This is a genomic window from Anaplasma centrale str. Israel (assembly GCF_000024505.1).
Lineage (GTDB): Bacteria > Pseudomonadota > Alphaproteobacteria > Rickettsiales > Anaplasmataceae > Anaplasma > Anaplasma centrale.
This window is the reverse complement of sequence record NC_013532.1, coordinates 57672-980417: the sequence shown is the minus strand read 5'-3', so window position 1 is coordinate 980417 and position 922746 is coordinate 57672. Positions and strand designations below refer to the sequence as shown.

Sequence of the window (922746 nt, the reverse complement as noted above, 5' to 3'; positions counted from 1 at the left end):
ACCTCGCCCTCTTCTGGTATTCGCTCTACTTCATGTAAGATAAGGCCGGCCAGCGTGGACGCCTCTTCCGGTAAACTCCAGCCCAATTCCCTATTGACGTCTCTAATCGGTGCCTCACCGCTGATGTAATACTCGCTATTGCTAATGGCCGTTATGAAACTCTCAGGTACAACATCGTGCTCGTCAGAGATATCTCCCACTATCTCCTCCAAAATATCTTCCAACGTTACCGCGCCTTGCAAGGTGCCATACTCATCGACAACTAGGGCCAAGTGTCTACGCTTTTTGCGAAAGTTATGCAGCTGGACGCTCAAGGGTGTTGTATCGGGTACAAACCAGGGCTTAGTCATTATCCTACAAATATCTTCCTTGGCTACGTTGCTGCTTTTCTCTCGCACCAAATCTGTTACGTCCCTAACGTGCACAACACCAACTATCGACTCTTCGCTCCGCTGCCACATCGGGATTCTGCTATGGCTGCTTTGTAGGATCTGCTTTACCAGAACATCTACGTCCTCGTCTATGTTTAGCGCGAACAAATTCTTCCTGTGCGTCATCACCTGAGATATTTCGGTTTCTGCGAGGTCTAATACACTGCTAAGCATATCTAGATCTCGCTTTAGCATGGTGCCCTTGCTTCCGTGCATTAATATCAGGCTGCGCATGGCTTCTGCCGCCGAAACTATCTCTTTTTGCTCTTGTATGCCAAGTATTCTCAACGTGTAGTTAACAATGTGCGTGATAAGCGAGCACAACGGCGAAAGAACGAACGAACAACACGCCACAAGCCTGGCGGAGCGTAGTGATATCCTTTCAGGATTGTGTATGGCATACGTTTTTGGAAGGACTTCCGCGAACAGTAGAATCAGAAGGGTAACCGTAACTGTGGAGACCACAATTCCCTCTGGGCCCAAAAAGCCCAGAAACATAGCAGTTGCAACTGAGGAGGAAGATATATTAACTATCGTGTTGCCAACAAGCATGGCGCTGATGACCATCTCTTTCCGCCTGCTGAGCGATTCCACAATTTTCGCCCTTCTGTCCCCGCCAAGGACCAATCTGTGTATGGAGGAGGCGCTCACGGAAGTCAGCGCGGTCTCCGCAGCCGAAAAAAAGGCGGAGGCCAACAGCAAAAAAGCGAAAATAAGAAACACTACAGGGAACAAAACCCACTCCGGGGTCGACTATACACAATAACCGTATATCCTTCAAGACGAATTTTTCTCTTTGATTTTCGTATGGCTTACCCAACCTGGGGAATGAGGCTATTTTTACGGTTTTTTATTGCTTATGATTCTTGTATAATGGCCAACTGTTGTTGGATTCATGATATAGTGGAGAGGTTCAGTGATGCACCCAGTGGCCTACCTTGTTGATACATTACTGAGCATATATAACATTGCGCTCATTACCTGGGTGTTGCTGGGGTGGCTGATTGCCATGGGTGTTGTTAACAGGTATAACGAGTTTGTATACCGGGTGTTTTCCGCGCTGTCTAGGGCACTTAACCCTGCTATCTCCGTGCTCCGTAGGTATGTACCTAGCGTTTCAGGTTTTGACTTCTCTCCTCTGATACTCCTGGTGGCCATAAGCTTTTTCAGATATGCCCTGCGCTACTATTTTGGATAGGTGGTACATGCTGAAGGATTGCATCGCGACTTGGTGCAGGTTCACTTTCCGTTTTTTGGTGGCTGTGTTTGTTACCTTGTCTGTGCTCACATACGATCCGTCTGATGCATCGCTGAACACGGCTGGTATGTTGAGTGATGTCACCATTCAGAATTTGATGGGTGTTCCAGGAGCATATGTGGGAGATTTAGCAGTCCAGCTGTTTGGGTTTTCTGGGGTTTTGTGTGGAGCACTTCCTCTTTTTAGGCTAAGGTGCGTACCTACCTTGGTTCGGAGGATGCACATACCGTGTGTCCTAATCGTTACTATTGGAGTTGGTGGCATATTGTCAAAGCTATCGCTCAGCGCGACAAGTAAGTTCTACCATGGCGGTTTTGTAGGTTCCAAACTAGCATCGCTTCCCATTTCCGCGCTGGTAGGTCTTGTTGTTATAGGCCTGATTGGCTCTGTCGGCTGGGGGCTGGTTGCTGCTCTGTGTGATCTCTTTGCAAGGTTTAAAGCGCGGGTGAGCGGACTTAACGTTGGTGGGCATGAGGAAGATTTATTTACAACAGAGGAAATGTCCCATTCGGCTGAATGCCCAACATTGCTGCCCACATTACTGTCGTTTGCGTCTATGGAGCCCACACCCATTCTGCGACAAATTCCGCGGGCTGCGGAGCAGCCACAGTCTTCTCCTCCACCACAACAGCCGCCGCGCAGTGCAAGTACTGCTACGTGGGTTGCCTCTCTCCCGAAACAGCCGAAGAAAAGGGTGGAAAGGAAAGAATCTGTGGAGTTTGTCCTGCCCCAAGTAAAATTGCTTGCGGAGCGTGCACCATCGGCTGAGGCTAATTGCGACAATATGCCCGACCACCGGGACGAAACCGATGCCCTGTATTCAGTGCTGAAGGATTTTGGTGTATATGGCAAGATAATCGACGTGCGCCACGGGCCGGTGGTGACTTTATATGAGTTTGAGCCCTCTGCTGGGACAAAATCATCTAGGGTGATAGGATTGTCAGACGATATTGCTCGGTCCATGAGTGCGCTGTCTACCAGGATTTCGGTGATTCCTGGGAGGAATGTTTTGGGTATAGAAATTCCCAATCAGCGCAGAGAAATCGTAATGCTGCGTGGCCTCATGGAAAGTAAGGAATATGCTGATCCTGACTTAAAACTTCCAATAATTCTTGGTAAGGGCATAGATGGGGAAGCGGTAGTTGCCGACTTGACAAAAATGCCACACCTTTTGATTGCTGGAACCACCGGTTCTGGTAAATCTGTGGGCATCAATACCATGATTTTATCACTATTGTACCGCCTCACTCCCGAGCAGTGCAGGATGATCATGATTGACCCAAAAGTGTTGGAGCTATCTATATATGATAACATTCCTCACCTACTTACTCCGGTGGTTACTGAGCCCAAAAAGGCGGTGGCCGTGTTGAAATGGGTGGTGTCGGAGATGGAAGAGCGCTATAGGCTCATGTCCGCGGTGGGTGTGCGGAATGTTACCGGCTATAACGCGAAGATCAAGGAGGCGATAAGCAGCGGGGCCGTGCTTGAAAGGGTATTGCAGACGGGCTTCGACGCAGATACGGGGGAACCGGTGTTTGAGAGGACGCCCATAGAGAAGGTCCAATTTCCCTACATAGTTGTTGTGGTGGATGAAATGGCCGATCTCATGATCGTGTCCGGTAAGGAGATTGAATCATCCATACAGAGATTATCTCAAATGGCCCGCGCTGCCGGAATACACATAATAATGGCTACGCAGAGACCTTCGGTTGATGTTATCACGGGCGTTATCAAGGCGAATTTCCCCACTAGAGTCAGCTTCTCTGTGACTTCCAAGATAGATAGCAGGACAATTCTTGGAGAGCAGGGTGCAGAGCAGCTACTCGGCATGGGTGACATGCTATATATGGTCTCCGGTGGGAGAATAAGACGGGTTCACGGTGCGTTTGTTAGCGACAATGAAGTGCAGGATGTTGTAAACCACTTGAAGATGCAGGGAAGGCCGGATTACGTAGATGGTATTGCCAGGGTTCTTGAGTGCGAAGAAAAAGATGGGGAGGACCTCCGCTGTTCTTCTGATGACAGCCTATACGAAAAGGCGGTGGCAATAGTTCTGCGGGATCGTAAAACGTCTATAAGCTACGTACAAAGACAGCTAAGAATAGGGTATAACAGGGCGGCAAACCTCGTCGAGCGCATGGAAAGGGAAGGGGTGATAACCTCAGGGCAGCTCGGCAAGCGGGAGATTGTGGAATGATCCGTGTTCGAGCGATGGTATCACAGCCGCTTGTGCCATAGGAGAATTCCAGAAACATTGTATGGTTTACCAAAGGGCAGGGAAGCCCTGTAGCATTTGTGGGGAGCGCATACTCTCAGAGAAGCTAAGCGGGAGGACTGCATTTTTTTGTGCATTGTGCCAGAAATAACCAAACTCTATCTGGGGTGCTAAGCCTCCCGAATGTCATGTAGTATTTATAAGGCTGAGCCGGGCAGTACTCTCCATAAGGTTTGTGCTACTTATCACATTTACCGAAGCCCAGTTATACAGGAGGCGTGCTGACCTCTGTGCCACCACTCAACCCATTACTGATCTGTATCCTCCCGCACACAGCCCTGTCCCCCATGGCTAGAGTGCCGTTGAGGGCGTGTTGAGTCTCCCAGAGTTGTTGTACCTGTGCTGGCGCATTCTCCATCCTGATCACAGTATGTACAGTTATTCAAACCATCGCTGATCTGTATTCTCTCACCACACAGCCCTGCCCTCCATGGCTAGAGTGCTGTTGAGGGTGTGTAGGGGTGCGAACCTCTTAGAGGGAGGTTTGTGCAGTTGAGGGTGTGTTGCACCTCCCCAGATTATCGCAGTATTCTCCATAGGGTTTGTGCTACCTCTCACATTTACTGAAGCTCAGTTATACAGGAGGTGTGCTGACCCCTGTACCACCACTCAAACCATTGCTGATCTGTATCTGCTAAGGCTCCTGTCACTGCTAAATGCTTCTCTTCTGTGATAGATAACTATATCTTCCCATCCCAACCACACAGCCCTGCCCCATGGCTAGAGTGCTGTTGAGGGTGTGTAGGGGTGCGAACCTCTTAGAGGGAGGTTTGTGCAGTTGAGAGTGTGTTGCACCTCCCGAAGGTCATGTAGTATTCATAAGGTTGAGCCAAGCCCGTATATTCTTTCTCCTGTCCCCCATGGCTAGAGTGCTATTGAGGATGTGTGCTGCCATCACATTTACTGAAGCCCAGTTATACAGGAGGTGTGCTGACCCCTGTACCACCACTCAAACCATCGCTTCTATCCTCCTCCCACCCCAACCACACAGCCCTAGCATTCCTCCCGTATGTGCTGATAGCATTCTCCATCCTGATCACAGTATGTACAGTTTTCAAACCATCGCTGATCCATATCCTCCCCACCTCCACACAGCCCTGCCCTCCATGGATGGTTGCAGCTGTTGAGGATGTGTTGAGTCTCCCAATACTATCGCAGTATTCTCCATAAGGTTGTGTGCTACCATCTCACATTTACTGAAGCCCAGTTATACAGGAGTTAGGCTGGCCTCTGCGCTACCACCCAGCACTAGCATTCATTCCTTATGCACTGATGGCATTCTCTACATTGGTCAATATCTGCACAATCATTCAAACCATCGCTGATCTATGTCCCAACCACACAGCCCTAGCATTCCTCCCATATGTGCTGATAGCATTCTTTGCATTAGTCTCAGTATGTACTGCTGTTCAAATTGGTGCTGATCTTTATTATCCCCCCACCTACACACAGCCCTGTCCTCCATGGCTAGAGTGCTGTTGAGGGTGTGTCTGGGGTGCTCATGAATATGGGTATGCTGCTGATGGTATGTAGTGCCATAGCAGCACTGTGTGTTGTGAGTCTTGCTTCAAATCCAGTAGGTATTGCAGCTGTAGCATTGGCTGGTGTGGTAGCTGCAGTATATTCAGTGGTAACAGGATTTTCTATAAGAGATTTAGTTAGATCTTGTAAGCAAGTTAAACAAGTAAAGGAAGAAGGATTAGTTACTGTTCAATCATTACAACCTGTTCTTACTCCTATAACTCCTAATATATCAGAGGTTGGTAAAAGGGTAGGTTATGGTATAACAGCTGCAGGTACTGCAGCTGCTGCTGGTGCAGGTGGTTATTTTGCAACGCAAGCTGCTGTAGGTGGTGGCGTATTGGCTGGAGCCTCAGCTTATGCAAGTACTGTTGCTGCCGCCATAAAGGCTGCTGTTGCCAATGTGGTTGGGACTGGTACTGCAGTGGGAAAGGCAGTTGGGACTGCCTGGGGTGTTGGTGCAGGTGTGGTTACCGCTAGTGCCACTGTAAAAACTGCTGGTACTGCTGTAGGTAATGCTGCGCTGATTGCCGGTAAAACCGCCGCTGAAGCTGCTGTGGATGCTGTTGCTAAGATTGGTGTGGGTGCTAGTGCTGCCACAGCTGGTGAGGCGGCCGCTAAGGCTTTTGGTGCTGCTACAGGTGCCGAGGCTGTTGCCAAGGCTGCTGGTGCCACTAGTTGGGTTGCTGTTGGTGGGAAGGTTGCTGTTGGTGCTGGGAGTGGTGCTGATGTTGCTAAGGCTGTTGCTTATGGTGTGTCTGGGGAGGTTGCTAAGGAGGTTGGTTTAGGTAATGGTGTTCAGGGTTTGGCTGCTTGGACTTCTGCTGGTGTTGCTAAGGTTGGTGCTGAGGCTGGTGGTATCACTGTTGAGGCAAGTGGCGTTTATGCTGGTGTTGGTAGTGTGAGTGCTAAGGGTGTTGTATATGCTGAAGGTACTGTTGCAGTGTCTGGGACTGTAAGCGCTAAAGCCAGTGTATTGGGAGGTTGTGGTATAACTGCTAAGGCTGGCTTTGGTGCTGGGACTGCAAGTGCGGCTGCTGAGGGTGAGGTTACGGGTGGTGGTACTTGGGCTGCAGCCGTTACTATAACTGCAGGTGCAGCAGCACTAGCATTCATTCCTTATGCACTGATGGCATTTTCTATATTGATCAATGTCTGTACAATCATTCAAACCATCGCTGATCTATATTCTGCTAAGGTTCCTGTCACTGATAAATGCTTCTCTTCTGTTATAGATAACTATAAGGATACTAAAGACTATAAAGGTGGTCCTGATCTCTTAAATCATGATGAGATAGAAGACTATAAGCAGGAGAAAAAAGCAGGCATGAGAATGCTAAAATGGCTTACTCCTCCTCTTGCTGCTAGTCCAAAGTATAGATTGCTCATGGCTCTGGCTTGTATTGCCATAACTATCTGTGTTGCACTCTTGCTGCCACTAACTGCATGGACCATTGCTGCCATTGCTCCTCCGCTAGTCTCTTGTTTATTCTATGGGTATGCTGCTTATGCGTGTAAACGTAGGGGACGGAAGTCAGTAATCCCTGATACCTCTCCTTGTATAGAAACTACTGCAGAACCTCTGGAGCAAAGTCCCCCTTCAACCCCTGAGCAGGAGGTATGTGCCGATCCTACAGTTACTGCATTGGTTCATAATACACAAGACTGGGAACCTGTTCCAACCTGCAGCAGTGTAGAGGTTGTTTCTGGTGATCTTCATTCCAAGGGTGTTGGAACTACGGAGGAGCAAGGGTTAAAGCAAAATACCGATCAGGGATGGGAACCTGTTGCCAAGACTGATGGTAGTTGTACTGCTAAGACTGCTCCAGAGAAGGTTGCCAAGGCTGCTAAGACCACAGAGAAGGTTGCTAAAGCTACTTTTGGGGGAACTGGTGTAGGGGCTGCTACCACATATTTACTGAAGCAGCAGTTATTTAGAATGGGCGGTGGCCAGGACTACACAAGTTTTGCATTTGGCTACAGGGCCTGTGCATGCGCTGCGGCCACGCTGGACACTGAACAGCTGCGCGCTAAAGTTGTGGTGCTGCCATCTGGAGTTTCGGAACGACTGCTGGGACCTGTGCTTTCTTCAACTTCCAAGATGTTTGTATTCGCGATCGCAGGTTGCGCCAATTTGGCCTCATTTCTTTCTGTGTATACCTTGGCAATTTCAAGGCAGAGGAAGACGCAAGCCAGGAAAGCCTGTACCCCCAAAAGGACTCTGTCTTGTATGTTAAAGAGCAGGTGCGTATTACCCCGGAGCAAGTATGCCTCATATACGTGGCACAAAAAGTGCGCAAACTCAAACAAGGCAATGGTCAAAAACAAACCGGACTGTATACGGTACCAGTTCTTTCTGTTTTGTGACATAGACAAGGCAGCATCGGAAGCGCAACTCCCGCCACTGCGGGCAGCATCCAACCGTTCCTTTTTATATGCCACGGAGACTTCGTAGACCCTCAAGAATGCTGATATAGCACCAATCGCAGGTGCCGCTATTGCCAGACACAAAGCTGCAAGCTGCATGTGCACATTTGCTGAAAGAGTCATCGCAATGGAGGCCATGGCTATAGTAATCCACATCAACCCGGATGAAATGGTCAAAGCCTCTCCAACGATTTGCACTGTCTGCTGGTGCGCAGTTGTTTCTCCCCTTTTGTGCGCCCGTCTTGCCTGCACGGCAGAGAGCACTGCGTTTATGATGAGGATAAAGGAAAGCACAGCGCACAGTGAATAGTATGCTATAATAACCTTCGCCTTAACCTGGGCGCTTGCGCCATAATCTAGGCAGTACATGGTGAAGGAAGAAGAAAACGCTTCCACCAGGATCATGGCGAAAGAGGCAACCAGAAAAATATCTGCACTGTTCGATGCGCGCTTCTCCTCGATTTTTTGTATGAACTGCAATGTCTTATCTATGCGGCTTTTTCCAGCGTAGGAACCGCCTTCCGGTGTGGGAGAGTCCAAAAGTGGTGTGGAGGATGAGTCTCTGCGTTTACTACGTCTTGAACCTGGAAGCAAGGCACACCTCATTAAAACCCCCACAATATTAAGATTATAACTTAATTTATCAAAAAAAGCAACGAACATGCAGCGTAATTTTTCTGTTCTGAAACTGCGTTGTATGCACAAGGTACATAACAACCCAATTGCTGCGTGCAGACCTAGCAGTGCTTTTGTGATCTAGTGCTCAGCTATCGCTTTCCGCAACCCCGGCTTGTTGCATCTATAGCTCTTCGAGACAGCGCTCAAAAATGTGTAGTGCCTCTTCGATTTCGCCTTTGGAAACTACGAGCGGCGGCAACATCCGAAGCACGTTTCTGCTGTCAGCCGTGGAGAGAAGTAACCCTTGCTCCAAAACCTTACCAGCAAAAGCCCGTACGTTTACCTTGGTGTTCATCTGCAGCCCAACCATGAGGCCGAGCCCCCTCACTTCTTCAATGATGCCACTGAATTTTCCTGACAACTTTGTGAGTTCATCAACCAGATATTTTCCATTGTTGGAGACATTTTCAAGGAACCCCTCGCGGAGAATTTCGCTCACAGCTGCGTACGCTACAGTTGTTGCTAATGGGTTACAACCGAAGGTGGACCCGTGCATGCCCACGGCAGCAAACTGTCCGGCATTTTTTGTGATGAGACAACCACCTATAGGGAACCCCCCACCCATGCCCTTTGCAATTGAACACACGTCCGGATGCACGCCAAAATGCTCATACGCGAAGAACTTGCCGGTCCTTCCCGCTCCGCACTGCACGCAGTCAAAGAATAACAGCATATCATGCTCATCGCATATGTCGCGCAGGCCTTTGAGAAACTCCCCTCCGAGGATATGCACACCGCTCTGGCCCTGTACCGGCTCTACCAAAATCCCACCTATGTTGCCTTTGCTGACTTCACTTCGCACTGAGTCTATGTCAGGATTAACACTAACGAACCAGTCTACATATGGGTGCAGTAGCCGCATAAAATGCTGCGGTTCGTTTGCCGAGCAAGCAGCGTAGGTTCTGCCATGAAAAGAGCGCCTCATGGTTAATATCTTGTATCTTTCCGGCCTTCCCTTGCCGTTTTGGTACGATCTGATGATTTTAAATCCGCACTCTACGGCTTCAGCACCGGAGTTACAAAAAAACGCCAAATCCGCAAAGCTGCAGCCCACCAACTTTTCTGCGAGCCGCTCAGCCTCAGCTATGCGATACATGTTTGATACATGCCAGAGAGTTCTACCTTGGGTCTCTAGTGCGTTAACCAATGCAGGGTGGCAATGTCCGAGAGAAACGGTGGCAATTCCAGACACAAAGTCTATGTATCGCTTGCCTTGCGCGTCGTACAGATGAACTCCCTCGCCGCGCGCAAAACTTACGTCAAAGGGTGCGTAAAACGGAACAATGCAACTATTACCCATAACACCCTCACGCTCCGGAACCCACTTAAGGTAACGCGAAAGCCCTATGTAGGTCAACAAAATTACTTTTTTACCTAAAGTTTATGCAGGCGTACAGTTTAGAAGGGCACACAATTTAAGTGTTGATGCAGGCGTGTTATACCATTAACCTCGGCGGTGGCTAGTGGTTGGGTGCTGATACGTGCTTGTTAGACGCTTGAGAAATCTATCTTCGTTGGTGCTCGTAGCACTGTTTGTGGGTGTAGCTTGGTACGTGCATGTGCGAGTGCTGGAACGTACCCTGGACATGACCTCAGCGGAGGATATTGCAGACATAGGCCAGGTGCTGTCATACACAATACTAGATAAATACACTGACTTGCTTCGGACCGTTCCCGCGCATGTTAGCACTGATCCTTACCATGTGAACTTGATGATAAAATTGCGCGCAGAGTTTGTGCAAGCGTTACAAGGCCTTAAGGGGGTAACGGCGGTGTTGTACGGTTCCAGCGGTTCCGTGATATTCACTGTAGGGGAGGATGTTGTTGCAGACTCTATTGGCAGGGAGTCCTTATCGGGGGCACAGCTTGCAACCCTCACCAGTGGCGGTGTTTTGCGGGGGGCAGTTGCCGATGGTCGGGTTTCTGCCATTTTTCCAGTGGTGTCACAAGATGGTGGCCCAACAGTGTTCCTGCAGGTAGTTAAAGATTGTAAAAAACTCGCTCGCGCCCTTAGTAGGGCACATGGAATGTTCGTCATACCCATTGGGGCGACGATGATAAGTTGTGTGTGTTTAGTTGTGTTGTTTTACAGAAAAAGCGCAAAACTGCTTAGCAGCCAGTATGACGCGAACCTTGAGCTTCAGGAACAGAAGGAGACTGCTGAAAGAGAAAGCGTGAGTAAGTCCCAATTTTTGGCCAACGTCAGCCACGAGTTGCGCACCCCCCTTAACTCTATTATTGGCTTTTCTGAAATTATTCAATCAGAGTCACTTGGGCCGATCGGTAGTGAGGAGTATAAGGAGTATATAAGTGACATTCACCAATCGGGTGTTCACCTGCTAAGCCTCATCAACGACATTCTTGATTTCTCAAAGGCGGAGGCTAATAAGCTCACTGTAGAGTTTGTCAAATTTGACCTGAGTAAGATTGTGGACTCTTCCTTCACGATGGTGCTACCCCGGGCAAAAGATGCTAAGGTGGAGCTCAAAAAGGAAATGCCGGAAGAGCCCGTTGTCATGCTTGCAGATCCAAAACGAATGAAGCAGGTCATAATAAATATCCTGTCGAATTCGGTGAAGTTTACCCCGGAGGGCGGGCTAGTTAAGCTGTGCACTGAGATCAGGGGTGAGCAACTTGTGGTGGAAATTAGCGATACTGGTATTGGTATCGCTCAACAGGATTTGTACAAGGTGATGTCTGTCTTCGGACAAGCTGACAGCAAACACTCCCGCAAGTACGAGGGTACGGGGTTGGGGTTGCCTTTGAGTAAAAAGCTTGTGGAGCTTATGCACGGGACCTTTAGCATAAAGAGCGAGCCGAACCTGGGTACCATAGTGACACTCACGTTCCCGCACAAGCAGGAAGGGAAAGAAGGGGGGGCGTCCTTTTAGGGGCCTCAGAATGTCGACTTGGGGTTGAAAGTCAGAACTATCTCGTGCCACAGGTTATAATCGCTCCTGCTCAGCCCCGTGAGTGGGCTGCACTTGTACACCGCCCTAAGTGCGCTGTCCGCCATTGCACGGAAGAAGGGGTTGCTGTTGTATAGGTGGGTGTCCGCTATGCCTGCCCTCACTACTTTTCCGCTAGGGGCCAGCACAACACCAACCTTCACTACCATGCTCTCCACATCCTTTGCGCCCGCCGGGACAGTCCAGCACTCGACGAATTTACTCCTGATGGAATTCGCGATCCTCACTGCGAGCTCATGCTTTTCGTCGTATCTAGCTTCACCGGAATCCACTTCATTTTCCGCGCCGGGCGGCCCGATATTAGCCTCACGCTGCACCGCTTGCAGTATCCCAGACAACTCCTGCTCCGCGGTTTCTGGGAAATCTTGCGCGTCAGCAGCAACGGGAAGCGGTTCCACCGCCGGAGGAGCAGCCTGCTGCTGTGGCTGTGTAACCAACCTCTCCCTTTCCATGGACTTCCTCCCAGGGGGTGGAGGTATCTTCCTGATCGGCTCCACGACGACCTGTTCGGCTTTCTCTACGGATCTGCGCTCAATCTTTTTTCTCTGAAGAACCACCGGTTGCCTACCAACCTGAACACTGTCCGCGTCCGCCACAGGAACAGGGCCAAATACTATGACCGGGTTTCCTGCATCATGCTGAACCTTGCCCCGCTCCACAGCCCAAGTGCCCGCGAAATAAACACCACCTGCAACCACGTGCAGCAGCACAGACAAAGCCACGTGAATGTTGTTCAAAAGCGCACTACGTGCGGCCTGCACTGCCCCCAACATCAGCAACCACGCTACTATCAGCAACCAGAGCCACCTTCCTGAGGCCGTAACCGGACAACAAGTTAACCAACCTCATGATCGCCCCATAGCTCACACCCTTATCTCCACGCAGAAACACCTGGGCCTCCTTACCCTTAATTGCGGACATGAGGTCAGTTTCCAGATTTGCCTCTCTGGAAAGCTTATCGTTCACATATATAGTACCTTTCTTAGTGATGGTCAAGACAACTGGCTGCTCGGAGTGCACGCTCAGAGCACTATTTGCGTTAGGAAGGCTTACAAGAAGCGATGGCAGAGCCTTCTCCGTGTGCGCAACCATGAATATCACTAGCAGTATAAGCACTACGTCTACAAAGGGTGTCACGTTTATCTCAGAGCGGAACCTGCGAACCTCTCCGCATCGTTCTGACAATCTGCACGATACGGGTCTATTCCTCATTATCTGCAAATGCCTCGAGTTCGTATACTAGATTACTCAGCCGATTGGACATTCTCGTGATAAGTGCTGTGAACCTGTTGTAGAATATGTTAGCCGGTATTGCGACAAGCAACCCCAAAGCAGTGGCAAACAAAGCTTCAGCCACGCCTGGGCCAACAGATGCAATGCCTACGCTGACCCCAGTTGGGATAGAGCGCAGACTACCTACAACACCCCATACGGTTCCTAGCAACCCTATAAAGGGAGAAGAAGAGCCGATGGTTGCAAGAATCTCTACGTTGTCTTCAAGTTTGTCTAGGGTCCTACTCAGCTCCGCGCTCACAAACCTGTGCAACCCCGCCTGCTTGTTCGTAACCAGCTTGGAATTTTGTATCCCGTAGTTCAATATCTGCGATACTATGCCTGTGCTGCTGCCCACAATCTCGGACAGGTTGGTGAAGGTTCTTCTGGAGCTGAAACGCCCTTCAAGCTCCTTGATTTCCCTGGCTTGCTTTCTTAGTGTCAGATGCTTCTTCAAAATTACCGACCAAGAAATTATAGAGAACGCGACCAATATCAGCATGATGGCCTTCACCACAATATCAGCATTAGAAAACGCGCCAAGCATAGACAAGCTGTTTTGGATATCAATGGACGATTCGACTACATCCTTCATAGACAAAAACCACCGAACCACTGCCAATTTCTATACCCTTAATCTGCTGCGGTCAATTATAAAAAAGCAAGCACTGTCGTGCCGTAAACTATTGATGTACGCAAGTGCGTGGCCACAGGTCCCGCTAGCGCGTTATTCCCATTCCCTAGACAGGAATATGTAGTTTTCTCTTTGTGCGCTATAATGGCCCGGTGTTGCACTGGTTGTGTATGGTAACGTTGTGCCTATAGTTGTGTTAGATGCCAAGACTGTCAATAAAATTGCTGCTGGGGAGGTAATAGATTGCCCAGCAAGTGTGGTGAAAGAGCTTGTTGAAAACTCGATAGATGCGGGTGCCACTACCATAAATGTGCTAATAGACAAAGGCGGACGCAACCTCATTTCCGTGATTGATGATGGATGTGGCATACCCAGGGATGAAATGGAGAGAGCGTTTATCTGTCATGCCACGTCTAAGCTTCCGGATAATGACCTCAACAATATTAGGTCGATGGGGTTTCGGGGAGAGGGGCTGACGTCTATTGCAGCTGTTGCCAGAACTAAAATGGTCTCAAAATATAGAGGGTGCACCGAGGCCTGGTCTATAGTGCTCGAAGGAGGGGAGAAAACCAGAGATTTGTCACCTGAGGCATTACCGTGCGGGACTTCTATAGAAGTTAGAGATCTGTTTTTTGCCACTCCCACCAGGCTGAAGTTTTTGCGCACGGAGAAGGCGGAAACCCAAAGCATTGTTGATCTGATGTACAGGTTTGCCACAGCCAGATTCAGTACTGCGTTTTCCCTAACCATAGCTGACAAGCAGATTTTCAAGTACCCTGCCAGGGAAGATTTGATGTCGCGTTTGTGGGAGATGAAACCCTTTGGTGATGCGTTTCGGGAGCAGTCACTCGAGGTACGTTTCCATTCAGATGCCATAAACATCACCGGGTATATCAGCGTCCCCACGTTTAATCGATCAAGGCCCGACATGATATACACATTTGTAAACGGTAGGCCTGTACACAGCACCCTCTTTATGGGTGCAATAAAGTCCGCATATAGCGAGTTCATTCCCAGAGATCGGCATCCAGTGGTTGTGATGTGCATGGAGATCTTGCCAGGTGATGTCGATGTTAACGTGCACCCCAGTAAGCTGGAAGTAAGATTCCGGAATCGCAAGCAGGTGTACAGTGTGGTTGTTGAGGCGCTGGCAACGGCCTTGTCTAGCAATGTGTACAGAGAACTGCCTCCCCGTACCCCAGTTGGGGGAGGATTAGACCACTTCGCTGTGGATAATACGCCAGTTTTGGATACACCACACTACGGTAAAGTACACGATTATGGTGTGGCAGTAGGCCCAAAGCTTTCCGTACAGCAGACGGGGGGGGGGGGAGAATTTTTATCAAAGCCTGAGCATGCCATCGAAAACCCCCCACGCGCGGCGGAGCTGTTTTCTTTTTTGGGAAGCGGTAGCAGTAGGCGCACAACGCGTCCGGTTCTAAGCTATGACTCAGAGGCTCATATCGTGCCACTGATAGAAGAATTACCGCTAGGCAATGCGGTGTGTCAGCTTTTCGACAGGTATATAGTGTCGAGGGCCGGGGACCATGTAATCATAGTAGATCAACACGCTGCGCATGAGAGGCTCACCTATGAGTACATGAAAAAGGTAACAGCCGATGAGGGGATGAAACGCCAGGTGCTACTCATGCCTGAGTTAGTTGAGCTAGACAATGAATACGAATTAGAGTTGCTGGGCGAATATAAGGAAAAACTACTAAAATTTGGGCTAGTAATCGAACCTATGGGAAGCATGGTTGTGGCCGTGAGAGAAGTTCCGGCAATTCTTGGGGTGTTTGACGTCAAGGCAATGATTGCCAAAATAGTGGAGAGCATTGTCGAAGTGGGTGACGCGTTGTTCATGCGCGAAAAGATAAAGCACGTGTGCGGAACCATTGCCTGCTACAGCTCAATAAGAAGTGGCAGAACGCTGAAGTTGGAAGAGATGAACAGCCTGCTGAGGCAGATGGAAGATACTCCACATTCCGGCCAGTGTAACCACGGTAGGCCGACGTATGTCAAACTCAGTCTATCTGAAATAGATAAGCTGTTCGAACGCAGGTGACAGGGCAATATTACTAGTTTTCCAGAGACAGGGCGAATCTGTTACCGGGAAATCTGTGCACCTTTCTCAATAGCTCCAACTCAATGAGTTCAGCGAGTAATGTACTTGTGCCAATTTTTGTGCAAGCTGCCAGATCTTCAATGTCTGTGGGAGAAACGCTCAGTTGTTGGAGAATCGCGCGTCGAATTGCCGCAGAGCCTGCTCCATCTGTGGCAGCGTCTTGCCGCCGGGCGGCATGTCGCAGGCTGTTCGCCGCTATTGTACGTGCGCCGGGGTTCAACGCTTGTATAATATCTTCCGCAGATTCTACCAACGTGGCACCTTGCTTGATGAGATAATTGCTGCCTGAGTATTTGGGGTCCAAAGCCAAGCCCGGCACCGCAAATACTTCCCGGCCCTGCGACAAGGCAAAATTTGCTGTGATGAGGGACCCAGATCTACGTGATGCTTCCACCACAACTGTGCCCCAGGCCATGCCGGATATTATACGATTGCGTTGAGGGAAAAAGCTCGCCTTCGGTAGCGACGAAAATGGCAGCTCAGTCACAACCACGCCGCCGTTGTGCACTATCGCGCGGTACAAGTGTAGGTTATCTTTGGGATATACAACGTCAATCCCGTTCGCAGTAACTGCGACAGTAGGCATTTTTTCAAATATCACGCTATGCACCGTACTATCGATTCCCCTTGCCAAGCCTGATACCGTAACAAACCCGGCTTTAGATAGGTCAAATGCTATTCCATACGCAATACGTTTTCCGTTCGCCGATGCATTGCGACTCCCCACCATTGCAATTTTATTGTTTTTGTTTAACAAAGCTACATCACCAAGCGCGGTTATAACTGGGGGAGGATCGTATATGTGCAGCAGCATTTGGGGGTACTCCCGCTCAAACATACTTATCATCCTTGCGCCCAGTTTTCTGCACAGCTCAACTTCCTTTTCCGCATCGTCTTCTGGACATATACGCCCCACGTTACCGAGCTCTCCATGCGCGAGTGCATCGAGCGCAAGTTCCGGAGTTTTATATAGTTTTATGAGTTTCTGAAAGGCAATCGGGCCGATTTTTGCAGTGCGCATGATGCGGATGCAAGCGACTAAACAGTCGCGGATGACTGCCGCGCTAGTGATGTTGGTACTGGGGTCCAAAAAAGCCCGTAAAAGTTACTTTCTTAACTAATATAATAACTACAAAAAGCAATCGTGCAACGGCTCAAGCGTGACGTGCACACAATTCTGTGATGTGTCTCAATAGTTTATCCGGGGTGCCAATTTGGTCTACTGGGCCATAGATGCGAAAATGCGCGCAACTGCGACGGCGCCATGGGGTAGGGCTCCAGCCAGAAACCTGGTCTATCGCGGCTGCGCCGGAATCAGCACAACATGAGGGCAGGGTGGACTGCTGGGAGGTTTGAATTGCTGGGGGTTATAACCGAATGGGCTTGGTCTGGCTATGTGGAATTTTCTGGTACGCACGACAGATTTAGGTATTGCCCTGGTAAAGGTTTCTGGAATCACGCGCATTGTGTGCATGGGTGGGTGAAACATGCAAAAAGTTCCTCAAGTGCCTGCGTGCAGCAAGTGCACACTGCCCGGCTTTAGCTCGCCCCGGCCATGATGCGGCAGCCTGGGTAACGCATGGTGCAATACTAACCCACAACTGCTGCAAAAGCCCCCGTTTATCTCATGCCCCTTCGTGGCACAACTTGTTGTATATCCATCCGCCTCCTAGCAACCTTTCTTTGTCATACAGCACACACGCCTGCCCTGGTGATACGACGCAGTCCTCTTCGAGTACCACCGTTCCATAGCCGTCCCCGTCACTTGTTATAGTGGCACGGACAGTGGCGCCGGATGATCGCAGCCGAGCATCAACCGCCAGTCCGCGCTTTGGAATGTTGTAATCAGGGAGCCAATTCAGATTCTTCACGAACAATGCCCTCTTCATTAGGGCAGACTGCGGCCCAACTACCACAGTGTTCTGCGCCGCATCTAATCTTACTACATACAGCGGATATGGTGCAGAGATGTTCAGGCCCCTGCGCTGCCCAACGGTGAAATTCGATATGCCATCATGCTCGCCAAGCAAGCGGCCGTCGACGTGCACAATCTTGCCCTTTTTGACCGATGCGGGGTCCAAATTCCGCAGAACCTCCCGGTAGCTATTTTCGGGCACAAAGCATATATCCTGGCTGTCTGGTTTATCTGCCACCTCCAAGTTGAGTTGCTGCGCCAACAGCCTAACGTTGCTCTTCGCCAAATCACCTAGGGGAAATCGCAGGAATTTTAATTGTTCAGAGGTTACGGAGAACAGAAAATAGCTCTGGTCCTTCTGCGGGTCTTTACCCCGCAATATTTGCTGCTCACCGGCAATCTCAACCCTTCGAACATAGTGTCCAGTTGCTACAACATCGCCGCCTATAGCTCTGGCTGCCTTGAGCATATCTCTGAACTTGACTGTTTGGTTGCATTTCACGCACGGTATGGGAGTTTCACCCCGCTTGTACGAATTGATGAAATCGTCTATAACCTCCCTCCTGAACACTTCTTCATAGTCCAGGACGTAATGCGGGAACCCGAGCGTTGATGCAACGCGCTTTGCGTCATATATATCCACACTGCCGCAACAAGACTTTGCTCCAGACGCCGGTGAGCTGCTGTGCAGCTGCATTGTGGCCCCTATGACCTTATACCCACGTTCATGCAGTAGCGCGGCGACCACCGAGCTATCCACACCCCCCGACATTGCAACGACCACGGTTGTCTCTTCGGGTGGCTTGCCAGAAACTAGCGGATCCAAATTTAAGCTGCCATCAAACACCATTGCGGGGGAGGGTATAAACTGCACGGTAGGATTCTATGTGGGATTTTGCTGCGTCTCAAGCTGAAAAGTGCAAGCACACTAAAACCTCGCGTTCACGACCCATGTGAACTGCGGTGCCCGCGGGTGATGGGTGCAGACCTCCCGGTCAGTCGGCTACAGACTCGCTTGCTGCCCTGTGACGACGTGTTGGTCAGCATGGAAGATATACTCGGACTAAAATTCATCCTCCACGTTGCTGACGTGTCGCGAGCTTGCGCCACCAACGAGATGGGCCAGAACGGGTTGTGCATCAGAATGTGTAAGTTTATTCTCTTCAATCAACATGTTGATTTTCGCTATTATATCCGAGTTCTCTATTTGTGCCACGTTCCCACTTCTTATCGTTTCTTTGACCTTGTTGTCGAACATTATAAAGTCATACACGTAAACACACGGCTTTCTCATGAGTAGCACTTGTAGGGTTGCGCCTAATACGTGCGAAGCCAGGAAATTAATTCCTGACTCCATGTCTGGAAATAGGGTGAGAACTCTTTCCAGCATGCACGAAGTTGAAACAGCGTCTACAGCTGCTATGACCAACATTCCTGTAGTAACACATCTGTGCACCACGCTTATCAGATTGCTGTTGAGCTCCGCAAACACTACAATGTCCGCCGCTTGCTTTGTGATGAAGTCAAAATTTGCCTGAGATGCGTCATAAGTGCTTATTATGGAATTGTCTGATCTGGGTTCCGCTTCCATGCCGAAAGTCAAGATATGCTTTTTCTGGGTCGTACCGATTTTGTGCAGCAAGCACTCTATCGTGTAATTTTTGTTGTGGTGCGCCGCTCCTCCCAGCAATATTACTCCCCTAGGTGCATATGTGGCTATGCGAACAAGCTCCTGTGGGATGTCATCCTCCGATGGGAACACCAATTCCCTAATATGAACCGTAACCTTCGCTGCAGATCCGGGTTTGCTGACGTCTCTTGCTGCGTGGATATTCAAAAAATGCGTCTCGTCAAACTCCACATTCACGCCGATCTCCCCATCACTATCGAACTTGGCTTGCGCCTCTGCCGACAGCACTGCGGACAATATGCTTGTAATGTCGTTTTGGTCGATCTTTCTCACTTGCAGGAATTCTATGTGGCCTAACCTCTTGATTGCAGGAGGCTGGCCAACGACACAGTAAAGGTGGGACGCGTTGTGTTGTATAGACGACGCGACCAACTGTTTGAAATACTCCATTGCTACGTTCTTAAAACACCCTGCTAGCGCAATGTTAAGACATTTTTATTTCGCAACTATTAAGTGTGGTTCTTGCTGCGTGTGCGTGCCGTCGTGGCCATTCTAAACTCGCGTCACACCGCTTTATGGCTGTCTGAATCTTATCCTAATAAACCCAGTTGTGTGGGTGCGAACTTTCCAGTACGGCACCTACCGGGTGCCGGACTAATGATGATTATTTAGTGCGCTACGCCGGCATGCAGAAGGACGCGCGAACCCGACTGGTGGGTGTATGTAAAACACAGTTGTGGCAGACGGGTGCAGCGCCCCGTAAGGGCCACTAAACCACCTGACACCGATGTGGCTACACAGCCTTGAATAACAGCGATGCGTTCACTCCCCCAAAGCCGAAGGAGTTAGACATCGCGCTTGACACCTTATGTTCCTGCGCGTTCAAAGGCACCAAGTTCAAATTACTGTCTTCTGAAGAATTGTGCAGATTTAATGTTGGAGGCACGACCCCGTTGCAGATGGATAGTATGGTAAAGATGGCTTCTACACCCCCAGCCGCTCCCAGCAGATGGCCAATGGAAGACTTAGTGGAAGATATTGGCATGCGGTATGCGTGGTCACCAAACACCGCCTTTATTGCAGAAATCTCAACACTGTCTCCTACAGGTGTTGAGGTCCCATGCGCGTTTATGTACCCCACGCTTTCCGGGGAAACACCCGACATTTTCAGCGCCCGCTCCATTGCACCTGCTCCCCCCTTACCTTTGGGGTGTGGGGCTGTCACGTGATAGGCATCAGAAGTTATGCCGTAACCAACGAGCTCCGCATAAATCTTTGCATTTCTCATTTTTGCATGCTCGTAACTCTCCAGCACCAGGATGCCGGCACCCTCTCCGATTACAAAACCATCCCTGTCCCTATCCCAAGGACGGGAAGCGAGCTCTGGTGTATCATTGAATTTTGTTGATAGGGCCTTTATGATGCAGAACCCAGCCACTGCCGCCCTACACAACGCACCTTCTGCGCCACCTGCAAGCATGATGTCTGCTTCTCCCGATGCTATAACCCGTGCTGCATCGGCGATGGCAGCAGCCCCGGTTGCACATGCACTTACTGATGCGTTGCAATACCCGGTTAGCCCGTGTCGTATGGAAATGTGACCGGGAAGTAAGTTGACCAGACTTCCGGGTATGAAAAATGGGCTCACACGCCTAGGCCCACGCTCGTGCACGGCTATGACATTCCTTTCTATGCACGGCAGGCCGCCTACGCCGGACCCTACCAGTACCCCGATCCGGTCAGGGTTAAACTCTGCATCCAGCAGGCCAGCGTCAGACAACGCCAGGTCCGCTGCGGCCACCCCAAAGATGATAAAGCGATCAGCCTTTTTTACGTCTTTTTCTTCGACCCACCGCGCTGGGTCAAACACATGTTCTCCTGACTGGCCTTCAGAGACCACCTGGCCCCCAACTCTGCACTCAAGATCGTGGGTGTCAAACCCGCTGATGGCACTGAGGCCCGACTCTCCACTGACCAGGCGACTCCACACCTGGGGGATCTCAAACCCCAGCGGCGTCACCAGACCCATTCCAGTTACGACAACCCTAGACCTATCATCAGCCATACAAAACCGAAACAACCCCTAAACGTTGGAAGCGAACCCCTAAACCAAAGGGCCACACGGAAAGGGCGCCTGACAGCACCGGAGAACCCAAAAACTGCGTGCCATGGCGCGGTACCGCACACAGGCAGACGCTACTCAGAACCGGACTTACCATGTATGTACTTGCATATATCATCCACAGTTTCCAACCCCTGCGCTTCTTCGTCGGTGATCTCTATAGAAAACTTCTCCTCTAAAGACATAATCAGGTCTACGAAATCCAAGCTATCCAGGTTGAAATCCTTGGCTAAATTGGTGGTCCCAGAAAGAACTTGCTTCTGCTCATCCTTCAATTTTAGACAGCTAACCACGGTCTCCATGACCTTAGATTTGATGTCCTCCAAAACAGCATCGTCAGACTTCAAGTTCCCTACCTCACCACCTTCCATGACACACCCATAAAACTAAAAACAGAAACTACAGACCGGGCCAGAACCGCACGGCACTGGCAATATACCCCTAAAAATCAAAAAATCAAATAGAATTGCCGGATGAAATTGTAAAAACAGGGGGAAACTCCCACTTGATCTTGGCTGTGTACCCTTGAACCGACACATACGCATGTGGGTTTGTTGGTTGCCGCACCATTGCCCACTGGAGACCCGCATAGGTGCACGTGATTGCTCCAGATTGTGGAAAATGCCCAGTAGTTTCCATCGCGGGTATGGACATGCATTCTCATCGCGCACCAGACAAGGTCACTTCACGGCCATTGGCCAAGCCGCCACAATCGCGTAAATACCGGCCGGGAGCGTTTTCATGAAGCCTGGCCAGGGCGGAAACTTCCGGTTGCCGTTATTACCTGGGCGTTAGCCGGCCGTGTCTTTCTTGGTGTGCAACTAATAGGGTACAGAGGCTACCGCGCCCCAGGCCTATCCATAACTTACGGCTGGAGTTGACACACTGGTGCAGGTTTCACGGGACTTACATCTTGCCGGAGCACGTGGTACGAAGAGGATTGGTTTGTTGATGCACACCCGGCACGCCCGGGAGCTACACGTCCTGGTTATCCACGACCAGGACGGTGACTGGACAGCAGAAGCACCGCGGTTAATAATTATTCGAAACACACCACAGCAACTGGCTACGCACCACGCGCAAGCACGAACACGGCACGCGGAACCAACACGCCCTCCACCACAACCCGGCACCAGCACAAACGCCCCCGCGCTAAGCCAGGTGAGCCAAACAAGGGGTAGGGGAACGATGCGTACCCGCCCGGCACGCACCAGTGGAAACCGCACACCCTGGCTGCCAGCCCCAAGTAACAAACGAGGGCCAGCACACCACGCTGCACTACCTTAGCTTTTCCTCTTTGAACAGAACATGCCTTCTAGCAACCGGGTCATACTTACGGAAGGAAAGCTTCTGAACCAGCTTTTTGGGGTCACGCTTCTTAACGTAAAAGTAGCCAGTACCCTCGCTGCTGACCAACTTCACCAACAGACCAGAACCTTTTTTAGCCACAGCAGACCCACAAAACGCAAAACTGCAGAATTCTACATGTCCGGATATCGTCGGTCAAGCTGTTTGGTAAAAACGGTTGACATACCATGTGGAGTAGGTATGTAGGTGGCTAGCCCCGGTGTTGGTGGTCCATACATTCGTGTTTGTGGCTTCGTGATATGCTTAAGTCGTTGTTCAAGGTTATTGTCAGGCTTGCGGGCTTTGTAATTCCCGTCAGGGTGGTGAGCACTTTTTTGGGCATAGGCCACCTGCCCGCCTGGCAAGAGCATTGGGCCGCTCTTTCTGCGCTGCTTATTGCCCATGTATCCTGCTATATAGCATATGGGTTTTTCCCCCCTCTGTCTGATGCCGCGTTTGCTACCGGCCTCAAACTTGCTCCGTTTTTCCTGCAGGCGGCAGCTTTTCTGTTGCTCATCGGCATGTTGTCTATTTTTATCCTTCAAAACGGCGAGAAAGGCGGACCGGATGTAGGGCCAGATGCCATAGTTGTTCAGTCAGCGTTTGGCCAGTTACTTACTGCTGCCTGCGCGATGCCGGCATCGGTTACCCTATACGGTGTGGCAGGTGGTGTGTACAACAAGGTCTGTGCTGATATCTTCACGTGTCCTCTGTGGGCAAACTATTCCATGCACCTCTTCATATTCTTCATGGTGCCGTTCGTGTTTTACAACATCATGATCGTTATAAGGCCTTGGCCTGCTTCCCTTCTCAAGCTACGGTACAGCAACTGGTTTTCGACCATGATGGAGGGGGTGACGCTTTCGCTATACGCCATGCTTGCAATGTATCTGGTGGCGTTCATTTGTGCGGGGTTGCAGGTGTCTTATGCTTTGAGGTACAGTGCCGCGGTCTTGCGTATTGCATTCGTGCAGTGGGTAGGGTGATGAGGGAGTGTGGTATCCTGTTTTTTGTTGGTAGTGTGCTGGCGCTTGCAGCCGCATATGTTGGGGAGCTTGTGTATCACCTGGTTCCGTGTAGGCTATGCCTATATGAGAGGGTCCCATACTTTACCGCGCTCGTTTTCTCCTTGATTACCATGTTGAGAGGGGATAAATACTCGCTATACTTTGCTGCTATGTGTTACGTAGGCAGTGTGGCCCTTTCAGCGTATCATGCGGGTTTGGAGTATGGTTGGTTTACGGATTTCTTACACTGTGCCGGTGATGTAGATCCCCGCGCAAGTGTTGATGACATAAAGCGCAATCTGCTAAGCAATGATGTTGCTCCTTCGTGCGGTGTGCCCGGCTTTGTCTTTCTTGGGCTCTCAATTTCTGGATGGAACGTCGTGTACGCAACCGGGTGTTTGCTGTTAGCTTTTGTGGTAGGGAAGTACGGTTTTAGGGGAATGTACAGAATCGCACTGGGTGTTGTGTCTCCTAAAGGAAAGTAGCCTGTGTGAAGCCGGTTGCTCGGTTCAGCGACCTGGTGAATGTCAAACTCTCTGCGTTTTGCTGGCGGGTAGCCCTAGTCTGTGTGCTGTGGTTCGGCCTGGACCTCAGGTTACGCTGTACAGCCCATGGATGTCGAGTGTGGTGGGTCAACTGGCGGAGATAGGGGGTTGGACGCACCCCATTGGTGCTTTCCTACAGTAACGGTGCGTGCTGATGCGCCAAGAAACGTAGCTACTCTGCAATAGAGCCAGAATATTTTTCGTAGTCCACAGGGCAAACCTATTGTGGGTTTTGCCTGCCCCTGAAACAATCCCATGCGCACGACGCGGCGTAGGACGTTGGGGGGGGGGTGTGTTTGTTGATGAGGCACCCAACGTGGTGTGCATATGCCGCATTTTCAGTCCAGGGCAGCGTACACCACTTGCATTGCACAGATATCGCACGTCATAATCAGAGGCGCACGACGCTGACTGGCCTGCCACATTCGTGGTAGCTCAAACCGCGCAGTTAAGCGCTCTTGCCCTACGGGTGCCTCGACATATCCAGGTTGCTATACTGCAGCGTAAATTCTCCCGCGTAAACGTGAGTGCACGGCTGATGTTCAGCGTGCTACGCTCACACTGCACCAAGTTTGTGGGGTCTGCCCATGACTACCCGTACTTCTGTGACTTTTAGGTAACAGCACCACATGTACTTGTGCAAAGTTGTCATAATCACGTACTGCCGGATTTTGTAGTGAAGGGCACTCCGTTTGTGTTGAGCACAAAAAATTGCGCTGAAAACCATTACATTTTTAATGATGTTTGTAGTGATAGACCTGGAGCCTTGCTGGGTAGGCCATACTGGCACCTGCGTTACTAAGATAGTAGCTAAGCACCAGGTCTATGCCCTATAATGTGTTGCGCTTATGGCGCAGTGGTTTAATCATTAGATGTATTTTTGCCGTTAGACTCTCACGAAAAACGGCTGAATCGCACATTATTCGTTGACCACTCGCCCCGAAGTGTGTATGGTAACCGAGGCTTGTGTGTGTGGTGCCGGGTTTGCCCCCCCTGGGGTGAGCACCACGACTCGCAGTTGGGTTGTGTTTATAGTGGGGTGTGCCTTATGTCTTGGGAGCGGTTTCTAGGTGGCGATGATTCGCCGCGCCGTGTTGGTGCCATCCGAGTGCCGGAGAGTGATACCGGTTTCAACGCGGGGGTCGAGTTAATTGTGCGTTTGCCGCTGTCGCTTGTGTTGCTCGCGACCACGGTGCTTCTGACCACGATCACTTACGTGGCGATGACCGTCGCGATGATTGTTATACTGCCCGTTAGGTTTCTTGCCGGGTTCTTTTCCGAACGGGGCCGCAAGGCGTCCGCTGATGGCCAGGAGGAGGGTAAGGAGCCAGTCAACGGGGTGCGGAATTTCTTTGTAGCCCTTATAAAGGTTTTTCCTACCATCGTATTGTGGCCCGTTCTGGCTGTCTTTACGTCTGTTCCGGCGCTGATTGTCTCCACCTTTATGTACGTGAGTTCGATAGTGAAGAGCGTCGTGGAGTTCATGACGTGTGCGTTCACTTTTGGCGATCCCACGAAGGTGCCATCGGCAGGTCGTGCGTCCTACGACAATTACGTGGCTGTTTCTGGTATCAGGGCCGCTACGGACCTGGCTGTACGCTTCTTCGATGATAGCGGTCCTCACGCTGGTGTGACTACCCATTGGAGTGAGGTTAAGTCTGCCGTCACGGACCACGGGATTGATATCATGAAGAGCATGCTTGGTGGTGGCATTGCCGATTTAGGTACTGCGGCAGCAGCGCACCAGCAGCGGGCGGTGCCTACTGCTAAGGGCCTTGATGAGGACGTGAGGGCGCACTGGTCGATGGTAGGTGGTGCAGGTGGTAGCGGGGGAGCCGCTGCTGTTCCGGGCGTGAATCTCAGTAATGTGGATGTGCAGTTAGTAGGTGATGCTGCTGCGCGGGAGGGAGTGGACGTTGGGTCGCCCTCCACAGTGTACGTCTCTCCCTAGCCGCTGATGCCGTTGTCCTAGGGGGGGGGATCCTTCCTGTGCTGGTGTGTTTCCCTCCTTCCGCGGGGGCAGGCCGGCCCCCAACCCTGAGTGGTGGGGACGGTTGCGTGCCTGCTGCTGGCGTGGGCTGTGCTTTCATCTTCTTGCCTGTTGTTGCAGCGTGCTGTGTTGCTCTAGGCGTTCGTGAAGCTCCGCGAATGATGGCCTGCGTGCCGCGCTGTCGCCCGGTTTGTGTGGGCTGTCGAGCATAGTGCTGGGGGCGGGTTCGGATCTTTGCGCGTGACCCGCTGCTTGCTGTGGCTGGATGTGTTTGCTGTCCTGGAGTTTTGTTCCGGTGTCTGCTGGGTGGATGCTGCGCGCTTGTGGCAGTGACGGGCCCTGGTCGGGGTAGTGTGGACTTTCTCTTCCCTCGTGTGCGTTCCCTGCGGTGTTGTGTGTGTCTGTGGTTGTGGTGGCCTCTTCACTGTCGCTGTAGAGCGTAGTGTAGTTGGGGTTACGTCCGCATCCAAAGACGTTTGCTATGGCGCGTGCTAGTCGGACTATGAACGACCCCACTGCTCTGAGTGCTCTGCACAGGAGGTTCCAGGGTGCCCTGTACCATGGGGTGTGTTCGGTGTTTTGGTCTTCATCAACATATTGGTTGGCAGTGGTCCCTTGGTTGGTGCTCGTCTGTGGTGACGGCCTGGTTTCCTCCATCATGGGGGTTGCCCCGCACTCCCTTAACCTCATGCGCAGCGTTTCTTCCTCCGCCGTGTATTGCTCGGTTGTATTGCTACTGGTGGTGGCTGCTTCACTCCTCGGGAACGCCCTACTAACTTGCCCCTTCTTGTTCTGTTGCAGCATTTCTTTCACGCTTATTTTCATGTCCTCCATTTTGTGGACAATCACCATACCCTCAGCTGGCATAGCATCCGGTATGCTCACAGTTTCTGGCCGCGCGTACGAGCTTGTGAGCATTTTCAGTGGAGGTAGCATTGCTTCTCTGCCAGGCAGGGCTATACGCGTGTACACGTTTTTATAGGATATCGTGTTGTCTTCGGGGGAAAAATGCAGCTCGTAGCTAATGCTTGTTCTTGCCAGCCCCAATACCCATGGTGCCGTCGAGTGCAGTATGAGAATGTTTACTTTATTGCTGTCGGTACAGTTGATGAATACACTGTGTGTTGGTGTTTGTTCGCCGGCAGGGGATGATCTGTTTATAAGCCCTTCTTCCTTCCACAACACGCCAAAATTTTGCAGTTCCCACTGTGTGGTAATGTTCATCATATCAAGTTTGGGCCAAGCAACCGCTCCTGCTTGATTGAGGGAGCTCACCATTTCCTCTATAAGCGCGGGATGTGGAATGGCATAATTAGATTCCGTTGAATTTTGTGTCGCCCTGACGAACATAGCTTTGAGCGCGGAAAATGACTTCAGTCTCTGCCCTTGCGGATCAAATTTAGGCATGTATTCGCTTTTGTACTGCATGCCGTGCAATGCCGCCAACTGTTCCGCATTGGCGGTGTCGCCGTGGTCGGCACCAAGGACGCGGGCTAACTCCGCTGCCGCATCTTCGGTGCGTGTCTGAACCTCATTTACTGTTATATCCTCTCTTGGGAAGTCAACAAAAGATATACGACCGGTTTCAGGCGGCCCATATAGTTCCAATCCTCCCCTTATTGCGTGGTTCACATCACGCCTACGTAATGTGTGTAATAAAATCTCAGCGGCCACTTGACTTACTGCACTACTTTGGTGCTTTGGTGCTTGTGTGGCGCCCTCCGCGTTAGCCAGCTGGCTGACTATTGATTCTATTTCCTCGTTCGATAGTTCCACGTAGGCGTGTGTGCGCACGTTGTGTAGGGAGTATACGTCTACAGGTGGCTGGGCAGCCGCTGCCGCATCTTCACTTGCTGCGATGTCGCTGCTACTTGCTGGTTGGGGTACGGTTATCGGATCAACGGTTGCCTGCGCATGTGGTGTGCTCTCCTCCAGACGGGTCGAGCTGCTGCTGGCGACCACATGCTGCGTGGGAATGTGCCGTGTGTTACCAGTCTCCACAAGCTGTTTGTACTCCTCTTCCGGCGTTATGGCGAACTCCTCACCGCCACTATCAGCGCTTAAGAAGCCGCTACTGCTCCGGTCACTAAAATTTTCTGGCACCAAGGTTCTCTCGGATCCGCTACTACTTTGCGCATCGTCGCTAAGTGATGTTGCATCATTAAGGCTTGAAGAACGACTGAGAGTGGGGCTCTCTGGCACAGTAAAGACGGCCTTGGTGCCGGAGCCCATCAAAGGTGCAATTGCAATAGGCCTTTGAGTTTTTTCAGTGTCTTCGTTCGCCAGCGCATTTTCGTGCTGATTGCTCTCTCTCCGTACTGCCGTGGATTTTCCTTGTGCAAGTAATTCATAAGTTGGTGCTGTCGGTTGCTTGCGGAACCAATCCGTTATAAACGCTTCCTCATGCTTCCAATCAGTTGTGTGTGGGAATGTATGCCCAACTATGCCATGCAATGCGTAATTTCCGCTTTCTTGCGCCAGCGCGCTATCAACTTGGTGCTTGATCTCCATCGTTGAGAAGTTTGTTGGGGAATCAGCGCGGTCTAGAATTGCGGCCCTACATATAGTCCTTTCGTTTTTCAGGCTTTGTTGCTGCTCCGGTTTTGGTGCATTCCTCCCCAGGAAATTGCCTATCCTGGCCAGTGTACCTGCAAGTAGTGTTTGAGAGGTATCATCAGATGCTTGTTCCCCTTTCACGTGCTGCCGCGCATCTCCTGCAACGCCAGATTTGTTGCCCCTCGCTCTGGCCTCGTCCAGTTGCACTACTAGAGAAATCTCCTCATGCATTTGGCTGAACGGTACTTCAAAGTGTGGGTATTGCATTACCACAACAAGATCGCTATCTCTGGGTTGATAGTCGCTACCCGCGCTCCTCTTCCTGATTATGTGGTTTAGTATCTCCTTGGCGATCTTGAAGCGTACGGTGGTTTCATAACGTACTGCGCCTTCTACCGCGGAAACTTCCGTCTCCATTAGTACATCCAATTTTCCTGTGCCTTCTGACTCTGCGGGGCCGGTGTGCATTTGTGCTGGTGGCTGGGGGATTATCTTGAGAGACAAGTCGTATTCCAAGCGCACTCTGTCATATGAAATCCTGTGGACATGGCGACTTTCTTCTACTCCTCCACCTGTCATATCGTGCTTATGCGCAAACTGGAGAGCTGCTTCGGCACAGCTTCCTGATATACATTCGGAATTGAAAGCTTTCACTATTTCAAATATCAGCGCCTGATGCACGTGTGATTCAGGAATTGCACGCACGTTCCCGCGTATTCTTTGTATGGTTTCCTCTGGACCCATGACTGAGTACTGCCTATTAAGCAATAGATGGTGCATGACGTGTACCCCGACGGCTAGGTTCGGCAAGTGTCTGTTGCACCATTTAGCGGGTACGCGAATAAAATCCGGTGTGAGTACGGAAACACCGCCCTCGACCTCTCGCCTTATGCGATCCAGGTCTTCTACCGATATTTTAGGAACCTCTCCTCCGTCTACTGTTGTGAGTAGCCCCCTATGGATGCAGCCACAGAACTCTTCTCCAGACAACGCCCTCAAACACGCATGTTGCGTGATGGCCGCCCTTGCCGCGTGCGGATCTGCTACGCGTCCAAGTTCTGCGATATCTTCGCGCCAAAACTCTACATTATTGGCATCCAATTCGACAGCGGGCATGTTATTACCTCAAGAAATACAATAGAGCGCTTAAGGTAACAACACACTACGGGCGAGATGGTAACACAGTTTCAGTGAAAAGGAAATGTTGACGGTGTTGCAGTACGCGTTACCCCAATATAGCCGCAGAGAATTTGCAAGTACCAGCCGCAATTCTTGCCCCATGTACTGGAAGAAGATTTTCTTTCTCAGATGCATGTGGTCTCATGATACGCAAGTGTTGCGGAGTTAGGTGGGGGTTGCATTTGTAGGAGAATTGACACGGCGTACTGCACGCGCAGGAATAGTTTTTTGCATGAGTGATATGTGTTATCATGCCCTACGTTTGGTGTGGTTCTGCGATGCGAAGTAAATCTGTAGAAAGCATGATACGGGTTGATCATGCTGGTGAGTATGCGGCGGTGTGCATATACCACGGGCAGGGCATTGTGTTTTCGCACACACAGGATGCTGATAAAATTCGAGAAATGCAAGAACACGAGCGGGTGCACTTCAGATACTTTAACAGCTTGGTACTCCAGAGGGGGGTGCGTCCCACGCTATTTCTGCCTGTATGGCACGTTGCAGGAGTTGCACTTGGTTATGTAACTGCCATGATGGGCAAGGAGGCGGCGATGGCATGTACGGCCGCGGTTGAGGAGGTTATTTGTGACCACTATAGCGACCAAGTCGCGCAGCTAGATGACAGTGAGCGTGACCTAAGCGGGAAAATACTACAGTTTTGTGCGGAAGAGCGCGAGCATATGGAGACTGCTATCGACTGCGGTGCGGAGAAAGCTTTTGGATATAAGCTGTTATCTTCTGCGATAAAAATGGCTTGCAGGGCCGGAATTGCGATTTCCAAGGTTCTATAATAGATTATTCATTAACCCATGGTTACTTGGCTTGACTAGAATTACACAGGGGACCAGTGTCTGCAAATTGTAAAATAAGCATAGTCAGAAACGCGTTCATTGCTGTGCTGATGCTGGCATTGGTATTATGCGAGTTTCTGCTTAGCGGAGTGATGCATAAATTCACTCCCAGATTCGATATACTTCTCATGGTATTTGCGCGCAGCAGGAATATCCCTCTGGCAAATCTTCCGCTGTTTATCGTTGGGGTGTTTAGGGACATAATATATTTTTTCCCCGTTGGGGGTTCTTCAATATTTTACGTGGCCGCCAATATCGTTCTTTCCGAGGTACAAAAGAGGCTTTCTGGTAATCTGGGTGTGGTTATTTCTCTGTTTTGCGTTAATGGAATTCAGTGGATTGTTTGGTATATGACGCTCGGCGAAGCATCACAGATATTTTACCTGGGACTACAAATGTTGTGGGGCGGAATTGCGCATATACTAGCATCCAGAAATTGGAGGAGGAGGTACAGTATACTGCAAGTCCGCAGGCCGTGGTAGGGGGTATTACGCTGTGGAACATGGCTTTGTGCGGTTTCTCCACAAATCTCAATACACTATTGCTGGCCGTGCCTTCCCGCACCAGTGTGTGGGAGGTTTTAACCAAAATTGTGCCGCATCACGCTGGGTATAACGCACTGTGTAGTTCAAAAAAGGCATTTTCGATTTTAGGTTCTTGCAATACGGACGAAACTTTAGCTTCGTGATCCGAGGGTGTATCCGCATCGCCTTTTGTGGTGCCAGCGCGCATCGCATCATTTGTCTGTGTGTCGCGCTGCGCGCTTGCATGCTCTGTCGAATGTGGTTGTACTCTTTCCTCATTCGAGACTTTGCTTGGTGCGTTACTGGTTGCGCTTCCATCGGGGCCCTTATTGCTCCTCTTCTGTTTTTCTTGCTCAGGAACGGCTGTATCTGACTTGTTGGTTGTGAATGGGCCCTTGACAAGTTGTGGAAATTTTGAGAATAAGGCTGAGCGTTCTTTTTGCTGTTTTGCAGTTGCCGGTTCTTTGGCTGGGCTTCCACCCACCTCCTTGGGTGCGTCGACCTCAGTTGTTACAGATTGGGTGGCGTATCGATCGAACAATTTGTAAAGGCAGACCAGAGGGGTAACTATTAGGAATTTGAGGATCAGTAGGATGCTTTCCCATACTGCCAGCAGAACCCTTAATAATGGACTCCGCGGCTTCTCCTTTGGGTGCGGAAGCGGTTTTTTTGTTTGCGGCCTACCGCTCTTATGACGCGCTATTTTCTCCTTAGCAGACTGTCCGGATTCTGAATCTGACTGCAACTTTTCTGGCTCTCTACTTATGACATTAGCATCGAAGAATCCTTGCCGAACACCACTATCACCAGATGCATCTTCCGGTCTCCTCCTCACGCGGCCATCAGTGGCTTGCGGTTGCTTGTTGTGCGCTTCCACAAACCCTGTAACGTAAGATTCAAACGAGTGCTCACCTGTGTTTATTGTGTTTATGCTGTGCGCAGAGGCCTGCGCCACCATTTTATCGGCCCATAGATGTTTTTCCTTCCTCTGTGGCGAGTGCTCTGACTCCTTGTCGCGTACCAGTTCTGCGGAATCTGTGGTGTCACGTGCACTCACGCCCTCTCCCGGAGCGTGATCTGCGCCATGCTTCTCAAGATGCTCTTTGGTTTCTGACCGCAAACCTGGCTCCTTTGTTACCCACGGTTTCTGAGCGACACTTTGTTCTGGTTGTGTCATAACTGCTCTGGTGTGGTACTCCGATTGTGCAGCTTTTCCTCGTAGGAGGGCGGCATCGACTCTTTTGGGATGCGGGCTCACAAGTGTGCGATATTCTTTTGCCTGGTGCCAGCAGTTTGGTAGGGTGCTTGCCACGCAAGTGTGCGTCACATTCGGTATTGTGAATATTATGAAATCCGTTGAGCGATAACGCACCCATGCGCAATTGTGCAGCTTGAACCCTACGGGCACATGCCTTACCCCTAGCTTGGCTTCGCTTATAGCTACCTCAGATCTTTGAGCTGTACCCGCTGCTATGAGCTTCTTCGTTACCGTGTAGGAGAGTAATGCATGTATATTGTGCTCAGACAGGGGAATATGTACAGAACCGTGTTCAATCACCTTGTATCTCTCCTCTTGCTCATCGCCAACATCGAGGGGGACCTTAAAGGATATTTTTTGAAAATACTCTGGCTTTGTGTTACGTGTGTCGGCACAACCATCGGCTATGACTGTATGCACAAACTTGCCCAGCATTTCTTCTGCGTCCTGGTGTGGTGATACAAAAATGTGCTTGCAAATGTCCTCATTACTTTTCAGGAACTCCGCATCCTTGAACAGAATTTGTTTCCGGCGACTGCTACTAATGGGCGTAATGGCAATACGCGCATGCATGTCCTGAGCTCGTCTTTGCATATCCTGTGCATCCAAAAATGCCTGGAGACGCTGTTTATAAGTGCGGGTTTGTTCGAAGCCGCCTTCTCCGCCGCTACGTGTTACCGCATTGTCTAACGCGTCTGCAGCTTCTGACCTGCTCTCATGTTCGATAAGTTTGAGCTCCGTAAACAAAAACACGCGTTTACAACCAATACCCGCCTGCCACTCACACGTGCTGCCTTTCGATGCCGAAGTTGCAGTGAACGATAAGTCGCGCAACTCCACGTCATCAGTGCCGCCAGTATTTCGTACCGCAACAAGATCATAGCGCATGGTCACGATCACATTTTCCACAACCGCTTTGTTGTCAACGTCGTCGACTTTAAATGTGATGCGTTCTTCACAGCGCATACCGATGGGGGGGTTATGAGTTTGTTTGGCATGTGTATTTTGCGTTTTTTTGGATGATAGCTTAAAAAGCTTGCCGAATATACCACCAGAATTCTTTTGATGTTGCGGTGCTGTAGTGGGAACAATGGCGCAGATTTTGATTTCACTCTTTAAGACACATACCTCCGGGTTTGGTGGATACTCGATACATGCTCGCAGCACATTGGCAAGAGTGGTTCGCTTGTCTGGAGGGGTATATAATGCAACCCAGGCTGTAATAACATGTTCGGGTACTGCCTTGAGGAGGGTGGTGCCGGCTGACCGTAGAATTATGTCTGTCAGGACGCCAATACCAGCGGTTGCAAGGCGACTATGTGGTGCGGACGGTGCAGCCGCAGATTTTATTATGAGATTTTTATCTTCAATAACACTGGCTGCGCCTTCAACGCCAGTTGGATCCCGCGTTGCAAACAGCCTTTCCCCGGCTCCAGATAAAAAGTGTGCCTCTACAGCCTGCCCTAACGCACTTTTAAGACGTACCTTAGATACTCCACTACCACTATGTGTAGATGCCTGTGGTTGGGCAGGGGGCGCTGGCTGCCCGCTCTTACTCATGTCGCCCGCATTTGCCGACTTGCCCTTAAGCCGCACCTTGGACGCTCCACTACCACCACGTGTGGTGTCTGTTGTGGGGTGGGGGGACACACCGATCTCTCGCCTCCTCTCAGTTGTTGGTCATTTACCTTGTTTACGTGTGGTGACGGGGTGCCTGTAGACTCTACAAGAAGGCATATGGTGTTTTAAGGGAAAAACACCTAGCGCACTTGCCGGACGGCGGGTATGGTAAAACAATGTTAATGTGTAGAGTTTAGCAACCACAAGTTGTGACTGGTTGCGATTTCTTGCACGAATCCCGGTGCGTTGTGTACGCAGAGTTCTCAGCAGGAAGATAGTACCGCGTGGCAGGGTACCTTCCGGTGCGTGCAAGAGGCTATGTCCAGAGTGATGGATAGCAGTTTACTTGCGTCACATCCTTGCACGTCTGCCTATGCTGCCGCTGTGGGATGATAGTTGGTCAGTGGTTGCGCCATCCATCACTGTGGTTGGGTTGCTTGCAGTCCTGCGATGGCCGGACCCCGTGCTTGTAGCGCGAGACGGGCGCTCACCGCCATTGGAGGCTGATGTAACTCTTTTGCCGCCGGAGCGTAATGCGGATGTAGTCCCGAGGAGAGGTGTATCTTCTGCTGGTGAATCGTCGCTAATCCAGCTTACACTGAGGTCATTGTATGAATTTGTTGGAGCTCTAGAATTGCCTCTAGTCCGGGGACCGCTTCCATGCGCGCGCAACTCGTCATATCTGTACAGTCCATCCGTACGGCCGCCGTGTCCGCTGCGGGTTGTGAAGCACTTACACATCCAGGAAAATATGCTTTTTATAAGTGCCCAAATCAAAATGGGGACCCGGAAAATGGCGCGTATAACCCTAACGGGCCACGACGCAGTACGACGTGTTGGTTCGAATACAGCCGGTAGGTCATCATCGTAATCCGATCGCTTCTGTCCGCGACGCACCTCAGGTAGCTCGTCCGCTACATCGCTGCCGTGTCCGCTGCGGGTCTCCAGAGTGTCAGACAGCGATGCAGAAGCACTGCGCGGCCTCTTTCTGGCTTTCGGGGTTGACCGCCCGGAGCGGCGGTCCGAATCGCTGTGATCTGCACCTGGTGTACTCCTCACTTTCCGGCCAGTTGCGTCATGCTCAGCGACAGCGGCGCTTAAGCACGCCGCTATATCTTCCGACAGATCGTGCACAGGTTCTGCGCTACCAGCGCCTTCAGTTTCGGGTATGACGCCGCGTTGTGCTACGGCATCATCTTCCGGTTCCATGTTGTGCTCTGCAGGTTCTTCGTCCCAGCTTTCCGGCGCGGTGGATACCTCTTCCTCTAAATCCTCGTCATCAACTGTGTGCTTTGCAGATTTATAATAGTCGTCAGACTCGGTGTCATCCCGCGCCCTAGATAGCATTGTTACTGTTGTACTTGATGCTGCGGGTTCGGGATGACCTTCATCAGCAACGTGATCTTCGCTTACCTCTCTTTGTTGTGGGGCTGTGTCTTGTAGTTTTCGCACAAACTGCTCTTCTGAGCCGCGCTGCCTACGAGCATGTTGCTTGTCCATCATGCTCGTGACCTCAATGATCGTCTGCAGTGGAACGAGCTCATTGCTTTGTAGGGATGCCTCTCCCAGCTTCCTGCCGTCTCGTGTGAGCATTGTTACCCGTACCAATGGGTTGCTCATGGCGAAAAAACTCCTCCCGCCATCAGTGCCGCGGTGCAATAGGGCATATGATATAGATACTTTGACATTCAATGGTGTGCTAGAAACCACACTTTTTGCGCTGAATGCCAACTCATGCGTCATAGCCACCCCCCCACCTGATTCTGGAGCAAGGCGGTCTTTGAACACCGAGGTACCAACACCTTCCCACTCGGACTTGCTGTCGTCTACCCTAGTTATGCCCAACGCAGTGCAGAAGAACTTGACAAATTTATCATGGTTGGCACGTGACAGGATATTGACAGCCTCGTCGTAGCACGCCGCAGCATCGTCAATTCCGGGCCGTGCCGACATTCTCTTCCGTTCGTAATCTTCTGCTGGTACGTCAGAAGTGCACGCGGGGGTGGAAATATACTCGCTGCTCAGAAGTTTGTCGATGCCGTGAAGCCCGATAAATTCCACAATGCATGTCCGAATTTTTTCAGATATTGCCTGCCCAGAACCCCGCGACGCGCTTGTACCCTGTATAAGGTACTTATATCCAGCAAAGTGATCTTGCGCTGACTGCATCACCGTTAGCGCCTTTGCCGGAGCAGGCACGCGATCATTCGGTATTCTTACTTTTTTGAATTCGTGATCCCGCTCCAACTGAAACGAGGTGTACGGCTTTGCTGCTTGCAGAGTGGTGTCACTACACAATTTTGCCGCAGCGACCGGGTGTGTGACCTGCAATTGTCTAAGCCCGCTGTCCAGTTGTGTTACACAGACATCGTAGCAAACTACCAAATGCACGTTTTCCGTCTGCCACCACGCCATTGGTGCTATAAGAGCATGTTGCACAACGCGAATTTTATCCTGCGGCCTTCCGTCTTCAGAAGTGGACTTCTCAAATTGTAGAAACAGCTCCTTGTCAACGATTGCAGCCTTACTCGGAAACCGTGTACGGTCCTGAAATTGGCCAAGCAAGGACTGCGTGAACCCATCATGCGAGAAATTACCGCACAGGTTAATTGTGGCTTCGAAAAGTGAGGTGTGGGTTTGATGACCAATCTCCTTGATCCATGTCTCTAACAACTCCAGAAATTCAATCCTCTTGCGTGACAATTCAGACAGGTCGTCACTGTGGCAAGGCGCGAACCTTACCAAACTCGCCGCTCCGCCCCGACCGCGTCCCACAACGTGTATGGCACCCATATCATACAAGCGCAAGAGCTTCTTGACGGCATCCGAGGCCAGTGCGCGTGTTTCGGGTACGAGAGGCCCAGTAATACCGTTCGGTGTGTACTCCTCCTTTCTCGCGCGGATCTCAGATGCAGAGGATCCGTAATACAGTGCCATGTGGTCAAGCACTGTTGTTGCCTGGTCTGATACTTTAACCTGCTCCTTGCGCCCCCCGCTTGCGCCATCTTTACGATAACTTGAGGAAAACAGAGCGCCGTCTTTAGCGACGTCAATTTTCAAAATAGCATTTCTGAACTTATTACACTGTATGCGCGTGTCTTCCCGCAGTTCGATGTCAAACACTTGGAAGCTGTCTGAAGCGATGCTACTATCGCCCACCTGCAAGCACTCATCTAGACTGAATTGTGGGTTCACGAACCGCATACCCAACTGCGCTTTCGCTCCTAACGACGCTATCCTTCCTCCCTCGTTTGCAGCCCAGTTATACCCATGTATAAGGTATGACACAAAAGCATGTACTTTCAGACTTGTGTTGTTAGGTTTGCTGCCCTTTGGGCGGAGAATAAAGTGTTCCTCAACTCGGTGCTGGGACCCAGATTCCTCATGCTCTGTATTAATGCTTGATCCGGATACAAGCCCCCTGTGGGAGACAAAATGCTTTTCTATTTCCATAGATATGGGGTCAACGTTTTGACCGGCCTCGTTATATACGGCCTGACTCACGAGAAAATTCAGGGTATCGCGCTGCACACCTTCGCGCGTGATAAGCGGCCTTTCCGGATGTGCCACCCCATAGCGACCATAACTGTCCGCCAACTGGTCTCCCGTGACAAAGCTCCACTGATCCTGGTTACTTGCGCTGTAATGCGCAGGCCGCGGCCCAAGTGCCACGCTAGTATAACTGCAACGCTGGGCTGTTGAGGCATCATCCCACGCAGCGCTTGTGCTGAGCCCTACGGTCTTCTTAATCTGTACGCGCTCGAACGTTGCAGTGTCCACTTCGTCCTTAGTGATAAACAACGCATTTCCGCGCCCGTCCGGGGCTACCTTAATATAGAGCTTGAGGTCGTCTATCATTGTGGAACTGTCATGAGACTCTGGGATCTCATACTTGTGTGCGACGTTGTAGCGGAGCACAGCGTGCACATACCGTCCATTCATTGGTCCGATAACCGCACGCTTCTCCACGCTGGAAAGCTGCTCTCTGTCTCTGGCTAGTAGAGGAAGTGTGCGTTCATGGGTTATCTTGCTCTGCTTCAGGAACGTTGCGTGATTGACTATCTTGATGTCAGACGGATGTACCTGAAGAATGGGGCCAAAAAGACCCTGAAAGATGCGTTGCGTATACTCCACACCGGCAGCACCATCGAAGATCCTGCCCATGTAGTCATCGCTACTAAGAAGCCTTGTTGGAGTCTCAGTAACATCGCATTTTGCGCTCACATCCCCATCAGCTTGTGGTGGCGCAAGATAGATTTTGTACTCTTTTGCTGCGGGTTTGTATTCGCATTTGTGGCCTGCCCGCCTAGTATTGTTACACAGGTCATTAGTGATTGTGATTTCCGGCTTGCTCGCCTTCATCACTACTGATGTCTCGTTCGATAGTTTCTCGTCACGGCACACTGTGCACTTTGTGTGCATCGTAAACGTACCCAAACTCTCTCCGGCTGGATTGACAACCTTGAACTGTACTTTCTCCTCCAGAAGATAAGCAGGCACCTCCCTTTTGTGTAGCGCAAATCCTCGGCTTTGAGGGATTGCTGAAATTGTAAAGTGCGAAAACGGACAAACCTCAAACTTTGCGAATCTGACGTATTGAGGATCGAAGCACTCAGCCAGAAACTTGGGCAGGTGCGGACGTGCATCAGGAGTCGCCTCGACGAGATTGATCATCGCCCGCCACGCCTCCTTAGGAATATTGGAGTACGGTGGCCCTATGACATGTGCGATCTCTACAAATTTGTCAGACAGTAAGTTGTCGCTTGCTGTTTCTAGGCCGCCAAAGTCTATGGGAGTGATGACCTGATTGCTGCGGAGCTTCTGTGCAAGCTCATACATGTATTGCAGCAGCGCAAGAGAGGGTGCATACTTTTTGCTACTGCTGTCTCCCCCTTTATACAGGCATCCCGGGTCTACCATGAGCGACTTTCCCAAGTCGCTGGGTGCTCTCAGTAGTTTTGGACCCATGGGAACCTCGGTTTACGGCAGCCACCGACCTATGATCGTGCACCAAACACGGCGCCAGAAGGTTAGACGTGCACGCACACCGCCCACCGCTGGCAAGCCCTAAAAAACTGGGGGTGCACAACCCCGCGCACCGGTATTATATCACTTATGTGCTAGAAGTGCAACACTGTGCACACTATGATGTATTGTCTACCCCGATAGTCTTTGAGATTATGTTGTAGTGTATTTGTCGCTCGTAAGTTGGAACAACGCTTTGTAGTTTGCGTGACGCGTGTTTAAGGGTAGAAACATGCCGAAAGTATGATTTTGTGGTGCATTCACAATCTATCAAAGGAATGTTCGTGCAATTCACAGTGAACTGTAGCCCCGCCTCTGTTGTGGAAGTTGCCGCAATTAGTGTGGTACAGGACGCCGCTCTGATGGAACAAAGAATTCCTGCTGGCGCTTGCAGCCATTGGTGCGCATGAGTCTGGTAAACGGAAAGGGTGCGCTACGCTTTTGTATCTGCATGTGATAGGGCTTTGCGCTGCGTTTGCCAAGCCCACCAGTGAAGAGGTTTGGCTGTCCTAAAATGACGTCCGGTGCGCACGTACGGGCACTCCAGTACACCCGTGTGCACGATGTGTACAAACGGTTGGCCAAGTAGCCCATGTGTTCGTGCGGATTAACAATTTCCCGGTGCTAAAGGCCGCTGCACTTGTAATGTTATCCGAGACTGCAGCGTGTGCGCCCATAATATTGTGGTATAAATGGAGCACGCAGGGCACGGCATTCCCATTACAACGCAGTTTGTAGGATACTCCCCCATTAGTGCCTAAACATAACTACGTTAACTTGTGAGAAAGCCCCTACCGCATTTTTCCTGGCAAGCACTGTGCACGCGCACATGCGACACAACGGCCCGCCGGGCCCACACTCGACCCTCCGCTGGGTTTGCTGCATTTCCAGCAGTCAACAGGCTCACGCACGACTGGGTATCTCAGACCGCACCGACGCTGAGTGTTCACTAGTGCTAGCAGAACTATAGCCGGATGCCACTGCGGAAGCTACGGCGCTGTCGTGCAACGCGCTCCCGGGTGACCGTGACGACACACGCTGCGACTGTGCCGTCATGGACGAAGCATCCTCCGACGAACCCGCGTTCTCGTACTCAGCTAACCCCCCCGCGCTGCATCCATCAGTGTTGCTGGCATGGGAGTGCGACCGATCACCATCATGTTCATCTGGATGTGTAACAATAGGCTGCGTAACAACATTCTGCCGCGTAGCAAAGCCGCGCAAGCCTACCACACTGGTAAGCGTTTCGCCTTCTTCCACCTTTGGAGAGCGGCGACACAGGCGCAACAAGCTGCAGAGACCACAAAGAAGATACGTGCGACTCCATAACACCATTGCCACAATGTATGTGAGCAGCAGCATTACCACCAGCACGAGCCAATGCCACACCACATCCCACAACTGCGCAAACCACGTTTTGCTGTGCTGTTGTTCCTCCTTAGGTGTGGCAGGCGCTTTCTTCTCCGCGACGAACGCGGCTTCCTTATCCCCTTTTCTATCTTTAGGTTTCCCTTCAGTTCTAACCCTGTCTCTGCGCGTTTTGTGAGCTGACACACCATCTCGATGGCGCCGTTGCCCCGATTTTTTGCACTCAGCCTTCGCGTCATCATACGGGGCGCTTGCCGAGCTGGATTTCGTACTGGGGATTGTAAATGTGGCAGACTTCTCAGCTGCTCCTTTGTCATTTAACTTGCTGACAGTGATCTTAGCGTCGGTAACATCGCAAACAACGGCAGCAGCGTGCTCAGTGCGGTCTGCATCATTATCGCTAGGCACACCACTAGGCACGTCATCCCCCCCTGGCGAGGTGGCGCTGCTATCCTTCCCGGCATCGGTGTGGGGTTGTTCACTCACGTTTTCCTCGTGTATGGATGGGGTAACCTTGCCGCCGCTATCTGCCTTTTTATGCTCGGATGCGGTAGCGGCAGTTTCGTCGCCGCCGTCCTTCTCCTTGTTGCTGGGTGGGACGACCTCACCACTGCCACCCTCCGTCGTGCTGTGGTGGGCTGCGGCTGATGCGTCTCCACCTGTGTGGGAAACCCCACTTGTACTGCTGGCAACCGTTGCGGTCATCCTATGCTCACGACGCTGGTCGGAACGGACGGTCGCGGTCACGTCAGGGAATGCCAGCATTTCGATGTTTTCTTTATCTCCTGAACAGCCTATCTTCATATTACACACTATATGGTCGCTATATACTACGTCTTGTCCCTCTCTGTCGGTATGTGTACTCTCGACTAACAGCAGATCGTGTTCGACGCACACATATAGGCTACGCTGTGGTGTCGACATTTTGTAGAGCCGCTTAACTCGGGTACCCGCAATTACACCGCATCCATTATCTGCTCCCCTTCCGGGAATTCTACTAGTTTCATACGCTTCTTCCACGAGCCCAGTTACATGTCCTATAAGGTGCCCGGATACAGAGCGCAAAACCTCACTAATTTCCACACTGGTGCCGCAGCTACCGGTGCTATGACGCAGCCTACATGGTAGTAGGCCAAGCAGACGCGGAAGAGTATCGCTTAGCTGTTCTTCCAAGAATTGACTGCCGCCTTCACCCTCTTGCGTTTTGTAAAACTCTACGATGCTTGCACTAGCCTTTCCTCTTGTGGGTGCAAAGCTGGTCGCAGCGCCGCTGGGGGTTTCCTTTGTTTGGGGCAGGAACACGCCACGCAGTCCATAACTGCCAACCGCAGCACAGATTGCCAAGGGGGTATTACTCTCCACAAAAAGTTGCGATAAGTCGCTCACTGTTGTATCGAGTTGCGAGGGATATGAAAGAACTGTGGGTGTGGGTACGACAGTGCCTGGTCGCGTAGAGTCAACGTCGGTGGCGGTAGCTAAAATATTGCTGGTTGTCAACTTCATACGCCCGTCTTCAAGCGTCGCCAAAGACAGTTCATAAGAGACATCTACAGACGTTTTGAAGGCATCGTCCTCACTAATTTTGTACTCCAGCTCCAGCTTCCTAATGATCTTTGCTTTCTTCACACTGGCAGCATCATCGAACACCAGTGCCAGACTCTGTTTAACTGTGGGCTGAATTCTGTGCAGTTCTTTGTCTTCTTGCACAACGGTGAATCCGTTGTGGACCGTGTCGCATGTGTTGATTATGGCGCGCAGCAGCAGGTCAGTTGTGCCTGGCTGCAATCCTAGCGCATTTCTGAATTCGTCCAGCGCACTGGACCCCTCTGTGCTGGGCGGCGCTTTGATCACTTGTCCGTCTTTCGATACATTGCCGCTGGACAACAGCTCACGCAAGCCTTCGTCAGCGCACTCAAAGTCCCTCTTCCCACCTGTGGGGATGATTCTTGTCAGGCTTTCAACGAGTGCGCGGTTCATATCTGCACCTACTGCATGGTTGCGTGTTACGTCCAGTAGGTACTTTATAGTAGCATCATCCAACTTGCATTTGCTTGTAGCCTTCAGATCCGACTCAAAACTGTTTACGACGAGGAGTGGCAGACCTCCCACTTGCTGTGCTGCTGCGCCACTTCCTCCAGGGATAGCCGTAGTCCGTACCGTAGTACCCTCACTACTGCAGCTACTACCAGCATCCGTATCTGTAGTTCGCGTGTCCTGCGGACTGTGTACCACGAATTGTTGCTGCTCCGCACTCACGTTTGCGGAGACTGATGCGGCAAGAAAGTGACTCAGTCTGAACGTGTTACTACACACCCGCACTGCAAATGCGGGTGTTGTATATTGGCCTTGTCCGGTACTGCTACCACTGTGTTTTGCCGCATCTAATGCGATGAAGGCATGAACCCTGTGCACTCTACTGCCGCGGTGTGTTTTGAACACGTAATGGCGCTCAAAAGTGGCACCATGACGTGGACCACGTCGACTGCTAAGTGCCACAACTGCGGGGTGCCCGATGCTATACTCTACTGGAGGTGTGAGCTCAATGTTAATCCCGGGGTGATCTGCGTAATACATAGCATCGACTACAGCGTGCCTCACGGCGTCAGGCTCACCACTTGTGACTGTAACCATAGCGTCTCTGTGCAGCATCGTTGTGTCTTGGTACACACACGCATCAGTCAGTAGGCTCCTGTGCACGTGTGGGTTAATGTCTATTGGGGCTGCAAATGTAATGATGTCACTACGCTGGCAATCGAATGGCGAGCCAGGTATTGCGAATATTGCGCTGTGCACAGGTACGGCGCGCATGCTACCCTGCGCACCAGCAGAGCCACTCCCTGTGCCGCTCGCCTTCCATACTTTGTCGAACTCAAGGCTGCCACTTGGTGCTATGATATCCGCGCCGCGGTCCAAGGCCCTACTCCCAAGCCGCACGCAACGCACGACAGGATAAGTAATGCTGCCGGACAGCGAGGCTTGCAGTTCATATTCAAACCGGACGTGAAGATACCTGCTGCATCCTTCGCCGTCTGTTGGTACCACACGCACCACGTAGAACTTGTGTGCTGCTAGGACTGCGCTGTCGGTACCGAGGCCTGGCCCTTGCTTGCGGATGATAGTGCTGGAAACATGCGCCAAAATTTGCGGAGTCTCTCCCTCCTCGCACAGTGCATCCAAAACATTGTGCACATTGCCGCCTCTAAAAGCGGTTTCAACGACACTGAGTTCTTGGGCAGTAGGCGCACGACCTGTGCCACTACCAGGAACGGCAGTACCACCGCCACCGCGCCGTGCCACTGCACCACTGTTGCCCAACGTACCGTCCGAAGCTGCTAAAGCCGCTCCACTGCCCTCTTGGTCCGCACTCATCTTACCACCTCATCGCGATCTTCAGTCCACGATCTATACGAAAGCATGGCGCACCTACGCTGGTGCTCTCCACAGGGCCCGTACAACGCACACCGTTCTTGCGATTGGCATGCCGCCTGCAGTTCCACCCAAACCCGGTACCCCAGCTTTACACTCCATACAAATACGATCTGTCTGATACCCAAAACCGCGTGTCTACGCTTCTCCGCTCCAACCTACTGCGTGCATAAACTGACACTTCCCTTGCCACTTGCATACATTTTCAGCTGCAGGTAGAGCCACCCTCTCACCTAGATGTTGGCAACAAAGCCCGACGAGATCTGACAACACTCAGCGGACAGGAACGCGCCCGTATCCGCTGCTGTTCCGCTTAACATCTACGCTAGGTTGCCAGCACCGCTCGCACACACCGCCGGCGCAAGAGCACCAAAAGCCCTCGCTACCTACCGCAAAATCTACCAACGGTTTAGCATCTGCGACACGTTTCTAGCTCCCCCCCCCCCCACACACGGACTCAGAGACAACCACAGCTGCCAAGCCCCGCGTGGGTACGGCCAACACCGGCTCCGCAAGGCCACGCTACACGCGCAACGGAGCATACACACACCCGGAGATTATGTACGGTATTGGTAGAGCAAGTCAATAATTTTACAACTCGGGCACGAGTAACAGCGCTGTTATTCACCATGCTGTTATACAATTTTTTGTATCATCTGGTAAAGAATTTTACACTATTTTGTTGTGTATGCCGCTATTGGGGTGGATGCAGGAGGCAATTAATTATGTTGCGATTGGTGTATCCACAGTGCGTACATTCCCCACAACTATATGAAAATGCTTAAAGTGCGTGAATATCAAAGGTTGTGGATGTCGAAGTCCATCAAGGCTCGAACGATCCGGCCTGCGGGGTATACGCCGTTTTCACGCGCAGATGTAGGCTTTTGGGATGTTCTATGAGTGCATCTTGGGCCATGCGTTATGCGCAGTTTGGGTTTATTGCTTCATTGGTGGTGCCACTGCGTCACACATCCTGCCAGAGCCACTACCCGCGACCTTTCCTAGTGGTTTCTGCTCGCCTGCTTGATACGCTGTGGATTGTGCTGTCACTCACTACTTCGGAAGGAAAGCGGGTGGTTTCGTCATCATCTGCACCAAGATGTTCATAGTCGCTTTCGTCCAGCTCATTTTGGTGCGGTGCATCAGCATCACCACTTGTGCGTAGCAGGTGTGCTGTGCGTGGGTCACGCCGTCCATCCTCAGTGGGCCTGTAGGTGTCTCTTACGTATTGCGCAGAATCATCGAGTGTGTCGCTCTGCACGCCAAAACACTGCCGTAGGAATTTGAATATCTTTCCAAAGAGTTTACACACACAATCCAGTATTTTTCTAAACCAGCCCTTACTGCTTGTGTGTGGTGCCATGTGCAGCACATTCTCCTCTGCAAATTCGGGCATAGGTTGCTGTTTTGTGCGCTTTTTCTCCCGCCCAACCCTGACTTTTTGATATCCCTGTACATCGTCATCTGTCGCCAATGCGCGGGTGCGAAATCCACCCTGCGGCCTACTACATTCCGCAACAGCGGCGCGCCACGGCGTGTCAACTGCAGAAACTATGTCACTGACAGGGAGGACAGTTGCTCCGGAGTTTTCTGTAAGACCCAGGTTAATGGTGGCGTTTTTGACTGTATAATTGGTCGAGTACACTGAAACTTCTCTTGCGACCTGGTACCGGACGGAAATGTAGAACTTTCCATGGATTCCAGCATCAACTGTGGCACTTTGCGCTACTGTGTACTCCTGCTGGGGTTCTGAGTAGTCTACGTCACTGCATATGCTGCCTACGATCTGTAAATCGTCAACCGCGGTACCAAGAGGAGCAACACTCAACTCTGCGATACGCAGCAGGAGATTTTCCCCAAATTCTGCAGCATCCGCGTTCTGTGGATAGAAAACTTTGCGGCACAGACGCTCGTTCTTGAGCGCTCTTTTGACCTCGTCAACGAAATTAAACTTCCCGTTAGAAGCAAATAGTTGCATTTCTGCGGTGCCACGCTTAGCTGACTGTTTGGTCTGGTGCCGCATCTCAGACTTACCAAGTCCGGATGCTTCAGCGTTTTGTGTTCTGCCGCGCCGGGTGCGATGTGGCCCCCTTCCTGATTTAGCAGTACGCGCTGCTCTCACCGCATCTTCTGCTTCTTCTTCAGAGTCTGTTAGCAAGTTCCGGTCATCGTATCCTGTGCGACTTACACTTTCCTCTTGTTCCTCCTCTTCTTCTGTGTCCGTCTCGTAGGAGTCGCTGTCCTCCTCCTGTGACTCGTACCTGCTTCGTGCTGCTGCATCTGCCTCACGCCGTGTTTTCATCGCTTGCAGTATTCGTGTTGTGCTCCACTGCTGCCCCTGCTGTGCCAAGTTTGGGTCCGTAGCTTCTGGTTCTGTGCCGTCACTAATGCCGGTATGCTCAACCCAAGTGATGCCGTCTTTGGATGTTGCCGCTGCGTGAGGGGCGGTAAAAGCGACATCACCTCCTCCTTCCTGCGATGCTGTAGCATGCCCCATTGCGAGGTGCCCTACGTCGCCATTATCTGCTTTGGGCTGAGCGCTTGATGCAAACAAAGCCGCCACACCACGAGGTTGTTTATAGCTCTCGTAGGGTTCGCTATCGTGCTCGCTTCCCGATTGAGTGCCAACAGTAGCGCGTCCACGCACCGTATTGGCAATGTTTTGCAGCAAGTCGCCAGAAATAGCGAGCGCTTCCTCGTTATCGGGAAAATCGACAACCAGCTCCTCACCTGTGCCTTCAACGACCACTTTCAGCTGTAAGTTTGAGAGTACAACGTGGACGGCATTCCGTGCACGTGTGCCGGGGCGTATAACATATGAAAGGACAGCACGCACCTTGTCCAGATCTCTGGCGGTGCCAGGTACTACATACCTTGCTGTGGTTTCATGCTCCTCTTGGACCTTAATTGCCAGACTACCGTCGCTGTTTGTGGTTACTGTCCTAGTGACCACAGGTGCCGTGCCCTGCTTGACAGCTAATGAAACGTTTGGTGTGCTTATGCCGCCTTGCATTACATCTAGCAAGCCCTTGTGCGTGACACCCGGTGCTTCGTCTAGTACTGCTGATAGGAGTGTCAACTGTGCGCGTGGGTCCGAAAAAATGTCAGGGTCTATATTGGTGCTGCCATCAAATTTGTGTCTCAACACCCAGTCGTTGCCCAGAACCAGTGTGTGCAATACATAACTGAGTTCTTTACCACCAGTGTAACTGGAGTCAAGGATGATGTCAGGTGAGTCGTCTGCGCCAGTCTGAATTGCAACGGATTTTGTATTAGAGCGGCTTCGCGCAACACTTTGTTGTGCCGCCTGAGATAGTGTTGTTGCTGCCTGTGTCCGAAGCCTTGCTTGGTCGGTGTCTTGTCCATCTGTGTCACTAAAGCGCTGTGCTGATGCGGCACTTTGCGCAAATGCGGGCTGTTTTTCTCGCGAAACACGCTTGCTGGCTGATATACTATGCCTTAGCTCGGTAGCGGATGGACTTTGCCCGTCAGCCCCCAATGATTTAACTACAACGTCCATATCGGATAATACATACTCCCCTAACGTCGCAGTGCCGCTTACTTTGTAGCTTACCTTTGCTGCTACAACTTCCAGTATCTTCCCCGCCAAATTCTTGATCTCGATATTGTGTACTTCTTCCACAATTGTGGGGCTGCCCTCCCCCTGATCTAGGGTTGTTATCTTTATTTTGGGGCCGCTTGTAGCGTGTGCAACCAGACCATAATTGCCATTGCGTATACATGCTTTAGCGAATTCCAACATGCCCTTACGCTGCGGTGTAGGCCTGAGCAAGTATTCCTTTATGAATTGCATGACGCTATCACCTGCAGGCGTCTTTCCGCCCGGCTTGTGCGTGTTTTCATCATAAACCAGATTCCAAGGAGTTGCTGCTGCAGCATCCATTTCCTGATCTGGCTTACTCTTTAGCGCGCAAGTTTCGCGATGTGTAGCGGGTGCGTTGCTACCTGCCGCAGACGTTACGGGCTGCGGAGTATGCTCAGTGGCATTACTGGCTTGTCTCACAACTCCGGTGCCGGCATCCAGGTCCTGCGTGTCTGTAGCACTACTTTTTTTCGGAGGAGTCTCTGGTGGTTCACCTGTACCGCTACTGCTGGGTTGTGATATGCCTTCCAGATACTTGGCTATGTTTGCAGATTGCGAAGGATCGGAACTTGTGCGCGTAGCACCAAACTCTGTAGCTACAGCAGCAACCTTCTGCTCTATGGTTGTAGATGCTGTATCTGAAAGCTGTTGTGCTGCAGTGGATGATGTAACAAGCTTTGGCGGCTGTGGCTCTGTCTCTGTGCCGGGCAAGCCAACCTCGTGGGTGCCAGTGCTCTCGTACTTCAGCTCCGAGTTTGAATCTTCGTGTTGTATTGTAACTTTCAAGTCGCTGATTTTATATTTGTTCAGTACAACAGTGGGTTTTACTGCATATTGCACGCTTGCTTTCAAGCTGCCTACTGTATTGCCGCTATTTAATACACTGAATTCGTGGTGCTCGGTGACTATTACTTCTGCAATTATATGCCGCTCGCCTTTGGGGCCTCTGGCGCGTGTGGACCCCTGTGGCCTCTTCGATGGGACAATGCTGATGTTTGCATTCTGGTCGTAGTTAATGGACGATTTTACGAAATCGAGCAAACCTTTGCGCCTGATAGTCTCCTGGTGTAGAAATTTTGAGCAGAATTCCTCAATGTTTCCGGACTTTGCCTTCTTCTTGTTGTCCTGGTGATATGTTCCAGCGTCAATAAGGGTCCAGGGATTTGGGATCGCATCACGCATGATCTGGTCTGGCTCGCTCTTGAGCGCAAAGACGGCTCCGCCACCCGCTCTTGCAGCCGCGTGTGGCTGTGTTTTGGTCGGTGCGCTATCCGGTGTTCCTTGTGCTGGCGTTGCGCTGTTATCCGCCAAACATGTGTAGACCGCTATATTAACTCCATCACGGGGTTGTCCTGCCGCAGCAGGCATGCCGCCCTGCGCCTTATCTTCCGGCTTCCCTTTCGTGGTGGGGCCACTAGTGGGGGCCTGGTAAGCTGCGTGTGGCGCTGCACTGTCCGTGTCTATCTGGGAAAAGTAAATCTGTTCGCCCACAGGACCAGTGCCTCTCAATGTATCGGCGGCTTTCCGCAGTAATGTATTGGGGATCTGAATCTTCTCGGTGCCATTGAAGTCTATGTCCTGCACAGCTTCTGTGCCTGCGACGGCTACTTTCAGTCTCACGTCCGATATGATGGCATGTTGTGCGGTTGTGTCAGCAGAAATTGTGTAAGACAGCGTGGCATTCACATTGCCCAGATTTGCGGGTGTGTCACTTGCGATTGCCTTCCACATCACTGCGGCCGTATGCTCCTCTTGAACTTTAATTGCCGCAGAACCAGCATCTTTCTTGATATCCCGCTTAGTTACGTTGTCTGTTATGGCGGACAATATGATGTTTGGTGTCTTGATGCTCTTTTCCAGTGCCTTCATCAAGAACTCATGGGTATTGTCTGGCGCCGTATCCAACACTGTTGACAAAAGGGTGCGCTGCTCGCTTGCACTCAGGTTCTCAAGATTTGGAGTACTACCTGTATCATCTCGATTGCTAACTGCCCAGTCTTGACCCAACACCAATGAGGACAGCCCCCCATCTGTGACCAGATCATGGCAAGCCTTGTGGTTGGTGCTCAGCGTTATATTGTCAGGCGTTACCATCCCACTAGCATGTCCCACGCGTTGGGCCACACCCTTTGCACTTGCCCCTAGTGCACTAACAATTTCTGCAGCTTCCCTCTTTATTTCACTGAAACCCTCGCTCTCAATGTTGCTGAAGCCTATGAGGCGTTTTGTGCGCCGACCAGATCCAGTATCTCTACTGGGATCCTCTTCCGTCTGAGGTTCTTCGGCGACACTTTGCGATAAGTCGTAGGTAGCCTTGATTTCCCCAATGTTGCCGAGGCTTATGTCTTTCATAACGCGTTGACCCGCAACATCTAGGCTCAGCTTCACGTCCGATACTACCGCATTCCCAGCAGCTTTGCTGTCAGAGATTGTATAAGACAGAGTAGCATCCAGATCACCCAGATCTTTGGTCGTATTGCACACAGGGTCCTGCCATGTCACATTGACCTTATGTTTCTCTTGGAGCCTAATTGCTACGGAACCGTCATCATTTTCGATCTTATGTCGGGTTACCTGTGGGCCAGGTTTGGCAGTTAATGTAACGCCCGGTGTGCGGATGTTGTGCTGTAGTACCCTCACCAAAAACACTTCAGTGTGTCCGGGTGCGAATCCACAACCCCCTCCAAGTTGTTCTGCTAATTGTTCAAGTTCTCTAGATATATTCTTGAATTCCTTGTCAATGCTTCTCAGGTTTTCGATATCATCCCGCACGGGACCGGAGCTTCTAGCACCTACACCCCGCCGCGATTTGCTGGCAACTTGTTGCAGTAGGTAGTTAGGAACCTCAATCTCTTCAGTGCCGCTAAATGTTATATCTTGCATATCACCCGTGTCTGCAATGGCCACTTTCAGTTTCACGTCCGATATGGTGGCATGTTGTGCGGTTTTGTCGGCGGAGATTACGTAAGACAGAGTAGCATCCAGATCGTTGGTTGCACCGCTTATAGCCTTTGCTGTGACCTTATGTTTTTCTTGAACCCTAATTGCTGCGCGACAATCGCTGCCAACGATATTCCGCTTGGTTATCTGCGGGTCCTGTGTGGCAGTTAATTTAACATCCTTGATATTTACGCTTTTTTTCAGCACGTCCATCAAAAGGTCACAACTCCGCTCGGTATCAAGCACTGCTGACAATAGAGCTTGTTGCTGGTCTATGCCTATGAGTTCAATAGGGGTGGCATCGTCATCATCCCGATTGTTAGTGCTCCAGTTTTTGCCCAAAACCAGTGCGGACAACCCATAGTGTTTGACAAACAAATGACAGACTGTGTGGTTAGCGTTCAATTTTATGCATGACGGCGCTGCCTGCGTCTTTGCTGCCCTTTTCAATGATGCTGCAGACCGTTCCCGCAATTCTTGTTGTTCATCATCTTGCCGATCACATTCGGTACCCTCCGAGTGCTTTGTCTTTGTGGTACTCTTCCTGTGTGCAGGTCGCACGGGCCCTGTCCTCGATACACATTCGCTGGCTTTGATGCCATACTTCAGCTCTTGTGCGGATGGGGTGTTTCCATCACTTCCCAGTGACTTAACCACAACGTTCAGATCGGATAACACATACTCCCCGTCCGTTGCGGTTTCGTTGACCTTATAAGTCACTTGTACTTGCAGAACATCCAAAGCATCTGAACCTCCTCTGGCAATTCGGACGTAGTGCTCCTCTTTAACAACACACGGGCTGACGGGTAGACCATTGTCATCTTGCTCAACATCCACTTCTATTTTTGGGGACTTGAGTGCCATATCTAGCTCGTCGCCATCTTGCACGCATGCCCTTATGAACTCCAGTAGGCCTTCACGATGCTTTGTCGGCTTGAGTAGATATTCCTCGGTGAATTTTAGGATGTCGTCATTAGTTGGTGTTGCATTGTCTGCATTGTCGTGCTCGTCCCCGGCATAAATCAGGTCCCAAGGAGTCTTGGCCGCATCACGCATCACACTATCCGGGCTTGCCTTGAGTATTGTGGTAGGTACTCCATCCTCGTCATCCTGTCCGGCATGCCGCCCATGCGGTATGGTGCTAACCGCTGGTTGCCTGCTTGCTGCCCGCTTTAATGATGCTTCAGACCGTTGTAGAAGTGCCTCTATAATAGGATCTCTCTCATCTGTTGCATCGTAGGTATAAGTTGCGTTGATACTACACGCCAGCGGGGGCACTTTCGCCCTATTTCCGTTGTGACCCATAGACCAAACTTCGGTATGCATGTTTCCAAACACGTATTTTTGGCCCTTTGCGCTTATTGTGTAGGTTAGCTTAACTTTCAGCTGGTCTTGTGTGAGTTTGCATCCATCCTGTATTCCGAATAACCTTGCACGCATGGGCGGGGAATCATTTATATCCATCACCTTGACCCAGTGTGTTTCTTCTACCTTCACCATAGGTGGGGTGATGCCCTGCCTCTCTATGTATGTCATGGTGACTTCTGGTGTGGGTCTGCCAAGGTCGCGCGCAGAAACTCTTATGGTCGTTTTGCGGGTGTCAATGCATGCTTGTATGAATCCCAAAAGACCGGGACGCAAACTTGTTGGTTGAATAACGTCGCGTGCAAATTTTACTATCTGCTCATCACGAAAGGTGTCCCCGATGCTCTCATGCAACTGCAGCTTGGCACCAGACGCGCCAGCTGTATCGTAGTATCCTTCTGTTTTTATGAGGTCCCACGGGGTACGTGCTGCGTTACACAGCGTCTTATCCGCCGTGTCCTTGAGTTTTACTCTGCAGACTCCAAATAACCCGGGGGTGCTTTCTTGGGTGACAATGTCGTATGTATCGGGTACGTGAAACTTCTCTGCGCCCAGCCTCCCATGGCGTTTCCGTCCTGTGGGGGAGATGGGCAAAATGTGTGAGTATGTGGAGCTGTATGTGAACTTTTCCCCAACAGAGCGTTGCCCAGATGCGTCTATGGGCCTTACGATTACTTTTAAGTTACAAAGTTCGCACTTCTCTGGGTCGTCTGTAGCCGCAATTGTAAATTCCACTAATGCTTCCAGCCGACCAATGAACTCCGGCACACCACCCTTCTTCTTCACGCGCATAACCTTCACGCAGTGTGCCTCTGTCACCCGAACTGCGGGCACAAGATCCGCCGACGCGGTGTCAATAACTGGGCGTATTATTATACTCGGGTTTTCAATAGTGACCCCGGCCGCGGATACTTTAATGTCATTGCCCTTCACACATGATTCGAGAAAGCCCAATAGGCCACCACGGTCTGCAGTGGGTTTTAACGTGTCTTTCAGGACGTTGACCAATTTCTGGTTACATCGCATCCCGCCCAACACTACCTCGTGCAACTGTATTTCGTCTGGGTGGTAATCCTGCGCGCTTATAATTTGAGCGTCGGTTTCCTCGGCGAAGTCATATGCAATATCTGTGCTAATGAGTTGCCACGGTGTCTTGCCACGACCACGTGTCGTCGTGTCAACTCTTTGTTTGAGCTTGTACTTATTGAAAAAAAAGTTATCGCAAAAAAGGGAATATGCGGAATTTAGGGTACCGGTCCTTCTCTCCAACAGGCTAGCACAGTGTTTCTCTACAGCATGTACACTAGTTCCTGTGGCATGTTCTGCGTCCTGTTGTGGCTGAGGCGTATACAGCACATCCTGCACTGTGCCTAGCCTTTGCGGTTCTCCTGTTGGCTTGCTTCCATCCTGCCCAACGCTTTCTATCTCTACTTTCAGATCGCTTAGCAAATAACTGTCGCTCCGGTTTCTTGGAGAAGAAACTCGATAAGCCATAATAACCCGGATCTTGTCTACAGGTTTCAGGTTTAAAATTCCCGATTTGCCACTATTTTTGGAGACTTGTACAATATGCTCCTCCACAACCCTGATAGCTGCGTGCTCATTGGGGTACGCCTTGTCCGCCTTCGTAGTGACCAGTGGTGTTGGGGTGTCCTCTCCTTGAGAGATAACCAGAGTACGTGGGTCCTGATCAACGGCTGCCAACACGTATTTCAGTAGCTCAGGACGTTGACCCGTGGGTTTTACTATGGTGTGCAGTACGTCTGTTAGGGTTTCGTCACAACGTGGTTCACTATCGAGATCGAGGATTTTTTGAGAGTATACGACCGACGTGCACGATGCTCTGTGACCGCCGCGAGGCGGCTCTCCATGTTCTAGGACAATCTTCCACAGGTTATTGTGGGCACTAATGCCATCTGTTCGCATGCTAAGACACCACTAGGCGAGAAAAAGCAACCCAAGAACGCTTTTCTGGGAACGTCCGCCGGCCATAACAGAAATCCTACACGTATAGCCAGGCATATTCTTCCCATCTGCGTGCACCCACACCAAATGACCTGCTTATCGTTGAATCTGAGTGCCCAGAAACACTGCGCGCCTGACGCGAGCGTGCCAGATTGTACTACTCGCACAGTGAGAAATGTGTAAACAAAGGAGGAAACTCTCCTCAGAGGCGACCTATATCATGGTTGCATTCTAGTGGTGGGCTCTAAACTCTGTGTGCATTCATTCGGCACCCTGATCTGGAAAGTGCCCATGCAGCGCACTGAAAATTCATCTACCTGTAGTTGGTGCACTTTAGCACCTTGCGATTTGTGGGAGGGAGCATGCACACGGCGCCTGAGGCCTGTTATGTCGGGGTAACTAAGCCGCTACAACGTGATGACACGCAAATGGCGGAACGTTGCGCACCCATGCCCCACACGACCTGGGCACTTGAGGCACTCGGGTAGCATTTCCACAATTGTGAGTCAACCAGAGGTTACTGCCGAAGCGTTCACACCATATGGGCGGCACTTCACACCAACTACCGTGTGCCGCCAGAAGGACCGAATCCGCGCACTCACGTTAAGGAAATTGGGTCTGGGTGCCATCTCACGCTGACCTCAAGTTTGCGTGTGAACGAAGGGAGTTGACTTCTACGTCGCTCATTGCCGTTGAGGGGGAGCCGCTATCTGTGCGGCCTTTTCTCTCGAGGTCGCTGTGGCCTGTAGCTGGATTGCGCTTCTCCCGCATACCTTCCGCAACTTCGTGCTGCGATCTGTGTGCATGGCTGCCACGGGAGGAGCTGTGTATCTGTGAACCCGGGCTTTTCTCCGTGACAACTACATCGTCGCTCGTAATGTTGCTGCTATTCCGATTTGGACTAATGCGCGAGACAAGTAAGGTGAACGGATAAACGATAAATTTCCATATTGTGCGCAAAATTGCCCTGAAAGCCGCGTAAACTCTGCAGAAAATTTTTGCCAGCAGGGACCTTGCTTCTTCCTCTTGAGCAGATGCTGGCTTGCTCTTGTTGCACCCGCCTCTCATGCTGTTGTCGTGTAAGTTTTGCGCATCCGCAGGGGGTATGCTGCTATTGGAGGCCATATCCTCGGTGTTGAGGCACTGCACCTGCTCGCGATGGGTTCCCGGCACCGAGGGTTTGTCAGTGGTGGGGTTGAGGCGCACTGTGTAGCGGAGGTGTACGCGCATTTTTTCTGCCTCCTCGCGATCTCGTGTGCGTACCATGGTTGCCTTATGTGTGACGCGATACGAACCTTCCTTCTTTAGCCGACTTCTGCTCAGGACCTCGTCCTCAATTTTGAAGTCAGAATCCGGCAGGGAGCGTTTAGCCAGCTTTTCAAATATGCCTAGAATCAGCTTTTTAGCAAAGCTACTGGCTTCCCCTTGTTGTGCGAAGAAGAGGTTTTGTACAAAATGCTCATCACACAGAATTTCTTCAACGTCTTTTGCGAGCGTAAATTCTGTGCCGGACCATAGCGAAGCTGCTACTGTTGCATTTGCGGTTCCCGATTGATCGCTGCTTTGCAATGTTTCAGGCGCCAAAGTGTGCTGCACACCGTAGTCAGGGAACGATTCGTAGGCCCGCTGCCTAAACGTCTCGGTAACACTTCCATCTGTGGATGACGCACTGCCGCGACGTCCCGCAGTCTGTAAGACTGCCTGAGCTATTGTGTCGGCAAATAGTGGCTGGTCATGCTGATGCTCCTCGTCAGTGGAGGTCAAAGACTCTCTGCGAATCTCGCTACCACGGGCTCTCGGCGTTTCTGCGTGCGCATTCCCAGAGGCTTCAGAAACGCCGCTCTCCCCTTGCTCCTGCCCTGCTTCTGCAGCGTGTGCACTACTTGGTTTCTGTGTCTCTGCTACGACGTCTGGCGTGATTAATTCCCCACCTGCGCCGCAACTGTCGGACGCATCAGAGTGCGTGTCAGACGTCGCATTTTGGGCGCCACGATGTGCGGCCCGCGTGATTGGCAAGGACACTTCCGAAGTGCCATTGCAACTGTACAACAGCCTGGTGTTCACACCGTCGCGTCTTATCTCAATGCTCAGATCACAGATTTTATAGCGGTTTTGCGTTGATGTGGGCCTGACTTTGTACTCAATATCTGCCACTAAGACGTGTATATGCCCGTTGGCACTGCTTTGTACATAGAATGTGTGCTGCTCTGTGACCTTCATTCCCGCTATGCTATCATCGCTGCTGGAATGTATGGTGCGCATGCTTGCCTTTTCGGTACTAGCAACGCTTATGATGGATGTAGTAGAGATATTGGTAATGGAAGCCCTTATAAAATTGATCAGGCCTTGTCTATCTTTGGGTTTCTGGTATAGGTACTTCCTGCAAAACTCCCGTATGTCGTTTTGTGGTATACTGCTTATGCCACAGCTATCATGGGTTGAAGCACAAATCAGACTCCAAGGTTCCGGAGCCGCATCTCTCATTTTCTGATCTACCCTAGTTTTGAGCGTAGGTGCAGTTGCGGCAAGCTCTGCAGAACCCGATGAGGGTAACGTGTCATCCCTGACATCCTCACGTGAATTTGCCACGCTGTCTGAAAAGAACGACCCCACGCTACCTACTGCACCATGTGTTGCGTGTGTGCACCCCTCGTTCTGCTCAGAGGGTGATGCACTGCCGTTCTGTGCTTGTTCATTGTCTGGAAGATTACTGCTTGTTGTGCTGCAATTGCTCCCGCTACCAGCGGCACCTTGCCGGGGTTGCGCCGCGCTTTTCTTCTCCCTACCTGGTAGCAACGCCAAGAGTCGCACTGCGCTTCCCCTCCCCCCAACAACTGACAGCAATGTAATGGAACAGCGCTATTGTAATAGTGCCGGGCATATATGCAACCTACACTTGCAAACTGGGGGCAGCTATGTACATTTCGCGAAAGCATGAGGTAAGTTTTCTGGGGTGCAAGTGCTGAGTATCTTGTCTAGCGCCGCTTCGGTTTGGCATATACTCTGTACAGTGTTAGTGATCTCTGTAGTGACACAAGAGTCCGTTGGATTGGAGCTACCAAATCAAGACGGCACCCCCACGCTTGTGTAACCATGTGGTAACCGCGGTCTACCTGAGCTTTCATCTCGTTTGTGCGTTGTTTGCGGAATGCTTATCGCTGTGCACAGTCTTCATTTGAAGTTGTGTATCTATGGTATAGGTTGCGGTAGTGGCTCACCTGATGGCCTGCTGCGCTTCGCGAAAGTATTAGGTAAGTCCCTGGGAGTGCAAGCACCATGTGGCTGGTCCATGCGGGTTTGGGTTTGTTCTGCCCTTATATTTTCCATCAAAAAGGGCTACCCAGCAAGCGGTTAGAGCTGTGGGGCAGTGGGCTGGATGCTAACAACCATGCTGCATGGAGCCATCTACATTTTTTAGAACTTGCACGTGCTCTGCAGGGAGCTCCTTTATGAATCGCGATATCTTCATGGGCTGCCTCCAGTTGTTTACCTCCCTCACCGCGACGCAGGATATAAACAGCTGCTCTCGTGCTCTGGTCATGCCCACGTACGCAAGGCGACGTTCTTCTTCCAGGGCATTTCCAGTGGAGTCATGTATAGATTTTTCGTGGGGGAACACTCCCTCCTCCCAGCCGGGTAGAAACACCAGTGGGAATTCCAGGCCCTTAGCCGCGTGCAAAGTCATCAGGTACACATGGTTGTTGGCCTGCTCGGGTGAGTCTACCTCCGTTACCAAGCTGATGTGCTCTAAAAACTTGGTTGCATTCTCAAAGTTCCCCACGGCGGCGAACAATTCTCTAATGTTTTCGATTTTCGATGCGCCGGCATCCCCCTCGTCTTTCAGCATGTTCATATAGCCAGAACCCTCAGCTATAGCCTGCATCACGGTTGTTAGAGATGTAGTGTCCAAGGTTTCTCGCCAGCATTTGAATTTGTCGAGCAGATTTTGCAGAGTATTGGAGGTCCTTTCTGGCAGTAGTCCGAAGCGTATCATAGACTCCCCAGACTCGAGCAAAGACAACCTATTGTCCCTGGCGTATGCCCGCATTTTTGCGACCGTAGAGGCTCCAAGCTGCCGCTTCGGTTTATTCACTATCCTCTCAAACGCTATGTCATTTTTAGGGTTCGTTACCACCCTGAGGTATGCTACGAGATCTTTTATTTCCTGTCTGTCGTAGAACTTGGTGCTACCTATGATTTTGTAAGGAATTCCACACCTGACCAAATACTCCTCGAACACTCTGGTTTGAAACCCGGCCCTGACGAGTATTGCAGTTTCGTCAAATCTGTATTCGCTGGAGCCTTTTATGTACTCACTAATAAACTGCGCTTCCATCCTGCCATCCCAGAATTTCATGAGGCCAACTTTTTGCCCCGCATGGTTTGTGGTCCAAAGTTTTTTACCCAGCCTGGACTTGTTGTTGTTTATAATTGCGGAGGCTGCACACAATATGTTAGAGGTTGAGCGGTAGTTACATTCCAACCTGACGATCTTCGCTTCAGGAAAATCGTCGGCAAACCTCAGTATGTTCCCAACTTCAGCTCCGCGCCAACTGTAGATAGACTGGTCATCATCCCCGACACAGCAGATGTTTTTACGTTTTTGGACGATTAGTCTGAGCCACAAGTATTGTACTGTGTTAATGTCCTGATATTCATCTACCATCACATACTTAAACTGTTCCTGATAGTGGGAAAGGACGTCTGCATGGGCACTGAACATCGATACGTTGTACAGAAGAAGATCGCCAAAGTCAGCGCAGTTGAGGGCCTTTAGCCGTTCCTGATACTCATAATACACGTCACGCACTATGTTAGGGCACTTTTGCAATTCCGTATCTGTAACACCTGCGGGTAGTAGCCCCTTTTCTTTCCACCTCTGTATCGCATGCATCATTTTTTTGCATTCCTCTGCGGGGTGCCCGGGTTGTGTATCATTCACAATGGCTTTTATGAGCTGCAGCTGGTCATCTGGGCCTATGACTGTAAAATCTCTCCTTAGGCCGACTCGCTCCGCGTTGCTACGCAGTATTCTGGCCGCAATTGCGTGAAATGTTCCCAGCCATATACCAGTGGTATCGACAATCTCGCTCACTCGAACAAGCATCTCCCGCGCGGCTTTATTTGTGAATGTTACTGCCAGAATCTGGCTGGGAAACGCGAGCCCACGCTTGATGATATAACCCATCCTTGAGGTTATGGTGCGAGTTTTACCTGTTCCAGCTCCCGCTAAGATAAGAACAGGCCCATCAACACAAAAAACGGCCTCCTTCTGCTCCTCGTTTAAGGATAGCAGAAAACTTTCCTCTGGATTGCACCCCGACATATGCTGGGCATCATCTACTGGGAAGTCACAATGTTCCATAATGTCAAGGCTCCGAGAACGTGGGCGCAAGCACCTGTCCCATTATGGACCCTAAGGGAACGCACAATCAATAAAAACTAAACAGACGCCCAATGCAAACTGCCATGCTACGCTGGTTGCACGCATAGCGCCGTGTATTGTTGACAGTATTTACAACGTTGTGGCACACTCGTATGTTATTAATTCCTTAACTTTGTGGAGTGTGTGTTATGGATAATAGCACTGCCATGCAGAGTAGTACTGCTGGGGGGGGGGGATCCTCCAACAACGTGGAACGTTACTTCCGCACCTGCCGGCGTGTAGTGTGGATTATCAAGCCGGCCTATTCTGCTGTTGCTATTGTGGCCACGACCCTTTCGTCGCTATTGTTGGTGACTTTTGCTATTGTGGCCACGACCCTTTCGCCGCTATTGCTGGTAATTTTTGCTATTGTGGCTTACGTAGCAGATTCCCGCACTACCGGAATCGACGCCGAGACGAGTGTGACCACCCGTGCCGCTGAGGTTGCTAGTTGGCAGCTGAAACAAGAATGTCGCAATATCGATGCTAAGTATGGGCTGAGCGCACCCGATGCTGACAGCATCAACCACCAAGCAACTATCCACCGTGCTGCTGAGGTTGCTAGTTGGCAGCTGAAACAAGAATGTCGCAATATCGATGCCAAGTATGGGCTGAGCGCACCCGATGCTGACAGCATCAACCACCAAGCAACTATCCACCGTGCTGCTGAGGTTGCTAGTTGGCAGCTGAAACAAGAATGTCGCAATATCGATGCCAAGTATGGGCTGAGCGCACCCGATGCTGACAGCATCAACCACCAAGCAACTATCCACCGTGCTGCTGAGGTTGCTAGTTGGCAGCTGAAACGCGAGTATGAGAGGCTTTGTTTCAGAAGTGCGGTGCGCCTTGTCTCGATTGTCGGGGATTTACACAGGGTATGCTATCTCGGCGGACAAGAGATTACTGGAGTTCGTGAAGATGTGCGTGCTGCCATACTTATGGGAACTATCAACTACATAGCACGTGCTGCAGGATGCATCGCATGGGACGCATGTCTTAGCTTAAGAGGTGCCGATCCATCGGCAACGCTCAACGGTGTCTTGCTCACTCCACAAGCACGGCAAGGGCGGAGTGCTGGTGGGTCAAGGGCAGGACTCTACTCTCGGATCGTAAATGATTTGAGACGGAGGGGGAGTCGCAGCACTGAAGAGCTTTGTTCAGGAATTGCGCGAGCCCTTGTCTTAACTGCCTGGGATTTATGCAAGGCAAGGCATCCCGAGCAAGATATTGCTGGAGTTCGTGAAGATGTGCGTGCTGTCATACTTATGGGAACCATCAACTACATAGTGAGTAGTGCGACGAATATCGCATGGGACGCATGTCTTAGCTTAAGAGGTGCCGATCCATCGGCAGCACTCGACGATGTCCTGTTATTAGCATGGCAAACACGGGAGATAGCGTGCAGGTATGAGAGGCTTTGTTCAGGAATTGCGCGAGCCCTTGTCTTAACTGCCTGGGATTTATGCAAGGCAAGGCATCCCGAGCAAGATATTACTGGAGTTCGTGAAGATGTGCGTGCTGCCATACTTATGGGAACTATCAACTACATAGCACGTGCTGCAGGATGCATCGCATGGGACGCATGTCTTAGCTTAAGAGATGCCGATCCATCGGCAACGCTCAACGGTGTCTTGCTCACTCCACAAGCACGGCAAGGGCGGAGTGCTGGTGAGTCAAGGGCAGGACTCTACTCTCGGATCGTAAATGATTTGAGACGGAGGGGGAGTCGCAGCACTGAAGAGCTTTGTTCAGGAATTGCGCGAGCCCTTGTCTTAACTGCCTGGGATTTATGCAAGGCAAGGCATCCCGAGCAAGATATTGCTGGAGTTCGTGAAGATGTGCGTGCTGCCATACTTATGGGAACCATCAACCATATAGCGAGTAGTGCAGGATGCATCGCATGGGACGCATGTCTTAGCTTAAGAGGTGCCGGTCCATCGGCAACGCTCGACGATATCTTGTTCGCACCGGCACAGCAAGCGCAAGGGGTCGCTTTTTAGCTAAAAGGTTATATGAGATGGAGGAGGGGGAGGCGAAAAGCCTTTCCCTCACCAAAATTCTAAATCCAACCACAACAATTGCCTCCTCTATAGCGGAGAGTTTGATGTAAAGGAGTGTGCAGTCGTACTCTATTGTTGAGAGTTTTACAACGTTGTGATACACTCATATGTTATTAATTCCTTAACTTTGTGTGGTGTGTGTTATGGATGATAGTACTGCTATGCCGAATGGTACTGCTGGTGATGATGGGGGGGGGGGACAGTCTGCTAGCCGTCAAGTGTCCCGTGAAGTTGAGGTGGCAGTTGACAGCATTAACGCCAAGACACATGCGGCCATCAGTGCTGGGATCGCTGAGTGGAGACAGGAGCAGGAGTGCAGGTATAAAGAGATTTGTTCAAGAATTGCGCGAACCCTTGTCTTGGTTGCTGGGTATCTACATGAGGCAAAGTTTCCCCGAATACAGTATTGTTACTGGGGTTCCCGAAAACGTGCGCGCTGGTATACTTATGGGAACCATCGAAGACATAATGAGCGTTGCGAGAGATATTGCATTGAACGCGTGTAACAGCTTAAAACTTGCTGCTCCATCGGCTACACTAGACGGTATCTTGTGCACACAAACACCGCGTGATGATGCCGCGCATGTGGCTGGGATGCCACGGACAGAGCACTCCCGCGCTGAGGAGCGGAGACAGGAGCTAGAGCGCAGGCATAAAAAGATTTGTGCATCGATTGCGCGAACCCTTGTCTCGATTGCCGGGAATTTGTACGAAATAAGGCATCCCGGACAAGATATTGTCATCGGGGTTCCCGAAGATGTGCGTGCTGCTGTACTTGTGGGAACCCTCTTCTACATAGCGAGTGATGCGATAGGTATTGCATGGGACGCATGTCTTAGCTTAAGAGGTGCCGGTCCATCGGCAACGCTCGACGATATCTTGTTCGCACCGGCACAGCAAGCGCAAGGGGCCGCTCTTTAGCCACAAGGTTGCATAGATAGGGGGAGGCGAAAAATCTTCTCCCCCTTACCAAAACTTCTCCGAATACTATCACAACAATCACCTCCTCTGCAATGGCGAGTTTGGCATAAAGGTGTGTGTGCGTAGTACTGTGTTGTTGACAGTATTTACGATATTGTGGTACACCCGCCACGTAAAATTTTTTGGAGTGTGTTGTGGATAATACTGCTATGCCGAATGATGTTGCTGGGGGGGGGGGACAGTCTTCTCGTTATGAGGTTCCCAGTGACGTCAAGGATGCATTTGCTACCATTGCAAAGTACATTGCTGCGAAGAGTCCAAAGCTTGGTAATCTAGAATCCGCTATTAATGATGTAATACGTCAAGATGGCGACAATCCGGACATTACCGGGCTAGCTGCTCTTGCACTCGCCGCGTTAGGGGCCAGTGTCGCTAATATTGCTGCGAATGAAAAAAGTCGCAACCCGGAGCTAGCTCGCGAAGAGCTGAAACAAGAACTCCGTGCCATAGATGAGAAGTACAAACCTCGCATTGAGCTACAGGCTGAGCTTCGTGAAATCAATGCTAAACACGGGCTGGGTGCACCCGATGCCGGCAGCATCAACGCCAAGGCAAGTGAGGCCCGCCGCGCTCAGATTGCAAGTTGGCAGCTGAAGCAGGAGTGTCGTGATATAGACGCCAAGTACCGAATTAACCAGCTGGCGCAAGAGTTGCGCAAGTACAGTTCTGTTATTGGAAAACTGCGTGATGCTATTGGGCAGATTGATCGTCATTACCCTCCAGGTACAGAGGAGGCTCGGAAACTTTCCAGCGAGATGCTACGCGATGTTTACAATATATACAATGATATCAGCGATTTACGTGAAAAAATAAGAGAGATTGCTGCCGCCCGCGCCACTTACCCTCCTCATGAGGTTCTAGAGAGTGGTGTATGGTGGCACGGCTTTCCCGGCTCAGACGGAACCTCCTTACAAACACTACTTGATGATGCCGTGTATGTGGCTGAGATGCCACATGTGGAACGCCACGCCACAGACACAAGCGATGGGGCAGCTACGGCTCGCGAAGAGCTGTGGGCTGAACTTCGTGCAATTGATCGCGAATATGCGCCCAAAATTTGCTTACAGTACGCAGGCGCAGCTGCTGCTGATGCCGTGGAATTACACAGTGAGCTTTGCCGCCGGCTTGGCGGTGACCACAAAACCGTAAAAGCCGTTGGTGCTTGCTGCAATCTTGCACGGACCCTCGTTGATTTCTGTGATGCTACGCAAGAGTTCGCGACTCTAGAACAACAAGAAATTGATGTTGGCCTTGACACCCACGCAGCAGCACTTGCCGACCAAGCGATGTTGCGCGTGGTTGATACTATTTTCAGTCTAGGTGAATGTTATAGGCACCTACTTATTAATGACCGTCATGCATTAGGAGTACTTGTAGGGATGGCCTGTGCAATGACGGGTGCCGACCCATCAACATTTGTAGCTGATGTCTCGGTTTCAGCGGCACAGCAAGCGCAAGGAGCCGCTCTTTAGCCAACAGGTTATCTGAGATGAAGGAAGGGGAGGTGAGAAGCCTCCCCTTGCCAAAACTTCTAAATCCAACCACAACAATCGCCTCCTCTGTAGCGGGGAGTTTGATGTAAAGGAGTGAATAGTCGTACTGTATTGTTGACAGCATTTACAACATTATGACACACTCATACATTATTAATTCCTTAACTTTGTGGAGTGTGTTATGGATAATGGTACTGCTATGTCGAATGATACCGCTGGGGGGGGGGGACACCACTCTAGTGGTGTAATTGCTACTTCCGCACCTACTGTCGCGGACAATATTGTATCTGGGGTAGAAAATTCCTCGCAAGATCAAGGTACACCTACGGGAGCCACTGCAAGCAGTGCAGTTAGTGGAGGAGAATGCTCTGGCGCGGGGGCTGAAGTTTCCCCGGACGTACTGCTACTTGGTTTGTTGGCTGATCCTGGTGTTGTTGGGTTGATAGTATCAGTTCTTCCGAAATTGCTGGAAGCCGCTGCCGGCGCGACTGACAACACAGCGGATCTCCATGCCACTGAACTCAGCACCAAAGCAAGTGCGGCCCGCCGTGCTCAGATTGCAAGTTGGCAGCTGAAGCAGGAGTGTCGTGATATAGACGCCAAATACGAACGCGAGCGTTTTGCTGTTGCCTCTTGGTGGGTGCGCAAGGAGTTACGGAGTGAACTTCGTGCCATCGATAAGCAATACAAACTACGCAAGGAACTTAGCGCCATCGACATAAATCGCAAAGCATACACAGCCCTCTGTGCCCTGATTGCAAGTTGGCAGCTGAAACAAGAACTCCGTGCCATCGATGAAAAGTACAGGGCTCGTATTGAGCTGCAAGCTGAACTTCGTAAAATCGATGAGAAGTACAAGCGTGAGATAGATCTACAACGTGCACTTCGTGCCGCCGAGATTGCTTGGCAAGCGCGTGAGGAACTGCGGCGTGAACTCCGTACCATAGATGCTCGCATAGAGTTGCACCGGGAACTCCGTACCATCGATGCTCGCATAGAGTTGCACCGGGAACTCCGTACCATCGATGCTCGCACAGAGTTGCACCGGGAACTCCGTACCATAGATGCTCGCACAGAGTTGCACCGGGAACTCCGTACCATCGATGAAAAGTACAAGCCTCGTATTGAGCTACAAGCTGAACTCCGCGCCATAGATGATTGGTGCGCGGTTCACATGCAGCTGCTAGAAGCGGCGGCAGCGATCTCTGCTGCTGTTACTAGCACGTTGAAGGCTGTTGATCTCGTTAGTAGTGGTTACGCTACTATTGGGAGCGGGGAGTGGGCACGCCAATCTTCCCTCAGATTGGTGATGTGCAATGTTGACAGTGTGGGCCGTAGCTGCAGGAAGTTACATAGTGCGGCGGGTGCAATTCGTTATTATACGGCTGCTGCCTGTGGCACCCACCCCAGCACAGGTGTTGCTGGCAATGTATGGCTGCGAGCATTACCCGGTGATGCCGATAGCATCAACGCTGGGGCACATACAGATGCTCAGACTTCTCATTGGAAGCAGAGGCTGCAGCAGGGCTTAAATGGTATTTGTTCAAGAAGTGCCGGGGGGTCATGTACGGCAGCGCATCCCGAGCATGTCAGCGGGGGTTTTGGAAGTGCATTTGCCGGCAAATTTCAGGCAATCACCAGCCACATATCGGGTGCATGTCGCTCATTTGGCACCGCTGCTCCATCGGCAACACTTGACGACGTCTTGGTTGCACCAGCACAGCAAGCGCAAGGGGCCGCTCTTTAGCCACAAGGTTGCATAGATAGGGGGAGGCGAAAAATCTTCTCCCCCTTACCAAAACTTCTTCAAATACCAGCTGTGTAGCAACCACCCCTTCTGTGCCGAGTTTGGTGTGACGGGTGTACGATAGCGACGCGTGTTGTTGACAGTATTTACTACATACATTACGGTACACACCAGTGCGTTGGATTTTTGGAGTGTGTATGAGTAATGGTGCATCGCTAACGGGGGGGGGGGGGACGGAAAACCCGCCACTGCGGCGTCCACACCAGCACAATCTGCTACTTCGGGACAGCCCACTGCGGGTCCACCTAAGGCAGAGGACTCCTCGCAGGCTCAAGGTACACCGAATACACCAGCACAATCTGCTACTTCTCCGGGACAGAGGCCCACTGCTGCTGCGTCCGCACCTACGGCCACCAGAGGAAGCACAACGGGTGAGGGAGATGCCGCATCGGCTGTGAGTGGAGGTACGGGGAGCACCACTACATCAGGACAGCCCACTGTGGATGTCAGTAATCTACCTATCGACGTTAAGGATGCGCTTACCACCGTTGCACGATACGACTCGACACAGCCCAGTAAGCAACTAGCGAAGAATGCGGTACCTGGACAGTTACCAAGTGCAATACTTGGTTTTGTTGGGAGTTACATCGGTACCGTTGATCGTGCTCAAAAACGGCTAGCCTCCTCTTCTGCGGATTCTGAGAGTGAGTCTGAGGAAGATGATCCAGCTATAACTGGGGAAGCTGTTTTTACAAGTAGTGGATCAGCTACTACTACTGGAAGTGCCACACCAGCACAATCTACTGCTTCTGGGCAGTCCACTGTAGATGTCAGTAATCTACCTGAAAACGTTAAGAAAGCGCTTAAGGCCGTTACGGACTACGCCATTAAGATGTACAATGACAAGAATAGCGGTAGTTTCACTATTACTGATAGTGCACTCGAAAAGCTACACGCTAATATACTTGTTTTTGTTCAGGGGAAGCACAAGGCCGCTACTGCTGCGGGTGGAGGTGCACCTACAGGCACCACTGGAGTAACCACAACATGTGGGGGAGGTGCTACTGGAAGTGCCGCCACCCCATCGACAACAATATCCAGCTATGCTTCAGTCACACCGGCACAATCTGCTACTTCCGGACAACGGTTCGCTGCGTAACCTGCTTCCATCCGCGACTTTAAACTGCGTAATTTGGTGATACGCTACGGTGCGTTTCAGATGTTGTGTATATCAGCTATGCCATACTTTGAGGTGTAATAGCCGCACGGCAACCGAGACAAGGCGTTGCTTGCTGGGGATGCGGGGCACATTTCAGACTTGAATTTGGTGTGTGTTCTGCAAACAATTGCCTTGACCTCGGTGATTCGGGGAATTAAGATGGGTGGTCTTGTAGATTGTGGTGTTCCTTGTCCAGATGAGCGGGGGCGTTTTACCGGTTTCCATAGAGCAGGAGTTAGAGAGCTCCTACCTTTCTTACGCCATGAGCGTTATTGTAAGCAGGGCGATACCTGATATCCGCGATGGCTTAAAGCCCGTTCACAGAAGGATTTTGTACTCTATGTACAAGTCTGGGTATGATCACAACAAGCCCTACAAAAAGGCTGCCCGCGTTGTGGGTGACGTAATGGGTAGGTATCACCCTCATGCGGATACCGCCATTTATGACGCGTTGGTGAGGATGGCTCAGGATTTTTCCCTCCTGGTGCCGCTGATTGATAGCCAGGGAAACTTCGGCTCGATAGACGGTGATCCCCCCGCTTCTATGCGATACACAGAAGCCCGGTTGTCTGAGGCCGCGCACTTTCTACTTAATGACATTGACGAAGACACTGTGGATTTTCGTCCCAACTATGACGAGAACGAGGAGGAGCCCGTAATACTGCCTGCCGAGTTTCCAAACTTGTTGGTTAACGGCGCGGGCGGGGTTGCCGTTGGGATGTCCACGAACATTCCGTCGCACAATCTGGGTGAGGTTGTTGACGCGTGTGTAGCGTATATAGAGCGTCCTGAGATCACCCTGGACGAGCTGATGGCCATAATTCCTGGGCCGGACTTCCCAACCGGTGGGGTGATCATGGGAGACGCCGGAATCAGGTCTGCATTTGCCTCTGGTAGGGGCACCATAGTCGTTCGTGGTAGAACCCATACGGAAGAACTGCCTTCGGGTAGGCAGGCGATCATAATTGATGAGATTCCTTATCAGGTCAACAAGGCGAAGCTTGTAGAGAGGATTCACGAGCTTGTTAAGGAGAAAAAGATAGAGGGCGTTGCGGATCTTCGCGATGAGTCTAATAAATCTGGTGTGCGGGTGGCCATAGAGCTCAAGCGGCAGGTGGATTCTCAGGTGGTGCTCAATCAGCTTTTGGGGCTCACGCCTCTGCGCACGAGTTTTAGTATCAATACGCTTGTGTTGGAAAACAATAAGCCTCGGGTTATGTCTTTGCCCGAGATTATTGCCACGTTCGTTGACTTCAGAAAGGAAGTTATAGTCCGCAGGACGAGGTTTAGGCTCAAGAAAATTAGAGAAAAAGCGCACCTGTACATAGGGATGTATATTGCGGTGCTGAATATCGATGAAGTTGTTTCCATTATCAAATCCTCAAAGGATAGTGCGGAAGCTTCTGCCGCGCTGCGGGAGCGTAGATGGGCCCCCTCCGCGGATATTAGAAACATGATAGAGCTAGTGTCTGACAGTACTGGTGTTGTTGAGGGGGGGATGTACCAGTTGACCGTTCCCCAAGTCAAGGCTATTTTGGAAATGAGGCTGCAGCGCCTTACTGGGCTTGAAAAAGAAAAGCTGGAGGCGGAACTGGAATCCATGGTTGCCTTGATCACCGAGTACACCAAAATTCTGAGCACAGATTCTCTGCTTATGGATATAGTCAAGCAAGGGTTGCTTGATGCAAAGGCGAAGCTTGCCAAACCCAGGAACACGGCTATAGAGCAATCTGTTGATGAGATTGACGCAGAAAGCCTGATCCCCAAGGAAGAGATGGTCGTCACGGTTACCATGAACGGGTTCGTGAAGCGCGTAAAACTGTCTAACTACAGGGCGCAAAAGCGCGGTGGTAAGGGGCGTGTGGCCCAGGGCATAAAAGAAGAGGACGTCACCACTAAGCTGTTTGTAGTGGACACCCATACCAGCGTACTGTTCTTCTCCAATGTGGGTAAGGTATATAAGCTCAAGGTGTACAAACTCCCATTGGGTGAGCCGAGCTCCCGCGGTAGATCACTAGTGAATATTTTTCCGCTCTCCGATGGGGAGACCATTACCAGTGTTATGCCACTTCCTAGCTGTGACGACGAGGTAGGCATAGCGAACCTCGATGTAGTATTTGCAACTGCCTCTGGCAACATACGGCGTAATGCACTGTCAGATTTTCAGTACGTTCCATCGAGCGGGAAAATCGCTATGGTTCTGACTCCTGGTGACCAGTTGATATCTGCACACGTATGCGGGTATGCTGATCATGTACTGCTTTCCAGTAGGTTGGGTAAGAGCATCAGGTTTGCCGTGAGTAATGTGAGGCAGTTTCGTGGAAGGACGTCAGACGGGGTTAGGGCTATCAGGCTTTCTGCGGGTGATCAGGTGATTTCTATGTCCGTGCTGCATGGCATAGAGGCGAGCTCTGAACTCAAGGAATCTTATCTGAAAATTCCGGTGGAAGCCAGAGTTGCTGCATCCCACAGTGGTGTGGTCAGCGATGAAGTTGCGCCAATGCTCGAGGAGCATGCAATCGAACGAGAGCAATTTTTGGAAATGGCGTGCAGTGAGCAATTCATACTTACGGTAACCGAGAATGGGTTTGGGAAGAGAACATCTGCGTACGAGTATCGCATCACTTCCAGGGGTGGAGTAGGGGTCGTAAACATTCTAACTACGGTAAGGAATGGCAATGTGGTTGCCAGTTTTCCTGTGTCTCAGACCGATCAGGTTATGTTGATCACCGATAAAGGCAAGCTGATCCGTATAGCGGTGACTGATATCAGAGTTGTCGGGCGTAGCACTCAGGGTGTCACTTTGTTTAAGACCGAAAAAGGTGAAAAAGTTGTGTCTGTGGCCACTGTGGTTGATGGCAGCAAGGAAGAAGATGAAGAGCGGCCTTCAGGTGATGAAGAGTAATGAAGGACGTTGATTTGCTCTTCGGTAGGTTTTCGGAGGATAATCCGCACCCACGCATAGAGCTGCGGTACCGGAATGAGTTTACCTTGCTGGTTGCTATAGTGCTGTCTGCGCGCACCACCGATGTTAGCGTCAATAAAATCACAGATAAGCTGTTTGATGTGGCGGATTCACCCCAGAAGATGCTAGCCTTGGGGGAGGATGGGCTGAAGAGTTATATCAACAGCATAGGGCTATACAACTCCAAGGCAAAGAACATAATCAAGCTGAGTGAGATAATTGTAAAAGATTATGGCGGGGTAGTGCCGCAGGACTTTGATACCTTGACTGACCTCCCAGGGGTCGGCAGAAAAAGTGCCAGTGTGTTTTTGAATTCTGCGTTTGGCATTCCTGCTATCGCGGTTGATACGCATGTTTTTAGGGTGAGTAATAGAATAGGGCTGGTTAAGGAAAGTACTGTCCTGGGGGTGGAGAACTCGCTCAACAAGGTTGTTCCGGAAAAGTGGAAGCTGTATGCCCATCACTGGTTAGTCTTACACGGAAGGTATGTATGCAAGGCGCGCGCTCCCCTGTGCCATAAGTGCATTATTAATGACTTGTGCGATAGCCGCGATCAGTGGTCTCAGAGCTAGTTAACTGCATGCTGGGTCTGCGGCGGTTCCATGCCCGATTTTCAATGTGGTTTGCCGTAGTTCCGGTTGTGGGTCTGGAATTCATGTTTCGGGGCCACCGTAGCGCTTCTACTAGCCTCTGCCCAATATTATGGCACTGCTGTTCCTAATACGCGAGATTTGCTAAGTTGAGTGTATCACGGCGCTGGCATATTTCTTCCATGCGCTGCAGTGGCTGTTTGTGTCCCGGTGGACCCGCGTTGCTGAGTCAATATCCGGTGCATTATCTCTGGATACCACCAAAACCTTGACTACGAGAATAGGTGTCACTACAGTACTATGGCGAGGTATGTGTTTGGTGTAGGTAATGGAAGGAGAGGCCGTCAGGGGGTTTTTCGTAAGATTTAGGGGGTTGGTTGTTGTTTTAGTGCTGCTTGTGCTGGGCGCCTCTGGGGCAGCGTTTATGTTTGAGAACCGTCGTGAGGAGATGTTAGAACGAGGCGGTGATGCAATGTACTTTGCGCTGAAGGGTGCCGGTGAGGAGGGTATAAAAAGTCTGGAAGAGGTGTCACATGGTAAGGGTGCAGGCGCCCATTTGGCGAAGTTTAGGTTAGCGCATTCCTACGTGAAGGATAAGAAGGACGTGGCTGCCGCGCGTGATATGTACGCAAAACTGGCTGCGGTCAAGGGGCTTTCCCGTGAGCTGAGAGAGTTGGCCGAATATTTGAGCGTTGTTTTGTCTGTGAGCTTGGGCGAAACCGGTGATGAGCTTGAAAGCAGGCTCATGCGCCTTGCTTCCAGCAAAGATGGTGTGTACAAGTCTTCGGCAAAGGAGGCTTTGGTGGTGCTACAACTTAGGCGCAATAACGTGAACGCTGCCGTGGGTATTATGCGGGAGGTACTGGGAGATACTGCTTCCAGTCCCGAGGTAAGAAGGACCGCGGAAAATCTACTGAGAGTTTACAGCGACTAGGATTTTTATGCTGGTTGGGCTTGAAAAATTCATGCCCAGTGGTTAGGTAGAGTAGAGCTATTGGATTGGTTGGAGTGGGGCAGTATTATGGGGGACGTCGAGGAGTTAAAATTTAGCGCTGAGGTGGGCAAGGTTCTTAGCCTTGTGGTCCACTCCCTGTATACCAATAAGGACATCTTCCTACGTGAGGTTATTTCTAACGCTTCTGATGCCTGTGATAAGCTGAGGTATTTGTTTTTGTCTAACCAAAACCTCATGGAGGCGGGGGAAGAGCTGAGGGTGGTTATCAGCTTGGATAAAGACAGGCGAGAGCTTGTGGTGCAGGACAATGGAATAGGGATGAGCCGCCAGGAGCTCATAGATAACTTGGGGACCATTGCTAGTTCCGGAACCCAGAGGTTTCTGGAGGAGTTCAAGGACGGTAGGGCGCAGGGGTGCGACCTAATCGGGAAGTTCGGCGTTGGGTTCTACTCGGTGTTCATGGTTGCAACTGATGTTGTTGTAGAGTCACGCAAAGCTGGAGAGAAGATTGGGCACAGGTGGCAGTCCTCGGGTGATGGCGTTTTTTCCGTATCGGAAATTGAGGGAGATGTAAGCAGGGGTACCAAGGTTATCCTGACGCTCAGAGAGGACGAAGTCGATTTTCTTGATAAGTTCCGCGTTGAGCATATAGTGACTACGTACTCTGACCATGTTGGCTACCCGATATACCTTGCAACGAGCGACGGTACCGAGGAGAAGCTAAATAGCGGGGTGGCCATATGGACGAAGCCAAAGGACGAAATTTCCGAAAGTGAGCACATGGAATTTTTCCGCTCCATTTCGCACATAGGAAGCGAACCGTGGATGGTTATACACAATAAGAATGAAGGGGCAATAGAGTACATAAACTTGCTGTACGTTCCCTCCGTAAAGCCATTCGATTTGTTTCATCCAGATAGGCGGTGCTCGGTGAAACTGTATGTGAATAGGGTGTTCATCACCGAGGACAACGTGCAAGTGATCCCGCAGTATCTCCGGTTTCTCAGGGGCATCATTGATTCGTCCGACTTGCCACTTAACATCAGCAGGGAGACGCTGCAGAACAACATGGTGATCGGAAAGATCAAAGCTTCCGTGACCAGGAGGGTGCTTACCGCGCTTCGAGAAAAAGCGGAGAACGAATCTGAAAGCTACAAGACATTCTGGGAGAATTTTGGCCCGGTGCTCAAGGAAGGCCTGTGCGAGGCAATGGATACCGAATCTAGGGAGTCAATCCTCTCCGTGTGTAGGTTTTATAGCAGCAACAGCAAGGAGGGGGAGCTTATAAGTCTGGGAGATTACATATCCAGGATGAAACCCGGGCAGGAGCACATTTTTTATCTATCTGGGAATGACCTTGAATCCGCAATGCGCAGCCCGCAAATAGAGGGAATGGTCAGTAATGGGATTGAAGTGGTGCTGCTTGTGGACCCGGTGGATGACTTTTGGACTAGCGTGGTGCTTGAGTACAAGGGGGTGCACTTTAAGTCTGTAACCAGGGTGGGTGAGAGCGATCTGGAGAAGTTTACCGGAGAGGATGATCAAGGCAAGAAGAAGAAAAAGGAGAAGAAAAGCACCGACGACGCGCATCAGCAGGAGAACGTAGAGGCCTTTATTGCTTACATGAAAAAGGTGCTAGGAGAGTCTGTAAGCGATGTCAAAGTTTCACGGAAGCTTACAACCAGTCTTGTATGTCTTGCTGTTCCAGAGCACGCATTGGATATCAGGATGGAGAGATTTTTGAGGGAGCAAAAACAGCTTAGCTATAAGGGCAGTAGAATACTTGAGCTTAATGTTGAGCATCCCGTGTTAAGTGGACTGCTCCGGGAATACAAGGATAACGGGGAGAGTGAGTTACTGGAAAATATGGTGCACATCCTGTTCGATCAAGCCTGCATTGTAGAGGGGGAAGAGGTTGATAGTGCGGTTGACTTTGCAAATCGCATGAATAAGGTGTTATCAAGACTATTTAAAAAGTAGGCGAGCTGCGCTCTTCAGTTGGGGTACATTTGGTGTGGTGTTGTGCGAGAGTAGGGTGATGCCGGCGCTCAATTGCCAGTTCTCAGGTGTGCTGCTGAGTTAGAATGACGGTGACACAACATCACCATGGGTATATCAGGTATCTCGTGGAGTTTTGATAGATGTGTATTCACCTACTCCATGATGAGTACGATATAAAGCATTGCCAGACATGGCATCTTGATTTTTAGCATCATTAGCGCGAGACTTAACTTTGTGGCTTTGATAAGTTGTGTCTGTGCTGAAAAAGAATCTGGCTGGTAGGCTCCTCATTGCACGTTATGCGGTAAAGAAGGCACTCAACTCTATTCCCTGCAATGTAGCTGGTGTCTACAAGATGTTGGGTGCAAATGGCCTGGTTCTGTATGTAGGGAAGGCCAAAGATTTGAAAAAGCGCCGCGGATGCCTAGGAGCCGCGATATCAATTCGGCATAGGTACGCCATACAGACCCAGGTGGGGTTTTGTGCAACAATACACCAACACACGCGTGACTGAAATGGCACACCACAACAAAAAACACTTGCGATTTTCCGGTGAAGTATGTAGACTTACCACCAAGCGGAGAGCTTAGGTGGCTTTGTTCTACTAAGATAAAGTGTGTGTGTGTTACCTAATGGTTATGCATTGACCGTAGAACAAAGCCCCAGTTACCCAATTAATTTCTTAATCAGGTTACCCGCATTGTAGCCGGAGTGCGTTCCTTAGTCAATAGGGATATTTGATTTTTATGCGGGGGAGCTGGATTTTTTCGTTTTGTGTACGCTTTTCCTCTGCGCAGGGCAGGCGGCGTTCTCGTGACCGTTGCATGTGAGACGGTCTGACCTTCCGCTAGTTGAGTTTCTTCCCTCACCACATGGGGTTGAAATTGTACGTGGTTGCTGGCTACAGGAAGAGTGGCGGTGTTTCCTCTGTGCGATCTTGTCAGAAAATTCCGCGGGTTCTTCACATTATTAAAGTCACCATTATTAAGGGTGTTGTATGGGGTATCACCATTGGACCGTACATTCGCCATACATGCAACTCAAACCAGACCCGCTGTTGTGGGGGAAGAGCATGACGCAGCAGCTCCCCTGTGTGAGTGTGTAATATTCAGCAGGGTAAAGAGAGATACCTCAGTGATATAGGCAGTTGCATATGCCTTCTGGAATTGCCTACAAGGAAACATGGGGGCATACCTTAGGCCGCGGGAGCCGCATTCCATATCTCAACGCAAAGCTTCTAGACAATGACGTACCTCGAGGAAAGAGCCGCACTGGAGTCGTTGTTGCGTGGTGACTAGCCGGATATCTTGTGCCAGTTGTGTAAAGTTTGCACGGGGCCATGCATGTCAAGAACCTGCATATAGCTAGATCAATATAATGCCTCGCTGAACGGGGCCAGACTTTTGGCTTGGTGTGACTTTACGGAAAGGTGGATGGAGGCACCTTAGGCCGTGGGAGCCGTAATCCCATCTCTCAATGCAAACTTGCTAGGCAATTTAGTTGGCCTTCCCCGGTTGCGCTCCCCCATAGCCACATGGGGCCCGGCAATTGTGCGTGGTTGCCAGCTACAGGAAGAGTGGCGGTGTTTCCTCTGCGGTGGGGCGTGTACCATCCACAAAAGTCAAATTGCTAGGTAATGACGTACCTTGAGGAGAGAGCCGCGCGTAGCGTGCCCTCATCTAGGTAGTCTATCTCTCCCCCAAGAGGAATGCCACATGCAAGCCTAGTCACCTTGGCATCAGTGCCCTTCACCATCTGAGCTATGTAATGGCACGTCACTTGTCCGTCCATGTCATTGCTCGTTGCAACGACAACACGCAATTTCGATTCCATCTCCGGTTTGGTGCTGCCTCTGCGATGTGTCTACGCTTTGTGCTCTTTGAACGTTTTACTGAATATGAAGTCAACGTGTTTCGTGTAGTAATCAAGATCGGAAAGCGCGTCTAAAACGTCTGGTGCGATTTTGCCGAGAAGTTTGTGGGCCTTCACATTATTTATAAAGTCACTACCACTGTTCAGGGCGTCCATTGCGCTGTCCTGTACGACTTTATATGCACTTTCCCTGCTCATGCCCGCATCTACCAGCGCCAACAAAACTCGCTGTGACAGCAATACACCCCTAGAAGAGTTCAAATTTGCTTTGACCCTCTCCTCATCAATTTTCATATCACGTAAAACACCAGCTAGGCGCACCAGCGCGAAGTTCAGGGTTATGCAGGCATCTGGTGCTATGAACCGCTCAACCGAAGAGTGGGAAATATCGCGCTCATGCCACAACGCAACGTTTTCCATGGCGGGAATAACATAGCTGCGCACCATCCTGGACAGGCCAGTCAAATTCTCACCCAGAATGGGATTTTTTTTGTGAGGCATGGCAGAACTGCCTTTTTGTCCGGATGTAAACGGCTCAGCGACCTCTAAGACCTCCGTTTGTTGCAAATGACGGAGTTCCGTGGCGACTCTTTCTATCGAAGAAGCTATGACACCGAATATTGCAAACAGTACCGCGTACCGATCCCGCGGTATCACCTGGGATGCTATGGTCTCAGGCACCAGCCCCAATGCCTGTGCAACATGCTCCTCCACATATGGGTCAAGATGTGCGAAATTGCCCATAGCACCGGAGATCTTGCACACGGAGATTTCTTGCTGTGCGCTCACCAAGCGTTGGTAATTACGCGCAAATTCGGCATAGAACCTTGCGAGCTTGAGCCCAAATGTTATTGGCTCTGCGTGCACACCGTGACTCCTGCCGACGCACAATAGGTATTTTGTTTCTTTTGATCTTGCCTCTAGCGCGCGCATGACTTCTTCAATATTTTTCAGAAGAATGTCACAGGACCGTTTTAACCTCAGCGAAAGGCATGTGTCTAGCACATCGGAACTGGTCATACCGTAGTGCAAATACCTTATGTCTGTGTTTGAGGATTCCGCAATGTAAGAGAGAAATGCTATGACGTCGTGCTTCACTTCCGCTTCTATGGCTTGAATCCTGCTTACGTTGAAGTTACCCCCAAAATTGCGCAAGCCGTCCAGTACGTGCTGAGGGACAACTCCCAGCTTAACCTGGGCCTCGCACGCCAAAACCTCTATGGCCATCCAAATTTCGTATTTTGTTTTCTCTTCCCAAATTGTAACCATTTCCGGAAGACTATAACGCTCAATCACGCCAGGGCCCAAAAGATTAACGGATTAATGATGCAACAGATCCGCAGTTTTTGCAATAACATACGGTACGTCATCACATGCCATTTTACACATTTTGCCAGACGTGCAAACAGTGCTATATCGCCCGTCGGGGGTGTTCAAGCACAGCCGACCTGGGTGAGGTGATGATAAGCCCCTCATTTGTGACCAAACTTAATTGATGTGGTGCCCATGGTTGGGCCAAAATGTGGCATTGCGCAAAAAGTGTGCGGCGTATAGGGCCTATTCTGTGCGCTGCCCGGCGCAGGCCCCCATTCGATGCCTCATCTCTGCCCATGATTGGGTGCTGAATTTAGTAATTTATTTTCTTGATTCATAATTTGTGCTCATTTATGATTGAGCGCTGCAGTTGCGGGAGTAGCTCAGTGGTAGAGTATAACCTTGCCAAGGTTAGGGCCGAGGGTTCGATCCCCTTCTCCCGCTCATTGCTCCTGTGGGTCTGTCTGCCTAGTTGCACGGTTGCGGCCGTGTGGTTTTTTGCGGGAGTAGCTCAGTGGTAGAGTACGACCTTCCCAAGGTTGGGGCCGAGGGTTCGATCCCCTTCTCCCGCTCTTCAGTTGGGGTACGTTTGGTGTTGCGCAAAGTAGGGTTATACCGGCACCTAATTACCAAGCCCAAGTATGCTGCTGAGTTGGAATGACGGCGACCACAAGCCATAGGTATATCAGGTATCTCGTGGAGTTTTGATAGATGTGTATTCACCTACTCCATGATGAGTACGATATAAAGCATTGCCAGACATGGCATCTTGATTTTTAGCATCATTAGCGCGAGACTTAACCTCGTGGCTTTGATAAGTTGTGTCTGTGCTGAAAAAGAATCTGGCTGGTAGGCTCCTCATTGCGCGTGATGCGGTAAAGAAGGCACTCAACTCTATTCCCTGCGATGTAGCTGGTGTCTACAAGATGTTGGGTGCAAATGGCCTGGTTTTGTATGTAGGGAAAGCCAAGGATTTGAAAAAGCGCCTGCGTAGCTACTACAATTTTAATCAGATGTCGGACAGAATCCTGGCGATGGTGGGCCATATAACCGAGCTTGATGTTATAGTAACGCAGAGTGAGGCGGAGGCGTTGCTGCTGGAGGCGCAACTCATCAAAACTCTCAAGCCGAAGTATAACATCATAATGAGGGACGATAAGTTCTACCCGTACATTCTGCTTTCGAAGCACGAATACCCGCGTATCGTCAAGTATAGGGGAAGAAAGGAGGCCGGGCTGGGAAAATGCTACGGGCCTTTTATATCGTCACTAGTGGTCAAGCTGGTTATATCTGCGCTTAGGAAGGCGTTTCAACTTCGGTCATGTTCAGACAACTTTTTCGCCTCGCGAGATAGGCCATGCATTGAATACGAAATGCGCAACTGCTCGGCGCCGTGTACCCGCAAGATTTCAGAAGAGGATTATGCGAAATCTGTACATATGGCGCACAAGGTTTTGACGGGCAAGAGTAAGGAGCTGCAGAGAGAGTTATTTGACTCAATGCGCAAGTTTAGTGACAACCTAGACTATGAAAGTGCTATGGTCTACCGTGACAGGCTGCAGGCGCTAAAATCCATTCAAGAGTGTGTGTCATTCCAGACGGAGATGTCATGTGATGCCGATTTTGTCTCAATATATGGGCGCTCTGGCACATATTGCTTGCAAGTTATCTCCTTCCGGGGCGGCATAAGCTACGGTAGCCAGCCATATTTTGTTGATGATGGCAATTATGAAAGTGAATCAGACGTGCTAGGCATGTTTATGCTGCAAGTGTATAGCGATCCGCCCGGTAGAGTGTACGTAGACTGTGAAAGTGACTATTGTGAGGTGATAAATGCCGCGTTGGAGAGGCTGTTAACACGCAAAGTTGATATTCTTACTGCAAAATCGCACGAGGAATTGAAATTTTTGAGGCTGGCGCGCAACAGCGCGATGGAGGCCCTTAATCGCAGATTACGTGACAAGGCGCTTCCCGCAGAATTGGAAGAGCTTGCCGAGCTTTTTGGGCTTCCAAACCCCCCAGAGAGGATAGAGGTGTATGACAACAGCCATATTTCTGGCACGCACCCATTTGGAGTAATGGTAGTATGTGGCAAGGATGGGCTGCTGAGGAAGGAATATCGCAAGTTTAAAATTCAGACAGTGCTCAATGGGGATGACTATTCAATGATGCACGAAGTGCTCTTCAGGAGGTTCAGTGAAGAGAGCCCATCAGTGCCAGATTTTGTACTCATTGACGGGGGTAGGGGGCACATTTCCTCGGCCATTCAGGTGCTGGGTGACCTTGGCATTCCCTTTGCATGCATGGCTAAGGGTAGTAACCGTAATGCAGGGGAAGAGGTGTTTTACCTGCCAGACGGAAGAAAGATATGTCTAGATCCTGATAGTAAACTGATGCTATACATGCGAAAAATACGCGATGAAGCGCACAGATTTGCAATTACCTCCCACAGGAGTAGCAGGGATAGGACGCTATCGTCGGCAGTGCTGTGCGATATACCGGGGGTCGGTAGTGCCAGGCGCAGGGCCTTGATTACATATTTTGGCTCGATAGATGGCGTGAAGCGTGCCAGAACTGATGAAATTAGTAAAGTGCCGGGAATTAGTATAAAGCTTGCGCAGAGGATATACGCCTATCTCAAACAAGGTATGGCGCGACCTTGACCGCCAGTAAGCTGAAGTAAGAATGGCTGGATATTGCAAATGCGAAACACGGGACGAGCGCGCGCAACCGCCCCGATTGGTGTGTTGTGGCGGTCTGCCAGGTTAGGCGGCAGGGGCACAGCCAACTATTTTCTATGATGATTGCGATGTTCTGATTGTATTGCAGAGGAACCCGTCATGATTCCACTTGGCCCTGCTTCAGTACCATCTCGTGGCATGCTGCTGTCCCAATCTTCCCAGAGCTCACCAAGGGTCACCACCTTACCACGACCTGGTTGTTGTCTTTGTATCGCGCCAGTCGGCGGCGACTGCTGTATGAAAGGCGCATATTTTCGAGTGACAGGCGGTGGTTGAACAGGGGCGGTCGTAGCTGCGATGACAGAAGTTTTTGGCAGTGCTTTGAATGTTGTACGAGTGCCTTTTCGTGGTGGCAATGCATGGGAAGCACCTGTACTGCGCTTAAAAACCTCCTGGTCGTATTCTTTCCAGTCCTCTGGGTCATTTATAAGGTTTGGTGAATCGTCACCATCGAAGGAGAAATACTCAACACTTGCCGCAGGAGCAGCGCGCACTCCCCCTGACTTCGATACCTTTGTGCTTTTACTGCGGGTGCTGTCAGACGGGGGTACGTACTTACCGCCGCGCCGTGCCTGTGCAAGGCATTTAGCGTAATCTTCCAGCGAACAGCTACCTTTACTGGCTGCGCTATTGTCAATTTCAATGTCATCATTTCTTGCCGAGGCATCAAAACCCGCACTAGTCATCATTTGCGGTTGCCGTGTTGTTCTGGCAGTAGAAACACCACCTCGCGGCGACCTCTGTTGCTTGGGGGCATGCTGTGTGGTGGTTTCTTTGCCTGCGAGTTCAAACACCTTTCCTGCTGCTGGGATACCAGACGACGTGCCGCCGCGCATCAAGTAATCTCGGATTTGATCCTCGCTCTTCAGCACTTCTATGTCATCAGCACCACGACTTTCTTCGCGTGCCTCCGCTTCATCAATGATTCCTTCCAGATACTCCGTAATTACGTCAAGGCGCTCATCATCTGTCTTTTTGTTGGGCAGGTCAGAGAGCACTTTGAACAACTTTGCCATGTCTTCTTCGCTACCACCTGCGTCCTGCGCCGCGGTTTGGGAGCCAGCAATATTGCCAAGGAACTCTTTCAGATACCTCTCAGCTTTTTTGGCATCTCTATCACTACTGACCTTTTTGGGTATTTTGAAGAAGCTCTTGAACAACTGTTCTACATCCTCACCATCATCGAGGATGTCACCTTGGCTTTGCGCGCTGCTGCGGGCTGCATCCACTTCCGCCGTGTTACCAAAAATTTGCGCAAGGAGTGACTGGCCGGGCTGCTGGCTTTCTTTTGTCTGTGTACTTCCTTCCCCTTGCGCTTGTGGCGGCAATTCTCCCCTCAGCATTGCACCTATCGCCTCTTCTCTCTCTTCGTCGTCGTCGTGCAATATTTTAAGGATTAGGTCGTTCCAGTCTGACGGACGTGGGCCTCCACTGTGTGCTGGTTTTGGTGATTGGGTGGTAGATGTGCTACGCTTGCCGTTGCTGCTTTCTCCAGCTGGGCTCCCTGTGGCCCCATCACGTCCTGCACCAGAACCACTACGTGACTGAGGCTGCCCTCCCACCGTCTGCTGCTTGGTCACATTTCTCTGGGCGCGAGAACCACTTTGCCGCTCTTGGCTTGGCGACCCCGCGTGCCCCGCTGAAGATGAGGTACCGGTAGCAAACTGTGCGTCAAATGCCGATTGGCCGAAAGGATCGCGCACGGCCTTATCTGTGCCAGCAAGAAATTCTAAAAATTCCTCATAAGCACTTTCATAGCTACTACTGTCTTGGGCATCCAACATCTGGCTAAGTTCAGACATGTTTAGGTTGCTGAGGAGGCTGGATGACGCCTCCTTCCATGGGTCTTTCGTGTTATCCCACCCTGCAATGCGCTGCTTAAAATTCTCAACCGACTTTTTCAAGTCCTTTTTCTGTTGAGAGGTAAGTGTATCTGGCAGAGTCTCATCATACCTTTTTAGCAGCTCGTCTACCATCTTAGCCAACGTGCCACGCTGCTCCGGCGTCATGGTAGCTATGAGCCGATCATGATATTCTGCCTCGAAATCATCTATCGCGCCCTGAATTCTTTTACGCGTATCATCGTCGAGCTTGCTGAGTCTATCAGCAGAGGCCTTCATGGCTTCTTTCTGTGCATCGGTGAGTTTTGAGCCTCTGAGCGCTGCCAGGAATGGGTGCTGCTTTTCCAATGCATCCAAGACTGTGTCATGGTCTGTAGTAACCTCAGAAGCTGCGCCTTTACCGCCGGTTTTGGGCTTATTGTAAACGCCCGCCAGCTCCCGCATCAAATTTTCTATTTGTGCTGAATCTGGAGTGCCATCTTCTGTATTGGACACCGCGTTTTCTATAATTGCCCTCCACCTGCGTTCTGCCTCCAAACTCAGGTTCCTGGTTCCATCCTCATCTACTTGGATATCCAGCCCCAGGTCACGATATTGATCCTTGCCAAAGTGTTTTTCCAGTACAGACTGCAGGTGTTCCTGAGCGGTCGCAGGTTCGTCCTGCATTGCCATTGCAGTGCTTAATTCAATTATCGCCTTTTGGCTCAGAGCGGTTCTCATTAGTGATTCTAGGGATACAATCTTACCTGAGGTAACGTTTAGCGCTCCAAGCTTGTTACCAATAATTACGTCTGGAATCACCGAGATAAGAATATCCCCAGCCAACACTGCGGTGTTGAATGTGGGGTACCCGCTTGCAATTTCAAACAGAAGCAAAATTGGGGGGGCAGTCAGTGCTTTAAAACCATCTGTCCAGAAGGCTTGCTCGAACTCCCTAGAGTACTCTGGGGTACCGTGTTTGCGTGCATGCACGACCGGCCCAATCCACGCCGCCACTCTCGCAGACTTTACCAAAAAGTTCAGAGCCAGTGATACTTCTGACGGTAGATGAAAGCCCGCAGCGTGTAACGCAAGCTCAACCACAAGCCCCAACAGACAGCATGCAACGGTAACTTTAGTGTTATACGGAAAGTGCGATTTGTCTCTTCTCGAAGTTGCAGATATGGCAACCTCATAAGCGTTGCGGGTCCTTGATGGTTGCTCAATGAGCGAAAGTGGCAGGTATAACCTGTAAAGGCTCCATCCCAGCGCAGCGGTCAGGGGAGGGTACTCTATGTGGGGGGTTATCCCAAGCATCGTATTCATCAGCAGTTTTATCCCCATGGACGCGATCAGGGGGGACCACATGCTTGGTGGTTTAAACTCGCTTTTACCGCCATCTGATTCAATGTATTTACGTATCCACTCGCCTTCGTATCCAGAAAACATAACTCTGGGAAAGACGACATACATATGGAGCGTTGTGATAAGGGTCGCAGGTAGCGCAACTGGGCTTGTGAATTTGGCTACTTCTGCCACTGTCGATGCAGCCGCACCTGCCGCTCCTGCTGCCACTCCTGCCGCCGCTCCGGTTGTGGAGCTGACTGCTGACGCCGCTGCCGCCCCTGCCGCTGCTCCCTCAGCAGCAGCGGTGATGCCTAGCGCGTTACCCAAGCTTTTCACGCCCTGTGTGGCCAGCAACCCCAGCTGCGGGGCATTAGCCGCAAGTGCGCCCCCGGCCGCGGTATATCCAAGAACGGTACCGGCTATTGCTCCTGGTCCTACCCCCCCGGACGCAAGGGTAGCAACTATTGATGACAGCATGATTGCCGTATATGCAATTAGTACTTTGCCTGAGTGTTTGCCTATCTTCCTACAAAGTTTCAGAATTTTAGACACCTTGGGGTTGGCTTTCTCGTACGTCCGAATTGCCGCCTGCCTGACTTCCTCCACGTACGTGGAAAGTAGCACGCATCCATACAGAAGCGCTGCGCACTTCCTTTCCTGGAGGAACATCTCCCGAAGATCTTCGTCACTGGGGCATCGCTCCTCTACTGGCAGGTTTAGTGCCCTCCTCTTGAGCACATACGCGATGGCCAGTGACCGCATGATCAACCAGTCGGGTGATAAAAGCCTGTAATCCTTTCCAATCAAGATTTCAACTGCCGAATGTGCCGCGTCTTCCCTATCACCAGAGCTACCCATACGAAGGGAGGCTGCCTCCTCGGCGGGCTGCTTTACCTTCTTTTTTTTGTTTTTACCATTACCCAGTGCCCTCTCCATTGGAGTTCCTTGTGGCTCCTCTTTTGGTAGGGACTGCCTTACCGTCTCTAAGCTAACGCCATTCTCGTACGTGATTTCACCATTTGAGCGTCCAACAAAATTATCGACGAAGTCAGTGAATGTGCTAAGATCCGAAAGAGAGCCCGTGATATTGCCCTTCTTGAGTTCATTTCTGAACTCCATAAGCATCAGTGCAAACGTCGGCGAACGGTCAGCTTCTGGCCGTATATAGTGTTCCCTAACTTCCTCGTCCGCCAGGGACAACACGGTCATGAACGCGGAGCCAACGTGCTCGCTCTCGTAGGAGTTTGAAATTTTTGAGAGGAAATCTTCAGTTACGAATACCGAAAGATTATGCGCATCCTGCGGTTTGGGTATAACGGCGTCGCGAAGCAGGCCCACAGCCTTACCCTTGACCCCAGTCCAAGGGTGGTGCTGCTTCATTGCCTCTTGAAGCAGTTTTATGAGGGATTGTTCTGTTGCGTCGACGAATCTTTTCGGCACGGCTCGTGATGGCTAATTTGCTGGCTCGAAGATCGGACCACTTCCCCCCCCCCCGTAGCTTGGAGGGCCGGCTGCTAGGTGAAGCTCCGGGTGCTGTCTAGCACCGAAAACCACACGCTCAGCACCGCAAGTCCAACCCTGGATTGTACCACGCATGCAACGTATTGTCAATGCATAGTACCCCCACACACGCGCCTAGCGCCACATGTAGTACCCAAGTATGCTGAAGATCGAAACCATGGAACCACCGGGGAAAACCAGGGAGGTAAGCCCAGGTAGCCACCACTGCCGAACTAGCCAAAACCACACTTGCCAGCATACAACAATATGGCGAGTTGTGCAACCACAACGTGCCGGTGTGTGCCATAAATCGCCTTTCATGGCCGGTTCTTTTTGCGGGAAAGCCTCCTGCATTTTTTGGAAAGTATAACCAAACTGTTAACTAGACAGTACCACTCACAGAATTTCTCCGTAATTGACCGAAACCAAAGTTCCACTGTCCGACTCCAGCACCATTGCCCCCTGAGTGTTTATGTCTACAAACTTCCCTTCCATCACGGTATTGTTGTTGGTCGTTATGCAGATTCTGTCTCCCGGTCTGTGGCCCCTGTTCATCCACAGGCTTCGCAGCTGTGCGAAGCCCATGTTTTTGAGAACGTCCGAAAGTTTGGCAAAATTTTTTAGCATTAAATCAAGTAGCTCTAAGTTTGATAATTTCAGTTCCGGGATATGGTTATGCAGTGAAGCTGCATATTGGGGAGGGGCGTATATGTTTACTCCTATACCGCACACGGCCCAATCAATTTCGCCGCCGATCATTTTGGTCTTGACCAAAACCCCGGAGATTTTCTTGCCGTCTACCATTACATCATTTGGCCATTTATATCGGATGAGAGCTTTTTTTGTGCTGCAATTGTATGCTTCGAAAACCTGTTCTATAGTGACTCCCACTGCTAGTGACGACAGGAAAGATAGCGCCGCTACCTGCGCATCCATTCTGGTGATGATGCTACAGTACAAGTTACCTTTAGGGGAGTGCCATTCCCTTCCGTACCTGCCGGTGCCTGAAGTTTGTTCATCAGCTATTACCACCGTGCCGTCTGGAGCGCCGCTCTGGGCGAGCTCTATTGCCTCTAAATTGGTGCTACGTGACACCCTGGTGTGATGTATAACGAACCCGTGCACAGCCGGGGCTCAGAAATCTAGCTGTGCGTAATGCACCGGAGGCGCGAAACCTGGTATTCTGTCTCCCAAAATCTGGGAGAACGACGGCTTGGACTTGACCAAAGAGTACCACTCCTTGAGTGTCGGGCTCAAGTCCCAAGGGAAAATACCCATGTAGTCCAGCAACGAGATATGTGCAGATAGCGCAATGTCGGCAAGGGTGAACTCCCGGGACGCAAGCCACCCATTGGTGTCTATAAGATGCTCCATATATCTGACGTGAGACTGGAGGTTTGACATAGACGCCCGAATCAAGCTAGGGTTCGGACTGCCGTGCTTGGTGTACTGCTTAGCGATTTTTTCGTTGATTACGTATCTCGTAACTTCGTGATAGAACTTGCAGTCTATCCAGTATACAAGCCTACGCACCTTAGCGCGCTCGTAAGGAGACCTGCCCATACGGGACTCACCGCCGTACACCTCCTCGATATATTCACATATAGCCTGGCTATCGACCACCACGCTTTTGGTGCTGACCAACACCGGAACCTGGCACACCGGGTTAATCTCCACAAACTCCTTTCTACGCTTCCACGGGTTTTCCTCCACCATGGAGAAGTCCAACCCCTTCTCCCTCATGAGTATCCTCACCTTTCTGGAGAAGGGGCATGGTGGGAAATAGTATAGAGTATCGGCCATCTGGCAACTGCATGAACAAACCGTGCATCAATATCACACTCAAGCCAGAAGCACAACGCCCCAGCTTGAGTGTGTAGCCAACTTACTTACTATTCCACTCGTCAATAAGACGCAAAACAGCGCTATCCTCAAAGCCTTGTTCCGGTACGTCAATGGAGATGATCCTGCTTTGTGGTATACAAGATGGGCCACAAGCTGCAAAACTGACGTTGAGCCTGACATGCTTTACGCCTTCAGCGACCTCAAGCTTTACTGGGAACACCACGGTGCCCGAATATGCATTGCTTTTTAAAGTTTTATCCGCGGCCTTATCGATGATTTCAGAATGTTTTGGCCAATGAATTGCATACTCTTTCACCTCTTCGCTTTCGAATGAGAACACAGTTGGCATGCCGGTGTCCCCTGGCTCCTTGGCGCATATATGCCACCCAGATTCTATGTCAAACGTCACCGCAGCATACACAGTATTGCCGGAAACCGAGCCAACAGCGACCTTAGTGTTCACGTGGTTCAAATACTTGTCATTGTCGACAGCATACGCGGCTGACACGCAACACAACAGAAAAGAGAATTGCAACGCTGCCAAACGCATAAAAGTACCCATAGGAAGCCTCATATCACACATTACTAGGGCGTAGGTTATCCTCTTTTTTTTGTTTTTGCAATGATCTGTACTTACCTAATTTTTTTGTACCACACAGTAGGGGGGTCCGTAGCTTCGCTCAGAACCAAGCGCGTTCACGTTTCTGGAAAATTTGCAATCCTTGCCGTTGCACTATCGCTCCTTGGTAACACGTGTGGATGGGTCTGTACACTAAAAACAAGCAGGTGCTCCACAGCATTTCTGGGTTACTGAACAAATGGTGGGTATACAGAAAGAGTTGACTAGCTCACATATCGCACGCCTGGGTTGTCGGCATTATTTTAAGATCTGGGTGCACTTGTGAATAGGTACAGTGAGTGGTACCATGGCTTGTGGCAGCGTCAGCGGTAATAGCGGTAATACTGTGGTCGAGGGACTGAGACTGGATAATGTGTCGCATAAGTACAGGAAGACAGATTTCCTGCTGAGCGTTGACTGCTTTTCCGGAGATAGGGGAGAGGTCATATGCCTACTCGGCCCGTCCGGATGTGGGAAGTCCACAATTCTAAAATTAATTGCCGGGTTGGAAAGGCTGCGCACCGGTGTGATAATGGTCAATGGAAGGGTGCTAAGCGATGCACAAAACAACACGCACGTTCCCACAGAAAAGAGAAATGTGGGGCTGGTATTCCAACATCCATCGCTGTTCCATCACCAAACCGTGGAGGAAAACGTTGCGTTCGCGGTAAAAGAGCAGGGCAAGGAACGAAAAACCCAGCGCGCGCTACACATGCTGAGCTTGCTAGGTATGGATAGCCACAGGGGTGCGTACCCCCACATGCTTTCTGGGGGGCAGCAGCAGCTTGTGACGATTGCCAGAACTATGGCCCAGAATCCAGAGATCATCCTGTTGGATGAGCCGTTTTCCAATCTGGATACCATTTTGCGATCTAAAATTAGGGCTGATGTATTGTCCATAATAAGGCGTGAACGTATTACCACTCTTTTGGTAACGCATGATCCAGAAGAAGCGCTTGAGGTCGCAGACAAGATCTATGTGATACGTGAGGGCAGAATAGTGCAATGTGGCGCCCCGGGCGAGATATACAATAATCCAAAAGATGCACACTTGGCGCAATTTTTTGGGAAGTCAAATTACTTTGAGTCCGTTGTGTGTGATGGAAAAGTTGCAATATCGGGAGTTGGTGATATTGACGCAAGCTCGTTTGGGGACGGGAGCAAGGTGGCTGTGTGTATGCGGCCCGAGGCGATTTTTTTGCGACAGAGCAGCGGAATTCCTGCTACGGTGAAACTTGTAAGATTTTTTAACAGTATGGTATACATAGAGGTACAAGGTTGCGCGTATTGGATGAAGTTTACGGGTTCTGTTTTGCCCGAAGTTGGTGATGTGATATCTGTATCTTTTGATCTGGGCAAGGTTTTGTTGTTCAGGCTATAGTTGTTTGGGGGGTTGCGTATATGAGTTTAGGTCCGTGGCAGATTTTTCTTATATTTCTGATCATTCTAGTGTTGTTTGGTGCTGGTAAATTACCTCAAGTTATGGGTGATCTCGGAAAGGGCATCCGTAGTCTGAGAAAGGAGCTAAAAGATGGCAAGCTGGCGCATAACAACGATGAGTCTAACAATTGACCTGAACAGTCAGCAGTGTGCAGAAGCGGGCCCCTCTTTGTGTATCGTCTTGGTTGGGTGTTTGCGCTGATATGGACATAACTAAGCTTATAAATCTTTTTGCCAAGCTTCCGAGTTTGGGCCCTGCCTCTTCACGTCGCATAGTGTTGCATCTGTTGCGGCATAGGCAGGACGTAATGGTGCCCCTCGCTGCCGGAATTAGAGAGTTAGAAATGCACACTAAGGAGTGCACAATCTGCCACAATTTAGACACCATTTCTCCCTGCTCCATATGTTCCGATAAGGGTCGGGACCAAAGCATTATCTGTGTTGTTGAGGAGTTGGGTGACTTGTGGGCTTTCGAGCGCGGGAGAATATATTCCGGGGTATACCACGTGCTGGGGGGAGCATTGTCTGCCCTCTCTGGTATTGGCCCGGAAGACCTAAATCTGGGTGGAATTGTAGATAGGATTCGCACGCATGGGGTTAAAGAAGTCATCGTTGCAACGAGCAATGACATGGACGGACAAGTGACGTGCCATTACATAGCTCAGATGGTGAAGGGCACTGATGCCAAGGTGACTAGGCTTGCATGTGGCATTCCTCTTGGGGGAGAGATAGACTACCTAGATGAGGGCACGCTACGCGCGGCTCTCTCCTCAAGGTACGTCATTACCTAGCAATTTGACTTTTGTGGATGGTACACGCCCCACCGCAGAGGAAACACCGCCACTCTTCCTGTAGCTGGCAACCACGCACAATTGCCGGGCCCCATGTGGCTATGGGGGAGCGCAACCGGGGAAGGCCAACTAAATTGCCTAGCAAGTTTGCATTGAGAGATGGGATTACGGCTCCCACGGCCTAAGGTGCCTCCATCCACCTTTCCGTAAAGTCACACCAAGCCAAAAGTCTGGCCCCGTTCAGCGAGGCATTATATTGATCTAGCTATATGCAGGTTCTTGACATGCATGGCCCCGTGCAAACTTTACACAACTGGCACAAGATATCCGGCTAGTCACCACGCAACAACGACTCCAGTGCGGCTCTTTCCTCGAGGTACGTCATTGTCTAGAAGCTTTGCGTTGAGATATGGAATGCGGCTCCCGCGGCCTAAGGTATGCCCCCATGTTTCCTTGTAGGCAATTCCAGAAGGCATATGCAACTGCCTATATCACTGAGGTATCTCTCTTTACCCTGCTGAATATTACACACTCACACAGGGGAGCTGCTGCGTCATGCTCTTCCCCCACAACAGCGGGTCTGGTTTGAGTTGCATGTATGGCGAATGTACGGTCCAATGGTGATACCCCATACAACACCCTTAATAATGGTGACTTTAATAATGTGAAGAACCCGCGGAATTTTCTGACAAGATCGCACAGAGGTACCTCTACCACTCTTCCTGTAGCCAGCAACCACGTACAATTTCAACCCCATGTGGTGAGGGAGCGCAACCGGGGAAGGCCAACTAAATTGCCTAGCAAGTTTGCATTGAGAGACGGTACACGCCCCAACGCAGATGCAACGTCACCACCTAGCAATTTTGCGTTGGACGGGGTTTCGGCTCCCAAGGCTTAAGGTATGCCACCCACTTTTCCTTGCAAAGTCACACTGGACTAAAATGTCTGCCACAACTTACGCAACTGGCACAAGATATCTGGCTAGTCACCATGCCGCTGAAGGCAGCTCCGGAAACTGTTTGCGATTGTCTCCATCAGTTCAAAATACCCGTCCGTGCCCCGGATGTTGCGTCCAAGCGGATCTAGTGCGCATATTTTTATTTTCTTGCTTACAAGCCTGTAACGAGATGCACTATGCAACGGGTCAGTAAAAATACATCGCACTTCATGCTCCTTCGCAGCCTTTTTTGCGAATGACAACCCCTTTGCGGTAACACTGACTGTATGCCCACTGCCAGACAGTGCGGCCACGAAGTTCAGCCCGAAGTACCTGTCAAAATATTGATAGGCATCATGCTCTGCCATGTACGGTGTGTCTCTGATAGGTGCGAGCACTGCGCTGATTCTGCCAGCCATGTCTTTTATCTTTGCAAGCGCAGCTTCCGCGTTTTGCCTGTAGGCATGAGCATTTTCCGGATCCTCTTCAGAGAGAACCGTGCAGATTTTTTGTACCATTTTGCTGGCGTTATCTGGATCTAGCCATATGTGCAGGTCCTTTTCATGCGTGAAGCGCCCACCGACGGCCCTTTCTGTGAGCAACGTTACCTCATCTGAAAGTTTCACGAGCCTCCTGCCTGCTCTGTTGTCCAGCCTTCTAACGAAGGACTCCAGCCTGTCGTCGATATAAAAAACTATGTCTGAGGAGTTTAGCTTTGCCATGTCGGAGGGCTTGAGCACGCAATCGTGTACGCATGATGCGCCAGTTGTGGGCAACGATGGCTCTACCACCCCATGGGCCACTGCGCTTATCAGAAAATATACGGGATTTATGGTTGCAGCTATCCTTGGAACGGTATATCCTCCTACCGGCAGCAGCACCGTGAGCGCTACCATGAATGAGATCACATGTCGTCTAATCACCAGCATTTCAGGCAGCCCGCAATAAAAGGAGGAGAGTCGAGAGTCTCGTCGAGGCGCGCGATACTCACGGCCGATAGTCTAACACTATTTTACGAAGATAAAAAGGTTATAGATAACGTTAGCTTTTCGGTAAAATTTGGGGAGATTGTAACTATTTTGGGCCCAAATGGGGGCGGCAAGACCTCGTTGGTGCGCGTTCTTGTGGGGATAAACAAGGCATACAAGGGTACAGTGCGTTATTTTGGTAAACTGGGAATAGGCTATCTTCCCCAGAATATCAAGATCAATCGTCTTATGCCCATGACGGTCGAATATTTTCTTCTGCATACCTACCTGGGGAGACGTGCAGTCTCAGATTTGGAAGACTCGATGAAATACGTTGATGTTGAGCGGCTGTTGAAGCGGCAAGTGGCCGAGCTATCCGCTGGCGAAACCCAGTTAGTGCTACTTGCTAGATGCCTGATGATGAAGCCTGATCTTATAATTTTGGACGAGCCTGTGAGCTGCATGGATATTGAAGCGAAGCACAATTTCTACAAACTAGTTGCACGGCTGGTTACAGAGTGCGGTGTGAGCGTCCTCATGACATCGCACGATCTGCACTGCGTGATGTCATGCTCTGACAGGGTTATTTGCGTAAACCACTCAATACGCTGCGAAGGCACGCCCGAGGAAATCACAGAAAACGCAAAGTTTCTGAGCGTGTTTCCGAATAATGTTTAGCGTAATAAAAAGCTGCGCCAGAATGTTGCGCATAGTGACGGCTATTTTGTGCCATGGCATCTTGCCGTACACAGGCTTCCTATCGCTCAGATTGCGTTCAAAAACCCGTGCGGAGAGGTTGTGTATTCTTTTACAAAGCTTGGGCCCAACGTTTATTAAGTTTGGCCAATTTCTTGCTGCTAGGGTAGACATAGTGGGGGAAGACGCGGCGAAGAACCTGCTTCGTTTGTGTGATGCGCTACCACCATTTTCATTCGACGACGTCGTAAAAACGATTGAGTGTGATTTGCGCAGACAGATGGGTAGCATCTTTCGAGAATTTGATACGGTGCCGGTTGCCGCGGCGAGCGTTGCCCAGGTTCATAAGGCAAAAACACTAGATGGTGAACTCAGGGCGGTGAAAGTGCTCAGACCCGGGGTGGAGCAAGATTTCCGCAGGGATATAAGACTTATGCGTCTATTGGCGCGTATTTTCGGTGGGTGCCGCGGGTTGCAGAGATTCCAGCTTGGGCAACTGGTTGAAATGTTTGCGAGCATATGCAGACTGGAGCTAGATTTACGCTTCGAAGCGGCGAATGCGGAGGAGTTGAGGGAGAACACAAAGGCGGATCGCGGGATATTTTGTGTGCCAAAGGTAGACTGGAATTGCACCTCCAAACGCGTTCTTACTTTGCAGTGGGTAGATGCTGTGCCGATTTACGAGATTGACAAATTGCAAGATCGTGAGTCTTTGGCCCGCAATCTGATTTTGTGTTTTTGTAACCAGGTGTATAAAGACAGATTTTTCCACGCTGACATGCATCCCGGCAACCTCATGGTAGACAGCAACAATCGGATTGTTGCGGTGGATTTCGGCATCATGGGCAGGATTGACGAGGAAACCTGTGTGTATATCTCCGAAATATTCATAGGCTTTTTGAGTAGGGACTACCGCAGAGTTGCTGAGGCACACCTCGATGCGGGGTATATTCCCGGAAGGTGCGATGAGTTTATCACGGCCTGCCGCGCGATATGGGAGCCTATAGCTGATATGAGCGCGCAAGGGTTTTCCATGGCGGAGTTGCTTACCCAACTCTTTATGGTTACCAGTGAGTTTAACATGAAAGTGCAACCACAGTTGCTTTTGTTGCAGAAAACCATGGTGTTGGTTGAAGGGATATGTAGGCAACTGGCGCCGGATATGAACCTGTGGAAAATTGCAGAACTGTGGGTGCAGGAACATGGTGACAATCACGGATATACCGAGCGATTTAAAAAGTCACAGGTTTATAGGTCCATGAGAGGCATGCGGATGTTGGCGTCCAAGATTGACCGCAGCCTTGATATTATAATTTCCCATGATGGATACAGGCAAGGCCGGGGGCAGACCACGCAACTCGGCGCTGCCCCGTTTTTGATGCTTGTCATAGTTGGGCTGTTGGTCGTACTAGTGATAGTGAAGTGAGCGTGGCAGATATGTTGATTATAGATCAGGTCTGATTATGCTCTCTGAACGCGCAAAAGCCTACTTTGGCTGGTTGACTACAGTTATGATGTTGGTATCTCTGAGCTGCTCAGAGTGCATGTACTCCGCGTTTGGACAAGTGGTGCTGCACAGCGAGCTCAGAGTTGCCACACTCATGTTTGCACGTATGTGTTTTTTTGCCCTATTTCAACTTTTTTCTGGAGCGTTAATAGACCACTATGGCGGTAAATTAATGCTGCCGGCGGCCGCGTTGTGTATCTGCGTAGGCGTACTTTTTCAAATGCTTGCTGGTGAGCAAGGTTTCCTTTTTATGGTAATGCTTTCACAGCCGATTCTAACCTTCGGAGCCTCTTTTTGTTTTATCGGTGCTGGATATGCAAGCATGAACTTTTTTACGCCACCCATGTCTGGTGTCATGTTCGGGCTTGCCCAAATGGCCCACGGCCTTTCGTATGCGCTGTTTGGTGTGCTTTCTTTTTACCAAAATCACTTTCTCATGGAGCACTTCAAGTTTTTGGTATCGTGCATCATCGCGGTACAATTTGCAGTCTTTCTCATGGCGTTGTGTGCGGTGCAGAATCCTCCGGGCTACAGAGGGGCCTCAGGGCACATGCAGTTCCTCCAGGTGGTGAGGAATATGCGCGATATTGTCACAACCAGGGATGCGCTATATGCCTCCATAGTTGGTGGTATGATGTTTGGCATGTTTTTTGCCGTCGCGGGTTTTCTGTTGTATAAACTGGACTCTAGGGTGGTATATCTGGTTTCCGTATATGCATGGGTAGGCTTCTCCCTTGGGGCGCCCTTTGCATGTTGGGTGCTGGCTGTGTTGCAGGATAAAAAACGCGTCCTTTTCGCGTTTTGCGTATTTCAAATGTGTAGTCTACCGATAGTTGCACTGCTTATACAGCGAATGCTGTCTGCCGAAGATCCCGCATTGGTGGCGTATTTGTGCTATTTTGCATCGTTTTGTTTCGGATTTGCTGCCGGTGGGCACATGATAGCATTTACTTTCGGGTGTAACATGACGGCTGCACGGGTTACAACCTTCTGCGCGATCGTCAATGGCGCGATGTGCACCATAGCTGGCGTTGTAATTCTGGTGCTTACTTTGCTGTCAGAATACTACAACCTTACAACGTTGTTAAGATACTCCGCGGCTGTGGCTTGCGTGCTAGGCTGTGTGGCGCACTGTAGCCTTACTAGAGCGCGCGGTAGTTAGTACTGTTGCAGGGGTGTCGCCCGACAAAAATTTGCTCAATGAATTGGTGCTGCCCAGTCTATTGGCTTTGGTACGCACATAAACGGTGCGGCTGGTTTGGCCGATTATTGGCTGATTATTGAACCAGACACAGCTCAAGCCTGTACGGCGGATCGGCAGGGGCTACATGCTGTGGGGGGGGGGGAGATTGTATCGGTGCAAATAATGCCCTTCAAAGAGCTGCGCGCTCCTTCTTCCAGCACTTTTACGCTGAATATCTTGTTACGGTACCCCGCCGGGTCTCCATCCACAGAGATGTACACCGGCTGCATATGTTCGCTCTTGCCGAATACCTCGTTACTGCAACCGCGCGAGCCTTCTGTGCCGCATACTAGCACTGATACAGTCTTGCCTATCATGCTCTTGGTGAAAAGGCGCTGCTGGGTGAGCAGCAGGTGCTGCAGTCTATGCAAACGGCTGCTTTTTTCCTCCTCCGGTACCTGGTTCGTATACTCTGCGCCGGGGGTCCCAGGCCTTGGACTGTACTTAAAGCTGTAGGATGTGGCAAACCCAACGTGCCTGACTAAGTCCATTGTAGCTTCAAAGTCTTCTTCGGTTTCTCCGGGGAAGCCCACGATGAAGTCTGACGAAAGTGCAATATCGCTCCTGGCCTCTTTGAGGGTGTCTATTATATCCATATACTCCTGCACCGAGTGTTTGCGGTTCATTTTACGTAGCACGGAATCTGAGCCAGATTGCACTGGCAGGTGGACACAAGGCAGCAACTTAGGCTCATGCTTATGTGCGTCATATAGTGAGCTATGCATATCCCTCGGGTGGGAGGTTGTGTATCGTATCCTCTCAATGCCGTCAACTTCCGCCACCTTCCGTATTAAACGCCCCAAGTCCCACTCGTTACCCTTGTAGGTTCCATGGTATGCGTTTACATTTTGCCCAAGCAGTACAACCTCTTTTGTGCCTCCGTCGGCGAGTTTTCTCACTTCCGCCAGCACATCTTCAACCGATCTTGAATACTCTGGCCCCCGAGTGTAGGGCACTACACAAAAGGTACAGAACTTATCACACCCTTCTTGGACTGATACAAACGCCGAAACTCCGCGGCTGACCAGCAAATCTGTAGATATTACATCAAACTTAGAGATGGCGGGGAACTCAACATTCATCTGCTTTGCGTCCCGAGTGGCTTTCATGATCAGCTCGGGCAACGTGTGTATGCTCTGCGGCCCTACCACAACATCCACAAACGGGGCCCGCTCAAAGACTGCTTCTCCCTCAGCCTGTGCAACGCACCCTGCCACCACTATCAACGCACCTTCTTTGCGGAGCATGCGCATTCTTCCAAGTGCGGAATATAGCTTTTCTGCTGCCTTTTCTCTTACGTGGCAGGTGTTAACCATTATGATATCTGCGTCTTCCGGGCGCTGGACCGCTGCAAAACCTAACGGCCTGAGGATATCCTCAACCATCAAGGAATCATAAACGTTCATTTGGCACCCGTAGGACTCTATATACAGCCCTTTTGTCATAAACCGCGATGTGAAGGCGATCGTGAATTCTATAATATTTTGTGCATAGACACAACACGAATCTCTGCGCCGTATACTCTGCGCGCGTGGCTAGAAACCTCTTGGTGCTTTGATTACCAACGATATATGTATACTGCTATTTGGGGGTGTATGATATACAAGAAAAGCTTTTGCGTTTAAAACGCGTTGGAGTGTGGATAAACCCCCCAAGGTGCACCTGTAGGCCTGCAATCCTCACGCTAGCAATTTTTAACGTGTGTTGCCTGTGCTCCCATTCCACGCTGATTACATCTCCCACATTTAGTGAAGCATATTTTATGGGCAGAGATATCCTGAAAAAGCAATTCTGGCTTGCGGTGAGGTGTTGTAAATCATCCACTATGGCCTCCGCATGTAGATCATCAAGCACCAGTGATGTTTGTAAAATACCTGAGGCTTTTGGCCCACCAACTTGGCATGCCTGCGGGTTTCTAAGCCTCGGCTGGTAGCCAAATCTTCGGCTTACGTATAGCAGTGCCTGCGCTTCGCAGGGGGCTGTGGGTGCGTAAGTTACCTGGTAGCTTCCCGGCACTACATCCTCGTCTGGTATGTGCAGTACAGATTCCGGGTCAGAGTCCGAGAAGACCAATTCCCCCGCCTTTTCCCTGATGTCCAGGCAGTATATTTTTTGTAGTTCCCTGACCACGGCCTCCGCTGATGTGTAATTGTGGATTGAATATCCCAGCACGAGCTCGTCCGCTTCCTTTGCGGTTGTGGAACGCAGGCCTACCTTGCCGGTCACGCTTTGGAGGATTGAAGACAGTGTGGCCGAGTCTATTTTTCCGTTGATCCAATGGCCAGTCTGCCAGTTTTGGTAGAAATATGGCTCCATTTTGACGTACGGCTCGAGATTCCACGCGTAAAGGAACATCCTCTCCACAATTTCTGAGGGGTGCCACGCGTCAAAAGTGCCTTCTATAGCGGTTTTTTGTGCGACAAAATCTATGCTATCCGGTGTTACGTTTTCTACAGCACTAGCGTGTTGTTCGGGCGATAGCGGCCTGTATGTGCAGTCTGCCACACTTCGGAAACCATATTCTATGAACCACACCTTTTTGCTTTTAGGTTGCCACGCGGTTTTGGTATTGTTATGCCGGTTTACATGGCTGCTGCTCCACCATTGGCCTATGTTTTTGTACGCAGAGCTCAAGTGGGAGCTTTCAGATTGTCCTATAGTCGGGTGCTTGTAGGGGCCATCATACCCTTCACTGCTGTGCCAAGATTGTGCAACGCTTTGTGCGCTGAACCTATGCGTGGGATTTGGGGTGTCTGTAAGGGGGAAATACGCGTTGATGCCGACGACGTCAATATGGTCAGATGCCCACAACGCGTCTAAGTTGTATACCCCGTTGTGCGAGTGATATTCGTCCCAATTTGCCGCGTATGTTACAACTGTGGCGTTTCCAAGCACCTGCTTTGCCAGTTCAGCCAAGCGTATGAGTGCCTCTACTGCCGGGAACGATTCTGCGTCATCTTTGATTCTGGTAAGCGATGTAAGACCGCTGCCTATTACGAACGCATCTATGGTTCCCCTGGTAAGTAGGCAGTAGTGTTCTATGAATGGCCGGTATCGCCGACTGAAAAACTGGTCGATGTCTTGCGGGTTCTCGCACGTCAATTGTGTGCCTTCTTCGAAATTTACGATCAATTTCGGCAGTAATAGTATCTTATAACCCCTGGATTTAAGCTCCCATATGTATCGCACTAAGGACGCATCGTGGGTGGTTCCCTTGGGCGGCTGCCGGCCATCTTTTAGCCTAAGTTTGTATGCATTTGTTGCGGTAAAATTACCAACCTTCCAGGCGTCTGGAGTTATCTTGACGTCATGCTCGTATATGGTCGCGGGGCGGACCCCGCAATGCTTAATGTTTTGTCCGTCAGTAAACCAGTGAACCGTTACTGCCACCCATTGCACGTTAGGTAAAATGCTCTGCATCGCATCCAGGGCTAATAATGCGTTTGACCGCGTATAACCACCCATCCCGTTGATTTTTGCTGCAGTTCCATATGCAACTGTTTGTGTACCTACAACCGCGACTTGTATTGCCCTGTGTATTTCAGTGTCATAAGAAAATTCTCCTCTACCTATGGTGTGTATGCTATTGATTTTCTGCGTAATATGGCCTTCCAAAAAACCTTCTGGATACGCAGTGACCTCAAACACAAAATTCGGCACTGCATTGTTGTAGTCTTGAAGTGGCAGGTCCTCTATCACGATGTACGCGATGCCGCGGTATGCGGGGGTGTGTTCCCCTGCGGGGGACATTAGTGGATCGGGTGCTTGGTCTTCGGTGCCCTTGTATAGCCTGTGTTTTATTGTGGACAAATCTAGCGGTTTTCCATTTGCCCACATGCGAGAGAGTCTGTGTATTGGTCCCGAGCATATGGCAATTGCCAGTGTTGCGTGGCTGCTTGTGGTGCGTTTTGCTGATTGTGAGCCACGTGTTGTGTAGGTTTCTTGGTGCCTTGCATACCTGATTGGTTGTGCCCATATTATGTTGCCTTGTACTTGTGCAGTGCCATACACTTTGCACAATGTCTTGCCGTATGTGGATGTTTGCACCCTGGTTTCCTTTGGGGGTTTTTTGGCTTGCGTGCTGCCTCTGTTCCGCAAGTTGGGCGCTGATAGCCCTTCGGTTGTAACTCGGTTGAGTGCCTCTTCGATAGATTGTGTGACAGACTTCCAGACTGCTTGATTTACTACGCTAGCGATGGTAGACAATATTGGTGTTGTTGACATAATTTAACCCGGGATAGTTGCAGTAGTTTTCATACAAGGTGTGCCGCAGTTGTGGGTGGTATTGCCCGGTGCTCTGGTGGGGACAGAGCGCCCCAGCATCGGAATGTTAGCATATGCCTTTGCCGCGGCAGAGCACGAAATGGCCGTGTGGATTTTGTCACGCCGCTATGCAGGTGATGCGTCTCAGGTTTGCTAGTGTGTTCAGCTACGACGCAGTTTGTCTACATCTGGTGTTGCTAAGGCGCCATGCTGGGGTATTGTGCAGACCATCGGCTCGTGGCACTAGCGGGTTTGCTCACTCCTCAAGAGGTTGGTATACGGAATTTAAATCTGGTACGTGGGGCTCTCCCCGGAAGTTACTCGTATTGTCGAATTTTCTACTGCAAGTGAGAAAGTTTTTGTCACACCCGGCGATTATTGAGTACGCATCTCCCGGTAGTATTGGGTAGGGCGCACTTCTGGCCAGGTGTACCATATAGTGTCTGTGGCCGCGCACTTCCACGGATATTCCCCGATTCTCTCCATCCAGAAATGTGACCACTCCGTGTTTATAGTAGCAGTCTGCGTAGGGAAGCTTGGTATCCTCCAGGGTTAGGTGATCCACCACTTTGTCTACTGTACTTTGAAACGTGAATTTCTTCCTGTCGAGCTTACACTTGCTGTCACAAAATTGTGCCCTGCAATGGGGAGAAAATAATATACCAATTTTGTCGGATAAGGCGCTCTGGATTCCCTCGAGTGAGATTTTTAGCCTGTGATTTTCGACCGTGATAGTGCTTACCATTCCGACGAACAGCGTTATTTTTTCCCGCGATACATCATCATAATCGATTGAAAATATCTCTACCTCAATGCGGCTGCGCTGCCCACTTGCGAGAGCTTGCTCTCTCATAATGCTGCCATATTTTGTTATCTCGATCGAGGCTATGCTACGGTCCTTGCCACGATATATAGGGCCGAAGTTTATGCCATAGCCGGAGCTATAAACAGCATTGTCGATTTCGAGGTTTTCGTCATGTTCTGTGAGCCTTATGTCAGCGTTTTCGGCCGATATCCTGCAACAAAGCGCGGTGGTTATTACTGCGTGAGAGGTGTGAGCTGGCAGTTTTTGTGCTGCATTTTTCATGGGCGTTATCCTCAGATATTAATAAATTGATTTTGTAGAGATCGGTGTACAAGGATCCCGTACTAGAGGGTAAAACCCAGCCTGACAATTAGTAAGCAAAAGTTATCCAGGCTAGGGAACCAACATAGCGCCGGGAGAATGTTAGCTTTAAATGACCGTGAAAGTATGTTAGAGTGGTCGCGATTCTCCACACTGTGCGAGGATTTTTGTTGCTGCGTGAAGGTGTACGTGGTGTCTTACAGGAGCCAGAAGGATTGTTTGTTTGGGGATAATGCACTTCTTGTGGAAGAGGTGTACAGCAGGTATGAGCGGGGAGATGCGGAGCTTCCGAATTGTTGGAAGAGCTTGTTCACTCGCGCATTGGAGGATAAATACCCTGCCGAGTGTGCGCAAGCCACTTCTGGTAATGATATAGCTGTGGACTCTAAGGTTCTGTGCCTACTGCATTTTTTTAGGTCTTACGGGCATCTTGCAGCAGATCTTGATCCCCTAGGCATGGCCGGGAAGGTTGCGCTTGATCATGATAAGTTTATCGCTTCTATAATAGGGGACGGCGAAGCTGCTTGGCGTGGGTCTGGGGCTTCGTTGCCTTCAATTTTGCAAGCTCTCAAAGAAACATACTGCGGCTCAATTGGCTATGAGTTCATGCATATACCCTCCAGTGAGGAGCGCGATTGGCTGAGGGATAAGATTGAAAATACCAGCAGGGTAATCGCGCCTGAGCGCAAGAGAGAGACCTTGCGGTGTTTGCAGGAGACCGAATTGTTTGAGCAGTTTCTGCATGTAAGATATCCAGGATACAAGAGGTTTTCTGTTGAGGGCGGGGATGTGCTTGTTCCCTTGCTTGAGAGAATAATTGCCCTTGCGCCGGGGTTTAACTGCAAAGAAGTTGTGCTAGGTTTATCGCACAGGGGGCGGCTGAGTGTACTTACTAGGGTGATGCGCAAACCATATGCGGCAGTGCTGTATGAATTTTCTGGGGGTATGGCGTACCCAGAAGGGTTGTCGTTATCTGGGGATGTGAAATACCATTTGGGGTACTCGACCGACAAAAAAATTGGGGGTGAGACAGTGCACCTGTCGCTCGCGTATAACTCCTCCAGCCTGGAATCTGTTAACCCTGTCGTCATGGGTAGAGTGAAGGCTAAGAGCGACGAAAAACGCCAGCCTGTGCTTGGAATTTTGGTGCATGGGAACGCTGCCTTCATCGGCCAGGGGGTGGTCTCAGAGGGGTTTACCTTGAGTGGAGTTGCGGGCTACTCTCCGGGCGGAATTGTGCATGTGGTAGTGAACAACCAAGTTGGCTTTACTGCGGACCCCGAAAGTTCTATGACGTCTTTCTACTGCTCGGATGTAGCGAAGATGATAGATGCACCCGTGTTTCATGTTAATGGTGATGATCCGGAGTCAGTACTGTTAGTGGCGGATCTGGCCATGGAATACAGAAGCAAATTTGGGAAGGATGTAGTGGTTGATATAGTCTGCTACAGGCGTTTTGGTCACAATGAGGGTGACGAACCTATGTTTACCCAACCACTGATGTACAAACGCATCGCCGCACACAAGACCGTTGCCAGCTTGTATGCAGAACGGCTCATAAGTGAGGGAGTGGTTACCAAAGAGGATGTTGATAAGTCGCGTGGGGAGTTCCGCGCAGTGTTGGAAGAGGCCTTTGCTGCGTCTGCTAAGTACAAACCAGAAAAGGAGGATTGGTTTCAGGGTTGTTGGCAAGGTCTCAGGCGCCCAGATCCGGGCAACTTTCAGGATTATCTTTCAGAGACTGGGGTTGAGAGGAGCAAATTGCTTGCCTTGGTAGACTCTCTATGCACCATCCCGGAGGGGTTCAACGCGGAAACGAAAATCGCCAGGATGCTGGCTGGTAGGCTCAAAGGTGTACAGGGTGACTCAATAGATTGGGGTACGGGTGAGGCTCTGGCTATTGCCTCGCTGTTAGTTGAAAAATTCAGGGTTCGCCTATCTGGGGAAGATTCTGCCAGGGGCACGTTCTCCCATAGGCATGCTAGGCTTGTGGACCAGGTTACTGGGGAGCACTACGTACCTCTGAACAATCTAGGCGTGGAACAGGCCAGGTTTGACGTCATGGATAGCCCGCTTTCTGAGTATGCGGTTATGGGCTTTGAGTATGGGTATAGCTTGGATTCCCCCAATGTATTAGTCATTTGGGAGGCGCAGTTTGGTGATTTTGCCAACGGTGCGCAGATAATTATTGACCAGTATGTCGCTGCTGCTGAAACCAAGTGGATGCGGTCCAGCGGATTGGTACTATTGCTACCGCATGGGTATGAAGGCCAGGGTCCAGAGCATAGCTCCGCGAGAATTGAAAGGTATTTGCAGCTCTGTGCCGAGGACAACATGCAAGTCGTCAACTGCACGACTCCCGCGAATTTTTTTCACGCGCTGCGTAGGCAGCTGCATAGAGACTTCAGAAAGCCGCTGGTGGTGTTCACTCCGAAATCTCTACTGAGGCATAAAATGGCTGTGTCCAAAATCTCAGACTTTGAAGGTCATTTTATTCCGGTGATTGGTGAGGTTGCGGATATTAATCCCAGCGCGGTACGTCGGGTAGTGGTGTGCAGCGGGAAGGTGTACTACGATCTTCTGGCGGCAAGAGCTGATAAGACAGATGTTGCACTTCTGAGGCTGGAGCAATACTATCCGTTCCCAACTGAGTTATTGGCTAATAAGCTTGCGAAGTACAAAAAAGCTTCGGTAGTATGGTGCCAAGAAGAGCACTTTAACATGGGCGGTTGGAGTTTTGTGCGCGATCGGATTGAAGAATCCATGCGGTGTGCCGGCATTTCCGGGTCCGTATCCTATATCGGTAGGTCTGAATCTGCGTCTACGGCAGCAGGGTACCCAAGCGCACACGCGACGCAGCAGCAGGCCATAATAGATTCCGTATTTGCATAGTGGCCCTGCCAGTGTTTGTGTACAGTAGGTGTAAAAAGCTTTTCCTGACCGATAGGTGAGTTGCTGCAGGTGCACCAAGTGCTTGTGTGCGTCCTTTAAGTGAGCCGGCATTCCTTTGCGGGCATATTTGAGCCACATGAAATTGCAGCGCACACTTTCGCATAGAGCCCCGTACAGGTTTTGTAGCAACGACAGGCGGCTGGCAGGGTGTCATCGCCTATGTATGACCTGCAGCACAGTCCGATCATCCAGTTAGGGTTTATATGAGAGGCATATATGTACAACCGCGCAGACTGATCATCTGTTTTGCGAAGTGCACATTAGGGTGTATTGATGGACATATATGTATGCCGAAGGTGCCTCCTGCCGTGGTTGCGGAGCTATGCAAACTCTGAATGCATGTATTGTTCTTTACGAACCAGCAGCCGTGGTGTGTGCCACAAAGCAGCGCCCAATCCCGCGAATGGTGGCACCTGCACAGGTTTTAACCGCCACGTATGCCTACCCATGCCACCGCTCTATGAATGTACAACGGTAGGTTGTGTATGCGGGCAGCTTAATGCCCTCCTCAAACCGCTTTACCGCGCACTAAATGCACAATGGGGCGTGATGACCGCCCCACCGTACAGGTTGTCGAGTTTTACTCAACCGTGGGCTTGCTGTCTTCGATCTCCAACAGCTTTATTGCACTCCCGTTTATTATACTCCCGCCCACACGCTTTGTTGTGTAAAACGCGACGAAAGCTTTGCTCGTAAACGGGTCACGCAAGATTTTCATATTTCGATTTTCCACAATTTTGTACGCATTTTTAAAATCCCCAAACGCTATTATCGGGAGTTTGGCATTGGCGATAGCCGGCATATCTGAAGTTTGGTATACCGGTGCCCCCAGTAGCATTTCCTCCCCAGATGGGCCAGGTTGCAGTAAATACTGCCCGGAACTGGATTTGAGTGAGCGTATTGCCTGCAGCACGCTTCTGTGCATTATAAACGCTCCCCTGCCGGCAAAATATTCGTCCAGGGAGTAGTACAGTGAAATGATGGCGTCGCTGTTTAGCTGTTTTGCGGATACTCTTTCAATTTGTCCTTCGTCCTTCCCGTCCTCAGATGACAGTATACCGGATGGCTTCTTGTCCCCATCCCCGGAGATGAAAGCCTCATTTTCTTTCCTGCTGAACGCATCTACCAGGTTGTCTATGAGCCAGCCTTCCAGATCTACTAAGGAGTCATCCAAAAGCTTTTTTGCAATCTGCGGTTGCGCGTATAACTCGTGCAAGTATATGGTCGTCTTGCTCATTTTTGGGGCTGCTGTATCGCTTTGCACTTCTCCTCCCCACCCCACGAAGGTATCCTTATTGTTGGTGGTGAAATATTCGAGGCTGTCTCCCGATACCTTCTCCACCGAGCACAGTTTGCGCATTACAGAGCTTTGAGATAAGCGCTTGTCTATATGCATGGAGATTTCTCTCGGCATGAGGTACGCTAGTGCTGAGCTGCTATCAAGGCCTTTTTGCTCAAAACCTGTAACTTGTCCGTTGCGTATGTATTCTGATAGTGACTTGCGCTCTAGCGCTTCGGGGTCCTCGCAGAGGTTGAGGCGCTTTGCGGCGAGCTCCAACCTGTCTAAGCGATCACTTTGCTGGTCAAATTTGCGATTAATCTCCTCTATATGTCTGACTGTCAAGGGGAGTCGGTTTTCCTCATGAGGGCCGTCATCGTGCTCTTGGAGCTCGTTGTATGCGGGTATGAGGCTTGTAACGCTGTCTTTTACTTCAAAATTAGGTACTGTCATGTAATTCCTAGAAATTATGAAAATATGCAGGTAGAGAGATTCTTGGTGAGAATCATAGTAGCGCTCTCCAAGGGCATTATTACCTGATTACCTGCTTGTACGTAAGCAAGAAACTTCGAAAAGCTGATAATGCATGCGAGAATTGAAATGCACGCACGGCAAGACGGCTGAACACTGCACCTTCGCCGCGATTAAGTTTTGCCCCTCCAGAGCGCGCTACAGTTGGCTATGCATTGCCTTCTGTTGCCGTAGCAAGTCTAATGTTTCTAGCACATTCTTGACTGCAGTCTGGCCGCTGCTAGTGAGCTCGACCAGGGGCAGGCGCACTTTCGGCCGCATTTTACCCATCAAGCTGAGTGCATATTTGGTGGGTGATGGACTGGGCTCGATGAATAACACTCTGCTTAACGCTGCCAAATTTCCGCTCACTTGTTTTGCCATGTTTATTTTCCCCAGTGCATGGAGGCGATACAATTCCACGGCCATCTTTGGCGCAACGTTAGATACCACAGAAACGCATCCAGAGCCCCCGTTTGTGTAGGAAGTGAGGACGGTTTCATCTTCGCCAGAAAGGATAGCAACTTTCTCGGGTAGAATTGCCTTCAGCGCTGCCACCCTCTCAGCCCCAGTGCAGTCTTTTATGCCAACAACCCTGGGCAATTCCGCAATTCTTCTAATCGTGTCGTTAGATATGTCAATTGCTGTTCTTTGTGGGACATTATAAAGCACTATCGGTATGTTGGTTGCGTCATGCACGGCTCGGAAGTGTTGATATACTCCCTCGTCACTCGGCCGATTGTAATACGGCACTACTATCAAAGCTGCATCCGCCCCTGCAGATTGCACGAACAGCGCCCTACTTATAGTTTCTGTGGTACAGTTAGACCCCGCACCCGCGATGACCAGGATGCGCCCCCGTGCAGTTTCTATGCACAGCCTCACTACCGTGCAGTACTCTTCAAAATTCAGGGTGGCAGACTCCCCGGTAGTGCCGCACGGTACTATCCCAGAGGTTCCTGAAGAAATCTGCCAATCCACAAACGAGGCCAGCGCTCTTTCATCCAGGGATAAGTCATCTCTAAAGGGGGTTGCCAACGCGGTAAAGACTCCACTAAGCTTCATGGCCGGCCCGTTTTACATAGCGTCGAGTTAGCAATAACACTTTTACGCCGCAAGCGCAAGTTAGCACCGGCACGTACCCACACTTTGTGGATGAAAAAGTGCAGAAGCCCAGTGGGTGCGGCATAAGAGACCGGTAGCCGCGCTACCGACAATAGGCAATGCATCCACGGTGAGCTAAGTTCCCTGAATGGCTACCGTCAGGGTTTTTGTGCCTCAGGTTTCGGATAGCCGAGTATGTGAACGTGAAAATGTGGCACCACTTGCCCGGCCGATTTCCCATGGTTGGTGACCAGCCTGTACCCTCCGTGGTGGAGCCCAAGCTCTCTGGCGATCGCGCCCACTGTCCTGAAGAAGCCTGCGATATCGCAGTCAGAGCTTATGAAGTCATCGTATGATATGTACTTACCCTTGGGTATCACAAGAACATGTACTGGAGCTTCCGGACGAATATCGTGAAAGGCCAAAACCTGCTCGTCCTCGTACACCTTTCTACAAGGTGCCTCGCCCCTCAAGATGCGGGCAAACACATTGCCGCTGTCATACTCCCCTATTGCTGCGCTATTGGTCATGCATCTCTGCCGGTTGAGACAGCGCGTGCGGACGCCGCGGCCTGTCCTGGGGCTGAAGTAGGAGTGAACGACGTAGCCGCCCCTGACTGCTGAAGGCCGTCCTGCGTCACTCCATCAAGCCCCATCGAAGCGCCGCGAAGCAGTGCATCGTCCAGGTGGATTCCCGCGTCGCTAACCTTTGAAGCTCCCGCAGCAACCCCACTACCGCATCTTTCCAAAAATCGAGTTTGAAGCCCTGCCGCAGCCTTCGTGTCAGCTCTACCCCCGATCTGGAGCCGAGCGTAGCTCCCAACTGACTTGGCCAGGTCAAAGCTCTCTGGTACAATATCTCCAGGGCTAACCCCCGGTGTCGTTGCTGCACTTGAACCCAGAACCATATCATCCCCCGCTTCAGACTTACCACTATCTACGCTGTGCTGAGCAGTGCTGTCAACACCTGAGTCCTGAGAGTATCCTTCTTGAGCCACCTGGGAACTTGGTCTGGGTGCTTCACTACCGGGACCACCGCTGCGCGCAGGCTTGGTCTTAACATTGCTGACTTGCTTGCCAGCCTCAGAGGACTCTAGGGTCCTCTTATGCACCATCTCCTTTGCAAAGCTTTTTGCCAGCGTGCTGTTCTTGATTCCGATACACTCAAAGACTGCCTCAATCTCCTTCTGTATCTGCGCCTCGGTTTTGTTTTCAGTATCCAGGGTCACTTTAAGCACTCTGCCGAAGCCATCGTTACTGCGATTAACGGAAATAGTGCCGCCAAGCTCTGCAAGTTTTTCCCGCAAACCCACGAGCTTTTCATAGCCCTTCATGGCTTCTTTGTTATTCAGTAGTGCCTTTACATCAATGAGAGTATCACTAGAAAAATTTATCCGGAGTGCCGCGCTGTTCGGATCAAGCTGCTTCTTATCACTACTATCAACAGCATCCAATATCCTTAGCGCATCGTCATTGAAAACATAGTTCGCAACTGTAAGAGTCAGCTTTCCTGATGCGCCGTAGGAGGCGCTTATATCGTTGCCACGGGCCCGCTCGCTTGGCGTATTCCGAACCCTACCTACCCTCTCTTTGAACGGGCTCCACTCGTCTCCGCTTTTGACCTTGCCAACCAGATCTTTAATGTTCTGCCAGGTGTTTTTGGTGGTTGCGGCGTGCTTGTTTGTTTTAGGCGGGGTAGTGACCGCATCAACGACGGTTGCAGCACCCACTCCGACTTTCTTGAGAGCCTCACTCGTCTTCTCTTGCAACTTTTTGTCGCTGCTCATACTAACCCCCTAATCCCATCTGTGGCACCTGCTGGACCGGAGCCACAGGACGACCATCATCACCACGTGCTACACGACGGCGACAGCAATACCTAGCTCTGAACCTCTCCATACCAGCTTGGCGCGAACTTCCTAAACCCCATGCGGTGTGCCAAACGCACAGAGAAAGCCGCAGGATTATAGATGCTCAACGCACAGTATGCAAAAGTTAAAACATCAGCCCACCAAACGAACGCAAAAATTTTGGTGTACGTATCCGGTATTGTGTATAAAATCGCAACCCAAGCACACGCAATGGTTAGCGCATACTTAAGCACGCAAAGGTTAACACATGGTTAAGGTAGGCGATAGTACAGAGTATACTCCCATTATCAGGCAGTACAAGTCATTAAAGGACCAATATGAGGGGTGTTTGCTGTTTTACAGACTTGGAGACTTTTACGAGCTTTTTTTCGACGATGCAGTTGTGGCATCTAGGGCTTTGGATATAGTGTTAACCAAGAGGGGCGCTGGAACCCCTATGTGCGGTATACCCACGCACAGTGCAGACAGCTATTTGGGAAGGTTAGTAAAACTTGGCCACAAGGTTGCCATATGTGAGCAACTTGAGACGGTGGAGGAAGCGCGTAAGAGGGGACATCGGGCCCTGGTTAAACGAGATGTAGTTAGGATAGTAACGCCCGGCACTTTGCTTGAAGACGGGTTGCTGGAAGCGAGTGAGAACAACTATCTGGCGTGCCTTTCGCGTGTGGGAGATAGCTACGGTGTGGCGTGGATGGACCTATCTGCAGGAATATTCAACGTGCGTTCTAGTAGACTGGAGAACATTGACAGCGAGATACAGCGCATACGTCCCAGGGAATTGCTGATTTCCGATCGACTGAAAGAGCAAAGGGAAATTGAACTGATTTTGCGTAGGCATCGGTGCGCAGTTACCAGCCATAGCGAGAGTTTCTTCGATGTCAAAAAAGCAGAAAAGGTCTTGTGTGGGATATATGGAGTGAATACCCTGCGGGGATTAGGAAATTTTACAGATGTGGAGGTGTCTGCATGTGGCTCTTTGGTTGAGTACGTGCGCACAACGCAGAAGAATAACCTTCCGAAGTTAGGCTATCCGAAAGTGTGCGATAGCAAAAGCTTTGTACTCATAGACGGTGCGGCGCTGCGGAACCTTGAGTTGTTTTGCACCCAGTCTGGGGAGAAAGAGGGGTCTTTGGTATCCGTTATAGATAGAACCGTAACTGCGATAGGAAGCAGGCTCCTAAAGCGACATCTTGCGTTTCCATCCTCCTGCCCACACGTCATAAATAGCAGACAGGATGCTGTGGAGTTTTTCGTAAAAAGCCGAAATATATGTGAGAGCATAAGAGATGTCATGCGTGGGATCCCTGATATGGAACGTATCCTGACTCGGATCAAGCTGCTTAAATGCTCGCCGCGAGATGTTTGTATGCTAGGAAAGGCCCTTGCAAAGATTCTGCGACTGCAGCAGATCATGCTAGAAGTGGACAATCCGATGTTGGTCAGGATTGTTGGTGAGTTTGGTGAGCATGAGAAGTTGCTGAAGTTAATAAGCGGCACCATACTTGAAAATAATGCAGCAAACGCCAGAGATGGTGGGTTTATAAATCCTGCATGCAATGCGCGTCTAGCCACGGTTGTGCGTATTGAAAGTGAAAGTGATAAACTCATGCAGGACCTGCGTGATAAGTACCGTAAGCTTACTGGGATAGGCAGCCTCAAGATTGCGTACAACAGCGTGCTCGGGTATTACATAGAAACCCCTGCTTCGCATAAACTTAAAGATACAATCTTCATACACAGGCAGAGCCTGGCACATACGATGCGCCATACCACCGCGGAGCTTAGGGAACTTGAGGAGACAATCACCGCTGCCAAAAGTGAGATTATGGAGCTTGAGGCTCAGATTTTCCGCGGACTTTGTCTACGAATTTCAGAGGAGGCGCAAAGCGTCGAACTTGCGGCCAATGCGGTTGCGGAGCTGGATGTTTTGATTTCACTTGCCAGGTTGGCGGCGGAGAACAAATATGTCAGGCCTATTGTTGATGATAGCAGAGAGTTCGCAGTAAAAAGAGGGCGCCATCCCGTGGTTGAGACGGGTGTGCGGTTCATTGCCAATGATGTCAACCTCTCGGAAGATGGCAGGATGTGGCTCATTACAGGGCCAAACATGGCCGGGAAGAGCACTTTCCTCAGGCAGAATGCACTCATAGCGATTGTGGCGCACATCGGGTCATTCGTGCCGGCGGAGAGTGCGCATATAGGGGTTATAGATAAAATTTTCAGCAGGGTAGGGGCTTCGGACAGCATATCGTTGGGATATTCCACATTTATGGTAGAAATGGCTGAGACCGCGGCTATCCTAAACCAAGCAACCGATAGGTCTTTGGTAATTCTGGACGAAGTTGGTAGAGGCACGGGGATCCACGACGGATTTTCCATAGCTCTGGCGGTTATAGAGCATATTCACGACGTTACGAAGAGCAGAGCTATATGTGCCACGCATTATCACGAACTGCCGAAATTTAGTTCTTATCTGAAGAACGTGCAGTGTTTTTACATGAAAATAGAAGAGTGGCAGGGCCAAGTTGTATTTCTACATGAGCTAGTAGCGGGGATTTCGGGCAAATCTTACGGGATATACGTTGCGGAACTTGCCGGGTTTCCCAAAAATGTTCTGGAGAGAGCCAGATTTTTTATGGGGGAGCTCGGTGAAAGTGGTAGTCTGAGTTCAAATTGTGAGGGTCTAGTTGGGCAGCACAGCACCTGAAGTGGTGCAGGTGGAGGATTGTGCTGAGGTTATACATGCTGCAAAACAAGGTTTCAAGGAGCTCTTGCTGCGATATGCAGAGCAAATGATGTTCACCCCGGGAAGACTTTTCCACTTTTTCTGCAGATGAACTTCTATCAAGAGTGCGTGGGGGCGTGCTGCATCAAAATGCCGGGGTGTAAGCTGCCCGCTGCAGGATATTGTCATATGCGTGTGGCACGACGCCCTGAAGTGCCGAAATAGCTTCCGCACCGGATCTGTGTCGGAAAGTGGTGATCCGCAGCAGTAGGTTTACTATTAGCGGTAAATGCCGGGGTGTAAGCTGCCTGCTGCAGGATACTGTCATATGCGTGCGGCACTACGCCTGGGGTTGTAGGCGTTACTTTAGGTTATACCCGTATCCGGCTGTAATATCACTTGAGCGCACATACCCCCTGTGCTAGTCTGTAGAGTTGTTGTGTGGTGTGCTGGTTCGTGTACAAACTCTGGAAAAAAATTACCGGCCTGAACAAAGTTGTATTCGCTGTGCTGCTGTGCATGAGCATAGAAAGCTACGACTTCATCGTCTACGGCATGCTTAGTTCCATTATGGCAAAAGTGTTTTTCCTGCAGAGTGCCTTTCTGTCTGATCAAGGAGATCGCGCCACATACTTGTCCTCGCTCATGGGTTTTTTAGTTTTTGCGTCTGCTTTTGTCGCGCGGCCGCTGGGCGCAACGATGTTTGGTTATTTGGGTGACAGGAAAGGCAGAGGACTGGCGCTCAACATCTCTGCTGGTATGCTGGCAGGTTCAGTTTTCCTCATATCTGTGCTTCCGACTCCTAAAACTTGGAGTCTTGCTCCTATTGCGCTGGTTGTGTTGAGAATCATCCAAGGGTTGGCCTACGGCGCCGAAGTTGGTGGTGTTGTACTAATGGCTGAGAGTGTTGAAAAACACCAGGTGAAGATGACGTGGGTCATCGGAACTGTGTTTGGTAACGTTGGGCTATTTCTTGGTGCGTTTGTGTTGCGATTGTGCGAGACTGCCCTTACGGAGGCCCAGATGCACGAGTGGGGGTGGAGAATTCCGTTTTTGGTTGCGGGTGTGATTAGCTGTGCGCTTCCTTACCTGCGATCTAGAATCAAAGAAAGCCCGGATTATATGGAATATAAAGCAACTGGGCGTAAGGAAAACATTCTCAAATCTTTGCTACAGAACGCCGGTGGCGTACTACTTGTTTTTGCCATGGCTGCACTTTCCTCTGGGTTTTTTTATCTATCCATGGTTTACATGGACTTGGGCCACAAGTCAGGTACTTGGGAGTACGCAGTCTTACTATCGCTACTGACGCTAGCTCCTTGCTGCAGTTTGTTTGTGTCTGATGCTGGCAAGAACAGGAGCTACTTTCTGGTCTTGTTGGCCCTCGTAATAGTTGCGATGTACCCGGTTGTGCACTTCATCTACGAAGGCCACATGGTTGCGCGCATAGTGTTTGTGCTAATATTCAGCACATACTGGGGGTGGTGGGGGCCGTTGGTTGTGCTAATTTTCCCAGTGGGTGCGAGGCAAACATGTTTTTCAATGCCGCTCAGCATGGGATGCACGCTAGGTGGATTTTCCCCCGCAATTTGTCTGTGGCTTTCCCATGCAACGGGGCTAGATGGCGTTCCTGCATTTTACCTGATCTCCTTTGCCGTCATAGTTTTCGCAATGGTTGCGCTTTTCCTGCGGGTTGAAGGTGGGTCATACAGGTTTGCATTTTCCAGAAGAAAAGAAGGGGGGGGGGGGACGGAAGTGGCCGAGGCTGAGGTACCTGAGGTTTTTTAGGTGTGGGCCATGCTTCTGACTGTACACCCGTATCCGGTGTGTAATATTCTTGAGCGCACATAGCCCCTGTGCTAGACTGGCGGATTGCCCTGTGGTGTGCTGATTCGTGTACAAACTCTGGAAAAGAATTACCGGCCTAAACGAGGTTGTGCTTGCCGTTTTGCTGTGCACTGCCATAGAAAACTACGACTTTACTGTTTACGGCATGCTTAGTTCCGTTATAGCGCAGGTGTTTTTCTCAGAAAGTGCCTTCCTGCCTGGCCAAGGAGAGGGCTCCACATACTTGTCCACACTTATGGGATTTTTAGTTTTTGCATCTGCTTTTGTTGCCAGGCCGCTGGGCGCAACAATGTTTGGTTATTTGGGCGACAGAAAAGGCAGAAGGCTGGCACTTAACATCTCTGCTGGTATGCTGGTGGGATCAGTCTTTTTCATGTCCGTCCTTCCAACTCCTACTACTTGGAGCCTTTCCCCCATTGTGCTTATTGTGCTGAGGATTATTCAGGGATTGTCATACGGCGCCGAAATCGGTGGCGTTGTGTTGATGGCTGAAAGTGTCAGTAGGGACCAGGTGAAGGTGGTATGGGTCATCCGTATTATACTTTGCAGCGTTGGTATACTTGTGGGCACGTTCGTGTTGCGGGTGTGTGAGGCCACCCTTACAAAGGTTCAGATGCACGAGTGGGGGTGGAGGATTCCATTTTTTATCGCAGCCGCGGTGAGTTGTTTTCTTCCCTACCTCCGTTCCAGAATTCACGAAAGCCCGGATTATTTGGAATATAAATCTACCGGGCGCAAGGAAAACATTCTCAAATCTTTGCTACAGAACGCCGGTGGAGTACTGCTGGTTTTTGCCATGGGTGCACTTTCCTCTGGGTTTTTTTATCTATCCTTGGTCTGCATGGACATGGGCCACAGGTCGGGTATCTTAGAGTATGTCATCTCATTGTTGCTTTTGATGCTTGCATCCTACGCGAGCCTGCTTGTGTCTGATGCTAACAAGAGGAAAAGCTGCTTACTGGCTGTTTTGGCTGTTATAGTAATTGCGATGTATCCGGTTGTGCACTTCATCTACGAAGGGTCAATGATTGCTCGCATGGCGTTTTTCGTGATGTTCGGCTCATATTGGGGATGGTACGGGCCGTTTGTTGTGTTAATGTTTCCGGTGGGTGCGCGGCAGACATGTTTTTCTGCGCCTTACAGCGCTGGGTACCTTCTAGGTGGTTTTTCCCCAGCCATTTGTCTGTGGCTTTCCCATGCCACTGGGCTAAATACTATTCCAGCATTTTACCTGATCTCCTTCGCCGTCATAGTCTTCATAATGGTTGCGCTTTTCTTGCAGGTTGAGGGTGGATCATACAAGTTTGTGCTTTCCAGAGAAGGGGGGAAGTAACAGCCCCGCACCGGAACTTATGGGCTGATGATTGGCCCGCACGGGGCCTGTTGTAGCTTGAAGGATGACTTTTGCACCAGGTTCATGACTGTCTCAACCAACTCTCCACTGAACCCTGACCGCACAATTTCCTCCTGCGTTTGCCCGAGGTCTACAAGTGCGTGTAACACGCGATCTAGGACGGAATATTCCGGCAAGGTGTCTTGATCTTTTTGGTCCGGCCTTAGCTCGGCTGAAGGGGCTTTACGTATTATCTCTTCTGGTATTACATTTGTCTTTTGACAAAGACTACCCCGCGGTATTTTGTTGTTCCGCCACTTCGCAAGTTCGTATACTCTGGTTTTGTACACGTCTTTGATTGGGGCAAAGCCCCCGCACATATCACCGTACAGAGTCGTATATCCCGTCAGTAGCTCGGATTTATTGCCAGTGGCAAGGAGCAACCATCCCATTTTGTTACTAGCCGCCATCAGGGACATTCCCCGTATTCTAGACTGCATGTTTTCCTCGGCCACACCTGAGAGAGAGTTTGCAGGGAGTGTACTCAGCGCCCCAAGCGTGGTGCGGTAAATTTCCTCTATAGACATTACTGTATGGCTGGTACCAAGATTTAGCGCACACTTTGCCGCATCTTCCACGCTCGAAGGAGTAGTGTATCTTGTTGGTAGCATGAACGTGTGTACGTACTGCGGCCCCAGGGCATCAGTAGCTATGGTGGCAACCAGCGCGGAATCTATCCCCCCGGACATGCCTAAGACTACGCTAGCAAACCCATTTTTGTGGGTATAATCCCTAAGCGCGAGCATGAGGTTTTGATAATCTTGCTCCTCACTTGTTGGAGGCTCTCCGACACTGTCTAGCGTAGCGCACGGATTCATAATACTCTGATCTTCGGACCAAAGGGCACACAAGTGTGCTTTGTCGTTGTTACAAAGCAGAGATCCTCCGGGAAACACTCGGTGCTCATATCCGCCGAGTAGGTTAACGTATGCCAATGTGGCGCCGCATTTACCAGATAGCTTGACGCACGAGGATAAGGCATTTGGCCACCCATGCGTAGATTTTCCCATTAGTATCAGTAGATCTAGCCCATTTGATGGTATACTTGCGCCACCGTGCTCCACGTCTGGGCTTTCCTCAAGCAGTAACGCGGCGGTCAAACCACTCACACTAAACATCACAAAAGCATCTCTCAAACGCTTTGGTATGTGCATCAAGGTTCGTATTGTGCCGCCGGATAGCAGGTAAATCACCTCACAAAGCTGTGCATCTCTGCGCTCAACGCCACCCACCACAATACAGGTTTGTTTGTTCAGTGTGTGCGAGGCCAGGTTTTCTAGATATTTGCGGTACAACGCTGTAAACTCCCCGAATGGTAGAGGGGCCTTGTCCAAGTATCCGGATATCGCACATCTGCTTAGCAGCATGATTCTAGCCCCGCTACTTACAGCTTTTTCATACCCTGCCAATATCTTTTCAAAGTTGCCTCGCATATCTCTTGCGTTGTAATTTAGCTGCGCAATGAAGACGTCAGACACCGCTTTCTACCGAGTTTCTAGCATTCTTGCCACTTCTAATGCAGCATAAGTGATAATACACCTGGCTCCTGCGCGTTTCATGCTGATTAGTGCTTCATACATGCATTGGTTGTAATCCAGCCAGCCACTTGCCGATGCGGCCTTGATCATGGCATATTCGCCACTGACCTGATATGCAAAAACCGGCACTTCAACCGCGGCACTTACTGCTGCGATTACATCCAGGTGAAACATCCCCGGTTTGATCATTAGCATATCGGCACCTTCATCGACGTCAAGACGTGCCTCCAGCAGGGCTTCTCTGGAATTAGCGACATCCATTTGGTATGTGCTTTTGTCTATGGACTGGGACATCGTGCGGGAGCCGACCACCCCGCGAAATGGCTTATACAGGCACGAACAAAACTTTGCGGCGTAAGAGAGTATACAAACATTACTGAAGGCGCAATTATCGAGAAACTCCCTAATGGCGCCAATCCTACCATCCATCATATCTGAAGGAGCGACAACGTCACAACCCGCAGCTGCGAGCACTGCAGCCTGTTTGCAGAGTGCAGTTATTGTTGCGTCATTATCCACCTCGCCATCCACTACTATGCCATCGTGCCCGGAGGTTGTGTAAGGATCAAGCGCGACGTCCGCAATAACCCCAATTTCGGGTACGCAGTCTTTTATATGGCGAATTGCGTCGCAAATTAGATTGTTGGGATTATATGCCTCCTCCGCGTCGGTGGACTTCTTACATCCGGACGGGAACACAATTACGGCGTTGATTCCCGCCTCTAGCGCTTCACGCGCCAAATGTGCCGCACCTTTGGCGGATACATTCCGCATACAGTCCAGACCTTCTACCGGAATTATGTCTTCGTCATGCTCATGGACGAATATTGGCAGTATTAGGTTGCCAGCGCAAAGTGCAGTTTCCCTGACGATATTGCGCATCCAAGCGTGGGCGCGCCTGCGCCGCATTCTTGTTTTTGGAAACTGCATTTGAAACTCGGTCCGCTCTTCCACACAGAGTTTATTTTCTTTAACTGTATGCAGCAACTAATTTATATCGCAAAATGCCCAGCGCAGCTTCGGGGTAGTGGCCAATAGAGCAGCGCACAACGGGCATGGCAGCGATGGGTAAAAAGTGAACAACTATAAGGGCTTACGCGTATAGATTATTGTGATTCTAAAATTAGTTGATGCAGCCAAGCGTAGCGTCTAACCTTCGAAGGTTTTAGTTGGGAAGTTCAACATGGACCACGTGGGGCAAATTTTTGACCGCTGTGAATTGCGGAATGAAACCCTTAATAAGAGTAAAAAGCGGCTTCTGTGCGCTACGATTCCTTTCGTGGTCTTTTTTATTATCATAACATTTAGGTTGATAACGCTCACGGCTGTGCCGCACGAGGAGATCAAACCCGCGGTGAGCAAGAATGCGCAGCCTAAAGGTCGGTTCACTATACTAGATCGCAATGGTGAAATACTTGCGACGGATATAGCCACGGTGTCGCTTTCTGCCGATACGACTGTGATGTCCAATCCTGAATTGGTGATAGAAAAAGTATCGGCCATTCTGCACGATGATAGTGAGCGTATACGCAGGCTGCTGTCGCCGAAGAAAAAGTTTATTTGGATTAAACGTGACATAACTTCCACAGAAGCGGCAGAGATCAAAGAGGCGCGGTTGAAGGGGCTACACTTAACGCAGGAAGTCAAGCGCGTATATCCGCACAACAACTTGCTCTCTCACATACTAGGCTATGTTGACCCGGATGGTAGGGGAATTTCAGGTATAGAGAGATATGCAGACATATTCGGTGTGCAGGGCGACGTCAAGCTGTCAGTAGATGTTAGAGTGCAGAATGTTGTAAGAGAAGAAATACTGCGCCAGATGGAGAAGTATAACGCGGCTGCGGGGATTGGGATCGTAATGGACGTGAGGAATGGTGAAATCCTCGCTGCAGTGAGTTTGCCAGATTTTGACCTCAATAACCGCTCAAAAGCCGAAAACTATCAAAAATTTAACCGAGTGACCTTGGGTGTGTATGAAATGGGTTCTGTGTTTAAGCTATTCACGGTAGCAAGCGCCATAGACTCCGGCAAAGTCTCAGTTGAAGATACGTATGATGTCTCACAGCCTTTTATCATTGGCAGGTACAAGGTCAACGATATGTACAAGTCGCGCAGCCCGGTGTTGAGCGTGAGAGAAATTTTTGCGCAGTCTTCAAATGTAGGTATGGCAAAAATCGCCATGGATTTGGGTAAAGACATTCAGCTGGAGTACTTTGAGAGGATGGATTTGCTGTCAGATTTGGGCTTGGAAATTCCGGAGGTGGGGTTCCCAATTTTCCCCAGAGAGTGGGGTAACAGCACCGTTGCTACGGCTTCGTACGGATATGGAGTTGCAGTTACTCCGGTGCACGTTGTGCAGGCTGCGGCTGGGCTCGTAAATGACGGCATCATGCATGATGCCACGCTTATCTTCGGAAAAGGGACGGAGGGTCGGAGAGTAGTGAGCAGCGAGACATCGCGCAAAGTTAAGCAGCTACTGAGATTTGCGGTTGAACGCGGGACTGGCAAGCGGGCAAACGTCAAGGGATATCTGGTTGGAGGGAAGACGGGATCGGCGGAGAAAGTCATGGATGGTAGGTACCGCAAGGACGCAAACTTGGCATCATTTTTGGGTATATTTCCCATTTCTGAGCCGAAATATGCGATCATGGTGATGATTGACGAGCCCAAAGGCTCAAAAGTTACGGGTGGTGCCGTGTCTGCGCCGGTTGTGGGGAGAATAATAAGTAGAATGGCCCCCATACTGAGCATTGCTCCGGTGGCGGGATAGTAACAGGGTTTCCCTCGCTGTCACACGGCTGCGTAAACATTGTGCCCTGGAGCGGTCTCGCGTAACATGTGCGCTAGTGTGTTTGTAACACTCAAGCTTATGAACGCCAGGGTTTTGACTGTACACTGCAGTGAATCGTTTGTAGAAACGGTTGCACGGTATGCGATTGCGCACCGGATAGACGCAGTAGTAGTGCCTAGTTCGACGGATGCACAACTACTCAGCCATGAAGTATCCAAGCTTACGGCACATGGCGCCAACCTCGACATTCTGGCATTTACAAGCGTTGATGGGTGTGCGGCCACCGCTTACGATGCCTCTATGAGTGCGGCAGGGCAACTTTTACTGCTGGCCCAATTTGTGGCACAGTGGAACGCCGCCCACCGCGCAGATTACCCGCTACAGATAGCAAGCGAGCTGTCGCTCCTATTGGATGAATTGCACACAAATTGTGTGGGGCCGGATGCATTGCAAGTTTTCGGTGATGATGAGCTTTCCGGACGCTGTCGCATGGTCGATTTTTTGTGCGATCTGGTGCCGTGGTGGGAGCAGGAGCGTAAAAGCTGCGGCTTGGCCCCATCGGGGTGCGGCATTGGCCCACTTGTAGAGGGTTTTGAGCGGTCCGGCAGGAGGGTTATGGTGGCAGGGATTGTGTTTGGCAAAATATTTACACGCTTTCTCCGGCTGCTCATGCACAGCGTTTCGGATGCCGTAATTGTGCTCCCGTACGTTGATCTCGGGCTTTCTGATCGTGAATGGCAAACTCTGCACAGCGAGCATTACCAATACTACGTCATGCAGCTACTGAAAGATCTTGGCGTTGGTAGAAATGAGGTGGAGAGGCTTGGCCAAGTTAAGGTGAATCACGTAGTTGAGCGGCTGTTTAATTTTGAGCTAACCAGTCACCTGGCAATGGACTATGGCACTGGGAAGGATATTGAGCTCATTGCGTGTTCCTCTGAGGCCGAGGAGGCTGTTAAAGTTGTGGAAATTCTGAAGTCATGCACAACAGAAGCACACTGTGGTGCGAAGGCCGAATTTTCCCGTATCAGTGGATGGGCTGCGAGTGCAAAGCCCACTCAGACGGCGGTCGATGTTGATAAGGACACAATTAGATTTTTGGAAGGGAAGAGCGTCACGTTTGTTGGGAGTGACTCGCTCGCTGCCAGGGTAGATGCGCTGTTGCGTATTGGTGCGAATTATTGCGATTATGACGAGATAATCTCCGCGCTGGTGCTGTGTTCAATTGAGGTAGTGGTTTCGTCCGGGGATGCGGTGCAGCTGCTGTGTATGCTTAAGCATCCACTAGTGAGGCTTGGATACGATGCTGACGAATATTGCAAACTGCTGGCCGAGTTTGAAATTAGAGTAGTGAGAGGACACTCGGCTACAGGCTTTGAAGCAATAGGCAGTGCCATTAGGGAAGAGTTTCAGCAGTTGGAAGAATTTTGGCGCAAAGTTGTTGAAGCAATATCACCGATGATTAATGTGCGCGAAGGCTCCACGATTGGTGAAATAGCTGCCGCGCATGTTCAGTGCCTAGAAAGATTGATGAACAAGCTAGACACCAGTGAATGCACGCACGCGCTGAATAAAATATGCACATTTTTTTCCTTGTTTGATAACTATTGCATGGGCGTGGCGGTATTTTCTCTGACGAGCTACAAAGAAGTGTGCACTCTATTGGTACGGGCCTTCTTTACGGTAGAGCGCAACAAATTGTTTGGGGTCAATCTTGCGACCAGAGACGCTGCGGTACTCGCGGGGTTCAGCGAAGCCGAGTTCAAACCACGCTGCAGCCACCTACTTAACAACTGGGCGCGTGAAAGATTAGGCCTGCCTCTTTTGGAAGAGTACTGTGGGCGCATGATGTATGTGTTGTACAGCTTTTTTTATGCAAAGAAGCTTCGCATTACGAAATCAGCTAAAAGCTTTGGCGTGGCGGTGGCAGAGCCGATTTGGATTAGATATCTCACTTTTCTACTAAAAGATCGTACCGAGCGCTATGCAGCCACCCAGGCTGTTGTCGGTAGCAATGTCGTTACCGATCCGTATCGTGCATCGGCCCCCAATCCTGGGTTGGACGTCAGAAAAAAGGCGATGTCTGTTCTTACTGCAAAGGCTGTAGACACCCTGATCAGCAATCCGTACGTGTTCTATGTACAGTACATTTTGAAGATGTTTCCCACCAAGACTGTAAACACGCAACATTTAGTGCGGGGTTTCAACATTATTGCACACAAGATCCTGCGTGAATATCTAGTGAGCATTGGAACGGAGGCTGGAGATTATAATCTTCTGTTGGAGATAGCAAAGCGTCAGTTTGATGCCATTGCCGTTACCCATCCGTACGCGCATGTGCTATGGTGGCCGAAGTTTAAGGAGATGGCGCGTAACTTTTTTGTGGTAGACAGTGAACGCAGATCCGCAGCCTCCCGTACCGAGTCGGGAAAAAGTTTTGTCTGGCACGTAAGTGAAGAAATACAAGTAATCGCCCGGTGTGATAGGGTAGAGTATATGAAAGATGGCAGCGTTATGGTTGCGTGCAACAAGGTTGGCGCGGCGCCTTCTAAGGCTGACATGCGATGTGGATTTGCGTCAAGAGCCATAGTAGATGCTGTATGTGTTGCGGAGAGTACCGGAGCGAACGTGGCCTCTTTCGCGTATTGGAAAATAGCCCCGTGGACAGTTGAAGTGGTGCAGGTGGAGGATTGTGCCGAGGTTATACATGCTGCAAAACAAGGTTTCAAGGAACTCTTGCTGCGATATGCAGAGCGAATGACGCCATTTTCACCCCGGGAAGACTTTTCTACCTTTTCTGCATATGAGCTTCTGTCAAGAATACGTGGAGGCGTGCTGTGCCCAAATGCTGAAGCGTGAAGGGTTAGACGCATCAGTTGTGTGCCACACTTGGTGGCGATATCACTTGAGCGCACATATCTCTCCTGTGCTCGTTCTGTAGAATGCCGAAAATGGCTTCGTGCCAAATCTGCGTCAGAAAGTGGTGATCCGTAGTAGCGGGTTTACTGTTAGCAGCATAAATGCCGGGGTGTAAGCTGCTTGTTTTTCGCGGTAGATGCGCGTATTGTGTGCGCTGCCAGGTGTGGGGTGTGCCGGATGAAAATTATTTGAATACCCGTACCCCCTATGCTAAACTGGTGAGCTGCCACGTGGTGTGCTGGTTCGTGTACAAACTCTGGAAAAGAATTACTGGCCTGGACGAGGCTGTGCTCGCCGTGCTGCTGTGCGTGGCAATAGAGTATTATGACTTTGCAGCTTACACGGCGCTCAACTCTACAATTAGCAAAGTGTTTTTCTCGCAAGGCGTTTTCCTGTCTGGCCAAGGAGAGGACTCCACGTACCTGTCCACGCTTGTTGGTTTTTTAGCCTTTGCAGCTGCTTTTGTCGCACGGCCGATGGGCGCAACAGTGTTCGGTTATTTGGGCGATAAGATGGGCAGAAGGCTGGCGCTCAACATCTCTGCTGGCATGCTGATAGGGTCGGTCTTCTGCATAGCGATCCTCCCAACTCCCGCTACTTGGAGCCTTTCCCCCATTGTACTTATTGTGTTGAGGATTATTCAGGGATTATCATACGGTGCGGAGATAGGTGGCACTGTATTGATGGCCGAAAGCGTTGATAAGAGCAAGGTGAAGACGGTATGGGTGGTAAGGTTGACATTTTTTAGCGTCGGGATACTTATAGGCACATTTGTGCTGAAGGCATGCGAGGCCACTTTTACGGAGGCCCAGATGCACGAGTGGGGGTGGAGAATTCCGTTTTTAGTTGCGGGTGCAGTTAGCTGTGTGCTTCCTTACCTCCGCTCTAAAATTCACGAAAGCCCAGATTATGTGAAATATAGAGCAACTGGGCGTAAGGAAAACATTCTCAAATCTCTACTGCAAAACGCTGGGGGAGTGCTGCTGGTGCTCATGATGAGCTCGCTTGCCTCTGGGTTTTTTTATCTATCCATGGTCTACATGGACTTGAGTCACAGGTCAAGTATCTGGGAGTATTCGGTTGTGTTATTACTTATGATACTTGCGAACTATAGCAGCCTGCTTGTGTCTGATGCTAACAAGCGAAGGAGTTACTTTTTGGTCCTATTGGCCTTTATAATAGTTACGACGTATCCAATTGTACACTTCATCTATAAGGGTGACGTGACGGCCCTTATTGTGTACCACGTAATGCTTGGCACGTACATAGGATGGTGTATACCATTTGTTGTGCTAATTTTCCCGGTGGGTGCGCGGCAGACGTGTTTTTCGATTCCCTACAGCGCGGGGTACCTTGTGGGCGGGTTTTCCCCGGCGATTTGTCTGTGGTTTTCTCATGCTACCGGGTTCGACAATGCCCCAGCATTTTACCTGATCTCCTTCGCCGTCATAGTCTTCGTGATGGTTGCGCTTTTCCTGCGAGTTGAAGGTGGATCATACAAGTTTGCATTTTCCAGAAGAAGGGGGGGGGGGGAAAGTAACAGCCCCGCACCGGAAGCTTATGGGCTGAAAGCACGCACCTGAGGTTTTATAGATGCGGGTGGTGATGCGTACGCCTAGCGCGTCTTGTGCGCTTTAACCGCGTGGGCACTACACCGAATGTGTCAGAAAATGGCTGTGTTAGGTGCTATTAGCGCCCCTGCTGCTTGTTTCCGGTAGATGTGCTATTGTAGCAATATTGTTTGAGCACATACACCCCCTGTGCTAAACTGCCGGGTTACCCCATGGTGTGCTGGTTCGTGTACAAACTCTGGAAAAGAATTACTGGCCTGAACGAAGTTGTGCTTGCTGTGCTGCTGTGTGTGGCAATAGAGTATTATGACTTTGCCGCTTACACAGCGCTCAACTCTACAATTAGCAAAGTATTTTTCTCGCAAGGTGTCCTATCTGGTAAAGGAAATGGTTCCACGTACCTGTCTAGGCTTGTAGGGTTTTTGACCTTTGCAGCTGCTTTTATCGCACGGCCAATGGGCGCAACAGTGTTCGGTTATTTGGGTGATAAGATGGGGAGGAGGCTGGCACTCAATATCTCCGCTGGCATGCTGATAGGGTCAGTCTTCTCCATGGCGATCCTTCCAACTCCTAAAACTTGGAGCCTTTCCCCCATTGTGCTTGTCGTGCTAAGGATGGTTCAAGGTCTCGCATATGGTGCGGAAATAGGTGGCACTGTGTTGATGGCTGAAAGTGTTGATAAGAGCAAGGTGAAGACGGTATGGGTAGTAAGGTTGATATTTTTCAACGTTGGGATACTTCTGGGCACAGTTGTGCTGAAGATATGCGAGGCCGCTTTTACGGAAGCCCAGATGCACGAGTGGGGGTGGAGAATTCCATTTTTGGTTGCGGGTGCAGTTAGCTGTCTGCTGCCTTACCTTCGCTCTAAAATTCACGAAAGCCCGGATTATGTGGAATATAAAGCAACTGGGCGCAAGGAAAACATCCCCAAATCTCTGCTAAAGAACGCCGGTGGCGTACTACTGGTGTTCACGATGAGCGCGCTCGCCTCTGGGTTTTTTTACTTATCCATGGTTTACATGGACATGAGCCACAGGTCAGGTATCTGGGAGTATTCGGTTTTGTTGTTACTTATGACGCTTGCGAGCTGCAGCAGTCTGTTTGTGTCTGATGCTAACAGGAGAAGGCGCTGCTTTTTGGTCTTGTTGGCCCTTATAGTAGCTGCGATATATCCGGTTGTGCACTTCATCTACAAAGGCCACATGATGGCCCTTATTGTGTACCATATAATGCTTGGCGCGTACGTAGGATGGTATGCACCGTTTGTTGTGCTAATTTTCCCAGTGGGTGCGCGGCAAACTTGTTTTTCAATCCCCTATGGTGCCGGGTACCTTGTAGGTGCGCTCTCCCCCGCTATTTGTCTGTGGCTTTCCCATGCAACTGGGCTAGATGCCGTTCCGGCATTTTACCTGATCTTCTTCGCCGTCATAGTCTTCGCAATGGTTGCGCTTTTCCTGCGGGTTGAAGGTGGATCGTACAAGTTTGTGCTTTCCGGAGAAGGGGGGGGGGGGACGGAAGTGGCTGAGGCTGAGGGTGCCTGAGGTTTCGTAAATGTGGTCCTGCTGCACACTGGACGCGTTATGGAAGTGCATCCGTAGCAGGTTTACTGCCGACCCGCTACTTACAGCTTTTTCGTACCCTGCAAATATCTTTTCGAAGTTGCCTTGCACATCCCTTGCATTGTAATTTAGCTGCGCAATGAAGGCGCCAGCACTGCTCTCCATGAGTTTCCAGCATTCCTGCCGCTCTAATGCGGCAGAAGTGATGCCACGCCCGGGCACCTACACAGCTGATTAGCGCCTAGATTAGCTCCTAATACGCTGGTTGCAGTCCAGCCACTAGCTGATGCGGGCTATCCTCTCAGAAGGGTATTTCGTCCATGTCTTCGTCCGCAAAGCTGGCCTCTTCGACTGCGGCGTCTTCAGGTAGGCCGACATCCGCCGCACACATTCCAGGCTCTTCGTGCGGGTCTACAGCGTTCTGTAATTCATCCGGTGTAGCACCACCTCCCCTAGGATCAAGCAAACAGAGTGCTGAGTTAAACCCCTGCAGCACCACCTCTGTAGTGTACCTATCGTTGCCGTTCTGGTCTGACCACTTCCTAGTGCGCAACGAGCCTTCTATATAGACCTTACTGCCCTTGCGTGCGCAGGTCTTCACAACGCGAACGAGCCCCTCACTGAACACGACTATGCTGTGCCACTCCGTCTTTTCGGTGCGTGCCCCAGACGCCTTGTCTAGCCAGCTCTCAGAAGTTGCCAGGGAAAAACTTGCCATTTCTTTGCCATTTTGCATAACCCTAACGTCTGGGTCTTTCCCCAGATGCCCAATCAGGATTACCTTATTAACACCAAGCGAGGACATATATCCGAACCGAAGTACCAGAAGTGCGCACAATCTTAACCGTGTAAGGTATCCAGTTCAAGCTTTTGTTGTGGGCCTCACCCGTACGTCGGGGTCATAAGCGCGGTTGGCACGGATTATGCACCATAACGGGCGAAGTATAGATGGACGGAGTCTGCTAAATGTTATAAAACTGCAAGGTTTGTATTAGCCTTCTAGCTTGCGTGGAAAGCTCGTTGCTCAAGATAAAGCATAGAACACTTAGCAGTGTGGCAAGGGTCGTCGGTGAGGTGACCGATGTTGTCATGTCCTGGGTTGGCAACATAAGTAGCGATCTTGCCAGAAGCCAGGATATGGACAAGCTTCTTGGGAAAATGCAGGAGTGTGTTAGCCCGAAGGGTGGGGAAGTTAAGGCGAGGCACAATACTATATCCCTTGGAAATCTCTACCTGCACCTGTCTGATGTGGGCAAGGCCAAGTTTCTGCGTATGTTGAATGACCAGTTCAACTCCAGTAAGGAAGATATAAACCGCAAGATCAGTGCATATGTAAACAATAGTAACGCAGAGCTCGAGGAAAAACTTAAGTTCGAGCTCATCTCAGTTTTGCTCTCTCCCAGGTTGGCCATTCTTAGGCAGTTTATGTCTCTGTCGGAGGGAGTGAAATTTCTTGTAGATATGCGGGCCGATGTGGTTACGCTAATCAGAAAGGGAGAAGATTTTTTCGCGCTTGAAAGAGATTTAAAGAGTGTACTGTCTTCGCTGTTTGATGTTGGCTTGTTAGATTTGCATCAAATAACCTGGGATTCTCCGGCATCACTACTGGAAAAGCTAATATTCTACGAGGCGGTGCATGCAATATCCTCCTGGGATGATCTGCACTACAGGTTGGATTCCGACCGTCGGTGTTTCGCATTTTTTCACTACAAAATGCCGGGGGAGCCGCTGATATTTGTGGAAGTTGCCTTGGTTGACACTGTGGCGGACAACGTGCAGGCACTGCTGGATGGCAGCATCCCTAAGAAAGATCCTGCCGATGCCAAGGTTGCGGTTTTCTACTCGATCTCAAATACTCAAGTTGGTCTGAGTGGGATTAATCTGGGAAATTTTTTGATCAAAAGAGTGGTTGAGAGGCTTTCTTGCGAGTTTCGCAATATAAAGACCTACGTGACGCTCTCTCCCGTGCCTGGGTTTGTGCAGTGGCTCAAGAGCCTGACTCGGGATGAGGTGGTTATACTACAAAAATTGGGCATTACGCACACTCTTGGTGAGGTACAATCACTTGTGGGCAAGGTCAGTAAGTATGGGAGCTTTGCTCTACCAATACAGGAAATGTTCCTAAAATTGTGCGCCCATTACCTGGTCAATGAAAAGAAGGGCAACAGAGTATTAGACCAGGTCGCGCACTTTCACCTCAGCAATGGCGCGTCGGTTAAGCGGCTAAACTGGATGGCTGATAAGTCAGAAAAGGGACTAGCGTGTTCCATGGGCATTATGGTAAATTACTACTACGAGATTGCCAAAATTGATGACAATCATGAGTCGTACGTTGTGCACGGGAAGGTGATTGCTTCCAAGGAAGTGTCGGCCTTGTTGAAAAAGGGTTGATGTGGGGCGAGTGTGGCGGCAAATACTGGGATAATTAAGGGAAACACCCACGAGTGGGAGATGGTTATAGGCCTTGAGGTGCATGCTCAGGTTATTTCAAATAGCAAGCTATTCTCCGGAGCCTCTACGGGTTTTTGTTCCGAGCCCAATACGCAGGTAGCGTTGTTTGACGTGGCAATGCCGGGTACTTTGCCGGTGCTGAACGCCCGTTGTGTGGAGCAGGCGGTTAGGACCTCACTGGCGCTCTCTTGCGAAGTTCACAAATACTCGGTTTTTGACCGAAAAAATTATTTTTATCCTGATCTTGCATCTGGCTATCAGATAACGCAATTCTACTTCCCAATCGCAACTGACGGGTATATCACACTTGACGAGTGTTGTAGTAAGGACGTCAGGATATCCAGAATCCACCTGGAGCAAGATGCCGGTAAGAGTATGCACGTTGGGGATAAAACCTACCTAGATTTTAACAGGGCTGGGGTGGCCCTGATGGAAATTGTGTCTGCACCCGATTTTCGATCTCCGGAAGAGGCTGCTGAGTACATCAAAAAACTGCGTATAATATTGCGCGCAATAGGGACTTGCGATGGCGACATGGAAAACGGTTCCTTGCGTTGTGACGCGAACGTTTCTGTCAGAAAAGTTGGTGATAGCAATCTGGGTGCGAGGTCTGAGATCAAAAACCTCAATTCTATCAAGCATCTGGCCCAAGCAATAAGGCATGAGGCGTGCAGACAGGTGGAGGTGCTCGAGAGCGGTGGGGTAGTCAGCCAGAGTACCATGTTGTTCGACGTTGATACGTGCACTACCAGATCTATGCGCGAGAAGGAGGATGCATGCGACTACCGCTATTTTCCAGACCCGGATTTGTTACCGTTGGAGCTCACTACGGCATTCATTGACAATATACGCGCGTCTCTGCCTGAGCTTCCGTCGGAGAAGAAGCGTAGGTATATGCAAGACATCGGCCTATCACGGTACGACGCGGATATTTTGTCTTCGGACAAGGACGTGTCAGCATATTTTGAGTCTGTCGTAGCCAAGCACGCCCCGGATTTGGCCGTGCCGTGGATCACTGGAGAACTTTTTGGTGCGTTGAATAAACGTGGGTCAAGCATTGCGGATTCACCCGTAAGCGCGGGACGTCTGGTGGAGCTGTTAGACTTGGTTGCTGATGGCACAATATCTGGGAAAATGGCCAAGCAAGTTTTTGCGTTGATGTTTGAAACAGAAAAATCTGCCTCCGATATAGTGCGTGAGCAGGGCTTGTGCCAGATCACCAGTGAAGAAACTTTGGCCCCTATAGTGGATAGAATAATAAGTGAGAGCCCCGATGAGGTTGCGGAATATAGGCAGGGCAAAACAAAACTTTTGGGGTACTTTGTTGGGAAAGTTATGAAGGAGACCAACGGTCAGGCAAACCCGGGGCTTGTGAATACATTAATAAAACGCCGACTTGCCGAGGACTGAGTGCGTACTGCCACCTTTCGATTTTTTGGTGCTTCGGTACGCACTTAACCGCGTGCCATTTTGAAGGTTTCGGTGTGCTACTGTGGGGCTATAGCGTCTTGTGCTGCAATACTGGGGTGGTATTTTAACGCTGTACCGTGCACAATTGCTCTTCTGTAGCTTACTGTTGACCTGCCTGTGATTGCATCGTAGCTTCACAGGTGCACTGCCTGCGGTATTTAGGCGGTATGCGCCTCTTGTCTGTATGTTTTGCTCAATGCCTGCTTGCAATGGGCTGCTATGGGCCGCTTTGCGCTGTATCGTACTCGTAGTATTTATCGCAAGAGGTGCGTGTTATACAATGTTCCGCGATCCGTGTGCGCGGCAAAACTGTGATTGACAACGGATTTGTAAGACATTAGCATTCTGCTTGGCTTGTGGGGGTGTAGCTCAGTTGGTTAGAGCGCAAGCCTGTCACGTTTGAGGTCGCGAGTTCAAGTCTCGTCACTCCCGCGTCGATGTGTTTTTGAGAGTTAGTGGGTTGTCTGTGCATACCGGTGGGCTGATGCGTGGCAAAAGAGGTGTGATTATTGGCGTTGCGAATGACCGGTCCCTGGCCTGGGGCATAGCTAAGGTTGTTTGTGAGCATGGCGCCGAAGTTGCATTTACCTATTTTTCTGATGCTTTAAAGAAAAGAGTAGAGCCGCTTGCTGAGTCCGTTGGCTCTAAGTTGGTCATGCCGTGTGATGTTTCTGATCATGAGTCCATTGATAGCATGTTTTCCGTGCTTGAGAGGGAGTGGGGCAGCATAGATTTCATAGTCCACGCAGTAGCTTTTTCTGACCGCAATGAGCTTCAGGGTAGGTACATAGACACCACGCTGGATAACTTTTTGCTGTCTATGCATGTCTCCTGCTATTCCTTAACTGCCGTCGCCCGCAGGGCTGAGTCTATGATGGAAGGTGGGGGAAGTATTCTAACTCTCTCTTACTACGGCGCTGAGAAGGTGGTTCCCAACTATAACGTGATGGGTGTTTGTAAAGCGGCTCTTGAGGCCAGTGTCAGGTACCTTGCGGTTGATTTGGGCAAGAAGCAGATTAGGGTGAATGCGATATCTGCTGGCCCTGTGCGTACTTTGGCTGCTGCGGGCTTGGGCGGGTTCCGTTACATATTGGCTTGGAATAGATATAATGCTCCCCTCAGACGTAATACCAGTATCGAAGAAGTTGGAGGTGCCGCTATGTACCTGTTGAGTGATTTGGGTAGGGGGACTACCGGGGAAGTCTTGCATGTGGATTCTGGATATCATGTTGTGGGAATCAAGGATGCTGATGCTCCAGACATAACTCGCGTTAAGGATGAAGTCTAGGTTTGAGCGTTGCCCTTTGCATGTCAAGGGGTTCTAGTTTTGGGTGTGTGTTGTCCTTCGTGTATGGTGCATGGGTTGCTTACTGTTGGTAAATGTGCAGCAATTGGCGCGCATGGGTGCCGTGCTACGCTCTACTGCCGTCAAACTCTTTGTGGGGGCGTTATGATGCGATAATGCTCTGTGCGTTTATTAAGACTTATGTGACACAAAGTAGGTGGTGTATTATTTGGGTTTGGCTTTATGGTTGATGTATCCGAAACTACTGAACGCTGCGTGGTTCACAAAAGGCAGGGGCAAGATGGAGGCGATGCGGCATGGCGCGGTGTTCAGAAAAAGTTGCGGGATTTTTACGGGAGTGCAATATACGATAGTTGGCTGAGTACGTTAGTGTACTCCGGCAACGAGAACGGCCGGGTCGTGTTGCTTGTACCCACCAGGTTTATCAAGGAGTGGATCCTTGTGCACTATCTGGAGCGCATCCTCAAGTATTGGCAGGATGAGAGCGATGCTGTCTACTCTGTGGATATCTGCGTCAGTGATGGTGCAGGTATGCAGCCGCAGCCAACTGAGCGTTCCGATGGGGTGGTAGATGGCTCACACGTGGTAGTGGTGGGCGGCACCTATGATCACCTAAGTTCCCCCCTGGATCCGAGGTTTACTTTTGACAATTTCGTCGTTGGCAAACCGAATGAATTGGCGTTTGCTGCTGCTAGAAGGGTTGCAGAGTCTTCTGCCCCCATTCCTGGAAGTAATCCGCTGTTCCTATACGGGGGAGTGGGGTTAGGTAAAACGCACCTCATGCATGCCATAGCGTGGTATATACTCAACTCTTCTGTGAAGCGGAAAATCGCGTATCTCTCCGCTGAAAAATTCATGTACCAATATGTTACCGCACTGCGGAGCAAGGATATCATGCTGTTCAAAGAGCAGTTTCGCTCGGTCGATATCCTCATGGTTGATGACGTACAGTTCATCAGCGGGAAGGACAGCACACAGGAGGAGTTCTTTCATACCTTCAATGCCCTAATAGACCAGAATAAGCAATTGGTGATTTCTGCGGATAGGTCCCCTAGCGATTTAGACGGCGTTGAGGACAGAATAAAATCCCGTTTGGGGTGGGGGTTGGTTGCCGATATAAACGAGACCACCTTCGAACTGAGGCTTGGCATCCTGCAGCTTAAAACCGAAAAGATGGGTGTGCACGTGCCCAACGAAGTTCTAGAATTTTTGGCCAAGAACATAAAATCCAACATCAGGGAGCTAGAAGGCGCGCTGAATAAGGTTGTAGCCCATTCTTCTTTGGTTGGTAGCAGCGTTACAATTGAGTCTGCCAGTGGCATACTGTCTGATTTGCTCAGGGCAAATCACAGGTTGGTTACTGTTGGTATGATTCAAAAGAAGGTGGCCGAATTTTTTGGCATTAAGCTCGAGGATATGTATTCCGCGAGAAGATTGCGGGCCCTGGCCAGACCGAGACAAGTTGCTATGTACCTGGCGAAACGGCTCACTCAGAAAAGTCTGCCTGACATCGGTAAAAGCTTTGGGGGGAGGGACCATGCAACGGTTATCCATGCCGTGAAGCAGATAGAAAAGTTCATGGAAGATGACGCCAAGCTTGCTGACGATATAAATCTCCTGATTCGCATGCTCAGATAGCTGAGTGATAATATTGCCACTCCTTGTGATTGTTGTGTGGCCAGTGCCGATTACGACGGGACGGTGGGCCGGTGTCTAGCTTCACCTACTGTATGGTGACAAACAGCAATGTTACTCGCCCTCTACTAGCTGCTACGATTTCTGAGGTCTGTATTGACTTCAACTGCGGATTTCTTACGCTCCTCCCTGAGTGCGAATGTTTCATCCGCCTTACGGTCCTTCAAATCTTGCCTTGGCTCAGCCTCGGAGAACATCCTTGGGGTGGTAAACCCGCCCAACGGGTTGTGTATCCCGGCGGTGTCTTTCTCATCAGCAGTTATTGTCCTCATTGCTCCCACTACGGCAAGGGCGGCCTGTATCGGGAATAAAGCAGCCGCCATTCCCCCGCTGCCGACGACACATAGGGCGCACACGAGCATAGCCGCGCTTGCTCCTTTGCTCAGAAGTTCGGTACACACCACATCGGAGCTTCTTGGAGGCTTCTTAGTCTGTATCATGTTCTGCACGAACTTCAGCGCGCTTTTGGCCATGGCCCCTATGTCGCCCTCGCCTCCGACAGCTTGCTTCATCCTCTCTGCCATAGACTCCGTGAAAGAGGCTTTTTGTCCGCTATATAGCGCCTCGCGTTTGCGTTGTACTTCTTGCAGTTCATCTTCGGACAATGTATTGGCGATGTTAGACGCCACATCAACGAAGGCAACAAGCTTCTGAAAATCCTCATCGTCCAATGAACGTACATAATCTGTGGGAGTTTTTAACTGTGCAAGCTTGTGCATCGCCAGCGCCAGATTAAACCTGGCCTCATTGTCATCTTGAGGTAGCTTTGAGTCAATGTATGTGCGGAGAGCCGCGGCTTTTGTGTTGCCGAATGCGCTTTCGATTGTGGGCTCTATCACATTTTTCAAAAACTTATTCTGCGCAGTTCCTATAGCTGCCTGTCCTGCTTCTGAACGTGCAAGCTCATTTAAGTATTGCATGCTACTGATGCTGTGGTCCCGTTCACGTACAAGCTTTTCAAGCTCATCAGATATGGCCTGTTCAACAGCCTTGTCTACCTTGCTGTTTACAGTTGTACATGCTGCAAAAACCCCTTCCGCATCCATTAAGGCCCGCATTGGTATACCTCCTGCTTAACTATGTGTGACACCTAACCCGCAAACGCGACACGAAGCGGCTACCGGAGAGGCCATACGACTGAAGTTGGAGAGTTATACAAACCCCTGCCTAAGGCTCCCGCGCAACACGCAACACGCGCGGCCAACGAAGTGAGTGTAGGGTTAGCACAAATGTATTGCAACCGAATTAATTATGATCTTGAATACCGACGTGCCGCCATTGCAGAAGGTACTTTGTGGTAGTTGGGATATTTGGGGGGTCGTTCGATCCCCCGCATGAGGGGCACTTGCACGTCGCGAGCGAGCTGGCAAAACTACTGCGGCTTGATGCTGTGTGGTGGATTGTGACGGTCAACCCTCAAAAATCGAAGAGTGCCCACAGTTTGGCAGATAGGATATCCATGGTCGAGCGCATTATTTCGGGCCGGATGGACATGAAGGTGATGTGTGCGGGTAGTCCGTACAGCTATGAGGTGGTCACAAACTTGCAGAAGAGGTATACACAAACCAGGTTTGTGTGGATAGCAGGCTCTGATACCTTGTCAACCATGCATAAGTGGTACAGATGGACGGAGCTTTGCAAGTTGCTACCGATGGTTTTGCTGGAGCGCCGAGGTTATGTGTATAACGTCTTAAGAATGCCATTTGCGGTTTACATGGAAAATGAGCGCGTATCAGATTTAAAATTCCTACTCAAGCGGCGCAGAGGGTGGAGTATTGTCAGGTGGAAGGTTTGCGCTGCATCTTCTACGCAAATCAGGAGGAGTGCGCACCAGTCCGCGTAGTATGTGTGTAAAGCTGCAGTTCGATTTGTGTTAGCCACGCGACAGGTGAACTTGCTATAAACAGCGCGAGACGGCCAAGTGTATATATGTTGCAGCAGGGTAAAATGCTGCAACATGATGCCACTGCGGAGCACGGAGCTCGAGCACCATGTTGATATGCGTGACAACATAATTGTGTAAAATTGCATGGTTTTGCTTTACCATTGTCACCGCATGCGGTGTTGGGGAGAATGTTGTGCAGCTTGGCGTTAATGTCGATCATGTGGCTACCTTGCGCAATCTTAGAGGCACTACCTATCCTGACGTTGTGAAGATTGCCAGTGAGGCTGTGGAATGTGGTGCAGATTTTATCACTGTTCATCTCAGAGAAGATCGCAGGCATATAAAAGATGGTGATGTTTTTGCGCTGAAAAGGCACCTAGCGGTTCCTTTGAATCTTGAAATGGCTGCCACACGTGAGATGCTGGAGATTGCAAAAGAGGTGGCGCCGCAATATGTTTGCTTGGTTCCAGAAAAAAGGGAAGAAATTACCACGGAGTCTGGTATTGACGCGAAGGGTGCCTTCGATGCGCTTGCACCTGTTGTATCAGATTTGCGGCGGAGCGGTATTGGCGTCACTTTGTTTATCGAGCCGGAGGAGGAACAGGTGGATTATGCGAAAAAATTGTGCGCGGATAAGGTGGAACTACATGTGGGGGCTTATTGTTTAAATAAGTCACAGAGCGAACTTGAAAAAATAGCCTGTGCAGCGGCCTATAGCCATGCACAGGGGATGGAGTGCCATGCTGGGCATGGTATAGACTACAGCACTGCTGCTACGATAGCCACAATTAGTCATGTGTCCGCACTTAATGTCGGGCATTTTTTGATATGTGAGTCTTTACTGCACGGAGTCGGGAGCGCGGTTCGGAATATGAAAAAAATCATTTCAAGACACAGCGCCTAATGCACCTCCTGGCGGAACATGTACACGTCTGGTACAGTGAAAAGCTGGAGGGGGAATGAGGTAGCACTTGTACACCTGGAACTGAAGAAGTGTAGGACGCTATTTCATGCCTCGCGAGCCGGGGGCACGCCTGAATTGCGTGGCCGGCTAATGCCGATCTGCGAGTTCGGCACTAAGTTATGTGAAGAACGTACACCTAGACAACGACGGCCACATTCCGATTCAGGATGAAGTACAAGGCATCAACAAAGGCGACAAAGAGCCACAACTGCATACGCCACTGCAGGCGCGCAACAAGCAGCGGTGCGCCATTTACGAGTATGCAGACTACAACGTAAAGTGCGAACAGTGGAGTAATGATGACTTCCTGTTCAGAGCAGAGTGCAGGGCACCTGCAAAAGCAACACACGCCGCAGACGGACTAACCACCCCCGCCACGCAGACGCACGACAAGCAACAACGTGCCACCCACCAAGAACGCAGGTCGCAGCGCGAACGGAGACAACAAGGCAGCACGGAACCCACGTGCGCCACAACAAGGAACGCCCGAGAACTACGTGCAGGCCACGACACAACAAGGGGCGATGCAGGCCCCCACAACGCGAACGCGCCTAACCAGCCAAAACCGCCACGGAGGCCCACGCCCAAAACGAACGACAGCACGCCACACACGCCCACACAGAAGCACCGGGACGGACCCCGAACCAACCACCCGACAAGACGCCACGGGCAACACAAACTAAGAAACAAGCTCAAAGAAACACACACACGGAGGAAACCGCCCCCAGATCGTCACCTACAACAAACAAAAGGCAAGCGCAGCAGTGTCTCTACACATTTACCGTGTCCAACAACTTTCTACTAGACCTGAACCTCACCCTTCTTTTTGGAGGTAGAGTTTCAAGACGTCCAGTCTTGGGATTGTGATACTTCTTCTCGGCGCACTGAATAACGTGCAGCGTGCCAACGTTGTGAAGACGGATGGAATGGTTAGTTTCCAGCGCAGTCTTAACCGCTGACATAACCACATCGTAGGCACTGCTCGAATCTTTCTTTGTGAAGCCCAGATTTGACATCAATGCCCTGACTATGATCTCCTTACTCATAAGTAAAACCCCTAACTTGACATAAGTTAATTGGACCTAGGATATTAGGTTAGTTCGTATAGTCAACTAAATTTGTCGCTATTACCTAACGCATTGTTAAGTGTCGGTGACTTTATGTAATAAACGCAGGGCATATACACCATACTATCGGTGCCGGCACTGTGTGTATACAAGCTCTGGTAGCGCATTTGGGAATATATTAATCCTTTTTATCCTATAGACGCACTATTGGTCGCTATTTCTAAGACTCTGAAGATAGTAACATCCCTTTGGAGGTGCATGGTGCGTGCTGCACGGAATATTTCCTGGGCTTTGTGATATCTACCTAGCATATCTGTCACGGTGCAATCGTCACGCTGCTCATCTTTCGTGCCCGCGTTTACAGCATCGCAGATAATGTCTGATATAGCCCTCAGCACGATATATTCTACCTTGTGTAGCGGTAGATCTGTTTCTAATATGCTTCCAATGACTGAGGGGTTTGTTTTATGTATTACCGAAATAAGGTTTTCGTATAGCAATATTTCCTTTTCTATATCCTCCGTAACCATACCTGGAATTCCCGGATATATGCGTGTTATTTTATCGCTTAGCTGCTGCATATCGGGAAAATTGCTATCAATCACCAATTTCGTCTCCTCATGACTTAGCTCATGCAGCGGTAGTATCACGCATCTGGATTTAACAACTACCGGGACGCGATGTACGTTATGGCTAATAAGCAGTATCAACGAGCCCGCGGGTGGTTCCTCCAGGGTTTTGAGCATTGCGTTGGTGGAACTTACGCTTAAATCATCAATGCTATCCACTATTACCACTTTACGCTTAGACCTTATAGCGGTCATATGCAAAAAGCGCCTCATTTCCCGGACCTTATCCACGCTTATTGGCTCAGTGGCGTTATCAATGAGCATGACGTCTGGGTCTGACTCTAATTCTACGGAACCTGTCACATGCTTGGCAAAGGCGCGAGACAACCTGGACTTTCCTATACCCCGCCTTCCGCATAGCAGCCACGTCACAGCGCTGCTATTCGCGAGCAGAGCGCGTTTTTGTGCGGCGTGTCCTATAACTGAATCCATTACGATGTTCCCCCGCAAGACCTAACAATACCAGCAATTTTGTGCTCAGAAAACATGCCGATTCTCAATACCTTACGCGATTGTACATCGAAGACTGTAGAGCACATGCCACCAACTGCAGAATCATCTTCCATAAGCTCTGACACACAGTCACGTATTTCCTGTGGGATTTCCATAGCGCGTCTTGCACCCGGCATCCCAGACAGATTTGCGCTGGTAGCGGCTACCGGCCCTCCAAACTCTTCCAATATTGTGCGGGCCATTGCGTGGTCTGGTATCCGCACGCCAACGGTACCTCTAAAAAACTCACCTGGCAAACTTTGGGTGTCATGCAACGGCACCACAAACGTGACTGGCCCGGGCGATAGGCGCTCGATTATACCCCAGTCCTCGTCCTTAAGTGAGGCAAATTTTCTGATCGCGGCCAAGCTATTCAGCAGTATGGGTATGGGCTTGTGATATTGGCGCCTCTTGATTTCATATAGCCGCTGCACGGAATTTGCGCTCAATGCGCTGCATGCCAGGGCGTATAGAGTATCGGTCGGGAAGCAGACTATCTGCTCTTTCCTCAGTGCTTCAACAACTCGCTGCATTTTACAACATTACAACACAAACCTGGCATCGGTGAGATGTTACTGCACCGCTTGTCCACGAAAAAACCAGCCACGGGTACAGCACTTTAGTGGAAAAATGCACGCTTTTCAACATGTGACCGGGCCGCACTTGCACGCCGCACACACGACCATTGATGATGTTGCCTATTAGATTATACGAGCAACCAAAAACCGCCTCGGCCGCGAGGGCTCATATCCTTGATGTTACAACAGGTACGCACTAATGCTCAACTGTGTGGATGCAAACCAGTTGCATGGGTCCAGGAATTTGTTGCGTGTTCCCACCAGGGCCACTATGTGCGCCACACTGTCACACCTCACGGTTACAACGATTACAACAGGTGCAGCACGTCCTAGATGCTTACAGATTCGTTCAATAATTCAAAGTAACATGCGTTTTATATCGCGAAAATAGCTTCGTGCATCCCCATGGTGTGGGACCAATCTCTGCGCTTATTTAACTGTGCCCCATCGAAGATTTACATAATGCCTCCCGTCCGCGGTTAGCCAGTTATGCACGTTTGGCTGCTGTAATGTCTGGCAAACTTTTGGCTTAAGGGCGCACTCCTCCTGGGCTATTGCGCCGAAAAGATGTACTTAGATTCAAACGCTGCCACGGTCCAGGACTGCTTAGGGGCTCCATCGGAACGCATGCGGTTATGGCAGTTATGGCATAGTAGCGCGTTATGTCTAGTGTGCTATGCGTCTGCTGTGGTATATCGGTACTGTAATGTATGGTGCTCATATGATAGTTTTTGGGCTTAGTGGAGGCGCGGGTTCAGGTAAGAGCACGGTGGCTGCCATGTTTGCCCAATCTTGCAACGCTGCCGTTTTTGATGCCGACAAAATTGTACATAGCATGTATTCCGGTGATGCTACAATCACTGGCTTGGTAGCCAAGTATTTCCCTGATTGCATATGCAACGGGGTGGTTTCTCGGGAGAGGCTGTCCAAGCATTTTTTTTCTTATGGCCCATTGTGGCTGGAATTTCAGTCCATTGTGCACTCCATTGTGTTGAGGCAACAACGTAAATTCATTCTGGAGCAGAGTAAAATAGGGCGCGATTATGCGGTGTTGGATGTTCCTTTGCTGCTGGAGGCGGGATTCTGGCGATGTTGTGACTTCGTTATAAATGTTGACGTTCATAAATCCCTGCAATGGCATAGACTGAGGCAACGTGGCCTTTCGGAGCGAGAGATAGAGTTTTTACTCTCTTTGCAAATGCCGCGCGGGAGTAGGCGCAACTTTGCCGATTTTTATGTAAATTGTGGTGAGCGCAAAGGAGAGGTACTGAAGAGCGTACTGCAAATTGTAGGGAGCTTAAATGCCGGCAGGCACCGCTTCCAAGTTGCGAGGAAAAAACTCGCGATGCGCAGCACGCTGGACCGGCACGCGTCTACAATGGCTTCAGCCTGACGCCTGCTAGCAATTTTTCGATACAGCGGCTTCCTCGCGACTGCAGCCTATTGGTCTACCAACTCTTTGCTCAGTTTCATTGAGCAAAATTTCGGCCCACACATGGAGCAGAAATTTGCAGTTTTGCCTCCCTTGCCGGGCAGGGATTCATCGTGTAGCGACTTTGCAGTTAATGGGTCTAGCGAGAGATTGAACTGATCGTACCATCGGAAATCAAACCTTGCCTGGCTCAGCGCGTAATCTCTAGCATAAGCGGATGGATTTCCTTTTGCCAGATCGGCGGCGTGTGCTGCAATTTTGTAGGATATCACCCCCGCTTTTACGTCATCAATATTCGGCAGCCCCAAATGCTCTTTTGGAGTTACGTAACACAGCATTGCAGTGCCGTACCACCCGATCATCGCTGCGCCTATAGCACTAGTGATATGGTCATAACCCGGTGCTATGTCAGTCGTGAGCGGGCCGAGGGTGTAAAATGGTGCCTCGCTACAGAGGTGCAGCTGTTTTTCCATGTTCTCTTTTATGAGATGCATGGGCACATGTCCGGGGCCTTCAACCATTACCTGGCAACCATGGTGCCAAGCCACCTTGACCAGCTCCCCGAGGGTTTTCAGTTCCAGAAACTGTGCTTCATCGTTCGCATCGTCTATGGAGCCGGGCCTCAGCCCATCTCCTAGAGAGAAGGCAACATCGTAACTGCCCATGATTTCGCAGATCTCATCAAAATGTGTGTACAAAAAATTCTCCTTGTTGTGCGCTAAGCACCACTGGGCCATAATAGCGCCGCCTCGGGAGACTATTCCTGTAACCCGACCGCGGGCATGCTTGATGTAGTCTTTCAGTACGCCGGCATGGATGGTAAAATAATCCACGCCTTGCTCCGCCTGTTCTATTATCGTCTCTTTGAAAACCTCGAAACTCAGATTCTCAACAACCCCTTTTACCTTGTTGAGTGCTTGATATATAGGCACCGTCCCTATGGGCACTGGGCTGTTTCTTATTATCCATTCTCTGATGTTGTGTATGTCACTCCCTGTGGACAAATCCATAACTGTGTCCGCTCCGTACGCGACGGCAAGCGCCATCTTTTTCACTTCTTCTTCAATGCCGGAAAGCACAGCTGAGTTCCCGATGTTGGCGTTTATTTTGACCAGAAAATTCCTTCCAATTACCATGGGTTCGGATTCTGGGTGATTAATGTTTGCCGGGATTATTGCCCTTCCTGCTGCTATCTCTTGCCTCACAAACTCCGGAGTGATCTCCTGGTGCGCAGCAGCACCAGTTTCCGAGGAACCTACCTGCATGCGAAGCGCATTTTCACGAATAGCTACGTATTCCATTTCTGGTGTTATAATGCCATTTTGGGCATAAAACAGCTGTGTGACCGGGCTACCCCCGGCAGTTTTCCGCAGGACATTCTCTGCTGCTTTTTGATACCTAGTGCATGAACTACCACTGGGAACAAAACTCCTTTGGACGGGGGAGGTATCACGCCTGTTTTCGATCCAAGTGCTTCTTAACTTTCGTATGCCAGACTTGATATCCAGCTTGGCCTCGCGGTCAGTGTAGGGCCCGCCTGTATCGTACACAAGAAACTCAGACATTCCGTTTTTTATGGCAACCTTACGCATTCCAACATTAACGTCAGAATACAAATTCCCACGCACGTACACTTTAGAGGATGACGGATATACTCCGGAATAATCCATAAAAAACCTAGAACCCGGGTGGAGTATATACCCTTTTGCATCGAGGCACAACACCCCTATGGCAGGGTGCCCATCTTTTTTAGGTTGTGAACAGCGATGAGTATCACACAAGTGGGTATGGTGTATATTGCAGGGGTGCACGCCGCCTTTCAGGCATGCCAGCCGGGTTTAGGATAGAACAGGCGTCACGCCTTCTTGTTTGTTCTCAATAGGATATAAAATGCGCCTTTTCCCCCATGTGCGGGAATTGCCTGCCTGTAGTAGAGCACCATATCAACTATGGAGTCCAGCTGTAACCACCTGTGTAAATTGCTTTTGATGCTGTTATTGCCGGAATTTTTGCTTCCCCATCCTGTGATAACGCGTATGCACCTGTGCCCAGATTGAAAACTGCTCTTTACAAACTCCACCAGACTATCACGTGCGGAGGCCTCGCTGTGTCCGTGCAGATCTATGACCTTATCTATCGGATACTTTCCCCTGTCAACTCTAGCCTTGGTTCCGGCATCTATACTGGAAAACAACCCAGACTCTTCTGTGCAGGCATACAGCCCACCCGGCGATACACGCCTCCGGACTTGACCCCCGACTGCCACGCCCTGGGTTGTGACTGCACTCACTTCTTGGATATGCACATGCTCACTGCATCCGCCCACACGGCCCATAGGCCCGCTTCCAGACCTGATCGCGCTCACCAACTTCTTGCCAGCGGCTCCCCCCTTACTTCCGGTGATGGGGCGAGCAAGCTCAGCAACAGATTTCCACCACCGATCATCATCAAGGCCAAAACCATCCAGCTCACGTTTATCCATGATGGGTACCAAACTCGCTAAGCACCATCTCGTGCAACTGGCAAAGAGACAAAAACCCCACACCAGCGATCTGTACGAACCGCTGGGCGTACGTACGTTGCTTGCTAAAAGCCCTCCTCGCCACCTCCTGAGAGGAACTTCTCCTGATCAAGGAATGCGGAACTGGGATCTTTTTCCCTGAAGCTCTTACCTATCTCTTGGCCCGGCGCGCTCTTGGAAGATACTTGACTGCGCGCAGCAGCAAGCTCCCTCGCGTTGGTAAACTCTTCAAGATACTTTTTGCACCTATTTACTGCCAGCCTAAAAACTGCAGCGAGGTCCAGCTGTTTGCCAACTATCTCGCGCAGGGCAACCACCGTGTTTTTGTCTCCCCTGCGTGCAACCGCAGTGCATGCCCCTGAGCTTAGCTCATGAGCCCTCTGGCTGGCTAGGATCACCAGTCTGAATCTATTGCCGTCGTGACAGGTAAAATATTCAGAATCCCCTTCCTGCATTCTATACCACAAATGTAAAACACCTTGGCTGGATTATACCGGTCCATTACCCATGTTGCAACACAATACCTTGCCATAAAGGCCATGCTAGCAGCACTGTGTAAGGATGCGTGCTCTAGCTGCCGCACGGTTGTGTTGGGTGTCGCAGGCTTTAGCACACCATGAGGGCTGGGTGGAATGTATGTGTCATTACTAATGCACACACGGGCTGTTGTTTTATACGACGCACCACCGACTAATCGTGACTCGCGCCTATGTAGGAAAATGATACTATTGATCCCATCAGGAGGTAACGCTACTCACAGACGGGCACTTGATTGCTACGCAAAGGAGAGACTTTCACGCATTAGTAGTCGTCTCTCGACAGTACTATCAAGTTTATTGCATCTAGGTTGTCTGTGACTTGTTCTTCCGTGTTTGAGAGCCCAGTCTTTCTCATTGAGACTGAAAGTTCTATCTTGCAGTGCAACCTGAGTAGGAACACCAGCAGTCTTTCTAGGGAGAAACCTGCTGCCTTGCCGTTAATTATCTGGGAGACTTTTGGTTGATCCACCCCGAGCACCTTAGCCGCAGCTATCTGGTTCCACTGACTTTTGTGTATGATTTCCTTTATTATGCCCAAGATTTGAGGCTTTATCTTTTGTCCATTGGGTGCATGCTTTTCTATCATAGAACTCTCCATCCGGTACTTGGAATTTATATCTTTTTGCGACTATTTTTATACAACGAGGGGCATATCAACAGCCGATCCGATGCTTATCTAACAACGCTGCGACTATAGCTTATGTAGAATGGTATCATATTTATATACAATTGATTAATTTTCTAATAAAGCATAGGTCAAACTTGTTGCGCCAAGCAAATCAGCCTCTGCTTAGGGTTGTGATTCTTATGACAGTTATATACTAACAGTGCACACACTTGTGCATGGCAAAGATGCATTCCGGCGTAGAGTTTGTATGCTATGGTTGCATATTTTTATATGTCAGGTTGTGATGTACTTAGTAGGCATAACGTTTATAATCTGAACGGCATGTTGATTTGTCAGCGGGTTGGAATTTTTTGGTATGGGTTATAACTTCAAGCTTGTCGAGCAAGAAATACAAAAGCGGTGGGATTTTAAAATTGCGGGGAATGATGGAATAAACTGCTATGTTTTGGGGATGTTTCCTTACCCCTCTGGAAATATCCACATGGGGCACATACGCAACTACGCAATTGGCGATGTGATCGCAAGGTACAAACGCGCGCATGGGCTCAAAGTTCTGCATCCCATAGGGTGGGATGCGTTTGGGCTTCCTGCAGAAAATGCTGCGCTGTCATACGGAGTCAACCCCGCGGTGTGGACCGAGCGCAATATAGAGTCTATGCGCAAGCAATTGAAATCTATTGGCATCTCGTACAATTGGGATAGAGAGATTGCCACCTGCAAGGAAGACTATTACAAACACGAGCAGGCTTTTTTTCTAGATTTCTTGCAGCACGGTCTGGCCTACCGTAAAGAATCCTGGGTAAATTGGGATCCGGTAGACAACACAGTACTGGCTAACGAACAGGTTGTAGACGGCAGGGGCTGGCGGTCTGGTGCAAAAATTGAGCGTCGAAAACTGTCCCAATGGTTTCTAAAAATTACCGATTTTGCCGACAGCCTGCTTGACGGGCTAAAAACCCTTGATGGCTGGCCGGAGAAGGTCAAGCTCATGCAAGAGCGGTGGATAGGCAAGACTGAGGGAGTTATTCTCGAGTTTGCAACCAGCTGTGGACAGAAACTGGAAGTATTTTCCACAATGCCGCATATGCTATTTGGGGCATCTTTTTGTGCAGTATCGGCCGAGCATCCTATATTACGGCATGTCACTGATGAGGACTTTTCTACGCGTGTGCGCGGCATTATTGAATGTTCAGGTGATGAGGAAAAGCAGAAAATTGGTGCAGATACCGGGCTTTTTGCTACGCACCCGCTTCTGGACCGTAAACTACCGATCTACGCTGCAAACTATGTGCTGTCAGAATACGGCACGGGTGCGGTTTTTGGGTGTCCTGCACACGATCAACGGGATTTTGAATTCGCGGTCGCGCATGGCCTCGACATATACCAGGTAGTATTTCCCGATGATGGTGTGCAATATGACCTGCAGAAGGAGGCTTATTCTGGGGATGGCACGTATAGGAACTCTGAATTTCTGAACGGCCTCAGAGTTGATGCAGCTCGGAATGCCATGATACAAAAACTAGAGTCTATGGGCGGCTGTAGGCGGGTTACGAACTACCGTTTGCATGATTGGGGCATATCCAGGCAGCGCTATTGGGGGTGCCCAATTCCGGTAGTACACTGCGAGAAGTGTGGTATAGTGCCGGTGGATAGGCAGGATCTGCCCATCTCTTTGCCCGAGGAGGTGGATTTTTCAAGGGGGGGGAATCCTCTAGATCATCATCCTACATGGAAGCATGTTCAATGCCCAAAATGCCAATCAAGCGCCCAGCGCGAGACAGATACTTTTGATACATTTTTTGAGTCATCCTGGTACTTTGCGGCGTTCTGTAGCGAGCAAGGAGGCATCAACGCAGCCGACTGCAACAAATTGCTGCCCGTAGACTATTATATAGGTGGAGTGGAGCATGCCGTATTACATTTACTTTACGCGAGATTTTTCTGCAGAGCACTCAAGAAATGTGGACATTTAGCGGTGGAGGAGCCTTTTCGCAATTTGATCACGCAGGGTATGGTTTGCCACTCCGTATATAGAGATGCAGCGGGGAACTACTTGTTTCCAGAGGACGCGCAACGCATGATCCGTGACGGCGAGGCCGTACAGCGCGGGAAAGTTGAAAAGATGAGCAAGTCGAAGAAAAATGTTGTGGATCCCAGCCACATCATAAAAAAATACGGGGCCGACACCGTGAGGTTATTTATGCTGTCTGACACTCCACCTGAGCGCGACATCGAGTGGTCAGATGTTGGGGTAGAGGGTGCATGGCGATACTTGGAGCGGTTATGGAGGTTGTTTGAGGACAATAGCTCCATAGGCGCAGATTTTGATACTGCTGACGTGAAAGCTGAAGACCGCGTCTATCTGTCAGGCATACACAAGCTTCTCCGGGGTCTAAGTGCGGATATGGAGCACTGCAGGCTCAACTGTGCGGTTGCCAAATTTAGGGAGATGAGCAACACGGTTTTTGAGATGGTAAAGTGTGGCGTGAGCCAGCAAGTAATCAATGAATCGGTATGTATTTTGCTCAGGGTGATGGAGCCATTTATTCCCCACATAGCCGAAAAGTTATGGGAGCGCATAGGAGGCGAAGGTATGTTATGTAACAGACAGTGGCCGTCTGCGCGAGAAGATTTGTTGACTGAAGATCTCGTCACGATTGCGGTGCAAGTGAATGGCAAGCTGTGTAGTACGCTTAAAGTGGGTGCCCAATGCGATGGCGAAGAGGTAAAAGCGGAGGCGCTGAAGGTTGCGCAGCGCAAGCTTGGTGATAAAGAAGTGCGCAACATTTACTTTGTGCCTGGCAGGGTTGTGAATATTGTGACGAAATAAAACCCGCCAAATTTCCGCATGGCCGTGCACGCTGGTTCTCAACCATTTGTGGTATGCGACTCAGGTTCTGAGCGATAATAAACGTGTCTTGCCGTATATGTGGGGGTAGAGTGCGACGCAAATGCGGCCGAAGTGCGTCACGCTACGTTGATGTTAATGCTACCAGCGAGCTTATGTGCACTGGCTTGCCGCACCAACCGGCTTGTTTAGATGGCCAACTGCGCGTTTTGCGAGGCGGAGCGGTGTTGTGTCTCTGTGGATACGTGTTAGAATACGGCAGCTCTTCGGCCGGGTTTGGATGTGATCGTAGATTCGCACTGCCACCTCAATCACTTTGATGATTCTGTGATACAAGATGTGGTGAAGCAGGCCACAGATGCCGGTGTGGCGCTCATGCAGACCGTTTGCACTACGCTGAGCGAATTCCCAACGCTGCTAAAAATTTCCAGTAACCATAAGCAGGTCTATGCGTCGGTGGGGGTGCATCCATGCAACTCCGCGGAAGGAGAGTCAGTTTCCGCTGAAGATTTGATCGAATTAGCTAGGGGGGAGAAAGTCATCGGGTTGGGAGAAACTGGGCTTGACTTTTATAGATGTGAGGATGGCGCGGACTGCCAGGAAAAAAATTTTGTGGCCCACATTTCCGCAGCGAGGGAGTTGGGTTTGCCGGTAATCATTCATTCCAGAAATGCCGATGCGAAAATGGCGGAGATTTGCGCCTCCGAAATGAGGGCAGGGGCGTTTAAGGGCGTGATGCATTGCTTCGCCTCGTCTATGGAGCTTGCGAGGAGCTCGCTGGATACCGGACTATATATATCGTTCTCCGGCATACTGACCTTTAAGAATGCCGCATCCCTCAGGGAGATCGCCAAGTTTGTGCCCAGGGACAGGGTCTTGGTGGAGACAGACTCTCCGTTTTTGTGTCCGGAGCCTCACCGAGGTAAAAAAAATTCCCCGGCAATGACGAAGCTTGTTGTAGAATGCTTGGCACAAATTTGGGGGGAGACTGTAGAGGTTGTGAGCGAGATTACCACCAAAAACTTCTTTGCACTTTTTGACAAGTGTTCACGTCACTACAATGCGCAGTAGTCCGATAATTTGTGCGCTGGATATGATGGATATCACCCGCGCACTTGAGGTGACTAAGGCGATATCCGGCAAGGTTGCCATGGTAAAATTGGGGCTGGAGTTCTTCACTGCATACGGTATTACTGGTGTGCGGCAGGTAATTGAGCTCGGCGTACCCGTGTTTCTTGACCTAAAGCTTCATGATATCCCAAATACGGTGGTTAGGGCCATACATTCGGTCAAAGACTTAAATATTGCCATGCTTACCATTCACGTGAGTGGGGGGAAGGACATGATGCGCGCCGCGGCTGATGCCTTGTCTGATACAAATATACTTCTTGCCGGGGTTACGGTTTTGACGAGCATTGGCGGCGATGACTTCATAGATTTCGGAATACATGAGTCTTTGGAATCTCACGTCATGAGGCTGGTAGGCCTGGCTGTGGATGCCGGGTTGCGAGCTGTGGTATGTTCTGCCCATGAAGTCGGTGTGATACGTGGCAGATATCCGGACATTACGCTTGTTGTTCCCGGAATTCGCTTTAATTCTGGAGTTGATGATCAAAAACGGACAAAAACACCCATGGATGCGCTGTCAGATGGAGCGAACTATTTAGTTGTTGGCCGTCCTGTGACCCAAAGCCCTGATCCATTAGCCGCGATTGACGAAATTCTCCGCTCTATAGGGGTGCACTGATTCTGCTTCGATTGCGACAATGTGTCCACAACGTGCCCGGGATGTTGTGGTCGCGGCCCATTTTGGGGCTTTTTGGCCGTATGGATGAATGTCTATTTCGGTTCAGGCAAGGCCTTTGGGATGGTATATTTTTTTGGCATATACTTTTCGTCATGCTTTGCCAACACCTCATCTGCCACAAACTTTCCATGTAGCAACCTTCCCTTTACCACCGCGCCTACGCCCTCTCCGAACAACGGGGGGAGCATTCCAGAGTAGACCACATTGAGCTCGGTTGTAAAATCCGTCAGATCGAATGATATGCTGTCGGTGCTTCTGGCTATACTGCCCTTGACCACCATGCCGCCCACCCTTACCGGTAGGTTAGACTCCCTCTGCGGGCCCGATAACAACTCGCTGGTGGTGTAGAAGAAGGATACGCTCTCTCGCAGTTCGGAAAGTATGAACAGCAGCGCGCATCCCGCAGCACAGAATGACGCGAGGACGAAAAGTAACCTCTTATGTTTCCTCTTCATTTTCCATTGTCATGACCTTCCTAAGCAGCCTTCTAACCCCGCAGTAGTCACTAACCAAAAACGCCGCGAAGAGAAACAATACGGCGAAGCCAAGCGAATACGCTAAGTACACTGGATACATCTATTGTAACCCACAATACTTATCTAGAATTGCGTGATCAGTCATACTGTGACCGACAGGGGTCACCACTATGTACCCTTGCTCCAAAAGTTGTGTGTCACTCGCATTATCATTACTATTCGGTGATCTCATGTCGTCAAATACGTACGATACACAGCGCCCGTCGCCACTTGTGATCTCGCGCCGTTCCATCGATGGCCCATCCCATTTTATATGACCATCGTCGCAGCTATGTCCGGCAAACTTGACTCCCTGCACATCCGAGTACGGAACATTTATGCTCATGACGCACTTCCCATGCCACATTGTATCGCGCAACAGCCGACTAACCAGAGCCATAACCGATTTTCTAGAATTCTGCCACGACGTTTCGACATTGTTGTCACAGCGCTTGCCATTGTATTGCTGGCTGATCGCAATTGCTGGAACGCCGATATCGAATGCGGCAGCAGCTGCAGCAATAGTGCCGGAGTACGGTACCGTGAACCCGGTATTGGCTCCGTAGTTGATGCCAGAGATCACCAAATCCGGCCGCTTACCCGTACTAGTCATCTCACATATACCAATCACCGCGCTGTCAGCGGGGGTGCCGTGCACCACAAATTCCCGTTCTCCCCTCATATGTGTTTTAATGGGAGTCCGAACGCTTAGTGCCCTGCTTGCAGCACTGCAATCGCGTGCAGGTGCAGACACCCACACCTCAGCGAAATGCCCAGACACGACATCCCTCAAAACCCGCATGCCTACGGAGTCAAAGCCATCGTCGTTTGTGAGTAATACTCTCATTCACAGTATAAATATCAAAAGCCCCCCAGTATAGCACGGATCATGTCCATGCGCTTTTTTTAATTCGGGGCTCCTCGACAATATTAGCATAAATGGTCCCGTGACAGATACGCTCTGTTTTGTTGGCTCGGCAGCATGATTTCCCAGGTGCGCGGCGTTCTTGGCACGGCATTCCGCGCGAGCAAACATCGGCCTATAACCCGCTGCACGGCAGAATGCACCCTACCGCCTACAGAAAGCTGAAGACAGATGCCCGTATGGTCTTTATTGTTCTACAGCACAAACGAGGCTGGGTGTATATGGCCGTAGTATGACGACAACACGGTGCCAGCTCATGGTGCGTGTACTATACACCCGGCCTAAGGCATACTCCCGTTGTACCTAGCGCAATCCCAAGCCTGCGCCGCTACACCCGATCCAAAACCGTACTGCCTCCCTCCATGCACCCTCAAGATGACCACGCGAGGCAGCTGTATGCGAGACAAGCAAGAATTATCTCTCCCCCTTCCACGGGGAAATAGCGTCAAAATTACGAAAGTCCTGCTGCAAATTCACTGGCTGATACACTACTTGCTTTTTTTGCAGGTCGTACCTAACCTCATCGTATCCGGTCAGAGGGAAATCTTTCAACATGGGGTGCCCAGTAAAGCCATAATCAGTCAGGATTCTCCGCAGATCTGGATGTCCGTCGAACACGATGCCGTACATATCGAACACCTCACGCTCGAACCACCCCGCGGCCCCGAACACCGAAGTAACGGATGGAACATTATGCCCCTCAACCAGAGGCACTTTACAGCATATTCTAGCATTAAACGCCACGCTCAGCAGCATATACACCACGTCAAACCTGGCCTCCCGGGCTTGATAATCTACGGCGAATATGTCGGTCAAAATTCTGAACTTGCTCTTCTCGTCATCCCGTAATGTGGTAATACACTTAAGTAAATCTCCGGCTTCCAGCCGGCATTCTAACACCCCGTCGTCCCTGACTGCAACCTCCCGCTTCAGGATCTTACCTACGCGCTCTGTTACATGTTTTACACTTTGCTGCATGGCCCCTACGCCCCCCTCACTCCGGGGTTACCCCTTATTATCTTCTGCTGCAAACACAAAATTCCATAAAGCAGTGCCTCCGCAGTTGGTGGACATCCTGGAACATAGATGTCTACGGGCACTATGCGATCACACCCACGGACGACTGAGTAAGAATAATGGTAATATCCGCCACCGTTGGCGCAACTCCCCATCGAAATGACGTACTTAGGTTCAGCCATCTGGTCATACACCCTGCGCAGTGCGGGTGCCATTTTGTTTGTCAAAGTTCCAGCGACTATCATAACGTCTGCCTGCCTGGGGCTGGCCCTGAACATAACGCCGTATCTGTCAAGATCATACCTGCTGGCCGCTGTGTGCATCATCTCAACCGCGCAGCAGGCGAGGCCGAACGTCATGGGCCATAACGACCCACTGCGGGACCACCGCACCACGCTGTCTACCAAATCAGAAAATTTGGTGACGACAAAGCCCCTATCCTTATAGCCCTGCCACAGCTCCTGCTCCAGAACTTGGTGTTGCTGGTTTTCCATGTCCTTACTCCCACTCAAGGGCACCAACGCCCCATTCGTAAACAAACCCCACAGCGAGCAGTCCTACAAAGCACACCATGGACCAGAACCCAAACGCGCCGATTGTACCCAGGCATACAGCCCACGGGAACAAAAACGCCACCTCAACATCGAACACGACAAACAGAATTGCTATGACGCAAAACTTTACGTCAAAGGAAGGAGACCCAGGCGCCCCATCCCGATCAAACCCGCACTCGTACGGAGATAACTTGCCGACACTCTCTCTTCTTTTGGCCAGAAAGGCAGGGAGCACAGCAAACACCGAAGACACCATCGCGGCGAGCACAATGAACAACAGGACTGAGGAATAACCACCGACGCTTTGCATGGCAACCCAAGCCACCCTAAGGATGATACCGCGGATTCTCGCAAATTTTTCTCTATGTGTCAATTTCCAATGACCATGGGGAATATGACGCGCAGTTCCATTTACTGGGATAGATAAACGCATTATTTGTGTATGCATCTAGTCCGCGTCGCACATTACTCCGGTTCCTGCGTGCACGGCGTCTTCCATTGCACGAGCTTCATGGGAGTAGGGCAGGAAGATTTGTGCAACGGCACCGGTGCAGTTGCACACACTCTGTGACTTTGGTGTTGCGCATTTCCGGGTTTTGTGAATATCTACCGCTGTCCGGTCTGCCATCATGGACCTACGACGGGACATAACTGTCCGTGCCAGTAGGTTGCCAGCTGCGCTACTGGTGCCTTGACTGTCAACCGTGGACAATGAATATACGCAAATATGGGGCTGCCAACGTGTCAACGCGTGGCACACACGCAACGTGTGTGGCGCAGTGTGGGCTAAGTATCCTGCAAGTACGGCACCAAGTACTGTGCTGTTATACTATCTGGGTAGCGCTTAACCAGTTCTGTGGGAGGGCCGAATGCCACAACGCTACCTCCCCTATCACCGCCCTCTGGGCCTACATCTATTATGTAATCTGCAGTTTTCACCACGTGCAGGTTATGCTCAATTACCACAACCGTATTTCCGAGTTTGGCTAGCATGTGTAAAATCTGCAGCAGGTTTTTCACATCAGAAATGTGCAAACCAGTTGTTGGCTCGTCAAGAATGTATAGCGTCCTTCCAGTGGAGCGCTTAGATAGCTCCTTTGAAAGCTTGACTCTTTGTGATTCACCCCCAGACAAGGTGGTGGAGGGTTGCCCTATCCGCACATAACCCATACCAACATCACGCAGGGAATTTAGCTTTTCTTTGATTAACGGAATCGCATTGAAACATTCCAGAGCTTCATCCACAGTCATACAAAGCACGTCTGCGATGGATTTGCCCTTGTAGGTAACATCCAGCGTCTCCCGGTTATACCTCAAGCCATGGCACTCTTCGCACTTTACGTACATGTCTGGTAAGAAATGCATTTCAATTCTTATGTATCCATCCCCCCTACATGTTTCGCACCTTCCGCCTTTGGCGTTGAAAGAGAACCTGCCCATGGTATAACCGCGCGACTTCGCTAGCGGGAGCCCAGCGAACCATGTCCGTATGTGCGCAAATAATCCGACATAAGTTGCCGGATTTGATGCCGGAGTTCGACCTATGGGGGACTGATCAATCTCAATCACCTTATCTATATTCTCCAAGCCGAGTATGGTATCACACTCCGTGTTTGGTCTTATGGTTCCCCCATCAACTCTGTGTAACGCGTACCTGTAAAGGGTGTCCCAAACTAAGCTCGATTTTCCACTTCCAGAGACTCCCGTAACGCAAGTGAAGCTGCCAATAGGGATTTTCACGTCCACATTTTGCAGATTGTTCTTCCTGGCACCCTTGATTTCTATCCAGCTCGTGAAAGATTTTTTGCCTTTCGGAGCGTCTATGCGGACCTCACCACTCAAATACTTCCCGGTCACGCTTTCGCTGCTTGCTGCTATATCTTGGGTTGTACCTTGCGCGACTATCTCTCCACCATTAATTCCTGCTCCAGGGCCGACATCTACTATATGGTCCGCGTTTAGCATCATCTCGTCATCATGCTCAATTACCACTACGGTGTTGCCCATGTCCCGCAAATTTTTCAATGTGTTGATTAGTAGCGCATTGTCACGCTGATGTAGCCCTATTGATGGTTCGTCGAGCACGTACAAAACTCCAGTAAGGCCCGAGCCAATCTGCGATGCCAATTTTATTCTTTGGCTTTCTCCTCCCGAAAGGGTCCTGGATTCACGATCTAAAGTTAGGTGGTTCAGCCCCACATTACTCAGAAATGTTAACCGCTTTACTACCTCTTCTAACAGCTTCGCGCAGACTGCATTCTCATACTCAGAGAGCTTGCTTGGCAGGCCCTCGCACCACGCTATTGCCTCATCTACCGAGAACGCGCACACTTCACCAATGTGCTTACAATCTATTTTTACTGATAGCGATTCTGGTGATAGTCTGAATCCCATGCAGTGTGGGCACGTATTCGAGACGGAATACCTCTCAGCAATCTTTTCAGCTACTATATTACTGCTGTCGTTGAGTAAACCCAATACACCCCTACTACCCGCTGGTTTTAGCGTGTGTGTTGGCAGCGTTCCTTCCTCGTTACCGAACAGGATTATATTTTGGAGTCCCACATCCATCTTGCACCACGGAACTGAGAGATCAATGGCGTGTTTTTTTGCAATTAGTGCTATCTCATGTGCGCATTGGTGTGCAAAGCTAGATCCATGGTAGGTGGTTACGGGTAGTCTTATAGGCCCCATAGGGTCAATTGCTCCTTCGAATATTGATAGCTCGGTATTGGGAACGACAAGATTGATATCTATCGCGTGGTTTCTACCCAGACCCAGACAATGCTTGCATGCCCCGCAAACCGTGTTGAAGGAAAACAACCGGGGCTCAACTTCCCCAACGTGAAACCCGCTTTCTGGGCAAATGAAATGCTCCGAAAACACCAAAATCTGCTCAGGTTGGTATTCTTGTGCGGTGTAACCCTGCGGGAGCGATACTATTTCAACATGCATTATCCCCTTACCGAGCAACAGCGCATTTTCCACACTACTTGGTATTCTGTTCGATTTTTCCTGAGTAATAGCTATCCTGTCTACTACTACGTAAATTTTATGCGTGCTATCCCACTGTAGCGGCGGTATCTCGTTTATGTCGTATATTTTGTCATCAATCTTGACGCGCGCATAACCGAGCTTTCTAATCTCAGCTATTGATTTCAAGTACTCACCGCTGTTTGCCTGGGTGATGGGGGCTAACACGTGTAACTTGGTGCCAACTGGTAATCCGGCAATTTCTTGAGCAATTCTGGATGCGGACAACCTTGATATTGGTTTGCCAGTGGCTGGGGAATGTGGAACGCCAATTCTGGCGTACATTAGTCTGAGGTAGTCATGAATTTCTGTTACTGTGGAGACAGTAGATCTTGGATTTTTGTGGCAGTGTTTTTGGCTTACGGATATTGCGGGTGACAGCCCGTCAATGTGATCGACATCGGGCTTAGCGTGCAAATTCAAAAACTGTCTCGCATAGGGAGATAGGCTTTCCACATATCGCCGCTGCCCCTCTGCGTATAAAGTATCAAACGCTAGACTAGACTTGCCAGAGCCGCTGACTCCTGTAATAACTATCAACTTGTTTTTGGGGAGATCCAAATCTACATTCTTAAGATTATGCTGTCTGGCCCCTCGGATGCTTATCACTCCACCAGACACGACCGGTTACACCTGCTTGCTATAGGGACTAAACTAACAACTTTTTGGTAGCAGCGCAACCCCGTTGGAGACGAGATCTTGCACCTCCGCACCGCGCCCAAGACGCACTACCTTGGCTTTGTTGAGTATTGCGTTGACGAAATCGACCTCTGCATCCTCTAACGCGTAAGATGCGATATCAACATACTCGTTTATTACAACGCTCTCATTGGTGTTGAAACACAGTAGTTCGCATATGCCGGCCCTCATGACGGATAGGCTAATCAGGTTTATCCTGTCCATAGTCCACTTTTTGCTAATGTGTTCAGAGATTATGGCGTCAATTTCCGAATACTTAGAGAGCATAGACCCAAGAATCTTGGTCAACAATCTCTTGTCCACTCTCCCTAAGCCGAGAACGTCGCGCATTTCACACAGATGCTCCAACAGTTCGTCCAAGTCCTCTGTTGAGTAGGAGGAGAACATCATAGAATACGCGCCCTGAACTGCGAGAAACCTAGCAGAGGTCTTGCCGGAATACCAGGGAAGATTATCGGATTCGCTGCCTACCCCCATACACCTACCCGAGAAACCTCTTGTACAACTCTATCATTCTCAGCACGGCCGCGGCCGCGCCACCACCGATGTCTTTACCGTTTGGGTCCGCCCTTTCCATGGCAAGCTCCATGCTGTCAGAGGTTATGATCCCAAAGCCCAGAGGCACCGCATGCTGCACTGCAATGTCTCCCAGGGAAGCCGACACGGAGGATGAGATAACATTATGGTGGTTGGTTGCTCCTTTGACAATACATCCGAGTGCTATATAGCCATCATAGCGCTCCTTATCACCCATAATTGCGAACGAGATTGCTGCGGGAACTTCAAAAGCTCCGGGTACAGCTACTATCTCATGCTTTACACTAGCCGCACCATAGGACCGCAGCTTTGCTGCTGCGCCATCTACCATCAGCCTAGATATTTCGGGGTAAAAATCCCCCACGGCTATCAAAACATTCAGGCTCTTCTGCATGCCACCCCCATATGCATTTTCGACACTACCCTCCCTCTTTACGCGGAATTGTTGACTAGATCTCTTCTATCAAAAATAAAGCGGCGCACAAACAACTGCTGCAGAATGGTGATCACGTTGCTGCAGATCCAGTAAAGTACCAGCCCGGCCGGGAAGGAAGAAAATATGAAGACAAAGACATAGGGCAGAAACTTCATGATACCGTAAGGGTCATGAGCAGCCTGATCTTGTTGATTGAGTTTCTGTTGTAGCACCATGGTTACGCCCAGTATGATGGGCAGCACCCCTATACACACCGGTGGATCAAACTGTAATAGCCCAAACAGGTTCAGGAGATTTGCCGTATCCTGGCTTGACAGATCCTGTATCCAGGCGCAGAGCGGAGCATGCCTCATCTCTATGGTGACGAACAGGACCTTATACAGGGCAAAAAACACCGGTATTTGCACTAGTATTGGAAGAAACCCGGATACCGGGCTGACGCCGTGCTTTCTAAACAACGAAGAGATCTCTTTGCCGATTCTGACATCATCGGTCTTATACAGCTCCTTAATTCTAGAGATTTCGGGTTGCAGCTTCTTCAGCTTGAACATAGAAACGTACGACTTACTGGCGAGAGGGAAGACCACAAGCTTTATGGAGATAGTGAGCATGATAATCGCCAGGCCGAAATTCCCGACAACCTTGTGAAAGTACTGTAATAACCGGAACACCGGCTTTGTAATGAAGTACAATATTCCAAAATCCACAGCCTTATCGAACAGCGGTATGTTGAGCTTGCTACGGTAATCGTCCAGTACTGCCAGCTCCTTAGCACCTATGAAAAGCTGTGTTGTGGCCTCAGCTTTCCCGCCAGCCGGAACAAGGCCGTAAGATCTGCTGAAATCCACTTGAAAATGGTCAACGTCATCTCTGGGAATGTGCTTGGCGCGGAAAGCCAGCTTTCCACCGCCTGATGAAGGCACCAAGGCTGCAAACCAGTATTTGTCCGCCAGGCCAATCCAATGACTTCCCGCGACCTCGTGGGCAGCAACTCTGATGCTATTCTCTTTTTGTAGATCTTTGTAAGTCCATTCCTGGAGGCCACGGCCAAAACTCCCTATGGCACCCTCATGGGATATCCAGTACGACTTTCCATCCGGAGCATGTGCCTTGTTTATTCTCCCGTAATATGCCAGATGCAAATCCTCTCCAGTGGAGTTTTCCACCTCTTGGGAGACGCTGAACATATATGCTCTGTCTAAGGAGAATTTTAGTCTGAAGACCAGCCCTTGTCCGTTATCCCAGCGGAGGGTAGTGTGGCTCTCACCATCACCATCAGCTGCAGAATTCTGCTCAACCTCCCACAACGTGCTCTTGTCGGGCACCTTTACGCTGTGTTTAGGGTCAATCCACCCAAATTCGACTATGGAATCCTCCTGCGTGCCTTCCGGCGACATAAGCACTACATTTTCGGAGTGTTTATCTGTACTAACCTGATATTTTTTGAGTGAAACATCGTCTACCAGGGCGCCTTTGAGAGATATAGAGGCGAGAACATTGGAGTTGCCCAGCCCAACGCGTGGCACCGAATTTACCGCATCAGCTCTTGGCCTGTATTCTGCAACATCCACCACTTCAGGGATCAGCGATTCCGAAGCTACCTCCCTTTGTTGGGGAGATTCTTTGGTTAACACCTTATCATACACAAACCTCCACCCCACCATAACAGCGACAGAGGCCACTACAGCGAGCACCAAATTACGAGCTTCTGACATATACCAAACAATAACAGGCTGCACCGGCGATCTGCCCACATCTTGTTAAGAGCATCACAACCGAAGGATCGAGGCTAACATATAAAGCATCATAAGGCAATACGGATCTGCCGGGGTTTATACAACAGCCCAACCAAAGTTGCTTACAGAATTTGCTGGCGAGAAAACAACTTGCTGTTTACTGTGACAACCCACGCACATGCCGGCCGTTAGCTTGACCATGGTTGCCAAAACGCCAAGACTACAAGTTTACGTGGACTGTGCGGCACAGAACCGCACGGCGCGTAGCTCAGTTGACATGCAGAAATGAGGCCTGCAGTTATGGCTGCTGTTTTTTACCTGTCTCCGCAGTGTTGGCGGCTTTGCGCACCTTAGCCATTTTTGCTGCGGTACTGCGCGTATTTATGTACGCATAATACGCGCTACCTATTGGTATGGAGACAAAGTACAACGCGCCCATTAAGGGAAGCATGACCCACGGGTTTGTAATTGTGAGTACCATCAATACGGCAAGGAGCGTGACCAACATGTAGAACCACCGCCGTGGGATATTATGGTGCTTTGCAGAAATAGTTGGGATGTTGCTCACAGACAAAAACGCGACAAAAGCCAGATATGCGGAGACTGTGTTTTTGTTTAGTATTTTATCTGATACCCATCGCACATCCCCGTCGTAGAATGTCAGCATGACCGGAATCAGTGACAACAACGCGCCTATTGGGGCAGGGACTCCGACAAAGAAGCATTTCTTCCAGTCCTCTCTCTCGTCTTCGTCGTATAGCGAAACATTAAACCGCGCAAGCCTTATAGACATGCACACAACAAATATCATGACAAGGACCCACCCGACCACGCGCATGCTGTATAGTAGCCAAAAGTACAACAAAAACGCCGGGGCAACCCCGAAACTCAAGAAGTCAGCGAAAGAGTCAAGCTGCGCGCCAAAAGTTGTGGCCGAATTCAGCATTCTGGCTACCCTACCGTCGAGGCCGTCTATCAGCGCGGCAACCACGATGAAGATTACGGCCGGCTCCCACTGCCCAGCGAATGTGTACCTTATGGAAGTGAGCCCAGAGCAAAGGCCCAGCATAGTCACCATGCTGGGCAGCAATCTTGTTATTGACGGGGAGCCGTGACCAGCCCTCTTCTCCCTAGCTCCGTCACTACTCATCAGATGGTGACCGCAAACTTGCAGGTAGCGAGACTAGCACAAATGTGTGCTGCGGGCAATCTATACCTTATCGAAAGTCAGGTCCTTATGAACAGTAGCCATATCAGCATCAAGTGAGGCGATTATTGTCTCTCCACCCACTACCGTATGACCCTCCGCCACGGATACTGGCATCCCCGCGGGGATGTAAATGTTCATTCTGCTTCCAAACCTGATAATTCCCATTCTCGAACCAAGTTTTGCAGCTTTTCCGGACTCCAGATCGCACACTATCCTACGTGCCAGCACCCCGGCAATCTGCTCTACCACTATACAATGCCCACCTACGGATGACTCAATCACCGCTCTTACCCGCTCATTCTCATTTACTGCTCCACCCGAACCTGCAGAGGAGAAGCTGCCGGGCCGGTGCTCAACGGACTTGACCATTCCAGAAACAGGTACGCGATTAACGTGCACGTCAAACAGACTGAGAAAGATGCTTATTCTGGTTACTGCCTTGCCATCGTTCAAGGGAGACTCGACCTCCACAATTGAAGTAACAACCCCGTCTGCTGGACTAACTACCAATGCGTCATTTAACGGTATGACGCGTATGGGATCGCGGAAAAAGTAAGCACACAGCGCAGTTATCATTGCGAAAATCACGCCCAAGCTTGAAGAGAGCGCGAAGCCAATACACGAACAAAGAAAGGCCAAGCATATGAATGGATACCCATGCCTGTGAATACTAGGAAAACTCATGTACACTACTACATACCGCAAATAACTCAGATAGATATTAAGGGGTTATTACAAGGATTGCAATTTCTCTGTGCCCAACCATACGTAATTTAAATACCTCACTATTAACACATAGTGGATACAAATTGTGAATCTCTGTTGCATGCAATCACCATTAGATGAAATTACTGCTTTACACAACTATAAATACTGTAAAACGCGCTACGGTGACGGTTTTCAAACTCATGAACCTGGTGGGTGCACCACGTGCCTGCTGCAGGTAAGGTGGGAGCGGCCTAGTTACTGTTTTTCTGTGCGGTTATCAACCCATAAGGATGTACATCTCTCGAGAACGCTGTTCTGCTGTAGCCTGCTGCGTAGAAATTCAAAATCTACCGCGTTGGCGCACTGGTCCTGGTTTACACAGCTGTAAACAAAGCTTTCCTCACCAGTTGATGGACTAATATGGCGCTGGATGCACTGTCCGCATATTCCCCCCATCATGCACTGCATTGGAGAATTTATTGAGGCCACAATCTTTATTTGCTCTTTAAAACAGGATCGCAACTTTCCTCTCACTGCACTGGAAATTGCGGACATCATGCCGCTGGATCCTACCATGATTATTCTGTCGACTGATTGTAATTTTATCGTAGAGTTTTTTGCGGCGCTATAAGCCTGTATCGCGTCTATAATGTTTCCATGGTGCGATATGTCCTCCGGCCGTTCGTGCTTGATGGCGCCGTCCTCACAGCACCACACGGTGGTGTGCGATGCTGCTTCTATAGAGCGCATTCCGAAAACGCTTTCGAGGCTTCTGTAGCCGGCAAAATACAAAACCTTGCATCCATTTGCTATCAATGCTTTGCCGACTGCAAACAGCACCGCGTTTCCCACACCACCACCTACCAACATCACGTTCTCGTCACTTGGTATTTCGGTCGGAGTGCCTACGGGCCCCATCAAGCTTACTAACTGTCCATCACGCAGTTGGCTGCATAACTTCGAAGACCCCCCCACATCAAGCACCACGACGGTTATTGTGCCATTTTCCTTATCCACAGAAGCCCCGGTCACTGCCACTCCTTCCATCAGAAGCTGTGTATGTTTGGCGTACGGATGGGCGCTACCGAAGTTTTGCAACCTATAAAACTGCCCAGGTTTAAATTTGCGCGCCGCAATGGGAGAGTGTATTGTCAGTTCGACTATATTCCGCGCCGGATAGGTAACAGAGGTTACGTGTGATGAGAAGCACCCACGGACCGACTCCAAAAACATCTCGCTGCTACAGTGTTTGGGGCCCCTCTCCAGCGCCTGTGTTACCAGTTGATACCCGTTTTTTGCGCTTGCTAGTGCCTTGACCACGCTACCTTTATAATAGGGATGCAGGTCTCCGAAGGCGCTTATTGTTTTATCGCGGTAGATAAAAAAGCTTTGCTCATCTAATGATGCGGTTTCTAGGTGATGCCCTGCTTTGCAACCCATTGCATCCTTTGTTGGTCTGAAGAGGATGTTACGCTCTTCCAATACGTGGTGCCCCTCGTGCGTACCTACCGCGATTATGGCGCTTCTTGCCGCAATGTGCCTCTCTTTGCCTTCTGCGTCTTTTACCGCAATGTTGGAAACGTGGCCGTACTCGTCTAGCATTATTTCGCTTGGCTGCATACTTTCGGCAAAATACACTCCTTCGGATAGGGCATGTTCGAGCTCTGCACTGTTCAATTTGTATGCGATGGAGGAATTCAGGCTTTTGCGGTAGATAATTGTTACTCCCCCCCAGGCTTGTAGAAGTGGCAGAAAATCTGGCTGCCTTTTTTCTTGTTGCGCCTTTGTTCTCTCTGACCTAATTTCGCGCGCGTGGCTTAGGAATTCGTGGGCAATTGCCCGTTCTTCCTCGCCCCAGCTGCCCTCTACTGCATCTTTGCCCAGCTTTTTTACGAGAGCCTCATACTTTACTAAAAAGTGTTCGACCTGCACTGGGTAGTATGCGAGTAATTCGGTTGCTGCGTCTACTGCGGTCAATCCACCGCCAATTACTACCGCTGGAAGCCTAATTTGCAGGTTAGTCAGAGAGCTAAACTGCGTCGCATTGCCCAGGTGTAATGACATAAGAAAGGCAGATGCCGTCATTACTCCTTTCGCAAGCATATTCCCCATTTGCGGAATTCTGGGTGAGCCGGCGCCCGTAGCAAGAGCGATGTGATGAAAGCCCATGGCGAACGCATCTTCAACTTCTATAGTGCCACCCAGCCGCACTCCGCCGTACATGGCGAAATTTTTTCTCCTTTCAAGAAGCAGCCTTGCAACTTTGAGATAATTCTTGTTCCATCGGGCTGTAATTCCGTATTCAGATACCCCCCCAAAGCCGTATGATGGCCTATCATCCAGGTTTTCAAATAACTCACTCTTGGCATCTTTGACCAAATCGAAGTCGCATTTTTGGTTTGTTGCCGTGATGCCCGAAAGACGCTCCGGCAGCGCCTCAATTTTTAGTCCATCAATTGCCACCACGTTATGCCCTTCATTAAGTAGGTAATGGGATAAACCAATACCGGCGGGACCAAGGCCTACAACCAGGACATTTTTCCCGGTGGAGTGCTTAGGCAGCACATTTGTGAAGGAAAGTGGATTCCACCTGGTAAACAAAGAATATATCTCGAACCCGTAGCTGAGATTTAGCACACTATCTAATATATGAGTTTCTATGTATGGGACGTCCACGGGTTGCTGCTTTTGGTATATGCATGAACGCATGCAGTCGTTACAAATGCGGTGCCCAGTCAGCACGCACATAGGATTATCCACCACAACAACTGCAAGTGGCGCCACGATGAGCCCTTGTGCCCTTAAAAGTATTGCCTCGGAGACTTTCACCCTAACTGGGCATCCGCCCATAGGAATGCCGAGCTCGGAGGCCTTCACATTTCCCAGCTTGTCCACAATACCCTTAGAACAGCTGTCGCGTTTTTGTTTATGGCACGTAATGCAGTAGTGCACCTCGCTCAGCGCACATTCGGGTGATGGCGGCTTCGCTATGTTAAAGCCCTCTCTTGCCGTGGAGGTCTTTGCTGTAATTAAATTTAGCCCGAATTTCTGTACCGTGTTTACGGGAATTAGGTTGTTGAAATCCGTCTTGCTTGGTACATGAAACAGCGTGGACTCGCTACCCAAGTGCACCATGTATGCAGCATATTTTGCCGCTACGTCCAGCTGAGGCTCGTACTTTTCTGGCTCTTCCAACCATAGATTCACTTGCTGTGCAAAGCTATACTCTTCAACCGGAATGCTGAAAAATTCTGACAGCGCGTCTGTTATTGTGGTTAAGTTCAACCCTTCCGGGCTACCGTATTTTTTTAATGCATAACGGTGTACGAATGTCCTTTTGCATTTGTGCAGAGCTAGGGATTTTGTGTGGAGCTCCCAATCCCGCCCCATTTCCGCCTCTATGCCGAACAGCTGCGCTATGAATTGTTCCAGTACATATGCCAGCTCTATTATGATTTCCGAGCTCCCGATGCCTTTACTACGCGCGCCTATCAGCTGCTCAAACAATGTGAAGCTGTGCTTTTTTACTGCATTGAGAAACAATCTATCCAACCTTTCCAGGCCCGCGCGGGAGTATAAGCCTTCTTGGCTCACCACACTCACACACCTGGAATTGTCTATCGTATCTGCGGGAATCTGCCCGTCCACTGCACACATGTGCTCTCTCGGAAAATAATAACCGTGCGTCTACCGCAACAAAATGCGTCCGCGTGCCACAGATGCAGACCACCCAGCCGGCAAACACACCGGGGTGAGTGCACCTTAATAATAGTGCGTTTTGCGGACAAGCTGAGCCAAGTATATGCTATTGTGCCTGGTATTCCAAGTGGTTGCCGTTAGTGCCTGCGGCATCCAGTCCCTATGGCTGGTGTTTTTGTGGTATTCGGATTTATGGTTAGATAGGTAATTAGCCGTGCCTCTTACATTAATTGTTGTGAATGAAATACAGCGCGATCACTCTTTAGAATTTTGCCGTGCTTGATAACAAACTGTGTGCTGCACAACCAGCACCGTTACCGGGTAGCTGTGCAGCACTATGTACCCAAGCCAAGCTTAGTACATCGGAGTAGCTACAGCGACTAACGCGCAGCTCCCCTTACGGGAGGGGTACCAGAAGGGGACTCAAACCCGCGTATCAAAGAAGAAACATGCTTGCCCTTCTTGGTCTGCGCCTCTCCGCCTTCAGACCAAGGGGTTGATGCGGAGGTGCCTTCCTTTTTCGCCGATGCAGGGGATTTGCCTCCCACTGCTTCTCGCTTGCTCATACCATGTGCACTTTGCTCTCCTGCAGACGCCGTATCTGGGAAGGTAGTTGCACTTCCAAGAGCTTTCTGAGCGCCGGAATGGCCGCCGATAACTCGCTCGGCCTGCTGTGTCGATTGCCGCTCTGCCAGCATTCTTTCCAGAGTTGGTATGGCCCCTGCAAATGCAGGGTTTGCACTGATTTTAGAAACTCTTGCCGCATTGGCATCAGCTGCTCCAGACCCGGGGGCGGCACTGCGCTTCTGAACGGAGGCCTGTCTCGCAAGAGTCTTTGAAGCCGCAGTTACTGGCTTCTCTATGTTTGACGCGCCAATCCTGTTTCCAAGCACTTTTTGTAGCTCATCCGCAAATGCTGGATTTCTGCTGTTGATGCCCTTATGAGTGGACTGCTCAGGTGCAGCACTCTGTTTTTGTGTCGCCACACTTGATTGCGTAATGCCGCTGTCCATGCTTGGTGCACTCCGCCCCGTCGCTTTGGTGTTTGCCCTTTCTTGCGGTGCAGTGCTGGACTTGGCCGCATTGCCTCTTAGTGGACTAACGTCCGTTTGCGCGGTAGCAGGGGATTTAGCAGTAGTTACCTTAGATTTTCCTGCCTTTACGGTCTCCCGCGCAGGTGCGCTATTGCTTGCAAGCAAGGTGTCCAGTTGGCTGGCAAATGCGGCTCTTGCTTCACGTGTTTGAGAGATGCTACTGCGTATGTCCTGAATTTCGCGCGCAGTACTTTCTGATTGGGCAGAACGTTGCGTGTTCTGTGAGCTGCTCTCGGGCGTGGAGCTGACTTTGCCTGCCAGCATCGCCTTTCTTTGTTGAACGCCAGGTACCACATTTTTGCTGTACTCAGGCATACTGCTCATGTTCTGCAGCACAGGAGAAGATTTTTGCTCCCCAGCACCAAGAGTTTTGCTTGAAGTTGCTACCGGCGCAGCTACTGGCTTTGATGCGGATGTTACTGAGCGTCTAAAAGGTTGCGCAGTCATGAGTTTAGCAGAAGCCAAAGCGGAGTCTGTAGTTCTTGCAGTAGCACTTTCTGATTGGGCGAAGCGTTGTGCACCTTGTGGGCTGCTCCTCTCAGGTGTGGAGCCGATTTTACCCGCCAGCATCGCTTTTCTTTGTTGGATGCTAGGTACACCATCTTTGCTGTGTTCATGCACACTGCCCATGTTTTGCGGTACAGGGGAAGATGTTTGTGCCTTTGTGCCACCAAGAGCCTCCCTTGGAGCCACTGTCGACGCAGTCACTGGTTTTGGTGGAACCGCTGGCTTCAGTGAAGATGTTGCTGGGCTTCTCAGAGGTTGTGCAGCTGCAGATTTAGCAGGCGCCAAAGAGGAGTCTGCAGTTTTTGCAGCAGAGCTTTCCGCTTTGGTTACTGGTGCAACAGCTTTTTGTGCTGGTTGCTGTGCACTAGGCACACTGCCCACATTGCCAAGAGCAGCTGATTTTTGTTCTCCAACGTTAAAGACCTTTCTTGGAGCTGCTACTGGCGGAGTTACTGACTTCAACGTTGCCGCTTCGCCTCTGAATGGTTGTGCAGTTACAAGTTTGGCAGAGGCCGTGGTGTGGCCTGTGGTTTTTGCAGTGGAACTTTCCGCTTTGGTGACTGGTGCAACAGCTTTTTGAGTTGGTTGCTGTGCACTAGGCACACTGCCCACGTTGCCAAGAGCAGCGGATTTTTGTTCTCCAACGTTAAGAACCTTTCTTGGAGCCGCTGCCGGTGCAGCTGCTGTTCTTGGTGGAACTGGCGGCTTTGGCGCGGATGTTGCCGGTTTTGCACTGGCTGCGAATTGCTGCTGCGCTACAATCTGTGAGTTTCGCGGAGTATCATACGTCGGTTCTCGGCTAGCTGCGGCGTTTTGGGCTACAGGTTGTAAGTTCCGTGGAGTATCATACGCTGCTACTGGGTCGGGGACGTCGTATATTGACCCATTTATGACCACTTGCTGAGATCCTCTGTTCCCGGCTTGCGTGCCTTTGGGTGCGGAGCTTGTGGTTTGCGAAGCAACGGTTGGACCCTTAGCTGTGCCCGCGCGTTCTTGCTGAAATTGGTCTATGTTCTCATATACCGGCTCCGCAATACTGTCTAGTCTTCCTATGGCGCCGTTGAGTTCCCCTCCAGGGCGGAATTCAAAATCACTACTTGCTGATGTTGATGATGCACGTGACCTTACAAAGGCGTCGAATTCATCTCCGCCTAGAAGATCCTCCACTGGGGCCCAATGTTTTATGTAGGCCGGCTCTTCGTCGAGGTCAGAAACACCCAATGGATTAGTATACCACGACGATGATGTCTTCGATGGTGGAGAAAATGGTTCCAAAGAGGGTGCCTGCTCTTTCTTAGCGCGCCTATCAAAGGCAGTAACTGCCTTTTTGACCACGGCTTTTATTCCCTTGCGAACGGAGGTTCTGCTTGAGGAGGTGGAAGCACCGGAGTCAATGCTTGGATCACTGCTCGCAGTGCTACTTCTTGAAGAAGAGTCGAGAGTTTCCTTGGAGGATGTATTATCTTTACTTTTTAACTTTTGTTGCAAAGAACGTATACTAGGAAAAATAGGACTTTTTGTCGATGATTTAGAATCAGAAGCCCTTGATTCTTTTATATCGCCATCATATTCGGAAAGTAACGGAATAGTATCTTCAGATATGCTAGACGTCGGTTGTTTAGTTTTCTTTTTCATAAAGATTACCTTTTGTAAAGGATCCGGAAGTTTATTAAAAAATTAATTAAAGTCAATAAATTAATAATTAATATGAATTTCTTTAATAATTTTACATAGGCTCACATTCCAGGATGGGCGTCACTATCGGCGCATGCGGTTTCATGATGTGTTTGGGCGTAAATCATGTAAAATGATGCGGTTTGCTGATGAGCAAGGGTAGTACTTCAGGTACGTAAGGCGCGCATAAGTGAAAAAAATAGTATTGGTAGCTGGAGGTACAGGCGGGCATATCGTTCCTGCGGCGTTTCTCTGTCGAGTTCTTAGCGGTCGGGGCTACAAGTGCGTTTTGTACACAGACCGGTACTTCTTGCCATACGAAGCGAGATTTCCCGACATAAGAAGATACGTCCTGCCTCTTTGTAAGAGGTCGGGAGGAATTGTGCAGCTTTTAAAATTTTGTGTGCTTCTTGCGTACAGTTGCGTACTGTCTTACACAAAGCTGCGCTCATTAAAGCCGGATTTGGTAATCGGATTTGGCGCGTACCCGTCTTTTCCCGTGCTTCTGGCAGCTTGGGTGATGTCAGCGAATGTAGTGCTGCACGAACAAAACTCCGTCATGGGAAGGGTGAATCGTATGTTTGCCGGGTATGCGAAGATAATTGCGTGTGGAATGCCGCTGCGCCAAATAGGCAACAAACTTGTACATAAGGCGGTTTACGTTGGAGTGCCCACCGACATCAAACAGGCCGTAAAGCAAACCTCGGAAGGTAGCTCTATCAACCTAGTAATACTTGGAGGTAGCCAGGGTCTTTGTACATTTGGGAAGATTTTCGCATTAGCTATTGCGGAACTGCCCGCCCATATTAGAAGTAGGGTGTTTGTAACACAACAGTGTGGCAAAGGACAATTGGAAGCAATAACAGAGTTGTACACTGCGCATAGAATCAAGCACCGGCTGGGCAGATTTTTTACTGATATGGAAGACATAATGGGTGCAGCTGACCTGATTATCAGCAGGGCGGGTGCAACCACGATAGCGGAAATCATGGCTGCAGGTAAGCCAGCTATATACGTTCCATACGAACGGTCTTCGTGTAACCATCAGCTACATAATGCCAGGCTGGTAGAGGATTTAGGTGCGGGGTTGTGTGTTGAGGAGCGGACCCTAGATGTCGCAGCAGTTAGAGACATGCTTGCAGGCTTGCTTAATGACCAGAACGGGTTACAAGAGATGTCTTGCAATGCGGCCAGGCATGCTATACCCGATGCTGGGGCGCAATTTTGTGCGGTGGTGGATGAGTTGCTCAAGGGCTAAGCGGCTCCGTATGCGTGCGCGGATACATTAAGAGTTGTGGAGCGCAGGGAGAAAACGGTGCTATCTGTATGCATAAAGAGGGCACGGCCTCTTTTTGCTTGAGTTACTGTGTTCTTAAGCCTAGAATGAGGCCTATTTTCGGGGGGCAGTATGGCTGAGAGGGGTAGCGATATAAGGCCTGGCCAGGTCCTTGATCATAATGGTTCTCTTTACCTGGTAGTGAAGACCATGCACACCCAACCTGGCAAGGGAGGGGCTTACATACAGGCTGAACTAAAAAACCTAAAAACTGGTGCTAAATATCAGGAGAGGTTCCGTTCTGATGGGTATGTAAAACGTGCTATAGTTGAGGAAGTGGAGTATCAGTACATTTTTGGTGATGGTGCCTCGCTCACGCTTATGAACACTACAACCTACGAGCAGGTTTCTATAAGTGCGGACATGCTGGGGGAGAAGGGTGTTTACTTGAAGGAGGGTATCATCCTCACGCTGTCATTTTACCAGGGGCAGGTTATAGCTGCCAGGGTCCCGGATTATGTGGTTTTGGAGGTTGTGGAAACGGAGTCTGTGATCAAGGGCCAGACTGCATCCTCTTCCTACAAGTCTGCTGTGTTAGAAAATGGCGAGCGGATAAGTGTTCCCCCTTTCATAAAGACTGGTGAGCGGGTGGTGGTATATACCGTAGACGATACGTACTACGAGAGGGCGAAAGACTGAGTATGTCTGCGCTTTTTTCTCCCGTTGTCAGTGTGATGCTTAAAGCTGTGCGCAGGTCTTCAAGGGGGCTGGTGCGGGACTTCAATGAGATAAGGTGTTTGCAGCCCTCACACACCGCTGCGGGGGAATTTGCTAGGGCTGCGCATGTCAGATCTAGCAGGATTATCAGCGAGGAGCTTCAGGCCTATAAGCAGGAATGCGAAATACTTTTTGACGATGTTGGCACCATACAGGATCCAAGCAAGCTATTTTGGTTTGTGAGCCCTATAGATAGCAGAACGAATTTCACGAACGGGCTGCCGTATTTTGCTACTGCGGTTGCTCTTGTGAAAGATGAGGAGGTTGTGGCAGCAGTGATTGACGCTCCCGTATTGAGAGAAACATTTTACGCAGACAAAAATCTGGGCTCTTTTGCGGAGAATAACCAATCCAGATACGTTAGACTGCACGTTGCGAAGAGAGAGAGCGTTAACACCGCGTTGGTTGATTTTTCTGCTGGGTGTTCAGACGTTCTGGTGCTGGTTGAAAACCTGGTTTCACAGCATGCTGTGCTGCGTTCCATGGGGTCTGTCATGCTTGGGTTTGCGTACGCATCTTCCGCCTGTTATGATATGGTCATCTATTCCGGAGTCAATGAGTACAAAGCCCGTATAGGTAAGTTGTTCATTGAGGGGAGCAAAGGCAGCATGATAAGCAAGGGTGGGTTACTGGTTGCGGGTAGCTTTTCCCTGTGTGATTTTGTTAAACAGAATTTCTTGCAGTGAGAAGGGAATATCTTGTAGAGGAAGCGTGCTTTGGGGTGCGTGTGGACAGGTACTTGCGTGGCCTGTTACCGGGCGTCACTCAGTCTTTCATAGAGCGGTTGCTACGCAGGGGGGAAATACTGCTGAACAACACAAAGGTCAGGTCGTCTGCACGGGTCAGTAACGGTGATGTGTTAAGCATAAAACATGCTGACCGTATTGTGATGCGCGAAAAAGAAATACGCAGGCTCCAGCATGTGCCGCTTTTGGATCTGATAAGTAACAATATCTTGTATGAAGACCAGAACGTTATAGCGATAAACAAACCTGCTGGTGTAAGTGTGCAGGGTGGCAGCAAGGTTGGGGTTAGTATTGGTGACTTGCTCGATAAGATAAGGCCCGGTGGGTGTTGCCGGATAGTTCACAGGTTGGATAAAGACACGAGCGGTGTGCTTGTGCTAGCGCGCGACCTGGATGTGGCAAGATGCCTGGCACGCGAATTCCGGGAGAGGAGAGTCCAGAAGGAATATATTGCGATTACCAAGGGCGTGCCCCACTCGGCATCGGGAGAGGTTAACACACCCATATTTTACAAGGTGCAATCCGCTACCGGGGAGAGAATGCTCGAGAAGGATGCCAAGACCTTTTTCTCAGTCACGCGGGTTTTGGGGAATTTTGCAGTAGTGTTACTGCGTCCTGTTACCGGAAGGAAGCACCAATTGCGAATTCACATGTCGCAGATTGGATGCCCGATAGTTGGGGATAGCAAATACTGCAAGTGTGGCCCTGTTGAAAAAGAAACACTACACTTGCATGCCTCTCTGCTAACATTTGAGTTAATGGGCCGCAAGCTCAGCATATCTGCTGGTATGCCTGGCTATATGGAGGAGAAGATTAACACACTCTCGCATCCGTAAAAGGGCTGTGCGAGCGCACTTTTGAGCCAGTTGATAACGCATACCTCGGTGCTTCGCGGTGTACCCATTATAAGGTTATAAGGTGCTGAGCTTTTTCGTGGAGTAATACACGTAATAATCGCCGCTACTACAGGGCACGCTATAACGCAATGTTAGGTTTTTGTGCTTAGGTGTTGTAGCGGTGCAACATGGCAGTGCACAAATGCTGCAAACTTGACGGCACCGATGCGCGAGAGGTGACGACCCGCGTTGCTGACTCACATGCGACAAGTTGCACTTTCTTTATGGGGCTAAGACGGGGTGGCCTTACCCGAAACGGGCACCACATGCCGCGGCTCAGGAGAGCTGAGCAACCAGCCTCAAGACGCCGGTGTCCTACTGTCGCCGGTCATACGATACAGCATTTCTTGTCTCCTTGGCGGAGTATAGGCACTTATCCGCCCTATTTAAGAAGTCCTTAGCCTCCTCAGAAGGGCGAAACTCTGCCACCCCGATACTTACGGTTTTGTCAAGCGCGCCTCCGCTTGTGTTGAATGGCTCCTCAGCAACTTTTTGCCGAAGCCGCTCAGCCGCCGTCACGGCTTGATCTATGCCTGTTTCTGGTAATATAACGACAAATTCCTCGCCTCCAAATCTTGCAAGTAGATCAGAGATTCTAATATTGTCGAAAATTCTTTTTCTAAGCTGTTGCAGAAGCTCATCCCCGACAGTATGCCCAAAAGTGTCATTTACCTTCTTGAAATGATCCACGTCTATTATCATAACGGACAGGTCTTTACCCTTATCACGCGCCTCGTTCACAATATTTTGGAAGTGCATGTCGAAGTATCTTCTGTTGTAACACCCAGTTAAGGGGTCCGTGATCGACATCTCTGCGTTGTCTTCCAGATGCATGCGCAACGCGTCCTGATATCTCTTTCTTTTGACCTGCACGTTTGCTCTTGCAAGAAGCTCATTACTGTCTATGGGAGCCATGATATAGTCACTGATGCCAATTTCAAAAGCCCTGCTTAAAATTTCCGTGTCGTCACTCTCATCTAGCAGCACCAGTATGGGAGTGTAACGCGTATTGTTGTTGCTCCTGAAGTTTGAGCAAAGTCTAAGCCCGTCGCCGCCGAAATTTAGATCCACTATGAAGAGGTCGTAGCTCTCCGCATTCTGGAAATTTACGTCTTGTGACGGGTTATCCAATACCGCAGTTTCTTGGAAATACTCCTGCAGCACACTGTTCATATGCTCTGAGCGCACCTTGTCACTATCTAGGATCATAATTTTGGCGTTGGAAATCTGGTTTGCATAGTGCATGATATTCCCATCCACCGAGCTCATTTCTGTGTTGGTTTTGCCTCTAAGCCGTAGCTCGTCCACGAGAATTTTAAACCTGGTGAGTGACCTTATTCTCGAGAAAAGTGCCACGTCGTTTATTGGTTTGGTTAGAAAATCGTCTGCTCCGGAGCTAATCCCATTTACGCGGTTGTCGGTGGTATTATCCAGTGCCGTTACCATTACGACCGGTATATATGTTGTCGCAGGGTCCGCTCTGAGCCTTCTACACGTCTCATATCCATCCATGCCTGGCATCATCACGTCCAGTAGTATTAAGTCCGGATGCTTTTCTCTCGCCAGCTGTATAGCCTCCTCGCCGCTCATCGCAGTGAGCACGTTGTAATATTCTTTGGTGAGCTTTGCCTGCAGCAGCTTCACGTTAGCTATGAGGTCATCCACTACCAATATTCTCGCTGTCATCGTCTTTCTCTACACTCAATCATTGCACATCTCAGGCTTTGCCGTGCACTGCCTGCATTGCGGTTGCCGAACCATCCTGGTGCTACCCCACACCTACGTGCGTACGCCAACCTCGCGGCACGCCGGTGCGCGCTAACCCGGGTGCCACCCTCATTTCTGTTGCAATCCATAGTTGATGGTGGCCGCATGGCTCCCTGCCTTTGCGGGTTGCATCCCTGTTTGCGCGTGAACACACCGCCGGTGTGGCCGCTAGTTACTGTTCATCATGTTTTGCTTGCGCAGGGGCCTCACCTATGCCATTAGACCCTGCCTCCCGAGCATCAGGCGTCTGTGCACTGCAACCGCTGCGCCCTATCACATCACTAACTTCGTAAGCTTCGTATAGAACCCCATCGTCGCCCATTATGCGCCTCTTCGGAACTGCGTAAGTTCCGCTGGCCTGTGTGCCATCGTTGCACGCCTCACGTATGGAATCCCACACTTCCTCCTTAATTTCCACAAATCTTCTGTAATATGCCCCGGCTATTTTCAGTAGCCCGGGAATCTTTTTTGGATCTGTAACCAGGCACCCGACTACCAGAACTAGCACCATTTCCGACAAGCCAACATTAAACATGGTAATCCTTTTCTACAGTAAAGACACTTAACGCTCTGATTATCAACACTAATTTACTGAGATCCAGCTGCGTTGAGTTTATGTCCTCCAAAAACCTATAATACCCGTCCAGTTGATTCTTGTACTGAGTGCACCAGGAATCCACATTCTCCTGCGCCACCGTGTCCCCGCATTTTTGCGCATCCGCTCCCTCGAGCGTCATGTGCTTCACTATGTTCCCGGTAATTATAGACTGATAGTCACTCAGGTCGTCAAGTAAGTTTCTTATAGCTATGCGCTGCCAGTACGGCGAAACCGCGTCCATCTGCATTGCAAGCTCTCTTATACGGCTGAAACTCAGGACAGACCGCAGCCTGAAGTATACCTTGCCCACCGAAACTATGTCAACCCCCGTACTCTCTGCCAGGTGTATTATATCCATGGTAAAAATGGAAAACCGCAGTCCGCCGATCCTTTGCGCTATTTTGGGATCTAAATTTTGCTGCGGAAGGTTATGCAACGCTGTGTTGTAGGATTCCAAAAACTCGCCGCACAAAATGCTTTCCATTTTTTCTTCAATCAACAGGGTTTGTGACGACAAGCTCTCCAGCCTTTTTTCCACATCTACAAACTTGTGCATGTGCCGGAGCAGCCAAAAAGTTGCCTGCCCAACGAACTTCTGCACCTCTCTGATTATTGTGACATAGTCATTCACGTCTATAGTGCCATCAACCCTGTCAAGCTCGCTCCAAATATCTTGTAGGTTATATATTCTAGAGATGGTCACATACACTCTGACAATTGTGTCTATGGTAATGCCCATGCTTTCTATGTGGCTGACGAACACGCAACCCATCCTGTTTACTATGTCGTTGGATATACATGTGGCCAGTATCTCGTGCTTCAACTTGTGCTGCTTTATATACTTCTCAAACCTGCCCCTGATGGACTCAGGGAAGTAGGACAGCAGATACTGAGATTCATAAACGCTGGCCAGACCGTGCTGTAGCAAATTGGATTTTATAATCTCCCCTTTTATGAACGTCCGAGTATATGCTATAAGCACGGCTATCTGTGGGGCGTCAAGCCCCCTGGACTCGGAAATCATTTTCAGGACTTCCTCATCACTGGGTAAGAACTCTATACCCCGGTCCAACGCCTTTATTTTTTCAAGATGCTGCATGATCCTGTGGTGTTGCTCTATGCGCTTTTGTGCCTGTATACACTCCAGCATCAACGTTCTGGTCTCAAGTTTGTTATGGCGCTCCATGAGGATCCCAGGAATGTCGAGCAGCATTTCGTAGAGGATCTTATTGCGTTCTTCCAGGGAGATGAATTTGTCTCTGACGGCCATTTCCAGGCAAATTTTCAGGTTTACCTCGAAGTCTGAGCATATAACGCCGCCTGCGTTGTCGATAAAGTCAGTATTAATCCTACCGCCCTTGGTTGCATACTCGACCCTACCCAGCTGCGTGCAGCCAAGATTACCCCCCTCTATAACCATTGAAGCGCGCAAATCTCCCCCGTCAATCCTGAGCCGATCGTTGGCTTTGTCACCAACAGTAGCGTGGGTTTCCTTGGATGATTTAACATACGTGCCTATACCACCGTTCCAAAGCATGTCTACCGGGGCTTTTAGTATAGCCCTGATCAGCGCTGTGGGAGAGATGCTCTTGTCATCAGTAACCAGCTGGAAGCATTGCTTCATCTCAGGGGTGAGCTCAATAGACTTCGAACTACGGCAGAAAACACCTCCGCCTTTTGATATGAGGTTTGGATTGTAATCCTGCCAAGATGACCCAGGAGTTTCAAACAGGCGCTTGCGTTCCGCGAAACTTTTTTCAGGATCAGGGGAGGGGTCAACGAATATGTGTATGTGATTAAAGGCCCCAAGCAGACATATTTTGTCAGATAACAACATTCCATTGCCGAACACGTCGCCCGACATGTCTCCTATACCGACAGCGGTGAATGTATTTTTCTGTATATCTTTACCCATAGTCCAGAAGTGCCGCTGGGCAGCGACCCATGCGCCTCTGGCAGTGATGCCTATTTTTTTATGATCAAACCCGACAGATCCCCCAGATGCAAACGCATCCCCAAGCCAGAAGTTATACTCTGCGGAGACTTGATTCGCATGGTCAGAAAAAGATGCAGTGCCCTTGTCAGCTGCAACCACCAAGTATGGATCATCGTCGTCATATCTTACTACGCGGTTGGGGGTGACGCACCTATCGTCTATTACATTGTCAGTGATGTCTAATATGCCACGCAAAAAGCTCTTGTAGCACTCGACTGCGCACTCGACGGACCCTAACTTTCTTGCATTACCCTTCAAAACAAACCCGCCTTTGGAACCGACTGGGACAATCACAGAGTTTTTTGTCATCTGTGCCTTCATCAACCCCAGAACTTCTGTACGGAAGTCTTCGGTTCTGTCAGACCACCTTATACCGCCCCTTGCTACCTTCCCACCGCGCAGGTGTATTCCTTCAAACGTGTTTGAATAGACGTAAATCTCCCTGAAGGGGAGGGGGCGAGGAATATCAGGGACTGCGCCAGAATCTAGCTTGAGTGAGAGATAATTTCTGTCATCCTGGTAATAATTTGTGCGCAGAACTGCCAATATCAGGTTGTACATGCATTTTAGTATGTAGTCGTGGACTATGTCTGAGACTTGCGTGAACAACTCGTCAATTGACTTGCGCACGCCCGCCACTTTGGCAGCTCTGTCACCAGATATATCTGGGTCAAACCTAGCTTCGAATAGCCGCACGAACAAACTGACCATGTCAGAATGCTTCCTGATAACTTTCTGTATGTATGCCTGGCTGTAGTTAAACGAGATCTGCTTTAAGTATCTGCTAAGCGCCCTTACAAGCACAACCTCCTTCCACCTCAAGTTTGCCAAAATCACCAAACTGTTAAAGCAGTCATTCTCAGTCTCTCCGGAGAATACCTTCTTCAGTGCTGTTTCAAATTGGTTCTTTACGTTATGGTGGTCGAAAGACTTGCTTGTATTCGCGAGTACGAAGTGGTGCAAACGTACACACTTCTCCCGCACTGTGATGTCATAGCTATGGTGCTGAGACATCTTCGCACCCATCTTCTTGACAACATCCAGCACTCTGGACAAGCGCAGATCTCCCTCCAGTGGCACGTATACCTTCAGCTGGTAGTAGCTGTGGTTTTCAAGGAGGTATAGATCTACTTCGCACTCACCTGTAGGGCTTTCCAGCACTTTGTGAATCTTAAGGATATCATGGCGTGCATTTTCTGGGGTAAAGTGCTCCTGATAGCTGGTAGGAAAGGCGCTGACGTATTCGGAAAAATCGCCATCAAGCCTTTGGGACACCACTTGTTGCAGCCTGTCCTCCCACCGCTTTGCGGATTCTACTACCATTCCCTCGACTTCCTGCGCTGATATGGCATAGGAAGCTGCATTATCAGTTTTGATTGTGAACTGTAGCCTTACTAGGTCAGACTCGTCGTACATATTGTAATGCTGGCCGACGACCTTGCCATCCAAAACTCTTTCCAATACGGCGGCTATCCGGTCAGCCAGCTCTGTGCTGGCACGGTTTTTCGGTATGAAGATAATGCACCCAATAAAGCCGTTTATTACGTCCTTCAACATAAACAGCCTAACTTTTGGGCTGCTAGATAGGGAGAGTATGCCCATGGAGATCTGGAACAAATCTTCTTCAGAAAAGCGCATAAGCTCCTCCCTGGAGAACTTCTGCATTATGGCCATAAGCGCCTTTCCGTTGTGTCCGCTTCTCAAAAATCCAGATCTCTCTTTGACGAGCTCAACCTTTTTTCTTATCACCGGTATGTGGCAGGCGTTTTGAAATTCTACCGAAGAGGTAAAAAACCCGTAGAAGCATCTTTCTTGTTCTATCTCTCCTGCCTTGTCGAACACGCGCAGGCCTATGCAGACCATGTATCCGTATCTGTGCACGTGGGAGACAAAGTTCGATTGCACGACGTACAGCGGCTCCTTCTCTTGTGCTGGGTGGCTCAAAGACTCCTGAGCTTTTCCCCCTAACCTTTGCAAACCCAAGCTACGTTCAGGCTTCAGAGCCAAACTTCCTGACTCTGATCGTTCATATTCGCTGTATCCCAGAAACACGAAGTTATCTTCGCGCAACCATTCCAAGAAGCGGCAAATTTCTTCACGCGATGTGTCCCCCCTCATACCGGACAACAATTCGTCTACCCGGCTCAGCATTGGGTGCCAGTCACCCACGCAGCAGACAACCGCGCGTAGAGCTTGCTTGACTTCTGCCTTGAGCGCACTCTGCAATTCCGTACTTGTAGGACCAACCACGAAGTATGCAACAGACTCGCAAGCACGGTCATCAGCGCAGGATTTATTAGACAACGAGTCAACGCTCACAATCCTGCCACCTTCCCTCTTCAGGAGCAAAACCGCGTTTGTATAGTGGTAGACTGGCAAATTATGCTTCTTTAGCGCGATTATTACGGAGTCTATTATAAACGGCAGATTGTCGTTCGCGGTTTCCACTATTGTCAGAGATTTTTCCGGAAACCCTGGGTGCTCTACCGTGAATACGCGCACCATGCTCTCTTTCGGCTTCCTATCGCCGACAAAATTATACAGATCTTCCGCAATGTTAAGCAAAAACTGGCTGGTTAATTCCACGTCTGTGCTGTAAGAGAAGTTGTAAAACTGCTCTATAAAGCTCTTGAGCAGGATATACTCGCTGGTTGGGGACGGGAACTTTTCCTGCAGAGCCTTTAGCACGGAGGCGACCACGTGCCCCCCGAAGCTGCAAGCACTATCTTCTGGGATGCGCATTACTTTAACGTATCTTAGGAACAAAAAACAACAAGGGGCATACACAACCCACTGAGGGCTAGGATAGCATATACTATACCGATTAAAACACAATTAATTAACCAAACTGGAGCACATATACTCCCCGGATACATGGTAACCATATAACCGGCTATCGTACATAGTAATGTTGAACTTCAAGCTCGTTATTACCAAGCACTAGTTCTCACGTGATGTGCAAGAATTTATGTCTTGTGCACGTGATGCACATTTTGCACATATTGCAGACTGCCCCTTGTTGCGCACACAAGATAGACGGTCGTGTGTGGCATGCCACAACAATCCAGCGTCGGGTATGCGGTTGCGGCATATTTGGACGAGAAGGCATTGAGAACGGGTAGCCAGGAAATTTGCAACCATGTGTTCCCGTTTTGCTCAAATTTGTGTGGTGCAGCGTTTCTTCCTGTGTGCGCTGAAACTTCCTGCAAAAGCCTATACACCGCGCTTGCCGTATTTGTTGGGCGCACATTTTCCTGTACACGGTTTTGTTATTGTGATATTCCGCACCGCGGGCTTGTGATTTTGTTGTGGATGTGGTTATGGGTGCGCATAGAGATGGAAAAGCCGTTTCTGATTTGTTGGAAGAGGTTAGTGTACAGGGAGATGCCGATAGGATCACTTTGTACGAACTCAAAATGACCTTGCGTGATAGGGGGTTTGGAGTGCTCATACTCCTGTTCGCGCTTCCGCTTTCCATACCGCTCCCTGTGCCCCCTGGCTACACCACCGTGTTGTCTATTCCGTTGTTGCTGTTCTCGGCCCAGATGCTTATGGGTCTCTCTACGCCCTGGCTGCCTGCCTTCCTGGAGAAGAGGTCGTTTAAGCGTGAGTTTTTGGCAACTGTAATCGAGAAAACATCTCCAATCTTAAAGGGGATGGAACGGTGGAGTAGGCCCAGGCTGTCTATAGTGTTTAGTGGTGTGGGGGAAAAGGCCATAGCTTTGATTTGTCTGCTGTGCGCTCTTTCCATCGCAATTCCCTTGCCTCTGACCAACTTCATCCCCGCTGGGGGGATGTCCGCAATGGCACTCGGCATGTTGAACCGTGACGGCGTGCTAGTGATGCTGGGTGTGTTGGTGGGGTTTGTCGGCCTCCTTATTACCGCGGTGGTGCTTACTGCTGGCCCCAAGCTTGTAGTTGAAATGTTCTCCTTTTTATTCAAGCTGTGGTAGTATGAGGCTCCACGACACTCTGCGTGCTTCTAAGAGGGTTTTTTCGCCAAGGGACGGTAAGCGTGTGGGTGTCTATGTTTGTGGCCCCACTGTATACGATTTGGCGCATATAGGGAATGCGCGGTCTGTGGTTGTGTATGACGTCTTATTCAGGCTGCTGAAGGCGCTATACCCTGAGGTTGTGTATGTTAGAAACATCACTGATGTAGATGACAAAATCATAAATGCGGCGAACTCTGAAGGCAAAAGCATTGCGGAGTTGACCGCGCATTACACTAAGCTGTTTCACGAAGATATTAAAGAACTGAACTGCCTGCCCCCAACTTTTGAGCCGAAAGCTACGGAAGAAATCGAAACCATGCTGTTCATAATTGGCAAATTAATCGAGACGGGGCACGCTTACGTGCGCGGTGGTACCGTATATTTCAGCGTAGAGTCTTACGAGCACTACGGGGCACTGTCTGGCAGGAAGTTATGTGACATGATATCCGGCAGCAGGGTGGAGGTTGTTGCAGAAAAGCTTCACCCTGGAGATTTTGTCCTTTGGAAGCCGGCAACTGATCTTGATATGAAGCTTGGGGCGTGTTGGTCTAGCCCCTGGGGGGTTGGGCGGCCAGGATGGCACGTAGAGTGCTCTGCCATGAGCTATCGTTACCTGGGTGAGAGCTTTGATATTCACGGAGGTGGGGCGGATTTGATGTTTCCGCATCACGAAAACGAGCTATCCCAAAGCTGTTGTGCCTTTCACGGCAGTGAGTACGCGAGGTACTGGGTTCACAATGGGTTTCTGACGGTCAATGGTGGTGAGAAGATGAGCAAGTCTCTGGGTAACGTTATCACGGTTAGGGGATTGCTCAACAGTGGGGTGGATGGAGAGGTGGTCAGATATGCGTTCTTGAGTACCCACTACCGCAAGCCGCTTGATTGGGGTGATAAGCTTGTGCTTGACGCTAAAGAGGCGCTCAACAAAATATACCGCTCTTGTGAGGGGTTTCCTGCCAAGCTGCTAAACACGGGTCTGGAGTATGTGGATGTACACGATGGGGTTATGTCATCGTTGCAAGATGACATCAACACCCCCGGGGCAATTGCTGCCCTGCACGAGTTGGTTAAGGAAATTAATAAGGCAAGTGACAGCGACGAAAAACTTCGATTGGCCAAAATGCTAAACAAGAGTGCCATGCTGATGGGTCTGTTTCACAATTTTCCGGAGAGAAAATTTTCTAGCATTCAGAATTTGGTTAACGAAGACGAGATAGAGAGGCTAATCGCAAAGAGGATAGAGGCCAAGAAGTGTGGGGATTTCAAATTGGCGGATGAGATAAGAAAGAATTTGTCTAGCATGGGCATAGGCGTCTCTGACGGGAAAGATGGATCAACGCGCTGGCATAGAAAAACTGACTGAGTATCTTGGCTTCTGTAACGTGCAAGCGGGCTGTGTGCAGTTTGTGCTGTGCTCGGGGCGTGCCCGCGTGTTATTCTTGTGATGCTTTTGCTGATTTGTATAACCTGCTGACTATCGGTATAGGATATCGGGTCGTAGCGCTTCTGCAGGTGGCATCAGCTTTATGCATAGGTATGCGTGACTACGAAAAAAGAGGTGGTTAGTGATTGACAATTTTTGAGTTATTTGTAAGTTTGAGCCGTGGGTATTTTCGGGGGAGAGCATATGTCTTTGTTGGATGCTAGGCCAGTTTATAAACCCTTCTACTACCCATGGGCGTATGACGCTTGGTTATGCCAGCAGAGGATTCATTGGATACCCGAAGAGGTACCCCTTGCGGATGATGTTCAGGATTGGAAAACCAAGCTGTCGGAGCAGGAGAAGAACCTCCTGGTGCAGATTTTTCGCTTCTTTACCCAGGCGGATATAGAAGTGAATAACTGCTACATGAAGCATTATTCGAACATATTCAAACCCACGGAGATTTGCATGATGCTTTCTGCCTTCTCCAATATGGAGACTGTGCATATAGCAGCGTACTCATACTTGCTGGATACCATAGGGATGCCTGAGGTTGAATACCAGGCGTTCTTGAAGTTTGAGGTAATGAAGAAGAAGTACGATTACATGCAGCGGTTCGAGGAATCTAGGAAGGGTGACAAGAGGCATGTAGCAAAAACTTTGGCCGTGTTCGGCGCCTTCACCGAGGGTTTGCAACTATTCGCTTCATTTGCGATTTTACTAAACTTCCAGCGTTTTGGCAAAATGAAGGGAATGGGACAGATTATAGCCTGGTCTGCCAGGGATGAGACTCTGCATACCGAGTCTATTATTAGGTTGTTTAACACATTCATCCACGAAAACCAGGAAATATGGGACGCGAATCTGCGGGCGGAGCTTTATGGCGCCTGTCGAGTTATTGTGTCGCTGGAGGATGAATTTATAGACCTAGCGTTTGCTTTAGGGGATGTCGAGGGGCTTTCTGCGTCTGAGGTTAAGCGGTACATACGCTACATAGCGAACAGGAGGCTGAAACAGCTGGATTTGGAACCCATATACGGCGATAACGTCAACCCTCTGCCGTGGCTGGATGAGATCCTCAATGGGGTTGAGCATACTAACTTTTTTGAGAATCGGGTTACGGAGTATTCGCGTGCTGCAACGGAGGGTACTTGGGATGAGGCGTTTGAAGATGGTTAGGAGTTTGCTGTTGAAGGCTTGCTGGTCTCTTGTCTTTGTGGCCGTTTTGGTGTTTGCCCATGGTGCGTGCCTTGCTGCTTCTTCCGGTGGTGGCGAGGATGAAGACATCAACAAGCTCCCGAAAGCATTCATTGCAGGGGAGCTGAGGGAGGTTGTTAAAATGCCCGACAAACCCTTTTTTGATTTGAATGGCAAAGAGTTCTCTGCGAAGAACTTTGAGGGGAGGGTGTTGGTTGTTGCGTTTTGGGCCCCATGGAGCCTAGAGTCCGTCACACTGCTCAAGGAGCTGCAGGCAATTTGGGACCATTTGAATCATAAAGAGGTTAGAAATAGCATCGTATTTTTGCCGGTTTCGTACGGGGACGCGCATGCTGTGCAGTCCTTTTGCAAAGAATATGGGATCGCGCTTACGGTATACTTGGACAAGGGCAGGGCACTCTTTGATCATTTTGATGTTAGGGCTATACCACTAACCCTGATTGTTGACCGGGGTGGTGTTGTGCTTTACCGCATAGATGGCAACGTCAAGTGGGATAGTGTTGACGTGATAGGAAAGCTGCTGTCCATCGCTTCATAGCGAGGTTGGAGATTAGGTGGCGACGACCCCACTGCATCGTACCTGCTGCTCGCGTATTTTGGGCGCAAACGGGCTATAGAGTGCGTTCCTGCACATACCCGTGTATGTGTAAAATTAGGGCGGCGGCATTCTTAATGTGTATGGAGTTGCGGCCTAATGGTGATTCTGGGTGTAGCGTTGCCTCCTTTGGTGGTCCTAGCCGTGGAGTGGGGTAATGCCCAAGTTGTGGCTGGTATGCGGTGTGGCCTAATAGCAATATCCTGGGTAGCATTGCCCCCTTTAGTGGTCCCGGGCCGTGGAGGGACCAGTCAGTAAAAATTTTGAAGTGCTGAACCGCGTGAGAGGTCACAGCAATGCCTGCGGGTAGAGTACCCAGTAGAGCGGGGTAATGCCCGGGGTGTGGCTGGTATGCGGTGCGGCCTAATAATAAATATCCTGGCGTATAGTTGCCTCCTTTATCGGTCCTAGGCTGCGGAGGGACCGGTCAGTAAAAACTTTGAAGTGTTGAACCGCGTGAGAGGTCACAGCAAAGCCTGCGGGTAGAGTACCCCGTAGAGTGGGGCAAATACCCAGATTGTGGCTGGTATGCAGTTGCGGCCTAATGGCAACCTGGGTTAGCGTTGCCTTCTTTGGTGGTCCCGGGCCGTGGATTACCAGCAGTAAGAATCTGAAGTGCTGAACCGCGTGAGAGGTCACAGCAAGGCCTGCGGGTAGAGTATCCCGTGGGGTGGGGCAATACCCAGGTTGTGGCTGGTATGCGGTTGTGGCCTAATAGCGATATCCTAGGTTGTGTGGTGCTGCCTGCACGTCAAGGTCGCTGCGGGGAAGCCCTGAACGGGCGCTGAACATTGCACAATCGGGATGCAACCCATTGGTGAGAACACGTGCGTTATACCCATCAATACATATATTTTAGGTACAAAAACAGCGCATTCCTGCGCATACCTGTAGGTGTAATAAGACCGCGCGGTGGCGTTCTTAATGTGTCTGAAGTTGTGGTCTGATGGTGATATCCTGGGTTGTGAATGGGTTGTGTCGTTAAAGTTGTGGAGTGTCGGTGTTATTAGGGTTGTAGAGGAGATTACGCACCGGTTTTCTGAAGGGGAACAACAATATGCACGCAAAAGTTGCTGAGGAAGGCCCAAGCCTGTGTGCTGTTGCTATCTTGTGCGCGCCAAAATTGTATTCCTGCGCACGCTCATGAGTGTGGATCGGTCGGTCTGCAAAGCTGTGTTGTGACGTAACGACGATGTGCACGCCAAGGCTGCTTAGGAACCTCGGGCTACGTTGCTGCGCCGCCGCCGCTGTTATCCTTATTACGCGCAGCCACACTCAAGGCATACACGCACAGGTCTGCAAAGCATATGCCATTTTTCTTGGCCAGGTCATGCAACTTTTCCAGGCTGTTCCTCACTTTTTCTGGTACTGACCCGCCACGCTCTTTCGATAGCCAGGTGTTTTGGTGTTGTACAGGGTGTGAGTCCGGCCTCGGCTCGCCAATATATATGGCAAAGGGGGCAAGTTTACCGCCAAACTCGCATTGGATAATAAACTTCTTGATTCCAGTCATGATGCTACTCCAGTAATTGTAAATTGCGCCTCTGAAGACATTTTACACATCTTGAGCTTCTGTGGGTATCACAAATTTGTGGTTGATCACAAGCCAAAGCCAGAACGGCCGGAGTGCGTGGTTGCCCTGGACGGTAAAACCACCTACACTTGGGCTGTACCGCATAGGTCTTCCATAATATCTAACTCAGGTAATATATACGTTAACACATGGGTTTTTGTTTTAAGAAATTCATTTTTACTGACTCTAAATACGTGACCATGGATAGGTTCATGGACCTTGCCCTATATCATGAAAAGCATGGATACTACATGACCAGGGTCCCATTCGGACGGGCAGGAGATTTCATAACGTCTGCGGAAATCAGCCAACTGTTTGGGGAAGTTGTTGCCCTTTGGATTCTATCCTACCTAGAAAGTGCTGGAATTTCGGAAAAGTTTTCTCTGCTGGAACTGGGCCCTGGTAGGGGAACACTTATGTGTGACGTTCTTAGGGTATTTGAACGGTTTCCGAAGTATGATGCGTTGCTTGAGGTTCATTTGCTTGAAATCAGCCCACTATTGCGCAACACTCAGCGCGCGACATTGGAAAGCTTCTCGGCGCGCAAAGAAATCTTTTGGCATGACAAATTGGAAGAGCTGCCGGAGAGGCCTACAGTTGTGGTGGCTAATGAATTTTTTGACGCGCTGCCGGTAAAGCAATTTGTTTATGCTGGCAGTGGGATGTGGAAAGAATGCTGCGTGTACAGCGATATAGGAAATTTGAGTGTTGTGGCCTTGGACACAGAATATAGCCTCAATGAATATAACGATGTGCCTGAAGGGGGAATAATAGAGCGCTGTGAGGCCGCGAAGGATGTTTTGGAGTGTTTGGAAGGGATAATTGTGCGGAACGGGGGAGCAGCCGCCATATTTGATTATGGATATTTACAACCGCCGTACCGCAGCACTATACAGTCAGTAAAGGGCCACCACCGCTGCGATTTTCTCTATAACGTAGGGGAGTGTGACATCACCGCGCACGTTGATTTTGGCTTTTTGCAGGGGCATGTTCGACGTCTGAATAGCAGAGTTGTGACCCAAAGGGAATTTTTGTATCAATTTGGTATCCGAGAGAGGCTTGCGCACCTTGCATGCAACGCTACTGAGAGGCAAAAACGCGAACTCAAGAGTGCGTTTCTGCGCCTTACGGAGAACATGGGTACGCTGTTTAAGGTGTTGCTGTTAAGTGACAAATAGCGGTTTGGCTGGTGCTAGTGCCCTATAAACCCCGGTGATTGATGCCATTGTCCGCATAGCTTTGGGTTGATATATCAATGTGACAACAGATTGTTCTGGCGATATAATCCACTGCAGGTAGATTGGGCGTAGTGCGTCATGAGTGGCAGCTATCAGGAAAGCGATCACGTGACCCTGATCAGGGAAAAAGTGAGGCTTCTTGACGTTGTGTCCAAGAGGATAAAACTTATCAAAAGGGGCAATAATCAATATGTGGGCCTCTGTCCGTTTCATGCGGAGAAGACTCCGTCATTTCACGTAAACTGCAGTAATGACATGTTTTACTGCTTCGGGTGCGGCGTGCATGGAGACGTAGTGCAGTTCGTTTCTGATATTGACGGGCTAAGTTTCATGGAGGCGATTGAATATTTGGCGCAGGTATACGGCGTTAGTCTGCCGGCAAAAAGTGGAAGGGGAGAAGCAGATTCGCTTTATGAGTTGATGGACTATGCGGCCCGCTGGTTTGTTGAACAGCTATCGAAGTCACCCGCAGTGCTCGCGTATCTGAAGGCTCGGAGTATAGACGATAGGACCGTGAGAAAGTTTAGATTGGGGTATGTTCCCGTGTCCGGGATCAGGACGTGCTTTGCGTCGTCTCACATTGGTTTTGAGAAAGTGCGCGATGCAGGCCTGTTGACCAAGAACCTTCAGGATTGTTTATACAATAGGTTGGTGTTCCCTATATGTAGTGCTACGGGTAGGGTAATTGCCTTTGGTGGGAGGTCTGTTAGCGATAGACAGACCCCAAAATATCTGAACTCAGCAGAAAATGTTCTATTTAAAAAGCGGGAAAGTCTGTACGGTTTGCACCTTGCGCTGGCCTCGGCAAAAAAGCTAGGGAGGATCATTGCGGTTGAGGGTTACATGGATGTGCTTATTCTCAGCCAACTTGGGATAAGCAACGTTGTGGGGCTGCTGGGCACCGCTATGACTGAGGCGCATCTCAGATACATGTGGGATGTCGTACCTGAGATAGTGGTCTGGATGGATGGTGATGATGCGGGGGTAAATGCGTCCATAAAAATAGCCCATCTTGCACTGTCTATCATGAAATCTGGTCAGAGCGTGCGATTTGTCATCTCGCCACCGGGGAAGGATCCGTACGATGTTTGTGTCAGTTCGGGGCCCGACTCCGCTCAAGCTCTTGTTGAACATGCTAAGCTGCTCTCGGAATTTGTGTGGGATCATGAGCTCGCCCGTGCAAACATCCCGTCTTCAGGTAAAATAATGCCCGAGCAGTGTATGGTGCTTGAACGCAGGATTCAGGAATATACATCCAAGATTCAAGATGCACACATAGCGAAGTACTACAGGAATTTTTTTTATCAGCAGATAAAGGCACTGCAGCGCGAACAATACCACGGCAAGGGGGGCACGTCACATGGAAGTGCGCGCGCCATAGAGCAGGGGCTGAAGTCCAGCAGATTGGGGGGAGTTTCTCTGCAGGCGTGTGCTGGAGAAAATTACCAAATGCGGGTCATATACGCCATTGTTGAGTGTCCAAAGCTTCTTTATGATGTAACGGTTTTTGAGCAGTTTGCCAGCCTCGACTTCACTGGTGGCATGCAGGCGCTTCAGCAGCATATAGTAGACATCAGAGAAATGCATGGCGAAGAGCTCTCTAAGGCAGATTTGGTCAGGGAGCTATGTTCTAGGAGGGCGGATTTTGAGCAGGTATTGCGTTCCATACGGGAAAAAATGTCGGCGATAGGGTGCACATTCGAGGTAAAGGATGGCTCTGATGGTGATGTGGAAAAGCGTGCGAGAAGGGAGTGGGAGAAGCTAATGCTCTCAAAACAACTTGGCGAAATTCAGGAGCAGATAGTGAAACTAAGGCTGGAGGGCCGATACGACGTTGCACTAAACCTTTCTGAGCACGCGAGAGAAGTAGACGATAAGCTCAGGAGCCTGTGGCGGTGCTAAAACCTTAGCTGTGCGCCGAAGCCTCAACACCCTGTTCCATAGGTGCGCATCTGGGGCGCTGTGGCACGCGCAGAATCCCCTCCTCCTTGGGAGTCAAGGTCGGTAGCACTTTCGTGATTATCTCACGCGAGTCCGCCAACACTGTGGTGTGTTGCCAACGCCAGACACATTAGAAGAAGCCACGAAGCTTCCTAGCGCGGCTGGGGTGCCGAAGCTTTCGCAGCGCTTTCGCCTCAATCTGCCGGATACGCTCCCGGGTGACGTTAAAGAGTTTCCCAACTTCCTCCAGTGTGTGATCTTTCCCGCCTTTACCGATCCCAAACCGCATGCGCAGAATTCTCTCCTCCTTGGGAGTCAAGGTCGATAGCACCTTTGTGGTAATCTCACGCAGGTCAGCCAACACTGCGGCATTTTCCGGTTTTACAGCCCGTTTGTCCTCTATACAATCCCCAAATGTGCTGCTATCGTCATCGCCTATAGGGCTTTCAAGGCTTACCGGATCCTTCACAATCTTCATCACTTTGCGGATTTTTTCCACATTCATGCCCAGCCTAGCAGACAGCTCTTCCAATGTTGGCTCCCGACCTATCTCATGTAACATCTGTCTCAATGTGCGGTTGATCTTGTTTACGGTCTCAATCATGTGTACCGGTATCCTGATGGTACGAGCCTGATCCGCTATCGCTCTTGTTATTGCCTGTCTAACCCACCAGGTAGCGTAGGTAGAAAACTTGTATCCACGCTTATAATCAAATTTATCCACAGCCTTCATCAGCCCTATATTGCCCTCTTGCACAAGGTCCAGGAACTGAAGCCCGCGGTTGGAATATTTCTTGGCAATCGACACGACAAGCCTCAGGTTTGCCTTGATCATCTCCTGTTTTGCCTTATTAGCAGTTCTCTCGTGCTTTTGGATTTTCGCAACGAGGGCCTTAAAACTGCCTGGGCTGTCCTCTCCTGACAACAAGCGCACCTTGTTTTGTATGTCCGTTAAGGTCTTCTTCTCTTTTTCCAGTAGGTTCTTCCACTCGGGCGACGCATCGGCTTGCTCAAAGACCGTGTTGTTATTGTATGCCTCAAGGAAACTTTTGCGATCCACTCCATAGCTCTCCACAAGCGACATGAGTGCTACCTCCTCTGCCGCTATGGCCTTACTGAGATTGTAGATCTGCTGGGTTACGGACAAAACTGCGGGGTCGCTAAGTTTCATCTGGGAAACGAGTTCCCAGATATTCTCGTGTAGTTCGTTGTAGGCCTTCTCATCACACTTTCCGGAATCTCTTTTCCGCTTTTTCATCTCCAGGATTTTCTCTGCGGACTCTATAGTTGCGTCCAAAATGGAAATCACTTTCGGTAAGAGCGCACTTTCCATTTCCAGGATTGAGGCATTGCCCACTGAAGCGTCTTCCCCTTCGTCATCATCATCTGACCCTTCATGCCCTACATCACTGTCTTCGGGGTCTGCCATCTCACGCTCCCCGTACTCTTCCCCTTCCTCAAATTCCTGTTGGGGAGCGCCCCCTCTGTAATTCGCGTCCAGATCTATCAGATCCCTGAGCATCACCTGCTGGTTTACCAGGTCATCCCTCCATGACATGAAAGTGCGCAGCACCATCGGAGCTTCGATCAGAGATCGTAGCATGTTGACTTTCTCTGACTTAATCCTCTTCGCGATCTCTATTTCTCCCTCTCTCGATAGCAACTCTACCGAGCTCATTTCGCACAAATACATACGTATAGGGTCATCCGTTTGGCCAAAATCCAAAGACCGCATCCCCGATTCATCTTCTTCATCCTTTGCTGCATTCTCTTCAGAAACTGCAGCGTCGGCTTCCTCTTCATCACTCTGTTCCAGCACACCTATTCCAGAGTCTTGTAGCAAGGATATCGTTTCGTCGATACTCTCGGAAGAAACGACATCGTCGTCCGACAGCGCATCGCTTATGTCGTCGAAGGTGATCACTCCACCCTGCTTAATGCCTTTAGTTATGAGATTTTTGACAAGTTCTTTATCCATTACGAATCCCACAAAGGAAAACCAAACAATCAGCGGGTAATCCGAACGCAAAGGACACCCTAAAAGGCCGCCAGTAGGCGAAATATGCGCCACACCCCACACGCAGGACGCTCACCAAAGCGCCTTGCCAAGTGCAGTGCCGCCTAACCTACGGCGAGAGCACGAAGCACACAAACTCCCGTAGCAACGACATCAGCGGAGGTCCCTCCTACCATATATTTAGCACAGTGTCCAACAATTTGCGACCTTACATCAAGTGTTCCCGCTGGTTCCGAAGAATTCCAGCAATCTTTCTCTTATCGCCACCGGGTCACTCATTGTGTTAACCTGTGCCCTGAAACATGCGGAACCCGCGTTGGAAGCACTGTACCACCCAAGATGTTTCCTGAGAATCTTCACCCCTATGTCCTTTCCGTAGTAATCTATCGCGCTATCATAGTGCCTAAGCACTATATTGAGTTTCTCATCCGCTGAAGGTTCCGGCAACGCCTCCCTTGTTTTTATAAAGTGCAGCGCCTGCTTTATAAGCCAAGGCTTACCGTACGCCCCCCTCCCAATCATCACCCCATCTGCTCCGGAAAGATTCAACGCGTCGGTGATGTCTTGGAATGTGCGAATATCTCCATTTGCTATCACTGGTATCTTAACACAATCTTTCACGCACTTGATAAACTTCCAATCCGCAGTTCCGCTGAACATTTGAGATCTTGTTCTCCCGTGCACTGTCACCATCCTTATGCCGGCATCCTCGGCTATTTTCGCAAGCCTAGGTGCATTTAAATCTGTCGGGCTCCAGCCCATGCGCATCTTTACGGTTACGGGAATGGTTACCGCATTTACCACGCTCTCCATTATTTTCGCAGCTTTTGCTTCATCCTTCATCAATGCGGATCCAGCATGCCCATCTACTATCTTTTTTACCGGACATCCAAAATTAATGTCTATCGACATTGCACCCATATCTTGGTTAATTTTTGCCGCTTCGGCCATGATTTCAGGCACACATCCAGCTAACTGCACGGAGGTATTTGCCCCAACGTCTGATTTTTGTAGGCTTTGCCGCGTCTTGATTATCATGGCCCGACTGGCGATCATTTCAGAAACCAAAAGCCCTGCACCAAGCTCCCCAACGATAGACCGAAAAGGCATGTCAGTAACACCAGACATTGGTGCTAAGATTACTGGGCATTCGGATATACGCTGTCTCATTGGCAATTTTATGAACTATACGAGCTAGATGGTATCACCATAACCAAGGGTGTAGCAACACCGAATAAAACATCGTACGATAAGCACTTAAGATTTTAATATTGACTTGCAGTTGTGACTATGCTAGAGGTGGGCACCTCTGGGAGTGTAGGGAGTAATGTATAGGTGCCTAATAAACGCTCCAGCGAAGATAAACCTGTTTCTCCACGTAGTGGGTAAGTCTGCTTCTGGGTATCACGTTTTAGAATCCCTTTTCGCCTTTGTCAGGCTTCACGACACGCTCGAGGTTGATATTGGGTCAAAAAAAAGAGGGGTGGAGTTTGCGCGGTTTTTAGGAATAAGCAGACATGATAATACTGTACAAAGGGCCATAGGGCACTTAGTACGAAGATGTGCCCCGGGTGTGGCCAAGAGTGTATATGCGAAGGTCACTAAAAATATTCCTGTTTCTGCCGGGCTGGCTGGTGGCTCAGCTGACGCTGCAGCAATCATACGCCTGCTAGGAACACGTTGGGGCATTAGTGAAGCTGATATGAATGGTGTTGCGGCATCTGTGGGGAGCGATGTTCCCGTGTGCTTGAAATCCAAAACAGCGTTTGTTCGCGGGATAGGAGAGAATGTAGAGCTCCTGCCGCACGCCAGGTTGCCGAACCATGTTGTGTTGGTGAGGCCGTACGGGGTACACCTCAGCACGAGAAGCGTGTTTGGCGCCTATAATTGCAAGGAATTTTCCGAGAGCGTAGGGATCCTGCCGGAAACCTCCGATGGTTTGCTAAACCTTGCCATACGATCCCGCAATGACCTAACTGAAACCGCAGCGTCGCTTGTACCTGACGTGCAAAACATCCTAGTGGTGTTGCAATCCCTGGAAGGGTGTGTCCTATCCAGGATGAGCGGTAGCGGGGCTACATGTTTTGCGCTGTTTGAAGACAGCGAAGCTGCAAACACCGGAACCGCATATCTGAAAAGCCGACACCCAGAGTGGTGGGTCCACAAAACCGAGATCGCCCAGTAGAAATCGAATACCTACCAAGAACCGCTGCCTTGCGCCCCCTACCTCTCTAATGCTTCGGCCACAACACAACGGCCACCGCCCGCGCACCGCGCCACCTAGCTTGTGGAACCGTGCGTACACTCAGCCGTCAAGGTTGCTCTCACGCGTCCTCCACTGAGCGAGAGATGATTCCCAGTCTACGGACTTGTGACTATGGCCCTCTGCATGTGCGGAGGCCTCTGACGACTGCGGCTCGTGTGCCTGGTGCACAAGTGATGACACCCAATCCGCAAATTGCCGACTACGGCTTTCCGCATGTGTGGAAAGCTCAGAAGAAGACAGCTCATGCTCTTGGGTTGTGTCAAGCACCGTCTGTGCGCTGCCCCCTCCAGCCTCCCCCTCAGATGCGGTTCCATAGCCAAAGAATGTGCCAACTATGGCGGCATAGCAGTCCTCAACTACAGAGACAGCATATGCGCCAAACTGATAAATGGCATCTAGGATATCATGACAAGCAGAGTATTGGGGTTGTGACAGGGTCTGGGCGCAAGTAAGCTCGGCGTCTTGCAAGCCACTCTCCACATCGATTAGGTTACCTTCCTCCATACAGACTCCAAACGCGAATAGCATGCCGCATTGTACACCTTATCTACTCTACTTGCAACGCTGGCATATAGGCTTTGGCTGCACTTGCGTTACTATGGTCATGAGGATGAATACGGCGATGCAAATTACATGCATCTTTTCCGTATGATAAAAATATTTTCATCGCGTGCCGCAAAACTTTGCTGTGCCTGATTTAGGCCCCTGTTAAGGGGTATTGTGATGTTGTTGATGCACTGTGTGCGGCCGCCCCGCGGGTTTTGACAATTTTATGATACGTAATGACACACGCACTCCCGATGCGCAGGAAATCCACGTGAATAAGGCTTTCAACAAGCTTAAAAATTTGGAGCAACCTATTTGTGTGGGTCTTCAGTTGGTACAGCCGCACCTGTGCGCAATGCTACCCACTCCAGAAACGCGGGGCTGCAACTTTCTGCGTCCACCGAAAACAGTGCAGGTATCTCGTAAGGGTGCTGCTCCAAGATTCTACTAATCACTTCCTCCCCGAGGCTCTTTACTGTCTTCAGAACTGCCACGCACTCTTCACTTGTGTGCATATCTTCGTCCCACATGTACATCGAGGTAACGTTACAGAATATGTTCACGCACGCCACCACACCTTCCCGCAAGAGCGATGAACCAATCTTATGGGCGGTGGTGTAATCAGGAAATGTGGCATACACAATAGACAATCCATCTTCCATTACAAAGCCAACAGAGCCAACCAGCAGGATTGTGCACCCTAGGTCTATTTATTGCAAGCAAGAGCTTCATCTACTTTTTGTAGTAGCTGTTTTAGTGTGAATGGCTTCGACAAGAAGAACATCTCATCCAGATTTATATTTTTGTGTTGATGGAATATTTCTTCAGCGTACCCCGATACGAACATCACTCTGGCATTTGGTTGTATTTTTAATATCTCAGCGACGGTTTCTGGTCCACTAGCACCAGGCATTACAACATCGCTGATTACGATGTCTATATGTGTGGTTTTGGCTGCCTCTATGGCCTCCTTACCCGAGTTTGTATCTATGACTCGAAAGCCTCTCTTCGATAGCGCCTTGGACGTGAATGCCCGCACCGGGTCTTCATCCTCTATTAAGAGGACAGAAGCTGCATTGCTGTATTCTTTACCATCCCCAAGCATCGAGTGGTCTGCCTCTGGAGATTCACCAGATAGTAAACGCTCTTCAACTCTCTGGCCTTCAGCTAGATACACTCGGGGTAGGAGTATCATGAATTTTGTACCCTCTCCTACCTTGCTGTGCACGTACACGTACCCCCCGGTTTGTTTTACTATTCCGTATACCGTGGAAAGCCCAAGCCCAGTTCCGTAAGATTCGCTCTTTGTTGAAAAGAACGGGTCAAAAATCTTCTTAAGAATCTGCTTATCCATGCCATGGCCTGTGTCAATAACCTCAAGCACCACGTACTCCCCATACTCCACCTGGTCTTTATCCGGAACGAACATGCCCTTGGGTATAGTGGACGCGTCAACTTGTAGATTATAAGTGCGCAGGGTTAATGCTCCTCCAGAGTTCATTGCTGACTTTGCATTTACCACCAGATTCACTATAACCTGCTCTAATTGGCACAGATCTACCTTTATCAGGCCGATGTTTTTGTCGTAGTATACCCTGAGCTCTATGTCCTCGCTTATCAGGCGTTTGATCATTTGCGACAAATCAGCCACTATGTTGTTAATATCTAGTATTTTAGGTTGCAGGGTCTGCTTTCTGGAGAAAGCCATAAGCTGCTTAATCAGATTAGTTGCGCGATTGGCATTCTGCTTAATTTGCATTATATCCCTAAAAGAGGGGTCGGTTACCGGGTGTTGTATGAGCAGTAGGTCGCAAAACCCTATGATGGCTGTTAAAATATTGTTAAAGTCGTGCGCAATGCCCCCTGCAAGTTGACCGATCGCCTGTAATTTCTGTGATTGTTCCAGCTGCGTCTCTAAGCTTTTCCTATCGGCGCTATCGGTGATGTAACACACAACCGATATTTCGTTGTTGTGCACCAGCTTGTTCATATATATCTTCACGTAGGTTTTGTTGCGTAACTGCCCCTCGATGGACATATTGTTAATCGCGCTACCCTGCAGGTATTTTTTTATCTTTTTGCTATACACGGGCATAATATACTCAAATATATGCTCGTGGTCTTGTCCGTCCGTTAATGCCTCAAAAGCCTTGTTATATTTTATGACCCTACCATCCAAGCCACATTGGGCCATCGCAATTGGGGCGTGGACGAAACACGGATTCAACTGATAGTCCTCAAGGCTGAACTTTTTGGGAGTGAGTAGCCCACATGTGTAGCTGTTGTTACTCTTGTCGTAGAACACTTCCTGGGTTACGTGAGCTTTGAACATAGTGCCGGTAGCCGTGGTGAATATCACCTCATCTCCAGCTGCATCAGACTGATTTTTACTGAGAAAATCAGAAAATAGTGTGTGGCGTTTTATAGATTCCAACTCAAAGATCCTTAGAAAGTTCTCATTCGCAGAGATGATCACTCCATCCTGGTTTAGGAGATACGACCCCACTTTATGTCTGTGTAACAACCTCTCATGTACTTCTTCTTTGGTGATCTTCATTGCCTTCAGGACAAAATAGTCTTGCGGTCTTGAGAGAGGATTCAAGAACAACCTAAACGTAACCTCTTGAGTCGCATCCACTTGTGGATTGTCTGCTATTGGATCTAGGATCAGAGAAAAATTAGAAACGGAATTTTTCTTGCTCACAGAAAAATAGGTGCGTACCGGCGATTTGTTCTTTAGAGCGTCAAGGAACCTCGCTATTTCGTCGTCGCTTAGATTGCCGAGCTTCAATATGCTGAAAAGATTAAAAGGGCGGCGTCCCAGATTTTTGAATCTTGCATTAAATCTTGCGTCTGAGTAGACTACGTCCCCATTGCTTTTCAAGATCAGGCAAAACTCAGTGTCATGATTGAGTGCGTTTGCAAAAATCATATTTTGGTATTCTATAGTGGCGATTATCTTCGGATATCGGCTAAGTTTCTGTAAGATTACCAGCACGGTTGTGCTCGTAAACAAGCAGTTAAATACCATGCTCACGTAGCCATTTTCGATGCCAAATAGGTATATGCTAAAGACACATAGCAGAGGCAGAATCAAAACCGCCGCGGCCTTAATCTTTGAAATCCCGTAGTCTCGCGCTACGAAGTCTACCTTATTATTCTGCTCGTTATCGGTGTATCTCTTTTTCACCTAGAACCCCTACTATGCGATACGCCGAGGTGAAGATGGCAACAGTGCGCACATGCCGCAGTTCACAAACCTCCCGGGCTCATACAATAATACGTACCCGCAACAAAGGCAAATTGGATTTCACACCAATTGGAGATTGTTACACACCCTATAATATTGGAGAGCAATCACGCCTGTGCCGGTTCGGAGCAGCACAGGCGTGCGCAACACGGAGGTGCACCTTACCGCAGCTTTAGTGCAACCAATGTTCCTTCCTCAGTCGGAATCACAGAGGCGAGATAGTCCTGCTTATTGGACAGTCTCTCATTGAAGCGCCGCATGCTAGTGTGTGCACTTGCAGGGACTCCATCTGAGGGTGCATCACCAGACACTGTGCGATAGAGGAATACGTTATCGGCGACCAAAAGCCCACCTTTCTTTACATTTACCTCAGCCCAGTCAAGATAATCACAGTAGCCGGACTCGTTCGCATCGATGAACATCATGTCGAATGGGGATTTGTCCTCCAAATCTTTTTTAAGTACGTGCAGCGCGTCTCCGTAAAGCACAGTGATCTTGTCTGCCATTCCGCATTTCGCGATGTTTTGCCTCGCTGCGGCGCAGTGTTGTTCATCCTTCTCTATGGTATATACGCGTCCCTCAGGAGGTAGAGCCCTCGCCATACATATTGCTGAAAAGCCTACGCATGTTCCGACCTCTACTATGGACTTGGTTCCAGTAACTCGGATCAGAAACTGCAGCAACCGACCCTCAACGAATCCCACCTGTCCCTTGACCCACCTTTCGGGTGCCGACGCATGAACTGACAACGCATCACTATCGTCAATCCCGAAACACCCGTCGACATATTGCTCCAGCTGTGCACTGGATAAAACACTACGCATGACAGCACCTCATTGCAAAAAGACGGGCTCAGTGTACTGCTAAAGAAAAAAAAAAAAACAACAGAGATAGGGTGATAAAATTGTCACTACTGTAAAAAAATGTGGTATGTGTTCATATTCATATGTTTGTCTAGGCTCATTTTGTGATACCATGGCAGGCGTGGTTGTATGCTGACGATAGGTTGTGGAATAGAGGTGTTATCGAATGAGTGTTTGTGCGCGTTGTACGACTGTAAGGTGTCTGGGGGTGTGTTATGTCTAGGGCCGATGCCGGAGGCGATGGCGTGTCAGCCTTTGATGACCCCGCGTATAGGGAGAGATACAGGGAGAAGTTCATCGAAGCCCAAAGAAGGGGTATGGATATGGTGGTGTATCCAGACGGGGCGATAGCGCTCATAGAGAACAAAATGGTCATGTACACCTACGGTTGGCATAGGAGACGCAGAGATTTCGAGCGCGTCAAGGCCGGGCCCGTGTCTGCGGTGTCTAGGAAGAGGAGTGGTGTTGCCAGCGGTGTTCCTAGTGAGGCCAATAGCACGGTGCAGTCTAACGAGGACGAATACGCTTAACTCCCCGGGTGCGCGGCGGCCGTCCACCCCGGGCCGATACTTGGTCCACACGGTGTTGGTTGCCGCAGTGTCGCTTTCTGGTGGCCGGGACGTCGGCTTTTTTGGGGTTGTGCGTACGTGCATTCTGCTGTATAGCTCTACTCCTGCCGCTTCATGAGTTGTGTTATGTCTTCGATACTTTCGGTGGCGCAGTTTAGGGCTTGCGAGCGGGGTTCCGATGTGCCTGTTGAGGAACTGATCCTCAGGGCGGGGGCCGCCGTGGCCGAGGAGGTAGTGAGGTATTTTTCCAAAAGGCCGGTTTTGGTTTTGTGTGGACCAGGGAACAATGGCAAAGATGGTGCGGTGGTTGCCGAGCTGCTCGAAAGGAGTGGGTGGCCAGTAAGGGTACTCAACTACCGTGGCGGCGTCAATGGTGGGGGTGTGTCACCCCTTATCCCAGAGGATTTCTCTATCAACGAAGACCTGATTGTGGATGCTATTTTCGGTGTAGGGCTCTCTCGCGCCATGGATGCAGATTTGCAGGAGATTGCATCGAAAATCAATTCAAGTGGTAAACACGTTGTGGCTGTGGACATACCGAGCGGTATCAATAGTGATACGGGGGAGGTTATGGGAGCTGCAATCGAGGCTGACCTAACCATTACGTTTTCGTGTTTGAAATTTGGACATGTCATTTCTCCGGGCCGGTACCACTCAGGGGATGTATGCATTAAAGACATAGGATTAGCGGTTGATGGAACCCAGGCCTTTCGTAATACTCCAGACTTGTGGGGGACGCTAATTCCCAAGCCGAACTATAGGTCACATAAGTACAGTAGGGGATACGCAGCTGTGTGCTCCGTGGGTGTGCGATCTGTTGGGGCGGTAAAACTGGCTGCTCTTGCGGCTTTGAGGATAGGATCCGGTGCAGTTGCTGTTGCCTGTGCGGATGAGGAGATTTGTCTGTATGCGAGCGCTCTTACTGCAGTGATGTATAAGCCATATAAAGAGGTGTTAAGTGATTCTAGGGTCACAGCGGTACTAGTGGGGCCGGGCGGTGACGTGCTCGATGATGCACTCAGGGACAAAGTGCTTGTCGCGTTGAACTCTGGCAAAAAGTGCGTGCTGGATGCTGGGGGTATATCTGTTTTTCAAGATGACACAGAAACGCTATTGTCATGTATCGCTCAGGGAAATGTTGTGCTAACTCCCCATGAAGGGGAGTTTAAGCGAATATTTCCGGATTTACGAGGAAGCGTTGTTGAAAGAGCTAGAAGTGCCGCGAGAATGTCTGGGGCAGTGGTAGTACTGAAGGGGCATGACACGGTTATTGCTCACCCAGACGGAAACGTGGTTGTAAACAACAATGCACCCAGCTCTTTGGCCACTATTGGGAGTGGCGACGTGCTTGCAGGGATTATTACTGGACTTATTGCTGCTGGGATGCCAGAATTTGCTGCCGCGTGTTGCGGCGTGTGGATACATGGTGCGTGCGGAAAGAAGCACAAAATTGGGCTCATCGCTGATGATATGGTACAGCAGATCCCCGGGGAGCTTGCCCTTCTAGCCGAAGGGGGTAGCCTAGGTTTCTTCGACGATTACATCTAAGGTTACTTGCTTCTCAAGCTGCGGGGTTTTTCTGGCTGTGTTGTCGGCGGTTGATACCTCACCTGTAGTCTACGTATCAAAAATCCTTTCCAAGGACTTTGTTTTATAATATTAGGTTGCTAGCTTCTGAGAGGGGCAGTTTTCTCATGTAGGTTTAATGATGGGCGTGGTTATTGTAGAATCTCCTTCTAAGGCGAAGACGATTTCCAAGTATTTAGGGGGAAAGTACAAGGTAGTAGCTTCTTTTGGCCACGTGAGGGATTTCCCGGCGAAAAGTGGTTCTGTGGATCCCGATGATGATTTTCGTATGATTTACGAAATTATCCCTAAGTCGGAGAAGTACATAGATAAGATCGTCAAAGCTGTAAGCTCAGAGAAAAGTGGTATATATCTGGCTACGGACCCCGACCGTGAGGGTGAAGCCATAGCTTGGCACATAATTGAGGTTCTGCGCGAACGTAGCGCTATTGGTGGAGACGTTGCGATCAATCGAATGGTTTTCAATGAAGTGACCAAAAGGGCTGTCACTGCGGCAATAAGTGACTGCCGAAGCATCAACATGGATTTAGTTCATGCGCAGCAAGCCCGTAGAGTTTTGGACTACCTTGTGGGTTTTACCCTCTCTCCTTTGTTGTGGAGAAAGCTTCCTGGTAGTAAGTCTGCGGGAAGAGTTCAGTCTGTGGCACTTAGACTGGTGTGTGAACGAGAGCACGAAATAGAGCGGTTTGACTCCAAAGAATATTGGAATATCGAAGTGCTCCTGAAGAGCAAAAGCGGCGAAGAGTTAACTGCGGCCTTGAAGTGCTATAACGGGGAAAAGCTGGATAAGTTTGCTATCCCCAATGCTGACAGCGCGAGTGCCATAGCTGAACATGTGCGAAATGGAACATATCATGTCGCTTCCGTTGAGGCAAAGCGGACTAAGCGCAATCCGCACCCCCCATTTATCACATCTAGCTTGCAGCAGGAGGCCTCAACTAAGCTTGGCTTTTCTGCAAAAAACACCATGATGGTTGCCCAAAAGCTGTATGAAGGCATAGATATTGGTGGGGAAACTGTCGGGTTGATAACATACATGCGTACCGATGGGTTTTATATCTCTTCTGAGGCAATATCTTATATTCGTGACACAATTAAGATGCAGTTTGGTGAGCAGTATCTTACCAAATCTCCGAGAAAGTATGTGAAGAAAGTAAAAAATGCTCAGGAAGCCCACGAAGCGATACGCCCCACTGACATTACGATGACTCCAGACAGTTTGGCGCAATATCTTAGTGAAGACCAGCTGAAGCTGTATGACTTGATATGGAGGAGGACTATGGCTAGTCAGATGGAGTCTGCAGTGATCGACCAGGTTATTGTAGACATTCAATCAAAGGATGGCTCTGTAGTTTTGCACGCAGTTGGCTCCAGCTTGGGCTTTGATGGGTACCAAAGGGTGTACGGTACCGACGATGACGATAAGCGTAAAATGTTACCGAAACTTGAGGCCGGAGAGGATTGTAGTCTTGTGGAGGTTTCTCCAAGCCAACATTTTACCCAACCCCCTCCCAGGTATAGTGAGGCGAGTTTGGTGAAAAAAATGGAGGAAATTGGGATAGGAAGGCCTTCTACCTACGCAACGATTATTTCTGTCCTGCAGGAGAGGGGCTATACCCAGTTAGAGCAAAAGAAATTTGTTCCGAGCGAAAGGGGGAGGATAGTAAACGCGTTCCTGACCAACTTTTTCGGGCGTTATGTGGAGTATGACTTTACTGCTAATCTAGAGGAGGAACTGGATCTTATCTCAAACGGTAATATGGCCTGGAAGGAGGTGCTGCGACGGTTCTGGGATAAGTTTATCTCTGATGTAAGCACAGTTAAGGGTATTGAAGTCAGTGAAATATTAAAGTCGATCACTAAAGATCTGGAAGAGTACGCATTTTCACCCAATGCTGGTGAGGCAGTGAATAGATCTTGCCCGGGCTGTGGGGAAGGCGAGCTGATGTTAAACATTGGCAAATATAAGGCGTTTTTAGGTTGCAATAGATATCCTGAGTGTAAATACACCAGAGGGGTAGGCGGAGACTCTGGTGTCTGTAGGGACGAGTTTCCTAAAGTTTTGGGTCTGGACGATGCAACCCAAGAAGAAATTATTCTCAAGCATGGCCCGTATGGTGAATATTTGCAGCTTGGGGACAATGCAAAGGGAAAGCGTGTTGCTGTCCCACAGGGTATCCAAGAAATTACTTTAGATGTGGCGAAGAAGCTCCTGTCTCTACCCATAACTTTGGGGCATTATCCCAATACTGCACAGGATGTAAAGCTGGGGACCGGAAGGTTTGGCCCGTACGTCCTATACGGAGGGACGTATTTTTCCGTGAAGGGTAGGGAGGACTTTTGGAATCTGACTTTTGAAGAGGCGGTGAACGTTATAGACAGCCAAGCGCAGAAAAAATCGAAGCTTTTGGGGCTGCACGACAATGGTAAGGAAATATACGTATGCAAGGGAAGGTATGGTTTCTACCTGAAGTGCGACAAGAAAAATGTTGCTATCAAAGGGAAGGGTGGTGACATAACGCTAGAGGATGCTGTATCTCTATTGAATCAGAAACCATAAAACATCGTTTGCGACTGTGGTGCGGACGTTGCGCAATAGTGGCTGGTGAGGCGCGCTTGTGGCCTCCATGCGCGGGCTCCCTTCCGGTGGTTGACCTCCTTTTTACCTGTTCAGGATGGGTGGGATGCAAATCAGCGTAACTCCTGCTGTTGCTAAGTTGCAACTCCGGGAAAGCCCCCACCGATACCTGACCACACGTGCGCACAAGCCGTTTTTTCCGCTTTGGACCAAGTTGCCAGATGCCAGAACGCGGCGGCCTGCCTAATGTTTTAGGAATTTGTCTATAAAAATTATGTTGTCCCGCACCGTGTGCGCTGTATCTGTAGACGGATACCCAGCAACGTCGTCGTTATCGGAATCCGCATCCATTCCGAACTCTATGTCGCCATATTGTTCCAAATCCAGGGAAAAATTAGCTAACATGTCGACGTACTTTACCACGGCCCTGAAAGGCACCGTTATGCACTCTTCCTTGCCCTTGAAGCTCAATATGACCCTAAAAGAACTATCGCTTACGCACAGCTCACGGAACTGGTATTGAAGGACGATCGTCATATTTTCTGGGTACTGCGCCCTGAGGTAGTCAGGCAACACAACCCCGCTGTAATTTGTGAGAAACGAAATGGTAATGTGCACCTCTCCAGTAGGAGAAAGCTTAGACACAAAATCCAGTGCTTCTCTCACCACGCTGCACATCGCGGCGTAGACCAGCCTCCGATAATCTACTAGATCACTCATTGAAACCTCGCACCAGAAAGCACCCGCGCAGCCAGCGGCAAAAAGAGCTGCCTGCCGCGCAGCAGGATACCACAATCGCATCAGAAAACAAAACGGAGATTAGCAAGGGTGTAGCACGCAAGCACACCTCCGTGCCATGGTTGTTGCACACGCGCAATTGCGGGGACTTTTCTGTTGCCCGGTAAGCCCCCAAAACCGCGCTAAAGACAAAAACTAGGCAGCAGCTACGAAAGCTGTTTCCATGTTGTCGTTAGCGGCAACGAAATCATCGTTTGCACTTATAAAAATGACCCACTTGTACGGCTGGAATTCCCACCGAGCAACGGCAATCCCCTTTATTGCGTCTGTCTATCCTGTTTCATCCCCAAACGAAGCGAAAGTGGAGATGCCGAGCACTGCCCTCGGGTCCAAAACGCCTATTCCAAGAAGCCTTTATTGCCATAGTGAAACCACGGGCAGATTGTATTACCAATGGACGTAGAAGTCAAGCACATGCTGCGAAAACGCAGCAGGACGGTACCGTAACTTAGAAACTTCTCATGAATGCCCACACCAGCACCTAGCACGCGCACAAGCTCCCCGGGTTGGATTCGAACCAACGACACACTGGTTAACAGCCAGCTGCTCTGCCACTGAGCTACCAGGGAACAATGTGAAGCGGGACCATAATACATTTTGTCCCCTCTGGTGTGCAACAAAAACTTGCGCCTTCGGCCCGCACATTTTCCATTACTTCAACATGGTAATTACGGGAGTTCGTATACGCGCCGTCCCACAACACCGTAAGGGTGAAAGTGTGTCTGATAGATATGGATGCTCATGCTAAAATTTGCAATCGTGCACCGCTGAACGCGGAGTATGTGGGATGGATACGTTAGCAAGACCCCACGCTGAGAAGCGCGCCAACGGCACGGACATTACGTGTGCATGAGATTTTAGCCTATAGTGGGGCCGCGCGCCCATCTGCATAGCTAAGAGCCGACAAGGTAGCTCCTGTGCACGCGTTCTCGATTGCGAAGCCGCATTCTCCTGTTACCTCCGGATAGGCGTCACCCCTGGCGCGTAGTCAACAATTCCTGGCTTTATACGTGCAAAACAACAAAGGCCACAGCATACTCGCCATCGTCGCTCAACGAAAGCTCTATATTGTGTTCAGCGCTGCCACTTACAGCGATGCGTGGCTTTCCCAGGGCGTCATTGAATACCGATACGCTCCGCATTTCTATTCCACGTCCGAACCCAAGCCCAACTGCTTTTACGTATGCTTCTTTCGCTGCAAATCTTTTAGCGAAGTGCCTGGCCACGGCGTGTGCATTTTTGTACTGCAGGGAATCACGTATTTCGACCTCGGAAAATGCCCTAGCGGTGAATCTGTTGCCAAACCTTTCCAGCAGCAGCTGCATTCTTCTGACAGATACTAAGTCTACTCCGATACCGACTATCACGCGTGCATCCTTGCAATCAAAGAACCAACGGTGCACTTTTCCGTTACTCCGCTAGCGCGATTTTTCAATTCCACCACTTTGTCCTTTACGAAAGAATTGCCAATAATAACCTGCCAAGGCATTCCCAGTAAGTCCATTCTTGCAAGCTTCACTCCGGGGCTGTCGGCGCTATCATCGTACAACGAGCTATCAGCAAGGGCCGTGTATATGGTCTCCGCGGTTGTTTTGCAATCCCCATTTGTAGCCAGCAAGTTTACTATCCCCACTCTGAAAGGTGCTATAGATTCTGGCCATCTTATGCCCACATCATCATGAAAAACTTCAATAATTGCCGCTACAAGCCTGGATATCCCTATTCCATAGCACCCCATTAGAGCATTATTGCTATTCCCGCTTTTGTCGTGAAACTTCACATTCATTGGGGCAGAATACCTGTCTCCCAGGTAGAAAACGTGGGCAACCTCTATGCCTTTAGAGACTTGTAAATCGTCTGGGTGCACCCCACAATTCTGCGGATCGTGCGCGTCTTCTGTTGCGGCATACACACCAGTAACGTCTTCCATGCTGCAATCGCTCTTCCTGGAGATGTCTAAAGCCTTCCTATCGTGGTACACCGTGCTTTCTCCAGTGGGTACAAGCACATGAAATTCATGACTTGTACTACCTCCAATGGCGCCGCTGTCGGCCTTTGCCGCTATAGCTACTAGCCCAAGACGCCTAAAAATCCTCAGATATGCCGAGAACACATTGCTATACGACCTCATTGCGCTCTCAAAATCAACGTCAAAGCTGTAGGCATCTTTCATGAGAAACTCCCTACAGCGCATAATGCCATGTCGGGGGCGCAACTCATCGCGAAATTTCCACTGCATTTGATATAGACTAATTGGCAGGTCGCGGTAACTCTTTAGCGACGAGCGCACCACATCGGAGATGGATTCCTCATGTGTTGGGCCAAACACCATTTCTCTGCCGCTGCGATCTTGCATACGTAGCATCTCCAACCCATAAGAGTCGTAACGCTGCGATTCGCGCCACAGCTCTGCGGGCTGCACAGACGGCATAAGAATCTCCAAGAAGCCACTTGAATCCATCTCTTCCCGTACGATGCGCTCTATTCCTCTCAAAACTTTGAGCCCGAGGGGCAGCCATGTATAAAGACCTGAGGCGTTCTGCCTAACCAAGCCGGCACGCAGCGAGTACCTGTGAGACGCAACTATGACATCTGAAGACACGTCCTTCATGGTCGGCACGTAGCATTCAGATAGGCGCATAATCAATACCAGCTAACCCACCCCCAGTACCATATACAAATCTTACAGTCAAGATAATTAAGGCTAATGGCCAACTTCTAACACCCTTCTATGGGCGCTATCTACAGCAGCGCCACCACTGGGTTAAAACATGTCCACGCAAAGTGGCACAACACTACAGCAATTCGACGGGTCTGGCACGTGCGGTACGGGCACCGGGATTTTGCACCTTTTGTGAAGCTCTTCTACCACCAGCAGAACTACCACCCAACATACACCCGCATTTTCCTGACTGTATACCAAAAGTTGTGCGGTGATGTCAGCGGTGCAAAAAGTCCTCCATTATCAGCATTGCGGATAGGGCGGCCCTGTATCTTTCATCCTCATAAGCATGGACTTCATTGCCTTTTTCACCATGGCCCCCCGTGGGCGGAACCAAGCTACCATTGAGAATGCCTATTGCCAATGCTTCCGGATGATCTTGAAACAATATGTTGCCATGCATATCTTCCAAGGCTTCTATCATGCCATCATTGGAGTATGCCACCACCTTGTACCCCAGGGATTCCAGCTTCTTGATGTTTTCCGGATCGTTGCTTACTACTCCGCCATGCAGGTCGGGAAAGTACAGGGAAAGCCAGCCGTCTCTGTCCTGGAGTGCATGCTTAGAAACTATGCTTGCCAGCCTACTTCCCGGCACTATCCGCAGCTTGTGAAGGGCAGCGCTGCTACTGTGCGGGTCATCCCCAGACACCGTATGGGATGCAGCTGCATCCCTGTGTGTCAGGTGCCACACTCTCACAACTTTGATGCCCATTGCATGCGCTATTCCTTGTAGCCCTCCGCATACGCCCATAAGCCGCATGTTCGGGTCTTCTCGCACTATTTCGGCGATTGCGGAAGTGACTAGCTGCCGATTGGGGGTGGGAGGGTAAGGCTCTGCGTCTAGGTTATAAAAGTTGCCCGGTATGAATATCCGAGAAATCCCTTCTTTCCTGAGAAAATCCAGAACCTCACGCTTTATGTCAGCTGCATCGAGCTTACGGGCTGTTGTCATGTCTCCTGCAGCCTGATGCAGGGATGCTTTCCTTCTGAGGTTTGCAAGATCCACAATCTTGTTGTAGTCCACACGCACAACACGGGCTCCCATGCGTGTGAGCATATCGGCAATGCTATGGGAAAAGGTAAGCTCTTCCGGGTAGGTTTCCTTCTCGGTCTGTAGGAACCCCACTACAACGCCATTTTTGCTTTCAGGTGCACCTCCCTCACCAGCAAGAAGAGGCGCCATAGGTGACAGCGCAAGACTGCACAACAGTGCGCAGAACGCAACCTTCACGAACTTCGTGACAAGACAACCGTAACGGAACATCCCCCCCCCCCATTGTGACTATACAGCCAAAGCACCAAGGCAGATGAAGACCGGAGGACAAAGGACCCGAAAACGAGCGAAACGTGGCCTGGGCTGGAATTGAACCAGCGCGCAAGGATTTTCAGTCCTCCGCTCTACCACTGAGCTACCAAGCCAAACATGCTGCAAGCGACGCATCATGGACAGTACGTAGCCCGCTCCTAGCCATGCTCATTATATGTGTTAATGGTTGACGTTCAAGGAAAATAAACTTCAAAAATGTAGTAGATAACTCCTGCCCGAGTCAGATATAATCCCCAATCGCCTCCTGTTTTATAGAAGTTGTGGCAATACGGCTAGGCATATATCCCGGAACCTTTGATCCTATTACCTTTGGGCACGTGGATATAATCAAGAGGGCTAGCAACCTGGTCGATGAGCTTGTTATTGCTGTTGCAAAAAGTGTGGTCAAGGAGACCGTGTTTTCTGCGGATGTGCGTGCAGCCATGATAGAGCACGAGATGCAGGCTATTGGCATTAATGCGAAAATTGAGGTCTTTGATGGGTTGCTGACTTACTTCGCTCAGAGCAGGGGTGCTCAGGTTATAATTCGTGGATTGAGGGCAGTTTCTGACTTTGATTACGAGTTTCAGATGAGTTGGATAAACTATAAGCTCGTTCCCGGGGTGGAGACCGTGTTTTTGCCGGCTGCGAAGGATACCCAGTTTATTTCCTCAAGCTTCGTCAAAGAAGTTGCCCGCCTTAACGGGGATGTAAGTATGTTTGTGTCGGAAAACGTGAAAAAGTACCTACTAGAGTTTTACTCCAGAGCTTCCTGCACTACCTGAACACATTGTCCCTGCTGGCGGGGCGGTTTCAACGCAAGTATTACCTGCTGCGTTACTCCGGCTAGGAAGCGATTCCGCGCTCCGATAGGAACTTCTCCGCATCCAGCGCTGCCATGCACCCTGTGCCAGCGGCTACTACGGCTTGGCGATATACTTTGTCGCGCACGTCCCCAGCTGCAAATATTCCAGGGCAGCTCGTTGCAGTGCTGTCAGGAGAGGTGATCACATAACCATCTGGATCTAGCGCCACGTGGCGCCCTGGCATATCAGCCAGTACCTGAGTGTTTGGTTTGTGACCTATTGCTATAAACACACCTGCGGTTTCTAGAATTCTAGTACTTCCGTCTAGTGTGGATTCTAATAACAGTGCACCCACCTTTTTGTTTTCTTTGTCACCCAATACCTCCTTTACCACACTATTCCATACGACTTCGATCTTGCTATTCTCAAACAGTCTGCTCTGCATCACGGCCTCCGCACGCAGCTTGTCTCTCCTGTGAACCAGAAACACCTTGCTGGCGCTCCGAGTTAAGTATATTGCCTCCTCGACAGCCGTGTTTCCGCCACCCACTACTGTGACTACCTCTCCCTTGAAAAACGAGCCGTCACAGGTAGCGCAGGCGGACACACCCTTTCCCATAAAAAATTGCTCACTATCTATACCGAGCCACTTAGCCTGTGCCCCGGTTGCGACGACTATGCTATACGCATAATATTCCTCGCCAAACATACTAGTGCATCTGAACGGATACACATTGGCATCTATTTGAGTTATCTCATCCATTACTTCAGTAGCGCCGCAATGCAGTGCTTGCTGCTTCATGTGTTCCATGAGTTCCGGGCCCTGTACCAGCGAGAACCCTGGATAATTTTCAACATCAGTCGTTATTGTCAGCTGGCCTCCAGGCTGCATTCCAGTCACTAAAAGAGGCCCCAAATTTGCTCTCCCAGCATAGATCGCGGCAGTACACCCTGCCGCTCCAGAACCCATTACCAACACCTTGACGGGAGTTTTAGCTTGCTGTTGTTCCGTCATTCCTGAGGGCCCAGACTATCTGCGTGGGACTGCAAATAGTGCTCAACACCATGCTGAGTTGCTTCCATTGCTGCTTTGCCTTGGGCCCATCCGGCCGGACATACTTCCCCGTGCTTCCTGTGGTGGGCTATTGCATCTATGATTCTTAATACCTCATCGATATTTCTTCCTATTGGCAAGTCATTCACCGAATGGTGGCGGACTATAAAATCCTCATCAATTATTACGGTTGCCCTGAGGGCGACTTTACCGCTATGCAGCACTCCATAGCTCTCCGATATAGTATGCGAGTCATCAGCGACCAGTGGGAAGCTTATCATATCTATGCCCCCCCTCTCTACAGAAGTGCTGCGCCAGTGGCTGTGTGCGAACTCGGAATCCGTACTTATGCCTATGACTTCCGCGTTACGCGCAGTAAACTTGGGTACCCTGCTGTGCAGAGACAGTATCTCAGTAGGGCATACGAAGGTAAAATCTCGCGGATAAAAGAAGAGCACCGCACACTTACCAGCAACATGCTTACTTAGATTAAGGTCACACACCTTGCCGTCAGACATGACTGCCCTGGCGGTGAAGTCTATAGCCTCTTTTGTTACTAAATTCATAAAATCCTCTGCAACAACAACCTTGTGGGATCATACTACAAATATCGTGTGCCCAACAATGAGTTTTTAGCAATTGTGTGTGCTCCAGGTAACCATACTGGTAGGTTGTATTTGCCCAGATGGTTGGGCGCAAATTGCCAACATGCAGCCCTCAGCGTACCAGGTATACAGTTCCATAAGCCAAGATTGTGGAGCGAGTCTCGTTGTTGTTAAAATCTTGCAGCGTGTCTGTATTGCTGTAATAATGATCAGCTCTTTTGTGCTGCTGTATGGCTGTTTTGGGTTTGCAGCGTGCGTAGTCCGTCGGCACCAAGGGCGGCCTTGCTGTGTATTGGGGGGTGTATGTTTCTAATTAGTGAGAGGCTTGGCTGTGTGAGGCCTTCTCCCACTCTGGAGGTTAGTAAACTCGCTGCGGAGCTTAGGTCTCAGGGGGTAGATGTAATATCTCTAGGCGCTGGGGAGCCGGATTTTGATACTCCAGATCACGTAAAAGAGGCGGCAATTGCCGCAATACATGCCGGCAAGACCAAATACGCGCCGGTAGATGGTATACCCGAGCTGAAAGAGGCGGTTGTACGGAGTATTCAGTCAGACTATGGCCTCACGTATTCTACAGATCAGGTGTTAATAGGTTCTGGGGCTAAGCAGTGCATCTACAATTTGTTCATGGCCACGTTGGACCCGGGTGACGAGGTTATAATACCCGCGCCGTATTGGGTTTCGTATACTGACATAGTTAGTATATCGGGTGGGAAACCCGTGGTGGTAGACTGCGGGGAAGAGTTCAAGCTTACTGCTGACCTCCTCGAGCGGGCTATAACGCCAAGAACCAAGTGGCTAATAATTAACTCGCCGTCGAATCCTACGGGTATTGTTTACTCCAGGGATGATCTACGCGCCATTGCTGATGTGCTGTTGAAGCATCCCACGGTTCATGTAATGACGGATGATATATACGCCAAACTTGTCTATGACGTTGAGTTTGTAAATATTTTGCAGGTTGAGAGTGCCCTGTATGATCGAGTGGTCATCGTGAACGGAGTTTCAAAATCACACGCGATGACAGGGTGGCGGATAGGATACATAGCAGGTGATGCACGTGTGATTAAGGCAATGTCCACCATACAGTCTCAGAGCACGACTACCGCGAATTCAATAGCCCAAGTTGCTGCGGTTGCCGCTCTGTCGGGTGATAGCAGCTTTTTGGACGAGCGACGTAAAATATTCTCCAGAAGGCGTGACACAGTAATGAAAGCTGTGGAAGGCTCTAAAGTGCTGAAAGCGCAGCTGCCCCACGGGGCATTTTACGTTTTTGTGTCATGTAAGGGTGCGATTGGCAAAAGGGCAGGGGATGGTGTGATCGCGAATGATACGGATTTTGCAAAGCATTTACTGAGACACAAGGTTGCTGTGGTGCCGGGTGTAGCGTTTGGCGCGCCAGGCTTTTTCAGGATCTCATACGCACTTTCGGATGATGAGTTGTCTCAAGCGTGTGACAGAATAATCTCCGCTTGCGCTGAATTGGCATAGCTGTAGGTGTGCGCATAGATGGGCCGGAATTTGGACTTGTGCAGACAGCCCCGTTGCGGGTTCATACGTTGCGTTGGTGGGGTGCATTTCCTGTGCACGCGAAAATTGGAATGCCACCCAGTGTTGTGAAGCTACTTGTCGTATGGCAGATGCCTGACAGACCGGGAGGGGCTTGGCACAGGCCGCGTGTGTGAGGATGACTAATCAGCGCAAACGAGGTCGGGGCAACCTCGCGGTTGTGGCCAGTTGTGGCCCCCAATCTAGGGAAAGTGGAGGCCTCCCAGCAGCCTCCTGCCCGCATCCTGGAACAGCACCCACACTCACCTAGCTATCGAAAACGTTGGCGGCTATACTCCTTCAAGCAGCTTTCTATTGACCTTTACACGATACTTATCTGTGAGGTGGTTGAGCAACTGCCTCCTAATTGACGATATTGCGCTACCCACGAAATGCGCCTGAAACTCCTTCAGTTCCTTTTCGTTGACTTGACTCGGGGTCTTGATCTCCTTAAGCGTTGCTATGAAAATTTTGTTCATGCTGTGATCAGTCACCCCTTCGCCTACATCTCCTACGCGCATGTTAAACACCTGGTTGACAAGATCCTCCGGATAGTTGGTGCCACCCACCTTTGTTTTACTTACCCTGCCTATATCCTCGCCTTTTTTTGTTACGACACCTGCAAGCTTGCCTAGGCTTTCGCCTGCTCTCAATTTCGTCACAAGGTTGCTGGCAATCTTGCGCATCTCACCAGCCACGAAAGCGTTTTTCCACCTGTCTAGCAACAAATGCTTGCTTTCATCGAAGGTTCTGGCCCGCGCGGGTGTCACGTCCGTTACTATAACACTGAAGTACGCGTTGCCAATGCTAACAAAATGTGAAGGCTTGCCTACCTGAGAAGAAAATGCCAGAGCTGGCAAGGCCTCAACTATGCCAGGGAAGGATGACTCTTCCGCATATGTGTGCCCCTTACCCGTAAGGTCCTGCCCGTTGCTGTCAAAGTTCTGTAAAACACCCATAGTGGGCTTTCTAAACACGCTCTCAACTTCGGAGAACGACTCAGCACCATGACTAATCATCTCGTTAGCTTTCCTGATACCGGCAGAAAATAGCTCTCTAGCTTTCTGCCTTTTTATGCTCGCGGCGACCCTCTCTTTGAGCTTTTTGAGATCTTCCTTAGAGATAGGGTGTCTATTCAAGATTTTCATGATGTGCCACCCTACAACGCTCCGAAAGACCCCACTCACTTCTCCATCGTTCAAGCCAAACACCGCACTCCGCACCTCAACCGGCAGGAGCTCCTTGGTGACGTTCTTCAAGGTGATTGCCTCTACCGTTGTGCCCGCATCCTTCACTACCGCTTCGAAAGTTTTCCCTCCCTTGAGAGCCTGAGAAGCAGCATCTGCTTCGCTCTCACTAGAAAACACGAGATTTAGAACATCTCTCTGGTCATGAAGCTCGCTGTTTTTGATTTCACTCTCCACCTCGTCGTCAGAGGCGGTAACTTCCTCCAGTGCGTCATCCTCGCTAACAATCATGTATTTTGCACTTCTGTATTCGGGCATAACGAGCTCGCCATTTCTGGTGCCTTCGCTGTACATCGCCTCCAGGTCGTTATCGGTGGGTGTTGGTGTGTTTTCCACGGCGCTCGGCGAAATCTCTACCACATCCACTATGCGAGACTGCATAATGCCACGCAGAACGTCCTGCGCAAACCCGTCATAATATTGCGAATATACTGCACCGGACCTTGGGAAGATGCACTCAGACAACATGAATGCAGGAAGAGAGCCACGTACCTTTCCGATATATGAGGCCTCGGTCATCCCGGCATCGGATAGTAAGTCTTTAAACCTGCGCTCGTCCAACTTGCCGCTCTTGTCCTGGAACATAGGCATGTCCCCTATCAGGTCCCTGATGCTCTTGCTGCTTACCCTAAGGCCCAGCTCCCTAGCAAACTTTTCCAGCACCATATCGTCGATCATCCTGTTGAGCGTCATCTCCTTCACGCCAAACCGCCGTATATCATCCTCAGACAACTTCTGGTGCACCAAGCTCTCGATATACGCCAACTCCCCCTGGTAAGCCGTGCTGTATTCCCGGAGTGACAGGCAATTCGAACCCACTTTTGCTACGCATCTATCACTAGCAGTGTCACCAAATGGCAGCACGCTACCGAATGTGACAAACACGAAAGCGCACAACACCGCAGCGAGAACCGCGCCCACGAAGACATTTCTGAGCCTCATAGTAAGCCACCGGCAGATTGACTACGTCGAGGAATATAGCAAGCAGCAACAATCTGCAAGTTTTTTCTAGCGGTACAGCCGGTGGGTATAGGGTGCAATGATAGCGCGTCGATCACTACTAGGTCTCCATAGCTACTGTTTGTTGTGCATACAATGCCGGGGATCGGTCCTCCGATGCCGATTGTGCTGAACTTAGAGTTATGTGTAAGAGCGAGAATAAATCGGGGTAAGTGGAGTTTCTGGTAGTTTGTGTGATAGTTTGTATACAAGAAACTCAGCGGCGGTTCTGGCGTTTGTGCTGTCGGAGCTGTTAAGACAACGGCGGGTAACGTAGCCGTCCTCAGATATCGAGTTACGTTCGGCGATAGCAACGCTGGTGACCGGAAACAACTCACCACTAAACACCTGACTGTACGCACGGCTGTCGTTGGGTAGGTCTACGACGGATAATATATTTTTGTCTGTGGGACCGCATTTTGATATCAGATATGCCTGAAGCTCAAGCAGAGTTACCGCATGTATTGGGATGTTGGTAACTAACTTAAACCCCTGTAGAGCAGCAAGTGAGGCCCTTAAGCCGGTAAAGCTACCCGGTCCGACAGTTGCCACCGCATGAGCAAGGTCAAAGTAAGTGAATCCGGAATCCGCTAGTGCAGAATCGATGAGAGAAAACAAAGACTCGGCATGCCTGTTGTGTAAGGGGCTGACCGCCTCAAAGAATTTCTGTCTGTCTACGTCAAACACCGCAACGGCACACTGGGTGCCTGAGGCATCCAACGCCATAACCTTCACCTACACGCCTCCCTGTGTTGATTTTTTCGAGATTAGTAATTTATGGGCCTTTGTAAACAGTATCGCAAATGCCCCGTTCCCAAAAATGTTTACAAGCGTGATTCCCGGGTCACACAGAACATACAACGTAGTTATGAGGGATGACATAGTAGGGGAAAAGTGGAGATACTTCTCTATTATAGGCAGCATCACTATCACCCCACCTCCAGGTACTCCCACTATTGCGAACATGGATACCAGGAAACAGAGCATGAACAAAACGGCATCAGACGCGGTAACGTACTCCATGCTGCCGAACGTACCCGATATTACTAGTGACATTATTATGATGAAAAAGCAATCTCCCAGCATGTGTATGTTGATTACGGCGGGTACTGCTATATCCACGATATCTGGGTTTTCAGAGTCTTTCTTTACCGATTGCGTAATCAAGGGCAGAGAGATGAGGCTAGACATGGTAGTAAAGCCGACTAGTGCAGCGGGCACCATGTTTTTAAGCATCGACATGGCTTTGCGTATAACAAAGCGCTCACTCACGCAGTAAAATAGGACAATATATGTAGACACCGCAAGGAACATGTAGAACCCCACCTCCGCGTTGTCGCGGAGCACTTGTGACAGCTGGTCACTCTGCATTTTAAATACGAGCCCAACGATGAAAAGAGGAATGATGGGCGTGAAAATCTTCTCCAAGACAAATGCACTGATGCGCGACAAAGTAGAGGCGACCCTTTCTGATTTCTGTGGCAAAAATTTTGGTAAAATCATCCCGCACAGAAATCCCGCAATCACGGCCTTGATCGTACTCACCAGAGGAGGGAGGTGAAACACGTATGAGGGCTCTAGCCCCCCACTTGTTGCTGCACTTTGAAGTACTACGGTTTTGCTGGTGGACGCAATATACTTACCAACACAATACGCCGAAGATATTGATGCTGCGTTTGAGAGCACCACCATGATAAGCAGCAATCCTACTATCTTGGCTGCGTTGCCGCTTTGCAGCCGGCTTACTGATCGAAAAACAATGCCAAACACTATGAACGGCAGCAGGAATACTAGCACTTCCTTTATGGATAAACTTACGGCGTACGAAAAGGATCGGATGCTGTACGGTATGAAGTCCGCAAGCGTGAATGCTAGCAACGAGAGTGCTATCAACAACCCAAACCTTAAGGAGTGTTTATTGAACATATATACCAAATTGCTCAAGAGGCCCCGCATCCGCGCGCATACGCCATTGTATGGGACCGAAACCGCCGATGGTATATTCTAAGTTTATACATGTAAATAAATTTTTGGCTGTTAATCCCAATTTAGTAATATAAAAAACATTTGTTAACGTATGCGACCAGACGCACCCGCTTGTTTGGGCTTTTTCTTCTGATGAAAAAGCAAGTCATGCACTCTTGCAAACAGCACGGAGAATGCTCCGTTGCCAAACACATTTACTGCAGTAATCAAGGGATCGAGTAAAATAAAGAGCGTGGCAGCTAGGGAAAGCATGGTAGGAGAGAAATGCAAATACTGCTCGATGACTGGAAACATCAGTACTAATCCAGTCCCGGCGACTGCAGCCTCAGCAAACTTCATCAGCACTACGTATACCAGGAAATGGACGTAATCGTAGGTTGTCACATCCTCTGTCCCGAGCGTCGTGACCAGCAGCGGCAGCAGCATTACAGAGACGAAACAGTCCCCAAGTAGGTGTATGTTTACGGAACCTGGCACGGATATATCCGCAATTTGTGGATTGTCAGTGCTTTTTTTTACTGCGGCAAGCGTCACCGGCATAGTGAGCAGACTGGACATAGTGCCCAACCCGGTAACAACCGCTGGAAGCATGTTCTTCATCGTCTTCAAGGCTTTCCTTAGGGAGAAACCGCTTCCCACAAAGTACAGCAAGACAGTGTACAGAAACGCGGAGGCGAAAATATACCCCATGACTCCCGCATTGTCTCTCAAGCTGGTTAGGGCCCCTTCGCTCTCCATCTTAAAGGCGGACCCCAGTATGAATACCGGAAGCACAGGTGCAAATATTCGATTAAGAATAAAAACACTCAAATCAGACAATTTTTCAGAGAGAGTTATGGACCTTTTGCCCACTATTGCCGGTAGTATTGCACCGCACGCAAAGCCGAGCGCAAGTGCTTTCGCACTACTGATTAGGGACGGCAAATGGAAAGTGGTATATAGTGGCTCTAGCGTGTGCACGCCCTGCATATCTGGGATCACAGGGTGGGTTGTTGAGGTTGATAAATAGCCTCCTAGGAAGTGTGCTACGGCTACCGATGCAGAATTTGACAGCCCGACCATTGCAATCAACAGTAATAACGTCTTCATGGCGCCGCCTCCCCGCAGCTTGCTGGTGGAGTGAAAAACAATGCTAAAAACCACCAGCGGGAGAACGAACACTAAAATCTCTTTGATAGAAAGACTGGCTGCGTAACACAGGGACTTTACCGTGTATGGCACGGCGTCTGCAAAGCAAAACGCGGCCACCAACACCAGTAGGAGTAGCACAAGCTTAAGCGACTGAACAATAGCCATATACAAAAACAGGAACAACAAACTGGGGGGTAAGCCCCGAGACAGGACGCGCCCTGGACGACTCGAACGCCCGACCTTTTGATCCGTAGTCAAATGCTCTATCCATCTGAGCTAAGGGCGCATCTAAGCAACCGGTAGGTTATAGACTAAACGCGCTCGTGTAAACAAAATTCTTCTAGAGTGGTTTGGCAGGAATTTTGGCAAGGCTTCCGAAAGCAGCTTGTGCTGACTAGACCCGTAACTTGTGCGTTCATAAAACGTGAGGATGCGAGTGACTAAAACGCCAACCATGCACTATTAATGTACGAGATTAACATTCGAGGCGCTACGGCCTATAGTGCCGCAATCAGCTGTGTGTGAAACAGGTGTTCTTAAAAATAAATTTCCAAACGGTTTTAAATAGTTTGTGCGATACACAAAATTATTGCTAACATTCGACAGGGAGTTGCTGATTCTGTGTTTTACTATGCAGTATGTCGGAGTAGGGCGTAGTTCCGGATTGTTCAGGAATGTGAAGATTAACGCTACTAAGCTTGCGAAGTTTAATTCTGCATTCTTAATTCTCTGTGGCGTTGTGTTGTACTGCATGTACCCGCTGTATGAGGCTGATATTGTGCGATTTCGCGCCGAGATGGCGGATTTATATGTCTCTGCCGCGAAGAAGGCTCAAGACACATTTAAGTGGCAGCGCAATTCGAATGCCGTCGCGTGCGATGGCGGCATGACCCAGGATGTAGCCAAGGACACGGACGGAGTGTTGGTTAAAGTCCTTTCCGAGGAAAATGCGCATCTGAAGCGGATGCTAAACTTCCTTTCCTACCACGCACATGTTGATTATGTCACAACGCGTGCAGTTGTTGTGTATGACGGCACAAGAGAGAGTGTTTTTTTGCCCGTGGGGCGCAGAGAAGGAATTCGTGACCAACAGGCGGTTGTGACTAGCCAGGGGTTGATTGGCAAAACTACTGATGTAGGTGAGCATAGTACCAGGGTGTTGCTCATTGCTAACAGAGATTTTCGCGTTCCGGTGACGGTTGTAGAGAGTGGCATAAACGCGATACTGGCCGGTTCGGCAGAAGGCCTTGTGCTCACCCATCTATCTTCTAATAGTGCCGAGCTTCATGATGGTGATTTGGTGATTACCACTGGGAACGGCGAGGGGTTTCCGCACGGAATATATGTGGGGCACATACTGGCTCAGACGAAGGTTGTCACACCCGTAAACTTGCGGGAAATAGGTGTTGTGAGCGTGGTGCGCGCAAAGCAGGTGCAAGGCGAAGATGCTGATTAGTGTGTTGCCCCGTTCCAACGCACAACACAATGGCGTGATCGCGTGAGGCCAACCCAAGCTTTCGGATATTTCGACCACACTGCTAGGGTGACGTCGCTTCGTTCTCCGTGCACGTTGGACCCTAAACGACTGGGGAGCGCGAACTAGTCTTGCTTGAACAACACGTGCGATAGAGCATCCATCTCTTCCAGAACCTTGCCTGTGCCCAGCGCTACGCAGCACAGCGGATTAGATGCAACGGCGACTGGAAGCCCAGTTGTTTCCGCAAGTAAGCGATCGAGATTTTTGAGCATTCCTCCCCCTCCGGAAACCATAATGCCCTTATCCATGATGTCAGAAGACAGCTCAGGAGGTGTGCACTCTAGCGCAACCCGCACTGCAGACACTATCTGCCCCACCGGCTCTATTAGACTCTCGGTGACCTGCCTTTCCGACAAGCATACTTCCTTCGGCACCCCATCGGTGAGATCTCTCCCTTTGACAATGACGGTGTCACCATCTCCCGATTCCGGAGGGCAGGCGGACCCGATACTTTTCTTGATCCTCTCTGCTGTCGTCTCTCCCACTAGGAGGTTGTAATGCTTCCTTATGTATGATGCTATGGCCTCGTCCATAAGGTCCCCCCCACTCCGCACTGAGCGGGAGTATACTATCCCCCCCAGAGATATAACCGCCACTTCGGTTGTGCCACCGCCCACGTCAACGATCATTGATGCCTCTGGTTGAGTCACCGGCATGCCAGCACCGATTGCTGCGGCCATAGGCTCTTCTATCAAAAAAACCTCTCCCGCTCCCGCACCTTCGGCCGCATCCTGTATGGCGCGTCTCTCAACAGGAGTGGAACCAGAAGGCACGCATATCACTACTGTGGGGCTGTTGATGGTTCTGCGCTTGCTGGCATTTCTGATGAAGAACTTTATCATTTCCTCGGCGCCTTTAAAATCGGCAATGACTCCATCCTTCAGTGGCCGTATCGCTTCGATGCCACCGGGAGTTTTCCCCAACATCATTTTCGCCTTGGCCCCGAACGCATAAGGGACGTAATTGCCTCTCTCCTTAAGGATGGCCACTACGGACGGCTCATTTAGCACTATGCCCCTGCCTTTAACGTATACTAGAGTGTTTGCCGTGCCCAGGTCAATTGCCATGTCACTAGCGAAAAGCCCGCTGCAAGACAGGGCATGCACGCACCGATCGAAAAAACTTGCCGCCCGCATGTTTAGGGCATCAGGCAATAGATCTAGACTTACCATAACAATGCACCAAAGTAGGAAATCCACCGCCTACTGCCGCGCAGCCACAACCTGGTGACGGCGCACGCCCGGCGGCACATACATGTACACACATCTATATAGCACATATAGAATCAAAAGCACGCCTTGAGTCCAAATTTTTTATGCTAATAAAGTCATCCAACGCCCTGTTTTTGCTGCGATGAGTTACAAAGGCTGCTAACTTATGGGACGTTAGGACTTAGTTTGGTGGAATCATTGCAGAGTGCAGGGGTGAGGTATGGATGGCTGAACATAGATAAGCCTCTGTACATGAGTTCTGGTGGCGTGGTCGGGAGGATTAGGAAGATTTTTAATTGCAAAGTTGGCCATGCGGGCACGTTAGACCCTCTAGCAACTGGAGTGCTGCCTATCGCTGTGGGTGAGGCGACAAAAACCGTACAATATGCGGTTGATGGGCTGAAGTCATACGTGGCTGCGGTGCAGTGGGGAGCACAGCGCTCTACTGATGATGCAGAGGGTGAGGTTATAGGAACAAGTAGCCTAAGGCCGAGCGCGAGTAGCATAAGGGAGGCACTGGGTCAATTTGTGGGGGACATACAGCAAGTGCCTCCGGCATTTTCTGCGGTTAGAGTGCAGGGAGTCCGGGCGTATAATCTTGCGAGAAAGGGTAAAGCTGTTTCCTTGGCTCCCAAGTCGGTGTGTATTGTTAGCGTAGATTTGTTGTCAGTGGATGAAGAAAAAAACGTTGCAAATTTCCTGATCGTGTGCAGGAGAGGGGTATACATTCGCTCATTTGCGCGTGACTTAGGCATCTCTCTTGGGTGTTTGGGGTATGTTTCCTCTCTGCGGAGGAAAAGTGTGGGGCCTTTCTTGGAAGAAGATTCCATAACCCTGGAGAGGTTAGAGGAACTAGCAAGTGCCAATGCGCTGGATGGAGTACTTCTCCCCATATCGCACGTTATGGGGGCTACTCTAAAATTATGTGTGGATGCGGAGGTGGCAGAGATTGTGCGGAAGGGACAAAGCGTGAGCCTGCAGCACACAAGCTTAAATGGCTTGTACGCCGTTGAGAATTATGATATGTGTTACCTAAGCCAGGTGGGTGGCGTTCCTGTTGCTATCTGCAAGGTTGTAAATGGCACCGCTAGGCCGGTGCGCGTTTTTGATGTCTAAAGTTCTTTATGTAGTAGAGAGGGGGCCCTGCGTTTTTATGTCTATAACACCTACTAGAAAATCTGAATTGATCTCCGAGTACCAGGTTAAAGACGGAGATACGGGTTCTGCGTATGTACAGTGTGCCATTCTCTCGGAAAGGATACGCAATCTGACTGAGCACCTTAAGGTTCATAAGAAGGATTTTCACTGTAGGCGTGGCCTTATGGTGCTTGTTTGTAAGAGGCGCAGGGAGCTTCAGTATGTTAGACGTAAGTACGGGAATGATGCGTATCTGGACTTAGTCAAGAAGCTTGGCATAAGGGATGTATTTCACTGATGTTGTATGTTTATGCGCTGTAGAGGCGCTTTTTAGAGGGTAGGAATTGTTGGTATGTTTGATATAACGAGGAAGTGTGTAGAGTGGGGAGATAGGCTGTTAGTTATTGAGAGTGGCAAGATAGCTCGTCAGGCAGATGGTGCCGTTGTGGTTGATTATGGTGGGACTTCTGTACTGTCGACTGTTGTCTCACAGAAGTCCAAGGAGCCAGTTGATTTCTTGCCGTTGACGGTTCAGTTTCTTGCAAAGAGTTATGCAGTGGGTAGAATCCCAGGTGGGTTCTTCAAGCGGGAAGGTAAGCCTTCAGATAGGGAGACGCTGATCTCAAGGTTGGTTGACAGAAGCATTAGGCCGCTGTTTCCCGCCGGGTTTTGTGACGAAGTTGTGATTGTGTGCAATTTGCTGTCTTACGATCAGGTGAGTCCTCCGGAGACTGTGGCGCTCATAGGTGCAGCGGCGGCTCTGGCCATATCTGGGATACCGTTTTCCACGCCTATAGCCGGTGCGAAGATTGGCTACATAAGGGAAGAGGGGCGCTATATACTAAACCCCTCGGCTGAGGAATTGGCCAGGAGCGAGCTCGACATGTTTTATTCGGGCACCAAGAGCTCTGTGGTTATGGTAGAGTCAGAGGCATCTGAGCTTTCTGAGGATGAAATGCTTGGTGCTTTGACTTTCGGGCACGAGAACTGCACTCAGGTTTTGGATTTGATAGAAGAGTTTGCTGAGGCTGCTGGCCCGAAGGATGTAGCCGAGTTTATTCCACACGATATAGGCAAGGTAGTATCTGGTATAGGGGGTGACCATTCGACGAGGTTTTCGGTTGCTTATGGTGACAACAACAAGAAGACCAGGGTGCTCCAGCTCGATGCTGCGAGGGAGAGTCTATACTCCGATTTGTGCGAGAAACACGTGAGTGACGGTGGGGAGTATACTGAGCAAGAGGTCCTCTTAGCGATCAAAACATTTGAGCGGTCTTTGGTTCGTTCTAGAGTTTTGGACACGCTTAAGCGCGTTGATGGTAGAGGCTTTGACCAGATACGCAACATTGAAATAGAAGTCGATTTAATTCCCAGGTCTCACGGCTCCGCGCTGTTTACCCGTGGTGACACGCAGGCGTTGGTAATAACTGCGCTTGGTACTCCGCAGGATGAACAGGTGGTTGATGGCTTCGATGGAGACCGGAGGGAGAGGTTTTTGTTGCATTACAACTTCCCATCTTATGCGGTTGGTGAGGCTGCAGCGCTTCGTCCCCCAGGTAGGAGAGAAATAGGGCATGGAAAACTCGCTTGGAGGGCTATCCACCCGGTTTTGCCGACAAAGGCGGATTTTCCTTACACCATTAGGGTTGTGTCTGAGATTACTGAGTCCGACGGGTCCTCCTCCATGGCCACAGTGTGCGGCGCATCTCTTGCGCTCATGGATACCGGCGTGCCACTTAAGTCTTCCGTGGCCGGTATTGCCATGGGTCTCATTAAGGAAGGTGACAGATACGCGGTGCTGTCCGACATTATCGGGGACGAAGATCATCTTGGGGATATGGACTTCAAGGTTGCCGGAACCAAGGAGGGTATTACTGCTCTCCAGATGGACATGAAAATACGGGGTATAGGCTTTGACATAATTGAAAAGTCTCTCCAGCAGGCCAGGGATGGTAGGCTGTTCATCATAGGCAAGATGGATAAGGTGATCAAAGAGTCCAGAGAGGGGGTGCGAGACCACGTGCCCAGAATGGAATCCATGATCATTGACAAGAATAAGATCAAGAACGTTATAGGTACCGGTGGGAAGAACGTCAGGGAAATTTGTGAGAAGACTGGCGTTAAGATTGAAATATCTCAAGATGGCACCGTTATGATATACGCTGTGAGTAGGGATGCCGTTGAAGAGGCGAAGAACATGATAATGTGCATAGTCTCTGAGCCTGAGGTCGGTAAGGTTTTCAGCGGTGTGATCAGCGAAATTGCCAAGTATGGTGCGTTTGTCAGCTTCTTGGGTGGCAGAAGAGGGCTTGTGCACATTAGCGAGATAAAAAACGAGCACATAGGTTCAGTGTCCGATGTCCTGGCTGTCGATGATAAGGTGAAGGTTCTTGTTATCGGTATCGATAAGGATCACGTGCAGCTTTCAATGCGTAGGGTTGATCAAGATAGTGGGGACCTTCTAGATTGTGAGCCATATTCCCCTCACAAAAAGGGTGGTACACAGTCTGGTGATGCTGGCGGTACCTCTTCTTCTGGGTTTCGGGAGTATGCTACAGGCCCTGCTAGGGAGAGAAGACGGAGCGGTAGTGGGGGTAGGCCCGCACGTCGTCGCAGTGCTGGAAGTTCTGGCGGCAGTGGCGGATACTACGGTGTTTCTTCGCACGTTGGCGCCTCGGATCCTGTAAATGGTAATGACAGGCACAGGGGTGGGGGGCCGCAGCATGCCTCTGGTGGCAACAAAAAGCCCAGGTTCTTTTAGGCTGAGTGTCCTTCGATAGGAGGCTTGTAAGGCACCGCAGGGCCCGTGCGTGCTTCGCTTCAGCTCCGCTTTTTTTTGAGGTGGCCGCTCTCATTTGTGACAGAGTGGCTATCCTCTTGCGGAATTGTCCTGTCAGCGTGCTGATCTTGGGATGCAGGAATGGCCTTGTGGCCAGCGAGCTGTCGCGCATTTTGCCTGATGGCTCTGGCATAGTTCAGTGTGATGTTTCGCTTGAGATGCTTGCTGGTGTGGGCGGGGGGCTCCTAGTTGTTGCTGACGACGAAGCGCTGCCCTTCAAGGATTGCAGCTTCGACTTTGTCATCAGTAATCTTTCCTTGCATAACGTTAATGATTTGGCCAGGGTGTTTGCACGAGTTCGCGCTATGCTCAGGGGTGGTGGGGCTTTCGTCGCAGCAACCTTTGGCAGTGGGACTCTGTATGGGGTTAAAAAAGCCTTGGCCTCCGCTGAGGGGCTGCGTGTTGCGCCCAGAATCCAACCCTTTCACTCTACCCCCTATATGCTTGAGTGTCTGCAACTTTGTGGCCTTTCCGGGCTTGTTGCAGAAGTTAGTACTGTTGAAATGGCTTATAATAGTCTGTATGACCTATTTCATGGCCTCAAAAATATGGGGGAGGGCAACACCATACGCCGAAATTATGAGCCGCTTAGCAGGAATGTTATGGAACGAGCATGGGGCCTATATAAGCAGTCTATAAACGAGCATGATGCCGCCGGCGCTCCCGTACAATTTGAAATTGTTGTGCTGAAGGGTAACAAGTAGAAGCTGGTGCCACATGTTCTGGATCATGCAGTAAATCGGTGGTCCGGTAGCACGCCCGAGAACCTAAGGAGAATTATTACGTTGAAAGGGGAGAGATAGTGACTTAAACTCTCAAAGACGCTATTTTTGGGCTTGTGGTGGGCGAAAGCACTATACGAAATTTTGCTATTATAGCGCATATAGATCACGGAAAATCTACCCTGGCTGACAGGCTAATAGAGGCTTGTAATGCGCTGTCGGACCGCGATATGAAGGACCAGGTGCTCGATTCCATGGACATAGAGCGGGAACGTGGCATAACTATAAAGGCCCAGACTGTAAGGTTGACGTATGCCGCTAAGGATGGCGTCGTCTACCATCTTAACCTTGTTGACACGCCAGGGCATGTTGACTTTTCATATGAGGTTAGTAGAAGCCTGGCGGCGTGTGAGGGGTCACTACTGGTAATCGATAGCAGTCAAGGGGTTGAAGCTCAGACGTTGGCCAACGTCTACAAGGCGATAGAGAATGATCACGAAATCGTTACTGTACTCAATAAGGCCGATCTCGCGTCTTCTGATCCTGAGAGGGTAAAGTCACAAGTTGAAGAAATTATCGGCTTGGATGCAAGCGGCGCGCTGCTGATTTCCGCAAAAACCGGGATGGGTATTAGTGATGTTTTGGAAGCAATAGTCCACAGGTTGCCGGCTCCTGTTGGGGATGCAAATGCCCCGCTGAAGGCGATTTTGGTCGATAGTTGGTATGATCCATACCTTGGCATTGTTATTTTGCTGCGTGTAAAGGATGGGGTGCTAAAAAGGGGCATGAAGGTGGCTATGCTGTCTACGGGGGCGGTATACCAGGTGGATAATGTTGGGGTGTTTACCCCGAACAAACAGATGGTAGATTCTCTATCTGTGGGTGAAATAGGATTCATCACCGCGGGGATAAAAGAAATAGCAGACTGTAAAGTTGGCGATACCCTGACCGAGGATTCCCGGCGATGTGACAACCCTTTTCCCGGGTTCAGGGCTACGTGTCCAGTGGTCTTTTGTAGCCTATTTCCGGTGGATGCAAGTAGCTTCGAACACCTGCGAGAAGCATTGGGAAAGTTGCAGTTGAATGATTCAAGCTTCACGTTCGATATGGAAAGCTCTACTGCGCTCGGGTACGGCTTTCGTTGCGGGTTTTTGGGCATGCTGCATCTGGAAGTGGTGCAGGAAAGGCTGGAGCGCGAGTTTGATCTCGATCTTACCGCAACCGCGCCCAGCGTCGTGTATAGGGTTACCGACAAGCACCGTGTTACTAAGGAGGTTCATAATCCGAATGATCTGCCTGAGTCCCACGAAATACTTGGGGTAGAGGAGCCTTGGATCGCGGCAACAATTATGGTGCCTGATCAATATCTTGGTTCAATACTTGCCCTTTGCAATAGTAAGCGTGGGGAGAAGGTGGATTTGTCTTACACCGGCAGCATGGCCCTGCTAAAATATCGCCTGCCCCTGGCGGAGGTGGTATTTGACTTTTATGACTCGCTGAAATCCGTTTCCAAGGGATATGCGAGTTTGGATTGGTACGTAGACGGCTACGTGCCAACGGAGATATCTAAACTTACCATTCTTATTAACTCCGAGCCCGTTGATGCGCTGTCGTGCATAATACACAAATCCAAGGTTGAGTCTCGAGGTCGGGAAATATGCGAGAGGCTCAAGGATTTGATTCCCAGACAGCAGTACAAAGTTGCGATCCAAGCCGCTGTAGGGGCGAAAATTGTAGCTCGGGAAACTATATCTCCCTACAGAAAGGACGTAACGGCTAAGGTGTACGGGCGCGACGTGACGAGAAAGATGAAACTTCTGGAAAAGCAGAAGAAGGGAAAAAAGAGGTTGCGGTCTATTGGTAATGTCAACGTTCCTCAAAGCGCGTTCATACAGGCCCTAAAAATGAAGGACTGACTCGCATGAATGCATCGGGCCTGGTGTGACTGCGCGCACAATCTGGGCTATGGCTTTACTTGTGGCGATTATGGCCGACATTCGGCTCATCCCTTTCGTACTTTCAAGTCCGATTTACATCAGACAGCTTGCCCAGCATTCAGCCAAGGCACTGCTTTTGGGCTGGACGTCAGTTAGGCGGCAGGAAGCGCGCATAGCACGGGGTGATGTCCAGATGTGTGCCGCAAATCTCACAGCTTGCTATTCCTTTTGGATTGTGTTTTTACTACCTTTGTTGCCAAACAGCCACGAAGGATTTGCTCCTAACACTGCGGTGTAGGAACTTTCAGCGGGTCGTCAGTGTGTAGCATACCTAGCGGTCGGCAGTTATTACACCAGGGTGGATAGTATAGGATGTATGGCTGCATGATAGTCTGAAGGTGTTATGCGCAGATGCCACCTCAAACCTGGCTACGCCATTACAATGCGATAAGCTAAAGCATTCTTGCGCCATGTGTCCTTTCCTTTGCGTGGCCGTGGGAGCACAACTAAATTGATGCTGTGGCGGGAGCGGCTGCCTACAGGGTGCGGTCTGGTCGAGCCTCATTGATGTATATGGGCTTTGTCATTTGTGCTATGTGGGTAAACTCTCCGATCTGTGGGAATTTTGATGCATGCACTTGGCATTCGGCGGTGGTTGCGCCGAAGATTCGGATTTGTTCCGGTAGGATTACGAAAAAGTATCATCAAATTGGTATAAGATGCGCCGGGGCCTATCAATTCCTGGGTTGAAACGATCTACCGCCTATTTGCTGCAATGGGATACATGAACTCTCAAGGGCGACGACTTGCCCGCCCGAGATGGGATATTGCCTGTGGCAGCTTACGTGCCACTTGCCGCCCTGGGGTATGCAGAAACGCATATCAAGATTTTGCGTAGAATCACGCTGCATCTATTGGCTTGTGGTTTTATGCAGTTCGCACAAGGTACACGACGTCAGACGCTTCTGCCGAAAGACTTATTCCACTCTGCGCCTACTGAGTAAATTCTGAGAGCCCGCCTGTTCTTGTGCCTAAAAAACAGCAAGCTAGGTCTTGCGAGTATCATGCTGGCAACGTGCATCGCTGCAATCATCACCAGGGCCGCAAATGGCCTCAACAAAACCACACCCAGCTCTTTTGAAATATTGGCCCGATTGACAAATAGTAGATAACATATTGCATGCAGCAGCAGCGTGTTCAGCAAAGCGGCGGCCACACAAGAGGTTAGCATCCTATTGCCTAGGTATTCCCTGATGATTGACTCTATATCGTCGTACCGATCGTTGCTCTCATAACTATTCATGATTCCCTCTGAAGCGTGCACCCGAGTGTCATGCGGGATAAACTTCCACGCTGTAGCAGGTGCGATAACCTCCGAGTAGTCTACCTTCGTTGGATTACATATTGGTTAACCTACCGTCGTCACCGGATGTAGGGTACCCCCCATAATATATGGTGGTGAGTTACATAAATTTTTGTAGGGAATGTGCAACCGGAATTGCATTTTAGGCGATAATAGCCACATTTATTATACTATTTAAAATTTAGTAATATATGTTGCACATATAGGCACACATGTGTTACAATCCTGCGACGAGCGTTGTAGTGCTCGAGGTTGTGTGGTTGCCATTTCTCCAAAATAGCAGGATTATCTACTTTGTCTTCTTAGGAGTTCTGCATGCCATTTATGGGATTTGGCTTGTTTAGTGGGTGTGTGTTATGCAAGGTCAAGAGTCAGCATCATCAGATGGCCGGTCTGGGATATCGGTAAGAAGTGCACAGGTTAGTGAGCAATCTGGTCAACCTAGTGCTCAACAAGGTGCAAGTGTAGAAACATCTACACAAGCTAGTGTGAGTGGTGACGTAGATTCATCCTGGACCGCATTAGGTGGACCATCGTTTTCCGCTCCAGTAGTGGACTCTGGTATCCAGTCTAGTAGTCAACCTAGTGCTCAACAAGGTGCAAGTGTAGAAACATCTACACAAGCTAGTGTGAGTGGTGACGTAGATTCATCCTGGACCGCATTAGGTGGACCATCGTTTTCCGCTCCAGTAGTGGACTCTGGTATCCAGTCTAGTAGTCAACCTAGTGCTCAACAAGGTGCAAGTGTAGAAACATCTACACAAGCTAGTGTGAGTGGTGACGTAGATTCATCCTGGACCGCATTAGGTGGACCATCGTTTTCCGCTCCAGTAGTGGACTCTGGTATCCAGTCTAGTAGTCAACCTAGTGCTCAACAAGGTGCAAGTGTAGAAACATCTACACAAGCTAGTGTGAGTGGTGACGTAGATTCATCCTGGGCCGCATTAGGTGGACCATCGTTTTCCGCTCCAGTAGTGGACTCTGGTATCCAGTCTAGTAGTCAACCTAGTGCTCAAGGGGGGGATGATAACCAATCTAATATAAAAGCCGCGGAGAGGGAAGCATTACAAGCATTAACTGCCTTGATGGTATTTAAAGCGCAAAGCACTCTGGCGCAGAAAGCCGGGGTTTCTGCCCTAACTGACAGGGAGGTTGAAAGTATTGTGCGCGGAGCCGTAGCTGGTGACCTTACCGCGGACGTCTTGCACGGGATATTCAGGGCATGTGAACGCAAGTTGGATAATAAGATACATATTCCTGATGAGTTTGCACGGCGTGCGCTGTCTGAGCTCAATGCTAGTCTCGAGCTTGCTCGCACTTTGGTAGGCACTGAAACCGCTCGCCAGGTTAATGAGGCGCGTGTTAGACGCGCAGACAGCGCTTTCGATGACTTCATGGCTGTACATGGTGGAGTGACTGAAGAGTTGCGGCAGGAACGGGCACAACGTGTAGAGGCAGCTGAGAAAGTGGTGGACCAGCAACGGGAAGGTGCACCGATTGCAGCGTCTGTCATGATTGGAAGTGAAGAATATATAAGTGCTGCTCGAGATGTTATAGCTGTGGGTGTGTACGCTGCACAGAAGGCAGCGGCGCAGTCTGCTGGACTCAATCCCCTGAATGCGAGTACTGTTGAATCCATAGTAAATGATAACCTTACACGCAGCTATTTTCATGGGAGTGGCATTTCACTCGGTTCTCTCAGGCTTATTTTCAGGAAGCTTGAAGGTGCATTAGGGTTAAGTGATCAGAGGATTAATGACGGGTTTGCGTCTCATCTTGCAGATGCGGTTACCAGTGGTGCCCAACTTGCGGTTAAGGTTGTGCAAGGCGGGAGTGATGATGCAGAACTTACTGCCTTTCTCAAAACAGTTGAGGGTTTGTATTCTTCCCACGGTGGTTTGGTAAGCGGGCAGCAGTTAGATCGCGGTGCGACCATAAGTCGGGAAGATCTTTGTGCTCTTGTTGACTTTATGTTGAGTGACACTCCGTACCAGGATGGCGCGGCAAAGGGTAGTGGTATTTTGGACACAATTTCAGGGTACGTTAATTCGTGGGAGTTATCGTACGGTAAACTACTTTCACTTAATGCGCGTACCTTGAGCGTGGCCATGTCAATGGCTGATGGAGAGTTTGACGGCGTACGTACGGAAGCAGTTAGCGGTGCAGTTGAGAAGTTCCGTATCATGCTTCTTGGTGTACCAGCTCAGGCCAAGGAAACACCCCAGGCCAAGGAAGCACCCAAGGCTAAGGAAGGACTGTTTAGCGGCGTTGCACCGGCAGTACATGCCATTATTGACCCAGCTAAGGCAACAGTGGTTGATACCTGCAGGAAGATACGCAGCAAGTCTATGACATCCTTTTCTGGGGTTGGACAGTTTGTTATAGCGGTTACAGCTCTACTTGCCACAATATTTGCTATCTGTGCATGTATGGAGCCAACGCTTACTGGCCCATCTGGTGCACTAATTTGGGGCTGTCTAGCATTGGTTGTGTTACTACCGTTGCTTGGCATGGCTATACATGCGATGGTAAAGGCTGAGGAGAAGCGACCTGCAGCACCTAAGGGAGAATTCCAAACGATGTTGGAAGACGAGCGTGTCTCCAAGGGTGTACGTATACTAGCGTGCGTAGCCGTACTTGCATTTATTGGTGCAGTCATTGCATGCATGTGTGTAGATGTCCAGCATAAGACATGGCACGGCTCTGCGTTGTTGTTATCTGCCCTAGTGTTATTCGCAGTTGCTTCAATCGTGATAGCAGTACGTGGCAGCACATTGGCGGAAGAGCAAGATGTTGGGTGTAAAGTGGCTGAGGTGTTGGTTGCTAATGACCAGCAGCCTGCTGGTGGAGGAGCATCCCCTGATACTCTGATTTCATCTGTCGAGGTGGAGAAGGGTCCTGTGGTGGAAAATCCGACATTGCAGCAGCAGCAGGCATCACACCTTGCTACAACGCTCAATGCTGGATTGTACATTGCTCAGTGATGAGAGCTATTAATCTTAATTGCTCCCCTAGCAAGGGGAGCATAGCACCATTTATGGCCTTTCTAATCTTCTTTTTGCTGGTTTGTTGTTATGCCATTGAGGTGGAGCTGAGCGTCTTGTGTGGATCGGCACTGTTCTAGCCATGCAAGTTGCTCTGTTATACCTGGATTCGTATGTGGTGTGTAGGTACACATTTCAGTGTGACGTTACCTATTTACTACAGGGTTGTGAGATTGATGACAGATCTGTTGATATAAGTTGAGATAAGAGGTGTGTAGTAATGTACAAGGATAAGCCATCGCGACATTCTAGGAAGAGGGAATTGCCAGCGTTTGATCCTGCCAGGAAAACAGTGGTTAAGACTTGCGAGGAGATACGCGACAGGTCGATGGAATCTTTTTTTGGTTCTGGGCAATTCATTATAGTCATGGCTGCCCTTATTACCACAGTGTTGGTTGTCTGTGGTGCGTGTCTGCAACCAAAATTTGGTGGTAACACACTAGGTTGGGGCTGTCTTGCGATTGTGTTGCTATTGTTGCTTGGTGCAGCCATAGCGGCAATTGCGGCTAATAGGGAAGATGCTGTGACGAGAAGTGATGTACGAGTCATCTCCGCAGAGAGGTATAGAGCAGAGCTTGGTTGCACTTCCAGGGTTATGGACGTACTGACATGTGTGTCTGCACTGGCACTCATTGGTGCAATTGTTGCATGCGTGTGTGTAGATGTAAAGCAAGGGTCATGGCACGGTGGAGCGCTGTTATTATCTGCACTAGTGTTGTTCACAGTTGCTGTGGTTGCACTGGAGCCACGTAGTCATGCATTGGTGAGAGGGTGTGATGCTGATATCTATCGCATAACGTTTAACACCATACCTAATGACCAACAGTCAGGTGCAGCACACTGTACAGATTCTAACCAAGCTGCAGTTCCACCTAACACCTTTGTGGTGACGGTTGGGCTGGATCCTTCTGTTGTTGATCCCAATGCTACTTTGAAGAGTTGCGTTGCATCTTCACCGCAGCATGGAGTTGTGTAAGGATCTCGCGTAGAGAGGAGATAATGTTGCCTTCTAAAACGGCAGTCGGGGGTTGTACTGCCGCGACGAGGATTGCGGCAAAGGGTTTTAGGTTTCGTCGCCCTAAGGTGGCCGTGGATGGCAGGGGAACTGCAGTGCCGGTTGTATTGGGGATTATGGCTGGCTGCTTACTAATGGAGCTTGCATGTGCCGCCATCATTTTTTGTAATGCTAAACATGGTGGTGGGGTTGCCACACCCTCCGCGTGGCTTGTTGTGTATCCGACACTAGGTCTGGTGTTTATCTGTATCATGTGTATTACATGGGTGCGGCGCAGACAGAATACCGCCAGAAAGTTTGCAGATGCAGTGTTATCAGACAAACCCCCTGATAATATTCTAACGTTGAGAGCGGCGCTGGTTGTATTATTCACAATTTGGAGTCTTTGCTTGATAGCTAGCCTGCCAAATTGGGAGAAGTGGGTGGGGATAGCCGATGCCACTGCGTGCTGCTTGCCTGTGGTTGTGCTATTACTGCTGCTATTTGGGCTTTTTTTTGAGGAAGTATCAGCGTATCCGCCGCGTGAAATGTGGACCATGCCCATTATTGCGGATTCTACGCCTATCAAGGATGGTTCTACAGGGGCGTCGCAAACGTATAATCATGCAGACCGCGAGGTGCCATCCAATATCGATGCGGAGTTGATTGCACCAACTGTGTACACGATGGAGAGGAGGAGTGAATCAAGTGAGGCCCTTACTCTGCGAATGTTGTACCCCCTCGAAGGGTATTTACAAGACTCGAGCCTGCGGCTTTAGTCGGGTGCTCCATGCTCAATCAAGAATTATCTGCCGCCGTATCCTAAATTTGGACATATATCTTTTGCTCGGCTTTTTCCATAACACCACGTTTGCGGCATTCCGGCGTGTCTGCACGCGGGGGTTGTAAACCAGGTGAAGCCAGTGGCTTGGCTATTGCTACACAATAGCACTGCTCTGCACTGGCAGTGTGTGGCTTGCATGTGTTGCTAATGTGCCACACCTCCCCCATAATATATGGTGGTGAGTTACATAAATTTTTGTAGGGAATGTGCAACCGGAATTGCATTTTAGGCGATAATAGCCACATTTATTATACTATTTAAAATTTAGTAATATATGTTGCACATATAGGCACACATGTGTTACAATCCTGCGACGAGCGTTGTAGTGCTCGAGGTTGTGTGGTTGCCATTTCTCCAAAATAGCAGGATTATCTACTTTGTCTTCTTAGGAGTTCTGCATGCCATTTATGGGATTTGGCTTGTTTAGTGGGTGTGTGTTATGCAAGGTCAAGGGGGGGATGATGACCAATCTAAACTAGGTGCGGAGAGGGAAGCATTACAAGCATTAACTGCCTTGATGGTATTTAAAGCGCAAAGCACTCTGGCGCAGAGAGCCGGGGTTTCTGCTCTAAACGACAGGAAGGTTGAGAATATTGTATACAAAGCCGTAACTGGTGACCTTACCGCGGACGCCTTGCACGGGATATTCAGGGCATGTGAACGCAAGTTGGATAATAAGATACATATTCCTGATGAGTTTGCACAACGCATACTGTCTGAGCTCAATGATAGTCTCGAGCTTGCTCGCACTTTGGGAGGCACTGAAACCGCTCGCCAGGCTCATGAGGAGCGTGTTAGACGCGTAGACAGCGCTTTCGATGACTTCATGGCTGTGCGTGATGGGATGACTGAAGAGCTGCAACGGGAACGGGCACAACGTGTAGCTGTGGGTGTGTACGCTGCACAGAAGGCAGCGGCGCAGTCTGCTGGACTCAATCCCCTGAATGCGAGTACTGTTGAATCCATAGTAAATGATAACCTTACACGCAGCTATTTTCATGAGAGTGGCATTTCACTCGGTTCTCTCAGGCTTATTTTCAGGACGCTTGAAGGTGCATTAGGGTTAAGTGATCAGAGGATTAATGACGGGTTTGCGTCTCATCTTGCAGATGCAGTTACCAAGGGTGATAAGGACCTTGCCTCCTTTTTCAAGGCAGTTGAGGGTTTGTATTCTTCCCGCGGTGGTTTGGTAAGCGGGCAGCAGTTAGATCGCGGTGCGACCATAAGTCGGGAAGATCTTTGTGCTCTTGTTGACTTTATGTTGAGTGACACTCCGTACAAGAGTATCGGCACTGCTGTAAGTCGGAGTATTTTAGACACCCTTTCGAAGCACGTTAGTTCGTGGAAGTTATCGTACGGTAAACTACTTGCGCTTGATGCGGGGACATTGGGCGTGGCCATGTCAATGGCTGGTGGAGAGTTTGACGGCGTACGTACGGAAGCAGTTGAGAAGTTCCGTATCATGCTTCTTGGTGTACCAGCTAAGGCTAAGGCGGCACCTAAGGCTAAGGAACCTGAGATAGAAGCACCTAGGGCTAAGGAAGCTAAGGTGAAAGCTAGGGTAGAGGAAGAACCTAAGGCTAAGGAACCCGAGATAGAAGCGCCCAAGGCCAAGGAAGAACCCGATATAGAAGAACTTGAGATAGAGGAACTTGAGATGGAGGAAGAACTTGAAATGGAGGAAGAAACTGAGATCGAAGAAGAGCTTGAGATAGAGGAAGAACTTAAGATAGGAGAACGTGAGATGGAAGAACTTGAGACAGGAGAACGTGAGATGGAAGAGCTTGGGATAGAAGAACCTGAGATAGAGACACCCCAGGCCAAGGCAGCACCCCAGCAGGCTAAGGTGGCCAAGGAAGCACCCAAGGCTAAGGAAGGACTGTTTAGCGGCGTTGCACCGGCAGTACATGCCATTATTGACCCAGCTAAGGCAACAGTGGTTGATACCTGCAGGAAGATACGCAGCAAGTCTATGACATCCTTTTCTGGGGTTGGACAGTTTGTTATAGCGGTTACAGCTCTACTTGCCACAATATTTGCTATCTGTGCATGTATGGAGCCAACGCTTACTGGCCCATCTGGTGCACTAATTTGGGGCTGTCTAGCATTGGTTGTGTTACTACCGTTGCTTGGCATGGCTATACATGCGATGGTAAAGGCTGAGGAGAAGCGACCTGCAGCACCTAAGGGAGAATTCCAAACGATGTTGGAAGACGAGCGTGTCTCCAAGGGTGTACGTATACTAGCGTGCGTAGCCGTACTTGCATTTATTGGTGCAGTCATTGCATGCATGTGTGTAGATGTCCAGCATAAGACATGGCACGGCTCTGCGTTGTTGTTATCTGCCCTAGTGTTATTCGCAGTTGCTTCAATCGTGATAGCAGTACGTGGCAGCACATTGGCGGAAGAGCAAGATGTTGGGTGTAAAGTGGCTGAGGTGTTGGTTGCTAATGACCAGCAGCCTGCTGGTGGAGGAGCATCCCCTGATACTCTGATTTCATCTGTCGAGGTGGAGAAGGGTCCTGTGGTGGAAAATCCGACATTGCAGCAGCAGCAGGCATCACACCTTGCTACAACGCTCAATGCTGGATTGTACATTGCTCAGTGATGAGAGCTATTAATCTTAATTGCTCCCCTAGCAAGGGGAGCATAGCACCATTTATGGCCTTTCTAATCTTCTTTTTGCTGGTTTGTTGTTATGCCATTGAGGTGGAGCTGAGCGTCTTGTGTGGATCGGCACTGTTCTAGCCATGCAAGTTGCTCTGTTATACCTGGATTCGTATGTGGTGTGTAGGTACACATTTCAGTGTGACGTTACCTATTTACTACAGGGTTGTGAGATTGATGACAGATCTGTTGATATAAGTTGAGATAAGAGGTGTGTAGTAATGTACAAGGATAAGCCATCGCGACATTCTAGGAAGAGGGAATTGCCAGCGTTTGATCCTGCCAGGAAAACAGTGGTTAAGACTTGCGAGGAGATACGCGACAGGTCGATGGAATCTTTTTTTGGTTCTGGGCAATTCATTATAGTCATGGCTGCCCTTATTACCACAGTGTTGGTTGTCTGTGGTGCGTGTCTGCAACCAAAATTTGGTGGTAACACACTAGGTTGGGGCTGTCTTGCGATTGTGTTGCTATTGTTGCTTGGTGCAGCCATAGCGGCAATTGCGGCTAATAGGGAAGATGCTGTGACGAGAAGTGATGTACGAGTCATCTCCGCAGAGAGGTATAGAGCAGAGCTTGGTTGCACTTCCAGGGTTATGGACGTACTGACATGTGTGTCTGCACTGGCACTCATTGGTGCAATTGTTGCATGCGTGTGTGTAGATGTAAAGCAAGGGTCATGGCACGGTGGAGCGCTGTTATTATCTGCACTAGTGTTGTTCACAGTTGCTGTGGTTGCACTGGAGCCACGTAGTCATGCATTGGTGAGAGGGTGTGATGCTGATATCTATCGCATAACGTTTAACACCATACCTAATGACCAACAGTCAGGTGCAGCACACTGTACAGATTCTAACCAAGCTGCAGTTCCACCTAACACCTTTGTGGTGACGGTTGGGCTGGATCCTTCTGTTGTTGATCCCAATGCTACTTTGAAGAGTTGCGTTGCATCTTCACCGCAGCATGGAGTTGTGTAAGGATCTCGCGTAGAGAGGAGATAATGTTGCCTTCTAAAACGGCAGTCGGGGGTTGTAGCTCGAAACTAGATATCGAGAGTCTAGCCCCATTGGCAGCCTGTTTGATCTTCTTTTTATTGGTTTACGGCTTGGTTGTTGCACATGCCGGCTCCTCTGCAAAGCTTGCTGTGAATATTATGGGATGCGCGCTTGTTGCATTTCTCGCTTTTGCACTTATTTACTTGCCAACTGCGGCTCTGAAAGATCTAGGCCGTGTCATGCCACATGAAGCTTATGATCAACGTGGTGCACCCCCCGATAAAGCCAGCCCCTGTGCCGCGCGTGCAACGTATAGAGTTGTTGTGTTGTGTGCACTCATCGCTGCGGTGTCAATTGGTGCAATACTCTATGCCACCTCCGATATTAATGCCGCATGCTTTGTAGTCGTGACCATGGTGTTCATCCTGGCCAGCTTGCCTGCCGTTATGCTTCTCTTGTCTGACGATGATACTGTGGCGCGTAAAAATGGGCGAGTGGACGCGGCTTACACGTTGGTGAAGGATAATCAGAAAACACCCTCTTCGCCTGGTTGTGAGCCTTCCCCTACCACTGTAGTGTCAGAATCCAGAATCGATGCAGAAGGGGCTGCTGTAGCCACATCTAGGGATGATTGTCAAAAAATTCACGCTCAGGTGTCTTTCGCATAAGGCAAACAACTAACTGCAATAGTAATTTGAGTACATGAGAGCTTGCCGGCATTTACAGCGGTTGTTGCACGTGCGCAAAAATCCCGATAAATGCATAGCAGGTAGTCCGAGAGGGTTTGGGTTGATACTTAGGTTTCTCTTGCGACATCCTTTCTTGTGGTGGCAACCATGCTGGCGGTTTTTAGTGCGGTAAGCCTCACATTTCACATCGAGTATACGCATTAATGCTTTCATTATCTATATAAATACAGCCGTAGTCATTCAACCAATCTACTCACCAAGGATTCGTGATGCTGTATGCACTGTGGCGCTAAGGTGTCGACTGCGCCTAGTAACCAACAGTCAAGTGCTGGTGGGGAAGGAGCCCCAGATACCTTGGTCTTATCTGTCAAGTTGGATTCTACGGTGGACTGGAATTGCGGGCGCCGTACCTGCTCATACGCCTCTATATTTAATGCATTTAGCCCATAGCTTATACGTAACTCCGTAACTTATAGATGCAAAGATCGTGTGGCGCATATTGGTGATTTTTCAGTTTTTAGGCAGGGCTTCCTTGTTGTTGGCACGGAAATGAGTTTTGCAGGCGGGGTCTGCATGCTTGATAATTAGCGAGGTATCTAAGTATTTTTAAATGACGTATTTTTCAGTATGATACATGTCATATATTATATATAGCATTACTAAAATTATGCGGAAAACCGAAGTTGCTAGGACACAATGGGCGTCGGCAATGCCTGAATGTTGTGTGATTCTGTTTTTAGCGATGTTCTTTTTTCCTGCTCTGCACACATGTACCAAAGGCATGCGTGGGTAGGCTTTTTGATACGCGTCGGATGCTTGATTACTGGGTAGTGGTGCAACAGAAGTTGCTAATTTGCAACGCATGGTAGGGAGGTCTATATTTGTTGGCTCTTTCTTAAATCACGTGGGTGCGTCGTTTCTCATAAAACCTCATATGTCATACAAATTTACTGTAAAAAGTGATATATACGACAAATATGCATGATATTTCCTTAGAAAGCCCAATTTTCTTCTGATTTTGAAGCCGTCAACGATGGCATATACTTGCAATTTTGGATATTTCATGATAAATAGTAAAAATATTTTTATATTAAATAGCATTCGCATTGTCGGTGCGCAAAGTTTAGGAGTTTTCTCACATAACAGGGCGGGTTTGTAGCGTATTTCACGCGAGCTTTGTAGTGTAACAGACTGTATTTCTCCTCTAATTCTGTGGGCCAGTGATGAATACGTGCTTTTAAATATGGTTGTTTTTTATAGTCGGTGAAATATATGCCAGATCAAGCTTCCCTAGACTCGTTTGGTGAATATGTGGGTTACAGCGCAGATTACATGTTACTGGGCTCCGAAACCGATTCTGACCCAAGAACTGGAGCCTCAAAAGCACAGATTTGGCATGCAGTTGCTCTAACAGCGCTATTTGTTGTTGCGGTTGTAAGTACGACACTGTCGATCGTGTACTTCGAGACAGTTGCGAGCGTCTTTCTCGTGCCCGTGGCTGCCATCTCTATCTTAGCATTTGCTATTTATTCCATTATATGTGCTGTTGCCTCGTATAGGGCTAGTGCTGCAACACCCACCAGAGCTGCGACGCCCACAGGTACGGAGGGTATAACACCCGCTTCAGGTAGAGCTGCGACACCCACCAGAGCCGCGACACCTACGGGTGCGGAGGGTATGGCACCCGCCTCAGGTAGAGCTGCAACACCCGCCAGGGCTGCAACACCCACAAGCAGAGATGCTTCACCGGAGAGATCACATCGGCCGTCCACACAGGAAGTTACGCAACCGCGCAACATCTCAGGGGGAGCAACACCCACCAGAGCTGCTACACCTACAGGTGCGGAGAGTACGGCACCTACTGCTTCGCGCAGAGCTGCAACACCTACAAGTACGGAAGATGCTGCTTTACGCAGGGCCGCGACACCTACAGGTGCGGAGGGTACAACACCCGCCTCAGGTAGAGCTGCAACACCCACTGAGGGCAGAGCTGCAACGCCCACCAGAGCCGCGACATCCACAAGCAGAGATGCTTCACCAGAGAGATCACGTCGGCCGTCCACACAGGAAGTTACGCAACCACGCGACATCTCAGGGGGAGCAACACCCACCAGAGCTGCAACGCCTACAGGTACGGAAGATGCTGCTTCGCGCAGGGCTGCAACACCCGCAAGTAGCGATGCTTCACCGGAGAGATCACATCAGCCCACGGGTGCGGAGGGTATGGTACCCACAGGGAATGCCTCGACTATTCCTGACTGTGTTCTCATACGTCTTTCCCCGGTTGAATGGTCTTCGTTGCAAATGCATAGGGACCTCGAACATATTAAGGAAATGCGTGATAGCGGACGGGTTAACTCCCCACAGCTTTTTTATTGCAATGATAGGTTTCACATACTTGCCCGTAATGGCGAAATTTTTAGGTGTGAGAGCGCAGGAATCGTACCTGCCGAATATCCAAGTGATGCTATAACGCGTGGGGATACATGGATGCTGTTGCGGCCACGTTTACCGGAAGGACAGCAGATTATTGCGCCGATATACAGCAGAGATGCCAACCGTGAGATGGCCAGCTTTCCGCACGGCATACACTACTCTGCGGCTCACTGTGGAACACTGGAAGGTGTCATTAAGAAAATGATGTTTGACCGAAATTTCCAGGTGCCTGAGTCCTTGGAAAGCAGAAGGCAGATTCTACATCGATATGTTGCACTACATTACAACCTTGCAAGAGCATCAGCCAAGGTGCAAAAAGGTGGTTTGTTACCAGAAGCCGTGCGTACTTTTATGAGTAGCCCTGCAGGGGCTGGATTCGCGCGCGACCTTCTCGATTATAGAGCGGAGTGTCAGGCCATCACAGAGCAAGATGAGCATATGACTCCGGAACATGTGGTGTTCTTATACGATGCGTTGGCTGCACTGGATTCTCTCGATCAGACCGAGATTCTAAGGTCCGATGGAACCTCAAAAGAACTCGTATGCACGCTTTATTCTCTCTCTGGTGCCACATCTCTCCTGAGAGAAGAAAGTGAAGTTGTACCCAGGAGCGTAAGCGGGTACACAGAAGAGCTCACTGCCCAATTTTTAGCCGACGCAAACCTCAGGGGTGCGCTTATAGCACTTGTCGTACATAAGGTGGCGGAGGTTATTCGCGCAGAACAATCACAAGATCAGAGTGAGGGTGGTCGCAAGAATGTGCCCCCACTGGAGCAGGTTCTAGCTAGACTTTCCAGCAGGCGAGGAATGCCGTGGATCTGTCGAGCAATTCCCGGACTCATTGAAAGTGTTGCTACGGCAGTGCTGGGCTGTTGTGTGATGCGGGATGTAAACTATCTTCACAGCATCAGTGCCGAAGTAGTCAGCCAATTACACATTATTCCTGGTTTTGATGGAGTACCTACAGGAGACCGTGTTGCTACGGAAGGTGCTGAAATTTCTGCCTGTCATGAGAAACTTTGTTCCGACACCGCAGACAGCGCGGAACTGCGACCTTTAATTGTAGCTGAGGCTGCGCAGAGATCTGCAATGGAGCAGGGGAGCGCAACTATTGGAGGGAAGGAGAATTTTCTTGAAGCAGTTACTGAACAGTACCGCAATTCTCATGAGGTTGCAAATGTTGCTGGGCGCGTTGCCATTATCAAAAATAGCATATCTACGCTAACACGCGATGCCGTGGAGGAAGTTGTTGCTCATGCCGCGGCTAGCTGGCTTAAGCAAGAATTTGGCGACGTGACACGGAACTACCTCAACGTGTTAGGGCGGAATGATGTCGGTGCAGATAAGTATATTGCTAGATGGCTGGAGGATAGTTATACCCTACGCGGGGAACTGCCCATTTCATCTGCATTTAGCACTGAAATCAGGGACGCTATATTCCGTCCACGAGAAATTGACGTTCTTGCCATGTCGGGGGGATTGCGGCCAGCATTTGGCGATTTGTTATCTCCTCAGTTTTTAGTGGCGGGCTCTCAAACGCCTGCCAGCAGCACACCGTTTGATGGTGCGGAAGCGGAGCGCAGTACTCTTAGTCATAGTGGAGAAGAAAACCTAAGTGCACCTGATTCTGACAGCAGGGCACAACCTGAAATGGCAAATGTCTCACTAGGGCAAAGGCCCTTGCCAAGGCAGATACGCCCCAGATCTTTTAGTGACAGTGCCATCACTGTCGCGGAAGCGAATGACAGAGGCACCGCGAGAAATGTGGTAGATGATATATCATCAGATCGCGTCATATTTTTCCTCCGTCCGGTCAATGATGCAGTGATATGGGAGGATGTTGCCATTGCTGAACGTATTGCCGCAATGCGAGATAGGGCAAATGAAAGCGATGCGCCACAAATTTTTGGCGTAGGTGACTCATTCTATGTGGTTGGGCACAATGGTAATTTGTTCAAACTTGTGGCCGCTAACACTTTGCGTGCAGGGCAGGCAGCTAGCTCCATAGCCATTCCTGATGGGGCTTCGTGGGTTCTGGTGCGCACCGATATTGGGGATGATAACATACGCATTGCGTCGCGCCCAAATTTTACTCTGACCATTGATAACGAACATAACTTTCCGCGGGACCTTTTCTACACCATTGCCCACAATGATGAGCCTGAGGTGGTTCTCAAGAAGCTGATATTTGAGCAAAGTAGCCCAAGTGTTGAGCCTGTGTGGGTGAGAAAAGAGTGCCTACGCCACTATCTTGAACTACAGCGTGCTCTTGTTTGTGATCTCTCTAATGCGGAAAGGGAAGCGACAGAGGCGCAGGTAGAACCATCCCCAATGAAAGAGGTATTACAGCGTTTCATGCTCTGTGACTCCATAGGTGCGGGGTTTGCCGGTATCCTCCTAGATCGCCGGGCGGAGTTTGAGGCTGTGTTGAATGAAGGGTGGCTTCCAACGGCATCACACGACTTTCTGGCTCTGGCACTGACTGTTGCCCAAGAAAACAGCGGAGAAATTTTCCGCGATGACAACTTTGGTGTCCCGTTTGAGACTATGTGTGGGCTGTACGCCCTTTCTGGAGGTAAGTTGCTATTGAAATTTAATCAGGCAGAGGACGCGGAAACGGGTAGGGGACATACAGAATTACTCTGCAATTTTCTTGGTGATGCGAGTTTTAGAGACACGCTTGTTGCCCTTTCCATACGGGGTGTGATTGCAGCAATTGGTGCGGCGGCGCAGAAAAGACCTGGCTTGCGAGACCCGAAAACACTTTCAGATGAAGTGCTGCGTATCATTCGTGACGAGCGAGATTACGTAATTCCGACGATTTGTAGGGTAATTCCCGGACTTGTCGAGAGTGCCGCGGTTGTGTTGGCCGGATTTTGTAACCTAGAGGGCATAGAGACCGAGATAGCTGACCAAGGGTTGCTTGCGCATATGCATGTCATTCCCGGTTTTGGTAGGGCAGACTTAGGAAGAGCGGAGGCTGGTAGGGGACGGCAAATTGCGCAACGGTATGAGGCTCTTCAAATGCGTAGCAAGGGCATGGAGTATGCACTGCCCACGATAATAGCGCGCGCAGCAATGCAGGGTGACTCCATGGAGGGCTACTTCAGCGAAATGTGCGCCGAATATGAACGTGGTAGCGAGAAGATTTCCAATGCTACTGAATGTATAACAAAGCTCAGACGGTGCATACCTACGCCAGAGCATCCAGCCTTACGGGAATTGGTCTATAACGCATTTGCAGCTGGAGTTAGGTCTATGCTTGGTGATGAACCGCAGCGTTATTCCAGGGAAGCATTTTTTGGAATTGCTTCTGGTGCCACAGAACGGGCCAGTGCACTACTTGCATACAGGGCGTCAGAGTTGCCCGAGAACTTGTGTTTCTCTCGGCTAGTAGGGAACAAGCTTTCAGAGTGTTTTAAAGCTGGTACTGACATTTTAGGTGTGTCGGACAGCCTGTATCCTGCATTTCGTGGTGTGGCTAGATCTCAATTGTTGGATCACAATGAGTCACGACGTGATGATAATGCACAACTGACGAGTACACGGCCTCTCACTGACGTTGCGGGCACATCTTCCGGGGCAATGCATGAACTTGCTGAGCGCGAGACAGCACGCGTCACCCGAGAGTTACACAATGCTTCCGGAGTGGGGGCGAGGCTTAAAGCTGGGTCGAGAGTGCGCGCACATTACATGCGAGGTTCACACACTGATGATGACTCTATTACGGGTAGTGTTGAATCCCTGGTGAGCCAGACCTCATCAAGCTCACCGACGGTTTTTGGGAGCCCGCGCAGTGCGTCTCCTGTGGGTGACGATAGGGCAGTAACGCCTGAAGAGCGATTTTTCTCAACCAACTTTGGGCAACCCACGGGCAGTAGTGAATTCCTAGCGAGCCAGACTCCATCTGCGGAACCAGTAGGAGTCGTTCCCGCTCAGGAAAGTCTTACAGACAGTGTGTCGGGCTCATTGCCATATCTGTCAGTGACCACGGCAGCACGTGACGATTCGCGCAGTGCGTCTCCGGTAGAAACCAACAACTCTTTCGCGACAGAAGTTGAGAGCGATGAAAGCGAAGAACAATTCTTCTCAGTCGACTTTGGGCGGTCCATGGAACCGGCAGGAGTTGAATCCCTGGTGAGCCAGACCTCATCAAGCTCACCGACGGTTTTTGGGAGCCCGCGCAGTGCGTCTCCTGTGGGTGACGATAGGGCAGTAACGCCTGAAGAGCGATTTTTCTCAACCAACCTTGAGCCACCCGTGGAACCGGCAGGAGCTGCTCCCGCTCGGGAAGGTCTTTCAGTACAGGGTGTGCGTTCTACAGGATTGACCAGCGACTCTTCTACTGATTATTCGCTGTCAGCTACTACTCAGAGTGGCTCCCTCAACTCACTGCTGTCGGCCGTGGCTGCGAGTCAAAGCCCGCGCAGTGCATCTCCAGTAAGCGACGGTAGGGCTGCAACACCTGATATCACTGAGGATGAGGGTAGAATGCCTTCAGTGGGCTCACCTGTTGCGGGCAGCGTTGAATCCCTGACGAGCCAGATCCTGTCTGCAGAATCAGCAGGAGTTGTTCCCGCTCAGGAGGAGCTTGGAGAGGAAGGTTTTGACGCAGTCGATGCGGCTAGTGGTCCTTCTACCGAATTACAACACACTGCAGCTTCTAGAGTTGGTGGCCGTTCACGACGCTCATCTCTCTCAGAGGCGAGTGATGTGTCAGTAGTAGGTGAACATGTGGAGCATGTCAGGGAGGAGGCTTTGCTAGGGCGTGACGGCACTACAGACCCCCGCGTCGTGCTGATCTTGGAGGAATTTGATGCCAACACACTACCAAACACATACCCAATAAAGGCAAGGATGTTGGCTGCTGTTAGGCAGAGTGCTGGTAGTGCCGATGTCACATTCTATCAACAACGTGTTGAACCGCCAGAAAATGGCTGCAATGCGCACACTTTTTGCGTGACGAACGGTAAGAGCTTCAAAGTTGCTCCAGATGTACACGTTGCACTTCCCGGCAGGGGGATTGATGATTTGCTGTCTGAAGTGCGTCCATCACCCATGGCTACCAAGATGGTTATTAAAGTTCCGAATACAGCCGGAAATTCTGTACTCAGAAACGGCAAGCTGAACTTTCAACAGCAGGAATTTGATGTAGCCGGCCTTGCGTTTCCAGCCGTACGAGAGATAAATCGTGATAGTTTAATGTCGCTGATGCTCAATAGCTATGTGGCCCACACACAAGGTGCTGATTTACGGGGGCACAGAGCCTTTGACACATACGTAGAACTTCAGCGACAGCTCTGTGAGGACTTCATTCAACATGTGGGAGAACGTGGTGATGCGATGATTGCTCCAAACCGGGAATGGCCGGAGTTTATTGGCAGTTTCATGGGCTCCAAATTTGTCAATGATGTTAAGGAGTACATGCGGAGCTTCCGCAACGTGCATGACGCAATGCCCAGTTCGCATTATAAAGAGCGCTTACACAGCGTTATGACGTCAATATCTCACAACATAGTAGATGCGGGCATTACCGGCACTTCTTTGGAAGTATTGAAGGCACTCCATGCGCTTTCATCCCCAAATTATAGTGTTGATTGCACAAATGCGGCGATGGAGGAACGCGTCAAGGCGATTACCAAGAAATTCCTTACTGATGACAAATTTGGTATGGTCCTGACAATGGTTGCGATGGAGTCATGTCTGACTGCCCTTGCAGTGCATGTAGAAAGATCCAGAAGTTCAGGTGGTTCGACTAGGGAGGCGCTGCGTGCCACATTAGACAGCATTGTACCAGACATATGCCGCCGCGTTCCTGGGTTAACTGAAGGCATGGTTGGCTTGTTGCAAAGGGTTATGGGCATTAGCCATGAGGGTGGTGTTGTAGACCAAGGTGGGCGGCAATCCGCTATTGTGGAAAACGTTGAAAAATGGGTGAGTGGCGCACAAGACACCGCAGAGGAGGTGTCTTCTGGTCTTTCTCTCAATCAGTATCTTGGGTATGCAAATGCGGCATATATGCGCAATGCGATCGTTGCGTGCGCACAGGCACGAGCTGTACAACGCGGTGATGGCTCAAACAGGCAAAGCCACTATAGCGAAGTAATACAAGGATTTCTGGGTGGTGACCCAGATAGTGTTCCAAACGTTACTGAGTGCGAAGAGCGTATCGGCGAAGCTATAGCAGGGCTTAATGATGATGCACTCGCGGAACTTGTTGCGGACTCCGTTGCGCGTATGGTCCATAAAAATCTCGTTAACCCACCCGGTCTTGTATTTGGCAGCGAAGAGAATTTGATTCACGCTTTTGATGGGTACTTCAGACATGGCCAGTCTGTGAATGATGCGGTGCAATTTGCATGTGATTTGAGTACTCATAGCAGGCGGGTTGTTAGCAAATTTCTTGCGGCAGAGAGGGAAATTGTGCGTGAATTTCTGCCTAGCATCATGAGTAGCCACACTGACGTTTTATTCACTCCTGAGCCCACAGCTCCATGCGAAGTGCTGGTTTGTTCGCCTACGCAGAGCGCTCCAGATGTAGCGTCGCGTGCACACAATCATCGCGAAAGGATTGAAGAGGAACAAATGCCGTGCGGAGCCCAACCTTCGCGATAACTGGTTGTCCTCAATAACGCCTCATCTAACTATGTAATGGGCACAGAATTCGTGATGGATGACCCAATAAAGCCGCCTGTTAGGAATTTTGCCGAGTGGAGGTCTATGCAGCCACCCGGCATTCCTGAGCTTTTTGGGGTCGAAGAAATCATTTGTGAGGATGTATCCAGCACGCGCCTCGTGCTTGTTCTGCAGCCGATCAATATTACTGAAATCAGCAGCGCCGATATTGCGCTCAAAGATGAGATCTTTGGCGATGTTATAGTGCGTACCGATACATCCCGCAAGCCGAAGTTCTACTTCCCCGCGGAGGATATAGCTGATGATGCAGTATACTGCAACCTATCCGGAAACCTGTTTCAAGTTATTAGCTACAATGTTGTGCATAGTGGAAGGGATGCGCTGTCTCTCGTGCCTACGGGGCTGATGCACATGGTCTTCACGCTGTCAATCCCCCATTACATGAAAATGTCGGTTGTAGGTGTGCAACTTAGAGACATCCTAAGTGCGTTCCCAACAGAGTTTCGCTGTCCGGCTGAGGTGCGACTTACGTCTAACAACCTGCTCAAATTGATGTTTATACCTTTGAACGACGCGTACGGCGATGATAGCCCATTTAATCTTTATGTTAAATTGCAGTGGAGATTGCTAAACGATTACTTGCGAACGTTGTACGGCGCCGAAAACGCACAATTGGAAGCAGGAAATTATGAAGGGATATATGCATACGTGAGATTTGGGGTAGGATATAAACTTTTTAATGATTTTGCGGAGTGCGCGGATGAGATGAGGCTGATGCTGCAGCACCCTAGTTCATTGGTAAGGATCAATACGGTACTAAGATGCGTGACTTTGATGAGATATTACGGAGGCATGGTGCGCACCGTGGGGTGTCCAGGTGGGGCTGAGTCACGGGGTGGTACTGAACTCTCGGTTACTTCTGCGCTATATGCACTTTCCCACTCAAATGTAAAGTGCATGAAAGATCTGGCCAGGTTAAGCCAACAGAAGGAAGTAGTTACCAGATTGCTGTGCGACGCAGACCTAAGAACTGCAGTAGTTGCTGGTGCTCTTAAGGCAATTGAGACCATGCGTGCGTCGGATACTTATCGTGGCTGCGTGGATTACGACATTTTTACTGCGCAGTTTCTGCCATGTTTGGCGCTAAGAGTTACGGGGTTGCCAGAGAGCATATACGGGCTTGCCCGAGTGTATTTTGGCTGCGATCCTACGCCTAATGTTAATATTACCAAAGGTGTTATCACTCAACTATGCGCTATTCCGGGATTTTGCGAAGCAGCTACTATGCTGGAAGGTGATGGTATAGACGATTGCGCGATTTTATTAAACGATGTCACTCGCAGTGTTATGGCGTGTGATCCCGTAGCGGGTTATATGATAATGGCTGAAGCGCTTGTGCAGTCTAGAGCACATGGCTCAGATATCCGAACTCTGTGTGAAGCGCTGAAAAGGGAGGGATACGCACCGCAATGCTCTGATGCTATGTCTTCAGAAGATTTGCTAAATCATTTTAGACGCTCCATTGCACAGCTTGATAAATCTGGCCTTCAGGAGCTTGTTGCGGCTATGGTGGCAGACCAAACGAATAAATTACTTATGGCAGATGGGCAATGCTTTGGTGGGCTACCAACTGACTCTCGCATAGAAGCAGCACGCGATGATGCCGTGATGAATGTATGCGCGAAGGCAAGCGGCAATGGTCCGCTATCAGACTTTTTCCCCTCACTCATGCATGATACGCTGCGAGTCCACTACGTGGTTCCACAGTTAGAGTGCGGGCTGCGTTTGCCGGATAGCGGCCCTTCTCCAAGTACTTTGGTGTCTGACACAGCTACTGCTGAATGTGGCACTGCAATGGAAAGATAACCACCAACAGTAGATCAACTGCAGGTTTACTCTAGTGTACGCATTATCTCTGGCAATGCCTGGATCCGATGTGCATACGTCGTATGGATGTGGTTGCCTGATATATCTACAAATATTGGGTTTTTAAGGTAAATTTTTTAGAAATTTTCCTAAATTTCGGTATTTCGTGCTATAATACGGCCAACTTGTCGTGAATATCAGACTCTACATTGGCACGAGGTTCTTACCACACGTGACACTGGATGCTCAGATTGGATCGGGTAGTACGGCATTCACCCCATTGTAAGCCAATGAGCAGCGTGTTTAGCCGTAGAGGTTGTTTGGAGCAATATGTGCTGAAGGTACGGTCTCATATGTCCTTCTAACAAGGATAACAGGCCAGTGGGCCCACACGTGAACAAAATTGGAGTAGCAGCATGAAAAACTTAACCAAAACGATTGTATCGATATTTGCCGCAGCACTTTTACTGGTGTTATGTGTTGTTGCAGGTGCTGTGGCCGCGGTTGTAGTGCCAATGTATTTCCTATGTGCGCTGGCCTTTTATGCTTTTGAGCTGTGCGTAGCAGGTGCTAAAGATGCTGAGAACGCGGTGAGGGACAATTTAGGCATTGCTCATAACAAGGCGGTCGTGTTCGAAGTTGCGTCGGATATGCCAAGAGGCATTAAGCTACATGATATAGCCAGTGGGCAATGCAGTGAATATAGAGATATTGCGCTGCAGGACGTGCTACGGCATGCGAGCTATGATGAAAAGACAAGTAAGTATTTTTTCCCACTACACAGAGAGCCCGCACTCCTTGTGTCTGGTTCTGGTCAGTACTTTTTCGGCCATGGGGAGACTCTCTATCCGGTACGACCTCCAGCGAGTAGGCCAGCGTACATATTTCCACCCCACAGGCGTAGATCGTTCCTTAATTACACATGGATGAAAAGCGAATCTGACTGCGAACCCGTGGATAGCGAGCGTGCCGTTCGGGAGGTTGTTTTGAAGACAGATTTCGTGGTCACCGAACCGCGCAGTAACGATGTGAAACTACAATCTGATGTCGGGGGATCTGGTATTTCTAGAGTGAGGATTATCGCTCCCTCCGTGGTATTGAGCAGAACCATGCGCATGATTCCGACTCGGGTAGCGCTCCTGTCTCCATATGTAGTGCCATATCACTCTGAATCCGTATTCTTGAGGCGCTACACTGCATTGGCTAGGGCAGGCGTGTGTAAGTCCGGTAAGCTTTCCGAGGTTTTTGCATTTGATGTGTTCAAAAACATTGCGCAACTTACGCATATTCTTACACACAACAGGAGCGCGTTGTCCGAGCTGGATGCAGAGTTCCTGGACAATAGCATTAAGCTGGCTGTTTGCGCTTTAGAGGACGGGACTCTTAAATATGATGCAGCTGCATTTGCGCAATACACGAGGAACATGTTACTCCTATTAGGCCTTTCACAGAGCAACAATGCAATGTTCAAGCCTCTAACAAAGCAAGGCAAGCTTTGGATAACATCAGAGTTTATATACTCACGGGAATTTCAAGATGCCATGATCTCCGCGGCTGTGGCTAGTATGAGGGATTCCGTAGATCAAGGCATCGTCTCTAGAGAGGATATCATGGAAAACATGCCATACCTGTGCAAACAAATTTCTGGTCTGTGTGAGGCTGTCTACACTGTGGTGAGAGCTGCAAATTACAATAATGGCACGTGCGAGGAATATTCTTTGAGCGATCTCACGCTTTTTAATATAATAAGCGTGCTCAATTCCGGGTGCAGTCCTCACAATCTTCAACTTTCCAGCATAGATGAGAGTAGCGTGTTTCATAGCATGAGCGATGTAGAAGTACTACGTTTCGATAAGCTTAAAGAAGATGCTTTGCGAGCATCTCATCAATCGCATGGTGACGATGTGCACAGTATGTACGACATGGGACGCCGTGTATTACGGGATAGGTATTGTTCTGACATAATCGCGTATCTAGCGGCCCATAGCATAAAACGGACGAGTGTGCGTGCTGGGACTATGAGCACTCTGTGTGAGAATGAGGTACTGGACAACGCGATTGCAGACTATCTGCAAACCGACTCAGTACTGCGGAATCACGCATTTGCACGTAATGCCAAATTGGAGCTCGCTGACAAGCAGGAGTGCGAGATATCTTGTGATGTTCAAGCAGAGGTGTGTGTGTTTCCAGAACTTGAATATGCTACACCTAGGTCAGATACATCACTTGATGCCCCTAAAGTTGCTGAAGTAAGGGCAGAACGTAGGGCTGCGGGGTTGTCGCCTGGGGCAGCAAGTGCATGACATTTTAGTCACCTAGAGGTACAGGTGTTGGCAGACCTAAGTGCCAACAGAGTGATTTCCGGAATTTGAAGCTGCGGTTGTACGCAGCTTCAGCGGGTGTAGTTCCCTACTATTGCGCACGAGTGGTTTTTACAATTACTAGGTGCCGTACAAGACTGCTGAAATATTGTTCATATCGCGTGATAAGTGCCACGTGGTGTGGCTTTTCTTCCGTCTACACGGGTACGAAGTGTTGTCCAAAGACCAAGACCCCCCGCTATCAGACTTTTTCCCCACTAGTGCATGATACGCTGCGGGTCCACTACGTAGTTACACAGTTGGGGTGCGGACTGCGTTTGCCAGATAGCGGCCCTTCTCCAAGTACTTTGGTGTGTGACGCAGACGCCGCTTAGTATGGCACTGCGATGGGAAGATAACCACCGACAGAGTAGATCAACTGCAGTTTTGCTCGAGTGTACGCATTATCTCTGGCAATGCCTGGGTCTGATGTACATACGTCGTACTGATATGGTTGCCTGATATATCTACAAATGTTGGGTTTTTAAGGTAAATTTTTTTAGAAAATTCCTAATACGGGTATTTTTTATGATATACTGTGATCAACTTGTCACGGGTATCAGACCAGGTGTTGCTACAAAATTTTTCCACACATGGTGCTTGATACTCAAATTGGGCCGGGGTGCGCTGTTCCGTGCTACGAGCCGTGTGAGCACATTCACCTGACTGAAAGACCCACAAACGTAGGGTGCTGGAGATGGTCTTGTTGGCTGCTGCACACCTGAATCATAGGCTAATAGGTTGCGCATAAACAAAATTGGAGTAACATAAATGAAAAACTTAACGCAAGCGATTTTATCGATATTTACTGTAGCGCTTTTACTAGCAGTATGCGCTGTCGCAGGTGCTGTAGCCGTGGTTTTAGCACCCATTTGTTTCCTGTGTGCGCTGGCTATCTATGGTTTCAATCTATCCGCAGACCGCGTTAGACGCGCTATGTACAACACAGAGAATGCTTTGGGTCTTCCTCATAACAAAAAGGTTATGTTTGGCGTCGAGCAGGATGGCGCTGACGGCATTAAGTTATGTGATATAGCCAATGGGCAATGCAGTGAATACAAAGGCACTGCGCTGCGGGACGTGCTACAGCATGCGACCTACGATGCAGAGAAGGAAGAGTATTTTTTCCCATCGGAAGATCCCGCACTACTTGTATCTGGTTCTGGTCAGCACTTTTTCGGCTATGGGCGCGCTGTTTACCCGGTACAACCTCCAGCGAGTAGGCCTGCGTACTTATTTCCACCCCAGAGAACGTGTCTGCGCTTTGATAGTGCAGTGATGCAACACATGGGTTACCGTGCGGATCCCGGGAGCATTCGAGAGCTTGTGTTAGGCACAAATTTTGTGGTTACCGGACCGCGCAGTAACGATGTTAAGCTGCAGTCTAATGTCGGGGGATCTGGTATTTCTAGAGTGAGGATCATCGCCCCTGTAGTGTTAAGCAAAACCAGAGATATGAATCCGACTCGTGTGGCGCTTCTATCTCCGTATGTGGTGCAACGCAATCAAAAGTCTGTATTTTTGAGGCGCTACACTGCACTAGCTAGGGCCGGCGTGCATAAGTCCGGTAAGCTTTCTGAGGTTTTCTCGTGGGATATGCACGCAAACACGCAACAGTTTGCGCATATTCTCAAACATAACAGGGGCGCGTTGTCCGAGTCGGATGCGGAATTCTTGTACAATAGCACAGAACCAGTTTTGAGGGACCAGGCCCCTGAATGTGACGCAGCCGCACTTAAGCGACACGCTGGGGACATGTCACTCCTATTAGGTCTGTCACAGAGCAACGGGGCAATGTTCAAACCCCTGACAAAGCAAGGCACACTTTGGCTAACATCAGAGTTTATACACTCGCGGCAATTTCAAGATGCTGTAATCTCGGCTTCTATGGCTAGCATGAAGGATGCCGTAGATCAAGGTACTGTCTCTAGAGAGGCTATCATGGAGAGCATGCCATATCTGTGTAAGCAAATTCCTGGCCTGTGTGAGGCTGTCTACGCTATAGTGAGGGCCGCACACTACAACAATGCTGTGTGCGAGGAGAACCAATTAGGTGATATAGCGCTTCATGACGTTGCGCGTGCACTCAGCAAACATGGTGTTCAACTACCTGGCGTAGATGCGGAAAGTGCGCCTGAGGGCATGAGCGATGCAGAAGTATTACGTCTTGATGAACTTAGAGGAGATGCTTTGCGAGCGTCTAGTACCCCGCTTAGTAATGTGCGCAGCATGCACAGCATGGGACGCCGTGTATTACGAGATAGTTATTGCTCTGACATAATCGCGTGTTTGGTGGCCCGCAGGGTATCGTCCCTGTGGGATTCTTGTGGAAGGCCAGCGAGTGACCTGTGTAAAGTATCAGATGAGTTTGTCATAAATTATATGACAACCCACTCGGTGCTGCGAAATCACGCATGTGCGCATGGAGCCGAATTGGAGCTTGCTGATAGGCAAGAATGTGACATATCTTGTGATGTTTATGACATAAGTATGTATGAATTTCGTAAGCCTGTACGACGTACACCTGCGTCAGATACATCACTTGATGCCCCTCAGGTTACTGAAGTAGGGACAGAACGGAGGGATGCAGGGCTGTCACCTGGGGCAGCTAGTGCATGATCACTTCAGTCATATATGGGCGCACGGGTGTGGTGTTAGGGCAAGTGCCAGATACTCAAAACATAGGTTGCCGCACGCACCTAGCTGTGGACCAGTTAGTGGCACTTTTTTGCTGCAAAAGTTTGCCTTGAAGGAAATGAAATAGTACTGGAAATACCGTCTCTGCACACTTCCAGTAGGAATGGTGGGGCGGTATGCCCACATACGAAGCAAAATTGGAGCGACATACATGAAAAACCTAGCCATTGCTGTTCTTATAATATTAGCCTCTGTTTTTGTGCTCACGGCATGCTGCATTGCAGGCGTCTTGTCCGCAATTACAATGCCTATTTATTACCTCTATACAGCTATTCGTGCGTTCGTCATACCGGCAACTCAGCGCGCTATTGCCGCAGCTAGGGTGAGTTTGAGCACTTTCTGTCGTAAATCAGTAGTGTTTGAAATTGACAAAGATAGCCCTGATGGCATAAAGCTGCGCGATATAGCTGGTGGTGCGTGCAGTGAGTACAAAGGTAGTGATCTGCGGGGTGTACTCCAACATGCAGTCCGTGATCAGGAGACAGGAGAGTATCTTTTTCCGGAAGATGGTGCGCCCGCGTGCTTTGCATCGCGCTCGGGGAGCCTTTTTTATGGCCATAACGATACCCTTTACCCTGTGCGATACCTAAGCCAGCAATCTGGATGTACTATCTCTCACAAAGTACTGCCAGTTTTTCAAAGAAAAACTAATCGCGCGATTGTTATGGGCACGGATTTGGTGACATCTGGGCCACATGCTAATGACGTAATTTTTGAGCGCGGTGAGCCGAGTGGTGGTGTTTTTAAGCTAAGGTTGCTTCTTCCTTCCGTGGCATCCCGCAGCACCAGGCGCATGAATCCAACCCGTATAGCTCTGCTCTCTCCATACGTTGTATCACACGACCATAAATCTGCATTCATGAGGTGCTATCTTGCGCTGATTGTGTCTGGCACCTATAGATACAGCACAATCATTCCCCCGATGGTGTGTGACATACATGAAAATGCGCGGGAGTTTAGGCATGTTATTACACACAAGAGACATGCCGCGTCTGAAGGGGATATGGAGCTTCTTGCTCGTATTGTAGAGCGTGCTCAGCGCACGTATCACGATACACAATTCCGCTGCAGCAGAGCTGAGCGCGCAGCATTTGCAGGGTATATATCACTGTTGTTAGGTTTGTTGCAAAGTGAGGAGGTAATGTTCAAGCCCATCACAAAGCAAAGCAAACTGTGGCTAGTATCGGAGTTTATATGCTCGGCCAAATTTCAATGTGCCCTAGTTGTATCTGCTGTGGCCAGTGTGAGACGCAGCCTAGATCGAGGTATCACTTCTAAGGCTGGTATCATGGCAAGGATGCCTTATCTGTGTAGGCAAATTCCCGGTTTGTGCGAGGGCGTCTATGCATTGGCAAGGGTTGTGATTGATGGCGTGTATGAGCAAGGCTCCTTAAGCAACTTGACGCTGCATTTGATAAGCCAAGCGGGTGACACACCAGGTGCACTACCTATCGTAAGTGAGGACCTTGCGTTCGAGGGTATGAATGAGGACGAAATTCAGCACTTTAAAGCGCTTGTCCTATGGTCCAAGATTGCGCTATGGCTTAATTGCCAAGATGACGTTTTCAGTATTATTCGTGCTGAAATACGCCGTGCAGGGCGCCGTATATTGCAAGACAGCCATTGCTCTGACATCATTGCGTTTCTGGCGGTTCTCAAGATACAAAGGTTCCGTATGGAAAGCACGCTGCAGTTAGACACCGTCTCTGTCGACACGACAGCAGGCGTGATGATTGCAGACTACATATTCGAAGAATCACCAGGGCGTGATAGCGTATTTGCGCGCGGTACTGTGCTAGAGCTTGCCAACAAACAGAGGTGTGAGGTGTTTTATGGCACTGAAACACAGATATGTGAGAGGGGTACGCGTCGTGAACGCGTCGGGCCTGCATCAGAAACGTTGCTATGTGACCCAGTAGTTGCTGCAGCGGTGGCAGAATCCAGAACTGCTGGCCCGCTTAGCATGGCAGCGTCCTAGTGTAGTTATCGAGGCTGGACAAGGTGTTAGTACGCGCTTTCGCGTGGGCGTAGACCAGCATATTGCCAATGGTGGGCCCGTATAGCAGGCAGATATGTTGTGGCGCAGCTACACCTCAGACGAGACTGGCAGCGTGTGCAAATTTGTTGGTGTGGGTAAGGATTCGAAACCAGAACAGCGCCTTGGCACTTTAGCAGCAATAGGAGGCAATTTTATTGTTTGCTATATGCAACTTTTGGTATAGTATGACTTTTTTAAGATATCGAAACTGAATACACGCATTGTACAGATTGAGTTTATGGTTTTATGTAGATAGATATGACAGGGGATTTTGGCAAAAGTACGTCGCAGACCGTTGCTAACGGTATGGTAGAGTCGGCAACAAAGAGAGTAAGTTTTCACAGCTCTACTGCTGGTCGCCCTTCCGGGGTTTACAAGAGAAGGTACGATATTATTTCCGGAGACAGCAGCGGTGGTAATGGTGCAACGCGCTCAAAAGTCGCGCTAGCCCTGCATATGCTGATTATCGTAGTGGCCACCATACAGCTAGTTGCCGCAGTATGGATAACTTACGATCTAGCGGTAAAAGGCCGTTTGTCAATTGTGGGTGTGGCTCTTATGGCCGCGTGCGGCGTAGTATGGGGATTGCTCATGTGCTGTGTTTGCTGCAATGGGGGGTCGATGGCTTTGTCTCTGCAGCAAGGTATTCGCGTCACAGAGGTGTCCAGCAGCACGCATATTCCAAAGGATGTCCCCGTCGCGCCTTTGCCCGCCACAGCCGCAATTACGAAACACGTTGTTGAAAGCCCTGTTGACCGCGCATCTAGAGTGCAGGACACCCTGCGTGAGCTCGGAGTGCAGGAAGTCCATGACGTTCAGGTTGATGGTCACGTAGTTTTGACCGCAAGCTATCTTGGGAAATCTGAAGATTATCTAACAACTCCGGTTACACCTAAAACTGGTGCCCACCATGTGACATTTCGCTTAGGTCGCCAGCGGGAAATCTTGTGCACTATAGGACGTGAAGTATTCAAAGTGCACTCGTGGGCTGGCGGGCGCACGAATCCCATTATACCTGGGCGTCTCCAAATTATTGTGCGTCCGATGTTTCCTCAAAACATGGATGCAGTAAGTTACAGAATGTATTTTAAGCGCAACGGGACAGAACGGGTCGAACCGATGCATTTACTGAAGGTGAGGGTTACAGCAGAAAGTCTACTGTCGATTATGTTTGAATCCGGTGTCTATGCTGACTGCGTAGGGAGCTCAGAAGCATTGAGACACTATGTAGATTTTTACTCGCGCCTGTTGCTGCGCTGCTCTCCCGGAGCCTCCAAGGATAGTATTGAGCTTGGATACGAATACAAGTCGGTACGCGGGAGTAGGGAGAGTGTCTTGAGGCTTGCTGGGAAGAACTTGCCGCAAGTAGCCGGTAACAACGCCGGGGCTGCGCGATTCCTGCATGATGTTGTCACTTATAGATGTGCGTTTGAGCGGCTGTTAAACTTCGGGTCCATCACAAGGCTAGAAAAGGCATTTATAGATTCCATCCTAAACTCCACTGCTAAATACAGTGTGGAGGCCATATGCAGAGATGGGGCAGGTACCTCTCGCGAATTTGTATCCGCGCTATATGCGCTAACGTGCACGCGCGAGCGCTTCTTCCAAAATTTGGATGATATGCACCTAACACAGGCGATAATCTCGAAGTTTCTTACTGACAAAGACTTTAGGACGATAATGGTGGCGAGAACCCTTAATGCGGTGCACAACGCAATCCACAGAATCAGAAAAAAAGGAGCGCAAATAACGCTTGATTCGATAATTAGCTATGGGCACATAGAGGAATCCCTATCATACCTGTGTAGGTGGATGCCGGGGCTGTTTGAAAGCGTCAGCGCAGTCTTGCTCATAAGCTCACACGGCCTTGTACATATGCAAGATCTTGATGCATCAATCGTCAAGTGGCTGGCTGTAATTCCTGGGTTTGAGGTAATAGGTGTGGGTGGCGATGTGGCGGAAGTATCAGCCGCGTCTGCGAAACGGAAAAACAAGACCGCTGCAGGTTCGGGAGTAGACGCACGCTTTTTAGCAGCAATAAAAATTGCAGTTAGGGAGGCAGCCTTTAATGAGTCAGTTGCAAAAGCTGTTCACGCAGCATTGAAGAGCGCTAAAAGTAATGGTATCACAGGGGACCTTAAGACACTGCAAATCTCGCTTGCTAAGCTTAATCAAGAAGGTCTGAGAGCAATAGTAGCTTTTGCAGTCGCTTGTGAGATTGCTGATTTAATTCCTAATGGGCATAAATGCTCTCCTGAAGTATTGCGCGAGATTCTTGGCCCGGAACTGAGTTCTCAGTCTATGCTGAGGGTACTGGAAAGTGCAATGCACGGACACTGCGAATTTTTTACATCGCTAATATCCGAGGTTGCATACGTGCACTACCCGTCTTTAGATAGGGGATTGGTCGGTGTGCGATTTTCCACAACCAGGGAGACTTCTTTTATCGATGTGACAACAGAAACGAGTGTTCAAACTCCTAATGGGCAAGCACTTCAGAACTTGTGACTATACCCGTGGCTGGTAAAATGCACGATGTTTTTGCCGTCATACACCTCAACGCCAGGTTGCCTAACTATTACACCTATTGTGGTGACTTTAACCCCAAGATCTGCCGCTATGTGCATTATCTTTGTGTGGTTACTCTCTGCAGAGGTAAAAGCAAGTTCATAGTCATCCCCTCCGCTGCAAATGCGCTCTATAAGTTCTGGATTGCGCCTTAGTACGTCTTGTGCCGCATCGGACATTGGAATCTGGTTTAAGTGTATGCTCGCACCCACGTTTGATAACCTACATATGTGCCCTATATCTTGAACTAGCCCGTCTGAAATGTCTATGCACGCTGACGCGATGCCACATATTTTGCTGCCCAGCGTAATTCTGGGTTCTGGTAAATCATACCTACGCTTTAAAGCGAAGTACTCTCCCCCTATAAGGTCCTGATACGCCATTAATCCCAAAGTAGCATCTCCTATGTTGCCGCTTACATACAGAAAATCTCCAACTTTTGCCTGCGACCTCGTCATACTTTGCATACCGGGAACCCCCATGGCTGTAATGCTTATAGTAATGGTACCCGTGTTGTTAGACGTCGTATCGCCGCCGATTAAGTTAACATTATAGTTTTTATTATCTTCCCTCAGGCCATTGCTGAATTGCTCCCACCATTCCTCGGTTACTCCCTGTGGTAATGACATACCAAGCATGTACCCGTAGGGCTGGGCCCCCATCGCTGCAAGATCGGAGAGATTCACCCTCAACGCCTTTTTTGCTAATAGAGTTGGATTGCTATGGCGGAGGAAGTGAGTTCCCTCCACTAGAATATCTTGTGTAACGATAAAAGACCCGTTGGGGGAGGAAATTTTTCCTGCATCGTCATTCTCAGTGCTAAATCCGCTGCGCATCAGGGGGCGTATGTATTTCTCTATGCACGCAAACTCATCGATATTAGAAGTTTTCGCGGCAATTGAAGAAGTAAGATTTTGCGCATCAGTAGATAGACGCTGCATCTTGCACAGAGCTCCGGGTTTTCTCATCTCCGCCATCAACTACTGGTATAATATTAGCGCCACGGGTACCGCTTGTGCTTTTGCCCCCGTGGCAAGAAGCCCAAAAACTTGCTGTAGTACTATTTAAATTGTTATAACTTCCGTACTGAGTCAAGCAACAAGGTTGTTTTCTTGGGCAATACGCTAAATAATATATCGGGGTTTGTTTTGGTCAACCGTGGTGTCTTTGTGTGTGCATGGGCTTTGCGCTACAATCCTCAAAGGGGTAGGTGCGTTTTTTAAGTGTGCGGGTCTCGCAATTGCGGATTTCCGTAGACATGATGGGCTAGTGTATTCCGGGTATTTGTCATTCATTTTTCTTCTATCCACATTCCCCTTTTTGGTATTCTTCACTGCGATGACCTCCACTGCACTAAACGTGCTGGACAAGCACGAAGATTTCCTGCAGGGGCTGGTAACTTCGCTGCTTAGCGAACTGCCGCATGAGACCATTGCTGCGCTTTTGCCTAGAATAAACGAGATATTATCTGGGCCTCCGCAGAGTTTGTTGACTGTGGCTGTAGTGGGCATTGTTTGGACTGCCTCTTCAGCCATAGAGGGCATGCGTACAGTGTTGAACAAGGCATTTAGGGTTTCAGCCCCACCACCGTACATTCTTGGTAGGATGCTGAGCATCTTGCAATTTTTGGCAATAGTGCTGGTGATGATGTGCAGCGTGCTATTTACGGTTTTGGTGCCCATAATTCTCGATATACTTGATCCGAAGTGGGGTTACTTAGGCTATATAAAATACATTGTAAGCGAAGTAATATTATGCCTGTCCGTTGCATTTATGTATTACATGGTGCCAAATACCAGGCAACGCATGGGGGTTGTGTTGCCTGGGGCGGTTGTGGTCACAGTGCTGTGGAGCTTGTCTTCGTTTACTTTTTCTTGGTACCTGTCAAACTTTCGGGTGCTGCACACAATGTACGGCAATCTTTCCGGCATTGTTGCGTCCATGCTCTTTTTCTACATTATCAGCATATTCTTCATATATGGGGCGGAGTTGAGTTACCGGCTATCTAAGCAATTTTGATGTACTGCAGGGAAGGGGCCCACCATGCGGGCGGCATACCGTTGAGGTTGTGGAGCGGAGCTCGGGATCTCTGCGCGCATAATTTGCTAAAATGCCTTTTCAGATGTTACGTAGATCGTTAGAATACCGGATCTACGACGGTGTCTGGTTGCAGAGTCTGGAGTAGGGGGCTTTCGGCTGCGTGGTGGGTTGCATGTACAATTTTGAAAATCTGTGGTTGCCATATAGCGGCGTGCTATCACCGATCGATGCCGTGAAGGTCGTGTCCGGCAGTGGGTGCTACCTTGAATTAGAAAATGGTAGAAAGCTTCTGGACGGCATATCCAGCTGGTGGAGCGTCTGCCATGGGTATTCCCATCCCCACATAGTTGCAAAAATGCGCGAACAGGTAGAGAGGCTTTCCCACGTGATGCTTTGTTCTGGCCTGGTCCACGAAGGGGCGTGCGAACTGGCTTCAAGGCTTGTGGGGCTGGCGCCACCTGGGCTGCAGAAGGTTTTCTTTTCTGACTCTGGGTCTATGGCTGTGGAAGTTGCGATGAAAATTGCAGTGCAGTATTGGCACATTGTTGGTAGGCCACAAAAAACCGGCTTTGTTGCGTTCAAAAATGCATACCACGGCGACAGCATGGGGTGCATGTCGGTTTCGGACCCCATGGCTATACATGGCACGCAGTTTTCTGGCTATTACCCAACGCAACACCTGTTTGATTTACCGGTAGACGAGCGAGATTTCGAGTTGCTGGGGCGTGAGATAGAGCAAATTGCCCACAGGACTGCCGCAATCGTAGTGGAGCCGATTCTCCAAGCTGCTGGGGGGATGCGTATTTATTCTCCTGATGTGCTCGCGTCGCTGCTTAAACTCGCAAGGGAAGCCAATATTCTCTTTATTGTTGATGAGGTTGCAACTGGCTTTGGTAGAATTGGTACCATGTTTGCGTGTGAGCAGGCAAAAGTTTCCCCTGATATCATGGTGCTGGGCAAGGCCATGACTGGTGGCATGTGCCCGCTGTCGGCGACATTAGTGTCTTCAGAGGTCTGTGGGCCATTTGAGTCGTGTGGTGAAAGGCTGATGCACGGCAACACTTTTGCAGCAAATCCCTTGGCGTGCGCTGCCGCGAACGCTTCGCTTGACCTATTTGAGGACGGGTCATTGATGAGCAGGGTGCAGGTTATTGAAGAGCGCATGGGCCGCGGGTTAGAGCCGCTTCGAGGCTTGAAATACGTTCACAATATTAGGGTAAAAGGGGCTGTTGCCGCCATGGAGATAGCTGCGGACAATTTTGATCATCTGCAGGAAAACTTCTTACGTAAGCTTGTAGATTGTGAAATCTGGATAAGGCCAATTGGAAATACAGTGTACCTAATGCCCCCCTTGATAATTTCTGACGCAGAGCTGGAGCACCTGCTCACTGCGGTGTGTACTTTGGTGCACTCTTGTAGAGAGCGTCTGGAGCTGGTTGTCTAGTACACAGCGTGTCACACGCGGGTGGGCTGTGCCATTAAGAGGCGGTGTGAAATAAGACGTAAATTCCATGCCTTGGTGCATCAAGGTGCACTGGTGCGCGTGGCCCGCACACGCGGGGGAGGGGGAGTGACACATGCACGGTTGTACATGCGCCTTGCACCGTATCTCCGTTAGCTCGAATTGCCGTTTTTATAAGCGCCGTGTCCATGCCAATGCTTACGGATAATTACTGTTGATATTTTGTGGGAAATGGAGAATAATCCTCCGATTCCCGGTTGGAGAGGTGGCCGAGAGGCTGAAGGCGGCGGTTTGCTAAACCGTTATACAAGTAACATTGTATCGAGGGTTCGAATCCCTCTCTCTCCGCCAGAGGTGTTGCTTAGTTTTGGCTTCCTGCGCTAAGCGGCAGGGGCGGGTGGATGTCTGCTTGTAGATTGCCGGTTGGGGGATATGTACCTTCTCACGAAGAGGCGTGGATGCAGAAATATAAGATCTGCGGTCGAGAGTTTTGTTCTACAAAAGTGCGAAGCGTGGCGGCTGAGCAGAACGGAAATCCGAATCATGCTCAACTGGAGAGATATAGTTGGGGCGCGAATCGCAGAGCTCGCACGGCCCGACAAGGTGGTTTTTTCTAAGGATAACTCCGGGATATTGTACTTGAGTGTTACTCACGGGGGGCACGCGATGTTCATTCAATACGCAATACCCGGCATTATTGAGAAAATTTCCGTGTATTTTGGGTTTAAAGCTATATCATCAATCAAAATTCGGCAATAGGTTGGTACTTGCTGGTGGGTAGTAGCTCGATGTGGGCGTGCTGGTGGCGTAATTTGTAAAATGGCGCCTTGGTGTGCCGCGCAACTGCGCACCGTCTCTTCGGCTGTGGTTATCGTGTGGGTGCAAGCCGGCGGTTTTCGTATTCCACAGGTGCCTGCCGTGATTACCTCGTAGAGAACTGATATTGCCGTGACTGCAGGAAGTTTGATACTGCACAAAGTTGCTCCACAGAGAGGTTTTCCGCCCTCACGGATGGCGGTATCTTACACTCTGCAAGCAATGCATCGAATTCTTGGTGCGGCAGTCCCAGCGCGTTGCGCACAGTCTTTCTCTTGCAGCCAAATGCTTTTTTTAGCATCTTGAGCATGTATGAGTAGTCTACCGGAAATCTTAAATTGCCTAGGGGTGTGATGTTGACTACAGATGAGCAGACCTTTGGGGGAGGGGAGAATACGTGCGGTTGCAGGTCTTTTACTTTCTCTACGTCACACAACAGTTGCACTAGCACGGATAGTATTGAGTAACTCTTAGTGCCGGGTTTGGCCACCAATCTCTCCGCCACTTCCTTTTGAAACATTAGGGTTAGCCTCTCAAAATTGTGTATGTATTTTAACATCCTGAGGAGTAGAATCACAGATATGTTATACGGCAAGTTGGCTATCATCTTGCTTGGCGCTGCAATTAACTCCTCCAAGTTTATGTCCAAAACGTCATGTTCTATGTACCTATAGTGCGGATGCTGCTTCATCAGGCTTTCGTGCGTGGGCGACAGCCTGCAGTCTTTTTCAATTGCCAGTAGGCTTGCGACTTTGCTCCTTAAAATTATCTCAGTCATGGTCCCAAATCCGGGGCCAACCTCTATTATGTTATATCCTTCTATGCTTCCCGCGTAGGAGACTATCTCTTCCGCTATAGCAGGATCTAAAATGAAGTTTTGTCCGAGCGATTTGTACGCTTTATGCTTAAGGATGTACATTGTACGATTGCCTAACAATTGCCGACGGCGTAGCCGCAAATTAACCTTTTGACTTTTATCCTAACATGTATATCATTCTACCACCAGCTGTCGCGGCTTGGTTTCTTGCGTTGTTGGCCGGCTTAGCTTTAACTGGTAGAGCACCTGACTTGTAATCAGGGGGTTGTCGGTTCGAGTCCGGCAGCCGGCTCTCTTGTACCTCTTGTGGAGCTTATGTCCTTTCTTGTTGTAGCTAACTGGAAGATGAATGGGAGCGTCGCCTTGGTGCGGGATTTTCTCTCCGCGATTGATGCCAGCTTTGCACCAGACCTGCTCAGCAAGCACTCTCTTGAGTTGGTTATATGCCCTCCGTTTACTGTGATGTCGGCATTCAATTCTGGATGTCCGTCGGTAAAGCTTGGCGCACAGAACTGCTTTTCTGGGGCTAGTAAGGGTGCTACGGGTGAGATAAGCGCTAAAATGTTAAGGGAATGTGGCTGTGACTACGTCATTCTTGGGCATTCTGATAGGCGAAGTGCATTTGGTGAAGGAAATTCAGACATTAGGTTAAAGGCTGAATCCGCCATAGGGGAGGGGATTACACCTATAATCTGTGTGGGTGAAACACTTCAGGAGAGGCACAGTGGTATGTCTGGCGATGTGCTGGTGGAACAATGCGACGAGTGCTGCCCAAAATATGGAGAGTTTATTATTGCGTATGAGCCGGTTTGGGCCATAGGCGGTTCAACCATTCCCGATTTAGGGATAATAAAAGAATCTTTCGATATAATCGCGTCTCATAGTTCTGTACGTACCGTGCTTTACGGTGGCTCCGTGAACCAAGATAATATACGTGCTCTAAAGTCGCAAGTTGGCAGCCTATCTGGGGTGTTGGTTGGAAGCGCAGGAACGAGAGTCGAGGCGTTTTGCGGAATTATAAGCAGTGTGTTGGAATTGTAGGTTTTTATGCTCCGAGTGATAATTGCCGGGTTTATTACGGTCTGTAGTTGCTCATTTTTGCTGTTTGGCAGGCCGGCGTTTTCTGAGTCTCAGAGGGACTTTGTGCTGATTGGGTCAGGGTCTATGACCAACGTATATTATTCCATAGGCGGTGGGGTGTGTAAGTTTGTTGTGCTTGGTCATGGCAAGGCTAACAAGCCTGGGCAGCTGATCTGCTCTACTTCTACAACTGCCGGCAGTGTTTACAACTTGAACTCAATGCGTAGAGGCACCATGGACATTGGTGTAGCCCAGTCTGATATAGGATACCATGCATACACGGGTGACGATATATATTCAGGCATTCCTCCTATGGATAGCCTGAGGTTGCTCGCCTCTATGCATAAGGAGTATTTTACTATAGTCGTCAGGAAGGATTCCAATATTAAGTCCATAGATGACATAAAAGGCAAGAGAATAAATGTGGGTGCTCCGGGTACTGGGGTTAGGACTGCGGTTATCAGTCTACTGAAAACCAAAGGGTGGACGATAAAAGATTTTTTAGTGGCTTCTGACCTCAAGGCTTCAGAGCAGGTTCAGGCACTGTGCGATGGGAAAATAGACGTCATCACAGATTTTGTAGGGCATCCAAATGCCGGCATGCAAGAGGCCTCTGCTACCTGTGACGCTGTGGCGCTTTCCTTGGATGATGCCCTGATAGCAGAGCTTGTTGAGAAATATCCGTACTACGCCGCTGGTGTGATACCCGGAAACACATATAAAAGTAATCCGCAAGACGTTAAGACGATATCAGTGCGGGCTTCTATATATGCTACAACTGCGCTATCAGATGAGATAGCATATGCGGTAGTGAAGTCAGTCGCATCTAATATCGATAGATTTCGTGAGCTTAGCGGTGCTCTGCGGAAACTCACACTTAAGGATCTGGTGACTAGCGGTAGCGCGGTCCCGCTACACAACGGTGCAGCGCGCTTCTACGAGGAAATCGGAATGTTGCATTAGTGCCAGTAATGGTCAGTGGGTGCACGGTTCTGGGGATAGAAACCAGTTGTGATGAAACTGCAGTTGCAGTCCTAAATGGGCATAGGAAGGTATTATCTCATGAGGTACTATCACAGAGGGAGCACTCCCTTTTTGGAGGTGTGGTGCCGGAGATAGCCGCTAGGGCCCATTGTGACTTTTTACACATCTTGGTTTCCAGGGCTATGGACAGTGCAGGGCTGGGGTTTAGTGACCTGAGCGCGATTGCAGTGACATCAGGTCCTGGATTAGTAGGGTCACTGATAGTCGGGGTCATGCTGGCTAAGGCAATTTCCTACGTGGCGGGCAAGCCCATTATTGCTGTAAATCACCTTGAAGCCCATGCGCTGGTGGCACGTATGGTGCGTGATGACCTTGAATTCCCATTTCTGGTGCTAATCATATCTGGGGGGCACTGCCAATTCTTGATCGCACATGATGTCGGTAAATATACCAAGCTTGGGGAGTCTATTGATGACTCACTTGGGGAGACCTTTGATAAAGTGGCAAGGATGCTTGGTCTGGGATATCCAGGTGGGCCTGAGGTAGAAAGTTGTGCTCTCAAGGGGGATGCGCACAGATTTCCATTTCCCAGGGCTCTGAAAGGCAGACCCGGGTGTGATTTTTCGTTTTCAGGTCTTAAGACTGCAGTGCGCTATACTATTGCTAAGGAAGGTAGTCGTTTGGATGATCAGGCTTTATGCGATGTCTGTGCATCGTTCCAGCAGTGTGTTAGTGAGATTCTAGTTAGTAGGGTTGCTAATGCCTTGGCAGCATCCAAGGCTCTCGATAATAGCATTAGTAAAATAGTTATAAGCGGGGGCGTGGCAGCAAATAATTTTCTGCGTAGTAGCATACATAAGTGTGCTAATGAACTGGGATTTGATGCAATATTCCCTCCTAAAGAACTGTGTACAGACAATGGTATTATGGTCGGATGGGCTGGGATTGAAAATCTTCGTAAAGGTAACCTCTCATCCCTAGAGCTTGTTCCCAGAGCTCGCTGGCCCCTCTGTCCGTAGTTCCTTGCAGCGCTTGAGACTCTTATTAGTCACGACCACGGTCTTGGCAATCATATCGTGCCATGCTCTCTTGCGTGCGTCAAAATTTGACCACACAATCCCTAGCCCTAATGGTATGCCAGACAGTGCAGTGCTGAAAAACCTCTTCGTCGCTTGACCAAAACTCATGGTCTCTAATGTATTTTCATCTATTACTCTAAGTCCTACCAGTAACTTGCCAGTAGTGCCCGCAAAATTTATCCACATGTATACGTTATATATAAATACAAGCACTAATTGTATGACCTGCAACGCAACTGCCTTATATATGTACTTATTTCTCAGAATTCTCTCATCTTTGGTCAAGGAACCACCCATTTTGTGCTTTTCTATTGCTCTGAAGGCAGCCTCACTTTTTGGAAGGGCGAGAAAAAACACCGCGTGCACCAACTGTAGCATGAAAACCACGATGACCAGATCTATCATGGTACCTATGCACCGCCTTGCACCTGAAACATAGCATAACTCGCCGTCTTTAGGTGCTGTAGCCCGCCCGAAAGGAAAGAGTAGCTTGTCTGAAATCCATGAAAACACCTTCTGTAAACGCTGCATTGCAAACTCCCTGGACAAGTCTGTTTGTCTATTATAGAACTGTGAATACTTTATTTCATCGGGAATTTTTGTGGTCTTCCAGTTGAGCATAGAGGGACTATCGGTTTATATGCAAATAGGGGTCCATGGCTGGGAAAAGGCGGTGAAGCAGAAGGTTTTGGTTGATGTGAACCTATCGTACCTGGCAAAACCCGGTGCAATAATATGTTATTCATCGTTGAAAAAGCTAGTAATAGCAGCGGCCTCGGAGGCACATGGGCATGAGCTTCTGGAAGATGTAGCAAAAGATCTTGTTGGTTGTATAGTGAAGGACTACCCCGTTGTAAGCGAGTGTACGGTAAAACTATCTAAGCCGACCGCTTCGTGCATGCAAGGTGGAGGAACTTCTGTTGCGGTTTTCTGGAAAGCAGGAAGCCTGTCCGCGCCGCTGTAAGAAGCGATAAAACTGCTCTCGAGGCCGATATGCACCTTTGCATGCGTGTGTGTAGATGTAAAGCAAGGGTCATGGCACGGTGGAGCACTGTTATTATCTGCACTAGTGTTGTTCACAGTTGCTGTGGTTGCACTGGAGCCACGTAGTCATGCATTGGTGAGAGGGTGTGATGCTGATATCTATCGCATAACGTTTAACACCATACCTAATGGCCAACAGTCAGGTGCAGCACACTGTACAAATCCTAGCCTGCTGGTGAGGAGAATCTCCTACTCTGATTTCATCTGTCGCGGTGGAGAAGGGTCCTGTGGTGGCAGATCTGACATTGCGGGCGTCACACCTTGCTACAGTGCCCAGTGCTGGATTATGCGTCGCTCAGTGATGAGCGCGATTAATCATTGCTCGTACTTGACAAATCTTGGCAATTTGTTAGAGTGCGGGAGGTTCGGCGTTTTGCTTTTTCGTATGCGTAATTCCCGGTCTGCAAGGGTTTCACTTATTGGTGCCGGTAACATTGGGGGGGCGCTGGCACATATGCTTGGTGCGTCTCAGGTGGTTGGGGAGTTGGTGCTTGTTGACGTTGCCGGGGGCATGACGCAGGGGAAGGTTTTGGACATCGGGCAGGCACTGGCCCTGTTGGGTTCTGACGTTTCTATAACAGGTAGTTCGGATTATGCGGCAATAGAGCATTCTGACGCCGTGGTTGTGACGGCTGGAATCCCGAGAAAAGAGGGGATGAGCCGGGAGGATCTGCTAAATACGAATGCCGCGGCTATTAAGGGTATTGCCGAGAGCATAGCTAAGTATTCCCCGGAAGCTTTTGTGATTGTCGTCACCAATCCGCTTGATGCCATGGTGTGGTGCATGCATAAGTATTCAGGTTTGCCGTCCAGTAGAGTGGTGGGCATGGCCGGGGTTTTAGATTCCGCCAGGTTTTCCTTCTTTTTGGCGCAGCACATGAATGTTTCGGTTCGCAGCGTCTCGGCAATGGTTTTGGGCGGGCATGGGGACCTGATGTTACCGTTGCTGAAGTATTCCACCGTGGGTGGGGTGCCGGTTGAGGATTTAATAGAAAGCGGCCGCCTAAATCGTGATGATATTGCTGCGATTGTGGAGAGGACCCGCAAGGGCGGTGAGGAGATCGTCAAACTTATGAAGACTGGCTCCGCCTATTGTGCCCCTGCGGCATCCTGTGCGCATATGCTGGAGTCATACATTCGTGATAAGCGTTCTATCATGCCGTGTTCTGCGTACTTAAACGGCCAATATGGGGTAAGTGATCTGTTTGTTGGTGTGCCGGTAGTCATAGGCAAGGGAGGGGTGGAAGAGGTCATCGAATTTCCTTTGACTGCAGAAGAGCAAGCCGTGTTTGATCAGTCTGTGAAGCTCATACGCGGTTCCGTTGGCGCAATATCTTAAGACGACGCATACTTAATAATACAACCTAGCGACACACGCCGCGCGGCACGCACTCGGCTTCCCTTTTCCCGAAACAGTTGAAGCCTCGCATTTCTTCGTGGCAGTTTGGTAAGTGCGCAGCCAAGCCGCAGCGCAGCTAGCCAGAGGCAGGGCAGATCTGCACCTCAGGATTTTCTGTATTGAGTGGCTCCCACACAATCGCAGCAACATTGCTACGGCTAGCAGCAGCACCCCGCACACCCTTTTTCAGGGTACACCGCTCCACGGAAGCTATCTACGATCGGCGACTCGGGTCTTTAGTGCAAGAAATCCGCAGGGTAGCGCAGCCACACCGGCGGCCGGTAGCGGCCGCCCCGCAACCACCTCAGATCCACCGGAACACTCCACGCCAAGCGGCCGGGGACCGCAGCTGCCCGCCAACAAAGGCCAGCACGTGCAGCCACCATCACCGTATGCCGTACGCCCCACTACTTCACTGCGGAATAGGCGTCCTTAATACTGACGAATATGCTCTCGTACAGGTCTATCTGACTCAAGAACTTTTCTACCCGATCTTTCATATACCGAAACTGCGCCTCGGGCAGCGCACTAGACTTAAAGGCACTCACTATGTCGCCCCTAAAAGCCTCAGCGTACTCCCTAGTGGCACTTAGGTGGCTTAGTGTGGACTCTATTATCGCTCCGGGATCCTCGTGACCTATCTCAGGCATCTATATATACTAGAGGTATAACATCAAAGGCGGTAATACACTTTAAAAGTTTAGTTGTAAAGAAAAATATAGCGAAAAAAGTGGGTAGGGGGGGAGATATTCTCATAATTGCTTTGACTTTATCGGACATATGGGTGAGACTACCCGCCGGGAGTCGCCCTCGTGTGTTATTGGTTCTTGGCTTGAGCGCGCGCTGTGCTAGTAGTAGATAGGGTTTTCGTTTCTTCGGATCATGCGGGTGTACAGCTCCGCCTCCTTCTTGGTGCGTATCTGGAGGGTCTCGGTTGTAGCGTGGCTGACTGCGGCTGTGACGTCAGTGATGATGCTGTGGATTATCCCGACTATGTACCCGGAGTAGTTGATTACGTGTCTGACACGAGCTTTGGAGTGCTGATTTGCGGTACCGGGATAGGGATGAGCATAGCAGCAAACAGGAGCAGGTGGGTTAGGGCTGCGCTGTGCCACGATTCGCTATTCGCCAGGCTTGCAAGGGAGCATAATGATGCGAATGTCTTGTGCTTTGGTTCCAGGTATATAGATCCTGATGTGGCAAAGTCTGTGCTATATACCTTTCTTACCACTAAGTTTCTGGGTGGTAGGCATTCTGCTAGAGTAAAAAAATTGGGGGAAGTTGGAAGTTGCAGCTAGTTGCCGCGAATATATGGGGTGCGTATTTTCAGCGGTTTGCCGCGGTTGTTTTTCTGGTGCCGGCTGTATCACGAATAGAGCTCAGGGCTTTTTCGGTCTTGGCATATGCGCTGTAGTACTGATGGTGATGCGGAGGTCCGCAAATTTTCCGATCTGGCGTCTGAGTGGTGGGATGGCAGTAGCTTCTCCGTTTTGCACAAAGTAAATCCTGTGAGAGTAAAATACGTACTTTCACAGCTAGATAGCGGCCTCTCTAAATGCTCTTTATTAGATATTGGGTGTGGTGGAGGCATATTTGCAGAGTCCATGGCGTCACTGGGCTTTTCCGTGACCGGGGTGGATCCAAGCCAAGAGAGCATAGAAGTTGCCACGGCGCACGCACGCGCGGCAGGTTTGGACATTCAGTATCATTGCGCTCATCTGGATCAATTCTCAGCCAATCGTCAGGAAGTTTACGATATAGTCACACTCATGGAAGTTGTTGAGCATGTTACAGATCTGGAGTCTTGTTTGAACGATGCCTGTAGGTTGCTCAAAAGGGGAGGGATGCTGTTTCTTTCTACGCTGAATAGGACGTTGAAGTCTATGGCGCTTGCAGTAATAGCTGCGGAGTATATTTTGCGGTGGGTACCTAGGGGGACGCACAGCTGGAACAAATTTGTCAAGCCAAGTGAAGTATGCGCCATATTGCGTGCTCAAGGAGTTGTAGTGCAGGACATTAGCGGCATGAAGTATAGGGTGTTGCGGGACGATTGGTGCGTGACGAGCGGTGATGTGGACGTAAATTACTTTCTTGCTGCGAGGAAACCATGAGCATTAGCAACCCTACTAACTAGAATCTCACTAACACACTGCTGGAACGATGCACAGACATCGCATAAAGCCTGATCATCCAAACGACTACCTCAGGCCCCCCCTGGATATCCTAGACCAAGCATCCTTGGTTTCCAGGGCTATGGACAGTGCAGGGCTGGGGTTTAGTGACCTGAGCGCGATTGCAGTGACATCAGGTCCTGGATTAGTAGGGTCACTGATAGTCGGGGTCATGCTGGCTAAGGCAATTTCCTACGTGGCGGGCAAGCCCATTATTGCTGTAAATCACCTTGAAGCCCATGCGCTGGTGGCACGTATGGTGCGTGATGACCTTGAATTCCCATTTCTGGTGCTAATCATATCTGGGGGGCACTGCCAATTCTTGGTAGTCTGTGTATGCGGTATTGGCAGTTTGTATATACAATGCCAGGCTTCTATCGGCAATTTGAATTTATTTTCCATAATATATATTATGTGATTAAGCTGGTTGCAGCAAATCTACCAAAATCTGCCAAATTCACATTCGCAACATTCCACTACAACGATTCTCAGCGGCCGCACCGGAGTTCTGTGCACTCTCCAAAAAATCTCAAATGCCACCAAGATACCCCTTCCCTATCAATGCTACATAACCCTAATTTGCGGGTGTTCCTCTGCTAGAATTGTTTCACGTATCCACAGGAGGAACTGCACCATACTGTCGACCTGGTCATTGTGTCTGGAGTATGGGAATGAGCATATTTCCTGTTCAAAATCACCTAGCCATGAGGCCTCATGCGGGAGAAGTACGTGGCCTGACTCTATCATCGGGATAATCTTGTAAACTCTAACATCTTTTGCCCCAATGGGAGTGACTGGGACTATTGAAATGTGATGGCTCAGTTCCTGAATAAGCTGCACACCGCTTGACTTGCTTTCGATCAGCACGGTATCCGCTTTCCAGAGGTTTGCTAGATGTAAAACTAACCGCTTGAGCGCGGTGTATTTGAGTTGGACTTTGTGCACCTCTAGTAGGAAGAAGTCCCTGTGCTTGCATGCCCAGACTGTGCATACGCTAAAGTTGCTATTACGGGTCCCAGCGCTTGCGGTATCCCAGCTGTGCACTATAACACACTCTTGGCGCTGCGGTGCCGTATCATAGTAACGCTTGAACCATTGGCGCTTTATGATTCCCTTACCCAGGTTATCTATAGGGCATTGCTGGTATTGCGCAGAAAACGCATATGTGCCAACATCCCGCTTGAGGCGTTTTATATATTGCGCACTCATGTTCTTGTACAGAGGCTCGTTGTATTGCCTTACATACAGTACCTTCTTGGATTTTTGGCCACTGTCCTGCAATATGTGTGGCAAGGCAAAGGCGTACACTGTGGTTTTTCTGGGGGATACTAGCGGTAGGGATAAATGGTGCCACACGTTACCATATCCCCTTTTTGCCAGTAAATGCCCGGTTAGATCTTCTATGTGTAGTCTGTGCATGACTACGACCACAATTCCGTTTTTCCTGTTATTCAATCGCGTCAATAAACTCTGATTGAACCAATCACATACCTTTTGTCTGTACACCTTACTTGCAGATTGTAGCGGGTTCATTGGATCATCCACTATCAAGAAATTACCACCCTCACCTGTGAGTGTTCCTCCGACCGAAGTGGCGAATCTATATCCTAATTGCGTGGTTTGAAAGCGATGCTTTGTATTTTGATCTTTTGCAATTTCTACATCTGGAAATAGTTTTTGATACCAAGCAGCCTGTAGTACATACCTAGTATCCATTGATAATCTTGTACTTAAAATTTGCGAGTAACTTGCGGCTATGATCCGAGCTCTTGGATTCAAGCCTAAAATCCATGCAGGCCATGCGACGCTCACGCATATGGACTTCATAGATCGCGGTGGCACGTTTATGATGAGCCTTTTGATTTTTCCGGCTAAGGCGGCCTCCAATCTGTCTGCAATTGCCCTAATGTGCCAATTGTCGACATATCGGCTGTCAGTAGCTACGGTTTCAAATACAAGCTTTAGAAATTTAATGAACTTCATACAATAACTGCCGGTTCTTATCCCATATTTTCATATGCTACGTTCCTCATATACTACGATCCTTGCCCTCATATCCTGCTGCAGTCTCGGCTTTCACATCCTCATATGCACATCGCCGCGATGACGGCCTGCATCCTTCCACTGTTCCTACATCCTGCGGCCCTTATCCTCACTTTCCACGTACTGCAGCTCCCGCTCACCTACCTCATATTTGTGCATAGCCCCGGTAATGGCATATCTTCTTCCTTGCCCCACATACTTGATCCTTACACTCATGTTTACATGGCAATCTGCCGATCCACGGTTTACCTTGCTACGCGCGCATAACCATGATGGCGGCTGTCTTGTGGCAGATTTCTCTACTTTTACTTGAACCTGAGGAGAGCTGCGTCGAGATGGAGCCGAGAACACCTAAAAACGCCCGGCAGTGCCGCACTGCGATCTTCCCTCGGCGCTCGTGCCCCTCACTCTCCACTATTGTGATCTGGGGTTTACCGTGCTATGCGCGCATAACCATGACGGCGGCTTGCGTCCTTCTCCCTTTCCTTTTCCCTGTGTTGATGCTCAAGTCCCTTTAGGGCATATTTCACTATAGCATCCTCCTTGAGCATGAGCGGAAAAATCAGCATAAACAACAGGTGCATAAGCAGTTTAAAAATAAACGACATCCCCTTCTTATTCTGTGGTTTTTGCTTCGGTGCACGGCCATATATTGCGGCTTCACGAATGTTGGATTCCTTGGTTTGCCCAGCCCTCTGTGTTGGATCCATGCCATGTGCTACTTTCACTTTTAGCATGGTTTTGAACACAGATGAGGTCGAATGCACTTTTTGTTGCCATTGCCTATGGGTACGTATGGTCGCTCTCTCTGCTTTGAGTGTGCGTATAATGTCCTCCGTGCTGCGCGGAGACCGCCGGCAGTGTAACACCATGTGCTTTTTGGGTGCAGCATGAACTCTTGCTACCCACTTATCATGGCGATGCGGGCGTGTTTTATGCCTTTCAAGGGCACATAGATGCACTTTTTGAGGTTTTGATGCATCTTTTATTGTTACCTTAGTGGTAGATAAGCGTGCGTGCAGGTGGATTTTGAATATCCCGCGTACGATCATTGCTTGGCCGGGTGTGCCATGCTTCAATACAAGCCCGATGCAGCGCTTCACTTCTGGGGAGTATTTGCTGCCTACTGCTCGGCTGTGGAACATTACCCTGCCTGTGCGTGAGAATGCGCTCTGTACGCGCAATCCTACATGTTTAAGATAAACTTATAGTTAATTTTTTCATATATTAATAATTAGCTATCTTTTACGCCTTGGTGACAGTGAACAGGTCCGTTGCTGATTAGCACGACGTTAAAACTGCCAAAGTTGCCGGCTTCATAATACCATTCATATAGCTCAACAAAGCACTTCATGGTCACTTTTGTCCTCCAGGTGTTATTATGCAGAAGCAACGTGCAATTTAGGGAGCGATTTTCAAATGAGTGTTCTAGCAACACACTCTCTGCGGCCGAATGTTCTGCAATGCCAGTTACACGGACTGCGACATTTTTATCTCCCGCACCATTGAGGGATCTTTTCCACCCCTCTGAGAGTATACTTCTAATCTCAGAATTTTTATTGCGTAGCGTTAGTCGAATGTTTTGAATGCCATTCAGAGTAACATAATTGCCGCTTTCATTCCCGAATCTTAGGACTATCATCGATTAGCACCTCAAAGCTTAAAGCAGATTGAAAAGTCTCCCCCTTTTGCACCACCCTATACCCCCTGCCGATAAACGTAAGCTCAAGTTCTTGGAGGAGCCGCTGTAGCACATTTTTGGCGTGTTTTATAATTTCTATTGTTTCTATAATGCTATAACTAAAAATGTAGCATGTCATATGCACCTTACAGGCCGCTCTATCGAAGGTTGTTATGTCTTCAGAGTTGCGTATATGCAAATTCGCGTATGGCACGCTTGCAACGGTGGGTGCCTGCTCATATACGCTACTAACCAAATTTCTTACGTTATGGTCTGATCTTAAGCGCTCCAGCGCCAAGGCATACAGGTCTGCAATACTCATTAAAGCACCAGCCTTACTTCTCTGAAAGGCGTGTATATTTCCTTGATGAACGCCAACTGCTCAACAGTCATGGAATCTCGCCTCTTATATGCAACCGCTACATGATGTAATATTCCGTGTCTAATTTGCATTGGAATATCGCGCACGTCCACGTATCCAGCTTCGTATACTATCTCTATTCCCGAAGTTCTGATTGCCGTGGGGAATACTATACTGGACCGCAGGCTATCAACGGAATACTCTTTGTCCGAAATGGTACGCAAGGTTGCATTGTGGGCTACTATTCCCACAGATATTACGGAAACAACGGGGCCGAACGGCAAATATATTTTTTGGGGAATATTGCTGCCGCTATAAGACAGTACCCAGATTTGCTTACCGAGGGACCGTTCGATATACCATTGGGCGTATTCTGAAGACATTGATATAATATCTGTCAGTAAACTGTCTTCATTGTTGTTATTTATTCCCAAAAAAGACTTTACCTCCGTCAACGTGACGGGAAAATCGGTGGGTAGCGCTTTGCGCGTGACGTGAAAAGCAGAATTTACTAGCATGTAAGCCACCTAGATCACAGTGAAATTTTTTAGAGTTTCTTGTATAATTTCCATCATCATCTTGCTGATAATCTCCAAGTTTTTCTGATACAAATTCGAGATGCTCGCTGTATTGCTGATGCCATCAAGGGTCAGCGCTGCAAGTAGCCTTGCGTATTCCTTTTGCGATAGTTGAGCGAACTCTTCCGCCAGTGTATCTTTCATTTCTTCTAGAAATGTATGTAGAATGCCATCTAACATACTTTGAAACTGCCTTTCTTTTTTCTCAAAAAGCTCGCCAATTTCCCTGGAAACTGCATTCGATGAGGGGTTGTGCTTACTACCCATCGCATTGCCGCTTTCGTGGATCATATTATGCATACTATATAGAGTATAAAAAGATTGTAGGGTGCGATGTTTTTGTCAGGAAGCAATTTATTTTTGATACTTTTTGTGGTTAGCTCTGCAAAATGTCAGAACTGCAGAACTTGGATAGAAGGCGCGTATGCGGCTTTTCTACGTATACTACGGCGGCCGCCTTGTGATAGGTTTTTCTACTTTTACTTGAACTTGAGGGGAGTCGCATCGCGAGATGGAGCTGAGAAAACCTAAAAGCGCCCAGTAGTGCCGTACTGCGATCTTCCCGCGGCACTTGTGCCTTCAGCCCTCAATTCGGGAGATTGCACGCAGATCTTCCAACGATTTTACAATGACAATCCCTCTTAGAACACCTGCCAAGAGTTATAGAAGCAGTGAAAGCAGAAAAAGCGCGGCCGCCGCGCACTCCGCTAATATCCCGCACCGCAGCTACTTGAGTATGCGGTATGGCAATACTTGGCTCGGCTTTGACAAACCTGCTCCAGCTGCACGTTCTCTGGGTATCCATAGTCTACTGGCTTCCAGACAGTTGCCGCTGACGGCACTATCATGCAACACGCGCGGAGGAGGCGGCGCGCACGCACGGGGGAACCATGCCTAGCTAACGCATCCTAGCCGACACACATCGCAACATTCAACACCGCCGAGGCGGCACAGGGCTTCGTTCGTGCACAGCTACACGCGGCTTTATCCCCAGCACTGCTTCACAAAAACGGCCGCCGCGAAACCCACCACCAGTGAACACACGGCTACCGTGCACCACAGAGCCGCGCTCCAGCTTCAGTCAGCCCCATGGCCATACAAACCATGCACCACCGCGCATCCCCGGTACGGACCTACAGCGGCATAGTGCCTAAGCGCTTTCAGAGCATTACTCATCTTCTAGGCAAACCAGAGACACGCTACCCCCAAGTGCAGCGGCATTGACCGTGACGGCTTTTTCTGTCAAGAACCGATGTAAGTAGTACGGGCCTCCAGCCTTGGGGCCGGTCCCCGATAGCCCACGGCCTCCAAAGGGCTGTACCCCCGGCACAGCGCCGATCTGATGTCTATTTACATACACATTACCAGCCCCTATCCGGTCGGTAATATCATCGATGCTGCTTTGTATCCTGCTCTGTATTGAGAAAGTGAGCCCGTATCCGGTGCTGTTTATGTCATCAAGCATGTTCAGCAGGTCTGGTTTTTTGTACCTTATAACGTGCAGTACGGGCCCAAACACTTCCCGACTGAGCTGGGACATCGACTCTATCTCAAAAATATGAGGTGGGAAGAAATATCCCTCTTCTCCGCCATGCAGATAGCCAATATCCGCCTTACACAAAAGTTTGATCTTCTTTTTCTGCATTTCCTCTACGTAGGCATTGAGCATGTCGAGGCTTTGCTGGTCTATGACCGGACCTATGTCAGTGCTGAGCGACATGGGATTACCCAACCTCAGCTCTGCCACAGCGCCTAGAAGTAACTCTATCACCCCATCTGCAATCTCGTCCTGCAGGAACAGCGCCCTGAGAGCGGAACACCGCTGTCCGGCACTCTTGAATGCAGAGGTAATCACATCCCCAACAACTTGCTCCGGCAGCGCTGAGCTGTCAACTATCATGGCATTTATACCGCCGGTCTCAGCGATCAACGGGATTATATCGTGGCTACGCCCGGCTATGACCTGGTTGATTATATTAGCAGTCTCAGTAGAGCCGGTAAATGCGACCCCGGCAATTTTTGGACTGCTGAGCAAAGCATTACCTAACACTTCCCCTCGCCCAGGGAGGAAATGCAGCACGTCCGTTGGGACCCCAGCCTCATATAGTAGCTTCACCGCCTCGTAAGCCACAAGAGAGGTCTGTTCCGCCGGTTTTGCTATGACTGTATTGCCGGTGACAAGAGCCGCCGCGATTGGGCCCAAGAAAATAGCTAAGGGAAAGTTCCAAGGTGATATACAAACAAAGGTCCCCCTGCTTTCAAAGTAGAGATAGTTCTCTTCCCCTGCGGGCCCCGGGAGCTTTATTGGGTCAGTAAGCTGGTCTCTCGCAAGCCTCGCGTAGTATCGCAGGAAATCCACAGCTTCTCGGATTTCCGCAACTGCGTCAGGAATCACTTTGCCGCCCTCCCTTATCAGCAGGGAGAAGAACTTGCCCCTCCCTTCCTTCTCAAGTAGGTCTGCGGCATGTTCCAAAATATCGGCGCGCTCGCCCACTGGGGTATTACTCCATCTGTGGAATGAACTGCGTGCGGCATCTACGCTCTGTAGAGCATGTTCAGCGGTAGCAAATAACACCTCGCCCACCTTGGTGCTGAGGCTTGCTGGGGAAAATACTTCGTAAAGCTCTCCTCCCTCAATATCCTGACCATGAATTATTGGGTAGGCCTTCCAGGATGTGCTGTCAAACGCGCTAACCTCCTCACTCAGTGCGAGCATGGACAGCGAATCAGAGGTGTTGACCCCGGTGGAGTTTATCCTACCATCCGGGAACATTTCTGAAGGCAAGGGAATGCTGGGGTGCGGCATATATTCAAAGGACTTTGCCTTCTCCAGCGGATCAGCACACAAAGACTCGGCGGGAATGTCCGCATCGTTAATCATGTTTACGAAGGAAACGTTGGCCCCATTTTCTATTAACCGCCTGATTAGATAAGGCAGTAGCTCTTTATGCTGGCCTATGGGGGCATACACGCGGCAGCGAACGTTGGGCGCGATTTCTTTGGTGACATAGTCGTACAGGCCCTGCGCCATGCCGTGCAGACGCTGGAACTCAAACCCTGGATGGTCTTTGTCAGCCATCTCCAGAACAAAAGATAGGGTATAAGCGTTGTGAGTTGCAAAACAGGGATAAAAGGTTCCAGGTTTGCTTAAAACCCTCTGCACGCACGCAAGATAGGAGACATCCGTATACGCCCTTCTGGTGAACACCGGATACCCATCCAACCCCATCTCCTGTGCGTTTCTAATTTCGTAATCCCAATATGCACCCTTCACTAGCCGCAGGACCATCTTGCGGTTTGCTCTTATTGCTACATCCTCCACAAAATCAAGAGCGGCCAGCGCCCTTTTTTGGTAAGCCTGTATGACGAAACCAAGCCCCTCCCAACCGTTGAGCGAGCTATCGGAAAACACCTTGTCTAAAATCATGAGAGACAGCTCTAATCTGCGCGCCTCCTCGGCATCTATGGTCAGCCTGACGTTGTGCTTTTTTGCAACCTGACACAACTCTAACAGCTTAGATGATATGTCATTTAATACGTAATCAGCCTGCCCGAATTCATATCTGGGGTGCAAGGATGAGAGCTTAACCGATATTCCATGCCTTGACTCAAGCTCAGCCCCTGCTTTTGGATCCGCGCCTAACGTCTCTAAGACGTTCATGTAAGAAGCAAAGTACCTGTCGGCATCTGCGCGAGTTTGCGCAGCCTCCCCAAGAACATCAAAGGAACACAAACTTCCGTTTTCATTGCTTTTCGCAATCGCCTCCTCGATTGTGCGTCCACACACGTAGTGCTTGCCCAACACCTGAATCGCCTGCAGGGCAGTTTTTCTTATTACAGGCTCACCCATATCTTTCAGCAGGTTGCCCAATATGCCGTACCATCGGGAGTCATCAACTTCCCTAAGCATATGCGCACCGATGCTGAGCGCCAATGTAGATACATTAACAAATATCGATGCGGAACGCCCTATGTGCTTATTCCAAGTGGTGCGCGCAATTTTATCCCTTATCATATCGTCTATGGTGCAGTCGTCAGGGATCCTGAGTAAAGATTCCGCAAGGCACATGAGCGCCAATCCCTCTTCGGTTGACAGCCCATATTGCTGCATGAAGGCGTCTATCATGGTAGCGCTCTTGCTGGCACGCACCCTTTCTATTATTTGCTTAGCCAGACTGTATATCCGCACTTTGGACTCTTGAGATACTTCAGTCCGTTCAGCTAGATATCTTGTATAGCTTTTCTCATCAGCATTGTACAACCCCTGCATGCGCTTGCGCAGCTCATTAGGTGATTGTAGAGAACTAATCATCATATACCGTTACCCGCAAAAAACCAACAAAACAGCAAGGCACACACTCAACCAAGCTATAACAAGTGCCAGGCAACGACGCTAACAGGCCCAGGGCCAAAAAACCCCGCACCACTCGATGCGGTTGCGCTCAAAATGCCCGCAAAGCACAGCAGTAAAACACAAATGCGCCGCAATAATACAGAATGGCATTGCGACTGTCGAGCAAATTCGTTACCATAGGCGAGTGCCGGCTTAGGGCTGTGTGGGGGTAGTGATGTTTGATGTATCGGGCAGAAGATTTTTGGTTGTTGGGGCATCCGGGGGTATAGGCTCTGCCATATCTATTGCCCTATCCAAGGCGAATGCCAAGTTGTGCATATCGGGAACTAAAGCGGATGTATTGCAGAGCGTTGCGTCACAATGCCCGGCGGAGGCGCATGTGTTGCAATGTGATCTGCTGAACGGTGCGGAAGTAGACACCTTGGTGGATAGGGCTTCTGAGCGCATGTCAGGCATCGATGGGGTAATCTGCAGTGCGGGTATAACGCTCGACAAACTCTCGCTCCGCATTACTGATGAGGATTGGGATAAAGTTATAGCGGTGAATCTGAGCGCTGTGTTTAAGATCAACAAGAGTGCGTGCCGTGCGATGCTAAAGAACGAAAGCGGTAGAATCATCAACATCTCGTCAATCGTGGGTGTGACTGGCAATGTCGGCCAGGTGAATTACTCAGCATCCAAGGCTGGTATAATAGGCATGAGTAAATCTTTTGCCCTGGAGTTTGCGCCTCGTGGAATTACGGTAAATTGCGTTGCCCCTGGATTTATTGATACACCGATGACTGCCTCGCTACCTGAAAAACAGCGGGAACGCATCTTGGGTAACATACCCATGGGCCGTATGGGCACCCCTGAAGATATTGCCTCGGTGGTCTTGTTTCTGGCTAGTGATGCTAGTAGTTATATTACCGGGCAGACCATACACGTAAATGGTGGCATGTTGATGTGCTAGGGCGGCGCTCACCCGGGCGTGACGTGGCCGGTGTTTGAAGGGTATGCGCTCCCTACCCCGCTTGTCTCTTTATCTCTGGTTGGGGTTGCCCCAGGGTAGGCACGCTTTCTGCAGCGTTGTTTCGTGTGATTAGTTAAACTCAAAGTTTAATATAGAGAATTAAGTGCTTGATTTTAAGCAATGCTGCACCACTCTTCCACTAGTGAAACCAGATTTGTTCGTGTTTTTAGTATTGTGAAACTTGCTGCGGATTTGGTTATTATGCGCAACCCTTCGCCATATTCGCGCAGCGACGGCTCGCCTAGATTGCGTGAGGCTATGCACACACAGGCCAACCGTGCACGTGGAGCAAACAGCTTGCGGCGGCTGCACCCGCGACCACAAGCACTTAGAGCCCGTGACCGGCAGCACGAACTATAGAAACCCGGCAACGTGGCTAAGGAGGGATTCGAACCCCCGACCCGGAGATTATGATGCTCCTGCTCTACCCCTGAGCTACCTAGCCCGAGGACAAGGGGATATCACATCTTTTTCCATGTTGCAACCTGCATATTCGCGCACTACACCTTACACTCAAACACTAACGGCAATATTGGCACCAGTGATACCACATTATAGCAACCACAGAGGCTGTTAAGTGCCCCAATATCAGCAATTGTTCATAATTTTCGTTTACCATATCGGGGTGTTTCTACCCACCACAAAACCCGATTGCCCACCATCCCGGAGGAATGCAAATCTCCCCGGGTGTGTCTCGCAGTAGGGTGTCAACCGTGCATCGCGTTCGCAATAGCTGGGGCTTTCAAGTCCCAATATTGGGTTGGTATAGAAGCACAATAATGTTACGGGAAGTTGAAACACGCTTGAGCCATGTCACCAACGCGCTACAAGGACACGACATTCACCATGTTGGTCAAGGAAGAAGAGTGCGCGCCTAACAACCCCACCCAACCGGCGATGGCTCCCCAAAAAAGAAGGGTTGTATTGCTCCAATCGCATACGCTGCGCGCCACAGCCCGCGCGGTATTTATAAGCTACTGGTTCTGTGTATGCATGGCATACTTCCTCGCACTGGCATGGCCCACTGTTCCCCGGGAGGCTAGTCTCACACTTTTTGCTGCAGCTTCCGTACTGGCGATTTGTGGGTACACCATGGCTTCTTATCTCACAGTGCGACGCAACCAGCAAGGGCATGCGCATACGAAGGCACTGGCGCGTCTTGAGAAGGTGGATGTATTCGCATCATGTGCGGAGGCTGTAATCGTCATTGGCCTTTCAGCTGCATCATTGGGGTTCATGCTTTCTGGAATCACTACCCCGCGCTACTTTGCCGTTATCGGATGCTTTGCATCAATGTGTGCGATTTTGTCTAAGGTTGCCTCCATGAGTGCTGGCCACGTGCAGTTACAACTGGAGAGCCAATACATGGACAAAGAAGAATACTATTCCAGGTTGCGGACATCCAGAACCCTGAAAATATTCGGTTGCTTTTCCATAGCATTGGGGGCTGTGAGCATTTGTATGAGCATTGCGTCAATCAGCAGTGACAGCGTGCATGTTGGTGGGCTTGCGTGGAATATAGCGAAGGCAATAGCAAGCTGCGGATGGTTGACCACTGCTGTTGGGTCTTTCGTCCTTATACGTATGACCCAGCGTAACCGTTGCTATCAGAGACTACTTTCAGAATGTGAAGTCTCAGCTGTTTCTGAAACGCTTGCTGTGGAGGACAAGAAAAAATCCGCCAAAAATGCGCTTATAGCGCTGGGCAAATGCCAGACCAGGTAGGCCGCTACGGGCATTTTCGCTGAATTCCCTTTACGTTTTTGTGATTTGTGATGAAACAAGCGTCACTCAGAGGGTTCTGTATTCAAGAACGTTTAACGCACTAACAACGTACTTCGCCTGTCGGCATTTAGCGATTTTTCCAGCTAGTTGGGGCAGTTTCTAAAACAAAATCATAACCTGCAATGCAAATGTACCTGATACTCTCCCGCCTTGAATAGCACCCTGACTCCCCGCACACCCTGCCGTCTCAACCCAGATGCAACCTTCTTTGCGTGTGCCGCTTCGCTGACTCTCAAAACATAACCAACGCTGGTTTTTGCCTTGATGAGATCTTTTCTATGGCGCTCTTCCAGCTTTGCATACCTCATTTTATTTGAGAGTTGCTCATGCAGCATTTTTCTAGACATTTTTCCTAGGTAAAGCACCTTGACTTTCGCAATGCCCTTGTCACGAAAACCAAGCAGCGTGGCGGCTTTCTCTGAGAGGTCTATTATCCTATTCTCAACAAACGGACCCCGGTCATTTACCTTCACTATAACCTTTTTACCGTTTTCGAGGTTTGTGATTTCGACAAAACTAGGCATTGGTAAGGTTTTGTGTGCGGCGGTGAGTAGGAATCTGCTAAAAATATCACCATTAGCGGTGGGTTTGTTGTGAAAATCACCACCATACCAGGAGGCAATGCCAACTTCTTCATAGTGGTCATAGTACTGGGGCTTGTACGATATTCCGTTGACGGCATAGCTCCTGCCAATTTTGTAATGAGCGCCAGTGTAGCCAGGCTTGGGGGCGGAAGCTATACATCCCTGTAAGAATCCCAGGGCAAAGCATGCCAGAGACAGGATAGTAAGATGGTATTGCGGCACTAGGAGCGCGGTCAATGTAACTCTCGCCTGAATGGTTGCAAAAAACGCACGTATAGTCAATATCGTCGCATCAACTTGCAAAATGCCAGCGATGCCATTAAACAATTGCACAGCTTTCGTGCGAGCGTTGTATTGGCGTTTTCACGCACGCCTGGTTGCCGACGCTTCACATTATGGCCTTTGCGGGCCGCTTAACCCATAAAAATCATAGCGTTTGTGCAAGATACACACAACGGGCGCATGGTCTGATGGCGATTCCAGCCCCCTGATGCTAGAGAGAATATCGCACTTAACAAGCCTATCCACCGCATTTGGGGAAAGCAATATGTGATCTATCCTCATGCCTCTATTTCTCTGCCACGACCCCTCTCTATAATTCCACCAGCTGAATTCCTGCTTGCCTCCATGCAAAACGCGAAAAGCATCCGTAAAACCTGAATACAGAATTGCGCGGAGCCTTGCACGCTCTTCCGGATGGAAGCACAATTTTCCGTCGAGCGCTTGTGCATCATACACATCCATACACTCAGGAGCAACGTTATAATCCCCGCCAACAACTATCCACTCCTCCCCCTCCAACAGCTTTAGCATCCTTGCCTTGAGAGACCGCAAAAAATTGAGCTTGTAGACGAAGGTTTCTGTATCAACCTCCTGCCCGTTTGGCACGTAAACGCTTGCAACTCTTATCTTAACTTCGCGACAATCTACCAGGCATTCTAAGTATCTAGCCTCCGTTACGGAGTAACTGCCCGTGTCTTGCGCCGCACTTATCCCCTCCGCTGAATCGAAGATCGTGTTACACACCTCACCGATTATCGGATACTTGCTTAGTATGGCTACTCCGTTTCTCGATTTCTGCCCATGTATGTAGCACTTGTACCCCAGGCTTTCCAGCTCCGCCAAGGGAAACTGATCATCAGTACATTTGGTTTCCTGCAGCAGTGCAATGTCTATGCGGTGTTCGGACAGCACGCTGCGCAGGTGGTCCACTCTCTTCCTTATGGAATTCACATTCCACGTCAGTATTCTAATCATTCTCCATAAAACATCGGAAATCATCAGGGGGATTAACTCCCCAATTAGTTGGCATGTCAAGCCACAAATAAACAACCTCTACATCTCTATGGAAGTGAGTGTATGCGAATGTGAGGGGAGCGCAACAAGCCAAGAGCTGCCACATGCCTAGACGACGACGGCTTTGCTTCTGCGTACTGAGAATTTTAGCCCCAACTCTATCCCATAGGAATTGAACGCAAAATCTTGAAAATTATAAAACACGCCGTTACCATCTTCGTCACGTATTGTGTCAGTCTTATACTGCCAATGGTGCTTGCGATAGTTATACCCCACATACGCTTCTAAACCCGAAATAATGAGGTAAGAAAGGCCAATCTTCGATTGTGTGACTATTCCATATATATCTTCGGAGTACCGACGCAGCCCTTGATATTGTAATATCTTAGCTATACCCACGCTGGAACCGACGTATACGCCGACCTTTCTACCTAGTGGGTAGTGGCCATACAATCCGTAGGAGATGGACAGCCTTCTGATTGAGAGCATATCCTCAATTTCGCGTATGGTAATATCTGCGTCACCCAGCATCTGCTGAATCACGCGTAGGACACCCACTATCCCCTCTTCTAGCACGGGAGTAGCCATTGAGCTGCGAAATTCGAATTCGTGATATATCCTGTCAGTAACAGCTGGCCAAATAGAGGTTGCATAAAGGTCCCAGCTGCTACCGACACGTGTGGAGTACCGTAAGTTCAGTGAATTATCATAGCCTACGTTATACACATAACCGACTCTACATTGCGGCGCTTTCGTAAGCCACTTGTTCAACTGTCTAGTGATAAACCCCGTTTCCACGGAAGACACTCCCAAGATCAAGCCCAATACCGATAGAGCCATCATACATGCTTTGAGAGATGCACTAACCGCACTCCAGCTTGTATATTAATATTTTAATAAAAGCAATACAAATCTTCCGAAAAACAGAAAAAACTAGGTCCACAACCGCGGAGTGTACCGTTACACTATACCTACCACAGGTTGAGCGTGTTGGTCAAACGAAAAGTGCTCCGCGAACATTTGCGGTCAGATGCGCCATGTATGAGGCCATAAACGCTTTACGCTTTCCGCCATCACGGGGTGTGAGCATGTTTTACTTGACGGAATGCGGTAAATATAGAAATATCTGGGTATCTATGGCACTGGTGGGGAATGAAGCCGTGAAGGTTATGGGGTCTTTAAAGTCAGCGAAAAGTCGCGACAGAGACTGCAAAATAGTGCGCAGGAAGGGGCGCATATACGTTATAAATAAAAAGAAGCCAAGGTTTAAGGCAAGACAAGGGTATTAGTTAAGCTGATTCGCTGTTGTAGTTGGTGATGTATCATTTCGGCCGTCGCCCGGTGGGTGTGGTTGGTGCTCCGCGTGTTGGGCTTTCAGTTAGCGCCTCTGTTGCTAGGTTGTGCGTTGTGCTGGTTGCATGTGTGGTAACTTGCTATCTCGGTGCAAGCGTCATGTTCGGGGACCGTGGCTTGCTTGCTATGTTGAGGCTGCGTCAGGAGCTGCGCAGGTACGAGGGTGATTTGAGCAGGATGGTGCAGCTGAAGGAAGAGATGCAGCGGAGGAATGCACTGTTGTATGAGAGCTCACTGAACCTGGATTTGCTCGATGAACGCAGCAGGAGCGTGCTCGGCCATGTTGAGCCAGATGAGCTTGTTGTGATCCTAAAGCCCCAGTGAGGGGTACGTTACTGATGGGCTTGCGCTTTCAGCCTCTGCCGCATTACGTGGGTTTGTACTTCCGATGTTAGTAGATGGCCTAGTGCTACTATCCGCCTCAAAGTCTGCTTCCAGATGCAGTGTTGATGATTGGTAGCCTTGCGTCGGCGCCCTGCGCATTTGTACTAGAATGATAGAGTTCCAGATCAGAGCTGCAATGGCAATAATCACGATGAACCCTCCAATGTTCATTATGAAAAAGAGCGTCGAGCCCTCCTGAATGCTTGTCACTGCGCCGTGCATCAGTAATGAGCCTAGCACCACACCAAGGCAGACCATACATCCCACAACTACCTTCTCTTTGTGCGACATATGGGGATGAGTGCCGGCTATAGGCAGGCCAGGCTCCACCCTTCCCTCACATTCTTGATACTCAACCTCGGAGCTTTCAATATCCGGACCGGTGATTTTTTCTGCAGCGCTTAGCCTGGGGCACGATTCTCTCGTAAGGACCACTCGTTGCACAGAACGTAGAGAAAGTGCAGACCTGGGCACGCATACAAGCCGCTGCCCGGTCTTCTTAACGGAAAGCGACATCTCGACCCGAAAGAAAACAACACGCTGCTTACAACAGCTGAAAAGAGCTGTGCAGCCGACGGTGGGCCTGGGAAGAATCGAACTTCCGTCCTCACGCTTATCAGGCGTGCGCTCCAACCGCTGAGCTACAGACCCCGTAACCTATACTGATAAGCAAGATTGAGGAAGAACGTCTACGAAAACTCTGTTGCCCGCCCTCTTGCGAAAACAAACAACCCCAACAACCTTGGAAAATATGGTATGATCCTTACCGATGCCAACATTCCTCCCTGGATGGTACTTGGTACCACGTTGGCGAACTATTATGTTACCAGGAACAACGAGCTCGCTCCCAAATTTTTTAACGCCGAGCCTTCTACCCCTCGAATCTCTACCATTAGAGGAGCTACCACCGGACTTTTTAGTAGCCACAACCTACCCCACTTTAAGTACACGCAAAACGACCAACTCCTGCCGGTGGCCGATTTTTCTTCTGTAATTCTTACGGCGCCGCTTTTTGAACACAACGATCTTATCGCCCCTACAGCACGAAACGACCTCTGCAGTGACTGAAGAACTCTTCCTTTGGAAGACAGGGCTTTCTTCCCCCCCAAAGGTAGCAAGGCTGTCAAGCATGACCTGCTCACCCACCCCAACATTCATCAACTCTACCTTGATTACGTCGCGCTCCTTAACTTTGTACTGCTTCCCGCCAGCCTCAACCACAGCGAACATACTCAAAGCCTCTAACTTATACACCGCAAACGCCCGGATTCTGGCCCACATGAGCCCCGCTGTCAACAAAATTTTGACACCAAACGCCCACGTCCGGCCACGAACACACAAGATTATACTGGGAAAATTCCCTAAGTCCACACATACATGGTGTGGCGCGCAAACTTTGATGCACCATCCGTGTGTAGTGCCGTCATAAAACGTTGAGGCAGCAACATCCATGGCAAGAGCAACATCAGAAGAAGCTCGATACCCAGATTTTTCAATAGCCTCTACCAAAACATCAAGCACATCTGTATTGTTCTCCAAATTTGGAGCAAAACCCCCTTCATCACCAGTGTTAACGGAGCATCCCATATTCTTGAGTACTTCCTTAAGCTTATAAAACACCTCCGCACACATCCTTGCCGCATCAGCAAATGTCTGGGCACCCACGGGCACTATCATGAATTCTTGAAAGTCAAGCGGATTGTCCGCGTGCAGACCCCCATTCACTACGTTCACCAGGGGCAACTTGCACTAGTAAGCTGGTGCGGAGCTTAACGCCGGCGATGTGCCCGAACAAGTGTGCTGCGCGGCTTTTAGTTGGCCAAATGCCCTGCTCGCCGAATTTTTTGCTTTATTTACTTTTTTGCAGAGATTGTTTATCCTGTCCACTATTGGGTGTGGGGGTCATTGTGCTAGGCGCCAGATCAGTTGCTAAAATCAGTAGAGTTTTTGCGCGGCAAATCCTCGATAGTAGGGGCCGTCCTACGGTTGAGGTTGAAGTTTTATTGTCTGATGGCGCTGTCGGTAGGGTTGCCGTACCGTCTGGGGCTTCTGTCGGGAGGTTCGAAGCCTTGGAGCTTAGGGATGGTGACCAGGCCAAGTATGCAGGATATGGGGTGCTTAAGCCGATTCAGGGCGTCAACACGACAGTAGCCGGTGCCCTGGCTGGGGTTTCTCCTTTTGATCAAAAAGCGGTGGATGAGGTTTTACTCTCGCTGGACGGCACCAAGAATAAATCCAACCTGGGTGCAAATGCCACCATAGGAGTGTCGCTGGCTGTGGCGACTGCTGCTGCGGAGAGCATGGGCGTCCCATTGTACAGGTATCTAGGGGGAGCGATCGCAAGGGAGATGCCGTTGCCCCTGGTGAACGTAGTGAATGGGGGTCTGCACGCGGACAATCCGCTTGACTTTCAAGAATTCATGATAGTGCCCGTGGGTGCCCAGACATTTGCTGATGCGGCAAGGATGTGTGCGGAGGTGTTTTATAAGCTTAAGGAAGTACTCAAGAATATGGGATGCTCCGTTAACACTGGTGATGAAGGGGGTTTTGCTCCAAATTTGGAGAACAATACAGATGTGCTTGATGTTTTGGTAGAGGCTATTGAAAAATCTGGGTATCGAGCTTCTTCTGATGTTGCTCTTGCCATGGATGTTGCTGCCTCAACGTTTTATGACGGCACTGCATACAAGTTTGCTGGTCAGTGCCTAACCAGTGATGAATTAATCGCATACTACGAAGGCATGGTTTCTCAGTATCCTATAGTCTCCATAGAAGATGCTATGGCAGAAAATGATGTAGAAGGATGGAAGGCGATTACCAAGCGTTTGGGGAGCAAGGTTCAGTTGGTAGGGGATGATCTGTTCGTGACGAACCCCGCCTTGATCAGCGATGGGGTGAAGAATGAATTGGCAAATGCGGTTCTGATTAAGCCCAACCAGATCGGCACCCTCACCGAAACTATGGATGCGATTAGGGCTGCGCAGCGGAATAATTATAACGTCATAGTGTCGCATAGATCTGGTGAAACGGAAGACGTCACAATTTCTCATATAGCGGTCGCAGCGAATTGCGGGCAAATTAAGTCTGGCTCATTTTCCAGGTCAGAACGCTTGGCGAAGTATAATGAGCTCATACGCATAGAGGAAGACCTCGGTAAAAGTGCACTCCTTTATAATGTGATGTAACATGAGCTTTGTGGATGAAGCGAAAATCTACATCAGAGGAGGGAAAGGAGGCGATGGGTGTGTAAGTTTCAGGCGGGAGAAGTTCGTAGAGTTTGGTGGTCCTGATGGTGGTAATGGGGGAAATGGCGGGTCAGTGATATTCATCGCCAGTAATGCTGTCAATACGCTATTATACTTCAGATATAACCAACACATAAGGGCAGAAAATGGTAAACCAGGGTCCGGCAAGGGGAAGTTTGGTGCAGCAGGTCGTGATCGTGTGGTAGAAGTACCGGTAGGCACCCAGTTGTATGATGAACATGGGGATGATCTTATAGCAGATTTGAACAGTGTAGGGCAAAGGCATATAGCAGCAGCAGGTGGAAGGGGTGGTGTTGGCAATGCTCAGTACAAGAGCTCTACTAACCGTGCACCAACGTATTTTACCTACGGAACTCCTGGGGAAGAGCATTGTGTGCTGCTGAAGCTTAAGATAGTCTCTGACGTAGGAATAATAGGCATGCCTAATGCTGGGAAGTCTAGCTTATTATCACGTTGTACTGCATCAAAGACGAAGGTTTCTGACTATCCATTTACAACCTTAGAACCGCATTTAGGGGTCGCATATGCAAACGGGTGCGAGCTAGTGCTGGCAGATATTCCTGGCCTGATAGAAAATGCCAATTTGGGTGCGGGGTTGGGGCATAAGTTCCTCAAGCATATCGAGAGGTGCGTCATACTCCTCCATCTCGTAGATTGCTCCCTTCCAGACGTAGTCGGCGCTTATGAGCTGGTCAGGCGGGAGCTACAGCTGCACAGTGAGGAGCTTGCTTGCAAGCAGGAGGTGGTAATACTAAACAAGTGTGATTTACTCTCAGGGGAGGAAGTGAAGGAAAAGCAGAAGCTTCTAGCGAGCTCGATAAACAAGGAGGTGATGACTCTGTCTATGGGTGATGAGCTAGATTCCCTGGTTACTTTTCTATATTCACAGGCAAGGAAGGCAGTTGCAACTGACGAGCCACCGCGGATTTTTGATCCCTTTCTATACGTGCACTATAACAAGAAATCCTAGTTCAGCTAGTGTCCATTGCCACTATATGGCCCCTCTCTGGCCCGGTGGATACCAAGCTTATTGGCAAAACCTGCAGGGTAATACGCACCAATTCATCCATGATCTCACCCGGAGAAACCTCCCGTCGGTTCGTGGCTCTCCTTAGCAAATTATGGTAAGACAGCAGACACTGTACCTTGGGTCGTGGAGCGAGGGTTCAATACTGGACGTACAGGCTGCCGGGGCGATGATCCTCGCCCTTGTAAGATGGTATGTCTTTTTTGATCTGCTTCGAAAGAGCAATGTGGTTGTCACGCCGAAGATATTTTGCGGCAAGCATGGTCAGCCTCTCTGGGCTATTAAGGGCAGTCCACTCCGCTTTCAGCGCGCTTATTTCATCATTAACTTGTGCTATCTCCTTCTGGATCTGTGCAAGCGATTTTTGCATATCCCTGACATAAAATTTCACCCTAAACACCCCGATGGTAAACGCACAGACTATACAAAAGCACAATACGTATGCGCCTTTCATGGGCTACTCTACCCTAACAATGGCTCTTAACTTGCCTGATCTAGACCTGGGATTATCTCTAATTTCTTCATCAGTTGGTCTTATCGCTTTTTTATTCACCAAGCTGAAGCCCATGTCGCACAAGGACTTAAACTTTTGTTTTACAACCCGGTCTTCCAGAGAATGAAAAGACGTCACCAGGATCTTTCCACCGACCCTTAGCAGCTTGGATGCCGCTTCAAGACCAGCTTGCAGCTCTTCAAGCTCGTTATTCACCCATATCCGTATCGCCTGAAACGTCCGTGTGGCTGGATCTATGGGATGTACGCGGCTTCTGGGAACTACAGACCTGATTATCTCCGCCAAATCTTCTGTGCTGTTTATCTTGCGCTTCTGGCGCGCATCTACTATTGCCCTGGCGACCTTTCTAGAGCGCCGTTCTCCCCCATAATGGTAAATTATATCTGCCATTTCCTTCTCGAGCACCGTATTCACAAACAGTGCCGCGTTTCTTTGGGAAGAGGAGCACATACGCATATCCAAGGAGCCACTTTTCATGAATGAAAACCCCCTACTAGGGTCAGCTAGCTGCATTGCTGACGTGCCTAAATCAAAAACTATGCCATCTACCCTGTTGATCCCAAAAGAAAGCATCACCTCTCTTAATCTACTGAATTTACTAATCGCAAGGCTGAGCCTACCTGGAAAGCTCTGCAGTAATTCATCGAAGTATTCTTTTACTGTTATATCTTGGTCAATTGCGTATACGGCACACCGCGCCATTTCCAGCATTTTCCTACTGTATCCACCGCCACCGAAGGTTGCATCAATGTATATTTTTCCGTCTTGCGGAGATAAGGTTTCCATAACCTCATTCAGTAGTACAGGTTTGTGCACCATGCTGCTAACAGTCTGTTTCTATGGTACAATAATATCGCCGTTTGCCTGCAACTATTCAAATTTTTTTGGAACATTGCCACCCAGGCTACCATGGGGTTGTTTGTTGTGCACAACAACGCCGCACCCTGCACACGGGTATGTTCAAGTGGTAGCTTTGTCACGAGCTTACTCGTTATTTCTATACGTGTTGCTTTCCGTGATGATGAGGTCCAGCCTCTGGTCGTGCGCAGCAACGGGAATTTTGTTACAAAGCTGCGCGTCGTATGCAACTCCCACACAAAAACACTGAAAGTTGCGTCTTAGGAACGCTATGGTATAGTCGTAATATCCCCCACCAAAGCCTAATCTGTTCAAGCGTCGGTCAAATGCCACAAGCGGAACAAACAATACTTCGGGTATCACTGTTGCTTCATCTAGGGCATCGCCGTCCCAGCGCTTGAAGACTAATAGCCTACTATCCTGTTGCACAACTGGTATGAGCACGGTGCTACCCTGCTCTTTCACGAGTTGCATGAGTGGCAACACATCTATCTCCCCATCACGAGGTATATAGCCCGCTACTGCCCCGCCCTTGCGCAGCTTTACATTGCGCATACAACTTTCTTTTAGCATTTCTGCGGCTTCATGCACATTGAAAATATTTCTTCGTAGATTGCGATAATGGCCCCTCAGAGTTGATTTTGCTTCCATGAATATGCAATCTCCGTGGTATAAATACCAAGCCATGATAACCACATTTGGTATATGAGTACACAACCAAGCAACCCCCGGAAACACTTTGCCCTTTCAACTATCGTAGTTGAAGATACTGACGGGCAGGTGCCCGTCACAAAACCCATAACCCAGGTTAGCATCAACAGCAAGGAATCTCCGCAGACCAGTACGGCGCCCCCACTGGCACCTAGATGTGCAAAATCTCCCCAACGTGCGGATACAGGCTCATCACAGCAACCCAGCCCATCCACTCCGAAGCTAGCTGCAAAACCCATAACCCAGGTTCGTATCAACAGCAAGGAATCTCCGCAGGCCGGTACGGCGCCCCCACTGGCACCTAGATGTGCGAAGTTTCCCCAATACATGGGCATCAGTTCATCACAACCAAGCAGCTTCGAAATACTTTGCCCTTTCAACTATCGTAGCTGGGGATGCTACTGACAAGCGCGTGCCTATCACCACACAACCTGTAACTAGGTATAGCACCGGCTCACCCGTGAGTAGCATACCCCCGCTGATGCCACGGCAATTTTTGCTACGTGGTAATAAAAGCGCTTTTTGAGGACGGAAAGTCTTCATTCTGTTGTAGTGAGGATGCCATTGACAAGCGCGTGCCTATCGCCACAAAACCTGTAACTAGGGATAGCACCGGCTCACCCGTGAGTAGCATACCCTCGCTGATGCCACGGCAATTTTTGTTATGTGGTAATAAAAACACTTTTTGAAAAAAAAGTCTTAATTATGTAAATATGTGTTATATTTCCCGCAGCGAAATGCGTAAGTACAGGCCTTGATACCGTAAATTGCACATAAAATCTTCTCTGCACTCAGCAGAGATGTGTCTGTTTACAACACAAAGATAGTACAAGCCTGGGCTATGTATTTCTCAAAATGTATATTTAGATATGGCAAATTCATGACTAAACGAGACACTGCATCTGTTACTAAACTCACTCGGTACGAGGGCTTATTACAAGAAGCGCAGGACACGTTAAAAGAATACGGTGATGTGCCGCAGGGCGCAGCGCGGGAACACGGTAATGCAAAGCAGTCTTGCTCCATGACACACTCGAGCAAAGCAAAAATCGCCATGTCTATCGCCTCTATCGTTCTGATTGTATACCTGGGTTTATCCTTCTATTTTGCAGAAACCGAGCTTTCTGAAGCAGGATTTACTGCAGTCATGACGGTAAATATCTTGGTAATGGTGTACGCTCTTGCCTGCATATATACTTACGGAGCAGTGACAAGTGCAAGATATGAGAGATTCGTAAGCATCGTAGACGACTTAGTAACGCAAGCAAGGGCATCGCAGGCTATAGCACAGAAAGCGCCGGAAATGGCGCAGGATGCGCTACGTCAAAACTTGCGCAGTGACAGCAGCGCAGTATCTCCATCAGCACCCGCGCATTCAATGCTCCCTGGGCATACAGATGTGGGTTCATCACAGCAACAGCTGAGTTTTCCGTCATCACTACCACAACCAGGTTTTTTGGCATTTCCAGCGGGAGCGCAATATCCTTCAAGCAGTGTGCAGCAACCCGCGGCTCCATGCACATACAACGAACCGCCAGTCGGGGATCTTCTGGGTGTAGCTTCACTATTCACCTTTTCCCAACCGCAGCAGCCATTGCCACCACAACCAGGTTTTCTGGCATTTCCAGCGGGAGCGCAATATCCCTCAAGCAGTGTGCAGCAACCCGCAGCTTGGGCTGCCAACACCGGCAATACCTCTCAGCAGATGTCCACCTTCTTCGGTTTGTAGCATACTCCGCTGGCACCGCGGCAATTTTTGTTGTCGTGGTAATAAAAGCACTTTTTTAAAAAAAAGTCTTCATTGCATAAATATGTGTTATATTTCCCTCAGCGAAGTACGTAAATACAGGCCTTGACACCGTAGATTGCATACGAAATCTTCCCTGCGCTCAGCAAAAGATGTGTCTATTGTACCACACAAAAACGGTACAAAGCCTAAGCTACGTATTTCCCAAAACATATATTTAGGTATGGCAGTACATGATTGGAGAAAACGTCGCATCCGCTAATAAGCTCGCCCAGTATGAAGGCTTATGTGAAGCGCAAGACACACAGCAAGCGCACAGTGGCACGCAGCAGCCCTACACAATTGCAAACTCGAGAAGGACAAACATCATACTGTGCATCGTTGCTATTGTGCTGGTTATTTATCTATGCGCATCCCTCTATGCAGCAGCAACCGAGCTTACTGCAGAAGGATTTGCCGTAGTTTCGGCAATAAATGCCCTTGTAACAATGTGCGTTGTCATTTGCATGTGTATTTACTCAGCAAGTCGGAAGGACAAGAGATTTGTATACGCCACGCAAGATTTAGTGCCCCCATCCACGCAAGAAGAATTATCGCAGGGTATGGCACGCAGCAGAGTGCCCGAAGTGGCGGAGAATGCGCCACATCAAGACCTGCACGGTGACAGCACAGAATCTCCGCCAGCACCTGAAGATTCAATGCTCTCTGGGCATGATCCAAGTTCATCGCAGCAACAATCTGGTCTCCCGTCATCACCGGAGGCATTGCAATATCCATCGGACGGTGCGCAACCCACGGCTGGGGATAGTGCCAGCAGCAAGGAATCTACCCCTCCAACCATTGTAGTTGAAGATACTGACAGGCAAGTGCCCGTCACAAAACCCGTAACCAAGGCTAGCATCAGCAGCAAAGAATCTCTGCAGGCCAGTACAGCTCCTCCACTAGCACCTAGACGTGCGAAATCTCCCCAACGTGCAGATGCAGGTTTATCACAACAATCCAGCCCATCCGCTCGGAAGCTTATCGCGAAATCCATAACCAAAGCTGATATTAGCTCACCTATCAGTAGTACACTAATGGCATCTGGACGTGCGAAATCTCCTCAGCGTGCTGATGCAGGTTCATCACAACAACCCAGTCCATCCACTCGGAAGCTGACTGCAAAACCCATAACCAAGGCTGACATTGGTAGCAAGGAATCTCTGCAGGCCGGTACGGCTCCTCCACTGGCACCCAAACGTGCGAAATCTCCCCAACGTACAGATGCAGGTTCATTATTACAACAGAAAGTGCCTATCACAAAACCCGCAACCAAGGCTAGTATCAGCAGCAAGGAATCTCTACAAGCCGGTAAGGTTCCTCTACTGGCACCTAGACGTGCAAAATCTCCTCAGCGTGCGTATGTACGCTCACCACAACCAAGCAGCTCTCGGGCAAAATCCACCCTTCCAACTATTGTAGTTGAAGATACTGACAGGCAAGTGCCCGTAACCAAGGCTAGTATCAGCAGCAAGGGATCTCTGCAGACCAGTACGGCTCCTCCACTGGCACCTAGACGTGCAAAATCTCCTCAGCGTGCGGATGCAGGTTCATTATTACAACAGCAAGTGCCTATCACAAAACCTGTAACCAAGGCTGACATTGGTAGCAAGGAATCTTTGCAAGCCAGTACGGCGCCCCTACTGGCACCTAGATGTGCGAAGTTTCCCCGATACATGGGCATAAGTTCATTATCTAGACGGCCACGCCTTCCGTCATTACCAGAGGAAGTGCAATATCCATCGGACGGCGCGCAGCCCATAGCCGGTACCATAGAATCTAGCATAAGAGAACTGGAACGCAGCATAGCGCTAGTCGACAAACCGCAATCATTGCCAAAAGCTACGGCTAGAATCGATGACTCACAAATCGAAGATCTTCTTTTGGGGATAGATTCACTATTCACTGTTCCCCCATCACAGCCATCATCGCAACAACTCCGCCTTCCGTCATTACCAGAGGAAGTGCAATATCCATCGGACGGCGCGCAACCCATAGCCGGCACTATAGAATCTAGCATAAGAGAACTGGAACGCAGCATAGCGCCGGTCGACAAGCCGAAATCATTGTCGGAGGCAACAGCTGGAACTATACGATCTGAAATCAACGAACCAGAGTTTCGTATATCTGGTATTCGTCAATCAAAATTGTCACTTAAAGTTGCGTCCAGCGCCGCAAAGCGCGAAATGGGCGATATAAAGACAAATTTGCGATCCGGCGCACGCAAAGTTCGGCGCAACTTGTTAAAAAAGGTTGAGCTTACAGCAAGCGTCTTGAAAGCAGTTGGTACAGGGCCTTCTCATCATGGCCGCTCATCTGCAGCCGAAAAATCACACGCGCATGCCGGTACCACCGACGTTGTTGACTTGGGTACCAACGCTGATACCAACGTCATAACTTGTTACGAGAACGATAGACTTCGCGATACAGGAAGGAATAGTACCCTTGCAGATGACTTACACCTGACAGACGCGGAAACGCGCAGCCCTGCCACCGAGGGATATGAAGGCAAGAGTGCAATTGCGCACAAAAAAGCTGAGATAGAACCAGCAATTACTCCCCGCCCGAGCACAGCGCCGCAAGTAGCGTACCCCACAACTACCTCGAAGACAATCAAGGGCAGGATGGTAAGTTTGGGAAAAGCAGTAACACATGCCGCATATTTGGCTTATGTGAGGACGGAACAAGCATTTGGAATACACGATTCGATACCTTCCAAGACCTATAGCTTTCAGTTGGCACCAGAGATTGCTGAAGGCGGCCCTCAAGATGTGTATCTGCTCATCCGAGGTAAAGACAACACATATTACAACAAATCCGCTCTGGCTGAGATTACAGGCGGTGCTGAGGTCAGCAACTTGTGGTTATGCGCAGGCGCTCTCCATACCAAACTTGGGCATGTTCCCATATCGAATTTGGAATGCCGCATAATGGTTGCAGGCAATGAGCGGAGCTCAAAGTACAAATTGCGATATCAGATAGCAATCAAGCTCATAATGCCTGCTTTCGGGGCCGTACCTCATTTACTAACTGACATGCAGAGCGAATTTTTTATTTCTCACAGCGGCAAAAGTAGAGACCTTTTTGTGACGACGATAGTTAGCACCAGCAGCAGAACAAACATGATAAAGCTGATTGCCACAAGTGCCACTTTCCAAAGTTACAGGAAAGCCTTCTTTCACATATATACTGAATCTATAATCCACGCTATGGTCAAGCATATGAATGCCATAATGCGTAGGGAGTTTGCGCATCCAGATCAGCAATCACTCACAGTTTGCGCAGCGATTGATACGTATGCTGACCGGGATCCAAGAGGCATGATGTGCGCAATTACCGGTTTCTTCCTTCAGGATCCATTGGGCATTGCCGTGTATTCTGACACGGCACTGTGCATGAAATTTATAGGGGAATTAATCAGGTTTTGCATCAGTTCAGGCGATTATCCCGCACACCACGCATTATTTTGGAAGCTTGTAGTGCAGGAGGTATGGGGGCGCAGCAGATGTAGAAACACTGGAATTCCTGATTATGATTGGCGTGCACATAGTTACAATAAGGAATTTGTTACAGATTTACACATCATCTGCGCATTGGTATGTAAAAAACAGGCCATTACTGATATAGAGGGGGTGTACTCTCTCATAGACAAAATTATGCAAACATATAGCTCCACATCGGACTCTGTTGGCACGCGATTAGCCCATTATCTCGCACTTGCAACAGTTGCAAGCCCTAGATTACAATCGGGGATTAAGGCTTTAGACATACCAAATGACAGATGGAAAAAGCTGTTGCGCACCGTGGAATATGCACTAAAACTGTGTAAGCCTGATGCGGAAGCCTCTGCGATAAAAGCACTAAGTAGAGAGAGCGGCGCAAAACATCCATGTCGCATCAATGCTTTGCTATTGAACGATTTTACCGAAACAACAGCGTACAAAATTGCTCTGCAAGGCGACCAGACTTTGCAGCAACTGCGTAACATATTGGGCCCAGACTACGCTCCACACAAGGCTGCGACTGCACCAGAAAATGTCAGCCACATAATAAGTAGGCACACGCATACGAAAAAGGGTGTCACCCTCCCCTATGCAGTGCTTATCTCACATCTGCAGGATGCATATCTACGAGTTGAAGGCAAGTATTACTCAAAACATATCATCCCAACACTGCTATGTACTTGGGAAAATCTTAGGGCACAAAACCCGGAAGTGGCAAATGAGCCCATGTGTGAAGATGCTAAAGAAGCGATCAATCTACTCACTACCAGAACACGTATTAGTAGGTGCCATATGAGTGGTTGGGTGTCCCCAGGCACTAGATTAACTGCATGCGCGGCAAGTTATCCTTTTTCAGGTAAAACACTTGAACAAATTGGGGACGCAGCCCTTACCGGATTTCTACACATAACCAGCGTCTCATCGGCAATGAAGGAGCTGAATCTCCTACAGCCGGAGTGCGGCATTCACCTTGATGTAGCACGCGCAGTGACCTAGGCGCATTCTTTGCTGCCTACACTGTAAGATACCCATAATGACACAGGGCTACTTACTGCCTATACACAGGATGTGGGCTTGAGCTAAATTCTTTTTATGAAAAATCATAGATTTATTATGATTTTACGTATTCCTATTATGAAATCACATAAAATTAAATATGTCATTTAACACATAATTCAGGATTAGCCGCTAGTGTACTCTGCTAAATGGCTTATAGGCAACAAATATGAATTTGCTCGATAAAGGGGGAATTCCTCGAAGCACGTTACCAATCCGCGAACTATTGATTACAGCAGTTGCAACAGCAGTCACCATAAGCATCATGAAAGCACATAACGACAAAAAACGTGCTCTGTGCGTTTTCATTTCGTTCGTGGCCACAGCGTGTCTTATGCAGCAAAAGAAGAAATTCTTCCGCGATAGCATACAAATCTTCTTTTCTGAAGATGCAAAAAAAGGAATTGTTACGTTTGCAGAGGCACCAATCACAAAGATCTCCATTACGGCCACGAATGAACGGTGCTCAGATACGCCGTACACAATGGTTGCCGAGCTCAAAAGGCCCACGATCAGCATTCAAGGCAAGAAAAGCCGTGCCATCAGAAAAATAAGCTTACAAAGCTACGGCCACAGCTGGGACCACACAGCCAACTCTGATGCCCCTCAAATGACGGTGTTTATATCTGGTAGAAATAAAAAACACTCCATTGAAGCCGATTTTACTTGTCTAAGAGGTCGAAACAGCCTACTGCTGGACATCAAGTCTAAAAGGTACGAGGAGTATATACCTCTTTGCCGAGTGCGCAACACCCGTGATTACATCAGAAAGGCACTTGAGATGAAGCTAAAGAAGAAATCTTTTCTTCAAACACTGTTAGCTAGGTATCTCTCTAAAGATACTTTCCCTGCAAATAAAGAAAAAGCCATGTATCTCATACACAACTTTGGTGATATGTTACACAAAAGCTCAATTCTAGCCATGAGCAAAGCCCTAGAAAGGTTAGTGCAAATTGATTATGAAACAACAAAATCAAAGCTGGAACTTTCAGATAAATCATCAAGTACAACAAGATACCCGTCTGGCAGGCTCAGCCACCTAAAGGATGGCCAACTCAAATCACTAGAGGCAGATATCCTCATGCTTGTGAAAGCAAGGGCGTGCGAGTATGAAAATTTGCATGAAGCCCTAGGCCATAATGTATATAAATCCGCCATGAATTTGGGTATAGAGGATGTAATTGCGTGCTACCCAGATAGAGTAAACCAGGCAACAAATACCCTTATCAAAACGTACATCGCATCACACAGAACCTTGGCACCACAGATGAAGGCAATACACAAGTATATAGAAACTTGCAGAAAGCATCATAATAAACAGCTTCAGCGTACTACAGACTGTACTAAAACCGTTGATAGTCACGCCCATCAAATTCTTTGTAGCTTTGCCAAACAAGAGGGCATTTCGCCAGGCGATTTGTGTGCCATAATCGAGCACGCACGGAACAAGCTATGTAGGAAATACAGAGAAACATTTGTAGATGATATAACTGGCATAACGCAAAAAGTTACCGCGCGTATTAGCAAAATCAGGATAAAAATCGGGAAGTTCGAGTCTCAAGATATGGAGATGGAAGATCACGAATTGTGTGATGAAGCTGATGAGGTAGATGAATTGCATCACGAGGCAATAGAGGCCCCGCTATCAGACCACATAAAATACCCACTGAGGGGCTGCAGGTAGCGCATACGGCAATTGGGCAAGGTGAATGTCCTTGCCCCCATATTAGGTGTACCACCCTTTCCAATGCGTCCAGCTGCGGGCTTTGTAGTGTATCACTATCTGCAAAGAGCCAACCGCTCTTCACATGGTAATACCTCCACCCTGTGGTCGCAACCCGCATACTCCTGGTAACATACTAGTTGGTTTCACCACTGACAAGCGATAGCCAACCCAAACGAGGCATATGCCATACGCTTATCGGAGAAACGCTACAGAGCAAGGCCTGCCACGCCCAAACGCCACACCCTATCCGCATTAGTGCGCGGGTGGGCGACGCTCTGCATTACCCTCTCTTTCTGCCTGATCCCCCACTGGCGTCGCGCTAATTACCATAACTTTGCGCGTACTCTCTTTTCTCATCTGGCACGCCTGAGGTGCAGCTGTAGGGTTATCAGTGATAAGCAGACTCTGCTCATCCAAGGTGCGGGCATGCGCCTGCTCCGAGGAAGAAGACTGCGAAAGAGAGGAAGACCCTTCTGCGTCAAATACAAAAACATTTGCCACACCATCCCGTATTGAAGCATCATTCCCATATCGAGTGTGCTCATTTCGGGCTTTAGAAACGACCATAGCAATGGTGGTTATGCACAAAACCAACACGCATAACCCAGCTGCAGCGGCAAAGGCTGCGGCACATAGCTTCGCAATATCCTGAGGAACATGAGTGTGAAGTAGTGCAACGGAGACCGCCATACCGACAAAAAACACAAAGCTTAGAACAAGTGATGCCTCTTGTATTGTGGGCAACATTTCTGATATAAAACCGCAACAACTTGTTTCGTCATCGTCCCCATAATATCGCCTACGCATATGTCCTCCACAACTTATCCAGTCAGATGCACATTACAATGTGTATTATTAGATGCATTATTACAACATATCAGATATAAAAATTATGTATATACAATATAGTGCTATAATTGCAATTATAGCCAGTATATACGCGTTACCTAGCGGTGCTATCACCCGAAATTGTGGTTGCGGGAAGTCCCTGCTCTCGAACATGCAATCTAGGAGCTGCAACAGACAATGGAGTTAGCTCCGTAATAATTTCGTGCTGATACCCAGATATCATGCTGGCACATCGCCAATTATAAAGCGCGGGAATCTCTGCCTGGCAACTATATTCGTACAAAACCTCGCCCATATGGGCACTCTCTAGCGTATCCGCGTAAAGACGCAAAATTGATGTCGCAATAACCGTTGACAGTGCCTCATACGTCAAAGACTGAAATCCCAGTGCATCACACATATGATATAGCATGGATGAAGCCCTTTTCGTTACTCCGCCATCGCTCGCGCGATCTGACCTGAGAACGTTATGTGCATGCACAGCATCTCCCAGATCCATACCCGTTTCCTCCATGAATCGCCGTGCCATAAACGCATACGCGCCGCAACGCGTGAGAATTGGGAAATCGTAAAATGCCGCCATACACGCCTCTAGATCGTCTTCATATAATTTTGCTATTTGCTGAACAGTGATGGAAGAGTGGAACAGCAACCCAAAAACCCGAAAACACCTGCTGTGGGAATACCCGGCGTCTTGAAATCTCTCACATAGGATATCACCAATGGTATAATCCATACATGCTGCAACGTATCTTATCTCCGGACATTTTTTTAAAAAATCACTGAGTCGTTTTCTCAGTACCGCTCCATCCACTGCCCCACTGACAAAGCATCTACTTTTTTCGGGTAGCAACGCGTATACGAGGGCAAGCAGGCTTAGATTGTCCTTCAGGGGGTTACTTTCTTTGATTGAACCTAATCTATTGCGAAGCTTCGTGCTTTCTACCAGCTTTAGTAGGGCTTTTAATGTCTGTACTTCATCAGACCCACGGCCCCCGGAGTTTTTGCTCCAGAACTTCGACACGGCAAGAAATAACTCCTTATTGCACGCAACATCTGTGAGCACGTTCGCAATTTCTCGATGCGAAAGCGATCGCATCTCCCTGGATACTACCAACGCCTCGTGGTAACAGCTATCCACTTGCTCCACGGAAGAGGCAAAAAGCAGGTGTTTGTATATACAAACATAATTGGCAAAAAACGCGCTTCCAAAGCCACTGGACAACGCATTACAACCAGACATGACCCTCAGTATATCTGCCCTGGTGCCAATGCGTAACCCAAACATCAGAACCGGAGACGCAGATTTCTGCTTTGGGAAAACAATCACCACATTTTCAGCTCTTTTCACAACATCTTTGAATTGCTGGTAGCCACCGAACCTATCCTTTATATAGCCTCTGGGGAGTCTGATCGCCGCGGTCATATCATCACCGGGTATTATACAAGTTGCGCGCGGGAATATTCCTTTTTTAACAACGTGCCACGAATAACGCCGGGATGTAAAAGTCAATCTGGTGCCACTTCTGAGCATACCTTTCCAACATTTTGGAGAAAAAGTATCACGAAAACGCAATACTGACTCATCCTCAACTGAGGAATTTATCCTCAAAAGCAAAGCGGGGTTGCAGCAACCTGTTATACGGAACACCATGAATAGCATCATGGAGATTCCCAGCATCAACCCACATGTAAGAGCAACAATACCTCGGGCAATCAAGGAAACGCGCCAGTGAGCAACACCAACACATATAGCACCCATAGCCACGCAACCTACAAACGATGTGAGTAGAACACCCGTAGCGCATAGTGTGCTCTCTTTGGAGAATAAGACTGGGTTACCACGTCTTGCTTCCGCAGAGCTTGCCGGCGACAACTCTGAATTTTCGATTGCTCCTTCCATGCCCACCTCTTTTCCACTGTGCAAAACGTACTGTCGCCTATCCTTGCAGGTTGTATAGGCGCAGCCGTGCCACTTGCCAGAATATGCAAATTTCGGCGAGCGTTTATATGCTTAAAAAAGAAATATATGCCAACTTTGATCTTGAGTCATAATTATTTAACCATTTAAGAGGTGCGCCACATCTCCCACAGCATATATTTTTGTGCGCGCAGTTCCATGCTGTTATGACGTCAACAAGGCATCTTTTTTGAAGTCGAATATTGGAAGTTTAGCGGGGTGTCGGGGAACAATACTTTATATATGTCATGGCATGCAAGTGCAGATTCAGAAAACCCTACTAGTATCAGCTTCAGCTTGCCTTGGTAGTGCGCCACATCTCCTACGGCATATATCCTTGCGCGTGCAGTCCTGCACGTAGACTGGTCTATTGGTATATAAAAACTCTCAACTCCGAGACCCCAATTGGCAATCGGCCCGAGTTTTGCTGAAATTCCAAAGAATGGTAATAGAAAATCTGCATCTATACGGGTTTCTTCTTTGGAGGATATGTTCCTAACAATAACCCCATTTAGCATTCCATCGCTGCCTGCAAGCCCAGCAAGCTGGTACGGCACCCATAACTTTATCTGGTCATGCTCGGCAAGATTCTCCAAATTACGTAGAGTATTGGGAGCACAGCGAAAAGATTGCCTACGATGCACTACGTGCACTGAATCCGCAACCTCGGATAGGCTTACTGCCCAATCGGCTGCAGAGTCCCCTCCCCCAGCAATTACCACTCGTTTGCCGCGAAATCTTGATACATCGCTCACGTGATAAAAAACGGACTTATTTTCATATTCCGTAATGCCATCTAAAGGTGGGCGGTTAGGACCAAACCCCCCGGAACCGGCGGCAATTACAATTGCTCTGCAGCGCACCCCCACTTTTTTATCTGTTACAACAACGAAGTGTTCTCCTTCCTCTAGTACTTGTTCCGCAGTGTGCCCCAGCAGGTATGTAGGTTTAAACGGGTCAGCCTGTTGCTTTAAGTTGTTTACTAAATCCCTAGCCAAGGTTACGGGGTACGCTGGTATGTCATATATCGGTTTGTCTGGGTACAATACCGCACATTGCCCCCCTACTTCATCCAGAGCGTCGATGACGCAAGCACTCATCCCAAGCATTCCTGCCTGAAAAACAGTAAAAAGCCCAACTGGACCGGCTCCTATAATCGCCACATCGCTGGTAGCATGTATTTTCACACCAACCACCCCTCAAAATCTACCCACCAAACTACCACTTAAGTACGAGGCTAACGCGCTTCCGAAGACGGGTAAGGTGCGGCAGTGCACTAACTAACTCCGGAAACAACCATGTCATCAAATCTCAAAGTTGGGGCATTCACAGACCTTAAAAACGACAAATCGTTCGCCGCGCGCATGCCAGCGAACATATGCCGCAAATTTCCAGCCACCGTTATGCCGTGCACCGGGTGCGTGACCTTGCCGTTTTCAATCATGAAGCCAAAGGCGCCCTGGCTGTAGTCCCCCGTTGTCAGATTAACCCCAGACCCGAAAAGATCAGTTACATACACACCTTCTTTTATATCTGACATCAACACCTCGGGCGAGACATCAGTGCCGTTTATGTAAAAATTGCTCACTCCCGGGCTAACTGAGGCGTTACTGCATCTTACCGCATTACCAGTGGTACTCAACCCCAGCTGTTTCGCAGTGCGCATGTCCAATAACCAACTCCTTAAGACCCCGTCCTCAACCACAACATTCTTACGGCTACCAACCCCTTCCCCGTCAAACGGCCTTGTGGATAGCCCTCCAGGCATCAGAGGATCATCAACAATGTGAATACCGCTACGAAAAATATTGCCATTCATGCCATCAATGAGAAATGACGTCTTGTCAGCTATGGCACTGCCGCTAATCGCGGCGGCGAAGTTCCCCAAAAAGGCAGACGCTACCCTGTTTTCAAACAATACGGGAACCTTGCAGGTTTTCATATCACGCGCATTAAGCCTTCTGACTGCCCTGGCAGCGGCGTCTCTGCCCAAAACTTCTGGCTTTTCCAGATCACCAAAATAATTTTTCGCAGAAAAGCTATAATCCACCTCCATTTTCCCCCCGTCAGAAGACACGATAGATACAGAAGTGGAAAAGCGAGACCTTTTGTATGAGCCTACAAAGCCATTAGAGGTGGCAAGTACCATTTCACTGTTCGAGCGAGAAAAAGACGCACCTTCAGAATTTACTATTTTCCCGTCATAAGAAAGAGCAGCTTCCTCCATACCACTGAGCATTTCGCAAATCCTTGGAACCTCAATTACTGAGTCATCAAACAGCCGCATATCGCTTATGTCTTGGCTATACTCACCACTTGCATCACTGATGGAAATGTATGGATCTTCGGGCATGGACGACGCTATGGCGATTGCAGCATCCACCAAGTCAGATAACTTACTAAGGTCGTTAAAGGAAATACAAGAGCACCGCTTACCATCAACTATGACCCTTACACCAATCTGGCAGTTCTTGGAATACATGGTTTCTTCATGCTTAAGTAGGCGCTGAGACACAGACGTGGCCTCATTCGCACAGACGATTACCTCCCATGCTACACCCCTAGACCGCACAGCCTTGATGACTTCATCAGCGATATCACGGATATCCAAAACACACTCCTACGAAAACTTACACCCTACTCTACAAAAAAACTCGCTACGCACATTGTGGTCATCCTGAAATGCACCAAGCATGCAACTGGTCTGCAACTTGAGATCATCGACAGCCTCTCCCCCTGAGCACTTCGCGCACCAGTGCCTTGCTTCAATCAACACAGCCACACCAGCAGGCTTTAGGAGCTCACTCAAAAAGTGTGCAATTTGAACAGTCATGCGTTCTTGCAACTGCAGACGCTTGGTAAAGATATCTATTACCCTGATTATGGCACCAACTCCAAGCACGGCAGCCTTAGGGATATATGAAATATTCGCCACCCCAGTCATCGGAGCCATGTGATGCTCACAAGTGGAAGAAAAATTCACCCCTCGCAGCAGTATCATATCGGAATAGCCCTCATTTACAAACACAGAATTGCGAAAGTCATGCAGTGACTCAAGCGCATATCCCCGGAAAGACTCCCTGTAAGTGTTAAGAACCCTGCCAGCTGTTAAGGACAAACCCTCCCTGCCGGGGGAATCACCAATCCACCTTATTAGGACCTCAACCGCCTCCTTAGCGTCCTCATCAGAAGGCTTGTGCAAATCCTTATGCACGGCAAGCTAGCCCAAAGCCTCACACCCACTGACAATCTCTATTAAGTCAGTGGTAATTGAGGCTTGTCTTGAGCGGTTATAGTCTAACAGGAGGCGATTCAACATACTTTTCGTGTTAGAGTTAGCAGATTCCATAGCAATCATGCGGCAGCAATGCTCACAAACCACGCTTTCACACATTGCTAGATACAACCTAGCCATAAAGCGGTTCACGTACAACTTCCTGCGCACAGATACAGAGTCGGGATCGTAACTGCACACAACCTCCTCCTCATCAATATTGCGGTCTACGACACCATCTTCCGCATTATCAAGTACCAAAACATCCTCAACTGTTGGTTCCTGCCGCGCAGAACTATGGAACTTACTGTAAAGCGCAACCACCCTGCTGTAAGAAGAGAAATCCACACCCAGACCGTACAGCAAGCTTTTAAAATCTAGAAAGTTCACATTCCTAAGCTGGGGCACAACCCCTACAACCTCACCAAAAGTCTGCACGTATTCGCAGCCAGCCAACTCATGCGCCTTCCTTCCCACGAACAGGAAGTTCAGCCTCTCCTCAGCGTTACCAGAGAACGCGGATGAGACATACTCCCGCAAAAACTTCACGACAGAATAGTTAAACCCCCCGCAAAGCCCTTTGTCTGACGAGAACACAACCAGCAAGGCCCCAGATGCCTCGGTGCCCCCTAAGTGCAAACCCTCGCCGACCTCCCTGTCTAGCCTGCTGCAGTAATCGCGTGCGAAGACGAGGCCCTCCTTAGCCGCACGGAACTTAGAAGCGGAAATCATTTGCATGACCCTGGTCGTCTTCTGTATAGACCGCACACTCTTTATTCTTAGCGCAAGAGCCTTGAGATTGGCCATAGACACACCAAACCGTCACGCCGCAAGTATATTAATTTTTTGCGGTTGTACAAGTTCTAAAAGCAATTATGGGACACAAAGTGCAGAACCTGGGGAACCTACTGCACAGAATACCCCCTGAAATAGGTCAAAATATCCGAGCAGATGCGGCAAATTTTACCTCAGGTGATAACATCCCTATAAAATCTGGCCGCACTAGCAACTGTGTGTGTTACGCGCCATGTACTCCAGTTTTATGAGCTGTTCAGCGCGAAGAATTTGGGCTTGACATCCACATAGATTGAGAGATACTTACCCTTGCTCTTTGCTTGCTTTGAGATGTCCGACGCCCGCAGCAGCCAAATCAAGCCGATGACCTTGAACTTTGGGCCGCAGCATCCGGCCGCCCATGGGGTTATGCGCTTGGTCTTGGAAATGAGCGGTGAGGTGGTGGAGAGGGTGGACCCGCACATAGGTCTGCTCCATAGAGGCACCGAGAAGCTTATAGAGTACAAAACATATCTACAGGCACTTCCGTATTTTGATCGCCTTGATTACGTCTCCCCGATGTCACAAGAGCATGCGTATTCCCTGTGCGTGGAAAAGCTGCTGCAGTGCGTTGTTCCACCAAGGGCAAAATACATTAGGGTGATTTTTTGTGAGCTCACGAGGGTCCTCAACCACCTACTCAATGTCTCTAGCCAGGCACTCGACACGGGCGCCACAACTCCGCTTTTGTGGATGTTTGAGGAACGGGAAAGACTGCTCTCCTTCTATGAGAGGGCCTCTGGAGCCAGGTTTCATGCCGCATATATAAGGCCGGGGGGAATTGCGGCGGACGTGCCTGATGGCCTACTGGATGACATACACGCGTTTACGGAGAGCTTCCCTAAGCTCCTTGACGACGTAGACGGTTTGTTGACCGAAAATAGCATATGGAAGCAGCGCAATGTTGACATAGGCGTAGTGTCAAAGGCGCAGGCGCTAGACTGGGGGTTTTCCGGCCCCATGTTAAGGGCGTGTGGAATACCTTGGGATCTGAGAAAGAGCCAGCCATACGAGATATACGAAACCTTAGATTTCAAAGTGCCCGTAGGTAGCAATGGTGACTGTTATGATAGATACCTGGTGCGAATGGCCGAGATGCGTGAGTCTATCTCGATCATCAGACAATGTCTAAACGGCATACCTGAAGGGCCGGTGAAGACCGACGATCGCAAAATCGCTCCACCTAGAAGGGAAGAGCTAAAATACTCCATGGAAGCACTGATTCACCACTTCAAGCTGTTTTCTGAGGGTTATAAAGTCCCCGAAGGTGAGGCGTACGTTGCGGTGGAGGCACCTAAGGGCGAGTTTGGGGTCTATATAGTATCAGATGGCACCAATAGGCCTTACAGGTGCAGGATAAGGGCGCCGGGTTTCGCTCATTTACAAGCAATAGATGCAATGGCTAGGGGGCACATGTTGGCTGATCTTACCGCAATCATAGGGTCACTAGACATCGTATTTGGAGAAATAGACAGGTAGGGTTATGGATCAACGTTCGGAGAAATTTGAGTTTACACCCGAAAACTTGGAGGAGGCCCGCAAGCATATCAGCCATTATCCGGACGATCGGAAGTCCAGCGCAGTGATGCCACTTTTGCATCTAGTGCAAAGCCAAGCTGGGGGGTTTATACCACAGTCAGCCATAGGCTACATAGCCGATCTTCTGGGCATGCGTCCAGTTCATGTTCGGGAGGTTGTTGAGTTTTACTCTATGTACAACACCGCTCCGGTGGGGAAATACTTAGTGCAGGTCTGTCGCACAACTCCCTGCTGGCTGCGCGGGGGAAGTGATATATTAAATACTTGCAAGAAAGCGCTTAAGATTGATGTTGATGAGAGCACAAAAGATAACCTCTTCACGCTCAGAGAGGTTGAATGCCTCGGGGCTTGCGTTAACGCCCCGGTCGTGCAAATAAACGAGGACTACTACGAGGACTTGGATTCCGAAAAGATGGGAGAGATTCTACACAAGCTCAAACACAGTGAGAACTAGAGAGATAGTTTTAGACACTGAAACCACAGGTCTGGATGCAGCGTCGGGTGATAGAATAATAGAGATTGGCTGCGTGGAGCTGGTCGATTTTGTAATGACGGGCCAGGTTTTTCACAAGTACATCAACCCAGAGCGTGATATCCCCATTGCAGCAACAAAAATTCACGGCATCACAACCGACATGGTAAAAAATATGCCGAAGTTTGCCGAGATGGCAGACCAGTTTCTCAATTTTGTGCAAGATAGCGTGCTAGTGATCCACAATGCCGGGTTCGATCTCAAATTTATTGAGACAGAAATGGAGCGCATAGGCAAGACGAAGCTGTACAACCCCGTTGTGGACACGCTCGAGGTGGCCCGCAGAAAGTTCCCCGGCATGCCAGCAAGCCTGGATGCCCTGTGCAAGAGATTTGATATTTCAACTAGTAGCCGTAGGTTCCATGGAGCGTTGAAGGATGCAACTCTTCTGGCGAGAGTTTACGTTGAGTTGTGCGGCGGGATACAGAGGTCCCTAGGTTTTGTGGATGGGGAACTCAATCAATCGACGAAGGAAAACAACGCGTCTAAGCCGGTATTGCAGGCCCCACGTACGTTTACAATAAGTGACCTGGAGCACAAGCTACACATGGAGTCCATCAGCAAGATGAAAGACCCTATATGGAATATGTACCTAAAGACGAGTGATTGACCACATACATACGCCACCAGCTACTGCAACTTTGTACTACCTTCTACTACATTCCGCAGTGATAGTCAGAAAAGCTTACAGCCTCTGCCACGTGATTTTCCGCAACCTCCTCGTACTCTGCCAGGTCCGCAATTGTCCTGGCAACCTTTAAGATTTTCGAGGCATCTCTGTTTGACAAGCGCCCGATATCGAGAACCTTGGCCAACAGTTTACCTGCCGCATCGCTCATTCTGCGCGTTATAAATTTTTCAACTTCACCTGCAGTTAGCATCGCATTGTTCTTCCGCATGTCACCATATCTGGCCGCCTGTATAGACCTGGCCCCAGTTACCCGTGCCTTCATCGACGCAGAGCTTGTAGAATTATCACAAGTTTTCTGGGCAAACATACTAACATTTTCTACTTCCACTTTAATGTCTATCCTACTCATAATCGGCCCAGAAATTCTCCCTTGGTACTCTGCACCACATCTGGGTGCCCTGGCACATTTTCTGCCCGAGTCGTTAATGTATCCGCATCGGCACGGATTCATCGCAGCTACAAGTTGAAAATTTGCCGGATATGTTATGTGGGCATTGGCTCTTGAGATAACTACTTGCCTATCTTCCAGAGGTTGCCTTAGGGATTCCAGTACGGACTTAGAAAATTCGGGAAGTTCATCGAGAAATAACACCCCATTATGCGCCAAAGTTATTTCCCCAGGTAAAGCTTGCCTTCCCCCACCAACCATTGAGGCAAGTGAGGCGGAGCTGTGTGGCTCACGAAATGGTCTGGAAGCCACAAGGTGGCGCATACCCTTATGCATTATGCTAGAAATAACATTAATTTCTAGCACCTCTTGTGCATCTAAATCTGGAAGTATGCCTATTAACCTCTTGGCCATCATGGATTTACCAGACCCAGGCGGACCTATCATTAAAATGTTATGGCCCCCAGCAGCTGCAATCTCCATAGCACGCTTTGCCACAGAGTGCCCCCGCACATCTTGCATGTCAGGCATAACCTGGGCAGGACGGCCACCAGCATGCGGCTCCTCATAGACAGGTAAATCAGGGTGAGCAAATACCTCTGCTGCGCCCTCAACTTCATTAAAATATTCTACCAGTGACGATAGGTGTTTTGGGCCCAATACCGGGATATCACAAACCAGCTTGGCTTCCGTCATATTGCCATGTGGGCATACAACCCCCTTGTGCAGCTTTCTTGCATTCAGCATAGCAGCCAAAACTCCAGATACAGGCGTGATTCTGCCATCCAGCGCAAGTTCACCGAGAACAATGTATGAAGCAAGCTTTTCAGGTTGTCTCAGCGCTCCTGTAGCGCTCAATATGCCCAAAGCTATTGGCAGGTCATAATGGCTCCCCTCTTTAGAAAACCCCGCTGGTGACAAATTAACGGTAATCCTCTTAGGTGGCATAGGGGCTTTTACCGAGGATAATGCTGCACGTATTCTATCCCGAGATTCCGCAACAACTTTATCTGGCATGCCTACGATATTAAACGCCGGAAGGCCCGGTGCCACATGCACCTGCACTACAACGTCTACTGTACACACCCCAACAAACGCTACCGTGTGTACATCTGCAAACACTATAGTAAAGGCCCAACAAACCCACTAATTTTAGCAAAGGTGTCTGAAGTTACTAGCAAAATATTAACATGTTAAGACTTTTGCCATATTGTACGCCCGGCAATACGCCCTTATTGCCTTTTTCACTCGTGTAAATTAGCAAAATCAGCAGCACAAAGTATATGACATGTGTTGTAACAATAGCTATTATCGCGTACATAGCTGTAGTGGCATATAAATTACTCAACCTTTGTGTCGCTTTTTTCAATGCGGAAATATGAAAATATTTTTACTGCTCTGGTTGAATTATTACACTTTATAAAATTGTTAGTAGCTTCTTGTAGAGATAAACGTTTAGACTTATTGCCGACATTTTACAGCGTACCTTTTCGAGAGTATATCTATGAAACCTTACATAACGGGGCGAGTACGGCTTTTTTACTGTGCTGCGCTCATGACTATAGCGTTGCCTTGTATGTCTGCATCTGCCATGGAGGCCGTTGAGGGGGCAGCAACAGCAGACCTGGGCATACGTTTGGGCATGTATCATGAGGGGGATAGGCTGCCCTTACAATCCCAAGAAGACGGCGATGTCGCCACCCAAAACGTCAAAAACTACAGCGCACTAGCTGGAGTAAGGTATGTGATCACAACAAAAAAGCTCGGTGATTTCTCAGCTGAGGTCGGATATGCATACCGCTCTAAACAGCTCGTGCATAACTACAACTTTGCAGCAATGAAAAAGCATATAGGAGACTACTCATCCTTGTATGCAGAAGCACGATGGGGCACAAAGGGCCTGCTTTTGGTGCAAAATCTGGGGTTCAGCCTAGGTGCAAGCATTGGCGGAGAAAAGGTTGACCAGGGCACTATGCCGCTGCGCTTTATGGGTGGGTTTACATACAAGGTTGGCAGCATCACCAGTATATATGCCGGACTGCAGTATGTTACACGCTTGCAGGCCACATCACCAATAAGTGTCTCCCTAGCGGATTACAAGGGGGTTCCAAGATACGTAGTGGGCGTGGAATTTGCCGTGTAAAATGTGCACTTTAGCGCCAGTAGCCTAAATCCTGTACAACGGAAACACAGCGCACCTACCTAGTAGAAGCGCGGGTGGCTTTATCATCCGCCATGGAAAGGTGCGCTTCTTCCCGGTTTCGCGAATCAATACATCACTGATCAATCTTTGAGTACTGTAACTCGTCAAAAAATTTTTGAAACAATATTTGTAATTAATTCAACATACGTCTAAACAACAACTACGTGCATTATCTGCCCTATGAGATGGAAGATTCTTGCCGTCTACATCGATAGGCTTATTGCACGTAAATACTACATATAGTACCTGTGCTTTGACTAACAAGGCAGTTTTATGCTAAAGTATAACGTGTGTGTGTTTTACCGAGTGGTCGTAGCGTCACGTTGCGTCAGTCGGGAACACATACCTGTCGTGTGCGAGTAACCTGTCCTACTAATATGAAAAGTATTATCAAAAGAATCGCAGATGAGGCAATAGGCCCCGAGGCAGATTTTCGTGTTGTAAACGAAGCCGTAGTGAGGGCCATGTTGTTCGCGCTACTTCAAGGACGAGCTCATAGGTACCGCTTGAAGACGCAAAGAAGGGCTCGGGGTTTCAGGTACTTGTACTCCGTGAGCGCGGCAGGTAAAACCATCAGCTACGAGAAGTTGCGGGAAATGTGTGCTCGCAGCACGGTGGTCAAGAATGTGCAAAGTAACGAGGGGCTTGAGTCGCTTACCAGGTACACCTTCTCCATTATCACGTTTATGCCAGAACACGTCAGTGATCTGCTGTTCTCGTTGAGTGCGGGCTCTGGTAACTGCTCAGCAATTGTTGCAGCTGTGGAAAATTTACACTCCGCGGTTACACGTTTGAAGCAGATGAGAAAGTGTGCCGGCGATGGATGCATCGTGCGGTGGGATAAGATATACGAAGTGTTTCGCAACTCCTTCCTAAAGGCCGTTTGTGATGCGCCGGCAGCCGAATTGGAATGCTTCGCATACAAGGTGTTCTCGAGCAAAGCGTGCGATGCAGTATCCGAAAAACTAGGCACCCTTGCCCATATACTGGATCAGGAATCCATAATAGACAATGCAGCCGAGATCGCCCAGTTACTAGGCTTCTTATCCAACTTCGATGCGAGGCTTGCGGCACACCACAAGCTGAGCAACAGTGAGGACTCCTGCAAGGAGTTTTCGCTCTCAATCGACGTGGATGCGGTGCGCGACGCCGTGGCGGGTTGTAGCTTGTGGCACCGCCTTGTGGATCTGGTGATCGGAGCGAGAATGCGCCAGCGTGCCAAGGTTAGCCCAAGTACGCTTGCAGCAATATCCATGCTGCTGAACATGCATCTGAAGATATCCTCGTGTAATGTTGAGGCGATCCTCCTCGACGATGGAAGCGTGGCTTATGCATTTGCACGCAGCTTCTCATTCCCCATCATGAAGGCAGTAAGTTGCGGGAATGTAAGCGAGGGAATTCTTGCAAGTCCTGCCGGCAGGAGCCTGGTGGATCTGATGATCAAAAACCACAACGCGCGGGAAGCGTGTAAATTCCCGCTGTCCTACAGCGAAATCGCACTTGTCATCAAGCACTTCAATGTGATAATGCGAGACATCAGGATGCGCGAAAGCGTGGCATATTACATAAACGAGGCTGTGTGCAGGAACCCCGACGGTAACGCAAATGTTTACGGCATGGCAATGGAGCTGGTCGCTGACGTAGATGCGCGCCTTAAGTTCCTCCAAAAGTTCGTAGAGAGTCCAGATTACAAGTACCTGGTTGATTTCCTACAGCAGTCACAGTATTCAGACACTCACGAACATTTCCGCAGGTTCCTAATCGAAAAGCGCGGATATGATGTGGCAATGTCTGTATCTGAAAAGAGGGCGAAAAGCGCATCCAGAGCGGTTGGCACTGCACTTATATATGCAGGTTACGTAGCGTCCTTGCTGGCAGTTGCGGGCGGCATCGCTGCAATATGCTATCACTCGCTGTACGTCACCGAGCCCACGCATTACAGTTTCCTCATTGGAGGAATAGGCCTTCTCATTCTGAGTATAGTCATAGGTTCCGCAGCAAGGTTTACATATTGTAAGAGAAAGCGTACTGAAGCCGAGCATGCAGCAGCGGAAGGGGAGTCTGGGCTTATATGCCACCCTGAGAGCGACGAATGCGAAGCGACGGATGCAGCTCACCAAGACGACGAGCACGAAAGCGGTGTCGCGCAAATTGCAGGAAAGAGCGACTATATAATACCGGTCACCATAGAATGCAGCGCCAGCATTAACAACTCAATCGGTGCATAGATAGGCCGGTATAATACGGTTTGACAACACATCGATAGAGTGGCTCCTCAGGCTCCGCGTCAGTGCCACAAGCAACCCCTGAGGGAGTTCGTGTGGCTATGCAAAGAGATTATAGTGAAAGGCTGTTGGACACTGAACCATTTGGCACCTGCAGTTCCTACAGCAGCACTAGCATATACACCAGCCTCAGCACCAACCTTAGCAGTTCCTGCAGCTCCACCATAAGCAACAGCACCCTTAGCGGCCCAACCAGCACCACTGGCGGTAATACTACCAACATTGGTAACCCCTGCGCATGTCGTCAACCACAACCCTACCCCGTTGAAAGTCCACGGAGCGCGTAAATTTACATACTTTACGGGTTACCTTTGGCTCCAACACCAGTCCATGATTACGCCATGACCTGAGTTACAATTTCAAGATATACAAGACCGCAAAAATGTGCTAGGAGTACGCAGCGTTGTTTCTTATCTATCAACGAAGTTGTCGCGCGGGCTATGTCGTACCATCTGCTGGATAAACAAACTAGCGACTTTCTCATAAACGCGGTAGAGGAGGGAAGGTCCTCAGACATTAAGGAGATCATAGATCGGCTTGATGGGGTACAGCTCGCCTATTTCCTGTTGACGTCGGCACCCAACCATCGCAGGGAGCTGCTCTTGCATATCAGGGACGATCTGATACCTGAAACCTTACTACATCTTGTACCGGGGCTGCGTAAGGAAGTGATAAGGGCCCTTGGAACGGAGAAGGTTGCGCTCTTGGTAGGTGGGTTAGACAGCGGAGATATTGTTGAAATCATCGAAGATTTAGACGAAGAGTATCAGACCGCCATTACAACTCATATGCCAGAGGCACACGCCACACTAATAAGAGAGCTGCTTTCATATCCGGAAAAGAGCGCCGGTAGGCTTATCCACAAAGACATAACCGTTGTTCCTGAATACTGGAGTGTGGAGCAGTTGGTCGACTTTTTATGTAACCACGCAAGACCAAACAAGAAGTTTCATGAGATTTTTGTGATCAACCCCCACCTACAACCCGTAGGAATACTAGCCTTGGACGACATTATACGTGCCAACAGGAACAGCATGGTAAGGCAGTTGATGAACACAGATATTAAAATCATCAGGCCGGGAGCCAAGCAAGAGGAAGTCTCCGAAATATTCCGGCAATATTCCTTACTGTCTGCCCCAGTAGTCAACAAAGACGGCCGCATAATGGGCTCCATTCTGGTCTACGACATAATTAACGTAATGCACCAGGAAGCAGAAGAGGATGTCTTGCATATGGGTATGGTATCGGACGGCGATGTCACTTCACCAACCTTCAGAACAGTGGTAAAACGGCTCCCCTGGCTACTGGTAAATCTACTCACTTCATCCGCAAGTTCCATAGTAATAGGATGGTTCAGTGAAACCATTAGGAGTTTTATTGCCTTGTCCATTATTATGCCGATGATAGCATCAATGAGTGGCAACAGCGGCCTCCAGGCCCTCGCGGTAACTATACGTGCCCTAGCTACTAAGCAGTTGACTTACAGGAATTCGCGCAGGTTGTTATTCAAGGAGCTGTGTGTGGGCTTCATAAATGGAGCAATTCTGGCAGCGATAGCTTCCATAGCCATCATCATACGCTTTGACAACACATCGATAGAGTTGCTCTTTGTAGCATCTATGATAACAACATTTTCCATAGCAACCTTCTCTGGGGCAGCAGTCCCTATGCTCCTACACTTTTTCGGAGCAGATCCAGCAGTTTCATCCTCGATAATCGTGTGCGCAGCCAGTGATATAATGGCATTTCTGATATTTCTTGGATTGGCAACGATCTTCTTGATGTAAAACTATCTAGCCCTAGCAGTCTTAGCGCTCAAAGTGGGTGCAGCAGGAACAGGTTCCCAGCCCCCATCAGAAGTTACAGCAGAATAAAGATCACTGGCAGCAGCAAGGAAATCACTTTGAGAAGCAAGAGCATGCAAGGAAGAATTTAAGGTAGACTTACCACACTTTGATGAGGGGTTTTGCTCTGGGGCAGCCTTGGCAGCAGTGCCTGTAGTGCTTGCAACCTTCCCACCAGTTCCCCCAAAAGTAGCTTTAGCAACCTTCTCTGTGGTCTTAGCAGCCTTGGCAACCTTCTCTGGAGCAGTCTTAGCAGTACAACTACCATCAGTCTTGGCAACAGGTTCCCATCCCTGATCGGTATTTTGCTTTAACCCTTGCTCCTCCGTAGTTCCAACACCCTTGGAATGAAGATCACCAGAAACAACCTCTACACTGCTGCAGGTTGGAACAGGTTCCCAGTCTTGTGTATTATGAACCAATGCAGTAACTGTAGGATCGGCACATACCTCCTGCTCAGGGGTTGAAGGGGGACTTTGCTCCAGAGGTTCTGCAGTAGTCTCTATACAAGGAGAGGTATCAGGGATTACTGACTTCCGTCCCCTACGTTTACACGCATAAGCGGCATACCCATAGAATAAACAAGAGACTAGAGGAGCAACTATTGCAATAGTGCAAGTGCATGGCAAGGGACTGCACAAAAATGCTGCAGCAATAACCATCACAACCCCAGCTGCAGCAGTGAGTATTCTACACGTTGGACTAGCAGCAAGAGGAGGAGTAAGCCATTTTAGCATCCTCATCCCTGCTTTTTTCTCCTGCTTATAGTCTTCTATCTCATCATGATTTAAGAGATCAGGACCACCTTTATAGTCTTTAGTATCCTTATAGTTATCTATAACAGAAGAGAAGCATTTAGAAGTTACAGGAACCTTAGCAGAATATAGATCAGCAATGCTCTGAATTACTGAACATACTGAGACCAATATAGAAAATGCCATCAGTGCATATGGGAGGAATGCGCAAGCACAAGCGGCAACTGTACCAGCAGTAGCCGCAGCACCCGTACCACTAACTCCGAGGAGAGTACCTACAACCTCTTCAAGGAAGCGCCATATACTAGCAACCAAGCCGTTACCACCAGCACCAGTGGCAGCTGCAGTACCTGCAGCTGTTATACCATAACCTACAGCAGCTTGCGTTGCAAAATAACCACCTGCACCAGCAGCAGCTGCAGTACCTGCAGCTGTTATACCATAACCTACTCTCTTACCAACCTCTGACATCTTAGGATTAGGAGTTACAGGAGTAAGAACAGGTTGTAATGATTGAACAGTAACTAATCCTTCTTCCTTTACTTGTTTAACTTGCTTACAAGATCTAACTAAATCTCTTATAGAAAATCCTGTTACCACTGAATATACTGCAGCTACCACACCAGCCAATGCTACAGCTGCAATACCTACTGGATTTGAAGCAAGAGTCCCTGCAACACACAGTGCTGCTATGGCACTACATACCATAAGCAGCATACCCATATTCATGAGCACTCCAGATACTGCATGTGCAGTGTTTGCTGCTGCAACACGATGTGCGCGTGTTTTTTGTCTGCTAAGGCTTAATTTTTTTATTTGCATCAAGTGTTGGGATTGCTTGTGGTTCTGGTTTCTGGGACCAAGGGGTGGTTATAACCACCCCTTGGTCCCGAATGCTAGGCTGTGAAATTAATGAAGACCTATCCCCCCGTCTCTAGTGTACAACGGCACAGCATAACAACTTATTACTAACGTGTAACATGCTGGAATCCAGGTGTATGCAACGATTGAGTAGCACACAGCGCCTGCACACCCATTGAAATTTAGCACCTCTTATCGCGGGCATCCTAGCCGCTACGGTCTTACCATTGGCAGCAATACCATCACAGCTCACCAATTTTCAGGATTACATGACCTAAGTCGCTAAAAAATACGATGCTGCACAGATTAAAGATTTCGCCATTAGCAGAACCTTCAGACGGAACCGTACTGCAAAATCTGGATTCAGTCCTTATAATCTTCTACGTCAACAGTTTCGTACCATAGAAATACTGCACAACCTCTGAGAATGCCATCAGTGCATAAGGAATGAATGCTAGTGCTGCTGCACCACCGGTTACTACAACAACAGCGTCGGGGTGGAGAGATTCGAACTCCCGACCCCTTGGCCCCAAACCAAGTGCGCTACCAGGCTGCGCCACACCCCGAGAGATCCGGTTAGGGTATAATATATTGCAGTTGGTGTCAATATGCCCAATAACGGGGATGTAGATATTGCAACGCTCGCGTTGGTTAGGACATATCCGTCGGGATGAACACTTCACCAGCGTAAAGTGCGATATATTTCTTCACCGCAACGTGTAAATTCCTTATCATATCTAGTACACAGTGTTTGTTAGCCCAAGGTTATTGACATAGTTAACGTTAAAACTGCAAAGGGTCGGAAAATTTCTTCCACAAGCTGGATACGCAGGCAAATTAACGACCCGTACGTTATGTTGGCGAAAAAGCACGGATATAGGTCTCGCTCGGCGTATAAGCTCATAGATATCGACTGCAAATTTAAGCTCTTGCAGCGGGGTAGGTATGTGTTGGACCTTGGTTCATGCCCCGGAGGCTGGGCTCAGGTTGCAGCTGAACGGGTTGCAGAAGGTGGCAAGGCACATGTAGTTGCCGTAGATATGGCTCCCATGGAGCGAATTCCCAATGTTGACTTTGTGCAGTGTGATGTAGAACATTCACCAGAGCTGCTGCGTGCGGCGCTGCAGGATAGGAAGTTCGATGTTGTGCTGTCAGACATGGCTCCAAAATCCTGCGGGCATCGGCAGGTGGATCATGCGAATATCATCAATCTGTGCGAAATGGCTCTAGATCTGGCAGTGGAGTTTTTACGCTCAGGTGGAAGCTTTGTGACCAAAATCCTGCAAGGGGAATATGAGCAAGAATTTCGCAGGTCGCTGCAGTACTATTTTGCGTCAGTAACGTATTTTAAGCCAAAATCCAGCAGGAGCGAATCCTCCGAAATTTACCTGGTGGGCACGAAATTCAAAAACCCAGAGCATCCTTATGGCAACTCTGAGGATGCACCATCCGAGTGTTAAAGGCCAACTACCACGCCAAAGGCTGTAATGGAACATGTGGCACAGATCGACAACGCCGTACATATTAAGAAGTGGGGGCCGGCCTCACGGATGAACATATATAAGCAAGTTGCGCCACACCACACAGCAGCAGTGATGACTGCGACAAATGCGAACAACCTCCCCCCTCCCCTGGCACGAACAACCAAGGTGCACGCGTAGTTACCCTTGCAAGGCAGAGTTACATTAACATACCGGTCCACAACGTATTGTTGTTATAAAATCGGCCTTGCATCAGAACATCTGCCACACTTTTCAACCCACAGTTTGCGTGAATATCGCATTTATTATAGTATAGTGTCGCGCGCATGTGCGTGCAGTGGGTCTGGTATACTTTTCACTAAGTTGTGGCACTCTGTGTGCCTTGTTGGCGTAAAGATCCCCCCCCCCCCCACACGCAGCGCTGTTATTCCGAAAAGTATATTGGGGAGCTTGGGATGGGTGCACTAGGAACATTTATAGCTATAGTTATAGCTACAGTTAGTAGCGCTTCTGCTGGAGCGCTACTGGAGCAGATGTTTGTTGCTTTAGATGCGGGCGATAAGCACGATGATAAAGTAAGACATAAAGAGTCAGAAGCGGAGGAACGGCGGGGCGAAGAGAAAAGCGCCGAAGCCAGCGCAGCAAAGGAAAAAGCGGTAGAGGGGCAGGAACTTGCATTACAAGAACATCGACAACGTAAGCAGGTGCCCCGGCACTACGAGAAAATTATTGATACCGAGGGCATTGCCGACGCAGTCATGAACAGGCTGCGAGACAACGGCATTAGCATACCAAGGACCTCAGATGCTACAGCGCTGACAGAAGCTGCAGTTGAAGCTATGGTCGAAGAGGTGGCAAAGCGTCTAAATGCATCGCTGGATCTCTTAGCGAAGGTCCACACCGGTAAGATGACCAAAGCGGAGCTAGAGGAACAGCATCCTCGAACAGCGAGTGCCATAAATAGCTTATCAGAAAGTTTCAGGCAACGGGGCCTGGCTTTAGGTAGTAGCGTACAAGATGTCGTGAATACCGTATTAAGCAATGCGTCTGGGATTTCCGGTGTGGAGCAACGAGCTATTGCTGAAGGTCAGTCCGCTGACACAGCTCCTACAACCAACGCTGCAACTCCAAAAGTTGTTGTTGAGGATGTCGAGAAGGCGAGCGAGGCAGGGGCGAAAGCTTCATGTAGCGGCGCACCCGTCGTCACGATTGAGGATGTATCCGATGACGACGCCCAGCCACCCGCGAAGAATGCTAATGCGGAGACAATCAACACAGGAGAAGGTAGCACACAACCTTCCACAAGTGTGGTAGACCCAACCAAAGCTTCATGTAGCGGCGCACCCGTCGTCACGATTGAGGATGTATCCGATGACGACGCCCAGCCACCCGCGAAGAATGCTAATGCGGAGACAATCAACACAGGAGAAGGTAGCACACAACCTTCCACAAATGTGGTAGACCCAACCCTTGCCGGGGGGGGGGGACATGGCCGCTGCACCGTCTAGCAAGCCATTAGAACACATACTGGAGGCCGTTACCGCAACGTGGATCTCATTGGTGAAATCACTGTGGAATGTGATGCGTCGCGCAGCCGGGACTGCTTCTAGATCTGCACAACGCGGAAAGTATGTTTGGTACGGCTATAAAAGCCATTTTTATCAACTGGCGATATCAGCCACAGCACCGGCACCCTATTGTGTATTTAGGACCAAGTCAGAGAGAAATATCACCTGGCTTGCATTCGAAGGCCTCCTTGCCACAAAAGCCTAAGTGCCGCGGCAACGCAAGCCGCTAAATGGGTTTACAGCAGCAGGAATAGAATTTTGCTCTGAACGTTCACACTCCAACCACACAACTCCTCCAGAAAGTCCTGTAGTATATGAGGCTGAGCCAAGCCCATCTGTCCCCCATGGCTAGAGTGCTGTTGAGGATGTATCTGGGGTGCTCATGAATATGGGTATGCTGCTTATGGTATGTAGTGCCATAGCAGCACTGTGTGTTGTGAGTCTTGCTTCAAATCCAGTAGGTATTGCAGCTGTAGCATTGGCTGGTGTGGTAGCTGCAGTATATTCAGTGGTGACAGGATTTTCTATAAGAGATTTAGTTAGATCTTGTAAGCAAGTTAAACAAGTAAAGGAAGAAGGATTAGTTACTGTTCAATCATTACAACCTGTTCTTACTCCTGTAACTCCTAATCCTAAGATGTCAGAGGTTGGTAAGAGAGTAGGTTATGGTATAACAGCTGCAGGTACTGCAGCTGCTGCTGGTGCAGGTGGTTATTTTGCAACGCAAGCTGTAGGTAATGGTGTGTTGGCTGGAGCCTCAGCTTATGCAAGTACAGTTGCTGCCGCCATAAAGGCTGTAATCAAGTCCGTTGGTGTTGCAGGTGTTGGTGGAAAGGTTGCTGGTAAGGCAGCTGGTTTGGCTGCAGAGGCCGCTCTGGCCCAGGCTGTGGGTATAACTGCAGCTGGTAGTGGGACTGGTACGGGTGCTGCTTTGGCGGTGACAGGTGCTTTGGAGACTGTGGCTGGTAGCGGTCTTGGAACTGGTGTTAAGGCTGTTGCTGCTGAGGTCGCTGCTGGCGGTGCTAGGGCTGCTGCGGAAGCCGGTAATTGGACCGTTGCCGGTACTGGTGCCACTAGTTGGGTTGCTGCTAGTGCCAAGAGTGCTGCTAATGTTGCTGCTGCTGAAGCCGCAAGTTGGGCTGCTACTGCAGGTGTTGCTAAGGGTGCTGCAGCTGAGGTTGGTATAGAGATTGGTACGGGTGCTGTTGAGGTTGGTGCGGGTGCCGCTGTATATGCCAATGCCGGTGTGGAGGCCGGCTTTAGCGGGGTTGTTGCTGGTGTTAAGGTTGGTAGTACGGGAGCTGCTGCTGTTGAGGGAACTATTACTACTGGTCTTGGTGGCACTGGCATCACCGCTAACGTACAAGTAGCAGCTGCCAAGGCTGGTGGTGCTAAAGCTGCCGCAGCTGCCGTTACTATAACTGCAGGTGCAGCAGCACTAGCATTCATTCCTTATGCACTGATGGCATTTTCTATATTGATCAATGTCTGTACAATCATTCAAACCATCGCTGATCTATATTCTGCTAAGGTTCCTGTCACTGATAAATGCTTCTCTTCTGTTATAGATAACTATAAGGATACTAAAGACTATAAAGGTGGTCCTGATCTCTTAAATCATGATGAGATAGAAGACTATAAGCAGGAGAAAAAAGCAGGCATGAGAATGCTAAAATGGCTTACTCCTCCTCTTGCTGCTAGTCCAAAGTATAGATTGCTCATGGCTCTGGCTTGTATTGCCATAACTATCTGTGTTGCACTCTTGCTGCCACTAACTGCATGGACCATTGCTGCCATTGCTCCTCCGCTAGTCTCTTGTTTATTCTATGGGTATGCTGCTTATGCGTGTAAACGTAGGGGACGGAAGTCAGTAATCCCTGATACCTCTCCTTGTATAGAGACTACTGCAGAACCTCTGGAGCAAAGTCCCCCTTCAACCCCTGAGCAGGAGGTATGTGCCGATCCTACAGTTACTGCATTGGTTCATAATACACAAGACTGGGAACCTGTTCCAACCTGCAGCAGTGTAGAGGTTGTTTCTGGTGATCTTCATTCCAAGGGTGTTGGAACTACGGAGGAGCAAGGGTTAAAGCAAAATACCGATCAGGGATGGGAACCTGTTGCCAAGACTGATGGTAGTTGTACTGCTAAGACTGCTCCAGAGAAGGTTGCCAAGGCTGCTAAGACCACAGAGAAGGTTGCTAAAGCTACTTTTGGGGGAACTGGTGGGAAGGTTGCAAGCACTACAGGCACTGCTGCCAAGGCTGCCCCAGAGCAAAACCCCTCATCAAAGTGTGGTAAGTCTACCTTAAATTCTTCCTTGCATGCTCTTGCTTCTCAAAGTGATTTCCTTGCTGCTGCCAGTGATCTTTATTCTGCTGTAACTTCTGATGGGGGCACAACTTCCACAAATGTATATGCGGTGTATTGGTAAATGTTGAGGATGGTTATAGTTTAAATTTTTAAGAATTTTTTCATTTTAGGATAGCAAGGAACATCCGCGCTCATGCCATTATGATTTTTTGTAGGTTAAATTAATGTGCATATTATTTTAAGGAATGTTAAGATCTGCAGATAAATTTTTAAAACTTTTAAATAGTATGCACAATACACGATCGCCAAGAAATGACGCTCCTGAGTCTGCTAAGAATCAAGTATCACAGGGTGGAAACGGCAGGCTTGATCCCAGTAGGATACATCGGAGATTCTCGCACGGCGATATTGCCAGAACAGCTGAGGGCCGACGCGCGCAATCACCATATAGTGACTCGAGGCGCAGATCATCCGTAAGCCCTGCAAAATCTTCCGTAACGTCGATCGCTAGCACACAATCTCGTAATGTAGAAAATATTGAGACACGCGGTGCAAGATTGTGCGAACTGCGACGTCCCAAGGCACCAGTGGAGCAAAAACCTCTTGTAACAGCGCCCAAACCCGCTGGGGCAAAAATTGTGAAGGCTATTGTAACGCGAAGTAGGCGTTCGGATGTTTCAAAGAGCCCTGCATCGTCTTCAGAGCAGGCTGGCCAAAGTTCCAGGGTGGCTGCAAATCCTGCGGTATCTGGCTCGCCAAAAGTGGCACCAAGCACAGCTGGGGAACAACTTCAAAGTAGTGGTAGCTCCTCAGGTTCTGTTGCATCTTCAGAGCAATGCGGTAGACAAGCGCCAGATACTTTGAAAGATTCTAAGCCTTCTCAGGAACAAAGTGGTAAGCTTTCAAAAAGTCCTGCGTTATCTTCAGAGCAGGTTGGTCAAAGTTCCAAGGTGGCTAATCCTGCGTTATCTGGCTTACCAAAAGTGACGCAAGGTGCAGTTGGGGCACAACTTCAAAGTAGTGGTGGCTCCTCAGGCTCCGCGTCAGTGCCACAAGCAACCCCTGAGGGAGTTCGTGTGGCTATGCAAAGAGATTATAGTGAAAGGCTGTTGGACACTGAACCATTTGGCAACCCCTATAAGCTCGCGATAGTGCTGTCCGAGAATATACAAAGATGTTCAGATTTTAGCATTAGTGCCGGTAGCGTTTATTCACTGCTTTGTAACTCATTGCTTTCAAGGCTCATGGGAGATAGTTATGTGCCAGGTGTTTTGGAGCCAAAGGTAACCCGTAAAGTATGTAAATTTACGCGCTCCGTGGACTTTCAACGGGGTAGGGTTGTGGTTGACGACATGCGCAGCCTAAGACTAATAACCGTCAATCGTGATGCTGTGGCCGTATCAGTGAGCAGCTATACGTATGGCGTGGATGTAGCGTCAAGAATGCCGCTTAACGCCCAAATATTTCAAGATTTGCTATCTACGCGCTACACTCCTGTGAGCCCATCGAGTACAGCAGCCAAGAGTGTTACAAATACGGCTTTGAGATTTATATTTTCATATTTAGTACACCTTGAATCGCTCAGACGTTCCTCCCCCAAGGAAGAGGAGGTGGATGCCACAATACTTACAATACTGGAGTACCTAGAAGACGGGCATACCAATATTCATGACGTATTGCATGCCAAGGATTATAGGGGTTTCTACCAGTACATGAAGCACCTTGTCGCTAGCAATGCATGTAAGGCTAATTCTTTGCTACTTAGCACAGCACAGAAAGCTGCAGCGTATATGGCTGAACACTACAACGCTTTACTGAGCAGCATTATAGTATATCAGTGTGTAAACACTTGCCCAACTAATCCATCCAGCAGCAGCACACTTAGGAAAGTTGGTAGTAATGCAGTTCAACACCTTATACCACTGTTAGGCTTTTCTTCTATACTTTCAAGCATAGCAGCAAGACTGTACAATGCTACTAGTAAGGAAGACTTGGTCTATGCAATAAGTGTGGATAATGCCCGGCTTATCATGGAAAGCCAAGACTTTAAAGATGCACTCGTTGGTGATGTAGTAACAGCTTTAAGGGGAACAATACCTCCGCTGACGGTCAGTGAGCGCTATAATCAAGAAAATTTGGAGAAAATCGCCGCTGCCGTATTCATATTTTATCCGGGCTGCAGCGTTGATGGATCGGATATAATTCTGGATAAAGACGGGCTACGGTTGCTGAATGTAGGAGAAGACAGAATACGAACCTCTCATGTCTTTTTTGACGAGGAAGGGGCTTCACGTGCGGCGCAGCAGCCGGACATACTCCTCTCGGAGTTGCAGTGGCTCTTCTGGAGCTTCAGGTCCTCAGTGGGTCCGTTAAAGTGGAATGAGTTTCTGCTAGAGCTTAACGAACTCTGTGAAACCATGATTACTGGCCAATTTGCAGCAGCTGCACAATCTGATATCTTAAGGCAGCTTCAGCGTATTGGGCATTTAAAGCAACTCGATAATCGTGCGGGGCAGGTGATATATGAGTCCTTCCTACCAAGAGTGCTGCACATACGGGGCTTTTTGCGCAACAGACAACTTACAGAGTCTGCTGCGTACCTCATAAACTTTTTACACGGCCCAAGTGCCACATCTACAGAGTTGAGCAGGCTCTTACTAAGAATATGCGGTTCTCCTCACACGGCATATGCCGGCTATAATGGAAATACCGGTCAGGGATCTGGTGTGAAACATTCGCTCACGTATTATGAGTCCGCGCTCAAGACTTCAATCGACGAGCATGCAGGCCTATTTTTGGACAGATTTCAAGCTGATGATAGAGAAAGTGGAGTGGAACGCAAGCTCGAAGATGAGTTTGACAGAGCTTTTGGTGCGCAATACAAACCTTTGGAGCTCTCAGAACGGCAGAGGCACAAAATTATACAAACCTCAGCAAAGAGATCATTTCGCCAGCTGCTACGGCTGGTCTTTTCTGGAAACATACCGGAACTCCTTTGTCTTGCCACGGTTGTTGTGTCAGTGTTTCTTGGTCTCTACGCCCCTCCCGAAGTTTTTGTAACCTGGATGATGTTCTCCAGTGGTTGTATGGGAATCGTTCTGTGTCGCTCACATAACGACGAAGGCGTTAAAGTTGAGCATTGCATGGGCACACCCCCGGAATTGTTGATGCAACCAGCGACGAATGTGGGAATGCAGCCCCAACATCTCCGTGAAGCCCTGCCTGCAACACAAGTGGGGTTACTGCAATCTGAGATTGCGCCGGCTTCGTGCAACCCGGAAGCACCCACGGCAACCTCCATACCGGCATGCCAACAACCCCAGTCTGCAATGGCAACTGCACAGTTAACCTCAGCATCCCTTGTCTCTCAAAACCATATTACATAGAGTGGTGCAGACGCAGTTACCACGTGATGAGCAGATCACTTCTCATCATGTGGTAGCGCGATGCTGACTTCCTTCCCCTACGTTTAGAGACATCATAAGCAGCATACCCATAGAATAAACAAGAGACTAGCGGAGGAGCAATGGCAGCAATGGTCCATGCAGTTAGTGGCAGCAAGAGTGCAACACAGATAGTTATGGCAATACAAGCCAGAGCCATGAGCAATCTATACTTTGGACTAGCAGCAAGAGGAGGAGTAAGCCATTTTAGCATTCTCATCCCTGCCTTCTTCTCCTGCTTATAGTCTTCTATCTCATCATGATTTAAGAGATCAGGACCACCTTTATAGTCTTTAGTATCCTTATAGTTATCTATAACAGAAGAGAAGCATTTAGAAGTTACAGGAACCTTAGCAGAATATAGATCAGCGATGGTTTGAATGATTGTACATACTGAGACCAATATAGAAAATGCCATCAGTGCATAAGGAATGAATGCTAGTGCTGCTGCACCTGCGGTTATAGTGACGGCTGCAGCCCAAGTACCACCACCCGTAACCTCACCCTCAGCAGCCGCACTTGCAGTCCCAGCACCAAAGCCAGCCTTAGCAGTTATACCACAACCTCCCAATACACTGGCTTTAGCGCTTACAGTCCCAGACACTGCAACAGTACCTTCAGCATATACAACACCCTTAGCACTCACACTACCAACACCAGCATAAACGCCACTTGCCTCAACAGTGATACCACCAGCCTCAGCACCAACCTTAGCAACACCAGCAGAAGTCCAAGCAGCCAAACCCTGAACACCATTACCTAAACCAACCTCCTTAGCAACCTCCCCAGACACACCATAAGCAACAGCCTTAGCAACATCAGCACCACTCCCAGCACCAACAGCAACCTTCCCACCAACAGCAACCCAACTAGTGGCACCAGCAGCCTTGGCAACAGCCTCGGCACCTGTAGCAGCACCAAAAGCCTTAGCGGCCGCCTCACCAGCTGTGGCAGCACTAGCACCCACACCAATCTTAGCAACAGCATCCACAGCAGCTTCAGCGGCGGTTTTACCGGCAATCAGCGCAGCATTACCTACAGCAGTACCAGCAGTTTTTACAGTGGCACTAGCGGTAACCACACCTGCACCAACACCCCAGGCAGTCCCAACTGCCTTTCCCACTGCAGTACCAGTCCCAACCACATTGGCAACAGCAGCCTTTATGGCGGCAGCAACTGTACTTGCATAAGCTGAGGCTCCAGCCAACACACCATTACCTACAGCTTGCGTTGCAAAATAACCACCTGCACCAGCAGCAGCTGCAGTACCTGCAGCTGTTATACCATAACCTACCCTTTTACCAACCTCTGATATATTAGGAGTTACAGGAGTAAGAACAGGTTGTAATGATTGAACAGTAACTAATCCTTCTTCCTTTACTTGTTTAACTTGCTTACAAGATCTAACTAAATCTCTTATAGAAAATCCTGTTACCACTGAATATACTGCAGCTACCACACCAGCCAATGCTACAGCTGCAATACCTACTGGATTTGAAGCAAGACTCACAACACACAGTGCTGCTATGGCACTACATACCATAAGCAGCATACCCATATTCAGCAGTACTCCAGACCGATTTAACCACAGCGCCACCAGGAATCAAAATACTGCACAATTTCCCTAAGAGGTTCGCATCCCTACACACCCTCAACAGCACTCTAGCCATGGGGGACAGGGCTGTGTGTGGGAGGAGGATATAAGATCGGCAATGGTTTGAATGGTGGCACAGAGGTCAGCACACCTCCTGTATAACTGGGCTTCAGTAAATGTGATAGTAGCACACATCCTCAATAGCACCCTAGCCATGAGGGACAGGAGGAAGAATATACGGGCTTGGCTCAACCTTATGAATACTACATGATCTTCGGGAGGTGCAACACACCCTCAACAGCACTCTAGCAATGAGGGGCAGGGCTGTGTGGTGGGTAGTTATCTATAACAGAGCATTTAGCAGTGATTGGAACCCTAGCAGAATACAGATCAGCGATGGTTTGAATGATGGTACAGACATTGACCAATATAGATCAGCTATGGTTTGAATGATTGTGTTTCAGTATGAGATGATCACTACAACAACCCCTATGGAGAATACTGCAATAACCTTCTGGAGGTTCAACGCTCCAGACAGAATTGGGTTACTTCTGGCACAATGCACAAAAAAACGTGGTTCTCCCGCTGAGCCTCTCTGAGAGTATGCGTTCCCCACAAATGTTACAGGGTTTCCCTGCCCTTTGGTAAACCATAAAATGTTTCTGGAACCCTCCTACGGCACCGGTAGGAATCGTATAGTCCTTGATGGTTGACCCGCCAGCATCTATGGCAAGCCGCAGTGTGGCCTTGGTTTCCCGCACTATCTGTTCGCATTCCTCATAGGAGACATCGTCCATGGCCCGCATAGGAGACACCCCAGCTCTGAACAAAATCTCCGACGCGTATATATTGCCTATTCCAGCAACTATAGAGTTATTCATCAGCGTACTCTTCACGCACGCTTTGCTTTGCCTCATCAAGTACGTGGCACTAAACTCGGCAGAGAGCGGATCTGGCCCGATCCTTGACGCGATATTCGCATATGCCTGAAAGTCGACCAACAGCACGGACCCAAATCTGCGCGGATCGTTGAACACTATGTTAAATTCGTCATCCAGCAACATTACAACATGATCGTGTTTGCCCAGTACGTGGGGCTTGGTGTGGATCATCCTGCCACTCATGCCCAGGTGAAATATAACTCTGGCACCATCGCTTAACTCAAACACTAAGTATCGTGCGATTCTGTCTACGGATCTAATTTCTCTGCCCTTAACGGCGCTCTCAAAATCATCTGCTATCCGGGCGCGCAAATCACGCCTATGTACTGTGACATCCTCCACACGCCTACCAACGGCCTTGTCGGCAAAGAACCTAGAAATGACCTCAGCTTCTGGCAGTTCTGGCATCTTCAGAGCCGAGAGACTTTTTCTTCTTGCGGCGTGCAATGTTCTTTTTTAAGAGCTCCGACAACTTCTTTTTTCTGTCTTCGCTACTAACGTTTATCTTTGACTTACCCATCACAAAAAACTACAATCCCGTTTCCGCCGTTATAGTTTAGTGGCAAAACGCGTCCTTGGTAAGGACGAGCCTCAAGTTCGATTCTTGGTAACGGCACCCCGTAGTTAATTACCAGTTTTTGCCCTCCTCGGGTAGTATTTCGTACACCCTGCCCAAGAGGTTCTGCAGTAGTCTCTATACAAGGAGAGGTATCAGGGATTACTGACTTCCGTCCCCTACGTTTACACGCATAAGCAGCATACCCATAGAATAAACAAGAGACTAGCGGAGGAGCAATGGCAGCAATGGTCCATGCAGTTAGTGGCAGCAAGAATGCAACACAGATAGTTATGGCAATACAAGCCAGAGCCATGAGCAATCTATACTTTGGACTAGCAGCAAGAGGAGGAGTAAGCCATTTTAGCATCCTCATCCCTGCTTTTTTCTCCTGCTTATAGTCTTCTATCTCATCATGATTTAAGAGATCAGGACCACCTTTATAGTCTTTAGTATCCTTATAGTTATCTATAACAGAAGAGAAGCATTTAGAAGTTACAGGAACCTTAGCAGAATATAGATCAGCGATGGTTTGAATGATTGTACATACTGAGACCAATATAGAAAATGCCATCAGTGCATAAGGAATGAATGCTAGTGCTGCTGCACCTGCGGTTATAGTAACGGCTGCAGCGGAATAAAGATCACTCTTGGTACCAACAACACCCCAAGCTCCGGCAGTCCCTGCACCAGCGTCCACACCCACACCTGCAGTAGTCCCAGCACCACCACCCGTACCTGCTGCAATCGCCCAATTGGCAGTGATACCACCTGCACTGGCAGTCCCCTCAGCAATGGCCCCAGCCTTAGCAACCTCTGTAGCAGCAACAACCTTGGTAACAGTAGTCCCACAACAGCAACCCTTAGCAGCTTCCACAACACCATAAGCCGCACTCACGGCCTTAGCAGTGGTACTTCCAGCATCCACAGCAACGCCTACTAGGGCCTCACCACCCTGAGCAACGCCTATAGCAGTACCAACTGCACCAACCTCAACAGCACCCTTTATGCCAATCTCTATACCAGCAACAATAGTGGCATAAGCACCGGTTCCTGCAGTTGCGGCTTTTGCAACAGTTACACTGGCGGCACCAGCTGTGGCACCTGCAGTTCCAGCAACCCCTACACCAGCACCACCGAAAGTAGCACTGGCAACAGCTGCCTCTGCAGCCCAACCTGCGGCTTCGGCAGCAGTTGTCGCAGCACCCGCATTAACAGCCCAACCTGCAGCACCAGCCTTAGCAACTGCCTCACCCACTGCTTTTCCCACTGCGTACCCTACGACAGACTTTATGCCCAGGAAGGCTCTTGTAAGGAATACTCCACATGCAAGCACACATCCTGCAACTATGGACATTATTCCACCGCCAACCACTTTTGCAGTTCCATCATCTGTAGCCACACCACCAACAACCTTCCCAGTAGTACTTCCAACCTCTGACACATTAGGAGTTACAGGAGTAAGAACAGGTTGTAATGATTGAACAGTAACTAATCCTTCTTCCTTTACTTGTTTAACTTGCTTACAAGATCTAACTAAATCTCTTATAGAAAATCCTGTTACCACTGAATATACTGCAGCTACCACACCAGCCAATGCTACAGCTGCAATACCTACTGGATTTGAAGCAAGAGTCCCTGCAACACACAGTGCTGCTATAACACTACATACCATAAGCAGCATACCCATATTCAGCAGTACTCCAAACTGATTTAACTACAGCGCCACCAGGAATCAAAATACTGCACAATTTCCCTCTAATAAGAGGTTCGCCTCCCTACACACCCTCAATAGCACCCTAGCCATGGACAGGGCTGTGTGGTTGGGGTGGGAGGATACAGTTATCTATAACAGAAGAGAAGCATTTATCAGTGACAGGAACCTTAGCAGAATATAGATCAGCGATGGTTTGAATGATTGTACAGACATTGATCAATATAGAAAATGCCATCAGTGCATAAGGAATGAATGCTAGTGCTGCTGCACCTGCAGTTATAGTAACGGCAGCTGCCGCTACGGTCTTACCATTACCAACCTTTCCACCTACAGCTGCAACATTGGCGGTGATGCCAGTGCCACCAAGACCAGTAGTAATAGTTCCCTGAACACCAACAGCCTTAACACCAGCAACCCCCCCTGCACCAACACCAGCCTCAGCACCAACCTTAGCAACAGTCCCGCTAAAAGTACCCCCAGCGACACCCTTAGCAGCAACTTCAGCAACAACCTCTATACCAGCAGCACCCTCAGCACATACAACACCCCAACCAGCCTTAGCACAGCATGTGGCACCAGCCTCAGCACTTACACCAATACCAGCCCAACCCTCGGCCGTGATGCCAGCAGCAGCCCAGTTTGCACCCTTAGCAGCATATACACCAGCCTCAGCAGCACAACCTGCAGCACTAGCATATACACCAGCTGCAGCTCCACCAACAGCCTTACCAGCCTCAGCAGCAGCCCAACCTGCACCAGTACCACCTACAGCCCAACTTGCACCAACCTTTCCACCAGCCTCTAAAGCAGCCCAACCTGCACCAGTACCGGCACTACCGGCCATAGCCTCAGCTAGAGCCGCATTAGCGGCCAAACCAGCTGCCTTACCAGCTGCCTTTCCACCAACACCAGTCCCAATCTTGATTACAGCCTTTATGGCGGCAGCAACTGTACTTGCATAAGCTGAGGCTCCAGCCAACACGCCATTACCTACAGCAGCTTGAGTTGCAGCCCCTGCAATCTTGCCTACTGCCTCTCCCGTTACAGCCTGAGCTATACCATAACCTACTCTCTTACCAACCTCTGACATCTTAGGATTAGGAGTTACAGGAGTAAGAACAGGTTGTAATGATTGAACAGTAACTAATCCTTCTTCCTTTACTTGTTTAACTTGCTTACAAGATCTAACTAAATCTCTTATAGAAAATCCTGTTACCACTGAACATGCCATCAGTGCATAAGGAATGAATGCTAGTGCTGCTGCACCTGCAGTTATAGTAACGGCAGCTGCAACACCACCCTTGGCACCCTCCTTACATGCACAAGCTACACCACCTGCACTGGCAATTCCCTCACTAAGCAGCACCAGTACCTTCAACAACTCTTAGGTGCAACACACCCTCAACTGCACCCAGGGTAACGGCTTCAGCAACCTTATGGAGAGTACTGCTATGGCACCACGCGGTTCCACAGTAGCCTAGCGCGATTGCGTTAGTCACCGGAGGGCAGTCTTCCCCCCCCCCCCGAAGGTGGAGTTTGCTACATCAAAGTGAGATTGAGCGGCTGCACCATCAAATGAGGTCCAACATAAGTCCGTCACCACGCCTGTAGGGACGACGCCTCCCCGCAACAAGCCAGATGCGGTAGAGCCCGTGACACCCCCCACTGGAGACGATGGCACAGAACTTTCTACAACCCCGCCACTTTGGGAGTCCCCGGAAGGTCCTGCAGATACACCCACATGACTTCCGACATGGGATTGCAGTGATACCTGCACCTGACGCGCACCTGAGACAAGGCCCGCATCACTAGCTTGAAGTCGCTCCCCTGCAGCCGCAGCACACGTTCCGGCATTCTCTATATCACAAGATTGTGTGCCAGTAATCGGCGCTATAGAGGATCTAGCCGGACCCGCTACGGATTGCCCATTCGAACCACCGCTCAACACGGCATTAACAGTATCCGACAGCGTACTGCCCCCACTAAGGCCGCGCCGGGCTAGAGAGGTCTTCACGCCATCCAAGAGTCTCGCCGTCTTGGGATGCTCTGACCGCATCTGTGCCTCACTCATGCTGCCGTCTTGGACTTGCCTCACAACCTCAATTGTCTCGCGCAACTTTTCCGCCGCTACTTCAGCTATAGCATCAACAGCCTTTTCGGCCAGTACATCAGAGCTTCGACTGATAGGAATACACACCCCTTCACTCCGCAGCTTTTTCAGCACATCTGCAGCTAACGACTTGGTATCTAAAACTGATTTCACGCCCTCCTTAATAGCAGCTGCACCGGCGTCAGCAGTACGAGCGATCTCTACACCACTGGAACTACTAGGCAAAGGTTTCTCCTCAGCTTTTTCTGATGAAGACTCCGCGTCTACTTCAACAGCACCCAGCTCCCGCTTCTCATATCCACCAAATATTTTTTCGATTTTTACCCCAATAGCAATACTAGCCAGGGTTACGATAATAAAACCCAACACCCCCTAGCCTTCCCCACTACAGACTTTTTTCATCCTCTCATAGGACTTACTAAACCCCCTGAGAGAGTATACACTTTCTATCTTCCTACCATCCTCGGCGTACCCCACAGCTGACATGCTCAAGCCACGCTTAAACGCGTCTATCAATGCAGAATCGATATCAGCATTCTCAGCCCATGCCACCTGGTCATCAATTATAGACATCGAGTAAGACTTCTTTTGATCAACAGTAAGTGCCACGGGCTTGCTACCGTATTTGATGCCAAACGTGATGCTAACCTCGTCAAAAACATCGCTCACCCTTGTGACCATTACCGCCGCATCACCACGGGTTTCACCGTCACCATGCTTTATAGGAAACGACAGAAGGTAGCAAAACCTCTGGCCCTCTTGAACCGCGGTATATATGCTCCAGTCCCGGTTTTTTTCAACCAAATACACATTCCCCACCCCCGCAAGCAGAGCGTTAGAGGACCATCCATAGAAAGGCAGACAGCAGAGGATACTACAATATGCCAAAAACCTCATGATCAACATCCCACGTTTACCCTATTAGCTTCAATAAATGTTTTGATTTTGCAGAGCGCCTGTAATTCTATCTGTCTGACCCTCTCCTTCGAGACGCCATACTTCTCGCTCAATTTCTCAAGGGTGTCCGGACGTTCCTGCAACCTGCGTCTGGTGAAAATGTCGCGGTGCCTGTGATCTAGAGTAGAAAGAGCAGCATCAAACATGGACTTCTTGATGGCACTTTCCTCATCCGCGAGATACATAGCCTCCTGACTGGGAAGCGAGGAAGGCACAAGATCTTGCAACTCAACAGAGCTCTCCCCGTGCACTGGTTCATTAAGCGAAACATCCCGACTAGCGAAAAACCGATCCATCCGCTCAACTTCCTCCTCTGAAGTGGCGCACTCCTCCGCAATAGTCTTGACCTCCTTCTGAGTCATAGAAGTACCACAACCCAACAGCCGCTTCTTAATTTTTCTAAGGCTAAAAAACAGTTTTTTCTGCGCCTGTGTCGTGCCCACGCGTATGCAGGACCACGAGCGCAGGATGTAGTCCTTGATAGATGCCTTTATCCACCATACGGCATACGTCGCAAGCCTGGAGCCAAGATCAGGATTGAACCTCTTCACTGCCTGCATTAGGCCTATATTCCCCTCCATGATCAGCTCCATCAGAGGAAGCCCATAGTTCTTGAACCCCATGGCTACCTTCACCACCAACCGAAGATGACTGGTTACTAACTTGTGGGCATCAGCAACCGACCCTCTCCTGTACCAGTTTTCCGCCAGGCGCTTCTCCTCCTCCTCGGAAAGGACGGGAAACGTGCGCACCTGAGCAATATACGAAACCAGGTCACCGGACCCCATACAAGAAAACACCGACGCTGTCAGCATACCAGAAGCACTCCCCATTTCACAACCACCTGCTAGCAATACAAGTGCCATATAGGTAGAGTATAGTGAATTTTCAAGACTTTGCTAGTATAATGGTCACCGGTGTACGAGAGATATTGCAATGAACATAATTATCGCATGTAGAGGGTACAAGGCAACGGCAAGTATCAAATCTTATGTCGAAAATAGCATTATATCTCACGTGGGTAAATACTTGCGAGATAGCCCAGAAATTAACGCAAGGGTTGTTATGGCCAAAGAAGCGCATATGCTCACCGCATGCGTTTCAATATGTGAGGATCATCACGAATTCGTCAAGGCGTCAAAAAGCGCTGACACCGTATACAAGGCCGTGGATGACGCCGTTGCGCACATAGCCAGCAAGTTGCGTAAATATAAAGGGGAAAAGATAGACAGACATCGCAAATTGAGGGCTGTGAGAGACTGGGCGAAGTGCAAGGGATACTCATTCAGTATTGAGGAAGCAGGCAGCCCCGATATCGAGAATTCACGCTTAATAATAGAAGAGGAGATATCGCTTAAGAGAATGTCTGTAGGGGAGGCAGCCATGGAGATGGAGCTACTGTCTATACCGGCGCTTCTGTTCATCAACGCAAGAACCGGCAAGGTGAATATGGTGTATGCAAAAGGCGAAGCTATAGTGTGGGTTGACCCCACAAATGCAGTGATAGGAGAACAAAATGACGATGTATGAAGGTGGTCAGGATGTGCCAGGATATAAACGCAATACTTGCAGCGTTGTCATCTCCCATGTGTATCTGCGGGTATATCCCAACAGATGTACGCTTTTGCTGTAGAATGAGGGCGATAATAGTCCTTCTTAATCTGGCTGTCGCGTGATATTTAATACCCAATGTTAGAACTTCATGGTGCACAACGGTATGTCAGGATCTAAGCGAGCATATACAGTGTCATTCTTACATCGGAGTTTGCAGAGGAAGCGGTTCCTAATCACTCTGTTCCCCGTATGTATAATTCGCTAATGTCCAAGCTTCCGCATTATCGCAGTAGTTCTAGAACACAATTAATATTGTGGTAATCCGTTGGCATGTAATGTCTGCATAAATCAAGACAATCGAGGAAAATAATAAATGCAAGGGGGATCTGGCGACATCCGCAGTGAGTTGTTGAACGCGATACGCACCAATGATGCCGAGGGCGTTCGGAAGGTGTTAAAGGCGCTTCCTGTGGAAGAGAAAGCCGTAGCGATGTGCCGCCCGATTTTTGACAACAAACCGCTGTTGCAATACGCGCTTGTAGAGGGTAAAGCGCATCCAAGCCCAGATGCATTTAAGGCGATTCTGGAATGTTGCACTCCCGATATCCTAAATACAGCAGATCCTTACAGCAATCAACCGGCATTTCTGGCGCTCGAAGCGCCTAAAGAGTACTTGGACGCCATGCTAGATACAAAAGGGGTCAACTGGGGCGTGAGCAATGCAAGGGGTGATACTCCGCTCGCCCATGCATTGAAAGGAGAAGATATAGAATTCCACCAGCAGTCGTTTGCCAAGTTGGCACAGTTACATCCGCATGTTTTGTACCGAGTCAATAAAGCTGGTGGCAATATTTTGCACGCTGCCTGTGAGTCCGGTAATCCGGACAAGGTTACGTTCGCTATGGATCTGCGTAACGCGGTGTCGGACACTCCGCTTGGAGGCGCTGCAAGTAGGAGCGCTGCGGATTTACTCAATCACAAAAACGGTTTGGGTGAGACCCCGCTTCATATAGCATACAGGAAACTTTCCCCGGCAGACTCTGCAATATTTGACCAGCACGTTCAGAGCGCTGACCTTTTGGCTAAGGACAAAGAGGGTAAGTCGGTAATATACAGGGCAGTGGAAGCCAATAACACTCACGTATACGATCTGTGCAATGGCAATGCCGGCTACACCCGAGAGCTGGTCATGTGTGCACTAGAGCATGACAATCAGTCTATAATCGACAGACTTACCGGGCACCAAGCTCAGTCCACACCAGAGAACCAGCCAGATCTGCTTAAAGAGTGCGTTTGTGAATTGCTCAAGGATCCGGAAAGGCTAATCAGATGTCTGAATTCTGAAAATCCAAGAACCGACTTATGGCAGGATCTTTACAACAAGCTAGATACAAACGATGACAGAGCGGCCTTTGCGTGTTGTGCTGCAGCCTCTGCGCATTATCGGCTCAGATGGAGGCTGACCGACAGCATATCACACCCGGAAAATCCGCGTGCCCTCAACGAGAACCTCAGTCTGGCTTTGGAGGATGGCCACAACCTTAGAAATCCGGCGATATTGGGTAGTGTAGTATCCAAATTTCCCGCCTCCGATTGCATAAGCACAGATAAGATAGCAAAGATTGCTCTGGAAAACCCCACTGCAAGCACTTTGCTAAATATGCTACAGCACGCTAATACTGTCGACGCGGCCGGCACAATATTGAAAGCGATCTCACAGCGTAATTGTTCTGGTGTCTCAGCAGTGAGTGAGATGATACGCTCATCTGGCGGGGAACAAATACTTGAATTCCTTGATGGCGTATCGCAGCGCGCCGCTCTGCTGCGTCGGCTTCTGGTGCAGGATAGCGCTCTTGCGGAAGGTATGCAGTCGCTACGAGAAGAAGTATTCAGAACTACGGTGTTTCTCGCACAATCTGGTGATATTGACAAGATGCGCGCAGTGTTCAAGGCGATGCCAGATGCAGTATACGCGGAAGATCCAATATCGGGCAAAAGCGCATTAGAAATGGCTTCTGATGCCGATCATGTGCAAGCTACACGTTTCTTGCTTGAATGCCATAAGAAGATTTCTAGAAACGCTGAGTTGAGCACCAATGATGAAGACTTGCAGCACGCTATAGAGAGTATCACCCAAGTTGCCAGAGTTGATCCAGATACTGCCAGCAGTATGATTGATGGCATCCTACAAAGTGGAAAGGCAATTCCGCAATCCGATGCAGAAAGAATACTGCGAAATGCGGCTCCGGAAAATGCACACAAACTAGCCGCCATCCTCGAGAGGACATATCCAGGACTCACAGAGCAAGTATCACGGCAACAAGCCGTGCCGACACGGCGGCCTAGAGGTTTGGCCGAGCTGTATGCCCCCAGGCAGAGCGATGCAGGACCGACGGGGGCTGGTGACAGATCAAGTATGCACCGCATCGATGATGACCATGAGGCCCTGCAGTACTACGGGCTATTAGGCAAGTATGTGACCCTAATTAAGACATCATCAGACAATGCACACAAGTTCAAAACCACTCTCAAAGATGATTTTAAAACTTTTGAATCCTTCAAGCAATCCGCTCGCGCAGACGCTACGGGACACAGTATCTTTACTCTCGTGGCAATGCACGGCGTACCCACACAAATGGATCTACTAGTATCGAGGTTTACTGAGGTACAGAGGGAGAATCTTGCCTTCCGAGCCAACTATGAGAGCTTCTCCTCATTAGGCTCACCCCTACAATGCGCGATTAAAAGTGGCAATCTTAGCATGGCGCATCACCTGTTGGGTAAGATGGATCCCAGCAAAATATGCACACAATATGGCGCAAGTAAAGACAACCTACTACACACTCTAGTCAAAACCGGAAACCTAGATATCCTCTTCGATTTGCAACGTCTTACAAAGTGCAATGATAGGGAGCTATCAGCGTTGGTAACAGAAGCAATCCTGCAAAAAGACGCCAATGGGCGTACGCCCATAGATGTTGCCTTTTCCATGGGCGAAGAGTCATGCAGCACGCTGTGCGCATTCATTTCCGGTGCAGTGCAAAACAAAGATGTGGAACGCCTTTTGGGCAGTAGTACGATAACCAACCTCGCGTTGAAGCACAATAATCCTTCAGCGATAAAGTGGGTGTTTGATTTAGCTAAGAGATTCAACACCTCACAGGAAACAAAAGGGGCTCGCACGCGTATTGACGTATTGGGCAATGTAGACAATCTCGAAGCCCTGATATCCCAGACTGTACAGAATGATAATCCTGAGGTGCATCGGGTCCTACTAGAAAAAATACAGGAAAAGTACCCCCATCAGTTCCCAGAAATCTCCAGACAGCTGCTTGTATACCTAGCCAAGAATAACCTGTACAATGCAGCGCTATTTAATGACTTGGAAAAATCAGCGCAAAGCTTCCTTGACGCGGGAACGGTTGACTCCCTTGTAAAACAAGCAGTCGAGTATGATAATCCGGATCTGATCAAGCATGTGCCTCCGGCGACAACGTGTTTAAAGTTGTTAAACATGTTGGGGAATCGGCAAGACCCTGATAGCGCGACACCACAGTACGCTGCACTGAAGGATAATATGCTGGCACTCCTGCTGGCAAACCTGGATGAGGGGAGTTTTAATGGCCTTGCGCGCGAAGATTTAATCTCGCACATTGTGTCACACAACATGCTAAAGGCATGCGAAGTGTGCCTACAACGCTCTCCGGACAACCGTGCACTACTGTTAGATGCCGCTATTCGTTCGGGTAATATACAGATAGTAGAAGCAGTGCTCAACAGAGATCCTGACGTTCTGCTACGCCCTTATAACGCACCAAGCGGTGGTGCGAGCGCCCATGCGCAGGCCACAACTTCGGAGTCTTTGTATGCATTCGCCGCTTCAGTGTGCCCTGAAACCGACGCTGAAAGGGCCATGTTGCGATACTTGGCATACCGAACCGTGAACGCTGTGCTTGCAAAAGATAGGGCAGCAAATACGGCTATGCAATCTGGGGCATCATCACAACATGTCGCACCTCAACCAGGGTTTGTACCTAGTAGCGAGTTTGCCAACACCTTGAAGGGCATGCTGCTGCGACATAACTTGGATTTAAGTGCTGAGGATCGCCATACACTTGACAGGCATGCATCAGCCGCAGACGGTAACGCATTTCAGCAGACAGGAAGCGAAAATCTGCTGCGGATAGCATTGGAATCTCGGGACTGCAAAGCAGCAGAAAAATTGCTCAAGGACTATATAAGTCGCTATGGGCGCGAACCTAGCGATAGCACTAGAGAAATCATTAACCAAAATATAGGTGGCCGTTCCATATTGCACTTAGCAGCCTTGAATGGTAACCACAAAATTCTCGCAAGCCTCATAGAGCTTGGCGGCGATCCGGCCCTTACTACGGACCGCGGGGAAAACGTGGCGCATTTGTGCACACAAAGCGGTATGAAAAAAGACAATGGTGAGTACGTCTTCGCGTCCCTGATTACCAATGCCTCTAGAGGTAGCAACCCCCTAAATACAGTTGATGCAAACGGTAAGGGAATTCTCGCGCACGCGGCTAGCTGTAATGACAAGCCAAGCACTGTAGAAATGCTGGAGCTTATACACAAGAATCCGGAGCTTGATTCCCAACTGCTAAAACGCAAAGAAGGGGCAAAGAGAAACGAGTTCTTGCATGGCACTATTGCAAGTGCGGGCCTGAGACGGCGAGATGACGCCATCGACACTTTTCTGGACAACAATCCCCAGGTAAAGGCCAGCGCAAAGCAAGATCTGTCGCTCGAATCTTTAGCAAGGGCAAAGCACCTGGATGATGACACTTTGGCAAACGTGCTAACGCGTGCATCTATGCACTCATTTAGCGAAATACACCCTTTAGAACCCGCAAGCACGATCGTTGGGCGGCCCAGGAACGTATTTATTGAGCATCAGAGGACCCTATTTGCCGCCATAAATTCGGGCACTCTAAGACCACATGACCTTGAACATATGAGTCGCGTGCCTGCGGAGGCGTTTTCGGCCAGGGATTGTAGAACTGGGGTTTCCCCCATAGAACACGCCATTGCTGTAAAAAATCTTGACTTCATAAAGTATGTGCTGGAGCACAGAATCGGCGAGCTTAGACCAAATATATGCAACGCAGAAGGAGACAACTTGCCGGTACAGATATCGAAGTTTGTCGCTGAAAACCCAGATATCCTACAACAGGATAGGCGATTTGCCGAACTGTACACGAATTTTCTCGAGCGATGCCATTGCACCACACAATCTCAAAGTCAAACCTCTGTAAGGAAGGTCTTGGGCAGTAATGCAAGGCTCGGTGCTTTGTGTGACAAGGCAGCAGCCGCTGCCGGGAATGAGTCAACTCTCAAAGATACGCTATCCCGTATTGAGCACGGACTACAGGAAAGTTACGAACCACGGGTGGTAAGTCAGCTTGCAGCGTTTGTAAAAGACAATCCGGAATTTAGTCGCAATTCGGCCAACACATTTCGTACTCTATTTTCGCGCGCCATATCAGACGCCGTGTCTGCGCGTCAAGGCATAAGCGACCACCACAGGCGGTACATTAAGGAGCTTATTAGAAACAGCGATACCAGAAAGTTGTTGACCAATGTAGACCACGAGGGAAACAACGCTCTACAGAGCATATTGAACGAGCTGTCAAAGAGCAAAGTTGGCATAGGCATAGCCAAGGCTGATGTACTGCAGGAAATATTTACAGAAATTCTAGATAGTCTCAGCAACGAGGACCCAGAACTACTTAAGGAAATACTCCTGAAGCATAGAAATGCGCGTGGAGAAAACTGCCTCGAGACACTAGCGGCGGTAAAACCGTCGTATGGCATATTCAGAGCAATCGAAACCAAGCTAGGAGCCGAAGCCATAGCTGACTTTTGCGATCTTAACACGATATTGGTGAGAGCAGCTAACCAGGCAGCTCTTCAGCGTCATATTTATGAAAACTATGCAGTGTTTCCTGTTGGCGGATGTGATGCTGAGCAAAATGTCCGCATACACCAAGCAGCCATATCCGGGGATCACGACGCTTTCATTGCCACAATGCAAACCGGGGGTAACATAAATCAGCTAGACAAGGACGGTAACACGCCTTTGCAGAGCCTGCTCATTCACCTAGTGCAAAATCGTGGAAATATCACAGATGGACACCTAAAAACCTTAGAAACGTTGGTTGCCCACGGAGCGGCCCTACACCACAAAAACAACCATGGATTGTCCGCGTGTGACATGGCAAAGGAGTTAAAAGGGCCCCTATTCGGCAATGAAAACAGCTGTCTGCAACTTATTGCTCAGCATAGGCTACGGTACAACAAACTCAAACAAGAAGCACAAGAAGAAACTGAAAAGGGCTTTGTCAGGCACAAGGAAAGATATCAATCCGCACAGTGTGATATATCCGGCGCAACCATAGCAGTAAAACTGGGTAGCGGAACACTGCTGGCCAGCAAGTTGCTTTACAGTGATTTATGCAACAGGAACAACTTAAGCAGGGCTACTTTTGATTTCAATGCAGGGCAGGACCAGGGGTACGTAGAAAAAGTAGGCAACAAGCGCAACTATGTGGCTACTACAGGCACAGTGAAGCTGACCTTATCTTGGAAACCGGCACGAGGTCCGGAGCAGAAAGTGACTGTAATGGTCCATGCAGACGGGAAGATAGAAGTAGCGCCTGATTCCATAGGCAAATGCGGGGCGAAAGGGGAAAAACTAAACTTCAACAACTGTAGAGTATACGTAGGAGGGTTCTCTCTGGAAGATGCGCTTAGAAACGGCGTCTGGAAGACTGCACCAAAACGGTCTGCTGCGGAGGATCTCGAAAGAAGCCAGCAGCACAGCACAACACGCGGGACAGAGCAGTCACCAAGTGCGGGAGAGCAACGTGCGACGGGGCACGGATCCGAACTCGATGAGGGTGCGTCACCTACAATGCGGGATGTCGGTAGTGAGCCAAGCGCCGACGGGCCGGAGCAAAGCGGCACAACATATCGTAGGCAGCGGAGCGCATCCTACCCCGATATAAGATCGAACTCCGCATTACCGCAATTGCAGAACTACATCGCCAATGTTTCCGGGCCTCACCTTGCACCGCGTGGTGGCAGTTCCACGGATTCTATAAGTCAAGATGGTAGCCCTAGCGGTGATGCACGACTTCAGGCACATTCGGATGCTGGCCCACAACGCACAGAATCATCGCAGGTGGACAGTGCAGGAGAGCAACACACGACGGGGCACGGATCTGAACTTGATGGGGGTACGTCATCCACAATGTGGGATACCGGCAGTGCACCAAGCGCTGACGGGCCGGAGCAAAGCGGCGCAGCATATCGTAGGCAGCGGAGCGCGTCTTATCCTGATCTGACATCAGAAACTGTAAGCTCTCAATCGTCACAGCAGCAAAACTACACCGTTGGTGTTTCTGAGACTAGCTCTCTATCGCGCGATGGCAGTTTCGCGGATTCTACAAGCCAAGAAAGCGAGGCCGGGCACTACAGCGAAAGAGATGCGTTGTTGTCCCCTTCCGCAGAATCCACCACATTTTCCCCAATTGCACAAACGCGTGCTGAAACAGCAAGTAGTGCAGAAAGTAGCTCTCTGTCCAACTTTGAATCGCGTGATGCAACACTTGGCACGCAACATTCAACAACCGCTGGAGCCCATGATGAAGCTTCCGGAGCAGCAACCGCATATGATGATACCAACAATGCAAGGCGGCAACATTCTAGTTACAGTGATTCTGAGCAACTTGCACCCTCGCCGGCTAGTGCGTTACAGCACCACGCAGCAGCTATAACTGGGCAGGCACCAGTTGCCCTAAATGGGGAAAATGCACAACAGATTGCACCGGAAGCTCGAGAATGGGCTAGTATAACAGGCGTGTGCAACAATGTTGACAACTATTACGCATTCAACACTACCGCAGCCAGCAATGTAACCTCGGCTGCCGCGGCTTTGAAAGCACTTTACGATGGGTATATCCAGACTGCAAACAACGGGCAAGCGGATATAAAGACACTGAGAGAAACTATCCCCACAAAGCTGGAAGAACACGGCATTGAATCCAGAAACTTGGGCACAGACCCCTCTGTTACCATACGCAACGGAGTGGTTCAGCACTCAAGCGCTGTAGACGTACCAGATGATTGGACCTCTCCCTATGGGTTTGGCAATAACCTTGATGCTGAAATACGATCAGAGCTACAATTCATCGCCGATGTTTGCAATAAATCCTCAATGGATTGCACGATCAGTATGCATCTAAAACATCTTCCTATGTTAGCACTCGCTGTACAAAAAATCAGAAATGCACCCCCCACAGGCGTTAGCTCAGACTCCCCCTCACTTGATCGGCAAGACGGAGAAAGGGTACTAAAGGATATCACAAACACTTGCATGCTGTGTGATGAAGTGACTGTCACATCAAGATCTAGCGCTGCCACCGCAGTTCAGTACGCACAGCAACCTGCCGACGAATTACCTGATGCAGGAGATTATGACGACCATAGTCAAAGTGCTGGCAGTACGCTGAGTACTGTTGGTTCGTACACAAGTGATGATGAGGGCATAGTAATAGCGGAGGAGGACCTCGACTACATACAACCTCAACGCCAGGTGCCGGCAGAAGAGAGTAACGGACTTTCATGGGATCCCAGTTATGATATTGCGTTGGCCACAGATGGGCAAGCCGTCGATGCGACGCCAGATATTGACAATGTGACTTTGCCTCCTTCATCAGAATTATCACAACAAACTGCCGATATTTTACGCAACCTAGGGTTACAAGACAGCAGCAATGCATTGGCTCCTGATGCCAGTAATGAACACCAAGAAGCTGGGCCAGGAGAAGGTGCCCCGGCACAGACAACCCCTTGGCAGCGTATTTTACATGTGTGTAAGCAGGCAGGGTCTTATTTCGCATTTGACATACCAGACACCTGCAACATTGAGGACGTTGCATCACAACTACAGGCACGATACCAAGAAATAGAAAGCAGCTCTTCATCTGGTGTAGGAGTGGGCAAGCAGCAACAAATAACACAAGCAATAAACGATGTGATGAGTGAGCATGGCGCAAAGTGTGCTGTGCTTGGCACTCCAATGTTAAAAATAACCAACAACGATATAAGGATAGGTGATAGTGACAATACAATACCCGAGGGATATAGCTCACCCTATGGATTTGGAACAGAAGTTGATGGCAAGATAGGGTCCGCGTTGTCAGCAATTCGGGAGATTGCACGCAGATCTTCTAACAATTTTACAATGACAATCCCTCTGGAACACCTGCCAAGAGTTATAGAAGCAGTAGAAGCAGAAAAGGCGCGGCCGCCATCGGGTATCACATGGCCACAGCTGGGAGTTGGAAATACTTCAAGTATTGATAAAAAAGGTGGGGAACGACTCCTGAAGGATATAACCAACACCTGTCTGCACGCAACAGCGGAGATAGGCAGTCCGCAGGAGGTTTTCTCTGGTTCAGTACAAAAAATTGCAGCACAGTGGGAAAAAAGAGAGGCAGAGCAAGACAGTAGCATAGCCAGTACTCCTGGAAGTCGCAGCAGGTCTTCTACAGCTTGTTCTTTCACGAGCCCGGAGTCAGCCTTGGCGCTGCAGCAATTGCCTGCTAGCGAAGCACAACAGCTGAAAAGTGCGGTAGCAGGGCTAGCTCAAGGTTTACACAACGCACAGCCTGGCAGCAACGGTGAGGAGGCCAAGGAATCCGGGCAGGAGATTGCAGGGGCACAACAAATTTCTGGTGATGTATCCAGTGTTGGCACACACATACTTCGTTCTGAAGGTTGGGCAGGCGTGGCAACACGTCCCACAACCCCGGAGAGCACGCTAACACTTGATAAGAGTGTTGAATACGATGGTGAGCAAGCAGCGCCTGGGGCACCTACTCCCACTCCGGATGTGCAACAGAAAGAGGGTGGGCTAGAGCGGCAATAGAGCCGCATAGTGCGCTGCCCACCTACGCACGCCGGGCATCGTCAAGAGACTACAACGGGGACGGGCCTGCACCGTTTGGCACACAAAAACGTCGCGCGCACTCTACTTTGGCAGCTTATCTAGATATAAAAGTACCCCAGAAACCACCATCACCCACACGAAAGAAAACGGCAGAAATACTTTCCATCCCAATCTCATGAGCTGGTCATACCGATAGCGTGGTATGGTCGCTCTGACCCATATAAAGCAAAACAGCAGCAACAGAACCTTCAAGCAGAACCACACAAATCCGGGAATCAGGTACAGAAATTGGACGTCTATTGGGGGATACCACCCACCCAAAAAGAATATCGTCATCATGGCGCTGACGAGAATCATGTTGGCATATTCACCCAAAAAGAACATGGCGAACGGCATGGATGAATACTCAACGTTATATCCGGAAACCAGTTCCGACTCGGCCTCAGGCAGATCAAAAGGATGGCGATTCGTCTCGGCGAGTATTGAAATAAAAAACACGAACGCCATGGGCAGCAATAGCAAATCCACCCAGTACGGCATGGTGTGACGCATCACAACAATGTCAACCAATCTTAGAGACCCAGCCGATACAGCCACTGACAGGACAACCAGCCCCATGGACACCTCATAGGAAATCATCTGGGAGGCAGATCTGATTGCGCCTAGAAACGCATACTTTGAGCCACTAGACCATCCTGCCATGATGATCCCGTAAACCTCTAGAGAAGATATGGCAAAGATGTATAAAACCCCCAAATTGATATTGGCAATAGACGCGGGAATGGTAGTTTCAACGCCGTTGATCACATACGTACTGGCCCCAAGAGGTATGACCGCCCACCCAGACAGCGCGAGAGTGAATGTGATAACAGGAGCGATGAAGAAAGCAAAATTCCTCGACTGCAGCGGAACAATACTTTCTTTGGTCACCAGCTTTAGCGCGTCAGCAAACGGTTGTAGCAGGCCAAATGGCCCAACAACGCTCGGACCGTGCCTCAGCTGCATAAAGGCCATGACTTTGCGCTCCATGTATACAAGGTATGCAACCGAAATCATAACTCCCACAATCGCAGAGAGCATGACAAAAACCGATGACCCAGACGATAACAGTTGAGCCATCAATCTCTGGAGGATATCCATATCAGCAGGCTTTCTCTGTGAAGAATTTAGTACACTTGGCCATGGTCGCAGACGCCCTGCTTATAGGATCAGTCATATAAAAATTCCTTCGCTCAACAGTAAACTCCCCCTTCAATGCGGGCAACCGCGGCTTACCGCCTTTGCTAGGCGCGAACCATTTTGCAGCAACCAAGCTCCCTATGTTTTCTTCCCTAAACTGGTCGCCAACACTCGCAAGCTCCTTCCAAACGTCAAAAACTGAACTATAATGAAAATCGCATCCAACGCGCTCTGCCAGCATATTTAATATCATCCAATCCTCCACCGAATCCCCAGGGGAGCGAACCGCAACCTCAGTCCTTTGCACCCTCCCTTCAGTATTGACGTAAGTGGCCCTTTTTTCCGTATACGCAGCACCGGGCAGTACAACATCCGCAATGTGCGCACCACGGTCCGCATGATGCCCCTGATACACCACAAAGAGCGCAGGATTGGCGTCCTTTACGGGGCCGAGATCTATCTCATCCGCACCGAGAAGATATAACATCTGGAAATCGCCACTGGAAGCCTTATGCAAAATCTCGCGTACTCCAACTTTGTTTGGATCTTTCGGAAGGAAGCCTATATCCAACCCCCCAACCCTAGCGGCCGCTCTGTGAAGCACATTAAACCCATTCCAGTCATCCCGAACCATATTAAACTTCTCTGCAATGCGGGCAGCCAGCTCCAATACTTCCCCTCCTACATCCGAAACGAGCGCGTCTTGCCCTAGCACAATCATCGGCCTTTTTGAAGCCTGCAAAGCCCCGCAAAATTCGTGATGTCCATCGTAAATATCCCGTAACACGCTGAGCTCTCGCCCCAAATCCTGCACCGCATATGTGTAGTCAAAACCACATCCCGCAGCAGCAATAACAATGCCGCCGCCCAGATATCGTTTGCGCAGTCTGGCATTTATTATGGGTGCGTCAAACCTCAGGTTCGCATTCACCAGCAAGCACAAGTCTGCCTCTTCTATGCCTGCAATCGACGTATTAAACAGGTACATACTTCTGGGGTTTGGCGGCAGTTTAGCTCCATCTTGCCTGCATTCCATGGTTTCGCTACCATGGTGGCACATCAGCTTTTTCAACAAAAACATAGATTCACAATCCGCCAGGTCACCAGAAATCGCGGCTATACCACCAGGCGGCGTATTACGGAAGCGTTCCATAACCAGTCCAAGCGCTTTATCCCAACTAGCCTCTACAAGCTTATTGCGCTTTCTCACATAAGGCTTATCCAGGCGCTGAACATTCAAGCCATCGTACGAGAATCTCGTTTTATCTGAAATCCACTCCTCATTTATGTCTTCATTCAGCCTCGGCAGAACGCGCATGACCTCAAGACCGCGAGAGTCGACCCTGATATTGCTGCACACAGCATCTAAGACGTCTATCGTGTCACAATGAGAGAGCTCCCACGGCCTGGCCTTGAATGAATACGGCTTTGAGGTAAGAGCGCCTACGGGGCATAGATCTATTATATTGCCAGACAACTCGGAAAGCACACCCTGCTTGATGCAAGAATCTATCTCCATGCTTTCCCCCCTGCCAAAGGTGCCGAACTCATATGTTCCTGCAACATCTGACAGAAACCTCACACACCTGGTGCAGTGGATGCACCGGTTCATCGAGTTTTCTATAAGGGGGCCAAATGCCTTTTTCGATACGGCCCTTTTACATTCATCATACCTACCGATACCGCGCCCGTAGCCCATAACTTGATCTTGCAGGTCGCACTCTCCCCCTTGATCACAAATTGGGCAATCCAAAGGATGATTTATCAGTAGTAGCTCAAGCACACCTTCTCTGGCCTTGCGCACCCTTTCGCTGCCAGTGCTTATCTCCATGCCTTCAGACACAGGCATGGCGCACGAAGCAACAAGCTTGGGTTGTCCGGTAATTTCCACCAGGCACATCCTGCAATTTCCGGCTATGGCCAGACGTTCGTGATAGCAAAACCTCGGAATTTCGACCCCGGCGCTCTCACACGCCTGGAGGACAGTAACCCCCTCCCCCACTTCTATTTCCGTAGAGTTTACTACTACCTTGACCACCGTACCCCTATATGCTTGACCATTGCACTGGAACCCCGTCGGAACCCTCGACCAGATTACCGTCATCAAACTGGGCCGCCATGAACACGTGCCCCTTATCCCTATCAACGTACTTTACGGGCCTTACCGACTTTCCAGCATACATCTTAGCGTAGCTACCCTTCTTACGCTGGCTAGGGTTATTTTTGCTAGCGGTTTTAGCAACCTTGCCACCTTTTGCCATTACAAACCTCCTAAAAACAGGGTAATTCTATCAGGTGACATCACCCCGTCAACAACAATAACCAAGATGGGTCCGGAAATAGCGCGGAAGTAAAACTAAAAGATACCCCAACTAATGCGACCGAGCATAATCCCCGCAACCTAGGCCATAGACGCGGCAACCACACCTGAAAAAACTTTATGAGTCAATATTTTCGACTCTGAGCGCGTTATCGTTAATGAAGTCCCTCCTAGGTTCAACAAGATCACCCATCAGCACCGAGAAGATGGAATCGGCCGCGGCATAGTCTGATATTTTGACCTTAAGCAACGTCCTGGTCTCGGGGTTAAGCGTGGTATCCCACAATTGGTCTGCGTTCATCTCACCAAGACCTTTAAACCTCTGAAGCGCCATATCCTTACGACCGAACTCCACCACACTGCTGGCCAGCGTACACGGAGAACGCACCTTCATCTGATAGTCCTTCGCAGACAGCGTCGTGTCTGCTCCAAATATGTCTTCTATACCATCTAACGTGCTGACAATGTTCTGCACATCTCGAGAGTGTACAAAATCCGCACCTATAGCGTATTTGTCAACCATACCTTGAGATAATCTTAAGATCGTGAGCATTCCGTCCTCAGACATCTCGACATTCCACTGATATTCAGAGAACACACGATTCAGATGGGCGGCCATGTCTGCAGGTGAGCCCAAGCCACACTTTTTGTATTGCACAATGAGCGATTCGAAAACTTCTTGCGGGATCATCCTGGCATACGCTTTAGTCACATTAGCGATGCGCATACACTTGCGCAGTATGGACTGCAATTCCGCACCAGAGTGCTCTGCCCCTCCGCTAAGCACCAGGCTTCGAGTTGCATTGCCCACGATATAGTCACTCAACGCCTCGTCATTTTTGATGTACGTGTCTTTCCTATGCCTAGTAAGCTTGTACAACGGCGGCTGGGCTATATACAAATACCCCTCGCTTATTATGTCTTTCATGTATCTGAAAAAGAAAGTAAGCAGCAAGGTACGTATGTGCGAGCCGTCAACATCAGCGTCAGTCATTATGATGATCTTGTGATACCTTACCTTAGATACGTCAAAACTGCCTATGCCTATACTGCTCCCTATCGCCGTGATGAGTGAGGCAATTTCGCTCGAAGAAAGCATCCTATCCAGGCCGACGCGCTCCACATTGAGGATTTTACCTCTGAGCGAAAGAACCGCCTGGTATCTACGGTCCCTACCCTGCTTCGCAGAACCACCCGCAGAATTACCCTCAACTATAAAAAGCTCGGATAGCTCGGGGGATTTCTCCTGACAATCAGCCAATTTTCCCGGCAATGCTGCAAAGTCAAGCCCACCCTTGTTTTTGATGACCTCACGCGCCTTCCTAGCTGCCTCTCTACCCTTTGCCGACCTGATAACCCGTTCCACGACGCTCATGGCAAGCTTAGGATTGGTTTCAAAAATGGAAGAAAGCTTCTCAAACACTATGCTCTCGACCACCAACCTGGCCTCTGAGCTCACTAGCTTATCTTTGGTCTGCGATGAAAATCTGGGATCTGGCATTTTGATCGACAGAACACAAGTCAACCCCTCTCGCACATCTTCCCCTATGATGGCAACCTTGGCTTTCTTCAGGCAACCCTCGCTAGTAGCGTAATTGTTGACACATCTAGTCAGCGCCGAGCGGAACCCGGCAAGGTGCGTTCCCCCATCTTTCTGGCGAATGTTATTCGTGAAGCACAGCATATTTTCGTAGTAAGAGTCATTCCAGCACATGGAGAGCTCTACAGAAATCTCGTAGCCACTCATCATGCCCTTAAGGGAAATGACTTTAGTCACAGGAGTTTTATTCCGGTCAAGATATTCGACAAACGCCGCAGTACCGCTACTGCCCTCCTCTAAACTGTTACCAAAGTTTGACTCCACAGCCGGAGATTCTCGCATATCCTTCAGTGTAATAACCACGTTAGAATTCAGCAAAGAAAGCTCGCGAACCCTGTTCTCCAGGGTAGAATAGCTAAAATCCGTATGAGAAAACACACCGCTAGAGGGCATAAAACTCACCCTTGTACCCTTCTTGCTTCCGCACTCTCCCACCATCTTCAACGGGGAAACAGCAGCCCCGTTTTCAAACCGCATGAAATATTCTCGGCCCTCTTTCCAAATTGTGAGCTCCAACCAGCTAGAGAGCGCATTCACTACAGACACCCCAACACCGTGCAGCCCACCGGACACCTTATAACTGTTATGGTCAAACTTACCGCCCGCATGCAGCTGGGTCATAATCACCTCCGCTGCTGAGACCCCTTCTTCTTCGTGGATATCTATGGGAATGCCGCGGCCGTTGTCTGTAATAGCAATGGAGCCATCGCCTGCTATCACAATGTCTATCTTGTTGCAAAACCCCGCCAGGGCCTCGTCAATGGCGTTATCTATGACCTCATATGCCATGTGGTGAAGTCCAGAGCCGTCATCCGTATCCCCAATATACATACCAGGACGCTTTTTAACCGCATCCAGGCCCCTCAAAACGGTTATCGCGCTCGCGTTATAACTACCCATTCTGACACATTATAAAGAACCACCGCCCCATAATACAAAAAATCCGATAAATGTAAAACTGCAATCCACTATAGAGAACACGTGGCACATATTTAGTACTCAAAACATCTATCTGGCCATTATAATGCGAGTTGCAGCAATGAACACATTAGACAACAAAAAGGTGTGTATATCCGGATACGCAACCATGTACCCCGATGCATTCAATCAGAATTTGCCTTCGGGTTGGGTCGGAAGGCATTCGCGAAATGTGCTCTACGGCGGGCAAATTTTCTTTGCTTCCAAGGTCCATACGCCAGAAAAACGCATTGTGCTCCGGGATGTGAGGCTCTAGAATGGGCCTTTCAGGGTGCACACCACACAAACTGGCCATGGTAAAAAGAATAATTGTAGGAATCAGTGGCGCGTCTGGCGCATTATATGCCATACGCATGCTGCAGAAGTTGCGCCAGTCCGAATATGAAGTCCACCTCGTAGTAAGTGATGCGGCAAAGGTAACTATGGCGCACGAGTGCGGCCATTTACTTACGATGGAGCAATTGTGCACAGATTATTGTACGCACTACCATGACGTGCGCAACGTAGGCGCTTCGATAGCGAGCGGGTCTTTCAAAACCGCAGGGATGGTCATAGCCCCATGCTCGGTACGCACTATGTCTGAGATTGCAACCGGCGTCACCTCTAACCTACTAACCAGAGCTGCAGATGTGGCACTAAAAGAAAGGAGAAAACTCGTACTGATGCTCAGAGAGACCCCACTGCACTTGGGGCACTTGCGCACCATGGTATCATTGGCAGAGATGGGAGCAATAATCGCCCCGCCCGTACCATCGTTTTATCACCACCCCGAATCGCTAGACGATATAGTAAACAATTCGGTAGACAGAGTGCTAGGCATGTTTGACATACAGCAGGAGTTACGCGAGTGGCAGGGAATCTAGCCAACCCCCACCCGGAGATAACACGCAACCCATGCTTCAGCCACAGCCACACAATGCATAGCCTACCAAGGAAACTGCACCCAGCAAAGGAGGGGCTGCTGCTTCACGCGCGCTCTGATCCACCCCTAATGCGCACCAGCTTTGCAAACATCAGCGCGCCGAGCACCACGGGAGCGAGCAAGGGCAAGGCCCACAGGAACCGAGCGTGCCCCTCGTAAGGCGTTAAGCTAAGTATCTGCCTCCCGTATCTACCTTTAAGATCAGCCAATATCTCGTCATCCGTGCGACCATTGAGAATCTCGCCCCTTATCAGCTCTCGCATATTAACCGCAAACTGGGCCTGCGAATCGCGCAGTGACTCCCCAGAGCACACCAGGCACTTCGTCATTCTGAAAATTTTATCGGCACGAGATTCCACCTCCCCAGGTACCAACCCCGCATCAAGTGCAAAGGAGGCGGCATAGCAAGGAAAGGGCATACATAAAAGGAAAAAGAAAAGCAGCCTGGCCACTGACAAAACCACGTACACGCACGCTATTATCTACAACAAAATCACGAAATATGCAAGCAGCATACAACAAAAACACTATAGGAGAGAAGCCCCCCACTGAAAACAGACGCACCTAAGCGGCCATGGCGAACAATTAAAGCCCAGGTATCTTGGCCTCTTTGATTTTATTCATGACTAACTCTGAAAATTCCATAAATGACATAGTCCCTATCGTGAGGTTGTTGCCGTCGGATTTCACAGAAAAGGTAATGGTATCATCAATATCACCATCAGCAAGCGAGGAGACGCTCTTCAGTGCATCGATGATGACCTCAAAAAGCGCCATATAGTTGACTTCACCAGCTGCCCCACTAGTGGCCTCATCCTTACTAGGACGCGCCGCTTGCCGGACAAGATCAGACACAAATTTTGAAAATTCAGCGAAACCTCTAAGCTCAAAATGCAGATCTGACTTGCACCTTGCAGGCGAAATCATCATACAACTCTCAGACAAAGACGTATTGCCGTGCACAACCAAGCCAAACCCATCGCTACGGAGCTCAACACGTTCAACATCGGCATGTAACACCTTTTCAGCTTTTGCAGACCCACGCAACTGCAACAGGGAAAAACCCTTTGCCTGAAAAAATAAGCCCCCTGACCCATCGGTGTCCCTGTCTCTCACAATCTCTGAGTTAAGAGTGACAGCAAATTCATGCTCACCATCCTCAGAAGCACGCTCATCATCTTCCACAGACAAATGTGCCCTATCGTACACAGATACATACCTGTTAGATTCTGCATCAAAACAGGCAACCCCGTCCTCGTCAGAATAAGTAAACTTCACTACCTCATTCGTAGCCTCCTTTCTGAGTACAAGTTTCTTGAGCACCTGTAACAGCAAGCTCTCTTTAAATACCGCGCTGTAGCTGGCGCTGGTTTTGCACTCTATCACACCAGACTCACCCTCCACCTCTGGCGACAGCCCTAATATCTGCACGCTACCACCCGGCAATGCAAGGTTAAACATGTTATTGGACCCATCGTAGGATAGCGATAGGGATGTCGCTACCACTGACACACCACCACCAACATCCACTTTAAAATTCTGCAGCAGGATCTGACGCGGAATTACCCCTCGTATTTCAATATCTTCATAGCTGACTGATTTTACAGGAAATACGCCATGCCCGGCACCACGCATAGCATCCACAACAGATAGAGAAACCTGTTTTGCAAGCCACCTTGAAGCCGGATAAGCACCCGCAAGGAGGCCGAATACCAAAACAAGCAGTACAGTACCAATCGACTTTGCCTTAGTCATACATCCCCCACCAACAGAACGCGCACAGACCGTTTACTCCTCTTTTTCAGCAAAGGATACATTCCTGGTCTCGCTAGGAAGCATGACACGCAGTCCGTCGAGTTCTTTAGTCACAACAATTTGACATCCCAACCTTGACGTCTCAGTCAGACCAAATGCTAAATCAAGCATATCGTTTTCCTCATCAGACAGCTCGTTATGCAACTCTACCTTGTCATACCACTCCGGATCAATGATTAAATGACACGTGGAGCAAGCCAACGAACCTTCGCATGCACCTTCCAAATCCACCTTATTCCTGTGCGCTAACGTAAGAAGGGTTTCCCCTTCATGAGCCTCATACGTTTTCTCAACTCCATTCTGAGATACAAAAGTCACCGACGGCATTCACAAACCCCGAAAATTGTAGCTACTATTTCTCTTCATGTAAAAGGGCATCTTGCCCCACACAATCAACAAATCTCGTCTTAATCCTTCTGGAAACGTCGCGCATCTTCTTCGCGTCTGACCCGGACATCGCGTTCCTAGCCTCAGACAGCGCATCGTTTGCTTCCTGTAGCATAACTCCAGAAAACCGCTCACTAGCCAGTGCCCCCTCCAGCAGCTCGGCAATGCGTGCACATTCTAGCCTCTCCGCACTGAGCTCTCTAGCAATCATATCCTCATCAAAATTCTCCACTGCACTAAGTACATGCCGCTCCACATCCGCAGGCGTGATACCCTCCAGTTGATTCACCTCTACACACTTTTCCAAGCCAGTAGACTTCTCGCGGACGGACACAACCAGCAGACCGTCCATATCAACTCTGAATTCCACCTTCACCCTAGCCTCACCCGCAGGTAAGGGAGGCACCCCAATGTCGAACCTCGCCAAAGACCTATTAGCATCGGCCATCTCTCGCTCCCCCTGACACACATGTATATGTATAGCAGTCTGGCCGTCAGTATACGTGGTAAACTCTTGTGTCACAAGAGCCGGCACCGGAGTATTTCGAGGTATTATGGTTTCGACGGCCCCTCCCATAACCTCAAGGGACAGAGAAAGGGGTATAACGTCTACTAGCACTTTCCTGCCCGTAGCAGCAGGATTTGAGAGATAATACGCCTGAAGTGCGGCTCCAACGGCCACAGCCCTCTCGGGATCGACGCTATCGAACACCTTCCCGCAAAATACAGAGTCCAGTGCGGCTTTCACACGGGGGATTTTGGAGGATCCTCCAACTAAAATCACTCTCGAAACGTCACACGGCTTGATCCCAGCATCGGAGATTGTCTGTTCCAAAATCTTCACGGTCTTGGAAACCACCTTATCTACAACCTCGGTGAACTCGGCATCAGTTATATGGCACCGAAAAACATCACCGCATATTCTAAACTCGAAGGCACCGCCACTTCCCCCACTCAAGGCCTTCTTGGCATTGCAGGCGTCAAGCACCAAGCCGTCAGCGTACGGATCGCCACAAACCCGCTCACGCTTCCAACTTTCATACTGTGCCACAACCAGCTCTGCGAGCAACTGGTCGATGTCATCTCCCCCAAGATTGGTATCTCCCCCCGTAGCCAGTACTTGAAAAACCCCATCATGGAGCCTTAGCACGGAAACATCGAAGGTACCGCCCCCAAAATCGTACACGACGCACACTTCCGCATCACCGGCCTGCTCAACTTTGTACGATAGCGCAGAAGCAGTTGGTTCATTCAGCAACCGCAACACCTCAATACCGGCCATCCTAGCGGCATCTCTGGTTGCCTTGCGTGCAATTTCGTCGAAATACGCAGGAACGGTGATAACAGCATGTGTAACATCCTGACCAGTGCAGCTCTTGACTAACTCAACAAGACGCTTGAGCACCTCTGCAGCAACCTCGACTGGCGTTACTACCTTATTTTGGCCAATACTAAGCGCTGCGCTGCCATTTTTATCTGTAACCGTTGCGCCGCAAAATTGGCTGTGGTGTACATCTTTGGCGAGCTTGCCCATCAGGCGTTTTGTGGAGCGCAAAGCACGCAAAGGATTCGCGTCGTGCCCCACCTTGACCGCTCCATCGCGGGTATATTCAACAATCGAGGGAATCAGAGAGCGCCCGGCTGGATCCTCAAAAACTTTAACGCTGCCATCATGCTCTACAACGGCGATCAAGGAGTTGGTTGTACCCAAATCTATTCCGAATGCAACGTCCCATTTCGTCGTTTCAGGCTCAGTAATATCTAACAGCTGCATGCGGCCCCGCTCTTGTTTAGCTTTTTCAGGTATTTAAGTTTCTCAACTTGCAGCGCAGCCTGGTACATGTCACCTATTTCGAAGAACTTCCCCATAAGTTCCTGACATTTTGATATTTCTGACGTGATCGCAGATTCTGCATCCTGGGAATCACACATGTCAAATACCTCAGACACAAGGTTGTTCCGGTCTTCATTTTGCAGCTTTGTGCCATTGAGTTCCAGAATATACTCCGCCCTCGCTAACGGGGATTTGAGCACAGAATATGCCTCATTCACCTCCGCTATGCGCACAACAGCAGACTCTTTTTTTGCGGGATCAGAGAAACAATCCGGATGCATGCTGCTTTGCATCGCTACATAGTTCTTCTCCATAGTTTTGAGATCTATGAAAAAATTAACTTCTAAACCAAGCAAGGCAAAGTAGTTTTCAGACATAAAAACTATCCCCACATCCGCATCTGCCCTTCTCGTTGGGGTTTTTAAAAACAAAACCGGACGACAACCTGTCGCTATAATAATCGACCGTAGTACCACGGATGAACATCATAGCCTTCGGCTCAATCAGTACCACAACTTTAAACCCGTCGAACACCTTTTCAACTTTCACCTCGAGCGGCCTGGCGCCGTATGCATATTCGATATGGTACTTAAACCCATAGCATCCCTTCTGCTTTACAAGGATTCTAATCGCGACATCAGGGTCCCCCTTATCTGTAAGCAGCTCCTTCATTCTACGCCATGCTGCATCAGTCACAACAATAGGAGAGAGGCCATCGCCCCAGTTGCCTTGCTCAATGCTTAGCTCCATAAGCACCTCAACATTTATCCCCTTTGGCAATCTGCTGCTTGCTCTTATAATCGTGCACCGCGGCCTTCACGGCATCTTCGGCCAACAAAGAGCAGTGTATCTTTACTGGGGGCAGAGACAGCTCCTTCGCAAGAACAGTATTCTTCAGCATGCACGCCTCCTCTATCGTCTTGCCCTTTATGCGCTCTGTTGCTAGCGAGCTTGCGGCAATCGCGGCCCCACACCCGAATGTCTTAAACTTGGCATCAACTATTGTGCCATTTTCATCTACTTTTATCTGCAGCTTCATTACGTCTCCGCAACTCGGAGCCCCAACCAACCCGGTTCCAACATTTAGATCATCTTTAGGCAGAGAACCAACATTTTGCGGATTCTTGCAGCGATCTAATACGGCATCACTGTAGCTCATATATCCTCCTATGCATCCCAATTAATAGTCTTCAAATCGGTACCTTCCTGTACCATTTCCCATAGAGGGCTCATCTCACGCAGCTTGCGCACACTGCGTATCACCAAATCTGCTGCGTACTCAACCTCTGCAAGCGTGGTAAACCGACCTATTCCAAACCTTATGGATGAGTGTTCAAGATCTTGTTCTACATTAAGTGCACGTAGCACATAAGACGGCTCCAAAGAAGCAGAAGTGCACGCGGAACCTGAGCTCACCGCCAAGTCATTAATTGCCATAATGACAGACTCCCCCTCTACATAAGAGAAGCTCAAATTCAGGTTTCCCGGTATCCTTTGGGAGTAGCTCCCATTCAGAACCACATTGGGAAGCTCCCCCTTAATCTTGTTGTAAAGCACGTCCCGCAACCCCCGTATCCTCTCGTTCTCGGTTTCCATCTCTTGCACAGCTATCTTAGCCGCCTCACCAAGACCGACCACCAGGGGCGTCGGCACAGTACCAGACCTCATGCCACGTTCTTGCCCTCCCCCACTGAGCAATGGCACCAGGCGCACCCTCGGGTTGCGGCGGCGCACATACAGCGCGCCCACCCCCATAGGACCGTATATTTTGTGCCCAGAAATGCTCAGCAGGTCCACGTTCATACTATTAACATCTATAGCCACCTTGCCTAGCGCCTGGGCCGCATCAGTGTGAAAAAACACACCCTTGTTCCTGCATATTTTACCTATCTCACCGATGGGCTGGATGACCCCTATTTCATTGTTTACCGTCATGACGGACACGAGTATTGTGTCGTCCCTTATTGCGGCCTCGAGTTTGTCTACCTCCAATATGCCATCTCCCCGCACATCAAGGTAGGTTACCTCAAAACCTTCGGTCTCAAGATGGCGGCACGAATCTAGCACACACTTATGCTCAGTCTTCAGAGTAATGATGTGATTTCCTTTGTTTTTATAGAAGCGCGCCAGTCCTTTTATGGCCAAATTGTTAGATTCCGTGGCACCAGAGGTGAATATAACCTCCTTGGGGTCCGCACCTATTGATTCCGCAATTTGCTCCCTAGCAACTTCCACTGCAGACTCAGCCCTCCACCCAAAAGAATGGCTGCGCGAATGCGGGTTGGAGAACTGCCGAAAGTACGGAACCATGACCTCAAGCACCCTGTCATCTACCCTAGTGGTAGCCTGGTAATCAAAAAACACAGGAGGTTGTACTCCCTTGCTCCCCGTCATACTTGTAACCTCCTACTAACCATACACGAGCCCTAGTTAACCGTCATACGAAAGCCATTATAGATTCCATACCAACAATCGGCGATCTTACAAACCTGAGCTTCGGTCACACCAGGCCCTAAACTAATTCTGACAGCGCTCTGCGCACATTCATCGCTGACCCCAAGCGCAGACAGCACGTGCGAGGCTCCGGGTTTGCCTGAAGAGCACGCAGACCCAACGCCTATCGCTACTTTGTGGCTGTCAAAGCCCATAACCTGGAGCTCTTTGCTAACACCAGGCATGGAAACGCACGTAGTATTGGGAAGCCTGTCTACATCGCGCCCAAAAATCACGCATTCAGGCACGAGTTCACTGATTTTTTTCTCCAATAGATCGCGCATTTGCCTTACAGCTGACATTCTACCTACACAAGCTTGTATATCCTCCAATGCTATGGACAAGGAACAAATCGCTACCACGTTCTCCGTACCAGCGCGCAAACCCCTCTCTTGTAGCCCGCCAAATATCATGGGTTCTACTTGAACGTTTTTGCTATTAAAAAGCAGTGCACCAGCACCAGGTATCCCGCCAATTTTGTGTGAAGAAATAGTGACAAAATCCGCACCCAACCCGAGCACGCTCACTGGAATCTTCCCACAAGCCTGCACGATATCAGTGTGTACCACAGCCCCGTACTTACGCGCAAGTTTTACAACTTCCTGAACCGGTTGTATCGTCCCCACTTCGTTGTTAGCCAACATGACAGAAACCAAGGCCTTTTTCCCGCCAAGCGAGCTCAAAATGCCATCTAAAGCATCAAGAGATACTACTCCCGAACCATTGACTGGAATCACCATGGGATCCGTCGCCGCGTTCATCACGGAAGGGTGCTCAATGGCGGAGATAATATGCACGTATCCGGCGCTACTCCTGAAAACCAAATTGTTCGCCTCGGTGCCAGAGGAGGTAAATACTACATCATACCCCGCAGCATCGAGCTTGTTTACAACCGTTCTGCGCGCATCTTCAATAACCCCCCTGGTTTTTTGTCCCAATCTGTGCACCGAAGACGGATTATAAAAGCCTCCAAACAGCAGCTCATTACCCAGTTTGTGTCGTACCTGTGCGCTCACTGCAGCAGTCGCGTTGTAATCTGCATATATATAGCCGTCATCGCTGTTTACGACCCTGAGATTGTTGTTGAACACATCCAAAATGGAAGTATTCTTCAGATAGTGCATGACATACTTCTCGATGCCATCCCACAAATTGTGGCTGTTACACCTTACGCCAGGAAACGGCAAGCAACCCCCGCGTTCGCTCCCGCATCTGACCATTCTGACCTTATCCCCAACAGAGTCCAGTAGTAAATCCAGCGTTATATGCTCGGGGGGCATTCCAAGAGAGTATCCCCCACCCGGTCCTCTAGTCGATTTTACTAGCCCCTTGTTTTTCAGAGATGTTATCACCCTCTCCAAATAACCCTCAGAGAGGGATTGCTTGTCGGCTATGGAAGAGGCTCTTTTTGGCTTGAATGCACCGCCCGGCTGCCCCTGGTTGAGCAACCCTACCATGAACATCACAGCGTAACGTAACCTTGTGGTCATCAACATGGCAGCCTCACTCTAAACGCGCGTAGTGGCAAAAGCAACAACCGGAGCTAGGTGAAGGATTAAAAAAACCCTTGGTAAGAAGGAACTTTTTAGTTAGCATCTTCACGGTGTACAGTGATAGTGGATAATATACCCCGTGTCAAGTGGGTTTTTCCTGCAAGATGGCTGTGGCGGTATGGTAGAGGTCTGGTAGGTAGGAATGCGAGAGGTTTTTTTTAATGGGCCCGCGGGCAAAATAGAGGGACGGTATACAGGAAGCAGGGATGCTGACGCCCCTTTGGTGCTGATACTGCATCCCCACCCGCAGTACGGTGGGAGCATGGACAACAAGATAGTGTACAATCTTTACCGGGTGTTTGCCGTAAATGGCTTTTCCGTCCTTCGGATAAACTTTCGTGGCATTGGCAAGTCTGCGGGTGTTTTTGACAAGGGCGTGGGAGAACTTAGTGACGCGGCAACAGCTGCGGATTGGCTCCAGAACAACAGTCCTTCGGTTTCATCGTTTTGGGTTGCGGGTTTTTCCTTTGGAGCGTGGGTGGCTATGCAACTTATGATGCGCAGGCCAGAAGTTGACGGGTTTGTTGCGGTATCTCCGCCAGCAAACAGATATGATTTTTCGTTTCTTTCGCCCTGCCCTGTACCTGGGTTGATAATTCAGGGGGATAATGACAGTATAGCTGAGGAAGCGGCGGTTTCTCAACTCGCGTCAAGGTTGAGCGCCTCTATTAAGAGTGAGCATATGCAGTATTACGTCGTGGAAAGGGCAGACCACTTTTTCCGTGATCATATCAGCCAACTCAACGAGGTGGTTGATGCATATATAAAGTCCAGAATGTCAGCTGGAGGCGAGCAGGCGTTTTCTGATAAGAAGATCAAGGGCAAGCATCCTGTGTACGCTGGGTAGTGTAGGGTTCGCGGTACATTCCTGCCGCATTTCGCTGTAAACCAAGAGGCACGGGCGGTCGCTTTTGCTACATCTCAGCAGTTTTTTACCCAGGTTCGGCTTTTGTCTTGCACATGCTGGAAGTGTAGGACTTGTTGGGCGTATGTGCGTTAAGGCCCAGAGCATCTGTGCTGCCACGGTGCACGCGGCGGCCGAGTACATCCCTTAAACATGCAAGAAGGACGGGTTTCATGCGCGTTACACGTTCACCGCGCCTAGAGCCGGCCAACTTACGGTATACGGATTTCCCTGAGTGACGACGCGGTGGTTGAAGGCGGGAATTTTGTATTGTACAATCTCGCTTGTTTCATAGGAAAAGCAGTGGTGCACAGTTCCTGGCCCTTCAAAGAAGCGGAGAGAATTCTCCAAGCATTTGGCGAAGAACGAGAGGTAATCTTGTCCGTCGGGTATGGGCCCTCCGGGCTACCACATATTGGAACCTTAGGTGAAGTTGTGCGAACCACGTTCGTGGCCAACGCATTACGTGAGATTTCCCCAAACACTTCAACTAAGATCTTAGCGTTTTCGGACGACATGGATGGGTTGCGCAAGGTTCCGGAAAACATTCCACAATACGACATGGTAGCTGAATGTCTCGGCAGGCCGCTAACATCCATCCCTGATCCATTCGGTACCCACCAGAGCTACGGACACCACATGAACCACGTATTCTGTGAGTTCCTCGATAGGTTCGGAGTTGAATATGAACTCAAAAGCGCCACTGAGTGCTACAAATCTGGGGTATACGATTCTGTGCTGTTAAAGTTATTGCAGAATTATGACAAGGCAACCAAAATACTACTCGCCACGGTCGGGGAAGAGCGCCAAAAAACCTATAGTCCTTTCTTGCCAGTGTGTCCCGAAACGTTGCGGGTTCTGCAGGTTCCCATAGTAAAAATAGACGTTACTAGCGGGACGATTTTCTATGAAGACAGCAATGGAAATCTTGTAGAAACACCTGTAACTGGCGGACGCTGCAAACTACAATGGAAGGCAGACTGGGGCATGCGATGGGCAGCGTTTGATGTGCGTTACGAGGCACATGGGAAAGATCTGACGCCCTCGGTAAAGCCATCCGCTGAAGTGTGTAAAATTTTAGGGAAAACCCCTCCGGTTCTGTTCCCGTATGAGCTTTTTCTCGATAGGGACGGCAAGAAGATTTCAAAATCCAAAGGGAATGGCTTCTCCGTCGAGGAGTGGCTATCTTGTGCTCCTTACGAGAGCTTGGCGCTATATGTGTTCCAAAACCCAAAAAGGGCAAAGCGCTTGTGTTTTGATGTTGTACCGAAATTTGTTGACGATTACCTATCTCTGGTCCAGGAATATAACTGCACCCCTAGTAAAGACAATCCCGTTTGGCACATACACAACGGCAAGGTTCCGAGCATCGAGCTGTGTGAGTTGACGTTCTGCCTGCTAATAAACATAGCCTCCGCATGCAACGCAGAAGACGAGCAGATGTTGTGGAAGCTCATAAGGCGCTATAGAGGAGATATTGATTCTAGAGCCGATGTTGCTACTCTGAGCAAGTTGGTAAGTTGTGCCGTTGCTTACTGCCGCATGTTTGTGATGCCAAATAGGTCATACAGGGCCCCTGATGAAAATGAGCGGGGCATGCTTTTAGACCTAGCGGAAACGCTGGCAACGGTGAGGGATGCTGACACCTCTACTGACGTACAGAATCACGTCTTTGCCGTCGGCAAAAAATATCTGCCGAACAATCTGAGGGAGTGGTTCAAGATGTTGTACGAAGTGTTGCTCGGACAGAGCGACGGTCCGAGGTTTGGGTCATTCGTAAAGCTCTACGGAGTGGGTAACACAATAGAGCTCATCAAAAAGGCTGCATCTGCGGACGGTAGCAATTGACAGAGCAAAATGGGGGTGCTATCCTGCGATCTGTTTTCCGAGGTCTGTCGTGATGTTGAGGTTTTTTGTTCTGTATTGTGCGACGCTTGCTTTGGGCGGATGTTTTTTTTCATCCGTGCAATATCATGGATATCCGAGTGCGGGTGTGCAGTTCTGGGATGAGGTCAAAATAGGTGAACAAAAGCCTGACGTTGTAAGACTGCTTGGGTCACCAGTGATTATCGACGGGGACGCGTGGCTGTACCCTTCCTGCGAGGTTCGTGGGGTTGTTGCATCTGTTGTCAGGAAGTACAGCTGCACCGTTTTAAAGATATCTTTTGACGGCGATAGCGGTACAGTTTCAAATATTGAGCGGCTGAACACACCTATGGGGCGCCTACCAAAGATCGAGAGCGCGAGCACACCAATCACCGGAGTTAATGACGGGGCTTGGCGAAGGATAGAGAGCATGTTCAGCAAGTTTCCATTCCGTAGCAAAACGCAATAGCCAATCGTGGATATTTCGCACTTTCGGTGCAAGCTGTTGGGTGTTTTAGTATTCCACCAGTACCAGATATAATCCGTGTGGTGGTGCGGTGATTCCGGCCGCTGCCCTGTTCTTGCGCTCCAGTATCTCTAATACATAAGACGGGGGAAATGCTCCATGCCCACACTGGACTAGTGTACCTACAATAATTCTAACCTGCTTATGTAGAAAAGACTTTGCAGAAACATGCACGAATATATTATTTCCCTCTCTAACGCAGTCAATCCTATCCACTGTGCGCACAGAAGATTTGGACTGGCACTCCTTTGCGCGAAAACTCGCAAAGTCCTTTTTTTCGCCAACCATGTGGCTTGCGGCCTCTTGCATATCGGATACGCTCAACTGCTTGGGTACGTGCCACATGCGCAGGCGATCCAAGCACGGAGGCGCGTCCCTATTCACAATTTTGTACATGTAGTGCCGCTTTTTGGCAGAAAACCTGGCGTGGAAGCCTTCTGCAGCCTCTTCCAGCGAGAGAATGGAGACCATATCTGACCGCAAATAGTGATTGAGTGCATTTTTTATGACATAGTCTTGCAGCGAGGTGTTGAGGTCAAAATGCACAACTTGGCCAAGCGCGTGCACGCCAGCGTCCGTCCTGCCTGCGGCAAAAACTGTCACATACTGCTGGGAAAGGCGATATATAGCATCCTCAATTGATTCCTGCACTGACCTCCCAGCCACACCCTTCTGGCGCTGCCACCCTATAAAAGCAGTGCCGTCATACTCAACAACAGCTCGGTACCTCATCCCAACATGTAGTGTAGAACCGCCTTGCGCACGGCCGCCCCAACTTTAACCTGAAACAGCACGGATGAGTGATTATCAGCCACCTCGTCAGAAATCTCAACGCCCCTGTTCATCGGGCCTGGATGCATGACGATCACGTCATCCTTTGCAAGGGATAATCGCTTCTCGTCCAGCATATAAAGACGAGAGTATTCTTTATCTAGCATAAAATCCCCATTCGTCATGCGCTCCCTTTGTATTCTCAGCAGCATTATGACATCCGCCCCTTCAATGCCCTCTTCCAAGCTGTGCGTCACCAATGATACCCCATCTGGCACATGAGCCACAAACGTTGGGGTTACCACCCTGATGTTCGCGCCATACCTAGATAGTAGCCTTATGTTTGACCGCGCAACTCTGCTGTGCAACACATCTCCGCATATAGCAATCTCCAGCCCGCGAACCTTGCCACCCTTCAGGGAGCATATGGTAGCATAGTCAGTGATTGCTTGGGTGGGATGCTCGTGATTTCCATCCCCGGCATTAATCACCAGGCAATCACCCGCCCTTGTGGCAATCTCGTCGACCAGGCAGCTCTGATCGGAGCGCACAACCACTAAATCAGTCCCCATGGCAGCCATGGTGGATATTGTATCTGATATGCTTTCCCCCTTACATATTGAAGACATGGCAACGTTTAGCGTCACAGATATGGCCCCCAGCGCCTTTTCCGCGATCTCAAATGCAAGCAGGGTGCGAGTGGAACTCTCAAAAAAAAGATTCACTATAACCTTTCCCCGCAATACCTCATCACTCGCTTCCTGCGCCATATATTTGTTCGCTAAGATGAGCAGATTTTCCACATCCTTATCACTCAGGTCCGAGACCCGCAGCAACTTTTTCAGGCTTCCCATAAAAACAATACGTATTCAGTCGTGACGGGTGAATTTAACATCATTCGAGAGTGAAAATAAAGAAATTATCGAGTGGCTCTTTTTAGCGCTCACGGCCGGGCAACACAAACAATTTTCGAGACCAAAGCATGCACAGCCAGCTGCCGTTAAGCAAGATAACTCTTGCCAGAATCGCCCCACGCTTTCAAAAAGTCTTCCAAGCCGCGATCGGTAAGCGGATGCAAAAAGAGCTGCTTGAAGACCGCCACGGGTACAGTGACGATATCCGCTCCGGCCTTGGCAGCTTCAACCACATGCATAGGACTTCTCACAGATGCAGCCAAAATCTGGGTGGCAAAGCCATATTGTGAATATACACAGCTTATATCCTCAATCAAAGAGGACCCGCTGCCGCCTAGATCGTCAATTCTACCCATAAATGGAGAAACAAAGTACGCCCCAGCCTTGGCCGCCAATATCGCCTGGGACACCGAAAAGCACAGGGTGACGTTCACCTTCACTTTATGGACGCTAGATAAAGTTTTGCAGGCGCATATGCCGTCAAAAGTCATGGGCAATTTCACCACAACATTTTCCGCAATCTGAGCTAGCTGCAAACCTTCATTAACCATACCATCTGCATCAGTAGCAATTACCTCAACGCTGACAGGGCCTGCTACCAGCTGACATATCTCCGCAAGTAGCTCCCTACTCGACCTCTCAGCCCGAGACAGCAACAAGGGGTTAGTAGTTACACCATCGACTATGCCAGTTTTGCATAGCGCGGATATAGACTCCACATCTACAGTGTCCAAAAATATTTTCACCCCTTTAGTACCCGATCAATAAATTCCAAGTCGACCCGAGCGAGCTCACCAAGAATGCCATCACTGGGAGTGGCCTTTGACATCACATCTCTTACATTCTTGAGCTTGTCCTCAGCACCATCTTTAGATAGCAAGACCATATCAGCCATTATGGCGCAAGTGTTGTCCCCAATGCTCATCACAGCATTTGACACCATTATAACGTCAAGAACGCCACTGGCATTCTTCAATACAACCTCGCCTGAGAGCAAATCCATAAGCGCCCGTTCGTGATGCGCCATTACAGTCAACGCCCCGGTGGGGGTACGAGCAGATAGGGAGTATACGTCCGCAAAATCAAGCCTGCGCTCAGGAGAAACAAACTCGACATTAAAACATTCCATGATAACCCCACGCAACCAGCACAACAACTAACCCAGCACACAGACTTCGCACGCAGCGCGATGGAGGGCCCCACACATGTGCGCAACAACAGCGGAAGCTCCCATCCCCTACTGTTTCATGGAGGCAGCCTTCTTTACCGCGTCTTCTATGCCACCCACCATGTAAAAGGCCGCTTCCGGCAGATCATCGTACTTGCCCTCCACCAGCCCTTTGAAGCTACGTACTGTATCCTCGAGTGACACAAAGCTTCCCGGATGCCCAGTAAACACTTCCGCCACGTGAAACGGCTGAGACAAAAACCGCTGAATCTTCCTCGCTCTTGCAACCAACAGCTTATCCTCTTGGGACAGCTCATCTATACCAAGAATGGCAATGATGTCTTGCAGAGACTTATGTGTCTGCAATATCCGCTTAACTTCCTGCGCAACTTCGTAATGTTCGCTACCAACAACCTCTGGAGACAGGGCCTGAGAGGTGGACTCAAGGGGATCAACTGCCGGATATATCCCCAACTCGGAAATCTGCCTAGACAACACTGTAGTCGAATCCAGGTGCGCAAAGGAAGTGGCGGGAGCCGGGTCTGTAAGATCATCAGCAGGCACGTATATGGCCTGCACTGAAGTGATAGATCCGGTATTCGTAGAGGTAATTCTCTCCTGCATTGCACCCATTTCAGCGGAAAGAGTCGGCTGATAACCAACCGCAGAGGGGATACGGCCCAAAAGCGCAGACACTTCCGAACCAGACTGCGTAAACCTGAACACATTATCCACAAAGAACAGGACATCCTGCCCTTCAGAATCACGAAAATACTCCGCCATTGTTAGAGCAGTAAGGGCCACCCTCATTCTGGCCCCTGGGGGTTCGTTCATTTGGCCATAAACCAAAACGGCCTGAGACTTGCCCGGCTCGTCCCTGCTAATAACCCCAGATTCTACCATTTCACGGTATAAGTCGTTACCCTCACGGGTACGTTCGCCCACACCCGCAAAAACCGAAAACCCCTTGTGGGCCCTTGCAACATTGCTGATAAGCTCCATTATCAGCACGGTCTTTCCAACGCCGGCCCCCCCAAACAGCCCAACCTTGCCTCCTTTTAGGTAGGGGGCCAATAAATCCACAACCTTGATGCCTGTAACAAGCACTTCTGCAGCAACTCGCTGTTCAGACAGGCTTGGAGCTTTCGCATGAATGGGGCGAAACTCCACATCGGAGCTAACGCTCCCCAAGCCATCTATGGGCCTTCCCAGCACATCAAACACCCTGCCAAGAGTTCCCCTACCGACCGGAGCCAGCATCTGGTTCCCAGTATTGACGAACTTATCACCCCTAGATAGGCTATCAGTGCTCCCCATGGCCACACACCTGACCACGCGATCACCCAAGTGCTGGGCAACTTCAAGCACCAGTTTTTCCCCACCATATTCTTGCTCGCTCTCCAGGGCACCTAGAACCTCCGGCATGCCTCCATGCGGAAACTCTACATCAACAACAGCGGGCATTACCCTCACAACTTCGCCGACGCCAGACAGGCTAGCATCCGCGCGTTTCTGAGCAACCTTTCCTTTCATCAGCACCCCAATAACCCACCCCAGAAGCGGTGCCCTAGCCAAGCCAGCACGCCGCGGATCACCAAAGGAACCCGACGTGCCCTTAGCCGGACTCGAACCAGCACACCCTCACGGGCAGTAGATTTTGAGTCTACCGCGTCTACCATTCCGCCATAAGGGCCGCATCACCGAACTAGATACTACAATCTATTTCACACAAGTCAATCCTTAATAGAAAGTCATATGCAGACTCATTCGCGCACTATTTCAGCACTCCATACAAGGAGAGGTATCAGGGATTACTGACTTCTTCCGTCCCCTACGTTTACACGCATAAGCGGCATACCCATAGAATAAACAAGAGACTAGAGGAGCAACTATTGCAATAGTGCAAGTGCATGGCAAGGGACTGCACAAAAATGCTGCAGCAATAACCATCACAACCCCAGCTGCAGCAGTGAGTATTCTACACGTTGGACTAGCAGCAAGAGGAGGAGTAAGCCATTTTAGCATTCTCATGCCTGCTTTTTTCTCCTGCTTATAGTCTTCTATCTCATCATGATTTAAGAGATCAGGACCACCTTTATAGTCTTTAGTATCCTTATAGTTATCTATAACAGAAGAGAAGCATTTAGAAGTTACAGGAACCTTAGCAGAATATAGATCAGCAATGCTCTGAATTACTGAACATACTGAGACCAATATAGAAAATGCCATCAGTGCATATGGGAGGAATGCGCAAGCACAAGCGGCAACTGTACCAGCAGTAGCCGCAGCACCCGTACCACTAACTCCGAGGAGAGTACCTACAACCTCTTCAAGGAAGCGCCATATACTAGCAACCAAGCCGTTACCACCAGCACCAGTGGCAGCTGCAGTACCTGCAGCTGTTATACCATAACCTACAGCAGCTTGCGTTGCAAAATAACCACCTGCACCAGCAGCAGCTGCAGTACCTGCAGCTGTTATACCATAACCTACCCTTTTACCAACCTCTGACACATTAGGAGTTACAGGAGTAAGAACAGGTTGTAATGATTGAACAGTAACTAATCCTTCTTCCTTTACTTGTTTAACTTGCTTACAAGATCTAACTAAATCCCTTATAGAAAATCCTGTTATCACTGCCCATAATACTGCAGCTACGCCAGCCATTGCAACCATCCATGGACTTGTTAAAGCAACAGTCCCTGCAACACACAGTGCTGCTATAACACTACATACCATAAGCAGCATACCCATATTCATGAGCACTCCAGATACACCGGCGCCCAGAGCCAAAGCGATGACGATACATGGGCTTAATGGACATGCTACTGTACAACAAACTCCACACAATATTATTGCTGTGCACAGTGCTGCTATGGTACCTATCCTTCAGCAGGGACTCCGCTGCTATAGTCGCGCTTGGCTCTTTGCCTCATTCCTGCGCTTAAGGGCCGTGTTGCGTTAGCGCATCTCCTCCATGGGAGCGATGGAAAATATAGAGAGGCCTAGGGAAATCACCAGCGCAACAACTTTGACCAGGTAAATCCTGGCTGAGGTTGTGGCAATATCTCCCTCGACAATAAATCGCATGTCAACACTGCGGCTTCCGTGCCCCCATAGCACGTGAAACGCCTCGGCAACCTCCAGTAAGTAAAACGCTATCCTGTGTGGTTCGTGATTGACAGCAGAGGACTCTACTATGTTCGGCCACCTGACCAAAAGTTTGATAAGTGCAATTTCCGGAGCAGAAGACACTCGGGAAAAATCGACGTCTTCGATGGGCAAAAGGGTGGGTGCATTGCGCATCAGGGAGCATGCCCTGGCGTGAGCATATTGAATGTAGAAAATTTGACTGTCCTTTGACTGCTCTTTTGCCTTTGCAAAATCAAAATCAAGCACCACGTCGTTCTTTCTGGTCATCATGATAAATCTGGCAACATCTTTGCCGACTTCTTCCACTACATCTCTTGCGGTCAAAAATTCGCCGCGTCGCTTTGACATTTTAACCGGCACTCCATTTTCCAAAAAGTTGACCATGTTGTGGAGCTTGACGTCTATCGTAGCCTTACCATCACTTAGTGCGTGCACCGCGGCTTTTAGCCTGGATACATAGCCTTTATGATCAAAGCCCAGGCCCAGAATCATGTCATGAAAACCCCTGGAGATTTTATCGAAATGGTAGGCGATGTCCCCAGCAAAATAGGTCCAAGATCCGTCTTCTTTCTGCAGCGCTCTGTCAGAATCGTCACCAAAATCAGTAGACCTGAACAGCAGCTGCTCCCTGGCTTGCCAAGCCGCTTCTTCCTCCACACCTCTAGGGCGCTCAAGCGTTCCGTAGTAGAGCATTCCCTTTTGTTGCAAAAATTCTACGCATTTTTCAACTGTACGGCTACGCTGCAGATCTGCTTCATACGTGAACACATCGTGTTTTACGCCCAGAAGCGCCATATCCTCCCGTATCAGATCTAGGATGCTCTTTAGCGCGAACTCCCGGATGACCGCTGTCCTATCTTCAGAGGCAAGCAGCTTATCCCCGTGCTTTTCAACCAGGGCTTTGGCTATAGGTTTGAGGTACTCTCCGGGATAAAGGCCCTCCCCTATCGTAACCTGCTCCCCCAGCGCTTCTTTGTATCTCAAGTATACTGACTCGACCAGTGTATTGATCTGCCCGCCGGCGTCATTTACATAATATTCCCTGGTAACATCATAGCCAACCCATGCTAGCAAATTTGACAGCACATCCCCAAAAACCGCCCCGCGCGCATGCCCTATGTGCAGCGGCCCCGTGGGGTTTGCCGAGACGAACTCCACATTAACCTTCTGCCCTTGGCCCAAATTTACCGCTCCGTAGTCTTTACCCGCTTTGTTTATGTCTCTGATGGCCGAATACCAAACTTCATTGCTGCATTTTAAGTTCACAAACCCCGGAGGCACTACATCTACGCTATCAACACCTTCCACCTCCGCAAGAGCCTGCCGCAGATGCTCCGCAATTTCCATCGGGTTTTTTCTCTTGAACTTACCGACAACCAGCGCAGCATTGGTATATACGTCGCCGTGCCTGTCTTCAGTGGGAGGAGCAACTATGAGCTTGTGTAGCAAAGAATCCGTAACCTCACTGCCCCACAGCTCACCAATCTTCTGGATTACGATGCACCTAAAGTTGCCAAACAAATTAATTGTACTACCAGCTGAAACCATGGATAACCCTGCATTCGACAGCTCCAGTATATAAGCAATCACCAGTACGTAAAAGTCTTATGTGGCCAACATTCGCGCAGGTTGCAAGCCTCTCTCTCCTGGCCAAGCGCAAGAACATCCTTTGGATACTAGGCAGGGCATTCATACATAATTGGCATATATTTCAAATCCGTCCAAATCCGCAGCAGCAAAGTTCGCAGTGTATTTGAGCGCTAAATGTGCTATAGTACCCCCGTGCTGGCTCACCCTAGTGGTCACGTCCATATATGCAGTGGAGGGAAATGGGAGTAGTGATGGGGACGCGTCCGTACGGGGACGAGCACCTGCTGCTTTCCATACTCACGCGTAACAGGGGGTTGCGCAGAGGGCTGACAAGGTTCACAAAAAAGCGTCCTCTACAGATAGGGGATCTTATCGATGCAACTTGGCGGGCAAAACTTCCAACCAATCTTGGGCATTTTACTTATGAGGTGATCACTTCTGCCTTCTACAGCTATTTCCGTGACAGAATTAAGCTCATGTGCCTATCATCAATTACCCACATCATGAGTACTGCACTTCCAGAAAATGAACCACACCCAACGTTATATGACTCGTTCCAGGATTTTGCTGCCGCGGCGGAGGCCGAAGCACCGTGGTATAACCACTATTTGAAATTAGAGCTGCTGGTACTATCCCAGCTGGGGTTCGCGCTAGATCTGTCCAAATGCGCTGTAAGCAACAGTAAAGACAACTTACTGTTTATCTCCCCAAAAACCGGCAGGGCGCTATCTGAAGCTGTAGGGTGTGCATACCGTGACAAGCTTTTACCCCTACCAAAAGTTCTGCGCAGCATATCATGCGGGGTGGAGACCGAATGCTGCTCGGCCGACGAATTTGCGCTCAGCCTAAAGATCTTGGGCTTTTTCCTGCACAGACACCTCTTACAGGAAAGTCACACGTTTCAGGAATCCAGAAAGATATTAACCGGGCTACTGGGGTAAGATTCTTGCGTTTTTAAAGAATATTCACTATTAGGTGATAGAAGCAGGTAGTTCAAGGATTCCGACCGGGGGGTTGTTATGGCCATAGAACCAGGTGCTCAAGAGCAAAATATGGGGCCAAACTTGGCGGCAGTGCAGTCTCTGCTTGATGCAACTCGGGATATGTCCGGCGGCGAAGCGCAGGAGAACGATAAGTCCGCTCTAGCAATAGCACTCGCAGTTACGGCTACTCCAACTCAGGCACTGAAAAGCGATGTAGTGGCAAGCCTTTTGGGCAACGTGGATAGAGCCGTAGTCTCTCTTGGGGCAAACATCACTCCGCAGGTAAGTATTTTTAGCCCCACAAAGGGCACCTCAGTGTTTTTCGGATTTCCTATACTCTTTGACAGCATCGCGCATGGGGGCGCAGGTGATGAGGGAGGAGATGTGTATGGAGGCGGTGGTGAGGGGGGAGGCTTCTCTGGAGAGGGCGATGAAGGGCACTATCTAGACGCCAAGGACGATCCACGTCTTTTCGACCCCTGGAGTTTTCACGAATACCCTTACTCGGACGAGGCAATATCGCACGCCTCCCAAGGCATGGACGGCGTTTCGCACGAGAGAGGCGTGGATATGTACCACGATCTGTCTCCTTCTGCATCTCCAGACGTGCGTCCTGAGCACTCTGAAGGTCGAGGTGTCTAGCCTCTCGTGCTAATATCATGCATCGCTTGAGTAAGTAGCAGGCTCTCACGGGAGAGATGGAGTGGCAGTGGCCATACTCTTCAATTCCATTGGCCCTTGAGTTGATGTAGGGGGTTCGGTATGTTTCGCCTCTGCAGCCGTGGTTGTGTCTTGCGCGTCGTACCATTGGCCGGATCCACACATAGCTTCAGATGCGATTTCCGCCATAGCCGGCAAGTGCACCTTATGGCAATTCCCAGAAAAGATAAGCCAGCACCCCAGTGCCATTATAGATACTGCAATTAGAACTTCTGCAAGAACAGCAATAACATCTCTGACAGTTCCCATAGGAATGTGTTCATGCAACAGGGGTATCAGCAGCAAGAGTGCGAACAAGCTAATAAATAGCAGAGCACAGAGTGCATTGAAGGCCTTAGACCTGGTTATAGTATATTGCGGCACCGCACATATGGCCTGAACATAAGGTTGTTGCGGGTGGGAATGCGCTGCGGTAGGCAAATCTTTTGCAGATTGTTGTTCAGGCTGTCGGCCAATATCTGGGTCATATATTCCTGCTGACTGACTACACCCCTGAAATCCGCGCACTGTAACGGCACTACGCAGATATGAGCGCAAATAGGCCTTGCTACTCACATTTTCCAGTAATCCTGCCATTTTTTGATCATACACACGATCGAGACCGTGGATGGACAGTAACTCCCTAACTGCAGGGATTATTATGTCCTTCCTGCCGTCTACATACAACCGCATGTCTTGTTGCGAATCCGCCTTATTAAAAAGGTAGGTAGAGACTCCAGGCTTGGAAGCACACTGAGAAAACAGAATTTCTAGCAAAGTGTCAACGTCTTTGAGGTATACAGACATTCTCTCTGACACATTACCGCTTTTGGCAAGCTCCGCCCGGGGTGCTTTTATTTCAGCCATAAATGCGTCAACTGCGCACGCCAGCTCCTGCTTCCTTTCAAAGTCCGACTTTACGCTCAAAAACCCAGACACTGCCTTCTTTCCTTGCGACCACTTGTCTCGCAATCCTTCAGTAATCGCGCCCGGCGCTTCTGCAACCTGGCCTTGGCCGCCTGCCGCAAATTGCTCATCGTCCTCTAGGCTGTAATATTCCCCCGACGTGCTGCTGGCACATCGTATCTGCTCTGCTAGTTTCACGGGCGAGCGGATCAGGGCTGCAATATCTTGAAAGGTTTGAAGAGAATCCACAAGTTCTTCAGCCAGTGCTTGGGCGCCTTCTCCATACCGCACCTGCAATGCAGAAGCCACAAATTGCACCAGCGGCACTCTGTACGCTTTACCTTCTTCCGACTTGAAAAAATCCTGCGCTGCGCTGTCCCGCGCAATGCCATCAAACGCGGCAAACGCTCTAAGTAGCTGCTCCTCACTCCCCAACGGCATACATCACCCCACCATGGTTGCACCACACCACCATCAGGCAACCACAAAGGGACACCGCAAACAGAGCAAGCCGCACCGGGCCCGCCGACACCCACACCGATAATATACCACACTGAGCGTGCTTGGTATACCGTTGATATATATGACTTTCCGCAGCGAAGGTCCAGGAAATAATGAGTGCCCACAAAAAGTTGGCGGAGCAAAGGGCTTTGCACTACGCCAAGCTTCACTTGGCTATTATGCGAAACGCCGGACAAGCACGCCGTATTTTACGGCCGATGTTGCTTCTCAAGACACAAAGCTGACTTACGTAAAAATACGTCAAAACCCTTCCCGGAAATTTTCGTGTATTCACTGCAATCCCCCACCACAGCCTGCACGGGTCTGTGCTCTAGTATATCGGAGAAGGTCTGCTGCTTTATAAAGTTAGACCAAGTGTTTATTGCTTCTATTACCTCAGTTACATCAGTGTTGATGATAACTTCCGCATGATCCAGCATTTCCAGTCCGTAATCTTTGCGAGCTTGTTGTATGAGCCGCATAACATCCCGCGCAATCCCCTCGAGCAGAAGCTCCCTAGTAAGTTCATGGTCTATATACAACACCCCCACCGGAACACCCCCGGAAATTATTTGGCACGCATACTCACTGCGCACCTTTAAATTCAAGGAGAACTCGCCCTTTTGAATCACGCATTGATCACAGCCAGGGGCACCAAGCAGCAGGCTCCCATCGCTTTGAACTTCCCACACACCAGCTTTCGCCAAAGCAATTATCTGCTTTACTTTCCCAGGCACTCTTTGGCCAAGCAATGAAAAGTTTAGTTTCAGCTCAAAGGACGCCATATCCTCTATACTACCGGCTATCTGCAAACTCTTGACGTTAACCTCATTGAGCACGATGTCTCTGTACTCCTGAGGCAGAGCCAGCAGGCCCTCGCAGTTATACGGGTATATTACCATGCGTCCCAACGGCTGCCTTATCCGTATGTTGTGCGCATTTCTTAAAGAGAGCGCGTTACTACAAACATCCATAACCAGCTGCATGTACTCCGCGTTTTTCTTGTAGTTACTGACGGCACCTAAGCTGTCTACGCTAGGAAAATATGCCAGATGAACTGACTTTTCGCGCTGAAAACCCAACCCCAGCCATATAGACTCCGCAACGAACGGGAGAAACGGTGCGATAGCCCTCACCAGGTGATACAGCACGGTGTATAGCGTGTTGTAGGCATTGAATTTGTCATCAGTCTTATCCTGCGTCCAAAACCTCCCCCGACATCCGCGTATGTACCAGTTGTTCAGCTTATCGGAAAATTGCACTATAGCCGCACATGCGAGCCTCACGTTGTAAGGATCTTTCACCGCGGCCGAGTTAGACTCCATGGCCTCTAACACCTCCGCCACCATACGCGCACACTCGTACAGTATGTATTGGTCCATGATGTTCGTAACGCCCTCCAGGCTTTCCAGAATGCGCCCTTTTATCTGATCTGAGTTTGCATACACGGTAAAGAAGCTGTAGCTGTTCCATATGGGCTTTACCACGCTCTTTAGCGTATCACGGATGATGTCGCCGTCTTGGTCGAGAAGTAAATCCCCACCAGTCGACACCGCGTGCGACAGCATGGTAAACCGTACGGAGTCAGCACCATACTTTTCAAACATCTCCATGGGATCCGGATAGTTGTTGAGCCGCTTTGACAGCTTTTGGCCTTTAACGTCTAGCACCACACCATGGCATATGCAGTTTTTGAAGGGGTGCCTATCAAACAACCCCGTGGATAGAACAAAGAGAGTGTAAAACCAACCCCTGGTCTGCGCGATGTACTCGGTGATGAAGTCCGCAGGGAAGTTGGAATCGAAAAATTCCTTATTCTCAAACGGGTAATGCACCTGCGCATATGGCATAGAGCCAGATTCGAACCAGCAGTCCAGGACATCTGGAACCCTTCGCATCATGGATTTACCTGTAGGATCATCCGGATTCGGACGAGTTAAATTATCGATGTGCGGGCGATGCAGGTCCTCTACAGGACCGAAATCCTCCTCCAGCGCCCTAACATCTGGGAGCACCTTCTTGATTGAGCCATACACATCAGTCCTGGGATATTTAGGATCGTCTGACTGCCACACCGGTACTGGGGCTCCCCAGAACCTGTGTCTAGATACCGACCAATCCTTCGCACCATCGAGCCACTTTCCAAACTGACCACTTTGTACGTGCTCTGGAACCCAATTAACCTCCCGGTTAAGCTCGACCATACGCGCTTTTAGTTTAGTAACCTCCACATACCACGACGACATCGCCCTGTACACTAGTGGAGTGTCCGTGCGCCAACAATGGGGATAGCTGTGGGTGTATTGCTCAGTTGCAAACCATAGCCCCTTTTCTTTCAATTGTTGGATAACAGCATCAACTGTATCAAACACGTGCTGCCCTGCAAAATCACTGACAGCTGCTGTGAACTTCCCTTCGTCATCCATAGGGCATATTACGGATAACATGCCCGGAGACTCTTGCCCCAAATCGGGGACTTTATGTTGCCTGCACAGTAGGAAGTCATCCTCACCAAAGCCAGGAGCCAGGTGCACTACTCCGGTGCCAGCTCCTGCTGCAACAAACTCAGCATCCAATACGATGAATGCATTTTTCACATCCGCAAAATATGGAAACAACGGGCGATATCTCACCGACAGCAGTTCCCTAGCTGGTATGCGTACAACATGCGCACACTCGAGATTGCGTTTCCCGCAGTATTGCATGAAGCGGTCGAGATATTCTGCTGAAAATATCAGCATTTCTGCACCCACAACTGCCCCAACATAATCCATGTTGGTATTTATGGCCAGGGCGAAATTTGACACCAAAGTCCAGGGAGTTGTGGTCCACGCAAGCATACTGCAAGACTCAACACCTTGGGGAGCAAAACCTACCCTCTCGGAGAGCGCGAACTTAACTGTGACTGATTTACTAACCTTTTCTCTGTAGGCATTGTCCATTTTCGTTTCAAAGTTCGATAGGGGCGTTTGGCACGCCCAGCTGTAAGGAACAACCCTTACAGATTCATACACCAACCCTTTGCGCCACAGTTCGTGAAATGCCCACATTACAGATTCCATAAAACTTTTGTCCATGGTTCTGTAGCCGTTTTCAAAGTCTACCCACCTTGCCTGCCGCTCAACATATTCCTTCCACTGCTGAGCGAACCTCATAATGGAGCCACGGCAATAGTCATTAAACTTGCCAATGCCAAGGTTTTCGATGCTGGCTCTGCCTGACACACCTAGCTCCTTCTCCGCCAACATCTCTGCCGGCAGACCGTGGCAGTCCCACCCAAATCTCCGTTCCACCCTGAATCCGCGCATGGTTTTGTACCTAGCAACGGCATCTTTGATGAACCCTGTTAGCAAGTGCCCGTAGTGAGGCAGCCCATTTGCAAACGGGGGGCCATCGTAGAACACAAAGCTCCTCTCTTTAGAGCGGCTGTTCACGGATTCTTCAAAGATCTTCTCACTACTCCAGTATTGAAGTATCTCCTTTTCTATGGCAGAGAATTCTGGGTTGCCTTTAACTTCTGGATAGTAACTCACGCTACCCTAAACATTGAAAACACGAACGCAAGTATACACGCTCCTCCATACGTTGGGAAGCCCAATACATGGCCTCAACAAGGCCGCAGTGTGAGCTCCGTTCTAAGTATTTTCAGCGTTGTGGTAATGACGTTAAAATGCACAATGCCCAAGTACTGCAGTTATGACGTCAACCGCAAAATTGTGCACATGCGCGCAGAGAGCTACAAATTGCCCCGACAGAGTTGAAGTGGCATAACAAGCCGCGCACCCCAGGATACATATTAATGTGAACTTTGATTAGCTTTGTACATTACGGTAAGTGGGTGTATCATTCGGCCATTATGCGACCGAGGTGGTTTATGGACATAACTGAAGGGGGGGTAGCCCCAGAATTTGTAATCAAGCTTGAAGACGGCACCGCGGTGCCCTCCTCCGCATACGTGGGCAAGAAGAATATAGTTTTGTACTTTTACCCAAAGGATGATACACCCGGTTGCACAAAAGAGGCAGAAGGCTTTAGGGACGCGCACGCAGAGTTTGCGCACCTAGATACGGTGATTATCGGTGTTTCTGGCGATGGTGTGTCTTCTCATGCAAACTTTAGAAAAAAATACCAACTACCGTTCGAACTCATCCCAGACGAAGATTCCAGCCTGTCTGAGCTATACGGCACTTGGGTTAAGAAGCACATGTTTGGTAAGTCTTACATGGGTATTGAGCGGTCAACCTTCCTCATAGATAAGCATGGTAAGATACGGAAAATCTGGCGCAACGTGAAGGTTGACGGGCATGTGAATGCTGTATTGGATGCAGTGAAAAGCCTGTAGCGGTGAAACGGTGTAGGCGCGTCGGGAGCCGCGATGTACCCTAGAAAAAAGCCTGTGAAGATCAGGCTATACCACGAGGGGGACGAGATCAGAACCGGTGCCAGAGTTACCCTGAACAGTTCCCAGGCTCGTTACGTGCGGGACGTGATGCGGGCAAGGCACGATGATGCCGTATTGCTATTTGACGGAATACGCGGAGAGTGGCTCTGCAGAATTTCATGCATTTCGAAAAAAACCGTGGAGGTGGAAGCTGAAACACTCTCCAGAAAGCACGTCCGTACCAGAACCTTAGTCCTGTGTTTCGCTCTGGTAAAAAGCGACACAGTGCGTAACGTCGTAAGACAGGCTACGGAGATGGGCGTCACCCTCTTTCAGCCCATACGCACTGAGTACTCTTCCGTCCACGATGTTGACTCAAAAAAATGCCACTTGTGGGCAGTTGAAGCCTCCGAGCAGTGCGGCAGGCAGGATGTACCTGAAGTTGCACCCGTAGTGGATTTTCGTACGTTGTGTGAGTTTCACAACCCAGAAAGACAGTTTGTGCTGTGCGATGAAACTGGTGGCGGCAGACCACCGTATGAAGTTCTGCACGGCGGCCGGGACGTTTGGGTAGTGGTGGGCCCCGAAGGGGGGTTCTCCGACGAGGAATTACGTCTTTCTGAAAATTTCTGCGACAAAATGTCTCTGGGGCCTAGAATACTCAGGGTTGATACCGCAGTGGTTTGCGCTCTTGCACACGTTAATGAGTATTACACTTATAAGTAGCCCAACGTTTTTCAGGCACGCACTGTTGGCATAAAAGCCGTGCAGCGCACCACGGTGCAATGCTTTATCTAGCACGCACCGCCCCTGCGCAACGTACCAAGTAAATTGCATCGCGTAACAGCTATATAGAAAGGCCTCCAGAGCGTACAAGGCGCCATGAGCGGGGTAACATAGGTGGGTCCAACACATGCCATCCGCAGTAACTATTTGGTACAAATAGTCGCTATAGAGGGGCATATACACTACCTACAGTGGTAAAAATACGCCATAGATGTTATCATTAACGTACCGGAAGTTACAGATTCTAGCCACACTTGTCAGACAGGTCCCACTATTATGTCCGAACTGTTTCTCAGTTTTTGTAGTAGTCCGAGTGAAACAAACAGGTGCGAAAAACTGCGGAATGTGCTCGTTGCCAATCCGGGGTTGCAACGTAACTTGCTCGCTGTTATCAGCCTCACAGAAAATGGAGTACTGAAGATAGGGCAAGGACATGAATTTTCCGGATGCAGGGTCCGGTTTGCGCCTCCGGATGATAGTACTCAGAGCGCAGAAGAGGTGTTCTTCGTGCTCGATACTGATCTGGACAGTGAGCTAAGTACATCTCTAGCGCGGTTGGCTCCAGATAGCGTACGTTTGGCCGGAGCCAGCATAGAGGAGGCGCGACTAAGGGCTGGGGTCAGTGTTATAGTAAGTAATTCTGAATCGGTCCGCAGTTTATTCTCCTTCATCGTCCACATTATAGACAGCGGAATGGTGCTGAGCCATGGGGATAATGGCGAGGAGCTCGGTGTTTCGTGTCCAAATGTAAAGAGGCGTATAACCGGCCTCATGCGCAGTTTATTTGGTGGTTCCAAGCACGCTGCTAACGAGCGTAATGTGCTCACTTCCGTCTTCGAGTGCTACCTGGATTACTATCTCGAACGTGCGATTGGATACATCGCTGCCGGCGGTTACGACAGCAATGGTGACAGCGCATGGGAATTGGACCCCAGCTTTTTGCACGCTACATTGAACGGGCGCGCCCTGCTGCACGATGAAATTACCACTGGCATACTGTCTAGGCTTCAACTTGGCCAGGCATTCATTGCACCCACATGGAGTTCTCAGGCAAGGCACAGGGCGATGCTACTCTCGGCGGTGTTACGTGCCATCAATGAGCTACCTCAAAATGTTAAGGATGAAGTTAAGCGCGATAGCTCAACCAGACAGCGCTCAAGTATAAATTTCCTATGCGCGTGCGGTATTGCAATATACACCTCGGGGCACTATGTTAGCGCACGGAATGCCGGCATAAGAATACGCAATCTGCTGCAGGCCATGCTCAGCAGTAGCAAAGATCATGTGCGATACGATGAAGCCGCAGGTATGCTCGCCATTTCGCGTACACAGTCTCCCGGCAAGAAGTACAACAAAGAGCTAATACAGGAGCTGATGGACGATGCGCGCTTTGCCCGCGTATATCAGGTTCACGACACAAACCTCGTGGAAGGGCAGGATTTGTTACTGAGATTGAAGAGCAGGTACAAGACGTTTTGTGATCTTATTCATTCGTGCGGTGGGGAGCCGCCGTCTTTTTCTCACTTTTGTACGTGCAGCTTTTTCGAAAGTCTCCTTCCGGCACTAGAGCGCTGTGGTGGATTCCAAATCACTTTGCCACTCCACATAGACAGCTGCATCAGCGGTGTACGCACGCTCCATGGCGGCACGGCGTTTGGGCAGTACATCCCCGCTATTTCTGATCTAGATGAGGATGCCGGCGTTGGGCTATCCTACCGCGATCAAGATGCCGGTGTCGATCGCGCATCCAAGTTTGATGATGTGCGCGTGAGGAAAGTTTTTGTGAGGGCCGCAGCAGTTTTTGTTGTTGCAGCGGCTATACTGTGCATCATGGCGGCGCTGTATTTCTCGGGTGTTATCAGCGCACATGTGATGGCGGTTGTGGGGGTTACAACTGCGGTGATATTCGTGCTGGCTATGGTGGGGCTGGCACTTTCCTATGCGAGGGGTAAATACGGAGTTGACGTCGCTAGTTACCGCGGCACCCCTACCCTGACCCTCTGCGTAAGCGTACGCGATAGGGGCCTGTTTAAGAGCGCTTGCGAGCAAGAATCCATATCTAGGTTCGGTATCACGGAAGGAAAGTTGTGCATGGAAGGCCGTCCCGTGCCCACTGATAAGTACGTGGCACACGTTTTGGGCGCAGATGATGAAGTACCGCATGGCACGTGCATCTTGTTTGGAATAAATGCAGTGCAGGATAGCGGCGATCTTGAGCTGATTAGAATTGTCTCAAACAAATCTGCATGGCCGGAGGGCAGCACTACAGACGTGTCGTTTACTGAGTGTCCTTACATGGGCGTAGACACGTGTAATGTGAGATGTAGCGCAAGCGGCAAATGGTCTTCTAGAGCTGGGCATATCATACTGATGAAGGCTCTCGCTAGAGCTGGAAGGGTAGGTTTATTGCTGTCATACCTGGATGCATACGTAGACTTTATGTGTTCGGACCGGGGCCGCGGCACTATAGATCCAAAATTCCGTACCTCGAAGCAGTGGAAGTTGCTGTGCAGAGACCACGCAGAGCATGACATCATAACCGCAATATACAAATACTGCGGCATGTATCTTGACCAAAAGAGGAAGGCGTGCCTTGAGTATATAACCGCGCTGCTCCAGGTGCACGATGTCCGAAGAAGCCCTGAGAGGTCGCACGCGGGCGTTATGTCTAGACTGCAGCACAAGTATGTGAACAGGTATGTAAGCAACCTGTATCGGCTGGCAAACGGCCCAGAGTTCCCGTTTTCAGATGTAGAATATAGGCTCACCTTGGCAAAAGAGAGTGGTATTACGTTCGACACAGACAATTGGTTCTTGTCTCAAATGGTACCTGTGCGATTCACCAAATTTGTGTGCGCGGACGATCGCACGCTAATATATCCCCAAGGCAGCCTCAGAGCCGGAAGAGCCGGAAGAGCCGGGCAGCATAACAACGTGCCCTTTATTGAGGAAGAAAAAACATGTGATGGGCCACAACGAAGCCCATATCCGCGTGCAAAGCAGTGTGGTGCTACACCGCTTGCAGTGGGCTACCCACCACCAGAAGCACAAGAACTGCACTGTGAATCCGATGATAGCTTCTTGATGAGCTATGACAGCGTTGATGCCACATACGGTGATTTTTCAGATTGCGACGAGGAGGAGGTTGTTGAGATATACCCAAATTTCGCAGCCAACCAGGAAGGAGAGCGGGAACACGCACATCACCGCACAGGTGCATCACCACAGCACAAACGGGGTCCACGTGGCAGAGCACCGACAAGTTGTGGCGTAGAAGACACCGCCGGCAAGATACGCGTTAATAGCTACCAACAACAAGGTGGTGCACAGGGACTGCGCGCCGGTGGAGGTTAGTATGGCAGGTGGAATGTCCTCGCGTGGTGCCATGACCGGCTACCATGTAGCACTCCACATCACCGCATGGATGTATCACCCAACAATAACGAACACCCATGAGGCAGTTTGCATTATTTCTGTGCTTGGGATAATTTGTAAGTCAGAGCCGCAGCAATAAACTTATCCAGATCCCCGTCGAGCACGGCATCCACATCTCCCGTTTCGTGCCCGGTTCTCAAATCTTTAACCATGCGGTACGGATGCATTACGTACGACCTGATTTGGTGACCCCATCCTATATCGCATCTGCTGTCATGTTCCTGGGCCATTTTCTTTTCCTTTTCTTGAAGCTCCATTTCGTAAAGGCGACTTCGTAGCAAACTGTACGCCTCTGCGCGGTTTTGATGCTGGGACCTACTGGTCTGGCACTGCACCACTATACCCGACGGCATGTGAGTGATGCGCACTGCGCTCTCGGTTTTATTTACGTGCTGTCCGCCCGCCCCAGAGGCCCTGTATGTGTCAATACGCAGATCCTTCTCAAGTATCTCAATATCAATTTTATCATCAGCTATTGGTGACACTTCCACGCTGGCAAAGCTTGTATGGCGCCTTGATGAAGAGTCAAACGGAGATATCCGCACCAGCCTATGTACACCGCTCTCAGTCTTCGCCCAACCGTACGCCCCATTTCCGGATATCTTAACCGTCACCGATTTCAATCCTGCGGCTTCACCGTCAATCTTATCCACAATTTCTGTAGTAAACCCGTGAAAGGTCCCTGCCCATCTTACGTACATGCGGAGCAGCATAGCAGCCCAGTCATTACTCTCCGTGCCCCCAGCACCAGGACGGATAACCAGGAAGCACCCGCTGCCGTCGGCCTCCCCAGAAAACATGCACTCAGCCTTTTTTTGGCTGACACGACGCTCCAACTGGGTTAACGCGCTCCACAAACCGTCGAGAAACTCGCTATCGCTTTCGTCTGCCACGTCAAGCAACTCGACGCACTCGGCATACTCCTTCTCCAAGGCACGGAATGAGGCCAGAACCTCCTCTACCCTTGCTCTTTCACTAAGTAATTTCTTTGCGTTCTCTTGATCGTCCCACAAGGAGGCAGATGAGCAACGGGAGTCTAACTCCTCCAAAGAACTCGCGAGGGCGCTAACGTCAAAGACACCTCGCTATAGACTCCAGGTCCACCCCAAGCCTATGTATGAATTCCGAAATTGTAGACCTACTATGCACCAACACCCCCAAAGCTATTATGCCTCACCCCTATCTTTAGACGCCAACCTATTGAATACTAGATAAAATAAGAACACACACAACAACAGCTTTAACATAAATCCCATATCTAGGCGACTGCGCCGATGCTAGCAGATAGGCACGGAAAAGGCAAGCCGCGAAAATATCGTGCAACGGGTAACTCCTTGTTTACGTTCCACTAACCCACAAGTGAAAAGTCCCCCTCAACATACTGTACGTCGTCGTTATCTTCGAGATCATTAAGAAAATTCATAAGCTTTGTGTTGAGCTCTGGAGAGTCTACCAGTACCCGCTGTTTCGGCCTCCAAGACAACCTCGCCAACTCGCCGTCAGAGTACTGCGCGTACAATCCATCTCTCACTTTACCAAAGTCCTCCACGCTGCAAATTATGGCATATACTTTATCTTCACCCTCGCCATCTTCTTCCAGATCTATCGCCCCCAGGCTGGTTGCAAGGTTAAAAAGGGCATCGAAACTCTCAATGCTTTCCGCCTTGTATACTACCAACCCTACATGGTCGAAAAGATATGCTATGCTGCCCTTCTCTCCCAATTTGCCGCCGTGCTTAGAAAAAATATGCCTGAGCTCACCAGCAGTACGATTGCGATTGTTGCTCAGCGCATGCACAACAATAGCCGTGCTGCCGGGGCCATACCCCTCATACGTAATCTCCTCATAGCTGTCATCCGCTGCGTTGCCCTGCGCACTCTTTATAGCAGCCTCTATTTTGTCTTTTGGCAGATTTTCCGCCTTGGCAGAAGCTATTGCCGCCCTCAACCTTGGGTTCAGATCCGGGGTTGGCGGGCCGCTTCTAGCAGCAATGATTATCTCCTTCCTGAGCTTGGTAAACACCTTTGAGCGCTTTGCATCCTGCGCCCCTTTACGATGTTTAATATTTGCAAACTGCGAATGACCAGCCATAGCACACCCCCCAATGCCGCAAACTGCGCGTAGTAACCCAAGCGCCACCACAGTCTAAGTCTTGCAGGGCAGATATGCAATCCTATTACGCACAAACCACCAGCGCGGGGCCGCACCTCCTAAGTTACATACACTGAGCATGGCCAAACCACCAATGCCACCAGCGGCGCCTGTGGCCACCGTAGAAAATGGCAAGTCGACCCCGCCACCATGCAAGTAAAATCCACCTAAAAGCCATGTGGATGTTGCAGCACACCCTCTAAGTTACATCCACCTGAGAACGGTCCACACCCCCAATGTGACCTGCATCGCCTACGGTGCCGTCCTCCGCCCCACAGAAAATGATAAAACCTCTTACTTGCGGCAAAACCCCACCTAAAAGCCATGTAGATGTTGCAGCACTCCCCCGGAATGCTCGTAAATCACAGCAGCCAAATTTAGCATCCCACATTCGTCATGGTAATTCCCTATAACCTGCAACGCCATGGGTAGTTTGCGCTCTGACAGCCCTGCGGGAACGGAGATCGCCGGCAGCCCAGCCAAACTGGCGGGAACCGTGAAAACATCCGTAAAATATCTATCCATGGCACTGAGGGGCTCTTCAATCCCAGTGGCCTCCACCGGGGTGGTCAGCGCAAGTATGCAATCGACCTTCTTGAAGGCCTCTTCAAAGTCTCGTATCACAAGGCATCTCACCCTCTGGGCTTTGTCATAGTAGGCACGGCGGTAACCGGAAGACAGCGTATAGGCCCCGATCAGCATCCTGCGCTTTACTTCCTCACCAAAATTAATGCTCCTAGTGAGTTCGTACATCTCATCTATGGTTTCACCCTCTACCCTAGTGCCATACCTTATCCCGTCATAACGAGCCAAATTCGACGACGCTTCAGACGAAGCGAGTATGTAATATACGGGCAAGGCATAGGTGGTATGAGGTAGACTGATTTCCACAATTTCCGCGCCACAGTCCAGCAAATGCTTGATGTTCTGATCCCACATCGCTGCTATATCCCCCCGATTTTTCGGGAGTTCGTACTCCTTCGGGATACCAATGCGCACTCCGCGTACATCACGGCTAATACCACCCAAAAAGTCTGGCACAGCCTCCTGAGAAGACGTAGAATCTTTTTGATCGTAACCGCATATTGCATTCAGCATCACCGCTGCATCTTCCACCGTGCGGGCAAGCACCCCAGCTTGGTCCAAGGAGCTCGCATATGCTATCATACCCCAGCGTGAGCACCTACCATAAGTTGGTTTTGCGCCGACAACGCCGCACAAGGCAGCAGGCTGCCGGACAGATCCACCTGTATCACTGCCTAACGCGCCCGCACACAATAACCCAGCCACCGCTGCGCTAGACCCACCTGATGACCCACCAGGCGTTAAATCTTTTCCCTCAGTGCCTTTCCACGGATTTTTGACCGGCCCAAAGCAGCTATAAGTGTTCGAAGACCCCATAGCAAACTCATCCATGTTGAGCTTGCCCAACATTACCGCACCGCTGTCCCACAACTTTTGGGAAACAGTGGATTCATAAGTTGGCACAAAATTTTTTAATATGTTAGAGCACGCTGTGGTTCTTACTCCCTTGGTGCAAAAAAGGTCCTTAACCCCCACCGGTATACCAGACATTGGGTGAATGGGCTCCCCACGCTGTAATAGACCATCCGTCCTGTCCGCAGCCGCCAATGCCAATTCAGGAGTGGTTGTGACAAACGCATTGAGTGTATCTTGCTCTACCGCGCCAATATATGCCTCAGTAAGCTCCCGCGCGGAAAAGTCTTTATTCTTCAGGCAACGATGCGCCTCTAAAATCGATAGCTTTAAGAGCTCACGCTTCATACAAAACGGTCAAAAATCCACCGGCGTGATGGAGGTTATCACACTTTGTGAGCGAAGCAACTGAATTTAGGAAATACAGGAACCGAGTGTTCATGCCTCTACATCGCAAACATGAAACCACGGTGCCTCGGGCGAGATGTATAATCACCAATTCACGTATATCATGCAGCGGGAGCGTTGCTATATCGCACACACAACACAGCCTACAATAGCGGAGAAGGTTGAGGCTTCCAGCGCCATTCGCTATACTTGCTGTGTGTCCCACTACGTGTAGACTGGTAGGTACTGGTATTATGGTGTTCATGCCGCGCTGGCCGAGAGTTCTAGAATGCCGCGTTCCAGACTTCCAGCTCGATAGAATAACTAAAATGCTGGAGAGGCTGGGTAACCCTGAAAAGCACATGCCCCCGGTTGTGCACGTCGCCGGTACGAATGGGAAGGGTTCCACGATCGCGTTCCTGGCCCATATCTTTCGCTCTGCGGGAATTAGAGCCCATGTTTATACGTCACCACACCTAGTAGAGTTCAACGAAAGGATAGTGCTCAGCGGAGAGCAAATTTCTGATGCCTACTTGGATGAAATTTTGGCAGAGTGCGAAGCAGCAAGTAGTGGCATACAGACTACATTTTTCGAAGCAACAACAGCCGCCGCTTTCTTGGCGTTTTCCAAAGTAGAAGCTGATATCACACTCGTAGAGGTGGGTATGGGCGGCAGGCTTGATGCCACAAATGTTGTCGAACCAATTATGTCAATCATAACCTCCATATCCTTAGACCACACAAGCTCCCTCGGCACAACAGTAGAGCTCATAGCTGGAGAAAAATCTGGAATTATCAAGCGCGGTACAAGTTGTGTTGTTGCTCCACAGGAGACAGAATCTATCATGCGCACAATTGAATACTACGCAATGCGTGATCAGGCATTTTTATATCGTGGAGGCATCGAATGGTCTTGCAAAAAAAGTAGCGGTAGGATGCTATTTTCCACCGGCGAGGCCTCGTATGAGTTCCCCCTCCCATCACTGCCCGGTGACCATCAGGTGATTAATGCCGGCAACGCCATAGCCGCATGTAGTATTCTCTCCGGAAAATTTGGCTACAAAATTGATTATGAAGACATAGTCGGTGGGCTCACCAACACCAGGTGGCCCGCAAGGCTCGAGAGAATAACTAGCGGGTTCATACCCAAACTTTTACCCAAGGGCTGGAGGCTGTTTTTGGATGGGGCACACAATCCAGCGGGGGCGCAGGTCCTCAGCGATTGGATCGAACAGAGCACAAGTGGTGGTTTATACCTCATAGTGGGCATGACTAGAGGCAAAGATTCCAAAACGTTCTTATCCTGCCTCAAGAAGCATATAAAATTTCTGTGTGCAGTCTGCGTAAAGTCTGAGCCAAGAGCTCAACTCGCGGAAGAGCTCGCGCAGGACGCCGCAGAGCTTGGCATTCCCTCCTCGGCAGAAAGTGACATACAGTCTTCTATCAGGAAAATTCTTAGCATTGGGGATTCTGGCCCAGAGCCCACAATTTTGGTGTGCGGGTCACTATTCCTAGCGGGTGACTTGCTCAAAGAGAGCGTTGTATGCTGATATCACAATTTTATCATGGCTAGGTGGAAGAGTTATCAGGTCAAGGCGAGGTTGTCTACCATCACTGCGATTCATGTTTGACGCCATGTGGAGTAACTGGCAAATATATGCTAACTCTGGGTCTCGATGAGTACTTCCGTTGTAGTGGTGAGGGTGTATGTATGCTCCTGTGGTCAGGCTGGGAACAAGAGGAAGCACGCTGGCACTAATACAAGCAGAGGAGGTCAAAGCCGCAATTGCAGCCCACTTTCCTGAGGTCCGAGTGGATGTTACCAAGATAAAAACGTCTGGGGATGTAAAGGTTGACAGGCCACTGTGTGACATTGGCGGCAAGGGCCTGTTCATCAAAGAGATAGAAGAGGCCCTGTTGGCCAATAAGATAGACATTGCCGTACACTCGGCCAAGGATGTTCCGGGCTTTTATTCCGAAAACTTAGACATGCCGTGCGTACTCAAAAGAAGATCTCCCATGGACGTTTTTATATCTGTAAAGTACAAAAGCCTAAACTCCTTACCCGCCGGAGCAAAAATCGGCACCTCATCGATCAGAAGGAAGGTGCAGCTTCTCGCTTTCAGACCAGACCTGGAAATAACCCCCATGCGGGGCAATGTTGACACCAGAATCGCTAAGGTACAATCTGGCGAGTGCGACGGTATAGTGCTGGCTGAGGCTGGGGTGGACAGGATATCTGCACGTGCTAAGATCACCGAGGTATTACATCCAGACGTGATGTTGGGGGCCGTAGGCCAGGGGGCAATATGCGTTCAGTGTAGAAAAAGCGACGAAGGAATAGTGCGTATGCTCGCAAAGTTGAACGACCATGAGTCATTCACGGCCGTGCTGGCTGAGCGAAGCTTCATGAAGGCTGTGAACGGCTCCTGCCACACACCTTTAGCTGCAATGGCTAGGTATGTGGACAGTGGCCTGATGTCGATGAAGTGCATGCTAGCGCATGACTCTCGTACCATGGTATCCGCAGAACGCACTTTTCCTGAACGTGATGCAGAAAGTGTGGGCTTTGAAATGGGGGTGATGCTCAAAGATGAGTTACGGCTTCGTGGCGTATAACTTGCCCAAGGTGCAGGGAACGTATCGCAGGGGCGTTAAAATGCACAATGCAACGTGGTTCAATGTTGGGGGCGTAGCAGAAGTTGTGTTCAAGCCCTCAAGTGTAGAGGACCTGGCCGCGTTTGTACGAGATACAAACCTACCAATATCCGTGGTGGGCGTTGCATCAAACCTTATCGTGAGAGACGGCATAGTAAAGGGGGTGGTTGTCAAGCTTGGAAGGGAGTTTTCGTACATCAACTGCAATGGTAACATCATAACTGCTGGATGCGCCACACTCCTGAGCAACCTTGCTGTGGCGGCCCAAGAGAGTGGAATCTCGGGACTCGAGTTTTTTGTAGGCATACCCGGCACTGTCGGCGGAGCAATTGAAATGAACGCGGGTGCGTACGGCGGCGACGTCGCTTCAGTGCTACGTTCAGTCCGGGCAGTAAATGAGCACGGGGAAATTTGCACGCTTTCCAATGATGATATGCGATATTCATACCGAGAGCACGGGCTAGTGGGCAAATGGATTTTCGTTGATGCAACTTTTGTTGGGGCTTGCGGTGACCGTGACGCTATTAAGGGCACAATGCGCGAGTTTATTGCACGACGCAACGATTCACAACCTGTGAGGGGAAGAACTGGCGGATCCACCTTTAAAAACCCTGAAGGGCATCAGGCGTGGGAGTTGATAGACAAGGCGGGATGCAGAGGGCTCCAAATTGGAGGGGCGCAGGTCTCCGAGAAGCACTGCAATTTTTTACTGAACTGCGGCGGGGCAACTGCAAAAGATCTTGAAGATCTAGGAAATGAAATCCGCTGCAGGGTACATAGCATGTTTGGCATAAAGCTTGAGTGGGAAATCAGATTTCTAGGATGTGGGTTGTAGGCACTGCAATGCAGAAATAGTACGCGTATGCCTGCAACTCCAGCCCTCAGTAAGTTAAGTAATCACACGCGCGTACACGCACCCTACCGGCATACAGTGTACACACCATTTATGCGTAGGGTGGTGTCTTTGACGCATTTTAGCGGATAATTAATACTTTAACGATATTATACGCAGTGCAACTCGCTTGCTGAGCGTGATTGTCACACATACAACAGCGGTCTGAGGTCCGGCGTCTAAGTAGACGAATGCGGCGTCAGGCGTAATTTCGGTAAGTCAGCTATGTCTCTCGAGAATCCCAGCGTTCCTGATTCACATGATGAAAATGATGAAAAAGCTAGCGGTCAAGGCACTGCTGCGCCTGCAGCACACATAGAAGAGACGTCGGAGAAAGAAGTTGTAGAGCCTTATGCCCCACCGCTGCCCCCAAGAGAGGTCGCGAGGTACGCCCTGGTCGACGCACTAGGTAGTATGCGGCGCGACGATTACGCAGACTTCGTTAAAAATCTCGATCGTGTGCCCAAGGGGCATGAAAATGCTTGGCTGTACGAAAGCGATCTCAAGACGCTACTTCACTATGCATGTTCCACAGGAGATCCAAAATACGCCAGCTACCTGCTGGGACAAGGATGCAGCATGGCAGCCATTGACATTCAGGCAAATACACCGCTACATGACGCGGCAGCTGCGCCGGATGAGCAGTCCGCAGCTAGGCTGCGACTGGTTCTGGAACATCTTGGGAAAGGAAACCCTGTTGAAAACGCAATCAACCTCAAAGGTGAGGCGCCTATACACTCTGCTGTTGCCTGTGATAATCTAGAAAATGTGAAGACATTCGTTAGGTTTGGCGACTACGGACTGCAAGATTTAGAATCACGATCATTTCTTCACCGAGCGGCGCGGAACCAAGGCGATGATTTCACATCACGCATTCTGGAACATATGCAAGAGCAAGTCAGCGCATCGCCAGAAATGGCGAAATCCTATGGGGCGCTGCTGTGCTCTGAGGACTTGAGTGGTTACCTGCCAGTGCATTATGCGGCCACACGTGGACTGGAAAACGCTGGTATTATAATGCTCAAGGAGACCGTCGCGGCAGCAAAGCTGCTCAAAGACGAGGAAGGCATCAAAGAAATCCTGAAACACATGGGTGGCACCGGCAACACAATTATGAACTGCGCGGTAAAAGGCAGGTGCGTGTCATTGCTGGAGCAAGTGGTTGAGGTTTATGCACAACACTACAAAGCCGGGTTCTCCATTCAGGACGACGAGCAAAGAGCACCTATCCACGGTGCGGCCAGCTATGTAAGTGCGGCTCTTTTTGCACTGATGCTCAAAAACACACATGTTCGAGCATATAACAAGCCCACGGCCGATGGTACAAACCTGCTAAATGCGGTAATGCAGGACACGGTCGATCGTTCTAGGCGACAGCAAAAGATAAAATTGTGTCTAGATGTTCCCGACATTGCATCGTGGATAAACACCCCTGGGCCGAACGGGAGGGTTCCGCTGTGTGAGATGTACTTGGAACAGGGCGGCGTGGAGTATGTGCGAGATTTGCTGGAGAGCAGCGATCGTGTTGACGTAGACAGCCGCTGCACAGATGGTAGGTCTGTAATACACCTCGCAGCGGAACGTGGTGATGCTAAAGTCTTGGCGATGCTACTGTCAAGTAGGCAGAAGACGAAGGGGAACGCGAAATTCCCCGCATCCAAAGGACAGGTCACTCCCGCAGTTCACGTGCTAAACACTAGGGGCGACGACGCTGTTACCCTTGAAGTTATCAAGCAGCTCGTACCCCACGAACCTTCTTTGGAGGACGTAGCACTCTGTGCCGCACGCTCTGGGAATTATCGCGTACTAAGATACGTAACCGATCTAAGCCCAGAACACGGTGGGATTGATATAAACCACGCGTTCGTGAACGCCAAAGGCAACGCAGTGAGCCTCTGTGGCGAGCTGCTGAGAAACGGGCATATTAGAATTGTGGAAAAGCTGGTAAAAGCTAAGGGTGCCAGACTTGAAGGAGTGGACCACCAGTGTGCACTATCCTCCGCGATTCAAGGAAAATGCTTTGCAGGCAGTGGGGGAAATATCGCCGGTGATGTCTCTCTTGAGCGTCTTTGGGAGAGTATAAAAATATTTTTCGCCGAAGCCGCGGATACGATCATCGCGATTTTTTCCAAAGGCATGGCAGTTAACCGTGGTATAAAATCTCTCATGGCCGATGGAGCAGAGATTCGTGGCTACGAAGTAGATGCAACCGCGCGCGGGGATGATGATATACCATTGATTTTCGCGCTCAAGGGCGTAGAACGGCCAGACCCAACCTTAGTGCGGTTTCTGATTAGAAATGGAGCCGATGTCAACTGCCGCGATAGTGCCGGTGATACCGCATTGCATGTTGCAGTTGGGTTGCTAAAATTCCCCGATAAGGTGGAGTGTGCTCAGGAGTTTGTAAATTTGCTTTGTGCCCGCGGTGCCTCTACACGCCAGCGCAACACTCAGGGTTATACCCCACTTCACTTGGCAGCCGCATACAAGAATTTGGCCGCGTTTGATAGCATATTGAAGAGTAATAAGCTCAGTGCGCTGGATCGCTCCGTCATAGACGGGTCTTCGGCGATGCACGTCGCAATGAAGAGCGGTGTAAGCGAAGCTGAAATTGTAAGAATGCTGGAGAGCTGCAAGACAATGTTGGCTCCAAACGAGCTTTCACAGATGTTGAGCACATATGACTCAAGTGGTAACACCCTGATGCACGTAGCTGCGAGCCTGGATTTCAAAAACGTTGTAGAGTTCGGCCTAAAGAATGGCGCACAAATGTCTATCGTCAATGCGTCTGGTAAGCTAGCCCACAACCTCGCCCCACCTAACGGCCGCATAGCCGCAAAGACCCTCCCCATAGGGGACTCAATAGCTCACAAAATGAGCGCAAGGGTTACCGCCGAGGGAGGGGAACGTAGATACACTACGGTGAAAATGGACTCTGAGTTTTCTGCGACACATACCAACCGTAGAAGCCGCAGTACCGGGGTGGCACCTCACCAAAGAGCAAGTAGCGTTGCGGGCAGCACTCCCGTTCCAGCAACAAACAGTGCAAATGATCCTAACAGTAGAGGCCACGGTGCGAATGATCCTGGCGGTGCGGGTGGTGCCTTATATCCAGACCTCGACACGGGTATGGGTCCTTCCGCGGGCGCCCAAGGGCCCAGCGCGCAGCGACCTAGCGCCCCCCCTATGTTTACAACCCCTGGTGATGTGGTAGCTGGCGGACCAGACGGTGACGCAGCACACTTACAAGGTCCTGTGCCACTGTCGTCATATGCTCGGCGCGTGCTGACAGGAGGAGGGCGGAGAGGTTCCGGTGGCTCGCCTCCCCCATATTCGGAGGCCATAGCTAATGATGATGTCCCTACAACACCCACTAACGTAAGTCAAGATCCTGAAGAACGGGGCATTGCTGCTGGTCCGGATGTTGCGGATCAAGGCATTACGAGTTCGGCCGCAGACCAGAGTGAAGGTAAGGGCATGGCATCGGCAGCACAGGATGTTGAGGCGGATAGCCAAGATATTACCGAGCAACTGGATACTGCACTACACACAACATCCACTAGTGTAAGTCAAGATCCTGAAGGACGGGGCATTGCTGCTGGTCCGGATGTCGCGGATCAAGGCATTACGAGTTCAGACGTAGACCAAGATGTTGAGGCTGAGAGCCAAGATATTACCGAGCAACAGGATACTGCACTACGTGCAACACCTACTAGTGTAAGTCAAGATCCTGAGGAATTGGGCATTGCTGCTGGTCCGGATGTCGCGGATCCAGCCGTAGACCGGGGTGGTAGCCAAGATGCTGCAACAGCACAAGGCAGTACACGTAGTAGTATAGCTACGCTTTCCAGGATGGAAGAAGCTCTAGAGCTGGCAATGGATTCCACTGGTATTGATATACCAAGCAGCGCTGGAAAGGCGGCACAACTGGTAGGAGCATTTGCTGCAGCACTACGGAGTAAGGGTATTACAGAGCGGGATATTGCGAGTCAACAAGGCATAACGAGTTCGGCCGCAGACCAGAGTGAAGGTAAGGGCATGGCATCGGCAGCACAGGATGTTGAGGCGGATAGCCAAGATATTACCGAGCAACTGGATACTGCACTACACACAACATCCACTAGTGTAAGTCAAGATGCCGCAGCAGCACAGCGGCTGTCGGGCAAATCTACATCAACAGCATCATCTCCAGGCACAGCTCGAGGCACACCTGCTGGTCAGGCTGCATCACAGAGCGATGTTGATAAAGAAACCGTGTCAAAAGCTCTGAGTAAGCTGTCAAGTGCAGCACGAGCGAAGTTGCATCAGAATGAAAAAAGTTCCAACAGTAAATCCTCGGCAATGGATGGTGCTCTGGACGAGGCTGTAGAAGAAGCTGCACAAGATCTTGCAGATGCCATGACACCTGATGGAGGAAAGTCCAGCAGTACCACTTATAAGCAATCAGCTGCACATAGCAAGCCGCCGCAACCCACCAAGTATCTACCCCGCGGTTGGTAGTATTCCGTAAGTTAGAAGAAGTTAGTTGGTTACTGGAGAACAGACCAGCTGTAGGGATACTCGCTAGGAAGGATTCACATGGAGGAAGGGGAGTGCGGAGAGCACTCCCCCTAGAAGGTTACTTTCTCTAGTGTGACCTAGAAGGCAAACCGGACACCGAACTCACCACCGAAGTAAGCCATGGTGAAGGAAGCTACACCAGTTTCCTTATTTCTCCCAGCTGGGCCTGTATAGTCAGCAATAGGGCTAAGAGGTAGCTCATCATAGTCACCATCACCTAGCACCTTATGGTAGAAAGCCCCAGCGAAAGCGGAAATTTCAGGAGTCAGAGCATAACTCAGACCAGCCTTCACTCTGTAGGCGAACTTAGGATTTATATGCCCGTCTACAACACTGATGAAGTTACCACCGATACCAGCACAAGCATAAGGCACAACCCCAATACCGTCAGTCAGGAGGTCATAACAAGCATTGAGCATTACAGAAGTAGACCCAATAGCCCTAACCTCTATCACCTCCGCACCTTCAACAGCTTTGGCAAAAGCTCCAGCAACAACAGCCTTTTCATCAGCTTCCAATGTATTAATATACTGTGTCAGCTTTCTTATTTTCTCAGCAGCAATCAGTTCTTTAACAGCATCACTCTTCTTACCTGAATCAACTTTATTTAAGTAATCAGTCCAACCCCTATTCTTTGTAATCTCCATAGCACTAGTCAATGCAGCCTTCATCACTGTAGCTACTCCACGTTTCTCAGCAATCTCTGTAAGTTCTTCTAGTGCTTTGATCTTGGATAGTGTCTTCTCTAGCTTCACTAACTCCTTACCCTTCAATATGTCTCCCAGTGCTTCCTTTCCTGTAAATGCTTTCTCTACCAGTCCCACAAACAATCCCCACGTCTTTATGCCTTGATTCACTACTCCTTGTTTAGTAACTAGCGCAAGCTTTTCCTTCTCTGCCAGCTCTCTAAGCTGTTTTAGCGTAACCTTCATTTCCTCCAGCTTCTTAGCTCTATCCCCCGGCACTAGCTCATCTAACCTTCCTAGTATCCCCAACTTCTCGGCTAGTCCACCATCTGTATTCTCGCCCAGTCTTCTGGCCTCCAACCTTCCCACCATATCTACACTTAATGCCTTGATCTTCTCTGTAAGTTGTAATCCCCCTTGCACATCTAATTCCCCAGCTTTCTGCCTCTCAGCTAATCTCTTAACTTCCTTAACCCCAGCTAATTCCCTCAATCTCTCTTCCAATCCCAATTCCTTCAGTTTCCTTATTGCAGCTAGTTCTTCTAGTTTGCTCTTGAGATCCTTAAGCTTCACTACTGCCTTTATGCCCTTGAGTCCCAGGCTTGTCACATCCTTCTTTACTTTCTCTACCTCCGCTATCTTCGTTATCACCTCCTTCACCTTCTCTGCTGTCAGTCCCTCCAGATTCCTCTCTACCTTATCCTTCACCGCCTGTAACTTCTCCTTCACCTTCTCATCCTTCAGCTTATCCAAGTCTCCTAGGCTCTCCTTCTCCAGCACCTTCTTGGCTTCCCCCTTTGCCGTCTTTACCTCCTCTATCTTCCTAGCTTCTAGCTGTTCTAGGTCTCCTGGCTCCTTGATTTTCTCTATATCATCCTTAAGTCTCTCCCCCACTCCCTTTATTGTTTCTAGTTCTTCTAGTTTGCTCTTGAGATCCTTCACCCCCTGCACCAGCTTCTTTAGCTTTACTGCCGCCTTTTCCCACTCCTCCTTTGCCTTCTCCTCCTTGGCCCCTATCTTCTCCCACTCCTTAACCACCTTCTCCAACTTCTCTATCTCCACCTCCTGTATCTTCTCCTTCACCTTCTGGAGCTCCTTTACCTTTATCTTTTCTATTTCCTTAAGCTTCTCCTTCAGCTCATCCCTTTCCTGCTTTACCTTATCCCACTTCTTTATCTCCTCTAACTTCTCCAACGCCTTCTCCCACTCCTTCAACTTCTGCTCCTTTGCCATCGGCCCTAAGGTGATCATGACCGTATCCCACTTCTTTAGTGCCTCCACCTTTGCCTGCCCCAGCAGCTTATTGATGTCCTCTCCCAAAGTGGTCACCACTGCCTTCCTTGCAGCTTCCACCTCAGTCTGCAGTTTCGTCTCCATCTCCCCTATGCTGTCCTTCACCTTCTGGATCTCTTCATCCTGCAGCTTCTCAAGTTCTTCTAACCACTTAAGTTCTCCAAGTTCAGCTAGTTTACTTACTTGCTTTTCTAATTCATGTTGTAACTTCACTAACTCATCAGCTCTACTTAGTTCTTGAATAACTAGTCCCTCATCAACTCCTACCATCTCTCCCATCAGGAATGTATCACCATCAGCACTAGGTACTGCACTACCAAGTACTGCACTACTAAATACAGCCCTTACAGGACTAGCTGTTCCTGCTCCTATACTATCTACTACTTCCTTCCTAAACCTCTTCACATCCCCCATAGACATCCTACCCAATGCACTGGATAGTAACTGACCCCTCACTGTATCTAATGTTAGATCTCTACCTAGAAGAAATGCTGTGTTATCTCCCCCCTTAATAACAAACCTCTCATACCCTACTTCAACTTCAACCCTGGCTCCTCCTAGTCTGTACCCCATGCTTCCCCCGAAGGTGCAGGTGCTGTTTCCAAACTCTAGGTCTTTCAACGGGGTTGTGAAGTTGAAGTGATGTGAAGAAAAACTATCATACTCACCTTCTTTATCCAGGAGTGGGAATAGGCCTGCTTCTTCAAACTTCACACCAGTGATGCCGTTCATGCAGATATTTGTGCCTCTGCAATCCCCTTTTTGAATCTCCGCACCAACAACTCTGGGCTTTGTCCCGGTGCTTTTACGCCCAAAGCTTTCAGTGCCCCTTCCAGTCCCTTCTCCAGCTCCCCAGTCTGTGTGGCAATGCCCATTGACGACATAGGATGACATAAACTCGGGATGCGAGGAAGGCGAGCCGGCGGCCCTATGCGCCGAGCAAACAGCGGCGGTAGTTGGGATTCAGTGGGCGCTGCGCTTGAGCCCGCGGCTAGTAGTACAGTTTGTTTTTCCTAATCCGAAAATCCAGCGCTTCTTCCCAAACGTCCCCATTGCAGAGCAACTTTTCTTTGTTATACATCAACTCTTCCCTGGTTTCCGTAGCATACTCGAAGTTGGGGCCCTCGACTATCGCATCTACAGGGCAAGCTTCCTGGCAGAAACCACAATATATGCACTTCGTCATATCTATGTCGTATCTCACGGTTCTGCGGCTGCCGTCATCCCGCTCTTCTGCCTCTATAGTAATCGCCTGTGCGGGGCATATAGCCTCACACAGCTTGCAGGCTATGCAGCGCTCTTCCCCATCATCATACCTGCGTAGGGCATGCTCCCCACGAAACCTGGTGCTTAACGGACCCTTCTCGAAAGGGTAGCGCAGCGTGACTTTAGGTTTGAACATGCTAACCAACGTCAACAGAAACCCTCTAACACCCGCATAGGCGATTTTAAATAGAACCCCAACTCGCCGCATATGCCACCCTACATCTACTATCTTACAGCACGAAATACCCGATCCATCCTAAGCTCAAAGGGCAGCCACCCTTTACTTCTCTTGAACGAAAGCACAATTATCAAAGCCTTGCCTACAATGTTCTCTATAGGTATGTTACCAACCTCTGTAACGAAGCGGCTATCCCTGGAATCATCCCGGTTGTCCCCCAGCACAAAAACATGCCCCTGGGGCACTACATACACTGGGGTGTTGTCCAAGGAGCTGTTCTCGATCTCATCTAGCACCTCGTAGGACTTGCCATTGTATAAAGTTTCCACATACCGTTTGAAGGACTTGGTGCCGTCAAAAAAATCCTCCACGTGTTTGTAGCTCATTTCCTTACCGTTTATGTGCAGGCGCCCACCAATTATTTGCACCCTATCGCCTGGAAGGCCGATGACCCTCTTGACGTAGTTGGTGCTGGGGCTCGCGGGAAGGCGAAACACAACGACGTCACCAGCCTGAGGGGGAGTGTACAGCACCCTACCCTTGAAGATGGGCGGAGATAGCAGAATAGAGTAACGGCTGTATCCGTAGCTGTACTTACTAACGAATATGTAATCCCCAGCAAGCAACCCGCTCTTCATTGAACCAGAAGGTATGTGAAACGGTTCCATCACGAAACTGCGAAAAACGACCGCAGTCACCAACGCAGCAGCCACCACACCCAAAACTCTAAGTAGGGAAAGACCTCTCCTCCCCTCAGGAACAGAAGACAAGTACTCCTCCTACAACGAAAAACTGTTCCCGCAACCACAACCAGACTTAGCCGCAGGGTTGTTAACCACAAACCTGGAGCCGTTAATGTCTTCTACGTAGTCTATTGTGGAATCTTTCAAGAACTTTCGAGAGCAACGGTCCACAAACAATATCGGCCTGCCTGAAGCATCGGAAAGTATCAAGTCTGACCCGCCTTCAACCTCATCGCTGTCTTCTTCGTCACCATCCATATCGTCAAATCCTGAATCATCCTCCTCCGGGTATTCGTCATCTGCATCGTCTTCGTACGGCCCGGTAGTAAACTCGTACTTGAACCCAGCGCAACCTCCACTTTGCACCGAAACCTTAAGAAGTGACGACCCGCCCTCCTCTTGCAACACAGCCATGATCTTATCAACGGCACCCTCGGTCAGGGTAAGCCCACAACTTTCTAGATCGGACATAAAAACAACCGCGCTAACAAAAACCCCGGCGAGTGTATCATGAACTTTTTTAGTATGTCAAACAGATTGAGGAATCGCCACAACACGGTACAAGCAGCCCTCCACGCGATGGAAAAGCGGCGCAGTTACGCCATAATTTTCTTGTAGCCATCCTAATATCCAACACTCAACATTTGCGCAAACATGCCCCAACTTTTTGCAGTACCCGTCACGGCGTACAAGTTAACTGGTTCATTTACCTCACAGATATGCTTACGCGCAATATTGAAAAAATCAATATACTTTGCCAGCAAACTATCAAGCTCACCACCAGACCTCTAACACAACACATGGCAAACCAGACGGCCACTTCCAACCTCGCCGCAAATGTGACAAACATGCACATGGCACCACGTGTGTGACACACCAGGTCACGTGTTTACCATATGTTAACATAACTGAAGGTAGCATTTTTATAGGCTAACACAATCCTGAAGGGTGGCTGTATTGGCTGGAGCGCGATCTCAGCCTCACGCAGCTTCCGGGATGTGTTTGCTCTAAATCCAATTCCGACGTCCAACCAGGAAAACTCATATGACTGAAGCAACACAGGGCAGCCCCGCTGCGACATATAGTAATGGTGCAGCTAGCCGTTTATGCGATACCGGCGCACGATCTGCATCAGATCCCTATAGCTTATATAAAAGCGGGGGTTTCGCCACACTTCAGGAGTATTTAGACAACAACAGTGCTGCAAATGGTGCAACATTAGGTATCGGCACCAATAATTGCATACTGACAGATGCAGTAAAAAACGGTGATGTAAAGACGGTTGAGCTGCTCTGTGACCGATTTTCCGCCTCGGTGCTACAGAGAACCCTTCACCTTGACAGCGCAAGCAAGTCTTTGATGGACCAGGTTATCGAGTGCAATGCCACAGGAAACCCGGCACTCGCTTTAGAGATTCTAAAAAAGTTGTGCAACACCTGCGCTAGCGAATGCGCAAAACAAGGACAGAAATTCGGCGCCGTCGCCCGGGACCTCATCCAATCTCTGCTCGGAGTAACCTCGCAGTCACAACACAGTGACATTGCGTCCTATGCCGCAGATGTGTCTTGGGAGTACAGTGCCATTAGTGATGCCACAGAACTGCAGGAGGCGCAAGATAGGAGAAGGCAGGAGTCAGAGCAATATCTACAGGAGGTGGAGAGTGCTCATGCCCGATCACATGGCGGCAGTACGCACACGTCCGGTGCATCCCCACGCGCGGGCGTCGCGGGCACAAGGCATACAGTCGTCGCAGAAGTTCACCGCCAAGCAGACAGCGACACCAGCCATGATAGTATCGCAAAGCACGATGATGCGCAGCGCGAGCAGCAAACAGAAAATCAGAATATCACCGCTGAGCAGCAGCATACCGATGATGGTGGAGCAACAGAATCAGATGCCGTAACAGCAGCAAGCGCGTACAGCACCAACGATGATGGCGCTGATGAGCAACACAAACCCCTGGAAAATCAACGTGAATCTGAACCATCCGGGCCGGAAGTGCAACAGGAAACAGCTGCGCACAAGTCGCAATACAGCGCGGTGGATGTCGCGGGCAGCACTGAGGAAGCACAGCGTCTCAATGCTCAAGAAGGTGCGGAACGAGAAGGCACAGATGGCGGTGCGGCCAGTCTAGACAGTACAACCACAACAATAACTGCCGACAGCGCATCAGATCTCGTCAACCCCAGCAATGACGTAGATGACAACAGTGAGTTAGAAGAGGTACAGCAAGGTGAGGACGAAGACCAACATCTGGACGCAGAGATGTCTACATTGTCCAGTGAGGAAGCCGATCAGCTGCACAACGCCGTTACACTTGATATCGACACATCGGTAGATCCGACAGACAGTGACGCTGCCGTACCAACACGTAAAGCAGCATCGTCGAAGATCTCTGTGCGCCCACCAGTACCACCTAGACGCGCAAAAGTGGCGTCGCAGAGGCCAGGTTTGGTGCGCACAACACATCATGACTTCCACACAAAAAGTGCCGAGCATGGTGCTGGAGGTCATGGACAGCTCGGTAGCGGAGTGCCAACAGCATCACCAGAGCAGTCTGGGCGCGATTTCGTGCAGTTTGCAGAGTCAGCTGGGAGTAGCGTTGGCACTGTGGTGGTCGAACTCAAGCGTAGAGGCGCACCGGTTAGCACAGAAACGTTTGGCAAAATTTCTGCAACTTTGAAAAGCCTACGCGCAGGCATCAAGGACGCGAAAGAATACCTGCTTAGCGACACCCCAGGCAGCACTGGAAAGTTCAGGGGCCTGCTAGTCAAAATCAAGGTTGTATTAACAAAACTCCTGGCCGCCATACGCGATTTGCTACGTGAACTTGGCACAAAAGCGAAGGGGCTCTTCAAAACACAGGTGGCAAAACTAACCACTGTCAGGGATACAGTTGCGGATAAAGTGCAGAAGGTAGAGGCAACTCTTGGCCGCAAATCCAAGGCACCGCTTGGTGACTCCGAAGGCATGGTACCCCCAGCAAAGAGGTGTAGAGTAGCAACCTCAACCGCACCGGAATATCGTGCGCACGCTCCCGTCGCACTATGTAATGAGGTGCTTGCAGCCGCAAAACAAGGCAAGCTTGCAGGCACTCTGGCGCAGCACCTTGACGTTTTGGGTGATCCTGAAGTGTTGTACGGAGTGCTGTCACACAGGGATACGGCATCGCGTAGCGCGTTGGGGCTGTGCGTTGAATCACAGAACATTAAAGATATAACCTCCGCAGTTAGGACGCTGGTAACATCAGGCAACCCAGCCCTGAGTGCGGTGCTTGCGTACCACCTGACACAACGCGGAGAAAAGCTGCACGACGGCCAGTCCATTATTCAGAGAATCATAAGTGCAGCGGCTAGGAGTTCTGACGCGTCCGTAGCAGGCGACGTGAAAGATCTTGTCGCGGAAATCATAGGCAAGTTGTGTCCGAGCTCTGGCGGCGTAGCGCAAAGATTGCTCGCAGGGCATGTGGCACTTGCAGCTTTGCAAGCTGGTTCCGAGGATATTCTCACCCATGCCATGACAGTTGCTGCAATACCGGAAGGTAGTCTCGTGCACAACCCGACACAGGATGCCATGGTCGCAAGCGTCACGACGTGGATTGAGAATGTGGACGATGTCCAACTAGAAAATGCCATACGCGTCGGAATGTCACTGCTCAAGTCATCCGGAAAGGTATCTTCCAGCGCGACACAGGATATGGTTGCCAGGTGCCCTCGCCCATCAACCGCCGTACTAGTTTACAATATAGCCTGCGAGCTCGGCATCATAGATCCGACAGCTCGTTGTGGTGTGGGTGCCCAAGCTTATGCAATACAGTATGAGCTTGTAGGAGCTTTGAGCGCACTGCGCTCCGCTATGTCCAAAATCAGCAGCACTGGGGAAAGCGCTGGTCTGCGCAACAGCGCTGAGAAGTTAGCCGAACATCTGAACGCCGTCTTCACAGACGTGGCTGCCCTAACGAGCGAGCAGTGGGTACACATCACCTTGCAGCTCATACCGCGCGTTCAGGCTCTAACCACAAAGGTGCAACACATCTGCAGTGATATCGCCTCTGGCGTCTCTCCAAAGGAAAGTGTGGTCACCCCTGTGGTACACGACGCGCAACAAATATCGCAGATGATTCGCGACGTAGTCAGTCGCCACCCGGCACAGTCTAGGCAACACACGCTTCAGACGTTCGATATGGAAGGAGCGGCACTGGGCTTAGGGACACATCCTTTGGCGGCAGCGTATGGACAACTGTATACAGCCTTAGAGAGCGCACATAACGCATACAAGGGGCCGTTCCGCAACATAAGCATTGAGAATTTCGCCAATAGTTTGAGCGACGCTAAGAGGGACGTAGTAAGCGCGATGAGCCTCGCAGCAAGCGCTGATATCGGCCCTGTGGATGCATACGGGCTGGATATCAATAACGCAACACGTAAAATAGCTGATTCTATTTCTGAGAACCCGCACATCGTTTTCTGTGACCAACAGGTAATAGAAGAGATGTTACATGCGGCGGCTTTGCTGGAACTAGCCACAACACACAAAACGTTGGATGCACGCAGGGATGCTGACGCAGATCGTACTCAGGATGAGCTTGTAAGCAGCTTCAGAGAAAAGGCCGCTGACGCCTATTATCACATAACACAGGCACTTAACATTGTCGGAGAGCGCGGTAAAGTCGCATTACGCGGAGCCAAAGGCAGTGGTTTGGCCGCAGTGCGCGACAGCTTGGTAAATGCAGGTGGCTACGTGAAGCGGGCCGTAGCGTCTATCTCAAACAACATGCGCGTCACAACCGTACTGGAAGCAGAGGCGTGGTTGCAATACGGTAAAAACGAATTATCGCGCCTGGGAACACGGATTAGAGATAAGAGCACGCTGCTACATACACACCTGCAGGAAGTAGCACATAGAATAGCCGAACACGTCACCAGTGCTCTTGCTTCACTGCGCCTAGCAACTCAGATTTTGAAAGATATAGTTGTCTACGCAATCAGACGGGCCTCCGGTAGGGTACGGGTTGGTGACAGCCTGAGTAATTCAGAAAGCAGCCTACTGGACGTGATACCAACAATACATATAAGGATAGACGATGCTGCAACAGCGCTTGCTCGCAAGGGTAAGTACACCAGCCAATTGAGAGAAGCGCTGCATTCTGCGGATTCCGTGCTCGCAGAGATAAGTAGTGCCCTGTCATCCGGAAAGCGTGATTTCCTAGATGGTAACGCGCCGCACCTGGTTCTGCACGCATGTGCGCGGGAGATATCCCAACACGATTTCTCCGCTACACCGCAACTCAGCAGCAAGATGGATGCTGTGCTAATCGACCTGGAGGGCGTAGTTGGTAGACTAGTAGATATAAAGGCACAGAGTACTTTGGAGCAATCTCCGGCCGTAGAAGTCTCCGGAGAGTTTGTTCGTAACTCACTAAAAACACTCGCATATACGTTGCAGGTGCGCTCTGCCGTAGCCGGGGTACGTGCTGTAGTCCCGGATAGTCGGCTAGCAGAAATCGCGCAAATGCTGCCGGCTTCTGACGGCCAGTTTGTCATCACCAGTGGAGCTGACCTCGCAGTAGCGTTTAGAGCAGTAATAGAAGAGCATCACATTTCTCACGTAAAGAACGCACCCGGTAGAGTTGCCCCAATTGTGGCGTTGAGCGAGATATCAAAAGCAGTGGAAAAGGGTGGCGCGCAGCGGTCAGCAAGAACTGGAACAGATAGCGCGCATGCCGCAGCTGTCCCGGTAAAATTTATCTATAATGCCCTGGTGGCGTGCTCCAGAGCAATGCAGCTGAGCACAGCTATAGATGGGATTAAGGCACGAGCATCAAGTGATATGTTGACCAAAATCATGGTCGCAGGCCTACCAACAGATGCCAGGCACAGCCATATGGTTTCCGATGCAAACGTCATCTCTGCCATGATGGACAACTTAATCCGGTGGCACAGGGGTTGCATGCACCAAGATGCGGTACATACCGCGCGTAACTCCCTGAATAGAGGCTGTCTAGACCTTGTGAGAGAAGTTATCAATCAAAAGAGCACATTCGATTTGGATAAAGCAGTCCCTGCGCACGTCTATTCGACTGAGCCCCGTGTAGCATTCTTAGAAGGAGTTGTAGAGCAAGCACTCGTAATGCGCGACGGCGGCCATTCAAATATGCAAGAGGGGGTCGACGGCCGAGGCGGTCGCACCGTCTCTGTTGGTGCAGGAGTCGCAAACGGCATAGTCGTGGCGGTAATGAGTGCGATACAGGACGCTGTCACCCGCGATAGAAGAGGTCGTGCTGTTCCCCCAGGCGTACCGGTTGATGTAGTTGAGCGTATCGCGTCAGAAGCAGTGGGCACATCTAAAACTGTAAACCTGTCTGCACAGATGGTCTACGATGCGTTTGAGCACCTTGAGCGCGAAATGTTGAAAGCGGGCACGCTCGCTGTGGATACAAAAATCGGGGATGAGTTGGTACAACGGGTTGCAGGCATAGCAATGCACATTGCAACTCAATACACCGGTAGTGACATCGCGGCACGCGACGACCGCCACGCGCTACTCCGACGCGTGGAAAAGATGGCAACATCTCTCTACATAGAAACCCAAAAAGAACATTGCCGGAGTGCGGTACGCGTTGCATTGCAAGAGATGCAACAAAACGTGGGGGATGACCAACATTTGGTGCGAGAAGCAGCAAAGTACGCAATTGCATTCATTACCCGCAGTAGCAGCGAGCATGGGGTGCCCGTCTCGGATTGCGTCTCACTAATGCGGGAAATCGCTAATACTTTATCAGCAGGAGACGCAACAGCACGACCTACAATAGAAAAAAGCCTCCTGAGCTCCGTAGCGCGACTTCCCAAACAGCAAGGTGTGGTTGTGATCTCGGAGCAGTGTTTTGCGGATCTATTCACAGCAATTCGTGATTCCGTAAAAAGTGCGGGGCCCGCGGTCAGCACAAAAAGTGGGAATGCTTCTATTGCTGCATCCTTTGCCGGGCTTACTGATGACATGATACAGCATATGGCGCAAGGGGTTACTGCAATCCACAGTGTTGCTTTAGACTTTTGGAAAAATGGCACAGTGGTTGAGGAGAGCAGTAGAGTCTCCGCAAGAGAGGCCGCACAGCATAGTGCTTCTGTAGCAAACAGCGCTGATAATGTCCCTCTAGCTTTTGCGCGTACCGCACTTGCCGCAGCCATGAGTGCCGTAAACGAATCTGTCGTCATAGCAAATCGCATGGAGGCATCCCGTGTTACTGAGCAGCAAATCATGGAAATTGTAGATGCGGAACTTGATATTGACCAATCACAATCGCCGAGTGAGCAGCCCGCTACTGTTAGAATAACCAGTAGTATGGTACATGGCATGCTCGCCAAACTTGGTGAGGCAATACGGGCACCCGACGGTGATAGGCGAGTAAGCGGCGGAGTTCACATTTCAGAAGACTTGTACCCAACAATAGCGAAAATCACCGTATCCGCGATTAAGGACGGTATAACAGCAAGTGACAGCACCGCTAAAACATTGCTTGATCGTCTGCAGCGCAGCATCCACACAGCGTGTGGCACCGCCATCACCCTACCAACAGCAGAGATGGGTTCCCATCTGGCAAGGAACGCGATAGAGGGCAGCACTCCAGCGTTAGTGTTAGATTTAGCCGCGGTGTTTGCCGGGTTGAATGACGCAAAAAGTGCAATGGAGGGCATGATAGCAGCCGGCAATAAAAGTAGTAACCTGAATGCAGCACAAAAAGAGCGCATACGCTTCGCCATAAGTGAAACAGAGAGCCTTATGGAGCGCGTGAGTACTAGTAACATAAGGATCGGGGCTGAGCGCGTACAGGACGATATTAGACTGATTGTCAGCACCCTTGCAAACATGCATCATGATGCAAATTTGACTCTCAGTGACTCATGCACAGTTAGTGCCGTACGCGGCACTCTCGTTGCCCAACTTGGGTTGGTGGAAGCATGTGCAGGCGAACACGCGAAGGTGGCGCGGGAAGATCATCGTGAAGGGCGCGCTGCCCCCGTTTTAGTTGAGGTTGACCCTGCTGCAGCTAGTGCGTTGCAGCAAAATGTGCACATATCACCCAGCACCCAAAGTGGCACAGCATACGACAAATCGGTCGTGAATTTGGGACGGGCCACACGGCTACTTGGAAGCGTAGATCAGCTTCTTTCCCACAACGGGACGTACAACACACTGCAAGGCAGACACCTGATGCGCCATCTTGAAGCTGCCGGGCACAGTCTGAGGGAGGCACAGAGGGTAGCGCGGCTATTGCTCCTCTACAGAGTTGCTGACGGACGCGACGCAGAGTCTGTGCAGCAACAGGAAAAGAAGTTTCAGGACGCTGTTGCACGCAGCCAGGAGTGCCTGCTGACTGCCAGACTCGTGGCGGCTCCGTTGTCGCAAGATTCCGTCCTAATGCTCAATGGGCTATGCGACGCAGTCACATTGCTACAAGAAACGCAGCGGCGGGACAGCCAGAGGGTACTGGAAGAGGGCCTGGCGTCGCAGATCTCCAGAATGGTTTCTCTGGCTAGAAGCGCGACAAGCAGCGTACATGGAGCGGAGGTCGCCGAAACCGGCGTGTCTGGCCGCAGAGCAGCGGTGGCACATCGCCAGGCACTGATGAGTTTAGGTGCGGTTGAATGCCTGCTCGGGTTTCTCGATGATGCACGTGCGCCGCGGGATGCGCGGCTCATAGCGCAGGTTTCAAAGCATCTGGAAAATTGCAAAAACAGTTTGCAGGCGCAGCTTTCCCTCAGGCGCAGCTCTACCCTTACAGGAGGCGCACAACAGAACACTTCGCAGCATTGCGATGCCCTGGTGCAAGTTGCTATGCATGCCGTGCACATTGCACACGACCTTATACGCGAACACGGACGCAACGTCAGCCAAAATGACATTTTAAACGGGTGGCAAGCCCTTGCCACAGACCCCAGCGGTAGTATGCAGCCAAACGAGGTGCGGCTGCGCGCGGCTGCGCTTGTGGATGTGTACGAAGCTATGCGTGATGCAGGTGCGCTGGTTTCTGAGACGTGCGTAGAAACTGGAAACAATGGTTTCGCGCCCCGTAAGAGCGCGTCTCAGGTATTATGCGAATCAGTACATGCATCGGGGGCAAGAGTTACCGGTGCTCCACAACACCAGGAGGTTGACCGTGAACTTACCATACTGGCCGGCGACGCGGTGGGCGCAAAGGCTCTTCTGAACCAAGTGTTCACCAAGCTTGCAAGTTATGAAGACCACGGCATAGCGCAGCTAAGGGGCAATATAGAATATGCTACTGACACAATGCTAAACCGCAACCGCGGGATTGCAGCATCTGAAGAAGTGGCACAGCTACTTGGCAAAATTGCGGTGCTGACTAAATCCGGACTCAAAAAGTTAGCTACAGCCGCAGAGGCAGCGAGCTCGATAAGTACGAAAGACTTGGCAAAGGTCGACGGCGCTCTTACACAACAGGCCCATGCACGGCCTAAAGCAGGTTTGGCCCCTGCACGCGATCATACACAAACCGTCGCGCAGTGGTTCAGAACTATTACAGATATGTCATCATATGCACACGGAACCGCTGCACCGGGAGTATCAAGTACATCCGACTCCGGTGTGCAGCAATCACAGGGCATGCAGATCGCGGACGTTTCGGGTAAGCTAAAGCAGGTCGTGCAGTTATTGTACGGCTACGGGCTTGGCACAGAGCTAGACACCGTGCGGGAGGATATAGTCAAAGCCCTAAACAACGCTGTTGGCATGCTCCCACTGATTACAAAACAAGGAAGCTGCAGTGTGCCAGACGCCCTGCACCCGAACACCGTCAGCATGGTATTCCGGTTGGAGGGTATCGGTGTTCCACAAGATGACATTGACAGCCTAGTAGCGAAGTTTGAGGTCATTGCCTCTAAGTTATCGTTGCTGACGTCACTCACTAACTTACAGGATGTCGCTAAGAAACTCAAAGCCATACAAGACTCCGATGCCAAGGTGCAGGACGCGGCAGGAAAGTTTGACGGAATTGTAAGGCAAGTGTCTGATCTCACAAAATCAGTCATAGAGAAAATTGATGACGCGGTGCCGGTACGGGGCCTAGAAGCGTTGGGTGCTTATGTTAACCGCGTTGTAAAACAGGAGTTGAGGAATGTTGCGACCAGCGCGATCACACGTAGCTATGAGAGAATGGGTCTACGCGGACTGCGCGAGTCTATTGAGAGCGTACGTGGGTCCCTGGGGCGGCAGTTCGTTGTCGCAGATCATACCGTATTGCAGAACATGTTCGGCCTGAAAGATATAGATTCTGCTGAGATGTTGTGCAGTTATGCGACACTGCCACCGGAGCCTGACCGCGTAGCAAGAGTGATAGCGACCGTTGCCAACGCGCTACGCAGCAACCTTATAGACCCGGTGCGTGCTTTGTCCTGCCTAGATGGGATTCTGAAGAACTCCCTTGCTCTGGGAACACTGCACACGGATGAGATGGGCATGTACATGCTGCACGATGCCGACATCACAGATATGTTGATAGCTTTCTACGAGCACAACGACGAAGCTGGCGTCAGGTTTTTACACAGCAGATGCGGCTCATGCATTGTCAATGGCAGCAAAATAGAGAGTGCTGTGCTAGCTAGATTGGCAAACAATGCATCGCTTAACGCGACAGATACGTTACTTCTCGAGCTGTACGAGCGGGACATATTCACCGATCCCGATGTATCAATAAAACGGTGCCAGGATGTGGGGGCTAGTTTCTTAGAAATATACCTAGACAGAGCGTACGGTGCTAGGGGCATCAGTGTGGCGAAGGAACCGGGTACGCAACAGAGCGACATCGGAACCGCCATACAAGAAGAAGAGACCCCGGACTTTTTTGCAAAGCTGTCTAAGACCATACCGGAGGAAGTGGAAGATCGGAAGCAACAACCCTGGCATGTTAGGTTGTGGCAGTGGGTCAGCAACATAGTCGGCCGGTGTTACGCTGTCATAAATGCGGTAATAACACTCTTCTGGAATACGGCTCGGGCACGCCTTAGGGGAATCACAGGTGCAGAAAAGCATGCACCTACGGGGCAGCAGCATGCTACCGATATTAGTTCTGCGCGCTCTACCGGCACTGAAAGCGGAAAAGGGGCACCAGATGCGGGGCATCATCGCGGTACGGACGAACAAGAGGTGGCCTCCGGCTTTTTTGCAAAGCTGTCCAAGACCATACCTGAAGAAGCAGAAGATCGAAAGCAGCAACCTTGGTACGTCAGGTTGTGGCAGCGGGTCAGTAATATAATCAGCATCATTGCCGCGGTGGTAGCGTCCTTCCTGAATACAGTAGTGCAAGCGTGTTTTGGAAAAGCCACAAATGCGAAGAGTGGCGCACCTGAAGAACGGGAAGCGCAGCAGGAGCAGGTCGGTGTTGACACCGCTGCACAAGCAGTGGATGAAGGCCGCACCACACGGGAAGAAGTTGTTGAGGCAGCAAAATCATCCGATGACGCCGAACGTTCTGCGCCAGCTGCAAGCTCTGCACCACAACATTCACCTGATGATGGAGCTGCTCACCCTGAAGGCAGCGACCGCCAGCAACGACAAAACGCGATGGAAGCGGCGGTGCAGGACCCAGGGGACGGCAGCGTGCCTTCAAGCACCATAACGGATCCGGAAGTGGAAGAAGTTAGTGCTGTCCAAAGTCGCCGCGGCAGCGTTCAACAATGAGAGCTCAAAGGCAATCTCATATGATTAAAATGGAGCAGCCCCTCATCCCGCGAACCTGTGTGTTATAACACAAGGAAACGCGGCCTCCCTCGGAGGGCTGCTTCGCACACATGAGCTACGTATCCGGCATCTAGCCTCTAACAGCAGCTACACTGCAGCAGCGCTCACCGCAGCACCACGGGGGCTTCTATGAGGGTTATAGCAGCCTATAGGCGCGCCACCAATCGTGCAGTGAGTATATATAACCCAGCGGAGCCAGATCTCACCTAAGCCATGTAAAACTCCCTCTCAGTGCGATGCATACCCCAGTTTGTGGCGAGCCATATTGCACAGGTACAACTACAAGCCGGGGTACATGATGCACAAGAATCCAGCGCATCAGGGGGCTAATCTCTGCACAAGTGGCTCATGACATCTGCGCAAGCAAGGCGTGCTTCCCGGCAAGGCATCTATCGAATTTAGAAAAAACCAAGTTAAGCTTCTCTACCACAGCGGGGCTACTTTCATGCAAAATTTCCGTATTACCCACAACCTTACTGCGCGTCTTTTCCAGGAGTTGAAGTAATTCCCCTTCTATATTTTGCAACGCCTTGAATTTCTGCTTATCACGCAGGCGCAGGCATTCCATCTCTTTTTCTATCACAAAAACAATCTGCATGGTAAGCTCTGTTATGTATTCAAGGGGCTGCTGCATCGTGACTCACCTAACACTTTGATGCCAGCTTCCGGGAAAAACCTTAACCTTACGTTACGGGGGATATACAAAATTGCCGCGGTGATCTCTTGGTACCACCTACATAACCCAAGTCCCAACTTCTGGCACCCCCTGCCCTTGGCACTCAACCCAACTATACTTACTCACGCTCCTAACCAAGGCTGCCAACACACTTGAAGTGCTTGGTATCACAGACATAACAAAGCCACTATCTATAAACTCCTGGCATCCCAGTCTAACTTGGTACCACACAGCATCTCCCAACCTCTGGTACCTCCTCCTGCCCTTGGCACTCAGCCCAACTCACTACCCAATGTGGCACGACCACCACAGCTCTCTGCACCATCACTGCCTAGCAGCACCGGTGCCGGGCTTGACCGCTGTATGCTTTGAACAGTCAAACTTACTGGCATCACCTATGCCATCACCACTCAACCCAGCAGCAAATTTAGCCATGAGCTTACCAGCACCAAAGAATATAGCTGTAAATACAACCAGCATTACAATAGCAGGCCATGCAAGCTTACCAAAGATAGCCATAATGCTAGAACCTAGTATCACTCCAGTCATGATGGGTAGTCCAAGCTTCTGCACAAACCGTATAACGTTACATATAACAACAGTCGCTGTATCATCAGCTTCAGTACCAGCAGTCTCAGCCCCTGCAGCAGGTACACCATGTAAGATACCCAATGCTAATACTCCAGCAATGAGTAAGAATCTAAGTTTTAGCAACATCACCACTCTCCCAAAACCTCTACGTCCACCCTTGCACTAACTGGTATTACCCTCAATACAGTGGCCATAAGCTTACCTATGGCTGTACATACAACCAGCATTAGGCAGGTTATGCAAGTTTGCCGAGCCATGATGCTAGAACCTAGTACCACCCCTGTCATGATGGGTAATCCCAGCTTCTGCACGAAGACAATGACGTCACAAATAACCTTGGTAGCTGTATCGTCAGCAGTGTTAGTACTGCTGATAGTATCGGCATTAGTAGAACCTGCTGTGATGAATAACCATATCAGGGCTACCATAGCATGCTCACAGCCCTAGAGGGGAGCATTGGGTATAGTATTGGAGGAGCCAGGGTTGAAGTAGAAGTAGGGTATGAAAGGTTTGTCATTAAGGGAGGTAAGAAGTCTAATGAGGATACAGCTTCAGTATTCTTATTAGGAAAGGAGTTAGCATATGATACAGCAAGAGGTCAGGTAGACCGTCTTGCCACTGCTTTAGGTAAGATGACTAAGAGTGAGGCCCACAAGTGGGGTAAAGCAGTAGAAGGTGTTACCGGTGGTGATGAACTGAGTAAGAAGGTGTGCAAGGGTACCACTAGTGGTACTGGTGGCACCAACCAGTGTGGGGTTAACGCCACCAGTGGCACCACCACCAAGATTAGTGCGGTGTTTACTAGCGATACGGAGACAGCGCAGTTATCTACTATGGACACTGCCAGTGGTACTAGTAACACCATCAGCTTGCAGGGGATGGCAACTAACATCAATGGCCTGAGTAAGGAGGACAAGGCTGTTGTTGCTGGGGCTTTTGCTAGAGCTGTTGAAGGTGCGGAGAGCTGTGGTGAGTTGGGCTGAGATGCTGAAGGTGCTAGAGGTTGGGTGACTAGTTGACCTGGGAAAGCAGTGAGTGGTGCCGGTAAGAAGTAGGGGGTAAGTAGAGAGGACAAAGATTGTGGAATGCCACATTGGGTAAGGAAGATGAGATGCAGGTGTTGAGGTACCAGAGGCTGGGAGACGGGTTATGCAGGTGACACCGGTGCAGAGGGCTGTGGTGGCCTTGGGCTGGGATGAGTGCCAAGGGCAGGAGATACAAAGAAGTTGGGAGGTGTCAAGGTAGGGGGTGTCTGGGTTATGGTCAGGTGGTACCAAGGGCTTCAAGTGTGGTGAGGATGTAGGTGATTCTGGTCAGTGTGTTGGCTGCCTTGGTCAGGAGATGAGGTACCGGGAGTTTGGAGATAGTGGCTTTGTTATGTCGGTGGCACCAAAAGCTTCAAGTGTGGCAGCTTTGGTAGTAAGTTGGAAGTGTGAGTGATGTTTCGAGGGAGAGTGGGGATGAGGGGACATTGGCTTATCTGTATTGTAAATTTGGGTAATGTGCGGACGTGTCCGCTGGGCGGGAAGCTGGTGCCAAGTGAAATTATAGGTGAGGTCGCGTTGTGTAGGTATCGGTGTCGTTGATCAGTTTGATGATAGTAGTGAGCTTAAAGGGTGGCGGTGATTTACAGGGTTCCTCGTCTGCACAGACCGTCATAAACTACAACACCAGTCGGGGTTTGTATCCACACCACAGCTGTGCCATGCGCTACAGAAGCCCGTATATACGTACAGGGTAAACCACTAGGCAGTATAACCCATGGCAGGGCATATCTAAACTGCCAACATCTATACGTGCATTATACGCGCATTCAAGTTGCACTCTTCGCCCTTGCAGGCACCCACGCATCTGTCGCGCAATTTACCGCAACGTCCCACACTACGCACTCTTGCAGAGCAATACCATCGGGTAGCGCGCTCTCACCCAATTAGCACACGCACAGGGTAAACCACTAGGCAGTATAACTCATGGCAGGGTATATCTAAACTGCCAACATCTGTACATGCATTACACGCACTCAAGTTGCACTCTTAGCCCTTGCAAAGCGCTTGCGCTCATTGGGGTCTAGGAACCTTTTCCGCAATCTTACGGATTTTGGCGTGCACTCCACCAGCTCGTCGTCGTTTATAAACCCTATCATTTCTTCTAGCGTCATTAACTGCGGCGGAACAAGCCTGACGGCCTCGTCAGAGCCCGCGGCCCGGATGTTGGTCAACTGCTTGCCCTTCAAGACGTTCACTTCGATGTCATTGCCCCTATTGTGCAGCCCGACCACCATACCCATGTATACCTTATCTTGGGGCTTGATAAACATCGCACCCCTGTCTTGAAGGTTAAAGATGGCATACGCAACTGCCTCACCCTGCCCAGTGGAAATCAACACGCCGTTCACTCTACCAGGGATATCACCCTTGTGTGGCGCGTACCCGTGGAACAGGCGATTCATTATGCCAGTGCCTCTGGAATCTGTAAGAAACTCGCCATGGTAGCCAATCAGCCCCCTGGAAGGAATCAGAAACACCATGCGCACCCTGCCCTGCCCTGATGGCGACATATCTTGCATATCGCCCTTGCGGAAGCTTAACTTTTCCATGATTATGCCGCTGTACTCTTCATCAACGTCAATCACCACCTCTTCCATGGGCTCCAGAAGGGCTGACCCTTCCTTCTTAAATAGGACACGCGGGCGCGATACAGAAAGCTCAAAACCTTCCCGCCGCATCGTTTCAATCAACACACCGAGCTGTAGCTCACCTCTGCCGCCAACCTCGTAAGAATCACTGCGTTCCCCCTCTTTCACCGTGATTGCTACGTTGGTTTCAGCTTCGGACAGCAATCTATTTTTGATCACAGTAGACGTAAGCTTGGTGCCTTCAGTACCAGCCAGAGGTGAATCATTCACACCAATAGTCACGGCCATGGTTGGGGGGTCTACGGGGGTAGAGGGAATAGGCACACTTACAGCAACGTCCACAATGCTGTCAGAAACCGAGGCTTTCTCGAGCCCAGCAACGGCTATTATGTCTCCGGCACCGGCTTCATCAACCGGAACACGCTTCAAACCGGAAAAAGACAGCAGCTTGGTCAGCCTGCCGCTCTCCACAACCTCACCGCCCAAGTTTAGCACTTTCACCTGCGAATTGATCTTCGCCCTACCCTGGTATATCTTCCCAGTCAGTACCCTGCCCAAAAACTTGTCTGACTCCAAAAGGGTTAACAGCATACTGAACGGGGCGTTATGGTCATATTGCGAGGGTTTGATATATTCCAGAATCGCTCCAAACAGAGGTGTAAGATCCTTGCGCTCCTCCGACAAATCCTTGACGCACCAACCGCTCCTCCCGGAAGCATAGAGCACGGGGAAATCGAGCTGCTCACTTGTGGCGTTGAGGTTTATAAAAAGCTCATACACCTCGTCCAAAACTTCGCTCACCCTGCTGTCTGGACGGTCAACCTTATTTACCACCACTATTGGCAGCAAATTGGCCTGCAGCGCTTTTGAGAGCACGAACTTCGTTTGCGGCATTGGGCCCTCAGACGCATCAACGAGCATGAGCACCCCGTCTGCCATTGAGAGCACCCTTTCCACCTCGCCACCAAAATCTGCGTGGCCTGGTGTGTCTATCACATTAATCTTATGGCTTCCCCACGTAATCGCGGTACACTTCGCCAGGATCGTAATGCCCCGCTCCCGTTCCAGGTCATTGCTGTCCATCACCCGCTCAACAACTTCCTGGTTATCCCTGAGGGCACCGCTTTGCTTCAGCATGCTGTCTAGAAGCGTAGTCTTCCCGTGATCTACATGCGCAACAATAGCCAAATTACGAACAGATTCGTAATTGTTAGACATAGACCCCCCCGCGACGCAATGGGACAAATCTATAGGATTCGACTAAATAATCAACGATAAAAACCACCGCGCAGCAAGTTATTATGCAATACTATCAACAGATTTTTCGAAAAACTCATACGAGAAGTCTTCCTTCTGCGGGTCAAATCTCACTTCCACCCTGCCCCCGTACGCCAGTTTGCCAAACAACATTTCAAGTGCCAGGTGCTTCTTGATCTTTTGCGCAATCACACTTTGCGCCTTTCTCGCACCGTATCCGTCTTGCTGCCCCATTTTCGTCAGAAATTCCACCGACGCTTTGTCGATGCTTATATCAACACCCTTTCTGGATAGCTGGTCTCTGAGCTCGGCAATGAACTTGCCAACCACCTTTTCCATCACATCAGCGCTCAGATAGGAAAAGGATACCACCGCATCCAACCTGTTACAAAATTCCGGGCCAAAAATTTTCTCTATAGCTTTGCGCTCGCTACCTATATGAAAGGTGCGGTCACGGTCAAACCCCACAGCGTTTTGACTAAACTCCACCGCGCCGGCGTTCGTAGTGAGTACGATGACAACATTACGAAAACTAACTTTGCGCCCGTAGGTGTCGGTGATGCATCCATAATCCATTATTTGTAACAATATGTTATAAACGCTACTATGGGCTTTTTCTATCTCATCCAGTAACAACACGCTGTATTGGTTCCTTGCTATGGTGTCAGTAAGTAGGCCGCCTTGCTCATACCCCACATACCCTGGGGGAGAACCTATCATCCTGGCAACGGTGTGGGATTCCATATATTCAGACATGTCAAATCTGACCAACTTCATCCCCATGTTCTTTGCCAATTGTTTCACTAGCTCAGTCTTCCCTACCCCCGTAGGGCCGGCCAGCAGGTAACTAGCAAGTGGCTTTTGGTGGCTCCTGAGCCCAGCCTTGGCAATTCTTATTGCATCCACAATCTGCGAAATGGCAGCATCCTGCCCAAAAATAACTTGCTTCAGATTTTCTTCTAAATTCTTCACTTTGTGAGTATCGCTTGCGAAAAGATTGTCGCACGGTATTTCAGTAATTCGCGAAATAATTGATTCAATATCCCTGCCCGTGACAACCTTACCATTTTCGCCCGAGCGCAGCTTGGCATATACCCCGGCTTCATCTAAAACATCCACCGCCTTGTCCGGCAGCATCCTCTCGGCTATATACCTGTCCGACAGCTCCGCAGCATACTTCACCGCTTGGCTGGTATAGTGTACATCGTGGTATATCTCATAATATGACTTTATCCCACTCAGAATCTGTATGGTTTCCTCTACGGTAGATTCTTCAACATTAATTTTCTGATATCTCCTCGCCAGCGCCCGGTCCTTCTCAAAATTGCTGTTATACTCCTTGTACGTAGTGGCACCTATACACCTAATGGAGCCCCTGGCAAGTGCCGGTTTCAGCAGATTACTCGCATCTAACGGGCTTCCGCTCGTGGACCCGGCGCCAATAATAGTGTGAATTTCATCAATAAAAAGAACGGCATTCTTCTTATTCTCTATAGCCCGGATAACCGCCTTTATCCTCTCTTCAAAGTCCCCACGATACCTCGTCCCTGCAAGTAGAGAGCCCATGTCGAGAGAGTATATTTCTACACATTTGAGTTGAGGCACAATATTCCCTTCGACGATGCGCAGCGCTAAACCTTCGACTATAGCGGTTTTCCCCACACCAGAATCCCCAACATACAGGGGGTTGTTCTTCCTTCTGCGCAGCAGGACTTCAATGGTTCGCTCCTGTTCGTACTGCCTACCTATAACATAGTCTATCTTTCCATTCTTCGCCAAAACGTTGAGGTTCACACAATAAGCTTCCAGGCTTTCGCCATCTTTTGAGACCACATCTTTGGATATGTGAGGAAACCCAACCGCCCCTCGCTTGACAAAATCTACGTCTTTGCCCAGATCATGCTGATCATACAGCTCTTCCGGATGCTCGTTGCTGGAAATACAGCTCACAACATCAATGTACTTAACGTTGTGCTCATTCAAAAAAGAAACACTGCAGGAGTCTTTTTCCAAAAAAATCTCCGCTAAAACATTCACACCGTTAATTTCATCCTTTCCGGAGGCATGTGCGTGTACTATGGCCCTGTGCACCACCTTTTCAAATGCCATGCTTGGCCGCACTTCGGTCACGCTCTGATTCATCGCTATAGACATTTCGTATCTTAAGAAGTTAATCAGAGTTGCCCTCAATCTGTCTATAGACACCCGACACACATACAAAACCCGCCTGACATCAAGGTCATCAGTCAATGCTAGTAGCAGATGTTCAAGGGTTGCACACTCGTGACGAAAATCAAAAGCTATCGACAATGCCCTGTGTAGACTGGCCTCAAGGTTCTTTGATAACACGTAAATCCTACCCCCCAACTCTCGGGGCCAGGGTACCATCTAAGCATTAAAATACATTGAAAACAAAATGGGATCAAAAACGCAAAAGCGTGTATACTACCTCGTGAATTACGCGCTATAGCCGGGAAATAACGCATCTGCCATGAATCTCCATTTTAACAGCGTTGTTGAGTTCTCCACCTTGTTTTTCCTGGAGATGATTTTGGGCATTGATAACCTAATTTTCATAGCCCTTATCACCTCAAGGCTTCCAGAAGATCTACGCAACAAGGCACGAATTTGCGGTCTTAGCGTAGCTTTGGTGATGCGCTTTGTCATGCTGTTTGGAGCTTCGCTTTTGCTGTCCATGGATGAACAATTCATTACGCTGTCGCGTGTGCAAATCTCCTACAAAAACATGTTCTTTATAGCCGGCGGGGCTTTCTTGGTGTACAAAAGTGCGCAGGAAATTTATTTAGAGATATTTCCTAAACAAAATTCCAAAATTAGTGCTTCGCCCAAATTTTTTCTAGCAATCGGACAAATTATTGGGATTGATCTTATGCTCTCGTTAGACTCCGTGATATCGGCAGTCGGGCTAACTGACAATACACTTCTCATCGCCATAATATTTTCCATATACGCCATTGTTGCGCTATTCTTGTCCAAAGAGGTATCAGCCATCGTGCACAAACATGCAAGGGTCAAAACAATTGCGTTATTGTTCATAGGAGCATTGGGAGCGCTGCTCGTCGCAGAAGGCATGGGGCACAACATCCCACACAGCTACCTGTACACAACTCTGCTATTTCCGATAATAATGGAGTGCATGGACTGCTGGAAGGAAAAGCGCAGTTCACGGCATCACAAACCCTAGTGACAAGCGCGCATGGGCCTACAGCTGTTCAAAAACTAATAGTAACCGGCCGTAGATCTCAGCTCTACAACGCGTCGCACACATCAACACACCGAAGATGGATAGTGGGTTATTACATCAAATCACAACCCGCCACGGGCTTCGGCAACGGAACAGGCATGGGCACAACATCCCGCAGTTATCCACCCGTGTGGCACAGCCGTTCAAAAACTGATAGTAACCGGCCGCACACCTCACTTTGTGGTGGCCATTATCTCACTAATTCGGAGAAAATTATCAAACTCAACATCCAGCTTGAAATGCAACCTGGGCACATACCGCAATTTGAGGTACCTGAATGAATGGGCGAGCTACATCAGATACATAACCCGCCACGGGCTCCAGCAACGGAAGAGGCGTGTGGCACAACATCCCGCAGCCATCTACACGCAGCACAGCCGTTCAAAAACTGATAGTAACCGGCCGTAGATCTCAGTTCTACAACGCGGCTGTACACTTTACTTTGTAGCGGCCATTATCTCGCTAATTCGGAGGAAATTATCAAACTCAACATCCAGCTTAAAATGCAACCTGGGCACGTACCGCAATTTGAGGTACCTGAATACTGCTCTCCTAATGCTGTTAGACGCATCATTCAACGCGGCGACTACTTCGCCACCATCAACCGACCTGTCCCCAATTGCTACGAACACTGTGGCATTTCTCGTGTCTTCACTAACTTTAACACCAGATATAGACAGCATGCTGCTTAAATCATAAAATTCGCGAATGAACAGCTGGGCAAGTGCCCTCTTGAGAACCGATGCAACCTTCAGGCTGCGCAACCCAGCCGATGGAGTAAAAGCTATCATTCCACTACTCTAGCGTGCTCTACTACTTCAAGAACTTTTATCACATCACCCACCGCAACGTCTTTGGCACCTTCAACCAGCACACCACATTCCAGACCATGGCCCACTTCTTTTACGTCATCCTTAAACCGCCTCAGGACTTTTACCTTGCCCTCGCACGTTACTGCATCATTTCTGTAGATCTTCACCAAGGCACCTCTACTAACCGCACCTTCGGATACATAACAACCAATAACCGTCCCCCCTTTACCGCTGGAAAACACTTCCCTCACAACCAGCAACCCGACCTGCACCTCTCGTATAATCGGCTTTAGTTTTCCACAAACAACACCCTTCACATCATCTATCAGGTCATATATCACCCGATGATGGCGTATATCAACATCCTTCTGCCTTACAAGATCTCTGGCCTGAGCATCTACCTTGACGTTAAACGCCAGTACCACGGCTGATGCGGCCTCGGCAAGCAAAATATCTGATTTTGTAACATCGCCAATATCCTTGTGTAGGATATTAAACTTGACCTCCTCGTGCTCGATTTGCGCTACTGAGCGAGAAATAGCCTCCAGGGACCCAGCTACATCGGCCTTTAGTATCATGTTGACCCCTTCGGGCCTGTCCATAGAGAACAGCGGTCCTGTGAAAACGCTGTCATTCCTACCAGAGTCGCGCTCACGGGAAAAGTTGATCCCTGCCCTATGCTCCAGCAAATCCCTGGCGTGCTTTTCGGAAGGCATTACCAGAAAGACGTCACCCGCTTTGGGCACCTTATCAAGCCCCAAAACCCGAACAGGCGCGGAGGGGAGCACCTCATCTACACTATTATCACCGTCATCAAACATGTTGCGCACCTTCCCGTACGCACCATCCCCGGCTACTATCACATTCCCCTTTCTTAACGTGCCTCTCTGCACTATTACGGTCGCAACGACGCCACAGTTTCTCTCTATTTTTGATTCTATAACCACCCCTTGCGCCCTGCACGCAACCGGGGCCCGCAACTCTAACATCTCGGCCAGGAGCAATATACTGGACTTCAGCTTGTCTAAATTCTCACCAGTCTTCGCAGAGACGGGAACAATCATGACGTCTCCCCCCAGCTTCTCCGGTACGACACCGTGCTGGAGCAGATCATTAGTGATCTTCTCAACATTTGCGTCGCTCTTATCTATCTTGTTAACTGCAACCACCATGGACACACCCGCGGCCTTAACGTGGTTTATAGATTCCACAGTCTGGGGCATGACTCCATCATCCGCGGCCACCACTAAGACCACTATGTCGGTGACGTTGGTGCCCCGGGCACGCATATCGGAGAAGGCCTCGTGTCCGGGCGTATCGAGGAAGGTTATCTTTTTACCATCAACATCTATCTGATAAGCGCCTATGTGTTGCGTGATGCCCCTGAACTCCTTTTCTGCGACGTTAGACTTCCGTAAAACATCAAGGAGTGAGGTTTTTCCATGGTCCACATGACCCATCACGGTCACAACTGGGGGCCTTGGTTCCAGCGCAAGGTCGCTATCGCCAATATCGCACAGCACCTTCTCCATTTGAATCTTACTAACAACCTTGGGCCGGTGACTGAACCTTTCCGCAACTTCGCTTGCCACATCAGACCCGATAGCAGTGTTCTGTCTGGCCTCCACACCCATGTGTGACAGCACTCGCAACACATCCCCCACCTTCTCTGCCATAGCGGCGGCCAGCGCCTTGACTTCTATTTCGTCAGGGATTACCACTTCCCTGGATATCCTGCGCTCGCTTTTGGAACCGCCCCTACGCCTGGAAGACGCCCTGAGTACATATCGCTCCTCCACGCCACTAAGGGCGTTTTCTATATCTAGCTTGACATGCTTACTGGAAGCACGGGAAGCCGCAGCCTTTTTAATACCGCCGCCACCTTCCTTTTCCTTGATTCTCCCGCTACTAGCGCTTTGGAAAGAATATCTCTTACTTTTGCTATCGTGCCCCCCCTTTCCGGAACGCGCGCTCGCCGCGGCAGAAGCCATGTCATCCAACGCAGGAGGAGCAGTAGTTTCTGTAACTACATCTGCTGCAGTAGGGGCGGCTTCCTTCATGCCACCAGACCCCTCTTCCGCATCGTCCTCGCCGCGCAGCACCACCTCTGCCTCTTCATCCCGAAGCTTCCTGGCAGCCTCTTTCTGGGCGTTTATACTGTCAGCGGTGTGTATTGCATTAATCCTGGAAAGCTGCTCCCTAGCAGTCAAACCGCACGTAGCATGCCGGGGAGAAATCTGCCTTTGTCTGCTGTCGTCAGAAGTATAGGAAGCCGCACCTTCAGTGGGAAGCACGCCGCCAGCCCTTCTCTTCTTGCTGCGCACCTCAACAGTCATGAAGGATCTACCGCCGACGGAGGCAGGCGTTTTGGCAATCGCAGAAGCTCTGGCACCTAGTTTCAGCGTAGGACGCCCGCTGCTACCAGAGGAGCCACAATCCCCTCCAAACTTCTCAACATCACTCATCAACAAGTACCCGAAAAATTAAACCCACCCCATTCGCCTGCGAGATTCCAAAATGATGGAATCAACCTGCTCTTTACTCAACCTTGCCTTGGGAACCGTATCATAAAACTCATCGGTACACATCGAGGCGATGTCCTCCACGTTTCTTATGCCACCTTCACACAACTTCACAACATCTTCTATTTCCAGATACGGAAGCTCCAGCACCTCCTCACTTACGGACATGCTCTTTAATATCTCAAGCGCTTCCTCTCGTCTACGGACCAAATACTCAGCGGCCCGCTTCTTCAGCTCAACCGCAATTTCTTCGTTAAACCCGTCTATCGCGGTAATCTCAGCAACGTCAACTTTGTCCAGATCCTCTATTGTGGAAAAGCCTTCGCTGACCAAAAGCTGCCCTATAATCTCTTCGACATCCAACCCATCAACGAAAACTTTGGCCCCGGAACTAAGCTCCTTGGCCTTCCGCGTAGATTCCGTCTCATCCCCAATAACGTCAATTTCCCAACCTACAAGTTCGGAAGCCAACCTGATGTTTTGGCCATACCTACCTATCGCTAGGCTTACCTGGTTTTCTGGGACAACGAGTTCTATCTTCTCCACATCTTCGTCTATTATCACCTTCACAACTTCAGCAGGGGCTATCGCGCTTACAACAAATTTTGCAAGATCTGATGAATACAACACAACGTCTATCTTCTCCCCGTGCAGCTCGGAGACTATGTTTTGTATCCTAACACCCCGCGCACCGATGCACGCACCTACTGGATCTACGTTTTTATCTGAAGAGAATACAGCCACCTTCGACCTAGAACCAGGGTCCCTAGCCAAGGCCTTTATAGACACTATCCCATCGTACACTTCGGGTATCTCCTGCTTGAACAGGAGCTCCATGAACCTTTTGCTGACCCTAGAAAGAAAGATTTGGGGACCAGACAGCTCTTCCTGGCGGACCTCCTCTACATGGGCTTTCACCCGGTCATTAGGGCGGAACACCTCCCCCCTTATGGTATTATAAACGGGAAGGTATCCCTCACTACCGTTAAGATCAACCACCACGTTGTTGTACTCAACTCGCTTGACTACCCCGTAGACGAGGTCCCCAACCCGATCTTTGAATTCCTCATACTGGCGCTTACGCTCTTGAATCAGGATTAGCTGTGCGACTTTCTGCTTTGCGACCTTAGCCGAGTTGTAGTCAACATCCACAGGGGGTAACGGTTCAAGCAAGATATCACCAACCTTCACATCCTTGCCATCGGCAACCGCATCAGAGATTTTGATCAACTTGTACTTGTTTACCTCACCAGACGGGATACCATACTGCTCCCCGTCAAAGCTCATGTCATCATTAACTACCAAAGCTTGCCTAGAGATGGAAATCACGCCAGTTTTCCTGTCTATTGAGGCTTTGATCTTGCAATCACCATACTTACTGCGGCTCACAAGCTCCAAGGCCTGCTCTATTGCATCTACCACCATCTCCAGATTCAGCCCTTTCTGTTCCGCAACATCCCGAGCAACTCTGATCAGCTCTAGATTATCAAAATTATACAGATTCACCACAAAACCCCTTGCACGCGCCTGAAACACCTATTACTACACCTTGATGGCAGAAGCGGCGCTCTTACACAGCACGCCACGGCGATTCTACTTATGAGGCCAGTTTGAGTCAAGACATTTCTCCACCCCTGCAAGTGGAAACGCAGTGCGGTATGTCAGCCACAGAGCCGCATAAGAGGCACTCAGTTTACCACGTGTAGAATATCCTGCAACATTAACACCCAGCTAACCCTTCAAGCGATAAGCACAACCTGCGCCCAATAACCCTATGATAGCACATAACGCCCGAATGCAACTGGCGCACACGCATGCAACTACAAACCCCCTAGCTTGCTGCAACTTTCCCCTTTTCACCAAGTATCAAAATTGCTGGAGTAAACAATAACGTGATAACCGTGGCAAGCAGCAACCCCACGGAAGTGGTGGTAGACAATTCAAACCACATCTGGCTAGATGGGGAATCGTACAAGACTCGCCTACCGAGAAAGTCTATACTGACCCTCAACACCATAGGTAGAAGGCCCAGAACCCCGGTGATAACGGTCAAGAATATCGGCCTTAGTCTGGACAGGGCGGACTTTAATATGGCCTCTTTTCTATCCGACAACGTCTTAAGATTCTCTCTGTAAGCATCAACTAGTAATATGTTATTGTTCACCACTATACCGGAAAGCACAATAATGCCAACTCCACCCATCACAACCCCAAACGCCTTGTAGGTAACCAAAAACCCTAAAAATACACATGTGGTGGACAAAAACACAGCGGTCATCACCACGGCAACGTAATAGAAGTTGTTCAGCTCTCCCACCAGCACTAGCACCATTAGAAGCAAGACCAAGCAAAACGCTGTGATCAAAAACTCCTGCGATTCTTCCTGGCTTTCTATATCTCCAAGAAAACTGGCCGTAACCTTCTGGCCAACCTGCTTATCCAGAATACCTTTCAGGTACTCTACCCTCTCACTTACAAGATATCCCGGCAGCAAGTTGGAGTAAATGGTGAGCGACCTCAATCCATCCACCCGTTTTATCACGTCTGCTCCGCGCTTCACCTTTTCGTCAACAAAGTAGGAGACCGGAACAGCCCCGTGGACAGTATTTATAGACAGACGATCTAACCCCTTGAGCGATCTGCCATCTTCATGAAACCTAGCCAGAATGTCTATGCCATCCTTGACGCCTTCTGGGTAATATTTGCCCACAATTGTGCCATTCGTTAGCAACTTGACAAACTGCCCCACCAATACCACATCCGCACCAAATGAGATTGCCTTCTTCCTGTTTATATCAACGCTCCACTCCGCCCCTGTAAGCAAGTTATCGCGCGAGACTCCAGTAAAACCTTGAGATTCGCCCATGGCCGACACCAGCACATTGGCGGCAGATTCCAGATCCTCAACATTTTCGCCCCTTAGGTTCACTTCCAGCGGCTTGCCTTTGTTCGGCTTCATGCTATCACTCTTCACGTCAAACGTTACCCCAGTAACGTCCTGCAACCGCCCCATGATTTCTTCCAACAACACAGTGGACTTTTTGCGCAGGTACCAATCCTGAAATTCAATATTAATTGCACCAACAACCCTGCTGTTCCATGGATCATCAAAACCGCGCCCCACCAGCGCATAGAGAAACTTGATCCCTTCTACACCTGCAATTCTCTCCTCCGCGCACCTGATTATTTCATCTTTCTCCTGTATCGAGAGATTGCTATCACTTTTGACCTCTATAACAGCACGGTCAGGCTCAATATTGGGAAAGAACTCCATTCCTGGGCCTATGGTGAAATACGCTATGGTAGCTAGCATTAAAGACCCAACTGTCGCGTATACGAACTTCTTTGGGTGGTCAAGCACAACACGCAACGCTCTGACATACAAGCGTGTCGCGCTGCCTAGCTTATCGATATCCAAGGCTTCTATTGCATTGATTTTAGACACATCTTCTTCAGATGTTGCCGAGGGCCTGCCAAGCATTGAGCCCAACACCGGAGTAAATACTATGGCCATAATCCAGGAGCCCGCCAACGTGGAAATCGAAACCACCGGTATGTGCTTCATGAACTCACCAGTAATACCTGGCCAAAAAAGCAATGGAATGAACACCACTAATCTCGTCATGGTGGATGAGGCTATGGGCCACAACATTTTGGCAGCGGCCAATTTGTACGCTGAGGTCCTATCCAACCCGTACACCATCTTCCGGTCTGCATACTCGCTCACTACTATCGCATCATCCACCAACATCCCCACAACCATGATTAGGGTGAACAGTATGACGATATTAAGGGTGTAGCCCATCACGTATATGACGACAATCCCCAATAGAAAAGAAATTGGTATGGAAAGTGCAACCAAAACGGCTGTCCGCACGCCCATAAAGGCCATCATCACTAGCAGCACGAGTAGCACGGAGAATGCTACGGTGTTTTCAAGCTCATGCAAGATAGCTGACACTTCTTGGGATTGATCCTGGATAAAAAGCAGTGACACCCCCTCTGGCAAAAATTTGCTTGCGCCCTTCAGCAGGGCAGTAACATGCCCGACGACTTCGGAAATATTGCTCCCACTTTTTTTCGAGATTTCCAGTACAATACACCGACGTCCATTAACCCTTGCAAGCTCCTTGGCGTCTTCCAAGGCCAATTTTACTTTCGCAACGCTACCGATAGTGATCACGGCGTTACCATGCGCCCTTAGCACCACATCCATAATCTGTTTTCGGCTGTCTAACAGGCCATTGACCTTTATCTTATGGCTACCAACCTCCGATTCAAGTACACCATAATCCACAAACGCATGGTTCCTCGCAATCGCCTGTACCATATCCGTTAGTTGTATCCCGTAGTGGTCCATCAGCTCTGGAATCAGATCCAGCTCCACAACGTCCTTGCGTAGACCAACGGCACTTACCTTAAAAACGTCACTCAAGGCCTCAATCCTGTACTTTAGCTCGCGAGCCACAGAACATAAAGACCTGGCTGGCAAGTCCCCGGCCACTGCTACGCTGAGCACTGGTAGCAGGCCTAGATTCTTCTCTTCGGCCAGAAGTGAGGTTACATTTCTGGGAAGCTTAGGGCGTACCACATCCAGCCGGGCCCTAACGTCTTCCACGGCGGCTTTGATATCCGAACCATGACGGAACTCCAGCACCATGCTGACAACCCCATCTCGCACTATAGAGATGACCTTCTTAACCCCCGTAACCGATCGCACTTCTCTCTCTATGGGTAAGGCCAACAACACCTCAGCCAGCTCTGCGGGCACGCCTTCCATAGCGGCAGTAACGTTGATAATCGGAGCCCTAACTCCAGGAATCTTTTCACGTGGCAGTTTGTAGTAAAAGTATGCCCCAGCAATGGAGACAACAAACAAAATAAATAGGGTAAACCTGCTCCTCTCTAGAAAAAATCCTGAAATCTTACTCACAACAACCGCACCATTTTGTCAACACACCACGCACCCAAAAAGGCATACGACCAGAGCTAAAGCTTCTCATCTGGCACACCCTCACTCACCCACACCCGGAGGTAGCGGGCACAGTCTATATAACTAGCACAAATTCCGAGAAGATATAACTCCCCATAATGGGTCACCAACATCTACAGCAAGCTTCTCACTTCAAAATTGCAGGGCTTGTAGACGGAGACGGCTTCTCCTCACCCACGTTCGATATACCTGCAAGCGAGTATAGAGGCTTCGTACAGCAATAACATAGGAATTGCCAGACCTATTTGGCTTATAACATCGGGTGGAGTTAAAATCGCAGCCAAGGTGAATATAGCTACAATTGCAACTCTGCGTTTTCCCGCCAAAACTTTGTACGAGACCAGGCCAACTCTGGCCATCATTGTGAGTATTACAGGCAATTGAAACGCCATTCCAAACGCAAACATTAGCTGTAACACCAAATCTAAATATTCGCTCACGGACGGCATGAAGTCTATGGGCACACCAACTGAGGCGTCCCTATTCTCGAACCCCATAAAAAACTTCCATGCTAGTGGAAATATGTAGTAATACACCATAGCCGCGCCTGTGGCGAAGAGCACTGGTGAAGCCACCAGGTATGGCAGCACAACTCTTCTTTCCTCCTTATATAGGCCAGGAGCGAGGAACATGTAAAATTGCCAAGCAAAAATGGGAAATGAAAAAAACAGTGCCGCCATTGCCCCCACCTTCACGTACACAAAAAAGGCTTCGGTAAGGCCTGTGTAGATCAGGGAAAAATCTTCATTATCACCTGCAAGTTCCACTAAAGGTACTAGCAGGAACTCATATATCTTGTCGGAGAACAAATAGCAGACAATGAACATCCCGATGAAGCACACAACGGAGAACACAATCCTCCTTCGGAGTTCACGAAAATGCCCTGCTAATGACATGCTGCCCATATCCATTGAACGCACCGCTATTGCAATAGTACAGAGGGGATTGTTACATACTTAAGAAGATTTACCAAGTAGTCCGCGCGCAATGGTACAATCAAAATGGCCGGGGCACCCCTCACCCACCGCCAACAGGCCAATTGCTTCTAGCCGTACTTTCTGCGCACGTATGATTCAACTATCTCGCAAAACTCTCCGAGCACGTTTTCACCCTGAAGCGTACAGAGTTTCTTGCCGTCTTCATATACGGCAGCAACCTCCCTCTCCCCACTACCAGGTAGGCTAATGCCCAAATTCGCGTGCTTGCTTTCACCCGGCCCATTGACCACACACCCCATAACAGCAACAGTCATATTCACCACACCAGGGTTACTCACCTTCCAGGCCTGCATACGCTTGTCTATATAGTCATTAACTCCGCTTACCAGCTTTTGAAAGTAGGGAAAATTCGTGCGCCCACAACCGGGACAGGAAGTTGTTTGAGCAGAAAAAAACCGCAAACCCAGAGATTGTAGAATTTCCTTGCACACCCTAACCTCTTGCACCCTATCCTCTCTGGAGGTGGACGTCAGTGACACCCTAATGGTATCACCTATACCCATGAGCAAAAGGTGCGCCACCCCGGCTGTGCTGCTAACTATGCCCTTTAACCCGGTGCCCGCCTCGGTCAATCCCAGATGAAGCGCATAGTCGGCAGACTTAGATAGGGCAGAATACACTGCCACCAGGTCACGCACTTTGCTGGTCTTACAGGAAAGTACTATCTTGCTGCGTGGAAGGCCGATTCGCTCTGCAAGCTCAGCACTTTGAAGGGCCGATGTTACCAGAGCCTTTCTCATCACCACATTGTCAGGGTACGGATTCTCCAGGGATGCATTGTCATCCATGAGCTTACCTACCAAATACTTATCCAAGCTCCCCCAATTGACTCCAATCCGAACCGGAATATCGTGTTTTATGGCATATTCTATGACAGATTCAAAATTTTTATCTCTTTTGTCGCCAAAACCCACATTCCCCGGATTGATTCTTATTTTCCCAAGAAATGCCGCATAATCTGGATACTTATCCAACAGGCCCGCAACCTCATACTGCCCGCAACCAACGACCATCTTTTCGTCAAAGCCATGGGAGACCAGGTGCTCGACAATTTTGGGTACGCTCTTTATAGACTCCTCGGAATTTATAGCAACCCTTACAAGCTCAGACCCTTCTCTTGCAAGGTCGAGAATCTCTTCTAGGTCAGACGAGAGGTTCCCGGAACCCCCGAGGGCCATAGACTGCACCACCACGGGGTTGCCCCCGCCTATGATAACCTTACCTACTCTGACTGCGCAGCTAAGCCGCCCTGCACTTGACGACTCCCCAATAACAGACTCAAAGTCCGATGCACCCGAGGCGGCACTAAAACCAACCACTAAGCTTCTCCACTGGGGAAGAGCAGGTTAATCCATGCGCTGAATGATGTAGTCGCTTTCATACTCGTCGTCATCAAACTTCCAGGAGTCTGTAAAGTCGCCACCGACAATCCCCTTCTTCCTTTCCTCTGTGGCACGCACCCCTTCTTTTTTATCATCGACAGCACCTTTGCCGCTCTGGATTGTTCGGGGCACGTTTGCCATGGACCCACCGCGGTTCTTGACTCCAACTCCAGCTCGTTTACCACCGGTCTTCTTGGCGGCGGGCTTATCCCCCTCCCCTTCCTTACCGACATTCAACTTTTGACTCTCACGCACATCAGGAGCACGCTCTTCAGCAGAAGGCCGTACCGCCGGAGGAACTACACTACCTGCAGATGCGGAACCCGAGCCCTCCCCAGCAGGGCTACTGCCAGGTTTTTCGTCTGCGGCCTTCTTCGTTTTAGAGGAACCTGCCTCACCCGCGGAGGGTTTCATCTCCTTAGCAGTAGAATCTTTAGCAGCATCTTCGGCAGTAGAAGGCTCCTCCTTCTTAGTAGCAGAAGGCGCTGCCACCAGAGGGGCTATTGGGGGCACTACCGCAGGTGCAGGCACGGCCTTAACTGCTGAAACATCAGCAGGCTCCTTAGCATTTTTACTTTTCTCTTCCGGAGCTTTATCACCACCGCTCTTCCTGGTAGAACTAGCCGGAACAGTAGGCTTTTTCCTGGTTTCCTGGAAGTACTTGGTGGCAGCTTTCTTGCCGCCTGCAGTCGGACCTGCTGCAGGAGTCTCACCCTTCTTTTCCTTCTCCTTGCCTGGAACTACAGGAGCGCCACCAGTACCACCTTTAGCGCTAGCCCCGGCCGCGGTAGCGGGCTTGACATCACTAACAGAGACTTTCCCTCTTGAGCCAACACTAGGGGCCCGCACATCGCCAGGTGTGCCACCGATCTTAGTACTACCCTTAGCTGCCGATCCAGCGTCAGGGGTGGATCTCTTAGACTTAGTAGGCAGCAACGCACGCGCCGCACCCCCGCTCGGAGGTGTGCGCACCTCTGGCTTTGCGGCTACCTCATCCTTGGGTTTCAGATCCACGTCCAAGAACCTAGCGCCCTCAACCCGGGTGAGGTCAACCCCTTCCTTGTTCACCATACCCTTGCCGCTGCCTTCCACCTTATCCACGGGAATTGCGCCATACTCGCGCAGCTTTTCTATAATATCACGCCCCGGGGCTTTGGTGCGCCCACCGGCACGCTCTTCGGAAAGCCCCTTACCTCTATCAGTGCGCAAATCCCGCGCACCAGAGGAACTAGCCAGGACATCCTCCCTCCGCTGTTTGTACACCTCATAAGATTGAACAAACTCCTCATCCTCATCGAAGAGGTCCCCACCCGGGTTGTACTGGGGGACGTAGCCCCTACTCATTTCAAACACGTTTCCTCGTATAGTACAAGAATCCACAAGCAACGCTAAACCCAACAAAGAAATCACTAACCTTGACATGGAACCAACCGATGAAGCTGACACAACATAACACGCACTAGACACCCACCGCCACCGGGCACCCACGGGCAAGCAACGGTACACCGCCCACTACCCGCATGGGAACGTACCCACGCGCATTACATACACTACTACTTACCGCAGCACAACATTTATCGCACAAAAAGCATGCAAGCTTGTACGGTTACTGAATCAATTCAGAAACTTTTAGTGTGTTTATAATCTTCCGGACACTGGTTCTGCACAGCAGGTCATATTCGCTTACTTCCGATATAGAATTGACTTCACAATAGGAAAGCTCATCCATGGCGCCCGCGATAATGTTAGCTATATCCAAAAACCCGACCTCGGAATTTAAAAAAGCCTCAACCGCAACTTCATTTGCAGCATTTAGTGCTATACCCGCAGCATGAGGCTTGGACGAGCGAAGGGCTTCAAATCCGAAATTTAGCGCGGGAAAACGCTCGAGATCGGGCTCTATAAACGTTAGCTTCCCATAGGACACCAGATCAAGATTGTTGTTCCCACACACAGTCGCTTGTTGTGGCCAGTATAGGGCGTGAAGTGTGGGTATGCCCATATCTGGTATGGACATCAGGGAAACAGACACTCCATTTGGGTACGCAGCCACGGCATGCACTACGGATTCAGGGTGCACTATTACATCGATCTTGTCTGGATGCAGAGAAAAAAGGTAGTGTGCCTCTATAACCTCCAACGCCTTGTTAACCATGGTGGCACTATCAACCGAGATTTTACGCCCCATTTTCCACACGGGGTGCACAAGGGCATCACTGGGCGTCACAGCCCTCATCTGTTCTCTAGTCCACTGCAGAAATGGCCCACCAGATGCCGTTAACGTGACTTTATCAACACATCTATTATGAGCAAGTATCTGAAACAAAGCGTTATGTTCAGAATCCACGGGAACGATACTGACGCCCATTTGCTTAGACAAATCGACGAGCAGGTTGCCTCCGCAAACTATGCTCTCTTTGTTCGCCAAAGCAATTGACTTGACTCCGGACTCTATTAGACGAACAACCGGGCGCAAGGCCGCTATGCTAGTTATGGCCATCACCGCGCTGTCTACCCCACAGGACGCCGCATCCATCACACCGGCCGTGCCTGCTCCTACCTCAATGCCTGTATCACAAAGCAACTCTCGTAGCGTCGTATACGCGGCATCCTCGGCCACAACGGCCATTTTCGCGCTTAACAGCTTTGCCTGCGATGCCAGTAAATGTGCATCCTGCTTGGCAACCAAAGCCACAACCTCAAAGGCACTGGGATTGTCGCGTAAGATTTGAACTGCCTTTTGTCCAATGCACCCAGTTGAACCAAATACAGAGACTTTTTTCCGACCCATGTGAACACTCAACCGTTCGACCTAAGTGCGCCCTCCAAAAACCCACACCAGGCCCTGGAGCAGGATATCAAAATACGGGGACAAACACAAGGCAATGACGCTCAACAACATGCAAACAACGGCAATAACAGTCAGGCCCAAGTGGTGCGTAAGCGCTGGATGCCCAGCACCCATTGCCGGTTGATCGAAGTACACCACCCTAGCGATACGAAAACAGTAAAAGCATGGCACAATCCCTACTGCACACACAAGCAAAACGTACGAGAAAGCCACGACCGTTGGGATGTCTGACATCGCAATAGATTTGAGCAAAAAGTATTTGGGCCAGCATCCCAAAAACGGCGGAAACCCGGCAGCTGAAACCATAGAGACGACCAACGCGAAAGCCACAAACGGGCTACTTCGGTGCATACCAGCAAGGCTTGCTAATTCAAACCCTTCATCATCGTACCTTAGGAGTACAGAAAAGATCCACGCGTTGATGATCCAACCCGTTAACACGTAGTGGAAGATGGCATACGAAGACGTGCCGTGCAAGACAACCACCGGCAGTACGTACCCTAGCTGCCCTATGTTGGAGTATGCGAGCAACCTCTTTATATTACTCTGCCGCAGAGCACCGAGCTCCCCAACGATCGTAGACAACCCGGAAGCGCAGATGAACCCCAACAGAAGGCCCTGTTGCAGCACTCCATTTTCCCCAACCATGCGCGCAAGTAATAAAATCGCTGCAGATTTCGTAACTATAAGGAAAAACGCCATGGCCGCCATAGGAGAGCCATGGTAGGTATCCACTGCCCACATATGAAACGGCACCACAGCAAGCTTAGAAAGCACGCCCACCAGTATGAACGCACACCCCAAGGCGGCACCTAGCGAGGCGCGCCCTTCCAGAACCTCCTTCACCACACTACACTCCAGCCCCGGGGAGTACCCATATACTAAAGAGATTCCGTATAGCATGACGCAGGATGATAGGGCACTCAACATGAAGAACTTAAGTGCAGATTCAGACGCATGCTTTGAGCCGCGATTAAAGCACACCAGAACACAGGATGATAGGCTATTGAGCTCAAGCGAAATATAAAAAGAAAGAAAGTGGCCGGCCTGCACCAAGGTCATCGCACCAAGTATGGCAAAGAGCATGACCACAGAAAATTCGTAACGCGCCTCTCTTTTTGCGCACAAAGACAGGAAAGAGGCTATGAACCCCGCAATGCTTACGAGCACCCTTGACGCGCAGGTGTACCGAGTATGCAGCACAAGGCCGTTAAACAGGGTAGTGTCTTCGGCAACGTGATTAACAGCTGACAACCATGAGAGAAAAGCCACCACACCCATAGAAACCGCCGACAGCCTGTGTATCCAGCGTGCATCCACCACCATACCCAACAGTAGGACAACCATCGCCGAACCCAAGAGATAGAGTTCGGGCAATATGCGCAGTAGATCTTCCCAATACATCTTCACCCCCAAGAAGGCTGAAGCTTATGTAGAGGCACTAACAAATGCTCTACAGCGGGCTTTAACATGGAAAGCAGCGGCGCCGGAAAGACACCGAGCACCAGTACCAGGATGGCCAGTATCGCCAAAATGGCAAACTCCCCGGCGTTAATATCGTCAAACGTGCCGGAATCTGCGGGAGCGGAGCCCCAAACAACCTCCTTACACAAACGCAGCATATACGCAGCGCTGAGCACTATACCCACGGCAAAACAGGCAACCATCGGCCCAAAGGACTTAAAAATTCCAAGCATCGATAAGAACTCCCCCATAAACCCGGAGGTACCGGGAACCCCAGCGGAAGCCATGCTGAAGAATACTATCATCGCGGAAAGCCTTGGCATTTTTGATGCCAACCCAGTGCATTCAGACATCTCCATAGTGCCCGTCCTGCTGTATATCATGCCAACACATAGAAACAAAGCGGCGGATATTAGGCCATGGCTGAGCATTTGATAGACTGCCCCCAGTATCCCAGATTCATTCAAGGAAAACATCCCGGCAGCAACAAAACTCATATGGGCAATGGAGGAATACGCTATAAGCATCTTCATATTACGTTGCGCGAAGGCAACTAGAGATGAATAGATCAACGATGCGGCGCTTAAGCACACCACAAATTTCGCAAAATGCACACTAATTGCCGGCAGCATCTGGATGCAAAATCTGAAAATCCCATACCCACCAAGCTTTATCAGCAACCCTGCAAGCAGTACGGACCCCACAGTCGGCGCTTGCACGTGTGCGGTCGGCAACCATGTATGGCAAGGCACCATCGGGAGTTTTACGGCAAATGCAATGAAGCACAAAATCCAAAAGTATATTTGCCAGCGAAAATGCGTATTCGCCGCCAGCCCGGCAGCGACATCACTAAATGACCCAGAGGTTGCATTGGCAACAGCATCCATACACGCTACCGCGGCCAAGAACCCAACGGAAGCTGTTGCAGTGTATATGAGGAATTTGAACGCAGCGCCCACCTTATCGCCGTGCCCCCAGAACCCGATGATGAAGAACATAGGAACCAAAGAGGCTTCAAAGAAGATAAAAAATGTTAGGATGTCACATGTGCAGAACACTGCAATCACACAACTCTCCAGTAGGAGGAGCAGCGAAAAGAAGGAGGGAGCGACCGGCGCCCCCCGTGTGCTGAAAACACAAAAAAGCGAGCATATCAGAAACAAAAAGGTGGATAGCACCGTTAACAATATGGACAGCGCATCAGCAGAAAAAGCACGCTCCACCCATCGCAGGCTAGCAACCTCCTGCGTGACTGTATCACCAACGCGCACCAGCAGCACAGCACTCATGCAAAACACCGCCAGTGTGACAACCACAACAGCCGGACCTACAACCCTGGACAGAGCGCCGCGCAAAAAAGCCACCAGACAAGACCCCAACGCTGGTATTAGGATCATTGAAAGAATCACCGTATTCCAAAACTATATATCACCAACAACGCAGTAGCTGCCACCCCAGATAACATCACAAGAGCATAATCAAACGCGCGCCCGCTCTGCACCTTGACACTATACCTGGCGCATGTGCCCACCGCCCCAGTAATACCACCTAAGAGGAAATAATCAATCACTTTTTGATCTGCAACAACCCGAAAGGTCGTGGCTATTCTACCCATCGGACGCACCAGCGTTAGATCATACAGCTCGTCGAAGTAGAATTTGTTCTTCAAAAGGCCACAGACGGGCCCTACAAGTTTGTCCGGGAGGGCGATGACGCACAATCTGCTGTGGTACACTAGGTACAGTAGCGCACCAGCAATGCCCAGCGCCGCAGGAAGGAAAGAAAGCAGCTGCCCGATGCCCTCGTGTGGATGCACTGCCAGGCTTCCATCCCAAAATTCACTTCCAGTGATGCCCCAGAAATTTTTCAGCCATATACCGGAAAACACTGCGCCGATTGCCAGAACAAACAGTGGTAACAGCATAATGCTGCTGGATTCGTGTATCGATGCAACTCGCTCTGTGGAGGAGTTGTGGAACACCTTCAGCATAAGTCTGCACGAATACACAGAAGTTAGGCAGGCGACCAAATTCGTCACCGCAAACCCAACATTGCTGACGATACTACTCTCTATAATCAGCTCTTTGGAATAAAACCCAGCAAAGGGGAACACGCCCATGAGGGCCAAAGAACCTATCCACATCAACGTGTAGGTGAGCGGTATGTCGCGCCAACAGCGCCGGCTCATGTGTGTAATTCTCTGCTCACCAGCATTGGAGTGAATCACATTACCCGCGGCGAGGAATAGTAGAGACTTAAAAAGCGCGTGTGTCGCCAAGTGAAAAATCGCCAAGTGGTAGTTAGAAGTGCCACATGCTACGAACATATAGCCTAGTTGACTGCAAGTGGAGTAGGCTACTATCTTTTTAATGTCCTCTTGAACAATTGCAACCAACGCTGCAATCAGGCACGTTGCCAGCCCGACCGTAAGTACCACATCCCGAGCAGCTTGTGATAGCTCAAAAATTGGCGAGCAACGCGCAACCAGAAAAACGCCTGCCGTCACCATGGTCGCCGCGTGTATGAGTGCAGATGCGGGAGTGGGCCCCTCCATAGCGTCCGGAAGCCACGTGTGTAGACCGAGCTGGGCAGATTTTCCCATACACCCAAGAAACAGCAATATACACGCAATACTTACAACCTGTATTTGGTATCCAAAAACGTTTATAACGCCGAAACCCGCTCCGTTTGAGATCTGCTCGAAAATTTCATCGAAACTCAGAGACCGAAACACATAAAAAATGGCCAGCATGCCACACAGAAAAAACAGATCCCCCACTCTATTGACAACAAACGCTTTCATTGCTGACCTGTTGGCTGCGTCTTTCTTGAACCAAAACCCTATCAGCAAGTAAGAACATAGCCCAACGCCCTCCCAGCCGAAGAACAGCTGCACGAAATTCCCACTTGTCACTAGGACCATCATGAAGAAGGTGAAGATGGATAAGTAAGCAAGAAACCGCACTCCACCGCCATCACTGCTCATATACCCTATCGAATAGAAATGCACCATCAGCGAGACGGTAGTCACAACAACAAGCATCACAGCGGATAGCTTATCTATGCAAATTGACCATTGCACCGCCATATTTCCAATATGGAACCAGGGCATCACCTCAATACTGTAGCGCTGCTGTAGCGTAAGGAATAGGTACCAAGACAGTACGGCTGAGCAAAACACGCACGCGGAGATCATACCAGAAGACAGCAATCTGCTGCGCCCCATAGCCTGCCCGATAATAGCCCCGATCAGGGGGAGCGTAACACACAGAAACTCGACACTAAACATACGACCACCACAGGACAACTGGGCCAACATGGAGCCCACAACCTAAACGTACCAAAACGCGCGTGCCTACCACTCGCACTACATTCTCAACGAGCTCGCCTCACTCAGATCAATGCTTCCTACATTTCTGAAGTGTGCCAATATCACCGCTAAGCCAACAGCGGACTCTGCAGCTGCAACAGCAAGTATGAACACCACAAAAATCTGCCCGTGGATGTCCCCCTTGTACGCAGAAAATGCCACAAAATTTATATTCACGGCTAGCAGCATAAGTTCGATGGAAAGCAGAACGTTAATTGCGCTCTTACGCCCTATCACTATGCCACACCCACCGATGACGAACAGCGCAGCAGCAAACACCAAAAAGTGATTCAGGGACAAGCCTGCATTAATTAGAAACTCCACACTACCCCTCCTTCATGGAGCAAACTCACAACAGGCAACTCACTCCGCATCGGGAACACCTGCGCCAACCCCGGGCGAAAGTAACCTGATCTTAGACGATCTACCAATCTGCTGGCTGACATCCTGCTTCAAAGACTTGCGGCCGTCACCACCGCCAGCAACCAGAACGAGGCTGCCAACCCCGGCAATGAGTAACAAAACCCCGGCCAGCTGGAACGCATAAGCATATTCGGTGTAAAGCCGCGAACCTATGAGGAACACGTTGCCTACGCCAACAACCCCCTCTGAAGCACCAATTGTGGCAGACTTTACGTGAAAAATTGAGTATACCATGCAACCAAAAAATAGGAGCATGCACGCAACCCCCAGCGGATAGCGCTTGACCAGGCCGTGTCTGGACCTCACTCGACTGATATCCAGCATCATCACAACAAACAAGAAAAGTACGGCGACTGCCCCCACGTACACTATGACGAGCAGCATAGCCACCAGCTCTGCCCCCAGCATGATAAACACGGCACTGGAGACAAAAAAAGTCAAAATCAAGCTCAAAACAGAGTATATCGGGTTTGGCAACAGGATAACACCTACAGCAGACAGTACCGCCACTCCCGCAAAGCAGAAGAACAAAAAGCTGAGCACCGACCCCTCACAGTGACAACATTAGGGATGATAGCACAACAGCGCGCAGGTGCAAGTTCATTCGTCCCAACCCATCGGCGATTTACACACAAAAGGCCCAGTTATGACACGATAACCCCAACAGCAGGGCTACAAGCACCATTTCAACTTGCAATAAATAGCATACACACGGTGGTTCACCGCCCTCGTTCATGAAGCCGCAACACTGTGCTTTTTCTTTCCCTTGTTACCAATCCGATCTTCAACCACGTGCCTGAAGTGGCGAAACAGGCCTTGTATAGGCCACACCGCAGCGTCCGCAAGCGCACAGATTGTATGGCCTTCAATCTGGGATGCAACGTCAAGCAGTTTGTCTATTTCGCCATCTTTTGCGGTCCCATCAACCATCTTCTTCATCATCCTCCACATCCATCCGGTGCCCTCCCGGCATGGAGTGCACTGCCCACATGACTCATGCATATAGAAGCGCGAAATTCGCTCGATTGCCTCCACCAAGTCTGTAGACTTATCCATCACTATCAGCCCGGCTGTGCCAAGGCCAGATTGTACGGCCTTGAGGGAGTCAAAATCCATCAGCACATCGTCACAAATAGATTTGGGCAACATTGGAACAGACGAGCCACCGGGTATAACAGCCAAGAGGTTATCCCAACCACCAACAACGCCACCGGCGTATTTTTCTATTAATTCCCGCATCGGGATCCCAAGCTCTTCTTCCACGTTACACGGCTTGTTCACATGCCCCGAAATACAAAAAACCTTTGTTCCAGTGTTATTGGGTTTACCCAAGGAGGCAAACCATTGAGACCCTCTACGCATGATGTCACCAACCACAGCGACGGTCTCAATATTGTTTACGGTGGTGGGGCAGCCGTATAGGCCCACGGCTGCGGGGAACGGGGGCTTCAACCTGGGCATTCCCTTCCTTCCTTCCAGGGATTCCAGCTGCGCGCTTTCCTCCCCACAGATGTACGCACCGGCACCTCTGTGGATAAAAATATCTAAATCATAGCCAGACGAGCATGCGTTCTTGCCAACCAACCCGTGTTTGTACGCCTCATCCAAAGCCCGCGACAGCACTAGGTACTCATTATAGAACTCGCCCCTGATATAAACATATGCTGCGGTAACGCCCATGGCGAAGCCGGCTATTAGAATTCCCTCTATGATCTTATGCGGCTCATACCTGATTATGTCTCTATCCTTACAGGTCCCCGGCTCTGATTCGTCAGCGTTAATTACCAAGTATGCCGGACGTCCTTCTGGGCGCGCCTTGGGCATAAAACCCCACTTCACTCCCGTGGGGAACCCAGCACCACCTCTGCCCCTCAATCCAGAATCTTTAACCTCCTGGATTATTTTATCGGGGCCCAGCTCCAGTATCCGTTTTGTACCGTCCCAAGCACCACGCGCCCTAGCGGCCTCAAGATATGGGCACTCCCTACCGGCGAGGTTGGTAAACACCGCATCTTCGCTTTTCACTCAACACCCCGACGAGCAAACAAACAGATACTAACCCACAATTCCAAGAACATCAAACCCGTAGAAGCAACCATTCGCTTATTTTTGCAAATCAAGTTTTACATTTACTCTCTCTGCAAGTTCATAGATACCATATTTCCAGCCGTAGCCAACTTGCAGGATGCTGTCTACAACACTAATTGCACTCCCCCCGCATGATTTTACTAGGTATTTGATGTAGAGAAAGAACTCTTCCCACACAAGCTTAGAAAACTTATCACACTCATCACCGGCTTGCAGCTCTTCCGGCGGAGAATCTCCCCTTCTGGCGCTCCTATACAACCCGCTAGAAAGATCTATAACCTGCTCCATCTTCCCATCGCGCATATCGTATGAGCGATAAAACCCCCCTCTACAGCCGCTGGACCCGGTAAACCCGTCAGAGATCATTGCAAAAATAACATCTGGCAGCTTGGCACGTGCGGCGTGCAGCGGATCATCCCGGTTTAGCCGCTGCACTAGGCCGTCTAAGGAGGAGAGAAAATTGTCTATCCCAAGTGTGTCTAGGATGGAGAACGGGCCCGGAGGAGGTACGCCCGTGCGTTCATTGGCAATTAGATGGTCAGCCACCTCTACCCCAATACCGCATTCATAGGCAGCTGACACGCACGTGGCCGCCCAGAAATACCCTATCCTGTCAAAAAGCTCGCCCTCGCCCTCAGAGTATGCAAAAACTTCAAGCGTACCTTTATAAAGCTCCTTTATAGAGCTTATAATATCCTCAGACTCTCCGGAGTGGGGGACGAGTTCCAGCACTGATGCCCCGCGGAAAAATGTGGGGAACCGTATTGAGGTCAGCTTGCGTAGCAGCTGCCCCGGCACCTTGTTACTGAGCTCATCCCGTAACGCAGGTTGCACATCGGAAGATAAAAAGCACGCCATCCCATCTGGGGCCACAGTGGCGTAGAACTTCGCTTTCTCATCCACCCCACCGGCGATGAGCTCCACTACCCAATCTACCCCTTTCAAATCACAGCGCGCAGGGTCAAAATTGCGTAGCTCAACACGCCGACCAAACTTCTTTGAAGCCGCGGCTACATCATTGCAGAACAGCACCAAATCGCCTTCACGCGGGATTAGGGTTTCTACGGCTCTGACGCGAGACAAAGTCGGGTCTAGCACTGCTAACTTCTTTATTCGCAAAAGCCCCTCCAAAACCGAGACCAACGGCAGCACGCCGCCAGCAGCCCAACGGGTGTGCGGGCCGCCTATCAGGCGCCGAACTCCTCTTCAACCTTCTTAACTATGTCATCTGGAGGGCTTTCACCCCATCCAGAGTAGAGAATTTCGCCATAGAGCGCAACATCCATTGAGCCACTCTTGCTCTTTGCAAGAAACATCTCTCTCTTGCCCTTGTCCACCAGTACATAATGCCAAGCCGCCCTGCCTTTGTCTTTTCCCCGGACTAGGAACAGGCAATCCAGCCTACTCTTCCTTGTAGCGCTAGCAAACCCCTCATTACTCGCCCTGGTAGTCCTGAGGACGCCCCTATCTTCGCTGAAAACCGCGGGTTTACTACTTCTGTTCTCAACAAGCTTGGCAAACGGTTTGCCAGCACCTGCTTCGTTCCCCTTCTGGGTAAAAGATTTTTTTCCACCGAACCTAGCAGCGAATCCCTTCCCGCCGCCAGCGGAACCCCCCTGATCCGTCATCGCGCAAATCCTTCAAAAGTACAACAATCCGGCAAAACAGCAACCCAGGCAAAGTGTACCATGCGCAATACCCGAGTTCAATACTATTTGGTCATGGTAGTTGACATTGATTATAAAAAACATAACCCTACTTGGAAGAATTCGTGTGGCAAACTGTGGGCGGTACATTGCCCCACGCAGCCCATTGATTAGCAGCTGGTATGAATAAGCTCTGGATATTGGCCGGGCCAACGGCTTCGGGAAAATCTGAGGTGTCTAAAATAGTGGCGGAGCGCCTAGGGTGCACGATAATCAATTGCGATTCGAAACAAATTTATCAGCATGTTCCAACAATTACTGACCAGGCAGAATACCTGCGGACCAGCCCACAGTTCAGGCTGTATGGCTACGTGCACCCGAGCAATAGTTATTCTGTGGGATTATGGCTGGAAGACGCAAAAAGGGAAATATTGCTTGCTTGGGAGAAAAAGTCACCCACAATAGTTGTCGGGGGAAGCGGGCTATACATTAGCAGCTTGATATATGGGCTTTCAGAGATACCTCCGGCGGATGCACACATCAGGCAAAAGGCCAGGGCTCTGCTTAGTGAAGTTGGAAATGATACATTTTTCGAATTGCTGCTCCGCAGAGACGCAAATGTTTGCAAAATTGACCGACGCAACTCCAACCAGCTCCTGCGCGCCTTTGAGGTATTCGAGAGCACCGGAGTTTCGATATTCTCCTGGCGGGAGCGCTGCCCGAAAAAGCGCCCCTTTGAAAACTGCGAGGTGTGCGTGTTATTCCCCCCTAAGGAGGAGTTACACCCCAAAATTAATAGCAGGCTGGTTGACATGATAAACTCGTCCGCAGTGGCTGAGGTTGAGTATTTGATGTCACTAAACTTGCCTGCAGACGCCCCAATCATGAAGGCCATAGGAGTGCGGGAGGTCATAGAATATTTACGCGGGAACATAAGCTTGCCCGAAGCTGTAGAGGCTGCGCAGAGAAACACGCGGCAGTACGCTAAGCGCCAGTATACGTGGCTTAGAAGGCAACTACCGCAGGATGCGCAGTGCCTCCCCACTCGTGAGGAAATGGTGCAGCACTTGATATCCAGATTAACCGGGGCGGAGAAGTAAAAACCAACGGCCAAGCTGCCAGCATTTGGGCCGGGTACCAACCTGCTAGTCTACGTATCTGTACGTATTGATAGTAAACTCAAACGGCACTACCCCGGCGGAGGCCATTCTGACGTTAGATAGAGAGAAAGAAACCAACACTTTGCGGCGTTCAGTTGCAGCTAGCACGCCGTGCACTATGTGCTTAACTCTAAACTCCACAACCGCACTGCTGAGTGAGGCCACGCTGCGGGGCAGTAGTTCGACCTTATCAATCACCGCCTCTAGGGATATGGCATCAGTCTTGTATTTTGATATCAATGGGTGTATAATTGCACCCCGCTCCATGATGTTTTTGAACGCAACAAACACCCTTCTGGATGAGTTATTCTTCACGAAGCCCAGCTGTGCCTCTGTGCCATCGGGAGAGTATGACTCATAGCGTTTTACGTATTCCCCCGCAAGGTAGGAAGAAAGAAGATCCTCCTCCCTTTCCTCAACATCCACGCTGAGCCTTTTGATCAGCAAGAATTCGTCGCTGTACCGATCTGTATATTTGATAAAGCTAAAGTCGGTCTTGGTAGGGAACATGGAGTACGTATCCCACATCAAGAACAGGAGAAACGTCACGAAAACCACGAGTGAGACACACAGCCACGCCCTCTCGCTGACGGCGGCCAAATACTTACGGCAATACCACTCCAGTGCATCTTCAAAGTACTTCTGACTCTCGCCGATAAATTCGCTCATTCCTTTCAGATCATTCCCCGACACTGTGCGGCAAGAACCCCACTTCCGACTGTTTTGTGGCCGTACGCGCATGCTAATTTAAAACAGTTGCTATTGTATTGACTAGGCAGCAATCTAGGCGGCTATGGGGATGTTTCCACGTTTCGTGCAAAAAGTCCACACATTTCTTAAAATCGCAACCCTATACCCCCAACCAGGGTCTCAAGCCGCTCTATTTGGGGCATTTGGGCTGTTTTTAACCATCAACGGCGTCTACTTCCAGGCTTTTTGAGGTCCGCACCCCCAGATTTTTCAGGCTTTTTGTACGAGCAAGTATGTTCCCATGCCCTTCAGAAAGCTTTTTCATCACATCGCGGTATGAGCTACCAGCGGTATCTATCTGCTTACCTAACTTTTGCATATCATGAATAAAAGACGCAATCTTGTCGTACAATGCCCCTCCTTGGCGGGCAATTTCCAGTGTGTTGCGATTTTGGTTCTCCAGCCTCCACAAAGATTCAACCGTCTTCAGGGTTGCCAACAACGTAGATGGGCAAACCACCACGATCTTACGATACCACGCATATTTGTGAAGTTCGGCATCTGCCTGAACGGCTAGAAAATAAGCGCTTTCTATCGGGATAAACATCAGCACAAAATCTGGGGTATTAATGCCTTCAACATCAGAGTATCGCTTACTGGAAAGGTCACTTATATGTGCCCTTACGGAGCCCACAAAATGCTTGAGGTGCGTAAGCCGGGCATCTTCTTGCCTTTCTGAACAGTATTTCTCATAGTGCACTAGTGACACTTTCGAATCCACAATAATATGCTTATCGCCGGGTAAAAGTATCACAACATCTGGATATTGCTTTCCCCCTCCTTCAACGCCCTGCAGGCCCATACCTGCACCGTGCAGCTTATAATCCTGCCCTCTGCGTAGGCCGGAATCTTCCAGCACTCTTTCTAATATGACCTCACCCCAATTTCCCTGGATTTTTGCTTCTCCCTTAAGCGCGTTGGCTAACCCTTCAGCCTGAAGTGTAATCTTCTCATTGGCGAGTATTATGCGCTGAATCTCGTTCTTTAGCGAAAATTGCTCCTTACCATGCTGGATAAACGCCTCTTCCAGTTCACGCTTCAGGGCTTTCATATTCTCCTTTACCGGCTCCAATACTCCGCTCAACCCCTCGCGCGACATTTTATTTAATTTATCAACTTTTTCATCAAAAATCCGATTCGCAAGGTTTTCGAAGTGTACCTTACACTGCTCATCAACACACTTCAAAAAGTTGTCTAGTTGCGCGCCGCCCTGCTCCAAACTCTTTTTCTCAACTTCAAGCACCAAGGCCCTGTCTTTGGCATCTTGCAACTTGAGCTGCAAAGACTGCACTTCCTCCTTCAAAAAAGCATTTTCATGTTCTGCACCCTGAAGTTTCTCCTCAAGATGCTTTTTTGCGGTGCTAACCTCGCCATAGCTGCGGTATGAAACCCGGGTCTTCAGCGCAAAAATATACGTAGCAGTGAACACGCAAAGTGCTTCCACCACCAATACAGACACTGTATACCAGGTAACATCCAGCGTCATAAGTGCTACCCCACACAAAATGGTCTTACAATTGTAGGGCTTATCATATAGTATGTCTAAGTTCTTTTGAAGCGCGATTCAGGAATTCCAGTGCACGACATTGAGCTTATTAAAAAAGACCCTGAGCTGTTTGACAGGGCCATGATATCCCGTGGCTTTGGTGAGCAGGCGGAAAAAATCATCGAATTAGATCTAAAAAAGAGGGGGGAGCTGTCTACTTTGTATTCCCTACGAGAACAACGAAACGCAGTAACGCGGGAGGTGGCCCTCTTGAAGCGTAGCGGAATCGAGTGCACACCCCAAATCGAGGCCTCCAAGAAACTGGCTGAAGAGATAGAAACGCTTGAGCACAGTATTAAGGAGGACACGAAACTTTCCAACTTACTTGAAAGCCTCCCTAATGTCCCTGACCCTATAGTGCCGGTAGGCAAAGATGAGAGTCATAACGTTGAAGTGCGGTCACACGGACAGAGGAGAGATTTCGCTTTTGGTATCAGGCCCCATTATGAGCTTGGCGAAATGCTGAATTTGTTGGATTTCAAGCGCGCCGCAGTGCTGTCTGGAGCCAGATTTTCCATTTTAAAAGGTCAGCTTGCGGAGCTCGAGAGAGCACTTGCAAGCTTTATGCTAGATATGCACACCAAGGAGTTTGGGTATACAGAAATATCACATCCGGTCTTGGTGAACGAGCGCACAATGTACAACGTGGGTCAATTACCAAAGTTTCACGATGATTCTTTCCGCACTACAAACAACTTCAGGCTTGCACCGACCAGTGAAGTTGCACTGGCTAATCTGGTATCGGGAACAACGCTCCCACGTGACTCCTTGCCGATGAGATTTACGGCATATTCCCAATGCTTTAGGGCAGAAGCTGGAAGTGCCGGCCTAGATACGCGGGGCATGATGCGACAGCATCAATTTGGCAAGGTGGAGCTCGTTAGTATTACTACAAGCGACGCATCAAATGCTGAGCTTGAGAGGATGACTTCAATCGCGGAAGAGGTATTGAAGAGGCTAGAACTCCCGTATAGAGTTATGCTATTATGTTCAGGGGATATGGGGTTTTCCGCAAGCATTTCTTACGACTTGGAAGTGTGGATGCCGGCCCAGGACAAGTATAGGGAGATTTCCAGCTGCTCAAACTGTAGGGATTTTCAAGCCCGAAGGATGGGAGCGAAGTATTTCTTCTTCGAAAACAAGAAAAAGCACTCCACACTGGTACATACCCTAAACGGTTCTGCACTCGCTATCGGGAGGACAATAGCCGCTATCATGGAGAACTATCAGAACGAAGATGGATCCATCACTATCCCAGACGTGCTCAGAAAGTACACCGGAGCAAGCGCAATAATGCGCGCAGAAGATGCCCTACCTTGAGTCTGCATCAAGCCAGAGTCGAAAAGGTGGGGCTTCCTCCGGACAGCGTGCGCAGCAGAAGCTGCAAACAATACTGTGAAGTGGTAATCACTGATGGGCACACGCCTACATGCGTGTATCTAGTCCCATGTTTTCGGAACATACAGTTCACAAATGCACAAGGTGCATTGTGCCTCAACCCCATGATAGCGACGGAGGGGCGCTGCGTATACTATCGCGGTTACTATCGCGGTCAGATGCCACAACATCACTACAACTCTCCATATCAACCTGCACGATATCCAGACATCTTATTTCGGGTAACGAGCACTCAGTGCTTGCATCACGCTTGGGCGTCGGCACCGTCGGCGCCCCGGACACTCGAGCTACACTACGTTCAGGATACCCCATCTCGATCTCAATTAAATTTGGAACATATACCTCTCTGAACCTGCGCTCGGATGTAAGGCACCCCGGTAGTGGAGCCTGGTTTACCGTGTTTCTATGTAACAGATTATTGAACCTGTAAGAGGTACTCGTCATCTGCGCAGAAAGACATATGCACAATCCAATTAAACACAAAACCGCACCATGAATGGAGAGCGAAATGATAATGTGCTTGTCCACATCCTGTTTGCTGTATTTGCGCACAATGTACGACGCACCCGTAAAGGCAAGTGCACTGCAGGTAACCACAAGAGCGGCAACGGACCCAACTACAACCGCTTGCCTACTGTTCACAATCACCCCGCAACATATTATACAAACTCGCGCTCAGCGTGCATAATGCTATCATGTATTATGACAACTTCAACATATTTCTTAGTATATTTACCAATTTTGCCAACTGTAACCGGCCGCGCGTCCTGGGATAGATACCGTTACACGCAGTTGGAACAGCCGTGCTTTGGTGGCAATGTAACCCCGGCAGAATTTATATGTCTGCACGCTGGGCCTGCTGCACAAAACTTAAAATCGGCCAACCCGCATACCGTTAGGAAAACCCATACCGGGCTTGGCCTATTCCCATCGCACCAGAGGAGGCATGGACATCATTATTGCATCCGGGTTCCCATTGGTCATGAGGCCGAATCTTGTTCCTCTGTCGTATATAAGATTAAACTCAACGTACCTGCCACGCTTCAATAATTGAAAATTACGCTCCTCTGCCCCCCATGTTTTGTGCATGTTTCTCCTGACAATGGCAGAATACACCCGCAAAAAGCATTTTCCAACCTCCTGCGTGAATGCAAAATCCTGCTCCCAGTTTCCAGTGCATAGGTTATCGTAAAATATCCCGCCTACACCGCGCATTTCTTTTCTGTGAGGGAGATAGAAATACTCATCACATCTTTGCTTAAACTTGGGATAGTATTCGGGATTAAACTTATCGCACGCAGCACGTATGCCCTCGTGGAATGTGGTTTTGTCATCTTCATCATAATATGTAGGGGTCAGATCCATGCCGCCACCAAACCAACTTTTCGAAGTGCACATAAACCTGGTATTCATGTGCACCGCGGGTACAAATGGAGACTGCATGTGTGCAACCACGGAAATGCCACTCGCCCAAAAATCACCCCCACTCTCCTGCGCTCCAGGTATCTCACGCGCGAAGTTACCGTCCATTACGCCGTACACCGTTGAAAAGTTTACCCCAGCCTTCTCAAACACTTTGCCAACAATCACGACTGACTCACCACCTCCACCACCTTCTCTGTCCCAGGTCCTACGCTTAATCTCCGGACGGCTATCAGAAAACTCCTCTTCGATCGCTAAAAATTGATCAACAATCCTATCGCGCAACTCGTGAAACCACCCTGCAACCCTTTCCTTTTTTTCGTTCATATAAGTCCGATTATTATCAACACGTAAAGCGTATACAAATTTCAAGCACAAACAACCACAAAGCAGCTACACGCGGATCACTACCACACCCAAAAAACCTATACCAAGCCAAGTTGCGGGACAGAACTCGAGGGGAGAATACACACAACGTTACCCACAGCAACACCATACGGGAGAAACCAGGCGCTTAGGGAAGCTTAGCCGCGCACAAGCGAGACGAACTTATTGTTCCCCACGGAACTCACAGCAGAGTGTTGTACCGGTGCCGTGCGTCGTAAATAGTTCTAATAGCAAAACATGAGGTATGGCACAATCGACTATATGGGATGTGCCACATGTTTCACGGGAAAATTTTATACAGGCCTGCAGCTTGTGCAGCATATTTGCACTCATTCCCTCATCTTGCAAAAGCTTCTCGGCTCCGTCTGATGAGATCTCTCGCAACAAACAACCCTGAGCATCTTTTACGCAATCTGCAGCATCTGCCAAAAGTACAAGTTTCGCTGCAGACATGGCCGAAGCTATTGCACCAGCCATAAGATCGGGGTTCACTATGTAGGTGGCCCCATTGGTGCCACTACACACCGGTGATATTACCGGAACAAAGTCTGACTCCTCAAGAAGGAATAGCAGGTCTGTATTGACTTCACTAGGCTCCCCTACAAACCCAACATCCATGATTTTTTCTATATTGTTCGGCCCTCCGTCCCTCAGGGTACAGCACATCTTTTTCGCTCCCACCAAGCAAGCATCCTTGCCACTCACGCCTACGGCGGAACCCCCAGCATTGTTTATCTGCTGAACCACCTCCTTGTTTACGAGGCCTGACAGGACCATCTCTGCGATTTCCAAAGTCCCCACATCCATAACCCGCAGGCCGTTAACAAAAGTGCACTCCCTGCCAAATCTTGCTAAAACTTCCTCAACTTTGTAGTCACCCCCATGCACCACAATCGGGTTTATGCCAACCTGCTTTAATAACACCACATCACTCGCAAACCTCGCAGCAAGGTTTGCGTCCTTCATTGCGGTTCCATCATATTTGATTACAAAAGTCTCCCCCGAAAACCTCTGTATGTAGGGCAGAGATTCAGACAACACTTTAACGTCACGCAGCCACTCACTATTTCCCAAAAATTGACCATCATTAAGCTCGGACATCGCGCCCCCCTGGCCATTCTTTGACACATTTTGAGACTTCATGAACCAACTCCTTTATCCCCTTTCCAGACTTGCTGCTAGTCCCAATTATTGGATGCAGCAACATACAACACCCCTTCACCCTACTCTGCACGGCAGACAGAACGTCGTTAAACTCCGTGCACGCCAATCTGTCAATCTTAGTCAGGACCAAACTGTAGTGTATGCAGCGCTCCTCAAGCCAGGATATAAAATCCATATCTACTTCCTTGAGCCCGACTTTAGAATCTATAAGCAAAACCAGCCTATGTAAAGCTTCCCTAGTCAGCAAGTAGTGTTCCACCAACGACATGTAAGAACTCGCGCTTTCTTTTGATGCTTTGGAGTATCCGTAGCCAGGAAGATCAACAAGCGCAAGTGCGCCTTCATTGAGGTAAAAGTTGATTTGCCGGGTAGACCCCGGATTGGAAGACACTCTGGCACCTTTCTTGTTTTTCGTTACTGCATTGATGAGGCTAGACTTCCCAACATTAGACCTTCCTGCAAAAGCAACCTCGGGCACCTGAAAGTCTGGTAGGGAATGCTTATCTTGCACTCCAGCAACAAACCTGCACTTAGACAACATACACGGCCCACAATTTCACAGCACCCAGTGTACATTGCGCGGCGGAGGTATAGTATCAAAAACTTGCGATTTTCTGATAGCAACGGGTAGTACATCTCAGCAAACACCATGACTGTTCCACATGCCCCCACCTGCGTGGAAACGTGTCACAACACTGAATGCACCTGCACACATGCGAAACTTACTAAAGTGCATTGATTGTTTTAATCCACGTGCGCGGCATACAGCACAAAAAATTTACAATGTTTTGCATAGATGTTAATATGGCCGCGGTTTGCGCTTGCGGTTTTGAACGGCTGCCCTAGCCATGAAGTACAGGTAAAATTATGAGCTTTGAAGACAGCCTTGAGGGGTTGTGCGAGAAATTTCGTATCTTGAAACAGCAGCTGTCGGATCCTGAGTCACTTGGGGTTCAGGCTTTCGTTGTTGCGTCCAGGGAATATTCTGACCTACTACCTATAATGTCTCTGGTTGAGGAATATCAGACAGCGCAGAAAGAAATTGAAGAGCTAGAAGGGCTCATCAACAGCACAGATACAGATGCGGAGTTAGTCCATCTGGCAAGGGAAGAGTTGTACACAAAGCAAAAGTTAATTCCAAAATTAAAGCACCAGCTGCAATTGTCTCTACTGCCAAAAGATAAGGACGACTCCCGCAGCGCGATTCTGGAAATCAGAGCTGGAACCGGAGGGGAGGAAGCTGCGCTGTTCGTGTGCGATCTGTATCGTATGTATATAAAATATGCGGAGAGAAAGTCGTGGAAGGTGGAGCCCATCGGCATCTCTACTACTGGCATTGGCGGATATAAGGAAGCCTCTCTGTGTATAGGAGGAAAAGACGTGTTCGCGCGGTTGAAGTTTGAGTCTGGCGTGCACAGAGTGCAACGCGTACCGGAAACCGAATCTTCGGGCAGGTTGCACACTTCCGCAGCAACCGTTGCTGTGTTGCCAGAGGTTGAAGAGGTAGATCTAAAAATTGACGAAAAAGACCTCAGAATAGACGTTTACAGGTCGAGTGGGCCGGGAGGGCAGTCAGTAAACACGACTGACAGCGCCGTTAGGATAACGCACATACCAACTGGCATAGTGGTGATCCAACAGGATGAAAAATCCCAGCACAAAAACAAGAGCAAGGCTCTAAAAGTTCTGAGGGCAAGGCTGTACAACCTAGAAAAACAAAAAATAGAAGATGAGATATCGAAAATGCGCAAAAGCCAGATAGGTTCAGGGGACCGTTCGGAGCGTATCCGGACTTACAACTTCCTCCAGTCCAGGATTACCGACCACCGCATTAACATGACGCTATATAGGCTTGAGCACATAATGAAAGAGGGAGATCTTGATGAATTTGTCGATGCCCTCATCGCCGATGACCAAGCAAACAAACTGCAGCAGATTTCCTCCTAGCGCGCTCCGCACATTTACCCATAACCTACGGCAACCTACGCGCCAGTTCCTCCAAAGGCAGCAACATCCAGAATCACGACCTCATCGGTAATACACATAGTCCACAGCCAACAACCTGCTCGGAAAATCAGAGCCTAATGCATCAAGTACGTCTCACTCATTGTTGCGTGGGCAGCAACCCGCATTGCCGTCACAACTAGGCCCCCTTAGGCCCACGTCTACAGCTCCACATGCTGCAGACGGCAGCGCTATAAAGGAAGGTTATCGTGCTTGCGCCAAGTGCGTGCGATTTGTTTGTCGCGCAAAAGGCTCAAAGCAGAGTGCAGGTGTTTCCTGGTGGAGGACGGCACTATGACATCATCTATAAACCCTCTCGACGCTGCAACGTAGGGGTTTACTATCTTATCATTATATTCCTGCACCAATCTTTGCAAACACTCCTGGTCTTTTTCATGGCGGAAAATAATTCCAACAGCGCCTTCCGAACCCATGACTGCTATCTCAGCACTAGGCCAAGCATAGTTGACGTCGCCGCACAGGTGCCTCGAATTCATCACAATATAGGCACCTCCATAGGCCTTGCGGACAATGACGCTTATTTTCGGCACGGTCGCCTCTGCATAGGCATATAGCAACTTCGCACCATGGGCTATTATGCCGGAATATTCCTGCGACACACCCGGCATGAACCCAGGCACATCAATAAGTGTGACAATCGGTATGTTAAATGCATCGCAAAATCTTACGAACCTGGCAGCCTTTCTAGAGGCATCAATATCCAAGCACCCCGCCAGATGCAGCGGCTGATTTGCTACAAACCCCACGGTATGGCCGCCTATCCTGCCAAACCCTGTGATGATATTTTTTGCGAAATCTGGCTTTAGCTCAAAAAACACTCCCTCGTCACACACCTTGTGTATCAGTTCGTACATGTCGTACGGAGTGCTGCTACTATGCGGAACCAGCGTATTTAAAGACTCGCTTTCTCTGTCCACAGCATCTCTTGTCTCTCTGAATCTGGAAGAGCTCCTATTATTTGCAGGCATAAACGAGAAGAACTTCCTTATCTGGCACAACGCGTCAATTTCGTCACTAAAAGCACGATCGGCAACTCCGGTTTTCTTCGTGTGTACGGCAGAGCCACCCAAGTCTTCCTGGGTAACTTCTTCAAACGTGACTTTTCTAATGACGTCTGGCCCGGTAACAAACATACACGAGCTGCCGCGCACCATGAACACAAAGTCAGTAAGTGCGGGAGAGTATACTGCGCCACCCGCACACGAACCCATTATTAAAGATATCTGCGGGATTACCCCGGACATTTCAACATTCCTACGGAATATTTCACCGTAGCCGGCAAGAGAATCCACCCCTTCCTGGATGCGGGCACCTCCGGAATCGTTAATGCCTATCACGGGCACCCCCACCTTGGCAGCTATGTCCATGACGTGGCAGATCTTTTTCGAGTTCATTTCGCTCAGAGAGCCGCCGAATATCGTAAAATCTTGTGAGTACACGCACACCCTCTGGCCATATATTGTGCCAGAACCGGTGACAACACCATCCCCCGAGATTTTTGCTTTGTCCATGCCAAAGTTGGCTGATCTGTGTTCCACAAACACCCCGTATTCCTGGAATGAGCCTTCATCAAGCAGAACTTCAAGTCTTTCCCTAGCGGTGAGCTTGCCCTTGCTATGCTGTTTCTCCACTCGGGACACACCACCACCAGACTTGAGCTTAGATTTCTTACTCTCCAGCTCTTGAATAACCGCAGAACACATCACATACCTGAACAAATTAAACTGTAGTATGCGAAATTATACCAAAAAAATCTCTCGATTTTCATCTTTTGTAAAACTAAGCCACTAATTGCAGACAAATCTCCCGAATTGTAGGGAGCTTTGGGCCCTAGCAGTCTTAGCGCTCAAAGTGGGTGCAGCAGGAACAGGTTCCCAGCCCCCATCAGAAGTTACAGCAGAATAAAGATCACTGGCAGCAGCAAGGAAATCACTTTGAGAAGCAAGAGCATGCAAGGAAGAATTTAAGGTAGACTTACCACACTTTGATGAGGGGTTTTGCTCTGGAGCAGTTAGTGGCAGCAAGAGTGCAACACAGATAGTTATGGCAATACAAGCCAGAGCCATGAGCAATCTATACTTTGGACTAGCAGCAAGAGGAGGAGTAAGCCATTTTAGCATTCTCATCCCTGCTTTTTTCTCCTGCTTATAGTCTTCTATCTCATCATGATTTAAGAGATCAGGACCACCTTTATAGTCTTTAGTATCCTTATAGTTATCTATAACAGAAGAGAAGCATTTAGAAGTTACAGGAACCTTAGCAGAATATAGATCAGCGATGGTTTGAATGATTGTACATACTGAGACCAATATAGAAAATGCCATCAGTGCATAAGGAATGAATGCTAGTGCTGCTGCACCTGCGGTTATAGTAACGGCTGCAGCCCAAGTACCACCACCCGTAACCTCACCCTCAGCAGCCGCACTTGCAGTCCCAGCACCAAAGCCAGCCTTAGCAGTTATACCACAACCTCCCAATACACTGGCTTTAGCGCTTACAGTCCCAGACACTGCAACAGTACCTTCAGCATATACAACACCCTTAGCACTCACACTACCAACACCAGCATAAACGCCACTTGCCTCAACAGTGATACCACCAGCCTCAGCACCAACCTTAGCAACACCAGCAGAAGTCCAAGCAGCCAAACCCTGAACACCATTACCTAAACCAACCTCCTTAGCAACCTCCCCAGACACACCATAAGCAACAGCCTTAGCAACATCAGCACCACTCCCAGCACCAACAGCAACCTTCCCACCAACAGCAACCCAACTAGTGGCACCAGCAGCCTTGGCAACAGCCTCGGCACCTGTAGCAGCACCAAAAGCCTTAGCGGCCGCCTCACCAGCTGTGGCAGCACTAGCACCCACACCAATCTTAGCAACAGCATCCACAGCAGCTTCAGCGGCGGTTTTACCGGCAATCAGCGCAGCATTACCTACAGCAGTACCAGCAGTTTTTACAGTGGCACTAGCGGTAACCACACCTGCACCAACACCCCAGGCAGTCCCAACTGCCTTTCCCACTGCAGTACCAGTCCCAACCACATTGGCAACAGCAGCCTTTATGGCGGCAGCAACTGTACTTGCATAAGCTGAGGCTCCAGCCAACACACCATTACCTACAGCTTGCGTTGCAAAATAACCACCTGCACCAGCAGCAGCTGCAGTACCTGCAGCTGTTATACCATAACCTACCCTTTTACCAACCTCTGATATATTAGGAGTTATAGGAGTAAGAACAGGTTGTAATGATTGAACAGTAACTAATCCTTCTTCCTTTACTTGTTTAACTTGCTTACAAGATCTAACTAAATCTCTTATAGAAAACCCTGTTACCACTGAACATGCTGCAGCCATCACACCAGCCAATGCAACAGCTGCAATCATCCATGGGCTACCAACAGCCACTGCAACACACAGTGCTGCTATGGCACTACATACCATAAGCAGCATACCCATATTCAGCAGTACTCCAAACTGATTTAACTACAGCGCCACCAGGAATCAAAATACTGCACAACTTCCCTCTAATAAGAGGTTCGCCTCCCTACACACCCTCAATAGCACCCTAGCCATGGACAGGGCTGTGTGGTTGGGGTGGGAGGATACACATCCAATTCACCCTAGTCAATCAGAAGAAGTGCGACTGCGGGCATAACGTTTTTCTCCTATATTGCCATTTTAGGACTTTTGCTGTACCATCCTGCCTGGGTTTGTGGAGCCGAAATAGTGCGCGTTATTACCAGGTTTGCTCCGTCTCCAACCGGAAGCTTGCATCTGGGTGGAGCGAGAACTGCTCTGTTCAATTGGTTGTTCGCCAGGCGCCACGGTGGCCAGTTCCTGCTCCGTATGGAGGATACAGACCAGGAAAGATCTTCCGAAACCGTTGCGCAGTCTATTATCGAAGACATGGCGTGGCTTGGGCTGCATCATGACCGAGATGTAGTGATCCAGTCTGCGCGGAGAGAACGCCACACACAAGTAGCAGAGGAGTTGCTTGCGCGCGGCAAAGCTTATTACTGCTATTGTTCGGAATATGATATTGCTGCTGAAAAACTGAGGCACGAAAATGAGGGTAAACATTACAGGCATCACTGCCCATCAAGGGATGCAAATCACGCACAGTCGGGCACTGCTGGGGTTTTGAGGCTTAAAAGCCCCGAAAACAGGGAAATAAAGTTTACGGATGGAGTATATGGGGAAATATCTGTAAGCAGTGAGCAGATTGATGATATGGTCATACTGCGGTCAAATGGCCACCCAACATATCTGCTGGCAGTGGTAGTGGACGACCACGACATGTGCATTACCCATATTATAAGGGGTTCCGACCACATAACAAACACGATAAAACAAATGTTGCTTGCCGAGGCTATGGGCTGGGACAATCCCCAGTTTTGCCACATACCCTTGATACATGATGAAGGAGGAGCAAAACTGTCGAAAAGAAACCGTGCACCGGGAGTGCATGAGTATCGGGAGCTTGGTTTTTTGCCCGAGGCTGTGTGCAACTACCTGCTGCGCATGGGTTGGAGCCACAAGGATGAGGAAATTATAACAATGCAGAGTGCAACTCAGTTGTTCTCGATAGAAAAAATCGGCACTTCCCATTCGTGCTTAGACAGCAAAAAACTGCTATTTTTAAACCATCACTACATGAACCAAAAAACTGAGCTTGAGATTCTTGGGCTCCTGCTGCCGTTTTTGGAACAAGAACTGGGCCACACCGTTGCTGAAACAAAACTCGCTCGGCTTTCTTTGGGAGTAAAAAAGCTCATGGAAAGGGCCAAGACTCTGGCTGATCTCGCTAGAGATTCGGTGTTTTATGTCCAAAATATACCAATTTCCGTTGATGACGATGCAAAGCAAGTTATTCTCAAAAGTTCAGAGCTGCTAGCCAAACTTGTAGGTGCAATGTCACAAATAGAGCCAAAAACCTGGACGAAAGACTTTTTATCTTCGTATATCAAGGAATGGACAAAGAGCAACGATGTGGTGATAAGTGATGTTTATCACCTGCTGCGCGCAGCCATAGCTGGAAGGCTTAGCACCCCGAGCATATCAGAGGTTATGGAAATATTGGGACAGGAAGAATGCATCGGTAGGCTGCGGTTTTTTCTCAGCGCATAACGTATTGCACTCCAAGGATTATAGGGGTTTCTACCAGTACATGAAGCACCTTGTCGCTAGCAATGCATGTAAGGCTAATTCTTTGCTACTTAGCACAGCACAGAAAGCTGTAGCGTATATGGCTGAACACTACAACGCTTTACTGAGCAGCATTATAGTATATCAGTGTGTAAACACTTGCCCAACTAATCCATCCAGCAGCAGCACACTTAGGAAAGTTGGTAGTAATGCAGTTCAACACCTTATACCACTGTTAGGCTTTTCTTCTATACTTTCAAGCATAGCAGCAAGACTGTACAATGCTACTAGTAAGGAAGACTTGGTCTATGCAATAAGTGTGGATAATGCCCGGCTTATCATGGAAAGCCAAGACTTTAAAGATGCAGTATGTAACAATTGAACTAGCGTTTTGCATTCGCGCCCACAAAATTCCTACTTTCCGAAAACGTTGAGTTGTTACGGATGTTTCACACAAGCGGGCCACGTGGGGGGAAAGTCTGGGAACACATTGGGTAAACCCTGGTGACCTTCCCACAACTCCCGGGGAAGGCTGCGCACCTCCAGCATGCAGGCTTGAGCACAAGAGTATGCGCAGCAGTACAGCTAATCAGGTAACAACCCCGCCAGCAAAGTAAGCGCAGCAGGCGGGGATTTGCTTCTTCCGACAGCGGTAGGCCTAAAATTTGACCTTCATCCCAGCGAGCATCACTCGCCCATTATTTACGCCATTAGTTTTCTCGCTGTCTAACACCACAGAAGACCGTGCGTTAAAGTAGTGGTAGTTCGCAAAGAATGAAAAGTCAACCCTAGAGGCGCTTGTGGAAACATTATATTCCGCTCCCAGCGCAATTTCGTTTAGCTTATTGCCGCTATAATTGCTACCCCTATAGATTGCTGAGACGTACGCCCCGTTATATTCATATCCACCTCCCAGCGTCCAAAAGTAGGTTCCTCCTGTCTTGATAAGCACTCTGTCGCGGCTATCGAGCACAAACTTTTCCCCGTTCCAGGCGTACATGTTGTTCACTCTATCTATCGGACCGAGATAACCGTAAGAGGCCGCCAATTTCAGATTTTTGTAACCAAACATCCCACCAAAGGCTATGTTTTTCACATCATCCAATTTTGCAAAGGAAACGTGCTCGTTCAACAGCCCTTTTTTGCTTTTCGCATACTCGCTGATTGCTGACACCTTAAAGTCCACCCCCTTGAATTGCGCTGAGTAAGTCATAGCGACATTAATCACGCGCTCGTACAAAGGCAATACGTGGCGAGTTCTGGCGTTTTGTTCCTCAACCACCGCATTCTCAAGAGTTCCCCGTAAAAAGCCCAGGCCAAGCCCAAGAAGCCCGCTCACGGGAGTCTGTGTTTTCACAGCAAGCTTACGTGGTACGTGTGCACTGATCACCTTATCCTCATCGTACCCGAACGGTGAGTAGCTGACACCCAGTCTCAACCCACCAAAACTTGGGGAGAGGTATGAAAATCTGAAAGGCAATGCATTAACTAGGTTAACTGGCAAACCGCGATTGGAGGCGCTAGAAACCCCTTTGGAGAATCTGTTACTGCCCTCCAGTATGCTCTGGCTGTACAGTCCAGTAGACAGGTAAAATGTATTCTCCAGATACCGCTTCCTCAGCTCGTTTGGAAGATCTACTGCATCGGCATCAGAGTTTTCCAAGGGGTCATGAATACCCCGCAGATTTACATATCGCATCCAAACATTGCCGTTATCCCCTGCCCCTATACTAAAAGCGTCGACTTTCATCAGGGAATCAACGCCCTCTTGGTACCCGGCCCTCAAGTCACCAAACTGTGTGTTGACGAATACGTGCGCACCCCTGCTACCAACTTGCTTAAAAGAAACGTACTCGCTCTTCTGAACATATGGCACATCGAGCTCTAAGCTTCCCCCATAGGAAACACCCCATACATCGTTGCGTCCTTCAGCAGTGATGTTCAACATCCCATCTGAGGCAAACCCGTACTTCCTTGAATATTCAGAAGGAGAGTCACCTCGTTGTATGCCCTGAGTGCGGTAGTAGCCACTTTGAAGTGATACCCACCCGTGAGTAATTAGGCTTCCACCTATATCTATAGAGGGCACGGTACTGGCATATTGGTCAGCTGTATTGTATTTGTTTTGTCGCTCAGCAGAGGCGACGTTTCCATTACTGTGTAACTTTTGGCCACGAGATACGGCAAATGCATCGCCCGCCTCGCATAACACCAAAAGAGACGCAAGAGCAGTGGAAAAAGAAACTCTCGTCATTATGTATTACCTGATTAAACATTGAAAATATGTTAGCTGTACGAGCTATACTTAATGAGCAGCAATAAACATGTCAAGGAATTAATACTGATATAGCATAATATTATTATGTTATATGCCTATACTTTAGGATTGAATGATAAAAACTTCAGTTTTCTAGGATCTTTCAGAAAATCTGGATGGCAAAATACCGGTAAGACCAGCGCAAAAGCATCCCCAAAAGAAGACACAAGGAATATGGTCTGACCGCATCCAGCTGCAGGTCAGACCATATTTTGGAAACTAAAAGTCGAACTTCACGCCAGAAAGGACCACGACGCCGTTGTGTCTGTGGTGCTTACGCTCATACGGACCAACGCGCGTATAACCGTCGTCGTCACCTTCCCCCCTCTTAAACTCACTAAGACTCTGCTCCAGGGAAAAAGCATGACAATTGACGAACAGTCCAAACTTGGCGTTTTTTCGCTCGTACAAGTTATAGCCGAGGCCAATGGCTAAGTCTCTCAGTATATGCTCACCATCGAACCCCCTTCCGTAATCGTGATACGCTGCACCACCACGGGCTACACCCGCAGTGTGACCCACCCTACTGATAAAGTACACTACACTAGAGTAGAAATCGCCGTAGCCATACCCGAGCAACGACGCAAAGTAATAGGAAGGAAGGTTGGTCCCGTACGGCACCTCCCAAGTTTTACTACCTTGACTCACAACCTTAGGGCGTCCAGAGCTACCCAAATATCCGTACGACATTGCGGCCTTCAATCCGGCAAACTTGACCTCAACACCTGCAGATAGCGCGGCAAGGTTGCTATACTCAACAAACGGGCCGCTACCCGGATGCTGCAGTATGTCCGTGTACCGTTTGGGCCTAGAATACTCACCAGCAACAGATAAACCGAGCGCCACATCATCATCGCCCCAATCATAGCGCAACGCACCACTCAGTATGTTCTTATAAACAGGCCCGAGGTCAAAACTGGGCTGCACGGCAAGGAGGGCAAACTTCTCATCCACCACGGCGCCAGCAGCAGTAGATTCTCCTTCATCGCTGCTGTCGCCCACACCATGCCCAACGCCGAGCCTGTACGCATCACTTTTGAACAGATCGTCTCTATAGCCAGACGGAGAGTAGCTAATACCAAGCGAAAACCCGCCAACCCTTGGAGACACATACGAAAATCTCATGGGCAAAATCCCCAAAAACCTGCGAGTCTCCCTAAGAACACCAACCCTGTCGAAGCTGCCGATAGACCGAAAAAGGTTCTCGCTATATAGTCCCGGATACATATGGAAAGGCATGCCGGAAGCGTACCCCAGGAAACACCTAAGGTACTTGCCCCATGCACTGCCGCTCCCTCCAGGAACTAAAGCAAGCACATCCGCCTTCATGGAGGACTCCACACCTTCCTGGTAGCCAAGCGAGAAGCTGCCGTAGGACGTATCCGCAAATATCCTGCTGCCAGCACCGACCATCTCATCGTAGAACGACTTCCCGAAAGATCCTACAGGAACCGATAGTGCAAAATCCGCACCGTAGACCAATCCAAGTGTACTATCCCCCTTAGACCTCAACCCAATTGCAAGCGCAGCATCATAACTGGTCCCCCAGCTGCCTAGATTATGCTCGAAAACGTGCGCATCACCTATGCCATACCTACCGTAGCGCCGGGGCATATCCTCGTCACCACGCACTCGCCTGTGTCCTTCGTGCTCATCCCCCACAGGATTATCATCCAACAGCCACGCGTAAGAGAGCACCCGCCCGGTGACAAAAGCATACCCCTTACCCACACCCTGAGGACCGGAAGCAGCTACACTCCCAGCAGAGACAAACAACAACGCTGCCGCCATCACCGGAGCTACTAGAGAACCTCTATGTACCATACAACACCCTCAAAACTAGACACCTGACTAGAAGACCAGCTTCACGCCGGACATTAACACATCGAAATCGTACGAAAGGTGGCTGTCAACCCAGCTCTTCCCTACAAGGCCTCTGGCAAAATCGTACTCCACAGAAACTCTGTGCAGCTGCGCGAACAGTACGCAGCGCATATCCACGCTTTTGTACAGATCATAACCGAGCCTGACGCCAAAATCGTCCACCTCCGCCAAAGACACATACCCACCCTTCACACTGGTAAAATATGACAGCTCCGCACGCAGAGGTCCCGAACCATAGCCCACACCTACTACAAAATAGCTCGAAGGACGCCAGGTAGAGTCAGCCTTACCACGGCCCCAGTCCACAGTGGAACCTACCAGGGGACCCCTGGGGTACCCAGAGCTACCCAGGTGCCCGTATCCAAACCCAAAATCAACACCCCCAGCCTCTACACTCGCAGACATACCAACCGCCGCAAGCGTACAGAAGCCGCTATCAGGAGCTATGTCACCATAACCTTTAGCCTCGGTAGCAGGAGCCCACTCCGCAGCAAAAGCGGCACCGACTTTTACCTCTTCCCCACCAAGACGAAACGCACGCTCCACTGACAGAGCCGCACTAACAACGTTCTTGTAAGCTGGAGCATACAGCACATCATCAGCCAGGATTACCCTCGAAACACCAACAGCAGGCACGTCGGGAATGCCAACCCTCGCAGGAGCCTGATCTCCTGCTAGCGCATCACCTACTACAGACTTGCGACGCACACCCGCACTCCGCTGCGCACTCCTCACCCCCACTCTCTCAGATCCATCAACAAACTCCCATCTCTCTCCCTTCTGCAACACGTCCTCGTAATAGTACCCCCTAAAAAGCTCCGCGTCGTATCCAGTAGGAGAATAACTCAGACCAAATTTCACCCCGAAGAACGTAGGTGACTGATAAGAAAATCTGAACGGGAGGCTATTAGCAAAATATCTACTGTAATGCCTGCTATACTTATCTGCGCCGTAATAGTCTACCAGGCTATTCTCGCGAAACACAGACTCGCTGTAGAGGCCTGGATATAGCAACGCCGCACCACGTAGCCACCACCATCCTTCACCATGAGAGAAAAAGCCACCCTTCAGCATGGGCAATTTGTACTTCATCAATGTCGGATCCCGACCGCGCACAAAATCGTCAAACACGTTCCCGCGCGGACTGGGAAAAGAGATGATGGACTCAACCCCCTCTTGGTACCCGAGGGAAAATTTTCCGTATGAAGTCAAAACAAACACCCTGCTGCCACGGTTAACGATAGCCTTGCCACTACCCTCAACGGCGCTACCAACCTCCGGCACTAAGAGCTGAAAATCCGCCCCGTACAACATCCCAGAATCCGCAGCATACTCGAATGTCATACCCCCAATAAAGTCGCAATCTCCTTCCCATCCGAAATCCTTCGACGCCCTACCCTTAGCCTTGATGGAGTTCTTAAATGAGCTGATAGGGCGACCGTCAGTGGAAAATTCAGGGAGCACAGCGTGCCCTCCCCAGCCATAGAAGAGGAGCTCACCACCAAGTGTGAACCCATCATCCCAGCCACGTATGGCACTACCCTCAGTAGAAAACCCTACCCTACCACCTAAAGAGCCAGACGCAGAATCGGCAAAAAGAGCAAAACTATGGCACAGCCCGCAACAAACCGCACAGAACGCTAGCAGGACCCGCATAAATCAACCCTAGAAAGCAACACGCTACGGCAGGTTAAAGCATTTATAACCATAACACAACCAAAAATGTGCATCTACGCGCGCATAAAACACCCAATGTGCCCGGAAAGCCGATACATGTTACACACACATTTTTGTGAATTCCGATGTGCAGCCGCATTGGCATGCACTCACAAATCCGCAATGGCAGGGAGTTTGCAACGGTACAGAAACGTGCAAACCCTGAATTTGGAGCAACACGCGCAATGACCCTGCCATGGGGCCGTATGGCCCACAGGCCCGGTTACCTATTTCAGCAGCGTCCTATAAAGCCTGGAGTACATCATAGCAAACAGAGCGGTACCAATAGCCAACGATAGAACTACCTTCATCCCAAGCTTCTTTCTACGTTCCATCTCGGGCTCAGCCGCCCACTGCAGAAAATTGACCACGTCATGCGCGATATTCTCAATACTAGGCGCAGTACCGTCAGAATAGCTGACCACACCCTCAAAAAGAGGAGGAGCCATGGCAATCTTTCCTCCGGGAAAATGCCTGTTCAGATAAAGGCCGCCCTCATCGGCTTCGCTGCTCTCATAACCTGTGAGCAAGGAATACACATAATTAGCCCCATCATGGCGGGCTTTGATTATTAGAGATAAATCTGGTGGATAGGCACCGTTGTTCGATGCAGCTGCAGCTTCCCTATTTGGAAAAGGGCTAGGAAAGTAATCCGCGGGTATTCCAGGCCGTTCAAACATCTCACCCACCTCGTTAGGCCCATCCTGTACCGAATAGGACCCCGCTATCGCCGTGATTTCCTCATCAGAAAAACCCACGTCGCGCAGATTACGAAACGCAACCCTACTCATGGAATGGCAGCTGGAGCACACCTCTTTGTAAACCTGATAGCCGCGCTGTATAGCACTTCTATCGAAGGAGCCAAAAATACCACTGAACTTCCATTTTTGCCGTACAGCACCTTGCGTTTCGGCGTGCATCACCCCTGCAAAGGACACGCCAAGCGCAAGCAAAACCACAGCCAACAAAACCGGTGAGTATCTCCTCATCTATTTCATCTCCGGCACGGCATCACTGATACTCTCGGGCAGCGGCTTACACCGCTCGTACTTGGAAAGCACAGGTAGTATAATGAAAAAGTAGCAAAAGTAGTAAAAAGTCGCCAGCCTACTGAAAGACACAAACGGCTCGCGCACCTCCTGGCTACCCAGCCAGATCAACGAACAAAAGTCCAAAATAAGAATCCAGTAACAGACTTTGAAAATAGGGCGGTACTTACCGCTTTTTACAGGCGATCTATCAAGAACAGGCAACAAAAACCACACCGCTATGGAGCCGAACATGGTAACAACCCCAAGGAGCTTATCTGGAATAGAGCGCAGCATCGCGTAGAACGGGAGGAAATACCACTCAGGCACTATATGTTCGGGGGTTACCATAGGATTCGCCTCTATGTAGTTGTCGGGATGACCCAGATAATTGGGAGCATAAAACACGAAAAGATATAAAAAGACGAAGTATAACCCGAACGTTATACAATCCTTCACCAAAAAATACGGATAAATGGGCACGGTATCACGCTTTGACTTCACCTCAACCCCGCTGGGATTCCCAGAACCAAACCTGTGTAATGCGGCAATGTGCACAACTGCAAGAGCAACGAGCACAAACGGCAGCAGGTAGTGTAGCGCAAAAAACCTATTCAGCGTAGAGTTGTCTACGGAGAAACCACCCCACAACCATCTCACAATGCTTTCACCCACAATGGGGATAGCAGAAAAGAGATTTGTTATGACTGTAGCGCCCCAAAAACTCATCTGGCCCCACGGGAGCACGTACCCCATGAATGCGGTGGCCATCATGATGAAGAAGATTGTGATGCCAAAAAACCAGACCAACTCTCTAGGCTTCTTATACGAACCATAATAGAGCCCACGAAAAATGTGGATATAGACAACGATAAAGAAGAAGGATGCACCGACCGCGTGGGTATAGCGCATAAGCCATCCATAGCGCACGTCACGCATTATGCGCTCCACACTGTCAAACGCATAATCGACATGCGGAGTGTAGTGCATTGCGAGAAAAACGCCAGTTAAAATCTGAACCACTAGCGCAATCCCGGCCAGCGACCCAAAATTCCACAGGTAATTAAGATTCTTCGGCACAGGATAGGCAGCCAGGTGTTTTAGAAATCCGCCCACAGGCAGCCTATACTCTATCCAGGCCCAAACACCCAGACCAGGCCCACCGGAATTGCCCTTGCCTCTAGACATACCCCACACTCCTACACAGTAGACTCAGCGCTTTTCTTGCCAATCACGACGGTGCTATCATCGGGAAAGTAATAGTCAGGCACGGAAAGATTGAGCGGCGCCGGACCCGCAACCACTCTACCAGACGTATCGTATTTAGAACCGTGACACGGACAGTACCACCCCTTCGTGCCATCCTTCACTTCTACAGGCACACAACCCAAATGTGTACAAATGCCCAGCACAATCAGCCATTCGCCGCTCTCCTGACGGGTACGTTGTTGGTCACTTTGCGGATCACGCAGGTCCGCAACATTGACCGCCCTAGCGTCCTCTATTTCCTCCGCAGTTCGCCTGCGTATGAAAACCGGCTTCCCCTGCCACTTAACAACCTTGGTGCTACCCTCCTTGATGCCAGATAGATCCACCTCAATCGTAGCATGAGCCATTACATCTGCAGACGGGTTGAGAGACTCAACCAGAGGATACACGAAAGACGCCGCCCCCATGCACGCCATAGAGAGCGTGGTAAGGCCCAAGAAATCCCTACGCTTCATTTCACCACGTGGGACGCACTTGTCTTCTCCCTCAACCACAGCAACACCCTCCCCACATGCACGCCGAAACCCCCAACCGGGAACCACGGCGGCCGTATTGTAGCAAATAATGCACCTGAAACAAACAAATTTATCACCTCAACCCCACAACATGCCTGCTACAGTTACGTATGCGGACCGCCCAACGCTCCCCGAACAATGGTGCATCGCGCTAAAGATGTGTGAGCGTGGGGACTATAGGGCATAACCCGCCTAGCGAGATAGTTCCAAAATATGCACTTACCCCACAACCACCTACCATACAAAACTCAGGCACAAATGGAAACTTCCTCCCCATAGCACGCATCCGCTTTTTCCTTAATCTCCTTAGCAGACTTTTCTGTAAAGGTACCGGATACTATCTTTTCCTTCACAAGCGCTGATAGATACTCGGAAGTTCTTATGTTATACTTCACATCTTCAGGGAGAGCGTTATATCTCTCAGTGCTGTCAACGATCCTTTCGTAGTGCACCTGGCTTTTTTCGTATGCACGGGTGAGTTTTCGAAGCGTGCGGTCCTGCCTTTTTCTCGAATTGCCGCGTTCACCCACAACCGTGGAGCAGCACCCAAGAGTACTGAGAACAATGAATGAGGCAACAATAGCCGCAACCACGGGATCTGGGATGCTAATCCCAGCGGTGTGCACACCAAATCCGAAAAGTTGCTTTAACGCGTATAGCAGGAGAGCGGAGCCTATGGCTACACCCAGAACCACTTTGCAAACCGCAGATGCTGCCGCACCAACTGTGACACACGTACCATGATTTGCGGGCGGAAACCACCCCTCAGGAATTTTTGTATCAATAGAATCCAAAACGCAGAGTAAAGAGAAATGGTCAGCTATCCTGCTTTTCATTATGGATTGCTTCACTGCAATGTTTTCAAGCTCTGCCCTTAATCTTTCACATTCGCTTATAGTCTCACTATCCTCACGCGCGCAAAAATATTGTGCACAAAACACAGCGGTTAGCGCGGCAGTGCATGTGGTCACCACACATTGTGTTATCAGGCCACTCCTTCTAGATCCTAGCATCCTTACACCCCGCTCAGTAACTTATGTAGCAAAAGCAGTTATAGCTTTTCAAAAAGACATACTGGTTCTGGCATTAAGGTTCAAGAACAAAGTTTCCCAAAAGCAGAATACTAAATTATGCTCTTGTGCAGCAAGATAGCAGTCAAGTAGCCTTCCACGTGAGACGAGTCAAGCCCCTCGCTCGGCAATTAAGCAACGCCAGCACAACCCCCAGCATGGCATGGAGTGAAAATCCCACAGCTTTTATTTCTTGAGAAGATGTGTCAGTAGGAGCATAGCAAAGGAAGAGATGATGATCATTGGCCCTGGAAACGTGTCAAACTTCGCAGCACACAACAATCCCAGAATGCCCGACACCGCGGAAATCACGACAGAAATGATAACCATCTGCACCGGAGTTTTGGAAATCAACTTAGCCCCTGAGGCTGGTATCGTCAAAAACGACGTAATGAGCAGTATCCCAACTGAGCGCGAGAACAGCACAATCACAAGTGCGGACACCACCAGAATTTCCGTTTTTATCTGGCCCGCCCTAATACCTGCAGATAGTGAGAGATCACGACTTACAGAAACAGCCACCCAATACCGCCATCGCCAGACAAGCACAACTATGCCGATTATAGCAATCACCGCCATCTCAAACAGGTCGCTCTTACCCACCATAAGAACATCGCCAAACAGCGAATGTATGACACGCTCACCGGACGATGGTACCAACGATAGTAAGATCATGCTCAGCGACATAACCACACTGGTCATGATGTTCAAAATGGTGTCTATAGCATGGATCCTGTCCATAGCTAAGGAGATGATAAGTGCAAGCAGTATAGCAACCACAAATACACCAAGAGACATGTGCACCTCTAACAGAAGCGCAATCCCCACTCCAAGAAGTGATGAGTGCGCTATGCTGTCGCCCATGTAAGAAAGCCTATTCCAGATCATAACTGAGCCCAACGGTGCGGTAATCAGGCTTGCAGTCAGGATCGCAAGAATCCCGTTAATAAAAAAATCTTCGAAGATAATATTGGACATCGCAATTACAGCGGAAAAAGCAGAATGGCGCAGACGTTCTCGCTTTCGTGTAGCAGAACGTTGTACGTATCACAAGCTGCAGTCATAGACATAACTTCGTAACGAACACCTGAATGCTGTAGACGAGAGGAAAGGACGCGTGAAAACCGCTCAAAACCCCTACCAACCCCTATAGGTACCATTCTAAAGCCACCCTGTACATACGAAAGCACAGCCTCAGCGCCACCGGAAAGCTCCAGCTGATGCGGAAGCGCTACAACGCTGCGGGGAAACACCACAGAAGGGCCACGATAAACCTCCCCCTGGATGACAAAGCACTCACCATCGCAACTATCTATGGCATTCACTGAGGGAGACAAAACCGCAACCCCTTGATGAAGACACTCTAGCCAACTGAAAACAGTCTGTAAGCAACTATGCGCACCTCACACCCTAAATCTTGGCCCTTCTTGTGCAAAAGATCACGAATTTTTGTGCTACCATCCATTATGAACGTCTGTTCCAGCAGCACCATGTCTTCAAAAAACTTTTGCATTCTCCCATCTACTATTTTGCCTGCAACAGACTCCGGCTTACCAAGCGCTTCCACTTGTTTCGCCACTATCGCCCTTTCCCGCTCAACAAGATCGCTGCTCAGGGTCTCAACAGAAATTGACTCTGGTTTAGCCGCAACAACGTGCATAGCCAGCTGCCTAGCGAACTCCAGCAACGCCTCAGTTTGCTCAGTGGTGGCTTCCAGGACAACTAGAGCACCAGCTCTTCCAATACCCTCACCTACAGCACCATGTATGTAGCTTCCAACAACCCCAGAGCCGTCGAGCTCTAAAAAGCCTATTCCGCTCAAGACAATATGCTCACCAAGAACGGCAGCGGCATTCACTACTTCATCAGCAACGCTTACACCAGATCCACCATCGTAAGAAGATGCAGAAAAGCCTGAAAGGTCCTCCGCCCCGTGTTTGAGTAGGCCGCTAACAAGTTCTGCAGCGAGGGAGCGGAATTTCTCATTACGCGCGACAAAATCGGTCTCCGAACCCAGCTTCAGTATGGCCCCTTTATTACCCTCAACACGCACTGCAACCAACCCATCAGCCGCATCTCTGTGTGACTTTTTATAAGCCTTGGACAGCCCTTTCTCCCTCAGGTACACCTTTGCCTTTTCCATGTCACCAGAGCAGGTTTCCAGAGCCTCTTTGCAATCACCCAGACCCGCACCCGTAATCTGACGCAGCTCCCTTATAGCTTCAACACCAACTTTCATCACCTACCTCATATAACTAACAGGAGAGCACACGCGTCATTCTGAAGCCGCATTATCGGTAACTTCAGGATCCGGCAATGCACCATCCGCAGCAGACACGTCAACACCTGGCTCATTGCTTAACAATGCGGCACTCTCGGGTGCGCCAGAATCGGTATCGGGAACAATCTCACCCGCACCAAGCATTTCATCTGCAGACGGACGGTCAGCAGCCGCTGCCCCACCATTAGGCTCCGCAACATCGCCTTCCCCGGCAGCAGCGGCTCTAGCAGCGGCAACATTTACCCCAGAGCCTGCCAAATCCGAGCGTATGGCTTCCAGAATTGTTTTCGACACAGCACGACAAAAAAAGTCTATGGATCGCACGGAGTCATCGTTCCCTGGAATGGGGTAATCCACACCGCTAGGATCAGAGTTCGTATCAAGCACGGCCACTACTGGAATCCTGAGCTTGTTGGCTTCCCTAATGGCTATGTGCTCCTTGTTAGTGTCAATGACAAACAGAGCGTGTGGCAGCCCGCCCATCTCGCGTATACCACCCAGCGATCTTTCCAACTTACCTCTCTGCTTATCAAGCATCAGAAGCTCCTTCTTTGTAAATTGCCCCTCATTGTTGCTTATCAGCTTTTCAAACTCTACCAAGCGCCTGATAGAAGAGGAAACAGTCTCCCAATTTGTTAACATTCCACCAAGCCATCTGTGGTTTACATAATACTGACCACACCGAGTGGCCTCTTCGGCGATCATGTTCGAAGCCTGAACTTTAGTACCAACAAAGAGCACCCTACCCCTTTTCAGCACCACATCGTAAAGCACAGACAGAGCATCCCTCAGGAGCACCAGAGTTTTCCTTAGATCTATTACGTGAATGTCTTTATACTTGTGCACCCCATATATGTACGGAGCCATAGCCGGATTCCAGCGCCCAGCTTTGTGTCCAAGATGTACCCCAGCCTCAACGAGATCGCGGATACTAAATTCAGGCAGATTACCCATCACTACTCCAAAACTACTACAACAGTTAAACCTCCATAGCCCAACCCGCATACACGGGACCATTGTACGGCTATGTGCGAAATGGCACGCCACCAGCGTCAGAAAAACACCGGCCCTCAATGCTAGCAGGCACTCCGCCCTTTATCAAGGAATATGTTTAAGATCGAAATAGCCGCCCAAAAGGCAATATGTCTCATGCAATGGTAATCCAGCTATGGAAGAGTACGAACCCTGAATCCAAGAAATCAGTGCCCCGGCAAGGCCCTGTATGCCATACCCCCCGGCTTTCCCTCTCCATTGCCCGGAGCTTATGTAATACTCTATCTCACCCTTAGACATACTCTTAAACTTGACGACGCTAACAACACTTCTCTCGTGCACCATACCACCAGGAGAACGCAGGCACACAGCAGTACAGACTCGATGTCTCCTACCAGAGAGCATTTCAAGATACCTCACAGCGCAGTCCTCACTCTCAGTCTTAGAGAGCACTCTCTTGCCGCAATAGGCAACTGTATCTGCACCAAGAACGAATTTATCAGACCTCAAGGCTGCCACTGTATCCGCTTTGCTCCTTGCCATGCGCATGCAATACCGTCTGGGCAACTCCCCCCTAAGTAGGCTTTCATCAACGTTGGGGGATACAACCTCGCCGGGCACAACACCAATCTGCTCCAACAGAGCCAGCCGGTACTTCGAAGAAGAAGCAAGCACCAGGCCGTCTATCTTCAGCATTCCCTGTTCCTGAGCCTGCTAACAACCCGTCCCTTACCCATGCTGCCATCCTTGCTTATGCCATAAGAGCTCACCTCAACCATAACGCGGTCGTGCATTAGGATACGTATTTTGCTCTTGCGTATCCTACCAGAAGCATGTGCCATAACCTCACAACCATCGCTCAATCTGACAATAAACACGGCATCCCGGAGCAACTTTGTGACCACGCCCTCAACCCTTACTACCCCCTCCTTAGTTTTCACCATACACCAGAAAAAATCACATGGCCGACATTGTAAAATATACACAGCACCATTGCAATTAGTTTCAAAACCCCTTCCTAAGGTCACAGATTAACCTCTGTGCCAACCGTTACGTACTCGTGACCGCGCGCTATAAGGCTGACATCATCAGGAACACCAGAAACCCAGAGCTGACCTCCCAAATCGTCAACTATCTCCACCTCAAAAAATTGCACCGTGTTATCGACGAGAGCTTTGACACCGACCGCGCCAGTGTCATCCAAACTTAAGGAAGAAGAAGAAATTTTATGCGTCTTGAACTTGCCAATAGGAACCCTGACTGAAGCAGCCATCCCTTCAGTCACAAAGACCCCGCTTTTATTGTCGGCCAAGACCTCAATCATGTACGTCTTAGTACCAGGAGATGCAATTCTTCCTACAAAAGCAATGCTGCCGCGCAACACCTCGCCGCTACCCAAAACAACATCGGCAGGACCATGAAGCTTCAGCTTCGATATACTCTTTTCTGAAACATGGGAGACGACTCTTAAGCGGTCAAAACTTGCGATCTGCGCAATGGTCTGCCCACTATTAACAAAGCTTCCTGCTTGGGGAACAATCTTGCCAATTATCCCCGAAAACGGAGCTCTAATGCGTGTGTTCCGCAGCTCTATCTGAGCATGTTTCAAGTCGGCAGCGGCCGCCATAAGCGCAACCAGTGCTGCGTTGTCTTGGGCTTCGGATCTATAGCCAGTACTGCTCAGGGACTCTGACGCGTCGCGCTCAAGCTGCCTCTGCTTCAGCAAAGCCTCAGCTTGCCTCAGCCTCTCTACCCTGCCGCATTCTTCAATCTCGAGGATAACCTGCCCACTTTCAACTTTGCTGCCACTCCTGGCAATTACCCGCTCCACCTTGCCACTAACCTCAGACATAATGTCCATAAACTCTGAGGCATGAACCTCCCCAGTCAAATGCATCACAAATTCTCTGTCTTCTGCACGCAGTTTCTCGACCCTTATGATCGCAGGCAGCTTTTGAAAACCTGAAATAATATCGTGCTCAGCCGCGCTAGGTATAACCAACCCGCTTAGAAGCCACAGAGCGCACACGACCAGCAGACAACCTGAAAGCTTGTAGCGCAACTTGAGGTGCACAATCACCTGCAGCAGGTTGCGCAACGCACTGCTAACCTTTCCTGAAGCAAGCAATTTCGCACGCATCTCTAAAGACCTCGTTTACATCTGGGTGAGAGTGACATATGTGGCAAATGTCCCTGGAAGAAGCCCGATAGCCAAGAGCAACAACCGCCTCGTTTATCATTGTATCAGCATAAGTGCCCACAATGTGCACCCCAAGGATGGTATCTGTGCGCTTACACGAAACGACCTTAACAAATCCCTCGCTCTCACCAGTAACTCTCGCGCGCCCGTTGGCAGCAAAGCTGCTCTTACCCACCTTATAGTCATATCCAATATCCTTAACGTAGTCCTCGCTCCGACCAACGGAGGCAACTGCAGGGTGCGTGTATATCACCGCCGGAATAACGCCGTAGTCCACACTCGAGGTACCACCCGCAATAAGCTCGGCGACCGCGTGTCCCTCAACCTCAGCCTTGTGAGCCAACATCGCACCACCAATCACATCTCCTATTGCAAAAATCCCCTTTATACTGGTCTCATATCTGCCATCTACCGAGACAAAACCCCTATCGTCCAGCACCAATCCGTCTATAGCAACAGCCCCATCAACATTTGGCCTACGACCCACTGCCACAAGAACCTTGTCAACCTCTACAGCTGATACTGCACCACCAGAAAGGGATTCACAGCTCACAGCCAGTTTGCCCCCTTTCTTCTCAGACACGGAAACCACTTTGTGTGACAGCATAAAATTGATGCCCTGTTTTTTCAAGTGGCTCAACAGCGCTTTGCTAACTTCGGAATCAAAACCCGGGGCGATGCAATCCGCATATTCAACAACAGTAACTTCCGCTCCCAGCCTGCTCCACACCGAAGACATTTCGAGCCCTATGGCCCCACCCCCTATGACAAGCAGTTTGCCCGGAACGTCCATGCCCAACGCCCCATCAGAGGACAAAATCCTGACTTCATCAATGTCGATGCCACGTAAAGAGGCTGGAAGGGAACCCGTGGCAAGCACAACATTCTTGGCAGATAGTTTATCATCCGTAGGCGCTCCTCCACGCCTTACAACAATCTCAAAACCATCACCCATGGCGCGAGTCACAGTTGCGGCCCCACACAGCCTCTCTATCCCAGCAGAAGAAAACAGGCTGCCTATACCAGAGCCAAGTGCGTTTATTTCCCTGTCTCGCACTTCAAACATTTTGCGCAGGTCAAACTTTACATTGCTGGCCGTAACCCCAAAATCCTTGAAAATATCCCTGACCGCGTGATATTTGTAGGAATAGTCCAGCAAGGCCTTTGATGGAATACATCCAACTCTGAGGCAGGTGCCCCCAAGCAGCGAGTTGTTGTCTATACTTGCAACCTTGAGGCCGAGCTTCGCAGCCTTGAGCGCGCATTTGTACCCACCTGGCCCTGCACCAATAACAGCAACGTCGTAATCACATGCACCCATACGACACCTACGAAAGCACCATTAATCCTTGCTTCCCCGCAGAAGCGTATGCCATACCCTCTGACAACACAAAAGAGCGGGCAAAAGACCCGGGAATCTTGTACGATTCTTCAACGGCGCCAGAAAGCGCATTTACTCCAAGAAGCCGGCCATTTTTCCCCAGAAGCCATAACTTGCCTCCAGCAAGCACTGGGGAGTTCCACCTACCGCTTCCCCCAATCTTGCCAAGATTAAGCGTCCACAGTTGTGTTTTGCTTTCCGGATCAAAAGCGACCAACCCGCCGTCTCTGGTCAAGGCAAAGATGCCTACCTTCTCCACGCCAAGGACGTCATACACTTCCACATCGGCAGACCACAACTTTTTTCCCGAGGATAGCGCCACGCTCTCCAAAACTCCAGAATCGCCCACCAACAGTACCTCCCTCGCAACCACCACCGGAGAGATCACGCTGCGCCCGATCACGCCTAAATCCCTTTTCTCAAGGTTAGCTTCCCAAACCTTATCCCCGCTGTAAGCATCGAGGCACAGCACTCTACCATCGGGCGAAAGCATAATGACTGCGCGCTTCTTACGAGAATAAGCAACCGACAGCGGACCTCTCACCCGTATGTCAGAGGCACCAATCTCCTCGTGGTGCCACAGCAACCCACCATCAGCCACATTGAAGACGTAGAGGTAATTGTCTATAACCAGAGCCGCAACAGCCCTACCATCGTGCAGAGCGACAAGATCCCCGCTCAAAGAGTTGCGAAGTGCCTTTTTCCATTTTATCCGCCCGTCTTTGGGATCCACACCGTACAGTAGATTATCAACAGCACACAACAAAGTCCCATCAGAGTACAGTACGCTGCCAGAGTACACATTGCCGGCACCTTCCGCCAAGTCTACATGCCACGCTATTCCACCAGCATCCCCATCGCTAAGCGCAACCAATCTACCGCGCCCATCCAGAACAACGAGGAGGTCATCCACAACAACAGGCGGCAACACAGCATCGTAGATGCCAACAAAGTTGCGCACCCGAGAGAACGTCTGGTCAGTCTCAGGTGCAACAAAGGATGCGGAAAGACCCCAAGTTCGCTCGGAAACGGCCAACTGCTTTACGGAACCGGCCAACACCGCACGACCATGTAACAGGCAAACAAACACCAAAACAACAGCTAGCAGCCGCATACAAACACAACAAATGATAAAGAACCGTGTTCATGATCTGACAACTTGTACAAAAAATCAATCAATTTGTTGACTGCCATATCGCACCTAAGCGCCGCTTAACACCACACGAAAACTTCCTACGTGCCACATATGTGCGCATCTTCCACACAACAATAAATTGGGTATAACCATCACACTGTCGCGCAAAGTGCTGGTGCAAGCTTAGTGTGCGCACGTTACCACGGCGTACAACTCCCCTCCCCATTTAAGGTGCTGCGCACTCTAGATATTGTTAGTATAATCCCCCAAGGACGCGGTTCCACCATAGGTCTTATATAATGCAAAAAGTGGCTATAGTCGGGCTCCCGAACGTGGGTAAGTCTACTATTTTCAACAGGTTAGTGAGGAGCAAGTCAGCCATAGTCAGCAATGTTGCCCACGTCACCAGAGACAGAAAGGAAGGTGTGGCGAACTTTTGCGGGTTGCAGTTTGTTGCCATAGACACAGGCGGGGTAGGTGCCGGCACCGGCATGCAAGCGCTGGTCACCGAGCAGGTTGAGCTTGCCTTGGAATGCACAGATGTGGTTCTATTCGTTGTAGACGCCAAAAAGGGCACAGATGCCGAAGATACAGACTTTGCAAAGTGGCTTAGAAAAAGAACATCGAAACCGGTCATCCTGGTGGTAAACAAGTGCGAAAGCAACAAGAGCTGTGCTCTTATAGATGATATGGAGTATCTGGACTTTTTAGGGCCCGTGTACATCTCGGCCGAACATAACCTGGGCATGCCAGACTTGTATGAGGTTATGTCACCCCTATTTGAGGGCGAACATAGGCAAAAGACTCGTGAGAAGGCTATCACAATCTCAATAATCGGTCAGCCAAATGTCGGTAAGTCGACATTCATGAACAGTATTTTGGGAGAGAAAAGGGTCATTACCGATGGCACCGCAGGCACAACTCGTGATTCAATCAGCGCGGAATATTGCTACAAAGGGGTCAGGCTCCTACTCACTGACACTGCAGGAATCCGCAAAAGGGCGAAAGTCACAGAAAATATGGAAAAACTTTCCATAAAATCGGCCACGGATGCTATATCAAGGTCTAGTGTTGTTGTGCTTATGGTCGATTTTACGCTCGGAATAAATCAACAGGATCTTTTCATAGCTGATACCGCCATCAGGGAAGGAAAAGGAATAGTGGTCGTTTTAAACAAGTCAGACCTAATAGATGACAAGGCAGTTGAAGAAGAGATATTGCAGGCGATAAGGCGGCACAGTAGGGTGGATTTTGACGTACCCATTATGAAAATTTCCGCGCTACGAGGCACCGGGTGCAGCAAAGTTCTGGACAGGGCAATAGAGCTGCATAAGTCTGCAAGCAGTAGAATCAGCACCGCACAACTCAACAGATGGCTCAATGTCGCGCTGGAGCACCACGCCCCTCACCTGCAGAACAACAGAAAGGTTAGATTGAAATATATAACCCAAGTGTCTGCATTACCGCCAACTTTCGTAGTGTCGGCAAATACGACACATATTGAGGATAGCTATTTGCAGTATCTCAAGAATAGCTTTATCAGAAACTTTTCGATGCAGGGCGTGCCAATCAGGCTTATCGTAAGAAAGAGCCATAACCCGTATTCAGGCAAGTGAGGACCCTGGCAGCTCCCTAAGGCGCCGGACTACCAACCACACAAATGCAGTTAGTCCTGGCCAACTGCAACCCGTAGTGTAGCCGGCACACCTACGTGCCCATCATTCCGGCATCAGCAGGGAACTTCCCGTCATCTCGTCTGGTTTCGCTATCTCCATGAGCTCCAAAATCGTCGGGGCAACATCGCACAACCTGCCATCAACGAGGCCAAAGCGCTTGTCACAATTACACAGCACCAGGGGCACCGTGTTAGATGTGTGCGCGGTAAACGGAGTGCCACGCATATCAAACATTTTTTCGGCATTTCCGTGATCAGCAGTTATCAACATAGTTGCACCAGCCTTCTTCGCGGCGTTGAACACCATTTGCAAACACGCATCAATCACAGATATCGCCTTCTTTACGGCTTCGAGGTTTCCAGTATGTCCTACCATATCCGCATTGGCATAATTTACCACAATCAGGGAATATTGCCTGGATTCAATGCGCTCCACCAAAACTTCTGTCATCGGGAATGCAGACATCTCTGGCTGAAGATCGTAAGTACTGACCTGAGGTGAGGGAATGATGACTCTATCCTCCCCGGGAAATGGTTCTTCTTTGCCTCCGCTGAAGAAGAACGTCACATGTGCGTATTTTTCAGTCTCCGCAATCCTGAGCTGCTTAAGTCCGCACTTAGAAACAACCTCCCCCAAAGTGTTGCATATATTCCTGGGTGGGAACAGGGACGGCACCTGAATTTTTTCCGAATAGCGGACCATGCCGAGAATGTTGGAAACCTCCTGCGATCTGTGCAGGATCATACTCAAAATTTGCACGATCCTGTCGCTTCTAAAATTAGTGAGCAATATTCCATCCTTCGGGGAAAACCCCTGGTAGTCACCGATAACAGACGGTACCAAAAACTCATCAGAGATTCCTTCGCTGTAACTGCTCTCAATGGCGGTCATGGCGTCTCTATACCTTGGCCCCCGCGCCAGAGCGATGGCCTCATAAGCCTTTTCGGTCCTGTCTAGCCTATGGTCCCTGTCCATGGCATAGTAGCGACCACTTATAGTCGCTATGCTGATGTCATATGAGTGCACAGCGTCGTTCAAAGCCGTCACGTGCTTTTTTGCCGAACGAGGGGAAACATCACGCCCATCTAGGAACGCGTGTATCAGAACTTTGATGCGTAGTTCCGCAAGGACCCGTGCAAGCTTGGTTATATGATCTTGCAATCCGTGCACCCCCCCATCGGAGAGTAAACCCATTATATGGCATACCCCGCACCCATTCTTGATCGCTTCAGCGAATTGCAGTAGGTACGGATTGCTGTGAATCTCGCCGATTTCCGCGTTGATCCTCTGAAGATCTTGCAGCACCACCCTGCCAGCACCGAGGCTTATGTGCCCAACTTCAGAATTCCCAACCTGAGCTGCAGGAAGCCCCACATCCTCACCACTGGCAGACAAGCTGCTGCGTGGACATCCGGAAACTACAGACTCCCAAAAAGGCTTGCGGGCAGCATGTATGGCATCACACTCATCACCGTTACCATTGCCCCATCCATCGAGTATGCAGAGTACAACCGCGCTGCCCGACATACACTTTATTTGAGCTAAAAGAAAAACAGGGCCAATTCTACAATACCTTACGCGCCATAGCAAATAACTATCGTCTGCGCACCAACGCCGCAACTTCTAAGTTGAAAATTTCGCACCCCTACCCCTGCTGCACGGTGTAGCCATCTGTACAAACTATATACGAATAAACCGGGTGTCGCATCAGTGGTTGTACCATATGAACATAACACCAGAAAATGCATATTAAAATCTACAAATAACCCGTTAACTTTTGTCAGGTTTTGTACTACAATACCGGGGTTTTTGTTTTCGTTACTAGCCATGATATATGGCCGTCATGATGCAGTGCTGGTGCTGTCGGATGGTCGCCACTTTTTCGGTACATCCCTGGGAAAAAGGCAAGACTGCGTAGGTGAGGTGTGCTTCACTACAGGGTTCACTGGCTATCAATATACCATAACTGACCCGTCATTTGCCGGGCAGATAGTGGTTTTTTCCTTTCCGCATATAGGAAATGTAGGCGTCAATAGCAGAGATTTCGAATGTGAGCATGTACTTGCAAGGGGGATAGTAGTCAGGGAAATGTCCCACGCGTCTCACGTATCTTCATTGGCTGACCTAAACTCCTGGATGGAAGCCAGCGGAGTTAGCGGAATATCGGGAGTTGATACCCGGGCACTTACCTTGCATTTGCGTGAGCACGGTTCGCAAAACGGGGTAATACACTGCTTTGACGACCCGGATCTGCTAGATTTACAGAAGTTGAAAAGCGCTGCCATGGCGCCCACAGTGCCCACTGTAGCCACTGAACTCCCTCATTTAAAGAGTCATCAGGTTTCGCATACCGGTTTGAGGATCTGTGTCATAGATGTAGGAGCAAAGCGTGGAATAATGCAGACGTTATCTACCCTTGGATGCGCTATACACGTTGTAGCGGCAAGGGACGATTTCGTGACGCAAATTATGGATTTGCGCCCACAGGGGATAGTAATCTCCAACGGTCCTGGTGACCCTCACGCCGTCCCAACTGACACAATAGAACAGTTGCGCGTCCTACTGCAGCAAGGAATACCAATGCTCGGGATATGTCTAGGACACCAACTACTAGCTATTGCCATAGGGGCAAAAACCGTCAAAATGCGGCACGGCCACCGGGGAAGCAACCATCCGGTATACAACGTTGCAACCAAGGCTGTTGAGGTAACCAGCCAAAACCATGGGTTTGCCGTAGACGCGCAGACTTTACCAGAAAATGCAGAAGTCACCCATATATCATTGTTCGATGGCACAATAGAGGGCATGAAATTGCTAGATCGCCCGGTACTTTCTGTGCAGTATCACCCAGAAGGGCACCCCGGTCCGCATGACTCGCATTATATATTCAGAGATTTCGTAAACCTTGCTAGAGCCTACAGATGGTGATATTCAGACCGCGGGTCGCTGCGCCACTTGCAGTTCTGGCATATAAGTTGCGAACGCACTGCACCCAGTAATGCCCACATGGCATTCGTGCAAGAAATCGCGCGCCTTGGACGCTAAACTGTGCACGTATTCGCCTCTAGAGCCAACTATCGGTGTGGCTCCCCGGACGCTTGACAGCCTCGATTGTAGGCTGTACAACAAAACCACAGCGTGTGCCGCGGCTATTGCGGGGTCATGCTGCGTAGTCGCAGTGGCGGCTTCTTTCGTCGGGGTTTTATGCTTGGTAATGTCGAAGTAATTCTGGCTCGGCCGCGCGGGTTCTGTGCGGGCGTAGAAAGGGCAGTACGCACTCTTGAAAGTGTTGCTAGCAGGTACGCCGGAACCAGAGAAGTGTACGCGCTACACGAGATTGTGCACAACCTCCACGTTGTAAACAGCTTCAAAAAAATGGGTGTAAAGTTCGTTAGTGCACTACATGAAGTGCCGGAGGGGGCGGTTTTGGTGTTCAGTGCACATGGTGTATCTCAGCAGGTCAAGGAGGAGTCTAGGCGCAAGGGGCTCACGGTAGTTGATGCAACCTGCCCCCTGGTCACTAAGGTACACCTGGAAATACAGCGGTACGACAAAAGCGGGTATCAAGTCATACTAGTGGGGCATAAGGGACACAGGGAAGTGGAAGGCAGCATGGGGCAGGTATCTAACCCAGTGGTTCTTGTACAGAACGTTCAAGATGTACAGAGTATTAAAATCCCCAGCGCAGCCAAGCTCGCATACGTAACCCAGACAACGCTCAGCATGGATGACACCGCGGAGATAATCAGTGCTCTAAAACTCAGGTTCCCCCGAATAGTGGGGCCGGACTTACGCGACATATGCTATGCAACCCAGAACAGACAAACAGCGGTCAAGGCCATGTCACAAATGGTGGATGTTGTGCTCGCGATAGGCAGCAAGAACAGCTCCAACTCTAATCGCCTGTTAGACTTGGCAAAGGCTCAAAATGCCAGGGCCTATCTCATAGACTCATACAGAAACATAGATCTGGAGTGGTTGATTGGCGCACGCAGAATTGGAATCACTGCAGGTGCTTCCGCCCCGGAAATTCTGGTACAGGAGGTTATTGACTATTTAGGCTTGCACGCAAACCTGAAGGTGCGCACCATGGACGGGGTCAGCGAAAATATCACTTTCAAACTGCCCGAGCTTGATTAGCCAAGCGTCAAGGCATTTTGTGTCACCTTATGTCTTATCGCAGGCAGCACCCTGCACGCGCATTCGCAACCTGTAATCCCCCACCCAACTGTATGGTACCGCAGCCACAGTTAGATTTTCATACGTGATTTGTATCTGCTGGCACTTGATTATTCACGGGAAAAACAGTAGGATCGCCGAAGATTCGGAGGTCGTGGGGTTGTGTTGAAAGTCAAGATTTTGAGGCTCGCCTCAGGGTATGGGTTGCCCTTGCCGTCTTATGCCACTCCCAAAAGTGCGGGGTTGGATTTGTATGCCGCGGTTGACAGCAAACTGGTGGTGCACCCGGGTGGCAGGTGTGCGGTGAAGACTGGTGTGGCCCTGGAATTACCCGACGGGTATGAGGCACAAATAAGATCGAGGTCCGGTCTTGCTGCCAACTTTGGTATTTGTGTGTTGAATGCGCCGGGAACCATAGATTCTGACTACCGGGGGGAGATAACCGTGGTGCTATCGAACTTTGGTAGCGAGGATTATGTAATCAGCCGCGGTGACAGGGTTGCACAGATGGTGATAGCTCCGGTAGAGCGAGTAGAGTGGGAAGAGGTAAGCAGCATAACGGCTACCAGCCGTGGAGATGGGGGGTTTGGTTCTACGGGAACGTAAGGCGCGCACCGCTGGTCGGCGGAGGGTATATTACCCCCAGTAGGCTTAGGTCGCGTGTTCTGGGCACTCAAGCAGGTGTTTGACGACCAGCGATAGCTTGGTCGCGAACGAACCCTTAACCAGCACACCATCTCCCGGCTTGATAATGCGCTCTAGATGTGCAAGCGCTTCTCCATGGTCGGCAAAATGCCCTCCGCTCAGGTGCTGCGGTAGAACATCGTACAGCGCCAGAATGTGGCTTCCCACCGTGTATACTACGTCTATGTTGCTGTGCATTATGCGCTCAAGTAAGCCTCTGTGGTAGTGGCAGCTGCCGCTGCCCAGCTCGAGCATATCACCAAGTATTGCCACTCTTCGAAGGACGCGGGCGTGGTTCAGGTTACTGAGGTTCTCTATGGCCGCAACCATAGATAGCGGGTTTGCGTTGTACGCATCATCCAGCAGGACAATTTCTCTGCCTTTGAAAGTGGTAACATGCACCTTACCCCTCCCTTCCAGCGGAACGAATTCTTCCATGGCCCCCCGGGCTTGTGTAAGATCGATCGAAAAAGCACGGCCCACAGCAGCCGTTATAGCAACTGAATACGCCAGGTGCCTAGCACCACTTTTCAAGTTGCACTGTAACTCCTCACCAAAACACCTTAAAGTTATGGAGTTACTTGGTTCCTCACGTCTGAAAATCTGCACATCAGCCCCTGCACCCACACCAAAACTTATGATGCGCGCACAATAGCTTTCGGCCACGGCACGCATTTTGGCATAGTATTCACTATCGAAGTTCAGCACAGCAATGGCCCCATCTTTGACGTGGTTAAACACCTCCAATTTTGCGGCGAGAACGCCCTCAACAGATTCAAAAAACTCCAAATGTGCCGGGCCCACGTTGGTAATCACTGCAACATCTGGCCTCGCAATACGCGATAGGGCATCCACCTCCCCGGGAGAATTCATGCCCATCTCGAGCACAACAAACTCTGCATCTTCCGTCAAATTTGCGGCATATAGGGGCATCCCTATAAGATTATTATAGTTCGCCTCGTTGTAATACACCTTACCATATTTGGATAGGGCCCCGCTCAGAACATACTTCGTGGTGGTTTTGCCTGCACTGCCAGTGATCGCTATAACCTTGGCGCGCGTATCCCTCAGGCGCATAGTCGCAATATCGTGCAATGCTTGCAAAGTGTCTTTCACCGCAACTAAAGGCCCACAATCCGCGGTCGGGACGTATGCCTCATCCACAACAGCGGCTACGGCACCTTTGCTGAATGCCTCCGGGACGAAGCAGTGTCCATCAAAGTTTTTACCCTTGATTGCAACAAATATATCCCCGGGGCGCAAGGTCCTGGTGTCTATAGATATCCTACCGAGCGACGTCCAGTCTTTTCCAAGGCACAGCCCGCGAACTGCAGCCCCCATGGATTTGGCGCACCACATATGCCGAGACAATAACACAAGCGCACATGCATACCACAACTATAACGACGAAACAAGTAGGGGTGCCACGTGAGCAACACCGGGCGGCCGGGCACTGAAACGTGTGCGCGTTTAAGGTAACTGGCACAGTTAAAGCGCGCCGCGCACTCCCTACACGCCATAATGCAGCACAGAAAGTGATTACCTCCCGCCGCAAAGGGGGATAAAATTTCCGAAGGCTGAGAGTGGAGTCTTATGTGCCAAACAACGAAGCAAAATTCCCCGAGAACATATCATACGGATCCATGGGAGGACCGACTTTTTCTACTGTCATTTCCGAACTCGGTGGCGGAAAAGAGCAGCGCAAAGTTAACTGGACGCATTCGCGCAATAGGTATAACGTGGCGTACAATACCGCATCCAGCGATCAGTGCAGTGCATTGATTAGCTTTTTCTATGCACACAGGGGAAAGGCCTTACCCTTCAGATTCAAAGACTGGTCTGATTACACAGCAACTGGGCAAAATATCGGAGTGGGTGATGGCAAAAGCCTGAATTTTCAGCTGGTCAAGCGCTACCACGCGGGACAATATTCCTATGTACGCAAGATTAGCAGACCGGTAGTTGGTACCGTTAAAGTATCTTTAGGTGAGGTATCGCAGGAATACGAGAGGGACTATAGCGTAGACTACAATAGCGGAGTCGTCACGTTCGCTGTGCCACCAGCACATAATGCAACCATCCACGCGGACTTTGAGTTTGATGTACTAGTCAGATTCGATACCGACTTTCTCGCTTTTGCGCTTGAAGCACACGGCAACTACGGGTGCCACGGCGTGTCATTAGTGGAAGTCAGCGAATAGCTATCCACCCAGGCCTATTGAGAAGACCCACCCAGACCGTCCAGTTCGGTCCTCAAGACCGACAATTCAGCCTCAATATTCTGCTTGTCGGTCTCTGTAACGTTGGGCGAATCTAAAGCTTTTTGCAGCTCCACAATCCTCTCCTGAAGCGCGGACATTTGCTTCCTGCGCTCCTCCTGCTGCTGTCTCTTGGAAGCCCCACCAGACCCTGTGTGCTTACCTGTTGACTGACTTGCACTCGCCACTTTGCCACCAATCTCCGGACGGTGCGAGCCAAGCGCAGCGAGTGTTACATCCGCTTCTGTACCCGCTGCCGCAGCGTCAACAGCATCTTCAAATTCGTCATCCACAACCTCTTCTGCACCAGTTGCCTGAGCATCTCGATCATCATCGGTCACCTCCTGTGCTATACCAACTTCAGGCTCAGGTTGCTGCTCATCGAGTGCCATTGCACCTTGAGCTTCACCACCCTTAGCTTCACCATCCGCAACCTCTTCTGCACCAGCTGCCTGAGCGTCTCGATCATCAGTAGCTTCTTGTATCGCACCAGCCTCCTGCTCCGCCTCTTCATGACTAGCCGCATCATCAGTAGCTTCTGGTGTTACACCAACTTCAGGTTCTGGTTGCTCATCAAGTGCCATTGCACCTTGAGCCTCACCACCCTCAGTTTCATCTGCTCCATAATGCCCAGCAAACACATCTGTTTGATCACCAGCATCTTGGTCCTCGCCACTGAGAACCTCATCTACATCTTTACTAGCTGTAGCTTCCGCCCACGCACGTTCACTGTCTATCGCACTGTACTCGACGTCATACTCCAAGTCACCCCTATCGGTGTGCTCTTGAACGTCAGCATCTTGGTCTTCACCACCTCCAGCTTCACCATCAGCAACCTCTTCTACACCAGTTGCCTGAGCATCTTGACCATCAGTAGCTTCTGGTGCTACACCAACTCCAGGCTCAGGTTGCTCATCAGGTGCCACCGCACCCCGATCTTCACTACCCTCAGTTTCATCTGCCCCATAATGCGCACCAGTTGCCTGAGCATCTTGTTGCGGATCTACTACAGCCTGCTGCTGGACAAGCTCAGATATCAAACCCTCTTCCAGATCCTCGAGATCGTAAGTTTTAACCTCGTGTCCAAGAATCTCGCTTAGATCATTACCTTCTTCCTCTGCTATCCTGCCACTGTATGCCTGGCGTACTGCAGCCTCCACGCGCGAGCCAAGCTCCTCTCCGGAACCAAGACCTTCCCCTACTCCGGTATCTCCCTCAGACTCCTTCTTGCTGGTGTACGCCTTATATACCTCAGCCCCAACTTGCAGGCCAGATTCCTTGGCATCCACATAATCGTCCCCTTGAACGCCACCGTAACCGAGCTCTTCCCCTTCGTATCCATCCTCTTCTCGCCCTCCTCTGCCGGGTTTTTTGCCACCTTCCGAGCGCGATGCGCCTCTGCCGCCACTCTTGTCAGATTTCTTGAGATATAACCCCTGATCATCAGCTTCCTCTTCAGACGCAGCCTGAGCTGCAGCCAACTCTTCTACAACCCCTTCACCATCTGCGGGCACGTCTTGAGGTACACTAATAGCTTCACCCTCATCCGGCTGCTGATCAATCTCCTGCAGTTCTTCACCCTGCACATCAGCTTTCTCTTCAGACGCAGCCTGAGCTGCTGCCAACTCTCCTATAGCCGCATCTTCGCCATCTGCGGGCACGTCTTGAGGTACACTAGTAGCTTCACTCTCATCCGGCTGCTGATCAATCTCCTGCAGTTCCTCACCCTGCGCTGCAGCCAACTCTGCTACAGCATCCTCGTCATCTGCGAGCATGTCTTGAGGCACACTAGTAGCTTCACTCTCATCCGGCTGCTGATCAATCTCCTGCAGTTCTTCACCCTGCACATCAGCTTTCTCTTCAGACGCAGCCTGAGCTGCTGCCAACTCTCCTATAGCCGCATCTTCGCCATCTGCGGGCACGTCTTGAGGTACACTAGTAGCTTCACTCTCATCCGGCTGCTGATCAATCTCCTGCAGTTCCTCACCCTGCGCTGCAGCCAACTCTGCTACAGCATCCTCGTCATCTGCGAGCATGTCTTGAGGCACACTAGTAGCTTCACTCTCATCCGGCTGCTGATCAATCTCCTGCAGTTCTTCACCCTGCACATCAGCTTTCTCTTCAGACGCAGCCTGAGCTGCTGCCAACTCTCCTATAGCCGCCTCTTCGCCATCCACGAGCACATCCTCAAAACCGTCGGCAGAGGCTCTGGAAGGATCTTCTGCTTCGGGTTGAACCAGTACCTCATCCGGTTCTCCTATACCCTCATACTGCTCACCCACTACTCCACGCAGGACACCAGCCTCAGAACCCTGGGGCTGCTCTGCAGAACCGTCGGATTCACCATCAACAACATCGGGTGCCCGTAAAGCATCGTCAACCATTCCGGAAATACCCGTCCTCGCGGACTCATCACTATCATGAGCAACATCCGCATCTGCGCCCTGTTCCTCACCCCTCCATTCATATCCAGAATCCGTAGGACGCGCACTGACATCTACCCCCGCAGCATCAGGAGCCTCCGCATCGCGCCGAGCGAGGGCATGCCCAACCAGTCCTGAAAAGTCAACACTACCTGAAGGCGTAACAAAATTTGCAAGCTCAGGAACTTCATCAGGCCTTTCATTGGCCATTGCAGTAATCTCGCTTCTGAGCTTATTCATGTCTGCGTCTATCTTGTCCCGAGCCTCTGGATCTTCCGCGTTAGCACGCAATGCACCTAAACCGTGAAGCGTATCAACTGCATCCCAGAAATTGTCTTTATTGACGTGCAACTTTCCGTCGCTATCAAACAGCCTTTGGCTCGTATTATCAGTGTTCTGCCCACCATCCTGCAAATCCGGCCTCACAAACGGATTTGAATCGTCATCCTTTTGCGCAGGGGCATATTCACTGGGCTTGTGCTTCTCAACCCCAACAGTAAGCGCATGCAAGCTGCTCAAAAATGCTGCTCTGTCCTGAGTAATATTGTGTATCAATCCCTCAGTCTCAGAACCCGTAATACGGCCCAGCGCGTGTTTGCCCATATATTTCATCGCATCCAATGGCGAGTACCCCAAATGGGCGCCAACCCACGCTCTAGCGTAGTCAAATCTGGGAGAAATTGATCGCATTGAGTATAGATCTTCTTCAGTATACGAGGAAGTCAGCGCACTGGAAAGCGACCTCACGCCGTGGGCAGCCGTGCCAAGCACTCCACCAACTATCGGCACCCTCTTCAGCAAATTCTCCGGCACCTTGGCAGCAGAAGAAGCCAAATCCCCGGCTTTTACCCTCATCAAAACTCTTAATCCGTCTATACCCCTATCTATACGATCTATGAACGTACCAACAACAGGGATGTGAGAAAATATTCTGACAAACCCTTCGCTGTACATTGATCCTACAGTTCTCGACAGTATGCTACCACCAGCGAGCACAACAGCGACATTCTGTACAAAGGCCCTCATTTGCCATACAAGAAACGCCACCAGGATGAGCCCAAACACCTCAGGCCACATTACTATGTAACCCTTCTTGAGGTCCTTGATTATGTTATAATCGTGCTGCTTCTCGAGCTTCTCGGCACTCGTGGGATTCAGTACTCTATTGCGACTTATGATATTCTCAGTTAATACTTTGACCAACGCCTCTTTGAATTTAGGATCCTCGTATTTCAGCTTGACGTCCTTCTTGTTTTTTGTGTCTTCTTCCTCTCTCTTCTTGATCACATCAAGAAACTGACTTTGTGCTGTACTCGTCACGGTCTTATCCTGCACACGCTTTTCCAGCTCACCTTGTATCTTGTTCACTAATCTGGCAGTTGACGTGCCACGCGCACTGGCAATGAGAGAATTCGTCATGGAAGCCAGAGGCTTCAGTGTATCTTCTTTCTTAATCAGAGATACCCCACCAGGAGGCGCAGAACTCTCGGAATCCGGATCCAGGAATGGGAAGTCCACATAACGAAAATCCTCGTCTTTGTGATCAGGGGGGACTTTGATAACAGCACCGCCACCGGTAAACGTATATCGTGCAGAAGTGCCAGAGTCGCCCTGCTCGCTCTTACTTGAATCTCCGCTCCACCCGATGCGCATAGGATCATACTTCTGCCCAGGAGTCCATTCGTAGTATTTCTGATCTATAATCCTATGCCCAAGCGCGTACAACTTGATGTGCACCACCTCATTGTAGCAAGCGGTAAAGCCGAAAATCCTATAGTAGTAGTGCATTATTAGCGAGCCAAACATCGCAATTAGGGTGAACATCAGTATCGCTTGCATGGAGAAGCTAATACACTGCGTCAACCAGCCATCAAAAAGGCTCCTAAACCTGGAAAAAACGATACCAACAAACATTATGGGCATTAGCGCGATTAGGAAGGTAATCCCCACAAATGCAGTAAGGTAAATTACGAATCCGTACAGGCACAGGGCTACGTAGCAAATTACTGATATTATGATTATCAGCAACGCAAATATGGAAGAGAAATCTGCCATGATGAGCGCTCTGGCTTTGGCTTCCCATACAACGGTGGAGAATATTCTTTCCCCAATCATAACGTCCATAAATTTAAATGGCGCATCGGCTTTGAATTCCTCCTTGGCGGCGTAGCTATTAACCAGCGCTATAATCTGGTCAACGCCTTTTGTGAACAGCTGAAGCAGATTATCATGGAAGAACTCCCAACTACCAGGAGATACCAGCAGTATTACCAGGATAATCTTAAATATTCGAACCATCGCGTCGGCAAGGGGGGCTCGCACCATCCCCAACAGGTACGCCAGAGCAGAAATAACCAAAAATAAGGTCATAACTGCAAACGTGAAGTTCCTAAACCCTGGATTTTTTACAATATTGCTGAATATCTGCTCCCCAGCCTTGTTCAGCTGGGCCCTAACCAACTTTCTCACATACTCAAATACTTCAACACCTTTGCCGTTGATTACACCTTGCTTGAACTCCAAACTATAACCACCAGCGTTGTCGTAATAGTAATTGTCTAATATTTTTACATAAATTTTCCATCCCCTTTTCAGCTCAACAGTCTTGCAGTCACTACCAAATATTTTCCCGTTGGAGTGGTAAGAGGCCTTTCCGTCTTGGGATTCATCTGCAGCCTCATGCCCTAAGTGAGTTGTCGGAGACACGGGGTACTCTATCAGATCAAGGGTAGAGTTCGGATCTGGATCCTCCGGACGCTTGAACAGGAGGTACGCACCATACCCTTTGTTCAGCCAGCACGGCCTACCGTACTGCCCCTTGTTGGTGTCATCAGTTGCTGGTATATGATGACAGTTAAGTTTACAGTCGCCCGCGGTACGCTCACGCTTCTCGTAAGGGCCACATACTCTTTCTATATCAACAACGGAGTCGTAAAACTCGTCAGTGGGGTCCACCGGTCTTGATATTCCGGTATTCACCGCCAGCGGTGAGCTGTGTTTTTCGCCATTCTTTGCCCAGGGGACCCACGCCCCCTCTATACCGGCAACTATCTCGTTCCCGTCAGTAATAAACCCCGTATCCTTCCATCGAACTACATGCTTGTTTGCCCCAGGAGTGCTAGCGTTACCTATCTGTCCATCACCAGCTTTGAACGCTTCTACATTACCTGGGCCATAGTAGGCCGACACGGAAGCGGTGGTACTACTGCTGAAGTTGTCCGCAGACACGCAACGGGGGAATGGCACCTCAGTTATGCATGATGTAACAAGCAAGCACATCAGCGGCAGCATCAGGAATTTATTCACAGCTGACCTTGCAATAGTAACCATGCTCCCCAGACCAATATGACTACCTATTCCTTGTCTTGCTTTTCTTCTGCAGGAGTGTCATTATCCGGGTTCTTATTTAACTTTTCCTCAATGACCTCCCCATCGGTGTTGTCGTAGTTGTCCGCAGCGCCACCTGCCGGGTCTTCTACTATATCTGCACGTTGACCTGCGGGGTCACCTCCTTCCTCAATGCCACTCAGATGATCTACAAACTCGGCCCTATGTTCTTGAGGAGGAGTTTCACGGTCACTACTACTGCTTTCTTGCCCAGAATCTGCGCTGCTAACAGCCTGAGCGTAATCCTCCGCTGCTGGCCCCTCCTCAGGGCGCTGCAGCTCATCCTGACCGGCGTCAGATGCGGCATGGGTAGTGGTGTCGGTGCGACCCACTTCGTCTGCGCTTACACCGGAATCGTCGCCGTCGGAACTGCCAACATCATGGGCTATGGGCCCAGCATGGTCATCCAAGGTATCTTCATGGTGCGCCCCACCGCGGGCACTTTGTCCAGATTCCTCCGAATCTGCAGCACCGGTTTCACCAACCGGCGACTCATGCGGATCCCCAGTTTCCCCTGCAACGTAAGCACCATCCTCATTCGCGGTAGGTGATGACACATCCTCCCATTCAGGCTGCACATCAAAACCTGAACCGGTGGATAACCTGGACTGCGCATCATCACCGGCATCTCCGATCATGTCAACCCCGTGCGGATCACCTTCATGTCCTTCCCCTTCGGGCCCCACAGGCATATCTGCACCTACTTCCTCATAGTGCGCCACCCCAACATCGTCTGGAACTCCATGCCTACCCACACCTCCATCGTCGCCTGAAGTGGCAGCCTGAGCCATATCATTTGGCTGATCATCCACAAGTGGTGATTCCCCAGGCCCATCAAGATTGGCCACGTCTGGGACCCCTACCCGCAATCCTCTATCACCACTCACGTCGTCGTGGCCCTCATGGCCAGCCCCAGCAGCGGAAGCACCGGATTCGGCCTCTGGACCGGGGGTAGGGTCATCAACACCCTGCCCAACTGCTGCACGGGCTGCTGTACCATCCCCATCAGACTCTGGAGACTTCGATTGATCAACACCCTCCTGCATTGGCCGCACACCATCTCTGTTCTCGAACTGGACCTTTTCCTCCCCTGGCGGAACCATTCCCTTGGCTGCAGCAATAAGCTGTTGGGAAGCAGCATCCATGCCCACAACTCCAAGCATACCCTGAGTGGCCCCCATGGCACTCGCCGTTATGCTAGAAACACTACCAGATATTGAGTGAGCCAGGGTCTCAGAAATCTTCACAAATTCCCTAACAGACTTGCAGCACAGTATGAGCATAATGGCAATGGCAAGCCCGAACGGAAGGCCCATAAACCCAACATCCTCCCTGGCAAGACCTTCGCGATATCTGTCGTCCACAGAGAGCTCGTTAGAGAAGCCTATGGGCAACATGACAGGCAATAGACATAAATCGGGTCTGTTGGGCGTACCAGGGTCATCAGAAGGTATGTTGACGCCTATAGCGCAACTCTCACAGGCAGTGAAGTCGGTAACAGCGTGCAAGCTGGTCAGGATCATCTGATTCAAAAACGCAAGTGAGGCAAACATGATGATTGGCTGTAGTGAGAAGTTCATGATTATTTTTAGCCACCCATCAAACAGTTGTCGGGTTCGTTGAAACAGTATGAAGGAAAAAAATATCGGGGCCAGGGTTATCAGGAACGCCACGGTCATAATCGAGAACAAATATGCAATCATAGCCTGGAACATGGCTAAGAAGAACTCTATCAAGGCCCATATAATCCCAACAAATGCAAGCCAACCCACGGGACCTGCCGCGATCAGAGCGAGAAGCCTTATCCAGAGCTCCGAGGTCAGAAGTAACCCCAATGTTGCATCCAAAAACTTGAACGACTTGTCACCATCTAGATACCCGTTGAACGCGGCGATAATGTCTGACACTCCTCCGATAAATACGCTGAAGCAATGCTCGTTGAAAAATTTCCAACTATCTTGCGAGAACATACAAACCAAGAGCGTCACTTTCGCAAGTCTTACCACTAGGTCGTACTTGGTGATTTTAGTCACACCCATGATGTATCCCAACGCAGAAAACATGAGATACAGTGTGAGCACCCCTTGAATGAACATCCAAAAACGCCCAGATACCTGATTGCTGTATATCTGCTGTATTGCTCCCTTTTTGTCCTCTTTGAAAGATTTCTCGACTGCAGATGAAATATCAGCAACCTCGTCAACGTTGGCATCACCTTGTGTGGTTGACATTTCCGTGCCATACAGAATTTTGAGGAGGGTGCCTTGCAAGAGCGCGAAAAATTTAGAAATTGTTGGATTCCAAGTGGTAACCCAAAGCCGCACTGAATAGTAGTTATCCGGGTAGTTGCCGTCCTTGAGCTGTTCATCGTACTCTTTATCAACCGCTATTCCAAAGTACAAGTATCCTTCCTTTCCATTGGCCGCTGGGGAACCGTCTGTGCCTTTCTTGTTGATGACGTATATACCCTTGGGGTCCACGCTATTGCCTTCTAAATCAAGTGCCACAACATCGTTACCGCCACCGGTGCTGCCCTCCCCAGGCAAAAATTTTGGTGCTTCCTTTCCTATGTACATGTACAGCTTCTTGCCTGCAGTTGCATAACACGTTCTGTGGACTTTTAGTGTGTAAAAGCCCTGCATACTTTCTTCATTATTTGTATTGCCTGTGCCGCCAGTATTGCTACTCGGCTTGATATATGAGAGGAACAGTCTGCCACTTTCTGGCACTTCATAACTCTTGTGCATTTTAAGACTGTGCTTGCTAAACTCTCCAGCACTGGAAAGACTTTTCACCTCCTCGGGAAGAAATTTACAATCTTTGTTGCAGTCATTGGTGGCAATGTCTTTGTTGTCTTGCCCGTTTTTGGTCGTCTTTATCACAGCAATCGCACCTTCAGCAAGTTCGTAGGCACTATCTCCGATGTCCTTGTCTGGTAGCGTAAAATCCAAATAATCTTTAAGTGCATCAAGGGAGGAATCATCAATTTCTATTGCCTTATCACCCTCTGGAACCTTTTTAGGTTTCGTGGTGGGACACACGACTTTGTCATTCATGACCCGCACTATAGAGCGCGTACAATCCTCCTTGTTCGCCAGATCTGATGGTTTACATATTAGGCCACAATTACAGTTTATGTCGTACTCCGTGTATTCCCTAAGCAGGGCATCTTGCTCCTTCTGTTCTTCAGTAATAGTTGCGCTCTGATTGCCGCTACTACCATTCCCTGAAGAATTTTTATTCTTATTATCGTACTTCCCAGGGTTTTTGTTTTGCTTAAGCTCAACAAGACTTCTCCCTTCTATCACCCTGGTAATGTTGCCCTCCTTCAGTTTCTTGCACAGCCCATCTGTTATTTCTGGTGGGCCGTTAATCTTGACTGTTCTTCCATCATATACGCGCCCAGTGGCAATCATGTACTTCGAGTTAGACTGCAAAACCTCCTTTCCGTGTTCGGTGGTCTTCGTAATCTTCGATAGGTATCCCAAAGGGAACGCAAGGCGCGGGGTCTGTACCGAATTACCCCCAAGTTTGGGCAATGTAATGTCTTTATGAACATCTGTGCACTGACCACCAGCACCATTTTTAGGAGTCTTGTAGTAAAGCGCTGCTGAGCCACCATAAGCACCAGAAGAGCATATGTCCTTGGCATCAATTCCTAGTTTACATGCTTTGTCCTTGTAAAAGTCACTATTGCCATAGTAGATTACGAAGCTCTCCTCGTTCCCTATCTTTTCACAAGACGGAAATTCCAAGTCATAAAGAAACGGATAAAAAGCCACTCTATCGCCTTCCACAACATTAAGCAGGGTGTCATAAAACTCATGCTGAGGGCGAGTAGAAGACACAAAATCTTCGGGAAACATCCTCACTATAGCTGGAGTACTGGCATCCTTGGGACAAAGACTTATGGTATTTTCAACTGTGAGTTTCAGCTCACGATCCTTCTCAACACGGTGGCCCGAATTTATCCAATAAGTTGCCGGATTTTCCCTAGAAGCGCCAGGAGGCTGAACTGGTACTTTTACCTCAATTGAGCTACTGCTTACACCCTTCCCAGGCTCTATGCAGATTCCACCACAGCCAGAGATTAGCAGCACCAACGCAATGAGCAGTAACCTGAACATTCACATACCACCTAAAAACTAGCCGGAGGATCAGCAGGATGGACAATCTGCTGGCGTTTAGCAGGCGCACCAGCTTGTGCACCCGGAGACACAGGCATAAGTCTGGAAGCAAAACTTTCCTCGCGTCCAGCACCTGCCCCCCTGTAGAAGAGTGCGGACTGATGTCTCTGTTGTGCTGCCATATACCCAGTCATCTTGTCCATTCCGACTATGCTCAGCATAGCTTGCGCAGCGTTTCCACCCACGTCAGACAGGTTCGTAAACGCGCCAAACATGATACTACACATCTCGCCGCTGGTGAGCACGAAGTCCCTGATAGCGTGGGCTATAGCCACAAATATTAGCACATTAAAGATTGGACCAGGGATTCCTATAAGAATCATGTCCCCAGTGTTGTACAGTTCTCTCACAATGTCATTAACCGGCATGACAGGGACTATCCCCATCGGCAGAAGAAAGCGCAGCACACACAAGGTGGCGATTTTCAGATCTAGTGACAAAACGCACGCTTCGCATACTTGGAAGTTGAGCATGGCGTATATCACGCTGTTAACTATTTGCACCATTAAAGCGATACTGGAGAAGATTAAAACCGGCTGCATTGCGGTCTGTAACAGAACTTTTATCCAGGCATCAAATATCGCCTTAGTACGCTTAAATAGCACACAGATGAGGAAGAAGGGTGCTATACACAGCAGTAGCGCTATCAACATAATCGATATAAGGTATATTACCACCGCACTGAACATGCACTCCACCAAGAGGAATAACCCCCAGAAAATGAGCACCACTGTGAGCCATCCCACGGGACCAGCAAATATGAGCGCTAGCAATTGAATCCAGGTTTGCGAAGCCGTGAACCTATACAGTATGCCGTCCATAAACCCAAAGTGGGCATCAGAGTTTCCGACGTTACCGGTCATTATGGCAATAAAATCCTTGGGGGCATCGGTGAATAGTTTGAACAGATAATCGTTAAAAAATGTCCAGCTATCCGGACGTATTACGTACAATACGATGATGATCTTCGCAAAGATGATAAATAACTGAAAAATTGATACCCTTGAAAATCCCAAAAAGAAGTAGAGTGAACTGATCATTACGTACAAAATCAGAAGTGCATTCACAAGTTTCTTGAACGAGCCAGCACCGCTAATATGCCCGTACATACCGGCAATTACGCTGTTCTTGCCATTCTCCTTATTGCCATACAGTGCGGAACGCACTTTGTCTTCTGTCCACTCTACAATATGGGAAAAGAACTTTGGAGGCGTCTTGGCAATAGTGGCTTTAATCTCAAAGTGTCCGACATTGTTCTCTGCCCCATCGCCGTTGTCACGCACACCATAGTACAAATCCCCCCCTATATTTTTTTCCTCAATCGTTATCTCGCTGTCTTTCATGAATTCCAGCTTTTGCGATTTGTTTGCGGAATCACCCGGCTCATATCCCGGATAACCCTCGGAAAATGTGTAGTACAGGCTATCTTGCAGGTGAGCGCTGCAATCCTTCTTGACTTTAAGTTTATAGCTACCCACAAGAATCCTGTTGCCATTACCCTGGGAGGAGCTTGCGCCTGTGTTTGTACCACTCTTGGCAGGGTATTCTAGAGTCAGCACAAATGTGCTGTTAACTCCACCGTCGGCAATGCTAGTAGGCTTGTCAATAGTGTAGTCACGGTCAAGTTCTAGGTAATTGTCAATATCTGAAAACAACGCAACCGCATCACTTTTGGTCGGCAGTTTAATGCGCGATGTGATATCGTCGCCGCTTTCTTCAGGGGTACCCCCGCTAGTGGGAACCGCAATGCTACTGCTATTGGTGCCACTAGTATTACTGCCACTTGTTGCACTTGGCTCAAAGGGCTTAAACGTGTACTCGGTACTCAACAGTGTTTCACGGCCTTTGCCAAGTTTAACAAAAGGCAGGACAGTGGCCGGCTTGCTGTTGCCTTTGTCGTAAGACAGCAGATGGTAGGCATGGTATTGCTTCTGCGGTACGTTTTTTCCTCCCCCCTCTTTTGTAACTTCGGATCCTTGCACAGTCTTAAGCACACCACAATACTCGTTGGCTGCAAGTTCGTCCATTGCACGCATATACCTGATGCGAGCACTGTACACCTTGGCCACAACTTTGTTTAACTCCTCATCTCCGGCACTAGAAGCGGACGCAGCCCTGTTGCCTCCTCCACCTCCTGCTGCGCTCGCGCTACCACTTTGCGGACTGTATTTCACACATGTTCTGTGGCAGCCTGCCGGTAACCCGCTGCTGCCTGGGCGATAACCATATTCACCAAAGGGTTGGCACTTAACCTCACATTTTTTCACCCCCTGAGACGTGTAATCCAACGTCCAATTAGCCACCGCAGCAGCGGAAGATCCCGTTCTGTTCCCGGTAACTTCCTGTTCTATTTCATAGTCGCTGTAGCACAAATATTTCTGGTCATCCGTTTCTGTGCCCCTATGTTCGTTAAAGCCCTGCGGCGTCAGTGAGGTCTTATCTACCTTTCCAGGAATTATGTGAGGGTAAAAACCCCCCACAAATGGGGACGATGACATTGCACCCTTGGTGGTACTCGGCACCTCGTACCATGAGTTCATAAAGCCATGCTTATCCACCAACTTATGACTAAAGTTGATTACGCGCTGCTGTCCTATATCTCTCTTTTTGCACTCTTCTGCATCCACGGTGTATATGTCATCATCCTGGTTTCTGCATATTGCATCGTCGATTACAAAACTCCTTATAGGAACAAGCGAAAACCGTATCTTGTCTTTTTTCGGCATAATGCGCACAGGAAACTTCACCGTGAATTGCTTTGTCTTTCCTGGAGCGAGCTTATCTCCCGGAAATGCTTCCAATTTCAACTCCTGCAGCTCTGCACCGCTGCAGAAATCCACGTTGTAGTGCTCGACATTCAGCTTTATTTTTTTACCCTTTACGGGAAAATCCACCTTTACCCACGACCCACGCGCTCCATCACTACGCTGTTTTGGGTTTGTATATACCACGCTCCTTACAGTATCATTCATCACATCTTGCTGGGACATACAACCGTGGTATCCGCACCCCGACAGAAGTATAATAAGTACTACTGGGATAATCCTCAGCACAACACAAGCTCTCCCTTTACAACTAGACAAACGCGCTTTTGTAGCGCAGAAAAGTTATAAAACAATCAACAACAAACAATAAGGCAGGTACAACCGCAGAAACCCATTTCACAAACATCACCCCCCAGATGACCCTCCAGACACAGCATCCGTACCGGTACCTGCACCACCACTTCTCGGGGTGCTTCCACCCGAAACCTTATCAGATCCAGCTCCGCCCTGGCCGCCTCCCCCTCTCATGCGGTCCAGAGCCTTACTTCCCACGTCAGACATCTTGCCTGAAGCATAACTGCTAACCTTGGAGGCAGCACCCATAGCCCCTCCAGCAAGCGCTCTTGGGTTGAGGCTACCAGAACCGATAACACCAGCCCTCGGATCCCCAGCAAGTTCCCCAGCAATGTAAGATATGGAGGACAAGAAGTGATAGAATAAGAACCCTACCAGCACAAACACCCCAAGCTTGGTCCAAATCGCAGCAGTTGTGTTTTTAAACTCTGGACTGGTGACTGACAACCCAAGCACCAGCGGCTTCGTATGGAAGTTCACTGTGCTGAACATGCACGCCAGATTGTCTTCCTTGCCGTCACAGGCCTTTTCGTTCTCAAGTTTAAAGTTTATTCTCTTAAGATCACCTACTGTGATATCTTCTCGCGTGAATTTCAGATCGTCAAAGTATATGTTGTCGAAGACGGTAAACATCAGTGACAAGAACGAAAACAATATCACCGGGTATAGAGAATATATCATGAGCTGCCTGGTCCACCCGTCAAAGAACCCCTTGGTAACCTGGAAGAGGCACATGGGTATCATAATGGGAGAAATGATTGTAAGAACCGTTAGGGCGATCAGCGACAGCAAGAACACATACACGCACCATATCACGGTAAATATCAGCATCATCACCGCAAAGAACGCAACAACGCATATTATTACCTTGGCGTTGATGAGAATCGCGGGTATCAACAAGCCGGCGCATAAGAATACGGTAAGCAAGACGCCGGTGCCCGTCCCCCCGTTTAGCTGGCTCCCCAGGTAAAACATCATCCTACAATCAAGCCTATCCCACGGCATTAGGTACCGGAAATCCTTGTCGTAATCACCCGCCTTGTAGTCGCAAATATTTTGTCCCCCGTTAGCAGCAGATAGCACAATGTCCGAAAGGCCAATCGAGAGGTTAGTCAAGTGTTCATATGCCTTGTACATTGCACCACCTTGGGTGAAGTAGATGACCAAAGCAAATTTTATCGCCGTCATATACAGCTCGGATGCATTCTGCACCCCACCAAGCATAGCCTTGATTGAGAATAGAATAAGTGCAAGTATCAATGCAGCCATAACGGCGTTCTTTAGCTTGTTTTGGGCTACACTTAAGAACCCGGGGTTCGGCCCCGAAGCGGAGGTCACCTTGCCCGCACACTTGTCTTTTACACCACCACGCGTGGGGTCCAGGATATTTTTTAATGAACCGTATATACAATTTATCAACACCGAAGTAACGGGAAACGGAGACTTTGTTTCCTTCGAAGCAACGCCCTGGCAGGCCTGGTCTACGTAGCAACTGTAGCATTTACTGTTGTCGTAACCAACAACCTTGTCCTTCATGTCTCCTGTACCCATTTTTGGCTCCGACTCCTTACACATCGGAACCGGGGGCGAATTAGGGCGCATTTGACAGCCTATTTCCGGCCGGGGAATGAGTGGTAGACTACTCACGCTTACTGCGTCTACGCACAGCTTATCACCCCTCTCAACCGCCCGAAACTCGGCATCGTGTATGGTCTTCTTTTCTCCAGCTTTAAGCACCTCACATTTCACGTGCGTGTTAGGCGTTTCACCTTGCCCAGCTCCAGAAATGGCGAGCTTGGTTTTGTGCATCTCCGCATCGCCGTACGTACCCTCACGTGGATAAGCACCCTTTTTTATCTGTTCGGTATAGCTCTCAGTGCTTACCTGGTTCCTCAAAGCCCTATAGGCGCCCGCAAATAGCGTCGCGAGCGGTTTGCGATAGCAAACCTCAATATAGCGAGAACTGGAAACCCGATTTTTTGGCCAAGCGTAGTGCTCAACTTGCTTAAACTTCCTGCTCTTGCATATTGGTTCAAGCAGCCTAGCCTTCTCCAAGCTTTCGTTCGGCGCAATGCAGGCAAAATAACTGTTTAAGTCCGCAAATTCCCGCGAACACTTCTCCTTCTGTTGCGATGTGGTGCCGGACTGTGCGCCTATGTTCTCCCACCTGCCTTTTACCGCATCATCTGGCGCATATGGTTCGCTACACTCCTTGTATTTCCCAATGTGAAAACCACTGGTGTCACCGGTACCGGAGGTTTCTCCGGTCAACACCGTATTAACGCCGCTAGTACCCCTTACTATATCCCCTTCCTCAAAGCGCAGCACAGGGTGGCGCACGAAGCTCCAATTGCAGACAAAATACGCCGAGGACGCGCCCACAGCCGCAGCTAGGATGGGCACGTTTGTGCTAATAAGTGCAATCCCAGCCTTGGTAGTCCAACCCAAGGGTATTTTTATCAATATCGCACCAGTAATCATAAATCCTAGCGACGGACCTATGACCTTTGCGCCTACCTCAGCTACTGTGGCTGCAGCGCCACAACGAGGATTAGTCGCCTCTGCATACCTATAGCTAACCAAGCGGTCACTCTCCTCACCCTTCGGCTCATCTGAATACGCGGCATAGTGCGGCAGAAACGGCAGCCCCGTAAACAGGACGATCAGTGCTATTGCTTTGACCGCTCTACGCATTCTTGACCCTCTTGCAGAAAATGGGTAGCCACACGTTCGGGTCACGACCCACTTCTTCTATTATCTCGTTCAACATCAATACCGTCTCCGCCCTCCCCGACAGAACATTTATGGTATCCTCCAAACCTCTGAGGTCTATCCTGGCAACCACGGCACTGACCCCCTGCTTGACTAGAAAGAACCTACTCCCGGGGTCCGTGTACTTTATCAGGGAGTACTCCCTTTCAGTTAACATGAACACATCCCTGTATGCACTGGTAGCCTTAAGGTTGGGTAAAAAGATCTGTGTCGCTGTTTGCTGTACCAGCGTGTCACTTATCTGGCTTTTACTTGCATCCTCAACACTTTGCGTAGCAAATATCACGAACGTGTTGAGCTTTCTAAGAACCTTCAACCAATCTTTTATCCTGGGCGCAAACACGGGATTGTCTATCAGCGCCCACGCTTCATCCAGGATTATTATTGAGGGTGTGCCGTCAAGCGATATGCTAATCTTGTGAAACAAATACAATAAGGTAGGAGCCAGGGCTGACGGGTCTTTGAGCAAATTTCCCATCTCAAATCCGAAAACCCTAGACTTGGTAAAATCCAGCAAATCTTCCTCGTTATCGAAAAGCGCCGCGTGCGAACCTTCGGAGTGCCACATCATCATGCGCCCAGCCAGGGTATCTGCGCCCCCTATACCTAAGAAAGGTACCAGGTTACGCAACATCCTGTCTTCTTTCCTGAGTTTAAAATTGCCCTCAATTGCGTCGTTAATACGCAATATGTCATCTGGAGTTAAGTCACTGGAGAGCGTGGTCGCCAGCACTTTCATCCATTCCATGAGAAACGTTCTGTTCTCTGTCGTATCGTCTAAGTGTAGCGGATTCAACCCGGTATTGCCTCTGGGCTCCACAACTGAATAGATGCCATTTAGGGCCCTGATGAAGATTTCCGCACCGTGATCTTTGTCAAAAAAGAAAATCCTGGGAGAAAATTTCATCGCCTGAACGCACAAAAAGTTCATTAGTACGGTTTTACCACCCCCAGTAGGGCCTATTATCGCAGTATGACCAACATCACGTATGTGGAAACTGAAGAAAAACGGGGTACCAGATGTGGTATCAAAAACCGTGACCGCCTCTCCCCAGTGGTTATCAAATTTTTTGCCAATGGGGTAGTTGTGCTGCGATGCAAAACCGGCCATATTCAGCGTACTTATCACTGCCTTCCGCACAACGTATGAGAAATTGCCCGGAAGTTGCGCCCAGAACGCGGGTTCCAAATTAACTTTTTCTCTTACAGGGTATACCCCACAGTTCGCAAGCTCAGCTTCTACCAGAGATAGTGCGTTTTCCAAATTCTTCGGGTTTTTTTCGATACACAAAACCGTGAGGTGATGAAGCCCGAATGCGATTTTACCACTAGTCGCATCATCCAATGCCTTAGAGATCTCGTAGATCTGTGAAACTGCCTTGTCAGCAGACTGAATCATGCGATTTTGCTGGATCTGCATTTTGGTTATCGCGGCTTGCCTGTTCGTAAACTTGAAAGACTGCGTGATAATGAACTCGTACGGCAGCTGTAAAAACGCATCAAGCATCCCGGCGGAAGTCGTTTGGCCGTATTCTTTTAGGCTAATCAGCCCCGCATATTTTGATTCATCGTGCCCAACAACCTGTACCACTTTGCGACCAAAATACAATCTGTGCATGGGCAAGTGCCGAGAGATATCCCCGAGGTGCATGGCAACGTTGTGCACAGTACCGCAATTCACTATCTGAAGTAGAAACTCCATAATCTCTGAGAAGTCCCCTGCAGGTGTTTGCCTGATCCCAAGCTCCCTGGGCGCATAGTTACGGAGGCTGGTTACCACCCGGTTTGTAGCTTCTTCCAAGTCTTCATAAATGGCGCGCATGTCATTCTTCCATGCCTCACTGGTAACCTTCTTACTGAACTTCTTCATGAGATTCACAAAAAGCTCAGTGCTTTTCTTACCTCCATCTCTAACAACCGTTATGTATAGCTCGTTCGCAAATGACGGCTTCGTCATGTGTTTTTCGCGCCACTGCACATTCACAGCGTCAGCAAAAGCATTCGACAGCTTACCGCTTGCAAAGCCGTGAGAGAACGCGTCTTTCCTGCGCCTTATAATATGAAAGTACAGCCCGAACGAGGAAGAGGACATGCTACGGAGCGTCTGATTCCTGATCGAGTTTTGTATGGATAGATCCTCATCGTCCGCAGTCTCAAACGCATAGCCGGACAGCTCGATCACCTTCAGCATGCAACCATCTTTGGTTATCAGGGTTGTGCTGTTCCAATGTTCCAAGTAGGGAAGAAAATGGGCTTCGTGGCATTCTCTTTCAACGACCCCCCTCTTCCTAGTAGTTGCCGCCGTTCTCCCAAGCCCTAACATCCGCTACATCACGTCGTAAGAATTAGCATTATGATAGAAACGATTCAAGCACTTGCTGCACTTCTGCATTTTGATGACGAACAGATCCATGAATAAGGGATCCTTAGAGGACGCAGCAAAACCTATGGCGTGCATGCCCGGAGCCAAAAGAAGCAGCACTCTGAAGTCGTTACTGTACATGAAGATCATGATGGAGATCATGAAATTCAGTATCGCAAACGTGTAGCTCACGCCAAAAAGCATCGTAGGTCTCGTCAGACCCTTAAACAACTGATCCGTCTTGACACTACCGGACGACATTACTCAACCGAAAACAGGCACATGTGACTTTTCACAGACTCTAGCAACAAAAAATTATAAAATGATTAACTAGTATAAGAAGCCCCTGTTCCCGTCACACACCCGCGGTTTCAAGCCCTTTCAACGCGAAATCCCAGTTTATCAAGTGTTCAAGAAAGACATCAACGTACCTCTTGCGAACGTTTAGGTAATCAAGGTAATAAGCGTGTTCCCAGACGTCCATAGTTAGTAGAGGACAACACCCAGCAGTCAACAGAGGAGACTCCGCGTTTGGAGTACTTACAACCTTGAGGCTGCCAGAGCCCCTGTCATAAAGCAGCCAAACCCATCCACTGCCGAAATGCCCCGTACCACTAGCCGTAAATGCGTCAGCAAATTCCTGTACGCCACCAAAGCTCTCCTTAAGCATCTTTGCCAGCTTTGCTGGAGGGTTCCCGCCCCCATCCTTCTTCATGGACTTCCAGTAAAAGTCATGATTCCAAACCTGGGCCGCATTGTTAAAAATTGCCTTGGTAGCGCTAGAGGCATGAGTTTTAACAATAATCCCTTCCAGGTCACCATTACTCATTCCCTCAAACTCTGTGCCCACTACCAACTTGTTCAGCACATCAACGTAAGTCTTGTGGTGACCGTTATAGTGACGGTCCAGTAGTTTGTCCGAGATGTAAGGCTCCAAACTGCTGTATGGAAGGCTAGATAATTCAAACATGGCTGCAATCGCAAAATAAACCCTCAGTTTATATCAACCGCGTAGTAGATTCAACACCTAAGCGCAAAACCACTACAAAATTTGTACGGCAATATGGTGCAGCATTTGCTACAACCTGCAGTACAGCCTCCAGGAACCACCGCACCGTGCGCGGCTCATCAAGGCATGACCATAACAATAGAAGTAGGATAACACGATAGGCGTCATCTTCCGTGAGCATACGTGGATAGTACACTAGCTGCACGTTGGCTTGTATACCATAAAATTCTTTGTAATAATGCCACAAAGGATGTAGCATTGGCACGCTCCTCGGTGGCTCCAGCCCGAGCCGATGGTGTCCCTCCTTCGTTTAGTTTCGGCATCGCTATGAAGAAAGATCTCACAAAGCTGCTAAAGCGCCATCGCAAGGGCGTTAGGGTGTTTATCCGAAGCAAAAAGGACAGGTTGCTCTCTGTGCTGTCCCTAGGCGCCCTTGGTATATCGGTGGGCGTGCTCATCCTGGTATTGTGCAGCATAGTGAACAACGGATACAAGGCGTTGACCACCACAAAGATTTTGTTGTCTTTTGACGAAGTTGAGCGCGTGGACCCGGATGATAGCGCGTTTAGAAGTGTGTGTATACAGTATATTCAGGATGCGCTGGAAAGGGTAGTCCAGAACTCAGTGGACCTTGGCAACCATGAAACCAGAAGGATAGCGCACAGCGTGATCAGTGAAACTGCTCACTACGACCTTGCGAACCTGATTAAGAAAGGCACACAATTGAGTAATACCAGCGTGTGGTTCAACGCTTCAAGCGATTTTGTATCCAGCATACCGGGCAACAACGTGGTGTATGATGCGATAATGCAGAAGCTTGTAGCTGAAAACAGGGTAAAAAGGTTTTTTAATTCTGCACTATTTACCAGTTCCCACTCCAAAGTTCCGGAAAGCGCGGGTATCACGGGCGCACTTATTGGCTCCTTGCTCACCATCATGGTGTGCCTGGCTCTGGCGATACCAGTGGGTGTAATGAGCGGAATATGTATGCAGGAACTCTTGAAAAGGGGGAAGCTAGCCTCGATGATTGAAGTCAGTATAAATAACCTATCTTCGGTCCCCTCGATCATCTTCGGAGTTCTCGGTCTTATAGTGTACCTAAACATCTTTGGAGTCCCTAGGTCCTCAGCACTCGCTGGAGGCATGACTTTGTCAATCATGATATTGCCTAACTTGATTATAAGCACCCGGCAGGCTTTTGCAGCAGTACCGGAATCTGTAAAACAGGCTGCCTTCGCCTTGGGAGCATCAGAGATGCAAGTCATAATGCACCATTCGCTTCCAATCGCGCTACCTGCAGTAGTACAGGGAGTTATGGTAAGTGTCGCAAGAATAATTGGGGAATCCTCTCCCTTAATCATGATAGGCATGGTTGCGTTTGTTGTTGATCTGCCCAAAACGTTTTTAGATCCTGCCAGCGTTTTGCCCGTGCAAATATACATATGGGCGAATAATTCCAACATTGAGTTTACCAAGATATCTGCAATTGCGATATTGGCATTGCTCATAATATTACTGATCCTGAATATGATCGCTGACCTTATAAAAAAGCGATTCGACCATTTTTCGTTCTAGTTGCGTGCAGCAAGCGCAGTTACGCGAAACTGGCAACACTTTGTGTGCACCCCACAACACAAACCGGGCGTGTCTTTTATTACCAATGCTCTGACATTCTTGAAACGTTTGAGATACGACACACCCGCGCCGCCGTAGTTACCCACCCAGCCAACGGCTATAGAGTCCAACAAACCCAAACTCCGCAGTATGATACGCACTCGGCAGGACTCGAACCTGCGACCTCTACCTCCGGAGGGTAGCGCTCTATCCTGACTGAGCTACGAATGCACAATATACACCTATTCACCCATCTTGGAACGTGCGAGCCTGAGTTCCTTGAGCTTTCGGAAGTCATCCTCGGCATGGTATGAGGACCTGGCAAGGGGACTAGCAGCAACCATGGAAAAACCTTTGGCATATGCCATGAGCTTATACTGCTCAAACTCCGAAGGGGGAACGTAGCGGTGTACCTCAATATTGTTCTTCGTCGGCTGCAGATACTGCCCCATAACTATAAAGTCTACACCAGCACACCTTAGGTCATCCATAACCTGGTACACCTCTTCCTTGCACTCCCCCAACCCTAGCATGAACCCAGACTTTGTAAACACCCCCGGGCTTTTGTCTTTAATCTCCTTAAGCAGATTAAGCGAATTAAAGTACTTCGCCCTGGGCCTTACCCTGGAATACAGCCTGGGCACGGTTTCCAGGTTGTGATTGTACACGTCAGGACGCGCAGAGGCGATGATATCAATCGCGCACGGCTTACCGAGAAAGTCTGGAGTAAGGATTTCCACAGTTACTGAGCTGTCACGCTTTCTTATCTCCCTTACACACTTAGCAAAGTGGCTTGCCCCTCCATCCGGAAGATCGTCCCTATCCACAGAAGTTATGACTACATGCTTCAGACCGAGTTTGCTGATCGCGGCGCCGACTCTTTCAGGCTCGTCAGGATCGAGAGCGTTCGGCACACCAACTTTTACGTTGCAAAACGCGCACGCCCTCGTGCACACAGACCCCATGATCATCACAGTGGCATGGCGCTTGTTCCAACACTCGCCTATGTTTGGGCATGCAGCCTCCTCACAGACCGTATTGAGCCCGTAGTGACGCACAAGCTCGGTAACCTCCTCAAAGACCGCACCACCCGGCATCCTCACCCTTAACCAATCGGGCTTATTTTCCATACTGACCAGCAACAAACTACCGAGTAGCGTAGTAAAAACTGCAACGCTTGTCAACCAATCAGCCCAACAGTTGCGCGACTAGCGAAGGATGAATTTACCAGATTACGGATCAAAGCTCATAAGTGCTACAGCATACGCTAGGAGCATAGTACAAGCCACTAACCGGCATTCATGCAGGAACGCAACAACATCAGTCGAAGATGCGAGTATGATGGAGGAGCAGCCAACCGCATATCCTAAAAACTCTAAGCAGCATGCTCAAACCACGTCAGGGCACGAGAAATGGCTATCGCAGGCCTCTGGCACGCACCGGCACTGACAAATGCTGATCCTAGTCCCAATACGAATGGTGTTATCTCTGAATCTGTGGACCAACCTCAACAGCCCTTTGCACTGTTACATCCTCCAGCAATATGCTGCCCTTTATGGACTGCCCAGCTTGCGCAAACTCGAACGCACACCTAATACTGTACTCACCGTAAGGATGCCCTTGAGCCTCCGCTTGAGCACCACGCGTGTCTAAGCCGGTACAGTAGGCCGCATGCTCTGCAGCCACACCACGTTGCCATTCGTTGCCCCCTCTGTCGCGCATGAAGTTATCCGCAGCACCGGCCGCCTTGAATAGAGCTGCAGCAGCTATGTTGCGAGCGTTAACATCAGGCCAAGTGTTGGCCCTGGCCATCGAGGCATCAATAGTCCCCGCCAAAGCATCGCGCGCAGTCATCATGAGTCTCATAGCAACGTTTTGGATCACAAGGCCAATGAATGCGGCAAGCCTGGCAAGTATTCCCCCTTCAGTCGCCCCGTGCACATGTCCATGCATATACCCGTGAGTGTTTTGACTGTGCCCAGCATGGACGAAAAATTTGCCTTCTGAAATACCAAGCTCCTTCGCCCCCATCCGCCCCATGAAAAGGCCATCAACGGGGCGTCGGTCCATAGCAAACGCGTGGTAGGCACCGTGTTGCATGGTCAATTCTGCGGCAACATGGCCAATTTCTTTTTTGACCCCGTCATGCACGATACTTTCAACATCGAAAAGGCGCTCCAACCTTCTATGCATGGTAATATAGTTCTCCGACGCGCTGATCGAGGGCGCGTATCTGTGAAGATCCAAAGATGCCCCGGCAAGAGTGTGTGCAACCAGCATCATGAAGAATATGTGGGAGTCCGCACCCTGTCGCCTTTCCATAACCTGCAATTGCATCTTAAGTTGGGTTAAAAGCGCAAGTCTCTCTTGCAGAAGCTGCCGCATTTTGGGATCTAGCTCTTTCTCCAATGCGTCTCTGAGCTCCATTATTTGTTGCTCAAGTAGGTATCTGAAGCTTGATACCCTCCTATCCACAAGCCTCCTAAGAAATGCCATCAACGCCTCTGTGAGCGTTCTTCTTCTGCGCTTCTCGCGCAAAGTAACATAAGATCGCAGCCCAGGTTCCGCTGCGTCCGGAGAAAGAAACTGCCTGTAAAAGTCCTCAACAAACGCGAGTACAGTTTTTAGAAATGACTTATTAGCTTCAAAATTTTCGTTGCCAGTAAGGGTGTCCCAGATGGGCTGAGAACCGTTTGCCATCTCAGCCTCGTGGTCTGTTTCATGATCTCGCAACACCTCCTTGTCCTCAAGCCGTTGCGAGTTTTGCGCAAACTCCTCAAATTGTTTTGCAAGCTCCCGTACGTACTCTTCTGCGCTCAGATCCTCTAACCTAATTTTTCCCCATGCCTTGAGACTGCTGTCATCCCCATCACTACGCTTGTCAGTGACACACATGTCGTCAAGCATAAAAACTCCCTAGGCAACAGACATTAATAAGCGAAGGCGGGATTGTAACCATATGCAGTAAAAAATCACTATATCTGCTTTCCGTTCCCTCGACCATGGGCACGCACATGCAGACGCCATGTGTCATAATTGCCACACAACAGCACAGCGACACTGCACGAATGGCAGGCCTTGCCACAGCTGCACGTGACCAGTTTACCCAATCCGGCAAAATACTGCAATTTACATTAAGCACGCGCCCTGATCATGAGACTGACACCGTAATAATAGACGACGTCTATTTTACAGACAGCGCAGCGTTTCACGTGGCACGTGCACAACCTCAGTAGACTGCAATAAAGCGCTTATTTTTCGAGAGTCATGAGCACTGGCACTCCCTTCGCGCCCCAGGCGCTGCTGTACATGCTCGCCATTACAGTTCGTGGTACTTAACATTTCCTCGCGCTGCATAAAGTGTTCTAGGTTACCGTTGGTCCTGTTTGCAGCTTTTGCTCTTCTGAGTATTGCCCTGACCTGATGCACTTGTAAAACGGTATAAACAAGGTCTCCGAGACTATTCAACGCAGATTTTACCTCATCAAGCGCACAATTTCTGCGGAAAAATGATTCCAGGTAGATACGGTGATCCGCCGTACGGAAAACTGCAAACATTTCTGAAGGCCCAAGTGGAAGCATTGCCCGAAAGAATTCCTCCGAAATTATCACAACATCCCAAAGAAAAACGCTTCTCCAAAAAAAGGACAAAAACTGCTCGGTGTAGCGTGTTCTGGCAAAAAAGTCGTATGCGGCCTCGATACCTAGTGGCCGCATGGCACTTTCAGCAAATCTGGAGTAGTGGTCAAACAACGACCGCAAATCTTCGACGCCTGATAGCAACGTTATCTGGTAAACCATGAGCGACGCTAACATGTATTTTAGTTCGCGACAATGTCCGGCAAAATCCTCAAGTCCGCGCTTAAGCTCGGAGAAGTAAGACCTTGCTCCCAGGCTAAGCCCAACAAAACTTGACATGCTCTCCGCCGCAAGCGACGGAGTTTCCAACAAAAGAAAATCTACACCCACTATTTTGCAAAATCTACGGTAGCTTGCAGTATTATGCCGTCCAGCTACGGCCCGGTCTGCAACACCAAGTATGCAGCAGACATCCCTGATGTAGGAAGAAAAGTTGCTTTGCAAATCACACAGCACCAAATCCCGACTGACGCTCTCATGATCTAGTAGGGCCTTTTTCCAACCTCGCAAGGTGATTACACAATCCATGAGGGCAATTGCGCAACTCTTTTCGATTTTCGTATCCGAAACTACGGTTTCATGCCGCATAGCAATGCCGGTAAGGTCGTATGAGTCCATGGCCGAAAGCGCCCAGCGCAAGGCCGCTATTTTTTCATTGAGTTCCTTCAAGGTAATTGATTCTCCATGGTCACGTGCTGCATTGACAACCGCCCATGCATCTTCATTGCTCCTGATAATTCGCACAGTTGGGGCGTCTTGGCGCAGGCATATTAGCTGTATTGTCTGTAAATTCGCTGCAGTAACTTTGTTATACACCTCTCTTCTTGCAGCATAAGAGTTGAGTATGTTGACAGAACCAGAGCGCCCGTCCGCAGCGATACTAAGCTCTTCTTGGTAGTTGTTAAGCAGAAAGAAAAACTCTTTCCGCAGCTCTAAATATGCTCCCTCAAAAACCGTACGCTGAGGTAAGTCAAGGGTCTTATGAAATTTATGGAGCACAAGCCTAACGTCAGGTTTGCGTCCGTACAACTCTTCCCCAACAGCACCCGACAGCGACCTCAATGCGTTTGGTATATCCCAGCGTTCAGTAGGTGGTATCTCAGACGGCGCCTGTAGGCCAGTAACCTGTATGGCTCCGGTACCATCACAGCAGCACGCTTGTCTCAGCGAATTGTTAGTGGGCACATCAGGAACGTTTACATCTTGTTCCCGATGTAGCAGTTTTTCTATCAACAGCCAGAAAGCGTCCTTTAGCCCGTATAGCCTCGCGTGTTCACAAGCACTAATAAGCGCCTCAAATAGGAAATTACACGCGTTATGAAACTTTCCAAAAATGAACCTGGTCACGGCGGATAGAAGTCCACACAGCAAAATGAAGTCTAGCACCCTGACGGTCAGCCCTGCAATGCTGACCACAAGAAGCATGAAACGCTCAACTATGGTGTCTAGCCCCACTATGGCCACAGTAACATCAAATATTGACCGAAACACATCTAGGGCCCCCTTGACCAACACTCCGGGAATAATACCAAAATGGTCAAGTACTTGCCCAACCACCGCTACTACTGAGCACAGAACCATCAACAAACTCAGCACCAGATACCATACCCATCTGTGCTTCCTTATGGGAAATGTGATCCGCTCTAAAAATCCTGGAATGTTGTGCTCGATCCTGAATGACCGACCTAACATCTCGGCTTCATAGTCACTTTCCACAAATCTATGTTCAAGATCCTCCAAGTGTAAGCCGCGGCATATGGCCTGGGAAAACTCTGTGAACGGGATCATCATATTTTTGGCATAAAATCTGTGTGTGGTGCCCCTGCCCACATAACCTGAAGAAGTTCTGTAGTTCGCTGGATTCACCCATGGCAGCCAAAACGAGCGGAAGGGCAGCCAGTACGATATCTTATACGCACATTGCGCAAAACTCAGGCTTCTGCTGTAGCCAATGTTCTTAATCCGCTCACACCCACAGCTCTTAACAATTTGTCGTAGAAGCGCTAGTGCCCTATCGTTGGTGCATCCATTGTCAAAAATTTCTTCAAGAAGCTCGTCGCATTTCCCGTGAATGTTTGTATACTCAAACTCACATAAAAAATCACACAACCTGTGAGACTTTAGGTGTCGGAGAAGTAATTCGTTTCTGAAGTCAGTGTTCACCTCCAGCAAGCCACTACGAAAGCTTGAAAAGAGCTGCGACAAAGTATCGGGGCTAAGCGACGGTCCCATATCGGACGCATTACCACCACTGTGGAAATCACTTGTAACAGATCCGTAGTTGCGAACCATATTTTCCAACGTACCATACCTGCCATCAACAAACGTGCGACCCATTTCGCGAAATAGCGATACCCAGCAATTTATGTGTTCTGATATCTCCGAAACTTCCTCACGGGTAAACTTTACAACCGCGTCTCTGTAAATAGTGTGCCCCACGGAGAAAAAGTCGTGGATGGCTAGAAGCCGGCCAATATCACCAGTAATGTTCCCGCAGGTCTCTTTTAGGAAAAACAGCAAAGCCTCTTCGGTCCAGAGCCCTTCATTGGCCTGCATACAGGCTATCATCGCACCAACAATTGCATTCATGCCTCTGAAATATTGTTGGGCCTGCAGTACTCCCATGGGGTTCAACCTTTGAAAGAAGGAGGGGTCCCCAAGCAAAAATTGCACCTGCTTCAGGCCTAGAATTGCCTCTCGCATTTCCGCTACAGCATTACCGCGCACACCTACGTCCTTGTCGCGTGCGTGGCGTGACCATGCATGATTGAAACTTTCCTGCAACCCATGGGCAATGCACTTTTCCTGACGCAGATACAGCTGGTGCTCAATGTAGGATTTAACCGGGCTATCGCCGGTTATTTCCTGTACAATGATGAAAAAGTCTTCGCAGGGAATCTTGATTTCCCCACCATTCTCTGCCGGATTCTTAATTCCATGGGTCACCGATGCCAAAAATCTTCTGAGACATTCCGTAGCGTAGCCGTTATTCGGTGTAGCCGCGCCACAATCTAGTCGCCGCAACCTCATGGACGCAGCCTCAAACAGTAGGCTTGCCTCCGGAGCGCATTTTTTAAGTTTCAGTACATAACACCATTCCTCATCAGAAAAGTAGAAATGTTCGCGCAATAGTGTGGGGCTTGGGAAGCAAAGCTGGGTATACAAACCCATAGATGGCTCGTTCGGCAGTCTACCCGGATACTCACCTCTAATATAGTTTATGCACTGCCGGAACTTGCCTCCGCCAGCACGCATGTCGTGTACGTAGCCGTCATGTATGTGCGAATATAAATCCTCTCCGTACTCCTGAAATCTCTCAGTCACTTCCAGCAACAGGTATGCTACCAGCCTGATACGATACTCGTCACCACGTGCTGCCGCTCTAATTGGATTGCGTATGGCCTCTTTAAATCTGATAACGTCCGAGCTCCTAACCCTCACTGAGCACTCTTCTGGCACTCTCGTGTAAACTTCCCCCGGTAGGGTGGCAAGAAGGGCACAAAGTCTGTCACTGGGTCTGCAGTCCACCTTAAAGTGAAATGCGCCATCACGCACTGGAGGACTGATAGCAACCCTGGTGACAGCCCTGGATAGAAACCCTATGGTACTTCTTCTATTCGGATTTCCTATTAACACTAATAACTATCCAAAATGATGAGCAAAGCAAGGCCGACCATAACACATATGAACACGCAATAGCCCACACACTTTGCTCTCGCAATACCTGACCACCAGGAAGCTATTTTTTGGCTACAAACTTGATAATAACATCCCCTGCGACAACATTTCCACCGCTATTGCACAAAACTTCGGCGACCCTTGCCTGCACTTCCGAACATATCAAATTTTCCATCTTCATGGCCTCAATCACGAGCAACGGCTGCCCCACACTTACCTCATCTCCTGGCTTTACATAAATGCTCGCAACCATTCCTGCTATTGGGGAAACTACAACGTCAGAGGATGCCACCTCACTCGCAATTTCGGGCATAAACTGCAGCAGATCGTTCGTACTTGTTTTGTGTACAGAGCACAAAGCTTCAACCGCCATGTACTTTAGCGCGTATCTGCTTGAATGCGCACGGACCTTGATACGGTAGGAGCTATTATCTACACATATTTCTAGCATTTTGTAATTCCCATGCCACGCACCAGACAGCACAATTCTTCCTTTCTTATCGTCCAGTGCCACAAAAATTTTGCCCTCCGAGCATCGCACATGCAGGTCGTATCTAAACTCGCCAACATGTGCTGACAGCTCCTCGCTCTCCAGCGCCCTACCGTAATTCCTGGATTCATCTTCCAAGTATATATACAGCACAGCAAGTGCAAAAATTTCCGCGATCTCGGGAGTCAGCTGGTCACCCTTAAACCCGGATCTATAAAACTGCGAGACAAACCCAGTGTTTATGTTGCCAGAGATAAAATTTGAATTGCAAAACACCGAAAGTAGAAAATCAATGTTGTTCGCCACGCCTTCAATGTAAAACCTGTTCAGGGCCTCCCGCATGACTTCAATTGCCCTTAGCCTGGTCCCCCCATGAGATATAACCTTGGCAATCATAGGATCATAGAACATACTGACGGTTGCTCCTTCAGTAACACCGCTATCTATCCGCAGGTTTGCGCTAACTGTGGGCTCAGAATAATATGTTATACGCCCGCTGGAGGGCAAGAAGCCTTTTTTGGGATCCTCAGCATATATCCTGGCCTCTATTGCTGATCCAGAAAATCGTACATCGCTTTGGGAGAAGCTTAGCCGCTCACCATCAGCAATCTTGATCATCTCTTCAACGAGATCGATGCGAGTTACAAGCTCTGTAACCGGATGTTCCACCTGCAGCCTGGTGTTCATTTCCAAGAAATAAAAATTTTTTTCAGCATCGACTACAAACTCCACTGTGCCGACCGAAAAATAGTTCACCCTTTTTACGAGGTTCACGCACTGCGCATACATGCTTTGCCGAGTTTTTTTGTCAAGGAATGGACTAGGAGTTTCTTCTATCACCTTTTGGTTGTTGCGCTGTATGGAGCACTCTCTCTCTCCCAGACATACAACATTGCCGTGCTTATCGGCCACTATCTGGACTTCTATGTGCCTGGGAAATTCTATGTATTTTTCGATAAAAATTCTTCCGTCACTAAAACTTTTGGATGCCTCGTTAGTAGCAGACACAAAAGCCTGTTCCATTTCCTTGGCGGACTTCACAACTCGCATGCCTTTGCCCCCACCACCGGCTGCGGCCTTAATCATGACTGGGAATCCTATGGACTCCGCAATTTTTTTTGCATCGGCAGGAGATTCCACAACACCCATGTATCCGGGAACTACGGCAACACCGGCATCTTGCGCAACTCTTTTCGATACCACCTTATCAGACATCATGCGCATGGAAGACGGAGCCGGACCTATAAACCCTATACCGCACTCAGACAGTCTGTCTGGAAATTCTGCATTCTCAGAAAGAAACCCATAGCCAGGGTGAACCGCATCCACTCCGGTCTCCTCAGCCACGGTACAGATCTTCCCTATGTCCAAGTAGCTCTGGCTGGCCGGACCCGGGCCTATATACACGGCTTCATCGGCGTGTAGGGTGTGCAGCGCACCACGGTCTGCATCCGAGTACACGCACACGCATTTTATACCCATTTTGCGCGCAGTACGCGCTATTCTACACGCTATTTCTCCCCTATTTGCAATTAGAATCTTTCGTATCATGCGGCCCACAGAAAACTAGCAAACTCAGAGGGCCGCAAACTCCCGCCAAACAGCCCAACGTGGCACAGATTCTACATTCGAGCCACCTTACTGCAAAACAATATTTTCACATAACACACTAGCACCTTGGCATACCCGCGAAACACCCTAAGTTATCTGCACTGGAGAATGTCCTGGTTGATGTGACACACTGTTTGCAGACGGGTCTAGTCTTTGCTGCACTACCTCTAGACGACTGCTGCATTACCTAAACTGGAATCTGGAGTCTAGCAAGTCTCTAAACAATAGCACGGGCGGGCCCGAGGATATCATACCCCACAAAATACCAGAGTGACTCACGTATTGCATTCAGCAAGCCACAGAGCTACCATTTAACCAAGAATACTGGTAACCAGATGAAAAGCGTGCATGAAATATGCGTCACCAAAGAGGGCGACCAACAAAGAATTGATAAATTAATCTCGTGCGCGTTGGAAATATCACGCAACAGGGCGCAGGGTCTGATCGCGGGTGGGCAAGTTACAATCTCTGGAAGAGTAATCAACGACAACAGCTACCTGACAAAAACAGGTGACGTGTACACAATAGTGACGGCCGTACAGAAACCCAGCACTCTATCACCCAACTACGATATCGACCTCAAAGTAGTGTACGAAGACCATGATGTTATAGTAATAGATAAAGACCCCTACATAGCCGTCCACCCAGGAAATGGAATTGAGCATCACACGATAACAAATGCGCTGCTTGCCCGATTCGGGGCCGGTTTGCAGTCTGTCGGTAGTAGCTCAAGGCCGGGCATCGTACATAGACTGGACAAGGACACCAGCGGGCTAATGGTAGCCGCGAAGACCGAAAACGCCTATTATAGGCTTTCCGAAGAACTTGCCAACCAAGGATTCAAGAAAGAATACCTAGCGGTGGCCTGGGGTATACCTTGTCCCAAGCGGGGCGTGATACATACAAACATCCGCGTAAAAAGGTCTGACATAACCATGATGGAAGCTGCAAATTCCGGCGGAAAGCCGGCAAAAACAGAATATGAGGTTGAACAGGAATTGGGGGAAGTCGCAAGCTTGATTAGATGCACGCTCCACACCGGAAGGACGCACCAAATAAGGGTGCACATGAGCCATATAGGGCACTCCATAGTGGGGGATCAGAAGTATGGTAAGAACTGCAAGAAATGCATGAGGAGCGGGGTGCCGCCGGATGTCAAAAACTTCCGTAGACAAGCCCTGCACGCGTCCCTACTCGGCTTCCGTCATCCATCTACCGGAAAGTACATCGAGTTTACATCAAAACCGGCCGATGATATGCAGCAACTCATATCTGCGCTAGAGCCAGCCGGCAACCCACAAGCAAGAAACCGGGGGTAATTTTAAAGTACACCACACTGCAAGGATTTACCAGATGCGATAGCGGCCCTTATCTTGCGCTTTATCTTCTGCGCCTCGTCGCTGAGCTTCCTGGAAGCGGTATTCAACAGATAAAGGTCAAAGCCGCCCTTGTAGTTTATAGTCCGCAAGGTACGGGCAGCGACTTTCATCTTAAACTTCCTACCAAGCACCTCACTAACTAAAGTCACGTTGTGCAAATTCACCAGATAAGACCGCTTCGTCTTACGGTTGGAGTGCGACACCCTGTTACCGAAGGACTTGGCAAGCCCAGTAACGTCACAAACCCTACTCACAGGAACCCCCGAAAACACAACAAACCTGCGCAATTGTACCATGATGTGAGCGATAGTCAACCACAGCATGATATATACCAACATTCGTGGCAACAGACATTGATTGTCGAGTATTCGCCGCGCTGGGGCTCCGTCACCAGGAGATTGTCAGTACGCAGCCGTGCAACCAAACACAAATACATGCATCGCGCTGCGTGCCTTTGAAATGTATAAGCATGGAAGCTATAAAGGCCGGAACCGACCCAGGAATGAGGCACGATTATTGCACTTAAGTAAGATCGTTGGCCGTGGGAACAAGTAAATTGTGGCCAGAAATATGGCAGGATTACCACAACCGGGCTATGGGATGAACTGCGGCCGAAACAGGGCTACGGAGCGCCATAACCCTGACCCTAAGTACATCACACAGGAAATATCTGCCACGTTTCGAATTGCAGATGACTGCCGCTTCGGGTTTATAGACGAGAGGAGCACCAAAAAATGGGCGCTCGGACACCCAACAGCATCAAAATGCCGCGGTTTGACCGCACTTATAAATACAAACCAACGCGAATAGCCGCTTGCAAGCAGTGTTCACGCGAAGTTAACTGGGCAGCGCTCACGCGAAGTTAACCGGGTCGACGTCTATCACAACTCTTACTCTCCCAAGTTTTGTGTACCGATCCCGACACTCCGTTAAGATCTTCCTCACAGCCATGATATTGCTAATTTTCATCAGCATCCTGTACCGGTATACACCATTTACTAAGCTCATAGGGGCGGGCGCCGGCCCCCAAACCGTTATATGCCTTGAAAGGTATGCCACAATATCTTTAGACGTATCCACAACCCTAAACTCCTCTTTGCCTGATACTATTATGGCAACAAGCCTCGTGTATGGGGGCATATCAGTAATCTTGCGCGAGTGCAGCTCCGCATTGTAAAAATCCTCGCGCTCACAAGACATCAAAGACTGAATAACGGGGCTCTCCGGACCGTGTGTTTGCAACACCACCTCCCCTTTTTCTTCAAATCTACCTGAGCGACCAGAGACCTGGTGCAACAGTTGGTAGGTTTTCTCAGTCGCCCTTAAATCGCTGTTTCCCATGCCTAAATCCGCATCTATGACTCCAACAAGAGTCAGCTTGGGAAAGTTATGCCCCTTGGCTATGATCTGGGTGCCCACAATAATGTTCACTTCACCTTCCATGATTTGCTCTATTGTGCGGGTAATTCGCTTGGTATTTACGTCACTGCTAATGATTGCAACGTTTGCCTCCGGAATGAGCTCCTTTATGCCTTCAGCAACCCTCTCAACCCCCACCCCATACGGCATCATGGTATTGTGTTTGGTGCAGTCTGGACACTGTTGGGGCACTGCGCAGCTGTATGCGCAATAGTGGCACAGCAGGCCATCTAACCTTTTGTGTTCGGTTAGCCATGTGCAGCAATTTGGGCAGCTTATTTTGTACCCGCACTTTTTGCACAAGACCAATCTCGCATATCCGCGACGATTTAAAAACAACATCGCCTGGTTACCCTTGGCGAGGGTGGAAGTTATTTTGTCGTGCAGCGCCGATGAGAGCCATTCTCTGAGCAGCTGATCTTTGCGCATATCGACCACTGTGATATCGGGCATTACTGCCTCGCCGAATCTCTGCTTTAATACAACGTGATGGTACTTACCCTGGTTGACGTTATGCATTGTCTCCAGGGCCGGAGTTGCAGAACACAGAACCACAGGCACACCCAATCGTTTCGCGAGCACGATAGACATGTCACGTGCATTGTAAATAATCCCAGAATCTTGCTTGAAGGAGGATTCGTGCTCTTCATCAACGACTATCATTTTCAAATTTTTGAACGGCAAAAACAGGGCAGATCTGGCTCCCACCACTATTGATGAGGCTCCATAAGTGATCGCCAGCCAATTTTCCCTACGCTGTTTCGCCGTAAGGCCGGAGTGCCACTCTACGGGGTTGCACCCTGCAAAATAGCTGTGCACCCGCTTCATGAGCTGCGTGGCCAAAACTATTTCCGGCAGCAAGATCAGAACCTGAGCATCCAAGCAGTCGTGCAGCAACTTGGCTATTGCCGCGCAATAAACCTCGGTTTTACCGGAACCAGTTTTTCCGTCCAGTACAGTTACTGAAAACCCAGAAAGCCTCCCCACTATTTGGTCACGGGCCTTCAGCTGCTCCCCTGACAGCGCAGCAGATGTGCTCAGCGCGGGGCTATTATCAGTTGGCACACAACATTTGTACTCCTGTGTACCAAACATGCGAGACTTTGCAACAATAACGCTGCCGAGCACCATTTTTAGCACCATACCTATTGGCATGATGTTGTAACTACTGACCCACTTCAGAAACTCCATGAGCGGCCGCTGTACCGGCGGAAGGGGAATTTTGTCGCCAATGTCTTTCAGCTCCATATCAGGGGCAGGCCCACTCCTCATGGTGGTGATGATGCCTATTGCCACCCTGTTTCCAAAGGGAACCCGCACGTAGTCGCCTACAGAAAGTTCCATACCTTCTCGTACGGAGTAGTAGAAACATTGATCCACAGGTACAGGTAGCGCAACCTCCGCTATAATTCGCCCCGTCACAGTTTCGCATTACCTAGCACACTAAGCCGCACATTATGCCACAATTTTCCAATGACCGTGATAAATGCGCACGGCCGCTCTCGAAAAAGCGCAGCACCCTGCAGGTACATGGCTCTTTTCGGGTTATATGCGGCCAAACTACCGGTACGATAGCGCCCCCATCAGCATGATGCAGAAACCCCAACCTGCGCGCGGAGCAAAACCACGTATCACGCGCTACCCGGCGGAACCGTCCCCGAGAAAATCTGTGATGATGGCAAGAGCCACTTTGATACCAAGGTCAACCGCGCGGTGCTTGCCCGTTTTTTTGTCAGCATTCATTAGTAGGTACTCTGGGTGCATTTGTATCAACATGTTGCCCTTGCTGTCCTCAAGCGCCTCTATGATGCCATCATCAGATACTGCAGCAACCTTGTAGCCGAGCGCCTTCAGCTTTTCCATATTTTCCGGAGAATTGTCTACTGCTTCTTTGTGCGCATCGGGTAGGTAAAACACCGGATCGTCCCCCGCATTTACTTTCCTGACGATGACTTCAAGTTTGGTGCCCGGCAAGGCCCTTGCTCTCATTAGAGGAACCCCAGGAAGCCTTGGGTTTGGATCAGCAATATTGTGAGACTCAGCCATTGCACTGGAGCCCAAAATATCCTGCACTCTGCTCAGCCTTACATTCTGTGAGCGCAACACACCTTGCAATCCTCCACAAATACCCAAAATATGCAAGTCAGCCCCGCTATTCATCAGGCCTACCACGGCATCTGTAACCAGTTGTCTGTTAGGAACCGGAGGCAGCGGGGGAGAAACTATGTTGTAGTAGTTACCTGGAATCAGAATTCTGTCTATATTGTTCTCTCGCAGAAACCCACTTAGGCTGTCTTTTATCGCTGCCATGTCCGCACCGGCGCCGCCGGCATTTTCGATTATCTTGTTATAATCCACAATTGTCACATTTTTCGCACCTAAGGTGACGAGTAACTCGGTGATCCCCGTGGCAGTATCATATTCATTAGGATATGTCGAACTTTTAGTAGACAATATACCTACCGTGCTCGCCGTAAGAGCGTGCACACACTCAAAAGTGCATGCCCAACTTAACAGGAAACAACATAACGCCGTGCGGACGTATCCACTCAAACATTTCATATTTCAAACCCACCCGCTACACACATGAGACCAACCAAATCCGGCATTATATTGCCAAAACCTATAAACAAAACTTATGGCTATTCCAAACCATTTCTCAGATTTCACGTTTCATAACACACCATTTATGATCTTTCAATGCCTAACAATAACTTAAACAATGACTCCTCAGTGGGGCGTCGAGAAACAAGTATCCGCTTCCACGCACCCACATCCAGTGCGCGAAAAACCCCGCTGCTCATAGAATACGCACAAACATTACGCAGAAGCCTGCTGTATTGTCTGGATAACTCGGTAAAAATCTTGGCCGTCCTAGTTGAGTAAAAAACCACACCCAATATCTCACCATTCATGAGCAGATCACAGCACTGGGGGCTCAGATTCGCTCTAGCTACAACCTTGTAGAGCACAGCCTCTTCTACCTCAAAACCCATTTTCTCTGCAGCACCGCGCAAATCGTATGAAACTTCCTCCCCTCTCGCGTATAGCACCTTGGTTCCGCGTTGGTACGCATTCAGGCAAGATACTACATCGCGCACGGTGCCACCCGCAGATACCACATTAGTAAACCCAAGAGCAGTCGCACGCTTCATGGTGCTGTCACCCACAGTTAATATGCAGATATCACGTTCATCGGTAAGCTTGGCAATAACATCAACACCATTCCTGCTCGTAACAACAGTGACGTCATATGACTGCAACTTTAGGGCCTCAGTACGCAGATGCACAACTTCAAACATGGGCTCAACAAAAACGTCGAACCCCAATTCCTCCAGAGCCCCTTTGGACTTTGCTGAGTCTGCACTGGCACGGGTCAACACCAGCATGCCCATAGGCAATCTTCCATGGCAGGAACAAAAAACAGAACCTCGGCGACCAACGCTCCCCCCCCCCCCCATCTCTCTACTTAAACTGCACGCAACACTCCGCACCGAAACCAAGCGGAAAACAACAGCGAACATACACAAAAATTGTGCACGGGACAACCCTGATGTCATTCCACCCCGCAAAGAGCACGCCCAGCATGCGTCACAGTGGTGAGCAGGCTGTTTGTAGCCAAGCTTTGACCGCTGCAGCAACGTGGGGTGCTACTTCGTTGTATACGAAGCTGTGATAATCATTCACATACTTTATCTCTTCGGAACTGAGCATTTTGGTGTCTATCAGGTTTTTGTCTAGCGGAACGCGGGTAAGTTGTTGAAATCTGCAAAATCCCTCGCCACACGCTTCAACATACATCAGGTTTTCGATTCTAATGCCATACTCGCCAACCTTATAGTAGCCCGGCTCATTGGAAAGTACCATACCGGGAAGTAGTGCCACCCGGTTGCTGCGTGAGATTGCTTGTGGGCCCTCGTGCACAGATAGGAAGCTACCAACGCCGTGCCCAGTACCGTGCCCGTAATCGAGCCCTTTCTGCCACAAACACTGGCGAGCTAGAACATCCAGGTCTCCCCCCGAGGTGCCAGTGGGAAAAACCGCTCTTGCCAGGGCAATATGCCCTTTTAGCACGTCAGTAAAACGCTCAATATGTTCTCTACTTGGAGTGCCAACCGCCACAGTTCTGGTAATATCTGTCGTGCCATCCAAATATTGCCCACCGGAATCTAGCAGATACAGCCCCCCTTCGCGCAGTACCTGGCTTGTTTTTTCGTTTACCCTATAGTGGACGATTGCACCATTCCCTCCGAAACCAGAAATTGCATCGAAGCTTTCTCCGGCAAATAGCTCTTGGGCTTCTCTGAACTCACGGACTTTCAACGCGGCTCCTAGCTCCGTCACCTCCCTGCAATTTGCAAGTTCCGTGTGCAACCAATACAGAAAATTGGTCATGGCTACCCCATCTCTGACGTGAGCCTGGATCATCCCCCGTATTTCGGTTTCGTTTTTTGTTGCCCTGGGGAAGGTGCAGGGATCATCATCCCTGATCGTCACCACTTTACTTCGCACTGCGTCAAATATTGACATTGGAATCGTGGATGCATCCACCACAATGCTGTGAGCGCTCATTAGGGCACCGTGCAACTTATCTATTGAAAAAACGCGCACGTCCTCATCACTTATGTGCACCTGATCAGCCGCTGCATCCACAAAAAGCTCAACGCCCCCGTTACTATGGAGTATTGCACGCGACAAAACAGAAGGAGTATGCGTAAATGCCATGTTCCGTATATTCAAGAGCCATGATATCGCGTCTACATCGGTCATCAACATGACGCCACTGGTGGGCAGAGTATGAGCAACGGCCGCGCGCTTCTCACGGCTTGAAAGCCCAGCAAACTTTATTGGATGCTCCTGTATGCGCTGGTGAATCTGCATGGGCCGCTGCCAAATCTTGTCTAACATAATATGCTGCACCATCTTGGGCAGAAATTTTGCATACCTCCCTACCTGGCTGAGCGTGAACAGCTCCCCTTCATAGCCCACAACGGGATATTCGTCTATGTGTTCTTCAAGCCATGCAAAAGGGGTTAAATCACGGAAGTCATGAACATCATAACTATCTTTATCCACCTCCAACGCGGATTGCACTATGTATCTACTGTCGGTAAAAAACTGACTTTTGCCTTTTTTGCAAATTATCAGGAAAGCGTTTGACCCACTGAAGCCACACAACCATTTTACTCTTTGCCTACTCTCATGCACCCACCCAGACTGATATTCATCAGTGTGGTGTAACAGAAGCGCATCAAGGCCTTGTTCATCCATGATAGGCAATAACTTCCGGAGTTTTGCGTCCACACCGTACCTGCAAAGAGCACCCTAAGTTTATAGCAAAACCTCGGCGTCTTCACTAGCGTAATCATGTGCAAGCAGCCCTACCCCGCGTGGCATGCGTGCAAAGTTTACTTCGGCGCGTCCAGATTTCAGCTTGGAGAAAGCAGTAGCTCGTCATTCCGCATCGTAAAGTGAAAATGCTTCAGAAAACTCATTCCCAACAGAGACGTTCGCAGCTCAGATGTGCTAATGCTAGCACCCACATTTCTCGCAACCAACGTCCCTATTCTGATTTCTGGTATCTGAAAATAGGTGGCCTTTATGGCCCCATTTGCTGTATGGTAGGTTTTAGATTGCTGCACCGGCCTCATATGCGCACCTATCTTCTGCGCATCCCTTTCAGACAGCACAACATCCGTCGCGCCTGTATCCACTAGGAATGTTATATTCTCCCCATTGATAGCCGCAAGTATATAAAAGTGGCCGTCCTTGGATTTGCGAAATGCAACCCCTCCATCTTTTATAATGGGTACGTCGCTTATCGCGGCTGCAGTGTTGCCAAAACTGCCAAATGGTGGTTTATGCACTCCATCGTATAGGAAGGCAATTACCGATATAAGCCCAACCCAAAAAGCTATATACTTCGCGAATCTCATGGCAAAAATATCCCTTATCATTGCAAACTACAAGTAGACATATCGGTCTCGACAGCGGCACACAGTAGAAAAACCTGCAATTGAGCCCCAGGAATGGCACAGATATTGTATGAAAACGGCGCACGTACCCGCCACATCCGGAGTCATGCATGCCGCCACTCAACAAGCAGCAACCTGGAAAAGGCGCCGCGGCTCTGGCCACAAAGCATGATTCTGACTCAAAACTGAGTTGATGTCCACTAGGGAGACGTATAAAAGCCTACTGACTTCATATTACAGCTCTGCACAGGCACGCTAGACATCACGTCTACTCACAGGCGCTGGCAGGTGCGTGTGCACTATGGTAACCCAACTACGATAAAACTTATTAAACACGCGTGCAATAACCCAATGGAGGCCGCGCTCCGTTCAAGAAACTTCTTCCCCCAACATAAAAAACTGGCCATCGCAAACCTTTTCCCACTCCGCAACAAATTCAAGCATGTGTTTGTTGCCACTGGTTTGCAGATACTCCAGCAAATCTTTGATGCATTCGTTATAACTGTCCGATGTCACCCTGCCTTGATGGTGCATCAGCCTAAGGTACACAAGGTAGGTGTTGATTACGTCAGACTCGCAATAGTCACGAATTTCAGACAACTGCCCGCAGTCATACATGCGCGCAACTTCCGAACCGTCTATACCTATTTTGCCTGGAAAATTCAGCACAGAACACACTTCATGCATTTTTACCCTGGCGGACGTGCCAAAATCTGAAAGATAATCGAGCAAATCGCAGTGCCAATCTGTGCTATATCGCTGAAAATAGTTGTTCCACTTGTCGCCAGAATTATACAAATACCCAGCTTGAACTCCATGCACCATGGCCCGGTATTTTATCACAGGCAGGTCAAAAGTGCGCCCATTGAACGTCACAATGCGGGGCTTGATTGCGGAAAGGTAGCCCAAAAACCCACGCACCAGCTCCCTCTCTGTGGAGGCCACAGTTCCCCCAGAACGTATTTCGCGCAGTGTAAAGTGCTCACACCCCAGATCGCGCCGTATATCCGCTCTGAGAAAGCTTATTGTCACTATCTTGTGAAACGGCTGGCGCAGGAATGGATTTTGCCCATTAGTCACTTCAAGATGGTAGTCAGCCATAGCCTCGCGCTTGGCCGCAACATCACCACCAACAGCTCTTCCCACAAGACTGTCGCAGCTGTCAGTATCTGGTATAGTTTCAATGTCAAAAACCAATAACGAGCTCAGCATTGTGTGTATCCTACGCATTCATCCAGGTGATCCTGCCAGAATTTGCGCACCTTAACAAACAAAAAAAGGTGTGCTTTTTTACCCAGAATGCGCTCTATTTCCTCTCTCGCCGCCGTGCTGACACCCTTTATGAGCGCAGCATTTTTCCCCACAACGATTGTTTTTTGACTCTCTTTGATTACATACACAACCTGTTTGATTATGACGCTACGGCCCCTATCTTCAAACTTTTCCGTAACCACAGACAGTGAGTATGGCAGTTCCTGGCGGAGAGCAAGAAACAGCTTTTCGCGAGTAATTTCGGCTACAAAAAATTCTACAGTGGCGTCAGTACGCTGAGTGCCGGGATACAGCCATGGACAGTAATCCGCAGACTCGCGCAGGTGCGTTAACAGAGCCTCAGTACCCAAACCGTGAAGTGCCGAAACCGCAAAAATCCCGGTAAATTCGTGCATGGACTGTACGTGTGCTAAAATTTCGCGAATACGACACTCCTGAAGCAGATCGGTCTTATTAAGCACGGCCACAGCGGGAATATGCGAGTGCTTAACTTTGGCAACCACCCTGGCAACTTGGCTACACAGATAGTTCCTGGCCTCGAGTACCAAAACCACAATGTCCGCACCTCTGATAGACATCCATGCGTTTTTCACCAAAAACTTTTCCAGAACTGTTTTCGGCGCAAAAACACCTGGGGTATCTGTAAACACCAGCTGGACATTCCCATCGTTACGCACTGCATTCATGCGTACCCGCGTTGTGTGGACTTTCGGAGTTACTATTGAAGCCTTAAACCCCACCAACTCATTGATAAGCGTGGACTTACCAGCATTGGTTGCACCCACAACGGCAACCAAAGAACATTTCTCCGAATCGCGCCCCATCATAAAAACCTAGGTACCACACTCTATCTCGGCCACGCACCGCCTCACCAATACAGCAGAGAATGACAACAAAAAGGCGCAGCAATGCATGAATCCATTACATCCCCTTGCGCTGTAGGAAGGACATAATATCCGCATCCTTAAGCTTGCTTGCCTTCATCTGGCTAAACTTGCCTATCATGGAGTTCATCTGGTTGTATTGCTTTAGCAGTGCATCAACTACGTCAACCTTAACTCCAGCGCCCTTCGCTATTCTGGCTTTGCGCGCACCGTTTAATATCTTGGGGTTAGCCCTCTCTAGCTTAGTCATAGAGTTTATTATGGCAATGTACTTGTCTACTTTGCTGTCGTCAACAATCCCTGCAACCTTGCGTTTTACATCATTCCCAAATGCGGGAATAAACTTCATAATGCTGGCAATTCCACCCATTCTGCTTAGAGCCTTCAGCTGCACTACTAAGTCATCAAGGTCAAATTTCCCCTTGCTGGCCTTGTCTTGAAGGTCACGTATGGTTTCTCTACCTACAGCTTCAACCGCTTTTTCAACAAGGGAGGCAACGTCACCCATGTTTAAAATCCGGCGTGCAACCCTGTCTGGGTAAAAGTCGTCCAAATCTTCGGGCTTCTCCCCCGTAGACATAAACTTTATTGGGCACCCGGACACCATCTTCATGGAGAGTATTGCACCTCCGCGCGAATCCCCATCAGCCCTGGTAAAGATTGTGCCGGTAAGGTTGAGTTTATCATGAAACCCACGAACAACCTCAACTGCATCCTGCCCCATCATGCAGTCCACAACCAGTATAGTCTCGTTGGGCGAGACCTCCTTTTTGACGAGCTGAAGCTCCCCTATCATTTCTTGGTCTATGTGCAATCTACCCGCAGTATCAACTATGACAACATCATACCCCCCGCGTTTTGCCTCTTTCATAGCTCTTTTGGCTATGTCCAGCGGTAATTCACCCTCAACAATGGGAAGGCTGTCTACACCTACCCCTTGCGCTAAAACTCCAAGCTGCTCCTGGGCCGCCGGTCTGTATACGTCTAGGGACGCAACCAAGACTTTTTTCTCACTCTTCTTCAGTTTGAAGGCGACTTTCACCGTGTTTGTGGTCTTACCAACACCCTGCAACCCAACCATCATGATGGCAACTGGCGCTTTCCCGCTTAAGTCAAGCCCGCTTTTCTCATTACCTAAAACCTCTATTAGGCATTCCTCCATAAGCTTGATAATCATCTGCTCAGGCAGGACTCCTTTGACGACCTCACCCCCAACTATCTTGCTTTTTACATCCCCTATAAACTGCTCTACAACCATGAGGTTCACGTCAGCATCCAGTAGGGCCTGAGTTACATCTTCCAAGACAAGATCAAAGTCTTTGTCAGATATTTCGCGCCTACCGCCTAGTTTTTGTACCGCAGAGGCAATGCCCTTGGCTAAAGAATCAAACATAAGTTAACACCAACACAACTCCGATAACCAGCATACACAAAAGCAAAGCAACGTCGGCCGCCTCCATCCTTTGGCGCAACGCCGACACCCAAGCATGATCCTCATCATCGTATTCGGGGATACACACTTTTTCGGAAAGTACGTTGCATAGGTATAACACAAAATTCCAAAACCCAGAAATCACCTTGGGAAGAAAGCGCCTATAAATCCAGTCAATATCTATGCTGAACTCGCATCTGCCTAGCAGTTTGTTGCGCAACGATATAACAAAACATAACGCCGTAACAGAAATGGCCGCAATCTGAACGGCCACGTCTTTCGGCGTGTATACAAACCGCTCCCCCGTAAAGGAGAGAACTTGTTTGTGAAACATGCCCAAAACTACCAACAACAGCACCAAGAAAGCCATGGGGGCCTCAAGAAGATACCTGCCAACCGATGAGGATTCATTATGGCTAGCGCGCAGCTGCACACTTGAAAGCCACACCAACCTTAACCCTACGCCAGCAAATAATAGGAGACTGCAAATCAGAAAGACCTGTTTTGATATCACGTCAATAAGCCCAGCGGTTCCCGTGCTATGCAGCACTAATGATTTCACTACAAACCCGGCACTCCCAGGAAAGGCTCCCATGTTCAATACAGCAACTATACAGGCAAACATCGACAAATAAACGGCATACAGGCCGCCCCTTCTGTGCTCCGCACTGCCTACTGTAACCACATCCGCTACCATAAACAACAGTGTCTGGTAAAGCACGGAAAGCGCCATATACGCAATCAACACCCCATAGGAAACGCCGCTAAACCCTATAGCAATCAGCATCAGCCCCACCTGCCCGACAACGTTATAGGACATGGCCTTCCTTATATTTCGTTCCAGCCAGGCAAAAATTGCACCGTATATAGCGGTCATCATACCCGCATATAGCAGTATTGGATCACCAGAAAACATTCTCAGCAGAATGCAGGCGGCAACTTTAGTCGTAAATGCAGATAACACCATAATCCCAAACCTGGAGGACATAGGATACGTATGTGAAACCCAGGATGACGCGGGAAATGATGCAGCGTTTATCAGAAGACCGGCCATATACAATGTCTTAGACAGCCCAGTGAATTGGCCTACCTGAGCAAATTTGCATGCACCTACGAGGAGGAGCACTCCTGAAATAAAGTGCACAGACGCGTAATGAAGAAATGCTCCAATATTGCCGGCAGGGCACCCGTACGCAATGAGGAGAAGCGCAAAAAGCGCCATAAACTCAAACCCAACGGCAATGAAGGTGGGGTCAGACAGCGAAAGTACAAATGTGCTACTTGCGTAATACAGTAGGCAGCATAACACCTCCCGCGCACGCATATTTCCACATGACTGCAGCAATATAGCCAGCAAAGCCAGGGAAAACGACAGAAAAAGGGGCATTGCAGAGTGCAAAACGCGTGACAGCTCGAGCCCATCTCGCCACAAAACCGGCAACGCAGCATTGGCTCCGCCTGCAAAAAATCCGTACACCCCGGCAGCCGATAGAACTCCGTACATGACAACCCCCAACCAGCTCTACCTATATACATACACAGGCTCACACAAACAAGCTTGGTATTGGTGAATGAGATTTAACGTCCTAAGTCCTTATTCCCAAACAACTCGTAGGCTCTTGCACGAAATGCGCGCATAATCCGGTGTTTGGCAACGTCTGCCGCGACATCAAAGGTAATCTGAAGTATTTTTTGCCTGAAAGAAAACTTTATACAAAACTTGACCAGCGTTTTTTCGCTCCCCATTGGTAAAAAACGCCACTCACTTTGTAAAAGCCTGAATACGCCGTCGGTGGACCGCACTTTAACCCAGCCTGGCTGGTTATCTCTAGGAGGGCAAAACGAAACGTGCGAAGTGTATTCGCCCCTGAGTGATAGAAAGCTTGCAACCACTTCCGCAACCAGGGAGGAGTCGCCACGACTTAGCACCCTCACATCCTTACACCACGGAAGGAACTCCGGATATCGCTCTACATCCAACACGATGGAGAACAGCTTCTCTGCCGAAAACGCCAGAACCTCCTCCCCAACGAACCGATTACCCCACACAGGCCACAAATACCAGGCACAACTCACGAAAGACGGGGGATCCGCCTTTGCCGCAATGCTTTATTAGTGTCCTGAGACTAAAGCCAAGGTGGGTGCCATATAACAACCGCCTCCGGGTTGACAGTGACGGCCCCCTTCAAGAACAAAACGGGCTCGAGGAACTTCCAACCTACACGTACAACGCAGAACCCCCGCAGATTATACAAAACAAGGAAGACATATCAACATCTAAATGCCTATTTCTTATCGTCATCCTTATTAATTTCCTGATATTCCGAATCTACTACCCTTTCCTCCGGATTCCCGGAAGTTTCATTCGTAGCACCATTAGCGGAAGACCCAGGGTCTTTCTGAGCAGAATACGCAGCCTCACCCAACTTCATTGAAAGCTGCATTAGAGCGTCGTATTTTTGCTGAACAACGCCACTATCGCCACTATCGTTATTCAAACACTCCCTGAGCTCCTTTATCGCAGTCTCAATACTCGACCTATCAGAACTAGAAATTTTATCCCCATAGTCCTTGAGCGACTTCTCAGTGGAATGTATCAGGGTTTCAGAGCTGTTTTTAAGCTCCACATGCTTTTTGCGCTTCTCATCTTCTTCAGCTCTGTCTTGAGCATCTTTGACCATCTTCTTGATTTCCTCCTCGCTCAGCCCACCAGAAGACTGTATCTTTATGGTCTGCTCCTTCCCAGACGCTTTGTCTTTTGCAGAGACATGCACTATACCATTGGCATCTATGTCGAACGTGACCTCAATCTGCGGAACACCCCGAGGCGCTGAAGGAATCCCCTCAAGGCTAAATTGGCCAAGAAGCTTGTTATCTATAGCCATTTTCCTCTCACCTTGATAAACCTTGATGGTCACCGCAGTCTGCCCGTCCTCCGCTGTAGAAAACACTTGAGACTTTTTAGTGGGGATTGTGGTGTTGCGCTCAATGAGAGGCGTGAAAACCCCGCCCAAAGTCTCTATACCCAGCGACAGTGGCGCAACATCTAACAACAAGACGTCTCTGACATCGCCTGTGAGTATACCACCTTGTATCGCAGCACCAATTGCCACCACCTCATCAGGGTTCACCCCCTTACATGGCTCTTTTCCTCCAAAGAAGTCTTTCACCCTCTGGACCACCTTTGGCACCCTTGTCATCCCACCAACTAGCACCACCTCATCGATCTTGCTGGTGTCTTTAATTCCTGCATCATCCAAAGCCTTCTTGCACGGCTCTATGGTACGCTCAATCAACTCGCTCACAAGACTTTCAAACTTGGCTCTGGTAAGCTTCAGACTGAGGTGTTTTGCACCAGTGCTATCGCTGGATATGAAGGGCAAAGTTATATCCGTCTCCAACCTACTGGAAAGCTCAATCTTGGCCTTCTCCGCGGCTTCTTTGATCCTCTGCACAGCCATAGGGTCATTATGTAGGTCTATTCCAGTCTCCTGTTTGAAGCTCTCCATCATGTGCTCCATAACGGCATTGTCAAAGTCCTCACCACCGAGCTTTGTATCACCATTTGTAGCTTTTACCTCAAACACACCTTCAGCTATTTCCAGAACGGAAACGTCAAAAGTCCCACCACCAAGGTCGTATACAACAATCGTGCGCTGCTTGTCACCCTTGTCCAAGCCGTAGGCTAACGCGGCAGCAGTAGGCTCATTGATGATCCTCACAACGTCTAGTCCAGCAATTGCCCCTGCGTCCTTAGTCGCTTGACGTTGCGCATCGTTAAAATATGCAGGAACGGTGATCACGGCCTTCTTTACCGGAGCTCCGAAATACCTTTCTGCAGTTTCCTTAATCTTCTCCAAAACAAACGCGCCAATTTGTACCGGCGAGTATTCCGCACCCCTGGCCCTTATCCATGCATCTCCGTTTTTCGCCGGAAACACTTCGTAAGGACACTTAACATCCCGCATATCATCATACCTGCGGCCTATTATCCTCTTGCTGGCGTATATGGTATTTTGAGCATTAATGTTCGCCTGACGCTTAGCAAGCTCACCCACAAGTTGCTCATTCTCGGTAAAGGCAACCACCGACGGAGTAGTCCTTGAGCCCTCACTGTTTTCGATAACTTTCGCGGTGCCCGCCTCCATAACAGCAACGCAAGAATTCGTAGTACCCAGATCTATGCCTATGATGCGCTCAGCCGCCATGATTACCCCCACATAATAAAACAACACTCAAAATCAGATACGGTAGATATAGTCACCAAAGCTTTAAATTACAACCCCTTCCCCTGCAGCAAGACAAAAAATATACGAGAGACCAATCAAAAAGTGTGTGGTTTGGCCACGTACGACGCAACCTAACCGGAGTAGCCTCCGTTTGCGGCACGTAGCGCGGTTAGACACAAGACGGCAACATCTAGTGTATACTTGCAAATACACGAGCTAGCCATTTCCTAACCCACATTCCACCGGGTTTTTCAACCTCAGCAGGCACCGCTTGGGTGTTTGGTTGCACACCTGTAATTTCGGTACTTTCGGCCTTATTTTCCGCAACTTCCGGAGAAGCCTCGGGTGGCCCCATAAGTTCCTCACTTAGAGCCGTGCTATACCCCTTCTCGGCATGAATGTTAAAACCAGCGGCACCTGGATTCCCGCTTACACCAAACCTTATGATAACCTTAAACTCGCCCTCTATTGCCCAAATATGCTTACGCTTGTTATTAAACAGGTAGGTCAAAACTTCATGATCGGCCGAAACCGAAATTATCTTCTCACGATTTTTATGGGCAAAGTACCGCACGCTTCTGAGTATGTCCGCAGCAACGGATTCAAGCGATCTCACCCTACCAACCCCCCTACAATGGGCACACTGAATTGTGTTGGTATCGAGTATACTCTGCTTTACCCTCTGTCTGGAGATTTCCATCAGACCAAAGGCACTTATGTATCCAAACTGTACCTTCGCCTTGTCGTTCTTAAACGCCTCCCTAACCTCAGACTCAACAGCCCTGCAGTACCTGTACCTTAGCATGTCTATGAAGTCAATAACTATGAGGCCGGACAGCCCACGGAGATTCACTTGCCGCGCAATTTCTTTAACAGCTTCCATATTGGTTTTGTACGCAGTCTCTTCTATGCTGTCTTCACCGGTCATTTTGCCCGAGTTTACATCTATGGAAACCAACGCTTCAGTTGGAGTAATAACAAGATACCCACCAGATGGGAGAAAAATTTTGTCGCTATACAACTCAAGTATTTGCGAGTCAACCCTGTAATGGGTAAAAATTGGTACACTGCCCTTATACATCCGGACACGCAGTTTGTTCCTAAACATTGACTTCGCGTACTCTTTCACGAGGCTGAACGCCCTACTACCCGCAACAACCACCTCATGGGTTGTCTCGTCACAAAAATCCCTGAGTGCCCTCTTAACTATATTAGCCTCCACGTATAGAAGCGCGGGAGGCTCCATGTTCTCACAGTTATCGCGTATCTCCTGCCATGTGGACTGCAAGTAAGACAAGTCTTGTTCTATCTCCTTTTGGCTTTTGTTGCTACCAGCGGTTCTGATGATGATGCCAGATTCCTTTGGTAGCTTAATGGAATTCAGTACTTCCTTCAGATTTCTCCGATCATCACAATCCTCGATACGCCGTGATATCCCACTACTCTTGCTGCCTGCGTTCGGCATAAAGATACAATACCGACCCGCTAGCGCAACGTGGGTAGAAAAAGTCGCGCACTTGCTCCCCCGCTCTTCTTTTATGATCTGAACCATGAGCTTTTGGTCCACCTTGATCACATCCTGAATTTTGTATAGTTTGTGCAGCGAAGCCCTAGACCTACCAGCCTTGGAAGCCGGATCTCGCTTACCCGAACGATCATCCAACGAGGGTTTGCAAGCGTCAACTCCACACTCGTCTGGCAGCGGCGTAGCGACCCCATCATCCCCAGCTAACTCCTCATGCTCCTGGTCATCACCGTACACGTCCTGTAGAAGAGCCTCTTTCTCCTCTGCAGGCAGTTGGTAGTGCTCGACCGAAATTTCAGAAAAAGGCAAAAACCCGTGCTTGCTTATTCCGTATTCTATGAACACGGCCTGCAAGGACGGCTCGACACGCTTTACGACCGCGTAGTATATGTTGCCACGCAGTTGCTTCCTGTCTTTTAACTCCTGATCAAACTCAACTACTTTACCGCCATCAAGTACCGCAACTCTTATCTCATCAACATATGCGGCATCAACCAATATTCTCTTCCCACTGCTATCATTAGACACAGAACCTCACACCAACTCATAACACTCCAAAGGCCACTCAGAGCACTGCAAAAAATCGACACATGCAACACCTCAGCGCTGCGAACACAAATTTCAAGACGCGGTAGACTTCGCTTCTATCCTCATGACCATAGCAAGCCCAACCGCCATGGTGGCTACACCCACCACTATGGCAGTAAGCATCAAAACACTGGGCAGTGGATTGCTGTATAACGTCTCCCCCCCCTGCACAGCAAGTATGGGCACCCTAGCACCTCTTACATATCCCAAAGAAATGTAGAACAGCAACACGGAAGACTGAAAAATACCCAAACCCATTAGCTTCTTCACGCGATTGCCAGTCACCACCACGGTAAACAGGCCAACCGCCATCAACAGGGCCGCCACCACATGATTCACATGCAGTAAAAAGAAGAACACCAAGCCCCCCTTGTGCTGTACACACCCAACACGACCACACCGCAGGACATACAAGTCCGCAGGGTCGTGATGCCAGTGTATATCTATTTTTCTCGTGATGCAAAGTCAAAATAAATGCTCACCATGGAGCCACACACCACTAAACCAACACCCAGCTCAACAACAAAGATACCAAGCTTCTGTTCGGAAACAGCATCAAATATCGAAAAAAAATAGGAAAGAAAGCTTTTTCCGACAAACATGGATGCGGCACCCGTGGCTAAATACAACAGCAATCCAGTGGCACCCATCCCCCGGAGAAAAGAAGTAAGCACAACCCCGGAAATAGGAATTTCCCCAAACACCATCTGAGATAAAACCAGCGCAGAAGCTACTATAACTCCTCCCTGAAACCCGCCTCCTGGGCTGTAATCACCATGCACCTGTACATACAGACCATACAGTACCATCACCGGAAGCATTAGGGTCGTTGCATAGCGCAACGCGGGATTATCACCTAACATATTTCTTCCTACCATCGCCTTGAATACTTTCCTTACCTACCCCATCTAGAAGCAACGATACACACATAGCAGCCGTGAATACAACCAACGTTTCACACATAGTGTCGTAACCACGAAAACTCGCCAGAATTGCGGTAACCACGTTAGGAATCCTCACATAACGGTTCGTATCCTCAAAATAAGTAGTTATGTGAATATTTGCCGGAGAGATTGCATCCCCAAACTCGGGCAAATCCAAAACCGCGTACACCAATGCCACAAACATCACCAGCGCGACAAACGCAGCTGACAAGATTTTAACCACGCTACAGTTGTTCCACACGTATTCAACCCTGTCGCTTCCCACATATCCAAGACGAGAAAGCACAACAAGGGTTAGCGCAGTACTGAGCCCAGCACCCACTGCTGCTTCGGTTATAGCAACATCAGGCGCAGCCATTACCAGATGAGCGGCCGCCATCGTAAGACTAAAAGTGCACATGATTACGGCGTCTGCCAGCACGCCCTCGCACAACGCAACCGCAGCTGCTGACACCACCAACAGAGGTAGGAGCGCCCAGTTTACGGCCGCACTCACGTCCAAGTGCATCTAACCACCATCTTCATCATCACTTTTGCACTGTAGTATGGTAGAGCCCACAATGGCGTTGCATGCAGTTGTGGAGGTAATCCACAATAGTACAATCAGTACGAGCATTTTGATTGTAAACACGGACAATCCGCACTGAATTGCCAACCCACACAACGCAAGCGCCACACCCACAGAATCTGCAACCCCTACAGCGTGGACCCGAGAACGAAAATCTGGAAGTCTCAGGACCCCGATAGCAGCTATAACCATAAAGAACACCCCGGCACCTAGCGTCATCATACCCAGCAATGGCACCATCAGCCTCTCACCCCCGATTAGACGCAAAAAACTTGGCAAACCCGACGGCGGACACAAGCCCGATACATGCATACACCAAAGACACATCAACAAAGAACTCCTGGGCGTCCGCAAGAACACCCAAAGCTGCAATTAACACCACACCATAGGTATTAAACGCGCTAGCTGCGAGCATCCTATCGCCTATGAACCCCGATGTGATGACTTTGTACAGCATCGCAAACATACACGCAATCAATACAAAAATCGAGAAAATAAGCACAGCCAACCCCAAAGTAATTATGCACCTCAACGCAACCTAGCCAAGATTGTATCAGCCACGTTTTCCTTTGTTATCCCAAAATGCCTGTACAAATCCCCACACTTACCCGATGCACCAAACCTGTCAAGCCCTATAAACACACCACCCTCACCCAGGTACTTATGCCACCCCAGAGAACATGCGGCTTCCACAGCCACTTTTAAGCTACCATTTCCCAACAAATCCGCAATATATTCTGCATTTTGTTCGTCGAATATGCGCCAGCAAGGCATGGAGACCACCCTGGTGCCAATTCCATGGTCTTGAAGAATTTCCCTTGCACCCAGTGCCACATCCACCTCAGAACCCGTAGCAAAGATGGTAACCTTGAAATCCCCCTCGTACTCGCGCATTACGTACGCACCTCTACTTGCAAGGTTGTCTCGGGAGTAGCGTGCGCGATTGAAGCCCACATTCTGCCTCGATAATGCAAATAGCGACGGTGATTTGGTGAGTTTTAGTGCTATCTCCCAGCATTCTAAAACCTCAACCGCGTCCGCAGGTCTAAAAACGTACAGATTGGGTATAGCACGCAGGGAGGCAAGATGTTCCACAGGCTGATGGGTGGGGCCATCTTCCCCTACGCCTATGGAGTCGTGGGTCATTACATATATAACTTGCACTCCCATCAGCGCAGACAACCTTATAGCAGGTCTGCAATAATCAGAAAAAACCAGAAATGTCCCTCCATAGGGTATTATACCTCCGTGAAGCGCCATACCATTCATACACGCAGCCATTGCGTGTTCTCTTACTCCGTAATGCACATAGGACGCGTCAAAATTTTCGGAATTTACCACCCGCATGGAAGATGCTTTGGTGCTGTTGGAGGAAGTAAGATCGGACGATCCCCCGACAAGCTTGTGCGTTCTCGTTGCCAGGAATTCCAAGACCCTACCGAAGGATTTTCTGGTCGCTTCAGCGGAACACGTCTCGCAAAATGTGTTTTTTAGGGAATCAAGCTCGTCTATAACGCCGCTTGGCACGCCATCTGAAAGCATTTCGTTAAGTGCCCTGTATCCCTCACAACCAGCAAACTTTTTCATCCACAACTCACATTCCAGCTCGGCTCTCGCCCTGACTGCATCCCACAGGGTCCTAGCCTCTTCAGGAATCTCAAATCTCTCGCCCTTCCACCCTATAGCATCCCGAAACTCTTGGGCATCCTCCGGAGAAAACGGCCAGCTGTGCGCCGCAGCGGTCCCCGCCTTAGGAGACATAAATTTACCTATGACCGTCTTGCAGCAAATTATAGATGGTCTGCTGCCTGACCCCCTAGCCGCCCTAATTGCACGCTCAATCTCGCCAAAATCGTGCCCATTAACTTCCCACACATCCCATCCGTATGCAGCAAACCTGGCACGCACATCATCAGAAGTCGCCAAGCTGGTGCTCCCATCTATTGAGATGCCATTGTCGTCAAACAGGACAATCAGGTTACCCAGACCAAGGTGTCCGGCCAGGGAAGCAGCCTCGTGACTGATTCCCTCCATTAAACAGCCATCCCCAACTACGGCATATGTGTGATGATTAATAAGATCAGCGCCGAACCTCTGGGAAAACATGCGCTCAGCAATGGCAAAACCCACAGCGCATCCAAGGCCCTGACCAAGTGGGCCTGTGGTTACCTCGACACCCGCAGTGCAACCATACTCCGGGTGACCGGGAGTTACTGAATGCAACTGCCTAAAACGTTTTATGTCATCAATCCCAATGTACCCAACCAAGTGCATTATTGAGTACATAAGCATGGAACCGTGCCCATTGGAGAGGACCAGCCTATCTCTATCAAACCAGGACGGGCAGCTTGCGCTGAACCGCAGAAACTTCGAAAACAGCACAGTGGCAACGTCAGCCATACCCAGCGGCATTCCGGGATGCCCTGAAGCAGCATTTTGTATGGCATCCACAGATAGAAGCCTAACCGCATTCGCCATCACCTGGTATGAGTCGTATCCCATTAGTGATCCCGGGTAGCCTACATACTGAGGTACCTGCCGATGAGGTAATCTTTGTATGAATCCACATCGACTCTTTTTCCAGTAATCTTCTTCAGCAGCGTGGTACTGCTGTACCTTCCTCCATGAGAATACACATGCTTGCTGAGCCAGCCGATAATCCCAGAAAAGTCACCGCTTTCTATCCCGCCACAAACGTCCACCCTGTTGTTTTTAATTGCAGAAAAAATTTGCGACGCTGCAACCGATGCAACCACTCTACAAGGCACATAGCCAAAAATCCCACTGACCCAGTAGTCATCCTGCATGAACCCTTCCCTGTCATCGGAAGGCACAGAATCGAAATAGTATCTCATGCCTTGAGCCCAGGCATCTGGTAAATCACTTACTTTCAAATCGTCGTTTATTATTTCTTTTTCTAGTGCATATCGCAGCATGATATGCGCAAGGGAACTGACTTCATCCGACTTCCCAAGCAGCATATTAGGCTGAACCTCGGTGAGGTGGGAGTATATGCTGTCAACATCAGCTGCCTTTCCCCTAATGGAGAAAAATTTCCTCATAGCGGGAAGGATAAATGAGATAAACCCCCTATCCCTCAGTAGGTGACAAGACATCAACAACCCCTGGGCCTCATACATTATGCCTCCAGGGCAGCCACCCACTGGCTGGTGTTTCCACTTCTGAGGCAGGTTTGAGCAATACAAAAACTTCCCCGTATTTTCCAACGCATCCCTCAAGGCGAGTCTGTAATCACATTCTTCGCCACAACCATTAGTGCTCCTGACGCTGCCAGCAACCCCTTCCTCGCTCAATAGACCCATCTTTCTGTGCGCGCACACAGCCTCAAGCATCCCTCCTCCAATGGCTTCGGCGATGTGTCTGTGCAAGGCAGCCTGCTTGTCACTAGCAACAATCTTCGCGGGATGACCCTCACTGTTGCCCTGCCTACTCATAACTTCTCCCGCAAACTGCCGGAAAAATGCCCCCATGTCGGTAAAGACCTCATCCATCTTCTTGGTGGTAAGATCCCCATCGTAAGCGCCGAGCATGACATCATATTTGCTCGCAGCTCCCAAATCCTCAGCCTTTATGGCAGCAACCTCTGAAGACAGCTTCACAACATCGGCAAGGTCTTCCAGCACGCTATGTACGGACTCGTCTCCTTGGCAAAACAGCACCCACCGCGCCCTACAAGCAACCTTGGCCCTTATCAAGGAACTGACAAGATCCACAGGCAACCCTCTGAGGCGTCTGTACATCCTGCTCATGCAATGGAGGTTCGCAACTTCCCAATCTCCGAGCTGCCCCTTGTTTGCAAGCGCAGAATCTACCGCCTCCGCGACTACCTCACTATCCACAATCTCTTGCACCACTTCCCTTAGGGTGCATATCCTGCCAACTTTGCAATCGAAGTCTGAGTCATCTGAATGGAGGACTCTAACAGCACCAGCAATGTGGCACACCCTAGCGAACACCTGTTCCAAAAACCTGTAATGTTTCATATGCACAACAACCGAAACCCACCACCCAGCCGCCACTCGCGTACACGGCACCCGGACTGAGACCACCCACTAAAACACATCACTAAAGCAACCCAGGGGACCACTATCAGTTAGGTAGACATGCGCTAAATTTACCATACATCGCAGCGAAAGCTATAACAAATCAGCAAAGTGGGACAAATTATTTTTCTTGACTTGACTAGGTTTTAAGCAATGATTTTGCGCAGTGGGGTTCTTCAGTGGTTATCGCAGCTGAATCTTTAGTGTAGGGGGGTTTTTGTTATGCTGCATCGTTGGTTGGCTCTGTGCTTGTTGGCATCGCTTGCCGTGACAGGTTGTGAGCTTTTCAATAAGGAAAAGGTTAATATAGACATCGGTGGCGTGCCTTTGAGCGCTGGAAGGGTGGAGAAGGTTTATTTTGACTTTAACAAATATGAGATCAAGGGTTCCGGCAAGAAGGTGTTGCTGGGCTTAGTGGAGCGAATGAAGGCGGACAAGATGTCTACCCTGCTGATCGTCGGGCATACGGACTCTAGAGGCACGGAGGAGTACAATCTGGCTCTGGGCGAGAGGAGGGCGAATGCTGTTAAGGAGTTCATACTGGGATGCGATAGGTCGCTGTCCCCCAGAATATCCACCCAATCTAGGGGCAAGGCGGAGCCGGAAATTCTGGTGTACTCTAGTGACTTTAAGGAGGCCGAAAAGGCGCACGCACAAAACCGTAGAGTTGTACTCATTATGGAGTGTCAGCATGCTGCATCTCCTAAAAAGGCCAGGGTTTCCAGATGGCCATTCAGTTTCGGTCGGAGTAGCGCAACGCAGCAGGACAATGGCGGCGGCACCGTTGCTGCTGGTAGCCCCGGCGAAGATGCTCCAGCAGAAGTAGTGGAACCGGAAGAGACACAGGAGGCTGGTGAGTAAGTGTCACCAAGGGCGGCGGGGGGCCCCTCCCCCACACTCAGGAGTTGGGCAGGGTGGTATTAGGTAGCTGCCGTTGGCCTTTCCTCGCTTGTCACCAGTTGTGTGGCCAACGGAGCGTTCGTCTGCTCGTGAGCCGGTCGGTTGTCGTGTAGCTGCTTCTGTGCGCAGAGCTTCAGGGTTTGAGTTTGTAGGGTATTGTGTACCCAACGGTGTTGACAATATTTCTTTGTTTTGCTAGCTTGGCCAGGAATTTTTCATGAGCACCAGATGGCAAACATAGTGGTAGTGGGACTACAGTGGGGAGATGAGGGTAAGGGCAAGATTGTAGATTGGCTATCTGTGGGTGCCGATGCGGTAGTAAGGTTCCAGGGGGGCAACAACGCCGGGCATACAGTAGTTGCAGATGGCAGGGTGTACAAGCTGAGTCTTTTGCCGACATCCGTGTTGCGGCAGAATAAGCTGTCAATGATAGGTAGTGGGGTAGCGCTGGATCCCTATGCGTTCGTTCGGGAGGTAGAAAGCCTGAGGGATAGTAACATATTCCTTGGCCCAGAAAACCTGTATTTGTCCGAGTCGTGCCCGCTGGTTCTCAGTGTGCACAGGGACGCGGACTCGATAATGGAGGAAATGCGCGGAGACGAGTCCATAGGCACAACGCACATGGGAATCGGTCCTTGCTACGAAGACAAAGTCGGTAGGAGAGCAATCAGGCTGTGTGACTTGTTGGATGAACCCTCGCTCCGCGACAAGGTACAGTGTCTGCTGTCTTACCATAATTTACTAAGGAGAGCCACGAACCGACGGGAAGTTTCTCCGGGTGAGATTACGGATGAATTGGTACGTATTGCCCCGCAGGTTCTGCCATTTATGAAGCCCGTACCAAAGATCATCAGTAACCTAATCAAGCAAGGCAAGACCATACTATTCGAAGGTGCGCAGGGTGCATTGCTTGATGTTGATCACGGCACATACCCCTACGTGACATCCAGTAATACGGTGGCAGGTTACGTGCAGGTGGGGTGCGGAGTAGGTGTCCTAGGGAATACACGAGTTCTTGGGCTTGCAAAGGCCTACACGACCAGGGTTGGTAATGGGCCCTTTACCACGGAGCAAGTTGGAACAGTTGGTGATACTATGTTCGAGCGAGGCAAGGAAGTGGGTACTGTGACTAATCGTGTGAGAAGGTGCGGTTGGTTTGATGCGGTATCCGTGCGGCAAGCCGTTCTCTCTTCCGGTGCATCTGAGATGGTGCTGACCAAACTAGATGTACTGGACACAATCGGCGAGATCAAGATATGCACTGGGTACAGATGTGGCGAGGCATCATATGACCATCTCCCTGCCGCATCACATATACAGAATAGACTTGAACCTGTGTACGAAACTTTACCGGGATGGTGCACCAGTACATTAGGGACCATCTCCAAGGGTGATCTTCCAGAAAATGCTATGTCGTACATTAGCAGACTAGAGGAACTTGTTGGGATACCAATAAGCTTGGTATCAACCGGGCCGGAGAGGGGCCATATAGTGGCAATGAATACCTAGCTGAACCTTCGTCTTTGATGCAGTACAGCGCGACAATAAGCTAGACTTCCCAGCATTAGGCATGCCTATTATTCCTACGTCAGAGACTATCTTAAGCTTCAGCAGCACACAATGCTCTTCCCCAGGAGTTCCGTAGGTAAAATACGTTGGTGCACGGTTAGTAGAGCTCTTGTACTGAGCATTGCCAACACCACCCCTTCCACCTGCTGCTGCTATATGCCTTTGCCCTACGCTATTCAAATCTGCTATAAGATCATCCCCATGTTCATCATACAACTGGGTGCCTACCGGTACTTCTACCACACGGTCACGGCCTGCTGCACCAAACTTCCCCTTGCCGGACCCTGGTTTACCATTTTCTGCCCTTATGTGTTGGTTATATCTGAAGTATAATAGCGTATTGACGGCATTACTGGCGATGAATATCACTGACCCGCCATTTCCTCCATTACCACCGTCAGGACCACCACACTCTACGAACTTCTCCCGCCTGAAACTTACACACCCATCGCCTCCTTTCCCTCCTCTGATGTAGATTCAGGCTATCCCTCGCCCTTTTGCCATATCTAGCACCTGTTGCAAGATCAGCACAGCAGATATTTTATCATCTACCTTTTGAGATTCCTTTCTGCGCAACCCAAGACTTTCGGTCGCCCTACTAGCCATTGCGGTCGTGTATCTTTCATCGTGTAGGTACACATAGATGCCAGATTTTTTTATCAGCTTCCTCACAAAAGCGCGCACCACGGCACACATCTCCCCCTCAAGGCCATCAAGTTGCAGTGGTAGACCCACGACCGCCGCAATAATTCCTTCCCTTTTCAAAATGGCGTTCAGTTCTCCAAGATCTTGCCTTATATTCCTCCTAAGATACACACTGTGGGGCATCGCAATAGTCCCCGTGCTGTCGCTTATGGCAAGGCCAAGCTTCCTCTCGCCAAAATCCAACCCTAGAATCTTCTTGTTGGCCCCTAGCTTCTCGAAAAAGCCCTCGATGCTCTCGCACAACATCACAAACCCTGCCTCACGACACAGTAAACGACAGCGGGGCCGGCAGCAAAGCACCGGCTACGTGATCACTGGCACGCCAGGCACTCATCATAGTCGAAATTGGTGATCTGCCGTTGCGGAGAAACCGCCTGTCCGCCATGAACGTGAGACACCTTGTCTGCCTTCTGTACCGATTTGGATCTTAGGTAGTAAAGACTTTTTACCCCTTTCTTCCAAGCAAGAAAGTGTATCTTATGTAGGTACCGCTTATGCACACCTGCAGGAAGAAAAATGTTGACCGACTGCGCCTGGCATACGTACGGAGCCCTGTCGCTACTATGCTCAACTATCCAGCGTTGATCCATCTCATAAGCGGTTCTAAAAACAAGCTTTTCCTGTTCGGTAAGAAAATCCAAATGCTGCACGGAACCCTCGTTGGTGGAAATGGATGACCAAACCTGATCGTTGTCCAATCCCTTGGATGCCAGCAATTTCTGCAAAAACTTGTTACGCACCACAAAGGAGCCGGTAAGAGTCTTGTGAGTAAACACGTTTGCTGCATACGGCTCTATTCCCGGTGAGGTATTACCAGAAATTATGGATATGGAAGCTGTGGGGGCAATGGAGAGTTTATGCACGAAGCGCTCCATTTTGTTAGCGTCCACCGCATCAGGGCATGGCCCCTTCTCCATAGCAAGCTTACGAGAAACCTCATCTGCCTGGCGCTTTATATGCTCAAAAATCTTCTTGTTCCACACCGAAGCGGCGAAGGACTCAAAAGGTACCATCTTGCTCTGCAAAAACGAGTGAAATCCCATAACTCCCACTCCGATGCTGCGTTCTCTCATCGCAGCATACCTTGCACGCTCGATCTCTGGAGGAGCCTTGTTGATAAAATCGGTGAGCACGTTGTCTAGGAATCGCATCACATCCTCTACAAAGAGGGGCTCCCCACTCCACATGTCATAGTACTCCAGGTTCAGGGATGCAAGACAGCAGATCGCGGTTCTGGACCTTCCCAGATGGTCTTCTCCTGTAGCAAGGGTAATCTCGGTACACAGGTTGGACATCTTCACTTCCAGTCCGAGCTCCTTGTATATGTCCGGCTTGTGTTTGTTAACGGTGTCCACAAATACAACGTATGGCTCCCCTGTTTCAACCCTGGTGGTTAAAATCTTGATCCACAGATCCCTGGCTCTGACAGTGGAGATAACACACCTGTCCTTAGGGCTCACCAGATCCCAGGGTTTGTCTTGCTCAACAGCCCTCATAAACTCGTCAGTAAGTAAGACCCCGTGGTGGATATTCAACGCTTTTCTATTGGGATCACCACCTGTGGGTTTTCTGATGTCTAGAAATTCCTCAATCTCCGGATGCCCAACTGGTAGGTACACAGCGGAGCTGCCCCTACGCAAAGAGCCCTGGCTTATGGCTAAGGTTAGCGCATTTTGCACGACTATAAACGGAATTATTCCCGAAGTTTTACCACTACTTCTAACTTTTTCTCCAATGGAGCGGAGATTTCCCCAATAGCTCCCTATGCCCCCACCACGGGATGCAAGCCACACGTTCTCATTCCACAGGTTTAATATACCAACCAAACTGTCTTCGGTCTCGTTTAAGAAACACGAAATCGGCAGGCCCCTGCCGGTCCCCCCATTGCTCAGTATCGGAGTAGCAGGCATAAACCACAACTTGCTCATGTAGTCGTAAAGCCGCTGGGCGTGCTCGTCATTATCTGAATAATACTGAGAAACACGCACAAAAAGCTGCTGATAGTCTTCATCATCCAGCAAATACCTATCAGACAGCACCGCCTTGCCAAAGCTAGTAAGGTTGTTGTCCCTGGTACGGTCGACAATAATCGGTGACACCTTGTCATACCTCCTACATTCACTAACATCCAAACCCGAAAAGCGGTATTTAATCCCGCCTTTGAACACATACAGTACCTATATCGGCAATTCAGTACTATATACAGCACTCACGTAACACAAGGGACAAAAGGGCCCATCGCCGGTAACTAATGGTTAAAGAAACTCCGACGGGACCAATCCCAATTCTAGAAACACCTACACCGCACCTGGCCGGTAAGTGACTCCCACGGGAGTCGAACCCGCGTTACCACCGTGAAAGGGTGGGGTCCTAGACCACTAGACGAAGGAGTCACAGCAGACCCATATATAATCACCAGCACCGTTACAGTCAAACAAAATTCCTACGGCGACACAACCCACTGGCTTCACCAAAAACCCGCGGAAGTGCCCAGCCCACGCCCCCGAACGGACCTTCAGGGCACAAAACCCCACGCCAACAAGCTACCAACCAAGCACACCGGCCAGGTGCACACCGAACGCCGTCAAAATACCACAAGTTGCATCAAAACGAAAACGTAAAATTCGGGGTTCCTCGCAGTGCTCACACAAGCAAAAACCTGGGACATGCAGGCAAACTCCTGTATATTTAGTAAGGAAGTCTGGTGACACCGTTTATGCGCCATAGTTACAGTGACATACGGCAGAAGGTAGAGGATTTTTCCTGTCTGGTGCGGAAGGAACTCGTGCAGATTGCGTCCACAAAGGCGGAGTGTCCGTCAACAGTCCTGTACGAGGCTCTGAGCTACACCATATCAAATCCGGGAAAGTGCATACGTTCCTTTCTGGCAAGCACGTCGGCGCGGGTTTTTGGCGTCAGTGCAGAAAGAACATTACGGCTGGGCGCCGCTATTGAGGCTGTTCATGCGTACTCCCTAGTACATGATGACCTACCTTCCATGGATAACTCCCCCACTAGGCGCGGGAGGGAAAGCTGCCACACAAAATTCGGGGAGGCAGTTGCAGTTTTAACTGGCGATGCTTTACTTACACTCACCTTTGAGTTATTGTCGACCATGGATGAAGGTTGTGCTGTAAGGTGTAAAATCATAGAGTTGCTGTCCAAAGCGTGTGGCCGTTGCGGTATGGTGGCTGGGCAAGCGTTGGACATTGAGGCACACTCTTCAACATCGTTTGAGGGGGTTAGGAGGATACACGAATTGAAAACCGCTAGGTTGTTCTCTGCCGCTTGTGAAGCTGGAGCAGTTCTGGGTGGGGCGTCCACCAAAGAAAGGGCAGCGCTAGCAGAGTATGGGTCTGCGTTGGGTTGCGCGTTTCAAGCAAAGGATGATCTCAATGACGCCGGAGAGGACAGCGAGCGTTGCTATGGAAGCATGGCATATATTCTCGGAGTTGAGGGAACGCGGGGCTACGTTGATGGCCTACTGCGCAAGTGTGAGAAACACTTGAAAAAGTTGCCCGGTGACGTTGGTACACTCGGGGGTCTTGTTGTATTTGTGGAAAACTTAAGCGTATGAAGGTTCTGGCATATCGCGTGCTGTGCGTAGTTGCAGTTTTCGCCGTTCTTGGGCTGTTGTTAAGGGCAGTATCCACGGGTATTGTTTCTGACGTGGCTGAGCGCACGGAGAAACCTTACAGGGTCTCCATTGCCGACAATGACAGCCCTGCATACAAGATAGGAGCCTTGATATTGCGGCCGATAATAGAAGCCAGAATCGACCGGTATATAAGCGAGCAGGGGCTAGCGGAGTACCTACACAATATGGCGTCTGCTACCCCTCTGAAGGAGAATTTCCGCTTGGTAGACATGGAAGAAGGCGAGGGGCGTGAAGTGTTGTGTGGGCAGAAAGTCTCTGCTATGATTCTGCATTTCCCCATGGACGGCCAGGAGAGCACTGATCCGCTACAGGCCGCACGCAAGATCAGTGGTAGCACGCAGCCCGTGAGTTTTAGACTTGGGTCACACGAGGTCAAGGAGCTAAATTACGCCTTGGCCGGTATGAGGCGGGGTGGCAGCAGAATTGTCACAATAACCCGTGATGGAGAAGGGAAATCTGACAGCTATTATGTGCAGCTCACGTCTGTGGATGACACAGTACCGGAGGCAAAAGATATAAGGAATCTTATGTCCTTTGACAAGCGGGATACTGGTAGCAAGGGGGCTATAACCGAGGCGCGATGCGGCGATGAGGTCTCTGTTACGTATACCGTGAAGGATGTGCGTGGGGAGGTGCTAATTGAGGATCGGGTTGTCGATTTCGTGATAGGCGCCAGAAGTGTCCCGATTGTACTAGAATTGGGAATAATTGGTCTCAGGTCGGACAGCCGCAGGTCCATAATAGTGCCACCGGAACTTTTGTCTGGTTTTGATCGGGGCGTGGATAAGCACAGTGTCAAGATTATTGACGTGCAGGTTAGGCACAAGGCGGCTCCCACTCAGGATGGGAAGTAGGCGGTTTCGGATCATGTGGGTCATGAATGCTATACCGGCATCCACCGCACCATACTGGACCCAGCGCTGTACGTGTTGCTCACGTAGCAGCGGGGCTGCCCTCACACTTGGTATGGAGTCCTGGATAGCGTGTGTTGCCACATTTCAGTAGGTTTATTACCTCTTCCACTATCGCGGGAGCGCTAAGGTACCCGTGTCTGTATAGGCCATTTATTCTTACGGCATTGTTCTCAACTATAACTCTCGGAAGGTTGTCAGCAAATGCGGGCCTGCAGGCGGACATCATGTTAAGTACTCTGGCCTCCGCAAAGCCCCTATGAACCGAGTATGCTGCTGATAACAGCTCGAGCACAGACTTAACCGATACTTCAGAGAAATCACAGCTTTCTATTTCTGTAGCACCAACTATCACCCTACTCTCAGATCTGGGTACCACATATATGCTATATCTTGGATGCACCATACGCACTGGGCGGCTGATTACAACTTCCGGAGCGTGGAGTAGCATGCTTTCCCCTCTAACCCCTCTTAGGCCAGAAATTGCACTCTTTGCTCCAACGCCTCTGCAATCAAAAACCACGTCAAAAACGTGCCGATGGCCGCCCGTTACTATCGTTCCAGATGTTACTTCATCCACGTGCGTATTACAAAGCCACTTCGCGCCCAAACACGTCAAGGTGGCCTCCAAACGCGAGAAAAGTCGCATACTGTCTACGCACCCCTCCCCCTGAATGTATACACCGTGACGGACAGACAGCCCTTCCTCCAGTGTGTGCACTTCATCGGAAATGCAAAGATCACCAAAAAGACTAGGAAATCTTCGCCTGATTATGGTGCATATTCTCTCTAATTCGTGCAAATCACCCGTATGGGCCACAATTACACTTCCCAGCATTTTAAGGTATTCGCTTGCGCCAACGGAACAAAGAATTTTGGGCCATAATTCCACCGATCTGTGGCCTAGTTCTACAACCAAGTCCCCGATTGTTTCCGCTTCGGAGTACAGGGAAAGCATGCCACCCGCAACAAACCCACAGCTTTGTTTGCCTAGTACGCTATCCCGATCAAAAATCGACACCCGCCAACCATCCTGCAATAGCGCCAAAGCCAGCAGTCTGCCGATCAATCCAGCCCCTGCTATTCCCGCAGTTTTCACCATGTTGCCATTCCTAAACCAAGGCCTAACACCACACCCAAGAAGAAACACGGCGATCGTGTTTAAAGCAAAGCACAGTGCACGCAGGCCCACAGTAAGACAGTCAACACTGCCTCTGCCGCAACGGGTAGCACCTAAGCTTGGTCAGCACAAGCCAATCACTGCTCGGAGTGCAACTCGCTGCCACCGTACACATCATAACGCGCAGTGTAATCCCTAAACTTCCCTTTCTCGGGCTCGAAAAAAAGTCTTACGTTGCCTATAGGCCCATTCCTTTGCTTCGAAACAAGCACATCAGCAACATTGCTAATCGAATTCATCTTCATTTGCCACTCTGCATGCTTAGCAGTTCCCTCGGCAGGCTGTTTTCTCAACTCGTAGTACTCTTCTCGATACAAAAACATAACCACATCCGCGTCCTGCTCTATGCTTCCAGAATCACGCAGGTCAGATAGTTGGGGTTTTTTATCGTCACGTTGCTCAACCAACCGGGAAAGCTGGGACAGCGCCACTAGCGGGACATTTAGCTCCTTTGCTATGGCCTTCAAACCTTGAGTAACCTCAGAAACCTCCTGTACCCTATTTTCTCCACTGCGTTTTGTGGTTCCCTTAATCAACTGCAGATAGTCTACAAAAACAACCCCGATGTTGTGCATCTGGTGCATTCTCCTTATCCTGGTCCTGAGACCACTTATTGATAGAACGGACGAATCATCCACTATCAACGGCAAATCACATATCTTCTCACTAGCCTTCAAGACCTGATTCAAATCCGCGCTGCTGATCTTACCCGACAAAGCCTTATAGGAACTGATCTCAGATTCAATCGATATGATCCTGGAAGCAATGTGCTCCGCAGACATTTCAAGTGAGAAAAACCCAACACTCTTCCCTGCACTTCTGAGTGATTTACATGCACTTAGGGCCATGTTCAGAGCAAGGGCCGTTTTTCCCATGGAAGGACGCGCAGCCACAACTATTAAGTCAGAATTTTGCAACCCGTTCAACAGTTGGTCTAGATCCTTTAGCCCCACAGACACCCCTTGCAGGGCATTTGCACCTTCTCTGGCAGTTTCAATCTTCTTTCTTACGTCCTCCACCAACACCGAGAATTTGTGATAATTTCTGTCAGCTTTTCCCCTACTACCGAGTACGAACAGCCGCTGTGCAGCATCCTCTATCTGCTGCTCTGCTGGATTATCAGAGTCGTAGTCGTACGCATTGCTAACCACATCATTTCCAAAAGCAATCAAACAGCGTCGAAGATGCGCGTCAAACACGGCCTGAGCTACACTTCTTATGTCAAAAACCACACTGGCCTTTGCCGCAATTTTGGCCAGATACTCGGCGCCGCCGCATTCAATTAGCGCTTCATCGTTGTCAAAAAACATCTTCAGGCTAACCTCGTTAGCAGCAAGCCCACGCCGGTTAATTTTGATTACTTGATCGAAAATCCGCCCGTGTAGAGGATCAAAAAACACATCAGTACTTATCACATCCTCCAGAGCATCACAGATTCTGTTGTCCCTCAACATCGCACCTATGAGCATTTGCTCAGCTTCAATGTTGCTGGGCAAACCGCCTATAGCGCTCAGCGCGCTGCCCTCTTTTAAGTCCTGCACTAAAAACCCCAACAAACACTTGGGAATTATACCATCGGAGAATCATGCTGCAAACCAGCAACAGACAGCTACCTAGATCTTGCCATGTATTTACCCTGAAACCGACTGGGCAAACGAACGAACATTTGCCAAAATCCATTGGGAAGCTCGCCGCTATCGCCGCCAACTCTGGCACCCGAACTGAACAAGCGAGCCAAACGCTCCTGCCTTTCCGACATCACAAGCTTGGTCCACTTACCGATGGGCTCCGCCACCCCAACAATTTGCGCGGAGCTCTCATATTTTGCATCACCGTCTGCAACCTCACGCTTTTGTGTGGACGAAACATCCCTTTTGAGTAGTTTATCCTCTTTTTCAATGTCGTACTTCTCCTGATCCGTCAGCGCCTCATCCACGTCGTGTTCCTCTGCGGACTTCTCACTGGACACATCGGGAGCCTCATGCCCAAACAGGTTAGAAATCTTCGCAACCAGGCGCAGCACAGCAGATAGTAGCGCGTCAATTGCATTCTTTAAAATCGTGCACAGCTTGCACAAAAACTTCTTCAGGACCTGCCAAACATAGCACAACACGTTCAGCAATGCTCTAAACGGCCAGAGCAGAATATTCGCAATACACCTGAACACGCGCTTTCTAAGCGGCTTAATGAACAGCAGCAGGGATGCAACCAACCCCACAGCTCCTGCGCCTATTTTCAATGCGGACCCTGCAATCCCAGCACCTGGTATCAGTCCTAGCAATTTCCTAACCACACCACAAACTCAGAAGCACCCGCACTGATTCTAGCATACTACGGCGGATCTATAAAGCGTATGTTGCATAGAGCTGGCTATTGTTAAGTCAGAAGTAACATACTGTGACACCGCAGCACCTTTACGCGCGGTTACTCTTGTTCTATGCTTGAGGCCTGGTGTTTGCAAGCACATGAATATGTTACCAGAATCCCCCTACATGAGATTGGCAATGCTGGAGGCAGTCAGTTCGCCAGCTGAAGTCCCAGTGGGCGCCATAGTCGTCGATGAGCGCGGGGTTGTGATATCAAGTAGACACAACCTCACACTTCGTAACTCAGACCCAACAGCGCACGCGGAGATGCTCGCCATCAGAGAGGCCTGCCTTCACTTCTCAACCCACGTGCTGAATAATTGTGATATGTATGTAACGCTCGAGCCGTGTGCTATGTGTGCCTATGCGATATCTCTGTCGAGAATCCGCAGGCTGTACTTTGGCGCCTACAACGTAAAATGCGGGGGGGTAGAACACGGTGCCCGGGTGTTTAGGTTCTGTAACCATATCCCTGAAGTGTACGGCGGTTTCCTTGAGAGGGAAAACGCAGAAATACTGAAAAATTTTTTCCAAAAGCTACGCAAGCATCGGTGCCAACCGTAGCATGAACAAGACCACCTCATTCCATGCTAAGAATCGACCCCACTGCAGGCCACGTGCATGCTAGCAACATGCACTACAATCTGATCAAGCTCACACCCCATGTAAGACCGGCCCCTATAGCGGCGAACAGTATTAGGTTGCCCTTTTTGATCTTACCTGCACGCTTAGCTTCGTACATTGCAAGCGGTATGGACGCAGACGAAGTATTAGCGTGCTCATCTATGCTCAAGATGACCTTATCCCTGGAAAGCTTTAGCCTGTCAATCACGAGGTCAATAATTCGCACATTGGCTTGATGAGGAACAAACCAGTCAACCGAACTAATATCCAGTGCGTTGCGCGCAAGTAGTGCCGCAATAGTAGAAGATAATTTGACCACAGCATGCTCGAACAGCACTGTACCCTTCATGCGTATACACCCTGCCTTACCAGTGGAGCAAACCCCACCACTTGTGTATAGCACATCACCAAGTGAGCCATCAGAACACAATAGAGTGGACATGATTCCGGTGTCGGACTCGAATGTCTCGTCCTGCCCTTTGAGTACAAACGCCCCAGCACCATCACCAAACAGCACACATGTGGACCTATCCGTCCAATCTACCACTTTAGACATTGCCTCGGACCCTATGATCAGAGCGATGTTGGCCTGGCCAGCCTTTATCATGCTATCTACAATCGACAGAGCGTACAAAAAACCCGAACAGGCGGCGTTTACATCGAACGCAGCTGCGTTCTTGCAACCCAGATTTCCTTGCACCATCGTTGCACAACTCGGCATTGTTTGATCCGGAGTTGAGGTTGCGACGACTACAAGATCGACTTCAGCTGCCGATATCCCAGCATCCTCTAGTGCAATCTTAGCAGCCTCGGTCGCCATACCGGACACGGTATCATCCTCTTCCACAACGTGTCTGCGCTTTATGCCAGTTCTTCGAAATACCCACTCATCCGTGGTATCGACCATGAGCGATAGATCATCATTAGTAATGACTTTTGCAGGTAGAAACGCCCCTACACCACAGAAAACAGACCTTCGCATCAAATGTTACTTACTTCCGAGATCATTTCTTTCACCATGGCTCCTTGGCTGATCGCACATACGGCCTCCTTAATCGCGTGAGCAAACGCCACGGCATCAGCCGAGCCGTGGCTTTTTACCACAACACCATTGAGACCTAGTAACACGGCACCATTGTATGACCTCACATCCAGAGCACTGCCGCTAGCTCGTTTCCTGAAATAGAAAGGGCGTGCAACACGCATCAGGGCCCTGCCAAACAAGGAAGAGCAAATCTCCTTTTTTAGTATATGAAGCGTAAGACCAGCCACTGCCTCGCAGGTCTTCAACATAACATTCCCGGAAAAGCCATCAGTAACAACAACGTCTACCACTCCGTCAAATGCCTCTTTCGCCTCAATATATCCATAAAAATTAATGCCCTGCTTTGCGTCACGCATTAGTGCAAATGCCTCTTTAATGCCACATGTACCTTTTGTCTCCTCTGCACCGATGTTCAATAGCCCCACCTTGGGATTTTTAACGCCAAGCACAGTTTTCGAAAACGCCCTGCCCATAATCGCAAATTGAAATAGCGAGTCCGGAACACATTCAGCATTAGCACCTAAATCTAGTACAACAAAATTACCCTCCCTAGAAGGCAGTACAGTGGCAATCGCCGGACGATCTATACCTTGTAGCGTTCCCAAGAGATATCTAGATATCGCCATAAGAGCACCCGTGTTCCCCGCAGAAACTGCAGAAGCAACCATGCCTTTTTTGACGCCCTCTATGGCACACCACATACTCGACTTTCTACGATGCCTGAGCGCAAAAGACGGCCTGTCGTCAGGTAACACGGCATCTGGAGTATCGATGAATACGCTGTTCTTCTCTACCAACCTGTGCCTACTGAGCACCGGCAGCACCGCGCTCTCTTTGCCGTATATACTAAGATGCACCTTACACTCGCACGGAACAACACCGGAGAGGACTAGATCCGCCCCCTTGATGGCAACTTCGGGGCCACAATCACCCCCCATAGCGTCGAGTGCCACCGATACGCTTGCGCCGCCATCATGCACCATACACAACTAAACCTTAGACTCCGTAACTCGCTTCCCGTTGTAGTAGCCCCCTAAACACACGTGGTGGGGTAGCTTATATTCTCCAGTAGTTGGGTCAATAACAACGTTAGCAGCAGACAGCCCCAAATGCGAACGATGCATGTTGCGACGCGATTTCGATTTTTTCCTCTTGGGTACAGCCACAGCCTAACCTTCGCCCACAATATCCGGATTATGGCCCAGAAAATCGAGGTTGGCAATAGCATTTTTCAAAAAGAACCCACTCTACAAGCCAAACAGCCATCAACTACCTCTCAACCCACCCATAAATCTGGCAGGCACACATGTTAAGAACGCAAAAAATTTTTTGATGCGGCATACCGGTAAATGGCCTACCATGGCTACTGCTGATTTGTATGTACGCCAGATTGTATCAAAACTTCAATTTTCACGTCCTGCTACAGCACAATAGGGCGCGCGTCGGTGTAATCTCCACCCCCCATGGGGTGTTGTATACCCCAGCGTTCATTTTCTGCGCAACAAAGGCCGCTATAAAATCGTTAGACATGAAAACTGTCAAAGAATGCGGCACGCAGATCGTGCTCTCTAATACATATCATCTTATGCTGCAACCAGGGGCAGAAACGGTGGCCGCGCTGGGAGGGCTGCATAACATGCTTGGCTGGAAAGGGCCAATGTTGACCGACTCTGGAGGGTATCAAATTTTCAGCCTTGGATACGGCTCAGTATCGGAGGAATTGAAAGGCAAAAGAAAGCGGGCTAATTCCTCTCTCATCAAGATAGATGAGAGCGGCGCAATTTTTAGGTCATACATCAACGGGCAGCTGCATCATCTGACTCCCGAAAAATCCATGCATATCCAACGCATGTTAGGGGCAGATCTTGTCGTAGTATTGGACGAGTGCACCCCTTTCCACACTAGTTACGAGTATACAGCACAGTCTATGCACATGAGCAACCGCTGGGCATTGAGGTCACTAGAGGAATTTCAAAAAACCGCAGACGGAACGCAAGCTTTGTATTGCGTCATACAGGGTGGAGTGCATAGTGATCTTAGACGCGTCAGTTGCGAGTTTGCTAACAGCTCTCCGTTCTTTGGCAACGCAATTGGTGGCTCGCTTGGGTCACATAAACAGCAGATGTATGATACCGTCTCTTTGACCACCAGTTTGCTTGACAAGAGCAGGCCCGTGCATTTGCTTGGTATCGGCAATGTGTGCGACATTTTGCACGGAGTAATGAACGGCGTAGACACGTTTGACTGTGTATATCCCACCAGGATAGCAAGACACGGGGCAGCGCTGGTAAGGCCCGAAAACAGAATCTCGCCGGACAGGGAGTATGTTAATTTATACAACTCCGAATTTGCGCGTTCTTTGGCTCCCATCGAGCAAGATTGCGGCTGCTATACCTGTAATCACCACTCAAGGGGTTACCTCCACCATCTACTAAAAGCCAAGGAGCTACTGGCATACACCCTTATTACGATACACAATGTATACTTCATGAACAGCTTAATGCAGCGCGTAAGAAGGGCGATAGCGGGAGAAACCTTAGAGCAAGAATATGAGTACTGGCTCGGAGGACGCGGGGCAGCACCGGACTCGGCATCGCCGCAGCCCCCCCCAAGCGGGAAAACCCCAACCGCACCTAGGTAACCAACAAAAGCTACGCTATGTTTCATGTTGGTGGCATCTAGGGGATAGAAAGAGCGCACCCGCACTATCAATTCCTGGTTATGCTGCAGAAAACACTTCAGACTATATAGGCAGGCTGTACGAGAGCTATAAAGGGCATTGGCCTCTCCCCCACATACAGGGGGGTTCCGGTAGGAGCGCTGCGCTATGAACCGCTATAAGTGGTCAGCTAGATATCCCTTAACTTCCTCTGATTTCGGGGCCTTGAACACCTCTTTGGTCGTATTGTGCTCAACTATTCTGCCCTCTTGAAAAAACGCGACCCTGTCCGAAACTTCTCGTACCTGCTTAACAGAGTGAGTGACCAGCACTATCGTGAAATTCTTCTTTAGCTCCTTGATTAAATTCTCCACAACACCTGTAGCCACAGGATCAAGCGCAGAGCACGGCTCGTCCATCAACAGCATAGTAGGCCTAACCGCAATCGCTCGGGCTATGCATAGACGCTGTTGCTGCCCACCAGAAAGCTTACACGCACTATCCTTCAGCCGTCCGCCCAGTTCATCCCACAACCCTACACGTCGCAAACTTTCCTCAACGATGTCATCAAGCCGCCTCTTGTTTCTGGCTAACCCATGCAGCTTAGGCCCATAAGCTATGTTTTTGTATATCGAGTCGGGAAACGGGTTCGGTTTCTGAAACACCATACCAACCTTCGCCCGCAGCAGCACAACATTAGTGTCGGGCGAGTGCACGTCCATCCCTTCAATGTCAATCTTGCCTTCCACCTTGCAATCTGGAACAAAGTCATTCATGCGGTTAAAACATCGCAAGAACGTGGACTTGCCGCACCCAGACGGCCCTATAAGGGCAGTAACCTCCCTTTTGTACACATCTAGGTTAACATCGAACAAAATCTGCTTCTTGCCATACCACAGATTCAGACCCTCTACTGCAGCATGAACTTCTGACACTGAAATTAAGCCCTTAATACATCTGACATGGTATACAGCCCTGCCGGCTTTCCTACCAGCCAGCACGCGGCCTTGATAGCACCCCGCGCAAAAACCCTTCGATCAATCGCCCGGTGCTGCAATTCTACAATCTCATCATCCCCGAGGAACATAACCGCATGATCGCCTATCACCCCTCCTCCTCTGGCAACGGAAAACCCCACGGCGCCACTCCGCCTACAACCGGAACCGAAGGTGTGCTGCTGCGATTCAAGCTCAACCCCCATACCCTGTGCCACAGCCTTACCCAGCATTAGCGATGTTCCAGAGGGCGCATCTTTTTTCGCTCTATGATGCAATTCTCGAATCTCTACATCATAGCCCCGAAATCCAGCTGCAGCCATTTTAACTAGCTCTAGTAACAATGTAACACCCAAACTCATGTTGCACGACCATAAAAGCGGAACCTTCTCCGCATGCGTGCGAAAATCCCTCTCATCGACTCCGGTAGTGCCGCTAACAAGTGGAACACGTTTCTCGGAGGCAATGCCTACACACTCGAGCATACACTCAGGACTACTAAAATCAATAACAACATCAGAGCAATCAAAAAGAAATTCCTTGGAATCCGTAATCTTGGCACCATGGCCACAGCCGAGCACTGCCCCCATATCCTCGCCTACAAGGCCATTCCCCCGCCTTACAACACCTCCACTAAGCTCAACACCACCAGTCCCTACAACCTCCTGTACAATTATGCGGCCCATTCTACCCAAACAACCAACTATGCCAATCTTCATTGCAAGGGACCTTAAACCACGTGCAGACGCCTTTTGTACCACTACTCTACGTAACACACGGCAACACAAACATGCAGCTGCCGGCGGCGGTGTATGATAGCGTCCCACAGATACGGGGCACGCGCAACGTTTCTTTTTATGACAGCTGCCAGATCGGCATACAGTACGCAATTGCGACGCATTAGCAATTCAACCTACAGTACCCACCACGGTAGTAAAGCAGGGGATTGGCATCATCAAGAATTTTACAGTCCAGCACCCTACCAACCACAATTTTGTGATCTCCCCCATCGTACAGATGATGCATCGTACAATAAAAATAGGCTATGGATCCGTTTATCACGGGCATACCATCCACTACTGTAAAATTATAGCTCTCCCAAAACTTCCTATTCCTCTCTGCAAAATTTCTGGAAACGTCGGCCTGGTGCTCACCCAAAATATTCACAACGAACTGGGTGCACATGCTAAACACACCAAACCTCGAAGAAGTTTTCTCAATAGAAAACAATACCAGCGGCGGATCCAGAGACACAGAGTTGAACGAGCTAACCGTAACTCCATGCATAACACCACAGTTGTCCATCGTAGTTACCACAGTAACACCGGTGGCAAACCTCCCCATACAAGACCTAAATAGTTCCGAAGAAACATCGCCGAGTTGCATTCGAACCGGGAATTACAGAAACCTGATACCTATCTTACCGAGAAACGCGCCCAGAAAAAGCAACAGCCCCACGTACATGTTGATCCTGAACATATACATGCATCTGCTGGGGCTGTCAAAGTCTGACTTTGCGTATTGGTAGTAGAATATGCCGGCAATCCCCAACATGCACACATAATAAGCAGCACCCAACGAGGATATTACGCCCGTACTCACCCACATGGTAGTGGTAAGTATATACAGCCTCCCTATGTATCGCTTTGTATTAGCACCGAACTTGACTGCGGTGCTTCCCAGGCCCAAAATCGCGTCATCCTCCTTATCTTGACAGGCGTATATGGTATCATAGGCGGTGGTCCAAAATATGCATCCTATGTACAGGAGTATGGACCCAAGCACAAGCTTATTTGCCGCCATTGCAGAGCCTATCAACACCCCGCAATTGAATACAAAACCGAGAAAAAACTGCGGGTAGGAGAAATATCTTTTCATCAAGGGATATAGCACAATACCAACTGCAAAAAAGGTGCTTAGGTAGAAAGTCATCGCGTTGGTCAATAGCAAAATACCTAGGGCGATCCCAACCAGCAACAGCAGCACTTTTAATGCCTGAGGAACAGTAAGGGCACCAGAGGCAAGAGGCCTGTTTTTGGTCCTCCGGACCTTTGCATCTATCTTTCTGTCAAATATATCATTGATCACACACCCAGCAGTCCTCACAATGGCCGCACCGACCGCGCTGAGCACAAAAAGCCACAGGGTTTTCGCGATGCTGTTTGACGCAATGGAGATACTGGCAAGCGCGGGAAAGGCAGCAAGTAGGGTTATTTCCACACTTTGCAGCCTGCACAGCGTAAAATACGGGAGCGGGAGGTGGCATTTGATGAGGTTCTTGACTCTACCCAGCAACATAGGCCACCCCAACACACATACTAGCTTCACGGTCTACCACAAAACCGCTGTTCGCTCAAGGCAAACCTACCGGCTAGGACCTTCACCAAACACTACAGAAACCTGTACAGAGCAGCGTGTAGCATCAATTGCTATTAATCTAAGCAAGACTTTGGTAAAGGGATGGGGTCCCTCGTTCTTTTAGCTATGCAATGCAGCGCCAGGAACAGCAAGGTTTGCAGTAGTGACGACACTTGCCACCAATTCGGTGCTGGGCATAGCAGGTTCTGCTGTTGACAACACCGTGCACACGTCTGCTACCACCTCAATCAACTCCGCAGTGTTGGTGCTGATCCCACCTGCGTTTAGAATACCCAACCCCTCGCACGTACTTGTTGCTCCTAGCAGCGCCTTCGCGGCACCGATCAGTTCTTGCTGAGCCTTAATCCTAGGCTTCCACTCATCGTCTATGGCTCTAAGCTCATTCCTGAGCTCAATCCTAGGCTTCCACTCAGCGTCTATGGCTCTAAGCTTATTCCAGAGCTCAAAACGACCATCTATGGCTCTAAGCTCATTCCTGAGCTCAATCCTAGGCTTCCACTCAGCGTCTATGGCTCTAAGCTCATTCCTGAGCTCTTCACGGGCGTCACACGATACCTTGACCCTACCCAAGCGCAAAAGGGACGAACGGGCAGCACTAATCAGCCTCTGCTCGCCCGAGAAGCCGCTTGGCCTGCTAACAGGACAATCCGAACCCACTAACATAAGCCACCCCAACACACATACTAGCTTCACGGTCTACCACAAAACCGCTGTTCGCTCAAGGCAAACCTACCGGCTAGGACCTTCACCAAACACTACAGAAACCTGTACAGAGCAGCGTGTAGCATCAATTGCTATTAATCTAAGCAAGATTTGGTAAAGGGATGGGGTCCCTCGTTCTTTTAGCTATGCAATGCAGCGCCAGGAACAGCAAGGTTTGCAGTAGTGACGACACTTGCCACCAATTCGGTGCTGGGCATAGCAGGTTCTGCTGTTGACAACACCGTGCACACGTCTGCTACCACCTCAATCAACTCCGCAGTGTTGGTGCTGATCCCACCTGCGTTTAGAATACCCAACCCCTCGCACGTACTTGTTGCTCCTAGCAGCGCCTTCGCGGCACCGATCAGTTCTTGCTGAGCCTTAATCCTAGGCTTCCACTCATCGTCTATGGCTCTAAGCTCATTCCTGAGCTCAATCCTAGGCTTCCACTCAGCGTCTATGGCTCTAAGCTTATTCCAGAGCTCAAAACGACCATCTATGGCTCTAAGCTCATTCCTGAGCTCAATCCTAGGCTTCCACTCAGCGTCTATGGCTCTAAGCTCATTCCTGAGCTCTTCACGAGCCTCACGTACCTTAGCTTCACTCTCAATCCTAGGCTTCCACTCAGCGTCTATGGCTCTAAGCCTATTCCTGAGCTCAAAACGACCATCTATGGCTCTAAGCTTATTCCAGAGCTCAATCCTAGGCTTCCACTCAGCGTCTATGGCTCTAAGCTTATTCCAGAGCTCAAAACGACCATCTATGGCTCTAAGCTCATTCCTGAGCTCAATCCTAGGCTTCCACTCAGCGTCTATGGCTCTAAGCTCATTCCTGAGCTCAAAACGACCATCTATGGCTCTAAGCCTATTCCTGAGCTCTTCACGTGCTTGCTTAGCCCTACGCGCCCTAGCTTCACACTCAATCTCAGACTTACACTCAGCGTCTATGGCTCTAAGCGTATTCCAGAGCTCAATCCTAGGCTTCCACTCAGCGTCTATGGCGTCAAGTTCCTTCCTGAGCTCTTCACGTGCTTGCTTAGCCCTACGCGCCCTAGCTTCACGCTCAATCTCAAGCCTCCACTCAGCGTCTATGGCGTCAAGTTCCTTCCTGAGCGCTATACGAGCATCTATGGTTCTAAGCGCACGCCTGAGTTTTTCAATCAACTCTGCGTTGTCAGTGCTGGACAAACATGTTCCTTCTAGAATACCTAAAGCACTGCACTCACTTGCTGCTCGCAGAAACCTCTCCAAGCAAGCAACAAGAACTTCACGAGCCTCACGTACCTTAGCTTCACTCTCAATCCTAGGCTTCCACTTAGCGTCTATGGCTCTAAGCTCATTCCTGAGCTCCCCCCTGGGGTCTTCGCACGACCCTGACGAAGGCACAACACAATCACTCACAATACAAACCAGTCAAGTTAGACAAGGTTCATGCATACACCAACATCTCTGTGGTGTCAAGTCTCACAATGCAATGTCAAAGGTTGTAACCACTTGACAACAGCAAAGATTAATTATAGCCTGTAGCGTTGTTGGCCCTGGTGCGGTATAATGAAAAGGACATTTCAGCCAAGTAGGATTGTGAGAAAGCGCAGGCACGGTTTCCGCGCGCGGATGTCCACGAGGTGGGGAAGGAAGATCCTCAATAGGAGACGTGCCAAGGGGAGGGGTCTTCTGTGCGCCTGAGGGGGGTTGTCACTCTAAAAAAGAGAAGGGAGTTCTCACATGCTAGGTTCAGTGGGCGCTCTGCTAGTAGCGGCGGTCTGTTGTTGCAAGCTGTGGAGGACCCTGCTGGCCCGTCGGGGAGTGCCGGGTTGGTCCGGGTTGGTTTTACTGTAAGTAAGAAGTCTGGCAACTCTGTTGTCCGCAACAGGATACGCAGGCGGTTGAGGGTTGTCGCTCAAGATGTAATCTCCGCAAGTGCGGCCAGGGGATTCTGTTACGTTTTTGTGAGCAGCAGCAGGCTGTCGTACGCTAAAGTGTCAGATTTGCGGTCTAGCCTGGTATCGTGCCTGAAGAGGCTGAAGTTGTATACACCGGCTAGCGACTAGTTGTGGGGGAATTATGAGTTTGCTGAACTCTCTCCTGTGCATCCCTGCTGTTGGTCTGTTGCTGTTTGCCGGAGTGCGCCTATCTATTGCATCTAGCTGGCTGCAAATACGGGGTCTCCCCCTTGCTATTTCCTCGCTGTTCGCGGGCAGAGGGAGAAAATTCTCCTCCGTAGCCGCTTTATGCACAATTGTTGGTGGGAACTTAGGCGTTGGCAATATCTCTGGGACCGCGGTGGCGTTGAGTTCGGGAGGGCCCGGCTTCATAGTTTGGATGGTGCTGATAATAATAGTCACCTCAATTATAAAATATGCCAACTGTTATATAAGCATCTCCACTAGGGTACCAGCAAATGGCAAGACGTTCGGGGGGCCTGTAGTGTACATTGAGCGCGCCCTGGGGGCGAGGTGGGCCCCATCCGTCGTTGCATTCGTGACTGCAGTATGCGCCGTGACTGTTGGAAATTTGGTCCAGGTAAATTCTCTGGCTATCCCCATGAACCTGATGGATCTGCCTCCACTGGCTGCCGGCGTGCTGATGGCGTTTGCTCTCTTCTTCGTCAGCGCCTTGGGTATGGGTTTCATAGCCAAAACTGTCTCTGGCATTGTCCCAGCAATGGTGATATTGTACGTGGCGCTGTGTTTCATCGTTCTGGGGAAGTGCTACGACAATATTTTGCCTTCTCTAACGCTAATTCTCACCAGCTTCCTGAATCTAGATAGCCTGAAAAACGGGGCGACTTTGGCATTCGTGGCAGAAATCCTGGCAGTTGTGCAGGTTGGGGCGCTGCGTGGTATATTTGCGACCGACATAGGTCTGGGGCTTGAGGGGACGGTACATTCGCTGGTGACAAACGAGGGTGACGACAGGAGGTTTGTGGCGCAGCAGAGCCTAGTATCCCTGATTTCACCGTTCATTGTTGCAATCGTAGCCTTCGTCACAACCATGGTGTTGCTCACGACCGGAGTGTGGCCTGATACTGAGCTGGAGAGCACGAACATGTGCTTTGCTGCCTTCACGAGCGTTTTGGGAGCGGGCTATGTAGAGTACGCGCTGTTGGCACTGATGTTCTGTTTCTCGTTCACCACGATACTGACGTGGCTTATGTGCTCAAAGGAGGCGCTGCTGTATGTTTTGCGGAGAGACTTTTACGGGAAGGCCTGGACTACGCTTTTTATAGCCATAGCCCCCATAGGGTCTGTGTGTGCGGTTAGACTCGTGTGGGATATTGCAGACCTTTCGATTTCGCTAGCCATAATGGTGAACACGATTGGAATGCTTGTACTAGCATCACAGTATCGAGATATGTTCAAGATTGCGCATCTAAAGTAGCCGTACCCCGGAGTTTTATGCATCTTTGGGCTGATGGCCCAGCATCCGTGGAAAAATATTTGAGGCCTCTGGCTCAGTAGTGGGCGGCTTGTTGGGGAGTGCCGCAGCACTATCCGGGAGTTGCACCGCAAGTTACGCAATCTGTCAGCGAGTAGATTGTGGCTCGGTCGCTGTACTATCGCAAAAAGAAGTTGCCCGACGTACATTCTTGCCACCGGCAATACACTTGGTACATTTTTTCTCCTGCACAAAACCAGCTGCATTGATGTGCCAGGGCCTACCGGTACGTGCACTTTCTACTTTGATCGAAGATCCACTAAACGATACATAATGTGCTCCGCGCTCTTTGACGTCATCATAACTAATATGGGGTACATGGCTGCATAGTGACGGGTAGTGCACACCGAGCTGGGTGTGTATTACCAAATCTGCTTCCGAACAGTGCTGCACAATGAATTCGGTATCGCAAGAAATCAGCACCCTGCTTCCATATGTACAACCGCCTGCCACACATATTAGCTTCTTACCCCGACCAAAATACTCCTCGTTGACAATGCGGGTCTGCCCATTTTCCCGAGCCCATGCGGAGTATGCAAATCCTCTCGCGCTATTCCCCTTCCTCATTGCAAAATGCAGCTTCCCATCACCCTCCTTCACCGCCACACCGTTAATTCCAAAGAGGATGTCCGGAGTTTTGTAGGTAATCGCAAGTAGAAGTCCAGACAAGGTAAAAAGTAAACCTGACACGATTCTGAGAGTCCCTCGCCCCCAGCTGAACGCCAGCAATCCAAGCGTCATAAGTAGCACAGCACTGGGAGGAATACTGCGCACAGTTGGCGCTAACCATTCAACTTTCGCGCCATAACGAGCAACACACAAAATCAGGCCTACAGACATCTCCAACACGCGGGACACTAATGAGCCAATAGACAGGTAGTCCATCACCACGTATACAAGGCCTAGCGGTATTACTACAAATGCTGTGAGCGGGATTGCGACAATATTCGATATCACTCCAACCACGGAGAAGTAATTGAAGTGGTATACAACGTATGGAGCAGTCGCGATACTGGCAATCAGAGAGCCAGCAGCTGCAGCGGTAATATACCTCACAACACTGCACGCAGAAATCACCTTACTTACGTCACAACTTGCAGCCAGCGCTATAACGGCAGCAAACGACATCTGAAAACTGGGTAGTAAGATTGCCTCAGGAGTGAACAGCAGTATGATAAACGCAGCAAGAGATATGGAGCGCAATCCGTTGTTGGGCTTATCAATCATTATCCCAACAAAAGTCAGGGTCACCATAATAAACGCCCTACAAGCCGAAACTGGCATACCGGAAACAAGCAAGTAGAGAAAACTTGCGATAACCGCTGCAACCGCGGCAAACTTCTTTATATTATATTTGAGGGTTATGGTCTCAGACAGGACGAAAATATTCCTGGTAAGCATGAAGAAGATACCAGCAACAAAAGATAGGTGAAGCCCAGAAATCGCAAATAGATGTGAAAGCCCCGAGTTTCGTATATCTGCTAGAATCTCGTCTCTGATGCCCAGCCTTTTACCAACCAGTAGCGCCGCCATTATCTCTGCACAATCCCGCTGAAGACCCGAAACAAGCCTTGCGTATATCCGGTCTCTTACTCTCTCAACCCGCTCTTTGAGCCCCACCCCACTTCGGCGCTCATGCAACTTAACCTGGGAGGTCGTAAAACCAACTGCATCGATACCCCTGAAGTACGCAACTCGCGCAAAATCGTAGCCATGCTTAGATGCGGAAATAAGCGGTGGGTGCATAACTCCAGAAAACGTCAGTATGTCCCCCGGCCTTATTGTAGGATCGATTGCAGTCCTTACAGCAAGTCTGGCACATATGCCCTGAATCCTGTCACTGGTTACATTACACACCAGGAGTTGAATGTACCTGGGCTTATGATTAATTTCTTTCAGCACTCCGGTAGCATTACTGACGTATGTCCGGCGAAACGTGGCAGTGGGCGGCCTTTTGGAGAACAACAATGAAGTTCTACAATATGCACTTACAAACCCTAATGCCCCAAACGCTAAAATTATCGGCAGAAGCCTCCTCTCAACCAGCGTGAGCAAAAAAAGTATCAATGCCGCACAAGCTACAAGTGCTGCAAGTACGAAACCTGGCTCGTGCTTCAGGGAAAAATATAGTAGGATGCCCGCCGCTTGCAATGCTGGAATCCATACCACAAAATTGCAGGTTTGCAATGCAAGCGCACTGACAGTCAATTGCCAGAGCCGCCTTGCGTGAAACGGTCCTACTGCGGGCTGCATCGCGTTAATGGTGAGCCAAAAGCTATTATTGGATTAAAATCTTAAGAATTCAAGCGCCACAACACGGGACCAATTTTTGAGTCACGCGTAAATTACTGCATTACAGCCCTGCTCCCCATTAGGAGCGCCATGGCTCACCCATATTATTGACAATCCCGTGCCCATCCTAATCATCCACCCTCTTGTAATGCTGCCAAACAATCAACTACATGTGGAGTCGCACTCGCTTTCGTTTCGGCCTATTGTAGCAATTCACAACACAATCTGTATGACGGTCTACTACGCGTAGCACAATCAAGCCGACAGTGGCCTTAATTAAGTAATCTACCGCACGCTGGTTAATCAGCCCTCAGCTCGCCACCTAGTTTTTGCGCCACTAGGGATATAATGCGCTCCGAAACGTCCTTGATCTCCAGTTCGGTCATAGTACCCATCTTTGACATCATCACCACAGCAACAGCAATAGATACCTTGTCTTCGGGAACGTTGTTGCCGCAGTAAACATCGAAAACCGAGACCTCCTCCACATTGGGAACGCTGCTTACTACATCAACCAAGGCTTTAGCCCGTATTCCTTTGTCCAACACGAACGCAAAATCTCTCTTGACTGTCTGGTACTTGTGCACCGAAAACTCGTCCTCTGCGGAGCATGCACTAATGGTTGGAACGCGGGACACAAATACCTCAAAGCACACAGCGGCAAACCGCAATTCAAAAAAGTCAGCAAGGTCGGGGTGCAGCTCACCAACATATCCGCACAGTACATCGCGAAAGTATATATCGGCAGACCGCGCTGGATGCATGTAATTTCTACTGCATTCTCTGAACTCAACCGACCTACTATCGGCACCCAGCTGGGTGAGCACCTGCAAAACATCGCACTTCACATCAAAAAAATCAAACTTCCTGGTAGAGACATGGGGATTGCGTGGAGCACAATCACCAGAACGCACGCCACACACCGAGCGCTCGTTGCTGTCAAGCAATCCACAATACACTTCCCCAAGTTCGAAAATTGCTACACTCTCGCACCCGCATGCTTGATTGCTCGCAACCGTCTGTAGCAAGTTGGGCAAAAGAGTCGGACGCATAACGTCGAACTTGTTGCTTACTGGGTTCTCTATATGCAAATCCTCAATGATATACCCGAATTTTTCCGCTACAGCACTGCTCATGAAGGACCACGTTACAACCTCTGTAAGCCCCGCGGACAGCATGACCAGGCACAATTTGTCGCCATCATTGCGCGAACCACACCATCGTAGGTTTGCAGCATCGGGAGTAACGGGCTGCTCTTGAACCTTGTCATACCCGTGCATTCGCAACACTTCCTCTACAATATCGCGGGAGGACCGTACATCAGCCAACCTCCAAGACGGAACGGTCACCTCCCACGGACACCCTTTATCGGCATCAACCCCGAAACCCAAGGCTGTCAATATACCGAGAATCTCCCCGTGTTCAATGTCAACACTGCCCACAATACTTACAGAATCTGGATGGAAACTTATCACCCTGCCCTCAGGCAACGGTGCCTCGCCGCACATCACAACATCGGATGCAACGCCGCCACAGTACTTTACAATCATGTGTGCCGCAAGATCCAGACCGAGCCTAATGCACCCGGGATCAGTAAATCTCTCAAACCTAAAGCTGGAATCCGTGGATAGCTTAAGACTCCTGGCCGATCTCGCAATGTCAATCGGATCGTACCATGCGGATTCGAGAAACACGTTCCCGGACTCTAGCGTACACTCGCTCAACGCTGACCCCATAACACCAGCAATGCAATGTACGGCCCCAGCACCATCGGTCACCACCAAATTGTCGTTACTCAAGGTGTATTTCTTCCCGTCAAGCGCGCAAAAATCCGCGTTCAAAGGCGATGCACCAACAATAAGCTTACCTCCTTGTATCTTGTCGGCGTCGTATACATGCATGGGCCTGTTTAGCACCAACATGACATAATTCACTATGTCAATAATGCACGAGATAGTTCTGATGCCGGCAGATACCAATCGATCTTTTATCCATCTGGGTGAGTTCTCAGTATTTTTGACAGACCGGATATATCTACCCATAAGCACACCCGTAGAGCGCATTTCGGCCTCTATTGGGGAACTCCCAAAAGTCTTCAGGTCGACAGCAGACAGCGGCTTCAAAGTGCCAACCCCGGCAGCTACCAACTCCCTTGCGATGCCGCGCAGGCCCAGACAATCCCCCCGGTTCGGTGTCACACCAACCTCGATCACGGCCCCAGGCAGAAAGAAGCTATCCCCTACTGCGTAGTCAGAACTCGGGAGGTCCAGTATACCGGAATCCTGCAGCTTTGACCCCTGATGAACGCCGAGCTCGTCGGCAGAACAGAGCATGCCACGGCTCGTCACTCCCCTAAGCACCACCTCAGCAATCGTAAGGCCACCATTGGGAACAACAGCACCACAGCGCGCCAGCACAGCCAGCATACCCTCCCTAACGTTGGAAGCGCCACACACTACCTGCACGTGACCCGCGCCATCAAAGACTTCGCAAACCCTCAGTTTATCGGCTGAAGGGTGTGGCTTAACCGCGTCGACCCGTGCAACCACAAACGGGGCCGGACTCCGATCTTCACGAAACAACTCTGCCTCGATACCCAAGCGAGACAGCTCATCCGCAACCGCACCAGCCGACCACTCGGTATCCAAATGATCTAGAAGCCAGGAATATGCGAACCTCACGGGTTAGCCCTCAACGGCCTTCTTAGGCTCCTCTTCTTTCCTGTCTACAAATTCCATAATGGCAACTGGCGCGCAATCGCCCGAGCGGAACCCGTCTTTCAAAATCCTGGTGTACCCGCCAGGACGTCGCGCGTAGCGCTTGGCCAGAACACCTAACATCTTGTTAACCGCCTCTAAATTCCCGCCCAGCCGGGAGAGCAGAAGCCTGCGGCCACGGACTGGATCCTTCTCCGCAAGCCTACGCGCAATGGTAACCAACCTCTCCACAAACGGCCTCAGGTCCTTGGCTTTCGCAACCGTGGTGACAATACGCTCGTGGCGAACCAGCGACACCGCCATATTAGCCAACATGGACACCCTATGCGCAGTAGGGCGGGAGAACTTTCTACAACTTACACCGTGCCTCATTACAAACCCTCACCTACTACCACATGCGCAGAATCCACGACTAATCCTCACTATACTGCTTACTAAGATTCTCAATAGACTCAGGCGGCCAATTAGGAACTTTCATACCCAGATGAAGGTTCATGCTCGCTAGAACCTCGTTTATCTCATTCAGGGACTTCCTACCGAAGTTGGGAGTACGTAACATGTCGGACTCCGTCTTCTGAACAAGGTCACCTATGTACGTTATGTTATCATTTTTCAGACAATTGTGGGACCTTACAGAAAGCTCCAGCTCATCAACCTTGCGAAGCAGATTATGATCATAGGGCAGCGCCCCTTCTTCCTTATCAACTTTCTTCCTGACGGGCGATTCTCCCTCTACTTCCTCAGAGCCTATAAACGCTTGAAGCTGGTCCTGCAACACCCTGGCAGAGACAGCCACGGCCTCGTCTGGGGATATAGAGCCATCCGTCTCAACCGAAATAACAAGTTTGTCATAATCGGTGAACTGGCCTATTCTACTGCTCTCGATCCTGAACGCAACCTTCTTCACGGGACTGTAGAGCGCATTAGTAGCAATAAAACCAGGGCCTGCCTCGCTAGTGGCGCCAGACCTGGAAGCCGCTCTGTACTCAGAAGCGGGGACATAGCCCTTCCCGCTGTTCACGTATATCTTCATACTGAAGTTGGCATCTTTACCCAAAGTGCAGATATGCAGGTCCTTGTTCAAAATAACACAACCCTCGGAATCACCTATGGCAGCCGCAGTGACCTCTCCAGGACCCTTAGCAACAAGGCGCAAAACCCTGGACTCAGAGGTCAAAAGCTTAACCCTTAGCATGCTGAGGTTGAGCACCAAATCCGCAACGTCCTCCCGGACTCCAGACAGGGACGTGAGCTCGTGCGACACACCCTCAACCTCTATTCCGTACACAGCAAAGCCCCTCAGGGAAGACATCATAACACGCCTGAGCGCATTACCCAAAGTGAGAGCGAACCCGCTCTCCAGGGGCTCCACAATCAACTCAGCGGAGCGCGACACATCGCCATCACCCACAACCTTTATGGAAGAGGGCCTGGTCAACCTATCCCAGTGATCAGAGATCGAGAACTCGCCGCCATAGCACAAACCAACGGAGCCTCCCCCACTATCAGAAATCGCCATAAATCTCCCGCAAACAAAAACTATACCCTGCGCCTCTTCGGCAGTTTACATCCATTGTGAGGGAGCTTAGTAGTATCCCTTATGGACGTCACGTTGAGGTTACAGGTCTGAACCGCCCTTATGGCAGCCTCCCTACCGGCACCGGGGCCAGATATGCACACCGACACGGTCCTCATACCATTCCGCTCAACAACAGCCTTCACCGCTCTTGCAACAGTCTCCTGAGCAGCATAAGGGGTTGCCTTCTTGGAGCCCTTGAAGCTGCAAGCTCCGGCCGACGTGGTAATGAGAACGTGCCCCTGCTGATCAGCAATCGTCACGATCACGTTGTTATAGGTGGCATAAATATGCACCCTACCGACAACGACGTTTCTCCTTTTCTTAACTACCGCCATACAACTCCACTACCCCTTCTTGACAGCAACAGCCAGTCTGGTGCCGCCCTTGCGGGTCCTGGCATTCGTGTGCGTTCTCTGACCCCGCACGGGAAGCTTTTTCCTATGGCGCAAACCCCTGTAGCAACCTATGTCCATCAGAAACTTGATGTTCATAGCCACCTCTTTCCTCAGGTCAGCCTCAACAACACAACCAGACCTTATGAAGTTCCTGATCTTAACTACATCCTCGTCACCAAGGGAGGACACGAGTGCATCCTCGCTTATACCGCAACCTTTGCAGATCTTGCTGGCCAAAGACGGACCGATACCATATATGTACGTTAAGGCGACCACAACACGCTTATTCACGGGGACATTAACCCCACCTATACGCGCCACTAAGAACCCCTATAAAACACCAGCGAAACTTCTGTATAGCAAATGTACCACCCACCGTCAACTAGTTATTTAGGACATCTACTATATCCCTTATAGTCTGAAATACTTCGCCCACGGATCTATTGCTGTCCACCCTCGTCACCAGCTCTCCGTAATATTCTTCCAGCTCCCCAATCACAAACTCATACTCCGCGATCCTGCGCTTTACTGTTTCCGCTGTATCATCGTTCCTGCTAATATAATCACGACAACCGCACTCATCGCATACAACTGTGCCGAAACTCGCATTTGACACCTTACCGCAATCTCTGCATATCAGACGCCCATTCAGCCTGCGTTCCACAACTTCCGCATCCACCTCCAACTTTATCACGACATCGATCTTGCAGCCCATTAACTGTAGGACAACCGCTAAAAACTTGGCCTGGAGCAGATTTCTTGGAAACCCATCCAATAAAAATCCCCGACCTACTTTTCTAAGCTTGCTGAACAGAATCTCGCACACAAGTGCATCATCGACAAGGAGGCCTGCACGCATTACGCTTTCTATCTCCTTACCCACTTCAGTGCGTTTACGAGACTCGCTGCGCAGCAGATCACCCATGGACACCACTTGCAGGCGACCATCCGAGTACTCAGCCAACATGCGCGCCTGCGTTCCCTTGCCAGAGCCAGGAGCCCCCAAAATGAGCAGGTTTACTTTGCCTTTTTCCATAACTCAGATTTCTTCATCAACGCGCTATATCTGCCAGAGTACACCTGAGTCTGAACCTGAGAGAACGTGTCATTTATGACATTCACGATAATCAAGAAGCTGGTACCCCCCAGAGTAAACGAAACGGCACAGTAGTGCCGGATAATTTCCGGCACAACGCACACAACAGACAAGTACACCGCCCCTAGGACCGTGATCCTACCTATAACCTGGTCAAAATACTCCTGGGTCGCCTTGCCAGGGCGCTTCCCGGGAATAAACCCTCCATTTTTCTTCAGCATCTCTGAAGTCTCCTTCGTATCAAACACAAGCGAAGTGTAGAAGAAGGTAAAAAACATTATCAGCGCTATATATACGGAGACGTACAGAACACCCTCAGAGGAAAAGTACCCTAGTAGCAAATCGGCCCACTCAGACCCAGAATGAAACCTCACAAGTGAGATGAAGGATAGCAGCAGGGCGTTAGCAAAAATTGGAGGTATAACACCCGCGGTATTTATCTTTAGCGGAATGTAACTAGAACCGCTGTTGTAAAAACGGCCACCAGTCTGCCGTTTCGGGTACTGAACGAAGACTTTCCTGTACGACCTCTCAAAAAAAATTATCAATAAGAATAGGGCAAAAAACGCTGCCAGTATCGACAGAACCACTAGCCCCGAAACCTCCCCGTTTTTTCCCAGTAAAAACACGGAGGATATCGAACTAGGTAGCTCGGAAATTATTCCCACAAAAATTATGAGGGAAATACCATTGCCTATGCCTTTCGCATTGATCCTTTCTCCAAGCCAGAGCAGAAACATGGTTCCGGCAAGTAGGCTACTGATCCCAACAACCCGGAACATTGCCCCCGGGTTTATGACTACCATAACCTCATCAGAGTTCATGCGCTCCAACCCCAAGAGTATAACCAACCCCTGTATGACACAAAAAACCACGGATAGATACCTTGTATAGGTGCCCATCTTCATCCTACCAAGCTCGCCATCTTGCCTCATCTCATTCAGGGCAGGTATAGCCACGGAGAGGAGCTGCACTATTATGGATGAAACTATGTACGGCATGACGTTGAGCGCGAAAACAGTCATCCTGCCTAGAGCGCCTCCAGAGAACACATTGAAGATGCCCAGAACGCCTGTCGCGTGGCTAGAGACTATGTCTTCCACGACACTGGGATTAACCCCGGGGATGGGTACATAGGTGCCCAAGCGATATACTATCAAGGCGAGCAGCGTGAACCCAAACCTCCAGAGCAGCCCAATATTGCCTCGCGAACCCACCTTCACAACAAACCTTCCTTAAGAATCACTCAACCCTCTGGCAAGTAGACCTTCTTCCCAGCAGCCTTTGACACCGCATCGTAACTTATCCCTACCTTCGCTGCTTTGAGCGCACCCTTGCCCAAAACCTTCACCTTGCTCGCCGGCGAGGATATCATGCCTAGTTTTGCCATCAGCTCTTTGCTGATATTGGAGACATCAACAATCTTTTTTCCGTCAATCAACTTCTGCACAGCACCAAGATTCACTATCTCGTACTCAACCCGAGACACGGACCTGAACCCCCTTTTGGGAAGACGGGTAAATATGGGCTGTTGCCCCCCTTCGAACCCATTCACAGCACACCCAGACCTAGCTTTCTGGCCTTTGTGCCCCCTGCCAGAGGTTTTACCCTTACCGCATCCCAGGCCCCTACCTAAAACCTTAGGCCCCTTGCGCTTGGGCAAACCGGCAAACAATTCATTTAGTTTCATAGTAAAGACCTGTCACCTATTCTCTATTACCTCACCAACCTTACGGCTCCTCTTGCCCGCAACCTGCTTGGGAGACAGCATATTTTTGAAGGCAGAAAACACTGCGTAAATCACGCTGTGAGGGTTGGAGGATCCGATGATTTTCGCAACAACATCCTGCACACCCAACACCTCAAATACCGCCCTGACAGAGCCACCGGCAATGATCCCGGTACCAACCCTGGCCGACCTGAGAACAACCCTACTTGCGCAGAATTTCGCTTCCACATCGTGATGCAGCGTCCTTGACTCGCGAAGATACACCCTTATCATGCTCTTCTTCGCGGCGTTTACTGCCTTGATTTTGGCTTCAGAAACTTCCGCATGCTTGCCCATGCCGCAGCCCACTCTACCCTTCTCATCACCTACCACAACAAGTACAGAGAAGGAAAACCTCCTACCTCCCTTCACGACCTTGGAAACCCTACGTACAGACACCAACAACTCTGACAGATCATGGGAATCGTGCGCGGTGCGCGGCTTTTTATCAACACTCATCAGAACAACCTAAAACTCAAAACCAAGACTTCTCAACTCATCAGCAAATGCAGCCACCACACCTATGTACCTGCATGAACCGCGATCAAGCACGAACTTGCGGTAGCCGGCATCTAAGCCATCCAGACGACCAGCAAATAATCTTGCAACCACCTTTGCAGCCTCCGAGTTTACCCGCCTTTTGGCCACAGCCAAGACATCGGGCTCAAGGGTAGAGGCAGCAGCCACAGTGGCGCCCTTTTCATCGTCTATAAGCTGGGCGTAAAAGTGCCTGTTAGATTTAAACACGGAAAGCCGCACACTTGACAACGACCTCAGCTTCATCCTTACCCGCCTCTTACGCCTCGTAGCCCTCCTCAAATCACATAACGACATAGCTAGCCCCTACTTCTTCTTACTAACTTCCTTTCGGTACATGTACTCCCCTTTGACGAATATGCCCTTGCCCTTGTAGGGATCATACTGCCTTATCGAGCATATATCAGCTGCCACCATGTGTACCTTGATTTTGTCAGAACCCCTGATTACGAGTTGAGTGGGCTTGGGACACTTGATCTCTATCCCGTCCGGAATCACATACCTCACTCCATGGCTGAATCCAACAAACATTGATAAATACTTGCCGTCACACACAACTCTGTACCCAACACCATTAACTTCAAGCTCCACAGAAAACCCCTTGGATAACCCCTCAATAGCGTTACTGATGTTGCTTCTGTACGAGCCCCACATCACCTTCGCCCTAGGAGAGGATTGGCGCTCATTCACAAGCAGCAGGGTGTTTCCATCAAGCACAGCCCGCACACCATGGCAGAGGGAGAAAGAAGAGGACCTCCCGTCCTTGCCGACTACGGTCACGGCACTACCATCACGCACATCCACCTTCACACCCTCAGGAACATCTATGGGCATCGCCCCAACTCTAGACACAGCACACTCCCCTAAAAAACACCGCACAAAATCTCGCCACCAATGCCGAGCTTACGTGCCCTATAATCCAGCATCACCCCCTGCGACGTTGACACTATGTACACACCCAGGCCGTTGTAAAATTTCGGCAGCCTATCAGCAGAAGAATACACCCTCTTACCTGGACGAGAAACACGTACTATCTTTTTGATAACCGGAGCACAGTTGTAGTACTTGAGGCACACCTTGAAGTATCTTATCCCAGAACTCTTGGATTCCTCAGTAAAGCCTTCTATGTAGCCCTCTGCAAGCAGGATGCTCAATATGGCCTTAACCACCTTGGAATGGGGCACAGACACCACTTTGTTCATACCCGCTTGCCCATTACGCAGGCGGGTTAAAAAATCAGCAATCGGATCGGATAACGACACAGCCAACCTCCCTCTATTTACCAACTCGACTTCGTCAAGCCGGGTATCTGCCCTACCGAACCGAGCTGACGCAGCACTATACGAGACACCATGAACTTCCTGTAGTAACCACGAGGCCTGCCAGTGACCAGGCATCTATTTCTAATCCTAATGTACGAAGAATCTCTCGGCATTTTAGACAGCTTCACCTGAGCGGCAAACCTTTCTGGCATAGGCAAACTCTCATCCTTTATGATACGCACCAGAGCGCGCCTCTTCTCCGACAACCGCGCAGAGACGGCAATACGCTTCAGATTCCTCTGCACAACAGACTTTCTAGACACTACACCCCCAACTAATTCACAAAAGGAAACCCAAGCTCGACAAGCAAAGCCTTGGCATCATCATCATTCTTCGCGGTAGTAACCACACTAATATCAAAGCCGCGTACCTTGTCTATCTTGTCGTAGTCCACCTCAAGGAAAGATATGTGCTCTCTCACCCCGAAGGATATGTTCCCATGCCCATCAAACTGCGACATAGACAACCCCTTGAAATCCCGCTCGCGGGGAAGCGCGATGTTAATGAGCCTATCCAAAAACTCGTACATCTTCCTACCCCTCAGGGTAACCATGCAGCCTATAGGAAAACCCTTACGTATCTTGAAACCAGCAATAGAGCGCCTCGCACGAGTTACCACAGGCTTCTGCGCCGATATCAAGGCCAAATCCCTGCTACACGCATCCATGACTTTGCTGTCCATCGCCCCAATGCCTATACCCATGTTGAGGCAAACCTTCACCACCTTAGGCACCTGCATGACGCTACTGCGGCCTAGCTTGCTCATAAGAGATCGCGCCACAGCTTCCTTACACAAACTTCCTAGCATACAAACCTAATCTAACACTCGGCCAGAGCCCTTAAGATACCGCACCTTCTTTCCATCCACAAACTTGTAGCCCACTTTGGCGCGCACACCGGCCTCACTATCAAACAAAGCAACATTGGAAATGTCTACGAACCTTTCCACACTGAAAATACCACCTTCTCTATCCTTGGTAGGCTTCACACTCTTCCGACAGAGAGCGACCCCGGCAACTTTGGCCAACACACGCCCCCCCTTTCTCAGAACCTTAACAACCTTACCAATCTTACCCTTATCGCCCCCGGCTATGACGATTACATCATCTCCGCTAACAATCCTAGCCATTACAAAACCTCCACAGCCAAGGACATAACCTTGGTAAACTCACCAACAGGCAGCTTCCTAACAGGGCCGAAGACCCTTGTACCCAGGGGGTCACCCTGGTCGTTCACCAGCACAACAGCGTTGCTAGAAAACCTGATAATACTGCCATCCAAGCGACGGATCGGGCCCTTGGTCCTCACAACAACGGCTCTGTAGACCCTACCCTTGCTCACTTTCCCTCTGGGAGCAACCACCCTTGCAGACACAACTACCACATCCCCTACCAAGGCGCGCTTCTTGCCGCCCAGAAACCCTATACACAGCACCTTACGAGCGCCGGAGTTGTCCGCCACATCCAAGATCGCATTTTTTTGTATCATACAGAAACTACCTCAACCATCTACCACAATCCACCTTTTAGTGGCAGACACAGGAATGTGTTCCCTAATCTTGACCACATCACCACGCTTACACCTATTGTGTTCGTCGTGCACAGAGTAGACCCTGCACTTCTTGACGATCTTTCTGTATACCTTATGATGCACCATACGGTAGACCGAGACTTTCACTGTCTTGTCACGCCTGGCATCCGTGACAACACCCACCAGAACCCTCTTAGACATCGCCACCTCTTACCCTTTTCCAACTCAGCGCGGTAAGCACTCTGGCTATCTCCTTCTTAATTGCGCTCCGCTTCATACCACCAGCAGACGAGCCCCCTTTGCCTTCAAACGCCTGAGCGACTAAACTCCTGCGTAGGGACACCAGCTGCTCGCGCAGCTCTTTGGAAGACTTCTCCTCTGCATTCACGGAAGAACCCATACCTACCTCAACCCATCTTCAATATAACTACATCTCATAGGCAGCTTCGCACTCGCCTTCCTCAGGGCCTCCCTAGCCAAAACAGATGAAACCCCGCCTATCTCGAACAGCACTCTACCGGGCTGCACCCTGCACACCCACATATCTATGCTACCCTTACCCTTACCCATACGCACATCAACGGGTTTCTTGCTCACGGGGAGGTGACAGAACACCCTTATCCACACCTTACCCACACGCTTAAGGCTTCTTGATATACTACGCCTGGCCGACTCAATTTGCTTGGAAGTTAGCCTACACGGCTCCAATGCCTTAAGCCCACATGAACCAAAGGCCAGCTCGCTACCGCCCTTGGTGTGCCCTTTTATACGCCCCTTGAAGCTCTTAGAATACTTAGTTTTTTTCGGCACAAACAACATAGCAGTATCTCACTCAACACCAGTCCTAGAATCGCCAACATGCACCCAGACCTTTACGCCAACAATCCCGTATATGGTCTTGGCCTCAGCGCAGCTATAGTCTATATTAGCCCTAAAAGTGTGCAGGGGCACGCTGCCTTCCTTATACCATTCAGTTCTCGCAATCTCCGCTCCACCCAGCCGCCCGGAGCAACTGACCTTAACCCCTCTGGCGCCAAGTTTCAAGCAGTTCTGAACACCCCGCTTCATAGCCCTCCTGAACGATACCCTCTTCTCCAGCTGCTGCGCTATATTCTCGGCTATTAGGGCAGCCTTCAGATCAGGCTTCTTCACCTCCACTATATGGAGTTCGACATCATGATTGACCATCTTGGCGATTCTCTGCTTAACCCTATCTATGTCGGTGCCCTTTTTGCCAATTATGACCCCGGGACGCGCGGAGTGTATATTCACTATCACAGCGTCAACCTTTCTTGCAATCACAACCCTACTGACCGCGGCATGGTGGAAGGTCTTTTTGACAAAACTACGCAGGAGAAGGTCTTCGTGCAGCTTAGACGCATACCCCCCATTAGCATACCAAAGCGAATCCCAAGTCCCAACTATCCTCAACCTTAACCCAATAGGATTAGACTTCTGCCCCATAAGTTACCTTTCCAACAATCTAATGACAATGCTCCCATACCGTTTCCTGACCCTGCACGCCTTGCCCCGCGCTCTGGGTCGAACCCTACGCAAAGTGAAGGATTTACCAACCAAAACCTCCTTCACATACAAACTGTCCAAGTCAACATCGTAGTTAGCTTGGGCGTTGGCCATGGCAGACTTGAGCACCTTTCCAACGAGAAACGCGGCTTTCTTCCTGCAAAACCTCAGGTACATGACCGCCGTAGACACATCCTGACCCCTTATCAAGTCCGCAACCAGATTCAACTTAGACGGCGTGGACCTGAGACCCGACACCCTAGCACTGATAACAGTAGTCATAACTAACCCTTTCTGGACACTTTCTTATCACCCGCATGCCCCAGAAACCGCCTGGTAGGAGAAAACTCCCCAAACTTCCGCCCCACTATGTTGTCAGTAACCTTCACTGGCACATAGGTCTTTCCGTTATGAACCCCAAAGGTCAACCCTATAAACTTATGCAGGATAACCGAGGATCTTGAGTGTATGTTTATTATTACGTTCCTGTTGGATGCAATCGCCCTATTCGCAAGGCGCAGTACATGCGGAGCGCAGAAAGGAGGTTTTTTAACCGACCGAGACATGCAATTACCTCCTCCTGACAGATGAAATCTTTATATACTTATCGCTGTGCTTGCCACGTTTTCGGGTTTTCTTACCCTTGGTCGGCACACCCCACGGGGTAACAGAGTTCCTACCACCAGAGGTCTTACCTTCCCCACCACCGTGCGGGTGGTCTACAGGGTTCATAGCAACACCACGAACAGCAGGCCTAAAACCAAGCCACCTACTCCTACCCGCCTTTCCGAGTTTTATATTCTGATTGTTCAAATTCGAGACAACACCTACGGTGGCCCTACATATGGACAAAACCTTCCTCACCTCTCCGGAACCAAGCCTCAGCAGGACATACGCACCATCTCTACCCATAACCTGGGCGTAGCTACCAGCCGCCCTGGCTATGACGCCACCACTACCCGGCCTAAGCTCTACATTGTGCACAAAAGTTCCAGCCGGTATCGAGTTGAGTTGCAGACAGTTCCCAGGAAGCACATCCGCCCCTGCACCTGAAACAACCATATCATCAACCTTCAATCCGTCGGGAGCCAAGATGTATGACAACTCCCCATCCTCATAGCGGACTAAGGCCAAAAAAGCAGTACGATTCGGATCGTACTCCAACCGCTGCACAACGGCCGGCACTCCATCCTTGCTCCTTTTAAGGTCCACCACCCTGTACAGCCGCTTGTGACCCCCTCCACGATGGCGCACGGTGACCACACCACGCGCGTTCCTGCCTCCACTGGAGACTTTGCCAACAACCAGTGACTTCTCAGGTTTACCCCTCCATAGCGCAAGCCTGCTGACCACAACGGTCCCTCTAAGGGAAGGAGTAATGGGATTCAGAACCTTGAGACTCATTTCGCCCCCACAATCTTGAATTCCTTATCTTTGGGCAGAGAAAAGTAAACCTTCTTCCTATCCTTTCTCCGTCCGGGAACACCCTTACAACGCTTCCTCTTACCCTTGACTCTGAGTGAGCACACATCCACGGGAGCCTCCCCACACAGCAGCTCTATAGCGCGCCTAATCTGAGGCTTAGTAGCACCAACAGCAACGTAGACCGCATATCTATTACACCCCTCACTCAGCGAAACCGACTTCTCCGTAACCACGGGAGAGGAAACTACCGACAAACTATCCATTACACAACCTACTCTCAAGACACTTAACCGCACCAACAGTCAGGATTACGCAATCGTGTCGCAGTATATCTAGGACGTTTATGCCAGCATATTTCAACAGGTCAACATTAGGAAGATTCCTACATGCGCATGCAACTTTGTCCTCGTACCCCTCGGCAACTACCAAATAGGACCCGTATGCACCGAAATTACCGAAAGCCGCGCGCGCATCAGCGGTTTTTTCCAAAACCAAGCCTGAGTCGTCCAACACCACAAGTTTACTATCGGACACTTTCATAGACAGCGCAACCTTCAGCCCCAACCTACGCACCTTTTTGTTCAGAGAGTACGCATGACTCCTGTTCACAGGGCCAAACACCACCGCACCTCCTCGAAATTGCGGGCTACGCAAGCTACCCTGCCTGGCCCTACCGGTATGCTTCTGTCTGTAAGGCTTAGCCGTGGTACCGCGCACATCAGATATACACCTGGTTTTGTGCGTGCCAGCACGTCTCTTGGCAAGCTGCCAATCCACCACATCTCTCAGCACATCACGCCTGGGTTGCACACCAAACACCGAAGCATTGAGCTCCAACTGGCCAACCACTTCATTCTTGATGTTTACCACATTAACTTCCATAAACGCCCCTTACCTCCTTAACCAGCAGCGCCTACAGAAGGCTGAGCAGCTACCACATTGCCACCTCCCGGTACAGGTTTTTTCACAGCATCCCTCACCAACACATATGACCCGCAAGAACCAGGGACGTTGGTGCCTTCAACAACAAGCAACGACCTTTCGGAATCCACTAGAACTACCCTTAGATTCTGCACAACCGACATACTACAACCCATGTGCCCGGCCATCTTCTTACCCTTGAACACTCTACCCGGATCTTGGCACTGCCCAGTAGACCCTTGCGACCTATGAGATATGGAAACACCGTGAGACGCCCGTAACCCCCTAAAGTTATGCCTTTTCATAACGCCAGCAAAACCCCTACCTATGGAGCGTCCGGCAACATCCACAAACTGACCCTGGAAAAAATGATCCACCGAGATCCTACTACCGGGCTCGATGCCATCAACCGCATCCACCCTGGACTCAAACAGGTGGCAATCCACATCTATTCCCTTCTTCCTCAGCGCGCACACCTGCGGCTTATTCAAACGCCCAGGCCGACGCACACCAAGCACAACCGCGTCATACCCATGCACATCACGCCTTTTCACCTCTACGACAAGAGTATCCTCCAACAGCAACAAGGTCACCGGGACCCTAGCGCCTGAATCCCCGAATACCGCAGTATTACCAATTTTCTTCATCAACAGACCAACTCTGCTTCCAGTCGCCACGTTACCCTCCTACGACCTTGACCTTAACATCAACACCAGCTGGCAGCTGAAGGCTCATGAGGGCCTGGAGTATGGCAGAATTGGCTTTGGGAAGACTAATCAACCTCTTATGCGTTCTGATCTCAAACTGCTCCCTAGACTTCTTGTCGACATGAGTCGATCGATTAACAATGAACCTCGCAATCCTGCGGGGGAAAAACACGGGACCATTGACCTTGGCACCGCTCCTCCTCGCAATCAGAATAATACTGCGAGCAGACCTATCGAGCAAGCAATGGTCGAACGCTTTAAGCTCAATGTATATCTTCTGTGTTACCATGAGCCACTACTCCAAAATCTCAGTTATGATACCGGAGCCGACGGTTCTTCCACCTTCCCGAACTGCAAACCTCAGCCCCTTATCAAGAGCAACAGGTTTGTCCAGAGTGACCTCGATGCTGAGATTATCACCAGGCATTACCATCTCAACCCCACTGGGTAACTTTATGCTTCCAGTAACGTCGGTAGTACGTACGTAAAACTGAGGCTGGTAGTTCGAGAAGAATGGAGTGTGCCTCCCCCCTTCCTCCTTCTTCAGAACGTATACCTCCGCTTTGAATGCTTTGTATGAGCACATCTGACCAGGTGCACTCAATACCTGACCCCGCTCCACATCTTCCTTCTTGATGCCCCTTAGCAGTATGCCAGCGTTGTCCCCAGCTTCACCAGTCTCTAAGGCCTTATGGAACATCTCAACCCCAGTGCACACCGTGCTCTGCAGATCCCTCAGACCCACAATGTCCACTTTGTCTCCTACCTTTATTACTCCTCTCTCAATCCTACCCGTAACTACTGTGCCACGACCGGGAATTGAGAATACGTCTTCAACAGACATCAAAAATGGCTTGTCCTTCTCTCTAACCGGGAGCTCTATCTTCTCCAGTGCCCCAACTAGCTCCATGATCTTCTCACTCCACGGACCATCAGAACCTTCCTCCAATGCCTTGACCGCAGACCCCCTAACTACGTCAACACTGTCACCGTCATACCCATAGTTGCTCAGAAGCTCCCTGACCTCCATCTCAACTATCGACAGCATTTCTTCATCTTCAACCACGTCACACTTGTTTATCCATGTGACTATGTCCTTCACACCCACCTGCTTGGCTAGTAGTATGTGCTCACGAGTCTGTGGCATCGCTCCATCAGTCGCAGAAACTACCAGTATCGCCACGTCCATCTGCGCAGCACCAGTTATCATGTTCTTTATGTAGTCCGCATGACCAGGACAGTCTACATGCGCATAGTGCCTGCTCTCCGTCTCGTACTCTACATGCGCTGTGGAAATGGTAATGCCACGAGCTCTCTCCTCAGGTGCCTTGTCTATCTCGTCGTACTTCACTACCTTGTTCGCCCCACTGAGCCTTCTTGTCAATACCGCAGTAAGCGCAGCCGTTAACGTGGTCTTCCCGTGGTCAACATGCCCTATCGTACCTACGTTTATGTGCGGCTTTCTCCCTTCTGTCATAAAATTACCCCAAAACAAAACAACACATCACAGCGACAAGATACCTTTCAAAGAGCGGGTAATGGGAATCGAACCCACGCGGGCAGCTTGGAAGGCTGCTACTCTACCACTGAGTTATACCCGCAACAGCCGTGGAGGAGGTAGGATTTGAACCTACGTACACATAAGTGGGCAGATTTACAGTCTGCTGCCTTTGACCACTCGGCCACCCCTCCCCTGAGACTCAGCCAAAAAAGCGACGCCCCTGTAATAGCACATAATTCACAAAAGCAATACAAAAAAACCAACTGCGATTCTAGAGTTGATTCAGAGAAATTAAACCCTACAATACGTCAATGCATACGTTAGCAAAATTTTTAGGCTTTACAACAACAAAGTTATGGGTCGCACCAGAAACCACGAGGAATGCATGTGGATATGCGGTAGGCATGTGTGCATTTCTGCCCTCCAGAACCCGAACAGGGTGTGCAGAGAACTGCTTGTTACTGGAGAGTTCTTGAAGAAGCATCCAGAAGTTGCGCGTATGGCGCAGAACAAGGGCATACGTCCAAGGAGGGTTGCGGCAGAGGAGATCGGCAAGATTTGGGGTCACGGCAGGACGGTGCATCAAGGAATCGCGCTCAGGGTTGGCAAGCTTTTCGGGCGTGACGGTGACAAACTAAGAGTGGAGGATATAGTGTCGGGCTCCGCTTTTACGGCTTCCACCGTGGTTCTTCTGGACCAAGTTACGGACATCAACAACGTGGGTGCGATAGTCAGGTCAGCTGCTTGTTTTGACGTGGATGCGGTCATCTTACCGGAGCATCATTCCCCTTCTGAAAACTGCATCATTACGAGGGTGTCCAGTGGAGCCGCAGATCTTGTTCCGGTAGTGCGAGTGGGCAATCTGGTCAAGACGATGGAGTACTTGAAGCAAAATGGATACTGGTGCTACGGTATGGATGTAGACGGGGACAAAGCTTTGCATGAAATTAGTTTTTGCGAACGTAGAGCTATAATACTGGGATCGGAGGGAAAGGGTATAAGGAGACTGACGCGAGAGCACTGTGACCATCTGGTCAAAATTCCGATGTCAGCACGAATAAATAGTCTGAACGTGTCCAATGCGGCCGCGATAGTGCTATATTCGAGTTACTTGCAGCTGCACAGGAGTGTTCATGACCAATAGCTTGAACAATCGGCGCGGTAGGCGCTTAGTTATAGCCATCGATGGGCCGTCTTGTTCCGGAAAGGGAACGCTCGCCAAGGGGATAGCCAGCGCTTTTCGTATGCAACACCTAAACACCGGAAAGTTGTACAGGGTTTTTGCGGTCAGGTTTTTGCATAAATACTTGCAAGCCCAGAGCAGCAACGCAGAAATTCGGCTCAGCACAGAGGAAAAGGAAGAAATCCTGGCAGCGCTGAACCATGATAGCCCGGAGTACCATGGCGAGCGCGTTGGAAGGATGGCATCAATACTTGCCAGAGATGGCAAGGTCAGATCCGCATTGCTGCCGATACAGCAACAGTTTGTGCTCAATGCTTCGCGGGGTGTTGTTGTAGATGGAAGGGATATCGCTTCCGTCGTATGTCCCAATGCCGATGTGAAGATCTTTGTCAGCGCGTATGTGTCGGTCAGGGCGCGAAGGCGTTTCAAACAGTTGCGCAACTCTACCCGCAGGGTAATGTACAAGAGTGTGCTATTCCACCTGCTGCGCAGAGACATTAGGGATACTCACAGGGGTGTCGCCCCCTTGGTACGCACTGGGGATGCTATTTACCTCAACAACTCACACATGAAGAGGGCGGCTACTCTGCGGGAGTTGGTGGAAAAAATAAAAACGTTCTTGTAAAACTGCGCGAACGGTATATTATTGCCACTCGTTGTTTTCTTTCGTTGTTTGCGGGCTTAGTGTATGTCGTCAGGTGGGGGTTTGCAGGGCGGTGCCTTGGGTAGTATAAACAGGATGTATTCCAACAGGTTTGTAAGCCACGGTTTTGACGAGATAGAGTCTGGTGACGCCGATCTTTCTGATGCCTTGTCTGAGCTGCTCGATAGGGGGCCAAAGGAAGGGGAAATAATAGAGGGCACTGTGATCTGTATGGACGGAGGATACATAACTGTCGATGCAGGGTTGAAGTCCGAAGGCGTGGTATCCCTCAGGGAGTTTGAGCTTGGTGGCGATGGCGGGCAAGATGTTGCAGTCGGCTCCAAGGTGAAGCTCTGTCTAGAAAAAATTGAGGGCAAGAGCGGCAGTGTGGTCCTCAGCCGCGAGAAGGCGATAAGAGATGAGTTGTGGCAAAGGCTCGAAAAGGCTGCAGAGGAGAAGACTGACGTGGAGGGGGTTATCTTCGGTTCCATTAGGTGCGGATACACCGTGGACGTCGGGGGAGTTGTGGCCTTTTTGCCCGCGAGCCATGTGGGGCTGCGTCAGGTCAAAGATATCACTCCCTTACTGGGCAAGAAGCAGAAGTTCCGCATTCTCAAGATGGACAAGAAGCAGGGGAACATCGTTGTTTCGCGGAAAGCAGTGCTGGAGGAGTCACTAGCGGACGCAAAGGATTCTTTCTTAAGTCAGCTGGAGGAGGGCAGCATCATCGAGGGCAAAGTTAAGAGCATCACTAAGTATGGCGTGTTCATAGGTATACACGAGTCCCCATCGGTTGGGGTTGTAGACGGGTTATTGCACATAACGGATATCTCCTGGAGTCGCGTTAGTCACCCCTCCGCTGTGTTTTCTTGCGGGCAGACGGTGCGCGCGAAGATAATCAGGATTGACAGAGAGAACCGTAAGATCTCCTTGGGGGTCAAACAACTGGAGGAGAGCCCTTGGGCGAACGTGGAGGAGAGATATCCAGTGGACAGCATACACAAGGGAATAGTCACAAGTATCGAAGACTACGGAATTTTTGTGGAGTTGGAAACCGGCGTGGAGGGATTGATACACGTGTCTGAGGTAAGTTGGGTGAGGAGTCATCTCCCCGTAAATCAAACCTTTATGCGTGGTGAGGAGGTTGAAGCAAAGGTCCTAAGCCTGGATGCGGCCAAGAACCGTATGAGCTTGAGCATAAAAAGATGCAAGGAAAACCCGTGGGAGGCGTTTATCGACAGGCACCCCGTTGGGTCTGTGGTTGAGACCAGAGTGAAGAGCATCAGCGGTTTGGGTATGTTTGTCTCATTCGAGGATGACAGCTCTGGATCGGGGATCGAGGGGCTTATTCGCTCCACGGAGCTGAGTTGGAGCAGCTCCCCAGAGGCGGCGCTGAAGCAGTACAGTGTTGGAGACCTTGTGCAGGCTAAGATATTGATGGTCACCACGAATAAGAACAAGATCGACTTGGGAGTTAAGCAGATCGAGCGGGATCCGTTTCTTGATTTGCTGAAGAGGGTCGGGATTGGCGACCAGATCGTTGTCACAGTTTCGAAGGTCCTCGAAGATATGGGCGTGCTGGTTGACGTGTTTGAGGGGTCGGAGAGCTTCAACGTACTGGTGAAGCAAGAATACCTGCCCGAAAATAAGAAGTTCTTCCCTGGTGATAGGGTGGAAGCTGAAGTTTTGACGGTTGGGTCTTACAGTCTTGTCTTATCGCTGAAGTAGGAGTTTGTGCGTGCTTGATCACTTGCTAAAGATGGAGGCGTTGCATTCCAGGGTTGTGTGGTGGCGGGCTTCCTTCTTTTTTGTCGTGTGCTTGTTGCTGTTGATTGTGGGGCAGGTGGATTACTCGAGGCTTGTAGGGACCTTGAGGAGGAATCACGACTATGTTGCAAGGGTAAGAATTAGCGGTGAGATTAGCCGTAGCAGGGCTAGGGAGGCCATGATGGCCCGGCTCGCGGAGAGTGACTCTGTGAAGGCGTTGGTCCTCAGGATAGACAGCCCTGGCGGCACTGTTGGTGACAGCGAGGCCCTGTACCAACAGATAAGGGAGATAGCTCTGAAAAAGCCTGTGGTCGCGGTACTTGGGAATATAGCTGCTTCAGGTGGGTATATGGCCGCCATAGCAGCAGACCACGTGGTTGCGCGCCATGGGACAATAACTGGGTCTATAGGCGTGATTTCGCAGTACATTGGTGTAGCGGAGGTGGCGGGGAAGTTGGGCATCACGCTGAAATCTATTAAAACTGCTCCGTTGAAGTCCAATATGTCTCCTCTGGAGGAGCTGTCACCCGAGGGTGAGAGCATAATACAAGGAGTGGTGGATGATTTCCACGTCTTTTTCACAGACTTAGTGGCCGAGAGACGTGGGCTTGCTCCCGATAAGGTCTCTGTGGTCTCTGATGGCAGGATATACACCGGAGCTCAAGCGCTGCAAGTTGGGCTGGTAGACGCCATAGGAGGGGAAAAGGAGGCTTTGGAGTGGTTAAAAACACAGAGGGACGTGGATGTGCGCGTCGTCAAGGACGTGGACTACCAACGGATTGATTCTAGTTTGCCTGCGTTGTTTTCCTCTGCTATACAACACTTGTACGTACTGCTTTTTGGATGAACATTGTATGTCCCTTAAATCTGACCTAATTCAGCGCGTTTCAAGAAGAAATCCCTCGCTGGGTGAGGCCGTGGTTTCGCAGATTGTGGGTATATTTTTTTCCTCTATAGTCAGCTGCATAAGTAGTGGACACAGGGTTGAGCTTCGAGGGTTTGGCGCGTTTTCTACCCGACACTACGTGCTGAAGGACCATGGTTTGAACTCCAGGCTCCCGAAAGCAACCTATAAAAGGGTGTATTTCCGTCCTAGTGAGAAGCTCGTTAAGGCCGTCGACGGCCGTTAGCAGCACCAGTAGAATGGGCTTATGGTGTTGTGGCTGCAGGGTTTTACTTGTTGAAGTTCCCCAAACTCGTTTTGCAGTTTTGGGTTGACAGCAATAAAAAGTTTGCATGTTTTGGTTATCTGTAATAGTTTGCGTCTTTGGGTCTTTGTTCGTCGTCCTATGGTTGTTAAGTCGGGGGATGCGGATTACGCAGGGGACCTGCGTAGGGCGTTTGATGAATTGGAGGATTCTCTAGCACGCAGGCTGGGTACCGGCAGTGGTGCGGATGCTGACGAGTTTGGTAGGAGAGTTAGCGAACTCACTGCCGAAAAGCAGCTGCTCGAGGAGGCGTTACTACAACGGGAGGCAGAGTGTGCGTACTGGAAAGCGACGTGTAGTGAGATTGTTGACGGTCTGAACTCGTCCATAGAGGCGGTAAAATCCATTTTGAACCGGAGAGAGGAATAGGTGACTGAAGAGATGTCTGATGGAGCGCGCGTCGTTGACGTTACGATTCGCGGCAGCACCTACAGGGTTGCGTGTGGAGCAAGCGAAGAGCAGCGTCTGGGTGAGCTTGCGAGCAGGTTGAGCAGGCTGGTGGAGGCAATATCCGGCGGTGGCAGAAGCAGAACCTCTGACACCTTGCTTTTGCTTTTGGCTGGTTTGAAGCTTGAGGATAAGGTCGAAGAACTGACCCAGCAGCTTAGTAAGGCCACCGAGGAGTTGTCGGAGTATAAAGCGATGCACAGCAGGGAAGTTCGCCTTAGAGGCTCTCTTGAAGGGTTACTGCGCTACAGCCTATCAAGGACAAGGGAGTTGTTAACATACGTCAATGGCACACACGTGGAAGAAGAAGCGCATGACACAGAAAGTGCAGCAGTCGAGGGAACCGCTGGAACCTGCTAGAGATGGCACGGCCAACGCACATGTTTGAGAGAGGGGCACGGCATGTGGGTGTATGGCGCCCCTATGTTGTTGTCTGTGCATTCGGAGTGTTGCGTTCGTGAACAAGGGTGCGGACAATCTGTCCACTTGTTGACTGCACCGGGTATTTGATCTAGACTGGGCTTGATTTTTGCGGGCGGAGGGCACATGCCGGGGTGTTGTAATAATTCCGGACGGAATAACGACAGTACAGAAGAAGGTGGTGGCGGGTCGTATAGTCGCCTTAGGGCGTTGCCCGGACAGATGCGCGATTCTTTGCTGTGCGGCTTTTCTGGCGCATCATCGTTCCTCATAGCCTCAGCCTCTGCTATTCAGTCGCAAATCTTCCTCAGCACCTGCCGCAGTTCTATGGAACCTGGAGCGCGCAGGATGCACGAGCGCAATATGCGTGACGCGCTCGCATCTATGAAAGCAAGTGCCCTGCCAGCAGCTGAGATGTTTATTCTGGTACCATTGCTGTGTGCGCTGCTGCACTTGTTCGGGAATTTTAGTGTTGCACTCTGCCTGCTTATATGCTGGGGTGCGATGTTTGCCGTGTGCCTTTTTGTTAGAGTTACCGAAATCATAAAGGGGTGCCCCAGGGTAGAGTCTCCTATGTATGGGCATGGAAACCCATTTCCAAGAGTGATTCCCCCACAGGGTAGCGCCATCGCCATGCATGAGAGCGAAGCTTCGATAAGTAGCACGCTGGACGACGCACCTGCGGGTGCTGCTAATATGTCACTCCCCAAGACCTATGCGCTGTCCGTCTTGTTCGTACCTTTCCGAGCTGTGACGTTAGTCTCCACGCTTGTGCTAATGGCAATAGCGCTGGTATGTTTGGTTCCCCGCTTTTTTCATGACGTGTATGATGTTGTGAAAGGGTGCGTTGGGCACGGCAGTTCGGGGCATCCCCGCTATACCTCACAATCCGCAGTCACGTTCCCAAGGGTGGCGGATACTGCGCGTGAATTTTACTCCCTGACAAAATCGGCTTTGTTTGACTTGGCATGGGTTGCAACCCTAGGCATTACCGGGGTGCCATCCCTCATGCACGGAGTGACTGTAGAGGGGATGACGTCCCCCCCTCATGTTGATATCAGCGCTGCAGGGGTTAGTTAGTGTCAACACGAGCAGTACCATCCGGAGGAGCGATGGGTTACTTGGCACCGTGTTGCGGTGACCTCGCCGAAGTGGAGAGATCAGCCGTTGCCGCAACAGCTTGTGAATTGCCCCCAACGGTGCTATTGGTCATGTTTGGTGCCACCTCTTGCTGCCGGCAGGCCCCCCGTTGGTCGGCCAGTGGCGGCGAGACTGTTTTTAGGCATGCTGTTATGTGTTGGTATAACCATAGGTGTTGTTGGCACTGTAACCTCGCAGTAAATAGTCTTAAGGTTCGGGTCTGTGGCCATGCCACAAGGCACTCGTTAGGGCGTTATGTTGGTAGATAGCACAAACGAAATGCAAGATAAAAAAGTAGCTGTGGTGTTGCTGAACTTAGGGGGACCAGGTTCCCTGTGTGAAGTTGAAAAATTCTTGTTCAGTCTATTTAGTGACCGACGCATACTGGGACTGCCGTATCCGCTAAGGATGCTGGTGGCCATGATAATTTCGAAGCTCAGAGCGAGGTCTGCCAGAAAGATTTACTCATTAATGGGAGGAAAGTCTACCATACTGGAGGAAACGGAGCACCAAGCTTCGGCCCTGGAAAAACGCTTGAATAGTGCCGCAGAAGGCAAGATGTACAAGGTGTTCGTCTGCATGCGACACTCGAAACCAAGGTCCAGGGAGGCACTGCACGCCGTTCGTGATTATCAGCCTGAACATGTAGTGCTGCTGCCCATGTACCCCCAATATTCCAGTACCACTACCCTATCTGCAATCGAGGATTGGTACAACAGCGCGCGCAGAGCACGCTATAAGCCTGATACCAGAGTGATATGCTGCTACCACGTACATGAGGACTACATACTGGCACACCGCAACCTGATACTGAGTGAGTATAATAAGGCTCTCATGGCCCATGATAGGCCGCGAGTGCTGTTCTCCGCACATGGTCTGCCTGTACGCGTTGTGGAGCGGGGAGACCCTTATCAAGAGCAGATACGGCAAAGCGTTTGCGCGATTGTGGAGCAATTGGGGATACAAGCTCTGGACTACTCCATATGCTATCAGAGTAAAGTGGGGCCCACCAAATGGCTAGAGCCCAGTACAAAGCTCGAAATTCTGAGAGCAAGGGATGATGGGGTACCGGTAATTGTGGTACCAATCTCTTTTGTCTCTGAGCACTCTGAAACTCTAGTGGAGCTTGACATGGAATACAAAGCACTCATGCCTGGAGAGCAGAAATATTTCAGGGTACCCGCTTTGGGAGTGGATGCATCGTTCATTGAGTGCCTATACAAACTTTCGCGCGCACCAGACACTAGCATGGGTTCCTGTTGCGGTAAACATGGGCTATGTTGGAAAAGGGCACGGAGCGCAATTCACGCGGCGGTGCATTGACGTTACCACATTTCAGACCCCATTTCAGCAAGCCGGGATGCAGCGCGCCTAAAGCCCATGGATGGGGGGCCGACGTATAATTCGCTGATGTCGGCGGCAAGCGAGCAAAATATGCGCATCTTGCGCTCGTAGAGTTCATCCACTAGCACAACAAACCGTTGCATTTCGTTCTGGGAATAGTAGTCAAACACCGGAATGCCCTCGATGAATATAGTAGTAAAGTTTTTTGCTATCTCCTTATAGTCTGCAACCCATAGGGGGTGCTTGTTTCCGCACAGATCATCAAAACCAAACCAAGCAACAGTATTGCATGCCTTCCCCGTTTTAACTTTTCTGTTTCCAACGGTCAGTATGACTTCTTCAACTTTTCCGGAACCGATAAGCTCCGCAAAGCGCGCGTGCAATTCTTGGTCTGCATCTTCGCCTACATAATACCTACACGCACCCCGTCCGTGTGTTGTTCTGTAGTCGCGCTTACCGAGCATGGCTACAACCTGTACGCGCTGCTCGAGCAGAGATATGGCGGGAAGAAAGAGTTCCCGACGCAGTCCCCCTTCGTATAACCCGTGCGGTGGGTAGTTGGACGTCATGACCGTTACTAGATTTTTGGAAAACAGCACAGAAAATATTTTGTGCAGTACTACGGCCTCGAACACATCGTTAACCTGCACTTCATCCAAGTATAAAAGTTCCGCGCCCTGCAGCATTGTGTTCACAACCAAAGGTATGCAATGGCCGCCTTGTTGCCAGTTATCCACACGCATTGCGTGTAGCAAATCGTGCAGATCTTTCATGAAGGTGTTGAAGTGTACCTTTTTCTTCTTCTTGATCACTGAATGTTCGTAAAACAGATTTGCCAGCAGAGATTTTCCTCTTCCAACATCTCCGTATATGTACACACCCTTCTTTGCGGTAGAGCTTGGCCTACGCCAAAGCTCCCACCACTTCGGCGGAATTTGGTCGTATTTCGTCAACTCCTTGAGCGCAGCAAATTGGAGATCATCGAACACTATCTCGCGTGCATTGACCATACTGTGATATCTAGCAAGCATACACTCATCAAACTCAGTCCCACCAGCCAGCATCCAGAAGACTACGATCGGTGGAGCGGGTAGAAAACTTTACATCTAGACATTAGGTTGCCATAAAAATAGGATAAGTTCTATCGTGTGCTACTCCACACATGCCCAACCGCGCAAAAAACTGTGCCACAAGAAGAGAGAAGCCAACACGCAGTGGTCTCGCGCGGGTTCACGCAACTCAGGCCGCCGAATTGCGAAAAAGTTTATTGCATAACCATTAGGCAATGCAATTACCTCTTACTACTCAGAGATTTGGAGACTATGTCTCTCATCTTGTTCCTGACATAAGCCGGATTGTAGCCCGCAAAGTGGCACACAGTTATAAAATCACTGTGCAGATCGTTAATCCAGTTAAAGGCCTTCATCTTTTCTATATTATTTTCTGTGCGCTTATAGTTAGATGTAATATCTATCATAGCCTGTAATATAACTGCACCCCAAAGCGAGCTGTAACGTTTTTGTTCACCGACCGTTTCTTCTTCACCTCCCACACTTTGAAGTGGATCAGTAGCAAGGTTGTCGTATACCCCGCAGTAGTTGTAGAAGTTTAATAGATTAGAGTCCATTTTTACCCTCTTAGATTAAGAAAGATCGATCGATTCAAAACCCAGGGAAAACAAAAAATCAAGCCGTACCCTGGCGCATATCCGTTCCTATGACGGACAAAAAATGGCTGTGTACAGGTGGCGTGGATTTATGGTATGCCTGTTGTGATATAATTATATTGGATATTTCCGTACAGGCTGATCAAAAACTGTCGCATGCTTGATGTGCATTATGTTTCACAAAAACCTGTAGCAGCAAGTCTGCGGTCATCGAGAATCTTTTACGGGACAACCTATCTGCCGCATTGCCAGTTGTGCTCATAATTGCAGGAGTATTCGGCCACATGCAGAAAGCAAAAACGTACGGCATGGGCGAGAAAGCATGCACTCATCGTATACAGGATAATTTTTTATCCCTAGCGTTAGTCGTTCAAAATCGCTTGTGCACGGCCTTTAGGCTGTGGAGTCCTTAAGTGCCCGCTAGGATTCCCATAATTAGGCACACTAGATGCGGCCTCCACCAGCCACTAAGAACAACCTTAAGTTGGAGTTTGCGTATTGGGTAGTGTTGGAGGAGCGTTTCCTGGCGTCTACTCTACGCTTATAACGGGTTGTGTGTCACTTTCTGATACCAGTGCAACCAGCAGATTGCTGACGAACTTGAGTTTTCTGTCATCAGTTAAGTCAATCCCGTGCTTAGCTTCGAGATGAGAGAGCACCTCGTCTACCATGTTGACCGCGTTTTTCACTATATACACCCTAGCCTCGGAAATTGCCTTGGCTTGCTGCCTTCGTAGCATAACCTGTGCTATCTCTGAAGAGTACGCCAGGTGGGATATTCTTGCATCTTCCACCTCAATGCCAACAATACCCATTCTGCTTTGCAGTATGGCACGAAGCTTTTGGGAAATTTCCGCAGAATTCTGGCGCAGCGATACGGCAGAATTGGAGTCATACGGATAACTGCCAGCAAGTTCTCTTAGGGCAGTTTCTCCCTGTACGGAAATGAAGTTCTGATAGTTTTCTATGTTAAAGCACGCCTTGGCCGGACAGACTACCCTCCACACTATGGCAGCTGCTATCTCTATCGGGTTCCCATCTGCATCATTAACTTTCATTACTGAGGTGTTCACGCTCTCAATTTTCAGGGAAACGCTGCGTTTCGTAGAGAAGGGTACAGTGAAACGCAGGCCCACACCAAAAGATGTACCTATGTACTCGCCAAAGAATTCCACAACCTTGGCCTCATTCGGCCCGTTGATGAAGAAGCCGCTTGGCAACAATGCCCCAGCTAAGGCAAATATGCCCATAGCACCCAAAAACAGAAGTGAGAAATCGCTGGCCAGGCAGCAGATACCAAGCCCGGCCAGGCTAATCAGCATTATGCCTATTACGCTATATCCGTTAAAACACAGCAAACTCTTGTTCTCGATATTGCGCACGGATGATGCCTTACCATTACGCTTTTCCATATCTGTCTGCATAATGCCCCCCAGTACAGCCCTGCGCACGGACTAATAAACAACATGAACAAAAAGCCCCCTCGGCCGTGTCGCCTGCCCCACCGGGCACAGCCACAAACTGGCGATTATCCCCCTTGTTCCTCGCTGAAGCCAACCTGCATTTCACTGATCGCGTTGATCATGTCTGCTCTACCTTCAGCAACTGCAACACTGAGCGGGGTCTCCCCTTTATCGTTCTTTACACCAACATTGGCACCATTTGACAGCAGATATCTTACAGTGTCTATGGCCCCATGCCTAACCGCGTGAATAAGCAGGTTGTCCCCATTTTTGGTGCGCATCTCCTCCAGAACAAACTTCGGAGCCTTGCCCATTGTTTCCAGTTCACCAACAACAGCCAAAAGCCCCGTGATGTCATTGGCCTTTGCGCAGTAGAATACGTGTGCGTAGTAATCTTCCGCGCGGTAAAATCGTGGTAGATGCATATTATCGTTATTGTATGCGTCCGTCTCTATGTACGGATGGGCTGCTCTTCGGTGCGGCCAATGCCTGGTTTTGCCGCGTGGTAGATTTGCGCTATCACCCGCAGATTCGCCACGATCACCGTCTTGTACGCGTTCCGCGTTGGTTTCAGCAACCACATCACTAGTGGTTTCGCTAACCACATCACCAGTGGTTTCGCTTCCCTGCACTGGAGGCTTTTTCTCTCCCTCATTGCGTTTTTGCGCATCATCGACGCTCACCTCTTTGTTTGAGCGTTGTTCCTTTGATTTGTCATCGCCACCTTTGCGCCACGTCATAATGCCGCTGATGCCCGACTCCACGCTAGGTATCATGGTCTCCGCGCGCTTGCTTACTTCTCCCAAAAGAAAGTCTAATGTGCCACTGGAAGAGCTGCTAGCAATGCATTCCTGGCTACAAAACACAGTGCACAAAACACCGGTCAAAAAAACCCTCCTCACACCACACATGTTTCGCTACTCTTTAGACTCCACGCATATAGGCTCTACCACCAAAGTATGATTTAATCATTAACACAAAGGTTAAGAAAGTAAAAAGACAAAACCGGTGAAAAATTCTAAGCTTGACATACAGCAGCAAAGTGCTACCGACCCGGAACGGGAATTCGTGTGGATAAGTGCATCTGCAGGTACTGGAAAAACTAAGTTACTGGTCCATAGAGTAATAAGGCTGATGGTATCTGGGCAGCGCAATATACTGTGCCTCACTTTCACAAACGCTGCTGTACATGAAATAAGAGAGAGGGTATACGGCATAGTTGCAGAGTGGCTGGCGCTACCCAAAGAAGAACTAGTCAACAGGCTTCGGGAAGTATGCTACCAACAGATAGATCACCAACACTATGTAAGAGCGCGGCGGCTTTTCTTTGACGTCCCATCCATTTTAAAAATACAAACGGTGCACAGCTTTTGTCACTCTCTAGTGGCATCATTCCCCGCGGAAACAGGTGTCTCGGCAGACTTTGAAATGCGCGAATTGTCGGAGTCTTACCCAAAAATCTTTGCACAGCTGCTACGAGAGGATAGGAGCATTGACCGTGACTTGTCAGAAATTTCGGTAGAGCTCGCAGAAGATACTCTGTACAACCTTGTGTATCAAATCATCAACAAGCAACGCAAGATTGTCCCCATTGAACCGCCGCAAACCGCAGTTGCTGACCCACACACAATTATGTGCCCAGTGCAGTTGATAGACGCCTTGAAGTGTGGCAGCACAAGAGACCAAAAAATCGGCAAAAGGCTGAGCACTTGGAATACTTCCACCAGGAGGTCTCCGGAAGAGGTCGCGGAGTATTTGTCGATTTTCATCAACTTACAATCCCTGGCAAAAAAATCCATCTCTAGCATAGCAACAAAAGGCATCTTGGAACAATTTCCCGACATTGTCCGGGTAATTGAGTGTGAACAGGAGGCGCTGCTGGAATTTGCCGAAAAATTTTACACAGAACGGATAACAAAGCGTACGTTCCACCTGGTGCGGATTGCACAAAAATGCGCGGCGTTGTATGAACAGGACAAGAAATGCTCAAAATACCTGGATTACAACGATGTAATTGGGCTTACGCTTGATCTCATGCTACATCCAGACTACAAAGACTGGGTGCTCTTCCGCCTAGACAGCGAAATAGACCATATACTGGTGGATGAATCTCAGGACAATAGCCTCGAGCAGTGGAACATAGTAGCCGCCCTGTGCAGCGAGTTCTTCTCTGGGCTTGGTAGCAGCAATAATAAGCGAACTCTGTTCGTTGTGGGGGATGTTAAACAATCTATATACGGGTTTCAAAACGCCCGACCAGATTATTTTCACCGCATGCACCAGTATTTTGTCGCCCAAAGCAGCGACGCGCTCACCATACAATTGCAGACGTCATTCCGGTCAGCTAAGCCTATTTTGCACCTTGTGGACCGGGTTTTCAACGCTTTTAGAGAGCAAGTTTCTTTCCAGTCACAAGAAATAAAGCATGAAGCATATCGCGCGTCAGACTATGGGTACGTTGAAGTGTGGCCATTGATAAACACTGAAAAGCGTAGAAAACTTTACGCCTGGGACGAGCCAGAGATGGAAACCGGCACACCACATGCCACTGACCACTTGCTGCTTGCACAGACAATGGCGAGGTCCATCGGTACGTGGATTCAAAGCGGCAGGATACTAGCTGCTAAAAATCGCCCAGTGCGCGCTGGGGATATACTAATACTGGTGCGACGCAGAACCATTTTGGTTGATTACATAATCGCGGAGTTGAGGCAGGCCGGAGTTCCAGTATCCGGCAGGGATAGGTTCAACATGATGGACTACGTCGCAATTCAGGACTTGGTAAACCTGGGAGAATTCTTGTTGCTACCCGAAAACGACATGGCTCTCGCGGCGTTGCTTAAGTCCCCAATCTTTGAACTGACAGACTGCGATCTATTAAACTTAACGCATAGCCGCGCCGATGCCGTTTCGTTGTGGGGCAAACTACAGGCATTTGCACAGTTCGGCAAAATCGCAGACTATCTAGTATCACTAATCAATGCTTCCAAAACACGTACTCCGCTGGATTTATACTGCCTTGTCCTATCAGAGCACAGAGAAAAGCTATTGCAACACCCCGGCCAGGCATCAGCAGAGATCGTGGACGAATTTATGAACTCACTAACCAAGTTTGGGCTCAACAACGTGAACACTTTGGAATCTTTCATTCACTGGATAAAGAGCACAAACCCTGAAGTGAAGATTGATATAAACACCTCAGAGGACGTCGCAAGAGTTATGACTGTGCACAACGCGAAAGGCATGCAATCACCCATTGTGTTTTTACCAGATACAACGAGTGTCCCCAGGTGCGAGCTTCAACTCATTTTCGACGCCGAAAATACACCTATATGGTGTGCTGGCGACACAAACGCGCGTTGCAGGGACCTAAAAACGCTGAAAAGGCAGGAAGAATACAACGAATATCTCAGGCTATTGTACGTTGCCATGACCAGGGCGGAAGATGAGCTGTACGTGGCTGGAGTGGGTCCCCCACGCGAGCAGTCCTGGTACAGTATCATTACCGGCACAGGAGAGGGCGTATTCGCAAAAAAATCAGTAGTCCTGTCTCCAATGTTCCAAGACAAGGTAGATGCACTCTACATAGAAAGCTCCGAAGAACCGGCTTAGTGCGGTAGACCACTCAAGTTCTAGTCAGCGCATTTATTCATAGCAAACTTATGGAGCGAGCTCGTAACCTGTTGGTGGCGTACGAAGCTGCTAACGCGCTCAGCGGCTGAGGAACTTGTGCATGGCGCTTTAGACCAGCCGCCAACGGGGCCACAATGCACCGGCGCAACACGCATCACCGCCACACATGGGGCGCTGCTACGCACCCGGGAAACTACCGTACCTTCAAGTTGGAAACACCAGCTTACTGCGACCAGCCGCCCGGGCCTTGGCCAATAACCAGCAAGTGTGCACACAGCCAATGTTCACACCCAAACGGTCGCATTACATGGTAATGACGCCTAAACCCGACAACTTCCGGTCCTCAAGGTCTTTGTGAGCCTTGGCAATGTCTTTAAACTTGTAAGTTTTGTTAATCTCCGCCCTAATATGCCCCCTCCTGAGCATTTCAAATATCTCCATGGCGGTGAGCCCAAGTTCCAACCTGGAGCGCTTATAGTGCTGAATCGTCGGAGAAGTTATAAACCACGATCTGGCACTCAGCATCGACATACTGACACTGGGCATGCGGCCGGAAATGCTTCCGTAAGATATGTACAGCCCGAAGTGCCCCAATACGCCGAACGACATCTTGCTCACCGCTGCACCTATCGGGTCATACACAACATTCACGCCCCGGTCGCCAGTGATCGTCATCACCTCTTTGGTGATGTCATCATCCTTTAGGTTCACAACGTAAGCACAGCCCACCTCTTTCGCCACACCGAGACGTGCACCTGACTCTACAACTCCTATAACCTTGCCGCCTTTGTACCTAGCCCACTGACAGAGAATTTGCCCAACGCCTCCAGACACTCCGTGCACCAGGGCAAATGTTCCCGGACGGATATCATATATTCTGTGAGTAAGATAGTGCGCAGCCATTGCCTTAAGCATGACGGCAGCGGCAACCTCGTCGCTGATGTCATCAGCTATCTTGAACAGGTACTTTTGGTTTATCAATCTGGTCTCAGAGTATGCACCACCGGGTGCAGTGCAGTACCCTACCCTATCTCCAACATTTAGCGCCTCAACACCCGGCCCCAGTTGCCTCACAACACCAACGGCCTCCACACCCAAAACCGCGGGGAAGGACGGCACTTTCCTTGTTCCAGTACGATACTCCACATCGTAGCGATTCAGGCCTATCGCCGTATGTTCAATTAAAACCTCGCCCTTGCCAGGCTCACCAACATCTACGTCAACATACTTGAGGACGCCCGCATCACCATTTCTGTCGATAACAACAGCTTTTGACATACGCTCCACTCCATCTCACCGTACCATATTACATACAACCATTAACAAAAAGAAAAAGATCTCGCATCGGTCATACATCCACACCTATTTAATTCACTTTGTTCCATAAAAGACCTAGTCCTGCTCCGGGACCAGTGACCCAGCTTCCATGCGTACACGGCCGTTATTTTGAGACCCAGCTCCCATGGCAGCCTTAGCACCGGAACTACCGCCACTAATAGGATCGTCGATTTTAGCTCCGTCTGTACTAGCGCCATTTGAAATACGCACCTTTGATGCCGTATCCGGTATACCACTTGTTGCGGACTTCTTGATACGACTGCGAGTTTTCCTTTTGTGCGACTTTTCTTGTACCTTAGAGACACTTTCAGCGCTGCTGCGTTCAGCGGCATTTTTCGTATTACTACGCAGCACACCCGGAGAGCCTGCGTGTGCGTCGGTCGCCGGACTATCAGCCTTTTCACGTGCCACTTGTTCGCGGTCTTGCTCGGGCACAGAATCTTGCTGTGTGACGCCTTCACTCTTGGCCACACTTGCAACCGAGGAGGTGCCGCCCCCTTTTTCTATTGGGCCTCCAGCAGGATGATCTGGACTGCCACCAGATTGCAAGTTTCCAATCGGAGTATTACGGCCGTGTGTAGCGCGGCCCCCCCCCACAGCGTTCTGAGAATCTGCAGCACCCGCAGCGGCACTGCCGACATTGCTGGACGACGCTTCTATCCTAGAAGGCCCTGGACCACTGGTAGGACGCACTCCCGCACCATCCTGACTACCCGATTCCTTGCTGGTAGGAGGCTTGTTGGTAGTGAACCTACTGAGTATCTCGTCTCTCTCGCCCATAGCGGCCATCATGCCGTCATCCATAACGATTATCTGCTCCACAGCGCCGAGCAACTGCATTTTATGTGTCACAACAAACGTTGTAATGCCCTGCTGTTTTGCATAGGCAAGCGCACGCACCAAGTTCGCCTCTGCCCTTCCGTCCAAATTTGCATTGGGTTCATCTAAAACCAAGAGCCTCACGTCGCCGTAGAACGCCCTGGCTAGCCCAAGCATTTGTTTTTGCCCCCCCGATAGCACCACTCCACTGCCACCTATCACGGTGTCATACCCGCTGGGGAGGTGCAATATCATTTCATGAATTCCAGCAATTTTAGCGGCTTTAATTACCTTCTCTGGGTCAGGATCCGGTACCATCCTTGCAATGTTGGTTTTAACGGAGGCCTGAAAGAGCTCAATATCTTGAGGTAAATACCCAACATGGCAGCCAAAATCTTCCCTATTCCACGTGTACACATCCGCACCGTCAAGCCTGACAACTCCAGACAGTGGCTTCCATACCCCAACCAAAAGCTTAGCCAGGGTTGACTTCCCTGAGGCACTGGGCCCGATGATCCCAACAACGCTACCAGGCTCCACACCGAAAGACACCCCTTTAATTGTAGGCTTACTTCCCCCATACGGCGTGAAAAACACCCTGTCCATAGTGACGCCCCCCCTAGGCTTGGGCAACGCCATGGCCTGCTCCCTTTTAGGAAATGCGAGCAGCAGGGCCTGTAACCTTCTGTAGGAGATCCTTGCCGAAAGTAGCATCTTCCAGGTGTTAATCGCGGCCTCAAACGGGGCTAAAGCTCTACCCATAAGAATGGAGGCAGCAATTATGCCGCCGGCAGTTTTATGCCCATGTATGGCTAGCCACGCTCCCACCCCGATTACAGAAATTTGCAAAACAGAGCGAACAAACTTCGTAACACCCATAATGACGTTAGACCTGCCCTGAGCTTTTATCTGCAACTTCCTGTTGTGGGTGTTTCTATCGGACCACTCGGCAACTATGTGCCTCACCATCCCCATGGCCTCTACCACTTCGGCGTTCCGACTTGCAACATCTATATAGTTGATATTGCGCACGTTTTCCTCGTTAGACTCCTGCATAACCCGCTTGGTCGCCAGCTCATTCCAGATCGCCATCAATACCAACAGCACTATGCCAACTATGGCTATATACCCTGTGACTGGGTGTATCATGAATATTGCAGCAAGATACACTACCGCCCACGGCATATCGAATAGGGATAGCACGCCAAACCCCGTAATGAAGCCTTTGACCACCCCAAGGTCACGTATCGCCTCACCGCTCGAAGTTGAAGCCTTCACTGAGGTCAAGCTGATGGATCTGGCAATCAGATCGGGCGTGGCTTCTCTATCTATCCAATCCGCAACCTTAGCCATGGTCAAGGATCGGCAAACATCCAACATCGAAGAGCAGACCAACGCGCCTACAGTTACTATGCTTAGCATAAGGAGAGTGGAAGAGCTCCCACTGGAGAGCACCCTATCCAAAACCTGTGAGGTATACAGCGGCAAAAACAGGACCAGGACGTTTATTGCGGAACTGAACCAGAACACAAACCAAAACACGCCCTTGCACTTTTCCAGCGTTTGATAAAGGACGCTTTTTTTCAGCTCCTTCATCGCGGAAAAGCCGAACTTTACACCTTCCACTACATACCCCAAATACCACGGATCTCACGCACTCACAGAGTGGCGCCAGTCGTTAAGCCTCGATATTACTATAAAAGTCTACTTATCATAAAGTAAATTAGTGTTGTACAATCCTAAATCAGGCCTTAGAATACCACTTGGGGTTTGTTCTACTGTTTGTAAAAATGCCACCCGTAGTTGTGTTATCACTGCTCACTGTGCTCTCGTTGGTAGCAGGTGTCGTGCTGGCGTCTGTGGGTGGGAGCTTTTACGTAAAGTATAGGAACAAGCTCATGCTTGCAAGAGTGGCGCTGCAGGCAGCTTGCGTCATTTCCGCCGCGTTGCTCCTCAGATAATGGGTCAAGTGTGGATCCTCTGCGTACTAAAATCATAGGGGTGTTGAATGTAACCCCAGATTCGTTCTCTGATGGAGGTAAGTTCTTCAATAGCGAAAGCGCGGTCAGCCACGCTGCAAGGTTAATAGCAGATGGGGCGGCAGTCATAGATGTGGGTGGGGAGTCAGGCGCACCCGGTGCCACGGCCATCTCTCAGGAGGAAGAGTGGAATAGGCTGAGTGGGGTTTTGCCCCAAGTTGTGAATATGGCACACAGCTCGGGGGTTGAGGTTAGTGTTGATACCAGAAACGCACGCACCGCTGCAGGGGCTTTAGCTCTCGGAGTGGATTACGTAAATGATGTGGGCGGGCTCATGGACCCGGAAATGCTGTCGACAGTGGCGCATAGCAGTGCAAAGATAATCATCATGCACAATTTTGGTATACCTGTATCCATTGCGAGGCCAAAATTGGATATGCCAGAACAATTGGTGGAGGAGATTATCGAATGGTTTCACGCCAAGGTAAGCGCGTTAGTCTCTGCCGGCGTGGATAAGCAGCGCATCATCTTGGACCCTGGTATAGGCTTTGGAAAGTCGCATAAGTGCTCATGGTATATCATAAAAAATGTATCGCACTTTAAAGTGTTGGGTTTTCCAATATGTATCGGGCACTCACGCAAGTCTATGTTCTCCGCAATTTCGGCTGAGCCAGAATCGCGTGATTTTCCCACGGCGGTCGTATCAGCATTTCTGCTGAACCAGGGAGTAGAGTTTATAAGAGTCCATAACGTGTCCCTTTGCAAAACTGCGCTCACAGTCGCAGGCATGCTGATGTAGCTTTTGCGCCCATCCCACAGGAGAAGGCTTCGCCCCAATATGTGTCAGGTAAGGTGGTCCCATGTGCGCCAGAAGCCGTAGCACGCCATTGTGTGCAGATCGCGCGGTGATGGCGGCACAACCGCTGGTGCAGTTACAGACGTCCTGCACAAATTACCAACAGACTTGCGCATCTGGAAATAACTGCGAACCATAAGCTTGCGCAGACTCGCGGGCAACGCTTGGGGAGCCTTGTGTATGTGCGTAATACCCAAGAATTCGCTTCTAGCTACTTCACACGTGCACCTACCAAACCTGCACACACCCAGATACAGGGCGCGCCACGGAACCAACACCAAAAGCGCAGCCAATGCGCAGGAAAAGTTACGCCTTGCAATCATGCGTTGTGCTGCAGTCCCGCTTTGCTTTTTGCCCGCATTAGTAGTAACATGCTGCGAGCTTATTTCCAGGAAATGTGAATGCCAAAGCGCGAAGATATAGAAACCATAATCATTTTGGGCGCAGGACCTATTGTAATAGGCCAGGCATGCGAGTTCGACTACTCTGGCACTCAGGCCTGCAAGGTTCTGAAAAGCGAGGGTTACAGGATAGTTTTAGTGAACTCCAACCCTGCAACAATTATGACCGACCCAGGCCTGGCAGATGCAACATATATAGAGCCGATAACTGCAGAAATTATTGAAAGAATCATCCTGAAAGAAAAGCCCAACGCAATACTGCCGACGGTCGGGGGGCAGACTGCACTTAACGTCGCCATGGAGCTTGTAGATCGTGGGGTACTATCTCGCAACGGCGTGGAAATGATAGGCGCAAACCAGGATGCAATCCGAAAAGCGGAGGATAGAAGCCTATTTCGCAAAGCAGTTGAAAGAGTTGGGGCAAAATGTCCAAAGAGTACAATTTTAAAGGCTTCAGACCATATAGCCCAGGCGATGGAGTATGTGGGGTTGCCAGCCGTCATAAGGCCCTCCTTCACCCTCGGGGGAATAGGCGGCGGCATAGCGCGCACTGAAGAGGAATTTTGCGAGGCAGTCCAACGAGGGTTTGCGATGTCACCAATTTCCGAGGTTCAGGTTGACGAGTCAATAATAGGGTGGAAAGAATTTGAGATGGAAGTTATGCGCGACTGTCGCGACAATTGCATAGTCGTGTGCTCCATAGAGAACATTGACCCTATGGGCGTACATACGGGAGATAGCATAACAGTTGCACCGGCAATTACGTTACGCGATGAGGAGTATCAGCGCATGCGTAATGTCTCTTTCGACATATTGCGGGAGATAGGAGTGGAAACCGGCGGGTCCAACGTCCAGTTTGCGGTCAACCCCGAATGCGAGGGGGAGATGGTAGTCATCGAAATGAACCCCAGAGTCTCCAGATCGTCTGCTCTCGCATCAAAAGCTACAGGGTTTCCCATAGCTAAAGTCGCGGCAAAATTGGCCGTAGGCTACACCTTAGACGAAATAGCAAATGACTGCGCAGTTTCAATTCCGGCATCATTCGAACCAGTGATGGATTACGTGGTGGTAAAGGTCCCCAGGTTTGACTTTGCAAAATTCCGGGTTCCCACGCAGGAGTTATCCACATCTATGAAGTCAGTGGGAGAGGCCATGGCGATAGGTCGGTCGTTTACTGAGGCCCTACAAAAGGCAATGTGCTCCTTGGAAGCGGGGTACAACGGATTGAACGAATTTTTTCCTCCGGGCACACATCTGGAGCAGGTATATGCGGCCTTGGCGGAACCATCACCCAGCAGGATTCTCATGATTGCAGACGCACTGAGAATGGGAATTGGCATAGACAAGATAAACGAGCTCACAAAGTATGACCCGTGGTTTCTGAAGCAGATAGAAATCATAGTAGCTTACGAGCAAGAGGTCAGAAACAATGGGCTACCGCAAACAAAGGCTGAGCTGCTGCAGCTCAAGAAAATTGGGTTTTCGGACGCAAGGCTAGCAGAACTTGGCGGTAGGGATGTCGCTTATGTAGAAAACCTGCGAGACGCCCTGTCAGTGAAACCGGTGTATAAGAGGATTGACACGTGCGCCGGAGAGTTCAGAACCAACACGGCTTACATGTACGGGTGTTACGAGGGAGATGCGTTCGGTGAGCCTGAGTGCGAGTCGCTGGTTACAAATAAAGACAAGGTCATAATACTGGGAAGCGGGCCCAACAGGGTTGGACAAGGAATAGAGTTCGACTACACATGCGTACACGCCGCGCACATGATAAAGCGGATGGGGCTAGAAGCCATCATCATCAATTGTAATCCTGAGACTGTATCTACCGATTATGACACATCTGACCGGCTGTACTTCTCCCCACTAACGCGGGAATGCGTCCTAGACATCATAAGCAAGGAGTCCGAAGGGCGGGCTACGGTGAAAGTCATCGTCCAATTGGGTGGCCAAACTCCATTGAAGCTCGCGAAGGTGCTACAAGAGAAGGGCATAAACATCGTTGGGACGGGCTTTGACTCGATCGACCTAGCGGAAGACAGGCAGAAATTCAATGGGCTACTTACAAAACTTGGGATAAAGCAGCCGCACAGCGAAACCTGCAATTCCGCAGACGAGGTGTTAGAGAAGGCACAACGCGTGGGGTTCCCAGTTTTGCTACGCCCTTCATATGTGCTGGGGGGGCAGTTTATGTCGGTAGTACGCACCGAGCAGGCCCTCGCCACATATTTACGTGAGCACGACAAGATATTCGATTCCGGCTCATTGCTTATAGACAAGTTTTTGACCGACGCCGCAGAGGTTGATGTGGATGCAATCTGTGACGGCAACCAAGTCTACATAGCTGGAATCATGGAGCACATCGAGGAAGCAGGCATCCATTCGGGAGATTCCGCATGCTCGCTACCACCATATACCCTCGGGGAAAATACGATAGCCTTGGTATCGCAATACACCAGGCAGGTGGCGCTGGCTCTTAATGTCAGGGGCTTGCTGAATATCCAATATGCCATCCAGGACGGGGAAGTATATCTGCTGGAAGCAAACCCTAGAGCGAGTAGAACCGTGCCGTTTGTCGCAAAAGCCACCGGTGTTCCCGTAGCCAAACTTGCGACCGCAGTAATGCTCGGTGGAAGGATATCTACAAGCAGTGACGCACCAGCGGCCATGTCGTATACGGCAGTCAAGGAGGCTGTGTTTTCATTTTCGAGGTTTGCAAGCGCAGATCCACGGCTGGGCCCAGAAATGAAATCTACCGGCGAGGTCATGGGTATAGACCAGTCCTTTGGCATGGCCTTTGTAAAATCACAAATCGCGGCTGGATACGCATTACCAACGTCGGGCAAGGTGTTTCTATCGGTAAAGGATAGCGATAAGCCAGCAGCGGCGGATTTGGCGCGGTCATTTGTGGACTTGGGGTTTGAGCTTTTTTCAACCACTGGCACCGCTCAGTATTTGGATACGTTGGGCATTCGCACCACGCGCATCAATAAAGTCCGCGAAGGAAGGCCGCACATAGTGGATATGTTAAACAACGATGAGATAGTGCTAGTAATTAACACATCTGCGGGAATAAAAGCAGTCTCGGACAGCGCAGATATCAGGAGAACCGCAATCATGCGCAGAATACCCCACAGCACAACACTTTCCGGTGCCAAGGCCATAGTGCTCGCGCTCAGAAACCTAAAATCTGGAGGCGGCCCAGAGGTGGCACCCATACAGGAGTATCACGACAAAAATTCCGGAACATTATCGGAATGTTCAGTGCAGTGGGACCCTGGGAAAGAGGAAGCGACAACCACGTGGTAACCTCCAGATAAAATTCGTCGCCGAGCACCCTACTCGAGATTTGCACCTGTGATGACCATCGGCCAATATTGGCGGCGCTCTCCAACCTAGCCATAGCGGCCAGTCGTTGTACCTAGCTCATCCAGATCGTAGTTACCCACTAAACCGCATACGTAGCGAGATCGCATTCCATAAGCATAGTTACGCACAGGCCGTGGTAGCCAGTCAGTCGCTTCTTTGTCGTAACAAGGAAGGCCTAGCCAAAGTACACAAATACTGTAAGAAGTGCCTTTGCCAACGGAGCACGCTAGCTACCCACACAAACGACGAATATCCCAACCAAAGCCGACCTACCTCCACGAGGAGAACCATGCACCAGACGATCAACCGCCGGCGAGCGCTGTATTTTTCGCTATGATCAGACCTTTATAACTCGCGGCCAATGCCGTGATCCTCTCTACCGTAGGATGAACATGAACCAGACAATCAACCGTCGGTGAGTGTTGCATTTTTCGTCATGACAGGACTTTTGCAACCTGCACACTGCATCCTAACCACAATAGTCCCTACCGCCCTACTCTCATGGGATGATCAATTACCTCCGGTAAGTGCCACAGACATCTTCACGTATAAGCAAAACCCGCATCCCGGCCGGACACAAAGGGATCGGTCAGCATGGACTCTACCATAGGAAAGTCCTACCAAGAGGGGTACCCCGGGCGAATGCACACAAGGAAAGCAAGCACTGAGCCGGCACCCACCGACCTGGGCCATCCTACAAAAAGCGAAACAGGCATGAACCTAGCGCACACGCCACAATACAGCCCAACACACCGCCGGGCCACAACGACGCCGAGAATTAAAAGGATTTCACACCCAGGGGTACAGCACTAAAAACGAACCGCGGATGCAACCTACACAGAACCCACCAGAGTCGGCACAAAACCAAGACGATCACCCCCCTTCAGCAGCAGAACCCCGCTGAGACGGCTGGCTTTTTCTTAGAAACCCGACGAGCAGCGTCGCCACCCAGTACCAAGGACGCAACAACCCAGGCACCGGCCCATGCGGAACACCGACCTACAGAGCAGTTAGTATAAAACCGAGACGATCACCCACCTTCAGCAGCGGCAGAAGAATTCTGCTGAGACGGCTGGTTGCCAGAAACCTGATGCGCCGCCGCAGCATCGCCAGAGACAGAACCGCCACCCAGCACTACTCTCTCCAGCCTCAAAAGCCTCTTCTTAATAATCCTGAGATCTTCCGAAATCTTCTGAGACACGCGCTCTTCCAAACGATCAGCTATGCGGTCATATAGCTCGTTACCAACACCGTCAGCAGCTATCTGACCCACGGGATCACCGTCTTTCATGCTTGAAGCTAGAACCTTCTCCTGCATTTTCATTATGGAGGCAACCACGTCATCGAAGCGGCCCTCGCCGAAGACCTCCTTAACGCTCCCTATGCATTGCCTAATAATTTCCTTATATTCGTCTTCACCAGACATAAAAACGCCACTGACACAACTAGGACCCCGATGGTAACACGTAGCTAAGGTGCGGTCAATTACAAACTTGCGGTATCAGCCAGCGCGCAGCGGTCCGCGCTTCTCCTGTTGGGGTTAAGACGCCAGCCACGCGCGCCCCACCACCATAAAACAGGCCACTATATTCAGTCAGGAGAGACCATCTTCCTGGGATCAACTATCGCGTCAAACTCCGCCCCATCTACTAAACCCAATTTTGCAGCCGCATCCTTAAGCGTCACACGATTCTCAAACGCAAACTTGGAGATCTTTGCGGCGTTGTCATAACCTATATGCCTGTTTAGCGCAGTAACCAGCATGAGAGACTGCCCCAGCATGACGGCTATACGTTCTTTATCGGCCTCTATGCCGCTTACGCATTTCGTCGCAAAGCTTTCACAAGCATCTGCCAACAATCGGACAGAGTTTAGAACGTTATATGCAATCATAGGCTTGAATACGTTCAGCTCAAGGTGTCCGTTGGACCCCCCTACAGAAACTGCAACGTGGTTCCCCATAACCTGCGCGCAAACCATGGTGAGTGCTTCGCACTGCGTCGGGTTTACCTTACCCGGCATGATTGACGACCCAGGCTCATTCGCGGGAAGGATGATCTCCCCTATTCCGCACCTGGGCCCAGATGCAAGCAGCCGGATGTCATTCGCTATTTTCATGCAACTGACAGCAAGCGTATTGAGCGCGCCGCTTAGTTGTACCATGGCATCATGCGTAGCAAGCGCCTCGAATTTATTCTCCGCGGTTATAAACTTCATACCGGTGATGCCCGCAACCTCTTTTGCAAACTCTTCAGCAAAGCCTTTCTTGGTGTTCAAACCCGTACCAACACCCGTACCCCCCTGTGCAAGCTGATAAACATCCACCATTGAGGACTTGACTCTTTCTATTCCCTTTCTCACTTGGCATTCGTACCCCGAAAACTCCTGACCAAGCGTGAGAGGCACTGCATCCTGGAGGTGGGTGCGACCCGTTTTTACTATGTCTGAAAATGCCACAACTTTCGCCTCCAACGCGCCGCGAAGTGCCTCCAGCGCGGGCAGTAAGCGCCGTTCTACCTCGGCCACGGTAGCAATGTGCATGGCAGTGGGAAATACATCATTTGAAGATTGAGAGTGGTTGACATGGTCATTCGGGTGTACGGGAGACTTGCTACCAACTTTCCCCCCCAGTATCTCTATGGCCCGGTTTGCTATTACTTCGTTGGCGTTCATGTTGGTTTGGGTGCCAGAACCAGTCTGCCACACCACCAGGGGAAATTCCCCATCCATCTTGCCATCTATAACTTCCTGCGCAGCAGCACAAATTGCCTCTCCCACAGACTTTTCTATGCTTCCTTTTCTAGCGTTTACCCGGGCAGCCGCCAGCTTCACCACACCCAGCGCCCATATCAAGGGCCGGGGCATTTTTTCCTCTCCAATTGCAAAGTTCATCATGGAGCGCTGTGTTTGTGCACCCCAATAGCGTTCAGCCGGCACCTCAATGTTACCCATGCTGTCAGACTCAATCCTCACCCCCATAACAGACTCCTGAAGCTAACAACGCCGCATTATAACAGACTTCCAAACCTCGTCTACAACCAACTCTGTAACATGAGTGCCAGGTAAATTCACTAAAATCTACATATGTTTTGCAAGACTTGGTCAGTAACGTTACTATTCCCACACGTTTAGTCGGAATAGGTGGCCAGTGCGCAGTGTGCTCATTACAGCGGGGTCTACCAGAGAGTATATAGATCCCGTCCGCTACATAAGCAGCGGCTCCTCCGGAAAGCAGGGATACGCTATTGCGGAGTGTATGGGGCTGATGGGTTGGGACGTTAAGCTGGTATCCTGCCCCGTCAGTATAACGCCTAATCACAACCTGTACGAGGTTTTGCGGGTTGAAACTTCCGCACAGCTGCTGGAAACCTGCTTAGACTTATTGCCCGTGGATGTTGCAATATGCACGGCAGCGGTTACAGATTGGGTGCCATACAGACATCCAAGCAAGCTCAAGAAGCGCTCCGTTGATGCTGTTAGCTTGATGCACAGCCCAGACATTGTAAGGTGTATCAGCATATCAAAAAAGAGGCCCAAGCTCGTGATTGGGTTCTGTCTAGAGTCCGAAAATTTGATAGAATCAGCCAAAGAGAAATTGGCCTACAAGGGCTGCGATTGGGTAGTTGCAAACCACCAATACGTGGCAGAGGAAGAGCAAACCATGGGTAGCGATCGCAACAAAATATCCATTGTAACCAGGGATTTTGTGCAGCACTATCCGGTCATGACAAAGCAGGAAGTGGCCAATCTGCTTGCGAAAAATATTGTTGACTATTTTAACGGATTACACATAAGCTAGGTGGGTGTTGTGGGTGTTGCGGACATGTATGCAAATCAATCTTGGGAGTTGCTCGGTGGCGGCCAGCGCCCGGATTACGTCATCGCATATGTAAACGCACGGGTTATTGACCCCGGGTCCAACACAGACGCGCCTGGGTACGTTGTAACTCGAGGAAGGGAAATTTCCCATTTTGGCTTTGGTGAGCACAAAGCTGAAGATTTTCAATCAAGCGCAAACGAAGTAATCGATTGTGGCGGGCATGTTTTGATGCCAGGAATAGTAGACATCCATGTGCATCTCAGAGAGCCCGGTGGCGAGCATAAAGAAACTATCGATACAGGAAGTAGGTCCGCGGCCGCTGGTGGGGTAACTACGGTGGTGTGTCAGCCTAATACATCCCCGCACATAGACAGCGTCATGGTTGCAAAGTACCTGAAGATGAGGGCATTGGAAAGCTCTTGCGTCAACATAGAGTTTTATGGCTCAATAACAAAACCGTGTGGATCATTGTGCGATATGCCCGCTTTGAAGGAAGCTGGCGCTCTGGGATTTACAGACGACGGGTCGCCCGTGATGAATGCACTATCCATGAAACGTGCCTTCGAATGCGCAAGCACCCTGGGTGTTGTAGTTGCCCAACACGCGGAGGACTGCCACCTTTCTGACGGTGGGTGTATTAACGAGGGGAAGGTCTCACAGGAACTCGGTCTGAAGGGGATTTCTGACCTTTCTGAGAGCATCATGGTGGGTCGCGATATAGAGCTGCTGCGCGAGGTCCCTGGCGCGCGGTATCACGTGCTGCACGTGTCCACGAAAAAGGCTATCGATTTGATTCGTTCCGCAAAAAATGAGGGTCTGCCAGTCACGTGCGAAGTTACTCCTCACCATTTTGCTTTGACTGAAGATGCGGTCAGAGAGCACGGGACCATGGCCAAGATGAACCCACCACTTAGAACTGAGGAGGATCGTCTGTGCATGGTCGAGGGGCTTGTAGATGGCACAATAGACTGTATTGCAACAGACCACGCGCCTCATTCGTGCCAGGACAAAGCGCTACCGATTTCCAGTTGTGCATTTGGTGTAGTTGGCTTGGAGACCATGTTGCCACTCTCTTTGGAGTTGTATCATAGCGGGAAAATGGGCCTGCTGGAGGTTTTGTCTAAGCTAACTGACAAGCCGTCGGATATAGTAAAAATCCCAAGAGGTAGAATAGCTAAGGGCCTGGTGGCGGATTTGGTTTTGGTTGATTTGGATCATGAGTGGACTGTAGACACAACCAAATTTGCTAGCAAGTCTAAGAATTCGCCGTTTCACGGCAGGACCGTAAAAGGTAAGGCGCTGCGGACTGTTGTCGCCGGAAAAACTGTGTACCTGGCGTCCTGACCGCTATATCACAATCGCATCACTCTCGGTACCATTTTCAAAAAAGGAGTAGCTACACAGCTTGCGTACAAACACTGTATTGCACTACCGAGTGCCTGAGTGAGTTGCGGCCGCCGGCTTGGATATTACACATTACTGCATTTCTGGCTCAACACCGTTTTCCACGCCCAACTCGCGCAGTTTTATGGAAAGCTCGTCCGCAACCAATGCCACCAACTTGGGATCTTCTCCCTCGATCACACATCTTATAAGCCGCTCAGTTCCAGACCTTCTAAATATTACCCTGCCATTTACTCTCCCCAGCGCTTGTTCTACATCTGACAAAGTAGGCCCTATCAGCCGCGCTATGTGATCAAACTCCATACTATAGGGTATATCCCTATGCACCCTAGGCATTGGAACAAAATCACCAAATATTGAACTCGCGCTTTTATTCTCCAAAAGCATTATTGACAAAATTTGCAGCGCGGCGACCAGGCTGTCGCTAGTTGTGGAATGCTCCCACAAAATAATGTGTCCAGACTTCTCTCCTCCAACGCTACACGAGTGTCGTCGCATTGTGTCCACAAGGTGACGATCACCCACTTCCGACCTGTGCAGCCTTACGCCCAGCTCTCTAGCATAGCTATCTATTGACTTACTCGACATAGTAGTCACCGCTGCGTCGGTAATAGACTTGGTCGCGCGCAAGTGCCGCATTATTGACGCTATCACCTGATCTCCATCAACGAGTCTGCCCTTTTCATCACACACAACAACGCGATCAGCGTCTCCGTCCAGGGCAATGCCAATATCTGCTCCCTCTTCCAATACTTTTTGTACCATACCCTCAGGATGTAAAGACCCACAATTGTGGTTTATGTTTAGCCCATCAGGCTTGTTTCCAATAACCACCACGTCTGCCCCTAATTCCCAGAATACTTCGCCACCTATGTGGTATGCGGCGCCGTTCGCGCAATCTACCACTATCTTCATGCCGGACAGCTTCAGCCTTTTAGGAAATGTGCCTTTCACAAACTCTATGTATCTCCCAACCGCACCAGCTATCCTATACACCTTACCCATACCACGTACTTGGGCAAGGTCGCTGCTCAGCTCGGCACGCACGTTAGATTCGAGCACTTCTTCCAGCTCCAGGGGTATTTTTATCCCCTCGCTGTCGAATATCTTCACTCCATTATCCAAATACGAGTTGTGTGAAGCGGAAATCACAACGCCCATGCTGGCACGTAGGTTTCTGACAAGCGTAGCTATGGCCGCAGTGGGCATTGGCCCCAATAGGCCCACGTTGACGCCCATGGCAACCAGCCCAGAAACCAATGCGGACTCTACCATATATCCCGAAATTCTAGTATCCTTGCCCAAAACCACTTGAGTTCCAACCTTTCTGGCTTCAAGCCCTATGGCCATCCCAAGCCTAAGTACGGTTATTGGGTCCATGGGGTATACATTAGCCCTACCTCTAACCCCGTCTGTACCAAAAATATTCACGACAACACCATATAGTTGAGTGCGTACATATAAAACCTATTGCAAGAAGATAGTGTCGAACTTTTGCTGCAGCACGGCATCGAACTCTTCAAAGGGCACGGTAACCCCCAAATCCTGAAGCGACGTGACGTGAGAACCGGCTATGCCGCAGGGAACTATGCCTGAGTAGCAGCCAAGATCTGCGCTGATGTTCACCGAAAGCCCGTGGTAAGTCACCCAGCGGCGGATTGCTATTCCAAAAGCGGCTATTTTCTTCGCTTGCCTACTATACTGCACCCATACACCCGTGTTGTCGTCATCAAAATGGCTATCAATGCCAAACTCCGCCAGTGTGCCAACTACCCACAGCCCAAGGTTGCGTACGTATAATCTTACGTCACGCTTGTCCCTTCGCCCTAAATGTAGCATCACATAAACCACCCGCTGCCCCGGGCCGTGGTATGAATATTTCCCGCCACGGGTGGTGCGTACAACTTGAAACTTATTCTCAGAAAGCAACTCTCCATCCTTCGCACTGACACCAGCAGTATATACTGAAGGGTGCTCCAACAGCCAGACCATCTCCGATTCTCTGCCCTCCAAAATACCATCAACTCTGGAGGTCATAAAATCCAAAGCTGCTTTATAGTCGACCATTCCGTCAGAAACGCGCCACTCCACAGGGAAACCAAGCAAACTCACAGCACCACGTTGAGGGGTGCGACTCTACAACACAAAATGGTGTAAGTCAACCCTCCGTAGGCATTATGAAAATGCGCCCGAATGGTAGGCTTATAACAGGCCGTTGGTTTTGAAGCTATAGTGCCTTTTTGGTGTAATAATCACATGGTCCACCAGCACTATGTTCATGCTACAGCAAGCCTCTTGCAACCTATTGGTAATGTGTATATCCGCCTTGGATGGCTTGGGATCACCACTTGGGTGATTGTGCGACACTACGATGTATGAGGCATCATGCAAAAGCGACTTTTTTACAACCTCGCGCACGTATAAAGGAGTCTCATCTATAGTGCCGGTATTTTGTATTTCATCTGCGATTACACGATATTTCTTATTGAGGTACAAAACGCACAGGTTTTCCACGCTTGAGTTTCCTATTTTGACTCGCAAATAATCCAATAACTTCTGCCACTCATTCACTACCACGCCATATTTCATTTCGCCTTTTAGCGTGCGTATCACCGCCTCTCGCACACACAATATTGCGGCAACTGAAGATTCACCAACTCCTTTCACTCTCTTCAGCTTTGCCACATCTGCGTATATCACCTTTGAAAGAGTGCCAAACTCCGCGACAAGTTGCTTAGCAATGGGTTTTAGGTCCACGCGACTGCGAGCAGAGCATAAAATCAATTCCAGAATTTCATAGTCGAGCAGTCCGACCCCTTCGCCAGATATCAGCCTTTCTCTGAGCCTCGCCCTGTGCCCGAATTTGAGCTGCTCGCATTTTGAACTGTCTCGCATCTCATTGCTCCAAATTAGTTAAGAAATAAACTAAAACCATTTGGGGAAATCCTACGCATTGTGAAAGAACATGCAAGCCAACAGCGCCTCAAGCTAGTAAAAACTAAAAAAAAAAAAAAAAAAAATTACCAATCGTGTCCCACCACTCTTGAAATTCAATTTTTCGGCTCCTATATAACCGCCAGAGTTATCGTGACGCGATCAGTCACAAAAAATGTTCGGAGGATAGTTATGAATCTAGCTATGTTGCATGATAATGTTTTGGTTGAGGCTTTGGAAGATAGTGGAGGAAATTCTCCCATACAGCTTCCAGATTCCGCCAAGAAAAAGCCGACCAGGGGCAAGGTCGTGTCTGTAGGGCCCGGTGCTTTGAACAGCGAAGGCAAGGTTACACCCATGTCGGTCAGGGCTGGTGATGTAGTTTACTATCGTCAATGGGCCGGAAACGAGGTAGAGCTCGAAGGAAAGAAGTTCATAGTCATGAAAGAGAGCGACATAATCGCTAAGGAGGCGTAGTCCGGTACGCAGGTTTGGTTTGTTAAGTTTGATTTAGGAGGTTACAAATGGCGAATGTTGTTGTTACGGGCGAGGCGTTAGATAAGTCCATAAGGGAGGTGGTGCGCATTCTGGAGGATGCTGTTGGTTGCACTGCCGGCCCAAAGGGGCTTACCGTTGCTATTAGCAAGCCCTATGGGTCCCCGGAGATCACAAAGGATGGATACAAAGTCATGAAGAGCATAAAGCCCGAGGAACCTTTGGCAGTCGCTATCGCGAACATAATTACTCAGAGCGCGTCTCAGTGTAACGATAAGGTTGGTGACGGGACTACCACATGCTCCATACTGACTGCAAAAGTTATTGAGGAAGTGTCCAGAGCCAAGGCCGCTGGCGCTGATACCATAAGCATAAAAAACGGGATCTTGAAGGCCAAGGAGGCTGTTCTCACAGCTTTGCTATCAATGAAGCGTGAAGTGGCGTCTGAAGATGAGATTGCACAGGTTGCTACTATATCTGCCAACGGAGATAAAAACATAGGTGGCAAGATAGCGCAATGTGTCAGGGAAGTTGGCAAAGATGGGGTAATAACAGTTGAGGAGAGCAAGGGGTTCAAGGACCTTGAGGTCGAAAGGACTGACGGTATGCAGTTTGACCGCGGATATCTCTCCCCTTACTTCGTCACCAACGCTGAGAAGATGCTGGTGGAGTTCGAGAATCCGTACATATTCCTAACTGAAAAGAAAATCAATCTAGTACAAAGCATACTGCCAGTACTAGAAAACGTCGCTAGGTCAGGAAGGCCATTGCTGATCATCGCGGAAGACGTAGAGGGTGAAGCATTAAGTACACTGGTGCTTAACAAGCTTCGCGGAGGCTTGCAGGTTGCAGCTGTCAAGGCACCTGGTTTTGGCGACAGAAGGAAAGACATGCTCGGCGATATTGCTGTAATAGCCGGTGCGAAATACGTGGTAAACGACGAGCTCGCAGTAAAGGTTGAGGACATCACTCTGGATGACCTCGGTACTGCTAAGACTGTGCGCATAACTAAGGATACAACCACAATCATAGGAAGCGTCGACAGCAACGCTGACAGCATTACCAGCAGAATTAGCCAGATTAAGTCCCAGATTGAAGTTTCTTCTTCTGACTACGACAAGGAAAAACTGAAGGAGAGGCTGGCGAAGCTCTCAGGTGGGGTTGCCGTACTTAAGGTTGGTGGCTCTAGTGAGGTTGAAGTCAAGGAGCGCAAGGATAGGGTTGAAGATGCTTTGCACGCAACTAGGGCTGCGGTTGAGGAAGGCGTGGTACCTGGTGGTGGAGCTGCCCTGCTATACACGCTTGCATCTCTAGACGAGGTAAAGGGGAAGAATGATGATGAGCAATTGGGCATCAACATCATAAAGCGCGCTGTCCGCGCTCCAATAAAGAGGATCATAAAAAATTCCGGATCCGAAGAGGCTCCGTGTGTCATTCAGCATCTGTTGAAGCAGAATGATAAAGAGCTCATCTTTAATGTTGACACCATGAACTACGCTAACGCGTTTGCTTCCGGGGTTATGGACCCTCTGAAGGTAGTGCGCATAGCGTTTGACTTGGCTGTGTCACTTGCAGCTGTATTCATGACCTTGAATGCGGTGGTTGTGGACATCCCGAGCAAGGAGGACACCGCAGGTGGCGGAGCGGCCGGAGGCATGGGAGGAATGGGAGGCTTCTAGCCCACGGTTGTAGTCACATTACAACAGGAGCGGATTGTAGCACACGCTAGGTATCCGCTCCTCTCCTTCTATATCATACTCACCTTCTTTATCCAGGAGTGGGAATAGGCCTGCTTCTTCAAACTTCACACCAGTGATGCCGTTCATGCTTGGGTGGTAATCTAATCCTAGATAGAAGCTTCTACTACCAGGAGATACATTGCTTATCACCTCCGCACCTTCAACAGCTTTGGCAAAAGCCCCAGCAACAACAGCCTTTTCATCAGCTTCCAATGTATTAATATACTGTGTCAGCTTTCTTATTTTCTCAGCAGCAATCAGTTCTTTAACAGCATCACTCTTCTTACCTGAATCAACTTTATTTAAGTAATCAGTCCAACCCCTATTCTTTGTAATCTCCATAGCACTAGTCAATGCAGCCTTCATTACTGTAGCTACTCCACGTTTCTCAGCAATCTCTGTAAGTTCTTCTAGTGCTTTGATCTTGGATAGTCTCTTCTCTAGGTCTACTAACTTCCTGCCCTTCAATATGTCTCCCAGTGTTTCTTTGCCTGTCACTGTTCTCTCCCAAAATCCGAATATGGTGCCAAACATTCCCACACTTCGCTCTACTAGGCTCTTCTCCTTAATCTCCTTCTCTGCCAGCTCTCTAAGCTGTTTTAGCGTAACCTTCATTTCCCCCAGCTTCTTAGCTCTATCCCCCGGCACTAGCTCATCTAACCTTCCTAGCCTCCCCAACTTCTCGGCTAGTCCACCATCTGTATTCTCTCCCAGTCTCCTAGCTTCTAACCTCCCTACCATACCTACGCTTAATGCCTTTATCTTCTCTCTCCACCTCCCCTCCATCAGATCTAACTGTCCTCCCAATGCCCTAATCTTCTCAGTCAGCTGTAATCCCTCCTGAGCATCCAATCCCACATCCTTCTGCCTCTCAGCTAATGCCTTAACTTCCTTAACCTCAGCTAATTCCCTCAATCTCTCTTCCAATCCCAATTCCTTCAGTTTCCTTATTGCAGCCAGGTCTTCTAGCTTGTCCTTGAGCTTCTGTATCTTTGTTTTCGTCTCCCCCTTCTTCAGCTCTTCTAGCCTGCTCTTGAGCTCCTTAAGCTTATCCTTCTCCAGCACCTTCTTGGCTTCCCCCTTTGCCGTCTTTACCTCCTCTATCTTCCTAGCTTCTAGCTGTTCTAGGTCTCCTGGCTCCTTGATTTTCTCTATATCATCCTTAAGTCTCTCCCCCACTCCCTTTATTGTTTCTAGTTCTTCTAGTTTGCTCTTGAGATCCTTCACCCCCTGCACCAGCTTCTTTAGCTTTACTGCCGCCTTTTCCCACTCCTCCTTTGCCTTCTCCTCCTTGGCCCCTATCTTCTCCCACTCCTTAACCACCTTCTCCAACTTCTCTATCTCCACCTCCTGTATCTTCTCCTTCACCTTCTGGAGCTCCTTTACCTTTATCTTTTCTATTTCCTTAAGCTTCTCCTTCAGCTCATCCCTTTCCTGCTTTACCTTATCCCACTTCTTTATCTCCTCTAACTTCTCCAACGCCTCCTTCACCTTTTCCGGCTCTTTGCTCCATAGCTTCTCTCCCACCTCCTTCTTCACCGCAGCCTCCAGTCCCAACTCGTTGAACCCCACCTTCATCACAACTTCCTTCATCTTCTCAGCTGCTAGCTTCTCCAAGTCCCCTTTTATCTCCTCTATCTCCTTCTCAAACTCCCCCTTCGCCGTCTCCACCTCCCTTATCTTCTCTTTCTCCATCTCCCCTATGCTGTCCTTCACCTTCTGGATCTCCTCAGCCTGCAGCTTCTCAAGTTCTTCTAACCACTTAAGTTCTCCAAGTTCAGCTAGTTTACTTACTTGCTTTTCTAATTCATGTTGTAACTTCACTAACTCATCAGCTCTACTTAGTTCTTGAATAACTAGTCCCTCATCAACTCCTACCATCTCTCCCATCAGGAATGTATCACCATCAGCACTAGGTACTGCACTACCAAGTACTGCACTGCTAAATACAGCCCTTACAGGACTAGCTGTTCCTGCTCCTATACTATCTACTACTTCCTTCCTAAACCTCTTCACATCCCCCATAGACATCCTACCCAATGCACTGGATAGTAACTGACCCCTCACTGTATCTAATGTTAGATCTCTACCTAGAAGGGGACTAGGTGGTAATGTAGGTGTGTTGGCAATGCAACACCAAGAAAGTTGGGAGTGCGAGTAGTACACAGAGGTGGTGTGGGAGAGTAGGGACTTGGGTGGTGCCAGAGGGTAGTGACACAGCTGGGAGTGCGAGTAAGAAGTAAGGAGACCTGAGGGTAATGACACAGGTGTGGGCAGCACTTTGACTGTACTTTAAGAACAACATTAGGTGGTTATAGATGGTAGCAAGACCACAGTGGGATGAGCTAAGGAACACCCGACTGTTTGCAGTATCAACATGAGCCTGGGAAGTTGTAGGGCAGGGAGTGATGTGCTGGGGGATGTAAAGAGGTTTAGGAAGGAAGTAGTAGATAATCTCTAGGGCACCCACAAGGCCCCGTTAGAGAGACTATTCCTCCTCAACGTTCGGGGTCAGCTCATATATCTGGCCAGTAACGCAGCACTCCTCGGAAGCCAATTCCACAAACTTGTCTGTAAGACTATCAGGCGCCAGTAATTTGGACTGCTCCTGCGCAGAAAAGATCTGAGAGTAAATATTACTATCGACACCGCACGGGTACACGACGTTCGCACACAATTTACTGTGCTTGGTCTCCACCGCATACACCTGCACCATGGCTTCCAGGGCTACTTTACTTGCAGCATATGGCGCAAAATAGGAGTAATTCAGCAGCGACCTAGCTGCCTCGGATGTCACAAATATCGCCCTACCAGCCTGAGCACTTTTGAGTAGGGCGTCAAAATGCTTAATCAGATACCAGTTAGCAAACAGGTTTACGTGCATAATCTCCTTCCAAGCAGCGGGCTCGTACTCCTGCACTGGACCAAGGCTCCCGAGCAACGCGGCTACGGAAACTAGAATATCAAGGCAGCCAAACCTGCTCTTCACAGAGAGGGCCAAATTCTTCACGCTCTCGTAGTCTTGAATGTCTATGGGAGCGAGAATAGCCTCACCACCAGATTCCTGTATACAGTCACACAGCGCCTTCAGCCTGTCCATGTTCCTAGCAACTAAGACTACGCTGGCACCCTCCTTAGCAAACCTCCTGGCTACAGCTGCCCCAATTCCACACGAGGCACCAGTAACCAACGCCACCTTACCCCGCAAGCGATCGGCCATATTTAATTTCAAAAACCCCCACAAGTACACGAGTGGGGATGGTACGCTCTATTCAAGCGCTTGACAAGAAATATAGTGCACATTTGCGTGCTGTTACGCAGTTGTGGACACGGCGACAAGAGGCAAAATTCCTCACTGACGGGTCTCTTCATATTTTTTTCTAAGGCTCCATACAAATTTAGTGGAGCATGACATATATCTATGCACAGAAAGTTAGGTAAGTAACCGTCATGGATTTGAATAAGTTCACAGAAAAGGCAAAGGGCTTCATAATGGATGCACAGATGTTCGCAGTATCCTCCGGGCATCAGTCCCTGCTTCCAGAGCACTTGCTAAGCGTGATGCTGAAAGAAAAAAATGATATGGTGGGCAACCTGATATCCTCGTGCGGAGCCGAGGTTAGCAAGATCACTGCCACTCTGTCACAGATACTGAGTAAATTGCCGGTAGTAAGCGGCTCGGGAAGTGGGCATTTAAGCCTCTCCAGGGAAATGGCAAAGATTTTAGACGAAGCAGCAAGCTTGGCAAAGCGTAATCAGGATGCATATGTAACGGCAGAGCGGCTGCTTCAGGCCCTCGTCATTGTGGAAAGCAGCGTGTCAAGAATGCTTGTGAATGAGGGGGTCACCACACAAAAGCTTAACTCCTTGATAGAAAAAATGCGCGACGGGGTGAGGGCTGAAAGCGAAAACGCGGAACAGCAATTTGATGCACTGAGGAAGTATACCCAAGATCTGACCGAGCTGGCTGCAAAGGGCAAGATGGATCCGGTAATCGGTAGAAGCGATGAGACAAGGCGGCTGATTCAGGTCCTGTCTCGCAGAACCAAAAACAACCCAGCATTGATCGGAGAGCCAGGGGTGGGAAAAAGTGCGATTGTGGAGGGGCTTGTGCAAGCTATGATCTCGGGCAACGTTCCCATGTGGCTACGTGATGCGAGGGTGCTTGCCTTGGATTTGGCTTCACTAATAGCTGGAACAAAGTATAGAGGGGAGTTCGAAGAGAGGCTTAAGGCTGTAATAACGAAAATAGTCGCTTCCAACGGTAAGATGATACTGTTCATTGATGAGTTGCACATGCTGGTAGGAGCAGGTGCCACAGGCGGTTCTATGGATGCATCTAACATATTAAAACCTGTGCTTGCCAGAGGGGAAATACGCTGTATAGGCGCAACCACGCTGGATGAGTATCGTGAACATATAGAAAAGGATCCCGCACTTGCACGGAGATTTCAACCTGTGTTTGTTGCAGAGCCAACCACCGGCGACACAATTTCCATATTAAGAGGCCTTAAGGAAAAATACGAACTCCACCACGGTATAAGAATCACCGACAGCGCAATCGTCGCGGCAGCAACGTTGTCCAACCGCTATATTACCGACAGGTTCTTGCCGGATAAGGCTATAGATTTGATAGATGAAGCCGCAAGTCGTGCAAGAATAGAAATAGACAGCAAGCCTGAAGTAATAGACAGCATAGACCGCAGAATAATGCAGCTCAAGATAGAGTCAGAAGTCTTGAAAAACGAAAAGAACGAGGCATCGCAGCAGCGCCTTGCAGTCATCAACAAAGAGCTTGACGAACTGAGTTCTGAGGCCGCAGATCTGAATAGCAAGTGGCAGGCCGAAAAGATCAAAATCTCAAAGATGCAAGAGTTAACCGAGAAGCTTGACGGGGCACGTATTGAGCTAGAACAGGCACAAAGATCTGGCAACTTGTCGCGGGCCGGGGAGCTGATGTACGGGGTCATACCATCGCTCGAGCAGGAGTTGAAACAACATGAGGAAGTGGCCGGCACTATGTTGAGGAAAGAGATAGGAGTAAATGATATTGCGGCTATAGTTTCGCGGTGGACGGGTATTCCCGTGGAAAATGTAATGAACAGCGAGAAAGAAAAGCTGCTCAGCATGGAGAGGGAGATAGGCAAGAGTGTAATCGGGCAGGAAAGTGCAGTGAGGGCAGTGAGCAATGCAGTTAGAAGGTCAAGAGCAGGAGTGCAAGATGCACAAAAACCCATGGGGTCATTTTTGTTCCTAGGCCCAACAGGTGTTGGAAAAACCGAGCTCACTAAGGCACTGAGTGAGTTTTTGTTTGACTCCAGGTCCGCGCTGCTGCGGTTTGACATGTCTGAGTTCATGGAAAAGCATTCCGTAGCAAAGCTGATAGGCGCCCCACCAGGATACGTGGGATACGAGCAAGGAGGAATGCTTACAGAAGCGGTGAGAAGGAGACCGTATCAGGTGGTTCTGTTTGACGAAATAGAGAAGGCACACCCGGACATTTTTAACATACTTTTGCAAGTTCTAGATGAGGGTAGACTCACAGACAGCAAAGGCAAGCTGGTAGACTTTAAGAACACGATATTAGTATTAACGTCAAATATTGGACAGGAAATTCTGGTGCACGGCCCCGCAGGCGAAAGCGCGGAAGTAACGCGTCAGAAGGTGCTGGAGACGCTAAGTATGCACTTCCGCCCAGAGTTTCTAAACAGGCTTGATGACATCATAATATTCAACAGGTTAGCCAAAGAGCATATAGGACGCATCGTTGATGTTCAGATGTCCTACCTGCAGAAGATAATCAGTGACAAAGGTCTATCGATCACGCTATCTCCGGAAGCAAAGTCCTGGATAGCGGAGCGTGGCTATGATGCAACCTACGGAGCACGCCCTCTTAAGCGTCTTATACAACACAACATACAAGATCAGCTGGCGGAATTGCTACTCTCCGGAAAGGTAAACGCCGGAGATAGCCTGGAGGGATTTGTGTCCGACGGGGCCCTTGCAATACGGCGTAAGGTGACACCGGCCGCACACACGGAGGAGTCTGGGGCGTAGCCGCCCCAATCGCGGGATTCGGCCATCACTTGCTAACATGACGTACCTTGCGTTATGGTACACATGGTGGCTAGTACGCTACAGGCCGGTAGCATGCCGCGGGGCTCCTCGGGCAGTTGCGGTGGTGTATGTAGTAAAACGTCCCTACCCCTAGTAACCACGCGGAGCACCTGCGTAGGTGCGGTCATGCACAGATGTAACATTGCCGATCCTAATTTCGCGATTCGCGTGTGTTGTCCAATAGCCGCTTTCCTTGCCCTCAGTCCTGCCTACGATCAGCAAAATTAGGCGTATAACACCCTGCGCAATAAGGTTCAGCAGTCCAAAGTTAGCCACCCTGCTTCTAATGTACGCATCACACAGCGCAACATCTTCCCACCCAATTTCTTCCTCTTTTGACTTTTTTGCGACGCGCAGTACATCACACATCACTGCAATAACGAGAATTGCACCCGAAACCACAAGAGCAGCAAGGAATCCTGTGTATGTAGGATTGTGCACCACACCGCAGAAGAAGGGTGCGTGTAACACCCCTGTAAACAGCGCACCAAGCACTAGAACATTAGTAAGTAATATCTCCAAAAATAAGCACGTCCTATCGGCAATGGCTGAAGGCTTTCTCTTGCCTGCAGCGCGGAGCTCGCTGGCTAGCTGCGCAAAACATGCGGGAAGCATCAGTATTGAGGTAACCACATGGAAGAAGACGTCATAGGCAAATTTATCTCCCGGATACGCGGCTTTCCTATCCCTGAGTTCTTCCTTTGCCACAAACAACGCGCAGATATTGCAAACTGCCGCGGTCAATATGCCAAACTTGAGCACAGAACGGGCTATATCGTCAGGCACTTCAAGATCAAGACAGCGCGTTTCTCTGCGGACCAAGTAACAGCAGAATGCGGTTGTCCCCATCAATATCGCCACGGATGACAACATCCCAACGAGTGCGGCAATGCTGATCGGATCACCGCGCAACCCCATGAATGATGGGCTCTCTACCTGCAGAAAAGCAACATAGGCCATTGTGGCGACGAGAAAGGCATTGACCAGCAGAACGTGGGACAGTGCACTTAGCACCCGCACTACCGACATCGCGGTTTGCTTGCGTTTGTGATAGAAGTAATTGCATAGCAAGGCGATACATGCGGGAAGCAACAACAAGTATGATGTGCAGTACAAATAGATCTCGTATGCAACGTCGCCGTTATAGACCTTCGTACGCTGAACATTCTCGTGGGTGAAGAATGGGCCGCTGCGGCCGCTATAGCTAACAAGTGCTGGCATGCCGTACACTATATCCCGCAAGTAGCTCTGCTCTAAAAGCGCATGACACACGCTGCACTTTGTATTCTTAACCATCTCATATACGCAATAGTACCGCCACGTCATTGATATGATAGACAAGGGGATAGTGCACATAGAAGCCAAAAAGAGCACTGCCAAGTCCGTATGAGGTATGAAAAACCCCCTCAACAGGCTAGGATACTTTTTGAACGCAATCAGCAGGATCTTTACAAGTATGAGCTCGATGGTCAGCACGGAACGTAGGCACAGAAACAGCTCCATGCTGATAGCTGCCCCCAACATTTTGCCTCTTCTGTACAGTTCTTTGGAGATGTAATACGGAATTATGGGCACCACACACAGCATAGAGCTGCAAAGCATATATGCTGTGTATATTCTGCTTCGTACATCGTACGCTCTTTCCTCATCCAGAGTAGCATCGCGGGCACAGCCCACCACCGCTTCCTGAGACGAGGTACCCATCGGCGGCTCATTAGCGCACGCAACACCCTCTTCCATAAGCTGAGGCACACATTTTTAGTAAAACCACAGAGAGTGCCTCATACACCCAAGTCTGGAACGGGCATCTATCAGACCTCTACGCACGCAGGCAGCACCCCGCAAGTATGGTACCACACAGAACCAATGTAGACAACCGGAGCACGCGCTACTGCCACGGCAAGGAGCGTTACGTCGTCAGCATCCTCACCCGCATGGGGCGCGCACAGCAACATACACGGCTTTAGGGCGCACCCCTACTCACACACAGACCCCACAACAACCAGGTGTGGCGTGCCATACCCCTGTGTGCTAATCTCTAAACAGACCAAGCCTAGTCTTCATGTTCACAGACAGCCCACATATCTTGGAGCTTGCAGCTGCTTCTCTGAAGTTTAGCGCAAGATCCTCTTCTCCGCTCTGTCTGTCATATATGTAGCACCCCAGAGCAAACAGGGCAGTTGGAACACCCAGCAACAGCTGCTTATCAGTCCTCGCTAGGGAAGACATGCTCATAGAATCCCGAATTTGCTCTCTGAACATCAGGTTAAACGCGGAGTCATCAGTCCTGTCATGAGCACTGGCAACGCCACGCCATATCAGGCTGAAGGCACGACGTGCGGGCATGGAGTCATTGAGCTTCATGTACCATGACGTATAGTGGTACACGACGCCAACGACGAATAAGATAGCGGTCGGCGCCAAAGCCCACATTACTGATGTTCCAAAAGAGAAGTGCTGATCGGCCACTAGACCCGATACTGCATAAGTGAGCAGGGTAAATGCTGCAAGGTTGAACAGCAACACGTGCATGTACGCATACATCTGCCTAATCGTAGGCCTAAGCAACCTGTGCATTAGCCCTAGCCGGATCCTGCCACCTCTTTTCAGCGCACTATACGGCACGGTGCGGGCCCACGTGTACTCCGCCCCCGCAACAGGTCTTGATAAAACGCACAGCAGCAGCGCCGGCGACGTCAGGAGAACCACCAAGGACATGGTGACACGAATATACCAGCAGAACGCCTTAAACCCAGCCGTCGCAAACTTGCCTTTGGCATTTTTTCTGGGTCTGCGGTAGACGCGAGGAACTATCGCACCGCGGCCGCAGGGATCACCGCAGTCACCAAAAACATCTATGGGCGCACCTAATGATGGATAGCCAGCAACACGTTGGCTATCGCAGGTTACGGTCGGGTCCATAAACTTTTCACGTTTCCCAGACCGGCATGCTCTGCTTCGGCCCAGGCTACCAGCCAAGTCGTAGCTGTCTGTACGCACTTTCACGGACGCATTACCCTAGAAATACACACCTACAAGTGTACAGGGAAACCGCATCGCGAATCAATCGTACCCAAACTTATGGTCAGCTTAGGGCCTTCCACGGCCGCTACGGAGCCACGCTAACACTGTTACTGTTTTGTTTAGCGGGATCAAAGTTTTCAGCAAATGCCATATTAAATTCGTACACTTTGACTCCGGTTTCACTTCCCCCATCAACAAGTCGGGCAGTGAGTAGCTTCCTCATAGCTGCAGGAATCCTACTAAGGCCCGGATCATCGGAGTTACCTAACCCTTCAAAGAACATCTCAGTCTGGAGCTCGGGAAAATCTTGATGTTTTAGCAGGAAATGGACACGTGGGGACCTACCCATATGCTGACCGGGCATGACCGTAATAAAGCCAAAGTTACCTAGATTATCAGTGGTTGCTTTGCCAGAGCCGCTAAAGTTTGTATCATATCCTGTTGCACCTGACTTATTTGAACCCTCAGTCGCTTCGCCAAGATCCGCGGCTTTGCTCGCATTGTATATACCGTGGGAGTCCGCCTGCCACATGAACACACTCACATTGCCCAAGGGGTGACATCTGGAATCTGTCACTCTCCCCACAATGTATACCAGCTCCCCATCAGCGACTACCGGACTGCCCGGCTTACGCGCCAAATTGTTCGAGAGGTTAAAAACACTTGGCATCTCACTCACATCGCGAACCTCTGGAGTTTCCACACAATTCACAATCACCGGATCAACCGCCCCAGCCCCCTGCGACAGGCACATTGCTAACACAGTTAGCCCAACAAACAGCCCGCTCAGACTGTTGAACCGCCTATTCAACTTCCTCGCCTCTCTCATAGCCAACTCCATAAAACACCACCAACAACCCCGCAGGGCACAGAAACCTCAGCCACCCATGCCTATACACCATCCCCACCGGGATAACACCGCACACATGCCAGAAACCAACTTTGTATTACCCTGCAGTACCATCCAAAGCAAGAAAAACAACGTACAATAGCAAATCTATTCCGTCAGAGTGACTCGTCAGCAATGTTTGCACCCCCGCACCGAGTAGTACACATAGATCGCTTGCCGGAATCATACATCCCACTGGATATTGCAGCAAGTTTCTCCGGCTGGTGCACATCCACGTACAGCAAATGCAGATTCCGCTACCTCACTCGCTGATTGGCAGCAAAAAGCGGCTGCCACCAGTTGTGGACGCGCGGTATTGCTGGCTAGGGTTTAACGCTTACAACCGTTGACTACGCCATTTGAAAAAATTCTGTGTGGCTCTTGTACCACACCGCTCGGCTTAATGCGGCATATATGTTAAACTTTGCCCAACAGCCTCGGATACCAGAGCTTATGTTAAATATACCATAACGCTGCGGAATTTGGGCGGGCGTCTGCTATAGCTTCTTGAAATACCTCACAAATGGTGCTAGAATCCGCACTCGTGCCTGTCTGGTTGGTGGAGCTCGTATGGTTAGTGTTTCGTTTCTCAGTCTTGCCTCTGGCGTTTCTACCCTGCTCAAAACTGCGGTGCTCGTTGTAGGAGTGTTTGAGGGCAGTAACGTACTCGAAGATGGCGGGGTGCTGCGCCCTGAAGAGAGAAGAGCGGCGCTCAGAATCAAAGACATGGCTATGTTTTCTGGGAAGTTCGCTGACACCATGCCTGTAGTTCTAACCAACGATGGCGGGATAGTACTGATAGTGGGCTTGGGCAAGGAGTCTGAGCCCATAACGGAGAGCAAGGCTATGGAGCTGGGTGGAGCAGTGTATTCCGGCCTTGAAAAGATCAAGGCGAAGAGTGCCGTGGTAGTAGCGCCTGGTGGCTCAGAGCTCAGAGTGGCCTACGGGGCGCTCTTGCGCAGTTTTAAGTTTGACCGATACTTCAACAGCAAAAAGCCAGATCATGTCTCCACGGTTCAGGAGATCAGCATGTTAGTCCCTGGGGATGCGGGCGTTGCAAAGAAGTCTTTCGATGCGCTCAGAGCGGAGGGAGAATCGGTGTTTTTCGTGCGCTCGCTTGTGTCAGAACCTGCAAATATCCTGTATCCAGAGGAATATGCAGCAAGGATCCAGAAAGAGCTCACTCCCCTGGGCGTAAAGGTTGAGGTATTTGACGAGAAGCGCATGGAGGCGGAGGGCATGATGGCCCTGCTTGGAGTTGGGCAAGGCAGCACTAAGGAGTCAAGGCTGGTCGTCATGAAATGGATGGGAGCCCCAGAGGGCAAGGCGGCTCCGCTTGCGTTCGTGGGCAAGGGTGTCACTTTTGACACGGGAGGTGTCTCGCTAAAGCCTGCGAAGGGCATGTGGAGCATGAAATATGACATGGGAGGCTCCGCGGTTGTTGTCGGGTTGATGAGAACCCTAGCCGCGAGAAAGGCGAAGGTTAACGCGGTAGGCGTGGTAGGATTGGTTGAGAATGCAGTCGGCGGAAACGCACAGCGCCCTGGTGACATTGTCACTTCTATGTCGGGGCAGACCATAGAGGTCTTAAATACGGACGCTGAGGGGAGATTGGTTTTGGCAGATGCCTTGTGGTACACGCAGAAGATGTTCTCGCCGAAGTTGATCGTTGACCTGGCAACTTTAACTGGAGCTATGGTGGTCGCGCTAGGAGAAAATCAGTACGCTGGCCTCTTTTCCAATGATGATGCTCTGGCAGAGCAGCTTGCAAAGGCCGGAGAAGAAGTTAACGAAAAGCTTTGGCGTATGCCCATGGGAGATGCCTATGACAAAATGATAGATTCCCCGGTAGCGGATATGCAGAACATCTCCACCAAGGGGCGCGGTGCAGATAGCATAACCGCTGCCCAATTTCTGCAGCGCTTTGTCAACGGTGCACCTTGGGCACATTTGGATATTGCAGGTGTTGCCTGGGATGATGAGGGGTCTGCTGTGTCCGCCAAGGGGGGCAACTGGATTCGGCGTGATGTTGCTCAACAGGTTTGTGTCCAAATACCACGAAAAGTGAGATGGTAAGCCGTCATGGCGGATGGGGGTCGTCTTAGACTTGGTATATTGATCTCCGGCAGAGGGTCTAACATGGCGGCAATAGCTCGGGCGTGCCTGGATGACGGGTTTCCCGCAGTCGTGGCATGTGTGATATCAAACAACCCTAAAGCTGGTGGGCTTTCCGCCGCAAGCAGTTACGGACTGCCCTCGTTTGTTGTTGAAAGAAAACCACTAGATGTTGAGCGCATTGACCAGATTTTGAAGGAGCAAAGAGTAGACTTGGTATGCTTGGCAGGTTTCATGAGTATACTGAGTGGGGATTTTGTTCAAAAATGGCACCGTAAAATGATAAACATACATCCGTCCCTGCTGCCGTCTTTCAGAGGCATGCGTGCACAAGAGCAGGCCTTGAAAGCTGGCGTGAAAATCGCGGGGTGCACCGTGCATTATGTTTATCCAGAGTTGGATGCCGGACCAATAATAATGCAGGCAGCGGTTCCAGTCATGGGCGACGACAGTGTGGAGAGCCTTGCAGACAGAATACTAGCCGCGGAGCATACGTGCTATCCAGAAGCAGTGCGGCTTATATCATTGGGCAAAATAAGCCTGGACAGTGATGACGTAGTCAAGGCAAATGACGGCAGTAGGCTATTTCTCTTCCCCACCAGCATTCCATAGTTCCAATCACCATCCTCCAGGCCATATAGCATACAAGAGGCCCGCCGCTGTAGCTGCAATGTATGGCCATGCCACTGTATAACATGCAGCACTGCGCAATATTATTGCTGCACACAGTGCTGCTATGGTGCAGAAGTAGGCACCCCCCTTATCTTGCTCTTGACGGTTGCGCGACAGTCTTGGCAACAGGCTCCCAATCTTGAGTATCATCAGCGCCCTGAGTCATAGCCTGGAACAGGTCCCCAGCAGCACGGAGGAAACCTGCATCTTGCTCAAGGGATTTCATTATGTCAGCAGTCTTGTCAGATGGTGCTTGGGAAGTACCATCAACACCAGCCTCTTTCACACCAACTGGACCTTGTTGTGTGGGCACCCACTCTTGTCCTGCATCCACAGTTTTAGCAACAGGTTCCCAGTCTTGTGTATTATGAACCAATGCAGTAACTGTAGGATCGGCACATACCTCCTGCTCAGGGGTTGAAGGGGGACTTTGCTCCAGAGGTTCTGCAGTAGTCTCTATACAAGGAGAGGTATCAGGGATTACTGACTTCTTCCGTCCCCTACGTTTACACGCATAAGCAGCATACCCATAGAATAAACAAGAGACTAGCGGAGGAGCAATGGCAGCAATGGTCCCTGCAGACAGTGGCAGCAAGAGTGCAACACAGATAGTTATGGCAATACAAGCCAGAGCCATGAGCAATCTATACTTTGGACTAGCAGCAAGAGGAGGAGTAAGCCATTTTAGCATTCTCATCCCTGCTTTTTTCTCATGCTTATAGTCTTCTATCTCATCATGATTTAAAAGATCAGGAACCTTAGCAGAATACAGATCAGCAATGGTTTGAATGATTGTACATACTGAGATCAGGATAGAAAATGCCATCAGTGCATAAGGAATGAATGCTAGTGCTGCTGCACCACCGGTTATAGTGACGACAGCTGCGGCAGCTTTAGCACCACTAGCCTTAGCAGCTGCTACTTGTACGTTAGCGGTGATGCCAGTGCCACCGATACCAGTAGCAATAGTTCCCTCAACAGCAACAGCTCCCGTACCACCAGCCCTAGCAGCCTCTGCAGCCAAACCAGCAACCTCAACTTCAGCAACCTTGACACCCCATATACCACCTACAGCAGCCTCAGCAACCCCCCCTGCACCACCTACACCATCACCTGCAGCCCAACCCACAGCATTACCAGCACTGGCAACAGCGGTTCCTGCATTACCACTGAGTACCTCACTCATAGTAAGAGTGGCACCTGTAGCAGCACCAAAAGCCTTAGCGGCCGCCTCACCAGCTGTGGCAGCACTAGCATATACACCAGTTCCCCCGAAAGTAGCACTGGCAGTAGCAGCCTTAGCCCCCTCTATGACAACAGCAACCCCTACACCAGTCCCACTACCAGCTGCAGTTATATCCACAGCCTCGGCCAGAGCGGCCTTTGCGGCCAAACCAGCTGCCTTACCAGCAACCTTTCCACCAATACCTGCACCAGTACCAGTCCCAACTGCCTTTCCCACTGCAGTACCAGTCCCAACCGCACTGGCAACAGCAGCCTTTATGGCGGCAGCAACTGTACTTGCATAAGCTGAGGCTCCGGCCAACACACCATTACCTACAGCTTGCGTTGCAAAATAACCACCTGCACCAGCAGCAGCTGCAGTACCTGCAGCTGTTATACCATAACTTACCCTTTTACCAACCTCTGACACATTGGGAGTTACAGGAGTAAGAACAGGTTGTAATGATTGAACAGTAACTAATCCTTCTTCCTTTACTTGTTTAACTTGCTTACAAGATCTAACTAAATCTCTTATAGAAAATCCTGTTACCACTGAACATGCTGCAGCCACCACACCAGCCAATGCAACAGCTGCAACCATCCATGGGCTACCAACAGCCCCTGCAACACACAGTGCTGCTATGGCACTACATACCATAAGCAGCATACCCATATTCATGAGCACCCCAGATACTGCATGTGCAGTGTTTGCTGCTGCAACACGATGTGCGCGTGTTTTTCCTATTTGTGTGTTGGGACTTAATCTTTCCCCCCCCCCCCTCCTTGCGGAGATGCTGGTGTATGGTTGGTGCAGTTCTTCATGTGTAGTCGGGCTATTTTTGCGTCATTTGTGGTGGAAATTCACATGCATCTGTGCTTTCTCCGCGCTAGAGCCACAAGCCGAGGCCTGTGTGGGAAGCGTGCGCAGCTTTGGTAACCCTGCATTTTGAGGCGTATACTACCCCCAGCATCCACAAAGTGGGATATCCTACATGCAGGCCTACTCCCCCATTCCTAGTGTACAACTACACTGCATAACAACTTATTACATAGCTTGGTGATGCACGGAAAGTATAAGCTGCATACTGTGCAGTTAGGAAAAATACCTAACAGCGTTGCAAAAAACTTCAAAACCATCGGCATAGGTGGGCACGGGCTTGCCCGCACGCACGTTTGCATCTTTGATATCCGTCCAGTCATACCGTTGAGTGAAAAATACCGCCCTTTCGGGGTGCGGCATCATCAGAAGGGCCCGGCCATTATTTCCTGATAGTGCGGCAATATCGTATGCGGATCCATTGGGATTATGTGGAAACTGTCCGTCGGCGAGCTCACCATCAGGCCTTGTGTACTTCATCGCGACGCTGCCCCGCTCCGCAAGCCCAAGTAGTGCATTGTCTGGAGCGTAAAACCTGCCCTCACCGTGCGCAACAGGAATATACATCTCGTCTATACCCTTTAGCCATATCGAACTGCAACACGATTTGACCTTTACCCACCTGCACTGATACCTACCGACATCATTACGCACTAGGGCTATGTCAGGGAAAAATACCCTGAGCAAAATCTGGCACCCGTTGCATATCCCCAACAACAGCTTATCTTGTTCCACAAATGCCTGCATTTCCTCTCCGAGCCCGTGCAGCATACGCAGGGCAAATGCGTTGCCGGCACCCGTGTCATCACCGTAAGAAAATCCGCCGGGGACCACCATAGTGTTGAACTCTCTGAGACACTTGGGATTCAACAACAGCTCATTGATGTGCATTATTCTCCCAGAAACACTGGCGTTTAAAAACCGCCCTGCTTCCATAAACGCGAAGAGGGTTTCCTCCTCACAATTCAGCCCATATCCGGATAAGACTACTAAATTCATGCGCTATATTGACGCTCGCAACCTAAGGCACCGGGAGTTTAGCACGATTTGACACGTCTTATATTACTTTTTACCATCTAGTGTTCGATATCATCTGGTTGGTTGTTGTGCTAAGCTACGACGTCGTAGTGGTTGGTGGGGGGCATGCGGGGTGTGAGGCCGCGGCAGCCGCGGCGCGCGTTGGTGCGAAGACCCTGCTAATTACCCATAAAATTGGTTCAATAGGCGAAATGTCCTGCAACCCCGCAATCGGGGGTGTAGCCAAGGGTGTCGTGGTGCGGGAGGTAGATGCGCTTGACGGGTTGATGGGGCAAGCTATCGACAAAGCAAGCATACACTCTACCATACTCAACCAGAGCAAGGGCCCAGCAGTCTGGGGGCCGCGAGCTCAGGCGGACCGGGATGCCTACAGGACGGCTATGCAGGATATCGTTCTGGGTTACAAGAACCTAGAAGTTCTGGAAGCCTCAGTGATAGATTTTTCAACCGACAACGAAGCGGGAAGCCCGTGTGTTGCGTCAGTCACGCTGTCCTGTGGGAAAGTTCTGCACACAAGGAGGCTTGTTCTGGCTACGGGGACTTTCCTCGGGGGAATGATACATGTGGGGAGAGATAAGGGTATACCGGCCGGCAGGATGGGAGATAAACCTTCCACAAGGCTGGCAAAGGCTTTATGCGCACACGGCTTCATGTTGGGTAGGTTGAAGACCGGTACACCACCAAGAATTGACAGAAGCAGCATAGATTGGTCAGCCACAGCGGAACAGAAGGGTGACTTAGTCCCAACCCCGTTTTCTTTTCTATCTGATGCCATCGTTTTGCCGCAGGTCTCATGTTACATTACCCACACGAATACAAAAACGCACGAGATCGTCAGGAACAATTTGCACCTCGCTGCCTCCTGTGCATCATTAGTGGACGTCGCGGCGCCTAGGTACTGCCCCTCCATAGAGGAGAAGGTTAGAAGATTCCCAGAACACAAAAGCCACCAGGTGTTTTTGGAGCCAGAAGGGTTAGATTCCAACTCGGTATATCCAAACGGCGTTTCGACTTCCTGTCCAATAGACGTGCAGTTGGAAATGCTACGCAGCATAAGGGGCCTGGAAAATGTTAGGATGTTGCGCCACGGGTACACGGTCGAGTACAACTTCGTGGATCCGCGAGAGCTGCATCACACATTAGAAACCAAGAAGATCAAGGGGCTGTACTTCGCAGGACAAATCAACGGCACGACTGGATACGAGGAGGCGGCTGGCCAGGGAATTGTGGCGGGAGCCAATGCGGCACTGTCGCTTTCTCAGAGCCATGCCCCGTTCGTTTTGAAGAGGAGTGAAGCATATATTGGAGTCATGATTGATGACTTGGTCACGCTGGGCACCAGTGAGCCTTATCGGTTGTTCACTTCTAGAGCGGAGTATAGGCTGCTGCTACGTTCCGACAATGCCGACATGCGACTCACCGAAATGGGATACAATGCCGGCCTTGTCTCGGAAAGGAGGTTTGGTGTTCTGTACAACAAAAAGCAAGAGGTGGATAGGTTGGTTGAGGAGCTACATCGAACCAGTATAACCCCACACACGTTGTCCAAGTGCGGCATATTCATATCCCAGAACGGAGAGAAGAAAACTGCATTTGAGTTGTTGGGTCACCCTAGTATAACCATGGATATCCTCATGCAACTGTGGCCAAGCTTGAATTCCTTCAGCAGGGCCGCGCTAGCCGCAGTGGGCATCGAGGGGAAGTACGCACCATATCTTCAACGCCAAGCAGCAGACATACAGTCGTTTCTAGAAGAGGAAAATGCGTCCATCCCGGCAGACATAAGATATTCCGAGGTCCACGGCCTATCCAAGGAGGCGCAGGAAAAGCTGCAACGTGCGCAGCCGTTTTCCATAGGAGCTGCTAGGAGGATTCCTGGCATAACCCCAGCAGCGATTGCCAATATCATAATACACCTGCGGTGCCGCGGTAGAGCATCTCACCAAAATAGCTAGCAAGCTGCCGCCTGCCACATCCCTATTCTTTTACTGGTCATAGACGCTGCTGTGTGGGTTTGAGATATGGCGGTTGCAGCGCACAGACTGTAGCAGCCTATTTGAGTGAATCACGGAGTCACCCACCCATGCGCGCAACTCCACGCGTGACCAGCATCCACAGCAAACGTCCACGTAGCTTTTTGAGATCACCCCTATATCCAGGGCTTTTCGCACAACTTGTGCTGGAGCCCCAGTGCTGATGTAGCCATCACCCGTGCAGTGTGCCAACGCCCAGTGCGGGCCCGGATGCATTGCAAAACGTCCTCTGCACCTGTGTAATGGTACCCCAAGTGGCAAAGATCATAGAATCTGTGGTTATGCGCCCATTCTTGCCACGTGAAATCCCCTTCATTACCAGGCTATCGGTCACCCCAGTAGCTATGAAAAACGCCTCTCCCCGCACCATGTCCTCGGTCCTGTACAATCTCTCCATGTCTTCTATACCAACGCTTTTTGCCCTTTCACGCAGCGCATCTGTATTGAGAACCAATTTCCCCTCAATCTGCCCACCCACAGCCGCAAGTGGGACAGCAGAAAGTACGCCCTCAGGTGCACCCCCTATGCCAATGTACATGTCATTCTCCCCTCGGATGAGGGACATCACAGCCGATATGTCGCCGTCATCTATCAATCTGATGCGGGTACCCAACTCCCTAAGACTTTCCACCAAAATGGCGTGCCTATCCCTTTTGAGCATAACAACAGTCAAATCAGATACCGCGCACCCTTTAGCGCTCGATAGGTTGTGCAAATTTGTCCTCAGATCGCCACTCAGAGATACTACCCCATCAGGCAGTCCGGGACCGACGGCTATCTTGTCCATGTAGACATCCGGTGCCTTCAATAGGCATCCGGACCGCGCTACCGCGATAACAGACATGGCCCCTTCTTTGTACAGAGCACATGTGGTAGTTCCTTCTAGGGGATCAACTGCTATATCCAATGCTGGGCCCCCAGTGCCGACTTTTTCTCCGGAGTATAGCATGGGAGCGTTATCCCTCTCACCCTCCCCAATGACTATTGTCCCGTCTATACACATTTTGTTGAGCGTGGAACGCATAGAATCAACCGCTGCCGCGTCAGCACCCTTTTCGTCTCCTCTACCTACAAATCCATGCGCCTCAATCGCGGCACACTCCGTCACATTAAGAAATTCCACACACAGGCCATCACCCAACACGCACACCTCACCTCTGCAAATAATCATTAACAAGTACCTAGGAGTCCATTATGATACAGCGAATGGTGAGACGATCAACTTGCAAATGTGCGTGTAGTAGCATTAATAGCGGCCAGCTTCCTTCTGTATGGCTGTTTCACTCAGGATCCGGCTCCTGTGTCCCTCAGGGGTGAGGAGTTTTACGGGAATCGGGAGCGCGATGAAAGTGTCGACTACCGCCTAACGCGAGACTACAGCGAGAGAGGCGCCGCAACGACGGCTGCATCGAAGCGCAAGGTGCTGGTCAGGGACATATCTACTCGTGGCGCTCCCCCTTCTAGCACGAAGCTTAAACAAACATCCAAGCCATCGCCCTCCAAGGAGTGCGAATTCGGCATGCCACTGGATGGGGGGAAGGTGGTTCACACACCCAGTTCTGACAGCGGGAAGGCCCCCTACTGTAATGACGGGGTCGCCATATTTGCAGATGGTATTGCAAAAGTCAAGGCTGCAGGGAGTGGCAAGGTCATGTATGTGGGGAAGGGTCTCCGGTGGTATGGAAGTTTGGTCATACTGGAACACAACAAATACACCATATCCCTGTACTCGTATCTGCACGAGGTACACGTCAAAATCGGCGACAAGGTGAAGAAGGGGCAGGTTATAGCGACGATTACGAAATCCAGCCAGAGTGCGGATAGCGGATATTTCTTCTGCTTTGCGATGAGGCGTAATGGCAAACCTGTAAATCCCGTGCAATACATAAAAAAGTGCAAAAGTAAGTAGTTGCTCGGGCCCGCGGTTGCCAGATTAATTAACAGCAATGCGTAGGTTGGTCGGAGTTCAACTATGATTATCAGCGCCAAAGTGCCGCGCTGGACGGGCAGTAGCCGCTACAAACATTATTTTGGGCAAGTAAGGAAAAATAAATATCTCTGATGTAGAGTCCGAGAGTTGTTGCAAGGATAGCGAGTACCGGATGTCAGAATATGTGTCGGAGAGACGGGCAATAAACATACTGTGCTCATACTGGGACCAGTTGCGCAACGGCAGAGGTTTTCCAGCAAGAGAGGAAATAGATCCGGCAGACATCATGGAGATTTGGCCATATTGTTTCATGCTTCAAGTCAAAGTTACGGATGATGGCAGAAAATACGAATGCGTGTACGCGGGTGAGGAGTCTGTAAGGCTGTATAAGTCTGATCTTAGGTACTATTCAGAATCGGAAAATATAGTTATTTTCTTCCCGCAAATAGTCGAAGGGTTATTTGATTACCTAGAATCAGTGGTAGACAACCAGCGCCCGTTGATAGAAGAATCAGAGAAGACGACCGCTGATGGAAGCGACATAAAAATAAGGCAGTGCCTACTTCCCCTAGGACGCAATAACACTGTGGATCACATAATCGGGGTCGTGGGGGGCAGAATATACTAGGTTTCACCCATAGGGTACAGTCAATACATAGCTTCCCGCACGTATCAGAAGCCAGGCTGGGTTGTCAAGTGCAGTCTTGGCATAAAAGAACCTGGGGGTGATTGACATCGCGCTGCAGTACTTATAGAATCCGCAATGTCGTGGTTTCGCCGTTTTTTCGTATGTTCTCCCTGCTTCTGCGTGACTGTGTCAGGTTGGGCGTCTCCGTGCTCGGCCTGGTTTCGGGGGCATTGGCGGAGGGAAAGATGGCTGCTAGGCGCAAGGCTGAGTCTTGTATAAGAGACATGGGCTTTGTAAGCCGCGATGAGTTTGAGGCTATGAGTGAGTCCTTCAGGCGCTATAGTAGCAAACACGATAAGGAGTGTTCAAAGCGTGATAAGAAATAATTGGACGCTTGAGGAGGCATTGGAGCTTTTCCGTATGCCGTTTAGCGACCTCATACTCAAGGCCCACTCAGTACATGTGCAGAATTTCCGAAATAATGAGGTCCAAGTCGCGGCGCTCATGAACATCAAAACCGGGAGCTGTCCGGAAAACTGCCGCTATTGCGCCCAGAGTGCACACTACAACACAGGCCTTGAAAAGAAATCCCTATCCACTGTTGAAGAAGTCAAAACAGCTGCGAAGAGGGCAAAAGAAATTGGGGCTGACAGATTTTGCTTCGCGGCAGCGTGGCGAAATTTGCATGACAGAGATTTAGAAAAGATCTGCCAATTCGTAGAAGCAATAAAAAGCGAAGGGTTGGAGAGCTGCGCGTCCCTGGGCATGTTAAAGCTCGATCAAGCACAAAAACTAAAGGAGTCGGGCCTAGATTTTTATAACCACAACGTGGACACTTCCCGCGAATTCTATCACAACGTGGTCACCACACGTACGTACGAGGAGAGGCTGGAGACCGTGCGCAATGTCCAGCAAGCGGGCATCAAAGTCTGCTGTGGAGGAATACTGGGTATGGGTGAAAGCACCGAGGATAGGGCAAGTATGTTGGTGACTCTAGCAAATTTGGAGCAACATCCACTCTCTGTACCAATCAATCGTCTCGTTCCGATCGAGGGCACCCCTATGGAAGGCAACCCGAAGATTGACAATATTGATTTCGTCCGCACCATCGCGGTTGCGCGCATCATGATGCCCGCGTCCTACGTGCGCCTCGCAGCAGGAAGGGGGGAAATGTCGGAAGAGATGCAGGCGCTGTGCATGTTGGCAGGAGCGAACTCCATATTTTGTGGCGAGAAGCTTCTAACCACGCCAAATGCCAGACCAGAAGACGACCAGCGGCTGTTTTCGCAGTTAGGAATCACGCCTTCCCGTGCGGCTTGCACCACTTCCGATGCGCAGCTTGCGTGAATACCTCTCCCTCCTCCATCTAGATATACCCCGGCTTGGCGTGTTTCCACGGGCTTGTCATGCAGTCCGTTGGCCGCGGTGGCAGCGCCACAAGCGAACGTCACTCATGCAGATGCTTAGTGTAGTGAGGTCCGCCACGTCTGTGGTTACAGAATACAATAAAACCGGAGCTTGCGTGGCTGGGTATCACAAACCATAGGCTTGCGCGGCTCCGCGGTATTGTATAGAATTGGGCCCCAGGTGGAGAAGTAGCCGCTGTGCCGCGTTGTACAGAGGAAAGTCCGGACTCCAAGGGAAGATGGTGGCAGGTAACTCCTGCCGGGGGTAACCCTAGGTTAGGGCCACAGAAAATTACCGCCTCTACGAGGTAAGGGTGAAAAGGTGCGGTAAGAGCGCACCGTGCTCGTGGTGACACGTAGCAGCCAGGCAACCACCACCAGGAGCAAGGCTAAGAAGGGTATTGTGTCTTCTCTCATGTTACCCGGGTAAGTCGCTTGAGGTAAGTAGCGATGCTTGCCCCAGATGAATGGCTACATAAACAGAATCCGGCTTATCTCCACCTGGTCCGCATGTAATCCATCGGCACGTAACAGACGCTCATGGGTTGCATCTTCACAGAGTATCCTGCGCTGTAGCACATCGGCTCCGCAGTTCCCGCTCGGCTGGTGCGTGTTTTTGCGTGCGCCACCCACAACTGCAGCAGACTTTTTGACTATGTAAAAATTTAATGATCTGCAATAATGTGGGGCTGTTCCTCAAACACGGTGGCCGCCGTATGATATTCAGAATTGCGGTTGATGACATCTTTGACCCCAGCAGAAAACTCGCATATGTTGTCCGCACCCCAAACAAAATAGGCACGGAAGACGTTTTACGCGTCAGAGGCCTACTATCAAACAACACAACTAGCAAGTGCTACGCTTTTATATACGAACACGATATGTACGCACCTGGAGCACACGGGTACAGAAATATAGAATCTGGCAAACCTTATGACTTATTTGAAATTCTAGGAGCAACCTGGTCAGTGGAGATAGGATACCTTCCCGGGATGACCGACAACGTGGGAAACTCGGCGGCTCAGATAATTCGTGATTTTTTATGCATTGAAGACGTCCTGGTCCGAACGTCGGAGAATTTTTTCTTCAAAGAAGAGCCAGACCGCACTGCACGCAACTACAATCCACTGGTGCAGTACTGTAAGCTGGTACACACGAAAGCAGAAGGTGTTTTTGAAGTAGAATTCCTAGGCAATAAAAATGTGTGCGCCATTAACCGCTCAATAGCAAACCCTATTATAACCCCGCACCCGATACCATTCATCATGGCCCCTGATGTTGTGGGCGAGGGGGTAGAGGAGGACGTACGTGCGGTAGACTTGCATGTTAGCGATGAGGAGCTTGAAAAAATTAGCAAGCACGGGATTGACGGACGCGGGCCGCTCAATTTGTCCTTGGAGGCCATGCACGCCATTCGCACATACTTTGATGGCGAAAACCGCCCACCAAACGACATAGAGCTAGAAACCCTGGCGCAGACGTGGTCAGAGCACTGCAAGCACAATATATTTTCCGCCCAGATAGATGAGATCAAAGAGGGGTTGTACAGACACTGCATAAAGCGCGCAACTTCCGACATAAACTCACCGATGTGCATATCGGTCTTCTCCGATAATGCCGGAGCCATAACATTTGATGACGATTTTCTCATAGTAGCCAAGGTGGAAACGCACAATAGCCCCTCCGCTCTTGACCCATTTGGAGGAGCAGAAACTGGTGTTCTGGGCGTGAACAGGGACATAATCGGGTTCGGCATGGGCGCAAAACCGATTATGAATTCGTACCACTTTTGTTTTGCAGACAACCTGGAACAAAAGCTGTACAGAGACCGGGAGTGCTTGGAGGAGATACTGCCACCGCGGAAAATTGCGGATGGGGTAATACGGGGAGTAAACTCGGGAGGAAATTGTTCGGGCATCCCAACCACCATTGGGACATCATACTTCGATAACAGATTCTGCGGCAAGCCGCTAGTTTTTGTCGGCAGCATCGGGATTATACCACGCACAGTCTGTGGGCTGCCAGCACATGTCAAGACCGTGCAGGATGGAGATTACATAGTGGTAGTTGGCGGTAGAGTGGGAAGAGATGGAATCCACGGTGCCACGTTTTCTTCACATGCGCTAAGAGAGGGAATAGGCGCTACTGTGGTGCAGGTAGGGAGCCCTATCACACAGAAAAAACTGTCTGATGCAATAATCAAGCAGGCAAGAGATTTGGGGCTGTATAACGCAATAACAGACAACGGGGCAGGCGGCCTTTCTTCTTCCGTCGGTGAAATGGGCGTGAGAGGATTTAATGTTGCGCTGGACAAGGTCCCCCTCAAAACGCAAAGCATGCTACCATGGGAAATATGGGTGTCTGAATCTCAGGAGAGGATGACGCTTGCTGTCCCTCCCAGCAAGTATCAAAAACTTGCGGAAATTATGCAAATGCATGACGTAGAAATCAGCATCATTGGAGAATTCAACAGCACTGGACGGGCAGTTGTCACGTACAATGGTAAGGTCATCATGGACATAGACACAAGCTTTCTGCACAACGGCGTTCCTAGATTAACCCTTACTACTGAAAAACAATTTTACACCCAACAACAGTCAGAGCTAAGAACAAACACCTCAGTAGCGGAGGATTTGCGCAACATTATTGGGCGCAAAAATATCTGCAGCAAAGAGTATATAATCTCGCAGTACGATCATGAAGTACAGGGGTCTTCCGTCATAAAACCGCTACAGGGCGCGGGCAGAATATGTGGAGATGCAGTAGTCCTTCGCCCTGTACCCTCATCCAAAAGAGGAGTAGTCACGTCTCAGGGGTTTGGATGTAGATACGGAGAGGTTGATCCTTACAGGATGGCAGCTTGCGCCATTGATACCGCAATACGCAATTACGTTGCAGTGGGGGGCAATATAGACCACCTTGCACTCATCGATAACTTCTGCTGGTGCAGCGCAACCGAACCTGGCAGACTCTGGCAACTGAAGCAGGCAGCCAAGGCTTGTTACGACTATGCTACTGCGTTTGGTACGCCTTTTATATCTGGGAAGGATAGCATGTTCAACGATTTTCACGGGTATAACAGCGCTGGCCAACCGGTGCGTATTTCCGCTCCGCCCTCTCTGCTGATTTCCACGCTTGGCATTATTGAAAATGTAGAAAATGCCATCTCGCCCCACGTCAAGGGAATGGACCCAATCTACATCCTGGGTACCACCTATAACGAGCTTGGCATGTCAGAATATCAGGCCTATAGCGGACTAAATAGTGGTAGCGTTCCCTCAGTAGATGCACAAACTGCCAAGTTGATGTATCGTAAGTTCCACCATGCCACAATCCGCGGCATAATAGCCTCCGCAATCGCGCCAGGCCTTGGTGGACTGGCAGTTGGTTTGGCCAAGGCCCTCATAGGGGGCAGGCTCGGCGCTGAAATAGACCTGTCTGCAGTGCCTACCAGCGGAATACCGAAAGATGCAATGTGGGAAAAGTCTATTATGTTCTCAGAATCACAAAGCAGGATAATCGTAACTGTGCATGAAGACCGCAGCGCAGAGTTTGAGTCAATCTTCTCAGAAGTCCCGCATGCGCGCATAGGCAGAACCACGAAAGATTATATGCTAAACATTACAAACGTTGCGGAAGTGTGTCTGCATGACCTCGAAGCCAGCTACAAAGCGTTCAGCAATAGCCATTATGCCGACCACTGTGCGGAAAACTTATAGTGGAACCGGCGAAATCATAGCCCCATACAGTTGAGAAGCATTCCGCCGGCCATCATACGCAAGATTTACACAAGGCTGGCGGCCTTAGGCCGAGCAGCACCGTCAACCTCACACGTTTGAACCACGTGCACGGCTGTTATGTAGCCACAACTTTGAACCACACACTCATGATGCGCAATGCGGCACGGATGCGACACGTCGCGTATTTACAGTCTAGCATTGCTGCGCATTGGTGAGATTGTGCACACCGTTTGCGATACATAAACCGTACTAATACGCACACTTGATGCACATAGTTAAACGTCTACCCAGACCTACTGTACGGCTATAGAACCGCGGGTGCTTCCAACCTTGGCACAATACGCATAAAACTTGTACCCACCAACCTATACCCGCCAACCTACGGCTCCGCATTTTAGCAGTATAGGTTGCCCTGGAAGATTAAAGCCTCACGCCCCACAGGTGGACATATGGGGCCAATGCGTTAGATGGCAAGCTCAAAAATCACTCGCTAAAATTTCGCGGCAATGCAACAATGCCTTGCATGTTCCAACAAACAACGGAAATGTAGACGTGGTGGTGCTGGCACTGGGTAGCAACGTTGGCTCGAGAAAGAACAATTTAGAGGCTGCTGTCAGGTTGCTCCCCATCTACAACGGGCATTGTTCGTACATATACGAAACCAGAGCTTTGCTACCGGATGGGGCACCTACTTGGTGGGACATGCCGTACCTCAACATGGTAATGTGTGGCTACGTAAATCTGTCTCCAGATGAGCTGCTGGGGTGCATAAAGCGCGTGGAGTATACTTTGGGAAGAAGCAACACTGGGACATGGGGTCCAAGACCTATAGATGTGGACATACTACTGTACGATGGCCTGTCGATGCAGAGTGACACCCTCACTATACCGCACAAAGAGATGCACAAAAGAGATTTCGTCCTCGTACCAGCATGCGATGTCTGCGCTAGGTTCCCCCATACTGTGCTCAAAACCACGCTAGAAACTATTCTATCGTCAATGCAGGAAGTAGATGTGGTAAGAAAGTACAGCCCGCTGAGCTGCACCCGCACGTAGCCTCGGATCGTGTGGGGCGTTCTGTAACGAGGCCCTACTACAGCCCCAGGGGGACTCAGCCGCTAGCCTGGCTGCTACTATCTGGCCGCGGTTTCGGCTCCTGTTGTGCCTCGTATATTCTGCCACCACACTCATCCACGTAGCACACGTCATAGTCGTTTTTACACAGGGCGTCGCAGCGTCGCGTGCTGCAGGAATCTCTTCTATCCCTAAAGGTAGGCTTTCCAATACCTATCTTGAAGGAGCTACCTGTGCATCTATATTGAGATTCGCACCTGAAGGCGCAAAAAGCGTCTGAACTGCAATTGGAAATGCACGCGCTCTTCCGCGCTTCACACGAACTTACTCTGTCACGCTCCTCCTGCCTCTTAATAAAGCCGTCGAGCATGTCCATAATGCTGCCGATGTACCGAGAAGCACTGTTCCTAGATTCCCGCGCCTCACACTCTTGGGACTTGTCTTGACATTTCCTGTAGCAGTCATTCCTGGTATGGGCGCATCGTGCTACACACGCCCTACCCTCAACACCAACGGGCGGCTCATATACAATCTTCGCAGCCCCGCGCGAACGCTCCTCCGTAATTATGCACGAAGACAGCGCCACACACACAATCATCGCGCAAAACCCGGGCACTTGCCGTATTCCTAACACAACAGCCCTAACGCATAGCATGTACGGCACACAACTTAACCCATTGTAGTAAACAAAGAATTATTCACTCGCTACTCAACCATGGGAAAGGCGTCACACTACCGCGCTTTGCGAATCTCTTCCATATCCTCAATAACTCGCAGCTGCACGCTGCCGTTTTTCAGGTACATTTTGGACAGCGCAGCATATTTTGCAAATTTCTTGTTGTCACCTTCGACGAAAAATCTGTTAGCCATGGCAAAATAGGACATGCCAACATTGCCAGTTCTACCGTAAACTATTGCAAGGTTCTTCCAGACCAATGGGTTTTCTTTTTCTTGATAAGACACCTGCTCTAAATACTGTAGCGTCTCATGAGGGTCTTTCAACATCAGCGCCTGGGCCAATTCTAGTTTTATCATAGAGTTTTCAGGAAGCAGACCAAGCGCGGTTTTATAGTCTGACACAGACTCCTCTATCCGACCAAGCTTGTAGAAAATATGGGCGCGCATTTCATACAAGTACGGATCGGACGGTGCGCCTTCTATTAAAAGCCCTAGCACCCTGAGTGCATCATCCATGTTAGCCTTTCTATAGTCTAGTATAGATTTCATATACGGAGACAACACGCCACGTTCTAGCAATTGAACAGGCATTAAAAAAGCCTCTGTTTTCTCCACAATGCGCCCAAAGCTGGCTATATCGTCATCAGAAAAACCCCTGACCGCGTTATTCCTCGAATAGCTGCTAACCTTCGCCAAGCGGTGCTCACTAACTGGGTGGGTTGATAGGTACTGATCCCTCTCCGCCTCTACTAGATGAGATTCCTTCTGGCTAAAATGATTCAAAACCTTTATCAAGCCGTCACTGGTGTAGCCAGCCGCATCAAGATACTCCAGGGCACGTTGATCAGCAACTTCTTCTTGTACTCTGCTATAGGCCAAAAACTCCCTTTGGCGAATTGTGCTACTACCCAAAATTATGGCTTCTCCCACTCTAGGGTCTACAGCCAAAGAGGCTACCATACCTAAAATGTATCCTATGCCATTAGCTACCGTGCCACTGCGTATTTCGCCGCCTCTTTTCACGATATGATTCTGGGACATGTGGCCAATCTCGTGCGCAATCACTCCCACAATCACGCTGGGGTCTCTCGAGAAAAGTATCAGCCCTTTGTGTATGAAAAGATCCCCGCCTGAGGAGACGTACGCGTTTATAGAGTAGTCGTCAACTACAAAAACCCTCACGCCACTGGCATCAACATTTGCAGCAGTAAACAAAGGGGTACTGATTTTTTTTACAACGTTTTCCACTTCGCTATCCCTAAACACGCGAGCACATAACGCATCTGGGGATTGCATGAGCGCAGAGCACAGTATGAAAATGAAAAGTGCCCTCATATAGCCTCCTCACTTGGCAGCACCATGATAGTAAAAAGCACTTAAATACTCCATTGATCATTTGTCCACTAACCACAAGAGTGGTGCATAGCCACAAGCTTGTGGTAATAAATTCGCGTCGCTTTTGTGTGGGTGAATCTACAATATGGTATAATGCACGATTGAATTGTTTGGAGGGCTCTCGATGTCAGGGTATGCCAAGCTGAAAGACTCTATAGTTGCTGTTCTTGACGAACATAGCGCTAGCGACATAGTCGTCCTCGATGTTGCGGGTAGGTGTCAATTGACTGAACACATGATCATAGCGTCTGGTAATTCCTCCACACATGTTAAAGCGCTAGTTGAATACGTAAAGAAGAAAGCACCGGCACCAGGAAGGGCGCGCGTAGAGGGGTTGCGTGACGGCAATTGGGTGGTGATCAGCATGCAGGGCGTTATCGTGCACATATTCAGACCAGAAGTACGGTCGTATTACCGCTTGGAAGAGCTTTGGAGCCGCGATGGCCAGGAGGCAGCCCAACACGTGGAGGTCGAGTGACGCTTGGCTGTACACCTGCGCTAATAGCACCCGTAGCGGGCGGGCTGTGGGTGCTACAACCCAGTCCTGAGTCTTACGCACAATATACGGCTTAGCTTCCCATCGCGTGACATCTACAAGTGGTTTTGCCTGTTGCCGGGTAGCTGCAATAATTAACGTATTGGTAACACTCTGAAGATATTCTATAGTCGCCCCGGTGGCGGGGCGTCTGTTGATCTTAAATCGCGGCTGGATGGAATATGGAAGACTCTGTCATAGCTCGGAGAGCTGACGATCTGGTTATTGCAGTGAGGCAGGATAATGACACGCAAAGCGTGTCCATTTCCGGCATGAATGAGCGCGCACTGGCACTTCTGGGTTTTGATGACACACAGTCCGTAGTCGGCGCTTCATTATACTCCATATTGGATCCCAGAACGAAGGACATAGTCAGCAGCTACCTGGAGTTCACAGACGATGGCACAGACCTCTCTGAGGTTGTATCGAAAATTCGTGGGTTCACGTTGCTGAACAGCAAGCTGCAGCCGGTCTCTGTGCGGCCGAAGATTTTTCGGACAACGTCTAGCCGGGGGGTGCTGAATTACGAGATCTTGATACGCGACACGAGTCTGTCGCAGAAGCTCGATGCGTTCAGGGCGAGCAAGCTGCAAGAAAATGCTCGCTATACTATGCACGAGTCGTTCGGCATAATGGATGAGGCATCAACAGCGACTGAGATAGGTGTGGTTCTCGACTTTGTAAACAGTGGTGGAGTGAATGCGGTCATCTGCATGATAGCCGTGGATCCGACCACTCATAGTAGCAACAGTAACCTTATAGATGTGCTAGACAGAACGCTTTCCGACACTATCAGCGAGAACATCAGGTATACCGACATAGCGGGATATTTTGGGGAGCGTAAATTTGTCTTCATGCTCTTAGGATGCGATAGCGCTAACGCTTATTCTGCAGCTTCGAGGGTCCACAGGAGCGTCTGTGACAAGTTGTCACCCCACTGCTCGCCTCCGGCTACGGCATCTGCGGCATACACCCAAATGCAAGGCTCTGATCTAGAAAAGATGATAGCTGGTTTGAAGCGTACATTGCTTGCAGCGCATCAAGAAACACAGTCGGTTAAGCTGGTCATGTGACGTGCTACCGAGGTCGCCTGGGCACGGGTCAGGATTTCTGAGGTGGCGCACAAAGCGCGGCAGGGAGCGCCACGCACGTGGTGGGTTTGTATTCGCAGTGGCCAACGCACAAGCCAGATGCACCGTAAACCCGGTAGGTGCTCATACCGAAGCAGCACGCTAAACCTCTGGTATAGTTTGGCTCAGTGGGGAAGCATTATTTCCATGGTCGCGTCGTAGGCATTGTAGTGGAAGGTCGCGCCATACCTAACCAGCAGCAATGACATGAAATAGGCCTGGACGTTTCTAGTATTCAGCTGGCACGTGTCTGTATCCTTATAGACTAGAACCCGCTCTATGTCCCGATGCATGGCCACTTCATCAGCCTTGAGCCTTACTTTCAACTGCACGCTTCCCTCCTCCGCAGCATCGACAACAGAAACAGCAATTTCGCTGCCCCGTATCATGAGCATTACGGACAGCAGCGCAGCATGCGCCAACAACCTGTTGATCCTCTCCACCAATTCTGCATCGGCAAATTGTGCCTCTACTTCCCAAAACAGTTGTGCAACACCCTTCTTCTGTAGATATTGCTCAATATTATTCCTGGTCTTGTCAAAACTTGAATTCTCCTCTGACGCGCTGTATGCTTGGCGCAGCAGCCTAAACCTTGCTATGATCTCTTCCGACGCCTCCTCCAGCGAGCGCAGCATACTTTCAGACCCAGGATCTTCAACCAGGCACTCAACATGGCTCACCATGGCGCCTACAGAGCCGGCAAGGTCGTGCAATAGCCTGGCAGAGAGCACCTCCATGTTGGCTAGCATCCCAACACTCTGCTCATCATTAGCACTCATTCAGCACAGGCCCCGAAGTCTTACGCAAGGTAGCGTGTATTCTATAGGAGCATAGAAGTTAATCAATAAATATTTTTGTATCGGTTTGTTACATCTGATGCTAACCTGTCTGGATGGGGAATCTTTGGGTTTATGAGTAGGTATTCAGATTCCGGAGTGGATATCGGCCTGGCTAGCAGGCTTGTAGAGGCGATAAAGCCACTGGCGTCATCCACTGCGAACCGTGGCGCAATTTCGGATATAGGGGGTTTCGGCGCATTGTATGACCCGTTCCTCTCTAACAGCAAAAAGTACAACTCCCCGGTGCTGGTTTCTTCTACAGATGGCGTCGGCACTAAGTTACTTGTTGCGCAGCAGGCAAAAAACCACAAATCCATAGGCATAGACCTCGTAGCCATGTGCGTCAATGATATCCTGGCTCAGGGCGCGACGCCCTTGTTTTTTCTAGATTACTTTTCCACTGGCAGCCTTGATTACGACACCACATTGGAGGTTATCTCGGGAATTGCAGAGGGGTGCAGGCGCGCAGACACGGCACTTGTCGGCGGAGAGACCGCAGAAATGCCTGGCATGTACCCGGCAGGGTGTTACGATCTCGCAGGGTTCGCCGTCGGGATAGTCGAGAAAAGCGAGATATTACCACGCACGGATCAAGTTCGCACAGGCGATGTAATTATCGGCCTTGCTTCTTCAGGGCTGCACTCCAATGGTTTCTCGCTGGTAAGAAAGGTTTTACAAGATCGCAATATCGCCTATGACAGCCCGTATCCTCTTGCAGATGGCGTCACCTGGGCGGGCATATTGCTTGAGCCAACAAGGATATATGTGCGGCCGGTATTGCAAGTGTCACAAATGATAAAGGCCGCGGCCCACATTACTGGTGGGGGATTAGTTCATAACATACCCAGGGTGTTACCGGAGTCTCTGGCGGCGAACATTCAGCTAGGCACATGGAAGCAGCATAGTATATTCTCATGGCTGGAAAGGGAAGCTCAAATACCTGCAACAGAGATGTCCGAGACTTTTAACTGTGGCATCGGTATGGTGCTAATAGCATCTGAAGATGCGGCAGGTAGAGTACTACAGGTGCTGGGAGAAAGCGGGGAGGATGCGTACGTAATTGGGAGCGTAGTACTACGTGAACGCCACAGCGTAATCCTAAGCTGAGTCACTCTTTTTCGTGGTTTGGGGGTGAAACTCCCGGTAGTTCTCTATTACGCTGTTGTAGTCCAGATGAGTATAAATCTGCGTAGTGGCAAGACTGGCGTGTCCGAGTAATTCCTGCACCACCCTGATGTCCGCACCTTCCAAAAACAGGTGAGTGGCAAAACTGTGTCGGAGTGTATGGGGGGTAGTCGTTTCAGGTAGCCCCACGCGTCTGCGCAGCTTCCTCATTCTGTGCGCGAAGTAGGTCCTGGACAATCTGCCGCCTCGTAACCCAACAAAAATATACTCGGTACCCGATGCACTATGCACCCGCAAGTGGGGGCAGTTTGCTACATACTCATCAATAGCACGTCTGACCCATGGCAAAACCGGGATCACTCTTTCTTTGGACCCCTTGCCCAGTACACGCAGTCCGTCTTGCCCAAGGTCACAAAACTTTACGTTTACTGCCTCGCTTATCCTCAGACCACAACCGTACAACAGCGCTGATACAGCAAGGTCCCGCGTGTGCGTCCAATGCGGAGCCTCTCGCTCTCCCATGACTTTACGTATCTGTGACTCTTCCAAAACTTTGGGCAAACTCTTGCGTACGATAGGCCTGGAAATATTGGAGACAACAGAGCCGTTCATGCCGCACTTGCGGTGTAAATAACGAAAAAAGCTTCTTACAACAGCAACGGCCCTGGCATTTGATGAAGATTGTTTTCCCTGCTTGAATCTGTCAGCCAGCCAGCTTCTAAGTTCTGCCGAGCGCAGTTCTTGGATATCTTTTAGCCCCGCAACACGCTCACAAGGTTCGCCACAGATGAACTTATAAAAATCCATTATGTCTCTTTCATAGGCTGCAACGGTGTTAGGAGAACATTTCCTCTCCACTCGCAGCCAACACAACCAATCGTTGATTGCTGACAGCAAATTTTCCGGGCCCATGCCAAACCCTGACCTCCAAGGGTAGAATGCTATCCCATAAGTAACCCGCAGTATAGTTTTTTCGCGTGTGGCATCGCTGGGGAAATCCGCCTACGATCTTTTATTCACCTTATTGCAACATCTCACCACATCTGCAGCACTATCGCCAGCGGGCAGCCAGCTACGTGGAACGTATGTATTCTCTATAATCGCTTGTTCAAAGGGCAGCGGCATTAGTGCTCACTATTTAGGCCATCTACAGCCCTGATTTGACCTATCTACCGCCATAGTTTTTATGTTGATAAACGGAATACTAGGCTATACCATGCTGGGCGTGTGTTTTTGAAGGTTGAAGTGCAAGTCACCATTCTTGGAGCCGGAGCATTCGGCACTGCATTATCCATTGCACTGTGCAAAACAGGCAAAAGAGTGTGTGTCTGGGGTCGGAATAAGCAGGTTGTGGATTCGCTACGTACCCGCGGAGAGAATCCTGTGTATCTACCAGGGTTCAAAGTGCCTAAGGAGGTATCGGTATATTCCGACATGGGTTTGGCGGCAGAAGGCGCGGCAGCCGCGTTGATATGCGTGCCGGCTCAGGAGTTGCGCAGCCTGTGCAACGCTGTAATGAAGGCCGATGCGCTGGCAGAGGGCACGCCGCTGTTGGTGTGCAGCAAGGGAATAGAGAACTCCTCGCTGAAATTCCCGAGCGAAGTAGTGGCAGAAATACTCCCGCGGCACCCCGTCTTTGTCCTCTCTGGTCCCGCACTCGCTAGGGAGCTTGCGTCCGGACTGCCCTGCGCTATGGTGCTCGCAGGCGATGATATTGCAGCGGCGGAGACCTTAGCGTTACAGCTCAGCGGGCCATCCCTCGCCGTAGTACACAGTGGTGACCTTATGGGAGTACAGGCGGGTGCCGTTATGAAAAACATCATAGCTATAGCGTCAGGCATAATTGCTGGAATGGGTTTGGGGCACAACGCGTCCGCAATCGTCATGGTACAAGGCATGTCAGAAATAAAAGCTGTGTGTGAAGCAAAAGTGGGGATGGCTACCACGGAAACTCTCACTGGGCTTTCGTGCTTGGGCGACCTAGTGTTAACGTGCACAACACCGGGCTCGCGCAACATGTCTTTCGGCATATCAGTGGGGAAGGCTGGCCACGTGGGCACCCCTGGTCAACAAAAACCCATGCTGGTTGAGGGAGTAGAAAGTGTTATGGCCATGGTAAACATGGGTAAAGCGCTAAACCTGGAGCTGCCCATATGCTCCGCAATAGCCCGTATGCTTCATGGACAATTAGGCGTGCGCCAGGCCGCTGCCGAAATACTCTCTGCCCCCGTAAAATCACGCATCAGCGTGTAGTCTTAGCAGCATCACCTGCACCAGTAGTACCACACCAGTACTAGCCCCAGCAGGTACACCATGGAGGATACTCCATGTGAAGACTCACCTGTATCCGGGACTCAATACCTAGGTCTTCCTACTTGGGACTATCTGCACTACCAACTGAGCGCACCCACTCTGGAGGTCCTCTACCTCGTGCTACTACCTACATGCTTGTCGCATCCACAGTTCCCTGCATTTACTCCAAGGTTTCTTATTCGTACTTAACCTCTGGAACAACTAGTAGCACCCCTGCCCATTGTATGGATGATGTAAGTTAATGAGGAAAACAAAAGAGGAAGAATTAAGTGTATCATCAGCTTCAGCAGTACCACCACCCTGAGCCCCAGCAGGTACACCATGGAGGATACTCCATGTGAAGACTCCAGCAATCAGTAAGAATCTAAGTTTAAGCAACATCACCACCACTCCCTTAAAACTTCTAAATCAGCTCTGACTACTCTCACACTCAAACTCATTCACACCCATATCACTGACTCTAGCCTCAGCAGAACCTGCAGTGATGAATAACCATATAAATGTAATCATGGCTGTTACTATGTATCTTGGTCTAATACTCAATCTTCCCCACAACTTGGTACACCCACCAACTTCTACTTACCAGTCCAGTACACAGGGCTTGGCTCTAACTTCCTTAACCTCAGCTAATTCCCTCAATCTCTCTTCCAATCCCAATTTCTTCAGCTCCCTAATTGCAGCTAGTTCTTCTTTCAGCTTAGCTTCCAACTTCCACAATGCATCTAGCCTTCCTGCTTGCTTACCCAGCTTCGTCCTTAACAGCTCCACAGTTGGCTTCTCCAGAGTCTTTACCTCCTCTATCTTCTCAGCTTCTAGCCTCTCCAAGTCTCTTGGTTCCTTGAGTTGATCTAACTGCCCCTTGAGTCTCTTTGCTCCCTCCTTCAATCCCTTTATCATCTCTAGTTCTTCTAGTTTGCTCTTGAGATTCTTCCAGTTCTCCTCTAGGTTGCTCCTAAGTGCTTGCACCTCCTCCTTTAACTTCTCCACCTCCTTTATCTGCCTATCCTCTAGCTGCTCTACCTTTAACTTCACCAGTTTCTTTGCCTCTGCTGCTGAACTGCTATCCAGTTTTGCCTTCACCTCCTCTAACGCCTCCTTCCACTCTTCCAGCTTTGTGCTCCATAGCTTCCCAATCTTCTTCACCCACTTCTCTCCTGTCAGTCCCAACTGGTTGAACCCCAACCTCTTCACCTCCTCCTTTATCACCTCCTCTATCGCCTCTGCTGTCACTCCCTTCTCCAGCAGCTTGTTGATGTCCTCCAGCTCTCCCAGAGTGCTCTCCACTTCCCCCTTAGCCCTCTTCACCTCTGCTGCTGTCAGTTCCCTCACCTTCTCTGCTGCCAGCTCCTCTGCACCCTCCAGCTCCCCAAGCTTCTTCTCCAGTTTCTCGACCTTATCCTTCACTTCCTTTATCTTCTCCACCTCCTTAACCAACTCCCCTATCTTATCCTTCACCTTTGCCTTAAGCTCCTCCACCTTTATCTTCTCCAACGCCTCCTTCACCTTTTCCGGCTCTTTGCTCCATAGCTTCTCTCCCACCTCCTTCTTCACCGCAGCCTCCAGTCCCAACTCGTTGAACCCCACCTTCATCACAACTTCCTTCATCTTCTCAGCTGCTAGCTTCTCCAAGTCCCCTTTTATCTCCTCTATCTCCTTCTCAAACTCCCCCTTCGCCGTCTCCACCTCCCTTATCTTCTCTTTCTCCATCTCCCCTATGCTGTCCTTCACCTTCTGGATCTCCTCAGCCTGCAGCTTCTCAAGTTCTTCTAACCACTTAAGTTCTCCAAGTTCAGCTAGTTTACTTACTTGCTTTTCTAATTCATGTTGTAACTTCACTAACTCATCAGCTCTACTTAGTTCTTGAATAACTAGTCCCTCATCAACTCCTACCATCTCTCCCATCAGGAATGTATCACCATCAGCACTAGGTACTGCACTACCAAGTACTGCACTGCTAAATACAGCCCTTACAGGACTAGCTGTTCCTGCTCCTATACTGGGTGTAGTGTTGTCGGTGCACCTCCTTCCTCTCTAACTCCCGCACTCACTTTCCTATCAACTGTGTTGTTCTTACCACGTTGGGTGACCATAGATGGTAGAGGCGCCACACAGGTGATATAGGGTGAGTCTCAAACCTGTAGAGTCAGGGGAGGGCATGGATTATGCAGGTGTGGGTAGAGAGCTGTGGTGGCAGCCTTGGTTAGGCTGGGATGACAAGGGCAGGAGGTGGAAACGCCACACTGGGTAGTTAGGTGGGAGTATGGGGGTGGTTAGGTGTGCTGGGCTGGGTGGTACAAGTTAGGGGTGGCCTGGGTGTACCTGTATGTGCACACCAATACCGCAGTGCTGTGCCTCCCTTGCACCAGGTGTTGGTGCTTGGGGAGGCCGAGGTATTGGCCTGGGTGTAATTAGCTGTTCATCATCTCAAAGAAGTCATTGTTGTCCTTGGCGATGCTTAGCTTGTCTCGCAGGAACTCCATGGCTTCTACTGGACCCATTGCTGATAGTAACCTTCTGAGTAGCCATACCTTCTTCAAAAATGCACTCTCTATCAGCATGTCTTCCTTACGAGTCCCAGATTTAGAAATATCAATCGCAGGGTAGATTCTCTTGTCTGCGATTTTCCTGTCTAGGATTATTTCACAGTTACCTGTACCCTTGAATTCTTCAAAGATGACTTCATCCATCTTTGAACCAGTTTCAATCAGTGCTGTTGCAATGATGGTGAGTGACCCGCCATTCTCGATGTTCCTTGCAGCTCCGAAGAACCTCTTGGGTCTTTGCAATGCGTTGGAATCTACCCCACCAGTTAGTACCTTACCAGATGATGGCATGACCTCATTGTACGCACGGGCCAACCTGGTGATTGAGTCTAGTAGTATCACAACTTCCTTCTTGTGTTCTACCATCCTCTTAGCCCGCTCAATTACTATTTCAGCCAGTTGTACGTGCCTATATGCTGGTTCATCAAATGTGGAGCTCACTACTTCTCCTTTTACTGACCTCAGCATGTCTGTAACTTCCTCAGGCCGTTCTCCTATGAGCAGGACTATCAACTCCATGTTTGGGTGATTCATGGCAATGGAGTGTGCAATCTGCTGCAAAATTACCGTCTTGCCCACCCTAGGTGGTGCTACAATCAGTGCACGCTGACCTTTGCCCAGTGGGGCTATGATGTCTATTGCGCGCATGCTGATGTCTTTCTTCTCCCCTCCAAAACTCTCTTTGCATTCGAGTAAAATCCTCTCCTCAGGGTATAGTGGAATCAGATCGTCAAAGTGTACGTACCTCTGTAGCTTTCCTATCTCTGTGTAGTTTATGCTGTATGCCTTGACCAGTGTGAAGTATCTCTCCTTCTCCCCAGGTGCTCTGATCTCACCACTTACTATGTCTCCTGTTCTCAAATTGAACTTCTTGATCTGGCCTGCAGATATGTAGATATCATCACTGCTTGCTGCATAGTTAGCCTTGGCTGATCTTAAAAACCCAAACCCGTCAGGTAGTGTCTCTACTACTCCACCTCCGATAGCTATGCCTCCTTCACTGATAACTCGCTTCATTAGCTGGAAAATTATCTCCTGCTTCAGCATCCTTCCGTTGCTGACTACTCCCAACTCCTCTGCTGTTACCAGTAACTCCTCCGTGCTCTTTTGCTTCAGTTCACACAGATTCAGCACCCTCCCTCCTTCGGAGGGGTGGAGGCTCCCTGCTGCACCACCTTTCACTATAGATTCTTCCTTTTCCATGACACCTTCTGACATAAAACTCTCTTTACTAAACCCAATAAGTACAACTAATTATTTCCGAAGACAGCGCACCACCCCCAGATTCCAGGAATACCAAACTTGAGCGCAAGCGCCAAAGCACACCACAAAGCTTCCATCACGCTTCACTGAAAATCCGCGCCAGCAACGCACTATGCAGGAGCCGCCACATTACACCACAACCTACCAGGCACAGCAAGCCAACGCACAAACCTACCTCCCATCAGGGAAATTTTCGGATGAACCCCGAGCCTGGAATCTATACCATAACGCTTCACCGCACAAGTACATTTTTATGCCAAATTACGCAAAATGGCCCCTCCACTTACACGTGACAGCAAAAACCGTACGTACCACCGCAGCTGGCAGTGCACACCCCACAAACTACGGCCACTTGCCATAAGCACCGGGTATACACACGGCAACTTTACGCCTCCTAAGGGGCCAAGAAGCACCGCAGGCCGTACGACACTAAAGCCCCACCCCCACGCCGCAGGTGCATTACATTTTCATTCCTTACAGCAATATACAACAATATTGGAAGTAGTACGCAAATAAATTCGTGTATTGCCAAGCACTGTGCAGATACCAGCTCCCGTCTCAATCAGCCAGGGGCGAACTACGGCCTTATCTCTGGTTTCCGCAACACGTTGCTCTACGGAGAGCCCTCAAAAATCTTCTCTGGATTTCAGTGAAGTGAAGGTGCATAATCGTGGACATTGGGTATCAATTAGTGCAATGTAACTGAGCTTATGGTAGGTATTCGCTTGAATCAACACCAGTGTTATCTCTCATCAGTCAGTGGTGAGCTACGGGGGGTTTGGTTATGAGTCACGGAGACGGCTACACGATGTATGGAACCACCATACTATGCATCAGGAGGGGTGACAGTGTGGTTATCGCGGGAGATGGGCAGGTTTCCATGGGCAGCGCAATAATGAAAACCTCTGCCAGGAAAATAAAGCGCCTCGCTGGTGACACTGTGATCACCGGGTTTGCGGGCGCTACTGCTGATGCATTTACCCTGTTTGAAAGGCTGGAAGCTAAGCTGGAGAAGCACCCCGGACAGTTGATGCGTGCATGCGTGGAACTAGCAAAAGACTGGAGAAGGGATAAATACTTGCGAAGGTTGGAGGCCATGATGATAGTCGCGGATAAGTCTGTGTCTTTGATAATTTCCGGTGGGGGAGACGTGCTCGAGCCAGAAAACGGGATTGCGGCTATAGGGTCTGGCGGGAATTTCGCTCTGTCCGCAGCTAGAGCGTTGTGCACAGCCAGGGATGAGCTCTCCCTGGACATGACCCTAGAATACATAGCTACTGCGGCAATGGCCGTCGCTTCAGAGATATGCGTCTACACTAATAACAACATTATCATGGAAAAGATAGGGGGGTGAGGATGTCTTCCAGCGAACTAGGTGTGAGCGTTGGTAATTCTGGACCAGGGGAGGAAAAAGGCCCAGAGCAGGGCGGTTGCGGCAAGCACGGAGGGATCGGGGATGAGGACACCGCAGAATTAGAGGAAGAGTGCGAAGCACGCGACCTCTCGCCTCGCCAGATCACCAGAGAGCTTGACAGATTCATAGTGGGGCAGGAAGAGGCAAAAAAGGCCGTGGCTAACGCGCTTAGAAGCCGTTGGCGGAGAAACCGCGTTCCCCTTCCGCTGCGGGATGAGATTATTCCCAAAAATATATTGATGATCGGGCACACCGGTGTAGGTAAAACAGAAATAGCCCGCCGCCTGGCAAAGCTTGCACAGGCTCCGTTCATCAAGGTGGAGGCCACAAAGTTCACTGAGATAGGTTACGTCGGGCGCGATGTTGACTCGATAATGCGTGACCTCGTAGACAGGGCCGTTCTTTTGGTAAAGGAAAAGCACAGAAAGATAGTGGCAAAGCAAGCTCGCAAGTCTTCTGAGGAGATCATACTCAATTGTCTGGTGGGTGTTGATGCGAGCGAAGAAACAAAAAGCACATTTAGAGAAAGATTGAGGGCTGGAGAATTTGAGGACTCTGAAATTTCTATAAGCGTGAAAGAGAACAAAAACGTTCAACACTCCTTCGATGTGCCCGGCATGCCAGGCAGCCAGGTGGGGATTATGAACATCAATGAGATAGTGCAGAAGATGCTTGGAGGAAACAAGCAGTTTAAAACACTCAAGACCACAGTGAGAGAGGCAAGGGAGATTTTGCTGGACGAAGAAACGGAAAAGCTCATTGACGAAGATAAAATAGTCAGAGAAGCGCTGCATATCGCAAGCAACGAAGGCATAGTGTTCCTTGATGAAATTGACAAAATCGCTGCCAGAACCGAGGTTAGAGGGGAAGTAAACAGAGAGGGTGTGCAGCGTGATCTTTTGCCGCTACTCGAGGGGACCAGTGTTAGCACAAAATATGGTACAGTGACTACCGATCACGTGTTGTTCATAGCTTCAGGTGCGTTTCACCTTGCCAAACCTTCAGATCTGCTGCCGGAGTTACAGGGCCGGCTGCCGATAAGGGTTGAGCTCCAGCCTCTTAGCAGGGATGACCTGATAAGGATTCTCACCGAGCCCGAGTCTAACCTACTGAGACAGTATCGCGCCCTGATGGAAACTGAAGGTGTCAACGTAGAGTTTACCGAAAACGGGGTGCTTGCCATCGCAGAAATAGCTTCTACAGTCAACCGTGAGGTGGAGAATATCGGCGCTAGGAGGTTACACACCATACTGGAAAAGCTCATGGAGGACATAAGCTATAGTGCGTCGGAGAACAGGGGAAAGACCTACATAATCGATGAAGGTCATGTGAAGGAAAAGCTTGAAGATATTTCAAAGCAGATGGATCTGTCCAAGTTTATACTGTGAGCAATGCCGCTGCAGTTAGAGGTCAATGAGGTTTTTTCCTCGGTAGCGCCGCGCTATGACCTCATGAATGACCTCATGAGTTTTGGGTTGCACAGGTTGTGGAAGCGGGAACTGTGCAGCAAAATCACGCACAGGAGCGGCACACTGCTGGATGTGGCAGGAGGAACTGGGGACGTAGCAATGCGGGCCTTGGCAAGACGCAGTGGCTTGCATGTAACGGTGTGCGACATTAACCCCGATATGCTAGGGGTTGGGAGAGATAGGGCAATCAATTCCGGCTATGCTAACATCAGTTGGGTGTGCGCCAGCGCGGAGAACCTGCCGTTTGCCAGCAATTCCTTCGACTACTACACTATCGCCTTCGGAATACGCAACATACCTAACAGAGAGAAAGCACTGCAGGAGGCACATCGCGTACTCAAGCTTCAAGGAAGGTTTCTCTGTCTTGAATTTTCCCCCATACAAAAGCAAGGGTTGTTTCGGACTTTGTATGATCTATACTCCGCGTATGTAATACCAAATATGGGCAGGTGCGTGGCGGGTAATGCCGAGGCATATACATACCTAACAGACAGCATAAGGGCATTCCCACCACCTGAAGAGTTTGCCCAGGCAATATCAGGTGCAGGGTTTTTTAATGTTGCGCACCAGAATATCTGCAATGGAGTGACATCGCTCTACAGTGCATGGAAAGTGGAGTAAAACTCGGAGCACGGCCCCATCACAACAGCGAATTCGGCTTGTAATTAACCCTCAGATTGTGTGGAATACAGCTTACCAAAAACGGGTGTAGGAGTTCCCAAGGAGACGCCACCCCTGCAAAATTCGGAAAAATGCTCAAACGTGCGTCTATCGGCCGGAAGTGATATCTGATCAAGAATTTTAGACGCAGAATCAGGCACGAAAGGTTGCAACATAATGCCGATGCACCTTATGTATTCTAGCAGCTTAAACACAACCGCCTGTGCGCTTTTTCTATCTTCTTTGAACAGCTTCCACGGTGCCCTTCTTGCAATATACTCATTGGCCACGGAAGACAGATTCATAACAAATTTGAGCGCCTCAAAAAACCGGTATTCCGCCATATATTCCACATACTGCACCAGCACCGCTTCGTAGTTTATCGGCGCTTCTTCCCCTTTCATCATGCCTTCTACCCCAGGAATTTTCCCACCACACTCTCTGTGCACAAGGGTTATAGTACGCTGAACCAGATTTCCAAAATTGTTAGCCAAATCGCAGTTTATGCGCTCCACAAGACTAGCACCACTAAAGCTAGCATCATTTCCTACGGGGGTTTCACTGAGCAGGAAATACCTACAATTATCCAGACCGTATTGTTCTATCAACGCAAATGGGTCTATCACATTGCCTATCGATTTTGATATCTTCTGGCCCTCATTAAGCCACCACCCATGCGCAACTATTTGCTTCGGCAACGGCAGACCAGCAGCCATTAAAAGAGCAGGCCAATACACCGCGTGGAACCTTAGTATATCTTTCCCTACAACGTGTGTACTTACCGCATCATCGCTCCCCCAGTAACGCTTGTATTCCCCTTCGGTTTCGGGGAACCCAAGCAGCGCCAAATAGCAGCACAGTGCATCCACCCATATGTATATTATGTGGTCAGAATCGTGAGGTACCTCAATCCCCCAAGATAGGCTTTTCTTAGATCTGGAAACAGATAAATCTCGGAGGCCGGATTCCACAAAACTTATGACCTCATTGAACTTCCCTTCCGGAATTACAAACTTCGGATTATCTGCATAAAACTTTAGCAGGCTTTCCTGCCACTCAGACAGCTTGAAGAAATATCCTGGCTCTTCCAGCCATTCCACTTCGGCACCAGTGGGCGCTTTACCATCCACAAGGTCACGCTCTTGGTAAAAAGTCTCATCACGTACTGAATAAAACCCGGCGTAGTGCCCCAGGTATATCTGATTGTTGCCACGCAGGCGTTCCCACAGCGCCAGCACAGCGCGCTTGTGGCGCTCTTCAGTGGTGCGTATAAAGTCATTACAACTAAAGCCAGAAACCCCTACGAGATTTCTAAACGAGCCACTTATTTTATCAACAAACTGGCGCACTGGAACACCTCTGGCACGGGCCATATTCTCAACTTTCTGGCCGTGCTCATCCGTCCCTGTAGTGAACTTGACCTGCTTGCCACTCAAACTTCTAAACCTGGCAGCAACATCAGATATGAGTGTGGTGTAGAAGTGCCCTATGTGCGGAGTATCGTTAACATAGTATATAGGAGTGGTAACGTAAAAGCACTCCCCTCGCCTCACTCAAACCCCCAAAATGCACTACGTCTAGAACCGGGTATGGTACCAAAACCTTGCTCATTCTTCAAGCAGTAACCAGCACCGGAGAGAATAAAGCTGCCATTCGGTCTGAGAGGATATCAGCAATGCCGCAAATAGCGCAACCCGTGCGCCACAACCATAGGCATACATCATGCACAAAATCCCCATGTCCGCACTGGCAATTATCTGTGTAAAGGACCTGGCAAATCAGTTATAATCCGCAACTACGTGGATATGCAAATCTGAGCATGGGCAGGATTCTGGTAAAAAAGTTTGGAGGCACATCCTTAAAAGACGTAGAGTGCATATTAAGAGTTGCAAACATAGTGCGGCAGAGTGTGGAGCGTGGCCACAAGCTTGTGGTGGTAGTCTCGGCCATGGGCCGCTTTACGGACGAGGCCGTTACAACTGCACAGGAGGTTTCGGAGCTGGCATCAGAGGCACAGCTTTCGGAGTATGACGTGGTCGTCTCCTCCGGAGAGCAGGTATCATGTGGGCTTCTGGCGCTTGCATTGCAGCGCATAAACATCAAAGCAACATCTATAATGGGCTGGCAGATACCCATAAACACAACCGGAGAGCACTCGCGAGCCAGAATTATAGAAATAAAACCCGATCGCATATTATCGCTCCTGAACGAGCATGATGTTGTAATAGTTGCAGGGTTCCAAGGTATTCACAATGCGCGCATCACTACCCTGGGCAGGGGTGGGTCAGACATCTCCGCAGTGGCAATAGCCGCTGCACTGCGGCTGGACGCGTGTTATATGTACACAGATGTTGCGGGAGTATATACGGCAAATCCTTGTTTGGTCCCGAGCGCACGTAAGTTAGATCACGTAACGTATAACGACATGGTAGAAATATCCGCCTCTGGTAGGGCAATATTGAACGTACGCTCTGTAGAGATGGCTATGCGGTGCGGCGTGCGTATTCATGTGATGTCAAGCTCGCAGGAAGCGAAGGGCACATTGGTATCTTTTGAGTGTGAGAGGGAAATGGAGAGCAGAATAATTACTGGAATCGCTATTAGTAAAAAGATAGCAAGCGTATCGCTGGGCGGAGTGCCTGCAGTTCCCGGCATCGCCGCAGCACTGCTTCCCATAGCAGAGGGAAACATAGACGTGGATATGATAATGCAGACCGTGGACGGGGAACTCCGCAATATTACTTTTACTGTGCAAGAAGAAGATCTGCAAAAAACGCAAGATATCCTTTTACAACACAAACACAACATACTGTACGAGAGCCTGGCGGTAACGGATAGCCTGGCCAAGGTTTCTTTAGTAGGCGCATGTATGATATCGCGTCCGGGTGTGGCCAGCAGGGTTTTTAGCGCATTGGCCAGTGGTGGAATAGCCGTATTGGCGGTCTCCACTTCTGAGATAAAAATTACTGTTTTGATGCATGAACAAAGCGCTGCACCAGCGTTGAGCCTCCTGCACGAGGAATTCGCACTTGATCGTGAAAGTGTGCCTTGTACATAAACTGCGCGTTCGTCATCTGCTCCTACCTGGTCACTAGCACGCGGCCTTTGCTGCAAAACTGTGTAACATCGCACTTGCACCCAGGCATCTCTCTTGTGTATATATAACACACCTGAGGCTACCAGAGCGGTGTTTGTGATGCACATCACTGTGCGTACACAAGTGTAAAGCCCCTACCCACATTGTTAAAGGTATGTTACCTGCGTCAGCAGCCGTTGCCAGCTGGAACAAAAGCCTTGCTATTTCTACTGTCGCAATGTACCATCCGACGGTGTATGTTGGCTTTCATTGTGTTTTTCCTATGCTCTATGCGCTCTTTGTGGGTGTGTTGTTTGTCTGTGGATCGCTGTGGGGGCTTGGCGCAGATGCCAGTGCACCGCGCCCGTGGCAGCTTGGGTTTCAGGAGCCCGCAACGGAGATTATGGAGCTCGTAGCTAAGTCGCATGATTACGTCATGTTGGTGATGTCTGCAGTGGCGGCTGTTGTGTTTTCTGTGATGCTGTACACACTGGTCAGATTTCGCAGAAGAAAGGGTGAGCAGGTAGAGTTCAACAACAAGAACTCACACAACGTTGCGCTTGAGGTAATGTGGACCTTGGTTCCGTTGGTGATTGTCGGGTTCTTGACCATAAGCAACGTTAAGCTCATCAAAAAGGAGCAACAGATTCCCAAGGCCGATATCGTAATTAAGGCCATAGGATATCAGTGGTATTGGACATACGTATATCCCGAAAGTGGCGTAAGGTTTGACAGCTACATGAAGCCGGATTCGGAGTTGGAAAGTGGTGAGTTGCGCCTGCTTGAGGTAGACAATAGGATGGTCGTACCGGTGGGTGAGGTCGTGTTGCTGCAGTCTACTGCTGGAGATGTGATACACAGCTGGGCAGTGCCGGCTTTGGGCATTAAGGTGGATGCGGTGCCTGGAAGATTGAACGAGGTATGGTTCTCGGTGAAGAAACCCGGGGTCTACTATGGGCAGTGCTCCGAACTTTGCGGGAGGCTGCATGGCTTCATGCCCATCGTGGTTGAGGCGGTAACTAGGGATAAGTTTGATGCGTGGGTGGCGCAGCATAAGGAAAGCAGTTAGGGGCCTGGGCTATATGGGTAAGTCGACAGGTCAAACTTTGGGGCTTGGAGTGCTTATTATGGGTTGTTGCATGTTTCCTCCCATAACGATTTTAGGAGGTGGGTTGTATGGACAGTGAGCATGTGCCTAGCGGACTAAAGCGGTGGTTATTTTCTACTAACCACAAAGACATAGGCACCATGTATATCATCTTCTCGATAATAGGTGGTATAGTAGGTGGCCTGCTGTCCCTAGTGTTGCGCGCGCAGCTAGCACACATAGACGTATTGCATGGGAACTACCACATGTATAACGTTATGGTCACTGGACATGCGCTCATAATGGTCTTTTTCATGATCATGCCCGCTTTAACCGGGGGGTTTGGGAACTGGTTTGTTCCCCTGCTAATTGGCGCACCAGATATGGCGTTTCCGCGGCTGAATAACCTGAGTTTTTGGATGCTGGTAGCATCACTTGCGCTGCTGTTCTGCGCTGTATTGATCGGAGATGGTCCAGGAACGGGTTGGACCTTGTACCCTCCCCTGTCATACCTGTCCTCTCATCCCGACGCATCTGTGGACATGGCTATATTGGCATTGCACCTTGCGGGCATTTCCTCAATAGTTGGGTCCATAAACTTCATAGTAACAATTCTGAATATGCGTGCCCACGGCATGACGCTGCTCAAGATGCCACTGTTCGTGTGGACCATATTACTCACTTCGTTTATGTTGATAGTATCGCTTCCTGTGTTGGCCGGGGCAATTACAATGCTCCTGACTGATCGCAACTTCGGTACCAGCTTTTTCAACCCGTCAGGCGGTGGTGACCCAATACTTTTTCAGCACTTGTTCTGGTTTTTTGGGCATCCGGAAGTGTACGTAATAATATTCCCAGCTTTTGGGATCATAAGTCAGGTAGTATCCACGTTCTCCCATAAGGCGGTTTTCGGGTATCTCGGGATGGTGTTCGCGCTAGTTGGAATAGCAACGGTTGGGTTGGTGGTTTGGGCGCACCATATGTTCACCACCGGCTTGAGCACGGAGATGATTACATACTACAGCGTCACAACTATGCTGATAGGGGTGCTAACCGGGGTTAAGGTGTTTAGCTGGATAGCCACCATGTGGGGAGGAAAGATAGAGTTCAAAACCCCGATGCTCTTCGCGATAGGGTTCATCTTCGTGTTCACGGTTGGGGGTTTGACTGGCATAGTGGTCTCACACGGGGGGGTAGACAAAGTACTACACGATACGTACTACGTGGTTGGGCACTTTCACTATGTGATGTCAATTGCGGCACTTTTTGCCGCGTATGCGGGGTTCTACTACTGGATAGGCAAGATGTCGGGCAGGCAGTATCCCGAATCTATGGGGAAAGTGCACTTTTGGTTCACCTTCGTCTCAACCAACATAGCGTTCTTCCCGCAACACTTTTTAGGGCTCGCTGGAATGCCCAGAAGAATTCCTGATTACCCAGACGCGTTCGCGCCATGGAATTATGTGTCCTCCGTGGGTGCCGGTCTTTCTTTCCTGTCTGCGCTATTGTTCGTGGCAATTGCGGTATACACGTTAAGGAGGGGTAAGGCGGCGGAAGCGAATCCGTGGGGAGGTGATACTTTGGAGTGGACCGTTCCCTCACCTGCCCCATTCCACACTTTTGAGGAAATTCCCAAGCTGGATTAAAATACGTATGGCCGCAACCTTTATTGAAGTTCCCCAGGAGAAAGACTCCGTGGCTCTTTCCTCTGTTGGCGACTATATTCAACTACTAAAGCCCAGAATAATGTGCTTGGTGGTGTTTACCGCAGTAACCGGGATGTTGGTTGCGCCGGGAACCATTCATCCGCTTATAGGGCTAGTATCCACAGTGTGCGTAGCCCTAGGCGCAGGTGCGGCTGGCGCGCTTAACATGTGGTACGATAGCGACATCGATGCAATTATGGACCGCACCAAAAGCAGACCTGTGCCCGCAGGAAAAATTCGCAGGGAACAAGCCTTGGAGTGCGGCATGGTGCTTGCCACGCTGTCAGTGTTCATTATGGCAATCGCGGTAAACTATGCGTCGGCGCTGCTGCTAGCAGGGAGCATTTTTTCCTATGCGGTGGTCTACACAATGTTGCTGAAGAGGCGCACACCGCAAAATATAGTAATCGGCGGCATAGCGGGTGCTTTTCCTCCAGTCATCGGCTGGGCCTCAGTCTCTGGGGCGCCGTCATTTGAGAGTTTAGCCCTATTCGCGATAATATTCGTGTGGACACCCCCGCATTTTTGGGCCATTTCTCTGCTCACCCTAGAGGAGTATAAAAAAGCAAGCATCCCCATGTTGCCTGTGTACTGTGTGCGCAAGACTAGGTGGCATATATTGCTATACAGCGCAATCCTTGCAGTTGTCTCAGCAACGCCAGGCTTGTTTGTTAAAAACCCGATCTTGTACGAAATTTTAGCAACCTGCTTGAGTGCGACGTTCATTGCTTATGCCACGGCCGTATTCCGGGAGAAGGGGCAGCCATCACCCCAGGCATGCATGGGGCTGTTTAAGTATTCCATATATTATTTATTTCTACTGTTCGCCACAGTTATCGCCTGCGGGTACTAGCGAAGAAGGGCGCGCGCGGCCGGCTGATGCAAGCGCGTGCCCACGCCGCAACTTTTACTGCTCCACGTCCCCAGCGGCAAGGCCGTTATCACCACTTGAAGGCATGGGTGCCTCTACAGCACCCTCCTCCTGATTGTCCTCAACAACAGTAGCTTCCTCCGGCTCAGCTTGCGGCAATTCCTCGTAATTCCCCCTATCTAGCAAACGTTCAGCTTTGACGCGCCAGGGGCTGTTTTCACCTAACCTAGAAAGGTACATAGCCGCAGATTGACGATCTCCCAAAGCCGTGTAGGCCTCCACTAGCCGATATAAACCCTCGTGAGCGTAGACCGAATCCGGGTACCCGGATACCAAAGAGTTGAACCTCTTGATCGCGGCAATAAACCCCCCTCGCCTTAGGTAAAAATCACCAATCATGAACTCCCTGGCAGCCAGGTGTTGCTGCACTGCAGCCAACCTCTGGGAAACTTCAGCCAGGTAACGCGAGTTGGGAAACATGCGTACAAACTCGGAGGCAAGGTTCCTAACCTCCAGGGCAACTCCCTGGTCCAATCCGAGATCAGGAACCTGCATGTACTTTGCCGTAACCCTAACGTAGTACGCGTAGTCTATGTTCTTACTGCTCGGGTAGGCATCAATATAGCTCTCCGCAAGAGAAGCAGCTTCAGCGTAGTTTCCAAGCTCATAGTGCGACACTGCAGCAACCAAACTGCCGTCTATCGCCATCTGCGAAAATGGGTACAGAGCCTCTATTTTGTCAAAAATCGCCACAGCCTTTTTGTGCTGTCCACTATGAAACAGCCTGAGACCATCCTCGTAAAGCTTATGCACCCCCTCTTCGGTGAGAGGTGCAGCAGCAACAGGGGGCGTAATACAAAAAACGAGTAGAGCAACTAGGACAGCGTTCAAAAAACCAGTACGAGCCACAGAACCACACCAAACAACAAACGTCAGGGGGCATTAAACCACGCGGCCGAATCCGTAGCAAGTCTTTTGTCCTACAGGATTCCGGAAGGGTATTCTTCCAGTTTGTCATACCCGCGCAAAACCCTATTGACAAACTGATGATTTGTGTTAGCGTGGCGGTGGCGTTTCGTGGTCTTTATAGTCTCTTGTAGGGGGCGGGATGAATGTTCTGGTTGTCGGCTCCGGGGGTAGGGAGCATGCCCTGTTAGACTGCCTGAGTCGTTCCCCCATGCTGACTCGTCTGTTTGTTGCCCCGGGACGCGAGGCCATGGCGGGCCTGGCCACGTTGGTGGATGTGGACGTGAGCAATTTTATCGAGGTTGCGCAGGTCTGCAAGAGAGAGAAGATAGATCTGGTCGTCGTTGGTCCCGAGTTGCCGCTGATTAGCGGGCTGTCCGATGCGCTCACTGACGAGGGCATTTTCGTATTCGGCCCATCCAGGGCCGCCTCCAGGCTCGAGGCTTCCAAAGGGTTCACCAAAGAGCTGTGTACTCGCTACAACATCCCCACTGCAAAGCACGGGTATTTTATGGACATTGGCTCCGCTAGGCAGTTCGTCAAGAGGAGCAAGCTGCCGTTGGTGGTGAAGGCTGATGGGCCGGCCCAGGGGAAGGGCGTTATAATATGCCATACCCTGGAGGAGACGTATGATGCGTTGGACGCCATGCTAGTGCAGGGCAAGTTCGGCAAAGCCGGCGAGGCGGTTGTGGTGGAGGAATTCCTAGACGGCAAGGAGATTAGCTTCCTTACCTTGATAGACGGCACCAACCCGGTAGTGCTCGGGGCGGTGCAGGATTACAAGCCGGTATATGATGGGAACAAAGGGCCAAATACTGGGGGCATGGGGGCATATTCGACCCCGGGCATTATAACTGAGGAGATGGAGCACCTGATAGTGCAAAGGATAATATATCCGACTATCAAGGCTATGTTTAACATGGGAATACAGTTCAGGGGGCTGCTGTTTGCTGGCATTATGATCAAGAAGAACGAGCCCAAGCTTTTGGAATATAACGTTAGGTTCGGAGATCCTGAAACACAAGCCATGTTGCCCAGGCTGGATTCAGATTTGCTGAGGCTCATGTCCTTAGCAGCAAAGGGCAGGCTTGGTAGCGAGGTGGTGTCTCTGAATCGCAAGTCGGTCGTCTGCGTAGTGGTGGCCAGTAAGGGTTACCCCGGGCCTTACGAATCCGGTTCCGTGATAGGCGGGCTGGACGAGGTCGCAAGGTCTTCTAGTGTCAAGGTCTTTCACGCGGGTACGAAGCGGGTTGGGAACAACTGGGTTTCCGCCGGTGGTAGGGTTTTGAATATAGTGGCCGAGGCGGATGACTTGGCCACCGCTAAGCACCAGGCCTACGCGGCTCTAGATTTGTTAGACTGGCCTGGCGGCATGTATAGGTATGATATAGGCGCCTGCGAGTAGTTCGCGCTGGGCCAGCACTTTAGTTGTCTCCTTGACAGCACACCTGGCCTTTGGTAGATTGCAGAATACGTTTCTGGTAGGTTCGATGCTTTCATTTCCTAGTGCCTTGTTTGCCGCTACGGCCGCGACCCCGGCGCCTGCTGCTGGGCTAGGGGCCTCTATTGCTGGGTTTGCCCCGTTGGTTCTCATCTTCCTGATTTTCTACTTCCTGGTCATAAGGCCCCAACAGAAAAAGCTCAGGGAGCATAACAAGTTGTTAGACAGTATCAAAAAGGGAGACAAGGTCATCGCGTCAGGCGGGCTCTTTGGTACGGTAACTAAGGTTGATGCAAGTAACGGGCACCTGCACATAGAGATTGCAACAGGTGTGGAGGTTAGGGTGCTGAAGTCGTCCGTGTCGGAGGTACTCAATAGAGACGGGAGCAGTAAGGGAGCCTATGTAGGCAAATCCCAATCGACTGCAAAAAGCCTGTACTAGCGTAGTTCCCTGCGTCCCTTTGCCCCGAACAACGGATTGGTGAGTGGCCTTGCTTATCCCTATTCTCAATTGGGTGTCCTTATGTGTGGTGTGTTAGGAGTCGTTAGCAGCTGCCAGGCAGTTCCCTTGTTGCTGTGCGGCCTGCGCCAGCTTGAGTATAGGGGGTATGACTCATGCGGAATCGCGGTTTTGGACCGCGGCGGCATTCAGGTTAGGCGTTCGTGCGGCAAGGTTGCCAGGTTGAGCGAGCTTGTGTCCTCAGGGGAAGGTGCGCTGCAGGGGAATGTTGGTATAGCGCATACGAGGTGGGCTACGCATGGGGTTCCAAAAATTGAAAATGCGCACCCCATATGCGTGGGCAAGGTGGCGGTCGTCCACAACGGAATTGTTGAGAACTATCCGTCAATTAGAGAGCGTCTTGAGGCCAATGGCAGCAGATTCTGCACGGATACAGACACAGAGGTTATACCCCACCTGGTCGGGTCACTGCTGCAAGCTGGATTGCCCCCAAGATATGCGGTGCGGAAAGCGCTGGAAGAGATAGAAGGCAGTTTTGCAGTCATATTTATGTTGGCGGGGCACAGTAGCTTGCTGGCAACCTGCAGAATGTTACCCTTAGTCGTTGGCTGCGGCACCGACGCCAACCTGGTATCTTCAGACGAATATGTCTTGAGCAAGTATGCACAGAGAATTTGTTATCTGCAAGACAATCACATAGCCGAAATTTCGCTCAATGACGTTAGGATATATAACGAGAGTGATGAGGCGCTCAACTACGAAACAATACTCATCAGCGCACCCAGCACAAGCACCGACAAGGCACCGTATGAACATTTCATGCTAAAGGAGATCCACGAACAACCCAAGGTCATACGTGATACGATTGACCAGTTTATCAGCTATGGCAGCGTCGAGTTCGCATGTAATGCAGACTTATTCAAATCCTTAACCCACCTGACAATAGTAGGAAGCGGATCATCCTATATGGCCGGCCTAATCGCAAAATATTGGTTGGAAAGCATAGCGAACATCAGAGTGCTGTTAAGTATAGCATCGGAGTTTCGCTACCATCGGATGCAGATATCAGAAAACGACGTGTTCTTGTTCATATCTCAATCCGGAGAAACTGCTGATACCCTGGCGGCTTTGCGCCACGCACGAAGGCAACATAGCACGGTTATTAGCTTGACTAACGTCCCGCGAAACAGCATGGAGAGTATATCAGATATTGCCCTAAAGATCCTCGCAGGACCGGAAGTTGGTGTCGCATCAACCAAAACTTTTTCTGCACAATTGGCTGTGCTAGCGTGCTTTTCTCTGTGGCTTGCAAAAGTCAGGTGTGTCATAGCACAAAGCACATACGAGCAGTTGTTGGAAGCACTGCAATGTGTGGCGCAACACGCGTCAGAGGCTCTCGGAACCTCAATAGAGTCTGTAGCCAACCTAATATTGCACTACAATCGTGTAATAATAATGGGTAGAGGCACCTGCTACGGAGTTGCGCTGGAGGCTGCGCTAAAAATTAGGGAGCTGTCCTACATTCACACCATAGGTATCGCGTCTGGAGAGCTGAAGCATGGTTCAATAGCACTTGTGGATGAATCTCTTCCCGTCATAGCCATTGCACCATATAACGAGACGTTCACCAAAAACCTGGTGAGCATACAGGAAGTATCTGCAAGAAAGGGTATAGTCGTGGCCTTTACGGACAGAAAGGGGGCACAAAAACTGAAACATCTGTGCAGGGCAGTGGTAGAGCTGCCTGAGACGAATGCTTTCTCCCTGCCTATAGTATATACGATAGCTGCACAGCTCCTCGCGTACAGCATTGCCGTCAAGAAGGGGTTGGATGCTGATCAACCCCGCAATCTGGCAAAGTCAGTCACCGTGGAGTAGAAACTCAGCCCATACCGGATTTTAATCAGCACATCACAACACTTTTGGTCTGCCCGCCCACATGACGAGTGCGGCATAGCATGCATTCCGGCGCTTTAGCGTGGCGGCTTCAAGTAGCTCTTGGACAAAAATGCATCACCCGGGCACCGGATGTTGCGCAACAGCGACAGTATCTTGCCGCAACAGTCACACGTAAGTAATCAAGCCATGTTGAGGAAGAACAACATATGGCAGGTAAGGGTGGCAAGCACGCCAAATCCCGAAGCACGAGGGGAGCGGTTGTTGCGCCATAACCACTCCAACTAAGCACGAAAACACCGATAGTATTGAAAATCAAGCGTCTGACACCTACGCGCCAGCGCAACTATATTCTCATAGGCATTATTATGTGCATGGAGCCGCCGGGTTCCTTGTCCTGAATCAGCACGGCAGTGTTACCATCCTGAAATACGACCTCACAGGCCCCCTTCATGCAACCCAGCACCTCAATAAGATACCTGGCATTGAGCCCAATAGTGACTTCATCACCTTTGTAATCTACCTCAAGCTCCTCCCTGGCATCACCCTGATCGGACGATGCGGAGCTGAGAGTCAGCCGACCGGAGGCGAATGACAGCTTAATGGCCTTCACCTTATCAAAAACTACCACAGAAACCCGATCCACAGCGCTAAGAAGAGAGCACGCATCCATAGATACGCTCGCACCCCTCTCTTGCGGAATTATAGATAAGTAGTCCGGAAATACCCCGTCAACCACTTTGGAAACCATGAAATATCCCTTGTACCTGAAGCATATCTTGCGCTGTGAAATGCTTACAGACACAACTTGTGACGCATCCCCACCGCCACCTATTATTTTCAAAAGCTCATTTACTGTCTTCCTAGGTACAATCACGCCGATATCAGGCTGCAGGCCTTCCGGCCTATTCACCTTCGCAAGCGACAAGCGGTGCCCATCGGTCGCCACACAGCACAACATATCCTCCGCAACATGCATGTAGACACCCCTGAGGTTATACCTACTCTCCTCAACGGACATGGAGAATTTTGTCTTGTTGAGCAACTCGGCAATATGGGAAACCTGCATGTCAAAACCGCAGTCAACCTCGCCGCCCTCGATTGCGGGGAACTTCTCCGGCGCCACAACATGGAGAAAGAACTTGGCATTTCCGCATTCAACGAGCAGCCGCCCATCGCTCATCTTGAAGCCAACCGCGCAATCACCCGAAAGCTTCCTGACAATGTCATACAACAACTGAGCGGATGCGACTACGACTCCCTTATGAACAACGCTGGCATTAACGCACGCTTCTATTGAAATATCAAGGTCCGTCGAAGACAGTTCAACAACACCATCTTTGGCTTCCACCCTGACGCATGACAACACAGCTATGCTGTTGCGCCTCTCTATCACGCTGCTGACGTAGGCCAGGGACTGCAGCAAATCCTCCCTACTTATACTGCATTCCAACCCACCACCCACTTCGATATCCATAAGCACCATACAGAGTTGAGGATTCTAAACGCAACCAGCCCTCATGTCAACAACCCGTGACTTCCCCCAGTTAGGGTGCAACAGCGATAGCACCCCCCCTATTACATTATACACAACAGTATAACAGAGGCCGCTGTGCCGCCGCATGCACTGGAATTACCTCATCACTTAGAAACCTGGATCGCAGCACGCAGAGAAGGCGTAATCGTGGCAAATCTCGTACTGCAAAGTCATGTTTGGTGGCTAAAGATGTCTACCCCATCCCAACCCAATAAATCCAGCTCTGCCCTCGCAGGAATAAACTTGAAACAAGACTCGGCTAGATCTTGCTTGTCTTCGCGCTCAAGCATCATATCGAGCTTTTTCTTGATATCATGTAGATATATGACGTCGGCCGCCGCGTAACTCAGTTGCTCAGAAGTGAGTACCTCCCTACCCCAATCGGAGGATTGCTGCGCCTTGTTGATTTTCACTCCCAGAAGTTCGTAACACAGATCCTTAAGCCCGTGATGGTTCGTGTAAGTCCTTACCAGTCTCGACGCGATTTTAGTGCAGTAACAAGGTGTTGCCCACATCCCGAAACAGTGGCGTATTGCAGCAACATCAAACCGGGCAAAATGGAATATCTTCATAATATCAGGATTGGAGACGATACGCCGCAGATTAGGTGCGCTATAGTCACCAGAAAACTTGACGAGATGCGCGTCCCCGTCACCAGAAGACAGCTGCACCAAGCACACCCTATCACGCCTACAAACAAGACCCATGGTCTCAGTATCTACAGCAACAACGTTACCCAGATCAAGACCGTCCGGTAAGTCATTGTTATGCACGAATACAGCCACGCACCACCCCGCTTTGACTAACAGGGCCTCACTCTAACACACACTCCGAAAAAAACAATCCCCCTTAGGCCTCTTCGGCATAATTCCTGCGCTCTTCCGCCTTGTTTCCTGCGCCACCGCGCTCACCCTCAGTCGGCCACTTGTTATATCCAGGCCTTGCACCTTTTCCGCCACTGCCGCCACTCTTGGCGTCATCACCGCTGGATTTACTAACGCTGCCGCCAGAGCTCTTACTGCCACTTTCTTCATCATCACTTGCGCACTCTTTGAGCACGTAACCCCTACCCCATACGGTCTCTATGTAATTTTTGCCACCGTTCGCCACCTTAAGCTTTTTACGCAGCTTACACATAAAGACGTCTATAATCTTGTCGTCGGACGGCTCGTCCAACTCCCTATACAGGTGGGACAGGAACATTTCCTTTGTAAGCACAGTGCCAAGACGGGAAGATAGCAGCTCAATCATCCCATACTCCTTCTTGGTGAGGTGGATAATCTCGCCATTGCACTCGACACACTTGTGATCCAGGTTTATGGAGATGTTACCCACACGCACTATGGATTCCGGATGACCCCTGGTTCTCCGCACTATGGCCTTGATCCTGGCAAGCAGCTCGCTCTTGTGGAAAGGCTTCGTGATGTAATCGTCGGCCCCGTAGTAGAGGCCCTTAACTTTGTGAGCCACGGAGGAGATGCAGGACAGTATCAGAACAGGGACCTTTATTCCAGATTCCCTAAGCTTCACCAATATGTCATAGCCATCCACCTTGCCAGGAAAGTGAATGTCCAGTATCACGACATCGTAGTCGTCATTCTTGGGAATTATGCTACCGTAACAGTCCTGAGCGGAGGCCATGGTCTCACAAAAATGCCCTTCTGAAGACAGAGAAGCCTCCACTGCCCTGGCACAAGCAACATCATCTTCTATCAACAGTATACGCATACCCACACCTCAAAAACCCAACGAACCCCGGGCATAACAGAAGAAACCTAGATTCCCTCACCCACCAAAGATTAACACATATACTACTATGCGAATCAAGCATAACTGCAAGAAATGTATAACATATTTCCAATGTGTTGCATATACAACACAGTAATCTCCGCAGCATGCCAACCAGGGCGACCCCGTTATAAGCCGCGCAGCCGGCTTTTCCAACCCGCAACACAAAGAGCGCCGAGCATCCAGTACACGCGTTAACACATTATTAATACAGAGCACAAAAGCTCCGTGCATAGTCACCATAAAGCCCTGGCGTACCATACCACCCGCCCCAGAACTTTAATATCTTCAACCGGGCACTCATAGGATGAATACTTCTTGTTATCACACACCACATGCAACATTATGTGCTGGCTGTCCCGAACATACTCTAACCTGCGTATCAGGATCCCCATAGAGTCCCGTATGGCAAACACCCCGGCGGGATGGGCAATTCTATCGGATACATCCACCAACACAACATCTTGCCCTACGAGTGTCGGGGACATGCTATCCCCCTTAACATCATAGAAGCGCAAATTCTCCACATTGAAGGGAAGCTTCGTGTGCGCAGGCATGTAAAACCTAGAACACCGCGTATGGTTATGCTTTTCCTCCTCATCCTCGGATTCCGCAAGGTAGTAAACAGGCAGCATCCCACCGGAGGCTACGTCATACAAACCGTCATCACTGCCGACCAGGTAGGCCAGCGGGACCTGGAGCACCTCAGCAATTGCCATAAGCTTTTTCGAAGTGGGATTACTAGACTTCCCACTCAGTATATCATACACAAAGGACTTCCCCACGGACGCCCTGTCGGCCAACTCACGGGCATTTATCCCGATCTTATCCATCTGGGATCTTATCCTAGCTACTATCGTGCTACAACTACCCTGCTTCTCCATAAATTCGCCTTATGGTTAACATAAATACAGCTTGTACAATTTTCACTACATAAACTCAAGCATTAATGTCACTAATCACGATACAAAATTATGACTTCACAACAATAAGTTAATAAATTCACTGGTATAGCATAATATAACCCTCTAAACTAATACGTGTGGGAATGTAAATAGGCTAATTCGGATGCAAAGAACGTGGAAATCCGAATGGGACCCGCTCTACTGCACCACAACTCCGCATAAATTCAATCTTCGAAGACGCCGTGTGACAAACGCCAACTCCCGTTTCAACACGTGCAACGCAGCCGGACAACACGTGCACGCACAATCACTGTGCATCACCGCGGGTGACAGTTCTACTCAGACCTCAGTATTACCAGGAATCCACCGCTGCACATTGCACCAATCAAGCTTCGGTGAGGCTTTCGTTATACATGGTAAACTGCACAGCAAACCCACACACCGGTACGTGCGACCCTGGCATCTGTGCTACAGTGCACCACCACACTGGTGTACGGCAATCAGCAAGCTCAGCTGGTAGCGGAATGAGAGGATATCGATGCACGTATGAGGCTCCTCGCAAATTCTGCGTCTCTCCACGCACCAACAGAAACGAATTTGTCCTTTTCGAGTTTTTTGTAGAAAGAGAAAAAGTGTGACACGGAATCTAAGAATGATTGCGGCAGATCGGAATAGTTGTTTATTCCGTCATAGTAAGGGTCAACCTTGTGCACCGGTACTGCTACAACCTTAACATCCTCACCTGACTCATCGCTCATCATAAGAGCGCCTACAGGCCTTGAGGAAATGACAGCACCAGTTATGACCGGAAATCTGGTAAGCACCAAAACGTCAACAGGGTCACCATCGCCGGCGATAGTCTCAGGGACAAACCCGTAATTGCAGGGATAGTACATGGCTGTAGGTAAGAATCTATCCACGCAGAACACCCCACAATCTTTATCAAGCTCGTATTTGACAGGGTGTGAATCTTTGCTGATTTCAACAACAACGTTGACCTCGTCCGGGGCGTTTTTCCCGCTACCAATCGCACTCAAGTTCACAACCCACCTCACACAACCATACGCAGACAGGCAGCAGCAACCGGCGGCTGGGCCGCCCCTGGCTGGAAAAACCCTCCACCGAAACCAAACAGGCCACACGCTGCCAGTTACGCACATTGCGGCAATGTTACCACACCCGCAAGAGAAATAAAGAGGAAAAGCAGCCCCAAAACCGGCTGCGCGCACGGTGGGCTCTCTAACCATCAAACTCCGGGCAACCGCCACACCGCCGCTAAGTAGCGCAACAGCACTGGGTGAAACACCCATGCACCGAGCACATCCGCAACGAACCCCTCACTTTCAAGCTTAGAGAACCCACAGCACACGCGGCACCACCTGGCACCGCCAAAACCACACCCACAGGGCAAGTACCACCCCTAGGCGCTGGGACCAACCATTACCTCTTAGAAAACTGGCACTTTTTCCTAGCTTTGTGTTGACCATACTTCTTGCGCTCCACAACTCTGGAGTCCCTGGTTAGGAAACCAGATTGCCTTAGAACGGGATGCAGCGCGGGGTTCATGCATTTTAACGCTTTGCTGATACCGTGAGCCAGGGCCCCAGCCTGGCCAGAGATACCTCCCCCAAACACCACAGCCTTTACGTCATAGCAGCCGACAGAAGAAGAAACCCCAAACGGAGCGTGAACCCTGCGGCACAGGGACTCCCTCTTGAAGTACTTAGCGCACTCAACACCGTTCACGGTGACTACACCGCTCCCCACCTTCAGCCACACCTTGGCAACAGCAGTCTTCCTGCTACCAGTGCCGTAAGAGCGACCAAACTTATCTATCTTGGCAACAGATTTGCCCGTACTGGCAGCTCCCTCATCCTCTGTCATGCTTTCCCCTTACATTCTTAACGTTCACCGCACCGAAGTCCAGCGGCACGGGCTTCTGAGCATCGTGCCCATGAACCGGGCCTGCGTACACTTTGAGATTTTTAAAGCGCCGCCTCGCCAACGGGCCATCGCCCAGCATCCTCCACACGGCCATTTCCACTATTCTCTCGGGACGACCAGCGCGCTCGATATCCATGGGAGTGCAGCTCTTCAGGCCACCAGGGTACCCAGTGTGCCTGTAATAGATCTTGTTCTTACGCTTACTGCCGGTAAACCTGACGCTACCAGCGTTTATGACAATCACGTTGTCTCCACAGTCCATGTGAGGCGTGTACTCAGGCTTGTTCTTACCGCGCAGCACACCAGCAACAAACGCCGCCAGCCTACCGACCACGGCCCCGTCAGCATCAATAAGCACCCAACGCTTGTCCACTTGGCCAGCCTTCAGAGAGAAAGTCCTAGCACCTAATACACCCATGGTAAAATCACAAAAACCTAAACGCACCACCGCCACTCTACCGCCATATCCCACGCTTGTCAATTTCAAACTGAGCCCTGCGACCAAGAACAGGCACAAGGCGAGCAGCATAAGTTGTGCGACCACGCAGCGCGCTCTCTACCCAATACGCGGAGTGATTAAGATGTTGCGCAGGCGGCGATTTTACATAACTATAGCACGGTGAAACAAACAGTAGTTGGTGGTTGCTTATGCGCATGGGATTTCTATTGCTTCCGTCTGCCCTTTTGGTTGCCCTCTCTTCCGGGGCCTACGGGACTTCGCTTGACGAGGCGTTGAAAAAGACGCTGGAAAACAATTATGCCATCAAGGCGGGCGTCTATAGGAGCCTGGCTACCAAAAGAGAGATAGCCAGTGCAGTTGTCAGGGGGTTCCTGCCCAGAGTGACCTATGACTTTGTCGTACAGAAGGACGGTAGGCATGCATCGCAGAGTATGTCTACTTTAACCCTCACACAACCAATGTTTGATGGCGCTGCGACGCTTGCTCTTGACAAGGCAAGACATCTGCACAATGCACAGGATGTAGGGCTGGCTCTAGAGAAACAAAAAACCCTTCTGAGCGCAATAAAGACTTACATGGGGGTGCTAACCGCATATGAAGTACACAAACTGAACGAGAATAATGTAAAGGTGTTCGAGCAACACATGCTTGCAGCAGAAAAACGTTTTTCAGTGGGAGAGATTACAAAAACTGAGTTGGCTCAAGCAAGGGCGAGGTTTTCCGCTGCAAAATCTGACGCCATGAGTGCGGCAGGCAAGCTAAAAGCCATGGAGGCAAGTTACACGCGCATAGTGGGAGAAAAACCAGTAGACCTAAGATATCCCAAGCACAGGCTCCAGATTCCCGAATCACTGCAGGAAGCCATAGAAGCCTCGAAGTCGGGTAATCTCGCTCTCACGCTGTCGAGGTACCTATATCAAGCATCAAAGCGCGATGTGGCCATAGCAACAGCTAAGAAGCTGCTTCCGTCGTTGAGCGTATCTGCGTCCGAGCTATTCCCGGGTATGAGCGTGGAAAAGGCATCACAGCGATTAGAGGTGCGGCTGCGGCTTGCGCTTTTTGAGCAAGGGACGGGGTTTATGGATATTGACCGGGCACACAAAATTCGGCAACACAAGCTGTATTCTTTGCGCGAGGAGATGCGGGAAATTGAGGAGTCAATCGTACTGGCTTGGGAAAACCTGGCGACGTCTAGGTCTGTATTGAAGTCCGCACGTGATTCTGCCAGATTCACAGAAACAGCGCTGGAAGCAATAAAGCAGGAGGCAAAACTGAACTTAAAAACAACTTTGGATGTACTAGATGTTGAACAGGAGCTGCTCAAAGCAAGAGTGAACACGATAAACGCGCACAGCGAGTTGATTGTGAGTCAGTACAATTTGCTTGCCTTAATTGGGCAATTTAATATTAATTAGGTCACGTACCTTTAGGATGTGCTTGTTATGAGTGGTCCCAGCAGTCTCCAGTCCATACGTGATGTTGTTGCAAGTATAAGGAGGGTTATTCTTAGCGATTCCCAGGCGCATGATGACGTGATGTACCTAGAAAACCCAGAAAATCTGGATGTGGTGCATTGCAAGAAAGAAGCCCCCAGTGTGTCTGGCAGCGTCGGTGTTACGCAGAGCGTGGGTAGGGTGCGCCACTCTAAGAATTTCTGTTCGGTGGAAAGGGAGGTCCAACAACGCCAGATAAGTTGCTCCATGGAGCTTACCGAGAGCTCGTCCTTGGCCTCTTTCGCAGGTGGCGCAGCTCCTGACGTTGCTGTGGATGAGGACACCTTGCTCTCCCGGGAAAACATAGAGGCAGCTACCAAGGAGATAAAAAAGCTGGTAGATGCCGCCATGGTTACTGAGGGTCATGCAGCCGCTGGTCCCGTGGAAGACGGCAACAGCGGGGGTCTCACCGTAGAAGAGCTTGCACTCAGTGCGCTGAGGCCTCAGCTTTCTGATTGGCTGAACAAAAACCTACCAGGATTGGTTAGGGAAATCGTGGAGAGGGAGATCGGCAAGTTGATCAAGCGGCAGTAGGGGGTTTGTGCGGTTGGGGCACAAGAGGCCGGGCTTGCCCTTTTACCAAATTGCCAGCAGGCGCGGCCCTGGTTGGCGTACGAATCTCCGCACTGGTGTGTGCGCCGCTCCTCTTGCTGGCCGTCCGTGAGGGGCTATGTTGCAACGCTCTCGCCAACGCTCGTTAGCATATTTCTTGTAATGTTGTCATACGCATTTAGTAAGTCTTTGCTACTCACGGTTGGGTTCCTGCTTTCTGAGGTTTTGCAAATCTCGGGGTCAATTCTTACATCACCAAGAAACGGTGCCCCAGTCAGCTTGGCTATATCTTGCGCTCCCCCCATGCCAAACACGTAGGTCTTGCAGCCAGATACATCATCAAAAAAGTAGCTCATGTTTTCCACGACCCCCAATAGTTTAATGTTCAGATTCGCAAGCATGTTACAGGTCTTCATGACCTGCAATGCCGACAGCCTCTGAGGGGTGGAGACCACCACTGCTCCGGTCGTAGCGAACTTTGCAAGGCTGATATGCACATCACCAGTACCCGGCGGGGTATCAACTATCATGTAGTCTATCTCACCCCAGTTCGTGCCCATCATAAGCTTGTCTATTGCCTTAGTAAGCATGGGACCGCGCCATACTATCGCCTTGTTTTTGTCCTCCACAAGGTTCCCAATCGAAATGCTTTTCAACCCAAAACTTTTCAGGGGCATTATCATGCCATCGTGGTCGATTCCCGCCAGGGCATCAGCCCCAAGTAGGTGCGGAATTGAGGGACCATAAATGTCTGCGTCCACCAGCGCAACCCTGTACCCACACCGTACCAGAGACAGAGCAATCTGAGTCGCTATAGTAGACTTTCCTACACCTCCCTTACCGGAAACAACTAACACCGTGTTGCTTACTCCCTTGATCTTAACCTTGGGCACATTAGACGCGCCTCTGCGCACCAGCGCAACCGTTACACTTGATACGCCAGCGATACCGTTCTGGATTTCGCGTATACACTTTGCTTTGAAGTGCTGTTCCCACGATTTAGTAACCCGTTCGGGCATATCCAATATTACGCCCACATTGCTTCCGTTCAGGGTGACAGAGAATTTACCGACGTCAGCCACGCTGTTACCTGTTTCCGGATCCGTAATCTTCTCCAGAATTTTTCTAACATCTTGTTCAGTGAACATTGCAACTTCGCATAGCAGGGTGAAGGGTTATGGTACCACGTATGGTAAAACATGTTTACTTTTGTGATGCACCTAATTATCATGCGCTCGTTAATTGCGACGTTTGGTTAGTATGGTAATAGTACCCGGCAGCACTGCTACGGCCCTTGCTGCAAGCCTGTCGAGTGTCACGGGGTTCCCCGTGGTTACTCCTTGCATTTCTAGGTTCGCAGACGGAGAAATAAGCGTTGAGTTTCCAAATAGCGCTTCGGTGGCACCGTACAAGAATGTGGTGCTTTTGCAGTCTTTGTGCAAACCTGCAAATGATAGTTTGATGGAGCTGTTGTTGTTGTCAGACGTCGTGCGGCGGGTATGTGCACCAGACAGGGTAACTGCCGTGGTGCCTTACATGTGCTATTCTCGGCAGGACAGAGCAACATCTCGTGTGTCGGGTGGGCATGGCATGGTGACGTCAGCGCTCAGCTCCAAGGTTATCGCAAAGTTGCTCGGAACATCTGGAATAGATCATCTGATCACCGTAGATCTGCATTCCAGCCAGGCAGTTGGGTTTTTCGAAATGCCGTTCACCAATTTGCCCGCGTCAGGGTTGTTCGTTGAGGAGATTGGGGACAGCCACATATTGGAAAAGCTTGTAGTCGTAGCACCTGATTGTGGGTCTCTGCCCAGAGTGAGGGAGTTCGTTCGTGCGCTGTCAGAGGGGCACAAAGTCAACTCCGTGCAGGTAGCAGTCATTGACAAGTACCGCGAAAGTCCTGGAGTGTCCGAAGTCGTGCATGTAGTTGGCAGCGTAAAGGACAGGCACTGCCTCATTTTGGATGACATAGTAGACTCGGGAGGCACACTTTGTAACGCAGCCGCAGCCCTGAAAACAAGAGGCGCTATGAGTGTGCATGCGCGCATAACTCACGGTGTGTTCTCTGGAAGCGCGATTAACGCCATAGAAGCGTCGGAACTGGACTCTTTGGTGGTGACAGACACTATTAGCAGCGGAGCATCCTTCTCTGAAGGCAAAATAAAGGTCCTGTCAGTAAGCAGGCTTCTGGGGAACTGTGTACTATCGCACTGCATGGGGCACAGGGCGTGAAGAAATCCTCAGACAGAGCAGCTGTATGTGTAGGGCGCGAAGAGCTCGCTAGAACGGCCAGGTTGGTGAGGCTCAGGATATCAGAGCACGAGATTGACCGGTATTGTGAAGAGCTCGGCAGCGTCGTGGCGTGGTTTAACATGCTGTCTGAAGTTGATACAACAGGCGTAGATCCCGTACTACATGGGGGGGCACCTGGCCCGTTACAGACGCGCCACGACACCGTAGATGATGGAGGGATGAGAGACCAAGTGCTTGCCTGCTCTGAAGTGGGTACAGAGGCTGGGTGCTTTTTTGTGAAAAAGGTCATAGAGTAGGAGGACACGGCGCAAACTCCCGCTCCCACCCGCGCGGATTCACGCGTTACTGCCGATACTTTCTCCCACCATCCCTTTCAGGACGTAGTGCAGTACACCCCCGGAAGCGAGATACTCTTCCTCGATTGCAGTGTTTATTGCGCACAGTAAGGAAATTTCCCGCTCGGAACCGTCTGCATCACGAATCTTACACGTAATCTCCTCACCAATGCCTACATTGCCGCTTAGTGCGATTACTTCATTGCCAGAAAACACATTGTCACTGGCCCGTTTAAAGACCAGTGGCAATACCCCCATACCCACCAAGTTGGATCGGTGTATACGCTCAAAATCTTCCGCTATCACCACCCTTACCCCAAGCAGCAGAGTACCCTTCGCCGCCCAGTCTCTACTAGAACCTGCACCATATCCCTGCTTTGCAATAATTACCAGTGGCACACTGTCTTTTCTGTAGAGCATAGCGGCCTCAAATACCGTCATAATCCTTTCTGTTGGAATGTGCCTGGTGAACCCACCTTCCACTTCACCGAGCATCTCATTCTTTATTCTGATGTTGGAAAAAGTGCCGCGCAACATCACGTGATGATTGCCCCTTCTTGCACCGTACGAATTGAAATCTCGCTCTCGGACACCACTGCACATGAGAAACTCACCTGCCGGACTGTTCGCCGGAATATTGCCTGCAGGAGAAATGTGGTCAGTAGTTATGCTATTGCCAAGCAGCATCAGTATCCTGGCTCCGCTCATGCTGAGCCTCCTGCCGACCATATCACTGTTGGCTCCGCTCCTGAAGTAGGGGGGGCTCTGCACGTACGTGCTCCCAGGTTCCCAGTTATATGTTGTCTCACTTTTAGATTCAACACTCCTCCAAATCTCATCGCCACTGAAGACGTCCTTGTATTTCTCCTCGAACACTTCCCTGGATACAAACTTCGCGATTACCTCTTCGATCTCACGGCTTGAAGGCCACAAATCGCGTAAGAAAACGTTGTTGCCGTTGGAATCCTGGCACACTGGATCGCAGGTTATATCTAGGAGTACTGTACCTGCCAACGCGTAGACCACAACAAGGGGCGGCGAGGCGAGAAAATTAGCCTTGACGCAGGGGTGTATTCTCCCCTCGAAATTCCGATTGCCAGATAATACCGATGCTACCAGCAGGTCTCGCTCTTTGATTGCGCTTTCGATCTCCTGCGCAAGCGGGCCAGAATTCCCAATACATGTGGCACATCCGTACCCAGCAACATTAAACCCCATGTCATCCAGGCACTCCTGCAGCCCAGAAGCTTGCAAGTACGCCTCGGCAACCCTAGAACCGGGAGTGAGTGAAGTCTTAACCCATGGTTTTGGCCTTATGCCAAGTTGCTTAGCTTTGCGCGCAACAAGCCCTGCCGCAACCATAACATGCGGGTTTGAGGTATTGGTGCAGCTGGTAATCGCCGCAATAACTACATCTCCATTTTTTACAGCGGAACCGTGTTCGGTCTTATTGTGTGCGCACTCCGGCAGGGTATGCGGAACTTGAGACAGTAAAACCCTTTCCTGTGGCATTTTGGGCCCTGCAACTACGGGCCGTACATCCGCCAAATCCACAGAAAGCTTATCCGAATAGGCCACTTCGCTGCCGCCTTCGTACCACAGACCTTGTGCACGCATGTACGTCTCGACTATGTCTATGTCTTCTTTTGAGCGCCCAGTGATATCCAGATAGTCTAGCGTGCCTTGATCAAACGGAAAGAACCCACAAGTTGCACCGTATTCCGGCGCCATATTTGCAACAGTGGCTCGGTCAAACACAGATAAATTCTTGAGTCCATCTCCATAAAACTCAACAAATTTCCCCACCACGCACTTCTTTCTGAGAATGTTAGTGATTGTCAGCACAGTATCTGTCGCGGTAACACCCTCACGCAACTTGCCGTGCAGTTCCAGCCCCAACACTTCGGGAACCTTCATGGATATTGGCTGCCCGAGCATTGCGGCTTCAGCCTCTATGCCCCCAACGCCCCATCCCAGCACCGCAATCCCGTTTATCATTGTAGTATGGCTATCAGTCCCAATAACTGTGTCCGGGCACAGCACTCCACCACGGTTCCACACAATCTTGGCCAAATATTCGAGATTGACCTGGTGACATATCCCGGTACACGGCGGCACTATACGGAAGTTACTAAATGCGGATTGTCCCCACTTGAGGAACTTATAGCGCTCCAAATTTCGCGACATCTCCAGTTCGACGTTTTTTGCCAACGCATCCTGCGTGCCGTAGAAATCAACCTGTACAGAATGGTCTATTACCAGGTCTACAGGAACTTGCGGATTTATTAAGCTTGGGTCCCCCCCTTTTTCTCGCACGTAATCACGCATGGTCGCCAGATCCACAAGCACAGGTATCCCTGTAAAATCTTGCATGATGACCCTAACTGGCATGAAATTTATTTCACACTCCGCACCAGAGTCGATACAGTGCGCCAACTTTTTTAGGTCACCAAGCGTAACATGAACACCGTCTTCGTTACGTAACAGATTTTCCAGTAAAATCTTGAGCGCAAACGGAATTTTGTTTCCATTAAGACCGAGGTCTCGGTAGACAGCATCTAGTGCGTAGTAGTCGTAAGAACCTCCACCTGCACGCAACTGCTTGCGTGCCCGTAGAGAATCCAAGCATGTCATACCCAACCTCCGCACAAGTGACTGAAGCGCCGCTTTCCTCTCGACAGGGTAACAGAAATCCGCCATACTGTCACCCTTTCATCAACAGCAGACCAAAACCATTGGCCTCAGCGATATGCCCATAATTAATATGATAATTAACTTTTTTAACGTTAACATGCGTGTCATCACGGAAGTATCATGTAGAACACTCGCGGATACGCAGTTAGCGTGAAAATGCAGTGAAAACAGGCGCCCACAGACACGAGCTCGCTCCATACAGGGTACAGATGCGTAGCTACTGCAACGAGGCTAGTAGAGCTCAGGCCATGAAGCCGTAAGAATGGGGCGCCGTTTGCGGCTATGCACACGAAACAGACGGATGTGCGCCGCGCCTACCGCACAGCAGCACCAGCGGAAGTGGCCTAGTTAAGCCTTACGATATCATAAGGGCTATCAAGCGAGAAAGTAGGCACGTCCACATAGAAGACCTGCGCCTTGTCTTCATCCACGAATTGATACCACCCGTTCATAACCCCGGACGGCGTACTGAGGCACGTACCACTAGTGTACTCGAAAAACCCCCCGGGCTTTAGCACGGGCTGACGGCCCACCACACCAGACCCGCTGACTTCGTTTATCATGCCTTTAGAATCTATTATCTTCCAGCTACGCTTCAACAGCTGTACAGTAGAATCACTGACATTCTTGATCCTGACGCTGTAAAGCCATATGTAGCAATTCTCGTGCGGCATCGAATGCTCCTCGAGGTAGCTCGGTGTTACCTCAACTTCTATCAGACCAGTCGCACCACTACATCTAGGCGTCGTCATAGCGCAGCACCACCCCACAACTTCGAAAAACAAACGCGTGGTCCACCAGACCCTAATTGAAGTATCTCCCCCCAGCGGTATAATTATAGTTGCTTTTTGTTTCTACATCAATCGCTATCACATGCCAAAATCATATGTCCACACTGGTACCATCATTGGCATCATGGGCGGAGGACAACTCGGTAAGATGACGTCCCTAGCCGCATCAAAAATGGGTTACAGGACCCACGTATTTGCAGAACACCATGATGACCCAGCAGTCTTCGTTACCAACACCTCCACCATTGGGAGTTTTAGTGATGGCAGCAAACTGTCGGATTTTGCATCTGCAATTAACCTCGCGGTAATAGAATTTGAAAACATACCCATTAGTGCAATAGACATCATTGCAGAAAAAGTCCCCGTGTATCCGGGCAGAGCTGCACTGCATATTGCGCAAAACAGGATACGAGAAAAGCAGCACATACGTAATCTTGGCATCCCGGTAGCGGATTTTGCGGTAGTGAACAGCCACGCAGAACTTCTAGGTAGCATTGACGACATTGGCTACCCATGCCTACTCAAGACCGCAGAGCTAGGATACGATGGCAGGGGGCAGTACACGCTAAAAAGCAGCAGCGATATCGCCGGGGCGTCATCCCTAGATTGGAGCCGCAGCTATATTTTGGAAAAGTTTGTCGATATTCACGAAGAGATCTCCCTGATTATTGCTGTGGCAGCGGACGGATCACACGAGCTGTTTCCAATTGCCCAAAACTATCACGTTGACGGCATTTTGGATAGATCAATCGTCCCCGCACAAGTCAAGCGTTCCGTGCATGAGCAGGCGGCAGAGATGGCCATCACCATAGCAACTTCGCTTGGCATTGTGGGAATTTTAGCTGTTGAGTTTTTTATTACAACAGACGGATCATTGTTGGTAAATGAGATAGCGCCACGCCCGCATAATTCCGGCCATTGGAGCATGGATGCGTGCAATGTTAGCCAATTTGAGCAGCTAGTGCGCGCGGCGTGTGGCTTGCCGCTTCGGAAAGTGCAGTTGCTTGCGCCTTGCGTCACAAAAAACGTTTTTGGTGACACGGCCGCAGTCTACCAAACACACTCACATTCGAATAGTAGCGTACACATATATGGCAAATTAGAACCTAGGCAGCGCAGAAAGATGGGGCACGTAAATATTCTCGATTATTAGGCAAGTGCCTATCGTATATTGTGGTTGGCCCCATGGCTACCCAACGCAAGAGCTGGGTTTTCACCAACACTTGTGGTGGGGCTGTAAAATTACGCGATGGTTCAGCCCTGTGTGACAATGCAGTTCGCTTTAATCAACACAGTGCAGTTTTATGATGCCAGAGTCTGGCAGATCTGCAGGCAATTCATACGGCAGGCTGCTACTGTAGAGAACTTCAAGCCTGCTATTGCCCGCGTTATATGCTGTACTCATTCTGTAGGGGGTAGGATGAGCGCTGCCACGTCTCTCAGCCGGCAATATGATGCAGTCACTGCTCTCATGGCTTGTCAGATCAGTTAGATCCACGGGGCCTACACACAGCTTCAGTAGGGTTTGCAACCGCATAGAACTGGAGTTATGTCTTATATTGAATATTGCAGTCAGTGTGTCCTGCGGGGCAAGGTTTTTGACCAAGTGCACAGCCTTTTCGCTCACACCCATCTCGTACAGCTCGGCTTTCAAAAACTGACAGCCCTTGAAGATTCCACTTTTTGCGTACTGGTATTTCGGTATGTTGTGTATCTCTCTTTGGCCACTTGGTCCGGTGTACGAATCGCTTGCGGCATGTATTTTAGCTTTCTTTGATGCCAGTATGCATAGGCCTTGTTCGTACGGATCACCAACTTCTATGGTTTGCGCATCTAACGCTGTTTTGTGTTTATGTAGGGGGGCTGAATACCGCATAGGCACTTTGTCCAAATCTGGGCAGAATCTCTCTACGTTACCCACAATACCCATCCTTTTTATATCATCTTTCGGTAGATATAAAATTCCTTGCGGGCCAGGAATTAGCGCATCCAACAATTCCTGCCTCTCCCGTAGCGGTATGTCAGGAAATCCGGCGCACCCTTCACTGACCAAACTTCTTTCACCAGCCCCCAAGTCAACCGTAGTTTTTCCCACAAGCAGGTCTAGTACTTCGCGCCCTTCTGCGTACCTGCCAGCCAGCCGTGCATAATCCGCAATGCTGACACGTCCCTGTTCGGTTCTGATCATGGCACGATATTGAGCCATGTGTAGCGCACACTCCGTGCAGTATGTAATTACTGAATATACTCCACCACCATAGGTGCCAAATTTAAGCCCAATATCCCTATAAACCCCCGCGCTGGGAGCAAACTGTTGGTTAATCACCAGGCACCTGAGGTTGCTCTTATCACCCGACAGGTATAAGAGCTCAGGTTTAGAGCCATCCCCGCACAACATATGCCCAGCTCGCACCACTTTAACCTTCATGGGGTCAGATACAACTTTCTTCGGACACTTGGCATATTGCTCAAACATGTAATCATCTGACACAACCGGGATTATAGCCGACAACGCGGCAGGAAAGGTCATTGTTTGGCCTACCCGTAACTCAAAAACACACTTCTTCTCGTTGCGACACCCGGGAAACTTCACCCCGATTGCATTGCGTTTGTTGCGCACCCTGTAAACTGTGGGTTTGGGTAAAAAAGGCGTGGGCACGCACTCTGTGTATACATTCACGCCTCCTTCCTTGTACGTACCGCATATCACGTCTTCGCGCATTTTTTTCTCAACATCAATGACGTAGGTGCTACCCAGCAGAGTCACTGTAAACTCTTTTTTGGTCTCCCCAGCTTCCAGGTTCAGGTATAAATTACGCCCAACAGAAGGGGACGTACCTTTATTCTCATCGGTGTAGCTTACAACCCGAATACCTGGACGAAAATAGTTCTGGTTGGCGAACGATACCGGAACAAACTTCACACTTTTCCTCCCAGGCAAAAAGTCACAAAAGCCTGGAGCATCTGCAGGTATCAAGGGCCTACAGGCGGAATGCTTACACTTAATGTTGCCATGCATGGCGTACATGCTATTGTGACAATATTCCGAGACACAGGCACATAGGTCTCCGCTTTCTTCATCAAAATATACTGACCCACAGTACTCAATAGCGTTCGGCAGGACGGGAGGCATAGCCCTCGTGGTAATCGCTGTGTAATAGTCCCTCATTGTCTGTATGTCGCGGCTACGGTACCCAGGTATTCTGACGCTCGCTCCCGGACCGGCAGAAACGCACTGGCGCATATGGCAAAAGTGCACGCTTGGGTTAAAAAACTGCTCCCTTGAATTATCCGCCCCAGCCTTGCTCTTGGCAATATGGGGATTGGTAAAGTTTATGAGCCTGGGTCCCGCTGCATACACACACGGGCTTACCACACAGGATAGTACAAAACCCAGAATAGACACGCATACGGCTTTTGCTGCACGATGGTACATAGACGGCGCGTTACCAAAAGCCGCATGTCTTAATGCGGAAGGGTTAAGAAATCCATACTACAGACAATGATGTTACGGAGCCGCGCTATCATTTCCGAGCGCTAATCATACAAGCGCTAAAGGAAATTCCGGCATGCACCGCGCAAAGGCCTCATTTATATATGCTCCGGAACAACCCCACAAAAAGTTGAGCAGTGAGTTGTATAGTCTTACTCCACGTGCCAGTTTTATGCACACAGCCCTGCTCCACACACGCGATCCACTGCACATGCACAGCCTACTGCACGCACCACCTCACACGCACAGTCTACTCCACGCACCAGCCCTACTCCACACACGCCATCCACCTCACACACCAGTCCTGCTCCACACGTCATTCACTCCACTCCAACCCACTACAAACGGCACTGCTCTCGGCCACTGGAAACTACCGGAGAAACGGGGAAAGTCCCACTTACGCGCGCAGTCCAACCCACCCCACACGCAATCCACTCTTCTCCCCCCCCCCCCAACCAACTGGGAGGCCTGGCTCTCGCCTTGTGGAAGTCTTTACGTTTGATTACAATGACGAGTTGGTTAAGTTGGAGTCTATCACGCTTGCGCGATTCTAGTTAGGAAGAATGACGAGTCTCAGTACAAAGCATGCACATCATATTGCAGTGGCAAACACTGCCCATGCTGTGTCTGGAGTGCTCATAAGTATGGGTATATTGCTAGCATCCCTCAGCATTCTTGCGGTTTTTCTTGCGGTGCTCATGTATTTCAGTGCAGCTGCAAGGATATTTTCGCTTTCTGCCACCAATGCCGCCACTGTTTGCGCCGCAGTAGCGTTGTTATCAGCGTGCATCGTATTTTGCTCGGTAAGAGATTTAGTCAAATCTTGCAAGCAAGTTAAACAAGCGGGGAAGGAAGAATCACCAGCAGTCCAGCCATTACAGCCTATTCTCACTTCTGTGACTCCCCACTCTGAAGCGGCAGCCAACACACGTAGACAGCAACGTATACGTGGGAGTAAGCACGGGGATGTCATAGCAGAAATTGCCAATAGCGTCGCATCTCTCGCCATGATCGCCACTTTCACCGCTCTTGCCACTGTTGTTGGGGTCGCCATTGCCAGAATCTTCAATTCCTCAGTTGCCTTTGTTGGGGCCGACGTTTATAGCACTGACGCTTTTGGTACAGCAAAAGTCGCCATAGTTGCCGCAGCAGCCGCTGTAATTTCTGCGGTAGTCACAGCTTTATTTGCAGCAATAGCCGCTAGAGCCGCAAACCGCAGTACAATGCCGGCAATACCACCGGAAGATAAGACGGCAACCGATAAAGCAGTCACACAGGTAAAACACGCAAACCTCGCTATCAAAATTTCCGGCATAACCGCAATAGCAGCAACTTCAACCGCGGCAGTGGCTGCACTAATAGTGCCCTTTGCTGCTAAGGCCAGCGAAGCATTTGCCATTTCTTGGGGCATGACCACAGCTGCCAGAACCGCAGCAGCTACAACACACACCACTGGCATCATAGGCACCGTCAGTACCGCTGCGTACCTACCACATGCGCTCATAGCACTATCTGTTGCATGCTCGTTATGCCTGCTGATACATATTGCGGTGGATATCTATTTGGCGCGGATACCCTCCTCCCAGCCTCGTGGCAAGCAACGTATTTCCCACCAGGTGGCAGACCGAGCACGCAGCACTTTTTCAAAGGGCAACTCCCTACAGCCCAAGAGCGCACCCGCTAGTCCGCATGATGACCCTACCCGCGGTCACAGCGATTTTAAGCATAACAACCCTGCTGATAGAAACATGACCAGCAGGCCATGCACTCCACCTACAGCTGCAGATCCAAAACACACAACACTCGTAGCAGCCATCAGTGCTGTGATGATTTGCAGTGCAGCCTTTCTCATGCGGAATTATGCAATGCTGGGTGCCGTTGCTCCACCTGCAGCACTACTACTTTATGGTGTGATAGCCTGGGTGCGTAAGATGAGTTGTAATGAGGTACAGGAAGAAGTTTTAAGTAGCAAGATTGACGGTCCCACAGCTGCTATGCTGCCACACATGTATGATGTTGCGTTGCAGACTGGCAACTAGAAATACGTAGATCTCACATCTGGCAGTTGTAAAACTGTTGCAATATTAACCACAGTGTGATAGATTGTGGCCCAGTGCTTGCACTGAAAGTGTAGGGATATAGAATCCCCATTACGTGTTATGGAGGCCACCCCTTTGGTGGTTGCACCTACTAGCACACAAGATCTAACTATACATCCAGGAGGCAGTGGGAATGTGGCGGCAGGATATTTGCACCATGGTGAAAAATACTCCCCTCCCATGGGCTTTGGTCCCCTTAGAGTTTGCTGCCCTAGGTGCATTACTAACAGTCCTTCCTCTAGCTGCTGCACAGGAGTATATTCGCCGGCGTAATGGAGGAGAAAAGCCAGCACGAAGTCCCTTCTGGAAAATTGCCAGGTGGTTGCCTGTACCTATAGTGACTGTTCCCCTCCTGCTTGGTGCAACATTCGTCTGCTGTAGCTGCAATAGTTGGGCGTACTGCTTCGAGGTACAAGGTGAAACATCTCGGGGGGGGGGGAGCGTGGAATATAGGGACCATCAGCAACACCCCGTAGCACATACTTCTGCAACAAGTTACAGGAGTGGTGCACCAGCTGGGGTGACTGCTGCAGGGTCGCGATCTTATCAGCAGCAATCTGCAGCCAAAGTGCCACAACCCGCACAGCATCAGCAATGCTCAGCGGCTTCCATCACTGCAGGCAATCATATCACTTGGGATGACGGCGGCAAACGCACTTCTGTTTTCGTCAGTGCAGTGAACAATGATGATATGCAAGTCCGTCACAATACTGACCAACCTCGTAATGTGATAGTGCAAGGTTCCGGTAGAGATTATACAGTGACAGAGGGTGTATTAGTACTGACAGTGCATTGGCTGCCTAAGAGAGCCTCACCAACCAAGCAGGAGGTTGCTGTGTCTGTCCATGCAGCTGGGAAGGTGGAGGTAGAACCTCGGTATCAGCGGACATGTGGCAAAAAAGGGGAAAAGTTGGACTTTGACGGGTGCAAAGTGTCCCTGGGAGGGACCTCTTTACAAAGAGCGCTGTCTCAGGGATACTGGAAGAGGATAGCAGCGTCCATACCACAACAACCTACCACTGCGGTATCAACGTCAGGAAAACCACCTTCTCACTTGGTAAAGGTCATGACATTTACTGGTGATAAGCTAGTAACACTGGCATCTACAGTGATTCAAGAAAGGTAAAAAAGATTGAGCCGAGCGCGACTGCAGCGGAGTCTCTGCTGAAGGATAGGTGCAATAGCGGCACTGTGTGTTGCAGGGGCTGTTGGTAGCCCATGGATGGTTGCAGCTGTTGAGGATGTGTTGAGTCTCCCAATACTATCGCAGTATTCTCCATAAGGTTGTGTGCTACCATCTCACATTTACTGAAGCCCAGTTATACAGGAGTTAGGCTGGCCTCTGCGCTACCACCCAGCACTAGCATTCATTCCTTATGCACTGATGGCATTCTCTACATTGGTCAATATCTGCACAATCATTCAAACCATCGCTGATCTATGTCCCAACCACACAGCCCTAGCATTCCTCCCATATGTGCTGATAGCATTCTTTGCATTAGTCTCAGTATGTACTGCTGTTCAAATTGGTGCTGATCTTTATTATCCCCCCACCTACACACAGCCCTGTCCTCCATGGCTAGAGTGCTGTTGAGGGTGTGTCTGGGGTGCTCATGAATATGGGTATGCTGCTGATGGTATGTAGTGTTATAGCAGCACTGTGTGTTGCAGGGACTGTTGCTTTAACAAGTCCATGGATGGTTGCAATGGCTGGCGTAGCTGCAGTATTATGGGCAGTGATAACAGGATTTTCTATAAGGGATTTAGTTAGATCTTGTAAGCAAGTTAAACAAGTAAAGGAAGAAGGATTAGTTACTGTTCAATCATTACAACCTGTTCTTACTCCTGTAACTCCTAATCCTAAGATGTCAGAGGTTGGTAAGAGAGTAGGTTATGGTGTGGTTCAGGCCGTAACGGGGGAGGCAGTAGGTTATGGTGTAGCAGCTGCTGTAGGTGATGGTATAACAGCTGCAGGTACTGCAGCTGCTGCTGGTGCAGGTGGTAACGGCTTGGTTGCTAGTATATGGAGCTTCCTTGAACCTGTTGTAGATGGTGTAGGTACTCTCCTCGGAGTTAGTGTTGCGGGTGCTGCGGCTACTGCTGGTACAGTTGCCGCTTGTGCTTGCGCATTCCTCCCATATGCACTGATGGCATTTTCTATCTTGATCTCAGTATGTTCAGTAATTCAGAGTATTGCTGATCTGTATTCTGCTAAGGTTCCTGTGGTATCTCTACACAAAGGGGCTGTTGTTGTAGGAGACCCTCCGCACACCACACACGGTCAGCTAAGGGCAGCGGCCTAGTGTGCCACGTACATACCCAATACACAAATGCACGCGCGGCAAACCCCCACACTAAAACGATGTGACAGCGCCTAAACACGAGGTTGAAACACGGACGGATTAGGGACCCAGCCGCTATCCGGCCTATGCGCAGTACCAGAACCCGATGTGTTATCAAAAACCCGTACATCCCACCAGGCACTTCTACCGCCCTGTTTTGCTGTACATTCCCCGCTTATATTTCTTGTCCAGCTCCTCCTTTTTCTTCCACCAAGACCGCTCCGGAGAGTAGCGATTATTCGTGTAACCCTCCTCGAAGTGTATGCACTGCTTATCGTCGCAGCCGGACATTTGCCGCACCTTGAACTGTTTAGCCAGGAAGTATTCATAGTCCTCCTCACTCTTAAACACTTCTTCGTACTCCTGCAGGCCTCCCATGCAACTGTAGTGACCGCTACCTATGGTCCACCAAGCATACCACGGACAGTACAGGTACTTCTTCTTCGCCGGCCACTCTGGCGGAGCAGGCTTAGGCTGAGGTTTGGGTTTTGGTGCAGGCTTAGGTTTCTCAATTTTCAGATGCCTAACCCCAGACCCAGCAGCCGCCCCACCTGTAGTAGACCTGGTGGTGCGTCTTCCTGCTGCTGTGGTCTCACCCGCAGCAGATTTTGCTCCCTCAGGCATCGTCCCGGGCTTAGTCCCTTGCGGCTTCGCCTCCTTGGGTTCTTGTCCCTTAGACTTCTGCGCATCAGGCCGCTGAGCACCAGACGTACCAGCAGACCCAGGCTTCCACGTCGTCTCGGTAGACGACCCCTCGTCAGCTTCACCAAGTTTCTTTTCCTCTCGACTACGCCCTGATGCCTCTTCGGATTCAGTGTCTTTCCTTTCATCAGGCGCAAGTTCTTGTGTCCCTACGGTATCCCACTGCTCACAGGTGATCATAACAGCACCACTTTCTCCCAAGCCGGGCGTAGCATCACCATCCTGGTCCCAACATCCTCCCATACCCGGAACAAAGACCTCATTCTCACGCCACTTAGAGTACCTAAGCCTTCGCTTACACAAGCTCCTGGGCAGGCTGCGTCCTTCGAAATACTCCTTCACCTCCAACACTTGTTCTTTCTCCCGCGTCAGTGGGAAATTCATCTCCAGAGGAAACTTCGTGAACATTGCACGCCCTTCCAGCAGCAATTTGGTAGCCCCATCATCGCCTGCCAGCACGTCTCCAGTGATAGTGCGGTAGCTGACCATCAAGTCCTTAATCGCCTTGACATTCAGCACCCCGGCCTGCGTGCTCCCTCCACCCACAGCCCGCATGATTTCATAGCACTGCTCCCTATCTTGCTGACTGTGCTGCGTGCCATTTTGAGCGCCGTTCTGGTTTCTAGCGGAGCTTTTTTTCTGCACACAGAATTTCACTACCGTATCACCACCGGCACCTGTATTGGCACCGTAATCCTTTGAGTCTGGAGTTCGAACATACTTAACTGGGTGTTGTTTGTGGCTTTCCTCCTTCTTAGGCTTGCCATGTTCGCCGCCCTCCCCAATATCAACTTTGACCGAAAACTCCAGGTCACTGATCCTGATTCCATGTTGCTTACTGTGATGAGCAAACACGTCGCAGTTATAGTTGCCATCACAGCTGGGATTGCGCAGTATCCCGACAACGTACTGGCCCGGCCTTCCGGATCTGCGTGCACCTATGTCGGTTATTGCAGCAGCTTCGCCTCCTCCCCATGCCTCAATCTTATAGAACTGGCACCACTTGTTGTTTTGCGATGGCAAAGTTCCGGTTATACGGTTCCCGCTGGAAGCTTCAAACTTCAGTACCACGTACTCCTTGGCAACTGTTTGTACCTTCTCGCTTTCAATTTTGTACTCCGGCTCATACCAATACCTGGAAAAGTCATCTATACACAAACCACGATCATAAAGGCTCAGGGGCTGTAACTTAACCGCTGGGTCGCTTCCCTCTTCTGCAGCCTTATCTCCGGCAGGGACCCTAGATGGCAAGTCGTAACCCGCCCCCATACTGACGCGCCCTCCGAGCGATATTGGGCGGTAGTCATCCATGCTTACGTATTCGTATGTGCAACCTTCGATCTTTTTCCCCGGTGCATAGTACTGCGTGTTTAGGTCAGCACACCCAGTGAGGCTACCCGGCTCAGTGGTAAACCTGCCTGACTCGTAATAGTACACAGTGTTTGCATCAGCACGTGCGCAAGGATTGCCCTTACCACCACTTGATCTGGTTCCACCAGATAGCGTCTTGGGCACCACAAAGCGCCCATCTTTTACCACAATGCTGTCCAAAATAGGCTGACTGAGAAGCTGCAAATTCATAGAGTACCTGTCGTCACACACGACCCTCCTCGCATCGTCACCCTCACCTGCCAGCACGTAGCGCCTCAACATTTTAGGCTGCTTCCTGAGCCACGTGCGGGATATACCCCCATCATTGGCATTATTAGCAATTTCGTAATCAGAGATATCAGTCCCCGATCCTATACCCGTAATACACATGACCCTGGGTTTACCGGTCTTCACCACGTAATACTCACACTTGCTGTCACCGCTATCATCGCTCGTCTTATCGCAAACACCTCCAAGTTCGCGGTTCGGACCCGCAGCAACACCGACAAACTCTACCTTGTTGGCATTACCACCGTGTTCTTTTGCTATTTCCGTGATTTTCTGATGCATAAAATCTATGGAGGAATACCCAAAAAACGCCCCCACAGGGTGTTTGTAGTAGCTAGTGTCAGTTTTCCACTTTTGGCTGCTAGTCCCGCGCAAAAGCTGTAAGGTACTTGATATTCTGCTATCACTCGACTTGTTGTCGATATCCACACACATACTCTTGCCACCGAATTGCACGCATTCCCTGAGCTTACGCTCACACGTGTCGAACCCAGAAGATCTGGTTATGCGGTCTGTATTGGTGATGTGCTGTCTGTACCACTCGGCGAGGGTTGGAGAATCTTCTTTCTCTACAATCTTCTCTTCATGTATCACCCATGTACCGTCTTCATCCGACACCACCCACCTGCCGCTTGTATTAGTACCGCTTGTGTGTTTCTTGAGGTGTTGCACGAACGCCCGGTCGGACTCATCCTGGCGACTATTGTTGTTCAGATCAAGGCGCTCTGCTGCACTTTTTACTGTATTCTCGCCCCTGATGAACTGAACCATATACTTATCAGATTTACTGTTACTGATACGATACTCAGTTCTGCTGGCGGCGCTGCTCTTACAATGTTGCACAATATACTCGTCACGCTTATAGCCCCGCCCCACCGAATCCGTGAGGCTATAGGCTTGGTAGATCCTGGGCAACTCCATGGGCGGAATCGGCAAACACTCTTCAAAAAGCTCGGTACTCATGGCCTCGTCGTTGCCATAGTACCTTACGCATACGGCATCTTGCTCCCTCCTTGCCTTCAAATAGTGTGTAACCCCACCATCAGAAAAGGAGTAGCTCTTCTCCTGCTCGGAAATCGCCCACTCCTGTTCTTCCTTAACATCCTTCCAACCCTTTGTATGCCATTCATACTCATCCTTCTGGCCGATAATGCCTTCAAAGACCGGGCTGCTTCTGCCCGGGTTGATTATATGCTTTCTGACTTTGCGGTGGAGCACCTTGCTGCTCTCCCTATCTTGTTCCCAACTTTCGACTATTGCCACAAATCCCGGGCGCCAAAAGCTCTGTTTGGAAAATTCCAGCGGAACAAACCTGACCTTAGCTGACCTCTTGCGACCGGGTAGCACATTACAGAAGGGTCCAGCATCGCGCACAAGTGGCTTATTAAAGCACCCCAACTCTTGCATACAACTTCTGTTCCAGCCACTAGGATCCCAGGGGAGATTGCATGCGAGCGCTTTGCACGCACAGATCTTTCCCGGCCCAGTCTGATCTTTCACGCCATACGTCATTACAAAAGTGGGAAACACATACCTGCAGTCCCCCTCATACATGCGCACGCAGGTGCCGCAGGCCGGCCACGCCCCACAAACTTTCAGCTTAGCAGCCAGCAGTGGCGTTGATGAGCTGGTGTCTGACACCTCCTCAGCCAAGGACACACCTTGGACACCGAGCCGACAGGTGCTGACCGGAGTATTCTTAAACTCACGCGCGGTATCGGAGCTTCTTCGTGCAAGAGTAGAGGAGCCAGCGGCGGCTCCCGCTGTGCAGGGCGTACCGGATAGGAGAAGCGCTACAGCCACGGCAGCGAAAACGTGGCGCCACCTATCCCAAAACAACATTCACTAACCCACCAGAACACGTGCCCACGTACGGTAACTCAGCAACGCTAAAATTTGCTTAATCCACTATACAACCGAGGCGTGAAGGTAATGGTAGTGTACCTAACTTGAGATCGAGTAAGACATCTACACACATTACCAATTTATAGAGATGCCCCACAAACCCTGAGCTGGGTTAACGCCTTCTTTTATCTTTTATCTTTGCAATAGTTTTTACCACTCCCGCAATTGGTGTAGCCCTCTCTGTAATGCACACACGACTTATCGTCGCAGCCCCACATGTACTTCACCCTCACCCAAGTATTTCTATACGCTTCAAACGCCTGCACACTATTAAACCAGTCAGTATACGTTTTTATGCCTCCGGTACAGGAGTAACTGTCCTCCCATGAGCTAGTCTGGAACCTAGCCCACCATGGACAGTACTTATATGTTATTTTTATTTGCGCTTTGCCGCTGACTTCCTCACAACTGCCCTGCGGCAAGCCGTCACACCTCTTAGGAGTAACTTTGGGTGCAGATTCAGCGGGCTTTGGCGCCCTAGCCCCGGTTGCAACCGGCTTAGTAGCCTCGGCTTTAGTAACAGCGGGTTTAGCGGCAGCTGGTGGGGCGGCAGTCGACGGTGCAGGGTGATGCCCGCCGGTACTCCGTGCGCCACCAGGCGTTTTCTTTCCATCGCCGAATGTGGGGAGAGTTCCTGTGTCACCCCACAATTCACAGGTAATCATCGCGGCTCCGCTCTCGCCAAACCCTGGCTTGACTTCTCCATCTTTCCAGCATCCCCCCATACCCGGAATAAAGAAATCACCGAAGCTGCGATAGATGTAATACATGTCTTTCCACGTGCATAACTCCCTGGGCAAGCTTCTACCACGAAAATGCTCCGCGATCAAACCCAGCCACTCCTTTATCTTGCCTTCCTGGTCATACAGCGGAAAGTTCATTTCCAGCGGGAATTTCGTAAACATCGCGCGCCCTTCCAGCAGCAATTTAGTGGCTCCATCGTCGTCTGCCAGCACATCTCCAGTGATAGTCCGATAGCTCACCACCAGATTCTTAATGGCGCTCTCATCTAGAGTTCCGGCACGTTTACTGCCGCCCCCCACTGCTGTCATGATTGTGTAACACCGCTTACCATTACTATTACTGTTAGCGTTTTGACCACTTGACGCGCTTGTACAATTGCCACTTGCACAGACACAAAACTTCACTATGGTGTCGCCGCCCACTCCAAGGTCATGATTCTCTCCTGTTGTGGGGTTCTTTTTGTTCTTGCCGCTTTTCCCTCCTTCCCCAACCTCAACCTCAATGGAGAGCTCCAAGTCCTTGACATTCCTACTACCCTTGTTCTCCGAAAAAGCTTTGCACCCTTCATCCGTGCAGTTAGGGTTGCGCAGTACCACCATGGAATATTGTCCGGGCCTTCCAGATCTGCGCTCACCCATCGCAGTCGTCGCAGCAGCCTCACCGCCCCCCCATGCTTCAATACGGTAGAAATTGCATCCCCTCGGCTGGTTTTTGTCTTCGGCTTTGAATTTAAGCATGACGTAGTCCTTGATAACAGTCGGATCATCCGTATTCCTCACCTCGTCTTGTTCTCCACTACTGAAAATGTATCTCGGCTCGTACCAATGTCTAGGAAAGTTGTCGATACACAATCCGCGGTCATATGGGTTGAGAGGCCTCAATTCGAGTTCGGTAGTTGGCTTCTTCTTCGGTACTTCGTCTACAGTCGTCGTCTGCGTCGCACTGTCAGCCTGCACAGCGCTTGACTGAACCGCCACGTTTGCATGCGCTTGCACAGCGCTGTCGCGCGCCAGGGCAGCACCAGCTGCCGCAGGCGCGGCGTCGTCGTGTGCAGGTGCAATTTCACCGAATGTGAGTGGGCGATAGTCATCCATACTTACGTACTCATATGCACAGCCTTTCACCTCTTTCCCAGAGCCATAGTACTGGGTAACTGGGTGGCTACATCTAGAAAGAACACCGGGGTCAGAGGTAAATCCGCCAGATTCGTAATAGTATACTATCTTGGCATCGGGACTAGAACACGGGTCACTGCCACCCTTGACGAAGCTACGTTCGAGAAATTCTGCGGGAAATATATACTGTCCATTTCGCACCGTCGTTTTGTCCAGAATATCCTGACCCAAGGAATCCAGAACCACAGAATACTTATCATCACATGCCACCCTTCTGGTGTCATTTCCCACGTCCACCAGGACATAGCGCCGCAAAACTTTCGGTTGCTTTCTGAGCCAAGTACGCGCTACACCGCCATCATTCTTGCTCCGGATCTCATATGCAGGAATATCAGACCCCATACCGGCCACGCATAGAACATTGGCTTTTGCACCCTCAGTAGTGTGGTACCAGCAGACTCTGTTCTTTCCCTCTCTATCTTCAACATCAGCACAATATCCCTTCATTTCTCGCAGTGCCGGGTCTGCGGTAACCCCAAAAAACTTTGCGCTGCTTTTTTCCTTGTGTTGCTGCTCGTCCTTCTTTCCCTGCCCGCTTGCAAATTGCGTGGTTGCATAACCCACGAACATGTCTCGTGGCTTGTCATAATATTTACCGCTCCAGTCTTCGGAACGCTCCTCCTCATCGTGGCACGTTGTTCCGTTAAATCTAACGCATTGTTTGTATTCGAAGACACAGCTGCGGCCAAATGCATTCTTTACCATGCGCTTAATGTTCCTTTCCGCCCTACTCTGCTCGGAACTTATTTCTCGTCTTGTTAGCTTTTTCTCCTTCCGTATTATACGCTCCCTGCCCTCATATAAACCGAGAATACAGGTTGGCACACTTTCGGGGGTATTGGCGTTGCACCTTGTGTCGCAGTCACCAAACTTCTCTTCGCCAGCAAAGCAGTTGCAGGTCCCCTGACGCTTATCTACAGCAATAGCCATACAGTCTGGCCACAGCTTGTATCCACCCCAGTAAAAATCAACTTTGTACTTTCCTGTATTCCCTTCCTTCTGCAGCATGTCGTGATTTTTCGCGATTGAAACTGCCATGGGACACGTATATGCCCACTCACGAAGCTCACCCGCAAAAAGATTGCTTCTATTCGGTATTTTATAATGGCCCGTGTAAGGCTTATCATCATACACTTTGAAAGCCTGGTATACCAGTGGGGGCTCCATTGCTGGAATGGGAACGCATCCACCGGAAATTTCGGATTTCCTCTCCGCATCCTCTCCGTAGTATCCTATACAAACAGTGTCGTGCACCCTGCGTGCCTTCAAATAGTATGTGCTCCCATGGTCGGCAAAGTCGTAATTCCTGGATTCCTCATCTATTCTCGCGCCATTGGTGTGCCATGTGTGCTTTTGCTTCTCTTCCTCCGTAGACGCACTTGCCGTCGTAGGTTGGCTGCCTGTTGCCGCAGGCTGGCTTTCTTGGGACACATCACTCATTGCAATTGCTGCCGCTTGGGTACCTGGACTGCTAGCAGTTGTAGTCCCCACACTTTGACTGCCATTGGAAGCATTACCGGATGTAGTTTCAGGCTGTTTCCCGCCCGGGTGGATTACGTGCTTACTCACTTTCTTGGTCATGACACCGTCTTTATGTTCCCAGCTCTCGACTATTGCGACAAATCCTGGAATCCAATAGCTCTGTTTGGAAAATTCCAGCGGAACAAACCTGACGGTTGTGGGCCGGTGGTGTCTGGGCAGTACATTACAGAATGGCCCCGCCTCCGTGGCAACTGCCTTGTCGAAGCATCCTAATTGCTGGTAGCAGTTTTTTTCCCACTCTGTAGAATCCCAGGGCAGGTAGCATGACTTCACCTTACATGCACAGATCTGTTCTGCACCTTTGGTATCGTCGTGCGCGCTGTATACCATGACGAAGGACGGATACACGTGTCTGCAGTCTCCCTCATACATGCGTGAGCACGTATCACAAGCTGGCCAAGCTGCACAGACGTCTATGCCCGCACCGGCAGGTACCGCATTATTCGTGCCACTGCTTCGGACCCTACCTACCGGTTTGACAGTCTGTTTTGTGAGCCAGCACGCACCACCAAGGGGGCCGCTCTGTTCGCCCTCACCCCCCATACCAGGCTCTCCCCCAAGTCCGGGACCTGGTCCTGAACCGGGTGGGCCTTCAGGACCTGGAGCGGAAGTTGTTGCGGGGCTCGAAGCGGTAGAGGCGGATCCTGCGGCGGTGGATGAATCGGAGGCGGATGCAGGGCTCTGAGCGGGAGAGGCGGGTGTTTCAGCAGTGGATGAATCGGAGGCGGCTGCTGCAGAACCCTGAACCATAACTGCGTTTGGCAAGCACAACAAGAGAAGCGCCAGGATAATGATGACATGGCGCCACCTATCCCAAAACAACATTCACTAACCCACCAGAACACGTGCCCACGTACGGTAACTCAGCAACGCTAAAATTTGCTTAATCCACTATACAACCGAGGCGTGAAGGTAATGGTAGTGTACCTAACTTGAGATTGATTAGTGTCGTAGTTACTAGAAATCTGTAGCTTGTAGTTCAGTAAAGATATCAAGACTAGGTAGGTTTGTATGTACACCAGCACATACTCTTCACTTTCTAGGGTGTGGGCGCTGCCCTACCTCACTTTCTCTTAGTGCTTCCGCTGTTCTGTGTGTAGATAACTGCTAGGTTTGGATGTGATGGCGATGGAAAATTAAATCGCGCTCACGATACTACCCTTACCTTGCTCTTCAGTAGCTCCCTAACAGTATGATAGAAGTTAACCATGGGAATGTACGGTACGCCCATCCCCGCAAACTTCATCGCACGTGTGAGTGAGGAGCGATCATAGATGGTGAGCTCGTCTAGCAGAGGATGTGATACATCATCCACTGGAGGGTGAAGTTGTGCTTCAAGGCACAATTCTTCAATGCTCTTCTTCTGGCGCTTGACAAGCTCCGATATGTGGGCGCCCTGTGGGCCCTTTAGCAACTCGTAGACTTGGCCCCGCATGTGGAATGGCAGCATCATGTTCTCGATTAAGGAAAGTTGCTCAAGATAGAGATCTCCGTAGATAATCAGCAGATTCAGAGACCGCGAATCCTGCGCAAACTTCTCCATGTGAGACTCAATTTCACCTATCCACGCATCGGCTTCAGCACGTGTGGCAAAGGTCTTGACCCCTCCTTTCAGTGCAGGCATTAGATGATCTGATAAAAACGAGAGTACAGGCGTACCCCCTGCAGCATTTACGAACTGCATGTCCCGCATTGCCATGAAAACTAGACTAGCCCCGTCACCATGGAGATACCCAGCATGCCTTGCAATGTCGCTCATTAAATCATATGCCTCCAGCACGAAGTCATGCTCTTGCTGCAGCGCATCTGCGTCCTTGCTCTTCTCACGCAGCGCGGAGAGTCTTTTATATAGCATACCTTGTACCTGGTCGTAGAGAGATAGACCAAGTGGTTCAAAGTATATGTATTTGTCGCAATCCTCGGCTTCTGCTTTTGCACGCTCTTTATACACCCTCTTGTGCTCCGCACTGCTGTCAAATGCTCGGTTTAGAACATCTGCGGCTTTGCCCGAGTACCAGCTCCACAGCCTATCAAAAGCTTGCACCCTGTCCCAGGAGCTAAGCAGCGTGACCAAATCTTTCACAACATTGCGGAATTCCTTATTAGCAACCTTCAAAAAGGCAGGATGGGAAATCATGCGGACCCCACAACATGTACCCTTAGATGCAAACTGCGACTCAGTCTCTGGACATGGCCCACTTTCAGTAGACAGCGCTTGTAGCTGGTTGAGCACTTTCACAAATTCCTGATCAGTCACATTTTTATAATTCCCCTGGCCAAGTAAGTCAGACATGGCTCCTTCCACAACCTTGCGGATATCCCCGTCGTACGGCGTGTTCTCACCATGAAGCTCGAGGCATTTTTCTAAGTACCGATACGTGTGCGTATGCAGCATTTGCTTGGTAAAGGCGTGCGAACTGTCAAAATCTGGTATGCTTTCTCTGGCAATTGCAACGCCCTCCATAATAAGTAAAATGTTGTTCAGCCCCCAGGCAAGGCACCGTGATTTACCAGCAGCATTTTTGGCGAAAGTGCCAGAAGCCATTCGCTTTGTGGCATCTAGGTCCTTATACCTTCCCCAAATTTTGGTACGCTTCAGCATAGCTTCAAGCGTGTTCGCGAACATCTTATATTCTCCCTCGGTTTTCTTCGCGCTGTGTTTTACAAAACTCGCGTCCAAGATACCTTTTAGGGCTTCAAACACCTTGTTCCTGACATAACGATTGACGTAATCCGCATCTTTCAAAAACCTTGCCAGTGCGGCGTGCCGCCCCTCTTTCGAAAGCGCACGTGCAACTTCTTCGGGAAACAAGTCCGATGTAGGAATGCGCTCCAGCATTTGGTTCCAACTTGAACGAAAACTCCTGAGTTTGCGCAAGTCAGGGGCTCTCTCCGACTGGGAAACATACGCCACGTATTCTAGCAGTGAGAAAAGATGTTGATTGGTTTCAACTCTGAGTACAATGTACGCCCTTCGGAAAAACACATCAAAAATCAGCTCTGCATCGCGTATGCCGTACTCTTGGGCTGCCGTGCGTAGCGCATGCAGTACCCTACGTGCACTTAATCCGGTATTAACTGGGTCTACATGTGTTTCCAATGTTATCCGGCGCGTGCGCTCCCCATCATCTTCAACAATCCAGTAGTTACTGTCTACAGCCTTGCTCCGCACCAGATCTCTGAAATTGGTAATAAGCTCAGACTTTGCATCCTCATCGTATGCTCGCTTAGAACGGGTTTCGTCGTAACGCACATTTGCATATGCCTCGACTATCTTGCCCTCTTTGTTTAGCGCCTTCACTACAGGAGCTATGGAACTTTCTACCCAAGTCTCAATATCTTTCGCGTTGTCAAAAACCTTATCTTCAGCACTGATCACAGCAGCAACCGCTTCCAAGCCGGCAATAAATTCTTCGTGCCCCGATATGGCTCTGGGAAAGCTGCTTTTCGCGATCCTCCTGAACACCCCTTGACTTTTCACCCCATGTACTTCCGCATGGTTTTTCAGCTGCTCTAGAAGTTCTAGCACTCTGTCAAGAACGGTGGAGGTCGCCTTTACTGCCAGCTCCTTAAAGCCCTCAATGAAGGAATCTACGATGCTTTCGTGTCCTTTCGCATCTATACTCCCCCCCAGCTTACTGATAACCCTCTCGTACGCCTTTGCCACTTCAACATCATCCGTCAGCGCCTTCTTGAGCGATGCAACCATTCCCCCGACCCAAGCATCTACTTCTTGCTCATTTTCAAATGCCAGACCTTGCTTGCTTCCAATATTTTTCACAGTGCTTTCAAGCCATTCAACAAAGTCAGGGGATTTTGCCACATCTTCGGCAAACTCTTTGCTCTCCAAAGCGGCGAGAATATAATCGGACTTCAGGCTTTGGCCACCGGTGTAGTCTTTCAAGCGCTTGAGCATTTCCAGCACTTCGCTGCTGTCAGCAATGATAGAAACCTTACTTTTTATCAGCTCCTCAAAACCCTGTGAAAACTCCTTTTTGCCTCCCGTGCTTGTTTTCTTCAATGCCTTCTGTGCCGTGACGTACGCATTGACAACTCTATAATCGCTGTCCAGAACGGAGCTCAGGGGAGCCAGGGTTTTGGTAATCCAAGCCTTAGCCTCCTTCCTGTTCTTTTTTGTCACATCATTGCCTTTCACTACTGCGGCCAGAGCATCTAATACCTGGGGCAATTTGGGCAACCCAGTCACTCCACGACAAAAAGGCATGCTGGCAACGTCAGCAAAGAAAGTGTTCGTTTCCTCATTTAACTTGCGATCTGCGGCATGTTTCTTGAACAGGTTCAAAAGCTCAAGCACCTCTTTGTTGCAAAAACTCCCTTCCCACTCTTTCACTTTACCGGGATCACCAGACCACTTTTCGCAAGTCAGCTTAATCATGCCGTGTGCCCCGCTCTGCACAACGTTAGCGTCCGCCCTGGCGCATCCACCGGCACCCATATATTTACTAGGCGCAAGAACCTCTATTGCAGCACGCTTGCCGCTGGAAGGCGAGTTACTCACGCATCCCACATCATGCATGCTGGCCCGCCCACTGGCAAAATCTATGTTCTGATACGGCACAAAGACCTCATCATCCCTAATCTTTGCGCGCCCTTCGGCAACTCTGTAGTGTACAAGTTTTTCATATCCAGTAGACGACGAGGTGCCGCCAGGTCGCCCTCCACCACCCGCTGTCAGTCTCAAGCTGCACGTTTCTCCACCAACATCGTCACACAATAAAGCCGTGGTATTTCCGCCTGGGCTCTGAGCGTTACTGTTGCCCTTGGCATCAAGCAAGGCGGCGCCTCCATGGCCGACGCTAGTTATTAAGTATTTGCGCTCTTCCGGATTCACCTTGAGGACCCCCATTACGTACTCGCCAGGTTTGCCAACCTTGGCGCCTCCACGCAATGAGCCAGATTCTCCGCCTCCCCACATTTCTATCCTTATAAAATCACACTCGGTGTTATCACGACTAATTTCCAGCAGGTGTTTGTTGCTTTCCTCAGGACTCAACCCAGCAGCCAAGGGAGAGCCCCCCGTATAGTACTTATACACATACTCGGGAAAGTTACTCACGCACATGCCCTGCATTAGGAGGTTTAGAGGCACAATTGAGCTCGTGCTTTCCTCTTCAGAGTCCCGCAGAAAAAATGGTTGATGGTAATCCTCGCTCATGTACCTGGTTTTACAATGGCCACTGATTACCCCATATTTGCTCGAGCTACTGCACATGGAGGGAGTTTCATGATCGAACACCCTATCATTGTCATAGAGGTAAAGCATGTTATCCTTGCACAGTACATCGCCACCGGTGCCGCCGCTTCCCTGCGGCACAATGCGGAAAAAACGCCCCCTGATTCTCATGCGATCAATATCTTCCTGGCGCATTTTAGAGAGGTCCAGCGATCTACTGTCATCACACAACAGATTCCTCTTACTGGCTTTGTCCAGGCTGCGGGCCACAAGGACTTTAGGCAGCTCGCTAACCCAGTAGTGCCTGTGGTCCCTCCTGACGTAAAACTTCTTGGGAGAAAACTGCAAACCCGTTAGACAAGTTACATTGCCTCTGGGGTCTTCATCATAAGTCTGTCTGAGTTGCTTGCAGTTTTTGAGTTCAACACCAGGTTCATCACAAACGTATTTTAGTGTAAAGTCATAGCTGTTTACATCAAACTTCGGCCTCGCCACGGCAAACTCCGCCGCACTATCTTTGTCGCCAGGACCCATGGCTAAATTGCAGTAACCTGTATCATTGCCGTTTAGATCTTTGCACGGGTTAAATCTTATCTGCATCTTGTTCCCGGGCACCGAAGTTATGGAAGGCCGCTGTAAACCCGGCGCTGGCACACAGTCAACAACCCTGCCAGCATTGCTAACGCGTTCAATGCAGATCTCATCATCATGCCTATGTAACCTATACCCAAAAGCGGACACATACTCTTCGGGGTCTTGGGTCTCAACAGGAAAATCAGCGCACTCCTTTGATAAATTATGCAGTCCGCCTGTCATTCTTCCACAATCGATAATTTTTGGTCCGCGCGAGCGCACAGGTGAGTGTGTGCGGCTGTCACCCAAGTATAAATCTTGTACCTTATTTACGCCTCCGTCTTCGGTAATAACGCGAAGTCCGGGCATGAAATAGGACTGCCTGCGGAATTCTATTGGCACAACATGAATGCGCGATTCCTTGGCAAAGGCGTTGCAAAACCCTGGCACTTCCGGGGTAACTGCAATAATGTTGACGCAGCCCCGCCAAGTGTTCATATATTCACATGCCTGCTTCACCCTGTCGTCGAGTGAGAGGTCATCAAAGTTTGTTAGCTCACCCTCTTGGTGTGTCCTTTTCAGCTCCAGCTCTCTTGCCAAATTATCATCTAAAATGCTAGTCCACTTTGTGCATGCGCACATCTGTAGTTCGTTATTCGCGTTACGTTGTACATACCCGGCAACATAGCCGAGCGGCCTTTGCATGTACTCCCACCTTTCTACTCTCACCTTTTCAGCATCAATATTGTGACCAATCATCGGTGCCCTAAACACAACCAAGATTTCAGGCACGGCGAAGATGCTGTCTGCATTCCTCCGACCTGGCACTTCACGGAACTCATCGGGTACAACGCCCCCTGCAGAATCACACATGCGTGGGACATAAAACACCATGGCAGAGCACAGCATGCACACCAAATGTACCCAAAACCCCAACCATAGGCGGCTATTTGTACGCCGCTCCGAATTAATTACAAACATACAGTCGAAAAATATATACGGGTACCTTCTTTTTAGTATATTTCAGTCAACCAAGACTAGTTCACATGAATAGCTTTAAATAAAGATTAATATCAACTAAAAATAGCTATTCATATCCTAATATTACACACCCTTCCTAGGAAGATATATTGGGTATATGGGTTATATCCTATAAAAGCTTCCTATATGACAGAAATATGCTATATGTTGTATGCGTCAAGACATATAACATACACGCCGTTGCCCATTGGTGGCGCAAATGGATTCTGGCTGCCAAGTAATTGCACGGTCACGTACTCCGGCGGATTATGATGCGAAGTTAGATTCAGATACGGTGAAGTGCGCGGTGCGCGCGGAATTCGGATCGTTATCCGGTGCATATGTAGCATATAAAGCAGCCCTAGGGGGCTGTGCGTGGTGCAACAAGATGCGCTGCTGCATTACCGAGGTTGGTAGGTGTAGGGTAATTGCAAAGCAGCAGATGGTTTACCCACTGCAGCACAAAAATGCCTACACCTGTTGGATTTCTCGGACCATTGTTCTGAGAAGCACGTGCTACTGCTGCGCGACCTTATCGCACTTTGCATGGAACGCCGGCAACCAATCCTTGCCCTTTTCCGCAACGGCTTCGTACATGAGTTTTATTGTTGCCCTATTTGCAGACAGCACTCTTGTCTCTTTATCCTGCAGCTTCAACTCCAAAACTACTGAGGAGTTGCCTTGCTTGATGAAGAAGTGCCCCTCATGATGAGGAATCTGCAACATGACATCCACCTCTTCTTTTGAGAGACCGAATATCCTGATATGCTGCTGGCTGCTTATAATGACGTTAGGCATGAAAATACGCGTTTCTATGTGCTTGCTAGCATATCTGATGAGCTTGCTCGCAGAGATGGCACGCATGTTTTCCGCCGCAAACACCACCACAACGTTCAGTGCGGTAAGCCTCTCCATCCACGCATCGAACTCGCTCTCATCAGGAAACACCACATCCATGATCCAAGCTTCGTACATTACGAGAATAGTCGGCTCTCCATTGAAGCGGCTTTCAAGGGAGCGCAAAAGGAAATACAACACGGCACCTATGCATTCCTGTTTGCCAGCAAGCATACCGACGTTTATCGCCAAAAATTCCGCATCCAACACCATCTCTTTCCTGCCTGATATTAAATGCGCAAACGCTCCCTTGGTACCCCAGGCACGTGCCGCTCCCCCCAATTCTTCTATGCATTCCCGAACTTTTTCCGGCGTACGAGACTCTACAGGAATAGAGAATATCCTATCAACAACCTCTCTGGCTGCCAGCTTAATCTCTGCGCTGGGCGGCCCAAGCGGGCTAGCCATTCTCTCTACAACCCCAACGGCTATTTCGCGATTTGTTTGTGTATCATGCACGTTGAACGGATTGAAGAACTGAGTTACCTTACCTTGCCTGTCATCTATCCTGTTGTATTGCCCGTTGATTGCAGTGGCAAAAATTATAGACTTTCCGCTATAGTCAAATACTACAGATTTTGCACGCAGCCTTCTGGACTCTGAAATGATAAAATTTATCAGCAGGGTCATGTGTGAATCTTGCGGCCCAAGACACAGAGTGTGTCCTTTCTCTCCCGCGTGAAAGCCAAAAAAATACGGTAGGTTCTGGTTGGAGAAAAACAGGGTAATTGCCTCTTGCCATCTTCCACCCTTAAGTGCCCCAGAAGGGAAGTGGTGCGTCATGGCAAAGGTGCATGCAGCCTTCACCATTGCGAATCGCATCCCAAGAACGTAGCGGAAGCCGCCGGGCATGTTGGCCCAAAAGTCGTCTTCCAGGGCCAAGTCAACCCTCACCACAATTGCACCCAATGCCGAGAATGCAGCAACCATCTTTTTTATGTCTTTTTTGAGGGATGGCACACTGTTCGAGATGATCATGCAACTCACTTTCCGCTTACAGCAGTCCCCGATTGAGTCTTCATTCGCAGACATGATCTCTTCTAGGCGAGCAATTTTTGCAAGCTCTGCGTCCCCGCTTATCTCTAGCATCTCGGCCTGTCTCCTGTACGCATCTTTAACCTGCGTACTCGGCACAAACTGTATAACCTCTGTTATGACAAATTCGCATTCTTGCTGCAAACACATGTCAATTGCGTCTAGAGATTCACCAGCGTACTCTTTGACGCCAAGAACTGCTCCGTATCTGGAGCCGCTTTCGTCTGAAACCTTCAACGTGTTGAACCCGACAGTCAGGCCGCACCCCGCAGCTATCGTGTGCGCACTGTCACGGGATTCTAAGAAGCGCTCCCCACGCCTTAAGGTAACCAAATAACCCAGAAATTCCAGCAGTTCAGACCGCCATCTTCCGTCATCACAGCGGATTACCCCAAGCCGTCTGGCAGAAAAGCACTGTAGCTCTGCCACCATTGCGGAGGTCACCTTGGATAACTGCTGCACTTTGGAGGCCAAGAAGCTCTTGTGTCTTTTTTTGACGATGCCGAATGTCAATGCACTCACCATGCGCTCTAGCCCTTCACGCATGGGCTGAGTCACCACCGCAATATACACCTCATTAGCGTAGGTGCGCCTTGAGCTTATGGAGGACCGGTACACGGAGTGCAACGAGTCGGAAAAGTCCTGAGTCTTGCGCCAATCAAGTTCAAACTGGCATTCCTCCCTTACGGTGTATACCCAGAATGCAATTCCTGGATCTTGCACATTCGCTATTGCCGTCCGTATGGCATCTCTGAGAGACCCCAAACCCGAACTGTAGGCATAATCCTCTATTTGTATTATCTGTACCAGCCCCCCACTTTTGTTCAGCAGCGTGTCTTCATTGTAGTGGCAGGCAGGCGTTATGAACTCCGCGTAGGAATGCGTCCCCCCCGTATGGGAGGGAGTATGCACCTCTTTAGTTACACAGTCCTTCTCACCAGAACTTTCACCAGCATCACCCTTTTTTGGGCGAAACCTGAGCATAAAATCATCTATGAAAGACACCGGCAAACACCCACGAAAACCTCACGCACCAAGCATAATTCAGAGTACTACATTCATATGCTTAACATTCCGTGAACCAAAAATAGGCAACCTGACCGGCGTTCAGAAAGCCTGAACGTCAACAAGTGTGCTATATCGTAGTACCAGCAAGCACTCTACAGTCGAAGTCATCAGCACCTAGCTCTGCAATACCACCTGCAAATTTTGAAATCAACTTCCCGGCACCGAAAAAGATCGCAGTAAAAACCACCAACATCACTATCGCAGGCCATGCAAGTCTACCAAAAACCGCCATAATGCTCGAGCCCAGTATGACCCCCGTCATTATTGGCAGCCCTAACTTCTGCACAAATACCACAACATTACATATAACTTTAGACACCACCTCGCCATTTGCCGCATTGGATGAACCCTGCATTGCATTTATACTTGAGGCCTCAGAATTGAACGATATTAGCGTAAAAATAAACACAGATACCGTTGTTAAAAAGGCTTTTAACATCCCACTTCTCTTAAAGACTTTACCTGTCTACCTTATATAACAATCTGCGTAACCTATCTACAGTTATGCTTAATGAATTTTTCAATTTTATTGTATATCGCTCAAGTCTACGGCGTGTATCGCGAATTTCAGAATGTATACCAGCCTGAGGGAGCGCTGGAACCCAGCACGTGTGACGCCCACGGGACACTATAGTGTCCCGTCAAGGCATCTGGCAACATTGGTATCTTGTTGCGGTAGTTGTGTCAGAACTATCGGCATCGAGTACGTCACTGCCGCGCATTCCCGAATAAGTTTTACTTGCAGTCAAAGTTATCAGCGTCTAGCTCGGTAATCCCCTGCGCAAATCTGCTGATGAGCTTGCTTGCGCCAAAGAATATCGCGGTAAATACAACCAACATTGCTATAGCAGGCCATGCTAGCCTACCGAAAACCGCCATCACGCTTGCACCTAGGATAACGCCGGTCATGATCGGCAACCCCAACTTCTGCACAAAAAGAATGACATTACATATCACTTTTGTAGCCACATCTTTTTTATCATCCTGTTGCACTGCCGGCTTGCCGTTTGCGAGGGCGCAGTCTGCAGTACCGATGCTGAGCGCAACTAGTAGTGTGCATGCTCCTATTGCCTGAAAGAAAAATTTTACAAACCATGACATTATTGAACCCCCATTCAGAACTATCCCACACACCACGGAAAAGCCCCTACGATATGCCACTTATGCGAGCAGATTTATAAGTTTACTAAAATCCGCTTTCATGACCTCCACGGTGCACTTAGCATACGGTGAGCAACTCACCTTGTTTGCATTCTATGAGACAATAGGTTAATTTAGGATTAACTAATATTCTTGTTTAGCGCGCAATTATGTACGCTCCCTCCCAAATAACAGGATCCTTAGGGACTTTTCCGAATAAAATATGTATTTATGCGGGTAATTTTGTCATTTCTTACGCTTGTAGTAGGTTATAGCAACACACGTTCACGTGGTGGAGTTGCTTTACTACACCATTCGTGCGGTACAATATCCGCCATGGGTCGGCCCTAGCGGCAACCTATGCTGGGTGTAGTGAATACTAAAAGTCGTGCAAAGCAAAGAGTCCTCGGGGAGGGGGGTTGGGCCTTGTGTTCAACGTTTGCATACGGTATGGGTGTATACAGTTCGTTACGCGCTCTACTATCGGTAATGAGCCATCCCCCGACTATACGCGTATTATATATAATATTGGTCTTCGTCGAGATGTTGTAATGCCGGCTTCGGTGGCGCAAAGCCGCGCGTAACAGGTGCCGAGTGCACATCCTCATGGCGAGGTATTTTCTCCAGGGGGCAGAATGGCACAACGCTTTCATCGCAAAGCAGTTTGCTGCCGCCCCGGGGGTGCAGGGCGGCAGCGTGGGCGTTTGTCCTTATTACTACAAGCATGAGCCTTCACGCATCACACTGCTGTGGACACAATCGCGCCCAGATACGTACACGCCTATGTGCACGAAAATACGGACGTCGGACCAACACCATCAGCAAATTTCTTAACCAGTTTATCTGCTCCAAAGAACACCCCAGTGAACACCACTAGTATGGCTATTGCAGGCCACGCCAATCTGCCGAAAATTGCCATGATGCTAGAGCCTAATATCACCCCAGTCATGATTGGCAACCCTATAGCCCTGACGAAACTGATTACATTGCAGATGACCTTGCCGGCAACCATATCATCGTTGGCGCCGCCACCGCCACCTGGGCCTACATTACCACTACCTGGGCCTACATTACCACCACCTGGGCCTGTATTACCACCCACAGCAGGAAACTGGTTAGCAGTACCGACATTCGTACTGCCGGTGCTCTTACTGCCGGTGCTCTTACTACCAGAACCCTTACTGCCGGCGTGGGCCGAATCAACAATAAATAGGAACACCAAAAACAACAATACCTTCGGCGCTGCGGCGCACATAGCACTTCCGAAACGCTTCAATAACAAACAACAAGTCACTTTCCTCTCCCTAGTAAACAATCAAAATCTCTACGCTTCAGGGTGACAGTGCACCAGGTATCGAACTCCGCCACTTATGACACAACATGTAGGCGGTACCTTTCTCGTGTGTGGCCAAAACTATGGGGATCATCCCTCGCAAATGGCTGTGCGCACTGCCCGTGTGGTTCAGTTGGTATCACACAGTACAAGATCCGGTAACCCTGAGCTGTACGCCCTGGGACAGCACTACTTGGAAGGCTTGCCCGCGCAGATGTGAACGAGCGCAGGCCACCAAACCATTGAGAAAAGTTCGTTGCAGCGTTTCGGCGACTGTGAACAGTTATCGAAATATTCCACAGCATACAATGGAGCACCGGGCAAGATGGCACGCCCATTACGGGCAAAAAGGTAGTAGTTAGGGTGCTGCACGCGCAAAGTGCATGCAGCGACATGAAAGCGGCCTGGGGCTTCATTCAAAGTTCCTCGACAAGTGGCACAATGTCACAGGGGCCAGTGACGTAGAGGAAATTGATTAACAACACGTGACTCCAAAAATGCAGAGAGCAAAAAGTCTCGGCTAACAGGCCTTTGTATGCGCGCGCAAATTTGTGTCTCGCTGAAGGTTGCATTGGTGCGAACATTTACTAGGCAAAACAGTGAGACACTACCAAGCATGCGTGTACAACGCCTGCTGGGTAACCTTAGCCGTGTCTAAACTTGGCCATCAGCCCCAAACTCTACTACCTAATGTTGTCCCTGAAGTACAGTTAAAGGTCCACACCCAAATCCTCCCACTTCTTACCAGCACCTCACAACTCATTCCCATATCAACTGGTTACCTAACCAACTACACAGCATTTCCATCTCCTTCATTCAAAGCTCTTGGTACTATCAACACACCTGCCCATTGTATGGATAATGATGTAAGTTCAATGAGGAAAACAAAAGAGGAAGTACTGGTATTTCGGGTTGCACTAGTAACACATGTGGTAGGAATAGCGGTGCACATCAACCGGCACTCTACACAGTTGGGTTCCTGGCATCACTCATACCTCACCCAAATCCCTGCGTATTACCTACACAGCATCACTTGACTTCGTCCCCACAACTTAGTACACCCATCAACTACACCCAGGCCATCCCTAACTCGTACCACCCAGCCCAGCACACCTAACTACCCAACCAACTACACAGCATACCTCTACTCTACCACTTCTCGGGTTCATCTCACTGTGGCACTAGTAACACATGTGGTGAAAATAGTGGTGCAACAAGAGCGCTCTAGTATAGGAACTGGTGCAGAAGTGGTAGGGAGTGAGGCGCCAGGGTTGAAGTTGAAGTAGGGTATGAGAGGTTTGTTATTAAGGGGGGAGATAACACAGCATTTCTTCTAGGTAGAGATCTAACATTAGATACAGTGAGGGGTCAGTTACTATCCAGTGCATTGGGTAGGATGTCTATGGGGGATGTGAAGAGGTTTAGGAAGGAAGTAGTAGATAGTATAGGAGCAGGAACAGCTAGTCCTGTAAGGGCTGTATTTAGCAGTGCAGTACTTGGTAGTGCAGTACCTAGTGCTGATGGTGATACATTCCTGATGGGAGAGATGGTAGGAGTTGATGAGGGACTAGTTATTCAAGAACTAAGTAGAGCTGATGAGTTAGTGAAGTTACAACATGAATTAGAAAAGCAAGTAAGTAAACTAGCTGAACTTGGAGAACTTAAGTGGTTAGGAGAACTTGAGAAGCTGCAGGCTGAGGAGATCCAGAAGGTGAAGGACAGCATAGGGGAGATGGAGAAAGAGAAGATAAGGGAGGTGGAGACGGCGAAGGGGGAGTTTGAGAAGGAGATAGAGGGGATAAAAGGGGACTTGGAGAAGCTAGCAACTGAGAAGATGAAGGAAGTTGTGATGAAGGTGGGGTTCAACGAGTTGGGACTGGAGGCTGCGGTGAAGAAGGAGGTGGGAGAGAAGCTATGGAGCAAAGAGCCGGAAAAGGTGAAGGAGGCGTTGGAGAAGTTAGAGGAGATAAAGAAGTGGGATAAGGTAAAGCAGGAAAGGGATGAGCTGAAGGAGAAGCTTAAGGAAATAGAAAAGATAAAGGTAAAGGAGCTCCAGAAGGTGAAGGAGAAGATACAGGAGGTGGAGATAGAGAAGTTGGAGAAGGTGGTTAAGGAGTGGGAGAAGATAGGGGCCAAGGAGGAGAAGGCAAAGGAGGAGTGGGAAAAGGCGGCAGTAAAGCTAAAGAAGCTGGTGCAGGGGGTGAAGGATCTCAAGAGCAAACTAGAAGAACTAGAAACAATAAAGGGAGTGGGGGAGAGACTTAAGGATGATATAGAGAAAATCAAGGAGCCAGGAGACCTAGAACAGCTAGAAGCTAGGAAGATAGAGGAGGTAAAGACGGCAAAGAAGGGAGTGGTGACACAGGTAGGGTCGCAGGGGATAAAGGCGCTGGGAGACTTGGGAGCGGCGATAGAAAAAGCGGAAGGAGTAGAGGAGAAGAGCCTGGGTGAGCTGGTGAAAAGGCTTGAGGGGAAGTTGGGGCCATACAGTAAAGAAAAGCTCGAGGCACTCAAGGACACACTAGAAGAACTAGCTGCAATAAGGGAACTGAAGGAATTGGGATTGGAAGAGAGATTGAGGGAATTAGCTGAGGTTAAGGAAGTTAAGAGATTGGCTGAGAGGCAGAAAGCTGGGGAATTAGATGTGCAAGGGGGATTGCAACTGACTGAGAAGATTAGAGCATTGGGAGGACAGCTAGATCTGATGGAGGGGAGGTGGAGAGAGAAGTTTAAGGAGCTAACACAGTTGGATGAGCAAGGTGTACGTAAGAATCTGAATCCACAAGCTATAGCAGCAGTGGCAGGTAAACTCGAAGAGATCTGGGCACTGGGGACGCTAGGTCAGTTGGATGACCTAATGCCTGGGGAGAGGTCTAAGGCATTAGCTGAGGTTAAGGAAACACTGAAGCAGTTGAAGGATGAGTTGGGGTTAGTGGACCTAGATAGGAAGCTAGTAAAGATCACAGAACTGGAAGCACTGGGGAAAATCAGAAAGCTTGGAGAATTGGGGGATTTAGAGAGGCTGGGAGCTAAGAAGATACGGGAGCTGGTGAAGAATCTAGGAGCACTGGAGCAAGAGAAGATACAGGAGGTGGAAGCGGCGGGGAAGCTGGTGAAGGGAAGGGAAAGGGGTGGCATCACGTTGTTCACGAGCCTTGAGAAGCTGACAATAGAGGAACTTAAGAAAGCTGGGATGACACAGCTCGAGAAGCTGGTAAAGGAATTGGAAGCACCCGGAGTGACAACACTTCCAGGCCGGGCAGATCTTAAGAACAAACTAGAGGCACTAGTTGCAATAAAGGAGCTGACAGAGACGCAAAAGAAGCTAGATGAACTATCCAAGATCAAAGCACTAGAAGAACTTACAGAGATTGCTGAGAAACGTGGAGTAGCTACAGTGATGAAGGCTGCATTGACTAGTGCTATGGAGATTACAAAGAATAGGGGTTGGACTGATTACTTAAATAAAGTTGATTCAGGTAAGAAGAGTGATGCTGTTAAAGAACTGATTGCTGCTGAGAAAATAAGAAAGCTGACACAGTATATTAATACATTGGAAGCTGATGAAAAGGCTGTTGTTGCTGGGGCTTTTGCCAAAGCTGTTGAAGGTGCGGAGGTGATAGAGGTTAGGGCTATTGGGTCTACTTCTGTAATGCTCAATGCTTGTTATGACCTCCTGACTGACGGTATTGGGGTTGTGCCTTATGCTTGTGCTGGTATCGGTGGTAACTTCATCAGTGTTGTAGACGGGCATATAAATCCTAAGTTCGCCTACAGAGTGAAGGCTGGTCTGAGTTATGCTCTGACTCCTGAAATTTCCGCTTTCGCTGGGGCTTTCTACCATAAGGTGCTAGGTGATGGTGACTATGATGAGCTACCTCTTAGCCCTATTGCTGACTATACAGGCCCAGCTGGGAGAAATAAGGAAACTGGTGTAGCTTCCTTCACCATGGCTTACTTCGGTGGTGAGTTCGGTGTCCGGTTTGCCTTCTAGGTCACACTAGAGAAAGTAACCTTCTAGGGGGAGTGCTCTCCGCACTCCCCTTCCTCCATGTGAATCCTTCCTAGCGAGTATCCCTACAGCTGGTCTGTTCTCCAGTAACCAACTAACTTCTTCTAACTTACGGAATACTACCAACCGCGGGGTAGATACTTGGTGGGTTGCGGCGGCAGGGTCGAGAGTTGAAATCGTTGGGCAGTCAGTCCTACAGCCAGTCCCTGTATACGTCTTCCTTCCTGATTCTTGTAAGTGCGACTAGTGCAACCAGTGCCCAGAATATTATGCAAAGCCCAGGGGCAATGCGCCAGCCCGTTGTCTTAACTAGCCAGGTGCAGAGTGCAGGGGCAATCCCTCCACCAATTGCTGAGGAAACATTCCTCGCTATGCCAAACCCTGTGTACCTTACCTTGGTGGCTCAGCATGGGTGTTCTTACCCAGTATTTTATTGATATGGCAGATATTCTGGGATAGACTGACCAGGCTGTGGTGCGGTTTTAAGGGGCTGTATGAGTGTGGGAGGTGATCCCTGGGGCGAGAATGGCGGTGAGGGTTTTGATAAACCTAAAAATGGTAAAAGATTCGGAGATGGCCAGTTAGATGGCTTCTTTGAGGGCTTCCGCTCTGCTCTCGGGGGGGTGCCTAGGAATAGTAACGGTGGGGGCTTCGTATTCAAGGGCTCGTACGTTCTGTTTTTGGTTCTTTCTATAGTCCTGTTGTATGCCTCTTCGGGGTTCTATGTAGTAAATCCTGAAGAAAAGGCTGTTGAGCTTCTGTTTGGAAAATATAACAAGATCACCGAGCCCGGATTGCGGTTCTGGTTGCCTCGTCCCTTTGGCAAGGTGATGAAGGTGAAGGTGGAGATCGTCAGTAAGGAAGAAATTGGCAGTGCTGCGTATAGGTCTACTTCTGACCTTGGCCATGGAGAGGGCATCATGCTTACTGGTGATGAGAATATCGTGAATATAAACTTTGACGTCCAGTGGAAGGTCACTGATGCGTATAAGTATTTGTTCTGCGTTCGGGATAGCAGGCCGGGAGCGACTGTTAAAAATGCCGCTGAGAGTGCGATGCGGGAGATAATAGGGAAGAGTACTCTTGCCTTCGCGATAGAGGGTGAAGGTAGAGCTTCCATAGCGTATGAGACTAAGAAGCTGTTGCAGAGCGTCTTGGACCAATACAACATGGGCGTGGAAGTCCTCTCCATACAGCTCAAGAAGGTGGACCCCCCAGAGAAGGTTATCAGTGCGTTCAGAGACGTGCAGAGCGCTCGGGCCGACAAAGAGCGGGCAATAAATGAGGCCCACGCATACCGTAATGAAGTGTTGCCCAAGGCGAAGGGGGAGGCAATTAGAATAAAACTCGATGCTGAGGCCTATAAGAGCGAGGTAATAAATCGGGCACAGGGGGACGCAGCGAAGTTTCTTGCGGTGCACAAAGAGTATGTGAATCAGCCAGATGCCGTTAGGGATCGTATGTATATAGAAGCGATGGAAGAGGTGTTGCACAATATGAACAAGGTTGTGGTCACCGACGATGTTAAGGGTTTGTTCTCTTACTTGCCCTTGGCCGGAGATGGAGGCAAGAAAGCTGGGAACGGTAGGGGGTGATTATGAGGTTGAGTCTGGCCAAGCTCGCGCTGCTGTGTGGCTTTGTTCTTGGGGGAGTTGCGCTCTTGGTGGAATCTCTCTTCATTGTGGATGAGGCGCACCAGGCTATAGTGGTGCAGTTCGGGCGTGTGTTAAAAAGTGTGCAAAAAAGCGGCCTCTTTCATAAAGTCCCGGTAATTAGCGAGGTTATATACTTCGACAAGCGAATTATAGAGATCAGATCGGATTCTTGCGAGGTAATAGCAGCAGACCAGAAGCGCTTTGTTGTGGATTTTTACGCAAAGTACAAAATCGTTGATCCGGTCAAGTTCTACCAAACAGTGCGGAGTGAGACCGGGCTTGAGAATAGGCTGGGCTCAATTATAGAGTCAAGTTTGCGTGCACAGGTGGGCAGCGTAGCTTTGATCAACTTCCTCAACGAAGCACGGGCTGATGTTATGCGTCGCATACAAGAGGGGGTAAGTACAGAGTCCGAAAAGTTCGGCGTAGAGATGGTTGACGTGCGCATTAAGAGGGCAGACCTTCCCGAGGAGAATAGTGCAGCGATTTTCCGCCGTATGCAGACAGATAGGGAAAAGGAGGCGAGGGAAATCAGAGCGGAAGGTGAGGAGATGTCTCAAAAGATCAGGTCAGATGCGGATTTCCAGACACGTGTTATTATCGCCGATGCGATGCGGGATGCACAGATTATCAGGGGTACGGGGGATGCAAAGGCCTCTCAAATTTATAACAATGCCCTTAAGGCTGACCCTGACTTTTTCAGTTTTTATCGTACAATGAGGGCCTACAGGAAGGTCTTCAGCGATGGCACAACTAAAATTGTGCTGTCACCAAACAATGATTTTATCAGTCTTTTTAACAAAAGCAGGGGTTAGGTGTGAAGAGGTTTTTATCGCTTTTTTTGCTGATTGCGTCGCTGTATAGCTGGGCGTTGCCGTCAGCGGCACAATCGAAGGTTGTGGTTCCGGACAGCCGCAAGGGGTTCTCTGAGCTCGCTGCTAGGCTGTTGCCTGCAGTAGTCAATATTTCCACGGAACAGACCGTAGATGGCGATGCAAGCTCTATGGGCGGCCAGGGTTTCAGGTTCCCGGGAATTCCAAAGGGCATTTTTGAGGAATTCTTCAACAATTTGGAACCTCTGCTCGTGGACCCACCAAAACCCAGAAAGGTAGTTTCCTTGGGTTCGGGGTTTATAGTAGATAAGTCCGGGCTTATAGTGACCAACTATCACGTTATAGCGAATGCTAAGGAGATTCACGTGAAGTTTAGTGATAATTCCACGGCCAAGGCCACAGTGCTGGGGAAGGATCCTAAGACGGATCTAGCGGTGCTCAAGGTTAAGACGAAAAAAGACCTGCAACCGGTAACGCTGGGCAACTCTGATGATGTCTTGGTAGGCGAGTGGGTGCTGGCCATAGGTAACCCTTTCGGGCTTGGAGGTTCAGTAAGCGTAGGCATAATTTCCGGCCGTGCGCGGGATATCAATATTGGTACTGCGAGCGAGTTTTTGCAGACTGACGCCGCCATAAACCGTGGACATTCCGGGGGGCCACTGTTTAACGCCGATGGGGAAGTTATTGGCATCAACACGGCAATAATGTCTCCTCAGGGAGGGGGCAACGTTGGCGTGGCGTTCGCCATTCCCTCGAACAATGCAGCACGTGTTATAAGCGTCCTATCCAAGGGCGGAAGGGTAGAGCATGGTTGGCTGGGGGTCGTCATTCAACATGTGACTGATGACATGACAGATTCTCTGGGCCTGGAGAGAGCGAGAGGTGCGTTGATATCCGGTGTAGCAAAAGACAGCCCGGCGGAAAAGGCGGGGCTCAAGGTGGGTGACGTCATTCTTGAGTTCAATGGGCAAAAAATCGAGAACATGCCTCAGCTTACGCATCTAATAACGAAAGCCGCGGTAAACGAAAAGGCTAAGGTGACTGTCCAGCGTGATGGCCGTACCTTGAACGTTGTGGTCACAATCGGCAAGCTGCCTGACGATGCCGTGCCGGGGGGTGCAGACCAGGAGGCCACTGATGATAGCATAGGGATCACGGTTGGTAGTCTTCCCAAAAGTTCGAAGAAACAGCAGCAGGAGGGGGTGCTGATACTTAGGGTTGACCATAGAAGCGACGCATTTAGCGAAGGCGTCAGAAAGGGAGATATCCTGCTTGGCATCAATTCTACAACAATAAACAGTGTGTCAGATTTTAGCAAGGAGATGGGTAAAATCAAGGGTAGTAGCGGCGGAAAAGGTTCGCTGTTGCTGCTTGTAAAGAAGGGAGGGGGTGATGCACCGCCGATATACATACCAGTGAAATTCAACAAGAATGCGTAGGCTTTGCTGTGCTCGGAGCGTTGCTTTCCTTGTTTTGCCCCGCGGCCCTCACCCAGGCGTTCTGCACCGATCGCCCCGGGGCTTGGCCTTGGCCCTATTCTGCTCTCGCCCCACAGCTTGCTAAAATTGCGCAGTGTAACAACCCCTGCAATGCGGAGAGTATGCACAACAGCGAAGGTGGGTCTGTGCAGTGTGGCGGGGGCGGGGCCGTGGTAAGCTCTGGGTTTTTGGAGCTTGGTTGCCGTGCTCTGATTTCTACGTTAGTTTTTGTTAAGAACGTGCAGGTGGCCACCTGTAGCTCCATTCCCAAGTATTACTCTCGTACAAAAGTGCACCGCCCAATTATAGAGCTTTTCAGTACACGCCTAGATAAAATTGAGAGGTCAAGTATCGGCTCTGCTGTTGCATATGGTCAAGGAAAGATTTTCACATAACAGAGGGGGGAACAGCGATGGTAGCTTCGTTTAACTTTGCTTGCTGCTGCAGATCTGCATACATTCCTAACTCGGCATACAACATCTCCAGAGGCACTCTGAGGCTGGAGCGCTGCAATGTTGAGAGTGGCCCACAAACAATAGCGAGGGAACGCCATGTCGCGCCCTATTGATAACATTGATAAAGAAAACCTGGCATGCAGGGTGTATGAGGTTACAGGATACCGGTTTAGGGATTTAGACCTGCTTTTGGAATCACTGACCCATCCCAGTCTCTCGCGCGAGAGTGCAGCAAATTATGAGCGCCTCGAGTTTCTCGGTGATGCCGTATTAAGCATGGCTGTGTCTGAGATGTTGTACAGGCTCTTTCCAGACGATGATGAGGGTTGTCTCACCCAAAAAAGAACGGCGCTCGTGCGCGGCTCAGAGGTGGTTGAGATTGCAAGATCTATAGGCTTGGGTGGGCTTATACTTATGTCAAGCGGGGAGATGTCTTGTGGAGGATCTGACAATCCAGGCACCTTGGAGAATGCATTAGAAGCCCTCATAGGGGCAATGTACATAGATGGCAGTTCGGAAGATTACAAAAACTTTATACGTGAACATTGGTTCTCGCGCGCACAACGCATGTCCTCGGCACCACCTCAGGATCCAAAGACTGCGCTGCAGGAGTGGGTACAAAGCAGAGGCTGGACGGTACCGCTATACAAATTAGTGAGCAAATCTGGCCCAGAGCACAAACCGGTCTTTGCAGTCGAGGTGAGTATACAGGGGCACGGCAGTATATTGGGTACTGGCAGCAGTAAAAAGCTCGCGGAGCAGGAAGCGGCCAAGTTGATGTTGAAAAGGATCACCGAACTTCCGCAGAATGGAGCGAGCAACCCGGAGTATTGTGAAAAAAAATAAGCGCAACAATGAAATTCTGGCGTTGCTGGTGTCAGCCATAGCCTCAATGGTATGCCTAACATATGCATCGGTGCCATTGTATAGAATTTTTTGTAAAGCAACTGGATATGGCGGCACAACGAGAAAAGCCGTATCTGTGGCCCCAGATAAAAAAATAGGCAGCTATGATATCAAAGTAAGGCTGAATGCGGACACACATGGCATCCCACTGCTTTTTTACCCGGAGCAGCCCCACGTTATGGTAACTCCTGGAGTGCAGAAGTTGGCCTTCTACGTTGCGGAAAACCCGTCTGATAAGGAAATAAGCGGAATGGCAGTGTATAATGTGACCCCAGTACAGGCAGGGAAGTACTTTTACAAGATAGCCTGCTTTTGTTTCTCGGAACAGACATTCGCCCCGGGGCTTAGGATAACGATGCCAGTGTCGTTCTTCATATCTCCGGCAATAGAGGAGGACCCTCAAACCGAAGACATTAGGGAGATTACCCTATCTTACACCTTTTTCCAAACAGCACAGGAGGGCGGCCGCACCGCCACTGAAGCCTCTGCCCTACAGCGGGAGGGAGAGCAAACCGGGCACTAATAAAACCGCGCGGCACCGTGGCTTGCACGCCACAGCGGGGCTTCTCCTCGCACAGCGAGAACAGCCTTCTATACCCTACCCTCATGGAAGCAGCGGTGAGCTACCCAGGGGCACAACAGAAGCACCACCTCTTGAGATCGTGATATTAGCTACGTTCGCAGGGGAAATGTTCAGCCTACCCGCGATGTCTTCTATGTCCGCATCCGAAAAGCGCGTCCTGTCATCGCTTAGCACCACCATACGACCCGCAGAGGAGGAGAGCATGTAGCGCACTAAGCCTACAACCCCCGTAGCCAACACCAAAGTAGCCGCGATCAGACACACGTTAGACGCCACAGAAGGAGCAAACAAGGCCTTCGCCGCCTCTAAAACATCACCCCGGGTACAAGCACACAAGACACCAAACGCGGCAGAGAAGGTACACAGCGAAACGCCAAGCACCGCCACAAGGCCGCAGGAAAAGGGCTCAAACTTAGCGGCTCCGCTGAGCCCACTCTTCTTAACACTGACCTCAGCCCGGGCGTTAGTGCTACTCACGAAAGGCCCGTTCATCTGCAGCATACTCGGAGAGTCAAAGTTCCCCTCTGGCAGAGAGACAATGAGCCCATACCTACTTATGGTCCTCAGCCTCACGCAGAATACTATAAGCCCACATAACGCTGCAAAAGCACCCACCATGGAGAGCAGGAAAGCAGCAGTGGCAGGCCCTGACTCCAGCAAGGGAAACCCGGAAGCGGAGATGTAAGCCGCGAAGAAGGCGAGGGAGGCGGCACTAGCAATCAGCAGCACAGCACACATCTTGGCAAACAGCCTATCACGCCCCAGCCGTAAAATACCCACATCACCGTGGTCAGCGTCCCTATACACCCTACAGCCTCATCACCCTAAAAGATTACTAGCATTTTAAGGAAATCAGCACCTAGAGTCAATAGGACCGCCATGCAACCGCCTCGGGCAGCGCCTTAGACCTACACAGATACACCTACAACGCGAAAGCCGGCCGCACCCAAACCACAAAGCATACAGCAGCACGGCAACAACTACACCCGCCCCCGTTTCGGAGGGCCGGGAAGGAAGTGGGGCGACGTAGCACCTATCCACCAGGCAGAGAAAGCAAACCGCCCGGAGCGGCACCCACCACAGCAAAACACCAACAACTGCAGTGGAGACGATGCGGAAAGGCCGCCGCCCTGAGATTACGGCGCAGGATTGACCCCGACACCCCCGTAACCAGCGTTGTGCACGTGTATAGCAACAACTTCGCTGAAGTCAGTCTCTGGGCCCAGCGCACCAGCAGGGAGTACCCCATCTGCGGCGGAGACATCACCCGAGCTCACAACACAAAGCCTGTTCCCCTGGCCAGATGCAAGCAAACCACCTCTCATGGCAGCAAAGAACGTTACAGCCATTGCCAAAAACAGCATGACAACCCACGCTTGTTGCAGAGGAGTGGCAGCAGCAAACCCGGAGCCTATCATTTCAGCAGTGATAGCGGTCTGACTAGGCAGTGCACCAGACAGCGCAGCGAATACAGTAAGGGTTACCAGACCCGCCATAGCCGTAGGAGTGGAGAACGGGTTTGTACGACTGCTCGAAGCAAAAGACACAGCGCGTACCCTGTTCCCTTGCTCCTCACCCTCTTTGTCAGGAGTTGTCAGATACGCAGCATCCGGATATAGCCCGTTCATTTCCTTCGCTTTCTTCTGATGTTCGTTGCAGACCACAGCTAGGCCTATAGCAGCAACAACAAACACAGCCAGCATGACCATAAGCGCTATGAACTGGGGACGCTTCAAGAGCACGCTAGACTCCAGGCCTTCTTGAGACAGCCTCCACACGCGCGCTGCAAGCGCAGCAACCACTATGACCGACAGAGCCGTAGTAACACCCAAACCCTGACGCATATACCTAGTACTATCTGGGTTCGCTATGTGCGCACTCAGCTTCTCATCTTTAATCTTAAAGGACATAACCGACACAACCTAAATAGATAACACCCAGGCGATACTACTGCTGGGGAACAATATTGTCAACTAGTTAAACTTGGAAATATAAAACCTCACATGCAGAAGCTAACTGTTTTAAGGGTCTTTAAGCGGCTGCCATCTCGTTGTACACACGTTTTTACAGCAACGGTCAGCAGCATATGCCCTCTCACAGCGGTCATGGCGAGCTGTGACATTTACGCCACATTGACTGAGAAGAACAGCATATGACCCTGCGCAGTGGCATGTACACTGGCATGTACACGTGAATTTAGTCTGCCGAACCTGCACACTATGCATCACGAGAAACACACAACAAACAACAAGACATCATGCACGTGTGGTATGCTGCATGTGGGGTTACTGCAGGCTACGGGCGTCTATAATACACTTAATACAGACCCCAGAGGCTTCGCGTTCGAGCCCCATTAGCGCGCTAATCCAGCTTGTACTCCGTAGGGCATTGTGGGCTGGGCCCTGTTCTGCTTCAGCATCGGCAGTGCGCGCATTCCTGGTGGCCGGGCCGTCTGCGGCTCCACGCGCCCCTCGCGTAACAGAGCTAGGAGATGACTCTTCCGAATCTGTCGTACGAGAGGAGTCAGGGTTTGAAGCCATAACAACGAACATATTTACGCGTGGTGTGGCCCCGTCAGTAAAAACCCTGACGCAAAATAGTAGGAGGCATGAAATCAAAAGCACCGCAACTGCGGCGACAAACGCAATACTCTCTATGCTCTGCATTCTGGCGGCCAATGAGGCAATTGAAGGTAAGGCTTGCGACCGCCCAACCACGACCCCACCTGCCAGCGCAGCAGCAATCAGCGAACATACAATCGTGCATGCAAGAACTGACTGAAACACCCCATAACCGCCTTGCACCCCGTGCCGGCGTACACTGATATCCAGTCTCTTACTCGAACAACCGAAAGGGGCTTGTATTGTTCCGCTAGCGTACTGCACCCTACCGCTGCGACTTTGCAGGGCAGACATAATAGACATAAACGCCAAACTCAGAAGGAGTGTCACAGTAGAGACCACTGCAACGATAAAAACCGGAGCGTACCACGAGAACGCAACACCAGCAGATATCGCATAGGCAAACGCAAATGCGGCAACAGCAGCGAACACAGCCGCGCAGAAGGCCCCCAGCCTGAAGTAGACATTGCTGATGGGTTTACGCAGAATTAGGGACCTTACACCACCCCCAATGTCATCATCAAGCTCCCTCTTCACATACCCTCATTGAAATACAAACCCAGGGCATATTCTCATCCCCAAGCTCCAGTATATCCACTATCCCTCAGGGTGAAAACCACAAATCTCCGCGGCACTCGCGTAGCGGTAATACAGCAAGCATCCCACTGCATGATAGTAAGTAACAGGCGTTACACCGGTGCAGTTCACACGTTAGCGAACTAGAGTACGGTCCTGCCACCAATGTTGTTACGCACCCCCACTTCGACGACAGATAAATCACCCAGTATCTCCCGCGCAACTTCATTAACTTCTTGCAGTGTTATGGAATCAAACAGCGTGCGATATTCCGATATGTAGCCCAGCTCCCTACCCTGCAGCTGCAGCCTCATGAGCAAATTTGCCACAGAACCCGTGTTTAGAAAGGTAAATACGAAAGAATCGAGGATATCGGCCTTTGAGATGTTGAACACCTGCTCATCTAACCCATGTTCTTTGACCTTCTTTATTACATCAGCAAACCCATTTACCCCACGCTTAGCTGTTGTATTGTCGGTGTACAGAACACCTAGCATCAAATTCATGTGCCCCTCGTTGTGCAGGAAGCTGCCCACCCTGTACGTGATTCCAAGCTTCTCACGCAGTTCTCTCATCAACACCGAATTCAATGCAGTACCGCCCAGTGCGTTTGTCAGGAGCTGCATTGCATGGTACCGCCGGTCTGTGGCTTCTACGCTTTTGCCAGCAAATACAATTACGCTTTGGGGAGCCTTGTATTCGATATATCCCCTACTGCCTATGTTGGGATCAACCGGGCTGACCCCTCTAAGATTCTGCCCTCTACGCAGCCGCGCAAAGCTTGTGTCGAGCATTTTTGACAGGCTTTTTTCGCTGATATCTCCCACTACTCCAACAACCATCTGATCGAGATCAAAAGTCTCTTGCTTGTAGCGCGATACGTCATCAAAAGTTATCTTGTCGATATCCTCGATGCTGCCTCTGGGTGAGCGGCCGTAGGGGTGATCACCGAATAAAACGCGCCCTATCCCATACATCGCCAGCTCTGAAGGCTCAGTCATACTATGGCGCACAGCAGACTTTTGGCGCTCTTTTTCCTGTGCAAAAACCTCAGAATTTATGTGCGTATCCAACAGGCAGCGGCCTAGCATTTCTAGCGCCAATCCTAGGTTATCTGACAAAGTCTTCAAAAAGATATATACATTTTCGCGATCGACGGAGACTGACAAATCTATCCCCCGCTCAGTAAGTTTTTGCAGGGCACTAGCACCTTCTTCAACCTCGGAGTGCGGCATAACCAAAGAGGCCAGGTATGAGAGGCCATGCTGCCCTTCTGGGTCATAAGCAGACCCGGCTTTTTTGAACGCAATTGCTACAGAGACTATCGGCAGGTTATGTTCTTGCAGATACCAGTAGCTGATGCCATTTGGAGTGTTTGCGCTGCGTACGTCCACAGTTACCCCACCAGCAATACACTCAGTCCCAAACAGCACCACACTTACAAGGAACAGAATGCGCAATAAAGGGTTAGCATTCATACAATCAACCTCCTATAATTTAGGTAACAAATGCCCTTCCACCGCGGGACTAGTAAAAATCCCCCTGATGGCAGTGTCGACATCTTCGACCCGGATGCTCTTGATCGCATCTACAACATCCTCCATAGAAATTGCGGGGGACCCAATGGCCAAAAGTCCCGCGTAAAACCACGCCCTATCCTCAATGCCGTCAAGGTCATACACCACACGCGCCATCCCCCTGTACTTGGCATTCTCTACAAACTTTCTAGACACCCCGGACGAGACAAGCCGCTCAACCACGCGCTTGACTTCCCTGCTTGCAACATCGGGAGAGACGCCTGGATGCAAGTTTATATCTATGGAAACTGCCCCACTACTCAACTCCTTGGCACTATGTGAGGCAGAGACTCGTGTTGCCACGCGCTGTTTGCGGACCAATTCATCATACAGTACACCAAATTCGTCTCCGGCAAGTACATCTGCAGCCAGGGCGGCCGCGTAGTAGTTGCGCAAGCCCTCATCTTGAGTGATACTGGAGGTTTGATATAGCATAAACATCTCTGGGTCTGCTACGGATGCGCTTTCCATCTTGACGGTTATACCAGCCCTGTGCGGGGGTTCTAGCTTGGCATCGGCATTACGCTCAACGGCCTCACTATTGTTTGTCAGGCCACCGTAATTGGCTTGCGCAAGCTCCATCACTTCCTCAAAACTCACATCCCCAGCCACCAGCAATATTGCATTGTTGGGGTTGTAGTACTTGTGATAAAAAGCCTGGACGTTTTGCATGTCATAGTTCGCTATTTCGTGCTCCCAACCGACTACTGGCCTTCCATAGCCGTTGCGATAGAAGACATTCACAGCCTCTTCCTCCAGTAGCCCACGTGGGGTTGCCTCGGTACGCATTTTTCTTTCCTCAAGCACAACGTTGCGCTCACGCTCCATGTGCTCCGCAGTAAGGTCCAGGTTGCGCATTCTATCGGCTTCCATTTCCATCATCAGCGGCAGGTGTTGCTTTCCCACTAGCTCGTAGTATGCAGTGTATGCGGTGGAAGTCAGCGCGTTGTATCTTCCACCAAGCCGGCCGATTGTGTCAGAGAAGTCCTGAACTTTCTCCGTACCGGTAAACATCATGTGTTCAAGAAAGTGGGCGATGCCTGAAAGGCCGGGTGGATCATCCATACCTCCCACCCTATACACTAGCATATGCAGCACTATCGGGAAGCGATTGTCCGATATCACATAAACCTTCATCCCGTTTTCGAGTTCCGCAACCCGCACACCTTGTAGCTTTGCGCAAAATGCGGGACCACAGAAGAGGGAAGCTAACAGAAAGCTTGCCGCAAAAAACTTGTTCATCGCCCCTAATCCAAAATGAAAATAAGCCCTGTGCCAAGCAATATAGCTAGACAATTAATATTTCTTAACAGAAAGCGCCACAGGGTCAGCGCTTTCGGCGACACGCGCCTTGGCGTGGTACATAACCTCAAGACACAAAAACCCAATAACCCCACAAGTCACACAGGCATCTGCAATATTAAAAGCAGGCCAGTAAAGCTCACCCACATGTAGGCTGATAAAGTCGTACACAGCGCCAAACCTGAGCCTATCTGCAAGGTTGCCCAGGGCACCTCCTATTACCACACCCATGCAGAATGTGCTTTTCTTGTGCTTGGCTTGCAAGAGCAGCACGAAAAGCGCCAGTATAACCCCCAGAGAGACGTATGTGAAGATTAAGTTGCTACTCTCCATTGCACCAAACATGCCAAAGCTAATGCCTCTGTTCCAAACCTCCACCAGGTCACAAAACTTAAAAACCTGCGTCCCGCCTGATTTTGAATACCAATCAATCGCATAGGCTTTGCTCACTTGATCAAGCGCGAAAATAAACACGATGGCTATCACACCAACAATCTTACCCTTCACTGTATACCTCTGCTAACTATACAACCCGCAGTTTAGCACAAAAGTTGGGGCTGTAACATAGGCGCTGCAAATGCGCAATTAATACTTTTGCTTCACGTCAGATATGTCCTGCGCTATCTGCCGAACCAGTTGATCAACATTGTGGAATTTACGCTCAGGCCTGAGAAAGCTAATCAGCTCTACATCGGCCCATTTCCCGTAAACATCATCGTCAAAATCAAAGACGTGCATCTCCAACAGTGGGCATATTTCCTCAGCAAAAGTGGGCCTTGTCCCTATGTTGACGACGCCAGGCAGCCAATAATTGTTCCCGCCAAAACGCACTCTTGCATGGTACACACCATTTTTCGGCAGTACGGTATGATCCATGCTAAGATTCAGCGTCGGGAACCCTATGAGCTTCCCCCTGCCCCGGCCTTTTAGCACCCTTCCACTGACGACATGCCGTCTGCCCAGCAGCAGATTTGCGGTTTCAATATCACCCAGTTGCAAGCACTCCCTGATGCGAGAGGAAGAACACGCACGTCCGTCCACCATGTACTGCGGTACTCCTGTTACCCCATATCCGCATGTGGCCGCGTGTAGCTCGAGCGATTTGAGATTACCCGCACACTTGTGCCCAAAAACGCAGTCTTTCCCCACAACTACGTGTCTGGCTTTACAGCCACCGACCAGCACATTATGAATAAACGCATCGGGTGATAGCTGCGCAAATTCCTGCCCGAACTCCACAACGTACAGATAATCCACCCCGCACGCTTCTATGAGCTCCACCTTGTGTTCAAAGTCTACTAACAAGAAATTCTTTCTCTGCCTCAAAAAAGCGGCAGTGTGGGGGGAGAACGTCAAAACAGCAGCGGGCAGAGACAGCTCGGCAGCGCGCCGGGTAAGCTCCGCGAATATCTGCACATGCCCGAGGTGTATTCCGTCAAAATTACCGAAAGTCAGCGCTACCGCCTCTTTACCCTCGTGCCCATACAATACTTCCATATAAAAACTTTACATCTATACGCAGCCGTGCTAGCTAGAGCATGCACATCTCGGAAGGAGGAGCGGTATGCGGGAGGTCCTCATATATACAAAGGTCCCCTGCCCCTATTGTACTAGGGCAAAGGCTTTGTTCAACAAAAAAAATGTACCCTTTAAGGAGATTGACATCACCGATAACCCGGAGGCTATGCGTGAGATGGTAGAGCGCTCGGGGAGGAGGACTGTGCCGCAGATTTTTATTGACGGCAAGAGCATAGGCGGTTGTGATGATCTATACGCCCTGTACGAATCCGGGGAGTTGGAACTCTAGAGTGCGGCAGTCTGTTGCGGGTATTGTAGCGTAGCTCAGCACGTGCGCCCTGGCCCCTTTCATGTTGCTGGTGTCTGTGCGGGTGGAAGGCAAGTGGCGCGCGGTCGTGGGCTTGGCATGAATCGAGTGCTGGCGCGGCGGTGGAGGAGTTCTATGCCCCGGGCAGCAGCTTCAGGATGATGCACCTCTTCCTACCGGCAAGGTCGTACTCATAGTTGCAGAAGCCTATATTCCAGCGTAGGGCTTCGTCGCGTATTGTGCTCTGATCTTCACCAATCTCCAGGATCGCCCTGCCGGACGGGCGCAGGCATTTTTTCAGGACCTTAAAAATCTGAGTATACGCCTCCATGCCCCTTACCCCACCGTCCAGGGCCCTCAGTGGCTCATGCTGCCTGACCTCACGCTGTAGGCCGGGTATTTTGCACCTCCTGATATACGGGGGGTTGCTTACTATCAGGTCAAACTTCCCTTCGCACCGCTCCCAGCTTGCACAGCGCAGTTTTACCCTTGCGAGCATGGAGTGTCGCACAAAGTTTTGTCGCGCAACGCGGTAAGCCTTCACACTCTTCTCAAATGCAACCCCGGTGGCGTGTCTGTAGTGCGATAGTAGCGCAATCAAGATGCACCCGGTGCCTGTGCCCAGATCGGCAATTGTGAGGTTACGATTTTGGTTTTTGTAAATTTTGATTGCAGAAGACACTACAGACTCAGTATCTGCCCGCGGATCGAGAACATCTGAATTGACTGCAAAATCCATGCCCCAGAATTCCCGTTTGCCAAGAATATGCGAGACTGGTTCCCCCGATAGCCGCCGGTCCAGTAGCGCGAAAAACCTATCCGCGCGTTCTTGTTCCACTGGCATATCAGCATCTACGAGCATGGCAATCGCACTGATACCCAGGGCCTGCTGCGCGATGAGCTCTGCATCTAGCCTCGGAGTTGCCACGCCAGCACCGCTTAGCATGGCCGCAGCCTTACCCAACAGAGTAGAGATTCTCATCGCTTGCATCGCACATACCTGAAAGGCCAGCCATGTATGAAGCCGTGGATCCGCAAATTCCGCTGCATAGTTTCGGGAAAACTTCGCAATATTGTATCACAATACAGAAACTGCACTCTTCTGCAAAGCCTGAGGTTACGACGCTAACCGCTACCCGCCACCACACGCGCGGGCGATTGAGGTGCGCGCCTACTGGTGGTAGGGCGGGAAATTCCAATTCTTTGGCGACATGGTGAAAACTTCCGCCCCATCTTTGGTGACCCCTAACGAATGTTCGAACTGCGCGGAGAGAGAGAAATCTCGGGTCGTCACGGTCCATCCGTCTTTCTTGCTCACGGTGGTGTGGTGCTTACCTGCATTTATCATGGGCTCCACCGTGAAAAACATTCCTTCCTGCAGCACAGTTTCATCTTCCTCGTCGTAGTAGTGTACAACATTAGGCGCCGCATGAAATACTTTGCCGAGGCCGTGGCCACAATAATCACGCACAATTGAATAGCCATATTTGGCTATCGTTTCCTCAATCGCCATGCCAAGCCTATTGAGCTTCTGTCCGGGCTTCACATGTCCAATTGCAGCCCACATTGCTTCATACGAGGCCTCGCACAGGCGCTTGGCCTTCACCGCAGTGTTCTCGCCAACCCAGTACATCCTGCTGGTGTCCCCATGCCAGCCATCCAAAATTACCGTAACATCTATGTTTAGTATGTCCCCATCCTTGAGCGCCACATCATCCGGGATGCCGTGGCACACTACACAATTTTTTGAGGTACAGATAGACTTCGGATATCCGCGGTACCCCAGGGGGGCGGGCACAGCGCCGGCATCTATAATGAAGCGATGGCACAGATCATTCAAAGCGTTTGTAGAAACCCCGGGCTTTACGTAGGGAGTTATGAAATCCAGCGTCTCGGCGGCCAACCTACCCGCCCTGCGCATGCCTTCAAAATCCTTCTCGGAGTGAATAGTTATGCCCCCAGCCGAAACCATGACCTAAATCTCGAGAGACATCCTGTTCGGATCTTCTATATATTGCTTGACGCGCACGAGGAAGGTCACCGCACCTTGACCATCCACTATTCTGTGGTCATACGAAAGCGCGAGATACATCATGGGCCTGATTTCAATATTGCCGTTGACCACCACGGGGCGCTCTTGTATTGCATGCATGCCCAGAATCCCTGACTGAGGAGGGTTGATAATCGGTGTGGAAAGAAGAGACCCATACACCCCCCCATTGGTGATGGTAAACGTTGCGCCAGACATATCAGCAACTGTGAGCGTCCCTCCCCTGGCCTTTTTACTCAGCATTACCAACTCTTGCTCTAACGCCGCAAACGACATTGTCTCGGCCCCGCGTATCACCGGAACTACTAACCCCTTATCCGTGCCAACCGCGACCCCGATGTTGCAGTAGTCACGGTATATTATCTCATCCCCGGAAATCTCAGCATTAATCACCGGTATCTCTCTGAGAGCCAGCACCACGGCCCTGATGAAGAACGACATGAACCCCAGTTTCACCTCATACTTCTTCTCAAAGCCTTCCTTATATTTCCCCCTGAGCGCCATAACAGCACTCATATCCACCTCATTAAAAGTGCTGAGCGTGGCTGCGGTGTTTTGCGATTCCTTCAGCCGTGACGCGATCACCTGGCGGATTTTGCTCATCTTAACGCGCCTTTCCCCTGGCACGCTTATGATGCCGTCAACCTCATCATACACGCGTTGCTGCGGGACGGGGCTCTTGCCCACATCGCCCACAGGCTTGGTGATTTTACCAGCCGCCCTATCAGCAGGTGAGGAACACCCACCGGCAACGAACTCGTCTATACCGGGAATGCGTGGGCCAGTGGCTGGCTTAACCGGCTTTTCCTTGTCAGCAACTTGAACTTGCACATCACGTTGCTCAACCTGCGGTGCTAATTCGGCATCCGGAGCTGCAACTTCAGCTTGCTTGTGCTCACGCGCTGCGGCATCCTGAGGGGCACCTTCATGCTTGCTGATGATCGCCAAAACCTGGCCCCTGGTTATTATCTCTTCGTCCGACACGCGCAGTTCGGTGATAACACCGGCAACCGGAGACGCTATCTCCAGAGAGGTTTTATCCGTTTCAATAACAAAAACCGCCTCTTCTGCGGAAACGGCATCACCAACCCTTTTCAGAACCCGAACAGGGGCCTCTGATATGGATTCCCCACCAAGGTTATCAACTTTTATCTCTACATTATCACTCATACAAGCAGCTTGCCCAATAAACGAACTATATGCCGGACGGATGGACCGCCAGTCTAGGCACCAAACCACGAAATGTCAAACCATAGATCAGCGCGTGACTTATAGATATGACCTGGATAGCTCGATATACCCGTCAGCTGACTGTTGCAGATATGCTAACTCTTGATCCGACAGCATCCTCATGTACTTGGCGGGCCTTCCCCCCCACAACTCACCGGATTTTACCACCTTACCCCTAGTTAGCAAAGACCCAGCAGCTAACATGCTGCACTCCTCCATTAGGGCGCGGTCCATAATCACACAACCCATGCCCACGAATGTTTTGTCCATGAGGGAACACGCATGCAATATGCAGCCGTGCCCGACAGTTACGAATTTTCCAATCTCGGTGTCACCGTATTCTTGATCAGTATGCACAACGGTATTATCCTGGATATTGCTGCCTTCACCAACGACAATTTTCCCTACATCACCCCTGAGAACCGAGCAAAACCAGATGCTTGCATTCTTTCCTACGGCAACACGACCGATAAGACGTGCGTTGTCTGCTACGAAAGCGGTAGAGTCTACAGACGGAAGAACGCCCATGTAGCTCGCTAAAGACGCGTTACCCACCACATACCCTCCATACATGTCTAGCAGCGCTAGTGTACCTAGGGACCGGCCTCGCGGCACTTATTTTTTCAAGGCACATGGTTACGTCAGCAACATACCCTAAAACTAAGCCAGGAGGACGTTATCAATAAGCCGACAATTCCCCAAATACACGGCCAGGAAAACCCTTGCGGGCTTTCTGAAGGTCTGCATGTGCTCGAGCGTATTGTTGTCTCGCACCTCAAGATAGTCAACCTCAAACCCCTCCTGCTCAAGACGCAGCTTGCCGCGCGCAATTATTTCTTGCTGCCCGTGCGGATTGTCAGAAAGCTGCTGCCCAACTTCGAGTAGAAACCCGTACAAAAAGTTGGCTTTGGTAATTTCCGCGCTGCTCAAATATTGGTGCCTGGAAGACAGCGCCAACCCTTCTGCGCTTCTCACGGTGTTACCCTGCAACACGTCTACGCCTATGTTAAGGTCACGGAACAGCTGACGGGTGAGGTGCAGCATTTGGTAGTCTTTTTCCCCGAGGATCATGCAATGTGCATTTGTTTGCATCACCAACTTTATTAGCACAACCATAATCCCGTTTATGAAATTCTGCCTAGACGCGCCACACAGTTCACGCGCCATGGGCCCTATGTCCACACTGGTGGAAAAGCCATCGGGATACATACCCTCGGCACTCGGGATGTACACAACATCCACGCCCGCACTGGCGCATTTTTCGCAGTCCACCTCCTCACACCTTGGATATTTCTCGTAATCTTCGCCCGGGGAAAACTGCAGTGGGTTCACAAAGATGCTCACGACGACCACATCAGCATGCTTTTTCATCTCATGCACTAAGGATAGGTGCCCGGAGTGCAATGCACCCATGGTTGGCACAAGTCCTATTTTACGGTTTGTAAACGGGCGCAGCACCGCCCTCACGGACTCTACGTCCCTAACAATTTCCATCTGGAAACCCACAAGGCCCGCACCGTCCGGGATTGTAGCCTGGTTGCCTGGTGCTGTCCACAACAATCAACAATGTCGCGCGGTAAATTTTGTTATTGATATAGAGCCCGCACATCAAGTATAACTGCCCGTGTTTCAGTCTAGTATCCTGCTGTGATCAGGCGTTTTCTGCTCAGTTTTTTGGTGCCCGCATTCTGCTGCTTGGCATTGGCTCCGGCCCGCCCTTCTTACGCGCTCAAAATGCACACAAAGGCACCGCATGCAATTGTGTATGAGCTGGGGTCCCGGACAGTGCTCTTTGAGCATGATGCTGACGTTGCAGTGGCACCTTCTTCCATGAGCAAGTTGATGACGCTATATCTGGTGTTTCAGCACTTGCATGCCGGCCTGATAAAGATGGACGATACGTTCTCTGTTAGTGAGAGCGCGTGGAAGCGTGGGGGCTCCTCTGCGTTTTTAAAGGTCGGGCAAATGGTCAAGGTTCGTGACCTCATCATGGGGGCTGCTGTGTCATCTGGTAATGACGCATGCATTGCGCTTGCAGAGGGGGTCAGCGGTTCACAAGAACAGTTTGTGGAGGACATTAACGGTTTGGCTAAGGAGATGAACCTGGCACATAGCAGTTTCACGAATGTGACTGGGTGGCCGGATGAGGGGCATTTGATGTCTGTGAGGGACATACTCACGCTGTCGGTCAGAATTTTCGAGGATTTTCCCGAGTATTACCACGTATTCGGTGAGAAGCAGTTCACATATAATGGTGTAACCCAAAAGAACTACAATACCCTGCTCAATTACAATATAGGAGTGGATGGGATAAAGACCGGCCACACAGAAAAGGCTGGGTATGGAATAGCGGCATCGGCACAGAAGGATAATCGCCGCGTTTTTGTTGTGGTCAATGGGCTGAAAACCGAAACGGAGCGGGCGTACGAGACTAAGCGGCTGCTGCTGTATGCCTTTAATCGCTTTGAGACCAAAGTTGTTTTCCCCGCGGGGAGCGTAGTGGGTGAAGTGAAAGTGTGGAATGGTAGGAAAGGGACGGTCCAGATGCATGTTCGCGACGATGTCGTCATAAGCTACCCGAGGGACCTGTCAAAAAGCGTGAAGGCGTTTGTCTCTTACAAGAGTACAGTAGCTGCTCCGGTAAAAAAGGGCCAGGAGATAGGCACACTTTCAGTGCAGATCCCTGGCATGGCAGATAAGGTGTTTCCAGTGTATGCAACTGCGGAGGTTGGGGCGCTGGGGCCGGTGCGCGGGTTTTTTAGGTCGCTAAAGCACGCTATTCTGGGCTAGCCTTGGAACTTGGGTTTGCGTTCAGGTGCTTGCTCAAAATCTCAAGAAGCGTTTTTTCGCTGAAAATTTGCGGCATAGGCCCTACGGATTTTCCGTTGACGTACAGCTCGTAGAACGGAACACCACCACCGCCATGTTCGCTTAAGTACTCGGCAATAGTGCTGTCCATGTTGGTCCAGTCTGCTTTCATGTACACAACGCCGTGTGTACACAGAAAATCTTGCACCGCTGGGGATTCGAGCACCTTTTCGTTAACTTTGCAAGTGAGGCACCACTCGGCCCCTACGGATAAAAACACGGTCTTGCCCGCCTTCAGTAACCTTGCCAGCCTAGCCTCGGAAAATTCCACCTTTGTAAGCTCCCCGTAGGCATGATCGTGCCCTCGAAAGCGACCAATATATATCGCAGTACCAACAACAAAGAGCGGTAGTAGCACCGCCAAGGCCTTGGATGCTTGCATCTTGACATTAGACATAACCCGCAGAAACCACACCCCTAACGATACCGCAACAACTGAAAGCACCGTTGGGAGCAGTACGTGTGTTCCCTTCTGGCTCACTAGAACGTGCAGCAGCCAGGCGGAGGTTGCATACATGGGGAACGCAAGAAACTGCTTGAGATACTCCATCCACTGCCCAGGCTTTGGAAGCAGGCGGGTTAAGCCCGGGGAGCATGACATAACCAGATATGGAAAGGCCATACCCAGGCCCATAACCTGGAATATTGCAACGGAGCGTAACCCCGGTTGCAGGAGAGCGAAGCTTATGGCTGACACCATAAACGGGGCCGAACATGGAGTGCCAATCAGCGCAGAAAGAACTCCAGCGAGAAAGCTTCCAACATTGTGTGATCCAGCCATTGTGCTGATAAACGGCACTTTGATAGACAAATCAAGAAATCCAGAGAATGACATACCCAGGAGAAAAGTTACGTGCAGTAGGCCGATCACCAGAGCTGGGGACTGCATTTGAAACCCCCAACCGAGAAAGTGGCCTGCGGAGCGCAGCAAAATCAGTGTAACGGACAGGAGCAGCATGCTAACCAGCACTCCAGCAGTGTAGAATATTCCATCTGCCGCGGTGCTCCACCTGTGTTCCGAGCTTTGCCGCAATATGGAAAGCACCTTCAGCGATAATATGGGAAACACGCAAGGCATTAGGTTGAGCACAAGCCCCCCAACGAATGCAAGTGCTAATACGTCGAGAAATGTATGTTCCATAGGCCACCTATCCCTGCAATCTACCCCCAATGCATTCCACCGGCACGTTACTTACCGGACACACAATTCGCTATGCGGGACACAAGTGCCTTGTCTATGGAACTGGGCACTTCCCGCCTACCAACTATATAGGAGTATAGCAACTCGTCATCAAGCTCCACTATCTTCTCATACTGCGCGAGCTCTTCCTCATCTAGCAGCGCGAGATACTCCCTTGCAAAGGCACCCAAAAGTATGTCAGTCTCCTTGCAGCCCCTGTGTGTACTTCTGTAAAGCAACCTGCGTTTTCGCCCTTCGAGACCAAACTCACCCATCTCACAAACACCGCGCTCACTGCAGCCACCACGCAGGAACTTTATACCGCACAATACTGTTGTCAAGGATATAAATATGATATAACATGCTCCTGTTTTGAGCTTGTCGAGTATCCTATGGTTTCCATGGCGCAGGTGTTTAGCGCTTTTCAGGAGGGCTCTTTCTACCTTGCATCCTTCCTCCTTGTGCTTTCCGTGGTCGTGTTTGTGCACGAGTATGGGCACTATGCGGTTGCGAAGTTGTGTGGAATTCGGATCAAAACGTTCTCCCTTGGGTTTGGGCCTGAGCTGTTTGGAATTACTGACGGGTCTGGCACTAGGTGGAAATTCAGCATGGTGCCCGTTGGGGGGTATGTGAAAATGCTGGGTGACGCGCAGGAGGACAAGCTCACTGAGGGTGAGAAGTCCTTTGCATTTAACGAAAAGTCCCTGTGGCAGAGGTTCGCTGTTGCCGGCGCTGGGCCGTTGGCGAATTTGCTGTTTTCCGTTTTGGTGTTCTTCATATTGTTCAGCACCAGAGGGGTTATGAGCCCGATGCCGATAGTGGGCAGCGTCCTTCCGGGGAGCACGGCAGAGAGAATTGGGCTCATGGTGGGCGATAGGATTGTTGAGGTTGACGGGCGCGAGGTTTTGTGGTTCGAGGAGATACGGCATTACATTGCCGGGAGTACCAATCAGGAGTTCACCATGGTATTTCTGCGTGACGGCGTGTCCCACTCCGTTAAGCTCTCTCCAGATGTGTGGCTTGATGATGCTCGCAGGTTGGGTATAGCGGCCGACATATCCCCGGAAACTACCAGGAATAGGCGTCTTCCGGTGCTGCTCGCCGCGGCTGAGGCTTTCAGGTGCATTTTCAGGATTGTAAAAATAACTCTGGTGGCGGTTGTACAGCTTGTGACGGGGGCTCGCGGCGTTGATGAGCTTGGTGGGCCTGTTAGGATAGCAAAGCACTCTGGTGAGTCGATCAGAAATAAGGAGGGGTTGTGGTTTGTGGGTCTGATTTCCGCAAATCTGGGGGTTGTTAATCTTCTCCCCATACCTATGCTTGACGGGGGGTACATGTTGCAGTACGCACTGCAGGGGATTTTCCGTAGGAGGACAATAAATCCCAAGTATCAGAACGTCATGATGGCCATAGGCTTCGTGCTCCTGGTATCTATGATGGTTTTCGTCACCTTCAATGACGTCAAGAGCATTTTGAAGTGAGTTTTATGAGATACATCTTTGTTTTCGCTCTGTACGTGGTCGCGTGTGTGTCCATTGTCGGGTCTGTTGTTCCCGCTAGCGCAGCTGCTGGCGTGACAAGGGTCAGGGTAGTGGGCAATGAGCGGCTAGATTCCGGCACCGTGCAGTTCTACGCCAAAGTTCCTCTAACTGGGGATGTTACGCAACCTCAAATCGATGAAGCAATAAAAAACTTATACTCGACTTCCCTGTTTTCTAGAGTTGGAGTACGCGTGGAGGGGAACGAGCTGGTTATCAGGGTGAAGGAGAACCCTGTGGTGCGCAGTATAAAGATTGTGGGCAACAGGGTGTTCTCCGATAAAAATCTTGAGAATGACGTACTCAAGATGAAGAAGATGAGCATTTTTACGGAGGCGAAGCTAAAGCGAGATCTGTCAACCTTGCATGCTCTTTATCAGAGTAGAGGCATGTTGGGTGCGAAGGTGTCTTACGCGGTTAGGAGAGCCCCGCACAATGCAGTCGATATAGTGCTCAAAATTGTAGAGGGAAGGTCCACTCGCATTGGTGAAATTAGGTTTGTGGGCAATAGGGAATTTCCATCTAGCAAGCTAAAAGCAGTAATATATTCTAGGGAACACAAGCTGAAGGAGGCTTTTGGCCTGCTCGGCAGCAGTACGAAGTTCCTTTCGGAACGGCTGATGATAGATCAATCCCTTCTGCGCGAGTTTTACACCAGCAGGGGGTTCCTTGACTTCAGAGTCAAGTCTGTGGTGTCAGAGGTTAGTCGGGATCTCACGCGCGCAACCGTGGTGTTTTCTGTGGAGGAGGGTAAGAAATACCAGTTTGGTGACAGCATCGTAACTGTGCGTGACGTGGCGCATAGCTACGAAGGCATAGAGGAAGACCTACTGGGGCTGGTGCTGTCAAAGAAGGGTGCGGTGTTTGATGCGACCATGGTGAACGGGTCAGTTGCAAGTATGACTGCGCACCTCAATGAGCGGGGCAATTTGTTCGCTTCCGTTACGAGCGACTATGACGTACAGGGTGACGTAGTCAACGTGAAGTACAGCGTGTCCCTGGGGCACAGCGTCTACATACACAGGATAAACATAGTTGGGAACAACAGGACATTAGACCACGTTATACGGCGCAAGCTCGGCGTTTACGAGGGTGACGTATACAGCACTGGCGCTGTGAGGCAGTCCCGCAAGAGGCTAGCGGATATGGACTTTTTTGAGACCGTGGATGTGGAGACGCGGAAAGTTTCTGATAGCCTGGTGGATTTGAATTTTAAGGTGAAAGAGCGCGGCACTGGCTCGTTTGACATAGGGGCCGGCTTCTCCTCAGAAAGTGGCCTGGTTGGTAAGGTGAGCGTGAGGGAGCGCAACGTATTAGGCACGGGGAAGATGATCGCGTTTGACCTGTCTAGGTCCATGACCAGCCTATCTGGAACACTTGATTTGGTGACTCCAAATGTGTTCGATAGCGACGTTGCATTTGGTATGGGGGTGTTTTACTCACGGCAGGGTAGCTCATCACCTGCCGGCAGTGGTGGCGGGGTTTTCGGCGGCCTGCTGCCCTCTTCTGAGGGCTCGTTTAGTAGCACCAATGCTGGGCTTTCTACCCGGCTGTCTTGCAGTCTTACCGATAGTGTCGCCACATCCCTGCAGTATTCCTACAAATACCATAGCATACACAACGTAGGGGCGTCGGCTTCCACCTACATAAAAGAGCAGGAGGGGCGGCACCTTGATTCTGCCATAGGCTATTCCTTGGTGTACAGCAACCTGGACAGCGTTTACAGGCCCAGCAGGGGGGTGTTCGCCAAGGTGAGCCAATCATTTTCTGGAATAGGGGGGAACTTGCATTACGTCAAGACGGAGGCCTCAAGCGCTCATTTCTTCCCGGTATTTCGGAGAATACACAGCGATATAGTATTGAAGATCAAGCCGTCCTTCGGGTACGTGTTCGCGTATTTGGGTGAAACGGTGAAGATAGGACAAAGGTTCTTTGCGGGCAACAGTGAAATTAGGGGCTTTGCCGCTTCTGGGATTGGCCCCAGAGACCGCACAACTAAAGAGTCCTTGGGTGGCAAGTTGTTTTACGGGGTCACGGCCCAGTTTGACTTTCCTATAGGTTTGCCGGAACATTTGGGCATCAGGGGTTCCGTGTTTGCTGACGTGGCAAGTCTGTCTCGGCTGGATGCAAAAGCCGGCGGGTATGACACTAGCGATCTACCGAGGCTGTCTGTAGGGTTTGGGTTTTCTTGGCAGTCGCCATTCGGGCCAGTGAGGATAGATTTTGGGTTTCCTCTAGTGAAGGAAAAGTTTGACATTAAAGATAGAATCAGGATTTCCACAGATGCGGGTATTTAGAATGCGCAGGTTTCTCACAGTATTTCTCTCGTTGGTTGCACTGTTTTGTTCGTCGGCGGTGGGCGCAGAAGACGCAGTAGGTAGCAGCCTGTGTTATTCATAGACTCGGAAAGGGTGCTAAGTGAGGCGCTGGTTGCGAAGGATATTAGGGCACAGCTGGACAGGCGGCGGACTGAGCTGCAGGGCACGTTTACCCGAAGGGGAGAGGAGTTGCGTAAGGGCGAGGAGGAGCTGATAAAGCAGAAGAGCATCTTGAGTTCCGAGGCATTTGATGCGAAGGTTGCGGAATTTAGAAAGGAGGTTGACTCCTTAAATAGGGACGCGGCGGCTAAAATGTCGGAACTTGAAGGCATGTACAGCGGCGCTATGGAGCAGGTTTACGGTAAAATCCAGCAGATTTCTAAGCAGCTAGCCGGCAAGTTTGGCGCCACAATCGTGCTTTTTATACCGAAAGGTCAGGTCGCTTACGTGGAGGGCACGGCCGACATTTCTGAGCAGGTTTTGGAGACTTTAAATAGGGACCTGTCGAGAGTTAGCATGGGGGGAAGCTAGCTTAGGATGACTGTAGCATTCAATCACAAGCAGATTATGCGGATGTTGCCCCACTCGTATCCGTTCTTGTTGGTAGATAGGGTTCTGGAGTGTACCCCTGGTAAGTCCATAGTTGCACTCAAGAATGTAACTTTCAACGAGCCGTTTTTTGTAGGGCATTTTCGCGACAATCCAGTGATGCCCGGCGTGCTAATTATAGAATCTATGGCTCAATCCTCGATGCTGTGCGTCGTGGATGACCGCGGAGAGGGTGGGGCTCGTGGGGATCAGTCGGTGTATTTTATGTCGATAGACGCGGCAAAGTTTCGCAGGATGGTTGTCCCGGGGGACGCACTAACAATAAAATCAACGGTAATTCATATGCGCGGTGCCACCTGCAAATTTCAGTGCCACGCATATGTCGGGGACGAGCTGGCATCCGAGGCACAAATTTTGGCAATGATGGGTTAGTACGCGGAGATTATGGTTGCTTCATCAACGGGCGGAACGGCGCTAATATCAGTATATGACAAGACGAACATCGAACAGCTGGCCCGGTTTATCGCAGCAAGGGGGTTTCGCATAATAGCAACAGGCAATACATGCCGCTTGTTGAAGGAGGCCGGAGTTGCTGCAGTGGAAGTTTCGGAATACACCGGATACCCGGAGATGATGGATGGACGGGTCAAGACTCTACATCCAAAAATATTCGCAGGGATTCTGTGCAATAGGGGCAGCCATGGCCCAGAATTGGATGGGCTTGCTATAGACCTGGTGGTTGTAAATCTATACCCCTTTCAACATTTTGCAAGCACCGGGGCCGCGGATGACGAAGTGGTGGAACACATAGATGTGGGTGGAGTGTCGCTTTTGAGGGCGGGGGCTAAGAATTTCCAGCACGTTACGGTTGTACCAGACGTGCACGAATATGAAGGGCTGATGCAGGAAATGTCCAACCACGGGGGCACAACAACGCTTGAGTATAGAAAGCGCATGGCCGCCAAAACCTTCGCTTCCACATCTTCTTATGATGCGTGCATTCACACGTGGCTGAATGGTGCGGAGGGGCCAGACATGCCGCAGGAGATCGCGATACTCGGCAGGAAGGTCCAAGATTTGCGCATTGGCGAGAACCCGCATCAGAAGGCCGCTGTGTATAGCATATACCGTGAGAGCGCGCCCATGGCGTTGCCCATAGAACAGATGCACGGCAAGGAGCTGAGCTTTAACAACATAGTTGATATTGAGTCTGCTGTTGGGATAGTAGCCGAGTTTGACGTCCCAGCAGTTTCTGTGATCAAGCACGGAAATCCCTGTGGGGTGGCAATTTCCGGCACAGACATCGACGACGCTTACGAAAAGGCAATTACTTGCGACCAAAAGAGCAGCTTTGGCGGAATAATCGCGTGCAACAGGCAGGTTACTGACGCGATTGCGCAAAAGGTTGCTGATGTGTTCATAGAGGCGGTGGTCGCCCCAGATTTTGCTGAAAGTGCGCTCAAAATACTAGGAGCGAAAAAGAACCTGCGTATAGTCAAATGCGCGCCCTATACTGCAAGTAGGCTGGTCTTCAAAAGTGCGCTGGGTAGTGGCCTGTTGATACAGGAGCGCAACTGTAGCACAATAGACATCGGCGATTTACTCAAGGTCACGACTAAGGCGGCAGATCCCGCGGTATTGCAGGATTTGCTGTTCGCGTGGCGGGTGTGCAAGCACGTAAAGTCCAACGCAATCGTTATAGCGCGCGATGGGCGTGCTATAGGAGTGGGAGCTGGGCAAATGAGCAGGGTTGACAGCGTTGAGCTTGCAGTCAAAAAAGCGCAAGATTGCGCCGGTGCCGTTATGGCGTCTGACGCATTTTTCCCATTTGCAGATAGTGTGTATAACGCCGCGACCGCGGGCGTGTCTGCTATTGTACAGCCGGGAGGCTCTTTGCGGGACAAGGAAGTAATAGATGCTGCAAATGATAGCGGCATTGCAATGTATTTCACGGGCCTCAGGAGTTTCTACCACTAAGTCGGAAGTCAGATTCCGGTTTTCTCAATCGCGGTGCGGGTGTACCGATACATAGACCAGACCGACAGGGCAGCTGCAACCCATAGGAGAAACTCCCCAACACGCGTCACCGTCCCCCCATCACCGACTATCAGCACTCCGGTCGCGGTCATTTGCATCACGGTTTTTAGCTTGCCCATACCGCTCACTGGCAGGCTGATGCCCGCAGCAATGAGGAACTCGCGCATTCCGGATACCAGAACTTCCCTGCAAACGATAACAACAACACAGGCAACGCATGGCCCTGTTATCCGCCCTACATATACCAGCATCACAAAAGCAGAAAGGATGGCGAGCTTATCAGCAACCGGGTCAAAAAGCCTACCAAACTTGGACTGCACCCTCCAAATGCGCGCTAGGTACCCATCGAGAAAATCAGTCGCGCATGCAAGCAGGAATATAGCCAAGGTCACATACCTGGCGCATCCGCAATCTAAGTAAAAGCTGGAGACCACAGCAGGTATGGCGAGGACCCTAAAGATGGTCAGCATATTTGGAAAAACTTTCCTCAAGCCACTCCCCCCTCAACTCACAGCACCCGCCCATCAGGACACCGCATACTAAGAGACCTAACAGCCGCGCACCGGACAGTGGAAAGTGAAATACCCACCACGCCTAAAGAAACCAGCACAAAAACGCTCGCCGCGCTGACCGACCTGTTGAAATCCACAAACAGTTCTATAATGGACGCTTTCCGGGCTTACTGCAAGTCTAAAATATGCCCAATCACCACAAAGTGGCGTGGCGACTGATCATCACATGGCTGCAAAATTCTCACTGCATTCGGAAAAGCTGCGCGCGGTCACCGCCCCTTTGAGAATTGCACAATGTGCATAACACACGTTCAGATCCCTGCCTTCGCGGGTACCCATCTGGGGCCTACGTAGCATGCCCCACCCTATCCCATGGTCCCGAGGAGGGGGTATCCGCCCCACCATCCACCCACCATTGCTACCCCCAAGCGCTCACGCGCTGCCCCCGCTGAAAACTTCAGACCTATCCGGTGCTTCACATGTTGATACCCAGCGCCCATCTAGCCCGTCATCGCGCATCCGCTGCACACCCCACCCTATCCCATGGTCCCGAGGAGGGGGTGTCCGCCCCGTCATCCATCCACCTACCCTGCACACCCGTATGTAAAATCAGCTTCCCCACCCTGCCCCTGCTGAAAACTTCAGACCTATCCGGTGCTTCACATGTTGACACCCCACAGCCCATCTAGCTCATCATCCATGCATCAGATGCTTATCACATGGGCACCACCCATATGTAAAATCAGCTTCCCCACACTGGCCGTGCGCGCGGTCACACTGCGCTGCAAAACAACCTTTTTATTTGCTCATGACAACAATTGCATATACTATGTCCCAGTCTTAACCATGGCTTTGTATGGCTTTCGTTGATGACAGCAACGTAAAGACTTGTCGTGGATGGGTTTTGGTTGGGGTCCACGCATTGGGGATTTCCGGAATCCTGTCAATACTAGTAGTTTTTCTGAGAATGCCCTTTCTGAAGTCAGTGGTCGCAGACGCTGACCGGGTGTTTGGCTTGTCATTGGTGCTGCACGTAGACCTCTCGGTAATAGTGTGGCTGTGTTCAATGTCCTCTGCGCTGATTAGTATGACCGTGCACCGCAAGTTGAGGTACCTGGGGCACTCCTGGGCGGTATCTGCGGTGGGCGCTGCATTTATGGTTTTATCGGCGCTCTTAAAAGGCGCAACACCGGTGAAGAGCAACTACGTGCCCGTCATAGACCACTGGTTTTTTTTCTTAGGGCTGGGCATATTCTGCTGCGGGGTATTGCTAAACACCCTACCCTCAGTAACGAAGGGCCAGTGTACCGACCTTCCTATGTTGGTGGGAATCCACGGAATGTCCACCATGATGACTGCAGCAGCGTTTTGCTTCATGACCGCATATTCCGCGACTGACAGGGGCCTGGAAAGCCTAGTGTTTTACGAGAGGGTCTTCTGGGGGGCGGGGCACCTACTGCAGGGCGTTTTCGGCCAGGCATTTCTGGTGGTGATGTTGTTGCGGATCAGGCATGGGTGTTTCACACACCCGTACCTGGTCAGCACAGTGTTCGCGATTAACGCCCTGTCCGTCATAATTGCATCTGCGGCGCACATAGTTTACCCTTCAGATTTTGCATCACTGGCCGAGTTTTTCACGTGGCACATGCGGATAGCAGAGGCATTGGTGCCTGCTTTCTTGGTAGTATTTGCGGGCGGCAATATCAAATCCTTCCTGCAGCGTGACAACCGATATTTGCTCTATGCAACGGTGATGTTCATCTACGGCAGCGTCCTCGGCGTTCTCAGCATGCAGGGCACGGTCACAATACCCGCGCACTACCATGGGTGCGTTGTGGGGATGACGGCGGCTTTTATGGGGTTTGTATATCTGAAAATGCCAAAGTTTGGTTACAGGGCGGTCAGCCAAACTTGGCAAAACATACAGCTATTCGTATACAGCGTGGGGCAGATGTTGCACATCACGGGACTAGAGTTGTTAGGAGGGTATGGGGCCCTGCGTAAGGTAACTCACCTCCCAGATGCCGCATCGGCGCTTGCTCGCTATTGCTTCTCAGTGGGCGGCGCTATGGCGATTATGGGGGGGTTTCTTTTTGTTTTGCTGGTTTTGGTGTGTGTGTATCGTAGAAAGGAAACGGAGCATGGCACTTGACAGGTGTGCTTACCCCAAAGGTAGCCACATTTGCGGTGTGTGGTATTCAAAAATTTACCACACGTGCGTACCATCAACCCAAAGGTGTCTCAGGTGAAGGCGAGGCCTGCGGCAAGCGAAAGCCGCCGGAATACAGCGTTTGGTTGGGGCACGGCATCTTTGTCTGTTTCTCCTAGTAACATAGTCACCAAACACTCTATGATCACTGGTTCGCTGCGTTCTACGCTACTGCGCGTGGTGTGCGTTTTTCTGATGCTGCCATCGGTCGCAAGCGGTTCAGGCTCAGACATGGCGGTCCCATGGAAAATACGGGAATCCGAAGTTCGTGGCCTATCCGCAATGTTGGAGCATGCCAGCAGGGGCAATTATTCAACATCGCATCGCATCGCAAGAAAGCTAGGTAAGGAGTATATAACGCTCGCACAATGGTTGAAACTGCGCCACAGTTGCGTCTCCCAGGAGGAGATAAACGATTTTAAGGAAGCCCACCCGGAATGGCCAAACCCAGTTGCACATACCAAAACCGCCGTTACAACATCCATCACCGAGGTTAAGCCCACGTGCGGACGCCTGAAGAAAAGTGCGGTTTTCCTCAACTACAGCACCCTGCCTAGGAACGCACTAATATCAGTGGCAAACCGGCTGTTGTGGACAAAAAGAATACGTGCAGCGGAGTACATCGCCAACAACCTGGGGGAAGAGGGCCTAGTTACCACGGCCAGAATAAGCTTTAGGCGCAACAAAAAAGACCTAGCCGGCATGGATGTGTCACCAGTTTTTGCGTCCATGAGCTCCGACTTTGGGCTCATGTACGACTATGTATCTTGGTATCTCAAGAACAGACAGATCAGCGAAGAGATCTTGCATTTGATGTCTTCAATGCCCAAAGACCAAAAATACCGTAAGGAACTTTGGCATCTCTACAGGTTGTATATTGGTGAAATCGTATATTATAAACTCTCCAGGTTCTACGGGGCCGCCTACAAACTAGCTAGTGACTGCGCTAAGCTTGTGGATGCCAGAACATTACCTGAAGTGCACTGGCTGCTCGGGTGGATTGCGTTCAAATGTCTAGAAGACTACGAGGCTGCCCATGCACACTTTGCAGATTTTTACAATACGGCAAGAGCGCACGAACACAAAAGCAAGGCCGCTTACTGGGCCGCACGCTCCGCCGAAGCCCTGCATGACGACGACGGAGCCCTCGTATGGCTCAGGCTCGCAGCGTCACACAAGACAACCTTCTACGGCCAGCTGTCCCTTTTACAGCTAGGCGTAGACAGGGTCTTACTCGATACACAAAACGTAAGATACACTAGTGTACACTATTTACGTTGTAAAAGAAACTTATTTGCAAAAATTGGGTACATATTATCTAAAGTGCGGCGCGATGATATGGCAGATTTATTTGTGCAGCACGCAATAAAAAATACTCATATCCCTGAAGTTGCTGGTATGATTACCGAGCTCACTTTATCAAGTGGCAATACTTACTCCGCGCTTAAGGGTGCAGAATATATAGGGTCCAAGTTTTTGCTTCCGGCAAGCCTTTATCCGCGGCAATATCTCGCAGTACATGACGACCACAAGGAGATCGTGCTATCGATGATCAGGCAGGAAAGCAGGTTCGACAAAAATGCCAAGAGTCGATCTAACGCGCTGGGACTTATGCAGCTGTTGCCATCGACCGCAATGGAGTTAGCACGAGATTTACAAGTAGAGTATCGGGAGAGTGATCTCCTAAAGCCAGAGTACAATGTAATGCTTGGACATTACTACTTGACAAAACTGCTCAAGGCATATAACAATTCTCTGGTGCTGGCCCTGGCTGCTTATAACGCAGGGCCGGGCAATGTCAACTTGTGGCTCAAGAACCTCGGTGACCCTAGGAATCTAGGGTCACCTGGAGCGCTTGCAGAGTGGATAGAATCCGTGCCATTTCACGAGACGCGTACGTATATACAGAGAGTACTTGCAAATTTGCATGTATATAACGGAATGTCCGGCAAGACTATGACCTTGGGCCAGCAGTATGAGTAACTACCATTTGGGTGTTATCCCCACCACCGTGGGATATCATCTCGCTCTGTATATACGGTATACGTACCCCAGGCACCAGATCAGTGCAAGTGAATACCACGTGATGGTATACTCTAGGTGGTCGTTCCTAATCTTGAGCGCCGGATTGGCGCTCAATCTACCAGCAACGGTTGTGTGGTCTCCCCACAATATACAAGGCTCCAAGTCGGGCAGGCCAACGTATTCTGACATATCGTTTATGTCGAACCAAAACCACAGATTTTCTTTAGGATTATTCCGTACAATCCATCTGGACAGGCTTCTTAGCTTGCAGTGCAAAACTCCGCTGACCGCTCGGACGTCTGCATCGCGAACGTCGCCGGGTATGATGCCCGCGCCAGTGGCCGATCGGACATCTGCATCATGGGTGCCAGGCGCGGTGCCAATGCCGCTGGCAGGTTGAGCTCCTGCACCATGAGTGTTATCGAGTGCAGCGCCGGCAAACACCCCCCTGTTCACTAGAATATGCCTGCCGTCTACCAGTGAAAATGGCTGCAGGAAGTAATATCCCATCTTACCAGCAAAAACCCGTATGTGCTTTGTGCCTTGGAAGGCACCTTGCAATTTGACCGTCCTGTACGCGTAGGTGCGTAGATCCCCCGCAGGCAGGATCACAGGATTCATGTGCATTGTTTCAATAACGTGCAACTTTTCCCGCAACCGCAGGAGCTGCCACGTCCCTAATGACAGTAATATGGCAAAAGGCGCCAAGCAGTATACAACCAGCAGCACCCGCCGCCTAGCTCGACCGCATGTCCTAGACTGCGTACGCATCACGCACTCCACAAAATGCCACGCTCTATCCACCAGAACTTGCAGAGCACAAGACCACTACCGATTGCAGGTACACTGCAATAGCGCCTTTCCCGGAGTATACGCCTCTTTCTGCGTTGACACAAAGCAATTTAAGTGCCATCACAAGAGCAGTGCAGTGCACGTGCGCACCTTAACTTTTGGCGTGATCGTACGTGAACGGGGTTAATACTTTGTGAGCTTTTGCCCCCTACAATGTGGGGGTATGTGGGTTGGTTTGGGTGTGTATGAGAAAAATAGACGCGTGCGCGGGCTGTCCACCCTTTTCCTCAAAAAAACTGGCCTGGGTAGCGGTCGCATTGTGCGCACTTTTGTGCACCTTCCCCCACAGCAGCGGCGCGCAGGCAGAAAAACCAGAGGATCCCAGGCAGGCTTTTGTTAGAGACACCGAGAGCCTAAAAAAAACTTCATACACCAGGCGCGATTTTAGAGAGTTCATCGTCAAGTGCAACGCTAAGGGGGTCGCCCCAAATTTTAAAAAGGAGTTCGGCAGTAACCTGGCTGGGGCGGATTTTAGTGAGTTGGACATGCGAGGTGCGGTCTTTGAGGATGTAAACCTCGTCCAAGCAAACTTTAGGCACAGCAACATCTCCAGTACCACGTTTTCTGGATCCGACATGCGCGGGGCTAACTTTTCGAATACCGACCTCAACAGATCGCAGTTTGAATCAGTGGACCTCAAGTTCGCCAACTTTGCGCTTGCAGACCTGAATGAAGTTAGAATCCGCTCCTCCGAAATTAGCTATGCATCTTTCCTTGGTGCAGACATGCAGGCCGCGGTAATCAAAGACTCACAGGGCCTGTACACGACATTCACAAATGCTGACCTCGGTGCCGTATCGGTGTTGAACTCTAACATGAGCAATGCGAATTTCCAGGACATAGAAGCAACCGGCATACTAATACAGGGTAGTAATTTGACGTCCGCAAGCCTATTTGGCGCCAATTTGCACAGCGCAAGAATACAGAACTCCGTGCTGAAGGGCTCCATTATGTATGGAGTTCGCATGAACTTTGCGGACCTAACGGGCAGTGATTTGAGCGGCGCAAACATGGAAATAGCCAACATCCGCTCCTCGAGTTTTCACAATGCGAATTTGAGCAACACCAACATGTATTCCGCCGATATTTACCACACAGATATGAGAAGTGCCAATCTCAGCGGAGCAATTCTGGGTGGCGCAGTGCTGGTGGGAGTAAATCTGCACAACGCGGTGCTGACAAAAGCAGTATTAAAAGGCACTGCAATATCTGAGTCTATTCTGACAGAATCTGATCTGAGAGAGGTCACACTTGATTCCGGGAGCGTTTCTGACAGCACACTTGAGCTCGCCGTGTTGAACAGAGCGAAAATCACCGGCTCTGCAATCTCCAGAACCGGTATGGCGTCAATCTTTGCACACGCCGCAAGCCTGAATAAAGTCACCCTGGAAAAGGTAGACCTGACAGGCGCGGTGCTGAGCGAGGTTAAAACGTCGCAGTCCGTGTACAATGACGTAAACGCCAGTGAGGCTATATGGTCTTCAACTGAGTTGCACGACGTCATAATACACAGCACTTTGCTGCACAATTCCGTGTTCGCTAACAGCAAACTGGGAAAGGTGAGTATATCAGCGAGTAACGCAAAAAAAGCCAGCTTTATAGAGTCAGAGTTTGTAGGCACTAGTATATACAGGGGAGTGTTGGCTGGGGCAGAGTTTCAAGATTGCACGTTCGTGAATACCGTGATTATGGAAAATGACACAGTACCAAGCGTGAGCGGTGCGGTTACATCGGAAAAGGAGTTACAGGAACTGCTGAAGCGTGAAAAGGTGCTTGATGTGAACTACTCATACCTAGACTTCAGCGGCATGCATCTGCGTGAAATAGACTTTTCAAACTCCAGGCTGGCAGGCACAAACTTTTACGAAGCGCAATTGCACAATGTGAACTTCTCGCGCGCGGATCTTTCTTCTGCAGATTTCACCGATGCATCCCTGGTGGATGTGGACTTTACGGGTGCCAACATTAGTAAGGTGGTCTGGCCCGCCGGGGAAACAGCACAACACAGCATGGGCAGCGAAACCAAAAAAGAGGTTAGCAGCCCAACAATTGAACAGAGCGGGGCCTCTAAGCAGGAAAAAGTGGAGCACCAACAAAGTAGCAGTACTCAACAGTCAGACACTCCTGAGCCTGGTGAAGGCGATGCTGCACAGAAGAAATCTGTGGATACAAGTGGAGCTTGATCGCCCCGGCGAGTACCAGTAACCGAAGCCAAGCGGCAGTTGGGGCGCTTAGCAGCGGAGTGTGCACAGCTGATACGTAACTCAGTCTCGGCACGGTAAGATCGGCAAGATGTTAAGATAGCCATATAATGACGCCGCGTATTTGCGGAACATGCAAAATTCGGTCACATCACCGAAACCTGTGCGTGGTGCGCAATATCGAGAAACGTGAATCTGTCCCTTGTAGCAAATGCCAAATTGGCCACTTCGCCGTACCCTGCAGTAGTCCACCCAACGTGCTCGGGTAAATACGGGCTTTTCAAGCCATGCAGAATTTTTTCCAGCAGGGTAGGATCAATAACCTCAGTTTTCACCCTCTCAGAGATGTATTCCCACTTCTCGCCTATCATGCAGTTAAGGTTTGTAGCAGCTTCGCGGTCTATAGACTTCCGTAGCAGTACATCACAAAATTCTCGCGCCCGCTCCATACCAAAACACCGCTGCAGCACACAACTGTCAATGCAAGTTTGCACGAGTTGTGGCCGCATGTTGCACATTTTCTTCTGTAACTTCGCCAGCACCACGGTGGCAACTCCTACCCTCTCCCCATGTAATAAGTTGCAGCCATCTAGGAGCTCCGTGGCGCCGGCCAGGATATGTTCTCCCTGGCTTGCAGACTGGCTCCCCCCAGCTATTATCATGCCAACACCAGACAGGAGCAGAGCCTGCATCAGCAACATAACGGTGTCGACATCTCTGCCCACCAGGCCTTGGTAGCTCTCTATAATGGCGCTCTCTACATCTTCGCTGATAAGAAAAGGCAGCTCACTGTACTGGGTACCTAGCAATACGTGCGAAAGCAACCAATCTGCGCGTGCCGTGGAGCGACAAATAAAATCTGCGAAACCGCTGCTTATCATCCTAGCCGGTGCATTGGCAAGCGTATTTGTATCTATGTAGATGGCGCTGGGTAGTTGCCCAACAAAGGATTTTTTTGTGCCGTTTTTGACCGTGATTGAGGCATTTGGAGAAGTATACCCATTCATGGAAGGAGCAGTGGGGAACAGTATGTATTCTTTGCCTTCAACCTTACTAACATATTTGCACACGTCATTGATTGTCCCGCTTCCAAGGGCAATAATGAAATCCGCATTTTTGGAAGCATGTTTCACACGGTTTATCAGGCCAGCAGAGGCACAATATTCGCCCTGAATCACGTAGTGGCTAAAAGCATTCAACACCCCATTATCTATGAGCCTAGCGGTGTTTGAGTCAGCAACCAAGAGCGCTCTGCCCCCGTGTCTGGACGCTATGTCTGGAAGGCTGGCTAGCATGCCTTGGCCCACATGTATGGCTCTGGTAATGTACTCAGCAACTTCGGCATACCCGCCAGCAACAATACGCGGCAAAGCCATGTCTAAAAACTGAGTAGTCATGAACCACAACGCACCAAACCCATGCAGGGAGTATACATCCAGCAACAGTGCATAGCAAAGGGTATGCCCTACTGCCCAACCTATTATATCCGGCACGTCACTTAGCACCGGAAGTATGACTCTTAACCCAATACAAACAATTCTGTGTGGCTTGGGCGTATATGGCAACAACTCCAGTTGACTGGAGCCGCATTCTGAATGATACTGCGCAGTGTAGTACATGGTGCCTTAGGTGTAGTTTGAGTCCGCTGGAGCAGTTCAGAGTTACAAAGTTGCTTGGCATACCCACACCTTGGGGCATAGACCTGAGCTTTACAAATTGTTCCCTCTTCATGGTTCTCGCATCCCTGGGGACTGTTTTGCTCTTGTGTTGGGCACTCAGAAGAGTCAACGTAGTTCCTGGGCTTGCCCAGGCTGCAGTGGAGTTGATCTACGGCTTCGTGGCCAGCACTCTTGAGAGCAACGCCGGCGCGGATAGCCTGCGCTACATACCCCTGGTTATGACAACCTTTTTATTCGTATTGGCGTGTAATCTCGTGGGCATACTGCCGCTGGGGTTCACCGCAACCAGTCACCTCTCCGTTACCTTGGCTTTATCACTCGTCGTCTGCACGGCTGTCACAGTTATTGGGTTTAGGCACCAGGGGCTGCATTTCCTCAGGATATTCCTGCCTGAGGGTACGCCAATGTGGCTAGCCCCCATGATGGTTTTCATAAAGCTGTTTGCGTACTTGGCCCGTCCGGTAAGCCTCGCGATACGTTTGGCAGCAAACATGATCGCCGGTCATACAATCATTGCAGTTATTGCAGATTTTGTGCTCAAGATGCACCTCATACTCACACCTTTGCCATTCGTGTTCATAATGGCCCTAATAGCATTCGAGGTCTTCGTTGCCGTATTACAGGCATACATATTTACCGTGCTCACCACCGTATACTTGTCCGACGCTGTCTCGAGCCACTAGGGCACCCAGCACAGGTATGGCTAGAAGTTTGCCACGCGCGGCCGGGGATTGCCGCGCGATATCCTCAGACCGTGCCGGAGTGGATCCTCCGCACGCCATCACTCAGCACGAACTAGTACAACCACACATCGCTGAAGTTGCCCACTACAACTTGGCTGCTGCTCCAGGTGCGTTGCTGGTACAACTCGGCTTGCTCTAGGTGCGTTGCTGGACGCGATGCGTCGTCATTGGTGGAGCGACAACCCCCGCCGCCGTCAGACACGCTGTTGTTAGAAGATTCCGCCGGGCCCTCAGTGGCAGCACTCATGCAGCCGGGCCCTGTGCTTTTGGCGGCATCGTTGGTTCCACTAGCTGAATATCCGTAAGAATCCCCCCCCCCCCCGATGTGCTCCGCGACGGAGTACTCACAGTGTGCAGCGGTTCTACCTCACTTTGATCCACCGACCCAGCGCGGTCAGCAGCACGCATAAGCGCATACCCAGCACACCCAGCGTACAACGCTGTACCCGCTGCAGTCACACTGGCAGGAAGGCGCAGGGCTGCACCAAGGACTGCAGACGTGATTCCATGAGTAACCGTACTGGTAGCACAGTGTAACACCGCCTTGTCAAAATGTGCTGTATCATCGGGTTCTTGCCCCGCATCTGCATCATAGAACACGTTGTTACAAACAGTATCAGCTACCGCGTCAGATAAGTAGCTAGCGATCGTAAACACAAGCGCTCCAGCGAAAATAATTCCAAACATATTAATCCTCCCTCCAATGAGCCTACACAAAACTTGCGCGCGCCGGCCCCGAACTGCGATGCCACATCTGGCACAGGTACCAACCTAAGGCAACCGCCGCCTTTGGAGTATTTGGGAATATACAGGTGACCACGCACACAACAGCCGCAAAGTGTACATTTCCCCAGCCCTACAGTCAACTCTGTCACATCCTATCCGCCGCCAGAAGTTTGCCTCCGGATGATATTCGCTCTCGCCATGCGACACCTCAGGTCTTCACGTGCTACACACGTACTCTTGATTTCGCAATCACTGCACCAACTGAGAGTGCATGCGTACGAGACAACTGGCACCACCATGTGACCATGGTATGACAATGTAACCAATTCTACAGCCACAACTTATATGCGAAGATCCCGTGCTGCACGCTGGGTTTGCACAACATTCGTATGTTCAAGCGGCACACTTGGTAAATCCCACATTGCGTAACGTCAATTACTAATTGACTTGGCATCTCAAGCCCTTATAATCTGTAGGGTTGAAATTTGCACTGGTGGTGGTTTATGGACTCCTTGAGGTTTGTGGCCGTTGGGCTGAGCGTCTTGGGTATGGTGGCGTCTGCGCTTGGTGTTGCAGCCGTCTTTTCGGCCATGCTCAATGGCATTGCTCGTAACCCGGAAACGGAGGATAAGCTGAAGAAGTACGTCTATACCGGCGCCGCTTTGGTCGAGGCCATGGGCCTGTTTTCGTTTCTGCTGGCGCTGCTTTTGATATTCGTGGCTGGATAGCCAGCAATGGGCACTGTACCCCAGTTGGACTTTTCAATGTACCCTTCGCAGGTGGCCTGGTTCTCCTGCGCGTTTTTCCTGCTCTACCTCGCGGTCAGGTGGGCTGTCCCCAGGGTTGAGGGCATCATGGGCAAGAGGTACGCTGCGGCTAGCAAGTCTTTGGAGGATGCTTTGGGCGTTTGTGGAGCTATAGAGCTGAGGCTGCTCAGGCAGAGAAAGGCGTTAGAGGACGCGGATCTCGGGGCTAGAGATGCGGTGGAGGGAGCACTGGCTGAGGTTTCGTCGTGCACTGAGGAGGCTCGTTCTTTGCTGAGCGAGGAGGTTTGCGCTATGTTCGAGTCAGTGGAACAGCGCTTGGGAGAATTGCGGCGGGACGTTCATGGTGAGCTGGTCGATCTTTCCGCCGAGGTTGCGTTTATGTACTACACCAAGGTTCGCGGCTGCGACGAGGCAAAAAGGGATGCACTGAAGAAGTTGGCCGCCAGGTTATATGAGGGAAAGTTATGACTATGAGTACTCATTTGATAGTTGACCTTGCTTTTTGTGTGGGATTTGCGTTGGCTTTCAACCCTGCCAGCAAGTTCGTTAGGCGGTTTTTGTCTAAACATTCTGATGCGGCAGGCGTCGTTGTGGAGAAATCAGTTGATCTCGAGCGTAGACTGGAGTTAATGCTTCGCGATGTGTCCCAGAAGGAGCATGAGGTCGACTTAGCAGTGGCTGGGATACTCCAGAAGTCTGAAGAGCAGTATAGAGCCATAGTGCAAAACGGAAAAAAGGAGATAGAAGAGATGCTCGAGGCTCAGATTAACTTGGCAGCTGAGCGGGTTGCGTTTGAGGTTGACAATTTTGTCAAATCCCTGAGGCTAGCCGCCATCGATGCGGCGTCCGGTGCGGCTCGTAGCTTGCTTAGGGAAGAGCTAGAGGGTAAAGAGCGGGGCGACAGCGGCGGCAGCGATGTTGCTCCTTCACCGGAACACGACGACGATATAGCCAAGAAACTGCACTAGGTGCAGGTTGGGTGTTGCAGTGGCTGCGTGGGCTTCCCCTGGTTGGTGCCCGCCACCTGCTTGGGCAAGGGGCATGTTAAGTCTGGGTGACAGGCTCTCTGTTCTACCGGCTCAGGCACACCCCGGCGGGTTTTATACTTCGCTCTTATCGGTGATCCACTTCAGTATCTTGCGTATTCTTCCGCCATATGACGGGCTGGCAGCCCCACTGCGCGTTCCTCCTTTGTAGAAGCTGTGCACTACCAGTAGTGCAGTGCCGATGGCCGCAGAGAACACGGGGTTTCTATCATACTCTTTGCTCATGCCATAAACGTGAACGGGCAGCCCCACTCTTACTTGCCTATTCAGAACGTAATTAGTAATCTCTCGAATGCTAGCCAGATTGCTGCATCCTCCTGTTATTACCACCTTACCGACCACATTTTGCTGCGCGTCCATTTCCTTCTTCACCAGCTCAAGAATTTCTTCCACTCTCGGGCGGATAATGCTGGCTAAATCGGATTTCATTATAGAGCGTTTATCTTCGTTACCATCTTCGGTTTCAATAGCATAGTCCCTATCAGCCGAAGTGAGCATTACGTTCCCATGCAGAATCTTCATGCGCTCAGCATCTTTTACACTTATACATAACCCGTATGCTATATCCCTCGTTATGTGCACTCCACCCAAGGGAATTGTACCTGCGTACACAAATTTGCCCCTATCAAAGATGCCCATGGAGGTGTAATTCCCCCCTATATCCAGAACCATGGTTCCCAATTCTTTCTCATCCTCCGTAAGGCAAGCCAACCCTGAAACATAGGGCTCGGCAACACAGCCACCCATACTCAAGTTGTTATCGGTAATACAATTCTCGATGTTAAGGAGCGCGAGCTTAGAAGCGGTAACTACGTGCATATCTGCACGCAATTTGCTACCATACAGCCCCCTGAGCTCAGTAACATCGCTCAGATCATCCAAATGGTAAGCTATTGGAATATTGTGGATTACCATGTCATCCCCAGAGAATTTCTCATAAGTCTGGAGCATGATCCTTCGTATATCGCGGTCTGATATCTCGTGTACTGTAGAGCGCATTTCATTTGAGATATTGTGCGACGCAATGCCACACCCAGATACGTTGACGTACACCTGATTCATCGTGTGCTCAGACACCTGCTCTGCGGCATCTACGCTAGACAATATGGAGTAGCCGGCATGCTGTTTGTTGGCAATTGCCCCACCATTCACACCGTCAGCAGCTTTATAACCCACCCCCACAACCTCGGGCCCACCGTCACCACGCACTTTCACAGCGAGGCACACCATTTTTGTAGAGCCCATATCCAAAACTGCAAACACACCCTTCCGGGGCTCCGTCATAACAGCGGAATGCAACACGATACGATACCCTTCTACTCTTCCACCACGGAGCAACCTATGACAGATCCGGGTTCATCTTATATGGTTATCGAAACATATCAAGCATTTTCGCGCCATTGCGAACCCGCAGCAAGCGCCCAACGCTGCCTTGCAGCAGGGATAACAAAAGCACAAAAACCGGAACAAGTTCTAGCCGCCCAACTAACATTAGCACGGTCAATACGCACTTGACAGTAACAGATAATGAAGCATACGTACCATTTGGCCCCACAACTTCCCCTATACCCGGACCCGTATTGGCAAAGGTCGATGAAACAGACGTTACGATTGTAGCCAAGTCACTCTCACCCCAAGCAACGATAATGCACGCAATGCAAAACACGAAGACATACAGAAAGAAAAATGCACCGGCCTCGGGGAGGAGGGCTTCCTCCTCCCGCACTGATTGCTTGTGGGGCGTGGCAAATGGAGCCTGCATGAGCAGGTTTTTAACATACCTATACCCACCGCGCACCAGGATGACGATTCTATGCATCTTGAGACCGCTGTTAGTGGAGCCAGAACACCCTCCACATAGGGTTAGAATCGTCCCAGTCACGGCCAGGAAGCTCCAAGTGCTATAATCACAGTTAGCAAACCCAGTAGAAGTTGCCAGTGAAACGAGTATAAAGGTTGCGCGCAGCAGTACTGCAGGAAATTCCTCCCCCGGAAGTACGCCTCTGTTATACAGATTAATCGCACCTAAAAGCGAAAACGCCGCCAGCACGCACACGAAAACGGCAAATTGTTTGGATTGAAACCTTCCTTCAAGAACCAACCTCAGGTACACCACAAATGGGCATGAAGAGAGAAGCATGAAGACTATAGCTATAATTTCAATTGCAACGCTGTCAAAGTGGCCCAGCGAGTCATCGTAGTTAGCGAACCCACCTGTGGAAACTGTGCTCATAGCATGGCATATTGCATCGAACACGGACATGCCAGCTATCTTGTAGGCAGCAGCACACAACACCAGTAGCACAACATATAGACAGGTAATATAGAGCACAGCCCTGAAAATGCTCAACTTGAACTGCCGTACAGTGGGGGATTCTACGCCGTAGATGTCCTTGAGCCCCACAACCTTCAAGCACGGTAACAGCAACACACCAATTGCTATAACCCCCAGCCCACCAATAAAGTTCAGCATTACACGCCACAGCAGTATGCCCGGTGATTTTGCGTGCAGATTGGAGAGCACTGTGGCACCAGTAGTGGTAAGCCCGGATACTGTTTCAAACAGTGCATCAACGTATGTCAACCCAGTTGTATCTGAAACAAAAAACGGTATTGCAGCCAGCATTGGTAGCACAATCCACACTGCACAGATGAGGTATATAGTTTCATGACGCCCTATTGGGCCGGATTTCCCACCATGCAGACACACTGCTCCAACAGCAGCAGACACCGAAAATGCAGTAGCAAAACTTTCCCAGTCCCCTCCCCCCATACAGACGTCCACAACCATCGGTATTGAGAGGAAGAGCGCAAATAGCAGGGAAAATACACCCTGGATGAAAACCAGGGAGCGCCAATGTGTCAGGAATGTACCACACGCCTTGTTGTGCACAACAGCCACCAAAACAACCACCATGCGACGCCCGCCCTAGTGTAAACGCAGCACCCTGGCATTGCGCGCCCTCCGCGCGTTTTACCATAACAAGTACCATGCGTCCATGCTTAAGATATGGGTTATGCAGGCACCAAATTTGTGCGCATGAACGCCTTTTTTCTGTTACAATCAGCGCGGAGAGATGGCTGAGCGGTCGAAAGCGCACGCTTGGAGAGCGTGTACACAGCAATGTGTCGGGGGTTCGAATCCCCCTCTTTCCGCATTTTAAATGCTAAACGGAACAGTAGAGTTGGAGTCTGAGGTCCTGAAAAAGCTCTGCAGCCTAGATCTTGGCAGCGATTATGCGGTTGCAGTATCTGGCGGCGTGGATAGTATGACCTTGTTGAACCTTGTGGGAATGTTCCACAAAACGCAGGCTACCAGCCGCCCAATTGTGCTGACAGTGAACCATGGGTTCCGTGCTGAGGCGGATTACGAAACACGCTGTGTACAAAAACGAGCCCTAGAGCTTGGGCTGGAATGTAGAATACTGCGTTGGGGGGGTTACATACCAAGCAAGTCCCAGGAAATCGCCAGAGAGATCAGGTATGGCCTGCTGCACCAGTGGTGCGTCGAGCACTCAGTCAAATTTCTACTAACTGCACACAACAAAAGTGATCAGGCAGAAACTGTACTTATGCACTTAGAGCGTGGTAGTGGCGTCGATGGGTTATCTGGCATGCATGAGCGATCTGTCTTCGGAAATATTACAATTTGCAGACCTTTACTCAACTTCACCAGGCAGGAAATACTGCAATACGCAACGCAAGAACGGTTGTTTTGGGTCGAAGATCCGAGTAACCAGGACTCCAAATATAGGAGAACGTTTTTTCGCAACCTAATAGCGGAAAGCAAAAACCCCGGCGTCATCATAGAGCGGCTGTGCAGGACCACGTCGCACATGTATAGGGCTCTCTCGTGCATTTTGCACTATGTGCGGTCTTCACTTGATGATTGCCTGGAATTCAGCCCCCTAGGTTTCATAACCATAAAGTCGCAGGAATTACGCAGTGTACCAGAGGAAATTGCATCCAGATTGCTGTTGCTATCCTTAATGGCCATGGGGGGGAAGGACCATAAGCCGCGGTATTCCTCTTTTTGGCCAATATTAACACAGATGCGGCAGGGAGGAGATTTTACTCCGCGCACACTGCATGGATGCAAGGTGTTCAAAGAGTCTGACGGGAATTTCTCGATAGTGCGCGAGCTTGCGCGTATAGAGGGTAGGATCTGTGTAAGCACAACCGCTGAAATCATGCAGTGGGACCGAAGGTTTACCATAAAGATAGTTGGTGTACACAATGCGTCACACAGTGCGGGGCCTTTGTCAGACTCACAAAAGGAGGCACATAGTTTGTATATCACTCCATTAGGTAATGGGCCGCTACCCGAGCATCTGATGCATGTTAAAAGAGATGTTGCACGTGGTCTCCCAGTGCTCGCTCACGGAGATAAAGTTCTTGCGTACCCCTGGCAAAACCATAATATAGGGGTTATTCCAGCTATCAGTGTGGAAGAAGTTCTGGTTAGAAGGGGCGTGATTAGCCTAATTTGTAATCAGCTTTGTCAGTAGGGGTCACTCGTCATGAACTTTAGAAAAGTGGCTGAGGGCTTGATTGTGTGGTCGGCAGTGATCGCCCTCACTGCGGTGCTCTACACTCAATTCGGCGATAAGCTCACAGGCAGCAAGGAGCTACGCGTGCCCTTTTCTGAGTTTCTTGTGAAGCTAGACGCAGGCGAAGTGGAGTATGTTAACGTAACAGAGCGCGAAATATCGGGCAAGCTACGCGACGGCACGAGATTTAGGACTGGAGGTGTAATATACGACAGCCTGATTAAGACTCTACATGCCCAGAAAGTGACTTTTGAGTTCTCATCTGGGGAAACAGTGTTGGGCATTCTGGGCAGCCTGCTCATTTCCTGCCTACCGATGCTGTCTTTGGTAGTGATATGGTGCATTTTCCTCAAGCAAATTCAGGTTGGGGGCAATCGTACAATGAGCTTCAGCAAGTCTCGCGCAAGACTCATGACTGACAATCGCGGCAAAGTCACATTTGAAGACGTGGCCGGCATTGATGAGGCAAAAGAGGAACTTGTAGAGATAGTAGATTTCCTCAAGCATCGACAGAAGTTTCAAAAGCTAGGCGGAAAAATTCCAAAAGGGTGCTTGCTGATAGGCCCGCCGGGGACTGGTAAGACGCTGTTGGCTCGTGCAATTGCCGGTGAGGCTAGCGTCCCCTTCTTCAGCATTTCTGGGTCTGATTTTGTAGAAATGTTTGTTGGCGTGGGTGCCAGCAGGGTGCGGGACATGTTCGAGCAGGGAAAGAAGCATGCGCCATGCATAATTTTCGTGGACGAGATAGACGCTGTAGGTCGGCATCGCGGCATAGGCCTCGGTGGAGGCAATGACGAACGCGAGCAAACGCTGAATCAGTTGCTTGTAGAAATGGATGGATTTGAATCCAACGATGGCGTAATCATAATCGCCGCGACTAACCGTCCAGACGTTCTTGATCCTGCCCTGCTAAGGCCAGGTAGGTTTGACCGGCAGGTTACAATATCCATTCCAGATATAAACGGGCGTGAGAAGATTATAAATGTGCACGCTAAAAAGGTGCCTATGGCTCCGGATGTCGATGTCAGAGTAGTAGCAAGAGGAACCCCTGGGTTCTCTGGTGCTGACCTGGCAAATTTGGTCAACGAAGCCGCATTGATTGCTGCCAGGCTTAATAAGAAAGTCGTCACTATGAGTGACTTTGAGTATGCCAGAGATAAGGTCATGATGGGCGCAGAGAGAAGGTCTATGATTATGACGGATGAGGAGCGTCGCCTTACTGCATACCACGAAGCTGGACACGCAGTAACGGCGTTTCACAACCCAGCCTCTGATCCCATACACAAAGCCACTATAATACCGAGGGGTAGAACGCTGGGGTTGGTTATGCGCCTACCGGAAACTGACAGGGTGTCTCACACAAGAGAGAAGATGCTTGCTGATCTAGTGGTGGCCATGGGGGGCAGGGCCGCTGAAGAGCTGATTTTTGGATACAGCAAAGTAACCAGCGGCGCATCTTCAGACATTAAGCAGGCTACGGAACTTGCTAGATCTATGGTCATGAAGTGGGGCATGAGTGATAGCGTTGGGCCACTTTACCACAGCGATGATCGCAGCGAGTCAATTTCTGACAACATGGCAAGCCTGATAGACGAGGAAGTGAAGTCTATAGTGTCAAAAGCGCTCGAGGAGGCCAAGGCCACTTTAGAAAAGCACATAGACTCTCTGCACGTAATCGCAGAAAACCTTTTGGAGTTTGAGACGCTCACTGGAGACGAGATCGGTGATCTTATGTCCGGCAAAAAAATAACCAGAAATGAGGAGGAGGCTAAGCCTATAAAGCGTTCTTTCGTTCCAGACTGACTCCACTAGGCAAACCCCTACCGCCCCATTGCTTGTAGGTGCCCCAATAAACATGAGTGTGCACCGGTTCCTGGCAACTGGCTACCCGTTGGCATGTTGGTTAGCAGTACTAACTGCCGGGGAGATATCTGCGAGTTTTTGTCAATTCTGTTGTACTTTGCTCAGCTTGAGCATATAATCTGCGTTCCGGTACTCTATACGTAGTCCCTATGTTGAGCATAGCAAAGCGGGTGTTCTGGCCGTACGGTTACGGGTCCGGCAGGGCCTCGTTTCACAAGATTGTCAAGGGCATCAACGCGATGGAGGAGGAGCTATCGGTGCTTTCAGATGCCGAGCTTTTTTCTAAAACCAGCCATTTCAGGGAAATGCTTGCGGGCGGCCAGACACTCGATAATATCCTCATCCCGGCGTTTGCAGTGGTGCGCGAAACCGCGCGTAGAGTGCTGAGCATGCGCCATTTCGATGTGCAGCTCATAGGGGGCATAGCTCTGCACAGAGGCATGATTGCAGAAATGAAGACAGGAGAAGGTAAAACATTGGTAGCAACCCTTGCTGCGTATTTGGGCGCACTGGAGGGCGCGGGAGTACACGTAGTTACCGTGAACGATTACCTGGCAAAGCGTGACTCTGAGTGGATGGGTAAGGTGTACCAGGCTTTGGGGATGAGCGTAGGCTGTATAACAGGGGCGTCTTCGGACGAGCAGAGAAGAGCCGCATATGCGTGTGACGTGCTTTACTCGACAAACAACGAACTTGGGTTTGACTATCTTCGTGATAACATGAAATTCAGTAGGGAATCCATGGTACAGCGGGGGTTCAATTACGCAATAGTGGATGAGGTAGACTCTATTCTGATAGATGAGGCGAGAACTCCGCTTATTATTTCCGGACCGGTGGAGCGTGATAGCGCGCTGTACGGCAGGATAGACTCGTTGGTGAAAGCATTGGCACCGGAAGACTACGAGGTAGAGGAGAAGAACAGGTCCGCATTCCTGACGGAAGAAGGCGCGGTCAAGGTTGAGAAAATGCTCCTATCGATGGGCCTGATTCCCGCAGGGTCTTCTCTGTACGATACGGAAAATATAGTAATGATGCACTACGTGAGCCAGGCTCTGCGTGCTCACAAGTTGTTCGCTGTAGACAAGGATTACATAGTTAAGAATGGCAACGTTGTAATAATTGACGAGTTTACCGGGCGGATGATGGAGGGGCGCAGGTACTCAGACGGGCTGCATCAGGCATTGGAGGCTAAAGAGGGGCTTACTGTTAATAGTGAAAATCAAACCCTTGCGTCTACCACGTTTCAGAATTACTTCCGCATGTACCGCCGCATTTCGGGAATGACTGGAACTGCGGCAACTGAAGCAGATGAGTTTTTAGGAACATACAACTTGCAGGTAATGCAAATTCCAACCAATGTCCCCGTCAGAAGGGTAGACATGGACGATGACGTGTATTGCACAGAAGAGGAGAAATTCGAAGCTGTAATGGACTTCATAGTAGAGTGCAACAAGCGGCTGCAGCCCACGCTGGTAGGTACCATTAGCATAGAAAAGTCCGAACTTTTGTCCGGAATGCTCACAAAGAGGGGAATAAAACATTCCGTACTAAACGCTCGGTACCACGAAAAGGAGGCATACATTATAGCCCAAGCAGGCAGACCGGGAGCAGTAACGATCGCAACCAACATGGCAGGTCGGGGAACAGATATACAACTTGGTGGCAACCCCGAAATGCTGGCGAAAGACGAGCTGTCAGGCATAACATCTGATGAGGAGCGCAGCGCAAAGTACGAGCAGCTCGTGGCACAAGCAAAACGTGATAGGGACGTGGTAGTTGAAGCGGGAGGCTTGTGTATTGTCGGCACAGAACGACATGAAAGCAGGAGAATTGATAATCAGCTACGCGGGAGATCTGGCCGGCAGGGAGATCCCGGACTGTCAAAATTCTTCCTTTCCTTAGAGGATGATTTGTTGAGAATTTTTGGCTCGGATAGAGTCAAGGGAATGTTGAAAAAGCTCGGCATGAAAAAGGGTGAAGCAATTCAGCATCGGTGGATAAGCAAGGCAATAGAGCGCGCGCAGAAGAAGGTGGAGTCGAGGAACTACGACATTCGAAAATCTCTCCTCCGGTTCGACGACGTAATCAACGAGCAGAGACAGGTCGTATTTGAGCAGCGCAACCACGTGCTTGATAATGACGTGTACGACTTCACATTTATGTACCACAACGTGAACCAGGATCTGGTGTCACGCACCATCAAGGATAGGTACTACGACTTTAACTCGGAAACGTGCGAACCAATGCTATCGGAGGTCAAGCGAATATACGGGGCAGAACCAGAACTTGATAAGCTACAAAACTTAGAAACTAAGGAGCAAGTGGTGGACTACCTTGACTCATTCGCCCGGGAGCTGTTAGAAAAGAAGGCTGCAGAGTTTGTTCATAACGGAGAGAACCTCTGGGACTTTGCCGCAAGGCGGGTCCTGATCACATCTTTGGACCACCTGTGGATTGAGCATTTGTCTGCACTCGATAGTCTAAAGTGTGGCATAAATCTCCGTTCCATAGGTCAAAAAGATCCCTTGAATGAGTTTAAAATAGAGGCCTTTGCTATGTTGAAGCACACGCTGTCCAAATTTTACGAGATGGTGGTGCAGAAGCTATCAAACATGAGGTTAGAGCGAGATGCTGGCCCGGCCGCGCAGCATATGTTTATGGTTGCACGTGAGGGTAACTCACTCTTTAGTGGTGTTTCGCGAAATGAAAAGTGCCCGTGCGGATCTGGCAAGAAGTTCAAACACTGCCACGGTATCTTGCAGCTTTAGCGGGCCAGTTCGCCCTCTTTTCGAAACAGATACAGCTGGGCATGCTGTACCTGGCTGGGTACCACCTATCGCTCCTGGTCACACGCTATGCACCATACCCTGGCGCACTAGGAACCGGTACCAGCAGATTTTGGACGCAGGCCACCTATTGAGTTCATGGGGGCCTTCTTGTTTTCAATCTCAAAGTGAGAGATAGCCCCCTCTATGCCGTATTTCTTGATTATATCATCAACTATCGACCGCTGGGTTACAGCAGTACTGATGAAGTTGTTGATTTTCATATCGCATATTCCAAGCTTGCCATTATCAACAACGTGGAACTCTATCACGATGAAATCGTCCCCATATCCCCTTTTGGCAAGCCTTACTCTGACCGCATAGGTATCATCACCCGCAAGTCGCACAGACATTATCCGCATCATATGAAATGCATGCATGCGCAACTGCCTAGTATACACGCCCCTTATGTAGCGCCCATATGTGCTAATGAACCTCCCGCGCTGCGAGGAGTCAGCAACTTTCCAATGACTCCCCATAGCGAATTTCGCGATCCCATTCAGATCTAGGGCACTGTTTACAACATCTTCAAGCAGTGCATCAACGGTTTCGCCGCCTTGCGAAACTATGGAGTACACCTGCGCCTTGAGAGTTTCAATAAAGCCGCAAATCTCTCGGTGATTGCTGCACGTTTCGAAGCGGGTAGTAAACCCCCCGAGAGACATAAAGGCAAGACACACGGCCACAACATAGCCCGCACCAGCGGCGTATCTCCTGTACATCACCAATCCTCTGGGAAGCGTGTGCAATGCTACACCACCAGTTGTTATATTAACATTAACCATTACTACACCAAAAAGCATGGTTCAGCTAGCATCCGAGCATTCCCCACATTCAATCTCTATGGTCACATGAGATATACCAAACTTCTCGTTGAGTAACTTTTTGATAGATATCAAAAGCGCGGAGTGTGCCTTATCGCTCGCCAAAGGTGCATGCACCTTCACATGCATGGTCATGATGGGATAATCATGGGTCAGGGACCACAAATGCACGTGGTGTATGTCAATAACCGCGGGAATGTTGCCTAGGATTGAATTCCTCACCTCTTCAATGTCTATGTTTTCCGGCTTTCCTTCAAGCAAAATATTGCCTGAGCTTTTCACTATTCTAAATGCGCTATAGAACATCAAACCACTGGCAAACACAGATAACAAAGGATCAATAATCTGCCACCCACTGAGCATAATAACAATAGAAGATAGAACAGCAGCAACAGAACTTAGCAGATCTCCTACAACGTGTAGCACCGCACTCTTGATATTCAAGTTGTGTTCATCCTTCCTGTACAGGATGACAAACACTGTCACATTCGCTACCAGCCCTAGCAATGCTACAATCAGCATGATCTGCCAGTGCACCTCAACTGGGTAAATAAACCTCTTCGCCGACTCACAGACTATAAGGATTGCTACCACAAACAAAGAGACGCCGTTGACGAACGCAGCCATAACCTGAAATCTGTGATAGCCGTATGACCTACACGCATCAGACTCCTTTACAGCAAACTTATACGCCAACCAACTAAGCGTGAGTGCCACAAGATCTGTCAGCATGTGACCAGCATCAGAAAGCAAGGCTAGTGAGTTTGACGCAAACCCACCTATAACCTCGGCTGTCATCGCCACTGCAACCACAACTATGGAAAGTGCCATTCTTCTGTGCGTATGTGTGCAGAACTCACCACCATGGCTGGACATACGCATCACCCCCGTGTAGTGGGTAATACTGGACTCGAACCAGTGACCTCTTGCACGTCAAGCAAACGCTCTACCACCTGAGCTAATCACCCAATGTTCACTACTATAGGCAATGTCTACTAAAAGTCAATTCGCTATGGCGCAACTGGCACGAGAGCCGTAGCGCATCGCAGCAAATTTGCGCACTTGTCGAGTTGTGTAAACCTCATTTGGCACGCACCGTTTTAGTCTTTCTCTACAGCTAGCCGAACGGCTGCTAGTGTAAAAAGTACGCTAACAGGTATTAAGCACAATACACCCGCCCCCAGTAATACAGTTGCTCTGGTAAAGGTAGAATCTACCATGCTCTCAAGACAGAGATGGGAGCATATAACCACTGGTACAATTATCGGGAAAACCAAAATCTGGGCTGTGATCAGCTTGCCTTCGCCACCCAATACCAGAGAGTGCCCCACAGCAGACACACAATTAACAACCAGCAGCCCCGCGCCTAAAGCCAAGCTTAGTGCAATCGCATAGTGGATATTTCCCCCTAACATTGTGAGTTGTATCAACCCAGCAGTGATGCTTATGGGCACTGAAATACACATCCAATGCGCAAGTACTTTCATAAATATGACAGCCTCTGGTATAAGCTTCTGTATGAGCAATTGCTCGAGCATTCCGCTACGGTAATCATCTTCCAGTAGCGCCCTAATAGATGTTTGTGTCACTGATGCACTGCAAACCCAGAATAAGCACGGCATTACCTCACTAGCGCATCCCGGCGGCAGTACGAATAATGCAGTACCTACCACCACAACAAACAGTAAAACAACCTGCGCCGCGCTGCCAGTGTTGCAAGATATTATTTTAAGCTCGCGTATTAGCACGCTTCCATGGGACACGATAAGACACTGTGTATAATTCCCTAGCAGCATAGTGGTACACCAAATGTTAATCAAGCATTCTTAGGATTGCAGTTATGCTATAACACCGGAGAGTGCAGTGTTGCCTAAGTACATCTTGGATGAAGAAGATGAAAACTACATGAACCCTAAGCAGCTGGACTATTTCAGAAACAAGCTCATCACATGGAAACAGGCGCTGCAGAGGGAATCTGCGGAGAAAGCCAGGGAGGTTTTGCAATCTCACGCAGACGCTGACCTTACCGATATGGCCACCAGAGAGTACGATACAGACTTAACCCTACAAACGTGTGACCGCAATGATGCTCTGACTGTGGAAATTGATAAGGCGCTACAGAGAATTGACAACGGCCTGTACGGGTACTGCGAGGAAACGGGGGAGAAAATCGGCACAGCAAGACTGGAAGCAAACCCCGTAACTCTATACTGTATAGAGGAGCAGGAAAGGCGGGAGAAGCAACAGAAGCTATACAGTGATGAGGGGGAAGATTAAGGCAGTGTTATCTGCATTAAGCAACAGGGATCCGGGAGAGTGTGGAACCTGGCCGTTTGACGTTTGGCATGACGCTATACGAGAAGAGGGATGCTGCTGCGTCGCCTACACCCTACCGTGCATATGGCCCCCATGACGGCAATTAAGCGCTGTTGTTCGTAATGAAGTCTACTATTCCCTGCCCCGCCAGCACCCACTTTTCGTGTTCGCCACTAACGTGGCCCTGAACGTATGCTGAACGTCCACAATACGAACGCAGGCACTCTACCAAATCTGTGCAATGTGTATTACCTAGGTCCTTAAGGGTAATCACAATCTTCACCTGCATACCCCGCAGCGCTTCCAAAGCCGTCAACACGTGGCTTATGCTCCCCAAATATGGGTTTGCAACCAAAACCACAGCGATATCCAGATCTTTTATTAAGTCTATGCAGCTTTTTTCATCCGTTAGTGGGGACATAACTCCACCAACGCCCTCAATTAATATGTGTCCGGACGCATTTTTGCAACGCTCGGCACAAAACCGCAAAATCTCGCTATAGTTCAGATTAACACCTTCCATCCTTGATGCAATATTCGGGGCACGCGGATGTTTTAACCTCCACGGAGAAACCTTATCCACGTTTTCTTGGGTAAAATCATATCCTAAGCTAGCAATAATCTGAAAAGTATCGCTACATTCTGGGTTGTCCTCGTTATACCCACTCACCACTGGCTTAATAGCTTGCACAGCTTCACCAATTCTTCTAAAATTCCAGCACAGCGCTGTAGTGATAAAGGTCTTCCCTGCATCCGTCCCGCAGGATGTTACGAAGTGCGCTTGCATTAATTAGGAGCTCCCCCCTGCATGTCGTGGTGATGGTACCACACACGTCGGGAGTTTCAAGCTGTTAGGTCTACGTTTATGGAGTGCGATCAAGGGTTGCTAGGTAGCTTGAAGGACAGCCTGCTGAAGACCTCATCCAGGCTCAATGCAGGAATTAGGAAGCTATTCCAAGAAGGCAGGAAGGTCGACCAAGAAACTTTGAAGGAGTTGTTGCACCTGCTCATATCGACCGATATGGGGCGCGAGAGTGCGTCTTTTTTCACACAGAAGATAGCTGCAATGCAGTTTAGCGAACCCAGCTGTGCCCGGGTACGAGAAACACTGGCTGAAGAAATCGAGGCATTTCTCACCAAGGTCGCCGTTCCAATATCTATAGAGCACAGCCCCCAGGTGGTAATGTTATGTGGGGTCAACGGCAGTGGTAAGACTACCACAGCCGCTAAACTTGCGCGCAAATTCCAGCGGGAAGGCAAATCTGTACTCATGGGTGCGTGTGACACCTTCCGTGCAGCTGCGGTTAGCCAGTTAAAGATTTGGGCCGATAGAATATCTTGTCCAATTATAGCGGGGGAGGCCGGGGCTGATGCCGCAAGTATAGCATATAAGGCGGTTGATCAAGCCATACGCGAGAAAATAGATGTGGTGCTTATAGACACCGCTGGGCGCCTACAAAACCACAAAAATCTAATGGAAGAGTTGGCCAAGGTACGCCGCGTGATAGGCAGGCATGACAAAAAGGCTCCACATAACACTATAATAGTGCTAGACGCAACAATAGGGCAAAATGCATTCTCGCAGGTTGAGCTCTTTTCAAGTTTTGCTGGGGTGAATGGCATAGTGCTCACCAAACTAGATGGCACAGCCAAAGGTGGTATAGTGCTAAGTGTAGCACAGAAGTATGGCATACACATACATGCGGTGGGAGTCGGCGAAGGTATAGATGACCTGAAGGATTTTTCCGCCCGGGAATTTGCCAGGGGGCTTTTGGAAATTTAACTTCTAGCCGGCACGCCGTGGCGGGTGGTACGCGCTCTACAAGCACTTTGCCTACATAGCAACCTTGCAATCTCAACAAAGTTGGTCGTGAGGCCAACGCTGGGTACCTGCTCTGCTGATAGCGCCACATAAACCTATACCGGCATGCGTGAGTGTTAGAGTGTGCTATAATGGCTGATATTCGCCTTTCAGTATATGATTAGCCGTCAGCTTTACCCACAGCGCGTGTATTTAACGTTTCCCATTTGAGCAATATTCGCTATACTGTGGGCTCTTGTGTTGGGAGTCTATGTCAGTACCTATAACCGTAGCGTATGGAGATGGAGTAGGGCCGGAAATTATGGAGGCCGTGCTGTTCATCTTGAAGGAGGCCAGAGCAGATGTTTCTATAGAAACCGTGGATATAGGCCACAACCAGTATAAAAAGGAGTGGACTTCTGGCATCGCTCCCTCTGCGTGGGAGTCAATCAGCAGGACTAGGCTGCTGCTTAAGGCCCCTACTATGACCCCACAGGGTAGTGGGCATAAGAGTTTGAATGTCGCCCTCAGGCAGAGGCTGGGGCTTTATGTAAACGTGCGGCCCTGCGTTTCTTATTTTCCCGTTGTAGGCACTAAGCACCCAGATTTGGATGTGGTAATCATCAGAGAGAATGAGGAAGACACCTACAGCGGTGTTGAGCACAAACTATCTGAAGACACCCATGAGTGCGTGAAGATTTCAACCAGGTCCGCCTCGGAAAAAATCTGTGCGTATGCGTTTAACTACGCCAGGGCTCACAATAGAAAGAAGGTTACGTGTTTCGTGAAAGATAACATCATGAAAATGACTGACGGAATACTGCACGCTTCTTTCGACAAGGTCGCCAAGGGCTATCCAGATATTGAAGCAAACTACTACATAGTTGATGTGGGCATGGCTAAGATCGCCAGCAACCCGGAGGATTTTGATGTTGTGGTAACCACAAATCTGTATGGAGACATTGTATCAGACATAGTGTCGCTCTCTTCTGGGTCTATAGGGCTCACTGGCAGTGCGAACATAGGTGATTATTACGCCATGTTCGAGGCAGTACACGGCTCAGCACCCGATATAGCAGGCAAGAATGTGGCCAATCCCTCAGGGCTGCTCAACGCGGCTGTGCAAATGTTAGTGCACATCGGGCAGCTGGACAAGGCCGGGGTGATCCGTAACGCATTTTTGAAGACCTTAGAAGATGGCGTGCATACTGCCGATATATATAGCGAGAAAACCAGCTTGCGTAGGGCATCCACCATGGAGTTCGCGCAGGCAATAGTGGGAAACTTAGGAACAACACCTCAGCGGCTTAAGGGCCTCTCTCTCGGCAAGGAAACACCAAGTACCGGGAGTTCGGGCTACGTGCGCAGCAATCCCAAAAGGGTGTTGGTGGGCGTTGATGTCACGGTACATTGGGACAAGGGCACTGACATCAAGGAGTTAGTTGGGTCCCTTTCAGGGCTCAGTTCGGAACTGAAGTTGCAGCTGGTGTACGCCAAAGGACTGGAGTTGTGGCCTAAAGCTCCATATTCTTACACGTACGTCGATCTTGTGTCTTGCAGGTTTTACGCGGAAGGGAAGGAAGAGGATGGCGTTGACGGCCGGGAGGTTGGAAATCTGCTGCTCAAAATGGAAGACGCTGGCATAGACACGGTGAAGATGGTGAAGTTGTACCTGTACGATGGGGGCCAGGGGTTTTTTACCCCGTAGCAGCTTTGGATCCTGAGCTCAGTCAAGCGTTCGTTCGGGAGTTTGGGGTTGCAGTGTGTAGCTACGTTTATAGCCGCTCTGTAGGGCTGGTGCCGCAACTTTAAAACACAAGGCCGTTTGTAGGTCACCGGGGTTGAGTAGTGCAAGATGTAATAGAAGCAACAGACGCGGCACTGGAGTACGTTGGTGTTGGAGGGGCAACGTGGAGGGTCTCTGAGGTACCCTGCCGGGACGTAACAACAATTATGCAGCGCTTCGGGATTTGTGAAGTGGTAGCCAGGGTGTTGGCAACTCGCGGTATCCCCATAGAAGAGATGGAAAATTTTTTGTTTCCTACCCTGAGGCTCCTGCTGCCGGATCCGTTTCACCTGTTAGACATGGACAAAGCCGTAGCGAGGATACACGATGCAATACGCAATGGGGAGAGCATCGCAATTTTCGGCGACTACGACGTTGATGGCGCAACATCCTCTGCCATGTTGTGTAGATACCTGCGTGGCCTGGAGGTACACACAAAAATTTACATCCCTGACCGCGTTGAAGAGGGCTACGGACCAAACTCCGCCGCAATGTTAAAACTACGTGAGGAAGGTTATAGCCTCTGTATTACCGTAGACTGCGGCACGTTGGCCTACGAACCCATACTAGCAGCACGGTCTGTAAACCTTGATGTAATAGTTGTCGACCACCACATCGGAATAAACACCCTGCCCAAGGCCGTTGCGGTAGTGAATCCGAACAGACTGGACGAATCCTCTGAGCATACATACCTGTCGGCCGTTGGTACATCTTTTTTGCTGTTAGTGGCACTACAAAAAACCCTGAGAGAAGCGGGGGTTTTTGCGCACAGGAGCGAGCCAGATCTCATGAACTACCTCGACTTGGTTGCGCTGGGCACCGTTTGCGATGTTATGCCAATGATAAAGCTCAACAGAGCAATGGTCAGGCACGGACTGAAGGTGATATCCGCCCGGAGTAACGTGGGGCTTAGAGTGCTCGGAGACGCCATTGGGATAGAGGAAAAAATCAGCGTTTATCACCTGGGCTTTAGCATAGGGCCACATATAAATGCCGGGGGGCGGGTCGGCAACGCAAGCCTGGGAGCCAGCCTTTTGTCTAGTGATGACGAGAGCGAGTGCGAGAGAATATCCTACATGCTGCTGAGCTTGAATGCTGAAAGAAAAGAGCTGGAAAAGCGGAGTTTGGAAGAAGCGTTGCACCAAGCAGAGCGGTTAGTCGCAGCGGGTAATAATGTCATCATGGTTGCGGGCACCTGGCACGTGGGCGTCATAGGAATTGTGGCGAGCAGACTTAAGGAGAGATTCCATCTACCATCAATAGTGGTTTCGCTAAGCGGAAATCTCGGCAAGGCGAGCGCCAGATCCGTTAGCGGTATTGATATAGGAGCGGCAGTGCTCGCAGCAAAACTTGAGCAGTTAATACCTGAGGGCGGTGGACATGCTATGGCCGCGGGATTTTCAGTGTGCGCAGACAAGCTTGAGGCATTGTACTCGTTCTTCTTGGAAAGGTTTAAGCACTCCGACATACAGAAAGTCTCGTATGCTTGCGGCATATTAACCGCAGGAGCCGTGAACTTTCCACTGTGGAGGGAGCTGCAAATGCTGGAACCGTTCGGCCCAGGAAATCCAGAGCCTAGATTCATCCTTAAAAATGTAGAAATCAGAAAACCCGAAGTCATGGGTGGCAGCCACGTTAGGTGCCTAATATCCGGTGACAATGCACTTGTTAAGGGCGTGTGCTTCAAGTGCATAGGCACAGAACTGGGCACAACGCTTCTGCAGCGCGGGCGATGCGTTCATCTGCTCGGCAAAATCAGCGTAAACCAGTGGCGGGGAAATGAGTACGTGCAGTTCGTCATGGACGATGCGGCATTGCCGTAGCTGGGCAACTACTAACGGCACCCCCGGCAATTTTGGCTTTCAGGCATTCCACACAGCAGAAAAGGTGCCAAAACACAGCCTTAGGTAAGCAAACTGCGCAAAACGCGCAACAACAGGGCGTGTCAGTATAAATCTGTTGTAAACTTTGCCAGCAAATGCTCCAACAAGTTCGTACGAGTCTTGCCTCCTGCACATAAATTCACGTCCCTGACAGCGTGCATGCTTCGTGCAAGAGTTGCTTAAGCGCGCCACACTGCATGTTTCATGCTGCATAACAGCAACTCAAAGCAGTAGTTGTTGTCTAACAGGCGCGCCAGAGCGGGAAATGTGGCTTATGTTCATCACATATCTTCAAACCCGCATTCACCGCGATAATTATTACATGGCGCTACTATAAGGAAAATTTTCTGTCTTTTGCGCGGAAGTTTGCTAACATCGGGAGGAATTTTACGTGGCGCAGACGATGTTGAGCAAACTCTTGGATGACCCAGGGGTGGTGCGTATAGTTGGGGTTATAGAGGGTGCGCGCGGAAGCGTCAGACTCGTGGGAGGTTGTGTGCGCGATAGTGTACTCGGTCGCAACACGAAGGATATTGATCTAGCTACCGACTTGGTGCCTGAAAGCGTAATGCAAGCCCTGGGCGGTGCAGGAATCAAGACCGTACCTACAGGGGTAAAACATGGCACCGTAACTGCAGTAGTTGAGGGTATCCCGTATGAAATTACCACTCTGAGACGTGACGTGGAGTGTGACGGCCGGCATGCAGCCGTTGCGTTCACGAATAGTTGGATGGAAGATGCCTCCAGGAGGGACTTTACGTTCAACGCCTTGTATTGCGACAAGCACGGCAAAATTTACGATTACTTCTCTGGAATAAGAGACCTAGGAAACCGTACTGTGGCCTTCATTGGAAATGCAGAAGCGCGCATTAATGAGGATTTTTTGCGCATACTGAGGGTGTTTCGGTTCCACGCTTCTATATGCAACACAAGCCCGCTAAGCGAGGAAATCATTTCCCTTTGTGGCAAATACGCGTGGAGCATTGCCAAGCTATCAAAAGAGCGGGTACGCAGCGAGTTTTTCAAGCTATTGGCATGCACGCACTGCACGTCAACGCTAGAAATCATGGAAAGATGTGGGGTGTTATGCCAAGTGGTACCATATCCGGTACAAATCGGCAGGTTATCATGTGTACATTTGGTAGACAGGACACCCATAACCAAGCTTGCAGCCATGTTGAAGGGACACGCCTACACTGATATGGCAGGCGTAGTAGAGGGATTGGAGGGGCTCTTGTGCCTGTCCAGAAAGGAAAAAAAGCTCCTGGCAACACTGCTAACGACAGACCTGCCATTCCCGCTTCCTATCGCGCAACAGCAGAAATACCTCAACGACTTGGGCGCGGACGTATATAGGGACCTGATAATAGTTAGCTTTTTGAGTCAAGATACCTTGTCTGAGAATGCCTTCTTGGAGCACTTGGAATACACAAAACAGTTTGCGCCCTTGGTGCTGCCGGTTTCTGGGAAGGATCTGGCTAAACTGGGATATAAGGAAGGAAAATTACTCGGACACACCCTAAAAAGGTTAAAGGAAGCATGGGAACACAACCCACAGGTTGTCACCAGAAACCATTTACTGCTCTTGGCAAGGCAGCTCTTAGAAGCCCAACAAGAGGCAGATCGCAACCGCACTAGCCCACGCGACCAAGACGGCAGCACGGAATGACCCTGCACACGCCCTTACTCATCCTCCACGTCCTTGCCGTGTCGTACTGAGCTAATAGGTAGGACGTGCTTGACATAACTTCGGCTATCGGCACACAAACGCAGAACCAACCCTAAAAAGGCACGTATTGCCCAATCGTAGGTTACCTCCCATTAGACACACTACCCACGATTTCGTGTTCTTGAAAAAAAAATCTTATCTCCCGTTCGGCGTTCTCCAGGCTATCAGAGCCATGTACACAGTTTGCATCTATGCTCTCTGCTAAATCTCCCCTAATTGTGCCTGGAGCTGCCTCACGTGGGTTTGTGGCACCCATAACGTCCCTGTAAGTTTTTACAGCAGACTCACCAACTAGTACCTGAACCACAACGGGCCCGGACGTCATAAAACTTACCAAACTGGGAAAGAATGGCCTCGCCTTATGTACTGCATAGAAGGCCTCCGCTTGCTCAGGTGACAACGCGCACATCTTCTGGGCGACAATGCGCAGCCCTGCCCCCTCTATGTAGGATATTACACGACCTATTATTCCACGTTCAACAACATCAGGTTTAAGTATAGATAGCGTCTTTTCGAACATCATGGCTCCCCCTAGAACTACCGCCGCATGCTAGCACAAAACACGCGCATTAACAAGTAGTAGCGCGCTTTTCCAGAAAACCTCCAAAGAGTTTCTGGGATGCTTATTGATGATTTTATTTCTAATCTAGCATACCATTCACAGTTTTATTATTACAACCATACATTAAATAACTGTTGCATTAACATTATGTATGATTTATCCTAAGTTATCTGAGTAACATATGGGATAATGTTTATGACTTCTCGAACACAAAACCAAAGTTCCATACCCATAATTGTTGGGGGCAAAGCCAGGCCCCACCCGGTAGACGAGTATGTCGGCAGGGAAATCAAGAAGCAGCGCATCATGAAGGGCATGAGCCAAAATCAGCTCGCAAGCAGGTTGGGTATCACATTTCAGCAAGTGCAAAAGTATGAAAAGGGCACCAACCGTATTGTGATCAGCAGGCTGTATGAGCTGGCAAGAGTTTTGGGTATTGAAATCAAAGATTTGATTTCAAAGCTGCAGAATGACTTGCGATCCATCACCGACACAGGCGATGCACCAGATGCCGCACTTAGAGAAGATGACGAGTCTTCCCTAGAGGAATTTAGCCACGGCTATAACGACGGCAAGGAAGTTCTTATGCTGGTCAGGGCATATCGTCGCATCAAGAGCGACAAAATGCGTGGCGCGATTCACACCTTGGTGAAGGTAATGTGCATGGAGCAGCAGCGTGATGACTACGAGCGCCCCGATGCGGATATGGAGCTAGGTTACGAGTCTGATTCTGGGTCCAGCACGGAGGACTAGGTGGGAACCAGAACCGACGGTTGTGCATAGTGCACTCAGGTAGTGTATGTGGGGATCTTGCACGGCATGGTGGGGGTAGTGTTGCACCAGCACCACTAGTGTGGGCTGCTTTCACCTCTCTGCAGGTTTTCCCACGTGCCACTCTCACCCGTGTGCCTGTGCCGTGCCGCTGTGCACGGTTGCCGGGGTCGCGTCGCTACGGTAGGTTGTTTAGCCAAGTTTGGTATGGTACACTAGTTGCAGTGTACATTGTTTAACAACTCCTTTATGTGCGGCAAGCATTCCCTGAATGTAGACTACATGCATTTGACACGCCGCCGTGGTTCGCCTATCCTGGCGGGTGCACTTGAAATGTTGGGTACAGTTTCGCCATGAAGAAGGTCTACGGCTTGGTTTGTGCTGCGTTGTTTTCACTGTTCGCGCCCTGCGGGGCATCTGCTTCCCCCAGACCTGTGGATTTCTCAAGAGGCGAGGGTGCGTCTGGGTTCTGTGCCAGTGTACAGTATAAGCTGGCAGTCCCATACTTCGGGGATCTTGTGGTAGAAAGCGACGGCAAGGTGCTGAACACGTTTGCCATGAAGGAAAAGCAGCAGAGCGGTGCTGCCGCAGCTACTGGAGAGCCCGTTGTCGAGCAGGCGGCGCCTGCTGCTCCAGCTACCTCTCCCACTAAGGGGCTGGGCTTGGCCTCGGCGGAGAGCTTCGAGGGAAGGTACTCCCCTGAGTACCTGAAGAGCGCAAAGGCTGGCTCCATATCAGTGGGGTACTCTACGGGAAATGTGCGACTAGAAGCCGAGGGCACGTATCAGAACTTCCGCGTGGATGCCAGGAAGTACAAGGATGCTCCCGAGCGTGCACATAGTTTCGCTGCTTCGGCGCCTGATGAGAGCAGCATGACTGTCGCCACGAAGCCGAACGCGCCGTACCACATTACTATTAAAAACGAGGAGGTGACTATAGCCTCTCTGATAGCCAACCTGTGTTACGACCTGCTGCCCGAGTCCTCTCAGATATCCCCCAGCGCATGCGTCGGCGGCGGGGGCAGTATAGCTAGGCTTTTGGGTGCAACTGAGGTAAGGTGGACGTACCAGGCAAAGGTCGGGGTGCAGTATTTTGCGTCCAGAAAGGCAGCCTTGTTTGCGTATGCCTATGCAAGCAGAGTGCACCCGGAGAAGTTCACCAGCGTGCCCGTCGTTCACCGCGTTCGGGAGACATCGTCTGGTAGCAGAGGGGAAACTGGCGGCAGCAACACCCAGGCATCGTCCGGCAGCAAGTGGCCTAGCCTGTTGTATCCGCAGGCGAGCTTGGGGCTGAACTATTTCGGGTTTGAATGCGGTATCAGGCTTGTGTTCTAGGGTCGAGGTCAGCTTGCGCTTCCCCACGGCCGGATGTGGTATCCATATGGTTGAGGATGTCCGGCTTGAATAAATCGTTAAGGTACATCATTTAGATTGCAAAATATATTGCCAGCTCTCTTGACTTAATTCTTTTTTAGTATACCTTATGGGTGTGTGGGTTGCACACACTGCCCTCTTCTGTGCGTGGATGGGGTGGTTTTGAGTCGGTTTGTTGGATTGTTTGTATGTCGATTCGCGAGAAGGCCTGTGGTGGCATCCTTACATGTGGGGCGCTGGCGGTGGCTTTTGGGGCGGCGTGCACCAATGCGGACGCGGGGGTCAGGGGTTTTTACGTGGCACTTGGCGGGGAGCTGGGTGTGGCCAGCTTCGGTTTTCCTTCCGTGAAGATCCACGGCGTACCAGGTGCCATGCTTGGGGTCACCGGGAGTCGCGAGCAGCCTGTGCGGTTTTTGGGGCTGGATCTCTCAGCGCCGGCCCCACTCGGGGGGTTTGAGGTGAGCTACCTTCCCAGGTACAGGCGCAGTGTCGGCCTGTCGGGTGCTCTGGGCTACGGCTTCGGTCCCCTCAGGTTGCAGCTCGGTACCTACAGCGGCAGCTTCGGCGTCGATGGCGGCGGGCATGCCGTGAGTAACAACTCCTCTTGGTTCGCGTTCCCGAGTGGTGAGGGTTTCCCCAACGGTGGGCCGTCAGCTGGATACAGTGTGGGGGAGGTTCTGGAGGTTGGCCTGAGCTCGGTCGAGCTTAGCGCGTGTTATTCCAGCTTCAGCGCAGCCGGCGGCTCCTTTGGGCTTTATTCGTGCTTAGGCCTTGGGGTCTCGTCCGTAGACTATTGGGGGTTGCGCGGTGGCTTGGCATTATCGTGGAGCGGCAGGACCGGCGTTGAGTATACCCTGAGTTCCGGGTTTACTCTCTTCGCAGAGGCGTACTACCTAGGCGCTAACGTGGAGGAGCGTACTGACGGGGGAGGGCCAGTTCTACGTACCGTCGGCAGCAGCATGCCCTCTGACGGTGGCGTTGGTGTCCTTCCGGCTCTTAGCACGGGCTATTTCGGGGGGGTTACCGGAGTGAGGTATGCGTTTGATGGTAGTTTTTAGATTTAGCAACTATGTGGTCGGGTTTTATATATGAGTTATAGAAGTCTGTTTGCACTACCTTTTCTTTTCTTCGTAGCGGCGCTTACCACCGAGGGCGGGGCGGCTCCTAGTCTTGGCAGCGCTGTGGATGGCGAGCTTTATCTGGCAGCTCAGTACAAGCCAGCAGTACCCGTTATCCGGAGGTTTACCGTGCGCGAGAGCAGGCTCACCGCTCCAAGCAGACTTTTCAGGCTTTCGCCGGGCGCGTCCGTTTTGAGCTTGGACCCCGGGCAGGCATCAGCTGGCACCTCTCTGGACGCCCCCCTGCTGAGGGCTCTCCAGGGCAGTCAGAACTTTGAGCCTGGCTACGTGCCGTCCTACGGGCCTAGCGTGTATGGAGCTTCAGGTGTGCTGGGCTACTCCAAGGCAGGGGTCGGGGTGGAGCTTGAGGTTTCCTTTGAGAATTTTAAAGTCAAGAGGTTCGGGAGGCCAATGCTAAGAGGTAGCCACGAGTATTTCGCTGCTGGGGGGAGGGCTATTGGTGGTACCCGACATGCGGCGCTAGAGGGTGGAGCGGTCTTCATGAACAGCGCGATTTCTGCGGGTTCGGCTCTGGTCAACATTTGTCGCAGCTTCCCTGCAGGCCCCTACGGGGGGGGTGTCGCTCCATACGCATGCCTAGGTGGGGGTGCGGAGTTCCTTGACATTTTGGGCACAGGCAGTACGCGCTTTGCGTACCAGGCGAAGGTAGGCGCGGCTCTGAGCTTGCACCCCCGCATCGGCGCCTTCGCCGCGGGTTACTACCGTGGCACATTGGAGCGGGCTGTGAGGCCCCTACCCGTTGTGGCTCTAGTCCCCCGGGGAGAGGGTGGCAGCCCGGGTCAGCTCCCGTTTGAGAGCAGCGTAGGGATACAGTACCTCGGTGTTGAGGCAGGCATTCGGGTGTCACTTTGAGGTGGTTTATGTGGAGATCAACATGAGTTGCGGAGCGTTGTTCTTGAGCAGGGGGATACCTGCACGGAAGCGGGCCTCGGGTGGTGACGACAACTCCCACATTGCAGGGGGAATTGGCATCACTTGGGACAAGTTGGCTCTCACACCCGCTGTTGGTGCGCCCATACACCTTGGGATCCCTGGCAGCAGTGAATGCGAGAAGGCAGGTTACCGTTATATGCCTTCCCGTAGTTGGGAGGCTGTGGAGGTGCGTCACCGAGGCCGAATCCCCGATGGTATTTCCGCCGGGTCTTCGGTGTGCAGTGGTGGGTAGCGTACATAGCCTTCAACAGCGTACAGTTTTTGTGGTTTTTAGGAGTTAGGTTTTATGAGTGCTATAAGTTATAGGAAGCTTCCCCTGGGAGGCGTGTTGATGGCTCTGGTCATAGGAGCTGCTACGCCGGGTTCTTTGTCTGCTGCCCCCGCAACTGGAGGCGGTGCCAGTAGTGACGGCCTGTTTTCAGGTGCAGGGGCTGGAAGTTTTTACGTAGGGTTGGATTACAGCCCAGCATTCGGCAGCATCAAAGACTTCAAAGTTGGGGAGGCCGGTGGCAGCACTAGAGGTGTATTCCCGTACAACGGAGACACTACCGGAAGGGTGGACTTCAAAGTCCAGAACTTCGACTGGAGCGCCCCAGAACCTAGGATCAGCTTCAAGGACAGCATGGTTACTGCTGCAGAAGGAAGCATTGGGTATAGTATTGGAGGAGCCAGGGTTGAAGTTGAAGTAGGGTATGAGAGGTTTGTTATTAAGGGAGGTAAGAAGTCTAATGAGGATACAGCTTCAGTATTCTTATTAGGAAAGGAGTTAGCATATGATACAGCTAGAGGTCAGGTAGAGCGTCTTACTACTCATTTAGGTAAGATAACTAAGAGTGATGCCAAGAGGTGGGGTACTGCAGTAGAGGCTGCTACCGGTGGTGGTGAAGCACTGAGTAAGAAGGTGTGTGGGGCCAATGGTACCACTGGTGCCACCAAGTGTGGTACTACTGATAGCAAGGACACCAACAGCAAGCTTAGCACTGTATTCAATGCTGACAGTACAGATGCAATCTCATCAATGAACACTTCTACCAGTGGCACCAGCACCATCAGCGTGAAGGGGATGGCGGACAACATCAATAGCCTCGATAAGGAGGGAAAGGCTGTTGTTGCTGGGGCTTTTGCTAAAGCTGTTGAAGGTGCGGAGGTGATAGAGGTTAGGGCTATTGGGTCTACTTCTGTAATGCTCAATGCTTGTTATGACCTCCTGACTGACGGTATTGGGGTTGTGCCTTATGCTTGTGCTGGTATCGGTGGTAACTTCATCAGTGTTGTAGACGGGCATATAAATCCTAAGTTCGCCTACAGAGTGAAGGCTGGTCTGAGTTATGCTCTGACTCCTGAAATTTCCGCTTTCGCTGGGGCTTTCTACCATAAGGTGCTAGGTGATGGTGACTATGATGAGCTACCTCTTAGCCCTATTGCTGACTATACAGGCCCAGCTGGGAGAAATAAGGAAACTGGTGTAGCTTCCTTCACCATGGCTTACTTCGGTGGTGAGTTCGGTGTCCGGTTTGCCTTCTAGGTCACACTAGAGAAAGTAACCTTCTAGGGGGAGTGCTCTCCGCACTCCCCTTCCTCCATGTGAATCCTTCCTAGCGAGTATCCCTACAGCTGGTCTGTTCTCCAGTAACCAACTAACTTCTTCTAACTTACGGAATACTACCAACCGCGGGGTAGATACTTGGTGGGTTGCGGCGGCAGGGTCGAGAGTTGAAATCGTTGGGCAGTCAGTCCTACAGCCAGTCCCTGTATACGTCTTCCTTCCTGATTCTTGTAAGTGCGACTAGTGCAACCAGTGCCCAGAATATTATGCAAAGCCCAGGGGCAATGCGCCAGCCCGTTGTCTTAACTAGCCAGGTGCAGAGTGCAGGGGCAATCCCTCCACCAATTGCTGAGGAAACATTCCTCGCTATGCCAAACCCTGTGTACCTTACCTTGGTGGCTCAGCATGGGTGTTCTTACCCAGTATTTTATTGATATGGCAGATATTCTGGGATAGACTGACCAGGCTGTGGTGCGGTTTTAAGGGGCTGTATGAGTGTGGGAGGTGATCCCTGGGGCGAGAATGGCGGTGAGGGTTTTGATAAACCTAAAAATGGTAAAAGATTCGGAGATGGCTTCGGTCCAGAAAGCTCAGGAAAAACCACACTTGCACTTCATGTTATTGCTGAAGCACAGAAACAAGGAGGTAACTGTGCCTTCATCGATGCAGAACACGCATTGGACACTGTGTATGCCAGGAAGTTGGGTGTGAGCGTGGGTGACGCAGTACACTGATGCATATAGAGCACAAATTACAAAAGCTGCGCAGATAAGGTAAATACTGGTATTATATCAACAGTGTGGCTGGTAATCAGATCTGGAGAAGGTTGCTCGCAGCAATCAGTGAGTGCGAGCATTTACACACTTCAGATGCGGCTTTGCTAACCTATAACTTGTGGTTGCTTGGCACACTTCCATTATGGGTTTTGAGACACACTCTCCACATGAAGTTGCAATTTTATTGATATGCGGAATTTTTGCAACATCATAGCTGCCGCATCCAAGGCCATAACCAAGTTACTCTGCCAACTAAGATAAAAGAAATTTCAGTTTGTGTGCGCTAGACATGTTGCACGAGGAGCACACAGCGCCTCGTTTCTCAGCATAATCATTGAATAGTGGAGGAAGTCGCTTATGGGCGTTGTTTTTGTGAACTATATGCGGTCTTGTTTAGTGAGCACGATAGCTTTATCCGCTGTGTGTCTAAATTGCGCGTTACCGTCCGTAGCAACGGCAGATACAACATATTACAAGCAGCACCGGGGCAAGCTTTACACTGGATTGACACTTAACCCCTCGTACAGCAGCGTACAGGACTTCAGGTTGAAAAACGCAGGGCAGTACCCAGCAGGTATACTTACGTACCACAGCGGAATTGGTACCGTGTCTGAGCGATTTGACTGGGACAAACTGGATGCTCGGGTAGAGTTCGAAAATAGCAGCTTTCCCGCAATCGCTGGCGTGGTAGGGCTAGATATGCAGGATCTCAGAATAGAACTGGAAGTAGGAAGGGAAGTGTTTCCGGTCAAGGCTAGCGAAGTGGGTAGCGGTGGTACGTTTCTGCTTATCCGAGATTTCGCGCACGCAATTGCCCAGCGTGATGCCGATGCTATAGAAAGTGCACTTTTGCAACATATGGGTGGCGATGCACAGAAAATTAAGTCAGTACTATCAGGCATTGAAGAAATCGAGCTGGCGCTAAAGGCGGGTGCAGAGCAGCGCTTTGTGGATATAATGCAGAGCATGCAAAGAGACCCCGAAGACGAATTCCCAAGGAGCGCAGTTAAGCATCTTGTAGCAGGCTATGGTGCGGAGAAATATAAATACGGCCCGAAGTTGGTTGCTAAAAAAATAGCGGAGCTCAGCACACAGGGTATAGCAAGCGTTGCAAGCGGCTTTATTAAGAACGTGGAAGGTGCTACGGTTATTAGGATTAGTGGCATTACATCAACATCCGCTACGCTCAACATTTGTCGAGACGTTCCTGCATATACCCCAGACGTGAGGCTGATACCTTACGCCTGCGCAGGTGTTGGCTGGGGTGTTATAGGTATGTCAGGTGATACCACCACACGGCTCTTGTACAAAGTAAAGGGCGGAGCGCGTTATGCACTAACACCTCGTGTTCATATCACCGCAGGTGCGTTTTTGCAGGGTGTATTTGGTGATGTGCGGCACCCAAGCCTGGAGACGGAAGCTGTAGCAGGCAGTCACGCAGCATCGAGCACTGATGCTTCGGCTACATTCCGATTGAAAAACCTCGGTTTGAACATCGGAGCAAGCTTTTCGATTTAGTACACCCAAATTACAGAGAATCCAGGAGCGGCAGCAGGGTTGTTGCTCCTGGTGCTTGAGTAGCACCCACCATTCTTGTTGCAATACCAAACAGGCGGGGCCATGTGACCCACACATCGCATACTCTACCTCAAAGTGATGCTGCCACACAGACGGTTTGGCGCTATAGAGTTCGCATATCCAGTATACCCAGGACAGCGCATTGGGCAAACTATGACTCGTCCGAAAAAAACGCGTAGTTTACGGTGCGGCTGATTGAAAAACCAAAATTCATCTTGCAATGTTCACGGTGAAGCTGATAGAATCCAGGCGCTGGACCCGGTCCGGTTGTGTGTGCTGTGTTGTGGAGAGTTACCTATGAACGTGGTTGCTTTGTGGAGAGAAAAAGTCCCTCCGGTTGCAGGCGTGTGCGCAGTTGTAGCTTGCTTGCCCGTGTGCTTCGCATTTGGTGCCGGGCGTCGCATTGATCGCGACAGTGCAGATCTGCGGCGCGTGTACGTGGCTGGAACAGCAAGCTGGACACACAGTATGGTGAGAGGCCTAAGATTAGGAACTATCGATGGCAAGACCGCTGGCGTGTTACCCATGAGCAGAAGCCAAAGTACCGAGCACACCGAGCTATTAAAGGAGGCGGCAAGTTTTGACTGGGAATCACCAAATCCTGACATAGATTTTGGATGTGGGGAGTTTCCTTCGTTCGGGTGGTCCGCAGGATATGCCACAGGCAACGTGAGGGTTGAGTTCGGCATGGAAGGAAAAAGATTCCCTGCAAAAATTAACGGAGAGCCCGGAAACGGAGCTGGTTTTTTCCTACTACTTAAAAACCTCACCTACGCTCTCGCCTACAACGGCAACAGCGGCAATATCGCTGAGGCCTTGGAGAGCTGTACAGGGTGCCAGAAAGGGCTGGCCATAGATTCATCAGACGATAGTCTCGGCACTGCAATGTACAAGATCTCTATGTATGGGCACGATGACGCCAGGTATGCGGCGGAGCGGCTTGTGTTGTTCAGTAGCAAAGATAGACTAACAGCAGCTAAGCTGTTGATTGACAAAATGATAGGTGGTGGCGGGGAGCCCTCTGCCGTTGTGGAAATAAACGACATAGAGATTACGGCAGTCATGCTCAGTGCGTGCTACGACGCGCCTAGCCGTACATCCTCAGGGCGTCTTACCCCGTATGTTTGCGGAAGCGTCGGTGGAAATTTAGTCGATGTATCCGGTAACATCCTCTGGAAACTTGCATATAGAGCACGTCTAGGAGTGAACTACATGCTTACGCAAAGAGTCTCGGTGAATTTGGAAGCCTTTGTCCACAAGGTACCCGGTGAGGTGCGTTATAGAAAATTTGTCGTTGAGCATGTGCTGGGAGATACATATGCCGACCAGGGCAGCAATTTTGCTGACGTTGCACTCAAGCTTTCCTACTCTGGTTGCAATCTGGGGCTGAAGCTCGAGTTTTAGCTACGCACGCCTCCGTGCCTGAAGTTGCGTACAGCCGCGCCCAGTGGCAACATGGGTGTTGCGCCTACCCAGCGGTGACGAGGCACTGGGGATCGCACCAAACCGCCGGAAGGCAGGGCCACACCCGGCGGAGAGTAGCTTGCGTTGGTGTAGAGTATAGGAATTACGGCAGGAACTAGGCAAGATGTAGGGGCGCGCAAACCGCTCCCCTGCCCTATAACCGTGCCCCTAGGTAGTGTGAACAGTAATCTTTTCCAGATCCTTGCCTTAATCGTTGTATGTAAAGCACCATCCCACGTTGCACCCTTTGGCGCAGAAACATATAGAAGAGCGCCAAGGCCGCAGTATATCCCACCGCCCCGTTCTACTACTCATAAATTTTCAGGTGAGTGCCGCCACTTTCCAGATTGCAACCATCGGCAATTTTTTCAACCTCCAAAAGACACAAGCCCCAACCCTCAAGCGTGGATAGCATGTGCCCTGCAGGCTGTCCCTGCGCAAATATTTCCTGCCCACATACCAATGTTTTCGTGTCTGAAAATACCGTGTATAGCTTCTTTTTCGCGCCTATACGCCACATACGCGCTACAATTTCTTGCCCGATGTAACACCCCTTGTTCAAACTTATGGCGTTAAGTCTGTCCATCGCAAAGTGCAGCGGGAATGATTCATTTCTCACCATGTCTAGGACGCAGTTTGGAATCGTGCACTTAATTCTCAGCAGCTCGTACTCGTTTAAGTTCGGCAGCTCATCACAGGTTATCGACGCGGTGGTAGGCACAATCGCGCGCATCCACATCTTTGGGTCCCGTGGATCTTGAAACAGTATGGCATCCTCAAAATTTGCGGCATTTCCGCTATCAACCGTATTAGGATGCACTGCAACGGCGCATTCGTCATCGCAGCGCTTCACCCTAACTTTTAGCTGCAATCTATATGAACGCAGCAATTCGGTGAGAGCATCCGCGTCCGCACTTGCGCAGTCTAGCAAGAAATTTTGTTCATGAGGGATTAGAAAGAAATCAAATACGTACCTTCCGCGGGGATTTAATATCAAATTGTATATAGGCTCCCGAGCCCCGATTCCAAGTACATCATTGGTAGTGATGCCGTGTAGAAACTTTCCAGCGTCAGGGCCATAAACCCTTAAAACACTGCGGTCGTGAAGCCGAAAAAGTTTCACTACTATCCCTCAATGGTGCGCCAGTAATCATCATACTAAACTTCATCCAATCAGGCAGTACTATTTGCACCTATAGCAGGATTGTTTTGCCTGCGGCGCAGCCATACTTTAACTACCGACAGCACTCCCCCGGCCGCCATCAGGGCAAACCCTGCCCATACCAGATTGATTAGTGGTTTGTAGTGCATCTGCACCGCTATCCCGCGATTTTTATCCACTTCACCTACTACTATGTATATGTCCGCAAGTAATCCGTGACAGATGCTACTTTCAGAATTTCTAATACCTTCGACATAGTAGAACCTACTTTCGGGGAACAATAGACACACTACTTTGCCTGATCTAGCCACGGAAAACTTCGCCCTTATGGCCTCGTTATGCGGCCGCTTTACCAGTGACACACCAGATAATGTCACGCTAAACCCGTGAATTTCTGCGGATTCGCGCTCTTTCATGTATTGTGTTACATCTTCCTGAAATGCAGTAGAGCAGATGATGCCAAACATGCAAACCGCAACACCGGCGTGTGTCATCATCATTGCATATCGCCCAAGGCTCACACGCCTGACCGCAGCACTCAGCCGCATTTGTGAGCTACGCACTCGATAAATGTAATCTTCCAGTATCGAAAAAAACAACAGCGCAGCCAGCAAAATTAACACTCCGGTGAGCCCAAGGGGCGCTGCAAAAGGTACAAGAAGTGTTGCGATTACGGAAGAAATTTTGAAGGTCATTTTAAATTTCTCCGAGCCGTCCCAACTTAGGCCAGAGAGCAATATCATAACCGAAAACAACGCTACGGATAGCACGCTGAACACGTTATTGTAATATGGCGCGCCTACAGATATGGTATCCCCCTCAAGCAGCTCTAGAATTATGGGATACACAGTCCCTGCCAAAACCACCAAAAACGCGGTCAACATTATTACGCTATTGGCCAAAATCGCGGTGAGTTTTGATATGCAGCCGAAGTGGCAGCAGGTCTCCGGCAAATTTCTGTACTTAATAACAAATGTTAGCAGCCCGCCCACCGTTATTGTCGTAACCAAAGCCAGTAGAAAAATGCCGCATCCTTGATCATTCGCGAAAGCATGAACAGAAACTAAAAACCCAGAGCGCACTAAAAATGTGCCGCACAAGCTGGAAATAAACGCCAGCAAAGCGAGCAAAAACGTAAAATTGCAATATATGCCGAACTTTTTCACCACCGGCATCATGTGAATGAGCGCCACCCCCAAAAACCACGGCATCAAGGAAACATTTTCAACCGGATCCCAAGACCAAAATCCTCCCCAACCTAATTCCCTATATGCCCACCATCCGCCAAGTGCTACACCCAGCGTGAGTAAAGTCCACGCGCCTAACACCCAACCACGTATAACCGCGACCCATTCTTTGGGGTCTATGCGCAAAACAAGTGCAGCAATCGTTATGGAAAATACTGCGCCAAAACCTGTGTATCCCCCAAACAATACTGGGGGGTGAAGTGCAAGCCCGACATCCTGCAACATTGGGTTAAAACCCAGCCCGTCTGCGTCCAGGGTTATAACTTTCAGGAATGGATTTGCAAATATGACGCCAAACAGCGCAAAGCCAAAGCTGAGCAAGTTTTGTACGACGAGCGCAGCTCCTTTCAGATCGTCTCGCTTGACCAGAAGCGCAATAAGCGTTCCATATGCACTCAGCATCCATACAAACAGCAGGTTTGAGCCCTCATAGTTTCCCCATATCCCGCACACCTTGTACAGGAGTGGTTGAGTAGTATGCGAATTCTGATATACGTGTGCGTAGTTGAAGTGGTCCGTAACCCGCAGGTAGGTGAGCAGGGCTGCAGCTGCGCTGTATAACGAGAATGCCACGTGCGTCAGTGTTGCCCCCCACGCGGTTGATAAGCGTGCAACCACGGAACACAGCAGAGACAGCGCGCACGCGCACATTAAAAACGCGCCCAAGCCGCCCATCGAATATTGCATATAACCTCGCTGGCTTGTGTTTGAAACATCAGCCCCTGCTAGCGGCAGGTATGGACTAGCACTACTTTATAGCGAATGCGCCACTTACTCAACCGCTGGCACGCTCCACCGGATTCTAAACTAGCACGCGCTGTGGTTATCAACGGGCATGATTGGCATCACCTAACAATTTTCACCCATGGCACAGCGCGCGGGACGCAGCTTAGGATACCGGCATGGCCATGATATGCCAGTGCAGTCTACCACGTTTCGGTTACACCCCAATTTATTCCCAAATGTGTGCCATACCGGCGGTGACTGCAGTATACGAAATTAGGGTTGTTTATAACATGACAATTTTTTATACTCCAGGTTTATCGCTTGAACGTACGCGTTCGACATTTTATGCAGTCTTTAGATAGTAGATATCAGCACAAAACCGTAGAAGAAGAGTGTAACGCCGCTTGGGATGAGCACAAAATTTACAAGTGGAAGGGAAACGTTGCACAGAGTTTTGTAATCGACACACCGCCGCCGACTGTGTCTGGAGTTCTGCACATGGGGCACGTTTTTAGTTACTGCCACACGGACTTCATAGCACGTTACCAAAGAATGGCCGGAAAGGACGTTTTCTACCCCATCGGCTTTGATGACAACGGGCTTCCAACCGAACGGCTGGTTGAAAAAATCAAAAAGTTGAGGGCAGTGCAGTTAGAGAGGGCGGAGTTCACCAAAATGTGCAGGGAGGTCTCGCACGAGTTCAGAACTAAGTTCAGAAATCTATTCAGGCGGCTGGGAATAAGCTACGATTGGGCGTTGGAATATCACACGGTCAGCGAAGAAGTACAGCGGCTCTCGCAGGCCTCTTTTCTCGATTTATACGCAAAAGACAAGCTATACAGAAAACAGCAGCCCATATTATGGGACACCGTAGATTGCACCGCTATAGCGCATGCGGAGGTTGAGGAGCTAGATCTGCACTCCCACTTAAACACCATTAGCTTTCACACAGTAGGTGGAGAGAAAATCGATATAGCCACCACCCGGCCGGAGCTTATACCTGCATGCGTGGCTTTGTTTTTCAATCCGGAAGATGATAGGTACACTCACCTACACGGCCAGTTTGCAGTGGTGCCCGTCGGGGGGCATAAAGTCAAAATTTTACCTGACGACAAAGTGCGAATTGACAAAGGCACAGGATTGGTAATGTGTTGCACATTTGGCGATGAAACAGACGTCTACTGGTGGCGCACACATAATTTAGACACCAAAACCATTGTGAGCAGGACCGGGCATATAGTAGACTTGGCGGAAGATACTCCAGATGCAAAAATCCCTGCAGCACAGTTTGACGGAATGCATGTGCAGAAGGCCAGAAAGGCGGTTTGTGACGCGCTGGAGGGCGCCGGATTGCTGGTTTCACAGGAGCCGATAGTGCACACTGTAAAGTGCGCGGAAAGGTCAGGCGCACCAATAGAGATATTGCTTAGCCACCAGTGGTTCGTGAGGGTAATGGAGCACAAGCACGAGCTTCTTGAGCAAGTACAAAAAGTGCAGTGGTACCCGGACAGCATGCGTAAACGCATGGAAATATGGATCGAAAACCTCAACTGGGATTGGTGCATATCTAGGCAGCGGTATTTCGGTGTACCGTTCCCGGTATGGTACTCCAAGCGTGAGGGCGAGGTGGGCAAGGTGCTTTTGCCCGATGTGCGCGATCTCCCCGTAGATCCATTGCGCGACCTGCCCAGCGGCTATGGCAGAGATGAAGTCGAACCGGATGTGGACGTTATGGACACGTGGGCCACCAGCTCCATATCGCCACAGTTTCTTACAAAATCTGTAGGGCAAGTGTTACGCAATGAGAATCTCGAGCCTTTATTTCCCACAGATCTCCGGGCGCAAAGCCACGAAATTATACGTTCGTGGGCGTTTTACACAATGTTGAAGTCTTACTACCACAACGGAGAGATTCCGTGGAAAAACATAATGATCAGCGGATGGTGCCTTGCTGAGGATAAGACAAAAATGAGCAAATCCAAAGGCAATGCAATGGATCCCGAAAGTACACTAGATCTTTATGGGGCAGATTCCGTAAGATACTGGGCTGCGAAATCCCGCCTGGGGGCCGATACTGTATTTTCCGAAGAAGTGCTGAAAACTGGCAGAAGGCTCACAACCAAGCTGTGGAATGCGAGTAAGTTTGTGGCCACTTTTCTGCGCGATAGCCCTCCCGTCAGCACGACAGCGGCACCTACAGATCTGTGGATACTATCCAAATTGCACAAAGCGGTTGCCCATAATACAGAAAACCTAAAACTTTTCGAGTACTGCGCAGCACTGAATCGCACAGAGGAATTTTTCTGGAAGGATTTTTGCGACAACTATCTGGAGCTGGTAAAGCATAGGGCGTACAATCACGGGTCGGCACACGGGCATGCCTCCGCTGTCAGCACTTTACATCATACCCTAAAAACCCTACTACTGCTGTTTGCACCGTTTCTACCGTATGTCACTGAGGCAGTATATGGTACACTTTTCTCCGGATGTATACACGCCCAAGAGTGGCCGAACGCTGACGAAATTCCCTACAATGCCTCACTTGAGCAGCACGGTGATGCATTAATAAAAATAGTGGAGGAAGTGCGCAAAGCGAAAACCCACGCGCAGGTTTCCGTCAAATACCCAGTCGAGCTCATAACCATAGGCGGACTTGCAACTGACTTTCCGGAATCTATGCTCGAGGATTTGAAACATATGTGCTGCGCAGAGCAGATCAAACTCACCGCACCAGACAGTGCAGAGCTTGCAGTCGCCGTAACATTGGCACCCACCGTGAGCAGCAACTAAGCGCATATGCCAAGCACTATGGATCCAACCGCGTCCCACGGGCAGGCTAGTGCGCCTCGCATTGAAGTTGCCGTGACATTGGTACCCACAGGTCGCGGCCAAAAGCTACACCCCCACGACAAGGCCCCTCTACCTAGGCCCGAAGTGTGCCATCTATGTGCGCCCCCTTTACGGGCTATAGCCGGCTGGTGCACCACGACGCTGCCATAAAATGCCACCGTGAGCAGCAACTAAGTGCATATGCACACACCATGTGTCTAACCGAGTCCATAAGCCGAAGTGTGCCCTGCACCTCGAAGTTGCTATAACATTGGGCCCGAAGTGCGCCCCTTTTGCGGACTATAGCCAGCTAGTATGTCTCGATTGAAGTTGCCGTAACATTGGCACCCACAGGTCGCAGCCAAAATACACCCCTCAACAATAGGATCCGCTCGATCTGGGCCCAAAGTTGCAATCTATGTGCGCCCCTTTTATGGACTATGGCCCTGCCAGTGTGCCCTGTAATGCAGTCGCTGGGAATTATGGCCGATGTGAAACGTCTACCAGTAGAGGATCAACTAACCACGAGTAAACCCGACTCGTTACTCAAAGCAGGTATCTACAGCCATACGCGGCCCCATTGTTGTCCGAGCGCGCAATTACCCAACCACGGCGTACTCTAGACTTCCCTGCGGGATATTCTACTCTTCTCGCGCTGCCAGTCCCTGGTTTTTATAGCCTCGCGCTTATCGTATAGCTTTTTCCCCTTCACTATTGCAATTTTGATTTTTGCAATCCCCTTGTCATTAAAAAAGATCATCAGCGGCACTACAGTTAGACCCGACACTTTCATGTTACCAGCAATTTTGTGGATCTCACGCTTGCGTAGTAGCAGCTTCCTCACGCGCAACGGCTTATGATTTTTGCGGTCTGACCTGTTGTACTCGGAGATGTGTAGATTGTGTATCCACAGCTCCATGTCTTTTTCCAAGACGTAGGCATCACCCATACTGACCTTGCGCTGGCGCAGGGATTTCACCTCACTCCCGACCAGCACCATCCCGGCGTCATACTCCTGTAGTACGAAATAGTCAAACCTTGCCTTGCGATTCTCCGCAACTACCTCCATTACTAAGCGCTACTCAGGTATTCCACAAGCCCCTTTATTGTGGTAACACCAACATCGTGCGCCTGAGCAAATGCAACGATTTCGGGCAGCCTGGACATGGTGCCATCAGGGTTCATAAGCTCACAGATAACCGCCGCGCCTGTCGCGCCAGCAAGTTTTGCTATCTCCACACTTGCCTCGGTGTGGCCCGCCCGTTTGGTAATCCCACCACTGTCAGCTATTATGGGAAACACGTGTCCCGGGGTGACTATATCATCAGCAGTGCTGTGTTCAGCAACTGCAGCCAGTATTGTTGCCACGCGGTCATACGCAGACACTCCGGTAGTTATTCCATACCTAGCATCTATGGACGTGGTGAAGGCCGGACAACCATCACTCGCGTTACGCCTGGGCATTAGAGCCAAACCCAGCCTGTCTGCATGTTGCTCAGAGATTGCAAGACACACAATCCCGCTACCATGTCTTATCATCATGTTTATCGTCGCAGCGCTGACCCTGTCAGCAAGCACTACCAAATCACCTTCGTTCTCCCTTTCCGCATCATCTAAAAGTACAAAAGCCTTGCCCTGGGCAGCAGCCTCGACAACTTTATCTACAGGAGCAAAAACCCCCGAGGCCAGTAGCTCAACACTCATATCAACCAGCTCCCCCTTTTTCCTCACACAAATTCAATTTTTATAATTTGGTATATCTTATAGTCGCCCCTGGGCGTTTTCACTTCAACAGTGTCTCCCTCCTTCCTGCCTAACAGGGAAAGCACCAGCGGGGATTTTATGGAAATCATATTCTTAGATATATCCGCTTCATACTCACCAACAATCTGATACCTCATAATACCTGTGGAGTCGGCCTGTTCGTCATAGACTGACACCGTTACTGTGGCACCGAACATCACAGTGTCCCCTGACAGCTCGGACACATCTATCACTTCAGCCCTGGAGCGCTTGGACTCAAGTTCCATTATCTTGCTCTCAACGAGCCCCTGTCTCTCGCGCGCCGCATGATACTCAGCGTTCTCGGAAAGGTCACCCAGCTCCCTGGCGTCTGATATAGATTTGATAATCTTAGGCCTTTCACTCTTGAGAGCCTCTAACTCCGCCTCCAACTTCTGGAACCCCCTCCTCGTGATTGGAAACCTGGTGGTCACGTAATCACTCATACAGCACCCATCCTCTTCTACTCAAAAACCAGCAGCGAAACCCCTTATAACCTCCAAAAGCTTACCTTTTATATCATCAGCAATATCGACTGACAAGGAAGACATAAGATCCCGATGCTCAGCACGAAGACGCTCCAGAAGGCCCCTTTCGAATCTACCCATCTCACTAACCGGGATGCCATTCACACAGTCATCAACACCAGCAAGCACAACCACAACCTGCTCCTCCACAGAGAGGGGGGAACACTGCCCCTGCTTGAGCAACTCCATAAACCTACGTCCCTTTTCCAGCATAGCCTGGGAGCTAGGGTCGAGATCGGAGCCAAACCTGGCAAAGTCCTCCAACTCCCTATACTGTGCCAGAGTGAGCTTCATAGAACCGGCAACCTTCTTCACAGCCTTAACCTGGGCTGCGGAACCAACACGAGAAACGGACAAGCCGACATTAATCGCGGGTCTAAACCCCTTGTGAAATAGCTCGGACTCCAAAAAGATCTGCCCATCAGTTATGGAAATCACATTGGTAGGTATGTAGGCAGATACGTCACCAGCCTGTGTTTCGATGACCGGTAGCGCAGTCAGGGAGCCGCCGCCTAGGTCATCAGACAACTTGGCCGCCCTTTCTAGGAGCCGCGAATGTATGTAAAACACATCACCGGGATAAGCCTCCCTGCCCGGAGGACGCCGCAACAACAGAGACATCTGCCTGTATGCAACAGCGTGCTTAGACAAGTCATCATACACAATCAAGCAGTGCATGCCATTATCCCGGAAAAATTCCCCCATGGCACACGCAGCATACGGCGCAATGTATTGTATAGATGCGGGGTCAGATGCACCAGCAGCCACAACGATTGTGTAATCCATAGCCCCCGTTTCTTTCAACTTGTGTACCACCCTGGCGATCGAAGAATTCTTCTGGCCGATCGCGACATAAATGCAGTACACCCTATTCTTAGCATCAGCCAAATCGTTGGTGCGCTTCTGGTTTATAATGGCGTCAAGTGCCATCGCCGTCTTGCCTGTCTTCCTGTCGCCGATGACGAGCTCACGCTGACCCCGCCCAATTGGAATAAGCATATCTACAGTCTTTATCCCGGTCTGCAAAGGCTCACACACGGGCTGCCTAGCCATTACGCCAGGTGCTTTGGCCTCTACCGGAAGGCTGCAGTCGGCCACAATGGGACCACCCCCATCTACCGGAAGTCCGAGTGGATTTACAACCCTACCAAGCACAGACAGTCCCGCAGGTACGGTCATAAGCTCACCCGTACATTGTACAGAATCTCCCTCGCGGATCTCTCTATCTTCTCCAAAGACCACCACACTGCACGTATCGCGCTCCAGCCCCGCAACTACGCCGCGCACCCCGGAAGAGAAAGCCACGGTCTCACCAAATTTTACGCCACCTAGGCCATAGACTAGGGCTATACCGTCTTTTATGGCGACAACATCCCCAACGCTGCTAGCCTTAACCGGGTTGTCAAAACCCTCAATCTTTTCCTTCAGGATTCTGAGTACATCACTCGAGGACACAACGCTCATGCTTCACCCTGCCACAACACTACACACCACAAACAACACCCCTGCTCACATTCTCTAGCTCCCGCAAATACCCGGAGAACGAGGCATCGATCACCAGGGAATCCATCTTCGCAACGAACCCGCCAAGTATTGCAGGATCCACGCGCTTAGTCACGGTTGCTGGTTCTCCATACTCTGACTTCACAATGTTCAATATCCGCTCCTCTTCAGCAGCAGACGCCTGAGACGCCGTGGTTATTTCCAGCGCAAACTGACCACGCGCACGCATGAGCAGGACAAAAAACTCCGCGAACATGTCAGACAGCAGATCAAATTTGCCATCCCCCACAACTACACAGAGAAAGCCCACCAGGGGTTGACTCAGCTTACAGCTCTCGCCTAAAGCGCGCAACACCCCAATTTTGTTCTCTTTTGGCGTCACAGGATTTGAGAAAAACGCACGGACCTCACCATCTGCAGTAAGAGCATCTTCCACTAGCCTGATCTCCCCGCAGATGCCGTCCGCGCTATCCATAACAACATCCAGCAAGGCACGCGCATAACAGTACGCAACACGCCCATTCCCACGCTTTTTCACAACACCCAAAAACAAAAAACACAGAACACCCGCCGTATTATCGCCTACACTGTATACCCAGTCAAGTGGTTTCCCCACAATACACCCGTGCTAGCATACAACTGTCCATGCTTTCGGTCACATATACACATCTAGCACATGGTTTTATGAAATATACATAGAATTAGCCCGCTACAACATAGTAGGAATATTATGTTGCCTGTATGCAGGTATCTCAGTGCATGTTTTGCGCTCCACACCGTCATATACTCTGCAGCTTCCCACCACTTTTTCTGTTTTTAACTGTGCCAACCATCCACAGCAGGCAATTTCCTGCGCCATAAATGTGGGTTCTGATCTTTTGTTCCCACGTCACCGTTGTCATTTACGTTCGCGCCCATAGCGCGGTGTATCTTCGTTCTGAGTACGCATATTTCCCGAATCTGCATGCCCTGATACTCACAAAGTGGGGGTAACCGAGCAGTTGCACTGGGGGAGGGTTCCATAGCACACACAGAATGCAGATTTGGTCGCGCCAAACCCGGGAAGAAAGCAGAAATTACCGCTCCTCCCCCGTGCACCCCCTAGGGCACCAAGTCATACAAAAAGCTCAAATCTGCAAGATACCCCACATACTTCAGATAGCAGTACAGACCGGCACACATTGAAGAAATTATGGTCACTATCAAAACTTTCGCAGCCAAGTGAGCGTTCCTGGGGGCACTGCCGGCACAACCCACCTGTGGATTCGCATCTACCTCAATATTGATGGGCAGCGCGATGAAAATGGCCACCCACCAGGTGATAGTGAACACAAGCAGCGCACCTGCAACCACTTACCCCAGCCATTGTATAGAATCAAAGGTGCTACAGACCGAGCATTCATGGCTCCACCCAGATGATACAGCACAACATTCTGTGCACCGCCATTGCATATTTGGTAAGGAGTCTTTCCTCATTTTCTCAAGCCAGTATGCAACCTCGTCAACATTCCCTATACACGCCATGACCTCCATCATCGCGCAGTATAGCTCAACGTACTTGTACTTCGCAAGTGCACGCTTGGCATACTGCTCGGCTGCATTGTACTGCTTCACACTCACATATCGCCTGATGGCCAATAGCATGCTGACGTAATGCTCGGCATTTAAGCTACTGAGGCGTTCCATTGCCGCATCTTGATCTTGTGACACTGCCAAGTATGCAGTAACTACTTCCGGGTGTGGAGCGGTTTTGTAACAAACCTCTAGCACATCCCTAGCTTTTCGCAGGTTGCCCAATTTTTCGTGGATAGTTGCCTTTAGAATGGTTGCGTGCATATCTGTCACCTTTTCCACCAACTTGAGGCCCTCTCTATAGTTGCCTCGCTGACAGCATGCCCTTGCAAGCATTAGGCAGGCCACATCCCCCATCCTCTCGTGTTTGTATGGCAGGACAACGCCCCGCCTCGCTGCCAGCCTCGTTTCCACAAGTGCAGTATCCCAGTCTCCCTCTATGCGGGCAATTTCTACCTTGAACATTGTGGCCCAAGGTACCCGGCGGAACACATCACATAACCTTCGTAGCACTCTCAATCTACAATCCTTGCTGCGCTCCCTATTTAGTAACTCCAACAGCCACAGCCCCAGTCTTCCGTCGGGCAAGCAGCTATTTTTCAGCGTCAGCAGCGGTTTCTCTGCCATTTCGTACTGCCCAAGCCTAAACCACGCACATGTCTCCAAAATCGCAAGAGAATAGCAATCAAGTCCACGAAGCTTTTCCACTGTATCTACAATCTGCCCATGGTTCATCACCCCACCAGAGCTCAGCAGGGCATATCCCCTCCCCAGAGATTCATACCGTTTAGCAACAGACCTGCATTTGATCTTATAGGCAATGAGCGCACAAGTCAGGCATAGCCGTAGCAAAGCAGTAAGTAGGAGCGCCAGGGCACACGCCACAAAAACCACAAACACTGTGCTTGCCTCTATGACATATCCAGCAATGTCTATTTTGAACACGAGCTCCTCGTAATTCTGTATAGCCAGTCCAGCTGCCAGGGATGTGACTATGCAAATTAAAAAATAGGTGATCATATTCCCTCTGGGTTACTGTTAACACGCTCTATCAGCCGATCGTATATGGTGGACAGGCTTCTATCAACTTCCAGCACGGATTCCAGATCTTTTGCCCAAGATTTTATACCGGGCACGGAGCTTAACGAAGCATCGTTGGCAACCTCTAAACAATCTTCCCAAGCACCTTGGCGTGCCAGGCGCTCTAAGCGCTCAAACTCCTGCCACATGGTTTCGTTATGGTTTTCTATTGATATCCATTTTGACAGGCGCTTACCAATTGGGCCGGCCATTGTTGTACGTAGCCCCTTTCTGAGATTAGATAAGTCCTCAATCAGGTCCCTATATCCCTTCCTCGAATTAAACACCTCAACAGCTCTAAAGCTATCATCTATCTGCTGGTCATGTAACTCTACAAGCATAGGCTTCACTGCGTAGACTGCATCGTGAGACATTGCCCCCAAAGCAAAGGCCTTACGTAGGTCAGCCACCATTAGCAACACCCTAGCCAGACATTCCGCGCGTGCACACCCCTCCTTGTTTACCACAATGGTCCTCTTGCGAGGAATTGCGTTTTTGAGTTGTTGCACTTCTGATAACACGTCAGACAATATCGGGCTCACGCGCGTGCGCTCATCAGCAAGCCTTTCCACATTGGCCGAGACATTTAACAATATCTCTCTACACTCTAAGACGAAGTACGTAATTCCGCCCATACACAGAGACAGGACACAAAAAACTCCTATCCATCCGCAATTTTCCGCCTTCATTTGCTCACTCATACCTAAGAATATCAACTGGGTTTTGGCGTGCGGCCACAATAGCTGGAGGCACAGCAGCCAATAGGGAGGCACCAAGAGACAGCGCAACAACTTTTGCGATATCCTCAAACATCATCTCCGGTGATATCCCATCCAGACAGTATGCTATTGACTCAAAAAGTGTTCCGCGCCCAAAAGAGCTAACAAAGCTATTTATACTTTCTATGTTTGCGGAGAAGGCAACCCCTAAAACGCACCCAAGACCGGTACCCAACATACCTATAAAAGCACCGCACATACAGAATATACGCATCACTGCATATCTGCTCACACCCATGGTGCGCATTATGGCAATCGCGCCCCTTTTGTCGCGCACGAGCACGGAGATCCCAGAGATTATGTTAAAGGCCGCAACTATGACAATCAGTGCCAAGATGAAAAACATGGCATCACGCTCCAATTCCAGAGCACGAAAGTACTGTCCCTGCTGAACTTTCCAATCTTCTACCCTGAGGCCAGTTCGCCTTGCTATTGCAGCTAGGGCTTCAGAGGATTGTGTCACATCCCTGAGAAATACCTCTACGTACCGTACCCGATCCATGTACCCAAAAAGCAATTGGGAATCCCGTAGCGGTATGTATGCAAAAGCGCTGTCATACTCATACACTCCTACATCGAAAATGCCAGTCACCCTGTACGTTTGCGTGCGTGGCGCTGCACCAAAAATCGTCGAGGAAGTTTCCGGGGAAATTACAGTGATTTCATCACCGTAATCGGCACCAATGCTTTCCGCAAGTCTAAAACCTAGGACTATCCCCTCCTCAAGCATATCCACGTCACCCACTACAATGTGTCCTCGTAACTTGTGGCGCACATCACGCATGCGCATACCACGCACCACTGCACCCATAATGTTGCGTCCATATTTTAGCATGGCTTGCCCTTCAACAACCGGTGTAGCAGAAACCACGCCAGGCATAATGCTAATCCCGGCAATTACGTCGGGATAATCTGGGCAGTTGCAATGGACTGTTACATGGCCATTCATACCCAAAATGCTGGACAGTAGCTTCGCAGAAAAGCCATTCATCACTGATGTCACCGATATGAGCGTGGCAACTCCTATACAAATACCCAAAATTGAAAGAGCCGTCGCCGTAGAAAAGAGAAACCGCCCCCCATTAGACTGTAAATACCTTCTGGCCAACAGCCATTCCAAGCTCATACGCTGCTGCTCACACGTAAGCTACATCTACAGCACGTATAGCACGCTTCCAGGGCAGTTACAATTCCCCCAACACGGCATTCTGTATCCACACCGAAATTGTAGTATGGAAACTACCCAACTTTTAGGCCTAGAAGCCGGCTCTATAGACAATATAAATCTCCAATCCACAGGCAAGAAAGAGATAGGCGCATAGCTTGGTCAGCCGCATGTGGTACATGCAACATTGTTTTGGGATGTGTACGTTGTTTGTTAATTGGCATTTCCCAGTGGGTGCAGGCGGTGACTAGACATCTACATCATACTGTATACACTATGAGGGGCCAGGCAATAAGACACGGTTCGGTTCCGGTATAATAGTGAAGGTTACCCCATCAAAACTGAGAGATTTTTTCGATAGCCCAGAGCTTTACGGGAGCGTGCTGCTCCATGGGAGCGATTACGGCAGGATGAGTATGTATACGCAGAAGATCCTGGATCGCATCAACCGCAACAGTGAATTTGTCATACACAAAATGGAGTTCCTTAAGGCAAACCGGGACCCGGAGCAGCTGCTAGTAAGTTTAATGACCGTCCCGATGTTCAGTAAAAAATCCTTGATCCTCCTTACCGATGCGAAGGATACGTTATCCGCCGATCTGAGAGCTGCTATAGAAGGCATGAATATGCAGCACTGTTACATGATAATTCAAGCCCGCGAGCTTTCAGGAACTTCTACGCTTAAGGGTTACTATAGCAGCCACAAAAAATTCGCTGCAGTGGGTTGCTACAAAGAAGAAGATGTGAGCTTCATAGTGGCTGATTTTCTCGCAAAGCACGGTATATCCTACAGGCATAGCACATTCAAGCTGCTCTGCACCAAGCTGAAGAATGGCTCCGCCTGTCTGCAACCTGAGCTGGAAAAGTTGTTGCTGTATTTGGGTGAACAAAAATCTCTTGCGGCAGAAGACGTGCAAAAAAGCCTGTCTACTGATGTAGACCCTGTGCTGGATGACCTTTGCGTAGCAATCACAGATGGTAATTTGGGGGATGCTTTAAAACACGTGGATACCCTTATGCAGAATAGGCTTTCCCCAATATTAGTGATACGGTCCAGTCTGAAGTACTTCATGCAACTTGAATATCTACTAAGAACAACCCAGAGCCAAGCGAGTATTGACAGCGCCCTGAAAGCGTTGCAGCCTCCGGTATTTTTCAGGCTAATCCCTAAACTCAAGAGGAGTGCTGAGTCCGTCTCATACAGAACAGTGCAGGTAATATTGCGGAGATTGTTAGAAGCGGAAATACAGTGCAAACTTTCTGACACGTCACAGGAGGTGGTTTTCAAATATCTGATGTGCTCCCTGACTGCGTTTGTGAAACGTGCTAAGAGCAAGCCGCCGCAGTATGGGTACCGCAGTTACAGCAGCTAGCCTCCGCTGTGCGGGTGGAGGCCGCCTATCTCTTCCACCTCTATAGCCGCAGCCAAAATTGCAAGTTTGCTGACTGCGCGCCAAACGCGCTTTTTCTTCTCCGCAATACCATCCTCTACGTCGGCAAACTCGCACCCCGGGGCATTCAGGTTCTCGAACCTGCTCCTGGTAGAGTTATATCTGCATAGGTAGCATACAGGTTCCGCCCCCACACAATACAACAGCGGTTCTGCCGCGTGGTTGTCAAATACTTCGCTAGTAGGCACGCCTTCCTGCAATACCACGTTTTTCACTGGGTTGTTTTCTTTGATCCTGCGCATTTTGTTGCGATTTTTTTTGTTCATGTTCAACACATCCTCTCCGCTGTACACTTCCACGATGCCCATGCCATAGGTTCCGTTATCAGCCTTTATGAAGACGTACGGGGTGCAATCCAACCCATAAAGGCGAAACTTTTCCCCGATTTTTGATATCAAGTCTTCAACGCCACTGGCAACGTCATCAATGCCTTCCTTACTCACAAAATCCACATCCTGACAGTGCGCGAAGAGCGCACAGACCCCCCATTTATCGAGTCCAAACTCTGCACAAAACTTTTCTGCCACCCTACTGTATATACTAAGGTGCCGGGATTTACTCCTGTTAAACCAGCCAAGATGTAGTGGAGGTATCATGCGCTGCGCTAGGACGCCATCAAGTACGCTTGGAACACCGCTTGTAAGATCATTATTGAGCATGATAAGATCGGGCACAAAACCAGATGTTGTACTCACCTCTCCCCCGCGGTTTACTAGAGCCCTAACGTCAAGCACGGCACCTGTGGAAGACATAACACTTATATCTCCAGTGATGCCGCAGGCGCCTACTTCAAGCTGAAACCCTAAGTCGCCCAGCATATCTCTAAGCACCATGACACTGTCAACGTATTTCCTGTTCCTAGTGTGGCTCTCAACAACCAGCAGCACCTTCGCCCCAAGATACTGAGATAGATGCTCCAAGAAAGCCGACTTCGCTCTTTGTCTTGCGCCTACGCCGAAGTTGTTGTACCCCGCAGGGAAGAAGTTGACGTCAACCGGGGCTACCTTGTACCCTGAGCTGCGCACATCCACGGAGGTGCTCAGGACTTCGGGGTACCTGGAAAACCGGTCGGCAAACCATTCCTCTACCGCCGCTGCACGACGCTCAAGCACGTCCTCAAGCATCTTGACACATGTCAAAACAGGACCCCAACAAGCCAAGAACCAGCCGAGATTATACTCGTCTTTACGCGTGTCAACCACCTAATTTTGTTACGCGCAAACCCTAAGTCGCTACAGGACAAAGCAATGTTGCTAACCACAAATCTGCCTTTGTTGGCACACAAGAGATACCAGTCACACCACCTATCAAACCTGAGCTCACGCGAATGACCTCAGGCAGCACCTGCTTCCCTAAAGTTGACCGTACACTGGCGCACGGCCGCCCCTAATGTGCGGGTGGCTGCTGCCACATCGTGGTTCATCCAGAACGCAGCCTGGCCCACACATGTTGAGCCTGAAACTACACACGGCAACACTCTGTCAACAAGCGCCTCACTCTGCGCTCATCTTGCCCGTATAAAGCTGGCGCGGACGACATATTTTATGACCCCCATGTTGCTGGGTAACCATTTCATACCATTGAGCAGACCATCCTGTGGTCCTAGCAAGAGCGAAAAATGCGGTAAACATGTTCACCGGAACTCCTATTGCTTTGAGAACAATACCAGAATAGAAATCAACGTTCGGGTAAAGAGAGCGCTTGACGAAATATTCGTCTTCCAGAGCCGCTTTTTCCAATGCAACTGCCACATCCAGCAATGGGTCACTCGCACCCAACCCATTCAACGTTTCCCTGCATATGTCCCGAATTACGCGGGCCCTCGGATCATAGTTCTTATAGACCCTATGTCCAAAACCCATAAGCCTCACTCCACTTTCCTTATCTTTGACTTTTTCAAGAAAATCACCAACTCGTGCGGGGTTGCCAATCTCCTCAAGCATTTTCACCACTGCCTCGTTCGCTCCCCCATGGGCTGGGCCCCATAAGGTTGCTGCACCAGCACTCAAGCATGCAAACAGATTAGCTCCGGCAGAGCCGGTTGCCCTCACCGTAGCGGTAGAAGCATTCTGTTCGTGGTCTGCATGCATTATGAAGATCGCTTCCAGCGCCCTGCAGATGATACCTCGCCGCACTTCATGTAGGTCACCAAACATCATACCCACGAAGTTCTGTACATATCCCAGGTGGGGATCTGCCTTTGTAAGAGGAAGGCCAGCAGTATGTCTGTAGATGGTAGCAACAATCCCTGGCACCTGAGATATTGCCACAATAGCACTGCGCAGCGGATCTAGGGAGTTAGCGCCATGATAGCGCGCAGCAAGCGCGGCAAAACTCGCAATAAGTATGGCCATAGGGTGGGCATCGCGCGGTAATGACTGAATCACGTCCACAACTTGCGCAGGTGTATGGCATTCCCGACCCACAGCAGCAATGAAGTCAGCAAGCTCACGCTCCTTGGGTATAGTCCCGTGTAAAAGGAGGTAAGCAACGCTGCAAAACCCGCCATCTGCCACGGCGAGGTCTGCAATATCGTGCCCCCGGTAGCGCAGTACGCCCTTGTCGCCATCTATAAACGTTATCTCGGACTTGCACGCAGCAGTAGACACAAACCCGGGGTCGTAAGTGAGAATTTTGGTGTCTTTGTAGAGGCTCGTCACATCAACAGCAAGCACCCCATCACTTCCGCACATAACAGGTAGGTCTATCCTGCAATCCCCACACTCTAAAATCGCCTTCTCTACCATACCGCCCTCTAGACAACACACTCACCCGAAATCACTCCCACTCGATCGTTGCCGGAGGCTTTGAGGTTATATCGTACACTACCCTATTCACCCCCTGCAGATTGCTTACAATAGCCCTACTAACTTTCTGTAAAAATGTAAGGAACTCCAATTTCCTCTCGTCGTCTTCACCGAAGGGAAAGCAGTCTGCGGTCATACCATCACTCGAAGTTACCGCCCTGAGCGCACATACATACCCGTAAGTCCTGCCATCACCCATAACACCAACAGTGCGCACGGGCACCAGGACCGCAAACGCCTGCCATATGTGGCCATATAGCCCCGCCTCGCGCATCATGTTTATGTAGATGTTGTCTATTTCTCTAAGTAATCCAACTCGCTCCGCCGTGACCTCCCCAATAATCCTGACCGCTAGTCCCGGACCTGGAAACGGGTGCCTGCCCAATATCGCTGACGGTAAGCCAAGCTCCTCACCCAACAACCGCACTTCATCCTTGAACAGACAGCGCAACGGCTCTATTAGCGACAAGTTCATGACTTCAGGCAGCCCGCCGACATTGTGATGTGATTTAATTTTCGTCCCAGATCCCCCTGTGCCTGATTCTATAACATCTGGATATATAGTTCCCTGCATCAGGAACTTGATGTCACCCAGGGCTCGCGCCTCTTGTTCAAAAACCTCAATGAACGTCTCACCGATGATCTTACGCTTTGCCTCCGGGTCTTGAACGCCCGCAAGGCGCCGCATGAACAAGTCACTTTTATCCAGAACATTCACATGCATCTTGAGCTTGTCAACAAAAAGGTCTCTTACTGCACTCGCTTCACCTTTGCGCAATAAACCAGTGTCAACGAACACGCATAGCAACCCTTCCCCTATTGCTCTGTGAACCAGCACTGACGCCACACTTGAGTCAACACCTCCACTTATAGCCGCCACTACGCGCCCACCACCGGTGGCAGACCTTATGGCATCAATCTGGGTGTGCAAGAATGACCCCATAGTCCAGTCTCTAGCACAACCCACAACCTTTAAGAAGTTGTCCAGCATTTCACGCCCACCTGGTGTGTGCGCTACCTCTGGGTGAAATTGCATGCCGTAAATTTTGCGCTCATCGTTACATATAAGGGCTATAGCCCCAGTATCCGCGCTGCGCGCCACCACCCTAAAACCTTGCGGCGCTTCGCCCACTATACTATCAGAGTGGCTCATCCACACGTCCGCCTTGCTACCCACCGACCATACCCCTTCGGTGATGGATGAAGGACCAACGACGTCCAATTGAGCCCTGCCAAATTCCCTGGCTACACCCTGTTCTACATCGGCTCCGAAGTAGTGCGCTAGTACCTGCAAACCGTAGCATATTCCTAGCACGGGTATGCCCTTATGGAGGTTGAGCTCTAGCACATCCGACACCGCTTTGGGAACCTCATGCAGTTGCTGGACCGAATTCGGCCCCCCAGAAAGAACGAAAGCGCTGATTTCGGCGCCACGGCCAATCATGGCCTGAAAATCTGTACTTGGGGGGAACACCTCGCTATATGCACCTAGCTCCCTCACCCTTCTGGCTATTAGCTGGGTTACTTGCGAACCAAAGTCAACTATGGCAATGGCAGACATCTACGCCCCTAATTCTCATGCCGTGTAGCACCGGAAACCTGTAGTCTGTGTATACTTACCGGACACTGCAGTGTAAAGTCTTATTAGGTGTTGACAGTTTGGTGAAGGGCCCAGTACATGACTCCAGGGGGCGCTTATTCTTTAGATGGTCAATCTGCAGCCCACACCTGCAGCCGTACAGTGTCGCCCATAGGTGAATCGTTAAGAACCTGATGCACTGCACATAATCGGGATAGCAGCGCTCTTTGGAAAGCGGCAATTGGTACCACAGATACTACGAACTCACCCGGCGTGCAACGCGCATTCATGGTACAGCAGCCATGTTTACCTGCTGGACAACATGTACGTTCAGACCATGTTAAGTCTCAAAAATTAATTTACGCAAGATCCCTGTACCCTGGGCGCGCATTTTGTGCAGAAGTTATAAATTTTTTAATAAATTTTGCATATCCTTCTCGCCAATAGGCAACGTTAGGGTAGTTTAGTATGAGCGCAGAATCCCGGAACCAAAATCGCGTCGCTGCCACCACTCAAAGGAGTCCGTCGCAGCAAGGACGCAACCAGAGTGTGGGTTCTAACAACGCTAAAAAGGACGAGGCGGGCCAGAACGATTTCTCTCTATCCAAAGACGAGATCGAGCATGTCATAAAGTGCATGGAGAAGGAGTATGGTAGCGCAATGAGCGATCGTATGCGGAAAGCAATGAAAGACGAGATCTCTACCGCCGTGCCGGAGCTGACTAAGGTGTTGGTGCCAATCGTGGCGTCTGCAGCTCAGAATGGTGGTCGTCCCGCCGGATCTCATGAGGAGCTGATCAAGGCTTTCATGCAGGTTATGATGCCGCATATGCGCAGGATTATGAACGCCGCGACTGAATATTAGGAGCAAGTTTCCGGTGTCGCTGCACCGTCTCCCGTGGGCGTTTTGTGCGGGGTCGCAGCAGGATGGTATGCAGTAGCAGCGGCACTTAGTGCCATCGGCGCACGCATGAATTAGGTTTGAGAGACACCCGCAGGGCCATTACACTGCAACACTCTCCAGCAGAGTGGCCGACATAAGCCAGACACACAATCCTCTTACGTGCCCTGCGGGTTTCCTGGGGGCTTCTTCGCTCATCAGTGGTGAAGCCTCCGAGGATGGTGGGTTGCGGAGCTCGGTATTTTTTTCCTTACAACACACGAATGGGGGTTCGCGTGCGGTCGCGGTGGTGGGCATTGGCCAGGAGGCTGCCGTGGGCCCAGAATGCACGTGCGTGACCGATCTTCCGTTAGCTGCGAATTTCGAACAAGCTTTGGGTGTGCTCGCACCCCGCTTTTAGTAGTACCAATTGAATTGACACTGGCATTTTGATGCTGTAAACGATAGTCCTGCTTCTAAGGTTTCTGTGCGGGTTGTTTATGCCAGTTAGAGTATTAATGCCAGCGCTCTCCCCAACAATGAAGAGCGGCATTGTGGCTAAGTGGCACAAAAAAGAGGGGGATCCGGTCAAGCCTGGCGATGTTATCGCAGATATAGAAACGGATAAGGCTGTGATGGAGTTCGAGTATGTGGATGAGCCCGGGGTTCTCCACAAAATCCTCACGCAGGAAGGCACAAGAGACGTGCCGGTCAATCAGGTTATAGCCGTAGTAAGAGTGGGCGACGAAGACATTGGGTCCGTTGATGAGGCACTGTGTGAAGTCGGGCACAGCGCAACCGCAAAGGGCCCAACAGCTGCGCAGGAAAAACCTGCAACAGCAGCACCGGCTAGCCCTTGTGCAGCTAGCACAGAAAAGGCTGCGCAGCCTCAACTCAAGCATCAACAACCAAAAATGGGGGTTGCGTACCCGATACCTGATTTTGTTGAGGAGCGTAAAATCAAGGCAACACCACTGGCTAAGAAACTCGCTGCTAGGCTGTCAGTGGACATTACCAAAATCTCGGGCACCGGGCCGTATGGTAGGGTAGTCAAGGCTGACATTTTAGATGCAACATCGGCAGGCAGCTTTCCCAGCACAACAGATGCAGCGGGTGACGTTGTGGAGGTCAGCAGCATGCGCAGGGTAATAGCTGACCGGCTACTGGAGTCAAAGTTGACGGTACCGCATTTTTACCTCGCAGTGGACTGCATGGTGGGAGAACTCTTGAAGCTTAGGGCTGAAATTAACGGCAGTTGCGCCGATCGCGGCACTAGGATCACGGTTAACGATTTTGTGCTAAAGGCAGCAGCACTGGCAATGCGGGAATTCCCAGAAATCAATTCTTCGTGGGAGGGTGACAGGATAAGGTACCATAGAGACGTCAACATATCGTTCGCAGTCTCAATAGACGGAGGGCTAATCACTCCCGTTGTTAAAAACGTTGACGTGAAGCCCCTATCAGAGATATCCGACACCACAAAGAGCCTAACCACCAGGGCTAAAGAGAGGAAGTTGCAGCCTAGCGAATTCCAGGGGGGTGGGTTCACCGTATCCAATTTGGGAATGTTTGGAGTACGCGAGTTCTACGCAATCATAAATCCCCCTCAGTCTTGCATAATGGCTGTAGGGCAATCCGAAAAGCGTGCGGTCGTTGTGGATGGCTGCGTTGTGCCCGCTGACGTTATGACGGTCACGCTTTCAGTGGACCACAGGGTAGTGGATGGGGTGTTGGCAGCGAAGTTTTTAAACAGATTCAAGTTTTACATCGAGAACCCGTTGCTGATGTTGGTGTAGGTGTGGGCAAAATTCGGTTCGTAGTGGCACCATCCGCGCACGGGGTGCGTTGAGCATGTTGGCCCATGTATGTGCGGTGGTTGGTAACCTTGTGGAACATGCCGTATCAATTTTACCATGGGTTACAGCACAAGATGGTTGGTGTGCATGCAAAACACCCACGCGCGGGGTACTACCAGATTTAGTTTGAAATTGGGTATCCCCGTCGTATAATGGTGGATCACCAGCTCGGGGGCACCAGCGTCGCGGCGGGTGTTGCTGCTTTGTGCGGTTTTGGTGGCATTATGAGTCTTAGCGAGCAGGTCAGACATATCCTCAGTTGTTATGATGGCGAGAACCCTGGAGTTCTTACAAATCTTGCTAGGATGTTGCTGCATGGAAGGCTCGCAAATACTGGTAGGTTGCTCATACTACCCGTGGATCAGGGGCTTGAGCATGGCCCTGTTAGGAGTTTTGGGGCCAACCCTGATGCGTATGATCCGCATTATCACTTCAGGCTCGCCATGAACTGCGGATTTAGTGCATATGCAGCTCCCTTGGGAATGCTGGAGTGCGGGGCCTGCGCACACGCGGGTATGGTCCCCCTAATACTTAAGCTCAACAGTTCCACTGCACTGTCCCCCAAGGGGTCCCCACCTAATCAGACGGTTACAGCCTCAGTAAAGGACGCACTGCGCCTGGGGTGTGTCGCCGTAGGGCTTACCATTTATCCGGGATCGGAGTCGTTTTTGTCTATGGTGGGTGAAGCCAGGGAATTGATTAGAGAAGCTAAATCCTGCGGGCTTGCAGTAGTGGTATGGTCGTACCCACGTGGTGGGGACTTATCTAAGAAGGGCGAGACCGCCATAGACGTCGTGTCGTACGCTGCGCACATAGCCGCATCCATAGGGGCACACATAATAAAGGTGAAGCTACCAACAAACCATATTGAGCGTGATAGCGCAGAGTGTGATATTTCATCGCTCGCGCAGAGGGTTGCTTATGTCAAGAGAGCTTGCTTCGCCGGTAGGAGAATGGTAGTATTCTCGGGTGGCAGCACAAAGAGCGATGATGAGTTGCTGAAGGAGGTTGAGGCCGTGAGAGCCGGGGGTGGGGACGGCTCCATAATAGGCAGGAACTCTTTTCAAAGGCCAGAGAAAGATGCTGCGTCGTTGATGCGTAGCATTGCGGAGATTTACAGCTAGATGGCTGGGTGGCAGAGTGGTTTATGCAGAGGACTGCAAATCCTTTTATACCGGTTCGATTCCGGTCCCGGCCTCGCGTTTTTAGGGTATGATGCGCGGGGTTAGCACCAAAGTTGGGTAATCGGCCCACAGGTGCGGGCTGTCGCGTAGCCGGCATTTGCCGTCAGTGTCTGTGGTATCGGGCGTTAATATGTACGGTCTTACCGTCCGCTGCGATCTTCGGAGCCGTATTATTGCTACAAGGCAGAGAGTTGCTTCTGGGGGTAGGCATGCTGGAGTGGCAACAAGACCTAGTTAACCTGGGCTACGTCCCCTTGTTGGGCAAACAAGCCTCGTGCTTTCATGTGGCCAAACACTCGCCGCGCTATCCCAACGGCAGGACTGGAACCACTGGACTCAGTGAACGCAGCTATTGCGTACTTGGGAGATGAATATGGTGCATACCCTACGAATATGCCATTATTGCTGCGACGCCCCCCAGCACTAAAAACTTGGACAGTACCGGTTTTTCCTGCGACCTTCACAGACTTGTGTAGCGTCTCACGCACAAAATGCTTAAATGCGGTACCTTCCGGGGAGTTTACCACCTTGAACATCGCATGTCGCATGAACTCCATATGAGAAAAATCTGCCTCCAAAGCAGTAAACTGAGCAGGAGGACGCTCATCCATGCACAATCTTGGCAACACTTTCACCCCACTTGCCATTCTTGCTATGAATACGGCAAGCTGTATTGGAGTCGCCAGCAAATAGCCATGCCCGATTGTGACATTAAGGGTATCTCCCAACCTCCAGCTGTTCAGATTTTCAGCGCGCCATGCTTTGCTCGGTAATATTCCTACAGCTTCCCCGGGTAGCTTGGTGTTGCACTGCTCCGCAAATCCAAACTCTCGCGCAACATCAATAATTGAATCTATATCGATAAGGCGCCCTACATTGTAGAAATAGCAGTTACACGAGCATGTAATGGCTTGCTCTAAATTCATCAACCCGTGCCCACTCCTGTTCCAACAGCGGAATTTCCTATCCCCCACCAGCACACTACCTGAACACAAAAACTGCTGGTCCACGTCTATGGCTCCGCTACGCAAGGCAGCCAATGCGGCAACTACCTTGAAAGTAGAGGCAGGTTCAGTCTGCAGGGCAACGGCACGGTTCATAAATGGAAGTTCAGTGCCATCGTTCATTGATTCCCAAGTGTGACGGGACAATCCATTGATAAAAAGATTGTTGTCGTACGATGGGGCGCTGCAGAGAGCAAGTATGTCACCACTTGATATATCTAGCACTACAACAGCACCTTTGTTATTTCCCATTATCTCAAATGCAGCCTGCTGTAACGACGCGTCCACGGTAAGGGTGACATCGTTTCCAGGCAGGCAGCGCAGCAGCAAAAATTCCCCAACCTTCCTGCTTCGAGCGTCGATCTCGTGTTCCACAACTCCCGGAGTACCTTTGAGGATGTCATCGTACGTGTATTCCACCCCAGTTACTCCTTCACGTCTTTCCGGGGAAGGCTTGCCACTTTCGCCACCCGACCAGGTTTTGGTATACCCTATAAGGTGAGCACAGCTTGCGCCAAATGGGTAGTGCCGCTTATGAAACGGTGATATATAGATACCCGGTAATTTGTATATGCTAAATTCAATATCAGAAAGTTGCTTCCAGCTTATGTCATCGTACAACATGACAGCTGCAAACTTTTTGGATTTTATACGCTCAATGGCCCCCTCTAGTATCGACTGCTTGGTAATTTGCACCAGCGCACTGAGCAATTCGTCAACATCCCCCACGTGCTGGAGTGCACAGAAAACCCTGTACGCCGGCCTGCATGTTGCGAGTTCTATTCCCATTCTATCAAGAATCTTGCCACGAATAGGCGGAATTAGTAGTTTGCGTGTCCTATTGTTATCAGACAACATCCTATACTTCCTACCGCACCGCACTTGAAGGTGGTATGCCCTGAACGCTAGTACAGAAACTGCCAATGTCTGCAGCATCGCTAGTAGTACAATCCTGCGGCTATAGACCTTTTTTACATTGCGGTCTTGCGACGCGCCTATTAGGGCCGCCCACGTGTTATGCAGGATTCTCTTCATTTTTGCGTTTTAGAGCCCCTGTGTCGCCACCCATAAGGGGAATAGTAGATATGAAAATGGACGAATACGTGCCTATAACCACGCCGCAGAATGCTATAATCCCCAAATCACGCACCGCACCTTCACATAACAATACTAGGGGCACTGCGGCCAGCAGTGTAGTACCAGACGTAAGCAAGGTCCTGGACAGTGTGGAGTTTATACCAGCATTGATTATGCTACCCATGCTCTTGCCGCACAGGCCGTTACCGCTTATTAGCTCCCTAATCCTATCGTATATCACGACAGAATCATTGACCGAGTAGCCGATAATCATCAAAATGCCAGCCGTGGCTGGAAGTCCGAACTCAATTCCAGTGGCACTGACTATCCCCATTGTGATCACGACGTCATGCACCAAAGCCAAAACCCCTCCAACCGCAAACTGCCACCTAAACCTGCAGCATAGATACAGAAACATCCCGACTAACGAGCACAGCACCGCCACAATTCCTCGTACCACCTGTGCACCACCAACCTGTGCACCCACGTAGTCTAGCCGCCTGTATGTTATTGCACCCATACTGTTCAGGGCGCTCTTTATGCGCTGTAACTCATCGGAACCATTGGGGCCAATAGCGCCACGAAAGATTACCATAAATTCCTGACCATCATCCCCAACACCCTGTACTGAGAGCCCGCTGAGCCCCGAATCGGAGAGCACGGCACGTACTCGCTCAACACTTGTGTGCCCTTCATTAAGGCGAAAATCGGCAACTACACCACCAGTAAAGTCCGTCCCCAATGTCACGCCTTTGAGCACAATAATCAATACCGAACTCAGCAGCAGAACAAAGCTGGCAAACAAGGCAAGTTTCCCGTGCCTTACAAAATCAAAGTTGATGCTATCAGGAATGATGCGCAGGACCATGGCCAATGCAGCAAATGCTCAAGTGGCAAAGTCTATGCCATTTTGGCTGCAGATTCAAGGGAAATAGTTGTAATGTGTAACCAGGTTGCCGCTTGCAAAACATCGATGGCACGGGTATACAGTGCGCATAGACGTAATTATGTTAAGCTCGTGTTGTGCGGCACCAAAAGCGGGAACAGGGCAGTAAAAAAGGTGCGGAACTTGGCAGGCTACGCCGGAGAGCTGGTAGTCTTGCTGCTGCGCAAACTCCGGCTTCATAGGATATTGCATCACAGGTACCGGTCCCCCCTGGGGGAAATTGATCTCATAGTGCAAAACGGGCGGGAGCTTTATTTCATTGAAGTGAAAACCAGCATGACCTCACGCTTTCGTGAGGTACCAGTTACGGGAAAGCAGCGCCGATCCATCGTCAGGACGGCGCAATATTTTCTCTCGCGCCATCCGCAATTTTATGAACACCAAATTAGCTTCGAGGTATATTGTATCTCCCCCAGAAGCGGCATCACTCGCTTCGTGAACGCGTGGTAGCGCACAGGTCACACACAACTCCTTACTAGCGGGACAGAAAACCTGTGCAGCACCTGCAACAGTCCCTCAACCAAACCCTCTATCATGTCATCTGTGTGAAACGGCGTGGGAGTGATCCTGAGCCTCTCCGTACCATGCGGAACAGTTGGGTAGTTGATTGACTGAATGTAGATTCCGTGATCGTGCAGCAGTGCCCCAGAGATTTTTCTGCAGATTTCTGCATCACCAATTATGATCGGTATTATGTGAGTCTCAGTCATGACAAACTCTATGCCCGCACCCAGCATTGCATCCTTGACTTTCTGCACAACTTGTCTATGCCTTTCTCGTTCCACGTTACTCACCTTCAGGTGCTCAACACTGGCCCTAGCAGACGCGGCAATCAATGGGGAAATCGCAGTCGTGAAGATAAAGCCCGGCGCAAAACTCCTCACTACGTCCACCAACCCCTTTGAGGCCGCTATGTACCCACCCATGACTCCAAAAGCCTTGGACAACGTGCCTTGAATTACTGAGATCCTATCAACCAACCCTTCACGTTCTGATATTCCGCCACCGCGGGCCCCGTACATGCCAACTGCATGCACTTCATCCAAATATGTGATTGCATTGTACTTATCAGCCAGGTCACAAATCTCCCGGATCGGGGCAATGTCCCCATCCATGGAATATAGCGACTCAAATAATATAATTTTAGGGCCCGGGCCAGATGCCTCTAACAGGCTTTCAAGGTGCTCTACATCATTGTGTCTGAAGATGTGTCTCTCCCTGTTGCTTGCGCGAATACCCTCAATCATGGATGAGTGATTTTTCGCATCGGAAAACACGACTATGTCTGGAATCATCGACAAAATTGTGCTGATGCTAGTCTGGTTGGCAACATATCCACAAACAAATGCGAGAGCTGCAGGCTTGTTGTGCAGATCCGCCAGAGAGCGTTCTAGTTCTATGACTTCTTTGGTAGTGCCAGAAATGTTTCTGGTCCCCCCAGCCCCAACATTGACACTCACATCACGCGCAGCGGAGAGCACATGTTCGTTTTGACTCATACCTAAATAGTCATTGCTGCACCAGAGCGTGATAACTTTCTCTGTTTGGCATTCAATGGCATATGGGAACTTTCCTGGAATGCGACGAAACCCGGTAAACTCCCTGTATCTACCTTCTTCCTTGATAGCTTGTATCTTCTCAAGAAATACTTTCTCGTAATCCATCATAGGAAACAACCCACATTTTGCCACAGCATAACACTAAGCACTGTTTTTTACCACAAACACCATATCCCCCATTGTGTGAACGCCACCAACGCAATGCAACATACCTAACCATGGCTGAAACCCTGCGTTTACAGTCCAAAATACCAGTAGCGGAGTGGCCAATTTATCTAATCTTGCGCAACCACCTTTATGCGTCGTTTTTTGCCACAGAACACAGTTATGTAGCCACCGTTGCGCGCAAAGTCTGCCTGAGTCAGCGCATGGTCAGCATCTTCGACTACCATTCCATTGATTTTACATCCCCTACCCTTGATGAGCCTCCTTCCAGCACTGATACTCTCTTCCAGTCCCGCCAGTTGCAGGAGCTTGGCCACTGATATACCCTGAGCTATAAGGCTCTTGTGCAGGGGGAAGTTAGGCAACCCCACATCGTCATTGTGCTCAAAAACCTGTAGAGCCGCGTTCTCAGCCGCAAGCGCAGCGGATTTACCATGACATATTGCGGTAGCTTCAGTGGCCAGAACCTTTTTAGCCTCATTTATTGCTTCGCCTTGCAGGTTTTCTAACTCGGCAATTTCATTCATCGGCAGCTCAGTAAAAAGCCGCAGTAGGCGGCCAACTTCCACATCTGGAACATTGCGAAAGTACTGCCAGTAATTTCCGGGATCAAACATTGCGGCGTCGAGCCACACCGCCCCATAGGCAGTTTTACCCATCTTTTCCCCAGTGCTTGTGAGCAAGAGATGCGTTGTCAAACCATAGAGTTGCGGCAGCCCCAGCTTGCGTCCTAGGTCTATGCCATTTACGATGTTGCCCCACTGGTCAGCCCCACCTATTTGTAGCACACATTTGTGCCTTCGATGCAGTTCTACAAAGTCGTATGATTGCAGTAGAACGTAACTAAATTCCAAGAAGCTGAGGCTCTGGTCCCGGTCTAGGCGGCTGCGCACGCTATCCAGGCCCAACATGGCATTGACAGAAAACTTGCTACCAATCTCCCGCAAAAACTCGAGGTATCGCACTTCGCCAAGCCATTCGGCGTTGTCCACCACGATAACGCCATTATCCCGGTGCAGAAATTTTTCTATCGTAGCCAGGATCCCAGCCTTATTAGCCGCAATTTCCGCTTCGGAAAGCATCGCCCTGGCTTTGTCCTTACCAGAAGGGTCACCAATCTTGGTGGTGCCTCCCCCCAAAAGCACAACTACTTTGTGGCCGAACTTTTGCAGGTATCGCATTACCATAATCTGCATTAGACTTCCGATGTGCAGACTACGCGCGGTGCAGTCGAACCCTATGTACGCAGTTATCGGCCGCAATGCCATGAGCTCATCAAGTGCGGCAGCTTCGGTGCATTGGTGAAGGTACCCCCTGGTTTGCAGAACGCGCAAAAACTCGGACTTGTATTCCATGAGCTCCTGTTCACCTCAACAATACTGAGAAGCCAGTGGTCCCGGCGCGGATCGAACGCGCGGCACGGTGATTAAAAGCCACCTGCTCTACCACTGAGCTACAGGACCCAAGCACACTTAGAGTCAGCAAACCAACGCCACGATGGTAACGCTTTTGCTTGTAGAAGTCAAAAACCCCAAACGGCCCTCCAAGCAGACAGTCTACAGCACGTGGTCGGAGCAGCGCATTTTTTTTTTTTTTTTTTTTTTTTTTTTTTTGCAAAGATACAAAAAACCCGCGATGCTATACTTAATCTCTTACAAGCGTATATACAGGGGTAGTGTTGTGTTTTCACGTGCGGAAGACTTGATGGACTACGTCGCAAAAAATGCGATCAAATTCATAGATTGGCGGTTTACCGATCTTCTCGGAAGGTGGCACCACACAACATATAGCGTTTCCGCCCTGGACGCTGCGGTTTTTTCTTACGGTATCGCATTTGATGGCTCCTCCATCCCGGGATGGCAGCCTGTAGGAGAATCTGACATGTTGTTGGTTCCAGACGTGAGCACCGCGTTTGTTGAGCCATTTTCTCCCCATCCGTCCTTGGCGGTTATTTGTAACGTTGTGAGTCCACACGGGCACTGCGACTATATGCTTGACCCTCGCTACACTGCACGTAAAGCGCATGAGTATATGCTGGCGTCCAAAATCGCAGACAAGTGCTTTTTCGGTCCCGAGTTGGAGTTTTTCGTGTTCGACCATGTGCGCTTTGGCACAGACCCCTGTCACACATACTTTAAGTTAGCTTGCCAAGAAGGCGGGGGATTTGGCAACAGGGAGCTATACTCCTCAGACCGCGGGTACAAGATACGTGCCAAAGATGGGTACTGCAGGCTGGCCCCGGTTGATTCCCTACAAGATATGCGCTCGGAAATGCTTGTCATGTTGTCTGAAGTTGGGGTAACACCGTTGCTTCACTACCACGAAGTCGCGGTATCGCAGTGTGAAATTGGGTTCAAGTACGCGGAGCTCGTTACGAGCGCAGACAGCGTACAAAAGTGTAAGTACGTGCTTCGCAACGTTGCACATTCCTATGGCAAGAGTGTGACTTTCATGCCAAAGCCCGTGCATGGAGACAACGGTAGTGGGATGCACTGCCACCAGTCCTTGTGGAAGGGTGGAGACAACATGTTCTCTGGCAATAACTCAGGGCTATCCGAGTTGTGTTTGTACTACATAGGTGGCATAATAAGGCATGGTAGGGCGTTGAGCGCGTTTGCAAATCCATCGACTAACAGCTACAAGCGGCTGCTGCCGGGCTTTGAGGCTCCTACGTGGCTTGTGTATTCTCACGAGAATAGGTCTGCGGCTGTGCGCATACCGTGCGCACCTAGTAGTGGCAATTCTGCAGCTGTGAGGATAGAAGTTAGGTTCCCAGACCCTCTTGCAAACCCGTATTTGTGTTTTGCAGCACAGTTAATGGCGGGGTTGGACGGAATTAAACACAAGATGCATCCTCTGGAGGTTGGTAGCAAGTGTTTGTACAGTATGGACGAGTCGGAGACACGTGATTTTCTACCGGTACCCGCTTCTTTGGATGAGGCAATAGAATCTTTGGATAAGGACAGGGACTTTCTGCTAGAAGGCGGGGTTTTCACTAATGAGCAAGTAGAGTCTTACATCCAACTCAAGAAATTGGAGACTAACAGTTTGAGGTCATATCCACATCCCGTGGAGTTCAGTAACTACTACAGTCTGTAGGAAGCAAGGTTGTGCTCAGCACGGCAGTAGGCGCTCTCCCATCTTACTTTTGCAGCTTCTTGCTGTCAGCAGTTCTGGGGTTCGCCATGGCACCCTATATCATAGTTGCACTGCAAAATGTTCAAAAAGGGAGGCATCCCATTCGTGGCTGTCTTCCCGCAGCACATGTTGCCCAGAAAAGAGGTGTGCCGTCTATGGGTGGTATCATCATACTCTTGCCATGTGTATTATCCACAGCAGTATTTGGTGATCTGCACAGTCAGGACATCTGGGTGATACTGGCAACCTTGGCACCTTTCGCTATACTTGGCGGAGTGGATGATTACTTGAAGTTTACCAAACAAGACACTAAAGGTGTAGGCCTGGGGGTAAAGTTATTTGCCCAGTTGTTCATGACATCTGCTGCGCTTATTTTTCTCTCGCACAATTCCAGTGACTTCACAAGTACGCACATATTTTCCAAAGATCTGATAGACCTGGGGTGGGTGTATGTGCCTTTTGCATACATTGTTGTTGTGGGATCATCAAATTCTGTAAACCTGACAGATGGGCTTGACGGGCTCGCGATTGTGCCGGTTATGACTTCCGCCACAGCCTTGGGAATTACAGGGCATCTGTCGCTGCAGCTTGGCACAGAAGCCATAGGTGCGACTAATGCGAACATACCAATATTCTGCGCGGCACTCGTGGGCAGCGCATTGAGTTTTTTGTGGTTTAACGCACATCCAGCCAAGGTATTCATGGGAGACCTAGGTAGCTTGTCTATTGGAGCGTCACTAGGGCTCATGAGTGTAATGCTAAAGTGTGAGTTGATCTACGCAATCGCGGGCTCTGTATTTGTTGCAGAAGCGCTTTCTACCATGGCACAAGTGGCTTATTGCAGGCTTACAAAGGGGCGCAAAATTTTTCTAGTAGCACCTGTACATCACCACTTCGAAAAGGCAGGCCTAAAAGAGGCTACTATAGTGACTAGAGCGTGGGTTATTGCTGTGGTCTCATTTGTGATATCCCTCGCAGTGATTATTTATGTTCATCGTTAGCAGGAAAGTATGCCAGATGCGTTTAGTAGAGCGTTGGCTGATCTCAAAAACCTGGTGTCGGAAGACCTCGAGGAAATGGAGCGGCTTATAGTCACAACAAGCAATAGTGATATCTCGTACATCACTGACATAATCAACCACCTCATGCTCTCTGGGGGCAAGCGCATAAGGCCAATCATGCTGCTTGCCGTTTGCAAGATGCTAGCACTGCAAGACGAGCGCAGGATACTTATAGCAGCTGCAATAGAGTTTATACACAGCGCAACCTTGTTGCATGATGACGTCGTGGACCAAAGCGAGTCACGCAGGGGCACGAAGACGTCAAACAGCCTATGGGGAAACAAGGCCAGCGTCTTGGTGGGGGACTTTCTCCTGGCCACCGCCTTTCAGTGGCTGGTGTCATGCAGTAATTTCGAGCTTCTTACAACACTGTCTAGGGCATCCTGTACAATAGTTACCGGAGAGATACAGCAGATGGTGTACAGCAAAAGTTTGGATATCACGCGCGAGAAATACTTAGAAATAATATCTGCAAAGACTGCCGCCCTGTTTTCCGCAACTTGTGAATCCGCCGGTGTTTTATCTGAAAGCTCATTTGATGACCGAAAAGCGTTGAAGAATTTCGGGCACAATTTTGGCATAACGTTCCAAATCGTGGATGACTTACTTGATTACACGGCACAGCATGAGAAGTGGGGGAAAACGCCCGGTCAGGATCTTAGCAACGGCCAGGTTACTTTGCCTATGATCATGGCGTACGAAGAGGCGGATTACGCCGGGAAAGAGATGTTAAGGGGTGCCTTGGCCGGTAGACCCTCAGATGTTGCATCAGTGCATTCCTACATATCATCCCTAAACGTTGCGCAGAAAGCCATAGCATTTGCCGCAGAATACGTGGACGCATCGCACAAATTTCTGGAGCCATTTCCCGATTCACAGTACAAATCCAAGCTAAGCGCGCTATTGCGTAGTGCGCTACAGAGGCGCTTTTAGTGGCACACACCTGCTCGCCACCACCGAGCCTTCAGCAGTAGGGTTGACAGTCCTAGGGTGTGTATCAGGCCATAGACACCCCACAAGTCCTCCGTGTTGCACTCTCGACGCTGACAACTCTTTCCCCGGAAGGCGCTACAACAGCACGTAAAGATGTGTTCGTGGCAACAGGTGCGTCGCACATTCGCGATGTTGTACCAAACGCGGGCACGGCATACATACCTTGCGCATTTTTTAGTGTATCTTCACCGCACCGTATTATGCCAAGTATATAGTTTTCCAAGTTGCGCTCGAGTTCCCGCGTTCTCCGCACAACCTCTGCTTTTTCCAGCGCACAGTAAGTATATAAAACTGTACACAGCAAAATTGTGGCCCACAAAGTGCCAAAAATTTGCCACATTTTGGTGTGCAGCGGAGCCCCACTACTGGTCACAATACCTGCAAGTGCACATACGAATATAATGCTTCCTACGCTGGGGAAAAAATAGCAGAACACCCCAAGCATTCGATGCTCCCGAGCGTAACCGCGCTTTGCCTCTAAAAAACTGCTACATACTTCCGCGTGGTCAGTAAAAACACGCGAGGATAGCTTGCACATCGAACACACCATAGCAAAAAAACTGCTCACCACCATGGTGTACGTGTCGTATTCCCACCCATCAGTATTGTTCTCCGCTCTATTGGCGCAGAATAACCTGCGCGTGTAGTCAGCACATATGCTGACCCGCCTTACGTAGGCGTTGTCGCTTAGAACATACTCCACCAGTTCGTGAACCGCTGTTCCAGCGCCAATGCGGCTGCGCTCGCACCTACGAAAGCTGAAAAGCTCCCTCAAGTGTCCACGTATTATGTCGTCCAAGAGGCAAGATTCTACATCCGACTCGGTGCGTATGCGGCTTAGTTTCCGCCTGCAGTAAGTAAAAAACTCCTCAATGGGCGCAAATCCCTCATGCTGCAACAGCACATTAGCGTTGCGGATCCTGGTATCTTTAGCACGCAACATGTGCAATATATTGCAAAATCTTGCGTTGAAAATTCTTGCCCTTGCAGCAATGCCGTTCGCATTTTCAACTCGGTTCCTTATCATGCCAGCAACCGCATGTAGGTCTATGTTACGGGGGCCGCTATGGCCTTGCAACCAACCAAGATTGTGCCTTAGTTCCGCATTTGACCGTCTAAACGCAAGCTTGGATCTCTCACAACTCTCACTCAACGAATAAAAAAGTGCATAGTAGGGTATGCCAGCAAGAAACTCGTGCAGCAGTGCAGGGTCCCCCGGCGTGCTGATGCGATCAAGGTGTAGGAGCACGTATCTTATTGCACTTTCAGAGCAGTATACTGAGCTAAGCGCATAATGCAGCGGACCATTGCCCTCTTTATCCTTTAGTGTATCCACAAAAGAGATATCAGTGCACTCTGTTCGGAAGCGTCGAGCCTCCAGTGCAATTAGTGGGCGTATGATTTGGTGTATGAACTCCTCTTCTTGCTTGCCGCCGCACAGTGATAGAGCATAGTGAATTGCCCGCGCACCGCGGGTGTCCAGTGCATACCTCGAGAACCTCAATAGGAACGTCTTCACAAGCCTGAATATGAGATCTTGCCTTTCCACATTGCCTGTACTCATTAGGTACTGCAGGCATAACATGTAGATGAAACTTCTCCGAACTTCTGTAACACCGTCACTACACCTGCGGGTACAGCCATGTTCCTGTTGCAAAAATTTCTCGACGCTACTCACAAATGTCGCATGAGTAACTCTCCCCTTTCTCATTGATGCTAAGCGCGCCTGTTCGATCTTATCTGCCACTATCCCTATGCATTCTATAACTGCAGGAATACGACGATCTCTCCTCAACACGGGATCTTCCGCACCAGTGTGTGTGCTTCCGGATTTTACAGGCGAACTCCGCATTGGTTGCCGCTGCGCACGCTCATTCCCAGAATTCTCAGAACCATCAGGTTTTGTGGCCCCATATCGGCCACCAGCGAATGTTGAGCATAGCATTCCCCACAAATCACTCAACACCCCATGTCCCTGAGAACTAGGTAACATGGCATCCATTAGCACAGAGAGCGGGTGGGCGTCACCGTTGCGTGATAACATCTCCTCAACTGGCATGTCCGCCAACGTACGCACAAAAGCGGGAGACTGCCCGTCCATGTCTTCAGCATTCCACATTTATAAAGGACCCACAATTGCGCCTACAGGCTCCCGGTGCTAACACAGGGCGCCCAGAGGAGTATACTACGCCAAGTGCGCCACCTACCAACAAAATATTCTGGAATACGCGCCGGTCCCTGCGGCCCCGGCCGGGCGCAATATATAACTTCGCCCGCTTAGGAGGCAAGCCTCATGAACTTTATCACATAGGGATCTTTGCTGTCTCTGATGTTATCTACCGTCTCACATGCAATGATTCTGCCCTCCTTCAGCACTGCAATCTTGTCTGCTATTTTGAAGGCGCTATCTATGTCGTGTGTTATTGTGATAATAGTCAGCTTGAGTTCCGCATGACATTGCATGATGATATCACTGACCACATCAGACATTATCGGATCTAGTCCAGAGGTTGGTTCATCCAAAATCATGATCTTCGGCCTGCCGATTATCGCGCGGGCAAGCGCAACTCTTTTTTTCATGCCCCCCGAAAGTGCCACGGGATAAACGTCCATAACGCTGGCATCCAGGCCTACCATTTCCAGGCCAGACTGCGCTAGCTCCTTAGCTTGATTACAGCTAATGCCTAGCCTCTTACGAAAATTAAAAACCACATTTTCCCACACAGTCAGGCTATCAAACAGGGCGCAGTTCTGGAATAGGACACTAAACTTCTTTGTGTTCTGCCGATCGTGGGCCACGTCTACTCCATCCACTATTACGCTACCAGAGGTGGGTGCTATGAGCCCCAGCACTATCTTAGTCAGCACCGACTTCCCACTACCAGACTCCCCCAGAATTACTAGAGATTCCCCCCACGGGATGCTGAGGTCAACACCTTGGAGCACCTTTTTATCGCGGAAGGACATGTGCAAATCAGATATGGATACAGCATACATGAGACTACGCGTAAAAAACTGTAATTACATAGTTAAGTAATACAATGAGCATAGAAGATGCAACAACAGTGTTGGTAGTCGCGACACCAACCCCCCTGGCCCCTCCACTGCAATAATACCCGCTATAACACCCTACAAGTGAAATTACAAAGCCAAAAGACACTGCCTTGACCAAACCTTCAGCAACATCTTTGAAGTGTAAGAATTCAGCGACGCCGCCAAGGTACTCGTTTGAATCGTAACCCAAACCCAACGTACCAACCGCGTACCCACCGAATATCCCTAAAAAGTCCGTGTATACGATAAGCACGGGCATTGCAATCATGAGGGCAATAACTCGAGGCATTACTAGATACTGGAAGGGGTTGGCCTCAAGAGTATCCAGAGCATCAATCTGCTCAGTGATGCGCATCGTTCCTATTTCTGCAGCAACCGCAGCACCTACTCTCCCTGCAACAATCAACCCTATCAAAACCGGGCCAAGTTCCCGCACCGTGGCAACGGTTACTATGCCCGCCATGAAGTGGGCCGCAACCTTACCGCCACCAACCAAGGTATCTTGCAACACCAGCGCACCACCGGTAAACAGTGCGGTCATCCCAACGATGGGAAGAGAGAAGAACCACATCTCAAAAAATTGCCTTGCTGCTATCGGGAAGTAGTAGGGTGGGAGAATGCCTCGCATCACAGACTGCGCACAAAAAACTGACATCCTTCCTACCGGAATGATCAGCCCAATAAAGTACCGGCCAATGGCGGCAAAAATTGCTACGATAGCGTTCAACCTTACCTCACAGCATTGCTAAAACGACTTCAGGGTCTGCACCACTTTACACATGTTAGCAGATTTGAAAAGCGATGTACCAACCACTACCACATCAGCTCCTGCACCGATAATAGACCCGACATTTTCTGTGGTTACGCCTCCATCCACAGAGATTTTGGTCGGCAGGGAATACTGCTCTACCATTGCGCGGATTTTTTCTATCTTGCGCAGCTGGGACACAAGGAACTCTTGACCGCCAAACCCCGGATCCACGGACATCACAAGCACAAGGTCCAGTTCGTGTATTACGTATTCCAGGACGCTGTGGTGGGTTTTTGGAACCAGAGACACTCCAACTTTTTTCCCGTAGGATTTTGCTTCTCTTACAAACCGGTAAAGGTGTACGTCTGACTCCGCATGCACAGTGACTATATCGGCCCCAGCGTCTATTACGCTTCGCAAATGAAGCGCTGGCGTTCTAACCATCAAGTGCACGTCCAACACCAAGCGGGTACACTGTCTGATGCCAGCAATGATTATAGGACCCATAGTCAGGTTGGGTACAAAGCATCCATCCATAACGTCGATATGTAGCCAGTCAGCCCCAGCAGTCTCCACCGCAGCAATCGAGGCGCTCAGGTTCGTAAAATCCGCAGAAAGCATAGAAGCGGAGACGACCACGCCCTTGGCGGCCTCGTGCCCACCACTGCCAGGAGTTTTACAAAAATCTTCTTTCTTAGCCAACAAGACAACAAACCAACAAATACGACCCTCGCGCATTATAGCTTTTAGGGCTTGTCTTTCAAGATGTAACCCGAACAAATCAGGTGCAGAATACAAACCAACAGCTAACACGTAGCTGCCAACAGTGTATGCGCGCCTGCCGTCCCTTCTATACCGATTCTAGCTTTGCCATACTGCCCCAACTATTGCCGACCCCGATATCAACTCTGAGTGGTACAGAAAAACTCGCAACGCCTTCCATTACTTCTTTCATCAACTGTGCGACGTTGTCTACATGGCTTTCGGGCACTTCTACCAATAGTTCATCGTGTACTTGCAAAATGATCGTGCCAACTTCAAGTTTATCGCGCAAATTTATCATGGCTTTTTTGACGACGTCCGCAGCCGTACCTTGTATTGGAGCGTTAATTGCGGCACGCTCCGCGAAACCTCTAATTGCGTGCTGCGCGCTGTTTATGCCAGGAACGTAACACTTCCTACCAAAAGCCGTTCTGGTATACCCGTACTTCCTTGCATAGGCCTTGATCGCCTCCATGTAGTTTTTGATCTCGGGATAGGAGCGAAAATACTGCTCTACATACTGGGTGGCCTCCTGTCTGGTAATGCCAACATTCTTTGCCAGACCAAACGGACTCATACCGTATATGATTCCGAAATTTATAGATTTCGCTCTCCTCCTGAGTTCCGGGTCCGTAACGTCATCACCAAAAATCTGCTGAGCTGTTACCTGATGAATGTCTTTCCCCTCGGCAAAAGCATCCCTGAAGGCCTGCACTCCGGCAATGTGAGCCATGATTTTTAGCTCCATTTGCGAGTAATCTGCAGACACTAGTTTATGGCCTTCGCGCGCCACGAATGCTTTTCTTATCTCGGTACCTTCTTTGCTCCTGATAGGTATATTCTGCAAGTTTGGATTACTTGAACTTATTCTACCAGTCGCGGTGGCGACCATGGAATAGCTGGTGTGCACCCGTTCAGTGCCAGTCTCTACCTGCCTTAGTAAGGCATCAACGTAAGTGCTCTTAAGCTTGGAGAAGTGCCGCCATTTGAGCACTTTGTCCGCAATTTCTACCCCCTCTGCGGCGAGTTCTGTCAGTACCTCAGCATTCGTAGAATAGGAACCGGAAGGCATTTTCTTTGTGCTGCTGCTAAGCCCCATACGCTCGAACAGAAGCTTCCCCAGCTGTCTAGCAGATGCAACATTGAACTTGCACCCAGCAAGACCATATATCTCCCTTTCCAGCGAGCGTATAGAACCGTGAAAATCGCGCGAAAGTTGCTTCAAAATCTCCGTGTCCACTTCAATGCCAACTTCTTGCATCTCGTAGAGAACGCGTACAAGTGGCCTCTCAAGCTGATAATAAACAGTGAACAGCCTATCTGAAAGCAGTTTTTCCCTCATTACCGAATGCAATTGCACAAGAGCACATGCCATCTTGGCCGGAAATTTTTGATGCAAGTAACGGTAGGTCATGCCCGTCAAACTGTGGTCGTGACTACTGGCATCCAAGCTGTAAGACATCAACATAACATCATCAAATACTCCTAAATCCGGGAAATGCTGCATAATCAACTTCGCATCGTGCACAACTTTCAGCACAGAATCCGAAGCCAAAATCTGCTTGGCAACCTCCATAAAATTTTGCACTTCTTCCTTGCGTATGGTAAGTGCATGCTCTCTATCGTAGGCAACTGATAGCTCGTTGATGGTTTCATCTGCAATTTTTGCATAGAAAGCCAGTACCCCGATGCTCTCGCATTTGTGCAAGAATGCCACTGGATCCTCGGTTTGAGATTCTGGCAGTTCTCCTGCGTCTTGCCTCTCAGAAGACTTAAAGGAGACTTGGTAACACTGTTCTATCTTCCCTCGCAAAGAACCTAGCTCGTATTTTTCTAAGAACGCTAGCAATCGTTCCGTGTCAGGCGGTCTCTTGGCATACTTGTCCAGATCCCCATCAAACTCGACTGTCCGCTGTAAAGACACCAAATCTCTCGAGAGTGTGGCCTGATCTGCGTGCTGTATAAGCATTTCTCGACATTTTTTTTGCTCAACTTGCTCAGCGCAATTCAAAACGTTATCCAAAGATCCAAATTGGTTGACAAGCTTCGCAGCAGTTTTCACACCAATGCTTGGCACGCCAGGGATGTTGTCGGAAGTATCTCCAGTTAGAGCGAGCACGTCCAGCAGCCTGTCTGGAGTCACGCCAAACTTGTCCACAACGTATTCGTTAGTCAGGTACCTATTCCTTATAGGATCAAAAACCTGCACGTGTTCCCCAATAAGTTGCAGCAAATCTTTGTCTGCGGTAACTATTCGCACCTGAACATCCTGCGATGCATATTTCGTGCTCAGCGTAGCAATCACGTCATCTGCCTCAAAATTCTGCACCTCTTCGCTGGCAATGCCTAGTGCGCTTACTGCTTCGCGCAGTGGCGAGAATTGCCGAAGTAGATCCTCAGGTAATCTTGGACGATTCATCTTGTATTGCGGATACATGGCATGGCGAAAATTTTTTGACCCAGTGTCAAAAACAACTGCCAGATAGTCTGCGTCGTGCTCCATAAGATGTTTCAAGAGAATATTGATAAATCCGTACACGCCGCCTATGGGCGCACCTTGAGAGGTGTGCAATTGCGGGAGGGCATAATATGCGCGGAAGAGAAACCCATACGCATCCACAACCACAAAGCTCGCCATATGTAGCACCCCAAAACCCCTGAGTATCCTAAATAGCGCAAAACTGATGGAGTCTCCAGCTTGTTGTTTATGAAAATGCTAAACCTCGCAACACCCATCGGGGTACACTACAAAAACGCTGGTGTCAGTCTTGGGTAGACACCAAGAGTTCAAGTGTCAGCTTACCAAGCATCTACAAGTGCGCCACACGAAGCCCGTTGGGTTGTATGTGGTGACTTCATTAAGAAATTGCAAACTGTTATAGCCGAGAATTGCACTGGGTTTTTACAATTTAGGGTTGGAGCAGCAGCATTTAGCTACAATCCGAGGTTGTTCCAAACACAAAAGGGGAGTTCAGTTCATGTCACGAACTATCGGCAGTAAACCCAAGAGCGAAACCAAGGCGGCAAAAGCTACGAGTAGCAAGCGTGCAGCCAGCACAAAGAAGGAACGTACAGCCGCAACAACACCTAAGAGTCGCACAGCAGCTAAAGGCATACGTTCTGCGCGGACACGGCGGGCAGCTGTGCCTTCGCAGCAGGGTCGCCAGGCCGCATCGCGGCCAGTTGGTGGCGTGGCGCGCGCCTCTGTTGGTCATCACAGCATTAGGGAATGGTGTGGGAAACCGCGCGGCCTTGTTTTCGGTGGCCTAAGACACTTGTGGGAATATGCCCTGTCATTTATAAGGCCATACATTCATAAATGAAGTTGCAGCAGAGTGGTCGGAGGAATCTCTCACGACCTTCTCCTCGTTGATATTCGGTTCCAACGCTCTTGTTGGGCCTGGTGTGGGCGCCTGCATGGCGGCGCCCTTTGTACTGGTGGACACAGGTAGGCCACCAGATCTGCTTCGTTGTTTTCTGTGTCTTCCGCGCTTGGTCACGTTATCACGCAGTGACCACCATTTTCTCTTCAGTGCATGGCAGTGTTCTGGCCCAGACCGCCGTTGCGAGCATCTGTAGGACACTTCACACTGTGGGCATGACGGGCAGCGCGCAAACCTCTTGACATCCACTGTCCTTTATGGTGAAACCCTAGAGTATTGCTGCTGTACTTGGCTGCCAGCAAATTCTGGAGTGTTGTGGTGGATGCGGAGTTTTCACGCAAGAGAAGCGCAAAAAATTGTACTGTGTTTGCATTGTTGCTCATACTAGCGGTCGTGTTGTTTTTTGTATCCGTAGTAAGGGTAAAGTTCTAGTGTGGATTGAGCGGGTAGGGTTGTGGACGTTGCCGGAGCTGGAGTAAGGTCCTTTATCGACATCAGCTGTTGTGGAAGTGCAGGCATCCGGGCAACCTTGGATTTTGTGCTCACGATCGGAACAGCGCCAGGCATGCTGGCTAACACCTTGACGGACAAAAACGTCGCCATGGTGTTTTGTCAGCAGTCCTCGACGCGTACCAGGATCTCCCCTGAGGTTGGCATAAACCATATGGGTGGGAGAGCAACAGTGCCCAGGGAAGGCGAGATGCAGCTGCATGGGGGCGACGAATCAGTACGGGACACCGCAATTGCGCTCTCGCAGTGTGTAGACCGCATAGTGCTACGTGCTGCAAGTCATACCGTTTTGTTAGAGATGGAGTCGCACAGCAGCGTGCCAGCAATCAGCGCGCTCACAAAGGAGAGTCACCCATCCCAGGTATTGGCCGATATCTTAACCTATGAAGCAGAAAAAGGGCACATTATCCCCGGGCGAACTGTGGCTCGGATAGGCAGTGACGCCAACGTATTGAATTCCTGGGTGCAGGCCGCAGCCGTTTTGAAGCTGATGATATCTACTCCTCCACGGTGTTTGGATAACACGTCTCAGAAAGTTGCTACTGCCCAGCGAGAGGGCGTGGACATTGTTTGCGAGCCAGTACCAGCGCGCGCGGTTCCAGATGCAGATATCGCAACCACGGACTCTTGGTATTCAATGGGTACGGGTACCGAACCCGCTGATCGAGAGGCGCTGTATGACTACCAGGCAAACCAATCTCTTATGGAACTCGCAAAGCCCGGTCATATGTTTCTGCACTGCACACCAGCATATGTTGGACAAGAGGCCAGCAAAGTAGTGCTTTATGGTACTTCCTCGTGCATAGCCGAAGAAGCCGGAAACAAGCTACACATACAAAAAGCCGTCCTGGCTCGGTGTTTTGGGCTGTTATAGTAAGAATCTGTGATATGTCCTCTAGCTCAAGGTCGTGCATTCAGAGCATTAAGTTGTGTAACTTCCGGAACTACACAAGAGCCGAGCTGGAGACCCATGGGTGCTCGGTTGTGCTGCTGGGGAAGAATGGCTCGGGCAAAACCAACATTCTAGAGGCCATATCCTTGTTATCAAAAGGCCCGGGGTTGCGTAATGTTAGCGCAGACTGCATGCAAAACCATGAATCTGGTACCCCCTGGAGGGTGCATCACACGGTGTTGAGTGGCAGCACACAATTTTCAGTGAGTGTCACAAAGCACGAAAATAAACGTCGCCTTTTTATAGACGAGAAGGCTGGTTTATACAGCACCTTACACAACATGCTATGCATAGTGTGGCTTATGCCGCAGTTAGACCATGTTTTACTAAAAGCGCCATCAGAGCGTCTAAGGTTTTTTGACAGGGTAGTCCACGTATTTGATAAAGACTACGCCTCCCATATAGTGAGATATGAAAGGGCAAGGCGCGACAGGAGGAAGGTTCTGCGTGAAGCCCCCCAAGATCTTAATTGGCTTGCCAGCCTAGAGAACGTCATGGCCATCAGCGGTGTTTACATAGCGCAAACACGGCTCAACGCGCTTAGGATTTTGCAGCAAACCATGGCTGATAACAACATTGACTCCCCTTTTTTGAAGTTCACCATACATCTGGATAGCGGTGTCTTCGAGTTGCTAGAAAGCCAGGAACACGCAGTGAGCCAGTATATGCAGCGCCTGAAGCAAAGTAGAGCGCAAGATATGCACGGACAGCTCACCTCATTTGGCGTCCACAATGATCACTTTCAAATATCGCATGCAGATAAAAACCTTACAGCGAGCAGCTGTTCAACTGGCGAGCAAAAAATTCTCTTACTATCGCTTCTGTTGACAGCGGCAATCACAAAGCACAGGGTGCACAGCCAGGCCCCCATAATGCTACTCGATGACATTATGTCGCATTTAGACTATACACATAGGCAGGAGCTCGTGCAGACCATAAAGAGCGTGGGGTGCCAAACGTGGATCACAGACGTCGACGAAAGGAATTTCGAAGGGTTAGAACAGTGCTTCATGCGTTTCCGCATCACCGATAACGACATCGGCCCCGTATGAACGGCCACCACGCTGGAACTTTATACTTTATAGGGTACTTGCTACCTGCACTGGCACCAGCTCCCATCCAATCAAAGTCAAGGGGGGACGTGTCTCCGCCACCAGCAGCATCGCATCCTTCCTATAAGGTAGCGCGGCATCCGCTGCACCAGGAACCTCAGCATAAAAGTCTGAAACACCCCCAAACGAAGGTGCAAGCCCAAACCCCAAGTAAAAGCCAGTATCACCACACCCACCGGGCGGCTGCAGGCTGTGTGCAACACACTTCACTGGCAAAGCCCACGGAGGAGGGCTCCACCATGCCGCTGTACACCCGGAGCAAACGCGTCCGCCATAGCCACCAGACCGCTGAGACACAAAACTCTGGAGGGGGGTGCCGCACCACCAGCCATCAGCAGCTACGCAAGCACAAACCTCAACCCCGCTTCCAGAGCCAGGTAATGCAGTCCAAAGGACAGTCGCGCTCTGATATTCTCTCCCTCAGTGTACTCACTATACCCTGATGACGGAGACAGTGTTGATACACGGCACCGCTCGCTGTAGTCCATAACTCTCCGGTACGCACCACCCACAAAAACTTTGGCCTGGGGGGAAAGGTCGTAGCTCACACCCAGTTTCGCCCCATACGTAAACCTGGGAGTGCTGTTTTTCGTCACTCTCACGAAGCTCATCCCCACACCAATACATCCATACGGAGAGAACCCTCCATACCACCCACTCGCAGAGGAAATGTCATAGCAGTAGTTAGCACCAAAAGTATTAGCCACGACCGCGGGTATCTCAATCTTGTGTCCACCAATACGGCTGAGAGCAGCTTCAATAAAGGATAGCTTGGTAATCTGCTGCCTCTCTTGCACACCAACTTTCGCCGCAGCGGCGAGCAGCAGCATAGCCCGTTGCTTCATCGCAACAGAGTCAACGCTACGCCTCCCGTACCTACGCCCAAACGCGGCGGCAACCAGCCGTGTTGCAGTGTGCGTGTCCACCGAGCTTGCCCCTGTGTGTGCCAGAATGGCCCTCTGAGTAGTGCGAGTCTGTACGGCAGAACCCAGCTCACTCACTAACGAAGTAAAATCCTCATGATCAGAAGCGTACAGCGCACGAAGGGCCTTCGCTGCCGGATCATCGTGATCGCTCTGTCCTGTGGCAAGACGAACAATCGCGTCGTCCACCAGGAGGAAGAGGGAGTCACCCTTAGTCCATGTCCTACCGCCAACCTTCCAGATGGGGAACCTCTCACGCACCGCCTCAAGCTCCAACCTACTCGCAGAATAGCGCACCCCTGCATTCCCCATGACTCCAAATAGACTACTACGCTGGAACTTTATAGGGTACTTGCTACCTGCACTGGCACCAGCCCCCATCCAATCAAAGTCAAAGGGGGATGTGTCCCCGCCACCAGCAGCATCCTTCCTATAAGGTAGCGCAGCATCTGCTGCACCAGGAACCTCAGCATAAAAGTCTGAAACACCCCCAAACGAAGGTGCAAGCCCAAACCCCAAGTAAAAGCCAGTATCACTATCACCAAGCCCACCAGCGACAGCGGGCGAACCAAACGCGAACACAGCCCCAGCTACAATCGCACCCCACAGAAAAGACCTAGCCACAACCACCTTACCCTCCGTACATCAGCAACACAACAACCCACAGCCCCCGGATGACTGCACGCCACCAGGGACAGCGCCACACCTCAAACCAAGAACCTCAACCCCACTTCTCCAACAAGATTTAGCATCCCAAAGGAAAGCCGAGCCTCATTCCCCGCCCGGTCTATTGCACGGCTCTTCACCACCGCAGACCCACTGCCAGCCCCTACGGGAGTAACAGGCACATCAAAATCACAATTCACGGTCCTATGCAGCACCCCACCAACAAACACCGATGCGGCGCGAGACAATCTGTAGCTTACACCAAACTTCAACCCAGCTCCAAACTCCGCAGCACTGCCCCCAGCGCTACGAACAAAGCTTGCCCCCATCCCGGCACAGCCATACGCAGCCAGGTTCTGAGCCGCCTCTGCAGTAAACAGACTTGATAGTGCAAGGTCACGACACCCAACAACCGTGACGACAGTCAGCCCAACCGCAGGAATCGCCACAACATCACCCTCTTCACGCCCGCCAGCCAGGGTGAGCCGCACCTTGGCTTTATCCGCGATCGTAAGGTGTGGCCAAATCTTAGGCAATGCCTCCCCCAGCGCAGCCCGCAAAAGCTTAACAGTGCTCGGATTGTCTGCCCATTTGCTACCCGGGATGGTCGCCGACCCAACGAGGTTTAACGTCGTACGCACACTGGCCTTCTCTTCAGAGTCAGACAGCCCGCCCAAACCGCGACGCAGCACGTCCAGGAGCGCCGTCAGCTCAGTCGTCAGCTTGTCAGTGCCGGTACTAGCGCCAACGCGGGGACGCAACCACTGTGCCAAGTCCGCACCACGCTGCCCCAATAGCAAAAACAGGGAGTCGCCCTCCCTCCAGCGCCTGCCACCCGCCCTGGAAACGGCAAACTCTTCTTTCATTACCCCAAGCTCCACCCTGGCATTACCCAGCGCATAGCCCACGGCCCCGCTAACACCACGGGGGCTTATTTCACGAAATTTCACTGGATCATCGCCAGGAGCTCCTCCACCACCGCTCCACCAGTCAAAACTGGACCAAGACAGCACCTCATCATCTGACGCATCCTTCTTGTAGGGCAGAACGTACCAGGTTTCTCCGGGAACGCCCATGTATAAGTTCTTGGCCCCTCCCCAAGCAGGCGCATAGCCGAAACTGACGTAAGGACCGAAAGTCGCCGCGTACCCGGCAACAGCGGCACCAGCACCACAAGAAAGGAACACAGCAGGCAGAAGCACCGCCAACACGACACTTTCGAGAGACTTTGGCACACCCCCTCCGAGCTTAAAGAAACCGTAGCAACGCAGCAACCCTGAAGACCCGCGTGCGACCCTCACGTACACGAAAATCGCGACAAATGCAACCAAAATATGCGCACGGTACCCACATTATCCAGTGAACGTATGGAGACCCAGGCTGTGAAAATCCGCCCCAATAACCCCGAAGCGCACACACGGCCACGACTTTAACGAATACGCAACGAGAAGCCCAGACCGGGCACCATGGCGGCCCCAACTAACAACTAGCCTACACACCGCCAGTGGGAGCGGCCCCACTCTCCTGGAGAGACTCCGGAGCGCAGGACCGCCACACCACACTATAATAATATAGATAACTACTTCTTTCCTCCCTTCTCGAGCGAGACTACGATGTCATAGCAGCCCTCTTGAGTCCGGAACACCAAGGTGTCGTCCTGCTCTTGGCCAATGATGGGATGCCCAACATACACTGACTTAGAAACGTACGCCCCATCAGTGTTAACACCGTTTGGGCGACTGCGCTCACCACAGGAGAAGTCTCTCAGAGTAATCTCTGTATTACCATCGCTGCCACCAACATGCACGCTGCCGTAGACCCAGATTTCCCTGACCACGGACTCACCATTGGTGACCCTTGTGACATTGGATGACAAGTACACGTCACCGTCGTCATAGGCCCCGAAGTCAAGGCCCACCGGCACGGAATACTCTCCAAAGTTACAGCTACTGGTATCACCCACAACACCGGTCACGGACACAGACGCCACAGCGTAATCACCAAAATCCACCATAGCACACCCCTCGGAATCACAAAACAACCAGCACGGAGTTATCGCAAAAACACAGTGCTGTAAAGAAAAATCCGGGTGGTTTTTGGGACAACATGAAGTGCACGTAACAGGCTTTTCCCTACTATCCCTGGTTCTCCGCTCCCCATGTCTCTACGGCTTGTTAAGGTGCGCTCAGGAACCGCACCCGTGCTCTCAAGGCTGCAAACTGGTTACCGCGTACAACGTGCCCTACCGCAACTGCGGCATAAAAAATTTTCAATCCTTGCAGTATTTCCCTACGAGGCCCACTATGCCTACAATTTGTGGCAGGAGGGCACGCGTTGGGATTGCATCAACACTGCAGTTGCCTATACTAACCGTTGCAGGGTTATTAATGGTCCAGCAAGTTGCACAAAAATGCGTGCACACACTTGTTGTGCTGACCCTGCAGCTGTGTTACAGTTGGGCCGTGTCTAGTTAAGGTATTCAAAAGGGGTTGCGTATGTTGTTTGATATAGAAATAGAGGTGGGCGGCGAGAAGCTTAGTGTGCAGAATGTTGCCATCGAGGACGGTAGTGGCACTTTTAGCACTTGTGCTTGTAACGGCGAGCAGCAGAAGCGCGTCGATGGGGTGTGGACACCGACGTATCTGGTCCTCTCCGTTGGCGACGAAGCGGCCGGGGCGTGCGGCAGCGCGTGCAGCACAGATAAAGAGATCGACAAGGGTCAACTGTACATCTTCGAGCAGTGGGCTGATGAGGTCATGCTGGGCGACAGGCACGCTCACTTCAACACAGCAAGTGGGGTTATGAAGTTCGCCTTCACCGGAGATGGGAATGACACCGTGGAGTTCATCGATGCCACTGGGCCTACTACCGTGAAGTTTACTGAGGCTAAAAAGGCAGCTGAACCTGAGGTGAAGCAGCCGGAGGTTAACACTGAGGTGACAACAAAGGCGCCTGAGACACCTCCTAAGGGGCCGGAAGAAGAGCGGGTTGAGGACCGTGGCACGCCAGGCGGCGCGCTGCCTGATGATAGAGGAGGCGAGGGCGAAGTTGCTCAGCCTGCGCAGATAGACGGTACTGGCGTTACTAGTGACGACGGTGGCGCAGGGGGGAGCGAAAACCCTAGCCCGTCCGTCCACACGCACGGACAGCCTACCACTGACAGCGTAGATGATGGTGAAGAGGGTGCCGAGTAGGAGGGGTGCGGTGACCTCCGTTTTTTCCTTGTAACTGAATGGCGGATGCGGTAGTCCGTTGTTGTTGAGGTTGCAGAGTGGGTGTGCTGGCTGCCAGATCAGGCGGCGCGTCTTTGTTCGGACGCGGTGGGGGGTGGCCAGCTTTGTGTGGGGGCTGCAGTGCAGCAGATGCTTCTCCTAGCCTGATACGTTGCACTGTGGTCCGCCTTTTGGGTTGGTAGTCGGCGCGTTTGTTGATGTCGGGGTGGTTGTGTTCCCTGCTGTTGGTGTTGCCGGTGCGTGGTTGGGGTTCGGGCAAGGTCTGGATCCCGGGTCTCGGTGTGTGCCGTTTGTAGCTTGCGACTCCATGCCTTCCATCGCGCTTGCGTGTTCCAGCTGGGGGGCACTCCGTAAGATCGTGGGTCATCACACGGTGCGCCCGCTGAAGTTTCAGCCTATCTCAGCTGAGTTCGGAGAGCGATATGCCGACAACGGCGGGGGGCTAGCTTGCATTTCTCGGGGAAGCGTCTCCATTCATTATGTCTTTCAACTGCGGGCCAAAGTCTCTACTCAGCTTCGCAAAGCCCTTCGTCAGCACAGGGGGCACGCCAGAGAACTCCCCTCGCCGCTCCAGTGCATCCTCCAGTTTTCCTAGTGTTGCAGGGTCGCACACACACCGTTTCTTAGACAGTACAGCACATTTTCAACGGTCCTGGCCACGTCTTTGTACCTACTCAGAGGATGGGCGCCAGGGTAACTTGCAATGTTTTGCACAACTCGCAGCTCGTTATCGGTAGAGTCCAAAAATGCCAAGCCTATCATCTGTTGTCGCGCAAATTCCTCGTCTGCCGGTAATACAGCACCCACCTGCACCAACGCATTGCTTAAGGATGCTAAGGCATCACAAATGTTTCCCTCCGTCACAATCTCGATAGACCTGTTCTTCACATCGGGAGTAACACAGCTGATGGCGCTCTTGCATTGCAAGATTGTAATTAGCTTCTGGCTGGGTCCTGAAGAAAAGTCCAGGTACTGTTCGGATACGGGGGAAAGAAATACCGTGTCTCTAGATACGCGCACAGCATATGACAGGCGATCAGCCCCAGCTCCTAAAACAACCACACCCTCTGTTTGTAAACTACATGCCTGTGCCATCATGTCTGACAGTATCCCGACTTTGAAGCTAAAACCATGATTCAGCATGTGATTGATCATGGAATTCGCACTGTGGTAGGTAAACTCTTGCTCGGGAACGAGCTCTACACGGTTCTCGTCGTGGTACTTTATATGTACATCGTGGGAGAATATTGCCCTGGAGGCGGTACCCGTATCCAATGTGGTAAATGCTTTCTTAAAATTCTCCACATGCGGCACGTCCGCAAATGACAAAACTGCCCTTGCCCCTGAAATAATAGCGTATGTTATCACTTATATACTTGTGTAGGTTGTGATGGAGCATTGTGGGCAATTTTTATTAAGAAAAAAATAATTTCGGTGGTCGACTCCACTGCAAAGACGTTAAAGCTCCCTGCTTGCCTGGGCTTGGGCGCACACTCTAAAACGAAGTGCACATGTGGCGTTATTCGACGGCCAATTTTTGTCTGAACATAACAAGAAGCGAGAAGAAATACACCAACACTCCCAACAACACAACGACTATCAGGGAGGATATTTTAACGACTGCCCCTTGAAAGAAAAACGGTGTCAGCAGGGTCTTCATCATGCAAATGACTGTAACCATTATGGCTGAAGAGAGAAATATGTAGGTTAACTTGCGACTCAATTCTTCACTCATGCCATACAGATTGTGCATTTTGAGGTATACGAGTAGCAGGATCGCATAAGTCCACGATCCCGCCGATGAGGCAATGGCTATACCAACGTGCCCCAGGAACTGCATGAGTACGTAGCTCAACAGCGCGTTGACAACTACAGATATGAAGGAAAAGAACGCCGGGATTTTAAATTCCCCGCGCGCGTAGAAGAACAGTAGCAATATTTTGATCACTATAAAGGAAGGCAATGAAGTCGCCAAAACAGCCACAACCGGGACTGTGTTGCCAATCGCCAGATAGTCAAACCGGCCATAATTCAGCAGCGCAAGCAGTAAGGCATCTGGTATAGCAATCAGCGCAGCGGCGGCTGGCACCATCAGCGTCATACCCAGGTCTAGCGCATTGTTCTGCATTTCTATCATGCGCTGTGTGCTGCCCTCCACCGCCAACTTTGAGATGGCTGGCAACAACACAGTGCTCATAGATATCCCTACAAGAGCCTGAGGAAGCTGATTCAGCCTATCTGCGTAGTACATGTAGGATATAGCTCCGGGAATAAAGCTTGCGAATAGGGTGTTCAACCATAAGTTCACTTGAGTGATGCAACCACTAAGAGTTGACATCATGGCTCTTTTCAGAAACTCTCGCATATCGCTATCGCGCGGCCACAGCGTAAACTTCATTCCGGTGTCCTTGCGGGCTGCAACAAACAGTGTAAGTGCGAGCTGCAACACACCCGATAGAGACACAGCAACCGAGAAGTAGTATACCGGCGACGCACCCCAATGAGGCACCAGCCCACTAATTATTACGCAGCAGTTCAGTAATACAGGAGAGATAGCGGTTACAAAAAAACAATTATGTGCTTGCAGTACTGCGCACACCACAGATGACAGAGACATGCAAAAAAGGTACACCATCATGATTCGGGAGAGCTCTACGGCCAGATTGAACTTATAGGAGCCTGCAGAGAACCCCGGAGTGAAGACCCCTAAAATCTGCGGGGTGAACGCGAGCATGCACAGACAAAACACCGAAAGAAACACCAAAAGTGAAGAAAACACCTGGCTGGCAAATCTCTGTGGCACATCCCGATTGATAAGCCTCCTAGCATATATTGGAACGAAGCTTGCGCTCAAAGCGCCTTCTGCAAAATATGACCTGAACAAGTTGGGCAGGCGGAATGCTGCAAGAAATACGTCAGACAGCCCCTGTGCCCCCAGTGTGTAGGCTATTAAGGTGTCACGCAGCAGACCAAGAACCCTGGACACAAGCGTACCCGCGCTAAAAGCAAAAACTCTTCTCAGCATAACTTGACTTCACTATTCAGAACCGCCGATAATACGCTGCAGTAGCTTTGCAGGGCCGCGGGCTAGTAGGAAATTATAGGTAATGTATAGGAATGTCAATTTGTTTTGCCATGCGGGAAGCTGTAGAGTGGCTGTTGCGTGTGGACCCGGTTTTCGCGCGCATCGGGCCTTTAGAAATTAGGTGGTATGCGCTTTCTTACGTATTTGGAATATTGTTTGCGCATTGGTACGTAACAAGAGCCTCGAAGTATCTGGCACCCAACGAAAAGTTTTTGGATTCTCTGGTATTCTGGGCCATAGTAGGCATCATCCTTGGTGGCAGGACCGCCTATGTCCTGCTGTACAACCCCAGTCTTTACTGGGAGTACCCGTCAGATATCCTAAAAACGTGGCATGGAGGCATGTCTATGCATGGCGGATATGTGGGCTGTATGACAGCAGTGAGCATCGTGTGTAGAAGGCATAAGGTTAGCATTGCACCCATCTTGGACTTATGCGCATGCGCCGCACCATTTGGGCTATTTTTGGGTAGAATGGCAAATCTTGTTAATGGAGAACTGTACGGCCGGGAAACAACCGCATGCATAGGAGTAATGTTTCCAAGTAGTGGCGACCTCATGCTAAGGCACCCTAGCCAAGTGTATGAAGCCATCCTTGAGGGTTTTCTGCCACTGATATTCATGAACATGCTTATGCGATACACAAAGATTGGGCTACGCCCAGGTGTGTTGTCCTGCGTTTTTAGCATGTGGTACGGCGTAGCAAGGTGTGCGGTAGAGTTCTTTCGTGAACCCGACGCACAGGTCGGCTACGTGGCGTTCGGGTGGCTGACCATGGGACAAGTGTTATCAGCACCCATGGCGGTTATAGGTGCTTGCGCACTAGCACGGATAGTGCTGCACAGCAGGTCACCCAGGAGGGAGAGCGTCACAGGTGCCCCGGTGTGAGGTTTGCTATTTTCTGCAAATGAATAATGCCGTCTGCCGCTGAACTGGCTGCAAGTGGGTAGACCCCGGTTGCATCCGTCACAAATGTCGGTCTAGTAGGCCTATATCCTTTCTAGCAGCCAGTGTGTATGTGTCTGAGTGGCCTATGGTTGGAAAACGTCGTGATTATTACTAGTGTTAGTATGCGATATGTAGTATACGTATGCAAGGTCTGTGTCTTTTGGGGTCATGAGATTGAAAAAACCCGGCATGTACGCAGGTGACAGCCTTAGTTCGTTTAGAGCGTACCCTCAAGTACAACAGAGCATATTCCTGAATTCCAGCTCCGGAAGAAGCGACCTGACCCCAGATACTTACATGGACTGTGTGCAGTGTAGTGCCTGCTGCGGGGCATACTGCGAAGATCAAGACAAGGAGAAGTAGCACTGCCTCGAGATCGCGCTATTGCACGCATCAAAACCAGCCAGTGTAGAATTAGGTAAAACAGCGACAAAACTCGAGCCGCCTTCCCAACACTGAAAACACCACACACCACGACACCCAGGCAGCTCTAAACAATAAACCGCACACCTGAGTATCCATAGCTGCCATCACGGTTAAACCAACCGCGCAGCCGTCGTAGAGACACCCAACTGCAGTGGGAGGAGAGTGCGATCAGCTCAGCAAGAATACATGTACTAAGTGCTAGTGCCCTGTAGGCCCAAATCGAAAGCCTTCAGCTTCGCAGCAAGAGCTTTGACTTTGCGCGCAGCAGTGTTTCTATGCATGACGCCCTTGTTGACACACTTGTGAATGTTAGACTCCGCAACCCTAAAGGCAGTCACAGCATCTTCAATATGGCCTTTGGACTCCAGCACAGCTAAAAATTTCTTCACAGAGTTGCGCACCCTGCTTTTTCTTACACGATTTGAAAACGTCCGCTCCTTGATGACCCTGACCATCTTTTTAGCACTCGAATGATTTGGCATTACTATATAAACCTTTACCTCGCTAACAGGAGGAATCTACAGGGAATCGATCACAAATGCAAGGCACGATGCCGAGCACATTTGGGCATTACAAGGTAAACGCCGCAAATTCCGGTACTAGGGCTGGGATTGCAATGCAACTGACAGACGGTCTATGAATTCCGCGGTGTCTAACCCCGGCTCTATAGCGGGCAAAATCCTGATGCGTGCCTTGCCCTTTCTCTTGCTAAGCGTAAATATGCCATCCGACCAATAGCGGCCAGTATCTAGCGTTATTGGCACCACTGGCAAGGATACTCTCGAATATACCGCTGCCACTCCGCGGTGCAGGTGCCTATCGGTGCTGCGATGTAGCCGTGTTGTACCCTCGGGAAACATCACCAATGTCCGTCCCTCACCTATCCTAGCTGTGCATTCTCTCACCATGCTACGCAGGGCAGCAACTTTCTTATCTCGGTCAACAAACACCATTCTCAGCGCCATAAAATACACACCAATAACAGGCAAAGTTTTCAATTCCTTCTTAATTACACAAACAACGCGCGGCAACTCCGCAAACAGGACTAGGGTTTCGATGGGTGACTGGTGCACCGATGCCACTATGAACTGCCCTTCCGGCAAACAATCTTTGCCGAGAACTTCGTAGTAGATACCGCAAAAAACGCGGCACGCCCACAGTATAGCCTTAGCCCACCATACACCCACAACGCCCCGACAGGACATGGGCATGAACCATACCGTAGGTAGCAGCACTGCGCCGCAAAGTATTGTAAATAGCGCAGAAAAGATGTAGAATGCCATGCTTTGCCTTAGGTGCGGCCTCCGCGTATTTGTAGGGCAGTACGCGTTGTAATGCAAGGTTTTTTTGCCCGTGGAGATCTAGCAGTGTCTGTTTTGCCCCTGGTCACCCTGCCCGACAGTAGGTTGTCTTTGTGCTCGGAAGAGGTGCATGCTGATGATTTTGGGCAGCAACTTGAGACGCTTGCTAACGACATGCTAGACACTATGTACCACAACAAGGGCATAGGCTTGGCAGCGGTGCAGGTGGGTGTGCACAAGCGTATTTTCGTCGTAGATTTAGAGTATGGATCGGACAGGTACGAGGTGCCTCGGGATGACGGGGCGGGTGAGTTCCGTGCGACCTGCGGCCCGACTGTTGTTGTGAATCCGGTCATCGTTGAGGAGTCTGAGCGGCTTGTGGCCATGGAGGAGGGGTGCCTATCTGTTCCTGATTATAGGGAAACTGTGCGGCGACCAGAGAGTATTGTAGTCCAGTACGTTGACTTGAACAGACGGCAAAAATACATAAAGGCTTGCGGATTGCTGGCGCGTTGTTTGCAACATGAACTGGATCACCTGAATGGGGTTGTGTTTTTGCAGCGTATATCTAAGCTCAAGCGCGACATGGTAATGGAGAAGATAAGGAGAACAAGAGGGACATCCGGACACTGATACCCGTGGGTAATGGTTGGCCCGTGGGCGGTTGTGTGTGCAGAACCTTCCTTCTGGGCGTAAGTCGGGCGGGGGTGCTGCTGTGGATCAGCGTGGAGTCGCTGTCTGGCAGCGATAAAACATGTGCAGGATCATTTTCAGGGAAGATGACATGACAAGGCAGGAAAAGGATGTGGTAGCTGGCGGTGAGGAGCTGCTCGAGGTGTTGAGATTCTACCACGAGAACGGGGTGGATTGCGTGCTAGAGGAGGGCGGATTAGAAGCTCGCACGCCAGCAGTGGTCTCACAAGAACAGGATGTGGGTACGTCTCGGGCGGGCAGACTCTCGGAGCAAGGCGCGGATAAGGGTGAAAGCCAGTTTTCAACTGATTGGGTGACCGCAGCCAGAAAGATTGCTGGTGGCTGCAGCGATTTAGCGGAATTGAGAGCAGCTATTGAGTCTTTTGAGGGGTGTGAGATCAAGAAGGCCGCTATGAACACTGTGTTTTCCGACGGCAACCCCGACGCTAGGATTATGCTGATTGGGGAGGCACCAGGCAGCAATGAAGATCGCGAAGGCCGGCCATTTTGTGGTGCAAGTGGAATGCTGCTTGATAAAATGCTTGCTGCTATTGGCTTAAATCGGAAAAGTACCTACATAAGCAACACAACGTTTTGGCGCCCTCCCGGAAACCGACGTCCCACTGATTTCGAGTTGGAAATATGTAAGCCGTTTGTCGAGAAACACATAGCGCTCATAGCTCCAAGTATCTTAGTGTTGGTTGGTAGCACCGCGTGTTGCGCCCTACTTAATACACCTGAAAGCATATCTAGATTGAGGGGAAGGTTTCACGAGTACACAAATCCGTTTCTGGCACACCCAGTGACAACCGCAGTAATTTTCCACCCGGCCTATCTACTGCGTCAGCCTATGCAGAAACGGCTGGCTTGGGAGGACCTGAAGATGATCAGAGCGTATATTGAGCAAGAGAAAATAGCAGTGGACTTCTAGCCTCCAGCACACATGCCCGGCTACCAGGCTCAACAGGTGTACATGTGAGGTGCCGCGCACTCCACTACTTACACCCCAGGACAGAGAACACACAACGCCCGCCGCGGTAGGTTCTTGCATATCTTAGGACTGTCTCTTAGCAATTACGGCAGAGTCAGCTGTGGAGACTAACGCGGCGCAACAGCTACCACACTCTCATATAACTGGCGGCCACCCCAAAAAAATTCAGTTTTATGCAACACATGGTATACAGCATGTGTCACGCAAACAACTGTAAGACTTTTTTACTTTACAAGGGAAATCATTTTAATGAGACTGTGGAAGTTTATCGTGCTCTTGGAGTTACTATGGTGGATTTCAGTGAGGGAATATACAACATTTCCGTTTCTGGTTCTGGCAGCAATAGTGAGTTGTGTACAGGTAATTGTAATTGCAATGCAGAGTTCACTGCTGTCAATTTCGAGCGTGCGCATGACGGCAGCTGGTGGTTTTGGGCAGAAAATGCTGGTGAGGCTACAGCGGGATGCAGGGGCGCCATCGCCAGTGCGATCCAAGGCTTTGTAGAGGAAGACGCCGGAGCGCTGGTCGCTCGGTTTGTTTCCTATTACGATGCTCCGTGTCAAAACTTTACAGAGGAACAGTACTCTGTGGTCAGTAGAGGGTTGGAGTTTTCCGGCGTGAGGGGGAAGGAGGACGGTGACCGCATAGTCTTCCATAGCGACGTGCTGGGTACCGACATGGTTATCTTCAAGGTTACTGAGGCAGCGATAGAGAATGAAGGGGCTGCTGAAGGCGCTGTCACCAACACCTGTCAGGGGTGTGTCAAGGATGTAATAACAATGGTGATGTAGCACCGCGTAGTAAACTACTTGTTGTAAGAAGCATCCGGGAAAAACCCGCGGTGCTTCTTACGGTCTTTGGTGCGGTGGGGCCGCTTCATGCAAGGATGGCACCGCGCAGGTGTGCTTCCTGCATCTTTTTGTAACCCTCTATGAGCAGTGCCACAGATGCTTCGTCGATTTCCGGATACATGGGGGGCTCGTGGTAGCAAAGTTCTTGGTCACAGTGGCCGTGCGTACCGTGGCCATGCACGGCCGGGAAACCCCAAAAATCTGTGTAGTCTATCATCGTAACCTCCAAATAGAACATTGTGCTGTCACGCTTTTTGTGAAGTGCGGCAATCGACACCAGGCAGCTCGGAGTTTACTCTTCATGCCCCATATCTCTCTCGCGCAGATGCGCGGCAGCATCGTTGCTCCTGGCAACATATTGGGACTGATCACGCGTGGTGCGCACAAGGTCACCGCCAGACCGCAGTAAGCGTGAGTTCTGGGATGATATCGGCCTCACTGTTCTAGCAAATCCTCTGCTTGCAGTAGGATTCTTAAAGTATCTCAAAAATGTCTTCATATAGGTTCACCCTCCCAACACTTGTTTCCAAAAAACCAATTTCTCACCCTCCGAGTGTTATGCATAAAAAGGCTCGTGTCCAAACTCGGCAACAGCAGGTACTATACCTGCACAACAAACATCAACTGCTACACCCCCTCTTAAAACATAAAGCATGGAGGATGCGACTGGGCCGCCTCCAACTACAATTCTTAATGCGTACGTGAGAGGCACGTTTACATATTCAGAAGTGGCGCACAGTGCACGCATCAGCACGCGGCGGGCTCCGGTATGATAAACTCATGTTGAGCCTTCATGTTGTCAGGCACCCGTAGGATTAACTCAATCACATCAGGGTCTTGAAATACCACAGTTCTGCGATCATCAAACATAATCCGCCCATGTATAGGAGTACGCGTTCCTACACTGTGTCGTGCAAGCACGTCGTCGGCTTTAACTGCTCCTTCGCGCTCCGCGGGGTACCAATATTCTGAGTAAGAAACATTGTTGAGCATCGCGTCCTCGTAACTCACATACTCAAAGTCACCGGTTACCGCAAAATTCCTACGAACGTCCGGGTGCCCTGGATGCTCAAATACTCCTCCGGCTCGGAAGTGCACGGTACCATCTTCATTGTAAGTAAACGTGGCTGGACACAAGTGATCGATACGGCGTTCTTCCGCTTCACTATCGTCAACCGACACCTTGTGTACATCGGAATGCATATATATGCTGCCCCCATGCGAATTTTCGGCAGAGCTACCATCAAAATATATCATTTTAGACCCTATGAAATTTAACAAGCGGCGTACTGGTGGCTATCTAGGAAAAAATTGATTTAAGCCATCCAATGATCCCGAGGTATCTTGGCTCTTCTGCATCATGCAGTTCTTCAGGCATCTGGTCATTGCTGTCTTGGAGTTTGTCTTTGGCGGATTCAGACCCACTATCAACGACGTTGCTGCTTGGCACTTCGTTTACCCCACTTGGGACAGGTCGCTGGATGGCTCCATCCTCAGGAGCGCCAGCATTAGACCCAGATTCAGGTGTTCGCAATTGCCTTTCGGGCACTGAGACATGTTCTTGTGGCACATCTTTGGGCGCAGGCATTTCAACGGGCGATGGTACTGCAGTGCTTTCAGCACTAGCCTTGGCCCCGTGCTCCGAACCTGACGTACGGTCCGCATCATCCTCCGTGCTCTGTACGCCCATATTGTTTCCTATAATGACTGGCTGAGCATCACTTTTAGGGGCAGACATGTGTTGCGGAGGGTACAAGACAACATCTAACACTTGCGCACCCTGAATTGGCACCTGAAAGACAACCGTGTTATCCCCAAACGCCACCACCCCATTCGCCGGACCAGCTAGTATGGAAAAGCCATTTTTGGCAACAGCACAATTACCTAACTTTGTGAGTTGCCCCACAAATGGTTGGGCATCACCGCTTTGCGTCCCGTACGTGTAGTATTTTTCCCCGTATGACATATTTAACAACTCTGCAGACGCATGGTCTGTATATCTGAATGACCCGTAAGTCCTGTAATCCTTAAATGAGTCTGTGCCCTCAGGCATAACACGTGCCATCCCAGCAAATTCGGGATCGACTATACTCTCAAAGCTGATAGTGTTGGTTGCCCCGTCCTTGCGAAACTCCACAGGAGCCAGATAGTCTATAGTAAAAACGCCTTCTGCAACCTTCCCGTCGACAAATCTGTACCCCAAATATGGATCAGAGTGCACGTATATGCCCCCGTTGCTAAACGCCTCAGCAAGTTTGCTACTGTCAAAGTGTATCATTCCAAACCTCACAAACCAAAGTTACATATCCAAAATGGACCGCAAACCGCGTGTGGAGCGGCTAGCCAACAAGCAAGGCGTGCAAGGCAAGTATAGCTCTGCAATGTGGGTACTGCAGGGCTTGAAGTAAACTTGAACGCTACCACAAATTCTGTGTTCCACTCCGTTGCAGGCCAGTACACAATGCTGGAAGCACACCAAACGCCTAGATGCCTAGCCCCAACTCCACACGCGTTACTAGAATTTGAGCGCAATACCATACACAGCTATGCACTTCTCCCTGGGCCCTTGCTGCGAAGACAGGCCAGACAATGGCAGTACTCTGTACAACAACCGAAAGGTAATGTGCTGCGCATAACATCAACGGTACACCATATCCGCATTTCCGGTACTTCGTTCTTGGCATACCATCCCGAGGGCGCGACTGTGCACACCAACAACATTGCCCGTACTGTCGCGTTGTGTACTTCCTACAAATTCGAGTGCTGCCACCAAAAAGCACGAATGGTCAGAGCTTTTAGGGACAAAATTTTAAGAAATAATTACCCAGATGCACGGGAATGACGTGCCCCGGCGGCTGTATTGCATATCATGATGGAGAGGCAAGTCTCCTTATCCTGTTGCGTATTTCTGCAGCACGCTCAAAATCAAGGTTCTCCGCGCATAAAAGCATCTCTTTTTGCAACTCTATGACACCACAGCTTGCCGGTAGCTCAGCATCGGCGCGAGAAGAGACCTTTTTGCGGGAACCTACGCGCTCACTCAGGCTCGTTTGCACGGGCTTTTTGACAGTACGGGGTACGATACCATGCTCCTTATTGTGCCTGCGCTGTATCTCACGCCTACGATTAGTCTCCTCCATTGCTGTCTGCATAGATCCTGTCACTACATTTGCGTATAGAATTACTCTACCCTCCACATTGCGCGCAGCACGCCCTATGGTTTGTATCAGAGAAGTCGTAGACCGCAGAAAACCCTCCTTATCGGCGTCCAATATCCCAACAAGAGCGCACTCCGGTATATCTAGCCCCTCACGCATTAGGTTGACGCCTACTAGAACATCTATTATCCCCAGCCGAAGATCGCTAATGATTTCAATCCTCTCCAGGGTTTTGACATCAGAATGCAGATACGCAACTTTTATCCCCATTTCGCGCATGTACTCGGTCAGATTTTCTGCCATTTTCTTCGTCAGCGTGGTAATCAATACCCGATATCCGCGCGCTATGGTAGCCCTGCTCTCGCACATCACATCGTGTATTTGCCCATCTGCGCTTTTCACAATGCACACAGGGTCCACCAACCCCGTAGGCCTGATTAACTGTTCCACCGCCACACCTCCAGTCTGCTTAAGTTCATACTGCCCTGGAGTAGCAGAAACGTACACCACCACTGGTTTCCTATCCTCCCACTCTTCAAAGGTCAGCGGACGGTTGTCAAGTGCGGAAGGCATCCTGAACCCATGGTTGATAAGGTTTGCCTTCCTCATCCTGTCCCCGTTATACATGGCCCTGATCTGGGGTATCGTCATGTGACTTTCGTCTATAAACATTATGGCATCCTGCGGCAGGTAATCCAGTAGAGTGTTGGGTGGATCCCCCGCTTCCTTGCCACACAAATAACGTGAGTAGTTCTCGATACCTTTGCAGGTGCCCGTTTCTCTCATCATCTCGATATCAAACCTCGTTCTCTCCAGAATCCTCTCTGCCTCGACTACTTTGTTACACTGCCTAAAATACGCCGCATATTCATCGAGCTCTTTTTCGATCTCAGAGATGGCCTGAAGTAAAGTCGGCCTGGGCGTGACGTAGTGGCTATTGGGAAATATTTTTATCTTGTCCAGTTTTAGCGTCACTACACCAGACTTCGGATCAACTTCCTGAATGGAGTCTACCTCGTCACCAAAAAACGATATCTTCCATACTCTATCCTCATAGTGGGATGGAAATACACTCAACGCGTCGCCCTGTACATTAAAGCTGCCACGTTCGTGCCTGTTGCTACGCTTGTACTGAAGTTCCACAAGCTTTTCCTGTAGCTGGCACATATCCAGTTTCATACCTAGAACAACAGGTATAGTCATCTCTGAGTAAAGTTCAGGCGACCCCAAACCATATATGCATGACACGCTGGCAACCACTATCACATCCCTCCTTTCCAGTAGTGATCTGGTGGCAGAGTGCCTGAGTAGGTCAATTTTGTCGTTGATAAGCGCATCCTTCTCGATATACACATCGCTTTGAGGAATATACGCCTCGGGCTGATAATAGTCGTAGTATGAGACAAAATATTCCACAGCGTTTTCTGGAAAAAACGACCGCATTTCCTCGTGCAATTGCGCAGCAAGGGTCTTATTGTGCGCGATGATTACTGCGGGACGCTGCGTTCTCTCAATAACTGAGGCCATGGTGAACGTTTTCCCAGACCCTGTAACACCCAACAGAGTCTGCTCTTTTACACCATGGCTTATACCGCGCACCAAGACATCAATTGCACCTGGTTGGTCACCAGATGGCTCAAATTCAGAGGAAATTTTAAAGCGCTGCATAAAACCGCTATTCGGACCTGTATAGATTTAATATAATGTACCCCAAATCGCATAGTGGTAAAACATGCATCCGATAGGCAAGGCAGTGGCCGCGCTCGTATTGTGCATAGTGTCGGTATACCTCGTCATGCCTAATTTTGTGGATTCCGACTTGTTACTGTCGAAGAAAAAGGCAAACCTGGGTTTGGATCTGGAGGGCGGCGTGTACCTCCTACTTGAAGTCGATTTCAAGGAGCACGTCAAGGAAAGGCTGTATGGCCTGAGTGACACACTGCGGGATTTTCTACTTAAGGAAAACATCCCGTACAGAAGGTTATATGTGAAAGATGGAACCGTAGTGCTGTCCTTGCATAGTGCGGGGGATTACGCACGCGCAAGGCGTTTTGACGCAAACGTGACAGTTTCCGGCACCTACGATCATGCTTTAATCTCCTTCAAGGATGGGTACATGAAAGCACTACTACAAGGAGTCATGACCGATTCCATACAGAACGTGCAGCGCCGGCTGGATAAATCCGGCACCAAGGAGATAATTATTAAAAGCCACGGGGAAAACAAGATATCCTTGCAGGTGCCTGGGGTGTACAGCACCGACAGCATTAAGTCTTTAATAGGTAAAACTGCCAAGTTGACCTTTCACCTACTCGAAGAGGGTAAGGGCCTGTCAGAGATAGACCCTATAGCAACTCATCTGTTGAGTGACGCAGCTGGCAACGTATACCCAGTACTGAAGAAGGTAGAAATAAGCGGAGACTCACTAATTGATGCCAGCACAGGGCTTAACACCCTAGGAAAGCCTGTGGTATATTTCAAGTTTGATAGCGCAGCAACAAAGAAGCTAGCAGAAATCACAAAAAAGCACACAGGTAAACAGCTTGCAGCAGTGCTTGACAGTGTTGTGCTGACGGCGCCTACTATCCGGGAGCCTATATTAGGAGGAAATGGTGAGATAAGCGGCAGGTTCGGTATGGACGAGGCAAAAGAACTTGCAGTGTTGCTTAAATCTGGGGCGCTTCCAGCGCCCTTAAACGTCATAGAGGAAAAGGTTATCGGCCCCAGTTTGGGTGCTGGGTCAATTGCTATGGGTAAGGTGGCAATGTTTGCCTCTGTGATTAGTGTGTCCGTGTTTGTTGTCGTGTTATACGGCGTACTTGGAGTTTTTGCAGTAGTAGGGCTAATTTTTAATATTGTATTTGTGTTGCTCGCGATGACTCTCATTGGAGCAACGTTAACTCTTCCAGGCATAGCTGGAATGACGCTCACAGTGGGGATGTCCATAGATGCAAACGTCCTGATTTTCGAGCGTATAAGGGAAGAAATACGCGCTGGCAGAAAGTTAAGGTTGGCTGCAGACAGGGGGTTCAGGAATGCCATGTCGACAATTTTCGATTCCAACATTACCACGCTAATAGTTGCCGCAATAATGTTCATTATGGGCAGCGTTTCGGTAAGTGGTTTTGCTGTAACGCTGGGGGTTGGTATACTGTGTTCAATGTTGTCCGCAGTGGTTCTGACTAAGGTGCTAATAGATGTATGGATACACACGGTAAAGAGCCTGAAAATAGCCTAATGCCACTGTGTGATGAATGCATTTTTGGTGAGGTTGCATATGAGCGGCAAGTCCTGTAGCAAAGGAAAGGTGGTGTTCTGTGACGGCGATGACGCGGAAGGGCTGTATTCCGGGCACCCCAGAGTGTACATAAAAATCACCGAGGAAAAACAGCAGTGCCCGTATTGCGGGAAAGTCCTAAGTTGACACCAAATGTTTGTTGGTCAGCTGCTGGGGGACACGTTAGGTCTCTACAGACCAGTCATCTTTGCAATACTGGCCGGCACCTGGCGTATCGGTGTTTACTAAATTAGTAACCTATGTTAGAATCTTAGGAAGTGCACTGCCGGCCTGCGGCATGCACGCCACGCTGTTTAGCAGCTCTGTATACGCCCTGGGAAACCTTGGCAGGGGTGCGCGACAGGCGCTCCCAATTGCAGCGCGCGAAGAAAATGTGAGAGGAATTCATGCCGTATAATAGCGGGGTAGCACACTCCGCAGAAGATATCAGTAGGAGGTTTGCACTCTTCATACCCGGCAAGGGGATGGTAAGGTTTGGGCACTTTATACCCGGTGTGACACCGACATCTGAACTGATAGGCAGAAGTCTAGCTGGGGAGGCACTGCCTGCGGGCAGCACAATAATACCGGCAGAGTTCGACAACGTGTTGCTCAGCAGAACTTTCTGCTTTTTTGACTCTGACCCAACACACGTACGGAGGGCGGTCGCACTGCTTGCGTCTTCTGGGCTGATAGTACGAGTGGTGTGTAATAAACAAGACCGAGAATACTTAATAAGAAACGGGATAAGCAGCGAAACATGCATCAGTGACGCCAGACATGCATTTCCCTCGCAGAATGCTGTTGCGCTCCTGTACCACAGGGAGTACTCACGCGTGAGCTTTGGCGGGCTTAAGGCTCTCATGGTACTGGAAAGTGCACCACAAGAAATGCGTCAGCTATTGTCAAAAACGGTGTCCCGCACAGGGCGCGCTGCTGACACTGGCAACAGATTTTTTACCGCAAGGTATGACGCATCTAGCAAGCCGGTGGGACAAAAGTTGCTCGATTCCGTACTTTACATGGAAAAGTGGTCGCTGCTGTCATCAGAGGAAAGAGCGTGGAGGTGTGCTGGAAGCGCACTTTTGACCCTTGTTATGCCCATAATGCCAATAATATTTGCGTTACTTGTCCGTGGCAGAAACAACGATGCTGCATACAACTTAGGGATCATGCGCTGGCAGGACCGTGTCTACAGGGACAGGCAACATCCGAAGTCCACTCCGTATGATATGTTGTTTGGGAACGATGCAGATGCCGCACTGCGTCTAACTGACACTGTAACCAAGGTCGCATCGGAACCTGGTTTTGGATATATGGACAGCAACCACAGGCTTACGGAGCAGGCGAGAGTGGCTAGCATGCAGCATAATTTCTTGCTGCTTGCAGACCGAAAACACTTATCCAACAGGGACCTTGCTCTGCGCGTTGCCTTTCTTGCCGTAATTGCAATGCTAACAATTTCCAGCATCGTTCAGCTATCATTGGGCAACATCGCGCACCCAGGAGCTTCCATAGCATCTGCAGTTTCCTACTGTGCGCTTCTTGGGATCTGCGCAGGGTCGCTCTACATGCACCGCAAGGATACCAAACGTCTGGTAGCGTTTGGGATCCTGGCCTTTGCTTGCCTTGCGTTGCTTGCGAACTCTATAGCCGCATTTCACCTAGGTGGTCCGGGGCCTGTAGTACAGGGTCTGGAAACGCTGATCTCCACCGCTCTGATTGCCCTGTCAGGTGTGTACTGCGTTGTCGTGTGCGCAGCAAATTTTGCATACCGGCAGGACAAAGCGGTCTCGAGCGAGCTCGGAATGAGCTTCACTGCATATCGTGACATAAAGCCCAAGCTATATTCTGAGTTGAGGAACTATGATCAAAAAGCTGCAAGTGCGGGAGTCCTGGTTAGAATACTGGAAGATAGCGGCGAGGATGTAACAACACTACTCAGGCAGCAGGACGAAACCAGTAGTGTCACCACCACAGAAGCCGGCGAGATAACACCGCCACGGCGCCAAGACAGCGTGTCATCGGCAGAAGCGTTAGACCCCACAAATCCATTTGCAGTGGACATTGCGGCAGAGAGGCGTGCCAAAGCCGGCGCAACGGGAAATGGGGCGCAGAGCGTTAGCTCGCACTTACAGGATGTGGTAACAACAGAAGAGCTCGCACGCATCTCCTCGCCGAGTGCAGACAGAGCAGCAAAGTCGGCATAAGCGGGCACCGCTCCATGTAGTCATTGCCACAAAGCTGGTGCGCACCCTGCTGCTGCTTTCAGTCCTGCAGCGTCATCAGCCTCACCAGTAGCACCCTGAGAAGTAGCCCCAGCAGGTACACCATGGAGGATACTCCATGTGAAGACTCCAGCAATCAGTAAGAATCTAAGTTTAAGCAACATCACCACCACTCCCTTAAAACTTCTAAATCAGCTCTGACTACTCTCACACTCAAACTCATTCACACCCATATCACTGACTCTAGCCTCAGCAGAACCTGCAGTGATGAATAACCATATAAATGTAATCATGGCTGTTACTATGTATCTTGGTCTAATACTCAATCTTCCCCACAACTTGGTACACCCACCAACTGCACCCAGGCCATTCCTAACTCGTACCACCCAGCCCAGCACACCTAACTACCCAACCTCCATCTACACAGTTGAAGCTCTTGCCATCACCTACACCTGTGTCACTACCCAGATCCTCCTACTTCTTACTCGCACTACCAGCTTTCTTGGCACAGTCAAAGTTCTCATCCACACCTAACTACCCAATGAGGCCCGTCCACCATCCTCACACTTGAAGCTCTGTGCATTCACACCGTCACTATTCAGACCAGCAGCAAACTTAGCCATTAGCTTACCGGCACCAAAGAATATAGCTGTGAATACAACTAACATTACAATTGCAGGCCATGCTAGTTTACCGAATATAGCCATGATGCTGGAACCTAATATCACTCCTGTCATGATTGGTAGTCCAAGCTTCTGTACAAACCCTATAACATTACATATAACCTTAGTCGCTGTATCATCAGCTTCAGCAGTATCACCAACAGCCCCAGCAGGTACACCATGGAGGATACTCCATGTGAAGACTCACCTGTATCCGGGACTCAATACCTAGGTCTTCCCAATTGGGACTATCTGCACCACCAACTGAGCGCACCCAACTCTGGGGGTCCTCTACCTCGTGCTACTACCTACATGCTTGCCGCATCCACAGTTCCCTGCACTCACTCCAAGGTCTCGTCTCTTATTCGTACTTAACCTCTGGAACACACACCTGCCCATTGTATGGACGATGATGTAAGTTCAATGAGGAAAACAAAAGAGAAGGTCAGGGTTTGCACACAGGTGTGGAGGTGGGCATCAGACTCGGATTCTAATCCCACTGTGGCATCACCACCATCAACGTACCAGAGAGTCGGGGCAGTTGCACTAGTAACACATGTGGTAGGAATAGTGGTGCCTCATTAGGTGATTGATATGCAACAGCCTTTCCCTCCTTATCCAGGTTATTGATGTTGTTCGCCATCCCTGACACACTGATGGTAGCGTTGTCGGTCTTGTTACTCTCGGAGAGTAGTGTGTCTGTACCCTCAGTAAACACCGCACTAATCTTGTTGCCATTGTTAGCGCCGTCAGTGTTCTTACCACAGTTGGTACCATTGGTGGTACCATTGCCACACACCTGCTTACTCACCTTATCACCACCATTAGCCTCTACTGCCTGACCCCACTTCTTGGCATCATTCTTAGTTATCTTACCTAAATGAGTAGTAAGACGCTCTACCTGACCTCTAGCTGTATCATATGCTAACTCCTTTCCTAATAAGAATACTGAAGCTGTATCCTCATTAGACTTCTTACCTCCCTTAATAACAAACCTCTCATACCCTACTTCCTGGTGTTGCATTGCCAACACACCTACATTACCACCTAGTCCCCTTCTAGGTAGAGATCTAACATTAGATACAGTGAGGGGTCAGTTACTATCCAGTGCATTGGGTAGGATGTCTATGGGGGATGTGAAGAGGTTTAGGAAGGAAGTAGTAGATAGTATAGGAGCAGGAACAGCTAGTCCTGTAAGGGCTGTATTTAGTAGTGCAGTACTTGGTAGTGCAGTACCTAGTGCTGATGGTGATACATTCCTGATGGGAGAGATGGTAGGAGTTGATGAGGGACTAGTTATTCAAGAACTAAGTAGAGCTGATGAGTTAGTGAAGTTACAACATGAATTAGAAAAGCAAGTAAGTAAACTAGCTGAACTTGGAGAACTTAAGTGGTTAGAAGAACTTGAGAAGCTGCAGGCTGAGGAGATCCAGAAGGTGAAGGACAGCATAGGGGAGATGGAGACGAAACTGCAGACTGAGGTGAAGAAGGCGAAGGAGGCAGCGTTCATTCTGGAGATAGAGAAAATCAAGGAGCCAGGAGACCTAGATCTGCTAGAAGCTAAGAAGATACAGGAGGTTAAGGCGGCAAAGAAGGCAGCAGCAGAGGGAGTAACTGGGCTGGGCAAGAAGATTGAGGGAGTCACTGGGCTGCTGGGCAAGAAGATTGAGGGACTTACAGAGAAGAATCTGGGAGAGCTAGAGACGCACTGGTTACTCAAGAGGTTGGGAAAGCACAAGGATAAGCTCAAGGCACTGGGAGAAAAGCTAGAAGAACTAGCTGTAATAAAGAAACTGAAGGAATTGGGATTGGAAGAGAGATTGAGGGAATTAGCTGAGGTTAAGGAAGTTAAGAGATTGGCTGAGAGGCAGAAAGCTGGGGAATTAGATGTGCAAGGGGGATTGCAACTGACTGAGAAGATCAAGGCATTAAGTGTAGATATGGTGGGAAGGTTGGAGGCCAGAAGACTGGGCGAGGAAGGTGGACTAGCCGAGAAGTTGGGGATACTAGGAAGGTTAGCGTCTGGGGAGAGGTCTCAGGCATTAGCTGATGTGAAGGTTACGCTAAAACAGCTCAAGGAGATGACAGAGAAGAAGATTAAGGAGAAGAGCCTAGTAGAGCGAAGCGTGGGGATGCTGGGATGGCTGGTAGGATTTGGAGAGAGAGTAGTTACAGGAAAGGAAGCACTGGGAGACATATTGAAGGGTAAGGAGTTAGTGAAGCTAGAGAAGACACTAGCCAAGATCAAAGCACTAGAAGAACTTACAGAGATTGCTGAGAAACGTGGAGTAGCTACAGTGATGAAGGCTGCATTGACTGGTGCTATGGAGATTACAAAGAATAGGGGTTGCGAGAACTGGCCGAGGTTAAGGAAGGTTAGAGTAGACAGCGACTCCTTCGCAACCAAGCTTGGCGCAAAGAACAGCGGATCAGGAAGATTTGGGCATGTTTGATATATCTCCGAATCCGTACTCGGCCCATCGTGACGTCACCCTTTCGGTAATGTCCTCACTCATTTTCAGAGGAACACCCCACAACCTGGTGGTTTCGGGATACATCTTGTTTGTCGCATCAAACCCCACCTTACTGCCCAACCCTTCCTCGGGCGATGCAAAGTCCAGGTAGTCAATGGGGGACCGTTCAATGACCATGGTGTCACGCGCAGGGTCCATTCTGGTAGACAACGCCCATATTATGTCCTTCCAGTCCCGCACGCATATGTCTTCATCAACAACTATTACAAATTTGACATACAAAAACTGCCTGAGGTAGGACAGGACCCCCATTATTATCCTACGCGCATGCCCGGGGTATGCTTTTTTTATGGAAACTACGGCCACACGGTATGAGCATCCCTCTGGAGGCAGCCAAAAATCCGTGATTTCCGGATACTGTAACCTTAGCATGGGAATCAGTAGCTCTGTCAATACTTCCCCGAGCACAGAACACTCATCTGGAGGCCTTCCAGTAAAAGTGCTCATATAGAGCGGTGAAGAGCGCATGGTTACGGCTTGCACTGTGAATTTTGGAAACTTTTCTACGCTGTTATAATACCCTGTGTGATCACCATATGGCCCCTCCTCAAGCAACTCGTCAGCGCTCACTTTCCCCTCCAACACTATCTCTGCATTTGCGGGAACTTTTAGGGGCACCGTTACGCACTCAACAAGTTCTGTAGGATGCTTACGCAAAATACCGGCAAATTGGTACTCAGAGATGGTATCGGGAATGGGCGCAACTGCAGAAATCAGGGTTGCAGGGTCGGATCCTATGACGACAGCCACGGGGAAATCTCCCCTGCCTTCTTTTACCCACCTGCAGTACTGTTGTGCCCCTCCCCGGTGCCTAAGCCATCGCATGATTGTGGAATTTTTGCCGACAACCTGCATGCGATACACACCGAGATTGAAATTGTCTTCACGAGACAAGGATGGCCCGCGTGTCACGACCAGGGGCCATGTTATGAGGGGAGCTGGCTCTCCAGGCCAACATGTTTGTATGGGAAGCTTATGTAGATCCACATCGTCGCCAACCATAATCACTTCATGACACGGCGCTTTCTTTACGACCCGAGTACGTGCCGCAACGACGTTACGCAGCATAGGAACCATGGTAAGCAAATCCTTAAAGGACTCTGGGGGAGTGGGAGATCTCAGAAAGGCCAACAGTTCTCCAATACGCCGCAAACCGTCAGGCGCGTCAACTCCTAGGCCAAGAGCAACTCTTTCAAGAGTGCCAAACAGGTTGATTAGAACCGGTATGCCGCAGGGCCCATGCTCTGTAACCACATTCTCAAAAAGCACAGAGGGGCCGCGCGCCGCTACCAACCTTCTGTGAATTTCTGTAATTTCAAAAACTGTGGATACTTCCCCCCGCACGCGGACGAGACGCCCCCTGCTTTCCAGGCAGTGCACGAACTCACTAAGATTCGCAAACGACATGGCAACCCGAGAAAGCGCACCCGGGCAAGGCTACCACACGCACAGCAAAACACCAACCAAAACTGCGACCAAGACGCCCTGACGCTACCCACGAAACTTTCTGCGCCAGGCCTAGAAATACAGCCTCAGCCCAGCCTCCAATCCGAAGTAAGCCACGCTCATACCCAGGGGCAAGTTCACAGGCAACAACCGGGCCCGAGTTTTGTTATTTGCACCATACAAACCGTCAATTTTCACAGCCTCGTATCCGCTTTGCGGAAGAATAACCTCCCCATTACCCGAAAGCGTGCGGTAATACAGGCCTGCAAACCCACGTATTTTGTCGCCCAACTCATAACTCGCACCAACCTTTGCTTGATAAGAAACTCTGGTGGCGTCAGCACCAAACATGCTCACCTTCTCCAAGCCAAACCCAGCGCACACATACGGAGTGACCCCCTCACCTATGTTGGTCTTAAAATCTCTACACAAACTAGCCAGAGCTGAGGAGAGCCGCACCCCTTCATTCTTCACGATAATTACAGCATCATCAGAGGGCGGTTGCTTCCCGCTTGTTGCCGCGGCACTCACCGTCTTATCATCCGCACCCGCAAGCCTTATGTGCACAGCGGAGTACCGATAACCCTCGGAAGCAGCATACAGATTCCCCACCGTATTTCTATCACGCTCCAACACGCGGCCTCGCCCTATGTCAAAGCGCTGCCTAGCAAATTCCAACTCAGCCCTGATTCCGTCCATATGATATCCCAGAACCGCAGCAACACCACACACACTGCTATGGTAGTCAGAGCCTCTGGCCAGCACTGGCGAGGAATTGAACGCGCTCACCGGAATTTCCACCTCATCCGTAAGGCGCACGCGCCACTCGTTCTTATGCTCTGCCGACACAGGCAGTGCATCCAGAGGCGTGGTTTTAAAGGAAGTGTTGAAGACACCCTTGAACACCAGGTCACCGAAAACGGGGGAGGCAGGCTTATACACACCCCCAATATACAGCCCACCCGCACTACCTGGAGACAGGGCAATAGCGGACGACGCGTAGGCTACGAAGACACAAACAAAAGAGGCGGCAAGAAACCTTAAAAAGCTCATCTGAAACCCTCAACACAAAGCCACGCGCAGCAGCCCGCCATCACGGCGGGCCTATCGCACAACCAAGTATTTACTCCCGTAGTATACGCGCGTCAAGTGCATTCGAAAAGTCACGCGCTAATAACTCGCGACCTTAGCAACCGGCACACGGTAGGGTGTGAGGAGCTCGACCCATGCAGGCAGAGTGCAGTGGGGCTAAAATGCATACCTAACCCCAAACTCTCCCCCAAAGTGAGCAATGCGCATATCGGCTTCAGCAGCCGCAGGTTTAGGCGTAATATTAAATCCTCCAGGAACCACAAGTGCTATAGGGCCAAAGCGGTCCCCGTGAAGCATGTGGTAGTACGTACCAGCAAATAGCGTCATATCTTGCGCAACTGGAATGCCTATACCAAGCTTGCCTTGATATCCATGGGTAACGTTGCTGGTATTCAGTAGGTTTAGTTTATTCCCGCTTACTCCAACACACACATACCCAAGTGCTGCACCGATTTGTGCTCGCTCATAACACAAGTTGAGAGCTATGGAGGATATGCCAATTCTCTTGTTTTCCACAACCACGTAGTTTCCTGGCATTATTGTCCGTGTCCTAACCAGAGCAATGTTGCATGCATCATCTTTGTTTACCGAACCAACTCCACCTTTCGTCTCGAATACGCTGCTAAACCGCTCCAACTCTAGTCTCACGGGACCAGTGCTGTAGCCTACGCTCCCAGCGAACTCCAGATAATCGCTACTGTAAAAAGGTGGTCTATACATTCCAAAAGCTTTGTGATTGTTTATATCCGCAGTCACACTACCATTCATACTCATTCGCGCGGCTGTTGTCACCCCTGGTACAAAAAGTTGCGCTTCGTTTACCCCCAAATTACCAAGGTCAGGAAAACTGCTTTTGTACGCACCAACGAAGTACGTTCGCCTATGTTTGGATTTCCGCAACAAGCCATCGCTTGCAGAAAGGGCTTGTAAAGGAAAAAGTAGAATCGCGATGAATACCCATACTCTAACGACAACCCCACCCTTTTTCGTTGCCCTCGTTATCGATCCCATAATTATGCCCCTAAAAATTAGCCGGAAGCGGCACTCCCCGCACGATACCGAAATCTCTCAGAGAATTCGCAACGATGCTCAGCGCTGCAGCGCGCCTTTCTAGAGCAAAAACATTAACCAAGAGCTAACGCTGGGGAAGAAGTACGTGAACAACCTCAGCAACTTAGCACACCACAAACTATGACAGAAGGCGAGCCGGCTATAAAACCTAGAAGAGCCACCTGAGCCCGACTTCCGCCCCCAAGTAGCTTATACCCATACTAGAGACCTTTAGGTCTACGCCTCGACGGGAGGAGCCGCTTTTGCTACCGTCGTTGGACGTAGTGTGAGCGCCGGGAGCGCGCCATTGGTACACAACGGGCACGCTATTGAAGGTGCTGTATAGAACCTTGTGCACAAACGCGCTGGTAACCAACTGCACAGACTCAGACAACTGGTAGTGCAACCCTGCGCCCGCCTCTACAGAGAAACCGGCCCTGGTCATGCCAAACAAATGTACGGCTTCTATTCCTGAGCCTGCACAAAAGTGCGGCACCAACGGAGCCCCTACGAATTGCCTATCAGCATCATAACACGCATTTATCATAACGGCAGTACTGCCAATACCTCGGTTACGGATTGCCACCAGCCTGTTGGTGACAGGTGCCGCTACAGCAGGCGGCTGTTGGTCGGCACCCAAAACGTTTGTGGCCCTCGCATTATCAGCCAATGGCCGCGCTTCTTGGACTAGCAGCACATCCCTGTGGTCAGTGAAAACATCGCCTCCGGTGCGTATGGCATCAAAGAAGTTCCTCGCAACCCTAAACTCAAACCTGAAGCCACCTCCGACAACACCCAGCGCACCAAATACACCCATGTAGTCAGAGGAATATGTTGCCGAAGCAGCTCCGGCTGACTGCATTTGTTCCATCACGCGGCCATCAACGTCACGTGCAGCCAGGGGGCCACAGCACATCTTTAAGCCCGGCACAAAAACATCAGCCACGTGCCCGTCCATCGACATTGCAAATCTACCAATGTTCTGAAGCGCGGGTCGGTACCCCGCAGAGGCATAAAAACTCGCGGCAGAGCACATTTCTGCACTCAATAACCACCAACAGCACATCGCCAAGGTCGCAACAGCGAATCTCCACTGCAAAGCCATCCCTCTACCCTCTCTTACCACCAACAGAGCCGGCCCCGCACAAACCGAGAGGCGAACCGGACACAGAGTACGCGCCCGGGTACTACAACTATACATAGAACACTGCAACTGCAACTACATCAGGGCTTGGTCGTCTCGTTCCTGCTTTAACCATTTAGAAAACAAATCAAGGTCGCCTGCATATTGATTGGCATAGCACGTCATTGCACAACAAAACCTGGCTTTGTGACCAGTAAAACCACTACCCCCAGGTGAGTGATATCACCACATAAAGCTACGACAATCGTGGAGCCCTGTGGCACGTTTTAAGAATGTAACCACTCCATCTAAAAAGCTTTAAAAAACGTTTCGGAAGAATCTGCGCCCGATTGCAGGCCAACTTTAAGGGTTTACACAAACCCGCGAAAGTAGTAGCATTCAGGCTGGCCTTTGTTTCGTACGCCGATGTCGTTAAACGTCTACCTACCTGACCAGTCCGTGTCTGCAGTGCGGCCTAGGATCACCGTCCTGGGAGTTGGAGGTGCCGGCGGCAACGCGGTGAACAACATGATACAGTCGTGCCTCCAGGGGGTCAACTTCATAGTTGCCAACACAGATGCCCAGGCGCTTGATTGTTCCCTCTCAGAAAAGAAAATTCAGCTGGGCATTAACCTGACAAAAGGGCTAGGCGCTGGCTCCCTGCCGGAAGTTGGAAGGGGCGCCGCTGAGGAGTCCATAGACGAGATCATGGGAGAAATCGCTGATAGTAACATGCTGTTCATTACAGCGGGTATGGGGGGCGGCACAGGTACAGGCGCCGCACCTGTGATCGCGAAGGCTGCAAAGGAAAATAAAATCCTGACTGTAGGAGTGGTAACCAAGCCGTTCCACTTCGAGGGTGCACATAGGATGAAAACCGCCGACTTAGGGCTGGAAGAACTTCAGCGGTATGTGGACACCCTTATAATAATCCCGAACCAGAACTTGTTTAGGATAGCAAACGAGAATACCACCTTCGCGGACGCGTTCAAGCTCGCGGATACGGTGCTTCATACGGGAGTAAGAGGCATAACTGACCTTATGGTGATGCCTGGGTTGATCAACCTCGATTTTGCCGACATAAAAGTTGTGATGAGCGAAATGGGCAAGGCAATGATGGGAACCGGTGAGGCAGAGGGAGAGCATCGAGCTGTAATCGCCGCGGAAGCCGCAATTTCCAACCCCCTGCTTGATAATATTTCCATGAAGGGTGCCAGGGGGATCTTGATAAATATCACTGGGGGCTTGGACCTTACTTTGTTTGAAGTGGACGCGGCCGCGAACAGAATCAGGGAAGAAGTCGATGATAATGCCAACATCATATTTGGCTCCACGTTCAACGAGGAAAGCAGCGGGAAGATTAGAGTCTCTGTTCTTGCCACTGGTATCGACAGTGTACGCCCCGCGCAAAGGCCCCATAGCGTCGAGCAGCAACAGCCGCAGCGAATCAGCGATTTTGATTTCGATAGTGAACTAAGCTCGCTCAATCCCGGGAATGGCGGCACCATGGCTTATTACAAGCCTAGCCTTCCTGAGGAGGATGCCATGGCTGATGCGCATGCCACCGCGGAGAGACAGCAGCCGTCTCAAAAATCCGGTACATTTAACTGGGGTGAGTCATTCGATGTACCGGCATTCCTGAGAAAGAAGGAAAAGTTGTGAAAATATTGGGCGCGCAGCAGTGGCAAATCGGTAAATCTGCCGACAACAGAAGGGCGTGGTAGCGTCTGGTCCCGTGATGGCGCGGGCGCAGAAATTCGCCCACCAGGTGGAGTTGTATAGTAAAGAGGTGCCGGCAGGGGGGAAGGATTTTTCTCTTGTAGTCAAGCCAAAATGGAATTGGGAACATCAACCAACGCATACTCGTATTATATTCATACATGGCAGTGGTTCATGCATTTGGTGCGCCGCGCTTCATGCGCATCATCGGCAGCAACAACTAATCGTCCGCATCTGGGAACGTGGCACTCCACAGGCAGTAAGCACTTTTGCGCACCGAGCTATACGCGGGAAAGAGGCCTTGCTGCACAGTATAAAGCACCACACGCGTGTAGCATCGCATGATTGAAGTTAATATACACACACGAGGGTGGTACAAATTGGTTGGTAAGCCCAAAACCTCCGCGAAACGTGTGATCGGGCTTTGCTTGTCAGAGTTAGACATTACCAAGTATGACCCAAAAGTTTTTGTTGTGCTGGCCAATGACGCACTACTCCTCGAGCTCAATTCCCAGTACAGGGGAATCCACAAAGCCACTAATGTCCTTTCCTTCAGTTATGAAAAACTATCTCCAGGCTGCTGTTTGGGAGAAATATATTTGTCCATGGAACGGATAGCGGAAGAATCGCTGGAAATGGACGTGGCTGTCAGGTCGCATTTCTTTCATATGCTGATACACGGAATGTTGCACATACTGGGATACGACCATGAGGAACCCGAAGAGGCAACCACAATGCAGGCATTGGAAGTGGGGCTACTTGCCAAGCTTGGAATACGCAATCCATATGTTCCACGTGAAACATAGCATGCCGACAAGCCTACCAAAATTTAGGGTGACAATGCCAGCCACTCACGTATAATCCGAGCAGTGGACGGTATTGTCAATGGCTAAGGTTTTTGCGGTTGTAAATCAGAAAGGCGGCGTTGGTAAGACTACAACTAGCATAAACTTGGCAACGGCGTTCGCTGTTGTCGGGAAGTCGACCCTAATGGTAGACCTTGATCCGCAGGGCAACAGCAGTAGCGGGCTGGGCATACCGTACTCTTCAAGATCGCCGGACATTTACAGGGTCTTGGTCGATAACCATCCGATTACAGAAGCGATTAGAAGTACCTGTATACCCAATCTATCCATCGTACCTTCTACTATTGATCTGTCTGCAGCAGAGTTGGGGCTTGCACAGATGGAGTCCAGGGAGTTTGTACTGAAAAATTGCCTACTACACACTGCGGAGTATCAGTACGTATTTGTAGATTGTCCTCCGTCACTTGGCTTGCTCACTATAAACGCATTGGCCGCAGCGCATTCCGTGATCATCCCCATGCAATGTGAGTTCTTCGCACTGGAAGGGCTAAAACACTTAATGAAAACCGTAAATCTCGTCAAAAAGCGCCTAAATCCCTCTCTGACTATCGAGGGCATTTTACTCACGATGTATGATCGCAGAAACAATCTGAGTGAGCAGGTAGAGGAAAACATCAGGGAGCATCTACGCGAGAATGTATATAAAACTGTAATACCAAGGAACGTTCGGCTATCTGAGGCCCCATCACACGGAAAGCCGGCAATAATCTATGACTATAAGTGCCCGGGTTCGCAGTCTTACATATATTTGGCAAAAGAAATACTAGAGCAGCAAAATAGAGTGCAGGCATTTCGTGCAGAGGGCGAAGTTTTGGAGCAAAAGCAATGAAGAGATCCTTAGGTAAAGGAATTCTGGAGCTAATTGGAGAAGAAAGTGAGGGCGATGCGGCTACTTTAACCATGGAGGCCCCAACGCGCATTAGGGTAAACATGTTACATCCAGGAAGATTTCAACCGAGGCGTAAATTTGATCAGGCAGCCATTAAGGAGTTGGCTAGCTCTATCGCCCGCAACGGGCTTATCCAGCCAATTGTTGTAAGAAAGGACGCTGTGGGGGACAGGTACGAAATCATAGCTGGAGAGCGCAGGTGGAGAGCAAGCATAGCGGCAAAGCTTGTAGACGTACCCGTAATCGTCAGGAACGTTAGCGATAGCAAGTGTCTGGAGATCTCGGTAATCGAGAATATCCAGCGGGAGGACTTGACAGCACTAGAGGAAGCTGAGTCATACAAGAAGCTCATCGACGAATTTAACCATACACATGAAAGCTTGGCTGCAATACTCGGTAGAAGCAGGAGCCACATAACCAATATACTACGCATCCTTACGCTACCAGATTCTGTAAAGCGCATGATAAGCGACAGGTCCATATCTTTCGGGCACGCAAGATGCCTGTTGGGCGCAGAAAATCCTGAAGAGTTGGCCGAGAGGATTTTATCTTCGGGCATGAGCGTGAGAGAAACTGAGGCCATGGTGAAGGACCTGCAAAACCACACAGACATTGTGCAGGCCACCACCATGCGCATTGAGAGCTTCCTGCCCGGCAGGCTGGATACTGAGGTTAGGGTAAGGAAAAGCGGCAAGAAGCTCACTATAAACTTTACCAGCGAGGAAAAGTGTGAGGACTTTTTCAAAATGCTGGACAAACTTTAGGCGTTTTAGGATTGCTGGCGGCATGCTTAGGATGTAAAATTCCAGCATTGTGTATACACCTTAAAAATCATGGTTCGCGGTGATATGGTGCTCCTGGGCGTGGTGCGCGCTCCACATGGGGTCATGGGACTCGTGAAGGTTAGAACGTTTACTGAAGATCCATCTCACATATCGGCATACGGCCCGCTAACTGACGGGCACAATTGTTTTAATGTAACAGTAGTGTCAGTGCTGGGAGCGGATAGCGTAATAGCAAAATTTGACGGGCTTAGCTCAAGGACAGAATCAGAAAAGCTGCGCGGCAAGCGCCTCTACGTCAGCAGATCCAGTTTACCGAGGCTGCAGGAAGATGAATTCTACGAGAACGAACTCATCGGGATGGATGCCAAACTCGAAGATGGCACAGCCTATGGAGTTATCTCGGCCATACTCAATTTTGGGTCGTGCGACATTATAGAGCTGTCTACAAGCACAGGTAAGGTAGTGATGGTCCCTTTCTCGCGGTCAACTTTCCCAGTGGTAGACGTGGAGCGCAGAGTTGTTATCGTTGTTCCTCCTGAAGTTATTGGTGTAGGTAGCAGATGATTTTCAACGTCTTGACCATCTTTCCAGATATGTTCCCGGGCCCTCTTGGATATTCTACAGTAGGTAACGCGCTAAGGAAGGGCTTATGGTCTCTGAATGTGGTTGACATTCGGTCATTTGCTAGCGACAAACACTCAACAGTTGATGACAAGCCGTACGGCGGTGGCCCGGGAATGCTGATGAAGGCTGATGTGCTTGGTAGGTGCATAGATAGCGTGCTGGAGGCACATCCTGACACTAGATTGATCTACACTTCCCCGAAGGGAAAGCAGTTCACTCAAGATATGTCTAGACAGATTGTCCATTTTGGCAATATAACTTTACTCTGCGGGCGTTTCGAAGGTATTGACGAGAGGGTTGTCGACGTTTATAACTTCCAGGAGGTCAGCATAGGCGACTATGTGATTTCCGGCGGAGAGCTGGCGGCTATGGTCGTGATTGACTCTTGTGTTAGAATGGTCACCGGGGTAATCGGCAACAAAGACAGTCTTAATCGTGAGAGCTTTGACTGTGGGCTGGAGTACCCTCAGTATACAAGGCCTGCCAGTTGGAAGGGGGTCTCGGTTCCTGATGTTCTTCTCAGAGGAAACCATAAGGAAACTGAGCTTTGGAGGTGTAAGATGTCCAGGATCATTACGGAGCGCAGGCGCCCAGATTTGCTGAAGGATTGCGGCGGAGAAGAAGAAGGGAGTTCAAATGAGTAGCGTACTAGAAGAGTTCAATAAAAGACAGATAGAGTCACTTTCTGGAGTTGAAAGGCCTCATTTCCTCCCTGGAGACACTGTTAAGGTAGGAATAAACGTTTTTGACGGAGTGAACTGGAGGGTTCAGACTTTTGAAGGAGTGTGCATAAAAAAGCGCAATAGAGGCCTGCATTCGTCGTTCGTTCTGCGCAAGATAAGCTACAATGAAAGCATACAGTTACAGGTCTTCCTGCATTCCCCAAACATAAAGTCCATGGAGGTAGTGCGGTACGGTAGGGTGCGCAGGGCTAAACTGTATTACATGCTCAAACTCTTCGGAAAGGCGGCAAGAATTAAAGAGGCTGGGGATACCCGCAAGAAGCGTATTGCTAGCCAGCGTTCTGCCTCAGCATCCTAGCTGCACTCAGCTGCTGGACGCTGCCAGTGTTAGGAGGCCTATAGCTTTTTGTACTACCGCTTTTTGGACTTCAAACCGTGAGAGGTGGTTCCAGTCATACCGAAATGTTTGCACCTTTGAGCCTCGTTTAGCGAGCCCTATATGAACAACTCCGGTTTCTGGCTCTGTAGCAGCAGGGGCTTGGTTTGTAAAATGGGCGGTAGCACCGGCTATACCAGTTATCGAGACTGCTATATCAACATCCTCTAGTGTTTTTAGTACATTTTCAGCCATCATACCGGCAATTTCCTCGCTTACAACGCCGTATTTATCTATTTCTTGCTGTGGAACCCCAAGCAGAGAGTGTTTCGAGCGCGTTGCATAGGTTACGACGGAAGAAAAAAGAACGCTAGAAACCCCGGGTACACACGAAAAAACGAATGCCAGCAACCCCCCCGTACAGGATTCGGCAAAAGAGACCTTTAAGCTCTGCCGTTGCAAGCGTTGTATACACACGGCCGCCTCTGCAATTAGGGCCTCTGGAATCAGCATATAAAGCTCGCTACAGACCTAAAATGGAATTATTATAGTGCGGCTCCCTATGGAAATCACCGCCTATGATAAACATTACCACCTCTTTTCCCAACAAGACAGCGGCGGCGTTTCACAAGCATGTCACGGGTTCCGAGGTGGCATCGGCCATGTTCCCTGAAATAGCAGGGTCTATAGTTGCGCTATTTGTTGATGGAAATTTACAAGATCTAGCAACCCCAATAAGCAAAGATGGCTCTGTTGACCCGGTAACAATAGAAAGCAATACTGGAATGGATATAATCAGGCATGACGCGGCCCACATTATGGCTAGGGCAGTAAGAGAGATCTTCCCTGATACTAAGCTGGCAATAGGCCCCACCATCGAGAATGGATTCTATTATGACTTTGACCTCTCCCATAGCCTGTCTGAGAAAGACTTTGAGGCCATAGAGAGAAAGATGGCAGACATTATTGCCAAAGACGAAAGGTTTGTTAGGGAAGTTTGGCCCAGGGAACGCGCGATAAAATTCTTCGAAGATTTGGGCGAGCACTACAAATTAGAAATCCTATCCAAAGTTCCCTTAGGCGAGGAGATAACTGTCTACAAACATGGAGAGTTCGTGGATCTTTGTAGGGGGCCACATGCCCCATCTGCTAGGTACGTCAAAGCATTTAAGCTCACCAAAATTTCCGGGGCGTATTGGCTTGGAGACCAAAAAAACAAGATGTTGCAGCGAGTTTATGGCACCGCATGGCACAGCAGCGAAGCGCTTGCGTCCTACATTCACAACATGCAAGAAGCAGAAAAGAGAGATCATAGAAAAATAGCTAAAGATTTGGGATGGTTTCACATACAAAATGAAGCGCTCGGTCAGGTGTTCTGGCACGACAAAGGGTGGGTGATATACCGCACCATCGAAGAATACATAAGGTGCAAACTCGAGAAGCACGGGTATCTTGAGGTAAAAACTCCGATAATGCTCGACAGAAAGCTGTGGGAAAAGTCAGGCCATTGGGAGAAGTTTAAAGAAAACATGTTCGTAGTGGAGAACGACAAGAAAGAACTCGCTATAAAACCGATGAACTGCCCATGCCACGTACAGATATTCAAATCAAAGATAAGAAGTTACAAGGAGCTACCTATCCGCATGGCGGAATTTGGTATGTGCCACAGAAACGAGCCCTCGGGTTCGCTTTACGGGCTTATGAGAGTTCGTGGGTTTACACAAGATGACGCACACATATTCTGCACGCATGAGCAGGTCAGAGACGAAGTGCTGCGATTTTATGAGCTACTCATGGAGGTATACAAGGATTTTGGTTTCGATAGCGTCACAGTAAAACTCTCAGATCGTCCAGAAAACAGAATAGGGTCTGATGAGATATGGGATAGATCTGAGCAATCTCTAATGGAGCCCATGAATGCATTGGGAGTGCAATATACAATCAATAAGGGAGAGGGGGCCTTCTACGGCCCTAAGTTAGAGTTTACCCTCAAAGATTCAATAGGTAGGGAGTGGCAGTGCGGCACTGTGCAGCTGGATTTCGTACTACCCGACAGACTAGGTGCATATTATATAGGCGAGGACGGGAAAAAGCACATTCCAGTGATTATACACCGGGCTATTTTGGGGACCATTGAGAGGTTTATCGGCATTCTAATTGAGCATTACGCAGGCAATATTCCTGTGTGGCTCGCCCCGGTACAGCTAGAAATACTCACCGTAAGTGGGGAGGTAGAAGAGTATGCCAGAGGGTTGATGGAAATGGCATTACAGAAAAATGTACGTGTGGAATTAAACTCTACGGAGGAAAACATAAGCCACAAAATACGTAAAGCCATTTTTAACAAAGTACCAATAGTATGGGTGGTGGGAAAGAGCGAGGCAGGAGACGGTTGTGTGTCCGTAAGGCGTTACGGGTCGGGTGAGACTTGTCGAATGGCGGCCGATAAAGCGTTGAAAACGCTGCTGACTTGTGTTAGCATGCGCTAGTTCCTTTGGTTTGGGTTCATGGGTTAAAGGTGGAGAGAAAAGGGCCAAGAATTAACGAATTGATAACCGCTAAGAGAGTTAGGCTCGTTGATGAGAAGGGTTCTATGGTTGGCATAGTTGATATAGGCGAGGCTATTGCCACGGCTAGGGAAGCGGAGCTGGATTTAGTTGAGGTAGTGAGCGATGGAGAACTCCCGGTATGCAAGATATTCAACTACAGCAAGCAAAAGTACAACAAGAAAAAGTCTGTTGGGCCCAGGAAAAACAAGTCCTCCTCACTCAAAGAACTGAAGTTCAGGCTAAACATTGAGGATAACGACTATAACATTAAGCTCAACAACCTCAAAGGATTCATAGAGAAGGGGAATAAGGTTAAGGTATCTATAAGGTTTGTGGGACGTGAGCTTCAGTATAAGGAAGTGGGGTTAGGTATTCTAGATCGTTTAGTGAATGATACTGAAGGAGTTGCTAGACCAGAGTCTTCTCCTAGAATGGATGGAAATGTGATGAGTATGGTCTTTGGTAGTAAGGGGAGTGGTTCTTCCTCTTCTTCATTGCAGTAGCTAATATCGTCCCCCCTGCTACCAGGCGCATTCGCTTGGTGGTTTCTAGAGTTTTACGCCCCACATAAGTCAGGGGCCAGGTTTCCGTTTAGGTAGCACTCATGATGCTGGCACGTATGTGGGGACTGATACCTGCACACTACCGCCGTAAAAAGATACACTGTGCCATTACTTGCTGAATTGGTTTGTACCTACCGACTTTGGTGATACCGGTTTACAGTCCATATCATCAGGATAACACTCTGGGTAAATGCGTCGATAATTCATCATCCAAGGTACGCCGCACGGCACCCCATCCCGGCATTAACTGCGGCAGACACACCACAAGCCACGGCGCTATGTACGTAACTGTGCGCTGATTAGAAAGGAAAGCCTTGGCCCACGTCAGTGGCGAGATAACACCTCAGGAGTCTCCCCGTATCGCAATATCACGCATATCGCTACCCGCACTGGAATAGGTGATATTGAGCTCCAAATCAAACTTCACGCAATTACCAAGAATCTCGGGCCACTCGACAAGCACCAAATTGCCGGCTAAAACGTCAAAAACACCGGCCTCCTGCACTTCCTTAACGGAAGAGAGCCTGTATAAGTCTACGTGATACAAAAGGAACCCAGGGCACTCATATTCGTGGATTATACCAAACGTAGGGCTGCCAAGAAAGCTGGCACCCGACAACTCAAGAATAATCGCCTTGCAAAACTCAGTTTTCCCAACGCCTAAGTCCCCACTGATAGCAACCACCATATCCCCCGCCAAGGACTTAGAAAGGGTGCCCGCCACCCCACGCAAGGAATGAAGACAAAGTCCCCTGTGGTAGGAGACGGCTTTTTCACTGCCTCCCCTTCTCCCCTGCACCGCGACGCGGTGGGACACCTGCTACTTGCGATCCCCCATTAGGTGCAAGAGGCTAAGGAAAATGTTTATATAGTTAAAGTACAGGCTGGTTGCACCCATGACAGCCATCTTACTGGAAGTAACCTCAGAACCGTCATTGAACCGGTAGTACATGTCTTTGATGCGCTGGGCATCGAAGGCAGTCATCGCCGTAAACACCACCACAGCAACCAAGGATATAGCAAAGTACAACGGGCCGCTTGCCATGAATATATTCACGACCGAGGCTATCAATATCCCGACAACCCCCATGATGAGGAAAGTACCAAATTTAGATAGGTCCCTCTTAGTGGTATTACCGTAGAACGCCATCACGCCGAACATGGCAGAGGATATGAAGAAAACCCGAGCTATACTGTGCGCGGTATACACCATAAACATGTACGAGAGGGACAGCCCCATCATGGCGGCAAACCCGAAAAACACCGCAAACACCGCCTGCATGCTCATGCTATGCACCTTGGAAGAGAGGAAGAACACCATAACAATAGGGGCAAGGGACACCACCCAATGTAGTGGGGTTCCATAAAGCACGCTCATCAACCCATGAGAAAAGGAAGTCATCAAAGCAACAACACCGGTGAGCCCCAGGGCTGCAGCCATGTAGTTATATACCTTAACCAAGTAGCTCCTGAGCCCTGCGCAGTAGTAAGCGCTTTGGAACTGGGCACTGTAATCATTCATAAATTACAACCGCATCCTCTTCAAAAACCATACATGCTAACACACAAACGGCGCGATATCAACTAAAATGAGCAAAATGGCAGCCAGAATAAGAGCTTCCGCCCCCGTTTATATTTTATCAATAAAGCACAAGTTCGCAGCAGTGGGGCAACTACCCCGACAAGGATGGGAATATCTCAATCTACGCCCTTCTAGAGGTACTCTTCAACCAAAATTTGGGCTATTTGCACCAAGTTCAACGCTGCACCCTTTCTAAGGTTGTCAGACACCACCCACATACTCAACCCATAGGGCACCGTTGCATCCCTACGGATTCTGGATACATATACCGCATCATCATCAACGCAGTCTATCGGGGTTACGTATTGCATGCTGCTCTCGTTACCAAGCACGAGGACGCCCGGTGCCTCGCTTAACGCTTCGTATGCTGCATCCACAGAAATTGCGCTATGAAACTCGATATTCAGAGCCTGTGAGTGACACACGAATACGGGAACCCTGACGCATGTCGCGGAAACTTTTATGTCATTCCCCATGATCTTTCTCGTCTCAGCACACATTTTCCGCTCTTCGGTTGTGGAGCAATCTTCTAAAAATTCGCCCACGTGCGGAATGCAATTGAAGGCTATCTGCCTTGGAAACTCGTTTGGTTCAACCTTCCTATTGACAAACATAGCCTTAGTCTGATCATACAACTCAGACATCGCGCCTCTCCCAGCACCAGAAACGGACTGGTACGTTGCCACCACCACCCGCTTTATTCCCGCCACCCCATGCAACGAGTTGAGCACCACTAACATCTGCGTGGTTGAGCAGTTTGGGCTGGCAACAATGTTTCTACTAGCATACGAGGCTATGGCGGCCCTATTAACCTCTGGGATAACTAATGGAATATCATCATCCATACGGTAGTGAGACGAGCTATCAACAGCTACACAACCACACTGTGCTGCCTTGCCAACATACCTCTCTGATACAGCATCACTGGTAGCGAAAATGGCTAGCTCAGATTTGCGGAAATCGTACTCATCCAGATTGCTGCACTTGATTTCAGTGTTTTCGCCATAGCTTAGGCGTTTACCTGTAGACTCAACCGAGGAAAGCGCCACCACTTCATCAACGGGAAAACCGCGTTCGCTGAGCACCTTTAGCACCATCCTCCCCACGTTTCCAGTAGCTCCAACTACAGCTATACGACTCATTCTAGAAACGGAAAGACATTAGCGAACCAATGAGACCCTTGTTGTGTTCTACAGACTTCTTAAACGCATCATCGAATGCGGCCTTAATTAGGTCTTCCACCACAAAAGCCTGGCCTTCCAGAACCGATGGGTCAATCTTAACCTCTTGAACTTTGTACTCCAAAAAGTCCGACAGCACTATCTTAACGCGCACCCTGCCACCCAACGATTGTCCATCGAAAGATTTGGGTTCCTGGCACACGCGAAGCTCGCCAAGCTTCTTCTTTATGGCATTCTGGAGATCGGAAAACTTCTGGTCATCAAAGGGCATATGAACTACTCAGAAATCAAATCACAGCAGCCGACGACCGACGCGCCCTCAAAATCCCTCATCACGCCCATCACAGCCTCATCCTCCTCTGGATTGTACACCCTGTTGTGAGTATTGACACCATTTTTTTTCGCGAGCTCGGCGCGGTGCTCATTGCTATCTATTTGTTGCTTGAATGCACCACCTGCATCTTGGCCGGAGCTAGCGCTTTCCCCGCTGGCGCCTACGATTTCACAGGGCTCCAATCCCGGCATTCCGCAACCGTATGACGCAGTAGCGCCCTCAACTTTTTCTTTGATAGCGTCTATTGGGGCTCTTCCCACACCCTTAGAGAGAAAAAGCGCGGCAATCCTCTGCGGGGATGGAAGATCACTCAGGTAGCACAACCTTATTACCATCATCTCCCCGGCACGCTGTGTGTCATCAGCGCTTTTAACCTCCTGCAACCCATGGGCCATGGTCTGCCATACCCTGGAGAGAAACGAGGTGGAGCTGGACTTAATAGTGGATAGCAAATCACGCCCCAAGTCAAATTTGTGCCCATCGCTCACCGAGGCAACACAAAGCTCGTATACTATCAGCTGCATTCCCTCCAGAACCGCAATCGGTAGGCTTTGAGAGCACAATTGCCTAAAAACCTTAAGTGCTGAGGAAGCATCAGCAAGTAGGATGCACTTGACTAAATCTTCAGCAAGGCTCTTATCCACACATCCAAGCAACACCCTGACGTCGGTAACGCGAATTTTGTTCCTCGTATAGATGGCAGACTGCTCTAATAGGAATAGGGCATTCCTCGCCGATCCGGAAGCATTCTCCGCTATAAGGCGTAGCCCCTCGTCATCGTGTTCTATGCCCTCCTTCTTAGCAACCTCAACCAAATGAGTAAAAAGCTGATCAGAGGTCAGCTTGGAAAGATCCAACCTGTGACATCTCGAGGCCACAGTAACGGGAACTTTTCTGACTTCCGTCGTGGCCATAACAAACCTAACGTGCTCCGCCGGGTCTTCTAAGGTCTTTAATAAAGCGTTAAAGGCGCTTATCGAGAGCATGTGCACTTCATCGATGATATAAACTTTATATCTAGACGAGGCGGGAAGATAACTAGAGTTTTCTAACAGAACCCTGATATCATCTACGCCCGTATTGCTTGCCGCATCTATTTCGATAACGTCTGGGTTGGTGAAGTTTTGTATGGAGACACACTCATGGCACAAACCGCAGGGGTCCGGGGTGGGACCATTGACGCAGTTAAGGCAAAGCGAGACTATCCTCGCACATGTTGTCTTACCAACTCCGCTCGCCCCCACCATTAGAATGGGAGAACTCAAAGAACCGATAGTGAATGCATTCCTTAAGATCCGCACCAGAACGTCTTGACCAACAAGGTCATCAAAGTTGCGCGGTCTGTACTTGAGAGCTAAATTCACGGCTACACTCGGAACAACGGTGGGAAGCGCAACCCAGAAAGACAACGCTACGGCTGCTTTATTTCTAACCTGACCGACTTCACGCGCAATCTGCTCGCACCGCCCCGGATATCCTATCACAATTCATAAAAAACTCAACTGTGTTCTGCGGGGTCACAACGATACTCTGGAACCCGGAAGCGTGGATTACAAAAACCGCGACAACTCCCTGGAAACATCGATCATCCTCGCCGCAAAGGCCCATTCGTTGTCATACCAAGCAAGTACTCTGGATACATTTCCATTGTTAGCATAAGTCTCCATAAGGTCGAAAACCGCGCTATAAGTCGTGTGATTGAAATCAGATGAGACCAATGGCTCGTTCGATGCCATGAGTACATCTGGGCGCGCGGTGGCGGCCTTTAGTAAAGCGCCATTGATCAATTCTACAGTCGTCTTGAAAGAGGAAACAAAAGCAAAGTCTACTACTGAAACATTCGGAGTAGGTACCCTGATGGAAGAGGCAGAAAGCTTTCCGGACAACCTTGGAAATAACGCCTCTAAGGCTATGGAAGCACCTGTGGTTGTGGGAATCATGGAAAGACCGCACGCACGAGCCCTCCTAAGATCCTTGTGGCTACCATCCACGTGGTTCTGATCGTTCGTGTACGCATGCACTGTGGTGACGAATCCACCCTCTATCCCAAAAGCCTCATCCATAGCCTTAACGACATGTGCTGCGCAGTTTGTGGTACATGACCCAACCGATATTACGTCGTGACTTCCATCTATATCCCCCTCGTTCACGCCAAAAATCACCTGAATATCTGCATTGGTAACGGGAGCAGATACCACCACCTTCCTCACCGTGCCCCCAAGGTGTAACTCAGAGGATTCCTTATTGTTAAATTTTCCCGTACACTCCAGCACCACATTCACCCCTACGTCTTCCCATGGAATATCCTGGGGTTGCTTCTCCTTAAAAAACTTAACAGTCTTGCCACTAACCTCAAAAAAGCCTCCATCCTTTATATCAATATCACTCCCAAACTTTCCATGCACAGAATCATTTTTTAGTAGATGTTTGTGCAATTCCAAGCTGGAAGACCCGTTCACAGCTACCAATTCCATATCCGGGATATTATTTTCAAATAGCATCCTAAACAGGCACCTTCCTATCCTACCAAGGCCGTTTATACCAATCCTAAGCATGAAAATTCACAAAACTGAACATGTACAAATGCTGCCATAGTTGCGATGTTTCCGCAATTTATTCGTGCCGGAGCTTTACAATAGGCTCAGTAATTCCGCTCCTGAACCACACCCACACCAATGTCGTGGCCCCAATGTACAAAAATCCGGTAACGGCGCGCTTGATTGAATATACACCGCCCCAGTCGCACAAGTGTCTTTTGTGATGTTGATGGCCCGCACACTCAATGATGTGTGTACACAACAGCGTCCTCAACCTTGCGGATAAAGAATTAAAATTTTAGTTTGGTTATCAAGTAGGCCTTCGTATTACCTTTCTTGTACTATACCTACTCGCAAATATGTAAAAATCTTATAATTTATGCTAGAATTTACGTGTACGTTGTTGAGGTGCGCAACATGACGCTATCCCTTAGCATCCCCAGAAAGATGCTGAAAGTAGAAAAGCTCAATTATGTCCGTCAGTGCTGCTCGATATTCACACTCCTGATAACAACCACCATGTTCATTTTGCTTGCGCTGTCCCAGGCAGGCTTCCTTTCCGGGCTGGGTGCATCCGCGGCAAATTTCTGGACAGCCACGGAGTTCCTGACAGGGCTCACTGCCTCTTTGGGTGTTATATGCGGTCTTATCTTAGTATTCAAGATTGAAAGAGAAAAACGCAAGATACAACAGAGGATTGAGCTCGAGTCCAGACGTATGGGCTTGCAGAGCAAAATATTTTTGGAAAGGGTTGATAGGAAGCCGCTAGATAAGGCGTCAGACTTCATGGAGGCGCATGCAAACAAGGTAGAGCTCGCGGCCTCGATACTCTTTACCACCATACACTTAGTCGGCTTAGGGGTCCTCCTATATTCCGGGCTTTCCTTGTCTAGCCACGTTAAGGTCGGAAGTATGGGTATGACCCATATTACCGATATGGTGGTCAATGCCCTGTTCTTCGCATCAGCTATGATGTTTGCGGTTTCCTTCTGGATTATGCACAGGGATAAGCCAACGTGTTCAAAAAACGTTTCTCATCAGGCTAGGTTGACAGTATTATACCTGTGCGGGAACTTCTTGCTCTTTGGGGGGAAGATTGTGTTAGCGATGGAGTCTGTCGGGAAGGTCGCAGCCGCTCCTTTGCCTTCCGGTGGAACATTCCCCATAGGGTGGGCTCTGCGCACTGTTGGAATATTGATGGTTCTGACAAGCGTTGTTATGATGCTCACTGCCAACCATAAGAAGTGTACGCAGTTGAAGCGGATGGTGGAGAGCGGAGAGGGAACAGAGCGTCTGGCGATGCTTTCTACCCATGAAATCAGATCTTGCTTCGGCTATCAAGAGTGTCGCTTATCAAGGTAGGAGGCGGGGTAGAACTATGAATTGCGCAGTGCTGCTGTCTGGATGTGGTCACATGGATGGCTCCGAGATACGCGAGTCTGTGCTCGTGTTGCTGGAGCTGGATAGGCTAGGAGTTAGGTTCCAGTGTTGCGCGCCAGACATTCAGCAGTGTGACGTAGTAAACCATGTGTCAAAATCCTCGGAGAGCCAAACAGCACGGAACATCCTAGTAGAGTCCGCACGGATTGCCCGGGGGGATATCGTCAACATAAAGAGTTTAAGGGTGCATGAGTTTGATATGCTCATAGTTCCTGGAGGGTTTGGTGTCGCAAAGAACTTCTCTAACTTGGTGTCCCAAAGCGGTAGTGTGGTCGTCGAGGATGACGTAAACTCCCTAATTCGTGAGTTTCATAGGGTAAGAAAAGCCATAGGTGGCGTGTGTATAGCTCCGGCAATTATAGCTGCAGCGTTGAGTGAGTTAGTAAAGGTGAAGGTCACACTTGGGGACGATACAGATGGGATAATATCCAGGTGTGGAGGGGAGCATGTTGTATGCCCTACTGATGGCTTCGTCGTAGATGAAGAAAACGCGGTTTTCTCCTGCTCGGCGTACATGCGCGATGACAGGCTTCATAGGGTGCATTTAGGCATCCAAAAAATGGTTGAGGGCATGGTAAAGTTTTGCAACAGCAGGTAGGGCGCAGCCCTAACCTAGGCGTCGAGTTTTATCCTTCGTTCCAAAGACCTCATTCTGTAAAACGCCATCAGCATACCAAGCATTATGCTGGTGGAAACTAGCGAAGACCCGCCGTAACTAAGAAATGGTAGCGCGACGCCAGTGGTGGGTAGTAAGTTTAGCGCAACTCCAACGTTTATCATAAACTGGGACGAGAATTGAAAAAAGAGACCGGATGCTGACAATAGTTTGAACAGGTCGCTCTCGCTATACGCAAAAAACCATGCTCTGGTGGCGATGTATCCGAGGATAAACAGGATGAGCATGCACAGCATGGCGCCAAACTCCTCAGCAGCAACAGAGAATATGAAGTCAGTGTGGCAATCTGGAAGTAGTAGTTTGACCACCCCTTCCCCAGGGCCTATCCCAAGTATTTTTCCGGTTTTGAATGATCTTATAGAATTCCATATTTGAAAGTGGTCATGGTTTGCCGGATCAAAAAAGGTCATAACCCGCTCCTTGGTGTATGGAAACAGAAACAGGCACAACAGCAACCCGACTAGAAAAAACGCCATGATTGCGAGTATTGATATGTATGATATGCCGTATACAAACAGTTGGCTACCCCAAATCAGAGAAAACATAATGAACATACTAAGATCTGGTTGCAATAGGAGTAGCGAAACTAGAACAATGTAAATGGCCGTGGAAACAACATATCTCAACTTTCCCCGTACCCTACACAGAACCCAGGCATTGACTATGGAGAAAACCGTTTTCGCAAACTCAGACGGTTGAACGGATAGACCAAGGAAAAAAAACCACCTCTTTGAGCCCTTTACCCCAACTCCCCAGAACGCTATATATACCAAGAGAACAATACATGTAAAAAGTAATAGGAAGGACGTACCAATTATGAGCCTCTCATTCATCATGGAGTATACCACTACAATACCAAGCGCTATACAGAGATAAGTAAGGTGCCGAAGTAGAAAATAGTCCTTTGGCAGCATTACCCTACTTTCAATTACCGGCCCAGCAGAGGAGATAAGCGTAAGACTGATAATCGATATAGTAAAAAATGAGAGTAGCAGGGGCTTATCCACCGATCTGTACCACCGGTTGAAAAACACGCTCAGCAAGCGAAATAGGTCTATGGCATTTGCCCCTAAACGCATTCCTTGCATCTTAGACCAAAAGCTCTAGCCATATCAAGAGATAGGTCAAGCCTTTCCCAGGAGAAACTTTCCCCAGGATTTCGACCAAAGTGCCCGTAGCATGCCGTGGGAGCATAAGTCTGCTCAAACAACGATAAATGGTCACATATACCGCTTATGGAAAGATCTACATTCGCCTCCAGATACTTCTCCATGCACTCATCATGGACCAAGCCGGTTCCCATGGTGTCTACACCAAAAGTCAGCGGTGTTGGAACCCCTATCGCGTAAGACATCTGAACCAGGCACTCAGTAGCGAGTCCGGCTTGGACTACATTTTTGGCTATGTATCTCGCCATATATGCTGCAGATCTATCGACTTTGCTAGGATCCTTACCTGAAAAAGCACCTCCACCGTGCGGTATGTGCCCGCCGTAGGTATCAACCATGATTTTTCTCCCAGTCATACCAGAATCACCTACAGGCCCCCCAACTACGAATCTACCGGTCGGGTTTACAAGAAAATCTTCATCCTTACACATCCAACCCTCCGGAATCGCAGCAACAAAATGCGGATATACCAGGTCCCTAACATCCCGTTGGGTCATTCCCTCCTCGTGCTGGATGGACAGCACCGCCCTCAAAACCTTCACCGGCTTGCGGTTTGAGTATAGTAGCGTGATTTCAGTTTTGGCATCTGGTCCCAAGCCGGATATCCTCCCCTCATCTATGGCCGAGGCAATATTTTTTAACACAAGGTGTGAGTAGAATATTGGTGCAGGTATGAGAGAACACGTCTCATTTACCGCATAGCCGTACATTACTCCCTGGTCACCTGCACCTTTTTTCCTCCTTCCCGTATTTACACCAAGGATGATATCTGGAGATTGTTCATGCATTAGTATCAGAACATTTATCGTGTTCCAGTGAAACCCAGGAAGGCTGTACCCTATCTCTCTAACCGCCTTTCGCACTATATCTTCAATCGCTCTCGGATCTACATCTGCACCGCAGACCTCCCCTGCAACAACTACGTTATCTCGGGTAACTAACGTCTCTACTGCAACATGGGCGTACGGATTCTTCGCCAAAAAATGGTCTAATACTTCATCTGAAATCCGATCGGCTATTTTATCCGGATGGCCATGAGACACCGACTCACTCGTGAGAAAGTAATCCCCACCCGAGTTATTTATACGAAACACACTGATTAAACGAAGAAGAAGCTCCCATGATGATACATAAAAATTATACTAGATACAAATCACAGCGTTGAAATGAGTTTCCCAGCAATGTATTGACTTGGAAAACTAAATATGTAAGCCTTCTCGCTCGGGTGTCCGTAGCTCAGTTGGACAAGAGCAGCAGCCTTCTAAGCTGCGGGTCAGGGGTTCGAGTCCCTTCGGGCACACCAGGTTTTTGTAGGTCGCTCCATGGTTCGCTACTACGATGTAGTTATTCTCGGAGGTGGGGTAAACGGGATCCTAGCGGGAATTGGGCTCACAGAGCGCGGAATGAAGGCAGCCGTCGTTGAGCAGAGGGATCGCGTACTCAGCAACCTAGACCATAGGGTCTTCGCAATCTCCAAAAGGTCCAAAGATGTTTTTGACCGCCTTGGAGTGTGGAACTGTAGCGGAATTTACTGCCCAATAGAGGATATACTAATCTTCGATGATGATAGTAGCTCTACAGTCCGCTACGACCACAAGCTAGTGGGAAGCGACCCTATGGGATACGTCATTAGCGGAAAAGAATTATCTTCCATGCTACAGAGCAAGGTAAATGGGTTTACTCACATAACTTCCACCTCTTATGGCGCAATAGAGGCTAAGGATGGGTTCATCGAAACTTTGCTGGTAAATGGAGAGAAAATCTCAAGTAGATTGGTAATCTGCGCTGAAGGAAAGGGGTCAAAGTTCCTCGAAAAATCACATATAAAAACCATGAGGTACGACTATAAGCAAAGCTGTATCACCTGTAACGTGTATCACGAACGACACCATCGCAATATAGCAATTGAGCATTTTTTTCAAGGGGGGCCGTTTGCGATTCTACCGATGTATGGAGGATATCACTCATCGATTATATGGACTGAAAAAACCGAGATAGCCCAAATGCTATTACAGCTTTCAGATGATGAGTTTGAAACCGAGCTACAAAAGAAGTGTGGGGGGCATGTAGAGGTTAGTGGGCGTAGGTCTTGCCACCAAATTTCAATGGTGCTGGCTGACAGGCAATACGCAAAGCGTTCCCTCCTGGTTGGTGATGCACTCCACTCCATCCACCCAGTTGCTGGGCAGGGGTTGAACATAGGTATACGGGATGTGGAGGCCGTGGTGGAGATACTCAGTGCATATCACTCATTAGGGTCCGATATAGGCCAGCAATTCATTTTGGAAGAAATAGAAAAACGCAGGTTACTTGACAATCATTCAATGTCTGTGATCACTACAGTGATCAACTCCATCTTCTCCAGTAATTCCATAATACCAAAGGTGGCTAGGAGATTTGCTATGTCTGTTGTGGAAATGTCTCCCCACATAAAGAAGAAGCTAATAACTCACGCCATGGGTATGAGTGCAATATGTTGATTACATCCGCTATTTTCTATCTCTAAGTTCCAGTGCACTCTGTATAAATTCGTCAATTTGGTAACTCACTTTGATGAGAAAGGCCTTCTTAAGTGAGGCAAGGTCGTCACGGGACATCTTGTCTTTTTCTGATGTCGAAACCGTCCCCCAAATATCTTGAAGTATCTCGTCAACCGCGTTTACCATCTTACTCCTTACACTATCAACCCCATTCGCGTTGGTTCTCATCCTAACTTTCTTTAATACCACTCTACCTGGTTTGATGCTATAAGCGCAGCAACGCCTGCAGAAACGTAGCACTAAAACCGGAACCCTCTTCCATTCCAGATTCCATACGGAATACTGCAGCGCAAAAGTCCCACCCATAACTAGGAATATCTTCAACCCCCTTCCGAAGGACAGCATCTCCCTGTTGTAGTAGTACCACTTGAATATTGAATATACCCGAACGTACAGGTTTACTGGAGCCTTGAATAAAAAAAATCCAGACCATCCGTCATGTAGTACTACAAAGGAAACTGAGGAGATGTATGCGTAAATAACAAGAAAGAAAAACCTAACGACAATCCTATCGAAATTACATATCAGATAGGAGAGCATCATGAATCTTAGAATAGACACACACCACCCATTGGAAAATTCAGGAATAAAGAGCTGGGATGGGAGGGATCGAACCTCCGAATGACGGTACCAAAAACCGCTGCCTTACCGCTTGGCTACATCCCAAAATGAAAATGATCCAGTACCGCAGCATCATGGTAATGAAAAATAGTGAAAATGCAATGAAAAACGAGAAAAATCTAACGCCTACCAAAGCGCATACTCCGAAATAAATTTCTTGTTAAAGCATTTTTTTCGTATCATCATCACCGTCGTTGGTGGTTATCGCAAGATGCCGTGAATTTCCAAAGTATCATTGAGAAGCTTGATGGCTACTGGAAGGCGTATGGTTGTGCCCTCATGCACCCGTATACTTCTGAGCTAGGAGCCGGGACGTTGCATCCAGCAACGTCGATTTCTGTCCTCTCTGGAAGGGATACCATGGTTGCCTATGTGCAGCCGGTTATCAGACCTTCAGACGGTAGATATGGACAGAATCCAAATAGGTTATATCAACACCACCAGTATCAGGTTATCGTTCAACCATCTAGAAGTACGCTAATCGATGATTATTTGAAGAGCCTTGAGATGATTGGCATCTCAAAAAATGACTTCGATATTCGTTTTATCGAAGATGACTGGGAAAACCCCAGTATAGGGGCTTCAGGGCTTGGATGGGAGGTATCGTGTAATGGCATGGAAATTACTCAATTCACCTACATGCAACAAGTAGGGGGGATTGAGTGCGCTACTATTCCTGGCGAAATTGCCTATGGGCTCGAAAGAATTGCAATGATACTACAAGACGTCGATAATGTTTATGACCTTGACTGGAATGGAACTGGGGTAAAGTACGGCGACATATTTCTTGCCCGGGAAAAGGAGTTTTCTGCGCTCTCATTCGAATACTACGACGTCGAGTTTCTGCTTTCAAGGTTTGAAAATAGTGAGAAGATGTGCTCTCTAATGGTTGAGAAAGATCTTCCTATAGCTGGGTACGATTTTTGTATACAGGCAAGCCATGTGCTCAACATCATAGAGTCACGCGGTGTCATTGGAGTGAATGAGCGTGCTTCTTATATCTTGAGAGTTAGAAAAATGGCAAATATGTGCTGTAACTCCTACATAAAACTATACAAAACGGCTTAATATGTCCTCCGATTTAGTACTTGAAGTTCTATGTGAGCAACTTCCTATTAAAACTATGAAAGTTGCGTGTGAGTACATACAACCGAAAATAGATAGGGAGTTTATTAATAAGGGGATAAGCTACAGCACATCAAAAACATTTACCACCCCGAATAGGATAATATTTACCGCATATAACATAGACCAGAGCAAGGGTAGTGGGAAAAAAGAAGTAAAAGGCCCCAGGGTTTCTTCTGATGAAAAAGTAATAAGCGGTTTCCTTAAAAAAGTGGGTAAAGAAAGTATAGAGGAATTAGAAATACGGGAGTTCTCAGGTGAAAAATTCTACTACAGCTCCAAAGTTTTAAGTTCGAAAGACCTTACCAGTGAAGTAGCGGAAGTGATACAGTGCATGATTGACGACTTTCCGCTGCACAAGCGCATGCGGTGGGGGGTAGGCACTGGACACTGGACTAGGCCGGTCATTAATGTGCTGTGCGTCATGGACGGTAATGTTTTACCCGTTTCAGTTGCGGGAGTTGTTGCGAACAACATAACATACGGAAACCTAAGGTTCGCCAATCGTCAGCACACTGTTACCAATGTAGTAGGGTACCTGAAGTTCTTATCTGAAAGTATGGTCATTGTGGATACAGAAGAAAGAAGGAAATGTATCCTCGAACAGCTAAACGAGAAGATATCTGATGCCAAACTAACGTACGATCATAACGCCCAGATGCTGGAAGATATGAGTAGTAGTTTGGAATATCCAAAAATATTAGTCGGTAGTGTAGACGAAAGTTTTAGTGAAATTCCTACGGAAGTTGTTTCGTGTGTCATGGTTCACCATCAGAAGTACGTGGCACTAAAAAACCAGGAGGGAAAAATAGTAAAATTCGCTTCTGTTGCTAGCGTTGTGAACGACAAAGTAATAAAAAATCATGAGATGGTTCTTAGGGCAAGGCTATCGGACGCGTTGTTCTTAATCAAGAAAGATAAAGAAAATGAGATGAACCACTATGTAAATTTACTCTCTACTATAGTGTTTAGGAGTGGGTTAGGCACCCTTTTGGATAAGGTGGAGAGGATGTCCGCCCTCGCAAAATACTGCTCAGTTTGGATTCCACATTCCTCAATGTTAAATGCAGAAAGGGCAGCAATGGTCTCCAAGGCGGACCTTGCAACCTTGGTTGTTCGGGAATTTCCAGAGCTTCAAGGAAAAATGGGTAGATACTATGCAAAACACTCTGGAGAAGTAGATGACGTTTGTCTAGCAATTGAGGAACACTACCTTCCCACAGGGCAAAATGACCCATGCCCTAAGTCTCCTATAGGAATTGCAGTTTCAATTGCAGATAAGGTTGATAGCCTAGTTGGGCTCATGGCAACTGAAAAAATATCTAGTTCTCGTGACCCATTTGCTTTAAGAAGAACATCGATCTCATTGCTAAGAGTTATAATAGAAAACAATATCTCTATACCGCTAGACCTGATAGTAGCAAAGGCCGTGTCCATGTATACTCGTAAGGCCTGGCTAAGTAAAAATAAAAATCATCTCCTAAGTGTTGACCGCGACGCTCTGACTTCCAATGTTTTATCTTTTTGCTATGAGAGGCTAAAGGTAATATTAAAGGAAAGCGATCTAGATAAAGAGGTAATTGACGCTATTGTAGGGAGATTTCATGATATCCCTACAGTTAAGAAGAAGGTGGAGGTGATTTGTGAATATCTTAAGACAAAGGAAGGTAGTACAGTTATTACCGCCTACAAAAGGGCTTATAACATCATCACAAAGGAATCAGTGGAGTGGAAGTCGGACGTTAGACCTAATAAAAGGTTATGTAAGGAGTGCTACGAAGTACAGTTATATGACCAAATAAATCACCATAAAAAACTGATAAGTATCCTAATGAAGGGGAGTAAGTTTTCTGAGGCTATGAATTCATTATTTGAGTTTAGCTCGTTTGTTAACGCGTTCATGGATGGAGTAAGGGTGTGTGACCGGGTAAACACGGAGTTGTACCGCAATAGGGTTGATTTACTAGTATCCTCAGTGAATGTGTATAATAAAGTGTTGGATTTTAGTAAAATACTTGGAACGTTTTAGCGTTTACTCTTGAATTTTCACGTCCGAGTATATAGATAACTAACCTACTTGAAAATATTTTAAAAGACCGAAAATGAGTAGCAACGACTACTATGAAATACTCGAAGTAAGCAGAAACGCCAGCGCAGATGAAATAAAAAAGTCATACCGTAAAATGGTTTTCAAGTACCACCCAGATAAAAACCCTGGAGATAAGAAAGCCGAGGAAAAGTTCAAGAAGATAAGTGAAGCGTACGAGGTGTTGAGCAACCCAGATAAGCGGGCTGCTTATGACCGCTATGGCCATAATGCTTTCACTAGTGGCGGAGGTACCGGTGGATTTGATTTTACTAGTGGTTTCTCAACTGACTTTTCCGATATCTTTCAGGACTTCTTTGGTGGAGGCTTTGGTAGATCACAAAGAAGTAATAGTAGGGAACACCTGCGTGGTTCTGACCTTAGGTATGATGTGGAAGTATCTCTTGAGGATGCTTTTAAGGGAACAAAAGTTCCAATCAGTTATATCACAAACGTAAAGTGTTCTTCATGTTCTGGTACTGGAAGTGATGGAGCAATTAATTCCGTGAAGTGCGGAAATTGTAATGGTGCAGGTAGTGTTAGAACTAGGAAAGGATTCTTAACTATTGAGGAGGTGTGCCACATATGTAATGGAGAAGGAGAGGTAATTAAGAATAAGTGCCGTAAGTGTGGAGGAAATGGTAGGGTAAGAAGCGAAGTTAGTCTACTAGTAACCGTACCTAAAGGTATAGAGACAGGAAATAAGGTAAGGGTCAACGGTAAGGGAGAGGCAGGATTTAGGGGAGCTAAAGAAGGTGATCTCTACGTGTATATTAGAGTTAAGGATCATAAATTTTTCACCAGAAAATCTTCTGACCTTCACTGTAGTGTTCCGATAAAAATGACTATAGCCGCCCTAGGTGGAGAGATAGAAATGCCTTCCATCGATGGTTCATGGACAAAGCTAAAAATTCCCGATGGTACCCAAAGTGGTGACCAGATAAGGATGAGAGGTAAGGGAATGCCAGAGGTAAACTCAAAAGATAGAAGGGGAGATATGTATGTGCATGTTACCGTGGAAACCCCAGTTAAATTAACAAAACAGCAGGTAGACTTACTAAAGAAGTTTGAAGAAGAGTCTAGCGCAAATTGCAGCCCAAAGTACCAAGGGTTTTTCCAAAAAATCAAGGATATATGGAGAGATATAAGCTCCGGATAGTTATAAACTTAACATACTCATTTAAAGACTTCTAGACTAATATCCTTACACGTGAACGAGTGGGTGATGGACCCTACTGAAATGTAATCAACTCCTAGTCTAGCTACCTCCTCAGCACTTTCAATGTCTACGCCACCGGAGACCTCTATCATAGCCGAATTCCCTATCATCCCGACAGAGTCTCTAATCTCTTGAATATTCATATTATCCAGCATGATTAGGTTAATAGAATTTTTCAGGGATTCCTCTACCTGTATTTTACTATCACACTCAACTGTGATAAAAGCATTCCCTAATTTCCTTCTTATTCTTGACACACACTCTGTTATACTCCCGCAGCTTACTATATGGTTATCTTTTATCATTATTCCATCGTAAAGTCCCTTTCTATAGCTTTCTCCTCCACCTACGCGTACAGCGTATAAGTCAAAAATACGAAGCCCAGGAGAAGTTTTACGTGTACTCCTTATTTTAGCCTTAGTTCCAACAACTCTAGATACAAAATCCCTGGTGATAGAGGAAATAGAAGAAGCCCTCTGTAGGAAGTTTAATAAAACCCTTTCAATAGACAATATCTGGAAAGCGGGGCCAGATCCCTCAACAATCACAGTACCTGGTTTTATGTAGTTTCCATCATGTTCTAATAAAGTGAAGTCTATTTCTCTACCAAACATTTTAAATATTTCCTCAATGGCGATTATCCCAGAAACCACCATCGATTCTTTAGAAATAATTCTAAACTTAATACATTCTTCCTCAAATATACAACTTGTAGTTATATCTCCTTCTTCCCCAAGATCCTCCATTACTGCAGAGCGTATAATCTCCTCAAACATATACTTATTTTCAAGAAAAAACCTATCTTGAGTGTATACTGTACCACCTTAAGATAGGAAGTGAATTTACTTATGGATTATAACCTCATCCCAATACTATTTGTCTCGTATTTAATTGGGTCAATTCCCTTCTCATGGATACTGGTAAAGGTATTTTGTAAGATGGATTTAAGAAGCGTTAATTCAGGTAATATTGGGGCGACTAATGTATTTAGAGTAGATAAGAAAATTTCATTTGTAGCACTATCTCTGGATATAATTAAATCAGCGCTGGTGATTTTTGTCCTAGAAAAGACGAATGTACAAAAATCCATCTTATATTTAACTGGGTTTACTCTAGTAGTTGGTCATATATTCCCATTATGGTTTTTATTTAAGGGGGGAAAGGGGATAGCCCCAACAATAGGAGTAGTGTTGTCAGTGAATATTAAAGTATTTCTATTGTTTATAATAACCTGGGCGGTTGTTTTTGCTATATTTAGATATTCATCATTATCATCAATAACCTCAATTGTATCATCATGTATATATTGTGTGGCAATTGAGGATTTCAACGCGTCTATATTTTACATAGCTATGTCTGTGATTATACTGATAAAGCACAAGGATAATATTATTAGAATTATGAATGGAGCTGAAAAAAAGTTATTCTAAAATCAAAAAACTCTAACTCTAGTATTATATATGTGGCATAGGGCAGCGGCTATGGCATCAGATGAATGGTTATTGATTTTTATATCGCTTCCTATCCCAAGTGAATTCCTTACCATAAATAAAACCTGATCTTTTGGGGCCATACCATTTCCGGTTATGCACTTTTTAATCGCAGTGGATGAGTATTCGTATATGTTAATCCCCTTAGACATAACAGAAATTGTCGACGCGGCCCTTGCGTAACATAAGGACATTGAAGACCTTGGATTAGAGTTTACAAACACCTTCTCGATTGATGCCTCCTCTATTCTATACATACCAAGAACAGAGAGAAGAGAAACATAAATCTTGTACAGCTTTTCACTTTCCTTACTAATTCCACGAGTGGAAATAACCCCACTATCCAGAAGGCATATAGAGTGGGAATCCAAACTAGAAACAACTCCCCATCCTGTAAACTCAAGCCCAGGGTCTATACCGATAGTGATCACATAATTAGCGGGGATTATGAGCTGATAACATACATAAAAAGAAACAAAAACAACCAAACTACATCTACGAAATGCCAGTACCAGGCCGCACATTCAAACCCAATGTGGCACTCAGAGGAAAAATTCCCCTTTTTCATCCTTGCCCAGCATATGAACAAAAAAACTATCCCTAGTAATACGTGAACTCCATGAAACCCAGTTGCCATATAAAAATTAGAGGAATACACCGCCCCACCACCTACTCCTTTAAATGGGAAGTCTATATGCATGTACTCAATGCACTGGAAGGAGGAAAAAATAACCCCTAGAATAATCGTTGATAAAAGCATCCTGGATGAAGATTTCATATCCCCACCTAAGAGAAAATGGTGTGACCATGTAATTGTAAAACCAGAAAGGAGAAGGGTAATGGTATTAAAGAAAGGTATAGACCACGGATCAACGGTCTTTATACCTTTTGGAGGCCAAGAGGTATACACCTTCTCTGAAAAATCTACTAGATTATAAACTGGAAAAAGCCAAGCCTTAAAAAAAGACCAAAAAAAGGCAAAAAAGAACATAGTCTCTGAAAGAATCATTACAGCAAGGCCTAGCCTCAACCCTCGCTTAACAACTTCCGTGAAACAGTTATCCTTATTAGCCTCGTCGATGACGTCAAACCACCACTTATATAACACCGTTATGGTTAGAAGTACTCCTATCGGGAAAAATATCGTCCAATAGGAGCCGCCGTGTATAAATTTTACTAACCCAAATGCGGAGAGAAAAGAGCATAAAGAGAGAAGAATCGGCCACGGACTTTGCGAAAGTATATGGTGGTCGTGCTTCTTCATCTGAGTTTTAGCAGTAAAAGTAACTGGAAGTTACAGACTAATGAGAGTATATGTCAAGATTATTCAAATTCAAGAGGCCTTCCTTACTGATCTAATAAGACTTTCTACATGTTGTATTGGGGTTTCTGGTAGGATGCCGTGCCCTAAGTTAAAAATAAGTGGTTTATCTCCCAACTCCTCCACTATTTTTATAGATTTGCTGTCTGATGCTTTTTGGTTGTATGCCAATAGAGATGGGTCTAGATTCCCTTGTATCACACCATTAAGGTGTTCTTTTATCCATGAAGTTGGTATGCTGTAGTCAACACTAATAGCGGATATTCCGGTTTTTTCTAAATATGTCTTATACATCACACCGGCACCCATAGGGAATCCAATAATAGGAAAGTTTGGATGCCTAACACGTACAAAATCTACTATCTTCTTTGTTGGGGTGATAACGTATTCCTCAAAGATTTCTACTGGAAGCAGACTTGCACTACTATCAAATAATTGAATAACATCAACTCCGCTCTCGATTTGTTTCGCTAGGTAGTGGGATGTCAGGTCAGTAATTCTGTTAACTAGCTCCGTAATCTTGTTTTCGGGGTGTTTATGCGCAGTTTCTAGGCAAATATCCTTCCTGATTTTAAAAAAGTTTTTTTCCTTTCCTAAAGCATATGTAAGCAAAGTCCAAGGTGATCCGGCAAATCCTATTAGGGTTTTGTCAATGTCTAGAGACTTTCGTACTCTACGAATTCCTTCAAATACTGGTTGAAGCTTTGTGATAGATTCACTAATGGAGTATTGGTGTATGACCTTTCCTATTTGTGGTCCTTGTCCTCTCATAAAGTTGACTTCATATCCTAAAGAGTCTAGGACAACCATTATGTCGGAAAATATTATTGCTGCGTCTATGTCGAACCTTTTAACTGGCTGTAGGGTTATTTTTTCAACGACCTCTGGGGTGTAGCAGGCGTCTAAGAAGTTTTCGAAGTTGTTCATGACCTCATGATATTCGGGAAGGTATCTTCCTGCTTGTCTCATGAACCATATTGGAATCTTTTCCTGTCTTTTTTTTTCGATGAGAACCCGTTCGAGTACTCTACCTTGTTTTTTTGAATTAAACATAAATAATCTTCCTTATATATAACTATAGTTTATTTATACCTGTTGATTGTGTGGATAACCGCAAATTATGCAAAATCCCATTTAATAGCGCGGTTGCAGTTTTGTGGATAAATTTGTTAGTAAAGTAGCTAAGTGTTTGATTTTGTACGAAAATTTATGTTTATAAAATGTGTGTGAATTGTGTTGATAACTGCCGAGTGCGTGGCGGTTTTCTGGTCGTGAAAATTCGCGTTATTTCTCAAAACTCTGTGAATAACTTGGTGTCGTTATGTTAGTACTTTTTATTCACCTGTGATTTACATACTTATTAACAGAGTTATACAGGCAACTTTGGTATAGAAAGCTGGGGATTTGCCGAGTATACTCTGGAAGCTCTGTGTAGGTGATGTGGGTTTTGTTAGCAATGGGAAACGGAGTTTCTGAAGATGGCGTAGGTGGCGATGTCCCCACGCGGGGCGGTGCGCGGTCTGTCTTCTATTCCTTTGTCCTGGAGAGGCTCCCTGGTTTCAAGGAGTTTGCTAAAAACAGAATAATGGCAGAGAACGCATTGCACTTTGGTAGCTCCCACATAATGAACAACCTAGTCAGGTTGGATGAATGTTCAGTGAAAGACATCATGGTGCAAAGGTCTGAAATACTCGCACTGGGGATTGATGATAGTGACCTACTCACTAAGGTGCTGAGGAGCCAGCATACCAGGGTGCCGGTGTATAAAGACAATATCGATAACATCGTCGGATTTATTCACATTAAGGACATCACCTCGAAAGAGGGTTTGGACTTCAACGTGAAGAGCATAATACACAATGTGATGTACGTTCCGCACTCGATGAAGGCCGTGAACCTTTTTGTGAAGATGCAGTCCTCCCGTGTGCACATGGCAATTGTGCTAGATGAGTATGGAAGCACCGACGGGCTGGTTACGATGGCTGATATAATTGAGGAAATTGTTGGCGATATAGAGGATGAGCATGACGTCCCCTCAATCCCCGATATTGTAAATATCTCCAACGATAAAATCGAGGTGAATGCAAGAGTGCTGGTCCGCACCCTGGAGCAGTCGCTCGGTATCTCACTTAAAGATTCTGAGGAAGAAGAGTACGTAACAGTCGGAGGGCTTATACTTGCTATGGTGGGTAGGGTGCCGGTTGTGGATGAGGTTTTTAATCACAAAAGTGGTGCATCATTCCTGATTAAGGAAGTAGACAATCGATGCATATATAGGGTAGTGATTGATCTAAGTAAAGTTCTCAGGAACCGGTGAGGAAAAGGCGGCCTGCGGCCGCTATAGGGACGTGCAGAGCTTTCACTGTGCTTATTTTTGCCATTTCGTTTGCTGGGAATGTAACCACGCTGACTTCCCAGAGGTCTATTTTGGAGATCATCCTAACGCCGGATTTGCTATCCCTTCTTGACTGTACAACTTTATACCCTATGGATAGGGCATTTACGCTGCCGTCTGTTATCAGGGCGTAGACCTCCCGTGCCAGCCGAAGCCCCAGGTTTAGCTTTGCAACCACCAACAAACCAAAGGAGTCTTCCCTAGCGTCTAGTATTTTTCCAATAGGGTCCTTAATACTATGTTGCCATAGCAGGGCCACTTTTCTCTTTTGCAGGGACTCCGCGAATGCCCCTGGCTTTATTACATCGTTGTGGGCATCTACCTTGTTGAAAACACTAGCGTAACCCACAAAACTGCCATGTTCATGTTTCTTTGAGTTTTTGACTATATACATTTTCGCCACCATTGTCGTACTGCTTTTGAGCCTCGAGGGAGTTGCCTCCCTCGATCGGGGGTAAGCCGAAAGCGGCTCTTTTTTCATTTACGGTCATGAACGTTGCATTTTGTACATACTGCCATAACCGTTGCCTTTTTTCAGTCAGCACGCAGATAGATTCCTTATCGTAAGACAGAAACATGTTGCTACCAAACCTTGGCACCAACCATGAGTTGAGATGTGCGATAATACTCTCCAAATGCGGGATGATCGTCTGCTCCCATAACGCAAGCCTAGCTTCTGAAAGGTTACTGTAAGTATTGTCTCCCGGGATGCCTAGCAACTGGGGTGGAACCCCAAAAGCCAGAGCGATCTCTCGAGCAGAGACATTTTTCGACTCAATGAAATCCATGTCCCGTGGGGACAGGCTCATTTCTCGCCATTCCAACCCACCTTCGAGCAAAATAGGTCTACCGGAGTTCTTTGGCCCTGCGTAAAAGTCTTCAATCTGGGCCTTTAATCTTTGATACTGCTCCTGAGTCAGAGTGCTATTCCTCTCGTTTTTAGTTTTCACGACCAGGGCGCCACTGGGGCGGGCTCCGTTCTGCAGCATTGCCTGGTTCCAAGCGCCGGCCTGATTGTGTTGGTCAATGCTGTAAGATGCGGCTTCGATCGTCGATAATCCGTACCAATCATTTAGGGGGTGAAAGTTCTTCAGGTGTAACAAATCATGGCGGTTGGTGGCGCGGTCCACCTGAAACTCGTACACATGTCCGTTCACGCTATAGCGGTATGCTATGGCATTCCCCCCTGCTTTGGTAACAATTTCTACCCTATCGGGCCTCAGTAGGTGTAATTCTTTTGGGAGCATGTCCCTACTTTCTACGGATAGGACGTATGAATTGCCGCTAATCAACCTGTATGTCACTATCCCTTCGATTAGCTCGGCCCTCGTCATAATACAGTTGGGACGCGATAACAACTTAAGGATAGGATGGTTGAATATCTGAAAAACGCCGCTTTTTGTGGTTTTGTGTAACGTGATGTTTACAGATCCTGCGGCGGATGCCACCATATGGATCGACCGAAAAGCGATAACGTTTTTAATGTACCCGTTTCTAGCAAAACTCGCATAGTTGCGGTCACCCCACACGGCTTCTCCACGGCATTCTAAAAACACCGAGGACACACTTGTGTCGCTGTTTCTGCCGAAAAAGGATTCTCGCATAATTGGTTGTGCTTACCGGATATGCTTCATGCTAATGCACCAAACCGCGCCCCGGAAGCAATTTGGACACTGTATATTTTTACTGATATAGTTTAGAATCTTACTTTTGGTAGTTGTTGTAAATGCCCGTGTCCCGTATAGGTAGTACTTACACCGAAAGAGCTAGAGGCTCATTCGGCAAAGCAGCAAGTTCTTATGACGAGCATTCCACCGTCCAGCGCGATATCGCGAGGGAGCTATGTACGCTTGTATGTGGCACTAAAGGACAGAAAGTGCTAGATGTTGGGTGTGGCACCGGGCACGTGGGCGCCATAATTGGCAACCGTTGCGAGCTTTTTCAGGTAGATATCTCTGAAGAGATGTGTGGCATTGCCAACAAGAAAATTCGCGGCCTTACCGTAAGTTGCAACATGGAAAACATGCCGTTCTCCGACGGTTTTTTCGATGTGGTAACGTCATCCATGGCTATACACTGGGCTTATAACATTAGTGCCTGCCTGCGAAGCATGCTGAGGGTGCTAAATGAAACTGGGCAGGGGTTGTTTATCAGCGTTCCCGTACAAGGAACCTTGGAGGAGCTTGCAGTTTGTGAAAGGTTAATGGGCCGGAAGAGACAATTTGAATTTCATGACGTTGCGTTTTTTGAAAAGCTTGTCCCCACGCTAGGAGCCACCATTGAATATGTGCAGTGCAAAAAATATACACTGCATCACAAGACGTGCATGCGATTGCTGAACTCAATCGCCAAGATTGGCGCGCAGTCTCACCGTGGTGCAGCTGAAACTTCTGGGGTAAGTATTGCGGATGTGTGTCGTGTGTATAGCGACCTCTTCTCGCAGAATGGGATGGTAATAAGCTCCTGGAATATAGCTTATTTAGTTATCAAAAAACGATTTTGCTGATATCATAGCGCCAACGTCTGTGCCTAGCGTATTTGCCGTCATGCTTAGCGACTGTCGCGATTTGTCACGCGAAATCAGGGACATTGCGAAGAAAAAAAACGCAATCATTCTGGCCCACTACTATCAGGATGATGAAGTCCAAGAAACTGCAGATTTTGTTGGGGATTCCCTTGAGCTGTCAAAGAGGGCAGCATCAACAGATGCGGAGATCATCGTCTTTTGTGGCGTGTTCTTCATGGCAGAAGTTGCCAAAATTCTAAATCCCGGTAAAAGGGTTATAATGCCAGACCTCAATGCCGGATGCTCGTTGGCAGAATCTTGTAGAGGGGAAGACTTTAAAAATTTCCGGCGTGCACATGAGGACCACTTTGCAATTACGTATATCAATTCTTCTGCGGAAGTGAAATGCTACTCAGACATAATATGCACCTCTTCCAACGCCGTTAAGATAATTAACAGCATACCCAAAGACCAAAAAGTATTGTTCGCTCCTGACAGGTTTTTGGGAGAATTTCTCAAACAGAAAACGGGCAGGGATATGCTCTTGTGGCATGGAAGTTGTGTTGTGCACGAAAACTTTTCCGAAGCCAGCCTTGTTGACTTGTCTGTGAGGCATAAAGACGCCCATATTATTGCACATCCGGAATGCCCTGGTAATTTGCTAAAATATGCGCACTGCATAGGCTCCACCACACACCTATTGCGCTACGCTGCCGCTCACGCTGGGTCTAAGTTCATTGTACTGACCGAAGAGGGGTTGGTGTACCAAATGAGAAAAGCGTCCCCGGGGAGCGAGTTTTATGTAGTTAATTCTGCCAAGGGCTGTGAATCATGCAGTAAGTGCCCATACATGCGGCTAAATACTTTAGAAAAGCTCTACAAGTGTATTGTGGATGAGCAACCCGAAGTGACGATGAGTGCAGAAATAATCTCCGGCGCAAGGAAACCGATCGAAGCGATGATGCGCGCATCATAGGGTAGTTCAAGAAGCCGACCTCAAGTGTTTTCTTTGAAGTACTGCGCCTTGTTTAAGTCATCCTTATACCTCTCCGCCTCCTCCATAGGTGGTTTTGAGGCTGTGATGTTTTTCCATTTTTTAGAAAATTCTGCGTTTATTTTGTGAAAAGCCTTCAAACTCTGTTGCCGCTCATTCAGCGTGCTATCATCACACGATATGATATCTTCTATGAACTCGTCGCTGACTATGGCATCCACAGGGCATTCCGGTACGCAAACACCGCAGTCTATGCACTGGTCCGGGTCGATCACCAGCATGTTCTCCCCCTCATAAAAGCAGTCCACAGGGCACACCTCAACGCAGTCTGTATACTTGCACCGGATGCACCTGTCTGTTACAAAATGGGTCATGAAGCTAAGCCGCTAAAACCCTTATGATACTTGACTGTTGTCGAAAGAGCAAATACTGCAGGCGCCGCAACCGCCTGCGTGTTGTTGGTACGCGTATGTGCCCTCTCGTCGAGGGAGGTGTTTAGATGGAGATATACCAACATAGTGATTGTAGCTGCCTGAGCGGAAAGAAGTTTTGCATCGTTGGCTATGGTTCCCAGGGCAAGGCCCAGGCGATGAATCTGCGCGATAGCGGAATTAGAGATATAACGATTATCCTTCACACAGGATCAAGGAGTATAGATTTAGCAAGGGGGGACGGGTTTGAAGTTGATACTTCAGGCTCCTCAGCAAAACATGCTGACGTCATAGTGATGCTAGCACCTGATGAGGCACACCGGGAGATATGTAAAGAGACGCTATTTCCATATTTGAAGCCTGGGCAGGCAATCATATTTGCACATGGGCTGAGCATACTATATGGCCTGGTTGAGTTGCCGGGATACGTTGACGTGTGTATGGTATCGCCAAAGTCAGTAGGCACAGAGGTACGGAACCAATATCTGGAGGGCAATGGAGTGGTGTGCTTCACTGCGGTTATGAATGACTGCAGTGGTACAGCGAAGGCGGTATCAGATGCCTATGCAGCGGCGGTGATGCTCGGAAAGCTGATCATAGGTACTACCTTCAAGCAAGAAGTAGAAGCAAACCTATTTTCTGAACAAGTAGTCTTATGTGGAGGGATACCATCACTCATCAAGTGCGCTTTTGAGGTTATGGTTGAATCTGGAATCTCACCAGAGGTAGCATACTTGGGTTGTGTATATGAGGTGAAGCTAATAGCTGATCTGATGCACAGGAAGGGGATATACGGTTGCTTGAGCAATGTCTCTAGTGTTGCGGGATATGGTGCCAGTATTACTGGAGATAGGATTATAGATGGCAGGGTGAAGCAGAGTATGAGGGAAACACTAGCAGAGATCCAAAGCAGAGAATTCTTCAAGAAGCTCAGTAAAGAACCTAATCTACAACAAACTCTTAGTACATACTATAAAGAACTAGAGAAGCATCCTATAGAAGCAGTAGGGAAGGAACTAAGAGATCTGATGAACACGTAATTATATAATAATAGGACGCAGTACACACACTACTGCAATGAAGAAGAGGAAGAACCACTCCCCTTACTACCAAAGACCATACTCATCACATTTCCATCCATTCTAGGAGAAGACTCTGGTCTAGCAACTCCTTCAGTATCATTCACTAAACGATCTAGAATACCTAACCCCACTTCCTTATACTGAAGCTCACGTCCCACAAACCTTATAGATACCTTAACCTTATTCCCCTTCTCTATGAATCCTTTGAGGTTGTTGAGCTTAATGTTATAGTCGTTATCCTCAATGTTTAGCCTGAACTTCAGTTCTTTGAGTGAGGAGGATCTAGCCTGGCCTACAGAACTCATTGCGGGTTGTCATCATCGCGCTGCTTGCCGTCGCGACGGGGGGGTTGCGTATCCTCGTCATCGTATGTTTCGTCTTCCCCGTACGGCTCATCGCCGCCACTTTCTTCATAGTACGGCTCTTCATCTCCGCTGCTATACTCGTCTTCGGCATCTTGCAGCTCACCATCAGTGGGCTCCTCTTCATATGCTAGGAGTTCATCCTCCGCTGGATACACGTCAGTGGCCTCGCCCTCTGAACCGCGTATTTCATCTGCCTCATACGGCTCACCACCGTCATTTTCCTCGTAATACGGCTCTTCATCTCCGCCACCATACCCATCTTCATCACCTTGTTGTAGCTCACCATCAGTGTGCTCCTCTTCATATGCTAGGAGTTCATCCTCCTCCGGATGTCCTTCGTCGCTAACGTGATCTTCCGGGTAGCCGTCTTCGTCACCTATATCGTCCAGGCCCTCTCCGTTTAGTGGTACATCCTCTCCTTCTATGTCATCCAGACCTTCCATGTACTCATCATCTTCTGAGCTGTAGTCATAGTCTTGTGGATAATCTCCGAATTCGTCGTACCCAGCCTCATCACCATGTTGTTCTTGGGGTTGCTGCGCCTCCTGAGCGCTTTCTTCATGAGCAATGGCAGCCTGCTGCTCTCCTTCTTCAGATGTAGGCACATCCTCAGCGACTGTGTCCACTCCTCCCCGTGCCGCATCTGGATCATAAGGTTCCTGCGTCGGGACAAAAGTGCTCTTGAGTAGCTTCTTAGTGAAAAACTTATCCTCATAGTACTTAATCTTTTTCGATTTGATCGGATACGTAGATTCGATCAATAAAATCTGCTCATCTTTCGGTAGCATGATCACTTCCTGTGGAAGCAACAGCGCCCGCTGAGTATCTGAAATGTGCAAGGAGCGCGATGCAGGATTCAAATCCAAAAATTTCGGCCTATTCAGCGATTCCTGGCTCACGGTTTTGTTACCTATGAGCTGAGAAATCAAGTTTGCAGTTTCAATATTATTTGCCGCAAACGTGATCCTATAAGTAGAGTTTGAGAGGAAGGAGTTCATACCCGCTTCTTCGTATATACCCTTCAGCTGTTCGGTATCTTGTATTATCAAGAACAGCCTAACTCTATAACCGCGGAAGTACGCAATACCGGTTTGGAATTGCTCCATTTTTCCTAGCGTGGGGAACTCATCCATCATGAACAGAACCCCATAGGGCTCATCGTCCGATGGCAACGCCCTACACAAAAACTCGGTCGCCTGCTGATAGAATACCTGCATTAGAGGCCTGAGCCTGGTCAGGTTATCTGGGGTGAGGCCCACGTATACTGTGATCTTCTTTTTCTTGAACTCCTGAATGTTGAAGTCACTAGACGCGGTTGCGGTGTCAATCAAGGGGTTGGCCCACAGTTCCAGGGATGAGTTCATTGTTGAGACCACCCCTGACCGTTCCTTATCGGCCTTCTGGAGGAAAGCCGCAATGTTCATATATGCTACTGGATGGATTTTTTTCCCTATGGTATCCAAAACCACAGCCAGGTTATAAACTACATCATCACTGCGCATTGTGCGCACAACTTCACCAAATGATTTGACCTTTTCCGGAACTGCTAGTAAATACAATACGACACCGACGAAAAGGCTGCGAGCCTCGTTATACCAAAAGTCTTGCTCAGGCATAATGAGGTTCGCGATTTTTTGCACATCATCCACCATCTGGCCGGGTTTTTTGCTTATCCAGTCCAAAGGATTGTAACAGTGGCTGATACCGTCAGGTTGTGCAGGGTTCCACACATAAACTTCCTGCCCGATCTTCTTGCGCCACCCACTTGTGATGTCGTAGTTCTCCAGCTTGATGTCATGCACCACGAGCGAGTCTTCCCAGAACAGAAGATTGGGTATTACAAACCCCACACCTTTACCTGACCCTGTAGGCGCGAAAAGCAATGCGTGCTGGTAGCCATCTGCTACTAAATACCCCCTTTGGTCTTTTCCAAGAAGCAGACCCTTCCTGCTTCTGAGGCCAATTTTACGTATATCGCGCTCCGACGCCCATCTGGAATCACCATGCAAGGCCTCTTTCTTTCGGAAAGGTCGCCACTCCAGGAGAATGTGCCGCAGATTCCAAAAGACAGTGCCCACTATACACAACGGTGCCGCGAAGGATAGCCACAACTTCAGCGAATTAGGCACCCCATATAACTTGGGATCAGCCCACCACCCGTGGATGTAATTGAAAATTGTTGGCCATAACCTCATGGGGAAGTCTGATATGCTGGGGTTCAGAGCGTTGAAGTCTAAGTACTCAAGACCCCACATTGAAAGAACAAAAAGTGCCCCCGAGATGTAAAAACAGAACTCCAGGAGGAAAAACATCCCGAAGAAGAACACCAAAATGTTACGTATGTGGTTAGAGCTACTGTGCATGGCTTAACAATAAGGAGGCCCTGGCCATCAGCGATTTTACACCAAGCTTAATCATTGCCTTGTGAACATTTGGTGAACATAATCTCCGAGACGTGCCGCACTCCTCCAGACTCCCTTTTTAGCTGTATAATTACGTCTACTATGTTGGTGATGTAGTCTACTATTTGTTCCGGTGGCAACCCCAGGCTTGCTTGCATTACCATAAGTTTCAGCTGCTCCACAGCCATTCTAGGCGTGTCTGCATGCAAGGTGGAGATAGAGCCCGGGTGCCCTGTATTTATGGCTCTGAGAAAGCTGAACGCCTCAGCCCCCCTGAGCTCCCCCACGATTATCCTATCTGGCCGAAGACGCAAGCAGGCCTCTATAAGATCTTGAGTAGAGACCTTAGCGCGCCCCTGGCCGCCCTTAGATGCTAATAGATGCACCCTATTGGGGTGGTCTAGCGCTATTTCTCTAGAGTCTTCCACAGTTATTATCCTTTCATCCTTTGGGATAACCCGCAGCGCCGCGTTCGTGAACGTAGTTTTCCCAGTGGACGTACCCCCGCTGACTATTATGTTTTTTTTGCTCAGCACCGCGAGCTCTATGAAAGACTTGATATCCCCACTACTCAGAAACTCACTAAGCTTCTTGTTCACGTCCATAGCCTTGCGGCCCTGCTGGGCTACATGGGCGAACGCACCCATTTTCTCATAATCCTCGAGTGACAGCTGCACCGTCGATGGCTTTCTTATGGAGAATACGACTTTATCACCCTCGCAAGCGGGGGGAAACACCACCTGCACACGGAAACCGTTGGGCAAAGAAGCCGACAACAAAGGCGTTTCCTCACTCAACTTTTGCTCAGTTGCTTGTGCCACCAACCTGCCGAGTGCCTTGAGATGAGACAGAGTCAGACTCTCAATCCTCTCACACCGTATATCGCCCCTGTTCTCTACCCATACCTCGCATTCCCTGTTGATCGAGATTTCATTAACCCCATCCTCCGCGAATATGCTCTGCAGGGGCTCCAAGTATGTCTCTAACGCTGCATATCCCGCTGTCATATGTACGCACAACACTCCATACTAAATACACCACGCCCCCACACGGACCCAGGCCAATTACCTCCGCACCGCCTCCCTGGGGAACACTATGTCTTGGTTTACAAATACCTTCATTACAGTTCCCTGGTCAACATAAATGGTTGGCTTGTTGGCATCCGCGTACTTCTTTATCAGAGACTTCATAGATTCGGAGAAATCTTTTACGGCGTCAGACACTATCTTGACCGGAAGAGTAGACGACTTTTCCTCTTTCTTCTTCTCTCCACCTTTCTCCTCCGTGGTATCCTTGATCTCAGACTGCAGGGCAGGTATTTTCGAGGTCACAAAGGCAGTACCCATGGAAACCCCTGCAAGTAGAATCGTGGATGTGAGGACACTCCCCATTTTGGTGTCAACAAACCCTGCACTACCGTTTCTACCTAACTCATCAGTACCGGCAGAGTTAATTTGAATGTCAATACCGTGGGGTAAGATGACCCTGGCCCAACTCACGGTCACGCGCGTATTATTGCCAGATGCGTCGAAGAAGTAGCTGCCTATCAGCCTAGAACCTTTCGGTATCATGACCATATTGCCTGCTTCCGCGTATACATCTCTAGATACTATTGCCCGCAGCACCCCGGGAATGTCTGAGTTTATTGCGGTCTCCAAGACCGCGTCTATCATGTGCCCCTGGAGAATAACATACCCAGGGTCTCCTACCCGTGTGGCCTTGACGCTGGGTGAAGATGTGCCATCCAGCGTGCCCCACGTCCTGAAGCGGCTGTCTGAGCCTTGGCCGCCACCATCTTCGCTTGTGCCACTCTCGCCCCCGCCCCCTCCTAGGACGATCATAGGCGTACCGCGCTTTTCTCTGTCATACCCCAAAAAGGAGGGCATAGGTTCAGGTATGCCTCCCCCCCCTGGCCGGTACGGCATAGGTATGTGTTGCGGCATCCTGTCTTCCTCTTGGGGATGGCGCTGCAACTCGGGCTCGAAGAAACTCTCCACCGCGGGAGGCAAAATCTCTTTAGTCTCTTCCGTAGCTACGGGCTCCTCCTTCCTTTTCTTGGTGATCTTAGTAAGCGTTGGGAGCTCCGGAGCGGTCGGCATGACCAGAGGAGGTAGGTCAGGCAGTTTAGGTGGGGGAGTCAAAATCCTTGGCGCAGTCTCCTGAGCTGGAGCCTCGGACTCCTTGAGCAACTTGTCAACATCCTGTTTCTCGATGACAGCCTGCGGCTCCTCAGATTTCTCCGTGGTACCGCTGCTACGAAAGAACATGTAATAGGCCATTCCGGTTATAGCGCACACCACCAGGACTACAAAGAGCTTCTTGCTCTTATGTACGCCCACCACATTGACGCTTTCCTCTACGCCATCACCGCCGTAGTTATTACCCTTGGTCTCGTCTGACATCCCTAAACTCAACTATTGATTAAAGCACCGTATTCACCACCTCAACGCCACTCTTGCCGTAGTCAAGGTACAGCCGCTTGTGGACTCCTTCGATTATCACATAGCCCTTCAGTAGCAACATCCTGCAGGGCACCTTCTTGCCATGTCTCCCTACGGAAAACACTTTTGGTATCACCTTGTTATTGTCGTAGAACTGGAAATATGTAAGGGCTCCATCATCAAAAGTCCTCACAGGAACTATTGTCTCATCAGAGCTGCTTGCAGAGTACACATAATTCTTGTCGGTTGCGTTCGGGCGTATGGTAACCTCGCCACTGTTGGGGTTTTTTGCCAAGCTTGGAGCAGACAGGTCAGCCAGCCCAGCTCCCTTGAGGTCAAACTCCCTGTTAGTTTCTGGGTAGTAGAAACGCACTACATAGGCTGCGTCTGTGAGAGGAGAATCTACCCTGCCAAACTCGTCGGCTGTTGTCCTATACTCTGCACTACCAGGGTCAGCAGACTTAGAAACAAGATCAAAAGCGTAGCTCCTGCCCTTGTTGGTTTCCACTAGCATGTTCGTCTTGCCCTCCCTTTCCAGTGGCATGATGAACAGCTTATTGTCCACAGGCTTCACCTTCCAGTGAACGGTGTCTCCCATAGCCATCACTTTTATGGTCTCCCCTTTAGAAAACTCTATAAAGGAGTGATACCCATAGTTGAATACAACCGTGAATATCTCATTTGGGCTGTATACAAAGGTCTTGATCCTGCTATCTACAGACACAGGCGCACCACCGCTTACGGCAGACTGAGCCACGCCTCCCGTGAACACAACAGCCAGTAGAGTCGAGAACGCAAGCAAGTTTTTATAGAAATTCATCGTCTGCCCTATAGTAAGTAATTTGAAATCCCAGAGGGTTTACTTGCCTATCCTGGTCGTTCATCTCAAGCGAAGAGTACCTGAAGGAGAGAGTGGCAATCCTATCCCTCTTGGTGATAGACCCATTGTGGTTGTTAAACTCCAGGGAAAACCTAATCTGCACGTTTCCTGTGCTCAGATGCTGCAAAGACCGCACCTTCAGGTTACCAGACACCGCGTCTGAATACAGCGTCATAGGGCTGGAGGGGTTGCTAGGACGTATCCAGTTGCGGAACTCACCATAAGTTTCCTGGGAGGAAAGCAGCCGCACCTTTGTGTAGTAGTTGTACTGAAAATTATTCGGGTCGTACAGCTCCCTCGCCCGCACATACTCGATGATGAAATAGTTGCCCAAGACCTCGTCAGCGGAGTACTGTTTTACCGTGATCGGGTTGACCAACGTGGTAATACCCGACTTCTTTTCTATCTCAACCACAAACGGCTCGATTGTCCTCGTCTTCCCTATCCTGAAAATGACAAAGGTGCTTACTGCAATGCAGAATACGGACAACACCACCAGGAGAAGCAGGACGTTCCGTTGGACCACAACCGAGCTGTATCTGTCATGATACCAGTCATCGGTGCTCGCGGAAACGGCGGCACCCCCATCCTTCTTACCGAAACTAAATATGCCCATACAAACCCGCCGAAATTAAACCAGGAAGGGGAAATCCTCCCCAACGATAAGCCCGCATAATACACGAACACAACCTACAACGCTTTTATTTACATCAAGTTAACAGGAAAATCATCCTCAATTAACGTGGCCTAGGCGTTCTATTTTTGTTTTTATATAGCCAATATTGCGCTCGTGAGTTCCAACCGAAAGAGGTATCATTTTTGTTACATTGAACCCATGGGCACGCATGCCGGATACTTTGCTGGGGTTGCTGGTGAGCATTTGAAACTCTGTAACTCCCAACGCATTGAGAATATGGGCTGCTGGCAGGAAGTCTCGCTCATCGTCGTCAAACCCGAGGAACCTATTGGCATCTACAGTATCTAGCGAGTTCCGCGTTTGTAAATTGTACGCACGTATTTTGTTTGCTAGCCCTATTCCTCTCCCTTCCTGGGAGATGTATAACACTATGCCGCCGTGCCCGCTGCCCAAGAATTGTATGGCGTGCAGCAGTTGCCCCCTGCAGTCACACGACATGCTGCCCAGTAGATCTCCCGTGTAGCACGACGAGTGCAGCCTTACCACGGGGTTCACAAGGCTTGGGTTGCCTATGATGATTGCATAATGTTCTGGCTCCCCTAAGTTTGACCTGTACACAAGTATTTTAGATACCAGTGCGCTGTGTAAACAAAGATCGGAGCGGCAAACCTCGTGCAATCTGTATTCCTCACGGTAACCCGACAATGCGTCACACGCTAAACACAATACGTTATTCTGCGCGCACCACTGCTCCATAGCCCCATCATCGGCCAGTTCCATATCCACGACCAGAGCGGAGGGGAGCAACTTTGCCAGTTTCATCAAGTCTACCGCATGCCTGTCTAGTGGGTTATTGCTACTTGTGACTTGCGCGTTGGGTGGTAGACTCACGCCGGTGGCCAGTGCTGCTGCAATGTCTGTGAGAGTGAGGTTACTTGCCAACACTCTAGACGGCTCATGCCCGCCCGCAACTGCAGCCATTCTCCTGCCAGTTAGCAGTAAGTATACCTTGCTTGAAAATTCAGTAAGTGTAGCGAAGGAGTGCTCCTCCAACAGCTCGCTGGGGAAAACCAGCGCATATTTGCCGCATGTGTGGAGGACAACCGGCGCGCAGCGCCTTATCTCCAGTACCGCCCTCTCTACCAGATTGTTGCCAAAGCCGAAAGCCTTGCCTATCAAATTCACTTAAGACCCACGAGATGGTGCGGTTAAGAAGACTCGAACTTCCAAGGCCTGTTATAGCCACAGCGACCTCAACGCTGCGTGTCTACCATTTCCACCACAACCGCGACAAACACCCGAATATAATGAAAAACAAGCTCAGATGTCAATAACTACAGCTGCCAGTGCCGATAGCACCCACTCCCCGCTTACTGCGAAGGAGAGCCTTCCATAACCGGTGCGGCAGGGTTGTCATGCGATATTGCAAACAGCAACCCATCAACCCTGTCTCCGTATATCTTGCAACGGTTGACATAACTCAAACGCAGGCCTAGCTTTTCCACTTGCTGCTGAACATACGCACCCGAGTGGCAAAAGAAATCTCCCTCTTTGACAAATCTGTACCCCTGCCCGGTACCTTCGCGCACAAGCGCTATGATGATGCCCCCCTTGGCCAAAGCCTTGCTGACCGTCTTGAGAGTCTCACCCAAGCGCTTTCCGGCGTAATGTAGCACCTCTGTCAGGATGATGACGTCATACTCCCTGCTGTTGTCTTGCAGGAATTCGTGCATGTTCATACAAAGCAACTCGTTGTACGCCTGCCTCCCATTTACGAAGCACTTTCTGGCAATGTCCAGCATCCTGCGGGATATATCAACCCCGGTTATGTGGCGACCTATTCCCTTCATCTTCAGAAACTGCCCACAGATACCAGTGCCGCACCCCAGATCTAGGATGTCCAGCTCGGCAACCCTGCTTCCTAGAAAATTCATAACCAAAGACCGCACGTACTCATGCCCCCTGTAGTTCTGTGCAACCAGCCAGTGCTCCACAAAGTATTCGCTTGTATAGTTGAAGTGCTGCCTTATGATGCCTTCCGGAACCTCCGCCACCTTCTCGGGAGCCTCGATTTTTTGTAGGTAATACATAGACTCCTGATGTGACCCATCTAGCGATAGCGCCTTCTCGAAGTTTTTTACTGCCTTGCCCATATCATGAAGGACCAGATAACACCTACCTATGTTGTAGTAGGCATCCGGGAGCCTTGGCCTTACTAAACTGATGAGCCAGAACCTTGCTTTTGCATCTTGTACGTTACCCCTGTAAAAGTGGTACAACCCCAGGTCCATATTCGTAGAGAGTAGGCTTCGAGACTTATCCCGCAAGGAGGCAACGCCCTCCATGGCAGACGCGCGGCCGCTTCTTACGAGTTCAGCAACCTCTCCTGTGCCCGGGAGTGAACAAAAAATCCTCGAGCACAACGACCCTAGGCCATCACCGAAGAAAGAAAGGATTCTTCTCATACTCCACCTAATCGGTAAGACAAAACTCTCCACACCAAAAAAAACTGCGAACGCCGCCGGTAAGTTCTAAGACAAAATTGAGTTTTTGCAAAGCTCTCTTTGGTGCGCCACAGAATCGGTGACATCGAGCAACCAGAGCATGCTGCCAACCCTTAATCTGCTATTACCCTTGCAGGGACGAGGATCGGGTTCCTTTGGGTCTATACTGCGATGGAAGCTGCCGTCAGTACAACCCACAGGAATGACGTGCCCATCCTCTGAAGCCACTTTTGTCCTGTTTCTCTCTAGGGACAGCCACCACGCTATGACTGCGGCAAAGCTCCTGTACTTAGTGGCAACGATGGATGCGACATACCAAGCGCGCTCTAGCGCCTGAAGTGTGAAGAATAGCAATGTCACCACCGTCAGCGCTGCCAATGCAGAAAACCCCGCCAACGGGCACTCAAGCGGACAGTCTCCGGACTCAGTACCCAGCGTCTTTATCACCACTGCAGCCACGCACGCCACGGAAACACACACAAAGGCCGGCACCACGCACATTGACGCTGCCACCCTGTCCACAGAAGAAAGTTCCTGCATAACACAAGCTCCACACTACACCCCTGATTATAACGCACACAGGCCGCATTTGTAATTAGAAAACTTACAAGCCGCCTACAGAACGCCGCGGAAAGACTCGGTAACTCCACTACTGACCACGGTATCACCACTTTCTTGCCATTCTGTTAACAGGCTTCCCCCGGGCATGGTGATCACGCACTTTCTTTCTGTGGCTCCTAGTCTTACACCCGCGATGAGTGCAGCGCAGGATCCACTACCACAGGAACACGTCTCGCCAGTACCCCTTTCCCACACCCTCAGGGTGATCTGGTTTCTAGTGACTACTTCCGCTACGCATACGTTGGTACGCTGTGGGAACATGGAATCGTGTTCCACCAACGGCCCCAGCTCTTCTAACTTGCAGTCCTTGACTGACGCGACGAAAAACACTACGTGCGGGTTGCCCATGTTTACCCCTACGGGCTGTGGGTATCCTGGGATTGACAGCGGAATCTGCAGCGTGTCGCACTCTCTGGCTATGGGTATGTCTTGCCAGGCCAGTTTTGGGCTACCCAAATTTACCCTTATCCTGCCGGTTGGGACCTTTTCCGCAACTACTGTGCGGTCACCAATTGTGATGGAGGTGCTAATAGTGCCCAACTCGTCCATGAGTAGCTTGCCCACGCACATTGCGGCGTTGCCGCACATTGCCGCCTGGCTGCCGTCTGGGTTGTGGATGGTAATTGTGCAATCGGTGCTGCCGTCTGATCTGTCTATAGTCACTACCTGGTCGCAACCAACGCCGGTCTTTCTGTGGGCGATAGCCGCATAGTCTATGGCTGCATCCCCAGTATTTCTGCGGTCAATGATGACAAAATCGTTTGCGTTGCTGTGCATCTTAATAAAATTCACTGCCCACCTAACATGACGTGCTCAGACGTGCAGGGTGAATTCTACCCGTGCTGGAGCGTTCTTGCAATCGAGTGAGGGAATACCTGGTCCACCGCGATACAGTACATTACGGTGCTTGCCAGTTGCTCTGGCTCTTCTTTTGTGGGGGGTAGTTCCTCCAGGTCCACTACGCTCGCCTCTTGTTCGTCAATGCAAAGCAGGACTTCGTCGAGCTCAGGCTCACCAACACCCGCGTACTGTTCACCCACGATATCCACCACATCTGCTGCTTCTTCTTCTGTGCACTCTGCTGGCAAATAGTGGCTGGATTCCGTCTCTAAGGGACATAATGCATGCACGCACTCAGTGCTTGGATCTGTGATGGGTTTTGCAGAACATCCACGTGATAATGTGGGAATATGGCCTACCGGGGGTTGCTGTGTAGAGTGAGTGCCGCAGGTACCACCGCGCATTACGCAGGGCGTTGGTGGCACTGCTTGGGGTAGAGTTGCGGTTGTATCACTTTGTCCGCTTGCATGGAGTTCGCGCTCAGGAGTCAGCTCCGAAACCTCGGTGCCACTAAAAACGGTGACGGCCTCTACCTGGTTGTGCTGTGCAGGTGCTGCTGATGCTGCCTGACCGCGTGCAGACCTCCCGCGCGACGCTGTGTGCGCATGCCGCCCCCTGGAGGCGCCCCGTACTGGCCTCGCCGCTGTGAAAAAGATTACAAATAGCACGAGCGCAACAAGCACTACCTGGTGCTGCTGCAGAAGCTGCGCGACAGCTGCGGCGTACACGCGTGTTCCTGATTGTGAAATTGGTAAGGCGAATTAGATAAAAAATTTATAATCTACCCTAATTTCTTAAGGGTTAATGCGCGTGAACCAGGGGCTACCACACGCGAACCATTAAATGTCCGATAACTGCTTTGCCGCCGGCTTACACGCTGAAAGAGCCCTTCAGCAGCTTTGCTGCCTCACCGAACTCCTTAACGAAACTCTTACGTATACTTTCTGGAAGAGTGATACCTAAATCATCCTCGAAGTACTTGGACAAGTCTTGCAAACGAGAGATGTAGTTTCGCTTTTTGCTGGCAAATTTGCGGAATATGACTCCGTCCAGCACCTCTATGCTAACTGCCTTGTTAAGAAGTACGCAATCTATAGAGGGGTTAATTCTGAGCAACGCGCTCCTCACAGGTTCTGCGCTAAAGGCAAACATACCTTCGATATTGTACACCTTTATGGTGTACAGACATGATACCTGAGACAAGCTGCCATTGCTGTATTTTTGATGTTTTACTACTTCCCACTGCACCCTCAAAGAACCAGGGTGCCCTGGGGTACCTGCAGGTACACCTTGCTGCATACGGCTACACCTAAAATTGAACTTTGCTCACCGCAAGAGCATACACTTTCCATAGTTAAATAATGCATAATAGTGAGATTACAGTGCCAATGATGGCGCAAAACACGTTTACTTGGCCTAGGTGATTGCACGGCACGGGGGAGAAGCGTAAACCGTGCCATGTGTGCATCCCCGTTTTCAGCTGTAGAACACACATGTGCAGAGCTCTGCGTTTGGCCCTACCACGGTGTAGGTGGCTTCTGTAGCGTTTAATGCCCCAACACAAGGGGGCCAGTTACGCCCGTCTGGAGGTGCGTGCCCGGATACATGCGGTGTATGCGTGCAGCTGTGTATTGCTGGCCACCATATGGCGGATTTCACAATAATTGTTTCGTGCCTGACGGCGCAATAGTGCTTGTCTTACGGGCTGTACGCGTGTACACTTCCGTGGTGCTCCGGGACCCGTGCCTCGCTGTGCGGATCTGCGGCAGCTTCGTGTTGGATGTGGTGATGGAAAGCATCAGAACGTTGCCCTGGGTGCAAAATTCCAGTGTGCGGGGATGTAGGGTTCTGCTGAGGGTTGACTTTAACGTTCCGGTAGAACATGGCCAGGTGCGTGACAGAACAAGGATCGAAAGGGTTGCGCCTACGGTAGACTATCTAGTCAAAGCTGGGGCCAAGGTTATTATGGTGTCTCACTTTGGGCGCCCGAGCTGTGTGGACGCAGATTTCTCGCTTGAACCGCTAGTTGGCACCATAAGCGAGGTTTTGGGCGTACCCGTTACTTTTGTAGGCGACTGCTTTGGTGAAAGGGTGTGCACCGTTGTGAATGCATTGCCTTGGGGGTCTGTGGTCCTATTGGAGAACCTTAGGTTCCATGCGGGGGAGGAGAAGAACGATCCTGCTTTTGCAAAGCAGTTGGCTTCCATGGCAGATTTGTATGTTAATGATGCATTTTCCTGCTCACACAGAATGCACGCCTCAATTGACGCGATCACCAAATTTCTCCCTGCTGCTGCGGGCCTTAATTTGCAAGATGAACTGCACTACCTGGGTAACATAGTGAGCGAGCATCCAGTTGCCGCGGTCATTGGGGGCGCGAAGACGTCTTCTAAGATACCAATGTTGCGTAACTTGGCCCAGAAAGTTGATTTTTTAGTGCTCGGTGGGGGGCTATCAAACAGTTTTTTGCGTGCAAGTGGCCACAAGATCGGTAGTTCGGTCTACGAACCTTGTGACGATGCCGTACATGCGGTTTTGGAATCCGCACGCAAGAGCAATTGCGGCGTGATCGTCCCAAGAGATCACGTTGTTGCGCGCAATCTAGACTGCAGTGCACAAACGAAGCAAAACAAAGACGTAGGGGAGGAAGACTGCATTTTTGATATTGGCACGCAAACCTCTGCTGAGGTGGCGGAGGTTTTGGGTAAATGTAAAACCGTGTTCTGGAACGGCCCCATGGGGGTTTTTGAGCGCGCGGCTTTCGCCACAGGCACCTCAGACCTGATTCGGAACTTGGTGTGCCTCAAGAAAGAAAAGGGGGTGAGCACAATTGTGGGGGGAGGCGACAGCATATTTGCCATAAAAGCGTCTGGCTATTCTGCGGAAGACTTTTCATACATTTCCACCGGGGGTGGTGCCCTGTTGCAATTTTTGAGCGTTGCGTAAGGCTTGTGTGTACCGGGTCTGGCAGTTGAAAGGGAGCGTACACTCCTGCGCGGAATTTAGCTAGGATGCCGCCTGAATGCGCTGCTGCCAGTAGTGCCAGGATTTCGTTACCGCTTGTGCAGGCGCTTTACCATGCTGTGGGCTGCAACGGTCCGCTATTGGGCAGATGCTATACGTCTGTTCCGGCAGCAAAAGGCATGCTGGCGTTCAAGTCAGTATAGCTGCGCTCCGCTTCCCGTCCTCCCACTCTATGACTACAGTTTCGTTGGCAGCCAAAGCATTTGCGGAGCTCACGTGCTGACCCGCGCCATCATATACAATTGCGTAACCTACCGATAGGATGTGCTTTTTGTTGTAACGGCCTATTCTGCCAATCAAATTGTCCAGGTGCTGTTGTTTTTTGAGCAAAGCTGTCCTCAACAGGAGCCCGGTTCTTGCCCGTTGTGCGAGTGCGCTTCTCCCAACCTCGCTTATTCTGTGTCTAGCCTCGGTGAGTACGCCATATAGCTGGAGCAACCTATGCTCTTTGGCGCTCAGCGCATTTCTAACGGCACTCCTGATCTTTAAAAACCTGTGTGTAATGTCGCTCACAAGCTGTTGTCTTTCCGGCAGTACGATTTCGACAGCTGCTGTGGGAGTCGGAGCCCGTACATCTGCAGCATAGTCAATTATTGTAAAATCTGTTTCGTGCCCAATAGCGGAGACTATGGGTATCTTCGATGCGGCGGTTGTTCGCGCCAGCTCCTCGTCGTTAAACGGCCACAAGTCTTCTATGCTACCCCCACCTCTTGCCACAATTATCACATCAGGTGGCTCTTCCAAGTTGTTAAACCCCAAAATCGCTTGCACAACCATCGCACTCGCTTGTGAACCCTGCACCTGTACCGGCCATACTATGATGTGTGAGGGGAACCTGTGCTTCACGCGGTTTAGTATGTCACGAATTACCGCCCCAGTTGGTGATGTTATTACTCCAATTTTAAGCGGTAAAAGGGGCAGCGGCTTTTTACGTGCCTGGTCAAACAACCCTTCTTTCTCCAGTTTCTTGCGGCGTTCTTCAAGCATGGCCGCCAACTTCCCCTGGCCGGCAAGCACCATGCCTTCAATCACCAATTGGTATCTCGATTGGTAGGTACTAAGATGCCCCGTGCATATGACCTCCAACCCATTTTCGAACTGTACATCAAGCCTGGTGCCGTTCCAACATACAGCACTGATGACAGAATTATCGTCTTTAAGTGACAGATATACATGCCCAGAGCTCGGCCTCGATAAGCCGCTTATCTCTCCACGAATTTTGATGCAGTAGAACGTATCATGCATCACGCGCTGCACGAGATCAGTAACCTCTGTTACCGTGAATTCTGGGATCATCTCAGTAGAACAAAACCTCAAAGGCATTTCCAACTTTCACCTTCAGAGTTTCTACATTGCTGGGCACACCACTAACAGTTTTTTCGAACTGCAGCCTTGTATTGCCGGGTATTAGCCCATACTTGTTTACCTCAACTTTGCGGGAGAATACCTCCTTGGAACTTTTGTCGTAAAAAACAAGATGCACGCCGGGAATGAAGCGCTCATCACCCGCTGTATTTTCTATCGCCCAACTTATCTTCACTGCCATCTCCTCTCCGTCGACACTGAGGATTTTGACTTGAGATTCCCTGAGCCTGACGTGAGAGGTGTCATAAATTTCGGCAAAGCGGTATGCCTTTCTGAACCTGTAAGGAATTTTCTTCTGAAATGTGGAAGAGAAGAAAAATATGAGCGGAAACATCATGATAATGAGCACGCAATCCTTCCAAGTGAAAGGCTCACGCCCTCTGCTACGTCTAGTTGCGCCGCCGAGCTTTACAGCGGGTGTGCTGGAAGATTTAGCTGTGCCTTCCTCGGCAGAAAAAAACCACACATGCCCGCAGTTTGTGCACTTGACTTTTTTTCCTTTGGCAGGCATCTTGTCGCGAGCTACGCTGTAAGTTGCGTGGCAGTTTTTGCACTCTATCTTCATCGCATCGGCGCCGGTAACGCGTAACAACGGGTGCACTATAGCGCATTATTCTCTGTGTGTCCATTGTTATGAACTGATGATTGACCAAATGGAAGGCGGTTTCGTATCTGTTTGCCGACACTAAACCTGGTGCGCGCCTTGCAATTTTGGAAACTTCTGCTCGGCTTGAGACCGTTGTATGGAGCATGGATGTATGTTAGGGTGGCGAGTGTGCCAAGGTGGATGAATCTGTGGACTCTGAGGCTGATTTTGAATATCTACAAGGTGTTTTTGAGGCAGAGAATTGCTCGCAGGACGAGCTGCGCCGAGCGAGCGAGACGGCTTTGGAACTTTTGGATATAGGCAAAATCCGGGCCTGCGTAAAATCGGCCTCCGGAGATTGGGTGATCAATAGCTGGGTGCAAAAAGCTGTACTGGCTTTTTTCCGTACGCATGACATCAACTTCATGGGCATTCCAGGGTCAGATTGGTGTAGCTGGTGTGATAAAATCCCCGCAAAGTTTGCTGGGTGGGATGCCGCACAGTTTGCAAGTGCGAGCATTAGAGCGGTGCCTGGCGCGTATGTAAGGAAGTCCGCATACATTGGGGCCGGAGTGGTATTAATGCCGAGTTTTGTTAACGTTGCTGCCCATGTGGGTGCGGGGACCATGATCGACACATGGGCCACTGTAGGCAGCTGTGCGCAAATTGGGGAGAATTGCCACATATCTGGTGGCGTGGGAATAGGGGGCGTGCTAGAACCAGTCGGTAACGGGCCGACTGTTATTGAGGACGGGTGCTTTATCGGTGCTAGGAGCGAAGTTGTAGATGGAGTTATAATAGGGGAAGGGTCAGTACTCGCAATGGGCACGTATATCGGGTCCTCAACCAAGATTATTGACAGAGAAACTGGGGAAGTCACCTTCGGTAGAGTGCCTCCCTATTCCGTAGTGGTTCCGGGGTGCGCTCCCACATCAGGTGGTGCATCTCTGTATTGCGCTGTAATTGTGAAAAAGGTGTGTAATCGTACCAGGAGCCGGACCGCAATCAACGAGATCCTCAGAGGGGTGTATTAGGTGTCACGCGCAGACACGATCTTCGCCTTATCAACGCCCATGGGTAAATCTGGGGTTGCGGTAATCAGAATATCCGGGCATAACGCCTTGAAGTCTATGCAACTGTTAGGTGTAAAAGAGCCTGTGCGTCCCAGAGTTGCTACTTGCAAAACCCTGTATGACAAAAAGCGGCAGCCGATAGACCAAGCTGTAGTACTGTATTTCCCTGGGCCCGGAAGCTTTACTGGTGAAGATGTTGTGGAGCTGCAAGTGCACGGCAGCCTGGCAGTTATAAGGTTGCTCTTCGAAGAGTTGCAAACGGTGTTTCGCATTGCAGAGCCGGGGGAATTCTCACTCAGGGCGTTTTTGAATGGTAAAATCGATCTCACCAGAGCTGAAGGAATTGCTGATCTTGTAAACTCTGAGACAGAAGCGCAACTGCGCCAGGCATTTGCCCAATCCTCAGGTTTCTTGGAGCGGTTGTATGAAGAGTGGCGTAGCAGCCTTGTTGATATACTGTCTGACCTAGAGGCTTACATCGATTTTCCCGATGATGTCTCACCACAGATACTGCGCAGTGTGCATGACAGAGTAAAAGAGCTGCATAACTCCCTTGAGCGGCATCTTGATGACGGCCACCGTGGGGAGAGATTGCGGCATGGCATGAGGGTTGCAATTCTCGGTAAGCCGAACGTTGGCAAGTCTACGCTGTTTAATCACCTTGCACGCAGAGACATGGCGATTGTTTCGGAATATCCCGGCACCACACGCGATGTGCTTGAAGCGCACGTGGACATCGGTGGCTATCCGTTTATAATTGTGGATACCGCAGGTATACGTGAAAGCACAGATTTTGTAGAGCGTGAAGGCATCATGCGTGCAAAATCAGAGGCGGCAACTGCTGACATCAGGATAATGTTATTTCCCCACAGCGAAGCAGACAACCTGGGTGCGCATGAGGCAATTGAAGGGGGGGATGATGGTAAAACCATTTATGTGCTGAGCAAGGCTGATAACGCAAAGGAGGGAGAAACCAGAATTATAGAGGGAAAGCAGTTTTACCTGGTATCTGTGCACACCAACCTTGGGGTAGATAGCCTATTATCAGCGCTCAAGGAGAGGGCAATAGACGGGTTCCCAAAGTCCGGGGACGTATTAATAACATCACAAAGGCACAGAGGCCACCTACAAAGCGCTGCTAAAGTGATTTCCGATATTACAGACGAGATGCCCGCTGAGATTGTTGCTGAGTATCTCAGGCTGGCTACCAAGGAGATAGGTAAGGTTACTGGTGCGGTTTATGGGGATGATATTTTGGATAACATCTTCAAGAGATTCTGCATTGGAAAGTAGCCCAAGTTTAATGTGCGCGGGTTGCTAAGGACGTACGGGCAGCATATGCACCCTTGCAATTTTGGCGTGGGTTGAGGCCATTTGTCCTGGTGGGGGAAGCTCTGCACCATAGAGTGGGGCGCATCTGTCCGAGTTTGTGACTATGGGAGGGGGTGCCGTCAATCCTCCATGGGTGGCTTGCCGGCGCTATTTTGCATGTTCTCCACGTATGAGATTATGGTTTCCACGCTTGCCATTTTCCCGTAGCCCTCTTCCCCGCACGCCAATATGCCGGTCTCCGGCTCTATGATCTGCACATTATCGCGCTTTAGGATTTCCAGATTACGCAATGTTGGTTTCGCTTCCCACATTGCGGTGTTCATTGCAGGCGCCATGACGATTGGCACCCTCGCGCATATTAGAATTGTTGATGGCAGGTCATCGCAGATGCCATGCGCGGCCTTTGCCATTATGTTGGCACTTGCCGGCGCGACAAGTATGAGATCGGAGTTGCGTGATAGCGAAATATGCTTCATACTCGCCTGCAGAGAGAAGAAATCGCTCTCCGTGTAGGTATGGTGCCCGACTAACGATGTGACGGATAAAGGAGTGACGAATTTTTCTCCGCACTTACTCAGAACACACAACAAGTTATGGTTCCGCCTTTTCAGCTCCCTTGCAACGTCTAGCGACTTGTACGCAGCAACGCTGCCGGATATTATGAGCAGTATGTTCATGTGTGACCTATGATCAAGACGCCGAGGCCCGCGATTGGTCTACACTCAGATGATAAGGCTACCACGCAAAGGGCGGGAATCGGGATATTCTCGAGCATATACGATATGCCGAACATGGACAATAAGAAAGGCGAGATACTGGAAAGGCTATGCGGCGGGCACAGATTGATAGATATTTTGCTGTATGCCCCTTATGGATACGTAGACAGGACGAATAAGTCGTTAGCGGAGGACTCAGTAGGCCGTGTGGTGACTTTTACCGCCCTGGTCAAGCAGCATATGCCACCTCCACCCGGCAGGAGGGCTCATCGCGCGCCCTATAAGATTTTGCTGGAATCCGAAGTTGGTCCTGTATCGCTAATCTTTTTCAACCATTCAAGGGGGCGCTTGAGCAATACGCTAAAGGTTGGGCACCAATGCGTGGTGAGCGGCAAGCTTGAAACGCACCGTGGTGCGCTGCAGATTGTGCATCCAGACTACGTAACCTCCAAGCTTGATCAACTGCAAGAAATCTGCACTCTGGAGCCATTATATTCTGTGGTCAAGGGTTTTCAATCCAAAGCAGTGCACAAACTCATAAAGGCTTTTGTGCCGTTGTTGCCTGACTGGCAAGAATGGATCAGACCAGATGTACTATCGCAGAATTCATGGTGCAGCTGGAAAAAAAGCGTGGAGGGTATGCACGACCCGGACAGCGTGCGCGAGGTACATCTTTACAAAGGTAGATTGGCCTACGACGAGTTGCTAAGCTACCACGCAGCCATGTACTTTGCGAAGCAAAGCCGTGCAGCCAAGGGTGTTTCGGTCAAAAGCTGTGGGGTATACCGCAAATTGGTAGAAAGAAATTTGGGATTTGAACTCACTGATGGGCAAAAATCTGCAATTGAGGCCATAACGAGCGACCAAGCATCCGAAAAGCAGATGACCATGCTACTTCAGGGTGATGTAGGCAGCGGCAAAACGGTAGTTGCGTTGTTTGCCATACTCAACGCAGTAGAAAGTGGTGGCCAGGTTGCACTGATGGTGCCCACAGAGATACTGGCTGAGCAGCACTATGCACGGATCAGTAATGCACTATCGGGCTTGAATATTTGCACTGAGTTGTTAACTGGTAGCACAAAAAACAAACAGCTGCTCAAAGATAGGCTGCTTGCCGGGGATATATGCATACTAATTGGGACGCATGCCCTGTTTCAGGAGTCAGTACGGTTTCGCAATTTGCGACTTGTAGTCATAGATGAGCAGCAAAGGTTTGGTGTTTTGCAGAGAATGCGCTTGGCAGAAAAGGGGGAGTCTACGGATGTGCTGTTCATCAGCGCCACGCCGATTCCCCGCACTTTGGAGCAAATTCTGTACGGCAACATCGATAGGGTAACGCTTTTCGGGCGGCCGCAAGGTAGGCGCCCAGTGCATACCAGCATGATACAAATTGGCAGAATAGATGAGGTGTGCCATCGTCTGCAAAATGCCATATCGGAAGGGCACAAAGCGTATTGGATATGCCCCCGTATCGTGCATTCCGAAACCTCTGAAATGACCTCAGCAGAGGGTAGATTTCTAGCTTTGAGGAAAATATTTGGCAATCTTGTTGGCATAGCGCACGGTGCATTGCCGCAAGTTGACAAGGATGAAGCAATTAGGGCATTTCATGCCGGGGACATAAAAATACTCGTGGCAACCACGGTCATCGAGGTAGGTATTGATGTGCCGGATGCTACGATAATTGTCATTGAAAACCCAGAAAAGTTTGGCTTATCGCAACTACACCAGCTTAGAGGAAGAGTAGGCCGCAGCAGCAAACAGTCTTTCTGCATACTACTGCATGGGGACATTGGCAGAATTGCGTACCGTAAGCTAAGCGTGCTACGCAGCTCCCAAGATGGTTTTTTCATCGCGGAACAAGACCTACTATTGCGTGGTGGTGGTGATATTCTTGGGTACAAACAGTCTGGCGCTGTGGAATTCAGATTTGCGGACCCCTTTGACGTCCAGACTGTATTGAATGCGCGTTCTGACGCCTGGAGCATGCTCAAAACCGCTGAGGGCAGGGCTACGGCCTGCAGGCTAATGGAGATATTTGGATACTCCTTGCCAGAAGTACATTACTAATACTCTTACTTTACGTGGAATGTAATATTACAAACTGTGGTTGCCAGCGCATTGCTTCTGAAGGTACAACGCACAACGCCGCTGTGGCTGATGTAGCTGTGTTGGTGTAGGATGCTACACCCGGTGCAAGTTGCGGTGATTACTGTTATTGGATTGCGCGGTGTTTTGAAAGCGTAGATAATGTGGAGGCTCAAAGTGACGGTGGCGTGATGAAAAAAGTGGTTGTGTTCGGTGGTAGCGGGTTCATAGGCAGGCATGTGGTAAGCAGCCTTGTCCTACGAGGGTATACCGTAAGCGTATTTACTCGTCATCCGGAGAAAGCCGCACGGCTCAAGTTGATCGGCAACTTAGGGCAGGTGCAAATAGTACCTGGTGACCTGTCTAACGCGCTGTTGATCGAGAAGCTGCTTGCGGAATGTGACGTGATCGTAAACCTTGTTGGCAGCATGAGCCCACGTAGGGATGTGCTACGGTATCTACACGTTACTGTGCCCGGCAACATTGCGAAATTTGCGGGGCAACACGGCAAAATGCTTGTGCATTTTTCTACGATGAGTAGCGACGTTGCCTCGAGCTCTTTCTACGCTACCAGCAAGCTTGAAGGAGAAAATACCGTTAGAAGCGTCTGCAAGGATGCGGTTATAGTAAAACCCAACCTGGTGTTTGGGGATGAGGACCATTTTTTCAGTAAATTTGCAAAACTCGCCAGGGTGCTTCCATTTCTGCCTGTTGTATGCGGTAATAGCATGGTACAGCCTGTGTATGTGGGCGAAGTAGCCGAGCTCACCTCCGCGATAGTCGAGGGTCAAGAAACCGGAAAGACACTCGAAGTATGTGGGCCCAAAACCTACTCAATGCGGGAACTTATGCAATTCATTTTGCAAACGACCGCCAGAGACAAGCCCGTGCTGGAGCTACCCACAGTGCTTGCTAGGGTAGTTGCTGCGCTCTGCGAGTTGCGACTAGTATCCTTTTTGCTCAAGCCTCTAACTGGGGATGGTGAACCCATATTGACTACCGACCAGCTAGCGCTACTGAAATATAGCATTGTTGCTGACAGCACTGCTGGTAGTGACGTGCGGGTGATGGCCCAGTCCATCGAGGATATTATGCCAGGTTGCCTAGAAATATACAAAAAACGCGGGGGGGACTCTTGCGCTTAAGCGTGCGGCGTGCCTTGGTTGAGAATTGGATAATGGAGTAACTGGGTGCAAGGTGGGTCGCACCGTACGGTGGCTTGACCATATATGGCAGGTACTTCTCGATGTTGTTGTGCCTTAATGCAACGGCGGACTGTGCGTTCAGTGCTGTTCCATTTCGCCTACCGGGTACATGCCGGTGAAGCATGCGTCACAATATTGTGGAGAGGAGTTGTTGCGGGGGGACCCGCACACTGCTTTGTACAGACCATCTATGCTGATAAATGCTATGCTATCGCACTGCAGCATCGTGTTCAGTTCTTGTAGAGAGAGCCTGTTTGCCACCAACTTGGACCGCTCCGGCGTATCGATACCATAAAAGCATGAGTGCAGTGTTGGCGGGCTAGAAATCCGGAGGTGTATGGCTTTTGTTCCAGCCCTTCTAAGCAGCTCTATTACTTCTCGCAGGGTGGTGCCACGCACTATGCTGTCGTCAACCAGAACTATGTTTTTCCCGCGCAAAACTGAGGAGTTCGCGTTGTGCTTCAGCTCAACCCCCATGCGCCGCCCGCCATCGGTTGGCTGGATGAAAGTGCGCCCCACATAGTGATTCCTTACTATCCCAAACTCAAAAGGCACGCCAGACTTTGCCGCGTACCCCATAGCTGCTGGGATACCAGAATCTGGTACGGGCACCACCATATCTACATTGTCGGGAGGAGGGCTTTCTACTGCAAGCTCTGCCCCGATATTTTTACGTGCCTCATAAACTGGTATGTTGTCCACGACACTATCCGGCCTGGCAAAATATATATACTCAAAAATGCAGAAACTGCGCTTCAACGGCGGAAACGGATACATGCTGGTCAACTCATTTGACTGGCTGATTACCACCAGTTCTCCGGGTTGTATATCTCTGACAAACTCTGCCTTTACTATGTCAAGTGCGCAAGTTTCTGATGCCATGACATATGCCCCATCCACAATGCCAAGCACCAACGGCCGTATACCGGCAGCGTCTCTCACCCCGACCAGGGTGTTGTTTGTCATCATGACCAGAGAATACGCGCCCTTAACCTCTTTCACGGCGGAGATGACGCAATCGATAAAAGAATCAGACGGGCTTGTTGCTATTAAGTGGGCAATGACCTCCGTATCGATGTCTGACAAAAACATGCACCCCTTGTCGACTAACTGCCTACGCAGGCTATCGGCGTTAGTTAGGTTCCCGTTGTGTGCGATCGCCAATTTGCCGAACTTGCAGTCTACCACTATTGGCTGCGCTCCCGGTTTACTGCCGCTGGTGGAATATCTTACATGCCCGACTGACAGATTGCCCCGTAACGAGTGTGCCTCCGGCTTTTCGAATATGCTACTCACGTGTTCACTGCTGTGATACACAGCGAACTCCCCATTGTTAGACGATGTAACAATGCCAAATGACTCCTGACCGCGGTGCTGCAGCGCATGAAGGCCCATCAGGCACTTCTTAGCCGCGTCGCTGTGGTTCTGGATTGCAAAAATCCCGCATTCTTCGTGTACGCTTGCCAGTGGCATACGATTCTGCACCAAATCACTTAGTGTAACATCTTACCACCGCAGCGAATATCACTCTAGCACTAATCTCGCAATTCTCGCCCTGCCATGCTGGCTTACTCTGCGCGATGTGTGCCTACTTGCGGTGGGGACATGGGGCCAAATACCGGGGAAGTGTGCTGGTATCACTGCGCGTGGTCACAGCGTATTTTGGATATGAACCCGTTTACATTGCCATCCAGTAGCTCTGTGAGGTTGGCGGAGATTTTGTGCGCCAGCTGCTGCACCGAGTCAAAGTCATGGAAGTCAGACAGCACGTGCCCAGATAAGCTACCTGCATCTGGTCTGCCTACACCTAACCTAACTCTCCAATATTGACAACCAATTGCGGCGTCGATGGAACGGAGGCCATTATGCCCGGCATTGCCCCCTCCTTGTTTGACCTTCACAACGCCATGCTGGAGATCTGCATCGTCATGAAACACTGTTATCTGTTCGGCTGGTATCTTGTGCATGCTAGCAGCCTTAAGCACGGCGGCACCAGACCTATTCATGAACGTTGCGGGTTTTACGATCATAGCCCTATGCAAGCCGACGTTACCTACAGACACAAGTGCGTCATACTTGCTAGAAAACTCTGGAAAATTGAAGTCTCGCGCCACAGTGTCTGCAACAACAAACCCTACATTGTGCCGCGTAAACTCGTACTGCTTGCCAGGATTGCCGAGCCCGACCAGCAACAGCACGGCGCTACTTGTTTGTTTCCTGAGCTTCCGCAGCTCCTTGTCCCTGCGCAGACTCCTCCGGAGCCCCGTCTTCTTTCGCTTCCTCCACCGCAGCCGTAGCGGAGACTGATGCAATTACGGGATTCTCCTCCTTCATCGCAACTTGCATTGTTTCAGGCAGCGCTAGGTCACTCACATGTATAGAGTGCCCGATAGCCAGATCTAGCAAGTCCACCTCTAAGCTTTGAGGAATTGCATCGGGAGCGCAGCGGATGAGCAGGGAGCGATGCAAAATGTTAAGCGCCCCGCCAAGCTTAACCCCGGCGCATTTTTGCTCATTCAAGAACACCAAGGGAACTTCTACCTTGATTTCTGCGCCTCGATCTACAAACTGGAAATCCACATGTGACACGGCGCCACTTACCGGGTGCTTCTGGATCTCCTTAGTGAGGGCGAACTCCTCTTTCCCGTCTATGCAGAGTTTTATGAGCTGCGAGAATATAGGGAGCGTGCGACACTTCTTCAAAAAATCTGCGTGCGACAGGGAGATGTTAACAGCGTCGCGATTCTTTCCGTACACCACTGCGGGTATCAACCCCGCTGCCCTGAGAGCGCGCGCACTTCCTGTGCCACACTTTGCGCGCACAGACGCATCTACCCTTATAGTATCCCCATGACTCATAACCCAACTCCTCTCAAAACCCTGGCCACGAAAAGCGAGAGTCAAGCATATAACAATACTCGCCGTATACAAAGGAATTTTGCACAGACTTGTCGCAAGCCACTCACCGCGCGACCAAACACAGCACATCCGCGCCACCAAAACCTTGATGGGCCCTGCCCACACCTGTGTCATTACCCTCAGGTCTCCTTACTTCTTACTCGCACTCCCAGCTGTGTCACTACCCTCTGGCACCACCCAAGTCCCTACTCTCCCACACCACCTCTGTGTACTACTCGCACTCCCAACTTTCTTGGTGTTGCATTGCCAACACACCTACATTACCACCTAGTCCCCTTCTAGGTAGAGATCTAACATTAGATACAGTGAGGGGTCAGTTACTATCCAGTGCATTGGGTAGGATGTCTATGGGGGATGTGAAGAGGTTTAGGAAGGAAGTAGTAGATAGTATAGGAGCAGGAACAGCTAGTCCTGTAAGGGCTGTATTTAGTAGTGCAGTACTTGGTAGTGCAGTACCTAGTGCTGATGGTGATACATTCCTGATGGGAGAGATGGTAGGAGTTGATGAGGGACTAGTTATTCAAGAACTAAGTAGAGCTGATGAGTTAGTGAAGTTACAACATGAATTAGAAAAGCAAGTAAGTAAATTAGCTGAACTTGGAGAACTTAAGTGGTTAGGAGAACTTGAGAAGCTGCAGGCTGAGGAGATCCAGAAGGTGAAGGACAGCATAGGGGAGATGGAGAAAGAGAAGATAAGGGAGGTGGAGACGGCGAAGGGGGAGTTTGAGAAGGAGATAGAGGAGATAAAAGGGGACTTGGAGAAGCTAGCAGCTGAGAAGATGAAGGAAGTTGTGATGAAGGTGGGGTTCAACGAGTTGGGACTGGAGGCTGCGGTGAAGAAGGAGGTGGGAGAGAAGCTATGGAGCAAAGAGCCGGAAAAGGTGAAGGAGGCGTTGGAGAAGATAAAGGTGGAGGAGCTTAAGGCAAAGGTGAAGGATAAGATAGGGGAGTTGGTTAAGGAGGTGGAGAAGATAAAGGAAGTGAAGGATAAGGTCGAGAAACTGGAGAAGAAGCTTGGGGAGCTGGAGGGTGCAGAGGAGCTGGCAGCAGAGAAGGTGATTGCAGAGACCAAGAAGATAGAGGAGGCAAAGGAGGAGGTGGAGCAAGCAAAGAAGGAGTGGGAGAAGGTGGCAGTAAAGCTAAAGAAGCTGGTGCAGGGGGTGAAGGATCTCAAGAGCAAACTAGAAGAACTAGAAACAATAAAGGGAGTGGGGGAGAGACTTAAGGATGATATAGAGAAAATCAAGGAGCCAGGAGACCTAGATCTGCTAGAAGCTAAGAAGATAGCAGAGGTGAAGACGGCAAAGGAGGGAGTGGTGACACAGGTAGGGTCGCAGGGGATAAAGGCGCTGGGAGACTTGGGAGCGGCGATAGAAAAAGCGGAAGGAGTAGAGGAGAAGAGCCTGGGTGAGCTGGTGAAAAGGCTTGAGGGGAAGTTGGGGCCATACAGTAAAGAAAAGCTCGAGGCACTCAAGGACACACTAGAAGAACTAGCTGCAATAAGGGAACTGAAGGAATTGGGATTGGAAGAGAGATTGAGGGAATTAGCTGAGGTTAAGGAAGTTAAGAGATTGGCTGAGAGGCAGAAAGCTGGGGAATTAGATGTGCAAGGGGGATTGCAACTGACTGAGAAGATCAGAGCATTAAGCGTAGGTATAGTAGGAGGTCTAGGGAGGTTAGAAGCTAGAAGACTGGGAGAGAATACAGATGGTGGACTAGCCGAGAAGTTGGGGATACTAGGAAGGTTAGCGTCTGGGGAGAGATCTCAGACATTAGCTGAGGTGAAGGCTGCGCTGAAGCGACTCAAGGAGATGAAGATAAGGGAACTGAAGACAGAGGTTACGAAGGATGAGGTGAAACGCAACAGTGATGTGGGTGCAGAGTGGGAATGGCTGGCAGGATTTGGAGCTGAAGGCAAGACACTGGAGGAGGTAAAGCAGGAGTGGGAGAAGGAGAAAGAGAGTCTAGAGAAGCTGGTAAAGAAGCTGGGGGACTCCAAGCAACTAGAGGCAGTTAGGGGAGAGCTCCAGAAGAAGGAGATGGCAATCAAAGGGAAGTTGGATGTGGTGCATAAGCTGGAGAAGAAGGGGCAGACCAAGGAGCTCAAGAATCTCAAGAATAAACTAGATGAACTATCCAAGATCAAAGCACTAGAAGAACTTACAGAGATTGCTGAGAAACGTGGAGTAGCTACAGTGATGAAGGCTGCATTGACTAGTGCTATGGAGATTACAAAGAATAGGGGTTGGACTGATTACTTAAATAAAGTTGATTCAGGTAAGAAGAGTGATGCTGTTAAAGAACTGATTGCTGCTGAGAAAATAAGAAAGCTGACACAGTATATTAATACATTGGAGGTGTGGCAGCAGTGCCGGGAACTGCAGGTGTGCATATTGGTGCTCTTATTGCAATTATTCTCACCACATGTGTTACTAGTGCAACTGCCCCGACTCTCTCTGGTACATTGATGGTGGAGATGCCACAGTGGGATTAGAATCCGAGTCTGATGCCCACCTCTACACCTGTGTGCTGCAACCCGAAGGATGCCAGTACTTTCTCTTTTGTCCTACCTAATGGACTTGCATCATCAACCGCACGATGGGCAGGGGTGTCTTTATAGTCTGTGCCCAGAACCTTGCCAAAGGTGCCTCCAATGAATGCTGTAAGGTTGCGTGCGATGTTGTAGTTTATACCAGCCTTAAGCCTGCAGGTAAGCTGTGGCTGGAATTGCCGGTCGGTCAGCCCAACAAAGCTGGCACCTAGCCCGGCACAAGCGTAAGGAGACATTTTCCAGTTAACCAGTAACCCCACCTGGGGAAAATCGTAGCACACACTCATGACGGTTGAAATCGCCCTCACGGCGCTCACTTCCACAATCTCCATGCCCTCTGTGCTTGTGGCGATCGCCCGGCCAATGACTCCCCTCTCGCCCGGTGAAAGCTCAACAACCGCTGCCACAGCTGCAGCGCGCTTATCCTGGGTAGGGGCAGCACCACCGCCGGCACCGCCTCCTCCGGCGGGCGCACCAGCACCATCAGCGCTGGTAGGACTCCCCTCTATAGATGTTATGAGCTGGCTCAACTTCCCTATAGCCTTGTCAGCAAACGCTCTGCTGCTCCGCACCGCGTCATGCTCTTTGATGTCCTCCAGGCGCTTCTTGATGGACTCCAAGACCGGTTTGGACAACTCCTTCTGTAACGCAACGCGAAAACCCTCAGGATCACGCGTTGCACTTGCGGATATCCTCTTGACTAGGGCAAAAGTCGCGCTCCCGTCGCTTAGCAGGGCGTACTTTTGCGACCGAAGATCGTACCGCTCATACCCGAACTCCATTTCGAGCCTCGTGCCGCGCACTACACAGCCTACCCCCCCCTGGAGGCCCAATAGACTGCTGTTCTCGAACCCTATAACCGGACTCTCCATGGACTCTCCTGCCCAGTCGTAGTTGGCGGAGGAGAGCTCAGCAGAACCCAACTTCCCGATATAGGGCAGTACCGCCACCGTTTCCTTCGCAGCATCCAGCCTCAATCCGCCTATTGTTCCTATCGTAGGCCCGTACCCGAGGCTTACGTAAAAATCCCCGCGATCATCCGCCCCGTGGGACTTTGTTGGAGCTAGATAACCGAACGCACACAGCAGCACAGCAGCCACACATACTACGGGCTTCATGACACACCCAATGACACAGACAACCAACGGGAGGCTAAACGCCACCCCCTGCACGACAGTGCTATACAACCGTTAAAAAGGTCTTAAGACAAGTTGCATCTTTGAGGAATCAGCAACTGTAATTAGTAAGAGGCCAAAAGTCCCAGACTGGCCAGTTAAGCGGCGTGCACCAGATGTGTAGTGCCAGTGTCCTGACAACTTCTGCACGAATTTTGCCGCCAACACAGCCAGCACCACCCTTACTTGCTCAGCACTGAATTCACTATCCCTTCCAGAATCATGCGCAGGGTTGCAGCAGTGCTTGTGTGCCGCAGAAGGCCGCCTTCAGCTATAGCTGCCTCGTCAGACCCGGGCATAACATCAACATACTTCTTGCCGAGCAAATCCGCATAAGTAACCGTTGCGGAGCTGTCAATCGGGAGGCTCAATCCTTTCTGTATGCACATCTTGACAACTGGTATATTATTTTGGTCCAAATGCAGCGCCGTCACCGACCCGACATTCACCCCAGATATCCTTACCTCGCTGCCTACCTTGAGCCCGTCAACGTCAGCAAAGTATGCGTGAATCGTGTAACATCCCTTGTAGAACTGCATTTCGTGTGACAACCTGTTGGTGACGTATACTCCCATCATAACCACTGCAGCAGAGACAAGAATGCCGACAACAACTTCCGTAATACTATACCGCGACATACCAACCACTCACTTACGAGACCCTATCACGGAAGGACATTGAGCAGCACATCCAGCCACGCGTCAACACGGGCCAGCAACCGCTCGGCTGGGTGCCAGATGCGTTCTAGGCTATGAGCGCGCACCCCGGGACCCCTTACTATGTGGCCCATGGTGTGGATGGTAGGCATCTGGAGTGCCAGTCAAGTTCGGGATGTGCTGCCTATTTCCCTTCGCAGGCGGGAGATCTTCACTCGTATAATGCAGCCACAAATGGAACCGTGCCGCCACAGTGGAAGGGTCTGCCTTCCCTCCATAGACAACCCACCTGCGTTCCCTGCCCCTGACCACGGCCGAATAATAACGGTTTCCGAAGCCATCAACATGCACGCACCGCTTGGTCAAAAAGCCAAATCCCAGAGGGAACAACAAGCCACCAGCCACAAAATTACCCCTTCCGCATTGCCTAATTATAAGGTCTGTGGTATGAAAAACAATCGCTAACTTGGGTTTTCGACGGTTGGCAAGGGTTTCTTAGGAAAAAGTTGAATTTTTATGAGATGTCCGTTTTGTAATAGCGTTAACACCAGCGTGAAAAACTCTAGACCTTCAGACTGCAAAATGTCTGTAAGGAGGCGTCGGTCTTGCGACAGTTGTAATTCCAGATTTACCACTGTGGAAGAGCTTCTGCTCAAACCAGTGAAGGTGCTAAAGAAGGATGGCAGTGTGGAGGCATTTGACAGGCAGAAGTTGCTAACGTCAATTATTTTGGCCACGAAGAAGCGTCCAGTTACTCGCGACCAGATCGATATGGTAGTCAGCAACATGTTCTACAAACTAGAGGCAATCAAGGGGAGCGTCGTCCCCAGCGGGGTCATAGGAGGCATGGTAATGGAGAGCCTGTTTGCGCTGGACAAAGTTTCATATATCAGGTTCGCTTCTGTGTATATGAACTTTAGCGATGTAAACGACTTTAGCGGCATAGTAGAGCGCGTGCAGGAGGTTGTCTAGTCGGGGTGAATGCTCCGGAGAATTCTCTTGAATTGGAGGTGCTCTTATGTTAGCCTGAGCGCTGATTTCGGGGGCATAGCTCAGTTGGTAGAGCATCTGTTTTGCACACAGAAGGTCAGCGGTTCGACCCCGCTTGCCTCCACGCGGGGCCGCTGTGACCTTGCTGCTCGTTACGTAAGCTCAAACATCTTGTGCAGAGCTTCGATGCTGCCAAAGCTGTATTCTCCCACGGTGACCTGCCCGTTCGGGTCCACACCCCCACTTATGACTGGAAAAGTGTGGCTCTGATGTCTGCACGCTTCTGTGGTGATGGAATTATACAGCTCCATTGCCTCCTCATACGTATACTCCCCAGAGCGATATTTTGCGTTCACATTCGCGTGAAACCGCACCATATTTTCATACTCAACATTGATCCACAGTGTGTGGTCGCCTCTGTGATCCCGGGCAGTAGATTCTTCTACAAAGACTAAGCGTTGGGTGTTGGGTCCCCACTGCTTAGCGTCAAATGCGGACATTCCGCGTGCTCCTGTGTCGGCATAGCCGCTCCCAGCGCTACCCTCTTCATCAGCATCATCGGTGGGTGTATGGGCATCAGGTCCGTGTTCACCCACCCGCGGCCCTGGCTCCAGTAACAGTGCGTCACGTTCTTGAATGGCCTGTAGCAGCGAGGGCTGGCCCATATGCCAATTTTCGGGGGAAAAACCCTGTGCGATATAACTGGCCTCGCGTTCGTCTGCATTCCTTACAACATGATACGTGGTACTATCTTTATCATCGTTACTACGTACCTCAAGGGAGAATACCTCGGGCACCACTGCAGCCAGCATTTGTGTGCGCCATAGACCCATCACTGCATCCGTGTGTACCCCGTACATGGTGCCTCCATCGCGCACTCGCACGCTGTATGTTGTCTTGTCAAAATATAATCCCTCACCTTCCGGCTGCTCGAGCGCTTCTGGCGTGTCACCAAGGACGAGCACATGTAGCCTCAGCGAGTCCGGGTCTTCTTTATTGTCTACAATGGTAAGTTTTAGCGTAGCCTGATCAAGGTTCCCCAGCCATGTTTTCCGCAACCACTGCATAACGCGTGGATCGTACGTGAATTCCAGATCAGTAGC

The 922746-nt window shown here is 49.9% G+C and carries 699 protein-coding genes, 25 tRNA genes, 4 other RNA genes and 14 pseudogenes (2 of these 742 running past the window's edge); 300 read left to right on the top strand and 442 right to left on the bottom strand.

Annotated features, from left to right (window positions below; genetic code table 11):
- Positions 1 to 1154: the 5' portion of an HlyC/CorC family transporter gene (locus ACIS_RS04040; RefSeq protein WP_012880914.1), read on the bottom strand. 103 nt of this gene lie to the left of the window's left edge; 1154 of the gene's 1257 nt are visible here — the first part of the coding sequence; its start codon is at positions 1152 to 1154; its stop codon lies beyond the left edge, outside the window.
- Positions 1155 to 1350: 196 nt separating this feature from the next.
- On the opposite strand from ACIS_RS04040, the gene ACIS_RS04035 reads away from it, so the two are divergent.
- The 5 genes from ACIS_RS04035 (at position 1351) to ACIS_RS05490 (ending at position 8423) form a co-directional block, all read left to right on the top strand.
- Positions 1351 to 1629 (top strand): YggT family protein, encoded by a 279-nt coding sequence (locus ACIS_RS04035; RefSeq protein ID WP_041651259.1) that lies wholly within the window; start codon positions 1351 to 1353, stop codon positions 1627 to 1629.
- Positions 1630 to 1636: 7 nt separating this feature from the next.
- Positions 1637 to 3886, top strand: a complete 2250-nt coding sequence (locus tag ACIS_RS04030) for an FtsK/SpoIIIE family DNA translocase (protein ID WP_041651256.1) — start codon at positions 1637 to 1639, stop codon at positions 3884 to 3886.
- 61 nt (positions 3887 to 3947) lie between these two features.
- A complete protein-coding gene (locus tag ACIS_RS05655; RefSeq protein ID WP_081440544.1) occupies positions 3948 to 4055 on the top strand; it encodes a zinc finger domain-containing protein in 108 nt (35 codons plus the stop codon).
- Positions 4056 to 5465: 1410 nt separating this feature from the next.
- Positions 5466 to 7940: a hypothetical protein gene (locus tag ACIS_RS05600; protein ID WP_458692653.1), complete on the top strand. Its 2475-nt coding sequence runs from the start codon at positions 5466 to 5468 to the stop codon at positions 7938 to 7940.
- 339 nt (positions 7941 to 8279) lie between these two features.
- Positions 8280 to 8423, top strand: a complete 144-nt coding sequence (locus ACIS_RS05490) for a hypothetical protein (RefSeq protein ID WP_187286240.1) — start codon at positions 8280 to 8282, stop codon at positions 8421 to 8423.
- A 288-nt stretch (positions 8424 to 8711) separates the two neighbouring features.
- Here ACIS_RS05490 and ACIS_RS04015 read toward each other — a convergent pair whose 3' ends face one another.
- On the bottom strand, positions 8712 to 9890 hold the full coding sequence (locus ACIS_RS04015; RefSeq protein WP_012880909.1) for an aspartate aminotransferase family protein: 1179 nt from the start codon (positions 9888 to 9890) through the stop codon (positions 8712 to 8714).
- 181 nt (positions 9891 to 10071) lie between these two features.
- On the opposite strand from ACIS_RS04015, the gene ACIS_RS04010 reads away from it, so the two are divergent.
- Positions 10072 to 11481 (top strand): sensor histidine kinase, encoded by a 1410-nt coding sequence (locus tag ACIS_RS04010; RefSeq protein WP_012880908.1) that lies wholly within the window; start codon positions 10072 to 10074, stop codon positions 11479 to 11481.
- A gap of 5 nt (positions 11482 to 11486) precedes the next feature.
- Here the strand turns inward: ACIS_RS04010 and ACIS_RS04005 are convergent, their stop codons facing one another.
- From ACIS_RS04005 to ACIS_RS03995, 3 genes are read right to left on the bottom strand one after another with little or no spacing between them, the layout of a single operon-like run.
- Entirely contained in the window at positions 11487 to 12332 is an 846-nt protein-coding gene (locus ACIS_RS04005; protein WP_012880907.1) for a cell envelope integrity protein TolA, read from the bottom strand.
- A complete protein-coding gene (locus ACIS_RS04000) occupies positions 12304 to 12771 on the bottom strand; it encodes an ExbD/TolR family protein (RefSeq protein WP_187286239.1) in 468 nt (155 codons plus the stop codon). The genes ACIS_RS04005 and ACIS_RS04000 overlap by 29 nt, the downstream gene beginning before the upstream one ends.
- Complete coding sequence (locus ACIS_RS03995; RefSeq protein ID WP_041651579.1) at positions 12761 to 13426, bottom strand: MotA/TolQ/ExbB proton channel family protein; 666 nt, start codon at positions 13424 to 13426, stop codon at positions 12761 to 12763. The genes ACIS_RS04000 and ACIS_RS03995 overlap by 11 nt, the downstream gene beginning before the upstream one ends.
- Positions 13427 to 13646: 220 nt before the next feature.
- Between ACIS_RS03995 and mutL the strand changes: the two genes are divergently transcribed.
- Positions 13647 to 15530 carry a DNA mismatch repair endonuclease MutL gene (gene mutL / locus ACIS_RS03990; protein WP_041651577.1) on the top strand — a complete coding sequence of 628 codons (1884 nt, stop codon included), beginning with the start codon at positions 13647 to 13649 and terminating at the stop codon, positions 15528 to 15530.
- Positions 15531 to 15543: 13 nt separating this feature from the next.
- Here mutL and dprA read toward each other — a convergent pair whose 3' ends face one another.
- The 6 genes from dprA to rpmG all read right to left on the bottom strand — a co-directional run bounded on the left by dprA (position 15544) and on the right by rpmG (position 22706).
- Positions 15544 to 16680: a DNA-processing protein DprA gene (gene dprA, locus ACIS_RS03985; RefSeq protein WP_012880903.1), complete on the bottom strand. Its 1137-nt coding sequence runs from the start codon at positions 16678 to 16680 to the stop codon at positions 15544 to 15546.
- 535 nt (positions 16681 to 17215) lie between these two features.
- Positions 17216 to 18379 carry a tRNA 2-thiouridine(34) synthase MnmA gene (gene mnmA, locus ACIS_RS03975; RefSeq protein ID WP_011114221.1) on the bottom strand — a complete coding sequence of 388 codons (1164 nt, stop codon included), beginning with the start codon at positions 18377 to 18379 and terminating at the stop codon, positions 17216 to 17218.
- A 189-nt stretch (positions 18380 to 18568) separates the two neighbouring features.
- The gene (locus ACIS_RS03970) at positions 18569 to 19468 is read right to left on the bottom strand and encodes a type IV pilus twitching motility protein PilT (protein WP_238523263.1); all 900 of its coding nucleotides are present in this window, start codon (positions 19466 to 19468) and stop codon (positions 18569 to 18571) included.
- Positions 19469 to 19928: 460 nt separating this feature from the next.
- Positions 19929 to 21200: a beta-ketoacyl-ACP synthase II gene (gene fabF / locus ACIS_RS03965; RefSeq protein ID WP_012880900.1), complete on the bottom strand. Its 1272-nt coding sequence runs from the start codon at positions 21198 to 21200 to the stop codon at positions 19929 to 19931.
- Positions 21201 to 21331: 131 nt separating this feature from the next.
- Positions 21332 to 21628 (bottom strand): acyl carrier protein, encoded by a 297-nt coding sequence (locus ACIS_RS03960; protein WP_012880899.1) that lies wholly within the window; start codon positions 21626 to 21628, stop codon positions 21332 to 21334.
- A 907-nt stretch (positions 21629 to 22535) separates the two neighbouring features.
- The gene (rpmG, locus tag ACIS_RS03950) at positions 22536 to 22706 is read right to left on the bottom strand and encodes a 50S ribosomal protein L33 (protein WP_012880898.1); all 171 of its coding nucleotides are present in this window, start codon (positions 22704 to 22706) and stop codon (positions 22536 to 22538) included.
- Positions 22707 to 22864: 158 nt separating this feature from the next.
- Between rpmG and ACIS_RS03945 the strand changes: the two genes are divergently transcribed.
- From ACIS_RS03945 to ACIS_RS03935, 3 genes are all read left to right on the top strand, one after another.
- The gene (locus tag ACIS_RS03945) at positions 22865 to 23590 is read left to right on the top strand and encodes a hypothetical protein (protein ID WP_012880897.1); all 726 of its coding nucleotides are present in this window, start codon (positions 22865 to 22867) and stop codon (positions 23588 to 23590) included.
- Entirely contained in the window at positions 23578 to 24096 is a 519-nt protein-coding gene (locus tag ACIS_RS03940; RefSeq protein ID WP_238523262.1) for a disulfide bond formation protein B, read from the top strand. Before ACIS_RS03945 ends, ACIS_RS03940 begins: the two co-directional genes overlap by 13 nt.
- A 1108-nt stretch (positions 24097 to 25204) precedes the next feature.
- Positions 25205 to 26107, top strand: a complete 903-nt coding sequence (locus ACIS_RS03935; RefSeq protein ID WP_012880895.1) for a hypothetical protein — start codon at positions 25205 to 25207, stop codon at positions 26105 to 26107.
- 135 nt (positions 26108 to 26242) lie between these two features.
- On the opposite strand, the gene ACIS_RS03930 is transcribed toward ACIS_RS03935, so the two are convergent.
- On the bottom strand, positions 26243 to 29818 hold the full coding sequence (locus ACIS_RS03930; RefSeq protein ID WP_012880894.1) for a hypothetical protein: 3576 nt from the start codon (positions 29816 to 29818) through the stop codon (positions 26243 to 26245).
- A gap of 341 nt (positions 29819 to 30159) precedes the next feature.
- On the opposite strand from ACIS_RS03930, the gene ACIS_RS03925 reads away from it, so the two are divergent.
- Both ACIS_RS03925 and ACIS_RS03920 read left to right on the top strand, forming a co-directional pair.
- Positions 30160 to 30672 carry a demethoxyubiquinone hydroxylase family protein gene (locus ACIS_RS03925; RefSeq protein WP_035017842.1) on the top strand — a complete coding sequence of 171 codons (513 nt, stop codon included), beginning with the start codon at positions 30160 to 30162 and terminating at the stop codon, positions 30670 to 30672.
- Positions 30673 to 30728: 56 nt separating this feature from the next.
- Positions 30729 to 31214, top strand: a complete 486-nt coding sequence (locus ACIS_RS03920; RefSeq protein WP_012880892.1) for a hypothetical protein — start codon at positions 30729 to 30731, stop codon at positions 31212 to 31214.
- Positions 31215 to 31332: 118 nt separating this feature from the next.
- Here the strand turns inward: ACIS_RS03920 and ACIS_RS03915 are convergent, their stop codons facing one another.
- The 6 genes from ACIS_RS03915 to ACIS_RS03890 form a co-directional block, all read right to left on the bottom strand.
- A complete protein-coding gene (locus ACIS_RS03915) occupies positions 31333 to 34110 on the bottom strand; it encodes a hypothetical protein (protein ID WP_238523261.1) in 2778 nt (925 codons plus the stop codon).
- 375 nt (positions 34111 to 34485) lie between these two features.
- Complete coding sequence (locus ACIS_RS03910; protein WP_012880890.1) at positions 34486 to 39102, bottom strand: hypothetical protein; 4617 nt, start codon at positions 39100 to 39102, stop codon at positions 34486 to 34488.
- A gap of 960 nt (positions 39103 to 40062) precedes the next feature.
- Positions 40063 to 43896: a hypothetical protein gene (locus ACIS_RS03905; protein WP_012880889.1), complete on the bottom strand. Its 3834-nt coding sequence runs from the start codon at positions 43894 to 43896 to the stop codon at positions 40063 to 40065.
- Positions 43897 to 44938: 1042 nt separating this feature from the next.
- Positions 44939 to 53788 (bottom strand): hypothetical protein, encoded by an 8850-nt coding sequence (locus tag ACIS_RS03900; RefSeq protein WP_012880888.1) that lies wholly within the window; start codon positions 53786 to 53788, stop codon positions 44939 to 44941.
- A gap of 669 nt (positions 53789 to 54457) precedes the next feature.
- Positions 54458 to 56671, bottom strand: coding sequence for a hypothetical protein (locus ACIS_RS03895; RefSeq protein WP_012880887.1), 2214 nt, complete (start codon positions 56669 to 56671; stop codon positions 54458 to 54460).
- A 535-nt stretch (positions 56672 to 57206) separates the two neighbouring features.
- Complete coding sequence (locus tag ACIS_RS03890; RefSeq protein ID WP_010267337.1) at positions 57207 to 59192, bottom strand: ATP-dependent helicase; 1986 nt, start codon at positions 59190 to 59192, stop codon at positions 57207 to 57209.
- A 209-nt stretch (positions 59193 to 59401) separates the two neighbouring features.
- On the opposite strand from ACIS_RS03890, the gene ACIS_RS03885 reads away from it, so the two are divergent.
- The 10 genes from ACIS_RS03885 to ACIS_RS03840 all read left to right on the top strand — a co-directional run bounded on the left by ACIS_RS03885 (position 59402) and on the right by ACIS_RS03840 (position 73777).
- A complete protein-coding gene (locus tag ACIS_RS03885; RefSeq protein WP_081440543.1) occupies positions 59402 to 61252 on the top strand; it encodes a hypothetical protein in 1851 nt (616 codons plus the stop codon).
- Between the two features lie 438 nt (positions 61253 to 61690).
- On the top strand, positions 61691 to 62233 hold the full coding sequence (locus ACIS_RS03880; RefSeq protein WP_238523260.1) for a hypothetical protein: 543 nt from the start codon (positions 61691 to 61693) through the stop codon (positions 62231 to 62233).
- A 209-nt stretch (positions 62234 to 62442) separates the two neighbouring features.
- The gene (locus ACIS_RS03875; protein WP_041651246.1) at positions 62443 to 63765 is read left to right on the top strand and encodes a hypothetical protein; all 1323 of its coding nucleotides are present in this window, start codon (positions 62443 to 62445) and stop codon (positions 63763 to 63765) included.
- 220 nt (positions 63766 to 63985) lie between these two features.
- Positions 63986 to 65533: a hypothetical protein gene (locus ACIS_RS05485; protein WP_238523259.1), complete on the top strand. Its 1548-nt coding sequence runs from the start codon at positions 63986 to 63988 to the stop codon at positions 65531 to 65533.
- 454 nt (positions 65534 to 65987) lie between these two features.
- On the top strand, positions 65988 to 66692 hold the full coding sequence (locus tag ACIS_RS03865) for a hypothetical protein (protein ID WP_148207717.1): 705 nt from the start codon (positions 65988 to 65990) through the stop codon (positions 66690 to 66692).
- A gap of 256 nt (positions 66693 to 66948) precedes the next feature.
- On the top strand, positions 66949 to 69657 hold the full coding sequence (gyrA, locus tag ACIS_RS03860; protein ID WP_012880881.1) for a DNA gyrase subunit A: 2709 nt from the start codon (positions 66949 to 66951) through the stop codon (positions 69655 to 69657).
- Positions 69657 to 70289, top strand: a complete 633-nt coding sequence (nth, locus tag ACIS_RS03855; RefSeq protein ID WP_012880880.1) for an endonuclease III — start codon at positions 69657 to 69659, stop codon at positions 70287 to 70289. Before gyrA ends, nth begins: the two co-directional genes overlap by 1 nt.
- A 346-nt stretch (positions 70290 to 70635) precedes the next feature.
- Positions 70636 to 71241 (top strand): hypothetical protein, encoded by a 606-nt coding sequence (locus ACIS_RS03850; protein WP_012880879.1) that lies wholly within the window; start codon positions 70636 to 70638, stop codon positions 71239 to 71241.
- 87 nt (positions 71242 to 71328) lie between these two features.
- A complete protein-coding gene (gene htpG / locus ACIS_RS03845; protein ID WP_041651245.1) occupies positions 71329 to 73242 on the top strand; it encodes a molecular chaperone HtpG in 1914 nt (637 codons plus the stop codon).
- 277 nt (positions 73243 to 73519) lie between these two features.
- A complete protein-coding gene (locus ACIS_RS03840; RefSeq protein ID WP_148207716.1) occupies positions 73520 to 73777 on the top strand; it encodes a hypothetical protein in 258 nt (85 codons plus the stop codon).
- A gap of 1115 nt (positions 73778 to 74892) precedes the next feature.
- Here the strand turns inward: ACIS_RS03840 and ACIS_RS03830 are convergent.
- A pseudogene (locus tag ACIS_RS03830) lies at positions 74893 to 75078 on the bottom strand (recombination mediator RecR); the annotation flags it as partial.
- Positions 75079 to 75126: 48 nt separating this feature from the next.
- Complete coding sequence (gene purB, locus ACIS_RS03825; protein WP_012880875.1) at positions 75127 to 76431, bottom strand: adenylosuccinate lyase; 1305 nt, start codon at positions 76429 to 76431, stop codon at positions 75127 to 75129.
- Positions 76432 to 76821: 390 nt separating this feature from the next.
- On the opposite strand from purB, the gene ACIS_RS03820 reads away from it, so the two are divergent.
- From ACIS_RS03820 to uvrC, 3 genes are all read left to right on the top strand, one after another.
- Positions 76822 to 76893, top strand: a tRNA-Gly gene (locus ACIS_RS03820).
- 56 nt (positions 76894 to 76949) lie between these two features.
- A tRNA-Gly gene (locus tag ACIS_RS03815) sits at positions 76950 to 77021 on the top strand.
- Between the two features lie 249 nt (positions 77022 to 77270).
- Complete coding sequence (uvrC, locus tag ACIS_RS03810; protein ID WP_012880874.1) at positions 77271 to 79112, top strand: excinuclease ABC subunit UvrC; 1842 nt, start codon at positions 77271 to 77273, stop codon at positions 79110 to 79112.
- Positions 79113 to 79237: 125 nt separating this feature from the next.
- Here the strand turns inward: uvrC and cpg1 are convergent, their stop codons facing one another.
- The 4 genes from cpg1 to ACIS_RS03790 form a co-directional block, all read right to left on the bottom strand.
- Complete coding sequence (gene cpg1 / locus ACIS_RS05425; protein WP_012880873.1) at positions 79238 to 83797, bottom strand: Cpg1 family polymorphic protein; 4560 nt, start codon at positions 83795 to 83797, stop codon at positions 79238 to 79240.
- Positions 83798 to 84253: 456 nt separating this feature from the next.
- On the bottom strand, positions 84254 to 84982 hold the full coding sequence (locus tag ACIS_RS03800) for a biotin--[acetyl-CoA-carboxylase] ligase (protein WP_012880872.1): 729 nt from the start codon (positions 84980 to 84982) through the stop codon (positions 84254 to 84256).
- Positions 84983 to 84991: 9 nt separating this feature from the next.
- Positions 84992 to 85660, bottom strand: a complete 669-nt coding sequence (locus tag ACIS_RS03795; RefSeq protein ID WP_012880871.1) for a glutathione S-transferase family protein — start codon at positions 85658 to 85660, stop codon at positions 84992 to 84994.
- Between the two features lie 82 nt (positions 85661 to 85742).
- The gene (locus ACIS_RS03790; RefSeq protein WP_238523256.1) at positions 85743 to 86252 is read right to left on the bottom strand and encodes a protein-disulfide reductase DsbD domain-containing protein; all 510 of its coding nucleotides are present in this window, start codon (positions 86250 to 86252) and stop codon (positions 85743 to 85745) included.
- 376 nt (positions 86253 to 86628) lie between these two features.
- On the opposite strand from ACIS_RS03790, the gene ACIS_RS03785 reads away from it, so the two are divergent.
- From ACIS_RS03785 to recR, 3 genes are all read left to right on the top strand, one after another.
- A complete protein-coding gene (locus ACIS_RS03785; RefSeq protein ID WP_049756268.1) occupies positions 86629 to 87702 on the top strand; it encodes an ABC transporter ATP-binding protein in 1074 nt (357 codons plus the stop codon).
- A gap of 20 nt (positions 87703 to 87722) precedes the next feature.
- Positions 87723 to 87893, top strand: coding sequence for a twin-arginine translocase TatA (gene tatA / locus ACIS_RS03780; RefSeq protein WP_010263388.1), 171 nt, complete (start codon positions 87723 to 87725; stop codon positions 87891 to 87893).
- A 71-nt stretch (positions 87894 to 87964) separates the two neighbouring features.
- Positions 87965 to 88552, top strand: a complete 588-nt coding sequence (gene recR, locus ACIS_RS03775; protein ID WP_010267368.1) for a recombination mediator RecR — start codon at positions 87965 to 87967, stop codon at positions 88550 to 88552.
- 981 nt (positions 88553 to 89533) lie between these two features.
- On the opposite strand, the gene ACIS_RS03765 is transcribed toward recR, so the two are convergent.
- Positions 89534 to 90418 (bottom strand): metal ABC transporter substrate-binding protein, encoded by an 885-nt coding sequence (locus ACIS_RS03765; protein WP_012880867.1) that lies wholly within the window; start codon positions 90416 to 90418, stop codon positions 89534 to 89536.
- Between ACIS_RS03765 and ACIS_RS03760 the strand changes: the two genes are divergently transcribed.
- Genes ACIS_RS03760 through ACIS_RS03750 form a run of 3 tightly spaced genes read left to right on the top strand, consistent with a single transcriptional unit; the run spans position 90398 to position 93822 of the window.
- Positions 90398 to 91135, top strand: coding sequence for a metal ABC transporter ATP-binding protein (locus ACIS_RS03760; protein ID WP_012658890.1), 738 nt, complete (start codon positions 90398 to 90400; stop codon positions 91133 to 91135). The two genes, ACIS_RS03765 and ACIS_RS03760, sit on opposite strands and share 21 nt — an antisense overlap.
- A complete protein-coding gene (ubiB, locus tag ACIS_RS03755) occupies positions 91128 to 92579 on the top strand; it encodes a 2-polyprenylphenol 6-hydroxylase (protein WP_010263403.1) in 1452 nt (483 codons plus the stop codon). Before ACIS_RS03760 ends, ubiB begins: the two co-directional genes overlap by 8 nt.
- 37 nt (positions 92580 to 92616) lie before the next feature.
- Positions 92617 to 93822 (top strand): MFS transporter, encoded by a 1206-nt coding sequence (locus ACIS_RS03750; RefSeq protein ID WP_012658891.1) that lies wholly within the window; start codon positions 92617 to 92619, stop codon positions 93820 to 93822.
- Between the two features lie 134 nt (positions 93823 to 93956).
- Here ACIS_RS03750 and miaB read toward each other — a convergent pair whose 3' ends face one another.
- The 3 genes from miaB to ACIS_RS03735 all read right to left on the bottom strand — a co-directional run bounded on the left by miaB (position 93957) and on the right by ACIS_RS03735 (position 99253).
- On the bottom strand, positions 93957 to 95348 hold the full coding sequence (gene miaB, locus ACIS_RS03745; RefSeq protein WP_012880866.1) for a tRNA (N6-isopentenyl adenosine(37)-C2)-methylthiotransferase MiaB: 1392 nt from the start codon (positions 95346 to 95348) through the stop codon (positions 93957 to 93959).
- A gap of 136 nt (positions 95349 to 95484) precedes the next feature.
- Entirely contained in the window at positions 95485 to 97740 is a 2256-nt protein-coding gene (locus ACIS_RS03740; RefSeq protein ID WP_238523255.1) for a glycoside hydrolase/phage tail family protein, read from the bottom strand.
- A 682-nt stretch (positions 97741 to 98422) separates the two neighbouring features.
- Positions 98423 to 99253 (bottom strand): DUF2163 domain-containing protein, encoded by an 831-nt coding sequence (locus ACIS_RS03735; RefSeq protein WP_010263429.1) that lies wholly within the window; start codon positions 99251 to 99253, stop codon positions 98423 to 98425.
- Between the two features lie 138 nt (positions 99254 to 99391).
- Between ACIS_RS03735 and ACIS_RS03730 the strand changes: the two genes are divergently transcribed.
- Entirely contained in the window at positions 99392 to 102184 is a 2793-nt protein-coding gene (locus ACIS_RS03730; protein ID WP_081440538.1) for a 2-oxoglutarate dehydrogenase E1 component, read from the top strand.
- A gap of 640 nt (positions 102185 to 102824) precedes the next feature.
- Here the strand turns inward: ACIS_RS03730 and ACIS_RS03725 are convergent.
- The 4 genes from ACIS_RS03725 to ACIS_RS03710 form a co-directional block, all read right to left on the bottom strand.
- Positions 102825 to 103976 (bottom strand): phage major capsid protein, encoded by a 1152-nt coding sequence (locus tag ACIS_RS03725; RefSeq protein WP_012880863.1) that lies wholly within the window; start codon positions 103974 to 103976, stop codon positions 102825 to 102827.
- A gap of 216 nt (positions 103977 to 104192) precedes the next feature.
- Positions 104193 to 105098: a 4-hydroxy-tetrahydrodipicolinate synthase gene (dapA, locus tag ACIS_RS03720; RefSeq protein WP_012880862.1), complete on the bottom strand. Its 906-nt coding sequence runs from the start codon at positions 105096 to 105098 to the stop codon at positions 104193 to 104195.
- A 197-nt stretch (positions 105099 to 105295) separates the two neighbouring features.
- Complete coding sequence (locus tag ACIS_RS03715) at positions 105296 to 105667, bottom strand: histidine triad nucleotide-binding protein (protein ID WP_012880861.1); 372 nt, start codon at positions 105665 to 105667, stop codon at positions 105296 to 105298.
- Positions 105664 to 106923 carry an AM410 family tick-upregulated protein gene (locus tag ACIS_RS03710; protein WP_012880860.1) on the bottom strand — a complete coding sequence of 420 codons (1260 nt, stop codon included), beginning with the start codon at positions 106921 to 106923 and terminating at the stop codon, positions 105664 to 105666. Before ACIS_RS03710 ends, ACIS_RS03715 begins: the two co-directional genes overlap by 4 nt.
- A 331-nt stretch (positions 106924 to 107254) precedes the next feature.
- Between ACIS_RS03710 and mutS the strand changes: the two genes are divergently transcribed.
- The 3 genes from mutS to ACIS_RS03690 all read left to right on the top strand — a co-directional run bounded on the left by mutS (position 107255) and on the right by ACIS_RS03690 (position 112913).
- The gene (gene mutS / locus ACIS_RS03705; protein WP_012880858.1) at positions 107255 to 109714 is read left to right on the top strand and encodes a DNA mismatch repair protein MutS; all 2460 of its coding nucleotides are present in this window, start codon (positions 107255 to 107257) and stop codon (positions 109712 to 109714) included.
- Positions 109715 to 110173: 459 nt separating this feature from the next.
- The gene (locus ACIS_RS03695) at positions 110174 to 111520 is read left to right on the top strand and encodes an MFS transporter (RefSeq protein WP_012880856.1); all 1347 of its coding nucleotides are present in this window, start codon (positions 110174 to 110176) and stop codon (positions 111518 to 111520) included.
- 106 nt (positions 111521 to 111626) lie between these two features.
- Positions 111627 to 112913, top strand: a complete 1287-nt coding sequence (locus ACIS_RS03690) for an MFS transporter (RefSeq protein ID WP_012880855.1) — start codon at positions 111627 to 111629, stop codon at positions 112911 to 112913.
- Positions 112914 to 112930: 17 nt separating this feature from the next.
- Here ACIS_RS03690 and nadE read toward each other — a convergent pair whose 3' ends face one another.
- Both nadE and hemB read right to left on the bottom strand, forming a co-directional pair.
- Complete coding sequence (gene nadE, locus ACIS_RS03685; RefSeq protein WP_012880854.1) at positions 112931 to 114451, bottom strand: NAD(+) synthase; 1521 nt, start codon at positions 114449 to 114451, stop codon at positions 112931 to 112933.
- 6 nt (positions 114452 to 114457) lie between these two features.
- Positions 114458 to 115441 (bottom strand): porphobilinogen synthase, encoded by a 984-nt coding sequence (gene hemB, locus ACIS_RS03680; protein ID WP_041651557.1) that lies wholly within the window; start codon positions 115439 to 115441, stop codon positions 114458 to 114460.
- Between the two features lie 253 nt (positions 115442 to 115694).
- Between hemB and ACIS_RS03675 the strand changes: the two genes are divergently transcribed.
- From ACIS_RS03675 to ACIS_RS03660, 4 genes are all read left to right on the top strand, one after another.
- Positions 115695 to 117284 (top strand): peptidoglycan D,D-transpeptidase FtsI family protein, encoded by a 1590-nt coding sequence (locus ACIS_RS03675; protein WP_012880852.1) that lies wholly within the window; start codon positions 115695 to 115697, stop codon positions 117282 to 117284.
- Between the two features lie 99 nt (positions 117285 to 117383).
- Entirely contained in the window at positions 117384 to 120164 is a 2781-nt protein-coding gene (locus tag ACIS_RS03670) for a PD-(D/E)XK nuclease family protein (RefSeq protein WP_238523254.1), read from the top strand.
- A gap of 305 nt (positions 120165 to 120469) precedes the next feature.
- Positions 120470 to 121807, top strand: a complete 1338-nt coding sequence (locus tag ACIS_RS03665; protein ID WP_238523253.1) for an MFS transporter — start codon at positions 120470 to 120472, stop codon at positions 121805 to 121807.
- Positions 121808 to 122022: 215 nt separating this feature from the next.
- Positions 122023 to 123336: an MFS transporter gene (locus ACIS_RS03660; RefSeq protein WP_238523252.1), complete on the top strand. Its 1314-nt coding sequence runs from the start codon at positions 122023 to 122025 to the stop codon at positions 123334 to 123336.
- 319 nt (positions 123337 to 123655) lie between these two features.
- On the opposite strand, the gene ssb is transcribed toward ACIS_RS03660, so the two are convergent.
- Positions 123656 to 124159, bottom strand: a complete 504-nt coding sequence (gene ssb / locus ACIS_RS03655) for a single-stranded DNA-binding protein (protein WP_012880848.1) — start codon at positions 124157 to 124159, stop codon at positions 123656 to 123658.
- 203 nt (positions 124160 to 124362) lie between these two features.
- Here ssb and ACIS_RS03650 point away from each other — a divergent pair, with 203 nt between their 5' ends.
- The 5 genes from ACIS_RS03650 to dnaA all read left to right on the top strand — a co-directional run bounded on the left by ACIS_RS03650 (position 124363) and on the right by dnaA (position 130219).
- The gene (locus ACIS_RS03650; protein WP_012880847.1) at positions 124363 to 125745 is read left to right on the top strand and encodes a malonyl-CoA decarboxylase; all 1383 of its coding nucleotides are present in this window, start codon (positions 124363 to 124365) and stop codon (positions 125743 to 125745) included.
- Between the two features lie 12 nt (positions 125746 to 125757).
- Positions 125758 to 127215 carry an Asp-tRNA(Asn)/Glu-tRNA(Gln) amidotransferase subunit GatB gene (gene gatB, locus ACIS_RS03645; RefSeq protein ID WP_012880846.1) on the top strand — a complete coding sequence of 486 codons (1458 nt, stop codon included), beginning with the start codon at positions 125758 to 125760 and terminating at the stop codon, positions 127213 to 127215.
- 418 nt (positions 127216 to 127633) lie between these two features.
- A tRNA-Asp gene (locus tag ACIS_RS03640) sits at positions 127634 to 127707 on the top strand.
- Between the two features lie 52 nt (positions 127708 to 127759).
- Positions 127760 to 128563 (top strand): enoyl-ACP reductase FabI, encoded by an 804-nt coding sequence (gene fabI / locus ACIS_RS03635; protein WP_044051808.1) that lies wholly within the window; start codon positions 127760 to 127762, stop codon positions 128561 to 128563.
- A 240-nt stretch (positions 128564 to 128803) separates the two neighbouring features.
- Positions 128804 to 130219 (top strand): chromosomal replication initiator protein DnaA, encoded by a 1416-nt coding sequence (dnaA, locus tag ACIS_RS03630; protein ID WP_012880845.1) that lies wholly within the window; start codon positions 128804 to 128806, stop codon positions 130217 to 130219.
- Positions 130220 to 130344: 125 nt separating this feature from the next.
- Here the strand turns inward: dnaA and ACIS_RS03625 are convergent, their stop codons facing one another.
- The gene (locus tag ACIS_RS03625) at positions 130345 to 131334 is read right to left on the bottom strand and encodes a hypothetical protein (protein WP_012880844.1); all 990 of its coding nucleotides are present in this window, start codon (positions 131332 to 131334) and stop codon (positions 130345 to 130347) included.
- A gap of 236 nt (positions 131335 to 131570) precedes the next feature.
- Here ACIS_RS03625 and nadD point away from each other — a divergent pair, with 236 nt between their 5' ends.
- On the top strand, positions 131571 to 132119 hold the full coding sequence (gene nadD / locus ACIS_RS03620) for a nicotinate (nicotinamide) nucleotide adenylyltransferase (protein ID WP_012880843.1): 549 nt from the start codon (positions 131571 to 131573) through the stop codon (positions 132117 to 132119).
- A gap of 235 nt (positions 132120 to 132354) precedes the next feature.
- Complete coding sequence (locus ACIS_RS03615) at positions 132355 to 133065, top strand: pyridoxine 5'-phosphate synthase (RefSeq protein WP_041651556.1); 711 nt, start codon at positions 132355 to 132357, stop codon at positions 133063 to 133065.
- 830 nt (positions 133066 to 133895) lie between these two features.
- Here the strand turns inward: ACIS_RS03615 and ACIS_RS03610 are convergent.
- From ACIS_RS03610 to ACIS_RS03600, 3 genes are all read right to left on the bottom strand, one after another.
- Complete coding sequence (locus ACIS_RS03610) at positions 133896 to 134171, bottom strand: HU family DNA-binding protein (protein ID WP_010263991.1); 276 nt, start codon at positions 134169 to 134171, stop codon at positions 133896 to 133898.
- 209 nt (positions 134172 to 134380) lie between these two features.
- Complete coding sequence (locus ACIS_RS03605) at positions 134381 to 135253, bottom strand: DNA polymerase III subunit (RefSeq protein ID WP_012880841.1); 873 nt, start codon at positions 135251 to 135253, stop codon at positions 134381 to 134383.
- Positions 135253 to 135846 (bottom strand): L-threonylcarbamoyladenylate synthase, encoded by a 594-nt coding sequence (locus tag ACIS_RS03600; protein WP_010267410.1) that lies wholly within the window; start codon positions 135844 to 135846, stop codon positions 135253 to 135255. The genes ACIS_RS03605 and ACIS_RS03600 overlap by 1 nt, the downstream gene beginning before the upstream one ends.
- A 766-nt stretch (positions 135847 to 136612) precedes the next feature.
- Here ACIS_RS03600 and coaE point away from each other — a divergent pair.
- Positions 136613 to 137284 carry a dephospho-CoA kinase gene (coaE, locus tag ACIS_RS03595; RefSeq protein WP_238523251.1) on the top strand — a complete coding sequence of 224 codons (672 nt, stop codon included), beginning with the start codon at positions 136613 to 136615 and terminating at the stop codon, positions 137282 to 137284.
- A gap of 47 nt (positions 137285 to 137331) precedes the next feature.
- Here the strand turns inward: coaE and thiC are convergent, their stop codons facing one another.
- From thiC to ACIS_RS03575, 4 genes are all read right to left on the bottom strand, one after another.
- On the bottom strand, positions 137332 to 139134 hold the full coding sequence (thiC, locus tag ACIS_RS03590; protein ID WP_012880839.1) for a phosphomethylpyrimidine synthase ThiC: 1803 nt from the start codon (positions 139132 to 139134) through the stop codon (positions 137332 to 137334).
- Between the two features lie 44 nt (positions 139135 to 139178).
- Complete coding sequence (locus ACIS_RS03585) at positions 139179 to 139805, bottom strand: Smr/MutS family protein (RefSeq protein ID WP_012880838.1); 627 nt, start codon at positions 139803 to 139805, stop codon at positions 139179 to 139181.
- A gap of 104 nt (positions 139806 to 139909) precedes the next feature.
- On the bottom strand, positions 139910 to 140299 hold the full coding sequence (gene rpoZ / locus ACIS_RS03580) for a DNA-directed RNA polymerase subunit omega (RefSeq protein ID WP_041651238.1): 390 nt from the start codon (positions 140297 to 140299) through the stop codon (positions 139910 to 139912).
- Between the two features lie 346 nt (positions 140300 to 140645).
- Positions 140646 to 140969, bottom strand: a complete 324-nt coding sequence (locus ACIS_RS03575) for a helix-turn-helix domain-containing protein (RefSeq protein WP_012880835.1) — start codon at positions 140967 to 140969, stop codon at positions 140646 to 140648.
- A 397-nt stretch (positions 140970 to 141366) separates the two neighbouring features.
- Between ACIS_RS03575 and leuS the strand changes: the two genes are divergently transcribed.
- The 3 genes from leuS (at position 141367) to pyrF (ending at position 145606) form a co-directional block, all read left to right on the top strand.
- Positions 141367 to 143841, top strand: a complete 2475-nt coding sequence (gene leuS / locus ACIS_RS03570; RefSeq protein WP_041651554.1) for a leucine--tRNA ligase — start codon at positions 141367 to 141369, stop codon at positions 143839 to 143841.
- Between the two features lie 300 nt (positions 143842 to 144141).
- On the top strand, positions 144142 to 144930 hold the full coding sequence (locus ACIS_RS03565) for a TatD family hydrolase (RefSeq protein ID WP_023386674.1): 789 nt from the start codon (positions 144142 to 144144) through the stop codon (positions 144928 to 144930).
- Positions 144920 to 145606: an orotidine-5'-phosphate decarboxylase gene (gene pyrF, locus ACIS_RS03560; protein ID WP_012880832.1), complete on the top strand. Its 687-nt coding sequence runs from the start codon at positions 144920 to 144922 to the stop codon at positions 145604 to 145606. The genes ACIS_RS03565 and pyrF overlap by 11 nt, the downstream gene beginning before the upstream one ends.
- A 92-nt stretch (positions 145607 to 145698) precedes the next feature.
- On the opposite strand, the gene ccmE is transcribed toward pyrF, so the two are convergent.
- From ccmE to ACIS_RS03490, 14 genes are all read right to left on the bottom strand, one after another.
- The gene (ccmE, locus tag ACIS_RS03555; protein WP_012880831.1) at positions 145699 to 146121 is read right to left on the bottom strand and encodes a cytochrome c maturation protein CcmE; all 423 of its coding nucleotides are present in this window, start codon (positions 146119 to 146121) and stop codon (positions 145699 to 145701) included.
- Positions 146105 to 146242 carry a hypothetical protein gene (locus ACIS_RS05595; RefSeq protein ID WP_165775750.1) on the bottom strand — a complete coding sequence of 46 codons (138 nt, stop codon included), beginning with the start codon at positions 146240 to 146242 and terminating at the stop codon, positions 146105 to 146107. The genes ccmE and ACIS_RS05595 overlap by 17 nt, the downstream gene beginning before the upstream one ends.
- Positions 146243 to 147028: a 5'/3'-nucleotidase SurE gene (surE, locus tag ACIS_RS03550; RefSeq protein ID WP_012880830.1), complete on the bottom strand. Its 786-nt coding sequence runs from the start codon at positions 147026 to 147028 to the stop codon at positions 146243 to 146245.
- Between the two features lie 492 nt (positions 147029 to 147520).
- Positions 147521 to 148084 carry an NADH-quinone oxidoreductase subunit C gene (locus ACIS_RS03540; RefSeq protein ID WP_012880829.1) on the bottom strand — a complete coding sequence of 188 codons (564 nt, stop codon included), beginning with the start codon at positions 148082 to 148084 and terminating at the stop codon, positions 147521 to 147523.
- A gap of 5 nt (positions 148085 to 148089) precedes the next feature.
- Positions 148090 to 148617 (bottom strand): NuoB/complex I 20 kDa subunit family protein, encoded by a 528-nt coding sequence (locus ACIS_RS03535; protein ID WP_011114280.1) that lies wholly within the window; start codon positions 148615 to 148617, stop codon positions 148090 to 148092.
- A gap of 4 nt (positions 148618 to 148621) precedes the next feature.
- Positions 148622 to 148987, bottom strand: coding sequence for an NADH-quinone oxidoreductase subunit A (gene ndhC / locus ACIS_RS03530; RefSeq protein ID WP_041651552.1), 366 nt, complete (start codon positions 148985 to 148987; stop codon positions 148622 to 148624).
- Between the two features lie 476 nt (positions 148988 to 149463).
- Positions 149464 to 152331, bottom strand: a complete 2868-nt coding sequence (uvrA, locus tag ACIS_RS03525; RefSeq protein ID WP_012880827.1) for an excinuclease ABC subunit UvrA — start codon at positions 152329 to 152331, stop codon at positions 149464 to 149466.
- A gap of 33 nt (positions 152332 to 152364) precedes the next feature.
- Complete coding sequence (gene nusB / locus ACIS_RS03520; RefSeq protein ID WP_012880826.1) at positions 152365 to 152886, bottom strand: transcription antitermination factor NusB; 522 nt, start codon at positions 152884 to 152886, stop codon at positions 152365 to 152367.
- A 4-nt stretch (positions 152887 to 152890) separates the two neighbouring features.
- Positions 152891 to 153340: a 6,7-dimethyl-8-ribityllumazine synthase gene (locus ACIS_RS03515; protein ID WP_012880825.1), complete on the bottom strand. Its 450-nt coding sequence runs from the start codon at positions 153338 to 153340 to the stop codon at positions 152891 to 152893.
- Positions 153341 to 153378: 38 nt separating this feature from the next.
- Positions 153379 to 155097: a membrane protein insertase YidC gene (gene yidC, locus ACIS_RS03510; RefSeq protein WP_012880824.1), complete on the bottom strand. Its 1719-nt coding sequence runs from the start codon at positions 155095 to 155097 to the stop codon at positions 153379 to 153381.
- A gap of 319 nt (positions 155098 to 155416) precedes the next feature.
- Positions 155417 to 156268, bottom strand: a complete 852-nt coding sequence (pssA, locus tag ACIS_RS03505; RefSeq protein WP_012880823.1) for a CDP-diacylglycerol--serine O-phosphatidyltransferase — start codon at positions 156266 to 156268, stop codon at positions 155417 to 155419.
- A 60-nt stretch (positions 156269 to 156328) separates the two neighbouring features.
- Positions 156329 to 157012, bottom strand: a complete 684-nt coding sequence (locus tag ACIS_RS03500; RefSeq protein WP_012880822.1) for a phosphatidylserine decarboxylase — start codon at positions 157010 to 157012, stop codon at positions 156329 to 156331.
- Between the two features lie 279 nt (positions 157013 to 157291).
- The gene (locus ACIS_RS03495) at positions 157292 to 160693 is read right to left on the bottom strand and encodes an FAD-dependent oxidoreductase (RefSeq protein ID WP_012880821.1); all 3402 of its coding nucleotides are present in this window, start codon (positions 160691 to 160693) and stop codon (positions 157292 to 157294) included.
- Between the two features lie 422 nt (positions 160694 to 161115).
- Complete coding sequence (locus tag ACIS_RS03490; RefSeq protein ID WP_012880820.1) at positions 161116 to 163971, bottom strand: hypothetical protein; 2856 nt, start codon at positions 163969 to 163971, stop codon at positions 161116 to 161118.
- Positions 163972 to 164200: 229 nt separating this feature from the next.
- On the opposite strand from ACIS_RS03490, the gene ACIS_RS03485 reads away from it, so the two are divergent.
- The 4 genes from ACIS_RS03485 to ACIS_RS03470 all read left to right on the top strand — a co-directional run bounded on the left by ACIS_RS03485 (position 164201) and on the right by ACIS_RS03470 (position 167645).
- Entirely contained in the window at positions 164201 to 165268 is a 1068-nt protein-coding gene (locus ACIS_RS03485; protein WP_012880819.1) for a UDP-N-acetylglucosamine--N-acetylmuramyl-(pentapeptide) pyrophosphoryl-undecaprenol N-acetylglucosamine transferase, read from the top strand.
- A gap of 150 nt (positions 165269 to 165418) precedes the next feature.
- Complete coding sequence (efp, locus tag ACIS_RS03480) at positions 165419 to 165985, top strand: elongation factor P (protein ID WP_012880818.1); 567 nt, start codon at positions 165419 to 165421, stop codon at positions 165983 to 165985.
- Positions 165986 to 165987: 2 nt separating this feature from the next.
- Positions 165988 to 166749 carry an inositol monophosphatase family protein gene (locus ACIS_RS03475; RefSeq protein WP_012880817.1) on the top strand — a complete coding sequence of 254 codons (762 nt, stop codon included), beginning with the start codon at positions 165988 to 165990 and terminating at the stop codon, positions 166747 to 166749.
- A 41-nt stretch (positions 166750 to 166790) separates the two neighbouring features.
- Complete coding sequence (locus tag ACIS_RS03470; protein ID WP_238523250.1) at positions 166791 to 167645, top strand: RluA family pseudouridine synthase; 855 nt, start codon at positions 166791 to 166793, stop codon at positions 167643 to 167645.
- A gap of 375 nt (positions 167646 to 168020) precedes the next feature.
- Here ACIS_RS03470 and ACIS_RS03465 read toward each other — a convergent pair whose 3' ends face one another.
- The 3 genes from ACIS_RS03465 to ACIS_RS03455 form a co-directional block, all read right to left on the bottom strand.
- Positions 168021 to 169391: a PleD family two-component system response regulator gene (locus ACIS_RS03465; RefSeq protein WP_012880815.1), complete on the bottom strand. Its 1371-nt coding sequence runs from the start codon at positions 169389 to 169391 to the stop codon at positions 168021 to 168023.
- A 253-nt stretch (positions 169392 to 169644) separates the two neighbouring features.
- Entirely contained in the window at positions 169645 to 170007 is a 363-nt protein-coding gene (gene tatB / locus ACIS_RS03460) for a Sec-independent protein translocase subunit TatB (RefSeq protein ID WP_012880814.1), read from the bottom strand.
- On the bottom strand, positions 170000 to 174808 hold the full coding sequence (locus ACIS_RS03455) for an NAD-glutamate dehydrogenase (RefSeq protein WP_041651232.1): 4809 nt from the start codon (positions 174806 to 174808) through the stop codon (positions 170000 to 170002). Before ACIS_RS03455 ends, tatB begins: the two co-directional genes overlap by 8 nt.
- A 578-nt stretch (positions 174809 to 175386) precedes the next feature.
- Here ACIS_RS03455 and ACIS_RS03445 point away from each other — a divergent pair.
- From ACIS_RS03445 to ACIS_RS03430, 4 genes are all read left to right on the top strand, one after another.
- The gene (locus ACIS_RS03445) at positions 175387 to 176019 is read left to right on the top strand and encodes an exopolysaccharide biosynthesis protein (protein ID WP_041651547.1); all 633 of its coding nucleotides are present in this window, start codon (positions 175387 to 175389) and stop codon (positions 176017 to 176019) included.
- Between the two features lies 1 nt (position 176020).
- Positions 176021 to 177424: a cysteine--tRNA ligase gene (gene cysS / locus ACIS_RS03440; RefSeq protein ID WP_012880811.1), complete on the top strand. Its 1404-nt coding sequence runs from the start codon at positions 176021 to 176023 to the stop codon at positions 177422 to 177424.
- 264 nt (positions 177425 to 177688) lie between these two features.
- Positions 177689 to 178663: a ribonucleotide-diphosphate reductase subunit beta gene (locus tag ACIS_RS03435; protein ID WP_041651545.1), complete on the top strand. Its 975-nt coding sequence runs from the start codon at positions 177689 to 177691 to the stop codon at positions 178661 to 178663.
- Positions 178656 to 179240: a TlpA family protein disulfide reductase gene (locus ACIS_RS03430; RefSeq protein ID WP_238523248.1), complete on the top strand. Its 585-nt coding sequence runs from the start codon at positions 178656 to 178658 to the stop codon at positions 179238 to 179240. Before ACIS_RS03435 ends, ACIS_RS03430 begins: the two co-directional genes overlap by 8 nt.
- A 1282-nt stretch (positions 179241 to 180522) precedes the next feature.
- On the opposite strand, the gene ACIS_RS03425 is transcribed toward ACIS_RS03430, so the two are convergent.
- Complete coding sequence (locus ACIS_RS03425; RefSeq protein ID WP_012880808.1) at positions 180523 to 180810, bottom strand: DUF2610 domain-containing protein; 288 nt, start codon at positions 180808 to 180810, stop codon at positions 180523 to 180525.
- 209 nt (positions 180811 to 181019) lie between these two features.
- On the opposite strand from ACIS_RS03425, the gene ACIS_RS03420 reads away from it, so the two are divergent.
- Positions 181020 to 182048, top strand: coding sequence for a class I SAM-dependent methyltransferase (locus ACIS_RS03420; RefSeq protein ID WP_012880807.1), 1029 nt, complete (start codon positions 181020 to 181022; stop codon positions 182046 to 182048).
- Between the two features lie 138 nt (positions 182049 to 182186).
- Positions 182187 to 184010, top strand: a complete 1824-nt coding sequence (gene dnaG, locus ACIS_RS03415) for a DNA primase (RefSeq protein ID WP_012880806.1) — start codon at positions 182187 to 182189, stop codon at positions 184008 to 184010.
- Between the two features lie 169 nt (positions 184011 to 184179).
- Here the strand turns inward: dnaG and rpoD are convergent, their stop codons facing one another.
- Positions 184180 to 186027: an RNA polymerase sigma factor RpoD gene (gene rpoD, locus ACIS_RS03410; protein ID WP_041651543.1), complete on the bottom strand. Its 1848-nt coding sequence runs from the start codon at positions 186025 to 186027 to the stop codon at positions 184180 to 184182.
- 252 nt (positions 186028 to 186279) lie between these two features.
- Positions 186280 to 187236 carry a tRNA dihydrouridine synthase DusB gene (dusB, locus tag ACIS_RS03405; RefSeq protein WP_410510735.1) on the bottom strand — a complete coding sequence of 319 codons (957 nt, stop codon included), beginning with the start codon at positions 187234 to 187236 and terminating at the stop codon, positions 186280 to 186282.
- A 157-nt stretch (positions 187237 to 187393) separates the two neighbouring features.
- Between dusB and ACIS_RS03400 the strand changes: the two genes are divergently transcribed.
- Positions 187394 to 188251, top strand: a complete 858-nt coding sequence (locus ACIS_RS03400) for a 4-(cytidine 5'-diphospho)-2-C-methyl-D-erythritol kinase (protein ID WP_012880803.1) — start codon at positions 187394 to 187396, stop codon at positions 188249 to 188251.
- A 120-nt stretch (positions 188252 to 188371) separates the two neighbouring features.
- On the opposite strand, the gene ACIS_RS03395 is transcribed toward ACIS_RS03400, so the two are convergent.
- The 4 genes from ACIS_RS03395 to ACIS_RS03380 form a co-directional block, all read right to left on the bottom strand.
- A complete protein-coding gene (locus ACIS_RS03395) occupies positions 188372 to 188836 on the bottom strand; it encodes a hypothetical protein (RefSeq protein ID WP_012880802.1) in 465 nt (154 codons plus the stop codon).
- Between the two features lie 353 nt (positions 188837 to 189189).
- A complete protein-coding gene (gene cutA / locus ACIS_RS03390; RefSeq protein WP_012880801.1) occupies positions 189190 to 189540 on the bottom strand; it encodes a divalent-cation tolerance protein CutA in 351 nt (116 codons plus the stop codon).
- 44 nt (positions 189541 to 189584) lie between these two features.
- Entirely contained in the window at positions 189585 to 192068 is a 2484-nt protein-coding gene (locus ACIS_RS03385; RefSeq protein WP_012880800.1) for a response regulator, read from the bottom strand.
- A gap of 221 nt (positions 192069 to 192289) precedes the next feature.
- On the bottom strand, positions 192290 to 192952 hold the full coding sequence (locus ACIS_RS03380) for an O-methyltransferase (protein ID WP_012880799.1): 663 nt from the start codon (positions 192950 to 192952) through the stop codon (positions 192290 to 192292).
- Positions 192953 to 193206: 254 nt separating this feature from the next.
- Here ACIS_RS03380 and ACIS_RS03375 point away from each other — a divergent pair, with 254 nt between their 5' ends.
- From ACIS_RS03375 to topA, 3 genes are all read left to right on the top strand, one after another.
- Positions 193207 to 193521: a hypothetical protein gene (locus tag ACIS_RS03375; protein ID WP_012880798.1), complete on the top strand. Its 315-nt coding sequence runs from the start codon at positions 193207 to 193209 to the stop codon at positions 193519 to 193521.
- Positions 193522 to 193686: 165 nt separating this feature from the next.
- Positions 193687 to 195108, top strand: a complete 1422-nt coding sequence (locus tag ACIS_RS03370) for an NAD(P)H-hydrate dehydratase (protein WP_041651220.1) — start codon at positions 193687 to 193689, stop codon at positions 195106 to 195108.
- Between the two features lie 160 nt (positions 195109 to 195268).
- Entirely contained in the window at positions 195269 to 197707 is a 2439-nt protein-coding gene (topA, locus tag ACIS_RS03365; RefSeq protein WP_041651541.1) for a type I DNA topoisomerase, read from the top strand.
- A 261-nt stretch (positions 197708 to 197968) separates the two neighbouring features.
- Here topA and ACIS_RS03360 read toward each other — a convergent pair whose 3' ends face one another.
- From ACIS_RS03360 to ACIS_RS03335, 7 genes are all read right to left on the bottom strand, one after another.
- The gene (locus ACIS_RS03360; protein ID WP_012880795.1) at positions 197969 to 198445 is read right to left on the bottom strand and encodes a ClpXP protease specificity-enhancing factor SspB; all 477 of its coding nucleotides are present in this window, start codon (positions 198443 to 198445) and stop codon (positions 197969 to 197971) included.
- A 160-nt stretch (positions 198446 to 198605) separates the two neighbouring features.
- Positions 198606 to 198937: a transfer-messenger RNA gene (gene ssrA, locus ACIS_RS05300) on the bottom strand.
- An 83-nt stretch (positions 198938 to 199020) separates the two neighbouring features.
- A tRNA-Asn gene (locus ACIS_RS03355) sits at positions 199021 to 199092 on the bottom strand.
- A gap of 435 nt (positions 199093 to 199527) precedes the next feature.
- Positions 199528 to 199890: a holo-[acyl-carrier-protein] synthase gene (locus ACIS_RS03350; protein WP_012880794.1), complete on the bottom strand. Its 363-nt coding sequence runs from the start codon at positions 199888 to 199890 to the stop codon at positions 199528 to 199530.
- Positions 199887 to 201164 (bottom strand): proline--tRNA ligase, encoded by a 1278-nt coding sequence (proS, locus tag ACIS_RS03345; protein WP_012880793.1) that lies wholly within the window; start codon positions 201162 to 201164, stop codon positions 199887 to 199889. The genes ACIS_RS03350 and proS overlap by 4 nt, the downstream gene beginning before the upstream one ends.
- 298 nt (positions 201165 to 201462) lie before the next feature.
- Positions 201463 to 202512, bottom strand: coding sequence for a gamma-glutamyl-gamma-aminobutyrate hydrolase family protein (locus tag ACIS_RS03340; RefSeq protein WP_012880792.1), 1050 nt, complete (start codon positions 202510 to 202512; stop codon positions 201463 to 201465).
- 84 nt (positions 202513 to 202596) lie between these two features.
- Positions 202597 to 202667: transfer RNA gene (locus ACIS_RS03335), tRNA-Phe, on the bottom strand.
- A gap of 159 nt (positions 202668 to 202826) precedes the next feature.
- Here ACIS_RS03335 and coaD point away from each other — a divergent pair.
- Positions 202827 to 203339 (top strand): pantetheine-phosphate adenylyltransferase, encoded by a 513-nt coding sequence (gene coaD, locus ACIS_RS03330; RefSeq protein ID WP_081440537.1) that lies wholly within the window; start codon positions 202827 to 202829, stop codon positions 203337 to 203339.
- Positions 203340 to 203400: 61 nt separating this feature from the next.
- On the opposite strand, the gene trxB is transcribed toward coaD, so the two are convergent.
- Positions 203401 to 204375 (bottom strand): thioredoxin-disulfide reductase, encoded by a 975-nt coding sequence (gene trxB, locus ACIS_RS03325; protein ID WP_012880790.1) that lies wholly within the window; start codon positions 204373 to 204375, stop codon positions 203401 to 203403.
- A complete protein-coding gene (locus ACIS_RS03320) occupies positions 204372 to 204980 on the bottom strand; it encodes a peroxiredoxin (protein ID WP_012880789.1) in 609 nt (202 codons plus the stop codon). Before ACIS_RS03320 ends, trxB begins: the two co-directional genes overlap by 4 nt.
- A 342-nt stretch (positions 204981 to 205322) precedes the next feature.
- On the opposite strand from ACIS_RS03320, the gene ACIS_RS03310 reads away from it, so the two are divergent.
- Complete coding sequence (locus tag ACIS_RS03310) at positions 205323 to 206510, top strand: pyridoxal phosphate-dependent aminotransferase (protein ID WP_041651215.1); 1188 nt, start codon at positions 205323 to 205325, stop codon at positions 206508 to 206510.
- 347 nt (positions 206511 to 206857) lie between these two features.
- Here the strand turns inward: ACIS_RS03310 and ACIS_RS03305 are convergent, their stop codons facing one another.
- The 5 genes from ACIS_RS03305 to ACIS_RS03285 all read right to left on the bottom strand — a co-directional run bounded on the left by ACIS_RS03305 (position 206858) and on the right by ACIS_RS03285 (position 212216).
- Complete coding sequence (locus ACIS_RS03305; RefSeq protein ID WP_012880787.1) at positions 206858 to 208756, bottom strand: peptidylprolyl isomerase; 1899 nt, start codon at positions 208754 to 208756, stop codon at positions 206858 to 206860.
- Between the two features lie 198 nt (positions 208757 to 208954).
- The gene (tsaB, locus tag ACIS_RS03300) at positions 208955 to 209548 is read right to left on the bottom strand and encodes a tRNA (adenosine(37)-N6)-threonylcarbamoyltransferase complex dimerization subunit type 1 TsaB (RefSeq protein WP_012880786.1); all 594 of its coding nucleotides are present in this window, start codon (positions 209546 to 209548) and stop codon (positions 208955 to 208957) included.
- Positions 209549 to 210739, bottom strand: coding sequence for a cation:dicarboxylate symporter family transporter (locus ACIS_RS03295; RefSeq protein WP_041651537.1), 1191 nt, complete (start codon positions 210737 to 210739; stop codon positions 209549 to 209551).
- A gap of 144 nt (positions 210740 to 210883) precedes the next feature.
- A complete protein-coding gene (locus ACIS_RS03290) occupies positions 210884 to 212095 on the bottom strand; it encodes a cation:dicarboxylate symporter family transporter (protein ID WP_041651212.1) in 1212 nt (403 codons plus the stop codon).
- Between the two features lie 47 nt (positions 212096 to 212142).
- Positions 212143 to 212216: transfer RNA gene (locus ACIS_RS03285), tRNA-Arg, on the bottom strand.
- A gap of 285 nt (positions 212217 to 212501) precedes the next feature.
- On the opposite strand from ACIS_RS03285, the gene mreC reads away from it, so the two are divergent.
- A complete protein-coding gene (mreC, locus tag ACIS_RS03280) occupies positions 212502 to 213386 on the top strand; it encodes a rod shape-determining protein MreC (protein WP_012880784.1) in 885 nt (294 codons plus the stop codon).
- A gap of 143 nt (positions 213387 to 213529) precedes the next feature.
- Here the strand turns inward: mreC and ACIS_RS03275 are convergent, their stop codons facing one another.
- Positions 213530 to 214603 carry a rod shape-determining protein gene (locus ACIS_RS03275; RefSeq protein WP_049756295.1) on the bottom strand — a complete coding sequence of 358 codons (1074 nt, stop codon included), beginning with the start codon at positions 214601 to 214603 and terminating at the stop codon, positions 213530 to 213532.
- Positions 214604 to 214876: 273 nt separating this feature from the next.
- Here ACIS_RS03275 and truB point away from each other — a divergent pair, with 273 nt between their 5' ends.
- From truB to lepA, 5 genes are all read left to right on the top strand, one after another.
- Positions 214877 to 215794 (top strand): tRNA pseudouridine(55) synthase TruB, encoded by a 918-nt coding sequence (gene truB, locus ACIS_RS03270; protein WP_041651533.1) that lies wholly within the window; start codon positions 214877 to 214879, stop codon positions 215792 to 215794.
- A gap of 37 nt (positions 215795 to 215831) precedes the next feature.
- Complete coding sequence (gene rpsO / locus ACIS_RS03265) at positions 215832 to 216113, top strand: 30S ribosomal protein S15 (RefSeq protein ID WP_012880781.1); 282 nt, start codon at positions 215832 to 215834, stop codon at positions 216111 to 216113.
- Positions 216114 to 216167: 54 nt separating this feature from the next.
- On the top strand, positions 216168 to 218576 hold the full coding sequence (pnp, locus tag ACIS_RS03260; RefSeq protein WP_012880780.1) for a polyribonucleotide nucleotidyltransferase: 2409 nt from the start codon (positions 216168 to 216170) through the stop codon (positions 218574 to 218576).
- Between the two features lie 5 nt (positions 218577 to 218581).
- On the top strand, positions 218582 to 219358 hold the full coding sequence (locus ACIS_RS03255) for a methyltransferase domain-containing protein (RefSeq protein ID WP_012880779.1): 777 nt from the start codon (positions 218582 to 218584) through the stop codon (positions 219356 to 219358).
- A gap of 137 nt (positions 219359 to 219495) precedes the next feature.
- Positions 219496 to 221292: a translation elongation factor 4 gene (lepA, locus tag ACIS_RS03250; protein ID WP_037330989.1), complete on the top strand. Its 1797-nt coding sequence runs from the start codon at positions 219496 to 219498 to the stop codon at positions 221290 to 221292.
- Between the two features lie 976 nt (positions 221293 to 222268).
- Here lepA and ACIS_RS03240 read toward each other — a convergent pair.
- On the bottom strand, positions 222269 to 222616 hold the full coding sequence (locus ACIS_RS03240; RefSeq protein WP_223822652.1) for a hypothetical protein: 348 nt from the start codon (positions 222614 to 222616) through the stop codon (positions 222269 to 222271).
- 971 nt (positions 222617 to 223587) lie between these two features.
- Between ACIS_RS03240 and msp1a (ACIS_RS05145) the strand changes: the two genes are divergently transcribed.
- The 7 genes from msp1a (ACIS_RS05145) to ACIS_RS05650 all read left to right on the top strand — a co-directional run bounded on the left by msp1a (ACIS_RS05145) (position 223588) and on the right by ACIS_RS05650 (position 232894).
- Positions 223588 to 225660 (top strand): major surface protein MSP1 subunit alpha, encoded by a 2073-nt coding sequence (msp1a, locus tag ACIS_RS05145; RefSeq protein WP_238523246.1) that lies wholly within the window; start codon positions 223588 to 223590, stop codon positions 225658 to 225660.
- 280 nt (positions 225661 to 225940) lie between these two features.
- Complete coding sequence (gene msp1a / locus ACIS_RS03230; protein WP_041651205.1) at positions 225941 to 226696, top strand: major surface protein MSP1 subunit alpha; 756 nt, start codon at positions 225941 to 225943, stop codon at positions 226694 to 226696.
- A gap of 23 nt (positions 226697 to 226719) precedes the next feature.
- The gene (locus ACIS_RS03225) at positions 226720 to 227493 is read left to right on the top strand and encodes a hypothetical protein (protein ID WP_012880776.1); all 774 of its coding nucleotides are present in this window, start codon (positions 226720 to 226722) and stop codon (positions 227491 to 227493) included.
- 504 nt (positions 227494 to 227997) lie between these two features.
- A complete protein-coding gene (gene msp1a / locus ACIS_RS05590; protein ID WP_012880775.1) occupies positions 227998 to 230166 on the top strand; it encodes a major surface protein MSP1 subunit alpha in 2169 nt (722 codons plus the stop codon).
- 280 nt (positions 230167 to 230446) lie between these two features.
- Positions 230447 to 231202 (top strand): major surface protein MSP1 subunit alpha, encoded by a 756-nt coding sequence (gene msp1a, locus ACIS_RS03205; RefSeq protein WP_041651205.1) that lies wholly within the window; start codon positions 230447 to 230449, stop codon positions 231200 to 231202.
- 23 nt (positions 231203 to 231225) lie between these two features.
- A complete protein-coding gene (locus ACIS_RS03200) occupies positions 231226 to 231888 on the top strand; it encodes a hypothetical protein (protein ID WP_012880773.1) in 663 nt (220 codons plus the stop codon).
- 883 nt (positions 231889 to 232771) lie between these two features.
- On the top strand, positions 232772 to 232894 hold the full coding sequence (locus ACIS_RS05650) for a hypothetical protein (protein WP_274376774.1): 123 nt from the start codon (positions 232772 to 232774) through the stop codon (positions 232892 to 232894).
- Positions 232895 to 233435: 541 nt separating this feature from the next.
- Here the strand turns inward: ACIS_RS05650 and ACIS_RS05135 are convergent.
- Positions 233436 to 233999 carry a hypothetical protein gene (locus tag ACIS_RS05135; RefSeq protein WP_148207715.1) on the bottom strand — a complete coding sequence of 188 codons (564 nt, stop codon included), beginning with the start codon at positions 233997 to 233999 and terminating at the stop codon, positions 233436 to 233438.
- A 133-nt stretch (positions 234000 to 234132) separates the two neighbouring features.
- Between ACIS_RS05135 and ACIS_RS05130 the strand changes: the two genes are divergently transcribed.
- From ACIS_RS05130 to ACIS_RS03170, 7 genes are all read left to right on the top strand, one after another.
- Entirely contained in the window at positions 234133 to 240960 is a 6828-nt protein-coding gene (locus ACIS_RS05130) for a hypothetical protein (protein ID WP_148207714.1), read from the top strand.
- Positions 240961 to 240996: 36 nt separating this feature from the next.
- On the top strand, positions 240997 to 242847 hold the full coding sequence (locus ACIS_RS03190; RefSeq protein ID WP_012880771.1) for a hypothetical protein: 1851 nt from the start codon (positions 240997 to 240999) through the stop codon (positions 242845 to 242847).
- Between the two features lie 416 nt (positions 242848 to 243263).
- Positions 243264 to 245150 (top strand): hypothetical protein, encoded by a 1887-nt coding sequence (locus ACIS_RS03185; RefSeq protein WP_012880770.1) that lies wholly within the window; start codon positions 243264 to 243266, stop codon positions 245148 to 245150.
- A 142-nt stretch (positions 245151 to 245292) separates the two neighbouring features.
- The gene (locus ACIS_RS05585; protein ID WP_238523245.1) at positions 245293 to 245436 is read left to right on the top strand and encodes a hypothetical protein; all 144 of its coding nucleotides are present in this window, start codon (positions 245293 to 245295) and stop codon (positions 245434 to 245436) included.
- Between the two features lie 542 nt (positions 245437 to 245978).
- On the top strand, positions 245979 to 247826 hold the full coding sequence (locus tag ACIS_RS03180; protein WP_012880769.1) for a hypothetical protein: 1848 nt from the start codon (positions 245979 to 245981) through the stop codon (positions 247824 to 247826).
- Between the two features lie 406 nt (positions 247827 to 248232).
- Positions 248233 to 249882 (top strand): hypothetical protein, encoded by a 1650-nt coding sequence (locus ACIS_RS03175; protein WP_148207713.1) that lies wholly within the window; start codon positions 248233 to 248235, stop codon positions 249880 to 249882.
- A gap of 318 nt (positions 249883 to 250200) precedes the next feature.
- Entirely contained in the window at positions 250201 to 252450 is a 2250-nt protein-coding gene (locus ACIS_RS03170) for a hypothetical protein (protein ID WP_012880767.1), read from the top strand.
- Here ACIS_RS03170 and thiL read toward each other — a convergent pair.
- Positions 252438 to 253490, bottom strand: a complete 1053-nt coding sequence (thiL, locus tag ACIS_RS03165) for a thiamine-phosphate kinase (RefSeq protein ID WP_410510734.1) — start codon at positions 253488 to 253490, stop codon at positions 252438 to 252440. The two genes, ACIS_RS03170 and thiL, sit on opposite strands and share 13 nt — an antisense overlap.
- Positions 253491 to 253683: 193 nt before the next feature.
- Here thiL and ACIS_RS03160 point away from each other — a divergent pair, with 193 nt between their 5' ends.
- The 4 genes from ACIS_RS03160 to ACIS_RS03145 all read left to right on the top strand — a co-directional run bounded on the left by ACIS_RS03160 (position 253684) and on the right by ACIS_RS03145 (position 256771).
- Positions 253684 to 254529 carry a YihY/virulence factor BrkB family protein gene (locus ACIS_RS03160; protein WP_049756292.1) on the top strand — a complete coding sequence of 282 codons (846 nt, stop codon included), beginning with the start codon at positions 253684 to 253686 and terminating at the stop codon, positions 254527 to 254529.
- Positions 254530 to 254710: 181 nt separating this feature from the next.
- Positions 254711 to 255994, top strand: coding sequence for an adenosylmethionine--8-amino-7-oxononanoate transaminase (bioA, locus tag ACIS_RS03155; RefSeq protein ID WP_012880764.1), 1284 nt, complete (start codon positions 254711 to 254713; stop codon positions 255992 to 255994).
- Positions 255995 to 256271: 277 nt separating this feature from the next.
- A tRNA-Ser gene (locus ACIS_RS03150) sits at positions 256272 to 256363 on the top strand.
- 81 nt (positions 256364 to 256444) lie between these two features.
- Positions 256445 to 256771, top strand: coding sequence for a DUF721 domain-containing protein (locus tag ACIS_RS03145; RefSeq protein ID WP_010264343.1), 327 nt, complete (start codon positions 256445 to 256447; stop codon positions 256769 to 256771).
- A 163-nt stretch (positions 256772 to 256934) separates the two neighbouring features.
- Here the strand turns inward: ACIS_RS03145 and rsmA are convergent, their stop codons facing one another.
- Positions 256935 to 257747 carry a 16S rRNA (adenine(1518)-N(6)/adenine(1519)-N(6))-dimethyltransferase RsmA gene (gene rsmA / locus ACIS_RS03140; RefSeq protein WP_012880763.1) on the bottom strand — a complete coding sequence of 271 codons (813 nt, stop codon included), beginning with the start codon at positions 257745 to 257747 and terminating at the stop codon, positions 256935 to 256937.
- A gap of 116 nt (positions 257748 to 257863) precedes the next feature.
- On the opposite strand from rsmA, the gene ACIS_RS03135 reads away from it, so the two are divergent.
- From ACIS_RS03135 to tsaD, 4 genes are all read left to right on the top strand, one after another.
- Positions 257864 to 257937: transfer RNA gene (locus ACIS_RS03135), tRNA-Thr, on the top strand.
- A gap of 23 nt (positions 257938 to 257960) precedes the next feature.
- Positions 257961 to 258686, top strand: a complete 726-nt coding sequence (locus ACIS_RS03130; protein WP_041651505.1) for a triosephosphate isomerase — start codon at positions 257961 to 257963, stop codon at positions 258684 to 258686.
- A 6-nt stretch (positions 258687 to 258692) separates the two neighbouring features.
- Positions 258693 to 259688: a TAXI family TRAP transporter solute-binding subunit gene (locus ACIS_RS03125; RefSeq protein ID WP_041651202.1), complete on the top strand. Its 996-nt coding sequence runs from the start codon at positions 258693 to 258695 to the stop codon at positions 259686 to 259688.
- An 8-nt stretch (positions 259689 to 259696) separates the two neighbouring features.
- Positions 259697 to 260728: a tRNA (adenosine(37)-N6)-threonylcarbamoyltransferase complex transferase subunit TsaD gene (tsaD, locus tag ACIS_RS03120; RefSeq protein ID WP_012880760.1), complete on the top strand. Its 1032-nt coding sequence runs from the start codon at positions 259697 to 259699 to the stop codon at positions 260726 to 260728.
- On the opposite strand, the gene ACIS_RS03115 is transcribed toward tsaD, so the two are convergent.
- Positions 260687 to 261319 carry an RDD family protein gene (locus ACIS_RS03115; RefSeq protein WP_041651200.1) on the bottom strand — a complete coding sequence of 211 codons (633 nt, stop codon included), beginning with the start codon at positions 261317 to 261319 and terminating at the stop codon, positions 260687 to 260689. The genes tsaD and ACIS_RS03115 overlap by 42 nt on opposite strands.
- 70 nt (positions 261320 to 261389) lie before the next feature.
- On the opposite strand from ACIS_RS03115, the gene ACIS_RS03110 reads away from it, so the two are divergent.
- From ACIS_RS03110 to mdh, 3 genes and pseudogenes are all read left to right on the top strand, one after another.
- The gene (locus ACIS_RS03110; protein ID WP_012880758.1) at positions 261390 to 261752 is read left to right on the top strand and encodes a dihydroneopterin aldolase; all 363 of its coding nucleotides are present in this window, start codon (positions 261390 to 261392) and stop codon (positions 261750 to 261752) included.
- A 45-nt stretch (positions 261753 to 261797) separates the two neighbouring features.
- Positions 261798 to 261929 (top strand): annotated as a pseudogene (locus ACIS_RS05580) (cell surface protein); the annotation flags it as partial.
- Positions 261930 to 262217: 288 nt separating this feature from the next.
- Positions 262218 to 263171 (top strand): malate dehydrogenase, encoded by a 954-nt coding sequence (gene mdh, locus ACIS_RS03105; protein ID WP_041651503.1) that lies wholly within the window; start codon positions 262218 to 262220, stop codon positions 263169 to 263171.
- A gap of 467 nt (positions 263172 to 263638) precedes the next feature.
- On the opposite strand, the gene ACIS_RS03100 is transcribed toward mdh, so the two are convergent.
- Positions 263639 to 263881 carry a hypothetical protein gene (locus tag ACIS_RS03100; RefSeq protein WP_012880756.1) on the bottom strand — a complete coding sequence of 81 codons (243 nt, stop codon included), beginning with the start codon at positions 263879 to 263881 and terminating at the stop codon, positions 263639 to 263641.
- A gap of 195 nt (positions 263882 to 264076) precedes the next feature.
- On the opposite strand from ACIS_RS03100, the gene rpiB reads away from it, so the two are divergent.
- The 3 genes and pseudogenes from rpiB to ACIS_RS05410 form a co-directional block, all read left to right on the top strand.
- Positions 264077 to 264529: a ribose 5-phosphate isomerase B gene (gene rpiB, locus ACIS_RS03095; RefSeq protein ID WP_012880755.1), complete on the top strand. Its 453-nt coding sequence runs from the start codon at positions 264077 to 264079 to the stop codon at positions 264527 to 264529.
- Between the two features lie 105 nt (positions 264530 to 264634).
- Positions 264635 to 265342, top strand: a complete 708-nt coding sequence (ubiG, locus tag ACIS_RS03090) for a bifunctional 2-polyprenyl-6-hydroxyphenol methylase/3-demethylubiquinol 3-O-methyltransferase UbiG (protein WP_012880754.1) — start codon at positions 264635 to 264637, stop codon at positions 265340 to 265342.
- Between the two features lie 127 nt (positions 265343 to 265469).
- Positions 265470 to 265733, top strand: a pseudogene (locus tag ACIS_RS05410) (tRNA (adenosine(37)-N6)-threonylcarbamoyltransferase complex transferase subunit TsaD); the annotation flags it as partial.
- Between the two features lie 233 nt (positions 265734 to 265966).
- On the opposite strand, the gene terL reads toward ACIS_RS05410, so the two are convergent.
- The 8 genes from terL to putA form a co-directional block, all read right to left on the bottom strand.
- The gene (gene terL, locus ACIS_RS03080; protein WP_012880752.1) at positions 265967 to 267385 is read right to left on the bottom strand and encodes a phage terminase large subunit; all 1419 of its coding nucleotides are present in this window, start codon (positions 267383 to 267385) and stop codon (positions 265967 to 265969) included.
- A gap of 147 nt (positions 267386 to 267532) precedes the next feature.
- On the bottom strand, positions 267533 to 267661 hold the full coding sequence (locus ACIS_RS05645) for a hypothetical protein (RefSeq protein ID WP_274376773.1): 129 nt from the start codon (positions 267659 to 267661) through the stop codon (positions 267533 to 267535).
- 215 nt (positions 267662 to 267876) lie between these two features.
- A complete protein-coding gene (locus ACIS_RS03075) occupies positions 267877 to 268590 on the bottom strand; it encodes a hypothetical protein (protein WP_041651197.1) in 714 nt (237 codons plus the stop codon).
- Between the two features lie 89 nt (positions 268591 to 268679).
- On the bottom strand, positions 268680 to 269087 hold the full coding sequence (locus ACIS_RS03070; RefSeq protein WP_012880749.1) for a phage tail tube protein: 408 nt from the start codon (positions 269085 to 269087) through the stop codon (positions 268680 to 268682).
- On the bottom strand, positions 269062 to 269448 hold the full coding sequence (locus tag ACIS_RS03065) for a DUF3168 domain-containing protein (RefSeq protein WP_012880748.1): 387 nt from the start codon (positions 269446 to 269448) through the stop codon (positions 269062 to 269064). The genes ACIS_RS03070 and ACIS_RS03065 overlap by 26 nt, the downstream gene beginning before the upstream one ends.
- Positions 269448 to 270005 carry a head-tail connector protein gene (locus ACIS_RS03060; protein WP_012880747.1) on the bottom strand — a complete coding sequence of 186 codons (558 nt, stop codon included), beginning with the start codon at positions 270003 to 270005 and terminating at the stop codon, positions 269448 to 269450. The genes ACIS_RS03065 and ACIS_RS03060 overlap by 1 nt, the downstream gene beginning before the upstream one ends.
- Before the next feature lie 9 nt (positions 270006 to 270014).
- Positions 270015 to 270356, bottom strand: coding sequence for a hypothetical protein (locus ACIS_RS03055; protein ID WP_012880746.1), 342 nt, complete (start codon positions 270354 to 270356; stop codon positions 270015 to 270017).
- 877 nt (positions 270357 to 271233) lie between these two features.
- Positions 271234 to 274377, bottom strand: a complete 3144-nt coding sequence (gene putA / locus ACIS_RS03045) for a bifunctional proline dehydrogenase/L-glutamate gamma-semialdehyde dehydrogenase PutA (RefSeq protein ID WP_041651501.1) — start codon at positions 274375 to 274377, stop codon at positions 271234 to 271236.
- A 256-nt stretch (positions 274378 to 274633) separates the two neighbouring features.
- Here putA and fabG point away from each other — a divergent pair, with 256 nt between their 5' ends.
- Entirely contained in the window at positions 274634 to 275371 is a 738-nt protein-coding gene (gene fabG, locus ACIS_RS03040; protein ID WP_041651499.1) for a 3-oxoacyl-[acyl-carrier-protein] reductase, read from the top strand.
- Positions 275372 to 275804: 433 nt separating this feature from the next.
- Here the strand turns inward: fabG and ACIS_RS03035 are convergent.
- Positions 275805 to 275876, bottom strand: a tRNA-Met gene (locus ACIS_RS03035).
- A 647-nt stretch (positions 275877 to 276523) separates the two neighbouring features.
- Here ACIS_RS03035 and ACIS_RS03030 point away from each other — a divergent pair.
- Complete coding sequence (locus ACIS_RS03030; protein ID WP_238523243.1) at positions 276524 to 277156, top strand: hypothetical protein; 633 nt, start codon at positions 276524 to 276526, stop codon at positions 277154 to 277156.
- Between the two features lie 170 nt (positions 277157 to 277326).
- On the opposite strand, the gene ACIS_RS05640 is transcribed toward ACIS_RS03030, so the two are convergent.
- The 3 genes from ACIS_RS05640 to ACIS_RS03015 form a co-directional block, all read right to left on the bottom strand.
- Positions 277327 to 278037 carry a septal ring lytic transglycosylase RlpA family protein gene (locus ACIS_RS05640; RefSeq protein WP_148207733.1) on the bottom strand — a complete coding sequence of 237 codons (711 nt, stop codon included), beginning with the start codon at positions 278035 to 278037 and terminating at the stop codon, positions 277327 to 277329.
- 156 nt (positions 278038 to 278193) lie between these two features.
- Positions 278194 to 279081 carry an exodeoxyribonuclease III gene (xth, locus tag ACIS_RS03020; RefSeq protein WP_012880741.1) on the bottom strand — a complete coding sequence of 296 codons (888 nt, stop codon included), beginning with the start codon at positions 279079 to 279081 and terminating at the stop codon, positions 278194 to 278196.
- Positions 279082 to 279204: 123 nt separating this feature from the next.
- On the bottom strand, positions 279205 to 279939 hold the full coding sequence (locus ACIS_RS03015) for a hypothetical protein (RefSeq protein WP_012880740.1): 735 nt from the start codon (positions 279937 to 279939) through the stop codon (positions 279205 to 279207).
- A gap of 317 nt (positions 279940 to 280256) precedes the next feature.
- Between ACIS_RS03015 and ykgO the strand changes: the two genes are divergently transcribed.
- Both ykgO and ACIS_RS03005 read left to right on the top strand, forming a co-directional pair.
- Positions 280257 to 280385, top strand: coding sequence for a type B 50S ribosomal protein L36 (gene ykgO / locus ACIS_RS03010; protein WP_010264484.1), 129 nt, complete (start codon positions 280257 to 280259; stop codon positions 280383 to 280385).
- A gap of 52 nt (positions 280386 to 280437) precedes the next feature.
- Entirely contained in the window at positions 280438 to 280773 is a 336-nt protein-coding gene (locus tag ACIS_RS03005; RefSeq protein WP_238523242.1) for an FtsB family cell division protein, read from the top strand.
- Here the strand turns inward: ACIS_RS03005 and ACIS_RS05295 are convergent.
- The 5 genes and pseudogenes from ACIS_RS05295 to eno (ACIS_RS05290) all read right to left on the bottom strand — a co-directional run.
- Positions 280759 to 281349: a hypothetical protein gene (locus ACIS_RS05295; protein ID WP_012880738.1), complete on the bottom strand. Its 591-nt coding sequence runs from the start codon at positions 281347 to 281349 to the stop codon at positions 280759 to 280761. The genes ACIS_RS03005 and ACIS_RS05295 overlap by 15 nt on opposite strands.
- Before the next feature lie 62 nt (positions 281350 to 281411).
- Positions 281412 to 281484, bottom strand: a tRNA-Ile gene (locus tag ACIS_RS02995).
- 6 nt (positions 281485 to 281490) lie between these two features.
- Positions 281491 to 281760 (bottom strand): 50S ribosomal protein L27, encoded by a 270-nt coding sequence (gene rpmA / locus ACIS_RS02990; protein WP_012880737.1) that lies wholly within the window; start codon positions 281758 to 281760, stop codon positions 281491 to 281493.
- A gap of 3 nt (positions 281761 to 281763) precedes the next feature.
- Positions 281764 to 282063, bottom strand: coding sequence for a 50S ribosomal protein L21 (gene rplU / locus ACIS_RS02985; protein ID WP_012880736.1), 300 nt, complete (start codon positions 282061 to 282063; stop codon positions 281764 to 281766).
- A gap of 195 nt (positions 282064 to 282258) precedes the next feature.
- Positions 282259 to 282573: pseudogene (gene eno, locus ACIS_RS05290) on the bottom strand (phosphopyruvate hydratase); the annotation flags it as partial.
- 167 nt (positions 282574 to 282740) lie between these two features.
- On the opposite strand from eno (ACIS_RS05290), the gene eno (ACIS_RS02980) reads away from it, so the two are divergent.
- Both eno (ACIS_RS02980) and obgE read left to right on the top strand, forming a co-directional pair.
- Positions 282741 to 284018, top strand: a complete 1278-nt coding sequence (eno, locus tag ACIS_RS02980) for a phosphopyruvate hydratase (RefSeq protein WP_041651492.1) — start codon at positions 282741 to 282743, stop codon at positions 284016 to 284018.
- A gap of 1 nt (position 284019) precedes the next feature.
- A complete protein-coding gene (gene obgE / locus ACIS_RS02975) occupies positions 284020 to 285069 on the top strand; it encodes a GTPase ObgE (RefSeq protein WP_012880734.1) in 1050 nt (349 codons plus the stop codon).
- A gap of 196 nt (positions 285070 to 285265) precedes the next feature.
- Here obgE and ftsL read toward each other — a convergent pair whose 3' ends face one another.
- From ftsL to ACIS_RS02960, 3 genes are all read right to left on the bottom strand, one after another.
- Complete coding sequence (ftsL, locus tag ACIS_RS02970) at positions 285266 to 285580, bottom strand: cell division protein FtsL (protein WP_012880733.1); 315 nt, start codon at positions 285578 to 285580, stop codon at positions 285266 to 285268.
- A 3-nt stretch (positions 285581 to 285583) separates the two neighbouring features.
- Positions 285584 to 286459, bottom strand: coding sequence for a 16S rRNA (cytosine(1402)-N(4))-methyltransferase RsmH (gene rsmH, locus ACIS_RS02965; RefSeq protein ID WP_012880732.1), 876 nt, complete (start codon positions 286457 to 286459; stop codon positions 285584 to 285586).
- Positions 286460 to 286624: 165 nt separating this feature from the next.
- Entirely contained in the window at positions 286625 to 287185 is a 561-nt protein-coding gene (locus tag ACIS_RS02960) for a 5-formyltetrahydrofolate cyclo-ligase (RefSeq protein ID WP_238523241.1), read from the bottom strand.
- Between the two features lie 904 nt (positions 287186 to 288089).
- On the opposite strand from ACIS_RS02960, the gene ACIS_RS02945 reads away from it, so the two are divergent.
- The 3 genes from ACIS_RS02945 to ACIS_RS02935 all read left to right on the top strand — a co-directional run bounded on the left by ACIS_RS02945 (position 288090) and on the right by ACIS_RS02935 (position 295238).
- Positions 288090 to 288938, top strand: coding sequence for a hypothetical protein (locus ACIS_RS02945; RefSeq protein ID WP_148207712.1), 849 nt, complete (start codon positions 288090 to 288092; stop codon positions 288936 to 288938).
- A gap of 251 nt (positions 288939 to 289189) precedes the next feature.
- Complete coding sequence (locus tag ACIS_RS02940; RefSeq protein ID WP_012880729.1) at positions 289190 to 293494, top strand: hypothetical protein; 4305 nt, start codon at positions 289190 to 289192, stop codon at positions 293492 to 293494.
- Between the two features lie 229 nt (positions 293495 to 293723).
- A complete protein-coding gene (locus tag ACIS_RS02935) occupies positions 293724 to 295238 on the top strand; it encodes a hypothetical protein (RefSeq protein ID WP_012880728.1) in 1515 nt (504 codons plus the stop codon).
- A gap of 294 nt (positions 295239 to 295532) precedes the next feature.
- On the opposite strand, the gene ACIS_RS02930 is transcribed toward ACIS_RS02935, so the two are convergent.
- The 6 genes from ACIS_RS02930 to ACIS_RS02905 all read right to left on the bottom strand — a co-directional run bounded on the left by ACIS_RS02930 (position 295533) and on the right by ACIS_RS02905 (position 302170).
- Positions 295533 to 296087: a hypothetical protein gene (locus ACIS_RS02930; protein WP_012880727.1), complete on the bottom strand. Its 555-nt coding sequence runs from the start codon at positions 296085 to 296087 to the stop codon at positions 295533 to 295535.
- Between the two features lie 136 nt (positions 296088 to 296223).
- Positions 296224 to 298032: a hypothetical protein gene (locus ACIS_RS02925; RefSeq protein WP_041651488.1), complete on the bottom strand. Its 1809-nt coding sequence runs from the start codon at positions 298030 to 298032 to the stop codon at positions 296224 to 296226.
- A 230-nt stretch (positions 298033 to 298262) separates the two neighbouring features.
- A complete protein-coding gene (locus tag ACIS_RS02920) occupies positions 298263 to 299285 on the bottom strand; it encodes an NAD(P)/FAD-dependent oxidoreductase (RefSeq protein ID WP_012880725.1) in 1023 nt (340 codons plus the stop codon).
- An 80-nt stretch (positions 299286 to 299365) separates the two neighbouring features.
- Positions 299366 to 300700 (bottom strand): TldD/PmbA family protein, encoded by a 1335-nt coding sequence (locus tag ACIS_RS02915; RefSeq protein WP_012880724.1) that lies wholly within the window; start codon positions 300698 to 300700, stop codon positions 299366 to 299368.
- Between the two features lie 9 nt (positions 300701 to 300709).
- Entirely contained in the window at positions 300710 to 301303 is a 594-nt protein-coding gene (gene folE / locus ACIS_RS02910; RefSeq protein WP_012880723.1) for a GTP cyclohydrolase I, read from the bottom strand.
- A 6-nt stretch (positions 301304 to 301309) separates the two neighbouring features.
- Positions 301310 to 302170 (bottom strand): F0F1 ATP synthase subunit gamma, encoded by an 861-nt coding sequence (locus ACIS_RS02905; RefSeq protein ID WP_012880722.1) that lies wholly within the window; start codon positions 302168 to 302170, stop codon positions 301310 to 301312.
- A gap of 318 nt (positions 302171 to 302488) precedes the next feature.
- On the opposite strand from ACIS_RS02905, the gene ACIS_RS02900 reads away from it, so the two are divergent.
- The 3 genes from ACIS_RS02900 to dnaQ are packed head-to-tail and all read left to right on the top strand — an operon-like array spanning position 302489 to position 304878.
- Positions 302489 to 303676: an NADH-quinone oxidoreductase subunit D gene (locus ACIS_RS02900; protein ID WP_012880721.1), complete on the top strand. Its 1188-nt coding sequence runs from the start codon at positions 302489 to 302491 to the stop codon at positions 303674 to 303676.
- Positions 303677 to 303680: 4 nt separating this feature from the next.
- A complete protein-coding gene (nuoE, locus tag ACIS_RS02895) occupies positions 303681 to 304190 on the top strand; it encodes an NADH-quinone oxidoreductase subunit NuoE (RefSeq protein WP_011114366.1) in 510 nt (169 codons plus the stop codon).
- Complete coding sequence (gene dnaQ / locus ACIS_RS02890; protein WP_012880720.1) at positions 304180 to 304878, top strand: DNA polymerase III subunit epsilon; 699 nt, start codon at positions 304180 to 304182, stop codon at positions 304876 to 304878. Before nuoE ends, dnaQ begins: the two co-directional genes overlap by 11 nt.
- A gap of 46 nt (positions 304879 to 304924) precedes the next feature.
- Here the strand turns inward: dnaQ and ACIS_RS02885 are convergent, their stop codons facing one another.
- Positions 304925 to 306469 (bottom strand): YifB family Mg chelatase-like AAA ATPase, encoded by a 1545-nt coding sequence (locus tag ACIS_RS02885; RefSeq protein WP_012880719.1) that lies wholly within the window; start codon positions 306467 to 306469, stop codon positions 304925 to 304927.
- 454 nt (positions 306470 to 306923) lie between these two features.
- Between ACIS_RS02885 and ACIS_RS02880 the strand changes: the two genes are divergently transcribed.
- Both ACIS_RS02880 and ACIS_RS02875 read left to right on the top strand, forming a co-directional pair.
- On the top strand, positions 306924 to 307490 hold the full coding sequence (locus ACIS_RS02880) for a hypothetical protein (protein WP_238523240.1): 567 nt from the start codon (positions 306924 to 306926) through the stop codon (positions 307488 to 307490).
- A 437-nt stretch (positions 307491 to 307927) separates the two neighbouring features.
- Positions 307928 to 309778, top strand: coding sequence for a hypothetical protein (locus ACIS_RS02875; protein WP_012880717.1), 1851 nt, complete (start codon positions 307928 to 307930; stop codon positions 309776 to 309778).
- 157 nt (positions 309779 to 309935) lie between these two features.
- Here ACIS_RS02875 and ACIS_RS05635 read toward each other — a convergent pair whose 3' ends face one another.
- Positions 309936 to 310058, bottom strand: coding sequence for a hypothetical protein (locus ACIS_RS05635; RefSeq protein ID WP_274376772.1), 123 nt, complete (start codon positions 310056 to 310058; stop codon positions 309936 to 309938).
- A gap of 217 nt (positions 310059 to 310275) precedes the next feature.
- Here ACIS_RS05635 and mgtE point away from each other — a divergent pair, with 217 nt between their 5' ends.
- Positions 310276 to 311622, top strand: coding sequence for a magnesium transporter (gene mgtE, locus ACIS_RS02870; protein ID WP_012880715.1), 1347 nt, complete (start codon positions 310276 to 310278; stop codon positions 311620 to 311622).
- 2 nt (positions 311623 to 311624) lie between these two features.
- Here the strand turns inward: mgtE and ACIS_RS02865 are convergent, their stop codons facing one another.
- Positions 311625 to 313163 (bottom strand): hypothetical protein, encoded by a 1539-nt coding sequence (locus tag ACIS_RS02865; protein WP_081440559.1) that lies wholly within the window; start codon positions 313161 to 313163, stop codon positions 311625 to 311627.
- A gap of 624 nt (positions 313164 to 313787) precedes the next feature.
- Positions 313788 to 313861, bottom strand: a tRNA-Pro gene (locus ACIS_RS02860).
- Between the two features lie 288 nt (positions 313862 to 314149).
- On the opposite strand from ACIS_RS02860, the gene ACIS_RS02855 reads away from it, so the two are divergent.
- From ACIS_RS02855 to ACIS_RS05570, 4 genes are all read left to right on the top strand, one after another.
- A complete protein-coding gene (locus ACIS_RS02855) occupies positions 314150 to 314755 on the top strand; it encodes an RlmE family RNA methyltransferase (protein WP_010264647.1) in 606 nt (201 codons plus the stop codon).
- 476 nt (positions 314756 to 315231) lie between these two features.
- Positions 315232 to 316284: a hypothetical protein gene (locus tag ACIS_RS02850; protein WP_238523238.1), complete on the top strand. Its 1053-nt coding sequence runs from the start codon at positions 315232 to 315234 to the stop codon at positions 316282 to 316284.
- A 442-nt stretch (positions 316285 to 316726) separates the two neighbouring features.
- On the top strand, positions 316727 to 318778 hold the full coding sequence (locus ACIS_RS05125; protein WP_012880712.1) for a hypothetical protein: 2052 nt from the start codon (positions 316727 to 316729) through the stop codon (positions 318776 to 318778).
- Positions 318779 to 319295: 517 nt separating this feature from the next.
- Entirely contained in the window at positions 319296 to 322043 is a 2748-nt protein-coding gene (locus ACIS_RS05570; RefSeq protein WP_238523236.1) for a hypothetical protein, read from the top strand.
- 16 nt (positions 322044 to 322059) lie between these two features.
- Here the strand turns inward: ACIS_RS05570 and ACIS_RS05110 are convergent, their stop codons facing one another.
- From ACIS_RS05110 to ACIS_RS05480, 3 genes are all read right to left on the bottom strand, one after another.
- Positions 322060 to 323658 carry a hypothetical protein gene (locus ACIS_RS05110; RefSeq protein WP_238523235.1) on the bottom strand — a complete coding sequence of 533 codons (1599 nt, stop codon included), beginning with the start codon at positions 323656 to 323658 and terminating at the stop codon, positions 322060 to 322062.
- A gap of 581 nt (positions 323659 to 324239) precedes the next feature.
- A complete protein-coding gene (mutM, locus tag ACIS_RS02825) occupies positions 324240 to 325043 on the bottom strand; it encodes a bifunctional DNA-formamidopyrimidine glycosylase/DNA-(apurinic or apyrimidinic site) lyase (protein WP_012880709.1) in 804 nt (267 codons plus the stop codon).
- Positions 325021 to 325158, bottom strand: a complete 138-nt coding sequence (locus ACIS_RS05480; RefSeq protein WP_187286261.1) for a hypothetical protein — start codon at positions 325156 to 325158, stop codon at positions 325021 to 325023. Before ACIS_RS05480 ends, mutM begins: the two co-directional genes overlap by 23 nt.
- A 22-nt stretch (positions 325159 to 325180) precedes the next feature.
- Here ACIS_RS05480 and ACIS_RS02820 point away from each other — a divergent pair.
- Positions 325181 to 325251: transfer RNA gene (locus ACIS_RS02820), tRNA-Thr, on the top strand.
- 1739 nt (positions 325252 to 326990) lie between these two features.
- On the opposite strand, the gene ACIS_RS05470 is transcribed toward ACIS_RS02820, so the two are convergent.
- The 4 genes from ACIS_RS05470 to ACIS_RS02795 form a co-directional block, all read right to left on the bottom strand.
- Complete coding sequence (locus tag ACIS_RS05470; RefSeq protein ID WP_187286236.1) at positions 326991 to 328274, bottom strand: hypothetical protein; 1284 nt, start codon at positions 328272 to 328274, stop codon at positions 326991 to 326993.
- A 129-nt stretch (positions 328275 to 328403) separates the two neighbouring features.
- Positions 328404 to 329387, bottom strand: a complete 984-nt coding sequence (locus tag ACIS_RS02805) for a hypothetical protein (protein WP_012880707.1) — start codon at positions 329385 to 329387, stop codon at positions 328404 to 328406.
- 3 nt (positions 329388 to 329390) lie between these two features.
- Positions 329391 to 329828, bottom strand: a complete 438-nt coding sequence (locus ACIS_RS02800) for an invasion associated locus B family protein (RefSeq protein WP_238523234.1) — start codon at positions 329826 to 329828, stop codon at positions 329391 to 329393.
- A gap of 89 nt (positions 329829 to 329917) precedes the next feature.
- The gene (locus tag ACIS_RS02795) at positions 329918 to 330808 is read right to left on the bottom strand and encodes an RNA polymerase factor sigma-32 (RefSeq protein WP_041651476.1); all 891 of its coding nucleotides are present in this window, start codon (positions 330806 to 330808) and stop codon (positions 329918 to 329920) included.
- A gap of 103 nt (positions 330809 to 330911) precedes the next feature.
- Here ACIS_RS02795 and ACIS_RS05280 point away from each other — a divergent pair, with 103 nt between their 5' ends.
- Entirely contained in the window at positions 330912 to 331505 is a 594-nt protein-coding gene (locus ACIS_RS05280; RefSeq protein WP_012880704.1) for a ribosome hibernation promotion factor, read from the top strand.
- A 397-nt stretch (positions 331506 to 331902) separates the two neighbouring features.
- Positions 331903 to 341490, top strand: coding sequence for a hypothetical protein (locus tag ACIS_RS02785; protein ID WP_012880703.1), 9588 nt, complete (start codon positions 331903 to 331905; stop codon positions 341488 to 341490).
- Between the two features lie 102 nt (positions 341491 to 341592).
- Here ACIS_RS02785 and nuoH read toward each other — a convergent pair whose 3' ends face one another.
- The 4 genes from nuoH to gyrB all read right to left on the bottom strand — a co-directional run bounded on the left by nuoH (position 341593) and on the right by gyrB (position 347510).
- Positions 341593 to 342651 carry an NADH-quinone oxidoreductase subunit NuoH gene (gene nuoH, locus ACIS_RS02780; protein WP_187286235.1) on the bottom strand — a complete coding sequence of 353 codons (1059 nt, stop codon included), beginning with the start codon at positions 342649 to 342651 and terminating at the stop codon, positions 341593 to 341595.
- Position 342652: 1 nt separating this feature from the next.
- Positions 342653 to 344728, bottom strand: coding sequence for an NADH-quinone oxidoreductase subunit NuoG (gene nuoG, locus ACIS_RS02775; RefSeq protein ID WP_012880701.1), 2076 nt, complete (start codon positions 344726 to 344728; stop codon positions 342653 to 342655).
- 7 nt (positions 344729 to 344735) lie between these two features.
- Positions 344736 to 344951, bottom strand: coding sequence for a hypothetical protein (locus ACIS_RS02770; RefSeq protein ID WP_012880700.1), 216 nt, complete (start codon positions 344949 to 344951; stop codon positions 344736 to 344738).
- A gap of 177 nt (positions 344952 to 345128) precedes the next feature.
- Complete coding sequence (gene gyrB, locus ACIS_RS02765) at positions 345129 to 347510, bottom strand: DNA topoisomerase (ATP-hydrolyzing) subunit B (RefSeq protein WP_012880699.1); 2382 nt, start codon at positions 347508 to 347510, stop codon at positions 345129 to 345131.
- Positions 347511 to 347845: 335 nt separating this feature from the next.
- Between gyrB and ACIS_RS02755 the strand changes: the two genes are divergently transcribed.
- The gene (locus ACIS_RS02755; protein WP_012880698.1) at positions 347846 to 348451 is read left to right on the top strand and encodes a UbiX family flavin prenyltransferase; all 606 of its coding nucleotides are present in this window, start codon (positions 347846 to 347848) and stop codon (positions 348449 to 348451) included.
- Positions 348452 to 348554: 103 nt separating this feature from the next.
- Here ACIS_RS02755 and ACIS_RS02750 read toward each other — a convergent pair whose 3' ends face one another.
- The 9 genes from ACIS_RS02750 to ACIS_RS02710 all read right to left on the bottom strand — a co-directional run bounded on the left by ACIS_RS02750 (position 348555) and on the right by ACIS_RS02710 (position 356535).
- A complete protein-coding gene (locus tag ACIS_RS02750) occupies positions 348555 to 348929 on the bottom strand; it encodes a cytochrome c-type biogenesis protein (protein ID WP_238523233.1) in 375 nt (124 codons plus the stop codon).
- A 166-nt stretch (positions 348930 to 349095) separates the two neighbouring features.
- Positions 349096 to 350265: a hypothetical protein gene (locus tag ACIS_RS02745; RefSeq protein ID WP_012880696.1), complete on the bottom strand. Its 1170-nt coding sequence runs from the start codon at positions 350263 to 350265 to the stop codon at positions 349096 to 349098.
- 33 nt (positions 350266 to 350298) lie between these two features.
- Positions 350299 to 350652 (bottom strand): ferredoxin family 2Fe-2S iron-sulfur cluster binding protein, encoded by a 354-nt coding sequence (locus tag ACIS_RS02740; protein ID WP_010264616.1) that lies wholly within the window; start codon positions 350650 to 350652, stop codon positions 350299 to 350301.
- Positions 350653 to 350677: 25 nt separating this feature from the next.
- Positions 350678 to 352486 (bottom strand): Hsp70 family protein, encoded by a 1809-nt coding sequence (locus tag ACIS_RS02735; protein WP_012880695.1) that lies wholly within the window; start codon positions 352484 to 352486, stop codon positions 350678 to 350680.
- The gene (hscB, locus tag ACIS_RS02730; protein ID WP_012880694.1) at positions 352474 to 352923 is read right to left on the bottom strand and encodes a Fe-S protein assembly co-chaperone HscB; all 450 of its coding nucleotides are present in this window, start codon (positions 352921 to 352923) and stop codon (positions 352474 to 352476) included. The genes ACIS_RS02735 and hscB overlap by 13 nt, the downstream gene beginning before the upstream one ends.
- Positions 352916 to 353296, bottom strand: a complete 381-nt coding sequence (locus tag ACIS_RS02725; protein WP_238523232.1) for a HesB/IscA family protein — start codon at positions 353294 to 353296, stop codon at positions 352916 to 352918. Before ACIS_RS02725 ends, hscB begins: the two co-directional genes overlap by 8 nt.
- A 7-nt stretch (positions 353297 to 353303) precedes the next feature.
- A complete protein-coding gene (iscU, locus tag ACIS_RS02720; protein ID WP_010267658.1) occupies positions 353304 to 353705 on the bottom strand; it encodes a Fe-S cluster assembly scaffold IscU in 402 nt (133 codons plus the stop codon).
- Between the two features lie 8 nt (positions 353706 to 353713).
- Positions 353714 to 354940, bottom strand: a complete 1227-nt coding sequence (locus ACIS_RS02715) for an IscS subfamily cysteine desulfurase (protein WP_012658969.1) — start codon at positions 354938 to 354940, stop codon at positions 353714 to 353716.
- 32 nt (positions 354941 to 354972) lie between these two features.
- The gene (locus tag ACIS_RS02710) at positions 354973 to 356535 is read right to left on the bottom strand and encodes an aminotransferase class V-fold PLP-dependent enzyme (protein WP_012880692.1); all 1563 of its coding nucleotides are present in this window, start codon (positions 356533 to 356535) and stop codon (positions 354973 to 354975) included.
- Positions 356536 to 356734: 199 nt separating this feature from the next.
- Between ACIS_RS02710 and ACIS_RS02705 the strand changes: the two genes are divergently transcribed.
- The 3 genes from ACIS_RS02705 (at position 356735) to ACIS_RS02695 (ending at position 359831) form a co-directional block, all read left to right on the top strand.
- Positions 356735 to 357439 carry an alpha/beta hydrolase gene (locus ACIS_RS02705; protein ID WP_010264631.1) on the top strand — a complete coding sequence of 235 codons (705 nt, stop codon included), beginning with the start codon at positions 356735 to 356737 and terminating at the stop codon, positions 357437 to 357439.
- 303 nt (positions 357440 to 357742) lie between these two features.
- Positions 357743 to 359344 (top strand): lysine--tRNA ligase, encoded by a 1602-nt coding sequence (locus ACIS_RS02700; RefSeq protein ID WP_012880691.1) that lies wholly within the window; start codon positions 357743 to 357745, stop codon positions 359342 to 359344.
- 52 nt (positions 359345 to 359396) lie between these two features.
- On the top strand, positions 359397 to 359831 hold the full coding sequence (locus ACIS_RS02695; RefSeq protein WP_012880690.1) for a hypothetical protein: 435 nt from the start codon (positions 359397 to 359399) through the stop codon (positions 359829 to 359831).
- Between the two features lie 45 nt (positions 359832 to 359876).
- On the opposite strand, the gene truA is transcribed toward ACIS_RS02695, so the two are convergent.
- The 8 genes from truA to argS form a co-directional block, all read right to left on the bottom strand.
- Complete coding sequence (truA, locus tag ACIS_RS02690) at positions 359877 to 360620, bottom strand: tRNA pseudouridine(38-40) synthase TruA (protein ID WP_012880689.1); 744 nt, start codon at positions 360618 to 360620, stop codon at positions 359877 to 359879.
- Entirely contained in the window at positions 360617 to 361513 is an 897-nt protein-coding gene (locus tag ACIS_RS02685; protein WP_012880688.1) for an aspartate carbamoyltransferase catalytic subunit, read from the bottom strand. The genes truA and ACIS_RS02685 overlap by 4 nt, the downstream gene beginning before the upstream one ends.
- Before the next feature lie 146 nt (positions 361514 to 361659).
- Positions 361660 to 362319, bottom strand: a complete 660-nt coding sequence (fsa, locus tag ACIS_RS02680; protein ID WP_012880687.1) for a fructose-6-phosphate aldolase — start codon at positions 362317 to 362319, stop codon at positions 361660 to 361662.
- Positions 362316 to 362702: an ATP synthase subunit epsilon gene (locus ACIS_RS02675; protein ID WP_041651172.1), complete on the bottom strand. Its 387-nt coding sequence runs from the start codon at positions 362700 to 362702 to the stop codon at positions 362316 to 362318. Before ACIS_RS02675 ends, fsa begins: the two co-directional genes overlap by 4 nt.
- A 108-nt stretch (positions 362703 to 362810) precedes the next feature.
- Entirely contained in the window at positions 362811 to 364274 is a 1464-nt protein-coding gene (atpD, locus tag ACIS_RS02670; protein WP_049756290.1) for a F0F1 ATP synthase subunit beta, read from the bottom strand.
- 77 nt (positions 364275 to 364351) lie between these two features.
- Positions 364352 to 364434, bottom strand: a tRNA-Leu gene (locus tag ACIS_RS02665).
- Positions 364435 to 364520: 86 nt separating this feature from the next.
- A complete protein-coding gene (locus ACIS_RS02660; protein WP_238523231.1) occupies positions 364521 to 365495 on the bottom strand; it encodes a hypothetical protein in 975 nt (324 codons plus the stop codon).
- 207 nt (positions 365496 to 365702) lie between these two features.
- A complete protein-coding gene (gene argS, locus ACIS_RS02655) occupies positions 365703 to 367442 on the bottom strand; it encodes an arginine--tRNA ligase (RefSeq protein ID WP_049756263.1) in 1740 nt (579 codons plus the stop codon).
- A 266-nt stretch (positions 367443 to 367708) separates the two neighbouring features.
- Here argS and recO point away from each other — a divergent pair, with 266 nt between their 5' ends.
- Both recO and ACIS_RS02645 read left to right on the top strand, forming a co-directional pair.
- Positions 367709 to 368425, top strand: coding sequence for a DNA repair protein RecO (gene recO / locus ACIS_RS02650; protein WP_012880682.1), 717 nt, complete (start codon positions 367709 to 367711; stop codon positions 368423 to 368425).
- Positions 368426 to 368503: 78 nt separating this feature from the next.
- Positions 368504 to 369109 carry a hypothetical protein gene (locus ACIS_RS02645; RefSeq protein ID WP_012880681.1) on the top strand — a complete coding sequence of 202 codons (606 nt, stop codon included), beginning with the start codon at positions 368504 to 368506 and terminating at the stop codon, positions 369107 to 369109.
- A 45-nt stretch (positions 369110 to 369154) separates the two neighbouring features.
- Here ACIS_RS02645 and ACIS_RS02640 read toward each other — a convergent pair whose 3' ends face one another.
- Together ACIS_RS02640 and ileS are read right to left on the bottom strand one after the other, a co-directional pair.
- Complete coding sequence (locus ACIS_RS02640) at positions 369155 to 370513, bottom strand: hypothetical protein (RefSeq protein WP_012880680.1); 1359 nt, start codon at positions 370511 to 370513, stop codon at positions 369155 to 369157.
- Positions 370514 to 370782: 269 nt separating this feature from the next.
- Positions 370783 to 374106: an isoleucine--tRNA ligase gene (gene ileS / locus ACIS_RS02635; protein WP_012880679.1), complete on the bottom strand. Its 3324-nt coding sequence runs from the start codon at positions 374104 to 374106 to the stop codon at positions 370783 to 370785.
- A gap of 341 nt (positions 374107 to 374447) precedes the next feature.
- Between ileS and ACIS_RS02630 the strand changes: the two genes are divergently transcribed.
- From ACIS_RS02630 to ACIS_RS02620, 3 genes are all read left to right on the top strand, one after another.
- Complete coding sequence (locus tag ACIS_RS02630; protein WP_012880678.1) at positions 374448 to 374915, top strand: peroxiredoxin; 468 nt, start codon at positions 374448 to 374450, stop codon at positions 374913 to 374915.
- 33 nt (positions 374916 to 374948) lie between these two features.
- On the top strand, positions 374949 to 375680 hold the full coding sequence (locus ACIS_RS02625) for a 16S rRNA (uracil(1498)-N(3))-methyltransferase (RefSeq protein ID WP_012880677.1): 732 nt from the start codon (positions 374949 to 374951) through the stop codon (positions 375678 to 375680).
- A gap of 336 nt (positions 375681 to 376016) precedes the next feature.
- Positions 376017 to 379094: a hypothetical protein gene (locus ACIS_RS02620; protein ID WP_012880676.1), complete on the top strand. Its 3078-nt coding sequence runs from the start codon at positions 376017 to 376019 to the stop codon at positions 379092 to 379094.
- A 113-nt stretch (positions 379095 to 379207) separates the two neighbouring features.
- Here the strand turns inward: ACIS_RS02620 and prfB are convergent.
- The 3 genes from prfB to gatA form a co-directional block, all read right to left on the bottom strand.
- A protein-coding gene (gene prfB, locus ACIS_RS02615; RefSeq protein ID WP_410510743.1) for a peptide chain release factor 2 occupies positions 379208 to 380306 on the bottom strand; the annotation gives its coding sequence in 2 pieces (ribosomal slippage) (positions 379208 to 380248 and positions 380250 to 380306; 1098 coding nt in all).
- Positions 380307 to 380523: 217 nt separating this feature from the next.
- A complete protein-coding gene (locus ACIS_RS02610) occupies positions 380524 to 381267 on the bottom strand; it encodes a YebC/PmpR family DNA-binding transcriptional regulator (protein WP_023441441.1) in 744 nt (247 codons plus the stop codon).
- 375 nt (positions 381268 to 381642) lie between these two features.
- Positions 381643 to 383112, bottom strand: a complete 1470-nt coding sequence (gene gatA, locus ACIS_RS02605) for an Asp-tRNA(Asn)/Glu-tRNA(Gln) amidotransferase subunit GatA (protein ID WP_012880674.1) — start codon at positions 383110 to 383112, stop codon at positions 381643 to 381645.
- 293 nt (positions 383113 to 383405) lie between these two features.
- On the opposite strand from gatA, the gene ACIS_RS02600 reads away from it, so the two are divergent.
- The 4 genes from ACIS_RS02600 to ACIS_RS02585 all read left to right on the top strand — a co-directional run bounded on the left by ACIS_RS02600 (position 383406) and on the right by ACIS_RS02585 (position 391201).
- Entirely contained in the window at positions 383406 to 384701 is a 1296-nt protein-coding gene (locus ACIS_RS02600) for a bifunctional folylpolyglutamate synthase/dihydrofolate synthase (RefSeq protein WP_012880673.1), read from the top strand.
- 157 nt (positions 384702 to 384858) lie between these two features.
- Positions 384859 to 385770, top strand: a complete 912-nt coding sequence (gene hemC / locus ACIS_RS02595) for a hydroxymethylbilane synthase (protein WP_010267733.1) — start codon at positions 384859 to 384861, stop codon at positions 385768 to 385770.
- A complete protein-coding gene (murB, locus tag ACIS_RS02590; RefSeq protein WP_010264698.1) occupies positions 385745 to 386644 on the top strand; it encodes a UDP-N-acetylmuramate dehydrogenase in 900 nt (299 codons plus the stop codon). Before hemC ends, murB begins: the two co-directional genes overlap by 26 nt.
- A gap of 282 nt (positions 386645 to 386926) precedes the next feature.
- Positions 386927 to 391201 carry an ankyrin repeat domain-containing protein gene (locus ACIS_RS02585; RefSeq protein WP_012880672.1) on the top strand — a complete coding sequence of 1425 codons (4275 nt, stop codon included), beginning with the start codon at positions 386927 to 386929 and terminating at the stop codon, positions 391199 to 391201.
- Positions 391202 to 391338: 137 nt separating this feature from the next.
- On the opposite strand, the pseudogene ACIS_RS05270 reads toward ACIS_RS02585, so the two are convergent.
- From ACIS_RS05270 to ACIS_RS02565, 5 genes and pseudogenes are all read right to left on the bottom strand, one after another.
- Positions 391339 to 391788 (bottom strand): annotated as a pseudogene (locus ACIS_RS05270) (P44/Msp2 family outer membrane protein); the annotation flags it as partial.
- Between the two features lie 1959 nt (positions 391789 to 393747).
- Positions 393748 to 393972, bottom strand: a pseudogene (locus tag ACIS_RS05565) (P44/Msp2 family outer membrane protein); the annotation flags it as partial.
- Positions 393973 to 394231: 259 nt separating this feature from the next.
- Entirely contained in the window at positions 394232 to 394714 is a 483-nt protein-coding gene (gene nuoI, locus ACIS_RS02575; RefSeq protein WP_012880670.1) for an NADH-quinone oxidoreductase subunit NuoI, read from the bottom strand.
- A gap of 17 nt (positions 394715 to 394731) precedes the next feature.
- Complete coding sequence (gene lepB / locus ACIS_RS02570) at positions 394732 to 395454, bottom strand: signal peptidase I (protein ID WP_012880669.1); 723 nt, start codon at positions 395452 to 395454, stop codon at positions 394732 to 394734.
- A 9-nt stretch (positions 395455 to 395463) separates the two neighbouring features.
- Complete coding sequence (locus tag ACIS_RS02565) at positions 395464 to 395898, bottom strand: HesB/IscA family protein (protein ID WP_012880668.1); 435 nt, start codon at positions 395896 to 395898, stop codon at positions 395464 to 395466.
- 573 nt (positions 395899 to 396471) lie between these two features.
- Between ACIS_RS02565 and ACIS_RS02560 the strand changes: the two genes are divergently transcribed.
- Positions 396472 to 407124: a hypothetical protein gene (locus ACIS_RS02560; RefSeq protein WP_012880667.1), complete on the top strand. Its 10653-nt coding sequence runs from the start codon at positions 396472 to 396474 to the stop codon at positions 407122 to 407124.
- 406 nt (positions 407125 to 407530) lie between these two features.
- Here the strand turns inward: ACIS_RS02560 and ACIS_RS02555 are convergent, their stop codons facing one another.
- The 3 genes from ACIS_RS02555 to ACIS_RS02545 form a co-directional block, all read right to left on the bottom strand.
- The gene (locus tag ACIS_RS02555; protein WP_012880666.1) at positions 407531 to 407818 is read right to left on the bottom strand and encodes a hypothetical protein; all 288 of its coding nucleotides are present in this window, start codon (positions 407816 to 407818) and stop codon (positions 407531 to 407533) included.
- A gap of 366 nt (positions 407819 to 408184) precedes the next feature.
- Positions 408185 to 408577, bottom strand: a complete 393-nt coding sequence (locus ACIS_RS02550) for a TrbC/VirB2 family protein (protein ID WP_012880665.1) — start codon at positions 408575 to 408577, stop codon at positions 408185 to 408187.
- A complete protein-coding gene (locus ACIS_RS02545; RefSeq protein WP_012880664.1) occupies positions 408577 to 408879 on the bottom strand; it encodes a hypothetical protein in 303 nt (100 codons plus the stop codon). The genes ACIS_RS02550 and ACIS_RS02545 overlap by 1 nt, the downstream gene beginning before the upstream one ends.
- Positions 408880 to 408882: 3 nt before the next feature.
- On the opposite strand from ACIS_RS02545, the gene ACIS_RS02540 reads away from it, so the two are divergent.
- Together ACIS_RS02540 and ACIS_RS02535 are read left to right on the top strand one after the other, a co-directional pair.
- Entirely contained in the window at positions 408883 to 409434 is a 552-nt protein-coding gene (locus ACIS_RS02540) for a P44/Msp2 family outer membrane protein (protein ID WP_049756261.1), read from the top strand.
- Positions 409435 to 409699: 265 nt separating this feature from the next.
- Positions 409700 to 409891 (top strand): hypothetical protein, encoded by a 192-nt coding sequence (locus ACIS_RS02535; RefSeq protein ID WP_037352099.1) that lies wholly within the window; start codon positions 409700 to 409702, stop codon positions 409889 to 409891.
- Positions 409892 to 410471: 580 nt separating this feature from the next.
- Here the strand turns inward: ACIS_RS02535 and typA are convergent.
- Positions 410472 to 412304: a translational GTPase TypA gene (gene typA, locus ACIS_RS02530; protein ID WP_010264770.1), complete on the bottom strand. Its 1833-nt coding sequence runs from the start codon at positions 412302 to 412304 to the stop codon at positions 410472 to 410474.
- A gap of 81 nt (positions 412305 to 412385) precedes the next feature.
- Positions 412386 to 414692 (bottom strand): AAA family ATPase, encoded by a 2307-nt coding sequence (locus ACIS_RS02525; protein WP_041651167.1) that lies wholly within the window; start codon positions 414690 to 414692, stop codon positions 412386 to 412388.
- Positions 414693 to 414834: 142 nt separating this feature from the next.
- On the opposite strand from ACIS_RS02525, the gene ACIS_RS02520 reads away from it, so the two are divergent.
- A complete protein-coding gene (locus tag ACIS_RS02520; RefSeq protein WP_012880662.1) occupies positions 414835 to 415548 on the top strand; it encodes a TerC family protein in 714 nt (237 codons plus the stop codon).
- Between the two features lie 233 nt (positions 415549 to 415781).
- Here the strand turns inward: ACIS_RS02520 and ACIS_RS05400 are convergent.
- From ACIS_RS05400 to ACIS_RS02440, 17 genes and pseudogenes are all read right to left on the bottom strand, one after another.
- Positions 415782 to 415886 (bottom strand): annotated as a pseudogene (locus tag ACIS_RS05400) (30S ribosome-binding factor RbfA); the annotation flags it as partial.
- A 159-nt stretch (positions 415887 to 416045) separates the two neighbouring features.
- Positions 416046 to 416399, bottom strand: a complete 354-nt coding sequence (gene rbfA, locus ACIS_RS02515) for a 30S ribosome-binding factor RbfA (protein WP_012880661.1) — start codon at positions 416397 to 416399, stop codon at positions 416046 to 416048.
- On the bottom strand, positions 416396 to 418885 hold the full coding sequence (gene infB / locus ACIS_RS02510; protein ID WP_012880660.1) for a translation initiation factor IF-2: 2490 nt from the start codon (positions 418883 to 418885) through the stop codon (positions 416396 to 416398). The genes rbfA and infB overlap by 4 nt, the downstream gene beginning before the upstream one ends.
- Positions 418886 to 418903: 18 nt before the next feature.
- The gene (gene nusA / locus ACIS_RS02505; RefSeq protein ID WP_041651458.1) at positions 418904 to 420451 is read right to left on the bottom strand and encodes a transcription termination factor NusA; all 1548 of its coding nucleotides are present in this window, start codon (positions 420449 to 420451) and stop codon (positions 418904 to 418906) included.
- Between the two features lie 322 nt (positions 420452 to 420773).
- On the bottom strand, positions 420774 to 423875 hold the full coding sequence (locus ACIS_RS02500) for an efflux RND transporter permease subunit (RefSeq protein WP_012880658.1): 3102 nt from the start codon (positions 423873 to 423875) through the stop codon (positions 420774 to 420776).
- A 230-nt stretch (positions 423876 to 424105) separates the two neighbouring features.
- A complete protein-coding gene (gene tatC / locus ACIS_RS02495; RefSeq protein WP_012880657.1) occupies positions 424106 to 424846 on the bottom strand; it encodes a twin-arginine translocase subunit TatC in 741 nt (246 codons plus the stop codon).
- A 134-nt stretch (positions 424847 to 424980) separates the two neighbouring features.
- The gene (gene ispG / locus ACIS_RS02490) at positions 424981 to 426204 is read right to left on the bottom strand and encodes a flavodoxin-dependent (E)-4-hydroxy-3-methylbut-2-enyl-diphosphate synthase (RefSeq protein ID WP_238523328.1); all 1224 of its coding nucleotides are present in this window, start codon (positions 426202 to 426204) and stop codon (positions 424981 to 424983) included.
- Positions 426205 to 426279: 75 nt separating this feature from the next.
- On the bottom strand, positions 426280 to 427737 hold the full coding sequence (locus ACIS_RS02485) for a TRP75-related protein (protein ID WP_202965495.1): 1458 nt from the start codon (positions 427735 to 427737) through the stop codon (positions 426280 to 426282).
- A 184-nt stretch (positions 427738 to 427921) separates the two neighbouring features.
- Complete coding sequence (gene dxr, locus ACIS_RS02480; protein WP_012880654.1) at positions 427922 to 429106, bottom strand: 1-deoxy-D-xylulose-5-phosphate reductoisomerase; 1185 nt, start codon at positions 429104 to 429106, stop codon at positions 427922 to 427924.
- A gap of 21 nt (positions 429107 to 429127) precedes the next feature.
- Positions 429128 to 430570 (bottom strand): NADH-quinone oxidoreductase subunit N, encoded by a 1443-nt coding sequence (locus tag ACIS_RS02475; protein WP_041651454.1) that lies wholly within the window; start codon positions 430568 to 430570, stop codon positions 429128 to 429130.
- Positions 430571 to 430572: 2 nt separating this feature from the next.
- Complete coding sequence (locus ACIS_RS02470) at positions 430573 to 432027, bottom strand: complex I subunit 4 family protein (protein ID WP_041651162.1); 1455 nt, start codon at positions 432025 to 432027, stop codon at positions 430573 to 430575.
- A gap of 8 nt (positions 432028 to 432035) precedes the next feature.
- A complete protein-coding gene (gene nuoL / locus ACIS_RS02465) occupies positions 432036 to 433919 on the bottom strand; it encodes an NADH-quinone oxidoreductase subunit L (RefSeq protein ID WP_081440534.1) in 1884 nt (627 codons plus the stop codon).
- A 78-nt stretch (positions 433920 to 433997) separates the two neighbouring features.
- On the bottom strand, positions 433998 to 434324 hold the full coding sequence (nuoK, locus tag ACIS_RS02460; protein WP_012880650.1) for an NADH-quinone oxidoreductase subunit NuoK: 327 nt from the start codon (positions 434322 to 434324) through the stop codon (positions 433998 to 434000).
- A gap of 39 nt (positions 434325 to 434363) precedes the next feature.
- Complete coding sequence (locus ACIS_RS02455) at positions 434364 to 434966, bottom strand: NADH-quinone oxidoreductase subunit J (RefSeq protein WP_012880649.1); 603 nt, start codon at positions 434964 to 434966, stop codon at positions 434364 to 434366.
- Positions 434967 to 435155: 189 nt separating this feature from the next.
- Positions 435156 to 436448 (bottom strand): NADH-quinone oxidoreductase subunit NuoF, encoded by a 1293-nt coding sequence (gene nuoF / locus ACIS_RS02450; protein ID WP_012880648.1) that lies wholly within the window; start codon positions 436446 to 436448, stop codon positions 435156 to 435158.
- 78 nt (positions 436449 to 436526) lie between these two features.
- Positions 436527 to 437630, bottom strand: a complete 1104-nt coding sequence (locus ACIS_RS02445) for a 3-hydroxyacyl-CoA dehydrogenase (protein WP_238523320.1) — start codon at positions 437628 to 437630, stop codon at positions 436527 to 436529.
- 68 nt (positions 437631 to 437698) lie between these two features.
- Positions 437699 to 438139: a hypothetical protein gene (locus ACIS_RS02440; protein WP_012880646.1), complete on the bottom strand. Its 441-nt coding sequence runs from the start codon at positions 438137 to 438139 to the stop codon at positions 437699 to 437701.
- Positions 438140 to 438339: 200 nt separating this feature from the next.
- Between ACIS_RS02440 and miaA the strand changes: the two genes are divergently transcribed.
- Positions 438340 to 439257, top strand: coding sequence for a tRNA (adenosine(37)-N6)-dimethylallyltransferase MiaA (miaA, locus tag ACIS_RS02435; protein ID WP_012880645.1), 918 nt, complete (start codon positions 438340 to 438342; stop codon positions 439255 to 439257).
- 45 nt (positions 439258 to 439302) lie between these two features.
- Here the strand turns inward: miaA and ACIS_RS02430 are convergent, their stop codons facing one another.
- Positions 439303 to 440010, bottom strand: a complete 708-nt coding sequence (locus ACIS_RS02430; RefSeq protein ID WP_010264842.1) for a hypothetical protein — start codon at positions 440008 to 440010, stop codon at positions 439303 to 439305.
- A gap of 211 nt (positions 440011 to 440221) precedes the next feature.
- A complete protein-coding gene (locus tag ACIS_RS02425) occupies positions 440222 to 441553 on the bottom strand; it encodes a DNA recombination protein RmuC (protein WP_012880643.1) in 1332 nt (443 codons plus the stop codon).
- 90 nt (positions 441554 to 441643) lie between these two features.
- Between ACIS_RS02425 and serS the strand changes: the two genes are divergently transcribed.
- The gene (gene serS / locus ACIS_RS02420; RefSeq protein WP_010270176.1) at positions 441644 to 442933 is read left to right on the top strand and encodes a serine--tRNA ligase; all 1290 of its coding nucleotides are present in this window, start codon (positions 441644 to 441646) and stop codon (positions 442931 to 442933) included.
- A gap of 174 nt (positions 442934 to 443107) precedes the next feature.
- Here serS and ACIS_RS02415 read toward each other — a convergent pair whose 3' ends face one another.
- The 4 genes from ACIS_RS02415 to yihA form a co-directional block, all read right to left on the bottom strand.
- Complete coding sequence (locus ACIS_RS02415; RefSeq protein ID WP_041651451.1) at positions 443108 to 443653, bottom strand: hypothetical protein; 546 nt, start codon at positions 443651 to 443653, stop codon at positions 443108 to 443110.
- A gap of 279 nt (positions 443654 to 443932) precedes the next feature.
- Positions 443933 to 444760, bottom strand: a complete 828-nt coding sequence (gene hemF / locus ACIS_RS02410) for an oxygen-dependent coproporphyrinogen oxidase (RefSeq protein WP_012880640.1) — start codon at positions 444758 to 444760, stop codon at positions 443933 to 443935.
- 222 nt (positions 444761 to 444982) lie between these two features.
- Entirely contained in the window at positions 444983 to 445963 is a 981-nt protein-coding gene (argB, locus tag ACIS_RS02405) for an acetylglutamate kinase (RefSeq protein ID WP_187286254.1), read from the bottom strand.
- A complete protein-coding gene (gene yihA, locus ACIS_RS02400; protein ID WP_010267811.1) occupies positions 445908 to 446525 on the bottom strand; it encodes a ribosome biogenesis GTP-binding protein YihA/YsxC in 618 nt (205 codons plus the stop codon). The genes argB and yihA overlap by 56 nt, the downstream gene beginning before the upstream one ends.
- 326 nt (positions 446526 to 446851) lie before the next feature.
- Here yihA and prfA point away from each other — a divergent pair, with 326 nt between their 5' ends.
- A complete protein-coding gene (gene prfA, locus ACIS_RS02395; protein ID WP_012880638.1) occupies positions 446852 to 447931 on the top strand; it encodes a peptide chain release factor 1 in 1080 nt (359 codons plus the stop codon).
- 248 nt (positions 447932 to 448179) lie between these two features.
- On the opposite strand, the gene ACIS_RS02390 is transcribed toward prfA, so the two are convergent.
- Positions 448180 to 449712 carry an acyl-CoA carboxylase subunit beta gene (locus ACIS_RS02390; RefSeq protein WP_041651160.1) on the bottom strand — a complete coding sequence of 511 codons (1533 nt, stop codon included), beginning with the start codon at positions 449710 to 449712 and terminating at the stop codon, positions 448180 to 448182.
- An 84-nt stretch (positions 449713 to 449796) separates the two neighbouring features.
- A complete protein-coding gene (locus ACIS_RS05100) occupies positions 449797 to 451473 on the bottom strand; it encodes a hypothetical protein (RefSeq protein WP_012880636.1) in 1677 nt (558 codons plus the stop codon).
- A gap of 270 nt (positions 451474 to 451743) precedes the next feature.
- On the opposite strand from ACIS_RS05100, the gene gltX reads away from it, so the two are divergent.
- Complete coding sequence (gltX, locus tag ACIS_RS02375) at positions 451744 to 453144, top strand: glutamate--tRNA ligase (RefSeq protein WP_041651158.1); 1401 nt, start codon at positions 451744 to 451746, stop codon at positions 453142 to 453144.
- Between the two features lie 40 nt (positions 453145 to 453184).
- Positions 453185 to 453544, top strand: a complete 360-nt coding sequence (locus ACIS_RS05560) for a hypothetical protein (protein WP_238523319.1) — start codon at positions 453185 to 453187, stop codon at positions 453542 to 453544.
- Positions 453545 to 453820: 276 nt separating this feature from the next.
- Here the strand turns inward: ACIS_RS05560 and ACIS_RS02365 are convergent, their stop codons facing one another.
- The 16 genes from ACIS_RS02365 to ACIS_RS02290 form a co-directional block, all read right to left on the bottom strand.
- A complete protein-coding gene (locus tag ACIS_RS02365; RefSeq protein ID WP_012880633.1) occupies positions 453821 to 455416 on the bottom strand; it encodes a porin in 1596 nt (531 codons plus the stop codon).
- A 282-nt stretch (positions 455417 to 455698) separates the two neighbouring features.
- Positions 455699 to 457303 carry a porin gene (locus ACIS_RS02360; protein ID WP_012880632.1) on the bottom strand — a complete coding sequence of 535 codons (1605 nt, stop codon included), beginning with the start codon at positions 457301 to 457303 and terminating at the stop codon, positions 455699 to 455701.
- Positions 457304 to 457330: 27 nt separating this feature from the next.
- Positions 457331 to 459019 carry a porin gene (locus ACIS_RS02355; RefSeq protein WP_012880631.1) on the bottom strand — a complete coding sequence of 563 codons (1689 nt, stop codon included), beginning with the start codon at positions 459017 to 459019 and terminating at the stop codon, positions 457331 to 457333.
- Between the two features lie 287 nt (positions 459020 to 459306).
- Complete coding sequence (locus ACIS_RS02350) at positions 459307 to 460068, bottom strand: cytochrome c1 (protein WP_012880630.1); 762 nt, start codon at positions 460066 to 460068, stop codon at positions 459307 to 459309.
- Positions 460069 to 461295, bottom strand: coding sequence for a cytochrome b (locus ACIS_RS02345; RefSeq protein ID WP_012880629.1), 1227 nt, complete (start codon positions 461293 to 461295; stop codon positions 460069 to 460071).
- A gap of 11 nt (positions 461296 to 461306) precedes the next feature.
- The gene (petA, locus tag ACIS_RS02340; RefSeq protein WP_011114430.1) at positions 461307 to 461831 is read right to left on the bottom strand and encodes a ubiquinol-cytochrome c reductase iron-sulfur subunit; all 525 of its coding nucleotides are present in this window, start codon (positions 461829 to 461831) and stop codon (positions 461307 to 461309) included.
- A gap of 308 nt (positions 461832 to 462139) precedes the next feature.
- Positions 462140 to 462904, bottom strand: a complete 765-nt coding sequence (locus ACIS_RS02335) for a hypothetical protein (protein ID WP_012880627.1) — start codon at positions 462902 to 462904, stop codon at positions 462140 to 462142.
- Between the two features lie 243 nt (positions 462905 to 463147).
- Positions 463148 to 463939 (bottom strand): metal ABC transporter permease, encoded by a 792-nt coding sequence (locus ACIS_RS02330; protein WP_012880626.1) that lies wholly within the window; start codon positions 463937 to 463939, stop codon positions 463148 to 463150.
- 5 nt (positions 463940 to 463944) lie between these two features.
- On the bottom strand, positions 463945 to 464298 hold the full coding sequence (locus ACIS_RS02325; RefSeq protein ID WP_012880625.1) for an Mth938-like domain-containing protein: 354 nt from the start codon (positions 464296 to 464298) through the stop codon (positions 463945 to 463947).
- Positions 464299 to 464324: 26 nt separating this feature from the next.
- Complete coding sequence (gene tsf, locus ACIS_RS02320) at positions 464325 to 465200, bottom strand: translation elongation factor Ts (protein WP_012880624.1); 876 nt, start codon at positions 465198 to 465200, stop codon at positions 464325 to 464327.
- A 36-nt stretch (positions 465201 to 465236) separates the two neighbouring features.
- Positions 465237 to 466196 (bottom strand): 30S ribosomal protein S2, encoded by a 960-nt coding sequence (gene rpsB, locus ACIS_RS02315; RefSeq protein WP_041651446.1) that lies wholly within the window; start codon positions 466194 to 466196, stop codon positions 465237 to 465239.
- A gap of 144 nt (positions 466197 to 466340) precedes the next feature.
- Positions 466341 to 466931, bottom strand: coding sequence for a Maf family nucleotide pyrophosphatase (locus ACIS_RS02310; protein WP_012880622.1), 591 nt, complete (start codon positions 466929 to 466931; stop codon positions 466341 to 466343).
- The gene (gene infA / locus ACIS_RS02305) at positions 466925 to 467176 is read right to left on the bottom strand and encodes a translation initiation factor IF-1 (protein ID WP_049756288.1); all 252 of its coding nucleotides are present in this window, start codon (positions 467174 to 467176) and stop codon (positions 466925 to 466927) included. Before infA ends, ACIS_RS02310 begins: the two co-directional genes overlap by 7 nt.
- An 83-nt stretch (positions 467177 to 467259) precedes the next feature.
- On the bottom strand, positions 467260 to 468375 hold the full coding sequence (locus tag ACIS_RS02300) for an efflux RND transporter periplasmic adaptor subunit (protein ID WP_012880620.1): 1116 nt from the start codon (positions 468373 to 468375) through the stop codon (positions 467260 to 467262).
- Complete coding sequence (gene lpdA, locus ACIS_RS02295) at positions 468341 to 469756, bottom strand: dihydrolipoyl dehydrogenase (RefSeq protein ID WP_012880619.1); 1416 nt, start codon at positions 469754 to 469756, stop codon at positions 468341 to 468343. Before lpdA ends, ACIS_RS02300 begins: the two co-directional genes overlap by 35 nt.
- 7 nt (positions 469757 to 469763) lie before the next feature.
- Positions 469764 to 470930 (bottom strand): PQQ-like beta-propeller repeat protein, encoded by a 1167-nt coding sequence (locus ACIS_RS02290; protein ID WP_012880618.1) that lies wholly within the window; start codon positions 470928 to 470930, stop codon positions 469764 to 469766.
- Positions 470931 to 471250: 320 nt separating this feature from the next.
- Between ACIS_RS02290 and der the strand changes: the two genes are divergently transcribed.
- Positions 471251 to 472567, top strand: a complete 1317-nt coding sequence (gene der, locus ACIS_RS02280) for a ribosome biogenesis GTPase Der (RefSeq protein ID WP_012880617.1) — start codon at positions 471251 to 471253, stop codon at positions 472565 to 472567.
- A 102-nt stretch (positions 472568 to 472669) separates the two neighbouring features.
- Here the strand turns inward: der and gpmI are convergent, their stop codons facing one another.
- Positions 472670 to 474154: a 2,3-bisphosphoglycerate-independent phosphoglycerate mutase gene (gpmI, locus tag ACIS_RS02275; protein WP_012880616.1), complete on the bottom strand. Its 1485-nt coding sequence runs from the start codon at positions 474152 to 474154 to the stop codon at positions 472670 to 472672.
- A 300-nt stretch (positions 474155 to 474454) separates the two neighbouring features.
- On the opposite strand from gpmI, the gene carA reads away from it, so the two are divergent.
- The 3 genes from carA to dut all read left to right on the top strand — a co-directional run bounded on the left by carA (position 474455) and on the right by dut (position 477412).
- Complete coding sequence (gene carA, locus ACIS_RS02265; RefSeq protein ID WP_011114438.1) at positions 474455 to 475555, top strand: glutamine-hydrolyzing carbamoyl-phosphate synthase small subunit; 1101 nt, start codon at positions 474455 to 474457, stop codon at positions 475553 to 475555.
- A gap of 234 nt (positions 475556 to 475789) precedes the next feature.
- The gene (gene ispH / locus ACIS_RS02260) at positions 475790 to 476767 is read left to right on the top strand and encodes a 4-hydroxy-3-methylbut-2-enyl diphosphate reductase (protein WP_081440557.1); all 978 of its coding nucleotides are present in this window, start codon (positions 475790 to 475792) and stop codon (positions 476765 to 476767) included.
- Between the two features lie 201 nt (positions 476768 to 476968).
- Positions 476969 to 477412, top strand: a complete 444-nt coding sequence (gene dut, locus ACIS_RS02255; RefSeq protein WP_012880614.1) for a dUTP diphosphatase — start codon at positions 476969 to 476971, stop codon at positions 477410 to 477412.
- A 45-nt stretch (positions 477413 to 477457) separates the two neighbouring features.
- Here dut and ACIS_RS02250 read toward each other — a convergent pair whose 3' ends face one another.
- Positions 477458 to 478831, bottom strand: coding sequence for a UDP-N-acetylmuramoyl-tripeptide--D-alanyl-D-alanine ligase (locus ACIS_RS02250; RefSeq protein ID WP_238523318.1), 1374 nt, complete (start codon positions 478829 to 478831; stop codon positions 477458 to 477460).
- Positions 478832 to 479073: 242 nt separating this feature from the next.
- On the opposite strand from ACIS_RS02250, the gene ACIS_RS02245 reads away from it, so the two are divergent.
- Positions 479074 to 479691, top strand: a complete 618-nt coding sequence (locus ACIS_RS02245; protein WP_010264990.1) for a DUF2460 domain-containing protein — start codon at positions 479074 to 479076, stop codon at positions 479689 to 479691.
- A gap of 14 nt (positions 479692 to 479705) precedes the next feature.
- On the opposite strand, the gene ACIS_RS02240 is transcribed toward ACIS_RS02245, so the two are convergent.
- The 7 genes from ACIS_RS02240 to ACIS_RS02210 all read right to left on the bottom strand — a co-directional run bounded on the left by ACIS_RS02240 (position 479706) and on the right by ACIS_RS02210 (position 498968).
- Positions 479706 to 485501 (bottom strand): type IV secretion system protein, encoded by a 5796-nt coding sequence (locus tag ACIS_RS02240; protein WP_012880612.1) that lies wholly within the window; start codon positions 485499 to 485501, stop codon positions 479706 to 479708.
- Positions 485502 to 485524: 23 nt separating this feature from the next.
- Positions 485525 to 489685 carry a type IV secretion system protein gene (locus tag ACIS_RS02235; protein WP_012880611.1) on the bottom strand — a complete coding sequence of 1387 codons (4161 nt, stop codon included), beginning with the start codon at positions 489683 to 489685 and terminating at the stop codon, positions 485525 to 485527.
- Between the two features lie 11 nt (positions 489686 to 489696).
- A complete protein-coding gene (locus ACIS_RS05095) occupies positions 489697 to 492828 on the bottom strand; it encodes a TrbL/VirB6 family protein (RefSeq protein WP_238523317.1) in 3132 nt (1043 codons plus the stop codon).
- Positions 492829 to 492915: 87 nt separating this feature from the next.
- Positions 492916 to 495558 carry a TrbL/VirB6 family protein gene (locus tag ACIS_RS02225; protein WP_012880609.1) on the bottom strand — a complete coding sequence of 881 codons (2643 nt, stop codon included), beginning with the start codon at positions 495556 to 495558 and terminating at the stop codon, positions 492916 to 492918.
- Complete coding sequence (locus tag ACIS_RS02220) at positions 495551 to 497959, bottom strand: VirB4 family type IV secretion/conjugal transfer ATPase (protein ID WP_012880608.1); 2409 nt, start codon at positions 497957 to 497959, stop codon at positions 495551 to 495553. Before ACIS_RS02220 ends, ACIS_RS02225 begins: the two co-directional genes overlap by 8 nt.
- Before the next feature lie 3 nt (positions 497960 to 497962).
- Positions 497963 to 498259: a type IV secretion system protein VirB3 gene (locus tag ACIS_RS02215; protein WP_012880607.1), complete on the bottom strand. Its 297-nt coding sequence runs from the start codon at positions 498257 to 498259 to the stop codon at positions 497963 to 497965.
- Positions 498260 to 498353: 94 nt separating this feature from the next.
- The gene (locus tag ACIS_RS02210; protein WP_012880606.1) at positions 498354 to 498968 is read right to left on the bottom strand and encodes a superoxide dismutase; all 615 of its coding nucleotides are present in this window, start codon (positions 498966 to 498968) and stop codon (positions 498354 to 498356) included.
- Between the two features lie 366 nt (positions 498969 to 499334).
- Between ACIS_RS02210 and pstA the strand changes: the two genes are divergently transcribed.
- The gene (gene pstA / locus ACIS_RS02200) at positions 499335 to 500582 is read left to right on the top strand and encodes a phosphate ABC transporter permease PstA (protein WP_012880605.1); all 1248 of its coding nucleotides are present in this window, start codon (positions 499335 to 499337) and stop codon (positions 500580 to 500582) included.
- Positions 500583 to 500777: 195 nt separating this feature from the next.
- Here the strand turns inward: pstA and ACIS_RS02190 are convergent.
- The 5 genes from ACIS_RS02190 to ACIS_RS02170 all read right to left on the bottom strand — a co-directional run bounded on the left by ACIS_RS02190 (position 500778) and on the right by ACIS_RS02170 (position 509979).
- Positions 500778 to 500852: transfer RNA gene (locus ACIS_RS02190), tRNA-Arg, on the bottom strand.
- An 11-nt stretch (positions 500853 to 500863) separates the two neighbouring features.
- On the bottom strand, positions 500864 to 501751 hold the full coding sequence (gene lipA / locus ACIS_RS02185) for a lipoyl synthase (RefSeq protein WP_041651151.1): 888 nt from the start codon (positions 501749 to 501751) through the stop codon (positions 500864 to 500866).
- A 352-nt stretch (positions 501752 to 502103) separates the two neighbouring features.
- Positions 502104 to 503528 carry a hypothetical protein gene (locus tag ACIS_RS02180; protein WP_012880602.1) on the bottom strand — a complete coding sequence of 475 codons (1425 nt, stop codon included), beginning with the start codon at positions 503526 to 503528 and terminating at the stop codon, positions 502104 to 502106.
- A 282-nt stretch (positions 503529 to 503810) separates the two neighbouring features.
- On the bottom strand, positions 503811 to 507896 hold the full coding sequence (locus tag ACIS_RS02175) for a hypothetical protein (protein ID WP_012880601.1): 4086 nt from the start codon (positions 507894 to 507896) through the stop codon (positions 503811 to 503813).
- Positions 507897 to 507999: 103 nt separating this feature from the next.
- The gene (locus ACIS_RS02170) at positions 508000 to 509979 is read right to left on the bottom strand and encodes an acetyl/propionyl/methylcrotonyl-CoA carboxylase subunit alpha (protein ID WP_012880600.1); all 1980 of its coding nucleotides are present in this window, start codon (positions 509977 to 509979) and stop codon (positions 508000 to 508002) included.
- Between the two features lie 395 nt (positions 509980 to 510374).
- Here ACIS_RS02170 and ACIS_RS02165 point away from each other — a divergent pair, with 395 nt between their 5' ends.
- Positions 510375 to 511358, top strand: coding sequence for an RluA family pseudouridine synthase (locus ACIS_RS02165; protein ID WP_012880599.1), 984 nt, complete (start codon positions 510375 to 510377; stop codon positions 511356 to 511358).
- A gap of 2 nt (positions 511359 to 511360) precedes the next feature.
- Here ACIS_RS02165 and rpmB read toward each other — a convergent pair whose 3' ends face one another.
- The 21 genes from rpmB to ACIS_RS02065 form a co-directional block, all read right to left on the bottom strand.
- Positions 511361 to 511672: a 50S ribosomal protein L28 gene (rpmB, locus tag ACIS_RS02160; protein ID WP_010265047.1), complete on the bottom strand. Its 312-nt coding sequence runs from the start codon at positions 511670 to 511672 to the stop codon at positions 511361 to 511363.
- Between the two features lie 598 nt (positions 511673 to 512270).
- Positions 512271 to 514259, bottom strand: a complete 1989-nt coding sequence (gene priA / locus ACIS_RS02155) for a replication restart helicase PriA (RefSeq protein ID WP_012880597.1) — start codon at positions 514257 to 514259, stop codon at positions 512271 to 512273.
- Positions 514260 to 514475: 216 nt separating this feature from the next.
- Positions 514476 to 515291 carry a gamma-glutamyl-gamma-aminobutyrate hydrolase family protein gene (locus ACIS_RS02150; RefSeq protein WP_223822677.1) on the bottom strand — a complete coding sequence of 272 codons (816 nt, stop codon included), beginning with the start codon at positions 515289 to 515291 and terminating at the stop codon, positions 514476 to 514478.
- 233 nt (positions 515292 to 515524) lie between these two features.
- Positions 515525 to 516361, bottom strand: a complete 837-nt coding sequence (locus tag ACIS_RS02145) for a uroporphyrinogen-III synthase (protein ID WP_238523316.1) — start codon at positions 516359 to 516361, stop codon at positions 515525 to 515527.
- 67 nt (positions 516362 to 516428) lie between these two features.
- Entirely contained in the window at positions 516429 to 518141 is a 1713-nt protein-coding gene (locus ACIS_RS02140) for an aminopeptidase P family protein (protein ID WP_012880594.1), read from the bottom strand.
- Positions 518142 to 518266: 125 nt separating this feature from the next.
- Positions 518267 to 518794 carry a retropepsin-like aspartic protease family protein gene (locus ACIS_RS02135; protein WP_012880593.1) on the bottom strand — a complete coding sequence of 176 codons (528 nt, stop codon included), beginning with the start codon at positions 518792 to 518794 and terminating at the stop codon, positions 518267 to 518269.
- Positions 518795 to 519181: 387 nt separating this feature from the next.
- Complete coding sequence (locus ACIS_RS02130; protein WP_012880592.1) at positions 519182 to 520024, bottom strand: 3'-5' exonuclease; 843 nt, start codon at positions 520022 to 520024, stop codon at positions 519182 to 519184.
- Positions 520018 to 520908: a GTPase Era gene (era, locus tag ACIS_RS02125; RefSeq protein ID WP_041651150.1), complete on the bottom strand. Its 891-nt coding sequence runs from the start codon at positions 520906 to 520908 to the stop codon at positions 520018 to 520020. The genes ACIS_RS02130 and era overlap by 7 nt, the downstream gene beginning before the upstream one ends.
- Before the next feature lie 97 nt (positions 520909 to 521005).
- On the bottom strand, positions 521006 to 522361 hold the full coding sequence (gene ffh, locus ACIS_RS02120; RefSeq protein WP_012880590.1) for a signal recognition particle protein: 1356 nt from the start codon (positions 522359 to 522361) through the stop codon (positions 521006 to 521008).
- Complete coding sequence (locus ACIS_RS02115; RefSeq protein WP_012880589.1) at positions 522354 to 523904, bottom strand: proton-conducting transporter transmembrane domain-containing protein; 1551 nt, start codon at positions 523902 to 523904, stop codon at positions 522354 to 522356. The genes ffh and ACIS_RS02115 overlap by 8 nt, the downstream gene beginning before the upstream one ends.
- 74 nt (positions 523905 to 523978) lie before the next feature.
- Positions 523979 to 524449: a type II toxin-antitoxin system RatA family toxin gene (locus ACIS_RS02110; RefSeq protein ID WP_012880588.1), complete on the bottom strand. Its 471-nt coding sequence runs from the start codon at positions 524447 to 524449 to the stop codon at positions 523979 to 523981.
- 34 nt (positions 524450 to 524483) lie between these two features.
- Positions 524484 to 524641: non-coding RNA, 6S RNA (gene ssrS / locus ACIS_RS05250), on the bottom strand.
- Between the two features lie 44 nt (positions 524642 to 524685).
- The gene (dnaK, locus tag ACIS_RS02105; RefSeq protein WP_041651441.1) at positions 524686 to 526608 is read right to left on the bottom strand and encodes a molecular chaperone DnaK; all 1923 of its coding nucleotides are present in this window, start codon (positions 526606 to 526608) and stop codon (positions 524686 to 524688) included.
- A 211-nt stretch (positions 526609 to 526819) separates the two neighbouring features.
- Complete coding sequence (locus tag ACIS_RS02100; protein ID WP_012880586.1) at positions 526820 to 528682, bottom strand: Rne/Rng family ribonuclease; 1863 nt, start codon at positions 528680 to 528682, stop codon at positions 526820 to 526822.
- A gap of 93 nt (positions 528683 to 528775) precedes the next feature.
- Positions 528776 to 529102 carry a cation:proton antiporter subunit C gene (locus ACIS_RS02095; protein WP_012880585.1) on the bottom strand — a complete coding sequence of 109 codons (327 nt, stop codon included), beginning with the start codon at positions 529100 to 529102 and terminating at the stop codon, positions 528776 to 528778.
- An 83-nt stretch (positions 529103 to 529185) separates the two neighbouring features.
- Positions 529186 to 529605, bottom strand: a complete 420-nt coding sequence (locus ACIS_RS02090) for a Na(+)/H(+) antiporter subunit B (protein ID WP_041651147.1) — start codon at positions 529603 to 529605, stop codon at positions 529186 to 529188.
- Positions 529595 to 530194, bottom strand: a complete 600-nt coding sequence (locus ACIS_RS02085; RefSeq protein WP_012880583.1) for a DUF4040 domain-containing protein — start codon at positions 530192 to 530194, stop codon at positions 529595 to 529597. The genes ACIS_RS02090 and ACIS_RS02085 overlap by 11 nt, the downstream gene beginning before the upstream one ends.
- Positions 530195 to 530494 carry a monovalent cation/H(+) antiporter subunit G gene (locus ACIS_RS02080; protein ID WP_012880582.1) on the bottom strand — a complete coding sequence of 100 codons (300 nt, stop codon included), beginning with the start codon at positions 530492 to 530494 and terminating at the stop codon, positions 530195 to 530197. It lies immediately after the preceding gene.
- 7 nt (positions 530495 to 530501) lie between these two features.
- A complete protein-coding gene (locus ACIS_RS02075) occupies positions 530502 to 530756 on the bottom strand; it encodes a monovalent cation/H+ antiporter complex subunit F (RefSeq protein WP_041651439.1) in 255 nt (84 codons plus the stop codon).
- 26 nt (positions 530757 to 530782) lie between these two features.
- Positions 530783 to 532756 (bottom strand): transketolase, encoded by a 1974-nt coding sequence (tkt, locus tag ACIS_RS02070; RefSeq protein ID WP_012880580.1) that lies wholly within the window; start codon positions 532754 to 532756, stop codon positions 530783 to 530785.
- A 17-nt stretch (positions 532757 to 532773) separates the two neighbouring features.
- Positions 532774 to 534258 carry a gluzincin family metallopeptidase gene (locus ACIS_RS02065; protein ID WP_041651437.1) on the bottom strand — a complete coding sequence of 495 codons (1485 nt, stop codon included), beginning with the start codon at positions 534256 to 534258 and terminating at the stop codon, positions 532774 to 532776.
- 282 nt (positions 534259 to 534540) lie between these two features.
- Between ACIS_RS02065 and ACIS_RS02060 the strand changes: the two genes are divergently transcribed.
- Entirely contained in the window at positions 534541 to 535179 is a 639-nt protein-coding gene (locus ACIS_RS02060; protein ID WP_012880578.1) for an OmpA family protein, read from the top strand.
- A gap of 267 nt (positions 535180 to 535446) precedes the next feature.
- Positions 535447 to 536727 carry an adenylosuccinate synthase gene (locus ACIS_RS02055; protein ID WP_012880577.1) on the top strand — a complete coding sequence of 427 codons (1281 nt, stop codon included), beginning with the start codon at positions 535447 to 535449 and terminating at the stop codon, positions 536725 to 536727.
- A 3-nt stretch (positions 536728 to 536730) separates the two neighbouring features.
- On the opposite strand, the pseudogene ACIS_RS02050 reads toward ACIS_RS02055, so the two are convergent.
- From ACIS_RS02050 to ACIS_RS02035, 4 genes and pseudogenes are all read right to left on the bottom strand, one after another.
- Positions 536731 to 537264 (bottom strand): annotated as a pseudogene (locus ACIS_RS02050) (GTPase); the annotation flags it as partial.
- Positions 537265 to 537738, bottom strand: coding sequence for a Holliday junction resolvase RuvX (ruvX, locus tag ACIS_RS02045; RefSeq protein WP_012880575.1), 474 nt, complete (start codon positions 537736 to 537738; stop codon positions 537265 to 537267). It lies immediately after the preceding pseudogene.
- A gap of 65 nt (positions 537739 to 537803) precedes the next feature.
- A complete protein-coding gene (locus ACIS_RS02040; protein WP_041651431.1) occupies positions 537804 to 539591 on the bottom strand; it encodes a ribonucleoside-diphosphate reductase subunit alpha in 1788 nt (595 codons plus the stop codon).
- Positions 539592 to 539812: 221 nt separating this feature from the next.
- A tRNA-Glu gene (locus ACIS_RS02035) sits at positions 539813 to 539885 on the bottom strand.
- 323 nt (positions 539886 to 540208) lie between these two features.
- Here ACIS_RS02035 and ACIS_RS02030 point away from each other — a divergent pair.
- The gene (locus tag ACIS_RS02030; RefSeq protein WP_041651145.1) at positions 540209 to 541069 is read left to right on the top strand and encodes a polyprenyl synthetase family protein; all 861 of its coding nucleotides are present in this window, start codon (positions 540209 to 540211) and stop codon (positions 541067 to 541069) included.
- Positions 541066 to 542004 carry a peptidylprolyl isomerase gene (locus ACIS_RS02025; protein ID WP_012880572.1) on the top strand — a complete coding sequence of 313 codons (939 nt, stop codon included), beginning with the start codon at positions 541066 to 541068 and terminating at the stop codon, positions 542002 to 542004. Before ACIS_RS02030 ends, ACIS_RS02025 begins: the two co-directional genes overlap by 4 nt.
- Positions 542005 to 542083: 79 nt before the next feature.
- Here the strand turns inward: ACIS_RS02025 and ACIS_RS02020 are convergent, their stop codons facing one another.
- The 3 genes from ACIS_RS02020 to ACIS_RS02010 all read right to left on the bottom strand — a co-directional run bounded on the left by ACIS_RS02020 (position 542084) and on the right by ACIS_RS02010 (position 545534).
- Complete coding sequence (locus tag ACIS_RS02020) at positions 542084 to 543163, bottom strand: FAD-dependent oxidoreductase (protein ID WP_049756285.1); 1080 nt, start codon at positions 543161 to 543163, stop codon at positions 542084 to 542086.
- Between the two features lie 155 nt (positions 543164 to 543318).
- On the bottom strand, positions 543319 to 544797 hold the full coding sequence (locus tag ACIS_RS02015) for a replicative DNA helicase (protein ID WP_012880570.1): 1479 nt from the start codon (positions 544795 to 544797) through the stop codon (positions 543319 to 543321).
- Between the two features lie 53 nt (positions 544798 to 544850).
- Entirely contained in the window at positions 544851 to 545534 is a 684-nt protein-coding gene (locus ACIS_RS02010; RefSeq protein WP_012880569.1) for a hypothetical protein, read from the bottom strand.
- A 172-nt stretch (positions 545535 to 545706) separates the two neighbouring features.
- Between ACIS_RS02010 and ACIS_RS02005 the strand changes: the two genes are divergently transcribed.
- Complete coding sequence (locus tag ACIS_RS02005; RefSeq protein ID WP_012880568.1) at positions 545707 to 546171, top strand: nucleoside deaminase; 465 nt, start codon at positions 545707 to 545709, stop codon at positions 546169 to 546171.
- 73 nt (positions 546172 to 546244) lie between these two features.
- Here ACIS_RS02005 and ACIS_RS02000 read toward each other — a convergent pair whose 3' ends face one another.
- The 3 genes from ACIS_RS02000 to rpmF are packed head-to-tail and all read right to left on the bottom strand — an operon-like array spanning position 546245 to position 548442.
- Positions 546245 to 547213, bottom strand: coding sequence for a beta-ketoacyl-ACP synthase III (locus ACIS_RS02000; RefSeq protein ID WP_012880567.1), 969 nt, complete (start codon positions 547211 to 547213; stop codon positions 546245 to 546247).
- A complete protein-coding gene (gene plsX / locus ACIS_RS01995) occupies positions 547213 to 548259 on the bottom strand; it encodes a phosphate acyltransferase PlsX (RefSeq protein WP_012880566.1) in 1047 nt (348 codons plus the stop codon). Before plsX ends, ACIS_RS02000 begins: the two co-directional genes overlap by 1 nt.
- Positions 548260 to 548265: 6 nt before the next feature.
- Positions 548266 to 548442 carry a 50S ribosomal protein L32 gene (gene rpmF / locus ACIS_RS05245; RefSeq protein WP_012880565.1) on the bottom strand — a complete coding sequence of 59 codons (177 nt, stop codon included), beginning with the start codon at positions 548440 to 548442 and terminating at the stop codon, positions 548266 to 548268.
- A 212-nt stretch (positions 548443 to 548654) separates the two neighbouring features.
- On the opposite strand from rpmF, the gene tgt reads away from it, so the two are divergent.
- Positions 548655 to 549917 carry a tRNA guanosine(34) transglycosylase Tgt gene (gene tgt / locus ACIS_RS01990; protein WP_012880564.1) on the top strand — a complete coding sequence of 421 codons (1263 nt, stop codon included), beginning with the start codon at positions 548655 to 548657 and terminating at the stop codon, positions 549915 to 549917.
- A 194-nt stretch (positions 549918 to 550111) separates the two neighbouring features.
- On the opposite strand, the gene pstB is transcribed toward tgt, so the two are convergent.
- The 6 genes from pstB to ACIS_RS05085 form a co-directional block, all read right to left on the bottom strand.
- Entirely contained in the window at positions 550112 to 550870 is a 759-nt protein-coding gene (gene pstB / locus ACIS_RS01985) for a phosphate ABC transporter ATP-binding protein PstB (protein ID WP_010265176.1), read from the bottom strand.
- 5 nt (positions 550871 to 550875) lie between these two features.
- A complete protein-coding gene (gene dapB, locus ACIS_RS01980; RefSeq protein WP_012880563.1) occupies positions 550876 to 551649 on the bottom strand; it encodes a 4-hydroxy-tetrahydrodipicolinate reductase in 774 nt (257 codons plus the stop codon).
- A gap of 181 nt (positions 551650 to 551830) precedes the next feature.
- Entirely contained in the window at positions 551831 to 552316 is a 486-nt protein-coding gene (locus ACIS_RS01975) for a flavin reductase family protein (protein ID WP_010265186.1), read from the bottom strand.
- A 12-nt stretch (positions 552317 to 552328) separates the two neighbouring features.
- On the bottom strand, positions 552329 to 553228 hold the full coding sequence (locus ACIS_RS01970) for a 4-hydroxybenzoate octaprenyltransferase (protein WP_010265190.1): 900 nt from the start codon (positions 553226 to 553228) through the stop codon (positions 552329 to 552331).
- Positions 553229 to 553408: 180 nt separating this feature from the next.
- Complete coding sequence (locus ACIS_RS05090; protein ID WP_148207710.1) at positions 553409 to 553972, bottom strand: hypothetical protein; 564 nt, start codon at positions 553970 to 553972, stop codon at positions 553409 to 553411.
- 179 nt (positions 553973 to 554151) lie between these two features.
- On the bottom strand, positions 554152 to 555411 hold the full coding sequence (locus tag ACIS_RS05085; RefSeq protein ID WP_012880560.1) for a hypothetical protein: 1260 nt from the start codon (positions 555409 to 555411) through the stop codon (positions 554152 to 554154).
- Between the two features lie 150 nt (positions 555412 to 555561).
- Between ACIS_RS05085 and rpmH the strand changes: the two genes are divergently transcribed.
- Genes rpmH through ACIS_RS01950 form a run of 3 tightly spaced genes read left to right on the top strand, consistent with a single transcriptional unit; the run spans position 555562 to position 557391 of the window.
- Positions 555562 to 555696, top strand: a complete 135-nt coding sequence (gene rpmH, locus ACIS_RS05240; protein ID WP_012880559.1) for a 50S ribosomal protein L34 — start codon at positions 555562 to 555564, stop codon at positions 555694 to 555696.
- Complete coding sequence (gene rnpA / locus ACIS_RS01955; RefSeq protein ID WP_012880558.1) at positions 555687 to 556061, top strand: ribonuclease P protein component; 375 nt, start codon at positions 555687 to 555689, stop codon at positions 556059 to 556061. Before rpmH ends, rnpA begins: the two co-directional genes overlap by 10 nt.
- Positions 556062 to 556074: 13 nt before the next feature.
- Positions 556075 to 557391: an alanine:cation symporter family protein gene (locus tag ACIS_RS01950; protein ID WP_012880557.1), complete on the top strand. Its 1317-nt coding sequence runs from the start codon at positions 556075 to 556077 to the stop codon at positions 557389 to 557391.
- A 144-nt stretch (positions 557392 to 557535) separates the two neighbouring features.
- On the opposite strand, the gene ACIS_RS01945 is transcribed toward ACIS_RS01950, so the two are convergent.
- The 31 genes from ACIS_RS01945 to ACIS_RS01795 form a co-directional block, all read right to left on the bottom strand.
- On the bottom strand, positions 557536 to 559617 hold the full coding sequence (locus tag ACIS_RS01945; RefSeq protein ID WP_238523314.1) for a ComEC/Rec2 family competence protein: 2082 nt from the start codon (positions 559615 to 559617) through the stop codon (positions 557536 to 557538).
- Between the two features lie 422 nt (positions 559618 to 560039).
- The gene (pheT, locus tag ACIS_RS01940; RefSeq protein ID WP_012880555.1) at positions 560040 to 562421 is read right to left on the bottom strand and encodes a phenylalanine--tRNA ligase subunit beta; all 2382 of its coding nucleotides are present in this window, start codon (positions 562419 to 562421) and stop codon (positions 560040 to 560042) included.
- 3 nt (positions 562422 to 562424) lie between these two features.
- The gene (gene rplQ, locus ACIS_RS01935) at positions 562425 to 562829 is read right to left on the bottom strand and encodes a 50S ribosomal protein L17 (protein ID WP_012880554.1); all 405 of its coding nucleotides are present in this window, start codon (positions 562827 to 562829) and stop codon (positions 562425 to 562427) included.
- A 40-nt stretch (positions 562830 to 562869) separates the two neighbouring features.
- Complete coding sequence (locus ACIS_RS01930; RefSeq protein ID WP_012880553.1) at positions 562870 to 563976, bottom strand: DNA-directed RNA polymerase subunit alpha; 1107 nt, start codon at positions 563974 to 563976, stop codon at positions 562870 to 562872.
- A 20-nt stretch (positions 563977 to 563996) separates the two neighbouring features.
- A complete protein-coding gene (gene rpsK / locus ACIS_RS01925) occupies positions 563997 to 564371 on the bottom strand; it encodes a 30S ribosomal protein S11 (RefSeq protein ID WP_012880552.1) in 375 nt (124 codons plus the stop codon).
- A 9-nt stretch (positions 564372 to 564380) separates the two neighbouring features.
- A complete protein-coding gene (rpsM, locus tag ACIS_RS01920) occupies positions 564381 to 564752 on the bottom strand; it encodes a 30S ribosomal protein S13 (RefSeq protein ID WP_012880551.1) in 372 nt (123 codons plus the stop codon).
- A gap of 61 nt (positions 564753 to 564813) precedes the next feature.
- Positions 564814 to 565467 (bottom strand): adenylate kinase family protein, encoded by a 654-nt coding sequence (locus ACIS_RS01915; protein WP_012880550.1) that lies wholly within the window; start codon positions 565465 to 565467, stop codon positions 564814 to 564816.
- Complete coding sequence (secY, locus tag ACIS_RS01910; protein ID WP_012880549.1) at positions 565449 to 566750, bottom strand: preprotein translocase subunit SecY; 1302 nt, start codon at positions 566748 to 566750, stop codon at positions 565449 to 565451. Before secY ends, ACIS_RS01915 begins: the two co-directional genes overlap by 19 nt.
- Positions 566751 to 566773: 23 nt before the next feature.
- Positions 566774 to 567217, bottom strand: coding sequence for a 50S ribosomal protein L15 (gene rplO, locus ACIS_RS01905; protein ID WP_012880548.1), 444 nt, complete (start codon positions 567215 to 567217; stop codon positions 566774 to 566776).
- Between the two features lie 12 nt (positions 567218 to 567229).
- Entirely contained in the window at positions 567230 to 567754 is a 525-nt protein-coding gene (gene rpsE, locus ACIS_RS01900; RefSeq protein WP_012880547.1) for a 30S ribosomal protein S5, read from the bottom strand.
- A gap of 9 nt (positions 567755 to 567763) precedes the next feature.
- Positions 567764 to 568129, bottom strand: a complete 366-nt coding sequence (rplR, locus tag ACIS_RS01895) for a 50S ribosomal protein L18 (protein ID WP_012880546.1) — start codon at positions 568127 to 568129, stop codon at positions 567764 to 567766.
- Between the two features lie 9 nt (positions 568130 to 568138).
- Positions 568139 to 568684, bottom strand: a complete 546-nt coding sequence (gene rplF / locus ACIS_RS01890; RefSeq protein WP_012880545.1) for a 50S ribosomal protein L6 — start codon at positions 568682 to 568684, stop codon at positions 568139 to 568141.
- Positions 568685 to 568695: 11 nt separating this feature from the next.
- Positions 568696 to 569094 (bottom strand): 30S ribosomal protein S8, encoded by a 399-nt coding sequence (rpsH, locus tag ACIS_RS01885; protein ID WP_012880544.1) that lies wholly within the window; start codon positions 569092 to 569094, stop codon positions 568696 to 568698.
- A gap of 17 nt (positions 569095 to 569111) precedes the next feature.
- Positions 569112 to 569417: a 30S ribosomal protein S14 gene (gene rpsN / locus ACIS_RS01880; protein WP_012880543.1), complete on the bottom strand. Its 306-nt coding sequence runs from the start codon at positions 569415 to 569417 to the stop codon at positions 569112 to 569114.
- Between the two features lie 11 nt (positions 569418 to 569428).
- On the bottom strand, positions 569429 to 569962 hold the full coding sequence (gene rplE, locus ACIS_RS01875; RefSeq protein ID WP_012880542.1) for a 50S ribosomal protein L5: 534 nt from the start codon (positions 569960 to 569962) through the stop codon (positions 569429 to 569431).
- Positions 569963 to 569968: 6 nt separating this feature from the next.
- A complete protein-coding gene (gene rplX, locus ACIS_RS01870) occupies positions 569969 to 570283 on the bottom strand; it encodes a 50S ribosomal protein L24 (protein WP_012880541.1) in 315 nt (104 codons plus the stop codon).
- Positions 570283 to 570642, bottom strand: a complete 360-nt coding sequence (rplN, locus tag ACIS_RS01865) for a 50S ribosomal protein L14 (RefSeq protein ID WP_012880540.1) — start codon at positions 570640 to 570642, stop codon at positions 570283 to 570285. The genes rplX and rplN overlap by 1 nt, the downstream gene beginning before the upstream one ends.
- A 12-nt stretch (positions 570643 to 570654) precedes the next feature.
- Entirely contained in the window at positions 570655 to 570885 is a 231-nt protein-coding gene (gene rpsQ / locus ACIS_RS01860; protein WP_012880539.1) for a 30S ribosomal protein S17, read from the bottom strand.
- Positions 570878 to 571084, bottom strand: a complete 207-nt coding sequence (rpmC, locus tag ACIS_RS01855) for a 50S ribosomal protein L29 (RefSeq protein WP_012880538.1) — start codon at positions 571082 to 571084, stop codon at positions 570878 to 570880. The genes rpsQ and rpmC overlap by 8 nt, the downstream gene beginning before the upstream one ends.
- A gap of 2 nt (positions 571085 to 571086) precedes the next feature.
- Positions 571087 to 571500: a 50S ribosomal protein L16 gene (gene rplP / locus ACIS_RS01850; RefSeq protein WP_041651422.1), complete on the bottom strand. Its 414-nt coding sequence runs from the start codon at positions 571498 to 571500 to the stop codon at positions 571087 to 571089.
- A gap of 12 nt (positions 571501 to 571512) precedes the next feature.
- Complete coding sequence (rpsC, locus tag ACIS_RS01845) at positions 571513 to 572148, bottom strand: 30S ribosomal protein S3 (protein ID WP_012880536.1); 636 nt, start codon at positions 572146 to 572148, stop codon at positions 571513 to 571515.
- A 3-nt stretch (positions 572149 to 572151) separates the two neighbouring features.
- Complete coding sequence (gene rplV, locus ACIS_RS01840) at positions 572152 to 572490, bottom strand: 50S ribosomal protein L22 (RefSeq protein WP_012880535.1); 339 nt, start codon at positions 572488 to 572490, stop codon at positions 572152 to 572154.
- Between the two features lie 2 nt (positions 572491 to 572492).
- Positions 572493 to 572774, bottom strand: a complete 282-nt coding sequence (rpsS, locus tag ACIS_RS01835) for a 30S ribosomal protein S19 (protein WP_012880534.1) — start codon at positions 572772 to 572774, stop codon at positions 572493 to 572495.
- Between the two features lie 4 nt (positions 572775 to 572778).
- Entirely contained in the window at positions 572779 to 573612 is an 834-nt protein-coding gene (gene rplB, locus ACIS_RS01830; RefSeq protein ID WP_012880533.1) for a 50S ribosomal protein L2, read from the bottom strand.
- Positions 573609 to 573896 (bottom strand): 50S ribosomal protein L23, encoded by a 288-nt coding sequence (locus ACIS_RS01825; protein ID WP_012880532.1) that lies wholly within the window; start codon positions 573894 to 573896, stop codon positions 573609 to 573611. The genes rplB and ACIS_RS01825 overlap by 4 nt, the downstream gene beginning before the upstream one ends.
- The gene (gene rplD, locus ACIS_RS01820) at positions 573889 to 574515 is read right to left on the bottom strand and encodes a 50S ribosomal protein L4 (RefSeq protein WP_012880531.1); all 627 of its coding nucleotides are present in this window, start codon (positions 574513 to 574515) and stop codon (positions 573889 to 573891) included. The genes ACIS_RS01825 and rplD overlap by 8 nt, the downstream gene beginning before the upstream one ends.
- A 17-nt stretch (positions 574516 to 574532) precedes the next feature.
- Complete coding sequence (gene rplC / locus ACIS_RS01815; RefSeq protein ID WP_012880530.1) at positions 574533 to 575231, bottom strand: 50S ribosomal protein L3; 699 nt, start codon at positions 575229 to 575231, stop codon at positions 574533 to 574535.
- A gap of 1 nt (position 575232) precedes the next feature.
- Positions 575233 to 575550, bottom strand: coding sequence for a 30S ribosomal protein S10 (rpsJ, locus tag ACIS_RS01810; RefSeq protein ID WP_012880529.1), 318 nt, complete (start codon positions 575548 to 575550; stop codon positions 575233 to 575235).
- 6 nt (positions 575551 to 575556) lie between these two features.
- Complete coding sequence (tuf, locus tag ACIS_RS01805; RefSeq protein ID WP_012880528.1) at positions 575557 to 576738, bottom strand: elongation factor Tu; 1182 nt, start codon at positions 576736 to 576738, stop codon at positions 575557 to 575559.
- Between the two features lie 53 nt (positions 576739 to 576791).
- Positions 576792 to 576862 (bottom strand) — tRNA-Gly (locus ACIS_RS01800).
- Between the two features lie 8 nt (positions 576863 to 576870).
- Positions 576871 to 576953: transfer RNA gene (locus ACIS_RS01795), tRNA-Tyr, on the bottom strand.
- 164 nt (positions 576954 to 577117) lie between these two features.
- On the opposite strand from ACIS_RS01795, the gene rlmB reads away from it, so the two are divergent.
- The 9 genes from rlmB (at position 577118) to hemH (ending at position 584893) form a co-directional block, all read left to right on the top strand.
- Positions 577118 to 577906: a 23S rRNA (guanosine(2251)-2'-O)-methyltransferase RlmB gene (rlmB, locus tag ACIS_RS01790; RefSeq protein ID WP_012880527.1), complete on the top strand. Its 789-nt coding sequence runs from the start codon at positions 577118 to 577120 to the stop codon at positions 577904 to 577906.
- The gene (gene cmk, locus ACIS_RS01785) at positions 577896 to 578570 is read left to right on the top strand and encodes a (d)CMP kinase (RefSeq protein ID WP_012880526.1); all 675 of its coding nucleotides are present in this window, start codon (positions 577896 to 577898) and stop codon (positions 578568 to 578570) included. Before rlmB ends, cmk begins: the two co-directional genes overlap by 11 nt.
- A gap of 63 nt (positions 578571 to 578633) precedes the next feature.
- Positions 578634 to 580316, top strand: coding sequence for a 30S ribosomal protein S1 (locus tag ACIS_RS01780; protein ID WP_012880525.1), 1683 nt, complete (start codon positions 578634 to 578636; stop codon positions 580314 to 580316).
- 10 nt (positions 580317 to 580326) lie between these two features.
- Positions 580327 to 581202, top strand: a complete 876-nt coding sequence (gene sppA, locus ACIS_RS01775; protein ID WP_041651140.1) for a signal peptide peptidase SppA — start codon at positions 580327 to 580329, stop codon at positions 581200 to 581202.
- Positions 581203 to 581209: 7 nt separating this feature from the next.
- On the top strand, positions 581210 to 581485 hold the full coding sequence (locus tag ACIS_RS01770; RefSeq protein ID WP_012880523.1) for an HU family DNA-binding protein: 276 nt from the start codon (positions 581210 to 581212) through the stop codon (positions 581483 to 581485).
- A 159-nt stretch (positions 581486 to 581644) separates the two neighbouring features.
- A complete protein-coding gene (locus tag ACIS_RS01765) occupies positions 581645 to 581932 on the top strand; it encodes a DUF4164 domain-containing protein (protein ID WP_012880522.1) in 288 nt (95 codons plus the stop codon).
- Positions 581933 to 582370, top strand: a complete 438-nt coding sequence (gene zapA / locus ACIS_RS01760) for a cell division protein ZapA (RefSeq protein WP_012880521.1) — start codon at positions 581933 to 581935, stop codon at positions 582368 to 582370.
- A 186-nt stretch (positions 582371 to 582556) separates the two neighbouring features.
- Positions 582557 to 583510 carry a hypothetical protein gene (locus tag ACIS_RS01755; protein ID WP_041651138.1) on the top strand — a complete coding sequence of 318 codons (954 nt, stop codon included), beginning with the start codon at positions 582557 to 582559 and terminating at the stop codon, positions 583508 to 583510.
- Positions 583511 to 583825: 315 nt separating this feature from the next.
- Entirely contained in the window at positions 583826 to 584893 is a 1068-nt protein-coding gene (hemH, locus tag ACIS_RS01750) for a ferrochelatase (protein WP_012880519.1), read from the top strand.
- A gap of 2 nt (positions 584894 to 584895) precedes the next feature.
- Here the strand turns inward: hemH and zapE are convergent, their stop codons facing one another.
- The 4 genes from zapE to ankB form a co-directional block, all read right to left on the bottom strand.
- A complete protein-coding gene (zapE, locus tag ACIS_RS01745) occupies positions 584896 to 585978 on the bottom strand; it encodes a cell division protein ZapE (RefSeq protein ID WP_012880518.1) in 1083 nt (360 codons plus the stop codon).
- Between the two features lie 227 nt (positions 585979 to 586205).
- Complete coding sequence (locus ACIS_RS01740) at positions 586206 to 586541, bottom strand: hypothetical protein (protein ID WP_012880517.1); 336 nt, start codon at positions 586539 to 586541, stop codon at positions 586206 to 586208.
- A gap of 569 nt (positions 586542 to 587110) precedes the next feature.
- Positions 587111 to 588004, bottom strand: coding sequence for an SPFH domain-containing protein (locus tag ACIS_RS01735; RefSeq protein ID WP_049756284.1), 894 nt, complete (start codon positions 588002 to 588004; stop codon positions 587111 to 587113).
- 104 nt (positions 588005 to 588108) lie between these two features.
- Positions 588109 to 588930 (bottom strand): ankyrin repeat domain-containing protein AnkB, encoded by an 822-nt coding sequence (ankB, locus tag ACIS_RS01730; RefSeq protein WP_458692652.1) that lies wholly within the window; start codon positions 588928 to 588930, stop codon positions 588109 to 588111.
- Between the two features lie 121 nt (positions 588931 to 589051).
- Between ankB and ACIS_RS01725 the strand changes: the two genes are divergently transcribed.
- The gene (locus tag ACIS_RS01725) at positions 589052 to 591655 is read left to right on the top strand and encodes a UvrD-helicase domain-containing protein (protein ID WP_012880514.1); all 2604 of its coding nucleotides are present in this window, start codon (positions 589052 to 589054) and stop codon (positions 591653 to 591655) included.
- A gap of 324 nt (positions 591656 to 591979) precedes the next feature.
- On the opposite strand, the gene ACIS_RS01720 is transcribed toward ACIS_RS01725, so the two are convergent.
- The gene (locus tag ACIS_RS01720) at positions 591980 to 592954 is read right to left on the bottom strand and encodes a quinone oxidoreductase family protein (protein WP_010265369.1); all 975 of its coding nucleotides are present in this window, start codon (positions 592952 to 592954) and stop codon (positions 591980 to 591982) included.
- Positions 592955 to 593068: 114 nt separating this feature from the next.
- On the bottom strand, positions 593069 to 595429 hold the full coding sequence (locus ACIS_RS01715) for a type I secretion system permease/ATPase (protein WP_238523326.1): 2361 nt from the start codon (positions 595427 to 595429) through the stop codon (positions 593069 to 593071).
- 194 nt (positions 595430 to 595623) lie between these two features.
- Between ACIS_RS01715 and ACIS_RS05465 the strand changes: the two genes are divergently transcribed.
- The 3 genes from ACIS_RS05465 to carB all read left to right on the top strand — a co-directional run bounded on the left by ACIS_RS05465 (position 595624) and on the right by carB (position 600378).
- On the top strand, positions 595624 to 595794 hold the full coding sequence (locus ACIS_RS05465) for a hypothetical protein (RefSeq protein ID WP_238523312.1): 171 nt from the start codon (positions 595624 to 595626) through the stop codon (positions 595792 to 595794).
- Positions 595795 to 595804: 10 nt separating this feature from the next.
- On the top strand, positions 595805 to 596611 hold the full coding sequence (folP, locus tag ACIS_RS01705; RefSeq protein ID WP_012880512.1) for a dihydropteroate synthase: 807 nt from the start codon (positions 595805 to 595807) through the stop codon (positions 596609 to 596611).
- Between the two features lie 458 nt (positions 596612 to 597069).
- Complete coding sequence (gene carB, locus ACIS_RS01695) at positions 597070 to 600378, top strand: carbamoyl-phosphate synthase large subunit (protein WP_012880510.1); 3309 nt, start codon at positions 597070 to 597072, stop codon at positions 600376 to 600378.
- Between the two features lie 1090 nt (positions 600379 to 601468).
- Here the strand turns inward: carB and ACIS_RS01690 are convergent.
- Both ACIS_RS01690 and fumC read right to left on the bottom strand, forming a co-directional pair.
- Complete coding sequence (locus tag ACIS_RS01690; protein ID WP_012880509.1) at positions 601469 to 601864, bottom strand: hypothetical protein; 396 nt, start codon at positions 601862 to 601864, stop codon at positions 601469 to 601471.
- A 164-nt stretch (positions 601865 to 602028) separates the two neighbouring features.
- Entirely contained in the window at positions 602029 to 603417 is a 1389-nt protein-coding gene (fumC, locus tag ACIS_RS01685; protein WP_010268172.1) for a class II fumarate hydratase, read from the bottom strand.
- 169 nt (positions 603418 to 603586) lie between these two features.
- Between fumC and ACIS_RS01680 the strand changes: the two genes are divergently transcribed.
- Together ACIS_RS01680 and ACIS_RS01675 are read left to right on the top strand one after the other, a co-directional pair.
- A complete protein-coding gene (locus tag ACIS_RS01680) occupies positions 603587 to 604237 on the top strand; it encodes a phosphopantothenoylcysteine decarboxylase domain-containing protein (RefSeq protein ID WP_012880508.1) in 651 nt (216 codons plus the stop codon).
- A 24-nt stretch (positions 604238 to 604261) separates the two neighbouring features.
- Complete coding sequence (locus ACIS_RS01675) at positions 604262 to 605602, top strand: dihydroorotase (protein WP_037352590.1); 1341 nt, start codon at positions 604262 to 604264, stop codon at positions 605600 to 605602.
- A 132-nt stretch (positions 605603 to 605734) separates the two neighbouring features.
- Here ACIS_RS01675 and glmM read toward each other — a convergent pair whose 3' ends face one another.
- From glmM to radC, 3 genes are all read right to left on the bottom strand, one after another.
- Positions 605735 to 607093 carry a phosphoglucosamine mutase gene (gene glmM, locus ACIS_RS01670; protein WP_011114509.1) on the bottom strand — a complete coding sequence of 453 codons (1359 nt, stop codon included), beginning with the start codon at positions 607091 to 607093 and terminating at the stop codon, positions 605735 to 605737.
- A gap of 36 nt (positions 607094 to 607129) precedes the next feature.
- Positions 607130 to 607774: a lipoyl(octanoyl) transferase LipB gene (gene lipB, locus ACIS_RS01665; RefSeq protein WP_012880506.1), complete on the bottom strand. Its 645-nt coding sequence runs from the start codon at positions 607772 to 607774 to the stop codon at positions 607130 to 607132.
- 90 nt (positions 607775 to 607864) lie between these two features.
- A complete protein-coding gene (radC, locus tag ACIS_RS01660; protein WP_012880505.1) occupies positions 607865 to 608557 on the bottom strand; it encodes a RadC family protein in 693 nt (230 codons plus the stop codon).
- A 231-nt stretch (positions 608558 to 608788) separates the two neighbouring features.
- Between radC and ACIS_RS01655 the strand changes: the two genes are divergently transcribed.
- On the top strand, positions 608789 to 609073 hold the full coding sequence (locus ACIS_RS01655) for a co-chaperone GroES (RefSeq protein ID WP_010265645.1): 285 nt from the start codon (positions 608789 to 608791) through the stop codon (positions 609071 to 609073).
- A gap of 47 nt (positions 609074 to 609120) precedes the next feature.
- Positions 609121 to 610770, top strand: coding sequence for a chaperonin GroEL (gene groL, locus ACIS_RS01650; RefSeq protein WP_012880504.1), 1650 nt, complete (start codon positions 609121 to 609123; stop codon positions 610768 to 610770).
- 18 nt (positions 610771 to 610788) lie between these two features.
- Here the strand turns inward: groL and ACIS_RS01645 are convergent, their stop codons facing one another.
- Positions 610789 to 612855, bottom strand: a complete 2067-nt coding sequence (locus ACIS_RS01645; RefSeq protein ID WP_148207709.1) for a hypothetical protein — start codon at positions 612853 to 612855, stop codon at positions 610789 to 610791.
- Positions 612856 to 613318: 463 nt separating this feature from the next.
- On the bottom strand, positions 613319 to 614050 hold the full coding sequence (locus ACIS_RS01640) for an SDR family NAD(P)-dependent oxidoreductase (protein WP_041651416.1): 732 nt from the start codon (positions 614048 to 614050) through the stop codon (positions 613319 to 613321).
- Between the two features lie 230 nt (positions 614051 to 614280).
- On the opposite strand from ACIS_RS01640, the gene clpB reads away from it, so the two are divergent.
- Entirely contained in the window at positions 614281 to 616887 is a 2607-nt protein-coding gene (gene clpB, locus ACIS_RS01635) for an ATP-dependent chaperone ClpB (RefSeq protein ID WP_012880502.1), read from the top strand.
- Between the two features lie 150 nt (positions 616888 to 617037).
- On the opposite strand, the gene ACIS_RS01630 is transcribed toward clpB, so the two are convergent.
- The 3 genes from ACIS_RS01630 to ACIS_RS01620 all read right to left on the bottom strand — a co-directional run bounded on the left by ACIS_RS01630 (position 617038) and on the right by ACIS_RS01620 (position 620812).
- Positions 617038 to 618687, bottom strand: a complete 1650-nt coding sequence (locus ACIS_RS01630) for a hypothetical protein (RefSeq protein WP_041651134.1) — start codon at positions 618685 to 618687, stop codon at positions 617038 to 617040.
- A 291-nt stretch (positions 618688 to 618978) separates the two neighbouring features.
- Positions 618979 to 619953 carry a hypothetical protein gene (locus ACIS_RS01625; RefSeq protein ID WP_012880500.1) on the bottom strand — a complete coding sequence of 325 codons (975 nt, stop codon included), beginning with the start codon at positions 619951 to 619953 and terminating at the stop codon, positions 618979 to 618981.
- Between the two features lie 103 nt (positions 619954 to 620056).
- Positions 620057 to 620812, bottom strand: coding sequence for a protocatechuate 3,4-dioxygenase (locus tag ACIS_RS01620; protein WP_012880499.1), 756 nt, complete (start codon positions 620810 to 620812; stop codon positions 620057 to 620059).
- Positions 620813 to 621430: 618 nt separating this feature from the next.
- Between ACIS_RS01620 and ACIS_RS01615 the strand changes: the two are divergent.
- Positions 621431 to 622928, top strand: a pseudogene (locus ACIS_RS01615) (leucyl aminopeptidase).
- Between the two features lie 14 nt (positions 622929 to 622942).
- Positions 622943 to 623587, top strand: a complete 645-nt coding sequence (gene purN, locus ACIS_RS01610; RefSeq protein WP_012880497.1) for a phosphoribosylglycinamide formyltransferase — start codon at positions 622943 to 622945, stop codon at positions 623585 to 623587.
- 148 nt (positions 623588 to 623735) lie between these two features.
- Here purN and ACIS_RS01605 read toward each other — a convergent pair whose 3' ends face one another.
- Complete coding sequence (locus tag ACIS_RS01605; protein WP_012880496.1) at positions 623736 to 625550, bottom strand: hypothetical protein; 1815 nt, start codon at positions 625548 to 625550, stop codon at positions 623736 to 623738.
- Between the two features lie 414 nt (positions 625551 to 625964).
- Positions 625965 to 626747 (bottom strand): phosphoribosylformylglycinamidine synthase subunit PurQ, encoded by a 783-nt coding sequence (locus tag ACIS_RS01595; RefSeq protein WP_012880494.1) that lies wholly within the window; start codon positions 626745 to 626747, stop codon positions 625965 to 625967.
- Positions 626748 to 626827: 80 nt separating this feature from the next.
- Here ACIS_RS01595 and mnmG point away from each other — a divergent pair, with 80 nt between their 5' ends.
- A complete protein-coding gene (gene mnmG / locus ACIS_RS01590; RefSeq protein WP_012880493.1) occupies positions 626828 to 628741 on the top strand; it encodes a tRNA uridine-5-carboxymethylaminomethyl(34) synthesis enzyme MnmG in 1914 nt (637 codons plus the stop codon).
- A gap of 250 nt (positions 628742 to 628991) precedes the next feature.
- Here mnmG and glpX read toward each other — a convergent pair whose 3' ends face one another.
- Positions 628992 to 629990, bottom strand: coding sequence for a class II fructose-bisphosphatase (glpX, locus tag ACIS_RS01580; protein WP_012880492.1), 999 nt, complete (start codon positions 629988 to 629990; stop codon positions 628992 to 628994).
- Between the two features lie 129 nt (positions 629991 to 630119).
- On the opposite strand from glpX, the gene ACIS_RS01575 reads away from it, so the two are divergent.
- The 7 genes from ACIS_RS01575 (at position 630120) to folK (ending at position 637579) form a co-directional block, all read left to right on the top strand.
- The gene (locus tag ACIS_RS01575) at positions 630120 to 630728 is read left to right on the top strand and encodes a murein hydrolase activator EnvC family protein (protein WP_238523310.1); all 609 of its coding nucleotides are present in this window, start codon (positions 630120 to 630122) and stop codon (positions 630726 to 630728) included.
- Positions 630729 to 630921: 193 nt separating this feature from the next.
- The gene (locus tag ACIS_RS01570) at positions 630922 to 631377 is read left to right on the top strand and encodes a PAS domain-containing protein (protein ID WP_012880490.1); all 456 of its coding nucleotides are present in this window, start codon (positions 630922 to 630924) and stop codon (positions 631375 to 631377) included.
- A 161-nt stretch (positions 631378 to 631538) separates the two neighbouring features.
- Positions 631539 to 631763: a hypothetical protein gene (locus ACIS_RS01565; protein WP_010268249.1), complete on the top strand. Its 225-nt coding sequence runs from the start codon at positions 631539 to 631541 to the stop codon at positions 631761 to 631763.
- Positions 631750 to 632724 (top strand): biotin synthase BioB, encoded by a 975-nt coding sequence (gene bioB, locus ACIS_RS01560; protein ID WP_010265738.1) that lies wholly within the window; start codon positions 631750 to 631752, stop codon positions 632722 to 632724. Before ACIS_RS01565 ends, bioB begins: the two co-directional genes overlap by 14 nt.
- A 236-nt stretch (positions 632725 to 632960) precedes the next feature.
- Positions 632961 to 633292, top strand: an RNA gene (gene rnpB / locus ACIS_RS05170) — RNase P RNA component class A.
- A 207-nt stretch (positions 633293 to 633499) separates the two neighbouring features.
- A complete protein-coding gene (locus ACIS_RS01555) occupies positions 633500 to 636502 on the top strand; it encodes a phosphoribosylformylglycinamidine synthase subunit PurL (RefSeq protein ID WP_012880489.1) in 3003 nt (1000 codons plus the stop codon).
- 540 nt (positions 636503 to 637042) lie between these two features.
- Positions 637043 to 637579, top strand: a complete 537-nt coding sequence (gene folK / locus ACIS_RS01550; protein ID WP_223822869.1) for a 2-amino-4-hydroxy-6-hydroxymethyldihydropteridine diphosphokinase — start codon at positions 637043 to 637045, stop codon at positions 637577 to 637579.
- 55 nt (positions 637580 to 637634) lie between these two features.
- On the opposite strand, the gene ACIS_RS01545 is transcribed toward folK, so the two are convergent.
- Both ACIS_RS01545 and ACIS_RS01540 read right to left on the bottom strand, forming a co-directional pair.
- Positions 637635 to 638252 (bottom strand): hypothetical protein, encoded by a 618-nt coding sequence (locus ACIS_RS01545; RefSeq protein ID WP_012880487.1) that lies wholly within the window; start codon positions 638250 to 638252, stop codon positions 637635 to 637637.
- A gap of 77 nt (positions 638253 to 638329) precedes the next feature.
- Entirely contained in the window at positions 638330 to 639610 is a 1281-nt protein-coding gene (locus ACIS_RS01540) for a M48 family metalloprotease (RefSeq protein ID WP_012880486.1), read from the bottom strand.
- 184 nt (positions 639611 to 639794) lie between these two features.
- On the opposite strand from ACIS_RS01540, the gene rsfS reads away from it, so the two are divergent.
- Together rsfS and ACIS_RS01530 are read left to right on the top strand one after the other, a co-directional pair.
- Positions 639795 to 640148, top strand: a complete 354-nt coding sequence (gene rsfS, locus ACIS_RS01535; protein ID WP_012880485.1) for a ribosome silencing factor — start codon at positions 639795 to 639797, stop codon at positions 640146 to 640148.
- Between the two features lie 239 nt (positions 640149 to 640387).
- Positions 640388 to 641278: a nucleotidyl cyclase domain-containing protein gene (locus ACIS_RS01530; RefSeq protein ID WP_012880484.1), complete on the top strand. Its 891-nt coding sequence runs from the start codon at positions 640388 to 640390 to the stop codon at positions 641276 to 641278.
- 182 nt (positions 641279 to 641460) lie between these two features.
- Here ACIS_RS01530 and ACIS_RS01525 read toward each other — a convergent pair whose 3' ends face one another.
- Positions 641461 to 642114, bottom strand: a complete 654-nt coding sequence (locus tag ACIS_RS01525) for a histidine phosphotransferase family protein (RefSeq protein WP_012880483.1) — start codon at positions 642112 to 642114, stop codon at positions 641461 to 641463.
- Positions 642115 to 642246: 132 nt separating this feature from the next.
- Here ACIS_RS01525 and purM point away from each other — a divergent pair, with 132 nt between their 5' ends.
- A complete protein-coding gene (gene purM / locus ACIS_RS01520) occupies positions 642247 to 643281 on the top strand; it encodes a phosphoribosylformylglycinamidine cyclo-ligase (protein WP_041651131.1) in 1035 nt (344 codons plus the stop codon).
- On the opposite strand, the gene ACIS_RS01515 is transcribed toward purM, so the two are convergent.
- Positions 643273 to 644211 (bottom strand): tyrosine recombinase XerC, encoded by a 939-nt coding sequence (locus ACIS_RS01515; protein ID WP_012880481.1) that lies wholly within the window; start codon positions 644209 to 644211, stop codon positions 643273 to 643275. The two genes, purM and ACIS_RS01515, sit on opposite strands and share 9 nt — an antisense overlap.
- Positions 644212 to 644526: 315 nt before the next feature.
- On the opposite strand from ACIS_RS01515, the gene ACIS_RS01510 reads away from it, so the two are divergent.
- Complete coding sequence (locus ACIS_RS01510) at positions 644527 to 645552, top strand: NAD(P)H-dependent glycerol-3-phosphate dehydrogenase (RefSeq protein ID WP_012880480.1); 1026 nt, start codon at positions 644527 to 644529, stop codon at positions 645550 to 645552.
- A 330-nt stretch (positions 645553 to 645882) separates the two neighbouring features.
- Here the strand turns inward: ACIS_RS01510 and ACIS_RS05700 are convergent.
- The 3 genes and pseudogenes from ACIS_RS05700 to rho form a co-directional block, all read right to left on the bottom strand.
- A pseudogene (locus tag ACIS_RS05700) lies at positions 645883 to 645993 on the bottom strand (TrbC/VirB2 family protein); the annotation flags it as partial.
- 198 nt (positions 645994 to 646191) lie between these two features.
- The gene (locus ACIS_RS05080; RefSeq protein WP_148207707.1) at positions 646192 to 647505 is read right to left on the bottom strand and encodes a hypothetical protein; all 1314 of its coding nucleotides are present in this window, start codon (positions 647503 to 647505) and stop codon (positions 646192 to 646194) included.
- A gap of 515 nt (positions 647506 to 648020) precedes the next feature.
- Positions 648021 to 649358 (bottom strand): transcription termination factor Rho, encoded by a 1338-nt coding sequence (gene rho / locus ACIS_RS01500; RefSeq protein WP_041651404.1) that lies wholly within the window; start codon positions 649356 to 649358, stop codon positions 648021 to 648023.
- An 844-nt stretch (positions 649359 to 650202) separates the two neighbouring features.
- On the opposite strand from rho, the gene hslV reads away from it, so the two are divergent.
- From hslV to ACIS_RS01485, 3 genes are read left to right on the top strand one after another with little or no spacing between them, the layout of a single operon-like run.
- Positions 650203 to 650772, top strand: coding sequence for an ATP-dependent protease subunit HslV (gene hslV, locus ACIS_RS01495; protein ID WP_012880478.1), 570 nt, complete (start codon positions 650203 to 650205; stop codon positions 650770 to 650772).
- Positions 650773 to 650774: 2 nt separating this feature from the next.
- Positions 650775 to 652220, top strand: a complete 1446-nt coding sequence (gene hslU, locus ACIS_RS01490) for an ATP-dependent protease ATPase subunit HslU (protein ID WP_041651129.1) — start codon at positions 650775 to 650777, stop codon at positions 652218 to 652220.
- Positions 652221 to 652223: 3 nt separating this feature from the next.
- Complete coding sequence (locus ACIS_RS01485) at positions 652224 to 652922, top strand: class I SAM-dependent methyltransferase (protein ID WP_012880476.1); 699 nt, start codon at positions 652224 to 652226, stop codon at positions 652920 to 652922.
- 44 nt (positions 652923 to 652966) lie between these two features.
- Here the strand turns inward: ACIS_RS01485 and ACIS_RS01480 are convergent, their stop codons facing one another.
- Positions 652967 to 654514 (bottom strand): methionine--tRNA ligase, encoded by a 1548-nt coding sequence (locus ACIS_RS01480; RefSeq protein ID WP_012880475.1) that lies wholly within the window; start codon positions 654512 to 654514, stop codon positions 652967 to 652969.
- Positions 654515 to 654780: 266 nt separating this feature from the next.
- Between ACIS_RS01480 and ACIS_RS01475 the strand changes: the two genes are divergently transcribed.
- The 4 genes from ACIS_RS01475 to cyoE all read left to right on the top strand — a co-directional run bounded on the left by ACIS_RS01475 (position 654781) and on the right by cyoE (position 659683).
- A complete protein-coding gene (locus ACIS_RS01475) occupies positions 654781 to 656019 on the top strand; it encodes an aspartate kinase (protein ID WP_012880474.1) in 1239 nt (412 codons plus the stop codon).
- Positions 656020 to 656212: 193 nt separating this feature from the next.
- Positions 656213 to 657106 (top strand): cytochrome c oxidase subunit II, encoded by an 894-nt coding sequence (gene coxB, locus ACIS_RS01465; protein WP_012880473.1) that lies wholly within the window; start codon positions 656213 to 656215, stop codon positions 657104 to 657106.
- A 107-nt stretch (positions 657107 to 657213) separates the two neighbouring features.
- Entirely contained in the window at positions 657214 to 658770 is a 1557-nt protein-coding gene (gene ctaD / locus ACIS_RS01460; RefSeq protein ID WP_012880472.1) for a cytochrome c oxidase subunit I, read from the top strand.
- Positions 658771 to 658777: 7 nt separating this feature from the next.
- A complete protein-coding gene (gene cyoE, locus ACIS_RS01455) occupies positions 658778 to 659683 on the top strand; it encodes a heme o synthase (protein WP_012880471.1) in 906 nt (301 codons plus the stop codon).
- A gap of 54 nt (positions 659684 to 659737) precedes the next feature.
- On the opposite strand, the gene ACIS_RS01450 is transcribed toward cyoE, so the two are convergent.
- On the bottom strand, positions 659738 to 660610 hold the full coding sequence (locus tag ACIS_RS01450; RefSeq protein WP_012880470.1) for an outer membrane protein assembly factor BamD: 873 nt from the start codon (positions 660608 to 660610) through the stop codon (positions 659738 to 659740).
- A gap of 199 nt (positions 660611 to 660809) precedes the next feature.
- On the opposite strand from ACIS_RS01450, the gene purD reads away from it, so the two are divergent.
- The 3 genes from purD to glmS all read left to right on the top strand — a co-directional run bounded on the left by purD (position 660810) and on the right by glmS (position 664446).
- Positions 660810 to 662072 (top strand): phosphoribosylamine--glycine ligase, encoded by a 1263-nt coding sequence (gene purD, locus ACIS_RS01445; RefSeq protein ID WP_012880469.1) that lies wholly within the window; start codon positions 660810 to 660812, stop codon positions 662070 to 662072.
- Positions 662073 to 662157: 85 nt separating this feature from the next.
- The gene (yajC, locus tag ACIS_RS01440) at positions 662158 to 662550 is read left to right on the top strand and encodes a preprotein translocase subunit YajC (protein WP_010265810.1); all 393 of its coding nucleotides are present in this window, start codon (positions 662158 to 662160) and stop codon (positions 662548 to 662550) included.
- 81 nt (positions 662551 to 662631) lie between these two features.
- Complete coding sequence (gene glmS / locus ACIS_RS01435) at positions 662632 to 664446, top strand: glutamine--fructose-6-phosphate transaminase (isomerizing) (protein ID WP_012880468.1); 1815 nt, start codon at positions 662632 to 662634, stop codon at positions 664444 to 664446.
- 364 nt (positions 664447 to 664810) lie between these two features.
- Here the strand turns inward: glmS and dnaN are convergent, their stop codons facing one another.
- The 7 genes from dnaN to rplM all read right to left on the bottom strand — a co-directional run bounded on the left by dnaN (position 664811) and on the right by rplM (position 671056).
- Positions 664811 to 665950: a DNA polymerase III subunit beta gene (gene dnaN / locus ACIS_RS01430; RefSeq protein ID WP_012880467.1), complete on the bottom strand. Its 1140-nt coding sequence runs from the start codon at positions 665948 to 665950 to the stop codon at positions 664811 to 664813.
- Between the two features lie 221 nt (positions 665951 to 666171).
- A complete protein-coding gene (locus ACIS_RS01425; protein WP_012880466.1) occupies positions 666172 to 666786 on the bottom strand; it encodes a ribonuclease D in 615 nt (204 codons plus the stop codon).
- Between the two features lie 64 nt (positions 666787 to 666850).
- The gene (locus ACIS_RS01420; RefSeq protein WP_041651401.1) at positions 666851 to 667729 is read right to left on the bottom strand and encodes a response regulator transcription factor; all 879 of its coding nucleotides are present in this window, start codon (positions 667727 to 667729) and stop codon (positions 666851 to 666853) included.
- 296 nt (positions 667730 to 668025) lie between these two features.
- Entirely contained in the window at positions 668026 to 668673 is a 648-nt protein-coding gene (locus ACIS_RS01410) for an ECH_1013 family putative transcriptional regulator (protein ID WP_012880464.1), read from the bottom strand.
- Positions 668674 to 669203: 530 nt separating this feature from the next.
- Positions 669204 to 669737 (bottom strand): inorganic diphosphatase, encoded by a 534-nt coding sequence (gene ppa / locus ACIS_RS01405; RefSeq protein ID WP_012880463.1) that lies wholly within the window; start codon positions 669735 to 669737, stop codon positions 669204 to 669206.
- Between the two features lie 397 nt (positions 669738 to 670134).
- Entirely contained in the window at positions 670135 to 670578 is a 444-nt protein-coding gene (gene rpsI / locus ACIS_RS01400; RefSeq protein WP_012880462.1) for a 30S ribosomal protein S9, read from the bottom strand.
- Complete coding sequence (gene rplM / locus ACIS_RS01395) at positions 670565 to 671056, bottom strand: 50S ribosomal protein L13 (protein ID WP_041651398.1); 492 nt, start codon at positions 671054 to 671056, stop codon at positions 670565 to 670567. Before rplM ends, rpsI begins: the two co-directional genes overlap by 14 nt.
- 230 nt (positions 671057 to 671286) lie before the next feature.
- Between rplM and ACIS_RS01390 the strand changes: the two genes are divergently transcribed.
- Positions 671287 to 672513 (top strand): TolC family protein, encoded by a 1227-nt coding sequence (locus ACIS_RS01390; protein WP_012880460.1) that lies wholly within the window; start codon positions 671287 to 671289, stop codon positions 672511 to 672513.
- Positions 672514 to 672540: 27 nt separating this feature from the next.
- Positions 672541 to 673125, top strand: a complete 585-nt coding sequence (locus tag ACIS_RS01385) for a DUF2497 domain-containing protein (protein ID WP_041651124.1) — start codon at positions 672541 to 672543, stop codon at positions 673123 to 673125.
- A 134-nt stretch (positions 673126 to 673259) separates the two neighbouring features.
- Here the strand turns inward: ACIS_RS01385 and ACIS_RS01380 are convergent, their stop codons facing one another.
- Positions 673260 to 674291 carry an Mrp/NBP35 family ATP-binding protein gene (locus ACIS_RS01380; protein ID WP_012880458.1) on the bottom strand — a complete coding sequence of 344 codons (1032 nt, stop codon included), beginning with the start codon at positions 674289 to 674291 and terminating at the stop codon, positions 673260 to 673262.
- Between the two features lie 112 nt (positions 674292 to 674403).
- Here ACIS_RS01380 and ACIS_RS01375 point away from each other — a divergent pair, with 112 nt between their 5' ends.
- Positions 674404 to 675375, top strand: coding sequence for a ribose-phosphate diphosphokinase (locus ACIS_RS01375; protein WP_012880457.1), 972 nt, complete (start codon positions 674404 to 674406; stop codon positions 675373 to 675375).
- Positions 675372 to 675692, top strand: a complete 321-nt coding sequence (gene gatC, locus ACIS_RS01370; RefSeq protein WP_012880456.1) for an Asp-tRNA(Asn)/Glu-tRNA(Gln) amidotransferase subunit GatC — start codon at positions 675372 to 675374, stop codon at positions 675690 to 675692. Before ACIS_RS01375 ends, gatC begins: the two co-directional genes overlap by 4 nt.
- A 39-nt stretch (positions 675693 to 675731) precedes the next feature.
- Here the strand turns inward: gatC and acnA are convergent, their stop codons facing one another.
- Positions 675732 to 678365, bottom strand: a complete 2634-nt coding sequence (acnA, locus tag ACIS_RS01365; RefSeq protein ID WP_041651395.1) for an aconitate hydratase AcnA — start codon at positions 678363 to 678365, stop codon at positions 675732 to 675734.
- Between the two features lie 404 nt (positions 678366 to 678769).
- The gene (gene apaG / locus ACIS_RS01360; protein WP_041651122.1) at positions 678770 to 679177 is read right to left on the bottom strand and encodes a Co2+/Mg2+ efflux protein ApaG; all 408 of its coding nucleotides are present in this window, start codon (positions 679175 to 679177) and stop codon (positions 678770 to 678772) included.
- Between the two features lie 121 nt (positions 679178 to 679298).
- Here apaG and ACIS_RS01355 point away from each other — a divergent pair, with 121 nt between their 5' ends.
- Positions 679299 to 680369, top strand: coding sequence for a 5-(carboxyamino)imidazole ribonucleotide synthase (locus tag ACIS_RS01355; protein WP_012880453.1), 1071 nt, complete (start codon positions 679299 to 679301; stop codon positions 680367 to 680369).
- Between the two features lie 129 nt (positions 680370 to 680498).
- On the opposite strand, the gene ACIS_RS01350 is transcribed toward ACIS_RS01355, so the two are convergent.
- Positions 680499 to 682577, bottom strand: coding sequence for a hypothetical protein (locus tag ACIS_RS01350; RefSeq protein ID WP_238523309.1), 2079 nt, complete (start codon positions 682575 to 682577; stop codon positions 680499 to 680501).
- 755 nt (positions 682578 to 683332) lie between these two features.
- Here ACIS_RS01350 and ACIS_RS01345 point away from each other — a divergent pair.
- The 3 genes from ACIS_RS01345 to ACIS_RS01330 all read left to right on the top strand — a co-directional run bounded on the left by ACIS_RS01345 (position 683333) and on the right by ACIS_RS01330 (position 687111).
- Entirely contained in the window at positions 683333 to 684748 is a 1416-nt protein-coding gene (locus ACIS_RS01345; protein ID WP_238523308.1) for a hypothetical protein, read from the top strand.
- Positions 684749 to 685250: 502 nt separating this feature from the next.
- Positions 685251 to 685934 carry a hypothetical protein gene (locus ACIS_RS01335; protein WP_041651120.1) on the top strand — a complete coding sequence of 228 codons (684 nt, stop codon included), beginning with the start codon at positions 685251 to 685253 and terminating at the stop codon, positions 685932 to 685934.
- A gap of 493 nt (positions 685935 to 686427) precedes the next feature.
- Positions 686428 to 687111, top strand: a complete 684-nt coding sequence (locus ACIS_RS01330) for a hypothetical protein (protein WP_238523307.1) — start codon at positions 686428 to 686430, stop codon at positions 687109 to 687111.
- Positions 687112 to 687294: 183 nt separating this feature from the next.
- On the opposite strand, the gene ACIS_RS01325 is transcribed toward ACIS_RS01330, so the two are convergent.
- From ACIS_RS01325 to ACIS_RS05630, 7 genes are all read right to left on the bottom strand, one after another.
- A complete protein-coding gene (locus ACIS_RS01325) occupies positions 687295 to 691353 on the bottom strand; it encodes a hypothetical protein (protein WP_012880448.1) in 4059 nt (1352 codons plus the stop codon).
- Positions 691354 to 691541: 188 nt separating this feature from the next.
- Entirely contained in the window at positions 691542 to 695420 is a 3879-nt protein-coding gene (locus ACIS_RS01320) for a hypothetical protein (RefSeq protein ID WP_238523306.1), read from the bottom strand.
- Positions 695421 to 696024: 604 nt separating this feature from the next.
- Positions 696025 to 701625, bottom strand: a complete 5601-nt coding sequence (locus tag ACIS_RS01315; RefSeq protein WP_012880446.1) for a glycine-rich domain-containing protein — start codon at positions 701623 to 701625, stop codon at positions 696025 to 696027.
- 555 nt (positions 701626 to 702180) lie between these two features.
- On the bottom strand, positions 702181 to 704601 hold the full coding sequence (locus ACIS_RS01310; RefSeq protein ID WP_012880445.1) for a VirB4 family type IV secretion/conjugal transfer ATPase: 2421 nt from the start codon (positions 704599 to 704601) through the stop codon (positions 702181 to 702183).
- A 130-nt stretch (positions 704602 to 704731) separates the two neighbouring features.
- On the bottom strand, positions 704732 to 705103 hold the full coding sequence (locus tag ACIS_RS01305) for a TrbC/VirB2 family protein (RefSeq protein WP_041651117.1): 372 nt from the start codon (positions 705101 to 705103) through the stop codon (positions 704732 to 704734).
- Positions 705104 to 705399: 296 nt separating this feature from the next.
- A complete protein-coding gene (locus tag ACIS_RS01300; protein WP_012880443.1) occupies positions 705400 to 705765 on the bottom strand; it encodes a TrbC/VirB2 family protein in 366 nt (121 codons plus the stop codon).
- A gap of 820 nt (positions 705766 to 706585) precedes the next feature.
- The gene (locus ACIS_RS05630; protein WP_410510741.1) at positions 706586 to 706906 is read right to left on the bottom strand and encodes a TrbC/VirB2 family protein; all 321 of its coding nucleotides are present in this window, start codon (positions 706904 to 706906) and stop codon (positions 706586 to 706588) included.
- A 3775-nt stretch (positions 706907 to 710681) separates the two neighbouring features.
- Here ACIS_RS05630 and ACIS_RS01285 point away from each other — a divergent pair.
- The 7 genes and pseudogenes from ACIS_RS01285 to ACIS_RS01255 all read left to right on the top strand — a co-directional run.
- Positions 710682 to 711131, top strand: a pseudogene (locus tag ACIS_RS01285) (P44/Msp2 family outer membrane protein); the annotation flags it as partial.
- A gap of 512 nt (positions 711132 to 711643) precedes the next feature.
- The gene (gene hflK, locus ACIS_RS01280; protein ID WP_012880441.1) at positions 711644 to 712744 is read left to right on the top strand and encodes an FtsH protease activity modulator HflK; all 1101 of its coding nucleotides are present in this window, start codon (positions 711644 to 711646) and stop codon (positions 712742 to 712744) included.
- A 2-nt stretch (positions 712745 to 712746) separates the two neighbouring features.
- Positions 712747 to 713619, top strand: coding sequence for a protease modulator HflC (gene hflC / locus ACIS_RS01275; protein WP_012880440.1), 873 nt, complete (start codon positions 712747 to 712749; stop codon positions 713617 to 713619).
- A 2-nt stretch (positions 713620 to 713621) separates the two neighbouring features.
- Positions 713622 to 715076: a Do family serine endopeptidase gene (locus ACIS_RS01270; RefSeq protein ID WP_012880439.1), complete on the top strand. Its 1455-nt coding sequence runs from the start codon at positions 713622 to 713624 to the stop codon at positions 715074 to 715076.
- Between the two features lie 161 nt (positions 715077 to 715237).
- Positions 715238 to 715510 (top strand): hypothetical protein, encoded by a 273-nt coding sequence (locus ACIS_RS05550; RefSeq protein ID WP_238523304.1) that lies wholly within the window; start codon positions 715238 to 715240, stop codon positions 715508 to 715510.
- 156 nt (positions 715511 to 715666) lie between these two features.
- Positions 715667 to 716416 (top strand): ribonuclease III, encoded by a 750-nt coding sequence (gene rnc / locus ACIS_RS01260; RefSeq protein ID WP_012880437.1) that lies wholly within the window; start codon positions 715667 to 715669, stop codon positions 716414 to 716416.
- A 46-nt stretch (positions 716417 to 716462) separates the two neighbouring features.
- Entirely contained in the window at positions 716463 to 716999 is a 537-nt protein-coding gene (locus ACIS_RS01255; protein ID WP_410510740.1) for a cytochrome c oxidase assembly protein, read from the top strand.
- Between the two features lie 81 nt (positions 717000 to 717080).
- Here the strand turns inward: ACIS_RS01255 and ACIS_RS01250 are convergent, their stop codons facing one another.
- The 7 genes from ACIS_RS01250 to ribF form a co-directional block, all read right to left on the bottom strand.
- Entirely contained in the window at positions 717081 to 717866 is a 786-nt protein-coding gene (locus ACIS_RS01250) for a hypothetical protein (RefSeq protein ID WP_012880435.1), read from the bottom strand.
- A 329-nt stretch (positions 717867 to 718195) separates the two neighbouring features.
- Complete coding sequence (locus ACIS_RS01245; protein ID WP_012880434.1) at positions 718196 to 718969, bottom strand: hypothetical protein; 774 nt, start codon at positions 718967 to 718969, stop codon at positions 718196 to 718198.
- Between the two features lie 375 nt (positions 718970 to 719344).
- Positions 719345 to 720217 (bottom strand): hypothetical protein, encoded by an 873-nt coding sequence (locus ACIS_RS01240; protein ID WP_012880433.1) that lies wholly within the window; start codon positions 720215 to 720217, stop codon positions 719345 to 719347.
- Between the two features lie 182 nt (positions 720218 to 720399).
- Positions 720400 to 721734: a M16 family metallopeptidase gene (locus ACIS_RS01235; protein ID WP_012880432.1), complete on the bottom strand. Its 1335-nt coding sequence runs from the start codon at positions 721732 to 721734 to the stop codon at positions 720400 to 720402.
- Between the two features lie 12 nt (positions 721735 to 721746).
- Positions 721747 to 723075: a M16 family metallopeptidase gene (locus ACIS_RS01230; RefSeq protein ID WP_012880431.1), complete on the bottom strand. Its 1329-nt coding sequence runs from the start codon at positions 723073 to 723075 to the stop codon at positions 721747 to 721749.
- A gap of 54 nt (positions 723076 to 723129) precedes the next feature.
- Positions 723130 to 723642, bottom strand: coding sequence for a signal peptidase II (gene lspA / locus ACIS_RS01225; protein ID WP_012880430.1), 513 nt, complete (start codon positions 723640 to 723642; stop codon positions 723130 to 723132).
- Positions 723643 to 723720: 78 nt separating this feature from the next.
- Positions 723721 to 724632 carry a riboflavin biosynthesis protein RibF gene (ribF, locus tag ACIS_RS01220; RefSeq protein WP_012880429.1) on the bottom strand — a complete coding sequence of 304 codons (912 nt, stop codon included), beginning with the start codon at positions 724630 to 724632 and terminating at the stop codon, positions 723721 to 723723.
- Positions 724633 to 724699: 67 nt separating this feature from the next.
- Between ribF and grxC the strand changes: the two genes are divergently transcribed.
- Positions 724700 to 724942, top strand: a complete 243-nt coding sequence (gene grxC / locus ACIS_RS01215) for a glutaredoxin 3 (RefSeq protein ID WP_010265991.1) — start codon at positions 724700 to 724702, stop codon at positions 724940 to 724942.
- Between the two features lie 151 nt (positions 724943 to 725093).
- Here the strand turns inward: grxC and prmC are convergent, their stop codons facing one another.
- From prmC to panC, 5 genes are all read right to left on the bottom strand, one after another.
- Complete coding sequence (prmC, locus tag ACIS_RS01210) at positions 725094 to 725942, bottom strand: peptide chain release factor N(5)-glutamine methyltransferase (RefSeq protein ID WP_012880428.1); 849 nt, start codon at positions 725940 to 725942, stop codon at positions 725094 to 725096.
- Between the two features lie 189 nt (positions 725943 to 726131).
- A complete protein-coding gene (gene map / locus ACIS_RS01205; RefSeq protein WP_012880427.1) occupies positions 726132 to 726932 on the bottom strand; it encodes a type I methionyl aminopeptidase in 801 nt (266 codons plus the stop codon).
- A gap of 3 nt (positions 726933 to 726935) precedes the next feature.
- Complete coding sequence (gene sucB, locus ACIS_RS01200) at positions 726936 to 728180, bottom strand: dihydrolipoyllysine-residue succinyltransferase (protein ID WP_012880426.1); 1245 nt, start codon at positions 728178 to 728180, stop codon at positions 726936 to 726938.
- A gap of 99 nt (positions 728181 to 728279) precedes the next feature.
- Positions 728280 to 728813 carry a gamma carbonic anhydrase family protein gene (locus tag ACIS_RS01195; protein ID WP_012880425.1) on the bottom strand — a complete coding sequence of 178 codons (534 nt, stop codon included), beginning with the start codon at positions 728811 to 728813 and terminating at the stop codon, positions 728280 to 728282.
- Positions 728814 to 728900: 87 nt separating this feature from the next.
- On the bottom strand, positions 728901 to 729734 hold the full coding sequence (gene panC, locus ACIS_RS01190) for a pantoate--beta-alanine ligase (RefSeq protein ID WP_012880424.1): 834 nt from the start codon (positions 729732 to 729734) through the stop codon (positions 728901 to 728903).
- A gap of 153 nt (positions 729735 to 729887) precedes the next feature.
- On the opposite strand from panC, the gene ACIS_RS01185 reads away from it, so the two are divergent.
- Complete coding sequence (locus ACIS_RS01185) at positions 729888 to 731030, top strand: D-alanyl-D-alanine carboxypeptidase family protein (RefSeq protein WP_012880423.1); 1143 nt, start codon at positions 729888 to 729890, stop codon at positions 731028 to 731030.
- On the opposite strand, the gene ACIS_RS01180 is transcribed toward ACIS_RS01185, so the two are convergent.
- Together ACIS_RS01180 and ACIS_RS01175 are read right to left on the bottom strand one after the other, a co-directional pair.
- Positions 731017 to 732249, bottom strand: coding sequence for a protein-disulfide reductase DsbD family protein (locus tag ACIS_RS01180; RefSeq protein ID WP_041651111.1), 1233 nt, complete (start codon positions 732247 to 732249; stop codon positions 731017 to 731019). The genes ACIS_RS01185 and ACIS_RS01180 overlap by 14 nt on opposite strands.
- 47 nt (positions 732250 to 732296) lie before the next feature.
- Positions 732297 to 732563, bottom strand: coding sequence for an FAD assembly factor SdhE (locus ACIS_RS01175; protein ID WP_041651389.1), 267 nt, complete (start codon positions 732561 to 732563; stop codon positions 732297 to 732299).
- 126 nt (positions 732564 to 732689) lie between these two features.
- On the opposite strand from ACIS_RS01175, the gene ACIS_RS01170 reads away from it, so the two are divergent.
- From ACIS_RS01170 to purH, 5 genes are all read left to right on the top strand, one after another.
- Positions 732690 to 733769: a M50 family metallopeptidase gene (locus ACIS_RS01170; RefSeq protein WP_238523303.1), complete on the top strand. Its 1080-nt coding sequence runs from the start codon at positions 732690 to 732692 to the stop codon at positions 733767 to 733769.
- 5 nt (positions 733770 to 733774) lie between these two features.
- Positions 733775 to 736123, top strand: coding sequence for an outer membrane protein assembly factor BamA (gene bamA / locus ACIS_RS01165; protein WP_012880419.1), 2349 nt, complete (start codon positions 733775 to 733777; stop codon positions 736121 to 736123).
- A gap of 90 nt (positions 736124 to 736213) precedes the next feature.
- On the top strand, positions 736214 to 736675 hold the full coding sequence (locus ACIS_RS01160; RefSeq protein WP_012880418.1) for an OmpH family outer membrane protein: 462 nt from the start codon (positions 736214 to 736216) through the stop codon (positions 736673 to 736675).
- A gap of 6 nt (positions 736676 to 736681) precedes the next feature.
- Positions 736682 to 737125 (top strand): 3-hydroxyacyl-ACP dehydratase FabZ, encoded by a 444-nt coding sequence (gene fabZ / locus ACIS_RS01155; RefSeq protein ID WP_012880417.1) that lies wholly within the window; start codon positions 736682 to 736684, stop codon positions 737123 to 737125.
- A 12-nt stretch (positions 737126 to 737137) separates the two neighbouring features.
- Positions 737138 to 738670 carry a bifunctional phosphoribosylaminoimidazolecarboxamide formyltransferase/IMP cyclohydrolase gene (gene purH, locus ACIS_RS01150; RefSeq protein WP_012880416.1) on the top strand — a complete coding sequence of 511 codons (1533 nt, stop codon included), beginning with the start codon at positions 737138 to 737140 and terminating at the stop codon, positions 738668 to 738670.
- 8 nt (positions 738671 to 738678) lie between these two features.
- Here purH and pgsA read toward each other — a convergent pair whose 3' ends face one another.
- Positions 738679 to 739221 carry a CDP-diacylglycerol--glycerol-3-phosphate 3-phosphatidyltransferase gene (gene pgsA / locus ACIS_RS01145; protein WP_012880415.1) on the bottom strand — a complete coding sequence of 181 codons (543 nt, stop codon included), beginning with the start codon at positions 739219 to 739221 and terminating at the stop codon, positions 738679 to 738681.
- A gap of 877 nt (positions 739222 to 740098) precedes the next feature.
- On the opposite strand from pgsA, the gene ACIS_RS01140 reads away from it, so the two are divergent.
- Entirely contained in the window at positions 740099 to 741394 is a 1296-nt protein-coding gene (locus tag ACIS_RS01140; protein WP_012880414.1) for a cbb3-type cytochrome c oxidase subunit I, read from the top strand.
- An 84-nt stretch (positions 741395 to 741478) separates the two neighbouring features.
- Positions 741479 to 743434, top strand: coding sequence for a lytic transglycosylase domain-containing protein (locus ACIS_RS01135; RefSeq protein ID WP_238523302.1), 1956 nt, complete (start codon positions 741479 to 741481; stop codon positions 743432 to 743434).
- A gap of 36 nt (positions 743435 to 743470) precedes the next feature.
- Here ACIS_RS01135 and ACIS_RS01130 read toward each other — a convergent pair whose 3' ends face one another.
- Positions 743471 to 744205, bottom strand: coding sequence for an SURF1 family protein (locus ACIS_RS01130; protein WP_238523301.1), 735 nt, complete (start codon positions 744203 to 744205; stop codon positions 743471 to 743473).
- 308 nt (positions 744206 to 744513) lie between these two features.
- On the opposite strand from ACIS_RS01130, the gene ACIS_RS01125 reads away from it, so the two are divergent.
- Positions 744514 to 746511: a pentapeptide repeat-containing protein gene (locus ACIS_RS01125; RefSeq protein ID WP_041651109.1), complete on the top strand. Its 1998-nt coding sequence runs from the start codon at positions 744514 to 744516 to the stop codon at positions 746509 to 746511.
- 164 nt (positions 746512 to 746675) lie between these two features.
- On the opposite strand, the gene ACIS_RS01120 is transcribed toward ACIS_RS01125, so the two are convergent.
- Complete coding sequence (locus tag ACIS_RS01120) at positions 746676 to 747926, bottom strand: iron-containing alcohol dehydrogenase (RefSeq protein ID WP_041651386.1); 1251 nt, start codon at positions 747924 to 747926, stop codon at positions 746676 to 746678.
- A 239-nt stretch (positions 747927 to 748165) separates the two neighbouring features.
- On the opposite strand from ACIS_RS01120, the gene ACIS_RS01115 reads away from it, so the two are divergent.
- Positions 748166 to 748891, top strand: a complete 726-nt coding sequence (locus tag ACIS_RS01115; RefSeq protein ID WP_041651385.1) for a F0F1 ATP synthase subunit A — start codon at positions 748166 to 748168, stop codon at positions 748889 to 748891.
- A 16-nt stretch (positions 748892 to 748907) separates the two neighbouring features.
- Positions 748908 to 749090, top strand: a complete 183-nt coding sequence (locus ACIS_RS05545) for a hypothetical protein (RefSeq protein WP_238523300.1) — start codon at positions 748908 to 748910, stop codon at positions 749088 to 749090.
- A gap of 104 nt (positions 749091 to 749194) precedes the next feature.
- On the opposite strand, the gene ACIS_RS01105 is transcribed toward ACIS_RS05545, so the two are convergent.
- Positions 749195 to 749638: a hypothetical protein gene (locus ACIS_RS01105; RefSeq protein WP_012880408.1), complete on the bottom strand. Its 444-nt coding sequence runs from the start codon at positions 749636 to 749638 to the stop codon at positions 749195 to 749197.
- 542 nt (positions 749639 to 750180) lie between these two features.
- On the opposite strand from ACIS_RS01105, the gene ACIS_RS01100 reads away from it, so the two are divergent.
- From ACIS_RS01100 to ACIS_RS01090, 3 genes are read left to right on the top strand one after another with little or no spacing between them, the layout of a single operon-like run.
- Positions 750181 to 750405 carry a F0F1 ATP synthase subunit C gene (locus tag ACIS_RS01100; RefSeq protein ID WP_012880407.1) on the top strand — a complete coding sequence of 75 codons (225 nt, stop codon included), beginning with the start codon at positions 750181 to 750183 and terminating at the stop codon, positions 750403 to 750405.
- A 24-nt stretch (positions 750406 to 750429) separates the two neighbouring features.
- Entirely contained in the window at positions 750430 to 750912 is a 483-nt protein-coding gene (locus ACIS_RS01095) for an ATP synthase subunit B family protein (protein WP_238523299.1), read from the top strand.
- The gene (locus ACIS_RS01090) at positions 750909 to 751412 is read left to right on the top strand and encodes a hypothetical protein (RefSeq protein WP_012880405.1); all 504 of its coding nucleotides are present in this window, start codon (positions 750909 to 750911) and stop codon (positions 751410 to 751412) included. Before ACIS_RS01095 ends, ACIS_RS01090 begins: the two co-directional genes overlap by 4 nt.
- Before the next feature lie 132 nt (positions 751413 to 751544).
- Here ACIS_RS01090 and ftsA read toward each other — a convergent pair whose 3' ends face one another.
- Both ftsA and ACIS_RS01080 read right to left on the bottom strand, forming a co-directional pair.
- On the bottom strand, positions 751545 to 752774 hold the full coding sequence (gene ftsA, locus ACIS_RS01085; RefSeq protein ID WP_238523298.1) for a cell division protein FtsA: 1230 nt from the start codon (positions 752772 to 752774) through the stop codon (positions 751545 to 751547).
- An 85-nt stretch (positions 752775 to 752859) separates the two neighbouring features.
- Positions 752860 to 754407: a TrkH family potassium uptake protein gene (locus ACIS_RS01080; protein ID WP_012880403.1), complete on the bottom strand. Its 1548-nt coding sequence runs from the start codon at positions 754405 to 754407 to the stop codon at positions 752860 to 752862.
- A gap of 154 nt (positions 754408 to 754561) precedes the next feature.
- Between ACIS_RS01080 and ACIS_RS01075 the strand changes: the two genes are divergently transcribed.
- The 4 genes from ACIS_RS01075 to secA all read left to right on the top strand — a co-directional run bounded on the left by ACIS_RS01075 (position 754562) and on the right by secA (position 760671).
- Positions 754562 to 754646 (top strand) — tRNA-Ser (locus ACIS_RS01075).
- Between the two features lie 8 nt (positions 754647 to 754654).
- The gene (tilS, locus tag ACIS_RS01070) at positions 754655 to 755998 is read left to right on the top strand and encodes a tRNA lysidine(34) synthetase TilS (protein ID WP_012880402.1); all 1344 of its coding nucleotides are present in this window, start codon (positions 754655 to 754657) and stop codon (positions 755996 to 755998) included.
- 12 nt (positions 755999 to 756010) lie between these two features.
- A complete protein-coding gene (gene ftsH / locus ACIS_RS01065; protein ID WP_012880401.1) occupies positions 756011 to 757843 on the top strand; it encodes an ATP-dependent zinc metalloprotease FtsH in 1833 nt (610 codons plus the stop codon).
- Between the two features lie 209 nt (positions 757844 to 758052).
- A complete protein-coding gene (gene secA / locus ACIS_RS01060; protein ID WP_012880400.1) occupies positions 758053 to 760671 on the top strand; it encodes a preprotein translocase subunit SecA in 2619 nt (872 codons plus the stop codon).
- Between the two features lie 107 nt (positions 760672 to 760778).
- Here the strand turns inward: secA and ACIS_RS01055 are convergent, their stop codons facing one another.
- From ACIS_RS01055 to ACIS_RS01040, 4 genes are all read right to left on the bottom strand, one after another.
- Complete coding sequence (locus ACIS_RS01055; RefSeq protein WP_238523297.1) at positions 760779 to 761513, bottom strand: Tgt2/MlaC family protein; 735 nt, start codon at positions 761511 to 761513, stop codon at positions 760779 to 760781.
- 21 nt (positions 761514 to 761534) lie between these two features.
- The gene (locus tag ACIS_RS01050) at positions 761535 to 762428 is read right to left on the bottom strand and encodes a cation diffusion facilitator family transporter (RefSeq protein ID WP_012880398.1); all 894 of its coding nucleotides are present in this window, start codon (positions 762426 to 762428) and stop codon (positions 761535 to 761537) included.
- A gap of 19 nt (positions 762429 to 762447) precedes the next feature.
- Positions 762448 to 762520 (bottom strand) — tRNA-Val (locus tag ACIS_RS01045).
- Positions 762521 to 762652: 132 nt separating this feature from the next.
- Complete coding sequence (locus tag ACIS_RS01040) at positions 762653 to 763348, bottom strand: heme exporter protein CcmB (RefSeq protein ID WP_238523296.1); 696 nt, start codon at positions 763346 to 763348, stop codon at positions 762653 to 762655.
- 67 nt (positions 763349 to 763415) lie between these two features.
- Here ACIS_RS01040 and ACIS_RS01035 point away from each other — a divergent pair, with 67 nt between their 5' ends.
- Positions 763416 to 763829 (top strand): TraR/DksA family transcriptional regulator, encoded by a 414-nt coding sequence (locus ACIS_RS01035; protein WP_012880396.1) that lies wholly within the window; start codon positions 763416 to 763418, stop codon positions 763827 to 763829.
- Positions 763830 to 763971: 142 nt separating this feature from the next.
- On the opposite strand, the gene bioD is transcribed toward ACIS_RS01035, so the two are convergent.
- Positions 763972 to 764655: a dethiobiotin synthase gene (gene bioD, locus ACIS_RS01030; protein WP_012880395.1), complete on the bottom strand. Its 684-nt coding sequence runs from the start codon at positions 764653 to 764655 to the stop codon at positions 763972 to 763974.
- A gap of 78 nt (positions 764656 to 764733) precedes the next feature.
- Here bioD and ftsY point away from each other — a divergent pair, with 78 nt between their 5' ends.
- The 4 genes from ftsY (at position 764734) to ACIS_RS01005 (ending at position 771007) form a co-directional block, all read left to right on the top strand.
- Positions 764734 to 765651, top strand: coding sequence for a signal recognition particle-docking protein FtsY (gene ftsY, locus ACIS_RS01025; protein ID WP_012880394.1), 918 nt, complete (start codon positions 764734 to 764736; stop codon positions 765649 to 765651).
- A gap of 289 nt (positions 765652 to 765940) precedes the next feature.
- Positions 765941 to 767377, top strand: coding sequence for an isocitrate dehydrogenase (gene icd, locus ACIS_RS01020; RefSeq protein ID WP_010268592.1), 1437 nt, complete (start codon positions 765941 to 765943; stop codon positions 767375 to 767377).
- A 140-nt stretch (positions 767378 to 767517) separates the two neighbouring features.
- Entirely contained in the window at positions 767518 to 769278 is a 1761-nt protein-coding gene (recJ, locus tag ACIS_RS01015) for a single-stranded-DNA-specific exonuclease RecJ (protein ID WP_012880393.1), read from the top strand.
- A gap of 463 nt (positions 769279 to 769741) precedes the next feature.
- Positions 769742 to 771007, top strand: a complete 1266-nt coding sequence (locus tag ACIS_RS01005; RefSeq protein ID WP_041651103.1) for a CCA tRNA nucleotidyltransferase — start codon at positions 769742 to 769744, stop codon at positions 771005 to 771007.
- A gap of 142 nt (positions 771008 to 771149) precedes the next feature.
- On the opposite strand, the gene ndk is transcribed toward ACIS_RS01005, so the two are convergent.
- Positions 771150 to 771587 (bottom strand): nucleoside-diphosphate kinase, encoded by a 438-nt coding sequence (ndk, locus tag ACIS_RS01000; protein WP_041651376.1) that lies wholly within the window; start codon positions 771585 to 771587, stop codon positions 771150 to 771152.
- A gap of 231 nt (positions 771588 to 771818) precedes the next feature.
- On the opposite strand from ndk, the gene ACIS_RS00995 reads away from it, so the two are divergent.
- The 8 genes and pseudogenes from ACIS_RS00995 to ACIS_RS05225 all read left to right on the top strand — a co-directional run bounded on the left by ACIS_RS00995 (position 771819) and on the right by ACIS_RS05225 (position 781149).
- The gene (locus tag ACIS_RS00995; protein ID WP_012880389.1) at positions 771819 to 772382 is read left to right on the top strand and encodes a helix-turn-helix domain-containing protein; all 564 of its coding nucleotides are present in this window, start codon (positions 771819 to 771821) and stop codon (positions 772380 to 772382) included.
- A gap of 371 nt (positions 772383 to 772753) precedes the next feature.
- Positions 772754 to 773734 (top strand): P44/Msp2 family outer membrane protein, encoded by a 981-nt coding sequence (locus ACIS_RS00990; RefSeq protein WP_012880388.1) that lies wholly within the window; start codon positions 772754 to 772756, stop codon positions 773732 to 773734.
- A 227-nt stretch (positions 773735 to 773961) separates the two neighbouring features.
- Positions 773962 to 774831, top strand: a complete 870-nt coding sequence (locus tag ACIS_RS00985; protein ID WP_238523294.1) for a P44/Msp2 family outer membrane protein — start codon at positions 773962 to 773964, stop codon at positions 774829 to 774831.
- 30 nt (positions 774832 to 774861) lie between these two features.
- Complete coding sequence (locus tag ACIS_RS00980) at positions 774862 to 775764, top strand: P44/Msp2 family outer membrane protein (RefSeq protein WP_012880386.1); 903 nt, start codon at positions 774862 to 774864, stop codon at positions 775762 to 775764.
- A gap of 367 nt (positions 775765 to 776131) precedes the next feature.
- The gene (locus ACIS_RS00970; RefSeq protein ID WP_012880384.1) at positions 776132 to 777370 is read left to right on the top strand and encodes a P44/Msp2 family outer membrane protein; all 1239 of its coding nucleotides are present in this window, start codon (positions 776132 to 776134) and stop codon (positions 777368 to 777370) included.
- 512 nt (positions 777371 to 777882) lie between these two features.
- Positions 777883 to 778119 (top strand): annotated as a pseudogene (locus tag ACIS_RS05695) (hypothetical protein); the annotation flags it as partial.
- A gap of 405 nt (positions 778120 to 778524) precedes the next feature.
- Complete coding sequence (locus ACIS_RS00960; RefSeq protein WP_012880383.1) at positions 778525 to 779685, top strand: P44/Msp2 family outer membrane protein; 1161 nt, start codon at positions 778525 to 778527, stop codon at positions 779683 to 779685.
- 357 nt (positions 779686 to 780042) lie between these two features.
- Positions 780043 to 781149 (top strand): P44/Msp2 family outer membrane protein, encoded by a 1107-nt coding sequence (locus ACIS_RS05225; RefSeq protein WP_012880382.1) that lies wholly within the window; start codon positions 780043 to 780045, stop codon positions 781147 to 781149.
- Positions 781150 to 781516: 367 nt separating this feature from the next.
- Here the strand turns inward: ACIS_RS05225 and ygfZ are convergent, their stop codons facing one another.
- Together ygfZ and ACIS_RS00945 are read right to left on the bottom strand one after the other, a co-directional pair.
- Positions 781517 to 782332: a CAF17-like 4Fe-4S cluster assembly/insertion protein YgfZ gene (gene ygfZ, locus ACIS_RS00950; RefSeq protein WP_012880381.1), complete on the bottom strand. Its 816-nt coding sequence runs from the start codon at positions 782330 to 782332 to the stop codon at positions 781517 to 781519.
- Between the two features lie 50 nt (positions 782333 to 782382).
- Positions 782383 to 784305, bottom strand: a complete 1923-nt coding sequence (locus tag ACIS_RS00945) for a heme lyase CcmF/NrfE family subunit (protein WP_011114612.1) — start codon at positions 784303 to 784305, stop codon at positions 782383 to 782385.
- A gap of 384 nt (positions 784306 to 784689) precedes the next feature.
- Here ACIS_RS00945 and ACIS_RS00940 point away from each other — a divergent pair, with 384 nt between their 5' ends.
- Positions 784690 to 787134: a valine--tRNA ligase gene (locus tag ACIS_RS00940; protein ID WP_012880380.1), complete on the top strand. Its 2445-nt coding sequence runs from the start codon at positions 784690 to 784692 to the stop codon at positions 787132 to 787134.
- A 658-nt stretch (positions 787135 to 787792) separates the two neighbouring features.
- Here ACIS_RS00940 and smpB read toward each other — a convergent pair.
- The 9 genes from smpB to ACIS_RS00895 all read right to left on the bottom strand — a co-directional run bounded on the left by smpB (position 787793) and on the right by ACIS_RS00895 (position 795542).
- Positions 787793 to 788242 carry an SsrA-binding protein SmpB gene (gene smpB, locus ACIS_RS00935; protein ID WP_012880379.1) on the bottom strand — a complete coding sequence of 150 codons (450 nt, stop codon included), beginning with the start codon at positions 788240 to 788242 and terminating at the stop codon, positions 787793 to 787795.
- Between the two features lie 2 nt (positions 788243 to 788244).
- Positions 788245 to 788877 (bottom strand): 3,4-dihydroxy-2-butanone-4-phosphate synthase, encoded by a 633-nt coding sequence (gene ribB, locus ACIS_RS00930; RefSeq protein WP_081440555.1) that lies wholly within the window; start codon positions 788875 to 788877, stop codon positions 788245 to 788247.
- Positions 788878 to 788900: 23 nt separating this feature from the next.
- Positions 788901 to 789401: a transcription elongation factor GreA gene (greA, locus tag ACIS_RS00925; RefSeq protein WP_012880377.1), complete on the bottom strand. Its 501-nt coding sequence runs from the start codon at positions 789399 to 789401 to the stop codon at positions 788901 to 788903.
- 21 nt (positions 789402 to 789422) lie between these two features.
- Positions 789423 to 790946 carry a F0F1 ATP synthase subunit alpha gene (atpA, locus tag ACIS_RS00920; protein WP_012880376.1) on the bottom strand — a complete coding sequence of 508 codons (1524 nt, stop codon included), beginning with the start codon at positions 790944 to 790946 and terminating at the stop codon, positions 789423 to 789425.
- Between the two features lie 19 nt (positions 790947 to 790965).
- Entirely contained in the window at positions 790966 to 791538 is a 573-nt protein-coding gene (gene atpH, locus ACIS_RS00915) for an ATP synthase F1 subunit delta (RefSeq protein ID WP_041651372.1), read from the bottom strand.
- 548 nt (positions 791539 to 792086) lie between these two features.
- Entirely contained in the window at positions 792087 to 792338 is a 252-nt protein-coding gene (locus ACIS_RS00910) for a DUF1467 family protein (protein WP_012880374.1), read from the bottom strand.
- The gene (locus ACIS_RS00905) at positions 792339 to 793577 is read right to left on the bottom strand and encodes a hypothetical protein (protein WP_012880373.1); all 1239 of its coding nucleotides are present in this window, start codon (positions 793575 to 793577) and stop codon (positions 792339 to 792341) included. It lies immediately after the preceding gene.
- Complete coding sequence (locus tag ACIS_RS00900; RefSeq protein ID WP_012880372.1) at positions 793574 to 794326, bottom strand: hypothetical protein; 753 nt, start codon at positions 794324 to 794326, stop codon at positions 793574 to 793576. Before ACIS_RS00900 ends, ACIS_RS00905 begins: the two co-directional genes overlap by 4 nt.
- A 4-nt stretch (positions 794327 to 794330) precedes the next feature.
- The gene (locus ACIS_RS00895; protein ID WP_012880371.1) at positions 794331 to 795542 is read right to left on the bottom strand and encodes a lipoprotein-releasing ABC transporter permease subunit; all 1212 of its coding nucleotides are present in this window, start codon (positions 795540 to 795542) and stop codon (positions 794331 to 794333) included.
- A gap of 359 nt (positions 795543 to 795901) precedes the next feature.
- Here ACIS_RS00895 and holA point away from each other — a divergent pair, with 359 nt between their 5' ends.
- Complete coding sequence (gene holA / locus ACIS_RS00890; RefSeq protein WP_012880370.1) at positions 795902 to 796954, top strand: DNA polymerase III subunit delta; 1053 nt, start codon at positions 795902 to 795904, stop codon at positions 796952 to 796954.
- Here holA and gshA read toward each other — a convergent pair.
- The 3 genes from gshA to guaA all read right to left on the bottom strand — a co-directional run bounded on the left by gshA (position 796951) and on the right by guaA (position 801400).
- Positions 796951 to 798171 (bottom strand): glutamate--cysteine ligase, encoded by a 1221-nt coding sequence (gshA, locus tag ACIS_RS00885; protein WP_238523292.1) that lies wholly within the window; start codon positions 798169 to 798171, stop codon positions 796951 to 796953. The two genes, holA and gshA, sit on opposite strands and share 4 nt — an antisense overlap.
- Positions 798172 to 798525: 354 nt before the next feature.
- The gene (locus ACIS_RS00880; RefSeq protein ID WP_012880368.1) at positions 798526 to 799779 is read right to left on the bottom strand and encodes a citrate synthase; all 1254 of its coding nucleotides are present in this window, start codon (positions 799777 to 799779) and stop codon (positions 798526 to 798528) included.
- A 31-nt stretch (positions 799780 to 799810) separates the two neighbouring features.
- On the bottom strand, positions 799811 to 801400 hold the full coding sequence (gene guaA, locus ACIS_RS00875; RefSeq protein WP_012880367.1) for a glutamine-hydrolyzing GMP synthase: 1590 nt from the start codon (positions 801398 to 801400) through the stop codon (positions 799811 to 799813).
- 486 nt (positions 801401 to 801886) lie between these two features.
- On the opposite strand from guaA, the gene ACIS_RS00870 reads away from it, so the two are divergent.
- The 4 genes from ACIS_RS00870 (at position 801887) to ACIS_RS00850 (ending at position 805351) form a co-directional block, all read left to right on the top strand.
- A complete protein-coding gene (locus ACIS_RS00870) occupies positions 801887 to 802282 on the top strand; it encodes a hypothetical protein (protein ID WP_012880366.1) in 396 nt (131 codons plus the stop codon).
- Between the two features lie 515 nt (positions 802283 to 802797).
- Entirely contained in the window at positions 802798 to 804093 is a 1296-nt protein-coding gene (locus tag ACIS_RS00860) for a pyruvate dehydrogenase complex dihydrolipoamide acetyltransferase (RefSeq protein WP_012880365.1), read from the top strand.
- Between the two features lie 284 nt (positions 804094 to 804377).
- On the top strand, positions 804378 to 805277 hold the full coding sequence (locus ACIS_RS00855; protein WP_041651371.1) for a class I fructose-bisphosphate aldolase: 900 nt from the start codon (positions 804378 to 804380) through the stop codon (positions 805275 to 805277).
- Positions 805278 to 805279: 2 nt separating this feature from the next.
- A tRNA-Cys gene (locus tag ACIS_RS00850) sits at positions 805280 to 805351 on the top strand.
- Between the two features lie 216 nt (positions 805352 to 805567).
- Here the strand turns inward: ACIS_RS00850 and mrdA are convergent.
- On the bottom strand, positions 805568 to 807376 hold the full coding sequence (gene mrdA / locus ACIS_RS00845; RefSeq protein WP_012880363.1) for a penicillin-binding protein 2: 1809 nt from the start codon (positions 807374 to 807376) through the stop codon (positions 805568 to 805570).
- Positions 807357 to 808286 carry a protein translocase subunit SecF gene (gene secF / locus ACIS_RS00840; RefSeq protein WP_012880362.1) on the bottom strand — a complete coding sequence of 310 codons (930 nt, stop codon included), beginning with the start codon at positions 808284 to 808286 and terminating at the stop codon, positions 807357 to 807359. The genes mrdA and secF overlap by 20 nt, the downstream gene beginning before the upstream one ends.
- A gap of 150 nt (positions 808287 to 808436) precedes the next feature.
- On the opposite strand from secF, the gene ACIS_RS00835 reads away from it, so the two are divergent.
- Complete coding sequence (locus ACIS_RS00835; protein ID WP_238523290.1) at positions 808437 to 808814, top strand: YraN family protein; 378 nt, start codon at positions 808437 to 808439, stop codon at positions 808812 to 808814.
- Positions 808815 to 808822: 8 nt separating this feature from the next.
- On the opposite strand, the gene hemA is transcribed toward ACIS_RS00835, so the two are convergent.
- From hemA to ACIS_RS00820, 3 genes are all read right to left on the bottom strand, one after another.
- Complete coding sequence (hemA, locus tag ACIS_RS00830) at positions 808823 to 810031, bottom strand: 5-aminolevulinate synthase (RefSeq protein WP_041651093.1); 1209 nt, start codon at positions 810029 to 810031, stop codon at positions 808823 to 808825.
- A 167-nt stretch (positions 810032 to 810198) separates the two neighbouring features.
- Positions 810199 to 811443 carry a tyrosine--tRNA ligase gene (tyrS, locus tag ACIS_RS00825; protein ID WP_012880359.1) on the bottom strand — a complete coding sequence of 415 codons (1245 nt, stop codon included), beginning with the start codon at positions 811441 to 811443 and terminating at the stop codon, positions 810199 to 810201.
- 36 nt (positions 811444 to 811479) lie between these two features.
- A tRNA-Lys gene (locus tag ACIS_RS00820) sits at positions 811480 to 811551 on the bottom strand.
- Between the two features lie 217 nt (positions 811552 to 811768).
- Here ACIS_RS00820 and glnA point away from each other — a divergent pair.
- From glnA to ACIS_RS00805, 3 genes are all read left to right on the top strand, one after another.
- Positions 811769 to 813187, top strand: coding sequence for a type I glutamate--ammonia ligase (glnA, locus tag ACIS_RS00815; protein ID WP_012880358.1), 1419 nt, complete (start codon positions 811769 to 811771; stop codon positions 813185 to 813187).
- 86 nt (positions 813188 to 813273) lie between these two features.
- Positions 813274 to 814227 (top strand): phospho-N-acetylmuramoyl-pentapeptide-transferase, encoded by a 954-nt coding sequence (gene mraY / locus ACIS_RS00810; protein ID WP_238523289.1) that lies wholly within the window; start codon positions 813274 to 813276, stop codon positions 814225 to 814227.
- Between the two features lie 9 nt (positions 814228 to 814236).
- Positions 814237 to 815220, top strand: a complete 984-nt coding sequence (locus tag ACIS_RS00805) for a polyprenyl synthetase family protein (RefSeq protein WP_012880356.1) — start codon at positions 814237 to 814239, stop codon at positions 815218 to 815220.
- 64 nt (positions 815221 to 815284) lie between these two features.
- On the opposite strand, the gene ACIS_RS00800 is transcribed toward ACIS_RS00805, so the two are convergent.
- From ACIS_RS00800 to polA, 5 genes are all read right to left on the bottom strand, one after another.
- Positions 815285 to 817399: a hypothetical protein gene (locus ACIS_RS00800; RefSeq protein WP_012880355.1), complete on the bottom strand. Its 2115-nt coding sequence runs from the start codon at positions 817397 to 817399 to the stop codon at positions 815285 to 815287.
- A gap of 158 nt (positions 817400 to 817557) precedes the next feature.
- On the bottom strand, positions 817558 to 818277 hold the full coding sequence (locus tag ACIS_RS00795; RefSeq protein ID WP_012880354.1) for an ABC transporter ATP-binding protein: 720 nt from the start codon (positions 818275 to 818277) through the stop codon (positions 817558 to 817560).
- Positions 818278 to 818281: 4 nt separating this feature from the next.
- The gene (locus tag ACIS_RS00790) at positions 818282 to 819061 is read right to left on the bottom strand and encodes an MlaE family ABC transporter permease (protein ID WP_012880353.1); all 780 of its coding nucleotides are present in this window, start codon (positions 819059 to 819061) and stop codon (positions 818282 to 818284) included.
- A gap of 18 nt (positions 819062 to 819079) precedes the next feature.
- A complete protein-coding gene (gene rpe / locus ACIS_RS00785; RefSeq protein WP_081440554.1) occupies positions 819080 to 819823 on the bottom strand; it encodes a ribulose-phosphate 3-epimerase in 744 nt (247 codons plus the stop codon).
- A 112-nt stretch (positions 819824 to 819935) separates the two neighbouring features.
- Positions 819936 to 822485 (bottom strand): DNA polymerase I, encoded by a 2550-nt coding sequence (gene polA / locus ACIS_RS00780; RefSeq protein WP_012880351.1) that lies wholly within the window; start codon positions 822483 to 822485, stop codon positions 819936 to 819938.
- A gap of 1199 nt (positions 822486 to 823684) precedes the next feature.
- Between polA and ACIS_RS00770 the strand changes: the two genes are divergently transcribed.
- Both ACIS_RS00770 and recF read left to right on the top strand, forming a co-directional pair.
- Entirely contained in the window at positions 823685 to 824614 is a 930-nt protein-coding gene (locus ACIS_RS00770; protein WP_012880348.1) for a Rossmann-fold NAD(P)-binding domain-containing protein, read from the top strand.
- Between the two features lie 14 nt (positions 824615 to 824628).
- Positions 824629 to 825744: a DNA replication/repair protein RecF gene (gene recF / locus ACIS_RS00765; RefSeq protein WP_012880347.1), complete on the top strand. Its 1116-nt coding sequence runs from the start codon at positions 824629 to 824631 to the stop codon at positions 825742 to 825744.
- Between the two features lie 19 nt (positions 825745 to 825763).
- On the opposite strand, the pseudogene ACIS_RS05540 reads toward recF, so the two are convergent.
- The 4 genes and pseudogenes from ACIS_RS05540 to ACIS_RS00745 form a co-directional block, all read right to left on the bottom strand.
- Positions 825764 to 825978: pseudogene (locus tag ACIS_RS05540) on the bottom strand (P44/Msp2 family outer membrane protein); the annotation flags it as partial.
- Positions 825979 to 826142: 164 nt separating this feature from the next.
- Positions 826143 to 827351, bottom strand: a complete 1209-nt coding sequence (locus ACIS_RS00755; RefSeq protein WP_041651366.1) for a P44/Msp2 family outer membrane protein — start codon at positions 827349 to 827351, stop codon at positions 826143 to 826145.
- Positions 827352 to 827434: 83 nt separating this feature from the next.
- Complete coding sequence (locus ACIS_RS05075) at positions 827435 to 828724, bottom strand: P44/Msp2 family outer membrane protein (RefSeq protein WP_012880344.1); 1290 nt, start codon at positions 828722 to 828724, stop codon at positions 827435 to 827437.
- Positions 828725 to 828972: 248 nt separating this feature from the next.
- Complete coding sequence (locus ACIS_RS00745; RefSeq protein ID WP_012880343.1) at positions 828973 to 829407, bottom strand: hypothetical protein; 435 nt, start codon at positions 829405 to 829407, stop codon at positions 828973 to 828975.
- 481 nt (positions 829408 to 829888) lie between these two features.
- Between ACIS_RS00745 and ACIS_RS05535 the strand changes: the two genes are divergently transcribed.
- The gene (locus ACIS_RS05535; RefSeq protein WP_012880342.1) at positions 829889 to 830587 is read left to right on the top strand and encodes a hypothetical protein; all 699 of its coding nucleotides are present in this window, start codon (positions 829889 to 829891) and stop codon (positions 830585 to 830587) included.
- Between the two features lie 630 nt (positions 830588 to 831217).
- Here the strand turns inward: ACIS_RS05535 and ACIS_RS00735 are convergent.
- Both ACIS_RS00735 and murJ read right to left on the bottom strand, forming a co-directional pair.
- Entirely contained in the window at positions 831218 to 831994 is a 777-nt protein-coding gene (locus ACIS_RS00735) for a hypothetical protein (protein ID WP_012880341.1), read from the bottom strand.
- A gap of 151 nt (positions 831995 to 832145) precedes the next feature.
- A complete protein-coding gene (gene murJ / locus ACIS_RS00730; protein ID WP_012880340.1) occupies positions 832146 to 833651 on the bottom strand; it encodes a murein biosynthesis integral membrane protein MurJ in 1506 nt (501 codons plus the stop codon).
- Between the two features lie 92 nt (positions 833652 to 833743).
- Between murJ and lgt the strand changes: the two genes are divergently transcribed.
- Both lgt and ACIS_RS00720 read left to right on the top strand, forming a co-directional pair.
- Entirely contained in the window at positions 833744 to 834598 is an 855-nt protein-coding gene (gene lgt, locus ACIS_RS00725; RefSeq protein ID WP_012880339.1) for a prolipoprotein diacylglyceryl transferase, read from the top strand.
- A gap of 213 nt (positions 834599 to 834811) precedes the next feature.
- Positions 834812 to 835021 (top strand): hypothetical protein, encoded by a 210-nt coding sequence (locus ACIS_RS00720; protein ID WP_012880338.1) that lies wholly within the window; start codon positions 834812 to 834814, stop codon positions 835019 to 835021.
- Between the two features lie 254 nt (positions 835022 to 835275).
- Here ACIS_RS00720 and rpsT read toward each other — a convergent pair whose 3' ends face one another.
- Positions 835276 to 835566, bottom strand: a complete 291-nt coding sequence (gene rpsT, locus ACIS_RS00715; RefSeq protein WP_012880337.1) for a 30S ribosomal protein S20 — start codon at positions 835564 to 835566, stop codon at positions 835276 to 835278.
- A 117-nt stretch (positions 835567 to 835683) separates the two neighbouring features.
- Positions 835684 to 836319 (bottom strand): lysophospholipid acyltransferase family protein, encoded by a 636-nt coding sequence (locus ACIS_RS00710; protein WP_238523288.1) that lies wholly within the window; start codon positions 836317 to 836319, stop codon positions 835684 to 835686.
- A 132-nt stretch (positions 836320 to 836451) separates the two neighbouring features.
- Here ACIS_RS00710 and def point away from each other — a divergent pair, with 132 nt between their 5' ends.
- The 3 genes from def to ACIS_RS00695 all read left to right on the top strand — a co-directional run bounded on the left by def (position 836452) and on the right by ACIS_RS00695 (position 838860).
- The gene (gene def, locus ACIS_RS00705) at positions 836452 to 837018 is read left to right on the top strand and encodes a peptide deformylase (RefSeq protein ID WP_041651356.1); all 567 of its coding nucleotides are present in this window, start codon (positions 836452 to 836454) and stop codon (positions 837016 to 837018) included.
- 151 nt (positions 837019 to 837169) lie between these two features.
- Positions 837170 to 838009: a uracil-DNA glycosylase gene (locus tag ACIS_RS00700; RefSeq protein ID WP_049756278.1), complete on the top strand. Its 840-nt coding sequence runs from the start codon at positions 837170 to 837172 to the stop codon at positions 838007 to 838009.
- Positions 838010 to 838326: 317 nt separating this feature from the next.
- Positions 838327 to 838860 (top strand): hypothetical protein, encoded by a 534-nt coding sequence (locus tag ACIS_RS00695; RefSeq protein WP_238523287.1) that lies wholly within the window; start codon positions 838327 to 838329, stop codon positions 838858 to 838860.
- Between the two features lie 85 nt (positions 838861 to 838945).
- Here the strand turns inward: ACIS_RS00695 and ACIS_RS00690 are convergent, their stop codons facing one another.
- The 5 genes from ACIS_RS00690 to uvrB all read right to left on the bottom strand — a co-directional run bounded on the left by ACIS_RS00690 (position 838946) and on the right by uvrB (position 843746).
- Entirely contained in the window at positions 838946 to 839197 is a 252-nt protein-coding gene (locus ACIS_RS00690) for a hypothetical protein (RefSeq protein WP_012880332.1), read from the bottom strand.
- A 15-nt stretch (positions 839198 to 839212) separates the two neighbouring features.
- On the bottom strand, positions 839213 to 839419 hold the full coding sequence (locus ACIS_RS00685; protein ID WP_012880331.1) for a hypothetical protein: 207 nt from the start codon (positions 839417 to 839419) through the stop codon (positions 839213 to 839215).
- A 248-nt stretch (positions 839420 to 839667) separates the two neighbouring features.
- Positions 839668 to 840177 carry a hypothetical protein gene (locus ACIS_RS00675; protein ID WP_012880330.1) on the bottom strand — a complete coding sequence of 170 codons (510 nt, stop codon included), beginning with the start codon at positions 840175 to 840177 and terminating at the stop codon, positions 839668 to 839670.
- 43 nt (positions 840178 to 840220) lie between these two features.
- Positions 840221 to 841198 carry a hypothetical protein gene (locus ACIS_RS00670; RefSeq protein WP_041651089.1) on the bottom strand — a complete coding sequence of 326 codons (978 nt, stop codon included), beginning with the start codon at positions 841196 to 841198 and terminating at the stop codon, positions 840221 to 840223.
- Positions 841199 to 841787: 589 nt separating this feature from the next.
- Entirely contained in the window at positions 841788 to 843746 is a 1959-nt protein-coding gene (gene uvrB / locus ACIS_RS00660; protein ID WP_012880328.1) for an excinuclease ABC subunit UvrB, read from the bottom strand.
- A 64-nt stretch (positions 843747 to 843810) separates the two neighbouring features.
- On the opposite strand from uvrB, the gene secD reads away from it, so the two are divergent.
- The 3 genes from secD to ACIS_RS00650 all read left to right on the top strand — a co-directional run bounded on the left by secD (position 843811) and on the right by ACIS_RS00650 (position 847565).
- Positions 843811 to 845316, top strand: a complete 1506-nt coding sequence (secD, locus tag ACIS_RS00655; protein WP_012880327.1) for a protein translocase subunit SecD — start codon at positions 843811 to 843813, stop codon at positions 845314 to 845316.
- A 39-nt stretch (positions 845317 to 845355) separates the two neighbouring features.
- Complete coding sequence (locus ACIS_RS05205) at positions 845356 to 845502, top strand: zinc-finger domain-containing protein (RefSeq protein ID WP_081440552.1); 147 nt, start codon at positions 845356 to 845358, stop codon at positions 845500 to 845502.
- 260 nt (positions 845503 to 845762) lie between these two features.
- Positions 845763 to 847565, top strand: coding sequence for a hypothetical protein (locus ACIS_RS00650; protein WP_012880326.1), 1803 nt, complete (start codon positions 845763 to 845765; stop codon positions 847563 to 847565).
- Positions 847566 to 847630: 65 nt separating this feature from the next.
- Here the strand turns inward: ACIS_RS00650 and ACIS_RS05460 are convergent.
- The 3 genes and pseudogenes from ACIS_RS05460 to ACIS_RS05530 all read right to left on the bottom strand — a co-directional run.
- A pseudogene (locus tag ACIS_RS05460) lies at positions 847631 to 847747 on the bottom strand (TrbC/VirB2 family protein); the annotation flags it as partial.
- A 366-nt stretch (positions 847748 to 848113) separates the two neighbouring features.
- A complete protein-coding gene (locus tag ACIS_RS00640) occupies positions 848114 to 848434 on the bottom strand; it encodes a TrbC/VirB2 family protein (RefSeq protein WP_049756248.1) in 321 nt (106 codons plus the stop codon).
- A 301-nt stretch (positions 848435 to 848735) separates the two neighbouring features.
- Positions 848736 to 849269, bottom strand: a complete 534-nt coding sequence (locus ACIS_RS05530; protein WP_049756254.1) for a hypothetical protein — start codon at positions 849267 to 849269, stop codon at positions 848736 to 848738.
- 103 nt (positions 849270 to 849372) lie between these two features.
- Between ACIS_RS05530 and ACIS_RS00630 the strand changes: the two genes are divergently transcribed.
- Positions 849373 to 850698: a hypothetical protein gene (locus tag ACIS_RS00630; RefSeq protein ID WP_148207704.1), complete on the top strand. Its 1326-nt coding sequence runs from the start codon at positions 849373 to 849375 to the stop codon at positions 850696 to 850698.
- Here the strand turns inward: ACIS_RS00630 and ACIS_RS00625 are convergent.
- From ACIS_RS00625 to ACIS_RS00610, 4 genes are all read right to left on the bottom strand, one after another.
- Positions 850675 to 852186: a UbiD family decarboxylase gene (locus ACIS_RS00625; protein ID WP_012880324.1), complete on the bottom strand. Its 1512-nt coding sequence runs from the start codon at positions 852184 to 852186 to the stop codon at positions 850675 to 850677. The two genes, ACIS_RS00630 and ACIS_RS00625, sit on opposite strands and share 24 nt — an antisense overlap.
- 111 nt (positions 852187 to 852297) lie before the next feature.
- Positions 852298 to 853278: a P44/Msp2 family outer membrane protein gene (locus ACIS_RS00620; protein ID WP_012880323.1), complete on the bottom strand. Its 981-nt coding sequence runs from the start codon at positions 853276 to 853278 to the stop codon at positions 852298 to 852300.
- A gap of 195 nt (positions 853279 to 853473) precedes the next feature.
- Positions 853474 to 854328 (bottom strand): P44/Msp2 family outer membrane protein, encoded by an 855-nt coding sequence (locus ACIS_RS00615; protein WP_012880322.1) that lies wholly within the window; start codon positions 854326 to 854328, stop codon positions 853474 to 853476.
- 208 nt (positions 854329 to 854536) lie between these two features.
- Entirely contained in the window at positions 854537 to 855433 is an 897-nt protein-coding gene (locus ACIS_RS00610) for a P44/Msp2 family outer membrane protein (protein ID WP_410510739.1), read from the bottom strand.
- A 483-nt stretch (positions 855434 to 855916) separates the two neighbouring features.
- Here ACIS_RS00610 and ftsZ point away from each other — a divergent pair, with 483 nt between their 5' ends.
- From ftsZ to rplS, 7 genes are all read left to right on the top strand, one after another.
- Positions 855917 to 857152: a cell division protein FtsZ gene (gene ftsZ, locus ACIS_RS00605; protein WP_012880320.1), complete on the top strand. Its 1236-nt coding sequence runs from the start codon at positions 855917 to 855919 to the stop codon at positions 857150 to 857152.
- Positions 857153 to 857550: 398 nt separating this feature from the next.
- Positions 857551 to 858015, top strand: coding sequence for an rRNA maturation RNase YbeY (ybeY, locus tag ACIS_RS00595; RefSeq protein ID WP_012880319.1), 465 nt, complete (start codon positions 857551 to 857553; stop codon positions 858013 to 858015).
- A 79-nt stretch (positions 858016 to 858094) separates the two neighbouring features.
- On the top strand, positions 858095 to 858904 hold the full coding sequence (locus ACIS_RS00590) for a ParA family protein (protein ID WP_010266435.1): 810 nt from the start codon (positions 858095 to 858097) through the stop codon (positions 858902 to 858904).
- Complete coding sequence (locus tag ACIS_RS00585; RefSeq protein ID WP_012880318.1) at positions 858901 to 859728, top strand: ParB/RepB/Spo0J family partition protein; 828 nt, start codon at positions 858901 to 858903, stop codon at positions 859726 to 859728. The genes ACIS_RS00590 and ACIS_RS00585 overlap by 4 nt, the downstream gene beginning before the upstream one ends.
- Before the next feature lie 69 nt (positions 859729 to 859797).
- A complete protein-coding gene (gene rimM, locus ACIS_RS00580) occupies positions 859798 to 860313 on the top strand; it encodes a ribosome maturation factor RimM (protein WP_012880317.1) in 516 nt (171 codons plus the stop codon).
- Positions 860310 to 861017, top strand: coding sequence for a tRNA (guanosine(37)-N1)-methyltransferase TrmD (gene trmD / locus ACIS_RS00575; protein WP_010266444.1), 708 nt, complete (start codon positions 860310 to 860312; stop codon positions 861015 to 861017). The genes rimM and trmD overlap by 4 nt, the downstream gene beginning before the upstream one ends.
- Positions 861010 to 861414, top strand: coding sequence for a 50S ribosomal protein L19 (rplS, locus tag ACIS_RS00570; RefSeq protein ID WP_010268952.1), 405 nt, complete (start codon positions 861010 to 861012; stop codon positions 861412 to 861414). Before trmD ends, rplS begins: the two co-directional genes overlap by 8 nt.
- 6 nt (positions 861415 to 861420) lie before the next feature.
- Here rplS and ACIS_RS00565 read toward each other — a convergent pair whose 3' ends face one another.
- Complete coding sequence (locus ACIS_RS00565) at positions 861421 to 861945, bottom strand: CinA family protein (protein WP_012880316.1); 525 nt, start codon at positions 861943 to 861945, stop codon at positions 861421 to 861423.
- Positions 861946 to 862010: 65 nt separating this feature from the next.
- On the opposite strand from ACIS_RS00565, the gene thrS reads away from it, so the two are divergent.
- Both thrS and infC (ACIS_RS00555) read left to right on the top strand, forming a co-directional pair.
- On the top strand, positions 862011 to 863921 hold the full coding sequence (gene thrS / locus ACIS_RS00560; RefSeq protein WP_012880315.1) for a threonine--tRNA ligase: 1911 nt from the start codon (positions 862011 to 862013) through the stop codon (positions 863919 to 863921).
- Positions 863922 to 863950: 29 nt separating this feature from the next.
- Positions 863951 to 864484: a translation initiation factor IF-3 gene (gene infC / locus ACIS_RS00555; protein WP_012880314.1), complete on the top strand. Its 534-nt coding sequence runs from the start codon at positions 863951 to 863953 to the stop codon at positions 864482 to 864484.
- A 403-nt stretch (positions 864485 to 864887) separates the two neighbouring features.
- Here the strand turns inward: infC (ACIS_RS00555) and tsaE are convergent, their stop codons facing one another.
- The 7 genes from tsaE to ACIS_RS00525 all read right to left on the bottom strand — a co-directional run bounded on the left by tsaE (position 864888) and on the right by ACIS_RS00525 (position 870196).
- Positions 864888 to 865268 carry a tRNA (adenosine(37)-N6)-threonylcarbamoyltransferase complex ATPase subunit type 1 TsaE gene (tsaE, locus tag ACIS_RS00550; RefSeq protein ID WP_274376777.1) on the bottom strand — a complete coding sequence of 127 codons (381 nt, stop codon included), beginning with the start codon at positions 865266 to 865268 and terminating at the stop codon, positions 864888 to 864890.
- A 96-nt stretch (positions 865269 to 865364) separates the two neighbouring features.
- Positions 865365 to 866066 carry a Bax inhibitor-1/YccA family protein gene (locus tag ACIS_RS00545; RefSeq protein WP_012880312.1) on the bottom strand — a complete coding sequence of 234 codons (702 nt, stop codon included), beginning with the start codon at positions 866064 to 866066 and terminating at the stop codon, positions 865365 to 865367.
- 191 nt (positions 866067 to 866257) lie between these two features.
- On the bottom strand, positions 866258 to 867268 hold the full coding sequence (locus ACIS_RS00540) for an aspartate-semialdehyde dehydrogenase (RefSeq protein ID WP_012880311.1): 1011 nt from the start codon (positions 867266 to 867268) through the stop codon (positions 866258 to 866260).
- A 1-nt stretch (position 867269) separates the two neighbouring features.
- Positions 867270 to 867578 carry a YbaB/EbfC family nucleoid-associated protein gene (locus ACIS_RS00535; protein ID WP_012880310.1) on the bottom strand — a complete coding sequence of 103 codons (309 nt, stop codon included), beginning with the start codon at positions 867576 to 867578 and terminating at the stop codon, positions 867270 to 867272.
- Between the two features lie 5 nt (positions 867579 to 867583).
- Positions 867584 to 869005 (bottom strand): DNA polymerase III subunit gamma/tau, encoded by a 1422-nt coding sequence (gene dnaX, locus ACIS_RS00530; protein WP_081440551.1) that lies wholly within the window; start codon positions 869003 to 869005, stop codon positions 867584 to 867586.
- 11 nt (positions 869006 to 869016) lie between these two features.
- Positions 869017 to 869115: signal recognition particle sRNA small type (gene ffs, locus ACIS_RS05200), an RNA gene on the bottom strand.
- A gap of 76 nt (positions 869116 to 869191) precedes the next feature.
- Positions 869192 to 870196: a type I glyceraldehyde-3-phosphate dehydrogenase gene (locus tag ACIS_RS00525; protein WP_012880308.1), complete on the bottom strand. Its 1005-nt coding sequence runs from the start codon at positions 870194 to 870196 to the stop codon at positions 869192 to 869194.
- Positions 870197 to 870595: 399 nt separating this feature from the next.
- On the opposite strand from ACIS_RS00525, the gene ACIS_RS00520 reads away from it, so the two are divergent.
- Together ACIS_RS00520 and elbB are read left to right on the top strand one after the other, a co-directional pair.
- Positions 870596 to 871540, top strand: a complete 945-nt coding sequence (locus tag ACIS_RS00520; protein WP_041651344.1) for a hypothetical protein — start codon at positions 870596 to 870598, stop codon at positions 871538 to 871540.
- A gap of 16 nt (positions 871541 to 871556) precedes the next feature.
- Positions 871557 to 872216: an isoprenoid biosynthesis glyoxalase ElbB gene (gene elbB, locus ACIS_RS00515; protein WP_012880306.1), complete on the top strand. Its 660-nt coding sequence runs from the start codon at positions 871557 to 871559 to the stop codon at positions 872214 to 872216.
- A 14-nt stretch (positions 872217 to 872230) separates the two neighbouring features.
- Here the strand turns inward: elbB and ACIS_RS00510 are convergent, their stop codons facing one another.
- Together ACIS_RS00510 and metK are read right to left on the bottom strand one after the other, a co-directional pair.
- Entirely contained in the window at positions 872231 to 873382 is a 1152-nt protein-coding gene (locus ACIS_RS00510; RefSeq protein WP_012880305.1) for an FtsW/RodA/SpoVE family cell cycle protein, read from the bottom strand.
- On the bottom strand, positions 873364 to 874557 hold the full coding sequence (metK, locus tag ACIS_RS00505) for a methionine adenosyltransferase (protein WP_012880304.1): 1194 nt from the start codon (positions 874555 to 874557) through the stop codon (positions 873364 to 873366). Before metK ends, ACIS_RS00510 begins: the two co-directional genes overlap by 19 nt.
- A 131-nt stretch (positions 874558 to 874688) precedes the next feature.
- Here metK and ACIS_RS00500 point away from each other — a divergent pair.
- Together ACIS_RS00500 and ACIS_RS00495 are read left to right on the top strand one after the other, a co-directional pair.
- Positions 874689 to 874766, top strand: a tRNA-Arg gene (locus tag ACIS_RS00500).
- A gap of 19 nt (positions 874767 to 874785) precedes the next feature.
- Positions 874786 to 875943 (top strand): FAD-dependent monooxygenase, encoded by a 1158-nt coding sequence (locus ACIS_RS00495; RefSeq protein ID WP_012880303.1) that lies wholly within the window; start codon positions 874786 to 874788, stop codon positions 875941 to 875943.
- Between the two features lie 9 nt (positions 875944 to 875952).
- On the opposite strand, the gene ACIS_RS05455 is transcribed toward ACIS_RS00495, so the two are convergent.
- Both ACIS_RS05455 and ACIS_RS00485 read right to left on the bottom strand, forming a co-directional pair.
- Positions 875953 to 876564, bottom strand: a complete 612-nt coding sequence (locus ACIS_RS05455; protein ID WP_012880302.1) for a hypothetical protein — start codon at positions 876562 to 876564, stop codon at positions 875953 to 875955.
- A 33-nt stretch (positions 876565 to 876597) separates the two neighbouring features.
- Positions 876598 to 876669: transfer RNA gene (locus ACIS_RS00485), tRNA-Gln, on the bottom strand.
- 171 nt (positions 876670 to 876840) lie between these two features.
- On the opposite strand from ACIS_RS00485, the gene ACIS_RS00480 reads away from it, so the two are divergent.
- The 3 genes from ACIS_RS00480 to dnaJ all read left to right on the top strand — a co-directional run bounded on the left by ACIS_RS00480 (position 876841) and on the right by dnaJ (position 880994).
- Positions 876841 to 877692, top strand: a complete 852-nt coding sequence (locus ACIS_RS00480) for a glycine--tRNA ligase subunit alpha (protein ID WP_012880301.1) — start codon at positions 876841 to 876843, stop codon at positions 877690 to 877692.
- A 1-nt stretch (position 877693) separates the two neighbouring features.
- Entirely contained in the window at positions 877694 to 879778 is a 2085-nt protein-coding gene (gene glyS, locus ACIS_RS00475) for a glycine--tRNA ligase subunit beta (protein WP_012880300.1), read from the top strand.
- Positions 879779 to 879851: 73 nt separating this feature from the next.
- Entirely contained in the window at positions 879852 to 880994 is a 1143-nt protein-coding gene (gene dnaJ / locus ACIS_RS00470) for a molecular chaperone DnaJ (protein ID WP_012880299.1), read from the top strand.
- A gap of 17 nt (positions 880995 to 881011) precedes the next feature.
- Here dnaJ and nadC read toward each other — a convergent pair whose 3' ends face one another.
- A complete protein-coding gene (gene nadC, locus ACIS_RS00465; protein WP_012880298.1) occupies positions 881012 to 881830 on the bottom strand; it encodes a carboxylating nicotinate-nucleotide diphosphorylase in 819 nt (272 codons plus the stop codon).
- A gap of 60 nt (positions 881831 to 881890) precedes the next feature.
- On the opposite strand from nadC, the gene plsY reads away from it, so the two are divergent.
- A complete protein-coding gene (gene plsY, locus ACIS_RS00460) occupies positions 881891 to 882484 on the top strand; it encodes a glycerol-3-phosphate 1-O-acyltransferase PlsY (protein WP_187286250.1) in 594 nt (197 codons plus the stop codon).
- Positions 882485 to 882486: 2 nt separating this feature from the next.
- Here the strand turns inward: plsY and ruvC are convergent, their stop codons facing one another.
- From ruvC to hemE, 3 genes are all read right to left on the bottom strand, one after another.
- A complete protein-coding gene (ruvC, locus tag ACIS_RS00455; protein WP_012880296.1) occupies positions 882487 to 882975 on the bottom strand; it encodes a crossover junction endodeoxyribonuclease RuvC in 489 nt (162 codons plus the stop codon).
- Between the two features lie 14 nt (positions 882976 to 882989).
- Positions 882990 to 883808, bottom strand: coding sequence for a cytochrome c oxidase subunit 3 (locus tag ACIS_RS00450; protein ID WP_012880295.1), 819 nt, complete (start codon positions 883806 to 883808; stop codon positions 882990 to 882992).
- Between the two features lie 69 nt (positions 883809 to 883877).
- The gene (gene hemE, locus ACIS_RS00445; RefSeq protein WP_012880294.1) at positions 883878 to 884918 is read right to left on the bottom strand and encodes a uroporphyrinogen decarboxylase; all 1041 of its coding nucleotides are present in this window, start codon (positions 884916 to 884918) and stop codon (positions 883878 to 883880) included.
- Between the two features lie 403 nt (positions 884919 to 885321).
- On the opposite strand from hemE, the gene ACIS_RS00440 reads away from it, so the two are divergent.
- Entirely contained in the window at positions 885322 to 886182 is an 861-nt protein-coding gene (locus tag ACIS_RS00440; protein WP_041651340.1) for a hemolysin family protein, read from the top strand.
- On the opposite strand, the gene ACIS_RS00435 is transcribed toward ACIS_RS00440, so the two are convergent.
- Positions 886169 to 886609 carry an HK97 family phage prohead protease gene (locus tag ACIS_RS00435; protein ID WP_238523285.1) on the bottom strand — a complete coding sequence of 147 codons (441 nt, stop codon included), beginning with the start codon at positions 886607 to 886609 and terminating at the stop codon, positions 886169 to 886171. The two genes, ACIS_RS00440 and ACIS_RS00435, sit on opposite strands and share 14 nt — an antisense overlap.
- Positions 886610 to 886622: 13 nt before the next feature.
- Positions 886623 to 887864, bottom strand: a complete 1242-nt coding sequence (locus tag ACIS_RS00430) for a phage portal protein (protein ID WP_012880291.1) — start codon at positions 887862 to 887864, stop codon at positions 886623 to 886625.
- 122 nt (positions 887865 to 887986) lie between these two features.
- On the opposite strand from ACIS_RS00430, the gene ACIS_RS00425 reads away from it, so the two are divergent.
- Both ACIS_RS00425 and nadA read left to right on the top strand, forming a co-directional pair.
- On the top strand, positions 887987 to 888766 hold the full coding sequence (locus ACIS_RS00425) for a methyltransferase domain-containing protein (RefSeq protein WP_012880290.1): 780 nt from the start codon (positions 887987 to 887989) through the stop codon (positions 888764 to 888766).
- A 40-nt stretch (positions 888767 to 888806) separates the two neighbouring features.
- Positions 888807 to 889742, top strand: coding sequence for a quinolinate synthase NadA (gene nadA / locus ACIS_RS00420; protein ID WP_041651336.1), 936 nt, complete (start codon positions 888807 to 888809; stop codon positions 889740 to 889742).
- A gap of 20 nt (positions 889743 to 889762) precedes the next feature.
- Here the strand turns inward: nadA and ACIS_RS00415 are convergent, their stop codons facing one another.
- On the bottom strand, positions 889763 to 890134 hold the full coding sequence (locus ACIS_RS00415) for a ferredoxin family protein (protein ID WP_012880288.1): 372 nt from the start codon (positions 890132 to 890134) through the stop codon (positions 889763 to 889765).
- 125 nt (positions 890135 to 890259) lie between these two features.
- Between ACIS_RS00415 and ilvC the strand changes: the two genes are divergently transcribed.
- Positions 890260 to 891231 (top strand): ketol-acid reductoisomerase, encoded by a 972-nt coding sequence (ilvC, locus tag ACIS_RS00410; RefSeq protein ID WP_012880287.1) that lies wholly within the window; start codon positions 890260 to 890262, stop codon positions 891229 to 891231.
- Positions 891232 to 891260: 29 nt separating this feature from the next.
- Here ilvC and infC (ACIS_RS00405) read toward each other — a convergent pair whose 3' ends face one another.
- From infC (ACIS_RS00405) to ACIS_RS00345, 13 genes are all read right to left on the bottom strand, one after another.
- Complete coding sequence (infC, locus tag ACIS_RS00405; RefSeq protein ID WP_012880286.1) at positions 891261 to 891578, bottom strand: translation initiation factor IF-3; 318 nt, start codon at positions 891576 to 891578, stop codon at positions 891261 to 891263.
- The gene (locus ACIS_RS00400) at positions 891575 to 894001 is read right to left on the bottom strand and encodes a type IV secretory system conjugative DNA transfer family protein (protein WP_012880285.1); all 2427 of its coding nucleotides are present in this window, start codon (positions 893999 to 894001) and stop codon (positions 891575 to 891577) included. The genes infC (ACIS_RS00405) and ACIS_RS00400 overlap by 4 nt, the downstream gene beginning before the upstream one ends.
- A 47-nt stretch (positions 894002 to 894048) precedes the next feature.
- Positions 894049 to 895047: a P-type DNA transfer ATPase VirB11 gene (gene virB11, locus ACIS_RS00395; protein ID WP_012880284.1), complete on the bottom strand. Its 999-nt coding sequence runs from the start codon at positions 895045 to 895047 to the stop codon at positions 894049 to 894051.
- 57 nt (positions 895048 to 895104) lie between these two features.
- Positions 895105 to 896442, bottom strand: a complete 1338-nt coding sequence (locus ACIS_RS00390) for a TraB/TrbI/VirB10 family type IV secretion system protein (protein WP_012880283.1) — start codon at positions 896440 to 896442, stop codon at positions 895105 to 895107.
- 19 nt (positions 896443 to 896461) lie between these two features.
- Entirely contained in the window at positions 896462 to 897301 is an 840-nt protein-coding gene (virB9, locus tag ACIS_RS00385; RefSeq protein WP_012880282.1) for a P-type conjugative transfer protein VirB9, read from the bottom strand.
- Positions 897288 to 897977, bottom strand: coding sequence for a VirB8 family type IV secretion system protein (locus ACIS_RS00380; RefSeq protein WP_012880281.1), 690 nt, complete (start codon positions 897975 to 897977; stop codon positions 897288 to 897290). The genes virB9 and ACIS_RS00380 overlap by 14 nt, the downstream gene beginning before the upstream one ends.
- Positions 897978 to 898094: 117 nt before the next feature.
- Positions 898095 to 899183, bottom strand: a complete 1089-nt coding sequence (locus ACIS_RS00375; RefSeq protein WP_012880280.1) for a GTP cyclohydrolase II — start codon at positions 899181 to 899183, stop codon at positions 898095 to 898097.
- Between the two features lie 15 nt (positions 899184 to 899198).
- Positions 899199 to 899287 (bottom strand) — tRNA-Leu (locus ACIS_RS00370).
- 81 nt (positions 899288 to 899368) lie between these two features.
- Positions 899369 to 900463 carry a methyltransferase domain-containing protein gene (locus ACIS_RS00365; protein WP_012880279.1) on the bottom strand — a complete coding sequence of 365 codons (1095 nt, stop codon included), beginning with the start codon at positions 900461 to 900463 and terminating at the stop codon, positions 899369 to 899371.
- A gap of 66 nt (positions 900464 to 900529) precedes the next feature.
- Positions 900530 to 901042, bottom strand: coding sequence for a hypothetical protein (locus tag ACIS_RS00360; RefSeq protein ID WP_012880278.1), 513 nt, complete (start codon positions 901040 to 901042; stop codon positions 900530 to 900532).
- A gap of 75 nt (positions 901043 to 901117) precedes the next feature.
- Entirely contained in the window at positions 901118 to 901915 is a 798-nt protein-coding gene (gene dapF, locus ACIS_RS00355; protein ID WP_012880277.1) for a diaminopimelate epimerase, read from the bottom strand.
- Positions 901916 to 901956: 41 nt separating this feature from the next.
- Positions 901957 to 902691 carry a hypothetical protein gene (locus tag ACIS_RS00350; protein ID WP_012880276.1) on the bottom strand — a complete coding sequence of 245 codons (735 nt, stop codon included), beginning with the start codon at positions 902689 to 902691 and terminating at the stop codon, positions 901957 to 901959.
- 142 nt (positions 902692 to 902833) lie between these two features.
- Positions 902834 to 903262: a hypothetical protein gene (locus ACIS_RS00345; protein ID WP_012880275.1), complete on the bottom strand. Its 429-nt coding sequence runs from the start codon at positions 903260 to 903262 to the stop codon at positions 902834 to 902836.
- Positions 903263 to 903751: 489 nt separating this feature from the next.
- Here ACIS_RS00345 and ACIS_RS00340 point away from each other — a divergent pair, with 489 nt between their 5' ends.
- Positions 903752 to 904909: a phosphoglycerate kinase gene (locus tag ACIS_RS00340; RefSeq protein WP_041651329.1), complete on the top strand. Its 1158-nt coding sequence runs from the start codon at positions 903752 to 903754 to the stop codon at positions 904907 to 904909.
- Positions 904910 to 905116: 207 nt separating this feature from the next.
- Here ACIS_RS00340 and xseA read toward each other — a convergent pair whose 3' ends face one another.
- On the bottom strand, positions 905117 to 906310 hold the full coding sequence (xseA, locus tag ACIS_RS00335) for an exodeoxyribonuclease VII large subunit (RefSeq protein ID WP_187286256.1): 1194 nt from the start codon (positions 906308 to 906310) through the stop codon (positions 905117 to 905119).
- Complete coding sequence (locus tag ACIS_RS00330; RefSeq protein WP_337998383.1) at positions 906285 to 906944, bottom strand: zinc-ribbon domain-containing protein; 660 nt, start codon at positions 906942 to 906944, stop codon at positions 906285 to 906287. The genes xseA and ACIS_RS00330 overlap by 26 nt, the downstream gene beginning before the upstream one ends.
- Before the next feature lie 272 nt (positions 906945 to 907216).
- Here ACIS_RS00330 and ACIS_RS00325 point away from each other — a divergent pair, with 272 nt between their 5' ends.
- A complete protein-coding gene (locus ACIS_RS00325; protein WP_458692654.1) occupies positions 907217 to 907972 on the top strand; it encodes a 2,3,4,5-tetrahydropyridine-2,6-dicarboxylate N-succinyltransferase in 756 nt (251 codons plus the stop codon).
- A complete protein-coding gene (gene mnmE / locus ACIS_RS00320; protein WP_012880270.1) occupies positions 907973 to 909304 on the top strand; it encodes a tRNA uridine-5-carboxymethylaminomethyl(34) synthesis GTPase MnmE in 1332 nt (443 codons plus the stop codon).
- 158 nt (positions 909305 to 909462) lie between these two features.
- On the opposite strand, the gene ACIS_RS00315 is transcribed toward mnmE, so the two are convergent.
- On the bottom strand, positions 909463 to 910020 hold the full coding sequence (locus ACIS_RS00315) for a phosphopantothenoylcysteine decarboxylase (RefSeq protein ID WP_012880269.1): 558 nt from the start codon (positions 910018 to 910020) through the stop codon (positions 909463 to 909465).
- A gap of 9 nt (positions 910021 to 910029) precedes the next feature.
- Here ACIS_RS00315 and ACIS_RS00310 point away from each other — a divergent pair, with 9 nt between their 5' ends.
- Both ACIS_RS00310 and ACIS_RS00305 read left to right on the top strand, forming a co-directional pair.
- On the top strand, positions 910030 to 912129 hold the full coding sequence (locus ACIS_RS00310; protein WP_012880268.1) for an ATP-dependent DNA helicase RecG: 2100 nt from the start codon (positions 910030 to 910032) through the stop codon (positions 912127 to 912129).
- 182 nt (positions 912130 to 912311) lie between these two features.
- Positions 912312 to 913292 (top strand): complex I NDUFA9 subunit family protein, encoded by a 981-nt coding sequence (locus ACIS_RS00305; RefSeq protein WP_012880267.1) that lies wholly within the window; start codon positions 912312 to 912314, stop codon positions 913290 to 913292.
- Positions 913293 to 913430: 138 nt separating this feature from the next.
- Here ACIS_RS00305 and purF read toward each other — a convergent pair whose 3' ends face one another.
- The 3 genes from purF to ACIS_RS00290 all read right to left on the bottom strand — a co-directional run bounded on the left by purF (position 913431) and on the right by ACIS_RS00290 (position 916211).
- Positions 913431 to 914825: an amidophosphoribosyltransferase gene (gene purF, locus ACIS_RS00300; RefSeq protein WP_012880266.1), complete on the bottom strand. Its 1395-nt coding sequence runs from the start codon at positions 914823 to 914825 to the stop codon at positions 913431 to 913433.
- 164 nt (positions 914826 to 914989) lie between these two features.
- Entirely contained in the window at positions 914990 to 915550 is a 561-nt protein-coding gene (gene pth / locus ACIS_RS00295; protein WP_012880265.1) for an aminoacyl-tRNA hydrolase, read from the bottom strand.
- A 4-nt stretch (positions 915551 to 915554) separates the two neighbouring features.
- On the bottom strand, positions 915555 to 916211 hold the full coding sequence (locus tag ACIS_RS00290) for a 50S ribosomal protein L25/general stress protein Ctc (RefSeq protein WP_011114690.1): 657 nt from the start codon (positions 916209 to 916211) through the stop codon (positions 915555 to 915557).
- Between the two features lie 407 nt (positions 916212 to 916618).
- Here ACIS_RS00290 and ACIS_RS00285 point away from each other — a divergent pair, with 407 nt between their 5' ends.
- Entirely contained in the window at positions 916619 to 918739 is a 2121-nt protein-coding gene (locus ACIS_RS00285) for a hypothetical protein (protein ID WP_148207701.1), read from the top strand.
- Positions 918740 to 918761: 22 nt separating this feature from the next.
- Here ACIS_RS00285 and ACIS_RS00280 read toward each other — a convergent pair whose 3' ends face one another.
- From ACIS_RS00280 to ACIS_RS00270, 3 genes are all read right to left on the bottom strand, one after another.
- Positions 918762 to 919940: a P44/Msp2 family outer membrane protein gene (locus ACIS_RS00280; protein WP_049756277.1), complete on the bottom strand. Its 1179-nt coding sequence runs from the start codon at positions 919938 to 919940 to the stop codon at positions 918762 to 918764.
- 239 nt (positions 919941 to 920179) lie between these two features.
- Entirely contained in the window at positions 920180 to 920635 is a 456-nt protein-coding gene (gene mlaD / locus ACIS_RS00275; protein ID WP_041651321.1) for an outer membrane lipid asymmetry maintenance protein MlaD, read from the bottom strand.
- Positions 920636 to 920746: 111 nt separating this feature from the next.
- Positions 920747 to 921004 carry an NADH-ubiquinone oxidoreductase subunit NDUFA12 family protein gene (locus ACIS_RS00270; protein ID WP_274376780.1) on the bottom strand — a complete coding sequence of 86 codons (258 nt, stop codon included), beginning with the start codon at positions 921002 to 921004 and terminating at the stop codon, positions 920747 to 920749.
- Between the two features lie 165 nt (positions 921005 to 921169).
- Here ACIS_RS00270 and nrdR point away from each other — a divergent pair, with 165 nt between their 5' ends.
- Both nrdR and ACIS_RS00260 read left to right on the top strand, forming a co-directional pair.
- Positions 921170 to 921625, top strand: a complete 456-nt coding sequence (nrdR, locus tag ACIS_RS00265; protein WP_012880261.1) for a transcriptional regulator NrdR — start codon at positions 921170 to 921172, stop codon at positions 921623 to 921625.
- A gap of 69 nt (positions 921626 to 921694) precedes the next feature.
- Positions 921695 to 921767, top strand: a tRNA-Ala gene (locus tag ACIS_RS00260).
- A gap of 28 nt (positions 921768 to 921795) precedes the next feature.
- On the opposite strand, the gene ACIS_RS00255 is transcribed toward ACIS_RS00260, so the two are convergent.
- Positions 921796 to 922746: the final stretch of a hypothetical protein gene (locus tag ACIS_RS00255; RefSeq protein WP_187286249.1), read on the bottom strand. It continues 5142 nt past the right edge of the window; the window shows 951 of its 6093 coding nt (coding positions 5143-6093); the start codon falls outside the window, past its right edge — the gene reads right to left on this strand; it ends in the stop codon at positions 921796 to 921798.

Bases quoted from the DNA above. Each gene is read 5' to 3' on its own strand.
- ACIS_RS04035 (WP_041651259.1), top strand. From the start codon at position 1,351: ATGCACCCAGTGGCCTACCTTGTTGATACATTACTGAGCATATATAAC.
- ACIS_RS04030 (WP_041651256.1), top strand. From the start codon at position 1,637: ATGCTGAAGGATTGCATCGCGACTTGGTGCAGGTTCACTTTCCGTTTT.
- ACIS_RS05655 (WP_081440544.1), top strand. From the start codon at position 3,948: ATGGTTTACCAAAGGGCAGGGAAGCCCTGTAGCATTTGTGGGGAGCGC.
- ACIS_RS05600 (WP_458692653.1), top strand. From the start codon at position 5,466: ATGAATATGGGTATGCTGCTGATGGTATGTAGTGCCATAGCAGCACTG.
- ACIS_RS05490 (WP_187286240.1), top strand. From the start codon at position 8,280: ATGGTGAAGGAAGAAGAAAACGCTTCCACCAGGATCATGGCGAAAGAG.
- ACIS_RS04015 (WP_012880909.1), bottom strand. From the start codon at position 9,890: ATGGGTAATAGTTGCATTGTTCCGTTTTACGCACCCTTTGACGTAAGT.
- ACIS_RS04005 (WP_012880907.1), bottom strand. From the start codon at position 12,332: ATGTTGGGGGCAGTGCAGGCCGCACGTAGTGCGCTTTTGAACAACATT.
- ACIS_RS04000 (WP_187286239.1), bottom strand. From the start codon at position 12,771: ATGAGGAATAGACCCGTATCGTGCAGATTGTCAGAACGATGCGGAGAG.
- ACIS_RS03995 (WP_041651579.1), bottom strand. From the start codon at position 13,426: ATGAAGGATGTAGTCGAATCGTCCATTGATATCCAAAACAGCTTGTCT.
- fabF (WP_012880900.1), bottom strand. From the start codon at position 21,200: ATGGCTGATGATAGGTCTAGGGTTGTCGTAACTGGAATGGGTCTGGTG.
- ACIS_RS03960 (WP_012880899.1), bottom strand. From the start codon at position 21,628: ATGGAAGGTGGTGAGGTAGGGAACTTGAAGTCTGACGATGCTGTTTTG.
- ACIS_RS03945 (WP_012880897.1), top strand. From the start codon at position 22,865: ATGCTTAAGTCGTTGTTCAAGGTTATTGTCAGGCTTGCGGGCTTTGTA.
- ACIS_RS03935 (WP_012880895.1), top strand. From the start codon at position 25,205: ATGTCTTGGGAGCGGTTTCTAGGTGGCGATGATTCGCCGCGCCGTGTT.
- ACIS_RS03930 (WP_012880894.1), bottom strand. From the start codon at position 29,818: ATGCCCGCTGTCGAATTGGATGCCAATAATGTAGAGTTTTGGCGCGAA.
- ACIS_RS03925 (WP_035017842.1), top strand. From the start codon at position 30,160: ATGCGAAGTAAATCTGTAGAAAGCATGATACGGGTTGATCATGCTGGT.
- ACIS_RS03910 (WP_012880890.1), bottom strand. From the start codon at position 39,102: ATGGGTCCAAAACTACTGAGAGCACCCAGCGACTTGGGAAAGTCGCTC.
- ACIS_RS03905 (WP_012880889.1), bottom strand. From the start codon at position 43,896: ATGAGTGCGGACCAAGAGGGCAGTGGAGCGGCTTTAGCAGCTTCGGAC.
- ACIS_RS03900 (WP_012880888.1), bottom strand. From the start codon at position 53,788: ATGCGAACAGATGGCATTAGTGCCCACAATAACCTGTGGAAGATTGTC.
- ACIS_RS03890 (WP_010267337.1), bottom strand. From the start codon at position 59,192: ATGGAACATTGTGACTTCCCAGTAGATGATGCCCAGCATATGTCGGGG.
- ACIS_RS03885 (WP_081440543.1), top strand. From the start codon at position 59,402: ATGGATAATAGCACTGCCATGCAGAGTAGTACTGCTGGGGGGGGGGGA.
- ACIS_RS03880 (WP_238523260.1), top strand. From the start codon at position 61,691: ATGAGGCAAAGTTTCCCCGAATACAGTATTGTTACTGGGGTTCCCGAA.
- ACIS_RS03875 (WP_041651246.1), top strand. From the start codon at position 62,443: ATGCCGAATGATGTTGCTGGGGGGGGGGGACAGTCTTCTCGTTATGAG.
- ACIS_RS05485 (WP_238523259.1), top strand. From the start codon at position 63,986: ATGTCGAATGATACCGCTGGGGGGGGGGGACACCACTCTAGTGGTGTA.
- gyrA (WP_012880881.1), top strand. From the start codon at position 66,949: ATGAGCGGGGGCGTTTTACCGGTTTCCATAGAGCAGGAGTTAGAGAGC.
- nth (WP_012880880.1), top strand. From the start codon at position 69,657: ATGAAGGACGTTGATTTGCTCTTCGGTAGGTTTTCGGAGGATAATCCG.
- ACIS_RS03850 (WP_012880879.1), top strand. From the start codon at position 70,636: ATGGAAGGAGAGGCCGTCAGGGGGTTTTTCGTAAGATTTAGGGGGTTG.
- htpG (WP_041651245.1), top strand. From the start codon at position 71,329: ATGGGGGACGTCGAGGAGTTAAAATTTAGCGCTGAGGTGGGCAAGGTT.
- ACIS_RS03795 (WP_012880871.1), bottom strand. From the start codon at position 85,660: ATGGCCGATACTCTATACTATTTCCCACCATGCCCCTTCTCCAGAAAG.
- ACIS_RS03790 (WP_238523256.1), bottom strand. From the start codon at position 86,252: ATGCGTTTGGCAGCGTTGCAATTCTCTTTTCTGTTGTGTTGCGTGTCA.
- ACIS_RS03785 (WP_049756268.1), top strand. From the start codon at position 86,629: ATGGCTTGTGGCAGCGTCAGCGGTAATAGCGGTAATACTGTGGTCGAG.
- tatA (WP_010263388.1), top strand. From the start codon at position 87,723: ATGAGTTTAGGTCCGTGGCAGATTTTTCTTATATTTCTGATCATTCTA.
- recR (WP_010267368.1), top strand. From the start codon at position 87,965: ATGGACATAACTAAGCTTATAAATCTTTTTGCCAAGCTTCCGAGTTTG.
- ACIS_RS03760 (WP_012658890.1), top strand. From the start codon at position 90,398: ATGTCGTCTAATCACCAGCATTTCAGGCAGCCCGCAATAAAAGGAGGA.
- ACIS_RS03765 (WP_012880867.1), bottom strand. From the start codon at position 90,418: ATGCTGGTGATTAGACGACATGTGATCTCATTCATGGTAGCGCTCACG.
- ubiB (WP_010263403.1), top strand. From the start codon at position 91,128: ATGTTTAGCGTAATAAAAAGCTGCGCCAGAATGTTGCGCATAGTGACG.
- ACIS_RS03750 (WP_012658891.1), top strand. From the start codon at position 92,617: ATGCTCTCTGAACGCGCAAAAGCCTACTTTGGCTGGTTGACTACAGTT.
- miaB (WP_012880866.1), bottom strand. From the start codon at position 95,348: ATGACAAAAGGGCTGTATATAGAGTCCTACGGGTGCCAAATGAACGTT.
- ACIS_RS03740 (WP_238523255.1), bottom strand. From the start codon at position 97,740: ATGTGGGCAAATGGAAAACCGCTAGATTTGTCCACAATAAAACACAGG.
- ACIS_RS03735 (WP_010263429.1), bottom strand. From the start codon at position 99,253: ATGAAAAATGCAGCACAAAAACTGCCAGCTCACACCTCTCACGCAGTA.
- ACIS_RS03730 (WP_081440538.1), top strand. From the start codon at position 99,392: ATGTTAGCTTTAAATGACCGTGAAAGTATGTTAGAGTGGTCGCGATTC.
- ACIS_RS03725 (WP_012880863.1), bottom strand. From the start codon at position 103,976: ATGACAGTACCTAATTTTGAAGTAAAAGACAGCGTTACAAGCCTCATA.
- dapA (WP_012880862.1), bottom strand. From the start codon at position 105,098: ATGAAGCTTAGTGGAGTCTTTACCGCGTTGGCAACCCCCTTTAGAGAT.
- ACIS_RS03715 (WP_012880861.1), bottom strand. From the start codon at position 105,667: ATGACCAATAGCGCAGCAATAGGGGAGTATGACAGCGGCAATGTGTTT.
- ACIS_RS03710 (WP_012880860.1), bottom strand. From the start codon at position 106,923: ATGAGCAGCGACAAAAAGTTGCAAGAGAAGACGAGTGAGGCTCTCAAG.
- mutS (WP_012880858.1), top strand. From the start codon at position 107,255: ATGGTTAAGGTAGGCGATAGTACAGAGTATACTCCCATTATCAGGCAG.
- hemB (WP_041651557.1), bottom strand. From the start codon at position 115,441: ATGCAGTTTCCAAAAACAAGAATGCGGCGCAGGCGCGCCCACGCTTGG.
- ACIS_RS03675 (WP_012880852.1), top strand. From the start codon at position 115,695: ATGGACCACGTGGGGCAAATTTTTGACCGCTGTGAATTGCGGAATGAA.
- ACIS_RS03670 (WP_238523254.1), top strand. From the start codon at position 117,384: ATGAACGCCAGGGTTTTGACTGTACACTGCAGTGAATCGTTTGTAGAA.
- ssb (WP_012880848.1), bottom strand. From the start codon at position 124,159: ATGTCCTCGCTTGGTGTTAATAAGGTAATCCTGATTGGGCATCTGGGG.
- fabI (WP_044051808.1), top strand. From the start codon at position 127,760: ATGCGTGGCAAAAGAGGTGTGATTATTGGCGTTGCGAATGACCGGTCC.
- dnaA (WP_012880845.1), top strand. From the start codon at position 128,804: ATGGTTGATGTATCCGAAACTACTGAACGCTGCGTGGTTCACAAAAGG.
- ACIS_RS03625 (WP_012880844.1), bottom strand. From the start codon at position 131,334: ATGCGGGCCTTAATGGATGCGGAAGGGGTTTTTGCAGCATGTACAACT.
- ACIS_RS03610 (WP_010263991.1), bottom strand. From the start codon at position 134,171: ATGAGTAAGGAGATCATAGTCAGGGCATTGATGTCAAATCTGGGCTTC.
- ACIS_RS03605 (WP_012880841.1), bottom strand. From the start codon at position 135,253: ATGGATTCAGTTATAGGACACGCCGCACAAAAACGCGCTCTGCTCGCG.
- ACIS_RS03600 (WP_010267410.1), bottom strand. From the start codon at position 135,846: ATGCAGCGAGTTGTTGAAGCACTGAGGAAAGAGCAGATAGTCTGCTTC.
- coaE (WP_238523251.1), top strand. From the start codon at position 136,613: ATGATAGTTTTTGGGCTTAGTGGAGGCGCGGGTTCAGGTAAGAGCACG.
- ACIS_RS03585 (WP_012880838.1), bottom strand. From the start codon at position 139,805: ATGGATAAACGTGAGCTGGATGGTTTTGGCCTTGATGATGATCGGTGG.
- rpoZ (WP_041651238.1), bottom strand. From the start codon at position 140,299: ATGCAGGAAGGGGATTCTGAATATTTTACCTGTCACGACGGCAATAGA.
- ACIS_RS03575 (WP_012880835.1), bottom strand. From the start codon at position 140,969: ATGATAGAAAAGCATGCACCCAATGGACAAAAGATAAAGCCTCAAATC.
- leuS (WP_041651554.1), top strand. From the start codon at position 141,367: ATGGGTTATAACTTCAAGCTTGTCGAGCAAGAAATACAAAAGCGGTGG.
- pyrF (WP_012880832.1), top strand. From the start codon at position 144,920: ATGCGCAGTAGTCCGATAATTTGTGCGCTGGATATGATGGATATCACC.
- ccmE (WP_012880831.1), bottom strand. From the start codon at position 146,121: ATGAAGAGGAAACATAAGAGGTTACTTTTCGTCCTCGCGTCATTCTGT.
- ACIS_RS05595 (WP_165775750.1), bottom strand. From the start codon at position 146,242: ATGTATCCAGTGTACTTAGCGTATTCGCTTGGCTTCGCCGTATTGTTT.
- surE (WP_012880830.1), bottom strand. From the start codon at position 147,028: ATGAGAGTATTACTCACAAACGACGATGGCTTTGACTCCGTAGGCATG.
- ACIS_RS03540 (WP_012880829.1), bottom strand. From the start codon at position 148,084: ATGCAGCAAAGTGTAAAACATGTAACAGAGCGCGTAGGTAAGATCCTG.
- ACIS_RS03535 (WP_011114280.1), bottom strand. From the start codon at position 148,617: ATGGAAAACCAGCAACACCAAGTTCTGGAGCAGGAGCTGTGGCAGGGC.
- ndhC (WP_041651552.1), bottom strand. From the start codon at position 148,987: ATGCAAAGCGTCGGTGGTTATTCCTCAGTCCTGTTGTTCATTGTGCTC.
- nusB (WP_012880826.1), bottom strand. From the start codon at position 152,886: ATGGGGGTAGGCAGCGAATCCGATAATCTTCCCTGGTATTCCGGCAAG.
- ACIS_RS03515 (WP_012880825.1), bottom strand. From the start codon at position 153,340: ATGCAGAAGAGCCTGAATGTTTTGATAGCCGTGGGGGATTTTTACCCC.
- yidC (WP_012880824.1), bottom strand. From the start codon at position 155,097: ATGTCAGAAGCTCGTAATTTGGTGCTCGCTGTAGTGGCCTCTGTCGCT.
- pssA (WP_012880823.1), bottom strand. From the start codon at position 156,268: ATGAGTAGTGACGGAGCTAGGGAGAAGAGGGCTGGTCACGGCTCCCCG.
- ACIS_RS03500 (WP_012880822.1), bottom strand. From the start codon at position 157,012: ATGAGTTTTCCTAGTATTCACAGGCATGGGTATCCATTCATATGCTTG.
- ACIS_RS03495 (WP_012880821.1), bottom strand. From the start codon at position 160,693: ATGTGTGCAGTGGACGGGCAGATTCCCGCAGATACGATAGACAATTCC.
- ACIS_RS03490 (WP_012880820.1), bottom strand. From the start codon at position 163,971: ATGAAAAAGAAAACTAAACAACCGACGTCTAGCATATCTGAAGATACT.
- efp (WP_012880818.1), top strand. From the start codon at position 165,419: ATGGCTGAGAGGGGTAGCGATATAAGGCCTGGCCAGGTCCTTGATCAT.
- ACIS_RS03475 (WP_012880817.1), top strand. From the start codon at position 165,988: ATGTCTGCGCTTTTTTCTCCCGTTGTCAGTGTGATGCTTAAAGCTGTG.
- ACIS_RS03465 (WP_012880815.1), bottom strand. From the start codon at position 169,391: ATGACAGCGAGAATATTGGTAGTGGATGACCTCATAGCTAACGTGAAG.
- tatB (WP_012880814.1), bottom strand. From the start codon at position 170,007: ATGTTTAATGTTGGCTTGTCGGAAATGGTGCTAGTTCTGGTAGTCGGG.
- ACIS_RS03455 (WP_041651232.1), bottom strand. From the start codon at position 174,808: ATGCGCATCCCAGAAGATAGTGCTTGCAGCTTCGGGGGGCACGTGGTC.
- ACIS_RS03445 (WP_041651547.1), top strand. From the start codon at position 175,387: ATGGGTGCGCATAGAGATGGAAAAGCCGTTTCTGATTTGTTGGAAGAG.
- cysS (WP_012880811.1), top strand. From the start codon at position 176,021: ATGAGGCTCCACGACACTCTGCGTGCTTCTAAGAGGGTTTTTTCGCCA.
- ACIS_RS03435 (WP_041651545.1), top strand. From the start codon at position 177,689: ATGTCTTTGTTGGATGCTAGGCCAGTTTATAAACCCTTCTACTACCCA.
- ACIS_RS03430 (WP_238523248.1), top strand. From the start codon at position 178,656: ATGGTTAGGAGTTTGCTGTTGAAGGCTTGCTGGTCTCTTGTCTTTGTG.
- ACIS_RS03425 (WP_012880808.1), bottom strand. From the start codon at position 180,810: ATGACTGGAATCAAGAAGTTTATTATCCAATGCGAGTTTGGCGGTAAA.
- ACIS_RS03420 (WP_012880807.1), top strand. From the start codon at position 181,020: ATGGGTTTTTGTTTTAAGAAATTCATTTTTACTGACTCTAAATACGTG.
- dnaG (WP_012880806.1), top strand. From the start codon at position 182,187: ATGAGTGGCAGCTATCAGGAAAGCGATCACGTGACCCTGATCAGGGAA.
- rpoD (WP_041651543.1), bottom strand. From the start codon at position 186,027: ATGGATAAAGAACTTGTCAAAAATCTCATAACTAAAGGCATTAAGCAG.
- dusB (WP_410510735.1), bottom strand. From the start codon at position 187,236: ATGAGACAGCGTATATCCGAATGCCCAGTAATCTTAGCACCAATGTCT.
- ACIS_RS03400 (WP_012880803.1), top strand. From the start codon at position 187,394: ATGTATAGGTGCCTAATAAACGCTCCAGCGAAGATAAACCTGTTTCTC.
- ACIS_RS03395 (WP_012880802.1), bottom strand. From the start codon at position 188,836: ATGGAGGAAGGTAACCTAATCGATGTGGAGAGTGGCTTGCAAGACGCC.
- cutA (WP_012880801.1), bottom strand. From the start codon at position 189,540: ATGGAAGATGGATTGTCTATTGTGTATGCCACATTTCCTGATTACACC.
- ACIS_RS03380 (WP_012880799.1), bottom strand. From the start codon at position 192,952: ATGCGTAGTGTTTTATCCAGTGCACAGCTGGAGCAATATGTCGACGGG.
- ACIS_RS03375 (WP_012880798.1), top strand. From the start codon at position 193,207: ATGTCTAGGGCCGATGCCGGAGGCGATGGCGTGTCAGCCTTTGATGAC.
- ACIS_RS03370 (WP_041651220.1), top strand. From the start codon at position 193,687: ATGTCTTCGATACTTTCGGTGGCGCAGTTTAGGGCTTGCGAGCGGGGT.
- topA (WP_041651541.1), top strand. From the start codon at position 195,269: ATGGGCGTGGTTATTGTAGAATCTCCTTCTAAGGCGAAGACGATTTCC.
- ACIS_RS03360 (WP_012880795.1), bottom strand. From the start codon at position 198,445: ATGAGTGATCTAGTAGATTATCGGAGGCTGGTCTACGCCGCGATGTGC.
- proS (WP_012880793.1), bottom strand. From the start codon at position 201,164: ATGCGCCTATCTGAATGCTACGTGCCGACCATGAAGGACGTGTCTTCA.
- ACIS_RS03340 (WP_012880792.1), bottom strand. From the start codon at position 202,512: ATGTTCCGTTACGGTTGTCTTGTCACGAAGTTCGTGAAGGTTGCGTTC.
- trxB (WP_012880790.1), bottom strand. From the start codon at position 204,375: ATGACGGAACAACAGCAAGCTAAAACTCCCGTCAAGGTGTTGGTAATG.
- ACIS_RS03320 (WP_012880789.1), bottom strand. From the start codon at position 204,980: ATGAATTTAGTAACAAAAGAGGCTATAGACTTCACCGCCAGGGCAGTC.
- ACIS_RS03310 (WP_041651215.1), top strand. From the start codon at position 205,323: ATGTTTCTAATTAGTGAGAGGCTTGGCTGTGTGAGGCCTTCTCCCACT.
- ACIS_RS03305 (WP_012880787.1), bottom strand. From the start codon at position 208,756: ATGAGGCTCAGAAATGTCTTCGTGGGCGCGGTTCTCGCTGCGGTGTTG.
- ACIS_RS03295 (WP_041651537.1), bottom strand. From the start codon at position 210,739: ATGTTCAATAAACACTCCTTAAGGTTTGGGTTGTTGATAGCACTCTCG.
- ACIS_RS03290 (WP_041651212.1), bottom strand. From the start codon at position 212,095: ATGGCTATTGTTCAGTCGCTTAAGCTTGTGCTACTCCTACTGGTGTTG.
- ACIS_RS03275 (WP_049756295.1), bottom strand. From the start codon at position 214,603: ATGCGGGCGGCAAGTTTTTTCGATCGGTGCGTGCATGCCCTGTCTTGC.
- rpsO (WP_012880781.1), top strand. From the start codon at position 215,832: ATGTCTATAACACCTACTAGAAAATCTGAATTGATCTCCGAGTACCAG.
- pnp (WP_012880780.1), top strand. From the start codon at position 216,168: ATGTTTGATATAACGAGGAAGTGTGTAGAGTGGGGAGATAGGCTGTTA.
- ACIS_RS03240 (WP_223822652.1), bottom strand. From the start codon at position 222,616: ATGAATAGTTATGAGAGCAACGATCGGTACGACGATATAGAGTCAATC.
- msp1a (WP_041651205.1), top strand. From the start codon at position 225,941: ATGTACAAGGATAAGCCATCGCGACATTCTAGGAAGAGGGAATTGCCA.
- ACIS_RS03225 (WP_012880776.1), top strand. From the start codon at position 226,720: ATGTTGCCTTCTAAAACGGCAGTCGGGGGTTGTACTGCCGCGACGAGG.
- msp1a (WP_012880775.1), top strand. From the start codon at position 227,998: ATGCAAGGTCAAGGGGGGGATGATGACCAATCTAAACTAGGTGCGGAG.
- msp1a (WP_041651205.1), top strand. From the start codon at position 230,447: ATGTACAAGGATAAGCCATCGCGACATTCTAGGAAGAGGGAATTGCCA.
- ACIS_RS03200 (WP_012880773.1), top strand. From the start codon at position 231,226: ATGTTGCCTTCTAAAACGGCAGTCGGGGGTTGTAGCTCGAAACTAGAT.
- ACIS_RS05650 (WP_274376774.1), top strand. From the start codon at position 232,772: ATGGTAGGGAGGTCTATATTTGTTGGCTCTTTCTTAAATCACGTGGGT.
- ACIS_RS05135 (WP_148207715.1), bottom strand. From the start codon at position 233,999: ATGTCGCGTGGTTGCGTAACTTCCTGTGTGGACGGCCGACGTGATCTC.
- ACIS_RS05130 (WP_148207714.1), top strand. From the start codon at position 234,133: ATGGTACCCACAGGGAATGCCTCGACTATTCCTGACTGTGTTCTCATA.
- ACIS_RS03190 (WP_012880771.1), top strand. From the start codon at position 240,997: ATGGGCACAGAATTCGTGATGGATGACCCAATAAAGCCGCCTGTTAGG.
- ACIS_RS03185 (WP_012880770.1), top strand. From the start codon at position 243,264: ATGAAAAACTTAACCAAAACGATTGTATCGATATTTGCCGCAGCACTT.
- ACIS_RS03180 (WP_012880769.1), top strand. From the start codon at position 245,979: ATGAAAAACTTAACGCAAGCGATTTTATCGATATTTACTGTAGCGCTT.
- ACIS_RS03170 (WP_012880767.1), top strand. From the start codon at position 250,201: ATGACAGGGGATTTTGGCAAAAGTACGTCGCAGACCGTTGCTAACGGT.
- ACIS_RS03145 (WP_010264343.1), top strand. From the start codon at position 256,445: ATGTACCTTCTCACGAAGAGGCGTGGATGCAGAAATATAAGATCTGCG.
- rsmA (WP_012880763.1), bottom strand. From the start codon at position 257,747: ATGTACATCCTTAAGCATAAAGCGTACAAATCGCTCGGACAAAACTTC.
- ACIS_RS03130 (WP_041651505.1), top strand. From the start codon at position 257,961: ATGTCCTTTCTTGTTGTAGCTAACTGGAAGATGAATGGGAGCGTCGCC.
- ACIS_RS03125 (WP_041651202.1), top strand. From the start codon at position 258,693: ATGCTCCGAGTGATAATTGCCGGGTTTATTACGGTCTGTAGTTGCTCA.
- tsaD (WP_012880760.1), top strand. From the start codon at position 259,697: ATGGTCAGTGGGTGCACGGTTCTGGGGATAGAAACCAGTTGTGATGAA.
- ACIS_RS03115 (WP_041651200.1), bottom strand. From the start codon at position 261,319: ATGCAGCGTTTACAGAAGGTGTTTTCATGGATTTCAGACAAGCTACTC.
- mdh (WP_041651503.1), top strand. From the start codon at position 262,218: ATGCGTAATTCCCGGTCTGCAAGGGTTTCACTTATTGGTGCCGGTAAC.
- ACIS_RS03100 (WP_012880756.1), bottom strand. From the start codon at position 263,881: ATGCCTGAGATAGGTCACGAGGATCCCGGAGCGATAATAGAGTCCACA.
- ubiG (WP_012880754.1), top strand. From the start codon at position 264,635: ATGCGCTGTAGTACTGATGGTGATGCGGAGGTCCGCAAATTTTCCGAT.
- terL (WP_012880752.1), bottom strand. From the start codon at position 267,385: ATGAAGTTCATTAAATTTCTAAAGCTTGTATTTGAAACCGTAGCTACT.
- ACIS_RS05645 (WP_274376773.1), bottom strand. From the start codon at position 267,661: ATGAGTGTAAGGATCAAGTATGTGGGGCAAGGAAGAAGATATGCCATT.
- ACIS_RS03075 (WP_041651197.1), bottom strand. From the start codon at position 268,590: ATGTTCCACAGCCGAGCAGTAGGCAGCAAATACTCCCCAGAAGTGAAG.
- ACIS_RS03070 (WP_012880749.1), bottom strand. From the start codon at position 269,087: ATGATAGTCCTAAGATTCGGGAATGAAAGCGGCAATTATGTTACTCTG.
- ACIS_RS03065 (WP_012880748.1), bottom strand. From the start codon at position 269,448: ATGAGTATTGCAGACCTGTATGCCTTGGCGCTGGAGCGCTTAAGATCA.
- ACIS_RS03060 (WP_012880747.1), bottom strand. From the start codon at position 270,005: ATGCTAGTAAATTCTGCTTTTCACGTCACGCGCAAAGCGCTACCCACC.
- ACIS_RS03055 (WP_012880746.1), bottom strand. From the start codon at position 270,356: ATGATCCACGAAAGCGGCAATGCGATGGGTAGTAAGCACAACCCCTCA.
- putA (WP_041651501.1), bottom strand. From the start codon at position 274,377: ATGATTAGTTCTCTACAATCACCTAATGAGCTGCGCAAGCGCATGCAG.
- fabG (WP_041651499.1), top strand. From the start codon at position 274,634: ATGTTTGATGTATCGGGCAGAAGATTTTTGGTTGTTGGGGCATCCGGG.
- ACIS_RS03030 (WP_238523243.1), top strand. From the start codon at position 276,524: ATGGCTTCTTATCTCACAGTGCGACGCAACCAGCAAGGGCATGCGCAT.
- xth (WP_012880741.1), bottom strand. From the start codon at position 279,081: ATGATTTCCGATGTTTTATGGAGAATGATTAGAATACTGACGTGGAAT.
- ACIS_RS03015 (WP_012880740.1), bottom strand. From the start codon at position 279,939: ATGATGGCTCTATCGGTATTGGGCTTGATCTTGGGAGTGTCTTCCGTG.
- ACIS_RS05295 (WP_012880738.1), bottom strand. From the start codon at position 281,349: ATGTCGCTTTCCGTTAAGAAGACCGGGCAGCGGCTTGTATGCGTGCCC.
- rplU (WP_012880736.1), bottom strand. From the start codon at position 282,063: ATGTTCGCTGTGGTTGAGGCTGGCGGGAAGCAGTACAAAGTTAAGGAG.
- obgE (WP_012880734.1), top strand. From the start codon at position 284,020: ATGAGCTTTGTGGATGAAGCGAAAATCTACATCAGAGGAGGGAAAGGA.
- ftsL (WP_012880733.1), bottom strand. From the start codon at position 285,580: ATGAAAGGCGCATACGTATTGTGCTTTTGTATAGTCTGTGCGTTTACC.
- rsmH (WP_012880732.1), bottom strand. From the start codon at position 286,459: ATGGTGCACAAACCTGTACTACTGAATGAGGTTATGGAAACCTTATCT.
- ACIS_RS02960 (WP_238523241.1), bottom strand. From the start codon at position 287,185: ATGGCTTGGTATTTATACCACGGAGATTGCATATTCATGGAAGCAAAA.
- ACIS_RS02945 (WP_148207712.1), top strand. From the start codon at position 288,090: ATGACTAAACGAGACACTGCATCTGTTACTAAACTCACTCGGTACGAG.
- ACIS_RS02940 (WP_012880729.1), top strand. From the start codon at position 289,190: ATGATTGGAGAAAACGTCGCATCCGCTAATAAGCTCGCCCAGTATGAA.
- ACIS_RS02935 (WP_012880728.1), top strand. From the start codon at position 293,724: ATGAATTTGCTCGATAAAGGGGGAATTCCTCGAAGCACGTTACCAATC.
- ACIS_RS02930 (WP_012880727.1), bottom strand. From the start codon at position 296,087: ATGCGTAGGCGATATTATGGGGACGATGACGAAACAAGTTGTTGCGGT.
- ACIS_RS02925 (WP_041651488.1), bottom strand. From the start codon at position 298,032: ATGGAAGGAGCAATCGAAAATTCAGAGTTGTCGCCGGCAAGCTCTGCG.
- ACIS_RS02905 (WP_012880722.1), bottom strand. From the start codon at position 302,170: ATGGCCAATCTCAAGGCTCTTGCGCTAAGAATAAAGAGTGTGCGGTCT.
- ACIS_RS02900 (WP_012880721.1), top strand. From the start codon at position 302,489: ATGTCCGACGCCCGCAGCAGCCAAATCAAGCCGATGACCTTGAACTTT.
- nuoE (WP_011114366.1), top strand. From the start codon at position 303,681: ATGGATCAACGTTCGGAGAAATTTGAGTTTACACCCGAAAACTTGGAG.
- ACIS_RS02880 (WP_238523240.1), top strand. From the start codon at position 306,924: ATGTCTGCATCTGCCATGGAGGCCGTTGAGGGGGCAGCAACAGCAGAC.
- ACIS_RS02875 (WP_012880717.1), top strand. From the start codon at position 307,928: ATGAAAAGTATTATCAAAAGAATCGCAGATGAGGCAATAGGCCCCGAG.
- ACIS_RS05635 (WP_274376772.1), bottom strand. From the start codon at position 310,058: ATGTTGGTAGTATTACCGCCAGTGGTGCTGGTTGGGCCGCTAAGGGTG.
- mgtE (WP_012880715.1), top strand. From the start codon at position 310,276: ATGTCGTACCATCTGCTGGATAAACAAACTAGCGACTTTCTCATAAAC.
- ACIS_RS02865 (WP_081440559.1), bottom strand. From the start codon at position 313,163: ATGAATATGGGTATGCTGCTTATGGTATGTAGTGCCATAGCAGCACTG.
- ACIS_RS02855 (WP_010264647.1), top strand. From the start codon at position 314,150: ATGTTGGCGAAAAAGCACGGATATAGGTCTCGCTCGGCGTATAAGCTC.
- ACIS_RS02850 (WP_238523238.1), top strand. From the start codon at position 315,232: ATGGGTGCACTAGGAACATTTATAGCTATAGTTATAGCTACAGTTAGT.
- ACIS_RS05125 (WP_012880712.1), top strand. From the start codon at position 316,727: ATGAATATGGGTATGCTGCTTATGGTATGTAGTGCCATAGCAGCACTG.
- ACIS_RS05110 (WP_238523235.1), bottom strand. From the start codon at position 323,658: ATGGGTATGCTGCTTATGGTATGTAGTGCCATAGCAGCACTGTGTGTT.
- mutM (WP_012880709.1), bottom strand. From the start codon at position 325,043: ATGCCAGAACTGCCAGAAGCTGAGGTCATTTCTAGGTTCTTTGCCGAC.
- ACIS_RS02795 (WP_041651476.1), bottom strand. From the start codon at position 330,808: ATGGGGAGTGCTTCTGGTATGCTGACAGCGTCGGTGTTTTCTTGTATG.
- ACIS_RS05280 (WP_012880704.1), top strand. From the start codon at position 330,912: ATGAACATAATTATCGCATGTAGAGGGTACAAGGCAACGGCAAGTATC.
- ACIS_RS02785 (WP_012880703.1), top strand. From the start codon at position 331,903: ATGCAAGGGGGATCTGGCGACATCCGCAGTGAGTTGTTGAACGCGATA.
- nuoH (WP_187286235.1), bottom strand. From the start codon at position 342,651: ATGGATATCCTCCAGAGATTGATGGCTCAACTGTTATCGTCTGGGTCA.
- ACIS_RS02770 (WP_012880700.1), bottom strand. From the start codon at position 344,951: ATGGCAAAAGGTGGCAAGGTTGCTAAAACCGCTAGCAAAAATAACCCT.
- gyrB (WP_012880699.1), bottom strand. From the start codon at position 347,510: ATGGGTAGTTATAACGCGAGCGCGATAACCGTTTTGAGGGGCCTGGAT.
- ACIS_RS02755 (WP_012880698.1), top strand. From the start codon at position 347,846: ATGGGCCTTTCAGGGTGCACACCACACAAACTGGCCATGGTAAAAAGA.
- ACIS_RS02750 (WP_238523233.1), bottom strand. From the start codon at position 348,929: ATGCCCTTTCCTTGCTATGCCGCCTCCTTTGCACTTGATGCGGGGTTG.
- ACIS_RS02745 (WP_012880696.1), bottom strand. From the start codon at position 350,265: ATGACTAAGGCAAAGTCGATTGGTACTGTACTGCTTGTTTTGGTATTC.
- ACIS_RS02740 (WP_010264616.1), bottom strand. From the start codon at position 350,652: ATGCCGTCGGTGACTTTTGTATCTCAGAATGGAGTTGAGAAAACGTAT.
- ACIS_RS02735 (WP_012880695.1), bottom strand. From the start codon at position 352,486: ATGCAGCTGTTAGATATTACTGAGCCTGAAACGACGAAATGGGACGTT.
- hscB (WP_012880694.1), bottom strand. From the start codon at position 352,923: ATGTCTGAAAACTACTTTGCCTTGCTTGGTTTAGAAGTTAATTTTTTC.
- ACIS_RS02725 (WP_238523232.1), bottom strand. From the start codon at position 353,296: ATGGAGCTAAGCATTGAGCAAGGCAACTGGGGCGATGGCCTCTCTCCT.
- iscU (WP_010267658.1), bottom strand. From the start codon at position 353,705: ATGAGCTACAGTGATGCCGTATTAGATCGCTGCAAGAATCCGCAAAAT.
- ACIS_RS02715 (WP_012658969.1), bottom strand. From the start codon at position 354,940: ATGACGGGGAGCAAGGGAGTACAACCTCCTGTGTTTTTTGATTACCAG.
- ACIS_RS02710 (WP_012880692.1), bottom strand. From the start codon at position 356,535: ATGTTGATGACCACAAGGTTACGTTACGCTGTGATGTTCATGGTAGGG.
- ACIS_RS02705 (WP_010264631.1), top strand. From the start codon at position 356,735: ATGCGAGAGGTTTTTTTTAATGGGCCCGCGGGCAAAATAGAGGGACGG.
- ACIS_RS02695 (WP_012880690.1), top strand. From the start codon at position 359,397: ATGTTGAGGTTTTTTGTTCTGTATTGTGCGACGCTTGCTTTGGGCGGA.
- truA (WP_012880689.1), bottom strand. From the start codon at position 360,620: ATGAGGTACCGAGCTGTTGTTGAGTATGACGGCACTGCTTTTATAGGG.
- ACIS_RS02685 (WP_012880688.1), bottom strand. From the start codon at position 361,513: ATGGGAAGCCTGAAAAAGTTGCTGCGGGTCTCGGACCTGAGTGATAAG.
- ACIS_RS02675 (WP_041651172.1), bottom strand. From the start codon at position 362,702: ATGGAATGTTTTAATGTCGAGTTTGTTTCTCCTGAGCGCAGGCTTGAT.
- atpD (WP_049756290.1), bottom strand. From the start codon at position 364,274: ATGAAAGGAAAGGTTGCTCAGAAACGCGCGGATGCTAGCCTGTCTGGC.
- ACIS_RS02660 (WP_238523231.1), bottom strand. From the start codon at position 365,495: ATGGGTATGCTGCTTATGGTATGTAGTGTTATAGCAGCACTGTGTGTT.
- argS (WP_049756263.1), bottom strand. From the start codon at position 367,442: ATGGTTTCAGCTGGTAGTACAATTAATTTGTTTGGCAACTTTAGGTGC.
- recO (WP_012880682.1), top strand. From the start codon at position 367,709: ATGCAGTGGAGGGAAATGGGAGTAGTGATGGGGACGCGTCCGTACGGG.
- ACIS_RS02645 (WP_012880681.1), top strand. From the start codon at position 368,504: ATGGCCATAGAACCAGGTGCTCAAGAGCAAAATATGGGGCCAAACTTG.
- ACIS_RS02640 (WP_012880680.1), bottom strand. From the start codon at position 370,513: ATGCCGTTGGGGAGTGAGGAGCAGCTACTTAGAGCGTTTGCCGCGTTT.
- ACIS_RS02630 (WP_012880678.1), top strand. From the start codon at position 374,448: ATGGACATAACTGAAGGGGGGGTAGCCCCAGAATTTGTAATCAAGCTT.
- ACIS_RS02625 (WP_012880677.1), top strand. From the start codon at position 374,949: ATGTACCCTAGAAAAAAGCCTGTGAAGATCAGGCTATACCACGAGGGG.
- ACIS_RS02620 (WP_012880676.1), top strand. From the start codon at position 376,017: ATGTCCGAACTGTTTCTCAGTTTTTGTAGTAGTCCGAGTGAAACAAAC.
- ACIS_RS02610 (WP_023441441.1), bottom strand. From the start codon at position 381,267: ATGGCTGGTCATTCGCAGTTTGCAAATATTAAACATCGTAAAGGGGCG.
- gatA (WP_012880674.1), bottom strand. From the start codon at position 383,112: ATGAAGCGTGAGCTCTTAAAGCTATCGATTTTAGAGGCGCATCGTTGC.
- ACIS_RS02600 (WP_012880673.1), top strand. From the start codon at position 383,406: ATGGTGTTCATGCCGCGCTGGCCGAGAGTTCTAGAATGCCGCGTTCCA.
- hemC (WP_010267733.1), top strand. From the start codon at position 384,859: ATGTATGCTCCTGTGGTCAGGCTGGGAACAAGAGGAAGCACGCTGGCA.
- murB (WP_010264698.1), top strand. From the start codon at position 385,745: ATGAGTTACGGCTTCGTGGCGTATAACTTGCCCAAGGTGCAGGGAACG.
- ACIS_RS02585 (WP_012880672.1), top strand. From the start codon at position 386,927: ATGTCTCTCGAGAATCCCAGCGTTCCTGATTCACATGATGAAAATGAT.
- nuoI (WP_012880670.1), bottom strand. From the start codon at position 394,714: ATGCGGCGAGTTGGGGTTCTATTTAAAATCGCCTATGCGGGTGTTAGA.
- ACIS_RS02565 (WP_012880668.1), bottom strand. From the start codon at position 395,898: ATGTCCGATCTAGAAAGTTGTGGGCTTACCCTGACCGAGGGTGCCGTT.
- ACIS_RS02560 (WP_012880667.1), top strand. From the start codon at position 396,472: ATGACTGAAGCAACACAGGGCAGCCCCGCTGCGACATATAGTAATGGT.
- ACIS_RS02555 (WP_012880666.1), bottom strand. From the start codon at position 407,818: ATGCAGCAGCCCCTTGAATACATAACAGAGCTTACCATGCAGATTGTT.
- ACIS_RS02550 (WP_012880665.1), bottom strand. From the start codon at position 408,577: ATGTTGCTAAAACTTAGATTCTTACTCATTGCTGGAGTATTAGCATTG.
- ACIS_RS02545 (WP_012880664.1), bottom strand. From the start codon at position 408,879: ATGGTAGCCCTGATATGGTTATTCATCACAGCAGGTTCTACTAATGCC.
- ACIS_RS02540 (WP_049756261.1), top strand. From the start codon at position 408,883: ATGCTCACAGCCCTAGAGGGGAGCATTGGGTATAGTATTGGAGGAGCC.
- typA (WP_010264770.1), bottom strand. From the start codon at position 412,304: ATGTCTAACAATTACGAATCTGTTCGTAATTTGGCTATTGTTGCGCAT.
- ACIS_RS02520 (WP_012880662.1), top strand. From the start codon at position 414,835: ATGAATCTCCATTTTAACAGCGTTGTTGAGTTCTCCACCTTGTTTTTC.
- rbfA (WP_012880661.1), bottom strand. From the start codon at position 416,399: ATGATAGCTTTTACTCCATCGGCTGGGTTGCGCAGCCTGAAGGTTGCA.
- infB (WP_012880660.1), bottom strand. From the start codon at position 418,885: ATGAGTGATGTTGAGAAGTTTGGAGGGGATTGTGGCTCCTCTGGTAGC.
- tatC (WP_012880657.1), bottom strand. From the start codon at position 424,846: ATGGATATGGGCAGCATGTCATTAGCAGGGCATTTTCGTGAACTCCGA.
- ACIS_RS02485 (WP_202965495.1), bottom strand. From the start codon at position 427,737: ATGTCAAGGTTAGTGATTTCTTTGTTGGGTTTAGCGTTGCTTGTGGAT.
- dxr (WP_012880654.1), bottom strand. From the start codon at position 429,106: ATGGGTCGGAAAAAAGTCTCTGTATTTGGTTCAACTGGGTGCATTGGA.
- ACIS_RS02475 (WP_041651454.1), bottom strand. From the start codon at position 430,570: ATGTATTGGGAAGATCTACTGCGCATATTGCCCGAACTCTATCTCTTG.
- ACIS_RS02470 (WP_041651162.1), bottom strand. From the start codon at position 432,027: ATGATCCTAATACCAGCGTTGGGGTCTTGTCTGGTGGCTTTTTTGCGC.
- nuoL (WP_081440534.1), bottom strand. From the start codon at position 433,919: ATGTTTAGTGTCGAGTTTCTGTGTGTTACGCTCCCCCTGATCGGGGCT.
- ACIS_RS02440 (WP_012880646.1), bottom strand. From the start codon at position 438,139: ATGACGGATCAGGGGGGTTCCGCTGGCGGCGGGAAGGGATTCGCTGCT.
- miaA (WP_012880645.1), top strand. From the start codon at position 438,340: ATGAATAAGCTCTGGATATTGGCCGGGCCAACGGCTTCGGGAAAATCT.
- ACIS_RS02425 (WP_012880643.1), bottom strand. From the start codon at position 441,553: ATGACGCTGGATGTTACCTGGTATACAGTGTCTGTATTGGTGGTGGAA.
- hemF (WP_012880640.1), bottom strand. From the start codon at position 444,760: ATGAACGAAAAAAAGGAAAGGGTTGCAGGGTGGTTTCACGAGTTGCGC.
- argB (WP_187286254.1), bottom strand. From the start codon at position 445,963: ATGAAGTCTCAAAATGTGTCAAAGAATGGCCAGGGGGGCGCGATGTCC.
- yihA (WP_010267811.1), bottom strand. From the start codon at position 446,525: ATGTTGTCTAAGTGCAGGTTTGTTGCTGGAGTGCAAGATAAGCATTCC.
- prfA (WP_012880638.1), top strand. From the start codon at position 446,852: ATGAGCTTTGAAGACAGCCTTGAGGGGTTGTGCGAGAAATTTCGTATC.
- ACIS_RS02390 (WP_041651160.1), bottom strand. From the start codon at position 449,712: ATGTGTTCTGCGGTTATTCAAGAGCTGGAGAGTAAGAAATCTAAGCTC.
- ACIS_RS05100 (WP_012880636.1), bottom strand. From the start codon at position 451,473: ATGGGTATGCTGCTTATGGTATGTAGTGCCATAGCAGCACTGTGTGTT.
- ACIS_RS05560 (WP_238523319.1), top strand. From the start codon at position 453,185: ATGAAGCACCTTGTCGCTAGCAATGCATGTAAGGCTAATTCTTTGCTA.
- ACIS_RS02365 (WP_012880633.1), bottom strand. From the start codon at position 455,416: ATGACGAGAGTTTCTTTTTCCACTGCTCTTGCGTCTCTTTTGGTGTTA.
- ACIS_RS02360 (WP_012880632.1), bottom strand. From the start codon at position 457,303: ATGGTACATAGAGGTTCTCTAGTAGCTCCGGTGATGGCGGCAGCGTTG.
- ACIS_RS02355 (WP_012880631.1), bottom strand. From the start codon at position 459,019: ATGCGGGTCCTGCTAGCGTTCTGTGCGGTTTGTTGCGGGCTGTGCCAT.
- ACIS_RS02350 (WP_012880630.1), bottom strand. From the start codon at position 460,068: ATGAGGAGATACTCACCGGTTTTGTTGGCTGTGGTTTTGCTTGCGCTT.
- ACIS_RS02345 (WP_012880629.1), bottom strand. From the start codon at position 461,295: ATGTCTAGAGGCAAGGGCAATTCCGGTGGGCCTGGTCTGGGTGTTTGG.
- petA (WP_011114430.1), bottom strand. From the start codon at position 461,831: ATGAAGCGTAGGGATTTCTTGGGCCTTACCACGCTCTCTATGGCGTGC.
- ACIS_RS02335 (WP_012880627.1), bottom strand. From the start codon at position 462,904: ATGCTAGGATCTAGAAGGAGTGGCCTGATAACACAATGTGTGGTGACC.
- ACIS_RS02330 (WP_012880626.1), bottom strand. From the start codon at position 463,939: ATGTCCAATATTATCTTCGAAGATTTTTTTATTAACGGGATTCTTGCG.
- tsf (WP_012880624.1), bottom strand. From the start codon at position 465,200: ATGAAAGTTGGTGTTGAAGCTATAAGGGAGCTGCGTCAGATTACGGGT.
- rpsB (WP_041651446.1), bottom strand. From the start codon at position 466,196: ATGGGTAATCTGCCTGAATTTAGTATCCGCGATCTCGTTGAGGCTGGG.
- ACIS_RS02310 (WP_012880622.1), bottom strand. From the start codon at position 466,931: ATGCTGAAGATAGACGGCCTGGTGCTTGCTTCTTCTTCGAAGTACCGG.
- ACIS_RS02300 (WP_012880620.1), bottom strand. From the start codon at position 468,375: ATGCGTGCGAAATTGCTTGCTTCAGGAAAGGTTAGCAGTGCGTTGCGC.
- lpdA (WP_012880619.1), bottom strand. From the start codon at position 469,756: ATGGGTGCATGTGATTACGACGTTGCTGTTATTGGTGCAGGGCCAGGT.
- ACIS_RS02290 (WP_012880618.1), bottom strand. From the start codon at position 470,930: ATGCGGCTGCTAGCTGTTGTTTTGGTGTTTGTTTGCCTGTTACATGGT.
- der (WP_012880617.1), top strand. From the start codon at position 471,251: ATGCAAAAAGTGGCTATAGTCGGGCTCCCGAACGTGGGTAAGTCTACT.
- gpmI (WP_012880616.1), bottom strand. From the start codon at position 474,154: ATGTCGGGCAGCGCGGTTGTACTCTGCATACTCGATGGATGGGGCAAT.
- carA (WP_011114438.1), top strand. From the start codon at position 474,455: ATGATATATGGCCGTCATGATGCAGTGCTGGTGCTGTCGGATGGTCGC.
- ispH (WP_081440557.1), top strand. From the start codon at position 475,790: ATGCTGCGTAGTCGCAGTGGCGGCTTCTTTCGTCGGGGTTTTATGCTT.
- ACIS_RS02250 (WP_238523318.1), bottom strand. From the start codon at position 478,831: ATGGGGGCTGCAGTTCGCGGGCTGTGCCTTGGAAAAGACTGGACGTCG.
- ACIS_RS02240 (WP_012880612.1), bottom strand. From the start codon at position 485,501: ATGGTTACTATTGCAAGGTCAGCTGTGAATAAATTCCTGATGCTGCCG.
- ACIS_RS02235 (WP_012880611.1), bottom strand. From the start codon at position 489,685: ATGTTCAGGTTACTGCTCATTGCGTTGGTGCTGCTAATCTCTGGCTGT.
- ACIS_RS02225 (WP_012880609.1), bottom strand. From the start codon at position 495,558: ATGCGTAGAGCGGTCAAAGCAATAGCACTGATCGTCCTGTTTACGGGG.
- ACIS_RS02220 (WP_012880608.1), bottom strand. From the start codon at position 497,959: ATGTTAGGGCTTGGGAGAACGGCGGCAACTACTAGGAAGAGGGGGGTC.
- ACIS_RS02215 (WP_012880607.1), bottom strand. From the start codon at position 498,259: ATGTCGTCCGGTAGTGTCAAGACGGATCAGTTGTTTAAGGGTCTGACG.
- ACIS_RS02210 (WP_012880606.1), bottom strand. From the start codon at position 498,968: ATGTTTGAATTATCTAGCCTTCCATACAGCAGTTTGGAGCCTTACATC.
- pstA (WP_012880605.1), top strand. From the start codon at position 499,335: ATGAAGAAAGATCTCACAAAGCTGCTAAAGCGCCATCGCAAGGGCGTT.
- lipA (WP_041651151.1), bottom strand. From the start codon at position 501,751: ATGGAAAATAAGCCCGATTGGTTAAGGGTGAGGATGCCGGGTGGTGCG.
- ACIS_RS02180 (WP_012880602.1), bottom strand. From the start codon at position 503,528: ATGCTTGACGACATGTGTGTCACTGACAAGCGTAGTGATGGGGATGAC.
- ACIS_RS02170 (WP_012880600.1), bottom strand. From the start codon at position 509,979: ATGATACGAAAGATTCTAATTGCAAATAGGGGAGAAATAGCGTGTAGA.
- ACIS_RS02165 (WP_012880599.1), top strand. From the start codon at position 510,375: ATGAAAAGCGTGCATGAAATATGCGTCACCAAAGAGGGCGACCAACAA.
- ACIS_RS02145 (WP_238523316.1), bottom strand. From the start codon at position 516,361: ATGTTCGCTGTTGTTTTCCGCTTGGTTTCGGTGCGGAGTGTTGCGTGC.
- ACIS_RS02135 (WP_012880593.1), bottom strand. From the start codon at position 518,794: ATGATAAGGGATATTTTTGCCATGAGATTCGCGAAGTATATAGCTTTT.
- ACIS_RS02130 (WP_012880592.1), bottom strand. From the start codon at position 520,024: ATGCTGAGCTCGTTATTGGTTTTTGACATTGAAACTATACCAGATACT.
- era (WP_041651150.1), bottom strand. From the start codon at position 520,908: ATGGGGCGCGATTCGGAGAAATGTTCTTTGGTTGCCGTTGTGGGTGCA.
- ffh (WP_012880590.1), bottom strand. From the start codon at position 522,361: ATGTTTGATTCTTTAGCCAAGGGCATTGCCTCTGCGGTACAAAAACTA.
- ACIS_RS02115 (WP_012880589.1), bottom strand. From the start codon at position 523,904: ATGTACGGAGTTCTATCGGCTGCCGGGGTGTACGGATTTTTTGCAGGC.
- dnaK (WP_041651441.1), bottom strand. From the start codon at position 526,608: ATGGCGGCTGAGCGCATCATAGGCATAGATCTGGGTACTACGAATTCT.
- ACIS_RS02090 (WP_041651147.1), bottom strand. From the start codon at position 529,605: ATGTTAGGTGATAATCCCGCGTTGCGCTATGCAACGACCCTAATGCTT.
- ACIS_RS02085 (WP_012880583.1), bottom strand. From the start codon at position 530,194: ATGCACTTGGACGTGAGTGCGGCCGTAAACTGGGCGCTCCTACCTCTG.
- ACIS_RS02080 (WP_012880582.1), bottom strand. From the start codon at position 530,494: ATGGTGCCATTGCTGGGTATGATGACGCTAGGTGCCGGGGTGTTCTTT.
- tkt (WP_012880580.1), bottom strand. From the start codon at position 532,756: ATGGGATACGACTCATACCAGGTGATGGCGAATGCGGTTAGGCTTCTA.
- ACIS_RS02065 (WP_041651437.1), bottom strand. From the start codon at position 534,258: ATGAAACATTACAGGTTTTTGGAACAGGTGTTCGCTAGGGTGTGCCAC.
- ACIS_RS02060 (WP_012880578.1), top strand. From the start codon at position 534,541: ATGCTGCATCGTTGGTTGGCTCTGTGCTTGTTGGCATCGCTTGCCGTG.
- ACIS_RS02055 (WP_012880577.1), top strand. From the start codon at position 535,447: ATGGCAAACATAGTGGTAGTGGGACTACAGTGGGGAGATGAGGGTAAG.
- ruvX (WP_012880575.1), bottom strand. From the start codon at position 537,738: ATGTTGTGCGAGAGCATCGAGGGCTTTTTCGAGAAGCTAGGGGCCAAC.
- ACIS_RS02030 (WP_041651145.1), top strand. From the start codon at position 540,209: ATGCGCCATAGTTACAGTGACATACGGCAGAAGGTAGAGGATTTTTCC.
- ACIS_RS02025 (WP_012880572.1), top strand. From the start codon at position 541,066: ATGAAGGTTCTGGCATATCGCGTGCTGTGCGTAGTTGCAGTTTTCGCC.
- ACIS_RS02020 (WP_049756285.1), bottom strand. From the start codon at position 543,163: ATGGTGAAAACTGCGGGAATAGCAGGGGCTGGATTGATCGGCAGACTG.
- ACIS_RS02005 (WP_012880568.1), top strand. From the start codon at position 545,707: ATGAATATGTTACCAGAATCCCCCTACATGAGATTGGCAATGCTGGAG.
- ACIS_RS02000 (WP_012880567.1), bottom strand. From the start codon at position 547,213: ATGCGAAGGTCTGTTTTCTGTGGTGTAGGGGCGTTTCTACCTGCAAAA.
- plsX (WP_012880566.1), bottom strand. From the start codon at position 548,259: ATGGTGCATGATGGCGGCGCAAGCGTATCGGTGGCACTCGACGCTATG.
- tgt (WP_012880564.1), top strand. From the start codon at position 548,655: ATGTACGCCAGATTGTATCAAAACTTCAATTTTCACGTCCTGCTACAG.
- dapB (WP_012880563.1), bottom strand. From the start codon at position 551,649: ATGAAGATTGGCATAGTTGGTTGTTTGGGTAGAATGGGCCGCATAATT.
- ACIS_RS01975 (WP_010265186.1), bottom strand. From the start codon at position 552,316: ATGCAACTCGGCGATGTTTCTTCGGAACTATTTAGGTCTTGTATGGGG.
- ACIS_RS01970 (WP_010265190.1), bottom strand. From the start codon at position 553,228: ATGTTGCTGGGTAGAGTCAAGAACCTCATCAAATGCCACCTCCCGCTC.
- ACIS_RS05090 (WP_148207710.1), bottom strand. From the start codon at position 553,972: ATGTTAGTGGGTTCGGATTGTCCTGTTAGCAGGCCAAGCGGCTTCTCG.
- rpmH (WP_012880559.1), top strand. From the start codon at position 555,562: ATGAAAAGGACATTTCAGCCAAGTAGGATTGTGAGAAAGCGCAGGCAC.
- ACIS_RS01950 (WP_012880557.1), top strand. From the start codon at position 556,075: ATGAGTTTGCTGAACTCTCTCCTGTGCATCCCTGCTGTTGGTCTGTTG.
- rplQ (WP_012880554.1), bottom strand. From the start codon at position 562,829: ATGAGGCACGGTGTAAGTTGTAGAAAGTTCTCCCGCCCTACTGCGCAT.
- ACIS_RS01930 (WP_012880553.1), bottom strand. From the start codon at position 563,976: ATGGCGATTTCTGATAGTGGGGGAGGCTCCGTTGGTTTGTGCTATGGC.
- rpsK (WP_012880552.1), bottom strand. From the start codon at position 564,371: ATGGCGGTAGTTAAGAAAAGGAGAAACGTCGTTGTCGGTAGGGTGCAT.
- ACIS_RS01915 (WP_012880550.1), bottom strand. From the start codon at position 565,467: ATGGAAAAAGGCAAAGTAAACCTGCTCATTTTGGGGGCTCCTGGCTCT.
- rplO (WP_012880548.1), bottom strand. From the start codon at position 567,217: ATGAAACTAAATGAATTGTTTGCCGGTTTGCCCAAGCGCAAGGGGCCT.
- rpsE (WP_012880547.1), bottom strand. From the start codon at position 567,754: ATGAGTGTTGATAAAAAGCCGCGCACCGCGCACGATTCCCATGATCTG.
- rplR (WP_012880546.1), bottom strand. From the start codon at position 568,129: ATGTCGTTATGTGATTTGAGGAGGGCTACGAGGCGTAAGAGGCGGGTA.
- rplE (WP_012880542.1), bottom strand. From the start codon at position 569,962: ATGCTAGGAAGTTTGTGTAAGGAAGCTGTGGCGCGATCTCTTATGAGC.
- rplX (WP_012880541.1), bottom strand. From the start codon at position 570,283: ATGGCTAGGATTGTTAGCGGAGATGATGTAATCGTCATAGCCGGGGGC.
- rplN (WP_012880540.1), bottom strand. From the start codon at position 570,642: ATGATACAAAAAAATGCGATCTTGGATGTGGCGGACAACTCCGGCGCT.
- rpsQ (WP_012880539.1), bottom strand. From the start codon at position 570,885: ATGTCTAAGAGGGTTCTGGTGGGTGTTGTCACGGATGCCAGGCGTGAC.
- rpmC (WP_012880538.1), bottom strand. From the start codon at position 571,084: ATGGGTTCTTCCGTGAATGCAGAGGAGAAGTCTTCCAAAGAGCTGCGC.
- rpsC (WP_012880536.1), bottom strand. From the start codon at position 572,148: ATGGGGCAGAAGTCTAATCCTATTGGGTTAAGGTTGAGGATAGTTGGG.
- rplV (WP_012880535.1), bottom strand. From the start codon at position 572,490: ATGACTACTGTTATCAGTGCTAGGGTGTCGGGTCTCAGGTCCACGCCG.
- rpsS (WP_012880534.1), bottom strand. From the start codon at position 572,774: ATGTCTCGGTCGGTTAAAAAACCTCCTTTCTGCGCTCCGCATGTACTG.
- rplB (WP_012880533.1), bottom strand. From the start codon at position 573,612: ATGAGTCTCAAGGTTCTGAATCCCATTACTCCTTCCCTTAGAGGGACC.
- ACIS_RS01825 (WP_012880532.1), bottom strand. From the start codon at position 573,896: ATGGATAGTTTGTCGGTAGTTTCCTCTCCCGTGGTTACGGAGAAGTCG.
- rplD (WP_012880531.1), bottom strand. From the start codon at position 574,515: ATGGAAGTTAATGTGGTAAACATCAAGAATGAAGTGGTTGGCCAGTTG.
- rpsJ (WP_012880529.1), bottom strand. From the start codon at position 575,550: ATGGTAACACAGAAGATATACATTGAGCTTAAAGCGTTCGACCATTGC.
- tuf (WP_012880528.1), bottom strand. From the start codon at position 576,738: ATGACAGAAGGGAGAAAGCCGCACATAAACGTAGGTACGATAGGGCAT.
- rlmB (WP_012880527.1), top strand. From the start codon at position 577,118: ATGGGTCGCACCAGAAACCACGAGGAATGCATGTGGATATGCGGTAGG.
- cmk (WP_012880526.1), top strand. From the start codon at position 577,896: ATGACCAATAGCTTGAACAATCGGCGCGGTAGGCGCTTAGTTATAGCC.
- ACIS_RS01780 (WP_012880525.1), top strand. From the start codon at position 578,634: ATGTCGTCAGGTGGGGGTTTGCAGGGCGGTGCCTTGGGTAGTATAAAC.
- ACIS_RS01770 (WP_012880523.1), top strand. From the start codon at position 581,210: ATGTCCCTTAAATCTGACCTAATTCAGCGCGTTTCAAGAAGAAATCCC.
- ACIS_RS01765 (WP_012880522.1), top strand. From the start codon at position 581,645: ATGGTTGTTAAGTCGGGGGATGCGGATTACGCAGGGGACCTGCGTAGG.
- ACIS_RS01755 (WP_041651138.1), top strand. From the start codon at position 582,557: ATGCCGGGGTGTTGTAATAATTCCGGACGGAATAACGACAGTACAGAA.
- hemH (WP_012880519.1), top strand. From the start codon at position 583,826: ATGTTGGTAGATAGCACAAACGAAATGCAAGATAAAAAAGTAGCTGTG.
- zapE (WP_012880518.1), bottom strand. From the start codon at position 585,978: ATGCTGGCTGGTGGGACTGAGTTTGATGAGTGTATGCTTGCTAGATAT.
- ACIS_RS01740 (WP_012880517.1), bottom strand. From the start codon at position 586,541: ATGGACTCTAATCTATTAAACTTCTACAACTACTGCGGGGTATACGAC.
- ACIS_RS01735 (WP_049756284.1), bottom strand. From the start codon at position 588,004: ATGCAGACAGATATGGAAAAGCGTAATGGTAAGGCATCATCCGTGCGC.
- ACIS_RS01720 (WP_010265369.1), bottom strand. From the start codon at position 592,954: ATGTCAAAAGCTGTTGTTATCGACAGAAATGGTGATGCGGGCGTCCTC.
- ACIS_RS01715 (WP_238523326.1), bottom strand. From the start codon at position 595,429: ATGAAGGAGCTGAAAAAAAGCGTCCTTTATCAAACGCTGGAAAAGTGC.
- ACIS_RS05465 (WP_238523312.1), top strand. From the start codon at position 595,624: ATGCCACCCGTAGTTGTGTTATCACTGCTCACTGTGCTCTCGTTGGTA.
- carB (WP_012880510.1), top strand. From the start codon at position 597,070: ATGCCAAAGCGCGAAGATATAGAAACCATAATCATTTTGGGCGCAGGA.
- ACIS_RS01690 (WP_012880509.1), bottom strand. From the start codon at position 601,864: ATGTCTGGTGAAGACGAATATAAGGAAATTATTAGGCAATGCATAGGG.
- fumC (WP_010268172.1), bottom strand. From the start codon at position 603,417: ATGGGGGTGAGGATTGAGTCTGACAGCATGGGTAACATTGAGGTGCCG.
- ACIS_RS01675 (WP_037352590.1), top strand. From the start codon at position 604,262: ATGTATGCAAATCAATCTTGGGAGTTGCTCGGTGGCGGCCAGCGCCCG.
- radC (WP_012880505.1), bottom strand. From the start codon at position 608,557: ATGCGAGACAGTTCAAAATGCGAGCAGCTCAAATTCGGGCACAGGGCG.
- ACIS_RS01655 (WP_010265645.1), top strand. From the start codon at position 608,789: ATGAATCTAGCTATGTTGCATGATAATGTTTTGGTTGAGGCTTTGGAA.
- groL (WP_012880504.1), top strand. From the start codon at position 609,121: ATGGCGAATGTTGTTGTTACGGGCGAGGCGTTAGATAAGTCCATAAGG.
- ACIS_RS01645 (WP_148207709.1), bottom strand. From the start codon at position 612,855: ATGGGGGATGTGAAGAGGTTTAGGAAGGAAGTAGTAGATAGTATAGGA.
- ACIS_RS01640 (WP_041651416.1), bottom strand. From the start codon at position 614,050: ATGGCCGATCGCTTGCGGGGTAAGGTGGCGTTGGTTACTGGTGCCTCG.
- clpB (WP_012880502.1), top strand. From the start codon at position 614,281: ATGGATTTGAATAAGTTCACAGAAAAGGCAAAGGGCTTCATAATGGAT.
- ACIS_RS01630 (WP_041651134.1), bottom strand. From the start codon at position 618,687: ATGGAAGAGGGTGTTGCGTGCGCTAATGAGCCGCCGATGGGTACCTCG.
- ACIS_RS01620 (WP_012880499.1), bottom strand. From the start codon at position 620,812: ATGGAGTTGGCTATGAGAGAGGCGAGGAAGTTGAATAGGCGGTTCAAC.
- purN (WP_012880497.1), top strand. From the start codon at position 622,943: ATGGCGGATGGGGGTCGTCTTAGACTTGGTATATTGATCTCCGGCAGA.
- ACIS_RS01605 (WP_012880496.1), bottom strand. From the start codon at position 625,550: ATGAATATGGGTATGCTGCTTATGGTATGTAGTGCCATAGCAGCACTG.
- ACIS_RS01595 (WP_012880494.1), bottom strand. From the start codon at position 626,747: ATGAATTTAGTAGTCTTATCCGGATATGGGCTGAATTGTGAGGAGGAA.
- glpX (WP_012880492.1), bottom strand. From the start codon at position 629,990: ATGATTATTTGCAGAGGTGAGGTGTGCGTGTTGGGTGATGGCCTGTGT.
- ACIS_RS01570 (WP_012880490.1), top strand. From the start codon at position 630,922: ATGTCAGAATATGTGTCGGAGAGACGGGCAATAAACATACTGTGCTCA.
- ACIS_RS01565 (WP_010268249.1), top strand. From the start codon at position 631,539: ATGTTCTCCCTGCTTCTGCGTGACTGTGTCAGGTTGGGCGTCTCCGTG.
- ACIS_RS01555 (WP_012880489.1), top strand. From the start codon at position 633,500: ATGATATTCAGAATTGCGGTTGATGACATCTTTGACCCCAGCAGAAAA.
- ACIS_RS01545 (WP_012880487.1), bottom strand. From the start codon at position 638,252: ATGCTATGCGTTAGGGCTGTTGTGTTAGGAATACGGCAAGTGCCCGGG.
- ACIS_RS01540 (WP_012880486.1), bottom strand. From the start codon at position 639,610: ATGAGGGCACTTTTCATTTTCATACTGTGCTCTGCGCTCATGCAATCC.
- rsfS (WP_012880485.1), top strand. From the start codon at position 639,795: ATGTCAGGGTATGCCAAGCTGAAAGACTCTATAGTTGCTGTTCTTGAC.
- ACIS_RS01530 (WP_012880484.1), top strand. From the start codon at position 640,388: ATGGAAGACTCTGTCATAGCTCGGAGAGCTGACGATCTGGTTATTGCA.
- ACIS_RS01525 (WP_012880483.1), bottom strand. From the start codon at position 642,114: ATGAGTGCTAATGATGAGCAGAGTGTTGGGATGCTAGCCAACATGGAG.
- purM (WP_041651131.1), top strand. From the start codon at position 642,247: ATGAGTAGGTATTCAGATTCCGGAGTGGATATCGGCCTGGCTAGCAGG.
- ACIS_RS01515 (WP_012880481.1), bottom strand. From the start codon at position 644,211: ATGGGCCCGGAAAATTTGCTGTCAGCAATCAACGATTGGTTGTGTTGG.
- ACIS_RS05080 (WP_148207707.1), bottom strand. From the start codon at position 647,505: ATGGTAGGAGTTGATGAGGGACTAGTTATTCAAGAACTAAGTAGAGCT.
- rho (WP_041651404.1), bottom strand. From the start codon at position 649,358: ATGGAAAAGGAAGAATCTATAGTGAAAGGTGGTGCAGCAGGGAGCCTC.
- hslV (WP_012880478.1), top strand. From the start codon at position 650,203: ATGAGTCACGGAGACGGCTACACGATGTATGGAACCACCATACTATGC.
- hslU (WP_041651129.1), top strand. From the start codon at position 650,775: ATGTCTTCCAGCGAACTAGGTGTGAGCGTTGGTAATTCTGGACCAGGG.
- ACIS_RS01485 (WP_012880476.1), top strand. From the start codon at position 652,224: ATGCCGCTGCAGTTAGAGGTCAATGAGGTTTTTTCCTCGGTAGCGCCG.
- ACIS_RS01475 (WP_012880474.1), top strand. From the start codon at position 654,781: ATGGGCAGGATTCTGGTAAAAAAGTTTGGAGGCACATCCTTAAAAGAC.
- coxB (WP_012880473.1), top strand. From the start codon at position 656,213: ATGTTACCTGCGTCAGCAGCCGTTGCCAGCTGGAACAAAAGCCTTGCT.
- ctaD (WP_012880472.1), top strand. From the start codon at position 657,214: ATGGACAGTGAGCATGTGCCTAGCGGACTAAAGCGGTGGTTATTTTCT.
- cyoE (WP_012880471.1), top strand. From the start codon at position 658,778: ATGGCCGCAACCTTTATTGAAGTTCCCCAGGAGAAAGACTCCGTGGCT.
- purD (WP_012880469.1), top strand. From the start codon at position 660,810: ATGAATGTTCTGGTTGTCGGCTCCGGGGGTAGGGAGCATGCCCTGTTA.
- yajC (WP_010265810.1), top strand. From the start codon at position 662,158: ATGCTTTCATTTCCTAGTGCCTTGTTTGCCGCTACGGCCGCGACCCCG.
- glmS (WP_012880468.1), top strand. From the start codon at position 662,632: ATGTGTGGTGTGTTAGGAGTCGTTAGCAGCTGCCAGGCAGTTCCCTTG.
- dnaN (WP_012880467.1), bottom strand. From the start codon at position 665,950: ATGGTGCTTATGGATATCGAAGTGGGTGGTGGGTTGGAATGCAGTATA.
- ACIS_RS01420 (WP_041651401.1), bottom strand. From the start codon at position 667,729: ATGCGTATACTGTTGATAGAAGATGATGTTGCTTGTGCCAGGGCAGTG.
- ACIS_RS01410 (WP_012880464.1), bottom strand. From the start codon at position 668,673: ATGGAGAAGCAGGGTAGTTGTAGCACGATAGTAGCTAGGATAAGATCC.
- rpsI (WP_012880462.1), bottom strand. From the start codon at position 670,578: ATGACAGAGGATGAGGGAGCTGCCAGTACGGGCAAATCTGTTGCCAAG.
- rplM (WP_041651398.1), bottom strand. From the start codon at position 671,056: ATGGGTGTATTAGGTGCTAGGACTTTCTCTCTGAAGGCTGGCCAAGTG.
- ACIS_RS01390 (WP_012880460.1), top strand. From the start codon at position 671,287: ATGCGCATGGGATTTCTATTGCTTCCGTCTGCCCTTTTGGTTGCCCTC.
- ACIS_RS01385 (WP_041651124.1), top strand. From the start codon at position 672,541: ATGAGTGGTCCCAGCAGTCTCCAGTCCATACGTGATGTTGTTGCAAGT.
- ACIS_RS01380 (WP_012880458.1), bottom strand. From the start codon at position 674,291: ATGTTCACTGAACAAGATGTTAGAAAAATTCTGGAGAAGATTACGGAT.
- ACIS_RS01375 (WP_012880457.1), top strand. From the start codon at position 674,404: ATGGTAATAGTACCCGGCAGCACTGCTACGGCCCTTGCTGCAAGCCTG.
- acnA (WP_041651395.1), bottom strand. From the start codon at position 678,365: ATGACATGCTTGGATTCTCTACGGGCACGCAAGCAGTTGCGTGCAGGT.
- apaG (WP_041651122.1), bottom strand. From the start codon at position 679,177: ATGACGACGCCTAGATGTAGTGGTGCGACTGGTCTGATAGAAGTTGAG.
- ACIS_RS01355 (WP_012880453.1), top strand. From the start codon at position 679,299: ATGCCAAAATCATATGTCCACACTGGTACCATCATTGGCATCATGGGC.
- ACIS_RS01330 (WP_238523307.1), top strand. From the start codon at position 686,428: ATGGGTATGCTGCTGATGGTATGTAGTGTTATAGCAGCACTGTGTGTT.
- ACIS_RS01325 (WP_012880448.1), bottom strand. From the start codon at position 691,353: ATGTTGTTTTGGGATAGGTGGCGCCACGTTTTCGCTGCCGTGGCTGTA.
- ACIS_RS01320 (WP_238523306.1), bottom strand. From the start codon at position 695,420: ATGGGGGGTGAGGGCGAACAGAGCGGCCCCCTTGGTGGTGCGTGCTGG.
- ACIS_RS01315 (WP_012880446.1), bottom strand. From the start codon at position 701,625: ATGTTTGTAATTAATTCGGAGCGGCGTACAAATAGCCGCCTATGGTTG.
- ACIS_RS01305 (WP_041651117.1), bottom strand. From the start codon at position 705,103: ATGTTAAAAGCCTTTTTAACAACGGTATCTGTGTTTATTTTTACGCTA.
- ACIS_RS01300 (WP_012880443.1), bottom strand. From the start codon at position 705,765: ATGTCATGGTTTGTAAAATTTTTCTTTCAGGCAATAGGAGCATGCACA.
- hflK (WP_012880441.1), top strand. From the start codon at position 711,644: ATGAGTGTGGGAGGTGATCCCTGGGGCGAGAATGGCGGTGAGGGTTTT.
- hflC (WP_012880440.1), top strand. From the start codon at position 712,747: ATGAGGTTGAGTCTGGCCAAGCTCGCGCTGCTGTGTGGCTTTGTTCTT.
- ACIS_RS05550 (WP_238523304.1), top strand. From the start codon at position 715,238: ATGCACAACAGCGAAGGTGGGTCTGTGCAGTGTGGCGGGGGCGGGGCC.
- rnc (WP_012880437.1), top strand. From the start codon at position 715,667: ATGTCGCGCCCTATTGATAACATTGATAAAGAAAACCTGGCATGCAGG.
- ACIS_RS01255 (WP_410510740.1), top strand. From the start codon at position 716,463: ATGGTATGCCTAACATATGCATCGGTGCCATTGTATAGAATTTTTTGT.
- ACIS_RS01245 (WP_012880434.1), bottom strand. From the start codon at position 718,969: ATGTCCTTTAAGATTAAAGATGAGAAGCTGAGTGCGCACATAGCGAAC.
- ACIS_RS01235 (WP_012880432.1), bottom strand. From the start codon at position 721,734: ATGAATGCTAACCCTTTATTGCGCATTCTGTTCCTTGTAAGTGTGGTG.
- ACIS_RS01230 (WP_012880431.1), bottom strand. From the start codon at position 723,075: ATGAACAAGTTTTTTGCGGCAAGCTTTCTGTTAGCTTCCCTCTTCTGT.
- ribF (WP_012880429.1), bottom strand. From the start codon at position 724,632: ATGGAAGTATTGTATGGGCACGAGGGTAAAGAGGCGGTAGCGCTGACT.
- grxC (WP_010265991.1), top strand. From the start codon at position 724,700: ATGCGGGAGGTCCTCATATATACAAAGGTCCCCTGCCCCTATTGTACT.
- prmC (WP_012880428.1), bottom strand. From the start codon at position 725,942: ATGAGAATCTCTACTCTGTTGGGTAAGGCTGCGGCCATGCTAAGCGGT.
- map (WP_012880427.1), bottom strand. From the start codon at position 726,932: ATGGTTTCGGCTGGGGGCATAACTATTCACTCCGAGAAGGATTTTGAA.
- sucB (WP_012880426.1), bottom strand. From the start codon at position 728,180: ATGAGTGATAATGTAGAGATAAAAGTTGATAACCTTGGTGGGGAATCC.
- ACIS_RS01195 (WP_012880425.1), bottom strand. From the start codon at position 728,813: ATGTATGGAGGGTATGTGGTGGGTAACGCGTCTTTAGCGAGCTACATG.
- panC (WP_012880424.1), bottom strand. From the start codon at position 729,734: ATGGAAATTGTTAGGGACGTAGAGTCCGTGAGGGCGGTGCTGCGCCCG.
- ACIS_RS01180 (WP_041651111.1), bottom strand. From the start codon at position 732,249: ATGGAACATACATTTCTCGACGTATTAGCACTTGCATTCGTTGGGGGG.
- ACIS_RS01175 (WP_041651389.1), bottom strand. From the start codon at position 732,563: ATGGGTGAGTTTGGTCTCGAAGGGCGAAAACGCAGGTTGCTTTACAGA.
- ACIS_RS01170 (WP_238523303.1), top strand. From the start codon at position 732,690: ATGGCGCAGGTGTTTAGCGCTTTTCAGGAGGGCTCTTTCTACCTTGCA.
- bamA (WP_012880419.1), top strand. From the start codon at position 733,775: ATGAGATACATCTTTGTTTTCGCTCTGTACGTGGTCGCGTGTGTGTCC.
- fabZ (WP_012880417.1), top strand. From the start codon at position 736,682: ATGACTGTAGCATTCAATCACAAGCAGATTATGCGGATGTTGCCCCAC.
- purH (WP_012880416.1), top strand. From the start codon at position 737,138: ATGGTTGCTTCATCAACGGGCGGAACGGCGCTAATATCAGTATATGAC.
- ACIS_RS01140 (WP_012880414.1), top strand. From the start codon at position 740,099: ATGGCTTTCGTTGATGACAGCAACGTAAAGACTTGTCGTGGATGGGTT.
- ACIS_RS01125 (WP_041651109.1), top strand. From the start codon at position 744,514: ATGAGAAAAATAGACGCGTGCGCGGGCTGTCCACCCTTTTCCTCAAAA.
- ACIS_RS01120 (WP_041651386.1), bottom strand. From the start codon at position 747,926: ATGACTACTCAGTTTTTAGACATGGCTTTGCCGCGTATTGTTGCTGGC.
- ACIS_RS05545 (WP_238523300.1), top strand. From the start codon at position 748,908: ATGGCTAGAAGTTTGCCACGCGCGGCCGGGGATTGCCGCGCGATATCC.
- ACIS_RS01105 (WP_012880408.1), bottom strand. From the start codon at position 749,638: ATGTTTGGAATTATTTTCGCTGGAGCGCTTGTGTTTACGATCGCTAGC.
- ACIS_RS01100 (WP_012880407.1), top strand. From the start codon at position 750,181: ATGGACTCCTTGAGGTTTGTGGCCGTTGGGCTGAGCGTCTTGGGTATG.
- ACIS_RS01090 (WP_012880405.1), top strand. From the start codon at position 750,909: ATGACTATGAGTACTCATTTGATAGTTGACCTTGCTTTTTGTGTGGGA.
- ftsA (WP_238523298.1), bottom strand. From the start codon at position 752,774: ATGACGGAGCCCCGGAAGGGTGTGTTTGCAGTTTTGGATATGGGCTCT.
- ACIS_RS01080 (WP_012880403.1), bottom strand. From the start codon at position 754,407: ATGGTGGTTGTTTTGGTGGCTGTTGTGCACAACAAGGCGTGTGGTACA.
- tilS (WP_012880402.1), top strand. From the start codon at position 754,655: ATGCTAAACGGAACAGTAGAGTTGGAGTCTGAGGTCCTGAAAAAGCTC.
- ftsH (WP_012880401.1), top strand. From the start codon at position 756,011: ATGAACTTTAGAAAAGTGGCTGAGGGCTTGATTGTGTGGTCGGCAGTG.
- secA (WP_012880400.1), top strand. From the start codon at position 758,053: ATGTTGAGCATAGCAAAGCGGGTGTTCTGGCCGTACGGTTACGGGTCC.
- ACIS_RS01055 (WP_238523297.1), bottom strand. From the start codon at position 761,513: ATGGTTAATGTTAATATAACAACTGGTGGTGTAGCATTGCACACGCTT.
- ACIS_RS01050 (WP_012880398.1), bottom strand. From the start codon at position 762,428: ATGTCCAGCCATGGTGGTGAGTTCTGCACACATACGCACAGAAGAATG.
- ACIS_RS01040 (WP_238523296.1), bottom strand. From the start codon at position 763,348: ATGCTGCTAGGGAATTATACACAGTGTCTTATCGTGTCCCATGGAAGC.
- bioD (WP_012880395.1), bottom strand. From the start codon at position 764,655: ATGCAAGCGCACTTCGTAACATCCTGCGGGACGGATGCAGGGAAGACC.
- ftsY (WP_012880394.1), top strand. From the start codon at position 764,734: ATGGAGTGCGATCAAGGGTTGCTAGGTAGCTTGAAGGACAGCCTGCTG.
- icd (WP_010268592.1), top strand. From the start codon at position 765,941: ATGTCAGTACCTATAACCGTAGCGTATGGAGATGGAGTAGGGCCGGAA.
- ACIS_RS01005 (WP_041651103.1), top strand. From the start codon at position 769,742: ATGTTGAGCAAACTCTTGGATGACCCAGGGGTGGTGCGTATAGTTGGG.
- ndk (WP_041651376.1), bottom strand. From the start codon at position 771,587: ATGTTCGAAAAGACGCTATCTATACTTAAACCTGATGTTGTTGAACGT.
- ACIS_RS00995 (WP_012880389.1), top strand. From the start codon at position 771,819: ATGTTTATGACTTCTCGAACACAAAACCAAAGTTCCATACCCATAATT.
- ACIS_RS00990 (WP_012880388.1), top strand. From the start codon at position 772,754: ATGAAGAAGGTCTACGGCTTGGTTTGTGCTGCGTTGTTTTCACTGTTC.
- ACIS_RS00985 (WP_238523294.1), top strand. From the start codon at position 773,962: ATGTCGATTCGCGAGAAGGCCTGTGGTGGCATCCTTACATGTGGGGCG.
- ACIS_RS00980 (WP_012880386.1), top strand. From the start codon at position 774,862: ATGAGTTATAGAAGTCTGTTTGCACTACCTTTTCTTTTCTTCGTAGCG.
- ACIS_RS00970 (WP_012880384.1), top strand. From the start codon at position 776,132: ATGAGTGCTATAAGTTATAGGAAGCTTCCCCTGGGAGGCGTGTTGATG.
- ACIS_RS00960 (WP_012880383.1), top strand. From the start codon at position 778,525: ATGGGCGTTGTTTTTGTGAACTATATGCGGTCTTGTTTAGTGAGCACG.
- ACIS_RS05225 (WP_012880382.1), top strand. From the start codon at position 780,043: ATGAACGTGGTTGCTTTGTGGAGAGAAAAAGTCCCTCCGGTTGCAGGC.
- ACIS_RS00945 (WP_011114612.1), bottom strand. From the start codon at position 784,305: ATGCAATATTCGATGGGCGGCTTGGGCGCGTTTTTAATGTGCGCGTGC.
- ACIS_RS00940 (WP_012880380.1), top strand. From the start codon at position 784,690: ATGCAGTCTTTAGATAGTAGATATCAGCACAAAACCGTAGAAGAAGAG.
- smpB (WP_012880379.1), bottom strand. From the start codon at position 788,242: ATGGAGGTAGTTGCGGAGAATCGCAAGGCAAGGTTTGACTATTTCGTA.
- ribB (WP_081440555.1), bottom strand. From the start codon at position 788,877: ATGAGTGTTGAGCTACTGGCCTCGGGGGTTTTTGCTCCTGTAGATAAA.
- greA (WP_012880377.1), bottom strand. From the start codon at position 789,401: ATGAGTGATTACGTGACCACCAGGTTTCCAATCACGAGGAGGGGGTTC.
- atpA (WP_012880376.1), bottom strand. From the start codon at position 790,946: ATGAGCGTTGTGTCCTCGAGTGATGTACTCAGAATCCTGAAGGAAAAG.
- ACIS_RS00905 (WP_012880373.1), bottom strand. From the start codon at position 793,577: ATGATCACCTATTTTTTAATTTGCATAGTCACATCCCTGGCAGCTGGA.
- ACIS_RS00900 (WP_012880372.1), bottom strand. From the start codon at position 794,326: ATGAAGGCGGAAAATTGCGGATGGATAGGAGTTTTTTGTGTCCTGTCT.
- ACIS_RS00895 (WP_012880371.1), bottom strand. From the start codon at position 795,542: ATGAGCTTGGAATGGCTGTTGGCCAGAAGGTATTTACAGTCTAATGGG.
- ACIS_RS00880 (WP_012880368.1), bottom strand. From the start codon at position 799,779: ATGGTAGAGAAGGCGATTTTAGAGTGTGGGGATTGCAGGATAGACCTA.
- guaA (WP_012880367.1), bottom strand. From the start codon at position 801,400: ATGTCTGCCATTGCCATAGTTGACTTTGGTTCGCAAGTAACCCAGCTA.
- ACIS_RS00870 (WP_012880366.1), top strand. From the start codon at position 801,887: ATGAGCGCAGAATCCCGGAACCAAAATCGCGTCGCTGCCACCACTCAA.
- ACIS_RS00860 (WP_012880365.1), top strand. From the start codon at position 802,798: ATGCCAGTTAGAGTATTAATGCCAGCGCTCTCCCCAACAATGAAGAGC.
- ACIS_RS00855 (WP_041651371.1), top strand. From the start codon at position 804,378: ATGAGTCTTAGCGAGCAGGTCAGACATATCCTCAGTTGTTATGATGGC.
- mrdA (WP_012880363.1), bottom strand. From the start codon at position 807,376: ATGAAGAGAATCCTGCATAACACGTGGGCGGCCCTAATAGGCGCGTCG.
- secF (WP_012880362.1), bottom strand. From the start codon at position 808,286: ATGGTCCTGCGCATCATTCCTGATAGCATCAACTTTGATTTTGTAAGG.
- hemA (WP_041651093.1), bottom strand. From the start codon at position 810,031: ATGATGGATTACGAGAAAGTATTTCTTGAGAAGATACAAGCTATCAAG.
- tyrS (WP_012880359.1), bottom strand. From the start codon at position 811,443: ATGGAATACAAGTCCGAGTTTTTGCGCGTTCTGCAAACCAGGGGGTAC.
- mraY (WP_238523289.1), top strand. From the start codon at position 813,274: ATGGCACCCTATATCATAGTTGCACTGCAAAATGTTCAAAAAGGGAGG.
- ACIS_RS00805 (WP_012880356.1), top strand. From the start codon at position 814,237: ATGCCAGATGCGTTTAGTAGAGCGTTGGCTGATCTCAAAAACCTGGTG.
- ACIS_RS00800 (WP_012880355.1), bottom strand. From the start codon at position 817,399: ATGTGGAATGCTGAAGACATGGACGGGCAGTCTCCCGCTTTTGTGCGT.
- ACIS_RS00795 (WP_012880354.1), bottom strand. From the start codon at position 818,277: ATGTATGCTGTATCCATATCTGATTTGCACATGTCCTTCCGCGATAAA.
- rpe (WP_081440554.1), bottom strand. From the start codon at position 819,823: ATGCGCGAGGGTCGTATTTGTTGGTTTGTTGTCTTGTTGGCTAAGAAA.
- polA (WP_012880351.1), bottom strand. From the start codon at position 822,485: ATGGCGAGCTTTGTGGTTGTGGATGCGTATGGGTTTCTCTTCCGCGCA.
- recF (WP_012880347.1), top strand. From the start codon at position 824,629: ATGTCCTCTAGCTCAAGGTCGTGCATTCAGAGCATTAAGTTGTGTAAC.
- ACIS_RS00745 (WP_012880343.1), bottom strand. From the start codon at position 829,407: ATGGTGGATTTTGGTGATTACGCTGTGGCGTCTGTGTCCGTGACCGGT.
- ACIS_RS05535 (WP_012880342.1), top strand. From the start codon at position 829,889: ATGTTGTTTGATATAGAAATAGAGGTGGGCGGCGAGAAGCTTAGTGTG.
- murJ (WP_012880340.1), bottom strand. From the start codon at position 833,651: ATGCTGAGAAGAGTTTTTGCTTTTAGCGCGGGTACGCTTGTGTCCAGG.
- lgt (WP_012880339.1), top strand. From the start codon at position 833,744: ATGTCAATTTGTTTTGCCATGCGGGAAGCTGTAGAGTGGCTGTTGCGT.
- rpsT (WP_012880337.1), bottom strand. From the start codon at position 835,566: ATGCCAAATCATTCGAGTGCTAAAAAGATGGTCAGGGTCATCAAGGAG.
- ACIS_RS00700 (WP_049756278.1), top strand. From the start codon at position 837,170: ATGACAAGGCAGGAAAAGGATGTGGTAGCTGGCGGTGAGGAGCTGCTC.
- ACIS_RS00685 (WP_012880331.1), bottom strand. From the start codon at position 839,419: ATGAAGACATTTTTGAGATACTTTAAGAATCCTACTGCAAGCAGAGGA.
- ACIS_RS00675 (WP_012880330.1), bottom strand. From the start codon at position 840,177: ATGATATATTTTGATGGTAGCTCTGCCGAAAATTCGCATGGGGGCAGC.
- ACIS_RS00670 (WP_041651089.1), bottom strand. From the start codon at position 841,198: ATGATACACTTTGACAGTAGCAAACTTGCTGAGGCGTTTAGCAACGGG.
- uvrB (WP_012880328.1), bottom strand. From the start codon at position 843,746: ATGCAGCGCTTTAAAATTTCCTCTGAATTTGAGCCATCTGGTGACCAA.
- secD (WP_012880327.1), top strand. From the start codon at position 843,811: ATGCATCCGATAGGCAAGGCAGTGGCCGCGCTCGTATTGTGCATAGTG.
- ACIS_RS05205 (WP_081440552.1), top strand. From the start codon at position 845,356: ATGAGCGGCAAGTCCTGTAGCAAAGGAAAGGTGGTGTTCTGTGACGGC.
- ACIS_RS00650 (WP_012880326.1), top strand. From the start codon at position 845,763: ATGCCGTATAATAGCGGGGTAGCACACTCCGCAGAAGATATCAGTAGG.
- ACIS_RS05530 (WP_049756254.1), bottom strand. From the start codon at position 849,269: ATGCAACACCAGGAAGTAGGGTATGAGAGGTTTGTTATTAAGGGAGGT.
- ACIS_RS00630 (WP_148207704.1), top strand. From the start codon at position 849,373: ATGGGGGATGTGAAGAGGTTTAGGAAGGAAGTAGTAGATAGTATAGGA.
- ACIS_RS00625 (WP_012880324.1), bottom strand. From the start codon at position 852,186: ATGTCGTTTGCGAATCTTAGTGAGTTCGTGCACTGCCTGGAAAGCAGG.
- ACIS_RS00620 (WP_012880323.1), bottom strand. From the start codon at position 853,278: ATGAGCTTTTTAAGGTTTCTTGCCGCCTCTTTTGTTTGTGTCTTCGTA.
- ACIS_RS00615 (WP_012880322.1), bottom strand. From the start codon at position 854,328: ATGGGATCGATAACGAGGGCAACGAAAAAGGGTGGGGTTGTCGTTAGA.
- ACIS_RS00610 (WP_410510739.1), bottom strand. From the start codon at position 855,433: ATGTGCTGTTGGTGGTTATTGAGTGCAGAAATGTGCTCTGCCGCGAGT.
- ftsZ (WP_012880320.1), top strand. From the start codon at position 855,917: ATGTCGTTAAACGTCTACCTACCTGACCAGTCCGTGTCTGCAGTGCGG.
- ybeY (WP_012880319.1), top strand. From the start codon at position 857,551: ATGATTGAAGTTAATATACACACACGAGGGTGGTACAAATTGGTTGGT.
- ACIS_RS00590 (WP_010266435.1), top strand. From the start codon at position 858,095: ATGGCTAAGGTTTTTGCGGTTGTAAATCAGAAAGGCGGCGTTGGTAAG.
- ACIS_RS00585 (WP_012880318.1), top strand. From the start codon at position 858,901: ATGAAGAGATCCTTAGGTAAAGGAATTCTGGAGCTAATTGGAGAAGAA.
- rimM (WP_012880317.1), top strand. From the start codon at position 859,798: ATGGTTCGCGGTGATATGGTGCTCCTGGGCGTGGTGCGCGCTCCACAT.
- trmD (WP_010266444.1), top strand. From the start codon at position 860,310: ATGATTTTCAACGTCTTGACCATCTTTCCAGATATGTTCCCGGGCCCT.
- rplS (WP_010268952.1), top strand. From the start codon at position 861,010: ATGAGTAGCGTACTAGAAGAGTTCAATAAAAGACAGATAGAGTCACTT.
- ACIS_RS00565 (WP_012880316.1), bottom strand. From the start codon at position 861,945: ATGCTGATTCCAGAGGCCCTAATTGCAGAGGCGGCCGTGTGTATACAA.
- thrS (WP_012880315.1), top strand. From the start codon at position 862,011: ATGATAAACATTACCACCTCTTTTCCCAACAAGACAGCGGCGGCGTTT.
- ACIS_RS00545 (WP_012880312.1), bottom strand. From the start codon at position 866,066: ATGAATGATTACAGTGCCCAGTTCCAAAGCGCTTACTACTGCGCAGGG.
- ACIS_RS00540 (WP_012880311.1), bottom strand. From the start codon at position 867,268: ATGAGTCGTATAGCTGTAGTTGGAGCTACTGGAAACGTGGGGAGGATG.
- ACIS_RS00535 (WP_012880310.1), bottom strand. From the start codon at position 867,578: ATGCCCTTTGATGACCAGAAGTTTTCCGATCTCCAGAATGCCATAAAG.
- ACIS_RS00525 (WP_012880308.1), bottom strand. From the start codon at position 870,196: ATGCTTAGGATTGGTATAAACGGCCTTGGTAGGATAGGAAGGTGCCTG.
- ACIS_RS00520 (WP_041651344.1), top strand. From the start codon at position 870,596: ATGACGCTATCCCTTAGCATCCCCAGAAAGATGCTGAAAGTAGAAAAG.
- elbB (WP_012880306.1), top strand. From the start codon at position 871,557: ATGAATTGCGCAGTGCTGCTGTCTGGATGTGGTCACATGGATGGCTCC.
- ACIS_RS00510 (WP_012880305.1), bottom strand. From the start codon at position 873,382: ATGCAAGGAATGCGTTTAGGGGCAAATGCCATAGACCTATTTCGCTTG.
- ACIS_RS00495 (WP_012880303.1), top strand. From the start codon at position 874,786: ATGGTTCGCTACTACGATGTAGTTATTCTCGGAGGTGGGGTAAACGGG.
- glyS (WP_012880300.1), top strand. From the start codon at position 877,694: ATGTCCTCCGATTTAGTACTTGAAGTTCTATGTGAGCAACTTCCTATT.
- dnaJ (WP_012880299.1), top strand. From the start codon at position 879,852: ATGAGTAGCAACGACTACTATGAAATACTCGAAGTAAGCAGAAACGCC.
- nadC (WP_012880298.1), bottom strand. From the start codon at position 881,830: ATGTTTGAGGAGATTATACGCTCTGCAGTAATGGAGGATCTTGGGGAA.
- ACIS_RS00450 (WP_012880295.1), bottom strand. From the start codon at position 883,808: ATGAAGAAGCACGACCACCATATACTTTCGCAAAGTCCGTGGCCGATT.
- hemE (WP_012880294.1), bottom strand. From the start codon at position 884,918: ATGTTTAATTCAAAAAAACAAGGTAGAGTACTCGAACGGGTTCTCATC.
- ACIS_RS00440 (WP_041651340.1), top strand. From the start codon at position 885,322: ATGGGAAACGGAGTTTCTGAAGATGGCGTAGGTGGCGATGTCCCCACG.
- ACIS_RS00430 (WP_012880291.1), bottom strand. From the start codon at position 887,864: ATGCGAGAATCCTTTTTCGGCAGAAACAGCGACACAAGTGTGTCCTCG.
- ACIS_RS00425 (WP_012880290.1), top strand. From the start codon at position 887,987: ATGCCCGTGTCCCGTATAGGTAGTACTTACACCGAAAGAGCTAGAGGC.
- nadA (WP_041651336.1), top strand. From the start codon at position 888,807: ATGCTTAGCGACTGTCGCGATTTGTCACGCGAAATCAGGGACATTGCG.
- ACIS_RS00415 (WP_012880288.1), bottom strand. From the start codon at position 890,134: ATGACCCATTTTGTAACAGACAGGTGCATCCGGTGCAAGTATACAGAC.
- ilvC (WP_012880287.1), top strand. From the start codon at position 890,260: ATGGAGATATACCAACATAGTGATTGTAGCTGCCTGAGCGGAAAGAAG.
- infC (WP_012880286.1), bottom strand. From the start codon at position 891,578: ATGAGTTCTGTAGGCCAGGCTAGATCCTCCTCACTCAAAGAACTGAAG.
- ACIS_RS00400 (WP_012880285.1), bottom strand. From the start codon at position 894,001: ATGCACAGTAGCTCTAACCACATACGTAACATTTTGGTGTTCTTCTTC.
- virB11 (WP_012880284.1), bottom strand. From the start codon at position 895,047: ATGACAGCGGGATATGCAGCGTTAGAGACATACTTGGAGCCCCTGCAG.
- ACIS_RS00390 (WP_012880283.1), bottom strand. From the start codon at position 896,442: ATGTCAGACGAGACCAAGGGTAATAACTACGGCGGTGATGGCGTAGAG.
- virB9 (WP_012880282.1), bottom strand. From the start codon at position 897,301: ATGAATTTCTATAAAAACTTGCTTGCGTTCTCGACTCTACTGGCTGTT.
- ACIS_RS00380 (WP_012880281.1), bottom strand. From the start codon at position 897,977: ATGGGCATATTTAGTTTCGGTAAGAAGGATGGGGGTGCCGCCGTTTCC.
- ACIS_RS00365 (WP_012880279.1), bottom strand. From the start codon at position 900,463: ATGAGAAGAATCCTTTCTTTCTTCGGTGATGGCCTAGGGTCGTTGTGC.
- ACIS_RS00360 (WP_012880278.1), bottom strand. From the start codon at position 901,042: ATGCAGGAACTTTCTTCTGTGGACAGGGTGGCAGCGTCAATGTGCGTG.
- ACIS_RS00345 (WP_012880275.1), bottom strand. From the start codon at position 903,262: ATGCAGCAAGGTGTACCTGCAGGTACCCCAGGGCACCCTGGTTCTTTG.
- ACIS_RS00340 (WP_041651329.1), top strand. From the start codon at position 903,752: ATGGAAAGCATCAGAACGTTGCCCTGGGTGCAAAATTCCAGTGTGCGG.
- xseA (WP_187286256.1), bottom strand. From the start codon at position 906,310: ATGCCTTTGAGGTTTTGTTCTACTGAGATGATCCCAGAATTCACGGTA.
- ACIS_RS00315 (WP_012880269.1), bottom strand. From the start codon at position 910,020: ATGAACATACTGCTCATAATATCCGGCAGCGTTGCTGCGTACAAGTCG.
- ACIS_RS00310 (WP_012880268.1), top strand. From the start codon at position 910,030: ATGATCAAGACGCCGAGGCCCGCGATTGGTCTACACTCAGATGATAAG.
- purF (WP_012880266.1), bottom strand. From the start codon at position 914,825: ATGCCACTGGCAAGCGTACACGAAGAATGCGGGATTTTTGCAATCCAG.
- ACIS_RS00290 (WP_011114690.1), bottom strand. From the start codon at position 916,211: ATGAGTCATGGGGATACTATAAGGGTAGATGCGTCTGTGCGCGCAAAG.
- ACIS_RS00285 (WP_148207701.1), top strand. From the start codon at position 916,619: ATGGGGGATGTGAAGAGGTTTAGGAAGGAAGTAGTAGATAGTATAGGA.
- ACIS_RS00280 (WP_049756277.1), bottom strand. From the start codon at position 919,940: ATGAAGCCCGTAGTATGTGTGGCTGCTGTGCTGCTGTGTGCGTTCGGT.
- mlaD (WP_041651321.1), bottom strand. From the start codon at position 920,635: ATGTCGCGGTATAGTATTACGGAAGTTGTTGTCGGCATTCTTGTCTCT.
- nrdR (WP_012880261.1), top strand. From the start codon at position 921,170: ATGAGATGTCCGTTTTGTAATAGCGTTAACACCAGCGTGAAAAACTCT.